A 922,746-nucleotide genomic window follows, 5' to 3' on the forward strand; every position below is an offset into this window, starting at 1 on the left:
TGGTCGATCACATCAACGACAAGCCGTGAGGTGCACGTGGGCCATCTCGTGACGATGCGGGGGCGCCGCGCGCTCGCCGCCGCGCTCTCGGCGCTCGGCCTCGCCGCCGCGCTGAAGGGCGCCGCGGCCCCCGGCGACGCGCCCGCGCCCGCGCCCGACGGCGCGGCCTCGTGCGCCGCGCTCAGCCCGGCGGCCCTGCGCGGCAGGCGCATCTTCCACCACGGGGCCCTCGCCTCGGGCGAGCCGGTCGAGGGCCGCCTCGGCGCGAGCGGCGCCGCGCTGCAGGGCAAGGCGGCGGCGTGCGCCGGCTGCCACGGCCGGAGCGGCGACGGCACGTCGGAGGGCGGCGTCGCGGCGCCGCCGCTCACCCCCGAGCGGCTCTTCGCCGCCGATCGCGCGGGGGGCCCCTACACCGCGGAGGCGCTCGCGGCCGCCGTCCGCGACGGGAGGACGCCGGCGTCCCGGGAGCTCAACCTCGTCATGCCGCGCTACCGGCTCGACCGCGCGCACATCGACGATCTCGTCGCGTACCTGCGCTGCGTCGGCCGCGACGCCGATCCCGGCGTCTCGCCGGAGGCGCTCCGGCTCGGCGCCGCGCTCCCGCTCACCGGGCGCTTCGCGGCGGCGGGCGCCGCGGCCCGCGACGTGCTCGCCGCGGCGTTCGCGGAGGTGAACGCGCAAGGCGGTGTCTTCCGGCGGCGGCTCGAGCTCGTGGTGGCCGACAGCGGGGACGCCCTCGACGGCGCGGCCGCGACCGCGCGCCTCCTCGACCAGCGGGTCTTCGCGCTCGTCGGCAGCGTGTGGGGCGGCGACGCCGGCGCGATGGCGCGCCTCTCCGCCGACGAGGTGCCGCTCGTGGGCCCGCTCGGGTCCGGCCTCCCGGCCTCGGATCCGGGCGACGGCGTCGTGTTCCACCTCCGGCCCGGCCTCGACACGCTCGCGCGCGTCGCCGTCGCGCACCTCGCCGGCGCCCCTGCGCCCCCCGGCGCCGAGGCGCTGCTCGTCGTCCACCCGGCGGACCCGCGCGGCGACGCCTTCCTCCGGGGGGCGCGCGCCGAGGCGCAGGCGCGCGGACTGCCGGCCCCGGCCTCCCTCTCCTTCGAGCCCGGCCGCTTCGACGCCGCCGCCGCGGCGGACGCCGCGGCGCGCCTCCGGCCCCGGGCCGTCCTGCTCGCCGGCGAGGGCGACGAGCTCTCGCGGTGGCTCGATGCGGCGCGGCCCTCGTCGGGCCCGTCCCCCGCCCTCTACGCGCCCGCGTCGCTGCTGCCGCGCGATCCCGCGTCGCTCCGGCGCGCCGCCGCCGCGCGGCTCCTGCTCCTCCACCCGGGCCCGCTCGACGACGCCGAGCGGCTCGGCCTGCGCGCGCTCTCCGCGTTCCTGGAGCGCAGCCGCGTCCCGCCGCGGCACACCGCCTTTCAGGCGAGCGCGTACGCCGCCGCCCGCGTCCTCGTCGAGGCGCTCAAGCGCGCCGGCGCCCACGTGACCCGGCCCGCCCTCATCGCGGCGCTCGAGGAGCTCCGGGACTTCGATCCCGGCCCGGGTCCGGCGATCACCTTCGGCAGGAACCGGCGCGTCGGCGCTTACGGGGCGAGCCTCGCCGCCGTCGATCCGGCGTCGCGCGACGTCGCGCCGGTGTCCGCGTGGGTCGAGGTGGTACCCTGACGCCGGCCCCGCCTGTCGGCTAGGCGCCACGGCTGGAACGGAGTAGGTTCCGGGCATGGCCGGATACCGCAGTCGTACATCCACCCAGGGACGCAACATGGCAGGGGCGCGCGCGCTGTGGCGCGCCACCGGCATGAAGGACGCGGACTTCGAGAAGCCGATCATCGCCATTGCCAACAGCTTCACGCAGTTCGTCCCGGGGCACGTCCACCTCCACGACGTGGGGCAGCGGGCGAAGAAGGTCATCGACGCCGCGGGCGGGTGGGGCGTCGAGTTCAACACCATCGCCATCGACGACGGCATCGCGATGGGCCACGCCGGCATGCTGTACTCGCTGCCGAGCCGGGAGCTCATCGCCGACAGCGTCGAGTACATGGTCAACGCGCACTGCGCCGACGCGCTGCTCTGCATCTCGAACTGCGACAAGATCACGCCCGGCATGCTGCTCGCGGCGATGCGGCTCAACGTGCCGACCGTCTTCGTCTCCGGCGGTCCGATGGAGGCGGGCAAGATCGTCGGGACGCACGACCGCGACGGCAAGCCGCTCATCCGCAAGCTCGACCTCATCGATCCGATGATCGCGGCGAGCGACGACAAGGTGTCCGACGCGGATCTCGCCGCGATGGAGCGGTCCGCGTGCCCGACCTGCGGCTCGTGCTCCGGCATGTTCACGGCGAACAGCATGAACTGCCTCAACGAGGCGCTCGGCCTGGCGCTGCCCGGCAACGGCACGCTGCTCGCGACGCACGCGGCGCGCTGGGAGCTCTTCGAGGCGGCCTCGAAGCGCGTCGTCGAGCTCGCGAAGCGCTACTACGTCGACGGGGACGCCTCGGTGCTGCCGCGGAGCATCGCGACGTTCGAGGCCTTCGAGAACGCGATGGCGCTCGACATCGCGATGGGCGGCTCGACGAACACGGTCCTCCACCTCCTGGCGGTGGCCCGCGAGGCGCAGGTGGACTTCAAGATGTCGGACATCGACCGGATGTCGCGCAAGGTGCCGAACATCTGCAAGGTGGCGCCGTCGTCGCACCACCACGTCGAGGACGTGCACCGCGCGGGCGGCGTGCTGACGATCGTCGGGGAGCTCGATCGCGCGGGGCTCATCCACCGGCAGGTGGGCACGGTCCACGCGCGCACGCTCGGCGACGCGATCGACGAGAACGACATCCGCCGCCCCACCGCGACGGCGGCCGCGAAGAAGCGCGCGCTCGCCGCGCCGGGCGGCGTCCCGACCACGGTCGCGTTCTCGCAGGACAAGTACTTCGCCGACACCGACGACGACGCCGAGAAGGGCTGCATCCGCGACGTCGCGCACGCGTACAGCCGCGAGGGCGGCCTCGCCGTGCTCTACGGCAACATCGCGGCGGACGGCTGCATCGTGAAGACCGCGGGCGTCGACCCCGAGATCTGGAAGTTCGAGGGGCCCGCGCGGGTGTTCCAGTCGCAGGAGGCGGCGTGCGACGCGATCTGGAACAACCAGATCCGCTCGGGCGACGTGGTCGTCATCGTCTACGAGGGGCCGAAGGGCGGCCCGGGCATGCAGGAGATGCTCTATCCGACGTCGTTCCTGAAGGGGAAGGGCCTCGGCAAGGCGTGCGCCCTCATCACCGACGGCCGGTTCAGCGGCGGCACGTCGGGCCTGAGCATCGGGCACGTCTCGCCCGAGGCGGCCGAGGGCGGGAACATCGGGCTCATCGAGGAGGGCGACCGCATCCGGATCGACATCCCCGCCCGGACCATCGACGTCCTCGTCAGCGACGCGGAGCTCGAGCGCCGCCGCCGCGCCGCCGAGGCGCGGGGCGCCGATGCGTTCAAGCCGAACCGCGATCGCAAGGTCTCCCCTGCCCTGCGGGCCTATGCGCTCATGGCCACGAGCGCCGCCAATGGCGCTGTCCGCGACGTCGGCCAGATCGAGCCCGGGCGGCGCGAAGGCGGCGCCGCGCAGCGCAAGTAGCCAATCCGGAGCCGTCGAGTCGTTGCCCGCCTGACGAGGTCACGGCGCGGGCGGCGCGGCGGCGAGCGCGGCCCCGCCATCACGGCGGCCGCCCCGGCCGACAGAGCGCGCCCGGGCTCGCGCTCGCCGGAGGCACGGCCCGCGTCGCCCGGGTCGAGCCTCCCTGCGCTCGACGCGACGCCGTGGCGCATGCCATGGCGTATCATGCCGTACATGAGACAATTGGCGCTCCTCGTGTCCATCTCTCTCGTGTCGGGTTGCAATGCGCGGGTCCGCGATTTCCCCGACGATCGCGGCGACGGGGGCTCCGGCGCCGAGCCTGGAGACGGCGGTCGCGGCGGCAGCGGCGGCAGCGGCGCCAGCAGCAGCAGCGCCAGCGGCAGCAGCGGCGGCGCCGGCGGCGGCGACGGGCCGGGGGCCTGCGTCGATCCGGCGGAGGACTGCCCGCCGGCGCAGGGCCCGTGCATGGAAGCGGTGTGCAGCGAGGGCGCGTGCGCGCAGCGGCCGCGGCCGGCGGGGACGCCCTGTGGGCCGGACGGCGGCGCGGAGTGCGATGCCGCCGGCGTCTGCATGCCGTGCGAGGGCGGCGATGAATGCGGCGAGTGCGGGGACCCGGGTTGCCCCAACGCGTGCGGCTCGCCGGACGTGATGGCCATGCCGCCGAGCTGCGCGAGCGGCGCGCCCGGCGCCGGGGACAGCTGCGGACCTGGCGGCGCGAGCTGCTGCGGCAACAGGTTGGTCCCCTGCGGCACGTACCTGAGGAGCTACGACGGCGCTTCGAGCACGGACGACTCGTTCCCTGCGGCCGTCAGCGATTTCCGGCTGGACAAATTCGAGATCACGGTGGGTCGATTTCGAGCCTTCGTGGAGGCCGGCCGGGGCGTGCAGGGGAACCCGCCCGCGATCGGGGCTGGCCGGAACCCTCACGTCGACGGCAGCGGATGGATCGCGGGGTGGAACCAGCGGCTCGAGCCGAACACCGCGGCGCTGAAATCGGCGCTGCAATGCAATGGTGATCGCCTCTGGACATGGACCGACGCGCCGGGGCCGAACGAGGAGCTCCCGATCAACTGCATCACGTGGTTCGAGGCGTTCGCGTTCTGCGCGTGGGACGGCGGCCGCCTGCCCACCGAGGCGGAGTGGAACTACGCGGCGGCCGGCGGCGACGAGCACCGGCCGTACCCGTGGGGCGCCGCCCTCGACAGCGAGCGCGCCGCCTATGGTTGCACCGGCGATGGGAGCGCCGCGGGAGACTGCGCGCTGAGCGACATCCTGCGGGTGGGGTCGAAGCCGAGCGGAGACGGGCGATGGGGGCACTCGGATCTGGCCGGCAACCTGTGGGAGTGGACGATGGACTGGTGGCGCGACGCGCTCCCCACGCCGTGCATCGACTGCGTGCATCGCGTGGACGGCGAGCGCGACGCGACGCGGGTCACGCGCGGCGGGAGCTACCGCGCGCCAGCGGCGGACCTGCGCGCGGGCAACCGCGACTTCAGCTACCCCTTCGACCGCGTCAACAACATCGGCGCCCGCTGCGCGCGGGACCCGTAGGCCGCGCAGCGCGGCTCGCTCGTCGCGCTCGTCGCGCTCGTCTCGCTCGTCGCGCTCGTCGCGCTCGTCTCGCTCGTCTCGCTCGTCTCGCTCGTCTCGCTCGCGCGCTCGCGCGCTCGCCGGCGCGAGCGCGACGCGCTCACGGGCGGCGGCCCGCGGGCGCGGTGGCTTCCTCGGGCCAGACGTTCTCGGCGACGAGCTCCGAGAGCGGGCGGCGCGCTGCCCAGCCGCACGCCTCGAGCATGGGGCGACCGTAGAACTCCTCCACGTGACCGACGCAGAGGATGGCGAGCGGCCTGCTGCCCGGCGGCATGCCGAGCAGCGCGGCCAGCCGGTCCGGCTCGAAGAGCGACACCCACCCGACGCCGAGCCCCTCCGCGCGCGCGGCGAGCCACAGGTTCTGGATGGCCGCGGCCACCGACGCGACATCCATCTCGGGCATCGTGCGGCGGCCGAACACGTGCGCCTCGCGCCCCGCCATGAGGCCGGCGACGAGCAGCTCGCCGCACTCCAGGACGCCCTCGACCTTGAGGCGCATGAACTCGTCCTCGCGCTCGCCGAGCGCGCGCGCCGTGGCGAGGCGCTCCGCCTCGACGAGCGCGTGGATGTCGCGCCGGAGCGCCGGCGCCGTGATCCGCACGAAGCGCCAGGGCTGCATCATGCCCACGCTCGGCGCCGCGTGCGCGGCCGCGAGCAGCCTGGCGAGCGCGTCGGGGTCCACCGGCCCGGGCAGGAAGTGGCGCATGTCGCGCCGCTCGTGGATGGCGCGGTACACGGCGGCGATCTCCGGATCGTTGAAGCGGTGGCTCGACATGGTCCCTCGCGTCGCGCGCCGGGCCGCAGGACGGCCGCGATCCGGCGCTGCGGATCCGCGACTGCGTAGCACCGCCTGCGCGGCGGCGTCAGCGCGCCCGGGGCGGCCGGCCGATCGGCCTCGCCCGCCGACCGGCCTTGCCCGCCGATCGGCCTCGATCCGCGGGCGCGGCGCGCGGTCTCGACGCACGGGCTCAGCGTGCTAGAGCGCGCGATCGTGGAGTCATCGGCGAAGCAAGCTCCGGGGCTGGACGTCACCGTCGTGGGCGCAGGGGTGATCGGATTGACCACGGCGGTCGTCCTCCAGCGCGACGGCCACCGCGTGCAGGTGATCGCGGCGGAGCGCGGCGAGCACACGACGTCCGCGGTCGCGGCCGCGCTGTGGCACCCGTTCGCGGCGAACCCGCCCGAGCGCGTGAACGCGTGGTCGCGGGCGACGCTCGATGAGCTCACGCGCATCGCCCGGGAGCACCCGGAGGCGGGGGTGGATCTCCTGACCACGCGCGAGGCGTCGGACGACGTGCAGCTGCCCTGGTGGGCCCCGAGCGTCCCGGACCTCGCGATCGAGCCAGGACCGCACCCGCTGGGCGCGCCCCACAGCTTCCGGTTCACGGCGCCGCGCATCGAGCCGTCGCTGCACCTGCCCTGGCTGGAGTCCCAGCTCCACCGCCCGGTGCGCATCGAGCGCGTGCGATCGCTCGCCGAGGTCGAGGGCGACGTGGTCGTGAATTGCACCGGGCTCGGGGCGCGCGCCCTCACCGGCGACGGCGAGCTCCTCGCCCTTTACGGCCAGGTAGCGATCGTGGAGCCGGGCGAGGTTCCCCTAGATGTCGCATTGGGTGATGAAAGGGACGAATCCGCGCTCGTCTATGTGATCCCGCGGCGTCACGAGATCGTGATTGGCGGCTGCGTCGTTCCGTCCCCTGACGACCGCTCGCTGACGCCCGACCCCGAGCGTACTGACGCAATGCTCCAGCGGGTGCGGGCGGCCGGCCTTCGGCCAGGCCCCTTGCTCCGCGCGCGCGCCGGCCTGCGCCCGTACCGGAGCGTCGTGCGCCTCGAGCGCGAAGGCCGCGTGATCCACAATTACGGCCATGGTGGCGCGGGGTACACGCTCGCGTGGGGTTGTGCCAGCGAGGTGAGCGCGATGCTGCGGCAGGGCGGCGCTCCGGCGCCCGGCGGCGCCTAGAAGGAACTCGAAGGAGAGAGAAAGAAAAAGCGCGCCCGCACTGTTCCGACGGCGTCGGCGAGCTCAGCGCTTCGCCTCCGGGTTGGCCCCGGACACGCCGTCAAGCCGCGCTCGCGCGGCCGCCGCGCGGCCGCTGCGCGGCCGCCGCGTGGCCGCCGAGTGGCCGCCGAAACGACTGCAACAGCCGCGCCCGCTGCGAACGCCGTGAAGCCCGTGAAGCCCGTGAAGCCCGTGAACGCTGCGAACGCCGTGAAGGCCGAGCAGAAGAGCCTGCCCCTGAAATCCAGCCAACCAGAAGCCCAACGCATCGCTCCGAAAGTCTCGTTGTGCTCTTGTTGCGAGGCTGCTAGATTGGATTCGTGCTCGTCTGCGAGCAACTCTCGCCTTCTCTCGCAGCGGAAACGCCCATGGCGCTCCCCTGTTCATTCGAGAGAGCGGCCGTGGAGGACCTCGCTCTGGAGATCGCCGGCCGCTGACGATCTCGCGGCGCGATCCCTGGAGCGCGGTCTCGGGTGGTCGAACGTTCGCTTGCGCTTGATCCGGCGGCCGTCGTCCGCTGTACCAAAGTGAAGAACCGAAGCTTCCCCCGGGAGTGTTGAACGCCATGAACAACGACGAGAATCGACTCAGTCGTCCATCGGGGCGGCCAGCGGTCTGGAATTTCACGATGAACGACGACGAGCCTCGCTCCAGCCGGCCCTCGGGGCGGCCGTCGGCGCGACCGTCGGGGCGGCCCTCAGGGAGGCCGTCGGGGAGACCGTCCGGGCGGCCGGCGCTCTGGAGCGTGCTCCCGCTGGCGAGCGGCCTGCTGCAGACCCGGCCGATCGAGTGGCCGACGCTGGCGCTCTTCGCGGGCTCGTACGCGCTGTTCGCGGCGTCGGTCTACGCGGGGGTCGCGGGCCTCGTGTCGACGGTGCCGGCGGTGCTCGCGGCGGCGGTCGCGGCGTACGCCGTGTTCACGCCGATGCACGAGGCCGCGCACCGGTCGCTGGCGCGCTCCGCGCTGCTGAACGGCGTGGTCGGACGGCTGTCCGGGCTGCTGCTCATGGCGCCGTTCCTGGCGGTGCGTCACTTCCACCTCGAGCATCACAAGCACACGAACGACGCGGACCGGGATCCCGACCACTGGAGCGGGCGCGGCCCGTGGTACCTGCTCCCGCTGCGCTGGGCGACGCAGGATCTCCACTACTACTACCTGTTTCTGCGCTCGTACCACGCGCAGAAGCGCAGCGAGCGGATCGAGACGATCGCGACGCTCGCGGCGATGTTCGCGATCGTGGCGCTGGCCTTCGGGCTCGGCCACGGCGAGCTCGCGCTGCTCTACTGGATCGTGCCGGCGCGGCTCGCGATCTTCTTCCTCGCGTTCGCCTTCGACTACCTGCCTCACTACCCGCACGAGACCACGGCGGCGCAGAACCGGTATCGCGCGACGCGCGCGATCGACAGCGCGCTGTTCAACGTGCTGCTCTTCGGGCAGACGTATCACCTGATCCACCACCTCTACCCGGCGGTGCCGTTCTTCCGCTATCGGACCGTGTGGAAGTACCAGCGCGAGGAGCTCATGAAGCTCCAGTCGGAGACCCTCGCCCCGCCGCGCGCGCCCTTGCCGCTGCTCGCGGCAGGCAGCCTCGCCGCGCCGCGCGCGCCCACGATCCACGCCGCCCACCCGGTGCAGGCGGCGGCCGAGCTCGACGCCCTCTGATCCGCGCGGCGCGCGCGCCGCGCCGCTGCCGCGCGCGCCGCGTGTGAGCGCGCCGCGTGTGAGCACGCCGCCGTCCCGGGCGCCGCATGTGAGCGCGCCGCCGTCCCGCGCGTTGCATGTGAGCGCGTCGCGCGTGAGCGCGCCGCCGTCCCGCGCGCACGAGCGCACGTCGCCGCCGGCGGGACGATGCGGCGCGCGCGCTTCGGAGGATCATGCCGCGCGCCAGTGCGGCGGGTACGTCGCGTCGTAGCCGGGCAGCGCCTCGATGCGCGCGCCCCACGCCGCGAGCTTCGGGTAGCGCGCGGCGAGCGGCGTGACGGCGAGATCGAGCGGCGCTGCGGCGGGGCGGGTCGCGGCGCGCACGGCGAGCTGGATCGACGGGTAGACGGTGAGGTCGGCCGCCGAGAGGCGCGGGCCTGCGAGGTAGTCGCGCAGCGCGAGCGATGCCTCGATCCGCGCGAGCTCCTCGTGCAGCGTGGCGACCGCCGCGCGCACGGCCGGCTCCTCGCCGGCGAGCGCGGTCGGGTCGCCGGAGAAGACCGCGCGCGCGATCTGGCCGAGCGCCGGGTACAGGTAGTTTTCGTGCTCGGCGATGACGCGCGCGATCGCGCCCGCCTCTTCGGCCGACTCGCCGAAGAGCGGCGGGGACGGGTGCTTTCTGTCGAGGTAGGCCATGATCGCCAGCGACTCGTGGAGGCAGAACGCCCCGTCGCGGATCGCCGGCACCTTCCCGCGCGGGCTCACCTCCAGGTACGCCGGCGCCGTGTGCTCCTCTCTCGAGAGCTGGAGGAGCTTGGACGTGTAAGGCACCCCCTTCACCGCGAGCAGCAGCAGGACCCGCCAGGCGGGCGGGCTGCCGCTGGCCCAGTACACCTCGAGCGCGCCAGCTTGCGGCGCCGACGCCGCAGCGCTGGCGCCGGGCGCGTCGAGGTAGCTGGTGATCTTCGCGATCTTGCGCTGCTCGTTCAGCTCGAACACATCGACGCCGTCGAGCGTACCGTCCCGGCCATCGGCCGTCCTCGTGCGCAGCGTGAACCGCATGGCGGCCCCGAGGCCGAGGGAAAAGACCTTCCGGTCCAGGAACTCGATCTCGCTGAAGGAGGCGAGCAGCCCCTCGACGTGGCGCCGGACCGCGTCCCGTCCCACGAGGCGCGGGGTGGAAGGGTCGGACACGACCACATCGTCGGACAGCATCGCCAGATACGCATCGACATCGCGGGCGACGAGCGCGTCTTGAGAAGCATGGATGATTTTCACGATCTCGTCCACGGGCACCTCCGCTGAGGGCAAGCGCGGAGCAGACATCACCCATGACCCCGCTGTCAACCGGAGGGAGCGCCCTGATACGGAGCCTCGGGGCAAAGACAGCAGGAGCGCCAAGACATCAAGAATACCAAGAGATAGATAGAGCGATACACCTCCTCATCATCTCCACGCTCGTCTCTCGTCTCTCGTGCTCGTCTCTCGTGCTCGTCTCTCGTCTCTCGTCTCTCGTCTCTCGTCTCTCGTCTCTCGTCTCTCGTCTCTCGTCTCTCGTCTCTCGTCTCTCGTCTCTCGTCTCTCGTCTCTCGTCTCTCGTCTCTCGTCTCTCGTCTCTCGTCTCTCGTGCTCGTCCTTCGTGCGCGTGCGCGTGCGCGATTTTCCGGCTTTAGCGCGCACGCGCACGCGCACGAAGAGGGGGACGGAGGACGGGGGACGGGGGACGGGGGACGGGGGACGGGGGACGGGGGACGGGGGACAGTGTGCCACGGTGCTCCGGTCGAGCTCGGCAGGCCGCAGCATCGCCGCGTCGAGGGCGCGCCTCCGCCGCGCGGGCAGCTCACGCGGATCGCCTCGACCGCGGTCGCGCACGCCGGCGGGCCACGACCCCGCGGCGCTCAGCCGCCGCGCGCCATGAACCTCGCCACCGCGTCCGCGAACTCCTCGGGTCGCCCGACGATCCAGTCGTGGCTTCCCTTCGCGGAGACGACGAGGGTCGAGCCCGGGATCAGGCGCTGGATGGCGAGCGCCGAGCCGAGCGGCACCGTGCGATCGCGCGCGCCCCACGCGAGCAGCGTCCGCACGCGCACGCGCACGGCGTAGCCGCTCACGTCCACCGTCGCGGCGATCCGCACGAGGCTCAGCACGCTCCGCGTGTGGACGAGCATGTTGTAGAGGAAAGCGGGCGCCGTCCGCACGGAGAAGCGAGGCTCGAGCAGCATGTCGACCGCGCGCGCGCACACGAGCGACAGGACCGAGCGCGGCGGGTTGACTCCGACGGAATCGGCGAGCACGAGCCCGGATAACCGCTCGGGGTACAGGGCGCCGGTGACCAGCGCCACAGCGCCCGAGAGCGAGTGACCGATCAGCGTGACGCGATCGAGCCGCAACGCGCGCAGCGTGTCGTCGACGCAACGCGCGTACCGCTCCAGCAACCACGGCGCGCGCAGCCGCGAGCCGCGGCGCGAGCCCGGCAGCTCCAGGACGAACACCCGGGCGCGCCGCGCGATCGCGTCCACCGCCGGCCGGTAGGTCGCGCCGCCGACCAGCATGCTGGGCAGAAGCACCACCGGCGCCCCGGTGCCCGTCTCGGTCACATAAACGACCTCATCGCCGACCCGGATCTCCCGTCCGCGGCTCTCCTCCCGCGCCGCTCGCCTCGCCGCGAAGTCCGCGGAGCGGCGCCGGCTCTCGTCTCTTCGAGCCGGCCACAGGACAGACACCTCGGCGGCGCCGCGCGAGCGTCCATCGCAGGGTTCCATCGTTCCATGTCGTCGGGCGCGCTTCCCCATGAGCCGCGAGGCGATGCCGGACGCGTGCCACCGCGCGCGCGGCGCCGGTGCGAAGTGGCGACGCGGAGCGCGTGCAGCGCGGACCGCCGCATGCGAAAACCTGGAAGGTCGTTGAGCCCGTCCCGCGCCGCGCTAAGCTCTTCGAAACAGCAGCAATCTCCAGGCTCACGGGAGCCAGCAGGCGTGTCGGCGCGGGCCGAGGGCCCCGCGGCGCCTGCTCGGATAACCAGCTCTTCGGGAATGACAGAGGCGAAATGTTGAGGTTCCGCTCCACGTCCGGAGATCGGAAGACAGCTGAGCTCAGGGTCTCGGTGCTCTCGGTATCCGCTGCGATGTCCGCCCTCTCTCAGGGTGCATGGGGGACGGACGCCCCGCCCGCAGCAGAGGTCCAGTGGGCGTATGCGCTCGTCGCCGCCCTCGGGTACCTGCCGGCCGCGATCGAGATCGCCGCGGCCACGCTGCGGCGGACGGGGATGTCGGCCGAGGCGTATCTGCGGAAAAATGCAACGCACCTGGATCCAGGAGGGCCTGGGGACGAGATCCTGGGCGTGGTCTTCGGTGACGCGCTGGAGTCGCTCGGCGAGGAGGCGCGCGGCGTGGTGCAAGCGCTCGCCGTGCTCCCCGCGGCGGGGGTCCCGCTGGAGGCGGTCGCGGCGGCGGCGGGGAAGCCCGCGCCCTCGGCCGCTCGGCCGCTTCATCTGCTCGTGCATGGCCGGCTGGCGTCGCTCGATCAGGCCACGCAGACCTACCGGGTGACGCCGCTCGTGCGCGCCGTGGCCCGCAAGGACGTGGCCGGCGACGCGGGGCGCTGGGACGCGCTGCACCGCGGGGCGGCGGACGCGATGCAGGCGCTCCTCTTCTGGACGGCCGCGGTCGAGGGGCGGCCCGAGGCGGCGATGCGCCGGCGCGTCGCCTGCGAGGTGTTCGCGGCCCTCGACATCGCCCCGTTCCGCGACGGCGCGCGCGGCGGAGGCGTGCTGGCGCGGGCGCTCGTCGACGCCTGCACGGTGCTCGATCTCGGGCTCCCGACCGAGGTCCAGCAGCGGCTGCTCGAGGAGGCGGCGCGCCTCGCCGGCGACGCGCTCCCCGAGCTCGGCGCGCGCGCGCTGGCGGCGCTCGAGGGGGCGCGGCGCGCCGAGCTCGCGAGCAAGCGGCGGGGCACCTTCGGGACGCTCCGGGCCACGCCGGCCGCCCGCGAGCGCGGCCGCCCGGGTCACCGCGACGTCCTCCGCAAGGCGGTGCGCGCGAACGCGCAGCGCGCCGCGGCGCGGAGCGCGCCGGTCGAGGACGACGCCCTCCGCGGCGCGAAGGAGCTCCTCGCGCGCGGCGCCCTGCACGTCCGCGAGGGCGCGCTCGAGGCCGCCGCGTCCGACTACGGCGAGGCGCTCGCCGCGTTCGAGGCGGCGCCGGCGGCAGGGGACGGGCGCGGCCAGGCGACGGCGCTCCTGCTCCGCGGCGACCTGCGCCGACGGCAGGGGGACCTCGCGGCCGCCTCGCGCGACGTGGAGCGGGCGCTCTCGGTGTTCAGGGCGGCGGCCGACCGGACCGGAGAGGCGATGGGGCTGCTCGCCCGCGGCAACCTCCGGCTCGACCAGGACGATGCGCAGGGCGCGGCGAGCGACTACGGCTGCGCGCTCACGCTCCTCAGGGCCTGCCGCGATCGCCCGGGCGAGGCCAACGTGCTGAAGGCGCGCGGCGATCTGTGCTTCCGCGAGGGGGATCTCGCGGGCGCGGCGCGCGACTACGACCGGGCGCTCTACATCCTCGAGGGCGTGGAGGAGCGCGTCCTCAGCCAGCTCCGCTCGCCGCCGAGCGGCGCCGAGGAGCGCCGCGGGGCGAGCGCCCGCGCCCCGCGCGAGATCCTCCCGCAGGCCGAGCTCCTCCGGGCGCTCGGCTGCGAGCAGACCCACGCGCGCACGTGGCAGGCCCGCGGCGACCTCCGGCTGCGGGAGCGCCAGACGGCGCTCGCGGCGCGCGACTACGGCAATGCGATCCTGCTCTACCGGGACAGCGGCGATCGGCGCGGCGAGGCCGCCGCGCTCAAGGCCCGCGGCGACCTGCGCCGCGAGCGGGGCGCGCTCCCGGGCGCGGAGCGCGACTACGAGGATGCGCTCCGGCTCTTCGAGGCGCTCGGGGACGGCGCCGGCCAGGCGGCCGTGCTCAAGGCGCGCGCCGACCTGCGCTGCGAGCGGGGCGACACCGCCGGCGCGGCGCTCGACTACACGAGGGCGCTCGCCCTCTTCGACGCGACGGGCGACCCCGCCGGTCAGACGAACGTAAAGAGCGTTCTCACGAGCATCTCGCATCGCGAGGACTCGCCTCGCCCGGCCACAGCGGCTGTCCCGCGCTGAGGGCGCGGCGCCGCGCGGGTCACGCGGGTCGCTGGAGCGACCCGCGCGCCTGGGCCGCGACATCGAGGCACCTTTACGCCGCTCGTTACGCCGCTCGACGCGGGCGAGGTCGGGATTCGCCGCTCACCGATGGATGGCGCGTGACGCCGCGTCACGCGCGCTGGATCGTTCCTGCTTTGTGACTTCGTTGTTCGTCCGTCCTGCGCTAGGGTTCCGCTTGTCCGGATAATTCGCCCCGGCACCGAGGTGGCCCCGTGCGACGACGCCGCTCCTTCGTCGGTATCAGCTTCGCTTTGCTCTCGCTCCTGCCCAGGGCGGCCCTCGCCTCGCCGACGGTGACCGGCTCCACGCCGGAGCTCGGGACGTGGGATGCGCGCCGCGGCGCGCCGCTCCGCGACGACGGGATCGCCCCGGACAGGGCGGCCGGGGACGGCGTCTTCACGGCGGCCGTCTCGTTCGCGGCGCCGGGAGACGTCGAGTACAAGATCTCGCGAAACGGCGTCGATCTCGCGGACGGCGGCGCCGGGGCGGCCAGCGGCGAGAATCTGCGTTTCACGCTGGCCGGCGGGACACCGCCCTACGATGTCACCTTCTACTACGACAGGCGCGACCTGACCGCACAAGGGTTCTTGCCGGCGACCGAGTCGGCCTCGGACTCGCGCAGCGCCTCGCTCGACGAGGGCGGCGCACCGCAGGTGTGGGTCGCCGTCGGAGACTGGCAGAGCTCCGTGGGCGACACCGACTGGAACCCGTACTCGTCCCTCACGGTCGCGCGCGACGACGGCGCCCTCGGCGATCGCGTCGCGGGCGATGGGGTCTATACATACCGCTTCGTGGCCCGGACGGCGCTCTCCGGCGCGTCCTTCAAGTTCGCGGCGCAGGGCCCCTGGAGCACGAGGCTCGGGGCGAACGGCTGGAGCTACGCCCCGCGAGACTCCTCGAGCGGCGCGTTCAGCGCGGCGGCGGGGCAGGTCGTCACGCTGGAGCTCGACGCGCTCCACGGCCGGATGCGCGCGCACGCGTCGAGCCCGGCGAAGCTCCTCCTGACGGAGCTCCTCGTCCACCCGACGGCCGCGGAGTTCGTCGAGATCTATAACCCGGGCAGCGCGCCGGTCGATCTGTCGGACTACTACCTCGCGGACTACCGCTTTTATTATCAGCTCGTCACGCCGGACCCGACGCTCCCGAATACGAATGATTTCCTGGTGCGCTTCCCGGATGGCGCCGAGATCGCCCCCGGTGAGGTCCAGACCGTGTCGCTCGGAGGCGCCGAGTGCTACCGCATGGGGTGCAACGAGAGCAGGGCGTTCAACGGCTGGGGCGCGCCCCCCACCTACGAGATCCAGAGCGCCGGCGGCCCGGAGGGCAAGTCGGCCGCCGCGGTGCCCGACATGCGGCTGCCGATCCCTGGATCGGTGGGAGAGACGCGCGGGCTGACGAACGATCATGAGCTCCTGATCCTCTTTTACTGGGACGGCGTGAGCGATCTCGTGAAGGACGTCGATTACGTCTTTTATGGCGCGACGGGGGCGAACACGCCTGTCAACAAGACGGGTGTATCGATCGACGGGCCGGATCCCGGGGCCGCGCCGAGCGCCTACCTGGACGACGCGGCGGACGACGCCGCGCTGCACGCGCCGCTGTCGGCCGCGAACGGGAGCTGCCGGCAGGACTTCACCGAAGGCGCCCAGAGCGCGAGCGGGGGGAACGGGGTGACCGGCGCGATCGAGACCGGCGAGCCGACGTCGTCGACCTGGGCCGCGTGCGCCGTCCCGACGCCCGGCGCCATCGACTTCGACGGCGACGGCGTGCTCGCGGGCGACAACTGCCCCCATGCGGAGAACCCGCGTCAGGAGGATCTCGACGGCGACGGCGCCGGCGACGCCTGCGACCCGGACGACGACGACGACGGCGCGCTGGATGGCTCGGACAACTGCCCTTCCATCGCCAACTCGACCCAGCGCGACACCGACGGCGACGGCGCCGGCGACGCCTGCGACCCGGACGACGACGACGACACGGTCCTCGACGCCGACGACAACTGCCCTCGGACGCCCAACGCCGATCAGCGGGACTCGGACGGCAACGGCGTGGGCGACGCGTGCGACGCCGACGACGACGGAGACGGCGTGAACAACGACGCGGACAACTGCCCCAAGGCGGCGAACCCCGGCCAGGAGGACTCGGACGGCGACGGGACCGGCGACGCGTGCGACGAGGATCTCGCCGACTCGGACGGCGACGGCGCGCTCGACGGCATGGACAACTGCCCTGACGTGAAGAACCCGGACCAGGCCGACACCGACGGCGACGGCGTGGGCGACGCGTGCGACAACTGCGAGGCTCGAGAGAACGCCGATCAGGCCGACACCGATGGCGACGGCGCAGGGGACGCGTGCGACGCCGACGACGACAACGACTTCGTGAGGGACGTCCACGACGAGTGCCCGACCGAGCCCGGGCATGCGTCGAACCACGGTTGCCCGGGGGGGGAGGGCGGCGGCGCGGCGACCTCGGGCGCGGCGAGCTCGTCGAGCGAGGCGTCGTCGTCGTCGTGGGGCAGCAGCGGCGGGCTCGGCGGCGGCGGACCCGGCTGTGACTGCCACGCCGCGGGCGGCGCGCCGTCGGGCGGCCCGCTTTCGCCGTGGCTCGCGCTCCTCGGCGGCATGCTGCGGCTCGCGTGCGGCCGGCGACGCGCGTGAACGCGGCGCTGCGTCAGCCGTCGAGCCACCGCCGCGCGAGCTCGAGCGTGCGGGCGTTGTCCGGGACTCGCTCCACGGCGAGGGCGGGCTCGCCGCGCCATCCATGGGCTCCTAGCTCCCTCGCTGCCGCTCGAGCCGCTCTCTCATCCAGTTGGGGATCCGCTCGGCCGCCTCGATCGCCCGCGCGAGCGCCGCCTTCCCCTCGGCGTGGCGGCCGCGGCGCGAGCGCGACCGCGCCCGCGCCTCGATCACCTCGATCTGCTCCTGGCCCACGGAGCAGCGGGCCGACCGCCCCTCGAGCTCATCCCATTCCTCGTCGGTGGCGTCGCGCGTCGCCAGGTCGATCATCGACCACAGCACCTCCTCCGCGGGGGCCATCTCCAGGCCCCCGCGCCCCGCGGCGATCGCCTTCGCCTGCTGGGCCCGGATGGTCTCGATGATCTCCCGCGCCTTGTCCTCGTCGCCTCGGTAGAGGAGCAGCCTCGCCTGGAGGAGCTGCGCCCAAGGGCGCGCCTCCTCTCCCCGCTGCTGGCGCTCCAGGTGCGCGGCCCGCTCCACGTGCGGCATCGCCATCTCGAGGTTGCCCACCATGTACAGGTACTCGCCGAGGTTGAACTCCCCCATGAGCTCCATCGCCCCGAGGCCCAGCTCGCGCGAGAGGGCGAGGAGACGGCACATGTCCAGGATCATGCCCTCGTTGTCGCCGAGGCACGCGCGCAGGAGCGCCCGGTTGTTGATGGCCGGCCCGAGGTGCAGGAGATCGCCGCGCGCCTCGCACATCCGGATCGCCCGATCCAGCGCCGCCCCGGCCTCGTCCAGCTTGCTCAGCCCCTGGTAGATGAAGCCGAGGACGAGCAGCGACACCACCAGCGTCTCGTAGCCCGCGTCGCCCAGCGCCTCCGCCTGCGCCGCCGCGCGCTCGAACTCGCGCGCCGCCTCTTCCTCCCGGCTCTCCCGGTGGAGCGACAGCGCCGCCCCCATCGACAGGCGCGCCGAGAGCGCCGGAGGCAGCTCGCCGCTCGCGAGCGCCTTCGCCTGCTCCACCCGCTCCTTCGATCGCCCGTAGTCGTCCATCCAGTCGAGCGTGATGGCCTCGTCGAGCAGGATCTCGATCTGCTCGATCGCCTCCCCCTCCTCGATCGCCATCGCGCGCGCGCGCGCGAGATCCCCGAGCGCGTCGTGGTAGCGGCCGAGCCGGTAGCGCATCAGCCCCCGGCCCCGGTAGGCCGCCCTCCGCCGCGCGCCGCGATCCGGGGCCGGCTGCGCCAGCGCGCGGCTGTAGTGCAGCTCCGCCTCCATGTAGGCGTGCCGCTCCCGCGCCCGCTCGGCCAGCTCCAGGTAGGCCGCCTCCGCCACCGCCGAGAGCCCCGCCTCGGCCGCGTGGTAGGCGATCTTGAACCGCCGCTGCTCCCGGCTCTCGTGCGCCGCCTCGCGGTGGTGCTCGTACGCGGCCAGGTGGATCCGCCGCCGCTCGCCCTCGGCGACCCCCTGCGCGATCGCCTCCCGCATCAGCGCGTGACGGAACCCGAGCCGGCCCTTCCGATCGGCGACCAGCACGCCCGCCTTGAGCAGCCGCTCGGTCCCGACCCGCGCGTCCAGCGGGAAGGCCGCGCCCTCGCCGCGCCGATCGAGGTGGCTCAAGACGCCCGCGATCTCGTCGGGCGACACCTCGGCGCCGAGCAGCGAGACGAGCCGCGCGTGCGCCCCGAGCGCCGGCCCGAGCGCCTCGATCTCCCCCTGCGCCAGCGGATCGAGGAGCGGCAGCGCCGGCAGGCGCTCGAGCTCGTCGGTCGCCAGGTACCACGCGTCGCCTCGCGGGTGCCGGCGCAGGATCCCCTCGCGCTTGAGCCCGTGCACGAGCTCCACGAGGAGCAGCGGCACCCGCTGCGCCCGCTCGATCAGGCGATCGATCGCCGACTCCGGCACGTCCCGCGCGGGCAGGAGCAGGCGCCGGCAGAGCGCCCGCGCGCTGTCGGCGTCGAGGGGATCGAGCCGCACGACCTCGCGCCGCGCCGCCCGCTCGCCCCAGGAGGGCTGCGCCTCGGCGAAGGCGGGGCGCCCCATCGCGCACACCCAGAGCGGCGCGGCCCCGTCCCCGAGCGCCGCGTACTCGAGCGCCGCCAGCGTCACCTCGTGCGCGAACTGCGCGTCGTCGAGGATGATGACGGCCGGCGCGGCCGCGGCGCACCGGCGCAGGCACTCGCCCGCCGCGCGCACGCACGCCGAGCGCAGCGCGCCGGGAACGGCCTTGAGCGCCTCGACGTCCCGGAAGAACTCGCCGCCCGTCCGCTCGTCCACCCACCCGAGCGCCATCGCCAGCCCCGAGCCGAGCTCCTCGCCGAGCGCGGAGCCGAGCCGCTCCGCGAGCGCCGCGCGGACGCCGCTCTCGGGGGGCGCCTCGGGGATGTCGAGCGCCTCGCGCACGAGCTCCTGGAGCGTCGCGTCCGCGACGCCGCTCGTCGGCTCCCGCCCGCGCAGATCGATCAGCCTGGCCTGCGGCAGGCGCTCCCGGAGCTGCCTGACGAGCTCGACGAAGAGGCGGCTCTTGCCGTAGCCGGGCTCGCCGATCACCGACACGACCGTCGGCTGCCGCAGCCGGAGCGCCTCCTCGGCGCTGTGGACGAGGTGCTCGAGGACCTCACGGCGGCCGATGAGCGCGCCGGGGCCCGTCGTCTCCCGCGCGTCGTCGCCGGGCCGGGGCTCGCCATCCCCCGCGCGATCGTCCTCCGGCGCGGCGAGGGACGCCTCCGGGAGCGCGGCCGCCGCCGCGGGCGTGAGGAACGGCCCCGGCGGCCCGGAGGCGGCCGGCCACCGCTCGGCGCGCGAGAAGAGCGGGCTCAGGAAGCGCCGGGCCCCGCCGGGGCGGGCCTGGACCGACACGGGCGCGAGATCGATGAGCACCCGCTCGCACAGCCCCGCGCGCAGGAGCTCGTCGGCCGCGCGCCTGGCGTGGCGCGCCGGGCTCGCCGCGCCCTCGTGGCCGAAGACCGCCGCGTAGCGAGCGCCGGACGCGTGCGCGAGCTCGCCGCCGAGCGCCCGGACCCTGCGCTGCACGGCCATCCGATCCGCCGCGCCCTCGAAGAACAGGAGCCCCACCGCGCGGCGCTCGGCGCCGGCCACGGAGCGAGGCCCTCCGTGCTCGCTCGCGGTGAGCTCGTCGCCGAGCGCGCGCTCCAGCGCGGCGCGGAGCTCGGTCGCGCTCGCGAACCGCTCGCCCCGCTCCTTGGCCAGGCACCGGTGCACCACCTCCTCGATCGCCCGCGGCACGGCCGCGCGCGCCGACAGGCGCGGCGGCCTGCGGCTCCGGTGATCCTCCAGCACCACCGCGCGCGGCCCCCAGAACGGAGGCCGGCCCGCGAAGAGCTCGTACAGGATGACGCCCATCGCGTAGATGTCGGCGCGCGCGTCGAGATCCGCGCGCCCGGCGGACTGCTCCGGCGCCATGTACTCCGCGGTCCCCAGGGCGAGGTCCTCGTCCGGCGCGCCGTCGCGCCGCCCCACGACGCGGGCGATGCCGAGGTCGATGAGGGTCGCCTTCCCCGAGCGATCGACGAAGATGTTCTCGGGCTTGAGATCGCAGTGCACGTAGCCGCGCGCGTGCACGGCCTCGAGGGCCGCGAGCGTCGCGAGGCCGAGCTGGGCGGCCTCGTCGAGCCGCGGCGCCGGCCGCGCGGCGAGGCGGGCGGCGAGCGTGGGCGCGGCGACGAGATCGAGCACGGCGTACGGGGAGCCGTCGTCCAGCGCGCCGCGCGCGTGCACGGCCGGCACGTGGGGCGGCCCCACGGCGAGGAGCGCCTCGATCTCGCGCCGGAGCCGCGGGGCCGCCCCGCGGCGATCGGCGCGCGCGAGCTTGATCGCCGCCGGCTCCCCGCCGCCCTCGGGCTCGGCCTCGAACACGGTGCCGAAGCCGCCCTGCCCCAGGACCCTGCGCGTCCGGTAGCCCGGGAAGCGCGGCAGCGAGACGGGGACGACCTCGGTGATGTCCGGCGGGCTCGCCTCATCGCGATGCGGCTGCGGCGGGCACTCGGGGCACGAGCCCGGGTTCCGCCGCCCGCACGACGGGCAACGCCGATGGTCCGGAGGTGCGCGCTCGGGATCCTGGTTCCGCTGGACCTCGGAGCCCATGCCGCATTTTACGGCGGCAGGAAGGACGTGATCACCACATCCGTGCGCGCCGAGGACGAGATCGCCGGGTTGTCGAGGCATTGGGAGTAGAAGCCGCCGTCGGCGACCACCGCTTCGCACACAGTATCGCACGACCCCGCGAGCGCGATGGGGCCGCACGGCTCCGTGATCGGCGCCCCGGTCGCCGGGTCGGGCTTGATGTGACCTGCCGCACAGTCACGCTTCAGCGCCCGCGCGCGCGCGACGCCTGCCGGCGAGTGGCAGGCCCGTAGGTAGGGCGTCGAGCTGAACAGGTTGCCCCAGAACGCGCCCTCCCTGACCGAGTAGGTCGAGCGCTCGTTCCACGACGAGCCCATGGATACTTGGCTCGCGCGCAGGGAGATCATCACCGGGACGCCGTAATAGTTCGTGCGCGCGGCGAGGCACGCGGAGATGTAGCGCTGGTAGAAGGGATCCGTGAGCGGGCCGTACACCCACCAGTCCACGATCCCGAGGTAGCCGCTGTACGTCTCCTGTCGGCTCGTACCGCCGCTGTCGGTCCACGTGAACGAGAACGACTGGTCCGGCCGGAGCGCACAGCTCACGACGTACTGGAGGAGCTGCCTTGACAAGGCGCCCTGAGGTCCTGGATCCTGGATGGCTGCGAGCGCGGCGGCGCTGAGCGCGCTGGGCTTGAGCGCGTTTGCGCCGAGCAGGCTCGGGGTGAGCGCGCCGGAGAGGAGCGCGTTCCGGTTGATGATATTGGACAGGGCGCCGTTCCCAGCCACGACGGCGCCCTCCGCCTCGCCGATCGGCTCTTCGAGCTCTTCATCGGTCACGTCGTCGATCTCGGCCCCGATGCAGGCGGTAGTAACCAGAGGTATTGCGAGCAGCGCAACAGTCCGTGTCCAGCAAAGGAACATCTTGTTCCCCCTTTCAGCGACGGGTCCCGGCCGGCGGTTCAGTGTCGAGGTGCGGCCAAGTTTAAGTTACCATTTAGAAACGCTCCTGAGTATACCGGTTCATCAAGATCATCCTCGAAGGGGGACAGCGGCGCGCGCGGCGGCCCGTGACGCGCCGCACGGTGGGGCAAGATGACGAAAGAGGACGAGACGAGGCCGTTTTCGGAGGTCGAGCGGGCCAGCGCGCGCGGCGAGCTCCCGGCGGGGACCCTGGCCGGCGAATACATCCTCGAAGGATTCATCGCGCGCGGCGGCTGCGGGGTCGTCTATGCAGCGAGGCACGCCCGTTCAGGGAGGCCCGCCGCGGTCAAGGTGCTGAGCGAGGCGGTAGCTCACTCGCGCCGCGTGGTCGAGAGATTCGCGCGCGAGATCGAGGCTTTACGCCTGATCTCCCACCCCAACATCGTAGAAATTTACGAAGTAGGTGAGCTGAACAACTATCAGCCGTTCTACGTGATGGAGCGCCTGGAGGGGCAGACGCTCGACGCGCTGATCAGGGCCGAGACCCGGCTCGCGCCGCGGGAGGCGCTCGATCTGTTCGAGCCCATCTGCGCGGCGCTCGGGGCCGCGCACGCCGCCGGCATCATTCACCGCGACGTGAAGGCCAGCAACATCTTCATCTGCTCAGGCAAACCACGGACCGTGAAGCTGCTCGACTTCGGCATCGCGAAATTGATGGGACCCGAGGAGGGCTCGACCTGGCTGACCACCGCCGGAAGAATGCCCGGGACGCCATCGATCATGGCGCCCGAGCAGATCCTGGGCGGCCCCATCGATGCGCGGGTGGATGTTTATGCGCTCGGAGTGCTTCTCCATCGCATGCTGGTCGGAAGATTACCATTCCACACACATGACATGGATGAGATGGTGCGGAAGCACCTCGAGGAGCCGCCGATGCCCCCGAGCTTGCGGGTGCCGCTTCCTCTCGAGCTCGACGCGGTGGTGCTGCGGTGTATGGAGAAGCGGCGGGAGCGGCGGTTCGGCTCGGTCGAGGAGCTGGTGCGGGCGCTCCGGGAGGCGATCGGCGAGCCCGCGTCGGGGACGAGGGGCGGGCCCGATCCGACGCAGCCGGCGGTGGGCGTGTACCTGGAGGTGAGGACGCGCGGCGGCTCCGACGACCTCGACGACGCGCTCGCGGCGGACATCGGGCAGGTGCTCGACATGGCCGAGTCGCAGCTCGAGCGCGCGGGGTTCATCCTGGCCTCGACGACCGGCAACGAGGTGCTCGGCGTGCGCCTCTTGCCCGCCGGGGCGGACGCGGAGCGCGACGAGCGGCGCGCGGCGCTCCGGGTCGCGGCGGCGCTGCACGAGGCGGTGGTCCGCCGCGCGGGGGCGGACGCGCGCGTGCACGTCAACGTGAGCGTCCACGCGGACGACGTGCAGGTGCGCCCGGCGGCGCAGCCCGAGATCCTGGGGGGCGCGCTGATGTGCGCGGGCGAGTGGGCGCCGGCCGGCGAGGAGCCAGGGGTCTTCGCGACGCCGAGCGCGACCGCGGGCCTCCTCGGCGAGGAGCTGCGCCCGATCCGCGGCGCGTGACCCATCGCGAGCGCCGCCCGCGCCGCCGGGTGCGTCAGCGGAGCGCGTGGGTGCGGGTCATCCGGTTCGCGAACGTCGACAGCGTGTAGGTGCCGATGCCGACGATCACCTCGAGGGCCTGCTCGGCGGTGAAGCCCGCGCCGAGGAAGGCGTCGAGATCGGCGTCCGAGACCTGGCCGCGCTCGCGCAGCGTCGCCTCGGTGAACGCCGCGAGCGCCTGGAGGCGCGCGTCGGGCGCCGGCCTCCGCTCGAACAGCGCCGCGGCGATCTCGGCGGACGCGCCCGCGCGGAGGAGCAGCCCGCGGTGCATCGCGCGGCAGAGGTCGCAGCCGTTCTCGCCGGCGACGACCATCACCACGACCTCGCGCTCCACCGGCGAGAGCGTGGCCCCCTCGAAGACCGAGAGGAGCTCGTCGAAGGCGCGCACGAGGAGCGGCGACGTCGCGAAGCGCGCCGAGGGCAGCGGCAGGAAGCCGAACTTCCGCGAGGTCCGCTCGAGCGCGGCGCGGGCCGCCGCGGGCGCCGTGTCGAGCGTGTGCGCGGGGAAGTGAGGGGAAGCAGCGGCCTGGCCAGGCGGAGCAACGGTCTCGGTCATGCGGGCGTCTCCTGAGTTGGTTGTCAATGCAATCAATTGGGGATGAAGCGGCCGGCGCGGGGGCTGGGCCGCGCTCAGCCCTCGGGCTCGAGGTTCGCGAGGATGCGCTGGAGCGTGCGCCGGGTCGTGAGGAGATCCTCCTCCGGGATGCCGGCGCGAAGCTCGTCCACGAGGGCCTTCGCCTCGCCCGACAGCGCCTTGCGCAGCGTCCGCCCGCGCGCGGTGAGGTAGACGAGCCGGGCGCGCCGGTCCGTCGGGTCGCGCCTCCGCTCGACCAGCCCGTCGCGCTCCATGAGCGCCAGGATCCGGCTCATCGTGGGCACGTCCCGGAAGGTGCGCTCGGCCAGGTGCGTCTGCGTGACGCCCTCCTGCTCCCACAGGCGGACGAGCACCATCCATTGCTCCGGCGTGATCTCGACGCCGTGCGCGCGGAAGCGCCGGTACATCGCGGCGCGGGAGGCGAGGTACACCCGCGCCATCCAGTAGCCGAGGGCGTTGTCGAGGATGATCCCCCCTTCGGCCGTGAACTGGTCGCGCATGATGGCCGAGCGTAGCGCCGAACAATTAATTGTCAATACAACTAATCGTGCGGCGCGCGGCGCGGGGCTCGCTGGCGCGGCCGGCGCGGGCCCCGTGCGGTCATGGCGGCGCAGGCGGCGAGCAGCGCGGGGCTCGCCGCGGCGTGGCCGGCGCGGCCGAGGAGCGGCGTCGAGAGGATGGGCGCGCCGTGGGACCGCACGCCGAGCTGCGGGACCTCGCCGTGCTTCGTCGAGCGCCGCCGGGCGGCTCCTCGGCGCCAATCCACGGCCGGCGAGCGCCGCCCGATGGCGGTCGAATGTAAGCCCTCTTTCCCTCGAACGCCGCCCGGCGGCGCCCGGCGCAAACCAACTCTCGGCAACCGCCGCCCGGCGGCGATCCTGCGTAAGCCATCTTACGTGCGACCGCCGCCTGGAGGCGCTTCGGCGTAAGCCATCTTCCTCGAGATCGCCGCCTGGAGGCGCTCTGACGTAAGACATCTTCCTCGAGATCGCCACCGACCACCGATCGGCGCCAGTGGACAGCCTCGCACCCCCTGGCAGGCGGCAAAAAAAGAAAGATGGCTTGCCTAAATGGGGTGGAGGACGGCGGTTCGAGCAAGGTGCCAACCTTCGCGCGCCTCCTCGACCGCGGGCAGGAGCGGCGCGAGCAGCGGCAGCGACGTGAACACCTTCCGATCCTGCGCCGGATCGAGCCACGGCGCGGAGATGTTGACCATCGCCTGGGGGCTGAGATTGCGATAACCCATCAGATACCCTCCTTTGGTCAGGGGCGCCCCGAGTCTCGGCGGCGGTCGAGCTCGATGCAACCTCGCGGCACCTCTGCGGCCGTCGCGTTCGTGCTGCGTCGCCGGGGGATCGCCGCCCGCCCTCGGGACCGAGCCCGCGCTCGACGAGCTCGCCGGCGACGTGGTCGAGCTCGACCAGGTTGACGGCGACAAACCATGGCGCACCTCCGAGCGCAACACGAAGCTACTTATGAGCTCTCGATAGCTCCCTGTAGACGCCGTTGATGGTCGGCCGATCATCGCGGGAGGACATATGCATGCCGTTCATTTCATCGCGGTCGCGTTTGCCGTGTTCTGCGGCGCCATGTGCGCCGGCGTGTCCGAGGTCGAGCCGGCGCGCGCGCCGGGCTCGCACGCCGAGGCTGGTGCCGTGGCCTCGCCCATGGTACCGGCCTCTGTTCGGAGCTCGATCATGACGTGTCTCGCGGCGCTGACGTCGGCGCTGCGCGGAGGGTCCTGGATGCGAAAGATTCATATTGCTTTGGGTGTGAGCTCACTGGCGGACTCCATCGCGGAATACACGCAGCGCCTGGCGGCCCAGCCGCAGGTGATCGTGCCGGGCCAGTACGCGCTCTGGCGCACCGACGCGGTGAACTTCTCGATTCGCCAGCTCCCCGATGGCGGGGCTCCGGGGTTGCGCCATCTGGGGTGGGAGGACGATGACGCCAGCGCCTTCTCCGAGGCTCGGGATTGCAATGGCATTCTCTGGGAAGAGTTCGGTCCCGAGCACCAGCTGCAAGAGATCCTCGGGCTCTGGCCCGATGCCCAGATCAAGCGCTGACCTCGAGGCGGCGATGAACCGGCCGGAAGAACCTCGACGACCGGCGCCTGGAAGGCCCCGCCTCGGTAGCTTGCACGGCGGATAGGTCGCCGGCCACCGTCGCGACGGGGGCGTCGTGAGGAGCGTGACGCGACGATCCAGTCAGAGCGCTGGGTGGGGCCAAGCCCCCGCCGTCCCTCGAAAAAGGGCGCAGGGGACGCAAGGGGAAGAGAAGAATATCATCTCTCTTCCCCTTGCGCCCCTTGCGCCCTTGCGGTCCCTCTTCTTACTGCATGCTTGCTGCATGCCGTGCCCTTCCAGCTCGCTCGCCCACGTCCGTCCGCCTCGACCTCCGCGCCCCGCCGTGGGGGCTGCGCCGAGCTCGTGCTCGAAAACTCCCGTCCCGGGCGTCACAACGCGCCGAGCAGGCTCAGGGCTGAAACCACGGCGCCGCACCGGACGCCTCGACCCGGGGAGGCGGAGCCGGCAACGCTCGCCTCGGAGCGGCGGCCGCGCCGACGTGCGCCTCGATCTCCAATGGTCCGCGCCCATCTCGGCCGCGACGATGTGCAACCCGCTGCGTCCACCTCGAGCTCGGCTTCGGACCGGGACGAGGTTGACGAGCCGTAGCGCAGGGACGCAATCTGTGCTCTGAATCAGAGTTGACACCACCCCTCCGCACGCGCATCTGGAACGACCTGGAGGATGGGCATGCGCCACAGGCTGAAAATGAAGGCGATCCCTCTGCTTATTCCTCTCGGTCTCACGGTGTGGGCGTGCAACTACGACGTGGGCGAGTGCTATCTTAGGGGGACGGAAGGCACAGGGGCCGGAGAACCATACCCACCGGGGTCAGCAGCTACGGGGGACCGGTTCGGAAACGGTGACGACGTGGGGAGCGGAGCCGATGAGCAGATGGCAGGGTGCACGCCCGACAAGACATGCACAGACATGTTCGTCGATTGCCAAGAGATCGGCGGCAAGTGCATCACGGGATATCCAGGCTGCGACAAATGGCGCCACACATCGTGCAGGAGCTGCTTTGAAGCCTGCAAATCGGGCACACCATACCCGCCAGCGTGCAAATGCAGATCGTGTGGATTCAGATGATGAATGAGCCGATACAGGGCGCAGTCTACGTCGCCATGGGCAGGGTTGCCGGAGCGGCTCTGGCCAAGGTTGCATCCCCCGTCGTGGTCGACGATGACGAGCTCCTGCTGGGGCCATCGAGGCTCGATCCTGAACGTCATCGCGCTGCGCGCGTCAGATACTTGGGTGGAGAGCCGTCCACCGATCTCAATGAAGAGCTCGCGCGTCCTGATGGGCCGCCGATCTGCGTGGCGCTTCCGCCGACACCAGGCGGCCTGATGAGCCTCTGTCGGATCTGCGCTGCCGTCGTCGAGCGCGGGCGCGCGCTGTTCATCGTCGATCTCAGCCCGGGCGCCGCCGGAGCATCTCCGCAAGGGCCCGGCCCGGGCAGGGCCATATACCTCAATGTCGCGGATGCTCTGCTACGCAAGCCGCCCGTGGTCCAATGGTCGAAGCTCGAGACAGCCCTCGCCGCGACGCTCTGGAAACTGTGGTGCCGCCGCTCGCCCGTCGCCTTTTCCAGGTTCTGTGCATCTGGGAGCACGTTCCACCCGCAGCTGGCCAACCTTGGGCGCTATCATGCCGGACTCTTTCCCCGACGGGCAGGCGATGGGCTCTACCTGTCGCGCTTCGACGAGCTCCTCCTGCGACAGCTATCGCAAGAGTGGCTCTCGCCGGTCAAAGTCTTTGCCAACGCGATCAACGCAAAATCCGAGCTCGATGCATGGTTTTCACACACGGGGGATCTGTACGTCGCCGAACGGCTCAATGATTGGTATCGCCATACGCGAGGCCGTATCATCGAACGTCGAGACGCGCATCATCCGAGACCTTCGGAGATGACGAGATGGTGCTTTCGATGGCGTGCGGGGGGCGAGGCGATCCTCGAGGCGCTGCCGAGCCTACAAGCGGCCCCGCCTGTATCCATTGGAGGCGCTACCGCGTATGATCCCGACCACCCATGGGTATGCCGACTCGACGCGCGAGGCGCGCCTTACCTGAGCCGATTCGACGCCGCATCGTCAGGCGACAGGCTGGAATAGGGCGTATCCGATAGCGCCCGAGACGAGGGACGCGGCCGCGCCTCTCAGGCGGCGCGCGCGGTCGCCACGAGGCCGCCGGCCGCGACGAGGGCGCAGGCGGCGAGCAGCGCGAGGCTCGCCTCGGCGTGGCCGGCGAGGCAGAGGAGCAGCGTCGAGAGGACGGGCGCGCCGTAGGCCAGCACGCCGAGCTGAGAGACGTCGCCGTGCTTCGTCGCGTGATCCCAGGCGAAGAAGGCGACGCCCACGGGGCCGAGCCCGAGCGCGAGCAGGCCGAGCGCCTGGCCGGCCGTGGGCGCGACCGTGCGCTCGAACGCGAGGTGCCCGGCGAGGCCGAGGGCCGCCGTCGCGGCGCAGGGGCCGACGAGGGCGTCGACGGGGACGTCGGCGAAGCGGCGCTGGAGCACGGAGTACGTCGACCAGAGGAGCGCGCATCCGAGCGCGGCCGCGTAGCCGGGCAGGTGCGCGGCGCTCGGGATGACGGCGCCCCCGGCGGCGAGGACCGTCCAGACGCCCGCGAGCCCGAGCAGCGCCCCGGCCACGTGCCGGAGGCGCAGGCGGCCGCCGGGGAGCGCCGCCGAGAACAGGACGATGAGCAGCGGCCACAGGTACGAGATCACGCTGACCTGCACGGGCGGCGCGACGGTGAGCGCGTAGAAATAGAGGGCGTGATAGCCGAACAGGCCGCCCACGCCGACGAGCCACCACCCGAGCGGCTGGCGGAGCGCGCCGAGGCCGGCGCGGCCGCGCCGGGCGAGCCGCGCCGCGCCGAGGAGCGCCGCGATCGCGAAGGTCGACGCGAGCACCTGGAGCGACGGCAGGCCGCGCACCGAGGTCGAGAGCAGCGTGAAGCTGCCCCAGAGGCAGATGGCCGCGACGCCCGCGAGGGTGGCGGCGCGCGGCGAGGGGCGCGCCGCCGATGTCGCCTCCGGCAGCGCGCGGGGGGCCGCCTCCGGCAGCGCGGGAGAGATCGGATCCGACATGGCGCGGAGAATGCCGCGCGGGCCGGCCGCCGTCTTGGCCCAGGCTCCGCGGTCCTGTGCCGGGGCTGCGGCGCGCGCTCGCGCCCGCACGCGCGCCGCCCGGCTACGCGCCCCCACGCCGCGGCTCGGCCGGCCGCCCGGACCGGGCCCCGCGGCGCAGGGCGGCCGGGGTCACGCCGCGGCGGCGCCGCAGGCTGCGCGTCAGGCAGCTCTGATCGGCGTAGCCGCAGCGGAGGGCGATCTCGGCGATCCCGAGATCGGTGCGCGACAAGAGCTCGGTCGCGCGCGCGAGGCGCACGTCCGCGATGCGCGCCTGCACCGTCGTCCCGAGGACGGCGCGGAACAGGTGGTGGAGGTGCCCGGGGCTGAGCTCCGCGCGGGCAGCGATGTCGGCGACGGTGAGCGGCTCGTGCGCGTGCTCCTCGATGAAGCGGAGCGCGCGGCGCAGCTTCTCCGGAGCGCGCGCGGCGCCGCGATCGCCGCGCTCGGCCAGCGTGAGCACGAGCAGCCCCGCCCACTGCCGGCGCAGCGCGACCGAGCCCGCCCCGTCGAGCTCGGCCGCCGCGGCGTGGACCAGGAGCGCGGCGGCGGGGTCGAGGGCGACCGGCCCGCCGGCGCTCCGCTCGAACCACGGCGCCGCGCCGAGCGCCTCCGCGGAGGCGGGCGGCACGTCGATGACGAGGAAGCGGTTCCGGTCCGACGCCGCGAAGGCGTGGCGCGCGTCGCACGGGACGAGCACCCCCGAGCGCCCCGCCGCCCGGAGCTCGCGCCCGGCCATCGCGATCGAGAGCGCGCCCTCGACCGGCAAGACCAGCTGGTGGTGCGCGTGCCGGTGCGCGACCACCTCGGCCGAGTAACGCTGGACGCTGAGCTCGACCTCGCCCATCGCGCGCCATGATCTCACGCGCGCCGCCCGCGCGCCATGCGCGGCGCCGACCCGCGGGAGATCGCCGGAGATCGCAGGCAGACGACGCCGCCGGCCCGCCGGAGCCCCGGAGGAGCAGGGCCCCGCGCGCCCGCGGCGGAGCGCGTTTCGCTGGACGCTCGGCCGCGGTTCGCCAATCTTTGGACGCATGAAGCTCACGGGCATCGCCGCAGAAACCGTGCAGATCGCGAGCCGGGGCGAGTACACCGCGCCTTCGGGCGCGACGGTCCGCATCCGCGACCGCGTGCTCGCCGCGGTGAAGGGCACCGCGCTTCACCGGCCCGGATCCCTCGACACCTGGGAGCCGAAGGAGCGCCTCGAGCGGCCGGCGAGCATCGAGGTGACGGGCGAGACCACGGGGGCGGCGGGCCGCCGGCTCGTCGAGCAGGAGGGCGAGGCCCGCGTCGCGGCCCTCAACTTCGCCTCCGCCAAGAACCCCGGGGGCGGGTTCCTGCGCGGGGCCAAGGCCCAGGAAGAGGACCTCGCCAGGTGCTCCGCGCTGTACGCGTGCCTGGTCGAGCAGCGCGAGTACTACGACCAGAACCGCGCCTCGGGGAGCTTCCTGTACACCGATCACCTCATCTACTCGCCGGACGTGCCGTTCTTCCGCGACGAGCAGCACAACCTGCTGGAGCGGCCCTTCGCGCTGTCGATCATCACCGCGCCGGCGCCCAACGCCGGCGAGGCGCTCGAGCGCGACGAGGGGGTGGAGCCGGACATCCGCGCGGCCCTGGAGCGCCGCGCGGCCATGGTGCTCGCGGCGGCGGGCGCGCACGAGCACCGGTGCCTGGTCCTCGGCGCCTGGGGGTGCGGCGTCTTCCGCAACGATCCGGGCGAGGTCGCCGACGTCTTCGCCCGGTGCCTCGAGCACCCGCGCTTCCGCGGCGCGTTCTCGCGCGTGGTGTTCGCCGTGTACGACCGGGGCGCCGACCAGCCGAACTACCGGGCCTTCCGGGATCGGTTCGCGGGGGCGTAGGCGCGCGCCGTCGCGGGCACGACCGCGCCCGCGAGCCCGCACGCGGGCCACATCGTGGGAGACATACGCCCGGGCTGCGCCGAGGTCGCTTTTCCGTCTAGCTTCAATGGAAACGTCGAGAGCCATCGAGGACCGAGCTCGCGCGATTGCTGCTTTCGATTGTCGGACCGTGATGGAGGAGCGAAAATCACGGTTCCGCCTTGAAGACGATTGGCAGCATCTTCGCCGTACGCCTCGCGACGGCCGTCTTCTCCCTGTCGCTCCCGCTCCTCGGCGGGTGCGCGAAGACCGCGCCCGCGCCGCGGGCCGCCCGGCCAGCGGCCCCGGCGCCGCTCCTCCAGCGCTTCGCCAGCGAGCCCGCGCCGGCGCCGCGCTTCCTCGATCCGGAGCGCGGGCGGAAGCTCCGCGCGGCCGCGCCCGAGGTGCAGGCGCTGGCGCAGCGCACCGCGGAGCGGGAGCGCCTGCCCGCCCTGGCGCTCGGCGTCGTCATCGACGGCGAGCTCGCGATCCAGAAGGTGATCGGCGTGCGCGACGTCGCGCGGGGCGGTGCGGTCGACGAGCACACGCGCTTTCGCATCGGCTCGATCACGAAGGCGCTGACCGCCGCTGCGGTCCTGCGGCTCCGCGACGAGGGGCGGCTGTCGATCGACGCCCCGGCGGCCCGCTACCTGCCCGCGCTCGCCGGCGTCGTCTACCCGACGCGCGACTCGCGGCCGATGACGGTGCGCGACCTGCTCACGCACAGCTCCGGCCTGCCCCGGCTCGGCGTGTTCTCCCCCGCGTCGACGGCGCGCGACGTCACCGAGCGCGAGATCCTCGCCACCCTCGACGGCTTCGGGCTCGAGAGCGCGCCGGGCACCGAGACGTCCTACTCGAACCTCGGCTACTCGCTCCTCGGGCTGCTCGTCGGGCGCGCCGCCGGCGTCCCGTACCGGCGTTACATGAACGACGCGCTGCTCGCGCCGCTCGGCATGCGCGACGCCGCGTGGGACGCCGCAGCGGTGCCGCCCGACGCGCTCGCGTCGCCGCACGTGCGCGCGGGCGACGAGGTGACGCCCATCCAGCCGTGGCGGCTCGGGGCCTCCGAGTCGACCGCGGGGCTCTACGCGAGCCTGTCCGACATGGGCCGGTTCATCGGGCTCCAGCTCGCGGCCTGGCCCGCCCGCGACGCGCCCGAGACCGGCCCCCTGCGGCGGAGCACGCTGCGCGAGTCGCACATGATGGCGCGCAACGGCTCGGCGTTCCCGGCGGCCGGCGGCGCCGACGGCCCCGGGCTCGGCTGGCACGTGCGCGAGGACTGCGACCTCGGCCACGTGGTCTTCCACAACGGCCTCATCGACGGCTTCTCCGCCTCGGTGATGATCCTCCCGCAGCGCGGCGTCGGCGTCGTCGCGCTCGCCAACGTGGCCGGCGCCGCGCTCGAGCCGCTGAGCGCGAAGGTGCTCGGCAAGCTCGAGGCGACCGGCGCGATGGTCGCGCGCGTCGTCCCGCCCTCCCCGCCGGTGCGCCGCGCGGCGCAGGCGGTCGCCTCGGTCATCGGCCGCGCGCGGATGGAACCGCTCGATCGCAGGCTCCGGCCCGGCTGGTTCCCCGAGGATCACCTCGCGTCGCTGCGGCAGGAGCTGCGGGACGTCGGCGCGAGGGTGGGCGCGTGCGCGCTCGACGGCTCCGCGATGGTCGAGAGCGCCACGTCGGCGCGCTTCGGCCTGCGCTGCGAGCGCGGGGCGCTCTCGGTGGCCGTGCGCGTGGACACCTCGCCGGACCCGCTGATCACCTCGCTCAGCGTCGAGGAGCAGACGGGGGCGATCGCGTGGGAGGGCCTCCGCGCGCGCGCCCGCCCGGCGCGCTGCCGCTGAGCCCGCCGGCGGCCGGCCATCGCGCCACACCTGTGGCAGAGCGCCCCCACACGAACGCGCGGCTGAGCTCGCGATGACGGCGTGACGGCGACGTCCGGAAGTGACCTGTTTTCCGGGGCTGCCGTGCGGCTGGCTCGCGCCGTGCATTGGGCCGCCACCGCTCACACCAACGGATTTGCCGTTGTTCCGAGACTCCGGGACACCGGAGCTCGCTTCAGCGCTGCCACGCCCGTCTCGGGCGGCAGCGAGGAGACTGATCACATGCGAACTCTCGTTCACTCTCTTGCGCTCTCGACCGTGCTCGCTCTCGCCGGATTCGGCTGTTCCAGCAACTCGCAGCCTCCGCAGAGCCCTGCTGGCTCCAGCTCCCCGGGCACCACGGAAGGAACGCAAGCGCCGTGGGGCTCTGACGCGAGCGGCGCCGGGACGAACATGGGGACGAGCGGCGCCATGGGCGCTCCGGGGACCGGCAGCAGCACGGGCCAGCCCTCGACGGGCGGCATGGGCTCCGGCACGAGCGACATGGGCGCTGGACAGGGGGCTTCCGGAACGGGCATGGGCACCGGCGCCACCGGCACCGGGACCAGCGGGATGACGGGCACCGGCACCACGGGCGCCACCGGAACGACCGGCACCACGGGCACCACCGGCACCACCGGCACCACGGGCAGCAGCGCGACGGGCACCGGGACGCCGGGCGCGGGCACGGGCGCGGGGGTCCCCGGCGGCTTCCGCGGCGACACGAGCAGCGGCACGCAGTCGCCCACCACGAGCCCGCAGCAGGGGAATCAGCAGAACAAGAAGGGTGGAACGACCGGGACCGGCACCGGCACGGGCACGCAGAGCCCGGGCACGAGCCCCGGCGCCACGGGCACCACGCCGGGCTCCGGCGGCATGCGCTGATCCGGCGCGGCGGCCGCCGTCCTCGCCCGGCGGCCCGGGCCCGCCCACGAGCGACCCGGCGCCGCGGTCGCCCGCGACGTCGGCGCGCCGGGCGAGACAGGCGCTGAACGAAGGAACCGCCAAGGCGCCACGAGACGCGGAGAATTCGCTCTCTCGGCGTCCTTGGCGCCTTGGCGGTTTGTCTGTCTCTCCCTTTCGTCCGATCACCGCCCCGGCGCGGCGGCGCCTCACCGCCCCGGCGCGGCGGCGGCGCCCCGGGGCCGGCGCGCCTCCCGCGCCGGGCTGGCCGGATTCACCCGGTGATCGCGGCGGTTGCAACCACCTCGCGCAACATGGTATTCGGCTCGACCGGTCCCGAGGATCGGCTAGTCTAGTCGCGCCCATCGCTCCGGGCGTCGAACCGTCCCCCTCACCTGCGGAGGTCCGCTTGAAGCACAACGACGTGGTGGTTTTGATCCTCGGCGGAGGCGTCGGAAGCCGCCTCTACCCACTCACCAAGCTGCGCTCGAAGCCAGCGGTCCCGACCGGCGGCAAGTACCGCCTGGTCGACATCCCGATCAGCAACTGCCTCAACTCGGGCTTCAACCGGATCCACATCCTCACGCAGTACAACTCGGTCTCTCTCCACAACCACATCACGCAGACGTATCGATTCGACGTCTTCTCCGCGGGCGCGGTGCAGATCCTCGCCGCCGAGCAGACGCCGACGCACAGCGACTGGTACCAGGGCACCGCCGACGCGGTCCGCAAGCAGCTGGTCGAGGTCAAGTCGCCGAACCCGCGCGACGTCATGATCCTCTCGGGCGACCACCTCTACCGCATGGACTACGAGCCTTTCCTCGCGCGCCACCGCGAGACCCGGGCCGATGTCACGCTCGCGGTGCGGCCCGTCCCGACCGCCGAGGTGTCGCGCCTCGGCATCGTGGACACCGACGACGACGGGCGGGTGGTCAAGTTCGTCGAGAAGCCGAAGGACATGAAGCTGCTCGACGGCGTGCGGCGGCTCCCCGATCCGAAGAACCCGTGGCTCGCCTCGATGGGCGTCTACATCTTCAGCGCGAAGGCGCTCTACGAGATGCTCGAGCGCGACAACGCCTCCGACTTCGGCCACCACATCCTGCCGCGCGCGCTCGACACCCACCGGATGGTGACCTACACGTTCGACGGGTACTGGGAGGACATCGGCACGATCCGGAGCTATTACGAGGCCAGCCTCGCGCTCACCGACTCCAATCCTCCGTTCTCGTTCTACGATCCTCAGCGGCCGATTTACACCCGCCCGCAGTTCTTCCCCCCGGCCCACGTCAGCGCCGGGTCGGTCCTCGACCAGGTGCTCCTCGCCGAGGGGAGCCGGATCATCGAGTCGAAGATCTCCCGGTCCGTCGTGGGGCAGCTCTCGTCGATCGGGCCCCACGTCACGATGTCGAACACGGTCATGATGGGCGCGGACTACGAGGTCCTGTTCCAGGGCCACGCCGCCGACAGCACGAGAGGCCTCCCGCCCATCGGCATCGGCCGGGGGTGCAGGATCGACGGCGCGATCATCGACAAGAACGCGCGCATCGGCGAGGGCGTGGTGATCCGCAACATCCCCGATCGCGAGGACGCCGACGCCGAGTACTACGCGGCCCGCGAGGGCGTCGTCGTCGTCCCGAAGAACGCCGTCGTCCCCCCGGGCACGGTCATCTGAGCAGGCCGCCCGCGCGCCGCGCGAGGCCGGCGGCGAGCTCGCCCGCGCAGGTCGGCGCCGCGGCGCCCGGGCGCCCCGGATAGGCCGACCCGAGGCCGCCGGGCATGGCGCCCTGCGCCATCGGGGCCGCGGTCGCCGCGCCCGACCACTGGCCCCTCGTCGGACGGGCCCCGGTCTGGTAAAGAACGCCCCTATGCGAATCTGCATCCTCGGCGCTACGGGCCTCGTCGGTCGCGAAACCATCACCCTCATCGCGCGGGCCTGGCCCGGCGCAACGCTCGCCCTGTTCGCGAGCCGGGACCAGGAGCTCACCCTCGACGGCAAGTCGTACGAGGTGCTCGGCGCGTCGCGGCTCGAGGCGCAGGACGCCCCCCGCGGGGACCTCGCGTTCGTCGCCCTGGATGACGAGCACAGCAAGCGGTACGTCCCGCGGCTCCTGGAGCTCGGCTACCGCGTCATCGACAAGAGCAACACGTACCGCACCGACCCGAAGGTGCCGCTCGTCGCCGCCGGGGTGAACTCGAGCATCATCGACGACTCGGTCCGGCTCGTGGCCAATCCGAACTGCACGACCATCCCGCTGACGCTCGCGCTCTCGCCCCTGCGCCGGGAGTTCGGGCTCAGCGCGGTCACGGTGAGCACCTACCAGGCGGTCAGCGGCGCCGGGATCGCCGCCCTCGACACGTTCCTCGCGGACGCGCGCGACGGCTACCAGGCCGCCGACCGGCTGGGCCTCCCGTTCAAGCAGTCGGGGTACGCCGGCAACGTCGTCCCGCACAACGGCGGCACCGACGAGAGCGGCTTCTCCTCGGAGGAGCGGAAGCTCATCTTCGAGAGCCGCAAGATCCTGGCGATGCCGGAGCTCGGCGTGTCCGCGCAGTGCTGCCGGGTCGCGGTCGCCGTGGGCCATTACGAGAACGCGTGGGTGACGTTCGAGCGCCCGGTGGACCTCGAGCGCGCGGCGAGCATCCTGAGCGATCCGGCGCAGTCGCCCTATGTGAAGTACCTCCCCGGCGCCGCGGGCGAGGGCCTGAGCGCGCTCCACTGCGTGCAGGACCGCGATCGCGCCCTGGTCGGGCGGATCCGCCCGGACGCCCGGGACCGCGACCGGAAGACCGTGTGCCTCACGGTGGTCGGCGACAACCTCCGGCTCGGCGCGGCCACGAACGCGGTCCGCATCGCGACGCGCTGGTTCAAGAGCGCCGACCAGGACCTCCAGGCGCCGTGACCGGCGCGCCCGGACGGGCGTGAACCGCCGCGACGGCCGCGATGGCGCGGCCTCACGCGATCTCACGGGCCGACGGCCCGCCACCCGACACCGCTCCTCACTCCCTGCATTTCTGTCGGCCAAAACCCCCTGGAGGACTCAAGAAGATGACGACCGGGCAGCCGCTCATGATCCTCGTCGCCGGGCCCTATCGCTCCGGCACCAACGACGACCCCGCCCTGATCGCCGCCAACGTCCGCGCGATGAACGACATGGCCGTGCGCCTGTTCCGCGCCGGCCACCTCCCCGTCCTGGGCGAGTGGTTCGCGCTGCCGCTCATCGAGCACGCCGGCTCGCGCCAGATCGGCGACGAGATCTTCAACGAGATCTTCCACCCCGTCGCCCGCCGGCTCGTCGCCCGCTGCGACGCTTGCCTGCGGATCGGCGGCCCCTCGAAGGGCGCCGACGAGATGGTGGAGCTGTCCCGATCCATGGGCAAGCAGGTCTTCTTCAGCCTCGACGAGGTGCCGAGCTGCGGCTAGCTCCGGCCGCCAGAAATCTGGTCGAGCATGAGCTGCCTGTCGTAGAGCGTGTCCTCGCCCTGCGCCCAGGCGATGCCCGAAGCATCAGACCTCGTCGCCCTGGCAGTTACCACACGGGGGCGGCGTTGACGATCGGGGCCAGGCAAGCGTCGACCGCGGCGACGATCCCGTCCAGCGTATCCGTCTCTGGTCCGAGGCGCCGGAACAGCCCCAGATCCATCTCCGCCGCGAGATAGTCCTCGGGCCGCGCGAGGATTCGTTCGTAGATCTGCCGCGCGGCGTGGCCCGTGGCCGCGATCGGGAGCACGAGCTTCCGCTGGGCTACCGCCATCTCGAACTCCTGGAGCACCCCCGATGACATGGCGCCATCCTTCAGGCCGCCAATCACGATGACCGCGCCCGACTGCGCGATCAGCTCCTCCCGGTAACGTCGTCTGAACTCCCGGAGCTCGACGCCGTCCGGGGCCGCCTTCGGCACCGGCCGCAGGAGCAGACGACGGCCCAGCGTGGACATGGGGACATCGCTCCGGCCCTTGATCTCGTCCAGCATACCCACGATCGCACCGCTCCCGACGCTCCTGCCGAAGCCCGAGACGAGGTTCATGCCGCGGCGGGCGATCACCCTCCCGACGCCGCGGGCCACGGCCTCGATGAAGGCACGCTCCGCCGCGTCGCCGTCGTCCGGATAGGTGCCGGACACGAGCACGTTGCGCTGCGCGGACGCGCGGCCGATCCTCTCGAGCAGCCTGGTGATGTCGGCGTAGTCCTGCACAACCACGGTGCGGACGCCATACCGCTCGAGATCGGTGGTGAAATGGTCGAAGCGCCTGGCGTCGTAGTCGTCGACCGGGCGCTTCAGGATGGTGAAATGCTGTCGCTGTACGCTCTCGAACGAGGCTCGCAAGGTGCCCATGAGGTACGCGAGGTTGGGATCCGTGAAGCTCAATCCGAGGAAGAGGAACGTGCGGGTGATCAGGTCGCTCCCCAGGACCTGCAGGAACCCGGGACGATTCATGCGGTAATGCTCGTAGTCGTCCGTGGTCAAGACGATCTCGTCCGGCTGCGACGCCGTCCCGTGCATCTTGTAGAGGACCGCGTGGGCCTCCGGGTCGCTCGTCGTGAGGTCGGCGTTGCGCGACTTCACGTCGAGGCGCCTGCCCTGGAGCTCCCATGCGCGCTCGATCAGATCATCGTAGTTCGTGGTCCAGACGTGCTCGAGGGGGAGGCGCGCCAGCAGCCGGTGGTTCTCGGTGGGCGTCGCGGGCCGCCGGAACGTGCTGCGCACGAGCTGCGCCAGCCGGCCCCGGTTGTTGGCAAAGCGATTCAAGTAGAACTGCGCGACCGCTGGCAAATCGTGCTCCCGGTCGACATCGAGGCCGAGCTCGCCGGCGAGCCCGCGGAGGAGCTTCCGCCAGTCGGGAAGATCGGCGGCAATGGACAGGCCCGCGCCGATGAAGGCCGCAGCCGTCCCCTGCTCCAGCGCTTCCACGTAGGTCTTGAGGAAATCGGCTTCTGCGCTCATGCCCGTCGACCGCTATCGCAGCACGCTGGGACAGGAGCGGTCAAGCGTCGCCCCTCGGGTTGGACCAGGGGGGCGGGCAGGTCCGAGATCCGGTGGTGGCCCAATTTGCCCCGGAGTGATTCACATGAAGGGGGGAAGGCAGGAAGATCATTGATCTTTTCTTCCCGCCTTCCCGCCTTCATGTTCAAATCCGGCCACCACCCGAGATCCATCGTGAAGGGTCCTCTCTGCATCCCGCGGCAATGGGCCCTCATGCGCAATCGCCGCTCGTCGAGGGAGGGATCCTCTCGGGTGGGCTTCTTCCGTGGGCTGCTCGCCGATAGGGGCCCTCACGCCGCGTGCGCGGGGCGGGACTGCGCCCCTCCCCGCGCCGGCGCGGCCGCTTCATGGCGCCACCGCCGGCCAGCCGGCGCCGACGGGCAGCGCCTGCACGTCGGGGAACAGCATGTACACGCGCTTCCCGTCCCTCGTCTGCCCGTGCGGCGGCGACGGCGCGGCCGCGGTGGCGCTCGCGCGCACGGCGCGCCCGAGCGCGGCCGCGCCGTCGAGCGCCTGGCTGAGCGCGGCCAGCGCCTGCGCGAGCTCGGGGAGCGACGCCTCGCCCGACGTGCCCCGCGCGACGAGCGCGTCGAGCTCGCGGCTCCGCACCCCGAAGTCCGACGGCAGCGGGTGCGCGGGGTGCGCCGTGAGCGCGGCGGCGAGGAACTGGCGCTTCGCCACGGCGCCCGCCTCGCCGAAGCCCACGGCGAGCTCGAAGAGCGCCGACGCGACGCCGAAGCCGGGCTCGAGGCCCTCGCGGCCCTGGAGCAGGAAGCCCCCGATCCCCAGGTCGTCGAGGTACTCGAGCCCCGTGTAGCTCGGCATCGCCGAGCGCTCCGTGTCCGGCAGGGGCGGCGCGACGCGCACCTCGCCGCTCTCGAACACGACGACGCGCGCGTACGTGAAGCCGGCGTGCGGCACCGCGAGCCGCACGCGCGCGAGCTGCGCGGCGACCTCGGCCGCCGCGCCGATCTCGAAGCGCGCCCCCGGGAGGTAGCGCGCGATGCCCGCCAGCGTCATGCCCGCCGCGTCGGGCCAGGGGCAGACCGCGACGTGCCGCGGCGCGGCCTCCGCCTCGCCCGGCGCGCACACGCGCTCCAGGCCGAACGAGGTGGGCGCGACGAGCGGCGGCCGCTGGCCCTCCACCCGGCGCAGATCGCCGAACAGCCAGGCGCGGTTCTCGCCGTGGTGCTCGGGCGCGAGCATCCGCGCGCCCACGAGCAGCGCGACCGTGCCCCCCGCGCGGGCGAGCCAGGCCTCCGGCACCGAGAGGTGCTCGTACAGGTGAGCCTCGACGATGAGCTGCCACTCGCGAGGCGGCTCGGGCGGCAGGGTGGCAGCGGTTCGGTACATGGCGGGTGCGGGGCCTCGAAGAGCGGCGTGCTCGGCACCGGATCCACGCGCGAGACGGGCGAGCGCGCGAGACAGCGTATCCAAGCCGGGACGTCCGCGAAACACGGCCGTGCGCCGGCGCGGCCGATCGGCGCGCGCTCCGCCAGAGGTATCGTCATTATCCATCTCCGGCGTGCCCGGCCGCCGCGTGGCATCGCCGCTGCATCGCGGCCCGGCACGGACATCGAGCCGGCCCGCCGCCCCGGCGGGCGAGCGGCTCGCGTGAGGGCAAAGATGCGGAAGAAAGACGTCGCCGCGGCGACCCTGCTCGGTACGGCCGCCGCCGCCGCCCTGGGCTTCGGCGTGCTCGCCGACCGCGTGGCCGATCGCAAGACGTGGGATCTCGACGAGCGCGCGCGCAAGAAGGCGAAGAAGCGCGCCAAGCGCGCGCGCAAGAGGGCGGCGGAGCTCTCGGGCCCGCTCGGCAAGTGGTACGTCCACGTCCCGCTCTCGCTGTTCGCCGCCGGCGCGCTGCAGCGGCAGGGCAAGACGGGCGGCGCCCTGACGATCGCGGGCGCCTCGCTCGGGGCCGCGGCGCTGAGCCGCCTCCTCGACCGCGCGGTGAAGCACCGCGCCCCTCCCCCGGGGCGACAGGAGCCCTGGGAGCAGAGCTTCCCGAGCGGCCATGCGCTCGAGACGACCGCCGTGGCGATCGCGGGCGGCTACGTGCTCGTGCGCGAGGACGTCGCCGGCCCGTGGATCGCGGCGCCGCTCGCGCTCGCCTCGGCGGCGTCGGGCCTCGGCCGGCTGGTGCTCGACCGGCACTGGTCGACCGACTCGCTCGGCGGGTACCTCGCCGGCGTCGCCCTCGGCACGGCGTGCGCGGGCGTCTACGAGGTCACGCGCCGCGGGTGAGGCGGCCAGGGCGGCCCCGCCGCGGGTGAGGCGACCAGGACGGCCGCCGCGCGGCGTGTGGTCAGCGTGTCACGCCATGGGGCGGAATGCCCGTGGCACTTCGGCAAGGAGCGATTCGATGGGTGGTTCTCGAGACAGGGTTTCCCGCCGCGGCCTCCTGCGCACCGCCGGCGGCGTCGCGGTCGCGGGCGTCGTGGCCAAGCTGGGCGCCGCGTGCGCCAGGGCCGAGAGCGGCGTGGGCGCGTCTCCGGACCGGCCCGCGGCCGTCAAGCTGCCTCGCCTCATGGCGCCCACCGAGCGCGAATCCGAGCGTGTCGCGCAAGATGCCCGACAGCCCGATCGAGGACGCGAGCGAGTGGAAGCTCCCCGAGAAGAACCATTTCGCCCTGGAGATGGACCACTTCTCCCGGTGCGTGCTCGACGACAGGCAGCCGCACACGCCGGGCGAGGAGGGGCTCCAGGACATGCGCCTCATCGAGGCCATCTACGCCTCGGCGCGCGAGGGGCGCCCGGTGAAGCTCGAGCCGGTCGCCGGGCTCGACGCCTTCCGTGGGCCGCCTCCGGAAGAGGGATAAGACACGTCGGCCGCGAGCGGCCGCGCGGCCGCCCCGCTCACGCGAGCCGCTTCACCCAGGCGAGGGCGAAGTCGCGGAACACGGCCACGTTCCGCGCCACGTGCCGCGCGCTCGGATAGACGAGGTACGCGGTCCCCGCGCGCTGCGACCACTCGGGCAGCACGTGGACGAGGCGCCCGCTCGCCAGGTCGGGCGCGGCGAGGACGCGCGGGAGCGGCCCGATGCCGCCGCCCGCGCGGAGCACCGAGCGGATGAGCTGGAAGTTGTCGGTGGCGATGCGCCCGGTCGACAGCGCGTCGCGCACCGAGCGCGCGTCGCCGACCGGCCACTGGCCGCGCCGGGAGCTCGGGAGGAACACCACCCGCTCGTGGTCCACCAGGTCGTCGATCGCGCGCGGCAGGCCGCGGCGCGCGAGGTACGAGGGCGCCGCGAAGAGCTGCACGTCGGAGTCGAACAGCTTGCGCGCGACCAGCGAGGAGTCCGGGAGCTCGCGCGTCGCGCGGATCGCGAGATCGAAGCCCTCGCGGAGCAGGTCGACCTGGCGAGAGGAGAGGTCGACCTCCACGGAGAGCAGCGGATAGCGCGCGCAGAAATCGACGAGCAGGTCGCCCACGAAGGACTCGCCGCCGTCGGGAGGCGCGCTGAGCCGGATCAGCCCCTGCGGCTGGCCCTGGTAGGCGTCGAGCGCCAGCGCCGCGTCGCGGAGGCCGGCGATGTGCGGCGCCACGTCGCCGAAGAAGCGGCGGCCCGCGTCGGTCAGCGCGACCGCGCGCGGCGACCTGTGGAGGAGCCGCACCTTGAGGCCCTCCTCCAGCCGCGTCACCGCGCGGCTCACCGTCGACTTCGGGACCCCGAGCTGCGCGGCGGCGGCCGTGAACGAGCCGAGCTCCGCCACCTTGGCGAACGCGGCGATCTCGTCGAGCTGGGGCGCCCTGTGCGATTGCGCGCGGGCGGCCGCGCGGGGGCTGGACATCGAAGGACCTCACGGGGGTTTCGGCGTCGTCGCTCGCTCGGGCCAGGTTGCGCAGGCGCAACGCTGCGTTGAGCCGTTGCACGATAGCACCGGTCTCGGCGAGCGCTCATAGAAAGGGGGCGGGCGCTCCGAGCGGGAGGGCCCGCCTCACCTCAGCGAGGCTTTGTCATGAACACCGTCAAGCGTTTCGCCCCCTCCGCAGCCCGCATCCTCCTTGGGCTCGTGTTCTTCGTCTTCGGGCTCAACGGCTTCTTGCAGTTCTTGCCGCAGCCCCCGGCGCCGGAGGCCGCCGGCCGCTTCGCGGCCGCGCTGGCCGCGACCGGCTACATGTTCCCGTTGATCAAGGGGACCGAGGTCGTCGCGGGCGCCCTCTTGCTCTCGAACCGTTACGTCCCGCTGGCGCTGGCGCTGCTCGCGCCCATCGTGGTGAACATCGTCGCCTTCCACACCTTCCTGACGCCGCCGAACCCCGTCGCCTGGCTCGTCCTCGCCCTCGAGGTCTACCTCGCCTTCGCGTACCGCGCGGCGTTCCGCCCGATGCTCGCCGCGCGCGTCGACGCCGGCGCCCCGGCGAGCGCCGGCGTCGAGCGCGGCAAGCTCCGGCCCGTCGAGAGCGCCGCCTGAGCCGCAGGCCCGCGCGGCGACGTCCGACGCCCGCGCGGCGACGTCCGACAAGGGCGCGCGTCGCGCGGGCGCGCTACTCGCAGGGCAAGATGCGCAGCACCCGGATCCTGGTGCTCGCGCTGCCGGGCGCCGCGACAGCCACGCTCCCGTCGGGGAAGGCGACGAAATCCTGGTATCGATTGCCGAGCAGGTCGACCTCGATCGGCTCGCCCTCGGCCTCGCCGGTGGCGCGATCGCGCGTCTGCACGTACAGCGTGCGCTCCGGGTCGTTGCGCGCGATGTCGCCGGCGCGCGAGGTGGTCTCCCAGGCCGCGAGCATGCGGGAGGCGCCGTAGGCGGCCAGGTGCGGCGCCCGGTGGTTCAGGCCCGGCTCGCTGGCGATGACGAGGTCCTTGTCCGCGGCGCCGCCCGTGAAGTGGAGCAGCCGCACGTCCGCGAGCCCGTTCGAGCCCGCCGGCTGGCCCGGGCGGATGTTGCTCGCCGTGAGCCAGTAGCCGCCGCCGGACGCCGCGACGAGGTTCCCCAGGTTCGAGTAGGCGAGATCGACCGGATAGATGGTCTTATAATCGGGCGCGAACGCGATGCGGTTGCCGTTGTCGGTCTTGCACACCGTCACGAACTTCCGGGCGCTCTCGTCCCAGAGGATGCGCTCGTAGCCGCTGTGGCTGCAGCCCCAGTCGAAGCCGCCGCTCAGGAGCGCCCCGCGCGCGTCGACCACCTTCATGCGATCGCCCTGATGGATGTTGATGCACCCCCCTTGCGAGACGCTGATCGCGGCGCCGAAGTAGCCGGCGTAGCGCGAGCCGTCGAAGGCGATGCGGCCGTGGTGCGCATACCACCAGATCATGTACACGTTCGGGCCGGTGGGGCCGGTCGAGTACGGCGGCAGCGCGGCGCTCGAGCTGGTGAGCTTGGTCGCCCAGGTCTCGCGCGCGCCGTCGAAGCGGACCATGTACATGTCGTGACAGGGGATCGGCGGGGAGGGCGGCGTGCCGCACAGGTTCTCCGGCGCGCCGCAGTTCAATGTCCCGCCGCCCTCGGCATCGCGGGTGAGCAGCAGCACGCCGCCGGCGTCATCGGCGTACAGGTCGGAGAAATCGTTCGCCGGCAGGCCGAACGAGGGCCCCACCGGCCGATCGGCGTCATCGAGCTCCACGACGTGGACCTGATCGTCGTCGCTCATCCATGCGAGACGCGACCCGCCGGACCGTTTCGGCGAGATGACGAGCGGCTTCAGCGCGGCCTCGTCCTCGTTGTTGATCACGGGGATCCCGACCTCGAACTCGATGAGGCGCATTCGGTCCAGGGTGGCGCCGCACGCGCCGGGCCCCGGACCGCCGCCCGCGCCGCCGCCGCTCGCGCTCGACGCGCCGGCCTCACCGCCGCTCGCGCTCGACGCTCCACCGCCGCCGCCGCTCGCGCTCGACGCTCCACCGCCGCCGCCGCTCGCGCTCGACGCTCCGGCCCCGCCGCCGCTCGCGCTCGACGCTCCGGCCCCGCCGCCGCTCGCGCTCGACGCTCCACCGCCGCTCGCGCTCGACGCTCCGGCCCCACCGCCGCTCGCGCTCGACGCTCCGGTCCCGCCGCTCGCCGCCGACCCCGACTCTCCCGTGCAGCCCGCGGTCAAGGTGGCGAACATCAGCGACCAGGCGACTCCCACGCATCTCGTCGACATGGCATCAAGCTACTTCTCGGATGCTTTGCGCCGCAAGCATTCCATGGGGAGCATGTCGGCCGATGTGGGCGGGCTCTCCGCTGCGCTCGGCGCATCGCCCTCGGGCCTCCGGGCGCCTGTCCGGAGACGTCGCCGACCTGGATACCGCCGCAACACCTGGGACCAGAACAGGCATCCACGACAGACATCCACGCACACCCCACAGCGAGATTCGTCCGCCACAAAGTGTCGTCGTGGTATCATCCCGGACACAACCACTGCCGGTCACGCCGCGCCGTGGGCCGTCCGTGCTTCGAACGGCGCCAGAATACGTCCACGTCCGTCGAGGGGAGCGATGCTGACGATCTCGGGTTATCAGGCGATCGCCAAGATCTACGAGAGCGAAAACTCGGTCGTTTACCGGGGCCGGCGCGCCGGCGACGGGCGCCCGGTCGTCCTCAAGCTGCTGCGCTCAGACTATCCCAGCCCGACGGAGCTCACGCGCTACAAGCATGAATACGCCGTGCTCCGCAACCTGGAAGCGCCGGGCGTCGTCCGGGCGCTCGACCTCTGCCGGCACGAGAAGGGGCTCCTCCTCGTCCTCGAGGATTTCGGCGGCCACGCGCTGGCGCACCACCTGCAAAGAGGCAGGTTCGACACCGCGGCATTCCTCCCGCTCGCCATCGCGATCACGCGCGCCCTCCGCGATGTCCACGGGAGCAGAATTATACACAAGGATATCAATCCGTCCAATATCGTTTTCAACCGCGAGACCGGAACCGTCAAGATCATCGACTTCGGCATCTCGACGCGGCTCTCGCGGGAAGAGCTGTCGATCACGAGCCCCGCGGTGATCGAAGGGACGCTCGCCTACATCTCTCCAGAGCAGACCGGTCGCATGAACCGGTCGCTCGACCATCGGACCGATCTCTACGCGCTCGGCGCCACCTTCTACGAGCTCCTCACGGGCGCGCCGCCCTTCGACGCGAAGGACGCCATGGAGCTCGTGCACTGCCACATCGCGCGCGACCCCGCCCCGCCGCGCGCGCGGTGCCCGAGCGTGCCAGAGGCCCTGTCGGACATCGTGATGAAGCTCATGGCGAAGACGGCCGAGGACCGTTACCAGAGCACCGCGGGCCTCCTCCACGACCTGGAAGCGTGCCAGAGCCGCCTCGACGCCGCGGGCGAGATCGCCCCGTTCCCGCTGGGCCGCGCCGACGCCTCCGGCGACCTCCGCATCCCGCAGCAGCTCTACGGGCGGACCAGCGAGGTGAAGGCGCTGCTCGAGGCGTTCGGCCGCGTCGCGCGGGGCGGCACCGAGCTGATGCTCATCGCCGGGTACTCGGGGGTCGGCAAGTCCGCGCTGGCGCACGAGCTGTACAAGCCGATCACCGAGGTGCGCGGGTACTTCGTCGCCGGCAAGTACGACCAGCTCAAGCGGAGCACCCCGTACACCGCGATCACCAGCGCGTTCCGGGACCTCGTGCGGCAGATCGTCGCCGAGCCCGAGGCGCAGTTCGCGGAGTGGCGCTCGAAGATCAAGGCGGCGCTCGGGGTGAACGGGCAGGTCCTCGTCGACGTGATCCCGGAGATCGAGCTCGTCGTGGGCGAGCAGCCGCCCGTCCAGGCGCTCGGGCCCGCCGAGTCCCAGAACCGCTTCGTCCGCGTCCTCCAGAACTTCGTCCGCGTGTTCTGCGACGCCGAGCGCCCGCTCGCCGTCTTCCTCGACGACCTCCAGTGGGCCGACGCGGCGTCGCTCCGGGTCATCGAGCTCCTGTTGACGGACGCCGGGCTGCGCGGCCTGCTCGTGATCGGCGCCTACCGGGACAACGAGGTCGGCGCCGCTCACCCGCTCTCGACCGCGCTCGCGTCCCTGCGGCGCGAAGGGGCGATCGTGAACGAGATCGCCCCGGGGCCGCTCAGCACCGAGATGGTCTGCCGGATGCTCGCGGACGCGCTGCGCGCCGACGCCGCGGCGGTCATGCCGCTCGCCGCGCTGGTCGCCCGGAAGACGGGCGGCAACCCGTTCTTCGTCAACGAGTTCCTCCGCACGCTGCACCAGACCGGGTGCCTGCGGTACGACGCCGGCGGCGCGGCGTGGACGTGGGACGTCGAGCACATCGAGTCGAGGAACATCACCGACAACGTCGTCGAGCTGATGATCGACAAGCTCCGCGGGCTCCCCGCGGACACGCAGCGCGCGCTCATGTCCGCGTCGTGCCTCGGCAACCGCTTCGACCTGGGCAGGCTCGCGGTCATCCTCGAGGCGACGCGCGGCGACGCCCACCAGCGCCTCCTGCCCGCGCTGCACGAGGGCCTCATCGTCCCGCTGTCCCCGATGGAGCCCGCGATCCCCGACGACCTCGCCGCGCCGCTCGTCTTCCCGGACTACAGGTTCCTCCACGATCGCGTCCAGCAGGCGGCCTACGCCATGGTCGACGAGGGCGAGCGCGGCGGCCTGCACGCCGACATCGGCCGGCTCCTTCTGCGGAGCCTCGGCGGGCGCGCCCCGGAGGAGGAGGTCTTCGACATCGTCCACCACCTGAACCGCGGCGCCGACCGCCTGAGCGACGCCGCCGAGCGCCGGCGCCTCGCGGAGCTGAACCTCCTCGCGGGCCGGCGCGCGCTGCTGTCCGCCGCCTTCGACGCCGCGCGCGGCTACTTCGCCGAGGGCCTCGCGCTGCTGCCCGCGGGCGCCTGGCGGAGCGACCACGCGCTGACGAGCGCGCTCCACGTCGGCGCCGCCGAGGCCGCGTGCATGAACGCCGACTTCGGCGCCATGAAGGGGCTCGTGGACGCGGCGCTCAGCGAGATCCGCGACGTCATCGACAGGAGCAAGCTCTACGAGCTCCTCATCCTCTATCACCACACCCAGGCCGAGTTCCGGAAGGCCGTGGACACCGCCGTGGAGGCGCTCGCGCAGCTCGGCGAGACGTTCCCCGCGAGCCCCGGCATGCAGGACTTCCTCGACGCCTACACGAAGACGACGAAGCAGGTCGCCGAGCTCGGCTTCGAGCGCCTCGGCCGGCTCCCGCCGATGACGGCGGCCCCGAAGCAGGCGGCGCTCGTGATCCTCCGGCGCGCGATCCACGCGTCGTACTTCGCCGCGCCGGAGATGCTCGGGCTCTTCATCTGCCGCGCGCTCGACCTGACGATGGATCACGGCGAGTCGCCGCTCGCGCCCTATGCGTTCGCGGCGTTCAGCGTCCTCGTCAACGCCGGCGTGGGCGACATCGCGACGGGCTCCCGGTTCGGCGAGCTGGCGATCGAGGCGCACCGGCGCCGGGACGAGCCGCTCTACAAGGCGAGCGTCTACAACTTCTATTACGGGCTCTCGCGGCACTTCTACCGTCCCGCGCGCGAGAGCCAGGCGCCGCTCGTCGAGGGATACCTGAGCTACGCCGAGAACGGCGACGCGGAGAGCGCCGCGTACTGCCTCATCAACGCCTTCGTCTGCGGCGCCGTCTCCGGGCAGAACCTCCTCGAGCTCGAGTCGACGTTCGAGCGGTACATCGAGGAGGTCTTCAAGTTCAAGCAAGAGCAGGTCATCAACCAGCTCAGCGTGTGGCGCCAGGCGATCCGGAACCTCACCGGCAGGTCCGAGCACGCGGCCAAGATCAAGGGGGAGTTCTTCGACGCCGAGCAGGTGCTCCCCGGCCTGTACGCGACGAAGAACTTCAACACCGTCAATTACATCCACACGGCGCAGGCGATGCTCTATTTCGTCTTCGGCGACTACGAGCTCGCGTACAAGCACGCCGCCGAGACCGAGCCGACCCTCGGCGCGAGCACGGGCAAGGTGTTCACGCCGCTGCACAACTTCTATTACTCCCTCGCCATGATCGCGCTCTATCCGGCGGCCTCGCCGGAGGACAAGGAGCGCTACCGCGCCAAGGTGTCGGAGAACCAGGCGAAGCTCAAGGCCCTGTCCGAGACGTGCGCCAGCAACTTCCTGCACAGGGTCCTGCTCGTGGAGGCCGAGCTCGCGCGGATCGACGGCCGCGTGGCCGAGGCGCTCGACCTGTACGACCGCGCCATCGCGTCGGCGTCGGAGCACGATTACGTGAACGAGGCCGCGGTGGCCTGCGAGCTCGCGGGCCGGTTCTGGCTCGCGCAGGGCAAGGAGAAGCTCGCGCGCGTGTACCTCGCGGACGCTTGTTATCACTACAACCTCTGGGGCGCCGTCCGCAAGACGCAGGATCTCCAGGAGCGGTATCCGCAGCTCGCCCCGCGCGAGCCGCTCTCGCAGCGGTCGACGGAGGTCGCGCCCTCGCGGACGTTCGTCACGACGACCTCGCTCGGCGCCTCCCGCCTCGATCTGCGGACGGTGCTGAAGGCCGCGCAGGCGATCTCCGGGGAGATCGTGCTCGACCGGCTCCTCATCAAGCTCATGGCGGTCGCCATGGAGAACGCCGGCGCCCAGCGCGGCTGCCTCGTGCTCCGGGAGAGCGACGGCCTGCGGGTCGAGGCCGAGGTCGACTGGACCGACGGCCGCGAGGACGCGCGCTTCCCGGGGCTGCCCCTCACCCAGGCCGTGTCCGACGATCGCCCGCTCGTCTCGGCCGGGATCGTGCAGTACGTCGCGCGGACCGGCCAGAGCGTCGTCCTCGCCGACGCCTCCGCGGACCGGCAGTTCCAGCGCGACGAGTACGTCGCGCAGCGCCGCCCGAGATCGGTGCTCTGCACGCCGATCATCCACCATAACGACCTGTACGGGGCGATCTACCTGGAGAACAATACGGCGACCGGCACGTTCACCCAGGACAGGCTGGAGCTCCTCACGATGCTGTCCTCGCAGATGGCGATATCCATCGAGAACGCGAAGCTCTACACGGGCGTGGAGCAGAAGGTCCGCGAGCGCACGGCGGAGCTCGAGGAGGCCCACGCGACCATCGTCCGGCTGGAGCGGGAGGCGGTCGAGAACCAGATGGCGGGCGGCTTCGCGCACGAGATGCGCAACGCCCTCTCGGGGGCCGCGATGGTGCTCGGGACCGTGACCCAGGGCGGCGAGACGGTGTGCGCGAAGAACGCGGCCCGGCTCGGCGAGCTCTTCGACCTGCTCAAGGACGACATCCCCGACGGGAAGCTCGGCTCGGTCCTGGCCCGGCTGGGCGACATCGAGGAGGCCGAGGAGACGCTGGACAGCGTGCTCTGCATGGTGGGCGACTGCACGGCGCGCGCGCTGAGCGTCACGAACAGCATCCTGGAGTACTCGAAGCTCGGCGTCGCGCTCGCCGGCAACGAGGTCGTGAGCCTCCGCCGCATCGTCGAGTCGGTCGCGGCGCGGCACCGCGACGAGTTCGCGCGCCAGGGCGTGTCGGTCGAGCTCGAGCTGCGGGGCGGCTCGGCGGTCGTGGGGCACGAGTCGCACTTCGACTCCATCGTGAACAACATCGTCTTGAATGCGCGCGACGCGCTGCTCCTGGTCGACGACGGCCGCGGGCGGCGGGTGCGGATCGAGACGGCCGAGGAGGGGGATTTCCAGGTCCTCACCGTCAGCGACAACGCGGACGGCATCTCCCCCGACAACCTCGCGAAGATCTTCCAGCCGTTCTTCTCGACGAAGCCGACGACCGGCGTGGGCCTGGGGCTCAGCTTCGTCTCTCGCATCGTCGCGATGTATGGCGGGACCATCGACGTCGACAGCGACGCGGGGCGCGGCACGACGTTCGTCGTCCGGCTCCCGCGCGCGGTGCCGCGCGGGCAGCCGCAGCCGGCCAGCGCCGCCGCTGGCCGGATCGAGCTCAACCTCGCCGGGAACTGAAAGGGGGCGCCAAGATGACAACGGCGAAATTCACCAGGCGCTTTCGCGGAGCCTCGGACGTCACGCCGGAGGAGCCGCAGAAGGAGCGGCCGATCGTGGTCGTGATCGACGACGACCCGAGGATGCGGTCCGCGCTCGCGTTCACGCTGCGGCACGACTACGACGTGCGCCTGTACGCGAACGCTCAGGAGGGCATCGCCGGCGTGACGGAGATGACCAGCCTGGTCATCCTGGACATCCGCATGCCGGGGATCGACGGGCTCACCGCCTACCTGAAGATCAAGGCGCTGTACCCGAAGGTGCCCATCATCTTCTACACCGCGTTCCAGGACATCCTCGAGAAGCAAGACCTGCTCTCGACCCACAAGGCGTTCGGCTATTTCGACAAGAACGGCGACGTGTCGGGGCTCAAGGCGGCGGTGGAGAAGGCGGTCCAGCACCACAGCGTGGTCTCCAGCATGGCGAGCGCGCAGAGGCTGGTGCGCGGGATCATGCCCCCGGACGATCACTGACCGGGGCCACACCTCCCGGCGGCCGCTCGGGCCGACGGCAGGTCACACCGCCGAGAGCTCGGCGCTCCATGCACAGCCGTCCGACGGCCCGCTACGCCTTGAAGGTCATACCCGCCTCCCGCAGGATCGGCCGCCCGGCGCTCGCTTGCAACCTGGAGAAGGCGCCGTCTCCCTGCTCGGCGCGCACGATCTCGGCGCCGACGAGCGCGCCGCGCCGTGAGGGCGACAGGACCGTCGCGGAGGAGCTGGCGGGTGTGCCATCGCGCGGGTTTCCGCGGGGATCCTCGGGGCGCCGGTGGCACAGTCGCTCAGGCACGAGCGTTGCACTCACGGCTCGGCATGATGACAATCTACAAAATCATGATTCCCGTTTCTCTCATGGCCCTTCTCTCGGGGTGTGGTGACAGCGACGCGGAGCGCATCGAACAGCAACGTGAGACGTGGAACGACAAGCACGTCGCGAGCTACGTCGTCGAGACGTGCGAGACGGGCTTCTCCGCCGGTTGCCGGCGCGTGGCCGTCGAGGATGGCCAGGTCGTCGCCGCGCGCGAGAAATTCCCCAACGACGACTCGCCTTGGACCGATGTCGACGATCTGACGAGCGTGAACGAGCCCATCGCGTGGATGTTCGATGCGGCCGAGGACAGCCCAGAGGATTGCGAGCTCTCGCAGCTCTCGTTCGATCCGCAATTCGGGTTCATCCGTGAATATTTCGTGTCCTGCGGCGAAGAAGGATCCGGCGAGCGTGTGACGTGCTTCGCTCCCGACACCGTCGACCTCGCCGCGTGCGAGTAGGCGTCGGTCGCCCTGAGCTCGCCCCGTCATGGCCGCGGCCTCGCGCCGCGGCGTCCGGGCGGGGCTAAGGAAGGGTGTCCACAAGGGCAGCCGAGGACGCCCGGAAGCCGGCCACCCGCGCGTCCACCTCGGCCTGCGACAGGAGGACGTCCTTCGCGAAGTAAACCCAGTCGACGTCCTCGGCGTACGTCCGCGGGTCGGTCTCTCCGGCGGCGAGCTCGTCGAACCACAGATTGAAGTCGAGGTGCTGGTTCGTCTCGGGGACGTAGCTGGCGTCATGCGTGCAGAGCAGCGCGCCGTCGATGTAGTAGTGGATGCCGGACTCGTCGATCTGGAGGAGGAGCCGCTTCCAGCCCGACTGGTCCCCCGCGACCTGGTTCGACTGCGTATCCTCGAGCGTGGCCGTCTCCCACGAGGTCAACCACAACGTGCTGGTGTCGCCCTGACCCCACCCGCCGTTGGGCATGTACTCGAAATCCTGCTCCGAGTAGTTGGGATCCGTCTCGGGGTCGTTGACCCATGGGCTGATCGTGAAGAACGTCTCGACCAGCTTGTCGGCGAGGTGCCGGGTCCCGGTCAGCGGCGTGTTGCTGAATTTCACCCTGGCGGAGTACGTCCCGAGGCGGAACCTGTCGTCGTTGGACTGGATCTCCGCGTGCGAGGTGCTCGCGCCGGAGCCGCTCGTGGTCGCCTTGAGCCGCAGCAGCCGGTTCGAGGCGAGATCGGGATCCTCGATGAACGAGACGTTGGATGAGAGCCATTGTGCGCCGTCGACCCCGGGGGCGCCGTCGGTCGTCCGTACCCACCACCGGCTCGTGAGGTTGTCGTCGGCGATGCCGGTGTAGCTGAAGTCGTCGAAGAGCTCGGCCGACACCGTGACGCCGCCGCCGCCGCTGCCGCCCTCGCCGCCGCCGCCGCTGCCGCCCTCACCGCCAGCGCCGCTGCCGCCCTCACCGCCGCTCCCCCCGAAAGCGCCGCTGCCGCCCTCACCGCCGCTCCCCCCGAAAGCGCCGCTGCCGCCCTCGCCGCCAGCGCCGCTGCCGCTCGCCCCACCAGGGGCGGCGGTCTCGCTCGAGCAACCGAGCAGCGCGTGCACCGCAAGGAGCGCCGCCCCCGCGGCGGGGACGAAGCGCGCGCCGCGGGGCGCCCGCTCCTTCGAAGCAGCGATCCTCTGGCCTTCGCGATCCATTTGCATCGAGGCTGTTCCTTTCGTGTCGAGCGTCCCATCGCCGGGACCGAGCGCCGCGCCTCAGCGCTTCCGCAGGTACTTGCGGAATGGACCGCGGCGGCCGCCACGAGGAGGATACCCTTCGCCGGTGACGTAGCGCTCGGCCTCGAGCGACGCGCTGGCGCCGAGCGCCATGCCGACCGCTGGTCGAGCCCACGTGGACCGGCGGGCTCTACGGCCGCGCGGGCTCCGCGCGGCGCGGCTTGCGCGTCCGCCGCGGGTTCGCAAGAACATCGGACGATGTCGCGCGCGGCGCTGCTCCCCGCCCGGAAGGGCTCCGGCGATGAAGAGCGGCTCGCGCGGCTCCGCGGCCTCGTGCGGGCGGGCGCCGAGAACCGGCCCGGCGTCTACCAGATGGGCGCCGAGGACGGCACCGTCCTCTACGTCGGCAAATCGAAGCGGGTGCGCACGAGGCTGCTCGGTTATTTTCGCTGCGAGCCCGAAGAGAAGGGCGCGCGCATCCTCCGCGAGACGAGCCACGTCGCGTGGGAGTACTGCCCGAGCGAGTTCGCCGCGCTCCTCGCCGAGCTCCGGCTCATCCGGCGGCTGTGGCCGCGCTTCAACGTGGCCATGAAGCGCGACCTCAAGCGCTACGCCTTCATCAAGGTCACGCGCGGGCCGGCGCCGAAGCTCCACGTCGTGCGCGGCCCGGCGCGCGATCCGGGCGCGCTCTACTACGGGCCGTTCACGGGCGCGGGCCGCGTCCGCGAGGCCGTGCGCGCGCTCTCCAACGCGCTCGGGCTGCGCGACTGCGCCGAGGACGTGCCGGTGCTCTTCAACGACCAGCAGACGCTCTTCTCCCTCGAGCGCCGCACGCCGGGCTGCATCCGCTACGAGATCAAGCGCTGCCTCGGCCCCTGCGTCGCGGGCTGCTCGTCGCGGGAGTACGGCGATCGCGTGGCGCTCGCCCGCGCCTTCCTCGAGGGCCGGAGCGACGGCCCGATCGGCCGCTTCCGCGACGAGATGGAGGCGTGCCGCGAGCGCGCCGAGTTCGAGCGCGCCGCGGCGCTGCGCGACCGGATCCAGCGCCTCACGGCCCTGCGCGGCGAGCTGGGGCGGCTCCGCTTCGCCATCGAGTCGCTCTCGTTCCTCTACACCGTCCCCGGCCACGAGGGCGACGATCGGGTCTACCTCGTCCGGCGCGGCAGCGTGCGCGCCGAGGCCGCGGCGCCGCGCTCGGACGACGACCGCCGCGCGCTCGCGCGGCTCACGGCCGACGTCTACGGCCCCCCGGAGCCCGCCGCCGCGCCGGTGCCGCTCAGCGAGATCGACGAGGTGCTGCTGCTGTCGTCGTGGTTCCAGCGCTACCCGGACGAGCTCGCGCGGACGCAGCCGGTCCCGGGGCTCACGGGGTAGCCTCGGCCGCGCGCCGGCGGTGGTTGCGCGGAGCAGCCTTTCGGCGCCGGAGAGGGTTGCGACACGCAACGATGTGTCCTGAACTGCGCGCTCTTGCGCGTGACCGAGGAGCAGCCCCATGCGAGCGATGCGAGCGAAGGTCTCTAGCGTTCTCCTCGGCGCCCTCCTGGCGTCCGTGGCCGCGGCCTGCACGCGCTCGAGCGAGCCCGCGCCGGGCGCGCCCGCGGCCGAGCCCGCGCCGGGCGCGCCGGCGGCGGTGCCCGCGCCGGGCTCGTCCGCGTCGGTGCAGGTCCGCTCGTTCGGCGCGCTCCGCGCGATCATGCACGAGGGGCAGACGGGGCCCGCCGTGCGCATCGGCGATGTCGTGCCGGGCCCGCACGCGTTCGGCATCGGGGCGCTCAGCGAGCTGCGCGGGGAGGTGACGGTGGTCGACGACGCGATCTGGACGTCGTACGCGCGCGATGACGGGGCGCTCGACGTGCGCGCCACCGGGGCGGAGGAGCAGGCGACGCTCTTCGTGGTGGCGAACGTCGCGCGATGGCAGGAGGCGACGCTCGACGCCGACGTGCCCGACGGGCAGATCGACGCGCGCATCGAGGCCCTGCTGCGGGAGCGCGGCCTCGACACGGACGTCGCCGTCCCGGTCCAGGTGCGCGGGGTTCTCCGCGATCTCAGCTGGCATGTCATCGACGGGAGAAAGCTCGCGCCCGGCGGCGGCCACGTGGACCACGTCCGGGCGTCGGCGCGCGGAACGCTCCCCGCCGCCGAGGGGACGCTGGTCGGCTTCTTCTCGAAGCGCCACCACGGCGTCTTCACGCACATGGGGTCGAACACGCACTTCCATGTCGTGCTGCCGGAGCGATCGCTGATGGGCCACGTGGACGGCGTGACGCTCGCCCGCGGCGCGCGCGTCCTCCTGCCGGCGCCTTGACGCTCGACCTCCCGCGCCGCTGCGCTGTCTGGCACGGCGGTTGAACCACCTCTCCCCATGAGCCCCAGACACCGCTGCTCGCCGCCTCCCGTCACCCGGGCGCACGTCGCGGCCGACCGCACCTCGCCGCCAGGGCGCGGACGCCTGCTGTCCGGACGAGGCAGTCCGCGCGCCCGTCGCGCCCCGCTCCATGGATCCTGCAGGGGGCGCCGTGCGCGCCCGTGACCTCGGCGTCGCGCCCGGGATCTTCGACCCGGGCCCGCTGAACGCGATCACCGACGTGCGCGGCGTGCGCGTCGGCCACGCTACCGTCGTCGAAGGCGACGCGATCCGCACCGGCGTCACCGCCGTCCTCCCGCACGGGGAGAATCTCTATCTCGATCGCGTCCCCGCGGCGATCCACGTGGGCAACGGGTTCGGCAAGCTCGTCGGCGCGACGCAGGTCCGCGAGCTGGGCGAGCTCGAGACTCCCCTCCTCCTCACGAGCACGCTCTCCGTGTTCCGGGCGGCAGACGCCCTCGTCGAGTGGATGCTGGAGCAGCCGGGCATGGAGGAGGTGCGCTCGCTCAACCCGGTCGTCGGCGAGACCAACGACGGCGTGCTCAACGCGATCCGGCGCCGGCCGATCACCGCCGCGCACGTGCGCGCGGCGCTCGCCTCGGCGCGCGAGGGGCCCGTGCCGGAGGGGTGCGTGGGCGCGGGCACGGGGACGGTCGCGTTCGGATGGAAGGGCGGGATCGGCACCGCCTCGCGGGCGCTGCCGCCGTCGCTCGGCGGCGCGTCCGTCGGCGTGCTCGTCCAGTCGAACTTCGGCGGCGTGCTGCAGGTGATGGGAGCGCCCGTCGGCGAGGAGCTCGGGCAGCACGCCTTCCGCGCGGAGCTCGATCCGGACCCGGGCGGCGGGTCCATCCTCATCGTGGTCGCGACCGACGCGCCGCTGTCGGATCGCAACCTCGGTCGCCTCGCGGCGCGCGCGCTCTTCGGCCTGGCGCGCACGGGCTCCTCCGCCGCCAGCGGCTCCGGGGACTACGCGGTGGCCTTCTCGACGAGCGCCTCGGTCCGGCGCCCCTCCGGCGCGAGACGGCTCGTGACGACGGAGCTCGCCAACGAGGAGACCTCGGCGCTGTTCCAGGCCGTGATCGAGGCGACCGAAGAGGCCATCTACAACTCGCTCTTCACGGCCGAAACCACCTCGGGAAACGGCCGTACGGTGGAGGCCATTCCGCTGGATCGCGTCCGTGAGGTGCTGTCCAGGTACGGCGTCCCGCGGCGCGACGGCCGCTCTCCGCAGGCCTGATCGGGAGGGCGCCGCAGGCGAGCCGGGCAGTGCTCGAAATTGAACATGAAGGCGGTAAGACGGGAAGAAAAATAAAATCAATCGTCTTCCTGCCTTCCCGCCTTCATGTGAACTCTCTCCGGGCAAATTTGAGCACCACCGCGAGCCGGCTCGGCGCCATTTGTCCGTATGCCCGGGAGATCACATGACCTGGCGCAGGCGACCCAGATACCACATCTCACGATGGCGAGTGGTCTGAGCCCAAGAATGCAGCGGTCGGTCCAAGCGTGGATGTCCGTGGTGCACCTCGTGTTGGCTTCCCAGGGCGCACGGCGCTGCGGGGCCGATTCCGGCCATGTCCTCGCGATCGCGTTCGACCACAAACGGGTCCGCCCCCGCAGTATCGTTACGAACGGGACGGACGTCGGGGGCTGATGGGAGCGCGCAGCAAGCGAGCCGACGCGGCGCCGCACCGCCATTTGTCCGTGGCGAAGCGCTGCACTTTTGGCAACATCAGGCCCCACGTCGGCGCCTCGGGAGCCGCCCGGCTTTCGAAGATCTCCCTATGCCCCAGAGCTCACGCTACCTCGTGCTGGAGGTCCTGCACACCGGGGCAGATACGATCCTCTACCGAGCCAGGCGCGCGGAGGACGGCCGGCCGGTCGTGCTCAAGGTCCTGCGGCGCGACCACGCGAGCCCCCACGCCCTCGGGCGGCTCCACCACGAGCACGAGGTGGCGAGCGGGCTCGCCGCGCCCGTCATCGTCAAGGCGCACGCGATCGAGGCGTTCGGCGACCAGGTGGCGCTGGTCCTGGAGGACTTCGGCGGCCGCTCGCTCGACCTGCTCCAGCGCGGGCCGATGCCGCTCGAGCGCTTCTTCCCCCTCGCCCTGCGCCTCTCCGCCGCGCTCGCCGAGCTGCACCGGCACCACATCGTCCACAGGGACATCAAGCCCCAGAACCTGCTTTACAACCCCGACACCGGGGAGGTGAAGATCACCGATCTCGGGATCGCCTGCACCTCGCCCCGCGGGCCGGAGGACCTCGCCGACGACGCGCTGATCGCGGGGACGCTCGCGTACATGGCGCCGGAGCAGACCGGCCGGATGAACCGCTCCATCGACGAGCGGTCCGACCTCTACTCCCTCGGCGTCACCTTCTACGAGCTGCTGACCGGCGCCCTGCCCTTCCAGGCGAGCGATCCCGTGGAGTGGGTGCATTGCCACATCGCCCTGACGCCGCCCCCGCCGCACGCGCTCGTCCCCTCGATCCCCCCGCAGCTGTCGGCGATCGTGCTCAAGCTCCTGGCCAAGGCCGCGGAGGAGCGTTACCAGAGCGCGCTCGGCCTGCAGCACGACCTCGACCGGTGCTTCGCCGAGCTCCGGTCGCGCGGCGCCGTCGAGGCCTTTCCGCTCGGGCAGCGCGACGCCTCGGCTCGGTTCCAGATCCCGGAGCGGCTCTACGGCCGCGAGCGCGAGGTCGAGGCGCTGCTCGCCGTCTTCGAGCGCGTGGTGGCCCACGGCCGGCCGGAGCTCGTGCTCGTGTCGGGGTACTCGGGCGTCGGCAAGTCGTCGCTCGTGGCCGAGCTGCACCGGCCGGTCGTGCGCGAGCGGGGCTTCTTCCTCTCGGGCAAGTTCGAGCAGCTCAAGCGGGACGTCCCGTACCACGCCTTCCTCCAGGCGTTCCGCGGCCTCGTGCAGGAGATCCTGTGTGTGAGCGAGGAGGAGCTCGAGCGCTGGAGGCAGCGCCTGCGGGAGGCGCTCGGCGCGAGCGGCGGGCTGCTCGCCGGCGTGCTCCCCGAGCTCGATCTGCTCCTCGGCCCGCAGCCGCCCGCGCCGGAGCTCCCCGCGGTCGAGGCCCGGCACCGGGTCCACGCGACGCTCCAGCGCTTCGTCGCGGCGTGCGTCCACGAGGAGCACCCGATGGTGCTCTTCCTCGACGATCTCCAGTGGGCCGACGCCGGGAGCCTCCAGCTGCTCGAGCAGCTCGTCACCTACGCCGAGGCCGAGCACCTCTTGCTGATCGGCGCCTTCCGGGACAGCGAGGTCGGCCCGGCGCACCCGCTCGCGCTCATGGTGGCCGACGCGCGGCGGCGCGGCGCCCTGGTCAGCGACATCGTCCTCGCGCCGCTCTCCGCGTCCGACGTCGGAGCGCTCGTCGCCGGCGCGCTCCACGCCCCGGCCGAGCAGGTCGAGCCGCTCGCCCAGCTCGTCCACGAGAAGACCGGCGGCAACCCCTTCTTCGCGATCCAGTTCCTGATCGAGCTGCACCAGGGGAGGCTCATCGCCTTCGACGCCGAGGCGGGCGCCTTTCGCTGGGACATCGCCGCGATCCGCGACAAGGGCTTCAGCGACAACGTCGTCGATCTGATGGTGGGCAAGCTGAAGCGGCTCTCGGCCCCGGCGCAGGACGCGCTCAAGCTCGCCGCGTGCCTCGGCAGCAGCCTGACACTCGACACCCTCGCGGTGGTCGCGAAGCGCCCCGCGGCGGAGCTCTCCGAGGCGCTCTCGGAGGCCGCGCGAGAAGGGCTGCTGCTCCGCCGGAACGGCGCGTACCGGTTCGTCCACGACCGGGTGCAGCAGGCCGCCCAGGCGCTCATCCCGGCGGCGCAGCTCGCCGAGGTGCACCTCTGTATCGGCCGGCTGCTGCTGGAGGGGCGGAGCGCGGCGGAGCGCGAGGAGACGCTCTTCGACATCGTGGGCCACCTCAACCGCGGCGCCGCGCTCATCCGCTCTCCGGCAGAGCGGGCCGAGCTCGCCGCGCTGAACCTGCGCGCCGGCAGGAGGGCCGAGGCGGCGGCGGCCCACGAGACGGCCGCGTCCCTCTTCGCCGCGGGCACGGCGCTCCTCCCCGAGGAGCGCTGGGAGACGCACTACGAGCTCGCCTACGACCTCGGCCTGGAGCGCGCGCGCGCCGCGTACGTCACCGGCAGCTTCGACGAGGCCGAGCGGCTGCTCGCAGAGCTCACCGAGCGCGCCAGGAGCAGAGCCGAACGGGCCGCGGTCGTCGAGCTCGCCGTCGCGCTGAACGCCACCCGCGGGCGACCCGCGCGCGCCGTGGAGATCGGGCTCTCGTGCCTCCGCGCCTGGGACGTCGAGGTGTCGCTCCCCGTCACCGACCCGCAGGTCGAAGAGGAGACCGAGGCCGTCTGGCAGCTCCTGGGCGACCGGCGCATCGAGGGCCTGCTCGATCTGCCCGCCATGACACACCCGGAGATCAAGGTCGCGATGGGCGTCCTCCGGGGCGTCATGATCCCTGCCTTCTTCGTCGACCAGAACCTGCACTATCTGCTCGTCGTGCGCATGGTCAAGCTCAGCCTGCGCCACGGCAACGCGGAGACCTCCGCCCAAGCGTATGCCGCCTTCGCGAGGGTGCTCGCCCCGAAGTTCGGGAGATACGAAGAGGCGTATCTGTTCGGCAAGCTCGCCTACGACCTGGCGGACAGGAGCCCCGTCCTCGCCACGAAGGCCTCGGTGTTCACGCTGCTCGCGCAGCAGGTGATCTTCTGGACGCGCCACTACCGGGAGACCTTCTCCTATGCCCGCCTCGGCTTCAACGCCGCGGTCGAGTGCGGCGACTGGAACAACGCCTGTTACAACTGCATCTGGGCAGCGGCGTTCCCGCTGCTCTGCGGCGAGCCGCTGGAGGACGTCCTCCACCAGACCGAGGACCGGATGGGGTTCGTGCGCAGGGCCGGCTACACGTTCGTTCATGGCGCCCTGCTCGGCGTCCGGTACCTCATCCAGGCGCTGCGCGGGCGGCCGGTCGATTTTCCGATGCTGGACGGGTCCAAGCTCGACCAGGAGGCCTTCGAGGGCTGGCTCCTCTCAGGGGCCGCGGGCAGCGCGCACAGCATCTACTTCAGCCTGAAGGCGCAGGCGCGGTTCGTCCTCGGCGCTCCGGCCGAGGCGCTCGCGGCCTCGTCCCGCCTGGTCGTCGATTACGACTGGAGGAACGACGCGCACGCGCTCGTCGTCGAGAGCTTCTATGTCCACGCGCTCGCGCTCGCCGCGGTCTCGGACGAGGCGTCGCCGCCCGAGGAGCTCCCCCGAGCGCTGCTCGACTGCGAGCGGCGGCTCGGCGAGTGGGCGGAGAGCTGTCCTCCGAACTTCCTCCACAAGCACGCCCTCGTCTGCGCCGAGATCGCCCGGCTCCTCGGGCGGGAGGGGGAGGCCGTCCGGCGCTACGAGCAGGCCATCGCGTCGGCGCGCGAGCACGGCTTCGTCCAGCACGAGGCGATCGCCTGCGAGCTCGCCGCGGGGTTCTACCGCGCGCGCGGCCTGTCCACGCCCGCCGACGCTTACCTGCAGAAGGCCCGCGCCGCCTACTTCCGCTGGGGCGCCCACGCCAAGGTGGAGCAGCTCGACCAGCGCTATCCCTTCCTCGTCGAGCGCAAGCCGATCGCGCCCACGGTCACCTTCGCCGTGCGGGCCGAGCAGTTCGACGTCCTTTCGGTGGTCAAGGCCGCGCAGAGCATCTCCGGCGAGCTCAAGCTCCCGCGCCTGCTCGAGATGCTGCTGCGCATCGTGGTCGAGCACGCGGGCGCCGAGGAGGGCTATGTGCTCCTGGTCCGGGAAGATCGCCTGTCGACCGCGGCGGCGATCGCGGCGTCCGGCGGCGCGGCGCGGCTGCTCGACGCGGGCGAGGCGGAGGCGGCGGCGCTGCCGCGGTCCATCCTCAACTACGTTCGTCGCAGCCATGAGCGCGTGCTCCTCGACGACGCCGCCGCCCGGCACCCGTTCTCGGAGGACGCGTACTTCGCCCGGAAGCAGCCGAGATCGGTGCTGTGCCTCCCCATCGTGCAGCAGGCCCGCTTGCTCGGCCTGCTGTACCTCGAGAACAAGCTCGTCGCCGGCGCGTTCACCCCGGCGCGGCTCAGCGTGCTCGAGCTGCTCGCCTCGCAGTCGGCCATCTCGCTGGAGAACGCCATGCTCTATTCCCAGGTCGAGCAGGAGAACGCCGAGCGCCGGCGGGCGGAGCAGGCGCTCCAGGCGAACCAGGCCACCCTCCAGGCGATCGTCGACAACTCGGCCGCGGCCATCTACCTGAAGGACCGCGAGGGCCGGTATGTGCTCGTCAACCGTCAGGCGGGCCACCTCGTGCGCCTGCCGCGCCACGAGGTCCTCGGAAAGACCGACGCCGAGCTCTTTCCTGGGCCGACCGTCGGGACCCTCCAGGACAACGACCGGCGCGTGTTCGACGCGGGCGAGCCGCTGGAGTGCGAGGAGGAGGTGCTGCTGGCGGACGGACCGCGCACCTTCCTCTCGGTCAAGTTCCCGCTCGGCGAGGGGGTCATGTCGGGCGTGCTGTGCGGCATCTCCACCGACATCACCGAGCGCAAGCGGGCCGAGCGGGCCGAGCGCTTCCTGGCCGAGGCGAGCCGCAGGCTGATGGCCCTCGGCTACAGCGCGACCCTCGAGAGCGTGGCCCAGCTCGCGGTCCCCGAGCTGGCCGACCGGTGCGTCGTCGACATGCGCCTCGATCCCGACGCCCCGGGGCACACGGCCATCGCAGGCGTGCCCGCGGAGCTCGTCGACGCCGTGAGGGACGCGGTGCGGCCCCTGACGACGGCGGCGCCGACGCCGCCCGAGGTCGGCGACCTCGGCGCCGCGCCGCTCCTCGGGCAGCTCGGCGTTCACGCCTTCATCCGGGTTCCGCTCCTCGCGCGCGACCGCTGCTTCGGGGTCATGCTCCTGCTGCTGATGGGGCCTCAGCGCCGTTACGGCCCAGCCGACCTGTGGCTGGCCGAGGAGCTGGGCGCCCGCGCGGCGCTGGCGCTCGACAACGCCCGTCTGTTCGCCGAGGCCCAGCAGGCGATCGAGCGGCGGGACGAGTTCCTCCTCGTCGCTTCGCACGAGCTCAAGACCCCGCTGACCTCGCTCAAGATGCAGGCGCACCTCATCGAGCGGCTGCTGCGGCGCTACCAGCGCTCCGAGCTCGCCCCCGAGCGCCTCGACGCGGCGCTGCAGGTCTTGAATCGGCAGATAGCGCGGCTCGCGCACCTCGTCAACGAGCTGCTCGACGTCACGCGGCTGAGCGCCGGGCAGCTGACGCTCGCGCGCGCGCCGGTCGATCTGGCGGCCCTGGTGCGCGAGATCGTCGAGCGGATGAGCCAGCAGCTCGCCGACGCGCGCTGCGGCGTCCAGCTCGATCTGGACGAGGCCGTGGTCGGGCGCTGGGATCCGTCGCGCATGGAGCAGGTCCTCATCAACCTCCTGTCGAACGCGATGAAATATGGCGCCGGCGGCCCGATTCACGTCATGGTGCGCGGCCAGGCCGATCGGGCCCTGCTCGTGGTCCGCGATCACGGTATGGGCATCGCGGAGGCGGATCAGGCGAGGATCTTCGAGCGCTTCGAGCGCGCGGTGTCGGTCCGGAACTTCGGCGGCCTCGGCCTCGGGCTCTACATCGTCCGATGGATCGTGACCGCGCATGGCGGCACCATCCGCGTGGAGAGCGCGCCGGGCGCCGGCGCCACGTTCATCGTGGAGCTCCCCTTGAACGCGGCCGAGGCGGAGACCGACACGGACGGCCTGGGCGCCGCGCGCCCGCCGGCGTAGTCGTTCACCTGGAGCCGCTGCGGGGGCTCGACCTGCTGCGCTGCCCCTTCCGTGACGCTCGAGGGCCAGGCCGGATCCTGGGAAGGTACGACTCTGGCGATCCCCTGCGACGGATTTACCAGAGGATCATCGCCGCGTTACGCCTCGTTCAATCTCAGCAGGTCCACTTCGCCATACAACGCCGGACAATTACCCGTCCGGATCGAAAGCGCTCTCTCGCGGACGCCTCGGCGATTTCGGCAGACATTTCCGTCCATCTCCACGTCATCGATGCCGGGCGAGCTGCCCCAGGTGAGCGTGATAGACGCGCGCCGGGAGATCTCGTCGTCTCTTTCTGACAGCAGTATCTTCATCGCGCCGGGAGGTGTAGAACCGTTCCACGTGACGGGCGCATGTGTCCACCGGCCAGCGGGGGCCCCGGCTGGGGCGCATCGCAGGCGAGCGCCGACCCCGGCGAGGCCCGGGACGTGGGAGGAGGCTCATGGAGGATCGCAGTGCAGTCCGCGAGGACGCGGACCACAACGTACGTCTCAGAGTGCTCATCCCTCTGGCGCTCGCGCTGGCCTTATTGCTCGCACTCTATGTGGCGACCACGTACAGCGTGTTCGCCTCACGGCGCGACGAGGCGATCCGGCAGGACACCGAGCGCACAACGGAGCTCCTCCGGCGGGCGCTCATCGACAACGTCGAGACCCTGAGCTCGCTGATGAGCGCCATCGAGCGGGATCCGGTCCTCGAAGATGCCATGCTCCGCGGGGACCGCGAGGCGCTCCTCCAGCGGGGGGCGCCGCTTCTCCAGGAGCTCAAGGCGCGCGCCGGGATCACCCACCTCTACTTTCATGCTCCCGACCGCGTGAGCTTTTTGCGGGTTCACGAGCCCCCCCGTTTCGGCGACACGATCTCTCGAGTCACGCTCCTGGAAGCGGAGCGGACGGGACAGCCGAGCTTCGGAAACGAGCAGGGGCCCCTCGGCACATACACCCTCCGCTATGTGGTGCCCTGGCGCTCCGGGGGACGCCTCCTCGGGTACATCGAGCTCGGCAAGGAGTTCGAGCACGTCGCCGCCTCGTTGCGCGACGTCCCGGGGGTCGAGCTCGTCATCCTCGTCGACAAGCGGTACGTGCAGCGAGAGCTCTGGGAGCCGACCGCCCAGAAACAGAGGCTGCCGCCCTGGGACACGCTCCCCTCGATCGTCTCCGTCTTCAGCACGGTGCAGGCGATCCCCGACGAGCTCTCCGCGCTGCTATCGCGGCAGGGCCTGGCCCTCGACGCGCCGACCGCGACCATCCGGGCGGACGGCCGCGTCCTGCAGTGCATGCTGCTCCCGATCGATGACGTCCGGGCCCTCGAAACAGCGAAGTTGCTCGTGATGCGCGACGTGACGAACATCGCCGCCGCCGCCCGCGCGCAGCTCGCGGCAGGCTGCGCCGCGTTCGCCGGCGTGAGCGCGGTGCTGCTCGCGATGTTCCACGTCCTCCTCGGCCGCATCCAGCGGGCCCTCCGGGAGCGGTCGGCGCTGCTGAACAGCGCCAAGGAGCGTCTGGAGCAGGAGATCGATGAGAGGAAGGTCGCGCAGAAGGAGCTCGAGGCGGCGCTCAGCACGTCCGCGGCCGCGTCCCAGGCCAAGACGGAGTCGCTCGCCCAGCGCGAGGAGGCGCTCCGCGAGCTGCGCGCCGCCAAGGTCGACCTCGAGCAGCAGCTCCAGACCATCGAGCGCCAGCGCATCACCATCCGCGAGCTGTCGCTGCCCATCGTGGACATCTGGGACGAGATCCTCGCGCTCTCGATCGTCGGGCCCGTGGACGCCGCGCGGGCGACCGAGATGATGGAAGGCCTGCTCCGCCGGATCGTCGAGGCGCAGGCCCGCTGGATCATCCTCGATGTGACCGGGCTGCCGGCCATCGATGAGGAGGTCGCGGCGCGCCTGGCCCGAGTGGCCAGGGCCGTGCGGCTGCTCGGCTGCTCCTGCATCGTGACGGGCATCAGCCCTCATATCGCGCGCACGTTCGTCGCGCTCGGCGTCGAGCTGGACGACCTCCGGCCATTGCGCAGCCTGAAGGAGGGCATCAAGCATTGCATGTCCGCCCGCCAGGCGGCCGCGCTCCGCTCGACCCCGGCGCTCTGAGCGCTGCGTGGTCCCCGGGCCGCCCGCGCCGCGCCTCACGCCGGAGGCGCGGAGAGCGCCTCGACCAGCGCGTCGCCGAGGTGAGCGGCGTCGTTCCAGACGACGACGCGATAGCCGCTCTTCGGGTCGTGTTCGATCAGGCAGACGCCCGTGTTCGCCGGCACCTGGAGCGCCTTCAGCCCGCTCCCGTCCATCTGGAGCATCCGCCCGACCGCGGTCTTGATGGCCGCGCCGTGGGAGACGACCCCGACGGCCTCGCCGGCGTGCCGCTCCGCGATCCGGTCGAGCGCGCGCATCATGCGATCGCCGAGCTCCGCGTACGTCTCGCCGCCCCCGCGCCGGACGTCGACGCCGCTCCGCCATGCGGCCCACTCCTCCGGGAAGCGCGCCTGCACCTCGCCGCGGCTGAGCCCCTGCCAGGCGCCGAGGCTCACCTCCCGCAGCGCAGGGTCCGCGACGGCCCGGAGGCCCAGCGCCGAGGCGAGGCGCGCCGCCGTCTCCTCGGCGCGCTCGAGGTCGGAGCAGTAGACGGCCGCGAGCCGGAGCCGCGCGCCGGCGAACCGCGCCGCGAGCCGCGCCGCCTGCTCGCGCCCCCGCGCGTTGAGCCCGCGCCCCGCCTGTCCCTGGAACACCTGCGCGCGGTTGTCGTCGGTCTCCCCGTGCCGGATGAGCATCAGCTTCGTGGTGGCGTGCACGATGGGCCGCACTGTAGCAGGGCGCGCGACGCTCGGCGGCGCGGCGCGCCGGCGTGCCTTTCTGCCACGCGCCGGCCGGCGCCGAGCCATCGTGCCACAGCGCGCGGGTAGCCAGTTTGTAAGAGGTCCTCGCTTACCCGCCGGGCTCCCAACAGGTACGCGGCGTGCTTCGGTCCTCGCCCGAACAAGGTCATCCAGCGAGGGTTCCGGGCGGAGGGCGCTCCCCGACGCCCCCGGGGCCTCTCTTGCGGAAAGGGTCGCTCGCATGAAACGGCAATTTGCGCCTTGGCTCATCCTGTTGCTCGTCGCGGCGTGCGGCGAGGAAGGCGGCGTTCAGCCCGCCGACGTCCAGGCCGGCTCCGGAGGGAGCGGCGGCGCGCCATCGGATCAGGGCGCGCAGGCAGGAGGGGGCGGCCAGGGCGCAGGCGGCGGCAGCGGCGGCGAGGGCGGCGGCGGCGGCGAAGGCCGCAGCGGCGGCGAGGGCGGCAGCGGCGGCGAGGGCGGCAGCGGCGGCGCCGGGGGGTACAGCCCGGAGAACGACAACACCTTCCGGCCCGAGGAGCGGCCGTTCTCCGACGAGCTGCTCGAAAAGCTCAAGACGAAGCCGGGGTTCACGATCAGCGTGTTCGCGAGAGGGGCCGACAATGCGCGCATGATGGAGCTCGCCCCCGGCGGCGGGGTGTACGTCACGCGGCCGACGACCGGGGACGTGCTGCTCCTGCGCGACACCGACGGCAACGGGGCGGCGGACGAGTCGACGAAGGTGTTCACGGGGGGTCCGGGCTTCCAGACCCTGCACGGCATCGCGCTCAACGCCGAACGCGACACCATGTACCTGGCGACAGCGACGAGCCTTTACGCCGCCCCCATCGACGGCGACGGCCGCCTCGGCGACGCGTCGACCTTGATCACCGATCTGCCCGACGGCGGCCAGCACGGCAAGCGCACGATGCGCTTCACCCCCGACGGGACATCCCTCCTGTTCTCGGTGGGCAGCAGCTGCAACGCGTGCGCCGAGACGAACCCCGAGCACGCCGCCCTGCTGCTCATCGACCCATCGCTCGGCCCCCAGACGCAGCAGGACCGCACCGTCTTCGCCAAGGGCCTGCGCAACACCATCGGCTTCGACTGGTACCCGGGCACCGACGAGCTCTGGGGCATGGATCACGGCAGCGACCAGCGCGGCAACGTCGTGCCTCCCGAGGAGCTCAACCGGCTCGTCGAGGGCAACAACTACGGCTGGCCTTATGTGTACTCGAGCGGCCCCGGCGAGCGGGGGCTCGATCCGATCATGGACGACCCGCCCGACACGACGAAACAGGAATACGCCGCCGCCACCGAGCCCGCGGTGCTCATCTACGACGCGCACAGCGCGCCCATCGATTTCCGCTTCTACACGGGCGACCAGTTCCCGGCCGAGTACAAGAACGACGCGTTCGTCGCGATGCGCGGCTCGTGGAACCGTTACCCGCCGGTGGGCTACAAGGTGGTGCGCGTCCTCTTCGACGACGCGACTCACACGCCGACGGGCTTCGAGGATTTCATCACCGGATGGCTGATCGAGGACGGCCGCGCCACCTTCGGCCGCCCCGCCGGGCTCCTCCAGATGCCGGACGGGTCTCTCCTCGTGAGCGACGACACGAGCGGCATCATCTACCGCGTCTCGTACACCGGCCAGTGAGGTAGGGCGCCCGAGCAGGGAGCCTGTCGCTCTGGCCCTGGGATGCCTCCTCGAGCGCGAGCTTCGACGTGAAGCGCGCGCTCGGAAACAGGAGGAATGCGAGGACCGGCGAGAGCGCCGCCAGGACGGCCGCCAGGCTGAAGTGCAGCGGATAGCCGAGGCGCCCCGCGGAGAACCCGCTCGCCGCCGAGGCGACCCCCGTGGCGATCACCATCGCGCTCGCCTGGAGGGTGTAATCCGTGGCGGCGCTCTCCCGATCGGTCCAGTCCATCATGCACGTGAAGAGCGCCGCCGTGGCCATCCCGCCGGCGAAGTGCTCGAACGCACAGAGCGCCGCCAGCAGCGGCACCCCTGCCTCGGCCCGGGCGGCGTACGCGTACCCGAGCACGCTCGCCGCCTGGAGGACGGCGAAGCCGACCAGCGACGAGCGCCGCCCGAGCCGCAGCACCAGCGCCCCGCCGGCCAGCGCGCCGAGCAGCCCCGCGACGAACCCCACCGCCCCAAGGAGCCACCCGATGTCCGCGAGGGAGAGGCCGAGATCGGCGAGAAACGGCCGCAGCATGCCCACCGCGAAGGCGTCGCCGAGCTTGTAAACGACGATGAGCGCGAGCACCTGCCGGGCATGAGGGCGCTTCCAGAACGAGGTGGCGATGGCGACGACCGAGGAGGAGCGAGCGCCCTCGCGCCCACTCGCCGCCTCGCGGGCGAGCAGCGTGGGAATGCTCAGCAGGGCAATCGACAGCGCCATGAGCGCGAAGGTGAGCCCCCAGCCCAGCCGGTCGAAGAGGACGAGCAGCGCCCCGCCGCCCACGATCATCCCGGCCCGATACCCGGCCACCTGGATGCCGTTGGCCAGGCCCCGCTCGCCCGGCGCCAGCAGGTCCACCGCCAGGCCGTCCGTGGCGATGTCCTGGGTGGCGGAGAGCAGATTGACGATCAGCACCGCCGCGAGCACCGAGGAGAGCCCCTCCCCCGGGTCCCGCAGCGCGAGCAGCCCGAGCGCCGCGATCGTGAGCCCTTGCAAGGGGAGGATCCACGAGCGGCGGCGCCCGAGCCGGGGGAAGAAGAAGCGATCGACGAGCGGCGCCCAGAGGAACTTGAGCGCCCACGGGAGCGCGAGCAGGGAGGCGAGCCCGATGCCCTCGAGCGAGATCCCCTGCTTGCGCAGGAGGACCGGGAGCGCCTGGGTGAAGAAGCCGAACGGGAGCCCCTGGCACATATACAGCGACGCCAAGAGCCCGAGGCGTCGCCAGGACAGGTGGGGAGAGCGCATCAGCGGCTCGCCTTCCTGGCGGCGGAGGAGAGGCCGAGGAGCCCCGACGCCATCGCCCACGTCGCGCCGGCGGCCGAGCCCGGGGGGATGAGCTCGCGCGCCGTGGCGGCGAGCACGAAGTACCCCTGAATGGCGGCCACGATCGCCGCGGCCGCGGCGTCCACGTCGCCCCGCGCGCAGGAGAACACCCGCGCCCGCGCGCCGCGCCGCACGATCGCGGCGAGCTTCTTCACCGCGCCCTCGAGCGCGCCCGCGAACGCCTTCCGGACATCGGCGTCCCGGAGCGCCTCGCCGCTCACGCAGATCCAGCAGGCGAGCGCCCGCGGGTCGGCCCCCTCGCCCACCCGCAGGTGCGCGTCGATGAACGCGCGGAGCTCGGCCTCCGGATCGCCCGCCGCGGCGGCGAGCCGCCGCTCGATCCGACCCTCATGGTCCCGCGCGAGCAGCTCGACGGCGGCGAGCAGGATCTCTCGCTTGCTCTCGAAGTGGTAGTGGACCAGCCCCGGCGCGATGTGGGCCGCCGCGGCGACGGCCCCGATGGACGCCCCCTCGTAGCCGCGCTCCGCCATGACCTCCAGGAGAGCGCGCGCGATCTGGGCTCGACGTTCCGCGGTGTTCGAGGGGCGAGGCATCCTGCCGCTCCTGCGCTCGCTGGCGCCGGTTTGTTGGTTGGTCGTACAACCAACTTATGAAGCGGCCTCAGCCGCCCGTCAAGGAGGGGCGCGGGCCGCTCGAGCAGGATCGCGCCGGGCGAGCTGCAGGGGCGGCGGGTAAGCTACGGCGTCTCGCCATCAAGGAGCTCGATCGATGACGTCGCGTCCTCTCTCGCTGATGATCGCAGGGCTGCTCTCCTGCGCCGGCCTCGTGTCCGCGTCCTGCGCGCCGTCGTCGCCCCCCGGCGACGCGGGCGGCCAGGGCGGCGGCGGGGCGGGCGGCGCTGGCGGCGAGGCCGGCGCCGGGGGCCAGGCCGGCGCTGGCGGCGAGGCCGGCGCAGGTGGCGAGGCCGGCGCCGGGGGCCAGGCCGGCGCCGGCGGCGAGGCCGGCGCTGGCGGCGAGGCCGGCGCCGGGGGCCAGGCCGGCGCTGGCGGCGCCGGCGGGAGCGGGCCGGGGGACGGGGAGTCCGAGCTCCTCTCGGGGCGGGACGAGGCCAGCGCGCCTTTCAGGGCGGTGGGCCGGCTGAGCGGCGGGCTCGGCTCCGGGGCCTGCACGGCGTTCCTCGTCGACCCCGCGGGGCGCCCCGAGGCGCCGGCCCACGTGCTCACGAACGCTCACTGCACCCACGAGTGGGCCGCGGAGACCGCGGCAAACGCGGTGTTCGTGGACACCGAGGCGACCCCGCAGCTGCGGATGATCTTCAATTACTTCCGCGACACCGAGGGCGCTCAGGTGGAGGTGCCGGCGAAGGCGATCCGCTATGCGACGATGAAGGGCACCGACCTCGCGGTGGTCGAGCTCGACACCACGATCGGCGCCCTCGCGGAGCGCGGCGTCGTCGCGCTCGGGCTCGCGCCCTCGGCGCCGCCGCCGGGGGGGCGCGTGTCGGTGGTGGGCGCGCCGCAGCTCGACGTGGAGTTCCTGCGGCGCGCCCGCTGCAGCGAGGAGGGCACCTTCGATATCGTCGAGTATCGCTGGCACTGGTTCGGCGCGCACCGGAACCGCTGCGCCGACATCGCCAACGGCAGCTCGGGCTCGCCTTTGCTGGACGACGCGCAGCGGGTCTATGCGGTCGTCAACACCACGACCCTGGGGAGCCCACCCGACGGCGACTGCTTCCTCGGCAGGCCTTGCGAGGTCGGCGCGCCGCCCGGCGTGTCGGTCGAGGGCGCGAGCTACGCCGTCGACGTCACCGGCGTGAGCGCCTGCTTCGGGGACGACGGCCGCTTCGCGCTGGATCGCGAGGGCTGCGCCCTCGACGCCGGCCGGGCGCTCGACGTGCTGACCTACCCCGCTCCCCGCGAGCGGCCGAGCGATCCGGCGACGGGCGCGACGAACACCTGGGAGGTGACGCTGGGCGCGCGGGACGCGCTCGGGTTCTTCCGCTACAAGCTGGGGCGCGCCGGCGAGGTCGACTGCCGCCGGCAAGAGGGCTACTCGGCGCCGATCAAGCTCGATTCCCAGGACCTCTCGGCCATCGCGCTGCCCGAGGCCGAGGGGGTCCACCTGCTCTGCGCGATCGCCGGCCCGACGGCGACGCCCGACGCCGCGTGGCAGCCGCTCTCGTTCCCCACGGTCGTCCTCACCACGATCGACACGACCCCGCCGTCGCGCCGGCCCGCGCTCTCGCGCGGGGGCGACGCCGCCGAGGGCATGCGCGTCGAGCCGATCTTCTCCCTGCCGGAGCACGCGGATTTCGAGTACCGCTTCGGCCCCCCGGACACGACCGATTGCGACGATCCGGCGGCCGAGTGGCGCAGGTACCGGCGGATCCCCATCTTCCTCGACCCCCGCGACCTGCCGGCCCGGTTCTGCGTGCGCCCCACGGACTGGGTAGGCAACGTGGGCGAGCCGTTCGATTACCTGCTGCCCGAGTGAGCCGCGTCGCCCGCCGTCAGAGGCCGGACATCCTCGACGTCACGCCGGCCTCGGCAGCACGAACTCTTCCGCCGCGAGCCCCTTGAACACGGTCGGCCCCGTCCGGCGGAACCCCAGCTTCTCCAGCACCCTGACCGACGCAGTGTTCTCGAGCATCGCGTGGGCGACGAGGCTCGGGAGCCCGAGCTCCTCGAACGCATACCGGATGCACGCCGCGCCCGCCTCGGTCGCGTAGCCTTTGCCCCAGTGCTTCCGGAAGAAACGATATCCGAGATCCGCGACTCCAAGCTCCTCGTGCCACCTCAGCCCGCACCAGCCGAGCTTCTCCCCCGTCTCCCGGTCCGAGGCGACGAACCGGCCCATGCGGAAGGCCTCGAACTGGTGCGCGAGCCGCGCGATCACCGCGCGCGCCTCGTCCTCGCTGGCGAACGCAGGGTCGCCCGTGTAGCGGATCACCTCGGGATCGGCGTTCAGCTGCATCATGAACGGGACGTCGCAGGGCCGGTGGGGGCGGAGGCTCAGGCGTTGCGTCGTGAGGACAGCGGGGGTTTCGTCAGGCTCGTTCCTGTCGAGGGCGACCATCCCGCCATCTTACCGGGTCCGCCACGGCGATGCACCGCGGGGTCGGCCAGGCGCAGCATCGCGTCGGCCCCGGCCCGCGCGTGGCACAGCGCGGCTGCGGTCGCGCCTCGAGCCTGCGCGGCCGGCGCGTGGCGCGCTCGACGGCGGCCGCCCTCGTCGGGCTGTGCCGCGGGCGTCCGGTGCGACGACGATGTCAGGCCAGCGAGCGTTCGCCGTCCGCGCGAGCCTGCGAGCCCTCCGCGCTGTCCTCGCCGGCACAGAACTTGTTGGGTGAGGACGCATATGGCCTCTTCGAACCCCATCGACAAAATCCTGCTTCGTGTCCTGTCGCTCTCGCTCGCGCCCCTCGTCGGCGGATGCGGGATCGACACCAGCGTCTTCGAGCCCATCCCTTGCGCGAGCGAGGGGCGCACGCCGTACCTGGCGGGCGCCGAGCCCGGGGCTCCTGCCGATTACGTAGAGCTGAGAGTGATAGCGAGCCCGTCGGGCGCGGCGACGCCGAGCGCGCTCGAGTCGGTGGGCGAGAAGTGCTCCGGGGCGGCGGACAGGCCCGCATGCGAGGAGAAGATCGCGGCGGCCACGTCGACGAAGGGGTTCCGCCTCGGGGACTGCGTGGATTTTTGCCCGGAGCACATCCTGATCGTCAACGCGGGCGACGAGGTGACGGTCCTCGATACGCGGGACGCGGTGAGGGCGTGGCTCGGCCCCGTGGACGCGCCCGCGGACGCGGTGCTCGCCGCGTCGCTGGCAGGCTACACCGTCCGCTGCGGCAAGCCCGACGAGGGCGGCGTCCGGCCTGACGGCGACGCGTACGAGGTCCTCGCGACGCGGTACACGGCGACCTGCGCTCCGATCGAGCGCACGCTCTATGTGCTCGGGGTCGACGCGGGCGGCGGCGTGCAGGAGCTGGAGACCGAGGTGATCGAGTCCGAGTCCGGCGCCTGCGTCGGCCGGAGGCCGGCGGGGCTGCTGCGGGCTGCGGGCCGGGGCGCGACGCCGGTGGGGGCGTACTTCGCGAACGTGGCGCGGCTCGAGGCGGCGAGCGTCTGGGCCTTCGATGTGCTCGGGCGCGAGCTCGCCCACCACGGGGCGCCGCGGCCGCTCGTGGAGCGGGCGCGCGCCGCCGGGCGCGACGAGGTGCGGCACGCGCGCGTGATGCGGCGCCTCTCGGCGCGTTACGGCGGCCGCTGGCAGCCGCCGCGGGTGGAGCCGAGGCCGGTCCGATCGCTGGAGGAGCTCGCGATCGACAACGCGACCGAGGGGTGCGTGCGGGAGACGTACGGGGCGCTGGTCGGCATGTGGCAGGGGCGCTTCGCGCGCGATCCGCTGGTCCGGCGCGTGATGACGCGCGTCGCGCGCGACGAGGCGCGGCACGCGAAGCTCTCGTGGGCGATCGACGTCTGGGTGCGGCCGCGGCTCTCGGCCGCCGAGCTGCGGCGCGTCGACGAGGCGCGGCGCGAGGCGCTTTCGGCGCTCGAGGAGGAGGCGCGGCGCGAGGTGGATCCGGCGCTCGTGGCCCACGCCGGGATGCCGGGCCGGGAGGCGGCGAGGAGGCTCTCGCGGAATTTCGCGGAGGCGATCGCCGCGGGCGCTGCGGGCGTGGGCGCCTAGCGGGGCTAGCCCCGAGCGCACCCGCGGTGCCTCTCGCGTTCGCCAGAGGCCTCCTTCGTCAACCTAGAAATCCCGAGAACAAGAGAAGACGAACCACAGAGCCACAGAGGGCGCAGAGAAGAAGAGGAGAAAGAGCTCTTTCTTGCTCTCTCCTCTGTGCCCTCTGCGCCTCTGTGCCCTCTGCGCCTCTGTGGTTCATTTTTTCTCTTCGAACACCTGGCCCGCGCGCGGGACGCTGAAGCCGTCTCCTCATTTCGCGGAGATGGTCTCCTGGCGCCATTGCGCGGGCGCGGGCCGCTGCTTCTCCAGGCATTCGCCGCGCGCTGGCTTCGTTCTGATTCCGCGACGCGCCCGGGCTTCGCGGGCGCGGCCGCCGCCCAGCGCTCCACGCATACGCGGCCGCGGATCGACAGGAGCCCTGATCGTCAAGCCCTCGGCAGGGGACTTGGTGAGCCGCCCCCATCAACTTAGGATCGCTCCAGACACAGCGGGTTGGCGACTGGAGCCTTCGAGCGCTGGCGGCACCTGATTGCGCCACGCGTCGTGGCATGGCCCGCAGGGTGTCGTATCGACGCATCGCCCTGGCTTTTCGTGCCGGCAATTGGTGGGACTTTCATCGAGAGGTCGGGGCAGGGCCAGGGCGGAGATCCGCCCTGGAGTCGCCCTTCGCCCGATTCGCTCGCCTGTGGGCTCCACCTGATCTGAACACGACTGTCTGCGGGAATCGAGCGCATCAAAGCTCGAAATCGATGGAAAGGCGGACTCACATGCGAAAGTATCGAGCGAGTGCGGTTTCTGCTGGAATCGTCGCCGGATTTGCGGGCGTGATGGCCAGCGCAGGCGTGGTCTGGGCCGCCGATTCGGATCAGGGCACGGCTGACGCCCATCTGAGCTACGCGTGCAAGCACCAGCACACTGGACAGCTCCGCAGCGTGGACAGCCCGGGCCAGTGCCAGGCCTCGGAGGAGCTGGTGTCCCAGCCCCGCACGAGCAAGGGCTTCGTGGGTCAGCAGGTCTTCAAGGGCGAGCGCGGTCCCCAGGGGCCCCAGGGGCCCAAGGGCGAGCCAGGCCCGCAGGGGCTGCAGGGGCCCAAGGGCGAGCGGGGTCCTCAAGGGCCCCAGGGTCCGCAGGGGCCCAAGGGCGAGCGCGGCGAGCCGGGCGCGCCGGGGCAGGCGGGGCTCGTCGGCCCGCAGGGGCTCGTCGGCCCGCAGGGCATCAAGGGCATCGACGGCGTGCGCGGTCCTCAAGGGCTCAAGGGCGAGATGGGTCCTCAGGGCTTCAAGGGCGCTGACGGCGCGCGTGGGCCTCAGGGGCCCATGGGCCCCAAGGGCGAGCGCGGTCCGCAGGGTCCGCAGGGTCCGCAGGGGCCCAAGGGCGAGCGCGGCGAGCCGGGCGCGCCGGGGCAGGCGGGGCTCGTCGGCCCGCAGGGGCTCGTCGGCCCGCAGGGCATCAAGGGCATCGACGGCGTGCGCGGTCCTCAAGGGCCCAAGGGCGAGATCGGTCCTCAGGGCTTCAAGGGCGCTGACGGCGCGCGTGGGCCTCAGGGGCCCCAGGGCCCCAAGGGCGAGATGGGTCCTCAGGGTCCCAAGGGCGAGCGCGGCGAGCGCGGTCCCCAAGGGCCCGCGGGTGCTCCGGGCGCCATCGGTCCCCAGGGCCTCAAGGGCACGGACGGCGCCAAGGGCCTCCAGGGTGCCCAGGGTCTCAGGGGCGAGATCGGTCCTCAGGGCCTCAAGGGCGCCGACGGCGCGCGCGGTCCTCAGGGTCCCCAGGGCCCCAAGGGCGAGATGGGTCCTCAGGGTCCCCAGGGCCCCAAGGGCGAGATGGGTCCTCAGGGCCCCAAGGGCGAGCGCGGTCCGCAAGGGCTCCAGGGTCCGCAGGGCCCCAAGGGCGAGGTCGGTCCCCAGGGCCCGGCGGGCGCTCCGGGCGCCATCGGTCCCCAGGGCCACAAGGGCGTCGACGGCGCCAAGGGCCTCCAGGGTCCCCAGGGGCTCAGGGGCGAGATCGGTCCCCAGGGCCTCAAGGGCGCCGACGGCGCGCGCGGTCCTCAGGGTCCTCAGGGCCCCAAGGGCGAGATGGGTCTTCAGGGTCCGCAAGGCCCCAAGGGCGAGCGTGGCGAGCGCGGTCCCCAGGGCCCGGCGGGCGCTCCGGGCGCCATCGGTCCCCAGGGCCACAAGGGCGTCGACGGCGCCAAGGGCCTCCAGGGTGCCCAGGGTCTCAGGGGCGAGATCGGTCCCCAGGGCCTCAAGGGCGCCGACGGCGCGCGCGGTCCTCAGGGTCCCCAGGGCCCCAAGGGCGAGGTCGGTCCCCAGGGTCCGCAAGGCCCCAAGGGCGAGCGCGGTCCCCAGGGCCCCGCGGGCGTTCCGGGCGCCATCGGTCCCCAGGGCCACAAGGGCGTCGACGGCGCCAAGGGCCTCCAGGGTCCGCAAGGCACCAAGGGCGAGCGCGGTCCCCAGGGTCCGCAAGGGCCCAAGGGCGAGCGCGGCGAGCGCGGTCCCCAGGGCCCCGCGGGTGTTCCGGGCGCCATCGGTCCCCAGGGCCACAAGGGCGTCGACGGCGCCAAGGGCCTCCAGGGTCCGCAAGGCACCAAGGGCGAGCGCGGTCCCCAGGGTCCCCAGGGTCCGCAAGGGCCCAAGGGCGAGCGCGGCGAGCGCGGTCCCCAGGGCCCCGCGGGTGTTCCGGGCGCCATCGGTCCCCAGGGCCACAAGGGCGTCGACGGCACCAAGGGCCTCCAGGGTCCGCAAGGCACCAAGGGCGAGCGCGGTCCCCAGGGCCCGCAGGGTCCCCAGGGCCCCAAGGGCGAGCGCGGCGAGCGCGGTCCCCAGGGCCCCGCGGGTCCCGCGGGCTCCATCGGTCCCCAGGGCCTCAAGGGCGCCGACGGCGTCAAGGGCACCCAGGGTCTGCAGGGTCCGCAGGGGCCGAGGGGCGAGCGCGGCCCGCAAGGGCCCATGGGGTCGCCCGGCATCGCCAAGATCCGCGTGGTCTCGGTGACGCGCGAGGCAGGGCCGACGAGCGCGTTCGTCAACGTCAAGGCGCTCTGCAACGCGGGTGAGGTCGTGCTCAGCGGCGGATTCTCGATCTCCGGCGGAGCCCAGGCGACCAGCAGGGTGGTGGAGAACTCGCCGCTCGAAGCCGCCGACGAGGGCCGCGCGGGCTGGACCTCGACCGCCGTGTTCGAGGGCGGCTACGGCAAGAAGGGGCAGACGGTGGCGCTGACCACGTTCGCGGTCTGCGCCGAGGTGCCCGAGCGCTGACGGCGATCGACCGCAGGGCCATGCTCACGGGCTCGTGAGCCCCACCTCTCGACCAGCTGCCCCCTGTCCCCTTCACAACGGCCCTGAGGACAGGGGACAGCTGGCTCACCCCCTCAGCTTGCTCCTCGCGCACCGCACGCATGGCGAGAGGCCGCACCCCGTCCCGCCGTCCAGCATGGCGAGACCCGCGAGCCCCCACCGTCGCGAGCCCAGCCGGTGGCCGGATTTGAACATGAAGGCGGGAAGGCGGGAAGAAAACATCAATGATCTTCCTGCCTTCCCGCCTTCATGTGAATCACTCCGGGGCAAATTGGGCCACCACCCGAGCCCACCGGTCACCGGTCACGAGCTCGCAGCCTCCCCCCCGGCGCGGACACCGACGCGCTGCGACGCGCCACGACGGCGAGGTGCCCCCGCACGCCGCCCAAAGCCCACAGTGTAGGACAAATCCCGCCATCGACCCACCACGGTCCAGATGCCGGGCCGGACCGTGGCGCAGCTTGCACGCTTTTCGCAAGGAGCCCGGGCGGTGACAACGTGAACATTGGGCTCTTCTTCGGCACCGAAAAAAATGCGCGGCCGCGGCGATTTGTGCCGGAATTCCGGCGCGCCATGGCTGCTGTGCTCGGGGGAGAGGCCGCGGCGCGCGACGCCTCGGTGGTGCCCTTTGTCACAGCTGTCGTCATGTGCCACAGCAGTGCTTTCACGTAGTCAGCTCACCGGCTGGTGAAGGCATCCCCTCACTTCAACCCAGAGGTACGAGGCATGCTGAGGAGATTCACAGAGAATCCTCCGAGCCTCATAGACTCTGTGGTAACTTCCCCCAGTGAACGAGGACACGAAGGAGGGGTTTCTCTCAGGTCAGACCACATGCCTCCGAGCGCATCCCAGAGGGGAACCATGAGCGTAGATTACCCTATGAAGACGACCCAGCATGCACCGATGACCCGCGCGCGCCACAACCGTCTTGTGATCGCGCACGTGCTGAACTCCTTCCAGGTGGGAGGCGCGGAGCAGGTCGTGGTGGATCTGGCCGGGCTGCAGCGCGAGGCGGGGCATGAGGTGATGGTCGTGGGCATCGAGACGAACCCCGACGGGCCGCGCGCCGCGCAGCTCCGGGAGCGCGGCGTCGCGGTCCACATGCTCCCGAAGCGCCCCGGCTTCGACCTCAAGCTGCCCGGGAAGCTCGCGGCGTTCTTCGCCAAGCACGGTGTCTCCATCGTGCACTCGCACAACCAGCTGCCGCTCATCTACGCGACGGCCGCGGGCCGGCTCCACCGCGTGCCCGTGTGCCACACGCTGCACGGCGCCATGTTCGATCAGGGCCGCCGGGCGTGGCTGCGGCACATCGCGGCCAAGCTCGCCGACGCGCACGTGGCCGTGTCGCAGCCGACGGCCGACTTCATGCTGAAGCACAACGAGGTCCCGAGCTCGAAGCTGCACGTCGTCCTGAACGGCATCGATCTCTCCCGGTTCAGGCCGGACTCCGCGGCCCGGCGCCGCATCCGGACCGAGCTCGGCATCCCCCAGGACGCGTGGGTCGCCGGGGCGGTCGGGCGCCTGTCCCAGGTCAAGAACCACGCCCTCCTGCTCCGCGCGGCCGCGAACGCGGGTGTCCTGTCGGAGAGCGGGCGCCTGCTCCTCGTCGGGGACGGGCCGGAGGCCGCCTCGCTGCGCGCCCTCGCCGAGGAGCTCGGCATCACCGACCGCGTCGTGTTCGCCGGCGAGCGGCACGACGTCCCGGAGCTCCTCTCCGCGAGCGACGTCTTCGTCCTCTCGTCGACGTCGGAGGGGCTGCCGCTCTCCATGGTCGAGGCCATGGCCACCGGCCTGCCCGTGGTCTCGACCGCCGTGGGCGGCATCCCTGCCCTGATCACCGACGGCGACACGGGCTTCCTCGTGCCCTCGGACGACGTCGGCGCGCTCGCCGCGAAGCTCGCCGAGCTCAAGGCAGATCCCGCGCGGTCCGCGGCGATGGGCAAGCGGGGGCGGAAGCTCGCGCTGGGGCGCTACTCGGCCGAGCGCATGATGGCGAGCTACATGGATATCTACGAGACGCTCCTGGCCCGGCGGGAGTCGGAGCGCCGCGCCGTGCTGCGGCCGAGCGAGCTGCTCGCCGGCTTGAACGCGTAGCCGCACGCCCCGCGAGAGGCGCGGCCACCCCTTCGCGGGGCGTCGAGGCCGCGCCGACAGCGACCGAAAAGGCACGGGAGACGCAGAGAGTGGACCCATTCTCTGCGCCCTCCGTGCCTTTTCGGTCAGCGCTCGCGTCAAGGCGCGCGGGGAATCGTCGAGATCGCGCGGGGGACCGTGGCGAGCGACGCCGGCGACGAGATCCCCGACGTCCGGGAGGACCGCGTCTGCGTCTGAGCGCGACCGGACGGCGGCCGCGCCTCCAGCGCGCCGACGTCGCGCATGTCCCTCGACGAAGGCGCGAGCGCTGCCCGCGGCGGCGGCGGCGCGACCGTGCTCCGGGGCAGCGGCGCGATCGCGCTCCGCGACGGCGGCGCGATCGTGGCCCTCGACGGCGGCACGATGGTGGCCCGCGACGGCGGCGCGATGGTGGCCCGCGACGGCGGCGCGACCCCGACCGCAGCCTGCGCCTCGCGCACCGCTGCCAGCATCGACCGCGCGTCCGGCCAGCGGTCCGCCTGCGAGAACTCGAGCGCGCGGTCCACCACCCGCACCACGGCGGGGTGCATCGACGGCTGGATCCGGGCGAGCGACGGGATCGGACACGTCATCCGCAGGAAGAAGAGCTCGTTGACGGTCGGCGCGTCCTGCACGTACCGGTTCGTGAGCAGCGAGAACATCGTCGCCCCGAGCGCCCAGATGTCCGTCCGCGCATCGACGAGATCCCAGCGCGCGCGCGCCTGCTCGGGCGGCATGTACGCCGGCGTCCCCATCGCCCGCAGCCCCGCGAGCGACGTCTGCGACGAGGGGACCCGCAGGCGCGCGATGCCGAAGTCGAGGATCTTCACCCCGTGCTCGCGGGTGAGGAAGATGTTGTCGGGCTTCAGATCCCGGTGAACGACCCCGTTCTCGTGCGCGGCCGCGAGCACCTCGAGGATCTGCTCGCTCAGGGCGAGGACCTCGGCCGGAGGGAGCGGGCCCTTCTGCGCCTTCCAGCGCTGGAGGAGCGTCTCGCCCTCGAGGAGCTCCATCACCAGGAAGGGCGACCCGTCCTCGGTCACGTCGTCCGCGAGCACCGCCGCGACCCCGGGGTGATTCACGGTGTTCACGATGGCCTTCTCGCGGAGGAACCGGGCCCGATCCACCTTGTCCCGCGCCCGCGCGGGGTGCAGCAGCTTGATCGCGACCCGCTGGCCGCCCCGATGCGTCGCGGCATAGACAGCCGCCATCCCCCCGAGGCCGATCAGCGCATCCAGCCGCCACGCGCCGTTGAGCACCGCCCCTACGCGTGCCTGCGCCATCTGGACATGCGTGACATTCTCGGAGTCCATGGCTGCTTCTCTCTGTGTGCGTGCCCTCGGGCAACCGACGCTTCAACGCTCGCGACGCAAGAACGGCTGTCTTCTCTACGTTCCCGGTGTCATGCACCGGCGCTACGGCGGAATCGGAGCTCCACGATGGCGGGCTAGGGGTGCAACTCGTCGGAACCGCGACCGGTCCGGCCGTCCTGCGTCACCGAACCAGGAGACGCCTGGGGTGGGCGGTGTCCAACAGCACGTCATTTCATGGAAAAGTTCAGCAAGAGCTGCGCCACGGAGACCCGCGGCGAGGACCGCGGCGAACGGGCAGCGCGCATGGGGCGAATCGCCTCCCTGCGGCAAGATGCCACGACCATTGCGCCGCCACGGGTCGCTCGGGTCCTCGTGGGAGCGGGCGCCGACACGGTGTCGACGCCTCCTTCGATGAGCCCGCTGCAATCGTGATCTCCGGGGCGAGCGGCGCTCGGCATCGCAGGGTGTGGGGAGGAGCGCGCCGCGCGTGTCCTCGCGCGGCGCGCGTCGTCCGCGGAGGGCCCGCTCGCGCGCGAGGTCAGTGGAGGCCCCTCATCGTCGGGTCGCCCAGCTTGAACGCCGACAGCGCCTGGCGGATGAAGACCGGCACGGAGACGTAGCCCTCGAGCGCGACGCAGGCGCGGTTCGAGGAGCACGTGCAGCGATAGAAATCGCTGAAGTCGTCGTCGTCTGCGTCGGCGTCCTCCTGGCATCCGGGCACGCCGTCCCGCAAGACCTCGCCGTCGGGCGCGATGGCGGCGACCGTCGGATCCCACCGCACGATCGGCTGCCCGCTCTCCGGGCTCAGCTTCACCTTGTGCCAGTCCGCCTTGCCGTCGCCGTCGAGGTCGGGGCCGGGCTCCGTGACATACGCCCTGGCCAGGAGCTCGTTGGCATACTCCAGCACGCGCGCGCCGATGCCCTTCTGCACGACCTTGCCGAAGATGGTCTCGGTCCCGTACGCCTTCGCCACGAACACCTTCCCCGACGGATGGTGGAGCTCGATCCGGTTCGGGAAGCCAGGATCGGTGTCCGCGCCGGTCTCCCAGATGTGCATCATGTCCAGCCATCTCTGCTTCTGGTTCTCGGGCAGGTAGAGGAGCGTCCAGGCGATCAGGAACTTCTGCTGCTCCCAGCCGATCTGGGGGTCGAGGATCGCGACCTTGGCCGGGGCCCGCGGGTTCCACGGCGCGCTGTCGACCGCGCCGTACGCGCTGCAGACGATGCTCCCGGCGCCGGGGAAGCAGCTCTCCGGCCCGGCCTCGCCCCACCACGACGTCCAGCCGAGCGCGCTGGCCGGATACCCGCTCGCGTCCCTCACGGGACGGCCGCGATCGTCGGCCTCGACGCGCACCCCCTTGATGGCGTCGTCGCCCGTGAGGTTGTTGGCCAGCCAGCGGCGGTACCCTTCCGGGAACACGTCGGCGAGCGAGACCGCGCGGTAGCGCGCGTCGAGGAAGTCGTGCCGCGAGTCGCTGACGAAGTTGTCGACCGACTCGGTCATCAGCATCGCCACCCACGCCTTGTCGTAATAAGAGCCGGCGTTCATCGTGTACGACGAGTCGTACTCGCCCTTGTCCTCCGCGAGCGCGTTCTCGAGCGGCTTGCCGCCGAAGGCCACGTCGCCGAAATAGCCCGTGGCGCCGTTCGGGACGACCACCACCGTATCCCCGGGGTCGCCGAAGACGTCGCTCGACGACCGGAGGACGGTATCGCCCTCGGGCAGGAAGTGCTCGCCCGGCTGCGGGCGCGCCATCTGGAGCGCGAAGTGATCGAACGCGATCCCGGCCGCGAGGATGTTCTGCTGGAAGAGGCTGCCCGCGACGTGCACCCAGAACGTGTCGAAGTCGTAGCCGCGGTCCAGCGCGAACTCGCGGTAGATGTTCGCGACCAGCCCGAGGCCCTTCGCGCCGTCGCGCATCTTGGCGTTGTAGCGGTTCAAGGTCCGCTCCGACGCCGCGCGCACGCTGAAGGCCTGCCGGTCGCGGCGGTAGTTGTCGAAGATGTGATTCACCTCCTGCTGCGTGATGAAGAAGTTGAAGAGCTCATAGGCGTCCGCGCCGCTGTCGTGCCGGTACACGCTCAGGTTGCCGAGATCGGCCCACCGGTCGCTCGCGAAGCCGTAGGGGACGCGGGTGCGCCCCGCGGGGTCCACCGAGGGCCCCTTCACGCCCTTCGGCGTCTCCAGCGCGCGCCACGGCACGTAGTCGACCTGCTGCTGCCGGCACCGCGTGTACTTGCCGTCGACCGGCACGATGTGCCCGTCGAGCACGGGGTGCCAGGCGCCGCCCTGCTCCTCGTCCCAGTCCGAGGGCCTGAAGGCGCTCGGGTCGACCTCGACGCAGCTGCCCGGCCGGATCAGATCGTATTTGTTCTGCAGGTCGGAGTAGTGGATGTCCTTGTCGTCGTACTCGGGCTGGATGCCGAGGATGCCGCCGAAGTCGTCGATCTTGGCGAGCATGCCCTTGCCGCGCGGGGTGCCCGCCCTGTAGCTCGGGTCGGCGTGCACCGAGACGACGTCGCCGTAGAACATGCGGGCCGCGGCGAAGTCGTAGGCGCCCAGCCCGATGAGGTCCTGCGTGGGCTCGCCGGCGTAATCCATGGTCGACGAGTGCATGAACATCCAGATCAGGTTCTTGCGCTCGTCCTCGGTGACGGGGTCGTAGTAGCGCGGCCCGACGCACGCCTCGCCGTCCTCCGAGAGCGTCTCGCACGGCGTCTTCACGCGCCCGTTGTTCGTGCGCAGCTGCCAGTATTGCGGCCGGTAGCCCCAGGCGTCGGACGAGCTCACGAAGTTGTGGCGCAGGCCGACGGAGTGGCCCATCTCGTGGAGGATCACCGCGTAGTGCGCCCGCTGCGCGAGGTAGCGCCGCATGGCCTCGGCGCGCCGCAGCTTCTGCGCGGCGTCCCCTTCGCCGAAGCGGCCGTGCTTGCTCGCGAATTTCTCCTCCAGGATGTCCGCCAGGTCGGCGGTGGCGAGCGGCGCCGGCGCCTCGTGCATCACGCACGCGCCGCGCTCGGCCAGCGCCACCTCCTTCAGGTTCCTGAGCTCGCGCTGCACGCTCGGGTTCGCCCCGCGGAGCGGCGAGGCGAAGCGCATCACCTCGTCCGTGAGCGGCAGCGCCTCCACGCCGGTGAGCTGCTGGATCGTCTTCGTCGTGAGCTCCGCCTCGAGCTCGGTGCCCACCGCGGACTTGCGGCGCGCCTCGTACACGGCGCGCATGCTGTCCGGCGCCGTCGCGTCGGCCGCGATGGCGCGCACCTCCTTCGAGAGCCGCCGGAGGTCCTCGCGCAGCGCTGGATCGCGCGCCAGCTGGCCGGAGACCCCGGCGGCGTCCTCCGCGGCGACCCCGGCGGCCCCGGCGACCCGCCGGGCGATCTCCTCCCGCGTGAGCCGCGGCAGCGCGCCGCCCTTCGACGCGCCGTCGCTCGCCTGCGCCCAGTCCCGGACGTAGTCGCCGTCGGTGACCTCCTCGGTCTTCAGCTCTCCCTGGATGTAACGGGCCGCGTCGACGATGCCCTGGCTCCAGATGTCGTTGACGTGCGTCCAGACGTTGATGCTCGACGCGATCTTCTCGCCGGTGAGCGGGTCCTCCGAGTCGCTGTAGATGCCCCAGGCCGAGGGCGACTGCGGCGCCTCGAAGTTGTTGATCTGGTGATAGCGCAGGTCGCCGATCCGCGCGTTCAGCGCCGCCCCGCACGCCTTCATCATCGCGGGATCGCGCCCCGCCTCCTTCCGGCGCTCGTCGCTGCACATCCTCGCCGTCACCCCCTCCGGCAGCCGAGGGCCGCCGCACGCCTCCGGGTCGGCGGCCTCGACCGGGCTGTGGCAGAGCACGATCATCTCGGGCATCTTGGCGAGCGCGACGACGCCCGGCGCGTAGCCGCGCCGCTCGCCGAGCTCGTCGGCGAGGGCGTCGCACCCCTGCCCCGCGCGCGCCGCGTCGCGCCGGCACGCGTCGACCTCGCGCGCGAGCGCGACGGCGTCGGCGCTGTCGTCCATCTGGCCGTCGTAGACCGGGAACGCCGCGCTGCAGCGCGCCGCGTCGCCCGTCGTCCGGACGCACTCGACGTGCTTGGCGGTGACGACGGCGCTGCGCAGGGCCACGTCCCACTCGTGCGCCGCCGAGGCCGTGGCGTCGAAATAGTCGGGGTTGCTGTTCGACGTCACGTACCAGGCTTGCGGCACGGCCTCTCGACGCTGGTACGGCAGGGTGCATCGCTGCTTGAACGTGTCGCACCGCGAGCCGGGGCCCACCGTCACCCGCGCTCCATCGACGTCCATCGTCGCCCCGGTGACGGCCTCGCACTCGTCCTCGGTCCCGTTGTCGTCGTCGTCGCGGTGCGGGTCCGCGCCCACCGGGGTCGTCTCGGGCGTGAAGCACCGGATCTCGCCCGTCATGCCCTCCGGATCGGCGTAGTAGTGGCTGCGCTCCCAGAGGTTGTACCGGGTGATCATCCGGTGCCATTTGGCGTCGCTCATGCCGTAGTTGCGCGCGTACCCGAAGCGCTCTCGCACGAAGGGGCCGAACGCCTGGAACCGGTATCCGTCCCACTCCGCGGGCTCGTAGTCCCGATCGACGACGCGGCGGAACGACTGCCGCAGCGTGACCTCGACCGGGTTGCAGGAGCCGACCGGCGCGGTGCCGCCGGGGAAGTCGGCGTCGAGCATGCAGGCCGGGAAGCTGCCGACGCCCCACCCGAGGTGGCTCAGATCGATGAGCTGGGGCATCGCGAAGGCCTTGTTGGTGACGTCGAAATATCCCTCCTCGGGGTCGAAGTGGGGCGCGTCGGGGTGGCTCGGGTCGCTCACGTAATAGGAGAGCGGCTCGTACTGCACGCCGCCGTAGACGCCGATGAGCGACAGCGTGTCGAAGTCGTAGGAGTCGACGTTCAGGTTCTTCGACCAGTCGACGCGCATGTACTCCCGCGCGTACCAGGGGCGGTCGGTCGTGTTTTCGACGACGACGTTGGTCTCCTCCCCCGTCGCCCGGTTGTAATCGCGCTGGACGTCGAAATGCGAGAGGATCTTGTACGCGACGGCCACGACGCCGTCGTCCGTGGCGGCGCCGGCGCCCTTGCCGTCGGTGTCGTTCACGCGCTCGTAGGTGAGGCGCCCGATCAGGAGGTCTTCCTGGATGACCCACTTGATGCGCGCGACCTCCGCCTGCGCGTACGAGGACGAGAAGAGCCCGTCCTGCGAGGCGCCGTAGCCCACGTCGACCACCGTGGTGCGCGTCCAGAACTCCGGATCGTCCTCCTTGCTCTGCAGATCGGCGCCCACGAAGAACGATTTCGCCAGCGCGTTCGCCTGCACCTGGCTGAGCGGCCTCCGCTCCTCGGCGCAGCCCGCGATCGAGCCCGCGGCCGCCGCGAGCAGTGCCAGTCTCACGATCCAACTCATCGCAGCGTCCTCCTCTGCAGCTCGGCCCGAGCGCGCCTGCCCCCATGAGAGCCCCGGCGTCCCCACGCGATCTGCGTGACGGCCGCCCTGATTGCGCGGTCGGCCTCTCTGCTCCCCCATCGAGTCGCCTCATCGAGTCGCCCCATCGAGTCGCCCCATCGAGTCGCCCCATCGAGTCGCCCCATCGAGTCGCCCCATCGAGCCAGCGGCACATCGCGTGCCACACGCCTCCAATCGCCCTTCTTGGCGGCGAATCTCCGGTCGTGCGGTGGGGTCCTGTCGACCTCCGCCGCGACCGTGCGGCGCCGCCAGCGTTAGTGGACTGACGCCTCCGCCCGCCCGCGCGCGAATCCCCGGCTCGCTCGGGCTGCTTCGGGCGGAAACGGCGCTCAGCACACGAATCGATCCTCGAAGCCCGGTTGTTCCGGGCGTTCACCGCAGGCTCCCGGCGAGGGCGCTCGTCGCGCGGCGCGGCGCGGGGGATGGCCTCCCCCGCCCCGCTGCGGTAATGACGACCTCACCCGATCGGGAGGAACGCAGTGCCTGAGGGAGACGTCCTGCTCTCGAACGCCGACGGCGCCATCCGGGCGCTCGGCCCCACCGTGCTCGTCTGCGAGTGCCCGGGCGACGACCTCGACCTCGCCGTGCGCCGCATCGCCGCGTTCGCGCTGACCGCCTCGCTGATCATCGTGGGCATCGTGGCCGCGCGCGCGGCGCCCTTTCCCATCCTCTTCATCGCGGGGACATGGACCGCGGGCGCCACCGCGGCGCTGCTCATCGTCCGCCGGCGCCGCCGGCTCCACGGCCTGTTCCTCCTCGACTTCGAGCGGGCCGAGATCGTCCAGGAAGGCCGCGGCTTCCGGCGGACCTTTCCCATCCGGGCGATCGCCCGCGTGTCGACCCCGCCGGCCTCGGACGCCGACGTCGACGAGCCGGGCCTCGCGCCGCGCTGGCTGCTCCTCCACCTGTCGACCGGGGAGCAGCTGCGCCTGGGCAGGGCGCCCGCGTACGCGCTCGGCCCCGCGCTCGCGTTCCTCAAGCGGGCCGGCGTCGACGCGTGAGCGCGCCCGCCGCCGGCCCCGGCCGCGACGTCAGGGCCTGGGCAGGCTGGGGTAAGGCGGGCCGAACTGCCTGACCACGGTCCGCGCCTCCGAGAGGAACGGCGTCTTCATCGTCTCGTCCTGGTAGATCGGCCGGACGACGCAGGTGGGGTTGCTGCATTGCCCCGGATCGGGCTCGGGGAACATGACGTCGGCCACGAGCCAGAACCTGTCGCCCGAGTCCTCCGGGGTGAACGCCACGGGCTCCTCGGGATCGTAGAAGCCGGTGGGCCCGAGATCGGCCCCGAGCTCGCCGTTGCAGAAGATCTTGATCCGCGGGTGCACGTCGAACGACGCCGTGCCGCCGAAGTAGTGCACGGCGACCCGCATCCAGCCGTCCTTCGGCGGGAAGTCGACGTTGATGTTCTCCGGCGCGCAGAAGTTCGGGTTGTCAGGGTCGGTGATGCGGTGCAGGCAGGCGATGTTGTCGAGGTCGAGCCGCGGGTTGTGGCACCCCTGGCCGTAGGAGCGCCACGCGTCCCCCACGCCGCGGGGCGCGTAGAAGCACGTGTTGTTGGTCTCCTCCGGATCGAGATACCAGTTCACCGGCTCGGGCGGCGCCGCGTCGTCGCCGAACCAGCGGATGGATGAGCCCTCCACGAGGCCCTCGAGCGTGCAGTTCCCGTAGCCGCACGCGACGCTCGAGCCGCCGATCGTCCAGGGCTGCGTGTTGTTCGGCTTGTGGAGGTAGAGGTCCAGATCGACGCTGTACGGATCGTGCTCCCACTCGAGCTCGACGCGCAGGCCGCGGGCGCCGACGAACAGCGGGTAGGCGCAGGTCGCGGTCTCGCCGCCCGCCGCGCGCTTCGTGTACGTGACCGTGTACTCGCCCGACTGCAGGGGCTTGAAATCGTCCGCCGGGCCCGAGCCGCCGACCGAGGGGCACGGGTCCACGCCCGGCGGGCAGGCCACGGTCCAGACCTCGGAGCCCGGGAGCGCATCCTCGCTGAACGAGCCGGTGCCCTCCTTCAGGTCGACGTTCGCGAACGGGGCCGCCTGGATCGGGTGGCACCCCGTCGCATCCCTCATGTGGCAATCCTCGTCCGCGTGCACCCCGCCGACGCACGGGCCCCACGTGCCCGTCTCGTCGCAGAGCTGGGTGCCGGGGTAGCACCCCGGGCTGTGCCGGAACGACGGGTCGCCGCGAAAGCAAGAGTGCGCCTGGCCCGCGATGCACGCGCACGTCTCGTCGATCATCCCGTTGCAGTCGTCGTCGAGCCCGTCATGGTCCACGCCGAGCTCATCCACGCCGCACAGCTCCACGGGACCGCAGGCGCTGCCGCACGGGTTGACCGCCACGTCGGGCGCCTCCTCGGGCGCCCCTCCATCGATGTTGAGCATGCCGCCGAAGCCGTCGGATTCGCCCGTCTGGGCGCCCGGCTCGCCGGCGGAGCCGCCCGCCTCGCCGGCGCCGCCCGACCCGCCGGCGCTCGCGCTGCCCCCCGGCGTCCCGTCGAAATCGAACCGTATGCCTTCGGCGCTGCAGCCCGCCGCGACGCCGACGCCCGACGCCGCGGCTGCGATGACGACCGGGAACACGGTCAGGACACGATGACGAAACATGAGACCTCCACTCGGGACCTCGACACGCGGCCGCAGGGAGACTGCGGCCGCTCAGCGCCACAGCGAAGAGCACCGTACCTTAGCAAAGCCGAGACGCTGCAGCCCGAGGGCGCGCGCGATTGCGCGCGCAGGGATGGCAGCCCACGATGCCTCGGCCTTCATCGGTGAGAGATAAACACAGCTTGCGGGCTCGACAGGCGACGCGCAGCGCTCCCTAGCACGGCCTCCGTCCGGCGTCGGCGACAACGAACCGACGAGAGCCAGCGAGGAGCGTTTTCCGGAGCCTTCGAGTCAGGCGAATCACTATCAGGCGAACCACTACAGATTCACCGGCCCGGCGAGCGCGGCAGTGCGCCTCGGGGCGCCGGCGTGCGGGGCACGGGGGGCAGGCTCGTTCGACGAGCCGCGGTGCGCCCCGGTCGACCGGTCGAGCTCGCTCGGGGATGTGCACAGGGCTCCTCGCCCTCCGGGGTCAGGCCGCTCGGGGCCGTCCGTGGGGCGCGCGGCGCGCCCGCCGGTCACGGGAGCGACGGGTAGGCGGGACCGAAGCTCGACTCGACGTACGCCTCGGTGGTGAGGAGCGGCGTCTTCGTGTCCTCATTCCGGTAGATCGGCTGGACGATGCAGTTCGCCTGACCGCACTCGTCGGGCTCGGGGAAGAGCACGTCGGCCACGAGCCAGAACCTGCTGCCCGAGTCGTCGGGCGTGAAGGTGACGGGCCGCTCCGGGCTGAAGAACCCCGTGGGCCCGAGGTCGGCGCCGAGGGTGCTGTTGCAGAAGATCTTGATCCGCGGATGGATGTCCTTGGTCACCCGGCCACCGTAGTAATGCACGCCGATCCGCATCCACTGGCCCTTCGGCGGGTAGTCGATGTTGATGTTCTCGGGCGCGCAGAAATCCGGGTCGTCGGGGTCGCTCACCGTGGGATCGCACTCCCGGTTGTCGAGGTCGAGCCGCGGGTTGTGGCAGCCGCGCTCGTAGTCGCGCCAATCCTCCCCGACGCCCCGAGGCGCGAAGAAGCAGGTGTTGTTGCTCTCCACCGGGTCGAGGTACCAGTTCACCGGATCCGGCGGCGTCGCGGTGTTGCTGAACCAGCGGATCTCCGTGGATTCCACGAATTGCTCGATGGTGCAGTTGTTCCAGCCGCAGTCCGCGGGCGAGCCCGACGTCGACCAGGGCTGCGTGTTGTTCGGCTTGTGCAGGTGCAGGTCGAGATCGACGTTGCCGAAGTCGTGCTCCCACTGGAGCTCGACGCGCAGGCCGCCCGCGCCGACGAAGAGCGGGTAGTGGCAGCTCTGGGTCTCGCCGCTCGCGACGCGCTTCGTGTACGTGACCGTATACTCGCCCGATTGCAGCGGCTTGAAATCGTCCGCCGGGTCCGATCCGCCCACGCCGGGGCACGGGTCGACGCCCTCGGGGCACTCCACCGTCCACACCTCGGAGCCCGCGACCGCATCCGCGCTGAAGATGCCCGTGCCCGGCTTGAGATCGACGTCGGCGAACGGCGGCGCCTGGATCGGGTGGCACGCGATGGAGCTGTTCGAATAGCAGCCCTCGTCGGCGTGCACGCCGCCGACGCACGGGCCCCACGTGCCGGTCTCGTCGCAGAGCTGGGAGCCGGGGTAGCAGCCCTCGGCGTCCCGGAACGACGGATCCCCGCGGAAGCAGGAGTGCGCCTGGCCGGGGACGCAGGGGCACTCCTCGTCGATCTCGCCGTCGCAATCGTCGTCCAGGCCGAGGTTGGCGCCTGCGCACAGCTCCTTGTCGCCGCACGCGCTCCCGCACGGGTTCACCGTCACGTCGGGGGTGTTCTCCTGCCCTCCATCGGTGTTGAGCAGCCCGCCCAGCCCGTCGAGGCCGCCGACCCCGCTGCCCTCTCCCGCCTCGCCGCCGGCCCCGCCCAGGCCGCCCGCTGCCCCTACCCCGGTGTCGCCACCTCCGCTCGGGTTGAACGCGCCGGGCTTGCCCGTCGCGCTGCAGCCAGCCGCGATGCCGGCGCTCGACACCGCAGCGCCCACGAGGATGAGGAGCGAGGACGAGAAACGAAGTCGACCCATGAGACCTCCATTCGAGGGCAATGCGGTGATCAAGCGGATCCACCCCCGCCCGCCACCCCGGCATTCAGAGCTCACGCGAGTGTAGCAAAATCAGCAACCGACAACTGCACTGTAGCGCAGCAGGGAAATGCGGCCCGCGAATGGTGCGCCGCCGCTGATCCAGACGCCGTCGACAGGCTCACATGTCAGGCGAGCTGCGGCGATCGCGAGGCCGCGGGCGCTCGACGAAGGCTGCGGGCGCTCGACGAAGGCCGCGGTCGCTCGACGAAGGCCGCGGGCGCTCGACGAAGGCTGCGGGCGCTCGACGAAGGCCGCGGTCGCTCGACGAAGGCCGCGGGCGCTCCCGCCGCCGACGCGCGGCGTCCTGTCGGGGCCGAGGAGCGCCGCGCCGGAACACCGCGTCACCGCGACCCTGGAGAGCGCTGTGGCGTTGCAGTGCCGCTTGCAGGCGGCCAATGCGGGACGGACGCGCCCCGGCCGCCGGAGGACGCTATCCGACGATCGGCAGCTGCCGGCCGCCCTTGGCCCTCGCCGGCTGCGGCGGCTGCGGCCCCTGCTGCGGCTGCGCCGCGGGCGGAGCGGCCGTCTCCTCGATGTGCACGCCGGACCGGAAGCGCTGCTCGCCGCCCGCGATCTTCCGGTGCGCCAGCGTGTGCTGCATGAAATTCAGCGGAAAGAAGCCGGCCAGCTGAATCCAGCTCGACTGTCGCGTCAGGGTAAACCTGCGCCATATCGAGGACGGCGCGTAGAATTTCGTCCACGCCGACACCCAGCCCTCCCGGAGCCGCTCCCGGGACATCTGCTTGGGCACGAAATACGGTGAGCCGGCGTCGTGGTCGCGGCGCAGCCACCAGCGCTCGTCCGTGAGGCGCCCCTCCGCCTTCAGGCGGCGGTACAGCTGCGTCGCCGGGTACGGGGTGAGGATGGCATACAGCGCCATCGTCAGCTTCATGTCGATGCCGAACTCCACGGTGCGATCGAACACCTCGGGATCGTCCGTGTCGAAACCGAAGACGAAGCTCCCCCAGACCGAGATGCCGTGATCGTGGAGCATCGCCATCGTCTCCTTGTACTGCGAGGGCCGGTTCTGCCGCTTGCCGGTGAACTTGACCGTCTCCTCGTCGATGCTCTCGAAGCCGATGAAGAGCGCCTTGCACCCGCTCTCGGCCATCAGCTTCACGTTCTCGAGGCGCTTGACCGCGGCGAGCGAGCACTGGCCGATCCAGTGCTTCTTCAGCGGCACCATCCGGGTGAACAGCTCCTTCGAGTAGGCCCGGTGGATCATCACGTTGTCGTCCGCAAACATGATGAGCTTGCCGAGCGACCTGAGCTCGCTCAGCACCTCGTCGGTCGGGCGGAACCGCATCGTGGTGCCGTTCGCCGTCGACACGCTGCAGAACTCGCACGGGTAAGGGCAGCCGCGCATCGTCTGCACGACCTGGAACGGGATGTACTTCTTGGAGGTGAACAGATCGCGCCGCGGCGGGGGCCTGCCGGCCAGGTTCGGCAGCTCCGGACGGTAGATCGGTTTGAGCTCACCGCGCTTCGCGTCCGCGAGCAGGACGGGCCACGCGTCCTCCGCCTCGCCGACCACGACGGCGTCCGCGTGCTGCATCGCCTCGTCGGGGCAGGCCGTGGGGTGGATGCCCCCGAGCACCACCTTGACGCCGCGCCTGCGGTAAGCGGCGGCGATATCGTAGCTCCGGCGCGCGGTCTTGCTGTCGACGCTGATGCCGACGAGATCGACGTCCTTGACGTCGCGCTGGAGATCGAAGGGCTGCACGACGTCGTCGGTGTAGATGACCTCGTCCTCGGGGGGCGTGAGCGCCGCGAGGGTGCCGAGCCCCACCCGGGGCAGGTACGCGGAATCTTCGCTTGCCGTGGCGATGAGCTCGATCTGCATGGCGGATCGTGCTTATCACGGGGCCGCGCCGGCCCGTACCGCCGAGGCGCGCCGCACGAGGATCTCCGGCCGCGGCTGGCCCGGCGGCGTCGGCACCTCGGGGCTCGCCGGCGGTCCCTTGTCGGGGGTGTGCGGGGCGGGCGGGACCTCGTGCGGCACCTCACGCTCCGGCCGCGGCGGCTCGGGGTGATGCGGCACCTCTCGCCCCGGCTCGGTCGGGGGGAGGATCTCCGGCCCGGGTCTCGCTGGCGGAGTTGGCACCTCCGGCGCCGGCCTGCCGGGGACTCCCGGCCCGGGCTGCCCTGGCTCCGCAGGCGGCCCGGGCACCGGCTGGAACGGGACCTCGGGGGTGATCGCGGTCGTCGCGGCCGCACCGCCGGGCCCGCCGGCGCTGCGGATCTCGTCGCGCGTCGTCATCCACGGAGGGTAGGGCCGCGACGCCCCGCCCGCATCGGGGGCTCCCTGCTTTGCGCTAGGCGCGCCGCCTCGTCCGGCGCACGCTCCGGACGCGGAGCCCAAGGAGACCCAACTACGCATGAGCCTGCTCTCTCACGCCGCCGTCTTTCTCGGCGCCGCCGTGGTCGCCGTGCCGCTGTTCAAGCGGCTCGGCCTAGGCGCCGTGCTCGGCTACCTCGTCGCAGGCGCGCTCATCGGCCCCTGGGGCCTGCGGATCGTCACCGACGTCGAGAACATCCTCCACTTCTCGGAGCTCGGCGTGGTGCTGCTCCTCTTCCTCATCGGCCTCGAGCTCCAGCCGTCGCGGCTCTGGGTGCTGCGGCGCGCGGTGTTCGGGCTCGGCGGCGCGCAGGTCGCCGTCACGGGCGCGCTCATCGCGCTCATCGGCGTCGCGCTCGGCCACCGCGCCGACACGGCGGCCATCGCCGGCCTCGGGCTCTCGCTCTCGTCCACGGCGTTCGTGCTGCAGATCCTGGCCGAGAAGGGCCAGATGCAGGCGCAGCACGGCCGCTCCGCGTTCGCGATCCTGCTGTTCCAGGACCTCGCCGTCATCCCGCTGCTCGCGCTGCTCCCCCTGCTCGGCCCGGGGGGCGGGTCCCCGGCCGAGGGGAGCGCCCTCGCCTCGTCGTTCAAGGCGGTGGCCGTGCTGCTCGCCGTGGTCGCCGGCGGCCGCTACCTCGTGCGCCCCGTCTTCCGGGCGATCGCCGCCGCCCACGCCCACGAGATCTTCACCGCCGCGGCCCTGCTCGTCGTGCTCGGCACGGCGCTCCTCATGGTGCAGGTGGGCCTGTCGATGTCGCTCGGCGCCTTCATGGCGGGCGTGCTGCTCGCCGACTCGGAGTACCGCCACGAGCTCGAGGCCGACATCGAGCCGTTCAAGGGGCTGCTGATGGGGCTGTTCTTCATCGCCGTCGGCATGTCGGCGAACATCGGCCTGCTCATCGAGCGGCCGCTGCTCGTCCTCGGGCTCGTCCTCGGCATGATGGCGCTCAAGGCCGCCGTCCTGTTCGTCCTCGGCAGGGCGAGCGGGCACGCCGTGGGCTCCGCGCGCGACCTCGCGCTCGCGCTCCCGCAGGGGGGCGAGTTCGCCTTCGTCCTCTTCGGGCTGGCCGCGGGGCAGGGCATCATGGACAGGCTCCTCGCCGACCTCCTCGTCGTCGTGGTCACCCTGTCCATGGCGCTCACGCCGCTCGTCATCGCGCTCGGCGACCTGCTCCTCCAGCGATGGCGGCGGGCCGGCCCAGCGCGGGAGTTCGACGCGATCGAGGACGGCGACCCCAAGGTCATCATCGCCGGATACGGCCGCTTCGGCCAGATCGTCTCCCGCGTCCTCCGCACGAGGAAGATCCCCTTCACCGCGCTCGACGCGAGCGCCACGCAGGTCGACTTCGTCCGCAAGTACGGCAACAAGATCTATTACGGCGACGCCTCCCGGCTCGACCTGCTCCGCGCGGCGCGCGCCGACAAGGCGAAGATCTTCGTGCTGGCGATCGACGACGTCGCGTCCTCGGTGAAGACGGCAGAGATCGTGAAGCGGCACTTCCCGGAGCTCAAGATCTACGCGCGCGCCCGCAACCGCCAGCACGCGTACCAGCTCATGGATATCGGGGTGGAGCTGCTCGAGCGGGAGACGTTCCGGTCGTCGCTCGAGGTGGCGGCGCGCGTGCTGGAGGGCCTCGGGATGCGCGCGCCGGACGCCCAGGCGATCGTCGAGCGGTTCAGGGCCCACGACGAGCGGATGCTCCTCCGCGGGCACGCGGTCCACAACGACGAGGCCAAGCTCATCGAGGCCGCGAGGCAGGCCGCGCAAGAGCTGGAGGGGCTGTTCGAGACCGACGAGAGCGCGCCGTCCGGCAGGGACGAAAAAGCCGCTGCCGTGTGAGGCTGGTCGTCGCGCGGCCGCGGCCTGCGCCTCATGGCCGCGAACAAGTTCGTCAGTCTAACTAAGTTGCCCGCCGCGCTTCGTGCGACGCACGCAGCCATCGGCAGGACCTCCCCGCGACCTGAGCTTCAGGGCCACGAACAAGTTCGTCAGTCTAACTAAGTTGCCCGCCGCGCTTCGTGCGACGCACGCAGCCATCGGCAGGACCTCCCCGCGGCCTGAGCTTCATGGCCACGAACAAGTTCGCGCCGCGTCGCTCACTCCTGTTCCTGCTTCGCGCCGATGCCGTGGCGGCGAAGGTAAGCCCGCACGTGCGCCCGCTCCATGCCCGCGCGCCGCGCCATCTCGCTGACGTTGCCCTTCGCCTCCTCGGACAGGGCGGCGAAATAGTCGCGCTCGAACCGCGCGAGCACGTCGCGCTTCGCCTCCTGGAACTGGCGGCCCTTCAGCGAGGCGAACGAGCCGTTGAACGCGCCGCCGCCGCCGCCGGCGGCCGGGTGGATCGAGGGCGACGAGTTGCCGTGCACCGGCGTCTCGGTGAGCGCGCCGAGGTGCGCCGCGATGTCGATCTCCTCGCCCTCGCCCGCGAGCGCGAACGCGACGGCGACCGCGTTCCTGAGCTCGCGGACGTTGCCCGGCCAGTCGTGCCGCATCAGCCGCTCGAGCGTGCTGTTCGAGACGCGCTCGTAGGCGGTCTCGTCGCCGAGATCCTTCAGCATCCGGCGGACGAGCACCGGGATGTCCTCCACGCGCTGCCGGAGCGCCGGCAGCTCGATCTTGATCTGCGCGACGCGGAAGTAGAGGTCGCTCCGGAAGTTGCCGCCGTTGACCGCGCGCACGAGGTCGCGGCGCGTCGCCGCGAGCACCCGCACGTCGACCTCGCGGTAGCTCGACCCGCCGACGCTCTTGATGCGGCGCTCGGCGAGCGCGCGGAGGAGCTTCGGCTGCACCTCGAGCGGCAGCTCGCCGAGCTCGTCGAGGAAGATCGTGCCGCCGTCCGCCTCGATGAACGGCGAGAGGCGCTTGTCGACCGCCCCGGTGAACGCGCCGCGCTCGTGGCCGAAGAGCGTCGCCTCGGCGAGCGTCGGCGGGATCGAGCCGCAGTCGACGACCACGAACGGCTTCTTCGAGCGGGCGCTCGCCTGGTGCAGCGCCTGGGCGACGAGCTCCTTGCCCGTCCCGGTCTCGCCCGTGATGAGCACCGTGAGATCGGTCGGCGCCATCTTGGAGAGGCGCTCGAAGATGGCGCGCATCCCGGGGCTGCTCGCCACGAGCGGGCCGAACGACGGGATCGCCGACACCGTGATGCGCTCGGGGCGCAGCGGCTCGAACTGGATCTCGGTCTCGCCGAGCCGCAGCTTCGTGCTCGTGAGCAGGTAGATGTCGCCGACCCGCACGCCGCCGACGAACGTCCCGTTCCTGCTGCCGAGGTCGCGCACGCGGACGCCCTGCTCGGTGGCGACGAACTCGGCGTGCACCGCGCTCACCTTGGCGTCGTCGAGGACCAGCTGGCAGGCCGCGTTGCGGCCCACGATGACGGGATCGGTGCCGATCTCCAGCCATCCGCCGCCGCGAGCGGCCGACGACTTCGTCGGGCGGATGCGCCCGCCGCGCACCTCGACCCTGTTCTTCGTGCCTACCGTGGCGTCGAGCAACTCAATGCCTCTCTGTCTTGCGGCGCGAAGGAGGGCCCTCCGGCCGGGGAATCTCTGCGGCCCCCGTCCTGCTCGGCGGCGCCGGCGGCACCGCGCCGGACCTGCTCGGCGGCGCCGGCGGCACCGCGCCGGACCTGCTCGGCGGCGCCGGCGGCACCGCGCCGGACCTGCTCGGCGGCGCCGGCGGCACCGCGCCAGACCTGCTCGGCGGCGCCGGCGGCACCGCGCCAGACCTGCTCGGCGGCGCCGGCGGCACCGCGCCGGACCTGCTCGGCGGCGCCGGCGGCACCGCGCCAGACCTGCTCGGCGGCGCCGGCGGCACCGCGCCAGACCTGCTCGGCGGCGGCGGGGGCACCGAGCCCCCGGTCCTGCTCGGCGGCGGCGGCAGCGAGCCCCCGGTCCTGCTCGGCGGCGGCGGCATCGAGCCCCCGGTCCTGCTCGGCGGCGGCGGCGGCATCGAGCTCGGGCCGACATCGGCGAAGCCGCCGTTCTCGGTCATCGTCGGGGGGCCGTCGACGACCGTGGGGTTGTCCTCCAGGAACGCCTCGGGCAGCTCCGAGGGGTACCGGCTCCGCTGCGAGCGGCGCACCGCGCGCGTGATGTTCGCGGGCTGGATGGCGCGCCAGCTCGCGAGCGCCTCGGCCGCGGTGCTGAAGCGACCCTCGCGCCGGCGATCGAGCGCCCGCTCGAGGAAGCGCTCGATGCCCACCGGCCACTTCTCGCCGGTCGCCTCGGCGAGCGACGGCGCCGGGCGGTCGAGCTTCATCGCGACGAGCACCGCGGCCGTCGCGCCCTCGAAGGGCAGCCGCCCGGACAGGGCGCGGAAGGCCACCGCGCCGACCGCGTAGATGTCCGCCCGCTCATCGGCCCGCGCCGCGCCGCGCACCTGCTCCGGCGCCATGTACGCGAACGAGCCCAGCGTCGCGTCGAAGGCGGTGAGCGTCGGCTCCTCCTTCTCGCGCCGGGTGAGCTTGGAGATGCCGAAGTCGAGGATCTTCGCGCGCTCGCGCCGATCGGGCAGGCCGAGGTGCTCGAGGTAGATGTTGCCGGGCTTGAGGTCGCGGTGGATGACGCCGGCGGCGTGCGCCGCCACGAGCCCCTGGAGGACGTCGTCGATGATCGGGCCGACCTCGCTGAAGGGCAGGTACTGCTCGCGCTTCAGCCGGTCCGCGAGCGACTCGCCGTCGAGCTGCTCGAACACGAGCAGGTGCGCGCCGTCCTCGGTCTCGCCGACCTCGAGCAGCTGGCAGACGTACGGGCTCTTGATCGCCGAGGCGATCTTGGCCTCGCGGTCGAAGCGCCGCACGAGGTCGGGCTTCATCGCGGCGCGCGCGAGCAGGACCTTGATGGCGACCTGCTGCATGTCCGATTCCCGTGTCGCCGCCCAGACTTCGCCCATGCCCCCCCGCCCAAGCAAGCGGGTGACTCGGTAGCCAGCAACAACGTCGCCCGGGTGGATCGCCACGTAACCTGGATCGGGACCGTACCACCGCCAATCTCAAAAGGTGAGAAAAAAGCGAGCGTCCAGGTAAACCCCGTGATTCCCGGAGCGAGCGGAACCGATCACGTCAGGCGCGCGAAGCGGCGGCGCGGCTCGCGGCGGCTCGCAGCGGCTCGCGGCGGCTCGCAGCGGCTCGCGGCGGCTCGCGAGCGAAGCGGCAGCGGCGACCGCGCGGCGCAGGTGCCCGCGCGCGGCACGGCACGGCTGCGCGCGGAGCGAGCACGAAACGGACGAGGCGCCGTGCCGGCGGGCGCGCCCAGGGAAGCCGGCGCCCGGCGCACGTCGGTTCGGAGGACCACGGCCGCGCGGGTCGCGCTCGGCGGGCGCGGCCCGAGCCCGCGCCGCAGCGCGGAATCCCGGGAGAACCCGAGGGGCGGCGGCACTAGCCCGATGCGCCATGATTCTGTAGGCTCGCCGCGCCATGCCGCGCACAGCCGAGGACGTCGAAACCTACCTCCTGCAGCTCGATCGCCGGTTCGAGAACGATGCCGGTACCTACCTCGTCTCGGGGGGCGCTGGCGCGCCGCCGATCGCGATCCGCATCGATCCACCCATCGTGGCGGTGCGCGTCTCGATCGGCCCCGTGCCCGCCGACGACGCCCACCAGACCAAGCTCTTCCGCCGCCTGCTCGAGTACAACGCGACCGACCTGATGCATGCTTCGTACGGGATCGAGGCCGGCACCATCGTCCTGTCGGCGGCGCTGGAGCTCGAGAACCTCGACATGAACGAGCTCGAGGCGATCCTGAGCGACATCGATCTCGCGCTCGCCCGCCACGTCCCCGTGCTGCACGATCTCGCGCTGAGCTGACCTGCCGCGCCTTTCGACCCTGCGCTACCCGAGAGTTGGAGCTGATCTATGGGAATTTTCGCGCGCCTTGCGACCCTCATCAAGTCGAACCTGAACGACCTCATCAGCCGCTCGGAGGACCCCGAGAAGATGCTGAACCAGGTCGTCATCGACATGGCAAACCAGCTGATCGAGGCGAAGAAGCAGGTCGCCGTCTCGATCGCCGACGAGAAGCGGCTGGCGAAGCAGGCCGAGCAAGAGGCGGCCAACGCCGCGGAGTGGGAGCGCCGGGCGATGCTCGCCATCAAGGCGGGCGACGACGCGCTGGCCAAGGAGGCGCTGAACCGCAAGAAGGAGCACGACCAGCTCGCCGCGACCTACAAGGACCAGTGGCAGAAGCAGAAGCAGGCGGTCGACCAGCTGAAGACGGCCCTGCGCCTCCTCAACAACAAGATCGAGGAGGCGAAGCGCAAGAAGAACGTGCTCATCGCCCGGAAGAAGCGGGCCGAGGCGCAGAAGGCGATCCAGGAGACCATGAGCGGTCTCAACAACGCCTCCGCCTTCGAGACGTTCGACCGGATGTCGAACAAGATCGACCAGATCGAGGCCGAGGCGGAGGCCGCCGGGGAGATCGCCGAGCAGTACACGGGCGACACGCTGGCGCACCGGTTCGGGCAGCTCGAGGCGACGGCGGGCGCGGACGACGAGCTGCTCGCGCTCAAGCGGAAGATGGGCGTGCTCCCGCCCGAGCCGCCGCCCGCGGCCACGCCGCCGCAGGTGCGCGTGGCCGGCGCGGGCGGCGCGCCGACCGGCATGCCCCAGGCCGAGCAGGACGAGCTCGCGGCGGCCATCGCGGAGCTCGAGGCCGAAGAACAACGTGAACAAGCCAGGATGAAGCGCTAGAGCACGCCCGCCCATGAGCCAAGCCGCTACGGCGCTCCGCCGTCCCGAATCGAACGCCGCCCCCGCCGCTCCCGTCCCCGTACACGCCGAAGAGGTCGGCGCCTTCCTCGAGCGCGTCGGCGTCAGCTCGTCCGGCGGCCTCTCCGAGGCCGAAGCGCAGAAGCGCCTCGCGGAGCACGGGAAGAACCTCCTGCCCGAGACGAAGAAGAAGAGCGCGCTCGTCCGCATCCTCGAGCAGTTCGCGAACCCGCTCGTCCTCACGCTGCTCGCCGCGGCGACGATCGCCGTGGTCGTCGGCTTCACGGCCGAGAAGCACGAGAGCTTCCTCCACAGGTTCGGCGACGCGATCGCCATCCTGCTCATCGTCATCCTGAACGCGTTCCTCGGCTACTACCAGGAGCGGCGCGCGGAGGCGGCCCTCGAGGCGCTCCAGAAGCTCAGCGCGCCGAGCGCGCGCGTGCGCCGCGGCGGCAAGACCGTGGTCATCGCGGCCGAGGACGTCGCGCCCGGCGACATCCTCGAGCTCGAGGCGGGCGACGCGGTCCCGGCCGACGCGCGGCTCGTGCAGACGATCAGCTTCGCGACCGAGGAGGCGGCGCTGACGGGCGAGAGCGCGGCCGCGGTCAAGGACGCCCTCGCCCCGGTCGCGCGCGACGCGCCGCTCGGCGACCGCGTGACGATGATCTTCACCGGCACGAGCGTCGTGCGCGGCAAGGGGCGCGCGGTCGTGACCGCGACCGGCGTGAACACCGAGCTCGGCCGCATCGGCGAGATGATCCGCTCGGTCGGCGAGCAGAAGACGCCCCTCGAGGAGCGCCTCGATCGCTTCGGCGCGATCATCCTGCGGGTGTGCCTGGCGCTCTCGGCGGTGCTGCTCGGCTGGGGGTTCATCCGGGGCGGGCGGCCGTGGCACGAGCTCCTGCTCGAGGGCGTGAGCCTCGCCGTGGCCGCCATCCCCGAGGGGCTGCCCGCGATCACGACGATCACGCTCGCGCTCGGGATGCAGCGCATGGCGAAGCGCGGGGCGATCGTGCGCAAGCTGCCCGCGGTCGAGACGCTCGGCGCCGCGACGATCATCGCGTCGGACAAGACGGGCACGCTCACCCAGAACGAGATGACCGTGCGCAACGTGTACGCGGGCGGCCACCGCTACACCGTGTCCGGCGAGGGGTACAACCCGGTCGGCGCGGTGCGCGACGAGGCCGGCGCGGAGGTCGTCGACCTGTCGGCGCCCCTCAGCTACCTGCTCGCGACCGTCGCGCTCTGCAACAACGCGTCGCTGAACGAGGACCAGGCGACGGGCCGCTGGAACATCGTCGGCGACCCGACCGAGGGGGCGCTGCTCACGCTGGCCGCGAAGGGCGGCCAGTCGCGCGAGTCGGTGGCGCCGTCGCACGCGTTCGTGCACGAGCTGCCCTTCGACAGCGATCGCAAGCGGATGACGGTGATCACGCGGGACGAGCGCGGCCGCGAGATCGCGCACGTGAAGGGGAGCGTCGACGTGCTCCTGCCGCTCTGCGTGAAGTTCGCGGACGACAAGGGGGTGCGGGCGCTGACCGAGGACGACCGGCGCGCGATCATCGCCGAGGCCGATCGCATGAGCGAGGCCGCGCTGCGCGTGCTCGCGATCTGCCGCCGCGTGCGGGTCAGCCACGACGCGGACGACATCGAGCGCGAGCTCACGTTCCTCGGCCTGGTCGGGATGATGGACCCGCCGCGGCAGGGCGTGAAGGAGGCGGTGGCCGAGTGCCGCCGCGCCGGCATCCGCGCCGTCATGATCACGGGCGACCACCGGCTCACCGCGACGGCGATCGCCAAGGAGATCGGGCTCTGGGACGAGGGCGACGAGGCGCTCAGCGGCGCGGAGCTCGCGGCGATGAGCGACGAGGAGCTCGCGCGGCGGATCATGCACCTGCGCGTCTTCGCCCGGACGACGGCGGAGCAGAAGCTCCGGCTCGTGCGGGCGTTCAAGGCGCACGGCCACATCGTGGCGATGACGGGCGACGGCGTGAACGACGCGCCCGCGCTCCGCGAGGCGCACATCGGCGTGGCGATGGGGCGCGGCGGCACGGACGTGGCGCGGCAGGCGGCGGACCTCGTGCTCGCGGACGACAACTTCGCGACCATCGTCGAGGCGGTGCGCGAGGGGCGCGCCATCTACCGCAACATCCAGAAGTTCATCTTCTTCCTCCTCTCGTCGAACATGGGCCTGCTCGTGGCCGTGTTCGTGGTCTCGTTCTTCGGCAAGTGGCCGCCGCTGACGCCGCTGATGATCCTCTGGATCAACCTCGTGACGAACGGCCTGCCGGCGCTCGCGCTCGGCATCGATCCGCCGGATCCGCAGCTCATGTCCGAGGCGCCGCGGCCGCGCGACGAGGGCCTGCTCGTCAAGCGCGACTACCTCGGGATCCTCTACGTCGGCGCGTTCATGGGGCTCGCGGCCGTGGCGCTCTACGCCACGTCGGAGCAGACCGAGGACGCGCTGCTCCGCACGCGCGCCGTCGCCTTCTCGCTGCTCGCGCTGTCGCCGCTCTTCCACGCTTGGAGCTGCCGCAGCCCGGTGATCTCGATCTTCGCGTCGAAGCCGCTCGTCAGCCTCCCGCTCCTCGTGGCGGTGGCGGCCAGCGCGGCGATCCACCTGATCGCGCTGCTCGTGCCCGCGCTGCGCCCGGTCTTCCGCACGTACGCGATGTCGTCGCACGAGTGGATGGTCCTGCTCGTCCTCTCGGCGCTCATCGTGCCGGCCGTCGAGATCGCGAAGCTCGTGTACCGCCGGATCCGGCCGGTCGACGCCGGCCCCGCCCGCCTCCCCGCCTCCGCCGGCCCCCGCTGATCCCCTGACATGGGCCGGCGCCGCCGGCCCCTTCCTCGCCGCGCGAGGTCGCCGCCCGCCGCGCCGAGGTCGCCGCCGGGGCGCTGTTTTCGCGCGACGGCGGAGCGGCCTCGGGCGCCGCGGCGGCCGCGGGCCCCCCGCACGCTGAGCGATCCGGAAACAAAGTGCTCGTGGTAAGAACAAGCGGGCGCGGAGAGGCGTCCAAACCCGAGCTTATGAGACGTAAAACACCTTCTCGCCGTACGCCGGGGGCGCCTGCCCTCGGTTCCCGCCTCGCCGCGCTCGCGCCGGCCGCGCTGGTCGCCCTGGCAGCCGCGGCGCCCTCCCCCGCCCTCGCCGCCGGCGCGCCGATCGCGGCGCCGCTCGTCGAGTCGAAGTGGCTCAAGCTCGATGGAGTCCCGAAGGAGTGGCCGGTGGCGCTCACCTCCCTCGGCGTCAAGGTGAAGGGCAAGCCGAGCAAGGCCGACCTCGCCGCGCAGGTGGCCATCGCCTACGACGACGCGCGGGTCTACGTGGCGGCCGACGTGACCGATGACGCGCTGCGCGGCGGCGCGGATCACGTGAAGCTCGTCCTCGGCTTCCCGGGCGGGAAGGTCCAGGAGGTCGCGCTCTACCCGGGACAGCCGGGCAAGAGCCGGGGCATCGTGAAGCTGCCGGGCGGCAAGGAGGCGGCGGGGGCGAAGGTGATCGAGGCGCCGCGGGCCGGCGGGTACACGCTCGAGGCGAGCGTCCCCTGGTCGGCGTTCCCCGAGGCGGCGACGACCCGGGTCGGGCTGCGGGCGGGGCTCTTCGTCCACGACGCCGACGGCGCCGGCGGGGTCGACGCGATCGTCGGCAGCGCCGCCTCGGAGGCGTACGCGTCGCTGTCGCCGCTCGCGACCGAGCCCGAGCTCGCGGTCATCGACGGCCTGCTGAGGAGCAAGGGCATCCGCAGCGCCCCGAAGTACGACCTCGTCGCCGACGTCGCCGGCGACGCGATGCGGGAGCGGGTGACCGTTTACGAGCGGTACCTGGTCGTCCTCGGCCCCGGGTTCCGGAAGGGCGCGCAGTACTACTTCGAGGACCTCGGGGTCGACGCCAGCGAGGGGATGGTCCCGTCGCTCACGGCGCGCGACCTGACGGGCGACGGCCAGGCCGAGCTCATCCTGAGGAAGCGCACGGGCACCGGCGCCAAGTACCGCGAGGTGATGCACGTGCTGCAGTTCGGCGCCGGCGACACGCCGAAGCCGATCTTCCAGCACGAGATCGCGATCTCGACGGACAAGGGCTCGGTCGTCAACGACGTCGAGCTCGTGCCCGACGGCGCGAAGCTGGCGATCCGCATCGAGCCGGGCAAGGCGACCCGGTACGACGCGAGCAACTACGCGGAGGGGGTGGAGCAGACGTACGACCCGCTGCTCTTGCCGTGGGGGCCGATCAAGTCGCAGCTCTACAAGCTGAACGGCGGGGTGTTCACGAAGGCGAGCGAGCAGCGGCAGGCGCCGGCCGCGGCCGCGCGCCCCGCGGCGGCGCGCGCCGAGGAGCCGCGGGCCGCGGCGAAGCCGGCCGGGCTGTCGCCGGCCGAGATGCTCGACAAGGTGTACGCGCTCTACCGGCGCGACCGCGGGGCGTCGTCGAGCAAGCCGCGGTTCGACCTCGGCGCCGACGTGGCCGGGGGTCGCGAGCCCGAGCGGGTGCTCCTGCACGACCGCGACCTCGTGGTGTTCGGCAAGGGCTTCCGGGGCGGCGCGGGGTACGCGTTCATGACGCTGGCGCAGTTCGCCGCGCCGGGCGACATCCGCTCGGTGCGCGCGCTCGATCTCACCGGCGACGGCAAGGCGGAGATCATCGTCCACGGCACCGTCCGCGCGGCGGCGCCCAAGGAGGCGGGCGCCGCGACCGTGGACCGCGACGTGGTGCTCATCTTCCGGCTGGAGGGCGAGGGCATCCAGCGGGTCTTCGCGGCCGAGGTCGGGCGCAGCATCGGCGACAAGAAGATCGTCGGCGAGCTCAAGTTCGTGCGCGCGGACGACAAGGTGGGGATCGAGCTCGCCCCCGGGCGGGCCGTCGAGTGGACGGAGCAGACGTATCCGTTCAACCAGGACAAGGGCCCCGTCGGCGGCTTCGAGCCGCTGCTCCTGCCGTGGGGGGGAGCGCAGCCGGCGCGGTACGTCTGGAATGGGTCGACCTTCGCCAAGTAGGCGGGCAGAGGGCCTCGCGGGGTCGCATGCCCCCATCGCCTTTCGGGGTGTGCGCGCGCCGCACCGGCTGCGGAGGGTAACTGCCGCGGTGGATGCGACGTGCGCATCCGCCTCGGCGGTTCATCTCTCGATCGATCAGCGGGATCGGCGCTCGAGTCGCCGATCGAAGGGGTCGCCTCCGCTCGACGGCTCGCGGGCTTGTCCGCTCACGCGCCCGGAGCCGCGCGCGAGGGCGTACGCGATGCCCGAATCGAGCGTGGACCGCACCAGGATCCCGCCCAGATCCGCCCCGAGCTCCACGAGCGCCCGCGAGATCGCGGGCTGGATCCCCGTCACGAGCACCTGCGCGCCGAGCAGATTCACCGCCCGCGCCGTCCGCACCAGCGCGCTGGCGACCTGGGTGTCGATGGTCGGCACGCCTGTAACGTCGAGGATCACCATGGAGGCCTGGTGGGCGACGATGCCTTCCAGCAGGGTCTCGAGCACCTGCTGCGCCCGGGGCGCGTCGATGTTGCCGACGAGCGGCATCACCACCACGCCGCGCGCGATCGGCAGCAGCGGCGTGGAGAGGGCGCGCAGCCTGGCCTCCTGCAGGCGGATGATCTCGTCCTGGAGCCGCTGAGCCTCGGCCTCGGCCGCTCGGCTCTCGGTGACCTCCACGGAGATGCCACACACCGCATACAGCCTCCCTCGTGAATCGAGCAGCGGGAACCTCGTGGTCACGAAGTAATGGGTGCGGCCCTCGAGCAGGAGCTGCTCCTCCATGACGAGCGGCGCCTCCGTCGCGATGACCTGCCGCTCCGACTGCTCGAGACGCTCGGCGAGCTCCGAGGGCACGACGTCGCGAGCGGCGCGCCCGAGCACCGCCTCGCGGGAGAGGCCCATGAGCCGCTCGAAGTGCCTGTTGACGAGCGCGTAGCGGCCGTCCAGATCCTTGACGTAGACGGCGCTGGGCGCGTGCTCGACGATTGCGGTGACAAATGCCGCGCCGTCCTGGTACGCCTTCTCGGCGCGCATCCTGTCCGTCACGTCGAGGTTGATCCCGATCACGTAGCGCGCGTCGCCCACGTCGGCCCGTGACATCCTGGTCTCGGTCCACACGGTGCGGTCCTCGGCGCGCTCCAGGCCGGCGTCGGCCGTGTCGTACGGGGTCGGCGCCATGATCACGCATTCGCCGCTCCGGATCACCCGATCGAAATGGGCGGTGTATCCGCCCGCCACGGCCACCGGATCCTCGTACATATTGTGCTTGCCGACCATCGCTTCCTTCGACGGCACGGCCAGCATCTCGCGGTTCCGGCGGTTGATGTCCGCCAGGACGCCGTCGGCGCGGTAGAGAGCCGACGGGACGGGCAGGTGCTCGAAGACGCCCTGGTACAGGGCCGCCTGCGCCTCCGCGGCCTGGGCGCGCTGCTCCAACGCCTTGATCTCACGGCGGAGCCGCTCCAGCTCAGCCTGCATTCCGTCGATATCCACGCGCCCCCTGGGTCATCGTGCCTGCACCGCCAGCTCGCGAATGGCCGTCGCGCTCACGACAATTATATTTGATGATATGCCGGACCCTTACATGGTCTGCCCAGCATTGCCAAGCCCATTCGATCCGAGCTCGGCTGTCGCGGGTGGTGTGTGGCGGCGCTCACGCCTGCGTGGACCTGTGCTCTGACGCACGCGAGGTAATCCGCGTTCAGCCAATGTAGGCACGGCGGAGCCTCGCCCGCGCCTGGCGGGCGGGGCCTCTCGCCGCCCCGCGCATCACCGACGGTCCGCCTCGCCCGGTTCATCTCGTTCGGCATTCGCTTCAGCGGTGCCCGTGCCGCCGCGGGCTCGGCGCGCGACGGGGTTCACGGACGCCTCCCTGCGCGCCTCTGCGGCAAGATCCAGGCGAACTCGTGGTACACGCTAGCGGCGGCGGACCGCCGCGCGAGCGGCCGCGGCACGGAAGCGCCCCGCGAGGAACAATGTTGCTGGCCGAGATCCAGGGAAAGCTGAAGGGCACGTTTGCCTGTGCCGCGTGCGGCAGCAGCGACGGCGTCCGCCTGGAGGCCGCGAGCGCCATGGAAGACGTGCTCACGTCCAACGTCTTCGGCGCGCTCCGGTACCTCCGCCCGGAGCTCGGCGTGCTCCCCTTGCTCGAGCACCTCGATTTGAGGCTCGATCCCGCGCACTCCCCCCGGTTGACCGCCTGGCCGTCGAACGTCGCGTCGATCGTGGCGCTCGGAGATCGTGAGCTCCGGGACGTCGGCTGTGAGCCGGACGTGGTGCTCGAGGGCCGCGCGGCGCTCGTGCTCGTCGAGGTCAAGCTCGGCGCACCTCTGGGCGCGGATCCGATGCAGCTCCCCAAGGAGTCGATCGTGGCCCACCAGCGCGCGAGCGGGCGGCCGTGGCGCCTTCTCTGCGTCACGCCCGGCGCGACCGCGCCTCACCTTCAGGGCTTCCGCGTCGAGGAGGGCCGCCTCGCCAGGGGCCCCGTCGTGCCGCTGGCCGAGGCCGTCGCCTCGTACTTCACCGCGGCGACGATGCTCCGGCCGGTCGCGGACTGGCCACGGGCCTCGGAGGTCAGGGCGAACGTGCGCTGGATGTCGTGGTCGTCGGTGGGCAAGCTGTTGCGAGCGGCCTTCGAGCGCAACGCGACCGCTCCGCACGAGGAGAACCTGCTCGCGGACGTGCTGGCGCTGCTCCAGATGCGGGGGCTGCTCCGCCCGGACTTTCACGGGTTCACGAGGCTTGAGGCAACGCTGTTCCAGCGGCTCGGCCATCCCCTGTGGCGACGTCCCCGCCCGCGCGCCCGCTCGCTCTGGAGCTTCGCCTGCACGGTCACTCCCTGGCCGAAGCTCCGCTGGTTGGCCTCCGTTGCCGGAGGGGTCGGGCCGCGCGGGTTCGCGGCGCTCCGCCCGCGACCGCTGGCATCATGGCCTGGCGCGATCTGGCGGCAGCGAGATCAACGCGGCAGCGTGCCGAGGAGGAGGTGATCAGCATGGGTGTCGAGCCGGAGAAGATCCAGCAAGCGATGCGCTCCGTGACCGAGGCGCACGAGGTCCTGGCGGAGTTTCACAAGGAGATCGTCGCGTTCTACGGCATCGTCGACGAGCAGCTCGCGGACGCGCATGGCCCCGTGAAGCTCGAGCCGCACATGGATGGCTATATCGTGCGGTACCCGGCCGACAAGCTCAAGACGCCCCAGGACTGGGTGCCGAAATGGATCGGTCGTTTTTACTGCGATATCGCCGCGGAGAGCGGAGGCGACGACGAGGACGACGCGGCGAAGGCAACGCAGGGCAAAGATGCGGACGAAGGCGAGCTGAACGTCGCGTTCGTCTGGATCGCCGCCCATGCGCCGGCCGACGAGGCGCCCGACTGTTCCACGCCTGAATGCTGGTTCGGCGTCGCCCACCCCGGCGTCGGGAGCGGATTCAAGGACTCCTGGAGCGCGGCTCGGTATGGAGTCTGGTACAAGCTCGATACGTGCTCGGTGCTCCCGGGCAGGTGGGTCGAGGGCGAGTTCTCCGAGTCCGGGAAGTTCGGCAAGGGAGGCCGGTGGCACGCCCGGCGCGTCCCGCTCGTGGAGCTGCTCGACGAGGAGCGCATCCGGTCGCTCGTGACAGACCCGCTGCGAAAGAAATATGCCGAGGTGTTCGCCGCGGGCCGTTGATCCGCCGATCCGGAGCGGCTCCTCCTGGCTCCCGACGACGTGCTGCGGCTGCTCCCCGAGGACTACCTGCGCTCGCTTCCGACGGACGTGCAGGCGAAGATCCGCGCTCGGCTCGACCCCCGACCCGAAGACGCCTGACGGCGGGCGCGCCCGGCGCCTACCGCTCGTCCGCCATGCGCCGTCGTCGTCGGCGCCGCGCCGCCGACGCGGCCGCGAAGGCGAGGCCGAGCAGGGCCAGGGCGACGCCGCTCCACGACACGAGCCGCAGGCGCGGGTCGGCGTCGAGCGCGACGGCCTCGTCGGCGCGGCTCTGGACGATGACCACGAGATCGGTGTGGCCGACCGGCGCGATCCCGGCGAGAAACGCGCCGCCGTACTTCACGGGATCGCGCTCGGCGAGCGGATCGCGAAAGTCGTCCACCGAGGCCACCAGCTCGGGCGGCGGCAGCCGGAGCTGCCCCAGCGCGGGCGCGCCGGTGACCGGCGCCGGCAGGAGCCCGCTCAGCGTCGCGCTGCGGAGCGCGGCGCCCTCGCCGTGCTCGAGGCCGTCGTGGACCAGCACCGTGAGCTCGTCGCTCGCCGGCGCCGACTCGCCGCGCTCGCGGTCGCGGCGCGCGGCCAGCGCGGCGAAGCGGCGGCCATCGCTGAGCTGGAGCGCGCCGAGCCGGGAGTCCGTCGCGATCGTGGCGATGAGCGCCCCGGCGAACTCACCGGAGGCGCTGCGGATGGGGGACGCGAGGGCGAACTTGTGGTTGTGGTCGGTCTCCGACTGGAAGGCGCGGGAGACGTACGCCACGCCGGGATCCGGCCCCTCGGCGAGGCGCCGGGCGCCCTGGAAGTAGTTGCGGAACTCGTACGTCCCCCGGGGCGCCGACGCCCGCGGCCAGTGCAGGAGCAGCACGCCGTTCCGGTCGACGACGAACCAGGTGACCAGCGAGGGGCCTCCGTGCTGGCCGACGTACGCCTCGCGGAGCGCCTCGAGCGCCGGCAGGTGCGGCCGCTCGACGAGCGCCGCGGCGCGCGGATCGGCGGCCGCGCGGGCGACGAGCTCGCCGTAGTGCCAGAGCTGCGCGAGCACCGCGCCGGCCACCGCCCGCGCCGCGTACACGTTGCCCTCGAGCACCTCCTGCCGCCGCGCCTCCTCCTGGGCGCGCGCCGTCGCCACCGCACCCCCGAACGCCAGCGTCGCCGCGAGCATCAGCGCCACCGCGGCCGGGTGCCGGGCGCACCAGCGCAGCGCGCGCTCGCCCCGCCCCGGCGTGCGCGCCGCGACGGGCTCGCCGCGCAGCCAGCGCTCCAGATCCTCGGCGAGCGCCTCGGCCGAGCCGTACCGCCGCTCGGGCTCCTTGCGCAGGCACGTCAGGCAGATCGTCTCGAGGTCGCGCGGCAGGTCGCGCCGCACCGAGCGCGGCGGCGTCGGCTCCTCCTCGGCCGTGCGCTGCAGCGTCTCGTGCGGCGTCGGGCCGTCGAACGGGCGGCGGCCGGTGAGCAGCTCGTAGAGGATCACGCCGAGGCTGAAGATGTCGGCCGCCGGCGTGACCCGCTTCGCGTGGCCCATCGCCTGCTCCGGCGCCATGTAGCCGGCCGTCCCCACGCGGTCGCCCGTCGCGGTGCCGCCCTCGTGGCCGAGCTGCTTGGCGACCCCGAAGTCCGCCACGTACGGCTCCTCGGCCTCGTCGAAGAGGATGTTCGCGGGCTTCAGATCGCGGTGGAGGATGTGCTGGCGGTGCCCCTCGTGGACGGCGCGGGCGAGCTTCGCGACCAGCGCGGCGGCGCGGCGCGGGTCGCGGTAGCGCTCGAGGCGGGCGGAGAGGGCGCCGCCGGCCATGAGCTTCATCGTGAAATAGGCGCGGCCCTCGTGCTCGCCGACGTCGTAGATCGGCACGATGTTCGGGTGATCCAGGCGGGCGACGACCTCGATCTCGCGCTGGAACAGCCGCGCCGCGGTGGCGCTCGCGAACGGGCCGCCCGGCAGCATCTTGAGGGCGACGATCCGGTCGGCGCGGATCTGCCGCGCCCGGTAGACCACGCCCATCCCGCCGGCGCCGAGCCGGTCGAGGATCTCGTACGCGCCGAGGCGCAACGACGGAAGGGGGCAGTCGTCCTTGCCCGGCGGGTCGGGATCGACCGACGGCGCGCGGCGGTCGACCACGCGGGCGATCAGGCAGGAGGGGCAGAGGCCGAGCGGCGCGTCGGGCTCGATGGCCTCCCGGCATGTCGGGCAGACGCGGACCGTCAGGGCCTGAGCGGCAGCGGTGTGGCCTCCACGATCCATCACCCGTTCTTCCGGATCCGTTCGTGAAGGTTACCCGTCATTCGATGGGTCACCCCTCAGCGCGAGGCGCAGCGAGCGCAGCTCGTCTTCCACGTCCTCGACGCGCGCGACCGTGCGCGCCACCTCCTCGCGGAAGGTTCGCTGATAGCGGTCGTACAGGCGGGAGGTCGCGGTCTTCACCGCCTCCACGCTCATGCCGAGCGCCGCCGCGACCTCCTTGTGCGGCCGCTCCTCCTCTTCGCCGGTGAGCCGTCCTTTGAGCGCCTCGAAGACCCGCGCCTGTCCGGTCTGCGCGTAATGATCTTGCAGCACGGTGAGCGTGCGCTCGATCAGGTCCATGGCGAAGCGCCGCTGGTAGAGCGCCTCCGGCGTGAGCAGGTGGCCCGCCGCGTGGGCGTGCACCGGCTCTGCCTGATAGCGCTGCTCCGCGCGCTCGGCGTCGAAGCCGCGGAGCGCGCCGTCGCCGCCGCGCTTCTGGGCGCGGGCGCGCTCGCGCTCGTTGGCGACGTAGTGCTTGACGCAGGCGATGAGCCACGACCGGAACCGGCCGCGGTTCTGGTCGGCCATGGCGAGGTCGTTCCGCTCGAGGAGGCGCGCGAAGAAGCCCTGGGTGAGGTCCTGCGCCTCCTCGGCCGGCGCGCCGCGGCGGCGCACGAAGGCGTAGACGGGGTACCAGTACAGCTCGCAGAGCGTGGCCAGCGCCTGCCGCCCCTCGGGGGTGAGCGGCTCGCCGGCCTTTCCGACCAGACCCCAGGAGGTCTCGGGGAAGCGGCGCGGCGGGTCGGAGGACGGGGGCATGGGAGCACAGAATAACCGTCCTGGTACGAGCGCGGGAATTTACTTGCACGGCGCGGATCTGGGCCTCGAGGAGCTCATTCCGAGCTGCCCGGCCCCAGGAGAGGGTGTTCGTGGGGCGGCGCGGGCCCTACCGAGCTCGCGTTGGACGTTCTTTCTCCGGCGTGCGATGCACACCAGAGAAAGTCCGTCCCCCGTGCCGCCCCACGAACACCCTCTCCTGGGTGGTGGCCTAATTTGCCCCGGAGTGATTCCCATGAAGGCGGGAAGGCAGGAAGATCATTGATCTTTTCTTCCCGCCTTCCCGCCTTCGTGTTCAAATCCGGCCACCACCCTGTTCCACGTGCTTGCGAACATCGCCACCGTGTGCCCCGACGTCAGCTTGGCGAGCACCTTCGCTGCCGCACGTTCCGCTGCCAACGGACGCACCAGAAAATGGTTCGCGCCAATGGCAAGTTGGCGGAGCATCAAAGACACACGACGGTTGGCGCAGATGTCGCAAGCGGACTGGCATGCGCAGCAGAGATCTCACGGCTGGTTTGGTCCTGCTCTCCGCCTCGTCATGTGTGGGCGACGTGAGGGGCGAAGCGGCCAACGAGCCGCACGAGTAACCGAGCGTCGCCCATGCAAGCGCGGGAGCGGACCAAGCAGAGCCGCGAGGCACCTTCGAGCTCACCCTCTGCGTTGCGCTTGCCGCGGACAGGGTAAAGGTCAAGGAGGCGTTCTGTCGCTCGCTAAAGGAGCCTGATCAACGGGGCCGCTGTTGGTCCCATCGATTCGACAGACCCCTCAAGTGGATCAACTGGTACATCTACGAATTTTAGCTATGATCCACGGATGACTCGCCACAAGTACAGCATAATAGCCGTACGTCGATACGGCGTTGAAGGCGAACCCGGCCGCGAGATCGTGCTAAAAATTGGGGAACCAATACGGCCGGGCTCGCCTAGCGGCTCGTGGGCATGCGCTGTTCTCCTTGATGGACTTGAACCAGACGTTGAATACGTAGAAGGGATCGACGCTATCCAAGCCATTCAAAGTGCCATGCGGTACGCGCGACACGCGCTAGACAATTGCGGGCTGCCGATCACATGGATGGACCAGGAATCTGGAGACATCGGACTTCCACTTCCTATCGAGAGTCCTTTTGGGCTGTGGTTCCAGCGGAGACTCGAGAAGCTGGTAGAGGACGAAATTGACCGGGTGGGCGAGATGGTGACCGAGGTCCTCAAGGCTCGCGCACGACGACGACAGCGTGGATCTTGAGGTATCCGGGCGAGTGCGCTCGCTTGGCTGCATACCGGAGGGCGAGTTCGTCGTTCATGGCCACCTTGCAGCGCGTCAGTCGGCGAGAGGAGCTCGAGCGCAGATTCGTCGCTGTCGCTCACCGCGGCGGCGCGGATGGAGGTTGAGGCGCGCATCGGCGAGCTCGGCACCGTCGCCGCCCACCGCCCGAGCGGGCATGTCCTGAGCGGACTGAGTGATGCCTCCAGCGCGACGTCGCACCGTCATTCTTCGGGCTCCGGCAGGCAGCAGACGGTGCGCGGGTGCGGTTCCCCGCCGAACGGCGTGCAGCCTGGCAGCTCGCTCACTTCCCATTCCGCGCTGAGGCTCCCGAGCGCCGGCCCGCGCTCGACGTACAAGCAGGCGTCCCCCTCGCCGCCGGCCACCTCCGCGGTCCCGAGGAGCGCGCTGTCGCTGCACGCGCGGTCCGCATAGGCGCTCACCCGCGCATCGCACCGGCCCGGTGTCGTGGTCACGCAGCCGCACGGCGCGCAGTTTCGAGGGTCGGAGAAATCGCGCTCATAAAAGAGGAGCCTGTCCGAGAACTGCGGTGGATCGCCCGGTGCGGCAGGCGCCTCGCAGTTCCGGACACCTGGTTCTTCCGCGACGGTGCAGTAGCGCCACTCCGGGGACACATGGGCCTCCTGCTGGTTCAGCATGCACGAATCAACGAAGTTCGGGCAGTAGTTATCGATCACGCCGCCGAGACACGCGACCGCGACCTGGGAAGGCCCCTCCGGGACCGGGGGCGCATCCTGAACGCGGGGCTCGCAGGACGACTCGCTTATCGGCCCGATCCAGATCGATCCGACCTGCGACGACGGCACGGTGCCTGGCGAGGTGCAGCGTCCATCCCAGTTGCGAGGCGGATTGAACGGCGTGTTCGTCGCCTCCGGGGTCTGCTGGCAGGACGAGCTGGAGTTCGCCGCGACGGTCCGCGGCAACCCGCATGCGCCGCGGTCGCAGACGCAGTTGCCGCAGACCTTCTGGCCGGGCTCGACCGAACGCAACCGCGCGTAGGTGTACGGGACGAAGCTTTGAGGCTCGCCCGTGCGAGGGTCGTCGGCCACGAGGTCCTCGCACGACGGCTCGGACTCCTCGGGCCCGATCCAGAAGAGCAGCGGATCAGAGAAGCTGGGCAGTCCCACGCGAGGCACGCATTTGCCCCAGCAGACGCCGTTGCTCGTGCCGTCGGGGTTGACGACCGGGCAGGGGTTCCACAACTGGCCGCAGGACGGCCAGTCGTCGTCGCCGCAGCCTCCCGCGCCGAGGGTGCCGGCCAGACCGGCCAGCGCGAGCGCGCCCAGCGAGCGCAGCAGCCACCGCGTTCTTCGCGATCTCATCCCGACCTCACCGCCTCCCTCGGCCCGCCCGCGACGAGCCCGCGCACGTCCTTCGCCTCCAGACGGCCGGCGCGACGCAACCCGTCGCCCCGGCGCCCGCGATCCGCCGGCAGCATCACCGTTCCCTGGGCAGGCAGCAAATCGTCGCCGCCCCCTCGCCTGGTTCGCCCACCGGCGTGCCCCCCTCCGGCGTGCAGGTCCCGGGCACGTTGACGATCCACGTCGCGCTCAGGCTTCCGATCGCGGCGTCCGACGCTGGGTCCACGCAGACCCCTTCCCTGGGCACGCTGATGCCGACGAGCCACTCGCTGCACGCGCTGTCCCTGTAGGCGGACACGGCCGCCTCGCACTGGCTCATCTCCGGCGGCTTGCAGGAGCACGGCGTGCATTCGCGCGTCTCGTTCACCGCCGTGTAGAACACCCCCAGCTTCTCCGAGTAGGTCGGCCAGGGGCTCCCCGGCGCCGCAGGCGCCTCGCACGGGACATCTTTCCCCTCCGCGCGGACACAGTGCCGCCACCCCTCCGGCAGGTGGTCCTGCTGCTGGTAGATCATGCAGAGCTGGCGGGGCATCTTGCACAGGTTCCCGACCAAGCTGCTCTTGCACGCAACCGCGACCTCGACCGCGGGCGCATCGCGGGGCACCGGCGCCTCCTCGACCACGGGCGTGCACGGCAGCTGGCGGGTCGGACCGATCGCGAGCGAGCCGAGCTGCTCCGGCCCCACCCGCCCGGGCGACACGCACGCGCCGTCCCAGTCCGGCGGGGGCGCGAACGGCGTCCGCGTCTCCTCGGGCCCTTCCCCGCACAGGGACAGCGAGCTCGCCGTCACCTCGGACGGCAGCGCGCAGGACGGCGGGGTGCACGCGCACGTCGGACATGCGAGCTCCCCGCTGGGCGGCGCCCACCCCCTGAACGCAGCAGGCCCGGGGGCGAGCCGCACCACCTCGTCCATCGTCCCGGGGACGGCCCAGACGAGATCGTCGCACGACGGCGCGAGCAGGTCAGGCCCCGTCCAGACGAGCTCTGGCGGGAAGAAGGGCTTCGGCGGGTCAGGCACGCACCGGCCCCAGCAGTGCCCGTTGCTCGTGCCGTCGTCGTTGAAAATCTCGCACACGAGGTCCTCCGCGCAGTCGTACTCCCCGCCGCCGCCGCACCCGCCCGCCGCCGTCAGGGCGCAGGCACCGAGCAGCGCTCCCCCCGCCAGCCACCGCAGCACGCTCCGCATCGTCACCTCTCCTCTCTTCGCCTCCGCCGCCTACCAGGCGCCGACCACGACGACGCCCCCGCCCTGCGCCGTCGCGAGCGGCACAGCGCGCACGGCGCTGCTGCCCGGCGCCGGGGTCCACCAGAAGGACGAGAGCGCGACCGCGCCCGCGACGCCCGCGCCGATGAAGCTCGCCCAGGCCGCGGCCTCGAGCGTGTCGCGCGCGCTGCGCTCGTGGTGCAGCGCCGCGCACGCCTCCGCGTGCTCATCGTACAAGCACGCCGCCAGCCCGCCGCGCCGGTGGATCGCCTCCGCCTGCGCCGCCGCCTCGTCGCCGCGCGCCGCCGCCGCGAGCGTGAAGCCCGTACCGAGCGCGGCGCCCGTCAACGCGAGCGCGAGCCCGCCGATGCGAACGACCGTGCCGGCCGCCAGGCCCCCGGCGGCGGGCGCCGCAGCCGCCGCCGGCGCGGGCGCGGGCGCGCGCGGGGCCGCGGGCTCCGGCGGCGGCTTCGGCTCGAGATGGAGGCCGATGATCGACTCGAGCCCCCGCCGCGCCTCGAACGGAAAGACGCCGTCGACATAGCCCTCGAGCTTGCCGCGCGCCTCGTGCCGTCCCGGCTCGACGTAGACGAAGTAGTCGGCCTGCCCCTGGCCGATCCGCCGGCCGTCGATGAACACCTCGGCCTCGGGCCGGCTCACCGCGATCGTCGCCGGTGACACCTCGCGCTCCGCCCGCTGAAGCCCCTCCGAGAACCGCCGCCTCGCCGCCTGCTGGAGCGCCTCCGGATCCCGCAGCGACTCCCGCAGGTGCTCCGCCGCATCCCGGAACCGCCCGAGCGCGAGCTCGCACAGGCCGAGCTCCCCCGCGAGCTCCGGCCGCGGATCCGCCTGCCACGCAGCGCGATACGACGCCTCGGCTTCCTCCCACCGCCCGGCGCGCCGCGCCCGCTCACCCCGCGCGAACGCCTCCTCGGCCTCGGAGCGCGCCGAGGCCGCTCCGGACGGCCAGCAGGACGCGCTTCGCCGGCAGCCGCCGCCACGAGACTCCACACGACAGAGGCTGCGGCTACCGCAAGGAGCAACCGGCCCGTGGTGCCCATCTCCCCGGCACGCTACGTAGCAGGCGCCACGCGGTCAAGGCACATTGGCGCGAAGACGACGACGATCTCGGCACAACCATCAGGCAATCTGGGTGGCATCTCCGGAACGCACCACCGCATCCTGCACGGCGTGGTGCAACGAGCGCGTACCTGAGCACGACGGCCCCGGAGCGGCTCGGCCCGGCATGCCGTTTTTCAAATGTCGAACGGGCTCGCCACGTAACTGGGCTGGTATGGGGAAACCTTCTCGCAAGACCCACGGCGCCGCCGAGGGCCCGCCGCTCACCCTGGAGGCGATCATGGCCGAGCACCTGGAGGACATTCGCCGCTACGTGGAGCGGCAGGGTTTCCGGGGCGCGGATCGGGACGACCTGGTCCAGGAGATCTTCCACGGCGCGGCGCGATCGCTGTCCCGGTTCGATCCCCGCCTCGGCACCGTGCGCGCCTGGCTGCTCAGGATCGCGTACAACCTGACCTCCAACGAACGCAAGCGCGCCTATCGCCGGCGCGAGGCGCTGTGGCCGGAGGAGGCGCTCGACGAGCTCTCCAGCGATGTGCCGGACTCCGAGACACGGCTCATCGAAGCGCAGCGGAGCGAGATCCTCGCAGAGCTGCTCCTGGAGGTCCCTCCAGCGCGCCGAGAGATCCTTGTCGCGCACGATCTGGAGGAGGCGGCGGTCCAGGACATCGCCGACGAGCACGCGATCCCGCGCAGCACCGTGTGGAACCACCTCCGGCTCGCGCGGCTGAGCCTCGGCGCCGCCGCGCGGCGCTGGCGGGCGCGGAACCGCGGCCGCGGCGCGCTGCTCGCGCCGCTCGCCGTCGCGTTCGGCGCGGGCGAGGCGCGTGCCTCGTCGGGGCCGCTCCACCGAGGCCCGCTGCAGCGGCTGCTCGGCTGGGCTCGCCGCGCTTTCCGGCGCTCGCCGTCTCGCGGGGAGTCCAGCCCGGCGGCGAGCTCGCGGCGCAGTGCACTCGTGCCGACACGGGGCGTCCGGCGATCGATGGCCAGCGCCGTAGCTGGCGCAATAGCAGGTGCGCTCGTCCTACTCACCTCGGGCGGGCGCAGCGACGTGGCGACGCCGCCAGCCGCCGCGGTCGCGCTGCGCTCGTCGACGTTCATGGCGGCCGTTCCGCGCGGCACGGATCGTCACTGGGCTCGGGCGCTTCCTCCGGCCCTTCCGGCCGCCGGCGCCGCAGGCGGCGGTCCCAGGGCGACGGGTCGCAGCCCGTCGAGCGCGCGGCACGCACATGGCCCGCTTCAGGGCGGCGGCGCCCTGTCCACGAGCGAGGACCGCCTATGGCGACAGGCGATCGCGACGCTCACCTCCGGTCGAAGCGACGCAGCGCGCCTGCTGCTCGAGCGACACCGGCGCGAGTTCCCCCGGGGTGTTCGCGCAGCGGACCGCGAAGAGCTCCTACGATGGCTGCGAGCGGACATCGACAGCGATGGACACGGCCACGGGCCGGTGAGCAGCATTCCGTCGCGATCGCGGTGAGCGGCGCGATGGCGCAACAAGGAGGGTGAAAGAGATCAGCGGCGATGGAGAAGCGAATGGGATGCTCAGGCCTGCAGGGCGCCCGATTCGTGCCATCCCGCCCCGGCGATGCTGCCGGGCATTGCCATGGCCGCCGGCCCTGCCAACATGGCCCCGTTTTGCTCAACCCAAGGAGGCGCCTGTGGCAGACCCCTACATCGATCCTTTCGAGACGAAGATTTACGGGAAGTTCGCGCGCGAGCAGATGGCCGCGGTCCTGATGGGCAAGGTCGCCGCGCTCGACGGCATGGTGGAGTTCGCGATCGGCAAGCAGCTCGTCGCCGATCAGGCGATGTCCGACGTCCTCGATCGCCAGCCCAAGCCCGCGCCGGAGCTCGACAGCGGCGCGGTGCTCGACGAGGCGCGGGACGTCATCGTGCGTTTCGGCTCGTACCTCGACTCGCTCAAAGGGAGGCCGGTCGAGCCCAAGGTGTTCTTCCGCGGCGAGATGCCGAGCGTCCTCGCGCGCCGGCGGATCACGAAGCTCACCGCCGCCGTCGGGCACATCGCCGACGAGCTCGAGCGGCAGCGCGAGAGGGTCCGCGGCGCGGACGTGTGGCTGGCCGAGCTCCGGGAGGTGCACGAGAGGCTCGGGATCGTGGAGCGGCAGCAGCGCGCCACGCGGGTCGAGCGGGTCGAGCTCGGCCCCGAGGTGTCGACCGCGCGCGACGCCTGGCTGGGCGTCTACAACGCCAACAAGAACCTCGTGCGCGGGCTGCTCGCCCACCTCGGCAAGCCGGAGCTCCTGCCGCTCATCTTCGACGACCTCGCCGAGGTGCACCGCACGAGCGGCGTGAGCGACGCGCTCCCGCCCGGCCAGCCGGCCGCGCCGCCCGGCCAGCCGGCCGCGCCGCCCGCCGGGACGGAACCCGCGCCGGACGCGTGAGCCCGCGGCCCGCTGCAAGGCTTGATGCAAGCCTTGCAGCGGGCGACTCGGTCGCCGAGTCGGCCGTTTCAAGGCTTGAGACGGCCGACTCGTCGGGCCAGCGGGGCGGTTCAAGGCTTGAGACGGCCGGCTGGACGGCCAGGGGAGCCGTTTCAAGGCTTGAAATCGCCGGCTGGGCGGCCGAGTCGGGCGTTTCAAGCCTTGAAGCGGGTGACGGCGCGCCGGGGAAGGCGCTCTCAAGGCAATCTCGGTCGCTCCGTCGAGCTTCGGGGAGCGCTGCGCGCCAGTCCGGCCGGTCTCGCCGGTCGACTTCCCGGACGAACCGCGGCGCAAGGGCGCGCGTCAGAGCCCGTTGGGGATCACGGTGAGGGTGCCGGAGCCGCGGTTGGTCAGGACGAGATCGTCGTACCCATCGCCGTTCAGGTCCGCGGCGGCGATGGCGTTGGGGCCGGGCGACGTGCCGGTCGGGACGACCGGGCCCGAGGCGAAGCCTCCGCCGCCGTTGCCGGTCATCGGGCGGACGCCGCCCGAGGAGGTGGTGACCAGGATGTAGGCGTCGAGCTTGCCGTCGCCGTTGAAATCGCTGGCCACGACCCCCAGCGCCGAGTTGGCGATCGCGCTGGCCCCGGTGGAGGACTGAACGCCGCTCGCGAACGTGCCGTCGCCGTTCCCTTTGAAGAAGTAGAGGTACGCGCCGGCCGCGCCGTTCGAGAGGATGTCGAGCTTGCCGTCGCCGTCGGCGTCGCCGAAGGCGATGCCCGCCGTCTGGCCGTTGGCGGAGTTGGTGTAGGCGACCGGCGCGGCGAACGAGCCGTTGCCCTCGTTGATGAGGATCGAGAGACGCGCGGCGCTGGGGCTCGTCACCACGAGATCGGAGAAGCCGTCGCCGTTCAGGTCGCGGCAGGCGATGCTCGACTGCACGCCGCCGGTGGCCGCGATGGCGATGAGCGTGGGCGCGCCGAAGCTGCCACCGCCGGTGCCCAGGATCACGCTCACCTGACTCTGGGTCACGCTGGTTGTGGCGATGTCGGCCACCCCGTCATGATTGAAGTCCCCGGCGCAGAGGTGGACGGAGCCCGGCGTTCCGGTGGTGAAGCTCGTCGGTGTGTCGAAGGTTCCGGGCGCGCTCGGGCCCAGGTTGCGGTAGACGCTGATGCTCCCGTTGACGGCGGACAGGTTGGTCTGGCCGTCGACGGTGACGGCGTCGAGCCACCCGTCGCCGTCCACGTCCACCGCCACGACCGCGTTGCCGGAGAGCGGGGCGCCCATGGTGTAGAGCTCCGGCTGGAAGGTCGCGTCGCCGTTGCCGTGAAACACGGAGAGCGACCCGGAGGGGGTCATCGACGATCCGGATTCGGCGTTGGCCACCAGGACGTCGAGCGCACCGTCGCCATTCACATCGGCGACCGCCGGAGCCAGCGGGTTGTGGAGCGCGGAGGTGCTGATCGGCGTGTCGGGGACCTGGCCGGAGGGCGGGGTCTGGCAGCCGCCGTTCGAGCAGATTTCACCCGCCGCGCACGCGATGTTGCAGGCATTGCAGTGAGAGGGGTCGCTCTGGAGGTTCACCTCGCAGCCGTCGGACGTGAGCCCATTGCAGTCCGCGAGGCTGCCTTTGCACGCCTCGCAGCGGGCCCCCTCGTAGGTGGGCAAGCACGCGCAGGAGTAGCTGTCGATTCCGTCGGTGCAGGTCCCGTCGTTCTGGCACGGGCTTTCGGCGCACTCGTCGATGTCGGTCTCGCAGCTCGCGCCGGTGAAGCCGGGCAAGCATTCGCAGGTGAAGCTGTCGATGCCGTCGACGCAGGTCCCGCCGTTCTGGCACGGGTTTTCGGCGCACTCGTCGACATCGGTGCAGGTCACGCCGTCGCCCTCGTACCCCGCGTTGCAAGCGCAGGTGAAGGAGCCCGGCGTATCGGTGCATGCAGCGTTCGCGTCGCAGTCGTCGGTGCCCAGGGCGCACTCGTCGACGTCGGCGCACGTCACGCCTTCGCCCTCATACCCCGCGTTGCAAGCGCAGGTGAAGGAGCCCGTCGTGTTGGTGCATGTAGCGTTCGCGTCGCAGTTGTCGGTGCCCAGGGCGCATTCGTTCACATCGGCGCATGTGCCGCTCTGGCAGGTGAGGCCGTCGCAGCACGGCACCGCGGGGTCGCACGGCGCGTTCGCGGCCAGACAGCCCTGGCCGCCGCAGGTCGGCTCGCAGCTCGGCTCGTCGCCATCGCCGCCGGGCACGGAGGGGCCGGCGCTGGTGCAGCTCGCGAACAGCAGGGCGGAGAACGCCGGGATCGCCAGACGGCTGAAAAGAGAGCTCTTGCGATGGCTCATGGGTTGTCCTCTGTTTTTGTTGAAGCGGCGGGGGGGTGCCGCGCGATGTTAGCCTGTGCTGGCGGGTCAGAGTCCGTTCGGGATCACGGTGAGGGTGCCGGATCCTCTGTTGGTCAAGACGAGATCGTCGTACCCATCGCCATCCAGGTCCGCGGCGGCGATGGCGTTGGGGCCGGGCGAGGCGCCGGTGGGGACGACGGGGCCCGAGGTGAAGCCTCCGCCGCCGTTGCCGGTCATCGGGCGGACGCCGCCCGAGGAGGTGGTGACCAGGATGTAGGCGTCGAGCTTACCATCGCCGTTGAAATCGCTGGCCACGACCCCCAGCGCCGAGTTGGCGATCGCGGTGGGCGAAGCGGTGGATGAAGCGCCGCTCGCGAACGTGCCGTCGCCGTTCCCCTTGAAGAAGAAGAGGAACCGGCCGGCCGCGCCGTTCGAGAGGATGTCGAGCTTGCCGTCGCCGTCGGCGTCGCCGAAGGCGATGCCCGCCGTCTGGCCGCTGGCGGAGTTGGTGTAGGCGACCGGCGCGGCGAACGAGCCGTTGCCCTGGCTGATGAGGATCGACAGACGCGCGGTGCCGGGGCTCGTCACCACGAGATCGGAGAAGCCGTCGCCGTTCAGATCACGGCAGGCGATGCTCGACTGCACGCCGCCTGTGCCCGAGATGGAGATGAGCGCGGGCGCGGCGAAGCTGCCCCCGCCGGTGCCCAGGATCACGCTCACCTGACTCAACGTCACGCTCGTGGTGGCGATGTCGGCCACCCCATCGTTGTCGAAGTCCCCGGCGCAGAGGTGGACGGAGCCCGGGGTTCCGGTGGTGAAGGTCGTCGACATGCCGAAGGTCCCGGGCGCGCTCGGGCCCTGGTTTCGGTAAACGCTGATGCTCCCGTTGCTGGTGGGCAGGTTGGTCTGGCCATCGACGGTAACGGCATCGAGCCACCCGTCGCCGTCCACGTCCACCGCCACGACCGCGTTGCTGGAGAGCGGGGCGCCCGTGTAGTAGAGCTCCGGCTGGAGGGTCGTGTCGCCGTTGCCGTGGAACACGGAGAGCGACCCGGCGGGGCTCTGCGACGATCCGGATTCGGCGTTGGCCACCAGGATGTCGAGCTCGCCGTCGCCATTCACATCGGCGACCGCCGGAGCCAGCGGGCTGTGGGTCTCGGGCACGCTGATCGGCGTGCCGGGGACCTGGCCGGGGGGCGCGGCCTGGCAGCCGCCGTTCGCGCAGATTTCACCCGGCGCGCACGCGCTGTTGCAGGCGCTGCAGTGGGAGGCGTCGCTCTGGAGGTTCACCTCGCAGCCGTCGGACGTAAGCCCGTTGCAGTCCGCGAGGCTGCCTTCGCACGCCTCGCAGCGGGTCCCCTCGTAGGTGGGCAAGCACGTGCAGGAGTAGCTGTCGATGCCGTCGGCGCAGGTCCCGTCGTTCTGGCACGGGCTCTCGGCGCACTCGTCGATGTCGGTCTCGCAGTCGGCGCCGGTGAAGCCGGGCGGGCACGCGCAGGAGTAGCCGTCGATGCCGTCGGTGCAGGTCCCGCCGTTCTGGCACGGATTGGCGGCGCACTCGTCGATATTGGTGCAGGTCACGCCGTCGCCCTCGTACCCCGCGTTGCAAGCGCAGGTGAAGGAGGTCGGCGTATCGGTGCAGGTAGCGTTCGCGTCGCAGTCGTCGGTGCCCAGGGCGCACTCGTCGTTCTCGGTGCACGTGCCGTGATGACAGGTGAGGCCGTCGCAGCACGGCACCGCGGCGTTGCAGGGCGCGCCCTCGGGGAGGCAGCCGTCGCCGTGACAGGTGGGGTCGCCCAGGGCGATGTAGTCGCCGAGATGCAGCAAGTGCGCGGGGAGGCACAACAGGTTGATCTTGAGGATCGTGTAGGGGTACGTCGTGGAGCCGTTCCTGTGGCACATCAGGATCGTGCCGTTGACGTCGAAGTCGTTGCAATGCTCGGGGGTGAGCGCGCCATGGGCCTCGCCCACGGCCTCGTCGTCCTCGCCGTCGGCCGCGGAGGGGTCGGCGCCGGCGCAGCTCGCGACCAGCAGGGTGGAGAAAGCCGGGATCGCCAGATAGCCGAGAAGAGAGCCCTTGCGATAGCGCATCGCTTGTCCTCTGTTTTCTTGAAGCGGGGGGTGCCGCGCGATGCCGGGCCTGCGCTGGCTGAAGAAATGTCAGGTCGTCCACATCTGCCAATTCAAGTTCGAGGCCAGCGCGAAGACGTCCTTGGCCGAGGTGATGTCGAGGCAGGCCCCGGCGCGTCTTCCGCGTTTCGCGCGCGCCGTCGCGCGAGCCGCCGGCTCCCGCGCTGAGCTCGCGCCGAAATCAGGGCACACCGCCTCATCGGGCGCGTTTGCCCAGCACCGCGCACATCACGGTACCGGGCACGAGCAGCCCGCGGGCCCGTCGCGCTCCGCTGCCACGGCTGCTGCTGCCTGAACGCCTCAGCTGCGGAGTACGCGCCTCATCGTGCGGAACGACCGCGCCCACTCCGCCGTCGATGGTGGGTTTTCAGCGCACGCAGGGCGCTTCAATCAGGCGAGCCACGTCCCGCCCGGTCGGCGCCGGGTCCGGATGGCTGGCGGCGTCGCTCCAGCGCGCTCACTTCTGGCGCGCGCGGAGCGGAGCGCGGGCGCTCCTCCGCAGACGCTCCCGCGCGTGCGCGTCGGCCCGCGGCCGCGCGGCGTGGCGCCCGTGAGCGCGGCGAGGTCGGTCGGCACCCCCGACCATCGGGCTGCCTGGCGCGTCGCTGGCCTCGACGCTCGCGTCGTCGCCGCACGGATCACTCTCGGTTACGCTCCGCGCGCCGGGGGAGGGCTGCGCCTCGGCGCGAAAGGAGACCTTCTTGGGACCACATTCCCGCGAGTCCGAGGTGGACGCGCTCCCCGAGACGCCCGCCGTGCCGCGCGCTCACGCCTGGCTGGTCTTTGCCTTGAGCTTCGGCCTGCTGCTGTCCGACTACATGTCGCGCCAGGTCCTCAACGCGGTCTTCCCGTCGCTGAAGCTGGAGTGGGGCCTTTCCGATACCGAGCTGGGGGCCCTGAGCGGCGTCGTGGCGCTGACGGTCGGTGTGCTCGCCATTCCGCTGTCGTTGCTGGCCGATCGCCTGGGCCGCGTCCGGAGCCTGACCCTCATGGCGACGCTGTGGAGCGTGGCGACGCTGGGGTGCGCGCTGTCGGCCGACTTCGGCCAGATGCTCGTCGCTCGTTTTGTCGTCGGCGTCGGGGAGGCCGCGTATGGCAGCGTCGGTATCGCCGTGGTGCTGTCGGTGTTCCCGCGCCACCAGTGGGCCAGCCTGAGCGGCGCCTTCGCGGCCGGCGGCGCCTTCGGCGCCGTGCTGGGCATGGCGCTCGGCGGCCACGTGGCGGCGAGGCTGGGCTGGCGCTGGTCGTTCGGCGTCATGGCCCTCTTCGGCCTCGTCCTCGCTGCGATCTACCGCTTCGCCATCACCGAACAGCGGTTGCGACCAGCGCTGGAGGAGGGCCAGCGCGCCGCTGTCGCACGGCCCCCTGCGCGCCAGCCGATGACGTTCCGCTCCGTGTTGGAGTCGCTGTTTCCGACGCCCTCGATCGTCTGTGTCCACGTGGGCAGCGGTCTGCACCTGTTCGTCATGGGGGCCGTGCTGTCCTGGATGCCCAGCTACCTGAACCGTTACTACGGCATGACCGTCGATCGGGCGGGCGCCGCCGCGGCCGTCTTCGTCCTGATCGGCGGCGCCGGCATGATCGCCTGCGGTGTGTTGACCGATCGCCTGAGTCGCGGCCAGCCGGCTCGCCCGTGGCGGATGGCGGTCGCCTACAGCCTGACCTGCTGCACCTTGCTCGGCGTGGCTTTCCGGCTCGAAGCAGGCCCCATGCAGCTGGCGCTCATCGGGGCCGGGACGCTGTTCGCCGGGGGCACGGCCGGCCCGGCCAGCGCCATGGTCGCCGGCATGACCCAGGCGTCGATCCGCGCGACCGCGTTCGCGACGCTGGCGGTGGCCAACAACCTGCTCGGCATGGCCGCGGCGCCGCTCGTGACCGGCGTCCTCGCCGACCGGATCGGCCTCCTCGGCGCCCTGCAGGTCGCGCCGCTGGCCGCGCTCGCGGCCGCGCTGGCCTTTGCTCTGGGCGGACAGCATCGTGGAGCCGGAATGGATGAGCGCCTCTAGCCTCGACCTGGGCACAGTTGCCCGATGTCAGGCAGCTGTATCAGCAGCGGTTACCGGCCGCCTCGACCCCCCCCGGGACCCCCTGCGTTCGATTGTACCCGTCCACCCAGATTGCTCCGATGGCGCCGTGGCGGACCCTGCCATGCATCGCAGCGAGCGCGACGATCTGTGGTACGCCATCCATCAGATGGTCGACTTCACGCTTGCTCTCTGCACGCGGGGCAGAACGCAACGAGATCCCACCCCCGCTTCGGGTCGCGTCATTGTCATGTGAATCGCATCGCTCGCATGTGAATTCACAAGACGAGGTTTCGCCGGCGCAGTAGGAGGCGGAGTTGCGGTCGAGATGCGCTTCGAAGCTACCAAGCGCGCACCACCGCAAGGATGTACCGCCCCCTTCCACAATGCCCCTTGCGGGCCATTGCCCGAGGAGACGTTTCGTCATGAGAACGCTTCCCAAGAACCGCCGTGCCACGTTCGGCTCGATCCTCTGCGTCGCCTCCCTGGGCGTCTTCGCGTTCGGTCCCGGGTGCAGCGCGGCCTCGTCAGACTCCGCCGGCGCGGAGCAGGTCGGCGAGGCTGACGAGCACGTCACCGCGACACAGTGCGACTACTTCGATGTCAACGGCAAGGTCACGATCTGCCACTACACCGGCTCGGCCAATCACCCCTACACCGTCCTCAAGATCAGCGACCAGGGCTGTATCAACGGGCACGCGATGCACGCGCAAGACTACGTCGCGGTGAACGACCCGACCTGCCAAGGCGGCGGGTGCCTCCCCGTGAACGCGCCGTGCGACGCCACCCTACCGTGCTGTGATGGCACGCAGTGCATCAACGGCGTCTGCAAAGACCTCTGCGAGGGCGTGACCTGCACGGCGTCCGACCAGTGCCACGTGGCCGGCACCTGCGACCCGCAGACCGGGCTCTGCTCGAACCCCGTCGCCCCTGACGGCACCGGCTGCGACGACGGCGACGCCTGCACGCAGACCGACACGTGCCAGGCCGGCACCTGCACCAGCGACAACCCCCTCACCTGCACCGCGAGCGACGAGTGTCACGTGGCCGGCACCTGCGACTCCTCCAGCGGCGTCTGCTCCAACCCCAACGCTCCGGATGGGATCTACTGCAGCACAGGGATCTGCAAGACCGGGGCATGTTACATGCCCACCCTGAGCTTCCAGGCGAATCAGGACTACGCCGGCTTCAACCGCCCGCAGGGCGTGGTAGCGGGGGACGTCAACGGCGACGACAAGCCCGACCTCATCGTGGTCAACGTCAGCGGTGCCAACGCGAGCGTGCTGCTGGGCAACGGCGACGGCACCCTCACGGCCGCCGCCCCCGTCGGCGGCATCGGCTCGAACCCCGGCGGCGTGGCGCTGGCGGACCTCGACGGCGACGGCAAGCTCGATCTCCTCGTCGGGGCCTTCAACGTCCCCGGCATCGGCGGCCTCCGGGTGCTGCCGGGCAACGGCGATGGCACCTTCCAGGACCCCGTTCTTTATGCCGTGGGCAATCAACCGGTCGGCGTGAAGGCGGCGGACTTCAACGGCGACGGCAAGCTCGACGTCGTCACGGCCAACTTCGTCGGCAGCAGCCTGAGCGTGCTGCTGGGCAACGGCGACGGCACCCTCCAGCCCGCCGTCGACTACGCCGACCCCGGCGCCCGCACCCCCAACGACGTGGCGGTGGCGGACGTCAACGGTGACGGCAAGCTCGATCTCGTCTCGGCCAACTTCAACAGCCACAACCTGAGCGTGTGGCTCGGCAACGGCGATGGCACCTTCCAGTCCGCCCTCCTCTACGCCTCCGGCGCCTCCGGCCCCGGAGCCGTGGCGGTGGGAGACCTCAACGGCGACGGCAAGCCCGACATCGCCGCGGCCCACCAGAGCGCTGCTGACGTGACCGTGCTGCTGGGCAACGGCGACGGCACCCTCCAGGCCCCCGTCGTTCATCCCGTCGGCGGCGGGTTTCTCCTCGACGTAGCGATCGCGGATCTCAACGGCGATCTCAGGCCCGATATCGCAACGACCAGCTTCAACAACCGCGCGGTGGGCGTGCTGCTGGGCGACGGAGCCGGCGCCTTCCAGCCCGTCACCTTCGCCTCCACCGGCAACAACAGGCCTTACGGCCTGGCGGAGGTGGACCTCAACGGCGACGGCAAGCTCGACCTCGCCACGACCAACCTCTTCGAAAACAGCGCGAGCGTGCTGATCAACCAGTCGTTCTAGCTGGGACGGGGTTCGAGATTCGACGCCGCGCAGTGCTGTGCAAGCCTGCGCGGCGCTCCGTACGGCGACCGTGCGTCAAACACTGTCGCCGTTTTCTTCCGTCGTTCCCCTGACCGGCCGGCGTCCTTCCCCGCCGGCCACCCCCACGGGGCCCCGCGCGCTCGCGCCTCCCGGGGCTCGCGGTTGGCCTTCGTCTACGACGACGACAACACCCTCGCTAGCGCTGCGCGACCCCGAGGGAGAGCCCCAGTGGGCCGGCGGGTTCAGCACCCGGAGCGGCTGCGAGGAGCTTCCGCATGGACGAGCCGCCGCCGGCCCGCCTCGACCGTCTCCCCGCTTCAGCCGAGCCCTGCGAGCGCGAGCGCCCCCACGAGGTCGTCGACCAGGGCCTGGTCCGCGGTCATGCGGCGGACGACGGCCCGGGGATCCCGCGCGACCTCGGGCAGGATGGCGGCGAGCTCGCAGCCGGCGGCGCGGGCGTCGGCGACGCGGCCGAGGCGGGCCAGGGCAACGGCGCGGTCGAGCGCGCTCCAGGCGAGGTTGGGGGTGATGGCCTCGGCCTCGACGAGGGCAGCCGCGTAGTCGCCGCGGCGACAGGCGTCGAGCGCGAGGGCGTGGTGGACGGTGCCGGGATAACGCTTCGTCAAGCCCCGATGCCTGCGGAGGATGGCAGTGCCGCGCTCCCAGTCGCCGGAGAGCGCGAGGAGGAAGCCCGTGAACATGAGCGGCCCGCCGAGCTTCAGGGCGACCTTGGCCTCGGCCTGCGCCGCCGGGCCGTCGCCGGCGTCGAGCAGCACGAACGCGAGCACCTGGTGGGGGTTGGCCAGCTTGGGCTCGAGCGCCACGGCACGGCGCGCATGTTCGGCGGACCGGCAACGGTCGTGATCCCTGCCGGCGGCCGTCCACGACGAGAGCACATGAAGAAACGAGGAATAGGCCAGCAGCACCCCGTCATCGGGGTCGCGCTCGAGGAAGCGCGCGCAGTGGTCCGCGAGCTCGGTTTGCAGGCGGGGCTCGAAGGTGGCGAGCCACCGGGGGAAGCGCAGGAGCACCTCGTACGCCGAGCGCGGAGGGTGGACGCAGCGCTCCTCGGCCTCCATGGCATGGACCGCGCCGAGGGGAAGCGCGACGAGCAAGGTGGTGATGTCGCGGGCGATCTCGTCCTCGACCGCGAACAGGCGGTTGTCGACGTCGGAGCGGTCGAACGTCTTGCTCCACGCCTGGATTCCGCGCGTCGTGTCGTGGAGCTTGACCGCCACGCGAAGCGCGCCGGGGATGAGGCGCACGCTCCCCTCGACCACGTAGCGCGCGCCCCGCGCCTCGGCCTCCTCCAGGGTGGCGGCGCGCGAGAGCACGCGCACGCGCGGGGCGCGAACGAAGAGGTCGCCGAGCCGGTCGGTCAGGCCGTGGGCCATGGCGCGGCTCCGCGTGCCGGTCGAGCCCGGCACCGGCAGCTCGCTCTCCGATCCGTCCGCGTTCAAGGAGGCGGAGACGGCGGTGATCGAGGCAAAGGGGAGGATCGCGATGACGGGCCCGTCGGCGCTGGCCGCGAGCCGCGGCCCTCGGGGGGACGGTGGGCCCGGCCGGTCGGAGGGCGGCGAATCGAGCGAGGGCCGCCGGGAGACGGAGGGTTGGGCGGGGTCGGGCGCGGCCGGCCCCGCGACGAAGACGGGGGCATAGCGGCCGCGCGGCAGCTCGATGCGCACCGCGGCGGCGGGGCTCGCGGCGTAGTAGCGCTCGAGGGCGCGCCGGAGCTTGCTCATCTCGACGCGCACGATCGAGTCCTCGGTGGAGTCGAAGCCCTCGGGCCGCTCGAAGATGCGCGTGGCGAGGAGGGGCGCGCGCAGCTCGGCGCCGCGCCCCGCGAGCACCTCGCCGACCAGGAAGCGGAGCAGCCGGATCTGCCGCGCAGACCCGCCGAACACCGGGCTCGTCACCACCCGCTCCAGCTCCGCCACCATGGCCGCGCGCAGATCGGTCTGCGGAGAACTTTCCATCTACGGCAGCATGCTCACCTAGGTGCCCCTCCGGATGCAACAGCGTGAATCGCACCGCTCTCCCCTCCCGGAGGAGAGCGTGTGGCCTTGCCCCACGCCCGGCCGTTCCGCCGCGGAATGCGCGAGGATCGGCGCGAGCCGCGGAGCGGGCGATGTGATTCACAGCGAATTCACGGTAAAAATGCGTGAAGGGCCGCTGCGCTGACGTTTACCGTGCGCGGTCAGGGCACACGCGCCTCGGACCCGTCGGGGGGGCAACGTGGGGCCTGCGACGGATCGCACCGGGGGCGGCGTCCCTGCCGGAAGGCCGCCAGGGAGGACCTCTCCATCATGAGCACATCGAGCTTCCTGAGAGGCGCGTCCGCGCTCTTCACTGTCCGTCCAGCCGGTGCACGGCGTGACGGAATGAAGGTTTCGACATAAAGGAGCGTTCAACGATGCGCATCTCTCGAACTCATCTTGCAGCCACGGCGCTCGCCGCAGCGCTCGGGGGGCTCTTCGCCGGCGCCGGTGGCGCCTTCGCGGAGGGCAACGACTTCGCCGGGGCCTACGTGGCGAGCCTCCCGGATCGCGCGGAGATCATGCACCTTCACCGGGACGGCACGGCCGGGATGACCCTCTCGGATCAGGTCACGTTCGGCGCCGGAGGGTTCACGTTCAGCGACAGCCTGGGCTCCTGGAGGCGCGCGGGGAGCCATACGGTCTCCGTGCGCATGCTCAACCTCAACTTCGATCTGACCGGCGCAGCGCCCGCGTTCTCCGGGATCGCCGTCGTCGACTACGTCCTGGTGTTCGCGCCGGACAAGGAGACGTTCACAGCGAGCTGTCAGGGCAAGATCTTCGCCACGGGCGTCGACCCGCTCGATCCCGGCGCCACCCCGGTCACGGAGTTCGATTGCGCGTACCTGGACGGCCATCTCTACCATCGGTCGCCCGCGCCGTAGCTCCCCGCACCGAAAAGGCTTCCGATGGCGTCACCGCCGTGAGACAAGAAGAGTTTTTCCGTGCTCGGTTGAACGGACCTGTCGCGGCGTACTGGCGCGAGGACGCGCCGAGAGCACGTGGCACCGGTCCATGGAGAAGGATCGAAACCGATATGCGCCAAAGGCTTTTGTTCGCTCTCTCGCTGCTCCCGCTCGCGGCCCTCGGGCTCGCCCTCCGGCCGGCGCCCACCCTGGCCGGCGGCTTCCCCTCCGCCTGCGCCGGGACCTACCTGATCTCGGAGGCGGGCGGCGCGCGGGATTTCTGGACGTTCGCGGCCGACGGGTCCTTCTTCGGGACCACCTCGACGCAGCCCCTCTACAATTTCTCGAACCAGCAGGGGAGCTGGGAGAAGGTCGGCAACGACGGCGCTCGAGGCGCCCTGTTCGCGTTCGTCTACGACGAGGACAACACCCTGCTGACGACGGCCCGGATCGATATCGTCCTCGACACGGTCGGTCAGGGCTGCGACGAGATCGCCGGCTCTCTCGTCGTGCGCACCTTCGAGGACGGGGAAGATCCGCTCGACCCTTCGAGCGACACCGGCGATCCCATCGCCTCCGACACCTTCACCGGCCGGCGCGCGACGGCGAGCCCCTGACGGCCTCCGCGACCTGAGATTTCTCTAGCCAACGCAGGCGCGCCGTCGCGCGGCGCCCCCAATTCAACGACAACGGAGGACAAACGATGAGCTATCGCAAGCGCTCTCTTCTCGGCTATCTGGCGATCCCGGCTTTCTCCACCCTGCTGGTCGCGAGCTGCACCAGCGCCGGCCCCTCCGCGGCCGACGGCGACGACGACGAGGCCGTGGGCGAAGCCCATGACGCGCTCACCCCCGAGCAGTGCAACTACTTCGACGTCAACGGTACGGTCCAGATCTGCCACAGGACCAGCTCCGCGACGAAGCCGTACACGATCCTTCGCGTCAACGAGCAGGCGTGCATCAACGCGCACAGCGCCCACGCCGGGGACTACGTCACCAGCCTCGACCCGAGCTCGCCGAGCTACGACCCGACCTGCGGCGGCCAGGGCTGTCTGGCTGTGAACGCGCCGTGCGACCCCACGGTGCCGTGCTGCGACGGCCTCACCTGCCAGAGCGGCGCGTGCACCGATGTGAACGAGTGCGCCCTGGGCACCGACAACTGCGACGCGAACGCGGCGTGCACCAACACGCCGGGCTCCTTCACCTGCGCTTGCAACGCAGGGTACGAGGGCGACGGCGTGACGTGCACCGACGTCGACGAGTGCGCCCTGGGCGCCGACAACTGCGACGCGAACGCGGCGTGCACCAACACGCCGGGCTCCTTCACCTGCGCTTGCAACGCGGGTTACGAAGGCGACGGCGTGACGTGCACCAACATCGACGAGTGCGCCGCCGACCCGTGCCAGAACGGCGGGACCTGCGTCGACGGCATCAACAGCTTCACCTGCGTGTGCTTGCCCGGCTTCACCGGCGCCAGCTGCGAGACCGACATCGACGAGTGCGCCGGGAGCCCGTGCCAGAACGGCGGGACCTGCACCGACGGCATCAACGGCTATACCTGCGCGTGCTTGCCCACGTACGAGGGGACCAACTGCGAGGCGTGCCAAGGCAGCCTCGCGGACTGCAATGGGCTCACGTCCGACGGCTGCGAGGTGAACCTCCAGAACGACGCCTCCCACTGCAACGCCTGCAACAACGCGTGCGCGTCGGGTCAAATCTGCTCGAGCGGTGGCTGCCAGACCCCGCCCTCCGGCCAGGTCCCCGGCACGCCGATCAACACCTCCGTTCCCCACAACCCGCTGGCACCGGCGGTCGCCGACGTGAATGGCGACGGTAAGCTCGACGTCCTGGTGGCCAACGCCGAATCGGGGTCGTTGCTGTTCCCCTCCGGGTCGCTCTCCGTCTTCCACGGCAACGGCGACGCGACCGTCCAGCCGGAGCTCTACTATACGGGCGCCCCGCTCTCCAGCAACGCGGTCGTGGCGGTGGACGTGGACGGCGACGGGTGGCTCGACGCCGTCACCGTCGACGGCCAGACCAACCTGCCCCTCATCAACGGGAGCATCAGCGTCTACCGAAACCTGGGCCCGAGCGCGCCCGGGACCTTCGACGCGCCGACGAGCTTCACCACCGGCACCCCGGGCTCCGTCCACCTCTGCGCCGGGGATTTCGATGGCGATGGGGTCGCCGACATCGCCACCACCAGCGTGACCCTGAGTCAGGTGAGCGTGATCCTGGGCACCGGCGGGGGCAGCTTCGGCGCGCCCACGCTCATCTCCATCTCGGGCACAGGCGGCGTGCAGTCGAGCATCGCCTGCCGCGATCTGGACGGTGACGGCCTCTCCGATCTCGTGGTGACGAGCCCCGGCACCGCGCGCCTGTCGATCCTCATCGGCCAGGGCAACGGCTCGTTCGCCGCGCCGGTCGCCTACACCAACTCCGCCGGCGGCCAGACGGCGGGCATCGCCTTCGGCGACGCCAACGGCGACGGCACGCTCGACATTCTCTCGAACGGCGCGGCCGGCCGGTTCCTCTTCTTCTTCAGAGGGAACGGCGACGGCACGTTCGCGAGCGGCGTTCAGTCCACCGCCGCGGCCACCGCGGTCGCGAACTCGGCGCTGGGGGTCGTGGCCAGTGATTTCAACGGCGATGGCAAGCTCGACGCCTACATCCTGGTCACCACCGCCTCGGGCGGCGTCCGCCCGATGACCGGCAACGGCAACGGAGCCTTCACCTCGGGCCCCGTCGTCCCGACCGGCACCTCGCCCGGCCCCAACGCCATCGCCGCCGCGGACCTGGATGGCGATGGGTACGACGATCTCGTCCTGACCAACCGCGGCTCCGGCACCCTCACCGTGATCCCCAACGGGCTCTGACTCGCCTTCTCGCCGTCACGCTGCGGTTCGTCCGGCGCGCGACGGCGAGCCCGTGACGGCCTTCGCGCGTGCGGGCGTGTCGAGGGCGGAGGAGCGGGACATGCCAAGAGCAAGTTCGCCCGTACACGAACGGTACCGCCCGTAGACGAACGGCATCGCCTGTGTACCCACGGCAGCGCGCGTCCACGAACGACAGCGCCTGTCTGCAAACGACAAGAATGTGTGCCAGGACCATTTTCGATTTACGCGGCTCGCCTGGCTGGAGCATCATGTTCCGGCGACACTCCGTCATCGATTTCGGCAGAGTGTCCGCGGTCGTTCATGGCGGTGAGGGGCGCACTCCGCAGCTGAGGCATTCAGGCAGCAGCAGCAGCGGCGGAGCGCGGCTGGACCTGGGGCTGCTCGTGCCCGGTACCGTGATATGCGCGGTACCGGGCAAACAGGCCCGATGAGGCGGTGCCCTGATTTCAGCGCGAGCTCAGCGCGAGAGCCGGTGGCTCGTGCGACGGCGCGCCGAAAGACGCGCAGGGGCCTGCATCAACACCACCTCCGCAAAGGACCATTCACACTGGCATCGGTCTTGAGTTGGACGATTGGACGATTGGGCGATCGAGCGATTGGACGACCTGAGATTTCTCCAGCCAACGCAGGCTCGCCGTCGCGCGGCACCCCACTTCAACAAAAAAAAAAAAGAGGACAAACGATGAGCTATCGCAAGCGCTCTCTTCTCGGCTATCTGGCGATCCCGGCTTTCTCCACCCTGCTGTTCGCGAGCTGCACCAGCGCCGACCCTTCCGCGGCCGGCGGCGATGACCACGACGCCGTGGGCGAAGCCCATGACGCGCTCACCCCCGAGCAGTGCAACTACTTCGACGTCAACGGTACGGTCCAGATCTGCCACAGGACCAGCTCCGCGACGAAGCCGTACACGATCGTTCGCGTCAGCGAGCAGGCGTGTATCAACGCGCACAGCACCCACGCCAACGACTACGTGACCAGCCTCGACCCGAGCTCGCCGAGCTACGACCCGACCTGCGGCGGCCAGGGCTGTCTGGCGGTGAACGCGCCGTGCGACCCCACGGTGCCGTGCTGCGACGGCCTCACCTGCCAGAGCGGCACGTGCACCGACGTGAACGAGTGCGCCCTGGGCACCGACAACTGCGACGCGAACGCGGCGTGCACCAACACGCCGGGCTCCTTCACCTGCGCTTGCAACGCGGGGTACGAGGGCGACGGCGTGACCTGCACCGACATCGACGAGTGCGCCCTGGGCACCGACGAGCCCGTCTACGAGGATGGCCCCGGCTCGGCGTGTGTCTCCGCGCGCGCCCCCCGCCGCCTCAGATCACCCGGTCCACGAGCGGCTCCCCCCGCTCGAACCGCCTCAGATTCGCCAGGAAATGCTCGACCTGCGCTACCGGCTCCTCGCGCCGCCCGCCGGCGGTGTGCGGGGTGATGAAGCAGCCCGGGGCGCGCCAGAGCGGGTGATCTGGCGGCAGCGGCTCGGGATCCGTCACGTCGAGGTACGCGCCCGCGAGGCGGCGCGCCTCGAGCGCCTCGAGCAGCGCCGCCTGGTCGACCGTGGCCCCCCGGCCGACGTTGAAGAACCACGCGCCCGGCCGCATCCGCGCGAGCAGCGCGGCCGAGACCAGCCGCCGCGTGCCCTCGGCTTCCGGCAGGCTCGAGACCACGTGGTCCGCCCACGCGAAGGCATCGGCGAGCTCCTCCCGCGCGACGGCGCGGCCAGGCTCGTCGCCGCGGGGACGGGCGCGCAGGACGCGGAGCTCCACCTCGAACGGGGCGAGCAGCGCGGCGAGGCGGCGGCCGATGGCGCCGAAGCCGAGGAGCAGCACCCGCCGGCCCCGGAGCAGCGCGCTCCTCGACCGCACGGCCGCGTCGGGCCAGCCGCGCGGGCCGCGCTGGTTCTCGAGGCACTCGGGCAGCCGCCGCGACGCGGCCAGCAGGAAGGCGAGCGCGTGCTCCGCGCACGGGTCGGCGTAGACGCCGCTGCTCGTCGTGAGGACCGCGCCGCGGGCCGCGAGCGCGGCGCGCACCGCCGCCACGTCGTAACGGGCATAGCCGGCGGTGCTGAGGTGCACCCAGCGGAGGCGCGGGGCCGCGCACACGTCCTCCGGGTGCGGCTGGCCGAAGACCACGTCGGCGCCCTGCACCGCCGGATCGCGCCCGACCTCGGCGAGGTTCTCCGCCGAGCGCGCGCCGGACAGCACGAGCTCGTGCGGCGCGACGCCCTCGGCGAGCACCCGCGCCGCCTCCTCGGGGAACACCATCGTGCAGGCGATGACCCTCCGATCCATGGCCGCCCCGCTCACCCGTGCACCGCCCGGCCGAAGTCGCGCATCCACGCGTCCTCGTCCGCGGTGAGCGGGCCCTTCGCGAGCGCGTCGAGGTTCTCCTCCACCTCGGCGCGGCTCCTCGGCCCGGTCAGCGCGACGTCCACGTGCGGGCTGGAGAGCTGGAATCGATAGCAGTCGCCCGCCGTCATCGCCGGGCCCGACCAGCCGTTCGGCTTCTTCAAGAGGCGCCGCCACGCCGTCGCCGTGTAGGCGAGCACGCTCGGCCGCGCGTCGCGCACGTGCGGGAAGATGTCCCGCTCCGCCCCCGGATGCGCGGCGTTGTAGCGGATCATCAAGAGATCGAGCGGAGAGGACGCCGCCAGGTTGCCCGCCCGCGCGCGGTCGTGGATGCTCACCCCGAGCGCGCCCACCTTGCCGCTCTCGCGCAGGTGCACGAGCTCCCGCTCGGTCGCGCCCGTCAACGCGGAGCCGACGCCGAGCCAGCTGAGCAGGTAGACGTCGAGGTGATCGGTCCCGAGCTCGCGCAGGAGCTTCTCGGCCCCGCGGCGCACGCCCCAGCCGAACCAGCCGATCTGCGCATAGCCGACCACCGCGACCTGATCGCGCCGCCGCTTCAGCGCCTCGCGCAGCGGGTTGCCGAGCCCGCGCGCGCGCATCGTCCAGAGGAAGAGGTTGACGCCGCGATCCATCGCCGCGCGCACGCCATCCTCGTCGATGCCGTAGTTCGCCGCGAGGCCGAGCCGGAAGAGGCGCTTGCCGCGGAACGCGGTGGGGGCGCGGTGGAGCCAGTCATCCATGCGCCGGCAGCTTACACCACCTCAGTCGATGTCGTCGTACTCCCGGTATCGGAGGCCCGGAATGCGCGGCGTGCGGACGTCGAAGCCAAAGCTGCGATCGACCGCCTCGAAGAGCTCGATCTTGTGCGCGAGCCCCTCGGGCTCCCCGCAGGCGGAGGCGCGGTGCCGCTCGCGCCAGCGGGCCTCGGACCGGACGAGCGGGTAGCCGCGCGTCGCCAGGGCGACGGCGAACGTCCCCGGGGCGAGACACCCCACGTCCGAGCCGTCGCCGCGATAGGCCTCCATCCGCGGCGACTCCACCCATCCGAGCCGATCGCCCTCGCGCGAGGCGCGGATGAGGTGCTCCGTCCGGCCGTCGACCACGACCCCGAACGCGGCCTCCCGCGCGCCGATCGCGATGTCGTGCGCGGGCAGCCCGGCGCGAACGATGAACGCGAGCGCGTCCGACCAGCCGGCGACCCACATGCGCAGGCCGAGATAGAAGCGCACGGCGGGCTGCCACGACCACGGGGTCTTGAGCTGCAGGCCGGGCACGCCGTGGGCCCGCGCGACGCCGTCCGCGCGGCGCAGCAGGGCGCTCGCGACGCCGCGCCCGCGGTGGGCGGGCAGCACGTAGAGGCTCGAGACCTCGAGCAGCGGCTCGCCGCGGGCGCCCGTCGACAGCGCGACGGCGCCGACCCGGCGGCCGCCCCGCGCGAGCCAGTACGGGACCGCGTAGCGCGCGCCCGCGTGCGGCGTGCCGAGCTGCGCGCCGTCGCGCGCCGCCCGCGGCTCCCACACGGCGCGCAGCTCGGCGCCGCGCGCCGCCGGGTCGACGCGCTGGAAGAAGCGGTTCTCGACGAGCGACGCGAGCTCGCAATCCATCCACGCGCGCGTCTCGGCGTCGTCCATGGCGAGCGGCGCGATCGCGCCGCCCGCGACGAGCGCCGCGTGGATCGCGCGCATGCGCCGGTCGACGGCGTCGTCCCCAGGAGCGCCCACCGCGCGACGCTACCACGCCGCGCGGCCCCCCCGAGCGGCGCTCCGAGGCCGACAGCGCGGCACACCGCCGCCGCGGCGCGCCCCGCCGCGCCGCCGCGCCGTCCGCGCCGCCGCGCCGCCGACGAAGCGCAGGAATCCCGCGCCGCCGCGCGGACTGAGCCGTTGCCGACGCCGGCTGGCGCGCCCGGCGCGCCACACATTCGCCGCCCACGACGGCCCCGACCTGTGCGAAACTCCCCGCGACCGATGGGCCAGGACGCCTCTCTCCGGTGCGCCGGCTGCGGCTCTCCGCTCCCGGAGAACGCCCGCTTCTGCCCCTCGTGCGGCCACCCCGTCGCCGCGCTCGACCCCGGCTTCGCCGCGACGGCGTTCCCGGCCACGCAGCTCGGCGCCGGAGGGCAGTCGCCGCCGCCCCCCTCGCTGCCGCTGCCGCCGGTGCGCCTCCTGCCCGGGACGGAGATCAGCGTCTACCGCATCGAGGCGACGCTCGGCGAGGGCGGCATGGGCGTCGTCTACCGGGCGCACGACCGGGCGCGCGAGCGCGTCGTGGCGGTCAAATGCCTGCACTCGAACCTCTCCGGCAACCCCGAGATCCGGCGGCGCTTCGCCCGGGAAGCGCGGGTGCTCCGCGCCTGGAACCACGACAACGTCGTCGCCGTCTACGACTTCGTGGAGCGCGAGCACCTGCTCGCGATCGTGATGGAGTATGTCGAGGGGTCGACCCTGGTGCGGCACCTCGAGCGGTGGCGCGGGCGCATCCCCTTCCAGGAGATCCGCGCGCTGTTCGGCGGGGTCCTCGACGCGATGGACGAGGGGCACCGGATGGGCATCATCCACCGCGACCTCAAGCCCGACAACATCCTTGTCACGGCCGGCAAAGACGGCCTGATGCCCAAGATCGTCGACTTCGGCATCGCCAAGATCCTCGAGGGGACGACCTACACGCTGAGCGGCGCGTTCCTCGGGACCTGCTGTTACATGTCGCCCGAGCAGGTGAAGAGCCCCCACGCCGCGGACCCGCGCTCGGACATCTACTCTCTCGGGGTGACGCTCTACAAGCTGTCGACCGGGCAGGTGCCGTTCGACAGCCCCAACCACTTCGCCGTGATGATGGCCCACGTCGCCGATCCGCCGGCGCCCCCGTCGTCGCTGCGGCCCGACATCCCGCCGGCGCTCGACCGGCTCATCCTCGACGCGCTCGCGAAGGATCCGGCCGGGCGGCCGGCGTCGTGCGCGGAGTTCCGGGCGCGGCTCGACGAGGCGCTCTCGGAGTTCGCGCCCGCCACGTCGCGGCCCTCGTCCGACGGGCGCGAGCTCGCGCCGACGGTCCGCGAGAAGACCGGCGAGCAGATGATCCTCGTCCCCGGCGGGACGTTCCTGAGCGGGCAGCAGCGCAGGAAGGTCCACGTCGACGCGTTCTACATGGATCGCACGCCGGTCACGAACCGGCAGTTCAAGGCGTTCGTCGACGTGACGGGGTATCGCCCCGACGACGCCGACGCGAGCCGGTTCCTCTCCCATTTCCGGCGCGGCGAGATCCCGCCGGGGCTCGAGGAGCACCCCGTGGTGTACGTGTCGTGGGACGACGCGCGGGCCTACGCCAACTGGGCCGGCAAGCGCCTGCCGACCGAGGCGGAGTGGGAGAAGGCCGCGCGCGGCACCGACGGCCGCAAGTACCCGTGGGGGCGCGCCGAGCCGGGGCCTTCGCGCGCGAACTACGACAACCGCGAGGGCGGGACGGTGCCCGTCGGCTCGCTGCCGGCGGGCGCCTCGCCCTACGGCATCCTCGACCTCGCCGGCAACGTGTGGGAGTGGTGCGAGGACTACGACGATGCGCACTTCTACGCGGACGGCCCCTCGCACAACCCGCGCAACACGCGCCCTCCGGACAAGCCGCTGCTCGTGATGCGCGGCGGCTCGTGGATGTACGGCGCGCAGTCGCTCCGCACCTGGGCGCGCACGAGCTTCGAGGCGCATTACCGCTTCGCCGGCGGCGGCTTCCGCTGCGTGCGCACGGCCTCGTCGAGCTGACCGGCGGGCGCGGCGCTCACGAATGCCGGCGCGGCGGGCGCGGCGTTCACGAATGCCGGCGCGGCGGGCGCGGCGCTCACGAGCGCCTGGCCAACCGGCGGCGGCGCGGATAGAACGCCGGGCGCAGATGAAGAACGCGATGGCGAGCGGCGGGGTCCGCGTGCGGCTGACCGGCATCCGGCGCGTCTTCCCGGTGCTCGACGACGCCGGCCGCGCGCTCCGGGGCAGCGGCTCCGGCGTCGTCGCGCTCGACGGCCTCGACCTCGACGTCGCGCCGGGCGCCTTCGTCGCGCTGCTCGGGCCCTCGGGGTGCGGCAAATCCACCTTGCTGCGCCTCGTCGCCGGGCTGGACCGCGCCGACGCCGGCACGGCCGTCGTGGAGGCCGAGGAGGGGCCGGCCGGCGCGGGCGGCGCGCGCGCGCGCGCGCCGATCGCGTACGTGTTTCAGGACGCGCACCTCTTGCCGTGGCGGAGCGTCCTCGAGAACGCCGCCCTGCCGCTCGAGCTCGCCGGCGCGCCGCCCGAGGAGCGCCGCGCCGCCGCCCGGGCCGCGCTGCTCCAGGTCGGCCTCGCCGACGCGGACGCGCGGTACCCGGCCGAGCTCTCCGGCGGCATGCGCATGCGCGTGTCGCTGGCCCGCGCGATGGTCACGCGGCCCCGGCTGCTGCTGCTCGACGAGCCGTTCGCCGCGCTCGACGAGCTCACCCGGAGCCGGCTCGACGATCAGCTCCGCGCCCTGTGGGCCGAGCTCGGCATGACGGTGCTCTTCGTGACCCACTCGATCACCGAGGCCGCTTACCTCGCCGAGCGCGCGGTCGTGCTGTCCCCGCGCCCGGCGCGCATCGTCGCCGACCGCACGCTGGCGCTGCCGGCGGAGCGGACCGCCGCGCTGCGCACCGAGCCGGCGTTCGCGCGCGAGGTGCGCGCGCTGCAGGAGGCGCTCGAGAGCGGCGGGGCGTGAGGGGCGGAGGGGGGCGAGAGCAACCCCTCGAGGCCGTGGTCCTCGCGGCGCGACCGTCGCCCCGCCATCACGAGCGGGAAGGTCGGTTGACGCGGACGAGCTGCCCCGCGAGCGACGGCTGGGACGCTACCGCCTCGTGAATACGGGCGGTCTGCCCCTGGGTGTCCGGGTCCTCGGTGCACACCACGATGCCCGCGTGCTCGGCGCTCCGCCGGTGGAGACGAATGAAGTCGCGACGGTTGAGCGTGAGCACGGCGCGTTGCGAGCGCGTCGCGAACTCGAGGACCATCTCGTCAGGGATCGCTTGTCCTGCATTGCCTGCCTCCTGCGTCGTGAGCACGTCGTGCCCCAGCGCGCGGAGCCCTTCCACGACCTGACGCGGGAAATTCTCGTTCGCGTAAAAGGACGCCATCCGTCAGGCATCCTCGTTCTCTTGGATCGATCTCTCGATCTCCCCGGGATGCGCGTCGGCGTAGGACCAGGCATTCACCAGATCCGCGGCGCGGAGGGTCGGGAAGTTGTCGAGGATTCGAGCCTCGCTCCAGCCGAGGCGGCGGTAGCGTTCGAGCGTCCACACGGGGATGCGGGTACGCACGATGCATGCGTCCCCGCCGCAGACGCCCGGCCTCTTCTCGACGCCCGCGAACGCGCGCGTGATGGCGGGGAAGAGCGCGCGTGCGAGCTGCGCCTTCTCGGCGTCGCTGAGCCGCGCGAGCTCGTGCTCGAGATCCTTGAGGGTCACCGTCATGCGCGGAGCGTAGGAGGAACACCTTCGCGAAGGAAGCCTGGTCGCGGCGCTCGCCGCGAAGCCGCGCTTCGCGGTCGTTGAGGCCCGGCCGCGAGCGGCGAGCTTCACCGACGTCGCCCGCTCCCCGAGCAACGGCTTCCACCAACGAGATCGCGGCGCCCGACCGGCGCGGGCGGCCCGGCAGCACCGCTCCCGGCAGAGCCCGCCCTCTCCCCACGGCCGTCCCGCACGGCCCGCGCGGTGCGGGACGTCTGGCCCGCGCTAGACTCTCGCCGGTCGACCATGGCCAACGCGATCCGCATTCACACCCAGGTCACCTCGGATACGCTCCACATCCCGGAGCTCTCGGCCCTCGTAGGCAAGAACGTCGAGGTGATCATCCTCGAGGAGGAGCCGGCCCCGCGCAGGCCCACGCCGCCGGCGCGCAAGCTAGGAGCGCTCCGAGGCCTGTTCGACGTCCCGGAAGACTTCGACGCGCCCTTGCCGGAGGACATGCTGCGCGCCTTCGAGGGAGATGGCGAGCGTTGAAGCTGCTCCTCGATACCCTCGTGTGACTCTGGGCGGAGCTCGCCCCCGAGCGCATCGCGACGACGGCGCGCCAGGCCGTCGAGGATCCGCACGACACCCTCATGATCTCCGCAGCAGCGCCTGGGAGATCTCGGCGTACTCGATGGGCCGCTCGGCCGTCGACCAGGGGCGTGCGCATGGCGACCGAGCGCGCGTACGTCCGGTGCCTACAGTGGCGCCGATGCGGGCGAGGGGTCGCCTTGGGACCTGGTCCCCATAGCTGAACCGGCGTACATTGATGTGCCAACATCGGCCACCACAGCGACCCGACTCATGAGTGAGCACTCGAAGATCGAATGGACGGATGCCACGTGGAACCCCGTTCGCGGCTGCATCAAGGTGAGCCCCGGCTGCAAGCACTGCTATGCCGAGACGTTCGCCGAACGATTCCGCAGCGTACCGGGGCATCCTTACGAGCACGGCTTCGATTTGCGGCTGATCCCAGACAAGCTCGCCGAGCCTCTTCGTTGGTCAGCACCGAAGAGCGTCTTCGTCAATTCGATGAGCGATCTATTCCAGGATGGAATACCAACCGAATACATCGTCGAAGTCGCTCGCGTGATGCAGCGAGCCCCTTGGCACGTCTTTCAAGTGCTGACGAAGCGCTCGGAGAGGCTGCGAGATCTGCTCCTGGGTCCCCTGCGATTCGCCTCCCAGCTACCACACATATGGTGGGGAGTCAGCGTCGAGGACAAGCACTACGGCCTGCCACGCGTCGTTCATCTTCGCGCGGCACCGGGGGCTGTCCGGTTTCTCTCGATCGAGCCCTTGCTCGAGGACATCGGAGAAATTGACCTCTCCGGCATCAACTGGGTCATCGTGGGTGGAGAGAGCGGACCTGGCGCACGACCGCTGCTGAGATCGTGGGTGGAGTCGATCAGGCAACAGTGCGACGAAGCTCGCGTGCCGTTCTTCTTCAAACAATGGGGAGGCGTTCAGAAGAGCAAAAACGGAAGAACGCTCAACGACCGGACGTACGATGCGCTGCCCCCGCGCCAGGTCGCGACGATCCCCGACCGAGCGGCACGTTTGGCGCTCATCGGCGACGTGGAGCGCGAAGCAAAGAAATGGTCGAACGATCCTCTCGTCAAGCTATCTCGTCGCACATCTCGCGCACCCGATGTCGCTGCGGAGTGACATGACTATCCATTCACCTTGAAGGGAGCCTTCCGGGCCTCGCTCCAGCCGAGGCGGCGGTGTCGTTCGAGCGCCCACACTGGAACACGGGTGCGCGCGACCCTCGCGGGTCATATTCCGCGGCGCCCGACCGGCGCGGGCGGCCCCGGGCAGCACCGTTCCCGGCGGAGCCCGTCCTCTCCCCGCCGCGCCCGTCCCGCACGGCCCGCGCGGCGCCCTCCCCTGCGCCGCGGACCGCGCCGCGGGCCACGCCCACCGTGGGCGGAGCTCCCACTCGGCGCACGAAGCCGCGCGCGAACGCGCTTCCATGGCGACAGCGCGCCCGTACAATCGCCTCATGCCCACGTGCCCCCGGCGGATAATTCCCCTCGCGCTTCCTTGGCTCCTGTTCGCTGCAGCGGCCTGCAGCAACCCCGAGATCGTGAACAACCCCGGCCAGGGCGGCGGGGGCGACGGCGGCGGCGGCAGCACGAGCGAAGGCACCGGGTTCGTCGGGACCACCACCGGCAGCGGCGGCGCGGGCGGCGTCGAGAGCGGCTGTGAAGGCGTGAGCTGTCGGCCCGATCAGCACTGCGAGGTCGAGGACGGACAAGGCACCTGCGTCAACAACACCTGCGAAGACCTCAGCTGCGACCCGACCGAGCGATGCCTGATGACCCCGGAAGGGGGCGCCACCTGCGTCGATATCGGCTGCGAGAGCGACCTGGAGTGCCCCTTCAACCAGTACTGCAACGGCACGATCTGCGTCGACGACACCTGCACCGCCGGCGAACGGACGTGCGACGGCGAGAGCCTCCTCGTCTGCGTCTCGAACGGCAGCACGACGCGCGAGCTCTTCACGTGCGGCGGAGAGGCCTACTTCGAGAGCACGTGCACCGACGGCGGCGCAGGGAGCGCGAGCTGCCCGTGCGAGGACGACTGGGACTGCCCCACCTTCGCCGCCTGCGAGGTCGGCTCCTGCACCGGCACCGGCGACGCGCCCACGTGCCTCCTCGACCCCGTGCCGTTCGAGCGCGTCCTGCCGCAGATCGAGATCCAGTGGGGAGGGCAGAACCGCGCCAACGCGAACGCGGCCGACAGCCCGTTCCCGACCTCGGCGCAGAACGTCATGACGCCGCTCGTCGCCAACCTCGACGACGACAACGGCGACGGGCTCATCAACGAGCTCGACTTCCCCGAGATCATCTTCACCACGTTCTGCAATTCGGTGTTCCAGAATAGCGGGGTCCTCCGCGCGATCCACGGCGGCGGCCCCAACAAGGGGCGCAACTACTTCGCGGTGCTCGGCGGGCTGGTGTGGCACGAGGGGGACCCCATCGACACCCCCTACACCTGCAGCAACGCGACGCTGCTGCCGACCGCCCAGCTCGCCGTCGGCGATCTCGACGCCGACGGCGTCCCGGAGATCGTCGCGGTCACCGAGTCGTACGGGCTCCAGATCTTCAGCAACACGGGCGAGACCCGGGTCCTCGCGAACAACCTCTGGGCCGAAGCGGACCTTTACAACGAGCCGGCCCCGGCGATCGCCAACATCGACGGCGCGGGGCTCCCGGAGATCGTGATCGGCCAGCACGTGTTCACGCTGCGCTACGACTCGACGACCCGCGAGCTCTCGATCCTCGACCGCTTCAGGGGCGACGCTACGCTGATGAAAGGGGTTCAAGGGGACGCGACGAAGCTGACCAACCCCAACCGGCTCGGCCCCATCACGTGCGTCGCGAACCTCAACGACGACCACCGGCTGGAGATCGTCGCGGGCAGCACCGCCTACGCGCTGCCCCGCCCGCCGGACGGCGTGACGAGCAGGGCCGAGTGCGCGCCCCCCTATGCCGACGCCGAGGCGACGGCGTTCTGCAACGGGCAGCTCCTCGTGGTCTGGGACGGGCAGACCGTCAACGGCAGGGGCGACGGCGCTACGCAGATCCCGGACACCCGCCGCGACGGGTTCTGCGCCGTGGCCGACATCCTCGGGGCCGACCAGACCGCCGCCCCCGGACCGAACAACCCGCTCGACCAGAAGCCGGAGGTGATCCTGTTCAACAACGGGTACTTCTTCGTGCTCAACGGGCAGGATGGCACCATCAAGCGCCGGACCGTGATGGGCGAGGGCGCCCAGTTCGACGGCGGGGCGCCGAACGTGGACGACTTCGACGGCGACGGCTTCCCCGAGGTCGGCACGGCGTTCGGCGGGCGCTACGTGATGATCGACCTCCAGGAGCCGACCGCGGAGTGTCCGGCGTGGCCCAACCCGCTCAACGACAACGGCTCGGGCACAGCCAACCCCCCGCGCACCCCGAACGGGAAGGCGTGCACCACCGACGAGGAGTGCAGCGCCACCGGCGCGGCGACCTGCAACACGCAGGCGGGCACCTGCGTCTGCTACCACAACAGCTGGCTGCGCATCATCGAGGACGACTCCAGCCGCTCCACCGGGTCGAGCGTGTTCGACTTCAACGGCGACGGCGCCGCCGAGGTCATCTACAACGACGAGTGCTTCTTCCGCATCTACGACGGCGTGACCGCGAGCGTCCTGTTCAAGGAGCACTCCCCGAGCCGCACCCGGACCGAGTACCCGGTCGTGGCCGACGTCGACAACGACGGCAACGCCGAGATCGTGTTCGCCACCTCGAACGAGTCCGGCACCTGCGACGCGTTCGTCGATTCCAACAACGGCCTCGAGGTCTGGGGCGATCCCAACGACCTCTGGGTCTCGGCCCGCCGCATCTGGAACCAGCACAGCTACCACGTGACGAACGTGCTCGAGAGCGGCGGCATCCCCACGCGGGAGCCCGAGAGCTGGAAGGCGTACAGCGGCCGCGTCTACAACACCTACCGCTCGAACCCGCGGTCGTACGGGATCGCGCCGGACCTGGCGCTCAGCGGGATCCAGATCTCGTCCCCCGACGCGGCCTGCGGCGAGCTCACCGACAACGTCGAGATCACGGTGCGCGTCGACAACCTCGGCGACCTGCGCGTCGGCCCCGGCGTCGTCATCAACTTCTACGGCGAGTGGGACACCCCGGCCGTCGACGAGGCGCTCCTCGACGAGGCCGGCGCGCCGCTGCAGGCGGTCCTCCAGAGCAGCATCGAGCCGCACAGCTCGCTGCTCCTCACGGTGAGCTACAGCGCCGCGAACAACCCGCAGGGGACGCTGCCCACCCGGCTGCGCGCGGTCGTCGACGAGGGCGCCACCGAGCGCGAGTGCAACGAGGAGAACAACGAGGAGACCGTGGTCGTGGACGAGGGCGGCGCGCTGCCGGACCTCCAGATCGAGATCGGGCGGGTGACCGACGCGAAGTGCGAGCTGCAGCAGGTCGACGTCCCGACGGTCGTCAGGAACGCCGGCTCGGCGCCGGCCAGCGACGTGCGGGTCCGGTACTACGCCGGCGATCCCGGTCAGGGCGGGACGGCGCTCCACGAGGAGGTCGTCCCGGGGCCGATCGCGCCGGGGCAAAGCGTGAACCTCGTCGCCACCATCGACGAGTTCCCGTGGAACCTCTCGATCCTGGTCTACGGCGTCGTCGACCCGGACGGCGCGATCGACGAATGCAACGACGGGAACAACAAGGACGCCGCCTCGGACAAGGTCGTGTGCGAGCGCATCCGTTGACCCGCCAGCGCCCTGCCGCCGGGGCCTCCCGCCTGCGGCAGGGCGCGCGCCGCGCCGCCCCCGCGGCGGCCGGGCGCGCGCCGCGCCCCTGAGGCGCCGCGGCGGCGCACGAACCGCCCGCTCCGCCGGGGCGCGGTGCTATGCCTGGGGCCCCCGCCGCGCCGCTCCCGGCCGCGCGCGCGGCGCGGCGCGCCGCTCCTTTCGCCGCGCGCCAGGCGCCGCGCGCCGCGCGCCACGCGCGGCGCCGATCGATCGACCCAAGCCCCCAACCGCCATGCTCGGAACGTCCAACCTCGCGAAATCCTTCGGTGATCGGACCCTCTTCGAGGGCGTCTCGCTCAAGCTCAACGCGGGGTCCCGCTACGGCCTCGTGGGCGCCAACGGCTCGGGGAAGACCACCTTCCTCAAGATCGTGGCCGGCGACGAGCCCGCGACCGAGGGGAGCGTCAGCTTCCCGAAGGACGCCCGCGTGGGCGTGCTCCGGCAGGACCGGTTCCTCAGCGACGACCAGATCATCCTGGATCTCGCGATGATGGGTGATCGCGTCGTCTGGGACGCGCTCGTCGAGTCGCGCCGCCTCGCGGAGGAGGGCGGCGACGCCGGCCGGGTCGCCGACCTCGAGGACCGCATCCGCGCCCACGACGGCTACACGCTGGAGGCGCGCTCGAGCGCCGTCCTCGAGGGGCTCGGCATCCCCGTGGAGGCCCACAGGAGGCCGCTCTCGACGCTGTCGGGCGGCTTCAAGCTGCGCGTGCTGCTCGCGCAGGTGCTCCTCGGCGGCTCGGACGTGCTCCTGCTCGACGAGCCCACGAACCACCTCGACATCCTGTCGATCCGGTGGCTCGAGAAGTTCCTCGCCGGCTACAAGGGGTGCGCCGTCGTCATCTCGCACGACCAGCGCTTCCTCGACAACGTCGCGACGCACATCCTCGACGTCGACTACGAGACCATCACGCTCTACACGGGCAACTACGCCGCGTTCGTCGTCGAGAAGCAGGCGATCCGCGAGCGCAAGCAGGCCGAGATCGCGCGCGCGGAGAAGATCATCGCCGACAAGCGCGCGTTCGTGGAGCGGTTCGGCGCCAAGGCGACCAAGGCGCGCCAGGCGCAGAGCCGGCTCAAGCAGATCGAGAAGATCGAGGTCGAGGAGCTCGCCGACACGTCGCGGCGCACGCCGGTGTTCCGGTTCGCGATCCAGAGGCCGAGCGGGCGCGACGTGCTCGAGGCGCGCGGGATCTCGAAGTCGTACGGCGACAAGCAGGTGCTGCGCGACGTGTCGCTGTCGGTGCGGCGGGGCGAGCGGGTCGCGGTGATCGGGCCGAACGGGCTCGGCAAGTCGACGCTGCTCAAGATCCTCGTGGGGCGCCTCGCGGCCGACGCCGGGGGCGCGTCGTGGGGGCACGAGGCGCGCGTCGGGTACTTCGCGCAGGACCACCGCGAGCTGCTCGTCGACGGGTCGATGACGCCCCTCTCCTTCCTGTGGGCGGCGTGCCCCGACGAGTCGCCGAGCTACGTCCGCGGCCAGCTCGGCAAGGCGCTGTTCTCGGGCGACGAGGTGGAGAAGAGCGTCGGCTCGCTCTCGGGCGGCGAGGCGGCGCGGCTCATCTTCTGCCGGATCATCGTCGAGCGGCCGAACGTGCTCGTCCTGGACGAGCCGACCAACCACCTCGATCTCGAGGCGATCCAGGGGCTCGTCGAGGGGCTCAAGGCGTTCGAGGGGACGGTGCTCTTCGTGTCGCACGATCGGTTCTTCGTGTCCGAGCTGGCGACGCGCATCCTCGAGGTCACGCCGAATGGGCCGCGCGATTTCCCCGGCACCTACGAGGAGTACCTGGCCGGCTGCGGCGACGATCACCTCGACGCCGACACGGTGGTGCTCAAGGCGAAGCGCGAGCACCAGAGGGCGGGCGCCGCGCCGGAGGCGGGCGGCTCGTGGGAAGAGCAGAAGCGGCGGCGCAACCGGCAGAAGGAGCTGCCCGCGCGGCGCGACAAGGTGCTCGCGGCCATCGAGGCGGCGGAGGCGCGGAAGAAGGCGATCCACGACCTCTATTGCAGCGACGGGTTCTTCGAGCGCACGGGGAAGGCGGAGATCGCGGCGCTCCAGGCCGAGGAAGAGGCGCTCGGGCCGCGCATCGACGCGCTCATGGCCGAATGGGAGCAGCTGGAGCAGGAGATCGCCGAGATGGGGGCCATCCAGTGATGCCCCCGGCCCCGGTGGAGGGAGGGCGCGGCGCCGCGCGGCGTGGGGGCCCCGCCGAACTCGCCTGAGACGATGCTCCTCCGGCAAGCCGGAGGAACATCATCTCAGGCTCAGACATCGGCCCATCCCCCACGCCGCGCGGCGCCGCGCCCTCCCTCCACCGGGGCCTACCGATGTGCGTTTAGCCGCTGGTCGGGCCGCTCGTCATGCGGGGATCTGCGCGACGTCCTCGCGGTCCCAGTGGCGGTGCTGCGCGATGGCGCGGAGGAGCTCGTGGGCGAACGGGGCGAGGCCCGCGGGGTCGCGCAAGGTGACCACGCCCTTGTCGGACAGGAGCGGCGCCCCGGCCTGCACGTCGGCCAGCGCGACGCCCTGGATGTCCGTCGCCACGAGGAGATCGACCGCATCGCCCGTCGCCCCGATCGCCTTGCAGTGCTTGAACGCCTCGTTGACGAAATGCACCGCCTCCCCGAGGGCCGCGAGCGCCGTGACGCTGGCGCGCCCGCCGGGGATATAGACCGCATCGAACATGACGGATTTCGCCGTGAGCAGCGACCGGTCCGCCTCCACGGCGCTGCCGTCGTCGCCGGCGATCAACCCGAGCCGCGTCGACACCACCTGCGCGTGCGCGCCGGCCGCCTCGAGCGCCGCCCTCACCGCCGCGAGCTCGGCGACGCTGAACCCGTCGGCCACGAGCAGGGCGACGAGCCGGCTCTTCACCGTGTCCTTCACCGTGTTCTCCATGCTGAGCGCCGGCGAGGCGTCCACCGAGCGCTTGCCCGCGGCCTTGCCGCCCTTCGAAGGCACGTGGGGCTGGCCCGCGGGCGGCGCGACGCCGATCGCCTCGGCCACCAGCCGGCCGAGCTCGGTGTCGACCTCGCCGAGCCGCGCGACCATGCGCTCGCGCACCTCCCGGGTCGCTACTTTGCCGAGCTCGAAGCGCGCCGCGCGGACGAGGTGCTTCTTCTCGGGCACCGAGAGGCTGTTCCAGAAGAGCCTCGGCTGGGTGATGTGATCCTTGAAGCTCTCGCTCCGCACGCGCTGCTTGAGCCCGAGCACCCGCTCGGCATAGTGCACGAACGCGCCCGTCTCCCACGACGCCGTCACCGGACAGCCGCCGGCGAGCGAGTTCGGGATGTAGTGCGCCCGGCCCTGCTTGATCCGCTGCTGCATGAAGCCGTCCCGGTTCTGGTTGTGCACCGGGGCCAGCGGGCGGTTGATGGGGATCTGCGGGAAATTCGGGCCGCCGAGCCGCAGGAGCTGCGTGTCGAGGTACGAGAAGTTCCGGACGTGGAGCAGAGGATCGTCGGTGAAGTCGATCCCGGGCACGACGTTGGCCGTATGGAACGCGACCTGCTCGGTCTCGGCGAAGAAGTTGTCCGGGTTGCGGTTCAAGGTCAGCTTGCCGATGCGGCGCACCGGCACGAGCTCCTCGGGGACGATCTTCGTCGCGTCGAGCAGATCGAAGTCGAAGGCGAACTCGTCCTCTTCCTCGATGATCTGCACGCCGAGCTCATACTCGGGGTAATCCCCCCGCTCGATGGCGTCCCAGAGGTCGCGGCGGTGGTAGTCCGGATCCCTGCCGGCGAGCTCCTGCGCCTCGTCCCAGACATGGGCGTGCACGCCGAGGAGCGGCTTCCAGTGGAACTTGACGAAGCGCGATTTGCCCTGCGCGTTGACGAGGCGGAAGGTGTGGACGCCGAAGCCCTCCATCATGCGGAAGCTCCGCGGGATGGCGCGATCCGAGAGCACCCACATGGCCATGTGGGTCGACTCCGGCATGAGCGAGATGAAGTCCCAGAACGTGTCGTGCGCGGACGAGGCCTGCGGGATCTCCCGGTCCGGCTCCGGCTTAATCGCGTGGATCACATCCGGAAACTTGATGCCGTCCTGAATGAAGAAGACCGGGATATTGTTGCCGACGAGGTCGAAGTTCCCCTCCCTGGTATAAAACTTCGTCGCGAAGCCGCGCACGTCGCGGACCGTGTCCGCCGACCCGCGCGAGCCGACCACCGTGGAGAACCGCACGAAGACCGGCGTCCTGACGCTCGGGTCCTGCAGGAACGCCGCCCTAGTGTATTCGGCCATGGACGCGTAGACCTGGAAGTAGCCGTGCGCCCCGGAGCCGCGCGCGTGCACGACGCGCTCGGGGATGCGCTCGTGATCGAAATGCGTAATCTTCTCGCGTAGATGGAAGTCCTCAAGGAGCGTCGGCCCCCTGGCCCCGGCCCTGAGCGAATCGTCGGTGCTGTCGATCCGGATGCCCTGGTCGGTCGAGAGCACCGTGCCCGTCAGGTCCTCCCGGTCAGGCTCCAGGCTATCGATCTTGCTGTACGCGCTGCTCTCCGGGCCCGCGCCCTTCTCGCCTTGCTCGGCCATGCGTCCTCCCCATCCTCCCCGCCGGCTCCCGCCTGCGCAGGTGGCGATTGGATGCGAGAGCCGGGCGCGCGTCGCACCGGGGGGGCGCGCCCGGGCCGGCGCGGGGGGGCGGCAGAGAGGTGGAGTCGCGGGCGGAAGGGGGGTGACGCCGGCGGAAGCGTCGGTGGGCTCCGCCCCTGCGCGCCGCAGGGGCGGCGCGGCTCAGTGGCCGCGGCCCTTGCGGCTCGCCATGTCGATGCCGACGGCGAGGATGAGGATGACGCCCTTGATGATCGGCTGCCAGAAGCTCTCGGTGTTCATCAGGCTCATGCCGTTGTCGAGCGAGGCCATGACCAGCGCGCCGAGCAGCGCGCCCCAGATCGTGCCCTGCCCGCCGAGGAGCGACGTGCCCCCGATGACGGCGGCCGCGATGGCGTCGAGCTCCATCATGCGGCCGGCGTCCGAGGTCGCCGAGCCGACGCGGGCGGTGAGCACGATGCCGGCGATGCCGCACATCACGCCCATCAGCGTGAACACGGCGATGAGGTGACGATCGATGTTGATGCCGGAGTAGAAGGCCGCCTCGCGGTTGCCGCCGATCGCGTAGAGGTGCCGCCCGAACGTGGTGTGCTTCGCCAGCACCGTGAACACGGTCGCGAGCAGGAGGACGAGCAGCACGGGGAACGGGATGCCCTCGTAGGAGTTCATCAGCGCGGTGAACGCGATGGCGAACGCGGCGAGCCCGATCCACGGAAAGCGCGCCGTGCCGGTCGCGCGCACGGCCTTGTACAGCAGCACGAGGCAGAGGAGGCCCGCGCCCGCCCAGCCGAGCGTGTGCGGCACGTACGCCTGGCCGACGAACAGGTAGGGGCGCGCCGGCGACACCGAGACGCCGCCGGTGGTGCCGAGGATCGAGCCCTGGAAGATGAGCATCCCGCCCAGCGTGACGATGAAGGGGGGAATGCGCAGCCGCGCCACGAGCGAGCCTTGCACGAAGCCGAGCAGCGCCCCGAGGGCGAGCGGCAGGAAGAAGGCGGCCGGCAGGGGCCAGCCGAGGTTCACGTAGATCATCGCCGACGCCGCGCCGAGCAGGCCGGCCATCGCGCCCACCGAGAGATCGATCTGCCCCGCGACGATGACCATCACCATGCCGATGGCCAGGATCGAGGTCACCGACATCTGCCGCGCGAGCAGCGTCAGGTTGCGGGGCGTCACGAACGTCCCGTCGGTGGTGATCGAAAAGGCGATCCAGATCGCGATGAGCGAGCCCACCATCGAGAGGGCACGCCAGGGGATGCGTACGCGAAGCTTCGCCTCGCTCATTCCGTCACCTTCCTCGTTGCTGCAAGCATCACGCGCTCGGCGGTGGCGTCGTTCCGGTCGAGGCAGGCGGTGGCCCTGCCCTGGGAGAGGACCAGCACGCGGTGGCTCATGCCGAGCAGCTCCGGCAGATCGGAGGAGATAAGCACCACGGCGAGGCCGTCCGAAGCGAGCTTGTGGATGAGCTGATAGATCTCGGCCTTCGCCCCGACGTCGATGCCGCGGGTCGGCTCGTCGAGCAGGAGCACGCGCGGCCCCGCCATGAGCCATTTGCCGATCACGATCTTCTGCTGGTTGCCGCCCGAGAGCTGGTTCGCGAGCGCGAGCGGCCCCGGCGCCTTGGTCCGGAGCGCCCTCATCTGCTCGACCGCCGTGGCCTCCCGCTCGGCGTGATCGAGGAAGAGCCCCTTCACGAACCGCCGCAGGGTCGCGAGCGTGATGTTGTCGAGGAGGGTCGACTCGAGCACGAGGCCGTAGCGCTTGCGATCCTCGCTGACGAGCGCGATGCCCGCCTCGATGGCCTCGGCGGGCGACTTGAACGGCGGCGACACGGGCCCCCCGCGGACCGAGATCGTGCCGGTGACGCGGCTCTGGGCCGCGCCGAAGATCGTCGAGACGAGCGCGGTGCGCCCGGCGCCCATGAGGCCGCCGATGCCGAGCACCTCGCCGGCGCGCACCTCGAAGCTCACGTCGCGCAGCACGAACCGCCCGGGGTGCCCCGCGTCCTCGACCGACCAGCGATCGACCGAGAGCGCGACCGGGCCCTCCGGCGGCGGCGGGCAGGGGTAGAGGTTCGTCACCTCGCGCCCGACCATGTACGAGATGACCTTGTCGGGCGTGAGCGCGGCCCGCGGCTGCGTCGTGATCGACTTGCCGTCCCGGAGGACGGTGATGCGGTCGGCGATCTCGAAGACCTCCTCGAGACGGTGGCTGATGTAGATGCAGGAGACGCCGCGGGCGCGCAGGTCGCGGAGCAGGCCGAGCAGCGTCCTCACGCCGGAGTCGGTGAGCGCCGCCGTGGGCTCGTCGAGGACGAGGATCTTCGCGTCCTTGAGCAGCGACTTCGCGATCTCGACCATCTGCTGCTGGCCGATGCCAAGGTCCTTGATCGGGCGCTCGGGGTCGACCTCGAGCCCCACGCGCGCGAGCGCCTGCCGCGCGTCGGCCCGCACCGCGTCCCAGTCGATGAGCCCCCCGCGGACCGGCTCGCGCCCGAGCACCAGGTTCTCGGCCACGGTGAGCTCGGGGACGAGCGCGAGCTCCTGCGCGATGAGCGCGATCCGGTGCTCCTCGGCGCTGCGCATGCCGCTGAACTCGACGACGCGGCCGTTCAAGCGGATCTCTCCGCCGTAGGTGCCGGCCGGATAGTAGCCGCACAGGATCTTGATGAGGGTGCTCTTGCCCGCGCCGTTCTCGCCGCAGAGGGCGTGAATCTCGCCTTCCTCGAGGTCGAACGACACGCCGTCGAGGGCTTTCACGCCGGGGAACTGCTTCGTTATCGATGCGAGCTCGAGGAGGGGCATTGTCCTGGCGCAGGTGCAGAAGCGCGGCCACGTTTACCCGGGACGCGCCGGCGATGCAAGCACTTATTTTGCCAGCGCGCGCCGGAGCAGCGCCGCCCGGGCGGCCTGGAAGCGCGAAAGGCGCAGACTCAATGAAGGACCCCGGGCGCGAGGGCACCCGGGGCGAGGCCGGCGCGAGGGCGCTCAGTTATAGAAGGCGAGGTCGTCGATGTAGAGGTCGAACGACTCCGCCATGCCGACCTGGAACTGGATCGAGTAGAGCTTGGTCGCGTCGATCTGGGTGGTGCCCGCCGGCGTGCCCCAGCCGCCCTGCTTCAGGTCCGCGAAGGGAATGGTGAACTGCTGCCACTCCTCGGAGATGCCGGCGAGCGACTTTTGCCACGCGTCGCACTCGTCCGTGCAGACGCCGCCGACTGTATCCGTGCCCGGGTCCGTGATCAGGATGCTCGCGGTCGTGCTGGCGCCCGGGCCGACCTTGGCCCAGAACGTGATTCCGGTGTACGCCGAGGCGTCATAGGGCGTCTTGTCCCCGTCCTCGCTCTTCAGATCGAAGCCGAACCCGATGCCCCAGCCCGTGAAGCCCTCGCCCCACGACCGCGCCGCGAACTTGCTCTGCCCGCGCGCCGGCTCGAGCGCCGTCATCGTGAAAGGCGTCTCGCCGGTCCCCGTCGGATCGGGCGGAGGGTTCTGCGTGGCCCCCTCGGTCTTGTCATTGAAGGTGTACCAGTAACCGAGCCGGCCCCCCGCGGCCTCGATGGCGTTGTCGTCGTCCTCCATGTCATCGATCATCTCGAGGGTCTGAGGACCGCCGCCCGCGCCGGTCGTCGCGGAGGTGGTCGAGGCCGCCGTGGTGGTCGAGGAGGTGGAGGGCTCCGTGCTCCCCGTGCTCGTGGCCGACGGGCTCCCGCTGCCCGAAGAGGTGGTGGTGCTGGTGCCGCCGCCGGCGCCGCCCGAGCCATCGCCCCCGTCGTCGCCGCACGCCGCGAACGCCGCGACCGCAAGACCACACAACGCCAAGTTCAAGCTACGCAGGAAAATTCGATTCTTCATAGCGTCTCCGTAGTCTACCTTAGGCTAATCAGGACGTACCTTAAGTCCGGACAACATGTGAATAAGCGCCGTCCGGGCGCGCCGAGTATCACCCGGAATTTCAGGCTTCGCAACCTTCTTCTTTCCACGCTGCAATCCATCTTCCTCGCGCCCGCCGGGATGGGGCCGCTCGCCCGGAGCTCTTGACTCGGGCCGCTCGCAACGGCGGTGGCGCGTTCGGAGCACCGTTGAGACGTGAGCGGCTGGATCATCGCAAGTGGCCGCCTGCTTGCAACGCGCCTCCGCGGGCTCTCTGGACGAGGCTCGAGGGGGGAAAGATGGCAAAAAAGAAGGCTGTCTTGCGAGCGCGCGCCGCCGCGCAGCGGGCGGAACAGAGCGCGCAGCGGGCGGAACAGAGCGCGGGCCGGGAGCCGAGCGCGGTCGAGATCGCGCCGCCGGCAGCGCAGGAAGCGCAGGAGAGGCCCGCGCCCCGAGAGCAGGGGTTCGCCGCAGGGCAGCGCGAGCCGTGCGCGCCGCTGCCGGGGAGGAGCGGAATCGCGAGGCGGCTCTGGAGCCGCGTGGAGACGGCGGCCTACCGCGCCTACGAGCGGATCTCCGGCCTGTCCGAGGATCGGCCGGCCCTCGGGGTCGTGGCGGCGGCGCCGGTGCTGCGGGCGCTCGGGGTCGCCGCGCCGCGGATCGCGAGCAGCGTCACGGTGAGCAGGGCGCGCGCGGCGGTGCTGGGCGCGCTGCGCGACGCGGAGGGCGTGCGGCGGTACCTGCAGCGGATCGCGCGCGTGGAGATGGGCGTGGCCGAGGCGACCTCGACGATCTGGGCGGCCGGCATGGGAGGCCGGGAGCGCGTGAGGACGGGGATCGTGTCGCTCGCCGACGCGCCGGGAGAGCGGGGCACGGAGATCCGGGCGGTCCTGCCCGGCGCGCGGCCGAGGGGGTGGCTCGCGCGGGCGGCCGGCAGGCTGCTCGCGGAGGAGCCGAGGCGGCGTCTGAGGGGCGATCTGCGGCGGCTGAGGCAGTGGATCGAGGTCGGCGAGATCCCGACGACGGTGGGGCAGCCGTCCGGCCGGACGGGCCGTGAAAGGACATGATCATGCGAGCGATCTGCTGGAACGGGGTGAATGACGTCGCGGTCGCGTCGGTGCCGGAGCCGAGGATCCTGAGCCCGCACGACGCCATCGTCCGCGTCTCGCTGTCGTCGGTCTGCGGCTCGGACCTGCACCTGCTCCACGGGTACGTCCCGACGATGAAGGAGGGCGACATCCTCGGGCACGAGTTCCTCGGCGAGGTCGTGGAGACCGGCGCGGAGGTGAAGCGGGTGCGGCGGGGCGATCGGGTCGTTGTGTCGTCCATCATCGGGTGCGGGCAGTGCGCGTATTGCCAGAGCGAGCTGTGGTCGCTCTGCGAGAACTCGAACCCTCACCACGTGGTGGCGGACAGGATCCTCGGGGACACGACGGCGGCGATCTTCGGCTACTCGCACGCCTTCGGGGGGTTCGCGGGGAGCCACGCCGAGTACGTGCGCGTGCCGTTCGCGGATCACGGCGCGTTCAAGGTGCCCGACGGGGTGCGGGACGAGAGCGCCCTGTTCGCGTCCGACGCGCTCACGACCGGCTACATGGGGGCCGAGCTCTGCGACATCCGGCCGGGCCACGTCGTGGCCGTGTGGGGGTGCGGCGGGGTCGGTCAGATGGCGATCAAGAGCGCGTATCTCCTCGGCGCCGAGCGCGTCATCGCGATCGACCGGGTCCCGGAGCGCCTGGCGATGGCGAAGGCGCACGGGGGCGCCGAGGTGCTGAGCTACGCCGAGGTCGACGTGCAGGAGGCGCTCCGCGAGATGACGGGCGGGCGCGGCCCCGACGCCTGCATCGACGCGGTGGGCATGGAGGCCGACGGCGTGGGCCTGCAGTACGCGTATGACCGGGTGAAGCAGACGTTCCGGCTGCAGAACGACCGCCCGCTCGTGCTGCGCGAGGCGATGCTGGCCTGCCGCAAGGGCGGTACGGTGTCGATCATGGGCGTCTATTCCGGGTTCGCCGACAAGATCCCGCTCGGGGCGCTCATGAACAAGGCCCTGATCGTCAGGACGGGACAGCAGCACGGACAGCGGTACATCCCGAGGATGCTGGATCTCATCCAGCGCGGAGACCTCGATCCGTCGTACCTCGTGACGCACCGGATGTGCCTGGAGGACGGGCCGCGCGGATACCGGCTGTTCGAGGAGCGCGCGGAGGGGTGCATGCGCGCGGTGTTCGCGCCCTGACGCCCGCATGCAGCAAGAGGAGAGACCGCAAGGGCGCAAGAGCGCGCAAAGGGACAGAGCTGGAATCGTATTCCTCTCTTCCCCTTGCGTGCCTTGCCCTTGCGGTCATCTCCCCATGAACGGACCTTCGCGGGATTTCGACGTGATCGGCGTTCTAGCGACCCTGTTGTTGCTTCGCCAGATTCGCCTGGATCGCCTGCGCATGCTCCAGGTGGTGAACCACCTTCTCCCGGATGCTCTGGAGCTCCTGCCTCAGGGCCGGCTCCTTCACCTTCGGGATGAGCTGCTCGTCCAGCATGCGCAGCTGATAGCGGTGCATCATCACCTGGGCGTTCATGAACGCCTGGTCGAATTTCTGGGCCGGCTGCCGGCGGAGGTGGGCCGCGAAGAGCGGCGCGTGCCCGACGAGCATCGCGCTCACCCGCGTCGGCTGCACCTGGATCCTGAGGCGCCGGAGGAGCGCGCTCAGATGACGCTCCGCCTGGGTGTGGGATTCGATCATTTCACAGGCGAAATCCTTGACCTCGCGCGACCGGGCCTGCTTGCGGGCGATCGTCGCCAGGGAGATCTCGAGCTGGTTGGCCGCCGAGACGACCCCGGCGATGGCGCCGTCCGACACCTGTGTATGCGCGCGCTTCGGCGTCGCCTGCTGCGGCCGATGCTGCTGCGGCCGCTGCTGCTGGGAGATCTGCGCGCCTTGCTGCTGAGCGTAACCTCCCCGCCCGGTCGCGTGCGCAGAGCTGCCTACGACGCTCGCGGCGAGCGCGGCGATCACCGCGACCCGATGCCTGAAATGATGGCGCATCATGGTGAATTCCCCTTCCCTGTTTTCCGCGGCGCGCCTCACGGACCGATCCATGGAACACCCGCGGGTCACTACGTCTCCAACATCAAGCAAGCAGCGGACCCGCTCTCGACGGAATCACCGGGACGGCGCTGCTCACCGCGGCGCGCGAGGGCGCGCAGCGAGGGCAGGCGCCGCGCACCCGGGCTGGCCTCCGGCGCCATGTCTCAGGCCTTCGCGGGAAGCGATGGATAGGCTGCCGTCAGCCATCCACGGGACGTCGCCTCCGCGAAAGGCGCCCTCTCCGGCGAGCCCTGGCTCCCGGGGCCGCCGCGCTCCTCCGGGAAATCCGTGGCGCCGGGGGTGAGACGGGGCTTGCGGGGGGCCGGTCCCGGTGGTCAAGTGCGGCGTGGCGCGGAGCGGTCCCGGGCCGCCCCGCGCGCCGGCGACGAGCTCGCCCGGAGGCCTCAGCGCACGCGCACATGCCCGACCGCGGCTTCATCCTCACGCCCACGTACCGGGTCGTCGCCGGATGCCCGGAAATCCATCTGTACGCGGTGATGGAGGACGGCACGCCGGCGCTCGTCATCGAGGACAGGTTCAGGCCGTACTTCTTCGTGCGCGAGCGCGACGCGGACATCGCGCGGCGGCTCGCGGGCAATCGCGTCTCCCCGGAGGCGCTCGAGACGCTCGACGGCGAGCCGGTGCTGCGCGTCTTCGCCGCGCTCCCGCGGGACGTCGCGGCGCTGCGCGACAAGCTCGCCGAGGCCGGCGCCGACGCCCTCGAGGCCGACGTGCGCTTCGCCTACCGCTTCCTCATCGATCGCGGCGTCCGCGGGGCGTTCGCGGTCTCCGGGCCGTTCGAGCTCCGCCCGGGCGTCGGGCGCGTGTACAAGAACCCCGAGCTCTTCCCCGCGACGTTCGTCCCGGCGCTGCGCGTGCTGTCGCTCGACATCGAGACGAGCCTCGACGGCGAGCATCTCTATGCGATCGCCGTCGCCGGCGCGGGCGGCGAGCGCTGCCTGCTGGTCCGGGACGAGCCCGTCCCGTCCGGCCTGCCCGCCTACGTCGAGCGCTTCCCCGACGAGCGGACGCTGCTCGAGCGGTTCCTCGCGCACGTCGCGGACGCGGATCCCGACGTCCTCACCGGCTGGAACATCCCGGATTTCGACCTGCCGGCGCTCCAGCGCTATTGCCGGCGCGCCGGGCTCTCGTGCGCGCTCGGGCGGGGCCCCGAGGAGGTCTCGATCCTGCGCGACCCGGGCTTCTCGCGCGAGGCGCGCGCCGTGCTCCCGGGGCGCGTGGTGCTCGACGGCCTCGCGCTGCTCCGCAGCGCCTTCATGCGCCTCGAGGATTACCGCCTCGAGACCGCCGCGCAGGCGATCCTCGGGCGCGGCAAGCTGTTCGCGTCCGACGACCGGGGCGCGCACATCGAGGCGTCGTACCGCGACGATCCGGCGCTGCTCGCGGCGTACAACCTCGAGGACGCCCGCCTCGTCCGGGACCTCCTGGAGAAGACCGGCCTCATCGAGCTCTCGGTCCGGCGGAGCCTGCTCACGGGCATGCAGCTCGACCGCGTGGGCGCGCAGATCGCCGCGATCGACTCGCTGTACCTGCCCGCGCTCCGCGCCCGCGGCAAGGTCGCGCCGTCGGTGTCGCAGGGGGCGCCGGACGAGGAGGTCGAGATCGCCGGCGGCCTCGTGCTCGAGTCGGTCCCGGGGCTGTACCGCAATATCGTCGTCTACGATTACAAGAGCCTCTATCCGAGCCTCATCCGCACGTTCAACATCGATCCGCTCACCTTCGTGGCGGGGGACGGGGCGCCGCCGGAGGCGCTGATCGTGACGCCGGGCGGCGCGGCGTTCCGGCGCGGGGAGCCGGGCATCCTCCCCGAGCTCGTCGCGCGCCTCTGGGACGAGCGGGCCGAGGCGCGGCGGGCGGGCGACGAGCGCGGCGCCATGGCCATCAAGATCCTCATGAACTCGCTGTTCGGCGTGCTCGGCTCGCCGGCGTCGCGCCTGTTCTCCCCGGCCGTCGCGAACGCGATCACGAGCGCCGGCCAGCACGTCATCCGGCTGACGGCGGAGGCGGTGCGGAGGGCCGGGCACCGGGTCCTCTACGGCGACACCGACTCGCTCTTCGTCGACATCGGCGAGCCGGACGCCGCGCGCGCCGCCGCCCGCGCCGAGGAGCTCCGCGAGGCCGTCTCGGCCTCGGTCGCCGCCGAGATCGCGAGGACCTTCGGGTGCGAGAGCCGGCTGGAGCTCGAGTTCGAGAAGGTCTATGCGCGCTTCCTCCTGCCCGAGCTGCGCGGCGCCGCGCAGGGCAGCAAGAAGCGCTACGCGGGCCTCGTCGCCGGCGATGGCGGCGGCAAGCTCGAGATCGTCGGGCTCGAGGCGGTCCGGCGCGACGCGAGCGCGGTCGCGCGGCGCTTCCAGCGGGAGCTGCTCGATCTCGTGTTCCACGATCGGCCGGTCGAGGGCTTCGTGCGGACGTTCGTGGCGGAGCTCCGCGCGGGGCGGTTCGACGCGGAGCTCGTCTATAAGAAGGCGCTACGCAAGCCGCTCGGCGCGTACACGAAGACGACGCCGCCGCACGTGAAGGCGGCGCGCAAGCTCGTCGGGGACGCGGGGCGGATCGTGGCGTACGTGATCACGCGCGCCGGCCCCGAGCCGGTCGGCCAGACGACGGCGCCGCCGGACTACGATCACTACGTGTCGCAGCAGCTCAAGCCGATCGCGGACTCGGTGCTGCGGTGGCTGGGCGGCGCGGACTTCGACGCGATGACCGGCGCGAAGCGGCAGCTGTCGCTGTTCTGAGGCGCGGCGGCGCCCGCGCGGCGCGCCGCGCCGGAAGAGCCCAGCGGCGCGGCCGGCGCTCCGCGCGGCGGGGAGGGCTCCTTCGCCAGGAGTTCGAGACGCGGGGCGTGGCCGCGCCGCGGACGAGCCTCGTCGGCTTCCTCGGCAGCGGGCTCGGCCTGACGGTCGACCTGCCGTCGGGGTTCTACCTGCTCGGCCAGGTCGACGCCCAGACCTACTTCTTCCAGCGGGCGAGGCGCGGGTCGGGGGAGAGCGGCCCGGTCAGCGCCGAGTTCGCGGTGCGGCCGCTCGCCGGGCTCGGCAAGCGCTTCTGAGCGCGGCGAGCGCCGCCCGCGCTCACTTCGCCGACAGCGCGTCGGCGACCATCGCGCGCGCCTCGTCGAGGATGCGATCGAGGTGCGCCTGGTCCTTGAAGCTCTCCGCGTAGATCTTGTAGACGTCCTCGGTGCCCGAGGGCCGCGCGGCGAACCAGCCGTTCTCGGCGACGACCTTGAGCCCGCCGATCTCGCCGCCGTTGCCCGGCGCGCGCGTGAGCTTCGCCGTGATCGGCTCGCCCGCGAGGCTCTGGGCGCGCACCGCGTCGGGGGAGAGCTTCTTCAGCACGCTCTTCTCGGCGGGCGTCGCCGGCGCGTCGATGCGGGTGTAGAGCGGCGCGCCGAAGCGCTGGGTCAGGTCGCGGTAGTGCTCAGCCGGGTCGCGGCCGGTGCGCGCGAGGATCTCGGCGGCGAGCAGGTCGAGGATGATGCCGTCCTTGTCCGTCGACCACACCTGCCCGTTCCGCCGCAGGAACGAGGCCCCCGCGCTCTCCTCGCCGCCGAAGCCGAGCGAGCCGTCGAGCAGCCCGTCGACGAACCACTTGAAGCCGACCGGCACCTCGCGCAGCGGCCGGCCGAGGTCCTTCGCCACCCGGTCGATCATGCTGCTCGAGACGAGCGTCTTGCCCACGGCCGCGTCGGCCCGCCACGCGGGGCGGTTCTGGTAGAGGTAGGACACCGCCACGGCGAGGTAGTGGTTCGGGTTCATCAGCCCGGCGCTGCGCGTGACGATGCCGTGGCGATCCGAGTCGGCGTCGTTGCCGAACGCGAGATCGTAGTCGTCCTTGAGCGCGATGAGGTTCGCCATCGCGTACGGCGACGAGCAGTCCATGCGGATCTTGCCGTCGTGATCGAGCGGCATGAAGCTGAAGGTGGGGTCGACCGCCTGGTTCACCACGGTGAGGTCCAGCCCGAATTTCTCGGCGATCGGCGCCCAGTACGCGATGTTCGAGCCGCCGAGCGGATCGACGCCGAGGCGCAGCTTCGCGCCGCGCACGGCCTCGAGATCCACGACGTTGCCGAGGTCGGCGACGTAAGAGCCGATGTAGTCGTAGGGGTGCGTCGTCGGCGCGTGCAGCGCGGCCTCGTAGGGCATGCGCTTCACGCCCGCGTTGCCGGCGCGGAGCAGCTCGTTGGCGCGGTCCTCGATCCAGCCGGTGACGGCGGTGTCGGCGGGCCCGCCGTTCGGCGGGTTGTACTTGATGCCGCCGTCGTCCGGCGGGTTGTGCGAGGGCGTGATCACCACGCCGTCCGCGAGCTTCGAGGTGCGCCCGCGGTTCTGGGTGAGGATCGCGTGCGAGATGACCGGCGTCGGCGTGACGCCGTTGCGCTCGGCGATGAGGACGTCGACGCCGTTGGCGGCGAGGACCTCGATGACGGAGCGCTGCGCCGGCTCGGAGAGCGCGTGGGTGTCCATACCGAGGTAGAGCGAGCCCGTGGTGCCCTGCTTCGCGCGGTAATCGCAGATGGCCTGCGCGACCGCGAGGACGTGCGCCTCGTTGAAGCTGCGCCGCGCGGCCGAGCCGCGGTGGCCGGAGGTGCCGAAGGCGACGCGCTGCTGCGGATCGCTCGGGTCGGGGCGCTCGCTGTAGTACTGCGCGCGCAGCTTGTCCGGATCGATCAGCACATCGGGCGGGGCTTTGCGGCCCGCGAGGGGGTGGAGCGCCATGGGCCTCCGCATAGCCGAGCGCGGGGGACGAGCCAACCCTTCCACGAGGCGCCGGGGGACGCCGCGGGGCGCGCCGGGGCGCGCGGGGGCGCCGACGAAACACCGCGGGGGCGCCGACGGGACACCGCGGGGGCGCCGACGAGACAGCGCGGGGGCGCCGACGGGACGCCGCCGGCGCCGCGCGCGGCCGCGGCTGGATTGCCGCCCGGGCGACGCTCGGCGATGCTCGCGCCGGTGACCGCGCCGCTGCGCCTCTTGCTCCTCCCGGGTCTCGACGGCACCGGCGCGCTCTTCGCGCCGTTCGTCGAGGCGCTGTCCGCCGAGTCCGCCGACATCGCGCCGGAGGTGGTCTCGTACCCCGCGGACCGGGCGCTCGACTACGACGCGCTCGAGGCGCTCGTCGCGGCGCGCCTGCCCGCGGACGGGCCGTACGCGCTGCTCGGCGAGTCGTTCTCGGGGCCGCTCGCGCTCCGGCTGGCCTGCCGGCGCGCCGGCCAGCTCGTCGGCGTGGCGCTCGTCGCCACCTTCGTCACGAACCCGGTGTGGCTCGTCCCGTCGCTCGCGCGGCACCTCGTCGGCCCGTGGCTCTTCCGCCGCCGCGCGCCGGAGCTCGTCGCGCGGCGCTACCTCGTCGGCGCGCGCGCCGAGGCCGCGTGGCTCGAGCGCGTGGCCGCGAACGTCGAGACCGTCGATCCCGCGGTGATGGCGGCGCGCGTGCGCGAGGTGCTCTCGGTGGACGCGCGCGCGCCGCTCCAGCGCTGCGCCGCGCCGCTGCTCTACCTGGGCGCCGCGGGCGACGCGCTGGTGCCGCCGCGCGTGCTGCGCGAGCTCCGCCGGCTGCGGCCCGACCTGGAGTGCGTCACGGTCGACGCCCCGCACCTCGTGCTGCAGCTCGCGCCGGAGGCGTCGGCGCGGGCGATCGCGGGCTTCCTGAGGCGCGCGGCCGCGCAGGCGCGGCCCTAGCCTGGTTGTCTCGGGGCTGCGTCCCGGTCCGCCCCCCGGCGTCCCCCGGCCCTCGGGACGGCCATGTGGTCGACATCCGGCGGCGCCGCGGCCCCGCGTCCCGCCACGTCACGCGCCGATCGCGGATGGCTCGTAGCGAGTGACCCAGACCTTGATGTGCAGCTCCCCGAAGATCAAACAAGGCTCCACGAAGTCTGCTCGGGAAAGGAGCGCGAACACCTCCTCATCCGAGGCCGGGACCCTCAGCGACGCCATGGCCTTGCGCCGTTGCTCCGCCGCCTCGGGCGGCCACCCCCCCGCGGAGGCCCGCCGCTCCTCGACGGCCATCAGCCGCGGATCGTTCCCGGTCCGGCAGCCGATGACGAAGGGCGCCCCCGGCTTCAGCCGCCCGGCGATCTCCCGGAGCAGCTCGAGGCGAGCCTCATCCCCCGGGAGGTGGTGCAGGACGCCGATCATCTGGGCGCCGTCGAACAACGGCCCGCGCGCGAGATCGCGCAGCTCGCAGGCATGCAGGCTCGTCCGCTCGAGGAGGCCTTCCGCCGCGAGCTTCTCTCTCGCGACAGCGAGCATCTCCGGCGAGGGATCGACGCCCGTGAAACGGACGCCGGCCCCCACGTAGCGCGCGAACGGCTTCACCTCGCTCCCGGTCCCGATGCCGACCATCAGCAGCGACGCGGCCTCGCTGTCCGGGAGCGCCGCGGCCATCACCTCGGCGGCGACCTGCTGCAGGACGCCGTAACCTGGCCAAAAGCGGTTCACTTGGTCGTCGTAGCTCGATGCGCGCTCGCGCCCGAAAGCCGCCGCGTGCTTTCCGTGTTCGTCCGTCCCCATCTCGCCTTCTCCTCGGCTGACGGTCGCTCGGACCGCCTGCAGCGAAGGAGTACCGCTCTTCGCGCGGCACCGGCAGGGCGGGGTTTTCGATCCGATGGTCGGGGCTTTCTGTCGCGGGCCTCGCGGAGGGCGGGGACCCGGCGCCTGTCCAGTCCGGTGGAGCCGCCAGCGGCGGCCTCCGCCGGGAGCTTCGGATCGTGGGACAGGCGCAGCGCTGCGCCTACCTGGCTCACCTGAGCCTGCCATTGCATGTTCACCTGACCTGCCATTGCTACATGGTTCACCTGACCTGCCATTGAACAATCGCCTGACCGGTCCTTGCGTGAGCGTCGCATCCCCCACGCCGCGCGGCGCCGGGTCATTCACGTTGCATTGCAGATTCAACTTGACAATCGCTGCCCATAGTAAAGACCTCTGCCTGCCAGGGCACGACGCAACGGTCGCCCTGCGATCCGCGGTTTCACGTCGGAAGCTCGCTCATCACGTCCGCCGGGCCTTGGAACGGCGGGACTTGGTCAGCGCCGTCCTTCGAAACAAACAGCGAGGTAATCCAATGTCCGCATCTCTCTCACGTCGCTCGACGGTCTTCCTGGCTCAGGTTGGTTTGCTCTCCGCGGCTTCGTGGAGTTTCATCGGATGTGGCTCCGAAGGTCCCATGGACGGTCCGTTCGGAGCGCACGACCCTGGGGCTGCCGAGAGCGAGCCCGTCGCCGAGGGGCGTGCGGGCCTGGACGCCGGCTTCACGTCGCGCGAGATCGTGCGCGGGCTGTCGTTTCCGATGCGGATCGTCTGGGGGCCGGACGGCTATCTGTGGTTGACCGAGCGCGTGGGGAAGCGGGTCGTGCGTGTCAGGCGATCGGACGGCCAGAAGACGACCGCGGTCACCATCAGCGAAGCGTACCAGTCGGGAGGACAGGACGGGGTGCTGGGCCTCGCCCTGCACCCGGATCTGCTCAAGGGCACGGGCAACGACTATGTGTACGTCTCCTACACCTATGACGTCGATCCAGGCTCAGCGGTGAGCCGCAGGACGAAGATCCGCCGCTACACGTACAACGCCGCGACAAAGACCCTGGGGAGCCCCGTCGACATCATCACGGGCCTGCCCGGGAGCGACGATCACAACTCGGCGCGGCTCCTGTTCGGCCCCGATCAGAAGCTCTATTACACCGTCGGGGACCAGGGAAACAACCAGTTCAACAGGAAGTGCCTCCCGGTCGGCGCGCAGGATCTGCCCACGGCGAGCGAGGTCGCGGCGCAGGACTGGTCGAAATACGCCGGCAAGATCCTGCGCCTCGACCTCGACGGCTCGATCCCGGGCGACAACCCGCAGAGCGCCGGCGTCCGCAGCCACGTCTACTCGTACGGCCACCGCAACCCGCAGGGCCTCACGTTCCTCGGCGGCAAGCTCTACGCGGCCGAGCATGGGCCCAAGAGCGACGACGAGCTCAACCTCATCCAGCCCGGCAAGAACTATGGCTGGCCGCACGTCGCCGGCTACCAGGACAGCCAGGCCTATACATACGACAACTGGTCCGCGTCGAGCCCGACGCCGTGCTCGTCGCTCGCGTGGAACGACTACACGCCCCCTTCCTCGGTCCCCCGGCAGCAGGAGAGCGCCTGGAGCCACCCCGATTTCACGCCGCCGCTCGCCACCTTCTACACTGTCCCGAACGGCTACAACTTCAAGGATCCGGCGTGCGGAGGCAACGATTACATCTGCTGGCCGACGATCGCGCCCTCCTCGCTCCACACCTATGCCGTTGAGCCCGGCATCCCCGGGTGGGAGGGCTCGCTCCTGATGACCACCCTCAAGAAGGGCGCGGTGTACCGGGTGAAGATGAGCTCCACCGGAGCCCCCGTCGCGGGCGAGCCGGTCGTCCACTTCCAGACCACCAACCGCTACCGCGATCTCGCGCTGAGCCCGGATGGCCTGACGGTCTACGTGATCACGGACAGCCAGGGGAGCACCAGCGGGCCGACCGGCGGGGCCACATCGGCGCTGAGCAACCCGGGAGCGATCCTGGAGTTCAAGTACACGGGCACCAACTGAGCCGACGCCGGAGGGCGGGGCCTGCGCCCCGCCAGCGCAGCTCCGCGACCGCGTGACCGTGCCCCGGACGAGCGGCGCCTCGCCCCGGCGCCGCCGGCCCGGGGCGAGGCTGCCGCGCCCCGCTGCCGGCGGCTCTCCATGCGCGCCGCGCGCCGTGATAGCCTGGCTGTCCGGGTCCCCTTCCCTCTGCGGGTCATCGCATGGAGAGGCGTTCGATGCGCGCATGGCTCTCGTTGTCGTTGCTGTTCGTCGGCGGGTGCGGTGGTACGGAAGCCGTCCCGCCGGAATCGACGGGACCGAGGCGGGTGACGCTCGTCACGCCATCGGTCGCGACCGAGAGCGACGGCGTGCGGCTCGCCGACGGCGCCATCGTCGCGGGCGCCGGCGACCTGAGCCTCTATCAGGCGATGGTGCTCTCGCTCTCCTCGCCCACGCCGGGCTCCCTCTGCGCGAAGGGGACCTTCAGCGCGCTGGGCGACGTCCCGACGGACGTCGACACCTGCCCGGCGGGGCTCTCGGGCACCTGGGAGCAGAGGACGTACCTGAGCGGAGCGACGACGCACACGACCGAGGAGTCGTCCGTCATCGGGCTCGGGCTGCTCGTGTGGAACGCGGACCACACGGCGCTCTACCGCCTGCGCGTCATCGGCGATTCGTATGACGGACAAGGGGTCTCGACGGCGACGTTCGACGTCGAGCCCGTGCCGTAGACGGCGCGCCCGGCGGTCGCCTTCCTCCTCGAAACGCTGGCCGACACACCCGGACCGCCTCGACGCCCCAACCGGCGCGTCCTCGGCGGCGACCGCCCAGGTGCTCGCCAGAGAAGGCTGGCCTGGCGCGGCGCGAGCCGGGCGCCCCCTCGGCCCGCCCGAAGCCCGGCCGACGAATGTGACGCCACAATCCTGCGCGCCGTGACATGTCACGGCGCAACCCGTGACATGTCACGGTGAAATGGGCCGCATTTCACGGCGAGCGGCTCACCGTCCAGCGCATGGCAAGCGACGGATTGGGAAATCGAGCCATTTTTGCGCTTGGCACGTCGGGTGCTTTGTGCCCCGGAGCGAGGCCGAGCAGCAGCGTCGAGCTTCCGGAACGCACCTGGTTGCGCCCTTCTGCCGCTGGCAGAGGGGAGAGGACGATCGCCGCTGACTCGAGCTTCGCGCTGCGTGAGGACGCAACGTCTGCTCGCCGCGATCGAGGCGGCAACGATGACACACGCCGCGCCCTCGTGGTGAATCTCAGCGAAGGAGAATGGACATGAAGAACGGTTTGATGGGGAAGGTCGTTCATGTGATCGCAGCGTCGACGGCCATGCTGGCGCTCGGAGGCACGATGAAGAGCGCCGAGGCCGAGGTCGTGCCCATCTGCCTCACCGTCCCGGAGCAAACCCAGATCGCCAGCCTGGTCAATCAGTTCTACCAGGCGTCCACCAACGGTGATATCGACTTCATCGAAGATATCATCTCGGACAGCCCGGGCGCGCTGTTCCTCGGCACGGCGCCCGGCGAGGTGTATGCCGGCCACGCGGCCATCGTTCAGTGGTGGCAGGACATGTTCACCTTCCTCGACGGCCTGGGATACCCGAACGACGGGGGGCTCCCGATCGAGGCCACCGGAGGGCTCCTCCAGCTGCAGCAGCAAGGCACCGTCGCCTGGGTGGCGGACGACCCGACGTTCGCTTTCCTGGGCGGCGACGTCCCGACCCGATTGAGCCTTGTGTTCCACAAGCAGGGCGGGCAGTGGAAGATCATCCAGGGGCACTGGTCGGTCGGCTTGCCCAACGAGGAGCTCCCCCTGGAGGCGCCGTGATCCTGGAGGGGCGGCTCGCGCGTCGCTGACGTCGCCCCCTGTCCCGCTGGCGAGGCGCGCGCTTCGCGATCGCGCGCGACGCGCTCAGCGCACGTGCAAAGCGCGCCCCCACGCATACGCGTGGGGGCGCCCATCATCGCGACCACCGCCGTGCGTACCGGCGAGGCGCCGCGAGGCCGAGCGCGTGGCCGGGCGCGCCGCCGCTCGCGGCGCGAGGGAGGCGCTAACGGCCCAGCAGGGCGTCCAGCACCCTGTTGTAGGTCTCCTTCTTCTGATACTGGTCATTGAAGAGCAGCGACTGCGAGCTCTGCCCGTTGCACAAGGCCCCTTGCCAGCCGTTGAGCCACGACCTGCCGTCGTTGATCCCCCAGAACGTGATCGCGACGCACTTGGGCAGCGAGAAGCAGGCCGCGACGATGTCGTGGTAGTAAGTGAGCTGCTCCTCGGCGGTGACCACGCCGCCGCAACGGTTGATGTCCATCTCGGAGATCAACACCTCCAGGCCCAGATCGGAGAAGCGCTTCAGGTTCGCCGCCACGTCCGCGCCGCCGGCCTCGTTGTTCGGCGGCCCGATGTGCATCTGGAACCCGACGCCGTCGATCGGGACGCCCCGATCGACCATCCCCTTGATCATCTCATAGACGTAATCGGCCTTATCGTTGAGCGCGTCGATGCTGTAGTCGTTGTAATAGAGCTTGGCTTCCGGGTCTTGCGCCCTCGCCGTCTGGAACGCGAAATCGATGAAGTTCACCCCCATCGCGTTGAAGAACACCGAGGGCCTCATGCGGGGATTGCCGACGCCCGTGTCGCTGTCGGTAATGACCGCCTCGTTGACGACGTCCCAGTGCTTGATCTTGCTCTTGAAGTGCCCCATGACGTTCTCGATGTGCCTGCGGATGGCTTGCTCCACCGCGGTCGAGCCAGACAGGGAGTTCGCCCACCCCGGCAGCTGGTTGTGCCACACCAGGGTGTGGCCCTTGACCTTCATTCCATTGCTCGTCGCCCAGTTGACGATGTTGTCCGCGGCACCGTAGTTGAAGCTGCCCGGCTGGGGCTCCAGCGCGTCCCACTTCATCTCGTTCTCTGCCGTCACGTAGTCGTGCTCGGCGGCGGCGACGCGCTTGTAGTTCGCGTCGTTGAGGCCGGAGCCGGAGATGGCCGCGCCGATGAGGATGGGGGGGTTCGCCTTCGAGCCGGCCTCCTTGAGCGAGCTGGCGCTCGCGGCGGGGATCCGGGCGTCAGCGCCGCCGCTGCCGCCCGAGCCGCCGGCGCCGCCCATGCCGCCCGAGCCGGCCATGTCGCCGCCCGCGCCGCCGGAGCCGGTCGTCGGGCCCGCGGTCGTGGACGTCGTGCCGCCGGGGCCGCTCGTCGTGCCGCCGCCGGTCGTGGCGGTCGTGCCGCCGGAGCCGCTCGTCGTGCCGCCGGGGCCGCTCGTCGGGCCCGCGCCGCCGTTCTCCCCTCCCCCGTCGCCGTCCGAACAGCCGAGAGCACAAAGGAACGCCGAGAGTAGAAGGGTAAGGGGTGCTGACCTCATGCTCGCATCCTCCGAAGGAAAAATCTCGTCACTTATTCCCGCGAAGCGGCGCCGTGATCATCGCCGGGTCACACCGCGCACGGGCGGCCCCCGATGGGGGTACCGAAGCGACAGTAGAGCGGACGCTCCCCCCCAAGTCCACAGCCTCAACGATGTGGGCACGAGGGACATCGGACTCAGGAAGAAAATTCCGGGTTCATGCGAGGTTCTTCGCGCCGGCGGCCGGACGGGCGCGTCGCGCCTTCTTCTCCGGTGGGACCGCGCGGCGCAGGAAGTCCACGAACGCCCGCAGCGCAGGGGGCGTCTGCCGGCGGCTCGGGTAGTAGAGGTAAAAGCCCGGGAACGACGGCGACCAGGGCTCCAGGACGCGCGTCAGCCTCCCGGCCTCGACGAGCGGCCTCGCTTGCTCGTCGAACACGTACGCGATGCCGACGCCGTCCACCGCGGCGCGCAGCGCGAGGTCCACGTCGTTGACGATGAGCGGGCCCTCGACGGCGACCTCCAGGGACTGCCTCCCCTTCTCGAACTCCCACCGGTACAGGCTGCCGTCGGTCGGCCAGCGCGTGTTGATGCAGCGGTGCCGGTGCAGATCGCGCGGGGTCGCGGGGACGCCGTGGCGCGCCAGATAGGCCGGCGACGCCACCGCCATCATCGAGAAATCGCCGCTCAGCCTCACGGCCACCATGTCGCGCTCGAGGCGCTCGCCCAGGCGGACCCCGGCGTCGAAGCGGCGCGCGACGATGTCGGCGATCGCGTCCTCGACCACCACGTCGAGCACGATCTCCGGGTGCTCCTCGTGGAACGGGCCGAGCAGCGGGGCGAGGCACCAGACCGCGGCGACCCGCGCCGTGTTGATCCGGAGCACGCCCGACGGCCTGTCCCGGAGCGCCCTTACGTCGGCGACCGCCGCCTCCAGCTCGGTCAACGCCGGGGAGAGCCGCGAGAGCAGCCGCGCCCCCGCCTCGCTCGGCGCAACGCTGCGCGTGGTGCGGTTCAGGAGGCGCACGCCGAGCCGCTCCTCCAGCCCCCGGATGGTCTGGCTCAGGGCCGACGGCGAGACCCGCAGGTGCGCCGCCGCGCGGGCGAAGCTCCCGTGCTCCACGATGGCCGCGAACGCTGTCAGATCGGCGAACTCCCTGCCGCGCATTATGTACCCCTGGCTAAACAGGCTCCTTCGATCCTGTCGGATTCTTCGCGGGGCGCCAAGGCCTTAACGTCCGGATCCAGGCAGGGCGCCTGACGCGCCCGCCGCACCTGTGGAGCCAACCATGACCAACGCACTCTCTCTCGACACCTACCGGCTGCTGGGGCGCTCGGGCCTGCGCGTCTCCCCGCTGGCGCTCGGCGCGATGACGTTCGGCAGCGACTGGGGGTGGGGCAGCGACCGCGACGAGTCGCGGCGCATCTTCGACGCCTACGTCGATCGCGGCGGGAACTTCATCGACACGGCCAACAAATACACGAACGGCACGTCCGAGCGGCTGGTCGGCGAGTTCGCCGGCGATCGGCGAGAGCGCCTGGTGCTGGCCACCAAGTACACGCTCAGCATGCGGCCGGGAGACCCCAACTCGAGCGGCAACCACCGCAAGAACATGGTGCGCTCGGTCGAGGCGAGCCTGGGGCGGCTCGCGACCGATTACATCGACATCCTGTACCTGCACGCGTGGGACGGGACGACGCCCGTGGACGAGGTCCTGCGCGCGATGGACGATCTCGTCCGGTCGGGGAAGGTGGTCTATGTCGCCATCTCCGACGCGCCGGCCTGGCAGGTCTCCCGCATGCAAGCCATCGCGGATCTGCGCGGGTGGGCGCCGCTCATCGCACTGCAGATCGAGTACAGCCTGATCGAGCGCACCGTCGAGCGGGAGCTCATCCCGATGGCGCGGGAGATGGGCCTCGGGGTCGTCCCGTGGTCGCCGCTCGGCAGCGGGGTGCTGACCGGGAAGTACTCGAAGGCCGATCTGGCCGCGGGCGATGGCGCGGCGGATCCGGCCGGCACGCGGAAGAACATCGCCGCCGCCAACGGCGCGCTCACCGAGCGGAGCCTCGGCATCGCCGAGGTGGTGAAATCGGTCGCGGCCGAGAGCGGCAAGACGCCGTCGCAGATCGCGATCGCCTGGACGCTGCTGAATCCGGCGGTGACCGCGCCGATCCTGGGCGCGCGGACCCTGAAGCAGCTCGAGGACAACCTGGGCGCCCTCGACGTGCGGCTGACGGACGACCAGCGCGCCCGGCTCGACCGGGCCAGCGCCGTCGAGCTCGGCTTCCCGCACGACTTCCTGGCGCGGCCGCTGACCCGGAGCGTCGTGTCCGGCGACGTGAAGATCGCCGCGCGGCGCTGACCGGGCGCGCCCGCCGCAGGCTCAGCGCTCGCGGTCTTACAGCGGCCGATCCTTCGCGAGCGCCTCGAGCCAGTCCGCGCACGCGCCGTCCTCGGCGGGCGGCTGCGCGCCCTTCAGGAGGTACCACGCCTCCCGGTGCAGCGCGCGGGCGCCGGGCTCCACGCGCTGGAGCGGGCCGAGCGACTCCACCTCGAGCATGTCCTGGTTCGTGAAGGTCTCGAAGTTGACCCCCATGTCCGGGTACGTGGCGCCCTCGACGAACGGGAACCGCTTCAGGAACACGTTCCCGTGGTTCGCGTACGCCGCGTAGCCCTGGCTCACGAGCATCCCCACCTTCTGCGGGCCCTGGCCGGCGACCTGCCGCAGGCGGAGCACGCGCTTGCCCCAGGTCCACCGGGGATCGGTCATGTCGCTGTACGGCCACAGCACGAGCGGCCGCGCCGGCAAGACGCGCTCGGGGTGCGGGAAGAACGGCGCCTGCGGGAACAGGCACTCTCCGCCGCCCGCCATCACGGTGAGCGCCCACGGCGTGAACTCGACCGCATAGGCGCCGTGGTTCTCGATCGCGTGCTCGAGGACGAACCTGCCCGCCGCGGCGTCCGCCGTGATGCGGATCTCCTTCTGCATCCCGTGCTTGTCCGCGGCGGACCGGAACACGTGCGCGCCGTTCTCCTCGCGGTGCTCGACCGGGTCGTTGTCCGGCTGCAGCGTCCGCTGCTCGTCCTCCGGGCCGATCCAGAGCCGGTGGCCGCCGTAGAACCTGTACTGTGTCCCGCCGGTCGCGCCCTGATCCTCGGGGATCTCGGACAGCTCGTTCGGGCCGCCGATGACGCCATAGCGGATGATCCGCGGGCCGATGTCGAGCGTGACGACGACCTCCGTGTCGCCGCAGACGATGCGCGCGGCGCGCTTCCAGCCGCCGTAGGGGATGATCTCCATGATCGCGCTCGTACCGCAGAACGGGAGCGCGGTTCAACCCCGACCGCCGGGCGCGCTCGCGGAGCGGGGCCCGCCGGACGCCGGCGCCGGCCGCGCAGGGCGGCGGGGGCCCTGGGCGGCCTCGCGGCGACGGGCTCTCGCGCGCTCACGTCTGGCCGTCGGCGAAGCGCTCCGGAGGGGCGAAGTCGGCCGGACGGCCGCCGAGGCCGACCGCGATGGCGCGCTGCCAGTAGCGGCCGCCGAGGTCGAGCGCGATGTCCTGCAGCGACGGCAGCGCGTGCGCGCGGCTCGAGGCGGCGGCGACGGCGCGGAGCAGCGGCACGGCGAGGAGCGAGCTCTGCCGGGGCACGCCGAGCTGCTCGGCGAGCACCTCGCCGAGGACGGCGCGGGAGACGCAGCAGAAGACGGCCATGATCTGCTCGGCGCGCCGGCGCTCGCCGTCGCTCCGCGCGCTGCGGATGCCGTGGGTGACCAGCGCGTCGACGAGCATGCGGGAGTCGTCGTCCGGCGCGCCCTGCGTGGCGAAGATCATCTCGGCGAGGCGCCTCGCCTCGGCAGCGGAGCCGGGGATGAGCTCCGGCTCGACGCCGATGACGTAGGCCACGTAGCGCCAGAGGTGGACGAGGTCCTCCCGCTGGTCGGGCGGGACGTGGTAGCCGAGCTTGTCGAGGCCGTCGAGCACCGCGACCGAGAAGAGCAGCGCCGTCGCGACCATGTCGTGCTGGTTGATCGGCTCGCCCCAGAGCGAGGTCTGCCACCGGCCGCTCGCGCGGACGAGGCGCCGCACCTGGGCGTGCATGACGCGCACCTTCACGGTGATCGCGAAGCCCTCGCCGGAGCGGCGCATGCCGTTCGCCTGGCTGACGGCGTAGACGAAGCGGCTCGTCTCGCCGAGGCGGCGCCCGGCCTGCTCGCGGAGCCTCCCCGAGAAGACGAGCGGTTTGTTCCCGCCGGGCGAGGCGTAGCCGAGGATGAGCGCCTGCATCGCGAGCAGGATCCCGCCGAGCGCGCCCGTGCGCAGGAACGCGGCGCCGCCGCGGTTCACCGCGTCCCAGTCCACCCAGACAGGGACGTGATCGACCTCCGCGAAGAGCGCCCGCAGCTCGGGCGGGGCCTCGGCCGCGACGTGGTCGACGCCGCGCGCGAGGGCGGCCTCGAGGAGGCGGAAGCCCTGGCCCGAGGGCATCGACGCGAACGCCTCCACGACGGCGTCGGCCGCGGGATCGACGCGCAGCAGGAAGGGGGCGAGACGGTCGAGCCGATCGCCGAAGCGACGGCGGGCGTCCGCGGTGTCCTGGAACCGGGCAGGGATCGTCGCGTTCTTCATGGGGGTGGAGTCGAGTTCCTTGGCACATGGCCGACATCGCGCAACGCGGAGGCCGCCCGCCCGGTAGGCTCGCGTCCCGCGTGCAGGCGCCACCACGCCCGTGGACCAGCCCGACGAGCGCTGCCTTCGGCCCGATGCGCGTCGCGCCGCGCGCTTGCAGCGCGCGCCCCTGGGCCGTCGTCCTCCGCGATCGCGTCGCAGGCTCCATGCGCCCACGCCGACGAGCGCGAGCGCCGCCGGCGCTAGCGGCGCGGCCGCCTCGGCGCTCTCGTCGAGGCGACGCTCAGCACTCGCACTCGTCCTCTCCTTCATAGGACTTGGCGATGAACGTGATGTCGTACGGGTAGGCCGCCTCCGGCGGCCCATAGATGCGCAGGAGCAGATCGTTCGCCGAATCCAGCCCTTCGCCATCGAGCCACACCCGTCCATGCTCGCTCTGTTCAGATCCGATGAGCTCCATCGTGGCCGCGCTGTAGACCTCCACGATCACCGTGTTCTCTGGGCCGGGTGGCGGGGTGTACTGCTCGCACCCCGCGCCGCACAGCTCTGCCCCGGCGGCCAGGACGCGGAGCTTCCAATAGAGCTCTTCGTACCCGAGAGAGGTATCGAGCAGGTACCAGTCCTCATCGCCTGAACAGAGGACGAAGCCGACATGCGAGAACCACGCGTCGGGAGATCCGCTGCCGCCTGCCGTGTAGGCGAGCGGCGCCGCGGAGGCGGCCGCGTCGTTCTCCTCGTGGGCGTCGTCCGCGCAAGCCGGCGCTCCGCCGCCCCCGCTCGCGGAGCCGCCTCCGCCGACCCCGCCAGGACCGCCGCCACCGCCGCCGCCGCTGCTGGCGCCGCCGCCATCACCGACGCCGCTGCTGCTGGCGCCGCCGCCATCACCGACGCCGCTGCTGCTGGCGCCATCACCGACGCCGCTGCTGCCGCTGCCGGTGGCGTTGGTGCTGCTGCTGCCCCCGGCGCCGGGGCCCACGCCATTGTCCGACCACGGCGAACAAGACGTCGCTCCGAACAACGAGGCGCAGAGCGCCGTGAACCCCATGAATCGAATCGAGCTACGGATGAGCGACATAAAGACCTCCTGAGAACAGATAACAATGCCCCCAAGGGCGAGGCGTCGCCCCCTGAAGCACGCGCATCGAGCATTGCATGAACCACGATTGGAAGCGCGATGTCAGATCATATCATTTCTCACGACTCCATTCTTTTCCATGGCGCCAGCGAAGCCGCGGAGTATCCTTGCCGGCGATGGCTCCGCGTCGTTCAATCCGCTCTCCGAAGGCCGCCCACACCTATCGCGGGGCCCGACTCCGCAGCATCTCGCTGGGAGCTGCGCTCGCCGCCGTCCTGGGGTGCCGCTCGTCGCCGCCTCCGCCCCGCCAGGAGGTCATCGACATCCATGTGCACCTGACGCACGCCGACGCGGTGACACCATTGCTCGCCCACATGGCCAAGCACCGCATCGATCGCGCCGTCATCCTCGCGAGCCCGGACCTGACCAGCGGCCGCGGCGGATCCGGGCTCGCCGGCTACCGCACGGGCAACGATATCGTCCTCGACGCCGCGGCGGCTCACCCCGGAAAGCTCATTCCGTTCGTCACCGTGGATCTGGGTCACGGCGATCTCGCGTACCTCGGCGAGCTCCGCCGCCGAGGCGCCTGCGGCGTGAAGCTCTATCAAGGGCACAACCTCTTCCACGAGCGTCCCCTGGACGACCCCTCGCACCAGGCGATGTGGCAGGCGCTGTCCGATCAGGCGCTCCCGATCCTCCTTCACGCCAACACCGTCCGATACCGCGGCGAGCTCGAGGCGGTCCTGCGCTCCTTCCCCGACCTGCGGCTGGTGTGCGCACATCTCTGCGGCAGCCGCACCGACCTCGCGCGCGTGGAGTCCCTGATGGAGGCGTTTCCACGCCTCCTCGTCGATACGAGCCATGGCTCCGCCGGCCCGGCGGCGGAGGGGTTCGCGAACCTCGAGCGGGAGCGCGCCCAGCTCCTCAAGCTGTTCTCTCGATGGCCCGAGCGCTTCCTGTTCGGGACCGACCTCGTGACCAGCGGGCTGGACCCGCTGTCCATGGAGCTGTGGGATCTGCAGGTGGAGTCGAACATGGATCTCTTGAAAGAGGACAATTTCCGTTTCTTTCGTCAAACCGCCGACCAGCCGGCCCGCACCCTCGGCACCTATCAGGGCCTCCACCTGCCCCCCGAGCTCCTCGGCCCCGCCCTCGGACAGAACGCCGCGCGATGGCTCGGCGCCTGCGCGCGGTGAGGGCCACTTTGCCGGCCCCGTCCATGCGGGGCGCGGCTCGCGCGACCGATGGCTCGGCGCCTGCCCGCGACGAACGTCGACCCTCGGATCACCGCCCGCGACCTCAGGGCCCGAACTTCACGAGGAAGGAGTCCGAGGACGGCTCCGACGGCGCGTTCACGAGCGGCCCCGTGCCAAAGTCGATCGTGCCCAGGAACGGCCCGGCGGCGAACACGCTGCCTGTCGCGTCGATGGCCGTGGATTGGCCGTACTGGCGCCCCCTGTCGCCGGTGTGCTTGGCCCAACGCACCGTGCCCGTCGCGTCGAGCTTCGCGGCGAAGGCATCGCCGTAGGTGCAGTCCATGAGGCCCGTGCCCAGATCGACGTCGCCGTACAGCAGGCCCGTGATGGCGATGTCGCCTCCCACGTTCGCCGCGACGTCCAGCGCCGTCTGAGGCCCGTATTCCCCGAAGCGCTTGGCCCACAGGAGCTCGCCCGCGGGGCCGAATCTGGTCACGAACATGTTGCCGCCCCACGTGACCGAGCCGGGCTCGAGAAAATCGAACCCGCCCGCGCTCACCAGAGCGCCTCCGCCGAAATCCACGCTCCCGAGGAACGTCCCGCCGATCACCACGGCTCCGGAGCCGTCGACCGCGACGCCGTACGCCCTCTGGAGCGCCTCGTCGCCGAACCGCTTGCTCCAGAGGTGCGCTCCGGCGGCGTCGAGCTTCGCCACGAAGACGTCCTCGCGGCCAGCGGAGGTCAGCGGCCCGCCGCCGAGGTCGATCGTCTTCATGTCGCCGTACCCGAAGCTCCCGGCGAGGGCGACGTTTCCCGTCGCATCGAGCGCGACGTCGTGCGTCTCCGTGGCGCCGAGCTGCTTGACCCAGAGGCAATGCCCCGCGGGGTCGAATTTCGCGACGTACGAGTCGTCCACGGTGGCGCTGGTCAGCGAGCGTCCGCAGAGGCTGATCTGGCCCGTGAAGCTCACGGCCACGACCACGTTCCCGGCTGCGTCAACGTCGATGCTGTCCCACACTACATAGGATCCTGCGCCGCTCCGAGCCGACCAGACGTGTTCTCCGTCTGCCGTGAAGACGGCCACGAAGGCGTCGAGCGATCCGCCCACGAGCGGGCCGCCTCCGAGATCGATGCTGGTCTGGCGAGCGCGTCCCGCCAGGGCGATGAGCCCCGCCGGATTGACGGCGACATCCTGCACGTAGCCCGCGTCGAAGAGCCTCTTGTGCCAGATGAGCTGCCCTTCCCCGCCGAATTTCGCGAGGCTGACGTCCGAGCGGCCCTCGGTGGAGAGCGGGCCGTCGCCGAGGTCGACGCCCTCGGCGACCTCGATCGCGAGGATGACGTGGCCCGCCCCGTCCACGGCGATGCGGCCCCCGGAGACGCTGGCCTGGCGCACCGTCGATCCGAAGTGCAGGCTCCAGAGGGAATCGCCGGTGCCCGGCGCGCCGCCGCTGCCGGCGCTGCTGCCGTTGCCGGCGCTGCTGCCGCTGCCGGCGCCGCTGCCGCTGCCGGCGCTGCCGCTGCCGGCTCCGCCTTCTCCCGCGGCATCGCCGCCGGCGTCATCGCCGCGAATGGGATCGAGCGGAATCCTGTCGCATGCCGCCGTAAGCACGCTGAGCGCGATGGTTCCAGGTACGATGAGCTGCTTCAAGGAGCACTCTCCGATCTCGGTTGAGGAAGCGCGTGTCCTGCTCCTAGGAATGGCCGCCTGCCGCGCCGGCGGCTCACCGCTCGACGACGACGCCGAGCGAGAACGACGCGAGCGGGCTGAAGGTCGAGGTCACCCGTCCCGCGAACCGGATATCGACAGGGGGAATCGCCGCGCCGCCGAGCGCGCCCGCCGTGAGAACCAGGGAGTCGATGAGCCGGAGGCGCGCCTCGCCTCGCCCGTAGACGAGGGCGGTGATCGCGGACTCGTCGCTGTCGAGGTAGGGCGGCCTCGCCTCGCCCGACGCGCTCACGTGGGCGAGGCCCACGCCAGGGGACAGGACGAGCCCGAAACGGCCCGTCCTCGCGACGGGCGCGAGGACGAGCTCGGCGCCGAGGAGCGTGGCGCGAAAGCGGACCTCGCCTTCCGGCGCGTCGATCGTCGGGCCGGCGAGCGGCAGGTCCGCGAGGAGCCCGACGCCGACCCGGGCCGAAGGCCAGATCCGGAGCGAGGCATCGAGCGCCAGCGACACGCCCGGCGTCTGCCACCCCACGGCCACCGCGACGCCCACATCGACGAGCGCGGCCCGCGGCGCCGCGGGCACCGGGAACGCGGGCGCCGGAGGCCCCCACGCGCCGAGCGGCGGGCTCCGCCACGCGTCGCCGGGCCCCACGGCCACGGCCGAAGGCGCGACGGGCGCGGGCGGGAGCGGCGCCGGCGCGACCGCCGCCGGCGTGGCGTCGGCGGGGGCGCCGGCCGGCGACCGCAGCGCCCGCACCAGCTCCGCCGCGCGGAGCACCCGGGTGTCGAGCGGGCCGTCAGGCGCCACGCTCGCGACGAGATCCGCCCGGCCGCCCGACGCCGACCAGATCTCGATCGCCCCCTCGTCCCCCTCGGGGACGACGATGAGCAGCCCGCCGGGCGCGACCGCCACCGGGCTCACCTCGACCTGCACCGGCAAGCCCGCCGCTTCGAGCTCCTGCGAGAGCCGGTGCGCCAGCGCGCCGCGCACACCGGCGACGACGGTGATCGGCGAGCGCTCGTCGGCGAAACACGGCGCCGCGAGCGCCAGGGACGCCAAGAGCGCGACGAGCGCGCCGCCCATCGGGCGCGCCGCGGCGCGCGCTCCGGACAGGCTCCGCCGACGCCGTCCCGACGCCCGTGACGCGCGCGGGCGCAGCGTCAATCGGCCCCACCGGCGAGCGTCGCCGCGAGCCCGGCGTGGGCGCCGTTCGGGTAGGCCGCGAGGTAGCGCGCGGCGAGCTCGCGGGCGCGCGCGTGGAGCTTCAGGTTCGTCGCGCACTCGATGGAGCGGCCGAGCGCCTCCGGCGCCAGCGCGCCGCGCGGCCTCTCCGCGAGGTACACGGCGAACCAGCGCTCGGCCTCCGCCCAGGCGCCGCGCCCGTCGAACGCCATGCGGCCGAGGTGGTACGCCGCCACGGCGGCGGCGTCGCTCCCGACAAACCGCGCTCGCGCCGTCTGGTAGAACCGGGCCGCGACGTCCGGCTTGCGCGCGAGCCGCGCCGCGGACCCGAGCTCGACGAGCTCCGCGCCGGCGGCGCGCTCGAGCACCGCGTCGATGCCGAGGAGCTCCACGTCCGCGAGCGCCTCGGCGAGCTTGCCCGCGGCGAGGTGCGCGCGCCAGCCCCCGGCGGGGGCCGCGGCCGAGGGCGCCTCCGCGCGGGCCGGCGGCGCAGGAGGCGCCGCCGGCGCTGGCGCGGCGGCGCTCGCGCTCGGGGGGAGGGCCGGCGGGTCAGCGGGCGGGCTCGCCTCGGGATCGGGCGCCGGAGGCGGCGCGGCGGCGCGGGGGGCCGCGCACGTCAGCCGGATCGACTCGGGCGCGGCGACGGCGCGCCCCGGCGGCTCGACGCAAGAGCCCAGCACGCGCACGCGCCCGGCGCTCATCGAGACCGCGAGCTCCTCGGCCTCGGTGTCCCACGTGACGTCGAACTCGGTGCCGATCACGTGCACCTCGAACGGCCCTCCCGCCACCACCCACCGGGTGTCGTCGCGATGCACGACGCGCACGTGCAGCGATCCGCGCTCCAGGAGGACCCCGGCGCCGAGCGGGCCGACCTCGGTCACACGGGCGCGCGTCCCCGACGCGAGGTCCACGCGCGAGCCGTCCGAGAAGTCGAGCCCGACGCGCGACGCGTCCGCAGCCACCCACCGGCCCACGACGCCGGGCGATCCGTCGACCCGGTAGGTCAACGGGTCGCGCGGCCGGGACAGCGCGAAGAAGAGGGCGGAAGCGGCGACGCACGCCGCAGCGAGCGCGAAGCCGAGCCGCCGCCGCGGGGAGCGAGCCGCCCCTTCGCGCAGCGAGAGCGCGGCCTCTTTGCGGTAGATCGCCTGGAGCCGATCTGCCGCTCCGGGCCGCGCCAGCCGCTCGAGCGCGGCGTCCTGGTGCGCGGCGACCCGGCGCCCCAGGGCCGCGATGTCCTTGGTCCTCACGTCCATCGGTCGCCCTCCGCGAGCCAGGAGGCAAGCACTTCATCCTTCTTGCAGCGCTCGACGAACGCGGCCTCCGCGCGCTGGAGCCGGCGTTTGACGGTCGCCACCGACACATTGCAAGCGGCGGCCACGTCGGCGAGCTCCTGGCCCTCGACGATCCGCAGCGTGAAGGCCAGCCGCTCGTCGGGATCGAGCGTCTCCAGGGCTCGATAGAAGGCGCGCACCCCCTGCCGGGCCTCTGGATCGACGCTGGCCGCGATCTCCGGCAGCTCGTCGCTCGCGAAGAACGCGAGCCAGCGGTGCCGCCGCTTCTTGCGGATCGCCTCGCGCGCGACGAAGACGGTGACGCTGGAGATGAACGGCTTCAACGCCTCGGGCTCGCGCACGTCGTCGATGCGGGAGAACACCCGGGCGAACACGTCCTGCACGAGATCCTCCAAGGTCCGGAGATCGCCCAGGATGCGAAACAGCATCCGCTCGACGAGGCCGGCGTAAGCGTCGAGCAGGCGGCGCTCCGCCGCGGGATTCCGGGCGTGCAGGCCGCGCAGGACCTCGGGCAAGGTGGGCTGCGCGTCGACAGGGGGATCCGGCGAGCGGGGCTTTCGGACGACGCGGAGGTGCGCGGACATCGCGGTAGCCTCTTCAATGGCCGGTCCCCGTCGCGACGGCTCAGCGCCGGCGTCGGAGCGCGCTGAGCCTGCTCGGCACGGAGGCCGTGCTCACCGGCATGCGCGCCGAGGTGGCGCAGGCCAGCCCGCGCGCGCCCGCTGGCGAGGCGACCGCGCGCCGACGCTAGGTCTGCGTGCGGGGTGTCGCGCGCTCCCCGTGCGCTGCCAGGGCGGCGCCGCCCGCCCTGCGCTGCGCCAGGCAGAACCTGAGGCCCTCCCGCAGGCTGCGCATCGGGTTCAGCTCGTCGAACGAGACGCCGATCGCCACGAGCGTCTCGGCGACGTGGCCGCCCAGCCCGGTGAGGACGCAGCGAGCGCCGAGGAGCTGCACCGCCTGGGCGAGCTTGACGAGGTGCTGGGCGGTCATCGAGTCGATGACCGTGACGCCGGTGAGGTCGAGGATCACCCACTCGACGTCGCTGTCGTCCGCCACGCGGGCGAGCAGCCGATCGGTCACCTCGACGGCCCGCACCGAGTCGATGAGCCCGACGAGCGGGAGCGTGAGGATGCCATGCCAGATATCGATGATCGGCACCGAGAGCTCCCGGATGGCGTACTCCTGGCGCTGGATGGTCTCCAGCTGGCTCTCGAGCTCGCGCTTGGAGGCAGCGAGCGCGGCGAGCGCCTGCGCGTTCTGCTCCGCGGTCGCGGAGAGCTCGGAGAGAAAGACCCGCAGCGCCTCCTCGACCACCCCGAAGGCATCCTGTTCGACGGCCCCGAGCTGCTTCAGGGCGAGCTCGACCTCTCCCGTCGACGCGAGCGCGACAGCATCGATGACGCGCTGCATCCGGCGCTCCTCGAAAGAGATCATGTTCTCGGATTCTTGCATGGGCTCCTCTGCGCTCGACAAAGGTTGACCGGGGGCCTCGGTGCGATGTCGCTGCGGCGCGGCGCCGGCGTCGCCGGCGGCCTGCGCGCGGACGCGCTCGCAACGACGTCACCGCGCGCTGGACCACACGACCACACCTGTCCAGATATCCTATCTCGCCGCTCGACGTGTGAATCTACCTTCGACCAAGGTCAAACAGATAGCCCATCTTCATCGCGGCTGGAAGGAACCTGCTCGCCCGGCCGGCAGCGTCGAGGCCGCTCGCGCGTCCCCGGCAGCCCGCGATCAATCGAGCGAGCGGGCGCAGCGGAACCCGGTCGAGACGTCGCCCGCCTCGCGGTCGAACGCCAGGCGGAAGGTCGACTTCGCCGTGCTCGCCGAGAAATCCCACGATCCGCCGCGGAGCACGCCCTTGCTGCCGGTCGCCGGCACCTGGGGATCCGTCTGGGCGCCCTTCGCGTAGGCGCCTGGGTCCCAGCCGTCGGCCACCCATTCCCAGACGTTGCCCGCCATGTCGAGCGCGCCCGACGCGCTCGCCCCGGCCGTGGCCGAGCCGACCTCCTGGGTGCCTTTGCCGAGCGCGCCGCAGCCCTGCCCGGCGGGCCGCGACACGACGGCGTGCGCGCACCCCGGCGGCTCGTTGCCCCAGGGGTACTCGCGGCCGTCGGCGCCGCGCGCGGCGTATTCCCACTCGGCCTCGGTCGGGAGCCGCTTGCCGACGAAGGCGCAGTACGCGGCCGCCTGCGCCTGATCGACGCAGGAGATCGGGTGCTGCGCCTTCGCGGGATCCGCCGCGGTGCAGAGCGCGCCGCGCTGCTCCACGTCCGCGTCGCTGGCGCGGGGGCCGTGCAGGCCGCTCGGCGTGCACCGGCCCGCGTCGACGCAGCGCTGGTAGGCGGCGACCGTGACCTCGGTGCGATCGAGGTCGAACGCGCGGGTCAGGGTGACCTCGTGGGGCGGCCGCTCGGATTTGCCGCCCTTGGCGCTGCCCATCGTGAACCGGCCCGCGGGCACCCGGACCATGTCCGGCGGGGGCGGCGCCTTGGCCGGCGGCGCGGTCAGGCCGCCGCGCGCGCGCGCCGGCAGCGCGTCGTCGGGGGCGCGGTGCTGGAAGAACGCGACGGCGCCCGCGCCGAGGGCGGCGGCCAGCGCGACCGCCGAGACGACCGCGGGCAGCAGACGGCGCCGCCGCGCGGACGCGGCGGTCGCGGGCGCGGCCGGAGGCGAGCCCGGAGGCAGCGACCCCGGCGGCGGCGCGCTCGCGGTGATGCCGCGCATCGTGGTGAGGGGCGCGCGCGGTGGCGCGGGTCCGGGGGCGAGCGTCGAGGCGAGAGCGGGCGGCGCGCCGGCAAGGCCGCGGGGCGCCTCCAGCGCGGATGCCGCGCCCGCCGGGCCCGGCGCGACGACGGCCGCGCTCGCGACCGCCGTATCCGCCAGGCCCGGCGCCGCGCCCGCCGCAGGCACGACCGCGCCGACGGACGCGGCCGCCCCGGCCATGGCGGCCTCGAGCGCTCCCCAGAGCTCGCCCGCCGTGCGGTAGCGCTCGCGCGGCTCGACCGCGAGCGCGCGGCGCACCACCGCCTCGACGGCCTCGGGCGCGCTCACGCCCGCGCCGCGCAGGCTCGGGCGGAACGCCGGATCGGTCGCGGCGATGTAGAGCTGCGTGACGTCGCTCCCGAGGAGGGCGCGGTCGCCCGACGCCACCTCGATGAGCACCAGGGCGAGCGCGAAGACATCGGTCCACGGCCCGGTCGCGCCGAAGCGCTGGTGGAACTGCTCCGGCGCGCCGTAGTGGACGGTGAAGGCCCGGAGGGCGCCGCCCGTCTCGGCCATCGCCTGCGTCATGCTCGAGAGCTCGCCGAGCACCTTGGCGATGCCGAAGTCGAGGACCTTCAGCGTGCGCCGGCCGCCGATGTCCGTGAGGAACAGGTTCGCGGGCTTGATGTCGCGGTGGGCGACGCCCTGCGCGTGCGCGACCTCGAGCGCGTGCGCCGCGGGCGCGAGCAGGGCGATCGCCTCGGCGAGGGGGCGCGCCGCCCCGCCGCCGGCGCGCCGCGCGGCGATGTCGTGGTCGAGCGGCGCGCCCTCGAGCCACTCGAGCACGAGGTAGGGCGTCCACTCGCCCGACGGCGAGACCGCGGCGCCCGTGTCGAGGGCCTGCACGATGCCGGCGCTCGCGCGGGAGAGGCGGTGGAGGAGCCGGCCCTCGTTGAGGAGCATCCGCTGGAACGCCTCGCGCTCGGCCGGCGCCAGCGATCCGAGCGCCTTCAGGCACTTGACCGCGACCGGCTCGTCGAACCCGAGGTGATGGCCGCGGTAGACGACCCCGAACCCGCCCTCGCCGACCACGGCGTCGAGCCGGTATTTGCCGCCGATCGTCGCGCCCACCCAGCCGAACGGATCCGAAGGTGCCATCTCGCGGCGCGAGTCTACACCGGGCGCTGCGGCCGCGCGGAGATCGTGCCGTCATCGCGCGTGAATCGTGGGGTAATCGCGCGGTGTTCGCGCACGGAGGCCTCAGTCGCGCTCATCGCGTTTCGGCGCCCTAGAGGTGCGGACGCTCCGGAGGAGGCCTGTGTCCCTCAGCCCCCTTCGCGCGCCCGCGCCTCCGCCCCGCCCCAGCTCAGCGCCCGCTCGAAGAACGCGCACAGCTCCTCGTGCCGCGCCCGCGCGTCCGCGCGGCCTATCTCGATGAGCCGCCCCGCGAACTCCCCATCGAAGAGCAGATACGACAGGAAGTCGGCCTCGCGCTGCTCGTCCCCCTCGGCGAGGCGCCGCATCACGCGGCCGAGCACGCTCGTGGTCCGCGCGCGGAACGCCGGCGAGCGCACGAACTCCGCCGCCAGGCTGCCGATGTCCTTGGAGGCGCGGATGAGCAGCGACCGCAGCGGCCGGAGCGCGCGCCCCGGCGGGAGCCCGAGCTGCTCGTTCAGCGCGTCGACGAAGCCCTCCCCGTAGCGGCGCCGCCCCGCCTCCAGGATGCCGTTGATGCTCTCCAGCCGCGCCAGGTCGTTGTCGATCCGGTCGAGCATCAGCGCGTTCAGCGTCTTCCCGAGCAGGAAGAGCGGCCCGGGGAAGCCCGGCGCGTCGCGCTCGGTCGCGGCCGAGGCGGGCTCGATGTACCGCGGATTCACGACGATCACGCCGTCGGCCCCGAGGCGCCGCGCCGGCGAGAGCGGGACGTTCTGGCGCAGCCCGCCGTCGCAGTAGAGCTCGCCGTCGATGCTCACCGGGCGGAACAGGATGGGCAGCGCCGACGAGGCGAGGGCGTGCTCGGCGCGGATCGCGGTGGCGCGCGGGGAGATCGTCGGGTCGTGGCTCCAGGGCGGCAGGCCTGGCTCGCGGCGGTGGACGAAGACGACGGTGCGGCCGCTCTTGACCAGCGTCGTCGACACGGTGACGGCCGACAGCAGCCCTCGCTCGAGGTGGCCGTCGATCCGCTCGAAGGGGACGGCCTCCGCGATCTGCCGCTCGAGGCCCGACGTGTCGAGGAGCGAGGCGTGGCCGCCGCTCGCGGGCGCGCCCGCGGCGCCGCCGCGGAGCAGGTCGTGCCCCACGGCGAGCACGCCGCGCACGTCGAGGCGCACGAGGTCGTCGATGCGCAGGCGCGTCCACACCGCGGCGAGCCGCCGGGCTCGGCTCCGCGCCTCGTCCGCGAACGCGGCGAGCCCGCACACGTTGATGGCGCCGACGGAGGTGCCGCACAGGATGTCGAGCGGCGCCTCGCGGCCGAGGTCGCGCGAGACCTCCTCGAGGATGTGCTGCACGACGCCGACCTCGTAAGCGCCGCGCGCGGCGCCGCCGGCCAGGACGAGCGCGATCTTGGGGGCGCGGCCATACCGGGTCGAAGCGGGCGCGACGTGGGCCATGCTCGCAGAGTACCACGATCGCCAGCGCGACACCGACCCTGAAAAGCGCGCCTCGCGCGGCGCCATGCTACACACCCGTGGCCGTGGCCATGGCGCGCACGCGCGCGGACGTGGCCATGGCGCGCACGCGCGCGGACGTGGCCATGGCGCGCACGCGCGCGGACGTGGCCATGGCGCGCACGCGCGCGGACGTGGCCATGGCGCGCACGCGCGCGGACGTGGCCATGGCGCGCACGCGCGCGGACACGGAGGCGCCCGATGACGGCAATCTACCTCGTCCTTGCCTACCTCCTCGGAGCGATCCCGACAGGCTACCTCTTTGCGCGGTTCGTCAAAGGCGTCGATATCCGCGCCATGGGCTCGGGGAACATCGGCGCCACGAACGTCCTTCGCGCGTTCGGCTGGAGGCCCGGGCTGGCCGTCCTGGCCGCGGACATGGCGAAGGGCGCGCTCGTCGCCGGTCCCCTCGCGTCATGGCTCTCCGCCGCGCCGGGCGGGTGGGTCGCGGCGGCCGGCGGCCTCGCCGCGGTGCTGGGCCACGACTACACCGTGTTCCTCGGGATGCGGGGCGGCAAGGGCGTCGCGACGTCCTGCGGTGTCCTGCTCGTGCTGGCGCCGCGGGCCACGCTCGTCACGCTCGCCGTCTTCGCGATCGTCGTGCGGGCGACCCGGATGGTCTCGGCCGGCTCCCTGGCCGGCGCGCTCGCCTTGCCGGCGCTCCTCTGGCTCCTCAACGAGCGCGGCGCCCCGGTGCTGTGCCTCTCGCTCCTCCTCTGCGCCTTCATCTGGCTGAAGCACATCCCGAACCTGCGGCGGATCCTCGCGGGCACCGAGAGCACCCTCTCCTTCGGGAAGCGGCCCGACGGCGGCGCGAGCGCCGGCGCGCCCCGCGAGGGCGAGCGGCGCTGACGCCGCCGGCCGGCCGCGGCCGCGCGCCTCGCCAGCTCACTTGGTGATCGTCTTCGCGTAGATCACCGCGCCTTGCTTGTCGATGAACTCGAAGCGCAGCACGTTCTCCTCGAACTCCAGGTAAGCGAAGGCCTCGGTCTCGTCGTTATAGAAGAGCTGCCCGGGCTCGTTCGGGGCCGAGGTCAGCCACGGGCGGGTCTTCGAGCCGGCGCCGCTGACGGCGAAATAGGTGTCCGGGCAGAGCTCGTCGCGCCCCTTGTCGATGAGCTCGAGATTGTGGTCGTGGCCGCACATGTACATGTCGGCCCCGCAGTAGATCGCGCGCTGCATGGCGAACATCCCGTCCAGCCCGAGCTGCTGATTGTCGGCGGCGTGAGCGCCCGACGTGTAGCGGGGGTGATGGCCGAAGACGATCTTCCACCGGGCGTCCGAGGCGGCGACCCGCGCGCTCATGTCGACCGCTTGTTCATCGGAGGTGAAGTCGACGGTATCGATCCCGAAGAGATGAACGAACCCCACGCGGACATCGTAATACGCGGCGGGCATGCGCCATTTGTCGGTCATCCGCGTTCCCGGCCCGTCGCCCACCGGCAGCAGCGAGTAATCGATCTGCGCCTGCCGCACGCCGCTGCTGCTGGGGCCGTGATCGTGGTTGCCGAGGACCGCGTAGAACGGGAGGCCGTTCAGGCCCGGTCGATCGTAGGGCTGCTCGAACTTCGGCCCCCATTGGGCGTCGCCGGTATCGAGCACGCCGTGATCGTAGAAGTTGTCGCCGTTCATCATCACGGCGTGACAGCCCCCCACCGCGAGGCACTTCTCGCTCATGCGATCGGCGACCTGGTTCTGCGCGAGGTTGCCCTCGCCGGTGTCGCCGATCGCGATGATCCTCACGACCCTGGACGGCTCGCCCACGGCGCCGTCGACCTCGGCGCCCCCGTCGACCTGGGAGCCCCCCTCGTCCGTGGCGCCGCTCGGCGCGCCACCGCTGCCCTCGCTGCTCGAGCGGCCGCCCGCTCCCTCCGGCGCGACGCCGACGGGGGGCGTCACGCTGTCCGCGACACCGCAGCCTGCGCCCGAGGCGACGGCCGGCAACGCGCAGAGGGCGAGGACCGCAAAGGACCGGAAAGCGCCGGAGAAACGACAGAAGTGTGCCATCGGCGCGCATTCTAGCCGGCGCCGTTTTCGCTTGACACCCGCAAGACGTTCACCTATCGAAGTTGAACATCACTTTCAATATCAACAACGGAGCCCCCGTGAGCCGAGAGATGCCCCCTGCCCCGAGCCCGTCCCCATGCGCAGCGCTCGCCGCTTTCCCCGGGTCCGACGCGCCCCAGGCGGGGCTCTCGTGAGCGCGCGCACGCCGCTCGCCGTGGATCCCCCGCGCCGGACCGATCCCGCGCGCCCCGCGGAGCCCGCGCGCGACGAGGGGTGGCCGCCGCCGCCGCACGATCCTCGCGAGCGCGAGCTCGCCCTGGTCGTCGCGGGCTGGGAGGTGCGCCTCTTCGTCGGGCGGAAGTTCGAGTACTTCGTCGCGCGCGGCTTCTGGCACCTCCAGCTCTGGCACCCGGAGGCGCGCGTCTCGGTGCTGACGCCCTCGCGGCTCACGCGCGGGCTCTACGAGGCGTACCCGATCGCGAACTGGAAGGCGCAGGCGCCCGACTACGACAAGCTCGTGACGCTCCTCGGCGGCCTGTTCGCGGCGAAGCTCCCGGACAAGGCCGCGGTGCTGCGCCTCGAGCGCGCGCTCGTCGACGAGGTCGTCCGCGGCGGCGGCGGGGTGCCGTCGTGACGCGCCGGCCCCCGGGGGCGCGCGCGCTCGCGCGGCCTCGCGCCCCGCGCCGCGGGGAGGGCGCATGATCTCCACGGCGGTCTCCAGGCACGCGGTGCTCTCGCTGGTCGGGCGCGCCGAGGCGCGGGTGCGCTTTCCGGACCTCGGCTTCGCCGACCCGTGGGCCGAGGCGATGCTGGCCTCGCTCGACGTGGACCCGGCGGGCTTCGACGCCCGCGCGCTCCGCACCTCGACCGTGCGCACCATGGCGGTCGATCGGCTCGTCCGCGACTACGTCGCGCGGAACCCGCTCGGCCTCGTCATCGCGCTCGACGCCGGGCTCTGCACGCGGTTCTCGCGCGTCGACAACGGGACGCTCCGCTGGGTGGAGCTCGATCCGCCCCACCTCGCCGAGTTCAAGTGCGCGCATCGCCTCGGCCACGCGTCGGACCGCCACGCCGTCGCGCGGTGCTGCTCGATCGCGTGCACGGGCTGGATGGACTGCCTCCGCGGCGCGGGCGACGTGCCGACGCTCCTCATCGCCGAGGGCGCCCTGGCCCGCCAGCCGCCCGAGGTCGTCGACGCCTTCCTCACGCGGGCCTCCGTGCGCCTCGCGCCGGGGACGGAGCTCATCCTCGATCACGAGGCGTCGCCACCGCTCCGGATCCCGCCGCGGTCGCGCGCCTGCTTGGAGCTCCCCTCGCTGGACGGCTCCGTGTCGCGCTATCCGCGGCTGCGCCCGTTCTGCGAGGGCGACGCCTCGACCGCGCTCGGGCGAGCGTTGCGCGACGCGAGCCGGATGCCTCGCCTGTACCAGCACGGAGGCGCGCCGCCCGTCCTCCACCTCCGCTTCGCGTGAGCCCGCCGAGCGCGACGGCGCTGCGCCCGAGCCGCGATGTGCCCGCCGGGGCCTGGATCGCGAGCGATCCCGCGCGATCGCGGGGCAGGACGCGCCTCCGGTCAGTACACGCGGAACTGCCCGCTCAGCGTGATCAGCGAGAGCAGGTGGAGCAGCCCCGGGTAGTAGCGCGGCAATCCGGTCGCCGGCTCGGCCGCCCACGCCGCCTCGATGTACTCGGCGCGATCCCTGGTCGTCGCGACGAGGCCGACGACGCCGTTCGTGACGACGAGCGCCGGGTCCCTGGCCTCGACCAGCACGCCGTCGAGCGTGTAGGCCCCGCCGTACCAGTCGATGCCCTGCCTCGAGAAGAACGCCAGCAGCCGGTTGGCCTCCTCCACCTGCCACGGGTCGACCCCGAACCAGATCTGGTCGAGCGCGAGGTTCAGCAGCGTGCGGTAGGACTCCGAATCGAAGTTCGCCGAGCCGGTCACCGGCGTGCCGTCGAAGTGGGCGCGCACCGGGATGAGCCCGGTGATCGGGTGCGCGGTCCGCCTCCAGTGCTCGCGCGCGCTCTCCGCGGCCTCGGACCAGAACGGGTCGCCCGTGGCCTGCGCCCAGAGCTCGTAGTAGGCCGGCATCTCGAGGGAGGGGCGGGTCGTGTCCGCGGCTTCGACGTTCGGGACGTCGAAGACGAGCTTCGTCTCCGGATCGAAGGTGTTCGTCACGCCGTCATCGACGCCCCCGTTCAGCGTCTCCTTGTGCTGCATCACCTCGAGCAAGGCGATCGCCTCCGCTCCGTAGTCGATGGTCCCGGTGTCGCTCCCCCAGCGACCGTGGGCGAACAGCAGCGCCATCGCGAGCTGCTGGAGACCGAAGGGATCGGAGCAGAACACCGGCTTCTCGCTCCACGGCACGTCGCAGAACGACACGAAATAGCCCTGCTTGGGGCCGGACGTGTGCTCGTGCCATTCCTTGGCGTATCTCCAGAGCCGATCGAACTCTTCCCGCTTGCCGAGCTGGACGGTGATCATCATCCCGAAGCCCATGCCCTCGGTGCGCACCTGCCCGTGCAGGGTGTCCCAGATGTAAGCCCGCTCGGCGTCGTAGGCGTCCGTGTAGAAGATGGCTTCGTTGAACTTATCGCCGTAGAAGAGCTGCCGGAAGGTCGCGTCGATCTTCGACGCGATCTCTTCGTCCGACTTGCCCAGCACGTCGCTGAGCGCGTTGGGGTACTCCTGTGGGCCGGTCAGCGGGCGGAGCTCGTCGCTGGTCATCCGGTCGTAGCCGAGCCAGTCCACCGTGAGCCCGCACGCGGGCAGCGCGCAGAGCGCCAACGAGCCACAGGCAATGCCCGATGCTGCGCGGAACAAGCGGAGGAGGACGGGACAGCGCATGACCCGGAGTTTAGTCGTTCACATAGCGTCGTACCCTGGAAGCGAGCACGCTGTTCGGATGTCGTTGTAGAAATGCCTTCGCGCGCTGCGACGCGGCGTCGAGCCGGCCGCTCTTCGCGAGCGCGTCGATCCGCAGGACCTCGGCCTCGAGCCCGAGGCGGCCGCGCGGGTGCTCCTTGGAGTAGGCGTCCAGGAGCGTGAGCGCGCCCTGCGCGTTCCCGCTCGCCAGCGTCGAGCGCGCCGCGTCCAGCGCGCTGAGCTCCGCCTTGAGGGCCGCGCTCGAGGAGGCGGGCTTCGGGTCGACCCTGGAGGCCGCGCCGCCGCTGCTGCCAGCGCGCGCCGGGGCGGGGGTCTCCTCCGGCTCAGCCTCCGCCGGCGGCGCGGGCGCCGGCGCCGCCACGGGCGCCGGGCGCGCCGCGACCCGCCCGACCGGTCCCGCGAGCGCGCCGCCGAAGCGGTGGACCGCGACGAGCTCCGGCGCCTGATACCCGCGCCAGGCGAGGTAGCCGGCGGGGATGCCGGCCAGCACGCCCACCGTCGAGAGCGCGACGAGGATCTTCGTCCAGCCGAGCTTCACGGCGACCGACGAGGACGCGACGGCCGTCCCCGCCGCGGAGACCGCGGCGGGCGCTGCGACGCTGGCCGAGAGCGCGGCGGCGCCGGCGATCCCCAGCGCGGCCAGCGTCTTCGCGCGCGTCTCCGGTGAAGTCTGGTACGACGCGCCGGCGCTCAGCAGCGCGCGCTCGAGCGGGCTGTCGCTCTCTTCCAGCAGGCGGCGTGGTTCGCTCATCGTCTCACCTCGCTCGTCGAAACGAGCTCGAGCGCTCGGACGCGCTCTCGAAAATCGGCCCTGGCCCTTCGTAGCCGAGAGGCCACGGTACCCTGCGGGATCCCCAGCACGCCGGCGATCTCCACCATGCTCATCTCCTCGAATTCGTACAGCACGAACACGGTCCGCAGGTCCGACTCCATCTCGTCGAGGACCTGGTCTAGCATCTGCCGCGCGTGCTTCTGGCTGGTAAGCTGCTCCGGTGTCGCGGCGTCCACGACCTCCGGCGGCTCGGCCGCCGGGAACTCCCGCCGACGCGCAGCGCTGCGTCGCGCGTGGGCTGCCACATGAAGCGCGGTCTGGAGAAGGAAGCTCTTCTCCGCCCCCGGCCGGACGTCGTCCAGCCGCTGGGCTGCGGCGATGAAGGTGCGCTGCACCGCATCGTCGATCTCGGCGGCCGGGGTCCCCGCGTTGCGGAGCACCCGCCCGATGAAGTCGAGATGGGCGTCCACCATCCGGCGCAGTCGCGCGTCTCGCTGTCTCAAGCTCTCTGCCGAAGGCTTCACGCTCGCCGGCTCCAGGTCAGATAAAGCAGGCGATGTCATGACCTCGACGACCATGTTTCCGCTCAGCGGGAGGCGAGGCCTGAGACCCGTGGACTCGAGTTCCGAAGGAGCGACGTCCGGCAGCAGCGAGCGCGGACCAGGTGCCCCGGCTTGCGAGGGGCAGCCTCCGCGACGCGCTGCTTCCAGATGACGTCCATGTCCCATAATTCCCAGGCTGCATCGAAGTGATCACGGAAGTCCAGCCTCAGAAACTGTGCACGATCCCGACGCCCGCCAGCGGCGAAATCACAGGAGTTTCGCCCACGGTTTCCGCCGGCAGGGAAATGGTGAAGCTCCGACGAACGAGCGGCACGCCGGCCCCCACTTCGATCTCGATGGCGGTGCCCCCGCCGAGCGGCACGGCGGCGCGCGCGAGGGCCCCGGCGCTCCACCACGATCGCACGGCGGAGCGCGGGTGCGACACGTCTTCCGCCGTCGCCGTGAACCAGCCGCCGGTGACCACGACACACGGCTCTGCGCTGAGGAAATCGGCGATCTGCCAGCGGAGGGGGCAGGCGGTGAGGGCAGCGGCCGCCCAGTGTATCAACGCGTTGTCGGTGCCCTGCAGGATATCGTTTCGGGCGTAGTTCAGCGAGAGCCCGAGCGAAGGGCTCAGCGCGCCGTCCGTGTGCGCGGTCGCGCGGGCGACGAGCGCGCCGCCCAGGCTCGCGTAGGGAGAGACGACCTGCGTCACCAGGAGCTGCGCGCCGACCCCGAACGTGATCGGCGGCCACGGGCGCGGGGCCGCGGGCGGCGGCTGGACCGGCCGCGGCGGGGGCGGCGCAGGCGGCGGGGGCGGCGGCAGGGGCGCGGTCTCCTCGGCCGCCTCGTCGAGCGCCAGCGCCGCGGTGAGCGAGAGCGCCTGGACCACGACCTCGCACGAGGTCGCGTCGACGGTGCGCGTGTCCGTCTCGCCGCGCTCGTGGATCACACGGAGCTCGCCGTGGACCCCGGACCCGCCGCGCGTCAGCCGGACGCGGAGGCCCCAGCCGCCCTCCCCGTCCTCCGCCTTCCGCACGCGATCCGAGCGGGCGTGGATGGCTTCGTAGAGATCGTCGACCGTCGCGCAGTCGGCCGGCGCGTCGAAGTCGACGCGGATGGGGATCGGCGTCGGCGCCGCGGTGGCCGAGGACCAGCCGAGGACGACGAGCTCGATGAACGAGATGCCGTCACCGGAAGCCACGGGCCCGAAGGTGCCACGAACCGCTCACGAACCGCCAGAAGCTCATGCGCTCCTCGCCGGGGTCGTGCAAAAATCCACTCGTCCGCGCGTCGCGCCGCGCGGCGGTGGGGGTGACCGGGCTGGCGCCGTGAGCGACCTCATCGTGCGAGCGTGCGATCACGCGCGCGCTCCCCCGAGTCGCTCGAGCACCTCGCGCAGCGAGCCGAGCTCCGCGTCCGCGCCGGTGAAATCCGACGCCGCGGTGAGCGGCGACGGGACGACCCAGCACGTCAGGCCCGCCGCCTTGGCCGACCGGAGCCCGCGCTCGGAGTCCTCGATGACGAGCACGTCGCGCGCGGCGAGCCCCAGCCGCTCGCAGGCGACCCGGTACGGCTCGGGATCCGGCTTTGCGCGCGCGTACTGCTCCCGCGTGAGCGCGAACTCGAACCACCGGAGCAGCCCCGTCGCCGCGTGCGCGCGGTGGAACGGCTCGGGCTTGCTGCTCGTGACGATGGCCATGCGGAAGCGCGCGGCGAGCGCGGAGACGACCTCGCGCACCCCCGGCAACAGGGGATCTCCGCGCGCGATGAGCTCGAGGTACCGGCGATCCCGCTCGTCGGCCAGCCGCCGCACCCCCGCCTCGTCGACGCCGCGCGCGCTGCAGAGGTGCCAGGCGCCGCGCGCCTCGACGAGGAACAGCTCACGGTAGTCCTCGGCGGTGAGCTCGACGCCGACCGACGCGATCGTCTCGCGCGTCGCCTGGAAGTAGAGCCCTTCCGTGTCGACGAGGACGCCGTCGTTATCCCAGAGGATCGCCTTGAACACGCGGGGCGTTCCTAGCGCCGCCCCTCCGTGCCGGCAAGAGAGGGCCGCGGAGCGCGCGCGTCACCCCTCGATGAGCTGCCGCTCGGCGAGGGCGCGGCGGCGGGCGAGGGCGAAGGCGGGCAGGATCACGGCGCCCGTGGCGAGGACGATGAGCGGCGGGATGAGGTAGAGAATCCCACCCGGCAAGAGGCTCGCGAGCGCCGCGTAGCCGAGCGCGCGGACCGCGCCCCGGGGCGCGCCGGCGGCGAGATCGGGCGTCGACGCCGCGTGGATCTCCCGCGCGTGGCGGAACGCGAGGTACGCGACGACGGCGTGCACGTGGCCCACGAGGACCAGGGAGAGGCGCACCCATCCGTCGAAGTCCTCGACCAGCTCGCTCCACGTCGCGAACCAGCCGCCGAGGCAGCAGTAGATCGCGAAGTGCAGCGTGAGCGGCGCGAGCACCACGGCGCCGGCGAGGGGGAGCGCGACGCTGCGGCGCTCCTCGGCGTCGATCATGCCGCGCACGCACGCCTCGGGCGCCGCGGCCTCGAGCCTCGCGCGATCCGCGTGCACGTCGCCGCTCTGCTGGATCTCGCGGGAGAGCGCCCGCCGGAGCCTCCCGTCGGCGAGCTCCCGGCCCACGACGTAGGCGAGCGCGGACGTCGCCCACGCGGCGAGGAGCGTGATCGTGGCGGCGCCGTCATCGAGGACGCCGAGGAGGGGGGGCGCGCCCGCGGCCATGGCCACCAGAACCGCGCCGCCGAGGGCGACCTGGCCGGCCAGCGACCGGGCGGCGCGGCGGGCGTAGAGGCGACGGAGGTGCTCCGGGATGGCGTCGACCTGATGGCGGTGGCGCGCGAGGAGCGATTCGATATGTAACCGCGCGACGTCCTCATCGTTCCGGTACGTGGCTCTCATGACAGGCTCCCCTCGGGCCCGGTGAACGCCGGCAGACCACGGCGGTTTCCCGGTGCCCTTCGCTCGGGCGGTTCAGCAAGCCCGGTGCCGGTTTGAAAGCCCTGGTTTTTGGCGACTTTCACGACCGGAGGCCCCGCCGTCGCCCAGCCGGTAGGCGGCCGGTGTCCACGGCGTGGACACCGGCGTCGCGGCGCTTCGTCCGGAGAAAGCAGGCGACCATGCTGAAGGGATCGCCGTATTCCGACCGTCCTGCCTATCCGCTGGCGGCGGAGGCGACGAGGCGGCAAGCCTGCAAGACGACGAGGCGGCGAGGCGGCGAGACGTGAACGATCGCGAAGTACAAAGTTCGTGACTCCGCCACCGGAGTTGGTGCTAGCCTCGCTCAAGGTGGACTTTTAACAACGCATCCACCGAGGCGGTGCTCCCATGGGTGACAAATCTCCGAAGGCCAAAGAGCGACAGAAGAAGCAGGACGCGGCGGAGAAGAACCAGAAGAAGGTAGCCGCGACCGCCAAGGCGTCGCCTGCTCCGGCCGCGCCTGCCAAGAAGAGCAAGTAGTCGGGCCGAGAGGCGCCGCGCTCAGCGCCCTTCACGCCCCGTCTCGACAAAGCCCCCTCTCAACCAGAGCCCCTCCTTCCTCCCGCGGCCGCGGGTGTTCCGGACGCATAGCGCGCCATCGCGGGCAAGCACCGGCCCTACGATGTCGCTCTCCACCCCATCTCTCCTCGATCGCAGAGGGCCCTCGACGCAGCTCCTCTGCGCGACCAGCCGCCCTGTGCTCTCGGCCTCTCCGCCTTCGCGTCGAGTCGCTCTCTCCGCTGCGCGCTCGGGCCGTCGCGCCTGGGCCACGCCCGCGCGCCGGCCGGATTTCCTCCGCCGGGCCTCTTCCTGGCGAAGCGACCTCGCGCTATGAGGCTCCAGCCGTGCGACCCACTCTGCTCCAGGCCGTCGCGCCGCCGCTCGCCGCGCTCGTGCTGTTGCTCGCGCTCTGGGAGGTGGTCGCCCGCGCGCTCGGCATCCCCGCCTACCTCCTGCCGCCGCCCTCGGACGTGGCCCGCGCGGGCGCAGCGGACGCCGCCACCCTGCTCGCCGGCGCCGCCACCACCGCGAAGGCCGCGCTCGCCGGCTTCTGCCTCAGCGCCGCGGTCGGCGTGCTCTCCGCCATCGCGCTCGCCTCGTCGCGCGCGCTCGAGAGGGCGCTCTATCCCTATACCGTCTTCCTGCAGACCGTCCCGATCGTCGCCATCGCCCCGCTGCTCGTGCTCTGGTGCGGCCCCGGCCTGCGCGCGGTCGCGGTCTCGGCGTTCATCGTCTCCGTGTTCCCGGTGATCGCGAACACGCTCACCGGCCTGCGCTCCGTCGAGCCCGCGCTGCGCGATCTCTTCCGGCTCTACGGCGCCCGCCGCTTCGCCATGCTCCGCAAGCTCGAGCTCCCCTCGGCGCTGCCCCACATCGTGACCGGGCTCCGGATCGCGGCGGGCCTCGCCGTCATCGGCGCCATCGTCGGGGAGTTCGTCGCCGGCTTCTCGGAGGACGCCGCCGGCCTCGGCATCCTGGTCCTCTCCGCCTACCGCCAGCTGCGCACGGATCTGCTCTTCGCCGCCGTGCTGCTCGCCTCCGCGCTCGGCCTCGCGCTCTTCGGCGCCGTCGACCTCGCCGGCAAGCGGCTCTTGCGGCGCTGGCATCCTTCGGAGATCAATCGCTGATGCACTCCCGTGACAGCCGCCGGCTGGCCCTCCAGCGCCTCGCCTCCCTCGTCGCCGTCCCCCTCTTCGCCCCCGCCTGCTCGCGCTCGTCGTCGCCCGAAGGCGACGGCCGCTCGTCGGCCCCCTCCGCTCAGGGGAGCGCGCCCGCCGCGCCCGCCCAGGGCGCGTCGGCCGCGCCTGCTCAGGCGGCGCCGGCCGCGAAGGTGAAGCTCGCGCTCAACTGGGTCCCCGAGCCCGAGTTCGGCGGCTTCTACGCGGCGCGCGAGTCGGGCGCGTTCGCGAAGGAGGGGCTCGAGGTCGAGATCCTCGGCGGCGGCGCCGGCGTGCCGGTCGTCCAGATGGTGGCCGGCGGGCAGGTGGACTTCGGCCTCTCCGGCGCCGACGAGGTGCTCACCGCCCGCGCCCGCGGGGCGGACGTGCTCCCCCTCTTCGCCGTGTTCCAGACCTCGCCGCAGGCCATCATGACCCACGAGAGCCGCGGCGCGAAGGGCATCGCCGACATCCTCTCGTCGGGCGGCACGCTCGCCATCGAGCCGGGGCTGCCTTACGCCGCGTACCTCAAGAAGAAGTACGGCTTCGACAAGGTGAAGGTCGTGCCGTACGACGGCGGCGTCGCCCGCTTCGTCGCCGACAAGGACTTCTCGCAGCAGTGCTTCATCACCGCCGAGCCGATCGCGGCCAAGCGCAAGGGGAGCGATCCCGCCGCGTTCCTCGTCGCCAGCGAGGGGTTCAACCCGTACGTGGTGGTCGTGATCACGCGCGCGGCGCTCTGGAAGGAGAACCCGGAGCGCGTCCGCGCGTTCATCCGCGCCACGCGGGAGGGTTGGCGCGGCTACCTGCACGATCCGACGCGCGCCAACGAGGTCATGGCCAAGCTGAACACGTCGATGGACGCGGAGACCTTCGTCGCCGCCGCGGAGGCGCAGCGGCCGCTCATCGAGACCCCCGAGACCAAGGAGAAGGGCCTCGGCGTGATGACCCGCGAGCGCTGGGAGACGCTCGCGAAGCAGCTCGCCGACCTCGGCGTGCTGGAGAAGGCGCCGCCGATCGACGACCTGCTCGTCGCCGCGCTCTGATCGACGCGGCAGGCGCGCCTCCCGCGCGGCGCGAGGCGAGATCTCGGCGCGCGACTTCGTCTAGAATGCGGCGCGCGCGCGTCGCGCCCCCACGGCGCCGCCGCGCCACAACGCAAGGGAAACACCGCCCTCCATGGCTTCCACGCATCGACCTCGGGCCAGCCGGCTCCCGTTCGCCTCGCTGCCCCTCGCGGCGGCGTACGTGCCCGCCGCTGTCGCCGTCGCCGCCGCCGTCGCCTCCGGCGCGTGCGGCAAGGAGTTCACGGCGCGCCCGCCCGACGCGTCGACGAGCTCGAGCACCGGCGGCGGGAGCGGCGGCAGCGGCGGCAGCGGCGGCGGGTGCCCGGGCGGGGGCGAGGTGTGCGGCGACACGTGCGTCGACACGAGGACGGACGCGGAGCACTGCGGCGCGTGCGATGTCGTGTGCTCGCCCTTCGGCGGCTCGCCGAGCTGCAACGACGGCGTCTGCCAGTCGCCGGCGTGCGAGGAGGACCGCGGCGACTGCGACAAGGACCCCGAGAACGGCTGCGAGGAGGACCTCCTCACGAGCCTCGCGCACTGCGGCAGCTGCGACAAGCCGTGCAGCGGCCAGTGCGTGCGGGGCGCCTGCGTCGTGCCGAAGCACATCTCGGCCGGCACCGATTACACCTGCGCGGCGCTCAGCGACGGCTCGGTCTGGTGCTGGGGCAGGAACACCTGGGGCAACCTCGGGGACGGCACGCAGCAGCAGGATCGGCCGATCCCGAGGCAGGTCGTCGGCCTCGGCGGCGAGGCCGCCACGGTCGCGACGAGCATCTCGTCGGCGCGCTCGCACACCTGCGCGGTGCTGACCGACGGCGCCGTGGCGTGCTGGGGCGCAGGCAACAGCGGGCAGCTCGGCGACGGCGAGGCGATGAACGCCCTCTCCCCCGTGCGCGCGAAGGAGCTCGCGGGCGCGACCCAGGTCGCCGTCGGCGGGAGCCACACCTGCGCGGTCACGACGTCGCACGATCTCTGGTGCTGGGGCGAGGGCAGCTCCGGTCAGCTCGGGTACGGGGACGAGGCCGATCAGTTCGAGCCCACCGTGGTCCTCGACGACGTGGCCTCGGTGAGCGCCGGCCTCTCGCACACCTGCGCGGGCATGATCGAGCGGATGGGCGAGCGCCGGATGAGCTGCTGGGGCCACAACGAGAGCGGTCAGCTCGGCTCCGGCAACTTCCAGCCGTCGAGCGTCCCCGTGACCATCCCCGGCCTCACCAGCGTCGCGATCACGGCCGCGGGCGCCTTGCACACGTGCGCCGCGCCGGCGACCGGCGTGGCCTCCTGCTGGGGCGAGGGCGCGCAGTTCCGCCTCGGGACAGGCACCGTGAACGTCGAGGCGGCGCCGCGCGAGATCCCGGACCTCGCGGGCGTGCTCCGGCTCTCGCTCGGCGCGAGGCACTCGGGCGCGGTGCTGGCCGACGGACAGGTGCTGCTGTGGGGCGACAACACGAAGGGGCAGCTCGGCAACGGGACGCAGGACCCGGCCTTCACCCCGCAGCCGCTCGAGCTGACCGACGTGATCGAGCTGGCCCTCGGGGCGGACCACAGCTGCGCGCTCAGGCGCACGGGCGAGATGCGCTGCTGGGGAGACAACCGGAACGGCGAGCTGGGCGACGGGACCAACGAGCCGCGGCTCGTGCCGACGCGCGTCAAGTGGCCGTCGCGGCCGTAGCGGAGGGCTCCGGACGAATCCGGCGACCGCCATGTCACAACCGGGCCCCCCCTCTCGTCTTGCCGCCGAGCCCCGGGCATCGGGGCGGGAGGCACTCATGGACGAGAGGAAGCAAGGCGGGACGAAGGTCTCCGGCCGCGCCCGGGTCGTGGTGATCGGGGGCGGGTACGCGGGCGTGGCGGCGGCGCTGCGGATCGCCGGCAAGGCGGCGCGCCGCCGCGTGCCGGTCTCGGTCGCGCTGGTGAACCCGTCGCCGCTGTTCGTCGAGCGGATCCGGCTGCACGAGCTCGCCGCCGGCAAGGCGCCTCGCCGGATCGAGCTCGCGCGGCTCCTCGGGGCGCGGGGGATCGAGCTCGTGCTCGGCCGCGCCCGCACGATCGACGCGGCGGCGCGCGCGGTCGAGGTGGAGCTCGGAGGCGGCGGCGACGCCGGGGCGGAGACGCGGCGGCTCGGCTACGACGCGCTCGTGTACGCGCCCGGCAGCGGGGCGGCGCAGGAGATCGTGCCCGGCGGCGGCGAGCACGCGCTCTCCGTGGCGGACGCCGCGAGCGCGCGCGCGCTCCACGAGCGCCTGCGCGCGGCGCCGCCCGGCGGCAGGGTGGTCGTGGTGGGCGGCGGGCTCACGGCGATCGAGACCGCGGCGGAGATCGCCGAGGCGTTCCCCGCGCTCCGCGTCGCGCTCGCGACGCGCGGGCGCGTCGGCGAGGGCCTGTCGGTCGGCGGGCGCGCGTACGTCGGCCGGGCGCTCCGCGAGCTCGGCGTCGCGCTCCACGAGGGCGTGCGCGCGGTCGCCGTCGACGCGAGCGGCCTCGCCGTCGCCGCGGAGGCGGGCGGCGTCGCCCCGGGCGCCGGCGCGGCCGAGCGCCTGGCCGCCGACATCGTCGTCCTCGCCGCGGGCTTCCGGCCGGCGGCGCTCGCCGAGAGCTCCGGGCTCGCCACCGTGGCCGGCGGGCGGCTCGCCGTCGACCGGTGGCTCCGCGCGCCCGCGCACCCGGAGATCTGGGGCGCGGGCGACGCCGCGGCCGTGCTCGACGGCGACGGCGCGCCGCTGCGCATGGGCTGCGCCACCGCCATGCCGCAGGCGGCGTACGCGGCGGACAGCGTCGTCGCCGCGCTCGCCGGCGACGCGCCGCCGCCGCCGTTCCGCTTCGCGTTCTTCATCCAGTGCATCAGCCTCGGCCGGCGGCGCGGGCTCATCCAGCGGGTCGATCCCCGCGACAGGCCGCTCGATCGGGTGATCACCGGCCGCCTGGGCGCGTGGATGAAGGAGCTCGTCTGCCGCTCCACGATCGTGGCGATCCGCCTCGAGGGGCTCCGCGCCGGCGGTCACGGCTCGCCCGGTCAGGCGCCGCGGCCGCGGGGCGCGCCGTCGCTCGGCAGCGCCGCGGCCGGCGAGCGGCTCCCGTCCGGTGCCGCCACATGAGCGCCGCCGCGGGCGTGAGCGCCGAGTGCTTCACGGCGCACCGGCGCTCCCTCTTCGGCCTCGCCTACCGGATGCTCGGCAGCGCGGCCGAGGCCGAGGACGTGGTCCAGGAGGCGTACCTGCGCGCGCGGGCCGCCGGGGAGGTGCCCGAGGCGCCGGGGCCGTACCTCGCCACGATCGTGACGCGCCTCTGCCTGGACGTGCTGAAGTCGGCGCGCGCGCGGCGCGAGGCGTATGTCGGGCCGTGGCTGCCCGAGCCCGTGCCGACCGGCGATCTGCTCGACGTCGGCGGGGCCGCGGCGGGCTACCCGGGCGAGGGCGCCGGCGCGGAGAGCCCGGCGGCGCGCATGGACCGGGTTGAGTCGATCTCGATGGCGTTCCTCGTGGTGCTCGAGAGCCTGTCGCCGCTCGAGCGCGCCGCGCTGATCCTGCGCGACGTGTTCGACTGGGAGTTCGACGCCCTCGCCGGGGCGCTCGGCCGCTCGCCTGCGGCGTGCCGGCAGCTCGTGCACCGGGCGCGCGAGCACGTGGCCGCGCGCCAGCCGCGGTTCCGCGCCACGGAGGCGGAGCGGCGGCGCCTGTTCGAGGCGTTCCTCGACGCGGCGGCGCGCGGCGACGCGGGCGCCCTCGCCGCGATGCTCGCCGAGGGCGCGAGCGTGACCCCGGACTCCGGCGGCAAGGCCAGCGCGGCGCGCCGGGTGCTGAGCGGCCGCGATCGCATCACGCGCTACCTCATCGGCCTGTGGCGGAAGGGCGCCGGCGCGATCGTCACCCGCGTCGCGTCGGTCAACGGCGCGCCTGCCCTCCTCGTTTACGAGGGCGCGCGGCTCGCGACCGCCGTCGGCCTCGACGCCTCGCCGGCCGGCATCGACGCGATCTGGCTCATGCGCAATCCCGACAAGCTGGCCCGGCTCGAGGCCGCGCTCCCGCTGCTCCCGTCGCGCGGCCTGCCCGACGCGCGCGCGTGACGCGCGCATGACAGACGCCGGCGCCTCGCGCCGAGCCCGCGCCGACGAAAGAGTGCTCGGCGCGGGTTCAATGCCAATCCGACGGCAACTAACGGCAACTAACGGCAACCAACGGCAATCTAACGGCAATCCAGCGGCATCGGCAACAGGGCGACATCCGCCTGTTACACACACGTGTCAGCACGTGGGGACACGTGGTTCAGCGGGGGCGCAAAAAAACATGAATGCAGAAGTGCGCAGACGCATTCATAATAAAGACTATAACCTAACCGCGTCGCGCCGCCGGCCTCGCCGAGAGTGCCGAGACTTCAGAGACCAAAGAAAATTATCTCGACAGCCGATTGGCTTATCGGCATATACTCCAGCCATCATGGACGCGTCTTCGTCCTGACGAGGCCGGGCCGATCGCACCTTGGCTTCTCGATCGCGTTCATCAGCGTCTCTTTCGAGCGTTCACTTCGACAACCCCGGTCCGTGAGCCACGGACCCAGGAGGGATCATGTCGCATTGTATGCAGTCAAAACTATCCCGCTCCAGCAAAACGGGGCTTGTTTGCGGCGCGCTGTCGCTCCTCTCCGTCGCATCGGCGCAGATCTCGGATCCGGCCTGGGCGATGGCGGCATGGCACGGAGAGATCAAGCCGTTCGCGACGTTCCCGACGCCTCCCGGGTTCCCTGAGGGGATCGCGGTCGATGGCAATCGGGTCTTCGTGTCTGGTCCGGCGACGTTCGGCACCGCGGGATCGGGGCCATCGAAGATCGTCGTTTACGACAGGGACAGCAAGATCCTGAAGAGCACGATCACGGTGGCGGGCGAGGCGCTCGACGCGGAGCATGCGCTCAGCTGCATCGCGGTCGACGGCCCGGGCCGCGTTTACGCGCTCAGCACGCAGCTCGGGCTGCTGCGCTTCAGGAAAACTGGACATGGATATGTCCAGGAGAGCTACGGCGATCCGCTGCCGGATCTCCCGTCGTGCGCGACGGCCTCGCCGGGAGCGGCGTGCTCGCCGGTGCCCTTCGAGACGCCGCCGATCCCGAACGACATCGTGTTCGACGAGGACGGCTACGCCTATGTGACCGACTCGCTCCAGGCGACGATCTTCCGCTATGCGCCCGGCGGCGGCGCGCCGGAGATCTGGTTCCAGAGCGCGGCGCTCGTCGGAGGGGGCCCCCAGCCGTTCGGCGTCAACGGGATCAGGCTCGATCCGCTGCGGGAGCACGTCTATTTCTCGGTCACCTTCTCCCTTTCGGATCCGAGCCTCGGGTCCATCTACCGGCTCCCCCTCGTCGACGCCCCCGAGGAGGCCGATCTGGAGCTGGTCCACGACTACGCCGCTGGCGAGGCGCCCGACGGGATCGCGTTCGGCAAGTCGGGGAAGCTCTATGTCACGCTCGCCGCGGCCAACGCGATCTCCGTGCTCGACGAGGACGGGGACGAGGTGTCGCGCATCGAGAGCTCGCCCTGGGACGAGGTGCCGCTCGACGCGCCCGCCAACGTCGCCTTCAACGACCCGGCGAAGACGCTGCTCATCGTGAACCACGCGCTCCTCACCGGGAACCCCGACAACTTCGGGGTGCTGAGGGTCTGGGTCGGCGACAAGGGAGATCCGCTGGAGAAGCCGTGGCTGCCCTGAGGCGAGGCGGGTAGCCCGCGCGGGGGCCGCCCCGCGGAGCGGGGCTCGCCGCGCCTCAGGCGAGCCCCCCGCGCCGGCGCACGATCCAGTGCGCGCCGAGGGCCGCGGCCGCCGCGAGCGTCCAGGCCCACGGGGGCAGGAGCGGCGCGACGTGGCGCTCGGCCGCCACCTGCGTCGCGGCCGGCAGCGGCAGCGAGCCGGCGTCCGGCGGGAGCACCGACGCGCCGCCCGTGGCCTTCGCGATCTCCTCCAGGCGGGCGACGTCGGGGCGCGGATCCGCCCACTCGTCGCCGCCGCGCTCGCACGCGAAGTCGCGCCGCGTTGTCGCGCCCTTCGCGTCGCCCGCGCCCTCCGCCGGGACGATCTCCACCGTGGCCGCGTAGCCGCCGGGATCGAGGCGGCCGGCCGCGAGCTCGACCGGCTCGCCGCCCTCGCCGATCCGCGCGCTCAGCGTCCGCACGACCGCGCCGCTGCCGAGGCGGGCGATCGTCACCTTGGCCTCGCCCCGCTGCCCGGCGAGCGGGCGCAGGACGAGCGTCGTCTCCTCGCCCGCGAGGCAGCCGCCGCGCGGCTCGATCGCGGCGGGCTCGAAGCGGGGGTCGCGCATGAGCCAGCCGAGCAACGCGTCCCAGAACGCGCCGTGCGCGCGGCCGGCGGAGCTCGAGGCGAACGCGCTGAAGAGCAGGCGGTGGCTGCCGTCGAGCGTCAGCGCGATCGTCCGGCCGCTCTCGTGCTCGCCCAGCGAGAGCACCGGCATCGGCGCGCCCGAGGCCGTCGTGCGGGTCGGGTGCGTCATCAGCACCGTCGCCCCGGGGAGCGGGTCGCCGACCACGTTGGTCCCCGGCATCTCGGGCATCTCGTCGCCGATCAGCGCGAGCAGCGGCGCGAGCACCGGCGCCGCGCGGCCCGCGGCGGTGATGCGCGGCACGAAGGCGCCGAGATCCACGCCGGGCGCGCTGCCGATGTCGAGATCGACCGGCAGCACGCGGGCGAGCCGCGTGCGCGCGTAGTTGCCCGGCACGAAGGCGTTCGGGCCGCCCACCATGATGAGCCCCCCGCCCTTGTCGACGTACTGGGCCAGCGCCGGCAGGTGCTTGGTCAGGCCGTACGGCTTGGCGTCGAAGTCCTGCAGGACGACCGCGTCGAAGCTCGACAGGTGCACGCTGAAGAGCTCGTCCACCGGGAAAGGGATGAGCGCGAGCTCGTCCGAGGACGCGTTCACCTCGTCGCCCGGGGTGCGCAGGATGAAGAACGCCACGACGTCGACCGAGGCGTCGGCCTTGAGCCACATCCGGAGCGCGCGCACGTCGTACGTCGGCCGGCCCGCCACGTGGAGCACCCGGATGCGATCGCGCGCGACGTCGAGCGTGACGTAGCGGACGTCGTTCTCGGGGAGCGCGTCGCCGTCCGGCGCGTCGATCGCGACCTCCAGGATGCGCGTGCCGGCGCGATCGAGCGTCACGCCGAGCTCGACCGTGCCGACGCCCCCCTCGTCGACGTGCGCCGTGCCCGTCGCGAGCGTCGTGGGCGCGCCCTGCTCGCGGAGCTCGCGCGCGACGACGGGGACCGCGTCGCACGCGAGGCCGCCGCTGCAGCCGATGTCGATGCGGAGCGAGAGCGGCTGGTGGGCGACGGCGGCGCCGGAGGTCCGGACCGCGCGCACGCTGGCGTCGCGCGGGGACTCGGTCGCCGCCGCGACCGTGTGCACCGGGACGCCGAGCCCCTCCAGCGCGGCGCGCGTCGCCGCGGCGGTGTCCTCGGGGCCGGGGCGGTCGAGGCGGCCATCCGAGACGACGACGAACGCCGACGGCCGCTCGTCGGCGGCGCGGGCGAGCGCCTCGAGCGCGGCGCTGAGGTCCGAGCGGCGCTGCGGCCGGCCTCGCGCGGCCGGCGCGGCCGGAGCGGCGGGCGCCGCCGCGCCTGCCTCCGCGCGCGGCGTCGACGCCGGCGCGGCGCCAGCGCTGCCGCCCGGCGCCGGCGCCGGCGCGGGGCCGCCGCCATCGCCGGCCTGCCCGTCGGCCGGCAGCGGCGCCCCCTCGCCGAACAGGTAGCGGGAGAGCCGGACGTCGGCGCGCTTCCCGAGCTCCGCGAGCGCTCGCTCGGCGCTGTCGCGGCGGGTCCCCGCGATGCCGGGCAGGTCCATGGACCGGGAGCCGTCGACCAGCACCACGACCTTCGGGCCGACGAGGCTCCCGCGCGACGTGACCGCGACCGGGCGGAGGATGGCGGCGAGCAGGCAGAGCACGGCGATCGCGCCCGTGAGCGCCGTGGCGAGCGCCGCGCCGCGGAGGCCGCCCGACCCCGCCGCGGTCCGGCCCCGCGCGCGGACGAGCTCGAGCACGAGCAACCCGAAGCTCAGCGCGGCGACGACGCAGGCGACGGCGACGACCGACGAGGAGAGATCGCCCGAGGGCGCGAGGCTCTGGGTCACGGCCGCTCCGGGAGCGAGGGAGCGAGAGCGGGTGAGGGCGAGGAGGGAGGCCCGCTGGGTGCGCCGGCGGCGTGGGAGCGCGACAGCGCGAGCAGCGAGTCGAGGGCGCGCGACACGGGCGGAGCCTAGTACATCGGGCCGGGGTGTCCCAGCCCGGCGCTCACATCGACGCCGGGCGCCCCAGCGCAGCGCCATCTCTGCGACCTGAGAGGCAACGTGAAACGACCCAAAGCAACCTTGCAACGCCGCAGATGCCCCGCGTAGGCTCGAATCTGGCCGATGATGCGCGAAGATCTGAGCGAGGCTGGGCGGCTTAGAGAAGAGAACGCGGAGCTCCGCGCGCGCGTCGCGGCGCTGGAGAAGGCGCTGGCAGAGCGATCCGACGGGCGCGCGCCGGACGGAACAGCGCGGAACGGCGCGCCGTCGAACGGCGCGCCGTCGAACGGCGCGCCGTCGAACGGCGCGCCGTCGAACGGCGCGGCGCTGGACGGCGCGGCATCGAACGGCGCGGCGAGCGCGGGCGACGACGCCGCGCTCGACGGCTCGCCCACGGCGGTGCCGGCGGTGATCTACTGGCGCCCGGATGGCACGGTGACGCACTGGAACGACGGCGCCGAGCGCCTCTTCGGGTGGAGCGCGCACGAGGCCCTCGGCCGCAGGCTGGCCGACCTCGTCGCCGCGGATCCCGTGTCCCCCGACGCGGTGCGGGCGTTCGATTCCCCGCGGGTGGAGAGCCGGTTCGCCGCGGCCTCGAGCGAGGCCAGGACGAGAGAGGGGCACGCGCTCCTCTGCCGGTGGACCTACGCCGTGCTGCGCGACGACCGGGGCGACGCGCGCGAGATCGCCGCGATCGTCGACGACACGAGCGACCAGCGACGGAGGGAGCGGACGGTGCACGGGCGCTACCAGATGCTCCTCCAGCTCGTGGACAACGCGCGCAGCTTCATCTTCGTCAAGGACATCGCGGGACGCTACGTCTTCGCCAACCGCGCCTATGCGCAGTCCCAGCCCGTGGAGAAGCACGTCGTCGAGTTCATCGGCAGGGACGACAGGGAGGTGCTGTTCCCCGGTATCGCGGAGGCGCTCGCGGCGAAGGAGCAAGAGGTGATGGCCGGCGGGCGGGTCATGCAGTTCGAAGAGGCGCTGCAGACCGTGAACGGTCTGCTCCACTATTTCACGGTCAAATTCCCGCTCCACGACGAGCGCGGCCGGCCGATCGGGCTCGGCGGCATCGTCACCGAGATCACGTCCCTGCGCCGCGCGGAGGCCGAGCGGGCCGCGCTGCAGGAGGAGATCATCGCCGCGCAGCAGGCCACCCTGCGGGAGCTGTCGACGCCGCTCATCCCGCTCGCCGACGGGGTGGTGGCGATGCCGCTGGTCGGGACGATCGACACCGGGCGCGCGGAGCAGATCATGGAGACGTTGCTCTCCGGCATCAGCAGCCAGGGCGCCCACACCGCGATCCTCGACATCACCGGCGTGCGCGCGGTCGACACGCACGTCGCGGACGCGCTGACGCGGACCGCGCGCGCCGCCCAGCTGCTCGGCACCCGCGTGGTGCTCACGGGCGTCCGCCCCGAGGTGGCGCAGACGCTGGTCACCCTCGGCGTGGACCTCTCCGGGATCACCACGCTGAGCACCTTGCAGAGCGGCATCGCGCACGCCATGCGCCACGCCCGGCGGTGACGGCGACCGCCTCGACCGACAGGCCGGTGAGCCGGGCGACGGTGGAGCGGTCGCGCCCGTCAGCCAGCGCGCCGGTCCGCGACGCGGCGGGATCAACCCGACCGGTTGAAAACGAGGAGCCAGGGAGGTCGCGACCAACGCCGGCGCTCGTCCGCGAGGCTCCGGTGAGGTCGTGACCTATCGCGGAGGATAAAATTATACCTGGAAGCAGGTCCCAACCAAAAGAATTGTATTTTATTATACAATTTGAGCGATCGCGACCCCGCCGTGGGCTCCCCTGGAGGCGTCGTGGTCGGTCGGGACCTCGCGGGCGGCATCGGCGCGACGGGGCGCGACGGTCCGAACCTCTCACGGATTCCGCTCGTGAATCACCCCGACCGCATCGTCCAGGCTCAGCCCTGCTGCGTGAGGTACCGCAGGAGCGCGGCCTCGTCGCTCGTGACCAGCCGCCTGACGCCGTCCTGCCTCGCATAGCGCTGGGCCTGCATCGCGCCGACGACCGTCTGCACGAGCACGCCGATCCTGCGGAAGCCCCGGAACCACCGCGGCCGGAGGCGGGTGATGGCGGCCTCGAACTCGGGATCGTTCCGGCCAGGGCCGGCGCGGATGTCGAGGAGGAGGGAGTACCGCGGACGGTCCAGCCCATCCATGTAATCGACGACCGCGCCCATCCTGGTATCGAGCTCATCGAGCGAGGCGAACGGCTTGCTGCTGCGCACGTTCCAGATGATGCCCAGCTGCGCGTCGACCAGGATCGCGTAGTAGTCGTTCTGCCAGACCAGCTTCGGCGCGGGGACGAGGCGGTCCGACATACCGGCTCAGGGCGCCCCGCGGGGCGCGGCGCGTGGTCGCGTGTCGTCGACGGCGCGGCGGCGCATCAGGAACGGCGCGTGCACCTGGTCGTCCTTGTAGTTCGAGCAGAGCACGTACATCGCGATGTTCACGGCGAGCCGGAACGCGCGCTCGCGCTGCGCCTCGCCCCCGGGCGTGACCTCGACGCTCGGACCGCCGCCGTCCGAGCGCGCCAGCGCGCCGGCGAGGTCGTGGTCGGAGAAGATCACCTGCGGCATGCCGCCGCGCACGATGGCCGAGAGCTTCTGCGGGCCCTCGACGCGGCCGACGGCGCGCGGGAGGAGATAGAAGGAACGGAAGACGACGTTCTCCGTGCCGATCGGGATGGGCGAGCCCTCCGGCAGGACGCGGGCGAGCTCGCGCCGCGCGGCGCGGCCGAACGCGCCGCTCCCCGGGGCGAAATCGTCGACGAAGAGCACGCCGCCGAGCGCGAGGAAGCGCCGCAGGCCGAAGACCTCGCGCTCGGTGAGCGGCGGGATGTCGCCCTCGCCGCCCCAGAGCGCGAACGGCTCGGCCAGGAGCGCCGGGTCGTCCGCGCGGACCGTGGTCGGGTTGCGGCGCGCCGGCGCGCTCGTCCGGCGCTCCAGCTCGAACGACCAGCGCGCCGGCGCGGTGGCGCGGACGCCCTCCCAGCGCGCGTTGCCCGTGAGCAGCGGCCGCGGGTTCCACGCCCCCTCCTCACCGAAGGCGCGCGCGGGGCGCGGCACCGCCGCGAGGAGCAGCGCCGAGACCAGCACCAGCGCCGCCGCGGCCAGGCGGCGGGGCGGCGCCGCCGCAGCCAGGCGCCGGAGCGGCGCCGCCGCGGCCAGGCGGCGGCGTGCGGAGCCGCCGGCGGCGCCGAGCTGCCGTGTCAATCGAAGTCCTCCACCCGCCATACACCCGCCTCGCGCCGGAGCTTCACCTCGTGCCCACCAGGGATCTGAACCGTCGCGGAGTCGCCCGCAATCCGGACCTCGAGGCCCTCGGGCTGGGCGAGCCCCTCGACCAGCGAGCGGAGGTCGCTCTCGATGGCGCTGCGCGTGGCCGGCGTGAGGACGCGCAGCAGGCCGGCGTAGCTGCGGCGCGCGAGGACGCGCCGCAGCTGCTCGAGCGCCTGCTCGGGCGTGCGGCCGCCCGCGGGCAGCGCGTCGGCGGCCGAGATCCGGAAGGCGCGCTCGCGGTCGTCGAGCTCCAGCGTCGCGATCTCGCCGTCCGGGTAGCGGACCCGGGCGCGGGTCTTGATCACCACCCCGGGCGCCGTGACGCTCCTGGCCTGCTCGGCGAGCTCGGCGCGCGCCTCGGCCACGCGCCGCCGCACCTCCTCGCGCGACATCGCGGTGCGGCTGCGCTCGCTCAGCATGCCGTAGATGGCGTCGGCGTCCCCCCGCGCGGCCGCGTCCGCGTAGGCCCGCACCGCCTCGTTCGGGTCGGGGAGCGAGGGCGACGCGCAGGCGAGGCCGGCGAGCGGCACGACGAGCGCGAGCAGCGTGAGGAGGGCGCGCGGCACGGGGGCGAGCCTAGTACATCGGCGGCGGCGCGTCCCAGCGCCGTGGAGGCGCGCCGGGACGCCCGCCGAGGCGCGCCGCCGCCGCCGTGGGGGCGCGCCGCCATCGCCCGCGGGGCGCGCCGCCGCCGCCGTGGGGGCGCGGCCGTGGTAAGGCGGCTCGGCCCGCGCCTCCTCGACCCGAACGAAGCCAACGCCGCATGACCGATGTTGTTGGAAAGCTCTGGGGGTTCTGTCACACGCTCCGCCACGACGGCATCGACCACGGGGACTACATCGAGCAGATCACGTACCTGCTCTTCCTGAAGATGGCCGCGGAGCGAGGCCTCGATCTCTCGCGCGTCGCGCCGAGGGCGCCCCGCGGCGAGCTCGATCCGGTGGACTGCTCGTGGCCCGCGCTGCGCGCCGCGAGCGGGCAGGCGCTGCTCGACCGCTACGCCGAGGTGCTCCGGTCCCTCGAGCAGGCCCCCGGCGTGCTGGGGGAGATCTACGCGGGCTCGCAGCCGCGCTTCAAGAGCCCCGCGAACCTCGGGCGGCTCGTCGATCTCATCGACGAGATCGAGTGGACCGGCCTCGGCGTGGACATCCAGGCAGCGGCGTACGAGGGCCTGCTGGAGAAGGCCGCCGCCGAGGGCAAGAAGGGCGCCGGGCAGTACTTCACGCCGCGCGTCCTCATCCAGTCGATCGTGCGGTGCATGCGGCCCGATCCGCGGGGACAGCCGGGCTTCGCCCTCTGCGACCCGGCGTGCGGCACCGGGGGGTTCCTCGTCGCCGCCTGGGAGTGGCTCGAGGCCGAGGCGCGAGGGGCGCTCGACCGGGAGACGGCGGACCGGATCAAGTCCACGGCGTTCTTCGGTCACGAGCTCGTCGCGCGCCCCCGCCGCCTCGCCCTCATGAACCTGGTCCTCCACGGGATCGAGCCGAGGATCGCCCTCGGCGACTCGATCGACGCCCCGCCGCCCGCCGAGCGGTTCGACGTGATCCTGACGAACCCGCCCTTCGGCACGAAGGGGGCGCGCCAGACGCCGGGCCGCGAGGACTTCGCGATCGCGACCGCGAACAAGCAGCTCAACTTCATCCAGCACGTGCTGACGATCCTGAAGCCCGGCGGGCGGGCGGCGATGGTCCTGCCCGACAACTGCCTGTTCGCCGACCAGGCAGGCGCCGTGTTCGAGATCCTCGCCGAGGGCTGCGACCTGCACACGGTGCTCCGCCTGCCGCGCGGGACGTTCACGCCGTACAGCCCCGGCGTGAAGGCCAACGTCGTCTTCTTCACGAAGGGCCGCGCGACGGAGAAGGTCTGGATCTACGACGCACGGACCGGCGTCCCGTCGATCACCAAGAAGGATCGGCCGCTCTCGCCGGCGCATTTCGCCGAGTTCGAGCGGTGCTACGGCGACGACCCCGACGGGCGGGCGGGGCGCCAGGCGGCGAGCTCCCGCGAGGGCCGATTCCGCAGCTTCGAGCTCCGCGAGATCGAGGAGCGCGAGTTCAAGCTCGACGGGTTCAAATGGCTCAGGGAGGAGTCGCCCGACGACGCCGGCGAGCTGCCGGAGCCGGAGGAGCTGGCGACCGACGCGATCCTGGAGCTCGAAGAGGCCGTCGCCGCGCTCGGCCGCGTGCTCGCCCTGCTCGAGGGCGGGGCGAAGGCGGCCGAGGCGTGAGCGGGCGCCTGCGCCTGCCCGAAGCGTGGGCCGAGACGACGCTCGCGTCGATCTGCGCGCACCGGACCGGGAGCTCGAAGCTCATCAAGGGCAAGCTCCACGCCGAGCGGCGGCCCGGGCGCTACCAGGCGTTCAGCGCCTCCGGCCCCGACGTGTGGTGCGACCGCTGGGAGCACGAGGGCGAGGCGATCGTCGTCTCCGCCGTGGGGACGCGGTGCGGGAAGGCGTTCAAGGCGCGCGGGCGATGGTCGGCGATCGCGAACACCCACGTGGTCTGGCCGGACGGGCGGGCCATCGATCTCGACTACCTGTTCCTCCACCTCAACGACGAGGGCTTCTGGGTGAAGGGCGGCTCCGCGCAGCCGTTCGTGAAGGTGCGCGAGACCTTCGAGCGCCCCTTCGCGCTGCCTCCCCTCCCCGAGCAGCGCCGCATCGTCGCCAAGGTCGAGGCGCTGCTCGCCGAGGTGGACGCCGCCAAGGCGCGGCTCGCCAGGGCGTCGCTCGTCCTCCGGCGGCTCCGGCAGGCCGTGCTCTCGGCGGCGTGCTCGGGCAGGCTCACCGAGGATCTCCGCGCGCCGCGGCCGGCGCTCGCCGCCGCCGCGCCGCCTTCCGCCGAGCTCGCGGAGCCCCTCGCGCGCGCGTGGCCGCTGGCGGCGAGCGACGGCCGCGGCGCGCGGCCCCCGCCGGCGTCGTGGGCCCTCTGCCCGTTCGGCGCCCTGGTGGACAACCACGACGGCAAGCGCGTCCCCCTGAACTCCACGGTTCGAGAGCGGCGCCCGGGCCCGTACCCCTATTACGGCGCCTCGGGGATCATCGACTCGATCGATGGCTATCGGTTCGACGGAGACTACCTGCTCGTCGCCGAGGACGGCGCGAACCTCCTGTCCAGGAGCACCGCGGTGGCCTTCGCCGCGAGCGGGCGGTTCTGGGTGAACAACCACGCGCACGTCCTCCAGCCGAAGCCCGGCGTCGTCCTCGGGTACCTCGAGCTGCTCCTGAACTCGCTCGATCTCCAGCACCACGTGACCGGCTCCGCGCAGCCGAAGCTCACGCAGGCGGCGCTCAACGCCATCCCTGCCCCGCTCCCCCCGACCGAGGAGCAGGCCGAGATCGTCCGCCGCGCGCGGGCGCTGTTCGCGCTCGGCGGCGCGATCGAGGAGCGCGTGACCGCCGCCGCGGCCCGGGCCGACCGGCTCCCGCAGGCGATCCTCGCGCGGGCGTTCTCGGGCGAGCTCGTCCCCACCGAGGCGGAGCTGGCCCGCGCAGAGGGCCGGGGCTGCGAGCCCGCGGACGCGCTCCTGCGCCGCGTCCGCGCCGAGCAGGCGGGATCCGGGGCGAGCGGCCGCGGGGGCGGCGGACCGGGGCTGGCCTAGTTCTTGGTCGGCGCGGGCGCGCCGTCCTGGATCCACTGGCGGAGGGTCGCGAGCTCGGCGCTCGTCAGGGTCGGCTTGTTGTCCGCGCTCTGCGGCATCACGCCCGTGTTGCAGCTGGCGGTGGCGCTGGGCCTGCATCCGGCGCTCGCCGCCGTGCCCGCGACCTTGCGGTAGAGCCAGCTCTGCTCCGGATCTCCCGGCACCACGAGCTTGAACTGCCCGCCGCCCCTGGCCGGCTTGTTGACGAGGCCAGCGACGATGTCCGCCGAGCTGATCTCGCCGCCGAGCGACAGACCGGCCTGCGGGCCGGTCGACGGCGCGGCGTGGCAGCCGCTGCACTTGTTGACCATGCTCTCGAAGATCGGACGGACGCTGGTGTGGAACACGCCCGACTCCGTGGGCAGGGGGTCGACCGGGTCCGGGTTCAACTCAGGGTTGATGACCCGAGCGATCGCGTCCATCTCGTAGCACTGGGCCGCGACCGCGTCCTTCAGCTTCTGGTCGTCGGGCGACAGGCCCTTGGCGACGCGGTACTTCTCCCAGACCTTGTCGATCCAGCCGTGCAGCTTCCAGAACATGTAGTTGTCGATGTTCGTGAACTGGTTGCCGAGGCCGTGGTCGGTGTTGTTGCTGCGGACCCATTTGAAATGGAGCTCGCCGTGCAGGCCGCTGGCCGTCACGCTCGCACCCGGGATGGCTTGACCGGTGAAGCACTGGAGCCACATGCCGAACGCGCCTTCGTCGGGGAAGCGGCTCAGGTTCTCCGGCTTATCGATCTCGTCGGCGATCTTCGCGTTGGCGATCGTCGTGGCGCTCCAGGGCCTGAAGTCCGCTCTCCACTGCTGCGGCAGCTCCTCCGCGCTCGTGGGGAACTTGTCGAAGCCCTCGAACTGCTCCGAGTGGTTCGGCCAGAGCTGCTTCAGCGACTGGATCATGTGCCGGTGCATGGCGAGGAACTGGAAGCCGTCGCCCGTGGTCTTGCACTCCTGGTCCGACGGGACCGGGACCGACGAGTTGCAGATATCGACCCTGCTCATCCCGCCGAGCCCGCCGGGACCGCAGCGCCGGATGCTGTGCCACTCGAAGTGGGCGGCCTGCCATTCGTTCTCCTGCATCCAGGCGATCACCTCCGGCTGGACCGTGAGATCGGTCTGGCCGTTCTTGACGAACTCCGCCGGGCCGTCCTTGATCGTCGCGTCGCTGGGGTGGGGATCGAAGCCGTCCACGCAATGATCCTTCGGGTGCGTGACGCCGGTCCCGCTGGAGCCGCCGCCGCCGCTGCCGACGGCCGGTCCGGCGGACGAGGAGGTCGTGGTCGCGGAGGAGGAGGAGGACGGGCCGCTGCCGCTGGCGACGGAGGTCGCGCCGCCCGCTCCACCCCCGCCCTCCCCTCCCCCAGCGGTGCCCTCCGCGTCGGGATCTCCGCTGCTGCAGGCTCCCAGCAGAAGGGCCGTGACGCACGAGACGAGACAGAACGTGCGCTGCGAGATCTTGCCGAATGACACGGTGGACAAGCCTGCCTGATCGTTGATTCGCATGGTGCTCCTAGGTACCGCTGGATGCCGGGTGCGTGCTCCCGCGCAGACGCTGAGCGAGACGCCGGATGGGGGGCGTCGGGCAGCGGCTGGTCGCATCGCCTGGCACGAGGCCTCCAAGCAGAAAGGCGAGTAAAAAGATTGTTGAAAAGATCGTCGCCGTCGTTGGATGAGCCGAGGGAAAAGGAAGAGCGAAGCGACTCCGATGATGTCAAGGGCGAATCGCCACGCTCGCCTCGGGTGACAGAAGGTTCCTTACGCGATCCGCCTCCCTCTTGGAAAAGTGATGCCGTATCAAGAACTTACCAATGCATCGAAGATGCGCGTCACGCCCATCAGGAACGGAGCTTTGGTGTCGAGCGCGCGTGGCGAGCTCTGCCTCCCCGGCCGTCTTCAGGTGGAGCCAGCCCCGATGCCGATGATCGGCCCGGGATCCTCTGCGCGACAGGCTCATCCGCGGAGGATTCAAGAACGCTCGCGCTTCAGGGACATCAAACCTGCTTTCCTTAAGCTCTACGCAGGCAGCACACGGCGCCATCGCCGTGGACCACCCCACCCCTGACATTCCCGCGGCTCCGAACTTTGATCACCCGGACTCGCCGATCGTATCAATACCGCGTTCAGCAGAACATTTTCACGAGACGAGATCACGGGCGCCGCGGGCTCGCGCGCCGGAGTGCGTGTTCCACTGTGCCCGATGAAGCTCAGTGGATGCGCTCGCAGACGCGGGCGCCTCGCCCGGGTTCGTCGAGCTCTGCCGTTCGGTCGAGCGACGTCCTCGCCGTCGGGGCTGGTGGAGAGGTGTACCGACGCTCCATCAAGGATGCGTCGACGCATCCGTCGACGCATCGACCGGGCCGCCTTCACGCCACAGCCAGCCTGCGGGCGCAGGCGCCTCCCCGCGGATCACCTGCCGCACCGTCAGGACGACCACGCGGCCCGCCTCGCGCTCCTCCGCGAGCCAGCCCACGAGCGTGGAGAGGTCCTCGATGGAGATGCTGTAGTCGTCGCAGGCGTCACAGATATGGTGGAAGGTGAGCTGTATCCATCCGCCATCCTGCTGCCCGCGCCGGACGAGCGCCTGAATCGTTGAGAGGCGGTGAACGAGGTGGAGGGAGCCGGGCGTGCGGGTGGCCATGGGGTCGCGCGGCGGGATGGTCTCCGCGCGTGCGCAGAGGAGGCACGGGGGTATGCCGAGCCCGCCCGCCCTCCTGGCGCTGTCGTAACCGCAGGAGCGCACCTGCTCGGCGCTGACGCTGTCGTAGGCGCCGCGGGGGTACGCGAAGTCGCTCACGTCGAGGCCCAGCGCGAGGAGCGCGCGGCGATCGTCGCAGACCTGCCGGCGCAGCTCTCCGGCAGGGAGCCCGGGCAGCGACGCGTGGTCGACGGTGTGGCCGCCGATCTCGTGGCCGTCGGACGCGAGCGCGCGGAGGTCTGCGACCGTCAGGTAGCCGGGACGGCCGAGTCGACCGCTGTTCACGAAGAACGTGGCATGCATCCGGTGCTCGGCGAGGATGGAGCGCGCGGAGAGCTGATTCGCCAGCGTATCGTCGAACTCGAGGGACACGACGGCGACGCCCGGGGGACACCCTGCCAGGAGGATCGAGGCGAGGAGGACGGCGGCGAGGCACGCTCCGATGCACAGAAGCACCGCCTGGTCGTGGCGCGTCGCGAGGCGCCGCGCGCCGCCCTTGTTTGTGCGCAGGCTCTCCACAGCAGACACCGCCGTATCATCGGCCGTGCCTGCGCCTCCGGCGTCCTCCGACGGAGATCAGCGCGCTATGCGCCTTCCGGGAACGTCTGGCGCTCCTCCCGGGACAGGGAGCGACGAGCTCCGTGACCTTTATGGAGTGCGGATAGCTGCTGGGTGAGCGCCAGTAGGTGCCAGCGCCGGGCGTGGCGGAAGGAGGGCCGCCGCGTCGCGTCATCAGCGCAGTGACCAAACGCGTGTACGCGACTGGGTGCTCGATCTGAGGCAGCATGACCTGCGAGGTGGCGTGCGAAGCCGCGGACGTGCTCGCGGCGGCCGCTCCGGTCGATTTCGACTGCGTCGTCGGCCCCACGAGCGGTCCGGCGTGCCGGCGGTTGAGCTGCGGCCAAGGTTCCTCGGTGACTCTGTGCACGGTGCAGAGCGGCCCTCACTGCGGCAGCTACCAGTCGTTCGGGGTCGCGAACCTCGCGTGGGACCTGTTCGAAAAGTCGGCGCTCCCCTGAGCTGAAGAGGACCATCCGTCTCCAGAGAGAGAAAAGTGGCCTCGGGGCGCCCGTCTTCATCTCCATCTCGTCATATGGCGCGCAGCCCTCTCAATGCGGTGGACCTTTCTTGCGCTTACGCGCTGCCCCTGCGGGCTGGCGTGATGGTTGCTTCCGTTCGACCAAACCGGTCGAGCGTTTCGCCAAGCCGTCTGGCTCGTGAAAATCGATTCCAATGACCGCGAGGTTCTCGATGTCCGAGCGCTGCGACCGAAGATCCTCCGCTCGCGCAATCAAGCAATGAACGAGGGCATCGAATTTGGGCACTTGATTTGGGGCGCTGCCCCACTCCTTTTTATTCCTGGAGGAAACCAGGACAAGCACACCATGTTGAGCAGCTGCGTCCCTCATGTACTGGCCTACGAGCTGCTTCTCGAGCGCAGTCTCCAGGGCGGTAAGCGACCAGCAATCGGCGATCTTCACCTCGATGCTGATCGGACCGAGGCCATTGGCCCTTATGCGTAGGTCAGGCCTGGTGCCATCCGCGAGTTCGTCTTCTCGCGAGACCGTGTAGCGACCATGCGCCCGCACTTCCAGCTCTTTGCGCAGGAGCCTCTGAAAGTGAGATTCATCAATGTCGTCTCGGCAGTAGGTGGCCTTGGGACTGTCGTCGTCTCTCTCGATATGGTGGCGGATGTCAGCGAGCACATCGAGCGTAACTGCGAAGAGATCGGCGGTTATGCGCGGGGCGAGCAGCCCGCGTTCGAGGAAGCAGCGGATGTCCTCAAGTGACCACTGCCTTGCGGCGGCGCGCGCGGCGCATCCATCCGCGGCATGGACGAGCGAGCTCCTGGACCAGTCGCTGTTCCAAGGTGCGCTCGCCAGGCTTTCCAGGAGCCTGATCGCCTGGAGCGTCCCGGTCGCTTCGACTGCGTTCTGGAGGCGCCAGCGGAGCTGCTGGGCGTCGTATCGTGGATGGTTAAAATCCTCGATATCCTCGCTGGGACGAACGTGTCTGAAGACGACATCAAGTAGCGATTGGAGCTCTGCTTCTTTACCTTGGAACAACTCCAGCAACTGCTCCGGCCTGCGCTCGGCCATGCACGCGACGACGCACGCATCCGACGCCTCACCGGGCGCGGCCCCGGAGACTTCGTCGCGAAGGAATGCCACACCCTCGCCCGCGTCCAGGACGACCCATGCGCACCACCACGCTGCAAAGCGCCGGGGAGCATCCCGGCTCGCCGCACAGCGAGACCGGCACAGCGCGCGCAACTCATCGGTGTGAGCGCTCAACCCGTGCAACGCTTGAAGCGTGTACTCCAGAACGGGTACGTGCGGGGGATCGGCCGACCGCAGCAGATCGAGCAAGAGGGGCGCACAGGCCGCACGCACGGGCTGCGAGGCGTGAGCGATCTTCCGAAGGAGCCGCTCGCCGTGCTCGGAGGCGTGGTCGAGGCGGAGCGAAGAGCCGAAGATCTCACAGAGCACCGAGGGCGATCGTTTCGCGCATCCGTCCAGCCAAGCGGGGAATTCGTTAAGCTGCCAGCCGGCATAGGTGATGGCTCTCCGCAGGCGCCCCTCGTCAAGCTGCGTCACGTCGAGCCCCTGCTGGATCTCGAGGCTCAGGCCCAAGGCGCCGATCACGCCGACCTGAGGGAGCACGTTCGCTGGCATCTCGTGCAGCGCGGGGGGCGTCTGCCTCTGCCATACTCGTTGAAACCCCTCCGCCGCGGCTGCCGCCAGTTCGGCATCGTATTTGCTCGTGACGGCGGCAGGAGACCACCCGTCATCGCTACACCCGACCTCGTACAGGTGCATCAGCGCACGAAATGCCTCGCCGCTGCGAATCTGCAGCAGCTTCTCCCGGAGCACGGCGCGCGCCTTATTGCGCCTCCGTTCTTCCTTAAACGGCACTTGGCGAAGCTGCCAGCTCAGTCTCCACGCACCTTCAAGTTCTTTTCCCTGTAGCGGGGAACCCATGATTCTTTGGAGATGCTTCATCAGCTCCGGCCGCTGTTTCGCCACGCGCTCCACCCGGCCACGATCGCCGGATTCATCCCTCTGGACGCTCAACACGTCTATCAGACCGTCAAACGCCAGGAGACGACCCTCGACGTGGTCGTGAGTTATAGCATCCCCCTCCAGCCAGTCAGCATCTTCCGAGGAGCGGCTGAATAACGAGTAAGGCCATACTTCAGCTACGTGGCGCGGCCAGTGGCCGTGCTTGCCCCGCCACCGCTCGACCCTGTCCCAGAACATCGCGCGCCGCAGGGGAGCTTTGTCGGCGAGGAGATTCGCGAGCTCTACACGCCCAAATGCGCTGAGATTATTCGCCTGTTCCAATACGTGAATGCCGGCCGGAAGCAGGGTAACCACATCTCCCGTCCGGAGCATGTCGTCGAGAAGCACCACCACAAGCGGCAACCACTCCAGCGGCTTGGCGTCCTCATTCCCCTTCTCGGCGGAGCGGCGTTCGAAGAGCTCTATGAGACCGGAGAGCAGGCTGGCGCGCATCTCGGGAGGACATCGGGTCCCGACATGCTTGAAAAGACGACGGTAGCCATCGCTGACATCTGAGGTTGGCGGTACCACCTCGATGAGGGCTATCAGCTGGTCACCCGTGAGCACATCCGGGAACAACGTCTCCACCAGCTCGCGGGCGGTGTTGCGGTCCCCCGCGAAGCGAGGGATCATCGCGTGGAAGAGGGAGCATTTTTCCAGGAGCGTTCCCGTAGCGGCTACCGCCCGGACGGCCTGGCACCGAAGGAAGGAGGGGATCGCTTCCTCCTCCGCCACATGCCGCGCCGCTTCGGCGAGCGATGGCAGCTTCTTCCGCTCGATCATCTCGAGGAGTGCCTTTCTTAGATCGTCGGAGACGTGCGGCGCGAGCAGATCGCGGATCTCTGCCGTGAGGTCCGGCCCGGCAAACCGCTCCAGCCCGGCCCCGTCGAAGCGGTGCAGCGTGCGTTTTCGGCCGGCGAACCGGCGCGCGTAGCTTCGCAGCACCTCGCGGCGTGTCTCGGGGGAGAGTTCCGAGGGGTCGCCGAGATCCATCAGGTGCTCCGGCGCGATCTCCACGGCGCGCCGACAGACCTCCGCGTCGTTGATCGCGAGCCACGCGACGACCGCCTCGAAGCCTGGTCGGGCGAAGTGGCGGCCCTCCACCGTGGCGAACACCAAGCGAGCGAGCTTATGGGCCGTAAGGCCATGGCCCAGACGGAGTCGTCCAAGGCACGAGGCCGCCAGGTACTCGCGCATCGTTCGGTGGTGGAAGCGGACGCGACCATAGGTGGCCGGATCGAAGACCGCCAGCCGAAGCAGGGACAGGATCTCAGCGTCCTTCCAGTCAGAGAGGAGGTCTCGAAGACCAAGAGCGCCAACCGGAGCCTCAGCCGTCCATCCCGGGAGGGCGATGGTTTCGCTGTGCGCCATCGTCAGCGCCAGGGCAACCCGCTCGATGCCATCGCGAGCCTGGGTGCGAGAGATAGCGATGCCATGGAGGACCGGATCGCGATTGTCGTCGAGCTTCTCGCGTATGCCTTCCTCGAGCATGGTCCGGAGCGAGCCGAAGGCGCGCCGCCGTTTCCACGAGAGCGCGAGCCACTGGACGTCCTGCGGCCGGCCCGCGAGCCCCCAGAGGTCCGCTCGACCGATGGCGGACATGAAGTCTTCGACGTCCGTCAGCCCAGCGCTTTGCTGAGCGTAGGTTCGAACCTGTTCCCAGCTTAACGGCGCGAGCCGGAGGATACGAAATGACGTGAGGGCCCGTTCCCCATCGTCGCGCAGCGCCCGTCTCCACCGGAGCGCGTGTCGCACAGGGCGGGCCTGGGGCTGGGGCCCCGGTGGCGCTTTCGGCGCGACAAGCCGCCCGGCGAACCGGCGGAGTTCCTCCGCGTCCTGCTCACTCCAGTCCGAGTGACGGCATGAAACGACCACGTGACACCGGACGAGCGCGCTCGCGAGCGTCTCTTCGAGCTTTGCGAGCGCGCGCCGCAGGCTCTGTCCGTGGAGCTTGGCCTCGTCCACAGAATCGAGGAAGAGCCATCCCTCCTCGGAGCCTTGCCTCCAGCGCTCCAAAACGTCGCGATCGCCCTCAAGGGCTGCAGCCACACCGTCCTTCGCGAGATCTTCCACGCGGAGGAAGAATCCCTCGCGACCGTCCATCCGGAGCCGCTCGGCCTGCGCCCGCAGCTCGCGTGTCTTGCCGGAGCCGGCTTCACCAAGGATCACGATGCAGGGACTCGACAGTGCCCGGGCCCACGTGAGCGCGTCTCTGGGGACGTAACGAAGTGCCGCGAGCGAGGGCAACTCGTCCAGCCGCTCTGCAGGCAGCAGGAGGCGGTTCAGATCGATCCACGAGGACATCGCAGGTCTCGTACGGCGGTCGAGCTGCCGAAGCAACGACGCGCGATCCTGCGCCGGGCTGCTGTGTCCGGTCGCGGCTGTTCGACAGGCTTGCATGGCGCTGCCTGCCTCCCACACTGTGTGTCGCGGCGCAGAGTGCTTTCTGCAGGCCGTCGCCCTGCGCGACGGTCACCCCGGCGGCATGACCACGTGGCTGCCGCGGCTCGTCGAGCGCTCTGGCGCCGCGAGCGTAGAGACCTTCCTTACCGACCCGCTCTCTCAGGGCGCGACGAGCGCCGCGTGCCCACGGAACGGGTACGTCGGAGCGGCCTAATTTGCTTGATTTCTGAGCAGTTTTTCTGGATCTAGGTCGCGATCGTCTTGGTTTTTGAATCGATTTTCTAGATTTTGCCATCGTTTGACTGAATTTGACCAATAAATTTCTAGATGAAGCCTGTAACCGTCCACAAATCCAGACAGTATTTCTGGATTTCGTGGTTCTTTGTCTGATTTGTCGGCTAGGATGTCCCGATGGCCCTGGTCCCCACGCCCCCCGCCGCCCCGCGCGGCTACAGCGCCGTCGAGCTGGCCCGCGCCGCCGGCGTGAGCACCGGCACGATTAAGCACTGGTTCGCGGAGGGACTGATGGACAAGCCCGCGTTCCGCGGCCGCCGCACCACGTACGGCCGCGAGCACCTCGTTCGGGCGCTCGCGATCAAGAAGCTGCGCGAGCACAACCTGCTGCTCTCGGAGATCAAGCGGAAGCTCGCCGCGATCCCGCTCGAGGAGCTGGCGAAGGAGGTGCTGCCGCCGGAGCCGCCCACGAGCGAGGCGCCCGGCGCAGGCGAGCGCGCGGACGCGGCGGAGATCGGTCGGGCGTGGCGGCGCGTGGAGCTGATGCCCGGGCTGGAGCTGCACGTGCGCGCGGACGCAGGCGCGGTGGTGCACCGGATGGCGGCGGAGATCCGCGAGAAGTATGGATGTGAACGCGAGGAAGGGTGAACGAGGGGCGGGCCCCGCGGAGAGAGAGCGCCGGTCGCGCTCCCCGCAGCCGGCGCTAGCCGCTCGCCTTTCGCGCGCCGAGCGCCAGCATCGCGTCCCAGAACATCTTCTCGTAGGCCTGAAATAGCCGGGTCGTGCGGCGGATCGCCCGGGGCTCCACGCCGCGGTCGAGCCCGTCCTGCACGATCGCGACCGCGGTGTCCTCGAACGACGGCAGGTTCGCGAACGCGTCCAGGAAGGCCGTGTGCTCCGGGCCGAAGCCGTACCGGTCGCGGAGCGCCTCCCCCATCCTGCCGCAGCTGAACCCCCACGCTGGAAAGTTGATGAGCAGGGCACACGCGATCTCGGCCGCCGAGGCGTTCGCCGCCGCCCAGGCCATCTGGGTGGCGTAGGCGAACCCCTCCGCGGTGACCTCGTACCGATCCAGGTCGTCCCTCGTCATGCCGAGCTTCTCGCCCATGGCGGCGATCGCGGCGGGCGCCGCGAGCTCGCCCTGAAGGACGCCGCTCCAGAAATCGCGAAAGGGCGTGTCCGCGAAGCGCTGGAGCATCATCGCCATCGACCGCATGTCGCTGAGCACCACATGGTGCTGGTGGCCCGGAAACGCCTTCAGCCCGTCGAGCGTGATCTCGCCGCGCGAGAGCGCGCCCGGATAGGGGTGATCCCTCAGCTGATCGTCGATGTTGCGGAGCTCTTCGCGGATGTCCTTCACCAGCGCGGTCGCGGCCTTCATGGATGGCGTCCTCCGTTCGGGCCTCATCCTACCACCGCGCGGCCCCTGCGTTCCCGCGGATGTGCGCGCGGAGATCGGGCCATGACGGCGGCAGCGCCGGTCGCGGTCACGCCCCGTCCGGAGCGCGCCCCTTCGCGCAGTAGCGCTCGACCCACTCGGCGATGCGGCGGCTGTAGAACACCCGGTGGCTCGGCTTGCCGCGCTCGGCGAGGTGGTGGTCGCCGCCGGGAAAGCGAATGAGCTCGACGGGCGCCTTGCCCGATCGCACGAGCGCCGCAAAGAGCTCTTCCGACTGGCCGATGGGGCAGCGGTGGTCCTCCTCGCCGCACAGGATCAGGGTGGGCGTCGCGGCCTCTCCGGCCCAGGACACCGGCGAGAGCTCGCGGTAGCGCTCTCGCCTGTCGAACGGCTCGCCGCGCATGTCGTGCGGATCGACGTAGTAGCCGGTGTCGGACGTCCCGTAATGGGACTCGAGGTTCGCCACCGGCGCGCTCGAGACGGCGGCGCGGAAGCGCTTCGTCTTGCCGATCGCCCAGGCCGCCATGAAGCCGCCGTACGACTTGCCCGCGATGGCGACGCGATCGCCGTCGACCGTGCCCTCGGCGACCAGCGCGTCGATCGCGGCGAGGTGCTCCGGCAGGTCGCGCTCGCCCCAGCGCCCCCGCAGGCGATCGGCGAACTCCTTTCCGTACCCGCCCGAGCCGACCGGGTTGAGCGACAGGACGGCCCACCCGCGGGACACGAGGACATACCAGTACGGCCGGTACGTGAAGCCGAACTCGACGTAGGCGTGCGGGCCCCCGTGCACGTGGACGAGCAGCGGCGCCGGCTCGCCGCCGCGATCCGGCGGCAACATCAGGAGGCCGGCGTTCTCCATGCCCGACGCGCCGCGGAACTCCCGCAGCGCGACGTCGGGCCAAGCGCGGCCCTCGCCCCAGGCCTCGTTGACGTTCACGAGGAGCCGCGCGTCCGAGCCGTCCCAGCGCGCGCTCCCGAGCAGGCCGCAGAGGCGCATGGTGCTCCACAGGAACGCGAGCCTGCCCGCGCCGGGCGCCGCGCTGATCTGCGTGATCTGCCGGTCGTCCGAGATGGCCTTGCGGAGCGTGCGCTGCTCGACCGAGACCAGCGCCACCTCCGAGGTGCTCTCGGTCGCGAGGACCACGGCGAGCTCGCGCCCGTCCGCGGACCACGCCGGGGGCATCACCTTGCCGAGCGGGAAGCTCGCGACCTCCGTGTCCTCGGAGGTGACCATGCGCGGCTCCGCCTCGCCCCGCGCGTCGACGACCCAGACGTGCTGTCGCGAGCCGCCCTCCTCGCGCGGGCTGTAAAACGCGAGGGCGCCGCCGTCCGGCGACCACGAGGGCATCGCGGCGAGCGGGCAGCCGCGCGTCACCTGCCGGAGCCCTTCGCCCGACGGCGTCATCACCCAGAGGTCGCTCCGGTGGGCGTCACGGGGGCCCGTCCGCGTCCGGCTGAACGCGATGTGGCGCCCGTCGGGCGACCACGCCGGGTCGCTCTCGTTGGCGTCGCCGCGCGTGATCTGCCGCGCCTCGCCCCCCTCGGCGGGGACGACGAAGAGGTGCGTCCGGCGGTCCAGCACGAACCCCTCCCCGTCGCTTTTGTACAGGGCCCTCGTCACCACCCGCGGAGCGCCCGGCGGCGCGCCCGAGGCCACGCTCGCCGAGAAGACCAGGGCCGCTCCGTCGGGCGACCAGGCGGCGAGACCGGCGCCCGACGCGAGATCGGTCAGCCGCCTCGCCTCGCCGCCGTCGATCCGCATCACGTAGAGCTGCGCCGGGCCGCCGCCGCGATCCGAGAGGAAGGCGATCCGAGACGCGTCGGGCGAGAAGCGCGGGCTCTCGTTCGTGTCCGAGCCGAACGTGATCTGCCGGGGGGCGCCGCCGGCCGCGGGGATCAGCCACAGGTTGGAGACATAGGCGTCCGCCTCGGCGTCGACCTCCTCGAGGACATAGACGATCCACCGGCCGTCGGGCGAGAGGACCACCTCGGAGACGAGCTTGAAGGACAGGAGGTCATCCGGCTCGAAGCGGCGAACGTCGGGCTTTCGCATGGGCAAAACAAGGTGGACCGGGAGGCGGACGTCAAGCCTCCTCGGCGGGGCCATGACCTCGCGAGACCGCGCGCCGGGCTGCCCCGATGACTCCGCCCGGCGGCGGGTCAGGCGCGCTGGGCGAAGAAGCGGGCGTTGATCTCCCGGTAGTGCTGCCACTCGGCCGGCAGCTCGTCTTCATCGAAGATGGCGTCCACCGGGCACTCGCCCTCGCAGGCGCCGCAAGAGGTGCACGACTCGGGATCGATGTAGAGCTGGAGGCGCGCGAGGCGCGTCTTCCGCTCTCCTTCGGGGAGCTCCGCGATGCGCGCGATCTCGTCCGCCGGGAGCGGGCCGTGGATGCACTCCACGGGGCAGACGGAGACGCACGCGGTGTCGCAGGTGGCGATGCAGGGCTCGGCGATGACGTAAGCCATGAAGGGGTCCTTTCCGCGGAACGATCGCCCGCGCTCTCTTCACGCCTTTGTGCATGTGCACGGCGCATACCCGCGCCCCGAGCGGCCTTTTCCCGGGCTCGCGCCGGCCTTGTGCGGCCCTGGCAACGCCCGTACGGTGCCGCGCAACGCCATTTCGGTGGCGTCGCTCCCCGCCCGATGACCGCCCCCGCCGATCGCGCCCTCCTCCTGCTCGCCGACCTCGGCGAGGCCGCGGCGCGCGCGCACACGGAGGCGACGCTCGTCCCCGCGGTGAGCGCCGTGCTCGCGCGCCACCTCCCGCTCCGGCGGCTCGATCTCCGCCGCGGCGCGGCCGCGCCGGGCGCGCCGGAGATCCGGCGCGGGGCGGGCGACGAGGCGATCGCCGTCTTCGCGCTCCGCGACGCGGAGGGCGACGTCGGCTGCGCCGCGATGGAGCTCGGCGAGGGCGCGGCGCTCGACCTCTCGCCCGCGCTGCTCGAGGCGCTGGGCCGCCTGCTCGCCGTGGCGCTCCGGCAGGTGCAGGTCCTCGGGCGCGTCGCGGCGATCGCGCGCCGCGCGCAGGGCGAGAAGCGGGCGCTCCAGGAGGAGCTCGACCGCGTCGCGCTGCCCCGGGAGGTGGTCGCGAGGGGCCCGGCGATGCGGGCGATCTTCCTGGAGATGGTGCCGCTCGTCGCGCGGCAGGACACGACCGTGCTGGTGCGCGGGGAGACCGGCACGGGCAAGGAGGTGATCGCGCGCCGCATCCACGCGCTCTCGCGCCGCGCGGAGCGGCCGTTCCTCGCGGTGAACTGCGGCGCGCTGCCCGAGGGGCTCGTCGAGAGCGCGCTCTTCGGCCACGAGCGCGGCGCGTTCACGGGCGCCGCGGCGCGCCACATCGGGACGTTCGAGCGCGCGAGCGGCGGGACGCTGCTGCTCGACGAGATCGGCGAGCTGCCGCGGGCGGCGCAGGCGAAGCTCCTGCGCGTGCTCCAGGAGGGCGAGATCGAGCGCGTCGGCGGCGAGGGCGCGGTGCGCGTGTCGGTGCGGGTGATCGCCGCGACGCACCGGCCGCTCGAGGCGATGGTGGCGAGCGGGGCGTTCCGCGAGGACCTGTACTACCGGCTGCAGGTGTTCCCGATCGTCGTCCCCCCGCTGCGGGAGCGGCCCGAGGACCTGGAGCCGCTCACGCGGGTCATCGTGGAGAAGGTCGCGGCGAGCTTCGGCCGGCGGCCGCCGCGGGTGAGCGCGGAGGCGATGGCGCGGCTGCGGGCGCACGGCTGGCCGGGCAACGTGCGGGAGCTGGAGAACGTGATCGAGCGGTCGATGGTGATGTCGACCGGGGACGAGCTCGTCCTGTCCGCGCCGCTCGCCGCGGCGCCGCGCGCGGCCGGGCGCGCGGTGACGTACCGGGAGGCGGCGCAGCGCTGCATCGAGGACGCGCTGCGGGCGTCGGGCGGGAAGATCTACGGGGAGGGCGGGGCGGCCGCGGCGCTCGGGCTGAAGCCGACGACGCTGCAAAGCAAGATGCGGAAGCTCGGGATCCGGCGGGAGGATGGCGGGAACGGCGGGAACGGCGGGAAACGATGACTCGAGGGCAGCGCGGCCCGGCATCGGGTGCTCGGCCGCCGTCGACGAGGCCGCGTCAGCGCTCCGCGACGGCGAGCCGCTCGATGGCGCGGACGCCGCGATGCGGGGGCCAGTAGCGCGCGGCCCAGTCCACGGTCGACTCGTCGGAGAGCACGCGGAGGCCGGCGCGCGCGAGGAGCTCGCGCATCTCCTCGCGGGCGAGCGGCGTGCGGACGGGCTCGCCCAGGGAGCGGAACATGCCCCGGATCACGCGCTCCGCCCAGGCGGGGAGCTCGGCGTCGGGGAGCATCCCGTAGGTGAGCGCGATGCGGCTGCCGGGCGCGGAGAGCGCCGCCGTGAGGCGCAATGTCGCCTCGATCGCCTCGCGCGTCAGGTAAACGGCCACGCCCTCCCAGATCCAGAACGTGGGCTCGGCCGGGCGGAAGCCGGCCGCGAGGAGCGCCGCGTCGAGGCGGTCTCGCTCGAAGTCCACCGGCACGCGCGCGAGGCCGCGGGCCTCGAGCTCCGGCGCGGCGCCCGGCGCGCCCGCGGCGCTGCCGTCCCCGCGCGCGAGCGACGCGAGGCGCTCGACCTTGTCGCGCTGCGTGCTCGGGTGATCGACCTCGAAGACCTGGACGCCCGCGAGCTCGGGCAGGCGCATCGCGCGGCTGTCCAGGCCAGCGCCGAGCACGACGAGCTGGGATGTGCCGCGCGCGACGGCCTCGCGGAGCGCGTCGTCGATCGCGCGGGTGCGGAGCGCGACGTGGTAGCCGACGCCGAACGTGGCGACGCCGATCGCGCGGTGGAGGGCGCGGGCGGCGGCAGGAGAGCCCGCCGCCAGCGGGAGCGCGCGCGCCGGCAGCGCGAGCGGCCACGGGACGAGGCGGGCCGCGAGCGGGTCGGGCGCCACGCGGTAGGGCTCGGGCATCTCGGTGTAGAGCGCCCGCAGGGCAGCGACGAGAGAGGCGGTGAGGCTTGGGCGTTGAGATCGCACGGGGTGCCGGGGCTCGCGGTGGGCCGCCCTGGATCGTCCGCGGCGGCGCGCCGGCAGCCTACATGCCACGTCGCCGGCGCGCCCGCCTCCCGTCGTTCGGTTCCCGCTCAGCTCCAGGTCGCGGTGGCCGCGGCTCGCACGCCTTGCGTCAGCGCGCTGTCGCTGCGGAGATCCAAGGCGCCGAGAGCCGCGGGCGCGGCGCCGCACCGAATGCACCGGTTCTTGCTTGCCACGCGGCCGCGGGCCGGTAGAGCCGCCGTGGCGTGTCGATAAATTAACGGTTGCCCTTCACGTGAGGTGCGGGGCTGCACCCCTTCTTCAGGAGTGTTGAGCATGAGAGCGAGCCTTGCTTGCGGCGCGATGGTCATCTTGCTTGCCCAGGGCATGCTGGGATGCGGGGACGACACGGAGCCCGGTGGAACCGGGTCGTCGAGCTCCTCGACCAGCGGTAGCGGCGGCAGCGGCGGTGGCACCGGCGGCAGCGGCGGCGGTGGCACCGGCGACGGTGGCAGTGGCGGGGACGGCGACGGTGGCAATGGCGGGGACGGCGACGGCGGCAGCGGCGGAGAAGGCGGCAACGGCGGAGGCGACGCAATCGCCTGGACCCCTTGCCCGCTCTTCACCGACGGCACCGGCGAGGACGCCGAGTGCGCCGAGATCCCCGTCCCGCTCCGCTGGGACCAGCCGGAAGGCGAGACCATCACCTTCTTCGTGAAGCGCAAGCTCGCCGCGACCCAACCGAGCCGCGGACAGCTCTGGCTCCTGAACGGCGGGCCGGGGTACTCGGGCGCCGATTTCGAGCCGTCCGTGCAGTTCCTCGCCGGCGTCGACCCGACGCTCGACATGTACATGCCGGACCACCGCGGCACCGGCCGCTCGAGCCGCCTCGGCTGCGCGGACGGGGAGACGCCGGAGAGCGAGGCCGGCAGCTATCTCACCGACGCCGAGCTGACCGCTTGTCTGCCGTCGATCAAGGCCGAGCTGGGCGGCGACATCCAGGGCTACACCGTGACGAACGCCGCGCGCGACGTCGGCGAGACCATCGCGCGGACGCGCGCCCCAGGCGGCGACGTCATCGTCTTCGGCGGCTCCTACGGCTCGATCTGGGGCCACCGCTACCTCCAGCTCTATCCCGACCAGCCAACGGCCGTGTCGCTCACCGCGCTGGCCGTCAACTCGCGCCTCTCGGACATCGATGTCTGGCTCAACGACCTCGGCCAGCGGTTCATGGGCCTCTGCGGCGCCGACCCGTCCTGCTCGGAGAAGCTCGGCGCCGATCCGTGGGCGACGATGACGGAGACCCTGGATGCGTTCGAGGAAGGCGCGTGCCCGGAGGTGGCCGCGCTCGGCTATGACCGGCCGGTCTTCCAGGCGCTGTTCGCGCAGGTCCTCTACCAATGGGCGCCGCGGCCGCTCATCCCGGCGCTGATCTACCGGCTGGACCGGTGCTCTCCTGCCGACGTCGCCGCGTTCACCCACCTCGCGGGGATCGTGCTCGCTCCCCTCCCCGAGCCGCTCTCGCCCTCCCTGCGGTTCTACTCCCCGGTGCTCCGCAACAACATCATGCTGTCGGAGCTCTGGGCCGACCCACCGCCGCCCGCGTCCGAGATGCAGCAGTACCTCGCGGAGGCCAACGTGGCCCTCGGGCTGACGGACGACGCCGCCGCGGTCCACGAGAGCTGGCCGCGGTACACCCCCGACGCCTACGCAGGGCAGTGGGCCACGACGAGCGTGCCCCTGCTGCTCCTCCACGGGGGGCTCGACTTCATCCCGAGCGCGATACCGGAGGCCGTCGAGCGCCACTTCACCGGCCCGAACCAGACCTTCGTGATGATTCCGCGGGCCCCCCACGGCCTCGAGAGCCCGACCAGCGGCGGCACCTCGTGCGACCTGGAGATCCTGCTCCAGTTCATCGCCGATCCCGAGGCGCCCCTCGACACGTCGTGCACCGAGCGGATCCTGCCCCTGGATTTCAGCGTCGATCCGACCCTGAGCGCCACCTACCTCGGCACGGACGACGCATGGGACGGCGAGCCGGGCGCGGAGCAGCGCGCGTCCACCGCGTCGCCCGAGCACGAGCGCGCGCTCGCGCGCCTGCGCGAGGCGATCGCGGCTCGGTGACGACGACGGGCTGCATAGAGTTACAACAAGACTAGATCAGGAAGAACGTCTCCCGGGGTACGGCGAATTCTGCTAGAGCTGTGAGCCGCGTCGAGCGCGGATCGCGCCCCGACGCGAGCGGCGGATTCTTAGGACGACGGCGACCGTGCCGCGCTGCGGCAGCGCGCAGCTCCGGCGAGCGGGCCTATCACCTTTCGGGCATCGACATGACTTCTTCTTTGCATCGCGACATCGCACGCTTCACTTGGGTTGGGATCTCCTGTCTGGCCCTGTCCGCCGCGGCGGCGGGGTGCTCGGACGACGGGAACGGCGGCTCGGACGCGGGGGGCGCCGGCGGCTCCGGCGCGGGGACCGGCGGCGCCTCGAGCGTGAGCTCGGGCACGGGCAACCCCATCGCCACCAGCAGCAGCGCCGGCGGCGGCGCCAGCAGCAGCACCACGACCAGCAGCAGCACCACGACCAGCAGCAGCACCACGACCAGCAGCAGCACCGGGACGCCGAGCGCGACGAGCACCACGTCGAGCACCGGCACCGGCACGCCGACCGGCGCGTGCCCGGCGAACGCGACGTTCTGCGCCGACTTCGAGGGCGACGGGCTCCCGGAGGGCGCGACGTACCGCCCGTCGTACCAGGCGGCCGACGCGCTGAAGAACATGGAGATCGACGCCTCGATCGTCCACGCCGGCGCGCGCTCGCTGCACGTGAAGCCCGGAATGAGCGGCTACGACTGGAGGATGCTCTCCGTCCCGGCGCCCGGTCCCACGTTCTGGGTCCGGCTCTACGTGCGCAGCAGCGTGGATCTCGGCCAGTCCGACCACAACGCCTACTTCCAGGCCATGACCGGCACCGGCGAGCCGAACGAGGGGGACAACGTGGAGGTCGCCGAGCAGTACTGCCAGATCGTCCTGAACATGCGCGACGATGTCGTCCTGCCGACGGGCGGCGACTTCCGGTGCGGGAGCGGCGGCGCGAGCCTGCCCAAGGACCAGTGGCACTGCATGGAGGCCTACTTCGACGGCACCAAGGGCGATGTCCAGATCTACGCCAACGGCACCAAGATCATCGACAAGACCGGCTGGAAGAAGCTCGACTTCAAGACGTTCAGCTTCGGCTACCTCGGCTTCCACGGCCCCGCGCGCTCGATGTGGTACGACGACGTGGCGGTCGCGCCCGAGCGGATCGGCTGCGCCTCCCCCTGACGCGCCCGCGCGCCGGCGCGCACGTGGCGCCGGCGCGATGCTCTCCTGTCGATCCTGGCCTCTCCCTCGCTGGGCAGACGCGGCCGCTCCCCCTCTCAGAACGTCGCTCGTAAGCCGATGAAGCCCGGCCCGAGCACCGGTGTCAGCGCCGCGCGCGCGCCCGAGGTCGAGCCCTGGGCCGGCAGCATCAGCAGGCCGGCGACGCCGACGCCGGCGCCGATCGCGAGGACCGCGAAGCCGGCGTTGGAGACGTTGGCCAGCGTGTTGGCCGCGCCGAGCTCGCCGCGCCGGCTCGGAGGGCAGCGGTCGTTCGGGCACGCCTCGGCGAGCGCCCCGGACCTCGCGAGCGTGAGCGCGCCCGCGACGGCCCCGACGCCCAGCCCGATCGCGCCGACGCCGAACCCCGTGGCGGCCAGCACCATCCCGGCGCTCCCCGCCCGCGGCTCCCGCCCGGACGCCGGTCCGGCCGCGCGCGGCGACGGCGCGCCCGCGGACCCCGGCGCAGCCGGCGGCGCGTCCTCCAGCGCCGGGACGGCGACCACGATCGCGGCGCGCTCGGGCGGCACCTCGACCTCGGTCGACCACGCCCTCTTGCCCGGCGCCGCGGCGGCGACCCGATGCCGGCCCGGATCGACGGGGAACGGCGCGTTCAGGGCGGCGCCGTTCAGCGGCTCGCCGTCGAGGGTGAGGCGCAGGCCCGCGGGCGGCTCGGCCATCCTGACCTCGAGCCGCGCGAGCCGCTCCTCCAGCGCCTCGCGCTGCGCGCGCGCGAAGCCCTCGCGGTCCTTCCGGCCCTCGCGCCGCGCGATCTCCTCGACCGAGCGGAGCTCGGCCCAGGCGGTCGCGAGCTTCCCCACCTTCTCGTGGCACACGGCGAGGTTGAGGAGCGTCCCGGGCTTCGGCTCGAGGCGCTGGCTCTCCTGGAACTTGTCGCAGGCCTCGGGGAACTGTCCCCGCTTGAAGAGCTCGCGCCCCTGTCGAAAGAGCGCCTCGGCCACGGGCTTGACCGCGCGATCGGCGCGCTGCGCGGAGGCCGCGCCCGACAGCGCGACGGCCCCGAGCAGCACGCCGGAGCCGAGGAACGAGAGCCCTCGCTTCATCTTCCCGGCTCACTCACGCTGATCGAGGAGCCTCTCCACGTTGCCCTGGCTCGCCGCCGCGGCGCGCCGCGGCCGCGCCGGCAGCGGCGACAGGCTCACGTCGACGTCGTGATCTCGGTCCGGGCGGAGCTCGATGCTCCTGTCCTTGAAGCCGGGCTTCCTCAGGACCAGCGCGACGGGCTCGCTCCCGCGCGGCAGCGCGATGGGGTCGCGGGCGCTCCCGACCCGCCGCTCGCCGAGCCAGACGTCGGCGTCCGCGGGCCGGGCCGACAGCCGCACGACGACCGTCTCCGCGGGCGCCGCGGGCGCCTCCGCCGGCGCGGCGGGCCGCGGCGCGAGCGTCCCGGCCTCCGCGGGCGCGCCCTCCGGCGCCGGCGCGGCGCTCGACGGCGCCGGCGCGGCGGCGGCCGAGGCGAGCGGCGCGCCGCTCGACGGCGGCGCGCCGCTCGATGGCGGCGCGCCGCTCGACGGCGGCGCGGCCGCCGAGGCGAGCGCCACGGCGCCCGGGCCGTCGACGAGCGGGGGGAGCCCGGAGGGACGCCCTGCGGTCCACATCCACGTCGCGGCGAGGAGCCCCGCGGCGGTCGCGACCACGAGCTTCCAGCGCCGCGCCGCCCGCGCGGCCGGAGCGCTCGGCGGCGCCTCGACGGCGGCCAGCGCGCGCAGCGACGACCGGCCGCCCGCCTCCGCGCCGCGCGCCGGATCCGCGGCGCCGATGCGCGCCCCGGCCGGACGGGAGCTCGCGCCTCCAGGGCCGGCCATCCGCCCGGGCGCGCTCTCGGTGACCGCGAGGGTCGAGCCCTCGATCGCGACCGAGGGCTCCGGCGCCCGGCTCCCGTCGGTCGACGGGGGCTCCGTCTCGAGGAAAGCGCCGAGCTCCACGGTGGCCGTGTCCTCGGTCGCCGCGGGCGAAAGCCCCGGGGTCCACGTCGCGCTCACCGTACCCATCCCCTCCGCGGCCGAAGGCTCCGCTTCCGGGGTCCACGTCGCGCTCACCGTCCCCACCCCCTCCGCGGTCGAGGGCTCCGCTTCCGGGGTCCACGTCGCGCTCACCGTCCCCATCCCCTCCGCGGCCGAGGGCTCCGCTTCCGGGGTCCACGTCGCGCTCATCGTCCCCACGCCCGCCGCGGTCGAGCTCCCCTCTCCCGGCGCCCACGTCGCGCTCTCCCGCGCGACGTCCTCGGTGGCCGAGCTCCCCGCTCCCGGCGCCCACGTCGCGCTCCTGGGCGACGAGGCCGGCCCGTCCGGCGCGCTGGCGCGCGTGAGCCCGATCCGCCGCGCGGCGTCCAGCAGCGCGGCGACCGCCTTGCTCGCGGTCTCGGGCCGGTCGCCCGCGCGCTTCTCGAGCATCGCGAGCACCGGCAGGTCGAGCTCGCGCGGCAGATCGGGGCACACGCTCGACATCCGCGGCGGAGGATGCAAGACGTGGTTGTACATCACCGCCACGGCGGACCCCCCGGCGAACAGGTACTTTCCCGTCAGCATCTTGTGGATCATCACGCCGAGCGCATAGATGTCTGCGGCCGGCCCGATCCGCTCCCCGCGCGCTTGCTCGGGCGCCATGTACTGCGGCGTGCCCAGCACGACCCCGGTGCTCGTCTCCTCCGAGCCGTCGGCGAGCTTCGCGATCCCGAAGTCGAGCAGCTTCGGGAACCAGGTCCCGTCGCGCTCCGCCGCGAGGAAGACGTTGTCCGGCTTGAGATCCCGGTGCGTGATCCCCGCCTCGTGCGCGGCGTCGAGCGCGTCGGCGATGCCCCGCAGGATGGGGACGACCGTCGGGAACGGCAGCCGCCTCCGGCGCCGGCACAGCTCGCCCAGCGTGAGGCCGTCGAGCAGCTCCATGACGAAGTAGTGCCGCTGCTGCTCCGGGAGCACGCCGAAGGAGAAGATATCGATGATGTTGCGCTGGCGGATCCGGTTCACCGCGCGCGCCTCGGCGACGAACCGGGCGACGGCCTGCGGCTGCGCGGCGAACCGCCGGTTCAGGACCTTGATGGCGACCTTCTTGCCGATGAGCGGGTGCTCGCCGGCATAGACCTCTCCAAAGGTGCCCGCGCCGAGCTTCCGCTCGATGCGGTACTCGCCGACCATGGTGTGCGGCGCGAGGAGCGGCTCGGCGGGGAGGCTCAGGCCCGCGGGCAGGAGCGGATTGCCGTCGGCCGAACACGCCTCGACGTCTTCATCGTACACCGCACCGCACTGGGGGCACGTCGCCATACGAAGCCATGCAAGCGAGGGGTCGCGTGGTCCTGGCTGCCCCACGCGGGGCAAGTCGTTGCAAAGCCCTAGAATATCGGGCTCGTGCGGTCTTGGCTACCCCCATCCCGGGCGGCGCCGCGCCCAGGCGTCCCGCGGGTGTCGCGTCGCCGCCGCGCTTTCCCTCGCTTTCCCTCGCTTTCCCTCGCTCTCCCGCGCGTTCCCGTCATGCGCGCCGCGCGGCGCGGCGACCGCGCGGATCACTGGCACATCGACATGCACGAGCACGATCTCCCGCACGTTTGATCGACGATGGTGGTCTCGAGGATGCAAGCAGCGAGGCAAGTGTTCGCCCCACAGTCCAATTTTACGTTGCTCGCGCAACCCGAACGGCTGCACTCGAGGTAACACGGACCGTCATGGCTGCAATGCATGTGCAGGCCTTGACACCCGCCGTCGCCGCAGACGACCTCGCACGGGTACGGTCCTATGCAGACCACGCGGATGTTGTTGCACTGGTCGTTGCACTCGAGCCGCGCCGGGCGCTCCTTGGCGTCGAGCATCCGGTCCCGGACGCACTCGCCTTCGGTGTCGCACCGGGTGATGCACTTGCCGCCTTCGCAGCGCTCGCAGCCGTCGCACGGGGCCGGGTCGGGCGGGCTCGCCCCGCACGCCATGCACGTCGCGCTCATCGTGTCGCAGACCGCGCGTTCGACGCAGCCGTTGTAGATCGAACAGCTCGTGGCGCACGCGGTCCCGCTCGGGTCGCAGTCGTACGACCCGCAGCTGGTCGGCTCGGCGGAGCACGTCCCGTCATCCCTGCAGGTGCCCGGAGGCGTGACGATGCCTTCCTTGCACGTCCCGCCGCACCTCTCGCCCACCGGCCCGCAATCGCCGACGACGCCGCCCGCCGACTCGTCGACGTCCATCGCGTCGATGCCCGAGACGAGCTGGCATCCCGCCGCCGGAAGGCCCACGAGCAGCGCCAGCGCGCCGCGGACAGCGAGCGCCCTCAAGTCAAGGTCGTACATCCCGGCGGAGAGATCAGCCCAGCGGGGCGCTCCGGACAAGCTCAACCGTCAGCGCCCGAGCGCTCAGGCAGACAAATTCATACAGGGTGGATTTTTCTTCTCTGACCGCCCTCCGCGGCGCGGCGGGCCCGCTTCGCCGCCGTCCTCCGGGCGCGGACGGCGGCGAACGGAGGCGAACGGGGGGCGGCGTGCGTGGATGCGCTTGCTCCCCCGCGCGGCCGGCTCCATAGCCGACCGGCCGGCGCGCCGGCGCGGCGAGCCGGGATGACCACATGCCGGTGATCTCGGCACAAAGGTAGATGCGATGCCGTACTTTGCTTTCCGGAATTTCCCCGACGATACGCCGATCCCCGATGACTGCTATAGCTGCGACGGTTCGCCGGACTGGGCGGCATTGCTGGAGTGGATATGCCCCGACCTCTCGCGCGACGAGGCGGAGCGCCTCGCCGCCGTCGGCGAGGCGAGCGGAGACCGACCGGACATGGCGGGCCTGAAGCGGCTCATCGAGGCGCACGCGAGGCCAGCGCCGCACGGCGCGGAGCGCCCGGACGCAACGACGTGAAGGCGCGGCGGCGCGACGACGTGAACGACGCGAACGACGCGAACGACGCGAACGACAGATGAAGGCAAAGACCCGAGAAGGATGCCGCGGAGCGAACGTGATGACTTGGTGTCATGCGTCTGACGTGCTCGTCTCGGCAGCGAGGCCGCGCCGTTTCCTCCGCGCGGCGCCGGCGGCTCCGGCCCTCGGCGCGCGCGGCGCCCTGGCGGGGCGCCTCGCGCGTCGCTAAGGAAGGGGCGATGGCGACGATCATCGACCCTCGACGTCACACGTGGTGTAGCACCCCGGTGGACGACTTCGGCCTTCTGGTCGATGCCGACGAGTATTACCCCGAGTTCTACCGGGTCGCCGCCAAGGCGCGGCGCTACCTGCTCCTCGCCGGCTGGCAGTTCGACAGCGACGTCGCCCTGCTCCGCGGCGGGCGGGAGGCGGAGGTGTCGAGCCCGATCACGCTGCTCAAGTTCCTGAACCACCTCTGCGAGATCAACCCCGATCTCCAGATCTTCATCCTCGCCTGGGATTTCCACCTCGTGTTCGCGCTCGAGCGCGAGTGGCTGCAGCAGCTCGTCTTCGAGTGGACGAACCACCGGCTGCACTTCCTCTTCGACTCCACCCACGTCGAGCGCGCCTCGCACCACCAGAAGTTCGTGGTGGTGGACGGCGAGCTCTCCTTCCTCGGCGGCCTCGACCTGTGCGACCACCGCTGGGACGACCGCAGCCACGCGAACAAGAACCCGTTCCGCGTCAGCCGCGGGGAGCCGCACAAGCCGTTTCACGACGTGCAGGCCTACCTGCGCGGCCGCGAGGTCGCCCGGGCGCTGACCGAGATCTTCACGGATCGCTGGCGGCGCGCCGGCGGCGTGCCCATCGCGCTGCCGGACCTCGAGGGGGCAGAGCCGACGTTCCCCGACTACCGGCCCGAGGGCGGCATCCCGATCGCGGCGCGGCGCGTGACGCTGAGCCGCACCGATCCGCACGGCGCGCCGACCGGCGCCCCGAACTGCACGGAGATACGCGACCTCTACCTCGACGCCATCGACGCCGCCGAGCGCTTCATCTACATCGAGACGCAGTACTTCAGCTCTCACGTCATCGCCGAGGCGATCGCGCGGCGGATGCGCGCCGAGGGCCGGCCGCTGCTCGACGTGGTGCTCATGTTGAACATGGAGGCCGAGACGATGAAGGAGCAGATCGCCGTCGGCCTCTCGCAGGCCAAGGTGCTCGGCGCGCTGCGCGCGACGGCGGCGGAGACCGGCCACCGCCTCGGCATCTACTACACCCTGCCGGCGTGCGGCGAGGACGAGACGGCCGAGCGCGCCACGTACATCCATTCCAAGCTGATGATCGTCGACGACCGGTTCCTCACGATGGGCTCCGCCAACCTGACGAACCGCAGCCTGTCGATCGACACGGAGATCAACGCCTCGGTCGAGACCGAGGACCCGGGCGACGCGCTGGGCCGCTCGATCCGCAGGGTGCGCGCGTCGCTCATCGGCGAGCACCTGGGCGACACCGAGTTCGACCGGGCGGACGACCTCGTCACGTACCTCGACGGGCTGGCGAGCCCCCCGACCGGGCCGCGCACGCCCGGGAGCTCGTGCCGGCTGAGGCTCCACCCGTCGCCGACGGCGGACGAGCGCGCCCTGCTCGAGCTGATCGACCCGCATCAGCTGCCGTTCGACCCCGCCGCGGCCGAGGACATCGACAAGCGGAACGGCTCGCTGTTCGTGGGCGGGCTCGGCGCGCTCTGGCGCCACCTCTTCAGCAGCCGCAGCGACGCGAACCACGCCGACGCCAATCACGCCGACGCCAACCACGCCGACGCCAACCACGCCGACGCCAACCACGCCGACGCCAACCGCGCCGGCATGAGCCTCACCGACGCCAGCCGCATCGACGTCAGCCGCACCGACGCCAGCCGCACCGACGCCACGTAGCCGGCAGGCGGCGCTCCGCGCGCACCGACGACCGACGGGCGGGCCGCACGGAAGGCCCGCGCGGCGCGCGCCGTTGCGGGCCGCCGGTGGCACATGGTATGCTGGTGTACTGGTAACCTGCAAAAGGTTCCTTCGGGTGTTCTCTCGAGTTTGAAGCGTTTCTGAAGCGTTGACGCGACGAGGAGTATGCAAGAGGCAGATATCAAGATCGGGGGCATTTCGGTCCGCGACCTCGCGGAGCAGTACGGCACGCCGCTCTATGCCTACGATGCCGAGCGCATCCGGGAGAACTTCCGTCGACTCACGCGCGCGCTGCGCAGCTGTTACCCGGAGGTGTCGGTCTTCTACGCCATCAAGGCGTGCAACAACCTGGAGATAGCGAAGCTCCTGGTCGAGCAGGGCTCCGGCGTGGACGCGGCGAGCCCGAACGAGATCCGCCTGGCGCAGGCGCTCGGGCTCTCGGGCGAGCAGATCATCTACACGGGCAACAGCCTCTCGGACGAGGACCTCGCCGCGGGGCTGCGCGCCGGGGTGATCTTCAACGTGGACGACCACGGCATCCTGCGGCGCCTGTTCGCGCTCGGGCGGCCGCGCTGCATGTCCTTCCGGATCAACCCGAGCGGCGAGGACATCGCGACGCCGGATCTGAAGCCGTTCGCTGGGCCGTCGGCGAAGTTCGGGATCCACCCGCGCTACGTGGAGGACGCCTACCGCACGGCGCTGGAGAACGGGGTCGAGCGGCTCGGGGTGCACATGATGCCGCACTCGCAGGCGAACAAGCCGGAGAGCTTCGCGCACGTGACCGCCAAGCTGCTCGACCTGATCGGGCCGGTCGCGCGGAAGCTCGGCTTCGACCTGGCGTTCCTGGACATCGGCGGCGGGCTCGGCATCCCCTACCGGAGGGAGCAGCCGGCGCTCGACGTGGACGCCGTCGCCCGCGAGATCGCCGCGGTGGTGCAGAAGAAGTGCGCCGAGCACGGCATGAAGGCGCCGCGCCTCGTCATGGAGCCGGGGCGCTACTTCGTCGGGGACGCGGGCTACGTGCTCGGGCGGGTGATCTCGATCAAGCAGGGATACAAGACGATCATCGGCACGGACATCTCGATGAACACGATGGCGCGGCCGGTGATGTACGGCGCGTATCACGAGGTGCGGATCAACGGCCGCCGCGGCAAGACGGCCCCGATGGCGATGACGGGGCAGGTCTGCGAGAACACGGACATGTGGATCAGCGAGCGCGAGCTCCCCGCGGACGTGGCCGAGGGGGACGTGGTCGTGTTGATGGATGCGGGCGCGTACGGGCACGTGATGAGCTACGACTACAACGGCCGGCTGCGGCCGGCGGAGGTGCTCGTCGACGGCGGGAAGAGCCGGCTCATCCGGCGGAGGGACACGTTCGAGGACATGGTGTCGCGGATGTGCCTGTCCGACGATATCAAGGAGCGGCTGCGCACGATGGGGGTGGATCCGGCGGGCGCGGCGGGGCGCGGCTGAGCGGCGGAGCCCGGGAGGCCGCGGCTGCTCGGCCCCGGAAGGGGCCTACCGCCTTCACGAGAGCGATGGGTGGAGCCTCACGGGAACGGGGCGAGCGGATCCTGGGGGACAGGCGCGCCGAGGCCGGCGGACGGAGGGGGCCAGTCACCGAACTGAGGGCCAGGGGGGCCTCCGCCGGGCGGGGGCCACTCGCCAGGTTGCAGGCCAGGGAGACCGCCGCCGGGCGGGGGCCACTCGCCAGGTTGCAGGCCAGGGAGACCGCCGCCGGGCGGGGGCCAGTCGCCAGGCTGCGGGCCAGGGAGACCGCCGCCTATCGCGACGACAGGAGGGGGCACGGGCCCCCACTCCGAGGCCGGCAAACAGATGACGTTGCCGCGACCCGTCAGGATGGCGCCGTAACGGCACCCGTAGGCCCCCGGCGTGGCATCGAACCGGGCAGGCTCCGAGACACAGGTGTTCACCACGGCGACGTACGTGGTCCCCGGCGGACAGCCGTGACAATGCTCAGCGGCCGGCGCCTCACCCACGCTCTCCTCGACGTCCGCCGGCGCCAGGGCGGCAGAGGGGGCCTCCCGCCCATCCCCCTCGTCCGTCGCCGCCATACAGCCGGCGAGCGCCGCCGACAACGAGGCTGCGAGCAGCACGACGATCTTCCTCGATTCAGCCATGTGGAATCTCCTGATTGAAGGGCGAGACAAGATCGCTCGACCGCCGCGTTGAAAGACGACAGAGTCGCCGCGACACAGCTGGCCAGCCCCGACTACGTTGGATGACACAGTCAGCTCGTCAATCGCGGCGGAGCGGTCGAGAGAGGCGGCAAACGACGCATGGATTCGCGCGAATCCTGCGATAACCATCCGCCGGACGGCGCGTCGATCAGCGCATGTGGCGCCCGACGCCGCTCGCGATCTGCCCTGCTTTCTTGTATACCTGGCCTATGCCGTTCACGTTCGTCTGCATCGATCACGTGCAGCTCGCGATGCCGCCCGGACAGGAATCGCGCGCCGTGGCGTTCTACCGGGACGTGCTCGGGATGGAGCACGTCCCCAAGCCCGAGCCCCTCGCGTCGCGCGGCGGCGCCTGGTTCCGCGCAGGCGCCGTGGCGGTCCACCTCGGCGCGGAGCACGACTTCAGGCCGGCGCGCAAGGCGCACCCCGGCCTCGTCGTGAAGGGCATCGACGACGTCGCAGCAGCGCTCGAGGCCGCGGGCCACGCCGTGCGCTGGAGCGACGAGCTGCCCGAGGTGCGGCGGTTCCACACGGACGATCCGTTCGGGAACCGCATCGAGATCATCGACGGCGGCTGAGGCGCGCCGCGCAGCCCGAGCTTCACGGCGCGACCGCCCCGGGGACGCGCGCCGCCCGCACCGCCTTCCCGTCGAACGCGGCCGCCAGCGCGTGAATCGGCGCCGCCCCCGCCGCCCGCAGCTCCGCCGGACCCAGGCGCCCTGCTCCGCGAGGGCGCGCCTTCAGGCCGCCGACGCCCGCGACCCGGCCTTGCTCGCATGGCGGTTCGCCGGCCGGGCCAGCCCGAGGTTCTCGCGCAGCGTGCGGCCCTCGTACTCCGTGCGGAACAACCCCCGCCGCCGCAGCTCCGGGATCACCAGCTCGACGAAGTCGTCCAGCCCGCCCGGGAGCCACGGCGGCATCACGTTGAACCCGTCGGCGCCGCCCTGCGTGAACCACGCCTCCAGCTGGTCGGCGATCTGCTCCACCGAGCCCACGATCGTCCAGTGCCCGCGCGCCCCAGCCACCCAGAGGTAAAGCTCCCGGATGGTGAAGTTGCGCTTGCGGGCGATGTCGAACATCAGCGCCTGCCGGCTCTTGTTGTTGTTGGTCTCCGGCAGGTCGGGCAGCGGGCCGTCCACCGGATACCCGGACAGATCGATCCCGCCCGACAGCCCCGAGAGCAGCGACAGGCCGACCTCCGGCAAGATGAGGTCCTGCAGCTCCTGGTACTTCGCCCGGGCCTCCGACTCGGTCCGGGCGACCACGGGGAACACCCCCGGCATGATCTTCAGCTGGTCGGGGTGGCGCCCGTACTTGGCCATCCGCCCCTTCACGTCGGCGTAGAAGGCCTGCGCGTCCTCCAGCGTCTGCTGCGCGGTGAAGATCACCTCGGCCGTCTCCGCCGCGAGCTCCCTGCCCGCCTCCGAGGATCCCGCCTGCACGATCACCGGGTGCCCCTGGGGCGGGCGCGGGATGTTGAGCGGCCCGCGGACGGAGAAGAACTTCCCCTTGTGATCGAGCGTGTGCAGCTTCTCCGGGTCGTAGTAGACCCCCGACGCCTTGTCGCGGAGGAAGGCGTCGTCTTCCCAGCTGTCCCAGAGGCCGGTGACCACGTCGACGAACTCCCGCGCCCGGACGTACCGCTGCGCGTGGTCGGGGTGGGCGTCGAGCCCGAAGTTCCCGGCCGCCTCGCCCCCGCCGGTGGTGACGACGTTCCACCCGGCCCGCCCCTGGCTGAGGTGGTCCAGCGAGGCGAACTTGCGGGCCAGGAGGTAGGGCTCCTCGTACGTGGTGGACGCCGTGGCGATGAAGCCGATGCGCTCGGTGACCGCCGCGAGCGCGGAGAACAGCGTGACCGGCTCGAAGCTGGCCCCGTAGGCGGTGCGGCCCTGCGCCCCCGGCCGGTTCTGCAGCGCGAGCCCGTCCGCGAGGAACACGGCGTCGAGCTTGGCCCGCTCCGCGGTCTGCGTGACGCGCTTGTAATGCGCGAAGTTGATGCCCCCGTCCGCCTGCGCGCCCGGGTGCCGCCAGGCGGCCACGTGGTGCCCTGCGCCGGGCAAGAAGGCGCCCAGACGGATCTTTCGTTGATGGTCGCTCATGGATGTCCTCGGTCCTCGCGTCCGCGTGTGGGCGCGCGCGCGGACCGCCGCGCGGCCGCGCCGCAGCCGCGCCGCGCACCGCAAGCGTCGTGCCCGGAGGCGGAGCCACGGGCACACCGGCTGGGAGCAAGGCACTTCCCCTCCCCTGCAACGAAGCTGTGCTGCGAGAGCAGCACTGGACGGCCCACGCTGCGGAACCATTGCTGTCAGGGCAACACCCGGCCGCGGCCGGCGCGGCGCTCGACGGTCGTCCTCCCGGCGGGGTGCTCGCAGACGCCCCCGCGCGGCCTGTCACGCCGCGGCCACCCCCATCACGGAACCCGATTCGGGTCGGCCGGGTCGCTGCCCGCGTCCCGCTCGTCGCCGTCGCGGAAGCCATCGCCGTCGCGATCGATGCCGATACGCTCGCCCGACCCGGGCGGCACACAGGTATACGTCAGCTCGCCGCCGCGCCCCGTGGGGAGCAGGCGGAGCTCGGCGTCCGATCGCCACGGCTCGCGCGCGCGGTCGGGGTCGAACCAACCATTCCCGAGGTAAAGAAAGCCCAGCTCGGCGCCGTGCGACCGGCCCTTGACGACGAGATCGCAATCGCCGGCGTCGGCGCGCGCCACGAGCAGATCGATGCGCGGGCCGGCCGCCGCGGCGTTCGACGACGTGAGCGTGATCTGCTGGCCCACGATGGGCTTCAGGTTCGACTCCAGCGCCAGCATGTACGCTGCCACCTGGTGCTTCAGGAGGTCCCCCTCGGGGCCGACGGCGAAGCCGCCGGGGTTCTCCGGGGTCTGGACGAAATCGGAGAAGGAGTTGAAGCGGAAGAGCGTATCCACGGCGCCGTCGTGGAGGAAGCCGAAGCCGCGGACCTGGTCGCCCATATGCGCGTTCGAGCCGCCGAACGGGAACACGAACGACTCCGCCATGCCGAACATCCCGACCTTCTGGTACTGATTGCGCAGGTGCGGGACCTTGAACACCTGGGACTCGTTGGCGTTGGCCGAGCCGCCGTCGCTGCCGAAGAAGCCCGGCGCGGGGTCGTCCGGGTTGGCGTCGGGGTCGACGACGTGGCACCCGATGCACGAGGCGCCGAGGATGCTCGAGACGGGCCCCCCGAAGAAGGCGCGCCCCGCGAGCTGATCGGGCGTGAGCGCGTCGTCGAGCGCGCGGATGGGGTTGGGCGGATAGGTGATCTGGAGGATGAAGTCCGTGAAGTCCTCCATGTCCTCTTCTGAGATCGTCTGGTCTCGCCCCAGCAGATCGACGAACGCTCCACGGAATTTCTTGAACGCCGCCCGCTCGTCGAACACCCCGCTGTCCGGCTGGGAGGTGGGCTCATCATGGCCGCCCGTGCGGTCGCCGCGCCAGTGCATCGGCCCGTGGTTCGCCATGCCGCGCAGGCTCTGGGTCGTCATCGGCCCCTTCATCGGATGGAGGCTCGGATCCAGGCCGAAGAGCTCGGTACAGAACGGCCCCGGGTTGTCGAGCACGGAGCCGTCCGGGTTTCCGAGGTCCCACGCGAGGCTGTCGAAGTCGCCGAAGATGTGGCAGCTCGCGCACGACGAGTCGCCGTGGCTCGAGCTCAGCGACGCGTCATAGAGGAAGCGGCGTCCCCGGACGACGCTCGGAGGCTCCGGGTTGTGCATCGGCACGTGCGCGACCTCACGGCGGGTCCGTGTATCGATGACCGAGATCGCGTTGTCGAAGCGCGTGAGCACATAGAGCCGCCGCCTGCCTTCGTCGAGGACGAGGCCGGTCGGGCCGCCTCCGGGGACGCGGATCTGGTTCGCCGCGCTGGGCACGAACGTGCCGTCCTCGAGCCTCGCGGTGTCGAAGATGCCGATCTTGTCCGAGCCGAGCGCCGCGACATACAGGGTCGCGCCGTCCCTCGTCACGGCCATCTCCGCCGGCTGCGCCAGGCTCTTCTCGCTCTCTGCGTTCGGTACCGGCGCGCAGCAGCTGCTGTAATCGATGTGCTTGTTGAGGTGCCTCGGGACGACGCCGTCTGGGCCGAGGACGGTGATCCGGCTCTCGTGCAGGTGGCCTCGCGCGCTGTGGCCAGCGAAGAGGCCCGGCCCCTCGAAGCGCTGCTCGTTTCGGGCGTCGGTGTTGGACACATAGACCTTCCCGCTCACCGGGTTCACGACCATGTTGAAGAGGACGGTCCCCACCCCCGTGAAGAAGCCGCCTGGCCCGTCCACCTGACGCGGCGGGTTGGCGGTCGCGTCGATGACGAAGACGTCCTTATCGGGCAACGAGAAGCGCACCATGTCGTCCCAGGGGCGACCCAGCTCGTCGACCCAGTGGGCCCCGTCGAACTTGACGATCAGCCCGACCTCGGGCTGCGGAACGCCTTCGAAATTCGTGTTGGGCCAGGGCAATCCGCCCGCGGCCTCCCCGCCGTTCGGCACGAGGCTCTCGTCGATGGAGGTGGTGCGGTTCCCCGAGTGGAAGGCGGCGGCGTAGACCCGGCTGCCGTCCGGCGTCACCGCGAGCGCGCGCGGCGTGTCGCTGAAGAGCGTCACGATGGAGAGCGGCGTGCCGCCGAGCGAGGTCCCGAGCTGTCTGGCGTCGAACACCCACACGTCCGCGCGCCCCACGCCGGGCGTCGTGATCTGCGGATCGAAGGGGATGTTCTGCCCGCGGTGGGCCGTGGTGATGAAGGCCCGCGAGCGCTTCGGTCCGGCGAACACGATGTCGCGCGGTTCGTCACCCACGAGCAGCGTGCGGACGACGCGCGCCCTTTTGGCGTCTCGAACATCGACGACGCTCACGCTGTCGGACAGGTGGTTCACGACCCAGACTTCGTCGTCGCCCCGGGCAGCCACGGCGACAGGCTCGAGGCCCACGGGCACGGACGCCTCGAGCCGCAGACGATCGGCCTGGACGCGGAAGATCTCCAGCCGGTTGTCGGGGGTGTTCGCCGCGAAGAGCAGCTTGCCGTTCGCAGAGAGAGCCAGCGGGCGGACCTGGCCCGATTCGAACGTCGTGAACGAGGTGGCCGCCGCCGCGGGGAGAGGGGCAACCAGGAGCATGGCTGTAACACTGGAGCTCACAGCCAGAAGGAGGCGCAAAGAGCGTGATGGCAGCATTGTCTCAAATTATAGAAATTAAGAATATTTTACAACATCGCGCGCCGTGGCCCGGTGGGCTGGCCGGGTCCGAGGAGCATGATGCGACGGAGGTGCCGGCGAACCGCCCCGCTCCTCCGCTGGCCGCCGTGCGGGGGCTACTGCCAGCGGAAGAGCTTGAGGGCGAGCGCGAAGCAGACGACGCCCCAGCCGGCCAGCAGGGCGAGCTCGGGCGCGAGCGCGGCGAGGGGCGCGGCCTCGAGCATCACGCCGCGGAGCGCGTCGTTCAGCGCCGTGAGGGGCAGCGCCTGGATGAACGGCTGCATCGCCGCCGGGAAGCGCTCGGTCGAGAAGAAGACGCCGGAGAAGATCCACATCGGGAACATCGCCAGGTTGGTCAGGCCCGAGACGCCCTCGAGCGTCCGCGGCCGCGCCGCGACGAGCAGGCCGAGCCCGACGAACGACAGCGCGCCGACCACGATGACCAGCGCGAGCGCGGCGAGCGAGCCGGCGATCGGCACGCCGAGGGCGAGGACCGCGAACAGGAGCAGGGCGACGACCTCGATCGCCAGGAACACGAGCCGCGCCCCGAGGTGCGCGACCAGGAGCTGCCAGCGCTTCATCGGCGCCGCGACGAACAGCTTGAGGAGCTTGCCGATGCGCTGCTGCACGATCGAGAAGCCGATCGCCCACATCCCGGTCGACATCACGTTCATGCCGAGCAGGCCGGGCACGAGGAAGTCGATGTAGCGCGAGCCCCGCTCGGTCATCTCGAGCGCGGCCGGGCGGAACGCGTCCGCGCGCCCCGCCGCGCGCTGGAGCGCCTCGTCGACCTCGAGCCGGGCGGCGCGGCTCTCCGGCCGCGTCGGATCGAACCAGTACGTGGGCGGATCGGTGTCCAGCACGACCAGCGCGACCTTGCCGGTCCGGAGCTCCCGCTGCGCCTGCTCCCGCGGGACCACCCGGGGGGCGACCTGCCCCGAGGCCTCGAGCGCGGCGCGCCGCGCCTCGGCCCCGGCGCCTGCCTCGACGCTCACCGGCAGCGGCTCAGCGGCCCCGCCCCCGAACGCGACGGCCAGCGCCGACGAGAGCAGGATCGGGAACACGAGCATCCAGAAGATCGCCTCGGGCTCGCGCAGGAACTCCACCACCCGCGCCCGGATGAGGAGCGCGAGCGGCGAGCCGCGCAGGGAGCGGAGTCCCCTTGCCATCACGCCGCCTCCTCGCTCGCGAGCTTCCGCCCGGCGAGCGCCATGAACACGTCCTCCAGGCTCGCGTGGTGCGTCGCGAGCCGCCTCGGCGCGGCGCCGCGCGCGGCGCAGAGCGCGAGCAGCGGCGGGAGCACGCGCGCCACGTCGCGCACCGTGAGCCGGAGCGCCCCCTGCGCCGAGCGCACGGCCTCCACGCCGGGCAGGCCCCGGAGCTCCTCCTCGTCGAGCGCGCCGTCCACCTCGATCTCCACGACGTGCTCGGCGCCCAGCGAGGCGACGAGCGCCGCCGGCGTGCCGAGCGAGAGCAGCCGCCCGCGGTCGACGATCGCGACCCGATCGCAGAGGCGCGCGGCTTCCTCCATGTAGTGCGTGGTCAGGAGGATCGTGCGGCCGCGCGCCTTCAGGTCCTCGACGATGTCCCAGATCTCACGGCGCGACGCCGGATCGAGGCCGGTGCTCGGCTCGTCGAGGAAGAGCACCTCCGGGTCGCCCGCGAGCGCGCAGGCGAGCGACAGCCGCTGCTTCTGCCCGCCCGACAGCCCGCGGACGAACGCGCCCGCCTTCTCCTGCAAGGACACGCGGCGCAGCGCCTCCTCCGGGTCGAGCCCGCGCGGGTAGAAGCTGCGGAACAGCGCGATCACCTCGCCGACCCGGAGCTTGTCCGGGAAGCGCGTCTCCTGGAGCTGGATGCCGAGGCGCCGGCGCAGCGCGATGCCGTCGCCCGTCCAGCGCTCCCCGAGCACCTCGACGTCGCCGGCGTCGGCTCGGGTCAGCCCCTCGAGGATCTCCACCGTGGTCGTCTTGCCCGCGCCGTTCGGGCCGAGCAGGCCGAAGCACTCGCCGCGCCGCACCTCGAGGTCGAGCCCGTTCACGGCCACGACGTCGCCGTAACGCTTGACCAGACCGCGGCAGACCAGGGCGGGAAGAGCGGACACGGAACGCATGTATCGCGACGAGCGCCGAAAAGGAACCGCCGCGCTGCAATCATGCGCAGACGACGCGGACGACGCGGACGACGCGGACCGCGCAGGCGGCGCGTGCCGGGCGGAGGCGCGCTCCAGATCGCCCGCGGCGCACGGAGCGCGCCCGCACGCGCCCACAGGAGCGCCGGAAAATTCGACAGCCGACGCGACGCATTGCCTCTCCGGAGAATCGAATCTCACCAGAGCCTGCGGCAAGCGCGACGAGCGTGGCCCTGCAAGGAACCATCCGGTCCGAGATCGTGGCTGGCCGGTCTGCAATCTCAGAGCGACGGAGTGGGGGGCGCGTGGTGAGCGATGAAGAGGGAGTGGTGCCCGTGCACTGCGGCGAGGTCATCGCGGACCGCTACCGGGTCGAGCGGCTGCTCGGGATCGGTGGGATGGGGGCCGTCGTCGCGGCGCGGCACCTGTCGTTGGGCGAGCTCGTGGCCATCAAGTTCATGCGGGCGGAGCACTGCGGGAACGCGGCGCTGCTGAGGCGGTTCCAGCGCGAGGCGCGCGGGATGTTCCGGCTGAAGACCGAGCACGTGCCGCGGGTCTACGACCTGGGCGCGCTCGCGCCGAGGGCGGGGGTCGCGCTGCCGGTGCCGTACATCGTGATGGAGCACCTCTCGGGCAACGATCTCCGCTCGATCGTGGAGCGCCGCGGGCGGCTGCCGGTGGACGAGGCGGCCGAGTACGTCCGCCAGGCCTGCGTCGCGCTCATGGAGGCGCACGCGCTCGGGATGGTGCACCGGGACCTGAAGCCCGCGAACCTGTTCCTGACGTACCGGACCGACGGCACGCCGCTCGTCAAGGTGCTCGACTTCGGGGTCGCGAAGTTCACGTGCGCGAGGCCCGAGGAGGACGGGCTCGAGATGACGACGGCGCGGTCGGTCATGGGCTCGCGCCGTTACATGGCGCCCGAGCAGATGCTCACGCCCAAGGACGTGGACCTGCGCGCCGACCTGTGGGCGCTCGGGGTGGTGCTCTACCAGCTCGTGAGCGGCGCGCTGCCGTTCGGCGCGGAGACGCTGGAGCAGCTCGTGCTCGTCGTGTCGGAGCAGGCGCCCCGGCCGCTGCGGAGCGCGTGCGCCGAGCTGCCCGAGGGGTTCGAGGAAATCGTGATGGGCTGCCTCGAGAAGAACCGGGCCCGCCGTCCAGCCTCGGCCCGCGAGCTCGCCGCCGCGCTCTCGCCGTTCGCGCTGCGCGGGCCGCCCGACGCGACGCTGCCCACGGCGGTCCACCGGAGCCAGCCGACGTACACGTGGCTGGACGAGGGGCCGCCCACGTCCGCCGTCCGGCCGCCCACGACCGCCATCCGGCCGTCGGAGGCGCCGGGATCCGGGGTCCGCCGCCCGAGGCGGGCTTGGCTCGCGGCCGGCGCCTTCTCCGCGAGCGCCGCGCTGGCCGCGACCGTCGCGCCGCCCGGGTGGCCGCGCTCGACGGGGGTCGCGTGGTCCGACGGCGCCAGCCCGCAGCACCTCGCCGGGGTGCCGCAGGGGCTCGCCGCAGGGCCCCTGGGGACCACCGCGGCGGACGGATCGCTCCTCGCGCCCCGCACCGCCGGCGACGACGCGCTGCACGGCGGCGACGGCGCGGCGTGCGGCGCGCCCGAGACCGACGTCGGAGCGATGCTCCCGGACGTGTGCGGCGGGGCCGGCGCCGTCGCGCCGGCGAGAGGCGCGGCGCACGCGCGGGCGGGCGCCGGGAGACCGCCGCGGGCGGCCGCGCGCACGGCGCTCGTGGCCGGGGCGTGGGTGGGCCCGGCGCCGCAGGGGCGGCCCGAGCGACAGGAGCCGTCGGGGGCTTCCGGGGATGCGCCCTCGGCAGGGCGCGATGGGGCATCGCGGCGGACTGGGCCGACCGAGGCGCGCTCGCCGGCGGCGAGCGCCGTCGCCGCCGCGGGGGCGGCGGGGACGGCGGCCGCGGAGCTGGCGGCTCCGGTGCCGGCGTCCGGTCCGGGCACCGCGGCCGGCGCGCCGATCCCCGTGGCGGCGCCCGGCCGCGGCGCGGAAGCCCCGCCGTCGGCAGGCACGCAGGACAGCCCCTGGTGATCGCCATGTGCCGAGGAGCTCTCCCGAAGCTCAGCTGCTCGCGTCCGCGCGAGCTCGCCTGTGCCCTCGCGGCGCTGTCGTTGCTCCTCTCGCCGGCGAGCGGCACGGCCGCCGCGCCCGGCATGGGGCACCCCAACCCGGGTCAGCTCAACCTGGGTTCGTCCGGCTCGCACCTCAACCCGGGTCAGCCCAACCCGGGTTCGTCCGGCTCGCACCTCAACCCGGGTCAGCTCAACCCGGGTTCGTCCGGCTCGCACCTCAACCCGGGTCAGCTCAACCCGGGTCAGCCCAACCCGGGTTCGTCCGGCTTGAGCCACCCCAACCCGGGTCAGCTCAACCCGGGTCAGCCCAACCCGGGTTCGTCCGGCTTGAGCCAGCCCAACCCGGGTCAGCCCAACCCGGGTCAGCTCGGGGCGCACAAGGAGCAGGTGCTCGCGCTGTATCAGGCAGCGAGGCAGCTGCTCGACGCGGGGCGCGTCGCGGAGGCCTGCGCCGTGCTCGAGCAGGGCAGGACCCTCGATCCGACGGCGATCAACCTCCTCCTGCGGCTCGGCGAGTGCCTCGCGCGCGCGGGCAGGACCGCGGGCGCCTGGAACGTCTTCAGCGAGGCCGCGGCCGTCGCGAGGAGCGCGGGCGACCCCCGCGCCGCGCGCGCGGCCGCGATCGCAGCGGCGCTCGAGCCGCGGCTCTCGCGCATCACCATCGACGTGCCCACGGCCACCGCCGCGCCCGGCCTGGAGGTCCGGCGCGACGGCGTGCTGATCCCGCCCGCGCAGTGGGGACGGGCGCTCCCGGTCGATCCTGGAACGCACACGGTCGAGGCGCGCGCGCCCGGCAGGAGGCGCTGGTCCACCGTGCGCGCCGTCCCGCCCGACGGCGCGCGCGAGCTCGTCCACGTGCCCACCCTGGAGCACGATCCGCCCCCGCGCGCGCCCTCCGCGGCGCTGCCCGGCCCCGGCGGGCAGGCGCCTCGCCTCCTGGCGAGCGCCGGCCGCAGCGACGGCGACGGCGGCGGGCGCGCGCAGCGGGTGATCGCGCTCGCGAGCGGCGGCGCCGGCCTCGTGGGGCTCGGCCTCGGCGCCGCGTTCGGCCTGGAGGCCATCGCCCGCCGGGATGCCTCGAACCGGGGCCACTGCGACGCGCGGAGCCGCTGCGACGCCGCCGGGGTCGCGCTGCGCGAGGACGCGCAGGCGGCCGGCACCGCCTCGACGATCGCCTTCTCGGCCGGCACCGCCGCGCTGCTCGCGGCCGGCCTGCTCTTCTGGACCGCCCCGCCGAAGGCCGCCGCCCCGCCCGCGCGCCGCGCCGCGGCGGCGGCCACGGCCGGCCCCGGGGCGTTCTCGCTCGTCGTCGGCGGGAGCTACTGACATGCGCGCGCGCGGCTCGATCCCGATCGTCGGACGGCTCTCGCGCGGGGCGCTCGCGGCGCTCGTGGCGCACGGCTGCGCCGGCTGCAACGCGCTGCTCGAGCTCGAGGACGGCATCCTCGTGGAGGAGCGCTGCGAGCCGCTCTCGGCCGTCGCCTGCTACACCGGGCCGCCGGCGACCGAGGGGGTCGGCGCCTGCCGGACCGGCCTCCGGCGGTGCAACGCCGCCGGCGACGGCTACGGCCCCTGCGAGGGCGAGGTGACCCCCGCGCCGGAGCGCTGCGGCAACGCGGCCGACGACGACTGCGACGGCGCGGTCGACGAGGCGGACGGCGGCGCAGGCGACCCCGCGGACGGCGGCGTCTGCGCCTGCGCCCCGGGCGCGGTCGAGGCGTGCCCGTACGGCGGCCCGCCGGGGACCCTCGGCGTCGGCGCGTGCAGCGCCGGCCAGCGGACGTGCGGGAGCGACGGCCGGTGGGGGGCGTGCACCGGCGAGATCACGCCGCGCGCCGAGGACTGCGCCACCCCGGCCGACGAGGACTGCAGCGGCGGAGGCGACTGCGGCGCGGTGATCCCCGGCGGGGTCCTCGGCGCGCTCCTCGGCGGCTCCGGCCACCAGTGGGCGCGCGCGCTCGCGGCGGGCCGGGACTTCGCGATCCTGGGCGGCGAGTTCGAGGGCTCCCTCGATCTCGGCGCCGGCCCGATGCCGACCGGCGCCGATCGGGACATCTTCGTGGCGCGGATCGAGGCGGACGGCGCGGTCGCGTGGGTGCGGCGGCTCGTCCGCGAGGGGAAAGGCGCGCTGCGGGCGCTCGCGGTGGACGCCGAGGGCAATGTCGCGATCGTGGGCGAGCTCGAGGGCATGATGGACGCCGAGCTCACCGCGGACTCGCTGCAAGGGTTCGTGATCAAGCTGGACGCCGACGGCGGGCTGGTGCGCTGGAGCGAGTTGCTCTCGGGCAAGCCGCAGGACGTCGCGATGTCGGCGGCGGGCGACGTCGTGGTCGCGTCGGCGCTCCTCGGGCACGGCGGGAGCGACGTCGAGGTGACCCGGTACAGCCCCGAGGGTGAGCAGCTCTGGGAGCGGGTCTTCGACGGGCCGGGGACGCAGGAGCCGACGGGCGTCGCCGTGGACGCGTACGGGGACGTGCTCCTGACGGGGACCTTCGAGGGCGACCTCCACTTCGGCGCGGGGACGCCGCACCTCTCGTCCGCGGGCATGAGCGACCTCTTCCTGGCCAAGCTCGACGAGGGCGGCGAGCACGTCGCGTCGCGGTCCTTCGGCGACGGCCGCCGCCAGCGCGGGGGCGACATCGCGATCGGGCCGGGCGGCGAGATCGCGCTGAGCGGGACGTTCGAGGGGCTGCTCAGCCTCGGCGGCGGCAGCGCGCTGTTCTCGGACGGGTTCTCGGCGTTCGTTGTCGAGCTCGGGGCCGCGCGGGAGCACCGCTTCAGCCGGACCTACGCGGCGGAGCAGCCGCCGCACCTCGCGCTCGAGGCGGACGGTGGGCTCGTCCTCGCCGGCACCGTCGAGGGGCCGACCGATCTCGGCGGCGGGCCGCTCGACGGCGCCGGCCGCGGCAGCGACATCGTCGTGGCGCGGCTCGACGCCGAGGGGCGCCACGTGTGGAGCAAGCGGCTCGGCCCCAGCGCCGGGGAGCGCGGCGGGAGCCGGTCCGCGGCGGGCGTCGCGGCGCTCGTGGACCGCGGCCACGTCCTGCTCGCGGGGACCGTCGAGGGGAGCGTGGACCTCGACGGGGTCGCGGCGCAGGCGCGCGCGGCCGACATCCTGCTGGTCCGGCTCTCGCCGTAAGGTCCCCGGCGGCTGGCTCGACCGCGCGCCGACAAAAACAGGACAGGCGACCCACGGGTGGTCGCCTGTCCTGCCCGGCCAGCGCCGGTCGCCCCAGGATCTCTGGCGCGCGGCGCTCGCTCAGCGTTCGCGAGATCTCACTCGCTGCAGGAGATCAGGCACTCGAAGTACGGGTTGCAGTCCTCATCCCCCTCGCAGTCCGTGGCGGCGGCCTCGTAGCAGGGAGCGTCCGCCTCGAGGTCGTTCAGACACATCACGCAGTCGGGGTTCGTCACGTCCGTCATGCCACCTTCGTCGGAGCAGGAGTCGGTCGTGGCATCGGTCGTGTCGCACACGTCGGCGCACGGCGAATCCGCCGCACAGCCACACTGAGAGAAGATGTAACCCGCGATGAGCGCGCTCTCGTCCGGGAGCTCCGTATCGCAGCAGGTCTGACAGTCATCCGCGGCCTCCTCGGCGCACACACCGGCGCCGCCCTCGCCGCCCGTACCGCCTTCACCGCCGGTCCCCGACGTGGTGGTCGTCGTGGTGGTCCCCGCGCCGCCCTCGCCGCCGGTGCCGCCCTCGCCGCCGTCGCCGCTGCCGTCGGTGACCGTACAGGCCGCCATCGCACACACGCTGACCAGGATCGCCGCAAAGTTGAAAGCTTTCATCCCTGAATCCTCCGACAAGAAGAGTTGCGCTGCTCATGGGGAAGGACGCGTCGGGCGACGCCGCCCGGCAGCCCTTCCTGTGCACTTCAGCGCCGCCGTTGGCGCCGGGTTCTGTTCCTACACCAGAAATTTACGCGATGGTATCCGCTGCGTGCTCACAGCTGCGCCCAGGGGGCGCCTCCCGGCGGTCGTTCGGCGGGCATGCGCCTCCGCGAAACGCGCCCGCCATGGTGTGTGCGCGATCGGCCATCAGCGAATTTGTGAAGCAGGAGCAGACCCTACCACGGACGCGACGCGAGGGATCGAGCGCGCCGCGTAGATAACCTGCTCTCCGGGGCCACGGCGAGATGCACCACGAGCGGAGGCGTGCTCAGCGGTTCGTGCGAAGACACGAAGCCGGCAGAGCTCGCCCGTGTGACATCGCCCTACAGGCGAGCGGGCGAGCGGTTCCGACCTGTTTGTAGCGGTGCGTCGTCCGGACGACCGCGCCGCGCAGCCGGGCTGAGCCGCGCGGCCCAGCGCGCCGGCGAGACGCCTCGGCAGCTTGCTTTGCGCTCCGACGAAGCGCTTTGAGCTCCCGCGAAGCAGGGAGTTCGCGGGCGCCTCGCGGGGCGCGCGGCGCTACGAGCCGCCCGTCGCGCGCCGCATGGCGCAGTCGAGATCGCCCTTGCAGGGATCGCTCGCCGCGCGCGCGCCGCCCAGGCTCGGCGGGGCGGCGCCGCCGCCTGCCGGTCCGCTGCTCTCGGCGCGCCTCGCCGCCGCCTTGCCCGCGCCTCCCGGGGCAGCGGGCCGGGCCTTCGCGCCGCGCGCGGTGCGCTCGTTCGCCTTGTCGCCGCGCTTCGGCGAGGTCGCCGCCTCGCGCTCGGCCTGGGCCTTCGCCTCCACCTTTGGCAGGCGCGAGAGCGCCACGCTCGCCGCGGAGCGCACCCCGGGCTGCGCGGCCGCGCGGAGCGCCTCGCGCGGGGCGCCGAGCCACACCGCGCTCGCCACGACCGCGGCGCCCGCGAGGCCCATGACCCCATACCGCGCGCCCGCCGCCCGCCGCGCGCGCGGCGGACGCAGATCGACGGGGACCTCGGAGGGCACCGGCGTGAGATCGGGTGGCCTGAACGCCGGCTGCTCCGGCCCGCCGAACGGGAAGAGATCCAGATAGCTGCTGCGCTGCTGATCATCGCCGGCGGCCAGCCCCTGGATATCCACCATCCCGGAGCCCTTTGGCCCCTGATCGCCCCGCGCGCCCGCTGGCTTCGCGGCGGCGGCCTCCACCGCGAGCAGCGCGCTCAAAGAGATCACCACCGAGTTCTCGTCCCGCGGCCCGGCCGCCGCGCCGTCCGGCGCAGCATCGCCGCTCGAGGATCGCTTATCCGCATCACCGGACATGGATTTCGTGCTTCCCATACGCTCCACCCCGCCTGCCCTCCGTGTCGTCCGAGCACAGGGCGCAGACAGCATCCACCAATTTACGTGGACTCCTCCGCTCTTGATACAAGTTTTTCGCTGCACTGGAGAGCGCACCTCCGCGCAACAGCGCCGGAGCGCTCAGCGCTCGTGCGCGCCGAGGACAGAGCGCCCCACACCGGTTCGCGCCAGCGACACCGGCGCGGCGGGTCGGACGTCCGGGCCGGCGCTCCGGCGCGGGCGCCTGGGGCGGCTCCGCCTGCGCGCGCCGCCTCGCCGCCCGCGGCGTTCCGCCCGCGCATCGCCGCGGCGCTGTCGAGACTCGCTTTGTGATCGGGGACCCCGATTGACGCTGCGGAAAGCGCACCTCGTCCCCCGGCCGGTCGACATTTCATCTCGACGAAACCTCGAGGAAACATGGCGCTCGGCATAAGACATCTCACCACGACGTCGTGTCGCTGGCCCCTGTCCGAGGGCCGAGCCTCGCTGTGCGGGGCGGTCCTTCGGTGTCCGGCCGGGAGTCTCCAGTTGCCGACTCCCGAGCTTCCCAACGGCTCTTGTGCAGTCGGTTCGCCGCGCCGCGTCGATGCAGGGCATCGAACGCGCACCGGCACCCAAGGAGGATGCGTTGAATATGTTCACGTCTGGGCTGAGCGTCGAGGAGCGGCCGGCGGCGGGCTCCTTTCGGCGGCGGTCGCTCTGCGTCGCGGCGGCGGCCCTCGCCGGCGCGGCCTTGCTCTCCGCCTGCGGCAACGAGGGCAAGGAGGCGCCGGCGCCGGGGGCTTCGCCCGGGGCGGCGCCCGCCTCGGACAGCGCCACCATCAAGGTCGGCGTGCTCCACTCGCTGAGCGGCACCATGTCGATCAGCGAGGTGGCCGTCAAGGACGCGACGATCCTCGCGATCGAGGAGATCAACAAGGCGGGCGGCGTGCTCGGCAAGCAGCTCACGCCGGTGATCGAGGACGGCGCCAGCGACTGGCCCACGTTCAACGAGAAGGCCAGGAAGCTCGTCCAGCAGGACGGCGTCGCGGTCGTGTTCGGCGGCTGGACCAGCGCCAGCCGCAAGGCGATGCTGCCCTCGTTCGAGGAGCTGAACGGCCTGCTCTTCTACCCGGTCCAGTACGAGGGCCTGGAGCAGTCGCCCAACATCTTCTACACCGGCGCCGAGCCGAGCCAGCAGATCGTCCCCGCGGTCGACTACCTGCTCGAGAAGGGCAAGAAGCGCATCTACCTGCTCGGCTCGGACTACGTCTTTCCGCGCACGGCGAACAAGATCATCAAGGCCCAGCTCGCGGCGAAGGGCGGCGAGCTCGCCGGCGAGGAGTACCTGCCGCTCGGCGGGACCGAGGTCAGCACGATCATCAGCAAGATCGCCGCGGCCAAGCCGGACGCGATCTTCAACACGCTGAACGGCGACAGCAACGTGGCGTTCTTCAAGCAGTTCAAGGACGCCGGCTACACCGCCGACAAGGTGCCGGTCCTCTCGGTGAGCGTCGCCGAGGAAGAGGTGCGCGGCATCGGCGCCGACAACATCGCCGGACACCTCGTCTCGTGGAACTACTACCAGACCACGGAGACCCCGGAGAACAAGAAGTTCGTCGAGGCGTACAAGGCCAAATACGGCGCCGCGCGCGTCACGGACGACCCCATCGAGGCGGGCTACTTCGGGGTCTACCTCTGGAAGATGGCCGTCGAGAAGGCGAAGTCGACCGAGGTCGCCAAGGTGAAGGAGGCGGTGAACGCCGGAGGCATCGAGTACGCCGCGCCCGAGGGGCTCGTCCGGCTCGACGGGAAGAACCAGCACACGTGGAAGACGGTGCGCATCGGCAAGGTCCGGCAGGACGGCCTCATCGACGAGGTCTGGAGCACGGGCAAGCCGATCCAGCCGGATCCGTACCTCACCGCATACCCCTGGGCGAAGGAGCTCGCCGCGAAGTAGCGCGGCCGGCCGCGCGAAGCGCACAGGGGGATCGCCGTGGTCCCCGCTGTGCCTCTGCGGCTCGAACCTCTCTTGCGCGGCGTCTCAACCGCTTCGGTGCTCTAGCATGAACGAAGTTCTCCTCCACGCCTTCAACGGCCTGAGCCTGGGCTCGATCCTCCTGCTCATCTCGATGGGCCTCGCGTTCTCGTTCGGGCTGATGAACGTGATCAACATGGCCCACGGCGAGTTCATCATGGCGGGGGCCTACACGACGTACGTCGTCGGGCAGCACCTCGCGCCGCTCGTCGGGGGGACGGACGCCGGGCTCTGGTTCCTGCTCGCGCTGCCGGCCTCGTTCCTCGTGGCCGGCGTGCTCGGGCTCGTGCTCGAGCTCTCGATCGTGCGCTTCCTCTACGGCAGGCCGCTCGACACGCTGCTCGCCACGTGGGGGGTCGGCCTCGTGCTGCAGCAGGCCGCGCGCAGCCTGTTCGGCGCGTCCAACGTGCAGGTCTCGAGCCCGTCGTGGCTGAGCGGCGGCGTCGCGCTGTCGGGCGGGGTGCAGCTGCCTTACAAGCGCGTCTTCCTGATCGCCCTCGTGATCGCGTGCATCGCCGCCGTCTACACGTACCTGCACCGCTCCGCGGGCGGCAGGCGCCTCAGGGCGGTGATGCAGAACCGGGAGATGGCCTCGTGCCTCGGCGTCCGCACGCGCCGGGTCGACGCCGCGACGTTCGCGCTCGGCGCGGGGCTCGCCGGGATCGCCGGGTGCGCGCTGACGCAGCTCGGCTCGATCGGCCCGTCGCTCGGGACGAACTACATCGTCGACGCCTTCATGGTGGTCATCCTCGGCGGCCTCGGGCGGCTGCCCGGGACGGCCATCGCGGCGCTCGTCATCGGCGTCGCGAACACGCTGCTCGAGCTGTCGACGACGGCCTCGCTCGGCAAGGCGCTCGTGTTCGCGCTGGTGATCGCCTTCCTGCAGTGGCGGCCGACAGGCCTGCTCGCCCTGCGCACCCGATAGGAGAGGACACGGACATGGCCCCTCGAGACTCCGCCCTTCGCACCTTCCTCTGGACCTGGGGAGCGCCCCTCGCCGTGGCGTTGCCGCTCCTCGTCGCGCCGCTCGTGCTCTCCGACTTCCGGCTGAACCTGCTCGGCAAGTTCCTCACGTTCGCCATCGTCGCCCTCGGCCTCGACCTCATCTGGGGCTACGGCGGGATGCTGAGCCTCGGACAGGGGCTCTTCTTCGGCCTGGGCGGCTACGCGATGGCGATGTACCTGAAGCTGGAGACGTCGGGCTCGCGCCTCCCCGACTTCATGAGCTGGAGCGGCCTCGAGGCGCTCCCGCTGTTCTGGGAGCCGTTCCGCTCGCCGGTCGTGGCCCTCTGCGCCGTGGTCCTCGCGCCGATGGCGATCGCGGCCGCGGTGGGCTACCTCGTCTTCCGGAGCCGCGTCCAGGGGGTGTATTTCTCGCTGATCACCCAGGGGCTCACGCTGATCGCGTCGATCCTCTTCGTCGGCCAGCAGGCGATCACGGGCGGCACGAACGGGATCACGAACCTGAAGACGATCTTCGGCTTCGCGCGGGGGGCCGCCTCGACGCAGACGGTGCTCTACTTCGTGACGCTCTTCTGCCTGGGGGCGCTGTATCTCCTGTGCCGGCGGCTCACCCAGTCGCGCTTCGGGCGCCTGCTCGTGGCGACGCGCGACGACGAGAACCGGGTGCGCTTCCTCGGCTACAACCCGGTCACGCTGAAGACGCTGGTGTTCGCGCTGTCGGCGGGCATGGCCGGCATCGCGGGCGCGCTCTTCGTCTGCCAGGTCGGCCTCATCTCGCCGTCCTCGATGGGCGTGATGCCGTCGGTCGAGATGGTGACCTGGGTGGCGGTCGGCGGGCGCGGCACGCTGATCGGCGCGGTGGTCGGGGCGATCCTGGTGAGCCTGGGCAAGAGCGCGCTGAGCGAGTCGTACCCCGAGGTGTGGCAGCTCGGCTTCGGCGCGCTCTTCGCCGCGTCGGTCATGCTGCTCCCGACGGGCATCGCCGGCTTCCTGCGCCGCCACGCGTCGCGGCTCGCGCGCCGCGACGCGGGCGGCGTGCCGGCGGGTACGCATGAGGCCGCCGTCGACGGGCCGGTAGGCGTCGGCGAGGTGGAGGCGCGCTCCGAGGCGCCCGCGACGTCCGGGCGCTGAGGGGGAGGAAGCGGACATGAGCGGAGATGAGCGCGAGAGCGAGCAGAGGAGCGATGGGATGAGCCGCGGCAACATCGTCGAGGTCCAGCAGGTGACGGTGAGCTTCGACGGCTTCAAGGTGCTGGACGGGCTCGACTTCTCCATCCAGCGCGGGGAGCTCAGGTTCCTCATCGGGCCGAACGGCGCCGGGAAGACGACGTTGCTCGACATCCTCACCGGGAAGACGAAGCCGTCGAGCGGGCGTGTGGTGTTCCACGGAGGTGGGGAGTCGGGGCGAGAGGCGGTCGAGGCGCACCGGCTTCCGGAGCACGCCCTGGTCCGGCTCGGGATCGGGCGGAAGTTCCAAACGCCGGCGGTGTTCGGCAGCCTCACAGTGCTCGAGAACCTCGAGGCGGCGATGGGCTTCCGGGAGAGCGCGCCGGGGCTCCTCCGCGGGCTGTCCGCGCAGCAGGAGAAGGAGATCGCCGAGGCGCTCGATCGGATCGGGCTCCGGCGGCGCGCCGACGTGCGGGCCGCGGTGCTCGCGCACGGGGAGCGGCAGTGGCTGGAGATCGGCATGCTGCTCGTGCAGCAGCCGAAGCTGCTGCTGCTCGACGAGCCGGTGGCGGGGATGACCCGCCGCGAGCGCGATCGCACCGGGGAGCTCGTCCAGGAGATCGCGAAGGAGCGGTCGGTGCTGGTCGTGGAGCACGACATGGAGTTCGTCCGGCGGTACGCGAGCACGGTGACGGTGCTGCACGCCGGCAGAAGGTTGTGCGAGGGGCCGGTGGAGGAGGTCCAGCGCGACGCGAAGGTGATCGAGGTCTACCTCGGTCGGGCGCACGACGCGGGGGGCGCGCGCGGCGGCGCTCGGGCCGCGGTCGCGGCGGAGGAGCGGTAGAGAGATGCTGGTGGTCGAGGATCTCGCGGTCTATTACGAGGAGAGCTGCATCCTGTCGCAGGTCAGCCTGGATGTCGCGCCCGGCCGGGTCTCGTGCCTCCTGGGGCGGAACGGGGTCGGCAAGACGACGCTGCTCAAGGCGATCATGGGCGTGCTCAAGCCGCGGCGCGGGAAGGTGGCGCTCGACGGGGCGGATCTCACCTCGAGGTCGCCGAGCGACAGGGCGCGCGCCGGCATCGGCTATGTGCCGCAGGGGCGCGGGATCTTCCCGTACCTGACGGTGCGAGAGAACCTGCTCATGGGCTTCGAGGCCAGGAGCGACGCCACGCCGAGCCCGGCGGCGCTCGAAGAGATGATGTCCATGTTCCCCATCCTCAAGAAGTTCGAGGCGCGGGCGGCGGGGACGCTGAGCGGCGGGCAGCAACAGCAGCTCTCGCTCGCGCGCGTGCTGCTGCGCAAGCCGAAGCTGCTCTTGCTCGATGAGCCGACGGAGGGGATCCAGCCGTCGATCATGCAGGAGATCGGGGAGGTGATCAAAGACCTCGGGAAGAAGGGCGACATGGCGATCCTGCTCGTGGAGCAGTTCCTGGATTTCGCGCTCTCGACGGCGAGCGAGTACTTCATCATGGATAATGGGGGGATCGTGCGGCGGGGGAGCGTGGCGGAGTTCAGCGACGAGATCGCGAGGGAGTTTCTGGCGGTGTGAGGGGCGCGCAGGCGCGGTTCGGGACCGCTCCTCGGTCCTGCGGCGCAGCCGCTCGCTGAGCCAGGCGCGGGCGCGCGGCGGTGGACAGCGCCCGCGCGGCGGCTGTAGGAGTAACCATGCTCAGCAGGCGCGCGGGATGGGTATGGGCGGCGCCGGCCGTCCTGGCCAGCGGTTGTACGGCGCTCCTGGGGCTCGACAAGGACTATCACCCGCTCGACGGCGCGGGCGGCGACACCGGCTCGAGCGGCGGCGACGCCGGCTCCGGCGGCGACGGCGCGAGCTCGGGCCGCGGTGGCGCCGGTCATGGCGGCGGCGGTCCCGGAGAGTGCACCCCCGACGACGCGCGGTGCTCGGACAACCTGCTCGCGCGGTGCAACGACGACGGCCAGTGGGGCGCCCCGGAGCCGTGTCCCGCGGAGGCGCCCGTGTGCCGCGGGACGGCGTGCACGCCCCCCCCGAGCTGCGACGGTCTGCCATCGACGTGCGGCCCCGGCGCGACCGAGAGCTGCTGCGCGAGCGCGGTGGTGCCCGGGGGGACGTTCAACCGCGGCAACGATCCCGCGTCGTCGGCGACGGTGAGCGACCTCCGACTCGATCGCTTCGAGGTGACGGTGGGGAGGTTCCGGAAGTTCGTGGCGGCGTACCCCGGGAGCCAGCCCGCGGCCGAGGCGGGAGCGCACCCGGGCATCCCGGGGAGCGGATGGAACCCGGCCTGGAACGGCGAGCTGCCGGCAGACGCGGCGGCGCTGCGCGCCGCGGTGATGTGCAATCCGGACAACCCGGACATGCGGACGTGGACGGAGGAGGCAGGCGCCCAGGAGCACCTGCCGATGAACTGCGTGAGCTGGTACGTCGCCTTCGCGTTCTGCGCGTGGGACGGGGGCCGCCTCCCGACCGAGGCCGAGTGGAACTACGCTGCGGCCGGAGGGAGCGAGCAGCGGCAGTATCCGTGGTCGAATCCACCGGAGTCGACGACCATCGACGCCAGCTACGCGTCCTACGATTGCAGGGAGAGCGCGGCGCCAGGCTGCACGTTCCAGAGCGACTTCAGCGACATCGTGCCCGTCGGATCCCGCTCGCCGAAGGGCGATGGGCGGTGGACGCAGGCGGATCTCGGCGGGAGCATGCGGGAGTGGATACTGGATGGATACGGGACGTATCCGGCGGAGTGCGTCGATTGCGCCAACCTGACGGACACCTCGAACCGGGTGGTCCGCGGCGGGAGCAGCTTCGGCGCGCCGAGCTACCTGCTGACGTCCGCGCGGGTCAGCGTCGCGCCGTCGGCCCCGTACTACAGCCTCGGCATGCGGTGCGCGAGGAGGCCGTAGGCGCCGCGCTCAGCTGAAGAAGTCGAACGCCGTCCCGGCGCCCCTCTCGCGCGCGGCGGCGTAGATGACGCGCGCGAGCGCCACGTCCTGGATCGCGAGGCCGGTCGAGTCGAACACCGTGATGGCCGCGTCGCCGCGCCCCACCAGCTTGCCCGCGACCACCTCGCCGAGCGTCCCCTGGATGTGCTCGCGGTGCATGGCGCCCTCGTGCAGCGGCACGTTGACCTCGCCGCTCTCGGTCGCCTGCGCCCAGTCGTCGATGATCACGCGCGCGTCGCGGAGGATCTCCGGATCGAGCTCCTGCTTGCCGGGCGCGTCGGCGCCCATCGCGTTGATGTGCGCCCCCGGGCGGACCCACGCGCGCCGCACGACCGGCGCGCGCGCGGGCGTGGACGTGCAGAGGATGTCGCAGCCGGAGGCCTCCTCCACCGAGACGGCGCGCCCGCCCGCCTCGGCCGCGAACCGCTCGCTCGCCTCGCGCGACGCGTCCGCGGTGAGCACCTCCAGACGATCGCCGTAGACGGCGCGGTGGGCGTCGAGCAGGAAGCGCGCCTGCACGCCGCAGCCGATGAAGCCGAGCGTCCTCGGGCTCTGCCGCGCGAGGTGCTTCGACGCGATCGCCGCGGCCGCGCCGGTCCGCACCGCCGTGAGGCGGGTCGCGTCCATCACGGCGAGGGGCGCCGCCGTGGCGGGATCGCTGAGGATGTAGAGCCCCATGACGGACGGCAGGCCGAAGCGCGCCGGGTTCTTCGGGTGCGAATTGACCCACTTCACCCCGGCCGCCCCTTCGGCGTAGGCCGGCATCGCACGGAGGTCGCCGTCGTGGGCGGGCAGCCCCAGGTACACCTTCGGCGGCATCGCGGCCTCGCCGCGGCCGTACGCCGCGAACGCCGCCTCCACGGCGGCGATCGCCGCGTCCATCGCGAGGAGGGAGACCACATCGGACTGGGAGAGGAGCAATGTTTTCTCGGGCTTCATCCGATGCGACCGTACGCGACGCCGAACGCGAACGCACGCGTTCCCACGTGCGGATCGGTGTGCGCGCATGCTCCGCGCGCCGCCTCGGTGGGCGCTCTTTTCGCGAAAGGGACGGCTGTCCCGCTCGGATCCGGCGGCCGAGAGCGGCAGTCACGCAGCGCCGGCGACATGAACCGGGGGGTTGGCAGGCCACGTCGTTGCGCTGAAGATGGCGTAGCTGCGCCGTGGGGTGGGGTGCACCCCGCGTCTCGATGATCTCTCTTGTGGTGGAGCGGGTGGATGAACGTACGACTCGTTGCAGGTCTCTTGGTGCTCGCGCTCTCGGCGAACGCCGGATGCGGTGATGATGGAGGCGAAGGAGGCAAGGGCGGAGCCGGCGGCGCTGGCGGCGCCGGCGTCACGGGCAGCGGCGCCGGCGCATCGGGCGCGACCAGCACGAGCAGCAGCGGCGGCGCCGAGCCCACCGGCACCGGCGGCGCCGGCGGCGCCGAGCCCACCGGCACCGGCGGCTCGGGCGGCGCCGAGCCCACCGGCACCGGCGGCACCGGCGGCACCGGCGGCGCCGAGCCCACCGGCACCGGCGGCGGTGGAGGGACGCCCGTCAACTACGGCGCGGCGTGCACCTACGACGCGGCGTGCGACGGAGAGTACTGCATCAGGGAGACCGACTGGGGCTGGCCGTCCGGTGCCTGTGCGGGCCTCTGCGATCCTATCGTGGGCGCCTGCGATGACGGCGGCGTCTGTGTCGATTTCGGCGATCTGGGCCTGTGCATCCGCCGCTGCACCACGACCGACGAGTGCCGCGACGGCTACACGTGCAGCGACATCGGCGGCGAGATCACGGCGTGCATCCCGGCGTGCACCGAGAACGCGCAGTGCGCGGAGCTCGGCCTGTGCGACAGGTTCGACGGTCTCTGCAAGCTCGGCGAGCTCGATTGCTCCGACGGCGAGGACGACGAGGGCGACGGCCAGGTCGACTGCGCGGACAGCGACTGCGCCGCGACCTGCCGTCCGCTCGTCGACGCAGCCTGCGCGGGCGCTGCGCCGGTGACGACGACGATCGAGGGCGACACGTCGAGCGGCACGCGCGTGATCCATGGCAGCTGCACCGGCGCCGGGCCGGAGAAGATCCACGTGTTCACGCCGCCCGCCGGCCAGTCGGGCACGCTCCTCGTCGTGCTCCAGTCGGAGAGCAACCACGGCCTTTATACCCGCACGGCATGCGCGGACGCGTCCACCGAGAGCGCGTGCGAGGATGAGCACGCCGCCTCGGGCGCCGAGCCCGACGAGGAGGAGCTCGAGGTCGTCGTGCACAAGGACCAGGCGGTGCCGATCGTCGTCGACGCCCGCACGCCCGCCGACGCGGGGCCATACACGCTGGATCTCGTGTTCTCGCCGGCCACCTGCGGCGATGGGATCGTCAGCAAGCCGGAGGAGTGCGACGACGGCAACACCGTCGCCGGCGACGGCTGCTCCGCCGCGTGCACCGTGGAGATCGACGACGTCTGCGCGGACGCGCCCGTGGCCGTCCTGGGCAGCAACGCGGGCGACACGACAGGCGGCACGGCGGTGTTCGAGGGCACCTGCACCGGCCGTGGTACGCCGGAGAGGCTCCACGCGTTCACGCCGCCGAGCGACGGCACGCTCAGGCTTGTGCTGTCCTCCGAGACCGACCAAGGCTTCTACGTGCGGATGGGCTGCTCGGGCCGCCAGCTCGCGTGCGTCGAGAGCGAGATCGCCGACAGGGACGAGAGGCGCTCGATCGACGTCGAGGGCGGCGTGCCCCTGATCATCTTCGTCGAGGCGTACCGCCTGACAGACGTGGGGCCCTACTCGCTCCGCCTCTCCTTCACCCCCTCTCCCTGAGCTCTGACGCCGCGCGGCGCGGCGTAGCGCTCGCCGGGCCGGGGGATGAGGTACGCTGCGCGCGTGCCTGTCACCCCTCCTTCAGCTCAGCCATGGCGCCGCGCGCGCCTGCTCGCCGCCGCGCTGCTCGCCGTGTGTGCCTGCCAGCCGGACGCCGCGCCGCCGGCCCACACCTCCCAGGACGCCTCGCTGCACCCCGGCGCCGCGACGCCGTCGTCTCACGTCGCCGCCCCAGCGCCGCGGCCCGCGCCAGCGGCCGCGGGCGACAGCGCCGCGCAGCCCGCGCTGAAGGCCGCGGGCGATCGCGCGCCGGGCGCGGCGCGCGCATCGTCGCTCGACGGCAGGTCCCCCGTGGAGCTCGCGCCGCCGCCGTTCGGCCAGGCGCTCGTCCGGCCCGCGCCGGCCGGAAGCTCCGCCGCCCCGCGCCTCGTGAAGATCGCCGAGCAGAAGAACAAGATCACGGACGAGGCGGCGTGGTTCACCGCGAACGGCCTGTCGCTGCCGACGCTGCAGGTGCCGAGCGCGGCCGCGGGCGAGGCGAGCGGCTCCCGCCCCCTCCCCGCCTTCGTCCCCGAGAGCTACCGCGATCAACCGCTCGTCAAGGCGATCGATCATGGCGACCACCTCGCCCTGTTCTACGGCCCGAGCTTCGCCGCGGAGCGCTTCGTCGCGATCCTCGACGCGGCGCACAGGGTCGTCGCCTTCTTCGATTTCGAGAGCTTCCTCACGCCGCCCGAGATCGCCCCCAACGAGGCCGAGTTCGTGCGGGGCCACGTCGGCTGGGCCGTGGTCAAGGACGGCGTGCTCTACGTCTCGTCGGGACACAGGACGTACGCGGCCTCCTCGAAGGGCAAGAACGCTTACCTGTCAGCCATCGATCTCGCCTCCGGGCAGCTCCTCTGGCAGAGCGCGCCGCTCGTCTGCAACGCGGAGAACTTCGTCCTGCGCGGAGATCATCTCCTCTGCGGTTACGGCTTCACGGCCGAGCCAGATTTCCTCTATGTCCTCGAGCGCGCCACCGGCAAGGTGGTCTCGAAGCTCTCGCTGAAGAGCGGGCCTTCGTTCCTCATCGAGAAGGACGGCAAGCTCTTCGTCCGCACCTACGACACGGATTACGTCTTCGAGATCCGCTGAGCGGCGCTTGGGACACGGCCGGCGCGCCCGCTGACGGCCGGCCCGATGCGCGGCCGCGCGAGCGGCGCGCTCGCTCCCCTGGTGCCGCCCAGCGCCGGGGCGACGCGCCGTGCGCACCTGCTCCCGATCGGCACGGCTGCGGCGCGGCGGGCGAACCACCGAGTCGCTCGGCGCGATCGAAGGCCCGCTGCGATGGTCAGCCCCCGCGCCCGGCGCGGTCGAGCTCGTTCGCCTCGCGCTACCTCGATTTCCCAGACCGGACGGGCGGGTGGCATTCCGAGGAGATGTGACGGAACGACGCGAGATGCCCCGCGTGTCGCAAACTGCCCCAGCGGAGGACGCTCCGTCGCTCCTCGCCACGCTCCCGGCGCCAGCCTGGAGATCCACGACGGACGCAAGAACCTGCGCCTGTCGCGCAGAGCTTGCGCCGCCCTGACCCGACCCGGCGCTGCTCGACCGCGGAGCTCGCCGCCCGCGGCTGCCGCACGCCGGAGCGACCGTGGCAGCGAACTTGCTACCTGCTCACTTCAGGCACACACGAGGTGTTCATGGTCGCGAAGAACAACCACTCGGAACCTGCGCCGCACCGGGCGACCGCGCAGATGCTCGCGAGGCCGGGACAGTACCTGGTGCCCACGTCAGACACCCCGCACATGTACTGGAATCGGCTGGTACGAATCAGCGATTCACATCGACTGCAGTGACGCGTCCCAGCGACGCAGGATGAAAGGAGCGAGCATGCAAGTGGAGCTCACCTTCCGACATATCGACAAAAGCCCCTCGCTCGAGGAGCTGATCCGGGAGCAAGCGAACAAGATCCAGCGGTTCAACGACCACATCAACAGCTGCGCCGTGGTCGTCGAGCGCGAGCACGCTAGCCAGGGCACGGGCGGCGAGTACCGCGTGCGCGTCGATCTCCACGTCGCCGGCAAACACGAGATCGTGAGCGAGGAGCGGGCCGCCAGGAATCTGCTGCCCACGGCGGTGCGCGACGTCTTCCAGCGCGCCGGCCGCCAGCTGAAGAAGCTCGCGAACGAGCAGCGGAGCGAGGTGAAGTCCCACCCGGCGCAAGACACGGCAGGCGTCATTACCAAGCTGTTCAACGACTACGGGTTCATCACGACGATCGATGGTCGGGAGATCTATTTTCACGAGCGAAGCATCGTGTCGGCGCCGTTCTCCGAGCTGAAGATCGGCATGGGCGTCGCCTACACGGAAGAGGACGGCGACGAGGGGCCCCAGGCGAGCACGGTGCGGATCGTGGACGCGCGCGGCGGCAACCGCGGTCGCGAGGAGATCCCTACGCTCAGCTAGCCCCGAGCGAAGAGGTCGCGGGGCTCGTGCGCGCGGCGCGCGAGCCCCGCGCTCGCTCGCTCCCCCCACCGAGCGGCTATATCGTCGTACCGCGCGGCAACGGCGGGAGAGGCGCCGGCGGCATCGAATCCAGCGGGGGCTCGGCCGGCGGCGTCGCGATCTCCTCCTTCTCTTCCTGTCCAGGGACCGCGTCCCCGTCCCGGGGCGGATCGGGCTGCGGCTGCCCCCTGGGCTGCCGCATGACGCACTCCTCGCGCTGCCGCTCGAGCGCGTCGATCCGCTCGGAGGCCTCGTCGAGCTTGCGCTCGAGCCAGCCCACGCGCGCGGACTCACGCCGCAGCTCCGAGAGCGCCGTCCTGAGATCGTGATCCCTCGAGCGGAGGGCGGCCCTCGCCCGCTCCCGCTCGCTCTCGGCCTGATCGAGCCGCGCCGCCAGGCGCTCGCGGTCGCTCTCGAGGCCGGCGATCTCGCGCTCCAGCGCGCTCTTCGACTGCTCGTAGCGCGCGTCGGCCTCGGCCTTCGCGGCGGCCGCGGCCTGGGCCGCGCGCCTCGCCCGGAGCTCGGCGTTCTCGGCCAGGCGCTTTGCCTCGGTCATCGACTCCTTGGCAGAGTTGGCGCTCTTCGCGTCGTCGCTCGCCTTCATCGCCAGGGCGAGCGCCTCCTCGGTCGCGCGCTGCGCCTCGCTCATCTTCGCGAGCGCCTCCTGCGCCGAGGCGTTCGCCGCCGCCTCGAGGCGGCTGTGCTCGCGCGCGGCGCGCTCGGCGGCCTCCGCCGTCTTGCGCGCTCGCGTCGCGTGCATCCAGAACACGGTGGTCGTCGCGACCATCCCCATCAGGACGACCACGCCGAGGGCGAGCAGCACCCGCGTGAGGCGCTCGCGGCGCGCCTCCGCGGCGACGGCCGCGTCGAGGAAGCTGCGCTCCAGGCCGGAGAGATCGTCGATGTCCCGGGCCCAGGCGGACAGCTCGTGCAGCGCCTTGCCGCGCGGCAAGAGCCCCGGCGCCCTGCCGCCGGCGATCCACGTCGAGAGCGCCTCGTCGAGCTCCTTCTTCGCCCGGCCGAGCCGGTGAAGCGCGCTCGCCACCTCCGCCATGCGCGGCCGCGCCTCGGGATCGAACGCCAGCACCCGGTGGACGAGGGCAACGAGATCGGGCGGCGCGGCGGCGCTCATCGGGGGCGGCCACGCCGCGCTCGGCGCGTCGGGCGTCCGGCCCTCGAGCAGCTCATAGAGGATGACGCCGAGGGAGTAGACATCCGCCTTGACGTCGACGCTCCCGGAGTGGCGCTCCTGCTCCGGCGCCATGTAGCTCCTCGTCCCGAGGCCCCACACGCCCTCTTGCGTGAACGGCATCGTGGGCTGTCCCGCGCCCTCGCTCTGCGGCGCGGGCGCGCCGGGCTCGATCGACGCGCGCGACCCGCGCGCCGACGCGGAGGAGAGCGCCTCGGCCGGGACGTCGACCGGCGCGGGGTTGATCGCGGGCCTGCCGATGCTCACGACGGGGAGGCTCCGGAGCGCGTCGTCCTCGTGGGCCTCGCCCTCCGGCGTGGCGCCCGCGCGGCCCAGGGCGCTCTCTGGCGTGGCGCTCGCGCCGCCCAGGGCGCTCGCTGGGCCGGCCGCGGCGCCCACCGTCAGCGCCGGCCGCGTCGAGAGCTCGGTGCGGATCATGGGCACGGACGCGGGCGCCAGGGAGCCTCTCCCCTCGAGCTCCAGCACCTCGGGGAGACCCCCCCAGAGGACCTTCGCGATACCGAAATCGAGGATCTTGACGCGGCTCCCCCCGGGCGCGAGCTCGTCGTCGACCACCATGATGTTCTCCGGCTTCAGATCGCGGTGGACGACCTTGGACGCGTGGGCCGCGGCCATGGCCGACGCGATCTGGTAGCCGAGCCGCACCACCTGCCGCGGCCGATCCGCGGGCGGCACGGCCTGTACCCAGTCGCGCAGCCCCCGGCCATCGAGGTACTCCATCACGATGTAGGGCGAGCCGTCGTCGAGCTCGCCGGAGTCGAAGACGCGGACGATTCCCGGGTGGTTGATGATGTTGACGGCGATCGCCTCCTGCCGGAAGCGGGCCACGACGTCCGGCCGTCGGGCATAGTCGCCGAGCAGCACCTTGATCGCCGCCCGCGCCCGCGTCTTCGGGTGCCGCGCCCGGAACACCCGCCCCATCCCGCCGCGGCCGAGCTCGCCCTCGATGAGCCAGCCGCGCAGGACCGCGGGGAACGGCGCGAGCTCGTCCTCGATGCGGTCGGACGTCGGACGCGTCACCATGGCCCGACCATCCTGCACCTGCCCGCCCGGCGGCGGAAGCCCCGACGCGCGCCGGCGCGCCCGACGACTCGCCCGTGAGGCGGCGTCATCGTCGCGCCGGCGCGCGGGGCGCGGGTCATCCCGCGCTCGCGCAGTAGCCTGCCCACAGCTCCGGGATACGCCGCTCGCTGAGACCCAGGACGGGCGCCGGGGGCAGCCACTTCGGCTTCACCGGGGCGCGGAGCAGCTTCATGCCGGCCTGCTCCGGCGTCCGGCCCCGCTTCATCGTGTTGCACGCGTAACACGAGGCCACGATGTTGTCCCAGACGGTCCTGCCGCCCTGCACGCGCGGGATGACGTGATCATAGTTGAGCTCGCGTGCCTCCTTCTTCACGCCGCAGTACTGGCAGCGGAAGCCGTCGCGCAGCAGGACGTTGATCCTCGAGAACTTCACGCCGCGCTTCATCCCCAGCGTCGGTCGCTTCAGCCGCACCACCGCGGGCGCCTTGATGGAAAGCGACGGCGACCGGATGACGTCGTCGTACTCCTCGATGACCTCCACCTTGCCCAGGAAGCTCATCGTGACAGCGGTCTGCCACGGGATGACCTTATGGGGCACCATCCATGGCGTCAAAAGCAGCGTCTGCGCGGTCATGGCCCACCTCGTTATCGTCTCTTTCTCTTCATGATGTCGCTCCAGGTCACGTGCGATCGGTGCCCGGGGAGGGAGTCGAACCCCCAGTAGGCTGGGTCTAAGCCAGCAGCGTTTGCCGTTTCGCCACCCGGGCAGGGTGTCACCGGTGGGACTCGAACCCACATACCCCGAAGGGCGCAGGATCTCAGCCTGCCACGTATGCCGTTCCGTCACGGTGACATCCGCGCGCCGCGGTCTGGGTGAGAGGATTCGAACCTCCAGCCCCCGGCTCCCCGAGCCGGTGCTCTACCAGGTTGAGCCACACCCAGGGATCTCCGTCGCGCGTCGCGGCGAGGCTTCGCCTCTCCGCGGTCTGGGTGGGGGGATTCGAACCCCCAGTCCCCGGCTCCCGAAGCCGGTGCTCTACCAGGTTGAGCCACACCCAGAGATCTGTCGTTGCGCTCAGGGATGGAGCGGTGGAGGAGAATCGAACTCCCGTCGCGAGCTTGGCACGCTCGCACTCTACCTTTGAGCTACCACCGCAGGTTACGACGAAAAAAAGGAGGCGGGCCGCCGGGCGCCGCGCGCGCCCGCACGAAGTGCGGCACGCCGGCCGGCGGCCCGCCTCGGCGACGAGACGAACGGACGGGCAAGGGACGCCGTGGGGGGCACACGTAACAGGTATGGTAACCCACGAGCTTCGGCCCGTCCGGTGGAGCGACGAGGGGTCGAACCTCGATCCCTGCCGTGCGAGGGCAGTGTTCTCCCGGTTGAACTATCACCCCGGACCAGCGATCATCGCGTCAGATCTTCATCGTCATCTCCTTGTGCATTGGACAGCGAGCAGTCGGTCTCGTTGGACCAAGCTCGCTCTTTTTGGAGAGAGCCGGATAATGAAGCAATCAAGCCGTTTCGCAGGAGCTCCGGAGAGCTCCCGAGGCGCCCCCGAGGAGGATCGAACTCCCCTCACCTGATCGACAATCAGGCTGCTTCACCAGATGCATACGAGGGCAAAGCGGCGCCGCCGGCGGGACTCGAACCCGCGACATCCTAGGTTACGGTAACCGTCCTCCTTCGGCCCGGGTCGGGCAAGCGGGCGGAGAACGGCATAGGTGCTCTACCAGGCTGAGCTACAGCGGCAAGGTCGGGATCCGAGAACCGTCGTCCTTCGGCCCGGGTCGGGCAATGATGCGGACGACGGAGGGCGGGATCCCGGCGCCCCCGGCGGGACTCGAACCCGCATCGACCGGCTTCGTAGGCCGGCCCCTATCCGATCGGGCTCGGGGGCAGCTCCTGGGAGCGGGACGCTGGAGTCGAACCACGAGAACTGTCCTTCGGCGGCCCGGGCGAGCCCGGGCAAAAGATGAAGAACAGGTGCCATCCATCATGGCGGCGTCCCGCAGGAGGGGCGCCCGCGCGGCGCCCCGGCGTCGGACGGACGGGCCGGCGGAGCCCGTCCGTCACGCTGTCTGTCACGAGACACCCCGGGTGAAATCCGCCATCACCTGGGGGGCCGCCCCGTCGAACCCCACGACATCGAGCATGCCGGGGTCCGTCGGGTCGGCGATCGAAAAGCCGGTCGACGTCAACCCGACGACGATCAGCTTCGCCGGTCGGCCCATCGCCTGCCGGTACTCCCTGAGCGCCTGAAACGGGTGAACGTCGCCCGCCCAGGTCTCGTTGTCCGTGTAGATGACGAACGAATCGACCTCCACCCGGTTCCGCTTCGCCCAGATCATCGGCAAAGCGCAGTCGGTGCCGCCGAAGGGGAGGCCCTCCACCGCGCGCAGCACGTCGTCGAGCCGCTGCTCCGGCGAGATCGAGAGCGGCAAGAGGCCGGAGACTCCCCCGCCCCACTTGCCGCCGTACCCGCCCGACGCCGCCGAGAAGCCGACCACGCTGTACTCGCGCTCGATCCGCGCCGTCGCCATGGCCATGGCCGCGCTCGCCACGCGCGGCGTCAGGCCGGGGACGCCAGCGATAGAGCCGCTGGTCATGGATCCGGAGATGTCGAGCGCCAGGAGGTGCTTCTTCCTGGTCGGCTCGGCCGACCGGAACGCGAGGTAGAACGCCTCGTTCAGCGCATCGACGAGCTCGCGGACCGGGGTCCACGAGAGCGCGTTTTCGCGCCGGCGAGCGCGCTCGCCGTGGCCCTGCTCATAGACCTTGAGGGCCGAGAGCACGGCGACGGGGTGGACCCGCGCCGCCTTCAGGCGGCCGGCGTCGGTGAGCTGTTGCGCCACCCTGCGGGACGCGTCGCTCATGGGCGCGAGCAGGCCGATCGCGGTCATCTTCCCCAGGTTCCGGATGAGCGCCGTCTGGGGCATGTGCTCGAGCAGCGCCTCCCACACCGCGGGGTCGTTCTTCCACTCGGTCTGGAGCATCTCGTGCGTGAAGCGATGCTGTCGGATCAGCGCCGTGACCTGCTTCCGGTTCGTCGCCGCGCGGAGCGACTCGAACGCGCGCACCGCGTCCGGCAGCTCCCCGAGGGGCAGCGCCTTGCCGCGCGCCGACTCCTTGCCGAGCGCCTCGGTGCCGCCAACGATCCAGCGGTAAAGGGCGTCGTGCTGCGGGGTCGGCGCGACAGGATGCGCGAGCCGCAGGAGATCGCGCTGGCTGAAGCCGTCGCGCTGCTGGTACTTGATCGCCTGATACGCGACCTTGTCGGCGGGCTTGCCGTTGTACCACGCAGCGACGGCGGACCGGAGCCCGCGGCCCCACTTGCGGAACCCCTGCACGTCGCGCGCGAAGTGGAAGAGGTCCGTCCCCGTGCGGCACACCTCGGGCAAGGCCGCGAGGGCGGCCTTCCGGGTCTCGAGCTTCGGGTCGGCGGAGGCCATGGCGAGCGCGAAGATCGCAGGCGCGTTCTTCGGCGCTCGCCCCGAGCCGCTGACATCGACGACGCGCCGCACGGCGCGGGGCCCATCCGCGGCGAGGCAGGCCTCGACGGCGCGGGCGTTCTCCACGGTGAGCTTCCGCTCGGTCGCGTAGTAGGTCCCCCCCTCCGCGCCGAGGATCAGCCAGCGGTCGAGCCTCGCCCACTCGTCCAGGGCGAAGGCGAAGCCACCGGCGCTGTTCTGCACCTGATCGGCGCGGGCCTTCCGCCGCTGCGGGGTGACCAGCGCGGCGAAGTGCTTCAGATAATTGGCCATGTCACCACCTCCGGCCCGAGAGCCCGGGCAAAAGAGGACGGATAAGCGGCGCGCTCGGAGGATCTACCAAAGATAACCGAGCGCATCGACCCGTCCTGGGTGGGCGTACGGGGATCGAACCCGTCTCCGCAGGGTCACAACCTGCCCTCTTCACCAGAAGAGCAACACCCACGCAAGCTATCGTCGGGATGGCCGGATTCGAACCGGCGGTTTTCCTCACCCCAAATGAGGCGCCTCTCCACTGGGCTACATCCCGGAGCGCCTGCTCGCGGCAGGCGCCGATGCGCCCCCGGCCGGAGGCGAGCCCGGGCCTCGCGTGAGCGAGGCGGGCCCTGCCTCCGAGCGCCGGGGGCGCGGCTCCGGCGGGAGGGATCGAACCTCCAACCCACCGCTTAACAAGCGGGCGCTCTACCATTGAGCTACACCGGAACATGGAGGCGCAGCGCGCCTCCATCTACATTGCACATCCTGGTTGTCACAGAACGAGCGACCCCTCCACAGAGGGATCCATCAGAGCGCTTCGACGATCTCAGCGCTCTCACGGCGCGCGCGCCGGCATGGAATGCCGAGCGCGCGCCGGGTGGATCCGGGAGGAATCGAACCTCCAGCCGTCCGCTTAAGAAGCGGCTGCTCTATCCAGTTGAGCTACGGGTCCGCGCGGAGGGCGCACCTCCGCATCGCCTGCCGCGCCGGCAAGCCGTCATAATCTGAAGAACTCGAGCCTCCGGGCCGGAAGAGACGGCGACCTATGGCCGCGCGGGCGGTGCCGCGCCCACAGCCGACGCACACGAATCCCTATCGCGCCCTCGCGAGCGCGCATCATGCCCCCCGAACGTCATTCGTTATCGAATCGAATGCCTCCAGCGCATTCTCTACCGCGCCTCCTTTCCATGGGCGCAATCCCCCCGCCGCGGCGCGCGGCGACCCCGCACGCGCGCTGCAAGCAAGACAATCTCTCTCCTCGACGAGCCTATCGCCCGCGCCCCACAGCAGGCCTGAGGCCCACGAGGCGGCTATGGCCCACGACAGGCCTGCAGCCAACATCGGACCTACAGCTCACGAGCCCCAAAACGCCGAAGGCCGCCTGGGTCTCCCGAGGCGGCCTTCGCGAACGTCGTCGATCGACGCGTGCTTAGCTGCCTCTAGGCGCTATTCTCCGGGTTACCGAGCTTCCGCGACGGGCGGAGGCCGCAGGAGTATCCGGGGCTATGCGCCAAGGGATCGCCACCCAGCAGATGGTCCCATCCCACGATCGCTTCAGGCGTTCCCGCCTTGGGCTGGTTGGCGATGAGCTGCATGTTGTCGCGGCGGCTGAACATAACGAATCCCTGTTCGACGAATGAGTACTCCCCTTGAAGGGGCTGCGCAACAGAAAAGTTCTTCGAGTCGATTCTTTTTTCTTCGCCTTCGAGACCAGGGCTCGCCGGGCCTCGGCGCCGGTCGCCGCAATCGGGAACTACCGCGGATCTACGGCGATTTGCCCTGGATATGACGAGGGTGGCGGAAGGAAGCTGCGCAGTGCACACCTCGTGCCCTATCGGGCACCGGCCTCGATCCGGAATCGCTCATTGCACCCGGCCCCCGAGACCACCACGTGACCTTGCCTCAGTCGTCGCCTCGCCGGGCGCCTCCCCGCCGTGAGCCGAGTCGATGGGCATGTAGCAGCTACCGGTGAGGGGCGTGGTCATGGTGCGCAGCCTCCTCGCGTGCGGGTCGGGGACGTCACGGCAGTGCGCCGACGCGCTCCGCGGCCGCCTCGGCGGAGCGCACGGCCGCATCGATCCCCGAGCCGTGGAACGCCGAGCCGGCGAGGAGCACCCCGCTGCCGGCGAGCGCCCGCTCGGTCTCCCGGACCCGCGCCGCATGCGCGGGCGTGGAGACCGGGAGCGCGCTCGACCAGCGCGAGACCCAGGCGCGCTCGGCGGGCCCGCGCACGCGCAGCACGCGCGCGAGCGAGGCCTCGGCGCGCGCCGCCCACGCGTCGTCGCCCATCTGCTCGAGGTCCGCCGGCTCGGGGCGGAAGAAGAGGCGCAGCGCGACATGGCCGGCGGGAGCGCGCTCGGCGAACTTGGAGGTCGTGAACGTGCACGCGCGGAAGCCGTGCGCCTGGTGCCCCGCGGCGACCACGAAGCCGGTGCCGTCGAGCGGGTGCTCGATCGCGGCGCGCGGGTAGGCCAGCGAGACGGTCACGCTGGAGAGCGTCTCGGCGTCGCGGAGCGCCAGCGCCGGCTCGCCGAGGAGCGCGGCCGCGCCGGCGGCATGGGTGGCGATCACCACCGCGTCGGCGTCGACCTCGGCCCCGCCGGCGAGCGCGAGCCGGAAGCCGCCGCCGGCCGCCCGCGCGAGCGAGGCGACCGCGGCGGAGGTGCGCACATCGGCGCGCTCGTCGCTCGCGAGCGCGCGCGCGAGCGTCTCGGTCAGCTGCGCCATCCCGAGGCGGAAGGTGCGGATCCCCTTGCCGAGCTCGTCGCGCGGCACCTGGAAGCCGAGGAACGCCGCCGCCTCCCCGGGCGCGAGCTCCCGCAGCGCGGCGCCGTCGAAGCCGAACGACCTGTGTGTCTCCTGGCCGACGAGATCGCCGGCGATGCCGAGCGCGCCCGCCAGCGCGGGCACGGCCTCGCTCCGCGCGATGAACCCCTCGGCGCCGTGCTCCACCACGAACCCAGCCGTCCGCTCGGTCCAGAGCTGCCCGCCCAGCCGCGGCGCCGCCTCGACGAGCGTCACCCGATCGCCCGCCGCCGCCCGCCTGAACGCGACGATGCACCCGGCCAGACCGCCTCCGACGATGGCGACGCGTCGCATCGACCCCGTATACCACGCGGCGGCGCCCCGAGAGGCGCGCTCGGCCACGGGCCCCCGGGAGGTCGACTCGACCGGATCGCGCTCGTCAGGGCCGCGCCACAGGATGTCTTTTCTGCGCGGCGCGCCGCCGGCCTGGCCGAACCCCTCGACGGCCCGTCTTCCTCGGTGCCCGCCGGCGCGTCAGCCGAGCTGCGACAGGAACTTCCGGAGCTGCTGCGCCTCCACCATCGTCATCACCGGGACGAGCCAGGCCTCGAGCGACGTGGTGTCGCGAAACGCCTTTCGGCTCGAGTTGTGCGCGTCGCGGATGAGCCGCTCGACCTGGAGCCCGAGGATCGCGTTCGCCACCGGCAGCAGGTAGGCGGTCCGATGCACCGTGGCGTTCTGCACGCGCATCATCTCCAGGAACTTCTCCGCGCTCTCGGGCGCGAGCACGTCGACCTGGAGCAGCTCGATGCACACCACGGCCCCGTGCCGGTTCTGGGTCACGATGCCCTGGATCCTGGCGATGCACGCGTCGACCTCGCCAGCCGGGAGCGGTGAGGCCAGCCTCACTTCGATGAGACGACCGGCTCTATTGTCAACGGAGTACATGGGCGAAATTAAACCTACCGTAGACGTCCGAGCCAGAGCGCGTCAATCAACGGCGAATCCGTGCGGTACGGCCCCGTACGCGCGCCCACGACAATGACCCTTTGTCGGCGGCCGCCTCGACAGACAAAACCGCCCGAGACGGTGCTCACGCGCCGGACGAGAAGATCACCTTCCCCGGGCGCGCCTCGTCCTCGGAGGCGGCCTCCCGCTCGGCCTCCAGGGCCTTCGCCTCGGTCTCCAGATCCGGAAAGCGGTACCGGATCCCGTCGCCTGCCTCGAGGTCCACATCACCCCCGAGCGCGACCACCTCGCGGGTGATCTCCTCCGAGCGCGGCGCCTCCCCGGCCGCGTCCTGCCAGGCCCGCTGGAGCACCGCCTCCGTGATCGGCTCCCGGGCCTGCCGCGCGCCGATGCGGGTGAGGATCGCCCGCAGCACCGCCCGCCGGGCGTTCCGCCGGGCGAGCCGCCGCCGCTTCAGCGGGCGCAGGAGCGCGCGGCCGAGCGGCAGCGCGAAGAGGGCGAGCGAGAAGACGAGCGGCACCACCCCGAGCGCCACCGCCGTCCCCGTGGCGGGCAGCTCCGCCATCGGCACCCCGCGGGCCAGGAGACCGAGGTTGTCCAGCGTGAGGTGCGCCCCGAGGGCGTAGACGCTCATCATCAGGTTGAACCCGTTGAGCGCCACGATGAGCGCGTTCACCCCCGGGCCGTTCCCGGTGAGCGGCGGCAGCTCCTCGCGCTTCGCCCAGACCGGCGCCGGCGCCCGCGACGGCGCCTCGGCCGCCGTCCGCCGGATCGCCTCGAACCGGTACACGATCCCCCCCTCCTCCGAGACGTCGACCGTGCCGTCGTAGTCGAGCATCAACCGCGCCATCATCGGGTCCGCCTCGTCGCGCGACAGCCCGGTCACGCGCATCACGTCGGCGAGCCCGATCCGGCCCCGCTGCGCGCGGATCTCGGCCAGGATGAGCTTCTCGCTCTCCAGCGGATCGCGCGGCGCCGGCGTCGGGCCGAAGAAGAACCGGTTGACCTTCTCGTAGAACGGCGTCTCGTCCCTGGGCTGCCCGAACGCCCCGCGGCGCCCGTACGACGAGGACGAGGACCAGGGCGGCTCGGCCGTCCACACGAACGGCGAGAAGGGGTGGAACGTCCAGAAGATCGCGTCGAAGACCATCCGGAAGAGGACGTAGCCCGCGAACGAGCCGGAGAAGCTGCCGTGATCGCGCGAGTCGCTGTTCGACCGGGCCAGCAGCTGGGCGATCAGGATCCCGACGAAGATCACGACGTACGCGATCAGCACGATCGCGATCCACGCGCGCACGACGAAGCGGGCCACGCCGGCGGCGCCGCGGAGGACGAACCCGAGCGCGCGCTCGAGCCGCGTGCGGGTCTCCCACGGCTTGGTGAAGCCGTGCGGGAAACGGAAGAGCAGCTCGCCCTCGGACGTCGCCTTGAGGTGCCCGCGGTACTCGCTGACGAGCAGGTGCAGGCCGCTCTCGGCGTCGCGCAACGGCAAGCCGCTCCGCGCGGAGGCGTCGGCGAGCGTCAGATCGCCGGTGTGCCCGCGCAGGGCGGACTCCAGGATGCCGGCGGCGCGGCGGGCCTCCATCAGCTTTGGAGATTTCAGCGTCAACGGTCGCTCGCCCTCGTTCTGCGCGGCGGCGCAGCCGCCCTCGCTCGCGGCACGGCCGCGCTCGGTGGCACGGCGTCGCCGCGCGCCCTCCCGGAGGCACAGTTTCCCCCGTGCTGACCTACATGGTGACGCACAGGGCTCCGCGCAAACGCCGCGGCGATTTTTTCGGAGGCCGCGGCGCCTCCCGCGGGTCAGCCGCCGGAGGTCGGCGGGTGCGATCTCGGCGTGGCGTCGACCATCCGCACGTCCAGGCCGAGGGCGTCGCGCAGCATCCCCGCCTTCGCGACGACGGTCCACTCCTCGAGCGCCCGGTCCTCCGCGCCCTGCACCTCGAGCACCAACGTGTCCTCCTCGATGCGGCCGCTCACGTCCGCGACCTTCGCCCGGTGCTCGCGATCGAGCGCGTCGGCGATGCGGAGGATCGACGCCATCGCCTTCACCTTGGCGCGCGCGTCGCGCGAGAGCGCGCGGAAGTTGTCGTGATCCATGCTGGGCGGCGACTTCCTGTGGTAGCGCGCGATGTTCGCGACGATCGCGCGCTCCTCCGGGGTCAGCCCCATGAGGTCGCTGTGGGCGATGATGTAGTAGCTGTGCTTGTGGTGCCCCTCGTAACGGACGAAGTCGCCGATGTCGTGGAGCAGGGCCGCCGCGCGCAGGAGGATCCGGTCGCGCTGGCCGAGGCGGTGACGCGGCGCGAGGTCGTCGAAGAGCCGCTCGGCGAGGCGCGCCACGAGCGCGCCGTGCTGCTCGTCGAAGTGGTAGCGGCGGCCGAGCCGGGTGCAGGCGTCGCTGACGGCGGCGGCCTCGCCGCGGAAATCGGGCCCGAGGAAGTGCGCGTGGGCGAGGTCGACGAGCACGCCCTCCTTCAGCCCGACCCCCGGCGCGACGATGAACGGCTGCACGAACGACTGGGCGACGCGGCCCAGGATCGTCGCGGCGGGGACGATCGTGTCGGCGCGGTCCGGGCGCAGGCCGTAGATCTGCGCGCGCTCCTCGGGCGTCTTCGACACCAGCTCGTCGAGCAGGCGGGACATCGCGGCCACGTCGATCGCCCGCCCCTCCACCGGCGCGCCCGGCAGCGGGCAGAGGTCCGCGAGCGTCTCGATGTTGCCGCCCGTGCCCACGAGCAGGTCGACCCCCGAGCCCGAGCCCTCGCCGAGCAGCTCCACGATCTCGCGCGTGGCGTCGACCATGACGCGGTCGACGTACTCCTCGACGAGCCGCCGGTGCCCCGCGTCGACGGGGCGGCGATCCTCGAGGAAGGTCTCGACCATCCGCACCGTCCCCAGGGGGAGCGAGCGCGAGAAGACCGCCCTGCGGCCGCGGAGCAGCGTGAGCTCGGTGGAGCCGCCGCCGATGTCGACGAGGAGCGCGGTCCGGTCGCCGAGCGCGACGCGCTCCAGGACGGCGAGCTGGACCAGGCGCGCCTCCTCGATGCCCTCGATGACCTCGACGTGGACGCCGGCCTCGCGCGCCGCGCGCTCGACGAAGAGGTCGCCGTTCTGGGCCTCGCGCGCGGCGCTCGTCGCCACGGCCCGGTAACGGTCGACCTTGGCCGCATCCATCGCCGTGCGGAAGCGCCGGAGCGCCTCGCAGGCGGCGCCGATCACCCCCGACTCGAGCCGGCCCTTCGTGAACACGTCGTGCCCGAGGCGCACGGAGGCGCGGTCCGCGTGGACGTCGCGGAACGGGTGGAAGCGCGGCGCGTCGTGCGCCCCGGCCGGGCCCCCGGCGAGCGCCGGCTCCCTGCCGCCCCCGAACGCCCCGAGCGCCGGAGGATCGACGTCGACGATGCGGAGGCGGATGGCGTTGGATCCGATGTCGATGGCAGCGAGCCGCGCCATGCCGGGAGAAGTAGCGAAGCTCCGGGCGGTTGGCTACTCTCATGCCCGCTCATGTGGAGGAAGCTTCAACGCGGGTCGGGGGCCCGCCATCTCGGTCCCCTTCAGCATCGGCCTTCAGCGCGCGCGGCCCTGCCCGGCGATGCCCGGGGCGCGCGCCGTCTCCTCGGCGGCGCGCGCGAGGCGGCGCGCGCCGCGCTGGGGATCGCGGCCGCGGCGCTCGCGCTCGCCGGCTGCGGCGGCGGTGAGGCGCGCGCGCCGAACCCGCTGCGCGCCCTCGACGAGCGCCGGGCGATCGAGGTCATCCGCCGCGCGATGGTGCAGGAAGGCGCGAAGCCGGTGCTCGGGCGCGAGGTCGATCTCGTCAGCGGGGGCAAGGTCCGCGTCGACGTCGGCGTGCAGAACCGCTCGTACGGCGTCGTCTACGTGACCGAGGAGGACGCCCAGGCGCTCGGCGCCGCGCTCCCGCCGCCCAACGGCCGGGACGAGAAGCTGCGCATCGTCCGCGGCGGGCCGGACGGGGCCGTCCGCGTCGTGCTCCTCTACCAGCAGAACTACCTCTACGACGACCTCGTCGGCGAGTCGCACGAGCGCACGACGATCACCGCGGAGCGCGAGCTGACGCGCGACGTGCAGGACTTCATCACCTACGCGCGGACGCAGAAGTTCCCGTGAGCGCGGTCGATGAGGGCGAGGGCGCGCGCCGCCCGGCGCGCCGCCGGGGGCAGCGGACGGAGGAGGAGGCGCGCGCGCGCCGCGCGCTCGGCGGCGGGGGGATGCTCCTCGTCGCCGGGCTCGCGCTCGTCGGCGTCGGGCCTTCGGACGCCGGCATGGGGCTCACGCTGATCGCGCTCGTCGTCCTCATCTACGGGATCCACAGCTTCGGCCGCCTGGGGCCGGAGCGGGACGAGCGGGCGCGGCTTCCGTCGCGTTGAGGCTTGCGCAGCGCGGCGCCTTCGAGCAGCATCCGCCGCCATGCATCGCCCTACGCGCCAGCACCAGCACCTCACCCTCAAGGTCACCCAGAAGCAGGAGAGGAGCTCCCAGAGCTCCCGCAAGCCCGGCCGCAAGGCCAAGCGCTGGAACAAGTTCCTCGCGCAGTACGCGCCGCTCGTCGCCGGCGCCGAGACGGCCGCCCCCGCCGAGAGCTGAGCTCCGACTGCGGTCGTCTGCCGACGGCGCCCCGACGCCCGACGCCCACTTTCCATTTTTAATTTAATTTTACAGAACCACCACCTGGCGCGAGCCTCGTCCGCTCCGGGCGACGGCGGTCGCGCCGTCCCCACGCCCGGCGACGGTCGCGCCGTCCCCACGCCCGGCGACGGTCGCGCCGTCCCCACGCCGGGCCACGGCCGCGCCGAGGCTGCGCGACGCGACGACCGCAGCACCCCTGCGCGACGCGGCGGCCGGCCCGCCCTTCCTGTGCTTCCTGCATTTTTCGTGATGGCGTCGCGCGGCTCTTGCCACGCAGCCAAGAGAACACCCCCTCTCCGCGTCTGAACTCGCGATCGCCAGGCGGCCTGTCATCCACTCCGCGCGAGACAGGCGCGCCGGCAGAGCGCGCGCGCCGCGTGCGACGCGCGAAGGGACCACTCCATCTCTCGCGCAAGGAAGGATTCATGGCCGATCGTCCTCCGTCCCGCGCTGCCCGCGCAGCCGCGTTGCTCTGGTGCTCCCTCGTCGTGGGCGGCACATCGCTCATCTCGGGGTGCCTGACCCGACCCATCGCCGATCAGGATACGCGCACGACGGGCACCGTCGTCGAGCGGCTCCCGCAGCGCGTCGACAAGATCGACCTCCTCCTGACCATCGACAACTCGTCGTCGATGAAGGACAAGCAGGAAATCCTCGCGCTGGCCGTGCCGGACCTCGTGAGGCGACTGGTCAACCCCCAGTGCGTCGATCCGCTGGACCCCGCGAGATCGTCGCCGCCGAAGAACGGCGTCTGCGATAGCGGCATGGAGCGCGAGTTCGAGCCCGTCCTCGACATCCACATCGGGATCATCAGCACGAGCCTCGGCGACCATGGCGCTGCGGCCATGACCCCCGACGGGAAGAGCGCGTGCGCCGGGTCGACCGTGCACTTCTCCAACAACGACATGGGGCACCTCATCGCCCGGAGCGACGGCGACGACGCCCCACCGACGTATGAAAACAAGGGGTTCCTCGCCTGGGATCCAGAGCAGAGGCTCAACCCTGCCGGCGAGTCGATCCTCGACGACGGCGCGGGGCACGGCCTCGTGCCGACGCTGACGAACATGGTCCGAGGGGTGGGCGACGTCGGGTGCGGCTACGAGTCGCAGCTGGAGAGCTGGTACCGCTTCCTCGTGGACCCAGCGCCCTACGACACCCTCGAGGTGGTGAACGGCAAGGCGATCCGGACAGGGCTGGACAAGGCGCTCTTGGATCAGCGCAAGGCGTTCCTCCGGCCGGACTCGCTCCTCGCGATCATCATGCTGTCGGACGAGAACGACTGTTCCATCCGGGAGGGCGGGACGGACTTCTGGGTCGCGCGGCCACCCCCGTTCCGGATGTTCCAGCCGCGCAAGGAGTGCGCGGAGAAAGGCCCGGACGATCCGTGCTGCGCGTCGTGCGGAGTGGACGCCCCTCGCGGGTGCCCGGTCGATGAGACCTGCAGCGAAGGAGGCAAGGTCAAGGCGCTCGACCTGGAACATGACCCGCCCAACCTGCGCTGTTTCAATCAGAAGGAGCGGTTCGGGATCGACCTGCTCTACCCGATCGACCGCTACACGGATGCGCTCACGAAGACGCAGATCGAGGATCACGACGGCGATATCGTCGACAACCCGCTCTTCTCGGATCTCGACCCGACCGACGAGCTCAGCACGGTGCGATCGCCGGAGCTCGTGTTCTTCGCGGGCCTCGTCGGCGTCCCCTGGCAGGACATCGCGCGCCAGAACGACGCGGGGCAACCCGACCTCAAGAATGGCAAGGACAAGGACGGCAACCCCGTCGGCGGCTTCAAGAGCGCCGAGGAGCTGAGCGCCCCGATCGCTGGCTTCCAGAGCACCTGGGACATCATCCTCGGAGATCCCAAGGCGCGCCGCCCCCCCGCGGATCCCCACATGGTCGAGTCGCCGAGCCCCCGCGATGGCGTGAACCCGATCACCGGGACGCCCATCGCCGGCGTGAGCTCGCCGGACGACGCCAACGTCATCAACGGCCACGAGTGGGAGCCCAAGACGACCTTCGGCGACCTCCAGTTCGCCTGCGTGTTTCCGCTGGAGAACCCCGTGATGAACGGAGACTGCGACAAGTCGACCGACAAGACGGACTACAACAGCCCCCTGTGCCAGGACAACCCCGACGGCACCGACAGCAACATCCAGGTGAACGCGAAGGCCTATCCGGGCCTCCGGCAGCTGGAGCTCATCCGGAGCCTCGGGGACCAGGGCATCGTCGGCTCGGTGTGCCCGGCGCAGCTCAAGAACGCGGCCGACGGCGCGCTCGACTACGGCTATCGGCCGGCGATCGGCGCGATCGTCGATCGTCTGAAGACGAAGCTGGCCGGGCAGTGCCTGCCCCGCGCCCTCCAGCCGAACGACAACGGACAGGTCAGCTGCCTGGTCCTGGAGGCGCGGACCGTGGCCGACGGGCAGTGCAGCTGCGACGGAGCCGCGGCGCGGCGGAAGGTGCCCACCGAGCACCGCTTGGCGGAGCAGATGGTGCTCGACGATCCGGTCGCGACGGCGAACGGCTGGAACTGCGTCTGCGAGGTCGAGCAGCTCAGCGATCCGGCCGAGCTCAAGGCCTGCCAGGACACGGTGCCGCCGGCGCCCGTGGAGGTCGGCGGCGAGAAGGTGCACGGGTGGTGCTACGTCGACCCGCGGCTCGGCCTGGGCCGAGACGAGGTCGTCGCGAAGTGCCCGTCCACGGAGCGCCGGCAGGTCCGGTTCACCGGCAACGGCGGCGCCCAGGACGGCGCCACGCAGTTCGTCATCTGCTCCGGCGACACCGCCAAGCAGTAGCCTATTCTCCCAGCTGCTGCCCCCAGGCCCCCGGCGCCTCGCGCGTCTCCTGGAGAATCGCCTGCCACGCCCCGAGGCACCGCTCCTGCTCCGTGACGAAATCGTGCGGATCGAAGCGCGCCCATCTCCCTGTCTGCGCCGCAAGCTCCCTGCATAGCCGCCTCCGATCCTCGACCGGGAGCGAGAGCCTCCACAGCTCGTGAAGCGACACCGACGGTGAGTACATCCGCCCGCGCCGCAGTCGCCGCTTCGGGTCGAAGCGCCCCCTGTGCTCCGACCAGTACGCCCGCCAGCGCGCGGGATCCGTCGATGGCACCTCCAGCGTCTCTCTCGATCCGACCGGCGGGCGGTCGCGCGGATCGCTCACCAGCTCTCCGAGCGGATGACGCCGCCGGAACGGCGCCGGGTCCGGATCGATCACCCCCACATCCTCCAGCGCCTCCGGGTCGACCTCCACCTCCTTCACGAGGTTCGCGCCGAGCAGCCGTTCGAGCGCGGCGCCGGCGGCGCGCGCCACCCCTTCCACCGCCGACTCCAGCAGCTCCAGCAAGCTCGGGATCGCCTCGACGAGCCCGGCCCACCCTACGGCCTCGACAGCGGCAGGCGTCGGCGATCGCTGCATGCGCTCGAGCAGCCAGAAGGCGTCTTCCTCGCGGGCGGCCAGCGAAACGCGCACGAGCGCCCGATCCCCGAGCGCCCCTTGCGCCGCCCTGCGCGCGGCCTCGGCCGTACCCGGGTGCGCCGCGAGGAGCATGGCGTCGAGCGCCACCGCCTGGACGTCGAGATCCTCGTGCGCGAGCGCCCGCTCCATCGCGCGTCGACCGCGCGGATGTCTCGCCGCGGCGAGCGCGGACAGCCCCAGCGCAAAGACGCGCGCGTCTTCCTCCTCGCTCAGCCCCTCGAGCTCCGCGGGCGTGAGCCAGCCGCGGTGGGCCAGCACCTCCACGGCGATCGCCCGGCACCCTCGCTCGGAGGACGCGGACAAGGCCCGCAGGCAACTCGGCAAGAACGGGTTCCGGGCAAGCTTCATGGCCGAGACGAACGCCCCGGCGACGACCGGATTGCCGGGGCCGAACCGGAACAGCACCCGTTCGGCGCAGGCGAGCACGTCGCGACCCTCGAGGCACCCGGCGATCATCGCGGCTGCAAAGACCCGCATGGGGTCGGCGGCCGGCGCATCCATCGCCATCGGCTCGACGTGCGCGATCGCCGTCGGACCGAGCGCCGCCAGCGCGTCGATGGCAGCGACCATGCGCAGCTCGAGCGCCTTACAGGAACGCCAGTCGTCACCCGGGAGCGGCGCCCGCTGGACGCCCAGCATCCCGATGTCCTCGAAGCACAGGCGCGACCAGCGACGAACGAAGTCCCCGTCGGAGATCGCGGCGGGCGGCGCGAACGCAAATCCGGGCGGCGCCTCTCCCCCGGCCGAGACCGGCTTCGCCAGCCTCGGCGCTGGTCTCGTCGGACGGACGAGCGCCTCGGTCCGCTCGCGTGCCACACGGCGCATCGCCTCGGCCATGGCGGCCAGCTCATCGAACGTCCTCGGCTCCGAAGGCGCGAGCTCTCGCGCTTCAGGCTCGGGCTCGGGCAGCTTCGGCGCGCGGAACGATGGGACGAGCGAGGCCCGCTCGACGACGTGCAGCGGCGGACCATCGACGCCCGCGCGAAGCACGGCGGCGTTGGGCCCGGCGAACGGCGCGCCGGCGAACTGCTCCTCGGCCGCGACGAGCGCTGCGCACGCGTCCCGGAGGGAAGCGAGCACCCGCGGTTGACCCGCGCGGGCCACGAGCACAGCGGCCGCAAAGGCATGGCCGTGCGCGCGACCGATGGCCGTGACGCGGTCGGCGCGGCCATCGAACGCGTCGTACAGCGCGCCGAGGCCGCTCTCGAGCCTGCGCGCCGCGGGCGCGAGATGGGCGCTCGGCTCACGCTGCGCTTCGATGAAGCGCGCGACCGCGTGGAGGAGCGCGTGCGCGCGCTCCAGGTGCCGAACCCAGGGCGCGCCAGCGTCGAAGGCGGAGAGCTCGTCGGACATGGCTCGCCGCCTCACCCGATGCGTTGCGTGCGCACGCTCCCGGCGGGACCGCGGCGCCCAGGGCCTATCGACATGAATCAGAGCCCTCCCTTGTTCAAGAAGCCGGGGCTGCCGGTGATCCCCACCATGCCCAGCTCCACGAGCACGATCGGCGCTCCCATCACGAGGAACGACGGCCCGCCGGTGTTGAGGCTGACCACCTCCTTCAGCGTCCCTGGCTCGTTGCCGTGGCACGCCTTGAAGCTCCCCCCCACCGTCAGGATCTTGGCGCCGCCCATCTTCGTTCGTACCGGCGCGTTCTTGATCCCGTCGGCCGAGCTCGCGAACACCGGATACGGCACCGGAACCGGGCCAGGCGCGGCCGGCGTCGTGCACACGCTGGCCGCCAGCGGGACCATCTGGTGCCCCGACCTGGCCGTGATGCAATCCATCCCGCACGCCGTGATGCTCATGCCTGCTCCTCCCTCTCAGCCCCTCGCGCCGCGCTCGCGAGCAGCACCGCCGCCCGCTCCCCGCCGTCGTTCCCCGCCGTCGCGATCGCCACGGGCGACGGTGCATACCCGTGTTCCCACGCTGTGGCCGCCATCGCGACCAAGAGCGGCACCGCCGCGGCCCCCAGGTAGCCGATGCGCTGCGCTGGAGAATCGATGACATAAGGGCGACCGAGCACGTCCTGCATCCGCACGAACGCAGCCTGCCACTCGCGGAGCCGCCGCATCTCCCCCGTGAGATCGGTCAACATCCACCCCGCCGTCCTCCCGGCCCGCGCCAGGGGCTCGGCCGCCTGCTGCGCCGCGCTGGTCAGCCCGAGCGCCTCGTAGGCCGGCGCGTCGTCGCCAGGCCGGGCGCGCTCCCGCCCCGCGCCGACGCCGAGCACGCGCGCGAGCGCGCGGAGGCCCTGGCGCTCCGCGTCCGCGTCGCGCATCAGCGCGAAGAACACCGCAGCTTCTCCCGGGATGCGCGCGTCGAGGTTGTCGGGAGAGAAGAGCCGCCCGCTCTCCTCGAGGGCCGCAATCGCACGCGGGTCGTAATCGCTGTGCACGCCGCCCAGGATCACCGCGTCGGCGAGCCTCGACGAGAGTGCGCTCAGCGCCTCGGAGAGGAGCGGTCCCAGGGCCGCTTCGCCTCCGGCGACGATGCCCACGGTCGCCGACGGCATCGAGCGCTTCACGGCAGCCGCGAGTAGCTGCGTCGCCGCCGGCGCGTCGGGATATCCCTCGTCGAGCGAGAGCCGGACCAACGTCCTCCCGTCGCGGATCGGCGCGGCCGCCTCCTCGAACGCCGGCACCGCGAGCAGGACGAGCCGCTCGGGCCCCACGATGCGCGGATCGATCACCGGGATGAACCCCATCGAGATCGCCTCGCCCGCCGAGCTCGCGAGCGGCGCCTCGGCGACCGCCGGGAAGCCCGCGCGCAGCAAGAACCCCGTCTGCCGGGCGTTCAGCCCGATCGGCGTCCGTGCCCCGACCCTGACGACCCCGACCGCGCTCACCCTGCCCCCGTCTCGGTCACGACGATCTCGACATCCTTCATGCGCCGCGGGGGCTGGAACGCCGCTCGCCACACGAGCTCGACGACGACGCCCGCCGGCGCGAGCGCGTCGACGAGGACCGTATCGACCGCGGGCAAACCGACCTCAGGCGCTCGCCCTCTCGCCCTCATCGCGATCTCGACGGCGACGCTGGGGAGCCGGAAGCGCGTCGTCCCCCCTCCCGGCGTGAGGTTGAGCAGGGCCACGTCCTCTCCCCCGCGCAGCGACGGGGCCGCGATGAGCCCTGGCGAGGCGCACAGATTGGCGCGGTCGTCGTGATCCAGGGGCAAGAGCGGCGCGCGCTGCCTGCGCCAGGCGGCGTCGTAGGTCCCCAGATGACGCCGCCGCGGCTCCCAGTGCCGGCCGATCGCGCCGAGCCCCGCGGGCGCCGGGCGCGTGCTCGCCGAGGCGATGAGCTCCGCCGGATCCTCGATGAACGGAGCAGGCTTGTGCGTCAGCGCCGCCGGATCGCGCGCGATCCCCATCCCCACCGGATTCCGCGGCTCTTCCACGGGGCGCGACGAATCGCTCCGATCCAGCCCGCCCCACGCGTGGTCGTACCGCACCTCGATCCCGGTCGTGGGGCGCGGCTCGGACAGCGCGGCGCCGTTCGCCTGCCAGACGCGCAACCCGAAGATCCGCACGACCCTCTCCAGCGCGCCGATCCGCACGCCGGCATCGAAGAAAGGGACGGCCTTCCCGCCGGGCGCGTGCGCCGCCGCCACCACGATGACGTCCGTGCCCGGCTTCGCGATGCACAGGTCCGCTGGATACTTGATGCTGCTCATCTCCGGATCTCCCCACGGCACGTCGGCGCTGCGGATGCGGCGCTGCTCCGCCCTGTCCGGGAGCTCGAGCTCGCCCTGCCCGGCGACCAGCACGAACGTCGCCTTCACCACGACGACGAGGCGCTCGCCGTCCTTGCCGATGAGCAGGAACGGCGCAGCGGCGAAATCGGTCCTGTTGTCCACGCGCGGCGCATCCATATCGCCTCACATCAAGGACACGTTGCGCTTCAGCCTGACGTCGGGCGCGGAGATCGTCACGAGCCCGGCTTTGATCGTCACGCCCCCGCCGTCGATGACCACCTCGCTCGGGCCGCACTTGAGCAGGATGGCCCCCGAGGCGTCCACCTCGTGAAACGCGCCGATGAACATGCCCTTGCCGCCTGCCACGACGGTGTGCGAGCCCCCGATCCTGTCGATCACGGCGCCGCCCACCATCGTCGTCCGGCTGCCGCCGACCGTCTCCGACTCCGGCGCGCCGCTCACGACGGCCAGGCCAGCCGCCTTCTCCGTCTTGTCGGCGAGGCACGTCTCGACCCGCGCACCGGCCACGAGCTCGACCCGCGCCGCCCCGACGCGCTGCACCCGCGCGCCCCCGACCGTCGTGTGGATGCCGGCCGCCGCGATCGTCGCCCTCATGCCACCGACCTTCTCGTCGTGCGTCGAGGCGCACACGTTGACGGAGTGCCCCGGCCCGGTGGCGCTGTCCGATGCCGAAGGGCTCGCCGCTCCGCCGTCCGGCCCCGCTCCGCTTTCGCCCGAGGCGCCGGAGCCGACGCCCGACGCATCGCCGGGGCGGCCCACGCCGGCCTCCCCTCCGCCCCCGAGCAGCGCCTCGAGCCAGCCAGCGTCGCCGCCCGCGGGCGCCGGCCCGCCGGCGATCGCGCCGAAGGCCGCCGGCGAAGGCAGACTCGCTGCCGCGTCGAGCGCCTTCCCAGTGGCGCCCAGGTTCCCGGCCCCGAGGGCGTCCATCGCAGCTCCCAGATCCCCGAGCTGGTTCTCCAGGGCATGGACTGGCGCCATCACCTGGTCGACCTTCGCAACGACGGCCCGGTCGAGCGCCATGAGCGTGCGGCGCGCCTCCGCTGTCGCCGCCTCGGTCGGCGCCTTGCCGGCGAGGGACAGCAGGGCGCTGGCCGGATTGCCGTCCATCTCCTTGTGCGTGCCGCCCACCGTCGCCGCGCTCGCCCCCCTAGCCGTGAGCCCGAGGACGGCGCTCACCTGCACCGTGCGATTGCCGCCCACGGTCGCGGTCTGCGCGCCGTCGACGGTGCTCAGGTAACCGTTCGTCACCTCGATCTTCTGGTCCGCGCCCACCGTGAGCCGCGCGTCGACCTCGACGCTCTTCGACTCATGGACGCCCGTGGAGCGCGTCTTGTCGTTCGCCGTCGCGAGCGTCGTGTTCCTCTGGGATCGGATGCTGAGCTCCTCGCTCCCAGCCCTGTCCTCCAGGCGGATCTCGTTCGCGCCCGACCCGCCAGGCGACGAGCTCGTGCGGAGCGCGGTGCGCGATTTGCCCTCGGGCAACGCGTAAGGCGGCATGAATCGCCCGTTGAAGACGCGCCCCGTCACGACAGGCCTGTCGGGGTTGCCCTCCAGGAACTCGACGATCACCTCCCATCCCACCCGCGGCAGGAGGATCGCCCCGCTCGCTTGCGGCTGCGCCACGCGGATCCAGCACGAAGCCGTGTCATCGCCCTCGCCGTGGCGATCCCAGTGGAACTTCACCTTGCACCGGCCGTGCGCATCCGTATGGATGTCCTCGGTGGGCGCGCCCGGCGGCGCGACGACGACCGCCGTCTGCGGGCCTTCGATGATCGGCGCGGGCGTGCGCCGCGGGCTGCGGTAGCGGACGCCCCTCGGAACGGTCGTGGCGCGGGCAAGGTACACCCCGTCGCGCAGCTCGTGGTCGGCAGCGGTGATGAAGTAATCGCCGTCCAGACCGTCGGGGGCATCGACGAGCTTGAGCCACCGGCCCGCCATGAGCCGCGGGCATCCGGACGCCAGCTCGAGGAGCGCCCGCTCGGCCTGCAGGGCCTCCAGCCGGACCCGGGCGAGCCGCTCCCCCTCGCGCCGATCCGTGTACAGCCCCGGATGGTCGTACACCTCGAGGTCCGCGTCCGTATCCGCCGCCGCGGTCACGGTCTGGTCCAACGTCGGCGCCTCGAAGTCGACATCGCGCAAGACCACCTTGCCCGTCGCCGTGCGGCACCGCCGCGTGAGGACGCCGATCGCGTCCTCGACGCCGGCGAGCCCGGCGCCGAGCCGATAAGGCACCTCGTTGTCTCCGTCGATCGGATCGCTCGACGTGCTGTCGTCCTCGAAGACGACGACCTCGCCAGCGTCGCCGGACTCGGCGTGAAAGTAGATGCCCTCCTCCTCGAGGAGCCGCGAAACGAAGGCCAGCGAGCTCTCGTTGTATTGCACGCAATGGACGCGCTTCGGATAGCCGCTCACGATCCGCCATGACTGGCGCTGGTCGTCGATACCAGCGCGCCGCAGCACCTCGGAGACGATCTCCTTCACGTCCTTGTCCTGGAAGATGCGGCAGTCGACCTCGCGCTCGAGCAGCCCCATCCACGAGGCGACGTGGATCCGGTACAAGGCGCCCTGGAGGTCGTGGTCCGCGGGCGTGGCGGCAATCTCGACGTCCGTCACCACGCCGTGGACCTCGTGCTCCGGGCCCTCCCAGCCGAATGCAAGGGTGGCAGGGCTGCCGAGCAGCTCGTCCGGATCGACGTAGGCCCCGGAGCGCAGCTCGACCTCCGCCCTGGTGACGAGCCCGAGCCGGCGCTCGACCCGGAACCCGAGGACGTCCCGCGACGCGATGGCGTGGGCTCGGAAGAAGGTGCTCAGCGTCCGGGGTGTCACGGCTCAGTTCTCCTTGATGACGCCCAGCTCGTCGCAGTCGCCGTCGAACGTGATCGCGGAGGCGGCGATCGACACCGACGCAGGGGTCAGCGTGATCGTCGAGGCCCCCATGACGACGCTGAGCAGGGTCTGGGCCTCGAACACGACGTTCGTCGCCTTGACGATCTGCGCGCCCCCCGCGATCTCGAGGAAATCCGTCTCGCTCACGTCGTGGCGGTCCCCGGCGACCTGGTTGAGGATCGCGCCCGCGGCCTTCTGGCTCAAGCGGGTCCCGACCTCGACCGAGCGGCCGCCGCCGGCGAGGATCACCTTGGCCGCCCCCGCGGTCTCGGTCCGACTCCCCTTCACCGTCACGGTCCGATCCGAGGCGGTCATCTCGATGAGCGCCGCGCCGACGGTGTCGTTCATCGTGGCCAGGGTCGCCTCGTCCACCGAGCCGGCCGCGACCTCGACCTGCATGCCGCCGATGGTCAGCGTCGAGCTCCCGGTGACCGTGCGCTTGTGATCTCCGCCCGCCGCGAGATCGCGGTTGCCACCGACGGTGAGCGAATGGCTGCCGACGTCATCCACCATGAACGTCGAGACGCGCACGCGCTGGTCGCCGCCGATCGCGAGGTCCTGGTCCGCTCCGACCGCGGCGGATAAGCTGTCGGCCACCGCCAGCGTCTGATTGGCCCCGATGGAACGCGACTCGTTGTTTCCTATGCTCTCGGTCGTGTCGTTCCCTGCGCGCACCGATCCGTCCCGGGACGCGCTCATGAGCATCTCCTCGGCGCCCGCCCGGTCGTCCATGCGGATCTCGTTCACCGAACCGCCGCCGGGCGTCGTGGCGGTTTGAAGGGCGATCCGGGTCTTGTGCGCCGGCAGCGGGTACGGCGGCGGAGACGCCGCGTTGTACAGCCGCCCCCCCACGAACGGCCGATCCACATCGCCCTCGACGAAGGCGACGCACACCTCCCAGCCCACGCGCGGCGTCAGCATGCCGCCGCCGAGCGGGAGCTGGCTCGTGCGGATCCACGGGCTCGAAGAGTCGTCGGCCCTGCCGCGGCGGTCCCAGGGAAACAGGACCTTCACGCGGCCATGCCGATCCGAGTGGATCTCGCTGCCCGGCGGTCCCGTCGTGACGGCCGACTGCGCGCCTGCCACCGCCTTCGCCGGCAGGGCTCGCGGGGGCCGATAGGGGGTCGTCGACGCCGGGATCGCGCGGAAGGCGACGCGCGCGCCGCGCCCCGTCGCGTCCCCGCGCGGCTGGGCCGTCGCGCGCGCCTCCAGCGCGATGTCGACCTCGACGACCAGGTACTCCTGGTTGAGCGGCTCGTACGGATGGTCGACCAGCGAGAACCTGCGCCCGGGGCGCAGCCGGAGGGTGTTCGTCGTGCCGGTCGCGAGCTCGTGCCGGGCGCGGAGCGACTCGAGGAGCACCCTGGCGCGGCGATCGCCCACGGCGGGCTCGGTGAACCGGCCGGGGTGCGCGTACACCTCCAGCGCCCTCTCCGGCGCGTCGTCCCCCTCGGCCGTGGCGTCGAGCTTCACCCGGGGTCGCTCGAAATCGTGATCGCACAGACGCACGCGCCCCGGCGCGGTCGTCCTCTCGCAAGAGAGGGTGGTTATCGCGTCATGCGCCGTGTCGAGCCCGTCCGCGGGGCGGAAAGCCAGCTCTTTTTCCCCCTCGATGTCCTCGGGCTCGCGGTCGAAGAAGACGACCGTGTCGGCGCCCGTGCTCGAATCGACGAAGAAGGCGATCCCCTCCTCCGCAAGGAGCCGCCGGACGAAATCGTGATCCGTCTCGCGGTACTGCGCCGCCATCTCGCGCGTCGGGTAGCTGTCCACGAGCCGCCAGCGCTGCGCGGAGGCAGGGATGCCCGCGCCCGCGAGGACCTCCTTCACGATGTCGGGCGCCGACATGCGCTGGAAGACGCGGCAGTCGGCGCGCTGGGTGAGGCGGAACAGCCGGGGGCGCGCGACGAGCCGCGTCCCGGGCTCGTCCGTGCCCCGCGTGGTCCCGCGCTCGGCCTCGACGACGACGCCGGCCAGCCTGCGCTCCTCGCGGCCGCCGCGCGACAGCGTGAGCACGAGCGGCTTGCCGACGAGGGTCGCCGGGTCCGGCCCGCCGGCGAGCTCGCACCGGAGCGAGCCGATGCCGTCGATCGCCTCGCGCGCCTCGAGCCAGAGGAGGGGAAACGGAGCGCCGTCGATCGTGAGCTCGTGTCCGATCTCGATGAGGTCTGCCACGCCTGGCCTCGTTCACCCGATCTTGAGGCTCGCCGCCTGCCGGACGATGAGCGCCGCCTCAATGGCGATCTTCGGGCCCTCCAGCGTCATCGGGCCGCCGTCGAGCTTGATGGCGCTCCCGCCGCCGACGAGCCTCGCCACGCCGCCCGCGAGGACGATCTGCGGTGCCTCGACGACGCAGTCGCCGCCCACGTTGCGCAGGTGCAGCCCGCCGATGAGCTGCTTCACCTCGCCCGCTTGCGTGGAGAGCGCGCCCACGCTGTGGATCTCGCCCGCGGACGACGTCTGGTCCTTGCTCGCGGCGACGCTCTCGACGCTCGCGCCGGCGACGAGCTGCGCGATGAGCGCCCCGGCCGTCTCATCGTAGGTCGAGAGCATGTCGTCATCGATCGAGGCGAGCGAGAGGCTGGTCTGGACCGAGCCGACGTCGCGCGTGAAGGCGCCCGCGATCTGCTGGCGGACGCCGCACGAGAGGGTGATCTGGTCCCCGCCCACGGCATAGTCGCGCGCCCCGCCGACCTTCTCCACGAGATCGGCGCTCGCGTGGATCCGCTCGTCGCCGCCCACGGAGATCGCCTGCGCGCCGGCCACCTTGTTCTGGAGCGCGTTGCCCACGGCGATCGACTGGTTCGCGCCCACCGTGACCGACTCGCTCGCGCCGATGGAAACCGCGTAGTTGCCCCCGACGCTGTGCTCCTCGTCGACCCCCACGGTCTCGTCCTTGTCGTGGCCGGTGGCGATGTGGAGATCCCGCTGGGCGGAGATGGAGAACCCCTGACCGCCCGCCGTGTCGCTCATCGTGATCTCGTTGTGCCCGGCGCCGCCCGGCGTGGACAGGCTCTTCAGCGCGCTCCTGGCCGCCGCGCCGGGCAGGGCGTAAGGAGGGGTGTGCTCGGCGTTGAACGCGCGCCCGAGCACGAGGGGGCGGTCCGGGTCGCCGTCGAGGAAGCCGACCGAGACCTCCCAGCCGACGCGGGGCAGGATCATCGAGCCGCCGAGCGCGAGCTGCGATACGCGCAGCCAGGCGCTCGAGGTGTCGTCCTGCTTGCCCGAGCGATCCCACAGAAACCGCACCTTGATACGGCCGTACCGGTCGACGTGGACGGCCTGAGGCTCGTTCGATGGCCCGGTCACGATGGCCGTCTGGACGCCGCGCGCTCTCGGCTTCTTCGTGCGGCGGGGCGGGGCGAACGGCGCGCCCTTCGGGATGGCGGAGAACTCGTTCTCGCACGCCGCCCCGCCCGCCCGGCCTCGCGACCGGAGCTCGACGACCACGAACTCTCCCTCGAGGAACGGCGCGGCCGCACCCTCGATCGCCACCGGCGTGCCGCACAGGAGCCCCGCCGCGCCGGTCTTGCCGCGGCAGAGGTCGACGTCGCCGCGGAGGGAGCTCAGCCGCCGCGCGGCCTTCCGTGCGCCCTCGGCGGCCGCGGTGAAGCCGCCGGGGTAGTCGAAGTGGCGAATCGCCCGGTTGCCGGGCGCCGCCGCCGAGGCCGTGGGGAAGACCTCGGGCTGCTCGAAGTCGTGGTCGCGCAGCGCGAGCTCCGTCGGCCTCAAGGCCTTTCTCCGGCGCAGATCGAGCACCGGCCGGGCGTGCGCGCCAGCCCCCTGCCGGACGGAGAGCCGCACGTCGGGGGTCCCGTCCAGCGGCGCGAACGCCGCCGGGTCGTCGGCGAAAACGAGCCTGTGCCCGTCGGGGCCGTGGAGGAAGAAGTAGAATATCCCCTCTTCCTCGAGGAGCCGGTGGACGAAATCCAGCTCTGTTTCGCGGTACTGGCACAGGAGCTCGCGGGGCGCGTAGCCGTGGCGGAGCCGCCATTCCATGCCGCGGTCGACGCCGGCGTCGGCCAGGACGGCCTTGACGACATCCACCGGGCTCCTGTCCTGGAAGATGCGTGAGCCCTCGCGGTGCTCGAGGGCGGCGACGGCGGGCCGGAGCCGGAGCTCGAAGACGTATTCGCCGGCCCGGTACTCGAGGAAGCCGACGCGGTCGGGCAGGCCGTCGTAATGGCGGACGCTCCCGTGGCCATCATCGACCTCGAGCAGCATCCGGCGCTGGAGGCACGTATCGACGCGAAAGGACGGGTCGCAGGTCGAGATCTCGACGCGGACCGCGTACGGAAGCGAGACCGCCTCGTGGGCTTCGTAGGAATGAACCCGCACATCGCCGGGCAGACCGTCGCCCGCGAGGAGGAGGTGGCCGAGCGTGGCCTCCATCAAACGAGCCCTCCACGATCGCGAACCCAGAGGAGCGCCCGTGCTCGCCGCCCCTGACAACGCTCCTCGCGCGGGGCCAGCGGGATCTCCTCGGGGCGCGGGCCGCGCCGGCGCGGGCGCGGGCTCAATTCAGCCTCAAGATCCGCCCGACGATGCGGAACAGCCCGCGGGAGGCGGCGCTGATGCGGCTGCCGATCACCTCGATGTCCCCGTCCTGACGGATGCGGACCGCGCCGTGTCCCGAGCGCAGGAGCACCTCGTCCTCGGCCTCGATGTGGACCGTGGCCGCCTGCAGCCGGAGCTCGCGGGGCTTGCGCGTCGCGAGCGCCGCGACGACGAGCGGCGCTTCGCCCTCGCAGCACTCGACAAGCACCGAATCGCCGTTGTCCAGGGCGTCGGCGATCACCTCGGGATCCACCTCGGGCGCGAGCTCTGCCTCGACCGCCGCGGGCGCGCCGCGGAGCACGATCGTCGCGCTGCGGCCGGCCACGGCGAGCACGCGCGCCGTGCGCGTGCCGGCCGCCGGCGCGACGCCTGGCGCGACGCCCGCCCGGCGCGGCGCCGGCTCCGGCGAGGTGGGATCCGGCAGCAGATCGTCGATGGAGAGGCGCGACGCCGGCGCTGCCTCCTCCAGCGCGACGGTCGCGCTGACGGCGGCGTCGGCGCTTTTGTCGTGAGCTTCCATCATGTCTCCGATACGCCACGTGGCGGCAGCGCTCGACCGCGGCGACCTCGATGAGCGACCATGGGCCTCCATGTCGACCGTGCGGCCAGCGGCGCCGAGGTCGACGCGCTCATTCCGGGGAGCCTCCGGCCTCGCCGCGGAGCGCCGCGTGGAACCGCCTCTCCATGCCGGCGTCCTCGGCCATCCGACGGCTCCAGTGCTCGCTCCCGCGCACGTAGTCGGCCAGGGTCACGCCCACCTGGGCGAGCGCGGCCTGCACGTCGCCGGTCGACTGCAGCAGCGATGTCACCCGGGCGAACTGCTCGAGCGAGACCGGCGGCGCGGCCGCGCGCGACGCCGCCTGGTAGGCCTCGCAATACGCGGCGAGCAGCGCCGGGACCGGTTCGTCCTCGTCGGCCAGAGCGCCGGAGAGGCGCGCCTGCCAGTGTGCGTCGGCGGCGTCCCACCGCGCCTCGTCGACCCCGTGTCGCGCGAGCACCTCGGCCCGCGCGCCGCCGGACTCGGCGAGCCGAGCCATCACCCGCGCGTACGTCTCCAGATCGAGCACCATGAGCGAGCTGCTGAGCCTATGCGAAGCGGGTGTGTCGATCCACCACGGAGCACGGTGAGCTCCGTCGACGGAGCGATCAGCGCGCGTCGCCGAGGCCCGAGGCGCCGCGGCGCTCCTCGTGCAGGGCGATGGCGCGATCGAGCGCCTCCCTCGCCCCGCGCTTCTCCCGAGGGAACGCCTCCACGTGGTCGCACCGAGGCCACGCCAGCGCGCGCGCGATGTCCGGGAGCGCCGCCGCCGGCTCGTTCGGGTCGGCGTAGCGGTGCACCTGGAAGAGCACCGGCACCTGCTCGGGCTGTCGTCCCGCCGCGATCAGGTCGGCGCGCAGCGTGGCCGCGCGGTGCACGCCGAGGGAGAGCCGGCGCGCCCGGCCGTCGATCGGGAACACGACGACCTGCGCGCGCCTCAGGGCGTCGAGCTCGCCGCGCACCTCGTCGCTCTCGGCTGCGAGGCCCTCGATGGGCTCGTGCCAGGCGACCCCGCGCGTCACGATCAGCGAGAGGCGCAGCGGGAGCACGGCGGCGCCGCGCGGCCAGAGCAGCTCGGCCCGCGCCGGGGTCGGGCCGGCCTCGATCGACGCCGAGCGGGCGAGGGCGGCGAGGTGCCGGAGGAGCCGGTAGGGGCTCCCGGTGGGGCCTGTGTAGTAGGCGACGTGGAGCGGGTGCGGCTGGGCGGGCGTGCTCACCAGTCCAGATCCTCCTGCTCGACGAGCACGCGCGCGTTCTCGAACAGCGCGGCGACGAGCTGCCGCCGGTCGTCGAAGACGAGGCCCTGGGCGTAGTCGATGATGCGCCCGCCGGGCTCCTCGTTGACGCAGTGGACGCCCCAGGACACCAGCTCGCCCGTGGCGTCGTCCCAGGTGCGGAGCGGCTCGGGCGCGCCGTCGGGTCCGCAGGCCACGAGGACGAGCGGCGCGCCGCCGCCGTCGGCGGCCGCGCGGGCGGCGAGCTGCCGGCAAAGGAGGTTACCTGGCTTCATGTTCGGCCCTCATTCTTCGTAAAGGGCGATGGCGCGGTCAAGCGCTCCCTTCGTGCAGCGCTCCTCTCCAGGAAAGGCTTCGAGGTGATCGCAGCGCGCCCACGTGAGCGCCGGGACGATGTCGGAGGTCGGGGTCGTGGAGTTGCGGATCGCGATGGATGCGGCTCTACTCGTTCACCATGACCACGATGCCTCACCGCCCCATCGACGACGATCGGATCCTCCAGCTGCTCCCGGAGAGGCTCGACGACGTGATCGCGGGCATGGACCGGCGTATCGCGGCGCAGGTGGACTTGATCCTCCACGACCCGCGCTTTCAGCGGCTCGAGCGGGCCTGGCGCGGGCTCTGGTTCGTCGTCGAGAGGACGCTCTTCGACGAGAACATCCGTATCGACCTGCTCAACTGTTCCAAGGAGGACCTGCGGGTTGATTTCGAGGCCGCAGGCCAGGCCGACAAAGGCGGGCTGCACGCGATCGTCTACGCGCGCGCGATCGGGAGCGGGCACGAGCCCTATGGAGCGATCCTCGCGAATTTCGAGTTCGGCCCGGAGCCCGAGGAAATCGCCCTGCTCCAGCCCCGCACCGACGAGCCTCCCGCGGCCAGGGCGCTCGAGATCGCCGCCCGCGAGCTCGTGGTCGTCGAAGAAGCATCGGTGATCACGCTGCGCGCCTACGTGCGCGCCGCCGGGGAGCCCTCGATCCGGCGGGCCTTCGAGTCGCTGCTGCGCGACGAGGTGCGCCACGCCGCCGCCGGGAGGTCGCTCGTGGCGCTGATCGAGCGCTCGTACCCGGAGAGCGAGCTCGCGACGGTCAAGGCGCGCCTTCGCGCCCGCCTGCCGGAGGAGCAGCGGCACTTGCACGAGCAGGCGCTCGCGCGGGCCGTGGGCGGCCCGGGGCGAGAGCTCGGCGCGAAGCTCGGTCCGGGCGATCTCGAGGAGTGGCCTGGCGTCGGGTGATGCCGGTTTCAGGCCACGGCGGCGAGCTGCGCGACGCCGCCCTCGGCGGCCGCGCGGGCGGCGAGCTGCCGGCAGAGGAGGTTACTTGGCTTCATGCTCGGCCCTCACCTCTTCGTACAGCGCGATGGCGCGGTCGAGCGCTTCCTTGTCACCGCGTTTCTCCTCGGGGAAGACCTGCACATGATCGCATCGAGACCAGGTGAGCACCTGAATGATGTCGGGCGTCGGCGTCTTCTCGATGTCTTCTCGAAGAGAACAGTCGATCAGAAACAACACCGGAACGGTATCGGGATCCCGCCCTGCCGAGACGAGATCCGCGCGGAGTCTCAGGAGAAACAGCCGATTCCGTTTGAAGCGGTACGTCTGATTGTCGGTCACGAAAACGATGACATTCGCACGTTTTAGCGCGGCGAGCTGCTGGGCGAAGTAGGTGCTGCCGTGCCCCTCGGCAGCCTCCTCGGCCGCCCATTCCGCGATGGTTGGGACCGGCCAGGTACCGCGCATCCAGACGAAGAACAGGTGGAGGGAGTACACGACGTCGCCGTGCGGCCAGAGCACGCGGCCCTCGTACGGCACTGAGCCGTCCGCGACTACGCCATCACGACCCAGTGAGCAAAGGAGCCGGAGATGCGCGTCGGGGGCGCTCATCGTGGCCTTGTAGTAGATCACGTCCAAGTGCGCGTGCGGCGGACGGGAGGCCACCAATTCCTCACCTAAAATCGACGTCAATATGATAGCCATCGTGGCGATTCTCGAACATCGCCGTCGCGTGCTGCTGACAATTATCGAAGACCATCCCTTGATCGGAATCGACTATCCTCCCAGCGCGGTCCTGGCGCACCCAGTGTACTTCCCACAGCTTGGACTTGCCCGTACTGCTCCTCGAAGCCGAGCCCGTGGGCATATGGGCGTAGTCGACGATGCGCCCGCCGGGCTCCTCGTTGGCGCAGTGGACGCCCCAGAGCACCGGCTCGCCGGTGGCGTCGTCCCACGTGCGGAGCGGCTCGGGCGAGCGGCGCGCGGCCGCCCTCGGCGGCCGCGCGGGCGGCGAGCTGCCGGCAGAGGAGATTACCTGGCTTCATGTTCGGCACTCATCTCTTCGTACAACGTGATGGCGCGGTCGAGCGCTTCCTTCGCGCCGCGCATTTCTTGCGGAAAAACCTCCACGTGATCGCAGCGCGGCCACGTGAGCACCTGGATGATATCGGATGTCGGCGTCTTGAGGACATCTTCCCGGCAATAGCAGTTGATCTGGAATACCACCGGGACGGTGTCGGGGTCCCGCCCTGCGGAGATGAGGTCGGCGCGGAGCCTCAGGAGGAACTGCCGGTTGCGCTTGAAGCGGTACGCCTGATTGTCGGTCAAGAAGACAATGGCCTGGGCACGTTTCAGCGCAGCAAACCTCTGGGCGAAGGTGGTGCTACCGCGGTTCTCGGCGGCCTCCAGGGCCGCGAAGTCCGCCAAGGTAGGGGCCGGCCAGGTGCCGCGCAGCCACACGAAGAACAGGTGGAGGGAGTACACGACGTCGCCGCGCGCCCAGAGCACGCGGCCCTCGCTCGGCACTGGCTCGTCGGCCACCGCGCCGTCACGGCCCAGTGAGCAGAGATGCCGGAGAAGCGTTTCGGGGGCGCTCATCGTGGTCTTGTAGTAGAGCACATCCAAGTGCACGTGCGGCGGACGGGAGATCACCAGTTCCTCACCTAAAATCGACGTCGATATGATAGCTGACGTGGCGGTTCTCGAACATCGCCGTCGCGTGTTGCTGGTAATTGTCGAAAACCATCCCTTGATCGTAATCGACTATCCTCCCACCGGGGTCCTTGTTCACCCAGTGGTCGAGCCACTTCTTGGGCTTGCCCGTGCTGTCATCCCACGAGGCTAGGGGCTCGTTGCGTTCGTCTTCCAGCTCCGGCCCTAGGATCTGCATTGGGAACCCTCCACCGAGGCCCTTTGCATCGGTGGCAACCATCTCGCACAGCATCGCGTTCTTTCGTGTGCTGATCGCCGCCTGCCGCGCCTTGAGCACTGGATCCGCCTCGAACCTCGCCCGGGCCGCGTCGCGCATCGCCTTCCTCTCGGCATCGCTGATCGGCTCGGGCAGGACGATGCGTTTACCGTAAACATCGGCCTCCGCCGTCGGATCCGCGCCCCTCGCATAAAGATTGTCCCCCCCTTCCAGCCCGATCGGATCCGGGCTGATGAACCTCCCCACCTCCGGGTCGTAGTACCGGTGCCGGTTGTAGACGAGCCCCGTCTCCTCGTCCGCGTACTGCCCGAGGAAGCGGATCGGCGTCGTGACGCCCCCCTCCCCGCCCCCCTCGATCCGCTTGCCCCACGCCGACAGCCGCAGCTCCCCGGCGATGTCGCCGCGCTCGTCCAGCAGCCGCTCCGGCGTCCCCAGGGGGTCGTTCACGTAGTGGTACCAGCGCGACACCACGTCGCCGCTCACCCGGCGCGTCTCGCAGTGGGCGAGCGGGACCGCGCTCCCGCCGTCGAACACATACGTCCGCTCCTCGATGACCGCTTCGCTCTCGCGCGTGCGCACCTCGTGCACCGGCACGTGCCGATCCCAGTAGAACCGCGTGCGCGACACGAGCCGCGCCCCCGCGCCGTCCAGCGTCGAGACGCGCTTCTCGATCCGCCGCGCGAAGGCGTCGTACGAGAACTCCACCCGACGCCCGTCCGGCGTCTCCACCCGGCGCAGCAGCCCGCGCCCGTCCCACGCGTAGCGCGTGATCCGCGCTCCCGCCTCGCGCTTCTCCACCAGCCGGCCCAGCGCGTCGTAGCGATACGCCACGTCCCCTCTCCGGATCAGCCGGTCGCCGGGCCCGTGCTCGCGCGCCGGCGCCAGCGGGCCCGCATCCACCAGATTCCCGGTCGCATCGAAGGCGAAGACCTCGGACAGGCCCGCCTCCGCGATGACCTCCAGCAGCCGCCCGGCCGGATCGCGGCGGTACGCGGTGCGGCCGCGGGTGAGATCCTCGACGGCCTCGAGGCGCCCCGTCGGATCATGGCTGTAACGCGCGTCCACGACCGTCCCCGCCGGGCGCGCGCCCACCCAGCCGGGATCGCCGGCGCCGATCGCCGGGTCCGTCGCGGCACGGCGCACGACGCGGCGCGAGAGGCGCCCGGCGACGTCGAAGGCGCTGTGCACCTCCCCGCCACCCGGCAGCACGCGCGCGATCTCCCGGCCGACCGGATCAAAATGCCGGCGCACCACCTGCCGGCCGTCGAGCGTCACCCGGGCGGCGCGGCCGTCCGGCGACGGCTCCCACGACAGCGTGTGGCCGAGCGACGTCCTTCGCCCGATCGCGCGCCCCTCGGCGTCGTGCTCCACCTCGACCGTGAACGCGGGGCCGCCCGGGCCCTCCTGCGTCTCGCGCACGATGCGCCCCATGGCGTCGCGCTCGAACGCGACCGTGCCGTCCGGCCCCGCCACCGACTCGAGGAAGCCGCGCACGTCGTACGCGTACACCTCGCGCTTGCCCTCGACCTCGCGGGCCACGAGCTGCCCGGCGAGATCGTAGACGAAGCCGATCGGCGCGCCGATCCCCGGCTCGACCCGCGTCTGCTGCCCGGCCGGATCGTGGCGGTAGCGCAGCACGCGCCCGTCGAAGGTGCGCTCCTTCACCCGGCGCAGGGCGGCGTCGTACTCGAACACGTGCCTCTCGCCGCGCGCGTTCTCGACCTCCAGCACCTCCCCCTCGCGCCCGTAGCGCATCCGCGCGGTCCGGCCGGTCGCGTCCGTCACCTCGTGAAGCCAGTGATACCCGCACCACGCGACGCGCGACGTGCGCCCCGCGCGGTCGGCGACCGAGACGAGCCGGCCCTCCCCATCGTGAGCATACCGCGCCGCGGCGCCCGCCGGATCCGCGGTCGCCACGAGATCCCCGCGCGGCGAATAGTCGAAGCGGCTCACCGCGCCCGTCGGATCGGTCATCGACAGCGTCCGGCCGAAGAAATCGTAGGTCCACTGCCACCTCCCGCCGCGCCGATCAAGGAGCGAGACCACGTTGCCGTGGGCGTCGTACCCGATGCGCACGACGCGGCCGGTCGCGTCCTCGGCCTCGATCATCTGGCCGCGCGCGTCGTACGCGAAGCGCCGCACCGCGCCGGTCGGATCCGTCGTCCGCACCGGCAGGCCGGAGGCGTCGCGCTCGATCGCCGTCGCGAGCCCCGCGGGATCGATCACGCGCACGACGTCGCCCCGCGCGTCGCGCTCGTAGCGCACGGCGCGGCCGAGCGGATCGGTCTGCGAGAGCAGCCGGCCCCGCGCGTCGCGCTCGTAGCGCGTGGTGGCCTGGAGCTGATCCGTCTCCGAGAGCAGGTGCCCGGCGTCGTCGTAGGTCGCCGACACGGCGTGCCCGCCGTCCACCTCGAGGTCGAGCAGGCCGTGCCGGTTGCCGAAGAAGCGCTTCACCTGCCGGGAGTTGGCGACCTCGCGGTAGCCGTCCGGAAGGTAGGCGAAGCGGCAGTGATAGATGCCCCTCGCGCGCGTCGCGCCGTCGGCGAGCAGCGGCGGCAGCCCGTCGGCGAGGCCGGGATCCGGCCCGCCGTCGCGATCGCCCCAGGTCTCGACGCAGCGCCGCTCGGCGTCGTAGCGGTAGTGGAACGTGAGCCCGGCGCGATCGGTGTGCTCCGTGAGCAGGTTGCGCTCGTCGTACGCATAACGCGAGGTGAAGCCCTCGGCGTCGGCCGCGGCGACGAGGCGACCGAGGTCGTCGTGCTCGTACCGCGCGAAGCGGACCCAGCGCCCCTGGGAGGCGGCGTTGTAGACGCTGATGGAGGCGATCCGCCCCTCGGGGCTCGGCGCGAAGCGGACGCGCCGGCCGGCGCTGTCCCGCACCTCCGCGATCCGCGATCCGTCGTAGGAGATCGCGATCCGGTTCCCGGAGCGATCCTCGATCGCCGTGAGCAGCCACTCCCGCTCGCCGGCGAGCGGCAGCGCAAAGGCGTGGAGCAGGCCGTCGCCCTTGTCGAGGCGGTAGCCGCCGCGCTCGCGCCGCAGCAGCCAGCCCCAGGGCCCGATCGCCTCGCCGCCCTCGGCCAGCGCCGGGAAGTCGACCGAGATGCCCTCGTCGGTCCAGACCCGGATCGCGCGCCGGGCGACGGCGACACGCCAGCCGAGGCTGTGCGCCCAGCCGTGGCCGAGGCCGACGTCGCGATCGGCCATGGCCGAGGAGTAGCGGCGGACGAAGGAGAACGGGAGTGGGCCGGGCAGCGCCAGATCGGCCCGCGGCACGGTGTAGACCCGCCCGGTGACGACATCGACCGGCTCCCCTTCGGACCGCTGCCTCCCCGCCCCGGAGGGGGCGTTCTTCTGATCGCCGCCCCCGCCCTTGCCGCTCCCGCTCCCCCCACCGCCGCTGCCGCCATCGCCGCCGCTGCCGCCGCCGCCGCCGTCACCGGATCCACCGCCGCCTCCCAGCACGGCGACCCCAGGGCACATCCCGGGGGGAGCAGAGGCATCAGGCGCCGGTGCGGTCGACATGGCTCAGCGTGCTCTCCGGGCGGGTGATTCGGTCGCGAGATCGCGGCGACAAACGACGCGAACGTATCGCTTCCCCGCGGCGCGGCGCAACGCCTCGAGGCGGCGCAGCAGAGGAGCGACGCTTCAGGCTAGGATGCACGCGATGGGTACGGCGCTTTCGCTGGAGCGCTACGCGGAGATGCGCGCGCAGATGGAGGCCGGAACGCTCCGCGACGAGGTGCTCGCGCGCGCCGGGCTCACGGTGGGCGAGTGGACGGCCGCGCAACGCGACTGGCTCGAGCGGATGGGGGCGGAGCTCGAGCACGGCAGCTTCGAGCTGACCAACCGCTACACGCGGGCCTTCCTCGAGCACCAGCGGGCGATCCTCGCGGCCTCGCCGCCCGCGAGCGCGCCCCCGGTGAGCCCGCCGCCCGGTCCAGCGCCGGCCCCGCCAAAGGCCGCGCCGGCGCCGCGGCGCTCGGCGCCGCTCGCGCCCTCCGGCACGGCCCTGCTCCCCGACATGCCCGCGCTCGTCGCCGCCCTGCCCTTCCTGCCCAGCGCGCCGCGTGATCCGGCGCCGCCCGCGCCGCCGGCGGCCGGCCCAGCGCCGCGGCTCCCGGCGCCGCCCGCGCTCACCGGCACCGCGCCGCTCTCCGAGCTGCCCGCGCTCGCCGCCTCCCTGCCCTTCGCCCCGGCCCCGGAGAAGCGCCCCGCACCGGCGGCACCTCCGGCCGAGCCCATCACGGCCGGCACCGCGCCGATCCATGACCTGCCCGCGCTCGTCGCCTCCCTGCCCTTCACCCCGGCCCCGGAGAAGCGCCCCGCGCCGGCAACACCGCCGACCGAGCCCCTCGCGGCCCGCGCCGCGCCCGCCCTCTCGCTGGAGCACTACGCCGCGCTGTGCGCGGAGCTCTCGCTGCACCCGCGGAGCGCCGCGGCCATCTACCCGCGCTACGGCCTCCGCGACGTGGCCGTGTGGCAGGCCACCGACACCGCGTGGCAGCTCCGGATGCGCAGCGACCCCGCCCTCGAGGCGCGCTGGCAGCAGCTCGTCGCGCATTACCGGGCCTACTTCAGGGCGCGCTGAGCCGCCCCGCTCGCCGCGCCCGCGGCGCTAGGCCTCGAACCCCCGCGCCGGCAGGTCGGGCGCGCGGCGCAGCCAGTTGTCCTCGGGGTAGCGGCACGCGCCGTCCACCACGTGGAGCGCGTAGGCGTGGCGCGAGCGCTCGGATCGGTTGGCGCCGCTCCAGTGCGGCAAGAGCCCGTGGAGGAGGACCATCGTGCCCTTGGGCGCCTCGATCGGCACGTAGGGAGCGCGCGGCGCGACCGCCGGGAACGGGGTGTCGTCCAGCGCGAGCATCCTCGTTCCGTCGCCGTCGCGCACGAACCGCCTGCGCAACGGGCCCCGGTGACCGCCGGGCAGGGCCCACATGCAGCCGTTGTGCACGGTCGCGTCCTCCAGCGCGAACCAGAGCCCGATCACGCTGAGCGGGTCCGTGTAGAGGAACGTCGCGTCCTGGTGGCAGGCCACGTCGCCGCCGATGAACGGGTTCTTGAAGATGTACATCGATTGCAGGAGCAGCGGGCGCGCGAGCGCGAGGTCCGAGACCACCGACGCGAGGGCCGGCGCCCGCGAGAAGTGCGCGAAGGCCGGGTCGAGATCGTGGAGCGCGTGGCCGATCTTGTTGATCGAGCAGGCCTTCGCCTGCCGCAGCGAGCCGTCGGGCAGGAACGCCTCCTCCTCGAAGAAGAACCGGATCCGGTCGCCGGAGCCGAGGAAATACGCGTCGGTCGAGCGCGCCTGATCCCGGGTCGAGAAGATGGAGATCTCCGCGGGATCGAACCCCTCGACGAGCTCGGCCGCGCGCGCCCTGAGGGCGTCGCACTGCGCCGGGAGCACGAAGCCCTCGACGACCAGGAAGCCGTCGCGGTCGAAGCGGGCGCGCTCGTCGGCGGTGAGCCCGGGAGGCCTGGCGGAGAACATGCCCAGCACCGTACCAGAGCGCCGGCGGGACGCAGGCCGGCGCCCGGACGGCCGGGGTCGCGGGATCGGGCCCGCGCGGAGGCGCCGCGCCCCCGCCGGGCGCGGCGCTGCGGCGCCCTGGCTACGACGCCTTGGCGCCCTGGTACGCGCTCGGGTTCCCCGGCCCCTCGAGGTACTCGTCGTACGTGCCGTTGAAGAGCTGCGGGCCCCGGGACGACAGCTCGAGCACGCGGGTGCCGAGCTTGCCCACGAAGTGCCGGTCGTGGCTCGTCACGATGACCGTCCCCTTGTACTCGATGAGCGCCTGGAGGAGCGCGTCGATGCTCTCGACGTCGAGGTGGTTCGTCGGCTCGTCGAGCACCACGACGTTGTTCTTCACCAGGATGAGCTTCGCGAGGAACAGGCGCGCCGCCTCGCCGCCGGAGAGGTTCTCCGTCTTCTTGAGCCCGGCCTCGCCGCTGAACAGCAGCTTGCCGAGCACCGAGCGGACGTGCTCCTTGGGCGCGCTCGGATCGAACCGGTACAGCCAGTCGTAGGCCGTGAACCCCGGCTCGATCGCCTCGTGGTGGTCCTGCGCGAAGTAACCCACGTTCGTGTCGTGACCCCACGTGACCTTCCCGGCGTCGGGCGTGAGCTCGCCGACCAGGAGCTTGAGCAGCGTCGACTTGCCGATGCCGCTCGGGCCGATCACGGCGAGCTTGTCGCCCCGGTTCAGGTTGAAATCGAGCTTCTGGATCACGCGCAGGTCGCCGAAGCTCTTGGCGAGGCCCTCGACGCGCAGCACGTCGCGGCCGGACGGCTTCTCGATCTCGAACTTGATGTACGGCCGCACGACGCTCGAGCGGCGCACCTGGATGCCCGCCTCGAGCTTCTCGATCTCCTTCACGCGCGACTGCGCCTGGCTCGACCGGCTCGCGCTCGCGCCGAAGCGGGCCACGAAGTCCTTGAGCTCGGCGATCTTCTTCTTCTTCTGCGCGGCGTCGGCGTCCGACTGGCGCTTGCCCGTCGTCTTCTGCTCGATGAAGTCGTCGTAGTCGCCCGTGTACAGCGTGACCGTCTGGTAGTCGACGTCGGCGACGTGCGTCGCGATCGCGTTCATGAAATGCCGGTCGTGGCTGACGACGAGCAGCGTGCCGCGGAAGGTGTCGGTGAGGTACGCCTCGAGCCAGCGGATCGAGTCGAGATCGAGGTGGTTCGTCGGCTCGTCGAGGAGCAGGACGTCGGCGCCCGCGAAGAGCGTCTGGGCGATGAGGACGCGGAGCTTGTACCCGCCCGCGAGCGTGCTCACCGTGCTCGTGTGCCGCGCGGTCGCGATCCCGAGCCCCTCGAGGATCTCGGCGGCCCGCGCCTCGGCGGTGTAGCCGTCCTCCTCGCCGATCGTGCCCTCGAGCTCGGCCAGCCGCATGCCGACCTCGTCGGTCATCTCGACCTCGTACAGCCGATCGCGCTCTTGCATCGCGTCCCACAGGGCCCGGTTCCCCATCAGGACCGTGTCGATGATGCGGCTGGACTCGTAGGCGAAATGGTCCTGCTTGAGCACGCCGACCCGGAGCTGCCTCGGGATCTCGACGGTGCCCTGATCCGACTCCTCCTCGCCGGAGATGACCTTGAGGAGCGTCGATTTCCCCGCGCCGTTCGCGCCGACGAGCACGTAGCGCTTGCCGGGGTCGAAGCGCATCGACACGTTCTCGAAGAGAATTTTTGGACCGTACCGCTTGGTGAGCTTTTCGAGCGTGATCATCTCAGCGGCGCGGGGGATAGCACGTGGGCGCCGGCGCTTCCGGTGAATTCAGGCGGCGGCGCGCCCGCGCCGGCCGGTCACGCCGAGCGCCGCGCGGCCGAGAGCCGCGCCGGCGGCTCCCCCGCCCCCGGCGGCGCGTGGCCCCGCCGCCTGGCCCGGGGCGGCGCGCCGGCGTCCGCCGTGGTCGCGGCGCCGGGGGTCACCCCCGTCCACCGCTTGAACGCGCGGTGGAAGGCGCTGGGGCTGGAGTAGCCGAGCTCGTGGGACACCGCCTTGAGCTGGGCGCCGCCCAGCGCCTGCCGCGCCCGCGAGAGCCGCAGCTCCTGCAAGAGCTCGCGGTGGCTGACGCCCACGGCGGCCAGCCGCCGCTGCAACGTCCGCGCGCTCATCCCGAAGCTCTCGCCGATGCGCACCAGGCTGGGGTCGCCCGCATCGAGCGCCAGCGCGAGGGCGTGCCGGAACGCCGGCACGAAGTCGCGATCGAGCGAGGATGCGGCCCGGAGGTCGAGGTGCACGCGGGAGAGCGCCTCCTCCGCCTGCGCCACGAGGATGCCCCGGAGCGCCGGGTCGCGGCTCGCGACCGGCGCCCGGACGATGTCGCGATCGAAGACGAGCTCGTCGAAGCCGCCGCCGAACTGGACCGGGGCGCCCAGGACCTCCTCGTACGCGCTCGCCGTGGACGAGGGCGCGTGCGCGAAGCGGATGAGGCGCGGCGCGAACGCCGGCCCGAACATCGTCCGGGCGCGCTCGACGATCAGCCCGAGCAGCAGCTCCGCCAGCGAGGGCAGGCCGCCGGGCGCGGCGTGGCGGAACCGGAAGGTGCGCCGATCGACCTCGGTCCAGACGCGCCCGGCGTCCGCGAGCAGCGGGAGGTACCGCGTGAGCTGCTCGAACGCCTCGGCCCCGGTCGTGCTCGTCTGCGCGAGGTAGTCCAGGATGTCCAGGCTGCCCGGCGGGAGCATGCGGGCGGCGCGCAAGCTCAGGAGAGGGTCTCCCGCCCGATCCGTCAGCCCGCTCCAGGCACGGCGGACCAGGGCGATGGGGACCCGGGCGCCCCGCTTCTCCAGAAGATCGCCGGAGACCGCCATCGCGCGCCGCACGTCGTCGACCTCGATCCCGTCCTTTGCTGCGGCCGTCATCAGGACGCGCAGGAACTCCGTGGACGCCGAACCGGACGCCGAACCTTGGGCTGGCACGATGTCGCATTATGAGAGCGTGTCGCGAAATGTAAATCGGTCGCGGCGTCCGATCGATGACAGCGTGGCTATTCTGCTTGCCCGCGCGAGCCGGGGACAAGCTCACTCGAACCCCTCCGGCCGCAACAGCGATGACCAGCCTCGACCACCTCTCACCCCTTGGCCCATCCATCCTCCCTGGCCTCCCCCGCCTCCCCGGCCTCCCCGGCGCGGCGCCTCGCCGGCGCCGCGCGAGCCCGTTCGCGACCGCGGCGCTGGCCGCCGCCGCGCTGCTGGCGTGCGCGTGTGACGCCGCGATCCTGCCGTCGGACAGCGGGCAAGACGCGATGAGCGAGCTCACCCTCGCCGCGCGGAGCGACCTCTCCGCCGAGACGGCGGCGGCGGCCGACCCCGCCGCGTGGGCCCCGCTCGCCGCGCCGGCTGCGTCCGGCGCATCCCCGGTGAGCGGGTTCGCGGATCTGCATTTCCACATGATGTCCGAGGCGGCGTTCGGCGGCGGATGGCTGCACGGCAAGCACGACGGCCCCGGCGCCCTGGACGACTGCGACGGCGGCATGCCCGAGAGCGACCATGCCCGCGTTCGACAGGACCTCAGCGGCCTGCTGGACAGCTGCCCTCAGTCGACGATGCTGGACTTCGCCAGCAACGGCGCGCTGTCGGCGCTGCTCGGCATCGGGGGCGGCGTCCTCGGCTCGGAGGCGATAGGCAAGACCGAAGGGACGCAGGGCGACACCGGGCTGCACCTCCAGCGGAAGCGCTCCTCCGAGGGCTGGCCGCGCTGGGACACCATCGCTCACCAGCAAGGTCACGTGAGCTGGCTGCGCTCAGCCCACGATCGCGGGCTGAGCCTCATCGTCATGTCGGCGGTGAGCTACGACTGGCTGTGCTCGATCCTGCCGGAGCAGAACCGCGAGCGGGCCTGTGACGAGATGGCCGACGTCGACCTCCAGCTCCAGATGACCCACGCCTTGGCCGCGCGGAACGCCGGCTGGATGGAGATCGCGCTCTCGCCGGCGCACGCCCGGCAGATCGTCGGGGCGGGCAAGCTGGCGGTGGTCCTGTCCATCGAGGCCAGCCACCTGTTCGGCCGCGACGTCGACGCGGCCAGGATGCGCGCGCAGCTCGACAAATACCACGCCTTGGGGGTCCGGACGCTCCAGCCGGTGCACCAGGTCGACAACGCCTTCTCCGGGGCGGCGCTGCACAACCCGATCTTCCAGTTCGCGCAGTACACCGAGACTTGCTTCATCGACACCGACTGCGGCGCCACCCTCGCGGGGGTCACCCTGGGCATGGACGTCGACGCGAGCTGCAACAACATGCGCGGGCTCACGCCGCTCGGCGAGCAGCTCGTCGGCGAGATGATGGACCGAGGCATGCTGATCGACGTCGCCCACATGTCCGAGCGGGGCGTCGACCGCGTCTTCGACCTGGCGCGGGCGCGCGACTATTACCCGATGTACATCTCCCACGGTCACTTCCGGGAGATCATGGGCCCCAAGGTGGCAGAGACCGAGAAGTCCACGCCGGCGCGGGTGATCCGGATGCTCCGGCAGACCGGCGGCATCTTCGGCCTGCGCACCGCGCACGACGAGACAAAGCAGTACACCAGGAGCTCGGTCGAGAACAGCTGCCAGGGATCTTCGCGCTCCTTCGCCCAGGCCTACGACTACGGGCGGCTCGGCCTCAAGGTGCCGATGGCGTTCGGGGCCGATCTCAACGGCTTCATCCAGCAGACACGGCCGCGCTTCGGCGAGGACGGCGCCTGTTCGGCGGCGTTCCAGGCGGAGGCCGATTGCCAGGCCTGGGAGCAGCGCGAGCAGGGGCCCGGCCCCCTGGGGACGGAGTTCGACGAGAAGGGCCTCGCCCACGAGGGGATGCTGCCCGATCTCGTGGCCGACCTGGAACGCCTCGGCGTGGACACGACGGGCCTGCGTTCCTCGACCGAGTCCTTCCTCCGCATGTGGGAGCGCGCGGCGGGCCCGCGCGCCGGCATGGCCGACCCCGCCACTGACATGGACGAGAGCGGCGTCGCGCCCCTCGCGACGGCCGAGGAGCGCGAGCTCGCCTACCCCACGAAGTGCGGCGCCGCCTATTGCCCTGGCTTCCAGGAGCTCGGGGGCAGCTGCCGGTTCAACGAGGAGTGCGAGAGCGGCCAGTGCACCGCCGTCGCCTGCAACGCGATCCCGGGCCGCTGCGTCTGCAACGACGACGCCGACTGCGACGACAGCGTCGCTTACTGCGCGCTCAAGACGCCGGGGATCGGGGGCGACAACGAGTGCGTGCCGGACAAGGGCGATCACGCGGTCTGCACGCGCGACGGCCAGTGCGCGTCCGGCCGCTGCGGCGGGTTCATCGCCGGCACCGGCTGGTGCTACACGCCCGGATCGAAGGCCATCGGCCAGGGGTGCCGGGTGAACGAGGAGTGCCCGAGCAACCGCTGCGGCGACCTCACCCAGACCTGCCTCTGCCGGAACGACGCGCACTGCGGCGCGAACCAGTTCTGCGGCTGGGGCACCAACGAGGGCGAGTGCGTGAACAAGCGCGGCCGAGGCGCGGCGTGCACGAAGGACAACCAGTGCCAGTCCGGAAACTGCAGGTTCCTCTTCTGCCGCTGACCCTAGGAGCGCCCCCTTGAGCTCACCGTAGAACAGACGCGGCCCGGCGACCGGACGAGCTGACATCTCCGGGGGAAGAGCCTAGCGCGTGGACCTGGTCGGCACCTTTGCGAACAGCGAGCCGAGGCCCTCGGACATCGTCGGGTGCGCCAGGATGGCGTCTCGCAGCCCTGTGTAGGGCATACCGGCCAACATCGCGGTCTGCACCACGGCGACCACCTCCCCGGCCTCCACGCCGAGCATGGCGAAGCCGAGGATGCGGTCGCTCCGCGCGTCGACGAGGGCCTTCATGAAGCCCTGCGTGTCGCCGGTCGTCGCTGCCCGCAGCACATCGCTCATCGGCAGCGTGGCGACGCGCGCCTCGACCCCACGGCTCTTTGCCTCGCGCTCGTTCAGGCCGACACGGGCGAGCTGCGGGTCGGTGAACATGCAGAAGGGGATGAGCCTGTCGCGCGTGGTCCGGTGGCCCCCGGCCTGGTTGTCGCGGACGACGTGAAAGTCGTCGATGGCGGCGTGGGTGAACTGGGGGCTGCCGGCGCACTCGCCCATCGCCCAGACAGAGGGCGCGGTGGTCTCCAGCCTCTCGTTGACCTTGATGTAACCTCGAGCGTCGAGCTCGACTCCGGCGCTCTCGAGGCCAATCCCGGCCGTGTTGGGCGCGCGCCCCGCCGCGACCAGGAGATCGCTCCCTTCGATGGTCTGCTCGCCGCCCGGCGTGCGCGCGCGCAGGCTGACATGGTCGCCGGACCGGCCCTGCACCTGCAGCAGCTGGGCCGACAGCAGCACATCGATCCCCTCGCCCTCGAAGATCTGGCGGAGCGCCCCGGCGACGTCGGGGTCCTCACGGGGGGCGAGCTGCGGCCCGCGGCTGATGATGGTGACGCGGCTCCCGAAGCGACGGTACGCCTGCGCGAACTCGAGCCCGACGTAGCCCCCGCCGAGCACGATGAGGTGCTCGGGGAGCCTGTCGAGCTCCAGCGCCTCGACGTGCGTGAGCGGTCCCGCGGCCGAGAGGCCAGGGACGTCCGGGATCGTGGCGTGTGTCCCCAGGTCGAGGAACACGCGGTCGCCCCTCAGCACGCGTGTCTCGCCGTCGCACCGCACCTCGAGGGTCTTCGGCGCGACGAACCGCCCCGCGCCGATGATCAGGTCGACGCCGCTCGCGCGGAAGAGCGCCAGATGGCGGGCGATCTGCGCCTCGACCATGGTGCGCTTGCGCTGCCGCACGCGCGCCATATCGACCTCGAAGGGGCCGGTGATCGTGCCGTACGCGGCCGCGTGGCGGACCAGGTCGGCGACCTTGGCGCTCCAGATCTCATTCTTGCTCGGGAGGCAATTGGTGGTGGGGCACGCGCCGCCGATCATGCGGCGCTCCCGCTCCACGACGGCCGTACGGCTCCCCGCGGGGGCCATGTCCCAGGCCACGTGCTTTCCGCCGGCGCCGCTGCCGAGAATGAGGATGTCGAACGGTTCGGGAGACATGGGGCCCTCCTGGCTTTCGGGGTCATTGAAGCTGACCGGGCCGCGGCGAGGTCGTCGCGGACGCCGACCGCTGGGGAGCTCGGGCCTCCTGCCGCGCGATGAGCCACCGCCGGCAATAGGCGTCGAGGTGCCTGGCCGACGGCCATCTGCGAGATAAAGACGAGGTAATGATACCGGCTGTCGATGTGGCTGAAGTCGAGGTGAAAGAGGCGCTCTCCGCCGCCGCAGGTGCTGACCCCGGCGGTTGGATGGCCGATCCGCAGCATCGCTTCCGACAACCCCCGCATTTCCATCAGCTCCAGCGTCCGGGCCTGGACGCCGATGGCCCGGGACCGCTCGGGCGGCGGAGCCGCACCGGAGGCGGAGCAGGCCCCCTCTCGATCAGGCGCACCGGGATACCCAGACGCGAGAGCTCCAGAGCGGCCGTCATTCCGGTGGGCCCGGCGCCTACGATCAGCACGGGGATCGACATGCCCCGTCGTTCGCATCCGCCGTGCCATTCGAAGGTCGCGGTGACTGCTGACCTTGCCTGCTCGGAGCGGAGGATCCGGCTCTGGATGTCGCTGATCGACGACGGGTTGCGCGCAGAGATCCAACCTCTGCTTCCCAGCCGCGACGCCGATCGCGACGAGGCCGCTCGAGGACGCCCGACCGCGCCGCGTCGACGGACATCGTGTTCGTTCTGCGCACCGGGATCCTGAAGCGATCGACCGGTCGCGCGCCTGCGTCGACTCCTCCAAGCAGCGTCGTTCGTGATGGAAGGCTCGGGCGAGGCGAGCTCGCGCGAAACCCAGCCGTTTGCTCGACGGCGCCGACCTCTTGTGAGTGATCTCTACGTTGGACCCTCGTCGGACGCGTTGTGTGCTATAGACCCCGCGTTTGTACCTGATTCAGCACAATCGCCGAGGATATCCCATGAAATTCTCTCCAGAACGCTTCGGGCTTGTGGTATCAGCGTGCGCCGTGGCCGGTCTCCTCGCTCGCGGGGCCGCTGCGCAGTCGGCCCCCTCCGTGGAGACCACGTACGTCGATGCGCCCGCGACCGATCCGGGGCGCGTGGACGGCTGGTCACCGGGGCTGCTCCTCGGCGGCACGTTCAACCTGGCCAACAATCAAAGCGTCGTCGGGCAGTCAGACGGGACAGGCATATCCGCAGGCTTCGTCCTCGAGGGCTCCCTCGACTTCAATCAGGCCGCCCATGAGCTCCGCATGACGCTCGGGGCCGGCGCTGGCGTGACGCGCACGCCGGCCGTGGATGCCTGGGTCAAGACGCGCGACGCGCTCGCCTTCGAGGCGATTTACCTCTACCACGTCGTGCCCTGGTTCGGGCCGTTCGGTCGCTTCGCTCTCGATACGCAGATGTTCCCTGGCAGCGACCCGCGCTCGGCGCCGACGACCTATGCGATCGCGCGCGCGGACGGGACGAGCGAGGCGATCACCGGGACGCGCCTTCACCTGAGCGATCCGTTCCAGCCAGTGACGCTCAAGCAGTCGCTCGGCGTCTTCGTCCAGCCCGTCAATCGGGAGCCCATCCTTGTCGAGGCGCGCGCCGGCGCTGGCGCGCAGGAGGTGATTGCGTCGGGCGTGCTCGCCCTGGGGGACGACGACGGGACGCCCGAGGTCGAGGTGAGCGAGCTCTCGAGCTATAGCCAGCTCGGCGCCGAGGCTGTCATCGAGGCCTCTGGCGCGCTCCGTGACAAGCAGATCACGTACAAGGCGGGCATCGCCGCCCTCTTGCCGATCGTGTACTCGGATCTGGACGCAGGCGATGAGCGCGGCGCGCTGGACCTCATGAACGTCGACATCGTCGGGGGGCTCACCTTCAAGCTCGTGGAGTGGGCGTCTCTCGACTACCAGCTCCATGTCGTGCGCCAGCCGCAGCTCGTCGACGCCTGGCAGGTGCAGAACAACATCCTGCTCACGCTCTCCTATGCCGTGGGCTCGAAGGTGCCAGGGCTGCCGCCCTGCGTGCCCTGCAAGCCGGTGCCAGCCAAGGCGGAGCCCGCGCCGACGCCTGCGCCCTCGCCTGCCCCGGAGCCCGCGCCGACGCCTGCGCCCACGCCGGCCCCCGGGCCTGCGCCTGCGCCCGCACCGGACGCGGCGCCTGCGCCTGCGCCCGCACCGGACACGGCGCCTGCGCCTGCGCCCGCACCGGACGCGGCGCCTGCGCCTGCGCCTGCGCCGATGCAATGATTGATAAACGCTCGCAGGTAAACACCATCAAGAGTCATCAGGACGAGGGCTCGCGGCGCGTAGCGAGCGGCGCCGCGGCAGCTGCCCGCCGCGCCGGTCAGCGCTCCAGCGCCGCGTGCGGCTCCAGCGCGGGGCGCGGCGTCCACAGCATGACCACGGCGGCGACCAGGCAGTAGACGGCCGCGGAGCCGTGGACCATCAGCGCGTAGGGGACGCTGCAACGACCGCTCGTGCTCGTCACCAGGCAGTCGACGAGCGGCATCACGCTGGAGGCGAGGGTGACGACGCCGAGCGCCGTGCGCATCCGCAGCGCGAGCAGACCCACGAACATGAGGCCGATCCCCAGATCGCGGCCCGCCTTGATGTGGAGAAACACGGCGTCTCCGACGTCGAGGAGCGGGAGGCCGAAGCCCTGAGCCGCCGCCACCGGCTGGGCGAAGCCGTTCACCGCGAGGAACAGCATGAACGCGCCGCCCAGCGCGCCGAGGATGAACGACGGCGAGGTGGGCTTCCAGGACGACGATTGCTCCAAAGGTTCACGCTTCACGATCCGCCTCCTCCGATACGGCATCGCCACCCCTGCGGTGCGCGAGCCGTTCGATGCGAGAGAACTTGGGGATTGTCGCCGCCACGAGCCATCGCTCCGGCTCTCGATGTTTTGTCCGAAGCGCTCACGGCGCGATCGTTCGGGAGAAGGCTGCTACCGTGGCGGTCCATGAACGAGGGCGCGGTGCACGATGTGCTGGGAAGGGTGCTGGAGCTGACGCACCTGCGCGGCCGGGTCTACTGCCACTCGTCGGCGCGGGCGCCGTGGGGGCTCTGCTTCGACGCGTCCGCGGGCGCGGTCTTCCACCTGGTCACGGCCGGCACGTGCTGGCTCTTCCTCGGCGAGCAGCGGGTCGCGCTCGGGCCGGGCGACGTGGTGCTCCTGCCGCGCGGCAGCGCGCACGCGCTCGCCGATCACGCGCGGAGCCGGCGGATACCGCTCGCGGCGTGGCTCGCGGCGCGCGGGACCGTCGACCACCGCATGCGCCTCGGCGACGGCCAGGGCGTGGAGACGCAGGTGCTCTGCGGCGTCTACGCGTTCGACGTCCCCGGCGCCCGCCACCCGGCGCTGCGCGTGCTGCCCGAGCTGGTCCACATCCCAGCGAAGAAGACGCGCGGAAGGCCCGAGCTCGCCGAGACCATCGCCGGCCTGACGCGCGAGCACGATCGCGTGGATCTCGGCCGATCGCTGGTGGTGTCGCGGCTCCTCGACGTGCTCTTCGTGCAGCTCCTCCGCGCCTGGGTCGACGATCAGCCCGCCGGCGGCGCCGGCTGGCTGGGCGCGCTGCGCGATTCGCTCGTCGCCGCTGCGCTCTCGCTCCTCCACGAGGACCTCGCCGCGCCCTGGGACGTCGCGACGCTGGCGGCGAGGCTTGGGACCTCGCGGCCCACGCTGGCGCGCCGCTTCGTGGCCGAGGTGGGTCTCTCCCCGCTCGCGTACCTGACCCAGGCACGCATGCACGAGGCCGCGAGGTTGGCGCGCGAGACCGATCGATCGCTCACCGAGATCGCCGAGGCGGTGGGCTACACCTCGGTGTCCGCCTTCAACCGCGCCTTCCACCGCGAGCACGGGATGCCGCCCGGCGCGTTCCGCAAGCACGGCGCCGCGCAGGACCGGCGTGAGGCCGGCGACGACGCGCCGGCTGCGCCCTCCGTCACCGAGTGAAGGGCGGGAGCACGAGAGCGTCGCGCGCCGCCGACGCGTCGACATCGGGGTGCCGGGCAAGCCCCAAGGCAGCTTCGCAGGTCACCGGGTCGTAGCGCTCACCGAAGAACGGCTCTCCGCCTCGGCGCTCGCCCCAAAGTGTCGCTTCCTCGGATGTCCCGCAGGCGCGCGCTGTCGCGAAGTGTTCCCGGAGACGATCCGGGTGGATCCCATCGACTACAAACTCGTTGAACATTTGCACCCCGACCAAGCGCTGCTCGCTCCGGTCGTACGATTCTCAGCGATAAGCGTGATCGAACCGCCCTCCACTGGGAATGAGCGTCTGATGGTGTCGTTCCGGCCAGCCTTCTCCAGACCTATCCCCCTAAGGGCCCTCCTCCCCCTGTCCGTCGCGTGCGGCTCCAGCGATGGCGGCATCACCGTTGATGAGGATGACACCACCAGCACCGGCAGCCCGACCAGCGGCTCTTCGTCGGCGGGCACCACGTCGTTCGTGGCCGGCGCCGGCGGCGGTAGCGCCGGTGGCGTGATCTCGGGAGCGGGCGGTTCCTCGACGATCCCCCGAGCCCCGGGAGCGCCGTTCTCATGGCTCGGTTTACGGGTCCTCGGCTCGACGGCGAACGCATCGCACCGCGCCCTGAAACTTCTCGTTCACGTGCCATCGGCATCGTCACAGCGCAAATTCGCACGCGTGGCAAAACAGCATCACTAACGCGAAAACACATAGACTTATTCACCGTCTGCTATAAGTACGGCGATTGCGTGTCACGCACTACGCGCCGTGCGCCGCGTGTCGCATTCCGCCACTGCACTCGATACATGGAGGCCTTCATGTCTGTCCGTTCTCGTGCCTCGCGCAAATTAACCGCTCTCGCGGTCCCCGTCCTCGCCCTCTTCACCTTCGCTGGCTGCTCTTCAGAAGTAGGATCCGGCGGTACCGGTGAAGATGCTTCGGGCACAGGCGGCGGGACATCGGGCGGGAGCGGGGGAGTCACCACGGGTGGAGGCTCCGCGACCAGCGGCGCTTCCGCGACCAGCGGGGTCGCCGGTACGGGCGGCGGTGCTCCGACGGGCGGATCCGGCACGGGCGGCTCCCCGACTGGCGGGGCTACCGGGACCGGCGGGAACGGCGGCGGCGGCAGCTTCACGTGTACCCTGCCCACTCTGCCTGAACCGAGCGCTCTGACCGAGGTAAACGAGAAGCTCCCGGATCCGTTCACGTTCTTCGACGGAACGAAGGTCACCACCAAGGAACAGTGGGAGTGCCGCCGCAAGGAGATCCTGGCGATGGCGGCCAAGTACCTCTACGGTCCAGTCCCCGGCGAACCGGACGAGGTGACCGGGACCGTCTCCGGAGGTACCGTTTCGATCACCGCCAAGGTAGGCGAAAAGACCGAGAGCTTCTCGGCGAGCATCAGCGGATCCGGCGATGTGATCGCCCTCGAGCTGTCGGGCGGGATCTTCCCGTCAAGCAGAAAAAAGCTGTCGTTCGGCAGCGGCTTCGAAGGCAAGATAAGAAACCTCTTCGGCCTGTCCGAGCTCAACACCAACATCGCCAACGGATGGATGATCGACCGGGTGATGGACGTGCTGGAACAGAACCCGGGCAGCGGACACGATCCCACGAAGGTGATGGTGTCGGGTTGCTCCGGATGTGGAAAAGGCGCTTACCTGGCGGGTGTCTTCAGTCGCGCGCCGGTGGTGGTCATCGTGGAATCGGGCGGCGGTGGCGTGGCCAACCTGCGTCAGGCAGAGTGGTTCAGGCACGGTGAAGGCGGTTCTGTCTGGCAGTGCTCGGACGCCAAACCTCAGAGCATCGACAACCTCGAAGACAGCGGCATCTGCGGCCCCTGGGTGACCAGCGCGGCCCGTTGGCTCCGGAGCGACCCCTCGAAGGTGTACAACCTCCCCTTCGATACGCACATGATCCTGGCGACCATCGCTCCGCGGCATCTGGTGCACTTCACGAACGCCAACGGCAGGAACTCATGGTGTCACCTGGGCGGGACCTGCGAAGCGCTCTCCGCGTGGGCGGCAAAACCGGTATGGAAGGCGCTCGGCGTCCCGGAGCGCATGGGCTTTCAGATGTACAGCGCGAACCACTGCGGCGCGTCCGGCTCTCAGACCGCCCTCGCAGGCGAGATGTTCAAGCGAGCGTTCGAAGGCAATACCAGCGCGAACACGGACGTGATGAACATCCTGGACAATGGCGTTCAGCAGCCGGTCAACGAATGGAAAGACATGTGGGTTGACTGGGATATGGAGACAGTGCTGCAGTAGCGATGCCCCCGGGGGGCATGAAGGCCATTCTGGCCTCGACACGTTCCCGGGATGGAACAGCTACACGTTCGAGGGCTCCTCGGCCTCGGGCGCGGTATGGGGCGCGCAAACGGCGCCGATCCTCCACTACCTCACGGTCTGCGCCGGGCCGTACTGCGACTACGGGGACGCCACCGCTATCGGCAACGGGACCGTGATCGGCAATCAGCTCGACCAGATCATGAACGGCGCCGCGGTCCGGGGGGACAACGCCTACCTCGACCCTCAGGGACAGCGGGTCTACCACTCGATGAGCTTCGAGCTCGATACGATGGACTTCTTCTCGAAGAACCCCAAGGCCCACATCGCCGTCTCCCCGCGGGCGTTCCTCCCGTACGCGGTCGGGGGCGCCATGTACCATGGATATCCCGCCTTCACCGTCGAGCCCACGTACAACAATGCCAAGGTGCCCTATGCGATGGGCAGCGGCATCATGCTGGGCAACGTGCCTTGCTTCCACCAGGAGCCGTCCGATGGTCGACCGTTCCACTACGACGGCGGCGCCTTGCAGGACTACCAGGGCGACCTCCCGAACGCCGTGGGGATCGAGCATTTCCTGAGGCCCTGGGCCCCGAGCGCGGTCTCCAACAAGACCTGGTGCCAGAAGAAGACCGGCGTGATGCCCGCTCCGGTGTTCCAGGACCAATCGACCTACCAGGTCAACGTCTCGGTCAAGCGGTCCACCTGCAATGCCCCCCAGACGGGCACCTGCCAGTGGGTCGGCTATTTCATCCAAGAGAAGCAATGCAGCGGCTTCGGATGTACCTGGGTCCCCGTCGCGAGGGGGGGCGGGCCGCGGTATTTCCCGGACACCTCGGGCGCTGGCGCGGGCGGGGCTGTCTTCGGCCCGACGTCCCCCTCCGGATGGAGCGCATTGCAGCCGGGCGATGGCTCGAGCTGGTTCATCGCCTCCATTTTCACGAGGGCATTCACGACCGTGGACGCGAGCTCGCGCTGGAGCTTCAAAGTCAGGAGCCTCTGGACGGACACCGCCGACACGGCGCCCCTCTGGTGGAGCGCGTGCCTCGATACGACCTCGCCCGATCCCTCTACCTGCGGCAATCTCTGAGAACAGGATCCGTTCAGGGCTCCTGCGTACCGTGTGCGCTTGCCAGGAGCCTCCATGCTCGACGATCGGTTCGACAGGGCCTCGTGGGCGCTCGTCGTGAAGGCCGGTCAGGACACGCCCGAAGGCCGCGCGGCCCTCTCCACGCTCTGCAAGGCGTACTGGTTTCCGGTCTACGCGTTACGCATCAACGGCGCGGCCCTCGGGGCATGCTCGACGCGACCAGGTGCGAACGGCGATCATCCACGGTGAGCGCTCCACGGGCGCCCTGGCGGGCTCCGCGGAGAAAGAGCGGCTCCACTAGGTCCGGTCCAACCGGACGTAGGTGTTCATCCAGCGGGCCGCCTCGCGCTGGGCTTCCGGCAGGGGCGGCCCGATCGGCCGGTTGAGTCGCTCGCCTTCCTCCCGCGCGGAGAGCTGGTGGCGCAGGGCCCAGCCCATCGGCTCGAACCAGGCCGGCCCCCCTTCCGGTGCGAAGCGGGGTCGGCTCCCGGCGTGCGCCCCCAGCCCCTGCCAGCGCTGCAGCACGATCGGCAGCAGGGCTGGGTGCAGCAAGTCCGTGAGCCAGGTGCGGATCGCCGGGACGACGGCCAGGTCGCGGGCCAGCTCCGCGACGACGTCGGCCTCCAGGTACAGCAGCAGGGCCTCCGTCAGCACCAGGACGCCCTTCGACGCCTTCCCGACGTGGGCCAGCAAGGCCCGGCGCGCGTCGGGCTGGGAGAGATCGACGGGGTGGCGCTCGACGTGGCACCTCGGCCGTTCGCTCGCGAGGACCTCCTCCTTGTAGGCGACCAGCCCCGGCAGGTCGGCCTCGGTCCAGCGCAGGGCCGCGGGCAGGTCCAGGCGGTAGGGGCGGGTGTCGAGGCCCGCGGCGAGGTTCAGGACCGTGTCGATGCCGCCTTCCGCGAGGCGCTCCAGCAGCAGCCGGTCGAAGGAGACCGTGCGGGTCACCAGCGAGGCCACGGTGGAGCCGCCCATCGTGGCTTCGATGGCGGCGCCGCGCTCGCCGGCCAGGACCCGCGCCAGCGGGTCGCGGAAGAGCGCGTCGGCGCGCTCGCCCTCCGTCCCGCGACACCAGGCGGCCCAGCGGGCGGTGTCGGAGACGTCGCGGATCAGGGGCTCTGGCATGTGGACCTTCTCCGTCCCAGGGGACCGGGCTGGCGCCGGCTGCGCCCGGCGTCGCCACGAGGGTGACGTCGGTATTTTGGCCCGCCACGACCTCGAAGTCCACCCGAGGATACGGCGGCAAGCCGCCCAGGAAGCCCACCTGGAGCGCAGCCCTCGTGAGCCAGCGTGTATCAGCCACGGTGGCGCGGGCTGCGTCGCGCTCGTGGACGAGCGGCGCGAGGCGGTGATCGCGGGCAGGGGTCTGGAGCTTCGACACACTCTTCGTCGTGACCTGCTCGGCCACCGTGGTATGGGTCGAGCTCCGCTTGGAGCGCATGACCGTGATGGAGCCGAAGATCGTTCACGTTGGGCCCTACCCCCTTCGGCTGCCCGAGCTCTGGTACGAGGAGGGTGAGGTCCGCGAGAAGCCCGGCTTCTTTGGGTACAACGCCGTCGCCATCGTGGGGGTGAGCTTCGACTTCTACGTCATCGTCGGGCGCGGGCGGGATGAGGAGGAACGACGGCGGCACGTCGACGGGTTCGTGAAGGGGAAGGCGCCGCTGCGTCACCTCCGCGAGCGCGCGAGCTGGCAGGGCATGGCGTTCGAGCAGCATCGATTGGAGGAGTGCACGAAGCTCGCCCCCGGGGCGGTGTACGAGCTGTTCCTCTGCGAGGCCCACGGCGACCTGCTTCTGTTCGGCTTCGGCTTCGTCGCGCCGCTCGAACAGGGGGAGTCCCTGCGGACGCTCTTCACGACGATGGTCAGCGGCGCCATCGTGGAGCGGGGCCATTCGCTCCACGGGGAGGGCGCCGGGAGCGGTGGCGACGGCGGCGCTCCACGCGCCGCCGCAAAGCCCAAGCGAAGCTGGTGGCCCCCGTTTCGGTGGCGGTAGCGGCGGTTATCAGCCACCATACTCACGGATGGGCGGATGATGGCCCCCGCGCGCCAGGGGCCTGCTCGGCCTTGCGGCGACCCGGGCCTGACCCGATCCTCGCGTGATCGACCCCGCGAGCCTTGCCGCCCCCTCTCCCGCCGCGGGCCGTCCCTGCAGCAACGCGCCCGAGCCGCTCCGGACAACGATGGCAAGCGTTGCCAGGACGGCAAGACTTGCCATGCGCACGCCGGCAAGCATTGCCAGGAGGGCGACTCTCGCCACGCGCGCGCCGGCCGATCCGCGCGTGCGGCCGCGGGGCGACCGCTCGGCGCTGCTAGGTCGGTGCGCCGCGCAACCCGCCTTTCATCGGAAGACCCTTCGCGCGGAGGGCCGGCACGCCGGTTGCGAAGTCGCTCTTCCTGCCGGGCTCGCCGGCGATGATCGTGAAAGGTAGGGGACAAGCCATGAAGACAATCCACATCATCCTCCGTTGCGCTCCCTTCTTCGGCCTCTTCGCGGTGGCCTTTCCGGGTTGTACAAGCGGGTCCTCAGACTCGGTAGAGCCAGAGGAGATCCTCTGTGACAAGCTGGCCGAGTGCGGGCGGCTGAGCGGCGGCGTGACAGCCGAGCAGTGCGCCACCGATACCCGCCGAGCCCACGAGCAGGCCGTCAAGGAGGTGGGCATATGCACGCCGGTCTTCGCGGAGCTCCAGAGCCTCATGGCCTGCGCGGCGCAGCAGGAGGGGTGCGAGATCGACGTCGGTACGGGGGCGGCCGAGCTCCCGGGGGATCATCCGTGCTTCGCGGAGAACGAGAGCTACAAGAAGGCGTTGCAAGCGGTGGAGCAGGGCCACGAGCCCGATGCGGGAGACCTGTGCGCCTTCTATTATACGAGGGCCATCGATATGGTGACGACCCCCGCGACCGGCCAGGCGTGCACGACGAACGCCGATTGTCCAGACGTCGAGTGCCCGGACCCGGCGCTCGGGAGGGCGGGCTTTTGCCAGAGCGGCAAGTGCAAGACGGCGATCGACATCTGCAGGTGAGCGCGACGGTCGAATCACCGGAGCGGAACGCGCGCGGACGCCGCCGGGGCGGGACGCGCTCCGACGCCGCCGGAGCGGGACGCCCGCCGGCATTTCTCTGAGCGTGACGTGGGCGTCACAGACAATTTTCGCGGTGAAACCGGAATGCATACGGGGTCCTCGACGCCCGCGGCCGCTCCGCAGGCCGTGGCGCCGAGCCCGCGCTCGAGGAGCTCGCCGGCGCAAGGGTTCCCAGCCAGCACCCGCCGCGACATCGGCGGCGTGCTGGATGCGCACGGCGGTGAGGTGATCGCGGAGCGGTGGACCAGGCGAAGCGGCAGCCGGGCGGCTATCCGTGCAGCCCACCGGTCCTGGTACGGACCGGTGACCTGGGTAACGGTTCAGACCGGGAGCCTGGGTAGCACCCGGACGGACCGGGAGCCTGGGTGACACATGTCGTAGAGGGTCGGCGACGGAGGATCGCTGGTGCCCTGGAAAGAGACATGTTCAGTGGACGAGAGGCTTCAGTTCATCGCGCAGGTCAACGAGTCGGACGAGACGTTCGCGGAGCTGTGCCGACGGTTCGGCATCAGCCGGAAGACGGGGTACAAGTGGGTGGAGCGCTACGAGCAATCCGGACCTCGTGGTCTGGAGGAGCGGCGGCCCGTGGCGCACACGTTCCCGCATGCGACGCCAGCGGCGATCGTCGACGCGCTGGTCGAGCTGCGGAAGGTGCGACCCACCTGGGGTCCGAAGAAGCTGCGCGCCCGGCTGGAGAGCATGGGCCTTGAGGGGCTGCCGGCGACGAGCACCATCGGCGAGCTGCTCAAGAAACACGGGCTGATCCGGCCCCGGCGGCGCCGCGTGGTGATGCCGACGTCAGCGATGCCGTCGACGCTGGCTCCAGCGGAGCAGCCTAATGACACATGGTGCGTCGATTTCAAGGGGCACTTTGCGCTTGGCGACAAGACCCGGTGCCACCCGCTGACGTTGACGGACCAGGCGTCGCGGTACTTGCTCAAGTGCGAGGGCGTAGCGAAGCCGGACGAGGCCTCGGTGCGGCCGCACTTCGAGCGCGCGTTCCGCGAGTTCGGGCTGCCGAACCGTATCCGCTCGGACAACGGCCCGCCGTTCGCCACGCTGGGCATCGGAGGGCTCTCGGCGCTGTCGGTGAGCTGGATCAAGCTCGGCGTGGCTCCCGAGCGCATCGAGCCCGGCAAGCCGCAGCAGAACGGCCGTCACGAGCGCATGCACAAGACGCTGAAGGCGGAGGCGACATCGCCGCCCGGAGCCACGCTCGCGGCGCAGCAGCGCGTCTTCGACCGCTTCCGGCACGAGTACAATGACCAGCGGCCCCACGAGGCGCTCGGCCAGAGGACGCCGGCTTCGCGCTACACGCCGTCGCGGCGGACGATGCCGAGCAAGCCCTCCTCGCCGGAGTATCCGGACACGATGGCCGTGCGACGCGTGGGGGACATGGGACGGCTGCAGTTCGGTGGCGCGAACACCTTCGTCTCCAAGCTGATCGCCAACGAGCCCGTGGGGCTGCTTCCGATCGCCGACGACGTCTGGGAGCTGTACTACGGGCCGGTTCTGCTCGCGCAGGTCACCTTGAAGAACAAGGAGCTGCAGCTCGCCAAGGCACGGTGACCTGCGCGCACTCACGCCGGAACGTGAGGAGAGGCTCGCGTGTACCGAGACCGCGGGAAGCGGTTCGTGTATAGATCCTGGCGGTCCGAGAGAGCGCGGTGAGCGTGTCGCGTCGACGAGGATCCGGCCTCTGTTTCCAGTCCTCCCGGAGCAGCGGCCCGTAGCTCTAAGGAAGTGTCACCGCGGCTCCCGGTCAGAAGTGTTACCAGGGCTCCGCTCGTACACTCCGGCGCGGCCCCGTCGACCCTCCTGCGCAACCTGTCGGCCCTCCTGCACGAGCCCCGGCGCCCTCCTGCGCGGCCCCGTCGACCCTCCTGCGCAGCCCCGCCGGCCCTCCTGCGCGGCCCCGGCGCCCTTCTGCGCACCCCCCGTTTGTGTCCTACGATACACTCGCCCCTGTCCTGCGCGCCCTCCGCGCCCCTCCTGCGCGCCCCCGTTCATGTCCTTCGCCACCCTCGTCCGGGTCCTGCGCAGCCCCCGGTGGTCTCCTGCGCAGCCCCCGGCGTCGTCTCGCGCGCCTTTGTGGTTGCTGCGCAACTCTACCTCCGACGCGGCGGATCTCGTCCGCACCCCCTTCCCCGAGGACGAGCCCCCGCTCACGTGCGCGGAGATCCGCGCGCTGCGCGACAAGATCGAGCTCCTGCGCGCCACGCAATCGCGCTGGCAAGCCGCGCAGCAGCGCCAGGAGCAGGCCGCAGCGACGTTCGCGAAGCCGGCCGCCGAGGCCGCCCTGCACCGGCAAACGCTCCTCCGCTTCTTCGATCTCTCCGCTTCAAGAAGAGCCCCGAGGGTCAAAAGCGGCTCACGGCGATCCGCGCGGGCAGCGGCGACGCGGACCTGGTCCAGGACGTCTCCGACCTCCTCTTGCGCTGCTCCGAGCACGCGGAGGCGGCGCCTCGTCAGCGGGGCGCGCCGTCGGGAGGCGGCGGCACCTCCTCGAACACCTCGGCGTCCGGCAACGACAGGACCTCTTTGCCGGCCGCCTCCAGCCCCTCTCTCGGCACATCGCGGAAACGCGCGCGGAAGGCCGCGGACGGGCGGAGCGTCACGGCCTGTCCGGTCGACCTGCGCCGGTACGTGGTCTCCACGCCGGCCTCGGTCGCCTCGACAAGGCTGAGGTTGAGCTTCCCGAGGCTGGCGCCCGTCGCCGCGGCGGCGCCGTCCGCGATGCAGGAGAACTGCACGTTCCTCGGGCTGTGGTGGATCACCTCGAGGTCGAAGCTCCGCGCCGGCAGCCCGAGCTTCGCGAGGGCATACCGCCCCATGCGGTAGCCGGCGACCGCCCACGGCCCCGCGCCGCCGTGGATCGCGGCGACCGCGCGGAGCTCGTCCTCCGGCGCCCCCGGGGCCGAGCCCGCCACGGGGCGGTGGCCGTGGTCGTGCTGCGCGGGCAGGTGGCCGCCGTGATGGGCCGCGTGCCCGGGACCGCGATCGTGGTGATGGGCCGCGTGCCCGGGACCGCCCTCAGGGCCGGCAGGCGCCTGCGCATGGACAGCTGGCTCGTGCGCAGGGGCCGTCGGGGAATGGGCGCCCGCGCCGCCGCACCGAATCGAGGAAACGGCGGCGAGGAGGATCAACGCCGCGTGGCTCACCGTCTTGCGCATGCTCGCTCGATCCTCCGCGAAGCAGGCGAAGTGTCCCCGTTCGCGCGCGACGTCAAGGGTGTCGGCCCCCGCGCCGCACGCGCGCCGCTCCCCCGCGCCGCGCGATCCGCCCTCTCCCGGCGAGCGCGCGCCTACCCCGGACGGTTTCGCGCCCCGCCGCCCGAGACCGGGGTAACATGCGGCCGTCATGCGTCGCGCGCCCGTCAGCCACCCCTGCCGCTCGAGCCGCGCTGGCCTCGCCGGCGCGGCCAGCGGCGCCGGCTCCGCTGGCCTCGCCGGCTCCGCTGGCCTCGCCGGCTCCGCTGGCCTCGCCGGCTCCGCTGGCCGCGCCGGCGCCGCCGGCCTCGCCGGCGGGGCGACGCCCCCCGTGGCCAGGACAAGAGGTGGTCTCCGCCGATGACCCGAGTCGACCCTGAGGGCTTCCGGCCGGAGGCGCTCGTAGGCCAGGTCCTGCGCGGCAAATGGCGCCTGGAGCGCCTCCTCGGCTTCGGCGGCATGGCCATGGTCTACGCCGGCACGCACCGCAACGGGATGCGCGGCGCGGTGAAGATCCTCCGCCGCGAGCTGTCCGAGGACCAGGAAGCGCGCTCGCGCTTCCTGCGCGAGGGCTACGTCGCGAACCGCGTGGACCACCCGGGCATCGTCCGCGTGCTCGACGACGACGTCACCGAGGACGGCTCGGTGTTCCTGGTCATGGAGCTGCTCGAGGGCGAGACCGTCGAGGCCCGCCGCGCCCGCGAGCCGAGCGGCGTGCTCGGCGTGAACGAGGTGCTCGGCATCGCCGACGACCTGCTCGACGTGCTCGCCGTCGCGCACGAGCGCGGGATCGTCCACCGCGACCTCAAGCCCGACAACCTGTTCCTCACGCGCCAGGGGCAGCTCAAGGTGCTCGACTTCGGCATCGCGCGGCTGCGCGAGCTCTCGTCCCCGGCCAACGCGACCACGCGCGCCGGCAGCCTGATGGGGACGCCGCAGTTCATGCCGCCCGAGCAGGCGCGCGGGCAATGGGACAGGGTCGACCCGCGCACCGACCTCTGGGCCGTCGCGAGCACGATGTTCCAGCTCCTCTCGGGGCGGTACGTGCACGAGGCCGAGACCCTCCCGCTGCTCCTGCTCGCGGCCATGACCCAGCCGGCGCCGCCCGTGGGCAGCGTCCTGCCGACCCTCCCCCCGCCCATCGCCGCCGTCATGGACGCGGCCCTCGCGTTCGATCCCGACCGGCGCTGGCCGAACGCCCGCGCGATGCAGCGCGCCCTGCGCCAGGCGCGGGGCGGCGCGACGCTCGACCCCGCGCCCGGCTCGCACCCGGATCCGGGGCGCATGTCCGCGCACCCGGATCCGGGGCGCGCCTACATGTCCTCGGATCCAGGGCGCCAGGCGGCGCACGCGCGCGCCCCGGGGAGCGGGCCGCGCGGCACGGAGTTCGCCGCGGCGAGCTCGCCCAGCACGGGCAGCGGCGGCGCGGTCAGCGCCGGCTCGGCCGGCGGGGGCGCGGGCACGGTCTCGCCGGTCGTGGAGCGCTCGGCCGGCACGGAGCGCCCGGCGCCGCGCGCGGCGGCCCTGGGCGCGCTCCTCGCCGGCGCCGGCGCGCTGGCCGTGGGCGCCCTGGTCGGGCTCGTGTGGTGGCAGCGCGGGGGCGCCGCGGACGCGGAGCACGCGTCGAACGGCTCCGCGGTGGAAGCAGAGCCGCGCCCCGGGGCGAGCGCCGGGGCGGCGCAGGAGCCGCACGGCGGCGCGGGCGCGCCCGGGGCCGGCCCGGAGCCCGCGGCGTCCGGCGACGCGGTCCCGGCGATCGCGCCGTCCGCGCCCGTGCCCGCGCCGCCGCCGGAGTCGCCGGAGCCCACGCCGCCGGCGTCCGCGCCGAGCGCGTCCGCGACCGGGACGCCGCCCGCGCCCACGCCGGCCGCCGCGCGGCCCGCCGCGGGGAAGGCGCGACCGCCCGCGACCGCGCCGGCGAAGACGCCGCCCGCGCCGGCCCCGGCGCCCACGCCGGCGGAGGACCCGTTCAACCGGAGACGCTGAGGTCGCACGGATGGGTAGATTGAGCTCGCGTAAACGCTCGCGGAAACGATTCCCGGCCGAGGCGCTCGCCCTGGGAGGGGCCGCGCTCCTCGCCTGCCCCGGCGCCTCGGCGCAGGTGCGCGATCCCGCGGCGGCGGAGGCGCTGTTCGACGCCGGCAGGGCCGCGCTCCAGGCGAAGGACTACGACGCGGCGTGCCCGAAATTCCGGGAGAGCTACGAGCTCGATCCGGCGCCCGGCGCGCTGCTCAACCTCGCCGACTGCGAGGAGAAGCGCGGCAAGGTCGCGACCGCCTGGTCGATCTTCCGGCAGCTCGCGCGCGATCTGCCCGCGAACGACGACCGGCGCCCCATCGCGCAGGCGCGCGCCGCGGCGCTCGAGGGCCGCGTGCCGAGGCTCACCATCCGGCTGGCGCCCGGCGCGCCGCCGGAGACGGCCGTGCAGCGCTCGGGGATCCCGGTCGGCGCCGGCTCGCTGGGCGCGCCGCTGCCGGTGGATCCGGGCGAGGTCCAGGTGACGGCGACGGCGCCGGGCCGGAAGCAGAAGACGTTCACGGTGCAGCTCGCCGAGGGCGCGCAGGCCGAGCTGCTCGTGGCGCCGGAGGAGCCCGCGGCCGGCGGCGGGAGCGCCGGGCCCGCGCTCCCGCCGAAGGACGGCCCGCGGGCGGCGGGGAGCTCGATGCAGCGGACGGCCGGCTGGATCAGCGCCGGCGCCGGCGCGGTCGGGCTCGGCGTCGGCGCCGCGTTCGGCCTGCGCGCCCTCGGGAAGAAGGGCGACGCCGAGCCCTATTGCAACGAGGCCAACGTCTGCTCGGAGCGCGGGATCCAGCTGCAGCAGCAGGGCGCGACCGCAGGGACGATCTCGACGGTCGCGTTCCTGGTCGGGGCGGCCGCGCTGGGCGCCGGGGCGGTGCTCATCTTCACGGCGCCGTCGTCGGCGCAGGCGCCGTCGGCCCCGAGGGCGACGGTCGGCGTGGTGCCGGGAGGCGCCGTGGCGACGGTGATCTTCTGACGGCAGCCGCAGCCGGCGGTGCGCTGGTAATCTCTCGATCCCTGGAGCCACGCCCGGCATGCAGCCGGCGGTGGCGAGGGTGATCTTTCGCCGGCCGCCGGAGGCGCCGCGCCACGGGAGACGGAGAGATGACGCGCGATCTCATGAACACTCGACCCATGCTCCGCGCCGCGCTGCTCGCGGCCGCGGCCGGAGCGGGCTGCAACGCGATCATCGGGCTCGAGGTCGGCGAGCTGGATCCGTCGTCCGGCAGCGCGGGCGCGACGTCGGCGGACGCGTCCGCGGTCGGCACGGGCGGCAGCGGCGGCGCCGGCGGTGAAGGCGACGGCGGGGACGGCGCCGGCGGGGACGGCGCCGGCGGCGCAGGCGGGGAGGCGGCGGAATGCAGCCCGACCCGCGAGGGGGCGGTCCGCGGCGTGTCGGGCGCGTGGGGAGAGCTGTCGGGCCTGTCGGTCGCCGGCGTCGCGGCGCGGGACGGCGCGGTGACGGCGGTCATCCGGGAGGCGCGGGGGCTCGTCAGCACGCCCGGCAAGGTCGGGTTCTCGGTCGCGCGGTGGAGCCCGTCCGGGACCCGCGACACCGCGTACGGGATGAAGACCGGCGAGCTGCTCGGCAACATCTGGCCCGAGCACCTGGCCGTCATGCCGGACGCCGCCTACGTGACCGGCTGGTCGGAGGCGCCGTTCACCTCGCTCACGCCGGACGGCGAGTGCTTGATCGGTGTGCCCGACGAGAACGGGCACAAGCCGAGCTTCCTGGCGGCGCTCGACCCGCTGGGCAAATGCAAGTGGATCTGGAGCGTCGACGCCGAGTTCAACACCTCCCCGCTCGCCCTCGCGGCGACGCCCAAGCGGGTCGTGTTCGCGGTCTCGCTCTCGGGACAGGCGACGGCGAGCTCCCGCGAGTGCGCCCTCGGGCCCGGCGACGAGCGCGGCTCCACGGCGCTCGTGGGGCTCGACCCCGACGGCGCGTGCGTCTGGCATCGCACGTTCGAGACCGCCGCGGCCGTGCGCATCGAAGAGCTCGTCGCGGTCCCGGAGACCGGGGAGGTGCTCGTCTTCGGCGAATACGACGCGCCGGACGCGGCGATCAAGATCCAGACGAAGGAGCTCCCCCGCACGCCGGATCGCGATCTGTTCGTGGCGCGCGTCCGGATGGAGGACGGCGAGCTGACGGACCTCCTCCCGCTCAGGGCCCCTGGGAGCCAGTCGGCGGCGCGACACGGGGCCGCGCTGCTCCCGGGCGGCGATCTCGTGATCTCCGGAACGTACTCCGGGCCGTCCTTCAAGTTCCAGGATCACTGCCCGCTCCTGCCGGACGCGGGGAGCTCGGAGAACACCTTCGTCGCGCGCGTCTCGAGAGACAGAGTGATCTGGAGCCGTGGATTCGGCGACGCGGTGAAAGATCAGATGGTCGTCCACCTGGAAGCGGACGAGAGCGGCACGATCTACGTGGCGGGGACGCTCGAGGGCGAGATCCCGCTGGAGAGCGGCGAGACGATCGCCGCCGGGACGGAGGAGCTGTCCAGCTATCTGATCGCGCTCGACCCGAGGGGCAACGTCCTCTGGGGCACCGCGATCGCGGGGGAGGGCACCGTGGCTGTCTGGTCGGTCGCGCCGGGCGCGAGGCCCGGCGATCCGCTCCACATCGGCGGCGAGCTGACGGACACGTTCCCTCTCATGGACTTCGGCCGTTCCATCCGGGCGCCGGGAGAGGGGTTCATCGTTCGGCTGCAGGGCATGCCGTGACCGCCGCGCTCGGCATCGAGCGCGCGCCAGCAGAACAGCCCACGACATTTCCACACGGCGCCGCTGAGCCTGCCACGGAAGCGGCGCGGCGCGGCGCGTGATCCGGCCGCCGCAGGTTGACGCCGGTGGGAACGGGGGCTTCCATTCGAGGATGCGCTCGCTTCGCCGATGTTTCCGCCTGGCTCTGCCCGCCGCGGCCGCCGCGCTGGGCGCGGTCGCGGGGTGCTACCCCGACGTCACCTTCACCGGGGGCCCCGGCGACGCAGGCGCTGGCGGGGACTACGCGGGCACCACCGCATCGTCCGCGAGCACCGCCGCCTCGTCCGCGGACGTGGCCGGCTCGGGCGGCGGCGCGGCGAGCTCCGGCGCCGGTGGGGACGGCGGCGGCGCGGCGGCCTCCGGTGGAGGCGGCGGCGCGGGCGGCGACGGCGCCGGCGGGGGCGCGGCGACCTCCGGCGCGAGCTCCACCTCGGCCACCTCCGGCGTCGGTGGGGGCGCGGCGACCTCCAGCGCGAGCTCCACCTCGGCCACCTCCGGCGCCGGCGGCGGCGGCACCGTCGACTGCGACGCGGACGACGACGGCTATCGCTCGAAGGCGTGCGAGGGCGGCAACGATTGCAACGACGACAACCCTCTGGTCCACCCCGGCCAGCCCAGCACGTTCTACGACACGCCGATCAGCCCGGGAGGCGGCTTCGATTACGACTGCAGCGGCGCCGAGGAGAGGGAGTTCCGCGCGGTCAACTGCAGCGGCCTCCTGACGTGCGCGGTGGCATCCAACGTGTTTCTGACGGACATCCCGTGCGGGCAGCGCGGCCCGTTCGGGTCGTGCAGCCTCACGTGCCAGTCCGACATCGTCTTTCCCAATTACGTCAGAGCCTGCCATTGAGCCCGCAATGGGGCGATGGCAGCCTGGAGGATGCCGCCCCGCGGAGAGCCGATCCGATGAAGCGCGAACCCCGTACGATCCGATCCGCCGTGTCCGGCGCCGGCCTGTTCGCCGTCGTGGCGGGCGGCTGCAACGCGATCATCGGGCTCGAGGTCGGCGAGCTCGACCGGTCGCAGTCCGGCGCCGGCGCGGCCCCGGGCGCGACCTCCTCCGCGGCCAGCTCGAGCACGGGCGGCTCGGGCACGGGCGGCTCGGGCGAGGGCGGCATGGGCGCGGGCGGCTCCGGAGCGGGCGGCATGGGCGCGGGCGGCGGGGGCTCGGGCGCGGGAGGAGAGGGCGGCGGGGGCAGCGGCGGCGGGGTCCCGATGTGCAGCGAGGCCCCGGGCGCCATCCTCCAGCCGTCGGCCGCGTGGGGCGCGACGCTCGGCTTCGACGTGGGCGACCTCACCGCATCTGGCAACGCGCTGACGGCCGTCGTCACGGATGTCCTCGAGGATTCGCGCTATCAATTCACCGTCGCGAAGTGGAGCGCCGCCGGGGCGCGCGACGGCCGGTACGGGCTCTCGGTGAATGACATCTGGGGCTTGCACCTGGCCGCCGGCAAAGACTTCACCTATGTCGCCGGGGAGTCCGAGGGGGCCGCCAACCTGCCCACGGGGTCGCTCAGCGCCTGCCGCATCGGCCCCGGCCTGCTCGACACCGCCTTCACGACGAGCTTCGTGGCAGCGCTCGGCCCAGAGGGCAAATGCGGGTGGGTGTGGAGCGTCGACGCCGAGCACGGCACCACCGCGCGCGGCCTCGCGGCGACCTCCGAGGCGATCGTCGCCGCCGTCGACGTGACGGACGCCGGCAGGAGCTTCGGGCCGTGCGCGCTCCGGGAGATCCCGCAGGAGTCGGCGCTGCTCGCCGCGCTCCACCCGCAGGACGGCGCGTGCCGGTGGCAGCACCGCCTCGGGCCGCGCGCGGCCGTGGCGGTCAAGGCGATCGCCGCCAACTCGAGGTCAGGGTCGAGGTTCGTGACCGTCGTGGGCGACTACGACTCGCTCAGCGGGGAGGTCTCGTTCGGCGGGGAGCTCCCCTTCGCCTCGGAGCGCCGCGATGTCTTCATCGCGCGCTACCTGACCACCGACGGCGCCCTGCAGGACGTGAAGACGCTGAACGTCGAGGGAGATCAGCAGGTGGCGCAGCACGGGGCCGCGCTGCTCCCGGGCGGAGACGTCGTGATCGCCGGGACGTACCGCGGGCGCGTCCGCTTCGAAGAGCGCTGCCCGCCGCTGCCCGACGCGGGGGAGACCGAGAACCTCTTCGTCGCGCGCGTCTCCGACGACGGCGTCGTGTGGAGCCGCGGGTTCGGCGACGCGACGGAGAGCCAGACCGCGGCCGGCGTGGCGGTGGACGAGGCGGGCTCGATCTACGTCACGGGCGAGTTCTCGGGCGCGCTCCCGCTGGGGGGCGCCGGGGCGCTCACCACCTCCCGGAAGCGGGCGGGATTCCTGCTGAGGCTGGACGCCCGAGGCAACCTCGTCTCGGCGGCCCAGCTCGAGGGAGACGGCACCGTCGCCCTGCGCGTCGTCGCCGCGGACGGCGGCTCCGGCGATCCCGTCTACGTCGCGGGCGCCGTGACCGGCACCCTCGAGCTCCCCGGGCTCGACGAGCCGCTCGGCAGCGACGGCGATCCGGAGTCTCACGGGTTCATCGCGAGGCTCTCCGGCATGCGCTGAGCTGCGATTGCATGCCCGGAACGTCAGTTGCGGACGCACCCGTCCCGGAACAGATGCGTTCGCGGACGCCTCGATGCTGGCATCTACGGGGGTCGCCGGACGGAGCGCTACGCTTGACATGCGTGAGAGCTCCATGCGCTCCTCTGCGCGAGGGAGGCTGCGATGGCGCCTGTTCCGCAACGTGCTTTGCGTGCGTTGATCCCGCTCTTCATGTTCGTGAGCTGCGTGCTCGCGCAGGCGGGGTGCTCGTGCAGCCCCGAGCTCCCGCCGGTTCGTCCTCGCGGCATCATCGCCTGCCGGACGCCCGACACGAGCGCTCCGTCGCGGGCTGGCCGCGCGCCGGGGGTGAAGACCGTCTCCGCAGGCGCGATGGCCGGGACGTTCTCGGTAACGAGCAGCGGAGAGGCCGTGTACGTGATGCCTTTGACCGCCGTCCCGGGGCGGGCGGGCGTGGCGCCGCGGCTCGCGCTCCAGTACGACAGCAGCGCCGGCGAGGGCGCCCTCGGGGCGGGGTTCTCCATCGCCGGCCTGTCCGCGATCACGCGGTGTCCGAAGAACCTGGCGCAGGACGGGGAGATCCGGGGCGTCCGGTACGACGCCGAGGATGCGCTCTGCCTCGACGACAAGCGGCTTGTCGCCGTGGGGCGGGCGGCGGGGACGATCGAGTACCGGACGTTTCCCGACACGATGGTCAAGGTGGTCGGGCACTACGCCGCGGAAGGGGATGCGCCGGCGGAGGCGCTCTTCTTCGAGGCGATGATGCCGTCCGGGCTTGTGATCGAGTACGGCAAGAGCGACGGCAGCAAGCCACGCGCGCGTGGCTCGCGACCAAGGCGCGCGACGGCCGCGGCAACGCCATGACGTATGAGTACTGCTCTGCGGACGCCGAGGAGGGCTTCACCGCGGAGTACGCGATCGACGAGATCCGCTACACGAGCTTCGAGGGCGAGCCGGCGCTCGCGCCGTCGCGGGCGGTGCGGTTCGTGTACGAGGCGACGGAGCCGGCCGAGGTCCGCACGCGCTACGCAGGCGGCATGGCGCTCCAGCGCTCATTGCGGCTCGACGAGATCCAGATGCTCGGCGCGGACGACACGCTGGTGCGGCGCTACGGGCTCACGTACGAGATCAGCGAGAGGACGAATCGGACGCTCCTGAGCGAGGTCGAGGAGTGTGCGGGCGACGGCGTCTGCAAGCCGCCGACGCGGTTTCAGTACAGCCGCGGCGAGGCGGGGTTCCGGAGGATCGCGACGGACGTCGCCGCGCCGACCTCCCGGAAGGCGAGCCCGATGCTGTTCGACATCGACGGCGACGGGCTCGACGATCTCGTGGTTCCGGACGTGGTCGCCGGGCTCAGCACGCCAGAGAACCCCATCACCGGCTGGCTCGCCGCGCGCAATCGCGGGGCGAGCGGCTCCGCGGCCCCCTTTGCGCCCGCGACCCTGGCCCTCCTCGAGGACTGGGCCGTGAGCGCCGATCCACGCGGGTCCTCGGATCCCGAGCTCCTTCAGCCGGAGCTCGGGACGGCCCTGGATTTCAACCAGGATGGCCGGACGGACGTCTTCCTTCACGATGTCCATGACACCGGCAATACCTGGCTTGTCCTCCTGACCCGGCCGGACCTGACGTTCGAGGTCCACGACACGGGCATCCGGAGGCCCTTTCCGCTCGGCGTCCGTCCCGCGCCGCCCGGATTGCGCCTGCCCGAGGGCGCCGTGCACCTCGCCGATGTGGACGGCGACGGCGTGCCCGACCTGATCCAGTGCGACGACCACAGCCGCGCGCTGACCCAGAACCCGCTCGAGGCGACGTGGACCGTCCACCGCTGGAAGCCGGAGCGAAACGGCACGCCGGCGGGGTTCGACGTCACCGGGGAGTCGCTGGAGCCGCTCCACGGGTTTCCGTGCGACATGGAGATCCAGACGCTCGACCTCGATGCCGACGGCAAGGTCGATCTGGTCGTGGCGACCGTGCTGACGTTCAGCGATGGCACGATGCTCCCCGCGCCGACGTACGGGGCGCTCACCCGGCGGCACGACGGGGGCTGGGAGGTGTTCGACACCGAGCTGCCTCAGCCGCCACCCGGCGGCCGCACCATGTTCCTCGACGTGAACGGCGACGGCTTGCCCGACGCGGTGCAGTCGGGCTTCAGCCACGGCGGGCTCCGCACGACCCTCAACACGGGGCCGACCTTCGGTGCGCCGGCGATCGACAGCCTCGGCCCGGCGGGCGTCCTCGAGAGCCTCGGCGCGCTGGACACGTTCTTCCGGCTGGCGGCGCCCCTGGACTACGACGGCGATGGCTTGCAGGATCTGCTCATGCCGGTGCCGCCGGGCATGCTGCCGGGCTCATCGCTCGCGCTGCCCTCCTGGGCGATCCTCCAGGCCACCGGCGCGCGCGACGGGCCGACGTTCGCGCTGGTCGACCCGGAGATCCCGTTCGAGGCGGCGGTCGGGGAGGCCGTCACGCTGGCCGAGCCGCACGGGCCGCGCATCGGGGATCTCAACGGAGACGGGGCGCAAGACGTGGTTTTGCCGCTCGGGGGCGTGTTCAACGTCTTCCAGAACCTCGCGGGCGATCGGGATCTCCTCGTCGCGGTCTCGGACGGGATGAACGCGCACGAGCCGAGCGAGGCGGGCTTCGTGCCGAACGTGAGCGTCTCGTATGGCCACCTCACCGACGCCTCCATCACGAATGGCACCGCCGCGGGAGCTCCGGCGCGGGAGAGCATGCTCTACGTGTCGCGGGACGACGCGGCGAACGCTTGCGATTATCCGCGCCGCTGCGCGGTGGGGCCGCGGCGGGTCGTCCGCGGCTACGCGCTCAACAACGGCGCGGACCGGGCGCGGCGCTTCGAAGTGCGCTACCGCGACGGGCGCTACCACCGGCTCGGGCGGGGGTTTCTCGGGTTCGGGGAGCGCGTCGTCGTCGAGGTCGACACCGGCGCCGCGACGGCCGAGCGGTACGACAACGTCACGTTCGACGAGGAGCTCGAGGTCTTTCCGTTCACGGGGCAGGTGAAGCAAGAGTGGCGCTGGGCTCCGGGGTTGCCAGACCAGCCCACGCCGGAGCAGATCGAGCTCTCGTTCCTCGATGTGACGCGGGAGATGGTGCCCACGAACGACGGCGCGACCTACTTCACGCTCCCGACCGAGCGCCGGTTCCGGCGAGCGCAGGGCGTGTATCCGCCCGAGGGCGGCGAGGCGCCCACGGTGGAGGCGTACATCGAGCAGGTCGCGTCGGGCGGCGAGCCCGGGGGCGGGGTGGCGATCCTGCGCGACACGGCGGCGAAGGTGACGGACTTCGATGCGTTCGGCAACGTGCGCGCCGAGGAGGTCTCGACCCGCGGCGTCGACCTGGCGCTGGAGACGACGCGCACCTTCAAGAACGACACCGATCGGTGGGTGCTCGGTCAGCTCCAGACCGAGGAGGCGTGCAGCGCTGCGGCAGGGCTCTCGCAGTGCCGCCTGCTCGCGCGCACGACCACGATCTACGGCGAGATCGAGACCGAGTCGATCGACAGCGACGATGGCATCCCGGACACGAAGCTGGATGTCGCGATGGCGCGGGACGACTTCGGCAACGTCACCGGGGTGACGGCGGACGACGCGTTCGGCCATCACCGGGCGTGGAGCACGACGTACGACGCCGAGGGGATCTTCCCCGAGACGCACGTCAACCCGGCCGGGCACACCACGCGCGTGGCGTTCGACGAGGGTCTCGGCGTGCTGGTCGAGCGGGTCGATCCGAACGGGCTCGTGACCGAGTGGAGACACGACGGCTTCGGCCGCCTCGGGCTCGAGATACGGCCCGACGGCACGCAGACGGCGATCGCGCTGTCGCGCACCAAGGACGGCGGCCCGGACCGGGACGCATGGCGGGTGGTACAACGGACCACGACGGCCGGCGGCGCCGACGATACAGTCGAAGTCGACAGCCTCGGCCGCCCGATCCGGTGGTTCTGGTACGGACCTTCCGTGGAAGGTGCCACGGGCGAGCCGCGGCGCTTGATGCAAGAGATCGCGTACGACGCACGCGGCGAGCGCATCGCGCGGCGCTCGGTGCCGGTGACCGAAGGCACGCCGGACGACGACCTCCTCTACGACGTCTACGCGCACGACGCGGTCGGCCGCGAGGTGAGGCACACGACGCCGTGGGGCGCGGTCGTGGAGACCGAGTACGACGGCCTGCGGGCAGAGGTCACCGATGCGCTCGGTCAGGTGACCGTGGTCGAGCACGATCCGCTGGGACGACCGGTGACGGTCACCGACGCGGCGATGGGGGTCACTCGTTACAAACATGGCCCGTTCGGCGCGCTGTACACGGTCATCGATCCGGGCGGAGCGATCACGCGCACCACGCGCGACGCGCTCGGCCGCATGCGCCAGCTCGACCATCCCGATCGGGGCACGACCGTCTTCACCAACGACGGCTTCGGCGAGCTGGTCTCGTCGACCGACGCGCTCGAGCGGGAGACGACGTTTAGCTACGACGGCCTCGGGCGCACCACCTCGCGCGTGGACGAGCACGGCGCCGAGCGGCTCACGACCACCTGGACCTGGGACACCGCGGAGCACGGCATCGGCAAGCTCCACGTGCTGGAGAGCCCCGACGCGGACAAGACATACGGCTACACCGAGCACGGCAAGCTCGAGACGGTGGCGCTCCGCATCGACGGACAGCGCGCGGCGCTGGAGAGCAGGCTCGACTACGACGAGCTCGGCCGCGTCGAGACGCTCACCTACCCCACCCCGGCGGACGCGGCGCCGTTCGTGGTGGCCCACGATCACGACGCGCACGGCCACGTGCTCGCCGTGCGCGACAGCGCGACGCGCTCTGTCTACTGGCGGCTGACCGACGTGGACAGCGCCGGCCGCTACCGCGAGGAGGCGTTCGGCAACGGCGCCGTCACCGAGCGGAGCTACTACGCGGACAAGCAGCGGCTGAAGGGCGTCGTCACCCGCAGCGGCGCGACGGCGGTGCAGGACCTCGGCTACGGCTATGACGACCGGCTCAGCCTCACGCGGCGCACCGACGCGCTGCAGCCGCAGCACCGGAACGAGCGCTTTCGCTATGACTCGCTCGAGCGGCTGACGTGCGCGTACTTCAGCGACGTCGAGAGCGACACGGCACCGTGCGCGCTCCGCTACGACCACGATCCGAACGGAAACCTCACCTTCGCGACGGACGCCGGCACGCTCTCGTACGACGACCCGCTGCACCCGCACGCAGTCACCGGCGCGGGCGCGGACAGCTTCGGCTATGACGCCGTCGGCAACCAGATCGCGCGCCCGGGCGGGGTGCGGGTGAGCTACACGCCGTTCGACCTGCCGAGGGCGATCACGCAGGGCGCGAGAACCGTCTCGTTCGGCTACGACGGTGACCAGCAGCGGATCCGTAAGACCACGCCGGACGAGGAGACGATCTACTTCGGCGACCTGGTCGAGCGGGTCACCGATGCGGCGACCGGGAGGGCCGAGCACCGGTATTACGTGCGCTCGCCGGAGCGGGTGGTGGCGATCGTGACGCGCGGCGGGCAAGAGCCGGGCACCCGGTATGTGCACGTCGATCACCTCGGCTCGGTCGATGCGATCACCGACGAGGATGGCGATGTGATCGAGCGGCGGAGCTACGATCCGTTCGGCCAGCGCAGAAACCCGGTGTGGGGAGAGCCCACGCCGGCGTCGTTCGCCAGCGAGACGACGCGGGGGTTTACCGGGCACGAGGGCGATGACGAGCTCGGGCTCGTCAACATGAAGGGCCGCATCTACGATCCGAGGCTCGGGCGGTTCTTGACGACCGACCCGATAGTGCAAGCGCCGCTCTCGGGTCAGAGCTGGAACCCGTACAGCTACGTGCGCAACAGCCCGCTCGACCAGGTGGATCCGAGCGGGTTCCAGGAAGAGCCTCAAGCCGCTGGGGGATTGCCTATTTCGGCGGTCATCTGGCGCGATGGAGTCGTCACCCCTTGTGCGCGCGGGTGTTCGGTGACGATCCAAGGAGTTCGGCCCGTCAGAGCCAATCGCGAGTCCGTGGAGGTCGGTGCCACGACCGCGCCTGTCGACGTCGGCACGACCGGGACCTCGTCGGGCTATGTGCCGCAGCCGGTGACCGTCTCGCCGGAGCACGCCGGCGCCGGCGGCCCCGGTACCGTCGTCGGCCAGACCTTGTTGGGCGCCGCGGAGGGCACGCGCGACCTCGGTCTCGGCATCGCACGGTCGCTGGTGCTGAACGCGCTGACGTTCGGGATGTACGGCGGTTACGAGCTCGGCGGCGCAATCTGGGCGGGCTACGAGCAGGACGGGATCTTCGGCGCGCTCAACGCCGTGAACCCGCTCTACCACATCGGGCTGGGCGCCGCGGACACGGCGCTCGCGATCGACGGAGGCGACTACCGGGAAGCGGGCGCGGTGGGGACCAAGACGATGGTGCTCGCGGCGGCCACCGTCTTCGGGATGGGGAGGGGGCTGGGGGCGCTCGCGGAGGAATCGGCTGCAGCCGCAGCTGCTGCAAGGGGAGCACCGAAAGCATACTCCGTCGCGTTCGAGGCTCAGCTATCTCCTGCGGAGTTTGGCCTCAGTCGAGGCCGTCACTTTCATATTGCCAATGATGCGCTCGCCGCAGCGCGGCAGACAAATCCAGCGCTAGCAGAGCTGGTTCCGGCACCCACTGGATGGGGCAAGCCTCCTTCGGACTGGGTCTGGCAGCACGCGACAATCGAACAAGCTGGCGGGCGAGCCGGGGTGCTTCAGCTAGTGCCCAAAGCGCAGCATGCACCAGGTTCACCATTCTGGCGACTTTTACACCCCCTCCCCGGTGGAGGCGGGGGTTATACCGAGTGGGCCATCCCAGCAGGCGCTCCGCCAAACTAGGAGGATTCTACCATGTTCAGCATCATTCACACCGATGGTTCTGGCGATGAAAACCCACCCTTGGAAAGCCTTTCTGATCTCTATGACGAGCTTGCCTCCGCCGACCGCGAGCATGGAGACGTCGCCGTTATCCATGATGACTCTGGGTGGAGCATGTCGGCTCATCGAGATGGACGATTAATCTTCGAACACCTCGGGAGAGGCGGCGAGCGGCACATGATCGCCGTTCCCAAAGCGCGTGTCTTGGAACTGTGGAAACGACTTATCGAAGGAGACATTGAGGGTTTACTTGCGGAGACATGGAAGCCAGGGTATATCGAACGATATCGGTAGCACGATGCCTACGAGCACGACGCGGCTGACCGGGAGGTGCGGCACACGGCGCCGCGCCCATTCTGTTGGCGCCCGGTCCGGCAGAACGGATCGAGGGCAACCACAGCTTGGCCCCACGAGGACGTGGTGTTGACGCTCGCGATGGTTGCCGCTCGATCGTGCAGGCGGGTGCCTGGCCATAGCGAGGGTAACCGGTCCCAATCTCGCCATCATGGTTGGCCCCCCCGCGGGCGAGACTGCGCCGGCGGCCCGCGGGCACTCGCGCGTTTCCGGAGCCGGCGCGGCGCCCTGCGCCCCGGCGCTCCGCAAGCTCGCCCGGCGCGGCCCTGGATCTCGCTGCGATGCCGTGATCTCCTTCACGAGCCCGAGCGGACGCGGTTGCGCCGGCGGCGCGCGCCGTCGCACCCTCGCGCGCCGTGCCCCCCGAGAGCTCGCTCCGCCGGCCTCGCCGCGCCGCGACCGCGGCGCGCTCCTTCGCGGCGCTCGCGTGCGCCGCGCTCTCCTGCGCCGCGCTCGCGTGCGCCCCGGCGCCGGCGGTCGCCCCCTCGCAGGCGCCGGCGCCGCTCCGGAGCCTGCGCATCGCGGACGGCGACCTCGACGGCGAGCCGCGGACCGTGTCCTCGGCCGAGGCGATCCTCGATCTCGACGACGCGCGCTACGCCTTCGAGCACGCCTACGCGGGCCTCGACGGGCGCTCGCCCGCGCCCTCGCCGCGCGCGCTCGCTCGGGCCGCGGCCGCGCTCCGCGGCCGCGCCGCGTGGCGCCCCGACGAGCTCGCGCGGCTCCTGCGCGACGTGTTCGCGGCGCCGGACGGCCACCTCGCGTTCGGCCACGGCGGCCGCGCGCCGCTCCGGCTCACCGTCGCCCCCGCGCCCGCCGCCCCGGCGCCCGCCGACCCGGCGCTCGCGCCCGCCGCCCCGGCGACGTGCGCCGGCCGCGGCGCCGACGCCCGGACCGAGGCCCCGCCGCGGCGGCTCGAGGCGCCGCGCCTCCCCGGCCCGCCCGTCGAGCTCACGCGGAGCCGCGACGGCGTCCCGGTGCTCGCCATCCGCACCTTCAGCACCGCCGCCGCCCCGGCGCTCGCGGCGCTCCCCGCGTTCGCCGCCGAGCTGCGGCGAGCGCCCGCCTTCGTCGTGGACCTGCGCGGCAACGCCGGCGGCAACTACCTCTTCGCCGAGCGCTTCGCGCTCGCGCTCACCGACGCGCCGCTCTGCGCGCTCGACGAGCGCGAGGTCCTCTCCGTCGCCGCGGCCGAGGGGCGCGCCAACAGCGCCCGCCGCCGGCTCGCCCGCGGCGACGTCCCGCCCGAGGCGCGGCCGCGCTTCGTCGAGCACCTCGCCGCGCTCGAACGCCTCGCCGGGGCGCTGCGGGGTCGCGCCGCGGACCGCGGCGGCGCGGCGCCGCGCGTCGACCTCACGACCCGCGGCGCGCTGGTCCGCGGGCGGGCGGCGGGGCCGCTCGAGGGGCGCGCCGTGTTCCTCGTCGACCGCGGCTGCGCGTCGGCGTGCGAGATGCTGCTCGCGCTGGCGCGACAGATCCCGGGCGTCCTCGTGGTCGGGCAGAACACCCGCGGCGGCATGAGCGTCGGCGAGCTCGCGCTCTTCCGGCTCCCGCGCTCGGGCGTCACCCTGTCGCTCGGCACCCGCGCGTACCGCGACCCGCTCGGCGACTTCGTCGAGCTGCGCGGGTTCGAGCCCGACGTCCGGTTCGACGGCGCCGATCTCGTCGAACGCGCGGCCGCGCTCGCGCTGCGCGGGGCGCCGTCCGGCGCTCCTCGCCGCGGCGCGCGGACATCGTGCGCGCCTCGTTGAGTTCGCGAACGGTCCGCGTATTCTGGCCTCGCTGCGCCGAAGCCACCCGCAGTTCCTCGGAGTCGCCGCGCGAGCGCGACGGGAGCCAGCATGCCGATCGGGCCAACGGAAGGGAGTATCGTGCCGCGTCGCCGCCTCGCCGCGCAGCGCGCCCGCGGCGCGCAGGCCGCCGCGGTGCTCGCCGCGCTGCTCGGGCTCGCCGCGCCCGCGGCCGCGCAGGTGCCTGGCGCGCCGCAGAGGCCCGCGCTCGGCGGCACGACGGCGGCTCCCGCCGCGCCGAGCGCTCCTCCCGCGCCTCCGGACGGCGCGCCGATGCCCGTTCCGCCGGGCTACTACCTGCTGCCGCCGCCGCCGCTCCCGCCGTGGGCGAACCCGCGGACCATCCAGTACGAGGAGGGCGACCCGATCCCGCGCGGCTACGCGCTCAAGACCAGATCGGATCGCGCGCTCGTCGGCGCGGGGCTCCTGACGTTCGGCATCCCGTACGCGCTCTCGGTCACGGTCGCGGGCGTCGCGATCCTCGCGGAGGAGGATTTCGACGAGTTCGGGCCGCTGTTCATCCCGTTCGTCGGCCCGATGATCAGCACGGTGACCATGAACGCCGAGGGCGCGGGCGTCTTCTGGCTCACGGTGGACGCCGTCGCCCAGGTGAGCGGGCTGCTCCTGGTTGTCGCCGGCTTGGCGAACGAGGAGGTCTACCTGGAGCGGCAGTTCAAGGTGAGCCCGCGCGATCCCGAGCACGCTGCGTCCCCGTGGCCTGCGATCTCGATCGGCGCGTCGTCCGCGGAGCTCCGATGGCGATTCTGATCCGCCGAGCCTGCGCCAGCGGCTCTCACCCCGAAGGGAGACCCACGTGAGCGCGATCCGCGCTGTCCTCTCGATGCCCGCACTGCTCGGCGTGCTCGCGCTCGCGACCCCGGCCGCAGCGGAGAGCGACGCTCCGTCAGCGCAGAGCGCACCGCCGCCCGGCTACGCGCCGCCGCCCGGCTACGCGCCGCCGCCCGGCTACGCGCCGCCGCCCGGCTACGCGCCGCCGCCGGGCTACGCGCCGCCGCCCGGCTACGCACCGCCGCCTGGCTACGCGCCGCCGCCCGGCTACGCACCGCCGCCGGGCTACGCGCCGCCGCCCGGCTACGCGCCGCCGCCCGGCTACGCGCCGCCCGGCTACGCGCCGCCGGCGGACTACGCGTCGTACACGTCGAGCTTCATCCTCGGCATGCCGCGGACGCTGCCCTTCAAGGAAGGCGAGCCCGCGCCGCAGGGCTACCGCCTCGAGACGCAGAAGAGCCGCCGGCTGCTTGTCGCGGGGACCATCGTCCTCGGCACCGCGTGGGCGCTCGCCGCGCTCACGGCCGGGAGCATCCTCAGCGAGGGAGAGAGCGAGGCCGGCAGCTACGCGCCGCTGTTCGTGCCCGTGGGCGGCCCGTTCATCACGCTCGCCACGGGCGAGGACGTCGACTTCTCCGACGACGGCGGCCGGGTCGCCGGCTCCCTCGTGCTCCTCAACGGTCTCACGCAGGTGACGGGCTTCGCGCTGCTCGTCGCGGGCCTCGCCTCCAACCAGAAGGTCTGGGTGCGCCACGACATCCCGCGCAAGACGTCGCTCCACGCCCCCGAGCTCCTCGTCGGCCCGACCGGCGGGACCCTGCGCGTCCGCTTCTGAGCAGCGCGCGCCGGGAGCCCGCCCCGGCTCCCGGCGCCCCCCGCTCACCGCGCCAGCCGGTACGTCGCGTCGAACGGCGAGCCGCCCTGCGGCAGCTCCCGGACCACGCCGCGCTCCGGGTTCGCGGCGAGGTGGCGCAGGATCCAGAAGACCGTCTCGACGTCGCCGGTGCCCGCCGCGCCCGCGATCTCCTCGAGCTTCAGCGCGCGCCCCGCGCCCGCGGCCAGCGCCGCGAGCACCTTGGCCTGCAGATCCAGCACCTCCTGCGCGGCCTTCTTGCCGGCCTCGACGCCGGGCTGGTGGTACGCGTTGATGCCGACGAGCGACGCGTACAGCCCGACCGCGCGCTCGTAGAGCGCGATCAGCATGCCGACGGCGCGCGCGTCGACCGTCTCGATCGTGATCGTGATCGACTCGCGCCCGCTCTCGCTGAGCGCCTTGCGCGTCCCCTGCAGGAAGCCGGAGAGGTAGTCGCCCGTCGTGACGCCGGGGTCGACCTCGATCGCGCCGCGCGACGGCGCGCGATCGCGCAGCACCTCGATGAACGTGACGAAGAAGTTGTCGAGCCCGTCGCGGAGCTGCTGCACGTACGCGTGCTGATCGGTCGAGCCCTTGTTGCCGTAGACGGCGATCCCCTGGCACACCTCCTTGCCCTGGCGATCGAGCCGCTTGCCGAGCGACTCCATCACGAGCTGCTGGAGATAGCGGGAGAAGAGCTCGAGCCGGTCCTTGTACGGGAGCAGCACCATGTCCTTCCGGCCCACGCCGCCCGTCGCCGAGTACCAGGCGAGCGCGAGCAGCGCCGCCGGGTTCCGGAGCGCCTCCTTCGAGCGCGTGACCTCGTCCATCTCGCGCGCCCCCTGCAGCATCTCCAGGATCGACAGCCCCTGCAGCGCCGCCGGCAAGAGGCCGACCGCCGAGAGCTCGCTCGTCCGCCCGCCGACCCAGTCCCACATCGGGAACCGGGCTAGGAAGCCGTGCTTCGCCGCGTACTTGTCGAGCTCGCTCCCCTCCCCCGTCACCGCGACCGCGTGCGCCCCGAGCGACAGGCCGAGCCGCCGGTACGCCGCCTCGAGCTCGAGCATCCCGTTGCGGGTCTCCTTCGTCCCGCCCGATTTCGAGATGATCACCGCGAGCGTCGCGCCGAGGTCGTCCCCGATGGCGTCCAGCGTGCGATCGATCCCGTCCGGATCCGTATTGTCGAAGAAATACGGCTGCATCCGGTCGGCCGGCGTCCCCAGCGCCGACGCGACGAACTGCGGCCCGAGCGCCGAGCCGCCGATCCCGACGACCAGCACCTTGCGGAAGCGGGCCGCCCGCTCCGGCCGCACCCGCGCCGCGTGCACGTCCGCGGCGAAGCTCAGGATCCGCGCGTTCGTCGCCTCGATCGCGGCGCGCAGCGCGGCCTCGGGCGCCAGCTCCGGCGCGCGCAGCCAGTAATGGCCGACCCGGCGGCCCTCGTCGGGGTTGGCGATGCTCCCGCCCTCGAGCGCCGCCATCTCGGCGAGCGCCGCCTGGATGCGCGGATCCATCGTGGCGAAAAAGTCTTTCTCGAAGCGGATCCGGCTCACGTCCAGCCAGAGGCCGAGGCTCCCGTCGTGGAAGAGGTGGTCCCGGAAACGGTCGATGGGGAGGACGGCGGGCGCCGGTCCTCGACCCGGGGTTGCGCGGTCTTGATCCATGGCCCCCCTTCTACCGCTTCTCCCTACCGTTTCTCCAGGCGCTCGGACCCCTTGTCCGGACGATGTTCCGCCCTATGCACCGGAGCCATCGGAAAACGACTCTAGCGTGCCGCCCCGACACGCGTTATTTGCACGCCGAACCACGATGCAGCTTGATTTCGGAATCAATGCAGGGCTCGTCGAGGAGCTCTATGCGCAGTACCTCGAGAACCCGGAGTCGGTAGACCCCGGCTGGCGCTCGTTCTTCGAGGGCAAGAACGGCGGCGCCGCGCCGATCAGGCTGCCCGCTCCGGCCGCGCTGCCGTCCGCCCAGCCGCAGGCGCAGCGGCCCTCGGCGGCGCCGGGGAACGGGCACGGCAAGACGAACGGAGAGGCCGCGAAGACGCTGGAGGCCGCGTTCGCGCAGACGCTGAGCGAGCACCCGACCTCGCTCGAGACGTCGCGCGACCTGAAGGTGCTCGCGGAGGCGGCGCTCAAGGCGCGCGTCTACGCCCTCGTGAACGCCTACCGCGTGCGCGGCCACCTCTTCGCGCACGTCGACCCGCTCGGCCTGCCGCCCGCGACGCCGCCCGAGCTCGACCTCACGAACTTCGGGCTGCGCGTCGAGGACCTCGACCTCGCCTTCCCGACGACCGACCTCGCCGGCGTGCCGCCCGTCCTCACCCTGCGCGAGATCATCCGCCGGCTCGAGGAGACGTACTGCCGCTCGATCGGCGTCGAGTTCACGTTCATCGAGGAGCCCGAGGCGCGCCAGTGGCTCCAGCAGCAGATGGAGTCGACGCGCAACCGCCTGACGCTCGACCGAAAGAAGCAGCTGCGGATCCTGACGAAGCTCTCCGACGCCGAGATCTTCGAGCAGTTCATCCACAAGTCCTACGAGGCGGGGACGAAGCGCTTCTCGCTGGAGGGCGCCGAGAGCCTCATCCCGCTGCTCGACCTCATCATCGAGCGCGCCGGGTCGCACGAGGTCGACGAGATCGTGGTCGGCATGGCGCACCGCGGCCGGCTCAACGTCCTCGCGAACATCATGGACAAGAGCCTGCGCGAGATCTTCGCGGCCTTCGAGGACAAGGACGCGGAGCGCCACCTCGGCAGCGGCGACGTCAAGTACCACCTCGGCTACTCGACCGACCGCACGCTCGAGAACGGGCGCAACGTCCACCTCACGCTCACGTTCAACCCGAGCCACCTCGAGTTCGTGAACCCCGTCGTCCAGGGCCGCGTCCGCGCGAAGCAGGACCGGCGGCTCGCCGACGGCGCGGCCGACGCGCGCCGCCGCGTGATGCCGCTGCTCATCCACGGCGACGCGGCGTTCATCGGGCAGGGCGTCGTCGCCGAGACGCTCAACATGATGAACCTGAAGGGCTACTCGACCGGCGGCACGGTCCACGTCATCGTGAACAACCAGGTCGGCTTCACGACCGACCCGATGGAGGGCCGCTCGACCCGCTACGCGTCCGACATCACCCGGATGCTCAAGGTCCCGGTGTTCCACGTGAACGGCGAGGACCCGGAGGCGGTCGCCCACGTCGCGCAGCTCGCGATCGACTACCGCTCGCGCTTCGGCTCGGACGTGGTCATCGACATGTACTGCTACCGCAAGTACGGCCACAACGAGGGCGACGAGCCGCGCTACACGCAGCCGCGGATGTACGCCGCGATCGACAAGAAGCCGACCGTGCGGCAGGTCTACGTCCGGCGCCTCATGGAGCTCGGCCAGATCACCGCGGAGAAGGCCGAGGAGATCGTGATGCGGCGCCGCGAGGCGCTCGCCGCCGCGCTCGACGAGGTGAAGCAGAAGGGCTTCGCGCCGGTGCTCTACTCGATGGGCGGCGTGTGGACGCACTACCGCGGCGGCGCCGATCACGCGACGCCGGACGTGCCGACGAGCGTGCCGGCCGAGCGGCTCATCGCCCTGTCCGAGAAGCTCCTCGAGCTGCCCGAGGGCTTCAAGGCGCACCCGAAGGTGCTGCCGACGCTCAAGCAGCGGCACGAGAAGCTCGTCGCCGGCGAGCCGTTCGACTGGGGCACGGGCGAGATGCTCGCCTACGCGTCGCTGCTCGCCGAGGGGACGCCGGTGCGGCTCTCCGGGCAGGACGTGCAGCGCGGCACCTTCAGCCACCGGCACGCGGTGCTGCGCGACGTGGAGACGAGCGCGCGCTTCGCGCCGCTGTCGAGCGTGGCCAAGGCGCCGGCGCGGTTCGAGGCGTACAACAGCCCGCTCAGCGAGGCGGGCGTGCTCGGCTTCGACTTCGGCTACAGCCTCGACTACCCGGACGGGCTCGTCATCTGGGAGGCGCAGTTCGGCGACTTCCTCAACGGCGCGCAGGTCATCGTCGACCAGTTCATCACGTCGAGCGAGGACAAGTGGCACCGCCTGAGCGGCATCGTGCTCTTCCTGCCGCACGGCTACGAGGGCCAGGGGCCGGAGCACTCGAGCGCGCGCATCGAGCGCTGCCTGCAGAACAGCGCCGAGGACAACATCCAGGTGTGCAACCTGACGACGCCGGCGCAACTGTTCCACGTGCTGCGGCGGCAGGTGCACCGCCCGTGGCGCAAGCCGCTCATCATCGCCACGCCGAAGAGCCTGCTGCGCGTCCCGGCGACGTCGAAGGGCCCGCACCGGCCCGTGTCGACGATCCAGGACCTCGCCGAGGGCCAGTTCCAGCGCGTGCTGCCCGACACGAGCGGGGTCGATCCGGCCGACGTGAAGCGGATCCTGCTCTGCTCGGGCAAGGTGTACTACGACCTCGCGCTGGCGCGGGAGACGCGCGGGCTCAAGGACGTGGCGATCCTGCGGCTGGAGCAGCTCTTCCCGCTGAACGACGAGATCGTGAACGCGCTCGCGCCCTACAAGGACGGCACGCCGCTCGTGTGGGTGCAGGAGGAGCCGCGCAACTACGGGTCCTGGTACTACGTCCTCGCGGTGCTCCGGAACAAGCTCGGCGACCGGCTGCCGCTCTCGTGCGTGAGCCGCGCGCCGAGCGCGAGCCCGGCGACCGGGTCGCGGGCGAGCCACCTCCTCGAGCAGAAGATGCTGATGGACGAGGCGTTCGTGGGGGGCAGCCGTTGAGCGAAGCCGCGAGCCTGCAGGACCGATACGCGCCGCAGAGCCGGTGCTTCGGGTGCGGGCCCGCCAACGACAAGGGGCTCCGGCTGAAGAGCCGCGTCGAGGGCGACGCGGTGGTCTGCGACTTCACGCCGGAGCCGCACCACGAGGCGTTCCCCGGGATGGTCAACGGCGGCATCCTCGGGGCGCTGCTCGACTGCCACTCGAACTGGACCGCGGCCCACCACCTCATGCAGGCGCGGGGGGCCGACGCGCCGCCGTGCACGGTGACGGCGGACTTCCACGTGAAGCTGAAGAAGCCGACGCCGCTCGGCCCGGTGCGCCTGCGGGCGCAGGTCGCGGAGGCCGAGGGCGACCGCGTGGTGGTCGAGGCGACCCTGGAGGCGGGGGGCCGGGTCACGGCGACGTGCCGCGGGACGTTCGTGGCCGTCAAGGAAGGGCACCCGGCCTTCCACCGCTGGTAGGCCGGCGGCCTCGCGGCGCCGCGCCGTGAGCGGCCGGCGGCCTCGCGCGCCGCCCCCCGCCCGTCCGCGACCGAGAAGGCGGTGCTCGCCGCCTCCGTGGCACACGCGATGCTCCGCGCCCCCGCGAGCGGCGTCCCCGGGCGGCTCGCGCGGCGCGGGCCGCGCTGCGCGGATTGTGCCGCGCAGCGCGGATCGTGGCGCGCGGATCGGCTCCGCCGCCTCGCGGCGCCGCGAACGAGGAGGATCCGCAATGAAGGCATACACGGGGTTCGCGGTCGCCGCGGCCGCGCTCGGCGCGCTGTACGCGCGCGTCGCGTCGGCGCAGGACTACGAGGGCGAGGTCCCGCCGAGCTACCTGAGTTCGCCGCTCCGGGCGCCGGGCAACGCGCTCGAGCTCGGGGTCGCCGCCGGGTACACGCAGGGGTTCGGCGACATCGGGAGCGAGCGGCGCCTCCGCGACGTGTCGGGCCCCGGCGCCGGCGTGGCCGTGAAGCTCGGCTACCGCGCGACGCCGAAGATCGGCCTCGGCCTGACGTCGAGCTACGAGCAGTACATGGCCATGGGCCCGGACCGGCGCGACACCGACGTCCGCGGCCTGACGGCGGGCGCCGAGGCGAGGTTCCACATGGCGCCGTTCCAGCGCATCGACCCGGTGATCGCGGTCGGCAGCGGCTACCGCGCCCTCTGGACGGCGGCGCCCGGCCAGGAGCGCGACACGCTCACCCACGGCGTCGAGCTCGCGCGCCTCACCGCGACGCTCGACGTCCGCATGTCGGACAGCGTGGCGCTCGGCCCATCGGTCGGCGGCGGGCTCAACGTCTTCTTCCTGGAGCGCGCCGGCGGCGCGAGCGCCGCCCACGAGGTCCGCGGCAGCCGCGTGAACAGCTTCGTGTTCGCAGGGCTCGAGGGGCGCTTCGACCTCGGCGGCCAGCGCGCGCGGGAGATCGTCGAGATCGCGCGGCGCTGAGCGACCGGGGCGCGGCGCGCTCCGGCAGCGTACGTCCCGAATCCACTCATCCAACTGCGATAGGCCATCTCGCGGCCTCGCCGCGCTCTCCATCACCGCTCGACACGTGCTGGACACAACGCAGCTCCCCTTCGAGGAGAGGCTCGGGCCGCGGACATCCGCTCTCCGAGCAGCACGCCTCTGGCGATGGCAAACACCGATTTCTATGGATCCCCAAAAACCGATACCGTAACGTACGAGACATCGAATCGACGAAGGCTGCGCGGACGGGGGGGGGACACGACCGCTCAAGAGCTCTTCTAGAACGACAAACGGGCTGAAACCGCTCAGAAGAGCAGGAATTCGAACCGCCAAGGCGCCAAGGACGCCAAGATCTTGTTCTCTTCTTGGCGTTCTTGGCGTCCTTGGCGGTTCATTTCTCGGTGGCGGGCGGCGCGGGGCGCCGCCTCGGCCGCGCGCCTGCGCGAGCGGCGGCCGCGCTCACCGTCGGGCGGGGCGCCGCGGGGATCTTGCTTTCAAGGGGGGACCTCATGACCACCATTCTCCTCGTCGAAGACAACGAGATGAACCGTGACATGTTATCGCGACGCCTGCTCCGCCGTGGATACGCCGTGGTGACCGCCGTGGACGGCGAGTCGGGGGTGGAGCTGGCGCGGGCCGCGCGGCCGCAGCTGATCCTCATGGACGTCGGCCTGCCCAACATCGACGGCCTCGAGGCGACGCGCCGCCTCAAGGGGGACACGCGCACCAGGGACATCCCCATCATCGTCCTCACCGCCCATGCGATGAGCAGCGATCGAGAGCAGGCCATCGAGGCGGGCGGCGACGACTACGACATCAAGCCCGTCGAGATCGAGCGCCTCGACGCCAAGATCCAGACGCTGCTCGCCCGGGAGTCGCCGTGAAGCGCCCGGCCGATCCCCTCGCCGGCCGCGGCGCCCCGAGCGACAGGCCCGGCAGGCAGGAGCTCTGGAGATCGCTCATCGCGCACCTCCGCCACGAGCTCCGCACCTCGCTCACCGCGATCGTCGGCTACGGCGACCACCTCCTCGAGTGCCTGCCGCTCGACGCGCCGACGAGCACCTTCGACGCGCTCAACGGGCTCCGCGGCATCGGGGCCTCCGTGCTCGCCCAGGTGAACGAGCGCATCTCCGAGGAGGCGCTCGGCGGCCGCGACTCGCAGGCGCTGCTCCGCAGCCTGCGCGAGCTCAACGACGCCACCGAGCCGCACACGAGCAAGATCGAGCCGCTCTGCGCCGAGCTGCTCTCCCGGTTCGAGCGCGAGGAGCGGTTCGCGCTGATTCCCATCCTCTGCAGGATCCAGGCGGCGGGGGTGATGCTGCGCAACCTCATCGCGTGCTACTCGCAGAGCGGCCTCCCGAAGGCCCCGTGGCTCGGGCTGCCGCCGGTCCAGGACGAGGCTCCCCTCCCCGCGCCCACCTCCCCGGCCAGGGCCGGGAGCCTCGGCGGGCGCCTGCTCGTCGTCGACGACAACTCCGTGAACCGCGACATGCTGAGCGCGTGCCTCGAGCGGCGGGGGTACGAGGTGGACCAGGCGCCCGGCGGGCGCACGGCGCTGCAGCTCATCCGCGAGAACGACTACGACCTGATCCTGCTCGATCTCGTCATGCCGGACCTGAGCGGCCTCGACGTCCTGGAGAAGCTGCGGGACGAGGGGCGCCTCGGCCTCGCCCCGGTGGTCCTGCTCTCCGCGTCCGACAAGCTCGGCGACGTGGCGCGCGGCATCGAGTGCGGCGCCGAGGACTACGTGACAAAGCCGTTCAACATGGTCCTGCTCCAGGCGCGCATCCGCGCCTGCCTCGAGCTCAAGCGGCTCAGGCAATGCGAGGAGGCCTATGTCACCCTGCTCCGGGAGCACCAGGCGCGCGCCGAGGAGGCGCAGCGCGGGGCGGCGCGGGGCGGCGCGGGCGAGCAGGGCGGGGGCTGAGCGAGGGGCCGCGCCGGCCGGGGCGCGCGCGGGGCGCTTCACAGGCGAAGCAGCGTGAACACGAGGGCGCCTGTCCGGGGCGTGCCGCGGACAGGCGCGGAGCGGCGAGCCATGCAGGTCATCCACACCATCGTCAGGGAGAGGCGCGCGTACAACAGCTGGGTCGCCAACGAGACCATGGAGGACTACTCCCTCCGCTACGCGCCGAGGTCGTTCCGGAAATGGTCCCCGGCGCTCCTCGCCAACACGGCGCTCGGCGGGATCTCGTTCCTCGCGCTCGAGGCCATCGGCGCCTCGCTGATCGTCAGTTACGGGTTCACGAACTCGGTCTGGGCGATCCTCGTCTCCAGCGCCATCATCTTCCTCACGGGACTGCCGATCTCGTACTACTCGGCGACGTACAACCTCGACATGGACCTCCTCACGCGGGGCGCGGGGTTCGGCTACATCGGCTCGACGATCACGTCGGTCATCTACGCGTCGTTCACGTTCATCTTCTTCGCCCTCGAGGCCGCCATCATGGCGCAGGCCCTCGAGCTCTACTTCGGGCTGCCGCTCGTGCCCGGGTACCTCCTGTGCTCGGCGGTGATCATCCCGCTCGTGCTCTTCGGCGTGACCCTGATCAACAAGTTCCAGCTCTGGACCCAGCCGCTGTGGCTCGTGCTGATGGCGCTGCCGTTCGTCTTCGTGCTCCACAAGGACCCGGAGGCGCTGTCCGGCTGGACCAGCTTCGCCGGCAGGTCGGAGGGCGGCGACCGGTTCGACCCGGTCCTCTTCGGCCTCGCGGCCAGCGTGAGCTTCTCCCTCATCGTGCAGATCGGCGAACAGGTGGATTACCTGCGGTTCATGCCGGACAGGACGCGATCGAACCGCCGCCTCTGGTGGACCGCGCTGATCCTGGCGGGCCCCGGGTGGATCCTGCTCGGCGGCGCCAAGCAGCTGGCCGGCGGCTTCCTCGCGTCGCTCGCGGTGCGGCAGGGCTCGAGCGTGGACGCGGCGCTCCGGCCGGTGGTGATGTACCTCGCCGGCTACGAGCACGTCTTCTCGAACCGCGGCGTCGTCCTCCTCGCGGCGATGGCGTTCGTCGTCGTCTCGCAGCTCAAGATCAACGTGACCAACGCCTACGCCGGGTCGCTCGCGTGGTCCAACTTCTTCTCGCGGCTCACGCACCGCCACCCCGGCCGCGTCGTGTGGCTCGTGTTCAACGTCGCGATCGCGCTCCTCCTCATGATGTTCGGGGTCTTCCACACCCTCGAGAAGGTGCTCGCGATCTACTCCAGCGTCGCGATCGCGTGGATCGGCGCGATCGTGGCCGACCTCGTCGTCAACAAGCCCCTCGGGCTGAGCCCGCGGTATATCGAGTTCAAGCGGGCGCACCTCTACGACGTGAACCCGGTGGGGGTCGGCGCGATGGGCGCGGGCGCCGCGGCCTCCATCCTCTGCTTCGCCGGGCTGTTCGGCCCCGCCGCCGCGGCGTACTCCTCGTTCATCGCGCTCGGCCTCGCGTTCGCGCTGTCCCCCGCGATCGCCTGGCTCACCCGGGGCAAGTACTACATCGCCCGCGAGAACACCCATTTCCCGAGCGACAAGGCCCCTGGGATCGCGCAGTGCTGCGTCTGCGAGCACGGCTACGAGCCGCAGGACATGGCGTACTGCCCCGTGTACGAGGGGGCGATCTGCTCGCTCTGCTGCACGCTGGACGCGCGCTGCCACGACGTCTGCAAGACGCCCCGGGCCGGGGTGTCCGCGCGCCGGGCGACGGCGCTCCGCGCCTTCGTGGCGGAGCGGCTGTCGGCGCGGCTCTCGTCGAGGCTCCTGCGCTTCGCGCTCGTGTTCGCCGCCATGGCGGGCGTCGTCGGGGCGCTCTTCGGGCTCTTCTACTGGACCGCCGCCCTGACCGCCGAGGCGCGGCCCGAGGTCCTCGCCGCGTTCATCAAGCTCTACGCCGCGGTCGTGGTCCTCATCGGCGTCGGCGCGTGGTGGCTCGTCCTCTCGTGGGAGAGCCGGGAGCTCGTCGAGGAGGAGCTCGATCGGCAGAACGAGCAGCTGCAGCAGGAGATCACCCTGCACAAGGAGACCGAGCAGGCGCTGTCCCAGGCGATGGAGCGGGCCGAGGTCGTGAACCGGCAGCTCTCGGAGGCCAAGACGCACGCGGAGGCCATGGCGCGGGCGGCCGAGCGCGCGAACCTGGCGAAGAGCCAGTTCGTCGCCAACATGAGCCACGAGCTGCGCACGCCGCTCAACGCGATCCTGGGCTACAGCGAGATGCTCCAGGAGGACGCGCTCGAGATCGGCAACCAGGCGTTCGTGGCGGACCTGAAGAAGATCCACCAGGCCGGCGCCCACCTCCTCGGCCTCATCAACGACGTCCTCGACCTGTCGAAGATCGAGGCGAGCAGGATGGAGCTCCACCCCGAGTCGTTCGACGTCCAGGCGCTGCTCGACGAGGTGACCTCGACCGTGCGCCCGCTGGTCGCGCAGCGCCGGAACACGCTCTCGATCCACCGCCCCGACGGCGCGATCACCCTGCACGCCGACCCGCGGAGGACGCGGCAGATCCTCTACAACCTGCTCAGCAACGCGGCGAAGTTCACCGCCGACGGCGCCGTGCGGGTGCGGGTCTCGGTCGAGCGCGAGGCCGGCCGGCCGGCGCTGCACCTCGAGGTCGAGGACGAGGGCATCGGGATGACGGAGGAGCAGCTGAAGCGGCTGTTCCAGCCGTTCGTCCAGGCCGACGCGTCGACCTCGCGCAGGTACGGCGGCACCGGGCTGGGCCTCATGATCACGAAGCGGCTCGTCGAGCTCATGGGCGGCGCGATCGAGGTGAAGAGCGAGGTCGGCAAGGGCTCCACGTTCCGCGTGCGGCTGCCGCTCGCGGCGCCGCCCGACGACGCCGCGGCGCGGGACGGCGCGGCGGACGGCCACGGTCGCGCGGGCGCCGAGGCGTGGGCGCCGGGCCGCGCGGACGCCCAGCGGCTCGTCCTCGTGGTGGACGACGACGCCACGGTGCGCGACCTGCTCAAGCGGCACATCGAGGCGCTCGGCCACCACGTGGCGCTCGCGCCGGGCGGGCGGGAGGGGCTGCGCCTCGCCGGCACGCTCTTCCCCGACGTGATCACGCTGGATCTCCTGATGCCCGAGATGGACGGCTGGCGGGTGCTCTCGGCGCTCAAGTCGACCCCGGCGCTCGCGTCGATCCCGGTGATCGTCATCTCGATCGTCGAGGAGCGGGGCATCGGCTATTCGCTCGGCGCCGCGGACTACATCACGAAGCCGGTGGAGCGCGAGGCGCTGGAGCGCGCGCTCGCGCGGTGCGCGCTCCGGAGCGGGCGCAGCCCGCGCGTCCTCGTGGTCGAGGACGACGCGCCGAGCCGGGAGGTGCTCGAGGGGATGCTGCGCAGGTCGGGCTGCGACGCGGTGTCGGCGGCGAACGGCCGGCTCGCGCTCGATCTGCTGGCGACCGACGCGGAGGCGCCCGACGCGGCCATCGTCGATCTGATGATGCCCGAGATGGACGGCTTCGAGCTGATCGAGCGGCTGCGCCTCCACGAGCACTGGCGCCGGATGCCGCTCATCGTGCTCACGGCCAAGGAGCTCACGGACGACGATCGCGCCCGGCTCCGGCTAGGCACCGAGCGGGTGTTCCAGAAGGGCGAGCTCGGCCTCCAGGAGCTCCTGGAGGAGGTCCGCGTCTGCGTCGAGGCCGCGGCGCAGGGCAGTGCTCACAATTGAACATGAAGGCGGGAAGGCGGGAAGGCGAGAAGGCGAGAAGAAAAGGCCAATGATCTTCCTGCCTTCCCGCCTTCATGTGAGCTCTCTCCGGGCCAATTTGAGCGCCGCCAGCCGGCGCGCCCCTGGCGTGAGCTCGCCGGCGCGCCCTCTCGGCTCGGGCCGCGCCGATTCCGGTCCCGCGCCGCCCGGCCTCGGCTATCCTCGGCGGCCAGCGCGGCGCCGCCGCCGCGCGCCTCGCCCACGATGCGGTTGTACGTCGCCCTCGCCCACTTCGAAGGCTGTCCCTTCGATTTCCTGAACAGCCCCACCGCGCTCCGCGGGGCGCTGGAGGCCGCGGTGGCCGCCGGGCCGTTCACCCTGCTCGAGATGGTGGTCGTCCCGTTCTCGCCGCAGGGCATCACCGCGTGCGCGGTCGTCAGCGAGTCGCACGTGGCGCTGCACTCCTGGCCCGAGTCGGGGCGGCTCTTCGTCGACGTCGCCTCGTGCAGCACGCTGGAGAGCGTCCGCCGCGCCGTCGCGGCCATCGGGGGCGCGCTGCCCGCGGGGCGGCTCGCCGTGCTCGACGAGCGGATCGTCGACCCCGACGGCGCGCGGGCGCCCTGACGCGGCGGCGCGCCCCCTCCCCGGGGGCGCCGCCGCGCCGCTCGGCGGTCCGTGTCAGTGGCTGCCGATGACCCGGCGGAGCGGCTTGTTGAACGCGAACATCGCGGCGCCGGCGCCGACGCCGAGGACGGTGAGGAGCAGGAAGAACATCTCCTTCGGCCAGCGCGTGTAGAAGATACCGATGTAGCCGCTCAGCGTGTTGCCGAAGAAGCTCGAGACGAACCACATGCCCATCATCATCGACACGATCCGCACCGGCGAGACCTTGGTCACGAGCGACAGGCCGATGGGCGACAGGTAGAGCTCGCCGATCGTGAGGAGCAGCGTGCAGAAGAGCGGCCAGAACAGGCTGCCCTTGCCGTCGCCGACCGCCTGCGCGCCGAGGATCATCACGATGAACGACACCCCGAGGAGGATGCAGCCGATCGCCATCTTCGACACGCTCGTCGGCTCGGTGCCGCGCTTCGCCTGCCAGCGCCAGAAGATGTCGAGGAGCGGGGCGAACAGGATGATGCAGAGCGGGTTCCACGACTGGAACCACGTCGACGGGATCTGGAAGCCGAGGACGACGGGCCAGACGGTCTTCTCGTCGGCCCAGGTCTGCATCGTGTTGCCCTGCTGCTCGTAGACCGCCCAGAAGACGATATTGAGGGCGCAGAGCGCCACGAGCGCGCCGACGCGCTTCCACTCGTCGCTGGAGAGCGGCTGCTTCTCCTCGCCGGTCCCTTCGGCCGCCTTGGTGAGGTTGTCCTTGGCGAGGTACTTTTGCCCCATCAGGTAGACGACGAGCCCAAGGCACATCCCGACGCCCGCGGCGGCGAAGCCGTAATGCCAGCCGTAGACGGCGGCGAGCGTGCCGCACACGAGGTTGCAGATGAAGGCGCCGACGTTGATGCCCATGTAGAAGATGGTGAAGGCGCCGTCGCGGCGCGGATCACCCTTCGGGTACAGGCTGCCGACCTGGGTCGAGATGTTGGGCTTGAACGCGCCGTTGCCGAGGATGAGCAGGAGCAGCGCGAGGAAGAACGAGTCCTCGGAGGCCATGACGAAGTGTCCGATGGCCATCAGGACGCCGCCGATCACCACCGTCTTGCGCTGGCCCCACACCCGGTCGGCGAGGATGCCGCCGAAGAACGGGGTGAGGTAGACGAGCCCCGTGTACAGCCCGTAGAGCATGGACGCCTGCTCGGCGGGCGCGCTCGGGAGCAGGCCCCGGATGAACTCCCACGCGAACACCGTGGCCGGATCGCCAGGGACGAGCTCGCACGGCGGCGTGTGCTGGCGGCACCCCTGGTACGCCTCCCGCATGGTGACGAACAGGTAGTTCGCCATATACATCTTGAGCAGGCCGCGCATGCCGTAATACGAAAAGCGCTCCCACATCTCCGCGAAGAAGAGGATCACGAGCCCCGGCGGGTGCTTGAAGCGCCTCTCGAAAGCGGTGACGGGGAGGGCGGGCTCGGTTGCTTGCTCGCTCAATGCTGTCTCTCCACGAGCTGGGACCACGCTGCGTGGTCGTCGGGCGATGCAGGGGATGGTGGGGCCTGATGCCCCTCGGCATGCGGATGCTAGACGATCCGCGACGCCCACGTCACGCCCTTGTTGCGCACAGCGTCGACCCGGGGGAACCGGGTATCCACGTGGGCGGCCCCGCGGCGCGGCGGCGCCTCCCCGGCGTTCCAGGCCGTCGGGGCGCGCCGGATGGCCCGCGCCGCCCTGCGCCCGAGCAGCGGCCATGGCGCCGGCGCCGCCCGGCGCGGCGGCGGTCGAAGCGGCTGAGCGGCGCCGGCCGGCGCCGTGGTCAGTCGCGCCGCGAGCGCCGCGCGGCCGCGCGCTCCGCCCTGGCCGCGCGAGGCCGCGCTCGTCGACGACGGGAGATCCGATCGAGCGGTGGAGATCGGCAGTCGAGGCTTCCGGTGAGGCGCCGCCGGTCGCAGGTGACGCGTGATGCGAACTTCAAAGCTCCGCTCCGTCCCGAGAGATAGGACCCGTACGTCGAGCCTCCTCTGGATTCCCCTCCTCTGGACTCCTCTCCTCCCTGCCTGCGCCGGACTCGAGCCCTCGCCGCCCGCGGCGTGCGCGCCCGGCGAGGAGCTCTTCCGGGGCCGGTGCGTCCACCCCGCCGCCCGCTACGAGCCTGAAGAGCGCATCGACCGGGACAACGTCGTCGCGTTCGGCGCGCCGCTCACCCGGCTCCGGTTGCCGGAGCCGCCGCGCAGCGGCTTCAGGATCATCGCGCCGCCGCGGCCCCTCGCGCCCGGCGAGGAGGCGCTGTTCTGCCTCTCATGGCCCTTCCCTGCCCTCGTGAACGAGACCGTCCACGCGGCGCGCCTCTACACGACGGCCGGGCTGCACCACAGCAACGTCATCGCCAAGCCGGTGAATCCGTCGTACGGGCCGAACCCCTACCCGGACTGCCATCCTGGCGCCGACGACGCCTTTGGCGCGCTGCCGGCGGTCATCCCGGACGTCCTCTTCGCGAGCTCCACCCAGGTCGTCGGCGACGAGACGCTCGTCTTCCCCGAGGGGATGGGCTTCACCCTGGACACGACCCGCGAGATCGCGACGAGCGTCCACCTGCTCAACACGTCGGCCGAGCCCGAGGTCGTCGAGCTCGCCTACGACTTCTTCACCATGCCCATGTCGGAACGCACGGAAGAGCTCGTGCCGTTCGTCATGAACGTGAACGACTTCCTCGTCCCGCCGCGCGCCACCCGGACCGTGGGCGCCACGTGCTCGACGTTCGGGGGGAACATCGTGTCTCTCATGCCCCACACGCACCGTTACGCCGAGGCCTTCGACGTGGATGTCGTCCGCGAGGGCGGCGGCGAGGCGCGCGTCTACGAGGGCGGGGCGTTCGACCTGGAGGGCGACATCGAGGTCTACCGGCCTGCGATCGCGCTCGAGGAGGGCGATTCGCTCCGGTACGCGTGCAGGTTCCGGAACACGTCGGACCACGATCTCACCTTCGGCTTCGGCGACAACGAGATGTGCACGCTCTTCGGGTACATGTACCCGCCGGAGAAGCAGCTCGCGGCGGTGTCGCTGCGCGACGGAGAGCCGTGCCTGTCGTTCGGCATCGGCGCGCTCCGGTGAGGGGCCGGCGCCGCCCGGCCGCTGGTCCCCGCAGCGAGGAGCGCCGTTCCGCCCCGCAGCATCGCGCCGCACAGGGGCGAGCTGCGCCGGCGACGCCCGCCTCCCGTCGCTGAAGCGCCTCGGACCGGCCCTGCGTGGTTCCCGGACAAGGCGCGGCGTCCCCCCGGCATGCGTCCGGCATGCCCCCGATCCGGGCATCGACGGACAGAAATTGTTTTTCAGATTACATTTTACGCACAAAACCATGTACCAAGATTGCACAATCATGAACAAACGATACACATCGACATGCTCCCCGGGCGGTTCGGTGGGCTAGACCACGTTCACCTTCGCTCGAAGGTCCACGTTCAGGAGATTCACCGTGAAGCGAGAGCTCCTCCGTTCACCGCACGCGATGATGGTCGCAGCGCTCCTCGTCTCGGCCTTCGGAGGGCTGGGCGCCTGCCAGAGCAGCGAAGACGACGACGCCTCGGGGGCGCCAGAGGCCTCCGGGTCGCCCGGGCGTTGCGTCTACACGAGCGCCTTCAGCCAGGCCGAGGAGTGCCGCGAGTACACCGGCCGAGGCTGGACCGCGGAGGCCGCCGAGGCCGACTGCAAGGCGCTCCAGGGCTCCACCTTCACCGGCGGCGAGCGCTGCGGCTACCCGGAGACGCTCGGCCGATGCGTGCTCGGCGGCGGGACCGACGACGCGTACGCCATCGTCTTCCCCGGCGGCGACGCGAGCCAGTGCGCCGCCACCCAGCGCGGCTGCGAGATGTTCGGCGGCGGCCAGTTCGAGCCCGACGCCTGCGAGGCCGCGACCGAGGACCCCGGCATCGGCACGGGCGGCGCCGTCTTCCAGTGGCCCGAGCTGGTCTGCGTCGAGCCGGAGGCCGGCGAGCCGGCCGGGCAGAGCGACGGCAAGGTCTGCACGTTCGGCGCGATCTCGGGCTGCACCGAGCCGGGCCGCCGGTTCACCGATTACGCGTCGTGCGAGCCGGTCTTCACGCAGCGCCCGTACTGGCCCGCGCCGCCCTCGGAGTACAAGACCCCGAGCGACGATCCGCGCCTGTCCGATCCGGAATGGCTCGCGGAGCTCGCCTGGGTCACGGAGCAGACCGAGGCGTGCGGGTGCGTGTGCTGTCACTCGGAGAACACCGCGCCCGCGGGGCCGTCGAACTGGTACATCGAGGCCGGGCCGATCTGGACCGACAGCTTCAATCCGTCGGGCCTCGCGCTGGCCGCCGGCTGGGTCTCCTCGGCGGCGCTCGGCGCCTATCCGCCGGACCAGAACAACGGCTTCTCCCGCGACGTCGCCGGCCTCCCCACCACCGACCCGGCGCGCATGGTCGCGTTCTTCGAGGGCGAGCTCGAGCGCCGCGGGTTCACGAGGGAGGATTTCGCGGACATGACCCCGTTCGGCGGGCCCATCTATGAACAGAGCCTTTACGAGCCGAGCGACTGCGCGGCGGGCGAAGGCGTGGACGCCGCGGGCAAGGTCACCTGGGCTGGCGGCGGCGCCCGCTACGTCTACGTCATGTCGGCGGACGCCGCGAACCCGGGCGCGCCCCCCAACCTCGACCTGCCCGAGGGGACGATCTGGCGGCTCGACGTGCCCTCGAGCGCCGAGCCCATGAAGAGCGGTATCGCCTACGGCGAGGTCCCAGCGAGCACGAAGCAGGGCTATCCCGCCGACGGGACCCCCGAGGAGCTCGTCCCGGGCACGAAATACTATCTGTACGTGCTGGCAGACGTCGGCATCCCGATCACGCGGTGCCTGTTCGAGATCTCGCCCTGAGAGGGAGCGCCGGAGCGCGGCGCCCCTCCCTCTCCGCGCGTCGAGGCCGTTGACGCTTACCCGGCGTCAGCCCGCGGATTCACCGCCGGCGCCGCCGCTCCCCGCAGCGCCACCGCCGGCGCCGCCGCTCCCCGCATCTCCACCGCCCTCGCCGAATCCGCCGACGCCTCCACCGCCCTCGCCGAATCCGCCGACGCCTCCACCGCCCTCGCCGAATCCGCCCTCACCTTTACCGCCTTCGCCTCCACCGCCGACGCCTCCACCGCCCGCGCCGACGCCCCAGCCGCAGTCCTGGGGATAGCCGCAGTAGCCGCCGCAATCGATCTGGGGAGGAATGCAGAGCTGCGGCTGCTCGCGGTTCCGCTCCAGGTCCTCCGGCAGGAACTTGAGGTGCTCGGTGATCCAGGCATCCAGCGCCTCGTAGCGCTCCTCGTCGCCCGGACGGAGCATCCCCTCGTCCGACAGCTGCTCGTAGATGCCCTTCAGCACCGCGTTGGGATCGAGCGCCGCGAAATCCTCGATCACGTCCTCGCACATCGCGATCGTGTCGGCCCAGCAGGCCTTATCGCTCTGGCACCCGCGCGCCAGCGCGTTCCCGCCGGCCAGGGGGACCTGCGGATACCAGCTCTGCCCCAGGCTGATGTCGACCGAGTACGGCAGGTACTGGAACAGGCCATCGGCCCGCTCGACGAGCACGACGTTGTTGCTGTTGTGGATCGCGTCGTCCCCGGTGGCGAGCACCCACGACAGGCACTGGAACCGGTGGAACGCCGGCCAGTCGATCCAGCCCTCGAGCGCGGCCTTGTAGCCCTCGCCCGGCGGCGTGTCGGCGATCGCCTGCTCGAGCTCCTTCGCGCGGGTGTTGTCGCACGTCTTCAGCTGGCAGTTCGCCGGGTCGTCGAAGATGCTGCCGCCGGGGATCACCACGTCGATCGGCTTCGGGATCCAGCCGCCCCCCGGGATGTTGCCGGCGAAGTCCCCGACGAACTCCCACATGTTGGCGCAGCCGCCGCCGAGCTTGTCCCCGACGCGCTCGCAGAACGCCTTCTTGTAGCGCTCGACCACGATGTAAGGGATCGACACCGCCGGCCCCCAGACGTTGCTCGAGACCCAGGCGTAGTTGGTCAGGGGGGCCGGGTAATCGAGGCGCGCATAGAGCTCGAGCGTGAAGCGCTCGCGGAAGATGGTGCCGACCTGGCCGTTGTTGAAGCGCACGTGCTCGAACCCGCCGAGCCGCTGCTTCTCGACGAACTCGTCCGCGTCGATGTTGAGGTTGGGAATGGTCCGCTTCGTCCAGGGCCGCATCGTCGACTGCCCGGCGATCCCCACCTGGACCTTGCCGTAATCGGCCGTCTTGCCCTCGGCGCCGGCCGTCGTCACCCACAGGTGATCCACGAAGGTCGCGTCTTCCCCGGTCGGTGAGTAGATATCCCCGAACCCCGGCCTCACAATGGGGCCCGGGCCGCCCTCGAGCCCATCGTTCATGATCTCGAGCTGCTCTTCCGAGACGGCGAGCCAGTAGCGATTGCCGATGGTGCCGAAGACGTCGAGCGCGAGATCGGCCACCTCGGTGTCCGCGACGGGCGCCCCCGGGAACTCCTCTGCGGGCGCGCCGCCGTCGCCGCCGCCGCCGTCGCCGCCGCCGCCGCCGCCGTCGCCGGCCCCGCCCTCCCCGTTCGTATAATAGTAGTTGTTGATGGTGTCCGGCGGATCGGCGCAGCCCGCGAGGAGGATGGCAGACGGGATGACCGAGAAGGCGAACAGCGAAATCGCTCGCGTGCGGAACGACCGAGACCGAGCCGAAAGAGACGGTAGCTGAGAGGGCATGAGTGCAACCTTTCCGCTACACGCCCACTGCAAAAATCATACCGTCCGTGGCAAAATTGTGACAGCGACGGTGGCGATGCTCCGGGGCCCTGCCGGCCCCGCAGATCCGGTGAGGTCTTCGAGGAGCTCACCCCGCGCGCCCCGCGCACCGCGCGGCGCGCGGCCTTCGCCCCCTCATGACACGGGGATCAGATCCTGGCACACTCCCCCGGAGTTGCGGCCATCTGTGCCAGCTCGCGATCCGACAGCGCGAGTCCCTCAACGCGCTTCCAGCGCGCGGCCCTCGCGCGGCGCACAGCCCACCTCGATGGCCTGTTCCGAGGACGGCTCGATCCACGGCCCGCGAGCCCTCCTGGCCTGATCGAGCGCGCCCGCGCCGCCGCCCCGCCGCCCGAGCGACGGCTACCGCCGGCCGCGCCTGCGCGCTACGTTCGCCGCGGTGGACGCACATCGACCGTCCGGCACCCGCCGCGCGCTGCTCATTGGCCTCCCCGTCGCCGCGCTCGCCGTGGCGGGCTTCCTCGCGCTCGGCCGCGACGAGCGCCCCGCCCCGAAGGCGCGGCCGTCGAGCGCGGAGCCCAGCGAAGGCGCGAGGCCGCAGCGACGCGACGAGTCATCCGCCGTCCCCCCGGCGCCGCCGCCGGCCGCTGCCCCCGCGAGCGCCGCGGCACGGCAGCCCGACGCAGCGCCGGCGGCGCTGGACGCGGACCCCGAGGCCCGCGTCCTCGAGCGCATGCGCGCCGCGCTGACGAGCGACCCGGAGGAGGTGCTCCGGCTCGACGACGCGGCGACGCGCGATCTCGGCGACAGCCCGCGCGCCGCCGAGCGCGGCCTGCTCCGCGTGCGGGCGCTCGTGCGCCTCGGCCGGGCCGGCGAGGCCCGCAGCCTCGCGGAAGACCTCATCGAGCGCTCTCCGGACGACCCCTCCGCCAGGAGCGCCGCCGCCTATATGGGGGTTCACCCCCGGCCGCGCGGCCCCTCGCGGTAAGGCGACATACCGCAGCTGCCTCACGGGAGAGGCGATGATCCCGCCTGGGCCGCTGCGACAAGCATCTTGTAACCATGGCAGAACATGGCGCGGCGAGTCACTGAACCGATTAAGATTTCGGGCTGGCTCGAACGTGCGTTTCTGGCGATAATCGGCCCCATGCGCAATTGGCTTCTTCTTGTTGGGGTTCTCCAGCTCGCCGCGGCGGGCCTCGGGTGCGGCGACGGGACGGGCGACGGCGGCGAGGGCGGCGCCGGCGGGGAGTCGGCGGACAACGGCCCGACCGGCAGCGGCTCCTGGGGCACCGCCGGGCCCACGGGCACGGGCGGCGCGCCCACGGGCGGGACCGCGAGCACGGGCACCGGCGAGCCCGTGGGCAGCAGCACCAGCAGCGGCGGAGAGCCCAGCACCTGCACGGCGGCGGACGAATGTCCGTTCGAGGCCGGGGTGGAGATCGCCTGCCGCCTCCGCTTCATGTACGGCGTGAACTACGCGTGGCGCGACTTCGGCGCCGACTTCGGCGGTCAGTCCCGGTGGAGCCAGGCGGGCATCTCGGGCAAGAAGGGCCAGGTGCTCTCCGACCTCCAGGACATGCGCGCCAACGGCGTCGACGTGGTCCGCTGGTGGATCTACCCCCGCTTCTACGGGGACCAGATCAACTTCGATGGGCAGGGCAACCCGACCGGGCTCGGCGGCACCTCGGCGCAGGACATCCTGGCGGCGCTCGAGCTCGCGGACCAGGCGCAGGTCAACGTGATGTTCACCCTGTTCTCCTTCGACGGCTTCTACAAGACGTCGCACGACCCGCCGGACGGCCTGACGGTCTGGAGCATGGGGCCGATCGTCGCGGACGCGGGCCGGCGGGCCAAGCTCATCGAGAACGTCGTCCGGCCGATCGCGAAGACGGTCGCGTCGAGCCCGCACCGCGGCCGCATGCTGGCCTGGGACGTCATCAACGAGCCCGAGTGGGCGATGACCGGGCCGAGCCTCTACGGCGGCGACCCGGCGTTCGAGGGGGACTCGAGCAAGTTCGATCTCGTCACGCACCAGCAGATGGAGGCGCTCGCCAAGGAGTCGGCCGCGGTGCTGCGGGAGGAGACCGGCGCGCCCGTGAGCGTCGGCAGCGCCGCGATCAAGTGGGGTCAGGCGTGGACCCGCGCGGACGTCGACTTCTACCAGGTCCACATGTACGGCTGGGTCAACGACTACTTCCCGTACGACAAGCCCCTGTCCGAGTACAACCTCACGGACAAGCCGGTCGTCATGGGCGAGTTCCCCATCAACATGGCCGAGATGGATGTGGGCTACGACAAGTTCGTGGGCGACCTCTTCAACATGGGGTATGCGGGCGCGATGTCCTGGTCGGTGACCGACGCGAACTTCCCCTGGTCGTCCAACAAGACGCGCGTGAAGGCGTTCGCCGATCAGCACCCCTGCGAGACGCGGTACTGAGCGCCGGGCGAGCGCCGCCGTCCGCGGCGAACCCGGTTGTCACGCCGGCGCGCCGAGCTCGTCCTAGATGAGCTCGGCCGCGCTCGCGTGACAGCTTGCCCCAGCGTGTGGCGCGTTGGCGCATCGCCGCGCGCGGCGCGCGAGCCGCGGCCCGCGATCGGGCCGCCGAGGCCGGCGCGCGGCGCGCTGGCGCTCGTCCTCCGTCTCCTCTGGGCACGTCGGTTGCTGGGCAAGTAGGCCCGCTGCTCACGGAGGTGTTCGCCTGTGTGAGCCACGAGCGTTGTTAACCAGCACCCACCAAGGAGAGCGACATGGCACGAGATCGCTACGATAACCGAGGCTTCCGTGACCAGGGGGCGCGCGACGACTGGCGCCACCGGGAAGAGCAGGGGCGCTTTCCAGGGAGCTACGATCAGCGCGGCTTCCGCGGCCACGAGGAGGAGCGGGACGCGTTCGAACGAGGCTCGTACAGCCGCGGCAACTACGCGAACCAGAGCGGCGGCAGCCGGCAGGGCGAGCTGGGCCAGGCGCCGCAGTACGGCCAGCAGGGGCGCGGCGAAGGCAGGGGCCCGTGGCAGGCGGGCGGCCAGCACGGGCAGGAGTACCGCGGCGGGTACGGCGGATACGGCGGGCGCGGGCAGGAGCAAGGCGGCTTCGGCGGGCGCGGCTACCGGGAGCACGAGGAGAGCCGCGCGTACGGACAGGACAGCCCCTCCTGGGAGCGGAGCGGCGGGCGCGGCGACCACTTCGGCGGTCGGGGCGCGGAGGACGAGCGCAGAGGGTTCGGCTCGGCGCAGCGAGGGCGCGACGAGAACCGCGGCTATTACGGCCGCGACGTGAACCGCGGGACCACCGGACAGGACGAAGGCCAGGGCCGCGGCTCGTACGGGCGCGACGACTACGGTCGCGACGATTACGGGCGCGAGGAGAACCGGCACCGCGGCTACGGGCGCGAGGAGGAGTACGAGGGCCACAGCTACCAGGGCCACAGCCAGGGCCGCGGCTATCAGGGTCGCGACGACTACCAGGGCCGCGGCTACCAGGGCCAGAGTCAGGGGCGCGACGATTACCAGGGCCGCGGCTATCAGGGTCGCGATGATTACCAGGGCCGCGGCTATCAGGGTCGCGACGACTACCAGGGCCGCGGTTATCAGGGGCGCGATGAGCACCAGGGCCGCGGCTATCAGGGTCGCGATGATTACCAGGGCCGCGGTTATCAGGGTCGCGGCTATCAGGGTGGCGACGACACCCAGGGCCGCGGCTATCAGGGCCGCGACGACCACCAAGCCCGCGAGAGCTACGGCCGCGGCTACGGGCGACAGGACGAGTACCAGGGCGGCGGCTACGGGCCCGGCGAGGGGCAGCACCGCGGGTATCGAGGCGGCGACGAGCGCCAGAACCCCGGCCATTACGGCTGGGGCGACGAGCGCGGCGGGTTCAGCGGCCAGCGCGGTCGCGACGAGCACCAGCGCGCCGGCGGCCGGGGCTGGGAGGCAGAGCGCGGCGATCGCCGCGACCGCGACGAGGACCGCGGCTACCAGGGCCGCAGCGACGAGCGCGAGGGCCACGGTCGCGGCCAGGAGCGCGGCGGCCAGGGCGACATCTACAACCGCCCGGAGCGCCGGCCCGGGTTCGGCCGCTTCATGGGCGACGAGATCCCGCAGGGGTACTCGACCCGGGTCCACGAGCGCGACGACGTGCGCGCCTCGCAGGGCCGCGACCGCTCCTCCGCCGAGGAGGGCGGTCGCTCCGAGCGCCAGAACCAGAACCGGTCCTGGAACTGAGCGCCTCCGCGGCGATCCGTCGCGCTAGACGCGCTCCCCTCCCCGCCCCCGGCGCGCAAACCACGCAGCGCTCCCGCCCCGCCTCCCCGCCCTCCTGTTCGAGTCCCCTCTTCCGGCGGCAGCGCCGCCCCTCGCTCACCCGACATCGTCGGAGCGCCCGCGCGCCAACCGATCTCCGCCTCTCCACGGCCGCATCACGGAGTCTGCACCGGTTTTCAGGGACAGATTGGTGTTGTGTGCGCCACGGACCTGCAGCATCCTCCGCCGCCATGAAGACAGCAGCTTATTCAACGTTCCCGAAGCTCGTTTCCGCCGTCTGCATCGCCTGGTCGGCGCTCGCGGGGTGCGGGGACGACGATCCGAACGGGGCGACGGGCAGCGGCGCCGGCTCATCGACCTCGACGACCAGCGCCTCGGGCGCGGGCGGCGACGGCGGCACGGGCGAGGGCGGCGCAGGCGAGGGCGGCGCAGGCGCGACGACGGCGTCGAGCACGAGCGGCACCGGCGGGAGCAACCCCTCCGGAGACACCGTCCGCTTCATCGGGCGCTTCGACACCACGAAGCCCGAAGGCCCCCGCTTCTCCTGGGCCGGCAGCGCGATCGCCACGCGGTTCTCGGGGACGTCGATCAGCGTCCGCTTCAACGACGCGTCGACCGCGGCGCAGTCCAACTTCTTCCAGGTGGTGATCGACGGCGAGTCGAAGGGCGTCCTCAAGGTCAACGCCGACGAGGAGCTCTACACGGTCGCCGAAGGGCTGCCCGACGGCGAGCACGATCTCCTGCTCCACCGCCGGACCGAGCCGCTGGTCGGCGTGACGCAGTTCCTCGAGTTCGTCCCGGAGCAAGGCGGGGAGCTCCTGCCGGTCGCGCCCGCGCCCGAGCGCCGTATCGAGGTGACCCGGTGTCGTCGTTGTCCGGGGGCAACCAGCAGAAGGTCGTGCTGGCCAAATGGCTGATGACTGAGCCGCGGCTGCTGATGCTCAACGACCCCACCCGCGGCATCGACGTCGGCACGAAGCAGGAGATCTACCAGCTCCTCCGCGAGCTGGCGGACGCCGGCACATCCATCCTCTTCTACACCACGGACTACGACGAGCTGATCGGCTGCTGTGACCGCGTGCTCGTCCTCTACCAGAACCGCGTGCAGGGCGAGCTCGTGGGGCCCGACATCACCGAAAAGAACATCCTGGATCTGGCCCTCGGTCTGCGCGGCGGGCCTGAGCGCGCGAAGCCCGGAGCCGAGCGCGCGCGAGCAGAGGCACGATGAAGGACTGGAAGCTCCGCCTGCGCCAGAACCAGGGCCTGCTCGTGGCCATCGGTCTGTGCATCTTCTTCTATGGGCGCTACTCGCTGTCCCATCCCAAGGGCTTCAGCGCGTCGCTGGTCGGGCAGAACGCCAACGAGTCGTTCGTGCTGGTGGCGGCGGCCATGGCCCAGACGATCCCCGTGCTGACCGGCGGCCTGGATCTGTCCGTGGGCGCGGTGATCACGCTCGTCAACTGCCTGGCCTCGCACGTCCTCGCCGGCAGCGCGTTCGAGAATTTCCTGGGCATCCTGCTATGCCTGGCCCTCGGCGTCGCGGCGGGCCTGATCAACGGCTGCCTCGTCGTGTACGGACGCCTGCAACCGATCATCGCCACCCTGGCCTCGGGCACGATCTTCCTCGGCATCGCGCTGTTCCTGCGACCGACGCCCGGCGGCCAGGTCGACGGCGATCTGGCGTTCGCGGCGACCTTCGATCTCAACGAGCTGCTGCAGGCCGCGGGCGCCGCTCCCCTCGACGGCGCGCTGGGCTCGATCGGCAGCATCCCGTCACCCGCGATCTGGATGGCGCTGCTCGCGCTGCTCTGGACCTACTACCGCCGTACCCGCTACGGCCTCGGCGCTTACGCCGTCGGCGCGTCGCAGGAGGCGGCGTACATGTCGGGCGTCCGCATCGAGCGCGTCAAGCTGGCCGCGTACACGCTGTCGGGGTTCTTCGCCAGCGTCGGCGGCCTCTACCTCGCGCTGCAGACGGCGTCGGGCAACGCCGACATCCCACAAGCCGGCTCCTACACGCTGAACTCCATCGCCAGCGTCGTGATCGGGGGCACCTCGTTGTACGGAGGGATGGGCGGCGCCATCGGCTCGCTCTTCGGCGCGCTGGTGCTCCGCTCCGTCGCCTTCAACTTCCGCGTCTTCGACGAGGGCTCGGCGCTCGGCTTCCTCGCCAACCCGCTCTACCAGCCGCTGTTCGAGGGCCTCATCCTGCTCGCGGCCGTCTGCCTCGGCGCGCTCTGGGTCTTCCGCCTCAAGAACCGGCTGCACATTTTCAGGTGAGCTCCATGCAACAGCTCCCTTTCCTCAAGAGCCGCTTCGGCGAGATCGACAAGCCGACCTGGTACGCGCTGCTGTCGATCGGCATCATCCTCGTGATCGGCTCGGTCGGCACGCTGATCACCCAGGGCACGCTCAGCTTCCTGAGCCCGCACTACCTCCTGCAACAGCTGCAGATCGCCGCCTTCCTGGGCGTGGCCGCCACGGGCATGATGATCGTCATCCTGCTCGGTCACATCGATCTCTCGCTGCCGTGGGTGCTCACCTCGAGCGCCATGCTGGCCGCGGGGCTCGGCGGCTGGGCCGCGTTGCCCTACGGCCTCGCCATCGGCGCCGCCGCGGGGCTCTTGAACGGGCTCGGCGTCGCCTACCTGCGCGTGCCCTCGATGATCTTCACCCTGGGCACGAACACCGTGCTTCAGGGGCTGATGGTGCTCTACACCGGCGGCTTCGCTCCGCGCAGCGAGGCGCCGGAGTGGATGGAAGTCCTGGCCGTCGGCAAGACGCTCTCGATTCCGAACTCGCTGTTCGTCTGGATCCTGGTCGGCGGCGTCGGCGCCTTCGTGCTGAAGAAGACCGCGCTGGGCCGCTACATCTACGCCGTGGGCAACCAGGAGCAGGCCGTCTATCTCTCGGGCATCAGGACGCACTGGGTGCTGATCGGCGCCTTCGTGATGTGCGGCGTGTGCTCCGCGATCACCGGCATGCTGCTGGCGGGCTTTTCGCACAAGGCCTACCAGGCCATGGGCAACGATTACCTCATGCCGGCCATTGCCGCGGTGGTGATCGGCGGAACCAACATCATGGGCGGACGCGGGACGTACCTCGGCACCGTCCTCGGCACGATCCTGATCGTGCTGCTCCAGAGCATGCTCAGCGTGCTGCAGATGCCCGAGGCCGGCCGTCAGATCATCTACGGTGCCGTGATCATCGCCATGCTGCTGGTCTACGGCCGACAGCATCAGGCGGGGCGATGAGCCGAACCGAGCTCAGCCACGAGCGTCGGCAGCGAGGCTCACCGCCCGGCGATGGCGCTCAGGCGAGCATGCCGTCGATCGGCCCGGAGCCCTGACCCTCACCGAAGTTCTCCGTCCACTCGGTCTTGTCCCGGACGGCGGCGGCGATGAGGCCGTTGAAGAGGCGGTTGTTCGTGACGTTGCCGGCGTCGATGTACTGCCCCTGCTTCAGGTAGCCGCCGCCGTTTCCGGCGATGATCGTCGGCACGTTGCGGAAGCTGTGCGACGGGCCGTCGGAGACGTGGTTCGTCCACATGACGATGGACTTGTCGAACAGGTCGCGCGCCTTGAAGTGGTCGAGGCCGTGGAGCAGCGTCTGCATGCGGACCACGTCGATCTCGGCGTGCGCTTGCTCGGCCGTCGGGTTGTTGCCCGTAGCTGCGTCCGATTGCACCCGGTGGCTGATGTGGTGGAAGGGCCAGCCGAGGCCCGCGTTCGACGGCACCGCATACTTCGTCCCATCCGTGCCGTCGCCGTGCTGCAGCGTCGCCACGCGGTTGAAGTTGCAGGCGAACGCCATCGCCACGAGCTCGAGGTGGAGCTTCGCGACGTCCTCGATCATGCCGTCCATCTTGAACGCGAAACCGCTCTTGAGCGCCTCGAGCTCCGACGTCGCGAGGCCCGCCTTGCTGCAGGTCGTGCCCATCTCGCCCATCGTGACCTCGGTGTCGCGGATGGAGTCGAAATGCTGCTGCAGGCGCTGCTTGTCGGCGGAGCTCAGCGCCGACATGCGCATCAGGCTGTTCAGCTCCTCCTTCACGAAGTCGTTCGCGCTCTTGCGGCTGCGGAGGAGCTCCTCCGCGAGCTGCGCGCCGTTGCCGCTTCCACCGCCGCTGTCCGCCAGGCCGACGAGCTTGGCGTAGAGCGCGTACGGGTTGTCGTCCGCCGAGCGCACCTGCCCGGCACCACCGGCCTTGAAGGAGATGCGCTCGGCGATGTACCCGTTCCTGCGGTTGCCGGCATAGAGCGTGAGCGGCTCGGCGCCGCCCTCGTTCACCAGCTCGGCGATGACCACGTCCGCGGACACGCCGGTCGCGGATGCGGTCTTGCCGCCGCCCTGCGCCGGGCGCGCGGTGAGCGCCTGACACAACCCCTGCGCGTGGCCGCAGTTGGTGGGCCCGTTCATGGGGAAGTTGATCCCGCGGATGAACAGCAGGTTCGCGGCGTGAGGCGCGAGCACGTGCGTCGCCTTGTCCGTCATGGCGCCGAGCCCCGCGGTCGTGAGCGGGCCAGTCTGGTCCGGGAAGAACTTTTTACCCACCACGCCGCACGCCGCCACGATGTAGAGGCTGAACACGGGCGCGTTGTCCGCAGCCCAGGCGGAGCGCGACGGCAAGCCCTCCAGGAACGGAAGGGCGATGGCGACGCCGCCGGCGCGCAGGAACGCGCGCCGATTCATCCCGCGCCGGCGCGCCACGTGCGGTTGAGTGAGGTTCGTAACGATCTTGGAGTTCACAGCGGGCCTCCCACGCGAGTCCGGAATGCTTCATCCTTCACGAGCTCGAGCATCATCTCTTTCACAGAGCCGCTGGCGCCGCGGCTCACGTCGGCGAGCGTCTCGACGAGCGGCAAGTCCGCCGGGATGACGTCGCGCTGCAGCGCGAAGCTCGCGAGCTTCTTGGCGTAACAGAGGTGAGCCTGCTCTCCCGCCGCCATGTGGTGCATCAGCTCGCCGGCGTCCGCGAACGACTTGGCCCCTTCGGTGAAGGAATAGACGCCGCTGCTGTCGATCGGCAGGCCTCCGTTCTCCTCATCCCGGTACAGCCCCATGCCGTCGAAGTGCTCGAAGGCGAAGCCGACGGGGTTGATGAGCGCGTTGTGGCACGTGCCGCCGCAGGCGGACGTGAGCTGCGTGATGCGTTGGCGGTTCGTCTGCCCGGGCTCGAGGGGCGGGACCGGCGGGATGTTGGGCGCCGGCGCGCCGAGCGGCGTGCACAGCACGTCGAGGTTGATGCTCACGCCGCGATGGATCGAGTCCGACTCGTCGTTCAGGGCGTTGAGCGTCAGGTAGGGGAGCTGCGAGAAGAAGCCGACGCGATCGGGACCGAGGTCTCGCTCCACGAGCTCTCGGCCGCTCGGCGAAAGGCCGTAGAGCTCCGCCATCCCCGGCCCCACGAAGCCCTTCGTGGACGTGAGGATGTCCTTGACGCCGAGGCCCTGGGTGAAGATCTTCTCGAAGAACAGGTACGCGCTCTCCTCGTACTCCGCGTTCAACGATTCGTTGTAGCTCGGCACGCCGAGCTTGCTGATCGTGGCGTAGCGATCGAAATGGAGCAGCTCGCGATGGAAGAACCGCATGCCCTTGGCCGCGGCGGGCTCCTCCAGCATGGACTCGGCGACCGCGGCGATCGTTTCCGGCGTCGTGAGCGTGGGCGCCTTGTCGAGCAGCGCGTCGTCCGGCGCGGAGTTGCGCAGCCAGAGCGATAGCTTCGCGGCGATCTCGTAACCGCTGAGCGGCTTGCGATCCTGGCCGAGCTCCGTGCGGTAGAGGAAGTGCGGCGACTGCAGCATCGTCCGAATCACGAGCTGCGCGCCCTTGGCGAACGTGCTCTTCGTGCCGGACATCGCCGCGCCGGTCTCGAAGAGCACCTCGTACTTGGCGACCTCGCCGTCCGTCAGCGGACGGCGGTACGCACGGCGCCCCACGGTCTTGATGAAGCCGGCCGCGTCCGTATCCGGGTACACCTTGGCGAGCGCCGCGTCCGAGGCCGTCACCTCCTCGGCGAGCGCCTCCGCCGCCGATTGGTAGTCGCTCCACGAGCGCTGGTTCACGCTGAGCAGGAGCTCGTTGTTCGTGAAGTCCGTCGTGCCGGCGACGGGCTTCTCGAACGATTCGGACAGCGAGGAAGGAGCGCCCAGGTTCAGGACCACCTGCACGCTGCTCGCCCACTGCGCGTTCGTGAGGCGCACGAACCGGTGGTACCGCGGCGCACCCGGCATATCGATGCCGCGCGCCTCGCCGCCGGTGGCCGGGCTGCTGCCGTCAGGCCCAGGGCCGATGCTCTCCTCTGGATCCCCCAAGGTGCCCGTGCACCCCGCGAGCAGGAGCGCCGTGACGCAGAGCCCCGCGCCGAGCCCCCGCCCGCGGCGCGGCGAGCCGGTCATCGAAAAAGACGGTGGGGTCATCATTGCCTCCTGACGGACCTCTCGTGGCTAGCAGTTCCCTTCGCATGACCAGCGATGCAACGACCATCGTGCTCGCTGAAGCGGGGCGCATCGTCCCGGTCGATGGCGCGCTCGAGGAGCTGGCCCTCACGGACGACCGGCATCAGGCCCCAGGCGCGGCTATGGGAGAACAAAATCCAACAGGCCTGGAGACGTCAGCCCCCAGCTGCGGACCTGCCCTCGGTACAGCATCGGTCAGCGAACGCTTCCGCGACGACGGAGCGAACGCTGTTATCGCGGAAGTCGTTCAGACAACGGAGGCCTCGCTGCGCGCCGCGAGACTGCCCAACCAGGGCCAAGCAAAAGGATACCCTTCGAGCCAAATGTTAACGGTAACATCTACGATGTCAATTCCAATCGACAAGACCGCGGGCATCCTCGAGTCCGGGACAGACCCAGGCTGGCGGCGCGCCTCCGGTGCGACGCGTCAAGAGAGGCGGACGTGACTCCGCTCACCTGAACACTGTAGTTGAGATTGTACAGCAGCGGCAGTCGAACGCGTGACCGGAAGGAACCGGTCGGCGGGTAAGCCGCGCAATGGGCGTGTACCGCAATCGATGGAGACAACGCGACGTCGAGGCAACGAAGCGCACAACGCGACCATTCCCTCGAAACCCGCAAAGTTGCCACGATCCGATGAGATTCCCGCTCCAAAGATCCGCGAAGTCGGACGATGAGGTGACACGCAGAACGATTTCCGCGCTCTCAGCCCATCTCATTCCCGCGCACGCACCAAAATTGCCATGTTCGAGCGCGCAACATGGTCGATTTGCCGATTGACTTGTGGATCGGCCACGCATGATCCTCACCAGTGAGGATACCCATGCTCAGGACACTGCTCGCCACCGCATTGTCGCTCGCGCCGCTCGGCTGCGGCAGCGACTTCGAGCCGCCGCTTGTCGCGGGGAGGGCCGTGCTCACCCTCGGCGCGAAGCAGCTCTTCCTCGATACGGGCAACAACGGAGAGACCGCGGTCGCGTTCGACGAGGACAACCAGCGCAGCTGGTACACGGATTGTGGGGTGAAAGGCGATGAGCTCGAGGTGATGATCCTCAACGATCCCATCCGGGAAAAGAAGGGGTTCTGGGGGATCACCCTCCGGGCGTCTCACGCGCTGGACGAGGACGCCTGGAACGTGTCCGCCAACCTCGGCGACGACGTGCTCAGCGGTGTTTGCCAGCTGAACCACAAGACCACACGCGACAAGGACCTTTACGAAGGGGAGCTCTCCGTGGCGGCGTGCATCGTGAAGGACCCGACCCCGGACCCGGACGGCCTGCAAGAGGGCCGCTTCGACGCCTTCGTCCGCGCCAAGAGGTGCGTCCTGCGCGACCCCGGTGGCAGCGGCGGATGACGGCTCAGCGCCCCGGCGCCGCCCGTGCGAGCGCCGCGCCGACCGCGGCCGCGGCGCCGTCCCACGTGGGCAGCGCCGGCGCGCGGAGCATCGCCGCGCGGCGCATGCTCGCCCTGAGCGCCCCGTCCTCGATGAAGCGGGAGAGCGCCCGCACGAGCCCCTCGCCGTCGTCCCAGAGCAGCGCCTCGGCACCGTCCTGCACGACCTCGGCGATCGCGCCGGCGCGGGCGGCGAGCACCGGCACGCCCGCGCGGACCGCCTCGGTGAGCACCATGCCGTACCCCTCCAGCCGCGAGGGCAGGACCAGCGCGTCCGTCTCGGCGAGCGCCGCCGCGAGCGCCTCGTCGTCGAGCACGCCGCGCGCCTCGACGCGCGCCCGCAGGTGCGCGGAGCCGTCGATCGCCCGGCGCACGCGCTCCGCATAGGCCGGATCGCGCGCCGCGTCGCCGACGAGGACGAGCGTGGCGCGCGCGCTCCCGACCCGCTCGAACGCCGCGAGCAGCTCCAGGAGCCCCTTGCGCGGGATGAAGCTCCCCACGAACGTGAGCCGCAACGGGCCGCCGTCCCGCGCGGCGCGAGGGCGCAAGGGGAGCCGGTCCGCGCCCGGCGGCGCCACGTCCACCCGGCCGACCCCGTGCTCGCGCCGGAGCCGCGCCGCGGTCGTCGCGCTCGTCGCGAGGTGCGCGTCGCAGAGCCGGAGCACCGCCGCCTCGGCGAGCGCGAGCGCCGCGCGCCGCGGGCCGGGCGGGAGCTCCCACGCGCTGAGGTGGTGCACGAGGAGCACGCGCGCGATCCGCCGCGGCAGCGCCGCGAACGCCGGGCCGAGCTCCGGGAAGCAGAGCTCGTCGCCGACCACGACGGCAGGGTCGAGCCGGGCGAGGCGCGCCGCGAGGGCGAGCCCGGCCAGCGCGCGCGACCGCGGCGCCGGATCGAGCGACACGACCTCGACGACATCGCCCTTCCGCCGCAGCCGCTCGACGACGAGCCGATCGTAGATGTACCCGCCCGTGATCTGCTCGAGGGCGCCGTAGACGATCCAGGCGATGCGCATGCGTCGACCCAGTACCACGGAACCCGGCCCGCCCCGCGCGGGCGGCCAGGCGCCGCGCCCGGGTGTCACGCGTCGGGCGGGGGCCTCCGGCGCGCCCTCCACCCCGACAGCTCCCCCGCCGCGATCAGACCGGCGCCCAGCGCGAAGCACACCAGCGAGGTCGCCAGCGCGGGCAGCGGGATGTCGCGATCGCCGCCGTTGTACGCCTCGACCGTGGACGTGAGGAGCCAGTACTGGAACGCGCAGAGCATCGCCACGGCGAGCACCCTCGCGCTCATCGCGCCCTTCGCGCCCGGGCGCAGGTCGTGCTTCGGTCCAGGGATCGGCATCGCTCACCTCACGTCGCGCGCCGCCGCGCGAACCCGACCGCGAACACCTTGCCGTCCTCGACCGCCAGCGCGATCCGCCCGAGCGGCCGCAGGTCGCGCGGCGGACCGGACGTGCCCTCGCCGGAGGCCACGTCGAAGCGGCCGTTGTGGCAGTAGCACCGGAGGTGCTCTTCCCCGCCCTCCCGCGCGTATGAGACCGGACATCCGAGGTGGGAGCACTTCTGCTCGAACGCCAGGAGCTCGCCGTTCTCCCGGCGGATCAGCAGCGCCGGCGTCGTCTCGTCCGGGTAGCGAAAGGCCACGGCGCTCCCCGGCGCGAGATCGTCGATCCGCGCGATCTCCATGCGGCCGGGCGGCTCCGAGGGCGGGCGGCGCGAGCGGAGGTACACCACGGCGTTGCCGGTCGCGAGCCCGCCGCTCAGCAGCACGAGGAAGCGGGCGAAATCGCGGCGGGTCACGTGGTCGTCGCCCTCGGACTCGTAGGGGAAGTCCTCTCGCCACTTGGGCAGATCCTCCGCGCCCATCACAGAAACTCCGCCTCCGACCGCGCCTCCTCCGGCGCTCGCTCGTCGCCCGCGCCCGTCGCCAGGGCGGTCGCGAGCGCCGCGGGGCCGCCGCCCTCGTCGAAGGCGGGCAGCTCGACCGCCATCTCGTCCACGTCGTGCGGCACCATCACGTGCACGCGCGTCGCGATCCGCTGCTTGCCGAACCGCCAGCGGTTGATCGGCTTGCTCGCCGGCCGCTGCTGCGCGATCTCCTCGCGCGTCCCGTAGAACAGCGCGCCCGTGGGGCAGACCGTCGCGCACATCGGCTTCTTCCCGGCGCTCGTCCTGTCGAAGCACATGTCGCACTTCTGCATTTGCTGGATCTCCATCTTGATGATCGGGACCCCGAACGGACACGCGAGCTCGCAGTTCCCGCACGAGATGCACCGGGGCTTGAGGCTCGAGTGCACGATCCCGTTCTCGTCGACCTTGATGGCGTCCGCGGGGCAGACCGACGCGCACGTCGGATCGGCGCAATGCATGCAGACCATCGGCGCGGTCTGGAGCGACACGCCCGGCGCGACGAGGTCCACGTGCACCATCGGCAGCCCGCGGTGCGTGTGGCACTCCGAGCACGCCGCGGCGCACGCCTGGCAGCCGATGCACCGCTGAAAATCGATGAAGAAATCCCGCACCACGGCGCTCATGAGGCCTCCAGCTTGAGCTCGGCGAACAACGATCGCGCCCGAGCGGCTTCGGCGCGCGTGGCGGCGCGCACCCTGCACGCCGCGACCTTGAACTCCGGCATCTTGCTCACGGGATCCAGCGCGCGGACCGTGAGCTGGTTGGCGGCGAGCTCCTCGGGCCAGTGGTACGGCAGGAACACCGTGTCCGGGCGGATCGCCTCGACGATCCGGAGCGGGACCGTGATCCCGCCGCGCCGGGTCTCCACCGTGACCAGCTGCCGGTCGACGAGGCCGAGCCGCGCCGCGGGCGCGGGGTGCATCTCGCAGACCGGCCCGGGGCTCTTCTCGACGAGGAACTTGATCCGCCGCGTCTGCGTCCCGCTGAGGTAATGAAAGACGCTCCGGCCCGAGGTCATGTACAGCGGAAACTCCGCGTCGGGCACCTCCGCGCTCGGGCGATACGGCGTGGGGATCAGCTTGAACTTGCCGTCGGGGTGGTAGCTCCTCCCGTCCTCGAAGAGCCTCGGGGTGCCCGGGTGCCCTTCCGACGGGCAGGGCCAGAACACCCCCATCTCCCGCTCCACGCGCTCGTACGTGATGCCCGCGTAATCGGCGGTCCCTCCCGCGCTCGCGCGGCGCAGCTCGTTGAAGATGTCCTCGCTGCTCGAGAAGCGGAAGCGCTCCTCGCCTCCGAGCCGCCTCGCGAGCTCGAGGAGGATCCACGTGTCCCGCCGCGCGTTGCCGGGAGGGTCGACGGCGGCGCGGAGGCGCACCACGCGGGCCTCCGCCGTCGTCGAGGTGCCCTCTTCTTCCTCGTGCAGCGAGCCGGGCAGCACGACGTCGGCGTAGCGGGCCGTCTCGCTCATGAAGAAGTCGATGACGCAGAAGAACTCGAGCCCCTCGAACGCCTCGCGGGCGAAGCCCGTGTCGGGGTGGCTGACCATGGGGTTGAAGCAGATGTTGAGGAGCCCGCGGATCTCGCCCGCGTGGATCGCCTCGACGATCTCCACGGTGGTCTTGCCCTTGCGCGGCAGCTCGGCGTCGGAGATCCCCCAGACGTCGCAGATGTGCCTGCGGTGCTCCGGGTTCTCGATGTCGCGGTTGCCGGGGAGCTGATCGCACTTGTGCCCGTGCTCGCGCCCGCCCTGGCCGTTGCCCTGCCCCGTGATGGTCCCGTAGCCGCAGCCCTTGCGGCCGATCCTGCCGGTGGCGAGCACGAGGTTGATCAGGCTGAGGACGTTCTCGACGCCCTTCGTGTGCTGCTCCACGCCGCGCGCGTGCAGCAGGAAGCTCGTCTTCGCCTGCCCCCACGCCGCGGCGACCTCGCGGATGAGCGCCGCCGGGACGCCGCAGATCTCCGCGGCCCACTCGGGCGTGCAGCGCTCCACCGAGGCGCGGAGCTCGGCCCAGCCGGTGCAGCGCTGCTCGACGAACTCCCGGTCGAACCAGCCGTTCGCGACGAGCTCATGGAGCAGCGCCTGGTTGAGCGCGCTGTCGGTCCCCGGGCGGAGCGCGACGTGGTGGTCGGCGGTGCGGGCGATGGGCGTCTCGCGCGGATCGACCACGATGAGCTTCGCGCCCCGGTCGCGCGCCTTCCAGATGTAGTGCGTCAGCGTCGGGAAGCACTCGCTCACGTTGGTGCCCGCGAGCAGCACGACGCCGGCCTCGGGGATGTCTTCCCAGGGGTTCGCGGCGCGGTCGATCCCGAACGCCTTCTTGTTCCCCGCGCCCGCGGAGACCATGCAGAACCGGCCGTTATAGTCGAGGTTGGCGGTGCCGAGCGCGAGGCGCGCGAACTTCCCCACGAGGTAGCTCTTCTCGTTGCTCAGCGAGACCCCGCTCAGCATCGCGAAGGCGTCCTTGCCCCGCTTCGCCTGGATGGCGCGCACCTTCGACGCCACGAGATCGAGCGCCTCGTCCCAGCCCGCCTTCCTGAACCCGGCCCCGTCGCGGATCAGCGGGTCGGTCAGGCGGTCGGGGTGGTGCGTCTGCATGTACCGCTTGACCCCCTTCGGACAGAGCCGCCCCTCGTTGAACGGGAACTCCTCCCACGGCTCGATCCCGATGACCCGGCTGCCCTTGACCTGCAGCTTCACGCCGCACTGCATCCCGCAGAAGCAGCAGTGCGTCTCGACCAGCCTGTCGGGCTCGGGCTTAGGTCCCCACCCGGTCACGGGCGAGTCCGAGACGTGCGGCCCGTACTCGCGGATGTAGTCGGAAATTGGCAATCTCAGGTGAGCCATGTGTCGTCTCCTCCGCTCCGTCGCTCACGAGAAGCGGCCGCCGCGCGCGCGATGGTGCGCGCGGCCGATGAGCATCCGCCGCCCCCGCGGGGAGAGCTCGCTCCACGCAGGCCCGGCCCCCGCCCGCGCCGCGTAGTCGAACCCCACCTCCGCGAGCACCTCCTTGAGATCGTCGGTCTGGAGCTTGGCCGCGAACGCCTCGCCCGTGACCGGACAGACCGCCTTCTCGCCCCGGTCGCCCGCCTCCTTGTAGAACGTGACGCCCACCGAGGCGGGGCGCTGGAACACGTGAAACAGCTTGCCGAACGGCAGGTAAACGAGCGTCACGATCACCGTCAGCGCGTGGACCTGGGCGAGCGCGCCGTAGAAATACCCGTGCAGCCACTCGTAGCTCACCCAGAGCAAGAGCCCGCTCGCGCTCACGGCGAAGAGCAGGAGGAGCGGCAGGAGGTCGCGCTCGAAGCGCTGGACCGCCACCGCGCCGCCCTCCCGCATGCGGCGGAGCAGGGCGAGCATCACCCCCGGGACGACCATGAAGCCGCTGACGACGAGCGCGTGAAAGATCGCCCACCCCACGACGCCGTGGACCGGGATCTCGGACACGCGGACCCCGAAGAGCACCACGCGATAGACCGCGCCGGCGGCGCCGGCCTCGAAGTGGAGCCAGCCGAACACGAGCGGGAACGTCACGGCCGCGGCGAGCGCGCAGCCCCACGCGATGAGCATGTGCGCGATCCAGCGGGTCAGGCCGCGACGCAGGATGAAATCCTGCGCGATGATCTTCGACCACAGCGCCTTGACGATGAGCGTCGGGCGGCGGAGGCGCGGCCAGCGGCGCCGCGAGAAGAGCACCTCCACGCCGCGGACCCAGTACTTGCGGGTCGGCGGCTTGCTGAGCCAGACGGAGTACCGGTACACGACCCCGAAGGTCATGAAGAGGCATGCGAAGGTGTAGCCCACGAGCGCGGAGTCGAAGTCGGCGAGGTCGCGGCTGCCGAGGACGATGAGCGCCGCGAGCGCGGCGGCGGCGGCGGTCCCGTTGCGGACCGCGCCCCAGTGCGCGAGCGGGGCGCGCCGCGACGCGCTCGCGGCGGCGCCGGGGCGCGCGGGCGGCGCGCGGAAGTCGGTGAGCTCCGCGCTCATGGCTGCGCTCCCGTGCCGGCCGCCGCGCCCCGCCCCGGCGGCGTGGAGAGGTGCGCCCGCGCGTCGTCGGGCCCCGGCGCCTGCCGCGGCGCCCAGAGGGGGTAATCGACGCCCGCGAGGCGATTGATGAGGATGGCCTGCGCCGTGAGCAGGGCGACGCCTCCGAGGAGCACCAGGAACATCGGCGGCCGGTCCAGGATGCCCAGCGAGACGATGAGCGTCGTGGCGCCCGCGGGCGGGTGGGGAGCTCGGGCGAGCACCATGAGGCCCGCCGTGAGCCCCAGCGAGAGCGCGGCGGCGAGGGCGCGCGGGAGGGTCACGCTGGCGGCGGTCGCAGGGCCCGCGTGCGTCAGCCCCGTGACGAACAGGCTGAAGTAAGCGGCCGCGATACCGATGCTGTGCCCGATGAGGGTGTTGCGCGGCGCGGCCGAGGCAGCCCGCGGCGTGTAGAAGAAGAGGAAGGCGGTCGGACCGAGCGACGGAAACACGAAGGGCTCCTTCGTCACGGCGGCGAGGGCCGCCATCAGGCCGATGCTCACGAACCCGTTCACGAAGCTGAACGCGGCGAGCACCGGCACCTGTGCGTAGCGCTGGAGGAGCCGCGGCAGCCGCAATCGCGAGAAGATCCCGCGCGCGACGTCCGACATCTCGCCGCCGAGCGGGTGGCGCGGCGAGATCGGGCCGTAGCCGCGGCCGGCGCCCCACGGCTCTTCGTGCATCCTGGATCGAATGTCCCTGTCTTCCATCATGGGCTGGGGCCTTCGCATTCGCTCGCCGCCGCGTCCAGCGTTACCGGGCAGACGCGACACGGCGGGCTCGACCGCCTTCCGGCCACGTAGTCACTGATGCAGCACGATTGCAGTAGAACAGGTGCCGTTGCCCGGCAGCCTCGACGTGCATCCATGTGGCCCCGAAGACGGAACAAGCCGTGCGCCGGGTTCCATGATCACGACGATTCAGGAGAGCCCCGAGCGATTCGTGAGAAACCGCGCGTGTCATCCGGACGCGACCGGGCCAGCCTGAATGGCGTTCATGAAGAGATCGTGTCGGCGGAATACGCGCGGCTCGCGATTGTTTCGGGATCGGGATTGTTTCGGGATCGGGATTGTTTCGATAGTGTTTCGATAGTGCGCGCCGACTGCCCTCCTCAGCGGGCGGTCGCCTCGGCGCGCAGCTGCGCCAGCGCGGGTCGCTCCTCGCGCGAAAAGGGGGAGGTGCCCGCCTCGGGACGCGAGAGGCGGAGAAGGATCTCTCCGGACGCGCCCAGCTCGACCCGGAAGCACGCGAGCGCGCTGCACTCGGCGCCGATCGGGTGACCGGTCGAGAGGTCGAAGGCGAGCCCGTGAAGAGGGCACTGGACGACGTTGCCCCCGAGGAGCCCGTCCGCGAGCGGCCCTTCCCGGTGAGGGCAGCGCGCCTGCACGGCGAACAGCTCCCCTGCTCGCGTCCGGAACACGGCTACCTCGTAGCCGCCGACATGAAACGCCTTCCCTTCTCCTTCGGGTATCTGGCCCAGCGGGCCGAGGTTGAAGATGGTCATCTCCTTCTGCGCGACATCGATCATCACCCGAACTCCTCCCCGGCCGGCGCACGGGCCGGCTGGATGACACCCCTCGTATCCGCGGGCCGGGCGCTGGCCCGGCGCTCCTCTCCGCCGATCCACGGCCTACTCCGCCTGCGCGGGCGCGCCGCTCGGCGGCGGGAGCAGCGTCGTGAACTGGGACGGATGGATCGGGCTGTCGGCCTCGCTCCAGGGGTCCGCGTACGCGTCGACCGAGGCCTGGACCTCCGCGTCGAGGCGCGCCGCGATCCCTTCGGCGTCGTCCACGATCACCCTCCGCACCTTCTCGATGCCGACACGCTCGACGAAATCGTACGAGCGCTCCATGTACCTGGCCTGCTCTCGGTAATACTGCATGAAGCGGCCCGCGTAGCGGATGACCTCCTCCTGCGTGTCAACCACGCAGAGCAGGTCTCCCTTCCTGACGCGCGAGCCGGCCCCGCCTCCCACGTAGATCTCCCACCGGCCCCCCTCGATGGCGACGGCGCCCACGTCCTTGGTCGTCGCCTCCGAGCAGTTGCGAGGGCAGCCGGCGGTGGCGAGCTTCAGCTTGTGGGGCGCCTCGAACCCCTGGAACCGGCGCTCGATCGCGATGCCGAGCGCCGTGCTGTCCCCGACCCCGTAGCGGCAGAACTCGCTGCCGACGCACGTCTTGCAGGTGCGGAATCCCTTCGTGTAAGCGTGACCGGACGGCATGCCCAGGTCGCGCCACACGTCCGGCAGCCGCTCCTTCGCGATGCCGAGGATGTCGATCCGCTGGCCCCCCGTGATCTTCACCATCCTCGCGTCGTACCGTTCGGCCACGTCGGCGATCTTCCGGAGCTGGGCCGGCGTCGTGACGCCTCCATAAATGCGCGGGATGACGCTGAACGTGCCGTCGCGCTGGATGTTCGCGTGCACCCGATCGTTGATGAAGCGCGCGTCGCGCTCGTCCTCATACGCTCTCCCCCAGATGCTCTTGAGCAGCGAGGCGAGCCCCGGCTTGCTCGCGACGTCTTCCTGCCCGCCCGCGAGCTCCCGGAACACGGACGAGACGCTGCGCAGCCCGCGCTCCTGGATGAGCCGGACGAGCTCCGGCTTCGCGTAGGGCACGCCGGGCACGTAGTAATGGGCCGAGGGGTCCTCCGCCGCGCCGCTCCCGAGGACCAGCTCGAGGACGGCCTGCACCTGCGGCTTGCACGCCCCGCAGCCCGACCCGGCGCGCGTCGCGGCGCACGCCTGCCGGAGCGTGCGGCACCCGCCCCGCGCCGCCGCGGCGATCTGACCTTTCGAGACGCCGTTGCAGTTGCATACCTGCGCCTCGTCCGGCATATCCGCCACGCTGGGCTCGCCCGCGCCGGCGTGGGCCCCGGGGAAGAGGAGCGCCACGCGATCCTCGGGGATCTTGAGGCCCCGCTCGAACGCCTGGAGCAGCTTCCCGGCGGGCGCCCCGCCGCCGAGCAGGATGGCGCCCGCCAGGGTCCCGTCCCGGATCACGAGCTTCCGGTAAATCCCGTGCGAGGGCTCGGCGTAGGAGACCTCTTCCTCTGCGTCGGTCGCGGCGCGCTGCTCCCCCATCACCAGGAGATCGATGCCCATCACCTTGAGCTTGGTGGAGACCTTCGAGCCCGCGTACGCCGCGTCGGGCCTGCGCTCCGTGAGCCGATCGGCCAGGATCTGCGCCTGTTCCCACAGGGGAGCCACGAGCCCGTAGGTGCGCCCGCGGTGCTGGGCGCACTCGCCGAGCGCATGGACGTCCGGATCGTCGGGCGAGCAGAGGTCGTCCCCCACGACGATCCCCCGCTCGACCGTGAGCCCCGCGTCGCGCGCGAGCTCTGCGTTCGGGCGGATGCCGGCGGAGATCACCACGAGATCGCACGCGAGCTCGCTCCCGTCCTCGAAGCGGAGCCCCTCGACCCGCTCGTCTCCGAAGATCTCCCGGGTCGATTTCTCGAGGTGGATGACGAGCCCCATGTCCTCCAGCGCGCGCCGGAGCACGGCTCCGCCGGCGGCGTCGAGCTGGACCTCCATGAGGTGCTTCATCAGGTGCACCACGTGCACCTCCAGGCCGAGCCCGAGCAGGCCCCGCGCGGCCTCGAGGCCGAGGAGCCCGCCGCCGATCACGGCGGCCCGCCGCGACCGCCTCGCGTGCTCGATGATGCCGCTGCAGTCATCGAGCGTCCGGAACACGAAGACGCCGCTCTTGTACCCTCCGCCCTCCCGCTCCAGCCCCTCGAGCTTCGGCACGAAGGCGCGGCTGCCCGTGGCGATGACGAGCTTGTCGTAGGCCTCGACGACGCCCGAGGCGCCGCGGACGGTCTTGCTCCGGCGGTCGATCGAGGCGACCCGGACCCCGGCGTGGAGACGGACGCCGTTGTCCTCGTACCACGACAGAGGGTTGATGAAGATATCCTTCGGATCCTGGATTCCCGCAAGAACGTTCGATAACAGGATGCGGTTGTAGTTGCCGTACGGCTCATCGCCGAACATCGCGATCTCGAAGCGGTCCCTGCCCCCCCGCGCGACGAGATCCTCCACGAACCGCGCGCCGGCCATCCCGTTGCCGATCACCACGAGGCGCTTTCTCTCCCTTTTTGGGGCCGCCTGCCCGTTCCTGCCGATCGTGCCCCCGTCGTCGACGGCAGATCCAGGTTCATCGCTCATGAGATCCAGTCCTCCCTTGTTCTTCAGGCAGCCGCTCGACGCGGGCTGCGCGCGTCCCCGAGCGCCATCGCCCGCGGTCCTACGCAAGCGCTCGTCGGGCCATCCGGACTGCGGCCCTTCGACGTCACGAGGACGCGGCGGAGCGGGCTCGGTCGCGTTCTCACATCGAGTTGCTGATGCAACATGGATACAAAAATTGATCCAACCCCGCGCGGGTCGTCCTGAGCGCCGCGCCTTTGTGGCCCACAAGACGGAACAGGGGGGTGCCGGGTTCCGGGTGTGGTGACGAATTGTGGGATCGCGATCGCGCGTCGCGAGACACCGCGGGTGTGCTCCGGGCGCGCCCCGCCAGGCTACATGGCGTCTCGATGAAGATCGCTCGTCAGAGGAATAAGCGTGTCTCCGCCTTGTTATGGCGGCGAAGGCGACTGCCCTGCTCGCGCGCGAGCGCCGGAGCGGGCGCCGAGCAGCTGGCCGCTCGGCCTCGGCCGGACAGGCGCGCGCGTCTCGCCGGGCTCACGCTCGGCGCTGCCGGACGGGCGTCGCGAACGGCCTGAGGTCGGGGAGCACAAGCGAGGGGAGCTGCAGGGCTCGGCCGACCGTCCGGACGGCGCAGCAGCTCGTCCGACGGAGCCTAGAGGTCGCGCTCGAAGCCCGCGTACGCGGTCGGCGACTCGCGGACGAGCACCCGCAGCGTCGCGCCCAGGCAGGGCGCCTCATCCGCGGCGAGCTTCGCGATGTCCTCGGCGAGCAGCCCGGCCACGTGCTCGGCCACGCGCTCGGTCGTGGAGGTGCGCCCGGGGAAGGCCGGGTGCTCGTCGAGGTTCTGGTAGTCGATCGTGTCCAGCGCCCGGCGCAGCGACGCGTGCAGCGCGCCGATGTCCATCACCACGTGGTGCGGTCCGAGCGCCTTGGCGCGGATCTCGACCTCGACGGCGTACGTCGCGCCGTGCAACCGGGTCGCCGGGCCGAAGAACGGATCGGAGAAGCTGTGCGCGATCATCACGTGATCGCTGACGCCGAGGAGGAACATGGGAGACCCCTTCGTTAGGTTGCCCCTCGCGTAGCCGATCGCGATCCGTACTGGAAGACCGTCTGCAGCCTCGCCCCGGGCGCGGCGGCGAGCTCGGCGTAGACCGACGGCGCGGCGTCGAACGGGACGGGCGGGTCGAGCAGCGCGTCGAGCGCGGCGTCCTCTAGCAGGGCGCGCACCAGCGCGAAGCGCCGCGCGTAGTCCCAGCGGGGCGCGCGCTCGGGCGGGATGGTCGAGACCTGGCTCGCGCGCAGGCGCAGCCGGCGGCGGTGGAACTCCGAGCCGAGCGCGACCGGGCTCGTCCGCGCCCCGTAGAACGACGCGACCGTCACCGTCGCCTCGCGCGCCGCGTGCGCGATCGCGCGGTCGAGCTCGCCCGGGTCGCCCGTCGCGGCGATCACGACGTCCGCGTCGCCGCGCGGCCGGTCGTCTTCCGGCCGGATCGCCGCGGCGGCGCCGAGCGCGAGGCCGGCGCGGCGGCGCCGCTCGCTCGGCTCGACCAGGCGGACCTCGGCCCCGGCGCGCCGCGCGAGCGCCACGACGAGCAGCCCGACGACGCCGCCGCCGAGCACCACCACGGCGTCACCGAGGCCGACCCCCGCGTCCCACACGCACGTGACCGCCGTCTCGAGGTTCGCGGCCAGCACCGCGCGCTCGCCCGGGATCGAGCGGGGCAGCGCGCGCGCCGCGCCCGGCCCGAACAGGTGCAGATCGCCGTGCGGCGCGAGCGCGAAGACGCGGTCGCCCGGCCCGAGCGCCGCGCCCTCGCCGCGGGCGACGACCTCGCCCACCCACGCGTAGCCGTAGCGGCGCGGGTAGGTCGGCGCGCCCGGCGCGTCGAGCGACGGATCGAACGGCGTCGGCCCCTCGCCGCGGAAGAGGAGGAGCTCCGTCCCCTGGCTCACGCCCGAGGCGACCGCGCGCGCCACGACCTCGCCGGCCCGCGGCTCGCGCGGCGGGTCGCCGGCGCGCACCTCGACGACGCCGGGGCGGACGAACCAGAGCTCCCTGGCGGGCCCCGCGAGCGGCGCGGGCGCGGAGGCCGCTGGCGGCGCGGAGGCCGCTGGCGGCGCGGAGGTCCCCGGCGGCGCGGAGGCCGCTGGCGGCGCGGAGGTCCCCGGCGGCGCCGGAGGATCAGTCGGGATAGGCAACGTCGCCTCGCAAGAGCAGGTTGCCCCCCAGGAGCTCGACCGCCGGCTCGCGCAGGTCGATCGCCGACGCGAGCGGCGCCTCTCCGAGGGCGCCGACCGCGGGGATCGCCGTGTCGCCGAGCAGGCGCGGCGCGATCTCGACCTCGGCGCGATCGGCGAGCCGCGCGCGCAGGAACGAGGTGAGCACGGCGGCGCCCCCCTCGACGAGCAGCCGCCGCACGCCGCGCGCGTGGAGCTCGGCGAGCGCGTGCGGCAGCGAGACGCGGCCGCGGTCGTCCGCGGGCACGACGATCACCGCCGCGCCGCGCTCCTCGAGGCGCGCGCGCGCGCCGTCCAGCGCGCGGCCCGCCGCGCCGATGACGACCACGCGCCCGCCGGCCGGCTGCGCTCTCGCGGTGCCGGCGCCGTTGGCGGTGGTGGACGTGGTCGACGCTGTCGACGTGGTCGACGCTGTCGACGTGGTCGACGCTGTCGACGACCGTCGCAAGAGGCGCGCCCCCTCCGGCACGCCGAGGGTGCTCGCCAGCACGACGCGCATCGGCTGCGGGCCCTCGCACGCGCGCACCGTCAGCAGGGGATCGTCGATGACGACGGTGCGGATCCCGACGAGCACCGCGTCGTGATCCGCGCGCGCCCGGTGGGCGTGCTCGATCCCGGCGGGCGTGCTGAGCTCGACGCGCTCGTTGGGGGCGGCGATGCGGCCGTCGAGCGTCTGGGCGAAGTGGAGCGTGACCAGCGGGCGCGGGAGGCTCATGGCGCGCTCGCGGGCGGACACCCGGCGCGGCCGAACGCGCGCGCCGCGCGGGCGTTGGGGGACGACGTCCTCGTCCCGAGCCGGCCATCGAGCCTCCGGACCACGGCGCCACTGTAGAACAGAACCCCTGATCAGGCGAGGAGGCCGCCCGCGGGGCGCGCGGCGCTCGCTCCGATCCAGGAGAGCCGATCGAGGCCCTCGCGGGGCCGCCTTCGCCATCGCTCGCTTGCCGCGCCGGCCCTGGCGTCCTAAGCGAGCCCCGATGCCCATCGGCTGGCCTGCTCTCTCGGCGCGCTGCGACCGCGCGGGCATCCCGCTGCGCGGCGGCTTCCACCCCTGCGAGGGCGACGGCGTCCCCGCGGCCGGGGATCTCCCCGCCGGCACGCTCGTCCTGCTCGGCAATGCAGGCCCCTCCATGTGGCGCGCGTTCTCGCGCGCCCGCGAGCAAGCGCCCGATCTCGCGCTCGACGACTGGACCTCCACGGTGGTCTCCGCGCTCGCCGCGGAGCTCGGCGCGGCCCCGCTGTTCCCCTTCACCGGCCCTCCGTACTGGCCTTTCCAGCGCTGGGCGCAGCGGGCCGAGCCGGTATACCCGTCGCCCCTCGGCATCCTCATCCACCCGCGCTTCGGCCTCTGGCACGGGTATCGCGCCGCGCTCGTCTTCGCCGAGCGGCTGTCGCTCCCGCCGCGCGAGGACCTGCCGAGCCCCTGCGCGTCGTGCGCCGACAAGCCCTGTCTGCGCGCCTGCCCCGTCGCCGCCTTCTCGCCCGGCAGCTACGACGCCGCCGCCTGCGTCGGCCACCTCGACGCCCAGCCCGCCGGAGCGTGCATGACCGCAGGGTGCCTGTCGCGGCGCGCCTGCCCGGTCGGGCAGGAGCACATCTACCCCGACGATCAACGCCGCTTCCACATGCGCGCGTTCCTCCGCGCTGCCCCGCCCGCGGGACGCTAGTGGACTGTTCGATAAGTTTTTTAACATAATCACGCGGCATGCCGCTCAACCCAGCGGTGCATTTTCTGCCGCGTCCAGGACCACCTGAACGGGTGAGCGTAGAGCTGGTCGTACTCTCGCCAGCTCGCGTCCAGGTGCTCGACGAGCTGCTGGCGGCTGTTCCAGCTGCCGCGCTTCAGGTAGCGCTCGCTGAACGCGCGGAGCAGCAACTCAGCCTGGTTGAGCCACGAGGCGTGCGCCGGCGTCACGAGGACGCGGACGTGCGGGTAGAGGGTACGCAGCAGGGTGGTGGTCTCCTGTGCGACGTGGGACGGGGCTCCGTCCCAGATCAGGTGCACGCGTCGCGCATCGCAGCACTCGTGGAGTAACTCGGGCAGGATCGCGCGCAGGTGCTCGCTATCGTTCCGGTTGGGGCACCATCCGCGCATCTTGCCCGTGTGCACATCGAGGACCGCGGCGAAGTTCACCGTCCCGTGCCGGATGTACTCGAACTCCTGGTGCTCGGCCTGGCCGGGCCTCACGGGGCGCGTCGGTCGCCGGCGTTCGAGCACCTGGATGTTCGGCTTCTCGTCGAAGCAAAGTACAAGCTCGCCGCGCGCGGCTAGATCCGAGGCTCTTTCGTAGCACCACAGGATGCGCGTCACCCTCCTCTCGAAGTCGGCATCGATCGTGGGCGTCTTCCAGTACCGCGAACGGTGGGGTTGCAGATCGGCGGTACGCAGGATCAGCGAGACGGTCGAGTGCGCGATCTTCGGCACCAGCCCACGCTCAGCCGCCACCTTCGCCAGGCTGCGCGTCGACCAGTGCGTCATGTGCAGCCCGAGCCCTGCGGGCTCACAACAGGCGAGCATCTCGAGGCCGACGCGTTGCAGAGGGGGAAAAAGCCCGGGGCCGACCCTCGCGAGGGGCGTCCTCGACCGCCCGAACCCCCACCTTTTCGTACCGACGGCAGAGGTGCCAGATGCTCTCGCGCCTCTGCTCCACGTGCGTCGCCAGTTCCTCCACGACCGTCGCCGGGTCTGCCATGGCCAAGAGCACCCGAGCTCGGCGAGCCACGCGTTGCTCGGTCCGTCCATCGCGCACCAGCCGCTCCAGGTACGCCCGATCCTCCTGCGACAGCTCGATCTTCCTGGGTGGTCGTCCTCGCATGCCGAAGCTTACGCCACCCCGGGGAATATGTTAAAAAACTTATCGAACAGTCCACTAGCGACCAACGCTCCCAGACGAGCTTCTCTGACAGGACAGGATCCCAAGCAGGTTATCCTGGGACCGCATCGGGCTCCCGATGCGCCAGAGATGTCGCCGGGCGCACATGCCGGGCCGCCTCGCCCGCGTCGAGCGAGCTGAGCTCACGCCGATCGCGCCGCGGCAGCCCCTCCGGATCGCCGCCCGCCGGCGGCCAGCGGCGCGCCTCGCCGCCGTCGCGCCGCGCGGCGCACCGAAATCCGCGCGAGGCGCCGAGCACAGCCGTGCTTCGCCACGCTATGCTCGGGCCCTGGAGCGCAACGGCGCTCGCCTCTAGAGAACGCAGCATGTCCATCGAGCACTTCGACGTCCTGATCGTAGGCGCCGGCCTCTCCGGCATCGGGGCCGGCTACCACCTCCAGACGCGCTGCCCCGGCAAGCGGTACGCGATCCTCGAGGGGCGCAGCGCCATCGGCGGCACCTGGGACCTGTTCCGCTACCCCGGGGTCCGCTCGGACTCCGACATGTTCACGCTCGGCTATTCCTTCCATCCCTGGAAGGAGGCCAAGGTGATCGCGGACGGGCCGTCGATCCGCGAGTACGTGAGCGATACGGCCCGGGAGTTCGGCATCGACCGGCACATCCGGTTCAATCACCGGGTTCGCTCCGCGTCGTGGTCCTCGGAGCACACGCGCTGGACCGTCGAGGTGGACGTCGGCCCAGGCGAGGAGCGCGTGCGCTACTCCTGCGATTTCCTGTACGTCTGCAGCGGCTACTATCGCTACGAGAGCGGCTATACGCCCAGCTTCCCCGGCTCCGACGACTTCCAGGGGCGGCTGGTGCACCCGCAACACTGGCCGCAAGATCTCGACTACCGGGGCAAGCGCGTCGTGGTGATCGGCAGCGGCGCCACGGCCGTGACGCTCGTGCCCGCGATGGCCGCCGACGCAGCCCACGTGACGATGCTCCAGCGCTCACCGAGCTACATCGCCTCGTTGCCCGCGGAGGACGCGATCGCGAACGCGATCCGCGAGCACCTGCCGGAGCGGCTCGCCCACCGCGTCGCCCGGTGGAAGAACGTCGCGCTCAGCCTGCTCGTCTACCAGGTCTGCCAGCGCGCGCCGCGGCTCGCCAGGCGGATGCTCCGCAGCGGCGTCGCCCGGCATCTGCCGCCCGACTTCGACGTCGATACGCACTTCAACCCTCGCTACGATCCGTGGGATCAGCGCCTCTGCCTCGTGCCCGACGGCGACCTCTTCCGCGCGGTGAAGGAGGGGCGCGCCTCGGTGGTCACCGACCGGATCCGGACCTTCACGAAGAACGGCGTCCTGCTCGAGTCGGGCGAGGAGCTGAAGGCGGACATCATCGTGACCGCGACGGGCCTGGAGCTCCTGTTCTGCGGCGGCATCCGCGTCGACGTCGACGGCGACGTCCTCGAGCCCGGGCGGGCGTTCATCTACAAGGGGTTGATGCTGGGCGGCGTCCCGAACTTCGCGTTCTGCCTCGGCTACACCAACGCCTCGTGGACGCTCCGCGCGGAGCTGGCCTCGATGTACGTCTGTCGGCTGCTAAGCCACATGGCTCGCCACGGCTACCGGCAGTGCTTGCCCCGCCCTGACGAATCGGACCTCGATCCTCGGCCGCTGCTCGGCCTGAGGTCGGGCTACGTGCAGCGCTCGGCGGACCACCTGCCCAAGCAGGGCTCGAAGGCGCCGTGGTACTTCCGCCAGAACTACGTGCTCGATCTGCTCGCGATGACGCTCGGCCCGGTGGAGGACGCCGCCATGGTCTTTTCCAGGGAGGGTCGGCCGCCGCGCCGCGATGTCGCGAGCGCGGAGCGCCCTCGGCACGCGGAGGCTTGAGCCGAGGCGCGCGCCGCTCGAGCCACGCTGGCCCCACGACGCCGGGTGGTGGCCCAATTTGCCCCGGAGTGATTCACATGAAGGCGGGAAGGCGGGAAGATCATTGATCTTTTCTTCCCACCTCCCCGCCTTCATGTTCACATCCGGCCACTACCCGACGCCGCTCCTCGGGTCGATCATGACACGATGAGCGACGATGTCGGCTTCGCCTCCGCTGGAGCGTGCCATCGACGGGCGCGGCGTAGTATCCTAGGATCGAACCAGCGCGTCTTGCGATTGCCGGAGGGGACCATGGGCGACAACGGGAATACGCGGCTCGGCGCCCCCGAGCTCGCGGCGAACGAGGTGTTGAGATCGATCGCGGCGGGCGCGGCGACGCTCGCGGAAGGGGCGCGCGGCGACGGCGTGCGCGCCTTGCAAGACGCGCTCGGCGCGAGCGGCGCGAGCGGCGAACGGATGACGGCCGACGGCTCGTTCGGGCCGAAGACGCGCGACGCCATCGTCGCGCTGCAAGCCGCGGAGGGCCTGCCCCAGACGGGCATCGTCGACGCCGCGACGATCGCCGCCCTCGATCGACGCCTCGCACGCCTCGCACGCCTCGCCGCCCGCCGTGCGCTGGCGCTCGACGAGGCCATGGCCAAGGCCGCGGGGCTCAGCCCCGATCAGGTGGCGGCGCTCGGCCGCACGTCGGCCGCGGTCCAGGCGTCCGGCGGGCCCTCGCGCAACGATCAGGGCTATTTCAAGGATGGGGACAAGCTCCCGCAGGTGGTGCCCGGGGCCGAGCCGGATCCGGACTCGCCGCCGCCCGCCGTGGACTCCGTCGGCGACAGGCCCGCGGCCACCGCCGCCGGCGCGCTCGCCGCCGATCGGGGCGCGCGCCTCGACGAGGTCCGGCGCGCGCTCCGGGGCGACGCGCCCGCGCTCGCCGCGCTCGACAGGCTCCTCGCGGCGGGCCGGCTGCACACGGGGGCGCTCCTGCCGAACCTGGCGACGATGGCGGGCGTCCAGCGCGATCCGAAGCTCGTGCTCGAGGGCGGCATCGATCCGCACCTCGTGCTCGCGCAGGCGATCCGACACGTGGACAACCCGCTGCGCGTCGAGCAGGGCGCGTGTCACGGCACCTGCGGCGCGGGGACGATGGAGTACGTCCTGCTGCGCGTCGATCCGGCCGAGTTCGTGCGGATCCTCGACGGGATCACGCGGGAGGCGCGCGAGGTGACGCTCCGCTCGGGCCGCGCGCTCAGGATGCCGCGCAACGCGATCCTGCGCGACGCCTCGGGCCGGGTCGACATCGACCGGCTGTTCCAATCCGCGCTCATGAACCACGCGACCGCGATGAGCTGGATCTTCGATTACGACAACCCCGAGGACAACGATTCGTTCTGGGCCGCCCTGGGGGGCGACTCGCGCGTCCCGCTCGGCAATTTCACGAGCCTGTTCCAGGACATCATGGGCGGCAGCTACACGAGCGTCTCGTCTCTCCTGCGCAGCGGCGCGTCCGTCGCCGCCGACGTCGCCGCGGCGATGGAGCGCGGCGAGAAGGTGCCCGTTCTCCTGAAATGGGACGGCGGCTATCACTGGGTCGTCGCCGAGAAGATCGAGCGCGGGGCCGACGGCGCGCCCGCCTCGGTCATCCTGCGCAACCCCGTGGGGTCGGACAGCTGCCAGGGCCCCCCGCCCCGCGCGCCGGTCCCCGAACTCGGCGGCCGGTTTCGCATGAAGTACGCCGATCTCGCCGCGCACATCAACGGCGCGACCCTCAGGGGCTGAGCCTCGCCGGGAGGGGAGCCCCGCAGGTCGCGGCGTGAAGGCGGCCGCTTCGACGCAGGGATGAGCTGTTGCTCGGGGCAGCGGGCCGTCATTCGCTGGACTCCAGACCTCATGAAGAAAGGAGCTGCCGTGGTCGATCGGGTCCTTCGAGCGTCGTTTGCGTCGCTCACGCCGGCGGACGTGGAGCTCCTCTATCGCCTCGTCGTGCGCGTGCTCGAGTCGCCCCTTGCGCTCGATACGACACCGCCCGAGCAGCACGAAGAGCGTCCGAGCGGTCGCCCGGCGCGACCCGCGCGCAGGTCGAGCTAGCGCCGCAGCGGCTGACGTTCGGCAGCCGGCGCGGCGCCACCTCCGCGAGGCAAGGGACGAGCTCGGCCCGCGTCAGCGAGGGCTGCACTGCACGACGCAGATGGCCGAGGCGCCCTTCGCGCGCGCGCTCGCCTCGCACGAGCGCTTGGCTTGCTGCGACGCCATGAAGCGGTCGTTCCCCATGCCGTTGCCGAAGACCATCTGATAGTTGCAGGCGCCCGCGAAGCCGCAGACGCGCACGGACGCGCTGCCGGTGCACCACCACGACGTCCCGCCCGCCGCGCTCCCGCTGTTCGACCCTTCCTTCGCGGCGCCCGCGCTCGGGGCGGCGGGCGTCCGCGCTCCGGCCACCGCGGGCGCCGGCGCGTCGCCCGCCCCGTCGTCACCCGCGGGCGACGGCACCTCGGGGACGCCGTCGCCGCCGCTTGCCGGGTCAGCGCCCGCCGCCTCGTCGGCCTCCTGGTCGGGGCGCAGCCGGGTGCTCGTCGACGCGGGCGGCACGGGCCGCACGGGCGAGGCGCCGCCCGCGGTCGGCGCGCCGGTGAGCGCGGGCTCGACGACGGCGCTCTCGGGCTCCGCGCTCTCGGGCTCCGCGCTCGCCACCACGTACAGAACGCCGCCGATCACGACGAGGGCGCCGACGCCGAGCGCGAACAACCCGCCAAGGACCGCGAGCACGATCACGATCGGCGATACGCCCGGCTTCGGGCGCTGCGGCGGGGGCGGCGGAGGCGGGTAATAAGGCTGCTGCTGGGGAGGGTAATAAGGCGGCTGCTGGGGACGATACTGAGGATGCCCGGGACCGAACATCCCGCAGTCGTAGCGCAAAGGCGCCCTCCGCGCTGCGTGGGAGATGTGCGCACGCTGTCGGCGCTCGGCCTCCCCCGCGAGCGCGCGGCCTCCCCCGCCCGCAGGCGCGGGCGCCCGCGCCTGCAGGCGGGGGAGGCGCTCCCCGGGCGCCCGCGCGCGGGCGCGCGCCGGCTCAGCGGGGGATGAGGTTGCGGCAGCCGCTGCCGCAGTCGTCGCCGTCGCGGTTGTTGCCGTCGTCGCACTCCTCGGGGCCCTGGACGATGCCGTCGCCGCAGTACTCGCCGAGCTGGCAGTCCGGCCCGCACTCGCCGTAGCCGCCGTCGTTCACGCCGTCGTCGCACTGTTCGCCGAGGCCGACGACGCCGTCGCCGCAGATCGGCCTGCACTCGCTGCGCGCCGTCGCGAAGCCCTGCAGCGTCAGCTTGAACGTCGACGCCGCCGTCTGGCGCTCGGCGTGGAACACGGCGATCTGGTAGACGCCGCCGTCCGCGAGGCCGAGGTCGACGTTCTGCGGCCGGATGACGTCGTCCTCGCCCCCGGCGTAGGTCACCTGCCCTGTCCCGTTGGCGCCGATGACGAGGTGCCCGGTGACGGCGCTGTGGATGCCGCCGACGTCGACCGCGAGACGATCGTTGATGAACACCCACACGTCGTCATCGCCGGTGAAGTCGAGCACGTATTGCTCGCCCGCCGTGTACTGGAACCAGTAGCGAATCTCGCTCGTGAAGTGGAAGTTATGGTCCGGGGTGCCTTCCTCTTTCAGCCAGCTCCCGTCCCCGTAGCTCGGGAAGATATCGGCGGGGACGCGCTCGGCCGCCGGGGTGAACCGATCTCCGTCGACGGGGAAGAACAGCGGGTTGCCGTCGTACGTGGCGTCCACGTACCTCGCCCAGTAGACGCCGCCGCGCACCTCGCAGCTGTGGAAATCGGGGCCGTGGATGTCGCCGCAGGCCGCCGTGTTCTCGGCCGACGAGGTGCAGCGCTCCCCGTCCACCTCGTTGCCCACGTTGCCGCAATAGTGCGCGCTCTCCGGCGACAGCAGCGTCCACGGCGCGCCGTCCTCGCCCCAGCGGTTCACGAAGCGGCCATCTCCGATGTCCCACAGCGTCAGGGTGGTGACCGTTGTGCTGTTGGTGCCAGGCACGTCGTGGTACCACTGGGCGAAGCTCTGCGCGCTCGTCACCTGGCTGTTCGCCGCGGCCACGTACGCCGGCTTCTTCTCCGCGTCGAGCCGGTTCGCGACCATGCCGAAGACCGGCGCGCTCCGGCCTGGACCGTTCGGCTCGAAGTCGGGGTGGGCCGCCCGGAAGTCGCGGAACACCACGGGCACGGCCATGGATCCCGAGGGCTGGGGCACGGCGCACTCATAACCGGGCTCCATCGTGCACGCCGCGGAGCACCCGTCGCCGTCGATGTTGTTGCCGTCGTCGCAGTCCTCCGCGAGCACGAGGCCGTCTCCGCAGCGGGAAACGCAGCTGCCCGCGGAGCAGTCGGGCTCGGCCTGGCACGTCGACGAGCAGCCGTCGAACGGCGTCGTGTTGCCGTCCTCGCAGCTCTCGGCCCCCTCCTGGGCGCCATCGCCGCAGGTCGTCGCCGCGCAGGCGCTCGGGCTGCCGGCGCATTTGTAGCCCACCTCCACCTTGCAGGTCGGCGAGCAGCCGTCGCCCGCAGCCGTATTGGCGTCGTCGCAGAGCTCCGGAAACACCACGGCGCCGTCTCCGCAGCGGGCGATGCGGGTGCAGGCAGCGCCCGCGATCGGGCACGACCAGCCCAGCTCGACCGAGAGGCAATCGCCGGTACAGCCGTCCCCGCTCTGGGAATTGCTGTCGTCGCACGCTTCGTCCGAGGTCAGGACGCCGTCACCGCAACGGAACGTCGCGCCGATGTCGCCGTCGCCGATGTCGCCGTCGCCGAGATCGCCGCCGGCGCCGGGGCCGTCCCCGGGGCCGCCGCCGCCGCCGGGCGTGCCCGTCTTGCCCTCGCCGGCCGCAGAGCAGCTCGCCGCGACGGCGAGGCAGCCCGCGATGAAGATCGTCGAACCAAAGCACGAAGCACGAGGACGCATGACCTGCTCCTTTCGGTCGCCCGCGATCGCTCGAGATGCGCGAAGCGCGCGGCAGTCTTTCACGTGGTTGCCCTGAACTCGAGCCCCTCGTGCGCCGAGCCGCCGCCCGCGCGGAGCGCGCGGTGAAGGCCCTTCTCCGAGGCGCGGACAAATACCGATATAGCGTCGCTTTTCTACAAGGGCGGATCGCGGCGCGCGCTGTCGATCAGGCCCTTTGCCGCTGGACTCCTGCGTGGCGTACCGACGCGGCTGCCTCGAACAGCGCTGCGAGCGCCGGAGCGCCCCTGCGCTATGCTCGGCCGGACCGTGCCGCCGCTGAACCATGGCCCCGACCGCGAGCGCGTCCTCGCGCTGCTCAAACGCCACGGGTGGAACGCGACCTCGTTCCAGACCCTGGAGTCCGACTTTCGGTATTGGTTCCATGGCGACGACGCCTGCGTGGCCTATGTCGACACCGGCGGCGCGTGGGTCGCCGCGGGCGCCCCGATCGCGGCTGCAGAGCGGCTGGTCGAGGTCGCGCGGGCGTTCGTGGAGGCAGCCGCGATGGCGGGGCGGCGCGCGTGCCTCTTCGGCGCGGAGGCGCGGTTCTCCGAGCGGGTCCCTTGGAGCGCGATGCTCATCGGGGAACAGCCGGTGTGGGACCCGGCGCGGTGGGGCGACGTCCTCCGGTCGAGCCGGCGGCTGCGCGAGCAGCTCCGGCGCGCGCGCGCGAAGGGCGTGGTCGCGCGCGCGGTGAGCCCCGGCGAGATCGAGGACGCCGAGAGCCCGCTGCGGCGCGAAGTGGAGCGCCTCATGGCGCGCTGGGCCTCCTCGCGGCCGATGGCGCCCATGGGATTCCTCGTGCAGCTGGAGCCGTTCTCGTTCGCCGGCGAGCGGCGCTACGTCGTGGCGGAGGCCGGAGGCGCGGTGGTCGGCTTCCTCGCGGCAGTGCCGGTGTACGCGCGGCGCGGCCTCTTTCTGGAGGACCTGCTGCGCGACCCGTCCGCGCCGAACGGCACCACGGAGATGCTCGTGGATCACGCGATGCGCACCGCCGCGGCAGAGGAGTGCCTGTATGTCACGCTCGGCCTCGCGCCGCTCGCCGGGCCTGTGCGGCGCGGGTTGCGCGCGGCGCAGCGGCTCGGGGCTCGTCTCTACGACTTCCAGGGCCTTTACGCATTCAAGGCGAAGCTGCGGCCCGACAGCTGGGTCCCGATCTACCTGATGTACCCGCCCGGCGGCCACGGGCTCGTGGCCATCTATGACGCGCTCGCGGCGTTCGCGCGCGGAGGTCTCTTGCGCTTCGGGCTCGCGACGCTGCTGCGCGGGCCGGCCGTGGTGTTCGAGGTGCTCGGCTGGCTGCTGATTCCGTGGACCGCGCTGCTCGCGCTCGCTCCCGCGGAGCGATGGTTCCCGTCACCCTCCGTGAAATGGGCGTGGGTGGCGTTCGACGTGTGCCTCGCGCCGGCCATGCTGCGGCTGAGCCAGCGGCACGGGCAGACGCTCTCTCTGGTGCTGGCCGGGCTGGTGACCTGCGACGCGGCGCTGACGCTGGCGCAAGCGTTGCTGTTCAACCTGCCGCGGGCGCGGGGGGCGTTCGAGCTCGCGGTCGTGGGTGTGGCGGTCGCGGCGCCGGCGGTCGCGGCGGTGCTGCTGTGGAGCGCACGGATGCACCGGCCGAAGCATCTCCGCGGCCCGAGGAGAAGAATCGATCTCATGCGTCCGCGTGGGTCGACTTCGATTTCGTGATGGGATTGGGGCGCGGGGCGTCCAACGCGGCCCGCGATGGCGGGTCGGCGCGGCTCACCGCTCCTTGATGCGATATCCGGCGCGCGGGAAGTGCAACGCGATCTCCCCCACCTCCGGGTCGTGACGCAGAATCGTGATCTCGGCGGCCGAGCTCCGCACCACGACGCCCCGGCTCTCCTCTGGACCGTGATCGTCGGCCGCGATCGCCACCGAAGCTCCCGGCCGGAGCCCCTCTCCTGTCGCCGTCTCCCCGCCGGCGATGTCGGCCGGCTCGGACGCGCGGGCGATCGCGAGCGCCTCGGCGGCGCTCATCGGCCGCGCCTCGCCCGGCCCGAAGGCCTCGATGCGCGCGAGCCACGCCGCGAGCGCCGGCCGCGCCTCGACGGCCGCGAACAGCCTCGCGCTCTGCTTCATGAACCAGACCGGGTGGAAGCACGCCGCGTCCGCGATCGAGAACGCGTCGCCCAGCAGGAAGGGCCGGTCGCGGAGCTGGCCGTCGAGGCGGTCGAGCGACAGGAGCGCCTGGCTCAGGGCGTGCGGCGCCGCCGCGAAGATCGCCTCCTTGCTGAGCGCCGGCGACATCGCCGCGCGATCCGCCAGGATGCCGGGCGGCAGGGCAGGAAACAGGTCGACGACCACCGGCGGCACGATCTGCGACGTCAGCCGGTGGTCCGCCCAGTCCTCGATCAGCCCGGCGAGCCCGGCCTGGCCTGGCGGGAAACAGGCAGGCTCCGGCCTGAGCTGCTCCAGGCGCCGCGCGATGCACGCCGTGTCGCAGTAGACGTCCGCGCCGATCTGCAGGACCGGGATCCGCCGGTAACCACCGGTGAGCGGCGTCAGCTCCGGCTTCGGCGCCATCATCGGCTGTTCGACCGAGCGCCACGCGATCTTCTTGTACGCCAGGATCCGGCGGATCTTCTCGGCGAAGAGCGACAGGGGATAGTGATGAAGGATGATCTCGGCCATGAAACACCTCTCTCCCGGGCGACCTCCTCGGGTCGGCGTTCACCTTAGGGAGCGCGCCGCGCGCCGTTCTTGGAAGATCTTGCGATCACCGGGAGATTGCCGGAGGCCCTCGGCGGCGCGTGGACTAGGCTGTCTCCATGGCCGAAGGGAACCCTGAGGATTTCGCCGCGGCGTTCAACGCCGCGAACATCGACGGCTGGGTCAGCGCCATGGGGCTCCGGCTCGTCCGCGCGACGGGCGACGGGGTCGAGGCCGAGCTCGACGTCGGGCCGCAGCACCGGCAGGCCTACGGCATCGTGCACGGCGGCGTCCACGCGGGGATCATCGAGACGCTCGCGTCGGTCGGCGCCGCGCTCCACGCCCTGCCGGAGGGCCGCTCGGTCGTCGGGCTCGAGAACCACACGAGCTTCTTGCGCGCCGTCCGGTCGGGGCGGCTCCGCGCCGAGGCGCGGCCGCTCGACCGCGGGCGGCGCACCCAGGTCTGGGAGGGCTCGGTCCACGACGAGCAGGGCCGGCTCTGCGCCACGGGGCGCGTGCGCCTGCTCGTGCTGGAGCCGGACGCGGTGCTCGCCGGGCAGCGCGCCGGCGCGCCCGGCTGACGCCGTATCCTCATCCTCGACGCCCCTTCGCGAGGTGCCCTCGATGCGCGACGCAGCCGCCCTCCGGACGATCGATCGCATTCCCCGGCTCGGCTGGATCGACGCCCCCTCGCCCGTCGAGGCGCTGCCGCGGCTCGCCGCCGCGCTGGGCCTCGATTACCTCGGCGTCAAGCGCGACGACCTCTGCGAGCCCGTCCACGGCGGGATGAAGATGCGGAAGCTCGACTACGTGCTCGCCGCCCCCCCGCTCTCGACCGCGGCGGCGTGGTCCGCGGCGGGCGGCATCGGCTCGGGCAACCTCGCGGCGCTCGCCGCCGCGGCGGAGCGGCTCGGCCGGCGGGTGCACGCGCACCTGTTCTGGACCGACCTGTCGAGGAGCGTGATCGACAACCTCGCGTTCATCGCCTCGGGGCCGACCTCGATCCGCTTCTATCCCTCGCGCCTCGAGCTCACGCTCGCGCGCCCATCGCTGTTCCTGCCGCTCCGCGCGCGGGACGGCGATGGCGCCGCCATCGTGCCGCTCGGCGCCACCTCGGCGCTCGGCATGGTGGGCGTCGCGCGCGCCGCGCTCGAGCTCAGCGCGCAGGTGCGCGCGGGCGAGCTCCCCGAGCCCGAGCGCGTCTACGTCCCGCTCGGCTCCGGCGGCACCGCCGCGGGGCTCGCCGTCGGGCTCGCGCTCGGCGGCCTGCGGTCGCGGGTCGTCGCCGTCGCCGTGGTCGAGCGCCTCCTCGCCTCGCGCCTCCGCCTCGGCGCCCTCACGGCCGAGCTCCGCGCCCTGCTCGCGCAGAAGGGCGCCTGGCCCGTGCCCGCCGCGGCGCCGATCGACCTCGTTCACGGCTACCTCGGCCGCGGGTACGGCTCCCCGACGCCCGAATCGCTCGCGGCCTGCGAGGCGCTCGCGGCCGAGAGCATCTCGCTGGAGCCGGTCTACACCGGCAAGGCCATGGCCGCGCTCATGGCCGACGCGCGGCGTCGCCGGCTCGGCCCGGCGCTCTTCTGGCTCACCGCGCGGCGCGAGCCCCTGCCCCGCGCGCCCGGCTTTTGCGACCGCCTCCCGGCCGCGCTGTCGCAGCGGCTCGGCGCCCACTGTGGCGACGGCGCTCGGTGCATGCCCCACAGCTCAGCGCATCTCCGGCGGACCTACCGCTCTGTCGCATCGTCGCAATTTTATGATTCGACCCGCGATGGCGGCGGGATAAGATCGCTTCTCCCTTGCGCCCTCGGCCGGTGTTTGGTTTGCCTGCCCGGGCGCCTCGCGCGCGCAACTCACGCTCAGTCACGCTCAGAAGGAGTCTTCGCATGCTTCAGCCGCGGCAATCGAATTGGTGTGCTCCGCTCGCAATGATGCTGGTCCTGGCCGGGGTCGCCTGTGGCGGCAGCGACGGCGAGTCGAGCGGCTCCGGGAACGGCTCCGGCTCCGGCGCCGGGGCTGGCGCGGGCGCGCCGACGGGCGGCGACGACATCGGCAGCGGCGTGACGGGGGGGCCCGGCGCGGGCTCGGGCGCGGGCAGCGGCAGCGGCAGCGGGTGCGACACGAACCTCACGGGGATCGTGCGCGACTTCCGCGCCTACAACGGCGGCGATGGGCACCCCGACTTCGAGACGTTCACGGGCCAGGGCCTGAAGGGCATCGTCGAGCGCGAGCTGGGCCCGGATCAGAAGCCCGTCTATGCGCACCGGGGCGGCACCGAGCACACGACCGGGCCGGCCGAGTTCGATCAGTGGTACCGCGACGTCGACGGCGTGAACATGCCGATCCAGTTCACCATCACGCCCACGGTCAACGGGAACGGCATTGCCACCTACGACAACCGGGCCTTCTTCCCCGTCGATGGGGAGGGCTTCGGGAACGAGGGGAGGGAGCACAACTTCCACTTCACGTTCGAGCTCCACATGAAGTTCGTTTACAAAGGCGGCGAGGTGTTCCGGTTCTCCGGCGACGACGATCTCTGGGTGTTCATCAACAACCGGCTCGCCATCGATCTCGGCGGCCTCCACAGCCCGCAGGAGGACCAGCTCGACCTCGATGCAATGGCCACCGAGCTCGGGATCGCGCCCGGCCAGGAGTATCCGCTCGACTTCTTCCACGCCGAGCGGCACACGGAGGCGTCGAACTTCACGATCCAGTCGACGCTCGCGTTCACGAACTGCGAGCCCATCTTCGTCGACTGATTGCGCGCGCCTCGGAAGGATTTGAGGCACAGAGCCACAGAGATTACTTTTCTCCCTCTGTGCCCTCTGTGCCCTCTGTGCCCTCTGTGCCCTCTGTGGTGCTTTCTCTCTCTCGCTCGTGAGCCCGAGGACGACGCCGCGGCGCGGGGCTAAAGCCAGAACGACCCGCTCACGAACGTCGAATCCGCGAGGCGGTACGGCACCCCCATGATCTCCTTCGGCCGCGACCCGGGCGCGAGCTCGCGCGGGAGCTCGTACGTCTGATCCATCAACCGGATCTCGATCGGCCCCGCGTCCTCGACCTCCAGCGACCACTCGATGCCTTCCGGCGGCAAGCCCATGTAGGTGAAACCCCAGCGCTGGTTCCGCCCCGCCCCGCGGGCCGACTCCTCCACGCGCCGCCCGTCCACCACCGCGCGGATCACCGTCGTGGGGGACGCCACCTCGGCGAGCAGCCAGGGGGCTCGCCGGGGCGACGCGACGCGCAGCCGGAGCGACCGCACGCCGCCGCCGGTCGCGTCGCCGAGCACCGTGAGCGACGGCGGCGGCAGGGCGAGGGCCGGCGCCTCGCTCTGGTGGGCCACGCGCACGTACGGCACCGCGAACGAGGGCGCCTGCGCGCTTCCGGCCGGGAAGTACCCGGCGGTCCACGGGTCGAGGTCCCGGTCGGCCGAGAGCCAGTGGGCCTTCTCGCCGGCGGCGTCGAGCGCGTACGCGAGGCTCGCCGGCCGGGGCTCGGCCTCGGTGAAGCCGAGGGTCGCGCAGGCCGCGGCGAGCGCCGCGAGGCCCGGCAGGGCGAAGGCGAGCGCGAGCCGCCGCGAGGCCCCGCCGTCGAGCAGCTCGGCGTGCGGCAGGAAGAGCCCGAACACGAGCGCGACGGAGAGGGCCGGCGCCGCCGCCATCGGCAGCCCCAGCGCGACGAAGAGCAGGTACGGGCCGGGCACCGCCAGCGCGACCGCCGGCGCCGCGGTCGCGACGAGGAGCGCCGCGTCGCCGAGCGTCGGCGGGGCGTCGCCGCGCCGGATCGTCACGGCCACGACGCCGACCAGCGCGGACGCGAGCGGCCAGGCGAAGTAGAAGCTCGCGCCGGGCATCGAGAGGCTCGCCCCGGCGAGGAGCGAGAGCCACACGAGCAGCGCGCCGAGGGCGAGATCGCAGGCCCCGAGCCGCCGCCGGAAGAGCCGGTAGCCCGCCGCCGAGACCGCGAGCGCGGCGAGGGCGAGCGCGATCCGGAACGCGGGCGCGTTGTACGGCTCGAACGGCATCGCCCGCAGCGCCGGGTGGACGCGCCGGAGGAACCACCCGAGCCCGCCCACCGCCCCGGCGGCGCCGAGGAGCAGCGCCAGAAAGGCGAGCGAGCCCGCGAAGATGCCGCCGAGCGAAGCGCGCCGCCGGCGCCGCGCGAGCGCCGCGGCGCCGGCGAACAGGCCGATGACAAGCGCGGCGATCGGGATCGCCCAGCCGATCGGGTGGGAGACGACGTGGGCGCCCCAGGTGTTGAAGTACACCGCGTCCTCGCGGTCGGGGCGCCGCAGGTCGAGCCCGCCGAAGCGGCGCGCGAGCGAGAGCGCGTAGTCTCCGGCGTGCTGAACGCTCCGGAGATCGAGGTTGTCCACGGTGTCGGACGGCGTGTGGTAGTGCGCGGCGTCGTCGCTGAAGGCGAAGTTCAGCCCGGGGATGCCGGCCCGCTTGAAGACGCTGAAATCGGTGCTGTGGCCGAGGCGCCGCGCGACCGCGGGGAAGAGCGACGACGCGATCGGCATCGGCGCGGCGCGGGCGAGCTCGCGCACCGGGAACGCGTCCCCGGGCCCGGTCTCGAACATCGCGACCACGCCGCCGGCCCCGCGGGCGTCGAAGTTGAGCGCGAGCCCGATCTCGCCGCGCAGCGGGTGCTCGTCCATGAACGCCTTGCCGCCGAGGACGCCCCCCTCCTCCGCGTCCGTGAACAGGAGCAGCACGTCGTTGCGCAGCGGGGGGCCGCTCTTCAGCGCGCGCAGCGTCTCGAGCAGCGCCGCCACGCCGCTGCCGTCGTCGGCGGCCCCCGGGCTGCCGGGCACCGAGTCGTAGTGCGCGACGAGCGCGACCGCCCGGGTGCTGTCCGCGCCCGGCAGCCGCGCTACGACGTTCTCGACGCGCGCGGCGTCGTACGGCAGGCCCCACTGCCGGCTGAGCACCGAGGTGCGCTGGACCTCCGCCGGCACGCCGAGCGCCGCGAGCTGCGCGAGCAGGTAGTCGCGCGCCCGCCGGTGCCCCGCCGAGCCCGTGGGGCGCGGCTCCGCGGCGAGCTCGAGGAGGTGCGCCCTGGCCCGCTCGGCCGAGAACACGTCGGGCGGGGCGCTTCGCGGGACGACGCTCGGAGGGCTCAGCTGCGCGATGCGGAGCGCGACCAGCGCGAGGAGCGCGAGGGCCACGGCGAGACGGGGCGACCACGCCATGCCGCGCCCGTACCACCGATCCGCGGCGGCGCGGAGCGCGCGGCCGCGCCGCTCCCACGGCGCGACAGGCGCGCCTCGCCGGTCACCGATCGCCTCGATCGTTGCTCGCCTCGGCCCGCCGGAACCGGAAGAAGTCGTCCAGCGTCCGGCCCTCCGCCTGCTCGAAGCGCTCGTCGAGCGCCTCGAGGCCGTGGATGCGATCGAGGCGGAAGCTGCGGAACTCGGCGCGCAGCTCGCACCAGGCGGCGAGCGACCAGCAGGCGCCCATGAAGAAGAGCCCCAGCGGCAGCGCCGTCCTCGTCGAGCGGGCGCCGTCCTCGCGCGTATACCCGAAGCGGATCTTGCGCCGCTCGCCGACCGCGGCGCGCAGCTCGGCGAGGTGCGCCGTGGCGCCCTCGGGGATGTGGAAGCTCGGCGCGAACAGCGCGCTCGCCGCGACCCTGGGCCGGAGGCGCTCGGGCAGCACCGCCTCGATCTTCTCGAGGGCGCGCCCGGCGGCGCGCACGAGCGCCGGATCGGACCAGCTCTCCACCATCCGCGCGCCGAGCACGAGCGCCTCGATCTCGTCGTCCTGGAACATGAGCGGCGGCAGATCGAAGCCGCGGGGCAGGGCGTAACCGACGCCGGCCTCGCCCTCGATCGGCACGCCCGACGCGATGAGATCGCGGATGTCGCGGTAGATGGTCCGCTCCGAGACCTCGAGCTCCTCGGAGAGGCGCGCGGCCGTCGTGACGCGGCGGCGGCGCAGCTGCTGGACGATCTGGAACAGTCGGTCGGCTCTCCGCATGATGGCGCTCCCTCTCGCCGGCGCGGCCGCGAGGAGCGTGGAGGGAGCCTAGCCCGGGGCTCCTGACGGCGCGCTGCCATCAGGAGCGTCGATGCGCGCCGGCCCGCCGGCGCCCGGGCTCCGCCTCAGCCGAACGGCGCCGCGGGCCTCGGGCCGCCCTGCGGCCTGCCGCCCCCGGGCCCGTCGATGTCCTCGTCCTCGGGCCGGCGCGACAGGCGCGCGGCCGCGCGCTTGTAGAGCTCCGTGAGCGGCGCGCGGTGCGCGGCGAGGAGGACCGTCGCCCCGGCCAGCCACAGCAGCGCCAGCGGCACGAGCGCCGAGGACGTCGTGTAGACGAGCACGGGGCGGAAGGCGCGATCGCGCGTGACGAGCTCGCGGCTCGCCTGGACCGACCGCTCGTAGTCCGGGAGCGACAGCGCCACCGGCGTCACCCCCTCCAGCACGGCGCCGCCGGGCGCGAGCGCGCCGCCGCCCTTGGACGGCTCCTCGCCCTTGACGGCGCGCGGGGCCGCGGCCGGCGCCATGGCCGATTCGTACGAGTTCCACCGCTCGGACCGGTAGCGCCCCGCCGAGACCGCGAAGAGCCCGACCAGGAGCGCGAGGCCGCCCGCGCCGAGCAGCACCACCATCGCGACCGCGCGGCTCGTGCCCCGGAAGAGCCGCCCCACGAGCCACGCCGCCCCGGCCGTCGCGATCCCGACCAGGATCGCCACGAACGTGGCGGGCGCCACGAACCACAGGCCCGCCATGATCAGCCCGCCGAGGGCGCGCAGCGCGCGCAGGCGCGCGCGGCCCGGCGCCCCGCCGGGGCGGACGGCGATCCACGCCGCCACGAAGCCGATCGCCACGGCGACGGCGTCGCCCGCGTCCGCGAACCACACCGGCCGGTCGCCGCCGAGCAGCGCGAGCGGCACCACGCGCTCGGGCAGCCCGACCGTGAGCGCCACCTCGCTCGCGGTGAGCGAGTAGCGCGGCATCGGCAGCTCCAGGGATCCGCCGAGCGGGCGCACCGCGGCCTGCCCCAGCGACTGCACCTGGATCCTGTGGCTCCCCGTCTGCAGGGGCACGAGGACCTCCTCCGCGGCCGCGCCCTGGTGCATGATCCGCTGCGCCTTGCCGTCCGTGGCGAGGAAGATCGGCCGCCCGCCGGGCGCGTAGGGCAGGTAGTCGATCCCGTTGTTCTCGTAGGTCAGCGCGTCGTCGGCCACGAGGTCGCCGCGCTCGGTCAGGATCAGGGTGCGGCGGTGCTCGCGCACCACCGCGGCGAGCACCTCGACGCCCGCGAGCGGCTCGACCGCGACCTCGACGCGCTGCCCGCGCTGGACCAGCAGCAGGCGCGACGTCGCCTGGGTCCGCGGGATCGGCGACTCGGCGGCGTCGACCTGGCGAGCGTCGCCCTTCACGGTGAGGCGGTGCTCCGCGTCCGACTCGAACAGCCACCACTCGTAGGCCGAGCGCGGGTCGGGCGAGAAGACGCCGACCTTCGGGAGCGTGCCCGAGATCGTCACCTCGGCGGTGCGGCCCGAGGTGGGCAGCACGAGCTCCTCGCCCTCGACCCGGAAGCCGCTCGCGCCGGAGACGTCGAGCACCTTCTCCCCGAACGCGAGCGGCAGGCGCACCACGCCGAGATCGGTGCCCGACCGCAGCACGAGCCGGTACTCGAAGCCGACCTCCCGGCCGACGCGCACCGCGCGCGAGAGCTGGAAGACCGTGGGGCCCGCGCTCTGCGCCGCCGCGCCCCCGTCGCGGCTGAAGTGGAGCGTCGCCCCCGAGAGGCCCGAGAGCTGCGCGCCCTCCGCGACCGAGCCGCCGGTGACGTCGGCCTCGAACGTGTTGAGCGGGCCGGCCACGAGCAGCGTGAGATCGCCGTCGAGCGACAGCGTGCCCCGGAGCACGAAGCGGCGCGCGGCGGTCCAGAGATAGTAATGGTCGTTCTCGAAGCTGATCGGCGCGGCCTCGCGGCGCGACGCGGGCCGTCCGTCGTCGAGGATGGCCTCGATGCGGACGTGCGCCGGCGGCCCGAAGAGCGGCACCGCCACCGGGCCGTCCGCGAGCACGCCGCCCGAGAGCTCGAACTGGAGCGGCCCCTCGCCCACCGCGCCGGTGATGCGCAGCCGGTCGAGCGCGTAACAGCGGCCCTCGCATTGCCCCGGGCCGCGGCGCTGATCGACCCAGCGCGAGAGCATCTCCAGCTGACCTGCCCATGAGTCCGGCGGCGGCGCAGACGCGGGCGCCGGCGTTGCGGCGGCCTTCGCCGCGGGCGCCGCGGGCGCCGCGCCCGCAGCAGGCGCCGCCGTCGGCTCGGCGGGCGCCTGCGCGAGCGAGCGCGGGGGGACGGCGAGCAGCAACAGCACCACGAGGAACCAGAAGAGCCTTGGAGGCGCGGCCTTGTTCCAGCGCGCGAGCGACATAGGGAGACTCCCTTCGTTGACCTGCCGAGCGAACGCGATGGCCGCCGCAGCGTCCTCATCAAACAGCTTAGCGAAAAACGACTGCAACAAAATCGACATGAGGCCTTGACAGTTAACGCGTTGCGTCGCAGTGTCGTTGCGTCGCGTTTGTGCCTCCGACGAGGCCACAGCGTGGATCTGTTGGCTGGCATGGCCGCGAGGCGAGGCCCCTCGTTCCAGTGCACATCGCATCTTGCGCTCTCGCGAGAGCGAGCGATGCGCGAGGACGGTCGGCCTGTGCTCGATGGATCGTTTCCGTACGCCCGCGTCCTTCGCGGGGGGACCAACCGAGGTGGGAGGCAGATCATGAGTGAGACCCAGAGCATCACGGAGCCGAAGGTCGAGAACAGCGTGAACGGGAGCGCCACGTCCGCGCATCAGGCCGACGCGAGCGCCGCGGCGCCGGCGACCAAGGCGCCTTTCATCGAGACGCTGCGCGAGCGGGGCACGTCCTGGGCAGGGGTGGCGATCGGGTATGGGCGGATCGCGCTCGAGCAGGCCGCGCGCGTCCTGGACCGGACGGCGGGGAGGCTCGGCGAGCTTCAAGAGAAGCTCAAGAAGGGTGACGTGCCCGCGGCCGAGGGCGCCCGCTGAACCGCCGCCGAGCCAGCGCGCCGCCGAGGAGCGTTCATCAGGGCGCTTCCGGCGGCGCGGGGACCGGCGCGCCGCCGATGCCGACCGCGACGGCGTAGATCGAGCCGGCCGCGCCCCCGACATAAAGGGTCCTCGCGTTGAAGCCGGGACCCGATCCGAACTGCGCATTGGCGACCCCGGTCGGAAAGCTCGCCAGGAGCTCCGGCTCTCCCACGGCCGCCCCGCCCGCGTCGAGCCGCACGCGAAAGAGCTCTCTGTCCTTGTTATCGATCGTGTAGAGGTGACCGCACGTGTCGAGGGCGAGCCCGTCGAGCGTGGCCGACGCGATCGTCGCCACGAGCGAGGGCCGCGCGCCGGGGTCGGCGAGGTCGATCCTGCGGATCTCGCCGGCGGCGGCGTTCGTGTAGAACACGGCCCTTCGCGCCGGATCGAAGGCGATCCCGTTCGGCTGGCTCACCTCGGGGGCGCCGCTCGCGATCTCGTCGACCGTGGCGTCCGGGTTGAGGCGGAGCACGCGGCCGGCGGCGGCGTCGGTCGCCCAGACGTTGCCGTCGGCGTCCGGAGCGAGGCCGTTCGGCTCCTGGAGGCCCTTCACGTAATCGATGACGATGCCGTTCGTCGAGATCTGGACGACGTCGCCCATGCCGGGCCGCGCGGCCACGAGGGTCCCGTCGGGCCGGTACCGGAGCCCGAGCACGTTGCCCGGCAGGGACGCGAAGTTCGAGGTATGGCCCGACGCCTCGTAGCGAACGAGGTTCGGCCCCTGCTTGGCGACGAGGTAGCCCTGGCCATCGAACGCGAAGTCCTCGCTGCCGCTGAACACGTCCGTGACCCGCGTCGGCTCGAACGGCCCCGGCGCGACCGCCGCGCACTCCCCCGTCGGCCCCGCGCCGACGCCCGCGCCCCCATCGCCGGCGCCTTCGCCGCTGCCCCCGCCTTCGCCGCCCCCGCCGCCCCCGCCGCCCCCGCTGCCCGAGCTCGCGCTGCTCGACGTCGTGCCCGCCCCGCTGCCCGAGGTCGCGCTGGTCGCCCCGCCGATGTCGCCGCCGCACGCCGGGGGCGCACCGGAAAGGAGCAGCGCCCATCCGAGCAGCCGGTAACCTCGCTTCATCTACCTCTCCTCCTCGCGCCGCACACTACACGTCGCCTCCCGCATTGCCTACGGTCGACGGCGCTCGCGCCGCGCGGCGCCCGAAAGCAGCCACCCGATCGCCGCAGCTCGCGGCACGCTGCGCGGTTGAGGAGGTACTCCCGCCCCCCGCGCTGCCCAAAGGAAGACAGAGCGGGGGGCCACACGCTCTCTAGTGACGGGAGCGGGAGACGATGATGACGCCGGCGCCGATGATGGCGGCCGCCGCCCACGTCGCCGCGGAGGCGCGCTCGCCGCCGAGCAGGATGCCGAGCGCGATGGCGACGATCGGGTTCACGTAGGCGTAGCTCGTCGCGATCGCCGGGCGCGTGCTCCGGAGCAGGAACGCGTACGCGCTGAGGGCCACGATCGACCCGAACACCGTCAGGTAGCCGAGGGCGAGGAGCGACCGCGCCGACGGCGGCGCCGCGAGGCGCTCGCCCGCGAGCGCGCTGATCCCGAGCATCACCGCGCCGCCCGCCAGCATCTCCGCCGCGACCGCCATCGACCCGGCCGGCAGCGGCAGCGTGCGGCTGTACAGCGAGCCGAGCGCCCACGCCACGGGGGCCAGCACGACGAGCAGCGCGCCGACGTGCGCGGCGTGGAGGTCGCCGCCGAGGTGGAGCAGCGCCGCGCCCGCGAACCCGACGAGGAGCCCGAGCCACTCGCCCCGGGAGACCTCCGGGGCCCCTGCGGAAGCGCCCTCGCCGCGCCCGGCCCGCATCGTGGTGAACAGCGCCAGCCAGAGCGGCATCGTGGACACCACGACCGCGGCGACGCCGGAGCTCACCCACTGCTGCGAGACGACCACCAGCCCGTTGCCGAAGACGAGCAGCAGCACCCCGACCCGCGCCGCCGCGCCCCACTGCCGCAGGGTCGGGCGCGGGACCCCGCGCAGCCGGAGCACGCCGTAGAGCAGCGCGCCCGCCGTCACGAAGCGCACCCCGGCCAGCAGGAACGGCGGCAGCGTCTCCAGCGCGATCGAGACCGCCAGGTACGTCGAGCCCCAGATCAGGTACAGCGCGGCGAGCGAGAGGAGCACGAGCCAGCTCCCCCGCGCATCCCCGAGCGCCGCCCGCGCGCGCTCGAGCGCCGCCCGCGCCGTCCGCCTCGCCTCGCCCGCGGCCACCGCGATCTGCGCCGGCTCGAGCGCCTCCACCACGAGGAGCCCGCGCCCCTCGCCGCCATAGCTGGCCCCCGCCTGCAGCACCACGTCGTTCGGCTCACCTTCTCGGGTGATCCAGACAGAGCCGGCGGTGCAGCTCAGGAGCAGCGGACCGCCCCGCAGGCGGTGCGTCCACAGCCCCCCCTTTCCAAGCTCGATCCGCGACGACTCTCGGAGGCGCGACCGCGCCTCCGGAACAAGTGAGGTCAATTTCATGCCGCAGAGCTTGGTCTCAAGCGAGCGACCGGCACAGAGGCAGTCCGCCCGGCATTGAGGCCGGTACAGTTCGCCGAACGGACAACTGTACTGGTCCTCACGCCCGCCGGCTGTACCGGTACCGCAGCGCCCGCCCGGTTGTACAATCGTCTCCGTGCAGGCGCAGGCGCCCATCGAAGCCGAGGACGAGGCCCACCTCTACGATCGCGTCGCCGCCCACATCGCCGATCTGATCGCGCGCGGCACGCTGCGGCCCGGCGACCGGATCCCGTCGGTGCGGCGGCTCAGCCGGCAGCAGGGCGTCAGCGTCGCGACCGTGCTCCAGGCGTACCTGCAGCTCGAGAACCGGGGGCTCATCGAGGCGCGCCCGCAGTCGGGGCACTACGTCCGCGCCCGCCGGGTCTCGGCGCTCCCCGAGCCGCGGGCCGCGCGCGCCTGCACCACCGCCACGCGCGTCAGCGTGAAGAGCCTCGTCTCCAAGGTCTACCGGGCCTGCCGGGACCCGCACATCGTCCCGTTCGGCGCGGCGTGCCCGAGCCCCGATCTCCTGCCGACCGACAAGCTGAACCGGATCCTCAGCGCGATCGCGCGGAGCGCGGGCGGCGCCGGCGTCTCGTACGACCCGCCGCCCGGCCTGCCGGCGCTGCGGCGGCAGATCGCCCGGCGCTCGGTCGAGTGGGGCGTCGCGCTCTCGGCCGACGACATCGTGACCACGGTCGGCGCCATGGAGGCGCTCCACCTCTGCCTGCGCGCGGTCGCCCGCCGCGGCGACACGGTCGCGCTCGAGTCGCCGGCGTACTACGGGCTCCTCCAGCTCATCGAGAGCCTCGGCATCAAGGCGCTCGAGGTGCCGTCGCACCCCCGCACGGGCATGGACCTCGACGTCCTCGAGGAGATGCTGGGCCGCCACCGCATCAAGGCGTGCCTCGCGATCCCGAACTTCAACAACCCGCTCGGCAGCGCCATGCCCGACGAGGCGAAGGAGCGGCTCGTCGCGATGCTCGCGCGCCGCGAGGTGCCGCTCATCGAGGACGACATCTACGGCGACCTGCATTTCGGCGACGTGCGCCCCCGCCCGGCCAAGGCGTTCGATCGCAAGGGGCTCGTGATGCTCTGCTCGTCGTTCTCGAAGACGATGGCGCCGGGCTACCGGGTCGGCTGGACGGCCCCCGGCCGCTTCCTCGACGAGGTCGAGCAGCTCAAGTTCGGGCAGAGCGTGGCGTGCGCGACCTTGCCGCAGATGGCGATCGCCGAGTTCCTCGAGATCGGCGGGTACGAGCACCACCTGCGCACCCTCCGGCGCCGGCTCGCCGCCCAGGTCGCGCGCATGAGCGAGGCGATCGCCGAGCATTTCCCCCCCGGCACCCGCGTCTCGCGCCCCGCCGGCGGCTTCGTGCTCTGGGTCGAGCTGCCGCCCGGCGCGAGCGCGCTCGACGTGCACGAGCGCGCGCTCGAGCACGGCATCAGCGTCGCGCCGGGGCCGATCTTCTCGGCCAAGCACCGGTTCTCGAACTACATCCGGGTGAACTGCGGCTACCCGTTCACCGACCTCATCGAGCACGCGGTCCGGACGCTCGGGCGGCTCTGCGCGGAGGCGGCGGCGGGGTGATCCGCGGCGGCGCCCGGCGCGCGGGCCCGCTCGCGGCGGCGGCGCGGCGCGGCCGACGGCGCTGACGGGCGCGCTCTGGCTGCCGTACCCGCCCTGAAGTAGAACCTCGTCGCTCGCCACGAGCGCCCCGACGAGCCCACGACCTTGCGTCCCCGACACCCCGCGCCCGTTCCTTCGCCCGCGCCCCCGCTCCGTGGCGCCGAGCCCGCGCGCGCGGCCTGCGCCTCGACCGCCCCGCGCACGCCCCGCCCCTCGCGCGCCCGTGCGGCCTGGACGCTCGCCGCGCTGCTCTCGGCCGCGCCCGCCTGCCGCGCCGGCGCGGTCGCCTCGCCGGGCGCGCCGGCGCCCGAGGCGCTGCGCCCGCTCCCGGACCGCATCGACGGCAGCACCCTGCTCGGCAGGGACGCGCGGCGCGCGGCCGAGGCCGGCGCGGGCCCGCTCCGGGTGATCGGCGCGGACATGGCGTCCGACGGCGATCGGCTCGGCGCCTTCGTCGAGGTGCCCGCCGGCGAGTGCATGCTCGCGATGGCGCGCGTCTCGCCGACGATCGGCGACGTCGACCTGTTCGCCTTCGAGGACGACGGCAGCGCCTTCTCCACGGACGAGGCGGCCGACGCGCGCGCCTCCATCCTCGTCTGCCCCCCGCACCCGCGGCGGCTCTACGTCATGGCGCGCGTCATGTCGGGCGCCGGGGCGGTCAGCGTCGGCGTGCAGGGTGTCCCGGTCCAGGCGGCCGACGCGGTCGCCCGCGCCGTCGGCGCGCGCGGCCGGGCCGGCGACGAGAGCGGGCGGCTCGAGTCGTGGCCCGGCCTCGAGGCGAAGGTCCGCGCGCACCGCGGCGCCATCGGCGCGCGCTGGGAGGACGTGCGGCGCGTGGCGCTGCCCGTCGGCTCGCGGACCGCGAGCCGCATCGGGGCGAGCCTCGACGGCGGCCGCTGCATCGACGTGCTCGTCTCGCCGAGCGACGAGGTCGCCTCGCTCGAGGTCGTCGCCGAGGACGAGACCGGCAGGATCGTCGCGCGCGCCCGCGAGCGGGGCCAGGATCGCGTGCTGCTCCTCTGCGCGACGGTCTCGATCGAGCTCTCGATCGCGGTCCGCTCGCGCGGCACCCAGGGCCTCGTGGCCGTGGTCGTCGGCCGCTCCCAGCCCGGCGCCGAGGCGGAGATCTCCGGGGCCACGCCGATCGAGCGGGTGACCGAGAGCCGCGATCTCGCCGAGGTGCGGGCGGACCACGGCCGCGCGCTCGCCGGCCGGGGCTACGGCGCGCCGCGCGTGTCGACCGGGGCCGCGCGGCTCGGCAGCCGGACGACGCTCCCGATCGAGCTGCCGGCCGGCTGCGCCCGGATCGACGTGCTGGCCGGCAGGCCGCTCGCCGACGTGCTCGCCGAGCTGTGGAGCGACGCGCACGCCCTCCTCGGCCGCGCCCGGGGCGGCGCGCGGGCGACGATCTTCGCCTGCGGGAGCGGCGGCCCCGCCCGGATCGACGTCGAGTCGATGGCGCAGCCTGGCCCGTTCGCCGTCGAGGTCCGCAAGGAGCCCAAGGCCCCGCCGGCGCTCGTCGCGCACCCGCTCGCCGCCGCGCGGCTGCTCGGGCGCATGAGCGCCGCCGGCCTCGCCGACGCCTCGGCGGCCGCCGGGGCGCAGGCGGTGGCGCTCGACGCCTCGCGCCTCAAGATCCTCCCGCTGCAGATCCCGGCGAACACGTGCGCCGAGGTGATCGCGGCGCTCGACGCCGGGGGCGCCGGCGTCGATCTGCGCCTCGTCGACACGTCGACCGGGGAGAGCTCGCTCGCCCGCGCGCGCCACGTCGTGTCCGACAGCCGCTGCGCCGGCGCGTCGCCCGTCCCGGCGTCGATCGAGCTCAGGCTCGCCGACGGCAAGGGGGAGGCGCTCGTGCTGACCCGCACCTCGGCCCGATCCCCGTCGCCCTGACGACGGCGTCGCGGGGCGCCGCTCCCCCGGCGTCGCGGGGCGCCGCTCCCCGGAGGCTTGACAGCGGAGACGTCGGAACCCTCAGATACCGCCGAGAGGCCCTTCGATGTCCTCGGGTCGCTTCGCCATCGCCACGCACGCGCTCGCGCTGCTCGCGCAGACCGAGGAGAGCTGCGCGAGCGACGAGCTCTCCGCGAGCATCAACACGAACCCGGCGTTCCTGCGGCGCATCCTCGCGCGGCTGTCGCAGGCCGGGCTCATCGAGGCGCGGGAAGGCCGCGCCGGCGGCTACCGGCTGGCGCGGCCGGCGAAGAAGATCCGGCTGAGCGAGGTGTACGCCGCCGTGGAGCCGGACGGCGCCATCGCGCCGAGCCCGTGCGAGCCGAACGCGAGGTGCCCGATCGGCGCGGGCATCCAGCGCGCGTTCGACGAGGTCGCCGAGGCGGCCAACGAAGGGCTGCTGCGCGGCCTCGCGCAGAAGACCGTCGCCGACATCGCGCTGCGGGCGCAGCACCTCGGCCGCCCGGCCCCGGTGCCGGTCAAGGCCGGCTGATCGCGCCCGGCCCGACCCCGCGCGGCGGCCTCCCCTCCCCTGGCGAAAACTGAAACCGTGCCTATAACAGTTCATGCGAGCGTGGCCGTCGAGACCGGGCCGGCGTCGAGCCGGCGATCGCGGCCAGGGGCGCTCGCCTCCGAGTGAGCTGAAAGGACAGCGCCATGGGCAACAGCAACGTCATCGAAGTCAACGACCTGAATTTCGCTCAAGAGGTCCTGGAGACCGATACACCGGTGCTCGTGGACTTCTCCGCGTCCTGGTGCGGCCCCTGCAAGCGGCTCGCGCCGATCGTCGATGAGATCGCGGCGGAGACGGCGGGTCAGGTGAAGGTGGTCAAGCTCGACATCGACGAGTCGCCCGCGGCCACGAAGCGCTTCGGGATCCGCGGCGTCCCGACCGTGGTCGCCTTCCAGAACGGCGAGGCCCTGGGGCGGCACGTCGGCCTCGCGAACAAGAAGACGCTGCTCGCGCTCGTCGGGCGCTGACGCCCTCCGCTCGCCGAGCGCGCCGCGCCGGCGCCGCACCGCAGATTGACCGCGGATCGCCCGCGTCGTGATGCTCCCCACACACGACGCGGAGGCCGCCGCGGCGCCGTGCGTGGGCGCCCGACATCGACCTTCATCTCGCGCGAGCTGCGCGCTTTCACCCGATCTGCGCGCGTGGTGCGCGGCGCAGCACGGCTCGTCCGTTGTCTTCCACCGACGCAGCACCCCGTTGACATCACCACCCGATACGAGATCCTTTCGCCAAGGAAGCTCAGCATTCCGCGGCGGTGCTCGCGGCCGTCCGTCGAGGCCGTCCGGGGGTCGCCACGCGGGGCCCTGCCGGTGTGGGGTGTTGCTGGCACGGCGCGACTGGCCTGGCTTCCCGAAGGCCATGGCTCTGTTCGACGACGACTTCGAGACGCTCGAGCAGCTCCCCGAGATGCGGAAATCTCGCGGCAAGAGCGGGGATTCGCTCGGCCAGACCCCGACGCCGGTGAACCCCGGCCGCGCCCGGGCGGAGCTCGCCGACATCACGAGCGACGGCCCGCGCTACGAGGTGCGCTCGCTGCTCGGCGTCGGCGGGATGGGGGAGGTCCACTTCTGCAGGGACCGCCGCATCGGCCGCGACGTGGCCATGAAGGTCATCCGCGCGGAGCACCAGGGCGACACGACGCTCCGCCACCGGTTCCTGCGCGAGGCCCGGGTGCAAGGCCAGCTCGAGCACCCCTCGATCGTGCCGGTCTACGACCTCGGCGTGGACGCCAAGGGCTCGGCGTACTTCACGATGAAGCGCCTCCGGGGCCTCACGCTGGCGAGGATCCTGAACGAGCTCCGCGAGGGCGACGCGACGGCGCTGCAGAGCTTCTCGCGCCGCAAGCTGCTCACCGCGTTCTCGTCCATCTGCATCGCCGTGGACTTCGCGCACTCGCGCGGCGTGCTCCACCGCGACCTCAAGCCCGCCAACATCATGCTCGGCGACTTCGGCGAGGTGTACCTGCTCGACTGGGGCGTCGCGAAGCTCATCGACACGCCGTACCAGACCATCGACATGGGGGAGGACCCCATGAGCACGCGGACCATCCCGGGCGACGTGCTCGGGACGCTCGGGTACATGTCGCCGGAGCAGGCGCAGGGGTGCGTCGACACGCTCGACGCGCGCAGCGACGTGTACTCGCTCGGGGCCATCCTCTTCGAGCTCCTCACGCTCAAGCCGCTGCACCCGAAGAAGGATCGCAACGAGATGCTCGACTCGCTCCTGCACGGCGCGGACGCGCGGGCGTCGGTGCGCGCGCCCGAGCGGGAGGTGCCGCCGGAGCTCGACGCCATCTGCGTGCGGGCGACCCGGCGCGAGCCGTCCGAGCGCTACCCGACCGCGCGCGCGCTCTACGAGGCGGTCGAGCGCTTCCTCGACGGCGACAAGGACGTGGAGCTCCGCCGCGGCCTGGCGGCGCGGCACGCGGGCCTGGCCGAGGAGAGGGTGGAGAAGGCGCTCGCCGGCGGCAAGGAGGCCGAGAGCGCCCGCAAGACGCTGCTCAGCGAGGTCGGCCAGGCGCTCGCGCTCGATCCGTCGAACGAGCGCGCCCTGGAGACGCTCCGGCGCATCCTGACCGAGCCGCCGCGCGAGATGCCGCAGGAGGTGCTCGCCGAGCTCGACGCGGCCGCGGCGGCGCGGCACCGGCTGCAGCTGCACGCGGGCATCCGCGCCGAGCTGCTCGCGACGGCGATCGCGACGCTCGTGGCCGCGGTGTGGCTGGGCATCCGCGAGTGGCAGGTCTTCGGCTTCATCCTGGGCTTCACGGCCCTGGCGGCGCTGATGAAGTTCATCGCGGCGCGCCTCGTGCACCGCCGGTCCGCGGAGTGGTACGCCTACGCCGGGTTCGTCTTCAACGTGCTCAGCTTCCTGTGCATCGGTCGCGGCTTCGGCCCGCTGCTCTTCATGCCGATGCTCCTCGTGATCTTCACGTACGGCAATTCGTTCACGTACCGGACGGCCTACCGCGTGGCCGTCGTCGTGACCGGCTGCGTCGCGGTGCTGGCCGCCGCGTGGATCGAGTACTCGGGCATCCTGCCGCGCTCGTACGAGTTCACCGGCGGCGCGATGGTCATCCTGCCCCAGGCCGTCGAGCACTCGAAGGTCCCGACGATCACGGCGCTGACGCTGACCACCTTGTTCATGCTGGTCGTGCCGGCGTTCATGATGGGCCAGCACCAGCACGCGCTCCGGGACGCGGAGCGGCGCGCGTTCCTGCAGGCGTGGCAGCTCCGCCAGCTCCTGCCGGAGCGGGCCCAGCCCGGCGCCGTGGCCAGCCCCGCGTCGGGGCACACCACGCAGCGCCGGAGGCGCCCGCGCCCGGCCGAGTGACCGCCGCGTCAGTCCATGGGCCAGACCGAGAGGACCCAGACCGGGGAGCCGCCGCGCGCGGACACGCGGAGGGCGGCGCTCTCCTCGACGTCGGAGCAGAAGGCCACGCCGCCGCCCTCGCCGCCCTCGCCGGCGTCGTCGCGCGCGGCGCGGTCGCCCACCTCGACGGAGATCCGGAGCGCGCGCATCTCGCCCCGGACCAGCGCCGCCGCCGCGAAGTAGCAGCGGCCCGGCTCGACCTCCACGGGGACGAGCGTGTCGCCCTGCGCGCCGACGGCCTCGGCGATCGCCTGCGCGCGCGGCGCGGGCGCGTGGCGGCGCTTCAGCGCGGCGGCCAGGTTGCCCCGGGCGCGCGCGCCGAAGTACCCCGGCACGTGCGGGGGCATCGGCCACTGCGCGTCGGACAGCACGACCTTGACCGGGCCCGCGGCGCCGAGGAACGGCACCTCGACGACCCCGGGCTCCCCGAGGCAGAAGTCGAGCCGCGCGTCGGGCGCGTCGGAGCGGTCGCGATCGAGCAGCCGCCCCGTGCCCGCCTCGCGCGCCTCGGCGTCCAGATCGGTCGCGCGGCGCACCGTGGCGCTCGGGACCTCGGCCATCAGGTCGAGCCGGTGACAGCCCTCGGGGAGCTTGACCGAGAACTGCCCCGTCCCGACCGTCGAGGCGCGCATGTCGAGCGGCGCGACGCGCGGCGCCCCCTCGGCGCGGGCCCGGCGCGCGGCGCGCGCGACGCGGGCGTCGAGCGGCCCCGGCTCGGCCGGCCGCCCCGGGTCGCCGCGCGGCGCGACGGGCCCCGACACGCGCTCCGGCAGGATCGCCTCGAGCGGCTCCGGCGGCCCGCTCGACGCCGCGACCACGACCTCGAAGGCGCCGCGCGGCGACAGCACCTCGAGCGCCATGCGGCCCAGCGTCTCGCGCGCGTCCCCGCACCGGACGATCGCCGCGGCCCCGGCGACGCTGTGGATGCGGCGCTCGTCCTCGGGATCCTGGCCGCGCAGCCGGTGCACGAGGCCCTCGAGGGCGGACAGCTCGCCCGAGGACGACTCCGGCTCCATCGTGAAGTCCACGATGCGCGGCGCGAGGAACGCGACGGTCAGGCACTCCTCCGCCTTCGGTCCGGCCGCGCCGCTCGCGCCGCTCGCGCCGGCCACGCCGGCCGGCGGCGGATCGATCGCCAGCACCCGGAGGCGGCCGTGCTCGATGAAGATGGGGGGGAGCCGCGCGACGCGCGCGCCCGAGAGCGACCACATCCGCGCGACGCGCGCGGCGTCGTCGCTGAGGTCCGCGCGCGCCGGCGCCCCCACGGTGAGGCCGGCGAGCGCGGTCAGGCCCGCGAGGGCCGCGCCGCGCGCGGCGCCGACGGCAGCGCGGCGGCCCCGCTCGACGAGGCCGCGCGCCGCCGCCATCAGGCCGGAACGGCTACGACGACTTGCGCATCGCCTCGATGAGGATGCGCGCGACCTCCGGGCGGGAGAACTCCGGCGGCGGCAGCTCGCCGCGCTGGAGCAGCTCGCGCACCTTCGTGCCCGACAGGTTGACCTGCGTCGACGCGTCGCCCGGCGCGGTCTTCGCGGTGGCCATCGCTCCGACCACCGTCGAGTAGAACGCGTTCTCGAAGTTGAGCGTCGTGATGCCGAGCTCTCCGGGGCTGAAGGCATTGAAGATCTCCTGCGCGTCGTAGGTACCGTAGTAGCTTCCGACGCCGGCGTGGTCGCGCCCCACGATGAAGTGCGAGCAGCCGTAGTTCTTGCGCGCGAGCGCGTGGAAGATCGCCTCGCGCGGGCCCGCGTAGCGCATCGCCGCCGGGTAGATCGAGAGCAGGACGCGGTCCTTCACATAGTACTTCGCGATGAGCTCCTCGTAGCAGCGCATCCGCACGTCCGCCGGGATGTCGTCCGACTTCGTCGCGCCGACGAGCGGGTGGATCATCAGCCCGTCGCAGATCTCCAGCGCCGTCTTGGTGATGAACTCGTGCGCCCGGTGGATCGGGTTGCGCGTCTGGAAGCCGACGATGCGGCGCCACCCCTTCTCGGCGAAATACGCCCGCGTCACCGCCGGGCCCCGGTCGTACGCCGGGAACGGCGACTCGACCGGCCGCTCCAGCACGCGGATCTCGCCGCCGACGTACACGGGGCCCGTGCCCATCAGGTAGGCGACGCCCGGGTGCTTCGTCTCGGTCGTCCGGAACACCTCCTGCGCCTCGAGCTCCTTGTTCGGCCGCCACTTGTCGCTCAGCTCGATGACCGCCACGATGCGGCCGTCGCGCGCGCGGAGCGCGGCCTCGGACCCGACGCGGAGCCCCTCGGCCGCCTGCTCCGAGACGGCGAGCGTGATCGGCATCGACCACGGCAGGCCGTTCTCGAGGCGCATCTCGCGCACCACGCGCAGGTAGTCCTTCGAGTTCATGAAGCCGCGGAGCGGCGAGAACGCGCCGATCGCGATCATCTCGACGTCGCTCTCGGTCCGCTCGTCGAGCTCGATGACCGGCAGCCCCTTCGCCCGCTCGGCGAGCGACGCCTTCTCCGCGCCCTCGGCCCACCGGTTCACGAGCTCGCCGCCGTGCGGCGCGATGAGCCCGCGGGCGCCGGCCGCCGCCGCCCCCGCGGCGGCAGCGCCGGACACCGCGACCGCGGCGCCGCGGCGCGGGATGTACCCGAGCTCCTCGAGCTTGGCGAGGATCTTGGCGAGGCCCTCCTCCTTGGTCTCCTTGTCGGTGTAGACGACCACCTCGGGGTTCTCGGGCGCCTCGTACGGGTCGTCGATGCCCGTGAAGTTCTTGATCTCGCCCGCGAGCGCCTTCTTGTAGAGCCCCTTCGCGTCGCGCTCCGCCAGCACCGGGATCGGACAGGAGCAGTACACCTCGACGAAGCGCGGGGTCTGCGCCCGCTGCTCGTCGCGGATCGCCTTGTACGGGCTGATGGCCGCCGTCATCGCGCACGCGCCCGACCGGGCGATGAGCTTCGCCACGTATCCGATCCGCCGGATGTTCGTATCGCGGTCCTCCTTCGAGAACCCGAGGCCCTTCGAGAGGTTCGTGCGCACCTCGTCGCCGTCGAGCACCTCGACGTGGACGGAGCGGGCGCGGAGCTCGGCCGAAAGCATCGCCGCGAGCGTGCTCTTGCCCGCGCCGCTCAACCCGGTGAACCAGACAACAAAACCTGACATTTAGGCAACTCCTTCGATGATCGAGTGACAACTGCGGAATCGGCCTCTCTGGGCCTCGGGAGCGGATGCCTGCAAGCGGGTGCGGGCAGCGCGAGGACGGCGGACGCGCCCCGGCGCGATGAGCTCAATCGACGACGGAGAACGTCGACGCGACGAACGCGGCGCCGTCCCAGACGAAGAGGCGGTGCTCGGCGATGCGGGGCTCGCCCCCGTCGCCGGAGCCGCCGCGCACGCTGGTGACGAGGAACGCGAGCGGGAACGCGGGCCCGGGCCCCATCACGATCGCGCCCCCCTCCTCGGCCGGCGGCTCGCCGCCGCTCATCATGGCGGCGTCGGTCGGGCTGAAGTAGGCGCCGGCGTCGAGGTGCGAGTGATAGAGCACCTTCACGGGGCGACCCGCCGCGGCCCCCTTCTCGACGGCGTCGGAGAAGCGCTTGCCGTTGAAGTCGAAGAACGTCCGCGCCGTCCGGAAGTACCGCTCCGGATCGACGGCGTGGAGCTTGTTCGCGATGTTCTCCATCCGGACGTGCTCGTCGCAGAGCAGCGGCTCGCCCGCGGGCCCCTTCAGGTACCCGCAGGCCTCCTCGTCGCGCGCGTACCCGGCGAGCGCCTCGGCCTCGACGGCCTTGAGGACGTCCGCCTTGAGGACGACCCCGCCGGCCGTCCACGGGTGAGACATCACCATACGTAACGCTTCTCCCATTTCATGGGCGCAAAATAGCGGTCGCCCCGGTCCGGGACAATCGCCACCACGCACCCTCCCTGCTGTTCGCGGTGCAGGCGCTTCGCCACCTCGAAGGCCGCGAAGACGGCCGCGCCGCCCGAGTGCCCGACGTGCAGCGCCTCCTCGCGCGCGAGGCGATCGGACATGTCCCAGCCCTCCTCCGTCGTGATCCGCATCGTCTCGTGGTACGCGCCCGCGTCGTGGATGGCGGGCACGAGCGAGCTCGGGAGGTGCTTGAGCCCCTCGAGCCCGTGGAGCGCGTCCGCGGGCTCCACCGCGATGCAGCGGATCGGCCGGTGGTGCTCCCGGAGCCTCCGGCTCGTGCCGACGATGGTGCCGCTCGTGCCGACCCCGGCCACGAAGTGCGTGATCCGGTCGCCGACCGCCTCGAGGATCTCCCGCGCGGTGCCGTGGTAGTGGGCGAGCGGGTTGTCCTCGTTCGAGTACTGGTCCGGGTAGAAGTACCTCTCCGGATCCTTCTCGACCAGGGCGCGCACGTGGCGGATCGCGCCGTCGGAGCCCTCCATGGGATCGCTGAAGATGAGCTCCGTGCCGAACGCGCGCGCGATGTCCTTGCGCGCCTTGGACACGTTCGACGGCATGACGAGCGCCACCTTGAAGCCCATGGCCGCGCCGAAGAGCGAGTAGGCGACGCCGGTGTTGCCGCTCGTCGAGTCGATGAGCGTCTTCTGGCTGGTGAGGCGCCCGTCGGCGGCGGCGCGGCTCATCATCCGCAGCGCGGCGCGGTCCTTCACCGAGCCGCCCGGGTTCGTGAACTCGAGCTTGGCGTACACCTCGACCGACGGCGTCTCGCGGCCGATGCGCGACAGGCGCACGAGCGGCGTGTCGCCCACGGCGTCGACGACCGACGCGATCCGGCGGGAGCGGGCGAGGGAGAGCCTCATGACGGCTCACCTCCCGCCGCGCCGCCCTGCCCCGCCCCGGCGCCCCGGCCGAGCGCGGCCCGCATCTCGGCGAGGGCCGCCCGCGCCCCGGCGAGCACCGCCCGCGCGGCGGGCGACGCGACGAGGTCCGCGGGCGCGAGCGCGTCGACGTCGAGCGCGCCCTCCGCGAGCGCGCCGAAGCCGGCCCCGCGCGCGTAGCGCTCCGCCACCTCGCGCGCGAGCGGCGGCGCGCCATCGCCGCTGCCGCCGAGCACGCGCGCCGTCGCCGCCCCGAGCCTCGCCTGTCCCTCTGGACCGATCTCCGCGAGCAGCACCTGGCGGAGATAGCGCGGGTCGTCCACCTCAGCCCCCGGCGATCGCGGGGACGATCGCGACCTGATCGCCGCCCTTCACGGGCGTCTTCAGCCCGTCGAGGAAGCGGATGTCCTCGTCGCCCACGAAGATGTTCACGAAGCGCCGCACGCCCTTCTCGTCGAGGAGCCGGTCGCGGATGCCCGGGTAGCTCTTCTCGAGGTTCTCGATCAGCTCGCCGACGGTGCCGCCGGCGACTTTGACCTCGTCCTGCCCGCCGGTGAGGGGGCGAAGGGGGGTCGGGATGCGGACGGTCGCGGTGTCAGCCATGGTCATGCTCTCCAGTGTTGAGGTGGGCCGGGGATCCGCTCTCGCGGTCCCCTTCAACGAGGGTCGGGGATCCGCTCTCGCGGTCCCCTTCAACGAGGGTCGGGGATCCGCTCTCGCGGTCCCCTTCCGCAGCACACGAGATCACGTAACGGGACGCGTCGATGGTCGCGATGTCGGCGCGCTCGCCGCACAGGGCGCAGGCGGGGCGGGCGGCGACGGGGACGCTCCGCAGGGTGTCCGACAGGCCGTCGTACGTCGCGATCCGGCCGTAGACCGACGCGTCGCCCGCCAGGATCGCGAGCGCCCGATCCGCCGCGATCGCGCCGGCCACGCCGCACACCGGGCCCGCCACCCCGGCCGTCGCGCAGTCCGGCGCGTTCCCCGTCGGCAGGTCCTCGAACAGGCAGCGGTAACAAGGCCGCCCCTCCGCCGCGACCGCCATCACCGTCGCGCGCCAGCGGATCGCCGCCGCATGCACCACCGGCGTCCTGGTGAGGCGGCACACGTCGGCGATGAGGAACCGCGACGCGAAGTTGTCGGTCGCGTCGACCACGACCGAGACGCCCGGCATCAGGGCGGCCGCCGCGCTCGGCGTGAAGCGGCCGTACCGCCGATCGACCCGGAGCGTCGGGTGGCGGCGGCGCAGCGCCTCGGCGAAGGCGTCGAGCTTCGGGCGGCCGACGTCGTCGGCGTCGAACAGGATCTGCCGGTGCAGGTTCGTGATCTCGACCTCGTCGTCGTCGGCCACGCGGATCTCCCGCACGCCCCCTGCGGCGAGCGCCAGCGCGGCCGGCGCGGCGATGCCCCCCGCCCCGACGAGGAGCACGCACCCGCGGACCGTCGCGCCGCCGCCGCCGCTCATCGGAAGTACTCGTCCAGGCTGAAGTACCGCTCGCCGGTGTCGCACAGGACCGTCACGACGTTGGCGTCGGGGCCGAGCTCGCGCGCGACGTCGAGCGCCACCCGCACCGCGGCGCCGGCGCTGATGCCGACGAGCAGCCCCTCCTGCCGGGCGAGCGCCGCCTTGATCTCGTACGCGGCGCGATCGCTGACCGTGCGCACCTCGTCCACCACGCCCGGATCGTAGTTCGCCGGGACGAACCCCGCCGCGAGCCCCTGGATCTTCGTCGGCCCCCGCTCGCCGCGCGAGATCGTCGCGCACGACTCGGGCTCGACCGCGATGACGCGCGTCGCGGGGCGCAGCCGCTTGAGCACGCGCCCGACGCCGCTCACCGACCCGCCCGTCCCCACGCCCGCCACGAACGCGTCGATCCTCAGCGACTGCCGCGGGCCGGGCCGCCCGGGCGCGTCGAGCCCCGCCATCGCGTGCAGGATCTCCCGCGCGGTGGTCTCCGCGTGGACGCGCGGGTTGTCGGGGTTGTCGAACTGGCCGAGGATGATCGCGCCCGGGATCTCGGCGGCGAGCTGCTGCGCCTTCTCGATGGCGCCCTCCATCTGCTGCTCGGGCTCGGTCAGCACGACCTCCGCGCCGTAGGCCTCGAGCAGCTGGCGGCGCTCGAGGCTCATGCTCGCCGGCATCGTCAGGATGCAGCGGTACCCCTTGGCCGCGCACACGATCGCGAGCCCGATCCCGGTGTTGCCCGACGTCGGCTCGATGACCACGCCGCCCGCGCCCGGGCCGAGCAGCCCGCGCGCCTCGGCGCCCTCGATCATCGCGAGGCAGATCCGGTCCTTCAGCGAGCCGCCCGGGTTCTGCTGCTCGGCCTTCCCGAAGACGCGCCCCCGGGGCGTCGCCGCGTCGACGCGGCGGATCTCGAAGAGCGGCGTGTCGCCCACGAGGTCGAGCACGCTGTCGACGACGCGCGGGTGCGAGGGCAGCGGGGGCAGCTCGGCCGCCCCCGCGGGTGCGCGGGGGACGCCGGGGGACGGGTCGTCTCGGTCAGGGCTTCTCATGGGAGGTCGGCTCAGATCACGTAGGTCGACCGCTCCGGCCGCCCCTTGCGGCGCACGCCGAGCTCGACCCCGCGCTCACAGACGTCGGCGATCGACACCGCGTCGAAGCAGCGCTCGATCGCGAGCGCCAGATCGTGGAACACGGCCGTGGGCGGGTCGAGCGTCGAGCTCTCCGGGTTGCCCTCGTCGTCCGGCGCGATCACCGCGACCGGCCCCTCCAGGGCGCGGACGACGTCGCCCAGGCTGATCTCGCTCGCGGGCCGCGCCAGGTGGTAGCCCCCGCGCGGCCCCCGCTTCGAGCTGATGAGCCCGGCCTTCTTCAGGTCCTGGAAGATCTGCTCCAGGAACCGCGCCGGGATGACCTCTCGCTCCGAGATCTCGCGGATCTGCGTCGGCCGCCCGTCGTTGTGGAACGCGATATCGAACAATGCGCGCACACCGTAGCGACCCTTGTTCGAGAGCTTCACCGCCAGTCCTATGCATTGGTGCATCGGGGAAGTCAAGAACCGCACAATCAGCGACTTGAGCTTCTTTCCGTGCGACACGGCACCCGAACAGCGCACAGAAACCGGCCGGTGCAGCGAAATTGACAGCCGAGGTTCACCGTTCGCCGCGTCATGGCGAGCAGGCTCTCGGCTTCCTGTTGAACCGGATGGGACGGGTTCAGTAGCTTCGAGAGGTTCGAGGCTGCGAGTCGCCGCGCGTGCCGGAGGGCGCGCGGGACCCGATCGACGCGTCCGCGTCGCACGGTTCGGGCCGCGGCGCACCAACCCAGGAGTCGTCCGGTGGCTTTCTATCAAGATCCCCCATCACTCGGGAACCAGTACGACGACGACCGCGTGCTGCGGTCCTACCTCGCGCGGGTGCTGCCGCGCGAGGCGGCCGCGTCGATCACGCCCTCGCTGCGGGAGATGGGCGAGCTCGCGGGCGGCCGCCTCTACCGCCTGCAGCTCGCCGACCGCGAGAACGAGCCGGAGCTCACGTCGTGGGACGCCTGGGGCAAGCGCGTCGACCGGGTCGAGGTGACGCAGCTCTGGAAGGAGGCGGCGCGCATCGCCTGCGAGCACGGGGTCGTCGCGACGGCGTACGAGCGGGCCCACGGCGCGTTCTCCCGCGTCCACCAGTTCGCGCTCGCGTACCTCTTCGACGCGTCGAGCGACGTCTACACGTGCCCGCTGGCGATGACCGACGGCGCCGCGCGGGCGCTGCTCGCGAGCGACAACCGCGCCCTCATCGACCGCGCGGTGCCCCGCCTTACAGGCCGCGACCCGGCGCGCGCCTGGACGTCGGGGCAGTGGATGACCGAGCGCACCGGCGGCTCGGACGTCGGGCGGAGCGAGACCGTGGCGCGGCCCGGGCCGGACGGGGCGTACCGGCTGTACGGGACGAAGTGGTTCGCCTCGGCGGCCACGTCCGAGATGGCGCTCGCGCTCGCGCGCCCCGAGGGCAACCCGGAGGGCAGCCGCGGGCTGGCGCTGTTCTACGTCGAGCTCGCGGCCGAGGACGGGCGCCGCGAGGGGGTGCTGATCAACCGGCTGAAGGACAAGCTCGGCACCCGCAAGGTCCCCACCGCCGAGATCACCCTCGACGGCGTCCTCGCGACGCCGGTTACGGGCCTCACCAACGGCGTCCGGGCGATCGCGCCGATGCTGAACGTGACGCGGACCTGGAACGCGATCGCCGCCGTCGCGGGGATGCGCCGGGGGCTCGCGCTGGCGCGCTCCTACGCCCAGCGCCGCGCCCTGTTCGGCGCGACGCTGGCGGAGAAGCCGCTGCACATGGACACGCTCGCCGAGCTCCAGGCCGAGTTCGAGGGCGCCTTCCACCTGACCTTCCGCGCGATCGAGCTGCTCGGGCGCGAGGAGACCGGGTCGCTCACCGAGTCGGAGGCGAAGCTCCTGCGGCTGATGATCCCGATCGCGAAGCTCACGACCGCGAAGCAGGCGGTGTCGGTGCTGAGCGAGGTGCTGGAGGCATTCGGGGGGGCGGGCTACATCGAGGACACGGGGCTGCCGCGCCTCCTGCGCGACGCGCAGGTCCTGCCGATCTGGGAGGGGACGACGAACGTGCTCGCCCTCGACGCGCTGCGGGTGATCCTGAAGGACGGCTCGCTCGACATCCTCGCGGCCGAGGTGGCGCGCCTCCTCACGGGCGTGGTCGAGCCGAAGCTCGCCGAGGCCGAGACGGCGGCGTCGCGCGCGGTGTCCCACGCCCGCGCGTGGATCAAGGAGATGGCCGCCACCGACCGCCCCGGCCTCGAGGCGGGCGCCCGCCGCGTCGCGATCACCCTCGGCCGGGCGCTCTCGCTCGCGCTGCTGGTGCGGCACGCGGCGTGGGCCATGGACCGCGAGCGAAGCCGGGCCGCGCTGGCCGCCGCCATCCAGTTCGAGCGCAACGGGGTTGACTGCATCCGCGACCACGACCCCGACACCGTCGAGACCCTCGCCGAGACGACGCGGCAGAAGCCCGCCACCTGAACAGACGGCGCCCCACACGGACCTGAACAGCGCCCGCCCACCCCCGGGTGCCGTAGGCCGACCGCGGCCGCCGTTCCGCCCCGCCTCGCGAGCCTGCGACGATTTTTCCGCCGAGTTCCTGCGTTCTGAGTACGCAGAATAAATGTGTATTTTCGGAGTGTTGCGGACGGTGCGGCGTCGCCGGAGGCGGACGACTTTTGTCCTACCGGCGCGCAAAGGCACTAGACGGAACTACCTGAACGGGCATACAGTAATCCGTAGCTGCGGCGCTGAACGCGTGCCCGACGGGGGCGGCGTGCGGGCGGTCCTGGCCCTCGGGGCGGGGGCCGCGCGCGCGGCGTCCCCGGTGGGGTGAGATCCGCCTGCGCGCGCCGGCACTGGCGCGCGCGAGGGACTTCGTCCGCCTCACGGACGGATCGGGCTCGCGTAGCCCCGGGCACGCGCGCGGCGCGCGGTGCTGGAGAGCGCACACGACGAGCTGCGAAGAGGCGAGATGAAGACGCAATACACGCTGCTGTCCGGCGAGACGGTCGAGTTCGCGACGCCGGTCGGCGAGCTCGGCACCTTCCTGTGCCGGGTGCTGGCGGCGGCCCGGGATCCCGCCGTGTCCGAGGCCGACCTGACCGATCTCGTCCTCGGTCCGGAGAACCCGCTGCTGGACAAGACCGCCGTCGCGGGGCGGAGCGTGGCGACGGCCGACGTGTACCGCGATCCGGCATTCCACGTGATGCTCGACTGCCTGGCGCGCAAGCGGCTGCCGCCCGAGTCGGCGGTGGCCACGCCGCGGACGCGCTACACGATGACGGTGCCGGAGGCCGCGCAGCAGCTCGGCATCTCCGAGAGCGCGGTGCGCCAGGCGATCTACGCGGGGCGGCTGCGCGCGAACAAGGAGGGCGGCACCTACTACCTCGATCCGCACTCGGTCGCGAGCTACCGGGTGAGCAAGCGCGGGCCGCGCCGGCAGGACCAGGACGCGAAGGGGCCGCCCGGCGGCCCGCTCGACGCGCGCATCGGCTCGGGCCCGGACGCGAGCTTCCGGGTGAAGCACAGCCGCGACGACTTCGAGCTGACGGAGAAGCGCGGCCCGGAGTGGACGGGGATGATCCCGAGCGGGTGGCGGCGGATCGCCGTCCTCGGCACGTCGCGGGACCTCTCGCGGTACTGGGAGATCGAGCCGGCCGAGGGCGAGAGCGTGCTGCACTTCGAGGGGTTCTACCTCCGCGGGGGCTTCCGCATCGTCGAGACCGTGAGCAGCACGCAGCGGGCCCTGGCGGCGTTCAAGGGGTTCCAGCCGCGGTGAGCGCGGGCCGCGGGGGCGCGCGGCGCCCGCGCGACCCTCAGAAGCGGGCCTGGGCGCTGACGCCGCCGCCGACGAAGTCGGGGTTCACGAAGGTGCGCAGGGCGAGCGTGCCCTCGGAGGGGTCGCGCTCCATGAAGGTGCCGTTGTTGTCGCGCACGTACTGGACCCACGCGACCGCGGAGAGGATCCGGCTGATGTCCCACTTGAGGCTGACGCGGGCCTGGAAGATGGGCACGGCGGACCGGTCGTAGGGGAGGATGGACAGGTTGCCCTGCTCGCGCACGACCACGGTGCGCGCGATCGGCGCGCTGTAGAGGTCGAACGACGTCGTCTTGAAGGTGGCGGGGAGCTGGAGGCCCGCGCCGATGCCGGGGGTGAGCCGCGCCGGCGCGATGTAGTAGTCGGCCGCCAGGGCGAAGAACAGCTCGTCGTCGGTCGATGCGCCGCGGGTCTCCGGGATGCTCTGGAAGGGGATGAAGCTCGGCTGGTTGCGCAGCACGAACGGCAGATCGCGGTAGATGCCGGTGACGCTCGCGCGCGCGTACCCCGACTTGAGGACCGCCTGGAGGGCGCCGGCGCGGGCCGCCTGGCGGGTGGTCACGCCCGCGGACTCGAAGTCCTTGAGGTTCTGGTAGAGGTTCGACGCCTCGAGGCTCACGGCCCAGGTGGTCTTGCCCGGCGTGTAGGCCTCGGGCTTGAAGATGACCTGCGGCCGGTCCGGGTCGTTGCGGTAGAGCAGGAAGTCGACCGACTGCGGGATGGGCTCGCCCTTCGTGTGCGCGACGACGCGGGCCGAGGCGCCGTACGTGTAGACCGGCTCGCCCGCGACGTCGGGCCAGTCGAACCTGCCCTGCTGGAAGTAGCCGGCGCCGAGGTCGGCGTGCACGTAGGGGTGGAGATCGACGCCGCCGCCGAGGAGAAAGCCGTAGTTCGTCTGCGCGATGCGGATCTCCTCGACCTCGCTGGTGCCGGGGGTGAGCACCCGCTGGAGCTGCGTGAGGCTCGCGACCTTGAACCCGGCGAAGACGCTGAACCGCTCGGCGTCGAACTGCACCTTCGCGCCGGGCGCGGTGCCGATGATGCGCGGGAAGATCGATTGGTTGATCGACGCGTTCGTGCCGCCCCACGAGATGTCGTAGAGGTAGCCGAGGCGGAACCGGTCGGTGTCGAGGGGCCAGAGCGTGACGCCGAGCCCCGTCTTGCCGTCGGGCTTGCCGTCCGTGTGATAGAAGGCGCGGATGAACGAGCCTGCGTCGTAGAGCGCCTGATTGACGTTGTTGCTGTTCCTGGACAGCGAGGCGAGGTCGATGCGGAGGACGAGCGAAGCCTCGGTGTCCAGCCCCTCGATGAACCCCGGCATCTTCTTGTAGAGCGCGAGGTGCGTCAGGTTCTCGCGCCCGCTGAAGCGGGAGTTGAGGTTGTCGAAGAAGAGCCGGTATTGCTTGCGATCGCCGATGCTCACGTTCGGCGAGATCGGCTGCGCCTGGCCGGTGTCGTGGAGCACGTCGTCGTCGCCGAACGTCCAGGTGAGGCGCGTGTCCATGGCGTCGCCGACCCGGACCGGCGGCTCCTCGGCCGGGATCGTCACGCGGGGCTCGACCCGCGGCAGCGCGGTCGCGGCCCCGGCCTCGGCCGCCGGCGGCAGGGCGCCGGGGGCCGGGAGGGCGCCGGCGGGCAGCGCCGCGGCGGGCAGCGCCGCGGCGGGCGGCGCCGCGGCGGCGGGCGGCGGCGCCGCGGGCTCCGGGCCCAGCGCGCCGGGGGTCTGGACCGGGGCGGCGGGCCCCGGAGTCGGCGCGGGGGGGATGTCGGCCGGCGGCGCGGGCGCCGCCGCGGGCGCGTCGGGGGTCTGGGCGGGCGCGGCGGGCGCCGGCGGGGCCTGACCGGGGGCCGGCTGGGGCTGGCCCAGCGCCGGCGGGGCGAGGGTGAGCAGCAGGGCCGCGGAAACGGCGGGGGCGAGGAGCGCGCTTCGGTGCATGGCGGGCGGTGGGCTTCCTTGGGGCCTGGGGGATCCGAGGGCGCGGCGCGGCCGCGAGGGGGAGGCGGCGGCTAGTTGGTCTCCGCGTCGTTGTCGTTGAGGCTGCGCAGCCGCACGCAGGCCTCCGTCGAGGGCTTCGCGGCCGGCGCGCAGCCGGGCGCCTCGCAGACGAGATCGTCCGGGCAGCGGGCCTCGATCGTCCAGTTCAGCGAGCCGCCCGAGAAGTTCCGGAGCGTGCCCGTCACGGCCTCGAGCGCGCGGCCCCGGTGGGACGTCGGATCGAAGGCGCTCACCGTGCCCGTCTGGATCTGGATCATGCTCGACCCGTCCGTGACCTTGTAGTTGCCGCGCGCGGAGTAGCTCGTCCACTCGCTGCACTCGGGGTCGCGCGAGCACGCGTTCGCGCAGCTCCCCTCGGTCCGGCTCTCGAAGTCGACCTGGCCGTCGCCGTTGAGGTCGCAGCTCGACTGCTCCGGGGCGAAGACGTTGTTCCGCGCGGGCTTCGGGCCGAAATTCTTGCTGATGTGGACGCCCTCGACGCGCACGAGCCCGCTCTCGAGGCGCTCCATGGCCGAGGGGTCGGCGATCGTCCGCGCGTCGAGGACCGCGGGCTCCGGGACCGGGCACGGCTCTCCCTCGTGGAACGGCGCGATCTCGTAGGACGGGAACGAGAGCTCGGTGAAGCCGAAGAACTCGTTCACGGTGCCGGCGAGGTACTGGAGCCGATCGCAGACCCGCATGTTGGCGGGGGTGTTGAAGTTGTACGCGAAGAGGTGGTTGTACCCGCCGTCCTGGCCGGTCAGATCGGTGACGTAGAAGCCGTCGCTCGCGACGCGCGTGACGACGACCTCCTGGGGCGCGGCGGTGTCGATCTGGATCCCCTCGAACGCGTACGGCGTCGCCGAGCCGCCCCCCTGGACGTCGGCGACGCGCGGCAGGGCGTAGGCGACGGGCTTCGACGCGCCGGCGCTGAAGGTGCCGCCCTCCTCGCTGTCGTCGTCGGCGAACGCGCACCCGGGGTCGGCGGGGAAGTCGATCAGCACGTCGCCCGGCGCGTCGTCGTTCTCGCCGTTGGCGCACGCGGGCAGGCCGCCCCGGGGCGCGGGCGCGTAACCGACGTCCTCGGCCCAGAGCCGGGCGGGCCCGTAGACGGCCGTCACGTGGACCACGCCGGTCGCGACGCCGCCGCGAAGGCGGACGTTGCGGCCGACCGCGAGGTCCGCCTCGTCGGCCGCGACGTCGACCACGGCCCCGGGCTCGACGCTGAGCCGGACCATGCCGTCGAACGGCGCGCGGCGACCGGCGGGGTCGCGCGCCTCGATCCGGAACGACCAGGCGTCCACCGAGTCGCCGCGGTTGGCCGGGAGGGGCGCCTCGGCGGAGGGCGGCGCCGCCCCGTTCACCTCCACGATCTGGACCCAGAAGCTCGAGACGCCCCGCGGCGGGCCGGCGTCGCTGCCGCACCCGGCGAGCGCCGCGGCGAGGAGGGCCGCCTGGAGCCGCGCCCGCGGCGTCACTGGCCCACCATCCGCAGGCGGCCGTCGGAGAAGTTGCCGAGCCGCCGGTCGACGCACGCGAGGTACTTGCACTGCTCGCCGGCGGCGCTGCACGGGGCGAGCGCGCTCTCGCACTGCTGCCGCAGCTCCGGGGTCGGCGCCCTGGCGCAGACGTCGCGCTGGTAGGCGGCGACGTCGTCGCGGCAGCGCGCGAGCACGCACGCGCCCTCGGCGCACGGCGCGCCGCCGGTCTTGCACACCGGGCCCTCGACGACCGACTCGGGGCACGCGCAGACGTAGCCCTCGCCCACGCCGGCGCAGTCGGCGTCCCGCTGGCACGACGCGAGCTCGCCGCGGTCGTCCGCGCCGCACGGGCGGCCGGCGCGGATGTAGTCGATGAGCGCGTCGCGCTGCTGCACCTGGGTGTCGAACTGGGTCGTGTTGCGCTGGAGCACGCGGAACCCGCTGCCGCCCTGGGCGAGGTAGTTCGACGTCGCGAGCTCGTAGGTGGCGATCGGGTCGATCGGCTGCCAGCACCGGTTCGCCTCGACGTCGCAGCTGCCGGTGAGGCCGCCCGGGCAGTCGGCGTCGCCGTTCGGGCACGCGATCGGCGGGTCGTGCGCGCCGATGTAGACGTGGGTCGCCACGCCGGGCGCGGCGCCCTCGGAGGCGCGCGCGGCGCAGTCGATGACGACCCGCGCGCCCGCGATCTGCGCCTGCGACACGCACCCGCGGCCGCTCGAGCGGCGCGCCACGAAGTCGAACAGGTCCTGCACCTCGAGGCCGGAGAGCTGCATCTTCGAGATCGAGTTGTCGAAGGGGAAGATGTTGAACATCTGCTCGACGGTCACCGGGCCGGGCACGAGGTCGGCGCGGATGCCCGTCGTGTTGGTGAGGGCGAAGTCGGTCTGGATGCCGAGGCGCAGCCACATCGCCGCGGCGATCAGGTTGCCGAGCGGCGAGTCGCCGCCGCTCGTGGAGACGCGGCGCGAGCCGTCGAGCGCGTAGCCGACCAGGAGGTCGAGGTTCGCGAGCGCGTCGAGCCCCTGCGCGTACGGCTCGAGCACCGAGGCGACGATCGGGTCCGCCGGCACGCTCTCGGTCACCGGGAAGAGCTCGTACCGGTTCGAGAGCACCTCGTAGCCGTTCAGCGGGTCGTAGTCGGCGCCGAGCTCCGAGGGATCCTTGGACAGCACGAGGTCGAGGCGGCCGACGAACTTCGCGAACGCGCCGGAGTGCGCGAGGACCACGTCGCGCGGCGTGCAGTAGCGCCGGCGCTTCTCGCCCGCCTCCGGGGAGCGCTCGTCGTTCAGGAGGATGTAGTGGCGCTGCTCCGCCTCGTCGTAGTACCGCGAGCAGTCGCGGACGCGCTTCGGCGGCTGGAGCACGATGTGGTTGTGCCCGCCGAGGACGACGTCGATGCCCGTCGTGGTCTCGATCATCCGCTCGTCGACGTCGAGCCCGAGGTGGGTGACGAAGACGACGACGTCCACGGTGGGGCGGAGCAGATCGACGTAGAACTGCGCGACCTCGGTGGTGTTCAGCGGCGTGACGCCGAGCCGGTTCGGCGCCTCGAAGATCGACGTCAGGCTGGAGAGGTTGCCCATCCCGACGACGCCCACGCGCAGGCCCTCGAGGTCGAAGACCGTGAACGGCTGCAGGATCGCGCCGAGCGGCGAGGCGCCGGGCTGCGCGGGGTCCTCGAGGAGGTAGTTCGCCGCGAGGATGGGGAAGCCCGCGTTCTGCTGGAGCTGCACGCCGAGGTTCAGCGCGCCGCGATCGAACTCGTGGTTGGCGACGATCATCGCGTCGACGCCCATCGCGCCGAGGGTGCGGATCTCCGCCTCGCCCGAGTAGAAGTTGAAGATCGGCGCCCCCTGGAAGCAGTCGCCGCCGTCGAGGTGCAGCACGCGCGACGAGCGCGCGCGCTCGCGGCCGATGATATGGGACATGCGCGCGGCGCCGCCGACGTTGGCGATGGAGGTCGCCTCGCCGAGGCCGAGGCCCGCGTCGACCTGGCCGAGCTGCAGGTTGTACGGGAAGAGCCGCGAGTGGATGTCCGACGTGTGGAGCAGGGTCAGGTGCGCCTGGCCCACGAGCCGCGTGGGCGGCTGCTCCTGCTCGCAGCCCGCCGCGCACAGGCCGAGCGCCGCCGCGCCGACAGCGAGCGCGCGCGTCGCGTGCGTCACGCGCGACGCGGCCGGCGCCGCGGACGAGCGCGCCGCCGCGCCGCGCGCCGGTGAGAGGGGAGCCTCGGGGGGCCGCGTCGTCGCCCCCGGCGCCGCGCCCATGGCTTTACGGGACTTCATGAAGCGGCTTCACGCTAGGAAGCCCTCCCCGCGAGCTCAAGCGAAAAGGAGGTGAAGACGGCGAGTCCGTCGACCTGCGGCGCGGGTCACCGCGCGCCGCGCTCTCCCGAGCGCAGGCCGGTCACCGCGCCTCGCGCTCTCCGGTGAGCAGGTCGTAGAGGCCCGGCGCGAACGCCGCGGCGACGCAGCACTCGACCTCCTCGGCCGTGGCGCAGGCGAGCGCCTCCGCCGCCACCGCCTCGGCCTCGGCGACCGTCACGCGCCGGAGCGTCTCCTTGATCTCCGGGATCGCCGCCGCCTCCATCGAGAAGTCGCGGAGGCCGAGGCCGAGCAGGAGCAGCGCGGCGAGCGGGTCGCTCGCCATGGCGCCGCAGAGCGAGACCGGGCGGCCGTACTCCTGGCCCGCCTGGATCACCTTGGTGATCAGCCGGAGGATCGACGGGTCGAAGGGCGAGGCCAGGTACGCGAGCGAGCGGCTGGTCCGGTCCACCGCGAGCGCGTACTGGATGAGGTCGTTCGTCCCCAGGCTGAGGAACGCGGCCTCGCGCGCGAAATGGTCGACCATGATCGCGGCCGCGGGCACCTCGATCATCACGCCGAGCGGGATCTCGTCGGCGCAGGGCTGGCCGCGGGCGCGCACCTGCTCCTGCGCGCGGCGGAGCATCTCGCGCACCTGCCGGAGCTCGCCGAGGCCGGCGACCATGGGGATCATGATCCGCACGTCGCCGTAAGCGGAGGCGCGCACCATGGCGCGGAGGTGCTCGAGGAAGACGTCGGGGCGCGAGAGCGCGAGCCGGACGGCGCGGAGGCCGAGCATCGGGTTCATCTCCGGCGGCACCTGGAAGGTGGAGACGAACTTGTCGCCGCCGATGTCGAAGGTGCGCAGGGTGACCGGCTTCGGGCGGAGCGCCTCGACGACGGCGCGGAAGATCTCGAACTGCTGGTCCTCCGAGGGCGGGGACGTGCGGTCGATGTAGAGGAACTCGGTCCGGTAGAGGCCGATGCCGTCGGCGCCCTGGTCGCGCGCGAGGATCGCCTCGGCCGGGAGCTCGACGTTGGCCCGGAGCGACACCTTCACCCCGTCCTTCGACTCGGCCGCGCGGTGCCTGGACTCCGAGAGCTCCTTGGCGAGCGCGACGTGGCGCTCGGCGCGGGCGCGCGCCTCCGCGAGCTCGACGGGCCCGGGCCGGACGACGACCGTGCCGCGCAGGCCGTCGATCACGACGACGTCGCCCGTGATCACGCGCTGGAGCACGTCGCTGACGCCGACCACGGCCGGGATCTCCAGCGCGCGGGCCATGATGGAGGTGTGGCTCGTGCGGGTGCCGACCTCGGTGACGAAGCCGACGACCGGCTCGTCGACCATGGCCGCGGTGTCGGCCGGCGAGAGGTCGTGCGCGATGAGGATGGTCGGCCCGGAGAAGCGCGGCAGCGCCGCGCCGAACGTCGCCGGCATGGCGATCGAGTTCTGGAGCTCGATGAGGCTGCGGGTGGAGAGCGGCCCGGTGTCGCGCGAGGACGGCGGCTCCTGGGGCGGGAGGGTGAAGGCGCGCAGCAGGCGCTCGCCGACGAACATGACGTCGTGGCTGCGCTCGCGCAGGTACGGGTCGTCGAGGGCGGCGAAGCGGCCGGCGATCGCCTCGCACGCGGCCGCGACGGCCCACTCGGCGCAGCGCCGCTCCTCGGTGACCTGGCGCCTCACGGCGTCGGCGAGCGCCTCGTCGCCGAGCATCAGGAGGTACGCTTCGAGGATCGACGCCTCGGCGCGGTGGTCGCCGAGGCGCTTCGCCATGTCGCGGAGCTCGTCCTGCGCGCGCTCGACCGCGGTCTCGAAGCGCTCGAGCTCTGCCCCGATCTCGCTGGAGCTGACGCGGCGGCGCGGGTGATCCGTCCTGTGCCCGCCGATCACGACGGCGGCGCCGATGGCGACCCCGGGCGATCCGGAGATGCCCCGCAGCGTCTCGGTCCGGGCGCCTGGCGGCATCGAGTCGCCGCGGGCGCCGGGCGCCCCCGAATCGCCGCGGGCGCCGGGCGCCCCCGAATCGCCGCGGGCGCCGGGCGCCGCCGGGTCGCCCCGCGCGCCGGGCGCCATCGCGTCGCCGCGGGCGGCGTCCGCCGGGACGGCGTGATCGCCCGGAGCCTCCGCGGAGAGCGCCCCCCGGCCGGGCGTCACTCGTTCTCTCCGAAGCGTGAGGCGATCAGCTCGCCGATGGCGGAGACCGCCTCGCCGGCCTGATCGCCGGTCGCGTGGACCTCGATCTGGGTGCCCATCGAGCCGCAGAGCAGGAGCACGCCCATCACGCTCTTCGCGTTGGCCGACTGCCCGTCCGGCCCGGTCAGCGAGATGTCGCAGTCGTAGCGGCCCGCGAGCTGCACCAGCTTCGTCGCGGCGCGCGCGTGCAGCCCGCGCACGTTGATGATGGTGAACCGCCTCGTCACCCCCTCGATCGTCACCGCTCGCCCCCCGTCACGCTCTTGTCCGTCGGCGGGCGCGACTCCGCTGCGGCCGCCCCCGGCTGCAGCCGCCGGAAATCCACGCTGGGCGTCCCCGCCATGCCCTCACCCGCCCCGGAGGGTACTATACTACTGCTCGCCCGGGCGACGTCCCGGTGCACGACCGTGATCGGGAGGCCCGTCTTCCGCCGCAGGCTGTCGCTGAGCACGTTGGTGAGCACGACGGAGCGGTGCCGGCCCCCGGTGCACCCGATGCCGATCGTGAGGTAGCTCTTCCCCTCGTCGGCGTAGCGCGGCATGCAGAACGAGAGCAGCTGCTCGGTCTTGCTGATGAACTCGAGGGCGTCCGCGTTCTTCAGGATGTACTCCCGCACCGGCTCGTCGTTGCCCGTCAGCTCGCGCAGGCCGTGGACGAAATACGGGTTGTCGAGGAAGCGGACGTCGAAGAGCAGATCGGCGTCGAGCGGAATGCCGTACTTGTAGCCGAACGAGATGAACCGGGTGGACATCCGGGGCAGATCGACCTTGGCCGGGCGCAGCCGCTCGAGGACGGCGCGGCGCAGGTCGTGCGTCGACAGCCGCGTCGTGTCGAGCTCGATGGTCGCCCTGGCCCGCAGCGACGCGAGCCGCTCGCGCTCGAGGAGCACGCCGTCGAGCATCGCGATGGCGCCGCTGCCGCCGGTCGTCAGCGGGTGCGGCCGCCGGGTCTCGCTGAAGCGCCGGAGCAGCGTCTCGTCCGAGGCGTCGAGGAAGAGGATCACCACGTCGCGGCCGACCCGGATCGAGTCGAGCGCCGCCGTGGCCCCCGCGAGGAACGAGCCGACGCGGACGTCGATGCCGAGCCCGATCCGGTTGATCCCGCCCGCCTCGCACGCCTCGACCGCGGGCCGGACGAGCGAGGTGGGCAGGTTGTCGACGCAGAAGAAGCCGAGATCCTCCAGGGCGTGGAGCGCCGTCGACTTGCCGGCGCCCGACAGGCCCGTGACGACGACGACGCGCGCCGTCGCGCCGTCGGACGGCGGCTGGACGGGCGGCAGCGGGTCGGGCGCGCCGCTCACCCTCGCCTCCTCGGCCGCGGCAGGCTCACGGACGACTCCGTGGCGACGAACCCGGTGCCGGGCCGCTCCGGCGGCCTCCCCCGCTCCACGGGCTGCCGGAAGGCGCTGCTCGGCGGGCTCTGCACCTCCACGCCGTGGCCGGGCCGCGGCGGGCGGGGCGGGCCGTGCGGCGGCGCGCCGCGCGGGGCGCCCTCCTCCGCGAGCCGCACCGGCGGCGGGACCGACGACTCCTCGGCCGGGCGCTCCCGGAGCAGCTCGCCCTCGACGTTGCCGAAGAACTCGCGCGCCGCGTGGAACCCGGCGTTCTTCAGGAGCTCGTTGCGGGCGGCGACCTCGAGGATCGACGCCATGTCGCGGCCGGGGCGCACCGGGATGACGAGCTCCCGGATCTTCACGCCGAGGATGGTGTGGTACCGCTCGTCGAGCCCGAGCCGGTCGTACTCGGTGTCCTTCGACCACTCGACAAGCTTCACCACGACGTCGATCCGCTTGCGCTCGCGGATCGAGGTGACGCCGAAGAGGTCCTTCACGTTGAGGATGCCGAGGCCGCGCACCTCGAGGTGGTACCGGAGGAGCTCGGCCGGCGCGCCGAACACCATGCCGGGCGGGCGGTAGTCGCACTCGACGGCGTCGTCGGCCACGAGCCGGTGGCCGCGCATCACGAGGTCGAGGGCGCACTCGCTCTTGCCGATCGCGCTCGACCCCATGAGCAAGAGGCCCACGCCGAAGACGTCGACGAGCACGCCGTGCAGGCGGATGCGCGGCGCCAGCCGGTCGTCGAGCAGCGCGTGCAGGGCGGTGATCGTGACGCTCGACCGCACCGCCGAGACGAGGAGCGGCGTCCCGCTCTCCTCGGCGCACTGCGCGAGCTCCGGCACGGGGACGAAGCCGACGCCGGAGCCGTTCACGTCGAACGGCTGGTCGCCCTGCGTGAGGATGACGCAGCACAGGCCGAGCTCGAAGAAGCCGCGCAGCGACAGGAGCCGGTCCTCGCGGGAGAGCTTGTGGAGGAACGAGAGCTCGGTCTGCCCGAGGATCTGCACCCGCGTCGGGACGATGCCGTGGAAGTGGCCGACGAGCGCGAGCCCCGACTTCTGGATGCGGGTGTTCATGATGGGCCGGTCGAGGCCCGCGGCGCCGGCGATCAGCGTGAGCTCGATGCCGAGCCCGTCGTCGGCCATGAGGCTCCGCACCGTGAGGGCGGGGCGCTCGAGCCGCCCCGCGCCGGTCGCGGGGGGCACCCGGCCGCCCCCTTCGCCTTCCTGTGTACTGCCGCGCGAGCTGCTCATGACACCGACCTCCCTTCCTCGGCGGCGATGAGCTCGAACGCCGCCCGCCCGGTCGAGGCGCCGAGCAGCCGCCTTCTGAACGCCTCGTCCCGCAGGAGGCGGGAGATGCGCGCGAGCGTCTTCAGGTGCTCCCCGGTGGCCCGCTTCGGCCCGATCACGGCGACGAGGATGGACACCGGCGCCCCGTCGATCGCGTCGAAGTCGATCGGCTTCGGGCAGAGCAGGACGGCGCCGATCAGCCGATCGACGCCCTCCATGGCGCCGTGGGGGATGGCCACGCCGCTGCCGACGCCGGTGGACTGCAGGCGCTCGCGCTCGGCGAGCACCCGCTCGATGTCCTCGCTCTTGACCCCCTGCTGTCCTGTCGCGAGCAGGGCGGCGAGCCGGCGGAGCGCGTCCGCCTTGGAGCGGACGACCCCCTCCTGCTCGCTGGCGACGGATACCTGGTGCGCGGTCAAGATGTCGCAGACTTGCATGCTGATTTCGGCGCTCGGCGAGGTGAGAGGGCTCTTTTGTGGCGCACGGGTACGGGCGGCGCGGCGCTCGGCCAGGGCCAGGCGCACCGACGTGCCATCGTACCCTGGGGACCTCGGGTACGCGACTCAAGGACGCTATCGCGGCCGGCGTCCCTGGAGGGAGCGATCTTCGCGCCGCGGCGCGGGCAGCAAGCGCCTCGGGCGGGTCGCCCGCGTGCGCGCAGCTCCCCGCGGGAGGCCGCCGCCACGACGGCGAACGTGGAGGCTCACCCGCGGCAGGCAACCGCCGCCGCGGCGGGCGCGCAGCTCCCCGCGGGCGGTGGCCGGATTTGAACATGAAGGCGGGAAGGCGGGAAGAAAAGATCAATGATCTTCCCGCCTTCCCGCCTTCATGGGAATCGCTCCGGGGCAAATTGGGCCATCACCTCCCCGCGGGAGGCCGCCGCCGCGACGGCGAGCGCGGCGGCTCAGGCCTCATTTCGCCGCGCCGCCGCGCCGCCGCGCCACCTCATGGCGCGCGCGGCGGCTCGGATCGGGCGCGCTCCGCCGCCCCGGCGGCGGAGCGCGGCGGCTCAGGATCGACCGCGTCCGGCGGCTGCGGCTGCCACCGCTTCCCGCTCCACCTCGGCGGCGTACTCGCCGGCGCTCGTCCCGCCGCGCTTCCGCGCGATCGTGCTCCCCTTTCCATCGCGGATCTGCCGTTCCAGCTTGTCGTGGACCGTGTCGATCGACGCGTACATGTCCTCCCCCCGCTCGGTGGCCTGGAACGCCAGGCTGCCGGAGGAGATGCGGACGTCGGCGACGTGCATCAGCCCCTCTACGGAGAGGGTCACCTGCGCCGTCATCGCCTGCCGAAGAAATTTCTGGAGCTTGGCGACCTTCTCGTGAGCGTATTTTTTGACGGCCTCGGTACCCACCATGTGCCGGAACGTGATCGTGATGTTCATCGGGCCAGCCTTCCTTCCCTGACGCGTAGAGGAAACAATCGACTACGGATACAGAGCTCCCCTCCATCTCGATAATAACACTGACGTAGAGCTCCGGTCTGCCCTCAACGGCGCAGCTCCTTCGTTTTGTTTGCCTCCCTTTCGGTCTGGCTCTGTGCCGCGTCTTGCCGCCTCTCCCGCGTCTTGCCGCGCTGCGCTGTGTCCGGCGCGGCCTGCGTGCGTCCTCTTCAACAAGTCTTGGCGCGCCCCGCTTGTTCCAGGGCCCGGCGCACCGTGTGCGGGGCATGGCCAGAGGCCAGCGCGATCTCGCCGATCGTGGGTGTGCGCCCAAGCTCGGCCGCGAGCCGCCTCGCGCTCGCGAGGACGGCGCGGAGCACCTCGACGTCGCCCGCGTCGAGCGGCTCGGCCACCCGGAGCCCCTCGGACTCGAGCTGGTCGATGATGTGCTCCACCTCCTCGTACGACACCGGCCGGCGGTCGATGACGTCGGCGATGTCGTTGAGGTCCACCCGGCCGGTCGACCGATGGCGAGTAAGGAGCTCCTGGATCATGTCGTCGATGACAGGCCGCACGGAGCTAGGGTGCCACCTTCGCGCAGACCGCGCACGCGCGCCTCGCCCCGGCGCATGGCCTTCGGCGCGGGGCCGGCCGGACGTCCCGAGCCCGTCCCCCGCGCAGCCGCTGCGGCCCGGTCGCGCGGGAGCCCTGAACCACCGGCTCGCCGGCGCGCGGGCCGCCTCGTCCCCCCGTCGAGGACGCCGCGCCCGGCGTCCGTCCTCACCTCGTCTCGTCGGCGTCGGCTCATCGGTGTTGGCGTCCGCACCGGCTCAACGACGTTTCCGCGAGGATTCGAGGAGGTATGATAGATACCGGGCCGTCATCGACCGGATACAACTCAGGAGATCTCTCTATGCGCTGGGCTCCTCCCAAATCGCGATCGCGTTATGCGATCCGCGACCATATCGAGGCGAACCTCGATCCGGTCCAGGATCATCAGGAGATCGCGTTTCTCTCGACCTGCTATGATTTTCCGTGGGACACGCACCGCGCCCTCGAGCTCGCGCTGCTCCGCGTCTTCGGCATCGCGAAGAGCACGCCGCTCCTGGTGCAGACAGGGGAGCTCCTGCAGCGGACCCAGAAGCGCTACGACGACACGGTCCTCATCCTCTCGGAGATGCTGGAGAACGGGTACGACAGCGAGCGCGGCCGGGCGGCGCTGCGGCGCATGAACCAGCAGCACAGGCGCTACACCATCCCGAACGACGAGTACGTGTACACGCTGTCGACGTTCATCTTCGAGCCCATCCGCTGGAACGAGCGCTTCGCCTGGCGGCCGCTGCTCGAGAAAGAGAAGCTCGCGGCGTACCACTACTGGAAGCAGGTCGGGACGCTCATGAACATCCGCGACATCCCGCCGAGCTACGAGGCGTACGAGCGCTTCACCGTCGAGTACGAGGCGGAGCACCTGCGATTCTCGGAAGACAACCGCAGGCTCGCCGTCGCGGCGCGCGACCTCATGCTCGGCTGGATGCTGCCGAAGGCCCTGTGGCCGCTCGGGGCGCAGGTCATCCACGCGATCCTCGACGACCCCCTGCTCGACGCGCTCGGGCTGCCGCGGCCGCCGCCGGCGCTGCGCCGCGTCGCGGAGGCGGCGCTCCGCGCGCGTGGCCCGCTCCTGCGCGCGATGCCGCGCCGGCGCTCGCCGCACCTGCTCACCAAGATGAAGAGCCGCACGTACCCGGACGGCTACCGCATCGAGGACCTCGGCGCGCGCTGACCTCGGCGCGCGTCGATCGCGGATCGCGGCGCGCGTCGATCGCGGCGCGCGTCGATCGCGGCGCGCGCCCTCGGGGACACCGCGTGCCCTTCAGGGCAGCTGGCGCCGCAGGAACTTGAGCGCCTCGCGCGCCGCCGGGTTCACCGGCTCGTAGACGTCGGGGGATTTCCGGAGCGGCGCGCCGATCGGAGCGCCGGGGCGGGCGCCGAGGATGCGCTCGACGTCCTCCAGGAGCGATTGCATCGAGTCGAAGCGGTTGCCGGGCAGCTTGCGGAGCGCGGTGGCGACCAGCGCCTCGAGGCGCCGGTCGATGCCGGGGCGGATCGCGCTCAGCCGGGGCGCCGGGGCGCAGGCGTGCTGGGCGACGACCACCACGTCGTCCGGCGAGGAGAAGGGCAGCTGGCCGGCGAGCATGCGGAACATCGTGACCCCGAGCGCGTAGACGTCGGTGCGGCCGTCGACCGGATCGGCGAGGGCCTGCTCCGGGGCCATGTAGGGGACGGTGCCGAGCACCAGGCCGGCCGCGGTCACCGGGCCCGATCTCACCTTGGCGAAGCCGAAATCCATCATCTTGAGCACGCGCGGGCCGCTCGAGGAGCGGACGAGGAACATGTTGTCCGGCTTCACGTCGCGGTGGACGATCCCGGCCGCGTGCGCGGCGGCGAGCGCCGACGCCGCCTGACGTATCAGCGGCAGCGCGACGGCCTCGCTCACGGCCACCTCGCGGCGGAGCAGGGCGCCGAGCGACTCGCCGGTGAGGAGCTCGAGCACGATGAACGGAGACCCGTCCTTGCGCTCGCCCGCGTCGAGGACCCGGATGATGTTGGGGTGCCCGAGCTCGGCCGCCACCTCGAGCTCGCGGAGGAACCGCTCGCGCTGGGTCCGGTCCGCGGCGAAGTTGCGGTTCAGGATCTTGACCGCGACCTGCTCCTTCGTGTGGCTGTCCACCGCGAGGTACACGCGCGACATCCCGCCGGCGCCGATGAAGCCCTGGATCACGTACCGATCCTCGAGGACGGCGCCGAACTGCCGCGTCGGCTGCGCGGGCTGCGCGGCCGACAGGGACTGGACCAGGCGCGCGCCGTCGTCAGGGCAGAACGCGTACGAACGGTCGGCGTAGCCGCGGTGGCAGCGCGGGCAGATCATGGGCGCGCGACATGATGGCGGCGCGGGCGGGGATCCTCAAGGGACATGCGCCCCGGCGAGCAATCGTGCGTAAACCAACATGAAACAAAACGGACGCACGCGGAGCGACACGGACCCACGCGGACCAGCGCGGAGCGCATGAAACAATTGAAACATGTGGAGCGTGACGGTGACGGCGGTGACGACGATGACGACGGGACGCGCGGCGCGCGCTTCGTCGAGGCCGCGATCTACCGTCCCGGGAGGTAGATCGCGGCGCTGACCTCGACTATGCGTGCAACTTTCCTGGACGGACGCGAACCACCCCGAGCCCGAGAGACAGAGCCCGTGACCTCACAGAAGCATCCTGCGACCCTCATCCCCGGCGATGGTATCGGCCCCGAGATCGTGGAGGCGACGCTGCGCGCCCTCGACGCGCTCGGCGCGCCTTTCGAATGGGAGACGTGCGTGGCCGGCATGGCCGGCGTCAAGGAGTCCGGCGATCCCCTGCCCCGGGCCACGCTCGACAGCATCCACCGCACGCAGCTCGCGCTGAAGGGGCCGCTCGAGACGCCGATCGGCGGCGGATACCGCTCCTCGAACGTGCGCCTGCGGCAGGAGTTCAAGCTCTTCGCGAACGTGCGGCCCGCGCGCACGCTGATCCCGGGCGGCCGTTACGAGAACATCGACATCGTGCTCGTGCGGGAGAACCTCGAGGGCCTCTACGTGGGCTTCGAGCACTACATCCCGATCGGCAGCGACGAGCACGCGGTGGCGATCGGCTCCGGCGTGAACACCCGGGTCGGCTCGCGCCGCATCGCCGAGTTCGCCTACGACTACGCCGAGAAGAACGGCCGCAAGAAGGTCACGATCGTCCACAAGGCCAACATCATGAAGGCGCTCACCGGCATCTTCCTCGAGACGTCGCGCGACGTGAGCAAGGCCTTCGAGGGCCGCGTGGCGACCGACGAGCGCATCGTGGACGCGTGCGCGATGCAGCTCGTCCTGAACCCGTGGCAGTTCGACGTCATCGTCACGACGAACCTGTTCGGCGACATCCTCTCGGACGAGATCGCGGGCCTCGTCGGCGGCCTCGGCATGGCGCCCGGGGCCAACATCGGCCAGAACGCCGCCATCTTCGAGGCGGTGCACGGCTCGGCGCCGGACATCGCCGGCAAGGGCGTGGCGAACCCGATCGCGCTCATGCTCGCCGCCGCGATGATGCTCGACCACGTCGGCCGCCGGGATCTCGCCGAGCGCCTGCGCGCCGGCATCGACGGCGCGCTGAACGTCGACGGGGTGCGCACCCGCGATCTCGGCGGCAAGGCGGACACGAAGGCGCTCACCGACGCCATCGTGGCGCGCATCAAGAACGGCTGAGCGGCGCTCGGGACCTCGCGTGAGCAGGCGCGGCGGAGGTCGCCGCCGGCGCGCCGCGGGCGCGGCGGAGGTCGCCGCCGGCGCGCCGCGGGCGCGGGATCAGCCGCGCTGGGGCGCCTCGGAGAGCGGGAGCGTGAAGTGGAACGACGTGGTCTCGTCCGGCTCGCTCCGCGCCCAGATGCGGCCGCCGTGCGCCTCGATGATGCCCTTGCAGATGTAGAGCCCGAGGCCCGTGCCGGGCAGGTTCCTCCTGGACGGGCCTGACGTGAGCCGCTGGAAGCGCTGGAAGAGCTTCGGCAGCTCGTCCGGGTGGATGCCCGGCCCGCGGTTCTCGATCGCGACCTCCACCTCGGCCTCGCGGCGCGAGAGCGTCACCCGGGTCGGCGCGCTCGGGTCGCCGTACTTGGCGGCGTTGAGGAGGAGGTTTCCGACCACCTGGTCGACGCGGGCCGCGTCCGCGTGGACGAGCGGCACGCCCTCGTCGGCGGCGAGCACGACGGCGCGCTCCGGCCGCTCCATGTTGGCGAGATCGACGGCGGCGCGGAGCTGGGCGCAGAGGTCCATCGGCTGCCGGTCGAGGGAGAAGCGGCGCGCCTCGAGCTTGGAGGCGTCGAGCAGGTCCTCGGCCATCCGCTCGATGCGCTGGACGCTGGCCAGGATCTTCCGGCTCCAGCCCCGGATGTCGGCGGCCTCGGATCGCCGCGACAGCATGCCCGCGCACGCGGTGATCGCGGTGAGCGGCTGCCTGAGGTCGTGCGCCACGATGGAGAGCCACTCCTCGCGGAGCCGCTCGCGCTCGATGAAGTGGGTGACGTCCTCGTAGCTGGCGATGGCGCCGAGGATGGTGCCATGGTCGTCGCGGACGGGGCCGGCGCTCACCACGACGGGGATGTGGCTCCCGTCGCTCCTCCGGAACCACAGCTCCTCGCAGGTCATTCCCTGGCCGCGCGCGGCGCGGACGAGGGGCATCTCGTGGTGCAGGAGGGGCCGACCGCCGGGCGCGCAGAGGAGCGCGCGCCCGGCGGACCTGGGCGTCGCGAGGGGGTGCGGGCCGTCGCAGAGCTGCTCGCAGCGGCGGCTCGCGAGGAGCGAGCGGCCGCCGCGCTCGTCGAAGACGGCGATCGCGACGGGGAAGTCCGCGATGATGCTGCGCAGCCACTGCTGCTCCGCCGCGAGGCGGGCGTTCGCCTCGTGGAGCGCGGCCTGGGCGTCGCGGAGGAGCGCCTCGGCGCGCGGCTCCGCCTCCGCCGCCCCTGCGCCCGCGGCTGCGGCGACGGGCGCGCGGCCGGGCTCTCGCTCGTCGCGCGGTTCGCCCTCGCGCTCGGCGGAGGCGAGCGCGAGGGCGAACAGCGCGACGAGGGCCTGGACGCGCGGGAGGAGCTCCGCCGCGGGCGCGCTGCGGCCGCCGAACGCGCAGGTGAGGACGCCGAGCGGCCGCTCGGCGGCGAGCAGCGGGGCGGCCAGCACCCAGCCGACCTCCAGGCAGGTCGCGATCGCGCGCACGTCGGCGAAGCGCTCGAGGGCGGCGTCGTCCGCCGCCGCGTGCTCGATGCGGCGGCTCTCCGCGGCGCGCAGGGCGAGGGACGGGGTGCTCGTGAGATCGCCGAGCGCCCCATGGAGCGCGCCCGGCACGCCGGAGGAGGCGAGCAAGCGGATCGCGCGCACGCCGTCTGCGGGCGCGCGCGCGTCGTGGAGGAGCGAGAGGTCGGCGCCGAGCAGCCGGGCAGCCTGCTCGACGATGGTGTCGTGGATCTGCCGCGGATCGCGCTTCCCGGAGAGCGCGGCGGACGCCGCGACGATGGCGTCCGCGAGCGGGGCGGCGGCCGCAGCAGGCTCTCCGTGGATGCCCGGGACCCGGTCATGCGCCGAGATCGTCGTCATGCGTCCCTCCGTCTTTTGCCTAGCACCTGTGGAGGGCGGGCGGTGCCGCTCGAGCGGATGGCACGTCGAAGCGATGGGGCGGTGAGGCCGGCGCGAGCGAACGAGCGTGCAGACTGAGCGGGTGAGCTGCGCGGACGGGCGAGCGGGGGTGTGCGGCGCGCGCCGCCGGCGGCCGGTCAGCGGGAGGGATCGAAGCGGCGTTTTGCCCAGCTCACGAGCGGGCTGTTGTCCCGGGTTCGCGCGGCGCCGGGCGCGCCGCGGCGCTTCCGCCAGTCGCCCTCGCGGACGCGGCGGCACCCTGCGGCCTGTTCCATCGAGAGGAGGTAGGCCTGGGCTTCCCGGCCGTCGGCGAGGCGCACGGCGGCGCGCCGGTGCAGGATCGGGTGGCCCCGGTGCACGTCGAGCGCGGCGAGCGCGGCGGGCGCGATGGCGTAGAGCTCGCCGGTCACGGCGACGAGCCCGCCCTCGACGAGGGCGCCGCTCGTGCCCAGGTCGACGAGCGCGTACTGGGGGGTCGTGGTCGCCGCCCCGAGCGGGCGGGCTGCCGCGAGCCACTCGTGCTGGTCCTCGCCCTTCATGAGGTTGTCGTAGACGAAGAGCGCGATCTCGCTGGTGGTCATCGGGCGTGGTCCTCGCGACGGGCTCGGCGGCCCGGCAGAGACCCTCGCAAAGGGCGGGGGCGGGCGCAAGGTCGGCCGGGAGGGCGCGGGCGGCGCGCGGGGGAGCTGCAGCGCCATGGGAACGTTGCACCTGTGTTCCGGGGGAGCTGCGACTCGGGTGTGGCGCTCGGACGAGGGGTCGGTGCAGCGATGAGGGGAGATGGATCGGTGGCCTTATGGCCGTCCCGTCTGCGCGTGGGCAGAAGCGCGCCTCGCGTGCGTCGATCTTCGCCACGACCCACCTCGCCGTGGGACGAGGCGCCCACGCGATTGTCGCGCGAGACAGCGCGGCGACACCACCGCAGTCGCTCGGTGATATCGTCTCCTGATGGAACGCCCCAGCCGCGTGATCGCGACGCTTCTGCTCCTGCCCCTATGGACCGCGACCGCATGCGAGGCCACGACGGCCGCGATGCCGGGTGCCGCGCAGCAGGACGCAGCGCGCGAGCTTCCGGCGCGCCGTGGAACGTGGGCGTGTGGTTTTCCCGAGGAGGCAGAAAAGAACGCCATCGACGAGGGCACCGCTGTCGTGAGGGTTTACGTCGAGCTCGACGGCTCTCCCCGACAGGCCATGGTCCTGCAGGACTCTGGCCACGGCTTCGGATCGGCCGCAGCCGAGTGCGCAATGACGAAACGTTACGTGCCGATGAAAGACCGGTATGGATCGCCGATCCCTGGCTGGACGCCGCCAATCACCGTCCGCTACGTCAAGAAGCCGCAGCCCTTGACCGCTCGATAATCCGTCGCCCGCAGCGTGAGCTGCCGTGGGGCACCACCTCGGCGTGCAAGCCCGCGGTGGAGGGACCGCCGCCGGCGTGCAGCCCACGGTGGGGGGACCGCCGCCGGCGTGCAGCCCACGGTGGGGGGACCGCCGCCGGCGTGCAGCCCACGGTGGGGGGACCGCCGCCGGCGTGCAGCCCACGGTGGGGGGACCGCCGCCGGCGTGCAGCCCACGGTGGGGGGACCGCCGCTGGCGTGCAGCCCGCGGTGGAGGGACGCGCCTTGGCCGTCGGCGTGCCCCCCCGCGCCGCAGACGTGCTGTGCGCTTGTCGAGACACGGAGACGGCGATACCCCGGCTGGATGACCAAATCCGCATTTCTCGCCCGCCGGCTCACGCCGAGCGGGTGTATCATTGCAGGAACCAAGCTCACCGCTCACCGGGAGGCGTTGAAATCGAAGAAGATCAAGCTATCTGCCAAGGTCGATGCGGCGGCCCAGTCCGTCATCGCGGCGACCGAGGTCATCGCGGCGCTCGGCGGCACCGACGCCTCGATGGTCGCGATCGACCGCGGCGCGGATCGCTGCATCGGCGCGTTCAACGGCCAGCTCGACGCCATCGAGCGCGCGTTCGATCATGACGGCATCCTGCCGCTGACCGAGGACGAGGCGGCGCGCCGCGGCGACGCCCTGCTGGTGCGCTCCGAGGTGCTCTCGGCGGGCATCGATTTCGTCCGGCTCGTCCATTCCCAGCAATGGGTGCGCATGAGCGCGATGATCAAGGCGCTCGAGCGCAAGGACGTGAAGGCGGCGGTGGAGCGACTCGGGCTCTCGGCCGAGGTGGGCCGGCTGCGTCGCTGGACCGAGCTGTACGGTCAGAAGCTCGGCGTCACCGAGGCGAAGAGCGCCGACCCGGCGCTCAAGGCGGTGGAGGCGTGGCACGAGGCGTACGGCACGCTCATGGTCCAGGTCCACGCCGAGTACGACGACGACCGGGACGAGACGCACGCGCTCCTCCGCGACCGGCTGCTCTCGCCGTACGAGGACGCGGCGGAAGAAGCCCGGCGCGCCGAGCAGCGGTCCCGCGCCGCCAGCGCCAGGAAGAAGGCCGAGCCCAACGAGCCCGAGCCGATGTGAGCGCCCTCTCGATCCGCTGACATCCACCGTCCTGCGGGTCGTCCTCGCGCGCGTGGCGACACGACCTCGTACGGCAGAAGCTCGGGTCGATGCCGGTCGGCATTGTGGGCCAGGGGACGCTCGGTTTGCCCCGATCCGCGTGTGCTCCGCGATGACCTTGCGGACTCGCGCACGCTCCGCATACAGTCGAGCAACTAGCAATGGCAGATGACGAGCTGGGGGAGACCGGGCGGCTCAGGGCGGAGATCACGGAGCTGCACGCGCGCGTACAGGAGCTGGAGAGGGCGCTCGCGGAGCGGTCGAGCGGCCCTGCGGCCGAGGGAGCAGCGCCGCGCGGCGCGGCGACCGAGGACGCTCACGCCGCGCTCGCCGCGCTCTCGTGGCTGCTCGCGCCGGAGCCAGCGCAGATCCGCTGGCGCCCCGATGGCACGGTGACGCGGTGGAACGATGGCGCCGAGCGCGTCTTCGGCTGGGGCGGGGGCGAGGCCGTCGGTCGCGCGCTCTCCGACCTCGTGGCCGCAGATCCCGTGTCCCCGGACGCGGTGCGCGCGCTCATGCGCGACTGGGCGGAGAACCGGTTCGCCTCGGTCACGAGCGAGGGCAGGACGAAAGACGGGCAGGCGCGCCTCTGCCGGTGGACCTACGCGGTGCTGCGCGACGACGACGGCGCCGCCCGCGAGATCGCGGCGATCGTGGAGGACGCCGGCGCCGCGCCGTGGAGGGAGCACGCGCTGCTCGGGCGGCTTCAGCTGCTGCTTCAGCTGGTGGACCACTCGCGCGACTCCATCTTCATCAAGGACATCGACGGGCGATATGTCTTCACCAACCGCGCTCACGCGGAGGTCTATCGGAGGCACGTCGTCGACGTCATCGGCAAGAAGGAACATGATTTGAGCCCCCTGGCCCCCGAGGCCACGGACGAGGTCGTGGCGAGGGAGCGCGACGTGCTTACCGGGGGGAAGGCGATACAGTGCGAGGAGGTCCTGCTGCTCGGCGACACGAGCATCCATTTCTCCACGGTCAAATTCCCCATCTTCGACGGGCGTGGCGAGCCGATCGGCCTCGGCGGCGTCGTCACCAACACCACGACGCTGAGGCACGCTGAGGCCGAACGGGCCGCGCTGCAGGAGAAGATCATCGCCGCCCAGCAGGCCGCCCTACGGGAGCTGTCCACGCCGCTCATCCCGATCGCCGACCGGGTGGTGGCGATGACGCTGGTGGGGACGATCGACACCGCGCGCGCGGCGCAGATCATGGAGACGCTGCTCGCCGGCATCAGCAATCACGGCGCCCACACCGCGATCCTGGACGTCACGGGTGTACGCGCGATCGACACGCACGTCGCGGACGCCTTGACGCGGACCGCGCGCGCAGCCCAGCTGCTCGGCACCCGCGTGGTGCTCACCGGCGTCGGTCCGGACGTGGCGCAGACGCTGGTCACGCTCGGCGTGGATCTGTCCGGCATCACCACGCTCGGCACCTTGCAGAGCGGCATCGCGTACGCCCTCCGCCACACGGCGCGTTCGCGACAAGCAGGTTGACTCCGTCCGAAAGCGCAGTATCTCGGACCACCGCCGATTCGACGGTGTCGGGCTCGGCTCGTCCTGTCGTGCGGTGTCGACGACATCGCTGCGAGCCGCTTCGCCCCCGATCGCTCCGCGATCGGATGAACCGCCCCCCTTACACCACCGTAGCGCCGGCGGGAGGGTCAGCGCGGCGGGGGCGGGTGGGCGCGGCGAGCACCGACCGAGGTGCCATAAGGTCCCCGAGGGCTCAGCGCTCCAGGCGCGCCTTGTGTGGCGCGCAACATAACGTCCCAGCTGGCATGGCCCGAAGGGAGACATGCCGGGCGGTGTTCTCAGCGCAAGCTCCCACGCCGCCCGTCTTGGCGGATGGCCGAGCGCCCACCCGCCCCCGCCGCGCTGACCCTCCCGCCGGCGCGGGCCCCCGCGCGGGCTCTACCAGGTGACCACGAACTGCAGCGCGTCCGGCCCTCGCACCTCCACGGCGATGGTCGGCTTGGCCCCGTATCCCATGACGAGCGCCTCGAAATTCCCGAGCGGGTATTCCAGCATCCCGCGGAAGCTGCCGATGTCGATCTGCACCTCCGACGGCCCCAGCTGCCGCGCCCTGGCCGACGGCCCCTTCACGAGCGCGCCGAGGCTGCCCGTGTAGCGCATCAGCGCGGCGCCCGGGTCGGTCGCCAGGTGCATCGTGATCCGACCGAGCGCGCTCTCCCGGAACGCCGCGACCTGCTGCCGCGCCAGGCGGCGGTAGGCCTCGCGCGAGCTCCGGTTCGGGTGCGAGAGCCGGGCGGCGGCGTCGTAGACGCGCAGGAAGTCGCGCATCGGATAGTCCGAGAACGGCAGGTAAAGCCCGCCCCGCGGCGGGCTGGACAGCGTCGTCACCACCTGCGCGAACCGTTCCCCGAGCGTCGCCGCCAGCGCGTTGAAGAACATCCCCTTCATCGCGTAGAACTCGGGGACCGCCGCCACCACGGCGTCGATGTCGATGTTGCCGAGGAGCGGATCGGACGGACGCACCTCGAAGGACGCACCGTTCGGCCCCACGAGCGGCCCCTCGGCGGCCGGCGCGCTCGCCGGCATGACGCTTCGAGGCACGGTGCGCATGACACCGCTCCTGGGAATCGGCGTCTCGTTGGCTTGCCGGCGGTGGTCGCTGCGGACCTCTTTCATATGGGAGCTCGCGGCGAAAAAAATCTCAACAGGGCCGCTTGCGGCAACCACCGCAGCGGAGGGAACGCTCCCGACGCTGCAATGGCCATGCCGCTCGATTCAGGAACGAGTCGCCGCACGAACAAGGGGATTCACGGCGGATTTCCCTTGCATGGATGAAACGCCGCTTCAGCGCTGCAACCGGGGCCGATGGCCAGGACGGTACCCACCTCCACGCCCGCGACGAGCGCGCGTGTGCAGAGACACATCCGCGAGCGTCCTGGCCGAAGGAACACCGCGTCAAACGGGCCATCTGCGCACCGGCAGGCCGATCTCGCGGAGCTCCGCCGCGCGCAGCGGGAGCTCCTCGGCCATGAAGAGCTCGTCGCGCTGCGGCGGCTTCGCCCGCTCGACCTGAACGTGATCGCTGCGCAGAATCTGCACCTCGCTGTCCGGGGCTGCGTCATCGGAGCGCGGCTCGCGGGCTGCGATGAGCCGGAGCGGCCTCTCGCGGCGCCTTGTGCAGCCCGGCCACGCGCGCTGCGCCAGGCGCCACGTCTCCTGACAGCACGCTGTCAGGAGGGGCGCCGTAGGTTGCCGGAGCGCGTGGGCGGAAGACCCGCGAGGAGGCTCTGATGAAGACAGGATTGGGTGGCGTGATCGTCTATGTGCCCGACGCGGTGGAAGCCGCGGCGTTTTACGAGCGCGCGTTCGGCTTCGAGCGCAAGTTCGTCGCCGACGGCAACGACTACTGCGAGATGCAGGGCGACGTGCCGCTCGGGTTCGTGCGGGAGGAGTTCGTCCAGCAGCACCTGCCCGAGTTCGTGAAGAACCGGCCCGGCGCGCGTCCCGCTGGGTTCGAGATCCTCGTGACCAGCAAGGACGTCGACGCGGCGTTCGCGCGCGCGGTCCAGGCCGGCGCCGCGCCCGTCGCGGAGCCCCACGACATGCCCTGGGGCCAGCGTGTCTCCTACGTGCGCGACCTGAACGGCGTGCTCGTGGAGATCTGCTCGCCGTGGTCCGCCCCATGAGATCGACCGCTGCGCCGCGGCAGCGCCGTCGCCGCGACGCAGCGCGCAGCCGGCCTGGGGGTGCGCCCTGTCACCTGACGGCGATCTCCTGACGGGCACCTGCGGCAAGTCCTTGCCGCCCCTGACCCGGCCTGCTTAACCTCCGCGCGTGAACGCGAACGGCCGGACACGGGTGCACCTGCTCGTGGCAGCAGCGCTCGCCCTGCTTGCGGTCGGCCCCTCGGGGCTCGACGGCGGGCCCGTCGCCGAGGCGAAGGAGGCCGCGCGGGGCAAGAGCAAGAACAAGAAGACGACGCAGTACGAGTGCCGCGTGCAGAGCCCGCAGAAGTTCCTGAAGCGGCGTACCTTCGTCCAGAAGGGCATGCTCAACCCGACGAAGCACGCCAAGGCGGTCCGCTACCTCGCCGAGCGTTACGGCCACGTCGAGACCGAGGAGACGCGGCGCTACAACTCCGAGAGCGCCCACGCCCAGGCGAAGACCGTGCAGTTCATGGGTCTGCCGGTCTCCATCCACGAGAAGATCGCGCCCGCGCTCCACTGCGTGGAGAAGCGGATCCGCGCGACGTGCTCCAGCAAGTCCCGCCGCTACACGCCGCGCGCGGTCGGCGGGTTCCGCACGGCGAACAGCTACCGGGGCGCGGAGATCTCGAACCACCTGTTCGGCATCGCGATCGACATCGATCCTGACCGGAACCCGTGCTGCGGCTGCGTCGATCCGTGGCCCACGAGCCCGCTGTGCCAGGAGAAGAAGCGCACCGCGTACGAGCGCACGTCCCTCTCCCGCTGCTGGATCAAGGCGTTCGAGCGCTACGGCTTCGACTGGCTGGGCCACGACGACCTCGAGGACACGATGCATTTCGAGTTCCTCGGGAATCCCGACCGGTTCATCAAGAAGTAGCGCCGGCGCTCACGCGCCGCGGCCGCCTCCGCGCCGCGAGAGCCGCCGCGCGCGCCGCTCCGCCGCGGCCTCGGCGAGGCGGCGGTCCTCGTCCGTCTCCGGCCGGAGCGGCGGTACGGCGGTCGGCCGCAGCGACGCGTCGACGGCCACGAACGTCACGAAGGCCGTGACCATGGGCCAGACGTCGCCCGTGGCCGCGTCCTCCCCCTCGACGGACACGAGGATCTCGAGCGACGTGCGGAAGGTCGCGGTCACCCGCGCGGCCAGGCGCACGACCTGACCGACCTTGCTCCCGCGGTCGAACGAGAGGTCGTCGATGCCGGCGGTGATGACGGTGCTGCCGGTGTGCCTCTGCGCGCAGATGGCGGCGCACAGGTCGATCCAGGCGAGCACCTGCCCGCCGAAGATCGTGCCGAGCGCGTTCGCGTGCGTCGGCAGGACGTACTCGGTCATGGTCGTGACCGAATCGGAGGCGCGCTTCTCGTGTTGGGCCTTCACCCGGCAGGTGTATCACCGCGCCGCAGGAGCGCTCGAGCTAGCTCGACGTGGACGCCCGCCCCGGGCTCGGGAACGACGGCTCCTCCGCCGTCCCCGCCCGCCCCGGGCTCGGCGAGGACACCGGCTGCTTCGCGAGCCCCGGCGGCCCGGTCGGCAGCGTGGGCTCGTCCTCGAAGCGCATCGACGTGATCTTCAGCCGCCCGAAGATCGCCTCCGCCCGATCGTTCATCGTCACCGCCTCGCGCCGCGCCGCCATGTTCGCCACGAAGCTCCGGTCCGTCGTCAAGAACCGCGCGTAGGCCTGGAACGTGCGCGCGAGCTCCAGCTCGTTCCCCGTCTCCTCGAAGATGCTCACCGACCGCGCGAAATACGCGCGCGCGCTCTTCGTGTTCGCGCTGCCCCAGCCGCCCGCCGCCGTGATCTCGCCGAGCGTCCGGAGCGCGATGCCGAGGTGCACCTTGCTCCGCACCGAGGCGAACAGGTCCACCGCCCGGCTGATCGAGTCGCGCGCCTTCTCTAGGTCGCCCCGGAGCATGTACGCCTTCCCGAGCGCGCGCCGCGCCTCCGCCAGGCCGAGCCGATCGCCCAGCTCGTCGCAGAGCTCCTCGGCCTGCTGCAGCACCCGCACCGCCTCGTCGGGATCGCCGCTCCGGTAGAGCGTCCCCCCGATGTTCGTCAGGATGAGCGCCGTCCGGTTGCGATCACCGACCTGCCGCGCCACCTCCAGCGCCTCCTCGAAGAGCTTGAGGGCGCGGCGGTGGTCGCGCTGATCCTGGGCGATCATCCCGAGGTTGTTCAGGCTCACCACGACCCCGAGCAGGTCCGAGATCTCGCGCCGGATCGCGAGCGCGCGCTCGAACGTGCTCAGCGCCTGCTTGAACTCCCCCGAGTCCTGCAGGGCGAGCCCGAGGTTGTTCAGCGACAGCGCGATCGAGCGGCGGTCGCCCATCCGCTCGCGGCGGGCGAGCGCGTCGCGCAGCCACTTGAGCGCCTCCTGGTACTCGCCCCGGAGCCAGTGCAGCTTGCCGATGTCGTCGATGGTCGACGCGATCCCCCGCTCGTCCCGCGCGCCCTCGAACAGGCGGAGCGCGGTGGTGAGGTGCTTGCCGGCCTCGTCGAGCGAGCCGCTGTCGCGGTAGAGCCGCCCGATGCGGTTGTGCGCGGCGCCGCCCTTGCGCCGGTTGTCGAGCCGGTAGGCGAGCGTCAGCATCTCGCGGAAGGCGGCGAGCGCGTCGTCGATCCGCCCGGCGAGCTGCAGGACGTCGCCGTAGTCGTGCAGCGCGTCGATGCGCCGCGCGACGTGCGCGTCGCCGAGCAGCGACAGCCCGCGCGCGTAGTACTCCGCGGCCTTCGCGTTCGAGTAGCGCCCGCGCGCCACGTCCCCGGCGTCGAGCAGCGACAGCCCCGCCCGCACCGCGTCGCCGATGCGCTCGCGGTGCGTCGCGAGCTCGGCGAGGAGCTCCTCGCTGGCGCGCACCGCCACCTGCTGCTCGAGCCACTCGGCGATCGCGTGGTGGTACCGCCGCTGGGCCGCGGCGCTCATCCGCTTCTGGAGCGCCTCGCGCTCCTTGTCGTGCACGAACACGTACTCGTCCGAGCCCGCGAAGCTCGACTCGCCCTGCTTGCGCAGGTAGCCGCGGTCGCACAGCGCGCGGAGCGCGGCGTTGATCCGGTCGAGATCCCTGTCGCTCTGCTCCTCGCCCCACAGCTCGGGCGCCTGACAGCCGGCCCGGCCGAGCACGAACAGGGCGCCGCTCCAGAACACCGGGCCGATGGTCGCGGCCTGCTCGAGCAGCTGCCGGCAGTCGTGATCGAGCGCGGCGAGGCGGACGTTCACCGCGTCCTCGACCGTCGCCGGGAGGGCCGCCGTCGACAGCTTCCCGAGGTGCACGCGCCAGCGCGGCCCGCCCGAGTCGGGCGCGAGCTCCTCGATCACGCCCTGGTCGTGGCAGATGCGGACCATCTGCTCGATGAGCGCCGGGTTGCCGTTCGCGAAGGCGCAGGCCGCCTCGACGAGCTCGGGCGGGGCGCCCGGCCGGGGCTGCGACTCCGCCCCCGCGGCGTCGACGACGACGACGTCCTCGCCGCCGCGCGGCGTGCACGGCGCGAGCAGCGCCCTCGCCAGCTCCGCCGCCTCGGCCTCGCCGAGCGGCGTGAGCTCGACAAGCGCGTGGCGCCGCTCGCCGACCTTGCCCCAGTCGTCCTGGCGGGTGAGCAGCTCCGGGCGGGCCGCGCAGACGATCAGGATCGGCGCCGCGAGGTACTCGACGAGGTAGCGCAGGAGCGCGAGCGAGTCGTCGTGGGCCGCGTGGAGGTCCTCGAAGACGAGGAGCATGGGGCCCTGGGCCGCGTCCGCCTCGAGGAACGCCTTCAGCACGGCGCGGCGGATGAGGTCGCCCTGCGCCGGATCGTCCTGCACCGCGCGGGTGAGCGGGCTGTCGCCGAACGCGAGCCCGATGAACTGGCCGAGGAAGTAGATGACGTCGCCGACCTTGCGGTCGCCCATCACGTGCGCGACCTGCGCGCGGACCTCGGCGCGGGCCGCGTCCTTGTCCATGGCGTCCGAGAGGCCGAAGCGGGCGCGCAGGAGCCGCGCGAAGATGCCGTACGCGGACGCCACGTCGCCGGCGGCGCCCGCGTAGACGCGCAGCGCGGCGGAGCCCTCGCGCCGCCCCTCGAGGAACTCGCTTACGAGCCGGCTCTTGCCGATGCCCGGCGGGCCGACGAGCGTCACGGTCCGCGTCGAGCGCTCCCGCTCGACCGCGTCGAGGGCGCGGGCCAGCGCCGACAGCTCGGCCTCGCGCCCGACGAGCGGTGCGCGGGCGGGCGTCGCTGCGCCAGTTGCACTGTCCTCTCGGCTCATCTCCATGGCCTCCACGTCCCCGGGTGCCGCAGCGCGGGGCACTCCCCTCGGCTCATCTCCCTGCCTCCGCGTCCTCGGGTGCCGCAGCGCGGGACACGATGTCCCGAGCCTATACCAGGTTCGGCTTCGGTGGCGCGTGCGGTAAGCTGCGGGGCGTGGACGACGAGGTCACGGGGACGCCGCCGCGCGCCGGTAGCACGGCGCGCAATGCCGCGGAGATCCGCGGGCGCATCGCCGCCTGCTTCAGCCTGGCCGAGCTGCGCCGCTTGGCAGAAGAGCTCGGCGTGCCCGACATCCCCTGGGACCGGGGGATGCAGGCCGCGGCGCACGAGCTCGTCCGCCGCTTCGAGCAGCGGCGCGAGCTCTGGTCGCTCGTCGAGCAGCTCCGCGCGGTGCGGCCGCTCGTGGAGTGGCCCGACATGCCGACGGTGCCGCCCGCCTCGTCGATCGCACAGGCGCCGGCGCACACCGACATCCCGCGCCCGGCGCCGCTGCCGAACCTCGCGGCGCTGCCGGTCCCCTCGCCTCCCACCGAGGTCGCGACGCTGGCGCCGCCGCCCATCCCGCCGACCACACGGACGCCGACCGTCCCCACGCCGGAGCCCGCCGCGGCGCGGCCGCGCGGCGCCGCCGGGCAGGCGCGCCCGGCCGTCTCGCCGGGCGCCGCCGAGCGCGCGCCGGCTCGGGCCGCGCGCCGCGTCGACCCGCGGCTCCTGCTCGCCGCGCTGGGGCTCGTGGTGGCCAGCCTGGTCGTCGCCTTCCTGATCGGCCGGGCGTCGAGCGCGCCGGACGGCGAGGCGGCGGCCGCGCGCGCCGCGCCCGCGAGCGCCGCGCCCGCGGCGCCGACGGCCGCCCGGCCGGACGGGGTCGCGGCGCGCGCGGCCGCCGCGATCGAGCGCCGGATCGAGAGCGTGGCGCGGGCATGCGAGATCCCGCCCGGCGCCGCGGACGACGTGATGCGCCGCGCCTTCGAGCGCTGCGGGCCGGCGCCCGCCCACGCGGCGCAGCGGACGGCCCCGGCGCAGGGGAGCGACGCGCCGGCGGCGGAGGTACCGGCCGCCCGGCCGGACGCCCCCGGGGCGGCGCCGCGCGCGGCCGCCGCCGCCAACGCGCCCGCCGGCGGCAACGCCGGGTGCGTGGGGGCGTGCGAGCGGAAGCACCAGGCGTGCAGGGCGACGCAATGTGGCAAGGAGCCCACGCAGGGCAGCCAGTACCAGCGCTACCAGAGTTGCCTGTCGACGTGCCTGGAGCAGGCGTCCCGGTGCCGGCTCGGCTGCCTCTGAGCCGCTGCCGCTGAGCCCCTCGCCGCGCGGCGCGCAACGCCGGTCCGCGCGGCCGCGGCCGCGCCGGCCCGTGCGGCCGCAGGCCGGGCGTCAGAGCGGCGGGCGACTGCGGCGCATCACGTTGACCGTGGCGGTCGGCTGGTGCTCGGGGCAGCCGGTCCTGCCGGAGCGGTTCGGATCGAAGTCGATGCGGAGGCAGGTCTTGCAGACGCAGAGGTAGGCGTCGTGGAACTCGCGGTAGCTCAGGATATCCGCGGCGAACAGGCTGAGGACGATGTCGCTGAGCAGGTCCTCTTCGCGCGGGCACGGCTCCCAGAGCGCGCCGTCGCCGGCGCGGCGCACGCGGCCGTCGTCGATCGCCGCGGCGAGGAAGCGATCGTCCGCGGCGGGCGGCATGAGGGCGCGGAGCGAGGAGAGCACCCGGAACCGCGCCGCCTCGACGAGCGCCTGGAGCTCGCGCTCGTCCGGGTCCTCCGGGGCGGCCGGGCCGAGCGCCACCTGCATGGAGAAGCCCTCCGTCACATAGGTCGGGCGCCGCATCCGCCCGGGCGCGACGAGGTGCTTCTCGAACCAGCCCGAGAGCGCCGCCGCGCTCCGGGGAGGCTTGTCGACGAACGTGAGCGCCGCGAACAGCGCCCGGCGATCATGCTCCTTCGCGACCAGCGACGGAGCGGATGGAAGCGTGGGAATCGAGGTCTGGGAGTCCGCTTGCCGCATGAACACCCCCATCATTTCGCCCCAGTCTGCCCGAGGTCTTCTCTCGCGGTAAAGACGCGCCGGCGTCCCGATTCCAGATTGCGGGACCACCTGCAATGCAATGCGTTAGTCGCACGTCGCTGCGGTGGCGCGCCGGGGGAGGCGGGCTCAGTCCGTGATCTTGAGCGCGCCGCTGTCGTCGAGCGCGCCGCTCGCGTCGGCGCCGTCCGAATCGGCCTCGACGTCCTCCTGGGACGTGGAGGGCCGCAGGAAGGACAGGTCGAGGCCGCCCATGGGCTGCTGCGCCGCCGCGCGCGCGGCGGCGAGGGGGATCGCGTCGGCCTCGCCCGCGCGGGGCGCGGCGCGGCGCTCGGCCTTCTCGGGGCGCGGCTCCTCGCGGCGCGGGTCCTCGCGGCGCGCGTCCTCGCGGCGCGCGTCCTCGCGGCGCGCGTCCTCGCGGCGCGCGCCTTTCGCGGCGTCGCGCCCGCTCGCGCCGGCCTCGCGCGGCCGCTCCGGCGCGGGCGCGGCCTGCGGGCGCGCGGCCCCCGCGCGCGGGGACGCCGGGGTCCGGAGCCCCTTGGCCGCCTTCGCCATGCGCGCGCGCGTGCGAAACGAGGGGGCGTTCTTCGCGAGCTCGATGCAGCTGCCGCGCATGGCGCTCGGGCAGGAGATGCGCACGTGCATGTGGTCGTCGTGCGGCTCGGAGCCCGTCGGCTGCATCATGGCGAGCTGCGCGCGGACGAGCAGCGCGCGGGAGACGCCGATGCGCTTGGCGTGGGCGATCAGCGCGTGCCGCAGCGGATCGGAGATGAAGATGTGGCTCACGTGGGCGCGGGGATCGGTGAGCAGGTGCTGCACGAGCAGCCAGTTGCGCGGCAGGTCGAAGCGCGCCCCGGGCAGGTTGGTCGAGGCGAGGCGGGCGTTGAAGCGCAGGAAGTACGGCGCGTGGACCTGCTTGCCGCGGCCGTCGAGCGCGTAGAAGCCGAGGTCGACGTCGCGGCCGCTCTCGTGGGAGTTGTGGCGGTGGACGTCGCCGCCGCGCTGGCGCGACAGGTCGCCGACCTCGAGCACGGCGCCCGGGAAGCGCTTGGCCACGCCGCGCGCCGCGCGCTCGATCATGCCGACGAGCGCCGGCAGCCCCCAGCGCACGTCGGCGTGGGCGTAGGCGGGCACGACGCGGATGTCCTTGCGCGAGGTGTCGAGCCGCACGCCGCCCTCGAGGTGCCCCTCGTTCGGGTGGCCGACCGACGCGGCGGGCGGCTTGGGCGCCGGCTTGGTCTTGGCCGCCTCGGACGATCGCGGCCCTGCGTCGCCGGCGCGGGGGCGGTGGCCCTTGCCGACGTCGCTCGCGAGCCGCGCGCGCGGGGCGGCCGCGCGCGCCCGCGTGCCCGCGGCCCCGCGCGCCTTCGAGCCCGCCGGCGCTCCTGCGCCAGAGCGCGCCTTCGAGCGCGCCGGCGCCTCCGCGGCCGAGCGCGCCGGGGCGTCCGGCGCCGCGGCGGCCGCCGGGGCGCCGGGCAAGGAGAGCGCCAGGATCGTGAACAGCACGGAGATCGGTCGAGGCACACCGGTGCGTTACGGGGTTTCGGCGGGCCGGGCCAAGAAGCCGGCGCCGTCCGTCCCCCGTGCCGCGCTGCGGCGTCCCGGCGTCGCGGCGTACCGCGGCCGCAGCGGAGGCTTTTGCCTCGCGGCCAGTTGGGGTACCTCTCGGTCGGCCATGGACAAGGTCTACAAGAGCGCGCTGGACGCCGTGCGGGACATCCCGGGCGGCGCCACGATCCTCTCGGGCGGCTTCGGGCTCTGCGGCATCCCGGAGCACTGCATCGCCGCGCTCCGCGAGCTCGGCACGAAGGACCTCGTGGTCGTGTCCAACAACTGCGGGGTCGACAGCTTCGGCCTCGGGATCCTCCTGCAGAACCGCCAGATCCGGAAGATGATCTCGTCGTACGTCGGCGAGAACAAGGAGTTCGAGCGGCAGTACCTGAGCGGGGAGCTCGAGGTCGAGCTCACGCCGCAGGGCACGCTGGCCGAGCGCATCCGCGCCGGGGGCGCCGGGATCCCCGCGTTCTACACCCCGACCGGGGCGGGCACGGCCATCAGCGAGGGCGGGCTGCCGGTGCTCTACAACCCCGACGGCTCGGTGAAGAAGTACTCCGAGAAGAAGGAGGTCCGGCAGTTCGACGGCCGCGACTACGTGCTCGAGCCGGCCATCCGCGGCGACTACGCGCTCGTGAAGGCCTGGAAGGGCGATCGGTTCGGCAACCTCGTCTACCGCCACACCGCCATGAACTTCAACCCGATGATGGCGATGGCCGCGAAGGTGACGATCGCCGAGGTCGAGGAGCTCGTCGAGGTCGGCTCGCTCGACCCGGACCACATCCACACGCCCGGGATCTTCGTGCACCGGATCTTCCAGGGCGAGCGCTTCGAGAAGCGGATCGAGCGGCGCACGGTGCGCAAGGCGCCGGCCGCCTAGGCGCGGGGCCGGGACAGGGGACACGATGGGACTCACGCGGGAACAGATCGCGCAGCGCGCCGCGCTGGAGCTCAAGGACGGCTACTACGTCAACCTCGGCATCGGGATGCCGACGCTCGTCGCCAACTACATCCCCGCGGGGATCGAGGTGGTGCTCCAGAGCGAGAACGGGCTGCTCGGCATCGGCCCGTATCCCGCCGAGGGCGCGGAGGACGCGGACCTCATCAACGCCGGTAAGGAGACGGTGACCATGCTCCCCGGCTCGGCGATCTTCTCGAGCGCCGAGTCGTTCGCGCAGATCCGGGGCGGCCACATCGACCTCGCGATCCTCGGGGCCATGGAGGTCTCCGAGAAGGGCGATCTTGCCAACTGGATGATCCCCGGCAAGATGGTGAAGGGGATGGGCGGGGCGATGGATCTCGTGGTGAGCGCGAAGCGCGTCGTCGTGATCATGGATCACGCGGCGAAGAACGGCGCGCCCAAGATCCTGACCGAGTGCGCGCTGCCCCTCACCGGGCGCGGCGTGGTCCACCGGATCATCACCGATCTCGCCGTGCTCGACGTGACGCCCGAGGGGCTCGTGCTGCGCGAGCTCGCGCCCGGCGTGAGCGCCCGAGAGGTGCAGGAGAAGACACAACCAACGCTCCGGGTCCCCTCCGACGTGAAGGAGATGGGGCAGCGGAGCGCCTAGGGGTTCGCCGATGACCTGGCCCGAAAAGACCCTGCCGACGACCGACGCGAGCGAGAAGCGCTCGCTGGGAGCGGGCGTGTTCCGTCGCTGCGACGGCTGCTCGCACACGCACGACGCCTCCGAGCTCGCCCGCACGTTCGAGGTGTGCTCGCAGTGCGGCCACCACCACAAGCTCGACGCCGAGGGGTGGCGTCGGCTCCTGCTCGACGACGGCGAGCTCGCCCAGTGGGACGATCACCTCGTCCCCAACGATCCGCTCGGGTTCAGCGACGGCAAGAGCTACCGCGACCGCGTCGCGGCGCTCCACAAGAAGGGCCGCGCCAAGGAGGCGATCGAGATCGGCCGCGCCCGGCTGAGCGGCCGCGACATCGCGTACGGCGCGTTCGTGTTCGCCTTCATGGGCGGGAGCATGGGCTCCGTCGTCGGCGAGAAGATCACGCGGCTGTTCGAGCGCGCCACGCGCGACGAGCTCCCGGTGGTGCTCCTCCAGTCGTCGGGCGGCGCGCGGATGCAGGAGGGCATCCTCTCGCTGATGCAGATGGCGAAGAGCGTTGCCGCGCTCGAGCGCTACCGCAAGACGCGCCTCCCGTTCATCTCGGTGCTGCTCCACCCGACCACGGGCGGCGTCGCGGCGAGCTTCGCCTTCCTCGGCGACGTGAACATCGCCGAGCCGAAGGCGCTCATCGGCTTCGCGGGCCCCCGGGTCATCGAGAACACGATCCGGCAGACCTTGCCCGAGGGCTTCCAGCGGGCCGAGTTCCTGCTCGATCACGGGATGGTCGACGCGATCGTGCCGCGCCCCGAGATGAAGGCGTACCTCGCCACGCTGCTCCAGCACCTCGCGGGCGATCGCCGGGCGCGGCGATGAGCCCGGCGGCGCCGCGGCTCCCGGCGCTGCTCGAGGCGCTGGGGCAGCGGGCGCCGCGGGGCATGGTGCTCGGGCTCGACCGGGTGCGCGAGGCGCTCGCGGCGCTCGGCGATCCGCACGCCGACGTAACCGCGGTGCACGTCGCCGGCACCAACGGCAAGGGGAGCGTGTGCGCGATGGTCGAGTCGGTCGCGCGCGCGGCCGGGCTCCGCACCGGCCTCTACACGTCGCCGCACCTGTCCCGCTTCGCCGAGCGCATCCGCATCGACGGCGCGCCGATCGACGACGCGGCGCTCGAGCGCGCGCTGTCGGCCGCGCTCGAGCGGGTCCCCGCGCCGCTCACGTTCTTCGAGGCGCTGACGGTGGCCGCGTTCGTGGCCTTCCGCGACGCGGGCGTCGACCTCGCGATCGTCGAGGTCGGCCTCGGCGGTCGGCTCGACGCGACCAACGTGCTCGCGGCGCCGCTCTGCACGGCGATCACGTCGATCGCGTTCGATCACGTGGCCCTGCTCGGCCCGACGCTGGCCGACATCGCCCGGGAGAAGGCGGGCATCCTCAAGCCGGGCGCGCCCGTGGTGCTCGGCCCGCTCGACCCCGAGGCCGACGCCGCGATCGAGGCCGCGGCGCTGGCGATCTCCGCCGGGCCGCGCCTCCGCGTCGCGCGCGCCGAGCGCGGCGGGAGCGCGGGCGAGATCGCGGCGGGGCGCGCGGGCGAGATCGCGGTGGCGCGCGCGGGCGAGATCGCGGTGGCGCGCGCGGAGCCTTCCGCGCGCGCGACGCGCGTCGTCGGGCCGGGGCGCCCCGCGCTCGAGGTGGAGCTCGGCCTCCGCGGGGCGCACCAGGCGGAGAACGCGGGCGTCGCGTGCGGGATCGCGTGGCAGCTCGCGGGCCGGTGGCCCGAGGTCGAGCGGGCGCTCCCGGCGGGGCTCGCCGCGGCCCGCTGGCCCGGCCGGCTGGAGCGGATCGACGCGGGCGCCGGCCAGGTCCTGCTCGACTGTGCGCACAACCCGCACGGCGCGCGGGCGCTCGCCGCGTGGCTCGACGAGGAAGGCCCGGGCGCGGCGCGCACCGCGCTCGTGTTCGGGGCGATGGCCGACAAGGGGTGGGGCGAAATGCTACAGACGCTCGCGCCGCGGGCGCAGGGGCGGCTCTACGCGACGCCGCAGGGCCGCGCGGCCGCGCCGCTCGACGCGCTGCAGGCGATCGCGCCGGGCGAGCCGATCGGCGATCCGCGCGCGGCGGTGGCGCGGGCGATCGAGGTCGCCGGGCCGGGCGGGCTCGTCGTCGTGACGGGCTCGATTTACCTGGTCGGCGAGGTGCGGTCGGCGCTGCTCGGCATCGCGCCGGACCCGGTCGTGGCGCTCTGACGCGGGCGCGCCGCTGCGCGATGTGCAGGCGCGTCGCTGCGCGGCGGCGCGCCGGTCTGGCACGGGCGATGCCGGTCCGGCGGCATGGCGTTCAGAAAGCGGCGTTCTCCGGTGCTCTTCCCAGCGGCGGCCCTCGGGGCGGCCGCGCTCGCGCGGACGGCGTTCCGCGCCCTGCGGCGGCTCGATCTGCGCGGCCGGGTCGTGGTCATCACGGGCGGCTCTCGCGGCCTCGGGCTGCTCCTCGCCGAGGAGTTCGGCCGGCACGGCGCCCGGGTGGCGATCGCCGGCCGCGACCCGGGGGCGCTCGAGCGGGCCGAGCAGCGGCTGCGGGCGCTCGGCGTCGAGGTGCACGCGGTCGCGTGCGACCTCGGCGATCGCGCCGCGGCCGAGGCGTTCATCGACGGCGTGGCGCGCGCGTTCGGCCGGATCGACGTGCTCGTCAACAACGCCGGCGTGATCCAGGTGGCGCCGATGCAGGACCTCCGCGTGGAGGAGCTCGAAGAGGCGATGCGCTCGAACTACTGGAGCGCGGTCTACGCGACGCGGCGCGCGCTGCCGCACCTGGAGAAGCAGGGGCGCGCGGCGCGGATCGTGAACGTGACGTCGATCGGCGGGCGCGTCGCGGTGCCGCACCTGCTCGGGTACAACGCGTCGAAGTTCGCGATGATGGGCTTCTCGGAGAGCCTCCAGGCCGAGCTCTCCTACGGCAGCGCGCGAGGCCCGCGGGTCACGACGGTGATCCCCGGGCCGATGCGCACGGGGTCGATCTACAACGCGGAGTTCGGCGGCGACCCGCGGCGCGAGTTCGGCTGGTTCGGCCTGGCCTCGTCGATCCCGCTCGCGACGATCGACGCGCGGCGCGCGGCCCGGCGGGTGGTGGCGGCCGCGCGCGAGGGGCGCGCCGAGGTGAAGCTCGGGCTGTCTTCGCACCTGCTCAGCTGGGCGCACGGCGTCGCGCCGCAGATGACGGTGCGGCTGATGGGCCTGGTCAACGCGCTCCTGCCGGCGCCCCGCGGCGCCGCGGGGACGACGCGGGGGCGGGATCTACGCGCGCCGGCGCAGGGGTCGACCCTGCTGCGCCTGAGCAACGAGGCGGCGCGGCGCAACAACGAAGCGCCGCCCGAGGCGGCGCGGTGACGCGGTAGAGCGGAGCGATAGATAGAGCGATGAACACGCGCCGCGGTCGCCGCGCCGGCAGTTGGCCGTAGGCTGTCTTGGCAAAGGTTGCTAAGGGTGGTCTCCTCAGCCCGAACCACGAGAGAGGGACCGTGCCGAAGCACACCAAGAAGGATCATAGGGAGGGCGCTCCGTCGGCGACGGGCGCACCGCAGCAGGCCTCCGCTGGGCGCAAGCTCTTCGGCACCGACGGGGTGCGCGGCGTGGCGAACCAGCCGCCGATGACGCCGGAGATGGCGCTGCGGCTCGGGCGCGCGATCGCCTTCGTCGCGAGCCACGGGAAGTCGCGGCAGGTGCGGGTGGTGATCGGGAAGGACACGCGGCTGTCCGGCTACATGCTGGAGACGGCGATCGCGTCCGGCGTGTGCGCGATGGGCGGCCGCGTGATGCTGAGCGGGCCGATCCCGACGCCGGCGGTCGCGCAGCTCACGCAGAGCATGCGGGCCGACGCCGGGGTGGTGATCAGCGCGAGCCATAACCCGTATCAGGACAACGGCATCAAGATCTTCGGGCCCGACGGCTACAAGCTGCCCGACTCCGCGGAGGAGGAGATCGAGCGGCTCATGGAGAGCCACGAGCTCGACGAGGCCCGGGTGGTGGGCTCGGCGATCGGCAGCGCGGTGAAGCTCGACGACGCGCGGGGCCGGTACGTCGTGTTCTGCAAGAGCACCTTCCCCACGGCGCTGTCGCTCGACGGCGTGAAGATCGTGGTCGACGCGGCGCACGGGGCGGCCTACCGCGTGGCGCCGTCGGTGTTCACCGAGCTCGGCGCGCAGGTGACCGCGCTCGGCGTGAAGCCGAACGGGCGCAACATCAACCGCGAGACGGGCGCGCTGCACCCGGAGCACGTGAAGGCCGAGGTGCTCAAGCGGGGCGCGGCGATCGGCATCGCGCTCGACGGCGACGCGGACCGGGTGATCATGGTCGACGAGCGCGGCGAGGTCGTGGACGGCGACGCGATCATGGCGCTCTGCGCGCTCAGGATGCTGCGCACCGGGAAGCTGCCGCGGAACACGATCGTGACGACGGTGATGTCGAACCTCGGCCTCGAGCGCGCGCTCAAGGCGCAGAACGGGCACGTGGTGCGGACGGCGGTCGGGGACCGCTACGTGGTGGAGGCGATGCGGAACGGCGGCTACTCGTTCGGCGGGGAGCAGTCGGGGCACCTCATCTTCCTGGACCACGCGACGACGGGCGACGGGATCGTGGCGGCGCTGCAGGTGCTCGCGATCATGATGGAGGAGGACAAGCCGCTGAGCGAGCTCGCGTCGAAGGCGATGCAGCGGGTGCCTCAGGTGCTGGAGAACGCGACGTTCCCGACGCGGCTGCCGCTCGACAGCATGCAGCGGACGCGGGTCGCGGTGGATCGCATCGAGAAGACGCTCGGGGACAAGGGGCGCATCCTCGTGCGGTGGAGCGGGACGGAGCCGAAGCTGCGCGTCATGGTCGAGGGCGAGGACGCGTCGACCATCGGGGCGTACGCGCTCGAGATCATCGAGGCGGCCAAGCAGGACGTGGCGGGGGCCACCGCCTAGCTAGACCTGCCCGGCCCCCGGAGAGGGTGTCCGCTGGGCGGGGTGGGGGCCCCGCCGAACTCGGCGGAGACATGACTCATCCGGCAAGCCGGATGAGCCATGTCTCCGCCTCAAACATCGGCCCATCCCCCACCCCGCCCAGCGGACACCCTCTCCGGGGGCCTACCGTCGTCCGAGGGATGCGCTCCCCTCGGGCCTGCGGTTGTCCGAGGGATGCCCGGCGTTGGCTAGAGCGAAGGCCGCCCGCACAGGAGACGGGCCCAGATCGGCGTTTTCGGCGCGCAAGCGTGCTCCAGCACGCTGAGCACCGAAAACGTCGAGATGGGCCCGTATCCGAAGCGGGCGGCCTTCGCTCTAAAGCGCGCGGCGCATGAAGAGGTCCTCCAGCGTCTCGCGGCGCGGCGTCACCTCGACCACCTGCGCGCCCGCGGCGAGCGAGCGCTGGAGCGCCTCGCGCACGCGCGCCTCGCCCTCGACGTCGACCACCACGACGTCGCCGCGACGCGTGGTCGCGAAGCCCAGCGCGCCGAGCTCCTCGAGGAGCGACTCGGGCGCGCCGGCCAGCATGACCTCGGTGCGCAACACGTCGCCCCGGAGGAGCTGGCGGATCGCGCCGCTCACCACCACCTGGCCCTCGCGCAGGATCGCCACGCGATCGCACATCGCCTCGACGTCGCTCAGGATGTGCGTCGAGAAGAAGATCGTCCGGCCCTGATCGCGCTCCGCAAAGATGAGATCGCGCACCTCCTTGCGGCCCACCGGATCGAGGCCGCTCATGGGCTCGTCCAGGATCAGCATCTCGGGATCGGCGACCAGCGCGGCGGCCAGCCCCGTGCGCTGCAGCATCCCCTTCGACAGCCGGCGCACCTGCCGATCCGCGGCGTACGCGATCTTCACCTGATCGAGCACCTCCATCGTCCGCCGGCGCAGCGAGGCGCCGCGCATCCCGGACAGGCGGCCGCAGAGCTCCACGAACTCGCGCGGGGTGAGGTAGGGGTAGACGTACGGGTTCTCCGGCAAAAAGCCGATCTTCCGGCGCGCCTCGGGCGACGGGACGCGCGCGCCGAACAGGTACGCCTCGCCGCCGGTCGGGGCGATGAGGCCCGTCAACATCTTGATCGTCGTCGTCTTGCCGGCGCCGTTCGGCCCGAGGAAGCCGAAGATCTCGCCGCGGCGCACGCCGAAGCTCACCCCCTTGACCGCCTCGACCGCACGCCGGCGCAAGAAGCCCACCCGGAACGTCTTCAGCAGGCCGCGGACGTCGATCAGCAGCTCGCCGCCCGGCACCTCCCCGCCGGAGCGGGACGGCGCGGCGCGCTCGCCGCGCTCCTCAATGATCGCCTCGCCGCCGCTCACGCGCCCTCCTCGCCGTCGGGGCCCTCGCCCGGCGCGCCGTCGCCCGGCCGCGCGCGGCCGCGCGCCGTCGCCGCGCTGTACTCGTGCAGCTTGTACTGGATCTTGCGCGGGCTGATCCCGAGGATCGTCGCCGCCTTCGAGGTCGAGCCCTTGCACGCCTCGAGCGTGCGCAGGATCGCGTAGCGCTCCAGATCGTAGATCGTGCTCCCCGGGACGCGCGGCATCGCGTCGGACGCCTCGGCCGGCTCGGACGACATCTGCGCCGGCAAGTGCCGGGGCTCGATGCGCGCGCCGTCGCAGAGCACCGCCGCCCGCTCGATCGCGTTCTCCAGCTCGCGCACGTTGCCAGGGAACGAGTAGCTCGTCAGCGCCGACAGCGCCTCGTCCGTGAAGCCCTCGATCCGCTTGCCGTTCTCCTGCGCGTAGCGGCCCAGGAAGAACGTCGCGAGCTCGGGGATGTCGCTCCGGCGCTCGCGGAGCGGCGGGATCTCCAGGGTGACGACGTTGAGCCGGTAGTAGAGATCCTCGCGGAACAGCCCCTCGGCGATGCGCTGGCGCAGGTCGCGGTTCGACGCGGCGAGGATCCGCACGTCGACCTTCAGGGTCTCGTTGCCGCCCACCCGCTCGAACGTGCGCTCCTGCAGGAAGCGCAGGAGCTTCACCTGCGTGGCGAGCGGGATCTCGCTCACCTCGTCGAGGAACAGCGTGCCGCCGTTCGCCTGCTCGAAGCGGCCCTCGCGGCGGCCGACGGCGCCGGTGAAGGCGCCGCGCTCGTGGCCGAACAGCTCGCTCTCCAGGAGCGACTCGCTCAGCGCGGCGCAGTTCAGCCGGACGAGCGGCGCCTTCGCCCGCGGGCTCGCGCGGTGGATCATCTCGGCGATGAGCTCCTTGCCCGTGCCCGTCTCGCCCACGATCAGCACGCTCGCGCGGCTCGGCGCCACCTGCTCGACCAGCCGGAGGAGCTTCACCATGCTCGGGTGGCTCGCGATCACGTGGCCGAACGCGTTGCGCTCGCGCAGCCGCTCGCGCAGTCGCGAGTTCTCCTGGAGCAGCCGCGCCCGCTCCACCGCGCGCTCGACCACCACCGCGAGCACCGAGAAATCGAGCGGCTTCGTCAGGTAGTTGTACGCGCCCTTCTTCACCGCCTCGACCGCGCTCGAGATGGTGCCGAACGCCGTCATGACGACGAACGTCGCGTCGGGCAGCGCGAGCTGCGCCTTCTCCATCATCCGGATGCCGTCGAGCCCCGGCATCTTCAGGTCGGTCAGGACCACGTCCGGCGCGAACTCCTCGAGCTTGCCCAGCGCCTTGAAGCCGTCGGCCGCGGTCTCGGTGGTGTACCCCTCCTCGCGGAGGATCTCGGAGAGCGCCGCGCGCGCGTTGGCCTCGTCGTCGACGATCAGGATGCGCCCCCGGGATGCCATGTTGATGGCCTTTCCTAGCATGCGCGCCCGCCGGATTGGGCAGCTGCGCGGCCCGGCCGAGCGGCGCCGGGGCCGCGGGGCGCCGCGGCCGAGCACGTTTGCGACCGGGTCGCCGGGCGCCGGAGCGCGCAATCCGGACGAGGCGCGGCGAGGCGCGACGAGGCGCGACGATCCGCGCCTCGCCGCGGTGAGGCCGCACTTATCGAGCCGCGCCGCGCGGCTCGTCGGGGATCTGCCATCGACGAAAACCGCTGTTTCGTGGGCCGCCCGGGATGGTACAACGGGCCGCGCGCGAGGTCCCCACCGTCCCGATTGGCGGGCGTTTCCTTGTTCGATCTCGCGGATGAGGCTCGATGCATACGCTTCGGAAGGTGTTCGGCGACAGGCCCCGGCGCGCTGCGCTCACGGCGCTGCCGCTCGTCGGCTCGCTCACGCTCGCGGGCGCTGCCGAGGCGCAGCAGCCGCAGCCGCCCTTCGGACCTCAGCCGCTTCCGGGCCAACCGGCCCCGCCCAGGCCGTTCGGGCCCGAGCCTCCTCCCGCGCAGCCCGGCCCCTTCGGCCCGCAGCCGGGCTTTCCGGGCGACGCGCCGCCGCCCCAGTTCGGCCCCCAGCCGGCGCAGCCGGGCTTCGGCCCGCAGCCGGGCTTCCCGGGCGACGCGCCTCCGACCCAGTTCGGCCCGCAGCCGGGCTTCGGCCCGCAGCCGGGCTTCCCGGGCGACGCGCCGCCGCAGTTCGGGCAGCCGGGGCAGCCGCCGCCGGACGCGAGCTTCTCGTTCGGCGCGCAGGCGTCCGTCGGCGAGCAGGGCGCCCAGGCGAGCTCGACGGCGCCGCGCTCCACCGCGTGGGACGAGGAGGAGCGCGCGCTCTCGCTCACCGCGCAGCCGAACCTGTGGGGCTCGACGGGCCTCCTCAGGACGTCGTACGCGGGCTCGGGCGCGCCGGGCACCTTCCGGGTGTCGTTCCTGCTCGACTGGTTCTCGACGAGCGGCTTCCTCTGCGATCCGGCCGAGTCGACGCTCGCCGGCCACCCGATCACCTGCGGCCCCGACGCGCGGGAGGACTCGGCGAGCCACGTGGGGGCGCTCTTCGCGCTGAACGCGACCCCCCTGCCCTTCCTCGAGGGCTACGCGGCGATCCGCACGTTCGCGAACGCGAACGATCAGGGCCGCCCGCGGCTCTTGCAGGTGCTCGGCGACACGACGTTCGGCGTGAAGGCGTTCACGCCCCCGAAGATCGGCAAGCCGCTCACCTTCGGCGGCGAGGCGCAGCTGCTCCTGCTCAACGGCACGGGCGACGTGGGCCTCGCCGGCGGCGGCACGAGCGCGGTGTTCCGCGGGCTCGCGACGCTCGATCTGCGCAAGCCGCAGGGCAAGGGGTTCCCGCTGCGGGTCAACCTGAACCTCGGCTACAAGCTCGACAACTCCGGCCAGGTCGTGGAGGAGGTCGAGAAGGAGCGGGCCAAGGCGTTCACCGACGGGCGCGATCGGCAGCCGATCTCGCGCATCGAGCGGTTCGGGCTCGGCATCAACCGGGTCGACTTCTTCCAGACCCACCTCGGCGTCGAGGTGCCGCTGCCGAAGGTGCAGCCGTACCTCGAGTACACGCTCGACATCCCGGTGAACCGGCAGGGCTACGAGTGCCACACGAGCCGCGTGTCGCGCGGCGACGTCTGTCTCGGGCTCGACGACTTCGCGTCCCCGGACCCGCAGAGCCAGGGCGGACCGGGCTACGCCGCGGCGCCGTCGCGGCTGTCGCTCGGCGTGCGGGTGACGCCGTTCCAGAAGGCGTTCCGCGGGCTCTCCGGGCACGCGGCGTTCGACCTCGGCCTGTCGGCGACCTCCGTGTTCATCGAGGAGGTCGCGCCGCAGGCGCCGTGGACGCTGTACCTCGGGATCGGCTACGCCTACGACACGAAGCAGAAGGAGCCGCCGCCGGCCCCTGCGCCGCAGATCATCAAGGAGCCGCCGCAGCTCGTGCCCGCGCCGCAGACGTTCGCGCGCGGCTTCGTGCACGAGCAGAACCGGCCCAACGCGGCGGTGGCGGACGCGATCGTGACGATCGAGGGCGTGCCCCAGCCGCCGTACGCGACCGGGCCGGACGGCCGCTTCCTCACGCGGCACCTCGAGCCGGGGACGTACACGTTCAGCGTCCGGGCGAACGGCTACAAGCCGGGCACGTGCCAGGCGACGATCCTCGCCGGCGGGGCGGCGCCTGGGCAGCCCGGGCCGTTCGGTCCGCAGCCGGGGCCCTTCGGTCCGCAGCCCGGGCCGTTCGGCCCGCAGCCGGGGCAGCCTGGCGCCTTCGGCCCGCAGCCCGGTCAGCCGGGCGCCTTCGGTCCGCAACCCGGGCAGCCCTTCGGTCCGCAGCCGGGGCAGCCCGGCGCCTTCGGACCGCAGCCCGGTCAGCCGGGCGCCTTCGGCCCGCAGCCGGGGCAGCCCGGGCCGTTCGGCCCGCAGCCGGGGCCGTTCGGCCCGCAGCCCGGGCAGCCCGATCCCTTTGGCCCGCAGCCGGGGTTGCCCGGCGCCGGACCGAGCGGGGCGCCGCCACAGGGGCCGACGTTCGTGGACGTCGACTGCTCGCTCGAGGCGCTGCCGAAGACGGGCAACGTCGTCGGGACGGTGAAGGACGCGGAGAGCGGGGACGCGGTCGCCGGCGCGACGATCCGGCTGACCGACGCGGCGGGCCGCGAGCAGACGGCGACGAGCGACGCGAGCGGCGCCTTCCGCTTCCCGGATCTGCCGGCCGGCGCGGTGACGCTCAAGGTCGAGGCGCAGGGCTACATGAACCACGTCAACCAGGCCGACGTCCGCACGAGCGAGGACACGCGCGCCGCGCTCACGGTGAACAAGCGGCCGAAGGTCTCGCTCGTGAAGGTGCAGGGCAACGAGATCAAGATCTCGCGGCAGATCCACTTCGAGACCGACTCGGCGAAGATCCTGGGCGACTCGAACGCGCTGATGGAGGAGATCGCGGACGTGCTCCAGCGGAACCCGAACATCCGCAAGGTCGAGATCCAGGGGCACACCGACAACACGGGCGGGCGCGAGCACAACCAGACCCTCAGCGAGGCCCGCGCGAACTCGGTGCGCGCCTGGCTGATCCGGGCCGGCGTGGACGGGTCGCGCCTCATGGCGAAGGGCTACGGGCAGGACCGCCCGGTCGCGCCGAACGTCACGCCCGCGAACAAGGCCAAGAACCGGCGCGTGCAGTTCATCATCGTCGAGAAGTGAGCCGGGCCCGCCGCCGGGCGGATCCGGCGCGCGGCCGCGCCTCGGCGTCGCTTGTCGGCGCCGGGGCGCTGCGATAGGGCACGCGCATGATGAAGCAGGTCGTCGCGGGCGCGCTCGCCGTGATCGCGGGGTGCGCGGCGCCCACCCCGGCGCCGGACGCTCGGCCCGCCGAGAGCGCCCGGCCCTCGTCGCCCGCCGCCGCCCCGACGGCGACGGCGACGGCGACGGCCGCCGCCGGCGCGCCCGCGTCCTCCGGCGCGGCGCCGGCGCCGCAGCCGGAGGACGCGGGCGCGCCGTCGCCGACGCAGGACGGGGGCGCCAGCGCGGCCGCCGACGCGGCGACGGGCGCGCCCCCGCCTGGATCGCCGCCGGCCGCCGGCGCCGATGCGACCGCGATCGCGACGAACAAGATCCTGCCGCCGCTCGAGAGCGAGGAGCTCACGGCGCGGGCGAGGGCGCTGTTCGACGCCATCGTGAAGAACGAGCCGGCGCTGGCCGACCCGTTCTGGTTCCCCAAGGAGCCGTTCATCCCGCTCAAGGACGTGAAGGACCCCGGCAAGTACTGGGACAACCTCCACGCCGCCTACGCGAACGACGTGAAGGCGATGCACCGGAAACGCAAGAGCTGGGAGGGCGCGCGGTTCGTCGGCTTCGAGGTCGGCTCCAGGCCGAAGTGGGTGCCGCCCGGCGACGAGGTCAACAAGATCGGCTATTACCGCTCGTTCCACGGCAAGCTGAAATACGAGCTCGACGGCAAGCCGGCGAGCCTCGACGTCCACACGATCATCTCGTGGCAGGGCCGCTGGTACATCACGCACCTCGGCGACTTCAAGAAGCGCTAGGCGCCCGCGCGCCGCGGCGGCATCTCTCGCGGAGACGAAGGACCCCAGGGGAGCGCGATGGAACAGGCAGAGCGCGTCGCAGGCGGGCTGAGGGCGCGGTACGACGCGGTCCGGGCGTTCACGGAGTCGCTCTGCGCGCCGCTCTGCGCCGAGGACTACGTCGTCCAGTCGATGCCGGACGCGAGCCCGGTGAAGTGGCACCTCGCGCACACGGCGTGGTTCTTCGAGGCGTTCGTGCTCGGCCAGCGCGCCGGGTACGCGCCCTTTCACCCGCAGTTCGGGTACCTCTTCAACTCGTACTACGTGACCGTGGGCGAGCGGCACAGCCGGCCGCGGCGCGGGGTCCTGTCGCGCCCGACCGTCGAGGAGACCTACCGCTACCGGCGCCACGTGGACAAGCACATGCGCGCGCTGCTCGACGAGATCGCCGCGGGCTTGCACCTCGATCTCGCCTTCACGATCGACGTGGGGCTGCACCACGAGCAGCAGCACCAGGAGCTCCTCCTGACCGATCTGAAGCACGCGATGGCGCAGAACCCGCTGCGCCCCGCGATCTTCGGCGGCGCGCCGCCGGGGCGGCGCGGCGGCGCGGCCGGGGAGCTCCGCTTCGTCGAGCACGCCGAGGGCGTGCGCTGGATCGGCCACGGCGAGGGCGGGTTCGCGTTCGACAACGAGGCGCCGCGGCACCGCGTGTTCGTCGGCGCGTTCGCGCTCGCGGACCGGCCGGTGACGTGCGGCGAGTACCTCGAGTTCATGCGAGACGGCGGGTACGCGCGGCCGGAGCTCTGGCTGTCGGGCGGCTGGGACGCGGTCGTGGCGAACCGGTGGGAGGCGCCGCTCTACTGGGAGCAGCGCGACGGAGGGCTCCAGCTGTTCACGCTCCACGGGCTCCGCGAGCTCGACGCCGACGAGCCCGTCTGCCACGTGAGCCACTACGAGGCCGACGCCTACGCCCGCTGGGCAGGCGCGCGGCTCCCCACCGAGGCCGAGTGGGAGACCGCCGCACAGGGCGCGCTCGCCGCCGCGGGGGAGGTCGCCGGCGGCGCCGCGCCCGGCGAGGCGGCGCTCCAGGGGAACTTCGCCGAGCGCGGGCGCTATCACCCGGAGCCCGCGGGCGCGCCGCCGCGGCCGGGGGCCCCGCGGCAGCTCTTCGGCGACGTGTGGGAATGGACGTCGAGCGCGTACGCGCCCTACCCCGGGTTCCGCCCGTGGCCGGGGGCGCTCGGCGAGTACAACGGCAAGTTCATGAGCAGCCAGCTCGTGCTCCGCGGCGGCTCGTGCGCGACCCCGGCGACGCACCTCCGCGCGACGTACCGGAACTTCTTCCCGCCGGACGCGCGGTGGCAGATGAGCGGCATCCGGCTGGCCCGCGACCTCTGACCCGGGCCGCGCCGGCGGCGCGCGCCCTTGCCGTGGACGCCGCGCCGGCGGCGCGCCCTTCCTGTGGACGCTGCGCCGGCGCGCCGCCATGGTCTCGGCGTGGCGCCGCTCGTCTCCGTCTTGCTCCCGTACCGGCAGGCGGAGGCGACCATCGAGGAGGCGCTGGAGAGCGTGCTCGCCGAGCGCGACGTCGACCTCGAGGTGATCGCCGTGGACGACGGCTCGACCGACGCCGGCCCGTCCACGGTCGCGCGCCTCGCGCGGCGCGACCGCCGCGTGGTCCCGGTCGCGACCGGCGGCGTGGGCATCGCGCGGGCGCTCGCGCGCGCGGCCGAGGCGGCGCGCGGCGAGCTCTTCGCGCGCATGGACGGCGACGACATCTCGGTCGGCGGGCGCCTCGCGCGCCAGGCCGAGGCGCTCCGGCGAGATCCGCGGCTCGCCGTCGTCGGCGCCCGCGTGGAGGCGTTCGCGGCCGGGCCGGTCGGCGAGGGCATGCTCCGCTACGTCGACTGGCTGAACTCGATCCTCACCCCCGAGGATCACGCGCGGGAGATGTTCGTGGAGTCCCCGCTGTGCCACCCGTCGGTGATGCTGCGGCGGAGCGCGCTGGAGCAGGTCGGCGGGTTCCGGGAGGCCCCCTGGGCGGAGGACTACGACCTGTGGCTGCGCCTCGACGCCGCCGGCGCGCGGATGGCGAAGCTCCCGGAGCTCGGCCTGCGCTGGCGGCACCGCGAGGGCCGCGCGACGTTCGCGGATCCGCGGTACGCGATCGCGCGGTTCCTCGAGGCCAAGGCGCACTACCTCGCGAGGAAGCTGGGCGCGGCGCGCCCCGTGGCGGTGTGGGGCGCGGGCAAGACGGGCAGGCGGCTGGCGAGGGCGCTCGCCCGGAACGGCGTGAGGCCGGAGCGGTTCGTCGACATCGATCCGCGCAAGATCGGCCGGATCGCGCAGGGGGCGCCGATCGTCGATCCGTCGCGGCTCTCGCGGGGCGCGCAGACCGTCGTCGTCGCCGTGGGGGCGCGGGGGGCGCGCGCGCTCATCCGCGAGCACCTCGCCGCGCGCGGCTTCGTCGAGGGCTCCGACTATGTGTGCGCCTCCTGAGCGCGCGGCGCGCGGCGCGCGCCGCGCGGACGCAGGGCGCCTCTTTGCAACCGCGTGCTCCGGTGGGAGGATTCGATCCCACAGCGATGCGCGTCCCGGTGCTCACGAGCAAGCTCGACTTTCCCCCGCCCGAGCGCGCGACCCCGGAGGGGATCGTGGCCGTGGGCGGCGAGGCCTCGCCGGAGCGGCTCCTGGCCGGCTACCGCCGGGGCATCTTCCCGTGGCCCCACGACGGGCTGCCGCTGCTCTGGTTCTCCCCGGATCCGCGCTTCGTCCTGCCGCCGCGCGAGGCGCACGTCCCGCACTCGCTGCGCAAGCGGGTGCGCCGCGGCGGGATCGAGGTGCGGACCGACACGGCGTTCGCGGACGTCATGCGGGCCTGCAGCGCGACGCCGCGGCCAGGGCAGGACGGCACGTGGATCACCGAGGAGCTCATCGGCGGGTACACGGCGCTGCACGCCGCCGGGGTGGCGCACAGCATCGAGGCCTGGTCGAACGGCGCGCTCGTCGGCGGGCTCTACGGCGTGTCGCTGGGGCGGATGTTCTTCGGCGAGTCGATGTTCGCGCGCGCGCCCGACGCCTCGAAGGTCGCGTTCGCGACGCTGCTCGGGAACCTCGTCGCCTGGGACTTCGCGCTGGTGGACTGCCAGGTGTACACCGACCACCTCGATCGCTTCGGCGCCGTCGAGTGGCCGCGGCGCGAGTTCCTCCGCGCGCTGAAGACGGCGCTCGACGCCCCGACGAAGATGGGGCCGTGGCGCTTCGACCTCGAGCCCGCGCAGGCGATCGAGCGGCTCATCTCGCGGTGATCGCGCCCGAGCCGAGCGCCGCGCCGTCCGAGCCGCGCGCCGCGCCGCCGGGCCCCGGCGCTACGAGCGGCCCTCGCCCGCGTCGTCCTTGATCTCCCGGAGCAGCTCCTCGATCCGCCGCTGGGCGTCGGGGCCCTCGTCGTAGAAGAACCGCAGCGTCGGCACCACGCGCAGGCCCATGGTGCGGGCGACGTCCCTGCGCAGCCGGCCGGACGCCGCCTCCAGCCCCTTGAGCAGGGCGCGGCGGGACGCCGCGTCCTCCGCGCCGAACTCGTGGCGCACGTGGACCTTCGCGCTCTGCAGGTCGTCGGTGATCTCCACGCGCGACACGAGCACCCCGGCGATCCGCGGATCGCGCAGATCCCGGAGCAGGTTGGACAGGTCCTCGCGGAGCCGTTCGGCGACCCGCGTCGCCCGCTTCACCGTGCCGCTCATTCGTCGTCCTCTGCGTCCTCGAACCTGTCCGAGGCCGCTCCCAGATCATCATCCCCGCGGCCGAGCGCCTGCTCGATGCCGCCCTGCACCCCCGCTCCCCCCTCGCCGAACGGCACGATCTCGGTCGCGCGGTCGGTGAGGACGGCGTGGGGCAGCGACCCGGCCATCGCGGCCACGTCCGCGAGGACCCGGTCGCACATGGCCGCCGAGTTCGAGACGACCGCGACGCCGAGCGTCGCCCGCCGCGGATCGTCGAGCACGCCGACCTCCGCGATCGACACGCGCATCCGGCTCTGCGCCCGCTCCTTCAAGGAGCGCACCACGCTGCGCTTGTCCTTGAGGGAGCGGGCCCCGACGATATCGAGGCGGAGACGGAGGACGCCGACGAACATCTACAGGCTCAGAGCTTCGTCTTGACCTCTTCGATCTCGAAGCTCTCGACGATGTCCTTCTCCTTGATGTCCGAGTAGCCGTCGAGCGAGATACCGCACTCGAACCCCTCGACCACCTCTTTCACGTCGTCCTTGAAGCGGCGCAGCCCCGAGAGGCGCCCCGTCCAGATGACGACGTTGTCCCGGATCAGGCGCGCCTCGCCGGTGCGCTTCACCGAGCCGTTGATCACCATCGAGCCGGCGACCGTGCCCGCCTTCGTGATCTTGAAGACCTGGCGGACCTCGGCGCGGCCGAGGACCTTCTCCACCTTCGTCGCGGGGAGGAGACCCTCCATCGCGCTCCGGATGTCGTCGACGGCGTTGTAGATGATGTTGTAGAGCCGGATCTCGACGCCCTCGTTCTCGGCCAGCGCGCCGGCCTTGCCGGCAGGCCGGACGTTGAAGCCGACGATGATCGCCTTCGACGCGACCGCGAGGTTGACGTCGCCCTCCGTGATGCCGCCGACGGCGCCGTTCACGATGGTGACCTTCACCTTCTCGGTCGAGAGCTTCGCCAGCGCGTGGGTGATCGCCTCGACCGAGCCCTGCACGTCGCCCTTGATGATCAGCTTGAGCTCGAGCTGATCGGCCTCCTGCAGGTTCTTCGTGATCGACTCGAGCGAGACGCGCGAGTCCTGCGGGATCAGCGTCTTCGACGCCTTCTTGCGGCGGGTCTCGGCGATCTCCTCCGCGGTCTTCCCGTCCTTGACGGCGTGGACGGGATCGCCCGCGCTCGGCACCTCGTTGAGGCCGAGGACCTCGACGGGCGTCGCGGGGCCGGCCTCGGCGACGGAGCGCCCGAGCTCGTCGGTCATCGCCCGGACCTTGCCCCACGCGGCGCCGGCCAGGAGGATGTCGCCCGTGCGGAGCGTGCCGTCCTGGACCATGACGCGCGCGACCGGGCCGCGGCCGCGATCGAGCAGCGCCTCGATGACGGTGCCGCTGGCGCGCTTCTTCGGGTTGGCGCGGAGGTCCTGGACCTCGGCGAGGAGCAGGACCGACTCGAGGAGCTGGTCGATGCCCTGCCCCATCTTCGCCGACACGCTGCAGAACATCGTCTCGCCGCCCCACTCCTCGGGCTGCAGCCCGAGCGCCGCGAGGTCGCGCTTGATCTTGTCCGCGTCGGCGCCCGGCTTGTCGATCTTGTTGACCGCGACGATGATCGGCACCTTCGCGGCCTGGGCGTGCGAGATCGCCTCCTTGGTCTGGGGCATGACGCCGTCGTCGGCGGCGACCACCAGGATCACGATGTCGGTCAGCGACGCGCCGCGGGCGCGCATCGCCGTGAACGCCTCGTGGCCCGGCGTGTCGAGGAAGGCGATCGTGCCCCGCTGCGTCTCGACGCGGTAAGCGCCGATGTGCTGGGTGATCCCGCCCGCCTCGCCCTCGGCGACGGTGGCCTTCCGGATCCGGTCGAGCAGCGACGTCTTGCCGTGGTCGACGTGGCCCATGACGGTGACGATGGGCGGACGCATCTCGACGTCCTCGTCGGCGTCGACCCCGGCCTGCATCGCCGCGGTCAGCGTGTCCTGCTCGCTGACGGCCACGTCCTCGACGCTCCAGCCGAACTCGCTCGCGAGGATCTTCGCCGTGTCGGCGTCGAGCGTGCTGTTGATGTTCACGCCCGTCATGCCCATCGACAGGAGCCGCATGAGCACGTCGGTGGCCTTCAGGCTCATCTTCGCGGCGAGCTGCTGGAGGGTGACCTGCTCCTCGATCTTGATGACCTTCTTGTGCGAGGCCATCTCCTGCGTGGAGACCTGGACCGGCTTGCGCGGCAGGGCGCCGCCCGGGCGCTGCCGCCCGAAGGTCCCCGGGCGAGCGTTCCGGCCGCCGGGCATGGACCGGCCGCCCGGACCGAAGCTGGGGCCGCCGGGGCGCGCCTGCTGGGCGTTGGCGCGCGGATCGTAGGTCGTGCGCCGCGCCGGCGGCGTGCCGGTGCGGGCGGCGGGCATCGTGACGCCGGGGCGCCCCTGCCACACCTCGATGCCGGTCTTCGGCGGCGAGGACGGGCGGCGCGGCGCCTGGTTCGCCGGCGCCGCCTCCTCCGGCTTGGCCGCGGGCGTGGACGCCGGCGGCTGCGTCGGCCGCGCGCCGGGGCGGGCCGCGGACGCCGCGGGCTGCGCCGGAGCACCCGGCCGCTGCCCCGCGGGGGGCGGCTGCGTCGGCCGAGAGGCCCCCTGCGCCGGAGCGGGCGCCGGCGTCGAGGGCGCAGCCTGCGGCCGGGCCTGAGCAGGCGCCGCGGCAGGCGCGGGCGTCGCAGCAGCCGCGGGTGCCGCGGGCTTCGCCGGGGCCGGCGCGGGCGCGGCCGCCTGCGCCGGGGCAGGCGCGGGCGCGGCGGGCGCCGCGGGAGCGGCCGCTTGCGCCGGAGCCGGCGCAGGCGCCGCGGGAGCAGCCGCGGCGGGCGCAGGCGCGGGCGCCGCGGTGGGCGCGGGCGTAGCGGCGGCGGGCGCCGCCGCAGCGGCGGACGGCGCCGCAGCGGCGGCGGGCGGAGCAGGCTTCGGCTCGGGCGAGGTCACCTTCGTCTCCTCCGCGGGCGCGGGCGCGGACGCCGCGACAGACGCGGGTGCTGCGGGAGCGGGAGCCGCCGGGGGCGGCGGCGCTTCCGGCGCGGGGGGCGCAGCCGCGACGGGCGGCGCTGCCGGGGCAGGCGCGCTGGGCGCGGGCGCGGGCGCAGGCTCGCGCGGGGTCGCGGCGACCACCGGCTCGGGAGCCGGCGCCGGGGGCGCTGCGACGGGAGCGGCGGGCGGCGGCGGAGCGGGGCGACGGACCGGCGCTTCCTCCTGGGCAGCGCGCTCGGGCGGCGGGGAAGCCGGAGCGGACGCAGCCACAGGCCGAGAGGGCGCCGGCTCCGGAGCGGCGCGCACGGGCGCCTCGGCCGGCTCGGGCTCAGCCCCGGGCCGGGCGCGGCGCTTCACGACGGTCGGACGGATCCGCTCCTCCACCACCTCAGGCGACTTCTGCCGCTCGAGGTGCCGCTTAACCCGCTCGACGACGTCGGACTCGACGGCGCTCATGTGGTTGCGCACGTCGCCTATACCCATGGACTGGAAGAGCGCGACCAGCGTCTTCTGGTCCATGTTCAACTGCTTGGCGACCTCGTAGACCCGGACTTTGCTCATGCACCTCGCTCCACGTTAACCAATCCGCCTCACCCATCCACGCGGGCGACGACTTGCGGCCACTCTGTCCACCGTCGAGGCGCGTCCGGTAGAACCGGACATCGCCGCCCTGCCCCCGACCGCGCCGCCTTCCCCGGTCCCCGGCGCAGTTGCAAGAAGCCGACCGGACCCACTTTCTGACGCCAACCGCGCCTCGCGGCCAGCAAGCTCGCCCGATGGGCTGCCAGGTCGTCCCCCGCCCCCCTCAGACGCCGGCCGAGCGGAAGGCCTGGGGTGCTCGACGTCCACCCCCGCCCTCCCCCGGCCGCGGCGAGGCGCCGGGCCGGCAGGGCCGGGCGCGGCCTTCTGCGGCTCGGGGCTCCCGCCCTCCTCGGATCGGGCAGCCGCGTTGCGCGAAGCCCGCCCCTTTCGACCGGAGCCGCCGCGCCCGCCCTCCGCGGGGCCCTCGCCCCGCTCGATGCGGGCGCAGGTGTCCACGACGTGCGCCGTGTGCGCGACGGCGGCGGCGATCGAGGGCGAAGAGATCGCCATCACCGCCACGCCGCGCTCGCGCGGGCCGCCCACCAGGGAGCCGAGCACCTGCTTGCTGCCCCATGCGACGGCGCGCCCCTCTGCGATCGCCCGCCGCACCTCCGGCAGATCCGCGCCCGCCGCCGCGTCGCACGCGACAAGCACGAGCGCGGCCTCGCCCCGCTGGCACGACCCCACGACCGCATCGGCGCCGACCGCCACGCCCTGGGAGCGGACGGCCGCGCGGATGAGCCCCTGGAGCCGCCGCTCCGTCGCCTCCCGGATCCCCCGCGCCAGCGACACGGTCGTGAGCGGCTCCGGCCCGGGGGCGGCCGGCTCGCCGGCGCCCTCCTCACCCGTGCCGCCCGGGCCGCCCGGGCCGGCGGTCCCCATGATCGCGTGGACCCGCCCCTTCGCGGCGCGGGCGAGGCCCCGGGCGACCGCGGTCGCCAGGCAGTCCCGCTGCGGATGCACGTGCGCACCCCGCCCGAACCCGCCGTCGCCCGGATCGACCGCGATCACGCCGCCAGGGCCGAGGATGAGCCGGACGAGCGGACGGGCGCCGCGGGCGTCCTCGACGCCGACGCGCTCCCCACAACCGACGCACGTGCGCACCCGCCCCTTCTCGAAGGGCTCGCGCTCACCCGCGTCGCTCTGTCTGCTCACCGCTGATTCCATCCTTGGCCCTCTGCGCTGCCCCACTCCTTACGCGTGCCTCGCCTCCGCCGCACGGCGGATGTCCGCCCGAGCTGCATCGAGCACCTTCTGCTCGCTCTCGACGAAGTCCCGCGCGCCCTGCTTGATGGCGCGCGCCTTCTTGATGCCGAGGCCCGTGCGGATCGCCAGCCGATCCTCGTCCTCCCGCAGCACGTCCTCCACGCTGCGGTACCCGGCCTCCTCCAGCAGCACCACCGTCCGCTCGCCGACGCCGCGGATGAACATCAGCCGCTCGCGGTCGGTAAGCGGCTCGGTGCGCGAGCTCGCGGAGCGGATGCGCTCCTGCCGCAGCCGCTCCATCGTGGTGTCCGCCTGCGACTTGATGCGCTCGGCGGCCTCGGCGCCGCCGAGGCCCGGGATCGCGGCGAGCTCCTCGACCGACGCCTCGCTCACCTCCTCCAGCGCCCGGAAGCCGAGGCGGTACATGGACTTGGCGATCTGCTCGGTCACGCCGTCGATCTGCTGGAGGGCGGAGATCGCCTCCTCCTCCATCTGCTTGAACTTGGTCTCGCTGATGATGTCGAGCTTCCAGTTGGTCAGCTGCGCGGCGAGCCGCACGTTCTGGCCCTTGCGCCCGATCGCGAGCGACAGCTTCTCGTCCGGGACCACGAGCTCCATGCGCCCGTCGGCCTCGTCGACGATCACCTTGTGCACCTCGGCCGGCTGGATCGCGGCGATGACGTAGCGCGCCGGATCCCGGTCGAACGGCACGATGTCGATCTTCTCGCCGCGGAGCTCCTGGACCACGGCCTGCACGCGCGAGCCCTTCATGCCCACGCACGCGCCCACCGGGTCGACGTCCGCGTCGCGGCTCGTCACCGCGATCTTGGAGCGGGCGCCCGGCTCGCGGGCGACCGACACGATCCGCACGATGCCCTCGTAGATCTCGGGGACCTCGGCCTCGAAGAGCTTCTCGACGAGCCGGGGATCGGAGCGGGAGAGGATGACCTGCGGCCCGCGCGCCTCGCGATCGATGTCCTTCACGTACGCGACGATGCGGTCCCCCGGCCGGTACGTCTCGCGCGGCGTCTGCTCGCGGAACGTGAGCACCCCCTCGGTGCGGCCGATGTCGACGATGATGTTGTTGCCCTTCTCGAACCGCCGCACGATGCCGCGGATGAGCTCTCCCTTGCGATCCTTGTACTCGTTGAAGATGAGATCGCGCTCGGCGTCGCGCACGCGCTGGAGCAGGACCTGCTTCGCCGTCTGCGCGGCGATGCGCCCGAAGGTCGTGCGGCCGTGCTTGAGCTTCAGGATGTCGCCGTACTCCTTGTCCTGATCGCGCGCCTTCTCCGCGTCCTCAGGGCGCCAGAAGACCTGGAAGCCGAGCTCCTCGCCCAGGGTCGCGTCCAGCTTGAGCTTGTCCACGTCGTTGATGGAGATCTCGCGCTCCGGCTCCGTCACGGCCTCGACCACGGTCATGTACTGGAAGAGATCGATCTGCCCGGTGTCCTCGTTGAAGCGCGCCTCGAGCTCGCGGGTCGGGCCGAAGACGCTCTGCGCGGCCTTCAAGATCGCGGCCTCGATCGTCTCGACAAGGATCTTCTTGTCGATCCCCTTCTCCTTCGCGACCTGATCGAGGATGCTGCCGAGGCTCGTCTCCGAGGTCGGCATCGCTGCCATCGTTGCCATGACGTCCCTGTCTCCTGATCTTTCTTCTCTCTACTTGCGCTTCTCGGAGCCGCGCTCGCTCCGCCCGGAGGCCGATCCCGGAGCCGCCCCCGTGGACCGCCTGGCCTGCCCCGACTCCTTAGCGGTCTCCTTGCCCTGCCGCTGCCCCTTCTTGGGCTTGGGCTGCGTCGTGAGCTCGAAGACGAGGCGCGCCTCCACGACATCCGAAAACGGCACCTCGATCCGCTTGCCGTCGACCAGGACCGCGACCTGCCCCTCCGGCGCCTGAAGGAGCTCGCCCCGGAGCAGCCGCTGGCCGTCCGGCGCGGGCCGCGACAGCTTCACCTTGGCCGTCTTGCCGAAGAAACGGACGAACTCGGCCGGGGTCCGCAGCCGCCGGTCGAGGCCAGGAGAGCTGACCTCGAGGTTGTAATGGTTGGGTATGAGGTCCTCGACGTCGAGGACCGAGGAGACGTCGCGCGACACGTCCGCGCAGTCCTCCAGCGTGACGCCGCCGCCCGCGTCGGCCGACCCCTCGCGCTCGATCGTGATCCGCAGCGTCCAGCCCGCCCGCTCGGTGGTCCACTCCACGTCGACGAGCGTCACCCCGTGCGAGGCGAGCACCGGCGCGACCGCGTCGCGAACGCGGCCGAGATCGAACGCGGCTCTGGTCGTAGGCTCCATCGGTTGCGGCATGTGAGAGACGTCACCCTCGGCGGATCCGGGACCTTCCGGCGCCATGAGCCCCGAGCGACGGTGCCCGGCGCCCCTGCGCCAAAAAAAAAGAGCCGATTCCCGAACTGGGAATCCGGCTCGCGGATCCGCCTAGTTGTCGGCGGACAACCTAGTCGAATGCGGGCCTTCATGCAAGGGGGGATACGGGCAAACCGCTCCTGCATTCGCCGGGGATCTCCCCGCCGGTTCGTCTCCCCGCGTCGCCCGCCGTCCGTCGCCCGCCTTCGGGGCCGCGCCGCGTCACCGCCGGGAGGCGGGCCGCCTTACGCCAGATTCGGCAGCGCGACGATATCCACGTGCAGGACCTCCTCGAACGCCGCGATCTCCTTCAGGCAGGCTTCGCTCGGCCGGCCGGTGACCCGCATCTTCGTGCACGTGGCAGTGGCCCCCTCGAAGACCGTATTCGAGATCTCCTCGATGTTGATCCCGTGGCGTTTCATGACGCTGAGCGTGTTCGCGAGCACGCCGACCTTGTCCAGCATCCGGACGACGACCGCGTAGCGCGCGGGCGAGGTCGCGCAGATGTTGACCACGTTGGGCAGGTCCGCCTCCGTCAAGAAGGCGCGGATGATCCGGGCCGTCTCGAGGGCGACCGCGCGCTGGGCCTGCTCGGTCTGCGCGCCGACGTGCGGGGTCCCGTAGACGAGCCCCCGCCCGAGGAGGTGCGACTCGAACGGCGCCGAGCCCTTGTCGGGCTCGCTGGCGAAGACGTCGAGGCCGACCCGCAGCCCCTTGCGCGGGATGAGCTCCTCCAGCGCGGCGTAGTCCAGGACCTCGGGGCGCGCGGCGTTCACGACGATGGCGCCGTCGGGGAGCGCCTCGAGGACGCTCCGGCCGACGATGCCGCGCGTCTGCGGGGTGGCCGTCAGGTGGATCGTGAAGATGTCCGAGCGGGCGGCCAGCTCCTCCAGGGTCCGGGCGTAGCTGACGTCGAGCTTGGCGGCGCGGCCCGGGGTCAGCGAGCGCGACCACGCGTGCGGCTCGAGGCCGAAGGCGCGGGCGCGCAGCAGCACCTCGCGGCCGATCGCGCCGAGCCCCGCGATCCCGATCCGCCGGCCGAACAGGCCGCGGGCCGCCGAGTACTTCGTCTTCTCCCAGCGGCCGGCCCGGAGATCGGACGTCGCGTCGACCAGGCGGCGATCGAGCGCGAGGATGAACGCCATCGTCAGCTCGGCGACGGCGGTCGCGTTCTTGCCGGGACAGTTCGCCACGTAGATGCCGCGCGCGCTCGCCGCCGCCACGTCGATCGTGCCCACGCCGACCCCGGCCCGCACGATCAGGTTGAGCTGCCGCCCGGCCTCGATCGCCTTCGCCGTGACCTCCGTCGAGCGAACGACCAGAATGCCGACCCCGTCCAGGGCCGCCGGCAGGGTGTCCCGGGTGAGCTCCGGCCGGGACTCGATCTCGATCCCGAGCACCTTGAGCTCTTCCAGAGCCGAGAGGTCCATCTTGTCGGCGACTAGCAGGCGCATGCGGAAGGGAACGGTAACAGAAAAGCTCTCGCTGACGACGTGCGTTCTGGTCGCCGCCTGCGTTGCCACCTGCGCGAGCGATCATCAGGTTTCTCCCTGGGGCGCCGCGCGCAGGCCGCACCTCGCCGCGTACGTCGCGCCCCCCGACCTCGAGGCCCACCTGCGCACCATCGACGTGGAGGCCGCCGAGCTCGGGCTGACGCTCGAGGTCGAGCTCCGCGGCGCGCTCCCGCGCCGGGGGGGCGAGGTGGTGCTGCGCGGCTACGGCGGGACCGACGCGATCGGGCGCCGCACCTCGGCGGTCCGCGTGGCGACCCCGCGCGGCGTGGTCATGGCCGCAGGGCCCCTCGACAGCGGGCGCGCGGACCGCAGCCAGGCGACCCAGCTGATACCGTCGCTCCTCCCGGGCTCGGAGCCGGACGCGACCGAGCAGCTCGGGGCGTTCCGCTCCGGGACCGATCTCAACCGCGACGGCGCGCCGGACGTGGTGCTCAGGAACGAGGCGGGCGCGCTGGAGATCTGGGCCGTGCAGCCGTTCGGCGCGGGCAGGTACGCCGTCGAGCTCGCGGCGCCGCCGCGGTTCGCGCTCGACGTCGACCACGACGGCACGCTGGAGCTCGCCGGCCGGATCGCCGTGGCCGAGGGGGATCCCATCGCGCCGGATCTCCTCGACGTCGCGGGCTTCGAGGGCGGTCGCTACACGCACCGCGGCGGCGCGGCGCGGGCGTTCCACGCGGCGCGGGCGGGAGGCGCGGGCGCGGGCGGCCAGGGCAAGCCGAAGGAGTTGGAGAAGGACGACGTCGCGCGGCTCAGGGGCGCGCTCGAGCGGGCCTGGCACGCGCTGCTCGCGGGCAGGCCGGCGGCCGAGGCGCTCGCGGCCCTCGACCGGGAGCCGGTGCCGCCCGCGCTCCGGGAGGCGTTCGCGGCGCACCGCGCGCGGGTGGCGGGCGCGGCGCCGGCGTCCCCGGGGGGCGCGCCGGCGCAGGAGGGGCCGCGCGGCGCGCCTACTCGTCCGCAGGGAGCATCGGAAACGCCTGACCGAAGGTGACGAGGATGTCGCCCGGGAGCGCGTCGGGCTCCCGGTAGCCGCGCGTGAGCGGGAAGCCCCAGTCGGCGCGCATGACTACGCGGTTGAGCTGCGGGAAGAGGGCCCGGAGCCCGAAGCCCGCCGACTGCTTGAGGCGCAGCTCGCCGTAGCCGTCGAACGCGTCGCCGGCGTCGAAGAAGGCGGCGCCCGCGATCTGGCACGACCAGATCTCGACCGGGCGCGTGCGGAGCTCCAGGTTCGCGGAGAGCACGTCCTCGCCGATGAACGCCGCCGTCGGGTACCCGCGGAGGCGCGTGTCGCCGCCGAGCTGCGACCTCCGGTTGAGGTAGTTCCGGTAGCGATCGAGCAGCCGCACGTCGAACACGAGCCGCCCGAGGCCGAAGCTCGGCGTGTGCACGCGCGCGCGCGCCTCGAACGAGGCGTCGAAGATCTGGGAGCGATCGAACTCGGTGATCGTCTTGATCACCGCGCGCGCGAGGCCGTCGCCGAGCGCGACGGTGTACGCGGCCGCGGCGGAGACCCCGAGGAAGCTCCGGGTGGAGTTGAGCGCGGTCGTGACCGGGTAGATCAGGATCGAGAGCTCGTGGCCGAGCCGGTAGTCCTCCTGCAGCGCGAGCGTGTTGAAGTCGAGCACGCGCGAGAAGCGGGTCGAGTACGTGGAGTACTTGAACGTGGGCGCGACGCGGGTGTCGCTCACCGGCATCTCGCTCGCCTCGAACTCGGCGATCGCGGCCGGCGCGACGCCCGCGGGCGCGTCGATGCGGTAGACCCTGCGGCTCGCCTCGACGCCCACCGAGAAGTCGTGCTTCACGGTGGAGCCGGCGCCGCCGGGCGCGCCGCGGCCGCCGAAGCTGCGCGTGACGGCGTAGCCGCCCACCAGGATGTCGCTGCGGTAGCGGTACGGGATGTCATCGTCGTCCGGCGTGGCAGCCGCGTCGAAGGTGGCGAGCCTCGTCCCGATGAAGCGGCGCGTCACCTCGTCGCGCCAGGAGATCTCGGCGTCCCAGGCCCACTCGGCCTCGGTCGCGTAGAGCGGCTGCCCGTACACGAACGCGCCGCTCGAGCCCTCGAGCGCGCCGGTCTCCCGCGAGACGATCGCGTTGAGCTCGGTCCGCAGCCGCACGTGGCTGCCCCCGATGCGCGGCATCGCGTAGGCGACGCCGAGCGAGAGCGCGCCGGGATCGAGCGTGAGCTGCGCCGCGACGGCGTGGTGGATGCCGAACAGGTTCGTCTCGGCGGGCTGCAGGAAGAGGTACTCGAGCTTCCCCCCGGCGAAGCGGTAGTTCGAGTTGAGGCGCAGGCTCCAGACGTCCTTGGTGGCGACCGCGACCCGCACCCGCCCCGGCGCGCTGCCCCGCACGGCGAAGATGAGGACGAGCGAGACCTGGCTCAGGCCGCGCAGGTTGCGCGCGGACTCGTCGGCGAGCGCCTGCTCGTAGGGGCGCCCGACGGCGAGGAGCACCTCGCGCCGGATGACGTACGGCCGCGAGAGCACGTGGAACCAGTTCAGGAAGGACGGAGCGGGATCGCGGTCCTCGATCACCTCGTACGGGACCACGTCGATCCCCTCGACGATCTTGCCCTCGGGCGTGGGATCGAGCGTCGCGCCGAGCCGCGCCAGGGTGCGCTCGATCGTGGCGCGCTCGTAGCTCGAGTAGCCGTCGAGCTGCCGAGGCGCGGCGTCAGCGGCCGGCGCGCTCTGCTGCGCGTGCGCCGCGGTCGCGAGGAGCGCGCCGAGGAGCGAGGGGGCGCAGCGCATCAGCACGATCGATGCGCGCCGCACGAGCCGCTCCCCTCAGTAGGACTCGTTGGCAGGGTACGTCGCCATGACGTTGATCTTGTACTTCACGTACTGGTGCGGGATCGTCCCCCAGTCGGGCGTCGGCATCGCGCGCTTCACGCAGCGGAGCAGCTCCTTCGTCTTCGCGCGGTTCACCGTCGTCGACTTGCCCGCGTAGAGGTTCGTGCGCTTGCGGCGGAAGTCCATCTCGAGGACGTAGCTCACCGTGATGCTCGTCTTGCCGGACGGGGCGCACTGCACGTTGTCGCGGATCGCGCGCGCGAGCGCGTCCTCGAAGAAGGTGACGTGGTCGCAGCGCTCGGGCGGCGTGGTGCCCGGGCCGGGGTTCTCGCACTTGATCGTGGTGAACGGCGAGAGCTTGACGCCCTCGTCCACCGCGGCGCCGGCGTCGGCGAGCGCGCCCGCGTCCCACGCGTAGGCGCCGGCGTCGGCCGTCGCGGCGTCCGCGGACGGGATCGACTCAGGCTTCGGGCGGCGCCAGAGGTAGAGCGGCACCGCGACGACGATGAGCCCCGCGACGAGCGCGATGATGATCTGGAGCCGCACGGGGCGCTCGCCGCCGCCGCGGCCGAGATAACGGTACGGCGAGGGCTGAGACGGCGGGCTGGACGGAAACGGAGGCCGGCTGTTCATCGGACGCGTTCAGGTTCAATCGATGAGCGTCCGCGCAGGGCGCCCGGGCTCGCCCTTCACCAGCGTCGCGCCGAGCTCGAGCGTCTCGGGGAGCATCCCCTGAACCTGCGCGACCACCTGCTCGACCACGTGGCGCGCCTCGTCGATGCTCGGACCCACGATCGAGACGACGAACTTGAGCGGCCCCGTCCGCCCCGCCACGGCGGGCGTGAGGCTGAGCAGCAGCATCTCGGTCAGATCGATCACCCGCTGCGCCGCCTTCCGGAGGGCGAGCATCTCCAGGATGGTCGGGCGCTCGCTGACCTGGCGGTTCGGCCCGCGCAGCTCGTAGCGCGCGACCTGCATCGGCACCTCGGCCCAGTCGGCGAACAGGCCGTCCTCGTCGATCGCCTTCATCAGGTGCTCGCGCACGAGCAGGCCGGTGAGGCCGTCGCGCTTCGCCAGGTACTGCTTCGCGCGCCGGTGCTGCGGCGAGTCCGGGCCGAACGTCACGAGCTTCATCCGGCACTCGCCGACCTGCACCTCGCCGCCGTGCAGCAGCGAGACCTGCGACTTGCGCTCGTAGTTGAAGTCCGCGTAGGTGCCGTTCGTGCTGCCCTGATCCTCGATGAGCCACGAGCCGGTCTGCCACTTCAAGATCGCGTGCGCCCCCGAGACGGTCGCCTCGGGAACGCACAGGCTCTGATCGCTGCGCCGGCCGAGCGCGAGCTTCGTGTCGTGCAGCGGGAGCAGCGTGCCGACGATCTCCGGCGCGTTCGTCGCGTACGTCACGAGCAGCGACTGCGCGCCCGGCGTGAAGTTCAGCTTCAAGGCGCCGCCCGGCGGCGGGCCCGGATCGAGGCGCTCGCGCGGCAGCTGGATCGGGCTCGTCGTGAGCTGCGACGGGTTGAAGAAGCGCATGTGCCGCGCCTGCGGCCGCATCGACGGGTCCTCGTTGAGGCCGCGGAAGATCTGCCGCACCTCGTCGATCGACAGGCCCGCGGGGACGTCGAACATGATCTGCTGCTTCATCGTCTTGAGCCGCGGCTTGTAGCCGGGCTCGGGGACGCGGCAGGTCCACATCTCCCAGAGCGTCAGGGCCATCGCGTACACGTCGTCCTCGGGGCTCGCGCCGCCGTTGCGCAGCCGCTCGGGAGACATGTAGTTCGGCGTGCCGCCGTCGGGCGGCGCGCCGGGGCGGCGCGCCGAGGCGCGCGCGCGCTCCTGCGCGAAGCCGAAGTCGAGGATCACCGCGCGGCCCTCGGAGACCATCACGTTGCCCGGCTTCAGATCGCCGTGCACGAGGCCCTGCGCGTGGATGGCCGCGAGCCCGTTGCACACCTCGCTCGCGATCTTGCGGAACTCGTCGGCCGTGTAGCCGCCCTGGGCCTTGCGCTTGCGGATGTGCGTGTGGAGCGTCTGCCCGGGGATCTGCTCCATCACGAGGATGGGGCCCCACGGGCTCGGCGCGAGGTCGTGCACGCGGCAGACGTTCGGGTGGCCGACCGAGCGCGCGAGGAGCAGCTCCTGGCGGAGCGCCTCGTCGTCGCCCGGCATGCGCGACTCTTCGCGGACCACCTTGAGCGCCACGGTCTGCTGCGTAGAGCGATCGAAGGCTAGGAAGACCTCGCCCATGCCGCCTTTACCGAGGCTCTGACGGATGTCGTAACGATCGTTGATGACCGTTCCGGCAGTGATGGGAGGAGGGGGTGTCTTGGTCACGGCCCGCGGTGGATGAAAGGAGCGCGAACCGGAGCGTGCCCGACACCGGCTGCGGCGCACAGCGTCGTCCATCTGAACGTCGAGCGCAACGGTCGTTCTAGGGAACAGACAGGACGCAGCGCGGCGGCAGCCGCCGGCCCGCTGGTTTGTGCCGAGATCGCCCCTCCGGACGCCCCGGGCGCCGGGATCTCTTCGGGATCTCTTGACGATGGCCGCCGATTTGTTTACGCGGCTCGGCCAGCCCGGCGGGACCGCCGCGCGCGCCGGCGCTGGCGCCGCGAGGCGCGCCGGCCCAGCGAGCCGGCGGAGCCGAGATCCGGCGCGGCGCCCCCGCTGGCCCGGAGCCCGGGACGGACGCGATCACCGGACCGCAGCGCCGCGGATCCTTGGAGGACCGATGCGCTGGGACGGCTGGATGGAGCAGAGGAGAGCGCGCCTCGCCGCGGCGGCGCTCTGCGCGGCGGCGGCGGCGTTCGCGCAGGGCTGCGGCGACGACGCGGACGGGAGCGCCGCCGCGGCGTCGGGCGGCGGCGCGGACGGCGCCGGGTGCCTGGACGCGCGATCCCACGGCGCGCTCTTCTCGCTGGTCGACCCCGCGTGGTGCGCCGTCGCCGTCTACACGACCGACGAGGAGATCGGCTTCGCCTCGGTGACGTGGGGGCGGCACGGCGGGCCGATGTTCGCGCGGAGCGGCGCCGGCGGCGCGGCGGAGATCGTGCGGCTCACGCCGCCCGAGAGCGCGGACGGGGAGCTCGCCGCGGCGCGGACGACGATCGACGCCGGCGTCCCCGACGGCGCCTTCCTCGGCGCGCAGGCCGTGGACCTGCCCTTCTTCGACTGGACGGCGATCTCGTGGACCAGCGCGTTCCCCGAGACGCTCGGCGAGCTGATCCTGATCGAGGACCGCGCGGTGCGCGCGGTGGCGGAGCGCTACGAGGTGAACGGCTTCTTCGCGGCCGCCGCCGTCGAGGGGCGCCTGCTCTACACCGGGCTGTCGCCGCTCGGCGACGCCGCGGCGGGCGCGAACGGCCTCTATGCGGCCGACCGCTGCGGCGCGGCGGGGCCCGACGCGCGGCTCGTGCCCGAGGGCGACGCGAGCTGCGCGGCGCCCGACGCCGTCGCGGCGTGGGGCGACAGCTCCGGCCCCGTCGCCGCGGATCTGCGCGGCAACGTGGTCGCCGTGCTCCCGTCTGCAGACGGAACGCAGGAGGCGCGCGGCTTCGCGGCCGAGGCGATCGCGCGGGGCGCCGGGCCCACGGAGGGCGACGTCCTCTTCTCGCTGCCGGGCAGCGGTACGAGCCTCGCTGCCCTCGCGCCCGAGCAGGGCGCGCCGGGCCTCGTCGTCTTTCAGCCGAGCGACCCCGCGACCTACGAGGCGCTCGCGCCGGTCGCCGTCGCGACCAGCGACGACGGCGGCCGCATGCGCGCCGAAGGCGCCCCGGCCCCGCTCGTCGAGCTCGCCACGGCGGGCACGCTGCTCTCCCTCTTCACCGACGACGCGAACCGCCTCTGGATCGGCGGCCCCCTGCCGGACGGCGGGTTCCTGTTCGCGGTCGCCGTCCGGCGCTGAGCCGACCGCCTCGGGCGGCCCCTCCAGGCGCCGCCCACGCGCCGCGCGGCGGCTCACCGGCCGTCCGGACGGCAGCGCACCAATGTCCGCGCATTTCCTGCGCGTATCGTGACACTGCAGATTGACACCTCAGAGTCGCCTCAGTCACACTGCTTTCGAGGCGGCTGCTGTGTGTCCAATCTTCACCTCCTCACGCTGCCCGAGGAGAGGCACGACATGCCCGAGGGCCGACAGCCAGAGGTAACCGGCAGCGCGAGGGGCTCGAGGGCTGCCGCGCCCGATCCGCTGCTAGGGCGTGTCATCAACGGCCGCTTCAAGATCGTCAGCGTCATCGCGCGCGGCGGCATGGGCAAGGTGTACAGGGCCGAGCAGGCGCCGCTCGGCCGCATCTGCGCCCTCAAGGTGCTGAGCCCCAAGTACGAGGGCGATCACGATCCCGAGTTCCACCGGCGCTTCTTCCTCGAGGCGTCGACCGCGGCGAAGCTCTCGCACCCGAACACGGTCACCGTGTTCGACTACGGCCAGAGCGACGACGATATCTACTACATCGCGATGGAGTACATCGAGGGGAAGACCCTCCACCGCGTGCTCCGCGAGGACGGGCCGTTCCCCGAGGCGCGCGCCGCGCACATCGCCCGCCAGATCTGCCGGTCGCTCCGCGAGGCGCACGGGCTCGGCGTCGTGCACCGCGATCTCAAGCCGGGCAACGTGCTGCTCGTCGACCACGAGGACGAGCACGACCACGTGAAGGTGCTCGATTTCGGGCTGGTCAAGGACACCCAGAGCGGCGAGGACCTGACGCAACAGGGCCTGTTCATGGGCTCGCCCAAGTACATGGCGCCCGAGCAGATCGCCGGCAGCGGGGTGTCCGCGCGCACCGATATCTACGCGCTCGGCGTGATGATGTACGAGATGCTGTCGGGCCAGGTGCCCTTCGACAAGGGCGCGAGCGTCGGGACGCTGATGTCGCACGTCAACGACCCGGTCCCGCCCATGCAGGCGCACAACCCGAGCCTCTCCATCTCTCAGACGATGGAGGGGATCGTCTACCGCTGCCTGGAGAAGGACCCGGCGCAGCGCTTCTCCTCGATGAACGAGCTCCTGGCCGCGCTCAAGTTCGCCGCGGGGGGCATCTCCACGCGGGACACCGGCGAGACCGCGCCCATGCTGCCCGGCGCGGCGAGCCACCGCCCGTCGGCGCCCTCGTACCCGTCGCTCCCGGCGTATCCGCGGCCCCCGTCGTATCCATCGTCGCCGTCGTATCCGTCGGCGTCGTCGTATCCGCCGACGCCGTCGTATCCGCCGACGCCGTCGTATCCGCCGACGCCGTCGTACTCGACGACGGGTGACATCCCCGGCCTCTCCACGCCGAACTCGGCGCCTCCCACGAGCTCGCCCGTCACCTTGACCGCCCCCATCGCCACCGACAGCGGGCTCCGGCCGCCGGTGGCGCCCCTCTTCGTCGCCCCGTCGATCACCGACTCGATGGGCACCGACCCGATGGGCACCGACCCGATGGGCACCGACCCGATGGGCACCGACCCGATGGGCACCGACCCGGTCGGGGCGCGCCCGGCGCCGCACGCCGACGGGCTCTCGTCGACCCAGCCCGGCGCGAGCCCGGGCAGGCGGCTCGCGCCCTGGGCGATCGGCGCGGCCCTCGCCGCCGTGGTCGGCGTCGCCGCCGTCATGACGCGCTCGCCGGCGCCAGGGACGAGCGCCGCGGCGCGCGAGCAGGGCGCGGGGCGCTCGCCGGCGGCCGAGGCGCCCCCGGCGGCCGAGGCGCCCCCGGCGGCCGAGGCGCCCCCGGCGGCGAGCGCGCCCGCGGCGCGCCCGCTGCAGGTCGAGAGCACGCCGCCCGGGGCGGCGGTCCGGGAAGGCAACAAGGAGCTCTGCGCCGAGACGCCGTGCGAGATCATCTGGCGCGGGACGGCGGCCGCGCTCGCGTCGGAGCACGAGCTCGTGTTCGAGAAGGCGGGCTATCGCCCCGCGATCGTGCGCGTCTCCGGCGCCGAGGAGAGGGTGCGCGCGCGGCTCGACCCGGCCCCGATCGCGGCGCCGGGCGCCCCGAGCAAGCCCAGGGCGAACGTCCAGAAGGCCGATCCGTACAAGAGCAACCCCTACTGACGCGCGCGCACGCGCGCCGGCCGCTCTGGTAGGATCGCCGCGCCTTCGCGGCCAGAGCCGCTCGTCATGACCAGCGCGGCTTCGCGCTCGCGGGAGGGGCGCGCCGGGCGCTCCCCTCGTCGATGAAGTGTTCGGTGTGATGTGGGGAGCCGCGCCGTCCGCGCTCCCGAGCTCTCGCCGGGATCGCCGTCGCGGCCCGGCCTTTGTCGCCGGTGGGTCGCGGTCGCGCCCCCGGCCCCGATGAGGACAGGGCGAACTCATGTCGTCTCCCGATTCCTGCTCGCACGGCCGGAACGGCGCCGCCCCGGCGCCCGCACCGACCCACGACGCCCGCCCGCCGCGCCCCGCGCGGCCGCGCAGCGGCGCGGCGCTCGCGCGGCGGCTCCTCGCCTGCGCCGTCGCCCTCGGCGCGACGACCGCCGCGCGCGGCGCGCTCGCCGACGCCCGCACCGAGGCGCGCCTCCACTTCCGGGCAGGCATGGACCTCATCGCCCAGAAGCAGTTCGACGAGGGCATCCGGCAGCTCCAGAAGGCCAACGAGATCCTCCCCCACCCGAACGTCGTCTTCAACATCGCGCGCGCGCACGCCGAGGCCGGCCACATCGAGCAGGCGATCGCCGCGTACCGCGAGTACCTCGCGAGCGATCCCGCGGACCGGGACCAGGTGACGCGGATCGTCGAGCAGCTGGAGCAGCGCCTCGCCGCGCAGCGCGCCGCGGCGGCCCCGGAGGCGAGGCAGCCGCCCGCGCCCGAGCCGCAGCCGCCCGCCCAGCCCGCCCCCGGCGACGCGCCCGCCCAGCCCCCCGCCGGGCAGCCCCCCGCGGGGACCGCGGCGCCGACCGGCGCCGCCGCGGCCCCGGCGCCCGCGCCGGCCTCGAAGGCGGCGCACGTCGACGCCGCGGGGATCGTCGGCGCCGCCCGCACCGAAGACGTCTACCAGGAGACCGTGATCACCGCGTCGCGCGGCGCCCAGAGCCCGCTCGACTCCCCGAACTCGACGACCATCGTCACCCGCCAGGACATCCGGCTCTCCGGCATGACCCGCATCCCGGAGCTGCTCCGGCGCGTCGCCGGCATGGACGTCATGCAGATCACGGGCGGCGACGAGAACGTCTCGATGCGCGGCTTCAACAGCCGCCTCGCGAACAAGCTCCTCGTCCTCGTGAACGGGCGCACGGTCAAGAACGACGTGCTCGGCTCGACCTTCTGGGAGGCGCTCTCGATCGACGTGGATCAGATCGAGCGCATCGAGGTGGTGCGCGGCCCGGGCTCGGCGCTCTACGGCGCCGACGCGTTCGCCGGCATCGTCAACATCATCACGATCGAGCCCGGCGCCGGGAAGAGCGGGTTCCGCGCGGGCTACGGCGACCACCAGCAGGGCTACGGCTCGGTGTGGGCCTCCGCGCGGGAAGGCGACTTCGCGTACCGCCTGTCCGCGGGCTACACGCGCTATCCGCGGTGGACGCGCGAGGTCGCGGGCGACCGCATCGACCTCGAGACGAGCGGCCAGAGCCAGGATCTCGGCGCGGAGAACGTGCGCATCGATCTCCGGGCCTCGCAGCGGCTCGGGCCGCGCCGCGAGCTCGCGGTGGGCGCCGGCTACTCCCGGAGCGAGCTCGACATCTACGGCATCGGCCCGTTCAACGACTACAACCTGGAGGTCGCCAACACCGACGCCTCGGTCGCGTACCGCGGCGAGAACGTCAACGCGCGGACGTACTACTCGTACCTCGACGGCACCTCGCTGCTCAACGCCGCGTACCTCGGGCACACCCTGTACGCGGGGCGGCCGCGCCAGCACATCGTGAACGCCGAGCTCGAGTTCGCGAAGACGCTCCGCGCGCCCGCGGCCGTCGCGCACGACTTCCACATCGGCCTCGGCTACCGGCTCAAGGCGACCGACTGGAGCTACCTCGACGGCGACATGCCGATCGAGCACCACGGCTCCGTGTTCCTCCAGGACTCGATGAAGCTCGGCGAGCGCGTGACGGTGGTCGCCTCCGGCAGGCTCGACTACGTGCCTTACCTGGAGCGGCTCATCCCGTCGCCGCGCGGCTCGGTCATCGTCAAGCCGGCCGCCCGCCAGGCGATCCGCCTCTCCGGCTCGACGGCGTTCCGCTCCCCCACGTCGCTCGAGGCGTACGTCGACCTGCCGATCCAGCTCGCGCTGCCCGGCCTCGAGCTCCTCTCGACCACGCGGCCGCCGGTCCGGTCCGACGTCATCATCGACCCCGAGCAGATCATCACCGCCGAGGCGAGCTACCTGAACCAGCAGAGCGATTACTTCGAGTTCGAGGTCACCGCGTACTACAACCGCGTGAGCGATCTCATCGTGCTCGCCGAGCCGCAGCGCATGACGCTCTCGCAGCGCGCCCAGGGGATCGGGGGGCTGAACCCGGAGACGGGGCGCTACACGTCCGGCTTCGGCGGCTTCGAGAACCAGTGCGACGTCTACCACGTGATCGGCGGCGAGCTCGGCGGCCGCGTCTACCCCGTCGAGGGGCTCGACATCTTCGCCAACTACGCGCTCAACCTGTCGGAGCAGCAGCGCCCCGCCGGGTGCAACGCCCCCGAGGACGAGCGCACCAGCCGGCACAAGGTGAACGCCGGCGTCCAGGTCCGCACCCCGATCGGCGTCGACGGCGAGGTCACGTTCCACTACCAGTCCGCGCAGGCGTGGGCCGAGCAGGTCCCGGCGGGGACGGTCATCGCCACCACCGTCTACCCGCTGCCCGCGTACACGCTGCTCAACGCGCGCCTCGGCTACCGCTTCCTCGACAACCGCGCCGAGATCTCCGCGACCGTCTTCAACGCGCTCGACGGCCTCGGCGAGGCGCCGCTGCAGATGCACCCGTTCGGCAACCGCATCGGCCGGCGCTTCATGGGATTCTTCCGGTACTCGCTCTAGGCACCTCCATGCTCGGATCCAAGCCCCGCACCGGTCTCCTCCTGCTCGGCGCGCTCCTCGCGGCCCTCCCGGGGTGCGAGGACGCGGACGTCTTCATCCCGCTGCCGGACCAGAGCGGCCCCGCCGGGGTGCTCGACGGCACGGTGACCTACTCAGGCCCCCGGCCCTGCACGAAGGACGGCCGCGTCGTCGGCGCCGCGATCGTGCTCGGCTTCGACACGCGCCTGCTGCCGCCGCCGGAGGGGCTCGGCACCTCGGCCGCGAGCCTCGACGTGATCCCCGGCGACGAGCTGTTCGGCGGCCTGGGCGCCGCGCTCGATCGCACGAGCGACGGCGCGCTCCGCTGCCCCGCGCCGGACGATCCGCCCGTGACCGTGAGCGCCACGTGGCGGCTGTCGCCGCTGCCCGCCGGCACCTACCAGGTCCGCGCCTTCTACGACCACGACGGCGACTTCGATCCGATCTTCAGCATCGCCAACCTGCCGACCCGGGGCGACGTGGCCGGCGGCGCGATCGAGAACGCGGCCGAGGCGCTCGGCGGCGCCGCCCCGCGGTACCGCGAGATCGCGCTCGCCGCCCCGATCCCCGCGACCGGCGCGCGCGTCGGCGGCATCGCGGTCACCCTCGGCCTGCCGCTCCCGCTGGAGCGGCCGATCTTCCACGTCGCCGAGGTGCTCGCGCCGCCCGACGGCGTCGAGGAGGGCCCGGGCGAGGTGGTCATGGCCTCGGACTTCCAGCTGGAGACGTTCAGCCCGACCAACCCCGCCGGCACCGAGGCGTCGCTCCTGCGCCTGCGGCTCGCCGCGGGCGTGCCCGACGAGGAGATCGCCAGCGCGGCGAAGCCCCCGATCTCGCTGCCGGTGGGCGGCGAGCCCGCGCCGACCCTCACGTACGCGCGCCAGGACGTGAACGGCGACGGAGCGATCGACGGCGACGATCACGTGCCCGACTCGGCGCTCCTCCCGGCGCTCTTCCCGATCGCGGTGTTCGCGAAGCAGAGCGCCGACGATCCGCTGGTCAGCCAGGCCGCGCCCGCGGTGCTCCTCCAGGGGCTCACGATCTACGACGACCTGCTGACCACGGCCACGCTCGGCGCGGAGCCGCTCAACGAGCCGCGGGACAGCGCGCTCGTCGGCGTCCGGCCCGCCGCGCTCTGCATGCGCCCGACCGAGCCGGAGCGGGGCGGCGTCCTCGTGGTAAGCCACGCGAAGGACAAGGAAGGCAACGACATCATCGCCGAGCAGGACAGGGTCGAGGAGGCGCTCGCCCGGCAGTTCGGGCGCCCGATCGAGATCGTCTACGGCTGCCTGCCCGAGGGTCGCTACGCGCTCAACCTGATCTACGGCACCGGCCAGGCCTGGACCGTGCCGAACGAGGCCGGCGTGTGCGCGCCGTCGGAGTCCGCGCCGTCCCCCGACGTCTGCGGCGCGCGGCCGCGCCTCGCCTCGCAGGACATGGTGCTCCGCATCGGTCCGCCGGACGACCCGGCGTACTGCGCCGAGCACCCCACCCCCGCGCTCTGCCTGCCCTGAGCGCCTCGCGCCTCCGCGCCCGCCCCGAAAGAAGCGCCGTTTTCCTGCGGAGAGCGCCGGTTGCGCCGCGCGCGCCGGTTCCCTCGCGCGCCTTCACCGATGGTAGGGTCCAGGCCCATGCGCTGGTTTCGCTTTCCCTCGCTTGCTTGTCTGGGGGCGCTCGGCGGCGCCGCGGCGGGCGCGCTGGTTCCCTCCGACGCGTCCGGCGGCTGGCCGCCGCCCGCCTCGGCCAGCGCAGCGGACATGGCCGATCCCGAGAACTGGCCGAACGATCCCGAGTACGGCCCCTCGGCCACGCAGAGCGGGCAGTGGAGCTTCTACTCCTTCCTCCCGGCCCCGAGCGGGAGCGTGCGCCCCCGCCCGGAGGAGTCCGCCGCCGGCATGGCGATCGATCTCGCCTGGCGCCGCACCCAGGGCGACCCGCGCGTCCGGATCGCCGTCACCGGCTCCGGGATCCTCTGGGACGACGACGATCTCCTCGAGAAGGTGTGGCTCAACCGGGGCGAGCTCGAACCCCACAAGCCGCTGCACGCGGACGGCACGCCGTGCGCGGGCGACGGCGAGCTCGCCGGCTTCGACTGCAACGGCGACGGGGTCCTCTCGGCCTCGGACTACAAGGACACGCCGGGGCTCACGCCAGCGGCGTCGGCGGGGCGGCCGCGGGGCGATCGGAACGGGAACGGCCGGCTCGACGCCGGCGATCTCCTCCTCCACTTCTCGGACGGCGAGGACGACGATGACAACGGCTACGTCGACGACATCGCGGGCTGGGACTTCTTCAAGAACGACAACGATCCGTTCGACGACACCCTGAACGGCCAGGGCACCGAGGGCGCGAAGGTCGCGGCGGCGCAGACGAACAACGGGCTGGGCGGCGCGGGCGCCTGCCCGCTGTGCAGGGTCGTCCCGCTGCGCGTCGGCGACAGCCGCGTCGCCGACGCGCAGGACCTCGCGAAGGCGATCCTCTACGCGGCCGACCTCCGGGCCGACGTCGTGCAGTGCCCGGTGACCGCCGTCGACAGCACCGCCTTCCTCCAGGCGGCGCTCGATTACGCCCACGGCGAGGGGACGCTCGTCGTCGCGTCGGTGGGCGACGAGGGCTCGCGCCACCACAGCGCGCCCGCGATGAGCAACCACGCGCTGCCCGTGAGCGCCGTCCGCTACGACGGCCAGAGCGTCCGGACGTCGACCACCTTCCTCGACGCCTCCCCGTGCTCGAGCTTCGGCGGCAACAACCTGCTCGCCGTGTCGAGCGCCGGCTGCGCCAGCGACGCGACCGCCGAGCTCGCCGGCGTCGCGGGCCTCCTGTACTCCGCCGCCCTGGAGCGCGGCGTCGCCCTGTCGCCCGCGGAGGCGCAGGGCCTGCTCATCGTGAGCGCCGACGACATCGACGTGCCCGAGTCGCGCGAGCCCGGGTCGCCGTACCGCGCCTCGCAGCCGGGGTTCGATCAGCGGTTCGGCCACGGCCGCGTCAACGCGAACCGCGCCGTCGAGGCGCTGCGCGACGGGCGCGTGCCGCCCGCGATCGACCTCACGTCGCCGCGCTGGTTCGAGGTCCTCTACAAGGACCAGGTGCAGGTGCCCGTGCCGATCGAGGGCACCATCTCGGCGAAGCGGGCGACGGCGTACGACTACGCGATCGAGTGGGCGCCCGGCGTGCAGCCGCTCGAGTCGGACTTCAGGGTGCTCCAGCGGGAGGTGAACGTCGCGCCGACGGTCGTCATCGGCGCCGGCGGCCCGCTCGCCTCGCTCGACGTGCGCACCATCGACACGTCCCACGCCCGCGACGCCGACAGCCCCCACGGCGAGAACGACCGCGCGATCACGGTGCGCGCCTGGGCGACCGCCCGCTACGGCGGGGCCGCCGGCGACGTGCGCAGCGAGGCGCGGCGCACCTACTACGTCGCCAGCGATCCGACGCTTGTCGACGGCTTTCCGCTGCTCATCGGCGACAGCGGCGAGGGCAGCCCGAAGCTCGCAGACCTCGACGGCGACGGGGGGCGCGAGATCATCTACCCCACGGCCGGCGGCGAGCTGCGCGTGCTGAAGGCGACGCCGAAGGGCCCCAAGCCGCTGCCGGGGTTCCCGTTCCGGACGCGCCACGCCGACGGCCTCGATCCCGAGACGCCGGAGGCCTCGCCCGCCTCCTACCGGCGCGCCCGCGCGTACGACGAGGTGGCCTGGGACAAGCTCGGCCGCGAGCCGATCCTGGGCGCGCCCGCGATCGCGGATCTCGACGGCGACGGCGCGCAGGAGATCGCGATCTCGACCTGGCCGGGCACGGTCTACGTCATCGGCGCGGACGGCTCGCTCCGCGACGGCTGGCCGGTGCGCCTGCCCGAGGTCCCCTCCTGCCCCCTCGATCTCGGGGCGCCGGCGAGCGCGCCGTGCATGTCCGCGGACGCGCGGATCGCGCGGGGGGCGTTCGCCGCGCCGGTCCTCGCCGACCTCGACGGCGACGGCCTGCTCGACGTGATCCAGGCGGCGTTCGACGGCAAGGTCTACGCCTTCGACGCGGACGGCGGCGCGCTGCGCGGCTGGCCGGTGGAGGTGCACTACGAGGGGCCGCTGGCCCGGGAGCCGGCGCGGAGCCGCCTGCTCGCGACGCCGGCCGTCGCCGATTTCAACGGCGACGGGCTCCCGGACCTGCTTGTCGGGTCGAGCGAGCGGCTCGGCGACGACGGCGATGCCGGGGCGGTCTACGTGCTCGACGCGCGCGGCGCCGCCGCGCCCTCCGGGCCGGTGCTCGCGGGCTGGCCGGTCACGATGCCGTCGCTCTCGCTCACGCCGCTCGTCGCGGAGGGGATCGCGGCCTCGGGCGTCGTCGGCCGGTTCGGCGGCACGCTGGCGGGGGTCGTGCAGGGCAACGGCGCGCCGCCGCTCGTGCTCCCGGCCTCGCCGGGCGCGCAGGACGGGCTCCTGTCGACCCCGGCGGGCGCGCTGCCGCCTGCGCGGGGCGGCTCGGCGGCCGGGCTCGATCCGACGTTCGGCCCGCTCTCGCCCGCCGCGGGCGCCCGGACGATGCTCCCGCTGCTCTCGCATCCGGCGCTGGGCGACGTCGATCAGGACGGCACCCCCGACGTGATCGCCGCCGGCGCCTCGGAGGCGGCCGCGCTGGCGCTCGCGGGCGAGCGCGGCGCGGAGCGGCCCGCTCACCTGCTCGCGGTCTGGAGCGGCCGGTCGGGCGCGATGCTGCCGCGCGCGCCGTTCGTCCTCGAGGATCACACGGTCGGCAGCAGCCAGGCGGTGGTCGATCTGAACGGCGACGGCTACCCCGAGGTGCTGACGGGCTCGAGCGGCTATTTCCTGCACGCCTTCGACGGGTGCGGCCGGGAGCCGCGCGGGTTCCCGAAGTTCACCGGCCAGTCGATCGCGACGACGCCGGCGGTGGGCGACCTCGACGGCGACGGGACGCTCGAGGTCGTGGTGGGCACCCGCGACGGCTGGCTCTTCGCGTGGCACACCGAGGCGACGACCGACGCGCTCGTCGCGTGGGAGAGCTTCCACCACGACAACCGGAACACGGGCAACCTCGAGACGCCGCTCGATCAGGGGGGCGGGCGGAGCGCGGCGCGACCGCTCACCGTGGACCTGTGCGAGGGCCCGCAGCAGGCGCAGGTCCTCCTGCGGCTGGGCGGCGGCTGCGCCTGCGCGGCCGCGGGGGATCCGCGGGGCGGGGCCGGCGAGCGCGCGGCGCTCGGGGCGGCGCTGCTCGGGGCGATGGCGCTCTGGGGGCGGCGGCGGAGGGCGTAGGCGGGGCGCGCGGGGCTGCGGCAGCCGGGCGAGCCGTTGCGCGGCGCGCCCGCGTCGCCGTCGCCGCCGGGCAGCCCCTGCCCGCGCCGCTCCCGGCGCTCCTCAATAGGGGCAGGCCAGCACCTCCGGCGCGCTCACGCCCTGCGTGCTCACGCCCGAGATGACGTTATCCTCCGGATGAAAGAGCGCCTGGGCGCCAGCCGGCCCCGACATCCAGCATTGCTGCTGGATGGATTGTGATTGCCTCCCGCGCGAGGGGTCGCAGCGCCCCACCGTGGCGCCGCGGACCGTGACGTCGCTGGCCTCTATCTTGATACCGGGATGGGAGCCCGACGTGAGGCGCAGGGCATTGTCGAAGACGAGCAATCGCTTCAGGGTCACGTCTCCCACCCGGACCGCGGTCGCGGGCAGCGTCGTTCGCGAGCTCAGGAGCACGCCGTAGAGCCCGTTTCCCCAGGACGCGACGTCCCGGAGCGCCACCCCGGTGCCTGCCTGGACGTGCACGCCGTGGCTCGCGTTGTATGCGGAGACGACCCGCTCGATCAGGATCCCCGTCGGACGGTCCTCCTCGATGGCGCTCGCCAGCATGACGCCGGCGCCGCCGTTGTGATGAAAGTAGCTGTCCTGGACCACGACGTTCGCCGGCACCGCGCTGGGGATCCCGGGCCTAGGGGGGACCTGGGCGGAGATCCACAGGCCATGTCCGCCGCTGCCCGTCGCGGAGCCGTCGACGGGATGGATCAGGCTGTGGTGAACATTGCAGTTTCGCACGGTCACGTTGGCGGTGATGATCTTGATCGCGCTGGCGCCGATCGGGCCGTTGATGTTCTTGATCTCGCAGTTCTCCACGAGGATGGGCGGCGTGTCGTGGTGCCCGGCGATGGAGGACAGGTAGATGCCGCCCTTCGCGGTGCCGTCCACGATCACGTTCCGGATGACGCCCCCGGAGCCCCAGGAGAAGCCGATGCCCTCCAGATTGGACGGCTTGCAGGAAGGGAGCTGGGGCGCGAGGGGCGCGTAGCGCACGATGACGTTCTCCACCTTGCAGTCGGCGCACGTGTTGAGGTGGATGCCGCTGTTGGCCGTCCTGCGTGGCCCATCCGTGAGCGCGATCTGCAGATTGCGGATCCAGAGCCCCCGGACCGCGCTGACGGCGGTCCCGTCCCGCTTGACGACCTCGCTGACCTGGATGGCCCCGGGGTACTGCTCCGGATTGCAGGGGATCGCCACGAGGGTCGCGGTCCCGGGATCGCCCGGGCCGGCGTGGGGAGACAGCTCCGGCCCCTCCAGGGTCAGCGCGTCGTAGTGAGGCCGCAGCGGGCTGCGCAGCACGTATCGCCCCGCGGGGAAGGCCACGATGCGCCTGCGGGCGCGCAGCGACGCCGCGCACTCGATGGCCGTCGCGATGCCCGGGCTGTCGTCGACGTTCGTGCTGTGGTCGACGGACGCGTCGGCGGAGAACGGCCATTCCGCCGGCCTCGCCAGGTAGGGAAGGACGTTGACCACGCCGTCCGGGTCGACGGAGCCCGGCAGGCAGCAGCGCGCCCCCTGGCAAGCATTCAGATCCTCGTGCAGCGTCCTGGTCCCGAGGCAACCGCCGCTGGCGGGGCAGAAGGGCCCCGTGCAGACCGGAGACAGCGCGGCGGCATCAGGGCAGGCGACGCCGGTCGTCTCGTCTGCCACGAAGGGCGGCTCGGTGTAGGGCGCATCGAGGTCGCAGAAATCCCGGGACGCAGCGCTCTCCATCGCATCAGGGGGAACCCCCCAGCCAGCCTCGTCGCAGCCGGCGCTGTCCGGGGGCGGGGTGGCTCCGGCTGGAGCGGAGACGAGCGCGAGCAAGACTCCGATCCAGATCTTCACAAACCGCTGGTCCAACGACACACATACCTCCTTCTCGGACGAGGGGGTAATCCGGGACTTTCAGGTGCAAGGAGCGAGCGCTGGCGTCGAGCGGAGCATCGCTGTGCGAAGACGCGGGCCACCCCGGCCGGGGTAGCCGCGACGCGATCGCACGACCGTCCACTCCACGCGTCTGGCATGAGCGATTCTCCTGAGCGGGCGTGCCGCGCGCGGCGCGGCGGCCCGTCCCAGCGAGCGCGGAGAGGCACGTCGACGACGTGGATGCTGCGAGCCGGGGCGCGCTGGCTCGCAGTCAGCGGAGCGCGGGGCTGTCCGCGACAATCGCTCTCGAGACCGGTATGCCCGTTGCGGTGAACGCGCCGGAGGCTCCGTCCCTCGGGCCCGCCCCGCGGCCGCGAATGCCACGTGGCTTGTCACGCTCGACGGCTCTGCGCAAGCGCCGCCTCCGAGCGCGTCGCGGAGGCCCGCCGGGGCGATCGGGGGACGAGCCCACGACGGCCGAGCGGGTTTCGTGAAGGACGGGCGCGCGGCCTGCGACAGGGCGTTGCGCCGCAGGAGCCGCGAGCTCCCGCGCGCGCCGGGCTCGCGCTCGAGCCCGACGCTGCACGAGGGAGGCGCGATCAGCGCTCGCGCTTGACGCGCATGCCCCCGCCGAAGCTGACCGTCCACACCTCGTCGAGGTCGTGCGGGTTCCAGAACACCCGCACCGGCTGCTGGAACGAGTAACCGTCGTCGCGGAAGAACGTCGGCGCGTCGTCGTTGAGGTTCTCGGTGATCCAGAGCCCGTCCCGCTCGGTCGTCATGTACATGCGGTCCGGGTCGCGCGGGTCGATCGCGCACGACTCGACGCGGACCTTGTCGCTGATGCGCTGCCAGGTCAAACCGCGATCCCTCGTCCGGTACAGCCCGCCGAAGAAGCGGTCATCGTGGCTGAACACCGTCACGTACCACGTGCTCTCGGTGCGGTCGTTCGGATCGACGACGATGTCTTTCGTCCAGTAGTGCATCTCCGGCGAGGAGCGATCCTCCCACGCCGACGCGCCGGGCGGCAGGAGGAACACGCCCGATCGATCGGTGAACGTCCGGGTGTTGCCGGGCTGATGGCCGGAGTAGGTCGCGACGATGCTCCCGTCCTTCAGCACGTGGACGTTGAACGCGTGCCCCTGCGTCCGCGGCGGGGCGGGGAGCGGCTCGGGCGCCGCGCCGGGCGCGCTCAGATCGAGGCGGACGATGCCGCCCGACACGCTGTTGACCGTGCTCGCATAGAGCTGGTCCGGATCGTTTGGATCGAGCGCCAGCCAGATGACGGGGCGGCCCAGATCGACGACGGGCGACCACGTGGCGCCCTTGTCCTCGGAGATCATGATTCCCCCTCTGGCCGGGCGGGCCTCCGTACCGTCGATGCGGGCGTCGCGCATCCAGGGGCTCTGGTAGATGTCGTGGACGCTGCCGGTGGCCGCGTAGAGCGCTCCGGTGATCGGGTGCTGGACGGCGTGGTAGGTGGTGTTCAGGGTCAGGCCGTTCGCGCCGTCGCGAGCCCACGACCTGCCGCCATCCTCGCTGTAGGCGCTCCGGATGTCCGTGAGCGAAGCGAAGATGGTGTGTTTGTCGGGGAAGCTCAGCCACCAGCCCGACGTCTGCTCGACGCCGCTCGTGCGGTAGAACCGGGACTTCGGGGTATCCGTGCCCCTCCGGTTCTCGTCCGCCGGGTCCACGTACGCCTGATGGAAGCTCTTCCCGCCGTCGTCGCTGACGTGGACGAACCCGAGATCGGTGATCGCCACCCGGCGGGAATCCTCGGGCGACACCGAGAGGCCGAGCGCGTACTCGCCGAAGTCCCAGCCCATGTCGCCGCCGAACCCGCTCCAGCCGGTGGCGATGTTGGCGTTGTGATCGCTCCGGAACACGTGCCGCCAGCTGGCCCCGCCGTCGACGGTCTTCAGCACGATGGGCGCGAGCGTCTGGCGGTCGCCGCCGGCGACGTACGCGACGCCGGGGTCGTCCGCGGACGTGGCGACGAACGCGAGCTTGTCGCTCGGTCCGAGCCCGTTCGTCGCGGGGATCCAGCGCTTCTCGCCGAGCTTGAGCCGATAGAGGCCGGCGTAAGCGTCGAGCTCCCCGCCGGTCGTGTTCGCGGTGACGAGGGGGTTGCCGCCGCTGTCGGCGGCGGAGAAGGTGACCGCGAAGAAGCGGGCCCGCCTGCCGTGCCCGACCCCCGCGAACGAGACGATCTTCTCGCCCTGCGGGAGGCCGCCGATCGAGGTGTCGAGCGCGAAGCTCGCGCCGCCGTTGCGCGAGACGAGCAGCCCGTCGCTCGTGCCGGCGTAGATGTCGTCGCCGTCCCAGTGCACGCCGCCGACCCGGAGTCCGCCGGACCAGTCCGTCGTGTGGACCAGGTGGAAGCTGCTGCCGCCGTCGAGCGAAGCGTAGAGCTGGCGCGTGTCCGAGATGAGCAGCCGCTCGGTGTCGCAGGGGTCCGCGAACAGGTAGTGGGCGTCTCCGGGCGTCCCCGGGGTGGTGACGGGCGCGTCCCACGTCGCTCCCCCGTCGGTGCTCTTGGCCAGCGTGGCCACGTCGAAAATGACGTCCTCGGGGCCTCTGTAGGTCACGGCGTAGAGGACATCCGGGTCGGCGGTGAACCGGAATTGCGAGAGGACGCCGCCCTGGATGTCGCGAAAATCGAGGTTCGTCCACTTCCTGCCGAAATCCCTCGTGCGGTACACGCCCCGCATGTCGCTGGCCATGAAGATCTCGCGGCCGTCGTGGGGGTTGATCGACGGTGAAAAGAGGGCTCCTCCGCCGCCCACGCCGCGCGATCGCCACCTGCCGCGCGCGCCGCCGCTCCCGTGCCCGTGCCCGTGGTGGCGGCGCTCCTCCGTGCGATCGGCGCCGAGCGCGGACGACGCGAGGCGGGCGCTCCCCAAGGCCGCCGGCTCGCCGGTCGATACCTCGGCGCAGCCTCCCGCGAGCAGCCCTGCGCCGACGGCCAGCAAGCTCGTCACCCTCCTCATGCACGCGACGGCGCCAACCTCGATGCTCATGCTCTCTCCTTCCGTGCGGACGTCCCGAGATTCACCAGCCCCCGGGACAGGAACCTGGTGCATAGGCTCCTTGCGCTCGCGATGCGACGATGAGCGCAGGACGCAATTCTACGAGCACATCACAGGATCTCGACAGAGGGAATCCATTCGACCGTCGCAATCGTGCGCAGCGGCGCCGGCGACGCATGTGTGCAGCCGTGTTGACGGCACTTCTATACGCTCGCAGCGGCTCTATTCACGTTGACTCGCCCACGCACCGGCGGGTCCGTGTGTCAACTCCGGGTTGACACCGTGTACAACACCATTTGACGGTGGCGACTGGATCTTTCGGCGGAGAATGGCGAAAGGCGGGCTATGGTGAAACATTACAGCAGAGGCGCGCGTTCAGGTCATCGCGCGGGCTGCGCTCCGTGGCCCGAGTATTGCTGATGCGTGAGGTCCTATGCAACACCGGGTCCTGTTCACGCGCACCATGTCTCTGCGCGCGCTTTCTCTTGCGGCGCTGATGGCCGCCCTCCCCGCCTGCGGTGACGACACGACGGGCTCCAGCTCCGGTGGCTCCTCGTCCAGCGGCTCCAGCGCGTCGGCCGGCGGCGCCGGTGCCTCGTCCAGCGGCTCCAGCGCCTCGGCCGGCGGCGCCGGTCCCTCGTCCAGCAGCTCCAGCGCTGCGTCGGGCGGCGAGAGCTCATCCTCCGGCGGTCCCGGCGATCCTGGGACCTCCGCGGACTGCGTCGACCTGGTGACCAACCCGGACATCAACTGGCGCGAGTCGTCCTTGAAGAGCGACCAGGAGATCGTCCAGTGCCTGGCGCAGACCCTGGGGCGGCCGGTGGGGTACGGGGAAAAAGCGCTGGGCGGCTTCGACCCCAACGGCAACAGCCGCCTGACGGTGATCACCACCCGCTCCGATGTCTCGGTGGAGCAGCAGATCTACGACGCCGTCTCCAGCGACGAGCACAACTGGGTGGTGTTCGACAAGGACGATTTCAAGAGCGATCACGACATCGCCATGTACCGCCTGAAATGCGGTGAGCCCGCGGTCCTGGCCAAGCTGGGCGCCACCGAGCGGCAGTGCGTCAATTACCAGGAGTGGTGCAGCGCCAAAGGCGTGCCGGCGGCCGACTGCGAACATCAGTTCTTCAACGTCGCCCTGAACGACGCGAGCCTGCCCATCCGCAACGTGGTGATCGGCTCCAACACCACCATCGATGGTCGCATGAGCCGCGCGGTCTTTCGCTTCAGCGGCTTCGCCATCGGCCGCGACAGCACCGGCACGCCGACCCAGACCGCCGAGAGCGTGATCCTCACCCACCTGAGCTTCAAGGGCGCCGGTCACGTGGAAGACCACGGCCTGGATCCGGACATGATCCGCTCCACCGGCGCGTCCCACGACATCTGGATTCACAAGAACAGCTTCAGCTTCACCGGGGACTCCGCCTTCGACGTGAAGGTCGGCGCCCACGACATCACCATGTCGTTCAACCGCGTCCTCGACGTGAAGCGGGCCACCCTGCACGGATCCAGCGACGACCACACCATCGACGCTCAGATCACCACCACCATGCATCACAACGCGTTCATCACCAGCGAGCCGTTCTACGACGAAGGCCGCGGCACGGCCCGGAGGGTGCCCTTGCTGCGCCGCGGCTCCTCGCACATGTTCAACAACGTGTTCATGAACTACTACAAGGATTTCGCGAGCGTGCGGGTCGGCGGCACCCTGCTGTTCGAAGACAACGTCTTTCTGGGCGGAACGCCCGTCCAGAGCGAGAAGAGCGATCGGGGCGCCGCCTTCAACGAATGGACGACGAAGCGGCTCTCGAGCAACGTCGTGGACGACGGCACTTTCACCGCTACCGGCTCGTTCGCCTGGTTCTCCGATGACGAGTGCGTCATCGACGCGACCTACGAAGCCGCGGTCTCGGGCGGCGGCGGCGCGGCGCGGGATCTCTCCCAGGATTACTCAGGGGAATCGCGCGCGCTGATCGGCGTGCATAAGCTCCGCGCCGGCCAAGACTTGGTGGATTACGTCAATGCGACCGCGGGCAAAGACGGCGCCGTGCCGTTCAACTCGCCGCTCTCCGAGGGGCGCGACGCCATCCTCGGACTGCCCCACGAAGCCTGCATTCGCTAGCGGCCCGCCGCGTGCGCCCCGTGGTAGCATGCGGCGCGCATGCGTACGTCACGCAGGAGGGCGCGAGCGCTGCTGTTTGCGATCGTGGCGCCGTGCGTTGCGCCCCTCGCTTCGAGCGCCGCGCGCGCCGACGATCGCCCCTTCGCCTTGCGGTGGACGGCCCCCGCCGGCTGCCCCGAGGGCGCGGCGGTCGAGGCCGAGATCACCCGGCTCCTCGGAGACCAGAGCCCCCCTTCGAGCGGCGCGCTGCGGGCGGTGGGCGCGATCGCGCCCGCGGGCAGCGGTTTCGAGCTGCACATCGAGCTCTCTCGCGACGGATGGAGCAGCGCGCGGACCGTGCGCGGCGCGACGTGCCGCGCGCTCGCCGACGCGGGGGCCCTCATCGTGGCGATGGCGATCGATCCGGACGCCGCGGCGCGGTCGGGCACGGCAGCGGCGGACGATCGTTCGATCGCCGGGGCGCGTCCGGCCAATCCCGCCCCGGAGCCCCCGGCCGCCGCGGCTCGCGCCGCCGAGCCCGCGCCGCCGAGGGGCCCGCCCACGGCCCCGCCCAGGTCCGCGCCGCCGACGCGGGCGCGCGCGCGGCCGACGGAGGGCTCGGCCGAGAGAGCTCCCCTGTTTCGCGTCGGGCTCGGCGGCATGAGCGATCTGGGCACGATGCAGCGGCTGAGCGGCGCCATCGAGCCCTGGGCGGGCGTCGTCGTCGGCCCCGCGCGGCTAGAGGCCGGGGCCTCGTTCTGGCCCGGCAGAAGGGCGGAGTCCGCGGCCAAGCCCGGCACCGGCGGGACCATCGATCTCGTCGCCGGCTCCCTCACGGCGTGCGCCCTCTTGCCGCCTCTCGAGCGCGCCGTTCGCCCGGATTTCGAGGTCGGCGTGCCCTGCGCCGGCGTCGAGCTCGGGCGCATGCACGCCGAGGGGTACGGCGTGAGCGACCCAGGCGAAGGGAGCGGCGTGTGGGTCGCGTTACGCAGCGGCGCGGCGGCCTCCTGGATCGTGGCGCCGTGGATGCGCTTGAGGCTCCGTCTCGAGGCGGTGGTGCCGCTCGAGCGCCCGCGCTTCGTGCTCGAAGGCGTCGGCGAGGTCCACGAGCCGAGCGTCGCGGCGCGGGCGGCCCTGGGGCTCGAGCTCGCGTTGTGACGGGCGCGGTCGTTTTCTTCACGGAATCGGCGCGCGCTGGCCATGGGCGAGGGTGGCCGCCCATGCCGTCACCCTGAGCGCCGAGTCTGCCGGAGCGGAGGTTGCGCCCCCGGCAGAAGCGGCAGACTGCGCGGTCGCGCTCGAGTTCGACGCGATCTACGAGCGCTATTTCGATTTCGTCTGGCGCAACGTACGCCGGCTCGGCGTCCCGGACTGCCACGCCGACGACGCGGTGCAGGAGGTGTTCCTCGTCGTCCACCGGAAGCTCCCGGCGTTCGAGCCCCGTTCCACGGTCCGCGCGTGGCTCTCGGGCATCGTCGCGCGCGTCGCGCGGGAGCACCGGAGGGCCTACGTGCGCAAGAGCCCGCTCGCGCGATCGCTGGCCCCGCCGCTCGATCCGGACGAGGTGGAGAGCGGCGCGGCCGGCGGTGACGAAGCGCTGGCGCAGGCGCAGGCGACGCGGCTCTTGCACGCGCTGCTCGAGGGGCTGGACGACCACAAGCGCGCCGTCTTCGTGCTCGCGGAGCTCGAGCAGATGACGGCGCCGGAGATCGCGGAGGCGACCGGGGCCAACCTGAACACCGTTTACGCGCGCCTCCGGGCGGCACGCAAGGAGTTCGAGCAGGGCGTGGCGCGCCTGCGGGCGCGCGACGGGTGGAGGTCGCGATGAACGCAGGGCCCCGGCGCGCGGCGCGGAGCACGCAGAATGGCAGGGAGGCATGAGTCAGCTCGGGCCCCTGTCGCGATCGATCATCGAGGCCGCCCGCAACGGCGATCGGAGCACGGCGGCGGACCGCGCGCGCGTGCGCGCGAAGCTGCGGAAGAGCCTGGCCGCCGGAGCGGCCGTCACGGCGGGCGGGGCCGCGAAGGCCGGCTTTGCGATGGTCTCGGCCAAGGCGGCGCTGCCGTGGGGGGTCGTGGCGCTGCTCGCGCCCGCGGCGGTCGTGACCGCGCTGCATGCGGCGCAGGGCGAGCCGAAGGCCGTTCCGCGCGCGAGCACGGCCAGCGCGGCGGTCATCGAGAGAGCGCGCGCGGCGGCCGCGGCGCAGCCGGCGGCGAGCGACGACCGCGCGCCCGCGGAGAGCCCGCGCGCGCCGCCCCGGCCGATCGAGCCGGCGGAAGGCGAGGAGCTCGACCCGCCCCAGGCGGCGAGGACGCGGCCCACGACGCCCAGGCGGGCGCCTCGGCCCGCCGCTTCCGGCGGACCGGGAGCGCCGCCCGAGGTGCCGGCGGAAGACCCGCTCGTCGCCGAGACGCAGCGGCTGCGCGAGGTCCACGAGGCGCTCCGGCGCGGCGACCCGGCGCGCGCGCTCTCGCTGCTCGACGCCGCGGATGCGGGCGGGCAAGAGCTGCGGGAGGAGCGGGCCGCTGCCCGCGTCGTCGCGCTGTGCGATCTCGGCAAGACGGCGGAAGGTCGCGCGGCGATGGTCGAGCTCCTGCGGAAGAGCCCCGGTTCGCCGTACTCGGGCCGCGTGCGCGCTGCGTGCGAAGAGAAATGATTCGAGAGGACGTTTCTCACACGGATTCCTCCGCGCGCGACCATGAGCCGGTGGAGAGGAGCGAACATGAAAATCCAGAGGCTCATCGGCGCAGCGGGCCTGACGATCGTGGCGGCGATGTTCTCGTGCACTCCCGAGATCATCGCGATCGGGCAGGACAAGCAGCAGGTCGCGTGCAGCACCGACGCCGAATGCGGCCCAGGGGAGACGTGCGGCGCGGGCGCGTGCCAGGCGAGCTGCGCCGCGGACGCGGACTGCCCTTCGGGGCGCTCCTGCGTGAACGGCGCCTGCGTCGACGGCGCGGCGTCCGGCCAGTGCACCGTCGACGCGGAGTGCCCTGTGGGGTCGACCTGCATGAGCGGCGCCTGCGTCCATGGCTCGGCGTTCTGCGAGTGCACCACGGATGCGGATTGCCCGGGTGACCAGTTCTGCATGAGAGGCGAATCCTGCGGCTTCGGCGCGGGGCTCTGCGCGACCGACGCCGACTGCCCCGTCTATGGCCAGCTCTGCTCCGATGGCGTTTGCGAGGGGCCGGGGCAGGCTCACTGCACGTCGGACGCGGAGTGCGGCGAAGACCACGTGTGCATGGGTGAAGTCTGCAAGTCCACGCTGCCGGCGAAGGGCACGGAGCGCTGCGTGCCTCTGGTCGACCCCGAATGCGCCGCGGACGCCGATTGCCCTGGGGCTCTCCTCTGCGCCAGAAACGGCACCTGCATCGCCGATGGCCCTGCGCCTTGCACGATCGACGCCGACTGCCCCCTCCGGGGTCAGATCTGCACCGGTGACACGTGCGAGGGGCCGTCGGGCCAGCTCTGCGCGTCGGACGCGGATTGCCCCGCGAACCACGTGTGTATCTCTGAGGAGTGCAAGTCCACGTTGTGATACCGCGCCGTGAGCCTCCTCCACCCCGGACGGCATGCCGCGCGCCACCGCGGCGCGGATCGCTCGTGGCGCTCTCCAGGTGATGGCGCGAGCCGCCACCCCTGAAGACTGCAGCCTCTAGCCGGGCGCCTTGAAGCCGGCGCACCGGTCGTTTTCGCGGCCGAATCGCGCCGATCGGCCGCGCGCGCCGGTGGCATCGAGGTTGCCATGGCTCCGGACAAGCAGGCACGCCTCCCTGGCGCCGCCGGATCCGGCGATGGCCGGGAGGGCTCCCCGTCGACCTGCGGAACACGAACCGAGGGTGAATCCACATGCGAATTTCCGCGAGGGTCTCGAGTGCGTTGACGGCGGCATCGGCGATGATGATGGGCTGCGTGGCGGCGCCCGACCTCGACGAGCAGCTCGTGGGTGAGGTCGCGCAGCCCACCATCTGCGGCACCACGACCGATTTCCAGCACGTCGAGCAGTACGACGGCACCCTCGGCGTGACGACGGGGTTCGTCGGAGCGCATGAGTCCCCGGTCGGGCAGATCCAGTGGAAGAGCGATCTCGCGTCCCGCTACGCGAACCCGGGCAACGTGAGCGGCACCCGCACCTGCTCCGGCACGCTGATCGCGCACAACCTCTTCTTGACCGCCGGCCATTGCTTCGATCCCGACGGCAACGGCTGGACCTGGCCCCGGACCGCCTCGAGCACGCCGATCTCGGCGAGCCAGGGGGCCGTCGAGATGCGCGTCAACTTCGATTACCAGGAGGACCCGAGCGGCAACCTCAGGAGCGCGGAGTCGTTCGACATCGTGTCCTTGCGCGAGTACCGGCAAGGCGGCCTCGATTACGCCATCGTGCAGCTCGCGCGGAGCGCCGCGGCGAGCTACGGCTTCACGGTGGTCTCGACGACGGACGCCGCCGTCAACGACATGCTCGCCGTCATCGGCCACCCGAGCGGCGAGCCCAAGCAGGTCGACGCGGGCCCCGCCACCAGCTTCAGCGGCGACTATATCCAGTATGGCTCGCTCGACACGCTCGGCGGCAACTCCGGCTCGGGTGTGCTCCACGCCGCGTCCGGCAAGATCGTCGGCGTCCATACGAACGGCGGGTGCACCTCGAGCGGCGGCGCGAACTCCGGCGTCAGGATCACGTCGATCCTCGAGGAGTCCCCGATCCTGCGCGACGTGACGCAGCGGCTCGTCGTGTTCGCCAAGGGCTCGGACAACGCCATCTGGCACAAGTTCTACGACGGCGGCTGGTCCGGCTGGACCTCGCTCGGCGGGAGCCTCACCTCGGCGCCCTCCGCCACGCTCACGCGGGAGGGCCGGCTGACGGTGTTCGCGAAGGGCTCGGACAACGCCATCTGGCACAAGTACTACGAGGGCGGCTGGTCGGGCTGGACCTCGCTCGGCGGCCCGCTCGCGTCGGCCCCCGCCGCGACCGTGACGCGCGAAGGGCGGCTGACGGTGTTCGCGCGCGGCACCGACAACGCCATCTGGCACAAGTACTATGACGGCGGCTGGTCCAGCTGGATCTCGCTCGGCGGCGCGACGACGCACGATCCGGCGGCGGTCGTCACGGCCGAGGGGCGCCTGGTCGTCTTCGCGAGGAGCTCGAGCGGCGAGCTCGTCCACCGCTACTACGACGGCGGCTGGTCCAGCTGGATCTCGCTCGGCGGCACCATCGCCTCGGGCCCGTCGGCGGTGGTCACGGCCGAGGGGCGGCTGACGGTGTTCGCGCGCGGCGCCGACAACGCCATCTGGCACAAGTACTATGACGGCGGCTGGTCCGGCTGGCTCTCGCTCGGCGGCGCCACGGTGGATCAGCCCGGCTCCGCGGTCACGCCCGAGGGGCGCCTGGTCGTGTTCGCGCGCGGCACCGACAACGCCATCTGGCACAAGTACTACGACGGCGGCTGGTCGAGCTGGATCTCGCTCGGCGGCGCGCTGACCTCGAGCCCGGCCGGGATCTGATCACGACGCGCGCCACGGTCGGGTCCAGCGCCTGGTCAGGGCTCCTCCGCGGCCCGGGATCTGGCGCGCCTCCTGACGGCCAGCTCGTACGCGTCGGCGAGCAACGGCCGCACCGCCTCGAACGTCGCGTCGCTCGGGTTGAGCACGCAGACCCAGGACTGCGGCGCATAGACAGGGTGAGGCATGATCCGGTCGAGGGCCGTGAAGTCATGGACAGCGTTCGCGAGGCTTTCTGCGCCCGCCTGGCCGGGAGAGGGCGGCGGGGCGCCAAACAACGCACGGTATGTGTCCTTGCCAACCCCGATGTTCAGGCGGAACACGCCCGGGCGATCCAGGTTCGAGGCGCGGTCGAAGTCGCCGTAATCCTTGGTGACGATGGTCGCAAACGGAAACCTGTGCTTGGGCTCGAGGTTGCGCTCGGGATCGTAGATGAAGAACGTATCGCCCCACGCGAGCTCCGGGGCGCTGCCGCCGGCCTCCGGGCGCTCGACGTCGACGCCAGCGAACGTGTCGGCGATGTATCGGGCGATGGCAACTTCGTCCATGGGTGCTCCCTCCAGCGTGTCTGGTCCTGGCGCCTCGGAGATCCGCCGAGGCCCGACGGCGGCTCGCGCGCGGCGGCTTGACGTCGGCGTCCGGTGCTCCGCGGCACGGGCGGCAGCTTACCCGGGACGACGCGCCCGTGGTAGGGGCCGGCGCCGCCCGCTCCGCCATGGCGCCGCCACCCCCTGAGCTGGCCCTGTCCTCGGATTTTCCCGGTGGCTTCCGCCGGGCGCGCGCGGCGGTTACTGTTGGCGACCGATGGAGCTGCGAACCTGCTGCTGGATGTGGACACTGGCGCTCGGCGCCGCGCTCCACGGCTGCTCCTCGGCCCCGCCGCCGCGAGGCGAGCGGGCCTCCGGCGCGCCGCCGGCTCCGGCGGCTCGAGCCACGGGCTCGGCGAGCACGGCCGCGTCGCCGCCGAGCGCGACCGCGCCGGAGGCTCCGCCGGCCGCAGCGGCCCCCTGCGACCTCTCACGGGTCTACCGTGGCGCTGTCGGCGGCGCCGGCGTGACGCTGCGGCTCCGGCGCACAGACGCCGGCGACCTCTCGGGCGAGGCGGCGTACGACGCGGGCGCCGGCGCGCTCTCGCTCGACGGCAGGATCGAAGGCGACCAGGGCTTCTCGCTCCGGGAGCTCGACCGCTCCGGCCAGGCGGTGGGCCGCTACGAGGGCCGCTGCCGCCTCGAGACCGGCGCGCTCGAAGGGACCTGGGCGCGCGGCGCGGCGACCAAGCCGTTCGCTCTCGCGCCCGGAGGAGCGGACGCGGTGCCGCTCGTCGAGCGGCGCAAGCGCTTCACCGTCCCGCGCGAGAACCCAGGCCCCTGCGCGTACGACGCGGTGCGGCCCGCCGTGTTCGGGCTCGGCTCCGCCGAGCGCGAAGGGCGCATCAACCTGGCGCTCCACCACGGCCCGTCGCTGCTCGATCCCAGGCTCGAGGCGCACGTCCGGCGCTGCGCGCCGCCCTGGAGCGCCGAGGTCAAGGGGGGTTACTCCGTCGCAGCGAACACGAGCGGGCTCCTCTCCGTGATCCTCGATGGCTGGACCTACATCGGCCCCGCGGTGCATTCGGACGTCCACGTCGGCCTGCGGGTCGCCTCGATCGACGTCCCGACGGGCCGCGAGCTACGCCTCGAAGACGTCATCGCCGACAAGGCCGAGCTCCGGGAGATGGTGAAGGCGTGCCTCCCATTCGCCTCGGAGGCCCTCGATATCAACGAGTGGGAGCTCGAGCGCCTCATCCACGGCGTCCCCGCCGAGGACGACGTGCCGAGCTCGATCCACGACCCGGACATCCTCGTGCTCGAGGACGGCATCGCGGCGCTGATCACAGGGGGCGTGCCGTTCGCCGGCGCGGGCATCGTGCTGAAGGGCCCGGTTCTCTCGTGGAGCGGCCTGCTCTCGCGCCGCGTCCTCAAGGCAAGCTCGCCGATCGCGCGTCTCTGGGCGAAGGCCAGACCGCTCGCGCGCGGGGAGCCCCTCTGCACCCGCATCTTCTCCCCCGGGGACACGTCACCCGACAAGCCCGGCTGACCGCCGAGCGCCCGTGCGAGGTGCTCCCCCGGGTATCTCAATCGCTCAGCGCGCCTATGAAATCGTCAGCATGGGTCAGCGCGCCGGGGCGTGTTTTGCTGGTTCGCGTTCCCCTTGGCCAGACCCTTCCCCGGTGCGTTTGAGCAGCAGGTGGTTGTGCTTGCAGATCAACCATGGGACGGCCACGCCGATAATGACGCCGCCGCCGGCGACGACGAAGCTCAAGCGACTTATCGAGGCAGCGCCGCCACGTTCTCGGCGGCGCTCTTCAGCGTACCCGCGCGGCTTGAGCGGTGGAACGCGCTGGCGAAGAGCAGGAACCCCACGCCGAGGGCAGTCGAGGAGCCCCACGTCCACACCCAGAGCAAGCCCGCTTGGGCCGGCGTCTTCTGGCCGTTCGGCTGGTAGCAGTAATGGGTGCGGTGCTGTTTGCGGTAGCCGGGTCCCGCCGAGTAGATGCCGCCGTCGGGGCAGGCTATCTCGTTCGCGCCCAGCGTGAACGTGGCGCGCTCGGTCGCGTCTTGGAACGTCATGCTGCTGCTGGCGGCGGACATGACGACGGTCAACATCATGATGGAGACGAAGGCGAGGCCCATGGCGAGGGCGTGGGTCGCGCCGCTCCGGCCGACGGGGACGGGCACGGCGGGCGTGGTGACCGAGCGGCGGGCGATGTTGGCCCGGAGCTGATCGGCCACCGTGATGGCGGCGGCGAGGCCGTCGGCCGAGGTGGGCGCGAAGGCGAGCCGGGCATGGCCGTCGCGCACGTGGAGCGCGACGAAGGATAAGCGATCGAGGTTCGCGAGCACGGCCGGCGTGGCCCACGCGAGGAGATGGCCAGCCTGGTCGCGGTAGCTCGGCGACCCAGACGCGGAGGACGACGGCGCGGGAAACACGCCAAAGCGCGCGTCGAAGCGCGTATCGCCGGTGAACGCCGGGTGCGGCGGGAACGCCCCGAACACCGGCTGCGCGAGGGCGCGATCGCAGACGACCTGATCGGGCACCGCGAGCGGAGCGCTCACGACGACGGCACGAAAGAGCGTCGGGGCGGTGAGGAGCGTGGTGCCGCCGATGGCGAGATCGGCCGGCGTCTGCGCGGACACGCCGTCGGAGCGTGTCAAGGAGAGCGCGACGAGGTGATTCTGCGGCGGCGGCAAATCGAGCTCGCCGGTAACGGCGAGGCCGCGGGCGCGGAGCGCGTCCCCTAGCTTCTGTTTGCTCCGCCGGAGCTGGGCGCAGGCCCTCGAAAAAGCAAATAGGCTGACGATGAAGACGAGGGCAGCAAGAGTGGGGAGGACCAGGGCGATCACCGGTCAACCTTAGCACTCGACGTGGCTCAGCGGGCGCGCGTCGACCGCTTCGCGAGACGTCTGCCCGCGGGCATGGCGAGCTCGTCGAGGCGACGACGCTGGGCCTCGCGTGCTTGTGAAGATGCAGTCGACGAGCGCGTGACCGTGGTGCTGTTCGTCGGGAAGCTTCTCCCATGCCCCGCCTCTCCCGGCGCCTGCTCCTCGTCGCCTCGCTCGCGGCCTTCGCCGTGCTCGCGCACGCGTCTCCGCCGCCTCCCTGCGTGATGAAGACAATATTACACAGCCGAGTGACCTCGTTGGATCTGTTGGTTTTTATAGGCGGATAGGAAAATGTTCTGTCACCTACAGCATGGCTGTACGAGACGCGAGCAGCAGTGGTCCTCCCCCGCTTCCGCCTCGGCATTGATCGGATCTCGAGCTTCTGCGGGAATTTGAGGCACGGGCGCGTCGTTCCGGGCCGCCATGAGCGGCGTTAGCCGGGATGATGCAAGGCGCTGGGCGTACGAGGAGTTCGGACACGCGGAACTGGGCCATGCGCGCCGCACGACGCGCCTGGTGCGCATGGCAACAGCCGCGGAGGTCCGCCAGGATCCATTACCATCAGGCGCGGCCTGGATGTCGTCCTACCCGTAGCTTCAGCGCTCGAGCGCCTTCGGAAGGACGGGAAATTGCGATGAATGCCGAGACGGAAGCGGGGGAGGACCAACCGCGAGCACGGTTACCTCGTTGTCATCGCTCGCCACGACGACGAGCACACCCGTGCTGGTCACGCCCAGCCAGGCAGGGCGGCCGCCGAGCGCGACGTTCCGGGGAGCGCCGCACTTCGGCGCCTCGTGCAGGAGACCGCGGGGAACGTCGCAGCCCCAGAACGAGCGCAGCCGCAGCGCGGCCGGCAGCGCGCCGCCGAAGGCCTCGTAGGCGTCGCAGGCGTCGTAGCCGGGGTCGAGAGGGAGCAGGTCGGAGACTTAGCGGCGAGCAACTGGACGTCCGTCGATTACGCGCTCATCGGTGAACTTGCTCGGGCCCTCTACGAGGCAACGCTGCGTCTTGGGTACCTAGCTCCGGCGTCTCACCAGATCTTCACGCGGCTCTCCGGCGCCAGGTACAGCTTGTCGCCTTCCTTGACGCCGAATGCGGTGTAGAACTCCGGCACGTTGGAGACGATGCCATTGCAGCGGTACTCGCTGGGCGAGTGCGGATCCGTCTTCAGACGGTTCAGCAGCTCCTCGTCGCGGTACTTGCGCGCCCACACCTGCGCCCAGCCCATGAAGAAGCGCTGGTCGCCGGTCAGGCCGTCGATTTCCACGGCCGGCTCGCCGCCCTGCGCGAGCTGCCAGGCCTTGTATGCGATCGACAGGCCGCCGAGGTCGCCGATGTTCTCGCCGATGGTCAGCGCACCCTGCACGCACTGGTTGGGCAGGGGGCAGAGCTTGTCGTACTGCGCGATCAGCGCCTGGGTGCGGTCCTCGAAAGCCTTGCGATCGGCGTCCGTCCACCATGACAGCAGGTTCCCGTCGCCGTTGTACTTGGAGCCCTGATCGTCGAAGCCGTGGCCGATCTCGTGGCCGATCACGCCGCCGATGCCGCCGTAGTTCACCGCGTCGTCCGCCGCCATGTTGAAGAACGGCGGCCGCAGGATCGCGGCGGGGAACACGATCTCGTTCAGGCTCGCGTTGTAGTAGGCGTTGACCGTCTGCGGCGTCATCATCCACTCCTCGCGGTCCACCGGCTTGCCGAGCTTCTCGGTTTGGCGCTTGTACTCGACCTCGTTGGAGCGCATGACATTGCCGACTAGGTCGTCGCCCTTGACGGTAAGCTTCGAGTAGTCCTTCCACTTTCTCGGATAGCCGATCTTGGCCGTGAACTTGGACAGCTTCTCCAGCGCCTTGGCCTTGGTGTCCTCGCTCATCCAATCGAGGCTCTTGATGCTCGCCTCGTAGGCCTTCAGCAGGTTCTTGACCAGCACCTCCATGCGCGCCTTGGCTTCCGGCGGGAAGTGCTTGGCGACATAGATCTTCCCCATCACCTCGCCGAGCGCGCCTTCCATGCTCTCGACCGCGCGCTTCCAGCGCGGACGGTCTTCCGGGATTCCGCGAAGGGTCTTGGAATAGAAAGCGAAGTTCTCGTTGACGTAGGCTTTGGACAGGTACGGCGCAAACGACGATACCAGGCCGAACTTCAGGTAAGCCTTGATCGTGTCCAGGCTCTGGCCTTTCAACTGCTCCGCCATCGCGGTGAAGGCGCTGGGCTGCATCACGATCACGGCCCTCGTGGTGACGCCGGCCTCCCTGGCGAAGGCGGCGAAGTCGAAGCCGGGGGTCAGCTCGTTGAGCCTCGCCACTTCGTACTTGTTGTAGGTCTTGTCGTCGTCGCGCGACTCGACTCGCGTCCAGTGCTTCTGCGCCAGCTGGGTCTCCATCGCCAGGATCGCCTCGGCGTTGGCGGCGGCCCTCTCGTCGCCGATCATACCCAGCATCTTCTCGACGTGCGCGCGGTAGGCGGCGCGCAGCTTGGAGAAATTCTCATCCTGGGACAGGTAGTAATGGCGGTCCGGCAAGCCGATCTGCGCGGACTGAAAGAAGTACACCGTGCACTGCGTCGAGTCCTTGGCGTCTTGGGCGATGTAGCCGGAGAACGGGTGGCGCGCGCCGATCTTGCCCAGGTGCGCGAGAAGCGCCGGCAACTCGGCCGTGTCCTTGACGGCATCGATGCGGGCGAGCTCCGCCTCCAGCGGCTTTAAGCCCAGCTCCTCGGCCTTGGCCTCATCCATGAAGGCCGTGTAGAAATCGCCGATCTTCTGCTCGTCCGAGCCGTCCGCCTTGTTCTTCTTGGCGGCCGATTCCTCGATGATCGCCTTGAGCTCCGCTTCAGCGTCGTCGTCGAGCTTGGTGAAGGCGCCGTAGCTCGACTCGTCGGCCGGGATCTCGGTCCTGGCCAGCCAACTGCCGTTGACGTGCCGGAACAGGTCGTCCTGCGGGCGCACCGCCGGGTCGAAGTTCTCCTTGATAATGCCCGAAACCAGCGGCTCGGGCGGCTCGGCCTGCGTGCTGTCGCAGCCGACGAGCGCGAGGACGCAAACCGCGCCCGCGATGAGTTTCTTCATGAATCGGACTCCCTGCGCATGAATGAGTGAATTAGGGTACCGCAAGCCGGCCCAGCTTAGCGGCCATAACAACGCAAGGGCAGCGGAAAATTTAACCAATACAGGTTCTAAAACTACCTGCATGGGTCACTATGTCCGAAAGCGAAGTATGGAGTGAATGAATTTTCAAGATGCTCTGGCTTTCGGGTGCCTCATCGGCTCACCTCGATCGAGCAGGAACTGCTGGATCTTTCCGTCGGGCGTCCGCCGTGGACGCCGGCTCTCCGTGATGCTCAAGGTGAGCGGGGCCTCGCCGAGATGGCCCCCGAGGCAGTGCATCGACGCGAACGTCCGGCCGACGCACCACGCGTTCTGGCGCCCGATCTGAACGTGAATGCCAGGCCAAGCGAGCGGCGCGCTCGACCTGACGAGCGCAGTCTCGGCAAACGGCCGCGTCTCACGGCCCGACGCTGCATCGATGAACAGGCCTCGTTCCACGCGCGCCTCGCGAAACTAACACCGGAGGGATCCTCTGCAAGCGCCCCTTGCGCCTCGCGCGAGACCGCGTTTCGATTCTGGAGAGCGCCCGGACTCAGCGGTAGGCGGTGGCTTCGAGCGGCGCGAGCGTCAGCCCGGTGACCACGTGATTGGTTTCACCGCTCCCCTTGGTCGACACCTGGCAAGCCACCACGCGTCCGAGCGTCGGCGCGACGTTCGGCCTGCGTCGTCGATGGTCACCGAGGTGATGGCTGTGAAAGTTCTCCCGCGTCAGTCCCATCGGAACCGTACACGGCGACCAGACGATGCCGGTCGTCCGATCGAGCACGATCCATTCCGACTCTTCCCAGCCGCCGAAGAACGTCGGTTGCTCGAGCGACTGAACGACGACTTCGTTTCCGACCGGGATCGGTGCGAGGAACGGTAGCTCGATGTACATGGGCCGACTCTACCGCAGTCTGAACGCCGACGCCCTGGTCCACTGTCTTCACCGTTCCCCGAAGCCAGCGTGGTGTAGACAATACTACACAGCCGAGCGAACTCGTTGGATCTGTTGGTTTTTGTAGGCGGATCAGTGGATCCGTACTTTGGACATTATGTCAACCGGCTGTCGTTGGCGTAAGATTCTTGCCAAATCGGAATGGCTTTGCGCGGACTATCCTCTCATCTTCTGGCTCGCTTTCGGCCTGCTGGCGCTGGTTCTCGCCTGCTCGGGATGGGCCTGGGCCCCCCGGGCCCCTCCGGAGCCTAGTGTACCCATCAAGCGCACATTATGCCTATCTGCGGCGGTGATGTTGGGGTGACCTTTGCCCAGTCGCAGGACTTCTCGGACCTTGCCAGGTCGGTGACCGAGCGCGGCGCATCGTCAGCCCGCTGCGCTGCAGGGGTCGGCGGTGCCCGAGCCGTGGCAGATCCAGGGCGAAGCGGACCGTACCGACGTGGCCCGTCCTCCGCGGATCTCTGCATCTGTCCTACCTGGGCGCCTGGTCAATCCGTGCTCGCCCCTCCGGTGCTGGCGCCAGGCCGAGCAGCCGACCGAGCGCCTCATGAACGACCCGGGCCGCCTCCTCGTCCCCAAGCGCGACGGCGCGGGTGAGCGTCTCGGCAAGCGAGGCGATCACGGCGCCCCGTGGCGACGGGCCAGCCGGCGCGAGGTCACCAGGTCCGGGGCTCTGCGGTTGGGCCCGCGTTGGGTCCATGGCTTCTGAAGAGGGGCGATCGGTCGTCACACCTCCCTGAAATCCCGGGCAAAGCACCAGATCGCGACGGTTCGCCCTCGCGGAATCGTTCCGTGAAGACCCGGCGCTCGCGCCCCGCTTGCTCGCGACGCTCTTCCACGTCGAGGTGCCTCCGCACGACTCCGCCGCGGTGGTCGAGTCGTCGCTCGACCAGCTCCTCCCCGTGGAGTTCCGCGCTGACCTGGTGCTCGAGCTTCGAGACGCGAGCGGCGCGATCGTGCTGGCGATCGTCATCGAGGTCCAGCGGGATATGGATCCGAAAAAGAAGTTCTCGTGGCCGACGTACGTCACGGTCGTGCGCGCCAAGAAGCGCTGCCGCACGGTCGTGCTCGTGGTCGCGCCGGACGCCGGCGTGGCTGCCTGGGCGGCGGAGAGCATCGACCTCGGTCTGGGCCTCGGCCACGTCGCACCGCTGGTGCTCGGACCGGCCGTCGTCCCCGAGATCACCGATCCAGCCGACGCGGAGGCGGAGACGGCGCTCGCCGTGCTCTCGGCGATGGCGCACGGCAACGGGCCGAACGGGCTCGCCGTGGTCCTGGCGGCGCTCGTTGCCCTTGGCCGGCTCGACCAGGAGCACGCGATGGTCTACTTTCAGCTCATCTGGAACGCGTTGCGTGAGCCGATGCGGCAGGCTCTGGAGGCGTTGGTCATGGAACGGCAGATCGAAGGCGAGGCGACGTTTCCCCCGTTCGTGCAGAAGCTCATCGATCGCGGCATGCGTGAGGGCGAGCTCCAGGGCATCCGTGAGGGCAAGCTCGAGGGCATCCGTGAGGGCGAGCTCAAGGGGAAGAGGGATACGCTGTTGCGGCAGCTCGCGCGTGCGGGGATCGCGCTCACCGAGAATGAGAGCGCGCGCATCCAGGCATGCGCGGACATCGCGACCCTCGACCGCTGGCTCGATAACGTCCTCGGGGCGAAGAGCGCCGCCGAAGTGCTCTCCTGACGGGTGACGCCAGGCTCGCAGGCCCCCCGCGTGCCCGCCGGCTCACCCACGCGCCCTGCCGGCGATCGCTCCGCGACGAGATTCGGCAGCTCGACGCTCCTCGGTTGCGTTGCAATGACGGCTGGGACGCGCGGGCGCCTCCCGTCGCCAGGTGAATCCTCTGGAACATCATCAATCATGCTCTCCGCCTCGGGCAGAAGGGACACCCCCTCTCACGTCCGCGGACAACCGCTGGGATCGATCGTCCAGAGACGACCGACCGCCGGGCTCGCTCGCCCCGAGCTCGCCCGTCACCACCACCCACGCGCCCGCCTGCCGCGACCGCGCCGGCACCGATGCTCCGCGCCTCGCTCCGCCCCGGCGAGGTACGCTGACGGGCGCATGGCGCGCAATGTCCTGCTGCTGGAGCCCATCGCCACGGAGCGCGACTACATGGCCGAGGTGCTGCGGGGCGCCGGCTGGTCCGTCTGCATGCCCCCCGGCGCGCGCCCTGCCCCCGAGGACTGCGCCGCCGCCGACGCCATCGTCGCGGACCTCGACCGCGCCGCCGGCGAGGGCTGGGTCCGCGCGGCCGATCCGACGCCGCCGCCCGCGCGGCTCATCGTCACCTCCCGGTTCCGCGCCTTCCTCGACCAGATCCGCCGGTACGAGCAGGTCGCGGCGGTCGTCCACAAACCGGCCACCGCGGAGGCGCTCCTCGAGGCGCTGCTCCCGCCGGCGAGCGACGCCCCCACCCGGTCGCGCGGGGCGCAGACCGCCGCCGCCGATCCGCTCGACGATCCCGCGCGCGACGCCGAGCTCGCGCGGCGCGGCCTGCGCAGCACGACCCCCGACCCCGAGCTCGTCGTCGTCGCCGAGCTCGTCGCGCGCGGCGTGGGCACGCCGGCCAGCGTGGTCACGGTCATCGACTCGTCGAGGCAGATCTTCCTCGGCGCGACCGGCCTCCCCCGCGACCTGACCCTCGCCGGCGGGACGCTGCGCTCGTGGTCGTTCTGCGAGCACGTCGCGCGCGACAACGCGCCGCTCATCGTCGAGGACGCCCGCGAGCACCCCGCGCTCGCCGACAACCCGCTCGTGGCCATGAACATGATCCGCGCGTACGCCGGCTTCCCCGTCGTGCTCGATGGCGTCGGGGCCGTCGGGAGCGTGTGCGCGGTGTCCGGCGAGCCCCGGCAGTTCGACGCGGGGAGCATCGCGACCCTCCAGCTCGCGGCCAGGCTGGTGAGCGAGCAGCTCGCGCGGCGCTCGGGCCTCGCGCCTCAGGTGACCGAGTCGGTCGATCGGGCGACGTCGCTGCCGACGACCGAGAGCACCGCGCCGCCCGAGCCGCTCGCACGGCGCCACGCCCCCGCGCGGCTCGCCCCCGGCGATCTCGTGGACGACAAGTACTGGATCACCGCGATCCTGGGCGAGGGCGGGCAGTCGCAGGTCTACCTCGCGCGCGACAAGCTCCTCGGCCAGCTCGTCGCGCTCAAGGTGTTGACCGAGCCGGACGACGGCGCGCTGCTCCGCGAGGCCGAGGCGCTCGCGCGGCTCAGGCACCCGAGCATCGTCCAGCTGTACGGCTGGGGGAGGCTCGACGGCGCGCGCATGTACCTCATCCTGGAGTACGTCGAGGGCGAGACGATCCACCGCCACATCGTCGACCGCGCGCCCCAGGGCGGGCTCATGCCCCTCCCCCAGGTCCTCTCCGTCGTCCGCCAGATCGCGGGCGCGCTCGCGAGCATGCACGCCGAGGGGTACGTGCACGCGGACGTGAAGCCGGGGAACATCCTGCTCGACACGCGGATCGAGCGGGCGGTGCTCATCGACTTCGGGCTCGGGCTGCGCCTCGGGCGCGGGCGGCCCCACCTCGTCGGCGGGACGCGCGGCTACGCGGCGCCGGAGCAGCTCATCCCCGAGGCCGCCGACCCGCAGCCGGCGCTCGACACCTACGCCCTCGCGGCGGTCACCTACGCCATGCTGACGGGCAGGGCCCCCTTCGAGGCCGCGAGCGCGGACGGCATCGTCGCCATGCAGCGGCGCGGGGAGCTCACGCCCGCCTCGAGCGCGCGGACGGGGCTCCCCCCGGGCGTCGACGCGCTCCTGGCGCGGGCGCTCGATCCGGAGCCGTCCCGGCGCCTCGCCTCGCCGGTCGCCTTCGCCGACGCGCTCGCGGCCGCGCTCCTCGCGAGCCCCGGGGAGCGCGCGCCGGCGGAGGTCCCGGCGCCGCACGACGGCGCGCCGCAGAGCCGCGGCCTGGCCTTCCGGCTCTGCAGGGAAGCGGCGGCGCGGCGGCTCGGCGACGGGGTCGAGGCGCGCGCGTGGGGCAGCCTCGATCCGGCGGACCGCGCGGCGATCGCCGCGGTGACCGACGACACGGCGCTCTACCCGGTGGCGCCGCTCGTCGCGTACCTGCGCGCGCTCGGCGGCGAGGTCCCCGGGAGCGTGGAGGCCGTCGGCGGCGCGCTCGCGAGCGCGGCGCTCCCCGAGATGCTGCGCAGGCTCCAGGTCGCGCGCTCCCCGGAGGCGCTGCTGGAGGTGGCAGGGCCGCTGCTCCGGCGGTTCCACGCGTGGGGTCGCGTCCAGTTCGAGCGCACCTCGACCCACAGCGCGAAGGTGGACGTCTGGCTGCCCGAGGGGCTCGCGCCGGTGATGTGCCGCTACGTGAGCGGCTTCCTGCGCGCGCTGCTCGCGACGTCGGGGCGGACCACGCGCCTCCTCGAGCTGCGCTGCGGGGGCGGCAGCGCGGGGGCGTGCGTGCTGCAGGTGGGCTGGAGCTGATCGGCCGACGGCCCGCGCCGCAGCATGCCCGCGCCGCGCCGCCCGCGGCGCCCTCGCCGACCGACGCCCGCGGCGCCCTCGCCGACCGACGCCCGCGGCGCCTCCCGCCGAGCGACGCCCGCCCTCCCTCGCCGCCGGAACCTCCCCCCGGCGCCGCTGTCTGTCGCTGGCACGACGGACCGCCGGCCGGAGCGGCCGAGCGCGTCGCCCGGAGGGCGCGGATCCGCGCGCCTGCTGCCGGATTTCTGACGACATGAGCGCGCCGCTCCGCGCGGCGCACAGGGGAGATCCGTGCCCAGCGCGAACCCATCGGACGCCGCGGGCGGCGCCGCCGCCACCACCCACGCGAACCCCACGGCCGCGGAGCCACCGGACGCGGCGGGCCCCGGCGAGGCCGCGGAGACCGCGGTGCGCTCCGTGGAGATCCTCGTCTCGTGGGGCACGACCGTCCTCTTCGTCCAGCACCTCGCGCCGCCCCGCGCCTTCGACGTCGGCGAGGGGCGCGCCGACGGGCGCCCGTGCGATCTCTTCCTCCCCGGGCGCGTGCTCGGCGCGCGGCGCGCGCCCCTCCTCGACGTCGACCCCGCGGGGCGCGTCCGCTTCGTCCTGCTCGGCGCCGCGACCGGGACGCTCGCCCTGGGCGGCGCGCCGCTGTCCGCCGCCGACGCGCGGGCGCGGCACGCCGGCGCGACCCGGCCGGACCTCGCCGACGTCGAAGGCGCGGTGCTCGTGCCCCTCCCCGCCCACGCCCGCGTGGACGTCGAGATCGCGGGCGTGCGGATCCAGGTCGCCGCCGACGCCGCCGCGGGCGAGCGCGCGCGCCGGTCGCTCGTGAGCTGGAAGAGCCTCGCCCTCCACGCCGCCTCCGCGGCCCTGCACCTCGGCCTGCTCGGCGCGCTGGCGCGGTGGGCTCCGCCCCCTGCCCCCGGAGACCCGTTCCCCGGCATGAGCGCGGACCGGATCGCGCTCGTGCAGCAGTACCTCGCCTCCGCCGACGCGCGCGAGCTGCGCACGGCGATCGAGCAGGAGGGCGAGCCGAGCGCGGACGCGAAGGAGGGCGGGACGGGGGCGAGGGCGAAGGGCGAGGAGGGATCCATGGGCGGCGCGCCCGCGCGCGCGATGGCGACCGGGAACCGGTGGGGGGTGGCCGGCCCGAGCGACGGCCCAGCGCCGTACGCGACGCCGCGGGAGGCGCTGCGCGACGCCGCCGAGTTCGGGATGATCGGCCTGCTCAACGCCGGGGCCGGCGGCCAGCCGAGCGCGCCGCCGTGGGCGCGGGGCCAGCCCTGGGGCCAGCCCGCCGCGCCCGCGGGCGCGGGCGGCGCCGGCCTCCCCCTCCACGGCCTGGGCGACGGTGGCGGCGAAGAGGGGCTGGGGCTCGGCGCCATCGGGACGATCGGGCACGGCGCGGGCGCCGGGTCGGGCCAGGGGTTCGGCAGCGGCCACGGGCGCGCCGGCGCCGCGCCGCCGGGCGCGGCCGCGTATGCCCCGGAGGCCGAGGTCCCCCTCGATCCGAACGGCCGCTTCGCCACCACGTACCGGCCCGGGGGCGGCCACCTCGCCGCCTTCGAGGCCGCCCTCGCGCGCGGCGTCGTGCCCGAGGCGGAGCGCGAGCTCGTCAGCGACGTCGGCGCCCGCTACGCCCCGGAGGTCCCGCTCGGCCCCGGCAAGGCGCTCGGCCTGCGGACCGACCTGGAGCGCGCCGCGCTCGGGCCGGGCGGCGGCGCCGTCCACCTGCGCCTCGCGCTCCGCTCCTCCGCCGCGGCCGCGGCGGCGCGGCCGCACCTCTCGGTGCACCTCGTGCTCGACACGAGCGGCTCGATGGCCGGTGCGCCGATCGAGAGCGCCCGCCGCGCGGCGCAGGCGCTCGTCGACCGCCTCGCGCCCACCGACGACTTCTCGCTCACCACCTTCTCGAGCGACGCCGAGGTGCTGATCCAGGACGGCCCGGTCGGCCCGCGCCGCGCGGCGATCCGCGGCCTCATCGACGGGATCCGCGAGGGCGGCGGCACGAACATCGGCGCGGGGCTCGCGCTGGGCTACGCGCAGGCGAACCGGCCCGACATCCCCGAGGACGCCGTGCGCGTGGTGCTGCTCGTCTCCGACGGCCGCGCGACCAGCGGCCTCACGCACAGCGAGCGGCTCGCGCGGCTCGCCCTCGACGCGTTCCAGCTCGGCGTCCAGACGAGCGCGCTCGGGCTCGGCGACGACTACGACGGCCAGCTCATGAGCGCGATCGCGAGCGACGGGGCCGGCGGCTACTACTACCTGCGGCACCCCGAGCAGATCGCGCCGGCGCTCTCGACCGAGCTCGACAAGCGCCTCGACCCGGTGGCGACCGCGGTCGAGGTGCGCGTGCGCCTGAAGCGCGGCGTCGACCTGCTCCGCGTCTACGGCTCGCGCCGGCTGAACGACGCCGAGGCCTCCCGCGTCCGCGCCCAGGAGATCGCGGCCGATCTCGCCGCCCTGTCGCGGGACCGGATCGCGGTCGACCGGCGCGACGACGCCGAGGGCGGCCTGCGCTTCTTCATGCCGATGTTCGCCCGCGATGACCGCCACGCCCTCCTGCTCAAGCTGAGCGCCGAGCCCGGCACGGGGAAGCGCACGCTGGCGACCGTCGAGCTCAAGTACAAGGACCGGCTCTCCAGGAAGAACGTGATCGAGGAGATCCCCGTCGAGGTGGGCTATGCGGACAGCGACGCGGCGAGCGCGGCGTCCGTCGACGCCTCGATGACGCGGACTCTTCAGGGCTTCGCCGCGGGCGAGTCGCTGGCCGAGGCCGCCGCCCGCGTCGGGCGAGGCGACCCGAGCGGCGCGGCCGCGCTGCTCGCCGAGCGCGAGGGCATCCTGCGCGAGGCGGCGGCCCGGCTCGACGAGCCGCTGTTTCTGGAGGACGCTGCGCGCCTCGCGCGCCTCCGCGCGCACATGGGCGCAGAGCACGGCCTCGGCGACCCGCTCGTGCTCGCGATGTTGCTGGAGACGGCGGGCCGATCCCACCTGCGCTGAGGCGCGCAATCGCAGCGCGCGCACGGGCGGAGGCGTCGCCCAGGTGGTAGGCTGAGCGCGGCCATGACAGAGAGAGTCTCATCGACCGGTCGCGCTGCGCTGCGAGAGTCGCTGCTCCAGTTCTCCGCCTTCGCCGACGCGCTCGAATCCCGTGCCATGCGCGAGGCCATCGAGGCCTGCATCACCGTCCTGGACGCTCCCGGCCCGCTCGACAAGCGCGCCCTGGCCCCGTGGCTCAAGGTCGTCCACGAGCGTGCAGCCGAGGTCTTTCGGCGGGGCATCCGCGAGACCACGGGGGTGCTGCGCGAGCAGATGAGGCACGGCCTCAAGCAAGCCGAAGAGGACGCGGTCTGGATGCAACAGGCCATCGACGCGCTGAGTCGAGACCACGCCAACTGACATGAGGGGACAGGAGGAGACGACGTCGGTGGTCGCGTGGACCGGGCGTTTGTACAAGGGATCTGGATTCCTCGAACCACGCTGAAAGCCACGCTCCGTGGGACGAGGGTTGTGAGGTTGCGAATCGTCGAGCACGCCTCGAGGCTGCGCTGATCGGGTGTCGCCGCGGCGTCGCGACACGATCGACGAGCCTGCTTTCTTGAATCGGGTCGAGAGGACATTCTTCACCGGATCTGCCCGCGAAGCGCTGCCGGCCGGACAGGGCCGATCAATCGGGCGCGGCGCGCGATGCGCGATGCCGGCGCGGCGCGGGGCCGGCGTGACCGAGAGCTCGTCAATCACGCCGCCGTGGCACGGGGAGCGCGGTCCGTGCTACGAAGCGAGCCATGATCGCCTCGGCGTTTCCGCTGCTGCTCCTCGGCTTCTCCCTCGGCATCCGCCATGCGACCGACGCGGACCACGTGATCGCGGTGGCGACGATCGTGAGCCGCGTCCGGAGCCTCGGCGTGGCGCTGCTGATCGGCGCGATGTGGGGGCTCGGCCACACCGTCACGCTGATGCTCATCGGCGGCGGCATCCTCCTGTTCGGGCTGGTGGTGCCGCCGCACGTCGGCCTGGCCATGGAGCTCACGGTCGCGCTGATGCTGATCGGCCTCGGCGCGTACCACCTCCTGCGGTTCTACCGGGCGGTCCGGCGGGGCGAGCCGCAGGCGCAGGCGGCGGAGCACCACGACGGCCACCGCCACGGCGTCGGCTGGGCGGACCGCGTGTTCGGCGGGTCGCGCCTCTACGTGAGCCTCCGGCCGCTGCTCATCGGCGTGGTGCACGGGGTGGCCGGCTCCGCGGCGGTCGCGCTCCTCGTGCTGACCACGGTGCACGATCCGCGGTGGGGGCTCGGGTACATCGCGCTGTTCGGCGCGGGCACGATCGCCGGGATGATGCTGATCACCGGGATGCTGGCCGTGCCGTTCGCGTACACGAGCGCGCGCTTCGGCGGGATGCACCGCGCGCTCGGCGCGGCCGCGGCCGTGCTCAGCGTGGGCTTCGGCCTGTTCCTCGCCTACGACATCAGCATCGGGTCCGGGCTGTTCACGGCGAACCCGCAGTGGACGCCGGGCTGACGGCGCCCGCCGCCGGATGGAGACCGTCACAGCCGGATCACTCGGCAGGGCTACAGCCGCGGACGTCGTTACGCCAGAGCCCAACCGTCCTTGAGGAGCAGACCTCGCCGGCGCCGCAGTCGGCGTCCGACCGGCACAGCGTGCAGCTGCTGGGCGCATCCGCTCGCGCGACCATTTGACGCTCGGGGCGGAGCTCACGTGCTTCTAACGAGGTGAAACCCCGAGAAAACTGAGCCACAGAGTCACAGAAGGCACAGAGGGGAGAGAAATAAAGATCCCTATTTCATTCTCCCCTCTGTGCCCTCTGTGCCCTCTGTGACTCTGTGGTTCCAATCTCTTCATTCTCGGGCGTTCCAAGCCGATCGGCGCTCTAGCGGCTCACGGCCGGCCACGCGCGCTCGGCCTCGCGCGGCGGCGCCGGCGCGAGGTGCGCGTCGATCTGGGTCATGAGCCAGTCCAGGAACTCGTCCTTCAGGATCGTCTGCGCCACGTGCAGGTCGGTCCAGACGGGCGCGCGCGCCGCCGCCCGGTCGCTCGTCTGCACCACGACCGGGATCGTGCAGAACCTCGCGTCCTCGCGCATCGCGCGGATGAGCTCCACCCCGTTCATGACGGGCATGTGCACGTCCACGATCGCCAGCGCCACGGGCTCGCGCGAGAGCAGCTCGAGCGCGGCGCGCCCGTCCTCGGCCTCGATCACGGTGAAGCGCGGCTCGAGGATCAGCCGGTAGCACGCCCGGATGTCCGCGTCGTCGTCCACGACGAGGAGGGTGACCCCCTCGACGGCGCCGAGCACGCGCTCGACCGCGGCGCGGAGCTCCGCCGCGGTGACGGGCTTCCGCACGTAGCCGGCGACCCCCCGCAGGATCGCCTCTGCCGGCTTGTTCACGACGGAGACGAGCATCACGGGCACCCGCTCGCGCGACTGCACGAGCCGGTTGAAGGCGAAGCCATCCATCTCGGGCATCAAGAAGTCGGCGAGGATGAGGTCCGGCGTCCAGGTGCGGAGGAGCTCCAGCGCCGCGCCCCCGCCGCGCACCGTCCTGACGTCGTAGGCCGCGCCCTCCAGCGCCTCGGCCATCCACGCGAGCGTCCCCGAATCATCGTCGACCAGCAAGAGCTTGGCCATGGCATCACTCCCTTTACGTCTCTCCCTGGGCCCCTCTGCCCCTCGCCTCGCCCGGCGCGCCGACGCGCCGCAGCCGGAGCCAGAACCTCGCCCCTCCTTCCGGCCGCGCCTCGTACCCGATCGCCCCGCCCCACCGCTCCGCCGCGATCCGCGCGCCGTAGAGCCCGAGGCCGCTGCCCGCCTCCGGATCGCGGCCGTGCGCGAACTTCTGGAACAGGCGCGGCGCGATGGCGGGCGAGACGCCCGGCCCCTCGTCCTCGACCGTCACGCGCGTCCATCCGGGCTCGTCGCGCACGAGGACCCGCACCGCCCCGCGCGCGGGCGTGAAGCGGAGCGCGTTCTCGACGAGGTTGGAGACCACGCGCGCAAGCCGGCGCTCCTCGCCGACGACGCGGCACGGCGGTCCCCCGCCGGTCTCCGGAGGCCCCTCCAGGCGAACGCCGCGGCTGCGCGCCATGGGCAGCAGCGCCTCGACCACCTGCGCGACGGCGCCGCGCAGGTCCGCCACCTCGGCGAGATCGCCGCCGGGAGGGCCGAGCGCGGCCCCCTCGGCGGCGAAGATGTCGAGGATCTCCCGGATGAGCTCGCGCTGCCGCAAGGCGGCCTTCAGCGCGACCTCGGCGAGCGCGCCGCACTTCTCCGGGAGCGGCTGCTCTCGCAGCAGCGACAGGGCGCCGAGGAGGCTGTTCAGCGGGCCGGAGAGATCGTGGACGATGCAGTGGACGAGGACGTCCTTCCGCTCGATCTCGCGCGACAGCGCCTCGTGCACGAGGCGCAGCTCCCGCGCCCGCTGGAGGACGCGGCGGCGCTCGTGGAACAGCGCGTCGTTCCGGGTGATCACGAGCAGCCGCGACGGGCCCACGCAGAGCGCCGTGGCCTCGAGGTGCAGCGCCTCGTCGTCCTCGGTCATCTGCGTCCAGCCGTCGGATTGCACGCTCGGCGCCCCGTCCGCGGACCAGGCCCGCTCCGCCTCGGGGAGGAACACCTCCAGGAACGGCAGCGCGCGGTCGATGCGGAGCGGCGTATCGCGCCACGGCGGCGCGATCCCGAGCCGCAGGAACCAGGGCGGCGGCTCGCCGCGGACGACGAAGGCGCCGTCGCGCACGCGCTCGAGCACGAGCTTGTCCAGCGCCGAGAGGATCCGGGTGTCCATGTCCATCAGCCCCGCCACACGGGCGCCTCGCTCGCCAGCATGGCGCACGCGAGCGCGCTGAACGCGCCCTCGACCCCGGCCCCGGTCTTGGCGCTCGTCCTCGTGACCCAGAGGCCCGCCCTCCTCAGCCTGGCCTCGGCGGCCTCGTCGATCTCCCACGCCGCCGTGAGATCGGCCTTGTTCAGGACGGCGACCGACGGGAGCTCCCCGGCGATCGCCCGCGCCGCGGCGTGGAGGCGGAGCCCCGTCTCCACGGTGAGGCGCCGCGTGCCGTCGATGACGAGGAGCAAGCCCGCGGAGCCGCGCACATACGATATCTGGACGTCCTGGAACTCGTCCTCTCCGCTCAGGTCCCAGAGGATGAAATCGAGCTCGCGATCATCGCACCTCACGCGCCGCGTCTCGATCGTCACGCCGATGGTCGTCCGGTAAGCCTCGGAGAAGATGCTGCGCACGAAGCGGGCGACGAGGCTTGTCTTGCCGACCCCCGTGGCGCCCAGCACGCAGACCTTGCGCTTCTCCCCCATGGCTCATTCCTTGATCGATGGGCGCAGGTCCACAAGGAAGATCACGCTGCGCGCGCGCCGCTCGTCCGCGCCGCCGACGCCGCACCCGGCGCCCGCCGCTCCCCCGGGGCACGGCGCGGGCGTGAGGTCGCCGCGCAGTCCGCCGCCGCTCGCCCGCAGCCGCTCGGCCGGGACGCCGCGCGCGATGAGCTCGGCCGCGACGTGCTCCGCGCGGGCCAGGCTGAGCGCCCGGTTCGACGCGTCCGATCCGACCGGATCCGCGTAGCCGACCACGCGGATCTCGGCGGTCATGCCGGCCTCGCGCGCGAGCGCGATCTCCCGCGCGGCCGCGGCCGCGGCCTCGGCGGCGCGCGCGCGCTGCTCGGCGGCGAGCCGGGCGGCGCCGCGGCGGAAGAGGAGCTCGATCCCCTCGAGCGATCGCGCCGCGGCGCGCGCCCGCTCGATCGCCTCCTGGGCCGTGAGGCGCGCGCCGTCGAACCCCGAGACGCCCGGCAGCACCGCCGCCGTCCAGCGCGCGCGCTCGATCCAGCGCTCGGGCGCGACCCCGCTGGCCACCACGACGCCGCCGCGCAGCGAGAGGGCGACGCCCGGCGGCGGCTCCAGCGCCCGCGCCGCCCGGCGCTCGACGATCTGCGGATCGAGCGAGTAGAACGGCTCGAAGCGCAGCGTTACCGGCGTGCGCGCGGGGCCGGCGCGCTCGATCACCGCCCGCGGGTCCTCGGCGAGCGGATCGCGCAGGCCCGAGAACGCGACCTCGCCCCCGCGCCGCTCCGCCGCGGTCACCATGATGCCAGGCTCGCGCCGCAGCGCCTCGGCCCATCCGGCGAATCGGCGCTGCTCCTCCCACGAGGCGCGCGTCCGGACGGCGAGGGCGGTCGCGGCGATCGCGACGAGCACGGCGGCCGCCGCGAGCGCGGGCCTGCTCCCGCGCGGGACCGGCTTGCGCTGCTGGTGGAGGCAGGTCGAGAGCAGCTCGCGGGTGCCGGAGAACGGCGACCGATCGCCGCGGAAACCGGCGAGCTCGTCCCCGTACGTCAGGTGCACGCGCTCGAGCGTCTCGCTCAGGACGGTCCCGTACGCCTGCGGCGCCACGCCGCGCACGATGGCCACGAGGAGGGCCGACGGTCCGTGCTCGACCCACCCGGTGAGATCGCCCACGCAGAAGCGCTGGAGCCGCGCGTCGGTTCGGAACGCGTCGTGGGCGAACGCGTCGATGGCGGTGAGCATCGCGGAGACCTGATCGGGATCCCTGTAGGGGGTGTCCTCGGCGCTCACGTGCTCGAGGACGATCCCCGTCCCGCGGTGGACCAGGAAGAGCTGCTCGGTCCGGTAGACCATCGCGCGGAGCAGCACCACCTCCGCGAAGGGGCGCCCGGTGCGCCGCGCCTCGAGGCGCCAGCGCAGGCTCTCCCAGGACAGGCCGAGGGCGAGCGCCTCGTTGAGGCGCTGGATCATCCCCCGGAGGGCGCAGGCCACGGCCTTGCGGATGGCCGGCCCCATGGCGGGGGAGATCGCGTCCGCGAACGACCCCGGATCCCGGCGCACGCGCTCGTGGATCGCGCTGGTGATGAGCGGATCCAGCGCCCACGAGAGCGCCTCGCCCTTCTTGCGGCTCTCGACCACCGCCTCGGGCAGCGCCCCGGCGACCATCTCGGCCATCGACTGGTCCAGCCGCTCCTCGAGCCGCCGGATCCGGCGCTGCTCGGGGCCCACGAGCAGGGGGCGGAGGTCTTCGAGCGTCTTGTCGACCGGCGGGGGCGGCCCGCGACGCGCTCTCGGCTGTCCCATCGTTCGTCTCCGGCCCTCCACGCCCGCGCCGCTCGCCAGAGCGGCGCGGGCGCCTCACGCGGCTTCGTCCGAGCGGGGGTCCGCCTTCTGGTAGCGCTCCGACTCCGCGGGCCCCTCCCGCGCCGGCGCGTCCGGCTGGGACGCGTCGGCGCCGTCGGTCCACAGGACGGCGAGCTCGCGCTCGACCATCGCGCAGAGCTCGCCCCGCGTGCGCCGCGCCTCGTCGAGGAACGATTTGGACTGGTCGAGCAGCTGTTGCCGGAGCTCCCGCTGCGTGCGCGCCACGAGATCTTCCAGCCGCTGGACCCGCTGCTCGAGCAGCTCGAGCCCCTCCCGCGCGTCGCGCGCCACGCTGCCGAGCGCGCCGGCGCCGGCCGCTCGCTGGGCCTCGAGCGACGCCGCGAGCGCCTCGAGCTCCTTGCGCACGTGCGCCTCCAGCACGTCCAGGCGTCGCCGCGCCTCGAGCCGGAGCTCCTCCGCCTGGGCGGCGACCTGAGCGTCGGTGTGCGCCAGCCGGCGAGCGAGCTCGCGGAGCTGGGCGCCGCACAGGATGTCGCGCACCTGCTCCAGGCTGTTGACGATCGCGGACTCCGCGTGTCCTGCGCTCGCTTCGTGCTCCGTCCGCCCGCTCATCTTCGTGGTCATGATGGAGATCCCCCCTCTCCGTGCGCGCCGCGCGCGTCCCCTGCCGAGCGCCGAGCGCGCTCGCCGCGGATCCTCCGCGCCGCGCGGTCGCGCTCGCGATCCCCCACCGAGCCCGCTCGCTCCGGGTGTTCTCTTCGTCCGGGCACGAGGCCCCCGTCGTCACGTCATGCACCGCGCTCCATGGGTCATCGCCCTGGCTCCTGGTAGCCCTCGCGAGGCCGCCGGGTGGCCGCGGCCCGGGCCGAGGAGCCGCTCGGCTGCTCCGGAGCGGCCCAGGCGCGCAGGAGATCTCGGAGCCCGGCTAAGATGCCCGCATGCGAACCCCGCGAACCTCCCTGGTGGCCGCGGCCTTGCTCGCGGCCTGCGGCGCGCCGGCCGGCGGCGGCGCTCCCTCCGCGGGCGCCGCGGGCGCCGCGAGCGCCGTCGGCCCGAGCGCGCCGTCCGCCGCCCCGCAGGCCGCCGCCCCCGCTGCCTCGGCCACCGCGGCCGCGGCGGCCACGGCGCCCGCCTCCCCTGCCCCGGCGCCCTGTGGCGCGCTCGGCTGCCTCGCCTTCGATGCGCCGGCCCAGGCCTTCGCCCACGTTCTTCAGAGCGGCCCGCGCGTGCTCGCGGTGGGCGAGGCGCACGCCCAGCAGGGCGCGGACGGCGTCCCCTCGGCGACCCGGCGCTTCACGGAGCTCTTTCTGCCGGCGCTCGCCGGCCGCGCCTCGGACCTCATCGTCGAGCTCTGGGCGGTGGATCCGCGCTGCAAGAAAGAGCAGGTGGCGCGGGTCGAGGAGGAGCAGAAGGCGGTCACCCAGACGCAGTCGGCGGGCAACCAGGGAGAGTTCCTCGCGCTCGGCAGCGAGGCGAAGCGGCTCGGCATCCGCCCGCGCCTGCTCGCGCCCTCCTGCCAGGAGTACGACGCCATCGTGCGCGCGGGGCCGGACGCGGTGACGGCCATGCTGGAGATGATCGCGCGCCTGACCGCCGCCGAGGCGAAGGCGCTGCTCGGCCGCGAGGACGCCGCCGACAAGATGGTGATCGCCTACGGCGGGGCGCTCCACAACGACGTCGCCCCGGGCCCCGGGCGCGAGCGCTGGAGCTTCGGACCGGAGCTCTCCGCGGCGACCGGCGGGAAGTACGTGGAGCTCGATCTCATCGTGCGCGAGTTCATCAAGGACTCGGAGTCCTGGCGGGCGCTGCCGTGGTATCCGCATTTCGACCGGGAGGCGCACCCGGACGAGACGGTGCTCTTCAACCCCGCGCCGGGCGCGTACGTGCTCATCTTCCCTCGCTCGCCCTGAGCCTCCACGAGCGCTCCCGCGGAGGGCCGCAGCGGCCGTCGCGCCGCGCTGCTGGCGACGCGCGGCGCGCGGCGCGCGGCGCGATGCCCTCAGGGCGCTACGGAGAACGTGACCGGCTCGCCCGTGAACGGCCCGCCGCCCTGCACGATGCGGTTGTTCTCGAACACCGCGTTGAGCACGCTGACGGTGATCGGCCCGCCGGCGGCGCGGAGCTTGTCCCACGCCGCCGCGTCCGGCGTGTAGCTCAGCTTCATCGTGAACACCCGGAGCAGCCCCTCGCGCTCTGCGGTCGAGAAGACCAGGAAGTAGGCGCGCCCGTTGATCGGCATCCCGTGCGCCCGCGCCGCGCGCACCGGCCCGAGGAGCGCGCCGAGCTCCGCCCACGGCGACGCCCCCGCCGCCGGCACCCCCGGCACGCCTGGCCGAGCGCCCGCGAAGCCGAGCGCCGGCGCGGCCCCCGGGGCCGTCCACCGCGCCGCGCCCGCGACGTGGAAGGTCAGCGCCGGCGCGGCGTCGCCGGGGACCGCCGCGCCGTCCTCGGGCGCGTCGAACACCGTCCCCTGGGACGGCTCGTCCTTCGGGTCGGCCGCGAGCAGCGCCTCCAGCGCCTCGTCGGTCGCGCCCCCCTCGAAGATGACGTCGTCCAGCTCCGACCCGGCCGACGTGTCGTCGTGGTCGTGGCCGTGACCGCAGGCCCCGACGTACATCGCGGCCGACGCGAGCGCCGCCAGTGCGGGGACGAGGATCGCCCGGTGAAGGATGGGTGTCCGGCTCACGGCGCCTCCGCCCACGGATCCGCGTGGCGCGGGTCCGTCAGAAACTCATCGTCCGTCAAGCTCTCCAGGAAGGCAATCACGTCTGCTTTCTCCTCTTCGGTGAGATCGAACCCGGTGATGAGCTCGCTCTTGAACTTGTTCTTGCTCCCCACGCCGGCGTTGGGGCCTTCCTCGATCGTGCGCCCTCCGGCGGCGTAATGGTCCAGCACCTCCTCGAGCGTCTCGATGCTGCCGTCGTGCATGTACGGCGCCGTGAGGGCGATGTTGCGCAGCGTGGGCGCGCGGAACCGGCCCATGTCCGCCTCGTTGCCCGAGATGTCGTAGACCCCGGCGTTGCCCTGCGGGTAAGCGCCGCTCCCGCCGATGTTGTAGAGACCCGTGTTGTGGAACATCACCTCCGTGAAGGTGGTCCCGTCGTGCTGCACCGAGTCCGACAGGTTGAAGCCGCCGTGGCAGTGGAAGCACTCGAGCTTCTCGGAGAAGAAGAGATCCATGCCGCGCAGCGCCGCCTCCGACATCCCCGAAGGGTCGCCGCCGTAGCGGTACCGGTCGTAGGGCGAGCGGTACGAGAGCAGCGACCGCTCGAACGCCGCGATCGCCTTCGTGATGGTGTCGAGGCGGATGGGGTCCTCGTCGCCGGGGAAGGCCGCGGGGAAGAGCTCCTGGTACAGCGGCTCGTCCCGGAGCCGCTGGAACAGCTCCTCTTCCATGCCCGCGAGCCCGAGCTCGACCGGCGTCTCGCCGAACATGGGGAGGAGCGCCTGCTCCTCGAGCGAGTCGAGCAGCGGATTTCCCCACGTCAGCGTCGTCAGGTAAGCGACGTTGGTCAGGCTCATCGAGCCGCGCACGTGGAATTGCCCGGTCGAGCCCTTGCCGGTCGCGAGGCCGTCGGTGAACGCGAGCTCCTGGACATGGCACGAGCCGCAGGAGTACGTGCCGTTGCCGGACAGGCGCCTGTCGTAGAACAGCCGCCTGCCGAGCTCGACCTTGGCCGACGACATCGGGTTGTCCTCGGGGACCTTCGGCACCGGGAAGCCCGGCGGCAGCCCCCACGCGAACGCGCCCGCGTCGCCGCCCCCGCCGCCCCCGCCGCCCCCGTCGCTCCCCCCGTCGCCCCCGCCCTGGCCGCCGGCGCCCTCCCCCGCAGTCCCGCCCGCGCCCGGCGTGCCCTCGCCGTCGCCGCAGGCACAGGCGAGGGCCGCCAGCGCGGCCAGGACAGAGGAGAGCGCGGCGCGGCGGAGCGCGGTCACCAGTGCGGTCATCGTCATGGCTCCTATTCTATCCTGAAGAACGACTGCTGCTCGGGGCGCGGCGAGCCGTCGGTGACGTCGATGCCGAGGTGGGTGAACAGCGGAGGGCAGTCGGGATCCGTCGCGTCGGACATGCAGCCCGGCGTGCCGCCCGCGTTCGCCGACACGTCGGTGTCCGCGACGAGCGCCCCATAGTCGACGAGCACCTTCGTCGCGAGCGGGTCGATGCCCTCGAAGACGATCTCGGCCACGTTGGGGCGATCGCACGCGGTCACCTCGCCGCCGTCGCCGGCGACGCAGCCGGTGCTCCCGACGTGAATGATGAAGGGGTCCCCGCCCTGCTCCGGGACGCCGTCGATGCGCAGGAACTTGTACCCGTGATTCCAGCTCCAGAACAGCCCGGTCAGGTTGAGCGGCGACGGCGCGACCGAGGCGTCGCCGTGGTTCCGCTCGAACGGGACGCCCAGCTTGAACGACAGCCCGTCGTAGTCCCCGGCCGGAACCGTCCCGAGCACGCGCCCGTTCGTCTCCTGCGTCCCGTTGGCGCAGCTCCCGGACTTGTCCTCGAAATCGAGGAGCACGATGTTCTCGAGCTGCCACTTCCCGTCCTGTTCGAGCGTGAGCGGCACCTTCTCGCCGTCCGCGCGGTGCAGGCGTACATCGTGGATGTACAGGCGGAAGTCGTTGAGCTTCACGTCCGTCGCCGCGGCGCCGACAGCGTACGTGTCGCTGCAGGAGAACACCTCGTCGTTGACGCGGCCCTCGAACGCCAGCTCGACGGCGATCGCCGCGTCGGTGGCCTCGCCCCCGCCGCCTGCCTCGCCGGTCCCCCCTTCGCCGGTCCCTCCCTCGCCGCCGGCCCCGCCGCGCCCGCCGCCGCCGGCGCCGCCGTCGCCGCCGACGCCGCCGACGCCCGTCGAGGTCGATGTGCCATCGACGGGGTTCACCCCACCTTCGCCGCCGCCGCACGCCGTAAGCGAGAGCGCCGCCCCGGCCAGCGGGAACAAGAGCCGTAATGCATGAAGACCGCGTTTCATGAGAGTCCTCCTGAGGAACAACGACGCGCGCAACGATAGGCCGCGTCGTCACCAACCTGAATGCGACATCTTGTCGCGATCGCCGTCGCGATCCGCCGGAGCGCACGAATCGAGCGGGCGTCGAAAAATAACCTCCGAGCGCCCCGACGCGGGGCCCGGCGGCCCGCGATCATGAACGCCGCGGGCGCCCCGCGCCCGTCGCCCGAGCCCGAGCAGGCACGCCGACGCCGTTCCAGACGAGCGGGCGCATCCATGCCGTAGCACGATCTCTACAAATCGTGCTACGGACGGTCCCGTTGTGACCCTCTCCCTGCGCACGGCGCTCGCGCCGCTTCTTATCACCACGGCCGCCGCGCCGGCGCGCGCCGGCGACGGCGCGGCCCCCCCGCCGCCCGTGGCAGCCGCCGAGGCCTCGCCGGCGGCGGAGACCTCGGCCGCGGCGCCGGACGGCGGCGCTGGCCCGGGCGCGGCCGTCGGCGCCGCGCCGGTCTCGGTCGTGGTGCAGGGCGCGGCGCCGCCGCGCAGCGCCTCGGAGGCGGTGCGGGAGCGGGCCGAGGTGAGGGCGGCGCCCCACCGCACCGCGAGCGACGTGCTGCAGCTCGTGCCGGGCGTGTTCGCCGCCCAGCACGGCGGCGAGGGCAAGGCGCACCAGATCTTCTTCCGCGGCTTCGACGCGGTCCACGGGCAGGACCTCGAGATCTGGGTCGCGGGCGCGCCGGTCAACGAGGTGTCCAACGTCCACGGGCAGGGCTACGCCGATCTCCACTTCGTCATGCCCGAGGTGATCCGCGAGCTCCGCGCGCAACCCGGGTCGTACGACCCGCGCCAGGGCGACTTCGCCGTCGCCGGCAGCGTGCGCCTCGAGCTCGGCTACGACGAGCCGGGGATCACCGCGACCGCCTCTGCCGGCTCGTTCGGCGCCCGCCGGCTCTTCCTCGCCTACCACCCCGAGGGCGCCGACGAGACCACGTTCGCCGCGTTCGAGGCGTACGCGACCGACGGCTTCGGCCCCGCCCGCGCCGCCAGCCGGACCTCGGCCGTCGCGCAGGCCGTCTACGAGCCCGTCGCGGGCGTCCGCGCGCGCGTGATGGCCTCGGCGTTCGCCTCGCGCTTCGCCTCCGCCGGCGTCCTGCGCCTCGACGACCTCGAGGCGGGCAAGGTCGACCGCTTCGCCTCGTACGACCCGGATCAGGGCGGCGACTCGTCGCGCGCGCAGCTCGTCGTGGACCTGCGCGGCGCGGGCGCCGACGCCGCCCGCGGCGAGGGCCTCTCGCTCGCGCCGTTCGTCGTGCTGCGCTCGCTCCGCCTGCGCTCGAACTACACCGGCTACCTCGAGGACCCGACCTCCGGCGACGCCACCCAGCAGCTCAACGAGGCGATCACCGCGGGCGCGACCGCCTCGTACCGGCTCAGGTTCCCGCTGCTCTCGGATCGCGACGCGCTCGAGGCGGGCGTCGTCGCGCGCACCGACTGGATCGAGCAGTCGCAGCGGCGCCTCGCCGCGGTCGACGGCCGGCCGACCGCGACGCTCGTCGACGCGAAGGTCCGCGCGACCGACCTCGCCGGCTACCTCGACGCGTCGATCCGGCCCGCGCGGCGGGTCACGGTGCGCGGCGGGGTGCGCGCCGACGGGCTCGCGTACCAGGTCGTCGACCACGCCGGCGAGGGCGCGCAGGCGCGCAGCGCGCAGGGCATCCACGTGGGCGGCAAGGGCACGGTCGACGTGGCGCTGCTCCCCGGGCTGCGCGCCCTCGCCAGCGTGGGCCAGGGGTTCCGCTCGCCCCAGGCGCGCAGCCTCGGCGACGGCGAGCGGACCCCGTTCACGCGCGCGCTCTCGGCCGAGGCCGGGCTCCGCTACGCGGACGAGCTCGTGCGCGCGTCGGTCGCGCTGTTCCACACGCGCCTCACCGACGATCTCGTCTTCGACGAGGCGACCGGCCGCAACGAGCCCGTCCCCGCCACGGCCCGCACCGGGGTGGCCTTCGACGCGGTGGCGCGCCCCGCGCCGTGGCTCGTGTCGAGCGTCGGCATGACGTACACCCGGGCCGCCTTCACCGCTCCCGGCGGGCGCTACGCGGCGGGCGATCTCCTCCCGTTCGTGCCGCAGGTCGTCGCGCGCGCCGATCTCGCCGCGACGCCGCGCCTCGGCGCGCTCTTCGGCCGGCGCCTCGAGGCCCGCGCCGGCGCCGGCGTCACGCTGCTCCACGGCCGCCCCCTGCCGTACGGGGAGCTCGGGCGCGACGCGCTCCTCACCGACGTGACGGCGCACGTCCGCTACCACCGCGTCGAGCTCGGGCTCGACGTCTACAACCTCCTCGACGCGGCCTGGTTCGACGGCGAGTTCGTCTACCCGTCGAGCTTCGCCCGGGGCACGGCGCCCGACCTCTTGCCCGCGCGGCACGTGACCGTCGGCGCCCCCCGCAGCTTCCTCGTCTCGCTGTCCCTTTATCTCGGATGAGGTCCTCGATGAGCTCCACCACAGCACAGAAACCAGCGCCCCGCCGGCGCGCCGCGCTCGCCGCGGCGGGGCTCCTCGCCGCGGCGCTCGCCGCAGGGTGCGGCGCCGGGGGCGACGGCGCGACCGCGGGCAAGCGCCTCACGCTCGCGACCGAGGTCGCCGCCGACGCGGCGTCGGTCGCGCCGTTCACGAACGCGCTCGGCTGGACCGTCACGCTGTCGAAGGCGCACCTGTCGATCGGGCCGCTCTACTACTTCGAGGGCGCCCCGTTCACGGCGCGGCGCGCGGCCCCGGGCCGCGGCGGCGCGCCCTCGCTGCTCGACCGGCTCGCCCGATGGGCCGTCCCGGAGGCGCACGCCCACCCGGGCCACTACCAGGCCGGCGAGGCGCGGGGCCAGATGGCGCAGCCCACCTCGGTCGACCTGCTGGACGGGACGACCGCGCTCGCGGACGCGGACGCGGTGAGCGGCGTCGTGCGATCCGCGCGCTTCACGTTCGGCGCGCCGCCCGCGGGCCCCTTCGCCGCGGAGCTCGACGGGCACGTCGTCGCCCTCGAGGGCCGCGCCGAGAAGGGCGACGCCGCCCGCGTGTTCCGCGCGCGCGCCCTGGCCGCCGACGTCGCGAGCGACGTGACCGGCGAGCCGGCGGTCGAGGGGTGCGTCTTCGAGGAGGTCTACCTCGACAGGCCCGGCGTCGTGACGCTCGTGGTCAAGCCGTCGGTCTGGCTCGATCAGGTCGACTTCGAGGCCGTGGCCGAGGGCGAGGGCGGCGCGCCGGCCGATCTCGAGCCGGAGAGCCAGGCCCAGCGCGGCTTCGTGCGGGGCCTCAAGAAGGGGACCGCCTACGCGCTCTCGTTCGCGCCCGGCGCGCCGCAGGAACAGAAGGAGGAGGAGCGATGAGGACCACGGGAAGCTTGTGCGCGGCGGCGCTGTCGCTCGCCGCGGCGGCGCTCGCCGGCTGCGGCGACGACGGCGCGTCGGGGGCCGGGAGCGTGGCGTTCTCGACGTGGGGCGAGGAGTACATCGAGCAGGAGATCCCGGCCGCCGATCTCGAGGACGGCTGGAGCATCCGGTACGAGAAGTTCCTCTTCGTCCTCCGGAACGTGACCGTCGCCGATCGCGAGGGGAACGTCGGGGCGCGGATGGAGGGCTCGATCCTGTTCGACCACACGAAGCCCGGCGTGAAGCCGGTCGTGACGTTCGAGGGCCTCGAGGCCAGGCCCTGGGAGCGCGTCTCCTACGAGATCGGCCCGGCGGACGCGGACACCGCGCTCGACGGGGCGACGGAGGACGACAAGGCGCTCATGCTGGCCGCGGGCGCGTCGGTGCACATCGAGGCGACCGCGCGGAAGGGCGACGGCGGCGAGGAGAAGCGCCTCGACTGGACCTTCTCGCTCGCGACGCGCTACGCCGATTGCAAGGGCGACAAGGCCGGCAAGGAGACCGAGGGCGTCCTCGTCACGAACGGCGGCACCGACACCGTGGAGCTCACGATCCACGGCGACCACTTCTTCTACGACGACCTCCAGTCCGCGGCCGCGGCGCGCCGCTTCGCGCCGATCGCCGCCGCGGACGCCGACGCCGACGGCGCCGTCACCCTGGAGGAGCTCGCCGCGGTGCGCCTCGTCGCGATCGAGGAGGGCCCCTACGGGACGGGCAGCGCCGGAGACATCGACGATCTCGGCGCCTTCGTCGCGGCGCTCTCGCGCACGCTCGGGCACTTCCGCGGCGAGGGCGAGTGCGTCTCCGTCGACCCGTGATCGGGCCGCGGGTAGTGGTCAACGTTGCCCAGAGAGAGTCCACATGAAGGTGGGAAGGCGGGAAGATCATTAAGGTTTTCTTCCCGCCTTCATGTTCCAATTGACCACTACTCGAGCGCGACCGTCGTCGAGACCTCCTGGAGCTCGTTCCCGTCGAACGCCGGCACCCGCGCGGAGCTGAGGACCATCTGCACGCAGGTCCCGGCCGGGGTCATCGCGACCCGCGGATCGATGCTGATGCGCTGCACGGCGCCCGCGGGGTTGAAGTACACCCGCGCGGTCACCGCCTTCGGCCCCTCCTTGCCCCTGCAGTGGATCGGCGCGGTCGACCCCTTGCGCTGCAGCGCGGCGTGGGCCGCGGCGTGATCGAACGGCCTCGCCGCGCCCGGCTGCGCCGCGGTCGCCGCCGCGGTCGCGCCGCCTTCGCGCGAGGGGCGCGGGACCCTCGGCAGGAGCACCGGCACCGGCCCGTGGCGCGGGCCTGGCGGCGGCTGCTCTGCGTCCGCGCCGTCCGCCGACGCCGGCGGGCGCGCCTCGTCGCCGCGGCCGGCGCTGATCACCGTGGGGCGCGCCGGCTCGGGCAGCCGCTGCGCCACCGGGACCTCGCGCCGCGCGCGGCCCGTGGAGACCGCGAGCGCCGCCGCGGCGCCGCCGAGCAGGCCGAGGGCGAGGAGCAGCATCGGCTTCCACATGGCTGGCCTCGAGGGCGCCGGCGCCGGCGCGCTGCTCGCCAGGGCCGGCGCGCTGGCCGGCGGAAAGGACGCGCCCGGCCGCGGCCGATCCGCCGGCGGCGGGGCGGTCGACGCGCCCCCGCGGCCGCCCGCGCGCGCGTCCGTGGCCATCTCGGTCGGCCCGGTCATCGACAGGTGCGAGGCCGTCCCGGCGGGGGTGATCGCCGCGGCGATGCCGGGCGGCGTCACCGAGATCGCGGCGCCGGGGGGGCGCACGCTGCGCGGATCGACGAAGAGCGCCGGCCCGAGCGCGTCGAACGCCTCCTGCGCCGTCTGGAAGCGCTGCGACGGCTCGCGCGCGAGGCAGCGCGCGAACCAGGCGTCGAACGGGTGCACGACGCAGCCGGCGCGCCCGAGCGCCGTCGCGCGCGTCGACGCCGGGTCGATCGGCTCGAAGAGGATCTCGCGGAGCAGCACAGGCATCGCGGTGCCCATCGGGTCGTTCGCGGCGCGCCAGTACATGCGGCCGGTGAGCGCCGCGAAGGCGATGAGCCCGAGCGCCCACACGTCGGTCGCCGGCGTGATCTGCCCGCGCGCGTCGGACTGCTCGGGCGCCATCCAGAGGGGCGTGCCGAGCGACGCGGTCGCCATCGTGCTCGCCTCCGCGGCGATCTTCGCGATGCCGAAGTCGAGGACCTTGACCGACCACGGCGCCGTCGCGCTGTTCGACTTCGCGAGGAAGACGTTCTGCGGCTTCATGTCGCGATGGACCACGCCCGCCCGGTGGGCGGCGCCGAGCGCGTGGCAGAGCTGCCGGAAGATCTCGTGCACGTCCTTGGGCGCGAGCAGCCCGCTGCGCTTCATGCGCTGCGCGAGGTCCTCCCCTTCGAGCAGCTCCATCGCCAGCCACGGCACGCCGCTCGCCGCGTCCACGCCGGCGCCGATCACCTGCACGATGTGGTCGCTCTCGACCAGCGCGCCCACGCGCGCCTCCTGCTCGAAGCGCTCGCGCAGCCGGGTGTCCGCGCAGAGCTGCGGGTGCATGAGCTTGAGGGCGCGCAGCTTGCCGGTGCTCGCCTGCTCGGCGACGTACACGGCGCCCATGCCCCCGGCGCTGAGAGGCCGAACGATCCGGAACTCCCCGAAGAGCATCCCGACCGCCGGCTGAAGCGGCGCGATCATGGCCCGCGATGCTAGCATGCGGGTGCCTTGGGGGGTGTCGGCGCTCACGGCGCGGCTCCGTGTTGCAGCGCACATGCGCGCGCCGCGCGCCTCGCTAGAGCGGTTTTCGCCCGTCTCTGGTACATGCGTTACAGAGCGGCGTCGCGCGGCGGGAGCGACGCGACCAGGCGATCGAGCCCGATCCGGCCGGCGACGAGCGCGCCCGTCGCCGCGGCGCGGAGCGCGTCGGGCGCCGGCTGGGGGCTGCCGGCGAAGTGGCGCATGCCGAAGCGCAGGAACGACGGCTCGCGGAGGAGGTAGCGCTCGACGCGCTCCCGCGGCGCGCCGTAGAAGGCGCGCATCGCCCGGCGCCGGAACCGGAGGTCCAGGCCGAGCAGCGATCGCTCGACCCGCCGGCCCCAGTCGCCGAACCCGAGGTCGCCGGCCTCGAGCTTCTCGGCGAGGTACGCGCCCGCGAGGGCGCCGTAGGCGATCGCCTGCGCGATGCCCTCGCCCAGCATCGGATCGATGCCCGCGGCCTCGCCGACGAGCAGGGCCGCGGGCCGCGCGACCGCGGCCCTCGGGTCGAGGCCGCGCTCGGCGAAGCGCTTCCGCCGGTAGCGGTCCGGGTCGAGGCCGAGCGCCGCGAGCCGGCTCCGGAGGACGCGCTCGGCGTCGGGGGCGGGGCGCGCCGCGCCGAGGGCGCCCTCGTGCAGCACGTACGCCCCCCGGCAGACGAGCTCGCGCCCGCCCACGATCGTGGGGAAGTCCCACAGGTAGCCGGCGAACGAGCGATCCCGCATCTCGAAGTGCAGGAGGTCGCGCGCCCGGTCCCCCGCGACGGGCTCGGTGTCGACCTCGACGGCCTGCGCGCGCAGCCGGCCGAACGGCAGCCCCATCGCGCGGCGGACGACGCTGCCGACGCCGTCCGCGCCGACGACGACGCGGCCGTCGAAGTCCCCGGCCGAGCTCTCGACCCGCGCGCCGCCCGGCCCCAGCGAGGCGGCGGTGACCCGCGCCCCCTCGACGATCCGGACGCCGCGGGCGCGCGCGGCGAGCGCGAGCGCGCGATCGAACTCGACGCGCCGGACGACGCGGCCGATGTTCCCCTCGCGGAGCGCGATCTCGCCCGTCTGGAAGGCCGCGCTGACGCCGTGCACCACGACCGAGGGCACGTCGATCGTCACCCCGATCGCCGCGAGCGCCCTGTCGGCGCGCTGGCCGAGCCCGCCCGCGCAGCACTTGTCCCGCGGGTAGCGCTCCTTTTCGAGCACCACGATCCTGTCGGTGAGGGCCGGGCGATGGTGGGCGAGGAAGAGCGCCGTGCTCAGGCCCGCGGGCCCGCCGCCGACGATCACGACTTCATGCGCCGACATGGGGCGCCGCTCTAGCACGGCGCCTCGCGCCGCGGGCGCGGGATGCTCGGCGGGCGGGGCGCTCGCGGGCAGGCCGCGGGACTGGCGGGCAGGACGCTCGCGAACAGGCGAGCTCGGCTGGCGGAGGCGCGCGTGCGCGCGGGGGCTCAGCGCCGCTCGTAGGAGGCCACCTGCGTGCGGTACGGGAAGAGGTACGCGCTCTTGCCCGCGAGCTCCGGGTGGCTCCCGGCCAGATCGCGCACCTCGTTCAGGACCGAGTACCGCTCCTTCAGGGGGAGCGCGGCGATGTAGCTGATCGAGGCGACGCGCTCGAGGAGCCCGTCGAGATCGAGCTCCTGCGAGTGGGTGAACTCGTGCTCTCCGATCGGCGCGAAGAGGCGGGTGTCGGAGAACGGCCGGCGCCACGCGCCGATCCGGTGGACCGGGGCATCGCGGCCGTAGCGGTTGAGGATGCGGGAGATGCGAGCGACCCAGTCGATCCGCTCGTCCCGCAGGTTGAAGAGCAGCGAGAGGCGCCCCCGCGGCCGGAGCACCCGGTGGAGCTCGGCGAGCGCGAGGTCGCCGTGGAACCAGTGGAACGACTGCGCGGCGACCGCGGCGTCGACCGACGCCTCGGGCAGGGGGATGGCCTCGGCCACGCCGTCCAGCAGGACCGCGGACGGGACCATCTGCCCCAGCTTGCGGCGCATCCCCTCGACCGGCTCGAGCGCGAGGAGCCGGGCGCCCGTCGGCACGAGCAGGCGCGTGAGCTTGCCGGTCCCCGCGCCGAGATCGAGCACCGTGCTTCCGGCGTCGATGCGCAGCGTGTCGAGCAGGAGCTCGATCGCGCCGCGCGGATAGTCCGGGCGCCCTTTCTCGTAAGCATCCGCTGCAGTCGCGTAGCCCTGTGCAGCGAGGCGATGGAGAGTCATGGCCTGCGTCCGCTCCGCGTAAGGATGAGTTCGACCAGCGCCGGAGGGACCACCCACCCCGACGGCCCTGTCGAGAGGCTACGCAACCGAGCGCTGCGTTGGAAGCGGATTGTCGCGCAAGATGCGCATTGCGTTGCCGCGCAGCAACTTGCCGATGACACGCTCGCTCAACCCAGCTTGGAGCAGAGCATCCGTCAAGAGCGGAAGGTGCGCGGCGTCGCGGAGCTCGCGTGTGGGAACGATGAAGCCGTCCCAATCGGATCCGAGCGCGGGGGTGTCCTCGCCGGCAACATTGATGATGTGCAGGAGGTGCTTGACGACGGGAGCGAGCCCGTTGCCGCCGAGGTAGAGCGGGCAAAAGATGACCCCGGCGCACCCGCCGCGGTCGGCGAGGGCGCGGAGCTGGTCGTCATCGATGTTGCGCCAGTGGTCGAAGGCGCCGGCGACGCCGGTGTGGCTGACGATGGGAGGCCGGCGCGCGAGCGCGCACACCTCGAGGAAGCCAGCGCGGTTGATGTGCGCGAGGTCGACGATGACGCCGAGATCCTCGGCGCGGCGCACGACGTCGCGGCCGAAGGGGGTGAGGCCTTCACCGTCCCTGCGACCTCGGCCGTAGGCGGGATAACACACGTCGTTGGCGCTGAAGTGGCAGAGCCCGAGGTAGCGCACGCCGCGCCGCGCGAAGCGCTCGAGCGTGTCGAGCTCGCCCTCGAGCGCGTGCGCGCCCTCGATCCCGAGCAGCGCCGCGACGGCGCCGCGGGCCCTCGCCGCCTCGATGTCCTCGGCGGTGCGCGCCTTGACCAGGCGATCCGGCTGCGCGAGGGCGGCCTGCTCCAGGAGGTCGATCTGCTCGTCGACGACGGCGGCGAGCCCGCGCCGCTGCCCGATGGGCAGCGAGACCAGGCCGAAGAACTGCGCGCCGACGCCGCCCTCGACGAGCCGCGGGACGTCGACGTGCCCGCCCAGGGCCGCGAGCGGCAGCATCGGCTCGTGGCGCTCGTGCAGATCGTAGCCGACCCAGCGCGACCACATGAGGCTGTCGGCGTGGAGGTCGATGGCGGGGAACTGCGCGTGCAGGGCGCGGGCTTCGGGGGTTCCGTGCATGGGGAGAGGTTAGTCGAGGCGGGGCGCTCGGTCGTGCGCGCCGCGCGGCGGCGGCTCAGGAGCTCGACAGCTTGAGGCCGAGGATGGCCACGACGAGGAGCGCGAGGAACCCGAGCCTCGCGGGCGTGGCGGGCTCGCCGAAGAGGACGATGCCGGCGATCGCCGCCCCGAACGCGCCGACGCCGACCCAGACGGCGTAGGCCGTGCCGATGGGCAGGGTGCGCGAGGCGCCCTCGAGAAGGACGAGGCTCGCGATGATCGCGGAGATGGTGAGCGCCGTGGGCAGGGGCCGCGTGAAGCCCTGTGTGTACTTGAGTCCGACGGCCCAGCAGACTTCGAGCAGACCTGCCAGGAACAACAACAGCCAGGACATGACGAATCTCCTCGTAATGTGGCTGCGTCGTCTTATCCTGACCGGGTACGGCGCGTCTCGTCCGGGACGCTCCCGTGGGCGCCGGGGGGGAACCTAGCAGGCGCGACGGGCGGTGCAAAGGGGTGCGGCCGACGCGGTGCGGCGCGGCTTTGGCGGCTCGGTGCGCGAGCGGTGAGCGCCGCGGCGCGCCGTGGCCGAGCCCGCTAGTCCGCCTCCTCGCCCTGGAACGCCACGCTGGCCTCCGCCGTGCTGATCAGCGCGGCGGCGAGCTCGTTGATGTACTCCTCGATCGCGGTGTATCCGGACGGCATCACCCGGCTGTGATCGTTTGCGTTGGAGGAGCTGAGGCCGTGCGCGCGCTCCCACGCGTCCGCCATCCCGTCGCGGTCGGCGTCGGCGGGCGCCGTCCCTGGGGTGAGCCCTTCCATCAGGTTGTTCACGTAGCGAGCGCCCCACGCGCCGTCGCGGCGCTCGATGTTCCGGAGGACGCCCTTCGTCACGACGTCGTGCGGCAGCGCGCCGGCCTGCGCGAGGACGAGCCGATAGGCGTCCTCCGCGCGGTGCGTCGTCACGGGGATGTAGCCCGGGACGTCGCGCGCGAAGTTGAACTGCGACGAGGCGCGGTACGACTCGGGCTTGTTGAGCCGGCTGAAGCTCGGGTGGAGGTACGGCTTCTGCCAGGGGTTGTCGACCACCCCCGTGAACTTGCCGGGATCGTCGATGAAGTTGTCGGCGAGGAAGTACTTGAGCCCCGCGCCGGCGCTGCCGTCGAAATAGAAGGGGATCAGCTGATCGCTCGGCCCCTTGATGTACGCGTTGCCCACGATGTTGAACTGGCCGCTCGCCCGGTTGTGGTGCACGAACCCGTGTCTGACGTTGTAGGCCACGTTGTTGCGGATATCCGCGGGGCCGTTCGCGACCGCGGGGCACCTCGCCTTGTGATGGGCGAACAGGTTGTGATGCAACGTGATCCGATGGCCGTCAGGGCCGTTGATGAGGCCGTAATTATGCACCCCCTCTGGATGCCCCGTGGTCGCCGACGACTCGATGGTGGACCACTGGACCGTGACGTCGTCCGCCTCATAGAGATCCAGGGTCTCGTCGACGCCCCAGGCGATCGAGACGTGATCGAGGATCAGCTTCGAGTTCAGGGAGAACTGCGCCCCATCGAACTGCTCTCCGGCCGAGCCGTTGTGCACGGGGCGGACTCGCAAGAATCTTACAATGACATTGTTGACCGCGTTGGAGTACCTGGAGAGCAGGCGCCCGCGCACGGTGATGCCCGCGCCCGGCGCGGTCTGGCCGGCGATCGTCACGTCTCCATTCCGGACGACGACATCCCCTTCGATCACGCCGCTCACGTCGAAGACGATGATGCGCGGCCCGCTCGCGTCGAGCGCCGCCTGCAGGCTCCCCGCCCCGCTCGATCGCAGGTTGGTGACCTTGATGACGCGCCCGCCGCGCCCGCCGGTCGCGACGGCGCCAAAGCCCTCTGCGCCGGGGAACGCCGGGAGCGCGCTCGCCGGAGCCGACATCGCGGTGAGCGCAGAGGCCGCTGCGATCGCGCAGCCGAGGCGGAGAAGCCCCTGTGCTCCAATGGAAGAACAAGTAGGAAGATATGTCATGACGTCTCGCTCCCCTTTCGTACGTCTTAACCGCAAGCCGTAGTGTGATGACCCTACAGGACCGACTTCATGAATGACAATCGACAATTTCCAATCTGTGCGACAGGGCACATGGGAATCGATTTGGCAATTTCGTATCGCCACACGAAGCGAGCTTGGTTATCCTGCACGAGAAGCGCACGAGCGGGCTCATGGAAGACCGGCGCGCTCCCACCCGCGACGACATGGGACACGCGGGGGCTCGAACGCCTGAGCGGAGATTGCCAATCTTGTCGACTACGCATCTCTCGCGAAAGCACGCTGCGAGATGCGGCGGCACACCAACTCTTCAGAGAGCGACATGCCGGCGTGGCGCATCAATTCATAGCGGCTCTAAACCAATAAAAATTCGAACCGTCGAGACGAGACACCGAGACGAGATATAGAGCGGCTCTCGCCACGTCTTTCGCTCTACGTCTTTCGCTCTACGTCTCTCGCTCTACGTCTTTCGCTCTACGTCTCTCGCTCTACGTCTTTCGCTCTACGTCTTTCGCTCTACGTCTCTCGCTCTACGTCTCTCGCTCTACGTCTCTCGCTCTACGTCTCTCGTCCCCGTCGTCCGTCTTCCGTCTCCCGTCTTCGCTCTTCCGTGCACGTGCGCGTGCGCGCTGATTCCGGGGAATCGCGCACGCGCACGCGCACGAATGACGCGCACGAAGACGGGAGACGGGAGACGGGAGACGGAAGACGGACGACGGGAGACGGAAGACGGACGACGGACGACGGACGACGGGGACGCGAGACGGAGGACGATGTATCCCGCGCCGCGCCAGCCCGTTCGCCAGGCCCCGCTTACCGCGCCTGCGCGGCGCGCCCCTCGACCGCCGCGAGGTAGTCGAGCACCGACTGCTTCATGCCGACCTCGAGCGCGCGCACCACGAGGTGGTGCCCGATCGACACCTCCTGGATCTGCGGCGCCTCGCTCACGAGCGGCGCGAGGTTCTCCACGGTGAGGTCGTGCCCCGCGTTGATCCCGACCCCGGCCGCCGCGGCGGCCCTCACGGTCGCGACGATCTTGTCGAGCTCCGCGCGGTGATCGCCGCGATCGAACGCCTCCGCGTAAGGCCCGGTGTAAATCTCGATGCGATCGGCCCCCATCTCCGCGACCACCGGCACGACCGCGGGGTCCGCCTCGACGAAGAGGCTCGTCCGGATCCCCTCCTCCTTGAGCCGCTTCACCACCGGCTGCAGGACGAAGCGCCACTTCACGACGTCCCAGCCGCGGTGCGACGTGAGCTCCCCCGGCGTGACCGGGACCAGCGTGCACTGCGTCGGCCTGAGCTCGAGCGTGAGGTCCAGGAACTCCTCGCGGAGATCACCCTCGAAGTTCGTCTCGACGGTGGTGATGTGCCGAGTCACCGCCCGCGCGTCGTCCGGCGTGATGTGCCGCCGATCGGCCCGCGGGTGGATCGTGATGCCGTGCGCCCCGTAGGACACGATCCGCTGCGCGAAGGAGAGGACGTTCGGGGCGTCGTGGCCCCGCGAGTTCCGCAGGAGCGCGATCTTGTTCACGTTGACGCTGAGCTTCATGGGGGCATCCTCTCGCGGGCGCGCCGCTCGCGACGCCGCTATACACGATCGACGCTGCGAGGCGAACACGCCGCGAGCCGGCCGTGGAAACGCGCCCTGCCAGCGGGGCGGCGCCGGATCGGGCGCGGCGCCCCGCCCTCGCGCGCCCCGCCGACCGACAGCCCCTAGAGCCGCGGCACGGTCGGCGCCCCCCGCACCTCCACCTCGGCCGGGACGAGCGACACGATGAGGATGCCGATGGCGACGAGCGCGCTGTTCCACACCGTCCACGCCGACAGCGCCGGTATCGACCAGGCGCTGACGAAGAGCCAGATCGCCAGGAGCGCGTTGAGGTAGCGCGCCCGGGGCGCCCAGATCGCGATCAAGGCGAAGAGCACGCACAGCGCGCCCGCCACCCAGGCGTTAGTGAACTGCCCCTGGCTGTGCCGCCAGAGGAACGCCGAGATGAACAACCAGATCCCGAGCGCGACGTTGACGCCGCGCACGGCCGCCGTCCGACGCTGCATGGCTCCCCCTCCTCTCCTGCCGCCGCGCCGGCGCCCTCCGCCGCGCAGCGCTCTCGCTCCCCGCCCGCTCGCGCCAGGACGCGCGCGGGCGCCACGCCCCGGAGCGGCCCCGGGAAGGCCGAGTCCGCTCACCCCCCCTTCTGCCGAGCGCCGGCGCGTGCCTGCGCCCGGTCCACACATCAACGAGCTCGTCGAGCTCCGTGCGAATCCGGTGCCACCGCCGCGGGCCGCGCGGCCCCGCGACCGGCGCGGCTCGCCCGGCGGCGCGGCGGCGCGGCGGCGCGGCGTCCGCGGCGCCGCGGCGGCCGCTCGCGAAGGCCGCCGCGGCCGCCGTTCGTGAGGGCCAGGAGCCGGCGGTTCGGCTACAAGCCCGGTCGCCATGGACTTCTTCGCGACCGCCGCCAAAGGCACCGAGCCCGCGCTCCGCGACGAGCTCCGCGAGCTCCGATTCCGCGGCGTCCGCGCCGATCGCGGCGGGGTCCACTTCTCCGGCGCGGCGGACGAGGGCTTCCGCGCCTGCATCGAGCTCCGCACCGCCGTGCGCGTGCTCGCGGAGCTCGCGTCCTTCGATGCGCCCAGCGGCGACGCGCTCTACGAGGGCGTCTCCCGCGTCGACTGGGCCCCGTACCTGAGCCCGGTCCACACGCTCGCCGTCCGCGCCTCCTGCCGGTCGAGCGCGCTGACCCACACCCAGTTCATCGCCCAGCGGACCAAGGACGCCATCGTCGACCAGATCCGCCGCCGCGTCGGCGCGCGCCCGTCGGTCGACCTCGACGACCCGGACCTCGCCCTCTTCGTCCACCTCGTCCGCGACCGCGCGACGCTCTACGCGGACCTCGGCGGCGCCGCGCTCCACCGCCGCGGCTACCGCACGCACATCGGCGGGGCCCCGCTCAAGGAGACCCTCGCCGCCGCGCTGCTCCGCCTCTCCGGCTGGGACCGCGCCCGCCCGCTCGTCGACCCGATGTGCGGCGCCGGCACCATCGCCCTCGAGGCGGCGCTCTGGGCGCGGGACATCGCCCCCGGCCTGCGCGCGCAGCGCTTCGGCTTCGAGCGGTGGGCCTGCCACGATCACGCCGCCGCGCAGCGCACGACCGCGCTCCGCGACGCCGCCCGCGCCCGGATCCGGCCCGAGGGCCCGCCGATCCTCGCCGCCGACATCGATCCCCGCGCCGCCGAGATCACCCGCGGCAACGCCCGCATGGCCGGCGTGCAGATCGAGGTGCGCTGCCAGCCCATCGCCGCGGTCGCGCCGACGGCGCCGCCGGGCCACGTGCTGACCAACCCGCCGTACGGCGAGCGCCTCCCGGGCACGCTCGCCCTCTACCGCGACATGGCGGCCGCGCTCTCGCGGCTCGCGGGCCACCGCGTCGCCCTCCTCGCCGGCACCGAGGACATCGAGCGCGCGATGCGCCGCCGGCCGGAGCGGTCGCTCACCGTGTTCAACGGCCCGATCGAGTGCCGGCTGCTCACGTACGACATCCCCTGAAGCGCCGCTCCCGCCGCGCTGCCCCGCGCGGCGCGCGTCCGGGCGAGCGCCTCAGGAGAGCAGGCGCATCAGCAGCGCCATGGCCGCCGCCGTGAGGATCATGCCCGCGACGAAGCCGATGATGAGCCCGCGCTTGCCGGCGAGCCAGCTCGGCTCGCGCGACGGCGCGGGCGGCGCCGCGAAATCCGGCACGGTCGCGCTGCGCTCCAGGGACGCGCGATCCGCGGCGAGCGTCGAGGCGAGCTCGAGCGGCAGCGCCTCCGCCGAGGCCGCCGGCGCGGCGCCCCCCGCCACGGCGACGGCCGCCCGCACCACGACGCCGGCGCTCCCGGCGCCCGCCGCGCTCGACGCCGCGGGCGCCGGCGGGATCACCGCCTGCAGCTCGCCAGGCTGGAACGTGGGCAGCTGGCTGTCGGCCGGCGGCGGCGACGAGACCAGCCGGAGCGTGTTAGCGACGCGCTTCGGCCGCCGATCCCACGCCGCCGCGCCCGGATCGAACTGCGGGCTCTGCGGCGTCGGCGGCACCGGCGGCGTCGGCGCGGAGTCGACGCGCACGAGGCCGACCTCGGCCCGCTTCTCCGGCGTGCCCAGCCCGAAGTCCTCGGCCGAACGGAGCGTCGCCTTCACCTCGCGCCCCGGAGGCGTGAGGTCGAGCTCGTCGCCCTCGTCATAGGACGACGCCGCGTGCACGCGGACCTTCGGCGGACCGAGCAGCTCGTCGCGGCGGACCATCGTCAGCGTGCTGTCCTCGCCCGCTTCGTCGGGCGAGCTCGGCGCGGCGAGGCCGTTCCCCGAGAGCAGCGCCTCGCTCTCGCTGTGGGACCAGGACGGGAGCTGCAGCGAGATCTCCGGCACCGACTCCCCGGCCCAGCGCTGCGGCTCGGCCCCGAGCGACGGGTACACCCCCGGCGGATCGAGCGTGGGCGGGAGCTCCAGCGCCGGCGTGTGGAGCCTCGCCGGCGGCGGCGGCCCCGCCTCGGGCCCGGCCGTGCCCGAGACGAGCGTCCTGGCCGACTCGATCGACACCTCCAGCCGCGGCGGCGGGCCGGAGACCGGCGCCGACGTCGAGCTCGGCAGCGACGTGAGCGGCGGGAGCGACGACAGCGGCCCCCGCGGCAGGTCCCGCGAGAACAGCGAGCTCGGCTGGCGGCGCGAGATCGGCCCCAGCCCCACGGCCGTGTCGGGCAGATCGGCGAGCAAGGTGTGCAGCGCGTACCCGAGCTCGCGCGCCGTCTGGTGCCTGTCCGCCGGCTGCTTGGCGAGCGCCTTCACGATCAGGGCCTCGAGCCGGGGGTCGATCCCCGGCGCAGCGCTGCGCGGCGCCGGCGCCGGCGCGTGGATGTGGAGCGTCGCCGTGTGGAGCGGCGTCTCCCCCTCGAACGGGAGCCGCCCCGTGACGAGCTGGAACAGCAGCACCCCGCACGTGTACAGATCCGCCCGCTGATCGACCGGCAGCAGCCCGCACTGCTCCGGAGACATGTACGCCGGCGTGCCGACGAACGTGCCCGCGCGCGTCACGACGGAGAGCGGATCGGCCTGGATCTCGGGCTCATCGCCCGACGAGGCGGTGTCGAGGATCTTGGCGATCCCGAAATCCAGCACCTTGACGCGCTCGCCGTGAGGGTGCGTCGGGTCCGGGACCACCATGATGTTCTCGGGCTTGAGGTCGCGGTGCACGACGCCCATCTCGTGGGCGACGGCGAGCGCCTCGCACACCTCCGAGAGGATGCGGACCGCCCTCGCCTGGCCGATGGCGCCGTGGCGCTCGAGGAGGACGTAGAGGTCGTCCCCGGAGAGCAGCTCCATCACGATGTAGCTGAGCGCGCCCTCGACCCCGTACTCGAAGATCTTGACGGAGTTCGGGTGCTTCACCCGCGCCGCCGCCTTCGCCTCGCGCTGGAAGCGCCGGACGAACGCGCGGTCCGCGGTGAACTCCGGGTTCATGATCTTGATCGCCACCCGGCGGGGCTCGGCGTCGCGCTCGGCGACGAAGACGCTGGCCATCCCGCCCTCGCCGAGGAAGCGGGTGATCGTGAACCGCCCGGCCACCTTGCGGCCGAGGAGAGCCTCATGCCTCATGCGCCCGGCACCCGCCCGCGCCCCTCGCGCTCGCTCGCCACCCCCCGGCCGCCGCGCTCGCCCGCTCGCGGGCCGCCGCGCCGCCCGCGCAGCAGCGCACCGCCAACAGGGCTGTCCGCGCGCCTGCGCGACCCGCGCGCTCGATGCGAGGGGGAGTGCACGCGGCGACCATACCAAAGAACGTGTCAGGGGACGACTTGTCGACCCCGGCGGCAGCCCGCCAGCGGAGGCAGCCGCCGGCCAGCGCGCGATCGGCCGTCCCGACCACCGTTCCCGACCCGCGCTCCGGAGCGCCGTTCCCGACCACCGTTCCCGACCCGCGCTCGCGGCCACCGTCACCCCGGAGACGGCGCCGGCCCGAGGCCCGACCGGCGGCAGTTAACTCTTTAACGCCACCCCCGGTGCAAATGTGCGACAAGTGCTTAACTTATCGAAAGAGCTCGCCTTCGATGGTTGGCAGCGTTCTTGCCTGGGGGGAAATGCCTCGCGCCGCGCCGGGTGCGTCGCGAAGGGCCGGCTTGTGCATCGATCTCGACAGGCAGCTTCCGGAGGATCGTTGATGAATCGAATTTTTAGGCGCGCGGTGCTCCTCGGCACCGTCGCGCTGACCGTCGTGGGGGCGGGCTGCGCCGAGGAGCGTCAGTCCATCAGAAAGGTCCAGAGCGATGCGCTCGCCAAGTCCTTCTTCGTCGGAGGGAGCTTGGCCGACATCGCCGACGACCCCGAGTTCTACATGCGGGGTACGGTCATCGACGTCGGGTACGGCTCTGCCCAAGACGGGCTCTTCACGTCGACCTACGCTCAGCCCGTCTCCCGCATCAAGTGGGAGGTCACCGAGCACCAGCTCAATGCTCGGCTCGCTTACGAGCGGATCGAGGGCACCGACACCAAGGGCAACGCCTATAACGGGCTCACCAAGAAGACGACGAACGACGGCCAGATCGTCGCGAGCTACGCCATCGAGTCGCACTTCGACATCCGCCGCGACTACAACCCGGCGACGGGCGAGGAGTCGAACGTCATCGTCGAGAACACGACGGACAGGCTCTGGTACGAGCGCGAGTACATGCGCGTGGACTGGTCGCGCAACCTCGCGACCGACGCCTACAACTTCGACACCCTCTCGCAGCTCGGCCTCTACGGAGGCGTCGAGTACGAGCCGCTCGCCTATACCGTCAACGACCCCAACGCCGCCGACGCCCCGAAGTTCGACGCCGCGAACGGCTACTTCGACGTCACGACGAAGGCGTTCGCCACGCCCGCCCTGCTCGACCTCTCGAGCCTCGGCTGGGGCATCGACAAGTTCCCGGCCTGCATGCTCCCGGGCGACTTCGCCGGCGGCACCGACCCGTACGGCAACTGCAACCCCATCGAGATCACGATCCGGCAGTCGTTCAAGAAGGTGGTCGACACCGACTACGAGCCGGTCGACTTCGACGGCGTGAGGTTCCAGGCGTTCGGCATCTTCAACTTCGATTACCGCTACGGCTACGAGCCCAACTACGGGATCCTGGACAACCAGTGGCGGCGCTTCGCGGCCCGCTACAACCTCTGGAAGCGCAGCCACTTCTACGCGGACCCGGAGACGATGGAGGGGGCGATCGCCTGCGCGACGCGGGAGACGGCCCTCGTGTCGGGCGACCTGAACGCCGATCCGAACCGCGACGAGGACAACGACGGCACCGCCGACGAGTGCGCCGCGGCCGGCGCGGGCTCGCAGTGCGACGTGTTCAAGCAGAAGTGCACGCTGCCCTACGCGGAGCGCGAGGCGGTCGTCATCCCCTGGTACATCGGCGGCAACACGTCGGAGGACCTCTTCGAGGCGACCAACTGGGCCGCCGAGGAGTGGGATCTCGCGATGAAGACCTCGATCCAGACCTCGCGCCTCGTCGAGTGCAGGAAGACCGGCGGCGAGAACTGCGACGGGCGGTTCCCGATGTGGAAGGGCCAGCAGGACGACATCGACGAGGCCGTCGCGATCTCGCGCGACCTCAACGCGTGCCGCCGCGCGAACGGCTGGGACGCGCCGCAGTGCGACCAGGCGGCCTGGGACGCCGTGACGGAGCTCTCGCAGCGGCGCGGCAACGACCAGGCGACGCTCGCGATCGGCAACGTCGTGACGCAGCCGCCGGTGATCGTGCTCTGCCACAACCCCGTCATCGCCGGCGATCACCCGGCCTGCGGCGAAGAGGGGCTCTCCCCGCGCCTCGGCGACCTCCGCTACAACAGCGTCCTCATCGTCGACAAGCCGCAGACCCCGTCGCCGTGGGGCATCATGGTCGACGGCGACGACCCGATCACGGGCGAGAAGGTGGCCGCCAGCATCAACATCTGGAACCACCAGACCGAGCTGGCGGCGCAGGGGCTTGTCGACCTCGTCCGCTACATCAACGGCGAGATCTCGACCTCCGAGGTCACCGAGGGCAAGTACATCCGCGACTGGGCGCAGGCGAGCCGCGCCTCGGGCGGCGGGACCGGGCCCACGATGACGAAGGACGAGGTCACCTCGCGGCTCGCGAGCGTCACGAAGCTCGACGCCGAGGCGTACAAGAACCTCGTCGCGCAGGGCATCTCCCCGCAGCTCCGGGCGGTGATCGAGCCGATGAAGGCCAAGGTCGCCGACATCGCGGTGCGGAGCGACGTCCCCTCCCCGCAGCAGGCGGTCGTGAGCGCGCGCATGAAGGCCGCCCGGGGCAGCCTCGCCGAGGCGGAGCTCATGAACCCGGCGATGCTCCAGCGCGCCGGCATCCCCGCCGGCGTGCCGGTCGAGGGGCCGTTCGCCGACGCGGCGTCGCCGTTCGCGATGAACAACCCGCAGGTGCAGTCGCAGCTCCGCCGCATGCACGACAGCGCGCTCGCCGAGCGCGGCGCCTGCATCCTGCACGAGGCACCCGAGGCCTCGGCGATGACGGGCCTCGCGGAGGCGCTGCGCGAGAAGTTCCCCCCGGGCGACAACGAGACGTCCGCGGAGCGGCGGGGGCGCTACGAGCGGATGTTCAAGTACATCCAGCGCCGCTACCAGTACGCAGTCATCGCGCACGAGATGGGGCACTCCATCGGCCTCCGGCACAACTTCGTGAGCACCTACGCCTCGCTCTTCTTCCGGCCCCAGTACTGGCAGCTCAGGACGAAGAACGGCACGATCGACGACCCGTGCACCGGCGCGCCGGGGGAGAACCCGGAGGAGTGCGTCGGCCCCCGCTACTACGACGCGATCACGGACGAAGAGCAGAAGAACATGATCTGGATGTTCCAGCACTCCACGGTCATGGACTACCCGGGCGACGTCTCGCAGGACCTGGTCGGCCTCGGCGTCTACGACTTCGCCGCCGCGCGCTTCTTCTACGGCGACACGGTGAGCGTCTACGACAACGGCGACAGCAAATACCTGGCCGGCGGCAGGGTCGGCGGCGCGCTGCTCGCCGCGACCGACACCTTCGGCGGGCTCGCCGGCATCAAGTACGGCACGTACGCGAAGGGCAGCGGGAGCGTCACGGACTTCCACTACTCCCAGCTCCAGAAGCAGTACAACGTCATCCGCGACTGCTACGAAGTGGAGACGAAGGCGCCCGCGAGCTGGAACGAGGCGCTCGACGGCAAGTGGCACCAGGTCATCGACGGCGGCATCGTCACGGTCGGCAACGAGACGAAGCGCTGCCGCCAGCAGCCGGTCGACTACGTGAGTTGGCGGAACCTGCGCAAGCCGCAGGACAAGGAGACCAACCTGATCTCCTTCCGCGGCGGCCCGGCGGTCGACGATCGGGGCCGGGTCCGCGTGCCGTACGCGTTCGCGAGCGACAACTGGGCCGACACCGGCAACGTCTCGGTCTTCCGCCACGACAACGGCGCCGACCCGTACGAGCAGCTGATGTTCCTGATCACCTCCCAGGAGAACAGGCACATCTTCGACAACTTCCGGCGCGGCCGCACGACGTTCAACGTCCGCGCCGCGGCGGACCGGTCCTACAGCCGCTACAACGAGAAGCTCCTCGGCATCGCCGGCGGCATCGGGTTCTTCGGGACGATCTACCAGGATCTCGCGACGAACCAGGGCCTGTCGTTCGACTCGCTGTGGCCGCTCCTCATCGAGGGCAACCTGGAGGAGAACGTCATCGCCGCGACGGTGGCCTTCGACCACTTCGCCCGGCAGCTGTCCCGCCCGGAGGTGGGGCCGCACTACCTGCGCAACAGCGAGGCGTTCGATCCGGGCAACCCGTGGTCCGAGTGGGGCATCCTGCGGTCGAACGACGACAGCGACGATTACGGCGCGGGCGAGGACCACAGCGGCTTCGGCGGCCAGGCGAACACCGACGTGCTGGTGCAGATCCCGAACGGCTCGACCGGCTACCTGAAGGACATCGGGTTCGGCGGTCACCCGCTCGCGAACAAGAACTCGGAGGTCAACGGCGACTTCGACACCGACTTCACGATCAACGCGGGCAGCTACTACGACAAGATCAACGCGGCGATCCTGCTCTCCGAGTCGGAGGACCGGTTCGTGAGCAGCTCCCGCCGCGACTTCTACGACGCCCGCTTCCGCGCGGTCGGCATGGCCGACGTGCTGCCCGAGGGCTACCGCCGCCTGCTCGCCAACGCCCTCACCGGCGACCGCGCGCTCCTCGCGCCTCGCCTCGAGGCCAACGAGAACGGCTTCCCGGTTGTCGACGCGGACAGCAAGGATCCCGACCCGATGGCGACGCAGTACCCGGCGCGCCCGATGGGCTGGGTCAGCTGGTGGCCGAACGAGGGGCCGAAGGTCTGCTTCCCGAGCGACGGGAGGAACCTCTGCTCGAACTACATCGGCGGCGACTTCAACCCGGAGACCGTCACCCGCACCATCGCGGTCGATCCGCAGGTCGGCTGGGAGGTGCAGAAGTTCCTGATCGCCTGGACGCTCGCGTACATCCCCGCGAACGGCAAGACGAACTGGACGGACATGATGCGCATCTACCGGCTCGGCACCGACGCCGAGCCCGGGATCGAGCAGCGCATCGAGTGGCAGGACCCGACGTCCGGGCAGATCTACTACGCCCGCACGTACGGCATGGAATGCCTCTTCGGGACCGGCAAGGACAGGGCGACCTGCAAGGACTCCGGCGGCAAGTGGGTGCAGAAGGGCATCGCGGCGCGCGTGCTCGAATACGCCAACGACCTCACGTCGAAGGGGTACCAGCTCGATCCGTCGTATGAAGTCGCCGTGTCCGGGGATCCCGCGTACGCCGCCGACTACGGCCCGGGCTTCAACAAGTACGGCCGCGCGATGGTCATGCACCACCCGGACGGCGCCGCGATCATCGTCCAGGATCCCGCGGTCAAGGACTTGAACGCGAACAGCGGTCAGCTGGAGGCCGTGAAGCCGTGCGACCAGAACATCAACCCGAACTGCACGCAGCTCACCATCTACAAGAACCACTACGCGTACGAGCTGAAGAGCTACAAGTCGGTGCCCGACTACATGCTCCAGATGATGGTCCAGCTCGGCGTCGCCGATCCTGATCAGCTGGGCGTGTACCCCGACTGATCCGCTCCTCGCCGCGCCGGGGGCCCCGCGCCGGGGCCCCCGCGCTCCGCTCCTCCTCTCTCCCCCTCCAGCACCAGCGACCCGAGCGCGCGGGCGCTCGGCGACCCCCGCGGGCGCCGTGACCCGCGCGGCCGTCGCTGGCCGGCGGAAAGGACGCGCCCGCGGTCGCTCGGCCCCGCCCCGCTCGCGGCTTACAGGTCGCGCAGGCGCCGCGGCGGCAGTACGCTCTCCGAGGCGCAGCGCGCGCCACGGCATGGACGCCTCCCCCGCCCTCCCCGCCATCACCCCGGCGCAGCTCTCGGACGCGCGGGCCTTCATGACCTACCTCGTCGAGCACGTGGCCGAGTCCGGCCGCCGCGGCGCGCCCCATTTCGCCGTCGTGACGTCGCTCGCGCCCGACGAGGTCGAGAAGAGCGCGCGCGACCGCTGGAGCAAGGCGCTCGACGAGCCGCTCTGGGGGCGGGCCTGGCTGCTCCGGTCGACCGAGCCGCGGGCGCGCGTCATCGGGCACATCGAGCTGCGCGGCGGCCGCGTCTGGTCCGAGAGCCACCGCGCCGTCATCGCGATGGGCATCCTCGGCCCCTACACCGGGCAGGGCCACGGCCGGCGCCTGCTCGAGACGGCGATCGCCTGGGCGCGCGACAAGGCGGGCCTCTCGTACCTGGATCTCGGCGTCTTCTCGAACAACGAGCGCGCCATGCGGCTCTACACGCGGATGGGCTTCGTCCCGATCGGCACCCGCCCCGACGCGTTCCGGGTGGGCAGCGCCATCCTGGACGACATCCAGATGACGCTCGCGCTTCGCGCCCCCGACGCGCGTCCGGACGCGCGCGCGGCCAGGCCCGCCGGGCGCTGATCCCGGCCGGCGCAGGCCCGACCGGGGCGCCGGCGCCGGCGCGCCGGCCGGGCTGTGCCGCCGGGGCGCGCTGGAGGGTACCCACCGCGGCGCAGATGGGTCATGAGGAGACCGCCGCCCGGGCGCCCGTCGGCCGGCCGGGCCACCCCGGCGCGGATCGCCCGCGGTCCTCGCCGCCGTCCATCGCCACCGAAAGCCACCATGCGCCGTTCGCCGCTCCTGCCGATCTTCCTGACCGTCTTCGTCGACGTCCTCGGCCTCACGCTCGTCCTGCCGCTGCTCCCGTTCTACGCCGAGCACTTCGGCGCCAGCGAGCTCGTGGTCGGCGTGCTCGCGGCGAGCTACGCGGTCTGCCAGCTCGTCTCCGGGCCGATCCTCGGGCGGATCTCCGACCGGGTGGGCCGCAAGCCGACGCTGCTCGCGAGCCAGACCGGCACGTTCTTCGGGTTCCTCGTGATCGGCTCGGCGAGCTCGCTGCCGATGCTCTTCGTGGGGCGGATCATCGACGGCCTCACGGCCGGGAACCTGACGATCGCGCAGGCGTACATCAGCGACGTGACCCGGCCGGAGGAGCGCACCCGGGCGTTCGGCCTGATCGGCATCGCCTTCGGCTCGGGGTTCCTGCTCGGCCCGGCCATCACCGGCGAGCTCGCGAGCCGGTTCGGCTACGGCGCCCCGGCCTACGGCGCGGCGGCGCTGTCGCTGACGTCGATCCTCCTGACGGCCACGCTGCTGCCGGCGAAGCCGATCGCGCCGGCGGCCTCGCCCGAGGCGGCCGCGGCCGCGCCCGCCCGCGCGTCGGCGATCGGCCGCGGGGACGCCTTCCGCCGCTTCTTCGACCGGCCGCTCCCGCGCCGCCGGCTGCTCGAGTTCTTCGCCTTCACGCTCTCGTTCTCGACGCTCATCGGCGGCCTCGCGCTGTTCCTCGAGCGGCGCTTCGCGTTCGGCGTCAAGGAGACGGGCTACCTCTACGCGTTCTCCGGCCTCGTCGGCGGGAGCATCCAGGGCGGCGCGATCGGCCGGCTGGCGAAGCGGTTCGGCGAGGAGCGGCTCGCGCTGATCGGCTTCGGCGCGATGGTGATCGGCTACGGCCTGCTCGGCGTGGCGTACACGCTGCCCACGCTGCTCGTGCTCGTGGGGATCGGGGCGTTCGGCTCGGCGGTGGTGCGGCCGGCCGTCACCACGCTGCTCACGAAGAGCGTCGGCCGCGACGAGCAGGGCGCGGCGCTCGGCGTGAGCCAGTCGCTGGCGAGCCTCGCGCAGATCGTCGGCCCCATCGGCGCCGGGTGGCTGATCCAGCACCGGGCGCTCTCGGCCTACGGCCTCATGGCGGCGGGCTTCGCCGCCGTCGGCGTCCTCCTCGGCCTGCAGAAGCTCCCCGTCGGCGAGCCGGTCGAGTCCTGAGGGCGCGCGCCTGCGCCTGAGCGCGCCGCCCCGCGCTGCGCGCTCAGGCGCGCGCGCCCTTCACGAAGGGCAGGACGGCCTCGACGAGCGGCGGCGTGGCGTCGTCGAGCTTCCGGGGGTTGTACCAGGCGAACGGCTCGACGAGCCGCGACGGTCGCAGGCCGAGCCCGCCGCGCGAGCACTCGACGAGGAGCGACAGCGCCCCGTGGCGATCGTGGAGCCAGTCGATCTCCAGGCCCGCCTTGCGGATGCCCCACGCGAAGCGGACGTAGGACATGGCGCGGTACGGCCTGCGGGCCGCGGCGCGCGCGACGCTCCGGGCGAAGGCGCGGTGCTCGGCGGCGTCGGCCACGGGCCAGAGGCTGTGCGCCGGCGGGTACAGCACGGCGCCGCCCGCGCTGTGCAGCGACAGGGCGCGGTCGATCCGGCGCGAGGACAGCGCGTGCGCGATCGCCTCGACCTCCGGCTCGCTGGCGGGGCGGCTGCCGGGCGAGACGACGAGCCCGATGAGGCGCTGCACGAGGCCGCGCTCGTACCACCCGGCGTCGAAGTTCCGGTTGAGGTCGACCCCCCGGGCGTTGCCGCGCACGTAGCGATGGCGCCCGGCGCGGAGGTTCATCTCGACGCGCAGGAGCCCGTCGGGGTTCACGATCGGGACGGCGAAGATCGATCGGCCGCCGAGGTCCTCGGTCGCGAGGCGCTCGAGCAGCGCGAGGTTCGCCTCGATGCCGACCCATTCGAGGGGGTGGATCCCGGACAGGATCACCGTGGTCCGCCCGCGCGGCCCGGCGCCCGCGGCGCGGCGCGGATCGTGCGGACCGGCGCCCGCGGCGCCGCGCGGGTCGAGCGGCCCGGCGCGCCCGGCCAGCTCCGCCGCGGCGACGTCGTTCGCCGGCGGCTCGTCCGCGCCCCCCGGCGCGTCGCCGCCGACGTGGGCGCCGCGGGGCGATGCGCCGTTCGTGAAGCGCCGCCCGCCATGGGAGAGCAGCGCTGGGCGACCTACACCCGGCCGGTCGCCGCCGTCACCGGGCGGGCGGACTGGGCCGATGTGGACGGCGAGCAGCGGCTCGCCGCGGATCGAGCGCCCGATCAGGGAGAGCTGCGCCCCCCGATCGGCGAGCCGCTCGATCGCCTCGAGGAGCTCGCCGTAGCCGCGGTAGGGGCCGAGGCCGCGGCGAGCGAGCTGGCGCGAGAGGGGCGCGCGGCGATGTACAAAGAGGGCCGCCCTCAGGGCGGCCCGGCCTTGCTCTTCCGACGCCGGATCGGACTTCGGCATGCAGGGCTCACCTTTAGCCTAGATGACACGACTATAGAGCACGGGTCGCGCCTTCGCGCGATCCGGACCAGGCTGAGCCGGGATTACCGTGGCAGCGGGCGCGCGAATGGAATTTGATGTCAACGGGTGGGCGGAAGGACGTATCGAGCTCGCGGCGCCGGGCCAGGGCTGGTCGCTGCTGTCGCCGGAGCCCGAGGCGCGGATCGACGAGCACCGCTGGGCGCACCAGGCGCGCGTCTTCTTCGGCGCGGAGCTGACGCTCGTGCAGAAGAAGGCGTACCCGTCGGGGGCCACGCCGATGGCCGACGCCGTGGAGGTCGACGTCGCGCGCGTCTCCTCGACGCCGCGCGCGCCGAGCCGGGTGCTCGTGCTGACGGTGCCGCTGGATCGCGCGCCTCTTTTGCGGGCGGCGGCCGCCGCGGGGGTGCGGGCGATCGGCGGGCGCGGGTTCGACGCGCTGATCGCGCGGGCGCGGCGGGCCTGGCAGGTGCGCGAGCCGCCGGTCGCCGGCGGCGACGCGCGAGCGCCGCTGGTCGTGACGGCGATCCTCGCGGCCGTGCTGCTCGCGCCCGTGGTGCCGCCCGGCGAGGAGACGATCTTCGGGGTCAAGGGCGCGCGGGAGCGGCTGCAGCGGCTAGGCTGGTGACGAGGCGGCGCGGGGCGATCGTTCTGTGGAGCGCGCGCCGCCCCGCTGGGGTAAATTTTCCTCGAGGCTGCCCATGGAACTCGCACCCAGGCTCGTCCGCCCGGCGACGCTCGCCGACCTGGAGGCGCTGCCGCCGACGTGGCGGGGCGAGATCCTCGACGACACGCTCTACGCGTTCCCTCGCCCGCGCGCGCCGCACGCGAGCGTCGAGGGGCTGATCACGACCGACCTGACGAACCCGTTCCAGCGGGGACGCGGCGGCCCCGGCGGCTGGTGGATCCTCCCCGAGCCGAGCATCCAGCTGCCCCGCGCGCCGGAGATATCGCCCGACGTCGCGGGCTTCCGCCGCGAGCGCCTCCCGACGCTCCCCGCCAAGGGGCCGATCACCCTCGTGCCGGACTGGGTCTGCGAGATCCTCTCGCCGAGCACGGCGAGCTACGATCAGATCGTCAAGCGCCGCTTCTACATGAAGATCGGCGTCCCGCACATCTGGTACGTCGACCCGCGCGACCGGACGCTGCTCGTCGCCCAGCAGGTCGACGGCAAGTGGATGGAGCTCGGCATCCACGGCGCGGACGAGAGCGTGCGCGCCGCGCCGTTCGACGCGGTCGAGATCGAGCTCTCCGCCTGGTGGGAGGGCATCGAGCCGGAGAAGGGCGCGGATCCGTAGCGGCGCCGCTCCCCCCAGAGCGCGGCCTCGCGCCGCGCCGGGGGTCGCGCTGGAGCGCGGCCGCGCTGGAGCGCGTCGACGTCACGGCGCGGCGCCGCCCCCCGGCGCGGCGCCGCGACGCGCCGCGAGCCCCAGCGCCACGAGCGTCGCGACGTACGGCAGGAGCTGCGCGAGATCGGCCGCGCGCGACGCCCCGCGCGCCGCGGACTGGAGCGCGATCTGAAGGGCCTCCAGCGCGCCGAACAGGAGGCACGCGAGCGCCGCGCGGCCGGCGCGGAGGCCGCTCACGACGACCGCCGCGAGCGCGATGAAGCCGCGGCCGTTCGACATGCCGGAGTCGAAGCGGTGCTGGTCGTAGGCGAGGTGCGCGCCGCCGAGCGCGCAGAGGGCGCCGGACAGCGCGAGCGCGGCGCAGCGGACGCGGGTCACGGGGACGCCCGCGGCGGCGGCGGCGGCCGGGTCCTCGCCGGCGGCGCGCACCCGGAGCCCGAAGCGCGTGCGCGCGAGGAGCAGCGGCGTCGCCGCGATCGCGAGCGCCGCCGCGACGACGACCGGATCGAGGAGCACGCGCGCGAGCAGCGCCGCGCCGCTCCGCCCGGTCGGGCCCGCGCGGAAGCCCTCGATCGGGGGCGAGCTCGAGGCGCTGTCGTAGAGCCCGCGCAGGAGGAGGCGCGTCCCCGCGTAGGCGAGCAGGTTGAGCGCGATGCCGCTGACGACGGCGTGCACGCGGGCGCGCTCGACGATCAGGGCGTGGCCGAGCGAGAGGGCGGCGCCCGCGGCGATCGCGGCGGCGAGGCCGGCCGCCGCGCTGCCGCTCGCGTGGGCGACCGCCACCGAGGCGAACGCGCCGGCGAGCAGCACCCCCTCGAGGCCGATCTGGACGACGCCCGAGCGCTCGGCCCAGATGCCGCCGAGCGCCGCGCACGCGTACGGCGTGGAGATCCGCAGCGCCTCGGCGAGCAGGACGAGCGCCGGCGAGCTCACGCCGGCGCCCCCTCGGCGCGGCCCGCGCGCTCGCCGCTCCTCATCGCGGCGGCGACGAGGACGATGGCGAGCGCCTCGAGCACGTCCATCGCCTCCTTCGGCACGCGCGCGTTGATGGCGAGGCCGGCCTGCTCGAGGGTGCCGAACAGCACGGCCGCGAGCACGAGCCCGAGCGGCGTCCCGCGGCCGAGCAGCGCGACCGGGATCCCGGAGAAGCCCGCGCCCGCGCCGAGGCCGAGCTCGTAGTACCCCTTGTACCCGAGCGTCGTCGCGGTCATGGCGGCCCCGGCCACGGCGCCGGAGGCGAGCAGCGCCGCGAGGCGCCGGCGCGGCACGTCGATGCCCTCCGCGCGCGCGGCCTCGGCCGACTGCCCGACGAAGCGCATCTCGCGGCCCGCGCGGGTCCGCGAGAGCGCGCGGTGCGCCGCGAACGCGAGCGCCACGGCGAGGGGGAAGGCGACGCTCGCGGCGCTGCCGCGCAGCGCGGGGACGAGCCGGTCGAGCCGCGGCAGCGTGGCCGCGGGGATGGCGTCGGCGGTGCGCATCGCGGCCCTGCCGAGGACCGACGCGAGCAGCCACGGCGCGAGCGCGTCGGCGACGCGGTTCATCATGATCCCGCTGATGATCTCGTGGGCGCCGAGGCGGGCGCGCAGGAGCGCGGGGACGAGCGCGACGGCGGCGCCCGCGGCCATGGCGCACGCGATCGACGCCGGGATCGCGACGGCCCACGGCGTGCCCGGAGGGAGCCGGGCCGCGACGACGGCGCCCGCGAGGCTCGCCATCGCGAGCTGCCCCTCGGCGCCGATGTTGAAGAGGCCCGCGCGGAGCGCGATGGAAAAGGCGAGCCCGGTGAAGAGGAGCGGCGTCGCCTTGAAGAGCACCTGACCGACCCCGTACGGCGTGCCCCACGTGCCCTCGAAGGCGCGGCGGAGGATCGGCGCCGGCGCCTCGCCGAAGCTGAACGAGATGAGGTTCAGGGCGAGGAGGATGCCGCCGAGCACGAGCGCCGCCGGGAGGGCGGCCCCGCGGAGCTCGCGCAGCCCGCCCCGGAAGCGCGCGGCCGCGCGGGCGGGGCTCACGCCGCCTCCAGGCCGAGCATCGCGCGCCCGATCTCTTCGTCGGAGCACGAGGGCGGGAGGGTCACGACGATCCTGCCCTTCCGCATCACGAGGAGCCGGTGGCAGAGCCGCCGGAGCTCGCCGAGGTCCGCGCTGATCACGAGGACCGCGAGCCCCGCCGCGGCGGCCTCGGCGATGGCCGCGTGGATCACCGCGGCGGCGCCGACGTCGACCCCCCGGGTCGGCTGGGCGAGGACCGCGGCCGCGCGGCGCGGCGCCCGGATCGCCGCGCGCGCGTTCGATCGCGCCGCCGGGGCGACGCGATCGAGCGCGCGCGCGACCACGATCTTCTGCTGGTTGCCGCCGGAGAGCTCGCCCGCGAGGCGCGACGGATCGGGCGGCTCGACGCGGAAGCGGGCGACGCGGCGCGCGACCAGGGCCGCCTCGGCGTCGCGGCCGCGCGCGCCGCGCGGGAGCTCGCCGAGGTCGCCGAGGACGAGGTTGTCGCCGACCGAGGCGCCGAGGAGCACGCCCTCGGCGTGGCGGTCCTCGTGCACCACGCCGAGGCACGCGCGGCGCGCGCGGATGTCCCACGAGGAGAGATCGACGCCGCCGACGGCGACGCGGCCGGCCGCGCGCGGCTCCATCCCGGCGATGGCGCGCACGAGCTCGCGCTGGCCGTTGCCCTCGACGCCCGCGACGCCGGCGATCTCCCCCGCGCGCACCGTGAGGGTCACGCCGTCGAGCAGGCGCCGTCCGCCGGCGCCGGTCACGGTCAGCCCGGCGATCTCGAGCGCCGCCGGCGCGCCCTCGCCGAGCGGCGGCCGATCGACCCGCGGCGGGGGCTCGCCGCCCATGATCGCGCGGGTGAGCTCTCCTTCGGCGCCGCGCTCCCCTGCCTCGGCGGACCGGCCCGCCGCGGGCCGCGACAGCGCGACCTGCCCGCGGCGCATCACGGTGACGTGGTCCGCGAACCGGATCACCTCGTCGAGCCGGTGGGTCACGACCGCGACCGTGCGGCCCTCGCGCGCGAGGCGCCGGAGGGTCGCGTACAGGCCGTCGGCCTCGATCGGGGAGAGCACGGCCGTGGGCTCGTCGAGCAGGATCGCCCGGGCGCCGCGGTAGAGGACCCGCAGGATCTCGAGCTTCTGCCGCTCGCCCACGGTGAGCGCGGAGGTCGCCGCGTCGAGCGGGATCGAGAGCCCGGCCGCCTCCATGAGGGCGCGCGCGCGGGCGCGGGCGGCGGCGAGGTCGAGCCGCCCGCACCCGCGCGTGGGCTCGCAGCCGAGCACGACGTTCTCGAGGGCCAGGAAGCTCCCGACGAGCATGAAGTGCTGGTGGACCATCCCCACGCCGCGGCGGGCGGCCTCGGCCGGCGTCGCCGGCCGGAGCGGGGCGCCGTCGACGCGGACGGCGCCGGCGTCGGGCGCGAGCACGCCGGCCGCGAGCTTGAGGAGCGTGGACTTGCCGGCGCCGTTCTCGCCGACGATGGCGTGGATCGCGCCGGGGTCGAGCCGGAGCGAGGCGCCGCGCACGGCGACGTGCTCGCCGTAGCGGAGGACCACGTCGTCGAGCTCGATCACCGCGCCGCCGGGGAGGGGCGGCGCGGGCACCGCGCCGCCAGGGAGGGGCGGCGCGGGCACACCCGAGGCCGGCGGCTCCGTCACGGCGCGGGGCTCCGGGGCGAGGGCGGCGGGGCGGAGGCGAGGGCGGGGCGAGCTACACGGGGACGCGCGGCCACGCCGGCGATCAAGGGCCCGCGCCGGCGCGGCACCAGTCGCGCCGGCGCTGCTTGGAGGTCCGGACTCGCCCGAGGAGCGACGCCGCAGACGGCGCATCGTCCCCCTCGCGCCCCGCGAAGGCGCCTGCTCCTCGCGCGCCCGTACTGGCTCCGCCCGCCAGGGATCCGGAGAGAGTTCAACGCAAAGGCGCAAAGGCGCAGAGGCGCAAAAAGACAAATTTTCATGCATTTTTGCGTCTTTGCGCTCTTGGCGCCTTTGCGTTCCAATTTCTCTTCGCTCGCGAGGCAAATCCCTGGCGGGGTTTCCGATCCGCGGTACTAGCGTGCGCGCCCGTGCGCTCCCGCTTCCCGCTCGTGGCTGCCCTGTTCTTCGTCTCCGGCGCGACCGGCCTCCTCTACGAGGTCGCCTTCTCCAAGCTGCTCGCCTACGTCTTCGGCGCCACCGCCTACGCCGTGAGCACGGTCCTCGCCGCCTTCATGGGCGGCCTGGCCCTCGGCGCGCACCTCGGCGGCCGCCACGCCGCGGCCGCCCGCCGCCCGCTCGTCGTCTACGGCGCGCTCGAGGCGATCGTCGGCGCCATCTGCGCCGTCTCGCCGTTCCTGTTCGAGGCGCTGACCTCGGCCTACGTCGCCGTCGCCCGCGCCGCGCCGGACTCGCTCGCGCTGCTCACCGTGGCGCGCGCCGCGCTGACCGCCCTCGTCGTCGTCGTCCCCACGGTCGCGATGGGCGCCACGCTCCCGGTGCTCTCGCGCATCCTCCGCGCCGGCGCCGCGCCGGACGGCGCGCCCCCGGCCGACCACGACGCCGCGCGCCGCCTCGCCTCGCTCTACGCCATCAACACGGCCGGCGGCGCGGCCGGCGCGCTCTCCGGCGCCTACGTGGTCCTCCCGCTCCTCGGGATCCGCGGCGCGCTCTGGTCCGCGGCGATCGCCAACCTCACCCTCGGCGCCGTCGCGATCTCCGCCGGGCTCCGCGGCCCCGCGCTCGCCCCGCCCGCCGCCGCGCTCGACGCCCGCTCGTCGTCTACGGCGCCCTCCCCCGAGGCGCCCTCCCCCGAGGCGCGCTCGTCGCGCGCCCCCCTCCCGCCCGCCGGCGGCCGCGCCGAGGCGTCGTTCCTCCTGCCGCTCGCGTTCGCCTCGGGCTTCCTGGTCTTCGCCGCCGAGGTGGTCGAGACGCACCTGCTCGCGCTGCTCATCGGCAACAGCGCCTACGCCTTCGGGCTGATGCTCGCCGTCTTCCTCGTCTGCCTCGCGGTCGGCGCCGCGCGCTCGCCGGCCCTCGCGCGGCGCCACGGCGAGGGCGCGCTCTGGCGCGGGCTCGTCGCCACGGCCCTCTCGCTGGCCGCCACCACCCCGCTCTGGGACCAGCTCCCACGGCTCTTCGCCTTCGCGGGCAAGCACGTCGACGGCTGGGCCGGCCGCGAGGCGTGCCGCGCGCTCGCCGCGCTCGCGATCCTCGCGCTGCCCACGCTGTGCATGGGCACCACCTTCCCGCTCCTCCTCGCGCGCGCCGCCGCGCACGCCGACGTCGCCGCGCGCGTCGGCAGGCTGACCTCCGCCAACACCCTGGGCACGATCGCCGGCTCCATCATCACCGGCTACCTGATCCTCCCCGCGCTCGGCTCGGAGCGCGCCCTCTTCGCGATCGCGCTCGCCTTCGCCCTCACGGCGGTCCTCGCCGCCACGCGCGCCCGCGCGGAGCTCCCCCGCGCCCTCGCGGCGGCCGCCGCCGCGGCCGCCCTCGCCGCGCTCGCGCCGCGCTGGGACATGGCCCGCCTCACCAGCGGCGCGAACGTCTATTTCGCCATGGGGCCGCGGCCCGAGCGCATCGACTTCGTGCGCGAGGACGTGCACGGCGGCGTCACCACCGTCGCGCGCCGCGCCGGCGTCACGACCATGTACACGAACGGCAAGTTCCAGGGCGACGACGGCCCCGAGATGACGGCGCAGCGGCGGTTCGCGCATTTCCCCTCGCTCTTCGTCCGCCACCCGCGCGCGGCGCTCGTCATCGGCCTCGGCACCGGCACGACCACCGGCACCATCGCGGCCTACCCCTTCGAGCGCATCGACGTCGCCGAGATCTCGCCCGCGATCGTCGAGGCCTCCCGCCGCTTCTTCGCGGGCCCGAGCCTCAACGCCCTCGACGACCCCCGCGTCCGCCTCTCGCTCAACGACGGCAGGAACGAGCTGCTCGTCGCCGCCGAAGGCCGCTACGACCTCATCGCGATCGAGCTCACCAGCGTCTGGTTCGCGGGCGCCGCGAGCCTCTACAGCCGCGAGTTCTACGAGCTCGCCAGGTCCCGGCTCGCCGAGGGCGGCGTCCTCCAGCAGTGGGTGCAGCTCCACCACATCCGGCGGCGCGAGCTCGCCGTCGTGATCCGGACCATGCGCAGCGCCTTCCCGCACGTGGCGCTGTTCGTGGGCGGCGCGCAGGGCATCCTGGTCGCGAGCGCCGCGCCGCTCGTCGCCTCGGAGGCGCGCCTCGCGGCGCTCGACGCGCGCCCGGCGCTCCAGGCGACGCTCGCCGGCGCGCGGCTCGCGGACCTCCTCGACGATCTCGTGACGTCCGGCGACGACCTCGACCGCCTCGTCGCCGACGCGGCCGAGGACGGCGGGCCGATCCTGTCCACGGACGACAACCTCTACCTCGAGTACGCCACCCCGAAGGGCAACGTGCTCCCCTACGGCGCGTCGCTGGACGCGGCGCTCGCGCTCCTCTCGCGGTACCGCACGCCGGCGCCCCGCGCGCGCCACCTCGGACCCTGAGGGCGCTCAGGGCTTGAGCGGCTCGCCCTCAGGCCCCGACGCCTCGACCGGCGGCTTGACCGGCACCGGCTTGATCTCGTCGCCGGTCGCCACGAAGGCCTTGCGGGGCGGGGGCGCCTTGGGCTGCGCGGCCTGCTCCGCGCGCAGCTTGCGCTCCTCGAGGCTCAGCACCTCCAGCGCGAGGCCGCCCGCGTACGGATCCTGCCCCTGGAACGGGCGCCCGTCCACCTCGGCCACGTGGAACTCGACCCGGCGGTTCTCGCTGCGCCCCGCCGCGATCTCGTTCGGCCCGAGCGGGCGCGACTCGCCGAAGCCCACCGCGATCAGCCGGATGTTCTCGACCCCGTGGTCGACCAGCCAGTCGGCGACCGCGAGCGCGCGCTTCGCGCTGAGCTCCTGGTTGCGCTCCTCGCTCGACTGCGCGTCGGTGTGCCCCTCGATCCGCAGCCGCGTCACCTCGGGGTGCTCCTTGAGGAACTGGAGCAGCGTCTCCAGCGTCTTCTCGCTGCCCGGCCGGATGGACGCCTTGTTCGTCTCGAAGACGATCTTCCCCTGGATGTAGACCTGGCTCTCCCCGCCCTGCTCCGACCAGGCCTTCTCCGGGTACCAGCGCGGGAGCGGGCGCTGCTCGTCGGCGCGCGGCAGGTCCCGCGGCGGCAGCCGGTTGTCTCCGCACCCCTGGCCGGCGTGCGCGGCGGCCGCGAGCGCCGCCGCGACCGCGAACGGCAGGGCGGTGCGGCCTGCCTGCTTCCTCTTCGAGTCCATCTCGCCCTGTAGCGTGTCAGAACCGGCGCTCGAACCGCAAGTAACCTGGCGTCGGCGGCCTCGGGTCGCCCCGCGGGCGCCGGGCGGACCGGCGCCCGAGGCGGCGTGTGGTAAAGGGAGGATCGCCATGTCCGCGCCGTCGCTCACGCCCGAGGGCTCCCTCATCGACACGAAGCTCGCCGGGCTGCGCGCCCGGCTCCGGGAGCTCGGCTCCGTCCTCGTCTGCTACTCCGGCGGGGTCGACAGCGCCTTCGTCCTCGCGGTCGCCCACCAGGAGCTCGGCCCGAAGGCCGTCGGCATGACCGCGGTCTCGCCGAGCCTCGCGCCCGCCGAGAAGGAAGAGGCCGCGGCGATCGCCCGCCTCATCGGCGCCGACCACCGGCTCGTCGAGTCGTCCGAGATCGACGACCCGCGCTACGTGGCGAACAACCCCGACCGCTGCTTCCACTGCAAGAGCGAGCTCTACCGGATCGCCGTGCGCAAGCGCTCCGAGTGGGGGCTCGCGGCGATCCTGAACGGCACCAACACGGACGACCTCGGCGACTACCGCCCCGGGCTGGAGGCGGCGCGCGAGGCCGGCGTGGTGAGCCCGCTCGTCGAGCTCGGCTTCAGCAAGGCCGACGTGCGCGCCGGCGCGGCGCGCGTCGGCCTGCCCATCTGGGACAAGCCGGCCGCCGCCTGCCTCTCCAGCCGCATTCCCTACGGGACCAGCGTCACGCGCGAGCGGCTCGCGCAGATCGGCGGCTTCGAGGCCGCGCTGCGCGGCCTCGGGTTCCGCCAGGTCCGCGTCCGCTACCACGACGACCTCGCGCGCATCGAGCTCGACGCCGGCGAGCTCGCGCGCGCCGCCGAGCCGGCCGTGCGCGCCGAGGTCGTGGCCGCCGGCAAGCGGCACGGCTTCCGGTACGTGACGCTCGATCTCGGCGGGTACCGGACCGGCAGCCACAACGAGGTCCTCGTCGGCCGCGCCCTCAAGATCGTGAGCTGACCGGCGGCCCCCGCCGGAGGATCCTCGCCATGGGACGCTTCGATCACCTCGCGACCCGACCGATCCGCGGCCCGGCCGACATCCTCCGCTGGAAGGTCGTCGACGCCATCGCCGGCAGAAACCGCAAAGATCCCGGGGGGTTCTCGGCGCCCGTGCGGCCCTACGACCGCGCGCTCGTCGCGGCCGCCGCGCCGTCGCTCACCTGGATCGGCCACGCGTCCTTCCTCGTCACGCTGGGCGGCGCGCGGCTGCTCATCGACCCGATCTACCGCGACGGCCCCGGCCCGCTGCGCCGGCTCGCGCCGCCGGGCATCCCGCTCGGCGAGCTGCCGCCCGTCGACGCGGTCCTCATCACCCACAACCACCGCGATCACCTCGACACGTGGACGCTGTCCCGGCTGGGCAGCGCGCCGGTCTACGTCGCGCCCGTCGGCCACGAGGCGGTCCTCCGCGAGGCGGGCGCCGAGCGGATCGTCGAGCTCGAGTGGTGGGGCAGCGCCGTGGTCGGCGGGGTGGAGATCACGCTCGTCCCTGCGCGCCACTGGTCGATGCGCTTCCCCTGGGACCGGAACGACGCGCTCTGGGGCGGGTACCTGATGCGCGCCGCCGAGGGGACGGCGTACCACTCGGGCGACACCGCCTTCTTCGACGGCTTCGCGGAGATCGGCCGGCGCGCCGGCGCGATCGACTGGGCGATGCTCCCGATCGGCGCCTACGACCCGCGTTGGTTCATGGAGCCCCAGCACATGTGCCCGGAGGAGGCGATCGAGGCGAGCGTCCTGCTCGGCGCGTACCGCCTCGTGGCGATGCACTGGGGCACGTACCGGCTCACGGACGAGCCCCCCGGCGAGCCGCCGGAGCGGACGCGCGCCGGCTGGCAGGCGCGCGGGCTCCCGGAAGACGCGCTCTGGATCCTCGACATCGGAGAGACGCGGGCGCTCGCCCGCTAGCGCCGCCTCACATCAGCGACGACCGCGCGGCCTTCGCGCGCTCGTCGCGCTCCTTCAGGTGCTCCAGGATGATCACCGCCGTCTCCTCGATGGCGCGCCCGGTGACGTCGACCACCGGCCACTCCGGGTGCGCGGCGAAGAGCCGGCTCGCGTAGTCGAGCTCCTGCCGGACGTGCTCGCGCATCGCGTAGTTGGTCTCGGCCGGCATCCCGAGCTGGCGCAGGCGCGCCTGCCGGATCGCGCAGAGCTGGTCGATCCCGATGGTCAGGCCGACGACCCGGTCCTGGGGGGCGTCCATGAGCTCGGGCGGCGGCGCCACGCCGAGCACGAGGGGCAGGTTCGCGACCTTGAGGCCGCGCTGCGCGAGCAGCGTCGACAGCGGCGTCTTCGACGTGCGGGAGACGCCGACGAGGACGATGTCCGCCCGCTTGAAATTCCGCGGCTCCTTGCCGTCGTCGCTCTTCACCGCGAACTCCACCGCCTCGATGCGCCGGAAGTACTCCTCGCTCAGCGGCAGCATCGCGCTCGGCAGGTTGATCGGCTCCCGGTCGAGGAAGGTGCCGAGCCGGACGATGAGCGAGCCGATCAGATCGATCGCCTCGATGTTCAGCTGGGCCGTCGAGGCGTGCACGAACTCGCGCAGCTCGGGGCTCACCACCGTGAACACCACGAGCGCGCCCTCCCGGGCCGCGCGCTCGAGCACCGGCCGCGCGACCTCCGGCGTGCGCACCCGGGTGTGGAGGCGGATCTGCACCCCCGCGTCCGGGTACTGGAGCAGCGCGGCGCGCACGGCCTTCTCGGCCGTCTCTCCCGTCGAGTCGCTCAGGACGTCGATGAACTTCGGCTTGTCCATGTCCGATGCCTCCGTCGCCGTGTCGGCGCAGGCGCTCGAGGCAGCGCTCGTGCCCCGGCGTTCAGCGGGACGGAGAGGATCGCCCGCGGGCGCGGGGCGGGTCAACCAAACAGCCCCTTGAGCTTGTCCATGAAGGTGACCTGCTGCGGCTGCACGTTCTCGCCGAGCTCCTTCGCCAGCTGGGAGATGAGCTCCTTCTGCGAGGCGGTGAGCTGCGTCGGCACCTCGACGCTCACCTCGACGAGCTGATCGCCGCGCCCGCCGACGACGCGGCGCGGTATGCCCTTGCCCTTGATGCGGAGCACCGCGCCGGGCTGCGTGCCCGGGGGGATCCGCAGCCGGCCCTTGCCGTCGAGCGTCGGGATCTCCAGCTCGCCGCCGAGGGCCGCGCGCGCGAACGAGATCGGCACGGCGCACACCACGTCGTCGCCGACGCGGCGGAAGAGCTCGTGCGGCGCGACGCGGATGGTGAGCTCGAGGTCGCCCGGCCCTCGATCGGGGCGGACGGCGTTGCCGCCGCGCTCCACGAGCCGGGTCGCGCCGTTCTCCACGCCCGCGGGGATGGTCACCTCGATCGTCTTCTGCTTCGCCGCGAGGCCGGCGCCGCGGCACGTCTTGCACGGGTCGATCACGATCCGCCCCGTGCCGCGGCACTTGCCGCACGGGCGCTCGATCGCGATGGGGAACATCCCCTGCTGCATCCGGACGCGGCCGCGGCCCGCGCACGCGGCGCACCGCTCGGTCGACGAGCCGGGCGCCGAGCCCGAGCCGGCGCAGTCGCCGCACGGCTCGACGCGATCGTAGGTGATCTGCTTCGTGCAGCCGAACGCCGCCTCCTCGAAGCTGATGCGCACCTCTTTCTGGAGCGTCCCGCGGTCGCCCACCTTGATGCCGAGGGCGCCGAGCAGGTCGCCGAAGATGGCGTCCAGGTTGAGGTCCTGCATGTCGAAGGGGACGCCCTGGAAGCCCGAGCCGGCGGCGGCGCCGACGGCGGCGGGGCCGAACCGATCGAACGCCGCGCGCTTCTGCGGGTCGCTCAGGATCTGGTAGGCCGCGTTCAGCTCCTTGAAGCGGACGTGCGCGCCCTGGTCCCCCGGGTTCTTGTCGGGATGGTGCTGCGCGGCGAGCCGCCGGAAAGCGCTCTTGATTTCATCCTGCGTCGAGGAACGCTCGACGCCCAATACCTCGTACGGATCCCGCACGAGGTGCGAAATAGCATCGATCGCCCCCCCGGGACAGCGGCTAGCGGCGCGCCTATCCCGCTGGTTTCCGCTCGGGTCCGGCGAGCTCGCGCTTCATCACCTTGCCCGTCGGGTTGCGCGGCAGCGCGTCGACGAAGACGATCTCGCGCGGGACCTTGGGGCCCGCGAGCGCGGCGCGGCAGTGCGCCTTGATGTCGTCCTCGCTCGCGGACGCGCCGGGCCGCAGCGCGACGAACGCGCGCACCCGCTCCCCCCAGGCGCGATCCGGCGCCCCCACCACGGCGGCCTCGGCGACCGCCGGGTGATCGTGGAGCACCGCCTCGACCTCGGCGGGGTACACGTTCACGCCGCCGGAGATGATGAGGTCCCGCTTGCGGCCTTCGATGTGGTAGCAGCCGCGCGCGTCGCGGCGCGCGAGGTCGCCGACCGAGAAGTAGCCGTCCAGCGTCGACTCGCGCGTGGCGCCGGGATCTCTGTGGTAGCCGGACACGAGCAGGGGGCTCCTTACGTAGAGCTCACCCACCTCGCCGTCCCGGCACGGCCTGCCGTCGTCGCCCACGAGCAGGAGCGCGCTGCCGGCGACCGGGCGCCCGATGGTGCCCGGCGACGCGCGCAGATCCTCGGGGCCCGCGATCGTCACGATGCCCGTCTCGGTCGCGCCGTAAAAGTTGAAGAGCTTGTCGCCGAACACCCCCATGACCTCGGCCGCGAGCGCCGGCGGCAGCGGCGCGCCGCCGGTGAAGATCGCGGTGAGCGACGACGTGTCGTGGGCGCGGATGCGCGCCTCGCCGAGCTCGAGCACGCGGTGCAGCATCGTCGGGACGACCGCCGTGGTGGTCACGCGGTAGCGCTGGATCGCCTCGAGGAAGAGCTCCGGATGGAACTCCGGCAAGATCACGATCGTCGCGCCGAGGACGAGCGACAGGTTCACGAAGCCGAACGCCGTGAGGTGGTAGAGCGGGCACACCGCGAGGTGCACGTCGCCCGCGCGCATCGGGGTCGCGCCGATCGCGCCGAGCGCCGACATGACGACCCCGCCGCCGAAGCCGCGCACCGCGCCCTTCGGCTTGCCGGTCGTGCCGGAGGTGTACATGACCACCGCCGCGCGCTCGCTGCGGTCCGGCGCGGCGCCGGGCTCGGCGAGGAGCTCGTCGAAGCGCGAGAAGCCCGGCGCGCCCTCGCCGACCGCGATCATGGCCTCGGGCGGGATCCCCTCGAGCCGCGGCGCGGCCTCGCGGATCACGTCGGCGATGTCGGCGTCGAACACGAGCAGCCGCGCCCCGGAGTGGCCGGCGAGGTACGAGAGCTCGGCCGGGGTCGATCGCCAGGAGGCCGTCACCACGGACGCGCCGACGCGGGCGAGCGCGATCTGGCACATCACGAACTCGGGGCGGTTCTTGAGCGCGAGCAGCACGGTCGCGCCCGGGCCGACGCCGCGCCGGTCGAGCGCGTGGCCGAGCCGCTCGATCGCCTCGTTCAGCGCGAAGAACGAGTAGACCCGGTCCTCGGCCGGGGCCGTCGCCTCCCCCTCGGCCGCGCGGCGCCCGAGGCTCCGCGGCCCGAGGCTCCGTGGATCGATCACCGCGATGCGGTGCGGGCTGTTCTCGGCGTAGAACCGGAAGAGGAGCGACGGGTTCGCCTTGCCCTTCGCGAGCTCGCGCGCGAGGACCTTGAGCCCCGGCCAACGCAGCGCGGCGAGGAGCCCCGTCTGCGTCACCGCCCGTCCGGCGACGAGCGCCCCGTCCTTGAGCGCGGAGGCCCTGCGCCGCCCGCTCGCGAGCGCCGCCCTGACATGACCGAGTTCCATGGCCGGCGACTTTACTCTGGCCCTCGCGCGGCGTGGTAGGGTGGAGCCGTGACGGAGCCAGACCGCCGCTCAGCCCATCGCGCCGCGATCGAGCTGAGCGTGGAGTACAAGCGACTCAACACGTTCTTCGCCGACTACACGCGCAACATCTCGAAGGGCGGGACCTTCATCCGAACAGAGCGCCCGCTCGCGATCGGCACGGAGTTCGTCTTCGCCCTCTCGATCCGCAACCTGGCCGAGCCGCTCCGCCTCCGCGGCCGGGTGAAGTGGATCGTGATGCCCGCCGAGGCGACGGAGACGGCCCCGGCGGGGATGGGCATCGAGTTCCAGTACGCGAGCGAGGCGGAGCGCGGCGCGACCGACGCGGTGGTCGAGCAGCTGATGATGAGCGAGCTCGGCGAAACGCTCGCCTCCAAGCTGCTCGGCCGCAAGCTCGGCGACGGCGCGCGGTAGCGCTGGAGCGCGCGGTAGCGCAGAAGACAGAGCGGACCGGGGGGTGCGCGCACGCTGTGCCCGTGTACACTGCCTCGCAATGTCGCTGCCGACCCTGCCCCCCCGGCGCCGTCTCGCCCGGGGTCTCGCCGCGCTCGCCCTCGCGCTCTCTCCCCTCGCCTGCGCAGCCTCCGGCACGCCGGGGGCGAAGGGGCCGCCCGGCGCCGAAGGCCGCGCCGCCCCCGTCGAGGTCCGCGACGCCGATTTCTCCGCCAGCCTCTACACGATCGTGCGCGACGGCAAGCAGAGCCCGCAGCGCACGGGCCTGCTCATCGGCGTGGTCCGCCGGCAGCTCGCGCACGCGGCGGCGCGCTTCCACGCCGGGCAGCCGAGCCGGGGCGTCGACAGCGTCCGCGGCGCGCTCTACCTCGTCCGTCCCGGCGAGGGCCACGCCGAGATGATCGACGCCGTGGGCGAGCGCGCCCTCGCCGGCGCGATCGAGCGGCTGAGCCCCCGCGGCGACGAGGGGCGGGTGCGGGCGCTCATGGAGCTCCGCGCCGCCGCGCTGCCGGCCGGCAGCCGGGCCCGCGCCGAGGTCGACGAGCACCTCGCCGCGCTCGATCGCTGGATGAAGGATACGCGCACCGGCGGGCCGCTCGAGCAGCTCGGCATGGAGCAGCGCGCGTCCGTCTCGCGCGCCCTCCTCGACAGCCGCCCCGAGGCGATCCAGCGCGCGGCCGCCGCCACCGCGGCGTGGATCGACCGGGCGATCGAGTTCAACATCGAGTACCGGCAAGGGGGGAAGCGGCCGGAGCGCGAGGAGGCGGTCGAGGCGGCGCGCGCGCTGGAGTCGGGCGGCGCGAGCATGGCCGCGCTGTTCCTGCGCTGGGGGGACGCGCAGGGCGCGCTCGAGCAGATCGACCGCACGAGCGCGCGCCGGGTGATCCCGCCCGGCCTGTACGATCGGCTCAAAGCCGCGGCGTCCGACGGCGACGCGGTCTCGTGGCAGGCGCTCGCGGCCGCCTTCGCCCACCACGACACGCAGGAGCGCGACGCCGAGACCGGGATGCTGCAGGACCTGCTCGACGGGGCGATCTGGGGCACGGCCCTGGAGGCCTACCGGCGCGACCCGCAGAGCTACGACAGCGCCGCGCTGCTCTCCCAGGTGATGATCCGCCTCGGCATGTCGGAGGCGACGCCGCTCCTCCTGGCCGGCGCGCTCGGCGACCGCCCGAGCGCCGGCGCGCTCGGGTCCGCGCTGGGGCTCGTGCTCGGCGCGCTCTCGGAGGAGGCGTCGAACGACGACTTCGAGGCCGCGCGGCGCACCTACAACGCCGCGGGTCCGCTGCTCGTGCTCGCCGACCGGGCGGCGCGCGGCGGCGCCGCGGTGGATCCGTCGGGCGCGCGCGTCCGGTCCCTCATGGCGTCGCTCGAGCTGCGCGCCGGCAACCTCGCCGGCGCGCTGCCGCTGCTCCGCGCGGCGACGGCGGCCGAGCCGACGGTCAACGGGCTCACGCTGCTCGCGATGGCCGAGCGGCAGTCCGGCGAGCTCCAGGCCGCGCTGGAGGACGTGCGGCGGGCGCTGGGCGCGCCGGACGCGCGCACCGCGCCGCTCGAGGTCATCCAGGCGCACCTGCTCGCCTTCGAGCTCCACCGCGAGGCCGGCACGCAGGACCGGGCCAAGGAGTCGCTCGACGCGGCGCTCGCCGCCGCGCTCGACGCCCGGCAGCGCGCGCGGGATCCCGGCGCCAAGGCGCGGACGGAGCGGCTGCTCGGGCGCATCCTCGACGGCTACGGCGACGAGAAGGGCGCGACCCGGGCTTACGAGCGGGCGTTCGCCCTGGTGGCCGCCGAGCCGCCGCAGCTCGGCGCCACGATGCTCGACGCCGTGGGGCGCGCGCTCGTCGAGCGCGATCTCCCCGCCGCGCGGCGGGCGCTGAAGCGCGGCCTCGAGGCGAACCTGGACGAGGAGGATCTCGTCTACGGCGGGCTCTGGGTCCTCCTGCTGGAGCGCTCCCTCGGCGTCGCGACGGACGGCACCGCGGGCCGCGCGCTGGACAGCGCGGTGAACCGCGCGTCCTGGACAGGAAAGCTCGCGGCGTGGGCGAACGGCAAGATCAGCGACGCGGATCTCGGCAAGCTCGCCCAGAACGCGGCGCAGCGCGTGGAAGCGCAATTTTACACGGCCATGGCCAAGAAGGCGGCCGGCGATGCGGGCGCGGACGAGCGGCTCCGGGCGGTGTCGAAGAGCCCTGTCATCGACCTGCTCGAGGTGCACCTCGCGCGCGAGATGCTGGCCCCCGAGCTGCGGCTCGAGCTGCCCCGCAACGCGAGCCTCCCGTAGCGGCCCGCGCTGCGCCGCGGCGCGATCCTTCCTTCAAGGTGGGATGTCGTCCCCGCGCTGGCCAGGCGGCGAGGGGGTCGGATGGCCAGCGCGCGGCGCGCCAAACCGCATGCGCGGAGAGAAAATGACTTCCACGCGTGCGCGCTCTTGTTCGATCATCGATTGATGTCCGATGACCGGAACGATCCGCTCGAGAAGCTCGCCTCCGCTCACCGGAGCCTGGAAGAGAACCTGAACGACCTCGCGCGCGCCGCGCGGGCGCTCGGCGATCCCCGCGGGCGCGCCGCCGCGCTCGAGGGCCTCTCCAGCGTGGTGGCCTACTTCGAGCGATCGATGAGCCGGCACCACGAGGACGAGGAGCGCTCGCTGTTCCCGCGGCTCGCGGTGCTCGAGGCCATCGCGCCGACGCTCGAGCGCCTCCGGCAGGAGCACAAGGCGCATCAGCGCGCGATCAACGAGCTGCGCGCCGCGATCGAGCGAGACGGCGGCCCCGAGGCGCTGGAGAAGCTCCCCCAGCTCATCGAGGACCTGCGCGCCGCGTACCATCGGCACGTGACCTGCGAGGAGCAGGAGGTGTTTCCGGCCGCTCGCCGGTTCCTGCAGGCGTCGGCCATGCACGGGATCATGAACGAGATGGAGACGCGCCGGGGGCGCGGCGGGCACGGCAACCCCGCCAAGGGGATCAGCGGGCGCCCCTACCGGCCCGGCGGGATGCGCAGGGGCCCGTGACGGCGCGGCGAGCTCGACGCGCTCGTCCAGCGCGCGCTCGCCCGGCGGAAAGAGCGCCGCGCTAGAACCGCTCTTCGCTCGCGCGCTCCAGCGCCGCGCGCAGGAAGTTCTGTGCCCGCAGCGTGTGCGCCCCGTCGGGGTGCTGGTCCAGGTGGCTGCGGAAGGCGTCCGCCGACTGCACGAACTTCCCCAGCCGGTAGAGCGCGATGCCGCGGGCGAGGTGCCTGGGATACGCCGGATCGAGCGCGGCGAGCTCGTCGATCTTCTTCAGGCGGTAGTGCTCCTCGGCGCGCTGCGCCTCCGCTGCCCGGAGCGCCGCCGCGGGCGAGCGCGGCCCCGGCTCGCCCGCCTGAGGCTCGAGGCGCGCCGCCGTCTCCGCGGCGGGAGGCGCCGCGAGCTCCTGCGCGCTCCTCCCGCTGAGCGGATGCGACAGCAGGAACCTGTACAGCGCGCGCTCCTCGTCGAGCGCCACGCCGAACGGCGCGCGCCGCAGGCCCACGATGGCGTCCCAGCGCTTCTTGAACAGCGCCCCGAGCGCGGCGCCGTCCATGGCGACGCGGCGCGCCTCGCCGCCGTCGCGCCACCCCGCGCCCCCTGCCGTCAGCCACGCGTTTCGGCGGAGCAGCCCGGGGAAGTCGCCGCCGAGCTCGCGGAGCTCGTCGGACGCCTCGCCGGTCGCCTCGAAGCGGCGCACCTCGCGGACGAACGAGCTCATCTGGAAGGCGCGCAGCCGGAGCACCGCCTCGTCCCCCTGGGCGAGCGCGGGGCCGGTGGCCTCGATCACGCGTTTGCGCGCGGCGAGGAGCTCCGCCTCGGTGTGGTCCGCGTCGGCGTCGACGATCCCGAACGCGCGGATGGCGGAGCCGAGCGCGCGCACCTCGGCGTCGAGCCCGAGCTGCTCGGCCTCGCGGGCGCGGGCGATGTCCGCGTCCCGCACCCGCGCGATCGCGCGCGCGTCGGCGAGCGGCAGCGGCAGCTCGGCGGGCTCGACCGCGCGCGGCACCGCGAGGATCGCCGCGGAGCCCGCGATGAAGACGGCCACGAGCCCCGGCTCCCAGCCTTCGAGGTGCCGCCGTAAGCCGCGGCGCTCCGGCGCGCGCTCCTCGATCGCGCGTGCGGGAAGAAGATGAGGAAGCCCACCGGCCGGGCGGCGCGTCGACGGGGTCGACGGGGCCGAGCGCGGCTCCCGGCGCTTGACAGAGGCGCTCTCGGCTCGCGACATTGATCGTCTCCTCCGCGCCTCAGAATACCCCACGCGGCGACCTCCAGCGCCGCGCACCGAACCAGCGAGGAACGTGCGAGATCACCGCAAGCACCCGCGCAAGCCCATCGAGCTCTCGATCGCGTTCCGGATCGGCGACGGCCCGCGCATCGATGCGATATGTCGCGACATCAGCCTCGGCGGGATGTTCATCGAGACCACCTCGCCGGCTCCCTTCGGGGCGAGCATCGAGGTGCTGCTGTCGCTGGAGGGCCTGAAGCAGGCCGCCGCGATCCCGTCGGTCGTGCGATGGACCACCCCCGAGGGGATGGGGGTGCAGTTCGGGGTGATGGGGGCGCGGGAGACCTACGCGCTCACGCAGCTCCTCGGCTCGCTCTGAGCCTCCGCGCGACGTGCCGCGCGGCGCTCCTCGCCGCGGCCGCGCTCAGTCCTCGATGATGAAGGGGATGGCGAGGTGCATCGGGCCTCCCGCGAAGCGCCCCTGGTAGAGGCCCTGGGCGCAGGCCTGCAGCGCAGGCCGGAGCGGCGGGTCGAAGCGCATGGCGGCGACGCTGCCGTCCGGTCGCACGGAGATGCGCAGCGTCGAGGCGACCGATTTGCGGACCAGGGACGGGCCGCCCGCCGCCTCGCGCGCGAAACAGCTCGACAGCTGCGACTGCACGGAGGCCGGGGTCAGCGCCGGCGGGGGAGGCGTCGCCTGAACGTCGGCGACCGACGCCGGGGCGGCCGGCGCCGGCTCGATCGCCGGCGCGGGAGTCGGCTCCGCGACCGCCGAGGGCGGCGCGGCGACCGCCGGGGCGGCGGGCGCGGCGGGCGCGGCGGCGGTCTCCTCCGCCTGAGCGACGACCACACGGGCCGCGGCGGCGCCGCTCGGCGGGCGCACGCCGGCGGTCGCGCCGGCGGTGCCGGCGGTCGCGCCGGCGGTGGGCCGGGGCGGCGCGGGTGGACGCGCCGGCTCCGTCGGGGAGGCGGCGGGCGCGCCGTCCTCCGGCGCGGCGCTGCCCTCCGGCGCGGCGTCCTCCGGCGCGGCGTTGCCCTCCGGCGCGGCGTTGCCCTCCGGTGCCGGGCGCTGGAGCAGGCGCGCCTCGCGGCCGCCGTCGAGCGAGAAGGTGCCGCGCGACGGACCGACGAGCAGGTGCGCGGTGGTCGCGCCGCGGTACGCCGCGGGACCGACCGCGACGGTGCCGTGCTCCACGTCGACCTCCACGCGATCCGCGAGGCGGGTCACGGTGAAGAGCGTGCCGTGCACCGCGACGCGGGTGCCGTCCACCTCGACGGCGAACGCCTCGACGAGGCCCTCCTCCGGCGCGCGCGTGACGACGTCGGCCCGCACCGAGCCACGCTCGAGCGCGATCACGTGGCCGACCCCCGCCGCGCCGACGGCGCGCACCACGGCGCGGCTGTTCGGCAGCAGCGTCCAGCGCACCGAGCCGACGTCGGCGAAGGAGATCGCGTGGGCGGCGGTCTCGACGGCGTCGCCGGGCCGGAGGGCGCGGAAATCCAGATCGTCGGCCGCCCCGGCGGCCCTCGGCACGTCCGCGAGATCGCGGGCGCGCGGCGGCGTCGACGTCGCCACGACGGGCGGGGCGGAGCGCCCGGCCGCGAGCACCGCGAACGCGATGGCCGCCGCGGCCGCCGCGAACGCGAGCGCGCGCCCGAGCGGCGAGCGCCGCGGCGGAGCGGCGCGGCGCACCGGAGCGGGCCGCTCGATCCGCGCGAACAGCTCGCGCTCGATCTCGTCCCAGCGGGGCTCCGGAGGCTCCTCGGCGCGGAGCAGCCGCTCCATGTGCTCCCGTGCCCGCTCGTACTGCTTTGCGCCGCTCACATGTCCTCCGCGTCGACAGCCGATCCATCCGCCGCGGGATACCGCACGGCGGCGCCTCCCACAGAAACCCGCGCGCGCGCCGCCTCCGGACCTGCGCCGTCCGCCTTGTCCGCGCCGCCCTCGGCCAGCTCGGCGGCGAGCTGGGCGAGCGCGGGCTCGGCGCGCATCATCGCTTCGATCTCGCGGCGCGCATAGAACAGGCGCGTCCGGACGGTCAGGACCGGCGCGCCGACGATCTCCGCGATCTCGGTCGGCGCGATCCCCTCGAGCTCGTGGAGGACGTAGACGACCCGCTTCTTCTCGGGGAGGCGCTCCAGCACCCGACGGAACGCGTCAATCCTGCGGGCGCGGGCGGCGTCTTCGTCCGGGAGCATGCCGCGGTCGACCTCGAGCTCGACGCTGGGCTCGCCCGCAAACACCGGCCGGGAGCGCGCCGCGCGCCGGGCCATCAGCACGGCGTTGACCGTCACCCGGTGGAGCCACGTCGTGAACTTCGACTGCCCCCGGAAGTCCCCCAGGCTCCGGTGCACCTGGATGAACACCTCCTGGATGACGTCCTCCGCGTCGGCGGACGGTCCGAGCATCCGGAAGACGAGCCGCGCGACGTCGCGGCGATAGCGGCGGAAAATCTCGGCAAAAGCCGTGGGGTCGCCGCTCTGGAAGCGGCGGATCCACTCGCCCACGTCGTCGGGCTCGGTCACGGGCGGAAGCCTATCCGCCCCTTCGGCGCTCATGGAGCTCGATGGCGAGGCGACCAGCTCCGGGCGGCGAGAGAGGTCGTCGCCAGCGGACGTCACGTCGAGCGCTACGCGCGCGCCCTCGGCCGCCCGGGCGGGCAGCTCGTCCGCGCGGCCGGCCGGCGCACCCCAGCCGAGGGGAAACAAGAACGACCGCGAGAGGTGCGCCCATAACGCCCCCGTCTCGACCTCCACGGTATGCACAAAGCCTCTGATGCGCCCGGCAGCCGGATCATTCAGGCCGCTGCGTGGCCTCGCGCGCGCGTGGCGCCGCCCCCGGGCCCGCAGTGACGCCCGGAAGCGCACAAAAGTTGTTCCTCCGGGCACATTGGCGCGACCTTCCAGCGCATGATCATCATCGCCGTGTCGCTGACCGTGGCCCTCGTGGCCGCCGACCTGCTCGAGCTGGGCTCCCGCCGCCGCGATCGCGTGTAGCGACCGGCGTCAGGCCCGGACCTACAAAAAGGTGCCCGGCTTGAGCCCGCTCCGGCCTGGGGCCGACGTGCGCTCAAGCCGGGCGGTGGAAAGAGCCGTAGGGGTCCGGGCCGTCCGGTACGATCAGCCCGCGGCCTCGGCGCCTTCCGCCGCGGCGCCACCCTTCTTCGGCAGGTCGAAGAGCGCCGACAGCTCGACCTTCTCCTGCTTCTTCTGCTCCAGGATGCGGTTGACCGCGCGCAGCAGGCGCGTCTTCGCGGGGCCGCTGATCGGCTTGCCCTGCAACGCGGCGCTCAGCGTGCGGTCGGTCACCGGGCGGCCGCTGCGCGGCTTCTTCGCGCCGGCGGCCTCCTTCTTCTTCGCGGCGTCCTCGCTGCCGCGCGCCAGCCGCTTGGTCAGGCGGATCGCCCGATCCTCGGGCTGCAGCCGCTCGATCTTGACCGACGCCGCCAGGATGCGGCGGGGGTCGATCTTCTTTTCCTTCAAGAAATCTTCGATCTTGGTGCCCATCGTCGTCACTTGCCCCGAAAGGGCGGCGACCCTATCACGGTCGATGTCGCTGTGCATCTGCGACGTTTACCCTTTGCGTCGCCCTGGGGTAGCTTGTCGCGATGACCCTCCTGGCCGAGCTCGACGAAGCCGCACGCGTCATTCGCCAACGAATTCCGGCGCTTCCGAGCGTCGGTGTGGTGCTGGGCTCAGGGCTCGGGGGCTGGGGCGACGAGCTCTCCGGGCTCGTGAAGGTCCCCTACGCCGAGATCCCCGGCATGCCCCGGCCCGCCGTCGAGGGGCACGCGGGCTTTCTCTGCGCCGGGCGCGTCGGGGACGTGCCGGTCGCCTGCCTGCAGGGCCGCGCGCACCTCTACGAGGGGCACCCGCCGGCGAAGGCCGTGTTCGGCGTGCGCGTGCTCGCGCGGCTCGGCTGCCGCGCCGTGCTCCTGACGAACGCGGCCGGCGGCATCAACCCCGGCTTCGCCGCCGGCGATCTCATGCTGCTCACCGATCACCTGAACCTGATGGGGACGAACCCGCTCGTCGGGCCGAACGACGACGCGCTCGGCAAGCGCTTCCCCGACATGACCTACGCGCACGATCCCCGGCTGCTCGATCTCGCGCGGGCGGCGGCGAGCGAAGCCGGCGTCCCGCTGCGCGAGGGCGTCTACGCCGGGCTGCTCGGCCCGACGTACGAGACGCCGGCGGAGATCCGGATGCTGCGCACGCTCGGGGCAGACGCGGTCGGGATGAGCACCGTCCCGGAGATCATCGCGCTCCGGCACATGGGCGTGCCGGCCGCGGCCATCTCGTGCATCACGAACCTCGCGGCGGGCCTGACCCAGCGCGAGCTCGATCACAAGGAGGTCGAGGAGACCGCCCGGAGGGCGCGCGCTCGGTTCACGGCGCTGCTCTCGACGTGGGTCCGCCGCGTCGGCGCCGAGGCCGCGGCCGGGAGCGCGGCGTCGTGAGCCGCGCCCCGCAGGACGCCGGCGAGGCGCCCGCCGCGGCCGGGGCGGCGCCGGCGATCGACTGGGACGCGCTCGACCGGGCGGCGCTCGCCGTCCGGGAGCGCGCGCACGCGCCGTACTCGGGCTACTGGGTGGGCGCGGCGATCCTCGTGCGATCCGGCCGCGTGTTCGCCGGCTGCAACGTCGAGAACGCCTCGTACGGGCTCGCCATCTGCGCCGAGCGCTCGGCCATCGTGCAGATGGTCGCGGCCGGCGAGCGCGACCCGATCGCGCTCACCGTCGCCACCAGCGGACCCGTCCTCGGCAGCCCGTGCGGCATGTGCCGGCAGACCCTCGCCGAGTTCGCCGCCGATCTCCCGATCCGCCTCATCGCCGCCGACGGCGGCGCGCCGGCCCGGCTCACCTCGCTGGCAGCGCTCCTGCCCGAGGCGTTCGGGGCGGCCGCGCTCTCGCGCTGATCGCCCCGCGCGCCGCCCGCGCCAGCGAGCGCCGCCGGCTCACTCGACCGACAGCACCTCGTTCTGCTCGATCTGCGACAGCGCGGAGGCGAGCGCCTCCCGCGCGCGCTCCAGCGAGGCGCGGTCCTCGCCCCATTTCGAGCGCGCCTTCTGCAGGCGGGCTCGCTCGACGGCGAGCTGCTCCGCGAGCTGCTCGCCCTGCGTCCTCAGGGTGTCGCGCTCCTCGGTCCGGTGCGAGAGCTGCGCGCCGAGCTCGCTCTCCCGCTGCTCGGCCTCGGCGAGCCGGCCCTGGAGCGCCTCGACGTCGCGCGCCCGCTCGGCGAGCTCGCCCTGCAGGCGGTCGCGCTCCCCGGTGCGGGCGGAGAGCTCGCCCGCGCGCTGCTCCAGCTGCTGATCGAGTTCGTGCGCCCGGGCCTCGAGGTGCGCCACCTGGTTGCGCGCCTGCCCGAGCTCGGTGGAGAGCCCGCGGGCGATCTCGTCCAGCTCGTGCTTCTGCGCCGCCCACGCGGCCTCGCGCTCGGCGATCTCGGCCTGATGCGCCCCGCGGAGGTCGGTGAGCGCCTGCGCGTGCGCCGCCTCGATCTGCGCCTGCCGCTCGGCGGCGCGCGCCTCGAGGTCGGCCACCCGCGCCGCGTGCGCCTGCTCGGCGGCGCGCACGGCCTCCTCGCGCTCCTCGACGAGCTCGCGCTCTCGCGCCGCGAGCCGCGCCGCGAAGTCCTCTCGCGCCGCCTCGAGCGCCCGCGCGTGCTCGTTCGCCTGCCCCTCGACGGCGGCCGCGTGCTCGGTCCGCAGCGCCTCCAGCGCGGCCGCGTGCTCGCGATCGCGCCGCTCCCTGTCGTCCGCGTGCTCGCGCCGCAGCGTCTCCAGCGCGGTCGCGTGCTCGCCCCGCAGCGCCTCGACGGCGGCCGCGTGCTCGCCCCGCAGCGCCTCGACGGCGGTCGCGTGCTCGCCCCGCAGCGCCTCGACGGCGGTCGCGTGCTCGCCCTGCTGCCGCTCGAGCGCGGCGACCTGCTCGGCCCGCGCCCCCTGCAGCGCGGCCGCGTGCTCCGCGCTCATGCGCTCGACGGCGGCGGCGTGCTCCGCGCGCGCCGCGTCCAGCGCGGCGGCGTGCTCGGCGCGCGCCGCGTCCAGCGCCGCCGCGTGCTCCCGGTCGCGCCGCTCGGTCTCGCCCGCGTGCTCGCGCCGGAGCGCCTCGACGGCGGCCTCGTGCTCGCGCTGCGACGTCGCGACCGCCGCGTCGTGCTCCGCCCTCTGCCGGTCCAGCGCCGCAGCGTGCTCCGCCCTCAGGCCATCCATCGCCGCGGCATGCTCGGCCCTGAGCCGATCGACGACGGCGGCGTGCTCCGCCCTCAGGCCGTCCATGGCAGCGGCGTGCTCCGCTCTCAGGCCGTCCGCCGTCGCCGCGTGCTCGGCCTTTGCCCGCTCGAGCGTCGCCGCGTGCTCGCCGGCCAGCTTGTCGATGGCCGCCGCGTGCTCGCCGGCCAGCCTGTCGGCGGCCGCGCGGTGCTCGGCGGCCTGCTGCTCCACGCGGGCGGCGTGCTCGGCGCTCAGCCGCTCGACCTCCGCCCGGTGCGCCGCGGCCGCCTGCTCGAAGCGCTCCCGCTCCGCCTGCGCGCTCTCCTCGATCTCGCGCCGCGCCGACGCCTCGACGGCGGCGATCGCCTGCGCCCTCTCGTCCGCCGCGGAGCGCAGCGCCTCCGTGTGCGCGGCCTCCGCGTCCATCAACGCTTGCCGGGCCGCCGACAGATCCGCGTCGCGGCCGGCGATCTGCGCCTGCAGCTTCTCGGCGCGCGCCCTGAAGTCGTCGGCGCGCTTTGCGGCGAGCTCCTTGTCCGCGCGCAGCGACGCCACCTGCGCGTCGAGGTCCTCGCTCGCGCGCTCGAGCTCCAGGATGCGGTCGACCTGGTCGGCCTTCTCCCGCTCGAGCGACAGCGCCTGATCCCGGAGCTCCAGGAGCTCCTTGTCCTTGCGCGACATCTGGTCGCGGAGCGCGAGGATCTCCTTGTCTTTCTTGTTCAGCGCCTCGCGCAGATCGAGGAACTCGCGGCTCGACACGCCGCCGGGCCTGGAGGGGCTGCTGCCGGTCGCGGCCTTCGCCCTGAGCTCATCGAGCTCGCGCCGCAGGCGGGCCGCCTCCTGGCTGCTGTCGTTCGCCGAAGAGAGCTCGCCCTCGAGGCGGTGCGACGTGGCGCGCGCGGCGGCCACCTCCTTGGTGAGGCGGACGATCTCGTCCTTGGACCGGTCCAGCTCGGCGCGCAGGCGCTCGATCTCGCCCGCGTCGGCGTCGGATCGCGGCGCCGGCGGCGCAGGGGTCAGCCTGCCGCGCTCGGAGACGGGCGCGCGGTAGGCGCCCCCGCGGTCGGAGACGGGCGCGCGGTAGGCGCCCCCGCGCTCGGAGACAGGCGCGCGGTAGGCGGCCACGGGCGACGAGCTCACCGGCGGCGGCGCCGAGGCCGGCAACGGCGTGCTGGTGGACGTCGGCGTCCGCGTCGACGGCGCGGCCGAGGGCGTCCGCGCAGACGGCGCGACCGAGGGCGTCCGCGTCGACGGCGCGACCGAGGGCGTCCGCGTCGACGGCGCGACCGAGGGCCTGACGTCGGTCCGCTCCTCCTCTTCGTCGCGGATCAACCGGGTAAACGCGCCGCCGATGAACTCCTCGATGTCCTCGTCCGATTTGCCGGAATCCGACCTCACCGCGGGCGCTTGCGGCGGCTTCGTCGGCCCTGGCGCCCGCGCGCGATCCTGCGCGGCGGCGGCGGGCGGCGGCGGCGCGGCGGACGGCGGCCGGGGCGCGACCGACGGCGGCCGAGGCGGGGCCGGCGGCGGCGGCGGCGGCGGCGCGGCGGACGGCGGCCTCGGCGCGGCGGGCGGCGGCGGCGCGACGCTCGCGGGCGTGCCGTTCGAGGACACCGCCGCCGTGATGATCGTGGGATCGCCCGAGTCCTCGTCGATGTCGGCCTCGAGCACCTCGGCCTCGTCGATCATGATCGGATCGGCCTCGGCCTCGTCGCCGTCGAGCGGGACGTAGTTGCGGATGTGCTCGAGGAGCTCGCCGAACGCGATCGGCTTGTGGATGTAGTCCTCCGCCCGCGTCCTGAGCTTGCGGTGCTGCTCGAACGTCTCCTCGCTCGACTCGCTCGACATGATGACGAGCGGGACGTCCTTGAGCTGCACGTCCTTCTTGAGCTTGTTGCAGACCGAGAAGCCGTTCATGCGCGGCAGCTCGATCGACAGGAGGATGAGGTCGGGGCGATCCGCCGCGGCGGCCTGCAGGCCGACGTTGCCGTCGTCGACGACCTGAACGGTGCAGCCAAGGCGGCCGAGTTCCGTGCGGAGCTCCCCGGCGAACGCCGGATCGCTCTCAAATACGAGGACTTTCGTCATGTTCCGGGTGTGCGCGGGTTCGGAGGGGAACCCAAGATATCGGCCCCCTTCGACGAGTGTCAAACACGAGGCTGGTTGACTCGTTCAGGCCGTCCGGCCGACGACGCGCTGCGCGAAACGCCGGCCGAGGGCGAACCTGGACAGTCCCACCATGGCGCCTGCGGGGCCGACGGCCGACAGCAGCCCACCCGCGCGCCCGCGGGTCAGGTCGCGGCGAAGTGGCCGGTCGGCTCGTCGCCGAAGCACAGGCCCATCTCGCGGGCCGTGACGACCGTGTCCGAGTCGAGCGGCACGGTCTTCGTCTTTCCCGCGACCTCGTCGAGGGGGACCAGCTCGATCCGGTTCGCCCGCAGCGCGACCATCCCGCTCCCGCAGTCCTCGACGAGGCAGCGCGCCGCGGCCGCGCCGAAGCGGAGCGCGAGCAGGCGGTCCGCCGTCGTGGGCCCCCCGCCGCGCTGCAGGTGGCCGAGCACCATCGAGCGCGCCTCCTTGCCCGTCCGGGCGGCGAGCTCCTTGGCGACGCGCTCGGCCACGCCCCCGAGGACGGCGGTGCGACGGAAGGCGTCGCCCGCGTCCTTGATGATCAGCTCTCCCCCCTGCGAATACGCCCCCTCCGCCGCCACCACGATGGAGAAGCGCCGCCCGCGCGACTCCCGGAGGCGGATCTTGTCGGCGATCGGCTCGTACCGGAACGGGATCTCCGGCATCAGGATGACGTCCGCGCCCCCGGCCATCCCGGCGTTGAGCGCGATCCAGCCGGCGTGCCGCCCCATCACCTCCACGACCATGATCCGCTCGTGCGCCTCGGTGGTGGTGTGGAGCCGGTCGAGCGCCTCGGTCGCGATGGACACGGCCGTGTCGAAGCCGAACGTGATGTCCGTGCAGCAGACGTCGTTGTCGATCGTCTTCGGCACGCCGATGACGAGGGGCAGCCCGCGCTGGAGGAGCTCGTGCGCGATCCGCATCGAGCCGTCGCCGCCCACGGCGATGAGCGCGTCGAACCCCAGCGCGCGGAACCGCCGCACGAGATCCTCGGACCGATCCCGCGGCACGAGCCCGTGCTCGCCCGGCGTCGGGTAGTGGAACGGATCGCCGCGGTTCGCGGTGCCCAGGATGGTGCCCCCGAGGTGCGCGATGCCCCGCACACGCTCGCGATCGAGCCGGATGAGCCCGTCCGGCGAGTCGTCGAGCAACCCGCGGTAGCCCTGCCGTATCCCCCAGACCTCCCAGCCACGCTCGAGCGCGCCGAGCGTGGCCGCGCGGATCACAGCGTTGAGCCCGGGCGCGTCGCCGCCGCCGGTGCTGATAGCGATCTTACGTGCCGCCATGAGGCGGCCAGCATTGCGAGCCATCCTCGGCGACGCAATAGACATCTTCCTCGCCCGAGCCTCGAAAGGCGCGGGGCGCGCGTGACAGCCACGCTTCGCGTCGACGACGAACGACGGCGCGCGGCGCGCTGGAGGAGCGAAGACGCCTCCGCGAAGCGTGGTTCGCACCGGCGCGCGCCGTGTGGTCGGGGCCGCTCTGCGGCGCGCCTCGCGGCGGGAGCGGCGCCGCATGACGGTCGCGAGCGCCGGCGACAGGGTATAGGGGCATGCGCATGCGATCACCCCGGCTGCGCGCCCCCGTATGAACCGCGCCACCCTGATCCGAGGCATCCAGGTCATCGTCACGCTCACGCTCGCGTCGTTCGCGTACGTGCTCTACAGCGAGATCCACGACAAGCAGGCGAGCCTCGCCGCCGGGCTCGCGCACGTGCGGCCGGGCTGGCTGCTCGTCGGCGCCGTGCTGGCGCTGCAAGAGGGCGTGTTCGGAGGCCTCAGGATCTGGGTCCTCGGGCGCGTGCTCTGGCCCGGGCTCCGCGTGCGCACCGCGGTGACCTCGGAGTTCGTGCTGATGTTCTGCGCCGGCGTGACCCCGGGACAGGCCGGCGCCGCGCCGTCGCAGGCCGCCGTGCTCGTGCACGGGGGCATGCGGCTCGTCGACGTGGCCACGGCGGAGCTGCTCACCGCCTCGTGCACGGTCTCGTTCTTCCTCCTCTCGGCCGTCGCCATCTTCGCGCTGCGGCAGAGCGGGATGCTGGTCTTGCACGGGGGCCCGCAGATCGAGTGGCTGCTCTTCTTCACCATCGCCATGTTCGGCTCGGCGCTCGTCGGGCTGATCTTCGCGGCGGCGTACCCGCCGCTGCTCAAGGCGATCGTCCGCGCGCTGTCGGTGCCGCTCGGGGGGCTCCTGCGCGCCGCGATGCGGGTCGCCCGGCGCGTGCCCCGGCTGCGGGCCCGCGCCGACGCCGCGCTCGCCGCACCCCACGCCACGACCGCGCGCGTCTTGCACGGCGTGGACGAGTTCCACAAGGGCTTCCGCATCTACATGCGCCGCGGGAAGCGCGCCTACGCCGCCGCGCTGCTGCTCACGTTCGGCTTCTTCTGGTCGCGGTTCGCCGTCGCCTACTTCATCCTGCTCGGGCTCGGCATCCCGACGACGCCCTCGACCTTCGTCTCGGTGGGCCCGCCGGTCGTCCAGGTCGTCCTGACGCAGACGGTGCTCAACTTCGCGCTCTACATGAGCCCCACGCCCGGCGCGAGCGGCGTCGCCGAGCTCGGCTCGAACGCGCTCATGTCGCCCTGGGTCGAGGGCGCGTTCGTGGTGCCGTACGTCGTCCTGTGGCGGGTGCTCACCCTGTTCCTCTGCATGTTCGTGGGGGGCATCTATGTCTTCCGCTACCTCGGCACCGACGTGCTCGAGGCGCAGGTGGAGCAGACGGAGGCGGAAAAGCGAGCGCTCGAGGCGGCGCGCGCCGCCGGCGGTGCGCCTGCGAGCGCCGCGCCCGCGAGCGTGTCGGAGGGCGGGGAGGAGGCCGCCGGCCGGCGGCGCGGCGCGGGGTGATGCTGGGGGGACCGGCGCGGACCGGCGCGCGCCGCGCCGCGGGATCAGCGCGCGGGGATGGGCACGGCCGCGAACTGGACGACCTTGCCGCGCCGCACCTTGAGGAGCGCCGTCGACCCCTCCTTGGTCTTGCCGATGGCCGCGCGGAGGCCGGCGACGTCCTTGATCGGGGCGCCGTTCACCTCGAGGATCACGTCGCCCACCTGGAGCTCCTGCGTGTCGACGCCCTGCGCGAACCCGTCGACCCGCACCCCGCCGCCCACCACGTCGGAGACGTGGATGCCGAGCTTCTCGGCGCTCTGCTGCCGCTCGGGCCGCGCGCCCTGGATCGGCCGCGCGCGGCCCTGCGCGTCGCCCTCCTCGTCCTGGAGCGCGTCCAGCTTGGCCCGGAGCTCCTGCCGCTTCTGGCCGCGCACCACGGTCACCTCGATCTCCGAGCCGGGCGCGTTGCGCGCCACGTTGCGCCGCAGCTCCTCGGCGTGGAGGATCGGGGTGCCGTTCACGTCGACGATCACGTCGCCCGGCTTGATGCCGGCGCGCGCGGCGGCCCCGCCCGGCTCGACCTCGGCGACGAGCGCGCCCTTGGGCGTGTCCAGCTGGAGCGCCGCGGCGAGCTCGCGCGTGACGGGCTGGAACGAGAGGCCGAGCTTGCCGCGCTCGACGAAGCCCTTCTCGCGGAGCTGCGGGAGCACGTCCTTCAGCGCGTCGACCGGGATCGCGAAGCCGATGCCGTTCGCGCCCGCCCGGATCGCCGTGTTGATGCCCACGACCTCGCCCCGCCAGTTGAACAGCGGCCCGCCGCTGTTGCCCGGGTTGATCGAGGCGTCGGTCTGGATGAAGTCGTCGTACGGCCCCGCGCCGATCGCGCGCGCCTTCGCGCTGACGATGCCGAGCGTGACCGTGTGGCCGAGCCCGAAGGGGTTGCCGACCGCGAGCACGTGCTCGCCGACCCGCAGCTGCTCGCTGTCGCCGAGCGGCGCCACGGGCAAGCCGCTCGCGCCCTTCAAGCGGAGGAGCGCCAGATCGAGCTTGGGATCGCGGCCGACGACCTCGGCCTCGAACTCCCGCTCGTCGGCGAGCCGGACGCGCACGCCGGAGGCCTCGTGGATGACGTGCTCGTTCGTCACCACGTAGCCGCTCGGATCGATGATGAAGCCGGTCCCGAGCGCCGTCTGCGGCGGGCGCTGGCCGCCCCGGGGGTTGAGCCGGCCGCCGCCGTGCGGGCCGAAGAAGAAATCGAAGGGGTCGAGCCCCTCGGGACCGCGGGACTCGTGCGTCGTCGTGATGTTGACGACCATCGGCCTGACCCGCTCGGACAGCGCCGCGACGTCGAAGGTGGCCGGCACCGGCGCCGGCGGGAGCGTCACGGTGGAGACGGGCGGCGGCGCCGCGGAGGGCGCGGCGGCGGCGGCCTGGGTGGAAGGGGGCGTGGCGTGAGCCTGCTGGCCGCACCCGCCGAACGCCAGCGCCGCCATCGAGAGCAGCGCCAGGGCCGAGGCGCGAGAGCGATAGGAAACCGCTTGAATCATGGAATCTCCGTCATGCAGTCGAAAGGTCCCGTCCTGCGTTCGGCGAACAGGGGACCGACTGCGTTCATTCCGCCGCACAAATAACCCCACGAGGTCCGCTGACAAGGGCGCGCGCCGCGCGCTGGGCCGGGCGGGCGCCGCGCGCCGGGCCGCCCGTCCCCGGCGGCACGCCGCGCCGGCGGCGGTGTCCGTCGAGATTTGAGCCGCGGGCTCGGTAAGGCTGCTAGGGTGCGCGCTCCTGGAGGCGAGCGAGGGCGATGGGGAGCGACGACGGCCGGCTGCGAGGGCGCAAGATCGGGTTTCTTGGCGGCGGGAACATGGCAGAGGCGCTCATCCGAGGCCTGGTCCAGGGGGGCGCCGTGGGCGCCGAGCAGATCAGGGCGAGCGATCTCAAGAGCGATCGGCTCTCGTTCCTCCACGCGCGGTACGGCATCGAGACCACCGACGACAACGAGGCGCTCTGCCAGTGGGCCGACGTGCTCGTCATCGCCGTCAAGCCGCAGATCGTCGATCGGATCCTCGCGCCCATCTCGTCGGGGCTCGGCCGCGCGGACGTCGTCATCTCGGTGGCGGCCGGCGTGCCGATCGACGCGATCGAGGCGCGCCTGCCGGAGGGCGCGCGCGTCATCCGCAGCATGCCGAACACCGCCGCGATCGCGCTGGCCGGCGCCACGGCGATCTCCGCCGGGAGCCACGCCACGAGCGACGACGTCGAGATCGCGCGGGCCCTGTTCCAGGCGGTCGGCCGCGTGGTCGTGCTCGACGAGTCGCTGCTCGACGCGGTGACCGGCCTGTCGGGCAGCGGCCCCGCGTACGTCATGCTGATGATCGAGGCGCTGGCCGACGGCGGCGTGAAGGTCGGCCTCGGCCGGGACGCGGCGCTGCTGCTCGCGGCGCAGACCGTGTACGGCGCCGCCAAGCTGCAGCTCGAGACCGGCGAGCACCCCGGGCGCCTGAAGGACATGGTGACGAGCCCCGGCGGCACGGCGATCGCGGGGCTCCACACGCTGGAGGCCGGCGGGCTCCGGCGCACCTTGATCGACGCGGTCGAGGCCGCGTCGAACCGCTCGGCCGAGCTGGGTGCGCAGATGGCGCAGAAGCTCCGCCGCACCTGATCGCCCCGCGTCGCGATGCCGCCGTGGCGAGGCCCGCGGCGGCGGCTTGATGACTCGATGGCTCGACGAGCCGATAGCAAATTGCCACAGCTGTCACAGCGGACCGCGGCAGAGGCCCGTTCCCGCGCTGCCCGGGACGTGGCCGGCGCGCGGCGCGGAGGTCTTGGCGTTCGGGCGTCCCTTGACTATGTTCGCCGCGTCGCAGCGGGACAGGCGATCGCCGGCGGCCGGGGGAACCCGGTCGCGGGAGGAAAGTCCGAGCTCCGCAGGGCAGGGTGCCGGGTAACGCCCGGTGAGAGCGATCTCGAGGAAAGTGCCACAGAGAACAGACCGCCGCACCGCGCGCCTCGCGAGGGCGAGGAGCCTCCTGCCCGGACGGGCTGCGCTCCGAGCCTCCGCCGGCTCGCCGCGCGGCAAGGGTGAAACGGCGGGGTAAGAGCCCACCGCGCCCTTGGCAACAAGGGCGGCACGGCAAACCCCACCTGGAGCAAGGCCGCGTAGGGAGGCGTCCGCGGCGGCGACCGCCGCCACGGCAAGGGCTGCCCGCCCCAGGCCTCCGGGTTGGCTGCTTGAGGCGCGCGGCGACGCGCGTCCTAGAGGAATGATCGCCAGCGCGAGGGGGGCGACCCCCCGCGCAACAGAACTCGGCTTACGTCCCCTGCGACCACGGAGCCCCGCCCCGGCGGGGCTCCGTGCTTTTGTGATCGCCCGCCGCTCACCTGTGGCAAGGCGCTACGCCGCCAGCGGCTGCAGGCGGTCGCGCAGCTTCTTCTTCGCGCGCGCCTCGAGCTGCCGAGCCCGCTCGCGCGACACCCCGAGGCGGCGCCCGATCTCGGCGAGCGACAGCTCCTCCTCCGGGTCGGCCATCATCCGGGTCTCGACGATGTACCGCTCGCGCGGGTCGAGGTTCTCCACGGCCTGCGTCAGCCGCTCGCGGAGCAGCGCCCCCTCCTCGGCGCGGGAGAAGCGCTCCTCCTGGTCCTGGTCGTCCGCCGGCAGGGTGTCGACCAGCGACCGGGCGCCGTCCTCGAAGACCTTCGTGTCGAGCGACACGTCTCGGGCCTCCAGCCGGTGCGCCATCTCCAGCACCTTCTCCGCGGGCGCGCCGAACTTCTCGGCCAGGAGCCGATCGCCCTCCTCCCCCTCGCCCACCAGGCCCGCGATGCGCGCCCGCTCCCGCCGTAGCCGGAAGAACATCTTCGAGCGCAGCGGGCCCGAGCCCACGCCGACCAGGCTCCAGGAGTGGATGACGTGGTTCAGGATGTACGCCCGGATCCAGTAGGCCGCGTAGGTCACGAAGCGATTTCCGCGGTCAGGGTCGTACTTGCGGATCGCGTGGACGATCCCGAAGTTCCCCTCGGCGATGAGGTCGGCGAGCGGGATCCCGTACCGCCGGTAGCTGATCGCGATCGAGACAACATGCCTCAGGTTCGCGAGCGCGAGCGCGGCCGCGGCCTGCTCGTCGCCGTGGTCCCTCCACCGTCGAGCGAGCTCGACTTCTTCCTCGCGCGACAGCTCCGGGATCTGCCGAACATGCGTGATGTAGCGCGAAACTGCGCTGGCCTGATCTCGGGACGTTTGCACAGGGTTTCCTTCGAGGTCCGAAGACCCCGGTTCGGTTGTTGAGGCCGGCCGACGCCGGACCTCGGCTCCTGCGGCCGAGGCCGGCCGAAGCCGGACCTCGATCGCGTTGATCGCCTCGCCGGCACTTGCCGCCGAAGCGGTTGGTTCGAGATTCCGAAGAGAGCAGCCCACCCAGGCTGCGATGCAGCTGGCATGCCGCCCCGGGCGGGCAGCTTGTACACCGTGGCTGCGAAGCCATGGCGCACGCGGCTCAGGCTCGCCCGCGCGAGCGCTGAGGCAAAAAGGAGCCGCTAGAGAGCCGGGAAGGTCTCGATGCTCCGGGCGTACGCGCGCACGGCGCCCGTGTGCATCTCACGTCGGCCGCTCCGCCGACGGGCGGAGCGAGCCAGGACGGAAGCGAGGTTCAGGAGGAGGCGCGAGCGCGCGGGGTCCGAGGAACTCGGAGCCGCGGGATCAGACGGAGAACGAGGAGCCGCAACCGCAGGTGCTCTTGACCGACGGGTTGCTGAACTTGAAGCCCGAGCCGTGGAGGCCTTCCACGTAGTCGATCTCGGTCCCGTCGAGGTACTGGAAGCTGAGCGGGTCGATGTAGAGCTTGATTCCGCGGTCCTCGAACTCCTCGTCGAACTCGGTCGGCTTGTCCTCGAAGTACAGGTCATAGGAGAAGCCGGCGCATCCGCCGCCCACGACGCGCAATCGCAGCCCCTGCCCCAGCAGCTCCTCCGCGGTCGCGATCTCCATCACCTTCTCGGCTGCCTTCTGCGTGATCGTGATCATCCTGAATCTCCTCTGCGTGCTTTGTCCGGCGGGGGACGGCATGTCCTGCCCGAGGGGGCGCTCGCCCCGATGGAGGGCGAACCGCGCGTGCGCCCGGCCGGCCGTGCCCTGGGGTGGGGTGCTCAGGGCTAGCCAAAGATACGCACCTCCAGCGATGTCCGCCAGTGCCTCAACCGGAACGGGGTACGCCTTCGACCTGACCGCCCGGTCGTCCAGGGAACGCCGCCGTTCGCGCAGGGGAACCCGCCCTTTTCCCCGGTGAGGCCGCAGCCGGGGGGCCGCAGCTGAGGGCCGCTGCCCTCGCCCGCACAGGCGAGGCTTGACGCCCGCCCGCCGGCCAGCCACGCTATCATCCGTTCATCCGGATTGAGAGATACGCGTTGCCCGACCTCACGGCCACCACCGAGCTCCTCCGGCTCCTCAGCGACCCGACCCGCGTCCGCCTGCTCGCGCTGCTCGGCCGCGAGGAGCTGAGCGTCGCCGAGATCACCGACGTCACGCAGCTCGCGCAGTCCCGGGTCTCCACGCACCTCGGCAAGCTGCGGGAGGCCGGCCTGGTCAAGGACCGGCGCGACGGGGCGTCGTCCTTCTACGCGATGAGCCACGGCGCGATGCCCGAGGAGGCGCGGCGGGTCTGGGCCCTGCTCGAGGCGACCACGGAAGATCCGCTGATCGAGCAGGATCGCGAGCGCGTCCGCGAGGTCGTGCGGGCGCGCGCCGGCGGGGCGAGCTGGGCCGACTCGGTGGCCGGGCGCATGGAGCGGCACTACTCGCCGGGGCGGACCTGGGAGGCGTCGCTGCGCGGGCTGCTCGGCCTGATGTCCCTCGGCGACGTGCTCGACATCGCCTCCGGCGACGGCGCGCTGGCCGAGCTCGTCGCGCCGCGGTGCCGCACGATGACCTGCCTCGACGCGAGCGAGACCGTGATCGAGGCCGCCCGGCTGCGCCTCGCGCGCCTCGGCAACGTCCGCTTCGCGCGCGGCGACATGCACGAGCTGCCGTTCGAGGAGGCGTCGTTCGATCAGGTGATGCTGATGAACTGCCTGACCTTCGCCCGGTCGCCCGCCCGCGCCATCGCCGAGGCGGCCCGCGTGCTCCGGCCGGGCGGCGCGCTCGCGGGGGTGACGCTGAAGACGCACCGGCACGAGATCGCGGCCGTCACGTACAGCCACGTGCGTTTCGGCTTCGAGCCGCGCGAGCTCCGGGCGATGCTCGAGGCCGCGGGCCTCGCCGTGGACGCCTGCGACGTGACCTCGCGCGAGAAGCGCCCCCCTCACTTCGAGGCGATCTCGATCCACGCCCGCAAGGAGGGCGCGGCCGAGGCCGCTCCGCCGGCCCGCGAGGGCGAGGACGCAGGACCCCGGGCCGCGCGGCCCTCTCAACAGGACGGCTGCGCCGCGGCCGCCGCACCCACGGAAAAGAAGCCCAGGAGAAGAGCAGAGCCATGAACGGAAGCGAACGCCCCGCGCGCCTCGAAGAGATCCTCGACAGCCGGATCCTGTGCCTCGACGGCGCGATGGGCACGATGATCCAGCGCTACCGCCTGGGCGAGGCCGACTACCGCGGCGAGCGCTTCCGCGACCACGCGATCGACCTCAAGGGCAACAGCGACCTCCTCGTGCTGACGCGGCCGGACGTCATCGCGGAGATCCACGGCGCGTACCTCGACGCCGGCGCCGACATCATCGAGACGAACACCTTCACGGGCACCTCGATCGCCCAGGCGGACTACCGGCTCGAGTCGCTCGCCTACGAGATCAACCTCACCGCGGCCCAGATCGCCCGGAAGGCGGCCGACGCGTGGACGGCGCGCACGCCCGACAAGCCGCGCTTCGTCGCGGGCTCGATGGGGCCGACGCCGAAGACGCTGTCGATCTCGCCGAGCGTGAACGACCCGTCGTTCCGCGCCGTCACCTTCGACGAGCTGCGGCGCGCGTTCGCCGAGCAGGTGCGCGGGCTCGTCGACGGGGGGGCCGACGTGCTGCTCGCGGAGACGTTCCTCGACACGCTGAACATGAAGGCGTGCCTCGTCGCGATGGAGGAGGTCTTCGCCGAGAAGGGGCGGCGCCTGCCGATCATGCTCAGCGTGACGATCACCGACCGGAGCGGCAGGACGCTCGCCGGCCAGACGATCGACGCGTTCTGGACGAGCGTGGAGCACGCGAGGCCGCTCAGCGTCGGCCTCAACTGCGCCCTCGGCGCGAGCGACATGCGGCCGTACCTCGTGGATCTCGCGAAGCTCGCCCGGGCGCGGGTGAGCTGCTACCCGAACGCGGGCCTGCCCAACGCGTTCGGCGAGTACGACGAGCAGCCGGAGACGACGTCGCGGCTGCTCGCGGAGTTCGCGCAGAGCGGGCTCGTGAACATCGTCGGCGGCTGCTGCGGGACGACGCCGGACCACATCCGCGCGATCGTCCGGGCGGTCTCGGAGCGGAGGCCGCGGCCCCTGCCCACGGAGCGCGACGGCTTCGGGCGCTTCAGCGGGCTGGAGACGCTCGTCATCCGGCCCGACACGAACTTCCTGATGATCGGCGAGCGGACCAACGTGACCGGCTCGGCCCGGTTCATGGAGCTCATCAAGAAGGGCGACTTCACGACCGCGCTGGAGGTGGCGCTCGACCAGGTGCGCGGCGGGGCGAACATCCTCGACGTCAACATGGACGAGGGCATGCTCGACTCCGAGCAGGCGATGACGACGTTCCTGAACCTCATCGCCACCGAGCCCGAGATCGCCCGCATCCCGATCATGATCGACAGCTCGAAGTGGTCGGTCATCGAGGCGGGGCTCAAGTGCATCCAGGGCAAGGGGATCGTCAACTCGATCAGCCTCAAAGAGGGGCCGGAGGACTTCCTCAGGAAGGCGCGCACCATCCGCCGCTACGGCGCGGGGGTCGTGGTGATGGCCTTCGACGAGGTCGGCCAGGCCGAGACGGTGGAGCGGAAGGTCGCGATCTGCCAGCGCGCGTACAGGCTGCTCACCGAGGAGGCCGGCTTCGATCCGCAGGACATCATCTTCGACCCGAACATCCTCGCGATCGCGACCGGCATCGAGGAGCACAACGAGTTCGCCAAGAACTTCATCGAGGCGACGCGGATCATCAAGGCGACCTGCCCGGGGGCGCGCATCAGCGGCGGCGTGTCGAACCTGTCGTTCTCGTTCCGCGGGAACAACGTCGTCCGCGAGGCGATGCACTCGGCCTTCCTGTACCACGCCATCCGGGCGGGCATGGACATGGGCATCGTGAACGCGGGGCAGCTCGCGGTCTACGAGGACATCCCGAAGGACCTGCTCGAGCGGGTGGAGGACGTCATCTTCAACCGGCGCCCGGACGCCACCGAGCGGCTCGTCGAGTTCGCCGAGCAGGTGAAGGGCAAGGGGAAGAAGAAGGAGCTCGACCTCGCCTGGCGCGAGGGCCCGGTCGAGGAGCGGCTGTCGCACGCGCTCGTGAAGGGGCTCGTCGACTTCATCGAGGCGGACGTGGAGGAGGCGCGGAAGAAGTACGCGAAGCCCCTCTCCATCATCGAGGGGCCGCTGATGGACGGGATGAAGATCGTCGGCGAGCTGTTCGGCGCCGGGAAGATGTTCCTCCCGCAGGTGGTGAAGAGCGCCCGCGTGATGAAGCGGGCCGTCGCGTACCTCCTGCCGTTCATGGAGGCCGAGAAGGCCGCCGGGGGCGGGACGTCGTCCCAGGGGAAGGTCGTGATGGCGACCGTGAAGGGCGACGTGCACGACATCGGCAAGAACATCGTGGGCGTGGTGCTCGGGTGCAACAACTACGAGGTGATCGACCTCGGCGTGATGGTGCCCCAGGACAAGATCCTGGAGACGGCGCTGAGCGAGAAGGCCGACATGATCGGGCTGAGCGGGCTGATCACGCCGTCGCTCGACGAGATGGTCAGCGTGGCGCGCGAGATGGAGCGGCGGGGCATCCGGCTGCCGCTGCTCATCGGCGGGGCGACGACGAGCCGGCAGCACACGGCGGTGAAGATCGCGCCGGAGTACGGCGGGACCGTGGTGCACGTGCTCGACGCGTCGCGGGCCGTGGGCGTGGTGTCGAGCCTGCTCGACCAGACGAACCGGCAGACGTTCGACGCGCAGAACCGGGAAGAGCAGGCCAAGCTGCGCGAGCTCTTCGCGAGGAAGCGGGCGAAGCCGCTCGTGACGCTCGCCGCGGCGGACGAGGGGCGGCTCAAGATCGCGTGGCGGCCCGAGGACATCGCGGCGCCGTCGTTCACCGGGCGGCGCGTGGTGGACGACGTCCCGCTCTCCGAGATCGCGCGGTACATCGACTGGACGTTCTTCTTCACGGCGTGGGAGCTCAGGGGCCCGTTCCCGCAGATCCTGGAGCACCCGCAGTACGGCGAGGCGGCGCGCGAGCTGTTCGACCACGCGCAGAAGGTGCTGCAGCGGATCATCGACGGCAGGTTGATCCAAGCGCGGGGCGTCTACGGGTTCTGGCCGGCGAGCGGCGAGCAGCGGGACATCGTGCTCTACGGCGACGAGGCGCGCTCGCGCGAGCTCGTCCGGTTCAACATGCTCCGGCAGCAGCAGGTGAAGGCCGCGGGCGGCGCCGAGGAGGACGGCGAGAAGGCCGTGGCCGGGGTGAAGCCGTACCTGTCGCTCGCCGACTTCGTGGCGCCGAGGGAGAGCGGGCTCGCCGATCACGTCGGCGCGTTCGCGGTGACGGCGGGGCTCGGGCTCGATGAGGTCGTGCGCGCGTACGAGAAGGACAAGGACGACTACAGCGCGATCATCGCGAAGGCGCTCGCGGACCGGCTCGCGGAGGCGTTCGCCGAGCTGCTCCACGAGCGGGCGCGGAAGGAATGGGGGTACGGCGCGGCAGAGGCGCTGAGCAACGAGGAGCTCATCGCCGAGAAATACCGGGGGATCCGGCCGGCGTTCGGGTATCCGGCGTGCCCGGAGCACACCGAGAAGCGCAAGCTGTTCGCGCTGCTCGACGCGCCCTCGGTCGGCATCGAGCTGACCGACACCTGCGCGATGACGCCGGCGGCGAGCGTGAGCGGCATTTACCTGGCGCACCCCGAGGCGCGGTATTTCATGGTGGGGCGCCTCGGCAGGGATCAAGTCGCGGACTACGCGAAGCGCAAGGGGATGACGCTCGAGGAGGCCGAGCGGTGGCTGTCGCCGAACCTGGGGTACGACCCGAAGGCGGCGGACACCGCGTGAGGCTTCTGCGCGAGCTGCCTCGCCTCCTCTGGTCCGAGCCGAGAGCGCCTCATCCGCCCGGCGTAGGCAAGGGAGACTGGGCGCTGCTCGGCGTGCTCGTCGCGACTGGGCTGGTCGAGCTGGCCGTGAGGCTGGATCGCTCGTGGACATCCGCCTCTCTCTTGGTCGGCTTCGCCCTCACGCCCACGGTGCTGTGGCGGCGATCGAGGCCGCTGTCGATGGTCGTGATCGCGTTCGGCGCGAGCACGGCCATGGCGTTGACCCGGCTCTCGACCGGCGGCGACCTCCCCAGGCTGCACACGGCGGCCTTCCTGCTCTTGCTCCCCTACTCCCTGCTCCGGTGGGGCGCCGGACGCGACGTCATGATGGGCTCGCCCATCCTCCTGGTCTCGGCGTCGCTGGGCCTCCTCGCGGATCGGGCGAAGACGAGCGACGTCATCGGGGCCTTCGCCGTCCTGCTCTCCGCCATGGCGCTCGGCGCGGCGGTCCGCTATCGGGCGCGCGCGCGCTCGCACGAGCTCGAACAGGTGAAGCTGCGCGAGCGCGCGCAGCTCGCGCGCGACCTCCACGATACGGTCGCCCATCACGTGTCCGCCATCGCCATCCGCGCGCAGGCCGGGCTGGCCACGTCGTCCAAGAACCCCGAGGCCGCGATCGACGCGCTCCGCGTCATCGAGACCGAGGCGTCGCGCACCCTCACCGAGATGCGCGCGATGGTCCGGTTCCTGCGGCGAGACGAGTCCGCCGATCTCGCGCCGAGCCCGCGCATCGCAGACCTCGATCGCCTGGCCCACCGGTCCGCCGAAGGCCCCGAGATCCACGTCGAGCTCTCCGGGGACTTCGACGACCTCTCACCGTCGGTGTCAGCCGCGATCTACCGCCTCGCGCAGGAGTCGATCACCAACGCTCGGCGGCACGCGCGGCACGCGACGCGGATCGACGTCGGCGTCTCCGCAGACCGTGACTCGGTGAGCCTGCGCGTCAGCGACGACGGCGCCCCCGCGAACGCTCGCCAGCCCGCCTCGGTGGGCTACGGGCTCCTCGGCATGATCGAGCGAGCGGAGCTGCTCGGCGGCACGTGCCACGCGGGCCCGCGCCCGGAGCGCGGCTGGACGGTGACCGCCGTGCTGCCTCGAAGGGGACCGGCCCTATGAGCATTCGAGTCGTCGTCGCCGACGATCAAGAGATCGTCCGCACCGGGCTCACCATGATCCTCAATGCCCAGCCCGGCATCGAGGTCGTGGGCGCCGCCGCCGACGGCCACCAGGCCGTGCGGCTGGCGCTCGAGCTTCGCCCCGACGTGTGCCTGCTCGACATTCGCATGCCCGGCATCGACGGCATCGAGGCCACGCGACGGCTCGCCGGCCCGGGCGTCGACCGGCCCATCGGGGTCGTCGTGATCACCACCTTCGACCACGACGACTACGTGTATGGCGCCCTCAAGGCCGGCGCCCGCGGCTTCCTGCTGAAGGACGCCGGTCCGGACCTGCTCGCCCAGGCCGTCCGCGCCGCCGCGAGCGGCGACGCCTTGATCGCGCCCAGCATCACCGCGCGGCTCCTCGGCGCCTTCGCCGACGCCCGGCGCCCCCTGGCGCGAGCGCAGCCGAGGGAGGCCCTCACCGACCGGGAAGAGGAGGTCCTCCTCGCCGTGGCCCGCGGGCGAACCAACGCCGAGATCGCCGAAGAGCTCCACATCAGCCTCAGCACCGTCAAGAGCCACATCGCCAGCCTCATGGCCAAGCTCGGCGCGCGCAACCGGGTCGAGATCGCCATCTGGGCGTACGAGACCCATCGCATCCAGAGCTGATCGGCCGAAAGTACGACCTCCCGGTCCGCCTCTCGGCCGGCTGCGATTTGGCCGCTCTGCCGATGTTCGCGGCCGGGGCCGTCGTTACGCTCGAGCGCATGATGGATGAGAGCGCTGCAGCGTCCTATGCTTCACCCTCCGTGTCGCCGTCGAGCGGCCGGCGCCTTCAGGACCGGAGACGAGGGCGGCCGAGCACGAGGGCCCCCTCGGCGAAGGGAGCATGGCGCGTCCCCGCGCTGCTGATCGCGCTCAGCGCGGTCCCGGTCGCCGCCGGCGCCGTTCGCCTGATCGGGCTGGCCGGCGGCGCGGAGATCACCCCGGAGAACGCGCGGTTCTTCGCGGATCCCGTGCCCGTGGCGCTGCACATCCTGAGCGTCAGCGTCTGGTGCGTCCTGGGCGCGTTCCAGTTCTCCTCCGGCCTGCGCCGCCGGAGCCCCGGATGGCATCGAGGCGCTGGGCGGGTGCTGGTCCCCGTCGGGCTCATCGCCGCGCTCTCGGGTCTATGGCTGACCTGGAGCTACCCCCCGGTCGATCACGACGGCCCGCTGCTCCATACCCTCCGGCTGGCGGTGGGCTCGGCGATGGCGCTGTGTATCTGCCTCGGCTTCGCCGCCATCCGCCGCCGGGACATCGCCGGGCACCGCGCCTGGATGATGCGGGGCTACGCGCTCGCCCTCGGGGCCGGCACGCAGGTGCTGACCCACGTGCCCTGGCTGCTGTTCGGCGGGATCCGCGACGAGATCAGCAGGGCGCTCGCCATGGGGGCCGGCTGGGCGATCAACCTCGCCGTGGCCGAATGGATCCTCCGCAGCGCGGCGGCGCGAGGCGGCGCGGCGGGCGCCGTGATAGACCAGCGCGCATGACCGAGGCCGAATGGTTTGACCTGAACCGCCGCGCCTGGAACGCGCGCACCCCCGTGCACCTGGGGTCCAAGTTCTACGATCTGGCCGCCTTCCGGGCCGGCGCGAGCTCCCTCAAGCCGATCGAGATCGAGCAGGTCGGCGACGTCCGGGGAAAGACGCTCCTCCACCTGCAATGCCACTTCGGACAGGACACGCTCTCGTGGGCGCGGCTCGGCGCGCGCGTCACCGGGCTGGACCTCTCCGACGAGGCCATCAAGGCTGCTCGCGCGCTCGCCGCGGAGCTCTCGATCGACGCGCGGTTCGTGGAGGCCAATACCTACGACGCGCCCGCGGCGCTCGGCGGCGAGACGTTCGATATCGTCTTCACCTCGTACGGCGTCCTCGGCTGGCTCCCGGACATGACGCGGTGGGCGCGCGCGGCCGCCGCGTGCCTGAAGCCGGGGGGTGTCCTGCACCTCGTCGAGTTCCACCCGCTCGTCTGGACCTTCGACGACGCGTTCGAGCACATCGCCTACGCGTACGACGGGCACGGGGAACCGATCGTCACGGAGCAGACAGGCACCTACGCCGACCGCGACGCGCGCGTGAAGCTCCGGGAGGTCGGCTTCAACCACGGGATCGGGACGGTGGTGACAGCGCTGCTCGAGGCAGGCCTCACCCTGGAGCGGCTCCGGGAGCTCGACTGGTCGCCCTACGACATCTTCCCGGACATGGAGGAAGGGCCGCCCGGGCAGCTCCGCATGAAGAAGTTCGGGCGCCGCCTGCCGCTCGTCTTCGCGCTCGCGGCGCGGCGGGGGCGCTGAGCGCGGCGACGATGTCGTCCGCGTAGCCGGCAAGCCTCACGCCCGCTCAGGGCGCCGCCGCGCCGCCGGCCGCCTTGGCGTACGAGCTGCCCGCAGGCGCCGTGAGGTGCGGGTTCCTCTCGATCTCCTCCGCGGCCGCCGCGGACCAGCGCGCCATCGCCGGGAGCGACGTGATGGTGCCCGCATAGGCCCGCGCGACCTCGTCGATCTCGACGTCGTACGAGAGCAGGCGCGTCACCACGGGCGCGAACATCGCGTCGGCGATCGAGAAGGCGCCGAACAGGAACGGCCCGCCCTGGCCGAACCGGGAGCGGCAGTCGCGGAAGATCTCGAGGACGCGCGCGATGTCGCGGGCGGCGCCGTCCGAGATCGCGCGCCGCGGGTACCGCCGCGCGACGTCCATCGGCAGCTCCCGGCGCAGGTCGGCGAAGCCGGCGTGCATCTCGCTGCTGACCGCGCGCGCGACCGCGCGGGCCTCGCGCCCCTCGGGCCACAGCCGCGCTGCGGGGAACGCCTCGGCCACGTACTCGCAGATGGCGAGCGACTCCCACACGACGAGCTCGCCGTGGCGCAGGGCGGGCACCTTGCGCGTCGGCGAGCGCTGCGCCACCCGATCGACCCAGTCGGGGAGCTCGTACGGAATGACGTGCTCCTCGAACGGGACGCCAGCGTGGGACATGGCGAGCCACGGCCTGAGCGACCAGGACGAGAGGTTCTTGCTGCCGATGTAGAGGTGAAGCTCGGGGGTGCTCATCGTTTCGTCTCCTTGTTTCGTCGGGCCTTGCGGGGCGCGGCGGCGCGGGGGCTCCGGTCGCCGCCCGGGCCGCTCGAGGGCTGCGGAGGGGGAGAGTCGCCGCAGAGGACGGCGCGCTCCTCGGTCAGCATGCGCGCGAGGGCGTCCAGCACCGCGCGGACGCGGGGCGCGTGCTGGAGGTCGCGGTGGACGGTGAGCCAGACGGCGCGGCGGGGCTCGTCCGGCAGGGGGATGCGCGCGAGGTCCGGCTCGTGGTCGCCGATGAAGCACGGCAGGAGCGCGACGCCGATCCCGACGCGCGCGGCGCCGAGCATGCACGCCGTGCTGTTGCTCCGGAGGACGCACGGGCCGCCCGCGGCCATGCGCTCGAACCAGACGTGCTCAGGCGGCATCGCGCCGGGCGCCTCGATGCCGATGCGCGCGTGCGCCGGGAGATCGGCCGCGGTGGGCGCGCCGCGGCGCTCGACGTAGGCGCGCGCGCCGTACACCGCCCAGCCGACGACGCCCGCTTTCCGGACCACGAGGCCGCCCTCGGTCGAGCGGAAGAACCGGACCGCGATGTCCGCTTCCCGCCGGGAGAGATCGAGCGCGCGGATCGCGGTCACGAGCTCGACCGAGATCCCCGGGTGCGCCGCGTGGAGCGCGCCGAGCCGGGGCGCGATGAAGCGGCTGCCGAACGCCTCGGCGGCCGTCACCCGCACGGTGCCCGTGAGGCGCTGGTCACGGCCGAGGCTCCCGCGCTCGATGGCGAGGATCGCCTCCTCGACGCGCGCGACGTCGGGGATCAGGCCGAGGCCGTCGTTCGTGAGCGCGTATCCGGAGGGCGATCGCACGAAGAGCCGCACGCCGAGCGCCTCCTCGAGCGCCTCGACCCGGCGGCCCACGGTCGTGTGATCGACGCCGAGCGCGCGGCCGGCGCCGGCGAGGGAGCCCGCCCGGGAGAGGGCGAGGAGATACCGCAGGTCGTCCCAGCTCATCACGATGCGACTCTCCCAGCCACGCTGCGCGCGAGCATGCGCTCGCGGCAGCGTACCGGGGAGACGGCAAATGTGCGCGCCGGCTGTGCAAAAATGCACAAGCCTGCTGCGCGCGGGCGCGCTACCCGCCGACCGAGAACACACCGCCTCTCCGGCACGGCGTCTGGAGCGACAGCGAACGTCGCGCTACGGAGCGCCGCTCAGGCGCACAGGACGCGCTCGTCGACCGGGAGCCGCGCGCTGCGCTCGGGGTGCGCGAAGCTGCCAGGCGATCGCAGCGCGCCGCAGAGACCAGCGTCGGCCAGCGAGACGAGCGCGCCCGGCGCCGCGGGCAGCGGGCCCTCGCACCGGATGAGGTGCACCAGCGCGTGGACCGTCGGACCGGGCCGGAGGAGGCTCTCGTAGAGCGCGTGGCCGAAGACGAGCGCCGCGGCCTCGCCCCGCTGCACGGCGCCCCGCGCCTCATCGGCGCAGCGCCCGAGATCGGCGGCGTCTTCGAGCAGGGGGGCGCGGCGCGCGTCGTGGAGCAGCAAGAGCCCGCCCTCGTCGAGGAGCGCGAGCCCGTCGAGCTCGCGCGTGCGCGCCGGCGGGAGCGCCTCGGCGGACGGGTCGAGGCGCGCGGCGATCGCCCGGTGCTGGCGCGCGTGGAGCTCCGCCTTCGCGCGCGGGAACGCGGCCCACACGAGCATGTTGAGGAAGTCGTGCCAGTTCCTCGGGCGCGTGGGCACGCAGCCCTCGACGTGGATGCGCGCGTCGTAGAGCGACGAGGGGTCGAGCGGACCGCGCCGGCCGCGGCGCCGCGGCCTCGGCGGCTGCTCCACGAAGCGGACGGGGAAGCACTCGCCGAGCGCGCGGCCATAGCCCTCGACCGGCGGCCAGTCGACGCACCCCGAGAACGCCTCGGCCCACGGACGGATGGGCCAGTAGAGACGGCTCTTCTCGTAGAAGAGCGGCTCCCAGGGGACGGGGCTGGGCCCCGGTGCGCCGCCCTGTTGCGGCGCAGCTCGGCCGTCGGCGCTCACGCAGGGCAGCGTAGGAGCAGGACCGCGAGAGCTCAAGCCGCGACGGCGCGCGCGGGATAAAGCCGCGACGGCGCGCGTGCGATGAAGCCGCGACGGAGCGCGTGCGATGAAGCCGCGACGGAGCGCCGCCCCGGCGGGCCGCCCGGCGCCGTGATATCCTGGCGCCCCTGATGACGCCGGACCTCATCGTTCGCGGGTTGCGGGTGGTCACCGGGGGCGCGGTGCGGCCGGCCTCGGTGCACATCCAGGGCGGCACGATCGCCGCCGTCGCCGGGCACGACGAGGTGCCGGAGGGCTGCCCCGTCGTGGACGCGCGAGGCGCGGTGGTGATGCCCGGCCTCGTCGACGCGCACGTGCACATCAACGAGCCCGGACGCACCGAGTGGGAAGGGTTCGAGACGGCGACGCGCGCCGCGGCCGCCGGCGGCGTGACGTCGCTCGTCGATATGCCCCTCAACAGCATCCCGCCGACGACCACGGTCGCGCACCTCGAGGAAAAGGCGCGCGCGGCCGAGGGCCGCTGCCTCGTCGACGTGGGCTTCTGGGGCGGCGCCGTCCCGGGCAACGCGGGAGAGCTGATTCCGCTGCTCGAGGCCGGCGCGCTCGGCTTCAAGTGCTTCATGGTCGACTCCGGCGTCGCGGAGTTCGGCCACGTCGCCGAGGCGGATCTGCGGGCGGCGCTCGAGGTGCTCGCGGGCACGGGGGCGCCGCTGCTCGTCCACGCCGAGCTCCCCGGCCCGATCGACGCGGCGCGCGCGGCGATCGCCGGCCTGGATCCGCGGACGTACGCCGCCTACCTGCGCTCGCGGCCGCGCGAGGCGGAGGACGAGGCGATCGCCCTGCTCGCGTCGCTCTGCCTGGCGACCGGCGCGGCGGCGCACGTGGTCCACCTCTCGTCGGCGACGGCGCTCGACATCCTGCGGCGGGCGCGCGACGGCGGCGCCGCGCTGTCCGCGGAGACGACGCCGCATTACCTGCACTTCGCCGCCGAGGAGATCCCGGACGGCGCGACGCCCTTCAAGTGCGCTCCGCCGATCCGGGAGCGCGAGAACCGCGAGGAGCTCTGGGCCGCGCTGCAGGGCGGGCTCATCGATCTCGTGGTCTCCGACCATTCCCCGTGCACGCCCGAGCTCAAGCGGCTCGAGGCCGGCGACTTCGACGCGGCCTGGGGCGGGATCTCGAGCCTGCAGCTCGGGCTGTCGATCGTGTGGACCGACGCACGGAAGCGGGGCATCCCGCTCGAGCGGCTCGCGGACTGGCTGTGCCGGGGGCCGGCGCGGCTCGCCGGGCTGCGCCAGAAGGGGGAGATCCGGCGCGGGTTCGACGCGGATCTCGTGATCTGGGATCCGGAGGCGAGCTTCCGGGTCGAGCCGCCGCTCATCCAGCACCGGCACAAGGTGACGCCGTACGCGGGGGAGGAGCTCCACGGGGTCGTCCAGGCCACCTATCTCCGCGGCGAGAGGGTGTTCGACCGCGGGAGCTTCTCCGGAGAGGCGAGAGGGCGATGGCTGAAGCGAGAGGGGTGACGGGGCCGGCGTTCGCGGAGGCGCTCGATCTCGCCTCGGAGCGCCTGGGCGGCGCGGTGATCTCGGCGAACGACGAGTTCTTCGCGCCGAAGGAGAACCTGCTCAAGGCGTCGAAGCCGGTGTTCCTCGAGCACGAGTACACCGATCGCGGCAAGTGGATGGATGGCTGGGAGACGCGCCGGCGCCGGACTCCCGGGTTCGACTGGTGCCTCGTCCGGCTGGGGTTGCCCGGGATCATCCGCGGGGTCGTCGTGGACACGGCGTTCTTCCGGGGCAACTACCCCGAGCACTGCTCGATCGAGGCGTGCGCGGCGCGGCCCGACGCGCGGGTGGAGGAGCTGCTCAATCCGCGGACCCACTGGGTCGAGATCCTGCCGCGCTCGCCGCTCGCGGGCGACGCGCAGAACGCGTTCGCGGTGAGCTGCCCTTTCCGGTTCACGCACCTCCGCCTGAACATCTATCCGGACGGCGGGGTGGCGCGCCTCCGCGTGCACGGCGATGCCGTCCCCGACCTTCGCCGGCTCGACCGCGCGGGCGCGGAGCTCGATCTCGCGGCCGCGGAGAACGGCGCCCGCGTGCTCTCGTGCAGCGACATGTTCTTCGGGGTGCGCCACAACCTCATCATGCCCGGCCGGGCGGCGAACATGGGAGAGGGCTGGGAGACGCGCCGCCGGAGGGGGCCCGGGTACGACTGGGCGCTCGTGGCGCTCGCGGCCCAGGGCGAGATCCACCGGATCGAGGTCGACACCAACCATTTCAAGGGCAATTACCCCGACAGCTGCATGATCGAGGGGATCGACGCGGCGGGGCGCCCGCCGGAGGAGCTCGCCGGCGCGAGCGATTTCCGGGAGATCGTGCCGCAGACGAAGCTCCAGGCGCACACGCGGCACCTCTTCGAGGAGGAGCTCCGCGCGGCGGGGCCGTTCACGCACGTGCGGCTGAACATCTATCCTGACGGCGGGGTGAGCCGCCTCCGCATCTTCGGTAAGGCGACCCGGAGCGGGGCGGCGGAGCAGCGGCTCCGCTGGCTCAACGCGCTCACGGACCGGGAGGCGGAGGCGGAGCTCCGCGCGGCGTGCGGGGCGTCCTCGTGGGCGTCGCAGATGGCGGCGGCGCGGCCGTTCCGCGACGAGGAGGCGCTCTGCGCGACGGCGTCGCAGGTGTTCGCGCGGCTCGGCCCGGAGGACTGGCTCGAGGCGTTCCGCGCGCACCCCCGCATCGGAGAGACCAGGCCGCAGGCCGAGGCCGCGGAGGCGAGCGCGACGGCGAGGCGGTTCTCGAGCCAGGAGCAGGCGGGGATGAGCGCGGCCGCCGAGGAGACGCGGGAGGCGCTCGCGCGCTACAACCGGGCTTACGACGAGAAGTTCGGGTTCATCTATATCGTCTGCGCGACCGGGAAGAGCGCGGACGAGATGCTGGAGTTGCTGCGCGAGCGGATCGAGCACACGCCGGACGAGGAGCTGCACATCGCCGCGGAGGAGCAGCGGAAGATCACGGAGATACGGCTGAAGAAGCTGCTGTGGGGCGCGTAGATCCCCCGGGGGGGCACGGCCGCCGAGGCGGGGGCGCCAGAAGGCTTTTGCGCCAGCACGAGCCCTGTCTGCAAACCGGTCTATCCGGCTGTCGGGCGTCAGCGCGACAGCTGGCCTCGTAAGGCGCCGTCGGGGAAATCGGCGGTGCGGACGGCGACGTAATACCGCTCCGGCGCGGTGAGCAGCGCGCTCAGGTCGTCGGGGGACGCGCCGACGCAGCCCGTGGAGCTGCCGCCCGTCGGCGGCATCAGCGTGAGGACGACGCGGCCCGCATGGCCGGCAGAGCCCTCGTGGACGCGCGCCGCGATCGCGGGCGCGATGCCGGAGACCGTGAGGTCGAAGCAGACCTCGCCCTGGGCGAGATCGAGCGTGAGCCGGGCCGTGCCGCTCCCCCGCCGATCGCCGCGGCCGGGCGCTTCGTCCTGCCCGGTCAGCGCGGCCGTGAGCGGCCGGATCGGGCGCTCAGGCAACGCCGCGCGCGCGAGCGCCGCCGCCAAGAGGACGGCGCCCAGAGCGGACATCGTGAGATGCGGCATGTCTCCCTCCTGCACATCCCAGGGATGCGCCATGCGAGGGCGCAACGAAGAGCAAAGACGACGCCGGCCCGCGCGCGCGTCGCACGCCCGGCGGCGCCGCGGGCAAGGAGGGCTGCGATGGACATAGCCCCTCCACCGTCGCGCCCGGCGAGCCGAGTCGAGGACGAACGCGGACAGGAGCGGCCCAATGCATGGCCCCAAGTCGCCGCTTCTGCCGAGATTGAACCCGGATCGACGGAAGCGTAGAGTGTCCGCCACTCATGATCTCGACCCGAAAGCCGTCCCGCGCCGCGACGTCCCGGCGCGTCGAGGGCAAGCCGCCCCGGCAGCGGCTCGACCTCGACGCACGCCGCGCGCAGCTGCTCGCGCTGGGGCTCGAGCTCTTCAGCCAGCGAGCCTACGACGACGTGTCGATCGACGAGGTGGCGCAGGCCGCAGGCATCTCGAAGGGGCTTCTCTACCATTATTTTCCAACCAAGCGCGATTTCTACATTGCCGTCCTGCGTGAAGCGGCGCGCGAGCTCGTCGAGCGGTCGCTGGACGTCGACGACGTGCCGGTGCCGGAGCGGCTGCGCACCGGGCTGGACGCCTATCTGGCCTACGTCGAGCGACAGGGGATCTCGTACGCGGCCGTCTTCCGGGGCGGCATCGGCTCGGACGCCGAGGTGCTGGCGATCATCGAGGAGACCCGCAGCCGGTTCCTCGACAAGCTGCTCGCCGATGCGCCGGTGGCCGAGCGGCCTCCGGCGCTCCGGGTGGCGCTCCGCGGGTGGATCGGGTTCGTGGAGGCGACGAGCCTCGACTGGATCGAGCGCCACGAGCTCGACCGGGCGTCGCTGCGCGACCTGCTCGCCGATCTGCTGCCCGAGGTGGTGCGGCTGGCCATGCTGCACGCGGGCGGACAGGGCGCCGGCGAAGCCGCGGCGGAGGCGCCCGCCTGAGGGCGGCCGGCCCGCCGCGGCCGGGGGTCAGGGTTGACGGCGAGTCCGCGTTCTGCCAGGAGACGGGCGCGCGCGACGCGCGCGGAGAGCACGGCGGAGGCACCCGATGAGCACAGAGAACCCGAAGATCGAAGACGACTGGACCATGCCCAAGCTCATCGCGCTCGCGGCCGCGACGCTCACCGTGGCCTTCACGGTCATCTACCTCATCTCCCCCTGACGGCGCCGCACGGCGCTGGCCAGCGCCGCCTCGCGCAGCGCGGCCAGCGCTACAGCCGCCTCGCGCAGCGGACACCGAGCGCGTCCGTGAGATCGGCCGGATCCCAGCTCTCCCGCAGGAGCGTGGAGATGTCCTCCGCTGCAGGCTGCCACCAGCTGCCGCCGCGGATCACCCGCGCACCGCCGCCCTCGACCTTCGCGCAATCGCGGCACGGATCGAGGTAGGGCCCGTCGATATCCAGGGTCCACTCCCACAGGTTCCCCGCGAGGTCGGCCTGCCCCCACCGTCCATCGCCCCTCGGTGACTTCGAGCCGACAGCCGCGCTGCCCGTCACGTCGTAGACGGCGTACGTCGCGTTCGGAAACGCGTTGCCCCACGGATACTCCCGCTGCTCGCTCCCGCCGGCCGACGCATAGTTCCACTCCGCCTCCGTCGGGAGCCGCCCGCCATCCCAGGCGCAGAACGCGAACGCGACGAACCAGCTCACGCAGCTGATCGGCTTGGCCTCGTTCTCGCCCGCATCGTCGGTCCACGTGTGCAATCCCGGCTTGCACTTCAACGCCTCCCTCAGCGCGGCCCGACTCGCCGGCAAACGAGCGCCCCACCCGTCGTCCCAGCCGCTCCCCGGGATCGCCGGGTGAGCTCCTTCGCCGCCGTCGGGCCGGCTCTCGGGGTACGCCTCCACGAACCTGCGGAACCGTCCGACCGTGACCTCGTACCGGTCCAGACGAAGATCGCTCACCTCCGCGGGATGGGCCGCGTCGTTGCTCCGGTCGTACCTGCCGCCCGGAACGCGCGGGCTCGCGCAGCAGGGCTGGTTCCGCTCCGGACCGCAGGTCTCGCCCGCTCCGGACCCGCCGGCCTCGCAGCTCCGCGGCACGACGCACGCGCCCGCGCCGCACCATCCGGCGCAGGCGGCACGCCGCCACTGCCCGTCGCTGTCGCACACCTCCAGGCGATCGCCGGCGCACCGCGCCTCCGCCGGAGAGCACGCCACGGAGCTCCCCCCGCCGCCGGCCTCGCCACCGCCGCCGGCCTCGCCGCCGCCGCCGGCCTCGCCGCCGCCGCCGCCACCCGCCTCGCCGCCGCCACCCGCCTCGCCGCCGTCACCGCCTCCCCCAACCGCGGATCCACCTGCTGCACCGGAAGCGGCGCCATCGCCTCCCGTGGCGCCCGGCTCGACGAAGCGCCGCACCTCCGGCGTACACCCCGCCCAGAGCGCCGCCGTCGCGACCCAAAGCAAGCCAGCGCCGCGCAGGAGACCCCGTGCTTCACCCGAGCGAGTTCGTAGAGAGCCCACCGTTCCCCCTCCCGCTGGCCCGACGCCAGGCAGCATCCACCGTATCACGAGCCCCTCCGCCACGCGCCGCGCCAGGCCGCCGCCGCCGCGGCCCCTCGAGCGCGCCGAGGGCGATCCGCGCGCGGATCCAGCGCGCCGCGCTCGAGCGGCCGAGCATCCGTCGCGAGGCACCGGGCGCGCGCTCAGCTGCCGCGGTACGTGGTGTAGCCGTAAGGGCTGAGCAGCAGCGGGACGTGATGGTGCTGCGCCGGGTCCCGGATCTCGAAGAGCACCGAGACCGTGGGGTAGAAGCTCTGGGACCCGAGCGCCGCATAATAGGCCCCGGTGTGGAAGGTGAGCCGGTAGGCGCCCTCGACCGGGCGCTCGCCGGGCGGGAGCAGGCCCCGCTGCCGGCCGTCGTCGTCGGTCGTGCCCCGGCCGACCTCCCGGTAGCCGTCGCCGTCACCGACCTCCAGCACCACCAGCACGCCGCTCGCCGGGCGGCCCCGCGACGTGTCCAGCACGTGCGTCGTGATCGCGCTCATCGATCCTCCTCTCGCTCGGGCTCGGGCCCTCGCGCGCCGCCGTCCGTTCCGAGCCCCCCATATCACGCGCTCCGGCGCGCCACGATGGCAGGGAACGATCGCCCCCTGAGCTCGTCCGGCGTGAGGCCGGTCCGCTCCGCCGCCTCGCCCTCGGTCATCGCGCCCGCGCTGATCGCGCGCAGGAAGAAGCGCAGCAGCCCCTGCCCCGTCGCGGCGTCGTCGAACACCGTCCCGGCGACGGTCGCCTGGGCGGCACGCTCGATGAAGCTCCGCAGCCGGGCGGCCGTCGCCTCGACGCCCTCCAGGAAGAACGCGTAGGTGGCCGCGTAGCGCACGGGGAGCTCCGCCGGATGCAGATCCCAGCCCTGGTAGTAGCCGCTCGCGAGCGCGCGACGGACGTGCTCGTACTTCAGCCGCCAGGCGCCGACGACCGCGCGGCGGTTGTCCTCCGCCTGCTGCGGCGAGAGCGGCGCCCCGCCGGGCCGCGCGCGGTGCGGCGCGACGGGCAGGATGTTGCTCGCGCCGTCGGAGAGCCAGACCCCGGAGCCGGCCAGCGCGACCTGCATCACGTGCCGCGCGAAGTCGCACGCGGGGTGGGCGAGGTGCTGGTGGGCGGCCGTGATCTCGCAGCTCGCCGTGTAGTCGTACGCACCGAAGTGCGCCGCGACGCACCGCCCGCGGGCCGCCTCGACCAGCCCGGGCAACGCGATCTCGCCCCGCGGGCCGATGATCGAGGCCGGCGTCTCGACCATCAGCTCGATCCGGATCGAGCCGGCCGGCACCCGCAGCGCGGCCTCGAGCGCGTCGAGGGCGTCCGCCAGCGCGGAGACCTGCTCGGGCGCGGCCACCTTCGGCAGCGTCACCACGAAGCCGGGCGGGAGCGCGCCGCCCGAAGCGGCGACGAGCGAGGAGAGGAAGAGATCGAGCGTCCTCAGGGCCCGCTCGGCGCACCCGTCGCCGAGCGGCTTGATCCGGATCCCGAGGAACGGCGGCAGGCCGCCCGCGGCCATGCCGAGGGCGACCTCGCGGCCGGCGGCGGCGGCGTGCGCGTCCTCCTCGTGCCCGGGGCGCACGCCGTAGCCGTCCTCGAAGTCGATGCGCAGATCTTCCACGGGCTCGCGGCGGAGCTTGTCGAGCACGCGCGCGTGCACCGCGTGCGCGAGCCGCGCCGGGCCGGAGGCGCCCGCTGCCGCGCCGCCGCCGGCCTCGATGGCGGCCGAGAGCGCGAGCGCCCCGGCGCCGTCCCCCGGGAGCCCGTCGGCCCCCGGCAGGCCGATCGCCCGCGCGAAGGCGGCGAAGTCGGGCGCGTGCTCCTCGACGGCGCGGAGCGCCACGGCCCCGAGCTTGCGGGCCGTGTCGGCCTTGAACAGGTGAGCGCCGCCGTAGACGGTATGGACCGGCTGACGCGCGCCGGCGCCATCGAGCCCAGGGTGGTCGCTGCGGAGGCGCGCGAGGGCGCCGCGCAGCGCATCAGGGGAGAGGCTGGTCTGGAGCATGGCGTGCACGCGATAGGTGAGAGGTGGGTCGGGTGACAGGTGAGGCGACAGGTGGGACGCACACGAGAGGCCGCCTGACTCGGCACGTCAAGTCGCGCTCGCGCCCGTCGCGACGAGGCGCCATGCTGCGGCCGCGGCGCCCGAGCGAGCCCGAGGAGCGCTCGGGCGCGCGGCGCGAGGGCGGGCCCGGCGCCGCCGTTGCGCGCGCAGCGCCCGGGGTGTATCCGTCGTTGGAGGGCTTCAATCGATGATGCGACGCAGAGACTTTCTTCGCGCCACCCTGGTAACCGCCGGCGCGGTGGTCGTGCCCACGGCCTGCTCGGAGGACGAGGGGGGGGCCGACGCGTGCGACGCGCACGAGGACGACGCGTACTTTCCCCAGTCGGTGGCCTCCGGAGACCCGAGGCCCGACAGCGTCGTGCTGTGGACCCGGCTCGTCGACAGCCAGCAGACGGCGGATGTCAACCTGGCGCTCGTCATCGCGCTCGACGAGGCGTTCACGCAGCTCGTGGCGCTCACGCCGACGTCCAGCAGCGCGGCCGCCGTGGGATCGACCAGCACGCGCCTCTCGGTGGTCGCCCGGGCGGACTTCGACCACTGCGTCAAGGTCAAGGTGAGCGGCCTGAACCCCGGGACGACCTACTATTACCGCTTCTACTACACGACAGGAAACGGCTGTGTCAGCTCGCGTATCGGGCGGACGCGGACGGCGCCGACGCCCGACGCGGACGTGCCGGTGCGCTTCGCCTTCGTGTCGTGTCAGGACTACGTCGGTCGCTACTACAACGCCTACGCGGCCCTGGCGAGAGAGCAGCTCGACTTCGTCGTCCACCTCGGGGACTACATTTACGAGACGACCGGCGATCCGAGCATCCAGACCCCTTCGGACGAGCGCAAGGTCACCTTCTCCGACGTGAACGGCGCGATCGCCTTCGAGCCGGCAGAGGCCGCCCCGTACCACGCCGCCCGGTCGCTGAGCAATTACCGGGAGCTCTACAAGACGTACCGGTCCGACCGGGCGCTCCAGCGGGTGCACGAGCTGTTTCCCATGATCGCCATCTGGGGCGATCACGAGTTCTCCAACGAGTGCTACGGCGCGACCGCGACCTATTTCAACGGCCGGCAGCCGGAGACGGACGTGGACCGGCGCAAGGCGGCAAACCAGGCGTGGTTCGAGTACATGCCTGTCGATTACCCGGCGGGCGACGACTTCAGCTACGACAGGACGGCCGACTACCCCCAGGACATCACCATCTACCGGGACTTCACCTTCGGAAAGCACGTCCACCTCGTGATGACGGATCTCCGCACCTACCGCGCGGATCACCTGATCCCGGAGGACGGCTTCCCGGGGAAGGTCATCGCGAAGCAGGCGGAGCTCGTGGCTCGGCTCGGAAGCGAGCCCGAGCACATGGGCCCCTACTTCGACGATATCGACGCCGAAGACTTGTACGCGACGGCGCTGGAGGAGGCCGCGCCCGTGCTCGGCTTCGATCCGAGCCTCGGGTTCGCGCAGGACGAGTCGCCCCGCTCCATCAGCGCCTCGTTCGTCAACGCGATCGTGGCGAAGCTGAACGAGCAGCGGTCAGCAGGAGAGCAGCTGCCCCTCCTCACCAGAATGGATTTCGCTGATATGGAAGTCGGGATCGCCTACGTCGATCTCGGGAAGCACGTCGACTTCACGCTCGAGAAGCCCGATTTCTACAGCGCGTTCGGGTCGCGCCACTTCGTGGTCAAGGAGACCTTCGATGCGACCTCGCGGTTCGTGTACGATCCGTCCACGGGGAGCGACACCATGGTCATGGGGGAGGCGCAGCTGGCCTGGTTCAAGGACACGATCAAGGAGTCGAAGAGCACGTGGAAGGTGTGGGGCAACGAATACTGCCTCTCGCAGCTCGCCATCGATCTCACGCCGTCCCGCGCGGAGGACGACCCGCTCAAGCGGCGCTTCTACCTGAGCTGCGACGGCTGGGACGGCTTCCGCGAGCAGCGGAACGCGCTGCTCAGCGAGATCGCGACGGCCGGCAACGTGGTGGCGATCACGGGCGATCTCGGCGCCTTCCTCGCAGGGACGCCGGCGGTGGACCGCGCCGACGCCGAGCCGGCGAAGATCGTGGAGTTCGTCGGCGCCGCGATCTCGTCGGCCACGTACCAGTCGCGGCTGCAGAGGCAGATCGCCAGCCATCCGCTGCTGAAGCACGCCATGGGCGCGGAGAGCATCGCCGCCGACATCGACAACTACCTCGTCGAGAAGGGCGTCCCCGCCCCAACCAATCCTTACCTCGCCTTCAGCAACGCCAGCAGCAACGGGTTCTGCATCGCCGAGGCGAACGCCGACGAGTTCGTCGTGAGCATGCACATGCTCCCCGCAGACGCGCTCGCGAAGCCCCTGTACGAGGAGGCCGACGCGGCGACGCTCGACGGCCAGATCACGATCGCGCGGTTCAAGACGACGGGCGGGTCGACGCTGTACGAGGAAAAAGAGGGCACCTGGAAGGAGTGGAGCCCGGCCACGGCGAGTGAAGGCAGCTGACCCGCGGCGTCCCCCCGGCACGCCGGCCGCGGCTCGCTTCACCACGGCGCGGCCGGCCGCGCCGTCGTGAAGCGAGCCGCGGTCGCGCGCCGCGGCTCAGCGCGCCAGCATCACCACGGTGCCGTCGCGGCACGCGATCGCCATCCGCTCCTCGCCCGCGGGGACGACGGCGACCGGGGCCGCGCAGACGCGCTCGGCGGCGATCGAGACGTTGCCGTCCGCCTCGACCACGCCGGCGCGGCCGCTCGCCCGCACGAAGCCGACGCGGCCCGCGCGGTCGATCACGACCGGCGGGCTCGGCTTCGCGTCCACCGGCCCGAAGAAGCCGGAGAGGCCACCGTCGGCGGGCGGGGCCGCGAGCGCCCGGTCGATGGGGACCCGGAGCGCCTCGTTGCCCGAGGGGTCGACCCCGACGAGCAGGCCGGCGGTCGAGAGGACCACGGCCACGCCGCGGGCGCCGATGGCGGGCGGCCCGTCGAGCGCGCCGAAGGCGCCGCCGACGCGGACGCCGGCGGTCCCGGTCGGCAGATCCAGCGCGACCAGGCGGCGGCCGTCGACGACCGCGAGCAGCGTGCGGGCGTCGGCCAGCGCGGCGCCGCGCCGGGGCAGGCCGCCGAGGGCGCCGAGCCGCCTCGGCGCGCTGGGCGGACGCCACGTCAGCACCGCGCCCGACTCGGTGGTGACGAGCGTGCCGTCGGGGCCCGCGAGCAGGGCGCCGGTCGCGCGATCCGGGAGCTCGGCGCGGGCGCGCACGCTGCCGTCCGCGGCGAGCTCGACGAGGGCGCGCCCCGCGGCCGCGACGAGCCCGCCGTCGTCGAGCGCGAGCGGCGTCACGTCGGCGTCGCGCCCGCGGAGGCCGAGGGGCACCGCGAAGCGCACGCCCCCCGCGGGCGTGAGCCCGACGGCGAGGCCGGACGAGGTGATCAGCGCGATGGTGCCGTCGCTCGTGATCGCGGCGGGCGCGAGCGGCGCGCTGTCGCCGATGCGCACGCGCCAGCGCTCCCGGCCGTCGGCGCCGAGCTTGACGACCTCGGGGACGGTCAGCGTGAGGACGAGATCGCCCGCGGCGTCGGCGAGCGGCGCCGCGTCGATGCCGCCGCGGAGCTGCTTTCGCCACACCTCGCGCGCGGGGAAGGGCAGCCGCGCCGCGGAGCGGCCGGTGCGGCGCGCGTCGAGCCGCTCGCTCGGCGCGAAGCCGCGGGGCGCGCCGACCACGATCGTGTGCGGCCGGCTCGTGTCCACCGCGTCGGCGAACGCGAACGGCGCCGCCGCGGGGAGCAGGGCCGCGGCTGCGGCGAGGCCCACCCTGGCGAGGCGGCGCGGCAGGCGCGGGCGGCGCTCTGTCGGGCGCGCGGCGCTCACCGGGCGCCCTTCACGGTGAACTCGACCCACACCTCGGGGATCTCGGCGCCGCCCGGCGCGACGAACGGGGGCGCGACGCTGCCGTAGGCGGTGAGGACGTCCCCGCGCTGGGCGGGGTTGTCGGCGCCGTGGACGAGGCGGACCTTGCACGCGTCCGACGAGCGCGCCGCGGCGCCGGCGCCGGCGGCGGTCGCGCCGGCCTTGCAGCCGGACGTCCGCGGCATCGAGAGCAGGATCAGCGTCGAGTATCCCTGCCGGCGCGCCTCGAGGACCTCGCCGGTCAGCGCGATCGGCTTGCCGATGACGTCCTTCCCGCCCGCGGCGAGCTCGACGTAGCCGATGGGGTTGCGGCCGGCGAACTCCTTCGCGGCGGTCTCGAGCCGGTCGACCCGGCGCACCGCGATCTTCGCGATGCGCGGGGCCATGCCCTGCATCTTCGCGCGCACCTCGAACTGGGTCGCGCCCACGGACGAGACGTTCATCACGTGCGCGAAGGTGCCGTCGGGGCGGACCGTGATCGGGTGCGCGCCGGCGAAGAGCTGGGCACCGCGGGCCGTGCGCCCGGCGAGCACGAAGCTCTCCTTGTCGATGACGACGCTCGGGCCGGGCGCCTCGATGCCGAGCGGGACGATGCCGACCGCGACGCTCACCACGCCCTGCTCGCGCGGGCCATCGGGCGGCGCGACGGTGTACGGCACCTGCCGGCTCAGGGTCTTCGTCTCGTCCGAGAGCCCGGTGACCGCCTCGGTGACGTCGATCGACTCGATGGCCCGACCGCTCGCGAGCGCGACCTCCTTGCCGTCGAGCGTCACCTGCGTGCCCTTGCTCGCCTCGACCACGACCTGGATCGAGGGGCGCTCCCCCTGCAGGGTGCCGAGGTCGGGGCGGATCCGGTACGCGACGTGGATGGAGACGCCGACCGTCTCATCGCGCCCCCTGCCGGGCCGGTCGATGGCGACCTTCATGTGATTTTCGCCGACGGAGAGCGGGCTCGCGAGCGGGATCTGCGCGACGCGGCCGGCGATGGTCGCGCGGCCCTCGCCGATGGAGACCGCCGTGCCGTCGGGGCAGCTGTCGCACCGGAGCTCGATCACCTCGCGGCCGCCGGCGTCGGCGCGGGCGCGCGCGGTCACCGGGGGTGCGCTCGGCCAGAGCAGCGCGAACAGGACGGCGCCGAGCGCGAGCACGCCGCCCGCGGCGACGACCACGACGGCCCGGCGCGACGAGCGCCCGCGCCGCTGCGGCGGCGCCGGCGCGAGCCGCTGCTTCAGGCGGTGCGGGCGCATGAGCACCGGGTTCCGCAGCTCCGGGGCGCGGAAGCGCACCGGGGCGATGGTGGCGCCGAGCTCGCCGGCGGGCTGGTAGCGCGCCTCGAGGTCGGGATCCGGCCCGGGGTCGGCCGGGGCGCCGGGCGCGAGCGGCGCGATGCCGGGCCGGGCGACGCCGACCAGCGTGCGGGACGCGGCCGGCGGCGGCGCCGGACCGCGTGCCGCGAGGCTCGGAGCGAGGGGCACCGTCTGATCGAGGAGCTGCGCGCCCGGCGGCGGGTAGACCGGCGCGCCCGGGGCCGCGTACGCCGGCGCGCCCGGCGGCGGGTAGACCGGCGCGCCCGGCGGCGCCGATGCATCGAAGCGCGCTCGCGGCGCGGCTGCCCCCGGCGTCCCCGCGGCGAGCGTGCCCCCGGACAGGCGCGGGTCCGCCTGTCCGGGCGGCGGGCCGAAGGCCGCGGCGGGCATGCCGACGATCGTGCGAGAGGCGGCGCCCGGCCCGCCGGCCACGGGCGGCAGCGCGGCCTTGCCGTGGCCCGCGCCGCCCGGATCGGCCGGAGCAGGCGGCCCCTGCCGGAGCAGATCGGGGAGCGCGACGCCGACCATGGTGCGGGCCGCGGGCTTCAGATAGCCCGCGGCGCCGCCCGGCAGCGCGAGCGCGGCGCCGCAGTGCGGACACACGTTCGCGCCCTCGGGGATCGGTTTCCCGCAGTGCGGGCAGTGCATGGGCGCCATGGTAGCGAGGAACCGCGGCGCGGTCAGGCTCCGGGCGATCCGGCGCGCGCGCGGCGCCGTCCTCGCGGCAGAAACGACGGCGAATCCACGGGACGGCGCCCCGCGGCCGCGGCGCCGGCGCGCCGCGCAACAGTTGGCCCGCGGCCGACAGGTACGCTAACGCGGACGTATGCTCGCGAAGCGCATCATCCCGTGCCTCGACGTCAAGGACGGCCGCGTCGTGAAGGGCGTCCGCTTTGTGGGGCTGCGGGACGCCGGCGATCCCGTCGAGGCCGCCCGTCGTTACGACGCCGAGGGCGCGGACGAGATCACGTTCCTCGACATCACCGCGTCGCACGAGAAGCGCGGCATCATCCTGGACGTCGTGGCGCGCACGGCGGACGTGCTGTTCACCCCGCTGACGGTCGGCGGGGGCGTCAAGTCCGAGCAGGACATCGAGGCGCTCCTCCACGCCGGGGCCGACAAGGTGGCGATCAACACCGCCGCCGTGAACGATCCCGACCTCGTGCGGCGCGCCGCGGACCGGTGGGGCACGCAGGCGATCGTGGTGGCGATCGACGCGCGCCGGATCCCGGATCCCTCGCGCGTGGCCTGGACGGTGGTGACCCACGGCGGCCGGCGCGATACGGGGCGCGACGCGGTCGCGTGGGCCGAGGAGATCGCGCGCGCGGGCGCCGGCGAGCTGCTCGTCACGAGCATGGACCGCGACGGCACGCGGGACGGGTACGACCTCTTGCTGACGGCCGCCATCGCGCGGGCCGTGCCGGTCCCGGTGATCGCCTCGGGCGGCGTGGGGAACCTGGATCACCTGCGCGCCGGGCTCGTGGAGGGCGGCGCCGACGCCGCGCTCGCCGCGTCGATCTTCCACGACGGCGAGTACACGATCGGCGAGGCCAAGGCGTACCTCGAGGCGGCGGGGGTGCCGGTCAGGCCGGCGCGCGCGGGCGGCTCGAGCGGCGCGGCGGCGCGGGGGCGCTCATGAGCGCCTGCGTCACGCTGGAGGAGGTGCTCGCGGCGGCGCACGCGCGGTGCGCCTCGCTGGTGCCGGAGACGTCGGGCTACCTCGCGCTGGCGGTCGGCGACGCGACGTCGCGGCTGCCGCTGCGGCTGGACGATCGCGCGGTGCTGCTCACGACCGAGGGCACGGTCACGGTGCGCTCGCGCGGCGAGCCGGTGGCGCCCGCCGAGGCGGCGCGGCTGCTGCGCGATCTGCTCGCGCGGCTGCTCTCGGCGTCGGCCGGGAGCATGCCGAACCTCGCGGCGACGGCGCGCCCGCGCCCCGCGTCCGAGCAGGACCCGGACGCGGTGGCGCGGGAGCTCGAAGCCGCGCTGATCCCGGTGAACCGCAACGCGGCCCGGCGCGCGCTGGCGCGGCTCGCCCGCGAGACGCTGCGCGCCAAGGAGGCCGGCCGGCTGAGGCGCGCGCGGGCGGAGGTCCAGGAGAGGCCCGCGGCCCAGGGAGCGAGCGAGGGGGTGAAGCCGCCGCCCGCGCGACCGGAGCGCGCGCCGCATGCCGAGGCCGCGGTCGCGCCGCGCGAGGCGGCCGCCGAGATGGCGCGCGACGAGGCCGCCGCGGCGCGCGACGAGGCCGCCGCGGCGCGCGACGAGGCCGCCGCGGCGCGCGACGAGGCCCCGGCGCCGGCGCCGGCGATCGTGGAGCTCACCCTCAGCCCGGGGCCGGTCGCGCCTGCGATCGTGGAGCTCACCCTCAGCCCCGGGCTGGTCGCGTGCGAGACCGCGGGGCGTTCGCTTTCCCCCGCGATCGCGGGCGAGGTCGCTGGGACCGCCGCCGTCGAGCGGTCACCCGAGCGCGCCGCAGGCGCCGACGAGCATGCCGGGGCGCCCGAGCCTTCCGCCCACGCCGCCGCGCAGACCGACGCGGTCGAGCCTGCCGCACACGCCGCCGCGCAAGCGGAAGCTTTTCCGGAGCCCACGCCGACCGTCGTGCAGGCGGTCGTGGAGGTCGAGGCGGACGGAGCGCCGGCCGAGATCCCGCTGATCCCGGAGCTCATCGAGCCGGCGCGGTCGATCGCGCCCGTGGCGCCGATCGCGACGAGCTCGCCGATCGCGCCGGCGGTGGAAGCGGTTGCGCCTGCCGAGGCGCGCGCCGTCGTCGCCTCCTCGCCGGTCGTCTGCGGCGCCTCGGCGTACGGGGAGGCGCTCACGAGCCCGGAGGGGATCGAGGTGTTCCTCGTCGACTTCTCCCCTGCCCCCGCCGTCGTCGAGTCTCCTCCCCGTGAGCCGACGCCGACCCAGTCCATCCTCGTCGAGTTCTCGCCGGATCCGGCCGGCGTCGTCCCGCTCTCGCAGGAGCCGACGCCGACCGTGGCCACGGCCGTCTGGGCCGAGATGGTGGCGGCCGAGGGCGCCGTGGCGGCCCCTCCGGCGGAGGCGACCGCCGACGTGACCGACGTCCCGCCGGAGGCGGTCGAGACCGCGCGCGCGCCCGACGTCCCGCCGGAGGCCGTCGAGACCGCGCGCGCGCCCGACGTCCCGCCGGAGGCCGTCGAGACCGCGCGCGCGCCCGACGTCCCGCCGGAGGCCGTCGAGACCGCGCGCGCGCCCGCCATTCATTACAAGGTCGAGGAGGCAGCAGCTCTCCAGGTCACCCCGGCGTACGGCGGCTGGCGGCTCGTCCATCGGGAGCACCTCGGCGGCCTGCCCGTGGGTCCTCGAGCGGCGACCGCGTCGGTCGAAGAGACGCCGGCGGCGCGGCACACGCTGCCTTGGCCGCTTCCGGCGCCGCGCAGCGACGACGCTCTGCCCGCGCCGGCCTCCGCGCCCCTGGCGGCTCCTGCCCTGCCGGCCGAGGCATCGCTCGCGATGGAGGCCGTGGCCCCGGTGTCGGCGCCCGACGTCGTGCCGCCCGCGGACGCAGCTTCCGCCGATCCGCCCGCGGACGCAGCTTTCGCCGATCCGCCCGCGGACGCGGCGCCGGCCGATCCGCCCGCGGACGCCGCTCCGGCCGATCCGCCCGCGGACGCCGCTCCGGCGGAGGAGCCGTGCCCGGCCGGCCTCGGTCCCATCGACGCCATCGTGTGGAGCGCCTCGCGGCGGTCCCCGAGCGCGCGCCCCCCGGCGGACGGCGCCGGTGCTGGCGCCTCCCGGGTCGACGAGCTCGTCGCGCGCTTCGTCGCGCAGTCGGAGCACAGCGCGCAGCGCCGCGCCGCGCGCAGCATGAAGGCGCTCGCGGGCCTCGACCTCACCCTCACGCCGCCGCCGGTCGCATCCCTCTCCGCGAGCGCCGCGCTCGCCCTCCCGGGCTCGCGCTCGCCCCTGGCTGGGGCGGAGCGTCCCGTTCCGTCCGAGCGCGCCGCGCCCGCAGCCGAGCCGCTCGCGCTGGACGAGGACAGCAGGCCGCCTGCGCCCGTGGTGACCCCACGCCGGAGAGGTCTGTCCTTGTGGCTCGCGCTCGTCGCGCTCGCGCTGCTCTGCGCCGGGCTCGCCGGGACGCTGCGGCCCGAGCTCTTCGTGTCGATGGCCGAGCCGCTCGCGCGCGTCGCCCTCCGCGTCGTGCCGCACGCGGAGGCGAGGACGCCGCCCCCTCACGATTGACGTTGCCCCGGAGGAGCGACGACACTCGTCGCCATGCAAGAGCAGAGCATGGCGATCGTGAAGTCGCTCGTGAGCGTGGCGTGGGCGGACGGCGAGTTCCACGACGCCGAGCGCGAGATGGTGGAGGGGCTGATCGCGGCGTTCGAGGCGAACGAGGATCAGGCCAAGGAGATCCGCGCCTACGCCGCCGAGCGGAGGACCCTGGACGACGTGCCGCTCGGCGAGCTCGGCGGCGAAGACCGCCGCGCGCTGCTCCAGCACGCGGTGCTGCTCACCTTCGTCGACGGCGAGCAGCACGACGCCGAGAAGCAGTACATCGCCGCGCTGTGCAAGAAGCTCGAGATCTCCGAGGCCGAGTCCGAGCCGATCATCCAGGCAGCCGAGGCCCGCGCCCGGCGCCTCCTGACCTTGCTCTGACGTGGCCGGAGCGGCTGGCGCGCTGCGGCCCGCGATGGCTACTCCAGGACGGCGGCGTATCGCCCGCTGGGCGTGACGATGACGTGGGCCTGGAGCGGGACGTTCAGCTCATGGGAGAGGTGGCGCAGCTCGTGGGTCATCGCGTGGTCCTCTCCGGTCGGCGTCGGATCGCCGCTCGGGTGGTTGTGGGCCAGGACGAAGCTGATGGCTGCCATGTCCAGCGCAGCGCGCAGGATGGTCGCGCGGCCCGCGCCAGCGGTGTGCGCCGTGCAGGGCGACAGCGCCCGCTGCACCGCGACGTGACACGGCTGCTCCTGCCCCTCTGAGGAATCCCCTCAATTTTTCGGGGAATTCACGTGAAGACGGGAAGCAAAATCTCTGGGAATTCTTCTTGCCTTCCCGCCTTCATGTTCAATTTCTCGTAGGAATCGGCCACAAAGTGAGGGGATTTGTCAGCCTGCCCCTGGCTGCGCTCGATGACGGAGCGGTCCTTGCGCGTGATCCTCACGGTCGTCTGCAGCCCATCCGGATCGATCGCCGACTCCGGCCTGTTCCCCGCATACGCATACGCGTGCAGCGACGCCTGGATGCAACTCGGATCCGGGCTGATGCACCTGCCGCTCTCCGGGTCGTAGTACCGGTAGCGGTTGTCGTAGAGCCCCGTCTCCTCGTCCTCGTACTGCCCCGGGAACCTGAAGCTCGTCGCGCCGCGCGACGCGTCGCTGACCCTGCCCCAGGCGTCCATCTCGATCTCCGCCAGCACCTTCCCCTGTGCCGACGACCTGGCGGAAGTACCGGAGGTGGCCGTGCTCGTCGCGCAGCACGTAGCACCCGTCCTCGCGCGCGATCGAGCGCGCGGGCGACAGCCGGATCGACTGCCCCGGCTCCAGGCTCGGGATCGGCTCGCGCGTCCCGTCGCCGCGCCACAGCGCGAGCCCCCGCCGCCGCTCCTCGATCTCCCACGCCAGCGCGTGCGTCCACCCGAAGCCGAGCCCCACGTCGCGCTCGATCGCCGCCGCCGACGACGAGCACTGCCGCGCGATGACGAGCCGCATCGGCGCGGGCAGCACCAGATCCACCACCGGCACGGTGAACACCCGCCCCGTCGCCACATCGACCGGGTCGCCGGCCGTCGTCTTCCCCGCCGCGGCCGTGCGCGGGGTTCGGGCAGCCGCTGCCCGAGCGACCGCCGTGGGTCATCGCGGTAACGTGCGTGTCTTTCGCTGGCGCGCCGGCCGGCGCTTCGAGGTTGCCAGGAGGCGCTCCTGGATCGCTGCTTGCGTTTCGCGGGGCAGCGTCGCGAGATACTCCTGCGACAGCGCGCGGAGCGTCGTGTCCGGCAGGGCAAGCACCGCCTCCGCCTCGCTCAGCCCCGCGAGGCGCTGCTCGGGCGCGAGCCCCGCGAGGCGCTGCTCGGGCGCATACGACCGCAGCACCTGCTCCGGCTCGTACGACTGCAGCACCTTTTCGGGCGGCAGCCGCGCGACGATGCGTGCCAGCGCCTGCTCGAAGCTCTCGAGGACCCGCTTTTCGTCCTTCATGTGCCGCTTCCTCTGCCCCGGCAGGGGATGCCGGACCTGCTCGACATGCTCCAGCAGTGCCCAGAACACCGCGATCTCCTCGGGGGAGAGCGCCGGGATGCCGCCGGGGTCGGCGACCATCCCAGGCGTCACAGTGTACAGCAGATGCTCGCCCGCGCGAGCGGTCGCCGGGACCGTCTCCACCACCCGCAGCGGGAAGACGCCGAGCCGTCCTTCGTGCGTGCCCGGTCCGGTCGTGGCGAGCGCGCACCCGAGCGATCTCAGCGCCCCGAGGAAGCGCTGGGTCACGCGGGGCGCGACGACGCGCAGCGCCACCGCGGCGGGGTCGTCGATCTCGGCGACGACGAGGTACTGGAGCGCGTAGGCGAGGAGCATGCGGGCGTCATCGCGCTCCAGCTCGTCGGTCGGCCCCTTGAAGTGCACGAGCGTGTGCTCGGCGAGCTCGCCCACCACGCTCGTGAGCAGGCGCGGCACGGGCGGGGCGCCCCGGCGGCGGCGCCGGAGGATGACGATGTCGACGCGGAGCGGCTCGCGCGCGAGCTGGAACTCCGAGATGCACTGGTACCAGCCCTCGGGCACCACGTGCTCCAGGAGCGCGACGAGCACCGGGTGCCAGGCGGTGTAGACGCGAGCACGCCGCTGTCGCTGCGCGGCTCGCCCGTCGCGCGTCGTCGCTGCGCGCTTGCCCCTCGCCATGCGGAGCAGCGCTACCACGGACGCCGCCCGCCGGCGACGTCGTGGCGTGACGCGGTGAGCTCGGCGACGTCGTGGGAGCCCCGCGGCGCTCGGCTACTCCAGGACGGCGGAGTATCGCCCGCTGGGCGTGACGATGACGTGGGCCCGGAGCGGGACGTTGAGCTCATGGGAGAGGTCGCGCAGTTGCTGGGTCATGGCTTCGTCCTCCGCGGTCGGCGTCGGATCGCCGCTCGGGTGGTTGTGGGCGAGGACGAAGCTGACGGCTGCCATGTCCAGCGCAGCGCGCAGGATGGTCGCGCGGCCCGCGTAGACGGCGTCGTCGACACCGCGAGCGAGCATGCGCGTCTCGCGCACGCGGCCATGGCTATCGAGCGACGCGATCCAGAGCTCCTCGTGGACGAGGGAAGCGAGCTTCGGGCCGAAGGTTCGCGCCACGCGCGCGGCGTCGGTGAGGAGCGCGCCTCGGCGAGCGCGCGCGGCGTGAGCGCGGCGGCCGAGCTCGAAGGCCGCGGCGAGCCGGGTGGCGTCCAGGAGCGCGATCTGGGTTCGCTCAGCGAGCGCCGCGGGAGAGAGACGACCGAGGGACGGGAGGGCGGCCGTGCCGAGGATGCGCGGCCCCACGGCCGGGATGCCGAGCACCATCTCGATCAAGCCGGCCTCGGTCGCGGTCGGGATCTCGGCCGCCGTCTCGGCGGGCGCGTCGACGGGGGCGGTGCTCATCGCGGCCACCTCCGCCGGCGTGTGAGGGCTCGGGCGAAGAGGCGCCGCGCGAGGCGGAGCCGCGTGGCGACGGTCGGCCTCGGGATCGCGAGCGCTTCGGCGATCTCGCGCATCGTGAGGCCCGTGGCGGTGAGCGCCAGGACGTCGCGCAGCTCCGCGCGGAGGCGGTGGAAGGCGCGGAGCAGCCCGCGCGCCACGAGGCGCGGCTCCGGAGAGGGAGCTGCGAGGGCAGAGAGCCGGTCGGGATCGACCGCGGGCACCTCGTGCCGGCGGTACGCCTTGTCGCGGTGGTGCGACGCCTGCCGCAGGGCGACCGCGGCCAGCCAGGCGCGCAACGCGTCGCCCGGCGGCTGATCGGGCGACGGCCGGAAGCGGCCGGCGCGCATGCTGCAAAAGGCGCCGAGCACGGTCTCCTGCGTGACGTCGTCGAGATCCGCCGCGCGAATGCCGCGGGTGCGCAGCGTGCTGCGGATGAGCGGGCGCTGTTCGAGGAGCGCGGCGGCTTCGAGATAGACGGCGGGGTGAGCTGGCTGGTGTCGGGGCTCGGGCGGGCGGGCGAGCCGGCCGCGAGCCGTGGAGCGCGGGCGGCGGCGTGAGGGCGGATCGATCTCTTGGCCCTGTTCGGGGCGTGGACGTACTCTTTCCATGTCGGACCTCGGTTTGGCGGGGTTCGGCCACGCTGCCCGGACGGTTGGCGCCGTCGCGGGCAGCACTTGCTTGTGGGGAGCTTACGTGGTGCAGAGGGACCCAGCAATCCAAATGTGCCATATGGGGCAGTATTCCAGATCGGACGAGCGCCGATTCCTTCGCCATGCCTGATGCGCGGTTGGAGGAGGTGCTCCGCTTCATTGGGGCTAACGTTCGCCGGATCCGCGAGAAGCGCGGCATGACGCAGCAAGAGCTCGCCGACGCGGCTGGGATCGCCCTCCGCTTCCTCCAAAAGGTCGAGCACGCCCAGAGCAACGTCGGGGTGGCGGTCCTTGTGAGGCTGGCCGACGTGCTCGGCGTCCGACTCGGCGTGCTGTTCCGCCAGCGGGAGCTACCGCCGGTGAAGCGGGGCCGGCCACGCAAGGCACGACTCCGCGAGCCGTGATCCCGAACGTTGGGCAAGCGCTTCGAGGCCGCTGCGGAACGAGGCGGCGCCCACGTCACGTGCGTGGCGCGCAGCATCGCCCATGGCACGCCGACGCCCAGATCCTGGGCCGCTCGCCTGCTTCGGGACGGAGCTGCCCCGGTGGGCGTGACGATGACGGGATCGGCGAGGGGGATGCCCATCGCGAGCGCGCGGCGTGGACGCCGCGGCCGAGCTCGAGTCGTCCGGTGTGGAGCCCGCACGAACACGCGTTGGTCTCCTTGACAAGGCGGGGCAGCCGTCAGGTACGCTACCTTTCACGATGGGTGGGGCCGGCACGACGGGGTGGGGTCGGAGCTCAAGGCGCTCCCCGCTGACGCAGCGGTCAGCGGCCAAGGGGGCTGATGACGCCGAGAGGGCCGCGGTCGATGATGTGGGTGTCGATCATCGTGGTCCGCCCATCGTTGTGGCCGAGCAGCGTCTGGATCGTCCTGATGTCGAGCCGCGAGAGGACCGAGGGGAGGTGCTCCGGCCGGCGTGCCCGTTCGAGCGCTTCGAGCCGGGGTATCTGCAGGTCGAGAACCCGCTTGTAAAGGAAGAGGAGCGCGCACAGCGCTTGGTTCTGCGTGGATGCCGCGGGGCGGCGTGCGACCGCAAGCTCGTCAAGGAAGGCCGTGACCTCTTCCGCGCCCATCTGCCGTGGGAGCTTGCCGCTGTAGAAGCGGATGGGTACCCAGCCGTCGGCGCGAATCTTGCGCGACGACACCCCGTCGCCGTCCGAGACCTAGCAACAGGAATACGTAGGTACGCAGCGGCGGCCTATCTCCGCAATCCCGCAGATAGGCTGCGGAAGGCCGTGGCCTATCTGCGGGATTGCGGAGATAGGCCATGATGGACCGCGACTTATCCTCGGGAATACGGAGATAGGGTGCCACGGCTCGCGGCCTACATGTAAATGCGTAGAGATATCGCGCATCACGACTGATTGCGACGTTGGGCTGCCCGCGCTTCCGTTACGATGCCTTCGCTGGCAACTTGATCGTCCGATGCAGAACCCTGGCGTGAACCTGTAGAGGTTGATGGTGAAGGTCGAAGAAGCCCGAGAAACTCTCGCGAGTGCAGCCGAGGACGAGGACCCGATCATCATTCCGGCCTCCGTACTCAAGGATCTTACGCTCGACGACATCCCCGAAGGCGCATCCGTCCAGATCGGGACGATGAAAGAGGGCGTCTACCACATGGAGTGGAACGGACGGCTCTATCGAGACGGTGGCGGTGTGAGCGGGGAAGCTGAACATCTCTGGACCCGGAAGTATTGGTACGCACCGCTCGGATTGGAACAGTATCTCGACCTCGTTCGTCGAGCCGTCGAAACCCGCCACCGGCTCCGCGGAGACGTAGAGTTGACGGACTACGACGACGATGGCGCATACATTCGCCTTCAGTTCAAGATCCGCACGGATGAGAGCAACCCGGCCAAGGCGTACGAGAAGGTTCGTAAGATTTCTGATGAGGTTGAGGAGGTCGCAGAGCGCGCCGCCGACGAGGTCGGAAAGCGCATCGCAGAGGTTGCGGCACGCCTCTCTGGCTGGGGCTCGGAACCTCTCGACAAACTCGTCGAGAAGGTTGAGACCTCAAAGTCCACGGATGATAAGGGGCGCAGCCTTGAGGAACTCGCCAGCCGGCTTTTTGAACAGATCCCCGGATTCGACGTAACCGGCAGATTGCGCACGGCGACGGAAGAGATCGATATCTCGATCCTGAACGATGCAACGGAGCCGCGAATCCGGCGCGAGTCAGCGCTGCTGCTCGCGGAGTGCAAGAACTGGACGTCCAAGTGCGGGAAGGACGAGTTTGTGATCTTTCGCGAGAAGCTCGAGAATCGCAAACGCCGGTGCTCTCTCGGCTTTCTCATCTCGTGGAACGGCTTCACCACTACGGTCACGAAAGAGATGCTGCGAGGGAGCAGAGAGGAGGCACTCATCGTTCCCGTGACCGGGCAGGACATCCGTGCAGCGGTTCGGTCTGGCGACGTTCTGAAGGAACTTGTGCGGTGCTGGGATGCGGCTGTCACCCTGTAGGGCAGCCCAACAAGGCAATGCACCCGACGGCGCACGGAGGCTCGCTCCGCTCGCCACCGTGCCCCGCGGGTGATTGCCAAGTCGTTAGCCGGACTATAGGAGAAAGCACATGCCCCGGTTTGTTGCTACAATCACTCCGTCCTATGTAACCCTAAGAAGCCTCTATCTCGAAGCGTCCGCCTGGGAGACACAGCTTCTCGAAGCCGGTGGGAAGGCGACCGTTTTGCTTGATGGCGACAAGGAGTTCAGTGCCGAGGGTAAACTTAACCCACGAGGCGGGTTGAGCGGTATGGCGAAGCTGTACAAGAGGCTCGGCCTTTCGACGGGCATGAGTATCGAGTACACAATCCCCAGTAAGAACACGCTTGTTGTCTACCCACCCTCTTCTAACACTGGGGCCGGCGTACCGCCCGCTCCGACGCCGTCGGCGAACGAAACAGTCTTCGAGCGAAAAAAGCTTAAGCATATACACCTGGAGGCATTTCGCCCGGAGAATTTGAACCACTGGGAGCCGGAGACGGAGCCCGACGTCTACCTAGCTTTCGGCGTTCTCCAGGAGTTTACCGACTTTCAATATTGTTGCGGAGCCTCTAAAGCGCTCCTCCAGAAGCTCGGTGCAATCAGCGAGGGGATAACGAAACCGGATGCGATCCTCATCGATCGAGCGACCGACCAATATCTGATGGCGGAGTGGAAGATGCGCTCGTCCGATTTTTCTTCCAACCACAAGGCTGAGGACATCGATGTCCTTGTTTGCTGGATCGACGACGAGACAGACAAGGGAAAGCTGCCGCCTCGGGTCCTTGCGTTGAAAAACGTCGCACGGCAGGCCGCCGAGAGCACGCTGGACGGCGACGCGGGCTAACATGCGGCTGGTGCCGACTGCGCTTCGCGCGGCGGCACACCCGCAAGTCGTTGGGCAGACAAGCCGAGCACCCATGAGCATCCAGGCAAGGTTGCCTCGCCGAGGGGCGCGACAGGTTCGTAAACAGAGGTTGGAATAATGAGGACGATCGCGGGCAAGCAGTTCCGAGTTTATGGTGATGGACCTGCGAAGACCGAAGCAGATCTTCGTGCCCAAATCCGTGGCCTGAACTTGCGCGATTCCTTGCGAGCGATTGCCGAGGCTTATGCCGCGGTCGCGTCCGCACGCGACCGGTTCGTCGTGATTCATGACGTCCCGATTCCCCCGACTGCACTCGCATATATTGCTCTTCTCTTCATCCTGGAGTGCTCCGACGAGGGTTCTGGCCACCTGAACGACAGATCGCTAGCAGCGCTCGTTGACGACTACCACAACATGACCGAAGCGGGACTCGAGAACGATGCTGTACTCGAGTATCTGATTCGCCAAGGTCAGGCACAGTTCTCCTTCCAGCACCACGATCCGTACGCGCTTCCACGGTTCCTGGTCGCCTTTGGGGAGATCTGGCCGGCTCGGCCCCGTGGCCGACTCCCTCCGGACGTGGTCTCCGAAGCCACGGGGTTCAATCTCGAACAGCTGCTACTCTTCGGTCAATCGTTCGCTGGTATGGCGAAGCGACAGGGCTACATTAATCCGTACCCGCCGCCGGCCGCCGATAGTTCCCGCCCAGTCCTTCGTCTCTTCAGCCACGAGCAACAGGCTGCATTCCTCGATAGATTTTCGGCGACGTACGCACAGATCAGGGCCGACGCCTTCGAGCCACCCAGTCCGGCGTTGGCCAAATACCGATTCAACCCTCTGTTCTTGTACCCTCTGATCAGACCCGACATCTCCCCGCCCACGGACACACCGGTTTTTCTGGTCCCTTGCTACCAATTCCTCATTGAACGCGTTACTCACGGTATCTTGTTCGACTGCCGGAAGAAGTTCGGACCCTCCTTCGACGAACAGTTCGGATTCGTGGCGCAGGAGTATGTGGGCAAGCTGCTTGGTGAGGTTTTTCCGGAAGCAACGATCCGCCCGGAGTTCTCGTACACGATCAATGGCAAGAAATACCTGAGTCCGGACTGGTTGGTTCTGGATGGAGAGCGCGCCGTTGTGGTCGAAGTCAAGAAGTCGCTTCTTCGATCCAAAGCCAAGGCATTTGGCCACTCTGATAGCGTAAAGAGAGATTTGGAGGAGACTCTTCATGCGGCCAAACGGCAGCTCTGCCAGTTTAAGAGCCACCTCCCCCACATCAAAAACATGCCTCGTCCGGAAAATGTCGAACTTGCTGCCGTGTTCTGGGAGGAGGCATCGTGGGTCAACTCCATTCTTCAGCGCGACTTTGGAGGGGAAGCGGGCGACGATGTTGTGCACGCGATGTCTGTAAGGGAGCTCGAACGTCTCGTCGCGCGGAGTAAGGCGTCATCGCTGTACGACCTCCTCTGGGCGAAGCGATGGGTCGGCGAGGAGGCCCGTCTGATGGACGTTGGCGACTGGATGGCCCACCATGCGCCGCCGGAGGAAGCAGAGAATGATTTTCTCGTTGCTGCACGCGATCGATTCTTCGACAAGTGGGAACTCGGCGACGACAACAAGTAGCTGCCCAACTCACGGCTGCTGCCGGCCGCGCTTCGCGCGGCGGCAGAGCCGTCATCGTTCGGCGCCAGAGCGCATAGCCGACGGTTGTTGTCGCCCAACACCTCATGCGGGGCGGGAACGCCGCGGGGCAAAGCACGTCGTCGCCGATGTCACCGCGCCACGCCACGAAGTCGCCGGCGGGCGACGGTCGTGGTAGCGCTGCTCCTGATGGCGAAGGGCATACGCACGGCGGCGACGCGCAAGGTTCGATCCTCGCAGCGACAGCGGCGTGTTCGCGTCTACACCGCCTGGCACCCGGTGCTCGTCGCGCTCCTGGAGCACGTGCTCCCCGAGGGCTGGTACCAGTGCATCTCGGAGTTCCAGCTCGCCCGCGAGCCCCTCCGCGTCGACATCGTCATCCTCCGTCGCAGCCGTCGCGGAGCCCCACCCAGGCCGCGCCTGCTCACGAGCGTGGTGGGCGAGCTGGCCGAGCACACGCTCGTGCACTTCAAGGGGCCGACCGACGAGCTCGAGCGCGACGACGCGCGCATGCTCCTCGCGTATGCGCTCCAGTACCTCGTGGTCGCCGAGATCGAAGCTCCCGCCGCGGTCGCCCTTCGCGTGCTCGCGCCCAGCCTCACCCCGCGCTTCACCGAGGCGCTGATGTCGCTCGGCTGCACGCTCACACCGACCGGGCCGGGCACGCACGAGGGGCGGCTCGGTGTCTTCCCGCTGCGGGTGGTGGAGACGGTGCCCGCCAACGCTCGCGAGGGCGAGCATCTGCTGTACACTGTGACCCCTGGGATGGTCGCCGACCCCGGCGGCATCCCGGCGCTCTCCCCGGCGGAGGTCGCGGTGTTCTGGGCGCTCCTGGAGCATGTCGAGCAAGTTCGGCACCCCCTCCCGGGGCAGAGGAAGCGGCACATGAAGGACGAAAAGCGGGTCGTCGAGAGCTTCGAGCAGGCGCTGGCACGCCTCGTTGCGCGGCTGCCGCCCGAGCAGCGCCTCGCGGGGCTCGCCCCCGAGCAGGTGCTGCAGGCGTACGCGCCCGAGCAGCGCCTCGCGGGGCTCGCCCCGGAGCAGCGCCTCGCCGGGCTCGCCCCCGAGCAGCGCCTCGCCGGGCTCACCGAGGCGCAGGCGGTGCTCGCGTTGCCGGACGCGATGCTTCGTGCGTTGTCGGAGGAGTACCTCGCGACGCTGCCCCGCCAAACGCAAGCGGCGATTCAGAAGCGCCTCGGGGCGGCATCGGGGCGGCAGCCCGCGCGCCGACGAAAGACGCGCAGCCCTTCGAGATGACGACGGGAGAACGCAAGCCGCGGTGGTGGTCGCGTGATTCGTTCTTCCTGACCGGGCGCCGAACAAGCCAATGCGGCTGCCGGTTCGGGCAACCGCGCTTCGCGCGGCAGCCCGCCCCACAGCAGATTGGCGAGGCGTTCGGCCCGCGCCCGCCACGGGCGACGAGGAGACGGCGGTGGCGGAGCGCGACCGGCTGGGCGAGGCGCTCCTGCCGGAATGACGGAGGGGTTACGGCGGGTCCGCAGCGCTAGCGCGCCGCGTTCTCGATCCGGCGCGGCTTCAGACCGGCGCGCCTGTCGGCTCGACCGGCGGAGGCTCGGGCGGCGCCGGCTCGTCCGGCGCGGCGGCGGTGCCCCGGCGCTTCGGGCGGAGCCGCCGCAGGGCGTTGCGGAACGAGGCGGCGCTGAAGCGGCGCTTGCCCTCGGGGATGTCCCAGCAGGCGTTGACGCCGGCGGCGCGCGCCTCGTGCCCGAGCAGCGTGGCATAGGTCACGATGGAGTTGCGGAGCACCATCGCCTCTTCCCGGTTGCGCAGGCCGAGGATGCCGAGCAGGTCGCGGCCGCTCACCTCGTCGAGCAAGGCGCTGCCTTCGCGCAGGAACTCCTCGGTGAGGCCGACGGGCGACAGGCGGGTCTGGTGCTGCTCAGCGAGCCGGAGCAGCATGGCGAGGTCGCTGGTCTCCTCGGTGAGCGTGCCGCTCGTGTTGACGTCGGCGAACTGGTCGGCGACGTCCGGCTCGAACGCGAACGCCTGGTCGGCGAACGCCTTGAGCCGCGCGCGCCACGGCCGGCTCGCCTTGATCACCTGGTCGACGGGCCGCACCTGGTAAGCGCCGGTGCGCTTGCCCTCGCCGAACCAGAGGTTCGCCGTGTCGAGGAGCTGGATGGCGCCGCGGAGCAGCGCGCGGCGCTCGGGGCCGTAGGCCTTGCTCGCGAGCGGCGCCTCGTACTGGACGACGGACAGGTAGAGGTCCCGGAGCTCCGTGAGGGTGGTCGAGATGGGTTGGCTCGGCTCCATGACCTCGCGGACGATGCGGTCCATCTCGGGGCGCGCGGTATCGAGGAGGGTCCGGAACTCCGCGGGGGTGGCGACCGCGCGGGTCTCCTTCAGGGCGGCGAGCTGCTCTTGCGACAATTCGATTCCCATGAACCTACCTCCAGTGGGGGTGGCGAGCGGGCAGACGTAGCATGACGGCAGAGCTCGCAGCGACCCACGTGGGCTCCGGCGATCCGGAGAGCACGACTGCGTCTCCGCGGCGCCGCGCCAGCGCGCCCGGGGGGCGCCCCAGCGCACCGGCGCGTGGGCCCAGCGGGCCGGGAGCGCGGCCAGCGCCGCCGAGACGGCCGGGAATCGTGTCAGCAGGTCCGAGGAGCCGTACCAGCACGTTCGAGGAGCCGTACCAGCACATTCGAGGAGCCGTACCAGCACGTTCGAGGAGCCGTACCAGCACGTTCGAGGAGCCATACCAGCACGTTCGAGGAGCCGTACCAGCACGTTCGAGGAGCCGTACCAGCAGGTCCGAGGAGCCATACCAGCACGTTCGAGGAGCCGTACCAGCACGTTCGAGGAGCCGTACCAGCGGACGCTGGCAGGCATCCCGGGGCTGCTGGGGGAGTCGCCGGGAGGTGCTGGCAGGGAGCCGCGAGGTGCTGGCAGCCCGCCGGCCGATGCTGGGCACGGCGCGGCACGGCGCGGGCGTCACGCGCAGCGGTGCGCACGACGGCGGAGTGGACGCAGGCGTGCGAAGCGGTCAGCGCCGAGGCGCCGTACCGGCCGCCGCTCGTGACACCGAAGCCGCGTGGGGCGGAACCGGATCGCGTCGCCGTGGCGCTCGACGACGGCGCTCTTGAGTTTGTCCGGGCGGGGCGGCGAAGAGTCCCCATCGGGTGCAGCAAGGCGAACAATGCACGATTCTATCTGGACGAAATCCTTGGGGCCAGCGGCTGTGGTGCCCGGCGTCCGTCTGCGCTCCACAGACTGCGGGGCGTAGAGCGCCGCTGCCCAGCGCGTCGCGACCGACGCACCTGCGCGCGGCGACGCGAGCTCGTCCCGACAGGTGCCCCGGCCGCGACGGCGATGTCGTTGAGGAGTTCGACGACATCTGCCGCAAACGTTGCGGCGGCCGAGCCATTAGTTTATGTCTGGGAGGGGCCTTCCTCGGGTGGCCGGCGCTTGTCGGACGCGTTGAGAGCCCCTTCGCGACGCACGCCAAGCTCCAGAGTGCCGTCCCCTCGAGGAGATTTTCACATGAGGCGCCATGAATTGAGGAGCTGGGTGCCTGCCTGGAACACCCGGACGGCGGTTCGAACGGCACCGATGGTCATCGCCGCTGCTGTCGCGGGGCTCGCCCTCGCGGGCTGCACGTTCGGCGATGACCCGCAGAGAGCTCAGCCCGTCGTCGGGAACTGGTTCGATCAGAACTGCATCCCCGCGGAGTGCTTGTTCGAATGTTGTCAGGGGTGGAATTATAATAGAGATCCGCTCCTCCGCGGAAGAAGATGGTATGGTCCTCAGTGCGAGGAAATCCGGAAAAAGAGCGCTGCTTATTCGGAGTACGTTTATTTGATGTTACTGGAGCAGAATTGGTGCACTGAGGATTTTACCTACTTCGAGTCGGGGTACTGCGCGGTCGTTAATCCCCCCGACGTCATCAAAGAGTTCGGGCCCGATGGACAGCCCGTGTATGCGAGATTGAGCTTCTTGGTCTGCCCGCCGCGGGGACAGCCAGCGGCGCACCCCATGGAGGATGTGGAGCTCATCCCCGAGGAGTGAGGGTGGTAGTGATGGTCCTGCCTGCGCGCATCCTCGCGACCGTCATTATCGTCGTCTCCGCCTTTGTCCGCCCCTCGAAGGTGTTCGCTCACGCGGGCCCCTGCGCGGCCCCCGAGCCCTTCAACGGGTTCTGGGGCGTTGGGCAGTTCCAAGTGAGACAACGCGTGGCGGGAATTCCGCTCCTCGCCATGACGCGCTTTTCGTACAGGCAGATACGATACTCTCCCTGCGCCGGCGGGATGCCCGTGCTCCCTCTCGGGATCGGCGAAGCGAGCATTGGCGTGGGGGTCCCTGTCTTCGACAACCGGCGCGGCGGGTGGCTTCTGCAAATGACCGCCAAGGGGCAGGGCTCGCAGAGGCCGAGCGAACCCGTGAGCGGTGTCATCACCAGCGCACCCGCCACCGCGGGTCACATAAACCTTTGGGAGACCGCGCTGCCGTTGATCCAGCTCACGGGGGCGGCGTCGGCGGCCATCATGCCGCAGCCCTCGGACGTTCCCCTGTCGATTGCGTATCTCGGCGGCGTGCGGTTCTACGCTCTTCATGGCAAGCGCGCGCAAGCGAACTTGGGGTTCATGGTCGGCGGCAAGAATGGTGTCGTCAGCGCCGTTCCCTCGCTCGCGGTCCGGGGCAGCGACCTGGCGATATGGGGTCATAAAGTCGCGATGGGATTAGAGCTCCGCTCACCCATCGAGTTCTCTGGCGGCCCGATACCCGTTCGGTGGCGGCTCTGGGGTGCCTTGACCTTCGCGCTCGACAAGCTGGACGATGGGAGGAGCGACCACGCGCGCGACACGCAAACGCCCTGGTCTTCCTCCGACCTGGTCGGTTCACCCATCGAAGCCCCACCCACCCAGACGGTCTGGGAGATGACGTTATGAACGCGTTCGTTCATTCGGGAGACAGTCCGAATCTTTTGCGGCACCTGCGGAATGTCTCTTGCACATTACGTATCAAGTCGTCCCTTGTCCTCAATGCGCGGTTTTGCTCTGACTGTGCGACTCTAAATTTTTCTTCTTGCGTTAGCTCGTCTTCGTCCAGATGCGCTGAAAAGTCGTCGAAGTTTGTGCATTTTTCGACACTATTGACGAGAAACTCTCCAACCCCCGCCTCGTCCACGCATGATGCGCTGTATGTCAAGACGAACAGCAGGTTGCTGTGATCTGTAATGGTGCCGCAAACGTAGGCATTGGACAAGGTCTCTCGGACTCTGCATTCTTCTACCTCTTTTTGCAGTGCCTCGACCTTGGCGGCGGCTTTCTCCACCCCGGCGTCGTCCGTTTCTCCCGGAGGAGCCGTCGCCGTGGCCGGCGGGATGGCTGTGGCTCTCGCGCGCGCTTTCACTGCGCGTCGGCACGCAGCGAGCTCCCGCTTCACCTCAGCATCAGGGATCGACGCCGCGCTCTTTTCCATGGCCGGAGGTCTGCGCTCCCGCGTCGCCCAGCCGACCAGCACGCCACCACCAAAGACGAGGCCGAGCACGGCCACCGCGATAAGGAGACGAACTACGAGGCCAGCGCTCTTGGGGCGTTCGCTCATGTGTCAATCTCCTAAGGCTTCGGTGCCTGCTTCGGCATCGGAGGGAGCTTCGGGGGCGTCTCCGTGCACGTCCAGACGAACTCTTTCAGGCTGCGGAGCAGCTCTTCTTCCGTGAGCGTCTCACGAATCCGGATCGCTTCCGCGACGAGGCTCGACTCTTCCTTCGTGAGGTCGCCCAAGCGAAAATCCGCGGGAATGTCCGAGAGCGCCGCGCAGCTCTCGAAGTTCTGCTCGATGAGATCGGCAGACCTAGACTTCGGCCCGCACATCAACCCATCCTTCGGTAAAGCCATCAGCGCCCTGAACTGACGAGCCGCGGCGCTGCAAACCTCCGCGTTGACCAGGATTTCGCTCTTCCTGCACCGTTTCAGCTCCACCTCGAGCTCCTCGACGGTGGCTGCTTTCTCGGGAGCGTCTTGTTGCCCTTCCCCCGGAGGAGCATCGGCGGCCGAGGCGATCGCTTGCGGCTCCGAACGACCTGCCAGTTTTTCTTGACATACAGCGAGCTCTCTCCGGTCTATCCGCGTCGAGCGATCCGAAGTAGGCTCCTCTCTGTTCTCCGTCGCCGGTGGCCTCCGGTCCAGGATCGATCTGCCGACCAGCACGCCGGAGCCAAAGGCAGGGACGAGCAAAACCGTCGCCGCCAGAACACGAATGGCGTGCCCCGTCTTCTTGGCGCTCTCCATCATGAGTCGCGCGTCCGCCCCCCGAGCTCGGCCCGGCCCGCGTCGTCGATGAGTTCGTCGCAGTTCGCAGGAGGTCTCGGATCCGGCATGGAAACGAGGGTACACCCAGGTGCCGATACGAATCGAGCGCGTCTCGCTCACGCGCGCCGTCGAGGGTCCGGAGCTCCGAAACAGCCTCAGGGCCGCGCGCCCTGCAGCTCGGCGTCTCGATGTCGGCCCTCCTCGCAAGGCGACGTGAGCGCCGGCGGGGGGCTGTGCGCGGCGGCGCGCGGGTGGGCGCGATCGAGCACCGAACGAGGTGCCATAAGCTCTCAGGGGATTCTACGGCTCAGTCGCGCCTTGTGTAGCGCGCGACGAGACGTCTCAGAAGGCATGGCCCGAAGTGAGACATGCCGGGTGGTGTTGCATGCGCAAGCTCCCCGGCCCCCGTCTCGGCGGATGGCCGAGCGCCCACCCGCGCGCCGCCGCGCACAGCCCCCCGCAGGCGCGCGGCTCGGCGCACCCGCCCGGGCTTGGCCCCGCCCGGCTCGGATCCCTCCGCGGCGCCTCAGGTGCCCGCAACGAACCGGCCGCCATGTCGAGGTCGTCCCTTCGCTCGTTCTGGACACCCCCGCAGCCCCGGCATCCACGCTTCGACCCTTCCGCGCGATGTTGCAGCGCCGTCGCGCGCGCGTGGCCCATCCAGCGCATCCTCCCGCCGCTCGGGCCGCCCCGGAGCGTTCGTCGTCGAGGAGTGCTCATGAAATACGACATCGGCATGATCTGTCAGGCCTGCGGCTGCGTCACCATCTTCCAGGCCGGCACCGACACCCCGCGGCGGTGCGCTCGCTGCGACGACGTGGACATGGATCCTCCGCCCGCGCCGCCGTCGCGCGAGCGGCCGGCGCGGTCTGGCGGGCGCAGCCGCCGGCCCGAGGCCGCGCAGCTCGACGGGATGGAGTGATCAGACCGGCGCGCCGAGCTGCCGGAGGAGCTCTCGCACCACCCCGCGAGCGCAGTGCTCCCGGTAGGCCCGCGTCGAGCGCACGTCGTCGATGGGCGCGATGTCCTGCGCCACCGCGGCGTCGACCTCCGCCGCGGTGAGCTCGCCGAGCGGGCGCGAGACGCACAGCGCGCGCACGGTCGGCAGGAGCGCCGTCGTGGGCGCGACCGACGCCATCCCCAGCCCGAGCCGCGCGAGCCGCCCGGAGCGCACCTCGGCCACCCCCGCGAGCGCGACCTTCGAGATCGCCTGCGCCCGGCGCGCGCCGACCTTCCGCCAGTACCAGGGCGATCCGCGCTCCGGCAGCGCGATCTCCACGGCCACGATCACCTCGTCCGGCGCGCGCGACGTGCGCTTGTAGCCCGTCTGCAGGGCGCTCATCGGGATGCGCCGCTCGCCCCGGACGCTCTGCACCACGACGGTCGCGTCGTAGGCGGCGAGCGCGGCGACGCCGTCGGCCGCCGGCGACGCCGTGGCCAGGTTGCCGCCGAGCGTGCCGCGCGCCTGGATCTGCACCGCGCCCACGTCGCGGCTCATCCGCGCGAGGAGCGGCGCCCGCTCCACGATCGCGTCGCTCCGGCGCATCTCGAGGTACGTCGTCGCGGCGCCCACCCGGAGCGTGTCGCCGTGCGTGCCGGCGTGGATCGAGATGCCGCGCAGGTCCGAGAGCCGGGACACGTCGACGACGAGCGGCGGCGCCGCCAGGCCGGCGCCGCCTGGGGCCGGCGCGCCGAGCGGCGGCCGGAGCTCCTGCTCGACGACCCAGTCGGTGCCGCCGGCCAGGAGCGCGACCGCCGCGCCGCGCGCGGCCTGCTCCGCCACGAGCTCGCACAGGGCGCCCAGCCCCGAGACGCGCCGCATCTCGAACAGCCCGAGATCCGCGATGCTCACGGCGCCTCCCCTCCCCCGCCGCGGCGGAGCGCCGCCGCGGCGCGGACGCTCTCGACGATCCGCTGGTAACCGGTGCAGCGGCAGAGGTTGCCCGCGAGCGCCTCGCGCACCTCGAGCTCCGACGGATCCGGGTTCCGCGCGAGCAGCGCCTCGGCGGAGATGAGCATGCCGGGCGTGCAGATCCCGCACTGCGCGCCGCCCTCCTCGATGAAGCAGCGCTGCAGCGGCGACAGGTGCCCGGCGGCCCCGAGGCCCTCGACCGTCGTCACGCGCCGCCCCTCGCACTGCCCGATCGCGACGAGGCACGCGTTCACGGGATCGCCGTCGATCAGCACCGTGCACGCGCCGCACTCGCCCTCCGCGCACCCCTCCTTCGTGCCCGTGAGCCCGAGCGGCCCCCGGAGCGCGTCGAGCAGCCGCGAGAGCGGCGGCAGGTCGACCTCGCGCGGCGAGCCGTTCACGACGAGCGATACCTTCATGCGCGCTCCCCTCCCCCCGCGGCGCCGCGCGCCGCCTCGAACAGGCGCTCCGGCGTGAGCGGCAGCGCCCACGCGGCGATCCCCGTCGCGTGCTCGACCGCCGCGGCGATCGCGGGCGCGCCGCCGTCCATCGGCATCTCGCCGATGCCCTTGGCACCGCCGCCCGGACCGAACGGGAACGGCGCCTCGACGAGGTCGACGTGGAACGGCGGCGCGTCGAGCGACGTCGGGATGATGTAGTTGGTCATCCGCGGGTTCCTGATCTTGCCGCCCTGCCAGACGATCTCCTCGGAGAGCGCCCAGCCGATCGCCTGGAGGCTGCCGCCCTCGATCTGCCCCTTGCACATCACCGGGTGGATCGCCTTGCCCACGTCGGCGGCCGACCAGAAGTCGACGACCGTCACCTCGAAGGTGTCGAGGTCCACCTCGACCTCGGCCACGTCGCACGCCCAGCCGAAGCACGGGTACGCGTCTCCCTTGTAGGCCTCGTCGTCCCAGCGCACGTAGCCCGGCGGCTCGTACTGCTTCAGCGACGTCACCTGCCCCTCGCGGGCGAGCAGCAGGTCGGCCGCCTCCTCGAAGCTCGGCGCCGCCGCGCCCGCGCGCCCCTCCGCCGCGGCGCGCTGCCGCGCCGCCTCCTGCTCCGCGCGCACGCGGCCCGAGAGCTCGCGCGCCGCGGCCTCGAGGATCGACCCGACCACCATGACGGTGCGCGACGCCACCGTGGGGCCCGAGTCGGGCACCGTCGTCGTGCACGGCACCGCAAACTCGACCCGGTCGAGCGGCAGCCCCGCCGCGTCCGCGGCGATCTGCCGGAACACGGTCTCCGTCCCCTGGCCGATGTCCGTCGACGCCGTCCGGATGCGGAGGCGCCCGCCGGGCGCGAGATCCAGCGCGACCTTGCCCTTGTAGTAGCGCTCGCCCGACCCGGTGAACCCCGCGCCGTGCATGAACACGGAGAGCCCGATCCCGCGCGCCACGCGCCCGCGCACGACCGGGCCGGACGCGCGCTTCTGCTGGTAACCGCTCGCCTCGATCGCCTTCGCGATGCACTCCTCGCCCGCCACGCTCGCGTGGAGCACCTGCCCCGTCGCGGTCGAGTCGCCGGGGCGCAGCACGTTCTTCGCCTTCAGGTCGAGCGGATCGCGGCCGAGCTCCCGCGCGACGCGGTCGAGGTGCCGCTCGATCGCCCAGATCGTCTGCGGCGCGCCGAAGCCGCGGAAGGCGCCGTTCGGCGGCGTGTTCGTCGCGACGGCGGTCGCCTCGATCCACACGTCGTCCCAGCGGTACGCGCCCGAGGCGTGGAGGGCGCCGCGCGACAGGACCACCTGCGACAGCGTCGCGTACGCGCCGCCATCCATGAGGATCCGGACCTTCAGCGCGCGGAGCGTGCCGTCCCGATCGCAGCCGCTCGTGATCTCGCACGACGCCGGGTGCCGCTTCGTCGTCGCCTCGATGTCCTCGGTCCGGTCGTAGATCATCCGCACCGGCCGGCCGCTCTTCTTCGCGAGGAGCGCCGCGTGGAGCGCGATGATCGACGGGTACTCCTCCTTGCCGCCGAAGCCGCCCCCGGTCACCGACTGGGTGATGTGGATCCGGTCGGGCGGGAGCCCGAACGCCTTCAGGAACGCCTTGTGCACGTAGAACGGGCACTGGATCGAGCCGGTCGCGTGCGCGCCCGCCTCGTCCCACCAGGCGATGACCCCCTGCGGCTCGATGTAGAGCTGCTCCTGGTGGTGCGAGGCGTACGTGCCGGTGACGACCACCTCGCAGCGCGCGAGCGCCGCGTCGATGGCGGCCTCGCCGCGCTCCCGCTCGGCGTCGGGGCGCCCCTTCGTGATGAGGTACCGCTTGATGACGTTGTCGGCGCCCCAGATGATCTCCTCGCGCTCGAGCGACGCGCGCATGTCGAGCACCGGCGGCAGCGGATCGATGTCGAGCGCGACGGCCTGGACCGCCCGCGCGAGCTTCAGCCGGTCCGCGCAGCCGAGCAGGACGATCGGCTCGTAGGCGTGGTTCACCTTCCCCGTCCCGAGGATCGGCTGATCGTCCAGGATCAGCGCGACCACGTTGACCGGGACGTCCTCGGCGAGCACCACCGTGACGTCGCTCCAGTCGAACGCGGGGTCGAACCGCACCCCGCGGAGGATCCCGCGCGGCACCGGGCTCCGCACCGTGCGCCCGAAGATCTCGCCCGGCATCGCCGGGATGTCGTCGACGTAGCGCGACGCCCCCGTGACCTTGGGGGGGCCGTCGGCGCGGGGCACGCTGATCCCCACGGCGCTCGCTGAGGCTGGAGGGCTCGTCGCCATTCTTCTGCTCCTCCTCACCGACGATAGCCCGGTCCCCCGGGCGACGTCGACCCGGCGCCGCGCGCCCCCGCGCCCGGCGCGCGACGTCGGCGAGCGCCGCAGCGCCGCCGCGCCGGCGTCCGTCAGGCCAAGAAGCGCGGCGGCCCCCCGAGCACGCGGAGCACGTCGACCGGGACGTTCAGGTCGTGCAGCACCCCCGGATCGTCCACCTCCTCGTCCACGCACCGGTCGCCGAGCGCCCTCAGGTGATCCCGGAGCGGCGGTGGATCCGCCTCGAGGTAGCGATGCAGCGCCTCGGCGCGCAGCACCACCGGGTGGCCGCCGCGGCCGAGGTGCCGCGGCCGCACCGCGAGCGGCGCCGCCGCGGACGGCGCGCCCGCGTCGAGCCGGGCGAGCAGCCGCCCCACCGTCGCGGCGCTCGCGGGGGGCACGTCGACCGGCGTCACGACGACGGCGTCCGCATCGCCGATGCGCGGCGCGGCGACGGCCAGCGAGCCCGCCGGGCCGAGGTCGTCCCGGGCGGTCCACGAGACAAGGTCGATGCCCGGCCGCACGTGGGCGAGCAGCGCGTGGAAGACGGAGGTGCGCACCACCACGAGCACCCGCGCGCTCTCGGCCGCGAGGCGCGCCTCCGCGTGCGCGATCGCCAGCGGCCGCTCGGCCCCGCCCTTCTCCGCCGCGGGCCAGGCGAGCAGCGCCTTGGGCCCTCCGAGCCGCTTGCCCGCGCCCGCGGCGAGCACGATCGTGATCACGGTCTTCATCGAGCCTGCTCCTCCCCTGCCGGCGCGACCGCGACGGGCGACGCGGACGGCGCGGACGACCACCGCGCGCGCTGCCGCCCGGAGCGCCAGGCGATGAGCTCCGCGGCGAGCGCGACGCTGATCTCGGCCGGCGAGCGCGCCCCGATGTCGAGCCCGACCGGCATCCTGACCCGCGCGACGTCGCGCTCCGCCACCCCCTTCGCCTCGAGCCGCGCGCGCGTGCGCGCCGCCTTCGCCCGGCTCCCGACCCCGCCGACGTAGCCGAAGCCGCGCGCGAGCGCCCACGCGATCGCCTCCTGGTCGAGCCCGTGATCGTGCGTCATCACGAGCGCCGCCGCCTCGCCGAGATCCCCCGGCAGGCTCGCCGTCACCTCGGGGTCGTCGTGATCGGCGAGCACGAGCCGCACCTGCTCCGCGAGCGCCGGCATGGGCCCCTGCTGCGCGCCGTCGTGCGGCGGCGGCACGCCGGCGAGCGGCGCGGACGGCAGCACGCGGGCGGGGTCGGCGGCGGCGGCGCGCGCGTCGCAGAGGGTGACCCGGAAGCCCAGCGACGCGAGGAGCGGCGCCGCGAACGCGCCCACGTGCCCGGCGCCGATCACGACGACGTGCACCGCGGGCAGCATCGGCTCGATGAGGACGTCGACCGAGCCGCCGCAGCACATGCCGAGGCTCGGGCCCAGCCGGAAGGTCTCGAGCTTGGGGGTGGTGGCGAGCTCGTCGAGCGCGCGCCCCATGATCCCGAGCGCCGCCCGCTCGACGGCGCCGCCCCCGATCGTGCCGATCGCGGTGAGATCCTCGAACAGGCAGAGCTTCTGCCCCGGCGTCGACGGCGCCGACCCGTGCCGCGCCACCACCGAGGCGAGCACCACCCGCCGCCCCGCCTCCAGCGCGCCGAGCGCCGCGCGCAGCACGTCGTGCGGCAGCGCCGTCCGCGGGATGACCTGGCTCAGATCCGGCATGGTGGAACTCTAGCGACCCGGGGACCGAAAACGAGAGCGCCGAGAGCGCCCGCGCCGAAAGAGCTTGCCGGAACGCCGCGCTTGTCGCGAAAGTCGGGCCCGCGCGGCGAGCGGCGCAGGCGCCCCCCGGATCCCGCCCGGCGACGGACGGCGAGATCCTCAATGAAAACGTGGAGATCCGAGACCCCATGAGCTCCCCCGCCACGCCCGACCCCGACCTCCAGCGCGCCCTGTCGGACCCGGGGTTCACCCCGGGGCGCCGCCACTTCGCCGCCCTCATCGCGCTGCTCGAGGCGGCCGGCGAGCCCGCCGAGCTGGCCGAGCGGGCGCTGCGGCGCGCCGGCGCGGCCGCGCTGCCCGCCGCGCTCGATCGCGCCGCCGCCGCGCCGCCGTCGCTGCGCGCTCCGCTCACCCGGCTCGTCGGCAAGCTGATGGCCGCCGCGCCGATCGAGCCCGAGATCGCCGGGCGGGCGCGCGACTACCTGGTCGCGCGCCTCCGCGACGACGACCGCCGCACGCGCCGGATGGCCGCGGTGGCGCTCGGCAAGCCGCCCGCGGCGGACGTCGATCGGCCGCTCGTCGAGCAGGCGCTCGCCGAGGCGGCGCGCGGCGAGCGATCGCCCGACGTCCGCCGCGCGCTGATCGACGCGCTCGGCAAGGTCGGCGGCGGCGCCGCGCTCGACGTGCTGGCCGAGCTCGGCGGCGACGACGACACCGCCGGCGTGCGCGCGCGCGCCGAGCTCCTGGCCAGGAGGACCCTCACGCGCGGCGAGCCGTCGGAGATCGCCGGCGATCGCGCGCCGGAGCGCCCGGTGCGCGTGGCGGTGCGCTGCCGGCGCGGGCTCGAGGCGATCCTCGCCGAGGAGCTCGCGGCGCTCGACCGGGGCTCTCCGGGCGGGGCGCTCGTCCCCGAGCTCCGGAGCGATCCGTGCGGCGGCACGCGCGTCGAGGTGATGCTGAGCGGCCGCCTCGACACGCTGTTCGGGGCCCGCACGATGCTGTCGTTCGCGCTGCCGCTGCCGCTGCGGAAGCTCGAGCCGGGCGCCGATCTCGCCGCGGCCGTCGCCGAGCGGCTGCTCTCGCGGGAGTCGCGCGAGATCCTGGGCCGCTTCACGAACGGCGCGGTCCGCTACCGCATCGACTGGGCCGGCGGCGGCAAGCGCCGGGCCGCGGTGTTCCGCGCCGCGGCGGCGGTGGAGGCCGAGGCGCCGGAGCTCGTGAACGATCCGACCCAGAGCACGTGGGACGTGGTCGTCTACGAGGGCGCCGGCCGCGCCCGGGTCGAGCTCGCCCCGCGCCTGCCCGACCCGCGGTTCGCGTACCGCCGGGGCGACGTGCCCGCGGCGTCGCACCCGACGATCGCGGCGGCGCTCGCGCGCATCGCGGGGGCGCGCGCCGACGACGTCGTCTGGGATCCGTTCGTCGGCTCGGGCCTGGAGCTCTGCGAGCGCGCCCTGCTCGGGCCGTACCGGCGGCTCGTGGGCTCGGATCGCGATCCTCGGGCGCTCGCGGTCGCGCGGGAGAACCTCGACGCCGTGGGCGCGCGCGGCGCGGAGCTCCTCCAGCGCGACGCGCACGGCGCGCCACCCCCGGGCGACGCCCCCACGCTGATCCTGACGAACCCGCCCCTCGGGCGGCGCGTCGAGCGCACGGGGGATCTCGAGGCCCAGCTCGAGCGCTTCGTCGAGGGCGCCGCGCGCGCGCTCGCGCCCGGCGGGAGGCTGGTGTGGATCTCGCCGTTCCCCGAGCGGACCGAGGCGACCGCGCGCCGCTCAGGCCTCCGGCCCGAGGCGCTGCAGCGCGTGGACATGGGCGGCTTCGACGCGCAGATCCAGAGCTTCCACAAGGCAGAGGCCCGGCCGCAGGCGAGCCGCGGCCGAGGCGACGGCCGGCGCGGGGACCGGCTGGACCCCCCGCGGCCCGGGCGCGCCGGGCGCGGCCCCGAGCAGGCCGAGCTGCGCGGCGAACAGCATCGCCCCCGCCGCCAGGAGCAGCGCCACGATCACCGCGATGATCATCCCGAGCCGCCCCGAGCGGTCGGGCGGCGCGTCGGTGAGCATGGCGTCGTCGAGCTTGCCGAAGGGCGCCGGCGCCGGCGCGGCTGAGCCCTGCTGCGACGGCGCGCCTGAGCCCAGCTGCGCCGGCGCGGCGCTCGGCTGCGCGGGGAAGGCTTTCTGCGGGGCCGGCGACGCTGGCTGCGGCGGGCCCGCCGCACGGGCGGCAGCGGCGCTCGGCTCGCGGAGCCCACCGGCGTCGGCGCTCGCGGGCGCAGGGGCGAGCGGCGACCCCGGCGCGCGATCGAGCGGCGCTCCAGCGGGGCGGCCCTTCGCCGTCGCATCGGCGAGCGCCGCTCCGGGGGGAGCCGCTCCGAGGGGCGCCGTCACGACCTGGAGCGGCGCGTCGGACGTGCCCTGGGGCGCCTCCCGCGTCCGCGTCGGGACGTCGTCATCGTCGTCGTCGTCATCGACGACCGTGGGCGCGTCCAGCGTGGGCTCGTCGTGGATGTCGTCGTCGAGATCGCCGAGGAAGGGCATGTCGCCGCCCCGAGGCTGCGGCCTGGCCGGCGCGCCGAGCTCCGCGCCCGGACGCTCGCGCCCGGACAGCGCCGCGCCGGGCACCCCGAGCGCCGACGCCTCGCGAGGGCCTCCGGCCGGCGACCCCGCGCTCGCTCCGGGCCTCCCAACGCCGCCCACGCGGTGCGCGACGGACGCCGTCCCTCCGAGGCGCGAGGGCGTCGCCGCGGCCGGCCCAGCCGCTCCGCGGGCGTCGAGCGACCCCTCCCGCATGAGCGTCACGTGCTCCTCGCCTTCGCCGTCGTCGCCGAACGACTGGGTCAGCGGGACCGCCCCCATGCCCGGGAGCCGCCCCCGCGCGACCGGCGCGGGGCCCCGCGCTGCGGGAGCGGCCGGCGCGGCTGCGGCCGCCCTGGGGACAGCGGCGGCGCCCGGCCTCGGCGCCGGCGCGGCTTGGTACGCCGCGGGCGGCTGCGGGCGCTCGGGCGGGAGGGGCGGCGGCGGCTGCCCAGCCGCTGCTGCCGCCGCGCGCTGCGCGATGATCGCGTCGAGCTGGCTCGAGCTCAGCGGCGCGACGCGCATCAGCGTCCGCACCTCGTCGTCGTCCTCGTCGCTCGTCGAGTCCTCGTCGTCGAGCGGGAGCAGCGTGCGCACCGCGGGGTCGGGGTGCCATTCCTCGAGGGCGCGCCGGAAGGCGGCGGCGTTCGTCGTGCGGAGGGAGCGATCGCGCTGGAACGCGTCGTCGAGGACCCGCTGGAGATCGTCGTCGCCGACGTCGAAGACCGCGAGCGGCGCCGGCGAGGAGCTCGCGATCCGCTGCCGCGTCTCGGCGTCGCTCCCGCCGCCGAACGCGCTCGTCCCGGTCAGCACCTCGTAGAGCGTCGCCGCGATCGCCCACACGTCGTCGCCGGGCGAGAGCGTCCCGCCCGCGACGCGCTCGGGCGACTGGTAGGCGATGCGGCTCGGCGTCTGCCGCAGATCGGCCAGGATGGCCTTCGAGGTGCGATCGACCGCGGTCGTGAGCACGCACTCGGGCGAGATAGCGCCGTGCGCGACGCCGAGGGCGTGCAGCGCCTCGATCCTCTTCGCGAGCCGGATGGCCCAGCCGACGGCATCGAGCTCGTTCAGCGGGCCATCGCGCAAGATCCGAGTTGCAAGCGTTTCCACTTACGGAGCCAGCGTAGTACCGGTCTGCCGAAGTTTGTACCTGGATCCGCGTGCAGCTCGCCCCCGAACCACCCGGCTCCGGGATGCGCGCCCGGGCGTGCACCGCCCTCCCGGGCGGCGCCCCCGACGGACGGCGCCGGCGCGCGGATCCGCGGCGTCGGGGGCGGCGCTCGTCACGACCGCTCGCCCCCGGCCGCGTCGGTCGGGACGATGCGGACGCGGCGCACCCGCCGGCCGGCGACGTCCATGGCGACGAGCGTGTACCCCTCGCACTCGACGCGCTCGCCGGCCTCCGGCGGGTGCTCGAGCCGGCCGAGCATATACCCGCCGACGGTCTCCACGGTCTTCACCTCGGGGAGCAGCACGATATGGGCGTCGCGCTCCAGGTCCGCGAGCAGCACGCGGCCGTCGACGTCGACGATGCCGCCGCCGCGGCGGTGGATGGGCGGCACCTCCTCGTCGTTCTCGTCGCGGATCTCGCCGACGATCTCCTCGATGAGGTCCTCCATCGTGACGAGCCCGATGAACTCGCCCGACGCCGAGGTGATGATCGCCACCGGCACCTGGCGCGCCTGCATCTCGAGGCGGAGGCGCTCGACCGAGGTGTTCTCGCGCGCGAAGATCGGCTTGCGGAGCAGCTCGGCCACGCGCGTCGCGCGGCGGCGGTGGCTCAGGACGTCGAACAGGTCGCGGAGGTGCAGGTAGCCGAGCACGTTCTTGCCCTGCTCGTCGAGCACCGGATACCGGGAGTACCCGGCGTCCGCCACGGTCCGCACCGCCTCCTCGATCGTCATGTTCGCGCGCAGCGTCGCCGCGTCGGAGCGGAGCGACATCACGTGCCTCGCCGTGCGCCGGCGCAGGTCGAAGATGCGCACGAGCATGCTGCGCAGCGCCGGGTCGAGCCCGGCGGGGCTCTTGGTCAAGAGCAGCCGGAGCTCCTCCGAGGTGTGCGCGATCTCCTCCTCGCCCGCCGGCCGGAGCCCGAACAGCCGGACGAACCCGTTCGCCATCGAGTTGAGCGCCCAGATCACCGGCCACATCAGGACGAAGAAGCCGTGCAGCGGCCGCGCCGCCCAGAGCGTGACCTTCTCCGTCCGCTGGATCGCGAGCGACTTCGGCGCGAGCTCGCCGATCACGGTGTGGAGCGCCGTGATGATGATGAACGAGATGCCCACGGCGATGGCGTGCGCGCCGACGCCCGACCACGCGCCGAGCGGCGCGAGCAGCGGCTCGATGAGGTGGGCGATCGCCGGCTCGCCGATCCAGCCGAGCCCGAGGGACGCGAGCGTGATGCCCAGCTGGTTGGCCGAGAGGTACGCGTCGAGCCGCTGCGACATCTGGAGCGCGAGCTGGGCCCGCGCGTCCCCCTCGCGCACGAGCTGCTCCAGCCGCGTCGGTCGCATCTTGACGATGGCGAACTCGGAGGCGACGAAGAACGCGTTGAGGAGCACGAGGAGCGCGGTGCCCAGGAGATAGACGAGCGTCATGCCAGCCTTCGTCCTCCCCCGGGTGCGCCCCTCGCCCCGCGCCTGCTCGGCGGCGAGCCGCGCTCAGATCCTCGCACGATGGAGGATCTTGCTGCGCAGGTCCGGGTCGTCGTTGCTGAGTCCATCGACGAGAGCATCGGCTGGGGACTGCCCCTTGGCGACGAGCGCGCTGAGCCGTTCGAGGTGGGCGCGCTCGTCCTTGCCGTTCTTGTTCAGGCGCGCGCGGCGCTCGAGGCCGCCCGACGCGATCGACAGGAGCCGCTCGGCCATCGCCGCGAGCGGCTTGCCGCGGAATGTAGCGCGGAGCGCGCGCTCGGCGATCATCGGGCGCACGGCCTCGAGCTCGTCGAACCTGAAGCTCTCCGAGAGGGCGTCGGCCTCGTCGAGCGCGCGGGCGTCGTACAGGATCCCGGTCCACAGCGCCGGGAGCGCGCAGACCAGGTTGGCCGGCAGCGAGTCCGCGCCGCGGACCTCGATCGTCCGCTTGAGCCGGACCTCCGGGAACAGCGTGTTGAGGTGCATCTCCCAGTCGGCGCGGGTGGCCCGGTGCCCCTGGAAGCCGTGCTCCAGGAAGTCGCGGAACGTCTGCCCCGTGTTCTCGATCACCTCGCCGTCGCGCTTGATGAGGAACATCGGCGCGTCCACCGCCCACGCGACGTAGTCCGAGAAGCGGCGGCCGCGCTCGAGCACGTTGCGGAGCAGCCCCTGCCGCGCGGGGTCGACGTCGAGCCAGACCTTGGCGCGGTAGCTCCGCCCGCCGAACAGCGCGCCCTCGTAGAACGGGGAGTTCGCGAAGATCGCCGTCACCAGCGGGGAGAGCCGGAGCGACACGCGGAGCGCGCGCATCGCCGCCTCCTCGCTGGCGTAGTCGAAGTTCGCCTGCACCGTGGCGGTGCGGCGCATCATGTCGAGGCCGTGCGCGCCGCGCGTCGGCAGGTAGCGCCGCATGATCGCGTAGCGCGCCTTGGGCACCCAGGAGAGCTCGGCCTGCGACGCGAACGGGTGGAACCCGATGCCGAGCCAGGCGAAATTGAGCTCGGCGGAGATGTCGCGCAGCTCCGCGAGGTGCCCGCTCATCTCCAGACAGATCTGGTGGATGCTCTCGAGGGGCGCCCCGGACAGCTCGAGCTGCCCGCCCGGCTCGAGGGTCACCGAGGCGCCGGCCCGGGCGAGCGCGATCAGCGGACCGCCAGGGGTCTCGTGCTCGGGCGTCCAGCCGTGCCGCTCGACGAGCGCCTGGAGCACGGACAGGACGCTCCGCTCGCCCTCGTACGGGATGGCGGCGCCCGTCCTGGCGTCGACCCCGAACTTCTCCGCCTCGGCGCCGATCCGGTGGAGCGACTCGGGCTTCACAGCCTCGTGGAAGGGAAACAGCAGGTCGTCGAACGTCTTCAACGGTTGAGACTTCGACTCACTCGCGTGGCTTGCGTCGGCCATCATCACGTTTCCGGTTGGTTTCGTTCTCGCCTAGAGCGCGCGCCTGAGCAGGGGCGCGCGTTGCGTCGTACGGAGCATCTTCGCGAGCGCGCCGAGGTGCGCCAGCGTCGTCGCCGTCCCTCCCCCCAGCATTCGCGCGCCCGCCTCGATGAGCCGCACCGCGGACGCGGCCCAGGCGTCGCAGGCCTCGGCGGGCGCCGGTCGCTCGGCCGCGTCGGCCGTAGCGGGCTCGACGCCGAGCAGCACGCCCACCTGGACCTCGTGGGCGACGCCCTCGAGGCGCCGGAGAATGCTCAGCCCGAGGTCGACCGACGGGACCTCGAAGAGCAGCGCGTCCGCGCCGCTCTCGAGCGCCCCCCGGGCGGCCTCCTCGAACCCCTCTCCGTCGGCGGTGCGCCCGGCCCCGTCGAGCTCCACGAGCGCCCACGTCGCCAGCTGCGTCGTGCTGGCGCTGACCACCGCCGCGCGGCGCGCGAGCCGCGCGACCGCGGGGGAGACACACGCCGCCTGGACGGGATCGAAGCCGCACGCGACGAGGATCTCGCAGCCGGCGGCCGCCAGCCTGGCCGCATGGACCGCGTAATCTTCCGCAATCCGGTCGGCCATGGGCGCGGCGGCAGTGTGGCCCAGGATACCGGCCACCGCCACGCGACGCGCGGCCGCGCCCGCCGCCTCCGTGGCGAGCTCGACCGCGGTCCCGGTGAGCGCGGCGGCGCGGAACGCCATGCCGATGGGCGCCAGCGCGCGCGTCGTCGTCGCGGACGTGAGGGCCCGGACCACGTCGATCCCCAGCGCGATCTCCTGCTCGTGCAGCTCCGCGATCGTCCGAGGCGACTCGCGGAGCAGCCGGCCGAGGGCGGTGGTGGACGAGACCGAGGCCCCGCGGCCGCGGAGCGAGGCGAGCGGATCTCCGCTGATGATGAGCGGACGACCTACCGGAGGCCGAGAGGTGGAGGCCTCGAGCGCGTTCACGTCCTTCGCTGCTTTCCAGGGCTCCTCTACCACCGGTCTATAAGGGGAAACTAGCCCAAGACAGCCCCTTCGCGTCGCGAAATGGTGCGGACCAGCGGTCTGGGGCACAGCGATTCATGCAGCGGAGTCGGGGACAACCTGACGCTCGCTCGCCGGCGCTGGGCGCGACGCCTGGGCGGAACGCGGGATCGGCGCTCATGCAGGGCTCGGCTGTGCCGCGGTCCGTCATACGGCGGGGAGGCTCCGGCCTCCTACCCCGCGCCCGCGGCGCGCGACGAACTTCCGGTCGAAGAGCCGCACCCGCCGGACGAACAGGTCGAGCAGGAAGACGACCATCGCGGCGTAAATGAACCGTTGCCAGAGCTCCTCGTGGAAGGTCACCTTCTCCCCGGCCGGGTCGAAGATGGCCGCCACGCCGGTCGGATCGACCGCGCCGCCGGTCGACGTCGCGGCCTTCTCGAGGGTCGCGAGCTCGGGCTCGAAGCTCGCGTACTCGCGAGGGTACGGGTTCGAGACGTGGCCGTAGCTGACGGCGACGGGCCGGAGCGAGCCGTCCTCGGCCTCGCGCAGGTGCTCCGCCCGCAGCAGGAAGGAGCCGTACCGATCCAGCGCGAGCGCCGTCTCGTACCGGCCCGGCGCGGTCTGACGCATGTCGACCACCCGCGTCGCCCCGCCCGGCTCGGGCCCGATGATGCTGAGGCGGGAGGTCAGGTTGTTCTCGAACCGGTCGTCCGCCCCGAACGCGTCCACGGACGCGCGCAGCTCTCCGTCCACGATCTCGGCCTTCATGTCGAGCTCGCGCCGGTGCTTCTGGCGCATGTGCTCGTGGATGAGCTGCCCCCAGAACTTCTCGAAGCCCGGCCACCGGAGCCACTCCACGGCCCAGCGCGCCTTGACGTCGCTCGTCCAGGCCAGCGTCCACCCGAGGCCGACCCGCCAGCGCGCGAGGATCGGCTCCTCGGTGTCGCTCGTGAGCAGCTCCTGGGCGGGCGGCGGCTTCAGCTTGGTCGAGACGTAGCCGTGCAGGTTCGGCGCGGTGCGGACGTCGATGCCGCGGAGGAACGCCGCGTCGCCGACCTGCGTGACCGGGAACCACTCCTCGACGGCGGCCGCGCGCGCCACCATCTCGGTCTCCTTGGTGAAGATCCGCGGCAGGTTGTTCGGGTCCGGGACCGCGTGGAAGCGCCCGCCGCCCACGTCGGCGATCATCTTGAGCAGCTGCTCGTCGAGATCGTTCCCCAGCCCCACCGTGGTCACGGTGATCGACTCGGCGATCATCGCGGACACGAGGTCCCGGATGCCGCCCGTGGACGCCTTGCCGTCGGTGAGGAGGATGACGTGCTTCTTGCGCGCCTGCGTCACGGTCATGTCCTGGTAGGCGGCGTCGAGCGCGGCGAAGATCTCGGTCCCGCCGCCCGGCTGGATGCGCGCGATCTCGCCGGCGATGCGCGAGCGGTTGCGCGCGGGCTGCATCTTCACGTACCGGGTCGGCGCCGAGTCGAACGCGATGACCTCGATCAGGTCGTCCGACGACAGGACCCCCGCGGTCGCCTTCGCCGCGGCCTTGGCCATCTCGAGGGGCAGCCCGGTCATCGACCCCGATCGATCCATGACGAGCGCCATCGCGACGCTCGGCATGTCCTTCTTCCGCTCGTTGTCCATCCGCACCGGCAGGATCCGCTCGATCGTGGTGCGGTACCAGCCGCCGAGGCCGTACCCCGACTCGCCGCCGGCGAAGAGGAACCCCCCGCCGAGATCGCGCACGTAGCTCTCGATGATCTCCTGCCCCTGCAGGCTGAGCGCTTCCTTCGGGGTGTCGGACACGATCAGGAAGTCGTAGCGCTCCATCTCCTTGAGGGAGCCGGGGAAGCCGGCCGGCGGCCTGACGTCGACGTCGAGCTGCTGCGCGGTGAGCGCGCTCGAGAGCGGGCCGGCGTGCTGCGGCGTCCCCTCGATGTAGAGCACCGACGGGCGCCCGGGCACGTCGATGGTGGTCGCGTACCGGTTGTTCTCCTTGAACTTGTCGTCCGCGATCTGATCGAGCTCGAGCGCGTAGGTCACCTGCCCCGCGATGCGCACGACGCTCTTGAACACGACGTCGTTCGGCCCCGCCTTGAGCTCGAGATCCCGGATGCCCTCGAGGCCGTTCAGCGCCTCCCCCTGGAACAGCCGCGCGCGGGCCTTGGTGGCGCGGCTCGCGTAGATGTCGGCGTGGATCTCGAACGTCTCGCCGACCTTGACCCGGTCCGGCATCCTGAGCTCGCGCACCGCGACCTCGGGCGGCGCGGGTCGCCGGTACGGGATCGAGAACAGCCGCACCCCGAAGTCGCGCGCCCGGTTGGCCTCGGCGAGGAGGTCGCCGTCGGTCTGGACGCCGTCCGACATCAGCACGGCGCGCTTCAGGTAGCCGGGCGGGTACAGCCCGTAGGCGAGCTGGAGCGCCGCCTGGAGGTTCGAGCCCGCGCCGAGGTCGCCGCGCTGCCCCTTCTCGTCGAGGTGGCGGCCGATGGCCGGCGCGCGCCGCTCCGCGTCGCCGCCGGCCGCCTCGCCGGCGGCGCGCTCGACGAGCCGCGGCCGCCGCGCGAACGTGATCACCTTGATGACGCCGTCCTCCGGCTTCTCGGCGAACGCCTTGTCGAGCGCCGCGCGCGCGTCGTCGAGCGACTCGTCGGTGACGGACTCCGAGACATCGACGAGGTAGATGGTGGCGACCTTCTCCGTGGTCGCCGTCCTCGCGAGCCGCGACAGCCCGAGCGCGATCAGCGCGACGAAGGCGATCCGCAGCAGCACGGACAGCACGCGCTGCGGCAGAGGAAGATCGGCGAGCGAGCCCGCGAGGACGCCGACGAACCAGGGCGCGAGCAGGAGCGCGCCGAGCATCTTCGGGTTGAGGAGCTCGTACTTCACCCCCTCGCGCACCCACGTGAGCGTCGGGTCCGGATGCAGCAGGACGTACTTCCGGTACGCCCAGAACAGGATCCCACCGAGGGCGGCGCAGGTGATGGCCCACGCGACGACGCGGAACTTGCGGCCAGTGAACGCGCTCACACCGTCACCCTCCTGTGGTACGTGAACCACTCGATCGCGGTCACGAGGAGCACCGCCGCGAGCAGATAGACCCAGAGCTCGCGGCGAACGCCGATCTTGAACTCGCCCACGGCGCCCGCGCCGCGCCCGTCGACCTTGAGCTCGGCGGCGGGGGCGATCGCGCTCTCCTCGGGCGCGGAGAGGTTCGCGGCGAACATGCTCACCTCCTCCGCGCCGGGGGCGCCGACGCGCAGCGTGTAAAAGCCGGCGTGCTGCCCGAGGAACACGGCGCGCCCGTCCTGGATCGGGACCGCCCGCTTCGTCCCGTCGGGCAGCTCCAGGCTGGCCGACTCCGCGGACGACGACGCCGGGATGTGCCAGACGGCGCCCGTGCGGAACGAGGAGATGTAGCTCGTGTCCTCCTCGACGAAGTTGTTGATCGCGTTGAGCAGGAAGAGCGGCCAGGCGATGCGGAGGGGGAAATCGCTCTCGCGGACGTCGAAGCCGAGCGCGACGAATTTCACGCCGCCGCGCCGCCCCTCGATGAGCAGCGGGCCCCTGTGGCTCCGGCCGACGACCCTGTCCTCCTTGTTGCCCTTGAGCACGTGGGCGCGCGCGACGTTCACGTCGCTGAGCGCCGTGTAGCGCAGGAGCGGGTGCTTCGCGTCGAGCTCGTCGAAGCCCAGGCCGTAGTTCGGATCGTCGTCGAGGATCTCCTTGCCCACCTCGAACGGGAGGTTGGTCCCGGTCGGGTTCAGGTAGAGCAGGCTCCCGCTGCCCGGCGCGACGCTCGGCGCCACGCCGTCGAAGATGGTCACGTCGAACGAGGACGCCGCCGGATAGCGCTGCGGCTCGACGAACGTCACGTCGAGGTACTCGTCGAGGAGCAGCGCCGCCTCGAGGAACATGTTCCCCGCGGAGACGACCTGGATGCGCGCGCGGCGCCGCTCGGGGAGCAGCGCGTAGGCGCGGTTGTCCGCCGGGAGATCGTCCGAGCCGCCGTCGGCGAGCGCGAGCTTCGCCTCGAGCGTCTTCGACGCGCCGGAGAGGTTCGGGTAGAAGCGGGGCAGCTTCTCTTTGGGCTTGAGCCGGAGGCGCGTCAGGTCCGTGAGCTGGCCGTCGCCGAGCAGCGACAGCTCGAGGTCGAGCGGCTCGTCGCTCGTGTTCGTGACCTCGAGCATCACCTCGTAGCGGCTCTTGTCGAGCGGGTAGCGCCGCACCGAGAACTCGGTGATGGCGGCGTTCCGCGCCCCCTTGCCGACGGGCAGGAACGAGAGCTTGACGTCGCCGAGGCGCACCGGCCCGCCGGCGTCGGCCGGCTCGCCCAGCGCGCCGTCGCTCACGACGATGACCTCCGGCGACGGGAGCCCGCTCAGGGTGTCGCCGGCGAAGCGGAGCGCGCGCGCGAAGTCGGCCGTGGCGTCGGTCGGCTTCACCGCCGCGAGGGCGGCCTCCAGGTCGGAGATCTCGCCGGTGAGCGTGGACAGCGGCGTGACGGCCGCGTCCATCTGGGCCAGCAGCATGCGGTCGCTGCCGGACAGGCCGCGGACCATCTTCCTGACCTCTTCCTTCGCGAGCTCGAGGCGCGACGGCGCGACGTCGACGGCCTGCATGCTCGCGCTCGCGTCGATGAGGACGACGATGTTGCGCCCCTCGACGAGGTTCGCTTGCGGGCGGGGATCCCCGAGCGCGAGCAGGAGCAGCGCGAGGAGCGCGAGCTGCAAGAGCAGCGAGAGCAGCCGCTTCAGCTGCGAGAACAGGCTCGTCGCCTCTTTGTCCCGGAGGACGCGCTCCCAGATCTTCGAGAACGGGACCGCGACCGGCCGCCGGCGCAGCTTGAGGATGTAGAAGACGACGACCACCGCCCCGGCGAGGGCGCCTATCTGGAGCAGGGTCGCGAGCGGGACGCCGGTGAAGTGCAGCATCGCTACCGGAGGAAGCCGCCTCTGCGGAACACGCGCAGGATCAGCTCGTCGAAGGGGACGGACACGTCGGCGCGGAAGTAGCTCACCTGCCGCGACGTGCAGAACCGGCGGATCTCGTCGAGGTACTTCTCGTACGCCTCGGCGTAGCGATCGAGCACCTTCGCGGTCACCGTGACCTCGCGCTCGTCGCCGGTCTCGCAGTCGTAGACGCGCACGTCGCCGCGCAGCGCGGGCCGGGCCTCGCTCGGGTCGACGATGTGGAGCACGAACGGCTCGAACCGGTTGTACCGGAGCACGTTGATGCCGCGCTCGAAGCCCACCGGATCGTAGAGATCGCTGAGGATCACGGCGAGCCCGCGCCGCTTGTGCTGCGCCACGAACGTCTTCATCGCCTCGCCGAGGTCGGTCGCGCCGTCGGCCCGCGCCTGCCCGAGGAAGCGGAAGATCCTGAAGATGCGCGCCTTGCCGCGGGTCGACTGCATGCGCCCGCTGATCTCGTCGGTCGCGGTGACGATCGCGATCCGATCGAGGTTGGCGAGCCCGACGTACGCGAGCGCCGCGCACAGGCGCTTCGCGTGCCTGAGCTTCGCGCCGTCGCCGAACGCCATCGACGCCGAGGTGTCGAGGATGAAGTAGATCGAGAGGTCTTCCTCCTCCTCGTAGAGCCGGATGAGGAGCCGGTCGAAGCGCTGGTACGCGGCCCAGTCGAGGTACCGGAAGTCGTCGCCCGGGGCGTAGTCGCGGTGGTCGGCGAACTCGACGCCGGAGCCGGTCTTCTTGGTCCGCCGCTCCGCGCGCATCGCGCCCGAGAAGACGCGGCGGCTCACCATCGCGAGGTAGTCGAGCTTGCGCTGGAACTCGTCGTCGAAGAGATCCTCGTCGGAGGCGCCGGCGGAGACCGCGGAGAGCCGCCGCAGCGGCGCGGCGGCCCGCTTGAACGCGTCGAAGAGCCCCATGCTAGCTTCGGCGGCGCCTCATTTGCTCTCCGGCAAGCGCTTCAGGATGGCCTGCAGCACCTCGTCGGTCTTCACGCCCTCGGCCTCCCCCTCGAAGTTGAGGAGCACGCGGTGCCGCAGCGCGGGAAGCGCGCACGCGCGCACGTCGTCGACCGACGCCGCGAACCGCCCCTCGAACAGCGCCCTGATCTTCGCGGCGAGCAGGAGCGCCTGCGCCCCTCGCGGCGACGCGCCGAACTTCACGAACCGCTTCACCTCGTCGAGGGTGTCGCCCTCGGTGGGGTGGGTGGCCTGGAGGAGCCGCACCGCGTAGTCCTGCACGTGCTTGGCCACGGGCACCTCGCGGACGAGCCGCTGCATGGCGATGATGCGCGCCTTGTCGAGGACGGGCCGCGCCGCCAGCGCGTCGGTGCCGGTGGTCCGCTCCAGGATCGCGTTCAGCTCGTCGCGGCTCGGGAACGGCACGTGCAGCTTGAAGAAGAACCGATCGAGCTGCGCCTCGGGCAGCGGGTACGTCCCCTCGCTCTCGAGGGGGTTCTGCGTCGCCAGGACGAAGAACGGCTCCTCCAGCGTGTAGCTCTGCCGCGAGACCGTGACCCGGTGCTCCTGCATGGCCTCGAGGAGCGCGCTCTGCGTCTTCGGCGTCGCCCGGTTGATCTCGTCGGCGAGGACGATGTTCGCGAAGATCGGCCCCTTGCGGAACGAGAACGACCGCTGCCCGCCCGCGCTCTCGTCGATGACCGTGGTGCCGATGATGTCGGCGGGCATCATGTCGGGCGTGAACTGGATGCGCGAGAACTGGAGGTCGAGCGCCTCGGCCATGGTGCGGACGAGCATCGTCTTGCCGAGCCCCGGCACGCCCTCGAGCAGCGCGTGCGAGCCCGCGAGCATGCACGTGAGCACGCCGTCGACCACGTCGCGGTTGCCGACGATGACCTTCCCCACCTCCTCGCGCAGCTCTCCGATGCTCGCGCGGAACTCGTCCACCTCGGCCCGCGCTGCTTCCTTCGTCTTCTCGGCCATAGCTTCCTGCTTCGCGCCCGCTGCCGCGGAGCGCCTGTAGAGGCGCGGTCGCGCTCGAGCCGATGGCTCGACTCACTCGCGCGGCCTGATGAGCTGGAAATACCGGTTCACGTAGAACCGGTATCCATCAGGGATCTGATCCTTGTTGATCTGCTGCTCTGCGACCGTGTGGTAGTCCGTGAAGACCTTCTTGTAGCCGGTCCCCTTGAAGCCCCGCTCGGCGGCGCTGAGGATCACCTCGCTGTTCGAGGGCCCCTGCTGGGTGTCGAGCCCCTGCGCCTGGACGTCCTGGGTCCCCATCTTCGGGTCGGTGCGCTTGCCCGCGACCTCGCCGCCGCGGCCGGAGCCGGCGCCGTCGCCTCCGGGCTGGTTGCCGCCGCCCTGGTTGCCCTTGCCGCTCCCCTGCCCCTCTTGCCCCTGACCCTGTCCGCCGGGCATCAGGATCTTCTTCCCGCCGGGCCCGATCACCAGCTCCTGCCCCTGGCCTTGCCCGCCCTTGCCCTGCTGGCCGTCCTGCCCTTCCTGCTCGCCGTCGCCCTGCCCCTGCTGGCCCTGGCCCTGCGGCTCCTCGCCGCTGCCCTGGTTGCCGCGCGCGCGCTTGCCGAAGCGGAGCATCCTCGCCATCCGCTGCTTGCCCCCCTGCCCTTGCTGGCGCACGAGCTCCCGGAGCTCCTCGAGGCGCTGACGCAGCTCTTCCTTCTCCTGCTCGGACATCTCCTCCTGCTGCATCCGGTTGATGTCCTCGGCGGCCTGCTCGAGATCGTCCGCGGACATCCCGAGGTCGCGCATCAGGTCCTCGGCGGCCTTGGCAAGCTCGCGGTCGAGCCGGTCGAGCTGGCGCCCGGTCCGCTCCTTCTGCTCGGCCTCGCGGTCGAGCCGCTCCAGCTCGCGCTCCTTCTTCTTGAGGAGCCGCTCCTCTTCGGACTTCCGCTGCTCGTTCGCGGAGGCCTTCTGCTTCTGCTTGAGCAGCTGCTCGCGCACCTCGGCCCGCTTCTCGTTGATGGCGGCGAGGGCCTCCTTGCGGCGCGAGGCCGCCTCGGTGAGCGCCTTGCGCAGCCGCTCGATCTCGGCCTTGTCGAGCTTCTGCTTCTTGTCGCGGAGCTTCTCGGCGAGCTGCTTCAGCTCCTTCTTCGCCTGCTCGAGATCCTTCTTCTCGAGGGACTCCCCCACGCCCTTCGCCAGGTCGCTCCTCTTGAGGTCGAGCCCGGTCTCCTTCAGCGCCTCCTCAAGCGCCTTCAGGTCGGCCTCGGCGCCCTTGAGGAGCTCGCGCTCGAGCGCCTCCATGCGGCGGAACGCCTCGGTCCGATCGAGGCGCTTGTTGGCGATGTCCTCGATGAGCTGGTTGAACCGCTCGACCGCGGACTTCATCTCCGGGCTCTGATCCTGCCGGTCGAGCGCCTTGGCCGCGTCCTTGAAGAGCTCGATGTCGTCGGGCGACATCGCGAGCGCGTCGATCGTCTGCGCGACGGGCGCCTGCTTCCGCGGGGTGCGCACCTCGAGCAGCGCCACCGCGAGCACGCCGAGGCCCACCGCGGCCGAGGCCCAGAGCTCGCGCGGGAACGCGAGCGGCGCGGCGCCGGCGGGGCGCAGCCTGGCCGCGTGCTCGCAGGCGTCGTCGATCGCCGCCTCCATCAGGGCGGTCCGCTGCGCCGCGGGCAGCGCGTCGAAGGCGAGGGCGTTCGTCAGCCGGTCGTGGAGGCCGTGGTGCCGGTCGAGGGCGACCGTCCCGGCGCGGGGGGGCAGGCGGCGCAGCATCGCCAGCGCGACGGTGGCCAGCACGAGCAGCCCCGCGCCGAGCAGGAGCTGCCGGGCGCGCGGCTCGCTCAGGTGCGCCGGGAGCGCCTTGTGGACGGCGAGCGTCCCGGCTGCGATCGCCAGCGCGAGGGTCAGCGCGGTCGGCAGCGCGCGCAGCGCGCGCCCGACCCGGAGCCGCAGCTCGACCGCGCGCGCGGCGCTGCGGATACGGTCCAGATGCTTCGTGCGAGAGTCGCTCACGGTGCCCAGCGTTCCGGGCGCCCCCCGCGGGGCCCCTCGAAGAGGAAACGTCGCAGCATTGTACCTGCTGATGGGTCGGGCGCCCGAAAGTTCCTGGGAGGCTGCGCGCGACGCGTGAGGGCATGACGCGCGGCGAACCCCGATCATTCCCGCGCGGGCCAGCCTCGGCGCTCAGCGACCGCCCGCATCGATCGCGCGTCCGGGAGCGTGTGAGGGCGCTCCCTCCGGGTTACGACCGGATGGATCCCCGGCGCCGCTGCGCCAGCAGACGAGCACGAGCGCTCGACGGATTCGGTGGAAACGACCTGACCGGGCCCGCGCACGGCGCGGGCGTCCCGGCCAGGTTACCTCGCCGCCTTCTTCTTGGGCGCCGCCTTGCTGGCGGCCGCCTTCTTCGTCGCGGCCGGCTTCTTCGCCGCGGCTTTCTTGGGCGCCGCTTGCTTCGCGGCCGGCTTCTTCGCCGCGGCTTTCTTGGGCGCCGCTTGCTTCGCGGCCGGCTTCTTCGCCGCGGCGGTCTTCTTCGCCGCCGGCTTCGCGGCGGTCTTCTTCGCCGCCGGCTTCGCGGCGGTCTTCTTCGCCGCCGGCTTCGCGGCGGTCTTCTTCGCGGCGGGCTTCGCGGCCGCCTTCTTCGCAGCCGGCTCCGCCGCGGTCTTCTTCGCGGCGGACGTCTTCGCGGCCGCCCTGCCCGTCGCAGCGCCGTTCGCCGCGGGCCTCTTCGCCCCCGTCGCGCGCTCTCCGGACGGCTGCTCCTCCTCGCGCTCTTCACCCGCTGCGCTCGGCTGGCCCTTGCTGCCGTTCGCGTCGGGCAGCGGCTTCGCGTAGCGCGCGAGCGTCTCGCGCACCCGCGCGTCGAGGTCGGCGAAATCGAACGGCTTGTTCAGCCAGGCGTCGGCGGCGAAGAGCGGCGACGTCATCTCGTTCAGGTTCTCGCCGATCCCGGTGAGCATGATGACGCCGGTGCTCGCGAACGGCCGACCGTCGGACGTGTCGCTCTTCAGCCGCTTGCAGATCTCCCAGCCGCTCATGCCGGGCATCATCACGTCGAGGATCACGAGGTCCGGCTGGTGCTCGCGCGCGAGCTCCCAGGCGGCATCGCCCTCGGAGGCCTCGATCACGGAGAAGCCCAGGTTCCTCAGGTGGCGCGCAACGAGGCTCAACATCGCCGGTTCGTCTTCGGCCACCAGCACACGGGGCGGCGTCATGCTCGCGGAAGGCATCGTGGATGCGGATGAGAGTACGTGCGCGCGAACCGGTCAAGAGAGAACGAGCCCGCGGGGACGCGACGCGCGCCCGGAGCCGCCCTCCCGCGGCGACCCCGAGCGCCGGCGAGACCGCGATCACGCCGCTCGCGCGAGGGCGATCTTTTCCGTCTGTCCCGCCGCGTAGAAGCGCCGCAGCGCGGCGAGCAGCTCGGCGTACCGGCCCCGGCGAGCAAACTCGGCCTCCAGCCGGCCCACGAACCGCGCCGCCAGGTCGTTCGCGATCCGGTAGCGATCCCCGGTCTCGGTGCCCGGCGGATCCATGAAGGTGACGCGGTCGAACAGGTGGGCGCGGATCCGCGCGGCGCGCTCGGGCTCGAAGCGCGCTGGCCCGGGCGGCGCGGCCTCGTGGCGGCGCCGGAGCGGCGGGCCCGGGAGCTCGACCTCCTCGGCCAGGCCGCCGTGGACGAGCAGCACGTACTTGTCCACCTCGGCCTGGAGCTCCAGCTCCAGCTGGGTCGCCGGGAGCTCCCTGCGCGCCCGCTCGGCCACATAGAGGAAGTGGCTCACCCCCTCGACGATCTGGCAGATCTCGTCGAACGTCCCCTCCCGCCCGCGCGAGATCGCGCGGGCGGGCAGGTGCAGCGCCACCTCAATGTCCCCGTCCGCGTGCCGGATCAGCAGCGCCTCGCGCGCGCCGCCGTCCGTCGGCCGGATGAAATCGTCGACGGCGGGGGCGTCGTCGAGCGCGTAGGTGCGCGCGAGGTGCTGCTGGATCCGGGCGGGGAAGGTCGCGCCCCGCATCAGTTGAGCCCGCCCGTGCCGCGGCTCGGCACGAGCCCGCGCGCCCCGAGCTCGTCGGCGAGCCGGCTGGAGCCGGTGCGGACCCAGCGCTCGTACAGCCGGAGCACCGAGCGCTCATCGCGAGCGCCGGACGCGAGCGTGCCGTCGGCCACATCGTTCAAGACGCTCACGAAGCGCTCGAACTTCTCGGCCATCTCCGCGAGGACGTCGGGGCCCTGGCCGCCGCGCGCGTTGAGGCGCAGCATCGCGGCGGCGTGGTGGTAGGCTGTCGACCCGACCCCGACCACGTAGCGTCGATCGATGCCCTTGAGCTCGATGTGGCCGCCGAAGAAGCCGACCACGTAGAGGACGCCGTCGCCGAGGTTGCGCAGCCGCCGGAAGCGCTCGGCGCCGGTGGCCTCCAGGGCGTCGCGCAGGAGAAAGGTCAGGGGCTGGTTGAAGGTGGACTCGGCGTGCTCGTCCGGGTGAGCGAAGGCACAAAGCAGACCGACCAGGTAACTCGACGCCGCCTCGGTCGCGGCGACGTTCCGAACTCGGAGCGCCTCGTCCACAACCTCCTGGAAGTAGCGGGTCATGCTCGGGGACACAGAGATCGCTTGGCTCACGGGGGCACCTCACTTGCGCGGGCACCCTGGATACCGACGTAACCCGGGCCACCACGCGCTCAGGTCAACCAGACACGTCCTGTCGGCCTCCCTCGGGCAGGAGACCGTGAGGGCGTCGCGTCACGGTGCAGCCGCAGTTCCGCCCTCATACGCTCACTTTAGCCGAGGGACCGGGCCAAGCCCAGCCGCACGCCCCGCACCTTCCCCTGCAATCTCCAGGACTTACAGCCACCCGGGCGCCTGGCTGCCAGCGCGCGAAATGCCGGGCAGACCCGCGCTTGACACCCTGGAGGGGGTGGCTATCTTCGGCGCGCCCGCTAGCACTCCCCTGAGGTGAGTGCTAGCAAAGTGCCCAGACTGCAATCGTATGGGACCTTGCGGCTGCTCAGGCAGGCCGTCTGGGTCCTGCCGTCTCGTGGGACGCGGCCGCTCGTCCCCGGAGGATTCGCAAAGATGAAGATTCGACCGCTCCAGGACCGCGTGATCGTTCAGCGCGTGAAGGAAGAAGAGAAGACCAAGGGGGGTCTCTACATCCCGGACACCGCGAAGGAGAAGCCGATCGAGGGCACGGTCATCGCCGTCGGCAACGGCAAGGTCGGCGAGGACGGTACCGTGCGGAAGCTCGACGTCAAGGAGGGCGATCGCGTCCTCTTCGGCAAGTACTCGGGCACCGAGGTGAAGATCGACGGCGAGGAGCACCTCATCCTCCGCGAGGACGACATCCTCGGCGTGATCGAGAAGTGACGCGGGCGATAGCAGGAACTTAGGAGAGACACCATGGCAGCCAAAGAAATCATCTACAACGAGTCCGCCCGCAGCATGATCCTCGCGGGCGTCAACGCCCTCGCCGACGCGGTCAAGGTCACGCTCGGCCCGAAGGGGCGCAACGTCGTCATCGAGAAGAGCTTCGGCTCGCCGACGGTCACCAAGGACGGCGTGACGGTCGCCAAGGAGATCGAGCTCGAGAACCGCTTCGAGAACATGGGCGCCCAGATGGTCCGCGAGGTCGCCTCGAAGACGAGCGACATCGCCGGCGACGGGACGACCACGGCCACGGTGCTCGCCCAGGCGATCTACCGCGAGGGCTCCAAGCTCGTCGCGGCCGGCCACAACCCGATGGAGATCAAGCGCGGCATCGACAAGGCGGTCGAGGCGATCGTCGGCCACCTCCACAGCTCGGCCAAGCAGACCAAGGACGCGAAGGAGATCGCGCAGGTCGGCACGATCAGCGCGAACGGCGACGAGACGATCGGCAAGCTCCTCGCCGACGCCATGGAGAAGGTCGGCAAGGAGGGCGTGATCACGGTCGAGGAGGCCAAGAGCGCCGACACGACGCTCGACGTGGTCGAGGGCATGCAGTTCGACCGCGGCTACCTCTCGCCGTACTTCGTCACCGACCCCGAGGCGATGAAGGCGAACCTCGAGGACTGCTACATCCTCATCTCGGAGAAGAAGATCTCCAACATGAAGGACCTGCTCCCCGTGCTCGAGGCGATCGCCAAGAGCCAGAAGCAGCTCCTCATCATCGCCGAGGACGTCGAGGGCGAGGCGCTCGCGACCCTCGTCGTGAACAAGCTCCGCGGCACGCTGCACTGCGCGGCCGTGAAGGCGCCTGGCTTCGGCGATCGCCGCAAGGAGATGCTGAAGGACATCGCCGTCCTGACGGACGGCCAGGTGATCGCGGAGGAGCTCGGCCTCAAGCTCGAGAACGTCACGATCAGCGATCTCGGCCGTGCCAAGACGGTCATCATCGACAAGGACAACACCACGATCGTCGGCGGCCAGGGCAAGAAGGACAAGATCAAGGCCCGGCAGCAGGAGATCCGCGCCCAGATCGAGAACACGACGAGCGACTACGACCGCGAGAAGCTCCAGGAGCGGCTCGCGAAGCTCGTGGGCGGCGTCGCGGTGGTCAAGGTCGGCGCTGCGACCGAGACCGAGATGAAGGAGAAGAAGGCCCGCGTCGAGGACGCGCTCCACGCGACCCGCGCGGCCGTCGAGGAGGGCATCGTCCCGGGCGGCGGCGTGGCGCTCATCCGCGCGCAGACCTCGCTCGAGAAGATCCAGGTCAACGACGAGCAGCGGTTCGGCGTGAACATCATCCGCCGCGCCATCGAGGAGCCCCTCCGCCAGATCTCCGCCAACGCCGGCGAGGAGGGCTCGATCGTCGTGCAGAAGGTGCGCGAGGGCAAGGACTCGTTCGGCTACAACGCGGCGTCGGGCGACTACGGCAACCTGCTCGAGATGGGCGTCATCGATCCGGTCAAGGTCGTCCGGTCGGCGCTCCAGAACGCGGCCAGCGTCGCCAGCCTGATGCTCACCACCGAGGCGCTCATCGCCGAGCGGCCGAAGGAGGAGAAGGCGGCGGCCGGCGGCGCCCACGCGGGCCACGGCCACGACTTCTGATCGCGGCGCGGGCAGCTAAGCCCGTCGGGTGAGGGCCGGCTTCCTCCTGGGGAAGCCGGCCCTTCTCCATTTCGACTTCCGGCAGGCCGCGACGCGTGATCTGATCCGCGCAGGTTCGCGATGAGCACCCTGACTACCGAGCGCCTTGAGCTGACCCCGGTCTCGCTGCCCCTGCTCGAGGCGGTCATCCGCGGAGATCGCCTCGAGGCCGAGGCGCTGTCCGGCGCGCGCTTCCCCGACGCCTGGCCCGGGCGCGCGCTCGTCGAGCGCGCCTTCAGCTCGCCGCTCGACCGGCTGCGCGACGATCCGGAGGCCTTCCTGTGGGGCACGCGGCTGATGGTGACGCGCGGGCAGGAGGGGCGCGTCGTCGTGGGCAGCGTGGTGCTGAACGGCCGGCCCGACGAGACCGGCACCGTGGAGATCGGCTACGGCGTCGAGGGGAGGTCCCAGGGCCAGGGCTACGCAACCGAGGGGTCGCGCGCCGTCCTGCACTGGACGCTGCAGCAGGCGAGCGTGCGGCGCGTGATCGCCACCACGCCGGCCTGGCACCGCGCGTCGCTCCGGGTGATCGAGAAGCTCGGGATGCGCGCTGCCGGGACGCTCGACCACGCCCTCCTGGGCGAGCTGCTCGTCTTCGAGCGCTCCCGCGAGTAGCGGCCCCTCGCGCGCGGTGGGCCCGCGGAAGCGCGCCTCAGCCCCCGGCGCGGCCGACGCCGCCGCGCGGGTCGCGGCGCCGAGCCCACTCGCACATCGTCATGCCCGCGGCGATCGCCACCGGGTACGAGTGGTTGATCCCGTACATGGGGATCGCGACCACGTCCTCGCACGCGTCGAGCAGCGCCGGCGGCAGCCCGTCGTCCTCGCTGCCGAAGAGGAAGACGAGCCCGCGCGGAAACGGCGCCTCCCAGAGGGTCCGCCGCGCGTGGTCGCGCTCGACGCCGATGAGGGGACGGCCGCGCGCCGCCTCGAGGAAGGTCGCCTCGTCGGGGCACTCGACGATGGTCTCGTACTTCTGCATGCCCATCGAGGCGCGCTCGTAATAGGGCTCGGTCCCGATCAGGAAGATCTCGCGCACCAGGAAGGAGTGCGCGACGCGGATGATGGCGCCGATGTTGAACGGGTTCTTCGCGCGGCAGACGGCGATCGAGAAGTCGTTCCGCAGGGGGGCGAGCTCCTCGCGGATCTCCTGGGTGGTGAGCCCGAACGGCGGGATCTTCACGGCGCGCTGGCTTCCTTACTCGGCGGCAGCGAAGCGGTCGAACAGCGGATAGATGGGGCCCTCGTGGAGCCTGAGCTGCTCGGTGGCGCCCGTCGCGTGCTTGACCAGGAGCACGAGCCCGGCGCGCGGCGCGGCGTCGAACGCGCCCCGGATGACGGCGACGGACAGCTGTCGCACAGGCCGCCCCGCGATCTCGAGCACCTCGTCGCCCTTGCGGAGCCCGGCGCGCTCGGCGGGCCCGCCCTCCACGGTCCGCGAGATGAACGCAGAGCCCGAGTGCAGCTCGTACCAGAAGCCGAGGCCGAGCTTGGCGTGGGCCGGCTCGAACGCCAGCGTGAGCCAGCCGCCCCCGTCGAGCTCGACCTCGATCTCCCCGGCGGCGCGCTGCGTGTCGGTCGGGCGGCCGATGTCGCGCACCCCGATCGGCTTGTCGACGAGGGCGTCCGACTCCCAGACCTCCACGCGGAGCCGATCCTCGGGCGAGATGCGGAAGTTTCCGCTCGGGCCGTCAGGCCACGTCGGGTCGACGGTGTCCTCCTGCACCTTGGTCCGAAAGATCTCCTCGCCGTTGACCAGGACGCGGGCATACGGGTCGGGGAGGCCTCCCACCTCGGGATCCCAGGCTCGGCCGTCCCGGGTGCGCTCCGGGATCCTCGCCCGGACGACCCGGAGCCACCGGACGTCCTCAGGCGGGGGCGGGTGCAGCTCCTGCTCTGGCGGGGGCTCGCGGAGCCGGGTCGCGAGCTCCGGATAGAGGAACGAGCAGCCCCCCGCGGCGAGCAGGACGCCCCCTGCGGCGAGCAGCTTGCCCCCTGCGGCGAGCAGCTTGGACAACGCAGGCATGCAGAGCGCGCGAGGCTTTCGGAGGGCCACGATGGCGCCATTTTTGGCCGGAGCCGGCGTCAGCCGCAACTAAACCGTGCTATTTCCGGCTCCCATGCAGGACTCGCCCGTGATCGCTACCAGCGACCTCAGCGCGCACGTCGACGGCAAGGTCGTTCTCCGCGGATGGCTCTACAACAAGCGCTCGAGCGGCAAGCTCCACTTCCTCGAGCTGCGCGACGGCTTCGGCACGGTCCAGTGCGTGATGGCCAAGAGCGACGTCGGCGACGAGGTCTTCGCGGCCGCCGACAAGGTCACCCAGGAGAGCGTGATCGAGGTCACCGGCCAGGTGAAGGCGCACCCGAAGCGCGCCGGGGTGTTCGAGGTCGTCGCGTCCGGCTTCCGCCTGCTCGGCCCCACCACGGGCGAGTACCCCATCTCCCCCAAGGAGCACGGGACCGATTTCCTCATGGATCACCGCCACCTCTGGCTGCGCTCGAGGCGGCAGCACGCGATCTTGCGCGTGCGTCACACCATCATCCAGGCTATCCGCGACTTCTTCGACGGGCGGGGGTTCACGCTCGTCGACGCGCCCATCTTCACGCCGAACGCGTGCGAGGGGACGAGCACGCTGTTCCAGACCGACTACCACGGCGACCCGGCGTACCTCACCCAGTCCGGGCAGCTCTACATGGAGGCGGCGGCGGCCGCGTTCGGGAAGGCGTACTGCTTCGGGCCCACGTTCCGCGCGGAGAAGTCGAAGACCCGCCGCCACCTGGCCGAGTTCTGGATGGTCGAGCCCGAGGTCGCGTTCATGGACCTCGAGGGCGACATGGACCTCGCGGAGGACTTCCTCTGCTTCATCGTCGAGCGCGTCCTCGAGCGGCGCCGGCCCGAGCTCGCCGTGCTCGAGCGCGACGTCGCGAAGCTGGAGGCCGTCAAGAAGCCGTTCCCGCGCATCCGTTATGACGAGGCCGTCGCCATCCTGAACGAGGCGCGCGCGGAGAAACGCAAGACAGCTGGAGAGGCTGGAGTTCCCGATTTTCCCTGGGGCGAGGATCTCGGCGGCGAGGACGAGACGATCATCTCCAGCCGGTACGATCGCCCCGTCATGATCCACCGCTATCCGGCCCAGGTGAAAGCCTTCTACATGAAGCGCGATCCGACGGACGACCGGCTCGCGCTCTGCGTCGATGTCCTGGCGCCGGAGGGCTACGGTGAGGTGATCGGGGGCGGGCAGCGCGAGGACGATCTCGCCACACTCGAGCGGGCAATCGAGGCGCACAAGCTGCCCCCCGAGGCGTTCAGCTGGTACCTGGATCTGCGCCGGTATGGCACCTTCCCGCATGCGGGCTTCGGGCTGGGTGTCGAGCGGAGCGTCGCCTGGATCTGCGGTCTGCCCCACGTGCGCGAGACCATACCGTTCCCGCGGATGCTGAATCGGCTCTCGCCGTAGTGCCGCGCGTCAGAGATCCTGCCGGTTTTCTGGCTGCCGCGCTGTCTCACCTTCACCTCGCGCGCCGCGCGGGGCCGACCTCGCCCCGCCGCGCTCTGCCCCGCAAACGTTGCGCGACCGCCGCTGCGCCGCTGCCCGCTGTGCAGCAACCGCGTGTGCCGGCCGCACGCCGCGAGGCCGGCGCGAGCTACCGGCGGGGCGGCCGAGCGCTGGAGGGCGCGCGCCACGGCGCGATGCGCCACGGCGCCGACGCGACGAGCCGACGCGCAGAAGCAGATGAGGCTCGCCGCTGCGCGCTGGAGGCGGGGAGGAGGAGCGGGTGGGAGCGCGCGGTGCGGCGAGGAGCGGCGAGGAGCATGAGTGAGAGGTAACGCGACCAGCGACCGCCGAGACGAGCGGCGGGCAGTGTGGTCAGGCCGTGCCCGCGACGAGCGTCGCCGCTGGGGATCCGTTTTTGCTCCGCTTGCAGGGCGACTCTGTCGTATCAAGAAAGTATAGGGCGCAACGCGCGACCCACGCTCACTCGGCCGACCGACGGAGCCACCCCTGCTTGCAGATGAGGGAGCGCTCTACCGGCGAGCCGGACCCTGCCCCCGCCCCCCCGGCCTAACTCGCGAGGACAAAGCTATGGCTCGTCTCGTCGGCTTCATCGGTAACCGTCCGGATCTCGGCGCGCGTGCGATCGAGCTTGAAGACCGTGCCCTCACGGTTCGCCGAAAGGAGGGCGTGATCCCTGGCTGGGGCGTCGGCTTCTACCAGGGAGGAGAGATTCTCCTCAAGCGCCGGCCGATCGACGATCGACCCGAGATCAGCCTGGTCGACATGACCAAGGACGTGCGCGCCGACATCCTCGTGGCGCATGTCCGGGCTGCGACCGTCGGCAGCCTGCGCACCGAGAACACGCACCCGTTCCGCTACCGGCAGTGGCTGTTCGCCCACACGGGCACGGTCGAAGGGTTCGCCCGACTGCGGAGCCAGCTCAGCGACTCGCTGCCGCAGTTCCTCCAGCGCGACGTCCGCGGCGAGACGGACAGCGAGATCCTCTTCCACCTGTTCCTCTCGTTCCTCCACGACAGCGGCCAGCTCGATCGGCCCAACGTGGACGCGGCGAGCGCGCGGGCGGCGCTCCGGTCCTCCATCGCGCTCGTCGATCGGCTCTGCGCGGAGGAAGGAGCGGGGCCGAGCGCGATGAACATCGTGGTCACGAACCCGGAGTACCTGCTCGCGGCCCACGGCGGCACGCCGATGGCGTACCGCATTTACCAGGGCAGCGACGACATGGAGCGGCTCCTGAGCGACGGCGGCCTCGGCCGCATGCGCATGCCCGACTACGCCGCGAGCCGGCTCACGCTCGTCGCGTCGGACTTCGACGACGACCAGTGCCCCGCGGGGTGGACCCACGTCGGCGAGCGTGCGATCGTGACGTTCACGCGCGCCGATGCTCCAGCGATCGAGCCGATCTGAACGCCCCCACGGCCCGCAACGGGCCGCGGCGCACGCAGCGCCGGCCGGCGTCCCCGACACCTCGCGAGCGCCGCCGGCGCTCCCCTCGCTGATCCTCGCGGCGCTCATCGGCTCGTCCCTCCTCGGGTGCGGGCTGGGGGGCCCGGCCTCGTTCCCCGCCGCTTCCGAGCTCCCCGACGATCGTCGCCGTCCGGACGGCGTGGCGATCGATCTGGCGAGCGTCCCGCCGCTACCCGCGAACCAGGCGGACGTGAGGGACAGCGTCGTGACCCTCCGGACGCCGCTCGGCGTCGGCCTGGCGCTGGACGTCGTGGCCGAGCTCTTCAAGCGGATCATCGCCGAGGACAGCGAGGCCCTGGGCGAGCTGCTGACGCGCGACGCCCTCGCGATCCACACCGGCTCCGGCGGATCGGGGCAGCCGCCGAGCGCCGGGCTCTTTTGGGAGCAGCGGTTCCGGCGGCTCGAGTACGGAAAGCTCGCCGGAGAGCCGGTCTACCGCGAATCGGAGCTCCAGATCTTCCGGGCGGAGGACGTGCTCGCGACGCCGCAACACCCCGCGATCCAGCCGGAGACGCTCGACGACCAGGACATCGTGATCCGCGTGCCGATCATGACCGCGCGGATCGCGGCGGACCGGCTGCTCGGCGACGAGATCGTGGTGTGGCTGCGGCGAGACGGACCGCGATTCAAGATCTATCGGCTGCTCGAGGACTTCCAGCTACAGTAGGCTTTGCGCTCGTGCCGCATCTCCGACAAGATCAGGGCTCGATGAGCCGCCTCAAGATCGCGTTCGTTGGCTCCGGGGGGGCGGCGCGAGGCCTGGCGCACCTCGGCGTGCTGAAGGCCTGCGAGGAGCTCGGGATCCATCCGGAGATCTACGTGGGCGCGGGGGCCGGCGCGCTCGTCAGCGCGACGTACGGGCAGGACATCCCGCTCGACGTGCTGCTCGACGCGTACCGCCTGCCGTGGAGGCGACGACACCGCGGGCCTCGCCTCCACGTGTCGAGCTTCTTCGGGGCGCCCGCCCTGCGCGATCTGCTCGACCCGGGGTACCTCTGCTCGGGGGTGTTCTCGATCGATCGGCTCGAGCGCTACGTGCGCCGGACGCTGCCGATCAACGACTTCCGGCAGCTGCCGCACGCGGTCTACGTCACCGCGGTCGACGTGGACAGCGCCAAGCGCGTCGTGTTCGGCCCGGGCTACGACGAGGCCACGCCGATCAGCCAGGCGGTGGCCGCGAGCTGCTGCGTGCCCGGCCTGTTCCGGCCCTACCGCATCAACGGCCGCTATCACCTGAGCGGCGAGGTGATCCGGACGCTCTCCGCCGACGTGGCCGTGAACGCCGGCGCCAACATCGTGATCATCTCGAACATCTACCGCCCCGAGGAGCGCGACGAATCGCAGCGCTCGATCGCGAGGAGCGGCGCGCCCGGCGTCGTCCGACAGTCGCTCAGCATCCTCCTGGCCGAGAAGGAGCGCCGCGGTGTCGAGCTGCTCTCCAAGCTCTACCCGAGCGTCACCTTCCTCGACGTGGCGCCCGCGATCGGCCGTTACAGCTACATGAACCGGTTCGCCGCGAAGCCGCTCGTCTTGCGCGGCTACCGCACGGCGCTCCGCGTGCTCGCCGCCGCGAAGGAGAAGGGCGTCTTCGACGCGCCCTCCTCCAAGAGCGCGCTGAACTAGCGCCGCGCCCTCCCGTCGCCGGGCGGCGCGGCCGGGCGCTACATCCCCGCGACGATGCGGTACTCGCCCTGGTGCTCCACCAGCTCGAGGCGGTTGTCGTCGACCTTGCGGCGCCACTCTTCGCCCTTGCGACCCGGGATGCGGTAGCTGGCGCTGAACGTGTAGTCGACGTAGATGACGTCATCCTCCCGGAGCACGCGCCGGTAGCGGATCTCGTAGCGGATGGCGCGCGCCTCCTGGAATTTGCCGTTCAGGTACTCGCGCAGGCCGGCATAATCGAGGTCGTCCGAGGCGTCGATGTTGCCGCCGTCCTCGTAGTACTTGGGCGAGGCGAGCTGGAGCAGCGCGCCGACGTTCTTGCTCTCCACCGCGTTGCGGTACTTCTCGCAGAACGAGATGATCTTGCGGTTGTCGTCGTTGTCCTCGACGTCCGTGTTCGGGATGTAGTGGGTCGCGCAGCCGGCGAGGACGGTCGAAGCCACGACGAGGAACGAAGCGACAGCTTTTGTTTGGCGGCAGAGCATACGCGGGCAGGACAACGCTCAGGGGAAGCAGCTGATTCCAGCCGGGGACCTTGCCAGATCGGGGTGCGGATCGGCAAGCGAAGCGATCAAGACCGCCGCGGGTGACACGGACGGGCGCCCCCGCTAGCCGTGCTCGTCGAGCCAGCGGAGGAGGGCGAGGTGGCCGACGGGACCGTCGTGGTCGACCGGGAGGTCGAGATCGACCTCGCGCAGGCGCCCGGCGTCGCCAGGATCCGCCTGGAGGAGGAGCGCGACGGCGCCGCAGGCGACCGCGCGGTGCTGCGCGACCGTCAGGCCGAGGAGCTCGCGCGCGACCGGCCCGGCGTCGTCGGCCGCGACGACGACCATGCGATCGGCATCGGAGGACGCGACGAGCTCTGCCGCGGCGCGGAGCGCCTCCAGCGCGCCGCCCAGCCCGGCGCCGACCGCGAAGCTCGGCCCGGTGAGCTGGTACGCGATGGCGCACTCCCCCGCGATCGCGTTCGGCGACGTGGCGGGAAAGAGGCGCGGCTCGACGAAGCGGGCGCCGCGCGCGCGACGGCGGGCGTCGTAGACGTCGTTGGTGTCGATCGTCGCGAGCGCGTGGCCCGCGACGATGCCGGCGCCCCGCAAGGCGCCTGCGCCGACGACGTCGGCGAGGGCCGCCACGGCGGTCAGCCCGAGACGGCAGAGCGCGTCGAGGCGCGCGAGGCGGTCGCGCGGGATGCCCGTGGTCTCGGCGAGGCGCCCGAGATCGAAGCCCGTCACGCGCGCCGCTGCGCGGAGGTGCACCGGGCGAGCGCGCCGCGGCTTCCGCCCGCTCGGGCGGGACGTGAGCAGGAGCGCGGCGTTCGCGCCGCCGAAGGCCGCCGAGAGCTTGAGCGCTGCGTCGAGCGGCCGCGGCTCGGCGCGCTCGAGCAGGAGGGCCGGCGCGTCGGGGTCGAGCTCGCCCTCGGACGCCGCCGGCGGGGCGATGGACGCCGCGAGGGCGGCCGCGGCCGCGAGCGACTCGAGCGCGCCCGCGGCCCCGAGCGTGTGCCCGATCTGGGCCTTGAACGGGTGGACGACGGGCGGAGGGGGCGCGGCGCCCGAGCCCTCCGCGGGGCGGGGCGCGGCGAACAGCGCGGCGATCGCGCGCGACTCCATCGCGTCGTTGTAGGGCGTCGCCGTGGCGTGGGCGCTGACGAGGCCGACGCGCGAGGCAGGCCACCCGGCGTCGGCGAGCGCGGCGGCGCCGGCGCGCATCAGCCCCGAGCCCGTCCGATCCGGGGCGGTGATGTGCACCGCGTCCGTGGAGGCGCCGAAGCCGGCGACCCGGACCATCACGGGGGCGCCGCGGCGGCGATCCTCGCGCACGAGGGCGACGACGGCCGCGCCCTCGCCGAGCGCCATGCCGTCGCGGCCGAGGCGGAACGGGCGCGAGCTCGACGCCGTGGTCGCGCGGAGCGCCTCGAAGCCGGCGGCGACGAAGGTGCTGAGGGCGTCGTAGCCGCCGGCGAGCACGAGGTCGCAGGCGTCGCGATCGAGCCAGCGGAGGCCGAGGCCGATGGCCAGGGTGCTCGCGGCGCACGCCGCGAGCAGGTGCGTGCGCAGCGGGGTCCGCTCCAGCCCGAACGCGGCGAGCGCGTCGTTGAACGGCGCGAAGTAGGTCGCGCCGGAGGCCAGCGCGGCGAGCGAGCCGGCGTCGGCGCCCTCGGCCCGGGCCGCGAAGAACCGCTCCGCGGTGAGCATGCCGCCGCTGGACGTGCCGAGGGCGATGCCGATGCGCTCGCCGCGCCAGCCCGGGCGCACGCGCTCCAGCGCCGCGAGCGTCTGCGAGAGCGCCGCCTTCAGGAGATCCGTGGCGCGATCGGCCCCCGGAGCGACGCCGAGCGCCGCGGGCGCGCGGGCGGCGAAGGGCCGCAGGAGACCGGCGCGCGCGAGCTCTTCGTCGCGCGCGATCGCGACCGGCGCGGGCTCGCCGGCGCCGGGGACGCGGTAGGCGAGAGGACCGAGGCCGAGCGCAGAGACGGCGCCCGAGGCGATGACGCAGGCGTCGCTCATGAGCCGTCCTCCGGCCCGATCGCGTCGGGATCGACGAAGGCGCGCGGGTCCGGCGCGCGATCCCGCTCCTCGGCCTCGCAGGTCACGGTGACGAGCAGCCCGGTCGAGGCCTGCGCGTAGCGGACATGACCGCAGCCCACGCCCTCGGCGATCACGACCTCCTCGTCGAGCTTTCGCCGGCGCGCGCCCTCCGCCGCCCACGTCGTGCGGCGCGCGCCGATCAGGCCGCGGTCGTCGACCCGCAGGTCGATCACGGCGTCGCCGTCTCGCAGGACGAACGAGGCCGTGCTCGCGGCGCGCTCGTACCAGAGCAGCGTCCCCGCCGCCGGGTGGAGCATCCACCAGCGCAGGAAATCTACCGGCAGGCCGCGGAGCGACGCTCGCGGCGTCGAGGCGTCGCCGCGCTTCAGCAGATCGAGCGCGGGCACCGCGAAGCGGAAGCGGTCGCCGCGCGCCCACAGATCGAGCGCGGTGGTGCCGCCTGGACCGAGGAGGATCATCCGGAGCGCGCCCTCCGGCGCGACGACCGCGCCGCCCACCGCGGGCGCGCGCCCGTCGATCGCCGGCGGGGCGATCGCGATCGCCCCGCGCGCCTCGAGCACCTGGCCGGTGCGCGGCTCCCGCAGCGCCAGGCGGACGCGGAGCGTGCGCGGGCCGGCCCCCTCGACCTCGCGGCGGAGCGCTGAGAGGCGCTCCCGCCCCTCGCGCCACGCCGACGGATCGGGCCGCGCGGCGGGCGTGCCCGGCGACGGCCGAGGCAGCATCCGCGCGAACTCGGCGTCGAGCGGGCTGCCGCGCCGCGCGACGTTGGCGGCGCAGGCGGGGGCGCACGCGAGCGAGAGCAGGAGGCACGCGGCGCTCACGAGGCGGCGCTCACGATGGCCGGGCGCAGGCAGCGATGTCGTCACGCGTCGCCGGGAGCGACCAGCAGGATGGCGTATCCGCGGTCGGGTGCGCCGCCCAGGACGAGCACGCTCGCGAGGGCGCCGCTCGCGAGCGCCGCCACCGCCGCGGCGGCGGCGAACCCGCCAGCGCCCTCGTGATCGCCCGCGCGCGGCGCCAGCGTGGAGCACGGCACCTCGGCCCACGGCGAGCCGCGCAGGCAGACGGTGAGGCGCTCCTCGCTCCGCCCGACGAACACGGCGGCGGGCGACGGTGCGCTGGGCTGCGCGCGCTGCGCGACCTCCCCGGGAGCGCCGAGGGGCGCCGGCGCCGGCGCTCCCGCGAGCATCCCCGCGCCGTCGCCGCGCCAGGAGCTCCACCACGCCACCGTCGCCACCGGGCGCGCGCCCCGCTCGCGCACCCGCGCGGCGCTCTCGAAGAGCAGCACGGCGGCGCCCTCGCTGCGCACGCCGCAGCTGACGACCTGCGAGCAGATCGGACCGAGACACCGCTCGATCATGGGGCTCGCCTCCTCGACGCTGCCGGCGGCGAGCGCCTCCCCTTCCCCGGCGGTGATGAGCTCGATGGCCGTCACCATGGCCGACTCCGCGGTCGCGCCGAGGTCGGCCATGGCGAACACCGGCCCGCGGAGGCCCAGGTAGATGGAGGCGTGCCCGACCGGCGACGAGGGGACCAGGTTCGGGAAATCGGCGGGGCTCGCGTACTTCGCCCCCTTGTCGTAGATGCGCCGCATGTAGGCGGTCGAGGCGTCGACGCTGCCGAACGAGGCGCCGACGATGGCGCCGGGCAGGGTGCGGCTCGGCGCGGCGTCGGCCGCCGGCTCGCCCGCGCCCGCGTCGCCCGGCGCCGCGCCGCCGAGGCCGGCGTCCGAGAGCGCGGTGAGGATCGCGGACGTCGTCAGGCGGCCGGCGCGATCGAGCCGCCTCGCGCGCGCGAGATCGAGGTGCGCGCCCGTGTTGAAGGCGATGGATCCCTCGGCTGGCGGAGGGCCGGGCTCGAGGTAGGCGGCGCCGCCGCGGGTCGCGAGGACGCCGAGCGGGCCGATCGTCGCGGCCGCCGTCACGACCACCGAGCGCCGCACGGGCGCGCCGCCGGCGCCGAGCGGCGGCGGGAACCGATCGGGCTGCGCGAACACGAGCACGCTGTCCGTGCCGCCGAAGCCGAAGGAGTTCGACATCGCCGCCCGGACCGGCGCCTCGCGCGCCTCCTTGAGGTGCAAGAGCTGGCACTCCGGATCGACCTCCTCGAGGCCGCCGGTCGGCGGCATCACGCCGCGCGCGACGGCGAGCGCGGTGATCGCCGCCTCGACCGCGCCCGCAGCGCCGAGGGTGTGCCCGATCTGCCCCTTGGACGACGAGACGGCGATGCGGCTCACCTCGGCGCCGAGGCAGGCGCGCAGGGCGGCGCTCTCCATGACGTCGTTCAGCGGCGTCGCGGTGCCGTGCGCGTTGACGTAATCGAGATCCGACGGCGTGAGCGCCGCGCACCGGAGCGCGTCGCGCATGACGCGCGCCGCGGTGCGCCCCTCGCGCTCGGGGTTCGTGATGTGATGCGCCTCGGCGCCGGTCGCCCACCCGCGGAGCTCGACGATCGGCTCCGCTCCCCGCGCGCGCGCGGCGTCCTCCGACTCGAGCAGCAGGAACGCCGCAGCCTCGCCCAGGTTCAGCCCGGCGCGCCGCCGATCGAACGGGCGGCACGGATCCGGATCGACGGCCGCGAGGGCGCCGAAGCCGGTGTACGTCAGCCGGCACAGGCCGTCGGCGCCCCCCGCGAGCACGCGGGTGGACAGGCCGGCGCGGAGCCAGGCCGCGCCCAGCAAGAGGGCGTTCGCGCCGCTCGAGCAGGCGCTGCAGACGCTCCTCACCCGGCGGAACGGGCCGACGGCGGCGCGGACGTGGTCGGCCGTCGACGAGAGCGGGTGCGAGAGCATCCGCTTCAAGGGAGCGATCGCGCTGGGGTCGTGCGAGAGCCAGGCGAGCAGCTCCTCGGTCTCGAACATCCCGGCGGTCGTGCCGCCGACCACCAGATCGACCGGCATCGCCGCGGGGTCGACGCCCGCGTGCGCGAGCGCCTCGCGGGCCGAGAGCACCGCCATCGCGTCGGTCCGGGACCACCCTTCCGCCTCGCCCGGCGGGGCGACGTCCTCCGGGGAGAGGTCGCGGACCTCCGCGGCGATGCGCGCGCGCGTCCCGGGGATCTCGAACAGGGAGAGCGGCGCGAAGGCCCGCTCGCCTGCGATGAGCCGGTCCATCGTCGCCCTCGCCCCGCGCGCCAGGGGCGAGACGACCCCGATGCCCGTCACCCAGATCCGCACGCTCGAACGGCTCTCTGCGGCGCGATCACGCGGCCGCGGTCGACTTGATGATGTGGGCCACGAGCGCGTCCACCGATGCGAAGATCGGCCTCGCCTCGTCTCCCTCCGGGATGCGGACGCCGAAGCGCTCCTCCACGCTCATGGCGAGCTGGAGCGCGTCCAGCGAATCGAGGCCCAGCCCTTCGCCGAACAGCGGCGCGGCGTCGTCGATGTCCGCCGGCGTCTTCCCCTCGAGGTTCAGCTCCTCGACCATGAGTTCTTTTAACTTCTGCCGCACGTCCTGCGCGTTCATGAGCACGTCCCTGCGGGGTAGCACAATTCCGCGCCTTTCTACCAGGGGGCAGCGCTTTTTCTGACGGTTTGGTAAAGAGCGCCCATGGCTCTCGTCGACTACGCCACCTCTGCAGGCGTCGCGCTGCTTACCCTCAATGATCCGCCCGTCAACGGGTACACCCACGAGATGATGAAGGACCTCGACGCGGCCATCCTCGAGGCCCGCTTCGACAACGATGTGCATGTCATCGTCATCACCGGGCACGGCGAAAAGTTCTTCTGCGCCGGAGCGAACATCGACATGCTCCGCGAATCGGATCCGACGTTCAAATACTACTTCTGTCTCCACGCGAACGAGACGCTGAGCCGGCTCGAGCACACGCCAAAGCTCTGCATCGCGGCGCTGAACGGCCACACTGTAGGCGGCGGCCTCGAGATCGCGATGGCCTGTGACCTGCGCATCGCCCGCAAGAACGCCGGCAAGATCGGCCTCCCGGAGGTCGCGCTCGGCGTCCTTCCCGGCACGGGCGGCACCCAGCGTCTCGCCAGGCTCATCGGTAAATCTCGGGCGATCCAGCTGATGTGCGAGGGCCAGACGTTCGATTTCGAGACGGCCCTAGCGGTCGGCCTGGTCAACGACGTCTGGGAGACCGCCTCCCACGACGAGTTCATGGACCGGATCCTCGCGTACGGGCACACGTTCACGCTGCCGGGTCGCGCGGCCTTGGCGGTCGGGCGCATCAAGCGCGCGGTGCAGACAGGCTTCGAGGTGGGGCTCGAACAGGGGCTCGCCCTCGAGCGAGAGCTCCAGGCCGAGCTGTTCGCGTCGGAGGACGCGCGCGAGGGGCTCGCCGCCTACACGGAGAAACGGAAACCGGTGTTCCAGGGCAAGTGAACGCGCGCAGCACGCGCGGCGCTGCGCACGTAATATTTGTTACAATAGACAGCTTCCTTGGGGTGGTCTGACGATTTTCAAATCAGCACGGGCTGCTGCACGTAAGTTCAGGCATGCAACAGCCTCTTGAGCACGTGCCGCTTCTGGAGCGGCCCAGCTTCGAGACCGTGTACACGATTGGCCTGTCGTTTCTCCGGCAAGCGCTCCGATGGCTCGGCGTGGCAGAGCGCGACATCGACGACGTCCTGCAAGACGTCATGATCGCTGCGTACCACGCGCTGGAGAGCTTCGATCCGAGGCGCGGCACAGACGAGGCGCGCGCTGGCCATTGCCCTTCCGGCCGCGAGCCGGGCGCGGGCCGCAGGGCTCCGCAGGCCGCGAGCCCGCTCGGCGAGCCCCTCAGGCGCTGGCTGTTCGGCATCGCCTGGCGGCAGGTCGGCCACTACCGCGGGCGCGCCCATCGCCGCCGAGAGATCGCGGTCGGCGCGGGGGCGAGCTGGCCGTTCGATCTCGCCGACCCGGGCTTGAGCTCGGAACAGCTGCTCGCGCGCGAGCAGAGCGGCCAGCTCGTCGGCCGGCTGCTCGGAGCGATCGACCTCGAACGGCGGGTCGTCCTGATCATGCACGACCTGCTCGAGATGACGAGCGCCGACATCGCGCGCGATCTGGAGGTGAACGAGAACACGGTGCGCAACCGCCTCCGCCTCGCCCGCGAGGACTTCCGCGTGGCGGTGAAGCGCATGAACGCCGAGGACCGGCGCGCGCTCCGCGATCCCTTGAGCCTCCCGGTCGCGGAGCGGTCCCGCGCGGTGGACGAAGAGTCGCTCCTCGACGCGGCCAGGGTCGTCCCCGAGGTGCCGGACGCGATCCGGCGCAGGCTCTGGATCGCGGTGGCGCAGGCGACCGCCCACGCGCGCGCGGCCGGCCCGAGCGCGGCCGGCCCGAGCGCGCACGCCTCCGCGCCGCCGCCCGCGTGAGCGGCGCGCCGCCGCGCGCGGCGCGCCGGGCGGCCGCGATCAGCGCTCCAGCATCCTGCCGTAGTGCTCGGCGAGCGCCGTCCCGCCGAGGCGCGAGAAGAAGGATGAGTAGCAGATCCAGATCGCCAGCCCGCTCATGTCGTCGAACATCGGCGGGAGATACGGGGGCGGGCGGATGATCCCGTCGGTCACGTGCGCGTGGAGGACAGGCACGTCCTCGTGCGCGACCTTCCCCACGAACAGGAAGGGAATGAGCATCGCCCGATCGTGCTGAATGGCGGCGCGCATGAAGGCATAGTTGAGGACGATCCCCTTGCAGTAGCAGGCGTCCTTCGTGAACGGCGCCCCTCCCGCGAGCACGCCGCCGCGAAAGACGCGCCGGGCGTTCTGGAAGCACTCCTCTTCCTCGTACCCTTCGGTGCGGTACCACTCGAACACGTCGAGGAAGGACGCCCCGTCCTCCGCCTTGTCCACCGCGAGGATGCGGTCGTTCAGCTTCTTCGCGCGACGCGGCGTGCTCCTGAAGGTGAGGATCTCGACCAAGACCGCGAGCCCTTCCTGTACCGCCGTGGTGCGCGGAGGCCCCTTCGCCAGCCAGCGCGCCACGGGCTGGGCCTGCCCGTTCAGGCTGGTCGCGACGTGCACCCACCCCTCGTGCGCCTCGAGGATGTCGACGTCGCTCCTGGAGAACATCGCGCCGCTCCGGATCTTCACGTAGTCGCTGCCGGCGGCGGCATCCGCGAGGAGCGAATCGTCCACCTGCACGCGGATCGAGGCGCCGCCGAAGAAGCGGTCGAAGCGGGCGTTCAGCTCGAGCGCCGCCATCTCCGCCGTGATCTCGCGCTGCTGCGACGGGCCGAGCCGCTCGCCGCCGATCGCCGTCAGGAGGTCGTAGAGCACGAACCCCATGTCCCGCACGCTCGTCTTTCCGTCGGGCAGCTTGTCCTTCGGAGAGCCATAGAGCTCGCGGGACAGGTCGTAGAACGCCTTGGTCCCCCGCCCCATGAGCATGCTCACGACCTTCCTGTACTCGTCCGCGGTCGCGCGGAGGATCTGGCCGAGCCGATCGCGCTTGCCGAGGTCCCGCTCGGCGTCGCGGAGGATCTCCTCGAGCTCGCGCTGCTTCGCCGCCGGATCGAACCCGAGGTCGTCCGCGTAGGTCACCCTGGGCAGCTCGCGCTGCTTCGCGCGGAGAAACTGCTCCTCGACGTCCGCTTCCCACCGGAGCGCCTGGAGGATGCGGATCGGGCGCTGCGCCTCGAGCACGCGCTGGGCGAGGTTCGCGAGGATCTCCTTGTAGGAACGCCACGGCCCGGCGACCGGCGACAGCGGCGCGTGCGGGATCGGCCCGTCGTGCAGGCTCAGCGACTCCAGCGGCGCCGACGGCGCCTCCCCGTTCGACCCGCCGCCCTCATCAGGGGCGCCCTGCCCACCCGCCCCGGGGGCCTCCGCGCCGTCCTCCGCCGCGCCGGCGCCGCCGTTGTACGGCTCGTCCGCTAGCTCGCTCACCTTGACCTCGCGCTGCGCCTCCCCGTCCGCCGCGCGCGGCCCCCTCCTCTCCCGGGCCTCAGAGCTCTGCGCCATTGCGATCGATTGCTAACACCTGCTCACCTGTCGGAGCAAACCTCCACGGAGCAGGATCCGCCGCGGTGAGCGCCGGCTCCGCCGGGTCCTTGTCGGCATCGCGGCCTCGGGGTACGAGCCCTGGCCCTATGAGCGATCCCGAGCACAGGAACGACGCCGAGACGACCGCCGACGAGGGGTCGAGCTCCCTCTCGGATGCCGCGCTCCTCGAGCGCACAGCGGAAGGCGCCAAGCGGCTCCGCTCGGCGATCGCGGCGGCGGTGGTCGGGCAGGACGACGTTGTCGAGGCCATGCTGATCACGCTCGCCGCGCGCGGGCACGCGCTGCTCGTCGGCGTCCCGGGGCTGGCCAAGACGCTGCTCGTGTCGTCGCTCGCCAAGGCGCTCGACCTCAGCTTCGGGCGCGTCCAGTTCACGCCGGACCTGCTGCCCGCCGACATCACGGGGACCGACGTGCTGCACGAGCAGCACGGCTCCCGGAGCCTGCGCTTCCAGCCCGGGCCCATCTTCCACAACCTCGTCCTCGCGGACGAGGTGAACCGGACGCCGCCGAAGACGCAGGCGGCGCTGCTGGAGGCGATGCAGGAGCGCAAGGTGACCGTCGGGACCACCACGCACCCCCTCCCCGACCCCTTCCAGGTGTTCGCGACGCGAAACCCGATCGAGCAGGAGGGGACGTACCCGCTGCCCGAGGCGCAGCTCGACCGCTTCCTGCTCGAGATCCACGTCACCTACCCGAGCGAGGCCGAGGAGCGCGAGGTGGCGCGGAGGACGACGTCGGGGAAGCCGCCCGCGATCGAGGCGGTGCTCAGGGCGGCCGAGGTGCGGGCGGTCGGCCGGCTCATCCCGCGGATCCCGGTGACCGACGAGGCCGTGGACCTCGCGGTGCGCCTCGCGAGGGCGACGCGGCCGGGGACCGACCGCGCCGCGCAGGAGGTCCGGGACTACGTGCGCTACGGCGCGGGGCCGCGCGGGAGCCAGGCGCTCGTGATCGCGGCCAAGGCGCGCGCGGCGCTCCGCGGCGAAGCAGCGGCCGACGTGGACGACGTGAGGGCCCTGCTGATCCCGGCGCTGCGGCACCGGATCGTGCTGTCGTACCGCGCCGAAGCGGACGGCGTGCGCGACGTCGACGTGCTGAGCGCCGTGGAGCGGTCGGTGCGCTGAGCGGCACCGAGGCGCGGGCGGCGCTCAGCGGGAGCGAGGCGCCTGCTGCTGCTGCGCTTCCTTCACCGGGTCGACCGCCTTCATGGCCTTCAGATCCAGCGCGAAGCGCAGCGTACCCGGCCCACGCCCGTCCCAGCTCACGGCGACGACGCCGCTCTTCTTCAGGCCCGTCCAGCCGACGTCGCCGAGCAGCGATGTCACCAGCGCCGACAGCGAGGGCTCGTGCCCCACGAGCGCCAGCGGCTGAGCCCCCTGATACTGCGAGAGCAGGCGGAGTATTTCGGCGGTGTCTCGCGAGGGAGAGAGCTCGGCGATGACGGAGACGTCGTCGGTCAGCTCGGCAGCCTCGGCGATGATCTCCGCGGTCTGCACCGAGCGCACGAGGGGGCTCGTCCAGATCGCCGCAGGGCGTCGGCCCTTCTGCTTCGCGAGCCACTTCGCGACGCGCCGGGTCACCTTGCGACCCTTGCCCGTGAGCCAGCGACCGGCGTCGCCGAGGTCAGGCGCGTCATCCACGGCCTGCCCGTGGCGGATGATGAGGATCTCCATGGCGTGACCTTAGCCCGGGCGACCGCCAGCAGGGGAGCGCCGTGCGCGCGGCGCCGGCGAAGGCGCCGGCCCACGGGCCCTCAGAACTCGCACTGGCTGGTCGCGTCGTTGCAGTGCGAGCCCGGCGCCACGAAGGGACAAATGCTCCCGAAGAAGCTGTTGCAGGGCAAACCGCACGTGTACGCCGTGTGCGTGTAGCAGATCTGCCCCGCGTCGCAATCCGCGTCCGAGGCGCATCGGCAGCTGAAATCGTCGGGGATCCCGTTGCCGTTGTCATCGCGGCCGTCGCAGCACTCCGTCACGTAAAAGTCGCTTGCGCTGCAGTCCTCGTCGGCGCAGTCGAGCGCGCCGTCGCAGTCGTTGTCGATCCCGTCGGTGCACGCGGCGGTCCCGAACTCGGGGCCGGGCGCGGCGCCGCCCGCGCAGCCGCGGCAGGGCCCGAAGGCGCCGCAGTCGGGATCGGCGCAGTCGACGTAGTGGTCGCCGTCGTTGTCGAGATCGTCGTCGCAGATCTCGCTCGGGTTCGGGACGATCTCGACGTTGAGCGCGAAGGGGCCCTCGTTCGCGCCGCCGAAGGGATCGACCGTGAAGCCGTCGAGGAAGACGAAGTACGTGCCCGGGTAGAGGATGCCGAAGTCGAGCCGGGAGGCCCACGACCCGCCGCCGCTGTCGTCATCGCAGCCGATCTCCCGGCCGCTGTTGCAGATGCCGGTGCGGACGTAGAGCGTCGTGTCGAAGCTCGACCCGCGCGTGTCGAGGTGCACGCGCGACGGCGCGGTGAGCACGAAGTAGAAGACCGCCTCGCCGGCGTCGCCGCCGCACGCGCCCCGGGTCTCGCTCACGTGGCCGGTGGTGTCCCCCGTGTAGGTGCCGGTCCCGGGGATGCGCTTCGGCGAGAGGCAGTTCGCCTGCTCGAGCACGCACACCGGGTTGTTCGCGCAGTCCGGATCCTGGCAGTCGATCAGCGCGTCGCGGTCGTCGTCGAGATCGTTGTTGCACTGCTCCGGCGTCGGCGCGCAGCTCGGCGCGAACACGCAGGCGGCGTCGGCGCAGTCGATGTGCTCATCGCAGTCGTTGTCGACGCCGTCGTCGCAGACCTCCGGCACGCAGACCTCGCAGGCCGGCGCGGTGATGCACTGCGGATCCGCGCAGTCGACGCGCCCGTCGCAGTCGTTGTCCTGGCCGTCGTCGCATCGCTCCAGCGAGCCGGGCGGCTGGCACACGCAAGGAAAGCTGCTGCGGCAGTCCGGGTCGGCGCAGTCGACAAGGAGGTCGCAGTCGTCGTCCGTGCGGTTGTCGCAGCGCTCACCGATCGCGCTGCAGGCGCACCGCGGGTCGGAGCCGCAGTCGCCGTCGTCGCAGTCGAAGGTGCCGTCGCAGTCGTCGTCGACCCCGTTGCCGCACGCCCCGGTCTCCGAGGCGGAGCAGGCGCAGGCGCGGGTCCCCGAGCAGTCCGCGTCGAAGCAGTCGACGAGCGTGTCGCAGTCGTCGTCGACGCCGTTGTCGCAGCGCTCACCGCCGGGGCGCGGGGTGCAGCCGCAGTCCTGTCCTGCGGCGCACGCGGGATCGAAGCAGTCGCTCACGCCGTTGCAGTCGTTGTCCGCCGCGTCCGTGCAGATCTCCGGAGCGCCCGGGAAGACGGACGGGTTGAAGTCGTTGCAGTCGCTCCCGCCGCAGATCGTCGGGCCCACGCCGTCCTCGTCGTCGTCGCGGGGCGCGTGGTCGCAGCGCTCGTCCACGCAGCTGTCGCGGGTGCAGGCGTCGCCGTCGTCGCAGTCCGCGTCGCCGCCGCACGCCGCGAAGCCTCCGAAGCCGCCGCCGTTCGACGACGTCGACGCGCTCGCGCTGGTCGGACCGCCCCCGCCGCCTCCGAGCCCGCCGACGTCGGCCCCCGGGAGCTCGAGGAGGCTCGTCCGGCCGCACGCCCCCGCCATCCCCCCGAGAGCCGCCCACGCCCCGATCGCGAAGAGGAATCGTCGAATCCCAGGGGACCGCCGACGCGCCTCCCCGACCCATGCTGAAGAGCCCGGCTTCATCTCTCACCCTCTCGCACCGGCCGCAGGGTGCCCACGCGTCGCTTCAATGTACACGCCCGAGTTTCCATGAAGGCAAGTTTTGATCCCTTGGCGCCGACCGGCTGCTTGCATGTCCCGTGCGGCCTGCCGCCTCGCCCTTGCGTGGCTGGGCACCGGGAGACGGCGGGCGGCCGGCGGGTGGGGTGACGCGCCGAATCCGGCCGGCTCACGCCGCGGATCAGTTGCGGGTCGACGCGTCCGCGTGTAACGAGGCCCCGTGGGCGCGCAGCTCCAGATCGAGGTCGAGCGGCCGCCTCCTGGCCTGCAGCGCGGCCGTTATCCTGCGCCACAATGGGTCATCCTGGCGGTCGGCGCGACCGTGGTGCTCGGCGCGGTCGTCGTCCTGATATGGCGGGCGCGGCGTACCCTCCGCTCACGGGAGCGAGGCGGACCTCGCTCGTCGAGGCGTGGGTGACGGGCGCGCGGGGGACCAAGGGAGGCGCCGCTCGGCCGCTTCCTGCGGATGCCCGCGGATGAATGATCGACAGCAGGTGCGATCGCGGGTTGACACCGAGCGGACCGGACCGGTAGGCACCATAGAGGGACGCGCTCCCGGTCGGCTGATGTAGAGTGCCGCCCGAGCGCGCGACGAGCCCGCAACAACCGGGGCCGAGAACGCGGCCCCAGTGAGGCCCTTTGGGTCCTGAAGAACGCCGCGCAACCGCGGCCCGTGGAACCATGGCATCGATCGAACGTGGCGTTGAGCTTGTGCATCGGGTGATCGCGCAACTGAAGAAGCGCCCCTCCAGCCATGCCGCCGTGGGAGCGAGCCAGGCGGCGCTCGATGCGCTCGAGTCGAAGTTGATGGTCGAGCTGCCGCCCACGCTGCGGGCGTTCCTGGAGTTCGATTTCACCCTCGATAGCCTGGGCCCGCGGTTCAAGGGGCGGCATCGCTTCGGCCAGGATCCGTCGGCGCCGCGGCCGAAGCTCACCTCGGTCCGCAAGCTGGCGGAGGCGAAGACCGACCTCGGCTGGACCGAGTCGCGCCTCCGGGGCAAGGTCGTGCGGCTGCCCAACCTCCCCGGTCACCCGTGGAACGCGCTCTACCTCGGCGAGGCCAGGCGGGACGGCGAGCTCGTCATCCTCGGCCTCGACAACGAGGACACCAACGTCCGCGTCTTCCCGCGCTACACGGCGTTCGACCTGTACCTCGTCGAGCAGTGCGGCCTCGCCAGGCTGTCCGAAGCGCAGCGGCTCGAGGACCTCGAGTCGCACGTCGCCCTCAACCCCGAGCTCGGGACCGCCGAAGAGGACGACGAGGGCGATACGGAGTATTGATCGCGCGGCAGCGACGCCGCTCGGCTGGCGCCGCTCGACCGTGAACGACGCCCGTGACGAACGCGATGGCTGCCGGTGCGGAAGCGCTCCACTTTCGGGTGGACGACGGCGACCCTCACGACCGCCTCGACAAGCTCGTCGTCCACCTGATGGAGCGCGCCGGCCGCGCGACCTCGCGCGCGGCGGTGCAGCGGTGGATCGCCGCCGGTCGGGTCCTCATCGACGGAGAGCCCGCGCGCGCGTCGGTGGCGGTGCGCTCGGGCGCCCTGGTCGATGTCCGGCCGGAGGAGCCGTCGCCGTCCGCAGCGATGGCCGATCCCGGCGTGGCCATCCCGGTGGTGTACGAGGACGAGCACCTGCTCGTCATCGACAAGCCGGCGGGGCTCGTCGTGCATCCGGCGCGCGGGCACGCGTCGGGCACGCTGGTCAACGGGTTGCTCGCCCTGCCCGGGTTCGCCCTGGCGCCGGCCGATCCGCGCGATCCCATGGGCCATGTCCGCCCCGGGATCGTGCACAGGCTCGACCGAGGCACGAGCGGCCTGCTCGTCGTGGCCAAGGACGAGCCCACCCGCGAGGCGCTGAAGGCGCGGTTCGCGAGGCACGAGATCGAGCGCGAGTACGCGGCGATCGTGGCGGGCGAGGCGCGAGACGCCACCTACGACACGCTCCACGGCCGCCACCCGACCGACAGGCTCCGCTTCACGTCGTGGATCCGCAGCGACCCCGGCGCGGGCGGCGCGGCGCCGCGCCGCGCGGTGACCCACGTCCGCGTGCTCGAGCGGCTCGGCGACGCGGCGACGGTCGTGGCCTGCTCGCTCGAGACGGGCCGCACCCATCAGATCCGGGTGCACCTCGCCGAACGCGGCAGGACGCCCGTCCTCGGCGACCCCCTCTACGGCAAGCCGCCGAAGAAGCCGGCGGTACGGGCGATCGCGGAGGAGCTCGGGCGGCAGGCCCTGCACGCGCGCGTGCTCGGGTTCATCCACCCCGCCACGCAGAGGCCGGTGCGCTGGGAGAGCGCGCTGCCAGCGGACATGCGCAGGGCGCTCGACCAGCTGCGGAGGCTCGCTACCAGATCTTCGATTTGATGTGGCCCTTGGACTTGATCAGGATGTCCACGAGGGCACGGTCGTAAAAATTCTTCTGGTAGAGATCCGGCGAGACGCGGCTCTTGTAGAGGGCGCGGCCCTCCTCGATCTCCTCGGAGAGGACCGTGAAGAGGTCATCCTGCTGGATGCCCTGCACGATCTTCTCCTCGTTGTAGAGCGAGAGATCGCTTGCGATGGCGCGCGCGAGGCGTCGCGCCGCCTCTTCCGTTTCAATCAAGGGCATCCGTCTCTCCTCCAGGTTCGCCGGCCGGGGGCACGCGCTCCCGAGCCGGCGGGCGCCTAGGATGCAGCAGCCCGGGCGGCGCTGTCAAAGTAGCTCGTCGTTCGACGACCCGCACCCGCGCCCGAGCGGCGGCGCGGAGGGCGCGCCGCCCGCGGGGTGCGGCGCGCCGGCGCGCGGCTGCTCCGGGCTCTGGCGCGCCGCGGCGAGGGCGGCGAGCCCCGAGAGGAGCGGGAAGGCGACGAGCGCGTAGCGCCCGGCCCCGAAGAACACCGCGTGGGTGACCGCGGTTGCGGCGAGGACGGCGAGCGCCGAGAGCGCGAGCACCGGCGCCCGGAGCAGCGCGCGACCCTGGAGCAGCGCCAGGCCGAGGAGCGCGAGGTAGCCCACCCAGGCGTGGACGTGCAGCGCGGCGACGACCCCCAGCGCGAACAGCGCGAGCCGGGCAGGCACGAGCGCCCGCTGCGCGAGCGAGGGACCGCGAGCGCGGTCGTCGGGGTGAGGGGCGGCGAGCGCGCCGGGCGCCGGCGCGGGCTTGCGCGCTGCCCACATGAGCGCGCAGAGCAGGACGAGGCGCTCGAAGACCGTCTCGACGGCGCCGAGCGCGACCTTGTCGTCCTCGGTGAAGGCCGCCGGGTTCGAGGCGTGCAGGTACCACCCGGCCGCGCCGCAATAGTCGAACGTCGCCGCGAGCTTCCGGGGCACGAGGCCGAGCCATGCGCCCGGGTGCTCCGCGATGTAGCGGCGCGCCTCTCGGCCGAAGCACGCGTCCTTGCCGGCCTCGTCGAAGACCTCACGGCACGCCTCGGGCACCTGGATGGGCGCCCAGGCGCCGGTGGAGGCCGGGTCCGCGCCGATGAGGAGGTTCCAGCCGCCGTTCACGCTGACCAGCGCGCACTGGTTCATCCGCGCGCAGTTGCGCGCGGTCCACGGCGCGCACACGAGGAGCGCCGCGAGGACGGTGACGACGACGGGCGCCGCGCGTCGCGCCGCGCCCGCGGCGAGGGACCCGCGGAGGCGGGCGCCGTCGCCGCGCGGAGCGCCGAGGAGGGCGAGGCCGGCGAAGAGGGGCGCGAGCAGGAGCGCCTGCGGCCGGACGAGGGTGGCGGCGCCGACGAGCAGCCCGAGGACGGCGAACGGGGCCAGCGCCGGGCGGCGCTCGCGCGCCCGCGCGGACGCCCACGCCGCGCAGGCGACGAGCGAGCCGGTGACGCCCTCGGTCATGACGGCCGGGGTGTACGCGACGAGCCCGGGGTGGAGCGCGACGAGCGCGCCCGAGAGCGCCGGTATGGCGCGCGAGCGCGGCGCGGCGCGGACCGCCAGGCGGTGAACCGCGAGCGCCGCGAGCGCGCCGACGACGGCGTTGAGCAGCATGGCGACCGCAGGGCGCGCGCCGAACGCCGCGTACAGCGCGCCGACGGCGCCCGGATAGCCGACCGGATAGTGCGCGGCGTACGTGACGACGCCGTCGGGCCAGAGCCACGTGTAGCCGAGCCCCGCCGCGATCCGCTCGGCGATGCGGTGGTAGTAGGTGCCGTCGGCGGTGGGCGGGAAGCGCCCGGCCGCCCAGGCGACGACGGCGATCCGCGCGGCGAGGGCGAGGGCGAAGATCGCGCCCCCGTCGCGGCGGCGCGCAGCCATCGCGGCGTCGTCGCTCATGACGAGCGCGCGGGCGACAGCGGGAAGCGCGCGAGCAAGCCGGCGGCGCGCAGCGCCGCGACGACCTCGCACGCCGGCAGGCCGACCACGTTGGAGTACGAGCCCTCGATGCCCGCGACGGCGAACGCGCCGATCCCCTGGATCGCGTAAGCGCCGGCCTTGTCGAGCCCCTCGCCGGTCGCCGCGTACGACGCGACCTCGTCGTCATCGAGCGCGCGGAAGCGCACCCGCGTCACGACCGTCTCCGCGTGGAGGGCCTCGGCGCGGCCCGGGGCGGCCGCGGGCGCGAGATCGGCCTCGGCGCCGGCGATGGCGAACCGGGTCCAGACCTGGTGCTCGCGGCCCGAGAGGGCGCGGAGCATGGCGCGCGCGTCGCCCTCGTCCCGGGGCTTGCCGAGGATGGAGTCGCCGAGGATGACCGAGGTGTCGGCCACGAGGATCGCGCCGGCCCCGACCGCCTGCTGCAGGCGCCGCGCGGCCGCGAGCTTCGCCAGGGTGACCCGCCCGAGGTAAGCCGCGGCCCCCTCGCCGGGGCGGCCCGCCTCGTCGACCTCGGCCGCCGCCACGCGGAGAGGCAGGCCGAGCGTGGTCAGGATCTCTCGCCGGCGCGGCGAGCCGGAGCCGAGCAGGAGCGGGTGCGCGTCGTCGATCATGGTCGTGCGGGCGCCGGCGGCGCCGGCCCCGGCCGGGCGTGGTCGTAGCACGGCGCGGGACCGACCGCGGAGCGCAGCGCGCCGACGGAGCGTCGGGTGCCCCCAGATCGCGCCGAGACGATTGCTGTTTTGACTCTCACCCCGGCAGTAGTAGAGGGTCGGGCGCGATGCGCGCCAATTGGAGGGTGCCGGCACGATCAAGCCTCCCGCTGCTGGTGGCCTCCGGTTTTTTCATGGCGGCGCTCCTTCCGGGGCCGGCGCGCGCGGACGAGTGCGCGCCGGCGCACGGGCTGTCGACCTGCATCGACGCCGACAACCTCTGGCCCCACGCGGGCGGCGGCCCCTTCTTCGCCGTGGGGAGCACGGGGACGGCGCCGAGCGCGAAGGCCTCGTTCGGCCTCGTGGCGAGCTACCTGTCGCGGCCGGCGGGCCTGCGCGTCGCCTCGCCCGACCCCGGCGGGACGGTCGTCCACGTGCTCGACAACATCATCGACGCGACCTTCGTGTGGTCGCTCGGGCTCACCGATCGCCTCGAGGTCACGGTCGCCGCGCCCGTCACGCTGTACCAGGACGGCGCGGGCTTCGCCGACGTCCTCGGCACCGACGCGGTGCTGCACCGCAGCGTGATGCGCGACGCGCGCCTCGGCGCGGCGTTCGCGATCGTGCCGCCGCCCCGGAGCGGCCCCCTCGACGGCTTCTCGCTCGCAGCGCGCCTCGAGCTCGGCCTGCCCACCGGCGACAAGGCCGCGTTCGCCAGCGCCGGAACGGTCACGCTCGCGCCGACCGCCGCCGCGGCGTACCAGCTCGGCGACCTCCGCCTCGCGGCCGAGGTCGGGGCCCGGATCCGCGGATCGAGCGCGGTGTACGACGTCGAGATCGGCTCGCAGCTCCTCGGCGCCGTCGGCGCTGCGGTCGACGTGCTCCCGGGCCGCTGGCTCACGGCGTCAGCGGAGGCGTTCGCCCTCTACACGCTCGCCGAGCAGCCCGCCCGCGACGCGGCGCTGGTGCCCGCGGAGTGGATCCTCTCGGCGACGAGCGCTCCGTTCCTCGCCGGCGACGTCTCGCTGTCCGCCGGCGGCGGGAGCGCCATCCCGTTCTCCTCCGAGGGCACGCTCACCGCGCCTCGCTTCCGGTTCAACCTGGGGCTGCGCTATGCGCCGATGGGGCGCGACGCGGACGCCGACGGCGTCCTGGATCGCGACGACGCGTGCCCGGCCGTCGCGGAGGATCGCGACGGCTTCCAGGACGGCGACGGCTGCCCCGACCCGGACAACGACGGCGATCGGATCCCCGACGGCCGCGATCGGTGCCGGGACGAGGCCGAGACGATCGACGGCTTCCAGGACGGCGACGGCTGCCCCGACGCCGACGACGACGGCGACGGCGTCCCGGACGACGCCGACGCCTGCCGCAACGCCGCCGAGGATCGCGACGGCTTCCAGGACAGCGACGGCTGCCCCGATCCCGACAACGACGGCGACGGGATCCCGGACCAGCGCGACACGTGCCCGAACGGCGCGGAGGACGTCGACGGCTTCAGGGACGACGACGGCTGCCCCGATCCCGACAACGACCTCGACCAAGTCCCTGACGCCGTCGACAGGTGCCCGGACGCCCCCGAGGATCGCGATGGCTTCCAGGACGACGACGGCTGCCCCGATCCCGACAACGACGAGGACGGCGTGGCCGACGCGGCCGACGCGTGCCCGGTGACGGCCGAGACGATCGACGGCGCGAGCGACGCCGACGGCTGCCCCGAGCCGACGGCCAGGTCGCTGCCGCAGTGGTCCGGCGATCGGGTCCTCCTCGACGGCCTGGCCCGCTTCCCCGCGGGCAGCGCGCGGGTACCGCCGGCCCTGGCGGCGCAGATCGGCATGATCGCCCAGCTCATGCGCGGGCGCATGCCCCTCGACGTCGTCATCGTGGAGGCCTACCCCGATCGCCAGAGCGACTCGTCCGCGCGCGCGATCGAGCTCGCCGGCGCGCGCGCGAGCGCCGTCAAGGAGCTCCTCGCCAGCGCAGGGTTCCCGGCGGACCGGATCACGGCCGCCGCTGGCGACACATCAGCCATGCGCGCGAAAGGCGCGCCCCAGATCGAGGTGACGGCGACCCGCGCTCGGCGCTCGGAAGAAGCCCGCCGTGCTCCGGGCGCAGCCTCCTCGACGACCGGAGAAAAGAAACTGCGATGAATGTCCTCGAGGCACGCCGTGCCCGTCATTTGATCATCCGCCTCGATCGGGGCGAGGAGCTCCCAGCGGCGCTCGTGCGCGCCCTCGACGAGGCCGAGGCGCGCGCCGGCTGGATCGAGGGGATCGGCTCGCTCGAGAAGGCGGAGATCGCGCTGTTCGATCAAGCTTCCCGCGCCTACGCCAAGACGCGCGTCCTCGAGGGGCCCTGCGACGTGGTGGCGCTCTCCGGGAGCGTCGCGCTCCAGCAGGGCGAGACCTCGCTGCGCCTGTCGGCCACGCTCGCCCGCGAGTCTGGCGTCGGTCTCCAGCTCGCCGCCGGCGAGCTCGTCTGGGCTCGGGTTTACGGGCTCGAGCTCCGCGTCACGGCGTTCGACGATCTGCCCCTCGCGCGGGCGTTCGACGATCGGACGGGCCTCATGCAGCTCGTGGCCCAGCCGACCGCCATCCCGGCGATCGCGAGCGAGACGCCCCGGCTGGCGCCTCCGGCGCAGGCCGCCGAGCCGGCGCGCGCTGCGGCCCCGCCGCCAGCCGCCGAGCCGCCCCGCGCTGCGGCCCCGCCGCCAGCCGCCGAGCCGCCCCGCGGAGCGCCGCCGGCCCCTGCTCCAGAGCCTGCTCGCCCGGTGGCCTCGGTCGCTGAGCCCGCGGCCGTGCCGCTGCCGCAGCGCCCGGTCCGCCCTCGCCAGGAGGAGGAGATCTATCCGGAAGTGGGCGACAGCGTGACCCACTTCCACTTCGGCGAGTGCACCGTGATCAGCTCCGACGGCGAGCGGATCCGCCTCCGCCAGGAGCGCGACGGCCGCGTGCGCGAGGTCTCGCTGACGATGCTCCGCATCGAGCCTCCCACCGTGGACCCGGCGACGAGCCGGAAGCACTTCCGCCTCGCGCGAAAGAACTGAGCGCGCCGCGCGCTACGTCGCGCTACGTCGATCGAGCGGCGGCGGACGGCGCGCCGTCGCTCAGAAGACGCGCTGGGCGACGTTGATCGAGTCCCCTGCCTGCAGGGGCACGTCGGGGATCTTGTTGTCGATGATGTCCTCGACCGAGACCGTGGCGAACACGGTCTTGCCCTGGGACTTCCTGCGGATCGTGACCCGGTCCTTGTCCGCGATGCTGTTGAACCCGCCCGCCATCGAGATGGCGCGGAGCAGCGTCATGCCAGGCTGGAGCGGCAGGGATCCGGGCTTCTGCACCTCGCCGAGCACCTCGACCCGCTTCGAGTTGTACTCCTTGATGCTCACGCTCACGCTGGGGTCGGTGAGGACCTGCCCCTCCATGAGCTTCGCGCGGACGAGCTCTGCCACCTCCTGAGGCTCGAGGCCCGCCACCTTGAGCCGCTTCACGTAGGGGAAGTCGACGGTGCCGTCCGGCGCGACGGTGAACGTCGTGGGCAGCTTGTCTTCCCCGACGACGCGGAGCTCGAACACGTCCCCGACACCGATCGTCGTCGCCTCCACCGGAGGCGGAAGGTTCACCGGCCCGGGCTGGCGCGACGAGCAGGCGGCGATCACGAGCGCGAGGAAGGCGGCTGCCCACCGACCTGAACGTCGCATCACATGAACCAGCGCACGCCCAGATAGGCTTCGAACTGCTGCCATCCGAGATGGTTCTGGGCGTTGGACTCGTCGAGGATCGTCAGCGCGGTGCTGCTGATGTTGTTGCCATACCGCAGCGTGGTGTTGATCCCCAGAGAGTCCGCGAACCGGTACTCGCCGAACAGGGAGGCATCGATACGGATGTCCGTCCAGGGCTCCTCGGCCGCGACGAGGCGCCCGTTATCCGCCGGGATCCCCGGGAACACGTGGGCGGCCACGCCGCCGTCGAGGATGAGCAGGAACCGTCCACCGAAGAAGTAGGTCAGCTTGAGGTATCCACGGTCGCGCTCGAAGTAGCTCGCGAGGAAGCTGTCGTGGAAGTCGCGCGTGAAGCCGGCCGAGAGCGACGAGAGCGCGAGCGTCGCCGCCGCAGGGTCGGCCGACGGATTCGGCGTCAGGAACCACTTCAGCTCGAGCTGGCCGATGACGCTGTCGAAGTCGTGCACGACGTCGCCGTCGTTGGTCGGCGTGTAGAAGCTCGCGCCCCAGCCGGCCATCGCGAGGAGGCCGAACGACGACGTCACGAGGCCGTTGATCCCGAGCTGCGCGCGCAGCGGGTGAGAGGAGAGCTGGGCGCCCGGATTCGGATAATCGACGAACCCGAGCGACGCGTCGTAGATGAGCGCGGTGCGCGGCAAGAAGCGCCAGCGCCCCCGCGTCCGGACGATGTGCTGCATGTTCGTCAGGCTCTCGTACTCGTCGAGCTCGAAGAACGTGCCCGCGAAGCGATAGCCAAGGCGCCAATCGAGCAGCCCGCCGCCCGGCGTCCACACGAGCTCTGCTCCCGCGCCCGCGTGGATGCGCCGGAAGCTCTGGTTGGAGATCCCGATGTCCGAGGGAGCGATGGTCCGGCCGAGCGACGCGTCGAGGACCGCGGACCACGGGCGCTGGGGCAGGATCGTCAGGTTGGCGTCGAGCGAGCCGCCGATGTTCCGCTGCTGGCCGAGCCGCTCCTGCCCGCGCTCCGGCCCGGAGACCGGGAAGAAATCATCGTAGGTCGCGGCGATGCCGGCGCGAAACTCGACGTCCGGCGGCGGCGCGTCGGGCGTCACCTCGTGGCGCTGCTGGCTGAGCGTCGAGAGCGAAAATGAAGGCGTGATCCGGAGCCGCATCGAGCCGACAGGCCCGATGTCGTCGGCGCTGGCCACGTCTTCTTCGTCCCTGCGAAAGAAGTTGGAGTCGTAGCCGAACTCCGCGGCGATCCCCGGGTGCAGCTCGAGATCGCCGGCGCGAATCCCGATGCCCTCGGTGTAGCGACGATCCTTGAGCCAGGGCTGATCCTGCGCAAGGGCCGACGCCGGGGACAGAGTTAGTGTGAATACGGCAGCGACTATGGTGTCACGAGGTTTCATCGCCTATTGGGCAGTGGCAATCCGAGAGAGGCGGTCGCCTACCGAAAACAGCTACTGCACGCAGGCGGCTCGATGATGATCTGGCTGACGGGATACTCGGAAGGATCCTCCTTGGGGAGGTTCTCATCGATATCGACCTTGACGGCGCTCTCGCCGATATAGCCCGCTTCCTGGCCGATGCACTGGTTGGCCTCGGCCGTCAGCTGCTCGGAGCGCTGGCGCAGGACCGTCAGGATCGTGAACTCGTGATTGGAGAGATCGGCGTCTCGCCGATTCACCGCGAGCTCCAGGCCCTGCCGCCGCTCGCGGGCGGAGCGGATGGCGACGTCGATCTGATTCAGCTTGTCGTTCAAGCAGAGCGTCTTCACGACGTCTCGCTGCGAACGGGCCGTCTCGAGCTGGCGGCGAACGGACGTCCGGGCCCCGTCCATCCGAGCGAGGAAGGTCTCGCTCTGCGCGAGCTGCTCGGCCGGCGAGAGCGTCACCTGCCGCGCGAGGCCCGCGGACGCATCCGGCGGAGGCGCCGTCTGCGCCTGCGCAGCAGCGATGCCGTGGCCGATGACGACCGAGATCAGCGCAACTGCTGCGAAGCCGGGGATCTGTTCACGTTTCATCGAAGCCTCCGAAGTCAGGCCCGCGGAGTATAAGTGCGGGCAGACGTGGTTGTCAAAACGCAATGAACATGCCGAACGGCCAGCAGCTCGACCTGTCGGGAGGCCCCGTACCAGGTTTTTCCCCATTGGATGCGCGACGGCATCACGCCATTCACGTTCTGGCGAAGGGGGAGGATTGCGTCTTGTCCACGGCTCTGGGTGGCGTCGGGCCTATTGGCTCACGAAGGTGACAGGAATCACAACCGTCGCGCCGCCGCCCTCGGGCGGCGTGAACTGCGCGCTCTGGACGCGCGCGACCACGCAGGAAACCACGGTCCCGGACAGGCCGGAGCCGCCGGAGGGGGTCGCCGAGAGCACCTCGCCGTTCGGGCCGATCTTCGCGGTGATCCGGACCGACCCCTTCATGCTCGGGTCCTCCTGAAGCCCCTTATTGTAGCAACGACGGAACCCAGCGGTCATCCCTGCCACGACGGAGGGGGCGTTCGAGACGCTCCCGCCGGAGACCGCGGGGCCGCCCACCTGGGCGTTGCCGACCGGTCCCTTGACCTGCTGCGCCGAACCGGCGGTCGCCGGACCGCTGGTCCCGGTGTTGCCGATGGTCGCAAGGCCGCCGCCGCCGGCGGCGCCAGGTCGCACGGTGCCCCCACCGGAGCCCCCCATGTTCAATCCCGCCACACCCCCCTTGCCGACGCCCGACCCGGAGGCGGCCGCGTTCTCGAGGAGGCCCGTCGGCACGTCGCCGGAGCTCAGGACGCTGGCTGTGGCGTTTCCGCTCGAGTTGAGCGCGCCCAGCATCTGCATGTCGAGCTGCGCGAGCTCGTTGGTGAGCGCCGAGGCGCGGGCGTCGCTCATCCCGCCGGAGCCCTTCCCCGCGCTTGCAGCCGCGCCCTTGTTCCCGCCGCCGCTCGCGGCCTTGGGCGCCTCGGCGGTGGGCGCCGCCGTCGCGGCCGGCGCCTCGACGTTCTCCTTCGGCTGCTCCACCACCGGCGGCGGGGGCAGCTGCTTGACGGACTCGAGCAGCGCCGCGACGTCGACCTCATCGTCGACGACCGGATCCATCCAGTCGGAGTAGATCGACCCGACGGCGCCGAAATGGAACAGGAACGAGAACGCGGCGATAATCGTGGTCGTCCAGTCGATGTCGTTCGCGATCCCCGATTTCACCGAGACGGGCAGCTGCGGCTTGGGCTGCACCGGCGGCGGCGCGACGAACTGGAACAGGAACGTCGTCTCCCCCACGACGATCTTGCCGCGCGCCTCCTCGCTCAGCTGGACCTGATAGGCCTGGGCATTGCCCACGGCCACGCGCTTGGCAGACGACTTGAGCGCGGAGAGCTCCGAGACGCCGGCCTTGAAGGCGACGCGGCCGGTCATCCCGTCCAGGAAATTGAGGAAGTACTCGCCGCCCACGAGCTCGAACAGCCGAAAGCTCGGCGGGATGCTCTTGCTCGGGATGACGAACATGCTCTTTTCGCTGGGCCCGATGGTGACGTGGGTGCGCTGCTTGATGACGCGCTCCTCGATCACCTTTCCCCCCTGGACCAGGCCGATCCTGAGGACCTTCGGGCCGGTCACCGGTGCGACCGCCCGCATGACCGCGGTCATCTGCCCGGGCTGGCCGGGTCGCGACGGGGTGGGGTGCGGGTGCTGCTGGGTCATTCCAAAGGACTCCGGGAGAGAGGGGACGACGCAGGGGCCGACGCCGGTCGCGCGCGGCGGGCGGAGCCGCGCCCCAGGGCCCGGCGGGCCCCGGGCCTGGATCCGCGGAAGGAGCGCTGCGCAGCGGAGGGCACCACAGCCCGCGAGGGTACACGGACAGCTGGGGGCGGTCCAGGAGAGCGCGCCGCGCTCAGGGGCGCGCGCGGCGCGATCGTCGCGGCGATGCGCTCGGCGCGCGAGCAGCTCCGGCGGCGACGTCGAGCGGGCCCAGTGCGACGCCGACGAGCGCGTCGACGGCCTCTCGCGTCCGCGAAGCCGCGGCGCGGCCGGCGCGCCCCGCCGCCGCGGACGCGATCGCGCCGGCGGCGCCCGCGACCAGGACGAGCGCGATGGCCGAGGGCCCGGCCTGCGCGAGGAACGAGAGCGTGGCGAGGAGCAGCGCGGCGAACGCCGAGAGGCGCGCCGCCGCGCGCGGCCACCCCGCGCCCGCGTCGAGCCGCTGCTCGAGCTCGGCGAGGAGGTCGTTCGCCGCCGCGATCTTCGCGCGCGGGTCGGCGGCGGACATGACCTCGAGCGCGAGCCGGCGCTCCCAGCTCTCCGGCGGCGACCGCCTCGCCAGCTCGGAGAGCCGCGCCTCGGCGGGCAGCGCGCGGAGCGAGCGCGCGAGCGCCGTCAGGTCGCCGCCCGTCGCGCGCGCGACCTGCGCCGGGTGCTTCCACGAGATCGCGGCACAGGCGCCGCTCGCCGCGATCGACAGCGCGATGAAGAGCGCGGCGGACACGCCGCCGCCTACCGCCCGCGGCGCGCGCCCGGAAATCCGGCGAGATCTCCGGTCCGAGGCACTAGAACGGCTCCTTGAAGATCGCCTGCTCGATGCGGTCCAGGAAGGGCTGGCGCAGCTCGGCGAGCGTGAGCTTCGGCTGGATCCGGCTGACGTCGACGGCCGCGATGGGCTTCTGGATGCGGCCGGTGATCGTCACCTCGGCGAGCGTGATGACCCCGCGCTGCTTGCCCTTCTCCTGCGCGCTCGCGCGCTCGCCGTGGCAGAGGATCGCGAGCAGGACCGAACCCAGCGCAAGTGCCTTGTACATGCTCATGGTCTCCCTCACGTGTCGGTCGCGGCGTCGGCGACGCCCCCGTCCGCCTCGGCGGCGGGCGGAGCCGCGGGCTGCGCCGCGGCTGCAGCCGCGTTGAGCTCGCCCTCCTTGAGCTTGGCGCGGTTCAGGAGCTCCTCCGAGTCGTCGCGCTGGCCCTTGTTGCGCAGCTCCTGGAACCGCGTGAGCGATTTGATCGCCTCCGCCACCTGCTGCTTGGGCGTCATGCCGGGGATGCTCGGGGCGAACAGGTACAGCAGGCCGAGGTCGTAGTGGACCTGGGGCAGGTTCGGGTTCCGGGCGAGCACCCAGTCGAACTCGCGCTTCGCGTCGGCGTAGCGCTCGAGCAGGCGGTAGGCGTCCCCGAGGTTCAGGTGCGCGGCCACGTGCTCCGAGTCGAAGCGGACGGCGCCCTCGAGGAGGGGCAGCGCCTCCTGGGCGTTGCCCGCCTCGAGCAGGTAGGTCGCGAGCTGCACCCGCGCCTCGACGAGATCGGGGCGGCGCGTCACCGCCTTGCGGAACTCCTCCAGCGCCGCGGCGCGCTGCCCCTGCTCCCGGTAGATCAGGCCGCGGAGCAGCAGCGCCTCGGCGTTGTCCCTGTCGCGCGGCGGGTTCTCGCTGACCGGCTCGAACCCGTCGAGGATCGCCTGGAGCGCGTACAGCGCGAGATCGAGGCGCCGGTTCCTGTAGTGATCGCGGGCGATGATGACCATCGCCGGCCGGTAGTCCGGGTTGATCTTCAGCGCCTCCTGCGCGAGCCGCTGGGCCGAGCCGGTGTCCTTCTGGAGCGACTTGATCTCCGCGAGCGTCGCCGCGACGGCCGCCGACTTCGGCATCTGGCCGCGCTTCTCGTTGAGGAGCCGCTCCGCCTCGCCGAGCTGGCCCTTCCGGGCGAGGAGCATCGCGTACGCGACGATGGCCGGCTCGTAGTCGGGCACGAGCGTGAACGCCTGGCGGTAGCTCGCGCCGGCGCCCTCGTCGCGGAGCCGCTCCTGCACCACGCCGAGCGAGTAGAAGGCCTGGTGGGCGCGCGGATCGGCCTGCGTCGCCTGCGCAAACTGCGCCTTCGCGCTCGCGAGGTCGCCGCTCGCGAACGCCTGCAGGCCGCCCTGGTAGATGGCCGCCGCGCGGGCGTTCATGGCCGCCGGCGCCCCCGGGGCAGGCTGGTCGTACGGCCGCATCGAGCTCGGCGCGTCGTTCATGCCGTACGGCGCCTGGACGGGCGGGGCCGCGCCAGCGGGGCCGGTCACGGGGCGGGTGGGCGCCTTGGGCGGCGGCGTCGCCTCCTCGCCGCAGGACGCGAGGGCGAACGGCGACACGACCGCGAGCAGGCTGACGAAGAGGGTGACGGAGAGGCGGCGCTTCATGGCACGACCGGCAGGGGCAAGGGGAGGCCGTCGGGGGCGAGCGGCGGAGTCATGCCGGGCCGCGTCCGGAGGAAGATGCCATCCTTGTACTCGAACGGACGCTTCGTCTCGGGATCGATGATCCCCTGGCTCCACTCGCGGAGCTTGGCGTCGCCGAGGATGTCCGTGAAGAACGCGAGCCGCTGGATCGCGTAGTCCACCGCCGGGTTCCGCACCTTCCACGCCTTCGCCCAGACGACGGACTCGACGTAGAACTTGACCATCGCCTTGTCGGCGTCGTTGAGGCTCCGCTCGCGCGCCGCGCGCCACTGCTCGCGCCGGTTCTGCCGGAGCGCGTCGGCCGTCTCCTGGAGATCCTCGCGATCGCTCGTCTCGGCGAGCTTGAGCAGCTTCTCTTCCTTGTCCGTGTAGAGCCGGAGGCCCGGCGGGCGGGCGTTGTACAGGCCCGTGCGGCAGGAGTCGTAGAGCGAGCCCTGCCGCGCGCGCGCGGCGACCGACCACGGCCGCGACTCGTACGCGGTGATGACCTCCTGGAGCTCCTTCCAGTACCGATCGTTGGCCTTGGCGATGTCGGCCTCGAAGGCCCGCTTCACCTGATCGATGACGCCCTCGTAGCGGTGGTGCCCCGTGTCGTAGTCGAACTCGGCCTTGATGCGGTCGTCGATGGCCTTGTAGGCGCACTCGGCCGCCATGTCGGCCTGCACCGACCCGAGGGTCTTCTTGTCGCCGGTCGCCCTGCTCCGGAACGACGTGAACGCCGTCATGGTGTTCTTGCACCACTCCCGCGCCTTCGGATCGCCGGCGGCGCCGCGCATCTTGGACGCGTGGTAGGCCGCCTGGACGACATACCCGCTCGCGGCCGGGTTGTTCTTGTTGGCCGCATAATAAGCCTCCATCGACTGCACGGCCTTGGTGCGCGCGGCGCGGTTCGGGCCCTCGTCGGGCCCCTGCTCGTCCCAGGCCTTCAGGTCCGCCGACGCGACGAGGAAGTCGATGTCGGCCTTCTGCTCGGGGGGCGGGTTCAGGCTCATGAAGGTGGCGCGCGAGGCCGCCATCTTGTCGCGCTCGCCGATGTTCGCGTAGAGCAACACCGAGTTCCGGGCCGCGTCCCGGCGCGCCGCCTGCTCGAACCGCGTGTTGCGAGCGATGGTGTCGTAGGTCTCGGCCGCGCTGCGGTAGTTGAAGAAGAGGACGTACGCGGCGGAGAGCGCGTCGTAGGCCTGCTTCAGGTACTTCACCCGCTCGGCGTAGCGCTTCGGATCGGGGTTCTTCGGCGGGTTCGCCTCCGGATCGCCCTTCTCGAGCTTCGCCAGGTTCTCCTCGTTTCCGTACTCCTTGATGAACAGGGAGTACATCGCGATGGCCTGATCGTAGTCGCCCACCTGCTTGTAGCAGTAAGCGCCGTTCATGGCGGCCTCCGGCGCCTCGTCGCGGGCCGGCGCCTTCTCGAGCGCGACCTTGTAGAGCGCCGCGGCCTCGCGCCAGGCGGCGACGCGCGCCGGGCCGTCCGGCATCTTCTCGGCCTTCTCGAAGGCCCGGGCCGCGTCGAGGTAGTAGCCGCGCGAGATCGTCGGACGGGCGATGTCGCCCTCCTTCAGCTTCTGCTCCTCGCTGACAGCGCAGCTCCGCGTGAGCGCCGCCTCGGCCAGCTTGCGGCTCTGCTCGACGTTGTTCTCGAGGTTCGACATCGTCGTGAGCCGCTCCCACGCCTTGTAGCCGAACTCCGTCTTGCCGCACTGCGCGTCGTAGATGGGCTCGAGCCGCCGGCGCGCCTCGGGGAACTGGCCGTAGAGGAAGTAGTAGTCCGCCGCCTGGAACGCGTAGAGATCGAGGTTCTTCGGGGCGTCGAGCGCGGGCGGCACGCGCTGGATGTACTCGTCCCGCGCGGTGACGGCCGCCTGGACCTCCGGGGGCAGCGGCTCGGCGACGACGCGCTGCTCGTCGCCCTCGCCGACGATCTTGACCTTCTCCCGCGGCTCGAGCCCCTCGGCGCCGCTCGTCCGCTGGAAGAGCTTGTGCCGATCCATGAGCGCCTGGTGGGCGGTGTCGACCACCATGTACGCCGCGGGCTGCAGGTACTTGTCGTCCTCGTTGGAGTCCCGCACGCCGACCGCAGAGCTCCTCGCCAGCTCGACCTCCTGCCGCGTGGGCGAGCGATCCATGGCCACCGTGATCACGACGACCATGTGGTGCGCGTCGGCCAACCAGTACCGGCTCTCGTACGCGTCCGGGGCGTTCTCGTCCTGGGCCAGGTAGCCGGCCCACCCCTGCGCGGCGAGGCGATACTCGCCGAGCGCCCGCTCGAAGATCGGGTCGCGCGTCTCCTTCTCGTTGATCGTCAGCGCCTGCTGCACGAGGGCGCTGCCCGCGTTCGTGTGATCGGCCGCGGCCCGGCGGAGCCCGCCGCGCACGAGCCGCTCGGCGGTCTGGATCGCCTCGGGGTCGTCCTTGTTGGCCTCGACCCACGGCGTCATCCCGACGTACTGGGCGAGCTTCGTCCGCGCCTCGAGCGCCTTGGCCGAGTTCATCGCCCGCTCGGCCGTCCCCTCGCGCGACTGCGACGTGAGCGTGTCGTAGATGTCCGCGATCTGGTTCTGGATCACGGGCGCGTCGCGGTGCATCGGCCACTTCTGGAGGATGATCTCGCTCACCTCGACCGTGTTCCGATACTGGTTGAGCTCCTTGAACTCCAGCGCGAGCGCCTTGTAGATCTCGACCGTCCACTTCTGATCCTGCGGGATCAGCTTGGGATCCTGGACGCGCTCGATGGCGATCCGCATCTTCTGCTCGGCCATGCGCGGGTCGGTCTCGACGTCGAGGACGTCGTTCCGCGGGATGTACGGCTCCTCGGGCCCCGGGCCGACGAAGTCGAGGTACGTGAGCGAGCCGGCGATGTAGGTGTACGCCTCCGCCCGGAAATCCGCGCCTGGATCGCCCGTGAGCTTCTCCTGCTCGTCGGTGTAGCGGAGCAGCTCGATGAACTGGCGCACCGAGGTCTCGTAGCGCTGCTGCTTGAAGTACGTCCAGGCGAGCTTGTACATCGCGACGCCGTGGACAGGCGGCTTCTTGTACTTGATCGACTGCCGGTACGCCGACTCCGCCCTGTTGTAGTTGAACGGGCCGCCGGCGCGGTCGATCTCGTTGAAGTGGTAGTCGCCGATCTGCCACCAGACCTCGGCGACGTACCGGGGCTCGGCGCCGAGCGCCGTCTTCTGCGGGATCGGCTGGCAGTCGTCGGGGTAGGGATCGATGTAGGCCGTCTCGTCCTCGACGACGGGGGCCTTGCCCCGCGCGGGCCTGCGGGCGGGCTGGGCCCGGCCGCCCGAGCCGATGGGCGTCGGGTGGCGCGCCTCCCAGCCGGTCCAGTAGTCGGCGTCGTGGTCCTGCGGGAGCTTGCCGACGGTGTCGCGCGTCGGGTCCTTCGGGTCGGTCGCGACGGGGTACGGGTACTTGTTGTGGCAGACGAGCGAGCGCCACACCTGCTGCGCCTCGGGGAAACGGACCGAGTCGTTCAGCGCGTGGCCGAGGTAGTAATAGATCCCGGCGAGCTCGCGGTACTGCGGGAACTCGTGGATGACGCGCTTGTAGAGCGCGATGGCCGGGAGCAGCGCGGCGCTGAGATCCTCGCTCGCGTCGGAGTCGGTGCGCGCGCGCTCCTCGTAGAGGGCGGCCAGGCGGAACATCGCGTCGGGCGTGTTCTCGGGGTGAGCGTTCGGGCCGCTGTAGCGCTGGACGAACACCTCGAGCCGGCGGATCGCCTCTTCCCGGGCGTCGCGGAGGCCCTTCCGCTCCGTCTCGATCTCGCGGTCGAGCGACGAGAGGATGCGGCGGCGCCTGTCCTCGTAGTGGTGCTGCACGATGCGGGTGATGGCGCTCCGGTAGTCGCGGGCCGCCTTCTCGTAGGCGGCCGCTTCCTTCTCGAGCGCGGCGAGCGCGGCGAGCTGGGCGGGCGTCGGCGGAGGAGGCGGCGGCGCCTGCTTGCGCCCGACGGACATCGGCGGCGCGAAGGGTTGCACCGGCGGCAAGCCCGGCGGCGCAGGGGCGGCTCCGGTCTGCGGAGCCGGCGCCGCGGCTCCGGTCTGCGGAGCCTGCGCCGCGGCCGCTGTCGGCGCCGGCGCAGGCGCGGCGGAGGTCGCCGGCGCAGGCGCGGGCTGGGAGAGCGCGAGGGGCGCGACCGCCAGCACCAGGGCGAGGCTCGCCACCCCGAGCGCGCCGCGCGGGCGACGGCGCCTCGCCCTCACGACGTCGCCGAGCGGGCCGCGCGCCCCCGCCGCTCCGAGGATCTGCGCCCCGCTGCGCGACGCGTCAGAGATCTGCGGCGCGCTCGCGCCGCCCTGCTCCTTGCTCACTTCTCATCCTCCGGATCGCCGCTGTCGTCGAGGACCTCGTTGAGCTCCTCCTTGAGGACCCGATCCTCACGGGCGCGCTCGACCTGCAGGCTGCGAACACGCGTCATCTGCTCCTCGCGGACCTCCCACGCTTCCTCGGTGATGCCGACGTCGGCGCGCAGGATGATGTTCTTCAGCCGGTCGCGGACGAGGCCGAAGTTTCGCATCGCGACCTCGCCGACGACGAGCCGCGCCTCCCGGTCGAGCGCGTCGAGCTGCACCGAGTAGTGCACGACGCTCGCCGTCTCCCGGCTGACGATCTGCCGGAGGCCCGAGGACTTCTGCGCGACCTCGCCCTCGATCTCGCGCAGCGCCGCCTCGACCCGCGCGTCCGCCGCGTCGCCGGAGCGGAGCAACGGCGTGATCCGCTGCGCGTACGCCGCGAGATCCGCGCCGCCGGCGCCCGCCGCCGCCAGCTCGACCTCCCGCATCAGCGCGTCGCGGTGCGCCTTGCGCGTCTGCGCGTCCTCGATGAAGCGCTGATCGCCGAAGCCGACCTGCACCCGGCCCGCGCTCACCTGCTTGCGGAGCACGTCCGCCTGCTGGCGGTAGAGCGCGAGGTCGCGCTCGTTCTGCGCGAGCTCGTGCTCGAAGCGGGCGATGCTCGCGGGATCCCGGACGACCCCGGCCTGCGGCCCCTCGTGGAGCAGCCGCCGGAGCCCGTTGATCGTCGCCTGCAGCGTGTCCATCTGCAGCGTCAGCTGCTGGAGGCGCTGCGACTGGGTGTTCCACTGCTTGAGCGCCTGCGCCTCGCGGTCCTGGAAGTCGGCGTCGGTGACGGGCACCCTCGAGAGGCGCTTCTCGAGCGCGCGGCGCCGCGCGCGCGCGCTGCCGATCTCGCCCGAGAGCGGATCGTCCTCCACGTCGTCCATGCCCTGGCCGAGCGCGAGGCGCGCCAGCGCGACCCGGTTGAGCAGCGCGAGCGCCTTCTCCTCGCCGGCCTTGAGCTCCGGGAACGCGCGCACCCGGTTGGGCGAGCTGAGCACGGCGTTCAGCTTCTCGATGAGCTCGTTCGACTGCTTGATCAGCTCGCGGCAGTAGTGGATGTCGTCGATGACCGCGAACGCGGCCGGGCCGTCCTCGGCCTCGCGCGCCCACTGGACCGCGAGCGGCGGGAGCGAGGCGTTCGTGTCGAGCGCCTCGAGCTGCTCCTGGCTCAGCTTGTCGTAGTAGACCGCGGGATCGCTCGTGGACCCGAGGAAGGCGTCCACGCGTGCGCGCATCGGGTCGTAGGTGGCGCGCACCCCCTCGTACACCTTCAGCGCCTTCTCGAACCGGCCGGCGCGCAGCATCAGGTCGCCGCGGAGCAGCGAGCCGTCGGCGATGTTCTGGCTGTCCGGCTCGGCGATGGCGAGGATCTCGAGCGATCGCTGGGCGCGATCCACGTCGCCCAGGCGGACGTACACCCAGGCGAGCTCGTAGAGCATGGTCCCGAACTCGGGCGAGACGCGATCGATGTGGCCGTACGCTTGCACGGCCTGCGCCCACTGGTCGGCCTCGTAGAAGAGCCGCCCGATCGCGAGCCACGCGAGGTCGATGACGCGCCGGTGCTCCGGGGTGTCGGCCGGCAGCTGCGTCACCTTCTGGAACAGGTCGATCGCGGCGACGTAGCGGGTCTTGGGCACCGCCGGGGGCACGTCGCCCTCCTTGAGCGGCTCCGGCGGGGGCGTCGCCTCCTTCACCGCGATCAGGCCGAGCAGGTACCTCGCCTGGTGGAAGTACTCGCTCCGCGGGTCGACCGCGCCGAGCGCCGCCTTCGCGCCGGCGAAGTCCTTCTTCACGTAGAGGCCCTTGCCGCGCGCGTACGAGAGGGCGCTCCCCGCCGCGGAGGACGGGACGTTGTTCATCGAGGCGAAGACGGCGTCGAGGGCGTCGTAGTCCTTGATGCGGAGGCAGATGTCCACGAGCCGGCCGAGCGCCTTCTCCTGGTAGGCGGCGAAGCGCGGCTCGGCGCCGCTCGCGACGATCCGCTGGAACACCCGGCGGGCCGAGAGGTACTGCTTCGAGCGGAAGTACGTCTCGCCGAGCAGGTTGAGCGCGTCCGGGAAGGCCGTCGGGTGGTCAGGGTACTTCTCGACCACCTGGTTCAGCACGTTGGCCGCGCGCTCGTAGTCCCTGGACCCCATCAGCAGGACGGCGTCCGCGATGCGCTGCTCCGGGGTGCGCTGCTCGCCCCGGGACTTCTGGATCGCCGCCTGGATGGCGCCCAGCCCGGACGAGACGCTGCTGATCTGCTGCGAGGCGCTCGTGTAGGCGCGCTCGGAGTCCAGGGCCCACGCGTCGGCAGGGGCCGCGGTCGTGGCCGCGCCGAGCAGGAGCAGGCCAAGCAAGGCAGGGGTAACCCGCGATCCGGAGTCCCAGGTCATGGCGACTTGTCCTAACGAGCTCGAACCTATTTGCCACCCGCGGCGGCGGCCGGCTGCCCGGAAGCATCCGAGAGGCCGCTCACGATCTTCTCGACGAAACGGACCGCCGGGCGCTCTTCGAGCGGGGTCGTGACCCCACCCTTCTCGAACGCGACCGCCTGGAGGTTGATCGTCTTGCCCTCGACCGCCGTGAAGGAATGGCTGGAGCGCACCTCGAAGCGGTAGCCGCGCAGGTACGAGAACACCCCGTAGCCGTTGCCCTGCAGGTTCACGAGCACCTGGAGGGTGTGATCCCCCGGCGGGACCGAGCCGTTGAAGATCGGGATCTCGGTCTGCTCCGCCAGGGCGCCCGACTGATCGGTCTTGTTGTACTGGACGGCGCCATCCAGCACGATCAGCACGCGGGTCACGCGGAACGCGCTCGACAGCTCGTTGTTGAACCGGATCGAGGCGCGCGAGCCGGCGCCGCCGCCGGAGAGGATCGTGTCGCTGAGGAGCGAGAGCCGCGTATGGCTGCGGCGGATCTGCTCCTTGAGCTCGTCGATGCGCTGCTCCAGATCGCGCAGCCGCACCGCGTACGTCGGGCCATCCATCGCCGGGGCGGCGGCGCCCGCGGCCGTCGCGCCGGGCGACGCAGCCGGCGCGGCCGTCGTGCCGGGCGGCGCAGTCGCGGCGCCCGTCGCGGGGGCGGCCTGCGCTGCGTTCGCGGCCGGCGCGGCCGTCGTGCCGGGCGATGCGGCCGGCGCGGCCGTCGTGCCGGGCGATGCAGCCGCGGCGCCCGTCGCGGGGGCGGCCTGCGCTGCGTTCGCAGGCGCCGAGGCGGCCGGCGCCACCGAGGCGGCAGGAGCAGCGGCCTTGCCCGACGCGCCGCCCGGGCTCTGCGCGAAGGCGGGCACGGCCATCAAGAACGAGGCCCCCACCCCCACAGCCAGCATCCTGATAAGTCGCATCGAAAGGTAACCTCGTGGTTTTACCCTCGTCAGCAGAGGGGGGCGACCTCACGCCCGGTGCCGGGGAGTCTAGTGGCGGCGGGCTTCGGAGCGCAACGACCTGGACAGCTTCCGCTCTACCGGCGCAGCGCCCCGCCGCTGGCGGCGCGACGGCGGCGCGGACCATGCAAAAAAAGTGCAGAAACGTGCAGAGGAAAACGTGCTGCCCCCTTCACCCGGCGCGCGCCCGCGGCGTCCTCGGCCGGTCGACGATGCGCTGCCACGAGGGCGCCACGGGGCCGAGCGCGGGCGCGCCTCCGGACGAAAGCGGCCCTCCCATCGACGCGGGCGAAGGGGGCTCGCTCGCTCGGGGGCGGATCCGCTAAGGTGCGCTTGTGTCAGGGGAAGGAGAGCGCCTCAGATCTTCGAGCCGCGCTGCGCGTCCGATCCGGCGCCGCGGTCGTCGAAACGAACACCCCGCCGCTCGGGCCGCCGAAGGAGCGCCGCAGAGGCTCGGCCGCTCCGGGAGCTAGGATGGTCCCGATTTCTCGAGAGGAGGTCACGGACGAAGCCCTGATGATGCGTTTTCAGGGCGGCGACCGCGCCGCGTTTGCCGGGCTCGTCCGGCGGCACAAGACGCCGATCTACAACTTCATCCTGCGGCAGGTCCGCGGGCCTGCGGTCGCCGAGGATCTGGTGCAGGATGTGTTCGTGAAGATCGTGCAGAGCGCCTCCGACTTCAAGCACGAGGCGAGGTTCACCACGTGGGCCTACGCCATCGCGCGCAACGTCTGCATCGATCACCTGCGCAAGATGTCGCTCCGGCGCCACCCGTCGCTCGACCAGGGCTCCGGCGACGGCGACGGCCCCACGCTCGGCGAGCGGACCGCGGACCCGGCGCCCCAGGCCGCGGTGGATCGCGTCGCGATCGGGGCCGAGATGGGGCAGCTCATCGTCCGCGCCGTGGAGGGCCTCCCGCACGAGCAGCGGGAGGTCTTCCTGCTCCGGGAGATCGGGCGCGTGCCCTTCAAGGACATCGCCCAGATCGTCGGGGTGCCCGAGAACACGGTGAAGAGCCGGATGCGCTACGCGCTGGAGCGGCTCCAGGAGGCGCTCTCGGAGTACGAGGATTACGCGAGGGCGCTGCGCTAGCGCGCCGGAAGAGCTGTCTATGGACTGCGAGAAGTTCGACCAGCACGTGATGGACGCGCTCTACGACGAGCTCGACGAGCTGACGCATGCGGCCATGAAGCGCCACATGGACAGCTGCGCCCGGTGCGCCTCGGCGTTCGCGGGGCTGCGCGCGGCCCGCGACGCCGGTCCGTTGCCGCTCGAGGAGCCGAGCGAGGAGCTCGAGGCGCGGATCCTCGAGGCGGTCGAGGTCGCGCAAAAGAAGACGCCGTTCCGGCGCAAGGCGCTCCGCGCGCTGGCCTGGGCCGGCAGCCACGCGATGCGTCCGCAGCTGGCGATGGCGGCGCTCTTCGTGCTCGTCATCGGCTCGAGCCTGCTGCTGCTGCGGCCGAAGACGGGCGTGGCCCCCGTGCGGGTCACCGAGTGGGGCCAGCCTGCGTCGGATCAGCTCGAGCCGCCCAGCGTCCCGGCGCCGACCCTGGCCGCGCCGGCGGACGAGGGCGACGGCAGGCGTATGGCCGAGGCCAAGGCGAGCGAGCCGCCGAGGCCGACGGCGGAGGCGGCGAAGGAGAAGAGCGCGCGCGGGGCAGCGGCCCCCGAGGACGGCGCGAGGCAGGCGCTGCGGGACGCGCAGACGCTGCAACGGACGTCGGGCTGCGCGGCCGCCGTCGGCAAGCTCGACGAGGTCGGCGCGCAGTACCCGGGGACGCCCGCCGCGCACGCGGCGATGTGGGAGGCCGCGCGGTGTCATCAGGCGGCCGGGGAGACGGAGAAGGCGCGGGAGCTGCTGCTCGCGCTCCGCTCCGCGAAGGGGTACGGCGACCGCGCCGAGCAGATGCTCGCGGGCCTCGAGGCGAACGCCGCGCGCTCGCAGGCGCACAACGCGGCCCCGGTGGCCGCCTCCCCCGCCGCGGCATCGGCGGCGCGCCCCGCCGCGGCGCCGCGGCCGGCCGCGAAGCCCGCGGCGCCGCGCGCAGACGAGCAGGGGCCCGCGCAGGCGGCGCCTCCCGACGCCGTGCCTCCCGACGCCGTGCCTCCCGACGCCGTGATGGGGCGCTGACGGCCGCGGACGCGCGCCGGCGCCTGCGTCAGTTCGATCTCACCGGCGCGTCGCGGATGTAGGCGATCGTCCTGATCGTGTCGACGATGCGCTCGCGATCGTCGGGCGTGAGATCGACGAAGCGGATCCCCATGCCCGGGTTCGGGTTGTCGTGGAGGGGGCGCACCTCGTTCACCCACTGCACCGTCCCCTCGAGCACGTACGAGCTCTCGGCCCCCGGGGGCGAGAAGCGGAGCGTGAGCCGCGTGCCGATCGAGAGCGGCTGCGTCGTGCGGACGAAGATGCCCATCTCCGAGATGTTGGTGATGGAGGCGTAGAGGAACGTGTCATCCGTCTCGCAGTCCACGAGCCAGGTGACGTCGAGCCGCTCGGACGAGCGTCGGTTGAGCGAATCCGGGGGGATCTCGCACTCGGCATCCTCGCCGGTGTGGCCAGCGTCCCCGTAGGCGCCGTTCTGCGCGGGGGTGGCCGACAAACCGCCAGGCGTGTCGGGCGGATGGTTGGAGTCACCACGGCCCCCGGTCATGTTTCTGCGACTAGCCGCTTTCCGCACGCGCGTCGAGGGCGCTCGACGACGAGGACCGCGCGTGGGTCGCCGGGCGCACAGGAGGGCGCGCGCGCCGCGGCATGCGTCGGGAATCCTACAACGGGCGGCTCACCGCACGCGGATGACGCCGCCGCGGATGCGGTTCTCGTGTTCAGGTCCGCGCGTCACCTCGAAGCGCGCATCCCCGGAAAAGAAGCCGAAGTAGAGCGCGTAGTCGCCCGGGGTGAAGTTGGGCTCGAGCTGGAGCTCGTGGTCGTCGACGATGACGTCGCCCGGTTGCCACAGGCTCATCGGGTAGCGCCCCTCGATCACGGCGTGGTCGCCGTTGTAACGGCGCTGGAACCCATCGATGTGAACGAACATCTTCCAGTTGCCGGTGATCGGCCGGTGCACCCGGAAGAAGGTCCGCAGGTGGTAGATCTTCTGCGGGATCACGCTCGAGGCCTGCTGCCCGTCGTCGTCGGTCAGCTCCCAGCCGAGCACCTCCAGCTGATCGTCGAACATCGCGTCGAGCGGGTTCGCGGGAGCGACGGGCTCGTCGAGCACGACACGGCTGAGCCAGCTCTCGTTCGGACGGCCGCCGAGCTCGTTCGACGCGAGGACGATCTGGCTCGATCGGCCGTCGAGCACGGGCAGGTTGCGCCCGTGGTGCTTGCGGAAGAGGCTGTTCAACCTGGGCAGCTCGTCGGATTTGACGACGAGCCAACGGCGCGCGCCGGGAGCGGCGGCGCTGTCCGCGGAGCCCTCCGCGGCGGGGGCGGTGAGCCAGGCGAGCGCCTGCGGGGCGTCGTTGAACGACGCGACCTCGCCGCCCTGGTAGTAGGCCGCCGCGCGGCTCCGGACGCCGAGCGTCGCGAGCGGCTCGCCGGGCTTGCGCAGCGACTCGTACGACTCGAAGACCTCCTTCGGCGAGAGCTGGGCCGCGAGCGCGGGGTAGTACCAGAAGCTCAGCGCGAAGCCGGCGACGAGGCCGGCGAGCGGCGTGCCGAGGGCGCGGGGCACGAAGGTGCGCGCGACGACGAAGCGGAACGCGTCGCGCACCGCGATGAGCGTCACGGGCCCGACGGCGAGCAGCAAGGGCAGCGCCCACCACGCGTTCATCCCGTAGGCGGCGAGGTGGTTCGGCATCCGCGCCACGGTCCCCCATCCGATGCGCTTGCCGACGAAGATCATCGCGCCGACGCCGACGAGCGCCGCCTCGAGGACGATCAGGAGGAACAGCAGGTTGCCGCCCCAGATGCGCGCGAGCTCCTCGGCGCCGGCGCGGACGTCGGCGTCGAGGCGACGCGCCCACGCCTTGAGGCCGCGGTCGATCTCGCGGGGCTGCTCCTCGAACCAGGTGAGCGCCACGAGGCCCGCGAACGCGATCAGGACGAAGCGCATCGCCGAGGCCGCCTCTTCCTCGAAGCTCTTCGGGAACACGGGCTTGTCGACGGAGAAGACGCTGAGGGCCCGGTCCGGCGAGAGGATGAGATCGCGGTACAGGACGAAGGCGAGCACGGAGCAGCCGACGGCGAGCGCCCGCGAGGAGGGGGCGCCGCGCTCGAGATCGCGGATGGCGAGCGCGGCGATCGCGGCGAGGAGCGCGGGGCCGCTGAACGGGAGCGCCCCGGCGTGCGGCGCGAGCAGCGCGAAGGCGCCGTAGGCGAGCGCCGACGTGACGACGAGGGCGATCCGGACGCCGGCCTCGCGATCGAGGCCCGCCGCGGCCCCTTGCGCCGCGGCCGGCGCGCGGAAGAGCCGGCCGATGGCGAACGGCAGGAAGGCGCTCCACGGAAAGAGGGCGTGCCCGAGCTGGCGCAGCGTGAGATCGAACGTGGACTCGACCGGCGGCCTCTTGAGGAGCGCGACGCCGAGGGCGCGCGGGAGCGGCGCGTCGGCGCTCGAGCTCGCGAGGACGAGGAGGCCCTTCGCCGCCGCGGCGACGCCGAGCAGGAGCGCCGCGCCGCCCACGAGATCGCCGAGCGTGGGCCGCGGGCGCTCGAGCGCGGGCCAGGCGCCGGACGTGCGGAGCACGATCCACGTCAGGCCGGCGCCGAGCGCGGGGACGGCGACCCCGATCAGCAGGCCGCGGCTGAGGTATCCGGCGGCGAGGCCGAGGAGCCCCACCGCGATCCACGCGGCCGGCGCGAGCAGGGCGCCGCGCCGCGCCCCTCGCCCGCCCTCGAGCAGGGCGCCGGTCAGCCCGCAGAACGCCATCGTGAGCGCGGCCATGGTGACGATGTCGCCGAGCATGGTGCGGGCCTGCATCACGTAGAGCGGCATCGTGACGAGGACGGCGACGCCGTACAGGCCGGCCTTGCGGTCGACGAGCCGGGCGAGGAACTCGTAGAGCACGAGCGCGCCGGCGAGCCCCCACAGCGCGAGCGGGAGGCGCCCGGCCCAGTCGTGCAGGCCGAACAGCCGGAAGCCGAGCGCCATCGAGGTGAACCCGAGCTCGCCCATGCCGAGGTCGGTCAGGGTCGGCAGCTGCCCGGCTGGATCGGCGAGATCCACGCCTTCCACGCCGCGCGGGGCGTGGAAGACGTGGAGGGCGATGCGGCGGGCGAGGTCGGCCCGGTCGAGCTCGTAGGGGTCCCAGATCCCGCTCGTGCCGAGGAGGGGCAGCAGCGCGAGGGCCGCGAGCGCGAGGGCCGCGAGCCGCGCGGGGCCGCCGCGCAAGGCGCCGCCCACCGCGCCATCGGCCGGCGCGCCGCCGGTCTCGGCCGAGCGGTCCTCGCGCGGTCTCGCCTCGTCGTGGGACGGGGCTCCGGTCGCGGGCGGGTCGGGGGCAGCGGGCGGGGCTCCGCTTCGTGGATCCCCTCGGTGGACGCTCGACATGCGAGGCATCCCCTTACCGCCTTCGCGCGCGCTTGACCACGGATCGTAGGGAAGCGTTTGTAGCCCCCCTGGGCGTCTGCTATCGCGCGCGGCGTGGTGAAAGGCCGTCCCCCGAGCGCGCCCCAGGGCGCGAGAACGCGCCCGCAGGCGCCGAAGCCCTCCCAGGCCGCCGCTGGCCCCCGTCCCGCCAGGAACGGTGGCCGCGCCGGCCGCCCGGGAGCGTCATCCGGCGAGGAATCCCCGACGGACGACGCGGCGATCCCGCGGGCGCGCCCGCCCCGACGCAAAGACGAGGCGCATCCCGACGACAGGTCGCGCGGCGCGAGCAAGCGGGGCGGCGCCGAGCGCGCTGCCAGGCGAGGCGATGCGGACCGGGGCGGCGCCGAGCGCGCTGCCAAGGCAGGGGATGCGGACCGGGGCGGCGCCGAGCGCGCTGCCAAGGCGGGAGATGCGGAGCGGGGCGCCAGGAAGAACCGCGGCGCCGCGGCGCGCTCCTCCAGCGCAGCCCGCGGCAAGGCGGGGCGCGCGCCTCGCCCGGCGGGCGAAGCGAAGGGGCGACCGCTCCCGGAGCGCGCGGCGGGCGCGCTCGGCGGCGGGCAGCAGCAGCGAAGGAAGCGCGCCGAGCCGAGGCGGGTCGAGGAGGCCGACGCGTCGCTCGATCTGCCGCGGCGCTCCGGGCGCGTGGCCCTGGTGGGGCGGCCGAACGTGGGCAAGTCGACGCTGCTCAACGCGGCGCTCGGCCACCCGCTCGCGATCGTCTCGCCGACGCCGCAGACGACGCGCGACGCGATCCTCGGGGTCGTGCACCACGGCCCGGCCGAGATCGCGCTGCTCGACACGCCCGGGCTGCACCGGCCGCGCACCGAGCTCGGGCGCGTGATGAACCAGGCGGCGCGCGAGGCGGCGCGGAGCGCCGACGTCATCGTCTTCGTGACGGAAGCCCCGGATCCCGCGCGCCTCCCGCGCCGCGTGAAGGAAGGCGAGGACGGCCCGCCGTTCGCGCCGCACCCGGGCGACCTCGCGCTGCTCGCGGACCTCGGGAGCGAGGCGCCGGTGGTGTTCGTGCTCAACAAGGTCGACCGGGTGCGGGACAAGGCGCGGCTCTTGCCGCTCCTCGACGCGTTCGCGAAGATCCGTGATTTCGCGGCGATCGTCCCGATCTCGGCGCTGCGCGAGGACGGCGTCCAGCGCGTGCTGGACGAGGTGGCGAAGCTGTGCCCCGAGCGGGCCTGGGGCTTCGCGCCCGATGAGCTCACCGACAGGCCCACGCGCTTCTTCGCCGCCGAGTACGTGCGCGAGCAGATCCTCCGCGCGACGAAGGCCGAGGTGCCGCACGCCAGCGCCGTGCAGATCGAGCGCTACGTCGAGCCGACGGGCGACGGCGCGCTGCACATCGACGCGACGATCCACGTGGAGCGGCCCGGGCAGAAGAAGATCTTGATCGGCGCCGCCGCGGAGCAGCTCAAGCGGATCGGCACGGAGGCCCGGCTCCGGATCGAGGAGCTCGTCGGGCGGCAGGTGAACCTCAAGCTCTGGGTGCGGGTGACGCCGGAGTGGCGCGAGTCGCTCCAGACGCTGGAAGAGCTCGGTTACAACAAGGGAGAGACCTCGTGAGCGCGGCGAAACCAGCTCCTTCCAGGCAGACCAGGCGCGGTCAGGGCGCCGCCGGCGGCGGCCGGGCGACGAAGGCGGGCGGTGGCCCCGAGAAGAGGGGCGGCGTCGCTCCCAGGAAGGGCGCTGCCTCCGGCAAGAGCGCGGTCGCTCCCAGAAAGAGCGCGGCCGCCTCGGGCAAGAGCGCGGTCGCTCCCAGAAAGAGCGCGGCCGCCTCGGGCAAGAGCGCGGTCGCTCCCAGAAAGAGCGCGCCCGGCAAGGCCGCTGCCGCGTCCGGCAAGACCGCTGCGGCGCCCGGCAAGGCCACCGCTGGCGCGAAGAAGGGCAGCGGCTCGGGCCTGAGCAAGGGGCGCGCTGCCTTCGAGCAGAGCGGCCACGATCCGGCGGAGGACAGGGACGAGCTCGCGGCGGAGCTCGCCGACGAGGCCCTCGAGGCCGCCGAGGACGCCGCGGCCGACGCGCCTGCCCCGCCGCCCTCGGCCGGGATCGTGGCGCTGGTCGGGCGGCCCAACACCGGCAAGAGCACGCTGTTCAACCGGCTGGTCGGCAAGCGCGTCGCGATCGTGCACGACGAGCCCGGGGTGACCCGCGATCGCCACTACGGCGACGTCACCTCGCGGGGACGGCGCTTCACGCTCGTCGACACCGGCGGGTTCGACCCCGAGAGCGACGACCCGATGCGGCAGGGGATCAAGCGGCAGATCGACCTCGCCATCGCCGAGGCCGACGTGATCGTGTGCGTGCTCGACGCCGTGACGCCGGTCACGCCGTCCGAGCACGCCGAGCTCGGCCTCCTGCGCCGCGCGGGCAAGCCCGTGATCTACGTCGCCAACAAGGCGGACTCGCCGCGCGCCGAGGCCGAGGCGGCGGAGCTGTACCGCCTCGGGATGGATCGGCTCATCCCGATCAGCGCCCTCCACGGCCGCGGCATCTCGGATCTGGAGATGGCCATCGAGGCCGCGCTGCCCAGGGAGCCCACGGCGCCCGAGGCGTCGGTCGAGGGGGCGCTCCGCATCGCCATCATCGGGCGCCCGAACGCGGGGAAGTCGTCGCTCGTCAACCGCATCGCGGGCGAGGAGCGGATGCTCGTCGACGCACAGCCGGGCACGACGCGCGATCCGATCGACACCCTGGCCGAGCGCGACGGCAAGCGGTTCTTGCTCATCGACACGGCCGGCATCCGGCGCAAGGCGAAGGTGGCGAAGGAGGACAGCGCCGTCGAGGCGGTCAGCGTGATGCACGCGATCCGCGCGATGGAGCGGGCCGAGGTCGTGCTCCTGCTCTGCGACGCCGCCGAGGGCGTGGCCGAGCAGGACGCGAAGATCCTCGGCCTCGCGGTCGACCGGGGGTGCGGCGTCGTGATCGGCCTGAACAAGATCGATCTCCTCGACCGGAAGGCGCTCGCGAAGGCGGAGCAGGACGCCCGCGACAAGCTCGCGTTCGTGCCGTGGGCGCCGATCGTGCAGGTGAGCGCGCGCAGCGGGCGCGGCGTGGCGAAGCTCCTCGAGACGGTGGGCCAGGTGGCCGACGCCTACCGGAAGCGCGTGCCCACCGGGGAGCTCAACCGCTTCTTCGAGCAGATCCTCCTCACGCATCCGCCGCCCACGCACGGCGGGCGCGCGCCCCGGCTGTTCTTCGTCACGCAGGCCGAGACGTCGCCGCCGCTGTTCGTCGTCGTCGCGAGCGATCCCGAGAAGCTCCACTTCAGCTACCGGCGCTACGTGTCGAACCAGCTCCGGCAAGCGTTCGGCCTCGAGGGCGTGCCGGTCCGGGTGAAGTACAAGGAGCGCCGCCGCCGCAGCTAGCCCGCGGCGCTGGGGCGCGCGCCCCAGGCGCCCACGGCGCGCGCCCACCGCGTGGGGCGGTGCCGCAGCGCGCCGCGCCTCGACGGAAGCGGCCGGCTACCCCGCCGCCCCGGGCAGCGGCGCCAGCACGTCCGCGATCCTCGCGAGGCCGGCCACGTCGTAGATGTCGTACGGGAACGCCGGCACGTCGACGCGGACGCTGCCGCCGTTCTGCTCGTCCTCCAGCGCCGCCTCGAGGGCGATCAGGTTCAGGTGATCGAGCTTGCCCATGCGGGTCTCGTCCTCGGCGGCCTGGAGCAGGCGCGCCGCCGCGCCGGGGCCGAGGGCGAGGCCGCTCCCGTCGAGCGCGGCGGCGATCTCGGCGGCGCCGGGGAGGGCGCCGTACACCGGGTGGACGCGGTTCACGACGAACGCATCGCGCCGCATGTCCTGCTCGCGCAGGCGATCGGCGAAGAACAGCACCTCCCGCACGCAGAGCGGATCGGGCGTCGTGACGAGCACGTAGGCCACGTCAGGGCCGCGCAGCGCCGACGCCACCGCGTCCGCCCGCTGCTTCCAGCCGCCGAAGACCGCGTTCATCTCGCTGATGAACGCCGCGATCTGCTCGAGGAAGCCGCTGCCGGTCAGCTTGCCGATGCCGCGCAGCACCGCCGCGGTCGACCGCGCCAGCAGGTTGAGCGACAGCTTGCCGGAGCTCTGGAACGCCTGCACGAACCAGCGCGTCGCCGCGCTGTCGATGGCGCCGACGAGCCGCTCGGGCGCGTCGAGGAAATCCAGCGCGTTCGCCGTGGGCGGCGTGTCGAGCAGGACGAGGTCGTAGCTCGGGTCGTTCCTCACGGCGTAGAGCTTCTCCATCGCCATGTACTCCTGCGTGCCCGCGAGCGACGTGGAGATGTACTTGTAGAGGACGTTGCCGAGGATCCGGTCGCGCTGCTCGGGCGACGGGGCGAGCGAGGCGACGAGGCCGTCGAACGTCGACTTCGTGTCGAGCATCATCACCGTCATCGAGCCGGGCACGTCGATCCCCGCCCGGGCGAACCGGGCCGGCTCGATCGTCTGCGCCTCGGTCTTCATCTCCTCGAGCCCGAGGCTCTGGGAGAGGCGGCGCGCCGGGTCGATCGTCAGGCACAGCACGCGCTTGCCCCGGCGGGCCGCGGCGAGGCCGAGCGCCGCGGTGGTGGTCGTCTTGCCGACGCCGCCGCAGCCGACGCAGAGGATCACCCTGCGGGAGGCGAGCAGCGGGGCCAGGCCGGCGTCGTCCGCCTGGCGGGGTGCGTGGGCGGCGGGCGGGGTGTTTCGAGGGGGTGCGAGCGGGCCGGGCATGGCGCGCGACCTGAGGTCGCGGCCCCTTGTAGCACGAACCGGGGGCGCGAGCGCTCGTCCGGCTGCGCGGCGAGCGCTCCGGCCACGGCCGGACGACCGCTCAGCCCGCGGCGGGTGGACGATGCGCTCAGGCCGCGGCGCGGAGGATGCGCAGGCACCCGGCGGCGGCCCGGGCGATGGAGGCGCCGCGCTCCGGCGTGCCGCCGCGGCCGCAGAGCAGCACCTCCCCGCCCGCCACGGCGAGGCTCTGGACCTCGACCTCCGCGGTGAGCGCGGCGATGCGCGAGCCGACCGCGGCGTTCTGCACGGCGTCCGGGTTGGCGAGGAGCGGGGCGTAGGCGGCGAGCTCCTCGCACGCGGGCCACGCGCCCGCCCCGGCGACCAGGCAGCCGCTGTCGTCCACGAGGACCACGACGTCCAGGTTCGCCTCGGAGCGCGTCGTCGAGAGCTGATAGTGCAGCGCGGTGATCGGGTCGTCGCTGCGGCGGCGCCGACGCTCGGAGGCGGGCGCCCCCTCCCCGGCGGCCGCGACGCCCCCCTCGGCCGAGAGCGCGCCTCGGCCTTCGGGCCGCTCCGCGCGGCCTCCCTGCTGGTCGCCGCGCTGGCCCCCTGCGCCGCCATTCGACCCGGGCTCCGGCACAAGCTGCTGGTTCGATAACGAGAGCGACACGAACACCTCCTCCACGCGAAGGATGGTCGCAGCGCACGGGGGCGGCCAACTTTGCTAAGTTCGACCGCACGATGCGCGGCTTCATCGATCTCCACTGCCACTGGGTCGCCGGCATCGACGACGGCGCCCGCACCGTCGAGGAGAGCTTCGCCCTCCTCACCGCGCTCCGCGGCGCCGGGTTCGACACCGTGGTGGCCACGCCGCACATGCGCCCCGGGATGTTCGACAACACCCGGCAGAGCCTCCGCGCCGCCTACGACGCGACGTGCGCCGCGCTGCGCCGCGCCGACGACGCGCGCGGCCTGCCCGCGCTCGACCTCTCGTCGGAGCACTTCTTCGATGACGTCGTCTTCCAGCGCCTCCTCGACGGCAGCGCCCTCCCCTACCCCGGCGGCCGCGCGGCGCTCGTCGAGTTCCCGACCCGGAGCTTCCCCGTCCGCGTCGCCGAGCGCATCTTCGACCTCAGCCGCCGCAAGCTCCGCCCCGTCATCGCCCACCCGGAGCGCTACGAGCCGGTCTTCGACGACTGCTCCTCGCTGGATCCGCTCCTCGACGCCGGCGCCGTCCTCCTCCTCGACGTCGCGGCCCTCACCGGCAAGTACGGGCGCGCCCCCCGCCGCGCCGCGGAGCAGCTGCTCGAGGAGGGCTACTACTACGCCGCGTGCAGCGACGCCCACGCCCCGAGGGACGTCGCCGACGTCCGCGGCGGCATCGACGCCCTCTTCGCCAGGGTCGGCGAGGAGGAAGCGACCTTCATGCTCATCGACGGCCCGCGCGCGATCCTCGAAGGCACCGTCGAGCCCTGACCCGCGCGGCCCCGCTCCCTCGGCGGCGCGCGACCTCGCGCCGGCGCTGGCTCATCGCCGGTGCGGCGTGGTCGCCGCGCCCCGGCGGCGCGGGGGCGCGGCGAGGCTGCTCGCGGCGGTGTCCACGCGCGGCCCGGCGGGCGCGGTGAACGAGGCCGGCGGCAGCGGGCTGTCCTTCACCGCCGTGGTCCCGGCGAGCGCGACCCCGAGGACGGCGGCCCCGAACGCCCACGCCGCCTGCGCCCACCGCCGCCAGGCGGGCAGCGGCTCCGCCTCGTCGGCCGCGCCGCCCCCCGGATCGAGCGACTCGAGCGCGGCGCGCAGCTGCTGCGTGCGGAGGTGGGACGCGTTCCCGAGCACCTGCCCGATCCAGCCGGCGACCAGCGCGTCGTTGCCCGGGTGCGCGGCGCCCGGGACCGCCTCCTCGAGCGCGCGCATCAGCTGCGCGGCCGTCGCCGTGCGCGCGGTGGGCGACTTGGCGAGCGCCTCGGAGACGAGGCGATCGAGCGCGGTCGGGATCGGCTCGCGCGGCGGCGGCGCGCTCAGCCGCTCGGCGAACCCGCGGCGGGACGGGACGGCGCGCGACGACAGCGGCGCGGCGGGCCGCTCGCTCGCGATGTGGGTCATCGTGCTCTCGCTGTCGTCGGCCTGGAAGGGGTGCGCGCCCGAGAGGAGCTCGTAGAGCAGCACCCCCACCCCGAAGAGATCGGCCCGCCGGTCGCACGGCTGCCCCCGGATGTGCTCCGGCGCCATGTACGGCGCGCTGCTCCTGAACAGGAGCGCGCCCCCCTCGCCGCCCGCCGCCGCGGCGAAGGCGCGCCCGCCGTCGCCCCGGAGCGAAGGCCGGCGCTCCGACAGCCGCTCCTCCTCGAACTTCGCGATGCCGAAGTCGACGAGGCGGACGAGCCCCTCGGACGTGATGAGGACGTTGTCGGGCGAGACGTCGTAGTGAAGGAGCTCCCGGGGGTTGCCGACCTCGTCCCGGAGCTCGTGCGCCGCGTCGAGCGCCGCGCAGATCTGGTACGCCAGCCGGGCCGCGGCGAGCACCGGCGCCGGGCGCCCGCGCGCGGCGCGCAGCACCGCCGAGAGGGGCTCGCCGCTGACCCACTCCATGACATAGAAGAGGGTGCCGCCCTCCTCGCCGAGATCCACGACGGGCACCACGTTCGGGTGCCGGATGCGCGCCGCGAGCGCGGCTTCCTCCAGGAACATCCGCACGGCGTCGGGGTCGGGCGAGAGCTCGGGGTGAAGCACCTTGATGGCAAAGAGCTTCTGAAACCCGTGCTCGCGCCTGAGCCGACCCGCCCAGACCTCCCCCGTCTCGCCTGCGGCCACCCGCAGGACGAACTCGTACCGGCCCAGGGAAAACCCCGGGAAAAAGCGGCCCCCGCCCCCCACGCGGAAGGTGTGGCCCACACATGAAGAGTCCGCCAGGGTTCCCGGTGTGCGACGATCACGATTGTTGCCCGGCTTGTGAGACTCCACAGCAGCCGGGAAACGGCGCTTCCGACCGCGACGTCATCGCCCTGTCCGGAGGCGGTCCGCCCGGGCTCGGTCCTGGTTCGGCGCCCGGCGCGGCGCCCGGCGCGGCGCCCGGCGCGGCAACTGCGCGCGCCGCCCGTCCGGCCCGGCCCGGCCGTGCCCTCGCGCGGACGTTTTCGGTCCTATCCGGGGAGCGGGGGTCTTGCTTCCTGAACAACCGGACAGTAAAGCTGCCGGAAACTGTTGCCCCGCACGTCGGGGATCCGGCAGCGTGATCCCCTTCGGACTCCCCCTCCCTTCGGCCCCCCGCCCCGAGGTACGCATGAGCGACGAGAAGAACACCAAGCAGAAGTCTGCCGCCCTGGAGCTCGCGATCGCGAGCGTCGAGAAGGAGTACGGCAAAGGGGCGATCATGCGCCTCAAGGACGGGCAGACGCTGCACGACGAGGTCGCGGCCGTGCCGAGCGGCTCGCTCGGCCTGGACATCGCCCTCGGCATCGGCGGCTACCCGCGCGGACGCATCGTCGAGATCTACGGGCCGGAGTCGAGCGGCAAGACGACCCTCACCCTCCACGCCATCGCGGCCATCCAGCGGGCGGGCGGGACGGCGGCGTTCATCGACGCCGAGCACGCCCTCGACGTGAACTACGCCAAGAAGCTCGGCGTGAAGACCGACGAGCTGCTCATCTCGCAGCCCGACTACGGCGAGCAGGCGCTCGAGATCGCCGACATGCTGGTCCGCTCGAACGCCGTCGACATCATCGTCGTCGACTCCGTCGCCGCGCTCGTCCCCAAGGCGGAGATCGAGGGCGACATGGGCGACAGCCACGTCGGCCTCCAGGCCCGGCTGATGAGCCAGGCGCTCCGCAAGCTGACCGGGACGACCTCCCGCTCGCAGTGCTTGCTGATGTTCATCAACCAGATCCGCATGAAGATCGGCGTCATGTTCGGCAGCCCCGAGACGACGAGCGGCGGCAACGCCCTCAAGTTCTACGCCTCGGTCCGGCTCGACATCCGCCGCATCGGCGCGATCAAGGAGGCGGCCGCGGGCGGCAAGGAGCCGGCGGTCGTCGGCAACCGGACCCGCGTCAAGGTCGTGAAGAACAAGATGGCTCCCCCCTTCCGCGAGGTGGAGTTCGACATCCTCTACGGCCACGGCATCAGCCACAGCGGCGACGTCATCGACCTCGCGACCGAGGCGAGCATCATCGAGAAGAGCGGCTCCTGGTTCTCGTTCCAGGGCGAGCGCATCGGCCAGGGCCGGGAGAACGCCCGCTCCTACCTCGAGCAGCACCCGGCGGTGCTCGAGAAGATCGAGTCGATGGTCCTCGCGAAGCACGGCATCTCCCGCGCCGGCGGGAGCGCCGCGGCGAACGGCGCCGCGGCCGCCGGCCCGAAGGGCGGAGCCGCCGCGGCCGAGCCCCCCGCGCAGGCGAAGGGTCGCGGCGAGGCGGCCCCGTCCGGCCAGGACGCCCGGCGCGCTCCGGGCAAGACGAACTGACGCGGGCCGCCACCGCCATGCACCTCTACGTGATGCGGCACGGCCCGGCGGAGGACCGGTCGGCGAGCGGACGGGACGCGGACCGGAGGCTCACCGCCGAGGGCCGCGACCGCGTCGAGCGGGTCGCGATCGAGCTGCACCGCGTCCGGGGCGGCGCCCCGCTCTCGCGGGTGCTCGCGAGCCCTCTGGCGCGCGCACGCGAGACCGCCGAGATCGTGGCGCCCCGCTGCGGCGCGCCGGAGGTCGAGATCCGGGACGAGCTCTCGGTCGACGCCGACCTGCCGCTCGCGCTCGTCGCGGCGCTCGCCCGAGGCGGGGCCGACGCGCTCCTGGTCGGGCACCAGCCGAACGTGGAGCACCTCGTCCGGACGCTCGTCGACGCGTCCGGCCGGGGCGCGCCCGGCCTGGTCCTCCGCGCCTTCACCACGGCCCTGATCGTCGCCCTCGAGCCCGACCCGCGCGCGCAGGACCGCTGGCGCGTGGTGCGGATCCTCGACCCGCGCGAGCTCGCCTAGCGAGGACGCGCCGCGCGCGCCGTGTCACCGGGATGGAGCGGGAGCAGACGTACGCGTCCGAGGCGGAAGGCTGCGCGACCCGAGCCGGCTCGACCGGAGCGGCTCGTCGCCGCGCCGTGAGGGCCCAGGCAAGTCCATGAATTTGCGGTGGAAATCCAGATCGTGGGCGGGCGGCGGCCAGGGCGCCCGCCGCACCCCCGCAGGCGGGGCCGGCCCCCTGCTTACGTAATCACAAATCCGAATGATTTCGATGATTTCGGCCGCTCGCTTGACAAGGATCCCACCCGAGAATACGCCCAAATAAGGAGGATTGAGATGGCGGGACAGATGGTCTTCCCCTTCGCTCAACCCCCTCCAGGCCGTCTGTCGCGCAGCGGTGGGAAGGGCGCAGCACCCTCTTCCTTGTGGCCGCGCGTCTCGCGGGCCGTCGTCCGGGTGCCCGACCCCCGCCACCATCCGCTCGACATCGCCCTGCCGTCGGGCCAGCCGCAGATCTACGTGCACGAGGGGGCGCGCCAGGCGCTCGTCCGGCGCCTGGAGCTGGCCCAGAAGCGGCCGGTGCTCCTCTCGGTGACCGACAACTACCGGCAGATGATCTCCTCCTCGCTGCGGGAGGGGATCCTGCAGGCGCGCGTCCACCACATGTTCCTGGACGCGCCGGCGGTCGTTCAGGATGCGCTCGTCCGGTACGTGGTGAACCAGGACCGGGCCGCGTCGCTCCTCGTCGGCCAGTACATCGACGAGAACGGCCATCGCATCCGGGCGAGCCGGCCGGTGAGCACGCCGCTCTCGACGCAGGGGCGGACGCACGATCTGTTGACCCTGTTCCAGAAGGTGAACCACACGTACTTCGGCGGCGTGGTCGACGCGCTGATCACCTGGGGCAAGCGGACCAAGGCGCGGAAGCCGCGGCGCACCATCAAGCTCGGGAGCTACTCGGCGGTGGAGCGGCTGATCCGCATCCACCCGGTGCTCGACCGGCCCTGGGTCCCCCGCTACTTCATCTCCTACGTCATCTACCACGAGATGCTCCACCACGTGATGCCCGCGAGCCACGGCAACGGGCGCCGGATGCTCCACCCGCCCCAGTTCCTCGCCCGCGAGCGGCTCTTCCGCGACTACGAGCGCTCCCTCGCGTGGGAGAGGGACCACGTGGGCAGGCTCCTCCGCACCTGACGCGCCGTCTCCGGCGGACCTGCGCGCGCTCCGACGCGACGCGCGACGCGCGACGCGGACGAACCGGCGCCGAGCGACGAACCATTGCGCGGAGTACCGGCTGGCTCTAAACCGGCGGACCCCCGTGCGGGCCGCGCGACCGGCGCGCCGCGGGCGATCCCGTAACCTCGAAAGTGTGGAAGGACAGCGTGCAGGAGATTCTCACCCAGGAAGCGAGCCCGAAGCGGGCGATGGACGCGCTCGAGTGGGCCGTTCAGCGAGCAGAGCGGGCCGAGCCCGCGCAGCCCGAGGCGGCCGCCGAGCCACGCCCCTCGACCCGGGTGATCTCGGGGCGCCCCGCCGACTTCAAGGCGGCGGCGGCGATCTACCTGCCCGACGTCCGCAAGCTGCTCGACCGGATCATGATGAGCGACGACGCCGAGGCCGGGCTCGACGCCCTGCTCGAGTCGGGCGCCCTGGCGGCGATGCTGCCCGAGGTCGAGGCGATGGTGGGGTTCGGCGACGGGGAGTGGCGCCACAAGGACGTCTGGAAGCACACGAAGCAGGTGGTGCGTCAGGCGGTGCCGAGGCTCGAGGTCCGCTGGGCGGCGCTGCTCCATGACATCGGCAAGACGAGGACGCGCACCATCTCGCCGACGGGGGAGGTCCATTTCTTCGGTCACGCCGAGGTCGGCGCGCGCATGTTCGACAAGATCGACCGGCGGCTGCCGCTGTTCTCGAAGGAGGAGGCGCTGAAGGGCAGCATCCGCTTCCTCATCCTGCACCACCTGCGGGCGAGCCAGTACGACCCGTCGTGGACCGACAGCGCGGTGCGGCGCTTCGCGAAGGAGATGGGCGGCTGCCTGAACGACGTGCTCGACCTGTCGCGGGCGGACATCACGACGAAGCGGCCCGAGAAGAAGCGGAAGGGGCTGAAGCAGATCAACGACCTGGCCGAGCGGGTGCTGCATGTCCAGGCCGAGGACGCGGTGGTGCCGCCGCTGCCGAGCGGCATCGGCGACGCCATCATGCAGGCGTTCGGGCTGCCGCCGTCGCGTCGTGTGGGCGAGGTCAAGCGGGCGCTGGAGCAGGCGGTCGAGGCGGGCGAGGTGCCGTCGCACCAGGAGGCGGACGTGTACATCGCGTTCCTCCGGGACAACGCGGCGCGCTTCGGGCTCTGAGGGTCGGCGGCGCGCGGGCGGGGTGCCGAGCCTACCGCCAAGGCGCTCACCGAGCGGCGGGCGACCGCACAGGAGACGGGTCCAGATCGGCGTTTTCGGCGCGGAGGCGCACGGAAGGGCGCTGAGCACCGAAAACGCCGAGATGGGCCCGTATCCGAAGCGGGCGGCCGCCGCTCAGCGGAGCGGGGCCTCGCAGGTGATGCAGCGGGGGGGGACGCCGTCCTTGTGGTAGAGCTCGCCGCAGCGGCCGCAGAGGCGGGCGTCGGCCTCGAAGGCGATGAGCTTGTCCGTGGCCTTGCAGTGAAGGCCGGCCACCTGGGGCGGCTCCAGCGGGCGCACCTCGCCGGCAGCGTCGTCGGGCGCAGGCAGGGCGTCCTCCTTGATGTCGGCGACGCGGCCGGGGATGCGCTTCCTCGCCTCCGAAAGGACGCGGGAAGCCGCTGCGAGATGCGCGCGCAGCGGGATGGCGATCACCGTGCCGCCGCCCTGGACCGTGAGCGCCGACTCCGACAGCAGCAGGCCGGTGACCTCGCTCCAGCCGATGCGCTCGATCTCGCCAGGCCCGTTCTCGAGCGCCACGCCGGCATCGCCGACGCGGACGGGCTTCAGCGACCACTGACCGAACAGGCCCGCCGCAGCGCCGAGGAGGAGCGCACCGACGAGCAGGTACGGAGCAGCAGGGTGCGCGCCCGCCTCCTCGCCCCGGAACCACTGGCCGTAAACGCCCGCACCGGCAAGGAGCGCCGCGACGGACATGCCGAGCAAGGTGAGGGCTAGCTCGAGCGACGCCTTGGGCTCGAAACGACGCTCGCTCCGCGGATCGGTCCGCTGCCGGAGGAGCACCTCGCCACCCTGCCCCGTGGACCCCGAGCCCTTGCGCTTGCGCTTCACCGGTCTGTCGGCTGCCATCGGCGGCTTCCTATCGGAGGAGACGCCCGGACGCAAAGGGGCTCGGCACACCACCAGCGGTCCGCACGGGCAGCCAGCCTGACCCGAGGCTCGCCCGCGCGGCAGGGACGGAGAGGTATGCTGGGACGACCATGAGATCGATGCCCGACGCGGCGACCTACGTCCTGCCCGCGCTCAGCATCGGGCTCGCCGCGCTCGTGTTCCTGGGACCCGGCGCGCAGCGCATGGCCACCGGCGTGCGGGTGTGGGGCGCCCCCGTCGCCGGGAGCGAGGCCCTCGCGCTCCGCGTCGAAGGGGTGCGCCGGCTCCACGGCGCCGACGATCCGGCGGCGCTGCCGGCGATCGAGGTGAGCGCGACGTCCGGGGGGGCGCCGCTCGCGGGATGGAGCGGCTCGACCGGAAAGGACGGGATCGGCGAGGCGCTGCTGCGCGCAGGCGGCGGGCTGAAGGCGCCGGTCGTGGTGCGGATCCGGCGGGGCGGCGACGCGCTCCTGGAGCAGGAGGTGCCGCTCTCGCCCCCGCTCCCCGCGGAGGCGAGCGCGCTGCCCGGCGCGGCGCACGCGAGCGCGCTGCCCGGCGCGGCGCACGGGGAGCTCCGCCTGCGGGTCACGGTCGCGCGGGGCGCCATGGCCGCGCCGTTCCCGGAGCCGGTGCGCGTCGCGGTCGAGACGGAGGACGGAGCGCCCGTGCCGGGGGCGCGCGTGGAGGCGAGCGCCGTCGGGGCGGAGCTCCGGGGGCAGGACAGCGGGCCGGCGCAGATCACCGCCGACGCGCGGGGCGCCGCGGAGCTCACGATCAGGCCGCTGGCGCACACCGTCGAGCTCACGCTGCGCGCGGCGCGCCCCGGGAGCGCGGCGCCGCCCGGGGCGCGGGGCGCGAGCGGCTCCTGGGAAGGGAGGCTGCCCGTGATCCCAGGCGCGATCTGGCTCGACCCGGCCGGCCTCGCGGGCGAGCGGCCGGAGCTACGGCTCACCTCGCCGGCGCCGAAGCCCTACGCCTACGTCTCGATCGGAGGCGGGCACGGTCGCCTGTTCGGGGCGGTGGTCCTGCTCGCGGCCGACGGCGGAGGCTTCTTCTCGGGGACGCTGGCGCTCCCGGACGGGCAGCCGCCCGGCGCCGCGGGATGGGCGGTCGTCGCGAGCGACCCGTACGAGCAAGGCGCGGGCACGGTCGCCTGGCCGCTCTCGCCCGCCGCTAGCCCGGTCGCGCCGCGGCGCGTGGCGCTGCTCGCGGACGGGGTGCCGGCGGCCGAGGCGCGCGAGCGGGCCCGCGCCTCGCGGGCGCGGCGCGCCGGCCTCGTGGTGCTCGGCGCCGCCGGGGCCGCCGAGATGCTCCTGCTCGCGCTCCGCGCCCGGACCGCGCGGCGGCGCCTCGCGGCGCACCTCGCCGCAGCGTCGGGCGGCGAGGGGGAGGACGGAGCCGACGGGGCGCCGCTGTCCAGGGAAGATCGCGGCCGGCTGCTCGCCACCGTACGGGCGGAGCCGGTCCTGTCGGTGCTCGCGCTCGCCGCGCTCGTGGGGCTCTCCTTCGCGGCGGTCGCGGCGCTCGCCACGTTCCGGTGACCCGGGGCGCGCGCGCGGCGCCGCATGGATTTCATCCGCCGCCGGCCCCGAGCCGCTAGACTGGGCACACGAGACGGGACGGGGCGGGAGGACGACAGACAGGGCATGTCCGAGCAGCAGCGGTACCGGGTCATCAAGCGCCTCGCCTCCGGCGGCATGGCGGAGGTCTTCGTCGCCGAGAGCGCGGGGATCGAGGGGTTCAAGAAGCAGGTCGCGATCAAGCGCGTCTTGCCGCAGCTCAGCAAGAAGGAGCAGTTCATCGCGATGTTCCTCGACGAGGCGCGCCTCTCGGCGCACCTCTCGCACTCGAACGTCGTGTCGGTCTTCGACATCGGCGTCGGCGACGGGACCTACTTCATCGTCATGGAGTACGTCGACGGCGCCGACCTCCGGGCCCTCCTCGAGCACCAGAAGAAGGTGGGCCGGCCGATGAGCGTCGAGGTCGCCGCGTTCATGGCCGCGAAGATGTGCCAGGGCCTCGCCTACGCGCACGACCTCGCGACCGCGGACGGAAAGCCGCTCCAGATCGTGCACCGGGACATCACCCCGGCGAACGTGCTCATCACCCGCTACGGCGAGGTGAAGATCGTGGACTTCGGGCTCGCGAAGGCGTCGAGCCAGCTCGCCGAGAGCGACGCGGGCATCATCAAGGGGAAGTTCGGCTACCTGGCGCCGGAGACGGTGCTCGAGCAGGGCGTCGACCAGCGCGTCGACATCTTCGCGCTCGGGATCATCCTCTGGGAGATGCTCGCCGGGCGCCGGCTCTTCCTCGGCGACTCCGACTACATCACGGTGCGGCTCGTGCGCGACGCGGTGGTCCCCTCGCTCCAGCAGATCAACGGCGAGGTGCCGCGCGAGCTCGAGCAGATCATCCGCCGCGCGCTCGCCCGCGATCCGACGGCCCGCTACCACACGGCGCGCGAGCTCGGGCGCGACCTCACCCGCTTCCTCTACCGCTTCGGCCGCCCGGTGAGCGAGGACGACGTGGCCGCGCTCGTGGAGCACGCCAAGGGCGGGCCGGCGCGGGCGGTCGACGGGACGCAGAAGATCGCCGAGCTCATCGACATGATGCTCCTCGAGTTCAAGTCGCTCACGAAGGAGCCGACCTCGAGCGGCAGCGGCCTCAACCTGCTGCCCACCCTGGACGGGTCCACGAGCCTGCTCCACGGGCAGACCCACTCGAGCTCGCACCCCCCGCGCAGCGAGGGGCCGCTCGGCGGGCTCGCCGACGAGCTGGAAGGGCCGGAGTCGCTCCACCAGGACGAGTCCTCCTCGTCGGTGGCGGCCTGGTTCCGGGGGCTCATCCCGCGCTGATCCGGCGCGGGCGGCGGGAGGATTGCCCGGGCGGCACCGCTCCACCACATCAGGACCGTCACCGGCCAGGAGGCGCCGACCTCCGGCCCACAGCCAAAGGCAAAGAGAAGATGAGCGTTGAGATTGGAAAGCCGTTCCCGCGTTTCGCCCTGCCGAACCAGGACGGCAAGACCGTGAAGCTCGAGGACTTCGCGGGCAAATGGCTCGTCGTCTATTTCTATCCGAAGGACGACACGCCGGGTTGCACCATCCAGGGCAAGTCGTTCACGGCCTCCAAGGAGGACTTCGACAAGGCCAACGTCGCCGTGGTCGGCGTGAGCGAGGACGACGTCGCGTCGCACAAGAGCTTCTGCGACAAGTTCTCGTTCACCATCGATCTGCTCGCCGACACGAAGCACGAGCTCCTCAAGGCCGCGGGCGTCGGGCAGAGCGAGTGGAAGGGCAACTTCTACTGGGACCGGACGACCTTCGTCGTCGATCCGCAGGGCGTGCTGCGGAAGACGTACCTGAAGGTGAAGCCCGACGGTCACGAGCAGGCGCTCCTCAAGGACATCGCGGAGCTCAAGGCCCAGGCCTGAGCTGGAGAGCGCCTGCGCCGCGGCGCTCGGGCGGACGTCCTGCACAAACCCTGCTCTCGCTGGATTTGCCAGCGTCGCCCCCCTACCCTCTCGCCTTCGTGGCTGCACGCCTTCCCCTCGCGCCAGGTCGAGCCCTATCGTTCACGGCCTTCGCGGCGCTCGCCGCGGCGGCGCTCGCGACCGCCGCCTCCGCAGGCGCCTGCAAGGCCCCGGGGGGCGGCGGGGACGGCGGCTCGGGCATGGGCGGCGCCGACGGCTGCCCGATGGGGCCGCGACAGGCGATGTTCACCATCGCGGTGCGCGCGAGAGGCGCCCCCGTCCCGCCGGACACCGCCGTTCACGTGGCGTGGAGCGCGGCCGAGGAACCGACCTTCGTCCTGAACGACCCGAGCACCTGGAAGACGCTCGACGAGGCCAACGTGGTGTGCGCCGTCGATCGCGCGAAGCCTCCCCCCGATGCGCTGGAGGAGCTCGTCTGCGAGCTGTGGACCGCAGGGGTGACGCGGGTGGAGATCTCGGGGACAGGCTACCAGGAGTTCGCGCAGACGCTCACGCCCGTCATGAGCGACGAATGCGAGGACTTCGTTCCTCAGGAGGTCGACATCGAGCTCGTGCCGGTGGTGGACGAGGACAGCGAAGAGTAGCCGGCTGGAGGCCACGGGAGCGAGGTCTTCGCTACCTGCCCGGCGCGGCCAGCGGCCCCCCCTCGGGGCGAGGTGAACGTTGCCAAGCCCCAGCTCCGTCCGCTTGTCCAAGGCGGCATGCGCCCCTGTCGCCTTTTCCCCGTGCTCCTCCTCGCCTGCGGTCCGGGCCCGGAAGCCAAGACACCAGCCCCCGCCGGGCAGACGTTCCCCGAAGCCGTCGCGATGATATGCGACGTCGACAGGAGAGCCGGGCTCGATGCAGAAGGCGATCCGATCAGCGTCGGCCAGATGCGGTCGGCGTGGATCGCGGAGCACGTGACCAACCCCGATGGAATCGAGCTCCGCACGATGCTCAGCGTGAAGGGGGCCGCAGAACAGGGCGCCATGCTGCGCGAAGAGGCCCAGAGGGCCGGTCTCGCGCGCTGCGCGCTCGCGGAATCGCTGGCGGAGGACGGGACCGGCGGGCTGTCGCCGTGATGCCACCCGAGTTCGGGACCCGCAGCAGCTGCCGCTGCCGGCCCGCGCTTCGAGAACCTCGCCGCGCCTGTTCCTCTCCGCGGTCCGCCGTCGGCACAGCGTTCTCCGCGGGTGTCTCGATCTTCCGCGGTAGTGCCAGAGGCGACCCCGCCGCCGGCGCAGACGACTCCGCCGCCGGCGCAGACGACTCCGCCGCCGGCGCAGACGACTCCGCCGCCGGCGCAGACGACTCCGAAAAATCAAGGACTGGACGCGGACTTACCGCGTCGCGTCAGGAGCTTGCTCTCGTTTTGACGAGCTCGCTCGGCGCCCGTACGGTCCCCCTTTCAAGCGGGAGGTTTTCACGTGCAGAACAAGGTAGGCAACGTCGTACCGTCGGAGAAGGTGATCCAGGGGCTGGTCGAGCAGCTGGCGGCGATCGAAGGCAAGGTGAAGGCGTTCACCGTCGAGCTCACGGCGGAGGAGCGCAAGGCCACCACGAAGATGCGCACCGGAGGCGAGCCCATCGCAAGGCTCGTCGGGGAGCTGGCCCACGCCAATGGCGTCGCGCTCCCCAAGATCAGCGTCGAGGAGATGAAGGCCGATCTGCTCCTGATCGATCGCATGAAGCCGCTCCAGGCCGCGCTCGACGACCTTTCCCAGCGGATCGCCGACACCATCCTGCAGGCCCAGAGCGAGGCATGGTGGACCGCGACGGCCTATTACACCACGCTATCCCGGATGGCGGCCGCGGACGCGAAGCTCGAGCGTTCCCTCAAGCCGGCGGTCGACTTCTTCGCGATCGGCCGGAGGAAGAAGCCCGCTGAGCCGCCTGCAGACAAGAAGCCCGCAGAGCAACCTGCGGTGCCGGCGGACGGCGACGCGTAAAGGCCGCTCGCGCAGCCGAGCCGTCCTTTCCGTCCTTTCCCCGCAGGAGCGCCGAACGAGATCTCCGCCGGCACGATCACGACACGCCGGCCTGCTTACGCCCGTTCCCCGGCGGGGCTACCCTGCACCATGCCCGCGCCGACCCCGCTCCGCCTCGCCTGGGCGACCGACGTCCACCTCAACTTCCTCTCTCGCGAGGATCTCGCCGGCTTCTGCGCGACCCTCGCCGCCACGGCCTGCGACGCCGTCCTCTTCACCGGCGACATCGCCGAGGCCGCGAGCCTCCGCCCCCTCCTCGAGACCGTCGCCCGGGCCATCGAGCGCCCGCTCTACTTCGTCCTCGGCAACCACGACTTCTACCGCGGAAGCATCGCCGCCGTGCGCGCCGAGGCCGCCGAGCTCTCCGTCACCTCCCCGTGGCTCAGGTGGCTCCCGTCGATCCCACCGCTCGAGCTCGGCCCGGACACCGCCCTCGTCGGCCACGACGGCTGGGCCGACGCCCGCCTCGGCAATGACGAGAGGTCGCCCGTGACGCTCAACGATTACGTGCTCATCGAGGAGCTCGCCTCCCTCGATCGGAATCGCCGGAGAGAAACCCTGCATCGCCTCGGCGACGAGGCCGCGGCGTACCTCCGCCGCGTCCTGCCCGAAGCCCTCGAGCGGTACGGGCGCGTGATCGTGGCCACGCATGTCCCGCCGTTCAAGGAGGCCTGCTGGCATGAAGGCCAGATCTCCAACGACGATTGGCTCCCGCACTTCACCTGCAAGGCCGCAGGCGAGGCGATCCGCGAGGCCGCCGAGCGACACCCGGAGCGGCGAATCGAGGTGCTCTGCGGCCATACCCACGGCGCCGGCGTGGCGGAGATCCTCCCGAACCTCGTCGTACGCACCGGCGGCGCCGAGTACGGCGAGCCCGCGGTGCAGGGCGTGATCGTGGCGACCTAGGCCGCCATCCAGCCGCGGCGCGCGCCCTGCCGCCCTCGCGGACGTCGCCACGCATACCGTCCGGCCCCGCCGCGACGTATCCTCACACGCCCGCCGCCCCCGCCGACCTCCACGGAACCGGTCATCCATGCCGACGAACGATCCCGACAGCCAGCTCGACTCCCTCCTCCGCGCGCTCGAAGCGAGCCCTGACGCCGCCGGCGTCTTCTATCCCAGGCAGGTGCCGAAGAGCCCGCGGGGCGGCGCGACGGACTACGACATCCCCGTCGGCCCCGGGGTCGCCGTCGGGGCGCGATGGCACCTCGCCGACCCGAAGAACCCGACCGTGCTCGCCTTCCACGGCAATGGCGAGACCGTCCCCGACTACGACGACATCGCCGAGATGTGGCGGGACATCGGGCTCAACCTCTTCATCGTCGATTACCGTGGCTACGGCTGGAGCGGCGGCCGGCCGACGCTGCGCTCGCTCCACGACGACCCGGCGAAGGTCGCCGACTTCTTCGAGCGGGAGCTCGCCGAGAAGAGCCGCGCCGCTGGCCTCGACCGGCCGCCCGCGCCGCTGCTCTTCGGGCGCTCGCTCGGCAGCTCGCCCGCGTCGCGCATCGCCAGCGAGCGCGGCCACGCCTACCGCGCGCTGATCCTCGAGAGCGGCTTCAGCGACGTGCGGCACCTCCTCGCCCTCTTCCGGATCGAGCTCGGCGACCTGCGCGACGAGGCGCACCGCCGCTTCTCCAACCCGGAGCTCCTGAAGCGCGTCGAGATCCCCGTCCTCACCCTGCACGGCGCGCACGACAGCCTGCTCCCGCCGTTCCACGCCCGCGAGAACCACGCGGCCGTCCCGCACGAGAAGAAGGAGCTCTGCCTCATCAATGGCGCCGGGCACAACGATATCCTCCTCTTCGCGCCGGCCTATTTCGGCGCGATTCGCGACTTCCTGCAGGAGCACGGAGGCCGGCGCTCATAGAGCGGTTTTCAGCTGGGACTGATACGCCGTCGTCCGCCGCTCGTCTCCGTCTCTCGTCTCTCGTCTCTCGTCCCCGTCTCTCGTCTCCGTCCTCCGTGCGCGTGCGCGTGCGCGTTGACTCCGGGGAATCGCGCACGCGCACGCGCACGAAGGACGAGCACGGAAGACGGAAGACGGAAGACGGAAGACGGAAGACGGAAGACGGAAGACGGAAGACGGAAGACGGAAGACGGAAGACGGAAGACGGAAGACGGAAGACGGAAGACGGAAGACGGAAGACGGAAGACGGAAGACGGAAGACGGAAGACGGAAGACGGAAGACGGAAGACGTCTGCAGGAGCCCGAGCGAAAACCGCTCTAAGGGGACGCGATTTCGAGCGGCACGATCTCGGCCGTCACCGCGGCGCCTCGCACGATCAGCCGGGCGACCGACAGCGGCAGCTTGAAGCGGCGCGGCCCCGCGCTCCCGGGATTCAGGAAGAGCACGCCGTCCTGCTCCCGGATCCCCGGCCGGTGCGAGTGCCCCGCCACCACCGCCGCATACCCCGCCGCGCCGTCGCCCGGACCGAGCTCCTTGACGTCGTGCAGCACGAGCAGGGTCGCGCCCGAGACCCGCACCGTCGCCCGCTCCGGCAAGCCGTCCGCCCAGCGCCCGCGATCGTTGTTGCCGCGCACCGCCGTCACGGGCGCGATCGCCGCGAGCGCGGCGAGCACCTCGGGGCCGCCGACGTCGCCCGCGTGCACGATCAGCTCCGAGCCCGCGAGCGCGGCCAGCGCCTCCGGTCGCACCAGGCCGTGCGTGTCGGAGATGACCCCGATCCGGTGCTCCCGCTGCGCTCGTCGCTTCGTCATGAGGACCCAAGAGGAGACTCCATCCGGCGCGCGTCCCTCACACCTCGATGACGAGGAACGATCGCCCGGTGAGCTTCTTGAGCAGCGGCATGGCCACGTTGTAGACCGGCGTCCCCCTCGGCGTGCGCCCCTCGAGCGCCCCATGGTGCGCGTGGCCGTGGAACACGACGTCGGCGCCGTACAGATCGATCGGCGCGACCAGCCGGCTCGTCCCAAGGAAAGGCCTTATCTCCACGTTCTCGCCGACCGTCGTCTCCGGGATCGGCGTGTAATGCATGATCACGATCCGCTTGTCGCTGTCGAGCTGCGACAGCGCCGCCTCGAGCTTCAGCGCCTCGGTCACGGCCTCCTGGACAAAGGCCTTGAGCGGGCCCTCGCCGAACGCCTGCAGCGTCGCGCTCCCGAACCCGCCCATGAACCCCTTCACGCCCGCAACCCCGATGTCGTCGCGCAGGATCAGGTGATCCCCGTCGAGCACCTCGACGCCCGCGTCGCCGAGGAGCCTCGTGACCTCGGCGCCCGAGCCGCGGTCGAGATCGTGGTTGCCGAGCACCGCAGCGCACGGCACCGACAGCCCGGAGAGCGCGTCGGCCAGCACCTTCGCCTCCTCGGGGTGGCCGCGATCGGTGAGATCGCCGCACAGGACGAGCAGCTCGGCCTCCGCGTTCACCGCCCGCACGAGCTCGCGCATCCTGCCGCCGTGCTCCGGCCGGCAATGCAGGTCCGAGGCCGCCGCGACGCGCCGCTTGCCGTGATCCCCGCTGCCCCCGGCGACGGCGCTCATGATCCCGGCTTGCGGAGCCGCGCCGCCTCGACCTCCGCCCCTAGACGATCCGCGCCGCAGGGCGCCCCCTCGCGGACCTGCGCCCCCGCGTTGCCGACGCGCCGCCGCGCCGCCCCGGACCGCCGGCGCTTCCGGCACGGCAACCCCAGCGCCGCCTCGGGCGCGGGGCCGGCGGGCGCAGCCACGAGCCCGAGCTTCTCGTAATCGTGCGCGTACTGCCGCCGGCTGATCAGGTTCCCCCGGCAGACCCGGAGCGGCGCGTCGCCGGCCCGCGACTGCTCCAGCGTGCGCCGGCAGAGCTCCGCCACGAGCCACTCGGGCACCCGGCTCCGCGCGCCGGGATAGACGAAGCGGTACAGCGTGACGTGCGCGAACAGGACCTCCCAGTACGGGCCGAACCGGTCGAGGAGCCGCTCCCAGTCCATCTCGTCGCCGCACGCGTAGATGAGGTGGTTCACGTCGGCCCCGTCGTACCGCTCCCGCTCGTCCACGAACGCCTTCGTGAAGATGATCTCCTCGACCGGCGCGATCAGACAGGAGTGCCCGAGGATCGTCGCCGGGCGCGCGTGCTCGAACCAGCCGCCGTCCACCACGGCCAGGCCGTTGCTCGACGAGAAGATGAGATCGATGAAGCGATCGCCGGCATACGCCTTCCCGATCCACCGCGGGTCGAGCAGCGACGTCTCGAAGCCAACCCGCTCGAGCGCCCTGAACGCCGCCGGCACCTCCCGCTCCTCCAGCATCACGTCGAGATCCTTCGTGTCGCGGAAGATGCCGGTGTACGCAAAGAAGGCATACGCCCCCGCCACCATGAAGGGCACGCCGGCGCACAGGAGCGACTCCAGCGCCCTTACCCTCACCTCCAGCTCGCCCGCGCGGGACAGCAGGCCGGCGGCGTCGTCGGCGGCCGGCGGGGCGAGCGCCGCGCGCTCGCCGGCCCGCGTCGCCCGGGCTGAACCCGCGCGCTCCGCGTCGAAGACGGCAGGGGATCCGCTGCGGGCCATCCCGCTCTGCGTAATGAACAGGACGTGCGATGGCGACCCCCCTCCGCCCCCACCCTGCGCTCGCGGACGACGCATCGACGCGGCAGCGGGAACAGAGGCGGGTTCGTCCTCGCTGACCATTGCAAGAAGAGGCAGGTCTGGCTCAAGCTCGCCTGCCGGGATCGCTCGGCGCGCTCTCGGCTGGCAGGAGACGGGGCGCGGCCCCCCCGGCGCTCGAAGCTCGAAGAGGAGGCACATCCGTGAACACCGCGATCGCGACGATCAATCCAGCGACGGGAGAGACGCTCGAGACCTTCGAGCCCCTCTCGTCGGCGGCGCTGGAGCAGAAGGTGGCGCGCGCGCACGCCACGTTCCGCAGCTTCCGGCAGACCCCGGTCGCCGAGCGCGCCCAGAAGCTCCGCCGGGCGGCCGAGATCCTGGAGGCCGAGAAGGAGCAGCTCGGGCGGCTCATGACGCTCGAGATGGGCAAGACCATCGGCTCCGCCGTCGCCGAGGCCCAGAAGTGCGCGACCGTGTGCCGCTACTACGCCGACAACGCCGAGCGCCTGCTCGCCCCCGAGGAGGTCGCCACCGACGCCGGCAAGAGCTACGTGGCGTTCCACCCGCTCGGCCCGGTGCTCGCCATCATGCCGTGGAACTTCCCGTTCTGGCAGGTCTTCCGGTTCGCCGCGCCGGCGCTCGTCGCCGGCAACGTCGGCCTCCTCAAGCACGCGTCGAACGTCCCCCGCTGCGCGCTCGCCATCGAGGACATCCTCCGCCGGGCCGGCTTCCCGGAGGGCGCCTTCCAGGCGCTGCTCACCGGGACCGACGTGGTGCCGCGCCTGCTCGCCGATCCGCGCGTCGCGGCCGCGACGCTCACCGGCAGCGAGAACGCGGGGCGCAGCGTCGGCGCCCACGCGGGCAAGCACCTGAAGAAGGTGGTGCTGGAGCTCGGCGGCAGCGATCCGTTCATCGTCCTGCCGAGCGCCGACCTCAACGCCGCCGTCGGGACCGCGATCAAGGCGCGCATCATCAACAACGGCCAGTCCTGCATCGCGGCGAAGCGCTTCATCGTGCACGAGTCGGTCGTGCCGGAGTTCGAGCAGCGCTTCGTCGCGGCGATGCGGCGCCTCCGGGTGGGCGATCCGATGGACCCGTCGGTCGACGTCGGGCCGCTCGCCACGGCGCAGATCGCCGCGGAGCTCGAGGAGCAGGTGCGGGCCTCGGTGGCCGCGGGCGCGCTCCTGCTCACCGGCGGCAAGCGGCTGAAGGGGCCGGGCAACTACTTCCCGCCGACCGTGCTCACCGACGTCCGGAGCCCCTCCCCGGCGGCCGACGACGAGCTCTTCGGCCCGGTGGCCGCCGTCTTCCGCGTCGCCGACATCGACGAGGCCATCCACATGGCGAACTCCACCCGGTTCGGCCTCGGGGCGAGCGCCTGGACCCGCGACCCCCAGGAGCGCGAGCGCCTCATCGACGAGCTCGAGGCCGGCCAGGTGTTCATCAACGGGATGGTCGTGTCCGACCCGCGGCTGCCGTTCGGCGGGGTCAAGATGTCCGGCCACGGCCGCGAGCTCTCGTCGTACGGTCTGCGCGAGTTCGTGAACATCAAGACCGTCTGGATCGCGAAGGACGAGCGGCCGAGGGGCCTGCCAGCAACCGAGTAGAACCGAGTAGACGGAGTAGATCGTGTCCGACGATCCGGCCGTAACCGCTCTGCTGAGCGAGTATCCTCCCGCAGCGCAGCAGCTGACCTTGCGCGTGCGCAAGCTGCTCCTCCGCATCATCCCCGACGTGCACGAGCACGTCTATCCAGGCTGGCGGATCATCAGCTTCCGCATGGGGGACGCGCACAAGCACCAGATCTGCTGGCTCGCCCCGCAGCGCTTCGGCGTGAACCTCGGCTTCGAGCACGGCGCCGAGCTGCCCGATCCGGGCGGCCTGCTCACCGGCGACGCCAAGCGGGCCAGCAACGTCCATATCCGCTCGGCCAAGGACGTGGACGTCGCCAAGATCGCCGCGCTGGTCGCGGCCGCCGTCGAGCTCCGCCGGGACCGCTGACGGCGCGGGGCCGCGCGGCGCGAGGGCGGCGGGCGCCGCGGCTCAGGAGCGCCGGTAGACCACCCGCCCGCCGGTCTTGCCCAGCGCGTACGAGAACCCGAGCTCCAGCGTGGAGCGGGTGACGATGCCCCCGAGGTCGAGCCCCTGATCCACCATGAGCCGCGCCGCCTCCGGCGCGATCCCGACGAGCACGACCTCGGACCCGAGCATCGCGGCGGCGCGCGCCGCCTGCGCGATGTGGCTCGCCGCGCTCGCGTCGACGACCGCCATGCCGGTCACGTCGATGATCACGGCGCGCGCCTTGTGCTCGGAGATCTCCTGCAGCATCGCCTCGATGAAGCGGCCGGAGCGCTGCGCGTCCAGCGTGCCGACGATCGGCATGACGAGGACGCCGGGCGCGATCGGCACGGCCGGGCTCGACATCGCGGCGATCGTGTCGAGGAGCGCCTCCTGGCGGCGGCTCAGCGACTCGAGCTCCCGCGTCCGCTCCTTGATCCGCGAGAGGAGCCGCGCGTTCTCGAGCACGACGGCCGCCACGGAGGCCACGCGCTCGATCAGCGCCAGGTCGTTCGCCGAGCACGCGTCGGGCCGCGGGCTGCTCAGCATGACGACCCCGAGGACCGCCTCCCGGGAGAGCAGCGGCACGCCGACCAGCGTGCGCGCGCCGTTCCAGCGGGCCTCGACGACGTCGCTGAAGTGCTGGTACTCGCTCGACGCGGTGTCGATGACGAGCGAGCTGCACGAGCTCATCACCCGGCCCACGAGGGAGTCCTCCACGACCGGCGCGCGCTCGTCGTCGACGAGGCTCTCGCGCTCGGCCATGCCGATCACCAGAAACTCGAGCGGCCGCCCGCGGCCCGACGCGCCCAGCCGGCGGTTCGTGATCCGGCGGGCGGAGCTCATGGCGAGGTGATCCGAGAGCGCCACCGAGAACGGCGTGCGCTCGACCGTCACGACGTCGAGGCCCGTGTCGATGAAGCGCGACGCCGGCAGGGCCTCGAGCGCCGCCTCGACGCCGCGCGTGGCCATGTCGTAGAGCACCTGCACGCCGCGGTACCCCATGTCGTACTCGCGCTGCACGACCGCGGCGTGGAGCACGCCGTCCTGGAGCATGGCGACCGTGGACGTGATGAGGTCGAAGGCGACGAGCTTGAGATCCCCGGACCGGCCGAGCGTCACCGAGGCCGCGCCGAAGCTCGGGCCGTTCTCGCTGCACACCCCGAACGCGCCGGCGATCTCGGGGTCGTCGCGCAGCGCGGAGGTGGCGAGCTCGATCCCGCGCGCGGGGTCGAAGTGGTTCTCGAGGGGCGCGCCGATGCGGATCGCCGAGCCGGCGACGGCCTCGCGGAAGCCCTCGAGGCGCTCGCCCGCGTTGGACACGGCGAAGGAGGCCGCCTGGGTCACGACCAGGCCGCCCTGCGGCAGGAGCCGCAGCATCACCTCGCCCGCGAGCCTGCCGGCGACCCGGTTGTCGGTCCCGATGTAGACCGGGGCCGCGCTGCCCTGCACGGTCGGCGAGTCGATCGCGACCACCGCGACGCCCGCGGCGACCGCGCGGCGGATGAGCGGCTCGAGCGCGGCCGGATCGATCGGCGCGACGGCGATGCCCTTCACGCCCCGGCGGAGCCCTTCCTCGAACAGCGCCTCCTGCGACGCGGGGTCGGCGCCCATCCCGCTCCTGAACTCCACCGCCACCCGCAGATCCCGCCCCGCGGCCAGCGCGCCGTCGCGCACGTTGTTCCAGTACGCCGTCATCGGCCGGCGAGGGGCCTTGTAGAGGCGCAGCGTGCGCCGCGCGTCCGCCGCGGGCTCGCGCCCCGCGTCCTCCAGGATGGCGAGGTCGATCGTGCCCCAGCGCGGGCCCGTCTGCACGCTCCGGATGCCGTCCGCGAGCGTCTCGATGAGCTCCACGAGGTCGACCGACTCGGCGACGGAGCTCAGCACCTCCTCGAGCAGGCGCAGCTCCTGGGCGACCTGCGCCTTCTCCTCGAACAGGCCGCGCCGCTCGAGCGCGGCGCCCGCGCTCTCCGCGACCGACTCCACGAGCGCGCGGTACGGGCCCGAGAGCGGCGCGTCGTCCGGCTGCTCCAGCGCGAGGTAGGCGCCCGGCCCTCCGAACAGGGGCACCGGCACGACCTGCACGTACGCGCCCTCGGGCGGCCAGCCGGGCCGCTCCGCGACCTCGGGCAGGTGCGCCCGGTACCACGCGGCCGCGGGGACGAGGCACGGGCCGCGCGCCGCCTCGGGCGCGGCGGCCGGACCGAACGGCGCCGACGCGCTCAGCAGCCCGCCGTCCGACGGCGTGCGCAGCTTGCCCGGCAGGATGCCGTCGAGCCCCACGGTCGCCGTGTACACGAGCCGCCGTCCCGCGCGCACCAGCAGGCCGCCGCGCTGCGCGCCCGGGAGGCTGGCCATGGCGCGCTGCACCAGGTGGTGGAGCGTCGAGAAAACATCGAGTCCGGTATTCATGCAGATCCGTTCAGCCGGTCACCCGGTCGCTCGCCGCGCGCGACGCGAGGGGCACTGCACTAGCAGGCGCGAGCGGCCTCGTGCTTGTCAAGCGGAGACGATGAGAGCACCGTACCGCACCAGGAGCTCGCCCCCGCATGAAGCTCGCCTCTCTCCGCGGCCCCGGCCGCGACGGCACGCTCATCGTCGTCCGCCGCGACGGCCTCGCCTACGCGCCGGCCGGCGCCGCCTATCCCACGCTCCAGGCCGCGCTCGACGACTGGGAGCGCGCCGAGCCGGCGCTGCGCCGCATCGCCGACCACATCGAGCGCGGCGGCGCGGCCGTGGCCCCGCTCGCCGTGGAAGCGCTCGCCGCGCCCTTGCCCCGCGCGTACGAGTGGGTCGACGGGTCGGCGTACATCCACCACATCGAGCTCGTGCGCAAGGCGCGCGGCGCCGAGCCTCCGGAGACCCTCACGACCGATCCGCTCGTGTACCAGGGCGGCTCCGGCGTGCTCCTCGGGCCGACCGACGACATCGTCCTGCGCGACGAGGCCTGGGGCCTCGATTTCGAGGCCGAGGTCTGCGCCGTCCTCGGCGACACCCCGCAGGGCGCGCGCCGCGACGAGGCCCACCGGCACATCCGCCTGTTCCTCTTGGCCAACGACGTGACGCTGCGCAACCTCGTGCCCGCCGAGCTCGCCAAGGGCTTCGGGTTCTTCTGCTCGAAGCCGGCGACGGCGTTCTCCCCGTTCGCGATCACGCCGGACGAGCTCGGCGACGCGCTCCGCGACGGGCGCGTCCACCTGCGGCTGCGCTCCACGTACAACGGCGCGCTCGTCGGCGACCCCGAGGCCGGCCCGGAGATGCACTTCTCGTTCTTCGACCTCATCGAGCACATCGCCAGGACCCGCAGCTTCACGGCCGGGACCCTGCTCGGCAGCGGCACCGTCTCGAACCGGGATCCGGCGCGCGGCGTGTCGTGCCTTGCGGAGAAGCGCATGCTCGAGATCCTCGCGCACGGGGCGGCGAGGACGCCCTTCATGAAGCCAGGAGACACGATCATGATCGAGATGCTGAATCGCTCGGGAGAGAGCCTGTTCGGGCGCATCGCGCAGCGGGTGGTGGCCGGATGAGCGTCGCGCTCACGGGGCTCACGCTCTACGGCTACTGGCGCAGCTCGTGCAGCTGGCGCGCGCGCATCGCCCTCGCCCACAAGGGCATCGAGCACGCGTACCGGCCGGTGAACCTCGTCCGGGACGGCGGCGAGCAGCTCCGCGACGACTACCGGACCAAGAACCCGATGGCGCAGGTGCCGCTGCTCGAGTTCGAGCAGGGCGGCGCCGTCCGGCGCGTGTCGCAGTCGGTGGCGATCATCGAGCTGCTCGAGGAGCTGTTCCCCGCGCCGCCGCTCCTGCCCGCGGATCCGTACCTGCGCGCCAAGGCGCGGCAGCTCGCCGAGATGATCAACTCCGGCACGCAGCCGATGCAGAACACCGCCACCCTGAAGTACGTGCGGGACGAGCTCGGCGGCGACGAGCGGGCGTTCGGGCGCCGCTTCATCGCGTCGGGCCTCGCCGCGTTCCAGGCGGCGGCGGGCGAGCTCTGCGGGCGCTTCTGCGTCGGCGATCAGGTCACCGTGGCGGACGTGTTCCTCGTGCCCCAGCTTTACAATGCGCGACGTTACGACGTCGACCTCGCGCCGCTCTCGACCCTCACGCGGATCGAGGCGGCGTGCATGGCGCTGCCCGCTTTCCAGGCGGCCCACGCCGACCGCCAGGTCGACGCCGTCGCGGGCGCGTAGCTCACCCCCTGCGTTCACCCCTCGCGACGGAGGACCCAGATGGCCAAGGTGGAGTCGATCGGCATCAAGCGGGTGGAGGCCCTGCACTACTACGTGCGCGACCTGGAGCGGAGCCGCAGGTTCTACACGGAGAAGCTCGACTTCCAGGAGACCGCCGCGAGCTCGCCGGAGCTGAACGCGGCGGCGGCGCAGCGGTCGGTCGTCTTCCAGGCCGGCGAGTGCGCCATCGTCTGCTCGCAGCCGATCGGCGAGGGCGGGCGGGCGTGGCGCTACCTGCGCAAGCACCCCGACGGGGTGGGCACGATCGTCTTCGAGGTGGAGGACGTGGACCGCGCCTTCCGGCTGCTCGACGGCCGCGGGGGCACGCCTATCGACGAGATCCACCGGGTGACCGAGGGCGGGGGCACCTTCGCCTCGTTCTCGATCACGACGCCGTTCGGGGACACCACCTTCCGCTTCGTGGAGCGGCACGGCTACCCCGCGCTGTTCCCCGGCTGCGTGGCCCACGACGCGCCCCGCGGCGGCGAGAACCGCTTCGGCATCGCCCGGTTCGATCACATCACCTCGAACTTCCAGACGATGGCGCCCGCCCTGCTCTGGATGGAGCACGTGCTCGGGCTCGAGCCGTTCTGGCAGATCGCGTTCCACACGAACGACGTCACGAAGGACGCGGGCCACGGCTCGGGCCTCCGCTCGGCCGTGATGTGGGACCCGGGCTCCGGCGTGAAGTTCGCCAACAACGAGCCCTACCGGCCGCACTTCAAGAGCTCGCAGATCAACGTCTTCAACGAGGAGCACCGCGGCGACGGGGTGCAGCACGTGGCGCTCGCCGTGGACGACATCCTCGCCGCCGTGCGGGCGATGCGCGCGCGCGGCGTGGAGTTCATGCCGACCCCGGCCGCCTACTACGACCTCCTGCCCGAGCGTCTGCAGCGGCTCGGCGTCGGGCAGCTCGACGAGGACGTGGCGGCGCTGCGGGAGCTCGAGGTGCTGGTCGACGGCGACGGCGCGCGGTCGTACCTGCTCCAGATCTTCCTCAAGGAGTCGTCCGGCACGCACCGCGATCCGGACGCCGGGCCGTTCTTCTTCGAGCTCATCCAGCGGAAGGGGGACCGCGGCTTCGGCGCCGGCAACTTCCGGGCGCTGTTCGAGAGCATCGAGCGGCAGCAGAAGGCCGAGGGGCGCGGCTGATGCTCGATCGCGTCGTCGCGGGGAGCGTCCCCCCGAAGCACCACACCGCCCTCCGGAGCGCGGCGGGGGAGCTCCGCTACGAGGAGTGCCTGACGCGGGCGGGCTTCGACGGCCCCTACACGATCGCCTACCACGAGCGCCGGCCGCACGAGCACCGGCTCGCGCGGGCCGAGCACGGCTTCGCGCTGCCGGTCGCCGCGCCGCCGCGCCCGCTCGCGAAGCGGCACTACCGGTCGCAGGACCTGCCGCGGAGGGGCGGGCCCGCGATCGACTGCCGCGTGCCGCTGCTCTTCAACGACGACGTGGTGATCGGGCTCGCCCAGCCGGACGCCGCCGATCCGGTGTACTTCGCGAACGCGGACGCCGACGAGCTGCTCTTCATCGCGCAAGGCGGCGGCGTCCTGCGCACGATGCTCGGCGATCTCCGCTTCGAGCAGGACGACTACGTCGTCGTCCCGAAGGGGCTCTTCCACCGCTTCCTCCCGGACGCCGCGCCCCAGCGCTGGCTCTCGATCCAGGCCGCGGACGTCCACCTCCCGCGGCAGTGGCGCAACGAGGTCGGCCAGCTGCGGATGGACGCGCCCTACTCCCACCGCGATTTCCGGCGGCCCACGTTCGTCGGCCCGCTCGACGAGGGCATCCGCGCGCTCGTCGTGAAGCGCGGCGGCGCGTTCCACGGCTTCGCCTGCGAGCGCTCTCCGCTCGACGTCGTCGGCTGGGACGGGACGGTGTACCCGTTCGCGTTCCCGATCGAGCGCTTCCAGGCGCGCGTCGGGCTCGTGCACCTGCCGCCGGACTGGCACGGGACGTTCGCGGCGCGGGGCGCCCTCATCTGCAGCTTCGTGCCGCGCCCCGTCGACTTCCACCCGGAGGCGATCCCGTGCCCCTACCCGCACTCGTCCGTCGACTGCGACGAGTTCCTGTTCTACTGCCGCGGCAACTTCACCTCGCGCCGCGGCGTCGGCCCCGGCAGCATCTCGCACCACCCGGCCGGCGTCCCGCACGGGCCGCACCCCGGCGCGTACGAGGCGAGCCTCGGGAGCCGCGCGACGAGCGAGCTCGCGGTCATGCTCGACACGACCCGCCCGCTCGCGGCCACCCCGGCCGCGCTCGAGGTGGAGGACCCGGGCTACCAGGACAGCTTCATCGCAGACCCGTGAGGGGCCCGGCGCTCAGGGCTTCAGGAAGCAGTTGCTGTTGCAGTCGTTGAAGCGCTGGGCCTCCTCGAAGTCGATCCCGTTCAGCCCGTCGCAGGACACGCGGACGATGCACTCGGCGTTGCACGCGACCTCCTCGGGGCACGCCTCGGGGCCGCTCCCGAAGGGGGCCCCCTGCCCGCACCCCATGAGGCGCTCGTTGGCCTGCTCGCAGACGGTGCGGAAGACGAAGACGCCGCACTGGCGGAGGTCCCTCTCCTGGTCGACGCAGCCGTCGTAGGAGAGCACGTCGTCCTTGCACTCGGCCTCCGCGTCGACGCAGGCCAGGTACTCGTCGAGGAAGGCGGGGCAGCTCGCCTCCACCGCGGCCTGCCTCGCGGCGTCCGTCTTGTCGACGCACTCGCGGTACCGCGCCTCGCTGCAGCCGCTGCAGTCGCACATGAGATCGCAGACGCGCTCCTCCTGCGAGGGGCAGCCGGCGGCGAGGAGCGCGCCGCCGGCGGCGGCCAGGGAGAGGAGCGCCTCGAGGAGGCGCGGCGGGCGGGGCATGGCGGCGCGCATGGTGGCTCGCTCCGTTATTTCGGCATCTTGCCGAGCCGCTCGAGGAGGGCGCGCACGAGGAGCGGCCAGGCGACCGTGGCGTCCGCGTACACCTCGGCGAACCGGCCGCCCTCCTGCGGCGCGGTGAACTTCCCCCAGCTCACGCCCTCGGAGTAGGTGCAGCCGGAGAGGCCGCCCCAGTGCACCGGCTCGGGACAGATGCGGACGCCGTACTGGAACCGCGGGTGATCCACCTCGATGTCGAGGCGATCGCCCACGATGTCGTAGAACGGCGCGACCTGCTGGGCCCAGTTGCGCGGGACGCCGCCGCCGATGGTGAAGATGCCGAGGCGCTTCTTCGTGCGGACCAGGCGGGCGTAGCTCAGGAGATCGAGAAACGGGTTGTACGGCGGCGGCACCGCCTCGCGCCACACGTCGAAGCCCGGCTTGTCGCCGTGCTGCGCCTTCACCTTGCGCAGCATCCACGTCGCCACGTCGAGGCCCATCTCGCTGTCGGTGAAGGCCGGCACATAGACGGGCACGTTGCGGAGGTACGCGCTCCGGAGCACGCCGGGCGAGTCGCCCATCTCGGCCAGCGCCTTGCCGAGCTGGCGGCAGATGATCTCGCTCGACCAGGACGACCCGCTGTCCAGCTTGTCGAGCTCCTTCCGGACGAAGACCTCGATGGCGTTGAGGTTCTTCTCCATCTCGAGCGTGTCGTAGACGCGGTTGTACCCCTTCTCGAAGTACGCCTCGTCCGAGATGGCCGGGTTCGCCTTGTAGTGGGTCAGTCCGACCGCCTCGCTCAGCCCGTGCGCCATGAGCGCCCCGGTGCTGATGATGCAGTCGATCATCCCGGCCTCGATCATCCGGACGATGACGACGCCCATCTTGGCCACCGTCATGGCGCCGGAGAAGGTCGCCACGACGAGGCAGTCCTCGTCGCGCACCATCGTCTCGAGCACGTCGCACGCCTCGCCGAGCGCACGGCCGCTGAAGGCGGTCCGGCTCATCGCGCGGAGCAGGTCGTCGAACGACCCGATCTTCAGCGGGTCGAGCGCCTCGAGCGGGACGAGCTTGTCTTCAACTCCATCGCCGAGATGGCGGTGCGAGGAGCGCGGGTGTTTCGAAGAGGACATAGCGCGCGAACATATAGCCGCGCGAGGGGTGGGGCGTCGAGCACGAAGCTCCCCGCGGCAGCGGCGCTTCAGGGCCGGACGGGCAGGGAGCACGCGAGGCGGCGCGTGGTTCCACGTACGGCGCCGCGCGCCGTTCCTCCGAGCCTGCCAGCGCCTTCGCCGATCCCGCGCTCGCCACCTTCGGCGCGCTGGGCCGCGAGATCGGCGCGCACATACGCGATCTCGCCCGCGCCGGGGCGGGCGCTCGGCGGGGCCTCGGCCCGGCGCTCGGGCTCGATCAGCGCGGCGATCTTCGCCACGCAGGCGTCACGCCCTGACACACGGACGTCATAGACAGCCGTGCTCGCGATCGCGCCGCGGCCGTCGAGGGTCGCGGCGGCGCTCGCGCGATCCAGCACGAAGCGGTCGCCGCGCGGGCGCGCAGGGCACGCCGGAAGACGGGTGAGCTCGGCGCGGACGTTCGGGGCGATCTCCCAGCCGTCGAGCGGCAGGAGCGGCGGGGCCTTCGCCGGCGTGGCCGTCTCCGGAGGCGCGCCCGGCGCGGCCGTCTCCGGAGGCGCTCCACGCGCGCCGCGCTGCGCGGGCGCGCCCGGCGCGGCCTTCTCCGCGGGCGGGATCGGCACCGTGCGGCCGAGGGTCAGGTCGCGGAAGCCGAGCAGCAGCGGCACGCCGGCGGCCGTCGGCTGCCCGAGCGCGCGCGCGCCGCGGCTCGCGAGCGAGGCGATCGGCCGCGGGGCCTCGCCGGATCGCCACGCGATGAGCGACGTGCCGCGGAGCCACGCGATCGGCCCGTCCGGCGCCTCGCCGAAGGCGACCTCCGCCTCGGGCATCAGCTCCTGCGGCGCCTCGACGACCTCGGGGCCGCGGCCGGGCCTCGCCCGGACGAGCAGGTCGCGGCCCGAGGCGCGCACGCCGAAGACGATCCGGTCGCCGGACGCCGCGAACCGCGTCAGGATCGCGTCCCGGCCGACGCCCGCCGGCGCGGGGCCCGTCCACGAGCGAACCCGGGCCCCGAGCTCGGTGGGGTCGAGCCAGCGCAGCGTCCACGAGGCGCGCGGCGCCGCGGCGCCCCGCCCCGGGCCGGCGCGCCCGGCCGCGCCGTCGGGCGCGGTCGCATCGAGCACGGCCACGGTGGAGAGCGGGCCCCAGCGCCGGTCGCTCACCGACGAGGCGTGCCGCTGCCCCGCGGGCCCGGGCGTCGCGCCGCCCGCGAGCAGCGCGAGCGCCTCCTGCGCGCTGCTCGGCGGCGGCACGCCCGGCGGCGCGGGCGGCGGCCCCGGCTGCGCCGTGCAGGCGAGCGCGCGCTCCGGGAGCGCCGGGGGCGGGCGGTGCGGCAGGAGCGGCGCGGCGTCGAGCGCCGGCCCGGCGGCGGGCGCCCCCGGCGCGGGCAGCGCCGGGCCCCAGCCGACGCGGAGGTAGGCGTCGATCTTGAGGCCGACCTCGTTGACGGCCAGCACCCCGGGCTCCGCGAGCAGGTCGCCGAGCTGGGCGGCGGCCTCCAGGGCGCGGGGCGGGGCCTCGATGGGCGCCCACGAGCGGCCGGCGTCGGTCGACGCGAGCACCTTCCCCTCCCCGACCGCGACGCCGCGGCCGCCGTGGATCAGCGCGTGCGCGGCGCCGGCCAGGCGAGCCCGCGACGCCTCGCCGCCGCGGGGCACGACCGCGGCGGTGAGCTCGCCGGCCTCGTCGGCGACCACGAACGACAGGGCGCCGTCGTGCCCCTCCTCGATCGGGCTGACCACGTGGACGTCGCCGCCCCCGCCGCGCAGCCAGCCGAGCGGGATCAGCGGCTCCTCCCGGCCGCGGGCGTCGATCACCGCGACGTGGGCCCCGGCCGCGGCGCCCTCGCGGCCCTGCGCGCCCTCGCGGCCCTGCGCGCCCTCGCGGCCCTGCGCGCCCTCGCGGCCCTGTCCGCCGCGGGGCGCGGGCTCGGCGGCGGGCTCCTCGCGGGGCGGCACGTCGCTGTCCCAGAGGCCGCGCACGATCGCGATCCGGCCGTCGGCGAGCGGCCCCGCGCCGCGCCAGTGGATGTCGGTGCCCGGGCGGACCGTGATCCACGCCCCGCTCGGCTGGCGCACGCACGCGCTGCCCTCCTCGTCCGCGTCGCACGGCGCGAGCAGCATGGCGCCCCCGCTCGGCGACACCCGGAGCTCCGCCTCGCCGCTCCGCAGCAGGACCGGGGGCTCGCGGCCGAGCGGGCCGCCGGCGGCCGCGACCTGGAGCACGCCGAACGGATCGTGGCGCCCGTCCGCCCCCTCCTCCCCGAGCGCGCAGGCCACCCACGCCGAGCGCCCCGCGCGGCCGACGCCGCAGGCGCTCCGCCACCAGTCACCGCGGCCGAAGCTGGCGATCTCGTGCAGCGCGCCCGAGGCGAGGTCCACGCGGGCGAGGAGGCCGTGGCTCGCCGTGATCGCGGCGCTCCCCCACGCCGCGCCGCTCGCGATCGCGGCCTCGAGCGGGTGGCGCCCGGTCGCGCGGATCCAGCGGAGCAGCGGGGCGTCCGCGCCGGGCTCGGGCGCGTCGCCGGCCGGCGCGAGCCGCGCCTCGGCGACAAGGATCCGCGCCTCGCGCTGTCCGGGCGGCGCCGCCGCGCCCTGCGCGACCGCGAGCAGCGCGTCGCCGCGCAGGCGCAGGCCGGAGAGGTGAAGCAGGGCGGCGGGGTCGGTCCCCTGGCCGTCGCCGGGCAGCGCCGGGCCCAGGGAGCGCCACGACGCGCCGCCGTCGGCCGTGACCGCGAGCCCCGCCGCCTCGAAGAGCCCGGCGCCTTGCCGGAGGTCCCGGAACGCGACGGCGCGGAGCGGCAGGGCGGGCAAGCCCGGCAGCGCGCGCGGCTGCCCGGTCTCGATGTCGAGGAAGCTCGGGAGATCCGAGGCGGCGTCCCACACCGCGACGACGGCGGGCCCGCCGCCGATGCGAAGGAGCTCGGTCTCGGACCGGGCGAGGATGGCGGGCGCGCCGAGCGGATCGTCGAACCGGTAGACGCCGTGGACCCCGCGCCCCACGAGCCGCGGGCCGGCGGCGGACGGCACGAGCGCGAGCTCGATCAGGGGCTCCGGGCAGGGGGCGGTCTCCGGCCGCGCTGCGCCGTCGCTACCGACGAGGACGCGCCGGCCGCCGAGCAGGGCCATGGTGCCGCCCGCGACCCGGGGGCCGACCGCGGTCGCGCCGCTCGCGTCGACCCAGCGGGCGCGCAGGAGCTCCGGCGCTGGCGGCGCGGGGTGCGCCGGCGCGGGCGCGCGGCCCTCCTGCGGCGCGGGTCGGGGCGGCGCGCCCCCGCAGCGGGCGAGCGCGAGCGCCGCGAGGAGCGCGGCCGCGCGCCGCGACCGGCGCGGAGGCGCTGCGAGGCGGGGGGCGCCCGCCGCTCTGGACTGCATCATCGCGGCGGAGCCTACCGTGTTCCGCGGCCGCGGCGACGCCGCGAGCGCCAAAGGAGACGCCGGACGCGAGGTGTCCGCGGACGCTGCAAGGGCGACCGGGGCTCAGTGGACGGTCGAGGCTGCGTGTTCCGGGGCCGGCTCGCGGTCCAGCGACTCGGCCCTTCGGGCGAGCAGGGCCATGAGCCCCCTGGCCCCGAGCACGGCGTAATCGGACACGCAGTTGTTGAAGATCGCGTGGACCCGCTCCGCCTCCTGGGAGAGCCGCGCGACGGTCTCGGCCCAGGGGTCGAGCTCCGCGGGATCGTAAACGTACCTGAACTTCTCGTTCACGCTCACCGAGGCGCCCCAGGTCTCCGCGCGGCGGCCGTGAAAGCGCACCACGGCGAGGCGCGGATCGGCGACGAGCGGGGTGGGAGGCATGCTGTTCTCCTTGCCCTGCGGCTCGTCGACGATGACGTAGAAGGCCTCGAGATCCCGCAGGAAGTCCACGACGCGCTCGATGCGGTCGGGCTCGCCCCAGGACGCGTGACGGAGCTCGACGGCGAGCGGGATCCCCTCCATGCGGGCGCGGCAGTCCTCGATGACCCTCACGTTGCCGCGCGTCGCCGTGAACCACGGCGGGAACTGGAAGAGCACGTACCCGAGCTTGCGCGCCTGCCGCAGCGGCTCGACGGCTCGCCGGAAGCGGTCCCAGAGCACGTCTCTCGCCTCGGCCGGCAGGTCGCCGGGATAGAGACGGCGCCTGTCGAGGAGCGCGTGCGGCAGGGCGCGCTGGACGTCCGCGGGGAGGCGGGCGGGCTCCACAGGGTGCTGGGTGAGCGGCGCGAACGCCTTCATGTTGAACACGAAGTCGGGCGCCGTCCGCTGGACCCACTGCGCCACCGTCGCCGTGGCGGGGAGGGCGTAATAGGTCGAGTTGACCTCGACCACGGGGAACTGGGACGCGTAGAACTTGAGCCGTTGCTCCGGGCTCGACGCGCCCTTCGGATAGAATCGCTGGCTCTTCACCAGGGTGGGGTCGGTCCAGCCGGCGGTCCCGGCGAGGACGTTGTCCCAGCGGGCGGGCACAGGCGCGCACCCCGCGAGAGCGCTGGCGCGCGCGAGCCGATCCTCGTGCTGGTGCGGAGTCTCCTCTGAGGGCGACCGCGGCGGGTCGCGCAGGGCTGCTTGGTGCATATCGAGGGCAACGTAAGGCCTTTTCGCGGCGACGGAAGCGCTCTCCAGGAGATTCGGCCAGCGGCGCTCATCGTATCTCCTGGAGATCCGCGCTGCCGTCGAGCACGTGTTGCGCACGTACGCTCACGCCCGCTCGCCGCGTTCGACACATTCCGCTCGACATTGGAATTTTCTCACGCGCTCTGGGGCGCTCCGGGCGTCGCGAGCAGCGGATGTCGATCCGGCCAGGCGGTCCACCATCACCCCCTCGCCGGGGCCTTCGTCGCTTCTCCTCCGGGCCGCTTGAATCTACGGGATCGCCGAGCTCCGGGAGAGCCCAGATTGTGCATGCGCCGCCCCGCTCCGTGCGCTATACTGAATAACGGCAGGGGCTTGGTGCATTCCTGCGTGACAGAGGTGGTCGATGTACTCAGCGAACCGTCGCAGGAATATCGAGCGGGAGGAGCGCATGCTGCTCCGCGGGAAGCGGGAGCAGGCAGCTGGCAAGCTCCTTCACAGGGTGCCGGATCTGACGAGCTTGAACCTGGAGATCCGCGAGGCCAGGCCCGACGCGGCCAAGAACGACACGCAGTACATCCGCCGCGTCGTCGTCGAGCACGCGGCAGCGCTGTTCGAGATGCCGTGCTCGTACTCTTCCTGCGACAACGGCGGCTACGACGTGACGCAGGAGGTGCTGAGCGCCCTCGCGACTCGCACGGCGCGCTTCGAGGGCGAATGCGTGTGTCGGGGCAGCTGTGGCAACGCGTTCTGCTCCAGGGTCCTCCGGTACGTCGCCACGGCCACGTACCGGTCGAGCCCCCAGGCGTAGGGACCGGGGACGGCGGTCCTCGCCTGAGGCCGCCTCGGACGTCGCGAGCGGATCAAGCCTACCGAGGACGTTTGAGCGAGCTCGACCGGAAGTCGGGCCCCGCGGCAGCGTACCGAACGAGCGAAGCGGTCACCCGCGCAGGAGATGGCCGGCCCCTGGAGCCGGCGCCGTGGCGGCGCCCGGATTGCCAGGGCCGCCGCGCGCTCCGGTCGGCGAGCGCCTTTCGGGCGACCTGCAGCCTGCGGGCGGTCGTGGCCGGATTGAGTCCCTGGAGCGCGCGGCGCCGCTCGGCCCGCGGCTCAGGGCGGCATCTGCCCTCCTGGACGGCTCTCCAGGCGGCGACGAGCACGTCCTGGAGCACATCCTCGCGATCCTCGCGGCGACACCGCGAGCGACGGCCGTGGCCGCGATCAGGCGTCGCTCCGCGACGAGGGCGTCGATGGGGGGCGAGACCGCGGGGCGCAGCGGCCTTGAGAGCACCGGAGCAGGCGGCGCACCGCGCTTGCGACGGCTCACCGGGAGCTCCGGCACGCCGCGCCTCGGCCGACCGGCGGCAAGCAGCGGGGCGAGCGCGCGCGATGGAGCGTGGGAGTTCCGGCTGCGCGCCGGAGCGCACCGGTGTTGCCCCTGTCGCCATCTCTCGACACGACCTGAGCTCTGCGCGATGGGGGCTCGTTCGGCGGGCACGGGTGGGATGCGAGCTTGTAACGTCGATCCAAACGCCGATGCCGGCATGACAAGCATGGATGTGGGCACCGACAATCGCCTCTACATCCTCGATGGTGGCGTCCCCGCTCAAATCCTCGTATCGCGGGACCGCACGACCATGGAGACCTCTCCGCCGCACGCACCTTCGAATCCGCCCGGCGGTGTGATGGTCAATCTCGTCGGGACCATCTACCGTATCGGCACGGACGGCACCGCGACCGAGACGACGCCCACGCTCGACGACGTCACGGCGGATGGGATCGACTTCCATGCCCGCCCGCTCGAGGTCGGCCCTACGGGCGACGTCGATGTCATCAGCACAGAGGCGATCTACCGCGCCGTACCCGGCTCAATCGGGCCACCCGCGAAGAGCGGGCCCAGGGCGAGGTCACGAGCGGCGCCCCGGCCACGCCGGCCGCCCCGCCAGCGATCGGGCTCGAGAGACGACGGAGCCGGTGAGATCGTCGCGCAGGTCTGAACGCGGGCCGGTCGGAACGCCGATCCAGACCCATCTCCCGGGCGGGTGACCGCCGCTCGCGACGGGCCCATATCCGGAGCGGGTGACCGCCGCTCTACGGCGCCTCGGGCTCGAGATGCCTGCGCCACTCGTCCCGCGCGCTCGCGTACGCGGTCCGGGCGGCGAGCTCGCGCTCCACGCCGGTGATGGCGGGCATCTTGCGGCGCAGCAGCTCGCCCGGGAGGGCGATCTCCACCTGAGTCCGCGCTTCGCGCAGCGTGCCGGGCCATCCGCCCGCGGTGGGGCGGCCTTCGCGATGGAGGTCTTGACGCCACCGCTCGGCCCACGCCTGGCCCACGGCGGTCGCGCTCTGCTCGATGAACTGCTGCCGTTCGGTCGGCCGCGCAGCGCTGTCCGGATCGGTCGCCAGCTCGGGCAGGGCGCCCTCGGCGCCCCGGCTGGGCGCGGCGCGTTTCACTCCACGACCGGGGGCTGAGGCCCCGGGATGATCCCCGCGATGTCCGGATCCTCTCCCGGTGCGCCGTTGCTGCCGGGGCCCTTTTCCTTGCGGCGCGCGACGCGATTCGCGTCTTTCTCGCGCTGCTTCTCTTGCCGTGCGCGTTCCTTTTGCCGCTTCAATGCTCCCTGCTTCTGCATGCGGAACCAGGCCTTTCGGCGCCCTCCGGCGCGTTCTTCAGCGCCCTCGGGCGCGCTCTGAAAGCGCAAGCGCGGCGGAGCATGAGCTCCGCCGCGCCGCGCCGGTGATCAGTACCGGTCCCGACCGCCGCCGCGGCCGCCGCGGCCGCCACCACCGCCGCCGTAGCCGCCACCACCGCCGCCGTAGCCGCCACCACCACCGCCGCCGTAACCGCCACCACCACCGAAGCCGCCGCCGCCACCGCGCGCCGGGCGCTCCTGCGCCTCGTTGACCTTGAGCGGGCGACCATCCAGGAGGGCGCCGTTCAGCTGGGAGATCGCGCTGTTCGCGGCCTGGACAGAGCCCATGGTCACGAACGCGAAGCCGCGCGGCTGCCCGGTCTCACGATCGGTCGGCATCGCGATCTCGCGAACCTCGCCGGCCGAGGCAAACGCGGACTCGAGCGTCTCGCGGGTGGTGCTGAACGAAAGATTTCCTACGTAGAGACGATTTCCCATGTCATCCTGCTTTTACGGCTTTCTGATGCGCCATGAGGCGCTCTCGGCCTGCCATCCGACGAAGCCGTAACGGATCGAACGGAGACGTGCCGCGCGGAACTCCCGCGCGGTCACACGGTGCGTCGTCCAGTCGTCCGAGCGAGCTGCAGTCTCCCTCGCGAGAGGGAAGAGGGAAAGCGTCGTGTCGAGGGCCAGGGACGTTCGTGAGAAGAAGCATCCTAGCCCGACGCGACGTCCTTCGCAAGCGGGCCGTTGCGCCTTCCGTCGCTTCCGCCGTTCTTCCGCCGCGTCCGCCGTTCTTCCGTCGCGTCCGTCGTCCTTCCGTCGCGTCCGTCGTCCTTCCGTCGCTCTTCCGTCGCTCTTCCGTCGCTTCCGTCGTTGAGCCCGTTTCTGCTGTTTTTGACGAGGTCGCGCGTCCAGCCGCTCCGCGCGCCCACAGGAGCGCCGCCGCGCTCGCGGGCGCCGTCGCTCCTCCGACCAACGCGCGCCAACGCCGTCCGTCCCGACGAGGATCCGACGTCGAAGAAGCGGGCAGGATCGCCTGCGCGCGGGCAAACTGGCGCGCATGGACATGGCGACTCGCGATGAAGTGTTGGAGCGCTGGCGCGCGCGCGGCTTCCACGGCGGGCTCTGGACCGATCCGCCCGGCCGCGTATGGGAGGACTTCGTTCACGACGACGACGAGCTCTTGATGGTCCTCGAAGGCGAGCTCGAGCTCACGCTCGCGGGCAAGACGCTCGTGCCGCGCATCGGCGAGGAGATCGAGATCCCGGCCGGCGTCGTGCACACCGTCCGCAACCGGGGGGCGACGACGGCCCGCTGGCTGTACGCCTACGGGCGGCTCGGGTGATCGCCGGCGCGGGCGAGCGCGCCCGCCGAGGCCGCGACGTCCCCGCGCGGCGCGGGCTCGGCCGCGGCGCCCGCGTCGACCGGCGCGGTGCGGCTCGCGACCCAGAGCCACAGGACGACGGCGCCGAGCGCGATGCGGTACCAGCCGAACGGCGCGAGGCCGTAGCGCTTGAGGTAGCGCAGGAAGACCGCGATCACGAGCAGGGCGACCGCGAACGAGACGGCGAGGCCGACGGCGAGCGCGGCGGCGCCGCCGGGCGCGTCGAGGAGGGCGCGGCCGTTCTTGGCGAGGTCGAACACGGTCGCGGCGCCGAGCGTCGGGATGGCGAGGAGGAACGAGAACTCGGCGGCCGCGGCGGTGCTGAGGCCGGAGAGCTGCCCGCCGACGATGGTGGTCATCGAGCGCGACGCGCCAGGCCAGAGCGAGAAGCACTGGGCGACGCCGATCGCCAGCGCGCGCTGCAGCGTCACGTCCTCGACGCGGGGCGCGCCCTGGTCCGGCCTGCGCCGGCGGGCGGACTCGACGCCGATCATCAGGAAGCCGCCGGCGATGAGCGCGACCGCGACGGGGCCGGGGCCGAAGAGGTGCGCCTTGATGGCCTTGTGGAAGAGCAGGCCGACGAGGGCGGCCGGGAAGAAGGCGAACGCGAGGGCGAGCGCGAGGCGGAGGCTGTCCGGATCGCGCCGGAAGATGCCGCGCACGGTGACGGCGAGCCGCTCGCGGAAGTAGACGACGACGGCGAGCACCGCGCCGAGCTGGATCACGATGTCGAGCGTCTTCGCCGCCTCGCTCTCATGGCCGAGCCACGCGCCGAGCAGGATGAGATGACCGGTGGACGAGACGGGGAGGAACTCGGTCAGGCCCTCGAGGACCCCGAGCAGGACGGCATCGAACCAGAACATTGCGCGGAGTCTAGCCGCACGCGGGCCGCGGGTGGTGATCGAGAGAGCGGCTCAGCCCTCCGCCGGCGGCGGGGCGCTCGGCGCGGCCGGCCGCGCGCGGTCCGCGCGGTCCGCTGGAGGCGCGCTCGACCGCGCGGCGCCCGCCGTCATCCCGGGGAGGAGCTCGTCGGCGATGGCCGCGTACAGCTCGAAGAACTGCTCGTCCCGGAACCGCGAGCCGCTGCGGAAGAGACCCCGCTTGAACCGCGACCAGCGGACCTCCTCGCCCGGGCGCGCGGCGCGCAGCTCCCAGCGGTCGTAGTGCCCGATGACGTCGGCGTGGTCGGCGACCACGATCGCCGCGAGCTCCTCCGGCGACCCCGGATCCACGAGCTGATGGGCGGTGTTGACGACACCATCGTTGCTCGACGGAGAGACCGGCCCAGCGGGGCTGTCCGGGAACTTGATGACGCGGCACGGCCGCGGCGGCCCCCCCTGCGCGTGCAGCCGCAGCTCGTCTTCGAGGCGCCTGATGGCCTCGGCCGCGATCCGGCTCGGCGCGCCGGACGCCGTGTTCGCGGCCCGCTTGTGGAGGTCGACGAAGAAAGGATCGGAGTCGTCGCTCGCGTTCGCCACGGTCACGAAGCTCCGCAGGCGGGCCGGATGCCGCGGCCCGGCGCTCCTGTCCCTGTCCCGCACCTCGGCCATGCTCTCCGGCGTGAGGGCGTCGATGAGCTTCCGGTTGTTGCCCACGTCGAGGAAGAACCCCCACAGCTCCGTGACCGTCGCGAAGGTGAGATCGAACGCCGAGAGCGCCGATTCGACCACCGTCAGGCGGAGCAGGTTGAAGAGCGGCGGGATGGCCGTCACCGACCCCGGCTCGACGCCGGAGCCGACCAGCCGCGCCAGGTCGGAGTGGGCGAGGTACGTCCCCCAGTGCGGCGCGCAGAGGGAGACGACCGACCGGATCCTCGGACGCCACCCGCTCACCGGATCGAGGTCCTCGTCGTCCCAGCGGTCCTTGCCCTGAGGCCGGGCGCTGGTGAGCAGCTGGGCGTGCACGCCGCCGGTGCTGTGGCCGACCAGGTGGAGATTGGCGCTCGGGAACTGCTGGACGACCTTTTTGAGAAAGACGATCAACGAAGCCTGGCACTCGGCGAGGGACGCCGTCGGCCGCGACGTGACAGGGATCACCGGGACGAGGCCGGGGCGGCCGAGCTTCACCTCGAGCGCGCCGCGCAGCGCGCCGCAGACGCGGTCGGCGAAGTAGAAGAAGCCGCCGAAGTGATCGAAGCCGAGGAATCCGGGGACGAGGATCACGACGTCCGTCACCTCGGGAGCCACCTTGGGCTCCTCGTGTCGACCGCCGAGCTGCAAACGAAGCTGTTCCAGCATGAAGAGCACCCCCAGAGCGCCGTCGCGCGCGGCCCCATCGCGGGCCGGCGCACGCCATCCTAGCGGATCGGGCGCGCTCTGGTCGAGCCGGTGCGTCGCTCGCAGGGCCGCGGCTCGCCCACAAAAATGCGCGCGGGCGAAGGTCCCGCCGGCTCCTACAAGAGCTGACCGTCCCCTCGCCCGTGGCCGCTCCGGTCTCCGTCAGGCGTCTGCGCTCGCCGCGCGGCTCAGCTCGCCGTCCTGCTGCTCGGCGCGTGGTCCCCCTGGGCCCGGGCGAGCACCGACGCCTTCACCCAGGAGCGCACCACCGTGAGGTGCCACGCCTCGGCGGCGCGCGCCGCCTGGAACTGCGACAGGACCTCATCGCCCATGCCCTGGCACATGTCGATGAGCACGTCCCACGCGTCGTTGTCCGTGAGCTCGGCGATCAACATCGCCTCCAGCGCGTCGGCCAGGTTGGTCCTCGGATCGGTGACGACCTTGATCAGGCCGCACGAGGCGACCCCGTGGACGTCGGCCAGCGGCGTCTCGGCCGTGGGATCGGCGCCCAGCATCCGGATCACCGAAGCGACCAGGAGGAAGTGCTCGACCTCCTCCCTGTAGATCTGCTCGATCTCCGCGCGCGTCGGCCCGCCCTCGAACGACCCGAGCGCGTCGAATTTCGCGAGCACCCCTTTCCATAGCCGGCTCCCCGCCCGCTCGAAGGCGAGGCGCTCGCCGAGCTTGTCGAGCAGGACGAGCGGCGCCTCGCCCTTCAGCAGCTGGAGGGCCGACTTCACGGCGCCCTTGAGCGTACCGGGAGGAGGCATGGTGCCGACCCGCTCCTCCCGCCGCGCGTAGTGGGCGACGACGTTGGCGATGGCCGAATCGTCGCCCACGCTGCTCGGCGGCATGATCCTCGCCCCGACGATGACCTCCTTCGAGTCCATCGGGGACATGTCCATCCCGGTGCGGTTCATCCCCGCGGTCGTCTCGGTCTTCATGCGGACCTCACTTGATACAGCCTGGCGCCGTTGCCGTTCGCTTCCTTGCCGGGGACGGCCTGCGCGGCGAGCTCCGTCCCGGGGACCCACACGTACCCCGCGGCCACCGCCTCGGACGGCGATCCATTCATGTTGATCCGCTCGCGGTACGCGAGCGTCTGCGGGGACTCGGGGATCTGCATGGGATCCACGATCTTCTTGCCGACCGCGCGCAGGTGCACCTCGCCCTGGAGGACGCGGCGCACGAACTCGCGGTGGCTCCGGAACTCGATGGGATCGGGCAGCTTGGCCGGCAGGACCTCCGCCGAGTCCCTGCCCTCGATCCGCTCGAACAGGCGGCGCACGTGGTGCAGCTGCCCGAGCTCGTAGTCGACGAACCGCTCCCAGATGGCCTTGATCCTGGGGTTCGACTCGGACTTCGCACAGCTGTAATAGTTGTAGACCTCGGTCGCCTCGTGCAGGAGCCACTTCTCGAGCCAGCTCTCGTTGGGATCGATGATCGACTCGTACTGCGTGACGTGCTGCTCCTCGATGGAGGCGATCTCCGCGTAGAGCTGCCGGGCCATGGGGTCGGCGAACGTCGGGCCGACGTTCATGTAGTAGTCGTGCGTCTGGTGCTCGGACGCCATGATCGTGAGCGCGTGCAGCTTGGAGAGCGGCGCCGCGGTCCTCCGATCGTAGGGGGCCCGCAGGTCGTCGTCCGGGTAACGGTGCTCGACGCTCGTGGGCCTGCCGGGGCAGATGTCCGTGTAGCACTGCAGGATGTTGTTCGCGTCCTTGCCGTGCACCCGGTCCATCAGCGCCGCGTAGCGGTACAGGTGATCGAAGTCCTCGAGCATCCCGAACCGATAGACCTGGGCCAGGTACTCGTCGGGCTCGTTCATCGCGACCGACGCGGTGACCTCGATGGCCACCTGCTCGAACCCGATGGTGGTCTCGAGCACCGACAGGTCCCCCGGGAGGAGCCAGTTCACCATCGTCTGCTGGTGATGCTCGACCCGGCGGATGCGGGCGAGCTCCTGCTGGAGCGCGCCGTTCATGCGAGCGCAGGCGTGCGAGAAGCGCACGGCCTCCGACTCGATGCCGTTCATCAAGATGATCCGGACGCGGGTGAACGCGTCATCGTTCAGCTTGCTGGACGGGATGCTGACCAGCTCCCGCCAATCGAACTGCTGTTTTTCGAGCGGTGTTCCCGGCTCGTTCAACAAATCAAGTGCCACCTTGACCTCCAGTGCCGGGGCTGTGTGCAAGAGGCGCTCCACGCGGACGCCCGCCCTGTCCACGACAGCCGGGGGCCGCGATGGGGCGCTTGGTCACAGCTGTCGCAAAATCGCCCGCGCGACTTGCCTCCGGCGCTCATGACGCGCGCAGGGCTGGTCTTGATGAGGTCGAGACCGCCGCGGCGCCGAGCAGGAACGAGGCCGCCCGCGTGACGCGCGGAGACCGCGCGACTGGCAGGCTCAGCCGCGCCCGCCGGGGCGCGCGACTGGCAGCCTCGGCGGGGCCTCCCGGAGCGCGCGACTGGCAGGCTCGGCGGGGCCCCCGGCGCGCGCCAGTGTGAAGATTCGAACATCACGCCCTTGTTCATCATCATTCACCCGTGTGAAGATTCGAACATCGCGCATTGTTAATTATCACGCATCGCGCCCACAGCAGCGATGCTCCGGTTCGTTCACGTCGCACCCTCGACGTCCGGGCTACCTGAATACACCAATTCACGCAGGTCGAACGGATCTCGAGATCTGCTGTTCGACCCGCCGAGAGGGCGTGTTGCGGTGTTGACTCCGACAAACGTGGTCGTGTAGTTTCCAAGGAAGAGGCCGTCGGCGCGGGGGGCGCCGGGCAGGCGCTCGAACACACGCAAGCGCGCTCGCGCACCTCCGCGGCAACGCGGCACGGGGCGCGGACCCGCGATCGCCGCAGGAGGCAGCCACCGTGTCATCGACCGTAAGAGCCCATCGCACCTCTTCGCAGGGTCAACACAGAGGCGCCGTCAGCTCGTCGTGCCGGCGAAGGTACTGCGTCCTCGTGGTCGAGGATGACGAGCAGATGCTGAGCAGCATCTCAGCGGTCCTCTCCACGGAGGTCGACGTCGTGGAGTGTACGTCGGCGGAGCACGCGCTCGCACTGCTCGAAACGAGGGAGTTTCACCTGGTCTGTTCGGATCTGTTCATGCCTGGGATGAGGGGCGACGAGCTCCTCCGGAAGGTCTCGAGCATGCCCGTTTACACGAGCTGTCTCTTGATCACCGGGGCCGAGGAGTACGCGCGCTCGAAGGAGGCGGCGTATCACCACGTCCTGCTCAAGCCGTTCCATCCGGAGCGGCTGGTGGCGATCGTCCTGCAGCTGGCGCGCCTCACCGAGATGAAGCGCTCGGTCCACTCGATGGCGGACTCGCTCACGCCCACGGACCCCGGGGGCGAGCTCGTGTCCTGCGACTGGACCGAGCCTGCCGCCCTGCCGGAGTCGTCGCGGGCGCCGCGATCGGCGAGGTTCGCGGCGTGCGTGCCGTGCGGGCCCGCGCCGCTCGAGCTGCAGGAGCTGCTGCCGGCGAGCTCCGTCGCGCCCTCGCCCCGCGCGCGCAGGCGGCGGGCCCGGTGAGCCTCGGGGCCGCGGCGCGCGCCGCGGCCCGCGAGCGCGCGGGCGGCGCCCCGGCGAGACGGCGGCGGAGCGACGCCGGCGGACGGCGCGCGGCTCGGGCGCCGCTCGGGCCCTTCTCTTCCTACACTCTCGCCATGCGCGCCTGCATCTCCTCGACGGAGACGTCCTCGATGACGGCCGACAGCTTCCACTGGTACCCGAACGGGTCCTCGATCCTGCCCTCGCGCCGACCGTAGAGCTGGTCGTTGATGGGATAGATGATCTTGGCCCCTGCCTTGATGGCGCGCGCGGCGACGGCGTCGGGGTCCTCGACGTTCAGCGTGATGACGATGGGCGAGCCGCCGAGCGCCTTCGGGCCGCGGGCGTTCCACTGGGGGGCTTCATCCGCGAGGGTGATCACGGAGTCGCCGATGACGAGCTCGGCGCTGACGATGGCGCCGCCCCGCTCCGGGTCGGCGAGGCGCAGCTTCTCGATCGCGCCGAACGCCTTCTTGTAGAACGCGATGGCGTCCGAGGCGCCGGCCACGACGAGGTGCGGCACGACGGTGTGGTACGGGGGCGGGGCGATGGGGTGAGGTCGCGTGGTCATGGGCGGAGGATGTCCGCGCGGCCGGACCGGGTATTGTAAAAACGTGCCGGCAGGGGTCAGCCGGCGACGACGGCCGAGCCGCGGGCGATCGCTCAGCCGCCCTGCGGGACGTGGTTCCGCACGCGTCGCCGCGCGACGTACTCGGTCGGGGTGAGGCCCGCGAACGCGCGGAAGTCGTGGATGAAGTGCGCCTGGTCGTAGTAGCCGCACGCGGCGGCGACGCCCGCCCACGAGACGCGCTCGCCGCGCTCGATCGCCGCGATCGCCTGCTGGAAGCGCTGCACGCGGCAGTAGCGCTTGGGGGTGAGGCCGACCTGCTCGGTGAAGGTGCGGATGAAGCGCTTCGAGCTCATCCCGAGCTGCCCGGTCACGTCGGCCACGGTGTACGCGCGCGAGGGGTCAGCGAACGCGGCGAGCGCGAAGTCGACCGCGGGGTCGCGCGCGAGCGGCGCGCGCGGCCGGACGAGCCGCGCGGCGAGCGCGGCCTCGAGCGCGCGGAGCTTCTCGTCGGGGGTCCGCGCCTCGAGGACGCGCTCGCGGACGAGGGCGGCCTCGCGGCCCCAGAGCGCGTCGAGCGAGACGTGGCTGCCGCTGAGCGCCTCGGTCGCCGGGCCGAAGAACGGGAGGGCGCCGCCCGGGGTGAACTCGGCGCCGACGATCGCGCGCTGCTCGGCCGTGTCGATCGCGAAGTGCTCGGCGTGGGCGCCGCAGACGGCGATGCCGGAGAGGCGGTGGCAGCGGGCGAGGGCGGCGGCAGGAGCGGCAGGAGCGGCAGGAGCGGCAGGAGCGGCGTCGTACCAGCGCAGCTCGTCCTCGGCGAGGTTGATGAGGAGGCTCATCGCGCCGCTGGGGAGCACGCGCTCGAGCAGGTCGGGGAGCTCGGGGGCGGCGTAGTACCAGAGCTGGCCGACGAAGCGGCCGAGGGGCGGAGGCGGGGCGTACGTGACGAAGCGCATGGGGCGGCCCGTGGGCGACAGCATGCCACGAGCGAGCCGCGAACGGGCGGCGATGACGGCGCTCCGCGCGGATTCCCTCGGAGAACGCCGCCGGCCGCTGGTTCCACTCGCAGGAATCCGGAGAGAGAGCGCGCAATGAAGGCGCAAAGGCGCAAAAAGAACGAAGTTTAATGTCTTTAATTATAAGCCCTTACACTCTCAAGCTCGCCGTTCGTCGTCGCGAGTGTGCCCGAGCGCCTCGGGACCTCGGGTATGCCACCCCTGGATTTCTTTACTGATTTAGTGCGCAATATATTCGATCGTATTAACCGGTTTAGTTAAACTCTCTTTTCGCTCCGATCACGGAGCTCCTCGTCCTGCAGGCGGCGGAGCTCGCGGCGCGGGTGGCCTCGGAGGCCGAGGGGCGCATGGACCTGATCGCGCCGTGCAGCCTTGCGGACGACGATGGGACCTCGTGCGCGACCGAGCTCGTCGAGCGGCTCGGGCAGCGCGCGTACCGCCGCCCCCTCGAAGCGGATGAGATGCAGGGGCTCGTCGCGCTCTACGAGCTCGGCCGGCGATCGGGCGGGGCGTCGCGCGGCTTTCGCCTCGTGATCGAGGGACTGCTGCAGTCGCCGTCGTTCCTGTACCACGCCGATGTCGGCGGGTCCGGCGTCCCCTCCGCGACCCCCGAGCCGATGATCTCACCACAACCAGACCTCCCCCATCCACCGCGGCATCGTCGTCCGTGAGAACCTCATGTGCCAGCCGCTCAGCCCCCCGCCGGCGAACGTCAACAACGTCCCCCCGCCGGTGGACGACGTGACCTCCACGCGCGAGCGCTTCGCCCAGCACGAGCAGCATCGGGAATCGCAAGCCCGATTCCGGCCCGCTCTCCGGCCTCGCCTGATCCGCCGGACGCCGGGGCCCGCCGAGCCCGCCGAGCCCGCCGCTGGCTTGGCCGCTGGCCGGGAGGCCGTCTCTCCAAATGGATGGAAAACTGCCAACTCGTTGGCAAGGCGCCACACGCACCCGCCGGCGGCTGCTACGATGCCGCCGGACCCGGCGACGCGGAGCGGCTGATTGGCCGCGACGCGCGGACGTTCGAACCGTGGCCGGAGCGCCACCCGAAGGTCTTCGCCAAGCTACTCACAACGGGCTGCGACGAGCGCGTGGCCGTCGACAGGCAACACGAGGAACAGAACCATGACCTTCACTCTTCCCCAGCTCCCCTACTCCAGAGACGCGCTGGTTCCCCACATCTCGGCCGAGACGCTCGATTTCCACCACGGCAAGCACCACAACGCGTACGTCACGAAGCTGAACGAGCTCGTGGCGGCGGACGCGGCGCTCGCGGGCAAGAGCCTCGAGGATCTCGTCCGCACGACGTCCGGCGCGGTCTTCAACCAGGCAGCTCAGGTGTGGAATCACACGTTCTACTGGCACAGCATGAAGCCGCAGGGCGGCGGTGAGCCGCCCGCCGCGCTCCGAGCGGCGATCGAGGCGGCGTTCGGGAGCGTGTCGTCGTTCAAGGAGAAGTTCAGCGCCGCGGCCGTCGGTCAGTTCGGCTCGGGCTGGGCTTGGCTGGTGAAGAACAGCTCCGGCAAGCTGGAGATCGTGCAGACGGGCAACGCCGGGAACCCGCTCACGGAGGGCAAGACGCCGCTGCTCACGTGCGACGTGTGGGAGCACGCGTATTACATCGACTACCGCAATGCCCGGCCGAAGTACGTCGAGGCATGGTGGAACCTGGTGAACTGGGACCACGCCGCCTCGAAGCTGTGACCCGCGCGCTCCCGAGAGGGCGGTCTCCGGGTCGGGTCGAGCGGACATCATCTCCCTGTGCGAGCTCGCTCGCGTGAGCAAATCCCAGAAAAATTAAGACGTTCGATGAGCTTGCCGGGAGCGACCGGCTCCGCGGGCAAGCAAGAGCTCATCCCGGAGATCGGCGCAGCGGTCATCGACCGCGCCAAGAGCCCGCTCGGCTGCCCAAGGCGCGGGGCTCGGCGGTCTGCTTCAGCGGGCCGAGCACGCTTCACCGATGGCTCTGGAGCGGTCCCTTTCTTGCGAGGGCCCCTCCGGCGCGAACGAAGCCGTGCTCCCGTACCCCGAAGGAGACGACCATGCCGAGCAATATCGAGATGAGGCACCTGCGCCGCTGCGTCGAGCTCGCGGCGCTGGCGCTGGAGACCGGCAACGAACCGTTCGGGTCCGTGCTGGTCGCGGCGGACGGGACGGTCCTCGCGGAGGATCACAACCGCGTGGGCGGCGGCGATCCGACCTGCCATCCGGAGCTCGCGCTGGCGCGCTGGGCGGCTGCGCACCTCGCCCCCGACGAGCGAGCCGCGGCGACGGTCTTCACCTCGACCGAACACTGTCCCATGTGCGCCGCGGCCCATGGCTGGGTCCGGCTCGGACGCATCGTGTACGCGAGCTCTTCGGCACAGCTGGTCGGCTGGCTCGCCGAGTGGGGCCTTCCGGCTCCTCCGGTGCGAGGCCTGCCGATCCACGATATCGTCCTGGGGCTGCCCGTGGAAGGTCCCATCCAGAGCCTCGCGGAGGAGGTTCGCCAGCTGTTTCGGCGCTCCCATTCCGTGCGCTGACGCGCGCGGCCGTACCTGCGGGAGGACGCCCATGGAAGGGTCCTTTGGCTTCGTGTGGTCTACGGCGCCGGGCTGAGGACGGGGCCTCGGCAGAGCGCATCGCGCGACCGAGCGTACGCGGGGGTTCGAAGTCGACCGGGGCGGGTCTCACACGCCTGAATAGAAGCGTCAACTCCCGGTTGACAGTGTAGATCGGAGCAGTTTACGCAGTCCGGAGCGCCATTGATCTTTCTTATACGGAAGAGGGGTATCACCCGTGGTTCAGAGATTGCACGACCGGCCTCTGAGGTCCTCATGAATAGAAAGAACATTCTTTTGGGGCTGTTTGGCGGTATCGTTGCTGCAGCAGCCTCGTGCGGTGGCAATGAAGGGAGCGAGCCGAACGAAGCGGGCGGCACGAGCTCGACCACCGGCGATAGCAGCGGAAGCGGTGGCAGCCAGGTGGGCGTGGGTGGCTCGGGCTCGACCGCGAACGGCTCGGGCGGGTCGGGCGGCGCGGGGGCCTCGGGCGGGTCGGGTGGCGCGGGGGCCTCGGGCGGGTCGGGCGGCACGGGGGCCTCGGGCGGCTCCGGCGGTTCAGGGGGCGGTGATGGTGGTGCGGGCGCGGACCAGTGCAAGCCCATCGGCTGGGCCACGCGCTCAGGTCGCGATGGTGGCGCCTTCAACGTCACGGGCGGAGGCAACGCCGCGCCCATCGTCGTCGATAACTTCGCCGATCTCCTGAAGTACGCCAAGGATGGTGAGGCGCGGGTGATTCACGTCGACGGCACGGTGGGCGGTGGTTGGTCGGGGACCTCCGGGGATCGACTGGAGATCAAATCGAACAAAACCATCGTCGGCCTCCACGCGGGCACGCAGATCAAAGCGGCTATCCATATCAAGGACGCGAGCAACGTCATCCTCCGCAACATCGTCGTCCGTGGGCCGGGCTCCAACGGCGACCAGGCGTGGGACAACATCAGCATCGAGGGCAACTCCAAGAACATCTGGGTCGACCACGCCGAGTTCTGGGACGGGCAAGATGGCAACGCCGACGTCGTCAAGGGGGCCGACAACGTGACGTTCACGTGGAGCATCTTCGGATACAGCAAAAGAGGGGATCACAACCTGTCGAACCTGATCGCATCCTCGGACAACGAGCCCGCGAGCGAGGGCAAGCTCAACATCACCTTCATGTTCAATTGGTGGACAGGTGTCGCAGAACGCCAACCCCGTTGCCGGTACGGGTGGATCCACGTCGTCAACAACCTCTACACGGAGGACACCTCGGTAGGCCCTTCGAAGCTCGGCGTATCGAACGGCTTCAAGTGCAACGTGCTGACCGAGAACAACCATTTCATCGACCAGAACGAGCCGATTGACTTGGGCAAGCAGAATGGCGACGGCTCCGTGCAAGAGGCGACGGGCAACCTGTTCGAGGGCTGCTCCGGAAATCAAACGGGCAGCGGCGACGCCTTCGACCCTCCGTACGAATACAAGTCGTTCATGGTGCCGGCCTCCCAAGTGAAGGAGCTGGTGCAAGAGCATGCGGGGGCCACGCTCTCCAGCCCGACGGCTTGCTCGCCGTAGAAGCGGCCTTGAAGACCTGCTGCGGGCCTGGGTGACACGATGGGGGAGAACACCGCGTCGATGCGCGCGTTCGTGCTCGCCGCGGAGAGGTGCGGCCTCGCGCGCGTCACCGACTTCAACGGCGCCGACCAGCACGGGGTGTCGCCCTACCCATTGAACGTCGTCGACGGCAAGCGGATCAACACCGGCATGGCCTACCTCACGGCAGACGTGCGCCGCCGGCCGAACCTGACGATCCGAGGATGCGTCGACGTCGACAGCGTCGTGCTCGAAGGCCGCCGCGCGACCGGCGTGCGCCTCGTCGGCGGCGAGACCATCGCGGCCGGTCAGGTGATCCTGTCGGCCGGCGCGTACGGCAGCCCCGCCATCCTGATGCGTTCGGGCGTCGGCCCGTCATCGCATCTGAAGGAGCTCGGCATCCCCGTCATCGTCGACGCTCCGGTCGGCCAGCGGCTGAAGGAGCACCCATTCTACTACAACGTCTATGCGCTGAAGCCCGAAGTAAAATCGATGACGCCGGTCGCCGGCGCTCTGAGGCGACGAGCGCGCCGCACCAACGGGAAGGGTGCAGCACCGCGGGAAGGAGCCCCGGGCCGCTCGGCGCCGTTGCGGGGACCGACCGATGGCGGGATTTCTGACCCGCGGCACCAAGCTCGTTGAACGCGCGATGCCGTCTTGGCCGCGGGCCCCCTCAATAGGGCGGCAGCATCCTCCGGAACCCGTGCCCCAGCGCCAACGCCAGGAAGAGCAGGTTCCTCACCGGCAGCGCCGGCCAGAAGAGGCCGAGCGGCCCTTCCCCACCGGAAGCGCGCTCCCCCGCCTCGGCGCCCTCGCCCTCGCCGCGGAACGCCCGCGCGAGCCGCGCGCCGAGGCGCCGCATCCACGCGACCGATCGCGGGAAGTCGGCGATCCCGTCGAGCCACGCCCCGGGGATCCCGCGCGCCCCGACCGTCGCGCCCGCGAGGCCACCGACGATCGCGCCCGTGCTGTCGGCGTCGCCGCCGAGCAGGATGACGTCCTCCACCGTGCGCCGGAAATCGCCCGGGTGCGCGAGCCAGCAGAACAGGGCCGCTGGCGCCGTGTCCACGATGAACCCGCTCACGCCCTCCGTGAGCCCGATCGCCCCGGCGAAATCCGCCGCCGACGCGCGCCGGCCGAGCAGCTCCGCCGCGCAGTCGAGCCGGCGGCCGAGCTCCGGATCCGCGGTTCGCTCGCGGAGCATCGGCAAGAGCTCGGCCGGATTCACCTGCTCCGGCGCGCGCACCGCGGCATACGCGGCGGCGAGGGCGATGATCCGCGCGCCCTCCTCGGCCCGCGGATCGGTGTGCGTGAGGCGCGTGGACGCGCGCACCATGGGCTCGATGCGCGAGGGCGTCAGGGCGAGCGTCGCGCCCAGGATCGGCGCGCGCATCGCGGCGCCGTTGCCGGCCGAGAAGACGCCGCTCCGCTCCGGAGAGAACCCGATCCAGAGCTTGAGGATCGCCCGCAACGTGGCGTATCCGACGCCCGCCGGCAGGGAGGCGAGCCAGCCGCGGAGCTGCCACCCGAGCGACCGCGCGAACCGCGCCGCGTCCCCCGGCGCGGCCAGCAGGGCCTGCGCCGTCATGCACGCGTGCTCGGCGTCGTCGCTGATCATCCCGCGGCCGAGCACGAAGCGGTGCTCGAGCGGCGCCGCGCCGAAGAGGCGGGCGGCGCGGCGGCGCGACAGGCCCTCACGCGGCAGGCCGAGCGCGTCGCCGACCGCCGTGCCGAGGAGGACGCCGGCGAGCCGGTCCTCGCGATCGATGGATGTCGTCTCGATGGCCATGCGAGCGCGCTATTCACGCTCCATGCCGGGAGAGAACAGCGGAGATCCGCGCCCCGGAGGCCCCGCGCCCGAGGGGCCAGCCTGCCAGGATGGCAGCGCCTGTCTGCGCGCTGGACATCGCGTCGCGCCGCACTCCGCCCGGCGGTCCTCGGGCGTCGCGGAGCGGGCGCCCCCGGAACCGGCGAGGCTGCGCCGTCCGAGCCCCGAAGGAACACGTCACCTCACGGGCTGCACCCGCTGTCGCAATTCTGTAGGAAGTTGGGGGACGGGCCGGCCGCGCGACGCGCGCTCCGGCTCGCGCCGCACACCGGCGCCGCGATGGTGATGGCCTCGTTCATCCCGAGGACGAGCCGCTCCCCAGCGAGCGCGAGGGACCGCACCGGGCTCGGCGTGGGATAGCGCGCGAGCTCGGTCCCGTCGTCCGCCAGCAGCGCGAGCGCCCCGGCGGACGGTGAGACGATGGCCAACCAGGCCACGGTTCCATCGAAGGAGAGGATCCGCGATGCCTGCATCGGGCTCGGTGCCTGCGACAGGTCGACGTGGTTGTGGACGACGATGTCCTCCCCGTCGCGCCGCAGCACGTAGACGTGCTGGCGATTCTCGATGACCAGGGCGCGATCGCCGGCGAGGGCCACGGCCGTGAGGTCCCCGGTGCCGGACAGCGTACCGGTGGCCATCGGTCCAGCGCCCGTCCAGGAGAACCAGAGCAGCGATATCTCGGCCACCAGGTCCTCGTAGTAGAGCTGGCCCAGCAGCACCTCGGCGCGCTCGCCGTCCACAGCGAGGGCCTGGGCCACGCGCGGCGCGCTGGAGACCTGCGGCGCGATGATCTGCTCGGACGCGGGCCCGAGGAGCTCCCCGGCGCAGCGCGCGGGCAGCGCGAAGCGCCGCAGCCGCAAGGCACCCCCGTCGATCGGCGCCGCCTGGAAGAGCTGGCCCGGCGCGGACGCCAGCACCGCAGGACCACCCTCGATCCGCAGCTGGCCAGACGGCGCCAGGAGCCCGCCTTCGCCCGGCCCGAGGCAGCTCAGCACGGCGGTGCCGCCTTCCTGATGCACGTTGGCCTCGCTCGACGGCAGCGTCACCAGATCGAGCGCGCCGGCCTCGGACGGCGCGGGGGCGAGCCGCAGCCGCTGCATGTCCGGCGGAAACACCGTCCCTCCCGCCGTGAGGACGGGCGCCATCGGATCTCCCAGATCCACGCTGTGCACGCCGAAGGGCCCCACCGCCAGGACCGCGCCGTCCTCTCCAGCCCAGATGCGCTCCAGCGAGCCATGGTGGAGCCCCGTCCGGAATCGCATCGCGGCCGAGCCGTCCAGCGCGACGACGCGGCGCCAGGGATGCAAGACGGCGTGTCGCCCCCGGGCCGCGAGCCGGAGCGGAGAGGGCAGCAGGCCTGCCTCGTCGCTCTCGCGCACGAGGAGGCTGCCCAGCGCGGACGAGACGCCCGCCGGGCTCAGGGCGTGGCGGTCCACGACGTAGGAGCGGGTGGCGCCGTTCACGCGGAACCACTCGACGAGCAGGTCGTCGTCGAGGAGCGCGAACCCCAGGGGGCGGTCCCAGAGATCGGCCCCCTCGTCCGGCGAGAACGACTTCACCGGAGCCGGCTCTTCCGCGCCGTCCAGGTCCGCCACGCGGAACACGTGGATGCTGCCCAGCTCCCCGTAGCGGAGCAGCTCTTGCGCGACGAGGTACGTGTCGTTCAGCTGCGCGTGGAAGAAGGCCTGGGAGGCGAAGCGCGCGGGCTTGATGACCGGCCCGGCCGGCGATGACACGTCCACGGGCACGAGGCCGTGCGAGGTCGCGATCCACAGGACAGCTCCGTCCGCGGAGAGGGCGAGCGAGCGGCATGTCCCCGCCAGGAGCTGGAAGGCGTGCGCGGTCTCCTCGACGAGCGCGTCGTCGGCGCCGACGCGCCACGCGCTCACCCACGATCCGGCGCAGGTCCAGAAGCGGTCCCCGCGCCCGGCGCCTCCGACGATGCTGTCGCTGCGCGGGTCCAGCGCGCGCTGGGACAGCGTCGTGATGCGGTCGCCCTCCAGCCCCAGGAGCTCCAGCCGCTGCCGCGTCCCGACGACGACGACACGGTCCGGCCCCAGCGGGACCAACGAGGTGAGGAGCCCGTCAGACCAGTCCCAGCTGCCGAAGTAATGCTCGACGCCGATGTCCAGGGTGCGCTGGCCCAGCCGCTGCAATCCGCCTTCGTCCACCCGGACCAGGGACAGCGACAGGCCGTTCCCACCGAGCCGCTCGCCGAACAGGATCCGGTCGTTCGACAGGAACTCCGCCATGCCCTCCAGCGGAAAGCTGGGGCCTTCGGCCGGCGCCGCGCCGTAGCCCCAACCCGTGCCGTAGATCTCCGCGGGCACCGAGACGGGCACCTCCGTGCACGCGCCGCCCACGCACCGATCGCCGGCCGAGCAGACGTCGCCGCGCCCGCAGGGCGTTCCATCCGGGGCCGCCGGGTAGATGCATTGGCCGGACGCATCGAGGCGCTCGGCCGTGCACGGGTCGTCGTCGACGCACGCCCCTGCACCGCCGCCGCCACCGCCGTCGCCGCCAGCCCCGCCGCCGCCGTCGTTCGCGCCCGCCCCGCCGCCGGAAGCGCGCGGCTCGTCCTCCGGGCGGACATTCGAGGGACATCCTGGCGCCGCCGCGAGGACGACGGCGCTCAGGAGGAGCGCCCGGGCCCACGACCATGCCGGAGTCATCATGTCGCAACTCTCCCTGGAACTGGGGTCCATGACGTTCTCCCGAGCGCGACTCTCAGCGAGATCGTCGCTCGGCCAGCTCCACCCGAGGCGGCGTCGACATTCGCGCCGGCGCGGAGAAGAGCAAACCGCTCTCGAGATGCCGATACGCTCCCGGCACCATCGAGACCGATGGATCCGGGATATGCGATCTCGCCATCGATCTCAAGCGCATGCCGGCGGCATTCGCGCACGCCGCGCGCGCGAGCACGAAATCGACCATCCCCTCTGTCCGCCAACCCCGACGCGGCGGAGGGGGGGTTGAGCGCCCGCCGGGTGTCGTCACGTCGACTCGCCCGCCGGCGCAGGCTGGCCGGCCGGCCTAGGCGGCGCGGGCTCAGCCCGGCGAGATCGGCATCCCCTTCGGCGAGCTCGCGGCCGTCGGCGCGCCCCGCGCCTCCGGCGAGCTCGGCCCGTCGAGCAGCGCTCCGACCGCGGCGAGCGCGGCGACGATGGCGGCCGCCCCCGCCCACAGCGGGCCCCGGGCGAGGCCCGGCGCCGCGTACAGGAACGCGATCGCGCCGAGCAGCGCCGCGAGGAACAGCGCCGCCGCCAGCGCGCGCACCAGCGGGGAGCGCTCGACGTCGTGGAGGACGTAGCCCGGATCGGTGCGCAGCGGGCCCTCCTCGGGCGGGGCCGCCGCGGACCGGAAGTCCGGCGGCCGGAGCCAGACGAGCAGCTTGCCGGCGAGGCGCGGCTCCGCCGCCGCCATGCGCGCGAGCTTCCGCCACGGGTCGACGTTCGCGCGCAGCGCGCTGAAGCTCGCGAGCGGCTGGACCACGCCGTACCGCGGCGGCGCCCCCTCCGCGCGGAAGGTGCCGAACAGCCGATCCCACACGATGAGCACGCCGCCGTGGTTCCTGTCGAGATACTCGGGATCGACGCCGTGGTGCACCCGGTGATGAGACGGCGTGTTCAGCACCCACTCCAGCGGACCGAGGCGGCCGACGAGCTGCGTGTGGATCCAGAACTGATAGAGGATGTTCAACGTATACGTCGTGACGACCATCGCGGGCGGGAAGCCGAGGAAGGCGAGCGGCCAGAAGAACGGCCAGAAGAACGCCCGCTGGACCCAGCTCTGGCGCAGCGCGACCGAGAGGTTGTAGTGCTCGCTCTGGTGGTGGACCGCGTGCGCCGCCCACAGGAAGTTCACGCGGTGGCTCGCGCGGTGCGCCCAGTAATAGCAGAAGTCGACCGCGACGAAGCAGGCCAGCCAGCTCGACGCCGCGCCCGGCGGCAGCCGCACGAGCGCGGCGCGCTCGAAGAGGAAGAGATAGACGAGCACCCCGCCGCTCACGACGGAGACGAGCGCCTGCTGGCCGACCCCGCACGAGAGGTTGGCGAGCGCGTCCGAGAAGCGGTAGTCGCGCCGCCCGCGGCGGCGGCAAAGCCAGAGCTCGACGCCGATGAGCGCGAAAAAAGCCGGCACCGCAAACAGGATCAAGCTCGGCGACATGCCCCCGTCCTCCGCGGAGCCGAGCGCCCAGCGGCTCGGCCACGCTCGGCCATTCTAGCCTGAACACCCCCGCCACGCCCGGTGGCGCACCTCACCGGCCGACCCCGGCCGGCGCGTTCTTCCGCGATCTCTCCGGCGCGTTCCTCGCGCCGCGCCCGCCGAGCTCCACCGCTCGTTTCGAGCGCCGCGCCCTCGCCGGTGCGGCGCCGCTCGGCGCGACTTCGCCGTTGACGCTGAACCGATTAAGTGGTCTGCCATGAACCGCGCCGGTGCGACGACGACACCCTGAGCGGAGATTTGCATCGGCGCGACACCGGGCAGCTCGCTGTGGCCACGGCAACACGATCACCACGACGGCGGCGCGCCTGCCCGGCGCGCCGCCGCGCGCGGGCCGTGTGCTTGCGGCGGCGGCGCTCAGCCACGCTTGAGGAACGACACTCGAACCAGGTAAGGAACGACCGACGATGAAGAAGACCTTGTTGCTCGCTTTGGGTTTGCTCTCCCTCGCCGCGTGCACGTCCGACACGACCGACCCAGCGGCCTCGGGCACCGGGGGCGCCGGGGGCGGCGGCGGCGACGCGACCGGCGGCGGCGACGGCGGAGGCGGGGGCGGCGGCAACGACGCCGCCGGGGGCGGCGGCAGCGACGCCACCGGGGGCGGCGGGGACGGAACCGGGGGCGGCGGGGCGCCCGAGTGCGCCGAGCAACCCGAAAAGTGCTACGTCCGCGCGGAAGGTAGTATGCTCACGCTCGACGGGAAACCGTACAAGTACATGGGCACGAACTTCTGGTCGGCTCCCTTCATCCCCCTCGAGCGCCTGCGCACGGAGCTCGACATCCTCGATGCCCACGGCGTTCAGAACCTCCGCATCATGGCGCTCAGCGAGGGCGACATCCCCGAGTCGCAGCAGAACGATCAGCAGTACGGCCCGCAGCGGATCTTCCCCGCGTCGTCGGACGAGCCGTGCGCCGACCCGAAGCTCGAGGAGTTCGCGGACCACCTGGTGACGGTGCTCGACGAGATCCACAGCCGCGGCATGAAGGCGGTCATGACGCTGAACGACTTCTGGCACTGGTCCGGCGGGATGCCCCAGTACATGAAGTGGGCCCACGAGGAGCCGGACACCTCCTGCGGGGAGGACTTCGGCGCGTACCAGGTCGGCCTGACCCACCCCGAGACGAACGCCCCCCTGCTCGCGGCCGGCTACGACGTGCCGTTCAACGGCTCGATCCGGTTCCGCGAGGGCACCGGCGAGGACTGCCAGGCCGTGGCCATCAACGAGTGGGCGATCCCCCACTCGGGCACGCTCGACCCGAACACGAACCCCTGGCCCGACCAGATGGATCTCTCCAGCCTGTTCTTTTGCAACAAGAAGGCACAGGAGTTCTACTTCAGCCGGGCCAAGGTCGTTATCGAGAAGCTCAAGGACCACCCGGGGATCATGGCGTGGCAGCTCGGGAACGAGCCGCGGTCCTTCAAGGGCTGGGGCGCGCTGTTCAAGCTCTGGGTCGAGCGGAACGCGAAGTTCATCAAGGACATCGACAAGAACCACCTCGTCTCGATCGGCTCGGAGGGCGACCTCTCGTACAACTGGGGCGACTACGCCAACAGCGACTACCGGGCCTTCCACGCCGTGTCCGGCATCGATTACCTCACCTTCCACGTCTGGCCGGAGAACTGGGAGTGGTACGACCCGTCGCTGCCGGCCGACAGCACCGCCGACAGGTCGCTCCAGGCGGCCATCACGAAGAGCAACGGGTACATCGATCTGCAGATCGAGCACGCCAAGGCGCTGAACAAGCCGATCGTCGTCGAGGAGTTCGGGCTCGCGCGGGACGACAAGTCCGAGCCCGTCGCGTCGACGGTCGAGAAGCGGAACGAGTACTACTCGACCGTCTTCGACGCCGTCGTCAACAACCCGGAGCTCGCGGGCGTGAACTTCTGGGCGTGGGCCGGCACCGGGAGGCCGTCGGACGACGGCAACGACTACTGGCTCCTCGGGAACGATTACATCGGCGATCCGCCCCACGAGCTCCAGGGGTGGTACTCGGTGTACGACGACGACACGGAAACGCTCAACATCATCATGAGCTACGCGGACAACATCAACACAATCGAGTAGCCATTTGGCCCGAGCACGGGCCCCTATCCCTCATCTGACTCGGAGGTCACCTTGATTCGTCGCTCCACCTTTCTCATGGCCATGATCTCGCTCGCGTTCTCGACCGGCTGCTCGAAGCCGGCCTCCGAGGGCGAGACGAACGCGGGCAAGACCGATGACAAAGCCCCGAAGACCGCGGACGCCAAGGGGGCGGACAAGAAGAAGATCACGATCGGCTTCTCGATGGATACCCTGAAGGAGGAGCGGTGGCAGCGCGACCGCGACCTGTTCAAGGCGAAGGCCGAGCAGCTCGGGGCGCAGGTGCTCGTGCAGTCCGCGAACAGCGACGACGCCCTGCAGAACTCGCAGGCGGAGAACCTGCTCACGCAGGGCGTCGACGTGCTCGTGGTCGTGCCCCACAACGCGAAGACGACCGCCACCATCGTCGAGTCGGCGCACAAGCAGAACGTGCCCGTCATCGCGTACGACCGGCTGATCCTCGACTCCGACGTCGACCTCTACGTGTCCTTCGACAACGTCCGCGTGGGCGAGCTCCAGGCCGAGGCGCTCGTGAAGCAGGCCGCGAAGGGGAACTACCTCCTCATCGGCGGCTCCCCGACCGACAACAACGCGAAGCTCTTCCGCGAAGGGCAGATGAACATCCTGAAGCCGCTCATCGACAAGGGCGACATCAAGGTCGTGGCGGACCAGTGGGCCAAGGACTGGCAGCCGGTCGAGGCGCTCAAGATCACCGAGAACGCCCTCACCAAGAACAACAATAACGTCACGGCCGTCGTGGCCTCGAACGATGGGCTCGCGGGCGCGGCGGTCCAGGCGCTCGGCGAGCAGAAGCTCGCCGGCAAGGTCGTCGTCTCGGGCCAGGACGCCGAGCTCGCCGCGTGCCAGCGGATCGCGGCCGGCACCCAGAGCATGACCGTCTACAAGCCGATCAAGTCCCTCGCCGAGAAGGCCGCCGAGCTCGCCATCAAGATGGCGAAGAAGGAGCAGATCGGCGAGAAGACGCAGACGGTCAACAACGGGAAGAAGGACGTCCCGAGCGTGCTCATCGCGCCGATCGCCGTGGACAAGAGCAACCTCGCGTCCACGGTCATCGCCGACGGGTTCCACAAGGTCGAGGACGTCTACAAGGACCTCCCGAAGGACCAGTGGCCGGCGGCCAAGTAGCCGGCGGACGAAACCCGCTCCGGCGCCGCGAGCGACCTCGCCGACGAGAGGTCGCTCGCGGTTCCGCCGCTTGATGATCGATGACACGCATCATGTCATCGGATCTCCCTTGAGCGCCGTGCGCCTCGACCGAGGCGGATTCCAGCTGCACGAACAGCGCTCGATCGCAGCGCATCGATGGTGATTCGGGACCTGCTCGTGAGCGCGCAGGAACCCTAAATCCGGAGCTTCCTGGATGGCTCGGATCCGCGCGGCCGTCATGATGGTCGCACGCTCGCGTCGCCGATTGCGGCGCAAGGAGATCCGATGTCTTCACTGAATCGACGACTATTCTTGAAGTACGGTCTGACCACGACGGGCGGGCTCCTTATGCTCCCCCGCGAGGACGTCGCGCTCGCGAGCGTCGGCGAATGCGCCTTCGTCCCGGAGTCGGCACCGACGCTGCGCGGCCGCGATATCCCCAAGTACAGGCTGCCGCTGCTCATTCCGCCCGTCATGCCCGAGGCGCGGGGGCGCATCGGCCACGACGCTCCCATCGACGAATACGAGATCGCCGTCCGGCAGATCAGGCAGCGCGTCTTGCCGCCGGATTTCGACCTCACGACGGTGTGGGCGTACGGCTCCGCCCGGCATCCGGACACGTTCTCGTATCCCGGGTGGACCATCGAGGCCAGGTGGCGGAAGCCGGTGCGCGTGACGTGGATCAACGACCTCACCCACCCGCGGACCGGCCGCTTCCTCCCGCACCTGTTCACCGTCGACCCGACCCTCCACTGGGCCAACCCGCCCGGCGGGGTGGACGGCCGCGACACGGCCCCCAAGTTCAGGGGCCCTTGCCCGCCGGATCCTTACCGGGGCCCGGTGCCGATCGTCACCCACCTCCACGGGGCGACCCCGGTCGAGCAGGAGAGCGACGGCTACCCGGAAGCGTGGTTTCTGCCGAAGGCGGAGAACATCCCGCGCGGCTTCGCGAGGACCGGGACCTTCTACGACATCTTCCGGAGGACATCCCGGCTCGGGCGCCTGTGGGAGCCAGGGACGGCCGTCTTCGAGTACTTGAACCGCCAGCGGCCGACGGCGCTCTGGTACCACGATCACGCGCTCGGCATCACCCGGCTCAACGTGTACGCCGGGCTCGCCGGCTTCTACCTGATCCGCGGCGGTCCCGACGATCTGCCGAAGGGGGTGCTGCCCGGACCCGCGCCGAGGCCGGGCGACCGTCCGGACGCCGAGGTGTTCGAGATCCCGCTCGTGATCCAGGACCGCTCGTTCAACGCTGACGGCTCGCTCTTCTACCCCAAGAGCCGCGGGCTTCCGCCCGAGCTCGCCGAGGACGTGTACAAGCCGAACGGCCCCGTGGCGCCGTACTGGGTTCCCGAGTTCCTCGGGAACGCGATCCTGGTCAACGGCCGGACGTGGCCTTTCCTCAACGTCGAGCAGCGCCGCTACCGGTTCCGCCTCCTGAACGGCAGCAACACGAGGCTCTTGATCCTGAGGCTGAGCAACGGGCTCCCGTTCTGGGTGATCGGCTCCGACGAAGGCTTCCTCCCCAGGCCCGTGCAGACCAACGAGCTCGTCATCGGAAATGCCGAGCGCTGGGACGTCATCGTCGATTTCAGCCGCGTCCCGGTCGGCACCGAGATCCTCCTCCTCAACGTCGGACCGGAGACGCACGGCGGCATGCCGGGCATGTCCGCCGTGGCCGACCCGGACACCACGGGCCAGGTCATGCAGTTCCGGGTGAAGAAGGCGACGAGCAGGGACACGAGCACGCCTCCCGAGAAGCTCGTGCTGCCGGCGTTCGATCCGCTCGGAGACGAGGAGGCGATACGCCGCGTGTCCCTGAACGAGGAGCAGCTGGAGGGCGTGGGCCCGATCCGGAACCTCCTCGGCATCGTCGACGCCGCGGGCGGGCCGGTGCCGCTCCACTGGGACGATCCCATCACGGAGAAGCCCGATGTGGACGATATCGAGCTCTGGGAGCTCCACAACTTCACCGTGGACGACCACCCGATCCACCTCCACAACGCGCGGTTCCAGGTCGTCAACCGGCAGGTGCTCGACCAGTCCGCGCCCCCCGAGCCTCCGTTCCTCGGGGAGGAGGGCTTCAAGGACACGGTCGGCGCGCTGGCCGGTCAGATCACGCGCATCAAGGTGAAGTTCGGCAACCCCGGGCTGTTCGTGTGGCATTGCCACATCCTCGAGCACGAGGACAACGAGATGATGCGGCCTCTCCTCATCGAGCGGTGATGACGTGATCGCCCGCGCGGGTGATCCTCGGCCTCGAGGGCCGCTGGATCGCCTGGCAGGTCGGGCGCGCCGCGGCGCACGGCGCCCCGACCGAGGCGAACCCGGTCAGGAAAACAGCGCCTGAGCGCCGCCTTCTGCGTGCCATCTCAGGACCCGTTCATGTGGGTCCAGCAACCCCAATCCGGTACCTCCTGGGTGCTCGGACCTACACCCCCGCCATCCTACTCCTGCGCGCGCACCACCACCGATGGCGGCGCCAGGAGGTCCCATGCCCTCGTTGAAGCGACGATTGCTCTTGAAGTACGGCTTATCCGCGGCCGGCGGTCTCGTGGTGCTCCGGCGCCACGGGCTCGCGAGCGCTGCCCCCGGCGCGCTGCGCGCTGTCCCTCGCCACGCGCCGACGCTCCACGCCGGGGACATCCCCAGATTCACGCAGCCGCTCACGATCCCGCAGGTCATGCCGCGGTCGGGCAAGCACTTCGGCCCTGGCGCGTTGGTCGACTATTACGAGATCGCGGTCCGGCAGTTCGAGCAGCACATCTTGCCGCCGGAGCTCGGCCTGCCGCCCACGACGGTGTGGGGCTACGGGTCCATCCATCACCCGGAGACGTTCTCGTATCCCGCGTTCACCATCGAGGCCGAGTGGCGGAGGCCGGTGCGCGTGAAGTGGATCAACGATCTCAAAGATCCCCTGACCGGCCGCTTCCTCCCGCACCTGCTCCCCGTCGACCCGACCCTCCACTGGGCGAACCCGCCCGGCGGGCTGAAGGACCGCGACGCGTCCTGCAAGCACACGCGCCACTGCCCCGACGGGCCTTACCGGGGTCCGGTGCCGATCGTGACCCACCTGCACGGGATCGCCCCGGTGGCCCAGGAGTTCGACGGCCACCCGGAAGCCTGGTATCTCCCCGCGGCGTCCGATATTCCCCCGGAATACGCGAGGACCGGCACCTACTTCGATTATTTCAAGAAGAATCCCCAGTCGCTCGCGAGCCTGTGGGAGCCAGGGGCTGCCCTGTACGAGTACCCGAACGATCAGCGGGCGGCGACGCTCTGGTATCATGACCACACGCTCGGCATCACCCGCGTCAACGTGTACGCGGGCCCGGCCGGCTTCTACCTGATCCGCGGCGGCCCCGACGACCTGCCGCCGGGCGTGCTGCCAGGCCCCCCGCCGAGGCTGGGCGACTGTCCAGGCACAAGGGTGTACGAGATCCCGCTCGTGATCCAGGATCGCATGTTCAAGGACGACGGCTCGCTCTACTACCCGGAGAGCAACGGGCACGACGCCGCGGCCTTCGGGACGGCCCCCGCGCACGACGAGCCGCCGCCGATCTGGGTGCCGGCCTTCGTGGGCAACGCCATGGTCGTCAACGGCCGGACGTGGCCGTACCTGGAGGTCGAGCAGCGTCGTTACCGCTTCCGCGTCCTGAATGCCTGCAACACGCGGTACGTGGGCCTGCGGCTGAGCGACGGGGCCAAGGTCCACAGGTTCTGGGTGATAGGCACGGACGCGGGAGGCTTCCTCCCCGCTCCGGTCGAGGTCGATACGCTCACGCTCGGTCCGTCCGAGCGCGCGGACCTCATCGTCGATTTCACGAGCATCCCTGTCGGCACGGAGATCCTCCTCCTCAACGTCTCCGAGAGCGGGCCCACGCAGGCTCACCTGGCCCACATGGCAGCGCTCATGGCAGAAGAGCAACGGGACTACACGACCGAGGTGATGCTGTTCCGGGTGGTGCCGGCGACGAGCGTGGACACGAGCACGCCGCCGGACCGCCTCACGCTGCCCTGCTTCACCCCGCACGGACCGGAGCGCCTGACACGCCCCCTGCTCCTGACGGAGAAGACGACCGCGCACGACCGCTCGCTCCTGCTCTTGCAAGGGATCATCGATCTTCAGACCGGGCAGCGGCTGGGCCTCAAATTCCACGACCGCATCACGGAGCACCCGGACCCCGGGGACACGGAGATCTGGGAGCTCCACAATGACACCTACATGCCGCACCCGATCCATGTCCACAATGTGGAGTTCCAGGTCCTCAATCGGGAGGACAAGATGACCGGCGCGATTAGCCCGCCGGAGCCCTGGGAGACGGGCTTCAAGGACACGGTGAACGCGACGGAGAACGCGATCACGCGCATCAAGATGAAGTTCCGCCACGAGGGCGCGTTCATATGGCATTGCCACATCCTCGAGCACGAGGACAACGAGATGATGCGGTCCTACCACGTCGGGCCGATCCCGCTCGATCTCCCGCATTTCGGCCGCCCGGACCATTGATCCGCACCTCCCACGACGCCGCGCACGCCTCGCGCGCGGGCGCACGTCCTGCGAGCGCGGCCGCCCCCCCTCGGCCTGCCGCCCCGCGCGGCGCCCCGCCCGGATCGAGGTCGGCATCTCGCAACAACCCGCCCGGCGGCGCGACCAGGCTCATCCGGCACGCGGCCTGCTTTTTGCTCGTTCGGTGGTCCTCGATGGCCACGTCAGCACGTCACCACGCCCACGCGCCCGAGGACACACCATGAGCGCCAAGACGGTATTGCCTGCCGAGCCCGATCCCTCACGCCAGCTCCGCCAGCTCGTCGAGGCGGCCTTGCCGGACGCCCGGGTCGAGGAGATCACCCCCCTGGGACCGGACGGCGGCCCCGGTCACGACCTGACCGAGAAGGCCGCCGGCTACGGCGTCCCCCGCCGGATCACCGTGGTGAGGCGCGATGGCTCGAGGCAGCGGCTGGTGCTGCACACGTCGACCGCGAACGCGTTCGGGCACGACCGGCGGGCGGATCGCGCGGCGGAGATGCTGCTCGCCTTCGACACCTTCGGGTCGATCCCGGCGCACGTCGAGGTCGTGGACGTCGGCTCGCTGACCCGCGACGGGCGCTCCCTGTCCCTCCGCGACGCGGGCGAGTTCTACCTCCTGACCACCTACGCCGAGGGCGACGTCTACGCCGCGGATCTGCGGCGGATCGCGCGGGAGCGCCGCGCGCGCCCGGAGGATCTCGCGCGCTGCGAGGCGCTCGCCAGCTACCTCATCGCGCTCCACGGCGAGCAGGGCGCGCAGCCGGGCAGCTACCGCCGCGCGGTGCGCGATCTCGTCGGCCACGGGGAGGGCGTCTTCGGCATCATCGACGGCTATCCGGACGACGCGCCGGGCGCGCCGCCCGCGCGCCTCCAGGCCATCGAGCGGCGCTGCGTCGAGTGGCGGTGGAAGCTCCGCGGAAAGGACCACCGGCTCGCGCGCACGCACGGCGATTTCCACCCCTTCAACATCGTGTTCGACGGCGCGTCGCGGCTCACGCTCCTCGACACGAGCCGCGGATCGCAGGGCGACCCCGCGGATGACGTCACCTGCCTCGCCATCAACTACGTGTTCTTCGCGCTGGACGCGCCCGGCGCATGGCAGGGCGGCCTCGGCGCGCTGTGGCGGCGGTTCTGGGAGGTCTACCTCGGCTGGAGCGGCGCCGCGGGCGTGCTCGACGCGGCGGCGCCGTTCCTCGCGTGGCGCGCGCTCGTGCTGGCCAACCCCGGCTGGTACCCCGCGGTCACGCCGCGCGCGAGGGACGCGCTGCTCACCCTCGCGGAGCGCGCCCTCGACGCCCCGCGCTTCGATCCGGCCGACGCCGAGGGGCTGTTCGCGTGAGCGGCGGGGTCGTCTGGATCACGGGGCTCCCCGCGTCGGGCAAGTCCACCCTGGCCGCGCGGGTGCACCGCGCGCTGCTCGGCGAGGGCCGGGCGAGCTGCCTGCTCGACGGCGACGACGTGCGCGACGCGCTCGTCCCGCGGCCCGGCTACACGCCGCGGGAGCGCGACGCCTTCTACGAGACGCTCGCGCGGCTCGCGGCGCTGATCGCGCGGCAGGGGCCGATCGCGGTCGTGGCCGCGACCGCGCACCGCCGCGCCTACCGCGACCGCGCCCGCGCGCTCGCGCCGCGGATCGTCGAGGTCTACATGGATGTCTCTCCCGAGGTCTGCCGCGAGCGCGATCCGAAGGGGCTCTACCGGGCGGCCCGCGCCGGCGAGATCGGCGCGCTCCCCGGCGTGGGCTCCGCGTACGAGGCGCCGCCCTCGCCGGAGATCGTCGCGCGCGGCGGCGAGGACGCGGCGGCGCTCGAGGCGATCCTGGAGCGCGCGAGATCGTGGTCCGCCGCCGCGAACGTGTGCTCATGGTAGGCTCTGGCGCCGTGCCCGCGCGCGAGACGCTCTTCGACGAGATCAAGCGATACGTTCGCTTCGACGAGGAGGACGCTGCCCGGCTGGCCGCGTTTCACGCGCACGCGGCGCCGCACTTCCCCCGCATCGCGGGCGAGTTCTACGACCGTATCCGCGAGCACGAGGGCGCGCACGACGTCTTCACCGGCGAAGATCAGGTGGAGCGGCTCAAGCGATCGCTCGTCCGCTGGATGACGCGGATCTGCACGGGGCCCTACGACGCGGCGTACTTCGACGAGGCCGCGAAGATCGGGCGGATCCACGTCCGGGTCGGGCTGCCGCAGCGGTACATGTTCACGGCGATGACGCTCATCCGGCTCGCGTTCGACGAGATCGCCGAGGGCGCGCCCCTCGCGCAGGCGATCGCGGTCCGATCCGCGGTGAGCAAGGTGCTCGATCTCGAGCTCGCCATCATGCTGGAGACGTACCGGGACGACTTCCTCGCGCGCGCGCAGCGCGCCGAGCGCCTCGACCGCGAGCAGGTCGGCCGCACGCTCGCGCGCACCGAGCACCGGTACAAGAGCGCCGTCGAGCTCGCCCGCGTCCTCGTCGTCGGCCTCGACGCGCAGGCGGTCGTGCGGCTCTTCAACCGCGAGGCCGAGCGGATCACCGGGTTCGCGCGCGAGGACATCCTCGGCATGCCGTTCGTCGAGGCGCTGCTCCCCGAGGAGCTCCGCGCCGATCACGGCGCGCTCGTGAAGGACGTCGCCGCGGGCCGCCGCCCCGGCGCGGATCTGCTGGAGAGCAGCCTCCGCGCGCGCTCCGGCAAGATCCGCGACGTGCGATGGCAGCTCGCGTACGCCCCCTCCTCCGCGGACGACGAGGTGGTGCTGTTCGCCATCGGGCAGGACACGACCGACGAGAAGGCGCTCGCCGCGCGCGTGCGCCAGAGCGAGAAGCTCGCCGCGGTCGGGACGCTCGCGGCCGGCCTCGCGCACGAGATCAGGAACCCGCTCAACGGCGCGCAGCTGCACGTGACCTTCCTCGAGCGCGGGCTCGCGCGCGCCGGCATGGGGGATCCGGACACCCTGGAGGCGATCCAGGTCGTCCGCGACGAGATCCGCCGCCTGTCGGAGCTGGTGAGCGAGTTCCTCGACTTCGCCCGGCCGAAGCCGCTGGTCGTGAAGCCGACGTCCCTCGTCGCGCTCTGCGAGCGGGCGGCGCGCGTCGCCCCCTCTTCGGACGGCGGCGGCGCGCGCGCCGAGGTGACGGTCGATCTGCCCTCGACCGACGTCGTGCTCGATCTCGATCCCGCGAAGATCGAGCAGGTCCTCCTGAACCTCCTCCGCAACGCGCTCGAGGCGGTGGGTGCGGCCGGCGGCGGCGCCGTCACCCTCCGCGCGCGCCGGCAGCCGCGCCACGCCGTCGTCGAGGTGGAGGACGACGGCCCCGGGATCGCGACCCCGGACGCGCCGATCTTCGACCCGTTCTACTCGACGAAGCCGAACGGCACCGGGCTCGGCCTGGCCATCGCCCACCGCATCATCACCGATCACGAGGGGGCCATCGAGTTCCAGAGCCGCCCGGGGAAGACGCTGTTCCGCGTGACGCTGCCGATCCGCCTGTCCGGCTGAGCTCCCCGCCGCGGCGGCGCGCGCGGGCCGCCCCTCGGCGCTGGCACGCAAGTTGGTAGATCGCCCGGCGTGGAACCACGCAGCCTCGAACAGCCGCTGATCCTCCTCGTGGACGACGACGTCCGCACCGCGCGCCTGCTCGCGCGCCTGCTCGAAGACGACGGTTTCCGGGTGGAGCTGGCCACCGACGGCGCCCTCGCGCTCGCGCGGCTCGCCCGGACGCCGGCCCCGGACGTCCTGGTGACCGACTTCCGCATGCCCCACGCCGACGGCCTCGCGGTCGCGCGCTTCGCGCGGTCGCTCCGGCCCGATCTCCCGCTCTTCGTGCTCACCGGCTACCCCGAGCTCGTGGCGCGGCTCGGGCGAGGGCTCGAGCCCGAGGCGGTGGTGCACACGAAGCCGCTGGACTACGCCGCCCTGAGCGCCGAGCTCCGCTCCAGCGTGGAGGCGGTGTCCTCTCGCGCCGCCGGCGCGCCGCCGAGCGCCCCTGCGCCGCGCCCCTCCCCCACCCCGGCCTGAGCCCCGGCCCTCGCCGGCGGGCGCCCGGCCCGGCGAACGGCTTGCGCCCCCGTGCAACCGCTGCGGCCGGTCCCCCCGCCACGGGCAGTGCTCAAAATTGAACATGAAGGCGGGAAGGCGGGAAGAAAAGATCAATGATCTTCCTGCCTTCCCGCCTTCATGTGAACTCTCTCCGGGCAAATTTGAGCACCACCCCGCCGCGCGGCGACTTTCCGCCGCGAGGCCTCCCGCCGCCATGAGTACCGCGGATCCGGGCCCGCGCGCGCCCGCGGGCCAGGGCGCGGGACGCCGGGCGCGGAGCGGCGGGCTCGGCCGCCGTGGCGCGCGTCGTGCAACGGATCCGGGCATGTGCCTCAGCCGCTTCGAGCATGGCGCCGTGAGCGCCGACCTCACCGAGACCGCCATCGACGTCGCGCGCCGGATGCGCGACTTCCGCGTGGGCTGCGTCGTCGTCACGCAGGGCGCGCGCGCCATTGGCATCCTCACCGATCGCGATCTCGTGATGCGGGTGATGGCCGACGCGCGCGAGCCCGAGAAGACGCTGGTGTCCGAGATCGTCACGTACGACCCCACGACGCTCCAGCAGTCCGACAGCATCGAGACGGCGCTCCGCCTGATGCGCGAGCGCGGCGTCCGGCGGCTGCCGATCGTCCGCCACGACGGCAAGGTGACGGGCATCGTCACGGCCGACGATCTCACCGTGATGCTCGCCGCGGAGCTCTCCGACCTCGGCGCGGGCATCCGCGACAACGTCGACGCGACCGAGAGCCGCTGACGGCGCCTCGTCGCTTCCGCGAGGCCGCGCGGCGCGCCTCCCTCGGCGACCGCGACGGCGCGGCCCTCGCGCCGGGCCTCCAGCCGGCGCTCGCCGGCGCTCGCCGGCACGCCGTCGTCGGCGGAGGCGCGCCGCGGCAGAAGGAGGATCGCGACGCCCGAGAGGCGCGGTATCCTCTGGCGGCCTTCGGAAGGGACGACATGAACGCTGAGAATAGACAGGGCGCGAGGGTGCTCGTCGTGGACGACGAGGCGAGCGCGCGCTCGGGGCTGGAGAAGCTCCTGCGACAGGAGGGCTATGCCGTGGACGCGGCGGCCGACGGCGCCGCGGCGCTCGAGATCGCGGCGGAGCGGCCGCCGGACGTCGTGGTCACCGATCTGAAGATGCCCAGGATGGACGGGGTGACGCTGCTCGGGAAGCTCCGCGAGCAGGATCCGGCGCTGCCGGTGATCGTCGTCACCGCGTTCGGCGACGTGAGCTCCGCGGTGCAGGCGATGCGGGCCGGGGCCGAGGATTACCTGACGAAGCCGGTCGACTTCGACGCGCTCCTCGTCTCCCTCGAGCGCGCCCTCGAGCGGAGCGCGCTCCGGGCCGAGGCGGAGAACCTGCGCCGGCAGCTGCGCGAGCGCGAGGGCGAGGGCGTCGAGGGGCTCATCGGGGCGAGCCCGGCGATGCAGAAGGTCTACCGGATGGCCCGGCAGGTGGCGGGCGCGCGGGCGACGGTGCTCATCACCGGCGAGAGCGGCACCGGCAAGGGGGAGCTCGCGCGCGCCATTCACGCGAAGGGCCCGCGCGCCAGGGCGCCCTTCGTGACGCTGCATTGCGCGGCGCTCGCGGAGTCGCTGCTCGAGAGCGAGCTGTTCGGCCACGAGCGGGGCGCCTTCACCGGCGCCGACAAGCGGCGCATCGGGCGGTTCGAGCAGGCGCACGGCGGGACGCTCTTCCTCGACGAGGTCGGCGAGATCGCGCCCTCGACGCAGGTGAAGCTGCTCCGGGTGCTCCAGGAGAGGATGTTCGAGCGCGTCGGCGGCAACGACACCGTGTCGGTCGACGTGCGCCTCATCGCGGCGACGAACCGCGACCTCGCGGCGGCCGTGCAGGAGGGCCGCTTCCGGGAGGACCTCTACTACCGGCTCAACGTCGTCCACATCGACATGCCCCCGCTGCGCGTCCGCGACACCGACGTGCTGCTCCTCGCGAACCACTTTCTCCGCCGGTTCGCGGCGGAGAACCACCGCAAGATCGAGGGGTTCACCGACGCGGCGCGGGCGAAGCTCGTCGCGCACCGGTGGCCGGGGAACGTGCGCGAGCTCGAGAACGCGATCGAGCGGGCCGTCGTGCTGTGCGACGAGACGCGCATCGACGCGGAGCACCTCCCCATCGACGCGGCGCCGGTCGCCAAGGGCGCCCTGCGCATCCCGGGCGCCACCATGGCGGAGATCGAGCGCTATGCCATCCTGTCGACGCTCGAGGCGACGAACGGCTCGACGACGCGCGCGGCCGAGCTCCTCGACATCAGCATTCGCACCATCCAGTACCGCCTGCACGAATACGGCATGACGGCGAAAGCGAAGAAATCGCAGGCTGCGGAGTAGGCGCGCGCGGCGGCCGATCGAGGACCGCGCGCGCGGGGCGCCGATCGAGGACCGCGCGCGCGGCGGCCGATCGAGGACCGCGCGCGCGGCGGCCGATCGAGGACCGCGCGCGCGGCGGCCGATCGAGGACCGCGCGCGGCGCGCGGCCTCCTCGTCAGACCACGTCGTGCATCCAGCCGTACCGGTCCGGGGCGAGGCCGTGCTGGATGTTGAGCAGCGCCTCGCGGAAGCGCGCCGCCACCGGCCCCGTCTCGTTGTCGTGGATGGCGAAGGTCCCCTCGCGGGATTTCACCGCGCCGATCGGCGTGATGACCGCGGCCGTGCCGCACGCGAACGCCTCGGTCATGCGGCCCTCGCGCACCGCCGCGCGCCACTCGTCGAAGGTGACCTTGCGCTCCTCCGCGCCATAGCCGAAATCGCGGGCGAGCTGGATGATGCTGTCGCGGGTGATGCCCGGGAGGAGCGTGCCTGTCAGCTCGGGCGTCACGAGCACGGTGCGGCCGCCCTCCTCGTAGACGAAGAAGATGTTCATTCCCCCCATCTCCTCGACATACCGGCGGTGGACCGCATCGAGCCAGACCACCTGCGCGCAGCCCTCCGCCGCCGCGTTCATCTGCGCGAGCAGGCTCGCGGCGTAGTTGCCGGCGAACTTGGCCGCGCCCGTGCCGCCCGGCGCCGCCCTGACGAAATCCTCCGAGATCCAGACCGTCACCGGCTTCACGCCCTGGGGGAAATACGCGCCCGCGGGGGACGCGATCACCAGGAAATCGTACTCGCGTGACGACCTCACCCCGAGCGCCGCCTCGGTCGCGAACATCAACGGTCGGAGATACAGGCTCTCGCCCACCGCGGCGGGCACCCACGCGCGATCCTGGCGGATCAGGGCGTCGACGGAGCCCACGAACAGCTCGACCGGCATCTCCGGCATCGCCAGCCGCCGGGCAGAGCTGTTGAAGCGCTGCGCGTTCGCCTCCGGCCGGAACGTCTTGATGCGCCCGTCCGGCTGGCGGTACGCCTTGAACCCCTCGAAGATCGCCTGACCGTAGTGCAGCACCATCGCCGCGGGATCCAGCGTGAGCGGCGCGTACGGCTTGAGCTGCCCCCGCAGCCAGCCGCCCCTGTCCGCCGCGTACGGGATCACGACCATGTGCTCCGTGAACACGCGCCCGAAGCCGGGGTTCTGCATGCGCTGCGCGCGATCCGCGTCGCCGAGAGGGTGCTGCGTGGGGAGAATCTCGAGATCGACCTTCGTGGCGGGCGCGCTATCGGTGCTCATCGTGCTCGACTTCCGCGACGGACGGCGGTCGACCCCGCTCCAGCGGGCGCGGCGCGCGCTCTCGTCGTGCGGCATTTTTCAGAAGAATCCTGGCGGGATGCAAGCACTTTCTCGCCGGAAAGCGGCGCCGGCGCGCGGGGCGTTCGAGGCGGGAAGGCGGAGAGATCGGCAGGAATTTTCTCCCCGTTTTCCGCCTTCGCGCCCCTGCGTTCGCGCGGCGCCGCGGCGCCGCGACCGACCCACGGCGGATCACGCGCGCAGATAAGGGTTTCTGTCGCGTTCCTCACCGATGGTCGTCGAGGGGCCGTGTCCGGTCACCACGCGGGTCGACGGATCGAGCGTGAGCAGCTTGCCCCGGATGGATCGGAAGATCGCCTCCGAGTCGCCGCCCCACAGGTCGGTCCTGCCGATGCCGCGCCGGAACAGGGTGTCCCCCGTGAACGCCACCGCGCCCGTCGCGGAGAGGGCCAGGAACGACACGCTGCCCGGCGTGTGCCCCGGCGTGTGGAGCACGTGCAGATCGAGCCCGCCGGCCTTCACGAGCGCGCCGTCGTCGAGGTCGCCGTCGAGCTCGCAGCGCTCCGGCGCCGCGATGCCGAGGAACGCCGCCTGCACCGGGAGCATGTCGTAGAGGAAGCGGTCGGCCTCGTGGATGCGCGCCGCGGCGCCCGACCAGCGCTGGAGCGGCGCGGTGGCGCCGACGTGATCGATATGGGTGTGCGTGTGCACGATGGCCGCGACCGTCGCCCCGGCCTGCTCGAGGCGCGCGCGGATCTTGTCGAAATCGCCCCCCGGGTCGATGACCACCGCGGCCTTGCTGGCCGGGTCGACGACGATCGAGCAGTTGCACCCCAGCGGGCCGACGGCAAACGTCTCGAGCAGCACGGGGCGAGCTTGTAGCACGCCGCGCCCCCGCCTCCACGCGCGACGGAGGCCGGGGCGGCGGCGCGTCGACGCCCGGTGGGCCGCGGGCGCCTCGGGCGCGAGCCGGCGCGGGCGCGGACGCCCGCCGCGCCGCCTGAGGTCGCTATTTCGGAGCGCTCATCAGGGTGCCGCCCGTGCCGAGCCCGTTGGTCCAGTAGACGCGCTCGGCGTCGAGGGCGATGCCGTAGGGCGAAGGCTCCCCGGCGACGAAGGCGCCGATGATGCCGTTCGGCAGCATCCTCATGATGTTCGGCGACGTCGGGTCGGTCCAGTAGACGCCTGTCGCGTCGGCGGCGATGCCCCTCGGGTTCATCAGCCCGGTGGCGATCGCCGTGGGCCGCCCTCCGGTCTTGGCCACGCGCATGACCGTGCCGGTCCTGCTGGTCGTCCAGTACACGTGCGTCGCGTCGACCGCGATCTCGCGCACCTCGCCCTGATCGGCCGCCAGCTCCTTGGGCGGGGTGTTGCTCGTGGCGCCCTTGGGCGCGGACAGCACGCGGCCGCTGTCGTCGCGGATCGTCCAGTAGACGTGGGTCGCGTCGACCGCGAGCGCGTGGGTCGTCCCCTCGCCCTCCGAGATGACGACGAAGGGCCCATTGCCGTTCGAGTCCTTCCGCGCGCGGACCACGGAGCCGCCGCGCTCGCGGTTCGTCCAGTAGACGAACTCGTCGTCGATCGCCACGCCGAAGGGCGCGGCCTGCCCTGCGGCGATGGCGACCGGCTCCTCCTCGCCGCCGATGCGCGTCCGCATCACCTGGCCGTCCTGCTCGCCGCTATTGCCCTGGTTGGCCCAGAAGACGTGGGTGTCGTCGGCCTTGATGTCCGCCGGCTGGATCTGGTTGGTGGCGAGGTTCTTCGCGACTTCGTCGCCGATCACATACTGCCTGACGACGCCCTGCTCGCCGTTGGTCCAGAACATGGTGCGGCGGGAGACCGCGATGTAGAGCGGATCCTGCTGGCCGGAGACGTGGCGGGTCGGCCGGCCGCAGGCGCTGTCCCGGCAGATGCCGTCGCACCTGACGGGGCATGTACCGCAGTGGAGCGCGTCGTTCGTCACGTTGATTTCACAGCTGTTCTGCTCGTCCCCATCGCAGTCGACGTAGACGTCGCCGCACTCCGGCGGCTCGTCGACGATGACGGGCCCCGCGCCCGTGCCCCCGGTGCCTCCGCCCGCGCCCGCCTCGCCACGGCCTCCCTCGCCACCCTCGCCGCCGGCGCCCCCGTCGCCCGGCGCGCCGCCATCGCCTCCGCCTGCGGAGGTCACGCCCCCCGGCCCGGAGCCGCCGGTAGCGAAGAGGCTCGACGCTTCGGGAGCGGAGCAAGCTGCCACGGCAAGTCCGGAGAAGAGCGCGGGGAGAACGGTGCGACGCATGGTGCTGTGCATGGAAACCTCCACGAATAGAGGCTACACGAGCCCATCGAAAAAACGCATCTGCGAACTTGGCGTGTTGATCACACCGCGTTCGTCCACGCACGACGGGCGCCGATGTGGGCTGCTCGTGGCGCGACCGCCGTGGTCGAGCTCGCGCGCCAGAGCCGGCTCGGCCGTGGCCCTGCCCTCGCGCTCTCCTCCTCTTCATCCTGCCCGCACGCGGGACGCGCGGAACGGAGCCCGGCGGAGTCGCGGGATCTGCCGAGAGGTGGTCGCGCTCCGCCGGCGACGGGCGGCCGCCGCCCCGCGCGGAGCGGAGCGGGGGTCTCGCGTCGGCGGGGCGCGGGCGCGACTCCGCATCTCGCGACCAGCGTCTCTCCTCGCGCGCGCCGCCGCGGGCCACAGGCCATGAGGGCTCCTCGCGCGCTGTCCGGCGCTGTCCGGCGCTGTCCGGCCGAAGGCGCGATGAGCCCGCGCCAGGAGCGCAGGAGACGGAGCAGCGGGCGACTCGGCATCACGGAGGAGCGGTCGAATCCCGGGCGAACGGCCGCGAGGGCGCGGAGATCCGCGGAGATGGACGGAGATTGACGGAGATTGACGGAGATCGACGGGCGGCGCCGCGCCGAGCGCGCTGAGCGCCCCTCGCGCGGCGCGGCTCACCCGCGCTCCGTGAGCTCCAGCCTCCGCGCCGCATGAGCCCGCGCGAGCGCGCGTTCCGCCGCCAGGCCGAACCGTGACGATGGCGCTGCGCCCGGAGGGGCGCTACCCTCGGGACGCCCGGTGCGAGCGCGTATGATGTCAGCCAGGGTGGAACCGCTGTTCCGCCGCCAGGCGCCTTGCGGGCGCGGGGCGGCTGCGCGCGTCCTGCGCCGCGGCGCTGCCGGCGCGCCGGGGGCTCGGCCGGGAGGCGCCGCCGCATGAGCGATTCGGTGTACCTCGCGGGCGGTCAGGCGAGCTCGGCGGCGCGCGAGCGGGCGATGACGCTCATCGGGCGCACGCTCCTCCACCGCTACCGCATCGAGGAGCTCGTCGCGATGGGCGGCATCGCCGCCGTCTTCAGGGCCACGAAGCTCGCGACCGGCGAGCACGTGGCCGTCAAGGTGCTCCACCCGGACGCAGAGGAGCTGCCGGAGCTCATCGAGCGCTTCGAGCGCGAGGCGATCGCCGGGCGCCACATCTTCCACCCCAACGTCGCGGCGGTCTACGAGATCAACCAGCTCGACGACGGCGCGTGGTTCATGGTGATGGAGTTCATCCGCGGCGTCACGCTGCGCAAGCTCATCGACCAGGGCCCCATCTCCCCGCCGCGCGCGGCGAACATCGCGCGCCAGATCGCGACCGCCCTGAACGCCGCGCACGATTTCGGGATCGTGCACAGGGACGTGAAGCCGCTCAACATCATGGTCCTCGACGGGCCGGAGGAGCGCGTCCAGCTCATCGATTTCGGTCTCGCGAAGGTCCCGATCGAGCAGTTCTCGTTCACGACGGACGACGGCTCGCGCCGCTCGCTCACGAACGCCGGGGTGCTGCTCGGCACGGTGGCGTACATGGCGCCCGAGGCGGCGCTCGGCATGCGCTCGGTCGACCGGCGGGCCGATCTCTACGCGCTCGGCGTCATCCTGTATGAGATGCTCGCGGGCAAGCACCCCTTCACGGCGGTGGAGCCCTCGGCGCTGTTCGCCCAGCACCGGTCGACGCTGCCGCCGCCGATCGCCGAGCGCACCCCCGGCATCGTCGTCCCGCCCGCGCTCGAGGCGGTCGTGATGCGCCTGCTCGCCAAGGATCCGGACCACCGCTTCCCCCACGCGCGCGCGGTGCTCGTGGCGCTCGACGCCGCCATCCAGAGGATGAGCGCGCCGGACACGAGCCTCGCCGTCGGCGCCCCGACCAGCCTCCGGGCCGCGGCGAGCTTCATCGAGCGGCGGACCTCGCGCGCCGTGCTCGCCGGCGCGGGGCTCCTGTTCTTCGCGCTGGGGACCGTGATCGCCTGGATGCTCGCGTCGCGGTGAGCGCGGCGCGGCGAGGGACGCCGCGCGCCGCGCCCGGAGCGGCCTAGTCGCAGACGCCGACGGGGAGCCCCGCGATCGCCGAGCGGTCGACGCACTTCTTGCCGCCCGGGCACGCCCGGGCGCGCGCTCCGCGCGGGTCGCAGAGGTCCTTGCACGTGCTCGACGCCTCGTCGCACTGGCTGCCGGGCGCGCACGCGAAGAGGGCGTCGCACCGCTGCCCGCCCGAGCCCGCGCCCGCGTACCAGCACGAGGTCGCGCCGTTGCCCAGGAACACGCACGCGGCGCCGTTCTCGCAGTCCTGCGCGAAGAGGTCGCAGCCGTCGCCGTCCACGCACGATCCGCCCGTGGGCGAGCCGCCGTCGAAGACGCACGCGCTCCCCGGCGCGCAGGCCGAGGGGCGATCGCAGATCGCGGCGCAGCGCTGATCCGCGCTGCACGACAGCGCGTCGCCGCACTCCGGCGCGCCGAGGCACGTGTCGCCGCGGCCGGCGCCGGTCCGCGGCTGCCTCGAGAGGCTCGTCCCGCGGGGCAGCGCGAGCGCGTCGCGATCGAGGAGGACGCCCGATTTGTAGACGCGCGAGACCCGCTCGAGCGCGCGGGCGTCGGCGAGCGGATCGCCGTCGACCACGAGCACGTCCGCGAGCGCCCCCTCCTCGATGCGCCCGAGGTCGGGCCGCCCGAGCACGTCCGCGGCCGCGCGCGTCGCGGCGGCGAGCGCGTCGATCGGCGGCATCCCCGCCTCGACGAGGAGCGCGACCTCGCGGCGCAGGGCGAGCCCGTGGAAGACCGCCGGGTTGCCGGCGTCGGAGCCGGCGGCGATGGTGACCCCGGCGCGGTAGCAGGTCATGAGGTTCTCGACCCCGCGCGCGCGCCACGCCGCCACGAGCTCCTTGTAACGGGCTGTCCTGAGCTCCGCGATCAGCGACGGGTCGCGCAGGGCGGCGATCACGTCCGCCGGCACGTCGTCGCCGAGGGCGGGGTCGTCGAGCTCGGCGAGCGCCCCGTGGGCCGCGCGGTAGAGCCCGTCGGTCAACGCGAGCGTCGGGATCACGACGGCCCCCGCGGCGGCCATCCGGCGCGCGAGCTCGGGCGAGATCCGGTCCTGGTCCGGGACGTGCGCGAAGCGCGTCACGCCGGCGTCGAGCGCGACCTCGACGTCGTCGGCCGAGGTCGCGTGCGCGATGACCCGGACGCCCGCGGCCCCGGCGGCCTGCGCGATCGCCGCGACGGAGTCGGGCGACAGGCGCGGGAGCGGCCGCGATCCCCCGGACTCGAGGACGATCTTGATGACGTCGGGGGCGGCCGGGAGCAGCGCCTCGAAGGCCCCGGCGACGTCGGCGGGAGCGTCGATGAAGAGGCAGAAGTCGCCGGGCGGGCTGCCGTGAACGCAGGGGTGCCCGCCGGTCGCCGTGAGCAGCGGTCCGGCGGCGAAGAGCTGCGGCGCGAGGACCTCGCCGGCGCGGGCGCGCGCGCGTTGCTCGAAGATGACGTGCTGGAGCGAGCCGAGGTCGAGGTACGAGGTGACGCCCGACCGGAGCATCGCCTTCGTGTGATCCTCGAGGTGGAGGTCTCCGTCGTGGTACGCGTAGGGCCCGGCGGCGCTGAGCGAGTGCACGTGGAGGTCGATCAGCCCGGGGAGCACCGTCTTTCCGGCGACGTCGACGATCTCGCCGCCGACGATCTCGACGTCGCGCTCGTCGAGGACGACCTGCTTCACCCTGTCGCCCTCGATCACCACCGTTGCCCTGGCCGCGCGCGCGCCGTCGAACACCGTACCTCCCTTCAGCACGGTGCAGCCCGCGCACCCCGCCTCGGCCAGGCCCTGCGGGGAGGAGCGCTCCGCGGCGCCGCAGCCTGAGAGCCACGTCGCCGCGGCGAGGAACCAGGGAGATAGACCACCTATCGCAAGTCCGAGCGAAGTACGATGCATGACACCCCTTTGCGGACGAGCGCCGAGCGCCCGGGAGGAGGCGGGCCGGTACCGGACAGGGGGGAGGAAGGCAATTAATGAGACAGCGCCCATGGCGCGATGGATGCGCGCGCGCAGGGCGCCGCGTTATCCAGGGTTCTTCGGCGGGCGCGGGGCGACGCGACGGAGGCGGTTCATCCCCGACGTCCCCGGCGGCTCTCCGGCCCGAGCGGAGGGGTGCCAGAGCACCGAACAGGCTGAAAGTCAGCCAGGTTCAACACGTCACGGCGCCCGCCGGATCCGCCGAGGAGCGAGCTGGAAGAGCACGGCGTGCAGCAAGAGGAGGGACCGCGAGGGCGCAAGAGGCGCAAGGAGACAGAGATGGAATTGTATTCTCCTCTCCCCCTTACGTCCTCGCGATCCTCTTCCCATGCGTCGATTTTCGCGGGAGCTCAGCGTGACCGGCGCTCTGGAGGTCACGAGCGATCTTGGCAAACGGGCCCCTGCCAGGGCGACATCCGTCGCCATACAACGAACCGTCGGATTGACGAAGAGCCTTTGCCTGTCTCACATACTCGTGGGAGGCTCTGCGATGAGTGACTCGAACAACGGTAATGGTGCGCCGAAGGATCTGGATGTATCGATAAAGGAGCTCCGCAACGCCATCGACGATCTGTCGAGCAAGCTGGAAGCAATGGAGTTGGCGAATCCGGCCAGCTACAACTGCGGCGGCTACTGCGGCGGCTACTGCGGCCACAGCTGCGGCGGCTATTGCGGCGGCTACTGCGGCGGCAGGTGCGGCGGTCGGTGCGGCGGAAGGTGCGGCGGTCGGTGCGGCGGAAGGTGCGGCGGCCGCTGTAGCTAGCCCAGAGGGCCGGCGGGGCCGATCGATGGCTCTCCGGAGGAAGACGAGGGTCGTGAGGAATCGAGAACGACATATTCCCGTCTTGCTGGGCTCACCACGTTCGGGCGCGCTGGCGCGCCGGCCGCACGCGAGGCTCGTCTCTCCTTGGCTTGTCGGGAACTCGCTCCTTGAGCGCCAGAACTGAACCTCTTTACCGAAGGCGCGGCGCGGCGGCGCTGCCCTTACCTGGAGATCTCGCGTGGCCATTCAACTGCCCAGCCCATCGACCGCCGCGCCGACGCTCGCGGGGAGCGCCCCGCCCGCGCCGGAGGAGGCGCGCGGGAAGCTCGCGCGATCGCGCGTCCTCGTGGTCGGGCTCGAGCCTTGGGGCGCCGTCGCGGCCGCCGAGCTCGCGTCCGCGGGCGTCGGCGCGCTCCACGTCCTCGACGACAGCGAGGTCGCCGCGGACGATCTCGGCCCGTTCGCCGAGGCGGATCTCGGGAGAGATCGCGCGCGCTCGCTCGCCCTCGCGCTCTCGCGGATCGCGCCAGGCTGCGCGGTCACGCCCGGGGCGCTGATCGCGGCCGCGGATCGCCCGCTCGTCCTCGAGGACGCCGGCTGGGACCTGATCCTCACGTGCGTCTCCGGCGACGATCTCCTCGTTCTTCAGGGCGTCGCCCGCTTCGCCCACGCGACGTCGACCCCCTCGCTCAGCGCGCACCTCGAGGGGCTCGAGGCGGTGATCGGCCCCGCCGTCTTTCCAGGCGAGACGGCGTGCTGGAACTGCTGCCGTCTCCGGAGGCTCGCTACAAGCGATCAGCCCGAGGCGGATCACGCGCTCCAGGCGACGCTCCTCGCCGGGCGCACCGGGCGCCGCGCGCGCACGTACCTCGCGCCCACGCCGGCGCTCCTTGGCCACGCCGTCGCGCTCGCGGCCGTCGATCTGCTCGTGAACCGCGCCGCGTCGCGGCTCGCCGGGCACCTCGTGATCCAGAGCCTGATCGACCTGGAGGCGTCGTTCCACGCCGTCCTGCAGATGCCCTGGTGCCCGATCTGCGGCGGCGCCGCCGGCGCCCTGGGCGCGGGGAGCGCGCGCAGTGGCTCGCGCGCGCGCCTGCGCGACGCGCGCGATCCGGCGGAGCTCCGGCGGATGCTCGCCGGCGTCGTCGATCCACGGACGGGCATCGTCCAGCGGCTCGCGCTGGGCGCGATGCACCCGGCGCTCGCCCCCGAGGCGCCGATCATCGCCAGCGCGGCCCTCAGCAATTACACCGACGGCGCGGCGCACGCGCGCTGCTGCGACGAGCCGGAGGTCGGCACCGGAAAGGGCACCACGGCCGTCGAGGCCCTGATCAGGGCGACCGGCGAGGCGGTCGAGCGCTACTCCGCGAGGCTCTTCGACGAGCAGGGGCTGCTCCGCGCCCCGGTCGCCGAGATGCAGGGCGATTTCGTCGCTCCGGAGCAGCTCTGTCTCTACGGCGAGGAGCAGTACGCGAGGCCCGGGTTCCCCTACGCGCGGCTCGACCCGACCACGCCGATCGAATGGGTCCTCGGGCATTGGCTGGACACCCGCGCGCCCGTCCACGTGCCAGCGCTCCCGACCTACTACGGCGATTGCGCAGGGCCCGACGCCTACTTCTGCCAGGTGACGTCGAACGGGCTCGCCGCCGGCCCGACGCTCGAGGCGGCGTCGATGGGGGCCGCGCTCGAGCTCATCGAGCGCGACGCCTTCATGATCTCGTGGCTCGCCCGCAGGCCAGGGCGGCGCATCCTGCCCGACGACTCGGTCGACCCCGAGGTGCACGAGATCGCCCGGCAGCTCGGGGAGCGCGGCGCCCGGATCGAGCTGTATCTCCTCGACGTGGGCATCGCGGTCCCCGTGGTCATGTGCGTGGGGTACGGCGATGGAAAGCGCTGGCCCGGCGCGACGGTCTCGCTCGGAGCCCACCTGAGCCCCCTCACCGCGATCAGGAAAGCCGTCCTCGAGCAGGGTCAGATCGTCGGTTACGTCTTCCGCCTGATGGCCGGCGAGGAGTTCGCCATCCCCGAGCGGCCGGAGGACGTGCGCACGCTCGAAGATCACGCGATCTATTACGTCCCCCCGAGCCGCGCCGCGGCCTTCTCCTTCCTGCGCCAGGGTCGCACGGTGACCGCCGCCGCGCTCGAGGAGCCCGAGGAGGTCACCCTCTCCGAGCTCGCCCGGCGCGTCCAGGCCGCGGGCCTGCGGATCGCGATCGTGGACGTGACCTCGCCCGATCTCGCGGCGACCCCCTTCCGCGTCGCCCGGGCCCTCGGGCCCGGTTTCCAGCAGATCCATTTCGGCCACGAGCTCGCGCGGCTCGGCAATCCGCGCCTCCGTTCGATGGCCCCCCACGGGATCAACCCGGACCCTCACCCGATGGCCTGAGCGAGGACACCATGGCAAGGAGCAAAGAGGCGGACGTCGCGCGGCTCTATCATCTCCAGTCCTCCCACGTGAGGGCGCGGCCGGTCGAGCCGCCGTTCCACGGAGATCGCCAGCCGCTCCGCTTCCGCACCTACACCGGCTCGGCGCGCACGCCGCTGCCGGGGCGCGATTTCGCGATCGACGCCCCGCTCGGCGCGGTGCTGGAGCGGCGGCGGTCGGTCCGCGACTTCGCCCTCCGGCCGATGCCCCTTTCGGCGCTCGGGCGGCTCCTCCACGCGAGCTACGGCGTCCGCGGGCTGCGAACGATCGACGGCGACTGGTGCAGCGATCGGCCGACGCCGTCGGCCGGAGGGCGGTATCCGCTCGAGATCTACGTGGCGACGCAGGCCGTGGAGGACCTCCCGGACGGCCTTTATCACTACGACGCTCGCGCGCACGAGCTCGAGCTCCGCCGCGAAGGCCTCGCGCACGCCGCGCTCACGGATCTGACGCTGGATCAGGACATGGTCCGGAGCACCAACGTCGTGGTCATCATCACGGCGGTCCCGTTCCGCACCATGTGGAAGTACGGCCAGCGCGGCTATCGCTTCCTGTGGCTCGACGCGGGGCACCTCGGCCAGAACCTCTACCTCGTCGCGACGGCCATGGGCCTCGGCCCGGTGGCGATCGGCGGCTTCTACGACGACGAGCTCAAGGCCTTCCTCGCGCTCCCGGCCGAGGAGGACGCCATGTACATCGTCTGCGTCGGTCAGCCCGGGCCAGCCGAGGGGCCGAAAGGGGCCCAGCGCGGCTGAACAGGGAGCGTCGGAGAGCACCATGCCCAGAATTCGACTCAGCCGCTCGGCCAGCATCACGCCCACGGACGCGGGGGTCATCCTCCGATCCGATCTCGGCACCTTCCAGCTCACCGGCGCGGACGTGAGCGCGTTCCTCGAGCGGGTGGCGCCGCTGCTCGACGGGTCGCGCGACCGGGAGGCGATCGTCGAGGCGCTCGCCGACTACTCGGGCCACAGCGTGCTCGCGCTCCTCGATCTGCTCGCGGCGCGCGGGCTGCTCGAGCCTGCGCCCGACGCGGCGGAGCCCCCGGATCGCGAGCGCCTCCGCGGGCAGCTCGAGTTCCTCCGCAGGTGGTCCTCGGCCCCGGAGCAGGCGGCGCAGCGGATTGCGGCCGCGCGCGTGCTCGTCGTGGGCCTCGAGCCGTGGGGCGCCGCCGCCGCCCTCGCGCTCGCGGCGGCCGGCATCTCCGCGCTCCGCCTGATCGACGAGGGCGACGTCCCGGTCGGCCCGCGCGACGCCGCGGTGGTCCGCGCGCGCGGCCAGGCGGCGCTCGGCGCGCGCGGACAGGCGGCGCGCGGCGCCCTGGCAGCGCTGATCCGCGAGCGCGCGCCGCGCTGCCGCGTGGACGAGCGCCCCGCCGCCGCGCTGCGCTCGGACGACCTCCTCGCCCCGGACGACCGGCCCCACCTCCTCGTCGCGGCCGTGCGCGGCGACGACGCGGAGCTCCTGGAGCGCGTCGCGCGGTTCGGCCACCGCGCGCGGATCGTCTCCCTCTTCTCGGACCTCGCGGGGGCGACGGCCGTCCTCGGCCCCCTCGTGTTCCCGGGCGCGACGGCGTGCCGGGTCTGCGCGATGGCCGAGGCGCTGAACCCCCCGCCCGCCGCGGGCCCCCGGGGCGAGCCCGCGCTCCAGGCCGGCGCGATGGCGCAGCTGCTCGGCCAGCTCGTCGCCCTGGAGGCGCTGAAGGTGCTCTCGGGGTACACGCCGTCGAGGCTCGGGGGCCGGCTCCTGATCCAGGACCTCTCGACCTTCGAGACATCGCACCGCACGCTCGTGAGGCTGCCGTGGTGCAGGGCTTGCGGCGAGGCGTGACGCGGGGGCGGAGGTGCTCTAGCCTGCGTCCGTGAAGTCGGCTCGCCCCCAAGCCGCCGCTCCGGGCCTCCCGTCATGATCGGTCGCGTCCTCGACGAGCGCTACGCGATCGTCCGGCTGCTCGGCCAGGGCGGCATGGGCGCCGTCTACGAGGCGCGGCACACCGGCACCGGCCGCCGCGTCGCGGTGAAGGTCATCCTCGGCCAGGCCGCCGACGACGAGCTCCTCCGCCGCTTCCAGCGCGAGGCGCGCGCGGTCGGCGCGGTCGAGTCGGAGCACATCGCGCAGGTGTTCGACACCGGGCGCGACCGCGAGACCGGCTCGCCGTACATCGCGATGGAGTTCCTCGACGGCGAGGACGTGCAGGCCCTCATCGAGCGGCTCGGCCCGCTGCCGGTCGATCTCGCGCTCCGCGTCGCCCTTCAGGCGTGCCTCGGGCTCGAGCGCGCGCACGAGGCCGGCATCGTCCACCGCGACATCAAGCCGGCGAACCTGTTCCTCGCGCGCAAGCCGGGCGGCCAGCGCGTCGTCAAGCTGCTCGACTTCGGCGTCGCCAAGGTGACCGATCAGAGCCTCGGCAACGGCGCCATGACGAAGAGCGGCGCGCTCCTCGGCTCGCCCCTCTACATGTCGCCCGAGCAGGCGCGCGGCAGCGGCGCGATCGACGCGCGCTCGGACCTCTGGTCGCTCGGGATCAGCCTGTACCACGCCCTGTCCGGGCACCGCCCCAACGACCACCTGACCGGCCTCGGCGAGCTCGTCCTGGCCATCTGCACGACCCCCGTGCGCTGGCTCCAGGAGGTCGCGCCCTGGGTTCCGCCGGAGGTCGCCCACGTGGTGCACCGGACGCTGGTCATCGATCCGGCCGGCCGCACCGCGAGCGCCGGCGAGCTGGCGGCGGCGTTGCGCGCGTTCCTGCCGCACGGCGAGGCGATCGTCGAGGCGATGCTCGCGCCGCTCGACGCCGCCACGCGCGCGTCGCGGGCGCCGAGCGCGCCGTTCAGGACCGCCGCGCCGAGCGCGCCGTTCGGGGCCGCCGCGCCGTTCGGCGCCGCCTCGGGCCCGCCGCGCATGCCGAGCGCGCCGTTCGACGCCGCGTCGACCCCGCCACGGCTGTCGGGCGCGCCGTTCGACGCCGCGTCGACCCCGCCACGGCTGTCGGGCGCGCCGTTCGACGCCGCGCCGGGCCAGCCGCGGCCGTCGGGCGCGCCGGCCGGGCCGCACGCGCTTTCGGGCACGGCGCCCGCCACGAGCGTGGGGCTGTCGAACCGCAGCGACCGACCGGCGTCGCGCGCGCCCGTGGCGCTGCTCGCCGGCGGCGTGCTGGCCGCCGCGATCGCGGGCGGGGCCGGCGTCTACCTCGCGGTGCGCGGCACGGCGTCGCCCCCGGCCGCGCCGTCGGCCGACCCGGAGCCCCCGCGCGCCGAGGCCGAGCCGCCGCCGCCGTCCGCGGGCGCCGAGGCCCAGCCGGCGCCGCGCGCCGAGGCCGAGCCGCCGGCCACCGGCGCGCCGGCCCCCGGGGACGCGCCGGCCGCGGCCTCCTCGACGGCCGCGGCGCCGCCCCCGCCGACGGCGACGGCGCGCGCCGCCGCGTCGGCGAGCGCCGGCGTCGCCGCGCGCCCGCCCGCGCCGAGGCCGTCCGCCGTGAGGCCGCCGCCGCCCCCCAGGCCCCCGAGGAACGACGATGACGAGACATCGAGGAAATAGGCGCGCCGCGTGGTGTGTCGCCGCGCTCCTGTCGCTCTCCGCGGGCCTGGCCCGCGCGGAGCCGTCGGCGGATCAAGCCGCCGCGGCCGAGGCGCTCTTCCGCGAGGGGCGCGAGCTCGTCGCGCAGGGCAAGCTCGCCGAGGCGTGCCCCAAGTTCGCGGCGAGCCAGCGGCTCGATCCGGGCTACGGCACCCAGTGGAACCTGGCGGACTGCCTCGAGCGGCTCGGCCGGACCGCGAGCGCCTGGGCGGCGTTCCGCGAGGCCGCGGACATGGCGAGCCGGGCCGGCCAGGCCGACCGCGAGGCGAAGGCGACGCGCCGCGCGGCCGATCTGGAGAAGCGGCTCGAGCGGCTCGCCGTCGCGGTGAGCGCGCCGGCCGACGGGCTCGTCGTGCGGCGCAACGGCGCGGTCCTCGACGCCGGCGCGTGGGGCGCGCCGCTGCCGGTCGACCCGGGCAAGCACCGCATCGAGGCGACCGCGCCCGGCAAGAAGCCGTTCTCGGTGGAGGCGCAGACCGCCGGCCCCGGCAAGCTCGTCACCGTGGCGATCCCGCCGCTCGAGGACGACGCGGCGGCCGGGGCGTCCGCGGCGGCGCCGCCGCAGCCGGGCGGGCCGCCCGCGTCGGCGCCGGCCGCGCCGCCCCGGCCGGCCGCGGGCGGCGACGACGGCGGCGCGAGCACCCGCCGCACCCTCGCCTTCGTGGCCGGCGGCGTCGGCGTCGCGGGCGTCGTGACCGGCTCGATCTTCGGGCTCATCGCCGGCGCGCGGTGGAACCGGGCCCAGGACGAGCACTGCCGGACCGAGACGCTCTGCGACGATCAGGGCGTTTCGCTGGTCGACGACGCCAAGAGCGCGGCGACGCTGTCCAACGTCGGCTTCGTGGTCGGGGGGCTCGGGCTCGCGGCCGGCGTCGCGCTGTTCGTGACGTCGCTCGGCGACGCGCAGCCCGCGGCCGCGCGGATCGTGGTCACGCCCGCCGTCGGGGCGAACGGCGGCGGGCTCGGGATCCACGGCCGGTTCTGACGAGCGTCGGCGGCGGCCTCCAGCGCGCGGCAGCCGCCCGCGCGAGGCACGGCCTGCCGCGCCGCGGTGGGCGAGGCGCGCTCCGGAGGAGGAGCGCGCCTCGCTCGTCGATCACTCGTCGATCACGAACTCCACGCGGCGGTTCTTCGCCAGGCTCGCCGGGTCGTCGCCCTCGGCCACGGGCCTGTCCGACCCGAAGCCCTCGGCCGTGAGCCGGCCCGGGCTGACGCCCTTCTGGATCAGGTACTTCCGGACCGTGTCGGCGCGCTGCTGGCTCAGCTCCTGGTTCAGCTCGCGCGTGCCGGTCTCGTCGGTGTGCCCCTCGACCCGCACGTGCTCGACCTCGGGGTTCGCCTTCAGGACGAGCGCCACCTGGTCGAGGGTCCTGTACGACTCCGGCTCGAGCTCGGCCGAACCCGTCCGGAAACGGATGGTATCCCGCATCACGAACTCGCCCTGCTCGTACGTGACTCGCGGATCGCCCTTGTCCGGGCAGCCGTCGTCGTCCTCGACGCCGTTGATCGTCTCCTTCTCGTCCGGGCACTCGTCGTCCGCGTTCGGCACGCCGTCGTGATCGTCGTCGGCGTCCTCCTCGGGGCAGCCGTCGCTGTCGTAGTCGCCGTCGCGATCCTCGGCCACGTCGGGGCACTGGTCGCGCTCGTCGTCGACCCCGTCGTGGTCGCGGTCGTGCGAGGTCGGCGTGTACTTCACGCCCGCGAACACGCGGAAGAGCGGCACGCCGTAGCCGGCCAGCGCGCCGATGCCCGGGCCCGCGACGATCTCCCACTCCTCGCTCGGGTTGATCTTCACATAGCCGAGCGCCTCGAGCGGCGTCTCCTCCTCCTTCAGGTCGTCCGCGGTGAAGCCGATGCCGCCGTTGGCCTCCGCGCCGATCTCGACCTTGCCGTCGATGCCGCCGAAGCGGTAGCCGAGCGCCGCCGCGTACGTCAGCTCGCTCCCCGCCTCGACGTTGCGGTACGTCGTCCCCTCGCGGATGGCGACGCCCGCGTTGACGCCGAACCTGAGGCCGGGCGCGAACCGGTGATCGAGGACGATGCGCGGCCAGAACACCACGTTGCGCGCGCCGCCCGCGAAGTCGCCGGTGTGCGTGGGCACGCGCAGCTCGGCCACGAGGCCGAGCCCGATGGAGTCGCGGTCGTCGAGGATGCGCAGCTTCGGCACGAGCCGGATGTCGCCGAGGCCCCCGAACGACGGCGAGCCCTCCCCCGACTGGAAGAGGAAGAACGGGATGTCGAGGCCGAGCGCGAACGGCTCGGCGATGGTGACCGAGGCCATGAGATCGGCGCCCAGCCTGCCGCTCACGATCTGGGTCCGCACGTCCCGGTCGCCGGTCGCGAAGATGAGCGGGTTGTGCGCGTAGTTCAGGAGCAGCCCGAACTCCCAGGGATCCGCGGGCTCACGGACGCCGGAGCCCTCGGTGACGACGAACGCGTCGTGGGTGACGGCGGGCTTGAAGCGCTCGACGTCGATGTTGGTCTCCTGCGCCGACGCGCTCGTCGCGGCGGCGAGGATCGTGACGATGCTGCAGGCGGTGGCGGCGGTGGTCCGTGCGCGCATGGGTCTCCTCTTCATCGGCCAGCCCCCGGTCCGCGGCGGGGGCGTCTGCGCCAGGCGAGCGCGAGCCCGCCGGCGGCGAGCAGCGAGAGGGCGCCGCCGCCGAGGGGCGCGGGCCCCGCCGTGCAGGCGCAGGCGCCGCCCTGGACCCCAGCCGTCCCGCCCTCGACGCAGCGCCCGGTCGGCGCGCAGACCAGGTCCCCGCCGCACGCCGACGAGCCCGGTGAGCACGGGCCGCACTGCCCGCTCACGCACACGAGATCGCCGCACTCGGCGTTCGACGTGCAGGTGCCGCTGGGCGTGGGGACGCACCGGTGATCCGGCGAGCAGTCCTCGTCCGCGTCGCAGTCCGCGTCGTCGACGCACGACACCGGGAGGATGCAGTCGCCGTCGACGCAGATGCCCCGGCCGGCGCACTCCGCGTCATCCGTGCAGCCGGAGGGCGGCACGATCACGTCGGGCACGCGGTCGCCGTCCGCATCGCCGGCCATGCACGGGGCGGAGATGCCGACGTCGAGATCGCCCGACCCGAGCCCCGGGGCGTCGTTCACCGACCGGAAGTACAGGTTCGCGTTGCACGTCGCGTCGATGCCCACGATGTCGAGCGCGATCGAGCCCTGCGCGTATCCCCGCGTCTCCTCGCCGAGCAGCAGCGGATCGACGTCGGCCCGTGCCTCGGTGGCCACCTGCATGTCGGTGACCGTGAGGGGCTCGTAGCTCCCCGAGGCCGCGAACGTCCAGACCCCCGCGCGCGTGCCGTCGCCCTTCACGCCGAGCACGACCTCGTAGCCGCCCGGCGACTTGTCCTCCGTGAACCGCGGGTCGATCTCGGGCGCCCGGGCCGTGCCGCCGGTCCCCCGGTTCTTGTCGGCGTCGATGAACACGAAGAGCGTCGCCTGGGCGCCGACCGCGGTCGTCCCCGACACGTAAGCGCGCACCCAGAGCCGCCCCGCGTCGGCGACCGCGTACGCCGCGCGGAAATCGATCGACTGCTCCGGGGCCTCGAACGTCCCCATGCCGTCGCCCGCGACGTCCTCCTCGCCGTACGGCCAGCGCGGCTCCCCCGTCTTGTCGAGCGCGACGATCTCGTCGAGCACCGGCGTCGTCCGCCCGTCGGCCCACGTCTGAGCGGACGAGCTCTTCGGAACGAGCGCGACGGCGAGCGCCGCGCCCACGGCCAGCGGCGCGACAAGCGAGCGCCCCCTCCTGCACCCCTCTCTATGATGTGCCATGGCGGGCAGCATCCTCGCATAGGTCGCTGCAACCCTTGCAAATGAAAGGCGAAATGACCGGTGCGACGCGCCCATAGTGCGCAGGAGTGCGCGCGCCTCGGACAGCGCCTGCGCGCGCGACGCGGCGCTCGCCCGCGCCGGCGGCCCGCGCGCCGCGCTCGTGACACGCGCGACCGAGCGCCCCGTTTTTTCAGCACCGAGCGCCCCGCCGCGGCGCTCCGAGGCGTCGCCTTCGCTTGGCCGCGGGCCCTGGTTCTGTAACTGTCCCGCGGTCAGTTACGCGTCGCTGCGCCGACTCGGGCTCGGGGTGCCGGGCTCTGGCGTCGGGCCGACGAGGGGAAGCTCCTCATTTCGATCGAGGGAGACCGATGCACTGCACTGTCCAGAAACACCGCCCCGGAGCGTTCCGGGTGGCCTGCCTGCTGCTTGGATCGCTCGCCGCGGCGTGCTCGGGGGAAGGCCCGGCGCCGCTCGAGGGGAGCGCGTTCGACGTCGAGCGGTACGATCTCCGGGGCGAGTTCGACTGGGAGCGGGGCCGCCTCGTCGCGACGCTGGGCCTCACGCTGTCGATCACCGGCGACGGCCCGCGGGTCGTCGTGCTCGACAGCGCCGTCGCCGAGGTGAAGGAGGTCCGTCGCAAGGACGGCGGCGCGCTCCCGCACGAGCTCGATCCGGCGCGCGAGGCGCTCGCGGTCGATCTCTCGAGCGTGCCCGAGGCGTCGCGCGGCGAGCCGATCGCGCTCGAGATCGACTACGAGGCGCTCTCTGGCGACGCGCTCCGCGCGGTGCCGGCGCGCAAGGGCGATCCGGTCGCCGTGCGCGCGGTCTACACGATCTCGGAGCCGCTCGGGGCGTCGCGGTGGATGCCGTGCCACAACGCGCCCTCGGATCGGGCGGTGTTCTCGGTCGCCATGCGCGTCGACGGCGGCGAGTCGCTGATCGCGAACGGCGATCTCGTCGCCGACGAGGATCTCGGGGCCTCGGGCCGCCTCGTCCGCTACGAGACCGCCTACCCGCTGCCGCCCTACCTCATGGCGTTCGCGATCGGCGATTTCGAGGTCGAGCGCGGCGCGAGGGGGGACCTCCCCATCGCGGTCTGGCACCGCCGCGGGCTGCCCGGCGATCACGGCAAGATGGTGGACGAGATCGCGCGCGCGATCGGCCGCTTCGAGGAGCTGCTCGTGCCGTACCCGTTCGAGAAGTACGCGCTCGTGCTCCTGCCGGACTTCTCGGTGGGCGGGGTCGAGCACGCGAGCATCAGCTTCCAGCGCGAGGAGCGGAGCACCGAGCCCGCGCTCGCCTCGGATCTCCTGCTCACGACGCACGAGCTCGCGCACCAGTGGTTCGGCGATCTGGTGACGGTGGAGACGTGGGACGACCTCTGGATCAAGGAGGGCATGGCGACGCTGCTCCAGCAGGAGGGCGTCCGCGCCTACACGGACGAGAGCGGCGCGGGCACGCTGAACGGCGACGAGCTCGGCCCCCGCGCCGGCGACGCCGTCCGCGACCCGTCGCTCGCGCCGGACGAGAAGTACACGAGCGGCCCCTACGACCGCGCGGCCTGGCTGCTCACCCAGATCCGCAGCCTCACCGGCGAGGACGCCTTCTGGTCGGCGCTCCGCGGCGTGCTCGCGGAGCGCCGCTTCGGGACGATCGGCACGGACGCGCTCCTCGACGCCTTCGCGCCGGCGCTCGGCCCGGAGGCGCTCGCCCGCGCGCGGCGCGCGGCCTCGGCCAAGGCGCTCCCGAGCCTCGCGGTCGAGCCCGCGCCGTCGGGCGGGGCGTTCGTCACGCTGCGCGACCCGGACGGCGCGCTCGTCGCCCCGCTGGAGCTCGCCTGGGTCTCCGTGGACGGCGCCACCCGCGTGCAGGCGCTCGCGCCCGGCGAGCGCGTCGAGGTCGCGCCCGCGCGCCCCTCCGAGCTCCTCGTCGTCGATCCGCTGGATCGCCACCCCGAGTGGGCCTTCCTCGGCACCGAGCGCGATCTCGAGGCCTACGCCGCGGCGCTCGCCCCGCGCCGCGTGCCGTCGGATCCCGAGGCGGTCTCGCGCTTCCTCGAGGTCGGCGGCGCGCACCAGCTCGCCGCGCTCCAGGGCGGCCTGCCCGTGGGGCTCGCGCCCGAGCAGCTCGAGATCTTCCTGGAGGACCTCGACGGCGAGGCGGCCCGCGCCGTGGCGCTCGCCGCGGCGTGCGACGCCGCGAGCGCGCCGGGCCTCGACGCCAAGGTCCGCGGCGCGTGGTCCAGCGTGCTCGCCGGCCTCTTCGCCGGCGCCCCGCACAGCTACGGGCTCGACTACATCGACAGCTACGCGGCGTGCAGCGCCGTCGTCTCGCCCGAGGATCTGTTCGCCGAGGACTGGGCCCTCTTGCGGGCCGGGCTCGCGAACGGCGGCGTCTCCGACGCGCGGCTCCAGTACCTGTCCAAGTTCAGGTTGTCGCCCGACGCGGCGCTCCGCACGTGGGGGCCGGTCGCGCTCGCGTCGAGCTCGGTGCGCGCGCGCGTCCTCGCGCTCCGGCACCTCGCGACGTACCTGGACGGGCTCGACCAGGCCGCCCTCCCCGCGTGGCGCGACTTCTTCGCGGGCGTGCTCGGCGTGACCGACGTCTCCGACGTCCTCGCCGCGGATCTCCGCGCCGTCGTGGCCTCTGCCGCGCCCACGGCGGCTGGCAACGAGGCGGCGCTCGCGGGCCTGACTCGGGTGCTTCGCGCGCCCGCGGCCCGCTCGGTCCATCCCGGCGCCGTCTGCGCGGCGTTCGTGTTGACGGGCGGCGACGAGCAGGCGTTCCGCCGCTTCGCCGCCGCCCTCGACGGCGCGGACTTGACCGATCGCGCCGCCGCCTTGCTGCGTTCTCCCTCCGACTGCCGCTGAGGCTCCGCGCCCGCGGCGCGCCTCGTCCGGCCAGCCTCGCGTCGCGGCGAGGCTGGCCGCCTGCGTCGAAAGCGGACGCTGCTATGCTCCTCTGCCCATGTCGGAGCTCATCCAACTTCTTCGCCAGAACGCCCCGGTCGCTCGCCTCGCGGAGTACCTTGATGGCCTGACGCACGACGAGCGCCTCCGCGCCCTCTCGACCACGACCCGCGCGGATCAGCGGTCGCTCTACGCCGCCGCGAGCCACTCCCCCCCGATCACGCTCGATTTCTTCGTCCCGGACGGCACCTCGCGCCGCGTCGCGGTTCATCACCAGGGCAGGAACAGTCTTCCTCTCCCGTCGCCGTTCCGTTTTTTCGAGAAGCGTTTTGCCCGCCCCGAGGACGGCGGCGCCCGGCTCTTCGGGTACAACGAGGGTCTCACGCGTTCCTGGATCGGTCCTGGCTTCTTCGTCGCGGTCCCGACCGCCGGCAATCTCGCCTGGCAGGAGCGCGGCGCGGTGGTGATCGACTACTTCCAGGTCCCGGACGGCCCCGTGCCCGACGGTTGGCCCCAGGTCGTTCCCAACAGCAAGGGCCTCCAGGCCTTCGTGTACAACGGAACGCGCGACTTCATGCGCAGAGTCTCCAGGGACGTCTCGATCGGCGCCGCCTTCAAGGGAGAGAAGGCGCTCGATCACTACTTCACGCTCTGTCGCGCCCCGTCGGTCTAGATCGGTTTTCAGCTGGGACTGATACGCCGTCGTCCGTCTCTCGTCCTCGTCTCTCGTCCCCGTCTCTCGTCCTCGTCTCTCGTCCCCGTCTCTCGTGCGCGTGCGCGATTCCCGGGAGTCAACGCGCACGCGCACGCGCACGAAGGACGAGCACGAAAGACGGAAGACGGGGACGAGAGACGAAGGACGGAAGACGTCTGCATGAACCCGAGCGAAAACTGCTCTAGGTATCCGAAGCGGGTGACCGCCGCTCTAATTCGGTTGCGTCCCGCCCGCGCCCGAGAGCCGCGCGACCAGACCCTTTCTCAGGAGCCCCACCTTGTTCCGCATCGCGGTCACCTGCTGCCGCATTCCGTCCGCCTGCTCCGCGAGGTCCACGATCCCCGCCGCCGTCGCCGCCTGAGCCAGCTCGCGCGCCTCGTCGGCGAGGCGCCCCATGCGCCCTTCGACCTCGTCCATGGCCGCCACCACCTCCGCGATCTGCTCGGGGCTCGTCGCCTCGCGCTGGCGCGCCGCCGCCTCCTGGACCAGCTGGTTGATGTTTCGCCCCTCCTCGCCGAGCGCCGCGAAGCGCTGGAACAGCTCCCCGAGCTGCTCCGCCCGCCGCTTGATCTCTTCCCCCCGCGCGGCCAGCGCCGTCGCCGTCGCCTCGTGGCGATCCCGCGCCGCGGCGATCGCCGCGATCAGCGACCCGAGCGCCACGCTCACGCGCTGCTGCGCCTCCGCGGCCTCCGTCGTCGACTTCGCCGCGCGCTCGATCCCCTTGCGCGTGTCCAAGGACAGCCGCCGCGCCGACTCCGCGAGCTCCTCGAAGCGGAAGAGCTCGCGCTCGAGCGCGCGCGCCGCCTCGGCGAGCTCGCCCCCGCCCTTGTCGTGCTCGTCCTTCCCGCCGCGGCCGTTCTTCTCGCGCTTGTTCACGTTGTCCACTCTCGACCGCCCCTTGCGTCCGTCCGCGTGAGGCTCGCTGCATCCTGCACGATCCCCGGCCCGCGCGGCACCCCCTGCGCTCGCCCGGCGCGCGATCCCCGCGGAGCGGCGCTGCCGAGCGAGGGGCGTCGGGGGCGCGCGACCGCGCGCGGCCCGCTGCGCCGGCCCGGGCAGCGTGGTATCGGATGGCCCCCTACGCCCGCATCCGGTACCCTCATGACCCCGCGCCCTCGCGGTCTGTTGTCTCCATGAGAACGAAGAACAGCAGCCGCGCCAGGCGGCCATCCAGCAGGAACAAGAAGCCAGCGACTGCGCAGGTCGCACCCAAGCTGGAGGATCGTACGCCTGGCTTCATCGCCCAGAGCGCCGGGGCCCCGGCCGCCCACGAGCAGCTCGCCGTGGCTGGCCCCACCTACGTCGTCGGGATCGGCTCCTCCGCGGGGGGCCTCGAGGCGCTCCGGATCCTGATTGGCGGCCTGAAGGCCGCCAATCGGATGAGCCTGGTCATCGTCCAGCACCTCGCGCCGCAGCATCGGAGTCGGCTCGTCGAGATCATCAGCCACTCCACCACCCTGAACGTCAAAGAGGTCTCCGAGGGCGAGGTCCTCTGCGCGAACACGGTCTACGTGACCCCGCCCAACGCCGACGTGGTGGTCGACGGCGACGTCCTCCTCCTGCGGCAGCCCGAGACCAAGGTCGGCCCGAAGCCCTCGGTCGACCTCTTCTTCAAGTCGATCGCCGAGCACTACGGCGAGAACGCCATCGGCGTCGTCCTCTCGGGGACCGGGTCGGACGGCGCGCAGGGCGTCCGCGCCATCAAGGCCGCCGGCGGGGTCACCATCTGCCAGACCCCCGAGTCGGCCAAGTACGACGGCATGCCGCGCGCCGCGAAGCAGACCGGCGCCGTCGACCTCGAGCTCGGCCTGGAGGAGATGGCCAATCAGCTCAGCAAGTTCAACGAGCTCGCCGGCCGCTCCGACCAGCCCGACGCCTCGCTCCGGCAGCTCAGCCTGAGCCAGCAGGACCCGTATCACAGCATCCTCACCTTCCTGGAGAAGGCGAGCCGGGTCAACTTCGCCCAGTACAAGCAGACCACCGTCCGCCGGCGGATCGAGCGGCGCGTCATCGCCACGCGCTGCGAGTCGATCGAGGCCTACGCCGACTACCTCCGCGTGCGCCCCGAGGAGGGCAGGCTCCTCTTCCAGGACATCCTGATCTCGGTGACGTCGTTCTTCCGCGACGAGGCCTCGTTCAAGGCCCTCGCGGCCTCCATCGTCGAGCGGATCGACAAGAAGCGCACCGGCGACAGCTTCCGCGCCTGGGTCGTCGGCTGCGCCACGGGCGAGGAGGCGTACTCGATCGCCATCCTCGCGTTCGAGGCGCTCGAGAAGGCGAACAAGCAGCTCAACGTCCAGATCTTCGCGACGGACATCGACGAGCAGGCGATGTCCGTCGCGCGCAAGGGGCTCTATCAGAAGGCCGCGGTCGCCGACATCCCCCCCAAGCTGCGGTCCAGGTACTTCGACGAGCAGGACCAGTGGTTCAGGATCAAGGACTACGTCCGCGACGCCATCGTCTTCGCGCGCCACGACGTCGCCCAGGATCCGCCGTTCCTCAAGCTGGATCTCGTCTCGTGCCGCAACGTCCTCATCTACTTCAACCCCCACCTGCAGGAGCACACGCTCAAGACGTTCCATTTCGCGATGGACGACCAGGGCGTCCTGTTCCTCGGCAAGTCCGAGTCGGCGACGACCGTGAGCGACCTGTTCGAGCTCACGGACAAGAACGCGAAGATCTTCGCCCGGTCCGGCAAGAAGGGCGATCTCCCGCGGTCGTACTCTCGGCAGGAGTTCAACCGCGAGAGCGCGCTCATCACGAAGGATCGCCAGTCCACCACGGCGATGGACCTCTTCACCGCCATGGTGAACGGCTTCGCGCCGGACTCGGTCCTCGTCGACGACGACCACCGGGTGCGGCACGTCTTCGGGAACGCCAACCGGTACCTGAACTTCCCGAAGGGCGAGCCCAGCGTCTCGATCCAGAAGCTGCTCCCGTCCGACGTGGCGATCGAGCTCGCCGCGCTGCTCCACCGGGCCGAGCGGTCGGGCCACGCCGCGAAGGGGGATCACCGGCACACGTTCGTCGTCGACCGAGAGGAGCGGAAGCTCCAGCTCACCGTCGTGCCGCTCCCGTCCGACGGCGGGACCGAGTTCATCGTCTGCTTCAGCCACGCGCACGACCCGCCCCGCCCCGCGAGGGCGCCCGCGAGCGGCTCCCGCCTCGCGCCGGACGAGCAGATCCGGCGGCTCGAGCAGGAGCTCGCGGCGGCGCGGGAGCACCTCCAGACCATCATCGAGGAGCACGACACCGCGAGCGAGGAGCTCCAGGCCCTCAACGAGGAGCTCCAGTCGTCCAACGAGGAGCTCCAGTCCACCAACGAGGAGCTGGAGACCACGAACGAGGAGCTCCAGTCGGCGAACGAGGAGCTGACGACGCTGAACCAGGAGATCAACGTCAAGTCGTCCGAGCTGATGACGCTCAATCAGCGGCTCATCGCGATCCAGAACGCGATCGCCTATCCCCTCCTCGTCGTCGACAAGAACCTCCGCCTCACCGACTACAACCCCGCGTCTCGCCACCTGTTCCGCATCTCGGAGGTGGACCGCGGCCAGCACATCCGCGCCGCCCTCGCGCACCTGAACGTCGAGCCCGTCCTCGATCTCGTCACCGAGAGCCTGCGCGAGCGGCGGCCCATGAGGCTCCAGCTCGAGGTCCTCGACCGGCACTTCGAGGCGCGCATCCAGCTCATCCCGGGGTCGAAGGGCGAGGCGGACGGGGCCGTCGTGAGCTTCGTCGACAACACCGAGCTCGTGCACGCGCTCACCCAGAGCAGGGTCAGCAAGGAGCGGCTCTCCGCCATCCTCGACAACACGCCGGCGCTCGTGACCATGAAGGACTCGATCGGCGCCTATGTCTACGTCAACCAGCGCTTCTGCGACGTCCTCGGGCGCTCCGAGAAGGACGTGCTGGGGAGGACGGACGAGGAGCTGTTCGGCCCGAAGGCCGGTAGCGGGCTGCGGGAGCGCGACTTCGAGGTGCTGAAGAGCCGGTCGCCCATGTGGCTGGAGGAGAGCCTGCATGTGGGCGGCAAGCTCCGCTACTGGCTCTCATCGAAGTTCCCCCTGCTCGACGACCGGCGCACCGCCCAGTCCGTCTGCACCATCGCGCTCGACATCACGGAGCGGGTGCTCCAGGAGCAGCACCTCAAGGTCTTCAAGAAGGTCGTCTCCGCGTCGAACGCGGGCCTCGCGATCCTCGAGTCGGACCAGGGGCTCTACCGGGTGACCTTCGCCTCGAACGAGTTCGCCGACAAGGTCGGCAAGGGCGAGCCCGAGCTCCACGGCCTCGCGCTCGACGAGCTGCTCGACCTCGTCCTCCGCGGCGCGGAGTCGCCGAGCATCGCCGATGTCTCGGACGCGGCCCGACAGAAGCCGCTCGCGTCGTTCACCATCAACCTGGCGGAGCGGGCGGGCGGCGAGCTCTGGATCGAGCTCACGACGGCCACCGTCAGCTTCGGCGACGAGGAGCCGAGCTACCTCATCCTCCTCATCTTCGACGTCACGCAGCGGGTCCAGGCGCAGCGGATCATCCTCTCCCAGCAAGAGGAGCTCTCGAGGTTCAGCAAGCTCGCGTCGCTCGGCGAGGTCGCGGCCGGGATCTCCCATGAGATCAACACGCCGCTCAACGTGATCACCACGAAGACCGATCTCCTGAAGCGGCTCGCGGAGCGGGGGCAGCTGGAGAAGGAGCGCCTCGCCCGCGTCGCGACCGAGATCGACGGCATGGTCGAGAACATCACCAACGTGATCTCCGGCCTGCGGTCGATCACCCGGATGGAGTCCGAGAAGCTCCGCCCTCACAACGTCCAGGAGCTCATCCGGGAGGCCGTCCGTGTCAGCGGCTTCCGGCTCCAGCAGGCGAGCGTCCAGCTGAGCTTCGATCTGCCGCAGGAGGAGCTCGTCATCGACTGCTACCCCGTCCAGATCATTCAGATCCTCATCAACCTGATCAACAACGCCGTCGAGGCCATCTCGGCGCTCCGGGAGCGATGGATCCGGATCGAGGCGCGCCCGTCGGACGGCAGGGTTTACGTGCGCGTGATCGACAGCGGCAAGGGGCTCGATCCCGCGCTCGCGGAGAAGATCATGACCCCGTTCTTCACGACGAAGAAGGAGGAGCACGGCACCGGCCTCGGCCTCAGCCTCTCGCGGAACATCGCGCACCACCACAGAGGCGACCTGCGGCTCGTGACCGAGCACAAGAATACGTGTTTCGAGCTGGAGCTGCCCCAGAGACAAGCTTGAGGCCACCCCCCGGCCAGACGCGGAACAGGCGCTCGGGCCCGCGCCGTAGGGCGCTGGGGTCGCCGCGGGTCGCCGGCTGCCGGACGCCGCGCTGGCCCCGTCCCCACGGCCCCACGGCCGGCCGGAGCGGCTTGAATCCGCGGCGATCTCGCCTGGACTACGTGCTCTCATGTAAGGCGACGCCTTACTCTCGGCCTCGCCCGGCGCGCCGAAGCCGCGCCGGAGCCGGCCAGCGCTTCGAGCGGGACAACGCGTTGGATTTGGGAATCCTCGACGCCTGCCGCACGAGCTGCTAATCCGTCGTGAATGCCCGGCGTGAAGGTCGACACGCAGGTCCGATGGGCGGTGGGAGCATGCTCCTGAACATCATCATCGTCGAGGACAGCGAGGAGCTGTGTGAAGGATGGCAGGACATCCTCACGCTCGACGGCCATCGCGTGCACTGCTTCCTCAACGGCAGGAATGCCCTCGAGAACCGGGCGCTCATCATGCAGGCCGACGTCCTGGTCACGGATTATTACTTGCCTGACATCAATGGATTGACGCTGGTCTCCACGGTGCGGAAGGTCCGCGCGGACCTCCCGATCATCCTGCTCACCGGCACGCGCGACCCGGCCATCCGAGAGAGCCTCAGCCAGGTGGAGAACGCGATGTTCCTGAGCAAGCCGATCAGGATAGAGCAGCTGGAGCGCAGCATCCGCGAGCTCATCGCCGCCTCGTCGAAGGCTCCGGCGGCCGACGCCGACAAGGCCGCCGCGTCGAAGGCCCCGGCCGCCGACGCCGACAAGGTGGACCGGACGTCCTCCTCGCCGTACTGAGCCGCGCGCTCCGATACGGGCGGCCTCGCGCGCGGGCGGCCTTGCGCGCGGGCGGCGCTCGCGAGGGTGAGCGCGTGAGGGCCCTCTGCCCCGCCTGTCGCACTTTCCGGAAGGGCGCCGCCGTTTCGCGTGCGGTGGTTGCTCGGACCGGTGTACTGTATCAAAACGGCGGACCGTACGTCGGACGGACCTCGGAGGAACCGATGCGAAGCGCGTTGCTCGTCCTCGTCGGAGTTCATGCCCTGCTGGGCTGCGGGGCGGCGTCGCAGGGAGAGCCAGCAACCGACGCCGATCCCGCGCACCTCCGGAGCGCTGCCCCGATCGCGGTCCCGGAGAGCTCGATCCGAGAGGCGCGCGCCGCCCTGCCCCCGCCCGAGGAGGCCCTCCTGCCGTCGCCCGAGGAAGCCCTCCTGCCGTCGCCCGAGGAAGCCCTCCTGCCGTCGCCCGAGGAGGCCCTCCTGCCGTCGCCCGAGGAAGCCCTCCTGCCGTCGCCCGAGGAAGCCCTCCTGCCGTCGCCCGTGGAGAAGGAGCGCGCTGCGCTGCGCTCGCCCGGGAGTCGGCTCGCCCGCGACGCCGCGCCCGAGGCCGCGAAGGAGCGCGCCGCGGACAAGGCTCGCGCCCCCGCGGTCTCGTCCTCGAAGGGGCGCGTCGCGCGCTCGATCGAGGCCGATTGCAAGGCGCTCGGACCCGAGGTGCAGAAGGCCTCGCGGATGATCGAGGTGCTCCGGGAGTCCGACCTGAGCACGCCCCCCGAGGTGCTGCTGCGGATCGCGGATCGGCTCGACCTGTGGGCCGACGCGGCCGCCGTCCGCGCCGCCGATCCGGAGCTCGCCCGCGAGGCCAGGAACATCCAGGAGAGCTTCGCCCGGACGAGCACCGCGGTCCGCAAGCTGCGGGCGTCGCTCATCCTCAACGAGCGCAGCCCGAAGAAGGCGGGCGCCGCGCGCGCCGGGCTGGAGCGGGAGCTCGACAAGGACGCGAAGGTCGTGCGGAGCATCGCCGGCCGCTGCAAGAGCAACCCCTATGAGCCGATCAAGGGCAAAGCCCACATCCCGCCGCACGTCGTGCGGCGCGTCGTCCAGGAGAACTTCGGCGCCATGCGCGCCTGCTACGAAAAGGGCGTTCGCGCGAATCCCAAGCTCGAAGGGCGGATACCCGTGCACCTCGTCGTCGACGGCCAGGGCAAGGTGACGTACGCGGGCGACGCCGACCACCCGCCCGCCGACGCGCCCCTCCTCATCGCGCTCCCCTCGCCCGGCGCCGCGGCGCCGTCGTCGTCCGCTCCGCCGCTCCGCGACCCCAAGGTCGTCGGCTGCGTGCTCGACGTCTTCCGCGGCCTCCGATTCCCCTCCCCCGCCGATCGCAAGAGCGTCGCCACGGTGGTCTATCCGGTCGTCTTCGGTGTGGACGATAACCGCTCTTCGGCCACGTCCTCCAGGTGACGCAGAGCGCAATCGCGGCGGCGGCGCGCTGGACATCTGCCGTCCGAGCGGGGCCGGCGCCAAGCACGCTCGCGGCCGGACGTGCAAAGTTATTTCCTTCTCAGGAGCCAGAGGGTAAGAATTTCCCTGATGAAGCTCTCGCTCACCGAGCTCCAGGACATTCGCCGCACGCTCGCGGCCCGCATCGTCTTCGGCCTCTCCACGCCCGGCACCGAGATCGCCGCGCTCCCCGCCTACCTCGCGCCGCCGCCGGAGGGGATGACCGGCCGCGCCGTGGTGGTCGACGCCGGCGGCACGAACCTGCGCGCCGCGATCGTGGAGCTCCAGCCGGGCGGCGTGTCGCGCATCGTGGCCGGGCCCGCGCCGGCGAAGTTCCCGGGCGGGCCCGAGGTCGCGGGCGACGCCTTCTTCGATGTGCAGGCGGAGCTGGTCGAGCGCCTCGGCGCCGTGCAGGGCCTGCCGGTGGGGTACTGCTTCTCGTATCCTTCGGAGACCCTGCCGTCGCTCGACGCGCGGCTGCTCCGCTGGACCAAGGGCGTCCAGATCACGGGGGTCGAGGGCACGAACGTGGGCGAGCGGCTCGGCCGGGCGCTCGCCGCGCGGAGGCTCCGGCCCGGCCCGGTCCGGGTGCTGAACGACACGGTGGCGAGCCTGCTCGGGGGCGCCTTCGCGCACGGCGGGGCCTCGCCCGCGGCGTTCATCGGCCTCATCGTGGGGACGGGGACCAACATGGCCACGTTCCTCCCCGCCGGTCGGATCCCGAAGCTCAAGACGGGGCACTTCGTCGCGCCGATGGCGGTCAACCTCGAGAACGGCAACTTCAACCCTCCGCACCTCCAGCCCTTCGACGCGGAGGTCGACGCGAGCTCGGAGAACCCGGGGGCGCAGCGCTTCGAGAAGGCGGTGTCCGGGGCCTACCTGCCGCGGCTCTTCGCGCGGCTCTGCCCGGACCACGCCCCCCTGACCAGCTCGGCCGACCTGGTGCGGCTCCGCGAGGAGGGCACGGGGGACGCGCGGCGGGTCGCCGGCGACCTGCTGCAGCGCTCGGCCGACCTCGTGGCGGCGGCGCTGGCGGCGGTCGCCGACGTGCTCGAGAGCCCCCCGGGGGTGGGCATCCTGGCCGAGGGCAGCCTCTTCTGGGGCGATCCGCGCTACGCGCCGCGGGTGCAGGAGACGCTGCGCGGCCTCCTCGGCGCGCGCGTCGAGCCGCGGATCGCCCGGCTCGATCACGTCAACCTGATCGGGTCGGCCTGCGCCGCGCTGTTCGCCTGATCGGCCGCGCGCGTCGCCCCCGCTCGCCGCGCCGCGGCCGGCGAAGAGCGCGCCGGGGGTGGCCGTGCCGGGGCTGAGCGGGCGTCCGCGAGGGGCCGCCGTTTTCCAGTGTTTCCGGGAAGTTTCCGGAAGGGATCGCGGTGGCGTCCGGCGCCGCAGCGCGACGTTGCCACCGGCGGCCTGAGGCGGCAGAATCGCACATTTCTGGTCGTATTCGCCGTTTGGGACCACCATGGCGCAGCGTTGACCCCGAGGAAGGAGCTCGGCCGGTGATGTGTGGAACAGCAGCATGCTTCGGCGTTGCCGGGCCGGATGGGCGGGCGGGGCGCCTCCGGTCGTCGCGAGCGGGCCCCGGTAGCCGGAATGGCTATTGTCATTAGAGAGATGCTTCCGTCGAACCGCAGACTTGCGTTCCGAAGGCAGCCGCACCTGCTCGACGACAGCGGGAGCGTCGGCGTGTGGATCACGCAGCCGGCGGGCATGGTGGTGCAACTCCTGCGCGAGACCGCGGCGACGGGCGAGCTGGCGCGGTTCATCTCGGTCGACGCGTACCAGAAGCTCGTGGGCGTGATGCGCCCGGGGGAGCGGGCGTACTTCATCTACGACATGGCGCTCATGGTGCGCTACGAGACCGAGGCGCGCGTGATCCTGACGCAGTGGGGGCTCAGCGTGCGCGACCGGATCGAGCACATCGTGGTCCGCCCGCCGCCGGAGATGAACAAGCTGGGGCGCATGGGGATCCAGACGATCGCGGCGGCGATGAGCCTGGCGGGGGTGCAGCTCGACATCATGGACGACCTCGAGCCGTTCCTGCGCGAGCGGAACCTGCGGCCGCGGATCAGCCTTACCTGAGGCGAGGCCTCACCTGAGGCGGGGCCTCGCCGGGGCGGCGGCCTGGCCGGCCCGGCTCAGGCCCGGGCCGTCAGGCGGGGGTCGCGGGGGCGGTCAGTGGCCGCCGCCGGTCCCCTTGATCTCGAGCTGAGGGCGGGAGGGGTGGGGCCAGTCGAGGTGGAAGAACTTGCCGCGCGGCTGATCCGTGCGCTCGTAGGTGTGGGCGCCGAAGTAGTCGCGCTGCGCCTGCAGGAGGTTCGCGGGCAGATGGGCCGCGCGGTAACCGTCGTAATACGACAGGGCCGACATGAACGCCGGCGCCCAGACGCCGTTCTGCGCGGCGATCGAGACCACCTTGCGCCAGTTGGCCTGACCCTGCTTGATCTGATCGTTGAAGTACGGGTCGAGCAGGAGGTTCGTCAGGCCAGGATTGCGCGTGTACGCCTCCGTGATCTTCTGGAGGAACCGCGCGCGGATGATGCATCCGCCGCGCCAGATGCTCGCGATCGTGCCGAAATCGAGCTTCCACTTGTACTCCGCCTGGGCGGCGGCCATGAGCTGGAACCCCTGAGCGTAGGCGCAGATCTTCGAGCAATACAGGGCATCGCGGATCGCCGTGATCGTCCCTTGCCGATCCTTGACCGGGGTCGGCGTCGGCCCCGAGAGGTGCTTCGAGGCCTCGACGCGCTCGTCCTTGAGCGCCGAGAGGCAACGGGCAAACACCGCTTCGGCGATGGCGTTCGCGGGGATGCCCATGTCGAGCGCATTGCTGCTCGTCCACTTGCCGGTGCCCTTCTGCCCCGCCGTGTCGAGGACGAAATCGACGAACGGCTTGTCCTGCTGGACAGGGTCCTTCTGCTGGAGGATGTCCGCGGTGATCTGGATGAGGTACGAGTCGAGATCGCCGCTGTTCCACTCGGCGAACACCCGCGACATCTCGTCCTTCGACAGCCCGAGCAGCCCGTCGAGGAGCGTGTACGCCTCGCAGATGAGCTGCATGTCGATGTACTCGATGCCGTTGTGGACCATCTTCACGTAATGGCCCGCGCCGTTCGGCCCGATGTACGCCGTGCAGGGGACGCCGCCCTCCACCGGCTTGCCGGGGGCCGCGCCCTCGATCGGCTTGCCGGTCGCAGGGTCGACCTTGGCGGCGATCGCGCGCCAGATCGGCTCCAGGTGCTTCCAGGACTCGGGATCGCCGCCCGGCATCAGCGAGGGGCCGAAGCGCGCCCCCACCTCGCCGCCCGACACGCCCGAGCCGAAGAACTTGCACTGCTGCGCGTACTCGTGCTCCCGACGGATGGTGTCCGTCCAGAGCGAGTTGCCCAGATCGACGACGATATCGTCCGGCTCGACGCCCGCCTCGATGAGCTGCTTGACCACCATGTCCACCGGCGGACCGGCCTTGACCAGGATCACCGCCTTGCGCGGCTTCTTCAGGGCGCGGACGAAGTCCTTCAGCGTCTCGCAGTAGACAAGGCCGCCGGGGGTGCTCGGGTTCCTCGCGACGAAGTCCTTCGCGACCTGCACCGTGCGGTTGTACACGGCCACCTTGAACCCGTGGTCGGCCATGTTGAGCGCGACGTTCTCGCCCATGACGGCCAGCCCGATCATGCCGATGTCGCAGCTGGATGTGGCATCATTCATCCCGGTTCTTCTCCTTCACGCGTTGCTCATGCTCCGTCAGCGACCGCTGTCTTGCGCTGTCTTGCGCGGATGGGACGGCTCAGCAAGGCCTCGGCCCGCGCGCCGTCAATCTCGTTGGGTCGGCTGGCAGCCACGGCCGCGCATTCTGAGCAGGCCGGCGGCGCGGCGTCCAGTGCGCTCGTGAACGGACGCCGCGCCTGCACGCCAGCCACGCCGGCGACGCGCGCGCCTCGCCCCGCGCGGCGCGCGCGCCGCCCCGCGCGCCGCCCCGTGCATCGACGGCGTGACAGCGTGGAGGCGCGCTCGCGCGCCGTGGTAGGCTCGCGCCGGTGCGACCGGGCCCGGCGCTCGCAGGCCTCTTCCTCGCCGCAGCCGCGGCCTCGGCGTGCGTCCCCGCCACGTACAACGTCCGCGCGGCGCGCGCCTTCGCCAACGAGGACGCCCGCCGCGCGATCGTCGACGACCGCGCGGCCGATCTGGAGCGCGCGGTCTGGCTGGCGGACGAGGTCCTCGCGAACACCCCCTACTCCCCGGGCGACGCGTGGGTCGCGGCGCTCCGGCTCGACGACGACGAGGGCGAGCGGCTCCGCGAGCGCTTCGAGGAGGCCGCGCCGTACGACGGGGAGCACGAGGTCCCCCTCGCCAAGCTCTACCGCGTGAAGCTCGACGAGGCGCTCGCCCGCGCGGCGGCGCCTCGGCCAGCGCCCCCCGCGTTCGCGCGGCTCTTCGACGCGCTGGCGGCGCTCGCCGCGCGTGATCCCACGGCGCCCCCGCCCACGGCGCCCTCGCCCACGCTCGCGCCCGCGGCGCCCCCGCCCGCATCCAGCGCCGCGGGGCGCCTGCCGGCCGCGTGGCAGGCGCTCGCGGGGCACGCGCGGGCGCTCGCCGTCGAGGAGCGGAGCGTCGAGCGGCTCTCGGCCGGAAGGCCGCTCGGCGCGCCCGACACGCCCGAGCTCGCCGCCGCGAAGGGGAAGGTCGCCGCGCGGCGGCGGGCGCTCGCCGGAGCGCAACGGGACATCGCGGACGCGGCCGCCGAGCTCCGCGCGGCGAGCGCGGGGCAGGAGCCCGCCGCGACCATCGCGCGCGACGCCCTCCGCGTCACGTCGTTCCTCCTGCGGATGCACACGGAGGCGCTCGCCGTGGCGCCGTACGTCGTAAAGCAGGCCCGGCGCGTCGCGCGCGGCGAGCCGGGCTACGGGGCCACGGCGGCGCGCGCGGAGGCGCTCTCCAGGGTCCTCGAGGAGCAGCGCGAGGCGCTCTCCGCCTGCGCCGAGGCGCTCGCCGTGCCGGCGCGGACGCCGCTCGAGGACACGGCGGGCTTCGAGATGCAGGAGAGCCTGCTCGAGCAGGGCCGGGCGATCAGCCTCGACGCCGTCCACCTCCAGCTGAAGAGCGACGTCGAGCTCCTCTTCTTCCACCAGCTCGCGAGCCCGAGCTCCTCGGGCGGCATCAACGATTACCGGGGCAGGACGCGGCGCCTCGCCTACGACGTCGATCCCGTGTTCATGGTCGGCGGCCGCGCGCTGCTCACGTACGACTTCGAGCACGTGCGCAACGCCGCGCGCCTCAACGCCGGGTTCAAGACGGACCGGCTGTTCTCGTCGGGGGGCGACATCGCGTACGACAGCTCGCTCGGGAAGCTGATCGGCCTGAACGGCTTCGCGAGCGACGTCTTCGACATCGGCGCCGACCTCGTCGGCATCAGCACGAGCCTCAAGATCGCGCGGTTCACCTCGGGCAACGTCACCGAGCTCGCCGTCGATCCGGCGACCGGGCGCGACGCCGGCGCCGTGGCGAGCGCGCCGTTCCAGCTCCTGGTCCGCCAGATCGACGTCGGCTTCGACGTGACGAAGCTCTTCCCGGAGGCCGCGGACGATCTCTACCTCGAGGAGCTGCTCGTCGGCTTCCGGTACATGGATTACAAGCTCCCGCGCATCTTCTACGCGCTCCGCGAGCGGGAGCCGGGCACCGGCGATGTTTACGTCTTCGAGCGGCAGAGCCCTGCCCAGAGCGTGACATCGCGCTTCTACCAGGGCGGCTTCAGCCTGCGGATGGGCAACGGCGAGTGGCCGCGGGTCGCGCCGTTCGGCGACCTCGGCCTCTACGGCGGCGCCGGACCGGTGCGCTACGCCTTCTCGGCGGATCCCGCCGTCCCGGGCGGCCCGCGCGAGGTCGACGAGGCGACGATGATCGCGCTCTCCGGCAACCTGTCCGTGGGGCTCCGGCTCCGGCTGACGTCGTACCTCAGCCGGCTCCGCCTGCTGACCGAGCTGTCCTACAACGTCGAGGCGGTCGGCCAGGGCATCGTGTCCAGCATCCACGCGACGAGGCGTGGAGACGAGACGACCTACACAGTCGGCCGCAAGATCGACATCGGCGGCTTCGACCTGTTCCACGGGCCCCGCCTGCTCGCGGTGCTCGTGCTGTGAGGCGGGTCTACCGCCGTCGCGAGAGCCGCTGCCCTGCCCGGGCGAAGCGGCGCGGCGCCGGCGGGGACGTCGGCGACGTGAGCCGCGTCGATTCGATAGAGTCGATAGAATCGATAGAATCGATAGAAGGGGACGTCGCCCCAGACATCGAATTCTTCCACGACATCGTAACTGAGCTGGAGGGCATGGACCGCGGCCATGCCGACGATCGAGCTGGTCAAGCGGCCCAACACGGCGAATCACGGCGAATCACGGCGAATCACGGCGAATCACGGCGAATCACCGGACAAACCACACGGATCGCGCCAGCGCAGCCTACACCCGGCGAGCGCTGTAGGCGGACCTGCGACGGTAAGTTCCTGGATGCAGCCGTCCGACCTCATGGTGTAAGCTCGATCGACGCGGTGAATCCATGTCGCTGAACTTCATCGAGGGGAGGCTGTTCGCAGGCAGGTACCGCGTCGTGCGCTGCATCGCGACCGGAGCCATGGGCGCGGTCTACGAGGTCGTGCACATCGAGACGGAGCGCCGGCGGGCGCTCAAGGTGATGCACCCGCACCTCGCCGAGAACCCCGAGTTCCACGCCCGGTTCAAGCTCGAGGCGCGCGTCGCCGCCCGCATCGCCACCGAGCACATCGTCGAGGTGTTCGACGCCGGGATCGACCCGGAGACCGGCATGCCGTTCCTGGTCATGGAGCTGCTCCGCGGCGAGGAGCTCAGCAAGCGCATCCGCCGCACCGGGCGCCTGTCGCCGGAAGAGGCGGTCGCCTACCTGCGCCAGACGGCGATCGCCCTCGACAAGACGCACGCCGCCGGGGTCGTCCACCGCGATCTCAAGCCGGCGAACCTGTTCCTGGCGGCGGTCGGCGACGACGACGAGTTCCGCATCAAGGTGCTCGATTTCGGCATTGCCAAGCTCGTCGCGGAGACCGCGCTCGACTCGGCGACGACCGCGGCCCTCGGGACGCCGCTCTACATGGCGCCTGAGCAGTTCAGCGGCGGGTCCATCTCGAAGGCCGTCGACCTCTTCGCGCTCGGCATGATCGCGTACACGCTCCTCGTCGGCAAGGCCTACTGGCTCAACGACATGCGGGAGTTCAGCAACACGCTCGCGTTCGCGGTGATCGCGATGTACGGCCCGCAGGAGCCCGCGTGCGCGCGCGCGGCGGCCGATGGGGTGGAGCTGCCCCCGGCCTTCGACGCGTGGTTCGCGAAGGCGACGGCGCACGACCCCGAGGCGCGCTTTCCGACCGCGTCCACCGCGGTCGAGGCGCTCGCCGAGATCTTCGACATCGCGCCCGCGCCGGCGAAGTCGTCGCGCCTGTCCGTGGTGGAGATGCCGCTCCCGCGCGCCCACCAGACGCCGCTCCCGCGCGCCTACCAGGCGCGCGCTTCGTCGGTGCCGGCGGCCGCCCAGTCCTCCAGCACGGGCGTGGAGACGAGGGTCGCCGCCACCTCGCCGCGGAGCTGGTCCACGGTCGCGATCGCGGCCGTCGCCTTGATCGGCGGCGGCGCCATCGCCTTTGCCTCGCTGGGCGGGGGCGCGCGCTTCGCTCCGGGCAACGCGGCGGACGCGCCGACGGCCCGGGCGGCCCCCGCCCCGCCGATCTCCACGCCGCCCTTCCCATCGACCGCGCCGGTGCCCGCTCTCCCCGAGGCCTCCGGGCCCTCCGGACCGCCCGACCTCGCGGCGCCTGCGGCCGCGACACCCGCGCCGCACGAGGACGGCGACCTGGCGCCGGTCCCCGCGGCAGCGTCCGCGAGCGCGAGCGACGCGATGCCGCCGCCTCGCGCGGCGCCGCACCCTCGCGGCACGGCGCCGTCCAGCGCAGCGCCGCCTTCCAGCGCAGCGCCGCCTTCCAGCGCAGCACCGCCGTCCAGCGCAGCACCGCCGTCCAGCGCAGCACCGCCGTCCAGCGCAGCGACGCCGTCCAGCGCAGCGACGCCGTCCAGCGCAGCGACGCCGTCCAGCGCAGCGACGCCGTCCAGCGCAGCGACGTCGTCCAGCGCAGCGCCGCCTTCCAGCGCGGGGCGCGCGCCGACGCCGCCGGCGTCCTCCTCGGCCAAGCCCCGGGAATCGCTCTACTCGGCGGACTGACGCAGCGCCCGCGCTGACGCGGCGACAGCGGAGCGCTGTTTTCTTGCCTGCGGCGATACCAGGAATGGTATCTCATGCATCCACCGATGCGCTTCGCCTGGTCTGCGCCTCTAGTGAGCGGATTGCTGAGCATCGCTCTCACCGCTCCGGCGAGCGCGCAACCCGACACCATCGCCGTGGCCGAGTCGCTCTTCAACCGCGGTCTCGCGGACATGCTGGCGGGACGGCATTCGACGGGCTGCCCTGCCCTCGCCGAGAGTTATCGGCTCGATCCTCGCGCAGGTCGGCTGTTCACGCTCGCCGAGTGCGAGGCCCAGTGGGGGCGCATCGCCACCGCCGTTGCGCGCTACAATGACTTTCTGGCGCTGTATTCCCGCATGTCGGAGGCCGAGAAGCTCCAGCAGCTCGAGCGCTACAAGGTCGCGATCGAGCAACGCGACACGCTCGCGCCGCTCGTGCCGCAACTCACGCTGTCGCTGCCGGACGACGCGCCCGCGGGCACGGTCGTGCAGCGCGACGGCATCACCCTCGAGCGGCCTTCCCTGGACATCCCGCTCCCCGTCAACCCGGGAGAGCACGTCGTGACGACGAGGGCGCCGGGGGGACCGCTGCACGAGGTGCGGTTCACGATCGACAGGTCCGACACGAAGACGATCGCGCTCGAGGTGAAACTCCCCCGCGAGGAGCCTCCGCCCGACAAGCCGGCGGCACGGCCGCCCGACCCGCTCGGCGTGCCGCCCGTGAACGGCGCGAAGGGCGCCGCGGGGGCCCCGCAGTCGTCCGGGCCCAGCGGCCAGCGCGTCCTGGCGTACATGGCGGGCGGGCTCGCGGTGAGCGGGCTGATCGTCGGCTCGGTGACCGGGTGGATGGCGCTCAACGAGAGCAGCCGCGCGGACAAGGAGTGCAAGGACGTCGGCCCCGGCGTGGCGGAATGCGACACCCCCGTCGCGAAGGCCGCCGGCGACCGCGCGAAGGACCTGGGGACCGTGAGCACGATCGGCTTCAGCGCCGGGGCGGCGCTCGCGGGCGCGGCGGTGCTGCTCTTCCTGACGGAGCCTTCCCCGTCCGGCCCGCAAGCCAGCGCCGCGCCCCGCCCGCAGGCCGGGACGGTCAGCTGGTCGCTGCTCGCCGGGCCGAGCGGCGGCGGCGTCGCGATCCAGAGCCGGTGGTGAGCCCGCGCGCGCCCGCCGCCGCCGGCACAACGCGCCCGTAACGCAGCTCGCCCGCGGCGCCCATCGCGCTGCGCGCGTCGGCGCGCCACGCCGCCGCGGCGGGCTCACGTCGCCTGGCACCCAGCCTGCACCCAGGTCGAGGCGTCGATGCAGGCGAATCCACGTCGGGATCTCCCCGATTCGTCGACAACGTGCGCCTCGTCGGTGGACACGATGGACACGATTCGGTGTAGCATCAATAAAAAACTACAGGCCGGCGCGCCCGGGCGGGAAGGTATGGCGATGAGGAAAGGGCAATTCATGATCACGAAGACCACGATGGCCATGTTCGGGCTCGCGGCCTCCGGGCTGCTCGCGGGCTGCACGGAGACGCTCGACTCGAAGCAGATCCGCACCGGAGGGATCTCGGCGACGCTGGAGGCGACCGCCGAGAGCGCGTCGTCGACGAGCGTGAAGGCCACGCTCAAGGCGGGCGGCGACGAGAGCAACACCTACGTCATCCTGAGCGCGGGAGACCGGATCTCCGCGACGGCGGACGGCGAGGAGGTCGAGATGTCCTCCGAGAGCTCCGGGGTCTACGTGGCCCACTTCGACATCGGGGAGGGAGGCACCGAGTTCGCGGTGCGGCTGGACCGCGAGGACGACGACGACGCGCCGAACAACGCCGGGACGCTCCCCGACCCGTTCGACCTCGAGGCGCTGCCCAAGGATCCGGTCCCGCGCGGCGAGGACCTCACGGTCACGTGGGCGCCGAGCGGGTCGGGCGACGACATGGTGATCCGCGTGGACGGCAGATGCATCTTCGCCAAGACGTTCGATGTCGGGGGCGATCCCGGGACGTACACCATCGACGCGGATGAGCTGGAGGCGACGAGCTCGCAGGAGCCCGAGAGCTGCGATGTGGACCTCGTGATCAGCCGCACGCGCGGCGGCACGACGGACAAGACCCTGGACCCGGAGAGCTCGTTCGAGCTGAGCCAGGTCCGGCAAGGCCGCTTCACCTCGGCGCCCTGAGGCGCCCTCCCTGCGCCTGCCGGCACAAGGCGACGTCGTCGATCCAGACGCCGAACGCCTGCCCCGGATCGACGAAGACTACCGGCGGCCTCAGCCGAACAGCGCGGCGTAGTCGTCCTCACGAAAGCCCACCAGCACCCGGCTCCCCTTCACCAGCACGGGCCGCTTGACGAGCTTCCCGTCCTCGGTGAGCCACCGCGCGACCTCCGCGTCGCTCGCGGCGTCCACCCGCGCCTTGCCGAGGGCGCGGTAGCTCTGCCCGCTCGTGTTGAGCCACCGGCGCACCGGGAGCCCGCTGGCCGGGATCCACCGGGCGAGCTCCTCGGCCGTCGGCGGCTCGTCGACGATGGGCCGCACGGCGACGTCGACGCCGCGCTCGCCGAGCCACTTCAAGGCCTTCTTGCAGGTGCTGCACCCGGAATACGAGAGGATCTGGACCTTGCTCATGCGGGCCTTTTGCCCTCGCGCGCGCGAGGTGGCAAGGCCCGCCGCTCCCTCTCCGCTGCCTTGCGCCCTGCGCCCTGGCGTCGAATCGGATGGAGCCGCCCGGCGGGCCACGCCTTCAGTCGGGATACCCGGGGATGTTCATCGCTATCGAATAGAGCGAGTCGCCCGCCGTGATGTAGAGCGTCTTCCGATCGGCCCCGCCGAACGCGACGTTCGACGCCTCGATCATCCCCTCGATCGTGCCGAGCCTGGCGCCGTTTGGCGCGAGGACCTCGACGCCGCCCCTCCACCCGACGTAGAGGTTGCCCGCGCAGTCGACGCCCATGCCGTCGGCCTTCTCGAGGTTCGAGGCGAAATCGGAGGAGGGGCCGGGCGCGCCGCCTTCGTCCAGCGGATATCGCCGGACCCGGCCGATGCTGAACTCGGTGGCATAGAGGACGCGCCCGTCGGGCGAGAGCGCGACGCCGTTCGGCTCGTTCATCGTGCCCACGACGCTCACCTCGCCGGACGGCGACACGCGGTACACCGCCGTCGGCAGCTCCGGCCAGCCGGTGAGCTGGAACTCCGGATCGCTGAAATAGATGTTGCCGTCGGCCCGCACGGCGACGTCGTTCGGCGAGTTGAACCGCTTGCCCCCGTAGAGCTCGGCCACAGGGCGCCGCGCCTTCGTGCCGAGGTTGAAGGCGGAGATGTCGCGCGTGTCGTGGGTGCACGCGATCAGCTCCCCGTCCGTGGACAGGGCGAGGCCGTTCGTCGAGCTGTTCTCGATGAACACCTCGAACGAGCCCGGAGGCGTGAACCGTTGCAGGGTCGCCGGCGGGCCGTTGAGCGGCGGCTGGTTCTGCTGGAAGCGGTGGATGTCCGAGAAGAACAGCGCGCCGAGCTCGGCAACCCAGACCGGCCCCTCGACGTAGTCGAACCCGCCGCGCACCCGCTCCGCCCTGCGGTTCGCAGGCAGCGGATCGGCCGCATACGGCCCTCCCGGGCAGATCCCCGGGCCGCCGCCGCCGCCGCCACCGCCGCCGCTCCCGCCGCCCCCCGCGCCGAGCCCGCCCCCCCCGGACCCGCCGCCGCCCGCGCCGCCTGACCCGCTCGCCGTCGTAGCGCCGCTCGTAGCGCCGCTCGTCGCGCCACTCGTCGCGCCGCTCGCGCCCGCGCCCGCGCCGCCGCTGCCGCCGCCGCTGCCGCTGCCGCTGCCGCTGCCGCTGCCGCTCGTGGCGACCTGGCCCCCGGTGGAGCCGCCCGGATCGCCGCCCCCTTCCGAGGAAAATCCGGGAGAATCGGCGCCGTCACCACAGCCGCTCGCGGCCGCAGCCAAGATTCCGCATACCAGCAGAGAAAATCGAGCTCTCATAAGCAAAGTTCTCCATCCTAAGGTGCGCACGACGTGGATTTATCACAGGCCAGCCGCCGGTGTGGTCACCACCTTGCGGCGGAAAAATTGCCACGTCGCGCGACGGGCCGTCTGGTATACGTGCGCGGAAAGGAGCCGCCTCCCCGCGGCAGCGCCCCTCGTGATCCGCCTCGATTCCATCAGCAAGCAGCACGGTAAGCAGATCCTCTTCCTCGAGGCCTCCGCGGCGGTGAACCGCGGCGAGAAGGTCGGCCTGGTGGGGCCGAACGGCTCCGGCAAGACGACGATCTTCCGGATGATCACCAAGGAAGAGGCGCCCGACGGCGGCCAAGTCGCGATCGACCGCGGCGTCACCATCGGCTACTTCAGCCAGGATGTCGGCGAGATGAAGGGCAGGAGCGCCGTCGCCGAGACCATGGACGGCGCCGGCCCGGTCTCCGTCGTCGCGGCGGAGCTCCGCGAGCTCGAGGCCGCGCTCGCCGACCCCGAGCGCATGGACGAGATGGAAAGCCTGATCGAGCGCTTCGGCCAGGCGCAGGCCCGCTACGAAGAGCTCGGCGGCTACGCGCTCGACGCCAAGGCGCGCGAGATCCTCGCCGGCCTCGGCTTCAGCCAGGCCATGATGGATGGCGACGTGGGCGCCCTCTCCGGCGGCTGGAAGATGCGCGTCGCGCTCGCGCGCATCCTCCTCATGCGGCCCGACGCGCTCCTGCTCGACGAGCCGACCAACCACCTCGACATCGAGTCGATCATCTGGCTCGAAGGGTACCTGAAGCAGTATCCAGGGGCGCTCGTCATGACCTCGCACGATCGCGAGTTCATGAACCGCATCGTCACCAAGATCATCGAGATCGACGGCGGCGAGCTCACCAGCTACTCGGGCAATTACGAGTTCTACGAGCAGCAGCGCGCCATCAACGAGCAGCAGGCCGAGGCGCAATACGAGCGCCAGCAGGCGATGCTCGCGAAGGAGATGCGCTTCATCGAGCGCTTCAAGGCGCAGGCCGCCAAGGCGGCGCAGGTCCAGTCGCGCGTGAAGAAGCTCGAGAAGATCGACAAGGTCGAGCCGCCGAAGCGCCGGAGGACCATCCGCTTCGAGTTCAAGCCGGCCCCGCGCTCGGGCGACGACGTGGCGCGGCTCGACGGGGTCAAGAAGTCGTTCGGAGGCCGACCCATCTATGACGGGTTCGACCTCCTGATCCGCCGCCGCGAGCGCTGGTGCGTCATGGGCGTGAACGGCGCCGGCAAGTCCACGCTCCTCAAGCTCATCGCCGGGGCCTCCGCGCCGGACGCCGGCCAGGTGAGCGTCGGCGCGAGCGTCAAGCTGGGGTACTTCGCGCAGCACGCGATGGAGCTGCTCGACCCGACCCGCTCCGTCTGGGAGTCCATCGTCGCTGCCTTCCCCCAGGCCTCCATCGGCTCGCTCCGCACGCTCGCCGGCGCATTCGGCTTCTCCGGCGACGACATCGACAAGCCGTGTCGCGTGCTGTCCGGCGGCGAGAAGGCCCGCCTCGTGCTCGCGATCATGCTCTACGATCCGCCGAATTTCCTGGTGCTCGACGAGCCGACCAACCACCTCGATATGGCGACCAAGGAGATGCTCGTCGAGGCGCTCTCCTCGTTCGAGGGCACCATGCTGTTCGTCTCGCACGATCGCCGCTTTCTCGCCGCGCTGTCGAACCGCGTCCTCGAGCTCCTGCCCGACGGGCCGCGCGTCTACGGCGGCGGATACCTGGAGTATGTCGCCCAGAGCGGACACGAGGCGCCAGGCATCCGGAGCTGAGGGCGCGGCTCCACGCCGCGGCGCGGGCTCCGCCCGGGAGCGACTCCCGCCCGCCAGCTCGATTCCACGCGGGGCGGGGCGGGGCGGGGCGGGGCGCGAGGTGAACACATGCTCAAGGTTTCGCGCTATCGTAAGGACCTCGATGGAGCAGCTCGGTAGACCGAACCCAAAGCGGCTCTCCGACTTCATCCAGCGCCATCACGACGCGGTCCTGGAGAAGTGGAAGCAGCGGGTCCAATCGCTGAGCCCGGCGCGGCGGCTGTCGGATACGTTGCTGACCGACCATATCCCGAGCGTCCTCGCGTACATCGCCGAGGCCACCGGGAGCGAGGGCGCGGAGGCCGCGGTCGACCGGAGGCTCCGCGGCATGCCCGGATATCACGCGCTGAACCGGCTGGCCCACGGGTACGACCTCTCCGACGTGGTGATGGAGTACGCGGCGCTCCGCGCCGTGATCCTGGAGCTCTGGGAGCGCGACGGCGGCGGGGACGGCGGGCGCGAGCTCATCCGGCTGAACGCGGCGATCGACGAGGCGATCGCGGGCGCCGTGTCGCATTACCAGGAGGCGCGCGTGCGCCTGCTCCAGGCGCTCGACACGATCTCGGCGGCCGCCCTCGGCAGCAGCGACCTGGACACCTTCCTGAAGGCGCTCATCCGCGCGACGCGGGAGGCGGCGGCCGCCGTGGACGTGGCGATCGTCCTGCTCGGGGACGGCCTCGAGGTGCACGCGACGGCCGGCCTCGACGATGGGCCGCTGCTCGGCCCGCCGCTCGAGGCGACGCGGGAGCTCGCCCGCGCGGTGCTCGCGCTGCGCGGGCCCACCTCGCTCGACGCCGCGCTCCCGGCCCTGCCCGCGACCGCGCGCGAGATCCGGTCGAGGGGGCTGCGCGCCGTCTACGGCGTGCCGCTGCTCCACGAGGGGCACGCCATCGGCGTCGCGATCCTCGGCTCCCGCAACGCCGAGGACTTCTCCGACGAGGACATGCTGATGCTCCGCACCATGACCAGCCGGGCGACCGGGATCATCGTGCAGGCGCAGCTCGTCGCGAAGGAGCGCGCATCGCGGCACCAGGCGGACGACGCCCGCGCGCTGCTCGCGACCGTGGTCGAGCAGATGCCGGCGGGGCTCATCATCGGCGAGCGGCAGACGGGGCGCGTCCTGCTCACGAACCGGCAGGCCACGGAGATCTTCCGGCAGTCGTTCGAGGGCATCCAGAGCATCGAGGGCTACACCGGCCGCGGCTTCCACCCGCGGTCGGGCAAGCCGTACGAGACGTGGGAGTGGCCGCTGTCGCGCACCGTCACGACGGGCGAGGTCGTGGACGACGAGGAGATCGACATTCTCCGCGGCGACGGCACGTGGGGGCGCATCCTCGTGCGCTCGTCGCCGGTGCGGGATCCGGACGGGCGCGTCTCGGCGGGCGTCGTCACCTTCTTCGACATCACCGAGCGCACGCGCGCCGAGCAGGGGCAGCGCTTCCTCGCGGCCGCGAGCGCCGCCCTGAGCGACAGCCTCGATCTCCAGGGCACGCTCGACCGGCTCGGCCGCCTCACGGTGCCCGAGCTCGCGGACTGGTGCGTCATCCAGACGCTCCCGGAGTTCGAGGCGGCGCGGCGGGTCACGCTGACGCACGCGGACCCGGAGACCGTGAAGAGGGCGCGCGCGCTCTTCCGCGAGATGGAGCCGCCCCCGGCGCTGGCGGCGCTGATGGAGCAGGTCCTCTGCACCGAGCGCCCGGAGCTCGTCCGGGACCTGTCGCACCCGCTGCTCGCCTCGCTCGGCGAGCACGCCGCCTTCCGCCGGCTCGTCCGCGCGCTCGGGATCACGTCGGCGATGGTGGTGCCGATGGTGGCGCGGGGGCGCACGTTCGGCTGCATCACCCTGGCGACCGCGGAGTCCGGGCGGGTCTACGACGAGGCGGACCTGGCGGTCGCGCACGATCTGGCGCAGCGGGCGGCGCTCGCCGCGGACAACGCGCGGCTCTACGAGGCCGCGCAGCGCGCGATCGAGCTCCGGGACAACGTGCTCGCCACGGTGTCCCACGACCTCCGGAACCCGCTGAGCGCGATCATCACGGCGGCCGCCGTGATGACCAAGCGCGCGGCGGCGCGGGGGGAAAAGGGGGACGCGAAGGCGATCCAGGCGATCCAGCGGTCGGCGCACCGGATGGACCGGCTGCTCCACGACCTGCTCGACTTCGCGAGCCTGCGCGCCGGCCGGCTGGCGCTGCGCCGGCAGCCGCAGGACCCGCGGGAGATCGGCCGGGAGGCGGTCGAGACGTTCGAGTCGCAGGCCCAGGAGAAGGGGATCCACCTGGGCGTGGCGCCGGCCGAGGACGTCCCGCTCGTCGTGTGCGATCGCGATCGCGTGCTCCAGGTGCTCTCGAACCTCCTGAGCAACGCGCTCAAGGTGACGGGCGCCCAGGGGTCGGTCACGGTGCGGTGCGAGCACCGGGAGGAGCACGTCGCCTTCTCGGTGGCGGACACGGGGCCGGGGATCCCGGAGGACGAGCTGCCCTACCTGTTCGAGCGGTTCTGGCGCGGCCAGCGGAACGGCTACAAGGGCACGGGGCTCGGGCTGGCCATCGCCCGGGAGCTCGTGGTCGCGCACGGGGGGACCATCCAGGTGGAGAGCCGCGTGGGCGTGGGGACCACGTTCCGGTTCACGATCCCCGTCGGGAACGCCGAGGGGTAGGCCGGCGGCGAGCGCCGGGGCGGCCGCCCCGGGAGGGAGTGGACGATCGAGCGCGCCGGCCCCAGAGGCCTCCGGAAGGAGGAAACATGGGAGACGAGACAACGCACGACCAGCTGGGCGCCCCGCGGCCCGAGCGCGAGGTGAGCGAGGAGAAGCTGCCCCACCCGCAGGCGGACGTCCCCGGGGTCCGCGGGCCGATCACGTCGTCCGGCGAGCGAGAGGACGCGCCCCCCGGCGAGGTCGAGACCTGGGGCAGCGAGGGCGGCGCCGGGTCGTACGAGGGGGGGCCGGTGATCTCGGACACGAAGCTCCCCGCGGGGAGATCGGGGCGTAAGCCTTCGTAGTTACGGGAGTATTTGTCGATGACACGGCCCGCGGAGCTCCCCGGCGGGCCGCCGGGTCACGGCTGCTGCTGCGTCGGCCTGGGCGCGCACCGCTGCATGTAGGCGGGCTCGGGGCAGCCGTCGTGGGTCAGGATCTCGTCCTCCTGGCACTTCACGAGCGCAGCCCGGATGTCGAGGCACTTCCCGGGGCCCGCCTCCACGCACCGGTGCACCGAGGTGGTCCCGTTGGCGCAGCCGTCGAGCTGGCCCTCGGGGCAATCCAGGAGCGGCCCGACCGAGCAGTCGCGCTCCGGGGTCGGGCCGGTCGCCGTCGTCGACGTCCCCTGGGTGGCCTGCTGCCGGGGCGTGCAGGCGGCGCTCCCGGCGAGCGCGAGCCCCGTGAAGAAGAAGAGCAGGCCCCGGCGGGGCGAGCAGCTGCGCGTGTTCATGCCGTCGTTCTCCGTGGGTGAGGCTGGGCCGGGGACCGGAAGGCAGGTCGCCGACCAGCGCGCCCGGCAGACTACTCCACGGAACGAGGTCGTCCGGCGCTTTTGCCTCGACGGCCAGAGGCCCCCGGCCGGACCGCGCGCCTCAACCTGGGTCGGGTGGCCTCAACCTGGGTCGGGTGGCCTCAACCTGGGTCGGGTGGCCTCAACCTGGGTCGGGTGGCCTCAACCTGGGTCGGGTGGCCTCAACCTGGGTCGGGTGGCCTGGTGGCCTCAACCTGGGTCGGGTGGCCTCAACCTGGGTCGGGTGGCCTCAACCTGGGTCGGGTGGCCTCAACCTGGGTCGGGTGGCCTCAACCTGGGTCGGGTGGCCTCAACCTGGGTCGGGCCGCCTCAACCTGGGTCGGGCCGCCTCAACCTGGGTCGGGCCGCCCGCCTCAACCCCGGTCAGAACGCGCCGCCGCCGTGCGCGAGCAGCGCCCAGCTGTCGCCGCCCGTCTGGGTCGCAGCGCCCCGGACGGTCAGGTCGTCGAAGAACGCCGGGCGGAAGTTGAACCGGGCGCCCACCTTGACGTTGCGCGTGACCAGCCGCTCCACCCCCACGGTGACCGGCACCGTCAGCGCGAACGCATCGCCCCCCTCGCCCGCCCAGCCGGCGTAACCCAGCCCCGCGACCACGAACGGCTGCACGATCGCCTCGTCGGCCCGCAAGACGTTGTAACGCAGCCCCGCGTCGAGCGACGTCAGCACCAGCGACCGGCCCAGCGTCGCGCGCTGGTTCACCGAGCCGATGTAGTTGCCCTCGACGGCCACGCGCGGCGACATGCTCCCGGTCACGCGCACGTTCCAGGTGGGCCCGACCCCCGCCGTCCCTCCCAGGTAGCCCAGCATGCCGAAGCCGCCCTCGACCGCGATCGTGGGCTCGGGGATGCGCCGGATCAGCGGCTGATCCGCCGGAGGGACGTTGCCCGCCGGCCGGTCGCCCCGGTCCTGTCGCGCCGCGCCCTGCGCCTCCGCCGCGCCAGCGAGCGCCATCATGGCGGCGGCAACCATGGCCGACGCCGCGAATCGTCGCGTGCTCATTGCAGTTCTCCCCCCCGGATGGCCCCGGCTCCGCCTCCCCCCCGGGTGGACCGGTTCCGCCTCCGACGACCGCCGCGTGCACACCGCAGGCCACGCGCGGCTGTGCAACCCGGGTCCGACGCCCTCGCCCGCGCCGCACGCCCGCGCCGCACGCCCGCCCGCGCGGACGCCGCCTCACGGCCGCATCCACCGCCGAAACCGCGCCGCCGCTCGCACGTAGACCCGTACGCAGCATCCAGCGAGGCGCGCCGAGCCACCGCTCGCCCGGATCGGACGCCCCCCGCGGCCACGGCATCGCTCGGGTCGACGACGACATCGAGCGAACGGGCGGGCGGACAGGGCAGCTCCGATCGCCCTTCCCGCCCTCCGACCTTCCTGCTCCAGTGGAGAGCGCCACGCGATCACGGCCGCGAGCACCAACCCCATGAGACCCAGGAGACGAGCGTGAAGACGATACGGACTAGGACACTGCTCCTCGTCGTGCTCGCGGCCGCCGCGCCCGGCGCGACCGCCTGCCAGGGAGAGCCGCAGCCCCTCGCGCCCGCCGCGACCGAGCTCAAGGCCCCGGAAGCGAAGGCGCCCGCCGCGGCGGCCTTCGCGATCGACCGGGCGGGCAGCAAGGTCGAGCTCGCGATGGATGCGCCGCGAGAGAAGATCCGCGGGCGGATCGAGGGCGCCGCCGGGGGGACGTTGCAGGTCGATCCCGCCGACATCACGAAGACCACGGGCCTCATCACGGTCGACCTCTCCACGCTCGAGCTCTTCCAGACCGCCGTGGGCGACGACGGCAAGCCCGGCGAGGAAAAGAAGAGCGACGTGCAGAACGAGCACGCGCGCACCTGGCTCGAGATCTCCAAGGACACGCCCGACGACGTCCGCGAGAAGAACGCCAAGGCCCAGTTCGCGATCCGGTCGATCTCGACCTCCGGCGAGAAGGACCTCTCGAAGCTGTCCGGCGCGGAGCGGACGGTGACCGTCACCGCGTCGGGCGACCTCCTGCTGCACCAGCGGCAGACCCCGAAGACCGTGGAGCTCATCGCCACGTTCCGGTACGAGGGCGACAGGCCCGCCGGCGTCACCGTGAAGACCGCGAAGCCGTTCTCGGTCGGGCTGGCCGAGCACGACGTCCGGCCGCGCGAGGCGTTCGGCAAGCTCGCCCAGAAGACGCTCGAGGTGCTGGCGCCCAAGGTCGCCAAGGAGGCGATGGTGTCGCTCGCGCTCACCGCGACCGCCGGCGCCGCGACCCCGGCGCCGGCCGCAGCCGCGGCGCCGGCGGGCAGCGCGGCGCGATGAGCCGCGCGCGCCGCCTGCCCGGGAGCCATTGCGGCGCCGCGGCGGCTCTGAGATGACACGGCGCTCCGTGCGCCGCCGGGAAACCGGATCACGCCTCGCCCGTAGGGGGCGCAGGCCCGTCACGACGAGAACCAGAGGAGCCACACGATGCTGTCGAAGAAGAGCATTTACGAGACCCTCGCCGCGCTGAGCGCCGGTGCCCTGCTGATGGGCGGCTGCGGCGGCGCGCAGGCGCCGGTCAACGCGACCGAGGTCCCCGCCGAGCAGGAGGCGACCCCGGCCGCCCCCGCCGCGCCGGCCGAGCCCGCGCCGGCCGAGACGACCTCCGGCGACGCCGCCGCGGGCGCGAACGTCCCCGCGGCCCCGGCCGCGCCGGATTCCGCCGCCCCGCCGAGCGGCGCGCAGTCCGCCGCGACCTCGCCGCAGGTCGCGCCCACGGCCACCCCGGCGGCCACCGCGCCCACGCCGCCCACGCCGACCGCCGCGCCCAAGCCCGCGGCGAAGAAGGCGGCCGCCAAGAAGCCCGGCCACGCGGGCTGCGGCCAGGGCACCTGCGCCTGATCCCGGTCGGCCCCGCCCGCCCCGCGCCCCCATGACCGAAAGCGCGCTCACCGGCGTCGGCCTCGGGCTCCGATGGGAGTTCCTCGACGAGGTGCTCGCGGCGCTCGAGGCGCCCGACGAGGGCGCGCGCGGCGCGGCGCTGGCCGTCCCCTTCTTCGAGCTCTCCCCCGAGAACTACATGCGCCGCGGCGGCTACTACCCCGCCGCGATCGCGCGCGTCCGGGAGCACCGCGCCATCCTGACGCACGGGCTCACCCTCTCGGTCGGCGGGGTCGATCCGCTCGACGACGGCTACCTGCGCGCGCTGCGGGGGTTCGTCGATCGGCTCGACCCGCCGTTCCACAGCGACCACCTCTGCTTCTCGGGCGTCGACGGCAGGTTCGTGCACGACCTCCTGCCGCTCCCGCTCACCTCCGCGGCCGCCGCCCACGCCGCGGCCCGCATCCGCGAGGCCGCGGACCGGCTCGAGCGCCCGATGGCCATCGAGAACATCACCTACTACCTGGTCCCGGGCCGCGCCTCGCTCGACGAGGCCGACTTCCTCGTCGAGGTGCTCGAGCGCGCCGGCTGCGGGCTCCTGCTCGACGTGAACAACGTCTACGTCAACGCCAGGAACCACGGCTTCGATCCGGTCGCGTACCTGGAGAAAATTCCACCCGCGCGCGTCGTCTCGATGCACGTGGCCGGGCACGAATGGCGCGACGACGCGGGGGTCGTCGTCGACACGCACGGCGCGCCGGTCGTCGCGCCGGTGCTCGACCTGCTCGCCCGCGCGGTCGCGCGGACCGGGCCGGTGCCGGTCGTGCTGGAGCGCGACAACGACGTGCCGCCGCTCGACGCGCTGCTCGCGGAGCTCGCCGAGGTCGAGGCGGCGTACCGGCGCGGGCTCGCCGCGCGGGAGGCGCGGGCGTGAGCGCGGCGCGCGAGGCGACGGACGGGCCGCCGCCGGAGCTCCCGGGCGCGACCGCGGCGCGCGAGGCGACGGACGGGCCGCCGCCGGAGCTCCCGGGCGCGACCGCGGCGCCAGCGGCGATGGACGGGCCGCCGCCGGAGCTCGCGGCGCTGCAGCGGGCGCTCCAGGCGAGCGTGAGCGCGCCGGACGGCGAGGCGATCGCGGCCGACCCGCGCGCGTGGCTCGCCAGCGCCGGGCTCGACGGACCGGACCTCGAAGCGATGGCCGCGCTCCCGCCGAGGCGGCTGCTGCTCTACCGGAGCCTGGTCCGCCGCGGGCTGACCGGCGCGATCCGCGCCGGGATCCCGCGGACCGCGGCGCGGCTCGGCGCCCGGTTCGAGGCGGACGCGGCGCGCTTCCTCGAGGCGGAGCTGCCCCGGTCGCGCTACCTCCGCGACATCGCCTTCGCGTTCGTGGCCTTCGCGGCGCCGCGCTGGGTCGAGGACCCGGAGGTGCCCGCCTACCTCGCGGATCTCGCCCGCCACGAGCTCGCCGCCTTCGCGGCGGCGTGCGCCGAGCCGGACGAGGAAGAGGCCGGCACGACGGGCGACCCCGGCGCGACGGGCGACCCGGACGCGCCGCGCGGACCGGATACGCCGGGCGCGCCCGCCCCCGGCGAGGCGCTCTCGCTCGACCGCGGCGTGCGCTTCCAGCGGGCCGCGGCGCTCGCGCGCTACGAGCACGCGGTCCACCGGCTCCAGGGCGCCGAGTCGGCGCGCGACGTGCCGGCCCGCGAGCCCACGCGCCTGCTCGTGTACCGCGACGCCGGGCACGAGGTGCGCTTCCTCGAGCTCACGCCGCTCGCGGCCGAGCTCCTCGACCGCCTCCTCGCGGGCGCCGCGCTCGGCGACGCCGTGGTCCAGGGCTGCGCCGCGCTGGGGCACCCGGTCGACGACCCGGTGCTGGAGAGCGCCGCGGCCCTCCTGAGCGACCTCGCCGAGCGCGGGGCGCTCCTCGGACCGTCGCGCGCGCCGGCCATCGGCGCGCCGGGCGCCGCGCCGTGCTGATCGCCGGCGCGCAGACGGTGTATGCCGTCAGAGGCGCCATGGACGAGCTCGCCCTGAACGCAGCGATGGACCGGTACGCGTGCGGCGACGCGCGCGCGTTCACGGAGCTGCACCGCGCGCTCTCGGCGCGCCTCCTCGCGTACCTCACCCGGATGTGCGGCTCCGAGACGCTCGCCGGCGACCTGGCGCAGGAGACGTTCCTGCGGATGCACCGCGCCCGATCGACCTTCGCCCGGGGCGGCGCCGTCACGCCGTGGGCGTACGCCATCGCGCGGAATGTGTACGTCGATCACGCGCGCGCCCAGAAGCACCGCAGCACCGAGCGGCTCCCGAGCGATCCGGGCGCGGAGCCGCCGGACGCGCGCGGCGCCGACGCCGAGGCGGTGGCGATCGCCACCGAGACGGCGCGGGCGGTCGAGCGCGCGCTCGCGTGCCTCCCGGCGTCGCAGCGCGAGGCGTTCATCCTGATCCGGTACGAGGGCCTGAGCGTGCAGGACGCCGCGGCGATCCTGGGGACGACCGGGACCGCGGTGAAGCTCCGCGCGTTCCGCGCCTACGAGGCGCTGCGCGCCGCGCTCGAGGAGCTCAAGCGGCAGCCCGAGGCGGGACCAGGCGAAGGCGGGGGCGCGGAGAAGGGCGCCAGAGCAAAGGACGACGGGCCCGCGGCCGCGAAGCCGGAGCGGAGCGGCCGCCGCGGCAAGGGACAGCCGGGCGTGCGGGGAGGTGCCGATGGCGAATGAGCGCGACCTGCTGAGCGGGATCGAGGACATCCCCGATCCCGCGGCCCACCTCGTCGCCCGCCCGCCGCCCGCCCTGGCGGTGGCGCCGGCCGAGCCGTCGCTGACGCGCCCGGCGCGCGAGCGCCGCGCCCTGATCGCGGGCATGGTCGGGCTCGCCTGGATCCTGATCTTCAGCTGGATCGAGGGCTTCCGCGACGACCTCGGGTCTCCCGGAGTCGCCGTCCCGCTCGCCGTCGGGGCGGCGCTCTCCGGCCTCGGCCTGCTGCTCGCGCTGAGGCCGCGCGCCCGGGGCCTGCCGGCCGGCGTGCGGGCGCTCCAGACGCTCGTCGCCGCGGTGCCGGTCGGGTTCCTGGCCGCGGCCGTCGCGACGTCGCGCGTGGCCGATCCGCCGGTGCCGCTGGAGCTGCACCTCAGGTGCATCGCGAGCGCCGTCGGCACCGGGCTCGTGCCGTTCGCGCTGGCGGCGCTCGTGCTGCGCCGCTCGTTCCTCTCGGCCCCGGCGTGGCGCGGCGCCGCGATCGGCGCCCTGTGCGGCCTCGCGGTGGTGGTCGGCCTCGGGACGCACTGCGAGCTCGACGATCTCATCCACGTCGCCCTCGCCCACGGCCTCCCGATCGCGGCCGGCGCGCTCCTCGGCGCCGCCGCCGGGGCGCTGCGCGGGCGGGCCTGACGAGCGCCGTGGCGCTTGCCCCACGGCGCCGGCCGGGGGTAACGCATGACCGGTGAACGCGAACCGACCGAGGCAGCGCCTCCTCTTCTGTCTGGCCGCTGGGCTGTGGCTCGGATGCAGCCGATGCGCCGATGGGGCCGCGAACAGCGGCGCGACGGCGGGGAGCTCCGCAGGCGGCGGCGGCATGAGCCAGGGCGGCGCCACGACGGCCAGCGGTACGGGCGGCAGCGGCACGGGCAGCGTCGGCGCCAGCGCCGGCGCGGGCGGCGGCGGCGCGCCGCCTGCCGTCGCGCCCCTGGTCTATGTCGGGGGACACAAGGGCATCTTCGTCTTCCGCCTGGACGAGGCCGACGGCGCGCTCTCGGCCGTGGAGGGCCCGCTCGACGCCGAGATGAACCCGACCTTCCTCGCCGTCGATCCGGCGCGCCGGCGCCTCTTCGCGGTGAACGAGCTCGACGAGGTGGACGGCGAGGCGTCGGGCGCGGTCGCCGCGTTCCGGATCGACGCCGGCGACGGGACGCTCTCGTTCCTCAACCGGGTATCCTCGCAGGGCGAGGGCCCTGCCCACCTCTCCCTCGATCGCGCCGGGCGCTTCGTCCTCGTCGCCAACTACGGCGGGGGCACGGCGGCGGTGCTCCCCGTCGGCGACGACGGCGCGCTCGGGGAAGCGGTCGACCGGATCGCCTTCGATGGGCGCATGCCGAGGTCGCACCACGTCGTGACCGACCCGGACAACCGGTTCGCCTTCGTCACCAACCTCGGCCTCAACTCCATCGCCCAGCTCACGTTCGACGCGGACATGGGCCAGGTGGAGCCCAACGACCCCGCGGCCGTCGCGCTCGCCGCCGGCGCGGGCCCCCGGCACCTCGACTTCCACCCGAACGGCCGGTTCGCCTACGTGATCAACGAGACTGCCGACGCGATCACCACGCTGAGCTACGACCCGTCGCGCGGGGCGCTCTCCGTCGTGGCGACCGTCTCGACGCTGCCGGAGGGCGTGAGCGGCCGGGGCAACACCTGCGCCGAGATCCAGGTCTCCCCGTCGGGGAAGTTCGTGTACGGGTCGAACCGCGGCCACGACAGCATCGCCATCTTCGCGGTCGATCCCGACCAGGGGACGCTGTCCCCGGTCGGCCACGCGCCGACGGAGGGCATGACCCCGCGCCACTTCCAGCTCTCGCCGTCCGGCGCGCTGATGCTCGTCGCGAACCAGGACTCGGACGACATCGTCGCGTTCCGCGTCGACGAGGCGACGGGCGCCCTCGAGCCGACCGGCCGCGTCACCGCCGTCCCCGAGCCCACCTACGTCGGGATCGTGGCCTCGCCGGGCCAGTGATGGCGCGCCGCGCAGCACGCCTCGCGCTCCTCGCTGCGGCGCTCGTCGCCGCGGCGCGCCCCGCGCGCGCGTCCTCCGGGGAGCAGACGGCGTCGCTGAGCTGGGTCCGGCTCGCGGGCGCCGAGGCGTGCGTCGCGGCGCGCGCGCTCGCGCAGGCGGTGGAGGCGCGCCTCGGGCGCGCGGCGCTCGTCTCGGCGGCCCGGGCCGACCTCACGATCGAGGGGCGCGTCGAGCCGGGCGCCTCCGGCGGGTGGCGCGCGGTGATCGCGGTCGCCGATGCGGACGGCGCGCTGCTCGGGACGCGCGAGATCGCCACGGCGTCGCCCCGCTGCGGGGCGATCGACGACGAGCTCGCGCTGGCCATCGCGCTCATGATCGACCCCAGCGCGGTGCTGTCCCCCGGCGCGCCGCCGGCGCCGCCGCCGCCGGCGCCTGCGCCTCCACCCCCGGCGCCGGCGCCTTCACAGCCGGAGATCCTCGTGCAGCGCATCCTGATCCCGGTCCCGCCGCCGGCGCCTCCGCCGCCGGCGCCGTGGCGTGTCGAGGTCGGCGCCGGTCCGCTCTTCGGGCTCGGCCTGCTGCCCTCGCCCGGCGCCGCCGCCGCGATCCGCGCGCGCCTCACGCCGCCCCGGTTCTGGTCGTTCGAGGTCGGGGGGGCCGTCTGGTTCCCGAACGAGGCGACCACAGGCGCCTCCTCGACGCGCTTCTCCTGGGGCGAGGGGTTCGTGTCCGCGTGCCCCGTCTCGCTCGGGAGCGCCACGCGGCTCTCCGCGTGCGCCGGCGCCCGCCTCGGCGCGCTCCGCGTCGGCGGCCTCGGGTTCGGCGTCGACCGCGCCGACGAGCGCCTGACCGCGGGCGGCGCGCTCGACGTCCGTCTCACCCGGCGGCTCGTCGGCCCGCTCACCGCGGGCGGCGGCCTCGGGCTGATCGTGCCGCTCGTGCGCGACACCTTCTTCTACGTCGACGCGCAGGGCCGGGATCGCGAGATCTTCCAGATGGCGCCGCTCGCCGGGACGGCGGACGTCCTGCTCGGCGTCGATTTCCCCTGAATCAGCCCTGGTTCCCCGCGATTCGCAACCGACATCGATTTTCTCTCATAAGCTCTCGCCCACGCGGCCATGAAGGGCAGGGGGATGACAACGGGCTGCGCGAACGGGCCCGGGGAGACAGGAATGCGACGCCTCGCGAACACATCCATTTCATTGTTCTTTGGGCTGATGATGCTCCAGACCTTCGGCGCCGGCTGCACCGCCTTCGTGGAGGTCGGCGACGACAGCGGTCATGCGGCAGGGCCCGATGATGACGCCAACGGGACCGGCAGCGGCGGCGCCGGCGGTAACTCCAGCACCGGGGGCGGCTCGCCGGTCGGGGGCGGCGGCAACTCCAGCACCGGGGGCGGATCGCCGGTCGGGGGCGGCGGTAACTCCAGCACCGGGGGCGGCTCGCCGGTCGGGGGCGGCGGTAACTCCGGCACCGGGGGCGGCTCGCCGGTCGGGGGCGGCGGTAACTCCGGCACCGGGGGCGGCGCCGAGTCGGCGACGGCGGGCGCGATCGCGCTCCTCGGGAGTCAGCTCCCCGAGCGGCCGGATGATCCCTATAGCAGCTCCGCCACGGGCGGCGGGCCTCCCTACGATCCGAACGATCTCTTCGTCATCCTCGGCGCGCCGGCGCGTTCCTGCGCGGCTCCGAACGCGGCGCTCGAATGCGGCGACTGGCGCGTGAGCTTCCGTATTCCCCCTACGCTGCAGGTGCCCGGCGTCATCGATTTCAGCGATGAGAATTTTCATCTGATATCGCTTTATCATGTAAACGACCCTGACAGGGGCGACGGCGACTGCTCGCGGATCGGCGGCATCTTCACGTCCGGCACGCTGGAGATCGTGAGCATCGACGCCGCCAACGTCGTGGTCCGGCTGAGCGGCACCGAGACCGACCGTTTCGACGCCAACGGCGAGTACACCGCGGCTCGATGCCCCTGACGTTCCTGGCTCCGTGAAGGAGAAGAATTTGAACCACCGACGCGCAGAGGACACCGAGAATGAGGGAGAGAGCTTTCATTCCCCTCCCTCTGTGCCCTCTGTGCCTCCTTGGTTCATCTCTCTGGCTCTTCGGACCTCCTCCACGCGGAGCTACGTCGCCGAGAGGCGCTTCTGCATCTCCTCCGGAGAGATCGCCTCGATGCGGCTCGCGAGCCCCCAGCGATGGCCGTGCGGATCGCGGAGCCAGGCCATCCTGTCCCCGAACGGCGTGTCCCGCGGCGGGCGCTCGATCGTCGCGCCCGCCGCGGCGGCCTGCGCGGCGAGCGCGTCGACGTCCTCCACGTAGACGATCACGCTCGCGCTGGTGCCCCCCAGCGTCGCGGGGCTGACGGCGCCGAGATCGGGATACTCGTCCGACAGGTAGAACCGGGCTCGACCGATCGACAGCTCGACGTGGCCGATCCGCCCATCGGGCATCGTGACGCGAAATTCCTCGCGTGCGCCGAGAGCGCGCTTGTAGAAATCGATGGCCTCCGCGGCGCTCCGCGCCGTCAGGTAAGGAAAGCACGTCTGACCTTCGGGGACGGGGGGGACCTTGCTCTTCGTCATCGTCGCGCTCCTTCGTGCTCGCATCGAGCTGCACCGCTCCCGGGGAACGGCGGATGCCAGCTTTCTAGAGGATCGCGCCGAAGACGTATTGGAAGAAATTCACCTGCCCGTCCGGGCGCGGGGATTCCTGCCCCGCTGGACGAAAAAGCCTTGTCGCGGAGGCCTTCCGCACCTCGGGCTCGCCTTCTTGCCATGTCCGGGCCGAGCGCTTCGAGCAACTCTCGCTCGTCCAGTGCTCGACGCTCCCCGGGCTCCCTCGCGGCGAGCACAGATGGCTGTTCCTGCTACGTCACGCGCGCTTCATCGGAGCTCCGCCCGATGGCGAGCATGCCCCCCGCACAGGGGAGGACGCCCGCCGGCTCTCGAACGCGAGCCCGGACTATTCAGGGAAGCGAAGCGTCTCGACAGCGGCGCCGTCCTCGCCCGAGAACATGTTGCCCTCCCAGTCCCAGCTGATGCCGCCCTTGCCCGGCGGCCCCAGCAGGAAGGTGACGCCCTCCACCGTGAGCTGGTCCTCGTCGATGTAGGCGATGCCGATCGAGTCGGCGCCGCGGCCGGGGCCGCCATAGCCCCCGTCGCCCCCGTCGCCCCCGTTGCCCCCCTCACAGCCGTACGTGCCATCGCCCACCGCGCCGCCCGGCGCGCCTCGGCCGGGTCTGCCGCCTCGCTCCGGCCGGCCCCCCTCGCCGCCCGGGCCGGCGTCGTTCGTCTCGATCGTGATGTCGCGCACGGCGAGCCGAGCCTGGAGCGCGACGATGCCGATGCTCGGATGGCCGTTGCCGCCCCCTCGTCCCCCTCGGCCGCCGCAGCCGCCAGCCCCGCCCGATCCGCCCCCCGCGCCTCCCCTGGACGCCACGCCGCACGCGCTGAGCCCCCCCCGCCGGCCGCCGCCCCCGCCGCCGCCCTGGCCCGGCATGCCCCGGGTGCCGTCGCCGCCTCGGTCGCCCTCCCACCCTGTCTCGGTGATGCGCCCGATGCCTTTGCCCGGCGCACCGGCGGTGCCCGGCGTGCCGTAGCTGCCGAAGTGCCCGTTGTGGCACCCCATGCCCGGCGGGTCCCCGGCTCCGCCGCCGCCTGAGTACGCGGGAGCCGACATCGGACGGGGCGCGCCGTCGCCCCCGTCCTCGGCGCCGCTGGGAAGCCCGTCCCCGCCCTTGCCGCTGACGCTCGGGAGCCCGCCGTCGCAAGGGTTCACGATGGCAGGCCCGCCGGCCACGGTCTCCGCCGAGCACGCGTCGCCGCCGTACTTCCCGTGCGCGCCATCGGGGGCTCGATTGAGCCCAGGCCACCCCTCTCCGGGTTCGCCCCCGATTCCATAGTAGGAGCGAATCCAGCTCCGGGTGAGCTCCACCGCGGTGTCGGATCGAACCATGATGGCAATCGGGCTTTGCGCGAAGAAATCCACGTCGGCGATCGTCGAGATCCCGTCCGCTGCGCCCGAGTCCCCCGCGCTTGCCGGTTCCACGGTGAGGACGAACTCGTGGCGCCTGCTCACCTCCTCGTGCTGAACGATGGTGCGCACGCCGGCGAGGCGCCCCCAACCGTTGATGCAGTCGTACCCTCCGAGGAGATCCACGCCGGAGGGCAACGCGATAGGACCGAAGAAGCCGTCGTAACATGCGAACACACGGCCTCGCCCGGTGCGCGCGAGCTCGATGCCGCGCTGGAGCGTGCGCAGCGGCTTCTCCCGCGTGCCGGGGTTCGCATCGTCGCCGCTGCCGAAGAGGCCAGCCACGAACACGCCGCACCCGTCCTCCAGCACATCGGCGGCGAGACGCTCGAGGCAGAACGACTCCGGCGGCGCCTCATCGTGGCACGAGGCGGCGCCGTCGCACGGCGCTCCGCCGGGGTCGACGGCGTCGGGCGCGGTGCTGCATCCGGCCACGAGGAGCGGGAAGACAAGCAACGGACAGGTCGCTCGGGGCATGTTCATGGTTCTCCCTCGACGGCGCATGGTGCACAGGGGGCCCTTCAACGCGGCGGTCCCGGATCGGGCACATCGAACTGGCGGTAGGGCATGGAATCGCCAGTGCCGCCCTTGCCGCCTGTTTCGCCGGGAGCTGCATTGCCTCCGGGCCCCCCGTCGCCGGCGTGCCCCAGGTGTACCGTGGCCCCCGGTCCGAAGGTCACCGAGGCGCCGGCGGACGCGACGCCGTAGGAGGAACCGCCGAGGCCGCCCCCGGCATCGCCCCCGCGACCGCCGTCGCCTCCAAACCCGCCGGGGCACGCGGGCCACAGGTGCCCATTGCCACCATTGACCTTGCCACCGTGACCGCCTTGCCAACCCACGCCCCCCGCTTGGCCCGTTCCGCCGACGCCGCCGTTGCCGCCGTTGCCCGCAGTGACCTCCGTCGCCACGAGCGTCACCGCGCTGCCGTACAGCGCGACGATACCGATGCTCGTTCCGCCGTAGCCGCCCCCCTTGCCGCCCTTCCCCCCGCAGCCGCCGCTCCCGCCCGAGCCGCCGGCCGCGCCGCCCTGGGGCCTGCCCACATCGCACGCGACCATGTTCCCCCGCGCCTTGCTGCCGCCACCGCCGCCCCCCCCTTGGCCGACGCCGCCTCTCTTCCCATCCTCGCCCCGGACGCCGGTCCAGCCATCGATGCCGAGGTAGCCGGTGCCGGCGGCGCCGGCAGCGCGCTCCCGGTCGACGCCCTTCATGCCCGCTTCCCCCGGTGAGCACGGCAGGCTGCCCGCACCGCCTCCTGGATGGCCATAGCCCTCGGGATTCTCCGCCGGCGCGGGCTGCCCGGCCGCTCCGTCGCGCCCTGAATCAAGCCCGCCGTCGCCCCCGGCTCCGCCCACGGACTCGATGCCGTCGTCGCACACGGTCACGACCGGCAGGGCCCCCACGGCGATGTCCGCGGTGCACGCGTCCGCGCCGTCGTTCCCCACCACGCCGTCCCTGGCCCGCTCGCTGGGCGCGTCCTCGCCCGGCTCCCCGTCCTCGCCGTTGCCCGCGACGATCGCGCTCTCCCGCACGATCGCCCTGGCCTCCTGGCTCAAGATCATCGCGATCGACGATTTGCCGTCGCGCGCCGAGGCGTCCGCCGCCATGACGTGCACCCCGAAGATCGTCGACGTCGCGTCCTCGCCCCCGAGGACCCGCACCGGGATCCCCGCGGGCGGAGCGATCGTGGTCCGCTCATCGGGCCCGACGACCGACCACGCGTACGACCAGTCGCCGCCGTCCCCACAGCGACGGGCGCCCCAGAGGTCGACCCCGGAAGGCAGCGCGATCTCCTCCTCGAAGGTCTCGCCGCACGCGTACACGCGCCGGGTCGGCGGCTCCCCGTCGCCTCGTCCGTGCGCGGCGAGCCCGATCGCGTGCTTCAGGGTCCTCACCGGCGCGCTCTTCGTGCCAGGGCTCGCGTCGTCGCCCGACGACGCGCTGACGAACACCCCGCACTCGTCCAGCGGCGGCGCGGCGCCGAGCTCTCCGTCGCACGGATCCGGCGGAGGCGGCGGCAGCGCCGGCGGGGGTTCGTCGCACGTCTGCTCTTCCCAGCAGTGATTCCCCAGGTACAGGCACCCCGAGACGCCGCTCACGCCCACCAGGCCCAGCACGAGGAGCGCAAGAGAACGCCGGCCCCGAGCCCTACCCGCCAGAGCGACATGACGCACGAAGCCACGGTACGCATGCTGTACGCGCAGCGTCAATCGCCGAGAATCTTCATCAAACGCCCCACAAAACGAGAAAATTCAGGCCGACGCAGGAAGCGTTCGTCGCGTGTGCAGGAGGCAGCCACGACCTGTCTCGAGCCACCGCGACGCCGGTCCGCCTTCCGCCGAGCGCATCCTGGTCCATCGCGACCCGGCTCGCCGCGCCACCAGGACGCATCCTGGTCCATCGCGACCCGGCTCGCCCGCGACCACAACGCGTTCTGGTCCCCTCGCGACCACGCTCGCCCGCGACCACAACAAGTTCTGGTCCCCCCGCGACCGCGCTCGCCCGCGACCACAACATGTTCTGGTCCGTCGCGACCGCGCTCGCCCGCGACCACGATGCGTCCTGGTCCTCCCGCGAGCGCGCCGGCAGCGGTCGCGTTTGCCCCCTCTGGGTGATCGAGGTGGTCGCAGTTGGATTCCGGGCCGTGGGCTCCGGCGGAAGTAGTGCTGCCCGCGGGTGCTGGTAACACCCCGGGCAGCGTGGCCGAACCCCGAATCCCCGGAGTCCGACATGCCCACCTGCGGGAGGTCCGGGTGACGACAGCTGCACCATCCTCCGCGGCCCGGCGCGGGCGGCGGCTCTGACGGCGGGGGCTCGGCTCCGGCTTGCCCGCTACGGGCGGCGCAGGGGCCACAGGCGCAGCCGGCGCGCTGGAGGCGCCCCGTCCGTTCGGCAGTCCCCGACGGCCGGCTCGGACGGGCGGAGCGCTTTGGCCTCGGAGGCTCCCGGGCACCTCGGCCAGCGCCGCCGAGCCGAACTCAGCGCAGCACATGGCGGAGGATTATCACGCACCGCTGCCTTGACCGGAACGCGATGCCGTGCGAGCGAAAATCGGATGAACAAGAGCCGCTACGAGCTTGAGACGTTGCGCCGTCGTGCGCAGGAACGATGTCAGGGCTGCGCGGACGCACTGTCCCGCGCCGCTGCGGAAAGAGGAGGAGGCACCGGATGCTGTTCAATCATGTAACCGCCGAAGCTGATATGACCGTAAGGTTGCCAGATGGCAATTATGAAGCGCTCGCCGTTATGGGAAGCAGTGTACTACATGGAACGCTGGTCGAGATCACGATGACGCAGGCGATCCCAACGGGCACCTCTCAGGCAATAAGAGGCTACATAGCCATAGCGCAAACTTTCGATCATGCGGCCAGCGAGCTCCTGGAGACGATCTCGCACCATCGAAAAGGCAACGACTTCAAGGTAAAAGGAGGACTGTCGCGAGTCGACATCCGCCCCAAGGGCGCGCCGCTTATCCGGCTGCGGTTGCACGGCGGCACGGTGGTGGATGTTCCGTCGTGGACCAAGGCTTTTCGCGTCAAGGGGACGCAAGATTCTTTACGCGACGGTCCACAATATATGAACGCAGAGACCATCAACACGCTTGAGTTGTTGGGGGACTCCATCGACCGATTCGTCGGCGGTGCCGTCCTATACCGACCAGGCCCTGGCGCGGATTTCGTCGTCAATGCGTTCGTTGAATGTGCGCTGCCAGCGACAGACGATTAGCTGTGCGTAGCCTCGGCGACGCCCCTGTATGTCGAACAGGCTCAGCTGCACCATCCCCCTCGACTCCGGCGCGGGCGGAGGTGACGGTGGCGTGGGCTCCGGCTCCGGAGGGGCCACCCGGTGGGGGGGCGCAGCCGGCGCGCTCCCGACCAGCCGGAGGAAGCCCCGCCCGTTCGGCAGCGCCCGGTTGGCGTTCAGTGGGCGGATTGCTGAACGGTCAAGCAGGGTTATATCGTCGGGTGGATCAGTGACGGCAGACCAAGGTCGGCGCTGTCGCCCCATTTGAGCTCACCCGCGTCGCGCCACGGCTTGAGCAAGTCGCCCACCTTGCACATCGCCAGGAACAGCGCCTGGAACGGATCGGAGCCAATCGCGTGGTCGAGAACCGGAGCCTTGAACGACTCCTCAATCTCGATATCAACGATCCATTCATTCTCTCGATGAACGGGACTGTGTGGCCTGCTGAGCAGGATGCGAACCTTGCGCGTGAAGGTTCCGTCATTCGGCGTGAAGTCCAGATGTCTTGAGGCTACCACGTTTCCGTCGTGCATGCCCGGTAGATAGGGCAGCGCTGGCGTCAGCGGAAGTTGTTGGTGCAGAAGTTCGTCCATTCCCGACCGCCCTGATTCGCGGCGGCCCAGCACTGCTTCTTGAGCCCCCTTGGGCACGCGAAACGACAAAACATCTCACGAGAACTCTGTCGCTTGCCGGCGAGCAAGCACGCCTGCTTGAGGCGCGGCTCGACTGCCGCATCAGCGTCTTCATCTATCGGCTCTTCTGCCTCTCCCGGTTCCGCGATCTCGTCCACTGACTGGACCACGCAGGACGACATGAACACGGCGGCGATGATCGTAGCGATCCTCATCGTCCTTCGCGAATGCGAGCCGCGGGCCACGCGGCCGTGAGCGCTCGCGTGACATGAGCGCGCTCGCCACCTCGACCCGTCACTGCGTATTCTAGCCTGGAATAATCGGCGATGAAGCGCCGAATCGTGACAGCAATGGAGGTCTGGGGCGAGCCGACCGCCCGGGCGCCAGGCGGCCGGCGTCCTACTCCGCGCCGTCCCGCAGGTCGCCGGACAGGCTCAACTGCACGGGCGTCCGCTGCTTCGGCCGCCACGCGAACAGGTCGAGCTGACGAGAAGGCTCCGGCGCGGGTGCAGCTGGCTCGACAGCGGCCGACCTGGCGGGTGCTGCGGCGGGCCGCGAGGGCCGGCGGAGAAGCCACAGGGCAGGCGCCGCGGACGGCGGGCTGCGGGGCGGCAGGTGCCGACGGCGCAGAGCCACCCGAGACGAGCCGGAGCCATCCCTTGCCACCGGGGAGCTGCCGGACCGGCCCGGTCTGCGCCGACAGGGTGATCCACTGCTACGAGCGAACCAGGCATGCCCGCTAGCACTGTCGGTAAGGCCGTGGCACCATCGATCGCGATGGCTCGAAAGTCGCGAGAAGAGAAGGACCGCGAGCAGGCCGTGCTGGAGGAGCGGGCCGAGCGCACATACACGGCCGGCTTGGCCAGGCTCGCCGACGTCGAAGCAGCGCAGCGGTTCGCGAACAACGGGCCGTCGGGCCAGGAGCCGGGCGCGAGGTACTACCACAACCTCGGATGCTTTCTGAACCGTAACCCCTTCCACGCGAGCAGGTGGGAGTGGGAGGCGCTTGTGAACTTCGCTGAACGCGCGGAAGCGGCAGGCAACGCGCCCGCCGGGTTCGCTGCCGCCGCGAGGGCGCGGATGCTGCGCGCCGAGGAGACGCGCGACTTCCGGCGCGGTTAGCGCTTACGGCGAAGTAGTCGCAGTTGGAGCGGGGTGGTCGCGTTTCAGGCAAACGCAACCACGACCAGCGCGCTCGCCCGCGACCCCAATGCGTCCTGGTCCGCGGAGACGTATCTTGTGAAGAGCGCTTGTCTTTTTACGACAACGTTAGCAACATCACAGCCACATGCTCGACTCACGCCGGATGGGCCAGGGGCTCCTCTTCCGCTTCCGGCGGCGCGGCGGGCGCGGAGGGCGCCTCGGTGTCGTCGCCGGCCTCGCTGCTCGATCCAGCGGGCCGCGACTCCCACGCCGCCAGCGGCGCGAGCAGCGCCGCGCTGACCTCCTCGCTGCCGGGCACGTCGGGATCCGCGTGCGCGGCGACCCTGGCCGCGTAGTCGCGGAGGGCGGCGAGCGTCGCCAGGAACGCGGCGCGCACGTCGCCCGTCGGCGCGCTCTCGGGCTTCGGCGCGGTGATGTGCAGGGCCCGGCCGTAGGCCTCGTGCGCCTCCTCCAGGTGAGCGAGGAACGCCTCGCCGCCCAGCTTCTTGAACGTCCTTTCGTGCCGCGCGCCCCGGATCGCGTCGAGGCGCGCCTTCGACTCCTTCCATTCGAGCTTGTACGGGAGCCGGGTAAACGAGAGGCCGTCCGGGTAAAGGAGCTTGAACAGCTCCTTCGCCTCATCGAGGCTCGGGTTCCGCTCCGGCGGAAGCTTGCACCACCCTCCGAGCCAGTCGAACGTCCCGCTCCACGCGTTGTCGAGGAGGCGATCGGCCTTCGGCTTGGTCTTCGTCTCCACCGGATCGCCCCCTTGCGGCCGGGTGAGCGCCTCGAGCGTGGCGACGGCGGCGGCGAGGCGGCCCTTGGACCGCCCGATCGCCTCCGGGAGCTTCTTCGGCCTGAGCTGCCGCTCCCTGGCGTCGGCGACCGTGATGAGCTCCGTGGCGAGCACGACCGACTCGGCAGCATTGAGACGGGGGAGAGCGACGAGGTCCTGGGAGGTGAATGAACGAGCCATGGTGAACTCCTTCCCTGAAACGGCGCAATCGATCGCGCCGGGGAGGAGCGCCATGGCAAGAACGAAGCCACGCGCGGCACCTCGGAGACCCGTGCTCTCCACCGCGCCGCGCATGTTTCTGGCCAGGCTCGGCACGCCAGGCCTGGCCGGCCAAGGCAGGCCAGAGGCCGGCCAGGCCGCGTGCACCGGGGCTCATGGCTCGAGCGTGAACGCTGCCCTCCGGCGCCCCCTCCCCCTCAGAAGCTCGCGTCGAGCTGGAGCCGAGCGACGTGGCGGCCCTCGGAGGCGTCCTTGCCGAAGATGTAGAAATAGTCGCCCTGGAGCTTCAGCGCATAGCCGTTCAGGTACACATTGAGCCCGCCGCCGACCTGCTTGCCCTGCGCGTCGACGAGATCGACGAGCTTCGGATCGGTGCCGCGCTGCGCGAAGATCTGGTCCCAGCGCGCGGCGACCTCGACGTGGTCGGTCAGCAGGTAACCCGCCTGGGCGAAGTAGCCGTAACCCGACCGGGTCCACTCCCGCACGACCGCGCCGTCGACCTCGCCTTCGAAGGAGTCCCGCGCGGCGTGGCGCACGACGGCCTCGGCCGCGAGCGAGAAGCCCGCGTATTTGAAGATGAGATCGGCCGCGCCGTGCAGGTAGTCGGCCGCGCCGAGCGAGAGCGTCGTGCCGAAGGTGCTGTGCTGGCGGTTGGTCTGATGGTTGTAAGCGCCCGTGACGCCCACCGCGAGCCGGGGCTTCGCCTCGCGAGAGAGGTCGCCGTCCTGATCGTCGTCGAACGCGCCGAACGGGCGGACGGCGAGCCGCGCCACCGCGAGCGGGCCGTGCTTCTGGGCGCCGAAGCGGTTGCGCCCCTCGCCGCCGCCGAGGAAGAGGTTGTACTGCAGCCTGCCTCCCAGGCCGAAGAGATCGGGCGACGAGAGCATCAAGCCGACGTCGCGATCGAGGTTGAACTCGCGGACGGCGATCGGGCGTTCGGTCTGCTGGATGGAGACCTCGCGCAGGGTCCGCGCCCGGTTGAACGGGGCGAGGAACTGGCCGACACGCACGTTGAGATCGCGGATCCCCGTGTGCTCGACGAAGGCGTCGAAGATGGGAGAGGGGCTGTCCTTCTCGAAGTCGTTGCCGCCGAAGGCGAGCTGCACGTTGTACTTGAGATCGGGCGAGACGAAATGGCCGCTCGTCGTGAGGCGCACCGTCCTCACGTTGATCTCGTGCGTGTCGTCCTCCGCGGTGTGCGTGAACGTCTCGCGGATCTGCACGCGGGCCCGGATCGTGGACGAGAAGGTGTCGTCCGCCGTCCTGACGGTGAAGCCCTTTCCAGGAGCGGCCGTGACCTTGACGTCGCCGCCCTTGTCCTTCGGCGCGGCGGCGGCCTCCTTCTCGGCCGCCGCCCGGCGCTCCGCGTCGAGGCGCTCCAGCAACGCGCGCTGCTGCCGCTCGAGCTCCGCGACCCGGCGACTCAGCGGCTCGACGCCCTCCGCCGCCCCGATCTCCTGCGGCGCCGGCGGCGCCGGGGGCGGCGGCGCGGGCGCCGGGGCCGGCGGGGGCGCCGCGGGCGCCTGCGCAGACGCCTGGAGGGGGAGCGCGGCGGCGAAGAGCGAGAGCGCCGCCGCCGCGCGGACCGTGTGCGACTTCTTTCGATGGATCGATTTCAAGCGTCCTGTCCTCGGATCAGACCCTGTGCTGCGCGCCCGGCGGCACGCGCCGCCGGCGCGAAGGCGCACCACGCCCTCGCCGACGGCGGCCCCTCGCGCCCCGCGGCCTGCGCTTCGCGCCACACGCGCAGACGCCAGACCGCCGCCGCGAGCGCCCAGCTGAGATCAGCCACGCCAGCGGAGAGCCACCGTGCCGACGTCCAATATAACGGACAACGGCATCTGTCAACACATCCTGAATCTTCGACAATAGCGCTCAAAAGCCGACGACTGTGCGCCAGGACACGGGAGCGGCGACATCCGTCATACCGGACACCTGGGGCGCCGGGGGCGGCCGGCGGCGCCCGCCGGGGGCGGCCGGCGGCGCCCGCCGGGGGCGGCCGGCGGCGCCCGCCGGGGCGCGGCGGCGGAGGGCGGGCGCCGGGGGCGGCGCGGACGCCCGACCGCGCGAAAGAGTTCCAACCTGCCGCCGCCGGGCCACTAAGATGACCCCGACGCACGCACGAGGCGCTCCGATCGGCGCCCCGCCGCGGTGCGCAGGGATCTCATGAGCCAGAACTCGGACCGCCGCGATCCGCTCAACATCGCCGGAAGCCTGATCGCCGACAAGTACAGGGTCGATCACGCCGTCGGCGAGGGCGGCTTCAGCGTCGTCTATAGGGCCGAGCACGTCATCTGGAAGCAGCCCGTCGCCCTCAAGTGCTTCACCCTCCTCGCGGACGCGCCGACCGAGCAGCGCGAGCAGCTGCTCCAGGCGTTCATCCAGGAGGGCAAGCTCATGGCCGAGCTCTCCAGCCGCTCGGCCGCGATCGTCCAGGCGCGCGACATCGGCACCTTCAACGCGCCGGACGGGCAGTGGCTGCCCTACATGGTCCTCGAGTGGCTCGACGGCAAGCCGCTCGACCAGGTCCTCTACGAGGAGACGACCCGGGGCGCGCCGCCGCGCGATCTGCTCGCGACCATCGCGCTGCTCGAGTCGGCGGCGGTCGCGCTCGAGCTCGCGCACTCGCGCGGCATCGCGCACCGCGACATCAAGCCGGCGAACCTGTTCGTCATCGGCCCGCCGCGCGACGCCGCGACCTTCGTGAAGGTGCTCGATTTCGGCATCGCCAAGGTGATGGCCGAGCACGCGGCGGCGGCGACGGCGCTCGCCCACACCGGCAAGGACATCACCGCGTTCACCCCGAGCTACGGCGCGCCCGAGCAGTTCAGCCGCACCCACGGCGCGACCGGGCCCTGGACCGACGTCTTCGCGATGGCGCTCATCATGATCGAGGCGATGCTCGGCGGAGCGCCGGCGCTGCAGGGCGACGACTACCTCCAGCTCGCCGTCGCGAGCCGCGATCCGTCGCGCCGGCCGACCCCGCGCACCCTGGGGCTCACCGTCAGCGACGAGGTCGAGGCGGTCTTCGAGAAGGCGCTCGCCGTCGCGCCGGCGGATCGGTTCCCCACCATGGGCCGCTTCTGGGCGGCGCTGCGCCGGGCCGTCTTCCCGGACGATCCGGCCTGGGCCGTCGCCACGGGCAACGGCGCGCCCGCGCCCACCTCCGGGGCACAGGCGGCCCGCGGCTCCGCCCCGCGCATGTCCTCCGCCCCGCGGCTGTCCTATCCGCAGGTCGCGGCGACGCTGGCGGCGCCCGCGACGGCGCCGGGGCCCGCCGCCTCGGCCAAGCCGACGTCGGTCGCCGTCGACACGAGCAGCACGGGCGGCACCGCGAACGACGCGGCGACGCAGCGGTCGGCGGCGGCGCCGAGGCCTTCGGGCGCGCTGGCGCTCGGCGGCGCCGCGCTCGCGCTCGCGGCCGGCGGCGCGCTCGTCTGGGGCCTGCTCCGCTCCGAGCCGCCCGCGCCGGAGGCGCCGCCGGTCGCTCCGGTGGCCACCGCGTCCGCCACGGCCGTCGCGACGGCGAGCGCCGCGACCGCCGCGGCCGCGGTCCCCGCGCGGCGGACCGAGTGCCCCTCCGGCATGGTGCTCGTGCCCGGCGGCAAGTTCTTCATGGGCTCCGACGAGCCGGGCTTCAAGCTGTGGCAGCCGGCGCACAAGGTGACGCTCGACACCTTCTGCATCGACATCCACGAGGTGACCGCGGGCGACTACAAGGCGTGCTCGGACAAGGGCGAGTGCAAGCGGCCACCGACCACGCCCGACTACCCGAAGGCGGACGGGGTGTCCGACGCCGAGCACCAGAAGGCGCTCACGGTCCTCGCCGAGCACTGCACCTTCGGCAAGCCGGGGCTCGAGAAGCACCCGATCAACTGCGTGCCGTGGAGCCTCGCGGACGCGTACTGCGAGGTCCACGGCAAGCGCCTGCCGACCGAGGCCGAGTGGGAGTACGCGGCGCGCGGCTCCGACGGGCGCAAGTTCCCCTGGGGCGACGAGCCCGGCGACAAGACCTTCATGAACGCGTGCGGCATCGAGTGCACCGCGTGGGAGAAGGCGCACGGGCTCACGCCGAGCACGCGCATGTACGACGCCGACGACGGCTTCTACGGCACGGCGCCGGTCGGCTCGTTCCCGAAGGGCAAGACGAGGTTCGGCGCCCACGACGTCGTCGGCAACGTCTGGGAGTGGACCGCGGACTGGTTCGAGACCTACAAGGACGAGGAGCAGGTGAACCCGAAGGGGGCGCCGGCCGGCGATAAAAAGGCGATCCGGGGCGGCGGCTACAACGGCGGCGTCCTGCTCTGGCTGAACCCGGCGTTCCGCTTCCACCAGCTCGCGACGGCGAGCGCGCCGGGCATCGGCTTCCGCTGCGTCACGAACCTGTAGCCGTGCCGGTCCCCGCCTCGCAGCTCGCCAACCCCTCGATCGCCGGCCCGCTCGGCACGCTCGCGTTCTCGCAGGTCCGCCCGCTGAGCTCGTCGCTCGCGCTGCGCGCGATCCGCTGGCACCAGAGCCTCGAGCGGCTCGGGGTGGTGCTGCCGTTCGCGATGGTGCACGACGCGGGCCTGCTCTTCTCGACGCCGCGCGAGCAGCTCGAGATCGGCCCGCGCTGCGACGCGAGGGAGCTCGCGGGCCGGCTGCGCGACGCGGAGCGCATCCTGGACGGGTACCGGTCGATGCTCCGGGAGCTCGCCGAGAGCGAGGCCGCGCGCTGCGCGGCGCAGCTCCGGATGAGCGACGATCTGGTCACGGTGGTGCTCTCGCGGCTCTTCGGCGCGGTCGCGGCGCGCACCCACGCGGCGCCGGCCTACCGCGCGATGCTCCCGGCGGACGCGGCGCTCTTCGAGGGGATCGAGCCGCAGCTGCGCGGCCTGTTCCTGTCGGCGCGGCGCGAGTTCGAGCAGCGGGCGCTGGAGGCGCTCGACATGTCGCGGCTGTACGTGCTCACGATGTCGGACGCGCTCGACGTCGAGACGCTGCGCCTGTTCGGCATGCTGGGCTCGGAGGCGTCGGCCGGGGCGCTCGCCCAGGTCGACCTGCTCGCGGCGCTCTCGTCGCCCGAGGCGAACGACATCGTGAACTTCTCGCTGGAGATCCTGCCGAGCGTGCTCGAGACGAAGACGCGCCCGGCGGCGGGCACGTCGGCGGCGCACGGCTACTCGGGGCTCGGCACGCGCGGCTCGATCGACAGCATGGTGCTGACGGAGCTCGCGTGGGACGACGTGGAGCTCGCGCGCCGGATCGCCGACAACGAGGTGCTGTATTTCGCGCGGGAGCAGAGCCGGGACGAGCAGCGGCGCATCCACTACCTCCTCATCGACGCGTCGGCCTCGATGCGCGGCGATCGCCAGACGTTCGCCCGCGGGATGGCGATCGCCACGGGCAAGCGGCTGCTGCTCGAGGGCGAGGACGTGGCGTTCCGCTTCTTCGACGCGCGGCTCTACGAGCTCTACCGCGCGAAGAACGGCCAGCTCCCCACGGCGCACCTCTTGTCGTTCAAGGGGGAGCGCGGCAGGAACCCGGCGCGCGTGTTCGCCGAGCTCGCGACGGACCTCGATCTGACGCGGCACCACGATCCGCGCACGCCGGTGGTGCACCTGTTCACGCACGCGGCGCTCTACATCCCGCGGGAGATGGTGCAGGCGGTGCAGAGCCACGCGCACATCTCGGCGGTGTTCATGCTGCCGTCGGGGGGGCAGCTCGATCTCGACTACCTGGACCTCCTGGACGCGCACTGGGTGGTCGACCACGCGACGGTGGCGAGCGGGGCGGCGAGGGCGAGCGCGGCCAAGGCCATCCTCGTCGAGAAAGACCGGCCCGAGGAGGGAGGTGGCGGTGCACGGCGCCTGGGGGCCCCGCCGAACTCGCACGCGCCCTGAACCTTACCCTGCGGGTAAGGCCCAGGGCGCGTGCTCAGACATCGGCCCATCCCCCAGGCGCCGTGCACCGCCACCTCCCTCCTCGGGCCTACGGGGGTAAAAGGGGGGCGGGTCGAGGATTGCCGCGGGACGCGTGAAGGGGGCGATTTTGCGGGGATGAGCGGTGCCGAGGGCGCGGGCGCATGGATGGGTGGTGGGAGCGCGAGGGCACCTCAGTGGTGCGCGATCAAGCCCAGCATGTCGAACGGGCTCGACTCGTACTCTTCCCGGGTCAGGAAGTTGTCGAGATCGAGCCACTCCACGAGGGGCCGGCACTCACGCACCTTCCATGGCTTCATGAGCGCCGCGATCTCCTCGGGCGTGCGCGGGTAGACCTGGACCCCGGCGAGGGCCGCGGCGCCGTTCAGCTGGTGCGCTGCGGCGACAGCGCGCGCCTCGATGAAGCTGAGGGCCAGCACGCTGCCAGGGGCGCAAAACGCGTGCACCCTCCGCAGGAGGTCGCTCAAGCGCTCATCGTCCATCATGTACGCGATGCCGATGCACCCCACCGCGACGCGACGCTCTGCGCCGAAGAACTGCGCCGCCGCGGCCAGGAGCGACGACGGCTCTCGAACATCGGCCTGGACGTAGCGCATGTTCGGCTTGTCCGCGAGGAGCTGCTCGCCGTAGATCACGCTCACGGGATCGATGTCCGAAAACAGGATGCGCGCCTCGGGCAGGTAGTCGTTGAGGTGGCCCTGCGTCGGCAGCCCCGAGGCGAAATCGAGCACGTTCGTGATGCCCGCCTCGGACCATCGCTGTCCCACGAGCTGGATGAACCAGCGGTTGAGCTTCGCCCATTTCGGATAGGTTGGTACGAGGTTCATGATCGCCGCGGCCGCGCGGCGATCGACGTCGTAGTTGTGGTGCCCGCCGAGAACGTAGTCATAAACCCGGCCGACGTGCGGCTTGGTGATGTCGATCTCCATGGTTCCCTCCTAGAGCGAGCGCGCGGCGCGCCCCTTCAGCGGCCGCGGTACGAGCGAGCAGCCCCGCGCTGCGGGAGCGGGCTGCCGCACACGTCGAGCCCTTCCCGCCGCAGCGCGTGGACGATGCCGCTTTGAAGGTTGGCCAGGACGACGATGCCCGCGAGGGGCATGCCCTGGTCGGTCAGCGCGCGGGCGGCCTCCGGGCGGATGCCGACCAGCACCGGGTGGGCGCCGAGGAGGTCGAGCGCGCGCGCGGTGCGCACGAGCGCGGCGACGGCCTCCGCGTCCATCGACGGCACGCCGGTCACGTCGATGATGGCGGTGCGCGCCTGGCGGTCCACCACCTCGCGCAGCAGCGACTCGGTGATCCTGCCCGCCCGCTCGGCGTCGAGCTTGCCGATGAGCGGCAGCACGAGGATGTGGTCGTGGACGGGCATGATCGGCGTCGAGAGCTCGAGGATCACGCGCCGCAGCTCGCGCTCGCGGTTCTGGATGGCGCGCTCGAGCGCGAGCTGCATCTCGTCGCGCTGGACGCCGATCGCGCTGTTCTCGTGCTCCGCCACCGCGTCCACGAGCAAGGTCAGATAGTCGTTCACGCGCGCCACCTGCTCCAGCGCTTCGGGCGCGTTATCGGGCAGGCGCGCCAGCACCTCGCGCAGGAGCGCGCGGCTCAGCCCGAGGAGGGCGCGCAGCCCGAGCCCCTGCTGCCCGAGCTTGCGCCCGAGCGACAGGACCGGCGCCGCGTCGCCGGTGGCGAGGAAAGAGAACAGCTCGTCCAGGATCTGCTGCGCGACCTGCGACAACCGGAACGGCGGGAGGCCGCTGCGGTTGTGCACGGCGTTGTCCTTGAGCGCCTTCGCGGCGCTCTTCGCCAGCACCTGGCGCTCCGGGTCGATCCAGATCTGCATAGGAGGTCGACTCCCTTGGCCCTGGCCTTGGCCAGGCCGTGTCGTAGGGGTGCTCATGGAGTAGGAGGACAAGCCACCTTCGGATCGCGCAAGTTGATCCGCGCGCCAGAGGGGGGTGGAGCTCGGCGCGATGCCACGATCTGCTTGCCAAGCAGATGGATGTCGTGGCTTCGCAAGGTGCTCCCCCCCGGAGATGCGGCCCCAGGCGCGCGCAGTGTCTCTACATTACCAGTGATCTGGCCTCCTGTGGTCCATCACAGACGCAGCCCGCAATGGCGCAATCACCGTACCAGGCAGGACACGCACCTCCCGCGTACGAGGACGGATCCGGCGGGTGCGATGGCCGGCGACTCCTTCTTAGGAATCCCTCGACGCCTGCCCCCTGGCCTGCCGCGGCTCGGCTTCAGGACGTCAATGTCGTCCGATGGCGCACCCGGTACTATGTTGCCGACGTGAAGCGTCCGCGCCGGCCGGATCCGGTGCACCGTCCGGAGCCGACCGGGCGCGTGCTCGAGCGGCTCCGCGCGGAGGTCTTCTCACCCCCGCTGGCCGCCGAGATCGTTTTGCCCGGCAGCTCGCCCGGTCGGGGTCGTGCTGCGGCGGGATCTTCCCCGCGTCACCGCGCAACTTCGCCCGGAGCGCCTCCCATTGCCGCGACTCGGCCTGGATCTCCTGGAGACCCGCCGGGGTCACATCCGGGTCCGCCGCCGCCTCGATGGCGTTCCGAAGGGCCTTGTCGGCCATGAGCGATACGCGCTCGAGCGAGCTGTCGGGCAGCATCTGGCCGGGCGCATCGTCCGACGGCGGCGCCGTGTCGGCCTCCACTGCAGCGGGCTCGACGGGGCGGACCCGCACCCGCTTCGGAGCGGGCTTGAGCGGCGTTGGCTCATCGGGGCTCTTCTCGGCCCGCTCCACCTGGCCGGCGCGCGCGTGCTTCCGGTGCCGCTGCAGCGTGAGCCGCGAGACCCGGTGCTCCGAAGCCAGGTCGAGCAGAGCCTCGTCCGGGTTCGCGGCAGCGAGAGCCGTGGAGTGCGCTGCCTCGATCGCCGATCGCTTCGCCTCTGGAAGCCGGCAGATGGTGCAGCGGTCATACGTCACGCTCGGAGCGTGAAGCGTCTATCTATGCATTAGGGCATAATCGACGCGCCGCGGACGATTATGCGGTTGCCATCGCGGCCGCGTCGCTGCTCGGCGCGGCTCGCATCCTGGCCTCGAACGGGATGCCGTACACGCGCCGGCAGGCGTCCCGGTCCTCGAAGCCGCGAGGGCGGGACATGCCCAACTCCCACCGCAACACGGTGCCCTGGTTCACCCCGAGCTTCCGCGCCTTCTCCCACTGCGTCCCCGCGGCCCGCTGCAACATCACGCTGCCTTCGCTGCGCACTGGGGCATTTTGGCACACCGTTCTATGCAGTGCCGCATAAACGCTGAGCACGCTTGGGGTCGTGCGCGAAAAAGTCGCTAGGTCCCCGCCCGGAACCCCCTGGTAACTATTCGATGGGGGGGTGCATGTGGGCGCAGGAGACCTCCGTTGGCAGCGGCTCACAGCCAGCAACGCCGCGGTGATGGGAGCAGCACCCGCGGTGCGGCCCATGGCAGCGGCAGGTGGGGCTCATCGTCCCGTCCCTGCACATCAGCCCGCGCGTCTGCTCGAAGGCCGCGCGCTCAGCCTGCAGCACACGAGCCTCCGTCACCTTCACCAGCGACAGCGCCCTGCGGACGTCCGCGGCGCCTCTGTCCTTGGGCTCGATCGGGTCGAGCAGCTCACGGGCGCGGCAGTAGGCCTCCTTCGCGTCACGGCCGTCGCTCGTGAGGGCCTCGATCGCGAGGGCGGCGCGCTCCGCCGGTGGCCTGGCCGCTTCGATGGCCGCAAGGCGCGCCTTCTCCTGCTTCCGCTCGCGCTCTCGCTGCTCTCGTTCCTGCTCCTCACGACGCGCCTGGTTCGCGCGCACGGTCCTGGCGAAGACATCCGCGTCCGGGTTCGGGCGGTGACTGCTGTCCGGCGGCGAGAGGTCGTCGAACGCTCCAGAGACGATGAACGCGAACATCGCGGACAGCAGGAGTATGACGCCAGTCTTCTGGATGAACGTGAGCCCGCCCCAGCCCGATTCGTCGGCGGTCGCCTCGGCGCGCCGCACCCGCTGACACGCGTCGCAGTAGGTCTGCCCTTCCGGCGCCCGCATGTCGCACCGCTCGCAGCGCGTCGGGTTGTCGTCCCCCATGCAACCAGGCTACCAGCATCGGGAGGCGACCGACTGCCGTTTGGTGCTAGGAGCGACGCGCATCTGGCGCTCGCACCGCCGCCGTCCGATCAGTTGTAGACTGCCGCCCATGGGGGACGGCGATCGGGCCATAGGTACTGGATGCGCGGTCGTGGCCGCGCTTTTGACGGCGGGCTCGCTCTCCTTCGCGGTGGCCACGGCCGTGATGGTGCCGCGCCGGTCGCCGAGAGCGCGCCCCCTAGTGCAGCAGCAGACCGCAGCGGCTCCGCCGGCTTCGGTGGCGTCAGCCTCGGCTTCAAGCGCCCGGATCGCGGTCGGGCCGACCACACCGACACGGCCAACCGCGACCGCGCCGCCACGTGACCCGCGGGTCCAGCGCTACCGCGCGATGACACCGTCGGGCCGCGAGCAGGCGCTCCGTCAGGCTTGTCCGCGTGGCGTCTGCAACCCAGAGGCCGAGCGCCTTATCTTCGCCGCGACGGACGACGCCTACGAGGCGGCCTCCCTGCGGAACACGCTCACCAGGCTGCACGATGCCGCCTCCGAGTCCGCGCGGGAGCGGCAGCGCGCTCCCGAGCGGGCCGCCGAGGCTCGGGAGCGCGCTGCTCAGAACGTCGGCCGTGTCTGCTGCTGCGACGGCAGCGTGTCGCCAACCTGCTCCACCCCACGACGCGGATGCTGCTCACACCACGGCGGGATCTGCGCGTGCGAGTAGAGGGCACGAACGCAGGAGCGCTCCGTATCACCGGCCGCGGGGCGCGCTACACCCGGTACACCCACCAGACCCGCAGCACCCGCTCCCGTACGTCACGTCACGCGTTAGCCGCACGCGGTACGAACCGACGCGCAGGCGCAGCGTCACAGCGTCGTCCTCCGGCAGCCGGTAGAAGTCGCCCTCGCCCGCCCGGGCGAAGCGCTCGACGGCCTCATCGATCCTGGCGGCGTCGGTCCACGGGAGACGCTCCAGCGCGACGCGTCCGGGCGGGGTCCAGTCGACGATCCACGTCATTGAGGACGAGAGGCCGTGCGCCCGCGGGCCCGCATGATCCCCTCGTACTCCGCCGAAGCGCCTTCGGCTTCCGCACGCCGCCGGATCTCGGCCCTCACCTCCTCGTGCGGCGTGAAGGGCCCCGCCGCTCCGGCCGCGACCGCCTCGCGCTCCTCGTCCGAGATCTGCTCGTCGTAGACCACCGGCGCGAGGCGGAAAGCGCGGAGGACCGGATCCTCATCGTCGTCGAGGTCGGGGGCCATGGCGGGGGCGGCGCTGTCTCGTCGGGGGCTCATGCCGGCAGGGTACTACGGGCCTCCTGCCGGAGCGACGGCGTCCGGCATGGAAAATGCGCGCGGCAAGCCGGAATGCTCGCGCCTCAGCCGAGGCGCTCCCGCTCCCAGCGCTCCTGCTCCGCGATCGCGTCGTCGGCGGCGCGGACGCCCTCGACGAAGAGCTCCGCGGCCTCGGGGTCGTCAAGGTCGAGGCCGTGCCGGAGCATCACGGCGCGGTCGCACGGCGGGACCGAGCGGAGGATCTCGGCGGCGGAGCGGCGGCGGCCCACGAGCGTCGCTCCGACCACTCGGCGGCATCGACGCCCAGCCCTCGAAGGCATACCTCGGTGCCGCCAGCGAGCGCCGGAGGCGGGCGGCTAGCCGAGGAAGGCGACCGCATCGTCGCGGCGACGTGGTGCCTCGCCGCGCTCGGCGAGCGGGCGTTGCACCGAGTACACCCACCAGACCCGCATCGTGCCGTCCCATGGGTCGAACGTGGCGCGGACGTCGTAGGAGCCGCACGGTTGTGATGTCGTCTCCGGGACGCCGGTAAGCGTCGCCCTCTGCGGTAGTTGCGACGCGCTGGACAGCCGCGTCGATGCGCTCGACGTCCTGCCATGGGATCCGCTGAAGCGAGATGGTGCCCTGCGGCGTCCACTCGACTCGCTAGGTCATCGAGGAAGGGACGGTGCGCGCCCGTGGGCCCGAATGATCTCCTCGTACTCCGCCAAGGCCCCCTCGGCTTCCGCCCTCTTCCGGATCTCAGCTGTCACCACTTCGCCAGGAATCCCCGGAGCATTCGCGTCAGCCGCTACCGCGGCACGCTCCTCGTCGCTGATCTCCTCGTCGTAGCGCGTCGGCGCGCGCAGCACGGCCTGCCAGACCGGGTCGTTCTCGGGGATCACACGCTTCCTGGCGGGGGCAGCGCTGTCTCGTCGCGGGCCCATGTCCGGGAGGATACTACGGGCCCCTCGCCAGATCGACGGCGCCGGGCATGGAAAGTGTGCACGGCAGGCCGGAATGCTCCGCTTCAGCCGAGATGCTCCCGCTCCCAGCGCTCCTGCTCCGCCATGGCGGGTCACCGGTGCGGACGCCCTCGACGAAGAGCTTCGCGGCCTCGGGGTCGTCCAGATCCATGCCGAGCCGGAGCAGCACGGCGCGATCGCGCGGCGGGACCGAGCGGAGGCTCTCGGCAGCGAAGCGAGGGCGGGACACGTGCGCGAGCCTGCCACGCCGAGCGGACCTCCACCCGGATCCAATCGATTGTAATTCCCGCTAAATTCGCCCGTAATACTCCGGCTCATTGCCGGGCTTCCATTTGATGTTGCACCCGATGCTCGGGCGCTGATCCGAGGGGACGGGCGCCGACGCGAGGACCGCGTCGATGGCGGCGCGGAGGTCGCGGCCGGTCACCGGGACGTCGTTGCCAGGGCGGCTGTCGTCGAGCTGACCGCGGTAGACCAGCCGGCGATCCGGGCCGAAGAGGTAGAAATCCGGCGTGCAGGCCGCCCGATAGGCCTTGGCCACCCGCTGCGCCTCGTCGAGGAGGTACGGGAACGTATAACCAAACTCGCGCGCCTCCCTCGCCATCGCCTCGGCGTTGTCCGCCGGATAGGCGACGATGTCGTTCGGGTTGATGGCCACGATGGCCACGTCCTCGGGGCGATAGTCGCGCCGCAGCCGGGCGAGCTCGTGACGGACGTGCTTGACGAACGGACAATGATTGCAGATGAACATCACGAGGAGCGCCCGCTCCCTGGTGAAGTCCGACAACGCCACCTGCTTTCCGTTGAAATCCGGCAGCCGGAAGTCGGGCGCCGGAGTGCCGAGCTCAAGCATCGTGGACGGGGTGCGTGCCATGGCAGAAATCTCCTCTCGCTGTGACGGCGCGCACCATACCACGCGGCGAGACGGCCGCGCTCGCCCCGCGCGCACGCGCGGCGGCCCGCCCGCGCCGCCGCGGCGGCCCGGCGCGCGCCGCCGGCCCGCCCGAGATCGCCGGCCATCGCTCCGCTCGGCCGCGCCGCCATCGCTCCGCTCGCCCGGCCCGCGCCGGCTCCCCCCGCCGGGCCGCGCGACCAGGACCGTCCGGCGGCCGGCGCCCGACAGGCCGAGGCAGGCGCGCCGGCGCCGCGAACCCCCGAACAGCCGGGCACGCCGGACAGGCACGTACAGAGCAACGCCCTCGTCATGCCGCTGACGGACAACGCACGATGGAGAGACGCCGTCATGGCTCATCATGCCACGCGCACTACATTCATCGCATGCGGCTCCAATCGCTGGACATCTTCCGCGGAATGACCATCGTCGCGATGCTCCTGGTCAATTTCCAGGACAGCTTCCCGGCCATCTATCCGCCCCTGGCCCACTCGTATTGGGACGGCTGCACACTCGCAGACACGATATTTCCCTGCTTCCTCTTCATCGTCGGCGTGACCCTGCACATCTCCATGTCCGGGCGCCGCGCGCGCGGCGCGACCGACCGCGAGCTCGCCCTCCAGATCGTCCGGCGCGGCGCGATCTTCATCCTGCTCGGGCTGTTCCTGTCGGCGTTCCCGTTCTTTCCCGAGGAGCGCCTGACGGCGCTGCGCATCCCGGGCGTCCTCCAGCGCATCGGCGCCGCGTACGTGCTCGCGGCGCTCCTCTGCCTCAAGACCACCGCCCGGCAGCAGGCGGGCATCATCGCCGCGGCCCTGATCGGCTACTGGCTCGTCCTCCGGCTCTATCCGCTCGACGATCCGCACGAGACGCTGGCGGCCCGGGTGGACCGGTATTTCCTCGAGGGGCACATCGCGCGCAAAGGCTGGGACGCGATGGGCATCCTCCCCACCCTCCCCGCGGCGATGACGGTGATGCTGGGGAGCCTCGGCGGCCGCTGGCTCACCGCGCCCGTAGGGCTCCAGGCGCGCGTCGCCGGGCTCCTCGCCGCCGGCGCCGCGGGGATCGCGCTGGGCGCCGCCTGGGCGCCCTGGTTCGCGTGGAACCGCAGCCTGTACTCGAGCTCGTTCGCGCTGTTCACCGCCGGCGTGGCCGCGGTCGTCCTCGCCGCCTGCGTGTGGATCGTGGACCTGAAGGGATGGCGGCGCTGGGGCGCTCCGTTCCTGATCTTCGGCGCCAACCCCATCGCGGCTTACGTGGGCTCGACCATGATGGGACACCTGCTCTATCACGTGAGCAGGACGGGAGACGACGGCGCGAGGACGAGCGCGCTGGAGCTCGTTTACACGCGCCTCTTCGCGTCGTGGCTCTCGCCGCTGAACGCCTCCCTCGCCTTCGCGCTCGCGGCCGTCGCCCTCTGGCTCGTGCTCCTCTACCCCCTCCACCGCCGGGGCATCTTCCTCAAGGTCTGAGGCGCGCCGCGGCGCGATCACCTCGGGAAGTGGCGCTCGATCATCGAGAAGAACGCCGCCCCGCCCGGCTCGCCGCCGATGCTCCAGTACGTCACCCCGCCGAGCCCGCCGCGCCTGGCGGCGGCGACCTTCTCCTCGAGCGACGCGAGGTCCTCGAAGAACAGGCGCTCTCCGCTCGCGAGGACCTGGTTCGGCGCCCTCCCGGCCGCGAACCGCGCGGCCCCGTCCTCCGGGCACCGGCGCATGTGGTCGGTGCTCGTGTCGTAGCCGTCGCCGCCCGCGAGCTCCAGGCACTTGCCGAGCGGCTCGCACCCCACCACGGCGCCCCCGTCCCCCGGCGCCTCCGGCCCGAGCAGGCCGTAGTTCGGCAGGCCGAGGATGAACTTCTCGCGGCGCGCGCCGCCCTCGAGGCCCCCGATGTACGCGACGGTCCGCTCGACCCACCCGAGCGGCGCGACCGGGCCGGCGTGCGCGCCGCCGCCAAAGTGGTAGTCGTAGCTCATCACGTGCACGTGATCCGCCGAGGCGCTCAGCGCCTCGTAGTCGAACACCCCCGTCGCGGAGGCGACCGCCGGGACCGCGAGCGAGAGCGTCTTTTCGGCCGCGTGGAGCGCGCGCGAGAGCTCGTCGATGAACGCCGAGAACGAAGCCCGCTCGGCCTCCACGGTCTCGCCCGGCCCGAGCACGGACGCGAGGTGCTCGTAGTCGATGTCGAGCCCGTCGTAGCCGTTGTCCACCGCGAGGGCCACGAGGCCCGCCACGTGCTGCGCCCGGAGCGCGGGCTCGTGGATCATCGCGTGCACCGCGACGACGTCCGGCCGGTCGACCGCGGCGACGAGCGGGACGAGCCGGGTCCGCCCGCCGCCGAGCGTCGTGCGGTCGAGGACGCGCTGGTCGTGAAAGCCCGCGAACGGCGCGGACCGGCCGCGCGGGTGGTTCTCGAACGTGGTCGGCGAGGCGACGCGCCACCACTTCGGGTGGACGGCGTCGAACGCCTCGGCGCGGGCCGCGAAGGTGTCGTAGCCGAGCTCCGTCGACGCGGGGTCGCCGAGGAACTCGTGCAGCCAGCCGCAGAAGCGGTGATCGCCCGGCGCCCCGTCGCGCGGCGCCGCGGCGCCCGGCGCGTCGGGCGACCCCGGCGCTCCCTCGCGCGGCGCCGCGGCGCTCCCCACCTCGACGACGAGCGGCGTGCGCTCCACCCCGCCGCCGCACGAGGCGGCGGCAGCGGCGGAGCAGGCGAGCGGCAGGATCCGGAGGAGCAGCTTCATGGCGGCCGCCCCTCTAGCAGCCCGCCGCCAGAGCTACAGCCGGGATCGCGCGGTTCCGCGGGGCGCCTCACGCCGCGCCAGCGATGCGATGTTCTACGGCCCCTCCCTCGCCGCGCCCCTCCGGCCGCCGCCGCCGTGGTGTACTACGCTCGCTCCGCGCATGACCCAAGGCGTCCGCCCCCTGCACGAGCTCCGCGACGAGGCCCGCTCCGCGCTGGCCAGGAGCGATCTCTCTCGCGCGCGCGACGCGCTCTTCAGCGCCCTCCAGCACACCATCGCCCGCGAGGACGACTACGTCGCCATGACGGACGAGCTCCGCGAGGTGCTGGTCCGGCTCGGCGACCCGAGGAGCGCCCTCACCGTCGCCTGGTACGCGGGCGGCGAGCACAGCCAGCGCCCCCTCATCGCACACGTCCCGCCCATCGACCGCGCGCGCACCGTGCTCGCCTGGGCCGAGCGCGAGCAGGACCCCGAGCGGCAGAAGCGGCTCTACGCCCGCGCCGCCGACGAGTACGAGGCCGCCGGCCTCGTCGCGCAGGCCGCCATCGCCCGCGAGCGCGGCCAGGACTTCGCCCGCGCCCGCGCCCTCTGGTCGCGCCTCGCCCAGCTGCTCTCCTCGTCGGGCAGCGACCTCTACGCCGCCGGCCTCGCCCGCTTCAACCTCGCCCGCACCTCGCTCCGCACGGGCGACGCCACGGCCGCGCGCGAGGCCGTCTTCGCCTCCGTCCACCTGCTCGAGGAGGCCGCCGACCGGTACGAGACCATCGGCCAGCGCGAGCGCGCCTTCGACTGCTACCAGGTCCTCATCGCCGTCGGCCGCGAGAGCCGCGCCTTCGAGCACGTCCTCGAGGGCTACGTGAACGTCATCCGCATCCTGCGCGAGGACCACCTGCGCTACTACGCGCTCCAGTCCTACGAGGAGGCCGTCGCCGCGGCCGAGAAGCAGGGGGAGATCTCCGCCGCCGCCACGCTCGCCCGCGAGATGGCCGCCTACGCGCGCAAAGAGGGGCTCACCGCCGTCGCCAACTTCGCCGTGCTCGCGCAGGCCCGGCTCTGGCAGGAGGTGTCCGCCGTCTCGCAGAAGCGCGCCGCGCCGCCCGAGATCGCCGAGAACGCGCTGCTCGCCGCCGTGATCGCGCTCGGCGAGGCGGGGCAGTACAGCAAGGTGGGCAGCGTCTACCGCGCCCTCACGCAGCTGCCGCTCGAGGAGACCCGGAAGAAGCACTACGCCCGCGCCGGCGGCCGTTACGTGAACGCGCAGGACCTGCCGATCGACGCGTCGCCGCTGCCGGCGCACCTCCGCCACGAGCTCGGCTTCCCCGACGTCTGGCACATCGACCTGGTCGAGTGGGAGCAGGCCGGCAGCGCCAGCCAGGCGTGCGGCGACATCGTCCTCGACCCGGCGCAGTGGTCCGAGGTCACCCGCCGCCGCGCGATGCTCGCCCGCCTGACCGCGCTCGCCGTCGAGGGCGCGACGCCCGAGGCCGCCCCGGCGCAGCGCTCGCCCGCGCAGCAGCTCATCAGCCTCGCCGAGCAGCTCGCGACCGTCGAGCTCTACACGATCCTCTCGCCGCTCGAGCACCTGTTCCGCCGCCCCGAGCCGAAGATCCGGGTGGCCGTGGTCCGCGCGCTCTCCCGCTTCCTCTACAAGCGCACGTTCATCACGCTCCGCGACGCGCTCGTGGACCCCGACCCCACCGTCGTCCACGAGGCCGCCCGCGCGCTCGAGGAGCTCCGCTTCGCCCACGCCTTCGATCCGCTCGCCCGCATCTACCGCGAGTCGCAGGCGCCCGCCGTCCGCGCCAGCGCCGTGCGCGCGATCGCGAAGATCGACACGCTCGAGGCCGGCGAGATGCTCCTCGGCATCCTCCAGCACGAGGGCGCCGAGGAGCGCGCCGCGGCCGTCGAGGCGCTGAAGCGCGCGCGCGGCATGAAGTTCGTGGAGCTCGCCCGCGCCTCGCTCGCCGAGCTGCCCACGTCCGCGCAGGCCGTGGTGCGCGAGATCCTCCAGAGTCGCGGCATCAGCCCATGAGCGTACGAGCGCGCCTGTCCGCCCCCGGCCGCGCCGCCCCGCGCCGGGCGACGCCGGGGTGGTTGCCTGTCCGGACGGCGACAGCTGGCTGCGTCCGCTCCTCACCCCCGCTCACGCGCTGGAAAACCGCCTCCGACGAGCAACCCCGCGATTGTGCGCTGCGGCAAAGGGATTCCCCTAACGACTTTGTGTCTGGCGTCGCGATGGGGGGATGCGCTGCGCCCATGAGTCGGGATACCCTGCACGCGCCAATCCAACTCATCCCGAAAGCTTCTCGGCGCGCGATGTCGTAAGCATGGAAGCGGACGGAGCGCTTGGGGGAGCGCTGGGAAACCGCCGTCCGGGCTCCCGATGGTGCGCTGCTCGACAACGGTCGACTTCTCAGCGCGCCACCGGCGGCTCTTCTTGCGTGGCAGCAGCTGGGCGCCGCGGCGCGGCGCCCAGCTGCCCAGGCAGACCCTTCGCCGCCGGGGCGGACGGGCGCCCGCTCCGCCGCGGGCGCTCGGAGGCGCGGGCCGCTCGCTCAGCGGCTGAAGATCGACTCGAGCGCGGGCATCAGCTGGGCGTAACGGAACTTGTAGCCAAGCTCCTCCGCCCGCCGGGGATAGGCGCGCTGCCCGGTGGTCACGATCTCGGCCGCGTCGCCCATCCCGAGCTTCACCACGGCCTCGGGCACGCGGAGCCACGACGGCCGGCGGAGCACGGCGCCGATCGCCTGCGCGACCTCCTCGCCGGTCGCCGCGTGCGGCGCGGTCACGTTGAGGGGGCCGCGCACCGCGTCGCTGTCGAGGGCGAGCAGGGTCAGCGCCACCACGTCGTCGCGGTGGATCCACGGGATCACCTGCTTGCCGTCGCCGATCGGCCCGCCGAGGAAGAACCGGAAGGGCGCGATCATCTTGTCGAGCGCGCCGCCGCCCTCGCCGATCACCACGCCGATCCGCAGCTGCACCGAGCGGACGCCGTGCTGCTCCTCGATGGCGCGCGCGGCCTCCTCCCAGCGGACCACGACGTCGGCGAGGAAGCCCTGCCCGGGCGGGGCGCCCTCGTCGAGCACCTTCTCGCCCGGCTGCGGGCCGTAGTAGCCGACCGCGGAGGCGCAGACGAACGCGCTCGGCTTGCGCTTGGCCTTGCCGATCGCTTCGCCCATGAGGCGGGTCGTGTCGATGCGGCTGTTCACGATCTCGCGCCGCGCGTCCTCGGACCACCGCTTGACGATCGACTCGCCCGCCAGGTGGATCACGCCGTCCACCCCGTCGAGCTCCTCGAACCACGGCCCCGCGCTGTAGGGGCTCCACGACACGACGCGCGCCCCGGGCAGCGACGCCTGCGTCCGCCCGACGTCGCGCGTCAGCACCGTCACCCGATCCCCCCGCGCGAGCAGCTCCTTCACGAGACCGCGCCCGATAAACCCGCTGCCGCCGGTGACAAGAACCGTCTTCACGGGATCCTTCTATCACGGCTCGGACGGAGCGGGGCTCCCCCTTCGGCGCCGCGACGGGGGAGCGCCGGGACGGGCGGCAGCTGTCCAGTCGTGACGCGGACCGCGGGAGACGGTAAGACGCCGGACGTGATGGATGACCTAGAGACCTTCAAGAAGCTTCCTCTCGGCGGCCTGGATCGCCGCTCGTTCGTCGGCGCGCTGGCCGAGCACGGCGCGCGCGTGGCCAGCGAGCAGCTCGCGGCGCACCGCGCCCGCATCAGCCCGGCCGGCACGCAGATCGCCCCGGACACGGCGGTGCTGATCCTGGGCGGCTCGAACGGCATCACCCGGGCGCTCGCCCTGCAGCTGCTCTTCGGGGAGCGGGCCGCCGTCTTCGCGGTGCACTTCGACAGCGAGAAGATGCAGATCGGCCCGCACCACGTGAAGGCGATCACGGACGCGGCGGCGGCCGAGGGGCTCACGGCGCGCTTCTGGAACAACGACGCCACGAAGCCGCAGGTGATCGACGAGGTGGTCGCCGCGCTGAAGGAGCGGTATCGGGCGGTGCACCTCGTGAACGGCATCGCGAACGGCGCGCTGAAGCGGTACGCGGAGCACGGGCCGACGAAGGTGAAGGACCTCGACGTCGCGTTCGACCCGGTGCTCCAGGTGCCGGATTTCTCGCGCCCCGAGAACATCCGCAAGCTCGGGCTCGTCGAGGTGGACGTCGCGAACGACGCGGACATCGAGCGGACGAACAAGTTCATGGGCACGTCGTCGCTCCTGTGGGCCGAGCCGCTCGCCGCGGCGGGGCTGCTCGCGAAGGGCGAGAGCGTCGTGTCGTTCTGCGACTACGACTACCCGAGCGACGATCCGGTCTACGCGATGGGCCCGCTCGCCGGCGCGAAGAAGCTGCAGCGCCAGACGATGGCGGAGATCCAGGGGAAGTTCGGGGTGAAGACGGCGCGCATCTGCTATCCGGCCCTGGCGACGACGGCGCTCGGGGCGATCCCGGGCGGGCTGCTGATGTACGGGCTCAGCACGCAGATCCTGAAGGAGCGCGGGCAGTTCAGGGACGTCATCGACCTCGCGCGCGACACGATGGAGATCTGGCGGCCGAGCTGGGACGGGAGCGATCTGCGGGTGGACGCGGCCTACCAGGCCTGTCTCCCGGAGTTCAACGAGCGCAAGGCGACGATCGGGCCGAAGGACGTGCCCGGCGCGTTCCGGCTGCTGTTCGAGTAACCTCGAGGGGGCCTCCGCGCGGGGCCTCCGCGCGCCTCGGCTCCGCGGCCTCGCGGGCCGGCCGCGCTGCGCGCGCGGCGGTGGTGGCCCAATTTGCCCCGGAGTGATTCACATGAAGGCGGGAAGGCAGGAAGATCATTGATCTTTCTTCCCGCCTTCCCGCCTTCCCGCCTTCATGTTCAAATCCGGCCACCACCCGCGCGGCCGGCGGGAAGGTCGCCCCTACCCTTCGGCGCGCGCGACCTCGGGCTCGAGACGGGCGACCTGGACCTTGTCGGACATCTGGAGGATGCCCAGCCAGGCGAACACGCGGATGACCTGGTAGGCCGGGTCGATCTCGAACCACCGCACCGCGAAGTTCGGGCTCATCGCGTACTTGTGGTGGTTGTTCTGGAAGAGCTCGCCGAGCGTCACCAGGTCGAGGGCCAGCGTGTTGCGGGAGTCGTCGTCGCTGTTGAAGTTGCGGTAGCCGTAGCGGTGGCCGCACCAGTTCACGATCGCCCCGTGCAGCGGGCCCATGGTCCAGTGGAGCGGGAGGAACAGGAACTGCCACCAGTGCGAGGCGAAGGCCGCGTAGAAGACCACGTAGCCCGTGCCCCACGCGAGCCGGCTGATCCACGAGTTGCCGATGCGATCGAGCGTGCGCCACTCGGGGTAGCCGCCGCGGAAGCGCGGCTCCACGTCGGCCGTGCCCTCGTAGATCGCGTCGTAGCGCTTCGCGGTGTCGAGCATCATCGGGACGACGCTCGAGTAGTACCGCGGCGAGTGCGGGTCCTTCGGCGTGTCGCTGTACGCGTGGTGCATGCGGTGCAAGATCGCGTAAACCCACGGAACCAGGTACGAAGAGCCCTGCGTCAGGTACGTCAGGAAGTGAAAAATCCGCTCCCAACGCTTCGACATCGTGAACATCCGATGGGAGGCGTACCGGTGCAGGAAGAAGGTCTGGAAAAAGACCGAGAGTGTAGAGTGGGCGATGAGGACGATCGCGATCTCCATGCTCGGGTCGTAGCCCGGTGGTCCGCGGCAGGGGGTCAGCGCACCGTCACGTTTCCGTAACGGAGGCCGGGATCCCGCTTGTTTTCTCGCGGATCCTCACGTCCCTGGGCTCTCCCGAGTCCGTCCGTGGTAACGGCGGAGCCGTGAAGGCCGTGATCATCGGGGCGGGCCGGGGCAGCCGGCTGCGTCACCTCACCGAAGAGCTGCCGAAGACGCTGGTCCCCATCCTCGGCCGCCCGATGCTCGACGGCATCCTCGACGCGCTCGCGGCGGGCGGCTTCAAGCGGTCGGACGTCGTGTTCGTCTGCGGCTACAAGGCCGAGGTGATCCGGGCTGCCTACCCGGACCTCACGTACGTCGAGAACCGCGACTGGGAGCAGAACAACATCCTGCTCTCGCTCCTCTGCGCGCGCGAGCACCTCGAGGGCGGCTTCGTCTCGACGTACGCGGACATCGTCTACCGGCCCGGGATCGTGGCGGATCTGGTGCGCTCTCCGCACGACATCGCGCTCGCCTGCGACACGGACTGGCGGCGCCGGTATGTGAACCGCTCGCAGCACCCCGAGACCGACGCCGAGAAGCTCCGCGCCGACGGGGACCGCGTCGTGGAGATCTCGCGCCGCATCCCCTCGGAGGCGGCGACGGGCGAGTTCATCGGGGTGATGAAGCTGTCGGCGCGGGGCGCCGCGCGGCTGCTGGCCGCGTTCGACGCCGCGCGCGCCGCGTTCTCGGAGCGGCCGGAGTTCCGCGAGGGCCGCTCGTTCCGGCGCGCCTACCTCATCGATCTGCTCCAGCACATGCTCGAGTCGGGCGCGGCCCTGCACAAGATCGACACGCACGGCGGCTACATGGAGATCGACACGCTGGAAGACGCGTCGCTGGCCGACGCGTGGTGGCGCGGCGGGGCCTGACGCGGCCGGCGCGAGCGGCCCGCCCTAGAGGGCGTCGGTGAAGTCCGCGGCTTGCGCGAGGAGCCCGGGCAGGCCGCCGGTGTGCAGGAACAGCACCCGCTTGCCCGAGAGCTCGCCCCGCTCGGCCATGTCCCAGAGCCCGGAGAACGCCTTGCCCGTGTACACCGGGTCGAGGATGAGCCCCGACAGCCGCGCCGCCTTCACGATCCGCGCCCGCTGCTCCGGCGTGGACACCCCGTAGGCCGGCCCCCGCGCGGAGTCGTCGATCACGAGGTGGGCGGGCGCGCCGAGGCGCGGATCGAGCGAGCGCGCGTCGTCCATGATCGCGACCACGACGCGCGCGAACGTCGCCTTGTCCTCGCACACCGCCATCGCGCGCACCTCGCCGGCCACCTCGTAGCGGGCCGCGCCGAGCGCCGAGCCCGCCGCCGTCCCGCCCGAGCCGCACGCGTGCACGACGACGTCGAACGGCTTGCCCCCCGCGAGGCCGAGGTCGAGCTGCTTCCGGATCTCCTCCATCGCGCGCACGTAGCCGAGCGCGCCGAGGCCGTTCGAGCCGCCCTCGGGGATCACGTACGGCCGGCCGCCCGCCGCGCGGATCTCGGCGGCCGCCTCGGCCATGACGGCGTCGCGGCCCCGGTACGCCTCGGGCGAGATCAGCCGGATCTCCGCGCCGGCGAGCCGATCGAGCAGCACGTTGCCCCCGAGCGGCGCCCCGGCCGACGGATCCGCGGTGCGCAGGAACAGCACGGAGCGCAGGCCGAGCGAGGCGCTGAGCAGCGCGGTCGCGCGCGCGTGGTTCGACTGCAGGCCGCCGCAGGTGATCACGCAGTCGGCGCCCTCCTCCCGCGCGGCGGCGAGCAGGTACTCGAGCTTGCGGATCTTGTTGCCGGCCTCCGCGCCGGCGGTCATGTCGTCGCGCTTCACGTAGAGGTCGACGCCGAGCGCCTCGGCCAGCCGCTGCGGGCGCTGGATCGGGGTCGGAAGGTGGCTCAGCGCGAGTCGTTTGCGCATCGTTTCTCTCCCATGTCTCTCCTCCGGAGGGCGAGGCCGCGGCCGGCGCCGTCGCCCGGCCTCGACGGGCCGCGCGCTCGCCGCGCCGCGCCGCGCCCGCCACGCAGACGCCCTCTACCACCCTGGGCGGCCCTCGTCTGCCGTGTCGCGCGCGAGCTCGCTCGAGGACCGGCGAGCCCCGGCCGGATCAGTGGATCACGCCCAGCTTGAGCGTGAGCAGGTACTGATCGGGGAGCTCCGTGCCGGCGGCGTCGTCGAACGCGCCGCCGGGGAAGAGGACGCCGGCCTCGGTGCCGAGCTGGATGGTGACGAGCCTGCCCATCGCGATGCGCGCGTCGACGCCGAGGTCGAGCTCGACGCCGAGATCGCGGCGGCGCTTGTCCCCGCCGTCGTAGTTGGCGAGGACGCCGCCCGCCCGGGGGTTGTGCGGGTCGACGACGTCGGCCGTCGCCTCGGCGATGACCGCGCCCGCCTTGAGGTCGAGCCAGCGCGCCGGCCGCACCACGACCCGCGGGTTCACGTAGGCGGCGCCGAACACGCCTCCCTTGGAGGGCAGCGACCTGATCCCGGGCTCGGGCGACGCGGCGAAGAGCTCCCGCTCGGCGATCGTGGCCGAGCGCGCCGTCTTCCAGGCGAGCACCTGGTCGAAGAGGATGAGCCCGACGTTGTGGCTCGGGTCGAAGGTGAACCGCCGCGATACGTCGTCCCTGGGGTCGTCGTCGCCCGACGCGTAGCCGGCCTCGAGCTCGGTGACGACGCGCCCCCACCGATCGGCCGGCCGCAGCCCGCGGCCCGCGACGTGCACCGCGCCGAGCGTCGCCGCGCCGCCGACCGAGCGCACCGCCACGGGCGCGCGCCCCGCCGCCGCGCCCGCGAGCGGCTCGGGCCCGCGCGGGACGAACGACGCCGCGCCCAGGATCACCGCGGCCTCGAGCGCGCCGTAGACGTGGGCGCCGCCCCCTGGCACCGGCGCGTCGAACTTGCCGGCCACGTCGATCACCGCCGCCGCGAGCGCCTCGGTGAACCGGGCCGGGCTCGTGTTCGCGCGGCGCTCGCGGGCTTGCCGCCGCAGGGCGCCGTAGATCCCGACCTCGCCGCGCCGCTCGCGCCAGAGCGCCGACACGACCGCCTGGACCGCGCGATCGCCCTCCCCTTCGTCCTGCCCCTCGACGTCGTTCCCGAGCAGGTCGGCCGCGTTGTCCTCGAACACGAGGTCGGCCGCGACGGTCACGACGAGCGGCCCGGCCCGCCCCATCGGCGTCGCCTCGAGCATGACGCGCTCGACGAGCGAGCCGCGCTCGTAGTCGCCGAAGAGGGTCGCTCGATCGCCGTCGTTGGCGACGAGCCCCATCCCCCAGTGCGCGCCCTGCTGGCCCACCCGGAAGACGCCGACGGAAGACGGCACCTCCAGGTAGAGGTAGCGCGGGTGCACGTCGTACCAGGCCAGGGCGGCGCGCGCGTCGCGCACCTGCTCGACGTGCCGCGTGGTGTCGCCGGCGATGAGCCCGCGGACGACGTCGATCTGGGCCACGATCGAGGCCTTGTCCTTGTAGTGGAAGCGCGGCGAGAGGCGCAGCCAGTGGGCGATGTACTGGTTCTGCCCGAGCGTCGTCGCGCCCGGATCCGAGAGGGGCGGCGCCCGGAGCCGGAGGTCGGTCATGGCGCGATAGCGGAGCTGGTACTCGCCCTGCATCGAGAACGTCGACCGGGTCGGGTCCGGCGGGGGCGGCGGCGAGCGGCCGGTGTCCAGCACGAGCCGCTCCTCGAAGCGGTCGGCGTCTGCCGCGGCCGGCGGGGCTCCCGGCCCCGCGTCCGCGCCCTCGACGGGCTGAGCGGCGCTCGGCGAGGCGAGCGCGACGGCGAGCGCGAGGGGGGCGAGGTGGGCCAGGGCGAAGCGCATCGGAAGCAAGCGGCCGCGCGCCGGCGCAGGCCGGAGCGCGCCGGCAGGATAGGCGGATCGATCCCTGCGGGGCACTGGATTCTTCTTCCGTCGCCGGCGGGGCGACCCGTCGCCGGCGGCAGAGCACGATTCCGCGCTTTCCAGCCGGGTCGCTGCCAGGCCTCGTCCGTCGCTGGCGGGCGGCCGAGCGGCGCCGCGAATCGCGGCGCCAGCGGCTTTTCTCGAGGCATCCGCCGCTCTAGCGTGCGCTCCCGTGACCCTCTCCACGCCGCGCGCCGCCGTCTCTCCTTCTCTGTCTCCGTTGCTCCTGGGCCGCCCTTTCTCGCTGGCGGATCTCGAGGATGTCGCGCGGCGCGGGCGGCCGGTGGCGGTCTGCGCCGAGGCGCGCGAGCGCGCCGCGGCCTCGCGCCGGGCGATCGACGCGATCGCGGCGGCGGGCGACGCCGCGCCTGCGGTGTACGGGATCAACACCGGCTTCGGCGCGCTCGCGGAGACGCGCATCGCCGATCACGACATCCGTGCGCTCCAGCGGAACCTCGTGCGGAGCCACGCCTGCGGGGTCGGGCCGGATCTCGGCGACGCCGAGGTGCGCGCGATGATCCTCCTGCGCGCGCAGGTGATCGCGCTGGGGCACTCGGGGGTGCGCACGGAGGTGCTCGACCTGCTCGCCGCGCTGCTCGAGCGCGGCGTGTGCCCGCGCATCCCGGCGCAGGGCTCGGTCGGCGCGTCGGGCGATCTCGCGCCGCTCGCGCACCTCGCGCTGTCGCTCATCGGCGAGGGGGAGGCGCGGCTCGAGGGGCAGCTCATGCCGAGCGCGGTGGCGCTCGCGAAGGCCGGCCTCGCGCCGATCGAGCTCGCCGCGAAGGAGGGGCTCGCGCTGATCAACGGGACCCAGTACATGGCCGCGCTCGGCGCGCTCGCGCTGCGGGACGCGGCCGCGCTCTGCACGGTCGCGGACATCGCCGGCGCGGTGAGCCTCGAGGCGCTGATGGGCTCGAAGCGCCCGTTCGACGAGCGGCTCATGCGGGTGCGCCCGCACCCGGGCCAGGCCGGTACGGCCGGCAACCTGCGCGCGCTGCTCGGGGGCAGCGAGATCATGCAGAGCCACGCGGACTGCCCGAGGGTGCAGGACGCCTACTCGCTCCGCTGCATGCCGCAGGTGCACGGCGCGACGCGCGACGCGCTCGCCTGGGCCGCCGAGGTGCTGACCCGGGAGGTCAACAGCGTGACGGACAACCCGACGGTGTTCCTCGGCGAAGGAGGCGGAGAAGGGGGCGGAGAGGGGGTCGCCGAGCTGATCTCGGGCGGCAACTTCCACGGGCAGCCGGTGGCGCTGGCCCTGGATCTCGCCGCGGTGGCGGCGGCGGAGCTCGCGAACATCAGCGAGCGGCGGGTCGAGCAGCTGGTCAACCCTGCGCTCTCGACAGGCCTCACGCCGTTCCTGGCGCCGCGGAGCGGGCTGCACTCGGGGTTCATGATCGCCCAGGTGGCGAGCGCGTCGCTGGTCAGCGAGAACAAGGTGTTGTGTCACCCGGCGAGCGTCGACTCGATCCCCTCGAGCGCCGGCCGCGAGGACCACGTGAGCATGGGCAGCATCAGCGCCCGCAAGCTCGCGCAGGTGATCGAGAACGTCCGCAGCTCGCTGGCGATCGAGCTGATCACGGCGGCGCAGGGGGTGGACCAGCGGCGCCCGCTCCGCCCGAGCGCGGGGGTGGCCGCGGCCCACGCCGCCATCCGCCGGGTGGTGCCCGAGCTGGTCGAGGACCGGCCGCTCTACCTGGACATCGCGGCGGCGACCGAGCTCATCCGGAGCGGGGCGCTGATCGCCGCGGTGGAGGAGGCGGTGGGTCCGCTCAACTGATTTTTTCTGTTTTCGAAATTACAACTGCGACGATCCTGTGGAAATCTGATGCGCGTCATCGGAATGCAAATGCTCCATCGAACAGCGAGTTGCTGTACATTGGCGCAGTGCCCATTCCGGTCAGCACCCCGCCGTTTCCATTCGATGCCGTTCGAGATCTGCTCGGCGTGGTGCGGGCGATCTACGCGGCGGCGAAGGACGGGGGGGCGTCGCGGGAGGAGCTCGCGCGGATCGAGCGGGTGGGGCGGGAGCTGAGCCGAGCGCTGGATCTGGCGGGGTCGCCCCAGCAGGGGGTGTCGGGTCATTCGGCGGCGTGGAAGGTGACGGACAAGGCGATGCTCCAGGTGAACGACCTGGTCGATCCGCTCACGCCGGCGGCGCCGCTCCTGCTGGCGGCGCGGAGCCGCGTGACGGGGAGCCGGCTGGCGATGCGGAGCAAGCCTCAGGGGCGGTAGGGGGCGGCGGCGAGGAGCCGGCGGCGGGCGGGGGGCTGGGGTCGGGAGGTCGGGAGGTCGGGAGGTCGGGAGGTCGGGAGGGGGTTCCGGGCGGATCGGCCCCCGGAGGGGCTGTTCTCCGCGCGGTGTGGGGGCCCCGCCGAACTCGCCTTTGCCTTTGCTCCTCCGGCAAGCCGGAGGAGCAAAGGCAAAGGCTCAAACATCGGCCCATCCCCCACACCGCGCGGAGAACAGCCCCTCCGGGGGCCTACGGTTCGGCCAGGAGCGAGGGACGACCAACGCTGAGGCGCAACAAGCAAGGGCTCGGCGGGAACGGACAGTCCAGCCGGCACGCTCAGGGGGCGTACTGTGTGGGTAGAATCGTCAGCTGCGACCGAAGAACCTGCGGCTGCGAAACCGCTCGGCGTCGCGCCGGATGCCCTGCATCACCACGCGAATGAGCTCGCGGGTGTAAGCACGCCTGTCATGACGCTTGTGCTCGGGCAGCTTGACGCCCAGAGCGTGTGCAAGGCGTTCTACGTTCTCTACCTTCGCCTCACGCAGACAATCGATGTCCAGATCCATGTAGTGGCGCTCCCATTACTCGAGTCCACTTGGTTTGTCGAGCCCCAGAGGAGCGCCAAACGGCGCGCGCGCCGCTTCCCTTCAGACCGTGACAAGCGCCATCAGACCGTGACGGGGGCGCGGCGTCCCCGGCAGGTCGGCGCCACGTGGGACACAGAGCGACCTGATCCCGTTCGAAGCGGGCAAGCAGCTCAGATCGAGCTGGCGCCGCGGATGGTCGAGCTGGCGCCGCGGATGGTCGAGCTGGCGCCGCGGATGGTCGAGCTGGCGCCGCGGATGGTCGAGCTGGCGGCTTCAGCTGGAAACACCGAGCCCCCCATCACGCCAGCGCGGGCCAGCTCGGCACGTCCCCCATGAGGTAGCCCCGGCCGGACTCGAACCGGCACGCCCGCGAGGGGCCGCGGATTTTAAATCCACCGCGTCTGCCATTTCGCCACGGGGCCAAGTTGTTGATTTTATTCTTATTTCACGTCTCGCTGCCCCCTCCCCGACCTCCTCCGTGCCACTTGCCGCGCCTTTTTCCCCTGCCCCCGAGCCCGGGGATCGACCACCTCGGCGAGGGAAGCTAGCTCGCCAAGGCCCAGCTCTGCAAACGTCCTGGCCGCCTGGCGGTACCTCTGGCTCACGACGGAGCTCCGGCGCCCGGTCCGGTCGGCAACCCGGGTCTCGCTCCGGCCGTTCGCGAGGGCGACGGTGATGAAGGTGGAGCACGTGTCGTGCGCGCGCACCTTCTGACGCTCGCCGGAGTCCTCGAAGAGCTGCGGGCGACCGATGCCGACGAGCCGGACGTGAGCGCGGAGCCGCTCGGCCGCGTGCTCGACGCTGACGCGATCGCCGTCCTCGTTGACGAAGAGCGGCGCGGAGGGCGCCGGTTGCCGCCAAGCGCGAGAGCCGAGCGCGCAGCGCCTGCGGCACGCCGGGCGACAGCACCCAGGGGCGCGGGCCGCTGGTCTTGTTCTTCTCGAGGCGCAGCGCGCCGCGCTCGAGGTCGACGTCCTGCACCTGCAGACGACGTCGACCGCCGCGATGACGTCGCGGAGCGCACTCCCCTCGCCCACCACAGCACGCTCCAGCAGCGCGACGATCGCGTCGCGCGCGACGTTGCGCGAGGCGCGCAGGCGCACGGCCACGTCGACGATGAGCTCCTCGTGCCGCTCGGCTTGCTCCGCGGTCTGCTTGGGATCCAGAGGGAAGCTCTCGCGGTCCTTGTCGCCGACGAGGACGCGGACGTAGAGCCGACCAGCGTCGTTGCGGAAGAGCGATCCCGTGGGCCTGCGGGCCATGGCGACGCTCTTCTAGCGCGATTCGCGGTCGCGCTCACGCACGGGCGGCCCGCCAGCGCAGGGGTCCGGCACGGACGCGCAGCCGAGGACGTTTCTCGTGCACGGCAGCCGGGTATTGACGAGCGGCACCTTGGTATACTCTTCGTTTACGACGTCAGCCCGCAACGCTGGGATGCTCGTAATATGCCCTCCTGACGCCGCGCCCGCTCCGCCGCCGCCGAGATCCTCCGCTCCGTCCCGCCGCGCGACCGCGTCGAGATGCTCCGGTTTGGCCTCGACCTCGACGACCCCGCGCACGCGGCGCTCTTCGTCTCGAGTGTCCGCGCCGCGGACGACGTGATTGCGGCGCAGGAGCGCTGGGAGAGGGAGAACGCGCTACGTTGAGGTGGAATCCCGCACGATGAGATCATCGCCAAGGTAAGAGCGCGCCGGCCTCGATGACCTGACCTTCCGCTGCTTGCTCTCAAGGCTCGGCATCGAGCCCTGCTACGATGTCGGCGCGCCCAAGCGCAGGACCGCTGAGATCACTTCTGTAAACGTCGCTGCGCTTGCCAGCGCCGCCCGACGCGGCGAGGTCGATACGGATGTCGAGCTCGCCATCGCCGGCACGTGCCTCGTGCTGGCCGGGTGTTACTCAAGGGGTGCTCATCGTCGGCAACGAGCGCGGGCGGCCTCCATGCGCCCGGCGTGCTCGGCGAGCGCGGCGGCCCGCCGGCGTGGGCCAGCACGAGCCCGACCTCTCGGAGCACCGCCGCCGCGCCCCCACCGTGCTCGGCATCATCCGCCGAGTGCCCCGCCGGCAGCCTGCGCGATGATGCTGCCGCCCAACCACGCTGGCGTTGACGGCAATTGCTTGCGCCCGACAGTTGCCCCGGAGTGGGGGTCCTGCGATGTCCGGGCGGGCAGCGCGGTCGAGCGCGGTCGTGCCGTTCTACCTGTTCGAAGGACCAAAGCGGCCCTGTGCCCCCTCCTCGCTGCCCCGCGCCCGGCACATGGGCCTTGGCGGCGAGCACGCCGATCGCGGCGAGCGCGAAATCACTGGCGAACCGTCGACCTTCTTCGCGGTCTTGCTTCGCCGTCTTGCGGTCCGCGGAGGCTCACCCCATCTTCGTGCTTGAGCACGTCGCCCCCTGGAGCTCGTCACGATGGAGAGTCATCCCGAGCCGCTCATCTGTGGCTACAACGTCCACCGGGAGGCCGACCGCCAGGCCATGCTCGAGGTCCTCGGGCTCACGAGCATCGCGGAGCTCTTCTCCCCCATTCCCCAGGAGGTGCGCCTCGGCAGGGAGCTCCGCCTGCCTCGTCCCCACAGTGAGTGGGCGCTCGGCAGGCACCTGCGCGACCTCGCGTCCAGGAACGCATCGACCCGGAGCCACCTGAGCTTCCTCGGCGGTGGGGTCTACGAGCACCACATCCCCGCGGTCGTCGACAGCCTCACCTCCAGCGAGCGGCTGATGACGGCCTACACCCCCTACCAGCCGGAGATGAGCCAGGGCCTGTTGCAGATCCTCTTCGAGTACCAGCGCATGCTCTCGCAGCTGACGGGCCTCGGGATCGTCAATTCCTCGCTCTACGATGGCGCGACGGCCATGGCGGAGGCAGCCTGGATGGCCTGCGCGGCCACGGGCCGGCGACGCGTCCTCGCCTCCTCGCGCATCTGGCCCGAGTGGAAGTCGGTCCTCGAGCTCTACATGCGCGGGCGCGGGGTCGAGGTGGCCTACGTCGCCACGGATCCCGTGTCGGGCCGGCTCGATCTGCGCTCGCTTCACGAGTCCTTCATCCGCCCCGCGGCCACCTTCATCCTGCAGACCCCCAACTCCCTCGGCATCCTGGAAGACATCCCGGCCGCGGCGGCCCTTTGTCGGCAGCACGACGCCCTCCTCAATGTCTCCTGCTACCCGATGGCGCTGGCGCTCCTGAAGCCACCGGGCGAGCTCGGGGCGGACATCGTGACGTGCGAGGGCCAGCCCCTCGGCCTGCCGCTGTCGGCCGGAGGCCCCTCGCTCGGCGTGCTCGCCTGCGCCAAGCGGCTGCGCGAGTTCATGCCAGGGCGACTCGTCGGAGAGGTGAGCGACATCCATGGCCAGCCAGCCCTCGCGCTCGTCATGGAGTGGCGAGAGCAGCAGGTGAGCCGCGAGAAGGCCACGAGCAACATCTGCTCGAACCAGGCGCACCAGGCGATGCGCGCCGCCATCTACCTGGCGGCCCTCGGCGAACGGGGCTTCCGGGAGCTCGCCGCGCAGTGCGCCGCCAAGGCCCGTTACCTTCACGAGAAGCTGCTCGCCATTCCCGGCGTCGAGCCCGCGGCGGCCGGCCCGTTCTTCAACGAATTCGCGCTCCGGCTGCCCTGCCCGGTGCCGGTGTTCCTGGAGCGGATGCTGGACCGGCGCGTGTTCGCGGGGTTGGAGGTGGAGGGAAACCTCCTCGTCGCGGTCACCGAGGTGAGAGCGCGGGCCGAGCTGGACGAGGCCGCGGCCCTGTTCGCGGAGACGATCCGTCGGGCGACCGCGGCCGACAGCCTCCGCAATCCGGGCCGACGTGACGGCCGATTGATTCTGAGCGCACATGACGAGCCGCTCCGGAGGACGTGACGCGCCCTTCCGACGGGGGGTGACGGCCCGCACGCGGCGCTCGCGGTCGCAGCCTCGTCGCGTACATGGGACCCGCGATCTCAGCAGATGCGCGGGAGCTGCTCGCCAGAGAGCAGATCGAGCGTGCGCCGGGTCCCGAGCCGGGTCCTCAGGACGACGCTCCCTCTCCCCTCCCCGACGATCCGACCGATGCGCGCTGCCCCACGGCCGAGCGGGTGGTCGCGCAGGCTCGCCAGCGCGCGCTCCGCTTGAGCTTCCGGCAGGAACGCGACGAGGCGGCCCTCGCACGCCACGTAGAGCGGATCGAGCCCGAGCAGCTCGCACGCGCCGAGGACCGCGGGCTCCACGGGGATCTGCGCCTCCTCCACCTCGACGCGCACGCCCGCGTCGAGCGCAATCTCGTTGAGCACGGCCGCGAGCCCGCCGCGGGTCGGATCCCGCAGGCAGTGGACGTCAATCTCCGACTCGAGCAGCCCCGCCGCGAGGCCTTCGATCGGCGCGCAGTCGCTCTCCACGGGCTCCTCGAACGCCAGCGCCTCACGCACGGACAGCACCGCGATCCCGTGCCGCCCCACGTCGCCGGACACGAGGACGGCGTCGCCCGGCCGGACCCGGCGCGGCGCGATGGCCACGCCCTCGGGCACGACGCCGATGCCGGCCGTGTTGATGAACAGCCCATCTCCCTTGCCCCGGTCGACCACCTTGGTGTCGCCCGTCACGAGCTCGACCCCGCACGCATCCGCAGCGGCGCGCATCGACAGCGCGATCCGATGGAGCTCGTCGATGGGCAGCCCCTCCTCCACGATGAAGCCGGCGCTCAGGTAAGCGGGCCGGGCGCCCGTCACGGCCAGGTCGTTCACCGTGCCGTAGACGGACAGCGTGCCGATGTCGCCTCCGGGAAAGAAGCGCGGATGCACGACATAGGTGTCCGTGGTGAACGCGAGCGACGCGCCGCCGAGCCGCACGACGGCGCCATCGTGACGGGCCGACAGAGGACCGCTGTCGAAGGCGGGCAGGAAAACGCGCTCGATGAGCTCGCGCATGAGCCTCCCGCCGCCCCCGTGAGCGAGCTGGACCGTCCTTTCGCGCAGCGGCACGGGGCAGCTCATCTCGAACGGCACGGCGGGTCCGCCCTCCGGTAACGGTAGTAGGCCGCGCACGCGCCTTCCGAGGAGACCATCGTGGCGCCCAGCGGGGTCTCCGGCGTGCAGCGTGTGCCGAACGCGGGGCAGTCCGGCGGCTTGATCACCCCCTGGAGCACGAGGCCGCTCTTGCAGGTGGTCGACGCTCGGGGCTCCGGGTCGCCTGACGGCGCCCTGCGCCCCGAACCCCGGTTCAACTTTCGGGGCTCCGGGTCGCCTGACGGCGCCCTGCGCCCCGAACCCCGGTTCAACTTTCGGGGCTCCGGGTCGCCTGACGGCGCCCTGCGCCCCGAACCCCGGTTCAACTTTCGGGGCTCCGGGTCGCCTGACGGCGCCCTGCGCCCCGAACCCCCGAACCGCCGCTCCGCGTCGTGATCCGCGTACGGCGCCCGGAGCCCGAGACCGCTCCGGGCGATGGGCCCGATGCCCCGCCATGTCCGGGGCACGATCTCGAAGACCTCCCGGATCATGCGCTGCGCAGCCTCGTTGCCGGCCACACGCACCGAGCGGGCGTACTGGTTCTCCACCTCGGCGCGGCCCTCCTCGAGCTGCCGGACGCACATGAAGATGCCCTGGAGGATGTCCATCGGCTCGAACCCGGTGACCACGATGGGGACGCGGTGCTCGGCGGCGAGCGGGCGGTAGGCGTCGACGCCCATCACCGTGCACACGTGGCCCGCGGCGAGGAACCCGTCGACGCGCCGGTCCGGCGCCCGGAGGATCACCTCCATCGCAGGTGGCACGAGCACGTGCGACACGAGGAGCGAGAGGTTCCGGATGCCGCGGCGCCGCGCCTCGAACACCGCCATCGCGCTCGCGGGCGCCGTGGTCTCGAAGCCGACCGCGAAGAAGACGACCTCACGGTCCGGCAGGCGCTCGGCGAGCGCCAGCGCGTCGAGCGGCGAGTAGACGACGCGCACGTCGCCCCCCCTCGACTTCACCGCAAACAGGTCGTCGCTCGACCCGGGGACGCGCAGCATGTCGCCGAACGAGCAGAACGTGACCTCGCGGCGCGAGGCGATCTCGAGCGCGCGATCGATGAGCTCGATCGGCGTCACGCACACCGGGCAGCCGGGGCCGTGCAGGAGCGAGATCTCCGGGGGCAGGAGCTCGTCCAGGCCGAAGCGGACGATGGCGTGCGTCTGGCCGCCGCAGACCTCCATGATCGACCATGGGCGAGAGACCCCCCGCCGGATCGCCTCCACGTAGGGCTCGATGCGCCGCGCGTCGCGGTACTCGTCGATGAACCTCATCGCGGCTCCTCCCCCTCGCGCGCGGCGCCGAGCTCATCCAGGTAGGAGAGCGTCCGCCGCGCGGACGCCTCGTCGATGCGGCTGATGGCGAAGCCCGCGTGCACGATCACGTAATCGCCGGCCTCGGCCTCCGGCACGTAGGCGAGGCAGATCTCCTTGACGATCCCGGCGAAGGCGACGCGGCCGAGCCGGAGGTCGCCACCCGTGACGCCGAGGACCTTGCCGGGGACGCCGAGGCACATCGTCACATCTCCACCGCTTCCGCTTCCGCTTCCGTGTCCGCGCCGCGCCGCGCGGCCACGAAGACCTGGCCGAGCGACAGGCCGCCGTCGCCCGGCGGGTAGAGCCTCGGCGCGTAGACCTCGACGCCTCGCGCGGCGAGGCGCTCGCGGATCGACGCGGCGAGGAGCGCATTCTGGAAGCACCCGCCCGCGAGCACGACGCGCCCGAGGCCGCTCGCGGCAGCGAGCGCCTCGGCGACGCCCACGAGCGCCGCGTGAAAACGGGCCGCGATGACGCCGGACGGCACACCGTCGCGCCGGTCGTCCAGCGCCGCGCCGATCAGCGGGCCGAAGTCGAACACCGCCGGCTCGCCCGGCGCGCCGGCGCGCACCGGCATCGGGTAGCCCGCCTGCTCGCCGGCCGCCTCGGCCAGGCACTCCAGCTCCATGGCGGCCTGCCCCTCGAAGCTCGCCGCCCCGCGCAGGCCCGCGAGCGCCGCCACCCCGTCGAACAGGCGCCCCACGCTGGTCGTGCGCGGCGAGCCCGTCCCGCGCGCGAGCATGGAGAGCAGCGGGCCGAGCTCGGCCTCGCGGAACCAGGCGCGCGCGTGGTCCCGGGCGCCCTCGCCGTGGAGCTCCCAGAGCAGCCCGAGCGCGGCGCGGCGCGGCTCCCTCATGGCGCGCTCGCCGCCCGGCAGCGGGAAGGAGCGGAGATGCGCCGCGCGGCGGGAAGACGACCCGTCCACGACCAGCGCCTCGCCGCCCCAGAGCGTGCCGTCGAGCCCGTAGCCGGCGCCGTCCCACGCGAGGCCGAGGACCGGGCCATCGAGGCCGTGCTCGGCCATGCAGGCGGCGACGTGCGCGTGGTGATGCTGCACGCGGACGAGCGGCGCGCGGAAGGCCGCCGCGAGCCGCTCGGCGATGCGGCTCCCCGCGTAGTCGGGGTGAAGATCGCAGGCGACGCGCTCCGGCCGCACCTGGAACAGGCGCGCGAGGTCGAGCGCCGTGCGCTCGATGAGCGCGGCCCCCTCCGCGGTGTGCGCGTCGCCGAGGTGCTGGCTGACGACCACCTGGCCGCCGAAGAAAAGCGCCGTCGTGCTCTTCAGGTGGCCGCCGAGGGCGAGGATCGGCGGGGCTGTGACCCGCAGCGGGAGGGGCAGCGGGGTGAACCCGCGCGCGCGGCGGAGGAGCTCGAGCCCGGCCGGCCCGACGCGGGCCACGGAGTCGTCGAGGGGGCGCGCGATGGGCCGGTCGTGCACCAGAAACAGGTCGGCGACGCCGCCCAGGCGCTCCAGCGCGTCCGACGTGTCGGTACAGATCGGCTCGTCCGAGAGGTTGCCGCTCGTGCAGACCACCGGGCGCCCGACGAGCTGGAGCGTCAGCCGGTGGAGCGGTGTGTAAGGGAGCAGCGCGCCCAGGCGAGCCATGCCCGGCGCGACCGCGTCGGCGATGGCGACCCGCGCAGCGGCGGGCGCGAGCCGCCGCAGCAGCACGATCGGCGCCTCGGGACCGCACAGCGCGTCTGCTTCCGCGGGAGACACGCGGCAGGCGTCGCGCACGGCGTCGAGCGAGCCGAACATCACCGCGAACGGCTTTGCGTCGCGGCGCTTCCGACGGCGCAGGAGCGCGACCGCGTCCGGCGACGTCGCGTCGACGAGCAGGTGGAAGCCGCCGAGCCCCTTCACGGCGACCACCCTCCCCGCCAACACGGCGGCCGCGGCCTCGCGGAGCGCGCCGTCAGGCGACCCGGAGCCCCGGAGGTCGGCCTGGGTCCTGGGGCGCAGGGCGCCGTCGGGCGACCCGGAGCCCCCAAGGCTCGGCTCCATCGGGTCTCCGGCGGAGGTCACGAGCTGGACGCGCGGACCGCACGCCGGGCAGGCGATGGGCTCCGCGTGGAAGCGCCGGTCCGAGGGGTCCGCGTACTCCGCGGCGCACGCGGGGCACATCGCGAAGCGCTCCATCGTGGTCCTGGCCCGGTCGTACGGGAGCCCCGAGAGGATCGTGTAGCGGGGTCCGCACTGCGCGCAGCTCGTGAACGGGTAGCGGCGGCGGCGGCCGGTCTCGCTGTCCACCTCCCGGGCGCACGCCTCGCAGACGGCGAGATCCGCGGGAACCGAGGGACGCGCCCCGCTCGCCGCCTCGCTGCGGAGGATCTGGAACGGACCGGCTTCCTCCTCGGCCCGCGGCTCGATCTCGATGCGCTCGACGCGCGCGGGCGCGCTGGGCTCGCGGATCAGCCCCGCGACGAAGGCGTGGAGGCTGCGCTCCGGCCCCTGCACCTCGATCTCGACCCCGCCGGGGCGGTTCCGCACCCAGCCGCCCAGGCCGAGCGCGGACGCGCGCCGGTACACGAGGGGGCGGAAGCCCACCCCCTGGACGATGCCCTGCACGCGGAGCGCGAGGCGCGGCATGGCTACTCGACCTCCAGGGCATCCAGGCCGAGCCCCAGCCGCCCGAGGAGCGTCGCCTGGTCGCCGCCGCAGCGCGGGCACAGCAGCACGTGATGGTCGGGCGCGTACGTGCCGCCGCAGGAGAGGCAGCGCGCCTCGACGCGCTGGAGCCGCAGCTCGAGGCGCGCTCCCTCGGCCGGCGTGCCGCGCGCGTGCGCCGCGAAGTGGAGCGAGAGGCTCTCCGGCGAGAGCGCCTCGGCCTCGGCCACCCAGCCGCGCACCGAGAGGACCCGCGTCGCCCCATCGGCCGCGGCGCGGTCCAGCGCGGCGGAGAGCAGCTGCCTTGCGATGGACGACTCGTGCACGGGCTCACCCTCCGAGGAACGAGAGGACGCGGGCGACGGCCCGGGGGACCGCCGCGGCCACCTCGGGCGACAGATCAAGCTCCTGCCGGCAGGGCCTGCCGATGCTCACGCCGACGATGCGGATGTCCGGCGACAGCCGGTCCGGCGCCGCGAGGCGAGCGAGCTCGATGGCCTGCCCCACGCCGAGGCCGTGCGTCGAGACCGGGACAGGCGCGCCGGCGGCGAGGTCCGAGGGCGAGAGATCGAGCACCTCCCCGGGCGGCGACGCGAGCACGGCGTCGACGACCACGACCGTCGCGGGCGTCTGGAGGAGCGAGACGAGCGCGCTCGCGTCCCTCGCCTCGACGAGCTCCGCGTCGCCCGGCGGCCCCTGGCGGCGCAGCGCCTCGAGCACGGCGAGCCCGGCGGCGTCGTCCCCGGCGGCCCGCTGCCCGAGGCCGATGATCCGCGCGGTCATCGCGGCGCCTCCTCGACGCGCAGCGTGAGGAAGTGCGTCGCGCAGGAGATGCAGGGGTCGTGGTTGCGCACGGCCTGCTCGGCGCGCGCGGTCGCCTCGCGGTGCGGCAGCGACGCGAGCGACGGCGACAGCGCGCAGAGGTCCTCCTCGATCGAGAGCTGGTTCTGCGACGTGGGCGGGACGATCTTCGCGTCCAGGATCGTCCCCTCGGCGTCGAGCGTGTAGCGGTGGAACAGGAAGCCGCGCGGCGCCTCGGAGCCGCCGTAGCCCGTGCCCGCGCGGACCGCCGGGGGCGCCACGAACGGCGCCGGCGGGGGCGCGTACGCCTCGATGATCCGGATCGACTCCTCGAACGCCTGCAGGATCTCCACGAGGCGCACGAGCAGGCTACGGAACGGGTTGCGGCACGGGACCGCGAGGCCGGCCGCCCGCGCCGCGTCCCGGACCTCGGGGAGGAGGCGATCGAAGCTCAGGTTGAAGCGCGCGAGCGGGCCGCACAGGTAGCTGCCGCTGCCGCGAATCCGGGACCTCAGCGCGGTCGACCACGAGACCTGCTCCTCGATGAAATGCGCGTCGTACGCGCGCACCTCGATGTCGAGCCCGCCCGAGGAGACGAGGCGCCCCTCGGCGATCGCGTAGGCGTCATCGCTGCGGAGCGCGACGAACTCGTAGGGCCGCTCGAGCTCCGGGCACGGCAGCGTCGCCATCCAGGAGAGGCACGCGCGCGTGTGCTCCAGCCCGGCGCGCAGCTCGGGGAGCAGGCGCTCGAGCTCCGCGCGGGACGGCGCGCTGTAGAAGCCGCCGACGCGGGTGTTGACCGGGTGGATCTCGCGGCCCCCGAGGAGCGCGACGATCGCGTTCCCCGCCTTCTTGATGGCGAGGCCCTTCGCGACCCAGTCGCGATGGTCGCGCGCCATGGCGACCGCGTCCGGGTAGCCGAGGAAATCGGGCGCGTGCAGCAGGAAGACGTGCAGGGCGTGGCTCTCGATCCACTCGCCGCAGTAGAAGAGGCGCCTGAGCGCGCGGAGCTCCGGGCCGAGCTCGATGCCGAGCGCGTCCTCCATCGCGCGGCACGCGCTCGTGATGTACGCGACCGGGCAGATGCCGCAGATGCGCGACGTGATGTCGGGCGCCTCCGCGTAGCCCCGGCCGCGGAGGAACGCCTCGAAGAACCGCGGCGGCTCGAAGATCGACAGGCGCGCCTCCTTCGCCCGCCCGTCCTCGATCACCAGCGTCAGCGAGCCCTCGCCCTCGACGCGGGCGAGGTAGTCGACGGCGATCGTGCGCGTCCTTTCGCTAGCGCTCATGCCGCTCGCTCTCCGCGCGGAACGCCGGGGCGTTCGCGTTGAAGGTGCGGTGGAGCCGCACGAGGTCGCGCTCCGGCACGCCCGCCGCCCGGAACGCGCGCGAGAGCGACTCCATGTTCGGCGCCTCCATCGGCCCGAAGCAGCCGTAGCAGCCGCGCTGGTAGGTCGGGCAGAGCGCGCCGCAGCCCGCGTGCGTCACCGGGCCGAGGCAAGGCGTCCCGGTCACCATCACGCACACGTTGCCGCGCATCTTGCACTCGACGCAGACGCTGTGGCTCGCGACGTTGGGCCGGCGCCCGTGCAGGAAGGCGCTGATCACCTCCAGGAGCTGGCGCTTGTTCACCGGACAGCCGCGCAGCTCGAAGTCGACGGGGACGTGGTCGGCGATCGCCGTGGAGGTGGCGAGGGTCTCGATGTACGCGGGCGAGGCGTACACGACCGACAGAAACTCTCGTACATTCGCGAAGTTGCGCAGCGCCTGGATGCCCCCGGCCGTGGCGCAGGCGCCGATGGTGACGAGCGCCTTCGACAGGCGCCGGACCTCGCGGATCCGCTCGGCGTCCGCGGGCGTGGTGATCGACCCCTCGACCAGCGACAGATCGAACGGCCCCGCGCGCTCGAGGCTCGTGGCCTCCTTGAAGTAGGCGATGTCGATCGCGGCGGCGAGCGACAGGAGCTCGTCCTCGAGGTCGAGGACGCTGAGCTGACAGCCGTCGCACGAGGCGAACTTCCACACGGCGAGCTTCGGCTTCGCGGGGCGCGCCATGGCGCTCACAGCTCCCGGACCGCGAGCAGCGGTCCCACGCGGTCGTAGCGGAGCACGGGGCCGTCCTTGCAGACGAAGCTCGGCCCGAGCTGGCAGCGGCCGCAGATCCCCACCGCGCACTTCATGTTCCGCTCCAGCGAGGCGTAGACGCGCTCGCCGGGGACGCCGCGGCGCTCGAGCTCGCGCGCCGTGAAGCGCATCATCACCTCCGGCCCGCAGACGAACGCGACCGCGCGGCCCGGATCGAAGTCGGCGAGCCGCAGGAGGGCCGGCACGACCCCGACGTGCCCGCGCCAGCCGGGCCCCGCGCGGTCCACGGTCACGAGCACCTGCAGGTCGGCGCGGCGGCTCCAGCGCTCGAGCTCCCTGCGGTAGAGCAGGTCCTCGGGGCCGCGCGCGCCGTAGAGCAGCGCGACGCGGCCGTAGGCGGCGCGGTGCCGGAGGACGTGGCAGAGCGCCGGGCGCAGCGGCGCCATCCCGAGCCCGCCGGCGAGGAGCAGCACGTCGGCGCCGCGCGCCTCGCCGACGGGCCAGGGGCTCCCGAACGGGCCGCGCAGCCCGAGCGCCATGCCCGCGCGGAGGCGGCCGAGCGCGCGCGTGACCGGGCCGACCTCGCGGATCGTGTGCAGGAGCCGATCGGGCCGGGCGGGATCCCCGCTGATCGAGATCGCGACCTCGCCGATCCCGAAGGCGTAGAGCATGTTGAACTGGCCGGGCGCGAACACGAGCCCGCCCGGGCGGCCCGGCACCTCGATGGTCGCCGTGAAGGTCGTCGCCGTCTCGCAGTGGACGCGCCGCACGCGCGCCGGCTCCGGGGCGAAGGGCGCCGCCAGGCGACCCGCAGCCCCAAGCGGCGCGCCGGAGCTCCTCGGGAGCGCGGCGTCCGGCCCGAAGGGCAGCGAGGCGTCCCGTGGCACGAAGGTCATGGCTCGGCCCCGTCGAGGTTGAAGACGTCGAGCCGCTGCAGCCGCACGCGCTCCAGGCGCGCGTAGAGCTGTCGCAGGAGCCGCAGGGACACGGCGTACCCGAGCGCGGGATCGGCGTCCGAGCACGAGCGCACGTGCGCCGCGTCGAGCCCGACCGCGCGGACCTGGGTGACCGCCCTCGCGTCGAGCACCCACCGCCGCGGCGGGAACAGCCAGTGCAGGCCCAGGATGTCCCCGGCCGACAGGCTCTCGACCTGCACCGGGTCGCGGCCGGGGCGGTGGATCTCGAGCGCCACGCGCCCCTGCGTGAGCAGGTACAGCGTGTCCGCCTCGCCTCCCTCCCGGAGGAGGAACGCCCCTTCCGGGAAGCCCCGCGCTGACGCGCCCTCGGCCAGGCGCGCGAGGTGCGCGGCCGGGAGCCCCTCGAGAAATGGGTGGGCTCCGAGCACGGGGAGGAGCTCCTGCGCAACCATCGCCGCCTACCCCTTCCCTGCGGCGACGGCGCCGTCTCCAGCGCGGATGGCCGCCGCCTCCTCGGTGATGTCGATGCCGACGGGACACCACGTGATGCACCGGCCGCAGCCGACGCAGCCGGACGTGCCGAACTGATCGATCCACGTGGCCAGCTTGTGCGTGAGCCACTGCCGGTAGCGGGCCCGGAGCGAGGCGCGGACGCTGCCGCCGTGCAGGTACGAGTGGTCGAGGGAGAAGCACGAGTCCCAGCGCCGGAAGCGCTCGGCCACGGCGGCGTCTCGGCCGTCGTCGGCCGCGACGTCGGTCACGTCCTCGACCGTGCTGCAGAAGCACGTCGGGCACGCGAGCGTGCAGTTGGTGCATCCGAGGCAGCGCTCGGCCACGTCATCCCAGCGGGGGTGCTCGAGGTTTCGATAGAAGAGCTCCTTGATGCCGTCCGTCTCGAGCTCCCTGCCCATCTGGGTCGCCGTGCGGCGCGAGATCTCGAAGGCCGCCCGGGCGTCGTCCTCGCCCGCGCGCGGCGCGCCCACGCGAGCGAGCAAGGAGGCGCCGGCGTCGCTGCCTACCTCGACGAAGAAGCGGTGGCCTTCGTCGAGGAGCTCGGTCAGCGCGAGGTCGAAGCCACGCTCGGCGCGCGGCCCCGTCCGCATCGACACGCAGAAGCACGTCCCGCCCGCCTGCCCGCACTGCACGGCGATGACGAAGAGGCTCCTGCGGCGCGCCACATAGTCGGGATCCGGGTGAGGGCCGTCGACGAAGACGCGGTCCTGCACGTCGATCGCGGCGAGATCACACGCCCGCGCGCCGAGGACGGCGAGGCGCGGAGGGGCCTCGGCCTCGTCGGTCCGGGAGATGGATCCGCCGCGCCGCCTGAGCTGCACCAGGCGGAGCCGGGGCACGAACAGGAGGTGCTTGAGCGACCGCGGCCCGACCGCGTAGCCGAACAAGGCCTCGTCCACGCGCCTGGAGAGCCGGTAACGGCCGGCCTCCTGCTGCTCGGTCCAGCCGGCCGGGAGCTCCTCCACGCCCTGAATCTCGTCGTACACGATGGCCCCGCCGCGGAGCGTGGGACCGATGAGCCGGTACCCCTCCTCGCGCAGGCCCTGCAGGAGCGCCGCGATCCCCGGCCGGCCGAGCACCGCGCGATCGCCAGGACGAAAGCCGGTCTCTGCGCCGCGCATGCGGGGCCGGTGAGCACGGTCCGTGCCGCTGGATCCGAGCCAACGACGACCAGCGCGCGTGCTCCAGGCCGCTTCCCTTCCGGCGCTCGTCCGGCGTCGCGCGTCGCGAGGGGCCCTGCGCGCCGCTCCGTGCGCCAGCGCCGCACAGAGCTGCCGGCAGTAGCTGGCACATTTGATGAAAATGACTTACACTTTCAACAATGGGAACGGAACAAGATGCCCGGCGTTTCCTCTCCTCTTCCCCTCGACTTCCCCTCGACCCGATTCCCCTCGACCCGAGCTCCGCGACGCTGTGCCCGACGGGCGTGGGCGCCCCGGACCTCGAGGCGCACGACGCTCCAGCCACGGGCCCGCTCGCGGAGGTGCGCGCCGGTGAGCGGGCGGTCGTGGTCGAGGTCGGCCTCGACGCCGATCTCGCCGGATGGCTCGGGGCGATGGGGCTCGGCCCCGGCCAGACGCTCACGTTGATCCGGCGCGCGGCGTTCGGCGGCCCCCTCCATGTGCGCACCGGCTCCGGGGGCGAGCTCGCGATCAACGCGGGGCTCGCGCGCTCCATCCTGGTCGCGCCCCTGCTCCCGCCGAGTCGGCTCCCATGACGGCCGCGGCCTCCGAGGTGCGCGCGGCGCGCCTTCCGGCGGTGGCCGAGCGGCCGCTCGTCGCGCTGCTCGGGCGACCGAACTCGGGCAAATCGTCGCTGTTCAACCGGCTGACCGGCGGCAGCGCCCACGTCGGCAACTTCCCCGGCATCACGGTGGACATCCTCACCGCCGACGTCCGCCTCGCTGGCGGAAAGGTCGCGACGATCGCGGATCTCCCCGGGCTTTACTCGATCGAGTCCGTCGTCGACCCCGCGACGGACGAGGGCGTCGCGCGCCGCTTCCTCGACCGCACCGCCGAGGGCGGGCGGCCGCGCCTCGTCGTCCAGGTGCTCGACGCGACGCAGCTCGCGCTCGGCCTGCGGCTCACGCGCGAGCTCGTGCGGCGCGGGCTCGCGCCGCTCGTCGTCGCCACCCAGCGCGACGTGCTGGAGGGCGAGGGGCGCGGGATCGATCTCGGCGCCCTCGAGCGCGCCATCGGCCTGCCCGTGCTGCTCGTGAGCGCGAGGGATCCGGGCGCGCGCGGCGCCGTGCTCGACGCCATCGCCGCGCGGCTCGACGCGGGCGCCGCGCCTGCTCCCGGCGCCGCGTCATGGGATCCGGATGCGGTCGCGCGCGCCGCGTACGTCGAGGCGGCGCGCCGCGACGCCGCCGCGGAGCGGAGGAGGACGTTCACGGCGCGCGCGGACGCCGTGCTGCTCCACCCGGCGGCCGGTCCGGTCCTGTTCCTCGGGTTGATGGCGCTGCTCTTCGCCGCGGTGTTCCTCGTCGCCACGCCGGCCACCGAGGCGCTCGACGCCGCGATCGGCCAGCTCGGCGGGCTCGTGTCCCGCGCCCTCGGCGGGGGGCTCGCCGCGTCGTTCGTCGTCGACGGCCTGCTCGGCGGCGCGGGCACGGTGCTCGCCTTCATGCCGCAGATCGTGATCCTCACCGTCGCGATGGAGCTGCTCGAGGCGAGCGGTTACCTCGCGCGCGGCGCCTTCCTCGTCGACCGCCTGCTCCAGCTCATGGGGCTGAGCGGCCGCGCGTTCCTGCCGCTCCTGATGGGGCACGCGTGCGCGGTGCCCGCCGTGCACGCGACGCGCATCCTCCGCGATCCGCGCGAGCGGCTCACGGCGATCCTCGTCCTCCCGCTCATGGCGTGCTCCGCGCGGATCCCGACCTACGCGCTCCTCCTGACGACGTTCTTCGCCGCCCACGGCCCGTGGGTGCAGGCGCTGCTCTTCGTCGCGCTCTACGTCGCCGGCATCTTCTCGGGGCTCGTCGCCTCGCTCGTGCTCCGGCGCACGGCGACCCGCGGGCGCTCGCTCCCGATGGTGCTCGAGATGCCGGCGTACCGCAGCCCCGAGGTGCGCGTCGTGGCCCGCAAGGCGGCCCAGGCGGCGTGGCGGTTCACGCGCGAGGTCGGAACCGTGATCCTGGCCGTCTCGGCCGTGCTGTGGGTTCTGCTGAAGGTCCCGATGCCGGGCGCCGCGCCGCCGGAGCCGCCGGCCGCCGCGGCCGAGGCCGCGGCGACGCCGCTCGAGTCGAGCATCGCCGGCGGCGTGGGGCGCGCGCTCGAGCCTGTGACCGCGCCGCTCGGCTTCGACTGGCGCATCAACGTCGGCCTCATCGGCTCGTTCGGCGCGCGCGAGGTCATGGTCGGGACGATGGGCGTCATCTTCGGCGTCGAGGGCGCCGACGACGAGCCCGCGCCGCTCGCCGAGCGGATCCGCGAGGCGAGGCGCCCGGACGGGGCGCTCGCTTACTCGACGCGCACCGGGCTCGCGCTGCTCGCGTTCTTCGTCCTCGCCTGCCAGTGCATGAGCACCGTGGCGGCGATCCGCCGCGAGACGAAGACGTGGCGCTGGCCGGCGTTCGTCCTCGCCTACAGCTACGCGGCGGCGTACGTCGCGGCGCTCGTCGTCTACCAGGGGAGCGGGCTGCTCGGGATCCCGTGAGCCATCGCGAGGTCGCGGCGCCGGGTCTGGATGTTGCTCCAGCGCCGGAGGCCCGAGCTCCGACGCACGCGCGGGCGCTCGAGCGTGCCGCCGGCGCGGCAGCGCCGAGCGGATTCATCCCGATCTCGACGAGGAGACACGGTGGCCGCGCACGTCCTCTGGTTCGATTCGCTGTCCCGCAACGATGTCGCGTCCGCCGGAGGAAAAGGCGGCAACCTCGGAGAGCTCACGCGCGCCGGCCTGCCGGTGCCGCCGGGCTTCGTCATCACCGCGGACGCGTACCTCGCGACGATGGAGGCCGCGGCGGTGCGAAAGCAGCTGTGCGATCTCTTCGCCGAGGCCGATCCGAACGACCCGACCGGGCTGCGCGCGGCCTGCGCCGAGCTGCGGCGCCTCGTCCGCGCGGCGCCGCTCCCGGCCGAGCTCCAGGCGGAGATCGTCGGCGCGTACCGGAAGCTGGGGCCCGGCGCCGTCGTGGCCGTCCGGTCGTCCGCCACCTCGGAGGACTCGGCCTCGACCTCGTTCGCCGGCATGCACGAGACGTACACCGACGTGATCGGCGAGCAGGCGCTGCTCGACCGCGTGCGCGACTGCTGGGCCTCCGCCTTCGGCGAGCGCGTGATCAGCTACCGGAAGTCCCAGCGCCTCGCCGAGGAGCCCGCCCTGGCGGTCGTCGTGCAGCGCATGGTGAGCTCCGAGCGCTCCGGCGTCATCTTCACCGCGGATCCCGCCACGAACGACACCTCGCGCCTCGTCGTCGAGGCGGCGTTCGGCCTCGGCGAGGTCGTGGTCGGCGGGCAGGTCGAGCCGGACACGTACACGGTCGCGAAGCGCGGGCCGCGGCTCCTGGAGGCCCGCGTCGGACACAAGGCGTTCAAGCTGGTGCGCGCGCCGGACGGCGGCGGAGAGCAGCGCGTGGAACTGCCGGAGGACGAGGGCGCGCGGCGCGTGCTCGAGGACGACGAGGTGCTCGAGCTCGCGCGCCTCGCGCTGCGGGTCGAGGAGCATTACGGCGCTCCCCAGGACATCGAGTGGGCCGTCGAGGACGGGGCGACGTACCTGGTGCAGACCCGTCCGATCACCACGCTGGGCGCGCCGCACCCCGCCCCCGGGGAGATCCTCGTCTCGGGCCTCGGCGCGTCCCCGGGCACGGCTTCCGGCGTGGTGCGCGTGCTCCGCGCGCCGGAGGAAGGGCAGCGGCTCGAGGCCGGCGAGGTCCTCGTGGCGCCCATGACGTCGCCCGACTGGGTGCCCACCATCCGCCGCGCGGCGGCCCTCGTGACGGACAGCGGCGGGATGACCTGCCACGCCGCGATCGTCAGCCGCGAGCTCCGCATCCCCTGCGTCGTGGGCACGCGCTCCGCCACGCGGACCCTGCGGGACGGCGAGCTCGTCACGGTCGACGGCGCGCACGGCAAGGTCCTCGAAGGGCAACGGGCCGCCGCGGAGGCGCCCGGGGCCGCTCCGGACGGGGCGCCCGGGGCTGCGGGGGTCGAGCCCGCTGCGAAGGCCGAGCCGCGGGACCAACGCGCGCCGGGCGCCGTCGGCACGCACGCGGCGTCGCCGGCCGTCCTCGGCACGCGCCTTTACGTGAACGTGGCGCTCGCCGAGCGCGCCGAGGAGGTCGCCGCGCTGCCCGTGGACGGCGTGGGGCTGCTCCGGGCCGAGTTCATGCTGCTCGACGCGCTCGGCGGCGTGCACCCGAAGGCCCTGATCGCGTCCGGCGGCCGCGACGAGTTCCTCCAGAAGATGTCGGACGCGCTGCTCCGCATCACCCGCGCCTTCCAGCCCCGTCCGGTCATCTACCGGACGTACGATTTCCGCACCAACGAGTTCCGCGGGCTCAAGGGGGGTGAGCACTACGAGCCCGCCGAGGACAACCCGATGATCGGGTATCGCGGCTGCTACCGGTATGTCCGCGATCCGGAGCTGTTCGCGCTCGAGCTCGAGGTGCTCGCCCGCGTCCGCGGGGAGACGCCGAACCTGCATGTCATGATCCCGTTCGTCCGCACGCGCTGGGAGCTCGCGGCCTGCCTGGACCTCATCGACCGGAGCCCGCTCGGCCGCCAGCGCGGGCTGCACCGGTGGGTCATGGCCGAGGTGCCCTCCGCCGCGTTCTGGATCCCGGAGTACGCGCGCATGGGCATCGACGGCGTCTCGATCGGCTCGAACGATCTGACCCAGCTGATGCTGGGGGTGGACCGCGACTCCGCGCTGTGCGCCGAGCTGTTCGACGAGTCCGACGCGGCGGTGCTCGACGCCATCGGGCGGATCATCCAGGCGTGCAGGGCGGCCGGGATCACCTCCTCGTTCTGCGGGCAGGCGCCGTCGAACCGCCCCGAGTTCGCCGAGCACCTCGTGCGGCTCGGCATCACGTCCATCTCGGTGAACCCGGACGCCGAGCCCGCGGCGCGGAAGGTCATCGCGGCGGCCGAGCGGCGGCTCTTGCTCGAGGCGGCGCGGCGGCCGTGACGGAGCGCTCGGCTCACGGGCCTCCGTCTCCGGCGCTCCGCGAAGCACCGCAGCCACGGACTGGCGCTGTCCGCGCGCCACGGGCGCCGAGCTCGACGCTGGCCGGCGCGTGAACGAGCGGTCAAGATGGCGCGATATCCCTCATCCCAGGAGCGCCTCATGACCCAGCCCAATCCAGCGTATGGCGCCGAGCTCTCGCCCTTCGCCGGGATAGCCTCCTTCATGCGCCGCCCGGTCACACGCGATCTCGCCGGCGCGGACGTGGCTGTCATCGGCATACCGTTCGACAGCGGCACCTCCTACCGCAGCGGCGCCCGCTTCGGACCGCGGCGGATCCGCGAGGCGTCGGTGCTGGTGTCGGGGTACAACAACGCGCTCTCCGTCAATCCGCTCGACGTGCTCAAGGTCGTGGACTACGGCGACGTGAACGTCATCCCGCCATCCATCGCCGACACCATGGCCAACATCGAGGCCGAGGTGGGCGCCGTCCTCTCGGCGGGCGCGACGGTCCTGGCGCTCGGCGGCGATCACTCGGTCAGCCTGCCGCTCCTGCGCGCTCACGCCAGGAAGCACGGCCCGCTCGGGGTCGTGCACTTCGATGCCCACCCGGACACCTGGCACCGCGAGTTCGACGAGCAGCCCTACAGCCACGGCACCCCGTTCCGCCGCGCCATCGAGGAGGGGATCCTCGACCCGTCGCGCTATGTGCAGGTGGGGCTGCGCGGCCCGACGTCCGAGCCGGGAGACTGGCAGTGGGCGCGCGAGCGCGGCGTGCGCGCGATCACGATGGAGGACGTCGCGGAGCTCGGCCTGCCCGCCGTCGCCCGGACGATGCGAGAGGCCCTTCGCGGCCCGATCTACGTCTCGCTCGACATCGACGCCGCCGACCCGGCCTTCGCGCCGGGAACCGGCACGCCGGAGGTCGGCGGCTTCTCCAGCCGAGAGATGCTGCAGCTCGTGCGGGGGCTGCGCGGGGTCGACCTCGTGGGGTGCGACCTCGTGGAGGTGTGCCCGCCGTACGATCATGGCGATATCACCTCGATCCTGGCCGCCAACCTGGCATTCGAGCTGCTGTCGCTGATGGCCGTCCGGCGGCGCGGCGGGTGTTCAGGAGCATCCGACGTTCCATTCAAGAGGCGAGAATAGAAGCGCACCCGCTGCTCGAACGTTCGCCACCGCGATTCGTCCTTGGGCATCGATTCGCTAGCTCGCCCGTGGCGGCGGGCGCCGCGAGCCATCTTGTTCCAGCTCCTCCAGCGCTCCTGCCTGCCGAGCGTCTCCGCCCGGGCCGCGCGCCAGCACGGCGCGCCGCAGCGCATCGAGAAGCACCATGGCCGCGGCGCCCCCGGGCAGCCACAGGAGCCACGCCGGTCCCACCGGGGCCATCGCGAACAACAGGTTCAGCCCAGGCACATAGAGCAGCGCGATCGCCAGCGCGACCTCGATCGAGAGCCCCGCGGCCACCCAGGGGTTCGACCAGAACGCGAGCCGCTTCCGGAGAGGCCCGTCGCGCTGCGCGAACAGGCACCCTATCTGACCCGAGACGATCCCGACGAACGTCATGGTGGCCGCCTCTCGCTCCAGCGCACGAAATGGCTCGAGCGAACCGAACGGTCTCCAGCCGTGCGCCCAGTAAAACCCGAAGTATGCAGTGACGCCTAGCAGCGCCTCGACGGCCCCGTAGAGGAAAAAGGTCCTGAGCCCGAGCTCCCGGGTGAGGATCGGTCTTCGGGGCGGCTCCGGTGGGACGTGCAGCGTCGCGGGCGACGCCGGCTCCACGCCGAGCGCCAGCGCGGGGAGCACGTCCGTCCCCAGGTCGATCGCGAGCACCTGCACGATCGCGAGCGGGAGAGGGATGGGGAAGAAGATGTAGAGGAGGAACGGGGCGAGCTCGGCGACGTTGCTCGTGAACACATAGCTCACGAAGCGGCGGATGTTCTGCTTGATGGCCCGGCCTTCCTCGATGGCCGCCACGATCGTGGCGAAGTTGTCGTCGGACAGGATGATGTCCGCCGCCTGCTTGGCCACCTCGGTGCCGCGCAGCCCCATGGCCACGCCGACGTCGGCGGCGCGGAGCGCGGGGGCGTCGTTCACGCCGTCGCCGGTCACCACCACCACCTCGCCGGACCGCCGCAGCACCTGCACCACCCGCAGCTTCTGCTCCGGCGTCGTCCGCGCGAGGCTCGCGCCGGCCTGGAGCAGCTCCAAGAGCGCCCGGTCATCCATCGCGTCGATCTCCGGCCCTTCGACCAGGCGGTCCGCCGCGTCCAGCCCGATGGCGGCGGCCACCGAGCGCGCGGTCGCCGGGTGATCGCCCGTCAGGATCACGACCCGCACGCCAGCGCGCCTGCAGGCGGCGATCGCCGCGGGGACCTCGGGCCGCGTCGGGTCGTGGAGGCAGACCAGGCCCAGGCACGCGAGCGGGCCGCCGGCGTCCCTCACGGCGAGCAGGAGGACGCGCTCGCCGCGCCCGGCCGCGCTCACCACCGCATCGTCGAGGCCCGCAGGCGCCGGCGCGCCGGTCAGCGCCACCACCGCCTCGGGCGCCCCCTTCACGAACTCGCGCGCGGCGCCGCCCTCCGCGCACGTCACCGCCATGTAGCGCCGGCGCGCGTCGAACGCGGTGTCGGCGACCCGCGGCCACCGGGCGCGCGCCTCGCCGAGGTCCACCCCGCCGGCCGCGGCCCAGCGCGCGAGCGCCACGTCCACCGGATCGCCCTCGTAATCGCCGCCCGCCGGCGCCGGGCGCGCGTTGTTGCACAGCGCGGCCGCGAGCCGCGCCGCCTGCTCCGCGTCCGGGGGCGCGCCGCGCGCGGGGACGAAGCCGCGCACCGAGAGCGTGTTCTGCGTGAGGGTCCCCGTCTTGTCCGTGCAGATGGTCGTCACCGACCCGACCACCTCGACCGCGGACAGGCGCCGCACCGGGGCGCCGCGGGCCGCCATGCGCTGCGCGCCGATCGCGAGCGACACGCTGAGCGTCGGGAGCAGCCCCTCGGGGACGAGCGCCACGATCACGCCGATCGCGAACGTGAGCGCGCCGAGCGGGCCGACGCGGTGGAACGCCTGCGCGAGCACCAGCGTGGCCGCGCCGGCGATCACCGCGACCACCGCGGTGACGCGCGAGAGCTGCGCGACCTGGCGCTCGAGCAGCGAGCCCTCGCGCCCGCCCTGCTCGAGGAGCAGGGCGATCTTGCCCGCGGCGCTCTCCGCGCCCGTCGCGAAGACGAGCGCCTCGCCCGCGCCGGTCACCACGGACGCCCCGCTCGGGAGCAGGCTCGGGAGCGCGAGCTCGTCCGCGCCTCGGCCCGGCGGGGCGACCGGCGCCGCGTCGCGATCGACGGGGGCCGTCTCGCCCGTGAGCATCGAGAGGTCGATCGAGAGGCTGTCTGCTCCGAGCAAGATGCAGTCGGCCGGGACGATCTCCCCTGCCGCGAGGCGGACCACGTCGCCCGGGACGAGCTCGCGCGCGGGCACACGCCGCTCGACGCCCGCCCGCACGACGCGGGCGCGCACGGCGACACGGCGCATGAGGCTGCTCACGACCTGTTCGGCGCGGTGCTCCTGGAGAAACGCGAACACGCCGTTGAGCACGACGACGGCGACGATGGCGAACCCGAGCTCCGGGGCGCCTGCGGCGAAGGCCAGCCCGGCGCCGAGCCAGAGCAGCAGAGCGAGGGTGTGCGTGAACTGCGCGAGCAGCGTCCGGAGCGGCCGTGACCGCCTGGGCGGCGCGAGCTCGTTGTCGCCGTGAGCGAGCCGCCTCCTCGCCGCTTCGGCCTCGGTCAGGCCGCTCGGAGCGGACCGCAATGCCTGAATTCGCCCCTCGACGGAGAGCGCGGCGAGCTCCGCAGGATGAACGTGTGATTGCGCGCCGGTTTCGTGGAGCGGTTTCGCCTGTCCGGCCGCACCGACAGGACCGGCCGCGGCGGCACGAGGAGAGGAGCGACTCACTTCCGCAGGCCTCGGCCAGCAAGTAGCAAGCCTCGGTCCGCTGCGCGGCGGCGGATGGACCACCTGAACGTGCGGTGAACATGCGGTGACCACAGCGGGCGAGGCGCACTGCTCGCAGCGGTGCACCGGGCCTCCTGCACCGGCCGGGGTATGAACAGAGTATGAACAGATCGGCATCGCGGGAAGTCATCCCGTGGACCTGGCCGCATTGACGCTTCAGGCGGCGTGGCTCTCGTGCGACAATCGGCCGATCGAGGCGGGGGCCATGTGGTGGACAGAAGAAATCGAGGCGTCGAGCAGCCGCGAAGAGGAGGTCGCCCGCATGGCATCCCCCTGTAGATGCGGGCGCCGCGAGGCTGGCGCGACGCCGGCCGAGTTCATTGCGCGCGCTGCGCTCGGAATCGCGCGCACGACCGACCTGGACGAGCTCGCCGGTCTCCTGCTCGAGCAGGTCATGGAGCTCGGCGCACGCGCTGCCTACCTGCTCCTGGCCTCCGATCGCACCGCCGAGCTCGGGCTTCATTCCCATCGCCACCTGCCGGCCGACGTCCGTCGCGGCCTCGCGCGGGTGGCGCTCGACGCGCCGCTGCTCGACGCCCGGGCGGCGAGCACGGGCCGAGTTCAGGTGATGAGCGACGCGCGCTCGGTCGAGCCGGGCTCGTGCCTGACGCGCGAGGTCTGCGCGCGGGTAGACGCACAGAGCGTGGTCTCGCTGCCCCTCTGCGCCCGAGGTCGCTGCCTCGGCGTCCTGTCCTGGTATCTACCCCATCCTCACCCCGATGCCGGTGTCGATCTCGGCGCGCTCGCCACGCTCTTCGCGATGGGCCTGGACAGCGCCCTCGCGCGCCAGGAAAACGCGCGCATCAGCGCCCCGCTCGAGCCGGTCCGGCGGTCGACTGCCGACAGCGGCGACAGCCTCGATCGGCCCGTGGCGCTCCAGCCGATGGTGGACCGGGCGCGCGCCATCGCCGGGGCGGAGTACGCCGCCCTCGGCGTCCATGCCCGTGACGACGACACCAACGAGCGCAAGCAGGCGGAGAAGGCGCTCCGCGAGAGCGAGGAGCGCTTCCGGCTCAGCTTCGAGTACGCGCCCATCGGCAAGGCCATCATCGGGCTCGACGGGCGCTTCATCCGCGTCAACCACGCCTACTGCGAGATCGTGGGCTACTCGGCCGAAGAGCTCTCGAAGCGCCGGTTCCAGGACATCACCCATCCCGACGACCTGGACACGGACGTGGGCCTGGTCGAGCAGCTGCGCCGCGGTGAGATCCAGCGCTATCAGCTCGCCAAACGCTACATCCGCAAGGACGGCACGGTCATCGCCGTCATCCTGCACGCGTCCGTGGTGCGCGGCGAAGACGGCGAGCCCATTCACTACATTGCCCAGGTGGAGGACGTGACGGCGCGCAAGCAGGCGGAGGAGGAGCGTGAGCGCCTGCTCGCGCAGCTGGACGCCGAGCGGAAGACGCTGCAAACGGTCTTCGACAGCGCGCCCGTCCCGCTGCTGCTCATCGAGCGCAACCGCGAGGAGTTCGTGATCGCCAACCCGCACGGCGTCGAGATCACCGGGGGCGCCGCGGCGCGGAGTCAGTACGTTGGTCGCATGCGCCGCCCGGACGGCACCCCCATCACGCTCGACGAGCTGCCCTCGAGCCGGGCGATGCGAGGCGAGACGGTCCCCGGCGAGGAGATCGTGATCGCCGAGGCGGACGGCTCGTGCCGGACCTTCCTCGTCGCCGCCGCACCGCTCCGCGACGGCGGGGGAAAGATCACCGGGGCGGTCGTGGCCGGCGAGGACATCAGCCCGTTGAAGGAGCTCGAGCGAATGCGCGAGGAATGGACCAGCATCATCGCCCATGACCTGCGTCAGCCGATCACCAACATCGTCCTCAAGGCCTCCCTGCTCGCAAAGCAGCCGCAGTCCAGCGACAAGGCGCAGCACATCCTGGCCAGCGCGATGCAGCTCAACCGGATGATAAGCGATCTGCTCGACGTCTCCCGCCTCGAGTCGCACCGGCTGGATCTGAGGCCCGCGGAGGTCGATCTCCCGGCGCTCATCCGGGCGACGGTGGAGCGGACGGCGGACGCGACGAAGGGACACGGGCTCGATGTCGAGGTGCTGGACGGGATTCCGCCGCTCCTGGCCGATTCCGGGCGCCTGGAGCAGGTGCTCACCAACCTGCTATCGAATGCGGCCAAGTACGGCGCGCCCGGGACGCCGATCCGGATCGCGGTGGAGCGGCGGGGCGACGAGGTGCTCGTGGCGGTCCAGAACGAGGGGAAGGGCATCGCGCCGGAGGAGCTGCCGAGGCTCTTCGCCCGCTACTACCGGACCCGCGAGGCGAAGGCAGGAGGCGCCGCCGGGCTGGGGCTCGGGCTCTACATCGTGCGAGGGCTCATCGAGGCCCACGGGGGGCGGGTCTGGGCCGAGAGCGCGCCCGGGAAGACGAGCTTTCAGTTCACGCTGCCGCTGCCGCAGTGCGCCCGGTCTTCAGACCGGGTGCCCTGGTAACACCTCGGCGCCGCGGGCGAGAGCCCACGCCACACGAGGAGCCGGAGCGCGCAGCGCGCCCTGGCCCGAGCCGTGCAACCCGTGGGGACATGGCCGGGTGGATCATGCCCCATCTCGATCTCGTGCCCAAGCAAGAGATCTCCAGCTTCCGCAAGCTGGCCATCGGCACCTGGCGCACCGCGTACGATCCGTCGGTGTACGGCACGCTCACGCTGCGCATGGACCGCGCGCTCGACTATATCCAGGCGTTCCGCCGCAGCACCGGCCGGCGGCTGACGGTGACGCACCTCGTCGCCAAGGCCTGCGCCGAGGCGCTGCGCCGCTGCCCCGACGCCAACGCCATCCTGCGCTGGAACAAGATCTACCTCCGGCGCGGCGTCACCGTCTCGGTGCTGGTCGTGCAGGCGGCCGGCGGCGACGGCGAGGCGGATCTCACCGTGACCACGATCGAGCGGGCCCATGAAAAGAGCCTGGTGCAAATCGTCGACGAGCTGGACCGGACGATCGAACGCGCACGCAGGAGGCGCGACAGGGCGGTGGAAGAGACGAAGCGCGCGATCCGGCACATCCCGTTCCTCTTCATGAACGCCTTCCTGCGCCTGCTCTCGTTCATGATGTATACGCTCAACCTGGACCTGTCGAAGCTCGGGCTCCCGCGCGATCCGTTCGGCGCGCTCACGGTGACCAACGTCGGCTCGCTGGGCCTGGAGAACGCCTACGTGCCGCTCGTGCCCTACACGCGGACGCCGGTCCTCGTCGTCCCGGGCATGGTGAGGGACGAGCCGGTGGTGGAGGACGGCAAGGTGGTTCCCGGCAAGGTGATGCGCGTGAGCGCCACGTTCGATCACCGATTCATCGACGGCTTCCACGCGAGCGTGCTGGCGCGCACCGTGCGCGAGATGCTGGAGGACCCGTTCCGCTGCTTCGACCGGCTGGACACGGACGTGCCCACGCCTCGCTGACGTAGGTCGCGTCTCCCGCGGGCGTCGCCGCGCTGCCGGCGCGCATACGCCGGCTCTACGTTCTATGGCGCGGCTCGGCAGCGCCGGGCGCTGGCTCGGCGACGACCAGCTCGCACGACGATGAGGAATCCATGTACATCAACTATCTCACGCTTCCGCTCGTCACGGCGGCGGCGGCGCTGGCGCTCGGGGCCTGGTATCTCTTCAGCGCGCCCGCCGCCGGCGACTCGCAGGCTCGCCGCCGCAGCTTCGCCTGGGCGTTCGGGGCGTGCGGGCTCATCCTGCTCATCACGGGCCTCCACGTCGTGCTGACATGGCCCATCCCGGGCGGGTACAACATCCTCTTCGGAGAGCCGCTCGTTTATTTCGGGACATTGCTCGTGATCGGCGCACCGGCGCTGTCGCTCGGCGACCGCCTGGGCCCCCTGCTCCTGCTCGGGGCCCTCGGGGGCATCACCAACCTGGTGCTCGCGCTGGCCATCGCGCGCCACGGGATGACGCAAAACCCGGCGCTCGCCGCGGCGATGTACGGCGCGAGCGGCCTCGGACTGCTGATCGCTCCGGCGATGGACAGGTCCGCGCTGGCGAGGCGCGCAGCAGGCGCGCTGCTCGCGGCTTCGGCGGCGCTGTTCGCGCTGTTCGGCTATGTGGCCTACGTGAAGCACACGGGCCTCGACGCGTTCGGGAAGTGGGTGCCCCGCGAGATGCGCTTGTGGTGATAGCCCGCACGTCGCCGGCGCACATCACATCTCCTCGATCTCCTCGCCCGTCCGGGCCTCGTCGGCTCGAGCGCCACGGGCGACCATGAGCCTCGATCCGCGCGGTTGTCTCCGCTACGCGGTCGCCTTGAGCGCCCGGGCGCCAGGTATCGGACGAACCACGCGCTTGCCGCGCGGGCGACCTCTTCCAGCGCCCCCGGCTCCTCGAACAGGTGCGTGGCCCCTTCCACGATCGCGAGTTGCCGCGGTCCGCGCAGGAGCTCCAGCGCCTCCCAGTTGAGCGCGAGCACGTCGGTGTCCTCGCGCCCGACGAGGAGCAACGTCGGCGCGTGCACCGCCTTGAGGTACGAGCCGGCGAGGTCGGGGCGCCCGCCCCGCGACACCACCGCGCCCGCGAGGTCGGGGCGCCTCGCCGCGGCGATCAGCGCCGCGGCGGCGCCGGTGCTCGCGCCGAAGTAGCCGAGCCGCAGCGCGCTCGTCCGGGGCAGCGCGCGCACGGCCAGGGCCGCGCTCACGACCCGCCGTGCGAGCAGCTCGACGTCGAACCGGAGGTGGCCTGTCCGTTCATCCGCCGCCTCTTCCTCTTTGGTGAGGAGATCGAGGAGCAGCGTGGCGAGCCCGGCGCCCTGGAGCACCTCGGCGACGAACCGGTTGCGCGGGCTGTGCCGGCTGCTGCCGCTCCCGTGGGCGAACAGGACCAGGCCCGTCGCCCCGGCGGGGATCACGAGGTCGCCTTCCAGGCGCGCGCCGTCGTCGAGCGCGATCTCGACGGGGAGCTCCTCCCCGGCAAGCTCCGCCGGCGCTTCCCCCTCGTCCTTGCCCGGGCCGCCGCCGCGCGCCCGCTCGAGCAGCGCGATGACGTCGTCGTCCGTGGTCTGGCCGAAGTCCTGGTAATAGGCGCCGATCGCGGACAGGTTCGGATCCGCGTCGAGACAGACCACCTCGTCGACCTCGGGGCGCAGGGACGCGAGCGTCCTCGCGGACGCGACCGGGACCGCGAGGACGAGGCGCCTCGGCCCGCGCCGCCGGATCCCCCGGACCGCGGCGCGCACGGTCCCGCCGGTCGCGATGCCGTCGTCGACGACGATGACGGTGCGCCCCTCTAGGTCGGGCGGCGGCCGGCCGCGCCGGAAGCGCTGCACGCGCGCCTCGACCTCGGCGGCCTTGCGGTCCGCGAGCTCCGCGACCTCCTCCGGGGGGGCGCCGAGCTCCGCCAGCACCTCGTCGTTGAGGTACACCTCTCCGCCCTCCGAGACGGCGCCCAGGCCCAGCTCTTCGCGCCCCGGGAAGCCGATCTTGCGCACCACCCAGACGTCGAGCGGCGCCTTGAGCGCCCGCGCGACCTCGTGGGCGACCGGGACCCCGCCGCGCGGGAGCCCGAGGACGACGGGCGCCTCCTCGCGGTAGCGCCTCAGCGCGAAGGCCAGGCGGCGCCCTGCATCAACGCGATCTCGAAACAGCATGAGCCCCTCCTCCGGTCGGCGGGTGACGTCCCTCGCCCCTGACACCGGCCCTCGGGTCCTCCGACGGGCTCCCCCCGCCGCTGCGGCCTTGTCCCCGCGCGGTCGGCCCGGAGAGCTCGGGCCCCCGGCGGCCGTCGCGCGGCCGCTGGGCGGCGCTTCAGGCGGCCTTCTTCGCCTCGATCTTCTTCGCCTCGGTCGACCCCTCGGCGCTCGGCTCCTTGCCGCGGAGCGGGATCTGCTTCGGCTGGACCCCGGCTGCCTTGGGGACGATGATCTCGAGCACACCGTTCTTCAGCTCGGCCTGGATGTTGTCGAGATCGGCGCTCTCGGGCAGCGTGAAAGAGCGGCAGAAGCTGCCGTATTCACGCTCGTACGCATAGACGCGCTCGCCTTCTCGCTCCTCGCGCTCCTCGTCGCGCTTGCCGCTGATCGACAGCTGCCGCCCGCTGATCGAGACATCGACGTCACTCTCCTTCACGCCCGGCAGGTCGGCCCGGAACACGAAGCGATCCTTCGTCTCTCGGAGCTCGATGTCCGGTGAGAACCAGGCCTCCGGCTGGCGGAGCCGGGTGACTGGCTCCATCTCCGCGAACGGATCCCACTGGAACATCTCGCGCATCATGCGCTCCGGGTCGAGCGCGCGCATCATCGATGCGATTCTACGAGGCTCTCGCCAACGTGACAGCAGCGTCATGGTGACCTCCTTCGAACTCCAGACGACCTTTCCTGAACTCCTGCAACGCGCAGCGCCTCGCGCGTCCGGAGGACCCTCGCCCGACCGCTTGAGCCCGGCTCATGCTGGACGATCGGCTCGTGCGGTGGTTGCCGAGGGTGGGAGCTGCAGGATCCGTGCTCGCGGAGGGT

706 protein-coding genes, 14 tRNA genes, 1 other RNA gene, 9 pseudogenes and 1 riboswitch (1 of these 731 only partly in view) are annotated in these 922,746 nt (G+C 72.5%); of the genes and pseudogenes, 349 read left to right on the forward strand and 381 right to left on the reverse strand.

Translation table 11 applies throughout. The annotated features are described in order from the left end of the window. The 4 genes from WME98_RS04320 to WME98_RS04335 form a co-directional block, all read left to right on the forward strand. Positions 1-29, forward strand: partial view of an SCO family protein gene (locus tag WME98_RS04320; protein WP_437950101.1) — the end only. Its footprint begins 580 nt before the window's first position; the window shows 29 of its 609 coding nt (coding positions 581-609); its start codon lies off the left edge, out of view; its stop codon occupies positions 27-29. Between the two features lies 1 nt (position 30). Continuing rightward, on the forward strand, positions 31-1,662 hold the full coding sequence (locus WME98_RS04325; RefSeq protein ID WP_437950102.1) for an ABC transporter substrate-binding protein: 1,632 nt from the start codon (positions 31-33) through the stop codon (positions 1,660-1,662). A 55-nt stretch (positions 1,663-1,717) separates the two neighbouring features. Further along, the gene (ilvD, locus tag WME98_RS04330; protein WP_437950103.1) at positions 1,718-3,616 is read left to right on the forward strand and encodes a dihydroxy-acid dehydratase; all 1,899 of its coding nucleotides are present in this window, start codon (positions 1,718-1,720) and stop codon (positions 3,614-3,616) included. Between the two features lie 213 nt (positions 3,617-3,829). Next, a complete protein-coding gene (locus tag WME98_RS04335; protein WP_437950104.1) occupies positions 3,830-5,167 on the forward strand; it encodes a formylglycine-generating enzyme family protein in 1,338 nt (445 codons plus the stop codon). 139 nt (positions 5,168-5,306) lie between these two features. On the opposite strand, the gene bluB is transcribed toward WME98_RS04335, so the two are convergent. Further along, positions 5,307-5,981, reverse strand: a complete 675-nt coding sequence (bluB, locus tag WME98_RS04340; protein ID WP_437950105.1) for a 5,6-dimethylbenzimidazole synthase — start codon at positions 5,979-5,981, stop codon at positions 5,307-5,309. A 216-nt stretch (positions 5,982-6,197) separates the two neighbouring features. On the opposite strand from bluB, the gene WME98_RS04345 reads away from it, so the two are divergent. Both WME98_RS04345 and WME98_RS04350 read left to right on the forward strand, forming a co-directional pair. Next, positions 6,198-7,169 (forward strand): FAD-dependent oxidoreductase, encoded by a 972-nt coding sequence (locus tag WME98_RS04345; protein WP_437950106.1) that lies wholly within the window; start codon positions 6,198-6,200, stop codon positions 7,167-7,169. 784 nt (positions 7,170-7,953) lie between these two features. Next, a complete protein-coding gene (locus tag WME98_RS04350; protein ID WP_437950108.1) occupies positions 7,954-8,871 on the forward strand; it encodes a fatty acid desaturase in 918 nt (305 codons plus the stop codon). Positions 8,872-9,081: 210 nt separating this feature from the next. Here the strand turns inward: WME98_RS04350 and WME98_RS04355 are convergent, their stop codons facing one another. Together WME98_RS04355 and WME98_RS04360 are read right to left on the reverse strand one after the other, a co-directional pair. Next, the gene (locus WME98_RS04355; RefSeq protein ID WP_437950109.1) at positions 9,082-10,128 is read right to left on the reverse strand and encodes a nuclear transport factor 2 family protein; all 1,047 of its coding nucleotides are present in this window, start codon (positions 10,126-10,128) and stop codon (positions 9,082-9,084) included. A 620-nt stretch (positions 10,129-10,748) separates the two neighbouring features. Continuing rightward, a complete protein-coding gene (locus WME98_RS04360; RefSeq protein WP_437950110.1) occupies positions 10,749-11,447 on the reverse strand; it encodes an alpha/beta fold hydrolase in 699 nt (232 codons plus the stop codon). Positions 11,448-11,974: 527 nt separating this feature from the next. Between WME98_RS04360 and WME98_RS04365 the strand changes: the two genes are divergently transcribed. Together WME98_RS04365 and WME98_RS04370 are read left to right on the forward strand one after the other, a co-directional pair. Next, positions 11,975-13,993 carry a hypothetical protein gene (locus WME98_RS04365; RefSeq protein WP_437950111.1) on the forward strand — a complete coding sequence of 673 codons (2,019 nt, stop codon included), beginning with the start codon at positions 11,975-11,977 and terminating at the stop codon, positions 13,991-13,993. Between the two features lie 254 nt (positions 13,994-14,247). Further along, the gene (locus WME98_RS04370; RefSeq protein WP_437950112.1) at positions 14,248-16,695 is read left to right on the forward strand and encodes a thrombospondin type 3 repeat-containing protein; all 2,448 of its coding nucleotides are present in this window, start codon (positions 14,248-14,250) and stop codon (positions 16,693-16,695) included. Between the two features lie 111 nt (positions 16,696-16,806). Here the strand turns inward: WME98_RS04370 and WME98_RS04375 are convergent, their stop codons facing one another. Further along, positions 16,807-20,820 (reverse strand): serine/threonine-protein kinase, encoded by a 4,014-nt coding sequence (locus tag WME98_RS04375; protein ID WP_437950113.1) that lies wholly within the window; start codon positions 20,818-20,820, stop codon positions 16,807-16,809. An 8-nt stretch (positions 20,821-20,828) separates the two neighbouring features. Next, positions 20,829-21,638 (reverse strand): hypothetical protein, encoded by an 810-nt coding sequence (locus tag WME98_RS04380; protein WP_437950114.1) that lies wholly within the window; start codon positions 21,636-21,638, stop codon positions 20,829-20,831. Between the two features lie 255 nt (positions 21,639-21,893). Here WME98_RS04380 and WME98_RS04385 point away from each other — a divergent pair, with 255 nt between their 5' ends. Next, positions 21,894-23,297, forward strand: coding sequence for a serine/threonine protein kinase (locus WME98_RS04385; RefSeq protein ID WP_437332296.1), 1,404 nt, complete (start codon positions 21,894-21,896; stop codon positions 23,295-23,297). 34 nt (positions 23,298-23,331) lie between these two features. Here WME98_RS04385 and WME98_RS04390 read toward each other — a convergent pair whose 3' ends face one another. The 3 genes from WME98_RS04390 to WME98_RS04400 form a co-directional block, all read right to left on the reverse strand. Then, complete coding sequence (locus WME98_RS04390; protein WP_437950115.1) at positions 23,332-23,892, reverse strand: carboxymuconolactone decarboxylase family protein; 561 nt, start codon at positions 23,890-23,892, stop codon at positions 23,332-23,334. 74 nt (positions 23,893-23,966) lie between these two features. Next, on the reverse strand, positions 23,967-24,431 hold the full coding sequence (locus WME98_RS04395) for a MarR family winged helix-turn-helix transcriptional regulator (RefSeq protein ID WP_061624481.1): 465 nt from the start codon (positions 24,429-24,431) through the stop codon (positions 23,967-23,969). Positions 24,432-24,997: 566 nt separating this feature from the next. Continuing rightward, positions 24,998-25,177 carry a hypothetical protein gene (locus tag WME98_RS04400; RefSeq protein WP_437950116.1) on the reverse strand — a complete coding sequence of 60 codons (180 nt, stop codon included), beginning with the start codon at positions 25,175-25,177 and terminating at the stop codon, positions 24,998-25,000. A gap of 292 nt (positions 25,178-25,469) precedes the next feature. On the opposite strand from WME98_RS04400, the gene WME98_RS04405 reads away from it, so the two are divergent. After that, complete coding sequence (locus WME98_RS04405; protein WP_437950117.1) at positions 25,470-25,997, forward strand: hypothetical protein; 528 nt, start codon at positions 25,470-25,472, stop codon at positions 25,995-25,997. A 1,058-nt stretch (positions 25,998-27,055) separates the two neighbouring features. Beyond that, complete coding sequence (locus WME98_RS04410; protein ID WP_437950118.1) at positions 27,056-28,108, forward strand: hypothetical protein; 1,053 nt, start codon at positions 27,056-27,058, stop codon at positions 28,106-28,108. Positions 28,109-28,152: 44 nt separating this feature from the next. On the opposite strand, the gene yddG is transcribed toward WME98_RS04410, so the two are convergent. Continuing rightward, positions 28,153-29,088, reverse strand: a complete 936-nt coding sequence (gene yddG / locus WME98_RS04415) for an aromatic amino acid exporter YddG (RefSeq protein WP_437950119.1) — start codon at positions 29,086-29,088, stop codon at positions 28,153-28,155. A gap of 103 nt (positions 29,089-29,191) precedes the next feature. Next, positions 29,192-29,974: a helix-turn-helix domain-containing protein gene (locus WME98_RS04420; protein ID WP_437950120.1), complete on the reverse strand. Its 783-nt coding sequence runs from the start codon at positions 29,972-29,974 to the stop codon at positions 29,192-29,194. Positions 29,975-30,161: 187 nt separating this feature from the next. Between WME98_RS04420 and WME98_RS04425 the strand changes: the two genes are divergently transcribed. From WME98_RS04425 to WME98_RS04450, 6 genes are all read left to right on the forward strand, one after another. Then, positions 30,162-30,989: a TIGR02452 family protein gene (locus WME98_RS04425; protein ID WP_437950121.1), complete on the forward strand. Its 828-nt coding sequence runs from the start codon at positions 30,162-30,164 to the stop codon at positions 30,987-30,989. Between the two features lie 200 nt (positions 30,990-31,189). After that, positions 31,190-32,845, forward strand: coding sequence for a serine hydrolase domain-containing protein (locus WME98_RS04430; protein ID WP_437950122.1), 1,656 nt, complete (start codon positions 31,190-31,192; stop codon positions 32,843-32,845). 261 nt (positions 32,846-33,106) lie between these two features. Then, the gene (locus WME98_RS04435) at positions 33,107-33,748 is read left to right on the forward strand and encodes a hypothetical protein (protein ID WP_437950123.1); all 642 of its coding nucleotides are present in this window, start codon (positions 33,107-33,109) and stop codon (positions 33,746-33,748) included. Between the two features lie 427 nt (positions 33,749-34,175). Further along, the gene (locus WME98_RS04440; protein ID WP_437950124.1) at positions 34,176-35,438 is read left to right on the forward strand and encodes a glucose-1-phosphate adenylyltransferase; all 1,263 of its coding nucleotides are present in this window, start codon (positions 34,176-34,178) and stop codon (positions 35,436-35,438) included. A gap of 193 nt (positions 35,439-35,631) precedes the next feature. Further along, a complete protein-coding gene (locus tag WME98_RS04445; RefSeq protein ID WP_061624441.1) occupies positions 35,632-36,666 on the forward strand; it encodes an aspartate-semialdehyde dehydrogenase in 1,035 nt (344 codons plus the stop codon). 146 nt (positions 36,667-36,812) lie between these two features. Further along, positions 36,813-37,187: a hypothetical protein gene (locus tag WME98_RS04450; protein WP_061624440.1), complete on the forward strand. Its 375-nt coding sequence runs from the start codon at positions 36,813-36,815 to the stop codon at positions 37,185-37,187. A 106-nt stretch (positions 37,188-37,293) separates the two neighbouring features. Here WME98_RS04450 and WME98_RS04455 read toward each other — a convergent pair whose 3' ends face one another. Both WME98_RS04455 and WME98_RS04460 read right to left on the reverse strand, forming a co-directional pair. Beyond that, the gene (locus WME98_RS04455; protein ID WP_437950125.1) at positions 37,294-38,709 is read right to left on the reverse strand and encodes an SIR2 family protein; all 1,416 of its coding nucleotides are present in this window, start codon (positions 38,707-38,709) and stop codon (positions 37,294-37,296) included. 384 nt (positions 38,710-39,093) lie between these two features. Continuing rightward, positions 39,094-40,101, reverse strand: a complete 1,008-nt coding sequence (locus WME98_RS04460; RefSeq protein WP_437950126.1) for a hypothetical protein — start codon at positions 40,099-40,101, stop codon at positions 39,094-39,096. 273 nt (positions 40,102-40,374) lie between these two features. Between WME98_RS04460 and WME98_RS04465 the strand changes: the two genes are divergently transcribed. Then, complete coding sequence (locus WME98_RS04465; protein ID WP_437950127.1) at positions 40,375-40,995, forward strand: phosphatase PAP2 family protein; 621 nt, start codon at positions 40,375-40,377, stop codon at positions 40,993-40,995. A 311-nt stretch (positions 40,996-41,306) separates the two neighbouring features. Then, on the forward strand, positions 41,307-41,570 hold the full coding sequence (locus WME98_RS04470) for a Gfo/Idh/MocA family oxidoreductase (RefSeq protein ID WP_437950128.1): 264 nt from the start codon (positions 41,307-41,309) through the stop codon (positions 41,568-41,570). Positions 41,571-41,607: 37 nt separating this feature from the next. Here WME98_RS04470 and WME98_RS04475 read toward each other — a convergent pair whose 3' ends face one another. Continuing rightward, positions 41,608-42,543, reverse strand: a complete 936-nt coding sequence (locus WME98_RS04475; protein WP_437332307.1) for a LysR family transcriptional regulator — start codon at positions 42,541-42,543, stop codon at positions 41,608-41,610. Positions 42,544-42,711: 168 nt separating this feature from the next. On the opposite strand from WME98_RS04475, the gene WME98_RS04480 reads away from it, so the two are divergent. Further along, positions 42,712-43,167 (forward strand): DoxX family protein, encoded by a 456-nt coding sequence (locus tag WME98_RS04480; RefSeq protein ID WP_061624759.1) that lies wholly within the window; start codon positions 42,712-42,714, stop codon positions 43,165-43,167. Positions 43,168-43,240: 73 nt separating this feature from the next. Here the strand turns inward: WME98_RS04480 and WME98_RS04485 are convergent, their stop codons facing one another. Beyond that, positions 43,241-44,842, reverse strand: coding sequence for a hypothetical protein (locus WME98_RS04485; RefSeq protein ID WP_437950130.1), 1,602 nt, complete (start codon positions 44,840-44,842; stop codon positions 43,241-43,243). A gap of 334 nt (positions 44,843-45,176) precedes the next feature. Between WME98_RS04485 and WME98_RS04490 the strand changes: the two genes are divergently transcribed. Both WME98_RS04490 and WME98_RS04495 read left to right on the forward strand, forming a co-directional pair. Next, positions 45,177-50,585, forward strand: a complete 5,409-nt coding sequence (locus tag WME98_RS04490; protein WP_437950131.1) for a trifunctional serine/threonine-protein kinase/ATP-binding protein/sensor histidine kinase — start codon at positions 45,177-45,179, stop codon at positions 50,583-50,585. A gap of 14 nt (positions 50,586-50,599) precedes the next feature. Beyond that, a complete protein-coding gene (locus tag WME98_RS04495; protein ID WP_061629784.1) occupies positions 50,600-51,097 on the forward strand; it encodes a response regulator in 498 nt (165 codons plus the stop codon). 91 nt (positions 51,098-51,188) lie between these two features. Here WME98_RS04495 and WME98_RS04500 read toward each other — a convergent pair whose 3' ends face one another. Continuing rightward, the gene (locus WME98_RS04500) at positions 51,189-51,413 is read right to left on the reverse strand and encodes a hypothetical protein (RefSeq protein WP_437950132.1); all 225 of its coding nucleotides are present in this window, start codon (positions 51,411-51,413) and stop codon (positions 51,189-51,191) included. 44 nt (positions 51,414-51,457) lie between these two features. Here WME98_RS04500 and WME98_RS04505 point away from each other — a divergent pair, with 44 nt between their 5' ends. Further along, positions 51,458-51,892, forward strand: coding sequence for a hypothetical protein (locus WME98_RS04505; protein WP_437950133.1), 435 nt, complete (start codon positions 51,458-51,460; stop codon positions 51,890-51,892). Between the two features lie 64 nt (positions 51,893-51,956). On the opposite strand, the gene WME98_RS04510 is transcribed toward WME98_RS04505, so the two are convergent. After that, positions 51,957-53,087, reverse strand: coding sequence for a glycoside hydrolase family 16 protein (locus tag WME98_RS04510; RefSeq protein ID WP_437950134.1), 1,131 nt, complete (start codon positions 53,085-53,087; stop codon positions 51,957-51,959). 273 nt (positions 53,088-53,360) lie between these two features. Here WME98_RS04510 and WME98_RS04515 point away from each other — a divergent pair, with 273 nt between their 5' ends. From WME98_RS04515 to WME98_RS04535, 5 genes are all read left to right on the forward strand, one after another. Then, entirely contained in the window at positions 53,361-54,476 is a 1,116-nt protein-coding gene (locus tag WME98_RS04515) for a GIY-YIG nuclease family protein (RefSeq protein WP_437950135.1), read from the forward strand. Between the two features lie 118 nt (positions 54,477-54,594). After that, positions 54,595-55,407, forward strand: a complete 813-nt coding sequence (locus WME98_RS04520) for an acetolactate decarboxylase (RefSeq protein WP_437950136.1) — start codon at positions 54,595-54,597, stop codon at positions 55,405-55,407. Positions 55,408-55,597: 190 nt separating this feature from the next. After that, a complete protein-coding gene (locus WME98_RS04525; RefSeq protein WP_437950137.1) occupies positions 55,598-56,704 on the forward strand; it encodes a P1 family peptidase in 1,107 nt (368 codons plus the stop codon). A 544-nt stretch (positions 56,705-57,248) separates the two neighbouring features. Further along, positions 57,249-63,242 carry an AAA family ATPase gene (locus tag WME98_RS04530; protein WP_437950138.1) on the forward strand — a complete coding sequence of 1,998 codons (5,994 nt, stop codon included), beginning with the start codon at positions 57,249-57,251 and terminating at the stop codon, positions 63,240-63,242. 535 nt (positions 63,243-63,777) lie between these two features. Next, entirely contained in the window at positions 63,778-65,367 is a 1,590-nt protein-coding gene (locus tag WME98_RS04535; protein WP_437950139.1) for a cache domain-containing protein, read from the forward strand. A 35-nt stretch (positions 65,368-65,402) separates the two neighbouring features. On the opposite strand, the gene WME98_RS04540 is transcribed toward WME98_RS04535, so the two are convergent. Then, positions 65,403-66,062, reverse strand: coding sequence for a histidine phosphatase family protein (locus WME98_RS04540; protein WP_437950140.1), 660 nt, complete (start codon positions 66,060-66,062; stop codon positions 65,403-65,405). Positions 66,063-66,327: 265 nt separating this feature from the next. Here WME98_RS04540 and WME98_RS04545 point away from each other — a divergent pair, with 265 nt between their 5' ends. Beyond that, positions 66,328-67,743 (forward strand): PQQ-dependent sugar dehydrogenase, encoded by a 1,416-nt coding sequence (locus tag WME98_RS04545; protein ID WP_437950141.1) that lies wholly within the window; start codon positions 66,328-66,330, stop codon positions 67,741-67,743. Here the strand turns inward: WME98_RS04545 and WME98_RS04550 are convergent. Together WME98_RS04550 and WME98_RS04555 are read right to left on the reverse strand one after the other, a co-directional pair. Then, positions 67,712-69,016, reverse strand: coding sequence for an MFS transporter (locus tag WME98_RS04550; RefSeq protein ID WP_437950142.1), 1,305 nt, complete (start codon positions 69,014-69,016; stop codon positions 67,712-67,714). The genes WME98_RS04545 and WME98_RS04550 overlap by 32 nt on opposite strands. Then, the gene (locus tag WME98_RS04555; RefSeq protein WP_437950143.1) at positions 69,016-69,648 is read right to left on the reverse strand and encodes a TetR/AcrR family transcriptional regulator; all 633 of its coding nucleotides are present in this window, start codon (positions 69,646-69,648) and stop codon (positions 69,016-69,018) included. Before WME98_RS04555 ends, WME98_RS04550 begins: the two co-directional genes overlap by 1 nt. A 175-nt stretch (positions 69,649-69,823) precedes the next feature. Here WME98_RS04555 and WME98_RS04560 point away from each other — a divergent pair, with 175 nt between their 5' ends. Further along, positions 69,824-71,548, forward strand: a complete 1,725-nt coding sequence (locus tag WME98_RS04560) for a trypsin-like serine peptidase (protein WP_437950144.1) — start codon at positions 69,824-69,826, stop codon at positions 71,546-71,548. Between the two features lie 39 nt (positions 71,549-71,587). Here WME98_RS04560 and WME98_RS04565 read toward each other — a convergent pair whose 3' ends face one another. Beyond that, the gene (locus WME98_RS04565) at positions 71,588-72,130 is read right to left on the reverse strand and encodes a GNAT family N-acetyltransferase (RefSeq protein ID WP_437950145.1); all 543 of its coding nucleotides are present in this window, start codon (positions 72,128-72,130) and stop codon (positions 71,588-71,590) included. A gap of 282 nt (positions 72,131-72,412) precedes the next feature. On the opposite strand from WME98_RS04565, the gene WME98_RS04570 reads away from it, so the two are divergent. The 4 genes from WME98_RS04570 (at position 72,413) to WME98_RS04585 (ending at position 79,125) form a co-directional block, all read left to right on the forward strand. Continuing rightward, the gene (locus WME98_RS04570; RefSeq protein WP_437950146.1) at positions 72,413-73,741 is read left to right on the forward strand and encodes a ferritin-like domain-containing protein; all 1,329 of its coding nucleotides are present in this window, start codon (positions 72,413-72,415) and stop codon (positions 73,739-73,741) included. Positions 73,742-74,568: 827 nt separating this feature from the next. Continuing rightward, positions 74,569-76,992, forward strand: a complete 2,424-nt coding sequence (locus WME98_RS04575; RefSeq protein WP_437950147.1) for a collagen-like triple helix repeat-containing protein — start codon at positions 74,569-74,571, stop codon at positions 76,990-76,992. Between the two features lie 537 nt (positions 76,993-77,529). Further along, positions 77,530-77,703, forward strand: coding sequence for a hypothetical protein (locus tag WME98_RS04580; RefSeq protein WP_437950149.1), 174 nt, complete (start codon positions 77,530-77,532; stop codon positions 77,701-77,703). Positions 77,704-77,910: 207 nt separating this feature from the next. Further along, positions 77,911-79,125 (forward strand): glycosyltransferase, encoded by a 1,215-nt coding sequence (locus tag WME98_RS04585; RefSeq protein WP_437950151.1) that lies wholly within the window; start codon positions 77,911-77,913, stop codon positions 79,123-79,125. A 137-nt stretch (positions 79,126-79,262) separates the two neighbouring features. Here the strand turns inward: WME98_RS04585 and WME98_RS04590 are convergent, their stop codons facing one another. After that, positions 79,263-80,456 (reverse strand): serine/threonine-protein kinase, encoded by a 1,194-nt coding sequence (locus tag WME98_RS04590; protein WP_437950152.1) that lies wholly within the window; start codon positions 80,454-80,456, stop codon positions 79,263-79,265. A gap of 538 nt (positions 80,457-80,994) precedes the next feature. Next, entirely contained in the window at positions 80,995-85,848 is a 4,854-nt protein-coding gene (locus WME98_RS04595) for a hypothetical protein (RefSeq protein WP_437950153.1), read from the reverse strand. 551 nt (positions 85,849-86,399) lie between these two features. Here WME98_RS04595 and WME98_RS04600 point away from each other — a divergent pair. Continuing rightward, a complete protein-coding gene (locus WME98_RS04600; RefSeq protein ID WP_437950154.1) occupies positions 86,400-86,921 on the forward strand; it encodes a hypothetical protein in 522 nt (173 codons plus the stop codon). Positions 86,922-86,951: 30 nt separating this feature from the next. On the opposite strand, the gene WME98_RS04605 is transcribed toward WME98_RS04600, so the two are convergent. From WME98_RS04605 to WME98_RS04620, 4 genes are all read right to left on the reverse strand, one after another. Further along, positions 86,952-88,523: a hypothetical protein gene (locus WME98_RS04605; protein WP_437950155.1), complete on the reverse strand. Its 1,572-nt coding sequence runs from the start codon at positions 88,521-88,523 to the stop codon at positions 86,952-86,954. A gap of 518 nt (positions 88,524-89,041) precedes the next feature. After that, positions 89,042-90,580: a hypothetical protein gene (locus tag WME98_RS04610; RefSeq protein WP_437950156.1), complete on the reverse strand. Its 1,539-nt coding sequence runs from the start codon at positions 90,578-90,580 to the stop codon at positions 89,042-89,044. A gap of 490 nt (positions 90,581-91,070) precedes the next feature. After that, entirely contained in the window at positions 91,071-92,483 is a 1,413-nt protein-coding gene (locus WME98_RS04615) for a B12-binding domain-containing radical SAM protein (protein WP_437332333.1), read from the reverse strand. 15 nt (positions 92,484-92,498) lie between these two features. Next, entirely contained in the window at positions 92,499-92,900 is a 402-nt protein-coding gene (locus WME98_RS04620) for a hypothetical protein (RefSeq protein ID WP_437950157.1), read from the reverse strand. 118 nt (positions 92,901-93,018) lie between these two features. Between WME98_RS04620 and WME98_RS04625 the strand changes: the two genes are divergently transcribed. Then, a complete protein-coding gene (locus WME98_RS04625) occupies positions 93,019-94,821 on the forward strand; it encodes a monovalent cation:proton antiporter-2 (CPA2) family protein (protein ID WP_437950158.1) in 1,803 nt (600 codons plus the stop codon). Positions 94,822-95,078: 257 nt separating this feature from the next. Here WME98_RS04625 and WME98_RS04630 read toward each other — a convergent pair whose 3' ends face one another. After that, on the reverse strand, positions 95,079-96,476 hold the full coding sequence (locus WME98_RS04630; protein ID WP_437950159.1) for a sigma 54-interacting transcriptional regulator: 1,398 nt from the start codon (positions 96,474-96,476) through the stop codon (positions 95,079-95,081). Between the two features lies 1 nt (position 96,477). Next, on the reverse strand, positions 96,478-97,875 hold the full coding sequence (locus WME98_RS04635; RefSeq protein WP_437950160.1) for a protein kinase domain-containing protein: 1,398 nt from the start codon (positions 97,873-97,875) through the stop codon (positions 96,478-96,480). Positions 97,876-98,398: 523 nt separating this feature from the next. Between WME98_RS04635 and WME98_RS04640 the strand changes: the two genes are divergently transcribed. The 4 genes from WME98_RS04640 (at position 98,399) to WME98_RS04655 (ending at position 104,683) form a co-directional block, all read left to right on the forward strand. Further along, positions 98,399-98,788, forward strand: coding sequence for a hypothetical protein (locus tag WME98_RS04640; RefSeq protein WP_061626275.1), 390 nt, complete (start codon positions 98,399-98,401; stop codon positions 98,786-98,788). A gap of 48 nt (positions 98,789-98,836) precedes the next feature. Then, positions 98,837-99,670 (forward strand): PspA/IM30 family protein, encoded by an 834-nt coding sequence (locus WME98_RS04645; RefSeq protein ID WP_020738517.1) that lies wholly within the window; start codon positions 98,837-98,839, stop codon positions 99,668-99,670. Positions 99,671-99,683: 13 nt separating this feature from the next. Beyond that, positions 99,684-102,503, forward strand: coding sequence for a cation-translocating P-type ATPase (locus tag WME98_RS04650; protein ID WP_437950161.1), 2,820 nt, complete (start codon positions 99,684-99,686; stop codon positions 102,501-102,503). A gap of 215 nt (positions 102,504-102,718) precedes the next feature. After that, the gene (locus tag WME98_RS04655) at positions 102,719-104,683 is read left to right on the forward strand and encodes a hypothetical protein (RefSeq protein ID WP_437950162.1); all 1,965 of its coding nucleotides are present in this window, start codon (positions 102,719-102,721) and stop codon (positions 104,681-104,683) included. Positions 104,684-104,818: 135 nt separating this feature from the next. On the opposite strand, the gene WME98_RS04660 is transcribed toward WME98_RS04655, so the two are convergent. Further along, complete coding sequence (locus WME98_RS04660) at positions 104,819-106,144, reverse strand: PAS domain-containing protein (RefSeq protein WP_437950163.1); 1,326 nt, start codon at positions 106,142-106,144, stop codon at positions 104,819-104,821. Between the two features lie 497 nt (positions 106,145-106,641). Here WME98_RS04660 and WME98_RS04665 point away from each other — a divergent pair, with 497 nt between their 5' ends. Continuing rightward, the gene (locus WME98_RS04665) at positions 106,642-107,652 is read left to right on the forward strand and encodes a hypothetical protein (protein WP_437950164.1); all 1,011 of its coding nucleotides are present in this window, start codon (positions 106,642-106,644) and stop codon (positions 107,650-107,652) included. 5 nt (positions 107,653-107,657) lie between these two features. After that, a complete protein-coding gene (locus tag WME98_RS04670; protein WP_437950165.1) occupies positions 107,658-108,332 on the forward strand; it encodes a hypothetical protein in 675 nt (224 codons plus the stop codon). Between the two features lie 157 nt (positions 108,333-108,489). On the opposite strand, the gene WME98_RS04675 is transcribed toward WME98_RS04670, so the two are convergent. From WME98_RS04675 to WME98_RS04685, 3 genes are all read right to left on the reverse strand, one after another. Beyond that, positions 108,490-110,607, reverse strand: coding sequence for a protein kinase domain-containing protein (locus WME98_RS04675; protein WP_437950166.1), 2,118 nt, complete (start codon positions 110,605-110,607; stop codon positions 108,490-108,492). 30 nt (positions 110,608-110,637) lie between these two features. After that, complete coding sequence (locus tag WME98_RS04680) at positions 110,638-111,405, reverse strand: RNA polymerase sigma factor (RefSeq protein WP_437950167.1); 768 nt, start codon at positions 111,403-111,405, stop codon at positions 110,638-110,640. 276 nt (positions 111,406-111,681) lie between these two features. Further along, a complete protein-coding gene (locus WME98_RS04685; protein ID WP_437950168.1) occupies positions 111,682-111,870 on the reverse strand; it encodes a hypothetical protein in 189 nt (62 codons plus the stop codon). Positions 111,871-112,239: 369 nt separating this feature from the next. On the opposite strand from WME98_RS04685, the gene WME98_RS04690 reads away from it, so the two are divergent. Then, positions 112,240-112,668, forward strand: a complete 429-nt coding sequence (locus WME98_RS04690; RefSeq protein WP_437950169.1) for a DUF6968 family protein — start codon at positions 112,240-112,242, stop codon at positions 112,666-112,668. A gap of 242 nt (positions 112,669-112,910) precedes the next feature. Here WME98_RS04690 and WME98_RS04695 read toward each other — a convergent pair whose 3' ends face one another. The 3 genes from WME98_RS04695 to WME98_RS04705 all read right to left on the reverse strand — a co-directional run bounded on the left by WME98_RS04695 (position 112,911) and on the right by WME98_RS04705 (position 116,283). Next, a complete protein-coding gene (locus WME98_RS04695; RefSeq protein ID WP_437950170.1) occupies positions 112,911-114,029 on the reverse strand; it encodes a hypothetical protein in 1,119 nt (372 codons plus the stop codon). A gap of 115 nt (positions 114,030-114,144) precedes the next feature. Continuing rightward, positions 114,145-115,260 (reverse strand): hypothetical protein, encoded by a 1,116-nt coding sequence (locus WME98_RS04700; RefSeq protein ID WP_437950171.1) that lies wholly within the window; start codon positions 115,258-115,260, stop codon positions 114,145-114,147. Between the two features lie 24 nt (positions 115,261-115,284). Continuing rightward, complete coding sequence (locus tag WME98_RS04705; RefSeq protein ID WP_437950172.1) at positions 115,285-116,283, reverse strand: hypothetical protein; 999 nt, start codon at positions 116,281-116,283, stop codon at positions 115,285-115,287. Between the two features lie 283 nt (positions 116,284-116,566). Here WME98_RS04705 and WME98_RS04710 point away from each other — a divergent pair, with 283 nt between their 5' ends. Continuing rightward, positions 116,567-117,829: an RNA polymerase sigma factor gene (locus WME98_RS04710; RefSeq protein WP_437950173.1), complete on the forward strand. Its 1,263-nt coding sequence runs from the start codon at positions 116,567-116,569 to the stop codon at positions 117,827-117,829. A 181-nt stretch (positions 117,830-118,010) separates the two neighbouring features. Then, a complete protein-coding gene (locus WME98_RS04715) occupies positions 118,011-118,754 on the forward strand; it encodes a hypothetical protein (RefSeq protein WP_437950174.1) in 744 nt (247 codons plus the stop codon). Between the two features lie 342 nt (positions 118,755-119,096). Here WME98_RS04715 and WME98_RS04720 read toward each other — a convergent pair whose 3' ends face one another. Continuing rightward, entirely contained in the window at positions 119,097-121,073 is a 1,977-nt protein-coding gene (locus WME98_RS04720) for an FG-GAP-like repeat-containing protein (protein ID WP_437950175.1), read from the reverse strand. Positions 121,074-121,139: 66 nt separating this feature from the next. Continuing rightward, a complete protein-coding gene (locus tag WME98_RS04725) occupies positions 121,140-123,164 on the reverse strand; it encodes an FG-GAP-like repeat-containing protein (RefSeq protein WP_437950176.1) in 2,025 nt (674 codons plus the stop codon). Positions 123,165-123,904: 740 nt separating this feature from the next. Here WME98_RS04725 and WME98_RS04730 point away from each other — a divergent pair. Further along, a complete protein-coding gene (locus WME98_RS04730) occupies positions 123,905-125,209 on the forward strand; it encodes an MFS transporter (RefSeq protein ID WP_437950177.1) in 1,305 nt (434 codons plus the stop codon). 443 nt (positions 125,210-125,652) lie between these two features. Then, on the forward strand, positions 125,653-127,440 hold the full coding sequence (locus tag WME98_RS04735) for an FG-GAP-like repeat-containing protein (RefSeq protein ID WP_437950178.1): 1,788 nt from the start codon (positions 125,653-125,655) through the stop codon (positions 127,438-127,440). A 338-nt stretch (positions 127,441-127,778) separates the two neighbouring features. On the opposite strand, the gene WME98_RS04740 is transcribed toward WME98_RS04735, so the two are convergent. Then, entirely contained in the window at positions 127,779-129,437 is a 1,659-nt protein-coding gene (locus WME98_RS04740; protein WP_437950179.1) for a hypothetical protein, read from the reverse strand. Positions 129,438-129,874: 437 nt separating this feature from the next. On the opposite strand from WME98_RS04740, the gene WME98_RS04745 reads away from it, so the two are divergent. The 4 genes from WME98_RS04745 to WME98_RS04760 all read left to right on the forward strand — a co-directional run bounded on the left by WME98_RS04745 (position 129,875) and on the right by WME98_RS04760 (position 134,733). After that, complete coding sequence (locus WME98_RS04745) at positions 129,875-130,381, forward strand: hypothetical protein (protein ID WP_437950180.1); 507 nt, start codon at positions 129,875-129,877, stop codon at positions 130,379-130,381. Between the two features lie 152 nt (positions 130,382-130,533). Then, entirely contained in the window at positions 130,534-131,019 is a 486-nt protein-coding gene (locus tag WME98_RS04750; RefSeq protein WP_437950181.1) for a hypothetical protein, read from the forward strand. Between the two features lie 86 nt (positions 131,020-131,105). Beyond that, entirely contained in the window at positions 131,106-133,277 is a 2,172-nt protein-coding gene (locus tag WME98_RS04755; protein WP_437950182.1) for an FG-GAP-like repeat-containing protein, read from the forward strand. Positions 133,278-133,980: 703 nt separating this feature from the next. Further along, entirely contained in the window at positions 133,981-134,733 is a 753-nt protein-coding gene (locus WME98_RS04760) for a calcium-binding EGF-like domain-containing protein (protein ID WP_437950183.1), read from the forward strand. Here WME98_RS04760 and WME98_RS04765 read toward each other — a convergent pair. From WME98_RS04765 to WME98_RS04775, 3 genes are read right to left on the reverse strand one after another with little or no spacing between them, the layout of a single operon-like run. Beyond that, positions 134,618-135,640 (reverse strand): D-2-hydroxyacid dehydrogenase, encoded by a 1,023-nt coding sequence (locus WME98_RS04765; RefSeq protein ID WP_437950184.1) that lies wholly within the window; start codon positions 135,638-135,640, stop codon positions 134,618-134,620. The genes WME98_RS04760 and WME98_RS04765 overlap by 116 nt on opposite strands. Beyond that, positions 135,604-136,389 (reverse strand): aldo/keto reductase, encoded by a 786-nt coding sequence (locus WME98_RS04770; protein WP_437950185.1) that lies wholly within the window; start codon positions 136,387-136,389, stop codon positions 135,604-135,606. The genes WME98_RS04765 and WME98_RS04770 overlap by 37 nt, the downstream gene beginning before the upstream one ends. A 21-nt stretch (positions 136,390-136,410) precedes the next feature. Continuing rightward, complete coding sequence (locus tag WME98_RS04775) at positions 136,411-137,370, reverse strand: GNAT family N-acetyltransferase (protein ID WP_437950186.1); 960 nt, start codon at positions 137,368-137,370, stop codon at positions 136,411-136,413. Positions 137,371-137,616: 246 nt separating this feature from the next. Between WME98_RS04775 and WME98_RS04780 the strand changes: the two genes are divergently transcribed. Both WME98_RS04780 and WME98_RS04785 read left to right on the forward strand, forming a co-directional pair. Further along, on the forward strand, positions 137,617-139,401 hold the full coding sequence (locus WME98_RS04780; protein WP_437950188.1) for an SUMF1/EgtB/PvdO family nonheme iron enzyme: 1,785 nt from the start codon (positions 137,617-137,619) through the stop codon (positions 139,399-139,401). Between the two features lie 127 nt (positions 139,402-139,528). Further along, positions 139,529-140,362 (forward strand): ABC transporter ATP-binding protein, encoded by an 834-nt coding sequence (locus WME98_RS04785; RefSeq protein ID WP_437950189.1) that lies wholly within the window; start codon positions 139,529-139,531, stop codon positions 140,360-140,362. A 67-nt stretch (positions 140,363-140,429) separates the two neighbouring features. On the opposite strand, the gene WME98_RS04790 is transcribed toward WME98_RS04785, so the two are convergent. Next, positions 140,430-140,774 carry a DUF5615 family PIN-like protein gene (locus WME98_RS04790; protein WP_437950190.1) on the reverse strand — a complete coding sequence of 115 codons (345 nt, stop codon included), beginning with the start codon at positions 140,772-140,774 and terminating at the stop codon, positions 140,430-140,432. 3 nt (positions 140,775-140,777) lie between these two features. After that, positions 140,778-141,110, reverse strand: a complete 333-nt coding sequence (locus WME98_RS04795; RefSeq protein ID WP_437950191.1) for a DUF433 domain-containing protein — start codon at positions 141,108-141,110, stop codon at positions 140,778-140,780. 282 nt (positions 141,111-141,392) lie between these two features. On the opposite strand from WME98_RS04795, the gene WME98_RS04800 reads away from it, so the two are divergent. The 4 genes from WME98_RS04800 to abc-f (WME98_RS04815) all read left to right on the forward strand — a co-directional run bounded on the left by WME98_RS04800 (position 141,393) and on the right by abc-f (WME98_RS04815) (position 148,624). Further along, the gene (locus WME98_RS04800; RefSeq protein ID WP_437950192.1) at positions 141,393-141,638 is read left to right on the forward strand and encodes a type II toxin-antitoxin system prevent-host-death family antitoxin; all 246 of its coding nucleotides are present in this window, start codon (positions 141,393-141,395) and stop codon (positions 141,636-141,638) included. 312 nt (positions 141,639-141,950) lie between these two features. Continuing rightward, positions 141,951-142,814: a DUF5131 family protein gene (locus WME98_RS04805; protein WP_437950194.1), complete on the forward strand. Its 864-nt coding sequence runs from the start codon at positions 141,951-141,953 to the stop codon at positions 142,812-142,814. Positions 142,815-143,151: 337 nt separating this feature from the next. Beyond that, positions 143,152-146,424, forward strand: a complete 3,273-nt coding sequence (locus WME98_RS04810; protein WP_437950195.1) for a CARDB domain-containing protein — start codon at positions 143,152-143,154, stop codon at positions 146,422-146,424. Positions 146,425-146,698: 274 nt separating this feature from the next. Beyond that, positions 146,699-148,624 carry a ribosomal protection-like ABC-F family protein gene (gene abc-f, locus WME98_RS04815; RefSeq protein WP_437950196.1) on the forward strand — a complete coding sequence of 642 codons (1,926 nt, stop codon included), beginning with the start codon at positions 146,699-146,701 and terminating at the stop codon, positions 148,622-148,624. A 204-nt stretch (positions 148,625-148,828) separates the two neighbouring features. Here abc-f (WME98_RS04815) and WME98_RS04820 read toward each other — a convergent pair whose 3' ends face one another. From WME98_RS04820 to WME98_RS04835, 4 genes are all read right to left on the reverse strand, one after another. After that, positions 148,829-151,003 (reverse strand): catalase, encoded by a 2,175-nt coding sequence (locus WME98_RS04820; RefSeq protein WP_437950197.1) that lies wholly within the window; start codon positions 151,001-151,003, stop codon positions 148,829-148,831. Between the two features lie 201 nt (positions 151,004-151,204). Next, positions 151,205-152,305, reverse strand: coding sequence for a sugar ABC transporter permease (locus WME98_RS04825; protein ID WP_437950198.1), 1,101 nt, complete (start codon positions 152,303-152,305; stop codon positions 151,205-151,207). Next, complete coding sequence (locus WME98_RS04830; protein ID WP_437950199.1) at positions 152,302-153,825, reverse strand: sugar ABC transporter ATP-binding protein; 1,524 nt, start codon at positions 153,823-153,825, stop codon at positions 152,302-152,304. The genes WME98_RS04825 and WME98_RS04830 overlap by 4 nt, the downstream gene beginning before the upstream one ends. Positions 153,826-154,008: 183 nt before the next feature. Further along, the gene (locus WME98_RS04835) at positions 154,009-154,875 is read right to left on the reverse strand and encodes a hypothetical protein (RefSeq protein ID WP_437950200.1); all 867 of its coding nucleotides are present in this window, start codon (positions 154,873-154,875) and stop codon (positions 154,009-154,011) included. Positions 154,876-155,213: 338 nt separating this feature from the next. Between WME98_RS04835 and WME98_RS04840 the strand changes: the two genes are divergently transcribed. Next, entirely contained in the window at positions 155,214-155,960 is a 747-nt protein-coding gene (locus WME98_RS04840) for a hypothetical protein (RefSeq protein ID WP_437950201.1), read from the forward strand. A gap of 2 nt (positions 155,961-155,962) precedes the next feature. Continuing rightward, on the forward strand, positions 155,963-157,132 hold the full coding sequence (locus WME98_RS04845; protein ID WP_061626229.1) for a zinc-dependent alcohol dehydrogenase: 1,170 nt from the start codon (positions 155,963-155,965) through the stop codon (positions 157,130-157,132). Positions 157,133-157,286: 154 nt separating this feature from the next. Here WME98_RS04845 and WME98_RS04850 read toward each other — a convergent pair whose 3' ends face one another. Continuing rightward, positions 157,287-157,979, reverse strand: a complete 693-nt coding sequence (locus WME98_RS04850) for a DUF4142 domain-containing protein (RefSeq protein ID WP_437950202.1) — start codon at positions 157,977-157,979, stop codon at positions 157,287-157,289. A gap of 419 nt (positions 157,980-158,398) precedes the next feature. Here WME98_RS04850 and WME98_RS04855 point away from each other — a divergent pair, with 419 nt between their 5' ends. Both WME98_RS04855 and WME98_RS04860 read left to right on the forward strand, forming a co-directional pair. Continuing rightward, entirely contained in the window at positions 158,399-160,735 is a 2,337-nt protein-coding gene (locus WME98_RS04855) for a DNA polymerase II (RefSeq protein WP_437950203.1), read from the forward strand. Between the two features lie 107 nt (positions 160,736-160,842). After that, the gene (locus WME98_RS04860) at positions 160,843-161,049 is read left to right on the forward strand and encodes a hypothetical protein (protein WP_437950204.1); all 207 of its coding nucleotides are present in this window, start codon (positions 160,843-160,845) and stop codon (positions 161,047-161,049) included. 22 nt (positions 161,050-161,071) lie between these two features. Here the strand turns inward: WME98_RS04860 and pgm are convergent, their stop codons facing one another. After that, positions 161,072-162,718, reverse strand: a complete 1,647-nt coding sequence (pgm, locus tag WME98_RS04865) for a phosphoglucomutase (alpha-D-glucose-1,6-bisphosphate-dependent) (RefSeq protein WP_061627485.1) — start codon at positions 162,716-162,718, stop codon at positions 161,072-161,074. A 222-nt stretch (positions 162,719-162,940) separates the two neighbouring features. Between pgm and WME98_RS04870 the strand changes: the two genes are divergently transcribed. Beyond that, positions 162,941-163,681 carry an alpha/beta fold hydrolase gene (locus tag WME98_RS04870; protein ID WP_061627486.1) on the forward strand — a complete coding sequence of 247 codons (741 nt, stop codon included), beginning with the start codon at positions 162,941-162,943 and terminating at the stop codon, positions 163,679-163,681. A 108-nt stretch (positions 163,682-163,789) separates the two neighbouring features. On the opposite strand, the gene WME98_RS04875 is transcribed toward WME98_RS04870, so the two are convergent. Beyond that, complete coding sequence (locus WME98_RS04875) at positions 163,790-164,512, reverse strand: SAM-dependent methyltransferase (protein ID WP_437950205.1); 723 nt, start codon at positions 164,510-164,512, stop codon at positions 163,790-163,792. Between the two features lie 655 nt (positions 164,513-165,167). On the opposite strand from WME98_RS04875, the gene WME98_RS04880 reads away from it, so the two are divergent. From WME98_RS04880 to WME98_RS04890, 3 genes are all read left to right on the forward strand, one after another. Beyond that, complete coding sequence (locus tag WME98_RS04880) at positions 165,168-166,565, forward strand: glucose/sorbosone family PQQ-dependent dehydrogenase (protein WP_437950206.1); 1,398 nt, start codon at positions 165,168-165,170, stop codon at positions 166,563-166,565. A 215-nt stretch (positions 166,566-166,780) separates the two neighbouring features. Further along, complete coding sequence (locus WME98_RS04885) at positions 166,781-167,275, forward strand: hypothetical protein (protein WP_437950207.1); 495 nt, start codon at positions 166,781-166,783, stop codon at positions 167,273-167,275. 547 nt (positions 167,276-167,822) lie between these two features. After that, positions 167,823-168,374, forward strand: coding sequence for a nuclear transport factor 2 family protein (locus WME98_RS04890; protein WP_437950208.1), 552 nt, complete (start codon positions 167,823-167,825; stop codon positions 168,372-168,374). Between the two features lie 223 nt (positions 168,375-168,597). On the opposite strand, the gene WME98_RS04895 is transcribed toward WME98_RS04890, so the two are convergent. Together WME98_RS04895 and WME98_RS04900 are read right to left on the reverse strand one after the other, a co-directional pair. After that, positions 168,598-169,908 carry an endo-1,4-beta-xylanase gene (locus tag WME98_RS04895; protein ID WP_437950209.1) on the reverse strand — a complete coding sequence of 437 codons (1,311 nt, stop codon included), beginning with the start codon at positions 169,906-169,908 and terminating at the stop codon, positions 168,598-168,600. Positions 169,909-170,104: 196 nt separating this feature from the next. Next, positions 170,105-171,055, reverse strand: a complete 951-nt coding sequence (locus WME98_RS04900) for a LysR family transcriptional regulator (protein ID WP_437950210.1) — start codon at positions 171,053-171,055, stop codon at positions 170,105-170,107. 121 nt (positions 171,056-171,176) lie between these two features. On the opposite strand from WME98_RS04900, the gene WME98_RS04905 reads away from it, so the two are divergent. Then, positions 171,177-172,250 carry an aldo/keto reductase gene (locus tag WME98_RS04905; protein WP_437950211.1) on the forward strand — a complete coding sequence of 358 codons (1,074 nt, stop codon included), beginning with the start codon at positions 171,177-171,179 and terminating at the stop codon, positions 172,248-172,250. A 36-nt stretch (positions 172,251-172,286) separates the two neighbouring features. Here WME98_RS04905 and WME98_RS04910 read toward each other — a convergent pair whose 3' ends face one another. From WME98_RS04910 to WME98_RS04920, 3 genes are all read right to left on the reverse strand, one after another. Then, the gene (locus WME98_RS04910; protein WP_437950212.1) at positions 172,287-173,189 is read right to left on the reverse strand and encodes a hypothetical protein; all 903 of its coding nucleotides are present in this window, start codon (positions 173,187-173,189) and stop codon (positions 172,287-172,289) included. A gap of 145 nt (positions 173,190-173,334) precedes the next feature. After that, positions 173,335-174,516 carry an oxygenase MpaB family protein gene (locus tag WME98_RS04915; protein WP_437950213.1) on the reverse strand — a complete coding sequence of 394 codons (1,182 nt, stop codon included), beginning with the start codon at positions 174,514-174,516 and terminating at the stop codon, positions 173,335-173,337. Between the two features lie 283 nt (positions 174,517-174,799). Further along, the gene (locus WME98_RS04920; RefSeq protein ID WP_437950214.1) at positions 174,800-175,591 is read right to left on the reverse strand and encodes a hypothetical protein; all 792 of its coding nucleotides are present in this window, start codon (positions 175,589-175,591) and stop codon (positions 174,800-174,802) included. A gap of 329 nt (positions 175,592-175,920) precedes the next feature. On the opposite strand from WME98_RS04920, the gene WME98_RS04925 reads away from it, so the two are divergent. Beyond that, positions 175,921-176,787 carry an amidohydrolase family protein gene (locus WME98_RS04925; RefSeq protein WP_437950215.1) on the forward strand — a complete coding sequence of 289 codons (867 nt, stop codon included), beginning with the start codon at positions 175,921-175,923 and terminating at the stop codon, positions 176,785-176,787. A 103-nt stretch (positions 176,788-176,890) separates the two neighbouring features. On the opposite strand, the gene WME98_RS04930 is transcribed toward WME98_RS04925, so the two are convergent. The 8 genes from WME98_RS04930 to WME98_RS04965 all read right to left on the reverse strand — a co-directional run bounded on the left by WME98_RS04930 (position 176,891) and on the right by WME98_RS04965 (position 186,481). Then, positions 176,891-178,438 (reverse strand): hypothetical protein, encoded by a 1,548-nt coding sequence (locus WME98_RS04930; protein ID WP_437950216.1) that lies wholly within the window; start codon positions 178,436-178,438, stop codon positions 176,891-176,893. 73 nt (positions 178,439-178,511) lie between these two features. Further along, a complete protein-coding gene (locus WME98_RS04935; RefSeq protein ID WP_437950217.1) occupies positions 178,512-179,540 on the reverse strand; it encodes a hypothetical protein in 1,029 nt (342 codons plus the stop codon). Between the two features lie 77 nt (positions 179,541-179,617). After that, positions 179,618-180,895 (reverse strand): FecR domain-containing protein, encoded by a 1,278-nt coding sequence (locus tag WME98_RS04940; protein WP_437950218.1) that lies wholly within the window; start codon positions 180,893-180,895, stop codon positions 179,618-179,620. Beyond that, positions 180,886-181,518 (reverse strand): RNA polymerase sigma factor, encoded by a 633-nt coding sequence (locus WME98_RS04945; RefSeq protein WP_437950219.1) that lies wholly within the window; start codon positions 181,516-181,518, stop codon positions 180,886-180,888. Before WME98_RS04945 ends, WME98_RS04940 begins: the two co-directional genes overlap by 10 nt. Before the next feature lie 163 nt (positions 181,519-181,681). Further along, entirely contained in the window at positions 181,682-182,368 is a 687-nt protein-coding gene (locus WME98_RS04950; protein ID WP_437950220.1) for an STAS domain-containing protein, read from the reverse strand. 303 nt (positions 182,369-182,671) lie between these two features. Continuing rightward, positions 182,672-184,801, reverse strand: a complete 2,130-nt coding sequence (locus WME98_RS04955) for a bifunctional serine/threonine-protein kinase/formylglycine-generating enzyme family protein (RefSeq protein ID WP_437950221.1) — start codon at positions 184,799-184,801, stop codon at positions 182,672-182,674. 167 nt (positions 184,802-184,968) lie between these two features. Then, positions 184,969-186,255, reverse strand: coding sequence for a patatin-like phospholipase family protein (locus WME98_RS04960; protein ID WP_437950222.1), 1,287 nt, complete (start codon positions 186,253-186,255; stop codon positions 184,969-184,971). A 67-nt stretch (positions 186,256-186,322) separates the two neighbouring features. Continuing rightward, positions 186,323-186,481 carry a hypothetical protein gene (locus WME98_RS04965; protein WP_437950223.1) on the reverse strand — a complete coding sequence of 53 codons (159 nt, stop codon included), beginning with the start codon at positions 186,479-186,481 and terminating at the stop codon, positions 186,323-186,325. A gap of 32 nt (positions 186,482-186,513) precedes the next feature. Between WME98_RS04965 and plsY the strand changes: the two genes are divergently transcribed. Further along, on the forward strand, positions 186,514-187,164 hold the full coding sequence (gene plsY, locus WME98_RS04970; RefSeq protein WP_437950224.1) for a glycerol-3-phosphate 1-O-acyltransferase PlsY: 651 nt from the start codon (positions 186,514-186,516) through the stop codon (positions 187,162-187,164). Between the two features lie 36 nt (positions 187,165-187,200). Here plsY and WME98_RS04975 read toward each other — a convergent pair whose 3' ends face one another. Beyond that, positions 187,201-188,319: a purple acid phosphatase family protein gene (locus WME98_RS04975; RefSeq protein WP_437950225.1), complete on the reverse strand. Its 1,119-nt coding sequence runs from the start codon at positions 188,317-188,319 to the stop codon at positions 187,201-187,203. 190 nt (positions 188,320-188,509) lie between these two features. On the opposite strand from WME98_RS04975, the gene WME98_RS04980 reads away from it, so the two are divergent. Then, positions 188,510-188,953, forward strand: a complete 444-nt coding sequence (locus WME98_RS04980) for a hypothetical protein (protein WP_437950226.1) — start codon at positions 188,510-188,512, stop codon at positions 188,951-188,953. A 64-nt stretch (positions 188,954-189,017) separates the two neighbouring features. Further along, complete coding sequence (locus WME98_RS04985) at positions 189,018-189,791, forward strand: class I SAM-dependent methyltransferase (protein WP_437950227.1); 774 nt, start codon at positions 189,018-189,020, stop codon at positions 189,789-189,791. 101 nt (positions 189,792-189,892) lie between these two features. On the opposite strand, the gene WME98_RS04990 is transcribed toward WME98_RS04985, so the two are convergent. From WME98_RS04990 to WME98_RS05015, 6 genes are all read right to left on the reverse strand, one after another. Continuing rightward, positions 189,893-191,167, reverse strand: a complete 1,275-nt coding sequence (locus WME98_RS04990; protein WP_437950228.1) for a glycosyl hydrolase family 8 — start codon at positions 191,165-191,167, stop codon at positions 189,893-189,895. Between the two features lie 10 nt (positions 191,168-191,177). Beyond that, entirely contained in the window at positions 191,178-191,957 is a 780-nt protein-coding gene (locus WME98_RS04995; RefSeq protein WP_437950229.1) for a hypothetical protein, read from the reverse strand. Continuing rightward, a complete protein-coding gene (locus tag WME98_RS05000) occupies positions 191,954-192,556 on the reverse strand; it encodes an RNA polymerase sigma factor (protein ID WP_437950230.1) in 603 nt (200 codons plus the stop codon). The genes WME98_RS04995 and WME98_RS05000 overlap by 4 nt, the downstream gene beginning before the upstream one ends. Before the next feature lie 190 nt (positions 192,557-192,746). Further along, a complete protein-coding gene (locus WME98_RS05005) occupies positions 192,747-193,724 on the reverse strand; it encodes a hypothetical protein (protein ID WP_437950231.1) in 978 nt (325 codons plus the stop codon). Between the two features lie 156 nt (positions 193,725-193,880). Beyond that, entirely contained in the window at positions 193,881-194,528 is a 648-nt protein-coding gene (locus tag WME98_RS05010) for an HAD family hydrolase (RefSeq protein WP_437950232.1), read from the reverse strand. Positions 194,529-194,588: 60 nt separating this feature from the next. Further along, a complete protein-coding gene (locus WME98_RS05015) occupies positions 194,589-195,251 on the reverse strand; it encodes a hypothetical protein (RefSeq protein WP_437332397.1) in 663 nt (220 codons plus the stop codon). 603 nt (positions 195,252-195,854) lie between these two features. Between WME98_RS05015 and WME98_RS05020 the strand changes: the two genes are divergently transcribed. The 7 genes from WME98_RS05020 to WME98_RS05050 all read left to right on the forward strand — a co-directional run bounded on the left by WME98_RS05020 (position 195,855) and on the right by WME98_RS05050 (position 203,927). Next, a complete protein-coding gene (locus tag WME98_RS05020; protein WP_257792738.1) occupies positions 195,855-195,986 on the forward strand; it encodes a hypothetical protein in 132 nt (43 codons plus the stop codon). A gap of 365 nt (positions 195,987-196,351) precedes the next feature. Next, positions 196,352-197,134 (forward strand): ABC transporter permease, encoded by a 783-nt coding sequence (locus WME98_RS05025; protein WP_437332398.1) that lies wholly within the window; start codon positions 196,352-196,354, stop codon positions 197,132-197,134. Beyond that, positions 197,134-198,210 (forward strand): ABC transporter substrate-binding protein, encoded by a 1,077-nt coding sequence (locus WME98_RS05030; RefSeq protein WP_437950233.1) that lies wholly within the window; start codon positions 197,134-197,136, stop codon positions 198,208-198,210. The genes WME98_RS05025 and WME98_RS05030 overlap by 1 nt, the downstream gene beginning before the upstream one ends. A 133-nt stretch (positions 198,211-198,343) precedes the next feature. After that, positions 198,344-199,903, forward strand: coding sequence for a hypothetical protein (locus WME98_RS05035; protein ID WP_437950234.1), 1,560 nt, complete (start codon positions 198,344-198,346; stop codon positions 199,901-199,903). A gap of 97 nt (positions 199,904-200,000) precedes the next feature. Next, a complete protein-coding gene (locus WME98_RS05040) occupies positions 200,001-201,326 on the forward strand; it encodes an NAD(P)/FAD-dependent oxidoreductase (RefSeq protein WP_437950235.1) in 1,326 nt (441 codons plus the stop codon). Then, positions 201,323-202,294, forward strand: a complete 972-nt coding sequence (sigJ, locus tag WME98_RS05045) for an RNA polymerase sigma factor SigJ (protein ID WP_437950236.1) — start codon at positions 201,323-201,325, stop codon at positions 202,292-202,294. The genes WME98_RS05040 and sigJ overlap by 4 nt, the downstream gene beginning before the upstream one ends. Before the next feature lie 511 nt (positions 202,295-202,805). Next, positions 202,806-203,927: an SMP-30/gluconolactonase/LRE family protein gene (locus tag WME98_RS05050; RefSeq protein ID WP_437950237.1), complete on the forward strand. Its 1,122-nt coding sequence runs from the start codon at positions 202,806-202,808 to the stop codon at positions 203,925-203,927. 55 nt (positions 203,928-203,982) lie between these two features. Here WME98_RS05050 and WME98_RS05055 read toward each other — a convergent pair whose 3' ends face one another. Continuing rightward, complete coding sequence (locus WME98_RS05055; RefSeq protein ID WP_437950238.1) at positions 203,983-206,358, reverse strand: glutamine amidotransferase; 2,376 nt, start codon at positions 206,356-206,358, stop codon at positions 203,983-203,985. Between the two features lie 279 nt (positions 206,359-206,637). Here WME98_RS05055 and WME98_RS05060 point away from each other — a divergent pair, with 279 nt between their 5' ends. Further along, the gene (locus WME98_RS05060) at positions 206,638-208,044 is read left to right on the forward strand and encodes a PAS domain-containing protein (RefSeq protein WP_437950239.1); all 1,407 of its coding nucleotides are present in this window, start codon (positions 206,638-206,640) and stop codon (positions 208,042-208,044) included. A 392-nt stretch (positions 208,045-208,436) separates the two neighbouring features. Here the strand turns inward: WME98_RS05060 and WME98_RS05065 are convergent, their stop codons facing one another. Genes WME98_RS05065 through WME98_RS05075 form a run of 3 tightly spaced genes read right to left on the reverse strand, consistent with a single transcriptional unit; the run spans position 208,437 to position 210,382 of the window. Next, a complete protein-coding gene (locus WME98_RS05065) occupies positions 208,437-208,856 on the reverse strand; it encodes a hypothetical protein (protein ID WP_437950240.1) in 420 nt (139 codons plus the stop codon). 6 nt (positions 208,857-208,862) lie between these two features. Then, complete coding sequence (locus WME98_RS05070; protein ID WP_437950241.1) at positions 208,863-209,750, reverse strand: DUF4159 domain-containing protein; 888 nt, start codon at positions 209,748-209,750, stop codon at positions 208,863-208,865. Continuing rightward, positions 209,747-210,382, reverse strand: coding sequence for a hypothetical protein (locus WME98_RS05075; RefSeq protein WP_020738589.1), 636 nt, complete (start codon positions 210,380-210,382; stop codon positions 209,747-209,749). Before WME98_RS05075 ends, WME98_RS05070 begins: the two co-directional genes overlap by 4 nt. Before the next feature lie 197 nt (positions 210,383-210,579). Between WME98_RS05075 and WME98_RS05080 the strand changes: the two genes are divergently transcribed. Together WME98_RS05080 and WME98_RS05085 are read left to right on the forward strand one after the other, a co-directional pair. Next, positions 210,580-212,043, forward strand: coding sequence for an N-6 DNA methylase (locus WME98_RS05080; RefSeq protein WP_437950242.1), 1,464 nt, complete (start codon positions 210,580-210,582; stop codon positions 212,041-212,043). Further along, positions 212,040-213,416 (forward strand): restriction endonuclease subunit S, encoded by a 1,377-nt coding sequence (locus tag WME98_RS05085; RefSeq protein WP_437950243.1) that lies wholly within the window; start codon positions 212,040-212,042, stop codon positions 213,414-213,416. Before WME98_RS05080 ends, WME98_RS05085 begins: the two co-directional genes overlap by 4 nt. Here the strand turns inward: WME98_RS05085 and WME98_RS05090 are convergent. Then, complete coding sequence (locus WME98_RS05090) at positions 213,413-214,921, reverse strand: hypothetical protein (RefSeq protein WP_437953956.1); 1,509 nt, start codon at positions 214,919-214,921, stop codon at positions 213,413-213,415. The genes WME98_RS05085 and WME98_RS05090 overlap by 4 nt on opposite strands. A gap of 847 nt (positions 214,922-215,768) precedes the next feature. Continuing rightward, positions 215,769-216,674, reverse strand: coding sequence for a polysaccharide deacetylase family protein (locus tag WME98_RS05095; protein ID WP_437950244.1), 906 nt, complete (start codon positions 216,672-216,674; stop codon positions 215,769-215,771). Positions 216,675-216,931: 257 nt separating this feature from the next. On the opposite strand from WME98_RS05095, the gene WME98_RS05100 reads away from it, so the two are divergent. Then, positions 216,932-217,165 carry a hypothetical protein gene (locus tag WME98_RS05100; protein ID WP_437950245.1) on the forward strand — a complete coding sequence of 78 codons (234 nt, stop codon included), beginning with the start codon at positions 216,932-216,934 and terminating at the stop codon, positions 217,163-217,165. A gap of 90 nt (positions 217,166-217,255) precedes the next feature. Here the strand turns inward: WME98_RS05100 and WME98_RS05105 are convergent, their stop codons facing one another. Further along, on the reverse strand, positions 217,256-221,512 hold the full coding sequence (locus tag WME98_RS05105) for a hypothetical protein (RefSeq protein WP_437950246.1): 4,257 nt from the start codon (positions 221,510-221,512) through the stop codon (positions 217,256-217,258). A gap of 510 nt (positions 221,513-222,022) precedes the next feature. Between WME98_RS05105 and WME98_RS05110 the strand changes: the two genes are divergently transcribed. Then, positions 222,023-222,493: a helix-turn-helix domain-containing protein gene (locus tag WME98_RS05110; protein WP_437950248.1), complete on the forward strand. Its 471-nt coding sequence runs from the start codon at positions 222,023-222,025 to the stop codon at positions 222,491-222,493. Positions 222,494-222,548: 55 nt separating this feature from the next. On the opposite strand, the gene WME98_RS05115 is transcribed toward WME98_RS05110, so the two are convergent. From WME98_RS05115 to WME98_RS05125, 3 genes are all read right to left on the reverse strand, one after another. Further along, entirely contained in the window at positions 222,549-223,226 is a 678-nt protein-coding gene (locus WME98_RS05115) for a hypothetical protein (protein WP_437950249.1), read from the reverse strand. A 106-nt stretch (positions 223,227-223,332) separates the two neighbouring features. After that, positions 223,333-225,297, reverse strand: coding sequence for a S9 family peptidase (locus WME98_RS05120; RefSeq protein WP_437950250.1), 1,965 nt, complete (start codon positions 225,295-225,297; stop codon positions 223,333-223,335). A gap of 107 nt (positions 225,298-225,404) precedes the next feature. After that, positions 225,405-225,713 (reverse strand): 4Fe-4S dicluster domain-containing protein, encoded by a 309-nt coding sequence (locus tag WME98_RS05125; protein WP_437950251.1) that lies wholly within the window; start codon positions 225,711-225,713, stop codon positions 225,405-225,407. A gap of 177 nt (positions 225,714-225,890) precedes the next feature. Between WME98_RS05125 and WME98_RS05130 the strand changes: the two genes are divergently transcribed. Next, positions 225,891-227,279 carry a sigma-54 interaction domain-containing protein gene (locus WME98_RS05130; protein ID WP_437950252.1) on the forward strand — a complete coding sequence of 463 codons (1,389 nt, stop codon included), beginning with the start codon at positions 225,891-225,893 and terminating at the stop codon, positions 227,277-227,279. A gap of 55 nt (positions 227,280-227,334) precedes the next feature. Here the strand turns inward: WME98_RS05130 and WME98_RS05135 are convergent, their stop codons facing one another. Continuing rightward, positions 227,335-228,252, reverse strand: a complete 918-nt coding sequence (locus WME98_RS05135; RefSeq protein WP_437950253.1) for a class I SAM-dependent methyltransferase — start codon at positions 228,250-228,252, stop codon at positions 227,335-227,337. Between the two features lie 333 nt (positions 228,253-228,585). Here WME98_RS05135 and WME98_RS05140 point away from each other — a divergent pair, with 333 nt between their 5' ends. After that, complete coding sequence (locus WME98_RS05140; protein ID WP_437950254.1) at positions 228,586-230,373, forward strand: alpha/beta fold hydrolase; 1,788 nt, start codon at positions 228,586-228,588, stop codon at positions 230,371-230,373. Positions 230,374-230,560: 187 nt separating this feature from the next. On the opposite strand, the gene WME98_RS05145 is transcribed toward WME98_RS05140, so the two are convergent. Continuing rightward, entirely contained in the window at positions 230,561-231,028 is a 468-nt protein-coding gene (locus WME98_RS05145; RefSeq protein ID WP_437950255.1) for a hypothetical protein, read from the reverse strand. On the opposite strand from WME98_RS05145, the gene WME98_RS05150 reads away from it, so the two are divergent. Continuing rightward, positions 231,027-231,572 carry a hypothetical protein gene (locus WME98_RS05150; protein ID WP_437950256.1) on the forward strand — a complete coding sequence of 182 codons (546 nt, stop codon included), beginning with the start codon at positions 231,027-231,029 and terminating at the stop codon, positions 231,570-231,572. The genes WME98_RS05145 and WME98_RS05150 overlap by 2 nt on opposite strands. 95 nt (positions 231,573-231,667) lie before the next feature. On the opposite strand, the gene WME98_RS05155 is transcribed toward WME98_RS05150, so the two are convergent. From WME98_RS05155 to WME98_RS05165, 3 genes are all read right to left on the reverse strand, one after another. Then, complete coding sequence (locus WME98_RS05155; RefSeq protein ID WP_437950257.1) at positions 231,668-232,672, reverse strand: tetratricopeptide repeat protein; 1,005 nt, start codon at positions 232,670-232,672, stop codon at positions 231,668-231,670. Between the two features lie 9 nt (positions 232,673-232,681). Continuing rightward, positions 232,682-234,889: a protein kinase domain-containing protein gene (locus WME98_RS05160; protein WP_437950258.1), complete on the reverse strand. Its 2,208-nt coding sequence runs from the start codon at positions 234,887-234,889 to the stop codon at positions 232,682-232,684. A 239-nt stretch (positions 234,890-235,128) separates the two neighbouring features. Further along, positions 235,129-235,884, reverse strand: a complete 756-nt coding sequence (locus WME98_RS05165; protein WP_437950260.1) for a hypothetical protein — start codon at positions 235,882-235,884, stop codon at positions 235,129-235,131. Between the two features lie 319 nt (positions 235,885-236,203). Here WME98_RS05165 and WME98_RS05170 point away from each other — a divergent pair, with 319 nt between their 5' ends. The 3 genes from WME98_RS05170 to lysA all read left to right on the forward strand — a co-directional run bounded on the left by WME98_RS05170 (position 236,204) and on the right by lysA (position 239,892). After that, the gene (locus WME98_RS05170) at positions 236,204-236,461 is read left to right on the forward strand and encodes a hypothetical protein (protein WP_061628685.1); all 258 of its coding nucleotides are present in this window, start codon (positions 236,204-236,206) and stop codon (positions 236,459-236,461) included. 239 nt (positions 236,462-236,700) lie between these two features. Then, the gene (locus WME98_RS05175; protein WP_437950261.1) at positions 236,701-238,398 is read left to right on the forward strand and encodes a phospholipase D-like domain-containing protein; all 1,698 of its coding nucleotides are present in this window, start codon (positions 236,701-236,703) and stop codon (positions 238,396-238,398) included. A 186-nt stretch (positions 238,399-238,584) separates the two neighbouring features. Continuing rightward, positions 238,585-239,892 carry a diaminopimelate decarboxylase gene (gene lysA, locus WME98_RS05180; protein ID WP_437950262.1) on the forward strand — a complete coding sequence of 436 codons (1,308 nt, stop codon included), beginning with the start codon at positions 238,585-238,587 and terminating at the stop codon, positions 239,890-239,892. Positions 239,893-239,969: 77 nt separating this feature from the next. On the opposite strand, the gene WME98_RS05185 is transcribed toward lysA, so the two are convergent. After that, positions 239,970-240,560, reverse strand: coding sequence for a hypothetical protein (locus WME98_RS05185; protein WP_437950263.1), 591 nt, complete (start codon positions 240,558-240,560; stop codon positions 239,970-239,972). 269 nt (positions 240,561-240,829) lie between these two features. On the opposite strand from WME98_RS05185, the gene WME98_RS05190 reads away from it, so the two are divergent. Beyond that, entirely contained in the window at positions 240,830-241,198 is a 369-nt protein-coding gene (locus WME98_RS05190; protein WP_020738613.1) for a VOC family protein, read from the forward strand. Between the two features lie 162 nt (positions 241,199-241,360). On the opposite strand, the gene WME98_RS05195 is transcribed toward WME98_RS05190, so the two are convergent. From WME98_RS05195 to WME98_RS05210, 4 genes are all read right to left on the reverse strand, one after another. Then, entirely contained in the window at positions 241,361-242,719 is a 1,359-nt protein-coding gene (locus WME98_RS05195) for an LLM class flavin-dependent oxidoreductase (RefSeq protein ID WP_437950264.1), read from the reverse strand. Between the two features lie 311 nt (positions 242,720-243,030). Continuing rightward, complete coding sequence (locus WME98_RS05200; protein WP_437950266.1) at positions 243,031-245,745, reverse strand: hypothetical protein; 2,715 nt, start codon at positions 245,743-245,745, stop codon at positions 243,031-243,033. Positions 245,746-245,939: 194 nt separating this feature from the next. Then, positions 245,940-246,992 (reverse strand): ABC transporter permease, encoded by a 1,053-nt coding sequence (locus WME98_RS05205; RefSeq protein ID WP_437950267.1) that lies wholly within the window; start codon positions 246,990-246,992, stop codon positions 245,940-245,942. After that, on the reverse strand, positions 246,992-247,936 hold the full coding sequence (locus WME98_RS05210; RefSeq protein ID WP_437950268.1) for an ATP-binding cassette domain-containing protein: 945 nt from the start codon (positions 247,934-247,936) through the stop codon (positions 246,992-246,994). Before WME98_RS05210 ends, WME98_RS05205 begins: the two co-directional genes overlap by 1 nt. A 323-nt stretch (positions 247,937-248,259) precedes the next feature. Between WME98_RS05210 and WME98_RS05215 the strand changes: the two genes are divergently transcribed. From WME98_RS05215 to WME98_RS05225, 3 genes are read left to right on the forward strand one after another with little or no spacing between them, the layout of a single operon-like run. Next, a complete protein-coding gene (locus tag WME98_RS05215; protein WP_437950269.1) occupies positions 248,260-250,008 on the forward strand; it encodes a protein kinase domain-containing protein in 1,749 nt (582 codons plus the stop codon). Positions 250,009-250,013: 5 nt separating this feature from the next. Further along, a complete protein-coding gene (locus WME98_RS05220) occupies positions 250,014-251,375 on the forward strand; it encodes a tetratricopeptide repeat protein (protein ID WP_437950271.1) in 1,362 nt (453 codons plus the stop codon). Position 251,376: 1 nt separating this feature from the next. Next, positions 251,377-253,188 (forward strand): outer membrane protein assembly factor BamB family protein, encoded by a 1,812-nt coding sequence (locus WME98_RS05225; protein WP_437950272.1) that lies wholly within the window; start codon positions 251,377-251,379, stop codon positions 253,186-253,188. 137 nt (positions 253,189-253,325) lie between these two features. Here WME98_RS05225 and WME98_RS05230 read toward each other — a convergent pair whose 3' ends face one another. After that, entirely contained in the window at positions 253,326-253,841 is a 516-nt protein-coding gene (locus WME98_RS05230; protein ID WP_437950274.1) for a hypothetical protein, read from the reverse strand. A 621-nt stretch (positions 253,842-254,462) separates the two neighbouring features. Continuing rightward, a complete protein-coding gene (locus WME98_RS05235) occupies positions 254,463-255,137 on the reverse strand; it encodes a hypothetical protein (RefSeq protein ID WP_437950275.1) in 675 nt (224 codons plus the stop codon). A 736-nt stretch (positions 255,138-255,873) separates the two neighbouring features. On the opposite strand from WME98_RS05235, the gene urtA reads away from it, so the two are divergent. The 6 genes from urtA to WME98_RS05265 all read left to right on the forward strand — a co-directional run bounded on the left by urtA (position 255,874) and on the right by WME98_RS05265 (position 262,264). Continuing rightward, positions 255,874-257,178: an urea ABC transporter substrate-binding protein gene (gene urtA / locus WME98_RS05240; RefSeq protein WP_437950276.1), complete on the forward strand. Its 1,305-nt coding sequence runs from the start codon at positions 255,874-255,876 to the stop codon at positions 257,176-257,178. Between the two features lie 106 nt (positions 257,179-257,284). Then, positions 257,285-258,181: an urea ABC transporter permease subunit UrtB gene (urtB, locus tag WME98_RS05245; RefSeq protein ID WP_020738622.1), complete on the forward strand. Its 897-nt coding sequence runs from the start codon at positions 257,285-257,287 to the stop codon at positions 258,179-258,181. A 14-nt stretch (positions 258,182-258,195) separates the two neighbouring features. After that, positions 258,196-259,350 (forward strand): urea ABC transporter permease subunit UrtC, encoded by a 1,155-nt coding sequence (urtC, locus tag WME98_RS05250; RefSeq protein ID WP_437950277.1) that lies wholly within the window; start codon positions 258,196-258,198, stop codon positions 259,348-259,350. 16 nt (positions 259,351-259,366) lie between these two features. Beyond that, on the forward strand, positions 259,367-260,230 hold the full coding sequence (urtD, locus tag WME98_RS05255; protein ID WP_437950278.1) for an urea ABC transporter ATP-binding protein UrtD: 864 nt from the start codon (positions 259,367-259,369) through the stop codon (positions 260,228-260,230). Between the two features lie 4 nt (positions 260,231-260,234). Next, a complete protein-coding gene (urtE, locus tag WME98_RS05260; RefSeq protein WP_437950279.1) occupies positions 260,235-260,936 on the forward strand; it encodes an urea ABC transporter ATP-binding subunit UrtE in 702 nt (233 codons plus the stop codon). Positions 260,937-261,052: 116 nt separating this feature from the next. Continuing rightward, positions 261,053-262,264: a formylglycine-generating enzyme family protein gene (locus tag WME98_RS05265; RefSeq protein WP_437950280.1), complete on the forward strand. Its 1,212-nt coding sequence runs from the start codon at positions 261,053-261,055 to the stop codon at positions 262,262-262,264. 9 nt (positions 262,265-262,273) lie between these two features. Here WME98_RS05265 and WME98_RS05270 read toward each other — a convergent pair whose 3' ends face one another. Further along, entirely contained in the window at positions 262,274-263,242 is a 969-nt protein-coding gene (locus tag WME98_RS05270) for an ornithine cyclodeaminase family protein (protein ID WP_437950281.1), read from the reverse strand. Positions 263,243-263,521: 279 nt separating this feature from the next. Between WME98_RS05270 and WME98_RS05275 the strand changes: the two genes are divergently transcribed. The 3 genes from WME98_RS05275 to WME98_RS05285 all read left to right on the forward strand — a co-directional run bounded on the left by WME98_RS05275 (position 263,522) and on the right by WME98_RS05285 (position 267,556). After that, on the forward strand, positions 263,522-265,108 hold the full coding sequence (locus WME98_RS05275; RefSeq protein ID WP_437950282.1) for a DUF4215 domain-containing protein: 1,587 nt from the start codon (positions 263,522-263,524) through the stop codon (positions 265,106-265,108). Positions 265,109-265,171: 63 nt separating this feature from the next. Beyond that, positions 265,172-266,242, forward strand: a complete 1,071-nt coding sequence (locus tag WME98_RS05280) for a hypothetical protein (protein WP_437950284.1) — start codon at positions 265,172-265,174, stop codon at positions 266,240-266,242. Positions 266,243-266,980: 738 nt separating this feature from the next. Then, positions 266,981-267,556, forward strand: coding sequence for an HPF/RaiA family ribosome-associated protein (locus WME98_RS05285; RefSeq protein WP_437950285.1), 576 nt, complete (start codon positions 266,981-266,983; stop codon positions 267,554-267,556). A gap of 76 nt (positions 267,557-267,632) precedes the next feature. On the opposite strand, the gene WME98_RS05290 is transcribed toward WME98_RS05285, so the two are convergent. The 20 genes from WME98_RS05290 to WME98_RS05385 form a co-directional block, all read right to left on the reverse strand. Next, positions 267,633-269,828: a protein kinase domain-containing protein gene (locus WME98_RS05290; protein ID WP_437950286.1), complete on the reverse strand. Its 2,196-nt coding sequence runs from the start codon at positions 269,826-269,828 to the stop codon at positions 267,633-267,635. 115 nt (positions 269,829-269,943) lie between these two features. Then, positions 269,944-270,462 (reverse strand): HNH endonuclease, encoded by a 519-nt coding sequence (locus WME98_RS05295; RefSeq protein ID WP_437332444.1) that lies wholly within the window; start codon positions 270,460-270,462, stop codon positions 269,944-269,946. A 60-nt stretch (positions 270,463-270,522) separates the two neighbouring features. Continuing rightward, positions 270,523-270,595, reverse strand: a tRNA-Leu gene (locus tag WME98_RS05300). Positions 270,596-270,599: 4 nt separating this feature from the next. After that, positions 270,600-270,681: transfer RNA gene (locus tag WME98_RS05305), tRNA-Leu, on the reverse strand. Positions 270,682-270,696: 15 nt separating this feature from the next. Next, positions 270,697-270,770 (reverse strand) — tRNA-Pro (locus WME98_RS05310). 43 nt (positions 270,771-270,813) lie between these two features. Next, positions 270,814-270,887 (reverse strand) — tRNA-Pro (locus WME98_RS05315). Positions 270,888-270,910: 23 nt separating this feature from the next. Beyond that, positions 270,911-270,984 (reverse strand) — tRNA-Gly (locus WME98_RS05320). Between the two features lie 170 nt (positions 270,985-271,154). Next, positions 271,155-271,226 (reverse strand) — tRNA-Ala (locus WME98_RS05325). Positions 271,227-271,381: 155 nt separating this feature from the next. Beyond that, positions 271,382-271,453, reverse strand: a tRNA-Asp gene (locus WME98_RS05330). A gap of 7 nt (positions 271,454-271,460) precedes the next feature. Beyond that, positions 271,461-271,581: transfer RNA gene (locus tag WME98_RS05335), tRNA-OTHER, on the reverse strand. Positions 271,582-271,657: 76 nt separating this feature from the next. Then, positions 271,658-271,729 (reverse strand) — tRNA-Arg (locus WME98_RS05340). Positions 271,730-271,913: 184 nt separating this feature from the next. Beyond that, entirely contained in the window at positions 271,914-273,593 is a 1,680-nt protein-coding gene (locus WME98_RS05345) for a TROVE domain-containing protein (protein WP_437950287.1), read from the reverse strand. A 96-nt stretch (positions 273,594-273,689) separates the two neighbouring features. Continuing rightward, positions 273,690-273,764, reverse strand: a tRNA-His gene (locus tag WME98_RS05350). Positions 273,765-273,776: 12 nt separating this feature from the next. Next, positions 273,777-273,849, reverse strand: a tRNA-Pro gene (locus tag WME98_RS05355). A 101-nt stretch (positions 273,850-273,950) separates the two neighbouring features. Further along, a tRNA-Asn gene (locus tag WME98_RS05360) sits at positions 273,951-274,022 on the reverse strand. A 152-nt stretch (positions 274,023-274,174) separates the two neighbouring features. Further along, positions 274,175-274,248, reverse strand: a tRNA-Lys gene (locus WME98_RS05365). Between the two features lie 1,067 nt (positions 274,249-275,315). Continuing rightward, a complete protein-coding gene (locus WME98_RS05370) occupies positions 275,316-276,395 on the reverse strand; it encodes a protoporphyrinogen/coproporphyrinogen oxidase (RefSeq protein WP_437950288.1) in 1,080 nt (359 codons plus the stop codon). A gap of 180 nt (positions 276,396-276,575) precedes the next feature. Then, positions 276,576-276,989 (reverse strand): hypothetical protein, encoded by a 414-nt coding sequence (locus tag WME98_RS05375; RefSeq protein WP_044986386.1) that lies wholly within the window; start codon positions 276,987-276,989, stop codon positions 276,576-276,578. A gap of 145 nt (positions 276,990-277,134) precedes the next feature. Then, positions 277,135-278,619 carry a hypothetical protein gene (locus WME98_RS05380; RefSeq protein WP_437950289.1) on the reverse strand — a complete coding sequence of 495 codons (1,485 nt, stop codon included), beginning with the start codon at positions 278,617-278,619 and terminating at the stop codon, positions 277,135-277,137. A 191-nt stretch (positions 278,620-278,810) separates the two neighbouring features. Further along, on the reverse strand, positions 278,811-280,463 hold the full coding sequence (locus WME98_RS05385) for a Ppx/GppA phosphatase family protein (RefSeq protein ID WP_437950290.1): 1,653 nt from the start codon (positions 280,461-280,463) through the stop codon (positions 278,811-278,813). Positions 280,464-280,514: 51 nt separating this feature from the next. Between WME98_RS05385 and WME98_RS05390 the strand changes: the two genes are divergently transcribed. The 4 genes from WME98_RS05390 to WME98_RS05405 all read left to right on the forward strand — a co-directional run bounded on the left by WME98_RS05390 (position 280,515) and on the right by WME98_RS05405 (position 284,449). After that, the gene (locus tag WME98_RS05390; protein WP_437332449.1) at positions 280,515-281,135 is read left to right on the forward strand and encodes a hypothetical protein; all 621 of its coding nucleotides are present in this window, start codon (positions 280,515-280,517) and stop codon (positions 281,133-281,135) included. Beyond that, positions 281,132-281,395 carry a hypothetical protein gene (locus WME98_RS05395; protein ID WP_437950291.1) on the forward strand — a complete coding sequence of 88 codons (264 nt, stop codon included), beginning with the start codon at positions 281,132-281,134 and terminating at the stop codon, positions 281,393-281,395. Before WME98_RS05390 ends, WME98_RS05395 begins: the two co-directional genes overlap by 4 nt. Positions 281,396-281,435: 40 nt before the next feature. Continuing rightward, complete coding sequence (locus tag WME98_RS05400; RefSeq protein ID WP_437332450.1) at positions 281,436-281,612, forward strand: hypothetical protein; 177 nt, start codon at positions 281,436-281,438, stop codon at positions 281,610-281,612. 467 nt (positions 281,613-282,079) lie between these two features. Further along, positions 282,080-284,449 (forward strand): hypothetical protein, encoded by a 2,370-nt coding sequence (locus tag WME98_RS05405; protein WP_437950292.1) that lies wholly within the window; start codon positions 282,080-282,082, stop codon positions 284,447-284,449. Position 284,450: 1 nt separating this feature from the next. On the opposite strand, the gene WME98_RS05410 is transcribed toward WME98_RS05405, so the two are convergent. The 11 genes from WME98_RS05410 to WME98_RS05460 all read right to left on the reverse strand — a co-directional run bounded on the left by WME98_RS05410 (position 284,451) and on the right by WME98_RS05460 (position 298,333). Next, positions 284,451-286,484, reverse strand: coding sequence for a hypothetical protein (locus WME98_RS05410; protein ID WP_437950293.1), 2,034 nt, complete (start codon positions 286,482-286,484; stop codon positions 284,451-284,453). 77 nt (positions 286,485-286,561) lie between these two features. Next, positions 286,562-286,936 carry a PAAR-like domain-containing protein gene (locus tag WME98_RS05415; RefSeq protein WP_437567263.1) on the reverse strand — a complete coding sequence of 125 codons (375 nt, stop codon included), beginning with the start codon at positions 286,934-286,936 and terminating at the stop codon, positions 286,562-286,564. Then, positions 286,933-287,976, reverse strand: coding sequence for a beta-ketoacyl synthase N-terminal-like domain-containing protein (locus WME98_RS05420; protein WP_437950294.1), 1,044 nt, complete (start codon positions 287,974-287,976; stop codon positions 286,933-286,935). The genes WME98_RS05415 and WME98_RS05420 overlap by 4 nt, the downstream gene beginning before the upstream one ends. Next, positions 287,973-288,986, reverse strand: a complete 1,014-nt coding sequence (locus WME98_RS05425; RefSeq protein ID WP_437950295.1) for a DUF2169 family type VI secretion system accessory protein — start codon at positions 288,984-288,986, stop codon at positions 287,973-287,975. The genes WME98_RS05420 and WME98_RS05425 overlap by 4 nt, the downstream gene beginning before the upstream one ends. A gap of 21 nt (positions 288,987-289,007) precedes the next feature. Further along, positions 289,008-291,671: a type VI secretion system Vgr family protein gene (locus tag WME98_RS05430; RefSeq protein WP_437950296.1), complete on the reverse strand. Its 2,664-nt coding sequence runs from the start codon at positions 291,669-291,671 to the stop codon at positions 289,008-289,010. Positions 291,672-291,674: 3 nt separating this feature from the next. Next, complete coding sequence (locus tag WME98_RS05435; protein WP_437950297.1) at positions 291,675-293,903, reverse strand: type VI secretion system Vgr family protein; 2,229 nt, start codon at positions 293,901-293,903, stop codon at positions 291,675-291,677. 12 nt (positions 293,904-293,915) lie between these two features. After that, positions 293,916-296,120 (reverse strand): type VI secretion system Vgr family protein, encoded by a 2,205-nt coding sequence (locus WME98_RS05440; RefSeq protein ID WP_437950298.1) that lies wholly within the window; start codon positions 296,118-296,120, stop codon positions 293,916-293,918. A gap of 124 nt (positions 296,121-296,244) precedes the next feature. Continuing rightward, positions 296,245-296,808: a hypothetical protein gene (locus WME98_RS05445; protein ID WP_437950300.1), complete on the reverse strand. Its 564-nt coding sequence runs from the start codon at positions 296,806-296,808 to the stop codon at positions 296,245-296,247. 106 nt (positions 296,809-296,914) lie between these two features. After that, positions 296,915-297,355: a hypothetical protein gene (locus WME98_RS05450; protein WP_061623727.1), complete on the reverse strand. Its 441-nt coding sequence runs from the start codon at positions 297,353-297,355 to the stop codon at positions 296,915-296,917. A gap of 76 nt (positions 297,356-297,431) precedes the next feature. Next, positions 297,432-298,040 (reverse strand): hypothetical protein, encoded by a 609-nt coding sequence (locus WME98_RS05455; protein ID WP_437950302.1) that lies wholly within the window; start codon positions 298,038-298,040, stop codon positions 297,432-297,434. Beyond that, positions 298,037-298,333 carry a hypothetical protein gene (locus tag WME98_RS05460; RefSeq protein ID WP_437950303.1) on the reverse strand — a complete coding sequence of 99 codons (297 nt, stop codon included), beginning with the start codon at positions 298,331-298,333 and terminating at the stop codon, positions 298,037-298,039. The genes WME98_RS05455 and WME98_RS05460 overlap by 4 nt, the downstream gene beginning before the upstream one ends. 158 nt (positions 298,334-298,491) lie before the next feature. Here WME98_RS05460 and WME98_RS05465 point away from each other — a divergent pair, with 158 nt between their 5' ends. Next, positions 298,492-299,289 carry a type VI secretion system contractile sheath domain-containing protein gene (locus tag WME98_RS05465; protein WP_437950304.1) on the forward strand — a complete coding sequence of 266 codons (798 nt, stop codon included), beginning with the start codon at positions 298,492-298,494 and terminating at the stop codon, positions 299,287-299,289. A gap of 81 nt (positions 299,290-299,370) precedes the next feature. Here the strand turns inward: WME98_RS05465 and WME98_RS05470 are convergent, their stop codons facing one another. The 3 genes from WME98_RS05470 to WME98_RS05480 all read right to left on the reverse strand — a co-directional run bounded on the left by WME98_RS05470 (position 299,371) and on the right by WME98_RS05480 (position 304,780). Beyond that, positions 299,371-300,030, reverse strand: a complete 660-nt coding sequence (locus WME98_RS05470) for a hypothetical protein (protein WP_437950305.1) — start codon at positions 300,028-300,030, stop codon at positions 299,371-299,373. A gap of 327 nt (positions 300,031-300,357) precedes the next feature. Beyond that, complete coding sequence (locus WME98_RS05475) at positions 300,358-300,978, reverse strand: hypothetical protein (RefSeq protein ID WP_437950306.1); 621 nt, start codon at positions 300,976-300,978, stop codon at positions 300,358-300,360. Between the two features lie 7 nt (positions 300,979-300,985). Continuing rightward, the gene (locus WME98_RS05480) at positions 300,986-304,780 is read right to left on the reverse strand and encodes an RHS repeat-associated core domain-containing protein (RefSeq protein ID WP_437950307.1); all 3,795 of its coding nucleotides are present in this window, start codon (positions 304,778-304,780) and stop codon (positions 300,986-300,988) included. 142 nt (positions 304,781-304,922) lie between these two features. On the opposite strand from WME98_RS05480, the gene WME98_RS05485 reads away from it, so the two are divergent. After that, a complete protein-coding gene (locus WME98_RS05485; RefSeq protein WP_437950308.1) occupies positions 304,923-305,846 on the forward strand; it encodes a hypothetical protein in 924 nt (307 codons plus the stop codon). Positions 305,847-305,873: 27 nt separating this feature from the next. On the opposite strand, the gene WME98_RS05490 is transcribed toward WME98_RS05485, so the two are convergent. The 3 genes from WME98_RS05490 to WME98_RS05500 all read right to left on the reverse strand — a co-directional run bounded on the left by WME98_RS05490 (position 305,874) and on the right by WME98_RS05500 (position 309,623). Continuing rightward, positions 305,874-306,743 (reverse strand): phytanoyl-CoA dioxygenase family protein, encoded by an 870-nt coding sequence (locus WME98_RS05490; RefSeq protein WP_437950309.1) that lies wholly within the window; start codon positions 306,741-306,743, stop codon positions 305,874-305,876. A 121-nt stretch (positions 306,744-306,864) separates the two neighbouring features. Then, positions 306,865-308,484: an ABC-F family ATP-binding cassette domain-containing protein gene (locus WME98_RS05495; protein ID WP_437950310.1), complete on the reverse strand. Its 1,620-nt coding sequence runs from the start codon at positions 308,482-308,484 to the stop codon at positions 306,865-306,867. A 77-nt stretch (positions 308,485-308,561) separates the two neighbouring features. Further along, complete coding sequence (locus tag WME98_RS05500; RefSeq protein ID WP_437950311.1) at positions 308,562-309,623, reverse strand: AraC family transcriptional regulator ligand-binding domain-containing protein; 1,062 nt, start codon at positions 309,621-309,623, stop codon at positions 308,562-308,564. Between the two features lie 188 nt (positions 309,624-309,811). On the opposite strand from WME98_RS05500, the gene WME98_RS05505 reads away from it, so the two are divergent. Then, positions 309,812-312,298 (forward strand): membrane dipeptidase, encoded by a 2,487-nt coding sequence (locus WME98_RS05505; protein WP_437950312.1) that lies wholly within the window; start codon positions 309,812-309,814, stop codon positions 312,296-312,298. Positions 312,299-312,379: 81 nt separating this feature from the next. On the opposite strand, the gene WME98_RS05510 is transcribed toward WME98_RS05505, so the two are convergent. Continuing rightward, complete coding sequence (locus WME98_RS05510; RefSeq protein ID WP_437950313.1) at positions 312,380-313,780, reverse strand: mercuric reductase; 1,401 nt, start codon at positions 313,778-313,780, stop codon at positions 312,380-312,382. Positions 313,781-314,072: 292 nt separating this feature from the next. Next, positions 314,073-314,252: an FAD-dependent oxidoreductase gene (locus tag WME98_RS05515; RefSeq protein ID WP_437950314.1), complete on the reverse strand. Its 180-nt coding sequence runs from the start codon at positions 314,250-314,252 to the stop codon at positions 314,073-314,075. A gap of 85 nt (positions 314,253-314,337) precedes the next feature. Between WME98_RS05515 and WME98_RS05520 the strand changes: the two are divergent. Continuing rightward, positions 314,338-314,477, forward strand: a pseudogene (locus WME98_RS05520) (IS5/IS1182 family transposase); the annotation flags it as partial. A gap of 218 nt (positions 314,478-314,695) precedes the next feature. Then, positions 314,696-315,973: a hypothetical protein gene (locus WME98_RS05525; RefSeq protein WP_437950315.1), complete on the forward strand. Its 1,278-nt coding sequence runs from the start codon at positions 314,696-314,698 to the stop codon at positions 315,971-315,973. A 97-nt stretch (positions 315,974-316,070) separates the two neighbouring features. Here WME98_RS05525 and WME98_RS05530 read toward each other — a convergent pair whose 3' ends face one another. Continuing rightward, positions 316,071-316,520: a DUF4267 domain-containing protein gene (locus WME98_RS05530; RefSeq protein WP_437950316.1), complete on the reverse strand. Its 450-nt coding sequence runs from the start codon at positions 316,518-316,520 to the stop codon at positions 316,071-316,073. A 183-nt stretch (positions 316,521-316,703) separates the two neighbouring features. Between WME98_RS05530 and WME98_RS05535 the strand changes: the two genes are divergently transcribed. The 5 genes from WME98_RS05535 to WME98_RS05555 all read left to right on the forward strand — a co-directional run bounded on the left by WME98_RS05535 (position 316,704) and on the right by WME98_RS05555 (position 321,321). Further along, positions 316,704-317,684 (forward strand): cupin domain-containing protein, encoded by a 981-nt coding sequence (locus WME98_RS05535; RefSeq protein ID WP_437950317.1) that lies wholly within the window; start codon positions 316,704-316,706, stop codon positions 317,682-317,684. A 202-nt stretch (positions 317,685-317,886) separates the two neighbouring features. Beyond that, the gene (locus tag WME98_RS05540) at positions 317,887-318,396 is read left to right on the forward strand and encodes a hypothetical protein (protein ID WP_437950318.1); all 510 of its coding nucleotides are present in this window, start codon (positions 317,887-317,889) and stop codon (positions 318,394-318,396) included. Positions 318,397-318,515: 119 nt separating this feature from the next. Further along, positions 318,516-319,964 carry a glucuronyl esterase domain-containing protein gene (locus WME98_RS05545; protein WP_437950319.1) on the forward strand — a complete coding sequence of 483 codons (1,449 nt, stop codon included), beginning with the start codon at positions 318,516-318,518 and terminating at the stop codon, positions 319,962-319,964. Next, positions 319,933-321,072, forward strand: a complete 1,140-nt coding sequence (locus WME98_RS05550; RefSeq protein ID WP_437950320.1) for a hypothetical protein — start codon at positions 319,933-319,935, stop codon at positions 321,070-321,072. Before WME98_RS05545 ends, WME98_RS05550 begins: the two co-directional genes overlap by 32 nt. A gap of 54 nt (positions 321,073-321,126) precedes the next feature. Continuing rightward, positions 321,127-321,321, forward strand: coding sequence for a hypothetical protein (locus WME98_RS05555; protein ID WP_437950321.1), 195 nt, complete (start codon positions 321,127-321,129; stop codon positions 321,319-321,321). Between the two features lie 48 nt (positions 321,322-321,369). Here WME98_RS05555 and WME98_RS05560 read toward each other — a convergent pair whose 3' ends face one another. After that, positions 321,370-322,197, reverse strand: a complete 828-nt coding sequence (locus WME98_RS05560; protein ID WP_437950322.1) for a class I SAM-dependent methyltransferase — start codon at positions 322,195-322,197, stop codon at positions 321,370-321,372. A gap of 314 nt (positions 322,198-322,511) precedes the next feature. Here WME98_RS05560 and WME98_RS05565 point away from each other — a divergent pair, with 314 nt between their 5' ends. From WME98_RS05565 to WME98_RS05575, 3 genes are all read left to right on the forward strand, one after another. Then, entirely contained in the window at positions 322,512-323,069 is a 558-nt protein-coding gene (locus WME98_RS05565) for a hypothetical protein (protein WP_437950323.1), read from the forward strand. Between the two features lie 446 nt (positions 323,070-323,515). Continuing rightward, positions 323,516-324,097 (forward strand): hypothetical protein, encoded by a 582-nt coding sequence (locus tag WME98_RS05570; RefSeq protein WP_437950324.1) that lies wholly within the window; start codon positions 323,516-323,518, stop codon positions 324,095-324,097. A gap of 465 nt (positions 324,098-324,562) precedes the next feature. Further along, entirely contained in the window at positions 324,563-325,726 is a 1,164-nt protein-coding gene (locus tag WME98_RS05575; protein ID WP_437946437.1) for an integrase core domain-containing protein, read from the forward strand. A gap of 899 nt (positions 325,727-326,625) precedes the next feature. Here WME98_RS05575 and WME98_RS05580 read toward each other — a convergent pair. Beyond that, complete coding sequence (locus WME98_RS05580; RefSeq protein ID WP_437950325.1) at positions 326,626-327,330, reverse strand: FmdE family protein; 705 nt, start codon at positions 327,328-327,330, stop codon at positions 326,626-326,628. 396 nt (positions 327,331-327,726) lie between these two features. Here WME98_RS05580 and WME98_RS05585 point away from each other — a divergent pair, with 396 nt between their 5' ends. The 10 genes and pseudogenes from WME98_RS05585 (at position 327,727) to WME98_RS05630 (ending at position 345,395) form a co-directional block, all read left to right on the forward strand. Continuing rightward, complete coding sequence (locus tag WME98_RS05585; RefSeq protein ID WP_437950326.1) at positions 327,727-329,352, forward strand: serine/threonine-protein kinase; 1,626 nt, start codon at positions 327,727-327,729, stop codon at positions 329,350-329,352. A gap of 10 nt (positions 329,353-329,362) precedes the next feature. Beyond that, positions 329,363-330,361: a tetratricopeptide repeat protein gene (locus WME98_RS05590; protein ID WP_437950327.1), complete on the forward strand. Its 999-nt coding sequence runs from the start codon at positions 329,363-329,365 to the stop codon at positions 330,359-330,361. A gap of 143 nt (positions 330,362-330,504) precedes the next feature. Next, a complete protein-coding gene (locus WME98_RS05595) occupies positions 330,505-332,109 on the forward strand; it encodes a hypothetical protein (RefSeq protein ID WP_437950328.1) in 1,605 nt (534 codons plus the stop codon). Positions 332,110-332,260: 151 nt separating this feature from the next. Beyond that, positions 332,261-332,998, forward strand: coding sequence for a hypothetical protein (locus WME98_RS05600; RefSeq protein ID WP_437950329.1), 738 nt, complete (start codon positions 332,261-332,263; stop codon positions 332,996-332,998). 89 nt (positions 332,999-333,087) lie between these two features. Then, positions 333,088-334,719, forward strand: coding sequence for a hypothetical protein (locus tag WME98_RS05605; protein WP_437950330.1), 1,632 nt, complete (start codon positions 333,088-333,090; stop codon positions 334,717-334,719). 162 nt (positions 334,720-334,881) lie between these two features. Then, positions 334,882-340,838, forward strand: a pseudogene (locus WME98_RS05610) (RHS repeat-associated core domain-containing protein); the annotation flags it as partial. Between the two features lie 762 nt (positions 340,839-341,600). Then, the gene (locus tag WME98_RS05615; protein ID WP_437950331.1) at positions 341,601-341,921 is read left to right on the forward strand and encodes a hypothetical protein; all 321 of its coding nucleotides are present in this window, start codon (positions 341,601-341,603) and stop codon (positions 341,919-341,921) included. 416 nt (positions 341,922-342,337) lie between these two features. After that, positions 342,338-343,732 (forward strand): S41 family peptidase, encoded by a 1,395-nt coding sequence (locus WME98_RS05620; protein ID WP_437950332.1) that lies wholly within the window; start codon positions 342,338-342,340, stop codon positions 343,730-343,732. A 120-nt stretch (positions 343,733-343,852) separates the two neighbouring features. Continuing rightward, positions 343,853-344,539 (forward strand): hypothetical protein, encoded by a 687-nt coding sequence (locus WME98_RS05625; RefSeq protein ID WP_437950333.1) that lies wholly within the window; start codon positions 343,853-343,855, stop codon positions 344,537-344,539. Positions 344,540-344,585: 46 nt separating this feature from the next. Next, positions 344,586-345,395: a hypothetical protein gene (locus WME98_RS05630; protein WP_437950334.1), complete on the forward strand. Its 810-nt coding sequence runs from the start codon at positions 344,586-344,588 to the stop codon at positions 345,393-345,395. 44 nt (positions 345,396-345,439) lie between these two features. Here the strand turns inward: WME98_RS05630 and WME98_RS05635 are convergent, their stop codons facing one another. Next, entirely contained in the window at positions 345,440-347,077 is a 1,638-nt protein-coding gene (locus WME98_RS05635; protein ID WP_061621953.1) for a glucose-6-phosphate isomerase, read from the reverse strand. Positions 347,078-347,222: 145 nt separating this feature from the next. Here WME98_RS05635 and WME98_RS05640 point away from each other — a divergent pair, with 145 nt between their 5' ends. From WME98_RS05640 to WME98_RS05670, 7 genes are all read left to right on the forward strand, one after another. Beyond that, the gene (locus WME98_RS05640; RefSeq protein ID WP_437950335.1) at positions 347,223-350,150 is read left to right on the forward strand and encodes a 2-oxoglutarate dehydrogenase E1 component; all 2,928 of its coding nucleotides are present in this window, start codon (positions 347,223-347,225) and stop codon (positions 350,148-350,150) included. After that, on the forward strand, positions 350,147-350,611 hold the full coding sequence (locus WME98_RS05645) for a PaaI family thioesterase (RefSeq protein WP_437721257.1): 465 nt from the start codon (positions 350,147-350,149) through the stop codon (positions 350,609-350,611). The genes WME98_RS05640 and WME98_RS05645 overlap by 4 nt, the downstream gene beginning before the upstream one ends. A gap of 250 nt (positions 350,612-350,861) precedes the next feature. Then, on the forward strand, positions 350,862-351,578 hold the full coding sequence (locus tag WME98_RS05650; protein WP_437950336.1) for a hypothetical protein: 717 nt from the start codon (positions 350,862-350,864) through the stop codon (positions 351,576-351,578). Between the two features lie 530 nt (positions 351,579-352,108). Then, positions 352,109-352,483 carry a response regulator gene (locus WME98_RS05655; RefSeq protein ID WP_020738673.1) on the forward strand — a complete coding sequence of 125 codons (375 nt, stop codon included), beginning with the start codon at positions 352,109-352,111 and terminating at the stop codon, positions 352,481-352,483. Continuing rightward, positions 352,480-353,526 carry a response regulator gene (locus WME98_RS05660; protein WP_437950337.1) on the forward strand — a complete coding sequence of 349 codons (1,047 nt, stop codon included), beginning with the start codon at positions 352,480-352,482 and terminating at the stop codon, positions 353,524-353,526. Before WME98_RS05655 ends, WME98_RS05660 begins: the two co-directional genes overlap by 4 nt. 111 nt (positions 353,527-353,637) lie before the next feature. Continuing rightward, a complete protein-coding gene (locus tag WME98_RS05665; RefSeq protein WP_437950338.1) occupies positions 353,638-357,258 on the forward strand; it encodes a hybrid sensor histidine kinase/response regulator in 3,621 nt (1,206 codons plus the stop codon). 243 nt (positions 357,259-357,501) lie between these two features. Continuing rightward, a complete protein-coding gene (locus WME98_RS05670; RefSeq protein ID WP_437950340.1) occupies positions 357,502-357,861 on the forward strand; it encodes an S-adenosylmethionine decarboxylase family protein in 360 nt (119 codons plus the stop codon). 54 nt (positions 357,862-357,915) lie between these two features. On the opposite strand, the gene WME98_RS05675 is transcribed toward WME98_RS05670, so the two are convergent. Then, complete coding sequence (locus tag WME98_RS05675) at positions 357,916-359,340, reverse strand: peptide MFS transporter (RefSeq protein ID WP_437950341.1); 1,425 nt, start codon at positions 359,338-359,340, stop codon at positions 357,916-357,918. Between the two features lie 468 nt (positions 359,341-359,808). On the opposite strand from WME98_RS05675, the gene WME98_RS05680 reads away from it, so the two are divergent. Then, entirely contained in the window at positions 359,809-360,957 is a 1,149-nt protein-coding gene (locus tag WME98_RS05680; RefSeq protein ID WP_437950342.1) for a hypothetical protein, read from the forward strand. Positions 360,958-361,318: 361 nt separating this feature from the next. Continuing rightward, positions 361,319-362,734 (forward strand): proteinase inhibitor, encoded by a 1,416-nt coding sequence (locus tag WME98_RS05685; RefSeq protein WP_437950343.1) that lies wholly within the window; start codon positions 361,319-361,321, stop codon positions 362,732-362,734. A 66-nt stretch (positions 362,735-362,800) separates the two neighbouring features. Here WME98_RS05685 and WME98_RS05690 read toward each other — a convergent pair whose 3' ends face one another. Then, on the reverse strand, positions 362,801-364,561 hold the full coding sequence (locus WME98_RS05690) for a hypothetical protein (protein ID WP_437950344.1): 1,761 nt from the start codon (positions 364,559-364,561) through the stop codon (positions 362,801-362,803). A 439-nt stretch (positions 364,562-365,000) separates the two neighbouring features. Between WME98_RS05690 and WME98_RS05695 the strand changes: the two genes are divergently transcribed. From WME98_RS05695 to WME98_RS05725, 7 genes and pseudogenes are all read left to right on the forward strand, one after another. Beyond that, the gene (locus WME98_RS05695) at positions 365,001-365,549 is read left to right on the forward strand and encodes a tetratricopeptide repeat protein (RefSeq protein WP_437950345.1); all 549 of its coding nucleotides are present in this window, start codon (positions 365,001-365,003) and stop codon (positions 365,547-365,549) included. A gap of 159 nt (positions 365,550-365,708) precedes the next feature. Beyond that, positions 365,709-367,001, forward strand: coding sequence for an endo-1,4-beta-glucanase (locus tag WME98_RS05700; RefSeq protein ID WP_437950346.1), 1,293 nt, complete (start codon positions 365,709-365,711; stop codon positions 366,999-367,001). Between the two features lie 311 nt (positions 367,002-367,312). Next, positions 367,313-368,785 (forward strand): hypothetical protein, encoded by a 1,473-nt coding sequence (locus tag WME98_RS05705; protein ID WP_437950347.1) that lies wholly within the window; start codon positions 367,313-367,315, stop codon positions 368,783-368,785. 269 nt (positions 368,786-369,054) lie between these two features. Further along, a complete protein-coding gene (locus tag WME98_RS05710) occupies positions 369,055-369,741 on the forward strand; it encodes a hypothetical protein (protein WP_437950348.1) in 687 nt (228 codons plus the stop codon). Further along, positions 369,684-370,052: pseudogene (locus WME98_RS05715) on the forward strand (ATP-binding cassette domain-containing protein); the annotation flags it as partial. The gene WME98_RS05710 and the pseudogene WME98_RS05715, both read left to right, overlap by 58 nt. After that, on the forward strand, positions 370,049-371,104 hold the full coding sequence (locus tag WME98_RS05720) for an ABC transporter permease (protein ID WP_061629852.1): 1,056 nt from the start codon (positions 370,049-370,051) through the stop codon (positions 371,102-371,104). The pseudogene WME98_RS05715 and the gene WME98_RS05720, both read left to right, overlap by 4 nt. Positions 371,105-371,109: 5 nt before the next feature. Beyond that, on the forward strand, positions 371,110-372,078 hold the full coding sequence (locus tag WME98_RS05725; protein WP_437950349.1) for an ABC transporter permease: 969 nt from the start codon (positions 371,110-371,112) through the stop codon (positions 372,076-372,078). A 58-nt stretch (positions 372,079-372,136) separates the two neighbouring features. Here the strand turns inward: WME98_RS05725 and WME98_RS05730 are convergent, their stop codons facing one another. Further along, entirely contained in the window at positions 372,137-373,573 is a 1,437-nt protein-coding gene (locus tag WME98_RS05730; protein WP_437950350.1) for a DUF1552 domain-containing protein, read from the reverse strand. Next, positions 373,570-375,243, reverse strand: coding sequence for a DUF1592 domain-containing protein (locus WME98_RS05735; protein ID WP_437950351.1), 1,674 nt, complete (start codon positions 375,241-375,243; stop codon positions 373,570-373,572). The genes WME98_RS05730 and WME98_RS05735 overlap by 4 nt, the downstream gene beginning before the upstream one ends. Positions 375,244-376,105: 862 nt before the next feature. Here WME98_RS05735 and WME98_RS05740 point away from each other — a divergent pair. Continuing rightward, positions 376,106-376,636 carry a hypothetical protein gene (locus WME98_RS05740; RefSeq protein ID WP_437332503.1) on the forward strand — a complete coding sequence of 177 codons (531 nt, stop codon included), beginning with the start codon at positions 376,106-376,108 and terminating at the stop codon, positions 376,634-376,636. A 4-nt stretch (positions 376,637-376,640) separates the two neighbouring features. Here WME98_RS05740 and WME98_RS05745 read toward each other — a convergent pair whose 3' ends face one another. The 12 genes from WME98_RS05745 to WME98_RS05800 form a co-directional block, all read right to left on the reverse strand. Continuing rightward, a complete protein-coding gene (locus tag WME98_RS05745; protein ID WP_437950352.1) occupies positions 376,641-377,687 on the reverse strand; it encodes a glycosyltransferase family 4 protein in 1,047 nt (348 codons plus the stop codon). Between the two features lie 65 nt (positions 377,688-377,752). Then, entirely contained in the window at positions 377,753-378,016 is a 264-nt protein-coding gene (locus WME98_RS05750) for a DUF6755 family protein (protein ID WP_437950353.1), read from the reverse strand. Positions 378,017-378,024: 8 nt separating this feature from the next. After that, positions 378,025-378,540: a ubiquinol-cytochrome c reductase iron-sulfur subunit gene (locus tag WME98_RS05755; protein WP_437950355.1), complete on the reverse strand. Its 516-nt coding sequence runs from the start codon at positions 378,538-378,540 to the stop codon at positions 378,025-378,027. Continuing rightward, positions 378,540-379,208 (reverse strand): 4Fe-4S dicluster domain-containing protein, encoded by a 669-nt coding sequence (locus WME98_RS05760; protein ID WP_437950356.1) that lies wholly within the window; start codon positions 379,206-379,208, stop codon positions 378,540-378,542. Before WME98_RS05760 ends, WME98_RS05755 begins: the two co-directional genes overlap by 1 nt. Continuing rightward, positions 379,205-381,430 (reverse strand): molybdopterin oxidoreductase family protein, encoded by a 2,226-nt coding sequence (locus WME98_RS05765; RefSeq protein ID WP_437950357.1) that lies wholly within the window; start codon positions 381,428-381,430, stop codon positions 379,205-379,207. The genes WME98_RS05760 and WME98_RS05765 overlap by 4 nt, the downstream gene beginning before the upstream one ends. 24 nt (positions 381,431-381,454) lie before the next feature. After that, on the reverse strand, positions 381,455-382,573 hold the full coding sequence (locus WME98_RS05770) for an MFS transporter (RefSeq protein ID WP_437950358.1): 1,119 nt from the start codon (positions 382,571-382,573) through the stop codon (positions 381,455-381,457). Continuing rightward, complete coding sequence (locus WME98_RS05775; RefSeq protein ID WP_437950359.1) at positions 382,570-383,292, reverse strand: HPP family protein; 723 nt, start codon at positions 383,290-383,292, stop codon at positions 382,570-382,572. Before WME98_RS05775 ends, WME98_RS05770 begins: the two co-directional genes overlap by 4 nt. Positions 383,293-383,720: 428 nt before the next feature. Then, positions 383,721-384,137, reverse strand: a complete 417-nt coding sequence (locus WME98_RS05780) for a Rieske (2Fe-2S) protein (RefSeq protein WP_437950360.1) — start codon at positions 384,135-384,137, stop codon at positions 383,721-383,723. Between the two features lie 102 nt (positions 384,138-384,239). Then, on the reverse strand, positions 384,240-386,669 hold the full coding sequence (nirB, locus tag WME98_RS05785) for a nitrite reductase large subunit NirB (protein ID WP_437953957.1): 2,430 nt from the start codon (positions 386,667-386,669) through the stop codon (positions 384,240-384,242). A 742-nt stretch (positions 386,670-387,411) separates the two neighbouring features. Beyond that, a complete protein-coding gene (locus tag WME98_RS05790) occupies positions 387,412-387,810 on the reverse strand; it encodes a 6-pyruvoyl trahydropterin synthase family protein (protein WP_437950361.1) in 399 nt (132 codons plus the stop codon). A 14-nt stretch (positions 387,811-387,824) separates the two neighbouring features. After that, positions 387,825-388,961 (reverse strand): zinc-dependent alcohol dehydrogenase, encoded by a 1,137-nt coding sequence (locus WME98_RS05795; RefSeq protein ID WP_437950362.1) that lies wholly within the window; start codon positions 388,959-388,961, stop codon positions 387,825-387,827. Further along, positions 388,945-389,715 (reverse strand): RibD family protein, encoded by a 771-nt coding sequence (locus WME98_RS05800; RefSeq protein WP_437950363.1) that lies wholly within the window; start codon positions 389,713-389,715, stop codon positions 388,945-388,947. The genes WME98_RS05795 and WME98_RS05800 overlap by 17 nt, the downstream gene beginning before the upstream one ends. A gap of 262 nt (positions 389,716-389,977) precedes the next feature. Here WME98_RS05800 and WME98_RS05805 point away from each other — a divergent pair, with 262 nt between their 5' ends. Beyond that, positions 389,978-390,667, forward strand: a complete 690-nt coding sequence (locus tag WME98_RS05805) for a hypothetical protein (RefSeq protein WP_437950364.1) — start codon at positions 389,978-389,980, stop codon at positions 390,665-390,667. A 29-nt stretch (positions 390,668-390,696) separates the two neighbouring features. On the opposite strand, the gene WME98_RS05810 is transcribed toward WME98_RS05805, so the two are convergent. Continuing rightward, positions 390,697-391,518 (reverse strand): IS630 family transposase, encoded by an 822-nt coding sequence (locus WME98_RS05810; RefSeq protein WP_437948501.1) that lies wholly within the window; start codon positions 391,516-391,518, stop codon positions 390,697-390,699. Between the two features lie 681 nt (positions 391,519-392,199). Between WME98_RS05810 and WME98_RS05815 the strand changes: the two genes are divergently transcribed. The 3 genes from WME98_RS05815 to WME98_RS05825 all read left to right on the forward strand — a co-directional run bounded on the left by WME98_RS05815 (position 392,200) and on the right by WME98_RS05825 (position 395,793). Next, entirely contained in the window at positions 392,200-393,714 is a 1,515-nt protein-coding gene (locus WME98_RS05815) for a flavin-containing monooxygenase (RefSeq protein WP_437950365.1), read from the forward strand. 270 nt (positions 393,715-393,984) lie between these two features. Further along, entirely contained in the window at positions 393,985-395,484 is a 1,500-nt protein-coding gene (locus tag WME98_RS05820; protein ID WP_437950366.1) for a peptidoglycan-binding domain-containing protein, read from the forward strand. Positions 395,485-395,595: 111 nt separating this feature from the next. Beyond that, on the forward strand, positions 395,596-395,793 hold the full coding sequence (locus WME98_RS05825; protein WP_437950367.1) for a hypothetical protein: 198 nt from the start codon (positions 395,596-395,598) through the stop codon (positions 395,791-395,793). A gap of 72 nt (positions 395,794-395,865) precedes the next feature. Here WME98_RS05825 and WME98_RS05830 read toward each other — a convergent pair whose 3' ends face one another. Both WME98_RS05830 and WME98_RS05835 read right to left on the reverse strand, forming a co-directional pair. Further along, positions 395,866-396,603, reverse strand: a complete 738-nt coding sequence (locus tag WME98_RS05830) for a hypothetical protein (protein ID WP_437950368.1) — start codon at positions 396,601-396,603, stop codon at positions 395,866-395,868. A gap of 172 nt (positions 396,604-396,775) precedes the next feature. Next, the gene (locus WME98_RS05835) at positions 396,776-398,668 is read right to left on the reverse strand and encodes a DUF4215 domain-containing protein (RefSeq protein WP_437950369.1); all 1,893 of its coding nucleotides are present in this window, start codon (positions 398,666-398,668) and stop codon (positions 396,776-396,778) included. 291 nt (positions 398,669-398,959) lie between these two features. Here WME98_RS05835 and WME98_RS05840 point away from each other — a divergent pair, with 291 nt between their 5' ends. Continuing rightward, complete coding sequence (locus tag WME98_RS05840; protein WP_437950370.1) at positions 398,960-400,396, forward strand: phosphatidylglycerol lysyltransferase domain-containing protein; 1,437 nt, start codon at positions 398,960-398,962, stop codon at positions 400,394-400,396. A gap of 54 nt (positions 400,397-400,450) precedes the next feature. On the opposite strand, the gene WME98_RS05845 is transcribed toward WME98_RS05840, so the two are convergent. Continuing rightward, positions 400,451-401,362 carry a glutathione S-transferase family protein gene (locus tag WME98_RS05845; protein ID WP_437950371.1) on the reverse strand — a complete coding sequence of 304 codons (912 nt, stop codon included), beginning with the start codon at positions 401,360-401,362 and terminating at the stop codon, positions 400,451-400,453. Between the two features lie 137 nt (positions 401,363-401,499). Here WME98_RS05845 and WME98_RS05850 point away from each other — a divergent pair, with 137 nt between their 5' ends. From WME98_RS05850 to WME98_RS05860, 3 genes are read left to right on the forward strand one after another with little or no spacing between them, the layout of a single operon-like run. After that, on the forward strand, positions 401,500-401,961 hold the full coding sequence (locus WME98_RS05850) for a PaaI family thioesterase (RefSeq protein ID WP_020738713.1): 462 nt from the start codon (positions 401,500-401,502) through the stop codon (positions 401,959-401,961). Between the two features lie 43 nt (positions 401,962-402,004). After that, on the forward strand, positions 402,005-403,306 hold the full coding sequence (locus WME98_RS05855) for a 1-aminocyclopropane-1-carboxylate deaminase/D-cysteine desulfhydrase (protein ID WP_437950372.1): 1,302 nt from the start codon (positions 402,005-402,007) through the stop codon (positions 403,304-403,306). Further along, positions 403,303-404,133 (forward strand): fibro-slime domain-containing protein, encoded by an 831-nt coding sequence (locus WME98_RS05860; protein ID WP_437950373.1) that lies wholly within the window; start codon positions 403,303-403,305, stop codon positions 404,131-404,133. Before WME98_RS05855 ends, WME98_RS05860 begins: the two co-directional genes overlap by 4 nt. A 149-nt stretch (positions 404,134-404,282) precedes the next feature. On the opposite strand, the gene WME98_RS05865 is transcribed toward WME98_RS05860, so the two are convergent. The 3 genes from WME98_RS05865 to WME98_RS05875 form a co-directional block, all read right to left on the reverse strand. Further along, entirely contained in the window at positions 404,283-406,568 is a 2,286-nt protein-coding gene (locus tag WME98_RS05865; protein WP_437950374.1) for a M20/M25/M40 family metallo-hydrolase, read from the reverse strand. A gap of 82 nt (positions 406,569-406,650) precedes the next feature. Next, positions 406,651-407,355 carry a helix-turn-helix transcriptional regulator gene (locus WME98_RS05870; protein WP_437950375.1) on the reverse strand — a complete coding sequence of 235 codons (705 nt, stop codon included), beginning with the start codon at positions 407,353-407,355 and terminating at the stop codon, positions 406,651-406,653. A gap of 125 nt (positions 407,356-407,480) precedes the next feature. Next, a complete protein-coding gene (locus tag WME98_RS05875; protein ID WP_437950376.1) occupies positions 407,481-409,766 on the reverse strand; it encodes a hypothetical protein in 2,286 nt (761 codons plus the stop codon). Between the two features lie 345 nt (positions 409,767-410,111). Here WME98_RS05875 and WME98_RS05880 point away from each other — a divergent pair, with 345 nt between their 5' ends. Beyond that, positions 410,112-410,399, forward strand: coding sequence for a hypothetical protein (locus tag WME98_RS05880; RefSeq protein ID WP_437950377.1), 288 nt, complete (start codon positions 410,112-410,114; stop codon positions 410,397-410,399). A 37-nt stretch (positions 410,400-410,436) separates the two neighbouring features. Here the strand turns inward: WME98_RS05880 and WME98_RS05885 are convergent, their stop codons facing one another. Together WME98_RS05885 and yedA are read right to left on the reverse strand one after the other, a co-directional pair. Beyond that, complete coding sequence (locus tag WME98_RS05885) at positions 410,437-411,510, reverse strand: SMP-30/gluconolactonase/LRE family protein (protein WP_437950378.1); 1,074 nt, start codon at positions 411,508-411,510, stop codon at positions 410,437-410,439. A gap of 190 nt (positions 411,511-411,700) precedes the next feature. Continuing rightward, positions 411,701-412,909 (reverse strand): drug/metabolite exporter YedA, encoded by a 1,209-nt coding sequence (yedA, locus tag WME98_RS05890; RefSeq protein ID WP_437950379.1) that lies wholly within the window; start codon positions 412,907-412,909, stop codon positions 411,701-411,703. Positions 412,910-413,063: 154 nt separating this feature from the next. On the opposite strand from yedA, the gene WME98_RS05895 reads away from it, so the two are divergent. The 5 genes from WME98_RS05895 (at position 413,064) to WME98_RS05915 (ending at position 419,853) form a co-directional block, all read left to right on the forward strand. After that, on the forward strand, positions 413,064-414,518 hold the full coding sequence (locus tag WME98_RS05895) for a PLP-dependent aminotransferase family protein (protein ID WP_437950380.1): 1,455 nt from the start codon (positions 413,064-413,066) through the stop codon (positions 414,516-414,518). A gap of 144 nt (positions 414,519-414,662) precedes the next feature. Then, complete coding sequence (locus WME98_RS05900; RefSeq protein ID WP_437950381.1) at positions 414,663-416,450, forward strand: hypothetical protein; 1,788 nt, start codon at positions 414,663-414,665, stop codon at positions 416,448-416,450. A gap of 106 nt (positions 416,451-416,556) precedes the next feature. Then, the gene (locus WME98_RS05905; protein ID WP_437950382.1) at positions 416,557-417,003 is read left to right on the forward strand and encodes an Rrf2 family transcriptional regulator; all 447 of its coding nucleotides are present in this window, start codon (positions 416,557-416,559) and stop codon (positions 417,001-417,003) included. A gap of 164 nt (positions 417,004-417,167) precedes the next feature. Continuing rightward, positions 417,168-417,491: a thioredoxin gene (trxA, locus tag WME98_RS05910; protein ID WP_437950383.1), complete on the forward strand. Its 324-nt coding sequence runs from the start codon at positions 417,168-417,170 to the stop codon at positions 417,489-417,491. Positions 417,492-417,882: 391 nt separating this feature from the next. Then, positions 417,883-419,853: a serine/threonine protein kinase gene (locus WME98_RS05915; protein WP_437950384.1), complete on the forward strand. Its 1,971-nt coding sequence runs from the start codon at positions 417,883-417,885 to the stop codon at positions 419,851-419,853. Between the two features lie 8 nt (positions 419,854-419,861). Here WME98_RS05915 and WME98_RS05920 read toward each other — a convergent pair whose 3' ends face one another. The 9 genes from WME98_RS05920 to WME98_RS05960 all read right to left on the reverse strand — a co-directional run bounded on the left by WME98_RS05920 (position 419,862) and on the right by WME98_RS05960 (position 427,649). Beyond that, complete coding sequence (locus tag WME98_RS05920; RefSeq protein WP_437950385.1) at positions 419,862-421,259, reverse strand: hypothetical protein; 1,398 nt, start codon at positions 421,257-421,259, stop codon at positions 419,862-419,864. Positions 421,260-421,272: 13 nt separating this feature from the next. Then, positions 421,273-423,018 carry a sulfate adenylyltransferase gene (sat, locus tag WME98_RS05925; protein ID WP_437950386.1) on the reverse strand — a complete coding sequence of 582 codons (1,746 nt, stop codon included), beginning with the start codon at positions 423,016-423,018 and terminating at the stop codon, positions 421,273-421,275. A gap of 124 nt (positions 423,019-423,142) precedes the next feature. Beyond that, complete coding sequence (locus WME98_RS05930; protein ID WP_061621657.1) at positions 423,143-423,703, reverse strand: Mov34/MPN/PAD-1 family protein; 561 nt, start codon at positions 423,701-423,703, stop codon at positions 423,143-423,145. Further along, the gene (locus WME98_RS05935; protein WP_061621656.1) at positions 423,697-424,647 is read right to left on the reverse strand and encodes a PLP-dependent cysteine synthase family protein; all 951 of its coding nucleotides are present in this window, start codon (positions 424,645-424,647) and stop codon (positions 423,697-423,699) included. Before WME98_RS05935 ends, WME98_RS05930 begins: the two co-directional genes overlap by 7 nt. Beyond that, the gene (locus WME98_RS05940) at positions 424,644-424,988 is read right to left on the reverse strand and encodes a hypothetical protein (RefSeq protein ID WP_437950387.1); all 345 of its coding nucleotides are present in this window, start codon (positions 424,986-424,988) and stop codon (positions 424,644-424,646) included. The genes WME98_RS05935 and WME98_RS05940 overlap by 4 nt, the downstream gene beginning before the upstream one ends. Position 424,989: 1 nt before the next feature. Beyond that, complete coding sequence (locus WME98_RS05945) at positions 424,990-425,268, reverse strand: MoaD/ThiS family protein (RefSeq protein ID WP_437950388.1); 279 nt, start codon at positions 425,266-425,268, stop codon at positions 424,990-424,992. Further along, positions 425,261-426,130: a HesA/MoeB/ThiF family protein gene (locus WME98_RS05950; RefSeq protein WP_437950389.1), complete on the reverse strand. Its 870-nt coding sequence runs from the start codon at positions 426,128-426,130 to the stop codon at positions 425,261-425,263. Before WME98_RS05950 ends, WME98_RS05945 begins: the two co-directional genes overlap by 8 nt. After that, the gene (gene cysK, locus WME98_RS05955; protein WP_437950390.1) at positions 426,127-427,182 is read right to left on the reverse strand and encodes a cysteine synthase A; all 1,056 of its coding nucleotides are present in this window, start codon (positions 427,180-427,182) and stop codon (positions 426,127-426,129) included. Before cysK ends, WME98_RS05950 begins: the two co-directional genes overlap by 4 nt. 11 nt (positions 427,183-427,193) lie before the next feature. Next, entirely contained in the window at positions 427,194-427,649 is a 456-nt protein-coding gene (locus WME98_RS05960; protein ID WP_061626538.1) for an RrF2 family transcriptional regulator, read from the reverse strand. A 318-nt stretch (positions 427,650-427,967) separates the two neighbouring features. Here WME98_RS05960 and WME98_RS05965 point away from each other — a divergent pair, with 318 nt between their 5' ends. Both WME98_RS05965 and WME98_RS05970 read left to right on the forward strand, forming a co-directional pair. Continuing rightward, entirely contained in the window at positions 427,968-429,659 is a 1,692-nt protein-coding gene (locus tag WME98_RS05965) for an acyl-CoA dehydrogenase family protein (protein ID WP_437950391.1), read from the forward strand. A gap of 493 nt (positions 429,660-430,152) precedes the next feature. Further along, positions 430,153-430,959, forward strand: coding sequence for a helix-turn-helix domain-containing protein (locus WME98_RS05970; RefSeq protein WP_437950392.1), 807 nt, complete (start codon positions 430,153-430,155; stop codon positions 430,957-430,959). A 37-nt stretch (positions 430,960-430,996) separates the two neighbouring features. Here WME98_RS05970 and WME98_RS05975 read toward each other — a convergent pair whose 3' ends face one another. From WME98_RS05975 to WME98_RS06020, 10 genes are all read right to left on the reverse strand, one after another. Beyond that, positions 430,997-432,934, reverse strand: a complete 1,938-nt coding sequence (locus WME98_RS05975) for a hypothetical protein (protein ID WP_437950393.1) — start codon at positions 432,932-432,934, stop codon at positions 430,997-430,999. 71 nt (positions 432,935-433,005) lie between these two features. Continuing rightward, positions 433,006-434,451 carry a hypothetical protein gene (locus tag WME98_RS05980; RefSeq protein WP_437950394.1) on the reverse strand — a complete coding sequence of 482 codons (1,446 nt, stop codon included), beginning with the start codon at positions 434,449-434,451 and terminating at the stop codon, positions 433,006-433,008. Next, a complete protein-coding gene (locus WME98_RS05985; RefSeq protein WP_437950395.1) occupies positions 434,448-436,739 on the reverse strand; it encodes a bifunctional metallophosphatase/5'-nucleotidase in 2,292 nt (763 codons plus the stop codon). Before WME98_RS05985 ends, WME98_RS05980 begins: the two co-directional genes overlap by 4 nt. A 121-nt stretch (positions 436,740-436,860) precedes the next feature. Further along, the gene (gene ptsP / locus WME98_RS05990; RefSeq protein ID WP_437950396.1) at positions 436,861-438,912 is read right to left on the reverse strand and encodes a phosphoenolpyruvate--protein phosphotransferase; all 2,052 of its coding nucleotides are present in this window, start codon (positions 438,910-438,912) and stop codon (positions 436,861-436,863) included. Next, a complete protein-coding gene (locus WME98_RS05995; protein WP_437950397.1) occupies positions 438,909-439,193 on the reverse strand; it encodes an HPr family phosphocarrier protein in 285 nt (94 codons plus the stop codon). The genes ptsP and WME98_RS05995 overlap by 4 nt, the downstream gene beginning before the upstream one ends. Then, positions 439,190-440,251 (reverse strand): RNase adapter RapZ, encoded by a 1,062-nt coding sequence (gene rapZ, locus WME98_RS06000; RefSeq protein WP_437950398.1) that lies wholly within the window; start codon positions 440,249-440,251, stop codon positions 439,190-439,192. Before rapZ ends, WME98_RS05995 begins: the two co-directional genes overlap by 4 nt. Next, positions 440,248-441,540 carry an HPr(Ser) kinase/phosphatase gene (gene hprK / locus WME98_RS06005; RefSeq protein WP_437950399.1) on the reverse strand — a complete coding sequence of 431 codons (1,293 nt, stop codon included), beginning with the start codon at positions 441,538-441,540 and terminating at the stop codon, positions 440,248-440,250. Before hprK ends, rapZ begins: the two co-directional genes overlap by 4 nt. Further along, a complete protein-coding gene (locus WME98_RS06010) occupies positions 441,537-442,016 on the reverse strand; it encodes a PTS sugar transporter subunit IIA (RefSeq protein ID WP_437934796.1) in 480 nt (159 codons plus the stop codon). Before WME98_RS06010 ends, hprK begins: the two co-directional genes overlap by 4 nt. A 572-nt stretch (positions 442,017-442,588) precedes the next feature. Next, positions 442,589-442,963: a ribosome hibernation-promoting factor, HPF/YfiA family gene (gene hpf / locus WME98_RS06015; RefSeq protein ID WP_061627433.1), complete on the reverse strand. Its 375-nt coding sequence runs from the start codon at positions 442,961-442,963 to the stop codon at positions 442,589-442,591. 227 nt (positions 442,964-443,190) lie between these two features. Next, positions 443,191-443,535: a sigma-70 domain-containing protein gene (locus WME98_RS06020; protein ID WP_437950401.1), complete on the reverse strand. Its 345-nt coding sequence runs from the start codon at positions 443,533-443,535 to the stop codon at positions 443,191-443,193. 338 nt (positions 443,536-443,873) lie between these two features. Between WME98_RS06020 and WME98_RS06025 the strand changes: the two genes are divergently transcribed. Beyond that, on the forward strand, positions 443,874-444,740 hold the full coding sequence (locus WME98_RS06025) for an oxygenase MpaB family protein (RefSeq protein ID WP_437950403.1): 867 nt from the start codon (positions 443,874-443,876) through the stop codon (positions 444,738-444,740). Positions 444,741-444,830: 90 nt separating this feature from the next. Here WME98_RS06025 and WME98_RS06030 read toward each other — a convergent pair whose 3' ends face one another. Beyond that, positions 444,831-445,886, reverse strand: a complete 1,056-nt coding sequence (locus tag WME98_RS06030; protein ID WP_061627432.1) for a serine/threonine-protein kinase — start codon at positions 445,884-445,886, stop codon at positions 444,831-444,833. 327 nt (positions 445,887-446,213) lie between these two features. On the opposite strand from WME98_RS06030, the gene WME98_RS06035 reads away from it, so the two are divergent. Further along, positions 446,214-447,245 carry an isocitrate/isopropylmalate dehydrogenase family protein gene (locus WME98_RS06035; RefSeq protein ID WP_437950405.1) on the forward strand — a complete coding sequence of 344 codons (1,032 nt, stop codon included), beginning with the start codon at positions 446,214-446,216 and terminating at the stop codon, positions 447,243-447,245. 99 nt (positions 447,246-447,344) lie between these two features. On the opposite strand, the gene WME98_RS06040 is transcribed toward WME98_RS06035, so the two are convergent. Both WME98_RS06040 and WME98_RS06045 read right to left on the reverse strand, forming a co-directional pair. Beyond that, positions 447,345-449,126: an ATP-binding protein gene (locus tag WME98_RS06040; RefSeq protein WP_437950406.1), complete on the reverse strand. Its 1,782-nt coding sequence runs from the start codon at positions 449,124-449,126 to the stop codon at positions 447,345-447,347. A gap of 176 nt (positions 449,127-449,302) precedes the next feature. Further along, positions 449,303-449,746 carry a gamma-glutamylcyclotransferase family protein gene (locus tag WME98_RS06045; protein ID WP_020738752.1) on the reverse strand — a complete coding sequence of 148 codons (444 nt, stop codon included), beginning with the start codon at positions 449,744-449,746 and terminating at the stop codon, positions 449,303-449,305. 385 nt (positions 449,747-450,131) lie between these two features. Here WME98_RS06045 and WME98_RS06050 point away from each other — a divergent pair, with 385 nt between their 5' ends. The 3 genes from WME98_RS06050 to WME98_RS06060 all read left to right on the forward strand — a co-directional run bounded on the left by WME98_RS06050 (position 450,132) and on the right by WME98_RS06060 (position 453,181). Continuing rightward, the gene (locus tag WME98_RS06050) at positions 450,132-450,524 is read left to right on the forward strand and encodes an energy transducer TonB (protein ID WP_437950409.1); all 393 of its coding nucleotides are present in this window, start codon (positions 450,132-450,134) and stop codon (positions 450,522-450,524) included. 342 nt (positions 450,525-450,866) lie between these two features. Then, entirely contained in the window at positions 450,867-451,640 is a 774-nt protein-coding gene (locus tag WME98_RS06055) for a phosphoenolpyruvate--protein phosphotransferase (protein ID WP_437950411.1), read from the forward strand. Between the two features lie 200 nt (positions 451,641-451,840). Next, the gene (locus tag WME98_RS06060; protein WP_437950413.1) at positions 451,841-453,181 is read left to right on the forward strand and encodes a PAS domain-containing protein; all 1,341 of its coding nucleotides are present in this window, start codon (positions 451,841-451,843) and stop codon (positions 453,179-453,181) included. Between the two features lie 417 nt (positions 453,182-453,598). Here WME98_RS06060 and WME98_RS06065 read toward each other — a convergent pair whose 3' ends face one another. Then, positions 453,599-454,270, reverse strand: a complete 672-nt coding sequence (locus WME98_RS06065) for a DUF2378 family protein (protein WP_437332555.1) — start codon at positions 454,268-454,270, stop codon at positions 453,599-453,601. Positions 454,271-454,615: 345 nt separating this feature from the next. Further along, entirely contained in the window at positions 454,616-454,759 is a 144-nt protein-coding gene (locus WME98_RS06070) for a hypothetical protein (protein WP_437950415.1), read from the reverse strand. A 191-nt stretch (positions 454,760-454,950) separates the two neighbouring features. On the opposite strand from WME98_RS06070, the gene WME98_RS06075 reads away from it, so the two are divergent. Together WME98_RS06075 and WME98_RS06080 are read left to right on the forward strand one after the other, a co-directional pair. Next, complete coding sequence (locus WME98_RS06075; protein ID WP_437950417.1) at positions 454,951-455,346, forward strand: VOC family protein; 396 nt, start codon at positions 454,951-454,953, stop codon at positions 455,344-455,346. Positions 455,347-455,494: 148 nt separating this feature from the next. Next, positions 455,495-456,244, forward strand: a complete 750-nt coding sequence (locus WME98_RS06080; RefSeq protein ID WP_437950419.1) for a M15 family metallopeptidase — start codon at positions 455,495-455,497, stop codon at positions 456,242-456,244. 9 nt (positions 456,245-456,253) lie between these two features. Here the strand turns inward: WME98_RS06080 and WME98_RS06085 are convergent, their stop codons facing one another. Both WME98_RS06085 and WME98_RS06090 read right to left on the reverse strand, forming a co-directional pair. Next, positions 456,254-456,742 carry an acyl-CoA thioesterase gene (locus WME98_RS06085; RefSeq protein ID WP_437950421.1) on the reverse strand — a complete coding sequence of 163 codons (489 nt, stop codon included), beginning with the start codon at positions 456,740-456,742 and terminating at the stop codon, positions 456,254-456,256. Between the two features lie 37 nt (positions 456,743-456,779). Beyond that, on the reverse strand, positions 456,780-459,605 hold the full coding sequence (locus WME98_RS06090) for an ATP-binding protein (RefSeq protein ID WP_437950423.1): 2,826 nt from the start codon (positions 459,603-459,605) through the stop codon (positions 456,780-456,782). Positions 459,606-459,703: 98 nt separating this feature from the next. On the opposite strand from WME98_RS06090, the gene WME98_RS06095 reads away from it, so the two are divergent. Further along, positions 459,704-460,888, forward strand: a complete 1,185-nt coding sequence (locus WME98_RS06095; RefSeq protein ID WP_437332561.1) for a hypothetical protein — start codon at positions 459,704-459,706, stop codon at positions 460,886-460,888. A 90-nt stretch (positions 460,889-460,978) separates the two neighbouring features. Here WME98_RS06095 and WME98_RS06100 read toward each other — a convergent pair whose 3' ends face one another. Both WME98_RS06100 and WME98_RS06105 read right to left on the reverse strand, forming a co-directional pair. Next, positions 460,979-461,605 (reverse strand): hypothetical protein, encoded by a 627-nt coding sequence (locus WME98_RS06100; RefSeq protein WP_437950425.1) that lies wholly within the window; start codon positions 461,603-461,605, stop codon positions 460,979-460,981. Between the two features lie 147 nt (positions 461,606-461,752). After that, positions 461,753-463,147: a penicillin-insensitive murein endopeptidase gene (locus WME98_RS06105; RefSeq protein WP_437950427.1), complete on the reverse strand. Its 1,395-nt coding sequence runs from the start codon at positions 463,145-463,147 to the stop codon at positions 461,753-461,755. A gap of 151 nt (positions 463,148-463,298) precedes the next feature. Between WME98_RS06105 and WME98_RS06110 the strand changes: the two genes are divergently transcribed. The 6 genes from WME98_RS06110 (at position 463,299) to glmM (ending at position 469,694) form a co-directional block, all read left to right on the forward strand. Further along, complete coding sequence (locus tag WME98_RS06110; RefSeq protein ID WP_437950429.1) at positions 463,299-464,057, forward strand: CoA transferase subunit A; 759 nt, start codon at positions 463,299-463,301, stop codon at positions 464,055-464,057. 25 nt (positions 464,058-464,082) lie between these two features. Then, complete coding sequence (locus tag WME98_RS06115) at positions 464,083-464,748, forward strand: CoA transferase subunit B (RefSeq protein ID WP_020738766.1); 666 nt, start codon at positions 464,083-464,085, stop codon at positions 464,746-464,748. A gap of 10 nt (positions 464,749-464,758) precedes the next feature. Next, complete coding sequence (gene accD / locus WME98_RS06120; RefSeq protein WP_437950431.1) at positions 464,759-465,616, forward strand: acetyl-CoA carboxylase, carboxyltransferase subunit beta; 858 nt, start codon at positions 464,759-464,761, stop codon at positions 465,614-465,616. Beyond that, positions 465,613-466,983, forward strand: coding sequence for a bifunctional folylpolyglutamate synthase/dihydrofolate synthase (locus WME98_RS06125; RefSeq protein WP_437950433.1), 1,371 nt, complete (start codon positions 465,613-465,615; stop codon positions 466,981-466,983). The genes accD and WME98_RS06125 overlap by 4 nt, the downstream gene beginning before the upstream one ends. 111 nt (positions 466,984-467,094) lie before the next feature. Further along, complete coding sequence (locus WME98_RS06130) at positions 467,095-468,120, forward strand: SDR family NAD(P)-dependent oxidoreductase (RefSeq protein WP_437950435.1); 1,026 nt, start codon at positions 467,095-467,097, stop codon at positions 468,118-468,120. A 260-nt stretch (positions 468,121-468,380) separates the two neighbouring features. Then, the gene (gene glmM, locus WME98_RS06135; protein WP_437953958.1) at positions 468,381-469,694 is read left to right on the forward strand and encodes a phosphoglucosamine mutase; all 1,314 of its coding nucleotides are present in this window, start codon (positions 468,381-468,383) and stop codon (positions 469,692-469,694) included. A 354-nt stretch (positions 469,695-470,048) separates the two neighbouring features. On the opposite strand, the gene WME98_RS06140 is transcribed toward glmM, so the two are convergent. Both WME98_RS06140 and WME98_RS06145 read right to left on the reverse strand, forming a co-directional pair. Then, positions 470,049-471,050: an ABC transporter ATP-binding protein gene (locus WME98_RS06140; RefSeq protein ID WP_437950437.1), complete on the reverse strand. Its 1,002-nt coding sequence runs from the start codon at positions 471,048-471,050 to the stop codon at positions 470,049-470,051. After that, the gene (locus WME98_RS06145) at positions 471,047-472,474 is read right to left on the reverse strand and encodes a sigma-54-dependent transcriptional regulator (protein WP_437332569.1); all 1,428 of its coding nucleotides are present in this window, start codon (positions 472,472-472,474) and stop codon (positions 471,047-471,049) included. The genes WME98_RS06140 and WME98_RS06145 overlap by 4 nt, the downstream gene beginning before the upstream one ends. 353 nt (positions 472,475-472,827) lie before the next feature. Between WME98_RS06145 and WME98_RS06150 the strand changes: the two genes are divergently transcribed. From WME98_RS06150 to aat, 5 genes are all read left to right on the forward strand, one after another. Further along, on the forward strand, positions 472,828-475,704 hold the full coding sequence (locus tag WME98_RS06150; RefSeq protein ID WP_437950439.1) for a carboxypeptidase regulatory-like domain-containing protein: 2,877 nt from the start codon (positions 472,828-472,830) through the stop codon (positions 475,702-475,704). Positions 475,705-475,790: 86 nt separating this feature from the next. After that, positions 475,791-476,546, forward strand: coding sequence for a hypothetical protein (locus tag WME98_RS06155; protein ID WP_437950441.1), 756 nt, complete (start codon positions 475,791-475,793; stop codon positions 476,544-476,546). A 57-nt stretch (positions 476,547-476,603) separates the two neighbouring features. Then, a complete protein-coding gene (gene egtB, locus WME98_RS06160) occupies positions 476,604-477,926 on the forward strand; it encodes an ergothioneine biosynthesis protein EgtB (protein WP_437950443.1) in 1,323 nt (440 codons plus the stop codon). A gap of 99 nt (positions 477,927-478,025) precedes the next feature. Next, a complete protein-coding gene (locus WME98_RS06165; protein WP_437950445.1) occupies positions 478,026-479,027 on the forward strand; it encodes a glycosyltransferase in 1,002 nt (333 codons plus the stop codon). Positions 479,028-479,113: 86 nt separating this feature from the next. Then, positions 479,114-479,836 (forward strand): leucyl/phenylalanyl-tRNA--protein transferase, encoded by a 723-nt coding sequence (aat, locus tag WME98_RS06170; RefSeq protein ID WP_061621793.1) that lies wholly within the window; start codon positions 479,114-479,116, stop codon positions 479,834-479,836. Between the two features lie 60 nt (positions 479,837-479,896). On the opposite strand, the gene rbfA is transcribed toward aat, so the two are convergent. The 7 genes from rbfA to WME98_RS06205 all read right to left on the reverse strand — a co-directional run bounded on the left by rbfA (position 479,897) and on the right by WME98_RS06205 (position 488,869). Further along, positions 479,897-480,271, reverse strand: coding sequence for a 30S ribosome-binding factor RbfA (rbfA, locus tag WME98_RS06175; RefSeq protein WP_437567399.1), 375 nt, complete (start codon positions 480,269-480,271; stop codon positions 479,897-479,899). After that, positions 480,268-480,663, reverse strand: coding sequence for a DUF503 domain-containing protein (locus tag WME98_RS06180; RefSeq protein WP_061621791.1), 396 nt, complete (start codon positions 480,661-480,663; stop codon positions 480,268-480,270). Before WME98_RS06180 ends, rbfA begins: the two co-directional genes overlap by 4 nt. 8 nt (positions 480,664-480,671) lie before the next feature. Beyond that, on the reverse strand, positions 480,672-483,824 hold the full coding sequence (gene infB / locus WME98_RS06185; RefSeq protein ID WP_437950447.1) for a translation initiation factor IF-2: 3,153 nt from the start codon (positions 483,822-483,824) through the stop codon (positions 480,672-480,674). A gap of 15 nt (positions 483,825-483,839) precedes the next feature. Then, complete coding sequence (locus tag WME98_RS06190) at positions 483,840-485,000, reverse strand: DUF448 domain-containing protein (RefSeq protein WP_437950449.1); 1,161 nt, start codon at positions 484,998-485,000, stop codon at positions 483,840-483,842. 39 nt (positions 485,001-485,039) lie between these two features. Beyond that, positions 485,040-486,683: a transcription termination factor NusA gene (gene nusA, locus WME98_RS06195; RefSeq protein ID WP_061622027.1), complete on the reverse strand. Its 1,644-nt coding sequence runs from the start codon at positions 486,681-486,683 to the stop codon at positions 485,040-485,042. 30 nt (positions 486,684-486,713) lie between these two features. Beyond that, positions 486,714-487,346 carry a ribosome maturation factor RimP gene (rimP, locus tag WME98_RS06200; RefSeq protein WP_437950451.1) on the reverse strand — a complete coding sequence of 211 codons (633 nt, stop codon included), beginning with the start codon at positions 487,344-487,346 and terminating at the stop codon, positions 486,714-486,716. A gap of 314 nt (positions 487,347-487,660) precedes the next feature. After that, positions 487,661-488,869, reverse strand: coding sequence for a phosphoglycerate dehydrogenase (locus tag WME98_RS06205; RefSeq protein ID WP_437950453.1), 1,209 nt, complete (start codon positions 488,867-488,869; stop codon positions 487,661-487,663). Between WME98_RS06205 and WME98_RS06210 the strand changes: the two genes are divergently transcribed. Beyond that, positions 488,868-489,917 carry an FG-GAP repeat domain-containing protein gene (locus WME98_RS06210; protein ID WP_437950455.1) on the forward strand — a complete coding sequence of 350 codons (1,050 nt, stop codon included), beginning with the start codon at positions 488,868-488,870 and terminating at the stop codon, positions 489,915-489,917. The genes WME98_RS06205 and WME98_RS06210 overlap by 2 nt on opposite strands. On the opposite strand, the gene WME98_RS06215 is transcribed toward WME98_RS06210, so the two are convergent. From WME98_RS06215 to WME98_RS06225, 3 genes are read right to left on the reverse strand one after another with little or no spacing between them, the layout of a single operon-like run. Further along, complete coding sequence (locus WME98_RS06215; protein ID WP_437950457.1) at positions 489,874-491,676, reverse strand: hypothetical protein; 1,803 nt, start codon at positions 491,674-491,676, stop codon at positions 489,874-489,876. The two genes, WME98_RS06210 and WME98_RS06215, sit on opposite strands and share 44 nt — an antisense overlap. A gap of 36 nt (positions 491,677-491,712) precedes the next feature. Then, positions 491,713-492,351, reverse strand: a complete 639-nt coding sequence (locus WME98_RS06220; protein WP_061628246.1) for a hypothetical protein — start codon at positions 492,349-492,351, stop codon at positions 491,713-491,715. A gap of 15 nt (positions 492,352-492,366) precedes the next feature. After that, the gene (locus WME98_RS06225; protein ID WP_272826330.1) at positions 492,367-494,052 is read right to left on the reverse strand and encodes an FHA domain-containing serine/threonine-protein kinase; all 1,686 of its coding nucleotides are present in this window, start codon (positions 494,050-494,052) and stop codon (positions 492,367-492,369) included. A 397-nt stretch (positions 494,053-494,449) separates the two neighbouring features. Between WME98_RS06225 and WME98_RS06230 the strand changes: the two genes are divergently transcribed. The 5 genes from WME98_RS06230 (at position 494,450) to WME98_RS06250 (ending at position 505,942) form a co-directional block, all read left to right on the forward strand. Further along, entirely contained in the window at positions 494,450-495,622 is a 1,173-nt protein-coding gene (locus WME98_RS06230) for a hypothetical protein (RefSeq protein ID WP_437950459.1), read from the forward strand. 171 nt (positions 495,623-495,793) lie between these two features. Beyond that, the gene (locus WME98_RS06235) at positions 495,794-497,749 is read left to right on the forward strand and encodes a serine/threonine protein kinase (protein WP_437950461.1); all 1,956 of its coding nucleotides are present in this window, start codon (positions 495,794-495,796) and stop codon (positions 497,747-497,749) included. 259 nt (positions 497,750-498,008) lie between these two features. After that, complete coding sequence (locus WME98_RS06240) at positions 498,009-500,657, forward strand: TonB-dependent receptor domain-containing protein (protein WP_437950462.1); 2,649 nt, start codon at positions 498,009-498,011, stop codon at positions 500,655-500,657. Positions 500,658-500,665: 8 nt separating this feature from the next. Further along, a complete protein-coding gene (locus WME98_RS06245) occupies positions 500,666-502,189 on the forward strand; it encodes a hypothetical protein (RefSeq protein ID WP_437950463.1) in 1,524 nt (507 codons plus the stop codon). A gap of 117 nt (positions 502,190-502,306) precedes the next feature. Beyond that, positions 502,307-505,942, forward strand: coding sequence for an FG-GAP-like repeat-containing protein (locus tag WME98_RS06250; RefSeq protein ID WP_437950464.1), 3,636 nt, complete (start codon positions 502,307-502,309; stop codon positions 505,940-505,942). 102 nt (positions 505,943-506,044) lie between these two features. On the opposite strand, the gene WME98_RS06255 is transcribed toward WME98_RS06250, so the two are convergent. After that, complete coding sequence (locus WME98_RS06255) at positions 506,045-507,823, reverse strand: right-handed parallel beta-helix repeat-containing protein (protein ID WP_437950465.1); 1,779 nt, start codon at positions 507,821-507,823, stop codon at positions 506,045-506,047. A gap of 599 nt (positions 507,824-508,422) precedes the next feature. Continuing rightward, positions 508,423-510,843: a hypothetical protein gene (locus WME98_RS06260; RefSeq protein WP_437950466.1), complete on the reverse strand. Its 2,421-nt coding sequence runs from the start codon at positions 510,841-510,843 to the stop codon at positions 508,423-508,425. A 472-nt stretch (positions 510,844-511,315) separates the two neighbouring features. Between WME98_RS06260 and WME98_RS06265 the strand changes: the two genes are divergently transcribed. From WME98_RS06265 to WME98_RS06290, 6 genes are all read left to right on the forward strand, one after another. Beyond that, positions 511,316-512,977, forward strand: a complete 1,662-nt coding sequence (locus tag WME98_RS06265; protein ID WP_437950467.1) for a pectate lyase — start codon at positions 511,316-511,318, stop codon at positions 512,975-512,977. A gap of 39 nt (positions 512,978-513,016) precedes the next feature. After that, complete coding sequence (locus tag WME98_RS06270) at positions 513,017-514,114, forward strand: hypothetical protein (RefSeq protein WP_437950468.1); 1,098 nt, start codon at positions 513,017-513,019, stop codon at positions 514,112-514,114. Between the two features lie 52 nt (positions 514,115-514,166). After that, the gene (locus tag WME98_RS06275; RefSeq protein ID WP_437950469.1) at positions 514,167-514,784 is read left to right on the forward strand and encodes an RNA polymerase sigma factor; all 618 of its coding nucleotides are present in this window, start codon (positions 514,167-514,169) and stop codon (positions 514,782-514,784) included. 49 nt (positions 514,785-514,833) lie between these two features. Continuing rightward, positions 514,834-515,613 carry a hypothetical protein gene (locus tag WME98_RS06280; protein ID WP_437950470.1) on the forward strand — a complete coding sequence of 260 codons (780 nt, stop codon included), beginning with the start codon at positions 514,834-514,836 and terminating at the stop codon, positions 515,611-515,613. Positions 515,614-515,679: 66 nt separating this feature from the next. Next, positions 515,680-516,495: a DUF7107 domain-containing protein gene (locus WME98_RS06285; protein WP_437950471.1), complete on the forward strand. Its 816-nt coding sequence runs from the start codon at positions 515,680-515,682 to the stop codon at positions 516,493-516,495. A 374-nt stretch (positions 516,496-516,869) separates the two neighbouring features. Beyond that, on the forward strand, positions 516,870-518,456 hold the full coding sequence (locus WME98_RS06290; protein ID WP_437950472.1) for a trypsin-like peptidase domain-containing protein: 1,587 nt from the start codon (positions 516,870-516,872) through the stop codon (positions 518,454-518,456). Positions 518,457-518,491: 35 nt separating this feature from the next. Here WME98_RS06290 and WME98_RS06295 read toward each other — a convergent pair whose 3' ends face one another. Then, the gene (locus tag WME98_RS06295) at positions 518,492-519,001 is read right to left on the reverse strand and encodes a DUF6194 family protein (RefSeq protein ID WP_061626663.1); all 510 of its coding nucleotides are present in this window, start codon (positions 518,999-519,001) and stop codon (positions 518,492-518,494) included. A gap of 256 nt (positions 519,002-519,257) precedes the next feature. Here WME98_RS06295 and WME98_RS06300 point away from each other — a divergent pair, with 256 nt between their 5' ends. Beyond that, entirely contained in the window at positions 519,258-520,529 is a 1,272-nt protein-coding gene (locus tag WME98_RS06300; RefSeq protein WP_437950473.1) for a hypothetical protein, read from the forward strand. Between the two features lie 75 nt (positions 520,530-520,604). Here WME98_RS06300 and WME98_RS06305 read toward each other — a convergent pair whose 3' ends face one another. Together WME98_RS06305 and WME98_RS06310 are read right to left on the reverse strand one after the other, a co-directional pair. Next, on the reverse strand, positions 520,605-520,754 hold the full coding sequence (locus WME98_RS06305) for a hypothetical protein (protein ID WP_437950474.1): 150 nt from the start codon (positions 520,752-520,754) through the stop codon (positions 520,605-520,607). 5 nt (positions 520,755-520,759) lie between these two features. Next, on the reverse strand, positions 520,760-521,836 hold the full coding sequence (locus WME98_RS06310; RefSeq protein WP_437950475.1) for a hypothetical protein: 1,077 nt from the start codon (positions 521,834-521,836) through the stop codon (positions 520,760-520,762). Positions 521,837-522,298: 462 nt separating this feature from the next. On the opposite strand from WME98_RS06310, the gene WME98_RS06315 reads away from it, so the two are divergent. Next, on the forward strand, positions 522,299-522,469 hold the full coding sequence (locus tag WME98_RS06315; RefSeq protein ID WP_437950476.1) for a transposase DNA-binding-containing protein: 171 nt from the start codon (positions 522,299-522,301) through the stop codon (positions 522,467-522,469). Between the two features lie 436 nt (positions 522,470-522,905). Here WME98_RS06315 and WME98_RS06320 read toward each other — a convergent pair whose 3' ends face one another. Both WME98_RS06320 and WME98_RS06325 read right to left on the reverse strand, forming a co-directional pair. After that, positions 522,906-524,939, reverse strand: coding sequence for a M13 family metallopeptidase (locus WME98_RS06320; RefSeq protein WP_437950477.1), 2,034 nt, complete (start codon positions 524,937-524,939; stop codon positions 522,906-522,908). A gap of 571 nt (positions 524,940-525,510) precedes the next feature. Continuing rightward, the gene (locus WME98_RS06325) at positions 525,511-525,855 is read right to left on the reverse strand and encodes a hypothetical protein (protein WP_061628642.1); all 345 of its coding nucleotides are present in this window, start codon (positions 525,853-525,855) and stop codon (positions 525,511-525,513) included. Between the two features lie 878 nt (positions 525,856-526,733). Here WME98_RS06325 and WME98_RS06330 point away from each other — a divergent pair. The 5 genes from WME98_RS06330 (at position 526,734) to WME98_RS06350 (ending at position 534,886) form a co-directional block, all read left to right on the forward strand. Further along, complete coding sequence (locus WME98_RS06330; protein WP_437950478.1) at positions 526,734-527,597, forward strand: hypothetical protein; 864 nt, start codon at positions 526,734-526,736, stop codon at positions 527,595-527,597. A gap of 381 nt (positions 527,598-527,978) precedes the next feature. Next, the gene (locus WME98_RS06335) at positions 527,979-530,360 is read left to right on the forward strand and encodes a protein kinase domain-containing protein (RefSeq protein ID WP_437950479.1); all 2,382 of its coding nucleotides are present in this window, start codon (positions 527,979-527,981) and stop codon (positions 530,358-530,360) included. 291 nt (positions 530,361-530,651) lie between these two features. Next, positions 530,652-533,366: a vWA domain-containing protein gene (locus tag WME98_RS06340; protein ID WP_437950480.1), complete on the forward strand. Its 2,715-nt coding sequence runs from the start codon at positions 530,652-530,654 to the stop codon at positions 533,364-533,366. Between the two features lie 63 nt (positions 533,367-533,429). Then, positions 533,430-533,765, forward strand: coding sequence for a hypothetical protein (locus WME98_RS06345; RefSeq protein WP_020738821.1), 336 nt, complete (start codon positions 533,430-533,432; stop codon positions 533,763-533,765). Between the two features lie 386 nt (positions 533,766-534,151). Further along, a complete protein-coding gene (locus WME98_RS06350) occupies positions 534,152-534,886 on the forward strand; it encodes a high-affinity nickel-transport family protein (protein ID WP_437950481.1) in 735 nt (244 codons plus the stop codon). Between the two features lie 370 nt (positions 534,887-535,256). On the opposite strand, the gene WME98_RS06355 is transcribed toward WME98_RS06350, so the two are convergent. From WME98_RS06355 to WME98_RS06375, 5 genes are read right to left on the reverse strand one after another with little or no spacing between them, the layout of a single operon-like run. Beyond that, a complete protein-coding gene (locus WME98_RS06355) occupies positions 535,257-536,015 on the reverse strand; it encodes a response regulator (protein ID WP_437950482.1) in 759 nt (252 codons plus the stop codon). A gap of 13 nt (positions 536,016-536,028) precedes the next feature. Beyond that, on the reverse strand, positions 536,029-537,174 hold the full coding sequence (locus WME98_RS06360; protein ID WP_437950483.1) for a sensor histidine kinase: 1,146 nt from the start codon (positions 537,172-537,174) through the stop codon (positions 536,029-536,031). Next, a complete protein-coding gene (locus WME98_RS06365) occupies positions 537,174-537,695 on the reverse strand; it encodes a Rab family GTPase (RefSeq protein ID WP_437950484.1) in 522 nt (173 codons plus the stop codon). The genes WME98_RS06360 and WME98_RS06365 overlap by 1 nt, the downstream gene beginning before the upstream one ends. A gap of 3 nt (positions 537,696-537,698) precedes the next feature. Continuing rightward, positions 537,699-539,483 carry an OmpA family protein gene (locus WME98_RS06370; protein WP_437950485.1) on the reverse strand — a complete coding sequence of 595 codons (1,785 nt, stop codon included), beginning with the start codon at positions 539,481-539,483 and terminating at the stop codon, positions 537,699-537,701. Between the two features lie 54 nt (positions 539,484-539,537). Further along, a complete protein-coding gene (locus tag WME98_RS06375) occupies positions 539,538-540,128 on the reverse strand; it encodes a hypothetical protein (protein WP_437950486.1) in 591 nt (196 codons plus the stop codon). A gap of 314 nt (positions 540,129-540,442) precedes the next feature. On the opposite strand from WME98_RS06375, the gene WME98_RS06380 reads away from it, so the two are divergent. After that, a complete protein-coding gene (locus WME98_RS06380) occupies positions 540,443-541,414 on the forward strand; it encodes a hypothetical protein (RefSeq protein WP_437950487.1) in 972 nt (323 codons plus the stop codon). A gap of 89 nt (positions 541,415-541,503) precedes the next feature. On the opposite strand, the gene WME98_RS06385 is transcribed toward WME98_RS06380, so the two are convergent. Genes WME98_RS06385 through WME98_RS06395 form a run of 3 tightly spaced genes read right to left on the reverse strand, consistent with a single transcriptional unit; the run spans position 541,504 to position 544,477 of the window. Then, positions 541,504-542,190 carry a hypothetical protein gene (locus tag WME98_RS06385; protein ID WP_437950488.1) on the reverse strand — a complete coding sequence of 229 codons (687 nt, stop codon included), beginning with the start codon at positions 542,188-542,190 and terminating at the stop codon, positions 541,504-541,506. After that, on the reverse strand, positions 542,187-543,458 hold the full coding sequence (locus WME98_RS06390; protein ID WP_437950489.1) for an MbnH family di-heme enzyme: 1,272 nt from the start codon (positions 543,456-543,458) through the stop codon (positions 542,187-542,189). The genes WME98_RS06385 and WME98_RS06390 overlap by 4 nt, the downstream gene beginning before the upstream one ends. Positions 543,459-543,463: 5 nt before the next feature. Further along, complete coding sequence (locus WME98_RS06395; RefSeq protein ID WP_437950490.1) at positions 543,464-544,477, reverse strand: MbnP family copper-binding protein; 1,014 nt, start codon at positions 544,475-544,477, stop codon at positions 543,464-543,466. Between the two features lie 298 nt (positions 544,478-544,775). On the opposite strand from WME98_RS06395, the gene WME98_RS06400 reads away from it, so the two are divergent. Genes WME98_RS06400 through WME98_RS06410 form a run of 3 tightly spaced genes read left to right on the forward strand, consistent with a single transcriptional unit; the run spans position 544,776 to position 548,694 of the window. Continuing rightward, positions 544,776-546,935: a TonB-dependent receptor gene (locus WME98_RS06400; RefSeq protein WP_437950491.1), complete on the forward strand. Its 2,160-nt coding sequence runs from the start codon at positions 544,776-544,778 to the stop codon at positions 546,933-546,935. Positions 546,936-546,943: 8 nt separating this feature from the next. Continuing rightward, a complete protein-coding gene (locus tag WME98_RS06405) occupies positions 546,944-547,834 on the forward strand; it encodes a hypothetical protein (protein WP_437950492.1) in 891 nt (296 codons plus the stop codon). Continuing rightward, entirely contained in the window at positions 547,831-548,694 is an 864-nt protein-coding gene (locus WME98_RS06410) for a hypothetical protein (RefSeq protein ID WP_437950493.1), read from the forward strand. Before WME98_RS06405 ends, WME98_RS06410 begins: the two co-directional genes overlap by 4 nt. Before the next feature lie 107 nt (positions 548,695-548,801). Here the strand turns inward: WME98_RS06410 and WME98_RS06415 are convergent, their stop codons facing one another. The 9 genes and pseudogenes from WME98_RS06415 to WME98_RS06455 form a co-directional block, all read right to left on the reverse strand. After that, positions 548,802-550,547, reverse strand: a complete 1,746-nt coding sequence (locus tag WME98_RS06415; protein ID WP_437950494.1) for a serine/threonine-protein kinase — start codon at positions 550,545-550,547, stop codon at positions 548,802-548,804. 128 nt (positions 550,548-550,675) lie between these two features. Continuing rightward, on the reverse strand, positions 550,676-551,902 hold the full coding sequence (locus WME98_RS06420; RefSeq protein WP_437950495.1) for an NAD(P)/FAD-dependent oxidoreductase: 1,227 nt from the start codon (positions 551,900-551,902) through the stop codon (positions 550,676-550,678). A 146-nt stretch (positions 551,903-552,048) separates the two neighbouring features. Then, a complete protein-coding gene (locus WME98_RS06425) occupies positions 552,049-552,813 on the reverse strand; it encodes a class I SAM-dependent methyltransferase (RefSeq protein WP_437950496.1) in 765 nt (254 codons plus the stop codon). A 78-nt stretch (positions 552,814-552,891) separates the two neighbouring features. Beyond that, a complete protein-coding gene (locus WME98_RS06430; protein ID WP_437950497.1) occupies positions 552,892-553,917 on the reverse strand; it encodes a dipeptidase in 1,026 nt (341 codons plus the stop codon). A gap of 55 nt (positions 553,918-553,972) precedes the next feature. After that, complete coding sequence (gene sugE, locus WME98_RS06435) at positions 553,973-554,290, reverse strand: quaternary ammonium compound efflux SMR transporter SugE (protein ID WP_437950498.1); 318 nt, start codon at positions 554,288-554,290, stop codon at positions 553,973-553,975. Positions 554,291-554,311: 21 nt separating this feature from the next. After that, positions 554,312-554,376, reverse strand: a riboswitch (guanidine-III (ykkC-III) riboswitch). A gap of 117 nt (positions 554,377-554,493) precedes the next feature. Beyond that, a complete protein-coding gene (locus WME98_RS06440) occupies positions 554,494-555,504 on the reverse strand; it encodes a pectate lyase family protein (protein ID WP_437950499.1) in 1,011 nt (336 codons plus the stop codon). Between the two features lie 1,106 nt (positions 555,505-556,610). Beyond that, positions 556,611-556,688 (reverse strand): annotated as a pseudogene (locus WME98_RS06445) (hypothetical protein); the annotation flags it as partial. A 58-nt stretch (positions 556,689-556,746) separates the two neighbouring features. Continuing rightward, entirely contained in the window at positions 556,747-557,484 is a 738-nt protein-coding gene (locus tag WME98_RS06450) for a pyridoxine 5'-phosphate synthase (protein ID WP_020738843.1), read from the reverse strand. Positions 557,485-557,648: 164 nt separating this feature from the next. Beyond that, a complete protein-coding gene (locus WME98_RS06455) occupies positions 557,649-557,990 on the reverse strand; it encodes an SPW repeat domain-containing protein (protein ID WP_437950500.1) in 342 nt (113 codons plus the stop codon). A gap of 379 nt (positions 557,991-558,369) precedes the next feature. Between WME98_RS06455 and WME98_RS06460 the strand changes: the two genes are divergently transcribed. Beyond that, on the forward strand, positions 558,370-559,479 hold the full coding sequence (locus tag WME98_RS06460; protein WP_437950501.1) for a THUMP domain-containing class I SAM-dependent RNA methyltransferase: 1,110 nt from the start codon (positions 558,370-558,372) through the stop codon (positions 559,477-559,479). A gap of 51 nt (positions 559,480-559,530) precedes the next feature. Here WME98_RS06460 and WME98_RS06465 read toward each other — a convergent pair whose 3' ends face one another. Next, complete coding sequence (locus WME98_RS06465; RefSeq protein ID WP_437950502.1) at positions 559,531-561,558, reverse strand: serine/threonine-protein kinase; 2,028 nt, start codon at positions 561,556-561,558, stop codon at positions 559,531-559,533. 559 nt (positions 561,559-562,117) lie between these two features. Here WME98_RS06465 and WME98_RS06470 point away from each other — a divergent pair. The 3 genes from WME98_RS06470 (at position 562,118) to WME98_RS06480 (ending at position 569,339) form a co-directional block, all read left to right on the forward strand. Then, positions 562,118-567,079 (forward strand): hypothetical protein, encoded by a 4,962-nt coding sequence (locus tag WME98_RS06470; protein WP_437950503.1) that lies wholly within the window; start codon positions 562,118-562,120, stop codon positions 567,077-567,079. A 253-nt stretch (positions 567,080-567,332) separates the two neighbouring features. Then, on the forward strand, positions 567,333-567,935 hold the full coding sequence (locus WME98_RS06475; protein WP_437950504.1) for an N-acetyltransferase family protein: 603 nt from the start codon (positions 567,333-567,335) through the stop codon (positions 567,933-567,935). Between the two features lie 201 nt (positions 567,936-568,136). After that, complete coding sequence (locus WME98_RS06480; RefSeq protein WP_061624057.1) at positions 568,137-569,339, forward strand: MFS transporter; 1,203 nt, start codon at positions 568,137-568,139, stop codon at positions 569,337-569,339. 43 nt (positions 569,340-569,382) lie between these two features. Here the strand turns inward: WME98_RS06480 and WME98_RS06485 are convergent, their stop codons facing one another. After that, complete coding sequence (locus tag WME98_RS06485; RefSeq protein ID WP_437950505.1) at positions 569,383-570,615, reverse strand: M14 family metallopeptidase; 1,233 nt, start codon at positions 570,613-570,615, stop codon at positions 569,383-569,385. A 106-nt stretch (positions 570,616-570,721) separates the two neighbouring features. On the opposite strand from WME98_RS06485, the gene WME98_RS06490 reads away from it, so the two are divergent. Both WME98_RS06490 and WME98_RS06495 read left to right on the forward strand, forming a co-directional pair. Further along, positions 570,722-571,261, forward strand: a complete 540-nt coding sequence (locus tag WME98_RS06490; protein WP_020738850.1) for a hypothetical protein — start codon at positions 570,722-570,724, stop codon at positions 571,259-571,261. 73 nt (positions 571,262-571,334) lie between these two features. Beyond that, positions 571,335-571,931 carry a Uma2 family endonuclease gene (locus WME98_RS06495; RefSeq protein WP_061629653.1) on the forward strand — a complete coding sequence of 199 codons (597 nt, stop codon included), beginning with the start codon at positions 571,335-571,337 and terminating at the stop codon, positions 571,929-571,931. A gap of 81 nt (positions 571,932-572,012) precedes the next feature. Here WME98_RS06495 and WME98_RS06500 read toward each other — a convergent pair whose 3' ends face one another. The 3 genes from WME98_RS06500 to WME98_RS06510 are packed head-to-tail and all read right to left on the reverse strand — an operon-like array spanning position 572,013 to position 575,640. After that, positions 572,013-572,915 carry an ABC transporter permease gene (locus tag WME98_RS06500; protein WP_437950506.1) on the reverse strand — a complete coding sequence of 301 codons (903 nt, stop codon included), beginning with the start codon at positions 572,913-572,915 and terminating at the stop codon, positions 572,013-572,015. Next, positions 572,912-573,994: an ABC transporter permease gene (locus WME98_RS06505; RefSeq protein WP_437950507.1), complete on the reverse strand. Its 1,083-nt coding sequence runs from the start codon at positions 573,992-573,994 to the stop codon at positions 572,912-572,914. Before WME98_RS06505 ends, WME98_RS06500 begins: the two co-directional genes overlap by 4 nt. Then, on the reverse strand, positions 573,991-575,640 hold the full coding sequence (locus tag WME98_RS06510; protein WP_437950508.1) for an ABC transporter ATP-binding protein: 1,650 nt from the start codon (positions 575,638-575,640) through the stop codon (positions 573,991-573,993). Before WME98_RS06510 ends, WME98_RS06505 begins: the two co-directional genes overlap by 4 nt. 407 nt (positions 575,641-576,047) lie before the next feature. Between WME98_RS06510 and WME98_RS06515 the strand changes: the two genes are divergently transcribed. Then, positions 576,048-578,480: a fused MFS/spermidine synthase gene (locus tag WME98_RS06515; RefSeq protein WP_437950509.1), complete on the forward strand. Its 2,433-nt coding sequence runs from the start codon at positions 576,048-576,050 to the stop codon at positions 578,478-578,480. A 6-nt stretch (positions 578,481-578,486) separates the two neighbouring features. On the opposite strand, the gene WME98_RS06520 is transcribed toward WME98_RS06515, so the two are convergent. Further along, positions 578,487-579,245 carry an OmpA family protein gene (locus WME98_RS06520; RefSeq protein ID WP_437950510.1) on the reverse strand — a complete coding sequence of 253 codons (759 nt, stop codon included), beginning with the start codon at positions 579,243-579,245 and terminating at the stop codon, positions 578,487-578,489. A 127-nt stretch (positions 579,246-579,372) separates the two neighbouring features. On the opposite strand from WME98_RS06520, the gene larE reads away from it, so the two are divergent. Together larE and WME98_RS06530 are read left to right on the forward strand one after the other, a co-directional pair. After that, on the forward strand, positions 579,373-580,233 hold the full coding sequence (larE, locus tag WME98_RS06525; RefSeq protein WP_437332634.1) for an ATP-dependent sacrificial sulfur transferase LarE: 861 nt from the start codon (positions 579,373-579,375) through the stop codon (positions 580,231-580,233). A gap of 29 nt (positions 580,234-580,262) precedes the next feature. Further along, on the forward strand, positions 580,263-581,183 hold the full coding sequence (locus tag WME98_RS06530; RefSeq protein ID WP_437950511.1) for an MBL fold metallo-hydrolase: 921 nt from the start codon (positions 580,263-580,265) through the stop codon (positions 581,181-581,183). A 7-nt stretch (positions 581,184-581,190) separates the two neighbouring features. Here WME98_RS06530 and WME98_RS06535 read toward each other — a convergent pair whose 3' ends face one another. The 3 genes from WME98_RS06535 to WME98_RS06545 all read right to left on the reverse strand — a co-directional run bounded on the left by WME98_RS06535 (position 581,191) and on the right by WME98_RS06545 (position 585,045). Continuing rightward, positions 581,191-582,036 (reverse strand): pyruvate, water dikinase regulatory protein, encoded by an 846-nt coding sequence (locus WME98_RS06535; protein ID WP_061625492.1) that lies wholly within the window; start codon positions 582,034-582,036, stop codon positions 581,191-581,193. 101 nt (positions 582,037-582,137) lie between these two features. Next, entirely contained in the window at positions 582,138-583,217 is a 1,080-nt protein-coding gene (gene dnaJ, locus WME98_RS06540; RefSeq protein WP_437950512.1) for a molecular chaperone DnaJ, read from the reverse strand. Between the two features lie 73 nt (positions 583,218-583,290). Next, a complete protein-coding gene (locus tag WME98_RS06545) occupies positions 583,291-585,045 on the reverse strand; it encodes a class I adenylate-forming enzyme family protein (protein ID WP_437950513.1) in 1,755 nt (584 codons plus the stop codon). 48 nt (positions 585,046-585,093) lie between these two features. Between WME98_RS06545 and WME98_RS06550 the strand changes: the two genes are divergently transcribed. The 3 genes from WME98_RS06550 (at position 585,094) to WME98_RS06560 (ending at position 588,550) form a co-directional block, all read left to right on the forward strand. Then, entirely contained in the window at positions 585,094-585,498 is a 405-nt protein-coding gene (locus WME98_RS06550; RefSeq protein WP_437332637.1) for a PilZ domain-containing protein, read from the forward strand. 79 nt (positions 585,499-585,577) lie between these two features. Beyond that, positions 585,578-587,821, forward strand: a complete 2,244-nt coding sequence (locus WME98_RS06555; protein WP_437332638.1) for a hypothetical protein — start codon at positions 585,578-585,580, stop codon at positions 587,819-587,821. Positions 587,822-587,986: 165 nt separating this feature from the next. After that, positions 587,987-588,550 (forward strand): hemerythrin domain-containing protein, encoded by a 564-nt coding sequence (locus WME98_RS06560; RefSeq protein ID WP_044989121.1) that lies wholly within the window; start codon positions 587,987-587,989, stop codon positions 588,548-588,550. Between the two features lie 61 nt (positions 588,551-588,611). On the opposite strand, the gene WME98_RS06565 is transcribed toward WME98_RS06560, so the two are convergent. After that, entirely contained in the window at positions 588,612-589,592 is a 981-nt protein-coding gene (locus WME98_RS06565) for a hypothetical protein (protein WP_437950514.1), read from the reverse strand. A 253-nt stretch (positions 589,593-589,845) separates the two neighbouring features. On the opposite strand from WME98_RS06565, the gene WME98_RS06570 reads away from it, so the two are divergent. After that, positions 589,846-590,151 carry a PilZ domain-containing protein gene (locus tag WME98_RS06570; protein ID WP_020738867.1) on the forward strand — a complete coding sequence of 102 codons (306 nt, stop codon included), beginning with the start codon at positions 589,846-589,848 and terminating at the stop codon, positions 590,149-590,151. Between the two features lie 45 nt (positions 590,152-590,196). On the opposite strand, the gene WME98_RS06575 is transcribed toward WME98_RS06570, so the two are convergent. From WME98_RS06575 to WME98_RS06585, 3 genes are all read right to left on the reverse strand, one after another. Further along, on the reverse strand, positions 590,197-591,597 hold the full coding sequence (locus tag WME98_RS06575; RefSeq protein ID WP_437950515.1) for a FecR domain-containing protein: 1,401 nt from the start codon (positions 591,595-591,597) through the stop codon (positions 590,197-590,199). Beyond that, positions 591,594-592,298 carry an RNA polymerase sigma factor gene (locus WME98_RS06580; RefSeq protein WP_437332642.1) on the reverse strand — a complete coding sequence of 235 codons (705 nt, stop codon included), beginning with the start codon at positions 592,296-592,298 and terminating at the stop codon, positions 591,594-591,596. The genes WME98_RS06575 and WME98_RS06580 overlap by 4 nt, the downstream gene beginning before the upstream one ends. 594 nt (positions 592,299-592,892) lie before the next feature. After that, positions 592,893-593,336, reverse strand: a complete 444-nt coding sequence (locus WME98_RS06585) for a hypothetical protein (RefSeq protein WP_437332643.1) — start codon at positions 593,334-593,336, stop codon at positions 592,893-592,895. 44 nt (positions 593,337-593,380) lie between these two features. Between WME98_RS06585 and WME98_RS06590 the strand changes: the two genes are divergently transcribed. Beyond that, positions 593,381-594,232, forward strand: a complete 852-nt coding sequence (locus WME98_RS06590; protein WP_437950516.1) for a purine-nucleoside phosphorylase — start codon at positions 593,381-593,383, stop codon at positions 594,230-594,232. After that, positions 594,229-594,690 (forward strand): cytidine deaminase, encoded by a 462-nt coding sequence (locus WME98_RS06595; protein WP_437950517.1) that lies wholly within the window; start codon positions 594,229-594,231, stop codon positions 594,688-594,690. The genes WME98_RS06590 and WME98_RS06595 overlap by 4 nt, the downstream gene beginning before the upstream one ends. Before the next feature lie 39 nt (positions 594,691-594,729). Here WME98_RS06595 and WME98_RS06600 read toward each other — a convergent pair whose 3' ends face one another. Together WME98_RS06600 and WME98_RS06605 are read right to left on the reverse strand one after the other, a co-directional pair. Further along, the gene (locus WME98_RS06600) at positions 594,730-598,074 is read right to left on the reverse strand and encodes a response regulator (protein ID WP_437950518.1); all 3,345 of its coding nucleotides are present in this window, start codon (positions 598,072-598,074) and stop codon (positions 594,730-594,732) included. Positions 598,075-598,277: 203 nt separating this feature from the next. Continuing rightward, a complete protein-coding gene (locus tag WME98_RS06605) occupies positions 598,278-599,402 on the reverse strand; it encodes a 6-phosphofructokinase (protein WP_437950519.1) in 1,125 nt (374 codons plus the stop codon). A gap of 301 nt (positions 599,403-599,703) precedes the next feature. On the opposite strand from WME98_RS06605, the gene WME98_RS06610 reads away from it, so the two are divergent. Beyond that, positions 599,704-600,960: a lysylphosphatidylglycerol synthase transmembrane domain-containing protein gene (locus WME98_RS06610; RefSeq protein ID WP_437950520.1), complete on the forward strand. Its 1,257-nt coding sequence runs from the start codon at positions 599,704-599,706 to the stop codon at positions 600,958-600,960. 44 nt (positions 600,961-601,004) lie between these two features. Here WME98_RS06610 and WME98_RS06615 read toward each other — a convergent pair whose 3' ends face one another. Next, positions 601,005-602,489 carry a Do family serine endopeptidase gene (locus WME98_RS06615; RefSeq protein WP_437950521.1) on the reverse strand — a complete coding sequence of 495 codons (1,485 nt, stop codon included), beginning with the start codon at positions 602,487-602,489 and terminating at the stop codon, positions 601,005-601,007. A gap of 257 nt (positions 602,490-602,746) precedes the next feature. Here WME98_RS06615 and proC point away from each other — a divergent pair, with 257 nt between their 5' ends. Beyond that, complete coding sequence (gene proC / locus WME98_RS06620; protein ID WP_437950522.1) at positions 602,747-603,604, forward strand: pyrroline-5-carboxylate reductase; 858 nt, start codon at positions 602,747-602,749, stop codon at positions 603,602-603,604. Between the two features lie 201 nt (positions 603,605-603,805). Continuing rightward, an RNA gene (gene rnpB, locus WME98_RS06625) (RNase P RNA component class A) lies at positions 603,806-604,270 on the forward strand. Between the two features lie 66 nt (positions 604,271-604,336). Here the strand turns inward: rnpB and WME98_RS06630 are convergent. Beyond that, complete coding sequence (locus WME98_RS06630; RefSeq protein WP_012238497.1) at positions 604,337-605,188, reverse strand: sigma-70 family RNA polymerase sigma factor; 852 nt, start codon at positions 605,186-605,188, stop codon at positions 604,337-604,339. A gap of 453 nt (positions 605,189-605,641) precedes the next feature. Then, a complete protein-coding gene (erpA, locus tag WME98_RS06635; protein ID WP_012238498.1) occupies positions 605,642-605,965 on the reverse strand; it encodes an iron-sulfur cluster insertion protein ErpA in 324 nt (107 codons plus the stop codon). A 380-nt stretch (positions 605,966-606,345) separates the two neighbouring features. On the opposite strand from erpA, the gene WME98_RS06640 reads away from it, so the two are divergent. The 6 genes from WME98_RS06640 to WME98_RS06665 all read left to right on the forward strand — a co-directional run bounded on the left by WME98_RS06640 (position 606,346) and on the right by WME98_RS06665 (position 614,626). Beyond that, positions 606,346-607,413 carry an ArsR/SmtB family transcription factor gene (locus WME98_RS06640; protein ID WP_437950523.1) on the forward strand — a complete coding sequence of 356 codons (1,068 nt, stop codon included), beginning with the start codon at positions 606,346-606,348 and terminating at the stop codon, positions 607,411-607,413. After that, entirely contained in the window at positions 607,410-611,153 is a 3,744-nt protein-coding gene (gene metH / locus WME98_RS06645; RefSeq protein WP_437950524.1) for a methionine synthase, read from the forward strand. The genes WME98_RS06640 and metH overlap by 4 nt, the downstream gene beginning before the upstream one ends. Beyond that, positions 611,150-612,307 carry a sensor histidine kinase gene (locus WME98_RS06650; RefSeq protein ID WP_437950525.1) on the forward strand — a complete coding sequence of 386 codons (1,158 nt, stop codon included), beginning with the start codon at positions 611,150-611,152 and terminating at the stop codon, positions 612,305-612,307. Before metH ends, WME98_RS06650 begins: the two co-directional genes overlap by 4 nt. Then, positions 612,304-612,960 (forward strand): response regulator, encoded by a 657-nt coding sequence (locus WME98_RS06655; protein WP_437950526.1) that lies wholly within the window; start codon positions 612,304-612,306, stop codon positions 612,958-612,960. The genes WME98_RS06650 and WME98_RS06655 overlap by 4 nt, the downstream gene beginning before the upstream one ends. Positions 612,961-613,058: 98 nt before the next feature. Further along, on the forward strand, positions 613,059-613,823 hold the full coding sequence (locus WME98_RS06660) for a DUF2306 domain-containing protein (RefSeq protein WP_437950527.1): 765 nt from the start codon (positions 613,059-613,061) through the stop codon (positions 613,821-613,823). Then, entirely contained in the window at positions 613,820-614,626 is an 807-nt protein-coding gene (locus WME98_RS06665) for a class I SAM-dependent methyltransferase (RefSeq protein ID WP_437950528.1), read from the forward strand. The genes WME98_RS06660 and WME98_RS06665 overlap by 4 nt, the downstream gene beginning before the upstream one ends. Before the next feature lie 46 nt (positions 614,627-614,672). On the opposite strand, the gene WME98_RS06670 is transcribed toward WME98_RS06665, so the two are convergent. The 3 genes from WME98_RS06670 to WME98_RS06680 all read right to left on the reverse strand — a co-directional run bounded on the left by WME98_RS06670 (position 614,673) and on the right by WME98_RS06680 (position 617,379). Further along, positions 614,673-615,380, reverse strand: a complete 708-nt coding sequence (locus WME98_RS06670; protein ID WP_437950529.1) for a glutathione S-transferase family protein — start codon at positions 615,378-615,380, stop codon at positions 614,673-614,675. Beyond that, a complete protein-coding gene (locus tag WME98_RS06675; RefSeq protein WP_437950530.1) occupies positions 615,377-616,357 on the reverse strand; it encodes a LysR family transcriptional regulator in 981 nt (326 codons plus the stop codon). Before WME98_RS06675 ends, WME98_RS06670 begins: the two co-directional genes overlap by 4 nt. A gap of 200 nt (positions 616,358-616,557) precedes the next feature. Continuing rightward, a complete protein-coding gene (locus tag WME98_RS06680; RefSeq protein ID WP_437950531.1) occupies positions 616,558-617,379 on the reverse strand; it encodes a DUF3025 domain-containing protein in 822 nt (273 codons plus the stop codon). Positions 617,380-617,549: 170 nt separating this feature from the next. On the opposite strand from WME98_RS06680, the gene allB reads away from it, so the two are divergent. Both allB and WME98_RS06690 read left to right on the forward strand, forming a co-directional pair. Next, on the forward strand, positions 617,550-618,905 hold the full coding sequence (allB, locus tag WME98_RS06685) for an allantoinase AllB (protein WP_437950532.1): 1,356 nt from the start codon (positions 617,550-617,552) through the stop codon (positions 618,903-618,905). Beyond that, the gene (locus tag WME98_RS06690; protein ID WP_437950533.1) at positions 618,884-620,437 is read left to right on the forward strand and encodes an allantoicase; all 1,554 of its coding nucleotides are present in this window, start codon (positions 618,884-618,886) and stop codon (positions 620,435-620,437) included. Before allB ends, WME98_RS06690 begins: the two co-directional genes overlap by 22 nt. 98 nt (positions 620,438-620,535) lie before the next feature. On the opposite strand, the gene WME98_RS06695 is transcribed toward WME98_RS06690, so the two are convergent. After that, entirely contained in the window at positions 620,536-620,973 is a 438-nt protein-coding gene (locus WME98_RS06695) for a CHRD domain-containing protein (RefSeq protein ID WP_061624014.1), read from the reverse strand. Between the two features lie 260 nt (positions 620,974-621,233). Here WME98_RS06695 and WME98_RS06700 point away from each other — a divergent pair, with 260 nt between their 5' ends. Continuing rightward, positions 621,234-621,914 (forward strand): TetR/AcrR family transcriptional regulator, encoded by a 681-nt coding sequence (locus WME98_RS06700; RefSeq protein ID WP_020738894.1) that lies wholly within the window; start codon positions 621,234-621,236, stop codon positions 621,912-621,914. Positions 621,915-622,183: 269 nt separating this feature from the next. Here the strand turns inward: WME98_RS06700 and WME98_RS06705 are convergent, their stop codons facing one another. From WME98_RS06705 to WME98_RS06715, 3 genes are all read right to left on the reverse strand, one after another. After that, positions 622,184-623,377: a formylglycine-generating enzyme family protein gene (locus WME98_RS06705; RefSeq protein WP_437950534.1), complete on the reverse strand. Its 1,194-nt coding sequence runs from the start codon at positions 623,375-623,377 to the stop codon at positions 622,184-622,186. Between the two features lie 239 nt (positions 623,378-623,616). Beyond that, on the reverse strand, positions 623,617-623,958 hold the full coding sequence (gene uraH / locus WME98_RS06710; RefSeq protein WP_437950535.1) for a hydroxyisourate hydrolase: 342 nt from the start codon (positions 623,956-623,958) through the stop codon (positions 623,617-623,619). Between the two features lie 62 nt (positions 623,959-624,020). Continuing rightward, positions 624,021-625,454: a DUF6986 family protein gene (locus WME98_RS06715; RefSeq protein ID WP_437950536.1), complete on the reverse strand. Its 1,434-nt coding sequence runs from the start codon at positions 625,452-625,454 to the stop codon at positions 624,021-624,023. A 247-nt stretch (positions 625,455-625,701) separates the two neighbouring features. Here WME98_RS06715 and WME98_RS06720 point away from each other — a divergent pair, with 247 nt between their 5' ends. Next, positions 625,702-627,987, forward strand: coding sequence for an alkaline phosphatase D family protein (locus WME98_RS06720; RefSeq protein WP_437950537.1), 2,286 nt, complete (start codon positions 625,702-625,704; stop codon positions 627,985-627,987). A gap of 96 nt (positions 627,988-628,083) precedes the next feature. Here the strand turns inward: WME98_RS06720 and WME98_RS06725 are convergent, their stop codons facing one another. Together WME98_RS06725 and WME98_RS06730 are read right to left on the reverse strand one after the other, a co-directional pair. Continuing rightward, a complete protein-coding gene (locus tag WME98_RS06725; protein ID WP_437950538.1) occupies positions 628,084-629,349 on the reverse strand; it encodes a hypothetical protein in 1,266 nt (421 codons plus the stop codon). Next, on the reverse strand, positions 629,346-631,343 hold the full coding sequence (locus WME98_RS06730) for a zinc ribbon domain-containing protein (protein ID WP_437950539.1): 1,998 nt from the start codon (positions 631,341-631,343) through the stop codon (positions 629,346-629,348). The genes WME98_RS06725 and WME98_RS06730 overlap by 4 nt, the downstream gene beginning before the upstream one ends. Positions 631,344-631,521: 178 nt before the next feature. On the opposite strand from WME98_RS06730, the gene hisF reads away from it, so the two are divergent. Genes hisF through WME98_RS06745 form a run of 3 tightly spaced genes read left to right on the forward strand, consistent with a single transcriptional unit; the run spans position 631,522 to position 635,324 of the window. Beyond that, the gene (gene hisF / locus WME98_RS06735) at positions 631,522-632,334 is read left to right on the forward strand and encodes an imidazole glycerol phosphate synthase subunit HisF (RefSeq protein WP_020738902.1); all 813 of its coding nucleotides are present in this window, start codon (positions 631,522-631,524) and stop codon (positions 632,332-632,334) included. Further along, complete coding sequence (locus WME98_RS06740; RefSeq protein ID WP_437950540.1) at positions 632,331-634,907, forward strand: hypothetical protein; 2,577 nt, start codon at positions 632,331-632,333, stop codon at positions 634,905-634,907. The genes hisF and WME98_RS06740 overlap by 4 nt, the downstream gene beginning before the upstream one ends. A 33-nt stretch (positions 634,908-634,940) precedes the next feature. Further along, positions 634,941-635,324: a TerB family tellurite resistance protein gene (locus WME98_RS06745; protein WP_437950541.1), complete on the forward strand. Its 384-nt coding sequence runs from the start codon at positions 634,941-634,943 to the stop codon at positions 635,322-635,324. Positions 635,325-635,362: 38 nt separating this feature from the next. Here WME98_RS06745 and WME98_RS06750 read toward each other — a convergent pair. The 6 genes and pseudogenes from WME98_RS06750 to WME98_RS06775 form a co-directional block, all read right to left on the reverse strand. Continuing rightward, a pseudogene (locus WME98_RS06750) lies at positions 635,363-635,572 on the reverse strand (JAB domain-containing protein); the annotation flags it as partial. 104 nt (positions 635,573-635,676) lie between these two features. Then, positions 635,677-636,087 carry an RHS repeat-associated core domain-containing protein gene (locus tag WME98_RS06755; RefSeq protein ID WP_437950542.1) on the reverse strand — a complete coding sequence of 137 codons (411 nt, stop codon included), beginning with the start codon at positions 636,085-636,087 and terminating at the stop codon, positions 635,677-635,679. Positions 636,088-636,289: 202 nt separating this feature from the next. Then, positions 636,290-636,436, reverse strand: a pseudogene (locus WME98_RS06760) (DUF6531 domain-containing protein); the annotation flags it as partial. A gap of 84 nt (positions 636,437-636,520) precedes the next feature. After that, positions 636,521-637,579, reverse strand: coding sequence for a hypothetical protein (locus WME98_RS06765; protein WP_437950543.1), 1,059 nt, complete (start codon positions 637,577-637,579; stop codon positions 636,521-636,523). A 75-nt stretch (positions 637,580-637,654) separates the two neighbouring features. Further along, positions 637,655-638,281, reverse strand: a complete 627-nt coding sequence (locus tag WME98_RS06770) for a JAB domain-containing protein (RefSeq protein ID WP_437950544.1) — start codon at positions 638,279-638,281, stop codon at positions 637,655-637,657. Continuing rightward, on the reverse strand, positions 638,278-638,928 hold the full coding sequence (locus WME98_RS06775) for a sigma-70 family RNA polymerase sigma factor (protein WP_437950545.1): 651 nt from the start codon (positions 638,926-638,928) through the stop codon (positions 638,278-638,280). The genes WME98_RS06770 and WME98_RS06775 overlap by 4 nt, the downstream gene beginning before the upstream one ends. 239 nt (positions 638,929-639,167) lie before the next feature. Between WME98_RS06775 and WME98_RS06780 the strand changes: the two genes are divergently transcribed. Further along, positions 639,168-639,374 (forward strand): helix-turn-helix domain-containing protein, encoded by a 207-nt coding sequence (locus tag WME98_RS06780; protein WP_237244354.1) that lies wholly within the window; start codon positions 639,168-639,170, stop codon positions 639,372-639,374. Between the two features lie 364 nt (positions 639,375-639,738). On the opposite strand, the gene WME98_RS06785 is transcribed toward WME98_RS06780, so the two are convergent. After that, positions 639,739-640,119 (reverse strand): phage integrase N-terminal SAM-like domain-containing protein, encoded by a 381-nt coding sequence (locus WME98_RS06785; protein ID WP_437950546.1) that lies wholly within the window; start codon positions 640,117-640,119, stop codon positions 639,739-639,741. 313 nt (positions 640,120-640,432) lie between these two features. Between WME98_RS06785 and WME98_RS06790 the strand changes: the two genes are divergently transcribed. The 4 genes from WME98_RS06790 to WME98_RS06805 all read left to right on the forward strand — a co-directional run bounded on the left by WME98_RS06790 (position 640,433) and on the right by WME98_RS06805 (position 645,218). After that, a complete protein-coding gene (locus WME98_RS06790; protein WP_434047587.1) occupies positions 640,433-641,434 on the forward strand; it encodes a restriction endonuclease in 1,002 nt (333 codons plus the stop codon). Positions 641,435-641,543: 109 nt separating this feature from the next. Continuing rightward, on the forward strand, positions 641,544-642,299 hold the full coding sequence (locus tag WME98_RS06795; RefSeq protein WP_437950547.1) for a hypothetical protein: 756 nt from the start codon (positions 641,544-641,546) through the stop codon (positions 642,297-642,299). Positions 642,300-642,437: 138 nt separating this feature from the next. Beyond that, the gene (locus WME98_RS06800; RefSeq protein WP_437950548.1) at positions 642,438-643,943 is read left to right on the forward strand and encodes a hypothetical protein; all 1,506 of its coding nucleotides are present in this window, start codon (positions 642,438-642,440) and stop codon (positions 643,941-643,943) included. Between the two features lie 189 nt (positions 643,944-644,132). Continuing rightward, a complete protein-coding gene (locus WME98_RS06805) occupies positions 644,133-645,218 on the forward strand; it encodes a hypothetical protein (protein WP_437950549.1) in 1,086 nt (361 codons plus the stop codon). A 279-nt stretch (positions 645,219-645,497) separates the two neighbouring features. Here WME98_RS06805 and WME98_RS06810 read toward each other — a convergent pair whose 3' ends face one another. Continuing rightward, positions 645,498-646,364, reverse strand: coding sequence for a hypothetical protein (locus WME98_RS06810; RefSeq protein WP_437950550.1), 867 nt, complete (start codon positions 646,362-646,364; stop codon positions 645,498-645,500). Positions 646,365-647,465: 1,101 nt separating this feature from the next. Between WME98_RS06810 and WME98_RS06815 the strand changes: the two genes are divergently transcribed. Next, positions 647,466-647,990, forward strand: a complete 525-nt coding sequence (locus WME98_RS06815; protein ID WP_437950551.1) for a hypothetical protein — start codon at positions 647,466-647,468, stop codon at positions 647,988-647,990. 2 nt (positions 647,991-647,992) lie between these two features. After that, entirely contained in the window at positions 647,993-648,871 is an 879-nt protein-coding gene (locus WME98_RS06820) for a hypothetical protein (protein WP_437606092.1), read from the forward strand. 10 nt (positions 648,872-648,881) lie between these two features. On the opposite strand, the gene WME98_RS06825 is transcribed toward WME98_RS06820, so the two are convergent. After that, positions 648,882-649,529 (reverse strand): hypothetical protein, encoded by a 648-nt coding sequence (locus tag WME98_RS06825; protein ID WP_437950552.1) that lies wholly within the window; start codon positions 649,527-649,529, stop codon positions 648,882-648,884. Between the two features lie 11 nt (positions 649,530-649,540). Beyond that, a complete protein-coding gene (locus WME98_RS06830; RefSeq protein ID WP_437950553.1) occupies positions 649,541-650,218 on the reverse strand; it encodes a hypothetical protein in 678 nt (225 codons plus the stop codon). Positions 650,219-650,954: 736 nt separating this feature from the next. On the opposite strand from WME98_RS06830, the gene WME98_RS06835 reads away from it, so the two are divergent. Continuing rightward, the gene (locus WME98_RS06835) at positions 650,955-651,158 is read left to right on the forward strand and encodes a hypothetical protein (protein ID WP_437950554.1); all 204 of its coding nucleotides are present in this window, start codon (positions 650,955-650,957) and stop codon (positions 651,156-651,158) included. Here WME98_RS06835 and WME98_RS06840 read toward each other — a convergent pair whose 3' ends face one another. The 5 genes from WME98_RS06840 to WME98_RS06860 all read right to left on the reverse strand — a co-directional run bounded on the left by WME98_RS06840 (position 651,159) and on the right by WME98_RS06860 (position 656,599). Beyond that, positions 651,159-652,088 (reverse strand): FAD binding domain-containing protein, encoded by a 930-nt coding sequence (locus WME98_RS06840; RefSeq protein ID WP_437950555.1) that lies wholly within the window; start codon positions 652,086-652,088, stop codon positions 651,159-651,161. It lies immediately after the preceding gene. Continuing rightward, positions 652,085-652,567, reverse strand: a complete 483-nt coding sequence (locus WME98_RS06845) for a (2Fe-2S)-binding protein (RefSeq protein WP_129578334.1) — start codon at positions 652,565-652,567, stop codon at positions 652,085-652,087. Before WME98_RS06845 ends, WME98_RS06840 begins: the two co-directional genes overlap by 4 nt. Continuing rightward, entirely contained in the window at positions 652,564-654,879 is a 2,316-nt protein-coding gene (locus WME98_RS06850; protein ID WP_437950556.1) for a xanthine dehydrogenase family protein molybdopterin-binding subunit, read from the reverse strand. Before WME98_RS06850 ends, WME98_RS06845 begins: the two co-directional genes overlap by 4 nt. Before the next feature lie 122 nt (positions 654,880-655,001). Then, positions 655,002-655,640, reverse strand: a complete 639-nt coding sequence (locus WME98_RS06855) for a nucleotidyltransferase family protein (RefSeq protein WP_437950557.1) — start codon at positions 655,638-655,640, stop codon at positions 655,002-655,004. Next, entirely contained in the window at positions 655,637-656,599 is a 963-nt protein-coding gene (locus WME98_RS06860; protein ID WP_437950558.1) for an XdhC family protein, read from the reverse strand. Before WME98_RS06860 ends, WME98_RS06855 begins: the two co-directional genes overlap by 4 nt. A 188-nt stretch (positions 656,600-656,787) precedes the next feature. Between WME98_RS06860 and WME98_RS06865 the strand changes: the two genes are divergently transcribed. Beyond that, positions 656,788-658,704: a HEAT repeat domain-containing protein gene (locus WME98_RS06865; RefSeq protein WP_437950559.1), complete on the forward strand. Its 1,917-nt coding sequence runs from the start codon at positions 656,788-656,790 to the stop codon at positions 658,702-658,704. A 1,748-nt stretch (positions 658,705-660,452) separates the two neighbouring features. Here the strand turns inward: WME98_RS06865 and WME98_RS06870 are convergent. The 11 genes from WME98_RS06870 to WME98_RS06920 all read right to left on the reverse strand — a co-directional run bounded on the left by WME98_RS06870 (position 660,453) and on the right by WME98_RS06920 (position 675,709). After that, positions 660,453-661,766 carry a hemolysin family protein gene (locus WME98_RS06870; protein ID WP_437950560.1) on the reverse strand — a complete coding sequence of 438 codons (1,314 nt, stop codon included), beginning with the start codon at positions 661,764-661,766 and terminating at the stop codon, positions 660,453-660,455. A gap of 63 nt (positions 661,767-661,829) precedes the next feature. Further along, complete coding sequence (locus tag WME98_RS06875) at positions 661,830-663,161, reverse strand: glutamate--cysteine ligase (protein WP_437950561.1); 1,332 nt, start codon at positions 663,159-663,161, stop codon at positions 661,830-661,832. A gap of 72 nt (positions 663,162-663,233) precedes the next feature. After that, the gene (locus WME98_RS06880; RefSeq protein WP_437950562.1) at positions 663,234-664,175 is read right to left on the reverse strand and encodes a homocysteine S-methyltransferase family protein; all 942 of its coding nucleotides are present in this window, start codon (positions 664,173-664,175) and stop codon (positions 663,234-663,236) included. 225 nt (positions 664,176-664,400) lie between these two features. After that, positions 664,401-667,223 (reverse strand): VWA domain-containing protein, encoded by a 2,823-nt coding sequence (locus WME98_RS06885; protein WP_437950563.1) that lies wholly within the window; start codon positions 667,221-667,223, stop codon positions 664,401-664,403. Next, on the reverse strand, positions 667,220-669,127 hold the full coding sequence (locus tag WME98_RS06890; protein ID WP_437950564.1) for a vWA domain-containing protein: 1,908 nt from the start codon (positions 669,125-669,127) through the stop codon (positions 667,220-667,222). Before WME98_RS06890 ends, WME98_RS06885 begins: the two co-directional genes overlap by 4 nt. Before the next feature lie 2 nt (positions 669,128-669,129). Next, positions 669,130-670,083 carry a DUF58 domain-containing protein gene (locus WME98_RS06895; RefSeq protein WP_437332693.1) on the reverse strand — a complete coding sequence of 318 codons (954 nt, stop codon included), beginning with the start codon at positions 670,081-670,083 and terminating at the stop codon, positions 669,130-669,132. A gap of 18 nt (positions 670,084-670,101) precedes the next feature. Further along, positions 670,102-671,106, reverse strand: coding sequence for an AAA family ATPase (locus WME98_RS06900; RefSeq protein WP_437332694.1), 1,005 nt, complete (start codon positions 671,104-671,106; stop codon positions 670,102-670,104). A gap of 72 nt (positions 671,107-671,178) precedes the next feature. Continuing rightward, positions 671,179-673,101: a hypothetical protein gene (locus WME98_RS06905; protein WP_437950565.1), complete on the reverse strand. Its 1,923-nt coding sequence runs from the start codon at positions 673,099-673,101 to the stop codon at positions 671,179-671,181. 344 nt (positions 673,102-673,445) lie between these two features. Next, positions 673,446-674,261, reverse strand: coding sequence for a response regulator transcription factor (locus WME98_RS06910; RefSeq protein ID WP_437950566.1), 816 nt, complete (start codon positions 674,259-674,261; stop codon positions 673,446-673,448). 177 nt (positions 674,262-674,438) lie between these two features. Further along, positions 674,439-675,104: a hypothetical protein gene (locus WME98_RS06915; RefSeq protein ID WP_437950567.1), complete on the reverse strand. Its 666-nt coding sequence runs from the start codon at positions 675,102-675,104 to the stop codon at positions 674,439-674,441. Further along, positions 675,104-675,709 carry a hypothetical protein gene (locus tag WME98_RS06920; RefSeq protein WP_437950568.1) on the reverse strand — a complete coding sequence of 202 codons (606 nt, stop codon included), beginning with the start codon at positions 675,707-675,709 and terminating at the stop codon, positions 675,104-675,106. Before WME98_RS06920 ends, WME98_RS06915 begins: the two co-directional genes overlap by 1 nt. A 453-nt stretch (positions 675,710-676,162) precedes the next feature. Between WME98_RS06920 and groES the strand changes: the two genes are divergently transcribed. The 3 genes from groES (at position 676,163) to WME98_RS06935 (ending at position 678,769) form a co-directional block, all read left to right on the forward strand. Next, positions 676,163-676,453, forward strand: coding sequence for a co-chaperone GroES (groES, locus tag WME98_RS06925; protein ID WP_020738934.1), 291 nt, complete (start codon positions 676,163-676,165; stop codon positions 676,451-676,453). Between the two features lie 33 nt (positions 676,454-676,486). Continuing rightward, the gene (gene groL, locus WME98_RS06930) at positions 676,487-678,115 is read left to right on the forward strand and encodes a chaperonin GroEL (protein WP_437332699.1); all 1,629 of its coding nucleotides are present in this window, start codon (positions 676,487-676,489) and stop codon (positions 678,113-678,115) included. 120 nt (positions 678,116-678,235) lie between these two features. Continuing rightward, positions 678,236-678,769, forward strand: coding sequence for a GNAT family N-acetyltransferase (locus WME98_RS06935; RefSeq protein ID WP_061627619.1), 534 nt, complete (start codon positions 678,236-678,238; stop codon positions 678,767-678,769). A 37-nt stretch (positions 678,770-678,806) separates the two neighbouring features. Here the strand turns inward: WME98_RS06935 and WME98_RS06940 are convergent, their stop codons facing one another. Together WME98_RS06940 and WME98_RS06945 are read right to left on the reverse strand one after the other, a co-directional pair. Further along, complete coding sequence (locus tag WME98_RS06940; protein WP_061627618.1) at positions 678,807-679,334, reverse strand: TrmH family RNA methyltransferase; 528 nt, start codon at positions 679,332-679,334, stop codon at positions 678,807-678,809. A gap of 15 nt (positions 679,335-679,349) precedes the next feature. Next, positions 679,350-680,177, reverse strand: a complete 828-nt coding sequence (locus tag WME98_RS06945) for a PDZ domain-containing protein (protein ID WP_437950569.1) — start codon at positions 680,175-680,177, stop codon at positions 679,350-679,352. 94 nt (positions 680,178-680,271) lie between these two features. On the opposite strand from WME98_RS06945, the gene asnS reads away from it, so the two are divergent. The 4 genes from asnS (at position 680,272) to WME98_RS06965 (ending at position 684,759) form a co-directional block, all read left to right on the forward strand. Further along, entirely contained in the window at positions 680,272-681,612 is a 1,341-nt protein-coding gene (gene asnS / locus WME98_RS06950) for an asparagine--tRNA ligase (protein WP_437950570.1), read from the forward strand. 726 nt (positions 681,613-682,338) lie between these two features. Next, positions 682,339-683,076 carry a class II glutamine amidotransferase gene (locus tag WME98_RS06955; RefSeq protein WP_236644106.1) on the forward strand — a complete coding sequence of 246 codons (738 nt, stop codon included), beginning with the start codon at positions 682,339-682,341 and terminating at the stop codon, positions 683,074-683,076. Next, positions 683,051-683,803 (forward strand): hypothetical protein, encoded by a 753-nt coding sequence (locus WME98_RS06960; RefSeq protein ID WP_437950571.1) that lies wholly within the window; start codon positions 683,051-683,053, stop codon positions 683,801-683,803. The genes WME98_RS06955 and WME98_RS06960 overlap by 26 nt, the downstream gene beginning before the upstream one ends. A 41-nt stretch (positions 683,804-683,844) precedes the next feature. Next, positions 683,845-684,759: a patatin-like phospholipase family protein gene (locus WME98_RS06965; RefSeq protein ID WP_061627614.1), complete on the forward strand. Its 915-nt coding sequence runs from the start codon at positions 683,845-683,847 to the stop codon at positions 684,757-684,759. Between the two features lie 38 nt (positions 684,760-684,797). Here WME98_RS06965 and WME98_RS06970 read toward each other — a convergent pair whose 3' ends face one another. The 5 genes from WME98_RS06970 to WME98_RS06990 form a co-directional block, all read right to left on the reverse strand. Further along, positions 684,798-685,241: a hypothetical protein gene (locus WME98_RS06970; protein ID WP_437950572.1), complete on the reverse strand. Its 444-nt coding sequence runs from the start codon at positions 685,239-685,241 to the stop codon at positions 684,798-684,800. Positions 685,242-685,406: 165 nt separating this feature from the next. After that, a complete protein-coding gene (locus tag WME98_RS06975) occupies positions 685,407-687,305 on the reverse strand; it encodes a beta-ketoacyl synthase N-terminal-like domain-containing protein (RefSeq protein WP_437950573.1) in 1,899 nt (632 codons plus the stop codon). Further along, on the reverse strand, positions 687,302-688,213 hold the full coding sequence (locus WME98_RS06980; protein ID WP_437950574.1) for a hypothetical protein: 912 nt from the start codon (positions 688,211-688,213) through the stop codon (positions 687,302-687,304). Before WME98_RS06980 ends, WME98_RS06975 begins: the two co-directional genes overlap by 4 nt. Then, positions 688,210-690,522, reverse strand: coding sequence for a beta-ketoacyl synthase N-terminal-like domain-containing protein (locus WME98_RS06985; RefSeq protein ID WP_437950575.1), 2,313 nt, complete (start codon positions 690,520-690,522; stop codon positions 688,210-688,212). Before WME98_RS06985 ends, WME98_RS06980 begins: the two co-directional genes overlap by 4 nt. Before the next feature lie 25 nt (positions 690,523-690,547). Continuing rightward, positions 690,548-690,814, reverse strand: a complete 267-nt coding sequence (locus WME98_RS06990) for a phosphopantetheine-binding protein (protein ID WP_044989135.1) — start codon at positions 690,812-690,814, stop codon at positions 690,548-690,550. Between the two features lie 84 nt (positions 690,815-690,898). On the opposite strand from WME98_RS06990, the gene WME98_RS06995 reads away from it, so the two are divergent. Both WME98_RS06995 and WME98_RS07000 read left to right on the forward strand, forming a co-directional pair. Continuing rightward, the gene (locus tag WME98_RS06995) at positions 690,899-691,690 is read left to right on the forward strand and encodes an enoyl-CoA hydratase/isomerase family protein (protein WP_061621831.1); all 792 of its coding nucleotides are present in this window, start codon (positions 690,899-690,901) and stop codon (positions 691,688-691,690) included. A gap of 113 nt (positions 691,691-691,803) precedes the next feature. Then, the gene (locus tag WME98_RS07000; protein WP_437950576.1) at positions 691,804-692,667 is read left to right on the forward strand and encodes an RNA polymerase sigma factor; all 864 of its coding nucleotides are present in this window, start codon (positions 691,804-691,806) and stop codon (positions 692,665-692,667) included. Between the two features lie 39 nt (positions 692,668-692,706). On the opposite strand, the gene WME98_RS07005 is transcribed toward WME98_RS07000, so the two are convergent. Further along, a complete protein-coding gene (locus WME98_RS07005; protein WP_437950577.1) occupies positions 692,707-694,251 on the reverse strand; it encodes a flavohemoglobin expression-modulating QEGLA motif protein in 1,545 nt (514 codons plus the stop codon). A 128-nt stretch (positions 694,252-694,379) separates the two neighbouring features. On the opposite strand from WME98_RS07005, the gene WME98_RS07010 reads away from it, so the two are divergent. Next, positions 694,380-695,414: an AAA family ATPase gene (locus WME98_RS07010; RefSeq protein WP_437950578.1), complete on the forward strand. Its 1,035-nt coding sequence runs from the start codon at positions 694,380-694,382 to the stop codon at positions 695,412-695,414. A gap of 24 nt (positions 695,415-695,438) precedes the next feature. Here WME98_RS07010 and sixA (WME98_RS07015) read toward each other — a convergent pair whose 3' ends face one another. Both sixA (WME98_RS07015) and WME98_RS07020 read right to left on the reverse strand, forming a co-directional pair. Further along, entirely contained in the window at positions 695,439-695,963 is a 525-nt protein-coding gene (gene sixA, locus WME98_RS07015) for a phosphohistidine phosphatase SixA (RefSeq protein WP_437950579.1), read from the reverse strand. Positions 695,964-696,043: 80 nt separating this feature from the next. Beyond that, positions 696,044-697,897: a MopE-related protein gene (locus WME98_RS07020; RefSeq protein ID WP_437950580.1), complete on the reverse strand. Its 1,854-nt coding sequence runs from the start codon at positions 697,895-697,897 to the stop codon at positions 696,044-696,046. Positions 697,898-698,755: 858 nt separating this feature from the next. On the opposite strand from WME98_RS07020, the gene WME98_RS07025 reads away from it, so the two are divergent. Both WME98_RS07025 and WME98_RS07030 read left to right on the forward strand, forming a co-directional pair. Next, positions 698,756-699,316: an SMI1/KNR4 family protein gene (locus WME98_RS07025; protein ID WP_129578364.1), complete on the forward strand. Its 561-nt coding sequence runs from the start codon at positions 698,756-698,758 to the stop codon at positions 699,314-699,316. Between the two features lie 65 nt (positions 699,317-699,381). After that, positions 699,382-700,404: an RluA family pseudouridine synthase gene (locus tag WME98_RS07030; RefSeq protein WP_437950581.1), complete on the forward strand. Its 1,023-nt coding sequence runs from the start codon at positions 699,382-699,384 to the stop codon at positions 700,402-700,404. Here WME98_RS07030 and WME98_RS07035 read toward each other — a convergent pair. From WME98_RS07035 to WME98_RS07045, 3 genes are all read right to left on the reverse strand, one after another. Further along, on the reverse strand, positions 700,385-700,648 hold the full coding sequence (locus WME98_RS07035) for a hypothetical protein (protein ID WP_012238561.1): 264 nt from the start codon (positions 700,646-700,648) through the stop codon (positions 700,385-700,387). The two genes, WME98_RS07030 and WME98_RS07035, sit on opposite strands and share 20 nt — an antisense overlap. A gap of 84 nt (positions 700,649-700,732) precedes the next feature. After that, positions 700,733-702,304 carry a hypothetical protein gene (locus tag WME98_RS07040; RefSeq protein WP_437950582.1) on the reverse strand — a complete coding sequence of 524 codons (1,572 nt, stop codon included), beginning with the start codon at positions 702,302-702,304 and terminating at the stop codon, positions 700,733-700,735. Further along, positions 702,301-702,957, reverse strand: coding sequence for a Maf family protein (locus WME98_RS07045; protein ID WP_437953959.1), 657 nt, complete (start codon positions 702,955-702,957; stop codon positions 702,301-702,303). Before WME98_RS07045 ends, WME98_RS07040 begins: the two co-directional genes overlap by 4 nt. A 167-nt stretch (positions 702,958-703,124) precedes the next feature. Between WME98_RS07045 and WME98_RS07050 the strand changes: the two genes are divergently transcribed. Together WME98_RS07050 and WME98_RS07055 are read left to right on the forward strand one after the other, a co-directional pair. Beyond that, positions 703,125-705,146 carry an OmpA family protein gene (locus tag WME98_RS07050; protein ID WP_437950583.1) on the forward strand — a complete coding sequence of 674 codons (2,022 nt, stop codon included), beginning with the start codon at positions 703,125-703,127 and terminating at the stop codon, positions 705,144-705,146. Next, complete coding sequence (locus WME98_RS07055) at positions 705,143-706,042, forward strand: PPC domain-containing DNA-binding protein (protein ID WP_437950584.1); 900 nt, start codon at positions 705,143-705,145, stop codon at positions 706,040-706,042. Before WME98_RS07050 ends, WME98_RS07055 begins: the two co-directional genes overlap by 4 nt. Before the next feature lie 60 nt (positions 706,043-706,102). On the opposite strand, the gene WME98_RS07060 is transcribed toward WME98_RS07055, so the two are convergent. From WME98_RS07060 to WME98_RS07105, 10 genes are all read right to left on the reverse strand, one after another. Then, positions 706,103-706,696, reverse strand: a complete 594-nt coding sequence (locus WME98_RS07060) for a polysaccharide biosynthesis/export family protein (RefSeq protein WP_061621867.1) — start codon at positions 706,694-706,696, stop codon at positions 706,103-706,105. After that, positions 706,696-708,090 carry a hypothetical protein gene (locus tag WME98_RS07065; protein ID WP_437950585.1) on the reverse strand — a complete coding sequence of 465 codons (1,395 nt, stop codon included), beginning with the start codon at positions 708,088-708,090 and terminating at the stop codon, positions 706,696-706,698. The genes WME98_RS07060 and WME98_RS07065 overlap by 1 nt, the downstream gene beginning before the upstream one ends. A gap of 38 nt (positions 708,091-708,128) precedes the next feature. Continuing rightward, positions 708,129-708,767, reverse strand: a complete 639-nt coding sequence (locus WME98_RS07070) for a hypothetical protein (RefSeq protein ID WP_437950586.1) — start codon at positions 708,765-708,767, stop codon at positions 708,129-708,131. A gap of 147 nt (positions 708,768-708,914) precedes the next feature. After that, positions 708,915-710,363 (reverse strand): AgmX/PglI C-terminal domain-containing protein, encoded by a 1,449-nt coding sequence (locus WME98_RS07075; RefSeq protein WP_437950587.1) that lies wholly within the window; start codon positions 710,361-710,363, stop codon positions 708,915-708,917. A 190-nt stretch (positions 710,364-710,553) separates the two neighbouring features. After that, positions 710,554-711,144, reverse strand: a complete 591-nt coding sequence (locus WME98_RS07080) for a hypothetical protein (protein WP_437950588.1) — start codon at positions 711,142-711,144, stop codon at positions 710,554-710,556. Positions 711,145-711,205: 61 nt separating this feature from the next. Beyond that, positions 711,206-711,454: a hypothetical protein gene (locus WME98_RS07085; RefSeq protein ID WP_020738965.1), complete on the reverse strand. Its 249-nt coding sequence runs from the start codon at positions 711,452-711,454 to the stop codon at positions 711,206-711,208. 14 nt (positions 711,455-711,468) lie between these two features. Then, a complete protein-coding gene (locus WME98_RS07090) occupies positions 711,469-712,824 on the reverse strand; it encodes a tetratricopeptide repeat protein (protein ID WP_437950589.1) in 1,356 nt (451 codons plus the stop codon). Beyond that, on the reverse strand, positions 712,821-717,173 hold the full coding sequence (locus tag WME98_RS07095) for a tetratricopeptide repeat protein (RefSeq protein ID WP_437950590.1): 4,353 nt from the start codon (positions 717,171-717,173) through the stop codon (positions 712,821-712,823). The genes WME98_RS07090 and WME98_RS07095 overlap by 4 nt, the downstream gene beginning before the upstream one ends. Beyond that, the gene (locus WME98_RS07100) at positions 717,170-719,578 is read right to left on the reverse strand and encodes a tetratricopeptide repeat protein (protein ID WP_437950591.1); all 2,409 of its coding nucleotides are present in this window, start codon (positions 719,576-719,578) and stop codon (positions 717,170-717,172) included. Before WME98_RS07100 ends, WME98_RS07095 begins: the two co-directional genes overlap by 4 nt. 26 nt (positions 719,579-719,604) lie before the next feature. Continuing rightward, positions 719,605-720,528 (reverse strand): hypothetical protein, encoded by a 924-nt coding sequence (locus WME98_RS07105; protein WP_437950592.1) that lies wholly within the window; start codon positions 720,526-720,528, stop codon positions 719,605-719,607. A gap of 513 nt (positions 720,529-721,041) precedes the next feature. Here WME98_RS07105 and WME98_RS07110 point away from each other — a divergent pair. Further along, a complete protein-coding gene (locus WME98_RS07110) occupies positions 721,042-721,659 on the forward strand; it encodes an RNA polymerase sigma factor (protein WP_437332723.1) in 618 nt (205 codons plus the stop codon). 19 nt (positions 721,660-721,678) lie between these two features. Further along, a complete protein-coding gene (locus WME98_RS07115; protein WP_437950593.1) occupies positions 721,679-722,698 on the forward strand; it encodes a zf-HC2 domain-containing protein in 1,020 nt (339 codons plus the stop codon). Between the two features lie 28 nt (positions 722,699-722,726). On the opposite strand, the gene WME98_RS07120 is transcribed toward WME98_RS07115, so the two are convergent. Next, the gene (locus WME98_RS07120; RefSeq protein WP_437950594.1) at positions 722,727-723,173 is read right to left on the reverse strand and encodes a TIGR02266 family protein; all 447 of its coding nucleotides are present in this window, start codon (positions 723,171-723,173) and stop codon (positions 722,727-722,729) included. A 180-nt stretch (positions 723,174-723,353) separates the two neighbouring features. After that, on the reverse strand, positions 723,354-726,065 hold the full coding sequence (locus tag WME98_RS07125; RefSeq protein ID WP_437950595.1) for an ArnT family glycosyltransferase: 2,712 nt from the start codon (positions 726,063-726,065) through the stop codon (positions 723,354-723,356). Positions 726,066-726,158: 93 nt separating this feature from the next. Between WME98_RS07125 and era the strand changes: the two genes are divergently transcribed. Together era and der are read left to right on the forward strand one after the other, a co-directional pair. Next, positions 726,159-727,679, forward strand: coding sequence for a GTPase Era (gene era / locus WME98_RS07130; RefSeq protein WP_437950596.1), 1,521 nt, complete (start codon positions 726,159-726,161; stop codon positions 727,677-727,679). Next, a complete protein-coding gene (gene der, locus WME98_RS07135) occupies positions 727,676-729,481 on the forward strand; it encodes a ribosome biogenesis GTPase Der (RefSeq protein WP_437950597.1) in 1,806 nt (601 codons plus the stop codon). The genes era and der overlap by 4 nt, the downstream gene beginning before the upstream one ends. A 96-nt stretch (positions 729,482-729,577) precedes the next feature. On the opposite strand, the gene WME98_RS07140 is transcribed toward der, so the two are convergent. Together WME98_RS07140 and WME98_RS07145 are read right to left on the reverse strand one after the other, a co-directional pair. Then, on the reverse strand, positions 729,578-730,804 hold the full coding sequence (locus tag WME98_RS07140) for an ArsA family ATPase (RefSeq protein ID WP_437950598.1): 1,227 nt from the start codon (positions 730,802-730,804) through the stop codon (positions 729,578-729,580). Positions 730,805-730,931: 127 nt separating this feature from the next. Next, positions 730,932-731,474 (reverse strand): hypothetical protein, encoded by a 543-nt coding sequence (locus tag WME98_RS07145; RefSeq protein ID WP_437950599.1) that lies wholly within the window; start codon positions 731,472-731,474, stop codon positions 730,932-730,934. Positions 731,475-731,545: 71 nt separating this feature from the next. Here WME98_RS07145 and WME98_RS07150 point away from each other — a divergent pair, with 71 nt between their 5' ends. Beyond that, on the forward strand, positions 731,546-732,280 hold the full coding sequence (locus WME98_RS07150; protein ID WP_437950600.1) for a tyrosine-protein phosphatase: 735 nt from the start codon (positions 731,546-731,548) through the stop codon (positions 732,278-732,280). Between the two features lie 51 nt (positions 732,281-732,331). Here the strand turns inward: WME98_RS07150 and WME98_RS07155 are convergent, their stop codons facing one another. Continuing rightward, the gene (locus tag WME98_RS07155; RefSeq protein ID WP_437950601.1) at positions 732,332-733,696 is read right to left on the reverse strand and encodes a serine/threonine-protein kinase; all 1,365 of its coding nucleotides are present in this window, start codon (positions 733,694-733,696) and stop codon (positions 732,332-732,334) included. 388 nt (positions 733,697-734,084) lie between these two features. On the opposite strand from WME98_RS07155, the gene recA reads away from it, so the two are divergent. The 4 genes from recA (at position 734,085) to WME98_RS07175 (ending at position 738,114) form a co-directional block, all read left to right on the forward strand. Next, positions 734,085-735,263 (forward strand): recombinase RecA, encoded by a 1,179-nt coding sequence (gene recA / locus WME98_RS07160; RefSeq protein WP_437950602.1) that lies wholly within the window; start codon positions 734,085-734,087, stop codon positions 735,261-735,263. A 17-nt stretch (positions 735,264-735,280) separates the two neighbouring features. Next, the gene (gene sixA / locus WME98_RS07165; RefSeq protein WP_437950603.1) at positions 735,281-735,778 is read left to right on the forward strand and encodes a phosphohistidine phosphatase SixA; all 498 of its coding nucleotides are present in this window, start codon (positions 735,281-735,283) and stop codon (positions 735,776-735,778) included. Positions 735,779-736,093: 315 nt separating this feature from the next. Beyond that, the gene (locus WME98_RS07170; protein WP_437950604.1) at positions 736,094-736,954 is read left to right on the forward strand and encodes a hypothetical protein; all 861 of its coding nucleotides are present in this window, start codon (positions 736,094-736,096) and stop codon (positions 736,952-736,954) included. A gap of 188 nt (positions 736,955-737,142) precedes the next feature. Then, a complete protein-coding gene (locus WME98_RS07175) occupies positions 737,143-738,114 on the forward strand; it encodes an HDIG domain-containing metalloprotein (protein ID WP_437950605.1) in 972 nt (323 codons plus the stop codon). Positions 738,115-738,288: 174 nt separating this feature from the next. Here WME98_RS07175 and WME98_RS07180 read toward each other — a convergent pair whose 3' ends face one another. Then, complete coding sequence (locus tag WME98_RS07180; protein WP_437950606.1) at positions 738,289-739,023, reverse strand: hypothetical protein; 735 nt, start codon at positions 739,021-739,023, stop codon at positions 738,289-738,291. Between the two features lie 131 nt (positions 739,024-739,154). Between WME98_RS07180 and WME98_RS07185 the strand changes: the two genes are divergently transcribed. The 8 genes from WME98_RS07185 (at position 739,155) to WME98_RS07220 (ending at position 746,374) form a co-directional block, all read left to right on the forward strand. Then, positions 739,155-740,585, forward strand: a complete 1,431-nt coding sequence (locus tag WME98_RS07185; protein WP_437950607.1) for a hypothetical protein — start codon at positions 739,155-739,157, stop codon at positions 740,583-740,585. Between the two features lie 105 nt (positions 740,586-740,690). Beyond that, the gene (locus WME98_RS07190; RefSeq protein WP_437950608.1) at positions 740,691-741,899 is read left to right on the forward strand and encodes a serine/threonine protein kinase; all 1,209 of its coding nucleotides are present in this window, start codon (positions 740,691-740,693) and stop codon (positions 741,897-741,899) included. 110 nt (positions 741,900-742,009) lie between these two features. After that, positions 742,010-742,477, forward strand: a complete 468-nt coding sequence (locus WME98_RS07195) for a peroxiredoxin (RefSeq protein WP_061622658.1) — start codon at positions 742,010-742,012, stop codon at positions 742,475-742,477. Between the two features lie 98 nt (positions 742,478-742,575). Next, on the forward strand, positions 742,576-743,121 hold the full coding sequence (locus tag WME98_RS07200; protein WP_437950609.1) for a hypothetical protein: 546 nt from the start codon (positions 742,576-742,578) through the stop codon (positions 743,119-743,121). 117 nt (positions 743,122-743,238) lie between these two features. Continuing rightward, positions 743,239-743,598, forward strand: a complete 360-nt coding sequence (locus WME98_RS07205; RefSeq protein ID WP_437950610.1) for a hypothetical protein — start codon at positions 743,239-743,241, stop codon at positions 743,596-743,598. Positions 743,599-743,943: 345 nt separating this feature from the next. Continuing rightward, entirely contained in the window at positions 743,944-744,465 is a 522-nt protein-coding gene (locus WME98_RS07210) for a hypothetical protein (protein ID WP_437950611.1), read from the forward strand. A gap of 129 nt (positions 744,466-744,594) precedes the next feature. Further along, complete coding sequence (locus WME98_RS07215; protein ID WP_437950612.1) at positions 744,595-745,410, forward strand: metallophosphoesterase family protein; 816 nt, start codon at positions 744,595-744,597, stop codon at positions 745,408-745,410. Positions 745,411-745,537: 127 nt separating this feature from the next. Then, a complete protein-coding gene (locus WME98_RS07220) occupies positions 745,538-746,374 on the forward strand; it encodes an alpha/beta hydrolase (protein ID WP_437950613.1) in 837 nt (278 codons plus the stop codon). Positions 746,375-746,532: 158 nt separating this feature from the next. Here the strand turns inward: WME98_RS07220 and WME98_RS07225 are convergent. From WME98_RS07225 to WME98_RS07240, 4 genes and pseudogenes are all read right to left on the reverse strand, one after another. Next, positions 746,533-746,706: pseudogene (locus tag WME98_RS07225) on the reverse strand (hypothetical protein); the annotation flags it as partial. Positions 746,707-746,731: 25 nt separating this feature from the next. Beyond that, positions 746,732-747,226 carry a metallophosphoesterase family protein gene (locus WME98_RS07230; protein WP_437950614.1) on the reverse strand — a complete coding sequence of 165 codons (495 nt, stop codon included), beginning with the start codon at positions 747,224-747,226 and terminating at the stop codon, positions 746,732-746,734. A 37-nt stretch (positions 747,227-747,263) separates the two neighbouring features. Continuing rightward, on the reverse strand, positions 747,264-748,010 hold the full coding sequence (locus tag WME98_RS07235) for a metallophosphoesterase family protein (RefSeq protein WP_437950615.1): 747 nt from the start codon (positions 748,008-748,010) through the stop codon (positions 747,264-747,266). Further along, the gene (locus WME98_RS07240) at positions 748,007-749,014 is read right to left on the reverse strand and encodes a hypothetical protein (protein ID WP_437950616.1); all 1,008 of its coding nucleotides are present in this window, start codon (positions 749,012-749,014) and stop codon (positions 748,007-748,009) included. Before WME98_RS07240 ends, WME98_RS07235 begins: the two co-directional genes overlap by 4 nt. Before the next feature lie 239 nt (positions 749,015-749,253). Here WME98_RS07240 and WME98_RS07245 point away from each other — a divergent pair, with 239 nt between their 5' ends. Together WME98_RS07245 and WME98_RS07250 are read left to right on the forward strand one after the other, a co-directional pair. Continuing rightward, complete coding sequence (locus WME98_RS07245; RefSeq protein ID WP_437950617.1) at positions 749,254-750,660, forward strand: NAD-dependent succinate-semialdehyde dehydrogenase; 1,407 nt, start codon at positions 749,254-749,256, stop codon at positions 750,658-750,660. Between the two features lie 22 nt (positions 750,661-750,682). Then, positions 750,683-751,054, forward strand: a complete 372-nt coding sequence (locus WME98_RS07250) for a DUF1801 domain-containing protein (protein WP_437332745.1) — start codon at positions 750,683-750,685, stop codon at positions 751,052-751,054. A gap of 42 nt (positions 751,055-751,096) precedes the next feature. Here WME98_RS07250 and WME98_RS07255 read toward each other — a convergent pair whose 3' ends face one another. Further along, the gene (locus WME98_RS07255; protein ID WP_437950618.1) at positions 751,097-753,523 is read right to left on the reverse strand and encodes a substrate-binding domain-containing protein; all 2,427 of its coding nucleotides are present in this window, start codon (positions 753,521-753,523) and stop codon (positions 751,097-751,099) included. A 137-nt stretch (positions 753,524-753,660) separates the two neighbouring features. Here WME98_RS07255 and WME98_RS07260 point away from each other — a divergent pair, with 137 nt between their 5' ends. Genes WME98_RS07260 through WME98_RS07275 form a run of 4 tightly spaced genes read left to right on the forward strand, consistent with a single transcriptional unit; the run spans position 753,661 to position 757,657 of the window. Beyond that, entirely contained in the window at positions 753,661-754,638 is a 978-nt protein-coding gene (locus tag WME98_RS07260) for a fumarylacetoacetate hydrolase family protein (RefSeq protein ID WP_437950619.1), read from the forward strand. Next, on the forward strand, positions 754,635-755,306 hold the full coding sequence (gene maiA, locus WME98_RS07265; RefSeq protein WP_437332748.1) for a maleylacetoacetate isomerase: 672 nt from the start codon (positions 754,635-754,637) through the stop codon (positions 755,304-755,306). The genes WME98_RS07260 and maiA overlap by 4 nt, the downstream gene beginning before the upstream one ends. A gap of 39 nt (positions 755,307-755,345) precedes the next feature. Then, positions 755,346-756,497 (forward strand): 4-hydroxyphenylpyruvate dioxygenase family protein, encoded by a 1,152-nt coding sequence (locus WME98_RS07270; protein ID WP_437950620.1) that lies wholly within the window; start codon positions 755,346-755,348, stop codon positions 756,495-756,497. Continuing rightward, positions 756,497-757,657 (forward strand): homogentisate 1,2-dioxygenase, encoded by a 1,161-nt coding sequence (locus tag WME98_RS07275; protein WP_437950621.1) that lies wholly within the window; start codon positions 756,497-756,499, stop codon positions 757,655-757,657. The genes WME98_RS07270 and WME98_RS07275 overlap by 1 nt, the downstream gene beginning before the upstream one ends. A 12-nt stretch (positions 757,658-757,669) precedes the next feature. Here WME98_RS07275 and WME98_RS07280 read toward each other — a convergent pair whose 3' ends face one another. The 4 genes from WME98_RS07280 to WME98_RS07295 all read right to left on the reverse strand — a co-directional run bounded on the left by WME98_RS07280 (position 757,670) and on the right by WME98_RS07295 (position 763,886). Continuing rightward, a complete protein-coding gene (locus WME98_RS07280; RefSeq protein ID WP_437332751.1) occupies positions 757,670-758,215 on the reverse strand; it encodes a hypothetical protein in 546 nt (181 codons plus the stop codon). Between the two features lie 14 nt (positions 758,216-758,229). Next, on the reverse strand, positions 758,230-759,333 hold the full coding sequence (locus tag WME98_RS07285; protein WP_437950622.1) for a deoxyhypusine synthase family protein: 1,104 nt from the start codon (positions 759,331-759,333) through the stop codon (positions 758,230-758,232). A gap of 68 nt (positions 759,334-759,401) precedes the next feature. Continuing rightward, a complete protein-coding gene (locus WME98_RS07290; RefSeq protein ID WP_437950623.1) occupies positions 759,402-762,710 on the reverse strand; it encodes a hypothetical protein in 3,309 nt (1,102 codons plus the stop codon). Positions 762,711-762,812: 102 nt separating this feature from the next. Beyond that, positions 762,813-763,886 carry a DUF72 domain-containing protein gene (locus tag WME98_RS07295; RefSeq protein ID WP_437950624.1) on the reverse strand — a complete coding sequence of 358 codons (1,074 nt, stop codon included), beginning with the start codon at positions 763,884-763,886 and terminating at the stop codon, positions 762,813-762,815. Positions 763,887-764,289: 403 nt separating this feature from the next. Between WME98_RS07295 and WME98_RS07300 the strand changes: the two genes are divergently transcribed. Both WME98_RS07300 and WME98_RS07305 read left to right on the forward strand, forming a co-directional pair. Further along, the gene (locus tag WME98_RS07300) at positions 764,290-764,694 is read left to right on the forward strand and encodes a hypothetical protein (RefSeq protein ID WP_437332754.1); all 405 of its coding nucleotides are present in this window, start codon (positions 764,290-764,292) and stop codon (positions 764,692-764,694) included. 742 nt (positions 764,695-765,436) lie between these two features. Next, positions 765,437-765,880 (forward strand): hypothetical protein, encoded by a 444-nt coding sequence (locus WME98_RS07305; protein WP_437950625.1) that lies wholly within the window; start codon positions 765,437-765,439, stop codon positions 765,878-765,880. Positions 765,881-765,974: 94 nt separating this feature from the next. Here the strand turns inward: WME98_RS07305 and WME98_RS07310 are convergent, their stop codons facing one another. The 3 genes from WME98_RS07310 to WME98_RS07320 form a co-directional block, all read right to left on the reverse strand. Next, on the reverse strand, positions 765,975-766,337 hold the full coding sequence (locus tag WME98_RS07310) for a hypothetical protein (protein ID WP_437950626.1): 363 nt from the start codon (positions 766,335-766,337) through the stop codon (positions 765,975-765,977). Next, positions 766,334-766,516 carry a hypothetical protein gene (locus WME98_RS07315; protein ID WP_061626015.1) on the reverse strand — a complete coding sequence of 61 codons (183 nt, stop codon included), beginning with the start codon at positions 766,514-766,516 and terminating at the stop codon, positions 766,334-766,336. Before WME98_RS07315 ends, WME98_RS07310 begins: the two co-directional genes overlap by 4 nt. A gap of 108 nt (positions 766,517-766,624) precedes the next feature. Then, the gene (locus tag WME98_RS07320; protein ID WP_020739007.1) at positions 766,625-767,014 is read right to left on the reverse strand and encodes an RNA recognition motif domain-containing protein; all 390 of its coding nucleotides are present in this window, start codon (positions 767,012-767,014) and stop codon (positions 766,625-766,627) included. Positions 767,015-767,579: 565 nt separating this feature from the next. Between WME98_RS07320 and WME98_RS07325 the strand changes: the two genes are divergently transcribed. Further along, a complete protein-coding gene (locus WME98_RS07325) occupies positions 767,580-767,864 on the forward strand; it encodes a cupin domain-containing protein (protein ID WP_437950627.1) in 285 nt (94 codons plus the stop codon). On the opposite strand, the gene WME98_RS07330 is transcribed toward WME98_RS07325, so the two are convergent. From WME98_RS07330 to WME98_RS07345, 4 genes are all read right to left on the reverse strand, one after another. Next, the gene (locus WME98_RS07330; protein WP_437332758.1) at positions 767,846-768,766 is read right to left on the reverse strand and encodes an undecaprenyl-diphosphate phosphatase; all 921 of its coding nucleotides are present in this window, start codon (positions 768,764-768,766) and stop codon (positions 767,846-767,848) included. The two genes, WME98_RS07325 and WME98_RS07330, sit on opposite strands and share 19 nt — an antisense overlap. 51 nt (positions 768,767-768,817) lie before the next feature. After that, positions 768,818-770,140: an esterase/lipase family protein gene (locus tag WME98_RS07335; protein ID WP_437950628.1), complete on the reverse strand. Its 1,323-nt coding sequence runs from the start codon at positions 770,138-770,140 to the stop codon at positions 768,818-768,820. A 227-nt stretch (positions 770,141-770,367) separates the two neighbouring features. Next, positions 770,368-771,123, reverse strand: a complete 756-nt coding sequence (locus WME98_RS07340; RefSeq protein ID WP_437950629.1) for a ferritin-like domain-containing protein — start codon at positions 771,121-771,123, stop codon at positions 770,368-770,370. Then, a complete protein-coding gene (locus WME98_RS07345) occupies positions 771,120-772,343 on the reverse strand; it encodes a hypothetical protein (protein ID WP_437950630.1) in 1,224 nt (407 codons plus the stop codon). Before WME98_RS07345 ends, WME98_RS07340 begins: the two co-directional genes overlap by 4 nt. An 829-nt stretch (positions 772,344-773,172) precedes the next feature. On the opposite strand from WME98_RS07345, the gene WME98_RS07350 reads away from it, so the two are divergent. Continuing rightward, entirely contained in the window at positions 773,173-773,724 is a 552-nt protein-coding gene (locus WME98_RS07350; protein ID WP_437950631.1) for a response regulator, read from the forward strand. Between the two features lie 121 nt (positions 773,725-773,845). On the opposite strand, the gene WME98_RS07355 is transcribed toward WME98_RS07350, so the two are convergent. After that, positions 773,846-774,313, reverse strand: coding sequence for a VOC family protein (locus tag WME98_RS07355; RefSeq protein ID WP_437950632.1), 468 nt, complete (start codon positions 774,311-774,313; stop codon positions 773,846-773,848). 92 nt (positions 774,314-774,405) lie between these two features. Then, positions 774,406-775,293, reverse strand: a complete 888-nt coding sequence (locus WME98_RS07360; RefSeq protein WP_437950633.1) for a helix-turn-helix domain-containing protein — start codon at positions 775,291-775,293, stop codon at positions 774,406-774,408. 383 nt (positions 775,294-775,676) lie between these two features. Between WME98_RS07360 and WME98_RS07365 the strand changes: the two genes are divergently transcribed. From WME98_RS07365 to WME98_RS07390, 6 genes and pseudogenes are all read left to right on the forward strand, one after another. Continuing rightward, a complete protein-coding gene (locus tag WME98_RS07365) occupies positions 775,677-776,000 on the forward strand; it encodes a DUF1595 domain-containing protein (RefSeq protein ID WP_437950634.1) in 324 nt (107 codons plus the stop codon). Positions 776,001-776,007: 7 nt separating this feature from the next. Beyond that, complete coding sequence (locus tag WME98_RS07370; RefSeq protein WP_437950635.1) at positions 776,008-776,331, forward strand: hypothetical protein; 324 nt, start codon at positions 776,008-776,010, stop codon at positions 776,329-776,331. Between the two features lie 123 nt (positions 776,332-776,454). After that, entirely contained in the window at positions 776,455-777,033 is a 579-nt protein-coding gene (locus tag WME98_RS07375; protein ID WP_437950636.1) for a superoxide dismutase, read from the forward strand. Positions 777,034-777,371: 338 nt separating this feature from the next. After that, positions 777,372-777,851 carry a nucleoside deaminase gene (locus WME98_RS07380; protein ID WP_437950637.1) on the forward strand — a complete coding sequence of 160 codons (480 nt, stop codon included), beginning with the start codon at positions 777,372-777,374 and terminating at the stop codon, positions 777,849-777,851. Between the two features lie 294 nt (positions 777,852-778,145). Continuing rightward, complete coding sequence (locus WME98_RS07385; protein WP_437950638.1) at positions 778,146-779,420, forward strand: pectate lyase family protein; 1,275 nt, start codon at positions 778,146-778,148, stop codon at positions 779,418-779,420. A 45-nt stretch (positions 779,421-779,465) separates the two neighbouring features. Further along, positions 779,466-779,951: pseudogene (locus WME98_RS07390) on the forward strand (GMC family oxidoreductase N-terminal domain-containing protein); the annotation flags it as partial. Between the two features lie 160 nt (positions 779,952-780,111). On the opposite strand, the gene WME98_RS07395 reads toward WME98_RS07390, so the two are convergent. The 3 genes from WME98_RS07395 to WME98_RS07405 all read right to left on the reverse strand — a co-directional run bounded on the left by WME98_RS07395 (position 780,112) and on the right by WME98_RS07405 (position 785,433). Beyond that, positions 780,112-781,227, reverse strand: a complete 1,116-nt coding sequence (locus tag WME98_RS07395; RefSeq protein WP_437950639.1) for an ADP-ribosylglycohydrolase family protein — start codon at positions 781,225-781,227, stop codon at positions 780,112-780,114. 221 nt (positions 781,228-781,448) lie between these two features. Beyond that, positions 781,449-783,941 carry a hypothetical protein gene (locus tag WME98_RS07400; protein WP_437950640.1) on the reverse strand — a complete coding sequence of 831 codons (2,493 nt, stop codon included), beginning with the start codon at positions 783,939-783,941 and terminating at the stop codon, positions 781,449-781,451. 373 nt (positions 783,942-784,314) lie between these two features. Beyond that, positions 784,315-785,433, reverse strand: coding sequence for a sterol desaturase family protein (locus WME98_RS07405; protein WP_437950641.1), 1,119 nt, complete (start codon positions 785,431-785,433; stop codon positions 784,315-784,317). A gap of 464 nt (positions 785,434-785,897) precedes the next feature. Between WME98_RS07405 and WME98_RS07410 the strand changes: the two genes are divergently transcribed. The 10 genes from WME98_RS07410 (at position 785,898) to WME98_RS07455 (ending at position 799,646) form a co-directional block, all read left to right on the forward strand. Beyond that, positions 785,898-787,556 (forward strand): glycoside hydrolase 5 family protein, encoded by a 1,659-nt coding sequence (locus tag WME98_RS07410; RefSeq protein WP_437950642.1) that lies wholly within the window; start codon positions 785,898-785,900, stop codon positions 787,554-787,556. Positions 787,557-787,631: 75 nt separating this feature from the next. Continuing rightward, the gene (gene xylF / locus WME98_RS07415) at positions 787,632-788,720 is read left to right on the forward strand and encodes a D-xylose ABC transporter substrate-binding protein (protein WP_437953960.1); all 1,089 of its coding nucleotides are present in this window, start codon (positions 787,632-787,634) and stop codon (positions 788,718-788,720) included. Between the two features lie 306 nt (positions 788,721-789,026). After that, positions 789,027-790,970: a multicopper oxidase family protein gene (locus WME98_RS07420; protein WP_437950643.1), complete on the forward strand. Its 1,944-nt coding sequence runs from the start codon at positions 789,027-789,029 to the stop codon at positions 790,968-790,970. A gap of 268 nt (positions 790,971-791,238) precedes the next feature. After that, the gene (locus WME98_RS07425; RefSeq protein WP_437950644.1) at positions 791,239-793,254 is read left to right on the forward strand and encodes a multicopper oxidase family protein; all 2,016 of its coding nucleotides are present in this window, start codon (positions 791,239-791,241) and stop codon (positions 793,252-793,254) included. A gap of 241 nt (positions 793,255-793,495) precedes the next feature. Continuing rightward, complete coding sequence (locus tag WME98_RS07430) at positions 793,496-794,614, forward strand: phosphotransferase (protein WP_437950645.1); 1,119 nt, start codon at positions 793,496-793,498, stop codon at positions 794,612-794,614. Continuing rightward, positions 794,611-795,144: an adenylyl-sulfate kinase gene (locus tag WME98_RS07435; protein ID WP_437950646.1), complete on the forward strand. Its 534-nt coding sequence runs from the start codon at positions 794,611-794,613 to the stop codon at positions 795,142-795,144. The genes WME98_RS07430 and WME98_RS07435 overlap by 4 nt, the downstream gene beginning before the upstream one ends. After that, the gene (locus tag WME98_RS07440) at positions 795,138-796,757 is read left to right on the forward strand and encodes a protoglobin domain-containing protein (RefSeq protein WP_437950647.1); all 1,620 of its coding nucleotides are present in this window, start codon (positions 795,138-795,140) and stop codon (positions 796,755-796,757) included. The genes WME98_RS07435 and WME98_RS07440 overlap by 7 nt, the downstream gene beginning before the upstream one ends. 69 nt (positions 796,758-796,826) lie before the next feature. Next, positions 796,827-797,276 carry a response regulator gene (locus tag WME98_RS07445; RefSeq protein WP_437332782.1) on the forward strand — a complete coding sequence of 150 codons (450 nt, stop codon included), beginning with the start codon at positions 796,827-796,829 and terminating at the stop codon, positions 797,274-797,276. A gap of 376 nt (positions 797,277-797,652) precedes the next feature. Next, on the forward strand, positions 797,653-798,051 hold the full coding sequence (locus tag WME98_RS07450) for a CBS domain-containing protein (protein ID WP_437567603.1): 399 nt from the start codon (positions 797,653-797,655) through the stop codon (positions 798,049-798,051). Between the two features lie 200 nt (positions 798,052-798,251). Next, positions 798,252-799,646, forward strand: coding sequence for a sigma-54-dependent transcriptional regulator (locus WME98_RS07455; protein ID WP_437950648.1), 1,395 nt, complete (start codon positions 798,252-798,254; stop codon positions 799,644-799,646). 154 nt (positions 799,647-799,800) lie between these two features. On the opposite strand, the gene WME98_RS07460 is transcribed toward WME98_RS07455, so the two are convergent. The 3 genes from WME98_RS07460 to WME98_RS07470 form a co-directional block, all read right to left on the reverse strand. Further along, entirely contained in the window at positions 799,801-800,922 is a 1,122-nt protein-coding gene (locus WME98_RS07460) for a branched-chain amino acid aminotransferase (RefSeq protein WP_437950649.1), read from the reverse strand. A gap of 249 nt (positions 800,923-801,171) precedes the next feature. Further along, a complete protein-coding gene (locus tag WME98_RS07465; protein WP_437950650.1) occupies positions 801,172-801,825 on the reverse strand; it encodes an MBL fold metallo-hydrolase in 654 nt (217 codons plus the stop codon). 124 nt (positions 801,826-801,949) lie between these two features. Next, positions 801,950-803,218, reverse strand: coding sequence for a hypothetical protein (locus WME98_RS07470; protein ID WP_437950651.1), 1,269 nt, complete (start codon positions 803,216-803,218; stop codon positions 801,950-801,952). A 917-nt stretch (positions 803,219-804,135) separates the two neighbouring features. Between WME98_RS07470 and WME98_RS07475 the strand changes: the two genes are divergently transcribed. After that, positions 804,136-805,227, forward strand: a complete 1,092-nt coding sequence (locus WME98_RS07475; RefSeq protein ID WP_437950652.1) for a serine/threonine-protein kinase — start codon at positions 804,136-804,138, stop codon at positions 805,225-805,227. A 43-nt stretch (positions 805,228-805,270) separates the two neighbouring features. Here the strand turns inward: WME98_RS07475 and WME98_RS07480 are convergent, their stop codons facing one another. After that, positions 805,271-807,157 (reverse strand): amidohydrolase family protein, encoded by a 1,887-nt coding sequence (locus WME98_RS07480; protein WP_437950653.1) that lies wholly within the window; start codon positions 807,155-807,157, stop codon positions 805,271-805,273. A 571-nt stretch (positions 807,158-807,728) separates the two neighbouring features. Between WME98_RS07480 and WME98_RS07485 the strand changes: the two genes are divergently transcribed. The 6 genes from WME98_RS07485 to WME98_RS07510 all read left to right on the forward strand — a co-directional run bounded on the left by WME98_RS07485 (position 807,729) and on the right by WME98_RS07510 (position 814,987). Beyond that, complete coding sequence (locus tag WME98_RS07485) at positions 807,729-808,001, forward strand: hypothetical protein (protein ID WP_437950654.1); 273 nt, start codon at positions 807,729-807,731, stop codon at positions 807,999-808,001. Between the two features lie 238 nt (positions 808,002-808,239). After that, entirely contained in the window at positions 808,240-810,387 is a 2,148-nt protein-coding gene (locus WME98_RS07490; RefSeq protein WP_437950655.1) for a TOMM precursor leader peptide-binding protein, read from the forward strand. Between the two features lie 11 nt (positions 810,388-810,398). Then, complete coding sequence (locus WME98_RS07495; RefSeq protein WP_437950656.1) at positions 810,399-811,181, forward strand: SagB/ThcOx family dehydrogenase; 783 nt, start codon at positions 810,399-810,401, stop codon at positions 811,179-811,181. A gap of 22 nt (positions 811,182-811,203) precedes the next feature. Further along, entirely contained in the window at positions 811,204-812,256 is a 1,053-nt protein-coding gene (locus tag WME98_RS07500) for a TOMM precursor leader peptide-binding protein (protein WP_437950657.1), read from the forward strand. Positions 812,257-812,331: 75 nt separating this feature from the next. Continuing rightward, positions 812,332-813,963, forward strand: a complete 1,632-nt coding sequence (locus WME98_RS07505; RefSeq protein WP_437950658.1) for a protein kinase domain-containing protein — start codon at positions 812,332-812,334, stop codon at positions 813,961-813,963. Continuing rightward, the gene (locus WME98_RS07510) at positions 813,941-814,987 is read left to right on the forward strand and encodes a hypothetical protein (protein ID WP_437950659.1); all 1,047 of its coding nucleotides are present in this window, start codon (positions 813,941-813,943) and stop codon (positions 814,985-814,987) included. Before WME98_RS07505 ends, WME98_RS07510 begins: the two co-directional genes overlap by 23 nt. 111 nt (positions 814,988-815,098) lie before the next feature. Here the strand turns inward: WME98_RS07510 and WME98_RS07515 are convergent, their stop codons facing one another. Together WME98_RS07515 and WME98_RS07520 are read right to left on the reverse strand one after the other, a co-directional pair. Continuing rightward, positions 815,099-816,565, reverse strand: a complete 1,467-nt coding sequence (locus tag WME98_RS07515; protein WP_437950660.1) for an OmpA family protein — start codon at positions 816,563-816,565, stop codon at positions 815,099-815,101. Between the two features lie 11 nt (positions 816,566-816,576). Beyond that, the gene (locus tag WME98_RS07520; protein WP_437950661.1) at positions 816,577-817,794 is read right to left on the reverse strand and encodes a hypothetical protein; all 1,218 of its coding nucleotides are present in this window, start codon (positions 817,792-817,794) and stop codon (positions 816,577-816,579) included. A gap of 368 nt (positions 817,795-818,162) precedes the next feature. Here WME98_RS07520 and WME98_RS07525 point away from each other — a divergent pair, with 368 nt between their 5' ends. Beyond that, the gene (locus WME98_RS07525; protein ID WP_437950662.1) at positions 818,163-820,664 is read left to right on the forward strand and encodes a M1 family metallopeptidase; all 2,502 of its coding nucleotides are present in this window, start codon (positions 818,163-818,165) and stop codon (positions 820,662-820,664) included. 97 nt (positions 820,665-820,761) lie between these two features. Beyond that, positions 820,762-821,376 carry a hypothetical protein gene (locus WME98_RS07530; protein ID WP_437950663.1) on the forward strand — a complete coding sequence of 205 codons (615 nt, stop codon included), beginning with the start codon at positions 820,762-820,764 and terminating at the stop codon, positions 821,374-821,376. 252 nt (positions 821,377-821,628) lie between these two features. Here WME98_RS07530 and WME98_RS07535 read toward each other — a convergent pair whose 3' ends face one another. Continuing rightward, the gene (locus WME98_RS07535) at positions 821,629-822,294 is read right to left on the reverse strand and encodes a hypothetical protein (RefSeq protein WP_437950664.1); all 666 of its coding nucleotides are present in this window, start codon (positions 822,292-822,294) and stop codon (positions 821,629-821,631) included. 257 nt (positions 822,295-822,551) lie between these two features. Between WME98_RS07535 and WME98_RS07540 the strand changes: the two genes are divergently transcribed. The 5 genes from WME98_RS07540 to WME98_RS07560 all read left to right on the forward strand — a co-directional run bounded on the left by WME98_RS07540 (position 822,552) and on the right by WME98_RS07560 (position 831,051). Next, positions 822,552-826,667: a chemotaxis protein CheB gene (locus tag WME98_RS07540; protein WP_437950665.1), complete on the forward strand. Its 4,116-nt coding sequence runs from the start codon at positions 822,552-822,554 to the stop codon at positions 826,665-826,667. Positions 826,668-827,020: 353 nt separating this feature from the next. After that, positions 827,021-827,485, forward strand: a complete 465-nt coding sequence (locus WME98_RS07545; RefSeq protein WP_437950666.1) for a response regulator — start codon at positions 827,021-827,023, stop codon at positions 827,483-827,485. A gap of 203 nt (positions 827,486-827,688) precedes the next feature. Then, the gene (locus WME98_RS07550) at positions 827,689-828,927 is read left to right on the forward strand and encodes a hypothetical protein (protein ID WP_437950667.1); all 1,239 of its coding nucleotides are present in this window, start codon (positions 827,689-827,691) and stop codon (positions 828,925-828,927) included. Positions 828,928-829,056: 129 nt separating this feature from the next. Beyond that, a complete protein-coding gene (locus tag WME98_RS07555) occupies positions 829,057-830,199 on the forward strand; it encodes a hypothetical protein (RefSeq protein ID WP_437950668.1) in 1,143 nt (380 codons plus the stop codon). A gap of 384 nt (positions 830,200-830,583) precedes the next feature. Beyond that, positions 830,584-831,051: a hypothetical protein gene (locus tag WME98_RS07560; protein WP_437950669.1), complete on the forward strand. Its 468-nt coding sequence runs from the start codon at positions 830,584-830,586 to the stop codon at positions 831,049-831,051. 93 nt (positions 831,052-831,144) lie between these two features. Here the strand turns inward: WME98_RS07560 and gndA are convergent, their stop codons facing one another. Next, positions 831,145-832,677, reverse strand: a complete 1,533-nt coding sequence (gndA, locus tag WME98_RS07565) for an NADP-dependent phosphogluconate dehydrogenase (RefSeq protein ID WP_061629641.1) — start codon at positions 832,675-832,677, stop codon at positions 831,145-831,147. Positions 832,678-833,006: 329 nt separating this feature from the next. Here gndA and WME98_RS07570 point away from each other — a divergent pair, with 329 nt between their 5' ends. The 4 genes from WME98_RS07570 (at position 833,007) to WME98_RS07585 (ending at position 839,390) form a co-directional block, all read left to right on the forward strand. Beyond that, complete coding sequence (locus WME98_RS07570) at positions 833,007-835,106, forward strand: hypothetical protein (protein WP_437950670.1); 2,100 nt, start codon at positions 833,007-833,009, stop codon at positions 835,104-835,106. Between the two features lie 412 nt (positions 835,107-835,518). Further along, complete coding sequence (locus WME98_RS07575; protein ID WP_437950671.1) at positions 835,519-837,204, forward strand: serine/threonine-protein kinase; 1,686 nt, start codon at positions 835,519-835,521, stop codon at positions 837,202-837,204. Between the two features lie 113 nt (positions 837,205-837,317). Next, positions 837,318-838,376, forward strand: coding sequence for a hypothetical protein (locus WME98_RS07580; RefSeq protein WP_437953961.1), 1,059 nt, complete (start codon positions 837,318-837,320; stop codon positions 838,374-838,376). Positions 838,377-838,676: 300 nt separating this feature from the next. Beyond that, positions 838,677-839,390, forward strand: coding sequence for a hypothetical protein (locus WME98_RS07585; protein WP_437950672.1), 714 nt, complete (start codon positions 838,677-838,679; stop codon positions 839,388-839,390). A gap of 90 nt (positions 839,391-839,480) precedes the next feature. Here WME98_RS07585 and WME98_RS07590 read toward each other — a convergent pair whose 3' ends face one another. Beyond that, positions 839,481-839,837 carry an arsenate reductase family protein gene (locus WME98_RS07590; RefSeq protein ID WP_020739063.1) on the reverse strand — a complete coding sequence of 119 codons (357 nt, stop codon included), beginning with the start codon at positions 839,835-839,837 and terminating at the stop codon, positions 839,481-839,483. Positions 839,838-839,952: 115 nt separating this feature from the next. Next, positions 839,953-841,155 (reverse strand): SMP-30/gluconolactonase/LRE family protein, encoded by a 1,203-nt coding sequence (locus tag WME98_RS07595; protein WP_437950673.1) that lies wholly within the window; start codon positions 841,153-841,155, stop codon positions 839,953-839,955. Positions 841,156-841,351: 196 nt separating this feature from the next. Between WME98_RS07595 and abc-f (WME98_RS07600) the strand changes: the two genes are divergently transcribed. From abc-f (WME98_RS07600) to WME98_RS07610, 3 genes are all read left to right on the forward strand, one after another. Beyond that, positions 841,352-842,974 (forward strand): ribosomal protection-like ABC-F family protein, encoded by a 1,623-nt coding sequence (abc-f, locus tag WME98_RS07600; RefSeq protein WP_437935098.1) that lies wholly within the window; start codon positions 841,352-841,354, stop codon positions 842,972-842,974. A gap of 142 nt (positions 842,975-843,116) precedes the next feature. Beyond that, entirely contained in the window at positions 843,117-845,669 is a 2,553-nt protein-coding gene (locus WME98_RS07605; protein ID WP_437950674.1) for an ATP-binding protein, read from the forward strand. A gap of 86 nt (positions 845,670-845,755) precedes the next feature. Further along, the gene (locus WME98_RS07610) at positions 845,756-846,013 is read left to right on the forward strand and encodes a hypothetical protein (protein ID WP_437567637.1); all 258 of its coding nucleotides are present in this window, start codon (positions 845,756-845,758) and stop codon (positions 846,011-846,013) included. A 56-nt stretch (positions 846,014-846,069) separates the two neighbouring features. Here the strand turns inward: WME98_RS07610 and WME98_RS07615 are convergent, their stop codons facing one another. Beyond that, entirely contained in the window at positions 846,070-846,441 is a 372-nt protein-coding gene (locus WME98_RS07615; RefSeq protein WP_437950675.1) for a hypothetical protein, read from the reverse strand. Between the two features lie 444 nt (positions 846,442-846,885). Next, a complete protein-coding gene (locus WME98_RS07620) occupies positions 846,886-847,521 on the reverse strand; it encodes a hypothetical protein (RefSeq protein WP_437950676.1) in 636 nt (211 codons plus the stop codon). A gap of 444 nt (positions 847,522-847,965) precedes the next feature. On the opposite strand from WME98_RS07620, the gene WME98_RS07625 reads away from it, so the two are divergent. The 9 genes from WME98_RS07625 to WME98_RS07665 all read left to right on the forward strand — a co-directional run bounded on the left by WME98_RS07625 (position 847,966) and on the right by WME98_RS07665 (position 856,059). Next, the gene (locus tag WME98_RS07625) at positions 847,966-848,814 is read left to right on the forward strand and encodes a hypothetical protein (protein WP_437950677.1); all 849 of its coding nucleotides are present in this window, start codon (positions 847,966-847,968) and stop codon (positions 848,812-848,814) included. A gap of 147 nt (positions 848,815-848,961) precedes the next feature. Further along, the gene (locus WME98_RS07630; RefSeq protein WP_437950678.1) at positions 848,962-849,375 is read left to right on the forward strand and encodes a hypothetical protein; all 414 of its coding nucleotides are present in this window, start codon (positions 848,962-848,964) and stop codon (positions 849,373-849,375) included. Positions 849,376-849,406: 31 nt separating this feature from the next. Continuing rightward, a complete protein-coding gene (locus WME98_RS07635; protein WP_437950679.1) occupies positions 849,407-850,288 on the forward strand; it encodes a DUF692 domain-containing protein in 882 nt (293 codons plus the stop codon). Then, a complete protein-coding gene (locus WME98_RS07640; RefSeq protein ID WP_437950680.1) occupies positions 850,285-851,334 on the forward strand; it encodes an HvfC/BufC N-terminal domain-containing protein in 1,050 nt (349 codons plus the stop codon). Before WME98_RS07635 ends, WME98_RS07640 begins: the two co-directional genes overlap by 4 nt. A 38-nt stretch (positions 851,335-851,372) precedes the next feature. After that, positions 851,373-852,074 carry an RNA polymerase sigma factor gene (locus WME98_RS07645; RefSeq protein WP_437950681.1) on the forward strand — a complete coding sequence of 234 codons (702 nt, stop codon included), beginning with the start codon at positions 851,373-851,375 and terminating at the stop codon, positions 852,072-852,074. After that, complete coding sequence (locus tag WME98_RS07650) at positions 852,064-852,744, forward strand: NrsF family protein (RefSeq protein WP_437950682.1); 681 nt, start codon at positions 852,064-852,066, stop codon at positions 852,742-852,744. Before WME98_RS07645 ends, WME98_RS07650 begins: the two co-directional genes overlap by 11 nt. A gap of 184 nt (positions 852,745-852,928) precedes the next feature. Beyond that, positions 852,929-854,080 (forward strand): lactonase family protein, encoded by a 1,152-nt coding sequence (locus WME98_RS07655; RefSeq protein WP_437950683.1) that lies wholly within the window; start codon positions 852,929-852,931, stop codon positions 854,078-854,080. Further along, positions 854,080-855,129, forward strand: a complete 1,050-nt coding sequence (locus WME98_RS07660) for a hypothetical protein (RefSeq protein WP_437950684.1) — start codon at positions 854,080-854,082, stop codon at positions 855,127-855,129. The genes WME98_RS07655 and WME98_RS07660 overlap by 1 nt, the downstream gene beginning before the upstream one ends. A 168-nt stretch (positions 855,130-855,297) precedes the next feature. Further along, entirely contained in the window at positions 855,298-856,059 is a 762-nt protein-coding gene (locus tag WME98_RS07665) for a hypothetical protein (protein ID WP_437950685.1), read from the forward strand. A gap of 150 nt (positions 856,060-856,209) precedes the next feature. Here WME98_RS07665 and WME98_RS07670 read toward each other — a convergent pair whose 3' ends face one another. The 3 genes from WME98_RS07670 to WME98_RS07680 form a co-directional block, all read right to left on the reverse strand. Continuing rightward, positions 856,210-856,668: a VOC family protein gene (locus WME98_RS07670; protein ID WP_437950686.1), complete on the reverse strand. Its 459-nt coding sequence runs from the start codon at positions 856,666-856,668 to the stop codon at positions 856,210-856,212. A 379-nt stretch (positions 856,669-857,047) separates the two neighbouring features. Next, positions 857,048-858,601, reverse strand: coding sequence for a hypothetical protein (locus tag WME98_RS07675; protein ID WP_437950687.1), 1,554 nt, complete (start codon positions 858,599-858,601; stop codon positions 857,048-857,050). Between the two features lie 38 nt (positions 858,602-858,639). Continuing rightward, positions 858,640-860,235 (reverse strand): hypothetical protein, encoded by a 1,596-nt coding sequence (locus WME98_RS07680; RefSeq protein WP_437950688.1) that lies wholly within the window; start codon positions 860,233-860,235, stop codon positions 858,640-858,642. A gap of 1,051 nt (positions 860,236-861,286) precedes the next feature. Here WME98_RS07680 and WME98_RS07685 point away from each other — a divergent pair. Then, entirely contained in the window at positions 861,287-861,844 is a 558-nt protein-coding gene (locus WME98_RS07685; RefSeq protein WP_437950689.1) for a hypothetical protein, read from the forward strand. Between the two features lie 27 nt (positions 861,845-861,871). Here WME98_RS07685 and WME98_RS07690 read toward each other — a convergent pair. The 3 genes and pseudogenes from WME98_RS07690 to WME98_RS07700 all read right to left on the reverse strand — a co-directional run. After that, positions 861,872-862,093: pseudogene (locus WME98_RS07690) on the reverse strand (IS1 family transposase); the annotation flags it as partial. Then, positions 862,072-862,455, reverse strand: a complete 384-nt coding sequence (locus tag WME98_RS07695; RefSeq protein WP_437950690.1) for a DUF6968 family protein — start codon at positions 862,453-862,455, stop codon at positions 862,072-862,074. The pseudogene WME98_RS07690 and the gene WME98_RS07695, both read right to left, overlap by 22 nt. After that, a complete protein-coding gene (locus WME98_RS07700; protein ID WP_061629061.1) occupies positions 862,422-862,709 on the reverse strand; it encodes a hypothetical protein in 288 nt (95 codons plus the stop codon). Before WME98_RS07700 ends, WME98_RS07695 begins: the two co-directional genes overlap by 34 nt. Positions 862,710-863,271: 562 nt before the next feature. Here WME98_RS07700 and WME98_RS07705 point away from each other — a divergent pair. Next, positions 863,272-863,616: a hypothetical protein gene (locus tag WME98_RS07705; protein ID WP_437950691.1), complete on the forward strand. Its 345-nt coding sequence runs from the start codon at positions 863,272-863,274 to the stop codon at positions 863,614-863,616. A gap of 175 nt (positions 863,617-863,791) precedes the next feature. On the opposite strand, the gene WME98_RS07710 is transcribed toward WME98_RS07705, so the two are convergent. Both WME98_RS07710 and WME98_RS07715 read right to left on the reverse strand, forming a co-directional pair. Beyond that, positions 863,792-864,613, reverse strand: coding sequence for a hypothetical protein (locus WME98_RS07710; protein WP_437950692.1), 822 nt, complete (start codon positions 864,611-864,613; stop codon positions 863,792-863,794). A gap of 236 nt (positions 864,614-864,849) precedes the next feature. Further along, a complete protein-coding gene (locus tag WME98_RS07715) occupies positions 864,850-866,271 on the reverse strand; it encodes a porin (protein ID WP_437950693.1) in 1,422 nt (473 codons plus the stop codon). Positions 866,272-866,818: 547 nt separating this feature from the next. Between WME98_RS07715 and WME98_RS07720 the strand changes: the two genes are divergently transcribed. Beyond that, positions 866,819-869,041: an SUMF1/EgtB/PvdO family nonheme iron enzyme gene (locus tag WME98_RS07720; protein WP_437950694.1), complete on the forward strand. Its 2,223-nt coding sequence runs from the start codon at positions 866,819-866,821 to the stop codon at positions 869,039-869,041. Positions 869,042-869,043: 2 nt separating this feature from the next. Beyond that, a complete protein-coding gene (locus WME98_RS07725; protein ID WP_020739085.1) occupies positions 869,044-870,534 on the forward strand; it encodes a hypothetical protein in 1,491 nt (496 codons plus the stop codon). A 212-nt stretch (positions 870,535-870,746) separates the two neighbouring features. On the opposite strand, the gene WME98_RS07730 is transcribed toward WME98_RS07725, so the two are convergent. The 11 genes from WME98_RS07730 to WME98_RS07780 all read right to left on the reverse strand — a co-directional run bounded on the left by WME98_RS07730 (position 870,747) and on the right by WME98_RS07780 (position 877,755). Continuing rightward, positions 870,747-871,502 (reverse strand): SAM-dependent methyltransferase, encoded by a 756-nt coding sequence (locus WME98_RS07730; RefSeq protein WP_437950695.1) that lies wholly within the window; start codon positions 871,500-871,502, stop codon positions 870,747-870,749. A 35-nt stretch (positions 871,503-871,537) separates the two neighbouring features. Beyond that, a complete protein-coding gene (locus tag WME98_RS07735; RefSeq protein WP_437950696.1) occupies positions 871,538-872,410 on the reverse strand; it encodes an STAS domain-containing protein in 873 nt (290 codons plus the stop codon). Between the two features lie 411 nt (positions 872,411-872,821). Beyond that, positions 872,822-873,508, reverse strand: a complete 687-nt coding sequence (locus WME98_RS07740) for a hypothetical protein (protein ID WP_437950697.1) — start codon at positions 873,506-873,508, stop codon at positions 872,822-872,824. A gap of 58 nt (positions 873,509-873,566) precedes the next feature. Next, on the reverse strand, positions 873,567-873,773 hold the full coding sequence (locus WME98_RS07745) for a hypothetical protein (RefSeq protein ID WP_437950698.1): 207 nt from the start codon (positions 873,771-873,773) through the stop codon (positions 873,567-873,569). Between the two features lie 127 nt (positions 873,774-873,900). Next, the gene (locus tag WME98_RS07750) at positions 873,901-874,632 is read right to left on the reverse strand and encodes a hypothetical protein (RefSeq protein WP_437950699.1); all 732 of its coding nucleotides are present in this window, start codon (positions 874,630-874,632) and stop codon (positions 873,901-873,903) included. A 742-nt stretch (positions 874,633-875,374) separates the two neighbouring features. Next, positions 875,375-875,641 carry a type II toxin-antitoxin system RelE family toxin gene (locus WME98_RS07755; RefSeq protein ID WP_437950700.1) on the reverse strand — a complete coding sequence of 89 codons (267 nt, stop codon included), beginning with the start codon at positions 875,639-875,641 and terminating at the stop codon, positions 875,375-875,377. Next, positions 875,638-875,916, reverse strand: a complete 279-nt coding sequence (locus WME98_RS07760; protein WP_437950701.1) for a hypothetical protein — start codon at positions 875,914-875,916, stop codon at positions 875,638-875,640. The genes WME98_RS07755 and WME98_RS07760 overlap by 4 nt, the downstream gene beginning before the upstream one ends. 83 nt (positions 875,917-875,999) lie before the next feature. Further along, entirely contained in the window at positions 876,000-876,203 is a 204-nt protein-coding gene (locus tag WME98_RS07765) for a hypothetical protein (protein WP_129578484.1), read from the reverse strand. A gap of 363 nt (positions 876,204-876,566) precedes the next feature. Then, positions 876,567-876,800: a hypothetical protein gene (locus WME98_RS07770; protein ID WP_437606230.1), complete on the reverse strand. Its 234-nt coding sequence runs from the start codon at positions 876,798-876,800 to the stop codon at positions 876,567-876,569. Between the two features lie 55 nt (positions 876,801-876,855). Beyond that, positions 876,856-877,110: a hypothetical protein gene (locus tag WME98_RS07775; protein WP_437950702.1), complete on the reverse strand. Its 255-nt coding sequence runs from the start codon at positions 877,108-877,110 to the stop codon at positions 876,856-876,858. 60 nt (positions 877,111-877,170) lie between these two features. Further along, positions 877,171-877,755 (reverse strand): thioredoxin family protein, encoded by a 585-nt coding sequence (locus WME98_RS07780; protein WP_437950703.1) that lies wholly within the window; start codon positions 877,753-877,755, stop codon positions 877,171-877,173. Positions 877,756-878,159: 404 nt separating this feature from the next. On the opposite strand from WME98_RS07780, the gene WME98_RS07785 reads away from it, so the two are divergent. Further along, positions 878,160-879,245, forward strand: a complete 1,086-nt coding sequence (locus WME98_RS07785) for an acyltransferase family protein (RefSeq protein ID WP_437950704.1) — start codon at positions 878,160-878,162, stop codon at positions 879,243-879,245. Positions 879,246-879,262: 17 nt separating this feature from the next. On the opposite strand, the gene WME98_RS07790 is transcribed toward WME98_RS07785, so the two are convergent. After that, the gene (locus WME98_RS07790) at positions 879,263-880,513 is read right to left on the reverse strand and encodes a glycosyl hydrolase family 18 protein (RefSeq protein ID WP_437950705.1); all 1,251 of its coding nucleotides are present in this window, start codon (positions 880,511-880,513) and stop codon (positions 879,263-879,265) included. Between the two features lie 160 nt (positions 880,514-880,673). On the opposite strand from WME98_RS07790, the gene WME98_RS07795 reads away from it, so the two are divergent. Next, complete coding sequence (locus tag WME98_RS07795; protein WP_437950706.1) at positions 880,674-882,545, forward strand: HEAT repeat domain-containing protein; 1,872 nt, start codon at positions 880,674-880,676, stop codon at positions 882,543-882,545. A gap of 523 nt (positions 882,546-883,068) precedes the next feature. Here the strand turns inward: WME98_RS07795 and WME98_RS07800 are convergent. Then, complete coding sequence (locus tag WME98_RS07800) at positions 883,069-883,986, reverse strand: TIGR01777 family oxidoreductase (RefSeq protein ID WP_437950707.1); 918 nt, start codon at positions 883,984-883,986, stop codon at positions 883,069-883,071. 129 nt (positions 883,987-884,115) lie between these two features. Between WME98_RS07800 and WME98_RS07805 the strand changes: the two genes are divergently transcribed. Further along, positions 884,116-885,210, forward strand: a complete 1,095-nt coding sequence (locus tag WME98_RS07805; protein WP_437950708.1) for a hypothetical protein — start codon at positions 884,116-884,118, stop codon at positions 885,208-885,210. Positions 885,211-885,432: 222 nt separating this feature from the next. Here WME98_RS07805 and WME98_RS07810 read toward each other — a convergent pair whose 3' ends face one another. After that, positions 885,433-886,206, reverse strand: a complete 774-nt coding sequence (locus WME98_RS07810) for an acyl-CoA desaturase (RefSeq protein ID WP_437950709.1) — start codon at positions 886,204-886,206, stop codon at positions 885,433-885,435. Positions 886,207-886,349: 143 nt separating this feature from the next. On the opposite strand from WME98_RS07810, the gene WME98_RS07815 reads away from it, so the two are divergent. Next, positions 886,350-887,117 carry an NTP transferase domain-containing protein gene (locus WME98_RS07815; protein WP_437950710.1) on the forward strand — a complete coding sequence of 256 codons (768 nt, stop codon included), beginning with the start codon at positions 886,350-886,352 and terminating at the stop codon, positions 887,115-887,117. A 24-nt stretch (positions 887,118-887,141) separates the two neighbouring features. Here WME98_RS07815 and WME98_RS07820 read toward each other — a convergent pair whose 3' ends face one another. Beyond that, entirely contained in the window at positions 887,142-888,131 is a 990-nt protein-coding gene (locus WME98_RS07820; RefSeq protein ID WP_437950711.1) for a D-cysteine desulfhydrase family protein, read from the reverse strand. Between the two features lie 187 nt (positions 888,132-888,318). Continuing rightward, on the reverse strand, positions 888,319-890,106 hold the full coding sequence (locus WME98_RS07825) for a hypothetical protein (RefSeq protein WP_437950712.1): 1,788 nt from the start codon (positions 890,104-890,106) through the stop codon (positions 888,319-888,321). A gap of 178 nt (positions 890,107-890,284) precedes the next feature. On the opposite strand from WME98_RS07825, the gene hutH reads away from it, so the two are divergent. Then, the gene (gene hutH, locus WME98_RS07830) at positions 890,285-891,892 is read left to right on the forward strand and encodes a histidine ammonia-lyase (RefSeq protein ID WP_437332843.1); all 1,608 of its coding nucleotides are present in this window, start codon (positions 890,285-890,287) and stop codon (positions 891,890-891,892) included. 107 nt (positions 891,893-891,999) lie between these two features. Further along, entirely contained in the window at positions 892,000-892,347 is a 348-nt protein-coding gene (locus WME98_RS07835; RefSeq protein ID WP_236644122.1) for a hypothetical protein, read from the forward strand. A 363-nt stretch (positions 892,348-892,710) separates the two neighbouring features. On the opposite strand, the gene WME98_RS07840 is transcribed toward WME98_RS07835, so the two are convergent. The 3 genes from WME98_RS07840 to WME98_RS07850 all read right to left on the reverse strand — a co-directional run bounded on the left by WME98_RS07840 (position 892,711) and on the right by WME98_RS07850 (position 894,194). Continuing rightward, positions 892,711-892,911: a hypothetical protein gene (locus WME98_RS07840; protein ID WP_437950713.1), complete on the reverse strand. Its 201-nt coding sequence runs from the start codon at positions 892,909-892,911 to the stop codon at positions 892,711-892,713. Positions 892,912-893,270: 359 nt separating this feature from the next. Continuing rightward, positions 893,271-893,354, reverse strand: a tRNA-Leu gene (locus WME98_RS07845). Between the two features lie 18 nt (positions 893,355-893,372). Continuing rightward, complete coding sequence (locus tag WME98_RS07850; RefSeq protein ID WP_437950714.1) at positions 893,373-894,194, reverse strand: hypothetical protein; 822 nt, start codon at positions 894,192-894,194, stop codon at positions 893,373-893,375. 258 nt (positions 894,195-894,452) lie between these two features. Here WME98_RS07850 and WME98_RS07855 point away from each other — a divergent pair, with 258 nt between their 5' ends. Both WME98_RS07855 and gcvPA read left to right on the forward strand, forming a co-directional pair. After that, a complete protein-coding gene (locus tag WME98_RS07855; RefSeq protein ID WP_437950715.1) occupies positions 894,453-894,578 on the forward strand; it encodes a hypothetical protein in 126 nt (41 codons plus the stop codon). A gap of 761 nt (positions 894,579-895,339) precedes the next feature. Next, complete coding sequence (gcvPA, locus tag WME98_RS07860; RefSeq protein ID WP_437950716.1) at positions 895,340-896,785, forward strand: aminomethyl-transferring glycine dehydrogenase subunit GcvPA; 1,446 nt, start codon at positions 895,340-895,342, stop codon at positions 896,783-896,785. A gap of 80 nt (positions 896,786-896,865) precedes the next feature. Here gcvPA and hypE read toward each other — a convergent pair whose 3' ends face one another. Genes hypE through WME98_RS07915 form a run of 11 tightly spaced genes read right to left on the reverse strand, consistent with a single transcriptional unit; the run spans position 896,866 to position 907,267 of the window. After that, entirely contained in the window at positions 896,866-897,894 is a 1,029-nt protein-coding gene (gene hypE, locus WME98_RS07865; protein ID WP_437950717.1) for a hydrogenase expression/formation protein HypE, read from the reverse strand. Beyond that, positions 897,891-899,180, reverse strand: a complete 1,290-nt coding sequence (hypD, locus tag WME98_RS07870) for a hydrogenase formation protein HypD (RefSeq protein ID WP_437950718.1) — start codon at positions 899,178-899,180, stop codon at positions 897,891-897,893. The genes hypE and hypD overlap by 4 nt, the downstream gene beginning before the upstream one ends. After that, on the reverse strand, positions 899,177-899,422 hold the full coding sequence (locus WME98_RS07875; protein ID WP_437953962.1) for a HypC/HybG/HupF family hydrogenase formation chaperone: 246 nt from the start codon (positions 899,420-899,422) through the stop codon (positions 899,177-899,179). Before WME98_RS07875 ends, hypD begins: the two co-directional genes overlap by 4 nt. A 2-nt stretch (positions 899,423-899,424) precedes the next feature. Next, the gene (gene hypF / locus WME98_RS07880) at positions 899,425-901,812 is read right to left on the reverse strand and encodes a carbamoyltransferase HypF (protein ID WP_437950719.1); all 2,388 of its coding nucleotides are present in this window, start codon (positions 901,810-901,812) and stop codon (positions 899,425-899,427) included. Between the two features lie 2 nt (positions 901,813-901,814). Next, positions 901,815-902,156, reverse strand: coding sequence for a hydrogenase maturation nickel metallochaperone HypA (locus WME98_RS07885; RefSeq protein WP_437950720.1), 342 nt, complete (start codon positions 902,154-902,156; stop codon positions 901,815-901,817). 4 nt (positions 902,157-902,160) lie between these two features. Beyond that, the gene (locus WME98_RS07890) at positions 902,161-902,613 is read right to left on the reverse strand and encodes a hydrogenase maturation protease (protein WP_437950721.1); all 453 of its coding nucleotides are present in this window, start codon (positions 902,611-902,613) and stop codon (positions 902,161-902,163) included. Continuing rightward, the gene (locus WME98_RS07895) at positions 902,610-903,920 is read right to left on the reverse strand and encodes a Ni/Fe hydrogenase subunit alpha (RefSeq protein ID WP_437950722.1); all 1,311 of its coding nucleotides are present in this window, start codon (positions 903,918-903,920) and stop codon (positions 902,610-902,612) included. The genes WME98_RS07890 and WME98_RS07895 overlap by 4 nt, the downstream gene beginning before the upstream one ends. Then, positions 903,910-904,686, reverse strand: a complete 777-nt coding sequence (locus tag WME98_RS07900) for an oxidoreductase (RefSeq protein ID WP_437950723.1) — start codon at positions 904,684-904,686, stop codon at positions 903,910-903,912. The genes WME98_RS07895 and WME98_RS07900 overlap by 11 nt, the downstream gene beginning before the upstream one ends. A 5-nt stretch (positions 904,687-904,691) precedes the next feature. Continuing rightward, positions 904,692-905,612, reverse strand: a complete 921-nt coding sequence (locus WME98_RS07905) for an FAD/NAD(P)-binding protein (protein WP_437950724.1) — start codon at positions 905,610-905,612, stop codon at positions 904,692-904,694. Then, positions 905,609-906,061 carry a cyclic nucleotide-binding domain-containing protein gene (locus WME98_RS07910; RefSeq protein WP_437950725.1) on the reverse strand — a complete coding sequence of 151 codons (453 nt, stop codon included), beginning with the start codon at positions 906,059-906,061 and terminating at the stop codon, positions 905,609-905,611. Before WME98_RS07910 ends, WME98_RS07905 begins: the two co-directional genes overlap by 4 nt. Before the next feature lie 30 nt (positions 906,062-906,091). Next, a complete protein-coding gene (locus WME98_RS07915) occupies positions 906,092-907,267 on the reverse strand; it encodes a 4Fe-4S dicluster domain-containing protein (RefSeq protein WP_437950726.1) in 1,176 nt (391 codons plus the stop codon). 200 nt (positions 907,268-907,467) lie between these two features. Between WME98_RS07915 and WME98_RS07920 the strand changes: the two genes are divergently transcribed. From WME98_RS07920 to speB, 4 genes are all read left to right on the forward strand, one after another. After that, the gene (locus tag WME98_RS07920; RefSeq protein WP_437950727.1) at positions 907,468-907,863 is read left to right on the forward strand and encodes a FeoA family protein; all 396 of its coding nucleotides are present in this window, start codon (positions 907,468-907,470) and stop codon (positions 907,861-907,863) included. Continuing rightward, positions 907,860-909,803 carry a ferrous iron transporter B gene (feoB, locus tag WME98_RS07925; protein WP_437950728.1) on the forward strand — a complete coding sequence of 648 codons (1,944 nt, stop codon included), beginning with the start codon at positions 907,860-907,862 and terminating at the stop codon, positions 909,801-909,803. The genes WME98_RS07920 and feoB overlap by 4 nt, the downstream gene beginning before the upstream one ends. Before the next feature lie 141 nt (positions 909,804-909,944). Continuing rightward, the gene (gene ppsA, locus WME98_RS07930) at positions 909,945-912,275 is read left to right on the forward strand and encodes a phosphoenolpyruvate synthase (RefSeq protein ID WP_437950729.1); all 2,331 of its coding nucleotides are present in this window, start codon (positions 909,945-909,947) and stop codon (positions 912,273-912,275) included. 159 nt (positions 912,276-912,434) lie between these two features. Beyond that, positions 912,435-913,421: an agmatinase gene (gene speB / locus WME98_RS07935; RefSeq protein ID WP_437950730.1), complete on the forward strand. Its 987-nt coding sequence runs from the start codon at positions 912,435-912,437 to the stop codon at positions 913,419-913,421. 57 nt (positions 913,422-913,478) lie between these two features. Here speB and WME98_RS07940 read toward each other — a convergent pair whose 3' ends face one another. Beyond that, the gene (locus WME98_RS07940; protein WP_437950731.1) at positions 913,479-916,082 is read right to left on the reverse strand and encodes a cation-translocating P-type ATPase; all 2,604 of its coding nucleotides are present in this window, start codon (positions 916,080-916,082) and stop codon (positions 913,479-913,481) included. Positions 916,083-916,548: 466 nt separating this feature from the next. Here WME98_RS07940 and WME98_RS07945 point away from each other — a divergent pair, with 466 nt between their 5' ends. The 3 genes from WME98_RS07945 (at position 916,549) to WME98_RS07955 (ending at position 920,419) form a co-directional block, all read left to right on the forward strand. Then, on the forward strand, positions 916,549-918,738 hold the full coding sequence (locus WME98_RS07945) for a PAS domain S-box protein (RefSeq protein ID WP_437950732.1): 2,190 nt from the start codon (positions 916,549-916,551) through the stop codon (positions 918,736-918,738). 104 nt (positions 918,739-918,842) lie between these two features. Continuing rightward, on the forward strand, positions 918,843-919,700 hold the full coding sequence (locus WME98_RS07950; protein ID WP_437950733.1) for a 2-oxo acid dehydrogenase subunit E2: 858 nt from the start codon (positions 918,843-918,845) through the stop codon (positions 919,698-919,700). 131 nt (positions 919,701-919,831) lie between these two features. Further along, positions 919,832-920,419, forward strand: a complete 588-nt coding sequence (locus tag WME98_RS07955; protein WP_061629735.1) for a DUF981 family protein — start codon at positions 919,832-919,834, stop codon at positions 920,417-920,419. Here the strand turns inward: WME98_RS07955 and WME98_RS07960 are convergent. Both WME98_RS07960 and WME98_RS07965 read right to left on the reverse strand, forming a co-directional pair. Next, complete coding sequence (locus tag WME98_RS07960) at positions 920,353-921,882, reverse strand: phosphoribosyltransferase family protein (protein WP_437950734.1); 1,530 nt, start codon at positions 921,880-921,882, stop codon at positions 920,353-920,355. The genes WME98_RS07955 and WME98_RS07960 overlap by 67 nt on opposite strands. Positions 921,883-922,039: 157 nt before the next feature. Beyond that, positions 922,040-922,531 carry an Hsp20/alpha crystallin family protein gene (locus WME98_RS07965; RefSeq protein ID WP_437608047.1) on the reverse strand — a complete coding sequence of 164 codons (492 nt, stop codon included), beginning with the start codon at positions 922,529-922,531 and terminating at the stop codon, positions 922,040-922,042. Positions 922,532-922,746: the final 215 nt, after the last annotated feature.

Origin of the sequence: Sorangium sp. So ce296, assembly GCF_051529605.1 — a bacterium.
GTDB classification, from domain to species: Bacteria; Myxococcota_A; Polyangia; order Polyangiales; family Polyangiaceae; genus Sorangium; species Sorangium cellulosum_D.

What these genes read in the sequence shown, in the direction of transcription:
- WME98_RS07055 (WP_437950584.1), top strand. Translation starts at nt 705,143, where the DNA reads ATGAATGTCCTCGAGGCACGCCGTGCCCGTCATTTGATCATCCGCCTC.
- WME98_RS06495 (WP_061629653.1), top strand. Translation starts at nt 571,335, where the DNA reads ATGGAACTCGCACCCAGGCTCGTCCGCCCGGCGACGCTCGCCGACCTG.
- WME98_RS05155 (WP_437950257.1), bottom strand. Translation starts at nt 232,672, where the DNA reads ATGAAGCGAGGGCTCTCGTTCCTCGGCTCCGGCGTGCTGCTCGGGGCC.
- WME98_RS05295 (WP_437332444.1), bottom strand. Translation starts at nt 270,462, where the DNA reads ATGACCGCGCAGACGCTGCTTTTGACGCCATGGATGGTGCCCCATAAG.
- WME98_RS04945 (WP_437950219.1), bottom strand. Translation starts at nt 181,518, where the DNA reads ATGTCCGCGCACCTCCGCGTCGTCCGAAAGCCCCGCTCGCCGGATCCC.
- hypF (WP_437950719.1), bottom strand. Translation starts at nt 901,812, where the DNA reads ATGCCGCGCCTCGCGCTCCGCGTGCAGGGCATCGTCCAGGGGGTGGGC.
- WME98_RS05845 (WP_437950371.1), bottom strand. Translation starts at nt 401,362, where the DNA reads ATGGCCGAGATCATCCTTCATCACTATCCCCTGTCGCTCTTCGCCGAG.
- WME98_RS07290 (WP_437950623.1), bottom strand. Translation starts at nt 762,710, where the DNA reads ATGATGCAGTCCAGAGCGGCGGGCGCCCCCCGCCTCGCAGCGCCTCCG.
- WME98_RS07605 (WP_437950674.1), top strand. Translation starts at nt 843,117, where the DNA reads ATGGAGCAGCTCGGTAGACCGAACCCAAAGCGGCTCTCCGACTTCATC.
- WME98_RS05205 (WP_437950267.1), bottom strand. Translation starts at nt 246,992, where the DNA reads ATGGCAAGGGGACTCCGCTCCCTGCGCGGCTCGCCGCTCGCGCTCCTC.
- WME98_RS06790 (WP_434047587.1), top strand. Translation starts at nt 640,433, where the DNA reads ATGGTGAAGGTCGAAGAAGCCCGAGAAACTCTCGCGAGTGCAGCCGAG.
- urtC (WP_437950277.1), top strand. Translation starts at nt 258,196, where the DNA reads ATGGCCCCTCGAGACTCCGCCCTTCGCACCTTCCTCTGGACCTGGGGA.
- WME98_RS04710 (WP_437950173.1), top strand. Translation starts at nt 116,567, where the DNA reads ATGGGGAAACCTTCTCGCAAGACCCACGGCGCCGCCGAGGGCCCGCCG.
- WME98_RS06240 (WP_437950462.1), top strand. Translation starts at nt 498,009, where the DNA reads ATGTCGTCTCCCGATTCCTGCTCGCACGGCCGGAACGGCGCCGCCCCG.
- WME98_RS05765 (WP_437950357.1), bottom strand. Translation starts at nt 381,430, where the DNA reads ATGGCTCACCTGAGATTGCCAATTTCCGACTACATCCGCGAGTACGGG.
- egtB (WP_437950443.1), top strand. Translation starts at nt 476,604, where the DNA reads ATGGAACAGGCAGAGCGCGTCGCAGGCGGGCTGAGGGCGCGGTACGAC.
- WME98_RS05450 (WP_061623727.1), bottom strand. Translation starts at nt 297,355, where the DNA reads ATGGTGCTCGATCTGGAGACGTACGCGCGGGTGATGGCTCGGCTCGCC.
- WME98_RS07480 (WP_437950653.1), bottom strand. Translation starts at nt 807,157, where the DNA reads ATGCATCGTACTTCGCTCGGACTTGCGATAGGTGGTCTATCTCCCTGG.
- WME98_RS06425 (WP_437950496.1), bottom strand. Translation starts at nt 552,813, where the DNA reads ATGACTCTCCATCGCCTCGCTGCACAGGGCTACGCGACTGCAGCGGAT.
- WME98_RS06230 (WP_437950459.1), top strand. Translation starts at nt 494,450, where the DNA reads ATGCGCTGGGACGGCTGGATGGAGCAGAGGAGAGCGCGCCTCGCCGCG.
- WME98_RS07185 (WP_437950607.1), top strand. Translation starts at nt 739,155, where the DNA reads ATGAGATCGATGCCCGACGCGGCGACCTACGTCCTGCCCGCGCTCAGC.
- WME98_RS05130 (WP_437950252.1), top strand. Translation starts at nt 225,891, where the DNA reads ATGACCGCCCCCGCCGATCGCGCCCTCCTCCTGCTCGCCGACCTCGGC.
- WME98_RS06460 (WP_437950501.1), top strand. Translation starts at nt 558,370, where the DNA reads ATGGACTTCTTCGCGACCGCCGCCAAAGGCACCGAGCCCGCGCTCCGC.
- WME98_RS06395 (WP_437950490.1), bottom strand. Translation starts at nt 544,477, where the DNA reads ATGAAACGCGGTCTTCATGCATTACGGCTCTTGTTCCCGCTGGCCGGG.
- WME98_RS06250 (WP_437950464.1), top strand. Translation starts at nt 502,307, where the DNA reads ATGCGCTGGTTTCGCTTTCCCTCGCTTGCTTGTCTGGGGGCGCTCGGC.
- WME98_RS05720 (WP_061629852.1), top strand. Translation starts at nt 370,049, where the DNA reads ATGAAGGACTGGAAGCTCCGCCTGCGCCAGAACCAGGGCCTGCTCGTG.
- WME98_RS05035 (WP_437950234.1), top strand. Translation starts at nt 198,344, where the DNA reads ATGGCTTCCACGCATCGACCTCGGGCCAGCCGGCTCCCGTTCGCCTCG.
- WME98_RS04935 (WP_437950217.1), bottom strand. Translation starts at nt 179,540, where the DNA reads ATGGGCGGCGCGCTCGTCGCGCTCTTGGCGTCCCTGGCGCTCGCGGCG.
- WME98_RS06730 (WP_437950539.1), bottom strand. Translation starts at nt 631,343, where the DNA reads ATGCACTGCCCGCACTGCGGGAAACCGATCCCCGAGGGCGCGAACGTG.
- sixA (WP_437950603.1), top strand. Translation starts at nt 735,281, where the DNA reads ATGCACCTCTACGTGATGCGGCACGGCCCGGCGGAGGACCGGTCGGCG.
- WME98_RS05870 (WP_437950375.1), bottom strand. Translation starts at nt 407,355, where the DNA reads ATGCGGAGAGCCGACCGACTGTTCCAGATCGTCCAGCAGCTGCGCCGC.
- WME98_RS06040 (WP_437950406.1), bottom strand. Translation starts at nt 449,126, where the DNA reads ATGACGACGATCTCGGCGCATGACCGGGTCCCGGGCATCCACGGAGAG.
- WME98_RS07115 (WP_437950593.1), top strand. Translation starts at nt 721,679, where the DNA reads ATGGACTGCGAGAAGTTCGACCAGCACGTGATGGACGCGCTCTACGAC.
- WME98_RS06335 (WP_437950479.1), top strand. Translation starts at nt 527,979, where the DNA reads ATGGCGCGCAATGTCCTGCTGCTGGAGCCCATCGCCACGGAGCGCGAC.
- WME98_RS04955 (WP_437950221.1), bottom strand. Translation starts at nt 184,801, where the DNA reads ATGGCACCTTCGGATCCGTTCGGCTGGGTGGGCGCGACGATCGGCGGC.
- glmM (WP_437953958.1), top strand. Translation starts at nt 468,381, where the DNA reads ATGACGCCGGAGATGGCGCTGCGGCTCGGGCGCGCGATCGCCTTCGTC.
- WME98_RS07795 (WP_437950706.1), top strand. Translation starts at nt 880,674, where the DNA reads ATGACCCAAGGCGTCCGCCCCCTGCACGAGCTCCGCGACGAGGCCCGC.
- WME98_RS04390 (WP_437950115.1), bottom strand. Translation starts at nt 23,892, where the DNA reads ATGACCGAGACCGTTGCTCCGCCTGGCCAGGCCGCTGCTTCCCCTCAC.
- urtE (WP_437950279.1), top strand. Translation starts at nt 260,235, where the DNA reads ATGCTGGTGGTCGAGGATCTCGCGGTCTATTACGAGGAGAGCTGCATC.
- WME98_RS04985 (WP_437950227.1), top strand. Translation starts at nt 189,018, where the DNA reads ATGATCTCCACGGCGGTCTCCAGGCACGCGGTGCTCTCGCTGGTCGGG.
- WME98_RS07550 (WP_437950667.1), top strand. Translation starts at nt 827,689, where the DNA reads ATGCGAAGCGCGTTGCTCGTCCTCGTCGGAGTTCATGCCCTGCTGGGC.
- WME98_RS06555 (WP_437332638.1), top strand. Translation starts at nt 585,578, where the DNA reads ATGTCGCTGCCGACCCTGCCCCCCCGGCGCCGTCTCGCCCGGGGTCTC.
- WME98_RS06410 (WP_437950493.1), top strand. Translation starts at nt 547,831, where the DNA reads ATGAGGACCACGGGAAGCTTGTGCGCGGCGGCGCTGTCGCTCGCCGCG.
- WME98_RS07900 (WP_437950723.1), bottom strand. Translation starts at nt 904,686, where the DNA reads ATGGCGCGCCCCGCGAAGCCGAAGCTCGCCGTGTGGAAGTTCGCCTCG.
- WME98_RS06370 (WP_437950485.1), bottom strand. Translation starts at nt 539,483, where the DNA reads ATGGGACAGCCGAGAGCGCGTCGCGGGCCGCCCCCGCCGGTCGACAAG.
- WME98_RS07630 (WP_437950678.1), top strand. Translation starts at nt 848,962, where the DNA reads ATGCTGTCGAAGAAGAGCATTTACGAGACCCTCGCCGCGCTGAGCGCC.
- WME98_RS04625 (WP_437950158.1), top strand. Translation starts at nt 93,019, where the DNA reads ATGAGCCTGCTCTCTCACGCCGCCGTCTTTCTCGGCGCCGCCGTGGTC.
- WME98_RS07920 (WP_437950727.1), top strand. Translation starts at nt 907,468, where the DNA reads ATGGGAACGGAACAAGATGCCCGGCGTTTCCTCTCCTCTTCCCCTCGA.
- WME98_RS06535 (WP_061625492.1), bottom strand. Translation starts at nt 582,036, where the DNA reads ATGGACAAGCCGAAGTTCATCGACGTCCTGAGCGACTCGACGGGAGAG.
- WME98_RS07685 (WP_437950689.1), top strand. Translation starts at nt 861,287, where the DNA reads ATGCTGTTCAATCATGTAACCGCCGAAGCTGATATGACCGTAAGGTTG.
- WME98_RS05385 (WP_437950290.1), bottom strand. Translation starts at nt 280,463, where the DNA reads ATGGCGCGGCTCGCTGCCATCGACATCGGATCCAACGCCATCCGCCTC.
- WME98_RS07260 (WP_437950619.1), top strand. Translation starts at nt 753,661, where the DNA reads ATGAAGCTCGCCTCTCTCCGCGGCCCCGGCCGCGACGGCACGCTCATC.
- WME98_RS07220 (WP_437950613.1), top strand. Translation starts at nt 745,538, where the DNA reads ATGCCGACGAACGATCCCGACAGCCAGCTCGACTCCCTCCTCCGCGCG.
- WME98_RS05110 (WP_437950248.1), top strand. Translation starts at nt 222,023, where the DNA reads ATGGCCCTGGTCCCCACGCCCCCCGCCGCCCCGCGCGGCTACAGCGCC.
- WME98_RS05880 (WP_437950377.1), top strand. Translation starts at nt 410,112, where the DNA reads ATGAGTGAGACCCAGAGCATCACGGAGCCGAAGGTCGAGAACAGCGTG.
- WME98_RS06845 (WP_129578334.1), bottom strand. Translation starts at nt 652,567, where the DNA reads ATGAAGGTATCGCTCGTCGTGAACGGCTCGCCGCGCGAGGTCGACCTG.
- WME98_RS07280 (WP_437332751.1), bottom strand. Translation starts at nt 758,215, where the DNA reads ATGCGCGCCGCCATGCCCCGCCCGCCGCGCCTCCTCGAGGCGCTCCTC.
- WME98_RS04825 (WP_437950198.1), bottom strand. Translation starts at nt 152,305, where the DNA reads ATGAGCGAGGCGAAGCTTCGCGTACGCATCCCCTGGCGTGCCCTCTCG.
- WME98_RS07500 (WP_437950657.1), top strand. Translation starts at nt 811,204, where the DNA reads ATGCCCAGAATTCGACTCAGCCGCTCGGCCAGCATCACGCCCACGGAC.
- xylF (WP_437953960.1), top strand. Translation starts at nt 787,632, where the DNA reads ATGGCCATGATCTCGCTCGCGTTCTCGACCGGCTGCTCGAAGCCGGCC.
- WME98_RS07035 (WP_012238561.1), bottom strand. Translation starts at nt 700,648, where the DNA reads ATGCCCTTGATTGAAACGGAAGAGGCGGCGCGACGCCTCGCGCGCGCC.
- WME98_RS07230 (WP_437950614.1), bottom strand. Translation starts at nt 747,226, where the DNA reads ATGACGAAGCGACGAGCGCAGCGGGAGCACCGGATCGGGGTCATCTCC.
- WME98_RS06490 (WP_020738850.1), top strand. Translation starts at nt 570,722, where the DNA reads ATGGAATTTGATGTCAACGGGTGGGCGGAAGGACGTATCGAGCTCGCG.
- WME98_RS04735 (WP_437950178.1), top strand. Translation starts at nt 125,653, where the DNA reads ATGAGAACGCTTCCCAAGAACCGCCGTGCCACGTTCGGCTCGATCCTC.
- WME98_RS05410 (WP_437950293.1), bottom strand. Translation starts at nt 286,484, where the DNA reads ATGTCCGACGAGCTCTCCGCCTTCGACGCTGGCGCGCCCTGGGTTCGG.
- WME98_RS07755 (WP_437950700.1), bottom strand. Translation starts at nt 875,641, where the DNA reads ATGACGTGGATCGTCGACTGGACCCCGCCCGGACGCGTCGCGCTGGAG.
- WME98_RS06670 (WP_437950529.1), bottom strand. Translation starts at nt 615,380, where the DNA reads ATGAGCACCCCCGAGCTTCACCTCTACATCGGCAGCAAGAACCTCTCG.
- WME98_RS05230 (WP_437950274.1), bottom strand. Translation starts at nt 253,841, where the DNA reads ATGAAAGCTTTCAACTTTGCGGCGATCCTGGTCAGCGTGTGTGCGATG.
- WME98_RS04790 (WP_437950190.1), bottom strand. Translation starts at nt 140,774, where the DNA reads ATGGCGTCCTTTTACGCGAACGAGAATTTCCCGCGTCAGGTCGTGGAA.
- WME98_RS07965 (WP_437608047.1), bottom strand. Translation starts at nt 922,531, where the DNA reads ATGATGCGCGCGCTCGACCCGGAGCGCATGATGCGCGAGATGTTCCAG.
- WME98_RS07235 (WP_437950615.1), bottom strand. Translation starts at nt 748,010, where the DNA reads ATGAGCGCCGTCGCCGGGGGCAGCGGGGATCACGGCAAGCGGCGCGTC.
- WME98_RS06745 (WP_437950541.1), top strand. Translation starts at nt 634,941, where the DNA reads ATGCAAGAGCAGAGCATGGCGATCGTGAAGTCGCTCGTGAGCGTGGCG.
- WME98_RS07305 (WP_437950625.1), top strand. Translation starts at nt 765,437, where the DNA reads ATGGATGTGGGCACCGACAATCGCCTCTACATCCTCGATGGTGGCGTC.
- WME98_RS04740 (WP_437950179.1), bottom strand. Translation starts at nt 129,437, where the DNA reads ATGGAAAGTTCTCCGCAGACCGATCTGCGCGCGGCCATGGTGGCGGAG.
- WME98_RS04725 (WP_437950176.1), bottom strand. Translation starts at nt 123,164, where the DNA reads ATGCGCTATCGCAAGGGCTCTCTTCTCGGCTATCTGGCGATCCCGGCT.
- WME98_RS04495 (WP_061629784.1), top strand. Translation starts at nt 50,600, where the DNA reads ATGACAACGGCGAAATTCACCAGGCGCTTTCGCGGAGCCTCGGACGTC.
- WME98_RS06810 (WP_437950550.1), bottom strand. Translation starts at nt 646,364, where the DNA reads ATGGGAATCGAATTGTCGCAAGAGCAGCTCGCCGCCCTGAAGGAGACC.
- WME98_RS04640 (WP_061626275.1), top strand. Translation starts at nt 98,399, where the DNA reads ATGCCGCGCACAGCCGAGGACGTCGAAACCTACCTCCTGCAGCTCGAT.
- WME98_RS04405 (WP_437950117.1), top strand. Translation starts at nt 25,470, where the DNA reads ATGCATGCCGTTCATTTCATCGCGGTCGCGTTTGCCGTGTTCTGCGGC.
- WME98_RS06390 (WP_437950489.1), bottom strand. Translation starts at nt 543,458, where the DNA reads ATGACGATGACCGCACTGGTGACCGCGCTCCGCCGCGCCGCGCTCTCC.
- WME98_RS06245 (WP_437950463.1), top strand. Translation starts at nt 500,666, where the DNA reads ATGCTCGGATCCAAGCCCCGCACCGGTCTCCTCCTGCTCGGCGCGCTC.
- WME98_RS04510 (WP_437950134.1), bottom strand. Translation starts at nt 53,087, where the DNA reads ATGCAAATGGATCGCGAAGGCCAGAGGATCGCTGCTTCGAAGGAGCGG.
- WME98_RS06530 (WP_437950511.1), top strand. Translation starts at nt 580,263, where the DNA reads ATGGGACGCTTCGATCACCTCGCGACCCGACCGATCCGCGGCCCGGCC.
- WME98_RS05750 (WP_437950353.1), bottom strand. Translation starts at nt 378,016, where the DNA reads ATGCCGATCCCTGGACCGAAGCACGACCTGCGCCCGGGCGCGAAGGGC.
- WME98_RS07420 (WP_437950643.1), top strand. Translation starts at nt 789,027, where the DNA reads ATGTCTTCACTGAATCGACGACTATTCTTGAAGTACGGTCTGACCACG.
- WME98_RS04960 (WP_437950222.1), bottom strand. Translation starts at nt 186,255, where the DNA reads ATGGCCCACGTCGCGCCCGCTTCGACCCGGTATGGCCGCGCCCCCAAG.
- WME98_RS05590 (WP_437950327.1), top strand. Translation starts at nt 329,363, where the DNA reads ATGGGTAGATTGAGCTCGCGTAAACGCTCGCGGAAACGATTCCCGGCC.
- WME98_RS04830 (WP_437950199.1), bottom strand. Translation starts at nt 153,825, where the DNA reads ATGCCCCTCCTCGAGCTCGCATCGATAACGAAGCAGTTCCCCGGCGTG.
- sigJ (WP_437950236.1), top strand. Translation starts at nt 201,323, where the DNA reads ATGAGCGCCGCCGCGGGCGTGAGCGCCGAGTGCTTCACGGCGCACCGG.
- WME98_RS05555 (WP_437950321.1), top strand. Translation starts at nt 321,127, where the DNA reads ATGCTCGACGATCGGTTCGACAGGGCCTCGTGGGCGCTCGTCGTGAAG.
- WME98_RS05640 (WP_437950335.1), top strand. Translation starts at nt 347,223, where the DNA reads ATGCAGCTTGATTTCGGAATCAATGCAGGGCTCGTCGAGGAGCTCTAT.
- WME98_RS07240 (WP_437950616.1), bottom strand. Translation starts at nt 749,014, where the DNA reads ATGGCCCGCAGCGGATCCCCTGCCGTCTTCGACGCGGAGCGCGCGGGT.
- WME98_RS05120 (WP_437950250.1), bottom strand. Translation starts at nt 225,297, where the DNA reads ATGCGAAAGCCCGACGTTCGCCGCTTCGAGCCGGATGACCTCCTGTCC.
- WME98_RS05275 (WP_437950282.1), top strand. Translation starts at nt 263,522, where the DNA reads ATGAACGTACGACTCGTTGCAGGTCTCTTGGTGCTCGCGCTCTCGGCG.
- WME98_RS05855 (WP_437950372.1), top strand. Translation starts at nt 402,005, where the DNA reads ATGCGCGACGCAGCCGCCCTCCGGACGATCGATCGCATTCCCCGGCTC.
- WME98_RS05760 (WP_437950356.1), bottom strand. Translation starts at nt 379,208, where the DNA reads ATGAGCGCCGTGGTGCGGGATTTCTTCATCGATTTTCAGCGGTGCATC.
- WME98_RS04565 (WP_437950145.1), bottom strand. Translation starts at nt 72,130, where the DNA reads ATGGTCGCCCTCGACAGGAACGAGCCTGACGAAACCCCCGCTGTCCTC.
- WME98_RS06775 (WP_437950545.1), bottom strand. Translation starts at nt 638,928, where the DNA reads ATGGAAAGAGTACGTCCACGCCCCGAACAGGGCCAAGAGATCGATCCG.
- WME98_RS04780 (WP_437950188.1), top strand. Translation starts at nt 137,617, where the DNA reads ATGGGCCAGGACGCCTCTCTCCGGTGCGCCGGCTGCGGCTCTCCGCTC.
- WME98_RS06960 (WP_437950571.1), top strand. Translation starts at nt 683,051, where the DNA reads ATGCTCCAGCGATCGAGCCGATCTGAACGCCCCCACGGCCCGCAACGG.
- WME98_RS07520 (WP_437950661.1), bottom strand. Translation starts at nt 817,794, where the DNA reads ATGGCACATCATAGAGAGGGGTGCAGGAGGGGGCGCTCGCTTGTCGCG.
- WME98_RS06715 (WP_437950536.1), bottom strand. Translation starts at nt 625,454, where the DNA reads ATGCTCCAGACCAGCCTCTCCCCTGATGCGCTGCGCGGCGCCCTCGCG.
- WME98_RS05265 (WP_437950280.1), top strand. Translation starts at nt 261,053, where the DNA reads ATGCTCAGCAGGCGCGCGGGATGGGTATGGGCGGCGCCGGCCGTCCTG.
- WME98_RS06285 (WP_437950471.1), top strand. Translation starts at nt 515,680, where the DNA reads ATGAAAATCCAGAGGCTCATCGGCGCAGCGGGCCTGACGATCGTGGCG.
- WME98_RS07395 (WP_437950639.1), bottom strand. Translation starts at nt 781,227, where the DNA reads ATGGCCATCGAGACGACATCCATCGATCGCGAGGACCGGCTCGCCGGC.
- WME98_RS05975 (WP_437950393.1), bottom strand. Translation starts at nt 432,934, where the DNA reads ATGCACCGAAGCGCGCTCCTCGCCCCCGCCGTTTCCGCGGCCCTGCTG.
- WME98_RS05080 (WP_437950242.1), top strand. Translation starts at nt 210,580, where the DNA reads ATGACCGATGTTGTTGGAAAGCTCTGGGGGTTCTGTCACACGCTCCGC.
- WME98_RS07355 (WP_437950632.1), bottom strand. Translation starts at nt 774,313, where the DNA reads ATGACCACGCGACCTCACCCCATCGCCCCGCCCCCGTACCACACCGTC.
- WME98_RS04845 (WP_061626229.1), top strand. Translation starts at nt 155,963, where the DNA reads ATGCGAGCGATCTGCTGGAACGGGGTGAATGACGTCGCGGTCGCGTCG.
- WME98_RS07255 (WP_437950618.1), bottom strand. Translation starts at nt 753,523, where the DNA reads ATGAATACCGGACTCGATGTTTTCTCGACGCTCCACCACCTGGTGCAG.
- WME98_RS06860 (WP_437950558.1), bottom strand. Translation starts at nt 656,599, where the DNA reads ATGCCGGATCTGAGCCAGGTCATCCCGCGGACGGCGCTGCCGCACGAC.
- WME98_RS07180 (WP_437950606.1), bottom strand. Translation starts at nt 739,023, where the DNA reads ATGGCAGCCGACAGACCGGTGAAGCGCAAGCGCAAGGGCTCGGGGTCC.
- WME98_RS05345 (WP_437950287.1), bottom strand. Translation starts at nt 273,593, where the DNA reads ATGGCCAATTATCTGAAGCACTTCGCCGCGCTGGTCACCCCGCAGCGG.
- WME98_RS05200 (WP_437950266.1), bottom strand. Translation starts at nt 245,745, where the DNA reads ATGCTCCTGGTTGCCCCTCTCCCCGCGGCGGCGGCCACCTCGTTCACG.
- WME98_RS06405 (WP_437950492.1), top strand. Translation starts at nt 546,944, where the DNA reads ATGAGCTCCACCACAGCACAGAAACCAGCGCCCCGCCGGCGCGCCGCG.
- WME98_RS07325 (WP_437950627.1), top strand. Translation starts at nt 767,580, where the DNA reads ATGGACATGGCGACTCGCGATGAAGTGTTGGAGCGCTGGCGCGCGCGC.
- WME98_RS07315 (WP_061626015.1), bottom strand. Translation starts at nt 766,516, where the DNA reads ATGCAGAAGCAGGGAGCATTGAAGCGGCAAAAGGAACGCGCACGGCAA.
- WME98_RS04465 (WP_437950127.1), top strand. Translation starts at nt 40,375, where the DNA reads ATGCGGAAGAAAGACGTCGCCGCGGCGACCCTGCTCGGTACGGCCGCC.
- WME98_RS06350 (WP_437950481.1), top strand. Translation starts at nt 534,152, where the DNA reads ATGATCGCCTCGGCGTTTCCGCTGCTGCTCCTCGGCTTCTCCCTCGGC.
- speB (WP_437950730.1), top strand. Translation starts at nt 912,435, where the DNA reads ATGACCCAGCCCAATCCAGCGTATGGCGCCGAGCTCTCGCCCTTCGCC.
- WME98_RS05635 (WP_061621953.1), bottom strand. Translation starts at nt 347,077, where the DNA reads ATGGATCAAGACCGCGCAACCCCGGGTCGAGGACCGGCGCCCGCCGTC.
- WME98_RS04425 (WP_437950121.1), top strand. Translation starts at nt 30,162, where the DNA reads ATGAAGCTCACGGGCATCGCCGCAGAAACCGTGCAGATCGCGAGCCGG.
- WME98_RS06890 (WP_437950564.1), bottom strand. Translation starts at nt 669,127, where the DNA reads ATGCTGCACTTCACCGGCGTCCCGCTCGCGACCCTGCTCCAGATAGGC.
- WME98_RS04900 (WP_437950210.1), bottom strand. Translation starts at nt 171,055, where the DNA reads ATGCGCGGCAGGGAGTTCGCCGATCTGACAGCGTTCGCGGCCATCGTG.
- WME98_RS05875 (WP_437950376.1), bottom strand. Translation starts at nt 409,766, where the DNA reads ATGTCGCTCGCGCGCTGGAACAAGGCCGCGCCTCCAAGGCTCTTCTGG.
- WME98_RS07705 (WP_437950691.1), top strand. Translation starts at nt 863,272, where the DNA reads ATGGCTCGAAAGTCGCGAGAAGAGAAGGACCGCGAGCAGGCCGTGCTG.
- WME98_RS06320 (WP_437950477.1), bottom strand. Translation starts at nt 524,939, where the DNA reads ATGAAGAAACTCATCGCGGGCGCGGTTTGCGTCCTCGCGCTCGTCGGC.
- WME98_RS04720 (WP_437950175.1), bottom strand. Translation starts at nt 121,073, where the DNA reads ATGAGCCATCGCAAGAGCTCTCTTTTCAGCCGTCTGGCGATCCCGGCG.
- aat (WP_061621793.1), top strand. Translation starts at nt 479,114, where the DNA reads ATGCGCGTCCCGGTGCTCACGAGCAAGCTCGACTTTCCCCCGCCCGAG.
- WME98_RS06075 (WP_437950417.1), top strand. Translation starts at nt 454,951, where the DNA reads ATGAAGACAGGATTGGGTGGCGTGATCGTCTATGTGCCCGACGCGGTG.
- WME98_RS05780 (WP_437950360.1), bottom strand. Translation starts at nt 384,137, where the DNA reads ATGATCGATGTCGCGCAGAAGGAGATGACCATCTTCAACCTCGGCCCG.
- WME98_RS07075 (WP_437950587.1), bottom strand. Translation starts at nt 710,363, where the DNA reads ATGACCCAGCAGCACCCGCACCCCACCCCGTCGCGACCCGGCCAGCCC.
- WME98_RS05190 (WP_020738613.1), top strand. Translation starts at nt 240,830, where the DNA reads ATGCCGTTCACGTTCGTCTGCATCGATCACGTGCAGCTCGCGATGCCG.
- WME98_RS05140 (WP_437950254.1), top strand. Translation starts at nt 228,586, where the DNA reads ATGAGAGCGAGCCTTGCTTGCGGCGCGATGGTCATCTTGCTTGCCCAG.
- WME98_RS06835 (WP_437950554.1), top strand. Translation starts at nt 650,955, where the DNA reads ATGAAATACGACATCGGCATGATCTGTCAGGCCTGCGGCTGCGTCACC.
- WME98_RS07645 (WP_437950681.1), top strand. Translation starts at nt 851,373, where the DNA reads ATGGACGAGCTCGCCCTGAACGCAGCGATGGACCGGTACGCGTGCGGC.
- WME98_RS06280 (WP_437950470.1), top strand. Translation starts at nt 514,834, where the DNA reads ATGAGTCAGCTCGGGCCCCTGTCGCGATCGATCATCGAGGCCGCCCGC.
- WME98_RS07555 (WP_437950668.1), top strand. Translation starts at nt 829,057, where the DNA reads ATGAAGCTCTCGCTCACCGAGCTCCAGGACATTCGCCGCACGCTCGCG.
- WME98_RS05705 (WP_437950347.1), top strand. Translation starts at nt 367,313, where the DNA reads ATGGCACGAGATCGCTACGATAACCGAGGCTTCCGTGACCAGGGGGCG.
- WME98_RS05125 (WP_437950251.1), bottom strand. Translation starts at nt 225,713, where the DNA reads ATGGCTTACGTCATCGCCGAGCCCTGCATCGCCACCTGCGACACCGCG.
- WME98_RS04515 (WP_437950135.1), top strand. Translation starts at nt 53,361, where the DNA reads ATGTCGCGCGCGGCGCTGCTCCCCGCCCGGAAGGGCTCCGGCGATGAA.
- WME98_RS06815 (WP_437950551.1), top strand. Translation starts at nt 647,466, where the DNA reads ATGAGGCGCCATGAATTGAGGAGCTGGGTGCCTGCCTGGAACACCCGG.
- WME98_RS04575 (WP_437950147.1), top strand. Translation starts at nt 74,569, where the DNA reads ATGGCCAGCGCAGGCGTGGTCTGGGCCGCCGATTCGGATCAGGGCACG.
- WME98_RS05195 (WP_437950264.1), bottom strand. Translation starts at nt 242,719, where the DNA reads ATGAGCGACCATCAACGAAAGATCCGTCTGGGCGCCTTCTTGCCCGGC.
- WME98_RS07270 (WP_437950620.1), top strand. Translation starts at nt 755,346, where the DNA reads ATGGCCAAGGTGGAGTCGATCGGCATCAAGCGGGTGGAGGCCCTGCAC.
- WME98_RS07585 (WP_437950672.1), top strand. Translation starts at nt 838,677, where the DNA reads ATGATCACGAAGACCACGATGGCCATGTTCGGGCTCGCGGCCTCCGGG.
- WME98_RS06910 (WP_437950566.1), bottom strand. Translation starts at nt 674,261, where the DNA reads ATGTTGAGCCTCGTTGCGCGCCACCTGAGGAACCTGGGCTTCTCCGTG.
- WME98_RS07380 (WP_437950637.1), top strand. Translation starts at nt 777,372, where the DNA reads ATGCCGAGCAATATCGAGATGAGGCACCTGCGCCGCTGCGTCGAGCTC.
- WME98_RS04870 (WP_061627486.1), top strand. Translation starts at nt 162,941, where the DNA reads ATGCTCGCGCCGGTGACCGCGCCGCTGCGCCTCTTGCTCCTCCCGGGT.
- WME98_RS05445 (WP_437950300.1), bottom strand. Translation starts at nt 296,808, where the DNA reads ATGATGGAAGCTCACGACAAAAGCGCCGACGCCGCCGTCAGCGCGACC.
- WME98_RS04545 (WP_437950141.1), top strand. Translation starts at nt 66,328, where the DNA reads ATGAAACGGCAATTTGCGCCTTGGCTCATCCTGTTGCTCGTCGCGGCG.
- WME98_RS06740 (WP_437950540.1), top strand. Translation starts at nt 632,331, where the DNA reads ATGAGCGCCTGCGTCACGCTGGAGGAGGTGCTCGCGGCGGCGCACGCG.
- WME98_RS07575 (WP_437950671.1), top strand. Translation starts at nt 835,519, where the DNA reads ATGTCGCTGAACTTCATCGAGGGGAGGCTGTTCGCAGGCAGGTACCGC.
- WME98_RS06155 (WP_437950441.1), top strand. Translation starts at nt 475,791, where the DNA reads ATGATGAAGCAGGTCGTCGCGGGCGCGCTCGCCGTGATCGCGGGGTGC.
- WME98_RS05740 (WP_437332503.1), top strand. Translation starts at nt 376,106, where the DNA reads ATGCTCAGGACACTGCTCGCCACCGCATTGTCGCTCGCGCCGCTCGGC.
- WME98_RS05060 (WP_437950239.1), top strand. Translation starts at nt 206,638, where the DNA reads ATGATGCGCGAAGATCTGAGCGAGGCTGGGCGGCTTAGAGAAGAGAAC.
- WME98_RS07340 (WP_437950629.1), bottom strand. Translation starts at nt 771,123, where the DNA reads ATGAAGACCGAGACGACCGCGGGGATGAACCGCACCGGGATGGACATG.
- WME98_RS06415 (WP_437950494.1), bottom strand. Translation starts at nt 550,547, where the DNA reads ATGATCGCGCCGCTTCAGCCGGCGGTCGGGATGCTCTTCGGGGAGTTC.
- WME98_RS04555 (WP_437950143.1), bottom strand. Translation starts at nt 69,648, where the DNA reads ATGCCTCGCCCCTCGAACACCGCGGAACGTCGAGCCCAGATCGCGCGC.
- WME98_RS06090 (WP_437950423.1), bottom strand. Translation starts at nt 459,605, where the DNA reads ATGAGCCGAGAGGACAGTGCAACTGGCGCAGCGACGCCCGCCCGCGCA.
- WME98_RS04855 (WP_437950203.1), top strand. Translation starts at nt 158,399, where the DNA reads ATGCCCGACCGCGGCTTCATCCTCACGCCCACGTACCGGGTCGTCGCC.
- WME98_RS04560 (WP_437950144.1), top strand. Translation starts at nt 69,824, where the DNA reads ATGACGTCGCGTCCTCTCTCGCTGATGATCGCAGGGCTGCTCTCCTGC.
- WME98_RS05815 (WP_437950365.1), top strand. Translation starts at nt 392,200, where the DNA reads ATGTCCATCGAGCACTTCGACGTCCTGATCGTAGGCGCCGGCCTCTCC.
- WME98_RS04690 (WP_437950169.1), top strand. Translation starts at nt 112,240, where the DNA reads ATGACTCGCCACAAGTACAGCATAATAGCCGTACGTCGATACGGCGTT.
- nirB (WP_437953957.1), bottom strand. Translation starts at nt 386,669, where the DNA reads ATGGCCGGCGCGCGGTTCGTGGAGGATCTCGTCGCGCGGGGGGGCAGG.
- WME98_RS07215 (WP_437950612.1), top strand. Translation starts at nt 744,595, where the DNA reads ATGCCCGCGCCGACCCCGCTCCGCCTCGCCTGGGCGACCGACGTCCAC.
- WME98_RS07170 (WP_437950604.1), top strand. Translation starts at nt 736,094, where the DNA reads ATGGCGGGACAGATGGTCTTCCCCTTCGCTCAACCCCCTCCAGGCCGT.
- WME98_RS06380 (WP_437950487.1), top strand. Translation starts at nt 540,443, where the DNA reads ATGCGAACCCCGCGAACCTCCCTGGTGGCCGCGGCCTTGCTCGCGGCC.
- WME98_RS07620 (WP_437950676.1), bottom strand. Translation starts at nt 847,521, where the DNA reads ATGAGCACGCGACGATTCGCGGCGTCGGCCATGGTTGCCGCCGCCATG.
- WME98_RS05615 (WP_437950331.1), top strand. Translation starts at nt 341,601, where the DNA reads ATGTTCAGCATCATTCACACCGATGGTTCTGGCGATGAAAACCCACCC.
- WME98_RS07790 (WP_437950705.1), bottom strand. Translation starts at nt 880,513, where the DNA reads ATGAAGCTGCTCCTCCGGATCCTGCCGCTCGCCTGCTCCGCCGCTGCC.
- metH (WP_437950524.1), top strand. Translation starts at nt 607,410, where the DNA reads ATGAACGGAAGCGAACGCCCCGCGCGCCTCGAAGAGATCCTCGACAGC.
- WME98_RS07810 (WP_437950709.1), bottom strand. Translation starts at nt 886,206, where the DNA reads ATGGAGATCGCGATCGTCCTCATCGCCCACTCTACACTCTCGGTCTTT.
- WME98_RS07275 (WP_437950621.1), top strand. Translation starts at nt 756,497, where the DNA reads ATGCTCGATCGCGTCGTCGCGGGGAGCGTCCCCCCGAAGCACCACACC.
- WME98_RS07730 (WP_437950695.1), bottom strand. Translation starts at nt 871,502, where the DNA reads ATGGAGATCGACATCACCAAGCCGCACGTCGGCCGGGTTTATGACTAC.
- WME98_RS07670 (WP_437950686.1), bottom strand. Translation starts at nt 856,668, where the DNA reads ATGACGAAGAGCAAGGTCCCCCCCGTCCCCGAAGGTCAGACGTGCTTT.
- WME98_RS07805 (WP_437950708.1), top strand. Translation starts at nt 884,116, where the DNA reads ATGGATGACCTAGAGACCTTCAAGAAGCTTCCTCTCGGCGGCCTGGAT.
- gcvPA (WP_437950716.1), top strand. Translation starts at nt 895,340, where the DNA reads ATGGAGAGTCATCCCGAGCCGCTCATCTGTGGCTACAACGTCCACCGG.
- WME98_RS05405 (WP_437950292.1), top strand. Translation starts at nt 282,080, where the DNA reads ATGGCCGATCGTCCTCCGTCCCGCGCTGCCCGCGCAGCCGCGTTGCTC.
- WME98_RS07950 (WP_437950733.1), top strand. Translation starts at nt 918,843, where the DNA reads ATGCCCCATCTCGATCTCGTGCCCAAGCAAGAGATCTCCAGCTTCCGC.
- WME98_RS04890 (WP_437950208.1), top strand. Translation starts at nt 167,823, where the DNA reads ATGAAGAACGGTTTGATGGGGAAGGTCGTTCATGTGATCGCAGCGTCG.
- WME98_RS06545 (WP_437950513.1), bottom strand. Translation starts at nt 585,045, where the DNA reads ATGGAACTCGGTCATGTCAGGGCGGCGCTCGCGAGCGGGCGGCGCAGG.
- WME98_RS07190 (WP_437950608.1), top strand. Translation starts at nt 740,691, where the DNA reads ATGTCCGAGCAGCAGCGGTACCGGGTCATCAAGCGCCTCGCCTCCGGC.
- WME98_RS05105 (WP_437950246.1), bottom strand. Translation starts at nt 221,512, where the DNA reads ATGTCCTCGTGGATCGATCTGAACCGCCTCCTGCTGCCTGCAGAGCGG.
- WME98_RS04965 (WP_437950223.1), bottom strand. Translation starts at nt 186,481, where the DNA reads ATGGCCACGTCCGCGCGCGTGCGCGCCATGGCCACGTCCGCGCGCGTG.
- WME98_RS04485 (WP_437950130.1), bottom strand. Translation starts at nt 44,842, where the DNA reads ATGTCGACGAGATGCGTGGGAGTCGCCTGGTCGCTGATGTTCGCCACC.
- WME98_RS05770 (WP_437950358.1), bottom strand. Translation starts at nt 382,573, where the DNA reads ATGAGCGCGGAGCTCACCGACTTCCGCGCGCCGCCCGCGCGCCCCGGC.
- WME98_RS04455 (WP_437950125.1), bottom strand. Translation starts at nt 38,709, where the DNA reads ATGAGCGCAGAAGCCGATTTCCTCAAGACCTACGTGGAAGCGCTGGAG.
- WME98_RS06995 (WP_061621831.1), top strand. Translation starts at nt 690,899, where the DNA reads ATGGCTCTCGTCGACTACGCCACCTCTGCAGGCGTCGCGCTGCTTACC.
- WME98_RS07050 (WP_437950583.1), top strand. Translation starts at nt 703,125, where the DNA reads ATGCGCGCCAATTGGAGGGTGCCGGCACGATCAAGCCTCCCGCTGCTG.
- WME98_RS05020 (WP_257792738.1), top strand. Translation starts at nt 195,855, where the DNA reads ATGGGTGACAAATCTCCGAAGGCCAAAGAGCGACAGAAGAAGCAGGAC.
- recA (WP_437950602.1), top strand. Translation starts at nt 734,085, where the DNA reads ATGAGCGACGAGAAGAACACCAAGCAGAAGTCTGCCGCCCTGGAGCTC.
- WME98_RS06180 (WP_061621791.1), bottom strand. Translation starts at nt 480,663, where the DNA reads ATGTTCGTCGGCGTCCTCCGTCTCCGCCTCGATATCGTCGGGGCCCGC.
- rbfA (WP_437567399.1), bottom strand. Translation starts at nt 480,271, where the DNA reads ATGAGCGGCACGGTGAAGCGGGCGACGCGGGTCGCCGAACGGCTCCGC.
- WME98_RS04670 (WP_437950165.1), top strand. Translation starts at nt 107,658, where the DNA reads ATGGGTGTCGAGCCGGAGAAGATCCAGCAAGCGATGCGCTCCGTGACC.
- WME98_RS04665 (WP_437950164.1), top strand. Translation starts at nt 106,642, where the DNA reads ATGTTGCTGGCCGAGATCCAGGGAAAGCTGAAGGGCACGTTTGCCTGT.
- WME98_RS04810 (WP_437950195.1), top strand. Translation starts at nt 143,152, where the DNA reads ATGCCCACGTGCCCCCGGCGGATAATTCCCCTCGCGCTTCCTTGGCTC.
- WME98_RS05160 (WP_437950258.1), bottom strand. Translation starts at nt 234,889, where the DNA reads ATGGCGACGTGCCCCCAGTGCGGTGCGGTGTACGATGAAGACGTCGAG.
- WME98_RS05170 (WP_061628685.1), top strand. Translation starts at nt 236,204, where the DNA reads ATGCCGTACTTTGCTTTCCGGAATTTCCCCGACGATACGCCGATCCCC.
- gndA (WP_061629641.1), bottom strand. Translation starts at nt 832,677, where the DNA reads ATGAATGATGCCACATCCAGCTGCGACATCGGCATGATCGGGCTGGCC.
- WME98_RS07065 (WP_437950585.1), bottom strand. Translation starts at nt 708,090, where the DNA reads ATGAAACCTCGTGACACCATAGTCGCTGCCGTATTCACACTAACTCTG.
- WME98_RS07615 (WP_437950675.1), bottom strand. Translation starts at nt 846,441, where the DNA reads ATGAACACGCGCAGCTGCTCGCCCCGCCGGGGCCTGCTCTTCTTCTTC.
- WME98_RS06100 (WP_437950425.1), bottom strand. Translation starts at nt 461,605, where the DNA reads ATGCGGCAAGCGGACTCCCAGACCTCGATTCCCACGCTTCCATCCGCT.
- plsY (WP_437950224.1), top strand. Translation starts at nt 186,514, where the DNA reads ATGACGGCAATCTACCTCGTCCTTGCCTACCTCCTCGGAGCGATCCCG.
- infB (WP_437950447.1), bottom strand. Translation starts at nt 483,824, where the DNA reads ATGAGCAAAGTCCGGGTCTACGAGGTCGCCAAGCAGTTGAACATGGAC.
- WME98_RS06590 (WP_437950516.1), top strand. Translation starts at nt 593,381, where the DNA reads ATGACCCTCCTGGCCGAGCTCGACGAAGCCGCACGCGTCATTCGCCAA.
- WME98_RS05670 (WP_437950340.1), top strand. Translation starts at nt 357,502, where the DNA reads ATGCGGTTGTACGTCGCCCTCGCCCACTTCGAAGGCTGTCCCTTCGAT.
- WME98_RS06480 (WP_061624057.1), top strand. Translation starts at nt 568,137, where the DNA reads ATGCGCCGTTCGCCGCTCCTGCCGATCTTCCTGACCGTCTTCGTCGAC.
- WME98_RS04395 (WP_061624481.1), bottom strand. Translation starts at nt 24,431, where the DNA reads ATGCGCGACCAGTTCACGGCCGAAGGGGGGATCATCCTCGACAACGCC.
- WME98_RS07485 (WP_437950654.1), top strand. Translation starts at nt 807,729, where the DNA reads ATGAGTGACTCGAACAACGGTAATGGTGCGCCGAAGGATCTGGATGTA.
- hypD (WP_437950718.1), bottom strand. Translation starts at nt 899,180, where the DNA reads ATGAGGTTCATCGACGAGTACCGCGACGCGCGGCGCATCGAGCCCTAC.
- WME98_RS05865 (WP_437950374.1), bottom strand. Translation starts at nt 406,568, where the DNA reads ATGGCGTGGTCGCCCCGTCTCGCCGTGGCCCTCGCGCTCCTCGCGCTG.
- WME98_RS04615 (WP_437332333.1), bottom strand. Translation starts at nt 92,483, where the DNA reads ATGCAGATCGAGCTCATCGCCACGGCAAGCGAAGATTCCGCGTACCTG.
- WME98_RS05100 (WP_437950245.1), top strand. Translation starts at nt 216,932, where the DNA reads ATGACCTGCGAGGTGGCGTGCGAAGCCGCGGACGTGCTCGCGGCGGCC.
- WME98_RS04835 (WP_437950200.1), bottom strand. Translation starts at nt 154,875, where the DNA reads ATGAAGAATCGAATTTTCCTGCGTAGCTTGAACTTGGCGTTGTGTGGT.
- WME98_RS04675 (WP_437950166.1), bottom strand. Translation starts at nt 110,607, where the DNA reads ATGGATCGTGGAGGCCACACCGCTGCCGCTCAGGCCCTGACGGTCCGC.
- WME98_RS05465 (WP_437950304.1), top strand. Translation starts at nt 298,492, where the DNA reads ATGCGGCTCTACTCGTTCACCATGACCACGATGCCTCACCGCCCCATC.
- WME98_RS05800 (WP_437950363.1), bottom strand. Translation starts at nt 389,715, where the DNA reads ATGAGCCTCCCGCGCCCGCTGGTCACGCTCCACTTCGCCCAGACGCTC.
- WME98_RS07960 (WP_437950734.1), bottom strand. Translation starts at nt 921,882, where the DNA reads ATGCTGTTTCGAGATCGCGTTGATGCAGGGCGCCGCCTGGCCTTCGCG.
- WME98_RS04795 (WP_437950191.1), bottom strand. Translation starts at nt 141,110, where the DNA reads ATGACGGTGACCCTCAAGGATCTCGAGCACGAGCTCGCGCGGCTCAGC.
- WME98_RS07320 (WP_020739007.1), bottom strand. Translation starts at nt 767,014, where the DNA reads ATGGGAAATCGTCTCTACGTAGGAAATCTTTCGTTCAGCACCACCCGC.
- WME98_RS05655 (WP_020738673.1), top strand. Translation starts at nt 352,109, where the DNA reads ATGACCACCATTCTCCTCGTCGAAGACAACGAGATGAACCGTGACATG.
- WME98_RS06870 (WP_437950560.1), bottom strand. Translation starts at nt 661,766, where the DNA reads ATGACGCTCGTCTATCTCCTGGGCACCGCGCTCCTCGTGCTCCTCAAC.
- WME98_RS07515 (WP_437950660.1), bottom strand. Translation starts at nt 816,565, where the DNA reads ATGCGCGCACGGACCACCGCCGCCACCGCCTGCAGCATCGTCACGATC.
- WME98_RS05950 (WP_437950389.1), bottom strand. Translation starts at nt 426,130, where the DNA reads ATGAGCGGCGGCGGCGGCGCGACGGTCCGCGGGTGCGTGCTCCTCGTC.
- WME98_RS05490 (WP_437950309.1), bottom strand. Translation starts at nt 306,743, where the DNA reads ATGTTCTCCGCCAGGCCTCCCGGGCTCACCGCCGACGAGCGCGCCCGC.
- WME98_RS05585 (WP_437950326.1), top strand. Translation starts at nt 327,727, where the DNA reads ATGACCCGAGTCGACCCTGAGGGCTTCCGGCCGGAGGCGCTCGTAGGC.
- WME98_RS05210 (WP_437950268.1), bottom strand. Translation starts at nt 247,936, where the DNA reads ATGCGTTCCGTGTCCGCTCTTCCCGCCCTGGTCTGCCGCGGTCTGGTC.
- WME98_RS04335 (WP_437950104.1), top strand. Translation starts at nt 3,830, where the DNA reads ATGAGACAATTGGCGCTCCTCGTGTCCATCTCTCTCGTGTCGGGTTGC.
- WME98_RS04650 (WP_437950161.1), top strand. Translation starts at nt 99,684, where the DNA reads ATGAGCCAAGCCGCTACGGCGCTCCGCCGTCCCGAATCGAACGCCGCC.
- WME98_RS07855 (WP_437950715.1), top strand. Translation starts at nt 894,453, where the DNA reads ATGCTCCGGTTTGGCCTCGACCTCGACGACCCCGCGCACGCGGCGCTC.
- WME98_RS05050 (WP_437950237.1), top strand. Translation starts at nt 202,806, where the DNA reads ATGCAGTCAAAACTATCCCGCTCCAGCAAAACGGGGCTTGTTTGCGGC.
- WME98_RS06865 (WP_437950559.1), top strand. Translation starts at nt 656,788, where the DNA reads ATGAGCTCCCCCGCCACGCCCGACCCCGACCTCCAGCGCGCCCTGTCG.
- WME98_RS05470 (WP_437950305.1), bottom strand. Translation starts at nt 300,030, where the DNA reads ATGGCTATCATATTGACGTCGATTTTAGGTGAGGAATTGGTGGCCTCC.
- WME98_RS04975 (WP_437950225.1), bottom strand. Translation starts at nt 188,319, where the DNA reads ATGGCACACTTCTGTCGTTTCTCCGGCGCTTTCCGGTCCTTTGCGGTC.
- WME98_RS05930 (WP_061621657.1), bottom strand. Translation starts at nt 423,703, where the DNA reads ATGGTGATGTCTCACCCGTGGACGGCCGGCGGGGTCGTCCTCAAGGCG.
- WME98_RS07895 (WP_437950722.1), bottom strand. Translation starts at nt 903,920, where the DNA reads ATGAGCGCTAGCGAAAGGACGCGCACGATCGCCGTCGACTACCTCGCC.
- WME98_RS05830 (WP_437950368.1), bottom strand. Translation starts at nt 396,603, where the DNA reads ATGTTCGGTCCCGGGCATCCTCAGTATCGTCCCCAGCAGCCGCCTTAT.
- WME98_RS06030 (WP_061627432.1), bottom strand. Translation starts at nt 445,886, where the DNA reads ATGATCTGCCCGCGCTGCCACCGCGGCTACGCCGACCGTTCGTACGCG.
- WME98_RS05440 (WP_437950298.1), bottom strand. Translation starts at nt 296,120, where the DNA reads ATGGAGGCCACGCTCGGCCACCTCCTCCTCGCGGGCGACGGTCTGCCC.
- WME98_RS06205 (WP_437950453.1), bottom strand. Translation starts at nt 488,869, where the DNA reads ATGCGCCTGCTAGTCGCCGACAAGATGGACCTCTCGGCTCTGGAAGAG.
- WME98_RS06260 (WP_437950466.1), bottom strand. Translation starts at nt 510,843, where the DNA reads ATGAGCATCGAGGTTGGCGCCGTCGCGTGCATGAGGAGGGTGACGAGC.
- WME98_RS06855 (WP_437950557.1), bottom strand. Translation starts at nt 655,640, where the DNA reads ATGAAGACCGTGATCACGATCGTGCTCGCCGCGGGCGCGGGCAAGCGG.
- WME98_RS07510 (WP_437950659.1), top strand. Translation starts at nt 813,941, where the DNA reads ATGACGAGACATCGAGGAAATAGGCGCGCCGCGTGGTGTGTCGCCGCG.
- WME98_RS07590 (WP_020739063.1), bottom strand. Translation starts at nt 839,837, where the DNA reads ATGAGCAAGGTCCAGATCCTCTCGTATTCCGGGTGCAGCACCTGCAAG.
- WME98_RS05000 (WP_437950230.1), bottom strand. Translation starts at nt 192,556, where the DNA reads ATGGTCGTCGAGGTCATGACATCGCCTGCTTTATCTGACCTGGAGCCG.
- WME98_RS05065 (WP_437950240.1), bottom strand. Translation starts at nt 208,856, where the DNA reads ATGTCGGACCGCCTCGTCCCCGCGCCGAAGCTGGTCTGGCAGAACGAC.
- WME98_RS05175 (WP_437950261.1), top strand. Translation starts at nt 236,701, where the DNA reads ATGGCGACGATCATCGACCCTCGACGTCACACGTGGTGTAGCACCCCG.
- WME98_RS04760 (WP_437950183.1), top strand. Translation starts at nt 133,981, where the DNA reads ATGAGCTATCGCAAGCGCTCTCTTCTCGGCTATCTGGCGATCCCGGCT.
- WME98_RS04460 (WP_437950126.1), bottom strand. Translation starts at nt 40,101, where the DNA reads ATGTACCGAACCGCTGCCACCCTGCCGCCCGAGCCGCCTCGCGAGTGG.
- WME98_RS07610 (WP_437567637.1), top strand. Translation starts at nt 845,756, where the DNA reads ATGGGAGACGAGACAACGCACGACCAGCTGGGCGCCCCGCGGCCCGAG.
- WME98_RS07205 (WP_437950610.1), top strand. Translation starts at nt 743,239, where the DNA reads ATGCGCCCCTGTCGCCTTTTCCCCGTGCTCCTCCTCGCCTGCGGTCCG.
- WME98_RS06795 (WP_437950547.1), top strand. Translation starts at nt 641,544, where the DNA reads ATGCCCCGGTTTGTTGCTACAATCACTCCGTCCTATGTAACCCTAAGA.
- WME98_RS04450 (WP_061624440.1), top strand. Translation starts at nt 36,813, where the DNA reads ATGACGACCGGGCAGCCGCTCATGATCCTCGTCGCCGGGCCCTATCGC.
- WME98_RS06915 (WP_437950567.1), bottom strand. Translation starts at nt 675,104, where the DNA reads ATGCGGGGCGCGACCTTCCCCGCCCGGATCCAGCAGCACCTCGCGCGC.
- WME98_RS06665 (WP_437950528.1), top strand. Translation starts at nt 613,820, where the DNA reads ATGACCGAGGCCGAATGGTTTGACCTGAACCGCCGCGCCTGGAACGCG.
- WME98_RS06220 (WP_061628246.1), bottom strand. Translation starts at nt 492,351, where the DNA reads ATGAACAGCCGGCCTCCGTTTCCGTCCAGCCCGCCGTCTCAGCCCTCG.
- WME98_RS07875 (WP_437953962.1), bottom strand. Translation starts at nt 899,422, where the DNA reads ATGTGCCTCGGCGTCCCCGGCAAGGTCCTCGGCGTCACGGGTGGCGAC.
- WME98_RS05480 (WP_437950307.1), bottom strand. Translation starts at nt 304,780, where the DNA reads ATGTCGACCGCACCGGCGCCTGATGCCTCTGCTCCCCCCGGGATGTGC.
- WME98_RS04990 (WP_437950228.1), bottom strand. Translation starts at nt 191,167, where the DNA reads ATGCGCTGTCCCGTCCTCCTCCGCTTGTTCCGCGCAGCATCGGGCATT.
- WME98_RS05375 (WP_044986386.1), bottom strand. Translation starts at nt 276,989, where the DNA reads ATGTACTCCGTTGACAATAGAGCCGGTCGTCTCATCGAAGTGAGGCTG.
- WME98_RS05290 (WP_437950286.1), bottom strand. Translation starts at nt 269,828, where the DNA reads ATGGTGACGCGTCCGACGTCCGACCGCATCGAGGACGAGCTCGCGCCG.
- WME98_RS04585 (WP_437950151.1), top strand. Translation starts at nt 77,911, where the DNA reads ATGAAGACGACCCAGCATGCACCGATGACCCGCGCGCGCCACAACCGT.
- rimP (WP_437950451.1), bottom strand. Translation starts at nt 487,346, where the DNA reads ATGGAGCCTACGACCAGAGCCGCGTTCGATCTCGGCCGCGTTCGCGAC.
- WME98_RS07495 (WP_437950656.1), top strand. Translation starts at nt 810,399, where the DNA reads ATGGCAAGGAGCAAAGAGGCGGACGTCGCGCGGCTCTATCATCTCCAG.
- WME98_RS06210 (WP_437950455.1), top strand. Translation starts at nt 488,868, where the DNA reads ATGCGGAAGGGAACGGTAACAGAAAAGCTCTCGCTGACGACGTGCGTT.
- WME98_RS05390 (WP_437332449.1), top strand. Translation starts at nt 280,515, where the DNA reads ATGTGGAGGAAGCTTCAACGCGGGTCGGGGGCCCGCCATCTCGGTCCC.
- WME98_RS05285 (WP_437950285.1), top strand. Translation starts at nt 266,981, where the DNA reads ATGCAAGTGGAGCTCACCTTCCGACATATCGACAAAAGCCCCTCGCTC.
- WME98_RS06115 (WP_020738766.1), top strand. Translation starts at nt 464,083, where the DNA reads ATGGGACTCACGCGGGAACAGATCGCGCAGCGCGCCGCGCTGGAGCTC.
- WME98_RS07430 (WP_437950645.1), top strand. Translation starts at nt 793,496, where the DNA reads ATGAGCGCCAAGACGGTATTGCCTGCCGAGCCCGATCCCTCACGCCAG.
- WME98_RS05755 (WP_437950355.1), bottom strand. Translation starts at nt 378,540, where the DNA reads ATGGGCGCGGAGGATCTGCCCAAGTGGCGAGAGGACTTCCCCTACGAG.
- WME98_RS05185 (WP_437950263.1), bottom strand. Translation starts at nt 240,560, where the DNA reads ATGGCTGAATCGAGGAAGATCGTCGTGCTGCTCGCAGCCTCGTTGTCG.
- WME98_RS06975 (WP_437950573.1), bottom strand. Translation starts at nt 687,305, where the DNA reads ATGAGCGACGCCTGCGTCATCGCCTCGGGCGCCGTCTCTGCGCTCGGC.
- WME98_RS06850 (WP_437950556.1), bottom strand. Translation starts at nt 654,879, where the DNA reads ATGGCGACGAGCCCTCCAGCCTCAGCGAGCGCCGTGGGGATCAGCGTG.
- WME98_RS05595 (WP_437950328.1), top strand. Translation starts at nt 330,505, where the DNA reads ATGAACACTCGACCCATGCTCCGCGCCGCGCTGCTCGCGGCCGCGGCC.
- WME98_RS07545 (WP_437950666.1), top strand. Translation starts at nt 827,021, where the DNA reads ATGCTCCTGAACATCATCATCGTCGAGGACAGCGAGGAGCTGTGTGAA.
- WME98_RS07405 (WP_437950641.1), bottom strand. Translation starts at nt 785,433, where the DNA reads ATGTCGCCGAGCTTGATCCTGTTTGCGGTGCCGGCTTTTTTCGCGCTC.
- WME98_RS06770 (WP_437950544.1), bottom strand. Translation starts at nt 638,281, where the DNA reads ATGAGCACCGCCCCCGTCGACGCGCCCGCCGAGACGGCGGCCGAGATC.
- WME98_RS04820 (WP_437950197.1), bottom strand. Translation starts at nt 151,003, where the DNA reads ATGGCCGAGCAAGGCGAGAAGGGCGCGGGCCCGGAGAGCAGCGCGTAC.
- WME98_RS05915 (WP_437950384.1), top strand. Translation starts at nt 417,883, where the DNA reads ATGGCTCTGTTCGACGACGACTTCGAGACGCTCGAGCAGCTCCCCGAG.
- WME98_RS04660 (WP_437950163.1), bottom strand. Translation starts at nt 106,144, where the DNA reads ATGCAGGCTGAGCTGGAGCGGCTCCGCCGTGAGATCAAGGCGTTGGAG.
- WME98_RS07425 (WP_437950644.1), top strand. Translation starts at nt 791,239, where the DNA reads ATGCCCTCGTTGAAGCGACGATTGCTCTTGAAGTACGGCTTATCCGCG.
- WME98_RS05725 (WP_437950349.1), top strand. Translation starts at nt 371,110, where the DNA reads ATGCAACAGCTCCCTTTCCTCAAGAGCCGCTTCGGCGAGATCGACAAG.
- WME98_RS05220 (WP_437950271.1), top strand. Translation starts at nt 250,014, where the DNA reads ATGTGCCGAGGAGCTCTCCCGAAGCTCAGCTGCTCGCGTCCGCGCGAG.
- WME98_RS04505 (WP_437950133.1), top strand. Translation starts at nt 51,458, where the DNA reads ATGATTCCCGTTTCTCTCATGGCCCTTCTCTCGGGGTGTGGTGACAGC.
- hpf (WP_061627433.1), bottom strand. Translation starts at nt 442,963, where the DNA reads ATGAACATCACGATCACGTTCCGGCACATGGTGGGTACCGAGGCCGTC.
- WME98_RS06615 (WP_437950521.1), bottom strand. Translation starts at nt 602,489, where the DNA reads ATGATTCAAGCGGTTTCCTATCGCTCTCGCGCCTCGGCCCTGGCGCTG.
- WME98_RS06675 (WP_437950530.1), bottom strand. Translation starts at nt 616,357, where the DNA reads ATGAGCTGGGACGACCTGCGGTATCTCCTCGCCCTCTCCCGGGCGGGC.
- WME98_RS04800 (WP_437950192.1), top strand. Translation starts at nt 141,393, where the DNA reads ATGGCCAACGCGATCCGCATTCACACCCAGGTCACCTCGGATACGCTC.
- WME98_RS07475 (WP_437950652.1), top strand. Translation starts at nt 804,136, where the DNA reads ATGAGCGATTCGGTGTACCTCGCGGGCGGTCAGGCGAGCTCGGCGGCG.
- WME98_RS06825 (WP_437950552.1), bottom strand. Translation starts at nt 649,529, where the DNA reads ATGAGCGAACGCCCCAAGAGCGCTGGCCTCGTAGTTCGTCTCCTTATC.
- WME98_RS06600 (WP_437950518.1), bottom strand. Translation starts at nt 598,074, where the DNA reads ATGACGAAAGTCCTCGTATTTGAGAGCGATCCGGCGTTCGCCGGGGAG.
- WME98_RS04645 (WP_020738517.1), top strand. Translation starts at nt 98,837, where the DNA reads ATGGGAATTTTCGCGCGCCTTGCGACCCTCATCAAGTCGAACCTGAAC.
- WME98_RS05805 (WP_437950364.1), top strand. Translation starts at nt 389,978, where the DNA reads ATGCCCATCGGCTGGCCTGCTCTCTCGGCGCGCTGCGACCGCGCGGGC.
- WME98_RS07525 (WP_437950662.1), top strand. Translation starts at nt 818,163, where the DNA reads ATGCACTGCACTGTCCAGAAACACCGCCCCGGAGCGTTCCGGGTGGCC.
- WME98_RS05790 (WP_437950361.1), bottom strand. Translation starts at nt 387,810, where the DNA reads ATGTTCCTCCTCGGCGTCAGCGATCACGTGATGATCGCGCACAGCTTC.
- WME98_RS05040 (WP_437950235.1), top strand. Translation starts at nt 200,001, where the DNA reads ATGGACGAGAGGAAGCAAGGCGGGACGAAGGTCTCCGGCCGCGCCCGG.
- WME98_RS07045 (WP_437953959.1), bottom strand. Translation starts at nt 702,957, where the DNA reads ATGATCGACGACGCGCACCCGCTCCTGCTCGGCTCCGGCTCGCCGCGC.
- WME98_RS07955 (WP_061629735.1), top strand. Translation starts at nt 919,832, where the DNA reads ATGTACATCAACTATCTCACGCTTCCGCTCGTCACGGCGGCGGCGGCG.
- WME98_RS07005 (WP_437950577.1), bottom strand. Translation starts at nt 694,251, where the DNA reads ATGGCGCAGAGCTCTGAGGCCCGGGAGAGGAGGGGGCCGCGCGCGGCG.
- WME98_RS06095 (WP_437332561.1), top strand. Translation starts at nt 459,704, where the DNA reads ATGTCCCGAGCCTATACCAGGTTCGGCTTCGGTGGCGCGTGCGGTAAG.
- WME98_RS07335 (WP_437950628.1), bottom strand. Translation starts at nt 770,140, where the DNA reads ATGCTGGAACAGCTTCGTTTGCAGCTCGGCGGTCGACACGAGGAGCCC.
- WME98_RS05150 (WP_437950256.1), top strand. Translation starts at nt 231,027, where the DNA reads ATGGAGATCGACGCCTCGATCGTCCACGCCGGCGCGCGCTCGCTGCAC.
- WME98_RS04885 (WP_437950207.1), top strand. Translation starts at nt 166,781, where the DNA reads ATGCGCGCATGGCTCTCGTTGTCGTTGCTGTTCGTCGGCGGGTGCGGT.
- urtB (WP_020738622.1), top strand. Translation starts at nt 257,285, where the DNA reads ATGAACGAAGTTCTCCTCCACGCCTTCAACGGCCTGAGCCTGGGCTCG.
- WME98_RS06360 (WP_437950483.1), bottom strand. Translation starts at nt 537,174, where the DNA reads ATGGACATGGACACCCGGATCCTCTCGGCGCTGGACAAGCTCGTGCTC.
- WME98_RS05650 (WP_437950336.1), top strand. Translation starts at nt 350,862, where the DNA reads ATGAAGGCATACACGGGGTTCGCGGTCGCCGCGGCCGCGCTCGGCGCG.
- WME98_RS04695 (WP_437950170.1), bottom strand. Translation starts at nt 114,029, where the DNA reads ATGAGATCGCGAAGAACGCGGTGGCTGCTGCGCTCGCTGGGCGCGCTC.
- WME98_RS04995 (WP_437950229.1), bottom strand. Translation starts at nt 191,957, where the DNA reads ATGAGCGAACCACGCCGCCTGCTGGAAGAGAGCGACAGCCCGCTCGAG.
- WME98_RS07460 (WP_437950649.1), bottom strand. Translation starts at nt 800,922, where the DNA reads ATGAGCACCGATAGCGCGCCCGCCACGAAGGTCGATCTCGAGATTCTC.
- WME98_RS07505 (WP_437950658.1), top strand. Translation starts at nt 812,332, where the DNA reads ATGATCGGTCGCGTCCTCGACGAGCGCTACGCGATCGTCCGGCTGCTC.
- WME98_RS06945 (WP_437950569.1), bottom strand. Translation starts at nt 680,177, where the DNA reads ATGCCTGCGTTGTCCAAGCTGCTCGCCGCAGGGGGCAAGCTGCTCGCC.
- sugE (WP_437950498.1), bottom strand. Translation starts at nt 554,290, where the DNA reads ATGTCCTGGCTGTTGTTGTTCCTGGCAGGTCTGCTCGAAGTCTGCTGG.
- WME98_RS04400 (WP_437950116.1), bottom strand. Translation starts at nt 25,177, where the DNA reads ATGGGTTATCGCAATCTCAGCCCCCAGGCGATGGTCAACATCTCCGCG.
- asnS (WP_437950570.1), top strand. Translation starts at nt 680,272, where the DNA reads ATGCAGGACTCGCCCGTGATCGCTACCAGCGACCTCAGCGCGCACGTC.
- WME98_RS06300 (WP_437950473.1), top strand. Translation starts at nt 519,258, where the DNA reads ATGGAGCTGCGAACCTGCTGCTGGATGTGGACACTGGCGCTCGGCGCC.
- WME98_RS07085 (WP_020738965.1), bottom strand. Translation starts at nt 711,454, where the DNA reads ATGTACAAGGCACTTGCGCTGGGTTCGGTCCTGCTCGCGATCCTCTGC.
- WME98_RS06325 (WP_061628642.1), bottom strand. Translation starts at nt 525,855, where the DNA reads ATGTACATCGAGCTACCGTTCCTCGCACCGATCCCGGTCGGAAACGAA.
- WME98_RS06450 (WP_020738843.1), bottom strand. Translation starts at nt 557,484, where the DNA reads ATGAAGCTCAGCGTCAACGTGAACAAGATCGCGCTCCTGCGGAACTCG.
- WME98_RS06935 (WP_061627619.1), top strand. Translation starts at nt 678,236, where the DNA reads ATGAGCACCCTGACTACCGAGCGCCTTGAGCTGACCCCGGTCTCGCTG.
- WME98_RS06830 (WP_437950553.1), bottom strand. Translation starts at nt 650,218, where the DNA reads ATGATGGAGAGCGCCAAGAAGACGGGGCACGCCATTCGTGTTCTGGCG.
- WME98_RS05515 (WP_437950314.1), bottom strand. Translation starts at nt 314,252, where the DNA reads ATGTCGATCCCCGTGCTGATCGTAGGCGCCGGGCCCACCGGAATGACG.
- WME98_RS06270 (WP_437950468.1), top strand. Translation starts at nt 513,017, where the DNA reads ATGCGTACGTCACGCAGGAGGGCGCGAGCGCTGCTGTTTGCGATCGTG.
- hprK (WP_437950399.1), bottom strand. Translation starts at nt 441,540, where the DNA reads ATGAGCAGCTCGCGCGGCAGTACACAGGAAGGCGAAGGGGGCGGCCGG.
- WME98_RS04590 (WP_437950152.1), bottom strand. Translation starts at nt 80,456, where the DNA reads ATGGACTCCGAGAATGTCACGCATGTCCAGATGGCGCAGGCACGCGTA.
- WME98_RS06215 (WP_437950457.1), bottom strand. Translation starts at nt 491,676, where the DNA reads ATGCGCTGCGCCCCCTCGCTCCTCGGCGCGCTCCTCGCGACCGCGGCG.
- WME98_RS04445 (WP_061624441.1), top strand. Translation starts at nt 35,632, where the DNA reads ATGCGAATCTGCATCCTCGGCGCTACGGGCCTCGTCGGTCGCGAAACC.
- WME98_RS05400 (WP_437332450.1), top strand. Translation starts at nt 281,436, where the DNA reads ATGCATCGCCCTACGCGCCAGCACCAGCACCTCACCCTCAAGGTCACC.
- WME98_RS06700 (WP_020738894.1), top strand. Translation starts at nt 621,234, where the DNA reads ATGATCTCGACCCGAAAGCCGTCCCGCGCCGCGACGTCCCGGCGCGTC.
- hypE (WP_437950717.1), bottom strand. Translation starts at nt 897,894, where the DNA reads ATGAGCTGCCCCGTGCCGCTGCGCGAAAGGACGGTCCAGCTCGCTCAC.
- WME98_RS07385 (WP_437950638.1), top strand. Translation starts at nt 778,146, where the DNA reads ATGAATAGAAAGAACATTCTTTTGGGGCTGTTTGGCGGTATCGTTGCT.
- WME98_RS07945 (WP_437950732.1), top strand. Translation starts at nt 916,549, where the DNA reads ATGGCATCCCCCTGTAGATGCGGGCGCCGCGAGGCTGGCGCGACGCCG.
- WME98_RS04520 (WP_437950136.1), top strand. Translation starts at nt 54,595, where the DNA reads ATGCGAGCGATGCGAGCGAAGGTCTCTAGCGTTCTCCTCGGCGCCCTC.
- WME98_RS04610 (WP_437950156.1), bottom strand. Translation starts at nt 90,580, where the DNA reads ATGGGTCGACTTCGTTTCTCGTCCTCGCTCCTCATCCTCGTGGGCGCT.
- WME98_RS05860 (WP_437950373.1), top strand. Translation starts at nt 403,303, where the DNA reads ATGATGCTGGTCCTGGCCGGGGTCGCCTGTGGCGGCAGCGACGGCGAG.
- abc-f (WP_437950196.1), top strand. Translation starts at nt 146,699, where the DNA reads ATGCTCGGAACGTCCAACCTCGCGAAATCCTTCGGTGATCGGACCCTC.
- lysA (WP_437950262.1), top strand. Translation starts at nt 238,585, where the DNA reads ATGCAAGAGGCAGATATCAAGATCGGGGGCATTTCGGTCCGCGACCTC.
- WME98_RS05115 (WP_437950249.1), bottom strand. Translation starts at nt 223,226, where the DNA reads ATGAAGGCCGCGACCGCGCTGGTGAAGGACATCCGCGAAGAGCTCCGC.
- WME98_RS04375 (WP_437950113.1), bottom strand. Translation starts at nt 20,820, where the DNA reads ATGGGCTCCGAGGTCCAGCGGAACCAGGATCCCGAGCGCGCACCTCCG.
- WME98_RS05710 (WP_437950348.1), top strand. Translation starts at nt 369,055, where the DNA reads ATGAAGACAGCAGCTTATTCAACGTTCCCGAAGCTCGTTTCCGCCGTC.
- WME98_RS07760 (WP_437950701.1), bottom strand. Translation starts at nt 875,916, where the DNA reads ATGAGCCCCCGACGAGACAGCGCCGCCCCCGCCATGGCCCCCGACCTC.
- WME98_RS05545 (WP_437950319.1), top strand. Translation starts at nt 318,516, where the DNA reads ATGTCTGTCCGTTCTCGTGCCTCGCGCAAATTAACCGCTCTCGCGGTC.
- feoB (WP_437950728.1), top strand. Translation starts at nt 907,860, where the DNA reads ATGACGGCCGCGGCCTCCGAGGTGCGCGCGGCGCGCCTTCCGGCGGTG.
- proC (WP_437950522.1), top strand. Translation starts at nt 602,747, where the DNA reads ATGGGGAGCGACGACGGCCGGCTGCGAGGGCGCAAGATCGGGTTTCTT.
- WME98_RS07040 (WP_437950582.1), bottom strand. Translation starts at nt 702,304, where the DNA reads ATGAGCGACGACGCCGCGATGGCTGCGCGCCGCCGCGACGGGGGCGCG.
- WME98_RS07780 (WP_437950703.1), bottom strand. Translation starts at nt 877,755, where the DNA reads ATGGCACGCACCCCGTCCACGATGCTTGAGCTCGGCACTCCGGCGCCC.
- yddG (WP_437950119.1), bottom strand. Translation starts at nt 29,088, where the DNA reads ATGTCGGATCCGATCTCTCCCGCGCTGCCGGAGGCGGCCCCCCGCGCG.
- WME98_RS07300 (WP_437332754.1), top strand. Translation starts at nt 764,290, where the DNA reads ATGTACTCAGCGAACCGTCGCAGGAATATCGAGCGGGAGGAGCGCATG.
- WME98_RS07850 (WP_437950714.1), bottom strand. Translation starts at nt 894,194, where the DNA reads ATGGCCCGCAGGCCCACGGGATCGCTCTTCCGCAACGACGCTGGTCGG.
- WME98_RS04880 (WP_437950206.1), top strand. Translation starts at nt 165,168, where the DNA reads ATGGACGGTCCGTTCGGAGCGCACGACCCTGGGGCTGCCGAGAGCGAG.
- WME98_RS05510 (WP_437950313.1), bottom strand. Translation starts at nt 313,780, where the DNA reads ATGTCTCCCGAACCGTTCGACATCCTCATTCTCGGCAGCGGCGCCGGC.
- WME98_RS06430 (WP_437950497.1), bottom strand. Translation starts at nt 553,917, where the DNA reads ATGCACGGAACCCCCGAAGCCCGCGCCCTGCACGCGCAGTTCCCCGCC.
- WME98_RS04805 (WP_437950194.1), top strand. Translation starts at nt 141,951, where the DNA reads ATGAGTGAGCACTCGAAGATCGAATGGACGGATGCCACGTGGAACCCC.
- WME98_RS04365 (WP_437950111.1), top strand. Translation starts at nt 11,975, where the DNA reads ATGTCCGCCCTCTCTCAGGGTGCATGGGGGACGGACGCCCCGCCCGCA.
- nusA (WP_061622027.1), bottom strand. Translation starts at nt 486,683, where the DNA reads ATGGCAACGATGGCAGCGATGCCGACCTCGGAGACGAGCCTCGGCAGC.
- WME98_RS06110 (WP_437950429.1), top strand. Translation starts at nt 463,299, where the DNA reads ATGGACAAGGTCTACAAGAGCGCGCTGGACGCCGTGCGGGACATCCCG.
- WME98_RS05905 (WP_437950382.1), top strand. Translation starts at nt 416,557, where the DNA reads ATGTCCTCGGGTCGCTTCGCCATCGCCACGCACGCGCTCGCGCTGCTC.
- WME98_RS04605 (WP_437950155.1), bottom strand. Translation starts at nt 88,523, where the DNA reads ATGTTTCGTCATCGTGTCCTGACCGTGTTCCCGGTCGTCATCGCAGCC.
- WME98_RS04490 (WP_437950131.1), top strand. Translation starts at nt 45,177, where the DNA reads ATGCTGACGATCTCGGGTTATCAGGCGATCGCCAAGATCTACGAGAGC.
- WME98_RS04570 (WP_437950146.1), top strand. Translation starts at nt 72,413, where the DNA reads ATGGCCTCTTCGAACCCCATCGACAAAATCCTGCTTCGTGTCCTGTCG.
- WME98_RS07655 (WP_437950683.1), top strand. Translation starts at nt 852,929, where the DNA reads ATGAGCCAGGGCGGCGCCACGACGGCCAGCGGTACGGGCGGCAGCGGC.
- WME98_RS06295 (WP_061626663.1), bottom strand. Translation starts at nt 519,001, where the DNA reads ATGGACGAAGTTGCCATCGCCCGATACATCGCCGACACGTTCGCTGGC.
- WME98_RS04905 (WP_437950211.1), top strand. Translation starts at nt 171,177, where the DNA reads ATGACCAACGCACTCTCTCTCGACACCTACCGGCTGCTGGGGCGCTCG.
- WME98_RS06060 (WP_437950413.1), top strand. Translation starts at nt 451,841, where the DNA reads ATGGCAGATGACGAGCTGGGGGAGACCGGGCGGCTCAGGGCGGAGATC.
- urtA (WP_437950276.1), top strand. Translation starts at nt 255,874, where the DNA reads ATGTTCACGTCTGGGCTGAGCGTCGAGGAGCGGCCGGCGGCGGGCTCC.
- WME98_RS06265 (WP_437950467.1), top strand. Translation starts at nt 511,316, where the DNA reads ATGTCTCTGCGCGCGCTTTCTCTTGCGGCGCTGATGGCCGCCCTCCCC.
- larE (WP_437332634.1), top strand. Translation starts at nt 579,373, where the DNA reads ATGTCCGCGCCGTCGCTCACGCCCGAGGGCTCCCTCATCGACACGAAG.
- WME98_RS06125 (WP_437950433.1), top strand. Translation starts at nt 465,613, where the DNA reads ATGAGCCCGGCGGCGCCGCGGCTCCCGGCGCTGCTCGAGGCGCTGGGG.
- WME98_RS07060 (WP_061621867.1), bottom strand. Translation starts at nt 706,696, where the DNA reads ATGCGACGTTCAGGTCGGTGGGCAGCCGCCTTCCTCGCGCTCGTGATC.
- WME98_RS06560 (WP_044989121.1), top strand. Translation starts at nt 587,987, where the DNA reads ATGTCCGATGACCGGAACGATCCGCTCGAGAAGCTCGCCTCCGCTCAC.
- WME98_RS07675 (WP_437950687.1), bottom strand. Translation starts at nt 858,601, where the DNA reads ATGAACATGCCCCGAGCGACCTGTCCGTTGCTTGTCTTCCCGCTCCTC.
- WME98_RS04635 (WP_437950160.1), bottom strand. Translation starts at nt 97,875, where the DNA reads ATGGGCGAAGTCTGGGCGGCGACACGGGAATCGGACATGCAGCAGGTC.
- WME98_RS07400 (WP_437950640.1), bottom strand. Translation starts at nt 783,941, where the DNA reads ATGATGACTCCGGCATGGTCGTGGGCCCGGGCGCTCCTCCTGAGCGCC.
- WME98_RS04435 (WP_437950123.1), top strand. Translation starts at nt 33,107, where the DNA reads ATGCGAACTCTCGTTCACTCTCTTGCGCTCTCGACCGTGCTCGCTCTC.
- WME98_RS07560 (WP_437950669.1), top strand. Translation starts at nt 830,584, where the DNA reads ATGCTTCCGTCGAACCGCAGACTTGCGTTCCGAAGGCAGCCGCACCTG.
- WME98_RS07440 (WP_437950647.1), top strand. Translation starts at nt 795,138, where the DNA reads ATGGTAGGCTCTGGCGCCGTGCCCGCGCGCGAGACGCTCTTCGACGAG.
- urtD (WP_437950278.1), top strand. Translation starts at nt 259,367, where the DNA reads ATGAGCGGAGATGAGCGCGAGAGCGAGCAGAGGAGCGATGGGATGAGC.
- WME98_RS05560 (WP_437950322.1), bottom strand. Translation starts at nt 322,197, where the DNA reads ATGCCAGAGCCCCTGATCCGCGACGTCTCCGACACCGCCCGCTGGGCC.
- accD (WP_437950431.1), top strand. Translation starts at nt 464,759, where the DNA reads ATGACCTGGCCCGAAAAGACCCTGCCGACGACCGACGCGAGCGAGAAG.
- WME98_RS06485 (WP_437950505.1), bottom strand. Translation starts at nt 570,615, where the DNA reads ATGCCGAAGTCCGATCCGGCGTCGGAAGAGCAAGGCCGGGCCGCCCTG.
- WME98_RS05270 (WP_437950281.1), bottom strand. Translation starts at nt 263,242, where the DNA reads ATGAAGCCCGAGAAAACATTGCTCCTCTCCCAGTCCGATGTGGTCTCC.
- WME98_RS07710 (WP_437950692.1), bottom strand. Translation starts at nt 864,613, where the DNA reads ATGGCTCGTTCATTCACCTCCCAGGACCTCGTCGCTCTCCCCCGTCTC.
- WME98_RS06660 (WP_437950527.1), top strand. Translation starts at nt 613,059, where the DNA reads ATGATGGATGAGAGCGCTGCAGCGTCCTATGCTTCACCCTCCGTGTCG.
- WME98_RS05665 (WP_437950338.1), top strand. Translation starts at nt 353,638, where the DNA reads ATGCAGGTCATCCACACCATCGTCAGGGAGAGGCGCGCGTACAACAGC.
- erpA (WP_012238498.1), bottom strand. Translation starts at nt 605,965, where the DNA reads ATGATCACGATCACGCAGAAGGCAGCCGAGAAGGTGATGGAGATCGCG.
- WME98_RS05835 (WP_437950369.1), bottom strand. Translation starts at nt 398,668, where the DNA reads ATGCGTCCTCGTGCTTCGTGCTTTGGTTCGACGATCTTCATCGCGGGC.
- WME98_RS07090 (WP_437950589.1), bottom strand. Translation starts at nt 712,824, where the DNA reads ATGAAGCGCCGCCTCTCCGTCACCCTCTTCGTCAGCCTGCTCGCGGTC.
- WME98_RS06780 (WP_237244354.1), top strand. Translation starts at nt 639,168, where the DNA reads ATGACGCAGCAAGAGCTCGCCGACGCGGCTGGGATCGCCCTCCGCTTC.
- WME98_RS07365 (WP_437950634.1), top strand. Translation starts at nt 775,677, where the DNA reads ATGGACCTGATCGCGCCGTGCAGCCTTGCGGACGACGATGGGACCTCG.
- WME98_RS07285 (WP_437950622.1), bottom strand. Translation starts at nt 759,333, where the DNA reads ATGTCCTCTTCGAAACACCCGCGCTCCTCGCACCGCCATCTCGGCGAT.
- WME98_RS05680 (WP_437950342.1), top strand. Translation starts at nt 359,809, where the DNA reads ATGCGAACTTCAAAGCTCCGCTCCGTCCCGAGAGATAGGACCCGTACG.
- WME98_RS05460 (WP_437950303.1), bottom strand. Translation starts at nt 298,333, where the DNA reads ATGAAGCCAGGTAACCTCCTTTGCCGGCAGCTCGCCGCCCGCGCGGCC.
- WME98_RS04910 (WP_437950212.1), bottom strand. Translation starts at nt 173,189, where the DNA reads ATGGAGATCATCCCCTACGGCGGCTGGAAGCGCGCCGCGCGCATCGTC.
- sixA (WP_437950579.1), bottom strand. Translation starts at nt 695,963, where the DNA reads ATGGAGATCCTCATCATCCGCCACGGGCAGGCCGTGGATGACGCGCCT.
- WME98_RS07890 (WP_437950721.1), bottom strand. Translation starts at nt 902,613, where the DNA reads ATGACCGCGCGGATCATCGGCCTCGGGCAGCGGGCCGCCGGGGACGAC.
- sat (WP_437950386.1), bottom strand. Translation starts at nt 423,018, where the DNA reads ATGTCAGGTTTTGTTGTCTGGTTCACCGGGTTGAGCGGCGCGGGCAAG.
- WME98_RS07735 (WP_437950696.1), bottom strand. Translation starts at nt 872,410, where the DNA reads ATGCAGATCTGGATCGACCCGGAGCGCCAGGTGCTGGCGAAGAGCGCC.
- WME98_RS06655 (WP_437950526.1), top strand. Translation starts at nt 612,304, where the DNA reads ATGAGCATTCGAGTCGTCGTCGCCGACGATCAAGAGATCGTCCGCACC.
- WME98_RS04745 (WP_437950180.1), top strand. Translation starts at nt 129,875, where the DNA reads ATGCGCATCTCTCGAACTCATCTTGCAGCCACGGCGCTCGCCGCAGCG.
- WME98_RS04530 (WP_437950138.1), top strand. Translation starts at nt 57,249, where the DNA reads ATGCCCCAGAGCTCACGCTACCTCGTGCTGGAGGTCCTGCACACCGGG.
- cysK (WP_437950390.1), bottom strand. Translation starts at nt 427,182, where the DNA reads ATGAGAAGCCCTGACCGAGACGACCCGTCCCCCGGCGTCCCCCGCGCA.
- WME98_RS07750 (WP_437950699.1), bottom strand. Translation starts at nt 874,632, where the DNA reads ATGGGGGACGACAACCCGACGCGCTGCGAGCGGTGCGACATGCGGGCG.
- WME98_RS04920 (WP_437950214.1), bottom strand. Translation starts at nt 175,591, where the DNA reads ATGTCGCTCATCCGTAGCTCGATTCGATTCATGGGGTTCACGGCGCTC.
- WME98_RS04915 (WP_437950213.1), bottom strand. Translation starts at nt 174,516, where the DNA reads ATGAAGAACGCGACGATCCCTGCCCGGTTCCAGGACACCGCGGACGCC.
- WME98_RS06045 (WP_020738752.1), bottom strand. Translation starts at nt 449,746, where the DNA reads ATGACCACCAGCGAGATCGCGCTCTTCGTCTACGACAACCTCATGAAG.
- WME98_RS05775 (WP_437950359.1), bottom strand. Translation starts at nt 383,292, where the DNA reads ATGCACGAAGAGCCGTGGGGCGCCGGCCGCGGCTACGGCCCGATCTCG.
- WME98_RS05985 (WP_437950395.1), bottom strand. Translation starts at nt 436,739, where the DNA reads ATGAAGTCCCGTAAAGCCATGGGCGCGGCGCCGGGGGCGACGACGCGG.
- WME98_RS07370 (WP_437950635.1), top strand. Translation starts at nt 776,008, where the DNA reads ATGTGCCAGCCGCTCAGCCCCCCGCCGGCGAACGTCAACAACGTCCCC.
- WME98_RS05500 (WP_437950311.1), bottom strand. Translation starts at nt 309,623, where the DNA reads ATGACGGCCGCAGCAAAGGACGGGATCGAGGTCGACGACGTGCGGCGC.
- WME98_RS06355 (WP_437950482.1), bottom strand. Translation starts at nt 536,015, where the DNA reads ATGGCCAAGCTCTTGCTGGTCGACGATGATTCGGGGACGCTCGCGTGG.
- WME98_RS05745 (WP_437950352.1), bottom strand. Translation starts at nt 377,687, where the DNA reads ATGCGCATCGCCTGGATCGTCTACGGCGCCCTCGAGCAGATCACGGGC.
- WME98_RS05850 (WP_020738713.1), top strand. Translation starts at nt 401,500, where the DNA reads ATGGCCGAAGGGAACCCTGAGGATTTCGCCGCGGCGTTCAACGCCGCG.
- WME98_RS07650 (WP_437950682.1), top strand. Translation starts at nt 852,064, where the DNA reads ATGGCGAATGAGCGCGACCTGCTGAGCGGGATCGAGGACATCCCCGAT.
- maiA (WP_437332748.1), top strand. Translation starts at nt 754,635, where the DNA reads ATGAGCGTCGCGCTCACGGGGCTCACGCTCTACGGCTACTGGCGCAGC.
- WME98_RS04420 (WP_437950120.1), bottom strand. Translation starts at nt 29,974, where the DNA reads ATGGGCGAGGTCGAGCTCAGCGTCCAGCGTTACTCGGCCGAGGTGGTC.
- WME98_RS05600 (WP_437950329.1), top strand. Translation starts at nt 332,261, where the DNA reads ATGCGCTCGCTTCGCCGATGTTTCCGCCTGGCTCTGCCCGCCGCGGCC.
- WME98_RS05015 (WP_437332397.1), bottom strand. Translation starts at nt 195,251, where the DNA reads ATGGCCGCGGGCGCGCCCCCCCTCCTCGGCGTCCTCGATGACGGCGCC.
- WME98_RS07105 (WP_437950592.1), bottom strand. Translation starts at nt 720,528, where the DNA reads ATGCGACTTATCAGGATGCTGGCTGTGGGGGTGGGGGCCTCGTTCTTG.
- WME98_RS04750 (WP_437950181.1), top strand. Translation starts at nt 130,534, where the DNA reads ATGCGCCAAAGGCTTTTGTTCGCTCTCTCGCTGCTCCCGCTCGCGGCC.
- WME98_RS05920 (WP_437950385.1), bottom strand. Translation starts at nt 421,259, where the DNA reads ATGGCGGCGGCGCGCGGCCTCGTCGAGCGGGGCCGCCGCGCTGCCGTC.
- WME98_RS05935 (WP_061621656.1), bottom strand. Translation starts at nt 424,647, where the DNA reads ATGAGGCTCTCCCTCGCCCGCTCCCGCCGGATCGCGTCGGTCGTCGAC.
- groL (WP_437332699.1), top strand. Translation starts at nt 676,487, where the DNA reads ATGGCAGCCAAAGAAATCATCTACAACGAGTCCGCCCGCAGCATGATC.
- WME98_RS05970 (WP_437950392.1), top strand. Translation starts at nt 430,153, where the DNA reads ATGAAGACGCAATACACGCTGCTGTCCGGCGAGACGGTCGAGTTCGCG.
- WME98_RS06610 (WP_437950520.1), top strand. Translation starts at nt 599,704, where the DNA reads ATGAACCGCGCCACCCTGATCCGAGGCATCCAGGTCATCGTCACGCTC.
- WME98_RS06470 (WP_437950503.1), top strand. Translation starts at nt 562,118, where the DNA reads ATGAATCGAATTTTTAGGCGCGCGGTGCTCCTCGGCACCGTCGCGCTG.
- WME98_RS07125 (WP_437950595.1), bottom strand. Translation starts at nt 726,065, where the DNA reads ATGTCGAGCGTCCACCGAGGGGATCCACGAAGCGGAGCCCCGCCCGCT.
- WME98_RS05145 (WP_437950255.1), bottom strand. Translation starts at nt 231,028, where the DNA reads ATGTTCTTCAGCGCGTCGGCCGCCTGGTACGACGGGCGGTACGTCGCG.
- WME98_RS07330 (WP_437332758.1), bottom strand. Translation starts at nt 768,766, where the DNA reads ATGTTCTGGTTCGATGCCGTCCTGCTCGGGGTCCTCGAGGGCCTGACC.
- WME98_RS06345 (WP_020738821.1), top strand. Translation starts at nt 533,430, where the DNA reads ATGACAGAGAGAGTCTCATCGACCGGTCGCGCTGCGCTGCGAGAGTCG.
- WME98_RS06145 (WP_437332569.1), bottom strand. Translation starts at nt 472,474, where the DNA reads ATGGCATCCCGGGGGCGCATCCTGATCGTCGACGACGAGGCCAACGCG.
- WME98_RS07470 (WP_437950651.1), bottom strand. Translation starts at nt 803,218, where the DNA reads ATGCGTCGCACCGTTCTCCCCGCGCTCTTCTCCGGACTTGCCGTGGCA.
- WME98_RS07010 (WP_437950578.1), top strand. Translation starts at nt 694,380, where the DNA reads ATGAGCGATCCCGAGCACAGGAACGACGCCGAGACGACCGCCGACGAG.
- WME98_RS07695 (WP_437950690.1), bottom strand. Translation starts at nt 862,455, where the DNA reads ATGGACGAACTTCTGCACCAACAACTTCCGCTGACGCCAGCGCTGCCC.
- WME98_RS06065 (WP_437332555.1), bottom strand. Translation starts at nt 454,270, where the DNA reads ATGCGCACCGTGCCTCGAAGCGTCATGCCGGCGAGCGCGCCGGCCGCC.
- WME98_RS06965 (WP_061627614.1), top strand. Translation starts at nt 683,845, where the DNA reads ATGAGCCGCCTCAAGATCGCGTTCGTTGGCTCCGGGGGGGCGGCGCGA.
- WME98_RS05570 (WP_437950324.1), top strand. Translation starts at nt 323,516, where the DNA reads ATGAAGACAATCCACATCATCCTCCGTTGCGCTCCCTTCTTCGGCCTC.
- WME98_RS05825 (WP_437950367.1), top strand. Translation starts at nt 395,596, where the DNA reads ATGAAGAAAGGAGCTGCCGTGGTCGATCGGGTCCTTCGAGCGTCGTTT.
- WME98_RS07745 (WP_437950698.1), bottom strand. Translation starts at nt 873,773, where the DNA reads ATGTTGCAGCGGGCCGCGGGGACGCAGTGGGAGAAGGCGCGGAAGCTC.
- WME98_RS06150 (WP_437950439.1), top strand. Translation starts at nt 472,828, where the DNA reads ATGCATACGCTTCGGAAGGTGTTCGGCGACAGGCCCCGGCGCGCTGCG.
- pgm (WP_061627485.1), bottom strand. Translation starts at nt 162,718, where the DNA reads ATGGCGCTCCACCCCCTCGCGGGCCGCAAAGCCCCGCCCGATGTGCTG.
- WME98_RS07840 (WP_437950713.1), bottom strand. Translation starts at nt 892,911, where the DNA reads ATGGATCTGGACATCGATTGTCTGCGTGAGGCGAAGGTAGAGAACGTA.
- WME98_RS05495 (WP_437950310.1), bottom strand. Translation starts at nt 308,484, where the DNA reads ATGATCACGCTCGAAAAGCTCACCAAGCGGTACGGTCCAAAAATTCTC.
- WME98_RS06520 (WP_437950510.1), bottom strand. Translation starts at nt 579,245, where the DNA reads ATGGACTCGAAGAGGAAGCAGGCAGGCCGCACCGCCCTGCCGTTCGCG.
- WME98_RS06690 (WP_437950533.1), top strand. Translation starts at nt 618,884, where the DNA reads ATGGCTGAAGCGAGAGGGGTGACGGGGCCGGCGTTCGCGGAGGCGCTC.
- WME98_RS07140 (WP_437950598.1), bottom strand. Translation starts at nt 730,804, where the DNA reads ATGCCCGGCCCGCTCGCACCCCCTCGAAACACCCCGCCCGCCGCCCAC.
- WME98_RS06800 (WP_437950548.1), top strand. Translation starts at nt 642,438, where the DNA reads ATGAGGACGATCGCGGGCAAGCAGTTCCGAGTTTATGGTGATGGACCT.
- WME98_RS07720 (WP_437950694.1), top strand. Translation starts at nt 866,819, where the DNA reads ATGAGCCAGAACTCGGACCGCCGCGATCCGCTCAACATCGCCGGAAGC.
- WME98_RS07785 (WP_437950704.1), top strand. Translation starts at nt 878,160, where the DNA reads ATGCGGCTCCAATCGCTGGACATCTTCCGCGGAATGACCATCGTCGCG.
- WME98_RS04685 (WP_437950168.1), bottom strand. Translation starts at nt 111,870, where the DNA reads ATGCTCCGCCAACTTGCCATTGGCGCGAACCATTTTCTGGTGCGTCCG.
- WME98_RS07455 (WP_437950648.1), top strand. Translation starts at nt 798,252, where the DNA reads ATGAACGCTGAGAATAGACAGGGCGCGAGGGTGCTCGTCGTGGACGAC.
- WME98_RS07100 (WP_437950591.1), bottom strand. Translation starts at nt 719,578, where the DNA reads ATGACCTGGGACTCCGGATCGCGGGTTACCCCTGCCTTGCTTGGCCTG.
- uraH (WP_437950535.1), bottom strand. Translation starts at nt 623,958, where the DNA reads ATGAGCGCGATCACGACGCACGTGCTGGACACGTCGCGGGGCCGCCCG.
- WME98_RS07635 (WP_437950679.1), top strand. Translation starts at nt 849,407, where the DNA reads ATGACCGAAAGCGCGCTCACCGGCGTCGGCCTCGGGCTCCGATGGGAG.
- WME98_RS06475 (WP_437950504.1), top strand. Translation starts at nt 567,333, where the DNA reads ATGGACGCCTCCCCCGCCCTCCCCGCCATCACCCCGGCGCAGCTCTCG.
- WME98_RS05700 (WP_437950346.1), top strand. Translation starts at nt 365,709, where the DNA reads ATGCGCAATTGGCTTCTTCTTGTTGGGGTTCTCCAGCTCGCCGCGGCG.
- WME98_RS05840 (WP_437950370.1), top strand. Translation starts at nt 398,960, where the DNA reads ATGCTCGGCCGGACCGTGCCGCCGCTGAACCATGGCCCCGACCGCGAG.
- yedA (WP_437950379.1), bottom strand. Translation starts at nt 412,909, where the DNA reads ATGAAATTGACCTCACTTGTTCCGGAGGCGCGGTCGCGCCTCCGAGAG.
- WME98_RS05565 (WP_437950323.1), top strand. Translation starts at nt 322,512, where the DNA reads ATGACCGTGATGGAGCCGAAGATCGTTCACGTTGGGCCCTACCCCCTT.
- WME98_RS05885 (WP_437950378.1), bottom strand. Translation starts at nt 411,510, where the DNA reads ATGAAGCGAGGTTACCGGCTGCTCGGATGGGCGCTGCTCCTTTCCGGT.
- WME98_RS04480 (WP_061624759.1), top strand. Translation starts at nt 42,712, where the DNA reads ATGAACACCGTCAAGCGTTTCGCCCCCTCCGCAGCCCGCATCCTCCTT.
- WME98_RS05690 (WP_437950344.1), bottom strand. Translation starts at nt 364,561, where the DNA reads ATGCCCTCTCAGCTACCGTCTCTTTCGGCTCGGTCTCGGTCGTTCCGC.
- WME98_RS06365 (WP_437950484.1), bottom strand. Translation starts at nt 537,695, where the DNA reads ATGGGGGAGAAGCGCAAGGTCTGCGTGCTGGGCGCCACGGGGGTCGGC.
- WME98_RS07905 (WP_437950724.1), bottom strand. Translation starts at nt 905,612, where the DNA reads ATGACCTTCGTGCCACGGGACGCCTCGCTGCCCTTCGGGCCGGACGCC.
- WME98_RS06720 (WP_437950537.1), top strand. Translation starts at nt 625,702, where the DNA reads ATGATGCGACGCAGAGACTTTCTTCGCGCCACCCTGGTAACCGCCGGC.
- trxA (WP_437950383.1), top strand. Translation starts at nt 417,168, where the DNA reads ATGGGCAACAGCAACGTCATCGAAGTCAACGACCTGAATTTCGCTCAA.
- WME98_RS07915 (WP_437950726.1), bottom strand. Translation starts at nt 907,267, where the DNA reads ATGCGCGGCGCAGAGACCGGCTTTCGTCCTGGCGATCGCGCGGTGCTC.
- allB (WP_437950532.1), top strand. Translation starts at nt 617,550, where the DNA reads ATGACGCCGGACCTCATCGTTCGCGGGTTGCGGGTGGTCACCGGGGGC.
- WME98_RS04550 (WP_437950142.1), bottom strand. Translation starts at nt 69,016, where the DNA reads ATGCGCTCTCCCCACCTGTCCTGGCGACGCCTCGGGCTCTTGGCGTCG.
- WME98_RS07700 (WP_061629061.1), bottom strand. Translation starts at nt 862,709, where the DNA reads ATGAGGATCGCTACGATCATCGCCGCCGTGTTCATGTCGTCCTGCGTG.
- WME98_RS05735 (WP_437950351.1), bottom strand. Translation starts at nt 375,243, where the DNA reads ATGACCCCACCGTCTTTTTCGATGACCGGCTCGCCGCGCCGCGGGCGG.
- WME98_RS05370 (WP_437950288.1), bottom strand. Translation starts at nt 276,395, where the DNA reads ATGCGACGCGTCGCCATCGTCGGAGGCGGTCTGGCCGGGTGCATCGTC.
- WME98_RS04895 (WP_437950209.1), bottom strand. Translation starts at nt 169,908, where the DNA reads ATGAGGTCAGCACCCCTTACCCTTCTACTCTCGGCGTTCCTTTGTGCT.
- WME98_RS07110 (WP_437332723.1), top strand. Translation starts at nt 721,042, where the DNA reads ATGGTCCCGATTTCTCGAGAGGAGGTCACGGACGAAGCCCTGATGATG.
- WME98_RS07820 (WP_437950711.1), bottom strand. Translation starts at nt 888,131, where the DNA reads ATGCGCAAACGACTCGCGCTGAGCCACCTTCCGACCCCGATCCAGCGC.
- WME98_RS07020 (WP_437950580.1), bottom strand. Translation starts at nt 697,897, where the DNA reads ATGGCGGGGGCGTGCGGCCGGACGAGCCTCCTCGAGCTCCCGGGGGCC.
- WME98_RS05505 (WP_437950312.1), top strand. Translation starts at nt 309,812, where the DNA reads ATGACCAGCCTCGACCACCTCTCACCCCTTGGCCCATCCATCCTCCCT.
- WME98_RS06025 (WP_437950403.1), top strand. Translation starts at nt 443,874, where the DNA reads ATGCGCTGGGCTCCTCCCAAATCGCGATCGCGTTATGCGATCCGCGAC.
- WME98_RS05225 (WP_437950272.1), top strand. Translation starts at nt 251,377, where the DNA reads ATGCGCGCGCGCGGCTCGATCCCGATCGTCGGACGGCTCTCGCGCGGG.
- WME98_RS04785 (WP_437950189.1), top strand. Translation starts at nt 139,529, where the DNA reads ATGAAGAACGCGATGGCGAGCGGCGGGGTCCGCGTGCGGCTGACCGGC.
- WME98_RS07540 (WP_437950665.1), top strand. Translation starts at nt 822,552, where the DNA reads ATGAGAACGAAGAACAGCAGCCGCGCCAGGCGGCCATCCAGCAGGAAC.
- WME98_RS07360 (WP_437950633.1), bottom strand. Translation starts at nt 775,293, where the DNA reads ATGCTGTCGCCCACGGGCCGCCCCATGCGCTTCGTCACGTACGCCCCG.
- WME98_RS04475 (WP_437332307.1), bottom strand. Translation starts at nt 42,543, where the DNA reads ATGTCCAGCCCCCGCGCGGCCGCCCGCGCGCAATCGCACAGGGCGCCC.
- WME98_RS06695 (WP_061624014.1), bottom strand. Translation starts at nt 620,973, where the DNA reads ATGCCGCATCTCACGATGTCCGCTCTGGGCGCCGTCCTCTTGGCGGCG.
- WME98_RS06010 (WP_437934796.1), bottom strand. Translation starts at nt 442,016, where the DNA reads ATGCAAGTCTGCGACATCTTGACCGCGCACCAGGTATCCGTCGCCAGC.
- WME98_RS06895 (WP_437332693.1), bottom strand. Translation starts at nt 670,083, where the DNA reads ATGGGGCTCTTCGACGCGTTCAAGCGGGCCGCCGCGCCGCTGCGGCGG.
- WME98_RS04770 (WP_437950185.1), bottom strand. Translation starts at nt 136,389, where the DNA reads ATGGATGACTGGCTCCACCGCGCCCCCACCGCGTTCCGCGGCAAGCGC.
- hisF (WP_020738902.1), top strand. Translation starts at nt 631,522, where the DNA reads ATGCTCGCGAAGCGCATCATCCCGTGCCTCGACGTCAAGGACGGCCGC.
- bluB (WP_437950105.1), bottom strand. Translation starts at nt 5,981, where the DNA reads ATGTCGAGCCACCGCTTCAACGATCCGGAGATCGCCGCCGTGTACCGC.
- WME98_RS07375 (WP_437950636.1), top strand. Translation starts at nt 776,455, where the DNA reads ATGACCTTCACTCTTCCCCAGCTCCCCTACTCCAGAGACGCGCTGGTT.
- WME98_RS06055 (WP_437950411.1), top strand. Translation starts at nt 450,867, where the DNA reads ATGACCAAATCCGCATTTCTCGCCCGCCGGCTCACGCCGAGCGGGTGT.
- WME98_RS04525 (WP_437950137.1), top strand. Translation starts at nt 55,598, where the DNA reads ATGGATCCTGCAGGGGGCGCCGTGCGCGCCCGTGACCTCGGCGTCGCG.
- WME98_RS05415 (WP_437567263.1), bottom strand. Translation starts at nt 286,936, where the DNA reads ATGAGCATCACGGCGTGCGGGATGGATTGCATCACGGCCAGGTCGGGG.
- WME98_RS05485 (WP_437950308.1), top strand. Translation starts at nt 304,923, where the DNA reads ATGGGTACGGCGCTTTCGCTGGAGCGCTACGCGGAGATGCGCGCGCAG.
- ilvD (WP_437950103.1), top strand. Translation starts at nt 1,718, where the DNA reads ATGGCCGGATACCGCAGTCGTACATCCACCCAGGGACGCAACATGGCA.
- groES (WP_020738934.1), top strand. Translation starts at nt 676,163, where the DNA reads ATGAAGATTCGACCGCTCCAGGACCGCGTGATCGTTCAGCGCGTGAAG.
- WME98_RS04755 (WP_437950182.1), top strand. Translation starts at nt 131,106, where the DNA reads ATGAGCTATCGCAAGCGCTCTCTTCTCGGCTATCTGGCGATCCCGGCT.
- WME98_RS06455 (WP_437950500.1), bottom strand. Translation starts at nt 557,990, where the DNA reads ATGCAGCGTCGGACGGCGGCCGTGCGCGGCGTCAACGTCGCGCTCGGG.
- WME98_RS07530 (WP_437950663.1), top strand. Translation starts at nt 820,762, where the DNA reads ATGTCGGAGCTCATCCAACTTCTTCGCCAGAACGCCCCGGTCGCTCGC.
- WME98_RS04620 (WP_437950157.1), bottom strand. Translation starts at nt 92,900, where the DNA reads ATGACGACGCGCGACGAGATCCGCAGCGCCGGCGGGCCCGGCGGTGCG.
- WME98_RS05580 (WP_437950325.1), bottom strand. Translation starts at nt 327,330, where the DNA reads ATGCGCAAGACGGTGAGCCACGCGGCGTTGATCCTCCTCGCCGCCGTT.
- WME98_RS06375 (WP_437950486.1), bottom strand. Translation starts at nt 540,128, where the DNA reads ATGACCACGAAGATGAGCGGGCGGACGGAGCACGAAGCGAGCGCAGGA.
- WME98_RS07350 (WP_437950631.1), top strand. Translation starts at nt 773,173, where the DNA reads ATGCTGAGCAGCATCTCAGCGGTCCTCTCCACGGAGGTCGACGTCGTG.
- WME98_RS06465 (WP_437950502.1), bottom strand. Translation starts at nt 561,558, where the DNA reads ATGAGGCATGAGGCTCTCCTCGGCCGCAAGGTGGCCGGGCGGTTCACG.
- WME98_RS04940 (WP_437950218.1), bottom strand. Translation starts at nt 180,895, where the DNA reads ATGGACGTGAGGACCAAGGACATCGCGGCCCTGGGGCGCCGGGTCGCC.
- WME98_RS07195 (WP_061622658.1), top strand. Translation starts at nt 742,010, where the DNA reads ATGAGCGTTGAGATTGGAAAGCCGTTCCCGCGTTTCGCCCTGCCGAAC.
- WME98_RS06420 (WP_437950495.1), bottom strand. Translation starts at nt 551,902, where the DNA reads ATGTCGGCGCATGAAGTCGTGATCGTCGGCGGCGGGCCCGCGGGCCTG.
- WME98_RS06585 (WP_437332643.1), bottom strand. Translation starts at nt 593,336, where the DNA reads ATGCACAGCGACATCGACCGTGATAGGGTCGCCGCCCTTTCGGGGCAA.
- WME98_RS07410 (WP_437950642.1), top strand. Translation starts at nt 785,898, where the DNA reads ATGAAGAAGACCTTGTTGCTCGCTTTGGGTTTGCTCTCCCTCGCCGCG.
- WME98_RS05810 (WP_437948501.1), bottom strand. Translation starts at nt 391,518, where the DNA reads ATGCTCGCCTGTTGTGAGCCCGCAGGGCTCGGGCTGCACATGACGCAC.
- WME98_RS04385 (WP_437332296.1), top strand. Translation starts at nt 21,894, where the DNA reads ATGACGAAAGAGGACGAGACGAGGCCGTTTTCGGAGGTCGAGCGGGCC.
- WME98_RS07665 (WP_437950685.1), top strand. Translation starts at nt 855,298, where the DNA reads ATGATGCTCCAGACCTTCGGCGCCGGCTGCACCGCCTTCGTGGAGGTC.
- WME98_RS04950 (WP_437950220.1), bottom strand. Translation starts at nt 182,368, where the DNA reads ATGATCTCTTTCGAGGAGCGCCGGATGCAGCGCGTCATCGATGCTGTC.
- WME98_RS04680 (WP_437950167.1), bottom strand. Translation starts at nt 111,405, where the DNA reads ATGCCCCCGTCCTCCGACCCGCCGCGCCGCTTCCCCGAGACCTCCTGG.
- WME98_RS07030 (WP_437950581.1), top strand. Translation starts at nt 699,382, where the DNA reads ATGGCTGCCGGTGCGGAAGCGCTCCACTTTCGGGTGGACGACGGCGAC.
- WME98_RS07660 (WP_437950684.1), top strand. Translation starts at nt 854,080, where the DNA reads ATGGCGCGCCGCGCAGCACGCCTCGCGCTCCTCGCTGCGGCGCTCGTC.
- WME98_RS06315 (WP_437950476.1), top strand. Translation starts at nt 522,299, where the DNA reads ATGAGCGGCGTTAGCCGGGATGATGCAAGGCGCTGGGCGTACGAGGAG.
- WME98_RS05525 (WP_437950315.1), top strand. Translation starts at nt 314,696, where the DNA reads ATGAAATTCTCTCCAGAACGCTTCGGGCTTGTGGTATCAGCGTGCGCC.
- WME98_RS06900 (WP_437332694.1), bottom strand. Translation starts at nt 671,106, where the DNA reads ATGGCCGAGAAGACGAAGGAAGCAGCGCGGGCCGAGGTGGACGAGTTC.
- WME98_RS04875 (WP_437950205.1), bottom strand. Translation starts at nt 164,512, where the DNA reads ATGGGGACGGACGAACACGGAAAGCACGCGGCGGCTTTCGGGCGCGAG.
- WME98_RS07000 (WP_437950576.1), top strand. Translation starts at nt 691,804, where the DNA reads ATGCAACAGCCTCTTGAGCACGTGCCGCTTCTGGAGCGGCCCAGCTTC.
- WME98_RS06605 (WP_437950519.1), bottom strand. Translation starts at nt 599,402, where the DNA reads ATGGCGGCACGTAAGATCGCTATCAGCACCGGCGGCGGCGACGCGCCC.
- WME98_RS07150 (WP_437950600.1), top strand. Translation starts at nt 731,546, where the DNA reads ATGCGCGGCTTCATCGATCTCCACTGCCACTGGGTCGCCGGCATCGAC.
- WME98_RS04655 (WP_437950162.1), top strand. Translation starts at nt 102,719, where the DNA reads ATGAGACGTAAAACACCTTCTCGCCGTACGCCGGGGGCGCCTGCCCTC.
- WME98_RS05030 (WP_437950233.1), top strand. Translation starts at nt 197,134, where the DNA reads ATGCACTCCCGTGACAGCCGCCGGCTGGCCCTCCAGCGCCTCGCCTCC.
- WME98_RS07295 (WP_437950624.1), bottom strand. Translation starts at nt 763,886, where the DNA reads ATGCACCAAGCAGCCCTGCGCGACCCGCCGCGGTCGCCCTCAGAGGAG.
- WME98_RS05945 (WP_437950388.1), bottom strand. Translation starts at nt 425,268, where the DNA reads ATGGCTGACACCGCGACCGTCCGCATCCCGACCCCCCTTCGCCCCCTC.
- WME98_RS06990 (WP_044989135.1), bottom strand. Translation starts at nt 690,814, where the DNA reads ATGAACGCGCAGGACGTGCGGCAGAAGTTAAAAGAACTCATGGTCGAG.